This is a genomic window from Streptomyces sp. NPDC001536 (assembly GCF_042894505.1).
Classification (GTDB): domain Bacteria; phylum Actinomycetota; class Actinomycetes; order Streptomycetales; family Streptomycetaceae; genus Streptomyces.
Genome location: NZ_JBIAVQ010000001.1, coordinates 56,854 through 959,365 on the forward strand (window position 1 = coordinate 56,854; position 902,512 = coordinate 959,365).

General features: G+C 70.6%; 796 protein-coding genes, 13 tRNA genes, 1 other RNA gene, 6 pseudogenes and 1 riboswitch (2 of these 817 running past the window's edge). Of the genes and pseudogenes, 402 read left to right on the forward strand and 414 right to left on the reverse strand.

Translation table 11 applies throughout. The features are described from left to right. From lipA to ACFY0U_RS00265, 3 genes are all read left to right on the forward strand, one after another. Window positions 1-21 carry the 3' end of a lipoyl synthase gene (gene lipA / locus ACFY0U_RS00255; protein WP_388627900.1) on the forward strand. It extends 966 nt beyond the left edge of the window, so only the last 21 of its 987 coding nucleotides appear in the window; its start codon lies off the left edge, out of view; the stop codon is at window positions 19-21. Between the two features lie 257 nt (window positions 22-278). Further along, a complete protein-coding gene (locus ACFY0U_RS00260; protein WP_388627902.1) occupies window positions 279-479 on the forward strand; it encodes a hypothetical protein in 201 nt (66 codons plus the stop codon). 60 nt (window positions 480-539) lie between these two features. Further along, on the forward strand, window positions 540-1,241 hold the full coding sequence (locus tag ACFY0U_RS00265) for a DUF4191 domain-containing protein (RefSeq protein ID WP_388627904.1): 702 nt from the start codon (window positions 540-542) through the stop codon (window positions 1,239-1,241). 109 nt (window positions 1,242-1,350) lie between these two features. Here ACFY0U_RS00265 and ACFY0U_RS00270 read toward each other — a convergent pair whose 3' ends face one another. Next, window positions 1,351-1,818, reverse strand: a complete 468-nt coding sequence (locus ACFY0U_RS00270) for an RDD family protein (protein ID WP_388627907.1) — start codon at window positions 1,816-1,818, stop codon at window positions 1,351-1,353. 199 nt (window positions 1,819-2,017) lie between these two features. Between ACFY0U_RS00270 and glnA the strand changes: the two genes are divergently transcribed. The 5 genes from glnA (at window position 2,018) to ACFY0U_RS00295 (ending at window position 7,020) form a co-directional block, all read left to right on the forward strand. Further along, complete coding sequence (gene glnA / locus ACFY0U_RS00275) at window positions 2,018-3,427, forward strand: type I glutamate--ammonia ligase (protein WP_388627910.1); 1,410 nt, start codon at window positions 2,018-2,020, stop codon at window positions 3,425-3,427. 121 nt (window positions 3,428-3,548) lie between these two features. Next, entirely contained in the window at window positions 3,549-3,806 is a 258-nt protein-coding gene (locus tag ACFY0U_RS00280) for a hypothetical protein (RefSeq protein ID WP_388627913.1), read from the forward strand. A gap of 154 nt (window positions 3,807-3,960) precedes the next feature. Continuing rightward, window positions 3,961-5,406, forward strand: coding sequence for a hypothetical protein (locus ACFY0U_RS00285; RefSeq protein ID WP_388627915.1), 1,446 nt, complete (start codon window positions 3,961-3,963; stop codon window positions 5,404-5,406). 96 nt (window positions 5,407-5,502) lie between these two features. After that, on the forward strand, window positions 5,503-6,429 hold the full coding sequence (gene htpX, locus ACFY0U_RS00290; RefSeq protein ID WP_388627918.1) for a zinc metalloprotease HtpX: 927 nt from the start codon (window positions 5,503-5,505) through the stop codon (window positions 6,427-6,429). A gap of 6 nt (window positions 6,430-6,435) precedes the next feature. After that, the gene (locus tag ACFY0U_RS00295) at window positions 6,436-7,020 is read left to right on the forward strand and encodes a hypothetical protein (RefSeq protein ID WP_388627920.1); all 585 of its coding nucleotides are present in this window, start codon (window positions 6,436-6,438) and stop codon (window positions 7,018-7,020) included. A gap of 55 nt (window positions 7,021-7,075) precedes the next feature. On the opposite strand, the gene ACFY0U_RS00300 is transcribed toward ACFY0U_RS00295, so the two are convergent. Then, the gene (locus tag ACFY0U_RS00300; protein ID WP_388627923.1) at window positions 7,076-7,360 is read right to left on the reverse strand and encodes a hypothetical protein; all 285 of its coding nucleotides are present in this window, start codon (window positions 7,358-7,360) and stop codon (window positions 7,076-7,078) included. A gap of 229 nt (window positions 7,361-7,589) precedes the next feature. On the opposite strand from ACFY0U_RS00300, the gene ACFY0U_RS00305 reads away from it, so the two are divergent. Both ACFY0U_RS00305 and ACFY0U_RS00310 read left to right on the forward strand, forming a co-directional pair. Next, window positions 7,590-8,102, forward strand: coding sequence for a DUF1269 domain-containing protein (locus ACFY0U_RS00305; RefSeq protein WP_388627925.1), 513 nt, complete (start codon window positions 7,590-7,592; stop codon window positions 8,100-8,102). Between the two features lie 29 nt (window positions 8,103-8,131). After that, window positions 8,132-9,736 (forward strand): alpha/beta fold hydrolase, encoded by a 1,605-nt coding sequence (locus ACFY0U_RS00310; RefSeq protein WP_388627928.1) that lies wholly within the window; start codon window positions 8,132-8,134, stop codon window positions 9,734-9,736. A 15-nt stretch (window positions 9,737-9,751) separates the two neighbouring features. On the opposite strand, the gene ACFY0U_RS00315 is transcribed toward ACFY0U_RS00310, so the two are convergent. Beyond that, a complete protein-coding gene (locus ACFY0U_RS00315) occupies window positions 9,752-11,227 on the reverse strand; it encodes a DUF2252 domain-containing protein (RefSeq protein ID WP_388627931.1) in 1,476 nt (491 codons plus the stop codon). 269 nt (window positions 11,228-11,496) lie between these two features. Between ACFY0U_RS00315 and ACFY0U_RS00320 the strand changes: the two are divergent. After that, window positions 11,497-11,691, forward strand: a pseudogene (locus tag ACFY0U_RS00320) (winged helix DNA-binding domain-containing protein); the annotation flags it as partial. Between the two features lie 41 nt (window positions 11,692-11,732). Here the strand turns inward: ACFY0U_RS00320 and ACFY0U_RS00325 are convergent. Then, window positions 11,733-12,041, reverse strand: a complete 309-nt coding sequence (locus ACFY0U_RS00325; protein ID WP_266893400.1) for a hypothetical protein — start codon at window positions 12,039-12,041, stop codon at window positions 11,733-11,735. Between the two features lie 173 nt (window positions 12,042-12,214). On the opposite strand from ACFY0U_RS00325, the gene ACFY0U_RS00330 reads away from it, so the two are divergent. The 10 genes from ACFY0U_RS00330 to ACFY0U_RS00375 all read left to right on the forward strand — a co-directional run bounded on the left by ACFY0U_RS00330 (window position 12,215) and on the right by ACFY0U_RS00375 (window position 22,403). Further along, window positions 12,215-12,574 carry an arsenate reductase family protein gene (locus ACFY0U_RS00330; RefSeq protein WP_388627935.1) on the forward strand — a complete coding sequence of 120 codons (360 nt, stop codon included), beginning with the start codon at window positions 12,215-12,217 and terminating at the stop codon, window positions 12,572-12,574. A gap of 58 nt (window positions 12,575-12,632) precedes the next feature. Beyond that, entirely contained in the window at window positions 12,633-13,442 is an 810-nt protein-coding gene (locus tag ACFY0U_RS00335) for a hypothetical protein (RefSeq protein ID WP_388627937.1), read from the forward strand. Window positions 13,443-13,538: 96 nt separating this feature from the next. Continuing rightward, on the forward strand, window positions 13,539-14,210 hold the full coding sequence (locus tag ACFY0U_RS00340; protein ID WP_388627940.1) for a hypothetical protein: 672 nt from the start codon (window positions 13,539-13,541) through the stop codon (window positions 14,208-14,210). A gap of 460 nt (window positions 14,211-14,670) precedes the next feature. Next, the gene (gene glnII, locus ACFY0U_RS00345) at window positions 14,671-15,699 is read left to right on the forward strand and encodes a glutamine synthetase (RefSeq protein WP_388627943.1); all 1,029 of its coding nucleotides are present in this window, start codon (window positions 14,671-14,673) and stop codon (window positions 15,697-15,699) included. Between the two features lie 89 nt (window positions 15,700-15,788). Further along, window positions 15,789-16,709 (forward strand): DUF6891 domain-containing protein, encoded by a 921-nt coding sequence (locus tag ACFY0U_RS00350; RefSeq protein ID WP_388627946.1) that lies wholly within the window; start codon window positions 15,789-15,791, stop codon window positions 16,707-16,709. 299 nt (window positions 16,710-17,008) lie between these two features. Then, entirely contained in the window at window positions 17,009-17,578 is a 570-nt protein-coding gene (locus ACFY0U_RS00355) for a winged helix-turn-helix domain-containing protein (protein ID WP_388627949.1), read from the forward strand. A gap of 69 nt (window positions 17,579-17,647) precedes the next feature. After that, window positions 17,648-18,685, forward strand: coding sequence for an NAD-dependent epimerase/dehydratase family protein (locus ACFY0U_RS00360; protein ID WP_388627951.1), 1,038 nt, complete (start codon window positions 17,648-17,650; stop codon window positions 18,683-18,685). A gap of 53 nt (window positions 18,686-18,738) precedes the next feature. Further along, a complete protein-coding gene (locus tag ACFY0U_RS00365; protein WP_388627954.1) occupies window positions 18,739-20,004 on the forward strand; it encodes a sensor histidine kinase in 1,266 nt (421 codons plus the stop codon). Next, window positions 19,989-20,642: a LuxR C-terminal-related transcriptional regulator gene (locus ACFY0U_RS00370; RefSeq protein ID WP_388627957.1), complete on the forward strand. Its 654-nt coding sequence runs from the start codon at window positions 19,989-19,991 to the stop codon at window positions 20,640-20,642. Before ACFY0U_RS00365 ends, ACFY0U_RS00370 begins: the two co-directional genes overlap by 16 nt. Before the next feature lie 180 nt (window positions 20,643-20,822). After that, window positions 20,823-22,403: a DUF1996 domain-containing protein gene (locus tag ACFY0U_RS00375; RefSeq protein ID WP_388627959.1), complete on the forward strand. Its 1,581-nt coding sequence runs from the start codon at window positions 20,823-20,825 to the stop codon at window positions 22,401-22,403. A 68-nt stretch (window positions 22,404-22,471) separates the two neighbouring features. Here the strand turns inward: ACFY0U_RS00375 and ACFY0U_RS00380 are convergent, their stop codons facing one another. Continuing rightward, window positions 22,472-22,885 (reverse strand): hypothetical protein, encoded by a 414-nt coding sequence (locus ACFY0U_RS00380; protein WP_388627962.1) that lies wholly within the window; start codon window positions 22,883-22,885, stop codon window positions 22,472-22,474. 116 nt (window positions 22,886-23,001) lie between these two features. On the opposite strand from ACFY0U_RS00380, the gene ACFY0U_RS00385 reads away from it, so the two are divergent. The 5 genes from ACFY0U_RS00385 (at window position 23,002) to ACFY0U_RS00405 (ending at window position 28,199) form a co-directional block, all read left to right on the forward strand. Next, a complete protein-coding gene (locus ACFY0U_RS00385; RefSeq protein ID WP_388627964.1) occupies window positions 23,002-23,502 on the forward strand; it encodes a tetratricopeptide repeat protein in 501 nt (166 codons plus the stop codon). 49 nt (window positions 23,503-23,551) lie between these two features. Then, complete coding sequence (locus ACFY0U_RS00390) at window positions 23,552-25,471, forward strand: hypothetical protein (RefSeq protein WP_388627967.1); 1,920 nt, start codon at window positions 23,552-23,554, stop codon at window positions 25,469-25,471. A 90-nt stretch (window positions 25,472-25,561) separates the two neighbouring features. Then, window positions 25,562-26,440: a metal-dependent hydrolase gene (locus ACFY0U_RS00395; protein ID WP_388627969.1), complete on the forward strand. Its 879-nt coding sequence runs from the start codon at window positions 25,562-25,564 to the stop codon at window positions 26,438-26,440. Next, window positions 26,440-27,453, forward strand: a complete 1,014-nt coding sequence (locus ACFY0U_RS00400; RefSeq protein WP_388627972.1) for a PDR/VanB family oxidoreductase — start codon at window positions 26,440-26,442, stop codon at window positions 27,451-27,453. The genes ACFY0U_RS00395 and ACFY0U_RS00400 overlap by 1 nt, the downstream gene beginning before the upstream one ends. A 56-nt stretch (window positions 27,454-27,509) precedes the next feature. Further along, window positions 27,510-28,199: a TetR/AcrR family transcriptional regulator gene (locus tag ACFY0U_RS00405; RefSeq protein WP_388627975.1), complete on the forward strand. Its 690-nt coding sequence runs from the start codon at window positions 27,510-27,512 to the stop codon at window positions 28,197-28,199. Here the strand turns inward: ACFY0U_RS00405 and ACFY0U_RS00410 are convergent. The 4 genes from ACFY0U_RS00410 to ACFY0U_RS00425 form a co-directional block, all read right to left on the reverse strand. After that, entirely contained in the window at window positions 28,196-28,549 is a 354-nt protein-coding gene (locus ACFY0U_RS00410; protein ID WP_388627978.1) for a 5-carboxymethyl-2-hydroxymuconate Delta-isomerase, read from the reverse strand. The genes ACFY0U_RS00405 and ACFY0U_RS00410 overlap by 4 nt on opposite strands. Before the next feature lie 66 nt (window positions 28,550-28,615). Continuing rightward, complete coding sequence (locus tag ACFY0U_RS00415) at window positions 28,616-30,235, reverse strand: SpoIIE family protein phosphatase (protein WP_388627981.1); 1,620 nt, start codon at window positions 30,233-30,235, stop codon at window positions 28,616-28,618. A 71-nt stretch (window positions 30,236-30,306) separates the two neighbouring features. Continuing rightward, complete coding sequence (pulA, locus tag ACFY0U_RS00420; protein WP_388627983.1) at window positions 30,307-35,706, reverse strand: pullulanase-type alpha-1,6-glucosidase; 5,400 nt, start codon at window positions 35,704-35,706, stop codon at window positions 30,307-30,309. A 455-nt stretch (window positions 35,707-36,161) separates the two neighbouring features. After that, entirely contained in the window at window positions 36,162-37,550 is a 1,389-nt protein-coding gene (locus ACFY0U_RS00425) for an alpha-amylase family protein (RefSeq protein ID WP_388627985.1), read from the reverse strand. Window positions 37,551-37,784: 234 nt separating this feature from the next. On the opposite strand from ACFY0U_RS00425, the gene ACFY0U_RS00430 reads away from it, so the two are divergent. Continuing rightward, window positions 37,785-39,854 carry a carbohydrate-binding module family 20 domain-containing protein gene (locus ACFY0U_RS00430; protein WP_388627988.1) on the forward strand — a complete coding sequence of 690 codons (2,070 nt, stop codon included), beginning with the start codon at window positions 37,785-37,787 and terminating at the stop codon, window positions 39,852-39,854. Between the two features lie 56 nt (window positions 39,855-39,910). Here the strand turns inward: ACFY0U_RS00430 and ACFY0U_RS00435 are convergent, their stop codons facing one another. The 5 genes from ACFY0U_RS00435 to ACFY0U_RS00455 form a co-directional block, all read right to left on the reverse strand. Continuing rightward, window positions 39,911-40,726, reverse strand: a complete 816-nt coding sequence (locus ACFY0U_RS00435) for a tetratricopeptide repeat protein (RefSeq protein WP_388627991.1) — start codon at window positions 40,724-40,726, stop codon at window positions 39,911-39,913. Between the two features lie 76 nt (window positions 40,727-40,802). Then, complete coding sequence (locus ACFY0U_RS00440; protein WP_388627994.1) at window positions 40,803-42,485, reverse strand: glycoside hydrolase family 13 protein; 1,683 nt, start codon at window positions 42,483-42,485, stop codon at window positions 40,803-40,805. A gap of 185 nt (window positions 42,486-42,670) precedes the next feature. Next, a complete protein-coding gene (locus tag ACFY0U_RS00445) occupies window positions 42,671-43,579 on the reverse strand; it encodes a sugar ABC transporter permease (protein WP_388627996.1) in 909 nt (302 codons plus the stop codon). 13 nt (window positions 43,580-43,592) lie between these two features. Continuing rightward, window positions 43,593-44,597, reverse strand: coding sequence for a carbohydrate ABC transporter permease (locus ACFY0U_RS00450; RefSeq protein ID WP_388627998.1), 1,005 nt, complete (start codon window positions 44,595-44,597; stop codon window positions 43,593-43,595). A 106-nt stretch (window positions 44,598-44,703) separates the two neighbouring features. Further along, window positions 44,704-45,975 carry an extracellular solute-binding protein gene (locus ACFY0U_RS00455; RefSeq protein ID WP_388628001.1) on the reverse strand — a complete coding sequence of 424 codons (1,272 nt, stop codon included), beginning with the start codon at window positions 45,973-45,975 and terminating at the stop codon, window positions 44,704-44,706. Window positions 45,976-46,386: 411 nt separating this feature from the next. Between ACFY0U_RS00455 and ACFY0U_RS00460 the strand changes: the two genes are divergently transcribed. Continuing rightward, entirely contained in the window at window positions 46,387-47,421 is a 1,035-nt protein-coding gene (locus tag ACFY0U_RS00460; protein ID WP_388628004.1) for a LacI family DNA-binding transcriptional regulator, read from the forward strand. Window positions 47,422-47,552: 131 nt separating this feature from the next. Further along, window positions 47,553-48,419, forward strand: a complete 867-nt coding sequence (locus tag ACFY0U_RS00465) for a phosphatase PAP2 family protein (RefSeq protein ID WP_388628007.1) — start codon at window positions 47,553-47,555, stop codon at window positions 48,417-48,419. Here the strand turns inward: ACFY0U_RS00465 and ACFY0U_RS00470 are convergent. Then, on the reverse strand, window positions 48,382-49,278 hold the full coding sequence (locus tag ACFY0U_RS00470) for a LysR family transcriptional regulator (RefSeq protein WP_388628010.1): 897 nt from the start codon (window positions 49,276-49,278) through the stop codon (window positions 48,382-48,384). The two genes, ACFY0U_RS00465 and ACFY0U_RS00470, sit on opposite strands and share 38 nt — an antisense overlap. A gap of 71 nt (window positions 49,279-49,349) precedes the next feature. On the opposite strand from ACFY0U_RS00470, the gene ACFY0U_RS00475 reads away from it, so the two are divergent. Next, complete coding sequence (locus ACFY0U_RS00475) at window positions 49,350-50,300, forward strand: DMT family transporter (protein WP_388628013.1); 951 nt, start codon at window positions 49,350-49,352, stop codon at window positions 50,298-50,300. Here the strand turns inward: ACFY0U_RS00475 and ACFY0U_RS00480 are convergent. After that, on the reverse strand, window positions 50,288-53,281 hold the full coding sequence (locus tag ACFY0U_RS00480) for a bifunctional [glutamine synthetase] adenylyltransferase/[glutamine synthetase]-adenylyl-L-tyrosine phosphorylase (protein WP_388628016.1): 2,994 nt from the start codon (window positions 53,279-53,281) through the stop codon (window positions 50,288-50,290). The two genes, ACFY0U_RS00475 and ACFY0U_RS00480, sit on opposite strands and share 13 nt — an antisense overlap. A 140-nt stretch (window positions 53,282-53,421) precedes the next feature. Next, the gene (locus ACFY0U_RS00485; protein WP_388628019.1) at window positions 53,422-54,294 is read right to left on the reverse strand and encodes a hypothetical protein; all 873 of its coding nucleotides are present in this window, start codon (window positions 54,292-54,294) and stop codon (window positions 53,422-53,424) included. Window positions 54,295-54,452: 158 nt separating this feature from the next. Here ACFY0U_RS00485 and ACFY0U_RS00490 point away from each other — a divergent pair, with 158 nt between their 5' ends. The 3 genes from ACFY0U_RS00490 to ACFY0U_RS00500 are packed head-to-tail and all read left to right on the forward strand — an operon-like array spanning window position 54,453 to window position 56,201. Next, entirely contained in the window at window positions 54,453-55,181 is a 729-nt protein-coding gene (locus tag ACFY0U_RS00490) for a response regulator transcription factor (RefSeq protein WP_388628021.1), read from the forward strand. Window positions 55,182-55,233: 52 nt separating this feature from the next. Beyond that, complete coding sequence (locus ACFY0U_RS00495; protein WP_388628024.1) at window positions 55,234-55,755, forward strand: pyridoxamine 5'-phosphate oxidase family protein; 522 nt, start codon at window positions 55,234-55,236, stop codon at window positions 55,753-55,755. Between the two features lie 2 nt (window positions 55,756-55,757). Further along, the gene (locus ACFY0U_RS00500; RefSeq protein WP_388628027.1) at window positions 55,758-56,201 is read left to right on the forward strand and encodes a VOC family protein; all 444 of its coding nucleotides are present in this window, start codon (window positions 55,758-55,760) and stop codon (window positions 56,199-56,201) included. Between the two features lie 54 nt (window positions 56,202-56,255). Here ACFY0U_RS00500 and ACFY0U_RS00505 read toward each other — a convergent pair whose 3' ends face one another. Next, on the reverse strand, window positions 56,256-57,617 hold the full coding sequence (locus ACFY0U_RS00505; protein ID WP_266830106.1) for a glutamine synthetase family protein: 1,362 nt from the start codon (window positions 57,615-57,617) through the stop codon (window positions 56,256-56,258). A 351-nt stretch (window positions 57,618-57,968) separates the two neighbouring features. On the opposite strand from ACFY0U_RS00505, the gene ACFY0U_RS00510 reads away from it, so the two are divergent. The 4 genes from ACFY0U_RS00510 to ACFY0U_RS00525 all read left to right on the forward strand — a co-directional run bounded on the left by ACFY0U_RS00510 (window position 57,969) and on the right by ACFY0U_RS00525 (window position 63,498). Further along, window positions 57,969-58,625 carry a DUF3105 domain-containing protein gene (locus ACFY0U_RS00510; protein ID WP_388628029.1) on the forward strand — a complete coding sequence of 219 codons (657 nt, stop codon included), beginning with the start codon at window positions 57,969-57,971 and terminating at the stop codon, window positions 58,623-58,625. Further along, window positions 58,604-59,245, forward strand: coding sequence for a DUF305 domain-containing protein (locus tag ACFY0U_RS00515; RefSeq protein ID WP_388628031.1), 642 nt, complete (start codon window positions 58,604-58,606; stop codon window positions 59,243-59,245). The genes ACFY0U_RS00510 and ACFY0U_RS00515 overlap by 22 nt, the downstream gene beginning before the upstream one ends. Before the next feature lie 185 nt (window positions 59,246-59,430). After that, a complete protein-coding gene (locus tag ACFY0U_RS00520) occupies window positions 59,431-61,377 on the forward strand; it encodes a protease pro-enzyme activation domain-containing protein (RefSeq protein ID WP_388628034.1) in 1,947 nt (648 codons plus the stop codon). A gap of 75 nt (window positions 61,378-61,452) precedes the next feature. Continuing rightward, the gene (locus tag ACFY0U_RS00525) at window positions 61,453-63,498 is read left to right on the forward strand and encodes an NAD(+) synthase (protein ID WP_388628037.1); all 2,046 of its coding nucleotides are present in this window, start codon (window positions 61,453-61,455) and stop codon (window positions 63,496-63,498) included. A 24-nt stretch (window positions 63,499-63,522) separates the two neighbouring features. On the opposite strand, the gene ACFY0U_RS00530 is transcribed toward ACFY0U_RS00525, so the two are convergent. From ACFY0U_RS00530 to ACFY0U_RS00555, 6 genes are all read right to left on the reverse strand, one after another. Beyond that, window positions 63,523-65,247 carry an ABC transporter permease subunit gene (locus tag ACFY0U_RS00530; RefSeq protein WP_388628039.1) on the reverse strand — a complete coding sequence of 575 codons (1,725 nt, stop codon included), beginning with the start codon at window positions 65,245-65,247 and terminating at the stop codon, window positions 63,523-63,525. Beyond that, window positions 65,244-66,767 (reverse strand): ABC transporter substrate-binding protein, encoded by a 1,524-nt coding sequence (locus ACFY0U_RS00535; RefSeq protein WP_388628042.1) that lies wholly within the window; start codon window positions 66,765-66,767, stop codon window positions 65,244-65,246. Before ACFY0U_RS00535 ends, ACFY0U_RS00530 begins: the two co-directional genes overlap by 4 nt. Window positions 66,768-67,133: 366 nt before the next feature. Beyond that, window positions 67,134-68,357, reverse strand: a complete 1,224-nt coding sequence (locus ACFY0U_RS00540) for an MFS transporter (RefSeq protein ID WP_388628044.1) — start codon at window positions 68,355-68,357, stop codon at window positions 67,134-67,136. An 80-nt stretch (window positions 68,358-68,437) separates the two neighbouring features. After that, complete coding sequence (locus tag ACFY0U_RS00545; RefSeq protein WP_388628046.1) at window positions 68,438-69,487, reverse strand: endonuclease/exonuclease/phosphatase family protein; 1,050 nt, start codon at window positions 69,485-69,487, stop codon at window positions 68,438-68,440. 187 nt (window positions 69,488-69,674) lie between these two features. After that, a complete protein-coding gene (locus tag ACFY0U_RS00550; RefSeq protein WP_388628048.1) occupies window positions 69,675-70,346 on the reverse strand; it encodes a TetR/AcrR family transcriptional regulator in 672 nt (223 codons plus the stop codon). A 302-nt stretch (window positions 70,347-70,648) separates the two neighbouring features. After that, window positions 70,649-72,247 carry an MFS transporter gene (locus ACFY0U_RS00555; RefSeq protein ID WP_388628051.1) on the reverse strand — a complete coding sequence of 533 codons (1,599 nt, stop codon included), beginning with the start codon at window positions 72,245-72,247 and terminating at the stop codon, window positions 70,649-70,651. Between the two features lie 218 nt (window positions 72,248-72,465). Here ACFY0U_RS00555 and panB point away from each other — a divergent pair, with 218 nt between their 5' ends. The 3 genes from panB to ACFY0U_RS00570 all read left to right on the forward strand — a co-directional run bounded on the left by panB (window position 72,466) and on the right by ACFY0U_RS00570 (window position 75,418). Next, window positions 72,466-73,332, forward strand: a complete 867-nt coding sequence (gene panB / locus ACFY0U_RS00560; RefSeq protein ID WP_388628054.1) for a 3-methyl-2-oxobutanoate hydroxymethyltransferase — start codon at window positions 72,466-72,468, stop codon at window positions 73,330-73,332. A 233-nt stretch (window positions 73,333-73,565) separates the two neighbouring features. Beyond that, the gene (locus ACFY0U_RS00565) at window positions 73,566-74,591 is read left to right on the forward strand and encodes an ATP-binding cassette domain-containing protein (RefSeq protein ID WP_388628056.1); all 1,026 of its coding nucleotides are present in this window, start codon (window positions 73,566-73,568) and stop codon (window positions 74,589-74,591) included. Further along, window positions 74,588-75,418, forward strand: a complete 831-nt coding sequence (locus ACFY0U_RS00570; protein ID WP_388628059.1) for an ABC transporter permease — start codon at window positions 74,588-74,590, stop codon at window positions 75,416-75,418. The genes ACFY0U_RS00565 and ACFY0U_RS00570 overlap by 4 nt, the downstream gene beginning before the upstream one ends. 21 nt (window positions 75,419-75,439) lie before the next feature. On the opposite strand, the gene ACFY0U_RS00575 is transcribed toward ACFY0U_RS00570, so the two are convergent. Further along, the gene (locus tag ACFY0U_RS00575) at window positions 75,440-78,784 is read right to left on the reverse strand and encodes a BTAD domain-containing putative transcriptional regulator (RefSeq protein ID WP_388628061.1); all 3,345 of its coding nucleotides are present in this window, start codon (window positions 78,782-78,784) and stop codon (window positions 75,440-75,442) included. Between the two features lie 76 nt (window positions 78,785-78,860). Beyond that, on the reverse strand, window positions 78,861-79,505 hold the full coding sequence (locus tag ACFY0U_RS00580; protein ID WP_388628064.1) for a DUF6578 domain-containing protein: 645 nt from the start codon (window positions 79,503-79,505) through the stop codon (window positions 78,861-78,863). A 104-nt stretch (window positions 79,506-79,609) separates the two neighbouring features. Here ACFY0U_RS00580 and ACFY0U_RS00585 point away from each other — a divergent pair, with 104 nt between their 5' ends. Further along, the gene (locus ACFY0U_RS00585) at window positions 79,610-80,407 is read left to right on the forward strand and encodes a site-2 protease family protein (protein ID WP_388628066.1); all 798 of its coding nucleotides are present in this window, start codon (window positions 79,610-79,612) and stop codon (window positions 80,405-80,407) included. Here ACFY0U_RS00585 and ACFY0U_RS00590 read toward each other — a convergent pair. The 3 genes from ACFY0U_RS00590 to ACFY0U_RS00600 all read right to left on the reverse strand — a co-directional run bounded on the left by ACFY0U_RS00590 (window position 80,397) and on the right by ACFY0U_RS00600 (window position 82,464). Beyond that, entirely contained in the window at window positions 80,397-80,576 is a 180-nt protein-coding gene (locus ACFY0U_RS00590) for a hypothetical protein (RefSeq protein ID WP_388628069.1), read from the reverse strand. The two genes, ACFY0U_RS00585 and ACFY0U_RS00590, sit on opposite strands and share 11 nt — an antisense overlap. A 72-nt stretch (window positions 80,577-80,648) precedes the next feature. Continuing rightward, on the reverse strand, window positions 80,649-81,353 hold the full coding sequence (npdG, locus tag ACFY0U_RS00595; protein ID WP_327716735.1) for an NADPH-dependent F420 reductase: 705 nt from the start codon (window positions 81,351-81,353) through the stop codon (window positions 80,649-80,651). A 37-nt stretch (window positions 81,354-81,390) separates the two neighbouring features. Continuing rightward, window positions 81,391-82,464: an exo-alpha-sialidase gene (locus tag ACFY0U_RS00600; protein ID WP_388628072.1), complete on the reverse strand. Its 1,074-nt coding sequence runs from the start codon at window positions 82,462-82,464 to the stop codon at window positions 81,391-81,393. A gap of 103 nt (window positions 82,465-82,567) precedes the next feature. Here ACFY0U_RS00600 and ACFY0U_RS00605 point away from each other — a divergent pair, with 103 nt between their 5' ends. After that, window positions 82,568-83,170 carry a hypothetical protein gene (locus ACFY0U_RS00605; RefSeq protein ID WP_388628074.1) on the forward strand — a complete coding sequence of 201 codons (603 nt, stop codon included), beginning with the start codon at window positions 82,568-82,570 and terminating at the stop codon, window positions 83,168-83,170. A gap of 306 nt (window positions 83,171-83,476) precedes the next feature. Beyond that, window positions 83,477-84,814, forward strand: a complete 1,338-nt coding sequence (locus ACFY0U_RS00610) for an MFS transporter (RefSeq protein ID WP_388628076.1) — start codon at window positions 83,477-83,479, stop codon at window positions 84,812-84,814. Window positions 84,815-84,868: 54 nt separating this feature from the next. Here ACFY0U_RS00610 and ACFY0U_RS00615 read toward each other — a convergent pair whose 3' ends face one another. Beyond that, entirely contained in the window at window positions 84,869-85,102 is a 234-nt protein-coding gene (locus ACFY0U_RS00615) for a hypothetical protein (RefSeq protein ID WP_388628078.1), read from the reverse strand. Window positions 85,103-85,160: 58 nt separating this feature from the next. Here ACFY0U_RS00615 and map point away from each other — a divergent pair, with 58 nt between their 5' ends. After that, window positions 85,161-86,018, forward strand: a complete 858-nt coding sequence (map, locus tag ACFY0U_RS00620; RefSeq protein ID WP_388628080.1) for a type I methionyl aminopeptidase — start codon at window positions 85,161-85,163, stop codon at window positions 86,016-86,018. 114 nt (window positions 86,019-86,132) lie between these two features. Further along, entirely contained in the window at window positions 86,133-86,780 is a 648-nt protein-coding gene (locus tag ACFY0U_RS00625; RefSeq protein ID WP_388628082.1) for a heme oxygenase (biliverdin-producing), read from the forward strand. Here ACFY0U_RS00625 and ACFY0U_RS00630 read toward each other — a convergent pair whose 3' ends face one another. Both ACFY0U_RS00630 and ACFY0U_RS00635 read right to left on the reverse strand, forming a co-directional pair. After that, a complete protein-coding gene (locus ACFY0U_RS00630; RefSeq protein WP_388628084.1) occupies window positions 86,781-87,425 on the reverse strand; it encodes a PhzF family phenazine biosynthesis protein in 645 nt (214 codons plus the stop codon). Beyond that, complete coding sequence (locus tag ACFY0U_RS00635; RefSeq protein WP_388628086.1) at window positions 87,418-88,305, reverse strand: hypothetical protein; 888 nt, start codon at window positions 88,303-88,305, stop codon at window positions 87,418-87,420. The genes ACFY0U_RS00630 and ACFY0U_RS00635 overlap by 8 nt, the downstream gene beginning before the upstream one ends. Before the next feature lie 234 nt (window positions 88,306-88,539). On the opposite strand from ACFY0U_RS00635, the gene ACFY0U_RS00640 reads away from it, so the two are divergent. The 6 genes from ACFY0U_RS00640 (at window position 88,540) to ACFY0U_RS00665 (ending at window position 95,182) form a co-directional block, all read left to right on the forward strand. After that, window positions 88,540-89,547, forward strand: a complete 1,008-nt coding sequence (locus tag ACFY0U_RS00640) for a FecCD family ABC transporter permease (protein ID WP_388630350.1) — start codon at window positions 88,540-88,542, stop codon at window positions 89,545-89,547. 342 nt (window positions 89,548-89,889) lie between these two features. Then, window positions 89,890-90,711, forward strand: a complete 822-nt coding sequence (locus ACFY0U_RS00645; protein ID WP_388628089.1) for a heme ABC transporter ATP-binding protein — start codon at window positions 89,890-89,892, stop codon at window positions 90,709-90,711. A gap of 189 nt (window positions 90,712-90,900) precedes the next feature. Next, window positions 90,901-92,052 carry an iron uptake system protein EfeO gene (efeO, locus tag ACFY0U_RS00650; protein ID WP_388628092.1) on the forward strand — a complete coding sequence of 384 codons (1,152 nt, stop codon included), beginning with the start codon at window positions 90,901-90,903 and terminating at the stop codon, window positions 92,050-92,052. 16 nt (window positions 92,053-92,068) lie between these two features. Then, window positions 92,069-93,343: an iron uptake transporter deferrochelatase/peroxidase subunit gene (efeB, locus tag ACFY0U_RS00655; protein WP_388628095.1), complete on the forward strand. Its 1,275-nt coding sequence runs from the start codon at window positions 92,069-92,071 to the stop codon at window positions 93,341-93,343. 2 nt (window positions 93,344-93,345) lie between these two features. Beyond that, window positions 93,346-94,218, forward strand: coding sequence for an iron uptake transporter permease EfeU (gene efeU / locus ACFY0U_RS00660; protein WP_388628098.1), 873 nt, complete (start codon window positions 93,346-93,348; stop codon window positions 94,216-94,218). After that, on the forward strand, window positions 94,178-95,182 hold the full coding sequence (locus tag ACFY0U_RS00665) for a hypothetical protein (RefSeq protein WP_388628101.1): 1,005 nt from the start codon (window positions 94,178-94,180) through the stop codon (window positions 95,180-95,182). Before efeU ends, ACFY0U_RS00665 begins: the two co-directional genes overlap by 41 nt. A gap of 22 nt (window positions 95,183-95,204) precedes the next feature. On the opposite strand, the gene ACFY0U_RS00670 is transcribed toward ACFY0U_RS00665, so the two are convergent. Beyond that, window positions 95,205-95,936 (reverse strand): bifunctional DNA primase/polymerase, encoded by a 732-nt coding sequence (locus ACFY0U_RS00670; RefSeq protein WP_388628104.1) that lies wholly within the window; start codon window positions 95,934-95,936, stop codon window positions 95,205-95,207. Between the two features lie 178 nt (window positions 95,937-96,114). Here ACFY0U_RS00670 and ACFY0U_RS00675 point away from each other — a divergent pair, with 178 nt between their 5' ends. After that, window positions 96,115-96,966, forward strand: a complete 852-nt coding sequence (locus tag ACFY0U_RS00675) for a glycerophosphodiester phosphodiesterase (RefSeq protein WP_388628107.1) — start codon at window positions 96,115-96,117, stop codon at window positions 96,964-96,966. Here the strand turns inward: ACFY0U_RS00675 and ACFY0U_RS00680 are convergent. The 4 genes from ACFY0U_RS00680 to ACFY0U_RS00695 form a co-directional block, all read right to left on the reverse strand. Then, window positions 96,945-97,559 (reverse strand): TetR/AcrR family transcriptional regulator, encoded by a 615-nt coding sequence (locus ACFY0U_RS00680; RefSeq protein WP_388628109.1) that lies wholly within the window; start codon window positions 97,557-97,559, stop codon window positions 96,945-96,947. The genes ACFY0U_RS00675 and ACFY0U_RS00680 overlap by 22 nt on opposite strands. Before the next feature lie 309 nt (window positions 97,560-97,868). Next, the gene (locus ACFY0U_RS00685) at window positions 97,869-98,855 is read right to left on the reverse strand and encodes a small ribosomal subunit Rsm22 family protein (RefSeq protein WP_388628112.1); all 987 of its coding nucleotides are present in this window, start codon (window positions 98,853-98,855) and stop codon (window positions 97,869-97,871) included. Between the two features lie 275 nt (window positions 98,856-99,130). After that, entirely contained in the window at window positions 99,131-100,321 is a 1,191-nt protein-coding gene (locus ACFY0U_RS00690) for a serine hydrolase domain-containing protein (protein WP_388628115.1), read from the reverse strand. Beyond that, window positions 100,273-101,574, reverse strand: a complete 1,302-nt coding sequence (locus ACFY0U_RS00695) for a multidrug effflux MFS transporter (RefSeq protein ID WP_388628118.1) — start codon at window positions 101,572-101,574, stop codon at window positions 100,273-100,275. Before ACFY0U_RS00695 ends, ACFY0U_RS00690 begins: the two co-directional genes overlap by 49 nt. An 88-nt stretch (window positions 101,575-101,662) precedes the next feature. Between ACFY0U_RS00695 and ACFY0U_RS00700 the strand changes: the two genes are divergently transcribed. The 4 genes from ACFY0U_RS00700 (at window position 101,663) to ACFY0U_RS00715 (ending at window position 106,090) form a co-directional block, all read left to right on the forward strand. Continuing rightward, on the forward strand, window positions 101,663-102,652 hold the full coding sequence (locus tag ACFY0U_RS00700) for a Gfo/Idh/MocA family protein (protein WP_388628121.1): 990 nt from the start codon (window positions 101,663-101,665) through the stop codon (window positions 102,650-102,652). Between the two features lie 60 nt (window positions 102,653-102,712). After that, window positions 102,713-103,471 carry an SDR family oxidoreductase gene (locus ACFY0U_RS00705; RefSeq protein WP_388628124.1) on the forward strand — a complete coding sequence of 253 codons (759 nt, stop codon included), beginning with the start codon at window positions 102,713-102,715 and terminating at the stop codon, window positions 103,469-103,471. A 375-nt stretch (window positions 103,472-103,846) separates the two neighbouring features. Continuing rightward, window positions 103,847-105,313, forward strand: a complete 1,467-nt coding sequence (locus tag ACFY0U_RS00710; RefSeq protein WP_388628127.1) for an ABC transporter permease — start codon at window positions 103,847-103,849, stop codon at window positions 105,311-105,313. A gap of 75 nt (window positions 105,314-105,388) precedes the next feature. Next, a complete protein-coding gene (locus ACFY0U_RS00715) occupies window positions 105,389-106,090 on the forward strand; it encodes an ABC transporter ATP-binding protein (RefSeq protein WP_388628130.1) in 702 nt (233 codons plus the stop codon). Between the two features lie 63 nt (window positions 106,091-106,153). Here the strand turns inward: ACFY0U_RS00715 and ACFY0U_RS00720 are convergent, their stop codons facing one another. Further along, window positions 106,154-107,131 carry an aldo/keto reductase gene (locus ACFY0U_RS00720; RefSeq protein WP_388628132.1) on the reverse strand — a complete coding sequence of 326 codons (978 nt, stop codon included), beginning with the start codon at window positions 107,129-107,131 and terminating at the stop codon, window positions 106,154-106,156. A gap of 67 nt (window positions 107,132-107,198) precedes the next feature. Further along, the gene (locus ACFY0U_RS00725; RefSeq protein ID WP_388628135.1) at window positions 107,199-107,522 is read right to left on the reverse strand and encodes a nuclear transport factor 2 family protein; all 324 of its coding nucleotides are present in this window, start codon (window positions 107,520-107,522) and stop codon (window positions 107,199-107,201) included. Between the two features lie 154 nt (window positions 107,523-107,676). On the opposite strand from ACFY0U_RS00725, the gene ACFY0U_RS00730 reads away from it, so the two are divergent. The 4 genes from ACFY0U_RS00730 to ACFY0U_RS00745 all read left to right on the forward strand — a co-directional run bounded on the left by ACFY0U_RS00730 (window position 107,677) and on the right by ACFY0U_RS00745 (window position 109,821). Beyond that, window positions 107,677-108,267, forward strand: a complete 591-nt coding sequence (locus ACFY0U_RS00730; protein WP_388628138.1) for a DoxX family membrane protein — start codon at window positions 107,677-107,679, stop codon at window positions 108,265-108,267. A gap of 48 nt (window positions 108,268-108,315) precedes the next feature. After that, entirely contained in the window at window positions 108,316-108,717 is a 402-nt protein-coding gene (locus ACFY0U_RS00735; RefSeq protein ID WP_388628141.1) for a DUF6153 family protein, read from the forward strand. A 70-nt stretch (window positions 108,718-108,787) separates the two neighbouring features. Continuing rightward, window positions 108,788-109,420: a DUF305 domain-containing protein gene (locus ACFY0U_RS00740; protein WP_388628143.1), complete on the forward strand. Its 633-nt coding sequence runs from the start codon at window positions 108,788-108,790 to the stop codon at window positions 109,418-109,420. 65 nt (window positions 109,421-109,485) lie between these two features. Beyond that, window positions 109,486-109,821 carry a MazG-like family protein gene (locus ACFY0U_RS00745; protein WP_388628146.1) on the forward strand — a complete coding sequence of 112 codons (336 nt, stop codon included), beginning with the start codon at window positions 109,486-109,488 and terminating at the stop codon, window positions 109,819-109,821. Window positions 109,822-109,831: 10 nt separating this feature from the next. Here the strand turns inward: ACFY0U_RS00745 and ACFY0U_RS00750 are convergent, their stop codons facing one another. Beyond that, window positions 109,832-110,446, reverse strand: a complete 615-nt coding sequence (locus ACFY0U_RS00750) for a TetR/AcrR family transcriptional regulator (RefSeq protein WP_388628148.1) — start codon at window positions 110,444-110,446, stop codon at window positions 109,832-109,834. 108 nt (window positions 110,447-110,554) lie between these two features. On the opposite strand from ACFY0U_RS00750, the gene ACFY0U_RS00755 reads away from it, so the two are divergent. Then, entirely contained in the window at window positions 110,555-111,160 is a 606-nt protein-coding gene (locus ACFY0U_RS00755) for a TetR/AcrR family transcriptional regulator (RefSeq protein ID WP_388628151.1), read from the forward strand. Between the two features lie 113 nt (window positions 111,161-111,273). Here ACFY0U_RS00755 and rnpB read toward each other — a convergent pair. The 5 genes and pseudogenes from rnpB to ACFY0U_RS00780 form a co-directional block, all read right to left on the reverse strand. Beyond that, window positions 111,274-111,680: RNase P RNA component class A (rnpB, locus tag ACFY0U_RS00760), an RNA gene on the reverse strand. A 115-nt stretch (window positions 111,681-111,795) separates the two neighbouring features. Then, a pseudogene (locus tag ACFY0U_RS00765) lies at window positions 111,796-112,572 on the reverse strand (DMT family transporter); the annotation flags it as partial. Between the two features lie 19 nt (window positions 112,573-112,591). Continuing rightward, window positions 112,592-113,416, reverse strand: a complete 825-nt coding sequence (locus tag ACFY0U_RS00770) for a helix-turn-helix domain-containing protein (RefSeq protein ID WP_388628154.1) — start codon at window positions 113,414-113,416, stop codon at window positions 112,592-112,594. A 56-nt stretch (window positions 113,417-113,472) separates the two neighbouring features. Then, entirely contained in the window at window positions 113,473-113,994 is a 522-nt protein-coding gene (locus tag ACFY0U_RS00775; RefSeq protein WP_388628157.1) for a TetR/AcrR family transcriptional regulator, read from the reverse strand. Continuing rightward, window positions 113,987-114,406, reverse strand: coding sequence for a DUF4260 family protein (locus tag ACFY0U_RS00780; protein WP_388628159.1), 420 nt, complete (start codon window positions 114,404-114,406; stop codon window positions 113,987-113,989). The genes ACFY0U_RS00775 and ACFY0U_RS00780 overlap by 8 nt, the downstream gene beginning before the upstream one ends. A 167-nt stretch (window positions 114,407-114,573) precedes the next feature. Here ACFY0U_RS00780 and ACFY0U_RS00785 point away from each other — a divergent pair, with 167 nt between their 5' ends. After that, window positions 114,574-115,323 (forward strand): MerR family transcriptional regulator, encoded by a 750-nt coding sequence (locus ACFY0U_RS00785; protein ID WP_388628162.1) that lies wholly within the window; start codon window positions 114,574-114,576, stop codon window positions 115,321-115,323. Then, a complete protein-coding gene (locus ACFY0U_RS00790) occupies window positions 115,320-115,949 on the forward strand; it encodes a hypothetical protein (RefSeq protein WP_388628165.1) in 630 nt (209 codons plus the stop codon). The genes ACFY0U_RS00785 and ACFY0U_RS00790 overlap by 4 nt, the downstream gene beginning before the upstream one ends. On the opposite strand, the gene ACFY0U_RS00795 is transcribed toward ACFY0U_RS00790, so the two are convergent. Continuing rightward, on the reverse strand, window positions 115,897-117,324 hold the full coding sequence (locus tag ACFY0U_RS00795; protein WP_388628168.1) for an RNB domain-containing ribonuclease: 1,428 nt from the start codon (window positions 117,322-117,324) through the stop codon (window positions 115,897-115,899). The two genes, ACFY0U_RS00790 and ACFY0U_RS00795, sit on opposite strands and share 53 nt — an antisense overlap. Window positions 117,325-117,416: 92 nt before the next feature. On the opposite strand from ACFY0U_RS00795, the gene yaaA reads away from it, so the two are divergent. Beyond that, on the forward strand, window positions 117,417-118,199 hold the full coding sequence (yaaA, locus tag ACFY0U_RS00800; protein ID WP_388628171.1) for a peroxide stress protein YaaA: 783 nt from the start codon (window positions 117,417-117,419) through the stop codon (window positions 118,197-118,199). A 59-nt stretch (window positions 118,200-118,258) separates the two neighbouring features. Next, window positions 118,259-118,921, forward strand: a complete 663-nt coding sequence (locus ACFY0U_RS00805) for a bifunctional 4-hydroxy-2-oxoglutarate aldolase/2-dehydro-3-deoxy-phosphogluconate aldolase (protein ID WP_388628174.1) — start codon at window positions 118,259-118,261, stop codon at window positions 118,919-118,921. Here the strand turns inward: ACFY0U_RS00805 and ACFY0U_RS00810 are convergent. Genes ACFY0U_RS00810 through ACFY0U_RS00820 form a run of 3 tightly spaced genes read right to left on the reverse strand, consistent with a single transcriptional unit; the run spans window position 118,893 to window position 121,882 of the window. Next, window positions 118,893-120,269, reverse strand: a complete 1,377-nt coding sequence (locus ACFY0U_RS00810; RefSeq protein ID WP_388628177.1) for a bifunctional RNase H/acid phosphatase — start codon at window positions 120,267-120,269, stop codon at window positions 118,893-118,895. The two genes, ACFY0U_RS00805 and ACFY0U_RS00810, sit on opposite strands and share 29 nt — an antisense overlap. Window positions 120,270-120,281: 12 nt before the next feature. Then, the gene (locus tag ACFY0U_RS00815) at window positions 120,282-121,025 is read right to left on the reverse strand and encodes a zinc ribbon domain-containing protein (protein WP_388630353.1); all 744 of its coding nucleotides are present in this window, start codon (window positions 121,023-121,025) and stop codon (window positions 120,282-120,284) included. After that, entirely contained in the window at window positions 121,022-121,882 is an 861-nt protein-coding gene (locus ACFY0U_RS00820; protein ID WP_388628180.1) for a Nif3-like dinuclear metal center hexameric protein, read from the reverse strand. The genes ACFY0U_RS00815 and ACFY0U_RS00820 overlap by 4 nt, the downstream gene beginning before the upstream one ends. A gap of 188 nt (window positions 121,883-122,070) precedes the next feature. Here ACFY0U_RS00820 and ACFY0U_RS00825 point away from each other — a divergent pair, with 188 nt between their 5' ends. Continuing rightward, window positions 122,071-123,327, forward strand: coding sequence for a hypothetical protein (locus tag ACFY0U_RS00825; RefSeq protein WP_388628183.1), 1,257 nt, complete (start codon window positions 122,071-122,073; stop codon window positions 123,325-123,327). Window positions 123,328-123,423: 96 nt separating this feature from the next. Continuing rightward, the gene (locus ACFY0U_RS00830; RefSeq protein ID WP_388628186.1) at window positions 123,424-123,591 is read left to right on the forward strand and encodes a hypothetical protein; all 168 of its coding nucleotides are present in this window, start codon (window positions 123,424-123,426) and stop codon (window positions 123,589-123,591) included. Between the two features lie 44 nt (window positions 123,592-123,635). On the opposite strand, the gene ACFY0U_RS00835 is transcribed toward ACFY0U_RS00830, so the two are convergent. Genes ACFY0U_RS00835 through ACFY0U_RS00845 form a run of 3 tightly spaced genes read right to left on the reverse strand, consistent with a single transcriptional unit; the run spans window position 123,636 to window position 126,550 of the window. Next, window positions 123,636-124,574, reverse strand: coding sequence for a 3-oxoacyl-ACP reductase (locus ACFY0U_RS00835; RefSeq protein WP_388628189.1), 939 nt, complete (start codon window positions 124,572-124,574; stop codon window positions 123,636-123,638). A 12-nt stretch (window positions 124,575-124,586) separates the two neighbouring features. Continuing rightward, window positions 124,587-125,663: a Zn-dependent alcohol dehydrogenase gene (locus tag ACFY0U_RS00840; RefSeq protein WP_388628192.1), complete on the reverse strand. Its 1,077-nt coding sequence runs from the start codon at window positions 125,661-125,663 to the stop codon at window positions 124,587-124,589. A 29-nt stretch (window positions 125,664-125,692) separates the two neighbouring features. Further along, window positions 125,693-126,550, reverse strand: coding sequence for a MaoC/PaaZ C-terminal domain-containing protein (locus ACFY0U_RS00845; RefSeq protein ID WP_388628195.1), 858 nt, complete (start codon window positions 126,548-126,550; stop codon window positions 125,693-125,695). A gap of 266 nt (window positions 126,551-126,816) precedes the next feature. Here ACFY0U_RS00845 and ACFY0U_RS00850 point away from each other — a divergent pair, with 266 nt between their 5' ends. After that, window positions 126,817-128,145 carry a sensor histidine kinase gene (locus ACFY0U_RS00850; RefSeq protein WP_388628198.1) on the forward strand — a complete coding sequence of 443 codons (1,329 nt, stop codon included), beginning with the start codon at window positions 126,817-126,819 and terminating at the stop codon, window positions 128,143-128,145. A 73-nt stretch (window positions 128,146-128,218) separates the two neighbouring features. Here ACFY0U_RS00850 and ACFY0U_RS00855 read toward each other — a convergent pair whose 3' ends face one another. Next, complete coding sequence (locus tag ACFY0U_RS00855; protein WP_388628200.1) at window positions 128,219-128,710, reverse strand: nucleotidyltransferase domain-containing protein; 492 nt, start codon at window positions 128,708-128,710, stop codon at window positions 128,219-128,221. A 91-nt stretch (window positions 128,711-128,801) separates the two neighbouring features. Between ACFY0U_RS00855 and ACFY0U_RS00860 the strand changes: the two genes are divergently transcribed. Next, the gene (locus tag ACFY0U_RS00860) at window positions 128,802-129,434 is read left to right on the forward strand and encodes a response regulator (protein ID WP_388630356.1); all 633 of its coding nucleotides are present in this window, start codon (window positions 128,802-128,804) and stop codon (window positions 129,432-129,434) included. Window positions 129,435-129,481: 47 nt separating this feature from the next. On the opposite strand, the gene ACFY0U_RS00865 is transcribed toward ACFY0U_RS00860, so the two are convergent. The 3 genes from ACFY0U_RS00865 to ACFY0U_RS00875 all read right to left on the reverse strand — a co-directional run bounded on the left by ACFY0U_RS00865 (window position 129,482) and on the right by ACFY0U_RS00875 (window position 132,504). Beyond that, the gene (locus ACFY0U_RS00865; RefSeq protein ID WP_388628203.1) at window positions 129,482-130,309 is read right to left on the reverse strand and encodes a hypothetical protein; all 828 of its coding nucleotides are present in this window, start codon (window positions 130,307-130,309) and stop codon (window positions 129,482-129,484) included. Continuing rightward, a complete protein-coding gene (locus tag ACFY0U_RS00870; protein ID WP_388628206.1) occupies window positions 130,309-130,848 on the reverse strand; it encodes a SigE family RNA polymerase sigma factor in 540 nt (179 codons plus the stop codon). Before ACFY0U_RS00870 ends, ACFY0U_RS00865 begins: the two co-directional genes overlap by 1 nt. A 210-nt stretch (window positions 130,849-131,058) precedes the next feature. Continuing rightward, complete coding sequence (locus tag ACFY0U_RS00875; protein ID WP_388630359.1) at window positions 131,059-132,504, reverse strand: MFS transporter; 1,446 nt, start codon at window positions 132,502-132,504, stop codon at window positions 131,059-131,061. Window positions 132,505-132,676: 172 nt separating this feature from the next. Between ACFY0U_RS00875 and ACFY0U_RS00880 the strand changes: the two genes are divergently transcribed. From ACFY0U_RS00880 to ACFY0U_RS00895, 4 genes are all read left to right on the forward strand, one after another. Then, on the forward strand, window positions 132,677-134,413 hold the full coding sequence (locus ACFY0U_RS00880; protein ID WP_388628209.1) for an MFS transporter: 1,737 nt from the start codon (window positions 132,677-132,679) through the stop codon (window positions 134,411-134,413). A gap of 155 nt (window positions 134,414-134,568) precedes the next feature. Beyond that, window positions 134,569-135,111: an RICIN domain-containing protein gene (locus ACFY0U_RS00885; RefSeq protein ID WP_388628212.1), complete on the forward strand. Its 543-nt coding sequence runs from the start codon at window positions 134,569-134,571 to the stop codon at window positions 135,109-135,111. Then, window positions 135,099-136,265, forward strand: a complete 1,167-nt coding sequence (locus tag ACFY0U_RS00890) for a sialidase family protein (RefSeq protein WP_388628215.1) — start codon at window positions 135,099-135,101, stop codon at window positions 136,263-136,265. The genes ACFY0U_RS00885 and ACFY0U_RS00890 overlap by 13 nt, the downstream gene beginning before the upstream one ends. Window positions 136,266-136,363: 98 nt before the next feature. Continuing rightward, a complete protein-coding gene (locus ACFY0U_RS00895) occupies window positions 136,364-137,014 on the forward strand; it encodes a class I SAM-dependent methyltransferase (protein WP_388628218.1) in 651 nt (216 codons plus the stop codon). A gap of 13 nt (window positions 137,015-137,027) precedes the next feature. On the opposite strand, the gene ACFY0U_RS00900 is transcribed toward ACFY0U_RS00895, so the two are convergent. Continuing rightward, entirely contained in the window at window positions 137,028-137,240 is a 213-nt protein-coding gene (locus ACFY0U_RS00900; protein WP_388628221.1) for a chaplin family protein, read from the reverse strand. A gap of 119 nt (window positions 137,241-137,359) precedes the next feature. Here ACFY0U_RS00900 and ACFY0U_RS00905 point away from each other — a divergent pair, with 119 nt between their 5' ends. The 4 genes from ACFY0U_RS00905 to ACFY0U_RS00920 all read left to right on the forward strand — a co-directional run bounded on the left by ACFY0U_RS00905 (window position 137,360) and on the right by ACFY0U_RS00920 (window position 140,729). Then, window positions 137,360-138,316 (forward strand): N-acetylmuramoyl-L-alanine amidase, encoded by a 957-nt coding sequence (locus tag ACFY0U_RS00905; protein WP_388628224.1) that lies wholly within the window; start codon window positions 137,360-137,362, stop codon window positions 138,314-138,316. A 167-nt stretch (window positions 138,317-138,483) separates the two neighbouring features. Further along, entirely contained in the window at window positions 138,484-139,278 is a 795-nt protein-coding gene (locus ACFY0U_RS00910) for a DUF5336 domain-containing protein (RefSeq protein WP_388628226.1), read from the forward strand. A gap of 107 nt (window positions 139,279-139,385) precedes the next feature. After that, entirely contained in the window at window positions 139,386-140,396 is a 1,011-nt protein-coding gene (locus ACFY0U_RS00915; protein ID WP_388628229.1) for an LLM class F420-dependent oxidoreductase, read from the forward strand. A gap of 42 nt (window positions 140,397-140,438) precedes the next feature. Continuing rightward, the gene (locus tag ACFY0U_RS00920) at window positions 140,439-140,729 is read left to right on the forward strand and encodes a hypothetical protein (RefSeq protein ID WP_327716795.1); all 291 of its coding nucleotides are present in this window, start codon (window positions 140,439-140,441) and stop codon (window positions 140,727-140,729) included. A gap of 16 nt (window positions 140,730-140,745) precedes the next feature. On the opposite strand, the gene ACFY0U_RS00925 is transcribed toward ACFY0U_RS00920, so the two are convergent. Genes ACFY0U_RS00925 through ACFY0U_RS00935 form a run of 3 tightly spaced genes read right to left on the reverse strand, consistent with a single transcriptional unit; the run spans window position 140,746 to window position 143,926 of the window. Next, complete coding sequence (locus ACFY0U_RS00925) at window positions 140,746-141,816, reverse strand: prenyltransferase/squalene oxidase repeat-containing protein (protein ID WP_388628232.1); 1,071 nt, start codon at window positions 141,814-141,816, stop codon at window positions 140,746-140,748. Next, window positions 141,813-142,547, reverse strand: a complete 735-nt coding sequence (locus ACFY0U_RS00930; RefSeq protein WP_388628234.1) for a class I SAM-dependent methyltransferase — start codon at window positions 142,545-142,547, stop codon at window positions 141,813-141,815. Before ACFY0U_RS00930 ends, ACFY0U_RS00925 begins: the two co-directional genes overlap by 4 nt. Beyond that, a complete protein-coding gene (locus ACFY0U_RS00935; RefSeq protein WP_388628237.1) occupies window positions 142,541-143,926 on the reverse strand; it encodes a glycosyltransferase family 4 protein in 1,386 nt (461 codons plus the stop codon). The genes ACFY0U_RS00930 and ACFY0U_RS00935 overlap by 7 nt, the downstream gene beginning before the upstream one ends. A 210-nt stretch (window positions 143,927-144,136) precedes the next feature. On the opposite strand from ACFY0U_RS00935, the gene ACFY0U_RS00940 reads away from it, so the two are divergent. Continuing rightward, window positions 144,137-144,757: a TetR family transcriptional regulator gene (locus ACFY0U_RS00940; RefSeq protein ID WP_388628240.1), complete on the forward strand. Its 621-nt coding sequence runs from the start codon at window positions 144,137-144,139 to the stop codon at window positions 144,755-144,757. On the opposite strand, the gene ACFY0U_RS00945 is transcribed toward ACFY0U_RS00940, so the two are convergent. The 3 genes from ACFY0U_RS00945 to ACFY0U_RS00955 form a co-directional block, all read right to left on the reverse strand. Further along, window positions 144,741-145,250 carry a hypothetical protein gene (locus ACFY0U_RS00945; protein WP_388628243.1) on the reverse strand — a complete coding sequence of 170 codons (510 nt, stop codon included), beginning with the start codon at window positions 145,248-145,250 and terminating at the stop codon, window positions 144,741-144,743. The two genes, ACFY0U_RS00940 and ACFY0U_RS00945, sit on opposite strands and share 17 nt — an antisense overlap. A gap of 64 nt (window positions 145,251-145,314) precedes the next feature. Beyond that, entirely contained in the window at window positions 145,315-145,548 is a 234-nt protein-coding gene (locus tag ACFY0U_RS00950; RefSeq protein ID WP_388628246.1) for a ferredoxin, read from the reverse strand. Between the two features lie 6 nt (window positions 145,549-145,554). Continuing rightward, a complete protein-coding gene (locus ACFY0U_RS00955) occupies window positions 145,555-147,012 on the reverse strand; it encodes an aldehyde dehydrogenase (RefSeq protein WP_388628249.1) in 1,458 nt (485 codons plus the stop codon). A 180-nt stretch (window positions 147,013-147,192) separates the two neighbouring features. Between ACFY0U_RS00955 and ACFY0U_RS00960 the strand changes: the two genes are divergently transcribed. Continuing rightward, on the forward strand, window positions 147,193-148,218 hold the full coding sequence (locus ACFY0U_RS00960; RefSeq protein ID WP_388630361.1) for an MBL fold metallo-hydrolase: 1,026 nt from the start codon (window positions 147,193-147,195) through the stop codon (window positions 148,216-148,218). Window positions 148,219-148,260: 42 nt separating this feature from the next. Further along, on the forward strand, window positions 148,261-148,716 hold the full coding sequence (locus ACFY0U_RS00965; RefSeq protein ID WP_388628252.1) for a nuclear transport factor 2 family protein: 456 nt from the start codon (window positions 148,261-148,263) through the stop codon (window positions 148,714-148,716). On the opposite strand, the gene ACFY0U_RS00970 is transcribed toward ACFY0U_RS00965, so the two are convergent. After that, window positions 148,701-150,773, reverse strand: coding sequence for an ATP-binding protein (locus tag ACFY0U_RS00970; RefSeq protein WP_388628255.1), 2,073 nt, complete (start codon window positions 150,771-150,773; stop codon window positions 148,701-148,703). The two genes, ACFY0U_RS00965 and ACFY0U_RS00970, sit on opposite strands and share 16 nt — an antisense overlap. A gap of 106 nt (window positions 150,774-150,879) precedes the next feature. Beyond that, window positions 150,880-151,524 (reverse strand): phosphotransferase, encoded by a 645-nt coding sequence (locus tag ACFY0U_RS00975; protein ID WP_388628258.1) that lies wholly within the window; start codon window positions 151,522-151,524, stop codon window positions 150,880-150,882. Window positions 151,525-151,565: 41 nt separating this feature from the next. After that, a riboswitch (cobalamin riboswitch) is annotated at window positions 151,566-151,710 on the forward strand. A gap of 114 nt (window positions 151,711-151,824) precedes the next feature. Here ACFY0U_RS00975 and ACFY0U_RS00980 point away from each other — a divergent pair. From ACFY0U_RS00980 to ACFY0U_RS01015, 8 genes are all read left to right on the forward strand, one after another. Next, entirely contained in the window at window positions 151,825-153,057 is a 1,233-nt protein-coding gene (locus ACFY0U_RS00980; protein WP_388628261.1) for a prenyltransferase/squalene oxidase repeat-containing protein, read from the forward strand. Continuing rightward, window positions 153,054-153,707 (forward strand): SCO2322 family protein, encoded by a 654-nt coding sequence (locus ACFY0U_RS00985; protein WP_388628264.1) that lies wholly within the window; start codon window positions 153,054-153,056, stop codon window positions 153,705-153,707. Before ACFY0U_RS00980 ends, ACFY0U_RS00985 begins: the two co-directional genes overlap by 4 nt. Beyond that, window positions 153,697-154,779, forward strand: a complete 1,083-nt coding sequence (locus ACFY0U_RS00990; protein ID WP_388628267.1) for an energy-coupling factor transporter transmembrane component T — start codon at window positions 153,697-153,699, stop codon at window positions 154,777-154,779. The genes ACFY0U_RS00985 and ACFY0U_RS00990 overlap by 11 nt, the downstream gene beginning before the upstream one ends. Next, window positions 154,776-156,494: an ABC transporter ATP-binding protein gene (locus ACFY0U_RS00995; RefSeq protein WP_388628269.1), complete on the forward strand. Its 1,719-nt coding sequence runs from the start codon at window positions 154,776-154,778 to the stop codon at window positions 156,492-156,494. The genes ACFY0U_RS00990 and ACFY0U_RS00995 overlap by 4 nt, the downstream gene beginning before the upstream one ends. Beyond that, window positions 156,491-157,492 (forward strand): ECF transporter S component, encoded by a 1,002-nt coding sequence (locus ACFY0U_RS01000; protein WP_388628272.1) that lies wholly within the window; start codon window positions 156,491-156,493, stop codon window positions 157,490-157,492. The genes ACFY0U_RS00995 and ACFY0U_RS01000 overlap by 4 nt, the downstream gene beginning before the upstream one ends. Window positions 157,493-157,800: 308 nt before the next feature. Next, window positions 157,801-158,220 (forward strand): transglycosylase SLT domain-containing protein, encoded by a 420-nt coding sequence (locus ACFY0U_RS01005; protein WP_388628275.1) that lies wholly within the window; start codon window positions 157,801-157,803, stop codon window positions 158,218-158,220. Between the two features lie 100 nt (window positions 158,221-158,320). Next, window positions 158,321-159,007 (forward strand): YoaK family protein, encoded by a 687-nt coding sequence (locus ACFY0U_RS01010; protein WP_388628278.1) that lies wholly within the window; start codon window positions 158,321-158,323, stop codon window positions 159,005-159,007. A 54-nt stretch (window positions 159,008-159,061) separates the two neighbouring features. Then, window positions 159,062-159,523, forward strand: coding sequence for a Fic family protein (locus tag ACFY0U_RS01015; RefSeq protein ID WP_388630364.1), 462 nt, complete (start codon window positions 159,062-159,064; stop codon window positions 159,521-159,523). On the opposite strand, the gene ACFY0U_RS01020 is transcribed toward ACFY0U_RS01015, so the two are convergent. The 3 genes from ACFY0U_RS01020 to ACFY0U_RS01030 form a co-directional block, all read right to left on the reverse strand. Next, window positions 159,429-159,938: a pyridoxamine 5'-phosphate oxidase family protein gene (locus ACFY0U_RS01020; protein ID WP_388628280.1), complete on the reverse strand. Its 510-nt coding sequence runs from the start codon at window positions 159,936-159,938 to the stop codon at window positions 159,429-159,431. The genes ACFY0U_RS01015 and ACFY0U_RS01020 overlap by 95 nt on opposite strands. Beyond that, window positions 159,896-160,348 (reverse strand): hypothetical protein, encoded by a 453-nt coding sequence (locus ACFY0U_RS01025; protein WP_388628283.1) that lies wholly within the window; start codon window positions 160,346-160,348, stop codon window positions 159,896-159,898. Before ACFY0U_RS01025 ends, ACFY0U_RS01020 begins: the two co-directional genes overlap by 43 nt. A gap of 110 nt (window positions 160,349-160,458) precedes the next feature. Beyond that, entirely contained in the window at window positions 160,459-161,292 is an 834-nt protein-coding gene (locus ACFY0U_RS01030; RefSeq protein WP_388628286.1) for an alpha/beta fold hydrolase, read from the reverse strand. Between the two features lie 129 nt (window positions 161,293-161,421). Here ACFY0U_RS01030 and ACFY0U_RS01035 point away from each other — a divergent pair, with 129 nt between their 5' ends. Next, window positions 161,422-163,671: a helix-turn-helix domain-containing protein gene (locus ACFY0U_RS01035; RefSeq protein ID WP_388628289.1), complete on the forward strand. Its 2,250-nt coding sequence runs from the start codon at window positions 161,422-161,424 to the stop codon at window positions 163,669-163,671. Window positions 163,672-163,680: 9 nt separating this feature from the next. On the opposite strand, the gene ACFY0U_RS01040 is transcribed toward ACFY0U_RS01035, so the two are convergent. Continuing rightward, window positions 163,681-164,046, reverse strand: a complete 366-nt coding sequence (locus ACFY0U_RS01040; RefSeq protein ID WP_388628292.1) for an ATP-binding protein — start codon at window positions 164,044-164,046, stop codon at window positions 163,681-163,683. Between the two features lie 110 nt (window positions 164,047-164,156). On the opposite strand from ACFY0U_RS01040, the gene ACFY0U_RS01045 reads away from it, so the two are divergent. Together ACFY0U_RS01045 and ACFY0U_RS01050 are read left to right on the forward strand one after the other, a co-directional pair. Further along, complete coding sequence (locus ACFY0U_RS01045) at window positions 164,157-164,987, forward strand: helix-turn-helix domain-containing protein (protein ID WP_388628295.1); 831 nt, start codon at window positions 164,157-164,159, stop codon at window positions 164,985-164,987. Next, complete coding sequence (locus ACFY0U_RS01050) at window positions 164,965-165,150, forward strand: DUF397 domain-containing protein (protein WP_388628297.1); 186 nt, start codon at window positions 164,965-164,967, stop codon at window positions 165,148-165,150. Before ACFY0U_RS01045 ends, ACFY0U_RS01050 begins: the two co-directional genes overlap by 23 nt. Here ACFY0U_RS01050 and ACFY0U_RS01055 read toward each other — a convergent pair. Further along, the gene (locus tag ACFY0U_RS01055) at window positions 165,134-166,303 is read right to left on the reverse strand and encodes a steroid 3-ketoacyl-CoA thiolase (RefSeq protein ID WP_388628300.1); all 1,170 of its coding nucleotides are present in this window, start codon (window positions 166,301-166,303) and stop codon (window positions 165,134-165,136) included. The two genes, ACFY0U_RS01050 and ACFY0U_RS01055, sit on opposite strands and share 17 nt — an antisense overlap. A 222-nt stretch (window positions 166,304-166,525) precedes the next feature. On the opposite strand from ACFY0U_RS01055, the gene ACFY0U_RS01060 reads away from it, so the two are divergent. Beyond that, the gene (locus ACFY0U_RS01060; RefSeq protein ID WP_388630367.1) at window positions 166,526-167,761 is read left to right on the forward strand and encodes a cytochrome P450; all 1,236 of its coding nucleotides are present in this window, start codon (window positions 166,526-166,528) and stop codon (window positions 167,759-167,761) included. 86 nt (window positions 167,762-167,847) lie between these two features. On the opposite strand, the gene ACFY0U_RS01065 is transcribed toward ACFY0U_RS01060, so the two are convergent. Further along, the gene (locus tag ACFY0U_RS01065; RefSeq protein WP_388628303.1) at window positions 167,848-169,908 is read right to left on the reverse strand and encodes a bifunctional glycosyltransferase 87/phosphatase PAP2 family protein; all 2,061 of its coding nucleotides are present in this window, start codon (window positions 169,906-169,908) and stop codon (window positions 167,848-167,850) included. 283 nt (window positions 169,909-170,191) lie between these two features. Here ACFY0U_RS01065 and ACFY0U_RS01070 point away from each other — a divergent pair, with 283 nt between their 5' ends. After that, on the forward strand, window positions 170,192-171,334 hold the full coding sequence (locus ACFY0U_RS01070) for a DUF2330 domain-containing protein (RefSeq protein WP_388628305.1): 1,143 nt from the start codon (window positions 170,192-170,194) through the stop codon (window positions 171,332-171,334). A 22-nt stretch (window positions 171,335-171,356) separates the two neighbouring features. Next, window positions 171,357-172,028, forward strand: coding sequence for an O-methyltransferase (locus ACFY0U_RS01075; RefSeq protein WP_388628308.1), 672 nt, complete (start codon window positions 171,357-171,359; stop codon window positions 172,026-172,028). Window positions 172,029-172,064: 36 nt separating this feature from the next. On the opposite strand, the gene ACFY0U_RS01080 is transcribed toward ACFY0U_RS01075, so the two are convergent. Beyond that, window positions 172,065-172,457, reverse strand: coding sequence for an FHA domain-containing protein (locus tag ACFY0U_RS01080; protein WP_046263438.1), 393 nt, complete (start codon window positions 172,455-172,457; stop codon window positions 172,065-172,067). A gap of 104 nt (window positions 172,458-172,561) precedes the next feature. On the opposite strand from ACFY0U_RS01080, the gene ACFY0U_RS01085 reads away from it, so the two are divergent. After that, on the forward strand, window positions 172,562-172,987 hold the full coding sequence (locus ACFY0U_RS01085) for a DUF1992 domain-containing protein (RefSeq protein ID WP_388628311.1): 426 nt from the start codon (window positions 172,562-172,564) through the stop codon (window positions 172,985-172,987). On the opposite strand, the gene ACFY0U_RS01090 is transcribed toward ACFY0U_RS01085, so the two are convergent. Further along, window positions 172,973-173,617 (reverse strand): hypothetical protein, encoded by a 645-nt coding sequence (locus ACFY0U_RS01090; RefSeq protein WP_388628314.1) that lies wholly within the window; start codon window positions 173,615-173,617, stop codon window positions 172,973-172,975. The genes ACFY0U_RS01085 and ACFY0U_RS01090 overlap by 15 nt on opposite strands. 5 nt (window positions 173,618-173,622) lie before the next feature. Beyond that, window positions 173,623-174,339 carry a hypothetical protein gene (locus tag ACFY0U_RS01095; RefSeq protein WP_388628317.1) on the reverse strand — a complete coding sequence of 239 codons (717 nt, stop codon included), beginning with the start codon at window positions 174,337-174,339 and terminating at the stop codon, window positions 173,623-173,625. A gap of 118 nt (window positions 174,340-174,457) precedes the next feature. On the opposite strand from ACFY0U_RS01095, the gene ACFY0U_RS01100 reads away from it, so the two are divergent. Both ACFY0U_RS01100 and ACFY0U_RS01105 read left to right on the forward strand, forming a co-directional pair. Then, the gene (locus tag ACFY0U_RS01100) at window positions 174,458-175,072 is read left to right on the forward strand and encodes a dihydrofolate reductase family protein (RefSeq protein ID WP_388628319.1); all 615 of its coding nucleotides are present in this window, start codon (window positions 174,458-174,460) and stop codon (window positions 175,070-175,072) included. 22 nt (window positions 175,073-175,094) lie between these two features. Then, window positions 175,095-175,586, forward strand: coding sequence for a GNAT family N-acetyltransferase (locus ACFY0U_RS01105; protein ID WP_388628322.1), 492 nt, complete (start codon window positions 175,095-175,097; stop codon window positions 175,584-175,586). A 21-nt stretch (window positions 175,587-175,607) separates the two neighbouring features. Here ACFY0U_RS01105 and ACFY0U_RS01110 read toward each other — a convergent pair whose 3' ends face one another. Continuing rightward, entirely contained in the window at window positions 175,608-177,689 is a 2,082-nt protein-coding gene (locus ACFY0U_RS01110; RefSeq protein ID WP_388628325.1) for a DHA2 family efflux MFS transporter permease subunit, read from the reverse strand. Window positions 177,690-177,849: 160 nt separating this feature from the next. On the opposite strand from ACFY0U_RS01110, the gene ACFY0U_RS01115 reads away from it, so the two are divergent. Beyond that, a complete protein-coding gene (locus ACFY0U_RS01115) occupies window positions 177,850-178,818 on the forward strand; it encodes a peptidoglycan-binding domain-containing protein (RefSeq protein WP_388628328.1) in 969 nt (322 codons plus the stop codon). 489 nt (window positions 178,819-179,307) lie between these two features. Here ACFY0U_RS01115 and ACFY0U_RS01120 read toward each other — a convergent pair whose 3' ends face one another. Continuing rightward, window positions 179,308-179,976, reverse strand: a complete 669-nt coding sequence (locus tag ACFY0U_RS01120; protein ID WP_388628331.1) for an HAD-IA family hydrolase — start codon at window positions 179,974-179,976, stop codon at window positions 179,308-179,310. Window positions 179,977-180,141: 165 nt separating this feature from the next. Beyond that, window positions 180,142-180,729 (reverse strand): TMEM165/GDT1 family protein, encoded by a 588-nt coding sequence (locus tag ACFY0U_RS01125; protein WP_388628333.1) that lies wholly within the window; start codon window positions 180,727-180,729, stop codon window positions 180,142-180,144. Between the two features lie 352 nt (window positions 180,730-181,081). Here ACFY0U_RS01125 and ACFY0U_RS01130 point away from each other — a divergent pair, with 352 nt between their 5' ends. The 6 genes from ACFY0U_RS01130 (at window position 181,082) to ACFY0U_RS01155 (ending at window position 187,358) form a co-directional block, all read left to right on the forward strand. Continuing rightward, window positions 181,082-181,726, forward strand: a complete 645-nt coding sequence (locus ACFY0U_RS01130; RefSeq protein ID WP_388628336.1) for an HNH endonuclease family protein — start codon at window positions 181,082-181,084, stop codon at window positions 181,724-181,726. A 71-nt stretch (window positions 181,727-181,797) separates the two neighbouring features. Continuing rightward, window positions 181,798-183,441 (forward strand): alkaline phosphatase D family protein, encoded by a 1,644-nt coding sequence (locus ACFY0U_RS01135; RefSeq protein ID WP_388628339.1) that lies wholly within the window; start codon window positions 181,798-181,800, stop codon window positions 183,439-183,441. Between the two features lie 134 nt (window positions 183,442-183,575). After that, window positions 183,576-183,980, forward strand: a complete 405-nt coding sequence (locus tag ACFY0U_RS01140; protein WP_388628342.1) for a hypothetical protein — start codon at window positions 183,576-183,578, stop codon at window positions 183,978-183,980. A gap of 133 nt (window positions 183,981-184,113) precedes the next feature. Beyond that, on the forward strand, window positions 184,114-186,003 hold the full coding sequence (locus ACFY0U_RS01145) for an FAD/NAD(P)-binding protein (RefSeq protein ID WP_388628345.1): 1,890 nt from the start codon (window positions 184,114-184,116) through the stop codon (window positions 186,001-186,003). Window positions 186,004-186,089: 86 nt separating this feature from the next. After that, window positions 186,090-186,542: a DoxX family protein gene (locus tag ACFY0U_RS01150; protein WP_388628348.1), complete on the forward strand. Its 453-nt coding sequence runs from the start codon at window positions 186,090-186,092 to the stop codon at window positions 186,540-186,542. Window positions 186,543-186,794: 252 nt separating this feature from the next. Further along, the gene (locus ACFY0U_RS01155; protein ID WP_388630370.1) at window positions 186,795-187,358 is read left to right on the forward strand and encodes a DedA family protein; all 564 of its coding nucleotides are present in this window, start codon (window positions 186,795-186,797) and stop codon (window positions 187,356-187,358) included. 79 nt (window positions 187,359-187,437) lie between these two features. Here ACFY0U_RS01155 and ACFY0U_RS01160 read toward each other — a convergent pair whose 3' ends face one another. Beyond that, on the reverse strand, window positions 187,438-187,668 hold the full coding sequence (locus ACFY0U_RS01160) for a DUF2277 domain-containing protein (RefSeq protein WP_388628351.1): 231 nt from the start codon (window positions 187,666-187,668) through the stop codon (window positions 187,438-187,440). A gap of 165 nt (window positions 187,669-187,833) precedes the next feature. Between ACFY0U_RS01160 and ACFY0U_RS01165 the strand changes: the two genes are divergently transcribed. Then, window positions 187,834-188,739 (forward strand): ketopantoate reductase family protein, encoded by a 906-nt coding sequence (locus ACFY0U_RS01165; RefSeq protein WP_388628354.1) that lies wholly within the window; start codon window positions 187,834-187,836, stop codon window positions 188,737-188,739. A 16-nt stretch (window positions 188,740-188,755) separates the two neighbouring features. Here the strand turns inward: ACFY0U_RS01165 and ACFY0U_RS01170 are convergent, their stop codons facing one another. Further along, the gene (locus ACFY0U_RS01170) at window positions 188,756-188,944 is read right to left on the reverse strand and encodes a hypothetical protein (RefSeq protein WP_388628357.1); all 189 of its coding nucleotides are present in this window, start codon (window positions 188,942-188,944) and stop codon (window positions 188,756-188,758) included. A gap of 117 nt (window positions 188,945-189,061) precedes the next feature. Between ACFY0U_RS01170 and ACFY0U_RS01175 the strand changes: the two genes are divergently transcribed. Further along, window positions 189,062-189,391 (forward strand): hypothetical protein, encoded by a 330-nt coding sequence (locus ACFY0U_RS01175; RefSeq protein WP_388628360.1) that lies wholly within the window; start codon window positions 189,062-189,064, stop codon window positions 189,389-189,391. 45 nt (window positions 189,392-189,436) lie between these two features. Here the strand turns inward: ACFY0U_RS01175 and ACFY0U_RS01180 are convergent. Further along, window positions 189,437-189,508: transfer RNA gene (locus ACFY0U_RS01180), tRNA-Val, on the reverse strand. A 206-nt stretch (window positions 189,509-189,714) separates the two neighbouring features. On the opposite strand from ACFY0U_RS01180, the gene ACFY0U_RS01185 reads away from it, so the two are divergent. The 4 genes and pseudogenes from ACFY0U_RS01185 (at window position 189,715) to ACFY0U_RS01200 (ending at window position 192,951) form a co-directional block, all read left to right on the forward strand. Then, window positions 189,715-190,482 carry a DUF4097 family beta strand repeat-containing protein gene (locus ACFY0U_RS01185; protein WP_388628363.1) on the forward strand — a complete coding sequence of 256 codons (768 nt, stop codon included), beginning with the start codon at window positions 189,715-189,717 and terminating at the stop codon, window positions 190,480-190,482. 74 nt (window positions 190,483-190,556) lie between these two features. Continuing rightward, on the forward strand, window positions 190,557-191,930 hold the full coding sequence (locus ACFY0U_RS01190) for a hypothetical protein (RefSeq protein ID WP_388628366.1): 1,374 nt from the start codon (window positions 190,557-190,559) through the stop codon (window positions 191,928-191,930). Between the two features lie 16 nt (window positions 191,931-191,946). Then, on the forward strand, window positions 191,947-192,162 hold the full coding sequence (locus ACFY0U_RS01195) for a zinc ribbon domain-containing protein (RefSeq protein ID WP_388628369.1): 216 nt from the start codon (window positions 191,947-191,949) through the stop codon (window positions 192,160-192,162). Between the two features lie 51 nt (window positions 192,163-192,213). Continuing rightward, window positions 192,214-192,951, forward strand: a pseudogene (locus ACFY0U_RS01200) (DedA family protein). On the opposite strand, the gene ACFY0U_RS01205 reads toward ACFY0U_RS01200, so the two are convergent. The 3 genes from ACFY0U_RS01205 to ACFY0U_RS01215 are packed head-to-tail and all read right to left on the reverse strand — an operon-like array spanning window position 192,872 to window position 197,393. Continuing rightward, complete coding sequence (locus tag ACFY0U_RS01205; protein WP_388628372.1) at window positions 192,872-193,681, reverse strand: HAD family hydrolase; 810 nt, start codon at window positions 193,679-193,681, stop codon at window positions 192,872-192,874. The pseudogene ACFY0U_RS01200 and the gene ACFY0U_RS01205 overlap by 80 nt on opposite strands. Further along, window positions 193,681-196,191: a phosphoribosyltransferase gene (locus tag ACFY0U_RS01210; protein WP_388628375.1), complete on the reverse strand. Its 2,511-nt coding sequence runs from the start codon at window positions 196,189-196,191 to the stop codon at window positions 193,681-193,683. The genes ACFY0U_RS01205 and ACFY0U_RS01210 overlap by 1 nt, the downstream gene beginning before the upstream one ends. A gap of 38 nt (window positions 196,192-196,229) precedes the next feature. Then, entirely contained in the window at window positions 196,230-197,393 is a 1,164-nt protein-coding gene (locus ACFY0U_RS01215) for an HpcH/HpaI aldolase/citrate lyase family protein (RefSeq protein ID WP_388628378.1), read from the reverse strand. A gap of 196 nt (window positions 197,394-197,589) precedes the next feature. Between ACFY0U_RS01215 and ACFY0U_RS01220 the strand changes: the two genes are divergently transcribed. Beyond that, the gene (locus ACFY0U_RS01220; protein WP_388628381.1) at window positions 197,590-198,378 is read left to right on the forward strand and encodes a TerD family protein; all 789 of its coding nucleotides are present in this window, start codon (window positions 197,590-197,592) and stop codon (window positions 198,376-198,378) included. 16 nt (window positions 198,379-198,394) lie between these two features. Here the strand turns inward: ACFY0U_RS01220 and ACFY0U_RS01225 are convergent, their stop codons facing one another. From ACFY0U_RS01225 to ACFY0U_RS01250, 6 genes are all read right to left on the reverse strand, one after another. Beyond that, complete coding sequence (locus ACFY0U_RS01225; RefSeq protein ID WP_388628383.1) at window positions 198,395-199,132, reverse strand: Tellurium resistance; 738 nt, start codon at window positions 199,130-199,132, stop codon at window positions 198,395-198,397. A gap of 92 nt (window positions 199,133-199,224) precedes the next feature. Next, window positions 199,225-200,373: a DUF475 domain-containing protein gene (locus ACFY0U_RS01230; RefSeq protein ID WP_388628386.1), complete on the reverse strand. Its 1,149-nt coding sequence runs from the start codon at window positions 200,371-200,373 to the stop codon at window positions 199,225-199,227. A gap of 127 nt (window positions 200,374-200,500) precedes the next feature. Beyond that, window positions 200,501-201,076 carry a TerD family protein gene (locus ACFY0U_RS01235; RefSeq protein WP_388628389.1) on the reverse strand — a complete coding sequence of 192 codons (576 nt, stop codon included), beginning with the start codon at window positions 201,074-201,076 and terminating at the stop codon, window positions 200,501-200,503. 121 nt (window positions 201,077-201,197) lie between these two features. After that, complete coding sequence (locus ACFY0U_RS01240) at window positions 201,198-201,773, reverse strand: calcium homeostasis/redox stress adaptation protein (RefSeq protein WP_353694681.1); 576 nt, start codon at window positions 201,771-201,773, stop codon at window positions 201,198-201,200. A 130-nt stretch (window positions 201,774-201,903) separates the two neighbouring features. Next, window positions 201,904-202,362, reverse strand: a complete 459-nt coding sequence (locus tag ACFY0U_RS01245) for a peroxiredoxin (protein WP_388630373.1) — start codon at window positions 202,360-202,362, stop codon at window positions 201,904-201,906. A gap of 183 nt (window positions 202,363-202,545) precedes the next feature. Then, window positions 202,546-202,983 (reverse strand): DUF3052 domain-containing protein, encoded by a 438-nt coding sequence (locus ACFY0U_RS01250; RefSeq protein ID WP_171143715.1) that lies wholly within the window; start codon window positions 202,981-202,983, stop codon window positions 202,546-202,548. 363 nt (window positions 202,984-203,346) lie between these two features. On the opposite strand from ACFY0U_RS01250, the gene aceE reads away from it, so the two are divergent. Continuing rightward, a complete protein-coding gene (gene aceE, locus ACFY0U_RS01255) occupies window positions 203,347-206,079 on the forward strand; it encodes a pyruvate dehydrogenase (acetyl-transferring), homodimeric type (protein ID WP_388628393.1) in 2,733 nt (910 codons plus the stop codon). A 71-nt stretch (window positions 206,080-206,150) separates the two neighbouring features. Beyond that, entirely contained in the window at window positions 206,151-206,891 is a 741-nt protein-coding gene (locus ACFY0U_RS01260) for a potassium channel family protein (RefSeq protein ID WP_388628396.1), read from the forward strand. A gap of 50 nt (window positions 206,892-206,941) precedes the next feature. Here the strand turns inward: ACFY0U_RS01260 and ACFY0U_RS01265 are convergent, their stop codons facing one another. Both ACFY0U_RS01265 and ACFY0U_RS01270 read right to left on the reverse strand, forming a co-directional pair. Beyond that, the gene (locus ACFY0U_RS01265) at window positions 206,942-207,256 is read right to left on the reverse strand and encodes a small hydrophobic protein (RefSeq protein WP_388628398.1); all 315 of its coding nucleotides are present in this window, start codon (window positions 207,254-207,256) and stop codon (window positions 206,942-206,944) included. 283 nt (window positions 207,257-207,539) lie between these two features. Further along, window positions 207,540-209,159 (reverse strand): MFS transporter, encoded by a 1,620-nt coding sequence (locus ACFY0U_RS01270; RefSeq protein WP_388628401.1) that lies wholly within the window; start codon window positions 209,157-209,159, stop codon window positions 207,540-207,542. A 66-nt stretch (window positions 209,160-209,225) separates the two neighbouring features. Between ACFY0U_RS01270 and ACFY0U_RS01275 the strand changes: the two genes are divergently transcribed. The 3 genes from ACFY0U_RS01275 (at window position 209,226) to ACFY0U_RS01285 (ending at window position 212,076) form a co-directional block, all read left to right on the forward strand. Continuing rightward, window positions 209,226-209,852 (forward strand): TetR family transcriptional regulator, encoded by a 627-nt coding sequence (locus ACFY0U_RS01275; protein ID WP_388628403.1) that lies wholly within the window; start codon window positions 209,226-209,228, stop codon window positions 209,850-209,852. A gap of 82 nt (window positions 209,853-209,934) precedes the next feature. Beyond that, window positions 209,935-211,146, forward strand: coding sequence for an alpha/beta hydrolase (locus ACFY0U_RS01280; RefSeq protein ID WP_388628405.1), 1,212 nt, complete (start codon window positions 209,935-209,937; stop codon window positions 211,144-211,146). Between the two features lie 66 nt (window positions 211,147-211,212). Next, the gene (locus tag ACFY0U_RS01285; protein ID WP_388630375.1) at window positions 211,213-212,076 is read left to right on the forward strand and encodes a DUF4429 domain-containing protein; all 864 of its coding nucleotides are present in this window, start codon (window positions 211,213-211,215) and stop codon (window positions 212,074-212,076) included. 25 nt (window positions 212,077-212,101) lie between these two features. On the opposite strand, the gene ACFY0U_RS01290 is transcribed toward ACFY0U_RS01285, so the two are convergent. Next, a complete protein-coding gene (locus ACFY0U_RS01290) occupies window positions 212,102-213,118 on the reverse strand; it encodes an aldo/keto reductase (RefSeq protein ID WP_388628408.1) in 1,017 nt (338 codons plus the stop codon). Continuing rightward, window positions 213,115-213,585: a MerR family transcriptional regulator gene (locus tag ACFY0U_RS01295; RefSeq protein WP_388628411.1), complete on the reverse strand. Its 471-nt coding sequence runs from the start codon at window positions 213,583-213,585 to the stop codon at window positions 213,115-213,117. Before ACFY0U_RS01295 ends, ACFY0U_RS01290 begins: the two co-directional genes overlap by 4 nt. A 96-nt stretch (window positions 213,586-213,681) precedes the next feature. On the opposite strand from ACFY0U_RS01295, the gene ACFY0U_RS01300 reads away from it, so the two are divergent. Further along, window positions 213,682-214,152: a GNAT family N-acetyltransferase gene (locus ACFY0U_RS01300; protein ID WP_388628414.1), complete on the forward strand. Its 471-nt coding sequence runs from the start codon at window positions 213,682-213,684 to the stop codon at window positions 214,150-214,152. A gap of 19 nt (window positions 214,153-214,171) precedes the next feature. Beyond that, the gene (locus ACFY0U_RS01305; protein ID WP_388628417.1) at window positions 214,172-214,987 is read left to right on the forward strand and encodes a serine hydrolase domain-containing protein; all 816 of its coding nucleotides are present in this window, start codon (window positions 214,172-214,174) and stop codon (window positions 214,985-214,987) included. Here the strand turns inward: ACFY0U_RS01305 and ACFY0U_RS01310 are convergent. Beyond that, window positions 214,984-215,634 carry a pirin family protein gene (locus tag ACFY0U_RS01310; protein ID WP_388630378.1) on the reverse strand — a complete coding sequence of 217 codons (651 nt, stop codon included), beginning with the start codon at window positions 215,632-215,634 and terminating at the stop codon, window positions 214,984-214,986. The two genes, ACFY0U_RS01305 and ACFY0U_RS01310, sit on opposite strands and share 4 nt — an antisense overlap. Before the next feature lie 74 nt (window positions 215,635-215,708). On the opposite strand from ACFY0U_RS01310, the gene fasR reads away from it, so the two are divergent. From fasR to fabF, 5 genes are all read left to right on the forward strand, one after another. Then, a complete protein-coding gene (fasR, locus tag ACFY0U_RS01315) occupies window positions 215,709-216,914 on the forward strand; it encodes a fatty acid biosynthesis transcriptional regulator FasR (protein WP_388628420.1) in 1,206 nt (401 codons plus the stop codon). Window positions 216,915-217,003: 89 nt separating this feature from the next. Next, window positions 217,004-217,918, forward strand: coding sequence for an ACP S-malonyltransferase (locus tag ACFY0U_RS01320; protein WP_388628423.1), 915 nt, complete (start codon window positions 217,004-217,006; stop codon window positions 217,916-217,918). A gap of 16 nt (window positions 217,919-217,934) precedes the next feature. Further along, a complete protein-coding gene (locus ACFY0U_RS01325; RefSeq protein WP_388628426.1) occupies window positions 217,935-218,930 on the forward strand; it encodes a ketoacyl-ACP synthase III in 996 nt (331 codons plus the stop codon). A 79-nt stretch (window positions 218,931-219,009) separates the two neighbouring features. Continuing rightward, a complete protein-coding gene (locus ACFY0U_RS01330; RefSeq protein ID WP_019067091.1) occupies window positions 219,010-219,258 on the forward strand; it encodes an acyl carrier protein in 249 nt (82 codons plus the stop codon). A 77-nt stretch (window positions 219,259-219,335) separates the two neighbouring features. Continuing rightward, on the forward strand, window positions 219,336-220,607 hold the full coding sequence (gene fabF / locus ACFY0U_RS01335; RefSeq protein ID WP_388628430.1) for a beta-ketoacyl-ACP synthase II: 1,272 nt from the start codon (window positions 219,336-219,338) through the stop codon (window positions 220,605-220,607). Window positions 220,608-220,673: 66 nt separating this feature from the next. Here fabF and ACFY0U_RS01340 read toward each other — a convergent pair whose 3' ends face one another. Next, the gene (locus ACFY0U_RS01340) at window positions 220,674-221,168 is read right to left on the reverse strand and encodes a DUF3145 domain-containing protein (protein WP_388628433.1); all 495 of its coding nucleotides are present in this window, start codon (window positions 221,166-221,168) and stop codon (window positions 220,674-220,676) included. A gap of 278 nt (window positions 221,169-221,446) precedes the next feature. On the opposite strand from ACFY0U_RS01340, the gene ACFY0U_RS01345 reads away from it, so the two are divergent. Next, window positions 221,447-222,349 (forward strand): SGNH/GDSL hydrolase family protein, encoded by a 903-nt coding sequence (locus ACFY0U_RS01345; RefSeq protein WP_388628436.1) that lies wholly within the window; start codon window positions 221,447-221,449, stop codon window positions 222,347-222,349. 15 nt (window positions 222,350-222,364) lie between these two features. Further along, the gene (locus ACFY0U_RS01350) at window positions 222,365-223,336 is read left to right on the forward strand and encodes an aldose epimerase family protein (RefSeq protein ID WP_388628439.1); all 972 of its coding nucleotides are present in this window, start codon (window positions 222,365-222,367) and stop codon (window positions 223,334-223,336) included. Between the two features lie 70 nt (window positions 223,337-223,406). Here the strand turns inward: ACFY0U_RS01350 and ACFY0U_RS01355 are convergent, their stop codons facing one another. Next, window positions 223,407-225,845, reverse strand: coding sequence for a glycoside hydrolase family 3 protein (locus ACFY0U_RS01355; protein WP_388628442.1), 2,439 nt, complete (start codon window positions 225,843-225,845; stop codon window positions 223,407-223,409). 102 nt (window positions 225,846-225,947) lie between these two features. Here ACFY0U_RS01355 and ACFY0U_RS01360 point away from each other — a divergent pair, with 102 nt between their 5' ends. After that, entirely contained in the window at window positions 225,948-226,529 is a 582-nt protein-coding gene (locus tag ACFY0U_RS01360) for a TetR/AcrR family transcriptional regulator (RefSeq protein WP_388628444.1), read from the forward strand. On the opposite strand, the gene ACFY0U_RS01365 is transcribed toward ACFY0U_RS01360, so the two are convergent. Both ACFY0U_RS01365 and ACFY0U_RS01370 read right to left on the reverse strand, forming a co-directional pair. After that, on the reverse strand, window positions 226,501-226,902 hold the full coding sequence (locus tag ACFY0U_RS01365) for a RidA family protein (protein WP_388628447.1): 402 nt from the start codon (window positions 226,900-226,902) through the stop codon (window positions 226,501-226,503). The two genes, ACFY0U_RS01360 and ACFY0U_RS01365, sit on opposite strands and share 29 nt — an antisense overlap. Beyond that, window positions 226,899-227,708 (reverse strand): NAD(P)-dependent oxidoreductase, encoded by an 810-nt coding sequence (locus tag ACFY0U_RS01370; protein WP_388628450.1) that lies wholly within the window; start codon window positions 227,706-227,708, stop codon window positions 226,899-226,901. The genes ACFY0U_RS01365 and ACFY0U_RS01370 overlap by 4 nt, the downstream gene beginning before the upstream one ends. Before the next feature lie 49 nt (window positions 227,709-227,757). Here ACFY0U_RS01370 and ACFY0U_RS01375 point away from each other — a divergent pair, with 49 nt between their 5' ends. From ACFY0U_RS01375 to ACFY0U_RS01385, 3 genes are all read left to right on the forward strand, one after another. Then, on the forward strand, window positions 227,758-228,690 hold the full coding sequence (locus ACFY0U_RS01375; protein ID WP_388628452.1) for a LysR family transcriptional regulator: 933 nt from the start codon (window positions 227,758-227,760) through the stop codon (window positions 228,688-228,690). 47 nt (window positions 228,691-228,737) lie between these two features. Further along, window positions 228,738-229,004 carry a hypothetical protein gene (locus tag ACFY0U_RS01380; RefSeq protein ID WP_388628455.1) on the forward strand — a complete coding sequence of 89 codons (267 nt, stop codon included), beginning with the start codon at window positions 228,738-228,740 and terminating at the stop codon, window positions 229,002-229,004. Window positions 229,005-229,140: 136 nt separating this feature from the next. Next, the gene (locus tag ACFY0U_RS01385; protein ID WP_388628458.1) at window positions 229,141-230,334 is read left to right on the forward strand and encodes a pyroglutamyl peptidase; all 1,194 of its coding nucleotides are present in this window, start codon (window positions 229,141-229,143) and stop codon (window positions 230,332-230,334) included. Here ACFY0U_RS01385 and ACFY0U_RS01390 read toward each other — a convergent pair. From ACFY0U_RS01390 to ACFY0U_RS01400, 3 genes are all read right to left on the reverse strand, one after another. After that, window positions 230,306-230,920, reverse strand: a complete 615-nt coding sequence (locus ACFY0U_RS01390; RefSeq protein ID WP_388628461.1) for a LysE family translocator — start codon at window positions 230,918-230,920, stop codon at window positions 230,306-230,308. The genes ACFY0U_RS01385 and ACFY0U_RS01390 overlap by 29 nt on opposite strands. Beyond that, the gene (locus ACFY0U_RS01395) at window positions 230,917-231,708 is read right to left on the reverse strand and encodes an EI24 domain-containing protein (protein ID WP_388628464.1); all 792 of its coding nucleotides are present in this window, start codon (window positions 231,706-231,708) and stop codon (window positions 230,917-230,919) included. The genes ACFY0U_RS01390 and ACFY0U_RS01395 overlap by 4 nt, the downstream gene beginning before the upstream one ends. A gap of 61 nt (window positions 231,709-231,769) precedes the next feature. Further along, on the reverse strand, window positions 231,770-232,633 hold the full coding sequence (locus tag ACFY0U_RS01400; protein ID WP_388628467.1) for a hypothetical protein: 864 nt from the start codon (window positions 232,631-232,633) through the stop codon (window positions 231,770-231,772). Window positions 232,634-232,847: 214 nt separating this feature from the next. Between ACFY0U_RS01400 and ACFY0U_RS01405 the strand changes: the two genes are divergently transcribed. Together ACFY0U_RS01405 and ACFY0U_RS01410 are read left to right on the forward strand one after the other, a co-directional pair. Further along, the gene (locus ACFY0U_RS01405) at window positions 232,848-235,391 is read left to right on the forward strand and encodes a M14 family zinc carboxypeptidase (RefSeq protein ID WP_388628470.1); all 2,544 of its coding nucleotides are present in this window, start codon (window positions 232,848-232,850) and stop codon (window positions 235,389-235,391) included. 26 nt (window positions 235,392-235,417) lie between these two features. After that, the gene (locus ACFY0U_RS01410; protein WP_388628473.1) at window positions 235,418-236,569 is read left to right on the forward strand and encodes a serine hydrolase domain-containing protein; all 1,152 of its coding nucleotides are present in this window, start codon (window positions 235,418-235,420) and stop codon (window positions 236,567-236,569) included. A 63-nt stretch (window positions 236,570-236,632) separates the two neighbouring features. Here the strand turns inward: ACFY0U_RS01410 and ACFY0U_RS01415 are convergent, their stop codons facing one another. Further along, the gene (locus ACFY0U_RS01415) at window positions 236,633-237,052 is read right to left on the reverse strand and encodes an organic hydroperoxide resistance protein (protein WP_351692061.1); all 420 of its coding nucleotides are present in this window, start codon (window positions 237,050-237,052) and stop codon (window positions 236,633-236,635) included. Between the two features lie 94 nt (window positions 237,053-237,146). Beyond that, a complete protein-coding gene (locus tag ACFY0U_RS01420) occupies window positions 237,147-238,145 on the reverse strand; it encodes an NADP-dependent oxidoreductase (protein ID WP_388628475.1) in 999 nt (332 codons plus the stop codon). 91 nt (window positions 238,146-238,236) lie between these two features. Between ACFY0U_RS01420 and ACFY0U_RS01425 the strand changes: the two genes are divergently transcribed. Next, the gene (locus ACFY0U_RS01425) at window positions 238,237-238,677 is read left to right on the forward strand and encodes a MarR family winged helix-turn-helix transcriptional regulator (RefSeq protein ID WP_388628478.1); all 441 of its coding nucleotides are present in this window, start codon (window positions 238,237-238,239) and stop codon (window positions 238,675-238,677) included. A 477-nt stretch (window positions 238,678-239,154) separates the two neighbouring features. On the opposite strand, the gene ACFY0U_RS01430 is transcribed toward ACFY0U_RS01425, so the two are convergent. Next, window positions 239,155-239,523, reverse strand: a complete 369-nt coding sequence (locus tag ACFY0U_RS01430) for a hypothetical protein (protein WP_388628480.1) — start codon at window positions 239,521-239,523, stop codon at window positions 239,155-239,157. Between the two features lie 81 nt (window positions 239,524-239,604). Between ACFY0U_RS01430 and ACFY0U_RS01435 the strand changes: the two genes are divergently transcribed. Then, window positions 239,605-239,961, forward strand: coding sequence for a hypothetical protein (locus tag ACFY0U_RS01435; RefSeq protein ID WP_388628483.1), 357 nt, complete (start codon window positions 239,605-239,607; stop codon window positions 239,959-239,961). 234 nt (window positions 239,962-240,195) lie between these two features. Here the strand turns inward: ACFY0U_RS01435 and yjfF are convergent, their stop codons facing one another. From yjfF to ACFY0U_RS01460, 5 genes are all read right to left on the reverse strand, one after another. After that, the gene (yjfF, locus tag ACFY0U_RS01440; protein WP_388628485.1) at window positions 240,196-241,218 is read right to left on the reverse strand and encodes a galactofuranose ABC transporter, permease protein YjfF; all 1,023 of its coding nucleotides are present in this window, start codon (window positions 241,216-241,218) and stop codon (window positions 240,196-240,198) included. Next, window positions 241,218-242,303: an ABC transporter permease gene (locus tag ACFY0U_RS01445; RefSeq protein WP_388628488.1), complete on the reverse strand. Its 1,086-nt coding sequence runs from the start codon at window positions 242,301-242,303 to the stop codon at window positions 241,218-241,220. Before ACFY0U_RS01445 ends, yjfF begins: the two co-directional genes overlap by 1 nt. After that, window positions 242,300-243,838, reverse strand: coding sequence for a sugar ABC transporter ATP-binding protein (locus tag ACFY0U_RS01450; protein ID WP_388628491.1), 1,539 nt, complete (start codon window positions 243,836-243,838; stop codon window positions 242,300-242,302). Before ACFY0U_RS01450 ends, ACFY0U_RS01445 begins: the two co-directional genes overlap by 4 nt. Window positions 243,839-244,189: 351 nt before the next feature. Then, the gene (locus ACFY0U_RS01455) at window positions 244,190-245,194 is read right to left on the reverse strand and encodes an ABC transporter substrate-binding protein (RefSeq protein ID WP_388628494.1); all 1,005 of its coding nucleotides are present in this window, start codon (window positions 245,192-245,194) and stop codon (window positions 244,190-244,192) included. A gap of 143 nt (window positions 245,195-245,337) precedes the next feature. Further along, complete coding sequence (locus ACFY0U_RS01460) at window positions 245,338-246,357, reverse strand: LacI family DNA-binding transcriptional regulator (protein ID WP_388628496.1); 1,020 nt, start codon at window positions 246,355-246,357, stop codon at window positions 245,338-245,340. Window positions 246,358-246,643: 286 nt separating this feature from the next. Between ACFY0U_RS01460 and ACFY0U_RS01465 the strand changes: the two genes are divergently transcribed. The 8 genes from ACFY0U_RS01465 (at window position 246,644) to ACFY0U_RS01500 (ending at window position 256,812) form a co-directional block, all read left to right on the forward strand. After that, window positions 246,644-247,804, forward strand: coding sequence for a mandelate racemase/muconate lactonizing enzyme family protein (locus ACFY0U_RS01465; RefSeq protein ID WP_388628499.1), 1,161 nt, complete (start codon window positions 246,644-246,646; stop codon window positions 247,802-247,804). Continuing rightward, a complete protein-coding gene (locus ACFY0U_RS01470; protein ID WP_388628502.1) occupies window positions 247,801-248,805 on the forward strand; it encodes a zinc-binding dehydrogenase in 1,005 nt (334 codons plus the stop codon). Before ACFY0U_RS01465 ends, ACFY0U_RS01470 begins: the two co-directional genes overlap by 4 nt. A 121-nt stretch (window positions 248,806-248,926) precedes the next feature. After that, window positions 248,927-249,895 carry a hypothetical protein gene (locus tag ACFY0U_RS01475; RefSeq protein WP_388628505.1) on the forward strand — a complete coding sequence of 323 codons (969 nt, stop codon included), beginning with the start codon at window positions 248,927-248,929 and terminating at the stop codon, window positions 249,893-249,895. Window positions 249,896-249,991: 96 nt separating this feature from the next. Beyond that, complete coding sequence (chvE, locus tag ACFY0U_RS01480) at window positions 249,992-251,098, forward strand: multiple monosaccharide ABC transporter substrate-binding protein (RefSeq protein WP_388628508.1); 1,107 nt, start codon at window positions 249,992-249,994, stop codon at window positions 251,096-251,098. A gap of 42 nt (window positions 251,099-251,140) precedes the next feature. Beyond that, the gene (gene mmsA / locus ACFY0U_RS01485) at window positions 251,141-252,691 is read left to right on the forward strand and encodes a multiple monosaccharide ABC transporter ATP-binding protein (RefSeq protein ID WP_388628511.1); all 1,551 of its coding nucleotides are present in this window, start codon (window positions 251,141-251,143) and stop codon (window positions 252,689-252,691) included. Further along, on the forward strand, window positions 252,688-253,932 hold the full coding sequence (gene mmsB / locus ACFY0U_RS01490; RefSeq protein ID WP_388628514.1) for a multiple monosaccharide ABC transporter permease: 1,245 nt from the start codon (window positions 252,688-252,690) through the stop codon (window positions 253,930-253,932). Before mmsA (ACFY0U_RS01485) ends, mmsB begins: the two co-directional genes overlap by 4 nt. Before the next feature lie 64 nt (window positions 253,933-253,996). Then, window positions 253,997-255,043: an aldose epimerase family protein gene (locus tag ACFY0U_RS01495; RefSeq protein ID WP_388628517.1), complete on the forward strand. Its 1,047-nt coding sequence runs from the start codon at window positions 253,997-253,999 to the stop codon at window positions 255,041-255,043. Between the two features lie 179 nt (window positions 255,044-255,222). Beyond that, a complete protein-coding gene (locus ACFY0U_RS01500; protein ID WP_388628520.1) occupies window positions 255,223-256,812 on the forward strand; it encodes a pyridoxal phosphate-dependent aminotransferase in 1,590 nt (529 codons plus the stop codon). A gap of 91 nt (window positions 256,813-256,903) precedes the next feature. On the opposite strand, the gene ACFY0U_RS01505 is transcribed toward ACFY0U_RS01500, so the two are convergent. The 4 genes from ACFY0U_RS01505 to ACFY0U_RS01520 all read right to left on the reverse strand — a co-directional run bounded on the left by ACFY0U_RS01505 (window position 256,904) and on the right by ACFY0U_RS01520 (window position 261,683). Further along, on the reverse strand, window positions 256,904-258,337 hold the full coding sequence (locus ACFY0U_RS01505; RefSeq protein ID WP_388628523.1) for a family 43 glycosylhydrolase: 1,434 nt from the start codon (window positions 258,335-258,337) through the stop codon (window positions 256,904-256,906). Then, window positions 258,319-259,290 (reverse strand): arabinan endo-1,5-alpha-L-arabinosidase, encoded by a 972-nt coding sequence (locus tag ACFY0U_RS01510; RefSeq protein ID WP_388628526.1) that lies wholly within the window; start codon window positions 259,288-259,290, stop codon window positions 258,319-258,321. The genes ACFY0U_RS01505 and ACFY0U_RS01510 overlap by 19 nt, the downstream gene beginning before the upstream one ends. A gap of 257 nt (window positions 259,291-259,547) precedes the next feature. Then, entirely contained in the window at window positions 259,548-260,777 is a 1,230-nt protein-coding gene (locus ACFY0U_RS01515; RefSeq protein WP_388628529.1) for a DUF3500 domain-containing protein, read from the reverse strand. A 165-nt stretch (window positions 260,778-260,942) separates the two neighbouring features. Beyond that, window positions 260,943-261,683, reverse strand: a complete 741-nt coding sequence (locus ACFY0U_RS01520; RefSeq protein WP_388628532.1) for a class I SAM-dependent methyltransferase — start codon at window positions 261,681-261,683, stop codon at window positions 260,943-260,945. A gap of 245 nt (window positions 261,684-261,928) precedes the next feature. On the opposite strand from ACFY0U_RS01520, the gene ACFY0U_RS01525 reads away from it, so the two are divergent. Beyond that, window positions 261,929-262,696, forward strand: a complete 768-nt coding sequence (locus ACFY0U_RS01525) for an intradiol ring-cleavage dioxygenase (RefSeq protein WP_388628535.1) — start codon at window positions 261,929-261,931, stop codon at window positions 262,694-262,696. A gap of 77 nt (window positions 262,697-262,773) precedes the next feature. Here the strand turns inward: ACFY0U_RS01525 and ACFY0U_RS01530 are convergent, their stop codons facing one another. The 3 genes from ACFY0U_RS01530 to ACFY0U_RS01540 form a co-directional block, all read right to left on the reverse strand. Next, window positions 262,774-263,424: a DUF4360 domain-containing protein gene (locus tag ACFY0U_RS01530; RefSeq protein WP_388628537.1), complete on the reverse strand. Its 651-nt coding sequence runs from the start codon at window positions 263,422-263,424 to the stop codon at window positions 262,774-262,776. A gap of 200 nt (window positions 263,425-263,624) precedes the next feature. Next, window positions 263,625-263,921, reverse strand: a complete 297-nt coding sequence (locus ACFY0U_RS01535; RefSeq protein WP_388628539.1) for a hypothetical protein — start codon at window positions 263,919-263,921, stop codon at window positions 263,625-263,627. A 371-nt stretch (window positions 263,922-264,292) separates the two neighbouring features. Then, a complete protein-coding gene (locus ACFY0U_RS01540) occupies window positions 264,293-264,751 on the reverse strand; it encodes an RrF2 family transcriptional regulator (RefSeq protein ID WP_388628541.1) in 459 nt (152 codons plus the stop codon). Window positions 264,752-264,843: 92 nt separating this feature from the next. Between ACFY0U_RS01540 and ACFY0U_RS01545 the strand changes: the two genes are divergently transcribed. Both ACFY0U_RS01545 and ACFY0U_RS01550 read left to right on the forward strand, forming a co-directional pair. Further along, window positions 264,844-267,792 (forward strand): beta-galactosidase, encoded by a 2,949-nt coding sequence (locus ACFY0U_RS01545; RefSeq protein WP_388628544.1) that lies wholly within the window; start codon window positions 264,844-264,846, stop codon window positions 267,790-267,792. A gap of 13 nt (window positions 267,793-267,805) precedes the next feature. Then, the gene (locus ACFY0U_RS01550) at window positions 267,806-268,924 is read left to right on the forward strand and encodes a hypothetical protein (RefSeq protein ID WP_388628546.1); all 1,119 of its coding nucleotides are present in this window, start codon (window positions 267,806-267,808) and stop codon (window positions 268,922-268,924) included. Between the two features lie 4 nt (window positions 268,925-268,928). Here ACFY0U_RS01550 and ACFY0U_RS01555 read toward each other — a convergent pair whose 3' ends face one another. The 5 genes from ACFY0U_RS01555 to ACFY0U_RS01575 form a co-directional block, all read right to left on the reverse strand. Then, window positions 268,929-270,440 carry an alpha-N-arabinofuranosidase gene (locus tag ACFY0U_RS01555; RefSeq protein ID WP_388628549.1) on the reverse strand — a complete coding sequence of 504 codons (1,512 nt, stop codon included), beginning with the start codon at window positions 270,438-270,440 and terminating at the stop codon, window positions 268,929-268,931. 68 nt (window positions 270,441-270,508) lie between these two features. Next, entirely contained in the window at window positions 270,509-271,480 is a 972-nt protein-coding gene (locus ACFY0U_RS01560; RefSeq protein ID WP_388628552.1) for an arabinan endo-1,5-alpha-L-arabinosidase, read from the reverse strand. Further along, the gene (locus ACFY0U_RS01565; protein ID WP_388628555.1) at window positions 271,477-272,334 is read right to left on the reverse strand and encodes a carbohydrate ABC transporter permease; all 858 of its coding nucleotides are present in this window, start codon (window positions 272,332-272,334) and stop codon (window positions 271,477-271,479) included. The genes ACFY0U_RS01560 and ACFY0U_RS01565 overlap by 4 nt, the downstream gene beginning before the upstream one ends. Beyond that, window positions 272,331-273,269 (reverse strand): carbohydrate ABC transporter permease, encoded by a 939-nt coding sequence (locus ACFY0U_RS01570; RefSeq protein WP_388628558.1) that lies wholly within the window; start codon window positions 273,267-273,269, stop codon window positions 272,331-272,333. Before ACFY0U_RS01570 ends, ACFY0U_RS01565 begins: the two co-directional genes overlap by 4 nt. Next, window positions 273,266-274,615 carry an extracellular solute-binding protein gene (locus ACFY0U_RS01575; RefSeq protein WP_388628561.1) on the reverse strand — a complete coding sequence of 450 codons (1,350 nt, stop codon included), beginning with the start codon at window positions 274,613-274,615 and terminating at the stop codon, window positions 273,266-273,268. The genes ACFY0U_RS01570 and ACFY0U_RS01575 overlap by 4 nt, the downstream gene beginning before the upstream one ends. Window positions 274,616-274,860: 245 nt before the next feature. On the opposite strand from ACFY0U_RS01575, the gene ACFY0U_RS01580 reads away from it, so the two are divergent. Genes ACFY0U_RS01580 through ACFY0U_RS01590 form a run of 3 tightly spaced genes read left to right on the forward strand, consistent with a single transcriptional unit; the run spans window position 274,861 to window position 278,073 of the window. Continuing rightward, entirely contained in the window at window positions 274,861-275,451 is a 591-nt protein-coding gene (locus ACFY0U_RS01580; RefSeq protein ID WP_388628564.1) for a toxin-antitoxin system, toxin component family protein, read from the forward strand. Next, entirely contained in the window at window positions 275,448-276,677 is a 1,230-nt protein-coding gene (locus ACFY0U_RS01585; protein ID WP_388628567.1) for an MAB_1171c family putative transporter, read from the forward strand. Before ACFY0U_RS01580 ends, ACFY0U_RS01585 begins: the two co-directional genes overlap by 4 nt. Continuing rightward, window positions 276,670-278,073, forward strand: a complete 1,404-nt coding sequence (locus tag ACFY0U_RS01590; RefSeq protein WP_388628570.1) for an NAD(P)/FAD-dependent oxidoreductase — start codon at window positions 276,670-276,672, stop codon at window positions 278,071-278,073. Before ACFY0U_RS01585 ends, ACFY0U_RS01590 begins: the two co-directional genes overlap by 8 nt. Before the next feature lie 61 nt (window positions 278,074-278,134). Here the strand turns inward: ACFY0U_RS01590 and ACFY0U_RS01595 are convergent, their stop codons facing one another. Together ACFY0U_RS01595 and ACFY0U_RS01600 are read right to left on the reverse strand one after the other, a co-directional pair. Continuing rightward, window positions 278,135-278,992, reverse strand: coding sequence for an SMP-30/gluconolactonase/LRE family protein (locus tag ACFY0U_RS01595; RefSeq protein ID WP_388628573.1), 858 nt, complete (start codon window positions 278,990-278,992; stop codon window positions 278,135-278,137). Then, window positions 278,989-279,762 carry an IclR family transcriptional regulator gene (locus tag ACFY0U_RS01600; protein ID WP_388628576.1) on the reverse strand — a complete coding sequence of 258 codons (774 nt, stop codon included), beginning with the start codon at window positions 279,760-279,762 and terminating at the stop codon, window positions 278,989-278,991. Before ACFY0U_RS01600 ends, ACFY0U_RS01595 begins: the two co-directional genes overlap by 4 nt. A 250-nt stretch (window positions 279,763-280,012) precedes the next feature. On the opposite strand from ACFY0U_RS01600, the gene ACFY0U_RS01605 reads away from it, so the two are divergent. After that, the gene (locus ACFY0U_RS01605) at window positions 280,013-282,088 is read left to right on the forward strand and encodes a TerD family protein (protein WP_388628579.1); all 2,076 of its coding nucleotides are present in this window, start codon (window positions 280,013-280,015) and stop codon (window positions 282,086-282,088) included. Between the two features lie 84 nt (window positions 282,089-282,172). Beyond that, on the forward strand, window positions 282,173-283,462 hold the full coding sequence (locus ACFY0U_RS01610) for a TerD family protein (RefSeq protein WP_388628582.1): 1,290 nt from the start codon (window positions 282,173-282,175) through the stop codon (window positions 283,460-283,462). On the opposite strand, the gene ACFY0U_RS01615 is transcribed toward ACFY0U_RS01610, so the two are convergent. Continuing rightward, window positions 283,459-284,679, reverse strand: a complete 1,221-nt coding sequence (locus tag ACFY0U_RS01615) for a helix-turn-helix domain-containing protein (RefSeq protein ID WP_388630381.1) — start codon at window positions 284,677-284,679, stop codon at window positions 283,459-283,461. The two genes, ACFY0U_RS01610 and ACFY0U_RS01615, sit on opposite strands and share 4 nt — an antisense overlap. A gap of 12 nt (window positions 284,680-284,691) precedes the next feature. After that, window positions 284,692-284,844, reverse strand: coding sequence for a hypothetical protein (locus ACFY0U_RS01620; protein ID WP_388628586.1), 153 nt, complete (start codon window positions 284,842-284,844; stop codon window positions 284,692-284,694). A 174-nt stretch (window positions 284,845-285,018) separates the two neighbouring features. Here ACFY0U_RS01620 and ACFY0U_RS01625 point away from each other — a divergent pair, with 174 nt between their 5' ends. The 12 genes from ACFY0U_RS01625 (at window position 285,019) to ACFY0U_RS01680 (ending at window position 298,173) form a co-directional block, all read left to right on the forward strand. Continuing rightward, window positions 285,019-285,996, forward strand: coding sequence for a DUF3068 domain-containing protein (locus ACFY0U_RS01625; protein ID WP_388628589.1), 978 nt, complete (start codon window positions 285,019-285,021; stop codon window positions 285,994-285,996). A gap of 199 nt (window positions 285,997-286,195) precedes the next feature. Beyond that, the gene (locus ACFY0U_RS01630) at window positions 286,196-287,347 is read left to right on the forward strand and encodes a glycosyltransferase family 4 protein (protein WP_388628592.1); all 1,152 of its coding nucleotides are present in this window, start codon (window positions 286,196-286,198) and stop codon (window positions 287,345-287,347) included. After that, window positions 287,344-288,084 carry a class I SAM-dependent methyltransferase gene (locus ACFY0U_RS01635; RefSeq protein ID WP_388628595.1) on the forward strand — a complete coding sequence of 247 codons (741 nt, stop codon included), beginning with the start codon at window positions 287,344-287,346 and terminating at the stop codon, window positions 288,082-288,084. The genes ACFY0U_RS01630 and ACFY0U_RS01635 overlap by 4 nt, the downstream gene beginning before the upstream one ends. Further along, window positions 288,081-292,277: an alpha-(1->3)-arabinofuranosyltransferase family protein gene (locus ACFY0U_RS01640; RefSeq protein WP_388630384.1), complete on the forward strand. Its 4,197-nt coding sequence runs from the start codon at window positions 288,081-288,083 to the stop codon at window positions 292,275-292,277. Before ACFY0U_RS01635 ends, ACFY0U_RS01640 begins: the two co-directional genes overlap by 4 nt. Further along, window positions 292,274-293,620, forward strand: coding sequence for a condensation protein (locus tag ACFY0U_RS01645; protein WP_388628598.1), 1,347 nt, complete (start codon window positions 292,274-292,276; stop codon window positions 293,618-293,620). Before ACFY0U_RS01640 ends, ACFY0U_RS01645 begins: the two co-directional genes overlap by 4 nt. Next, window positions 293,617-294,363: a methyltransferase domain-containing protein gene (locus ACFY0U_RS01650; protein WP_388628602.1), complete on the forward strand. Its 747-nt coding sequence runs from the start codon at window positions 293,617-293,619 to the stop codon at window positions 294,361-294,363. Before ACFY0U_RS01645 ends, ACFY0U_RS01650 begins: the two co-directional genes overlap by 4 nt. A gap of 23 nt (window positions 294,364-294,386) precedes the next feature. Beyond that, a complete protein-coding gene (locus ACFY0U_RS01655) occupies window positions 294,387-295,295 on the forward strand; it encodes a hypothetical protein (protein WP_388630387.1) in 909 nt (302 codons plus the stop codon). Beyond that, the gene (locus tag ACFY0U_RS01660; protein ID WP_388628605.1) at window positions 295,292-295,501 is read left to right on the forward strand and encodes a Trm112 family protein; all 210 of its coding nucleotides are present in this window, start codon (window positions 295,292-295,294) and stop codon (window positions 295,499-295,501) included. Before ACFY0U_RS01655 ends, ACFY0U_RS01660 begins: the two co-directional genes overlap by 4 nt. After that, window positions 295,498-296,286: an FkbM family methyltransferase gene (locus ACFY0U_RS01665; protein ID WP_388628608.1), complete on the forward strand. Its 789-nt coding sequence runs from the start codon at window positions 295,498-295,500 to the stop codon at window positions 296,284-296,286. Before ACFY0U_RS01660 ends, ACFY0U_RS01665 begins: the two co-directional genes overlap by 4 nt. Then, the gene (locus ACFY0U_RS01670; RefSeq protein WP_388628611.1) at window positions 296,267-296,830 is read left to right on the forward strand and encodes a hypothetical protein; all 564 of its coding nucleotides are present in this window, start codon (window positions 296,267-296,269) and stop codon (window positions 296,828-296,830) included. Before ACFY0U_RS01665 ends, ACFY0U_RS01670 begins: the two co-directional genes overlap by 20 nt. A 90-nt stretch (window positions 296,831-296,920) precedes the next feature. Then, window positions 296,921-297,814, forward strand: a complete 894-nt coding sequence (locus ACFY0U_RS01675; RefSeq protein WP_388628614.1) for an MEDS domain-containing protein — start codon at window positions 296,921-296,923, stop codon at window positions 297,812-297,814. Beyond that, window positions 297,811-298,173 carry an ATP-binding protein gene (locus ACFY0U_RS01680; protein ID WP_388628617.1) on the forward strand — a complete coding sequence of 121 codons (363 nt, stop codon included), beginning with the start codon at window positions 297,811-297,813 and terminating at the stop codon, window positions 298,171-298,173. Before ACFY0U_RS01675 ends, ACFY0U_RS01680 begins: the two co-directional genes overlap by 4 nt. A 52-nt stretch (window positions 298,174-298,225) precedes the next feature. Here the strand turns inward: ACFY0U_RS01680 and ACFY0U_RS01685 are convergent, their stop codons facing one another. Continuing rightward, window positions 298,226-300,451: an ATP-binding protein gene (locus tag ACFY0U_RS01685; protein WP_388628620.1), complete on the reverse strand. Its 2,226-nt coding sequence runs from the start codon at window positions 300,449-300,451 to the stop codon at window positions 298,226-298,228. 156 nt (window positions 300,452-300,607) lie between these two features. Beyond that, entirely contained in the window at window positions 300,608-301,504 is an 897-nt protein-coding gene (locus ACFY0U_RS01690; RefSeq protein ID WP_388630390.1) for a RimK family alpha-L-glutamate ligase, read from the reverse strand. Between the two features lie 133 nt (window positions 301,505-301,637). Here ACFY0U_RS01690 and ACFY0U_RS01695 point away from each other — a divergent pair, with 133 nt between their 5' ends. The 11 genes from ACFY0U_RS01695 to ACFY0U_RS01745 all read left to right on the forward strand — a co-directional run bounded on the left by ACFY0U_RS01695 (window position 301,638) and on the right by ACFY0U_RS01745 (window position 318,239). Then, window positions 301,638-302,684 carry a MerR family transcriptional regulator gene (locus tag ACFY0U_RS01695; protein WP_388628623.1) on the forward strand — a complete coding sequence of 349 codons (1,047 nt, stop codon included), beginning with the start codon at window positions 301,638-301,640 and terminating at the stop codon, window positions 302,682-302,684. Window positions 302,685-302,757: 73 nt separating this feature from the next. After that, window positions 302,758-303,624, forward strand: a complete 867-nt coding sequence (locus ACFY0U_RS01700; protein ID WP_388628625.1) for a GyrI-like domain-containing protein — start codon at window positions 302,758-302,760, stop codon at window positions 303,622-303,624. A gap of 43 nt (window positions 303,625-303,667) precedes the next feature. Continuing rightward, window positions 303,668-304,753 carry a S1 RNA-binding domain-containing protein gene (locus tag ACFY0U_RS01705; RefSeq protein ID WP_388628628.1) on the forward strand — a complete coding sequence of 362 codons (1,086 nt, stop codon included), beginning with the start codon at window positions 303,668-303,670 and terminating at the stop codon, window positions 304,751-304,753. A gap of 143 nt (window positions 304,754-304,896) precedes the next feature. Next, window positions 304,897-306,348, forward strand: coding sequence for an acyl-CoA synthetase (locus ACFY0U_RS01710; RefSeq protein ID WP_388628631.1), 1,452 nt, complete (start codon window positions 304,897-304,899; stop codon window positions 306,346-306,348). Further along, a complete protein-coding gene (locus tag ACFY0U_RS01715; RefSeq protein ID WP_388628634.1) occupies window positions 306,341-307,810 on the forward strand; it encodes a carboxyl transferase domain-containing protein in 1,470 nt (489 codons plus the stop codon). The genes ACFY0U_RS01710 and ACFY0U_RS01715 overlap by 8 nt, the downstream gene beginning before the upstream one ends. 117 nt (window positions 307,811-307,927) lie before the next feature. After that, a complete protein-coding gene (locus tag ACFY0U_RS01720; protein WP_388628637.1) occupies window positions 307,928-308,245 on the forward strand; it encodes a CU044_2847 family protein in 318 nt (105 codons plus the stop codon). Further along, entirely contained in the window at window positions 308,242-309,975 is a 1,734-nt protein-coding gene (locus tag ACFY0U_RS01725; protein WP_388628640.1) for a trypsin-like peptidase domain-containing protein, read from the forward strand. Before ACFY0U_RS01720 ends, ACFY0U_RS01725 begins: the two co-directional genes overlap by 4 nt. A 138-nt stretch (window positions 309,976-310,113) precedes the next feature. Continuing rightward, complete coding sequence (locus ACFY0U_RS01730) at window positions 310,114-311,124, forward strand: AAA family ATPase (protein ID WP_388628643.1); 1,011 nt, start codon at window positions 310,114-310,116, stop codon at window positions 311,122-311,124. Continuing rightward, window positions 311,114-315,574, forward strand: coding sequence for an SAV_2336 N-terminal domain-related protein (locus ACFY0U_RS01735; RefSeq protein ID WP_388628646.1), 4,461 nt, complete (start codon window positions 311,114-311,116; stop codon window positions 315,572-315,574). Before ACFY0U_RS01730 ends, ACFY0U_RS01735 begins: the two co-directional genes overlap by 11 nt. A gap of 196 nt (window positions 315,575-315,770) precedes the next feature. Beyond that, the gene (locus ACFY0U_RS01740) at window positions 315,771-316,814 is read left to right on the forward strand and encodes a rod shape-determining protein (RefSeq protein WP_388628649.1); all 1,044 of its coding nucleotides are present in this window, start codon (window positions 315,771-315,773) and stop codon (window positions 316,812-316,814) included. 21 nt (window positions 316,815-316,835) lie between these two features. Then, a complete protein-coding gene (locus ACFY0U_RS01745) occupies window positions 316,836-318,239 on the forward strand; it encodes a GAF domain-containing sensor histidine kinase (RefSeq protein WP_388628652.1) in 1,404 nt (467 codons plus the stop codon). Window positions 318,240-318,257: 18 nt separating this feature from the next. On the opposite strand, the gene ACFY0U_RS01750 is transcribed toward ACFY0U_RS01745, so the two are convergent. Beyond that, the gene (locus ACFY0U_RS01750; protein WP_388628655.1) at window positions 318,258-319,181 is read right to left on the reverse strand and encodes an anti-sigma factor RsbA family regulatory protein; all 924 of its coding nucleotides are present in this window, start codon (window positions 319,179-319,181) and stop codon (window positions 318,258-318,260) included. After that, window positions 319,178-319,468, reverse strand: a complete 291-nt coding sequence (locus tag ACFY0U_RS01755) for an STAS domain-containing protein (protein ID WP_388630392.1) — start codon at window positions 319,466-319,468, stop codon at window positions 319,178-319,180. The genes ACFY0U_RS01750 and ACFY0U_RS01755 overlap by 4 nt, the downstream gene beginning before the upstream one ends. 298 nt (window positions 319,469-319,766) lie before the next feature. Between ACFY0U_RS01755 and ACFY0U_RS01760 the strand changes: the two genes are divergently transcribed. Both ACFY0U_RS01760 and ACFY0U_RS01765 read left to right on the forward strand, forming a co-directional pair. Further along, window positions 319,767-320,453: an ANTAR domain-containing protein gene (locus tag ACFY0U_RS01760; protein ID WP_388628658.1), complete on the forward strand. Its 687-nt coding sequence runs from the start codon at window positions 319,767-319,769 to the stop codon at window positions 320,451-320,453. Between the two features lie 70 nt (window positions 320,454-320,523). Further along, the gene (locus ACFY0U_RS01765; protein WP_388628660.1) at window positions 320,524-321,396 is read left to right on the forward strand and encodes an LLM class flavin-dependent oxidoreductase; all 873 of its coding nucleotides are present in this window, start codon (window positions 320,524-320,526) and stop codon (window positions 321,394-321,396) included. Window positions 321,397-321,421: 25 nt separating this feature from the next. Here ACFY0U_RS01765 and ACFY0U_RS01770 read toward each other — a convergent pair whose 3' ends face one another. Further along, on the reverse strand, window positions 321,422-321,778 hold the full coding sequence (locus tag ACFY0U_RS01770) for a helix-turn-helix transcriptional regulator (protein ID WP_388628663.1): 357 nt from the start codon (window positions 321,776-321,778) through the stop codon (window positions 321,422-321,424). A gap of 134 nt (window positions 321,779-321,912) precedes the next feature. On the opposite strand from ACFY0U_RS01770, the gene ACFY0U_RS01775 reads away from it, so the two are divergent. Next, window positions 321,913-322,614: an ANTAR domain-containing protein gene (locus ACFY0U_RS01775; protein WP_388628667.1), complete on the forward strand. Its 702-nt coding sequence runs from the start codon at window positions 321,913-321,915 to the stop codon at window positions 322,612-322,614. A 108-nt stretch (window positions 322,615-322,722) separates the two neighbouring features. Next, complete coding sequence (locus tag ACFY0U_RS01780) at window positions 322,723-323,001, forward strand: hypothetical protein (RefSeq protein ID WP_388628670.1); 279 nt, start codon at window positions 322,723-322,725, stop codon at window positions 322,999-323,001. A gap of 24 nt (window positions 323,002-323,025) precedes the next feature. Here ACFY0U_RS01780 and ACFY0U_RS01785 read toward each other — a convergent pair whose 3' ends face one another. The 5 genes from ACFY0U_RS01785 to ACFY0U_RS01805 form a co-directional block, all read right to left on the reverse strand. Continuing rightward, a complete protein-coding gene (locus ACFY0U_RS01785) occupies window positions 323,026-323,250 on the reverse strand; it encodes a hypothetical protein (protein WP_388628673.1) in 225 nt (74 codons plus the stop codon). A gap of 151 nt (window positions 323,251-323,401) precedes the next feature. Further along, a complete protein-coding gene (locus ACFY0U_RS01790; protein ID WP_388628676.1) occupies window positions 323,402-323,572 on the reverse strand; it encodes a hypothetical protein in 171 nt (56 codons plus the stop codon). 30 nt (window positions 323,573-323,602) lie between these two features. Continuing rightward, window positions 323,603-323,959: a PRC-barrel domain-containing protein gene (locus ACFY0U_RS01795; RefSeq protein ID WP_388628679.1), complete on the reverse strand. Its 357-nt coding sequence runs from the start codon at window positions 323,957-323,959 to the stop codon at window positions 323,603-323,605. A 43-nt stretch (window positions 323,960-324,002) separates the two neighbouring features. Continuing rightward, window positions 324,003-325,112, reverse strand: coding sequence for a fatty acid desaturase family protein (locus ACFY0U_RS01800; RefSeq protein WP_388628682.1), 1,110 nt, complete (start codon window positions 325,110-325,112; stop codon window positions 324,003-324,005). Between the two features lie 19 nt (window positions 325,113-325,131). After that, window positions 325,132-326,313 (reverse strand): ferredoxin reductase, encoded by a 1,182-nt coding sequence (locus ACFY0U_RS01805; protein ID WP_388628685.1) that lies wholly within the window; start codon window positions 326,311-326,313, stop codon window positions 325,132-325,134. A gap of 895 nt (window positions 326,314-327,208) precedes the next feature. Between ACFY0U_RS01805 and ACFY0U_RS01810 the strand changes: the two genes are divergently transcribed. From ACFY0U_RS01810 to ACFY0U_RS01840, 7 genes are all read left to right on the forward strand, one after another. Then, window positions 327,209-327,634: an STAS domain-containing protein gene (locus ACFY0U_RS01810; RefSeq protein WP_388628688.1), complete on the forward strand. Its 426-nt coding sequence runs from the start codon at window positions 327,209-327,211 to the stop codon at window positions 327,632-327,634. Between the two features lie 56 nt (window positions 327,635-327,690). Further along, on the forward strand, window positions 327,691-328,299 hold the full coding sequence (locus ACFY0U_RS01815) for a hypothetical protein (RefSeq protein ID WP_388628691.1): 609 nt from the start codon (window positions 327,691-327,693) through the stop codon (window positions 328,297-328,299). Next, window positions 328,296-329,057, forward strand: coding sequence for an ANTAR domain-containing protein (locus ACFY0U_RS01820; protein WP_388628694.1), 762 nt, complete (start codon window positions 328,296-328,298; stop codon window positions 329,055-329,057). The genes ACFY0U_RS01815 and ACFY0U_RS01820 overlap by 4 nt, the downstream gene beginning before the upstream one ends. 82 nt (window positions 329,058-329,139) lie before the next feature. Continuing rightward, window positions 329,140-329,856, forward strand: coding sequence for an ANTAR domain-containing protein (locus ACFY0U_RS01825; protein WP_388628696.1), 717 nt, complete (start codon window positions 329,140-329,142; stop codon window positions 329,854-329,856). A gap of 402 nt (window positions 329,857-330,258) precedes the next feature. Further along, a complete protein-coding gene (locus tag ACFY0U_RS01830; protein WP_388628699.1) occupies window positions 330,259-331,164 on the forward strand; it encodes an NADP-dependent oxidoreductase in 906 nt (301 codons plus the stop codon). Window positions 331,165-331,239: 75 nt separating this feature from the next. Next, window positions 331,240-332,301: an alkene reductase gene (locus ACFY0U_RS01835; RefSeq protein ID WP_388628702.1), complete on the forward strand. Its 1,062-nt coding sequence runs from the start codon at window positions 331,240-331,242 to the stop codon at window positions 332,299-332,301. Window positions 332,302-332,308: 7 nt separating this feature from the next. Continuing rightward, complete coding sequence (locus ACFY0U_RS01840) at window positions 332,309-332,788, forward strand: MarR family winged helix-turn-helix transcriptional regulator (protein WP_388628705.1); 480 nt, start codon at window positions 332,309-332,311, stop codon at window positions 332,786-332,788. A 338-nt stretch (window positions 332,789-333,126) separates the two neighbouring features. Here the strand turns inward: ACFY0U_RS01840 and ACFY0U_RS01845 are convergent. The 3 genes from ACFY0U_RS01845 to ACFY0U_RS01855 form a co-directional block, all read right to left on the reverse strand. Beyond that, a tRNA-Ile gene (locus tag ACFY0U_RS01845) sits at window positions 333,127-333,203 on the reverse strand. A gap of 180 nt (window positions 333,204-333,383) precedes the next feature. Next, window positions 333,384-333,456: transfer RNA gene (locus ACFY0U_RS01850), tRNA-Asn, on the reverse strand. Window positions 333,457-333,462: 6 nt separating this feature from the next. Next, window positions 333,463-333,535 (reverse strand) — tRNA-Asn (locus ACFY0U_RS01855). Window positions 333,536-333,669: 134 nt separating this feature from the next. Between ACFY0U_RS01855 and ACFY0U_RS01860 the strand changes: the two genes are divergently transcribed. The 4 genes from ACFY0U_RS01860 (at window position 333,670) to ACFY0U_RS01875 (ending at window position 339,354) form a co-directional block, all read left to right on the forward strand. Next, a complete protein-coding gene (locus ACFY0U_RS01860; protein ID WP_388628708.1) occupies window positions 333,670-333,975 on the forward strand; it encodes a YtxH domain-containing protein in 306 nt (101 codons plus the stop codon). Between the two features lie 117 nt (window positions 333,976-334,092). Next, window positions 334,093-335,532, forward strand: a complete 1,440-nt coding sequence (locus ACFY0U_RS01865; RefSeq protein ID WP_388628710.1) for an FGGY-family carbohydrate kinase — start codon at window positions 334,093-334,095, stop codon at window positions 335,530-335,532. 160 nt (window positions 335,533-335,692) lie between these two features. Beyond that, window positions 335,693-337,426 (forward strand): ABC transporter ATP-binding protein, encoded by a 1,734-nt coding sequence (locus ACFY0U_RS01870; RefSeq protein WP_388628713.1) that lies wholly within the window; start codon window positions 335,693-335,695, stop codon window positions 337,424-337,426. Beyond that, window positions 337,426-339,354, forward strand: a complete 1,929-nt coding sequence (locus ACFY0U_RS01875) for an ABC transporter ATP-binding protein (RefSeq protein ID WP_388628716.1) — start codon at window positions 337,426-337,428, stop codon at window positions 339,352-339,354. The genes ACFY0U_RS01870 and ACFY0U_RS01875 overlap by 1 nt, the downstream gene beginning before the upstream one ends. Window positions 339,355-339,428: 74 nt before the next feature. Here the strand turns inward: ACFY0U_RS01875 and ACFY0U_RS01880 are convergent, their stop codons facing one another. The 3 genes from ACFY0U_RS01880 to ACFY0U_RS01890 all read right to left on the reverse strand — a co-directional run bounded on the left by ACFY0U_RS01880 (window position 339,429) and on the right by ACFY0U_RS01890 (window position 344,025). Next, window positions 339,429-340,724, reverse strand: coding sequence for an RNA polymerase sigma factor (locus ACFY0U_RS01880; protein WP_388628719.1), 1,296 nt, complete (start codon window positions 340,722-340,724; stop codon window positions 339,429-339,431). 104 nt (window positions 340,725-340,828) lie between these two features. Further along, entirely contained in the window at window positions 340,829-342,730 is a 1,902-nt protein-coding gene (gene dnaG, locus ACFY0U_RS01885; protein WP_388628722.1) for a DNA primase, read from the reverse strand. Window positions 342,731-342,759: 29 nt separating this feature from the next. After that, window positions 342,760-344,025, reverse strand: coding sequence for an NAD(P)/FAD-dependent oxidoreductase (locus ACFY0U_RS01890; RefSeq protein ID WP_388628725.1), 1,266 nt, complete (start codon window positions 344,023-344,025; stop codon window positions 342,760-342,762). Window positions 344,026-344,294: 269 nt separating this feature from the next. Between ACFY0U_RS01890 and ACFY0U_RS01895 the strand changes: the two genes are divergently transcribed. Beyond that, complete coding sequence (locus ACFY0U_RS01895; RefSeq protein WP_388628728.1) at window positions 344,295-345,872, forward strand: M28 family metallopeptidase; 1,578 nt, start codon at window positions 344,295-344,297, stop codon at window positions 345,870-345,872. Between the two features lie 44 nt (window positions 345,873-345,916). On the opposite strand, the gene ACFY0U_RS01900 is transcribed toward ACFY0U_RS01895, so the two are convergent. Together ACFY0U_RS01900 and ACFY0U_RS01905 are read right to left on the reverse strand one after the other, a co-directional pair. Then, window positions 345,917-347,155, reverse strand: coding sequence for a deoxyguanosinetriphosphate triphosphohydrolase (locus ACFY0U_RS01900; RefSeq protein WP_388628731.1), 1,239 nt, complete (start codon window positions 347,153-347,155; stop codon window positions 345,917-345,919). 61 nt (window positions 347,156-347,216) lie between these two features. Further along, entirely contained in the window at window positions 347,217-348,119 is a 903-nt protein-coding gene (locus tag ACFY0U_RS01905) for a sirohydrochlorin chelatase (RefSeq protein ID WP_388628734.1), read from the reverse strand. Window positions 348,120-348,329: 210 nt separating this feature from the next. Here ACFY0U_RS01905 and ACFY0U_RS01910 point away from each other — a divergent pair, with 210 nt between their 5' ends. After that, window positions 348,330-349,007, forward strand: a complete 678-nt coding sequence (locus ACFY0U_RS01910) for a vancomycin high temperature exclusion protein (RefSeq protein ID WP_388628737.1) — start codon at window positions 348,330-348,332, stop codon at window positions 349,005-349,007. On the opposite strand, the gene ACFY0U_RS01915 is transcribed toward ACFY0U_RS01910, so the two are convergent. The 3 genes from ACFY0U_RS01915 to ACFY0U_RS01925 are packed head-to-tail and all read right to left on the reverse strand — an operon-like array spanning window position 348,994 to window position 352,574. Continuing rightward, window positions 348,994-349,761, reverse strand: a complete 768-nt coding sequence (locus ACFY0U_RS01915) for an enoyl-CoA hydratase-related protein (RefSeq protein WP_388628740.1) — start codon at window positions 349,759-349,761, stop codon at window positions 348,994-348,996. The two genes, ACFY0U_RS01910 and ACFY0U_RS01915, sit on opposite strands and share 14 nt — an antisense overlap. A gap of 21 nt (window positions 349,762-349,782) precedes the next feature. Further along, window positions 349,783-351,030 carry a hypothetical protein gene (locus ACFY0U_RS01920; protein ID WP_388628743.1) on the reverse strand — a complete coding sequence of 416 codons (1,248 nt, stop codon included), beginning with the start codon at window positions 351,028-351,030 and terminating at the stop codon, window positions 349,783-349,785. Next, window positions 351,027-352,574, reverse strand: coding sequence for an amino acid adenylation domain-containing protein (locus ACFY0U_RS01925; RefSeq protein WP_388628746.1), 1,548 nt, complete (start codon window positions 352,572-352,574; stop codon window positions 351,027-351,029). The genes ACFY0U_RS01920 and ACFY0U_RS01925 overlap by 4 nt, the downstream gene beginning before the upstream one ends. 315 nt (window positions 352,575-352,889) lie before the next feature. Between ACFY0U_RS01925 and ACFY0U_RS01930 the strand changes: the two genes are divergently transcribed. Next, window positions 352,890-354,983: a molybdopterin oxidoreductase family protein gene (locus ACFY0U_RS01930; protein ID WP_388628749.1), complete on the forward strand. Its 2,094-nt coding sequence runs from the start codon at window positions 352,890-352,892 to the stop codon at window positions 354,981-354,983. Between the two features lie 67 nt (window positions 354,984-355,050). On the opposite strand, the gene ACFY0U_RS01935 is transcribed toward ACFY0U_RS01930, so the two are convergent. Further along, window positions 355,051-355,464 carry a gamma-glutamylcyclotransferase family protein gene (locus ACFY0U_RS01935; protein ID WP_388628752.1) on the reverse strand — a complete coding sequence of 138 codons (414 nt, stop codon included), beginning with the start codon at window positions 355,462-355,464 and terminating at the stop codon, window positions 355,051-355,053. A 147-nt stretch (window positions 355,465-355,611) separates the two neighbouring features. Between ACFY0U_RS01935 and ACFY0U_RS01940 the strand changes: the two genes are divergently transcribed. Continuing rightward, window positions 355,612-357,273: a M4 family metallopeptidase gene (locus ACFY0U_RS01940; protein ID WP_388628755.1), complete on the forward strand. Its 1,662-nt coding sequence runs from the start codon at window positions 355,612-355,614 to the stop codon at window positions 357,271-357,273. Between the two features lie 104 nt (window positions 357,274-357,377). On the opposite strand, the gene ACFY0U_RS01945 is transcribed toward ACFY0U_RS01940, so the two are convergent. After that, window positions 357,378-357,962: an NADPH-dependent FMN reductase gene (locus ACFY0U_RS01945; RefSeq protein WP_388628757.1), complete on the reverse strand. Its 585-nt coding sequence runs from the start codon at window positions 357,960-357,962 to the stop codon at window positions 357,378-357,380. A 277-nt stretch (window positions 357,963-358,239) separates the two neighbouring features. Here ACFY0U_RS01945 and ACFY0U_RS01950 point away from each other — a divergent pair, with 277 nt between their 5' ends. Then, on the forward strand, window positions 358,240-358,761 hold the full coding sequence (locus tag ACFY0U_RS01950) for a hypothetical protein (protein ID WP_388628760.1): 522 nt from the start codon (window positions 358,240-358,242) through the stop codon (window positions 358,759-358,761). 117 nt (window positions 358,762-358,878) lie between these two features. After that, complete coding sequence (locus ACFY0U_RS01955) at window positions 358,879-359,505, forward strand: class F sortase (RefSeq protein WP_388628763.1); 627 nt, start codon at window positions 358,879-358,881, stop codon at window positions 359,503-359,505. Here ACFY0U_RS01955 and ACFY0U_RS01960 read toward each other — a convergent pair. Continuing rightward, on the reverse strand, window positions 359,443-359,883 hold the full coding sequence (locus ACFY0U_RS01960) for a winged helix-turn-helix transcriptional regulator (RefSeq protein WP_388628766.1): 441 nt from the start codon (window positions 359,881-359,883) through the stop codon (window positions 359,443-359,445). The two genes, ACFY0U_RS01955 and ACFY0U_RS01960, sit on opposite strands and share 63 nt — an antisense overlap. 97 nt (window positions 359,884-359,980) lie before the next feature. Here ACFY0U_RS01960 and ACFY0U_RS01965 point away from each other — a divergent pair, with 97 nt between their 5' ends. After that, a complete protein-coding gene (locus tag ACFY0U_RS01965; RefSeq protein WP_388628769.1) occupies window positions 359,981-360,871 on the forward strand; it encodes an NAD(P)-dependent oxidoreductase in 891 nt (296 codons plus the stop codon). On the opposite strand, the gene cpt is transcribed toward ACFY0U_RS01965, so the two are convergent. Beyond that, complete coding sequence (gene cpt, locus ACFY0U_RS01970; RefSeq protein WP_388628772.1) at window positions 360,868-361,389, reverse strand: chloramphenicol phosphotransferase CPT; 522 nt, start codon at window positions 361,387-361,389, stop codon at window positions 360,868-360,870. The two genes, ACFY0U_RS01965 and cpt, sit on opposite strands and share 4 nt — an antisense overlap. A gap of 14 nt (window positions 361,390-361,403) precedes the next feature. Continuing rightward, window positions 361,404-362,186: a sulfite exporter TauE/SafE family protein gene (locus ACFY0U_RS01975; RefSeq protein ID WP_388628775.1), complete on the reverse strand. Its 783-nt coding sequence runs from the start codon at window positions 362,184-362,186 to the stop codon at window positions 361,404-361,406. 231 nt (window positions 362,187-362,417) lie between these two features. Between ACFY0U_RS01975 and ACFY0U_RS01980 the strand changes: the two genes are divergently transcribed. From ACFY0U_RS01980 to ACFY0U_RS02000, 5 genes are all read left to right on the forward strand, one after another. Continuing rightward, window positions 362,418-363,632: an NAD(P)/FAD-dependent oxidoreductase gene (locus tag ACFY0U_RS01980; protein WP_388628777.1), complete on the forward strand. Its 1,215-nt coding sequence runs from the start codon at window positions 362,418-362,420 to the stop codon at window positions 363,630-363,632. Further along, on the forward strand, window positions 363,632-366,247 hold the full coding sequence (gene nirB / locus ACFY0U_RS01985; RefSeq protein ID WP_388628780.1) for a nitrite reductase large subunit NirB: 2,616 nt from the start codon (window positions 363,632-363,634) through the stop codon (window positions 366,245-366,247). Before ACFY0U_RS01980 ends, nirB begins: the two co-directional genes overlap by 1 nt. Then, window positions 366,244-366,594, forward strand: a complete 351-nt coding sequence (nirD, locus tag ACFY0U_RS01990; protein ID WP_171145219.1) for a nitrite reductase small subunit NirD — start codon at window positions 366,244-366,246, stop codon at window positions 366,592-366,594. Before nirB ends, nirD begins: the two co-directional genes overlap by 4 nt. A 65-nt stretch (window positions 366,595-366,659) precedes the next feature. After that, window positions 366,660-367,241 carry a TetR/AcrR family transcriptional regulator gene (locus ACFY0U_RS01995; RefSeq protein ID WP_388628784.1) on the forward strand — a complete coding sequence of 194 codons (582 nt, stop codon included), beginning with the start codon at window positions 366,660-366,662 and terminating at the stop codon, window positions 367,239-367,241. Window positions 367,242-367,318: 77 nt separating this feature from the next. Then, the gene (locus ACFY0U_RS02000) at window positions 367,319-368,086 is read left to right on the forward strand and encodes an SDR family NAD(P)-dependent oxidoreductase (RefSeq protein ID WP_388628787.1); all 768 of its coding nucleotides are present in this window, start codon (window positions 367,319-367,321) and stop codon (window positions 368,084-368,086) included. Here the strand turns inward: ACFY0U_RS02000 and ACFY0U_RS02005 are convergent. Continuing rightward, window positions 368,014-368,526, reverse strand: a complete 513-nt coding sequence (locus ACFY0U_RS02005; protein WP_388628789.1) for a hypothetical protein — start codon at window positions 368,524-368,526, stop codon at window positions 368,014-368,016. The two genes, ACFY0U_RS02000 and ACFY0U_RS02005, sit on opposite strands and share 73 nt — an antisense overlap. A gap of 11 nt (window positions 368,527-368,537) precedes the next feature. After that, window positions 368,538-369,467 carry an oxidoreductase gene (locus ACFY0U_RS02010; RefSeq protein ID WP_388628792.1) on the reverse strand — a complete coding sequence of 310 codons (930 nt, stop codon included), beginning with the start codon at window positions 369,465-369,467 and terminating at the stop codon, window positions 368,538-368,540. A gap of 192 nt (window positions 369,468-369,659) precedes the next feature. On the opposite strand from ACFY0U_RS02010, the gene ACFY0U_RS02015 reads away from it, so the two are divergent. From ACFY0U_RS02015 to ACFY0U_RS02025, 3 genes are all read left to right on the forward strand, one after another. Next, entirely contained in the window at window positions 369,660-370,820 is a 1,161-nt protein-coding gene (locus tag ACFY0U_RS02015) for an alkaline phosphatase PhoX (protein ID WP_388628795.1), read from the forward strand. 91 nt (window positions 370,821-370,911) lie between these two features. Beyond that, window positions 370,912-371,352: an excalibur calcium-binding domain-containing protein gene (locus tag ACFY0U_RS02020; RefSeq protein WP_388628798.1), complete on the forward strand. Its 441-nt coding sequence runs from the start codon at window positions 370,912-370,914 to the stop codon at window positions 371,350-371,352. Window positions 371,353-371,527: 175 nt separating this feature from the next. Further along, window positions 371,528-371,917: an excalibur calcium-binding domain-containing protein gene (locus tag ACFY0U_RS02025; RefSeq protein ID WP_388628800.1), complete on the forward strand. Its 390-nt coding sequence runs from the start codon at window positions 371,528-371,530 to the stop codon at window positions 371,915-371,917. 139 nt (window positions 371,918-372,056) lie between these two features. On the opposite strand, the gene ppdK is transcribed toward ACFY0U_RS02025, so the two are convergent. Both ppdK and ACFY0U_RS02035 read right to left on the reverse strand, forming a co-directional pair. Further along, window positions 372,057-374,777: a pyruvate, phosphate dikinase gene (gene ppdK, locus ACFY0U_RS02030; RefSeq protein ID WP_388628802.1), complete on the reverse strand. Its 2,721-nt coding sequence runs from the start codon at window positions 374,775-374,777 to the stop codon at window positions 372,057-372,059. A gap of 406 nt (window positions 374,778-375,183) precedes the next feature. Next, window positions 375,184-376,380 carry an ROK family protein gene (locus ACFY0U_RS02035; RefSeq protein WP_388628805.1) on the reverse strand — a complete coding sequence of 399 codons (1,197 nt, stop codon included), beginning with the start codon at window positions 376,378-376,380 and terminating at the stop codon, window positions 375,184-375,186. 120 nt (window positions 376,381-376,500) lie between these two features. On the opposite strand from ACFY0U_RS02035, the gene ACFY0U_RS02040 reads away from it, so the two are divergent. The 3 genes from ACFY0U_RS02040 to ACFY0U_RS02050 all read left to right on the forward strand — a co-directional run bounded on the left by ACFY0U_RS02040 (window position 376,501) and on the right by ACFY0U_RS02050 (window position 381,692). Continuing rightward, window positions 376,501-377,886 carry a trehalase family glycosidase gene (locus tag ACFY0U_RS02040; RefSeq protein ID WP_388628807.1) on the forward strand — a complete coding sequence of 462 codons (1,386 nt, stop codon included), beginning with the start codon at window positions 376,501-376,503 and terminating at the stop codon, window positions 377,884-377,886. After that, complete coding sequence (locus tag ACFY0U_RS02045; RefSeq protein ID WP_388628810.1) at window positions 377,883-379,826, forward strand: glycogen debranching N-terminal domain-containing protein; 1,944 nt, start codon at window positions 377,883-377,885, stop codon at window positions 379,824-379,826. The genes ACFY0U_RS02040 and ACFY0U_RS02045 overlap by 4 nt, the downstream gene beginning before the upstream one ends. 204 nt (window positions 379,827-380,030) lie before the next feature. Next, window positions 380,031-381,692 (forward strand): CDP-alcohol phosphatidyltransferase, encoded by a 1,662-nt coding sequence (locus ACFY0U_RS02050; RefSeq protein WP_388630395.1) that lies wholly within the window; start codon window positions 380,031-380,033, stop codon window positions 381,690-381,692. 3 nt (window positions 381,693-381,695) lie between these two features. On the opposite strand, the gene ACFY0U_RS02055 is transcribed toward ACFY0U_RS02050, so the two are convergent. The 3 genes from ACFY0U_RS02055 to dusB all read right to left on the reverse strand — a co-directional run bounded on the left by ACFY0U_RS02055 (window position 381,696) and on the right by dusB (window position 384,293). Then, window positions 381,696-382,223, reverse strand: coding sequence for a hypothetical protein (locus ACFY0U_RS02055; RefSeq protein ID WP_388628812.1), 528 nt, complete (start codon window positions 382,221-382,223; stop codon window positions 381,696-381,698). 43 nt (window positions 382,224-382,266) lie between these two features. After that, complete coding sequence (locus ACFY0U_RS02060) at window positions 382,267-382,995, reverse strand: helix-turn-helix domain-containing protein (RefSeq protein WP_388628814.1); 729 nt, start codon at window positions 382,993-382,995, stop codon at window positions 382,267-382,269. A gap of 143 nt (window positions 382,996-383,138) precedes the next feature. Further along, window positions 383,139-384,293 carry a tRNA dihydrouridine synthase DusB gene (gene dusB / locus ACFY0U_RS02065; RefSeq protein ID WP_388628817.1) on the reverse strand — a complete coding sequence of 385 codons (1,155 nt, stop codon included), beginning with the start codon at window positions 384,291-384,293 and terminating at the stop codon, window positions 383,139-383,141. A gap of 97 nt (window positions 384,294-384,390) precedes the next feature. On the opposite strand from dusB, the gene ACFY0U_RS02070 reads away from it, so the two are divergent. Next, entirely contained in the window at window positions 384,391-385,836 is a 1,446-nt protein-coding gene (locus ACFY0U_RS02070; RefSeq protein WP_388628820.1) for an MFS transporter, read from the forward strand. A 43-nt stretch (window positions 385,837-385,879) separates the two neighbouring features. Here ACFY0U_RS02070 and ACFY0U_RS02075 read toward each other — a convergent pair whose 3' ends face one another. Continuing rightward, window positions 385,880-386,764, reverse strand: coding sequence for a helix-turn-helix transcriptional regulator (locus tag ACFY0U_RS02075; RefSeq protein WP_388628822.1), 885 nt, complete (start codon window positions 386,762-386,764; stop codon window positions 385,880-385,882). Between the two features lie 101 nt (window positions 386,765-386,865). Here ACFY0U_RS02075 and ACFY0U_RS02080 point away from each other — a divergent pair, with 101 nt between their 5' ends. The 3 genes from ACFY0U_RS02080 to ACFY0U_RS02090 all read left to right on the forward strand — a co-directional run bounded on the left by ACFY0U_RS02080 (window position 386,866) and on the right by ACFY0U_RS02090 (window position 388,940). After that, entirely contained in the window at window positions 386,866-388,296 is a 1,431-nt protein-coding gene (locus tag ACFY0U_RS02080; RefSeq protein ID WP_388628825.1) for an MFS transporter, read from the forward strand. 85 nt (window positions 388,297-388,381) lie between these two features. Beyond that, the gene (locus tag ACFY0U_RS02085; RefSeq protein ID WP_388628829.1) at window positions 388,382-388,588 is read left to right on the forward strand and encodes a hypothetical protein; all 207 of its coding nucleotides are present in this window, start codon (window positions 388,382-388,384) and stop codon (window positions 388,586-388,588) included. 46 nt (window positions 388,589-388,634) lie between these two features. After that, on the forward strand, window positions 388,635-388,940 hold the full coding sequence (locus ACFY0U_RS02090; RefSeq protein ID WP_388628832.1) for a barstar family protein: 306 nt from the start codon (window positions 388,635-388,637) through the stop codon (window positions 388,938-388,940). 37 nt (window positions 388,941-388,977) lie between these two features. Here the strand turns inward: ACFY0U_RS02090 and ACFY0U_RS02095 are convergent, their stop codons facing one another. The 5 genes and pseudogenes from ACFY0U_RS02095 to ACFY0U_RS02115 form a co-directional block, all read right to left on the reverse strand. Then, window positions 388,978-389,568, reverse strand: a complete 591-nt coding sequence (locus tag ACFY0U_RS02095) for a TetR family transcriptional regulator (protein ID WP_388628835.1) — start codon at window positions 389,566-389,568, stop codon at window positions 388,978-388,980. 25 nt (window positions 389,569-389,593) lie between these two features. Further along, on the reverse strand, window positions 389,594-390,607 hold the full coding sequence (locus ACFY0U_RS02100) for an aldo/keto reductase (protein ID WP_388628838.1): 1,014 nt from the start codon (window positions 390,605-390,607) through the stop codon (window positions 389,594-389,596). Window positions 390,608-390,639: 32 nt separating this feature from the next. Further along, window positions 390,640-391,254, reverse strand: a pseudogene (locus ACFY0U_RS02105) (LysE family translocator). A gap of 67 nt (window positions 391,255-391,321) precedes the next feature. Then, window positions 391,322-392,233 carry a DUF4394 domain-containing protein gene (locus ACFY0U_RS02110; RefSeq protein WP_388628841.1) on the reverse strand — a complete coding sequence of 304 codons (912 nt, stop codon included), beginning with the start codon at window positions 392,231-392,233 and terminating at the stop codon, window positions 391,322-391,324. Between the two features lie 140 nt (window positions 392,234-392,373). Then, window positions 392,374-393,756, reverse strand: a complete 1,383-nt coding sequence (locus ACFY0U_RS02115) for a glycine--tRNA ligase (protein ID WP_388628844.1) — start codon at window positions 393,754-393,756, stop codon at window positions 392,374-392,376. A gap of 131 nt (window positions 393,757-393,887) precedes the next feature. Here ACFY0U_RS02115 and ACFY0U_RS02120 point away from each other — a divergent pair, with 131 nt between their 5' ends. Genes ACFY0U_RS02120 through ACFY0U_RS02135 form a run of 4 tightly spaced genes read left to right on the forward strand, consistent with a single transcriptional unit; the run spans window position 393,888 to window position 397,004 of the window. Beyond that, entirely contained in the window at window positions 393,888-394,847 is a 960-nt protein-coding gene (locus tag ACFY0U_RS02120) for a zinc ABC transporter substrate-binding protein (RefSeq protein WP_388628847.1), read from the forward strand. Between the two features lie 38 nt (window positions 394,848-394,885). Continuing rightward, window positions 394,886-395,632, forward strand: coding sequence for a metal ABC transporter ATP-binding protein (locus ACFY0U_RS02125; RefSeq protein WP_388630398.1), 747 nt, complete (start codon window positions 394,886-394,888; stop codon window positions 395,630-395,632). Continuing rightward, window positions 395,632-396,534, forward strand: a complete 903-nt coding sequence (locus tag ACFY0U_RS02130; RefSeq protein ID WP_388628850.1) for a metal ABC transporter permease — start codon at window positions 395,632-395,634, stop codon at window positions 396,532-396,534. Before ACFY0U_RS02125 ends, ACFY0U_RS02130 begins: the two co-directional genes overlap by 1 nt. Window positions 396,535-396,593: 59 nt before the next feature. Continuing rightward, window positions 396,594-397,004, forward strand: coding sequence for a Fur family transcriptional regulator (locus ACFY0U_RS02135; RefSeq protein ID WP_388628852.1), 411 nt, complete (start codon window positions 396,594-396,596; stop codon window positions 397,002-397,004). 71 nt (window positions 397,005-397,075) lie between these two features. Here ACFY0U_RS02135 and ACFY0U_RS02140 read toward each other — a convergent pair whose 3' ends face one another. From ACFY0U_RS02140 to ACFY0U_RS02165, 6 genes are all read right to left on the reverse strand, one after another. Then, window positions 397,076-398,419 carry a histidine-type phosphatase gene (locus ACFY0U_RS02140; RefSeq protein ID WP_388628854.1) on the reverse strand — a complete coding sequence of 448 codons (1,344 nt, stop codon included), beginning with the start codon at window positions 398,417-398,419 and terminating at the stop codon, window positions 397,076-397,078. Window positions 398,420-398,495: 76 nt separating this feature from the next. Beyond that, window positions 398,496-399,347 carry an isoprenyl transferase gene (locus ACFY0U_RS02145; RefSeq protein WP_388628856.1) on the reverse strand — a complete coding sequence of 284 codons (852 nt, stop codon included), beginning with the start codon at window positions 399,345-399,347 and terminating at the stop codon, window positions 398,496-398,498. Window positions 399,348-399,370: 23 nt separating this feature from the next. Next, window positions 399,371-400,117 (reverse strand): DNA repair protein RecO, encoded by a 747-nt coding sequence (recO, locus tag ACFY0U_RS02150; RefSeq protein ID WP_388628858.1) that lies wholly within the window; start codon window positions 400,115-400,117, stop codon window positions 399,371-399,373. Window positions 400,118-400,364: 247 nt separating this feature from the next. After that, window positions 400,365-400,994, reverse strand: coding sequence for a DUF1266 domain-containing protein (locus tag ACFY0U_RS02155; protein WP_388628860.1), 630 nt, complete (start codon window positions 400,992-400,994; stop codon window positions 400,365-400,367). A gap of 25 nt (window positions 400,995-401,019) precedes the next feature. Beyond that, window positions 401,020-401,235 (reverse strand): hypothetical protein, encoded by a 216-nt coding sequence (locus ACFY0U_RS02160; protein WP_388628862.1) that lies wholly within the window; start codon window positions 401,233-401,235, stop codon window positions 401,020-401,022. A gap of 334 nt (window positions 401,236-401,569) precedes the next feature. After that, a complete protein-coding gene (locus ACFY0U_RS02165; protein ID WP_388628865.1) occupies window positions 401,570-402,427 on the reverse strand; it encodes a hypothetical protein in 858 nt (285 codons plus the stop codon). A 191-nt stretch (window positions 402,428-402,618) separates the two neighbouring features. Between ACFY0U_RS02165 and ACFY0U_RS02170 the strand changes: the two genes are divergently transcribed. Then, window positions 402,619-404,100: an alpha/beta hydrolase gene (locus tag ACFY0U_RS02170; RefSeq protein WP_388628868.1), complete on the forward strand. Its 1,482-nt coding sequence runs from the start codon at window positions 402,619-402,621 to the stop codon at window positions 404,098-404,100. Here the strand turns inward: ACFY0U_RS02170 and ACFY0U_RS02175 are convergent. Next, complete coding sequence (locus ACFY0U_RS02175; RefSeq protein ID WP_388628871.1) at window positions 404,088-405,236, reverse strand: abortive phage infection protein; 1,149 nt, start codon at window positions 405,234-405,236, stop codon at window positions 404,088-404,090. The two genes, ACFY0U_RS02170 and ACFY0U_RS02175, sit on opposite strands and share 13 nt — an antisense overlap. A gap of 97 nt (window positions 405,237-405,333) precedes the next feature. Here ACFY0U_RS02175 and bla point away from each other — a divergent pair, with 97 nt between their 5' ends. Continuing rightward, window positions 405,334-406,242, forward strand: coding sequence for a class A beta-lactamase (gene bla / locus ACFY0U_RS02180; RefSeq protein WP_388630401.1), 909 nt, complete (start codon window positions 405,334-405,336; stop codon window positions 406,240-406,242). Window positions 406,243-406,435: 193 nt separating this feature from the next. Here the strand turns inward: bla and ACFY0U_RS02185 are convergent, their stop codons facing one another. Further along, complete coding sequence (locus ACFY0U_RS02185) at window positions 406,436-406,885, reverse strand: protein-tyrosine phosphatase family protein (RefSeq protein WP_388628874.1); 450 nt, start codon at window positions 406,883-406,885, stop codon at window positions 406,436-406,438. Between the two features lie 221 nt (window positions 406,886-407,106). On the opposite strand from ACFY0U_RS02185, the gene ACFY0U_RS02190 reads away from it, so the two are divergent. The 5 genes from ACFY0U_RS02190 to ACFY0U_RS02210 are packed head-to-tail and all read left to right on the forward strand — an operon-like array spanning window position 407,107 to window position 413,521. Continuing rightward, window positions 407,107-408,702 (forward strand): ABC transporter substrate-binding protein, encoded by a 1,596-nt coding sequence (locus ACFY0U_RS02190; protein ID WP_388628877.1) that lies wholly within the window; start codon window positions 407,107-407,109, stop codon window positions 408,700-408,702. Between the two features lie 10 nt (window positions 408,703-408,712). Beyond that, a complete protein-coding gene (locus tag ACFY0U_RS02195) occupies window positions 408,713-409,672 on the forward strand; it encodes an ABC transporter permease (RefSeq protein WP_388628880.1) in 960 nt (319 codons plus the stop codon). Further along, complete coding sequence (locus ACFY0U_RS02200; RefSeq protein ID WP_388628883.1) at window positions 409,669-411,564, forward strand: dipeptide/oligopeptide/nickel ABC transporter permease/ATP-binding protein; 1,896 nt, start codon at window positions 409,669-409,671, stop codon at window positions 411,562-411,564. Before ACFY0U_RS02195 ends, ACFY0U_RS02200 begins: the two co-directional genes overlap by 4 nt. Further along, window positions 411,561-412,586 carry an ABC transporter ATP-binding protein gene (locus tag ACFY0U_RS02205; RefSeq protein ID WP_388628886.1) on the forward strand — a complete coding sequence of 342 codons (1,026 nt, stop codon included), beginning with the start codon at window positions 411,561-411,563 and terminating at the stop codon, window positions 412,584-412,586. The genes ACFY0U_RS02200 and ACFY0U_RS02205 overlap by 4 nt, the downstream gene beginning before the upstream one ends. Then, the gene (locus ACFY0U_RS02210; protein WP_388628889.1) at window positions 412,586-413,521 is read left to right on the forward strand and encodes a dihydrodipicolinate synthase family protein; all 936 of its coding nucleotides are present in this window, start codon (window positions 412,586-412,588) and stop codon (window positions 413,519-413,521) included. Before ACFY0U_RS02205 ends, ACFY0U_RS02210 begins: the two co-directional genes overlap by 1 nt. Before the next feature lie 10 nt (window positions 413,522-413,531). Here the strand turns inward: ACFY0U_RS02210 and ACFY0U_RS02215 are convergent, their stop codons facing one another. The 5 genes from ACFY0U_RS02215 to leuA form a co-directional block, all read right to left on the reverse strand. Beyond that, complete coding sequence (locus tag ACFY0U_RS02215) at window positions 413,532-414,212, reverse strand: response regulator (protein ID WP_388628892.1); 681 nt, start codon at window positions 414,210-414,212, stop codon at window positions 413,532-413,534. Then, entirely contained in the window at window positions 414,209-415,420 is a 1,212-nt protein-coding gene (locus tag ACFY0U_RS02220) for a sensor histidine kinase (protein ID WP_388628894.1), read from the reverse strand. Before ACFY0U_RS02220 ends, ACFY0U_RS02215 begins: the two co-directional genes overlap by 4 nt. 73 nt (window positions 415,421-415,493) lie before the next feature. Then, window positions 415,494-417,584 carry an MMPL family transporter gene (locus ACFY0U_RS02225; protein ID WP_388628897.1) on the reverse strand — a complete coding sequence of 697 codons (2,091 nt, stop codon included), beginning with the start codon at window positions 417,582-417,584 and terminating at the stop codon, window positions 415,494-415,496. Between the two features lie 168 nt (window positions 417,585-417,752). Continuing rightward, on the reverse strand, window positions 417,753-418,448 hold the full coding sequence (locus ACFY0U_RS02230; RefSeq protein WP_388628899.1) for a TerB family tellurite resistance protein: 696 nt from the start codon (window positions 418,446-418,448) through the stop codon (window positions 417,753-417,755). 240 nt (window positions 418,449-418,688) lie between these two features. Further along, the gene (gene leuA, locus ACFY0U_RS02235; protein ID WP_388628902.1) at window positions 418,689-420,410 is read right to left on the reverse strand and encodes a 2-isopropylmalate synthase; all 1,722 of its coding nucleotides are present in this window, start codon (window positions 420,408-420,410) and stop codon (window positions 418,689-418,691) included. Between the two features lie 319 nt (window positions 420,411-420,729). Here leuA and ACFY0U_RS02240 point away from each other — a divergent pair, with 319 nt between their 5' ends. Genes ACFY0U_RS02240 through ACFY0U_RS02255 form a run of 4 tightly spaced genes read left to right on the forward strand, consistent with a single transcriptional unit; the run spans window position 420,730 to window position 424,692 of the window. Next, window positions 420,730-421,800: a M4 family metallopeptidase gene (locus tag ACFY0U_RS02240; protein WP_388628904.1), complete on the forward strand. Its 1,071-nt coding sequence runs from the start codon at window positions 420,730-420,732 to the stop codon at window positions 421,798-421,800. 21 nt (window positions 421,801-421,821) lie between these two features. Then, window positions 421,822-422,088 (forward strand): protealysin inhibitor emfourin, encoded by a 267-nt coding sequence (locus tag ACFY0U_RS02245; protein WP_388628907.1) that lies wholly within the window; start codon window positions 421,822-421,824, stop codon window positions 422,086-422,088. A gap of 58 nt (window positions 422,089-422,146) precedes the next feature. Next, a complete protein-coding gene (locus tag ACFY0U_RS02250; protein ID WP_388628910.1) occupies window positions 422,147-423,457 on the forward strand; it encodes a GH1 family beta-glucosidase in 1,311 nt (436 codons plus the stop codon). Next, window positions 423,454-424,692, forward strand: coding sequence for an MFS transporter (locus tag ACFY0U_RS02255; protein ID WP_388628913.1), 1,239 nt, complete (start codon window positions 423,454-423,456; stop codon window positions 424,690-424,692). The genes ACFY0U_RS02250 and ACFY0U_RS02255 overlap by 4 nt, the downstream gene beginning before the upstream one ends. A 42-nt stretch (window positions 424,693-424,734) precedes the next feature. Here the strand turns inward: ACFY0U_RS02255 and ACFY0U_RS02260 are convergent, their stop codons facing one another. After that, window positions 424,735-425,592 carry an NAD-dependent epimerase/dehydratase family protein gene (locus ACFY0U_RS02260; protein ID WP_388628916.1) on the reverse strand — a complete coding sequence of 286 codons (858 nt, stop codon included), beginning with the start codon at window positions 425,590-425,592 and terminating at the stop codon, window positions 424,735-424,737. Window positions 425,593-425,711: 119 nt separating this feature from the next. Here ACFY0U_RS02260 and ACFY0U_RS02265 point away from each other — a divergent pair, with 119 nt between their 5' ends. Further along, window positions 425,712-426,566 carry a helix-turn-helix transcriptional regulator gene (locus ACFY0U_RS02265; RefSeq protein ID WP_388628919.1) on the forward strand — a complete coding sequence of 285 codons (855 nt, stop codon included), beginning with the start codon at window positions 425,712-425,714 and terminating at the stop codon, window positions 426,564-426,566. Here the strand turns inward: ACFY0U_RS02265 and era are convergent. Then, window positions 426,563-427,525, reverse strand: coding sequence for a GTPase Era (gene era, locus ACFY0U_RS02270; RefSeq protein ID WP_388628922.1), 963 nt, complete (start codon window positions 427,523-427,525; stop codon window positions 426,563-426,565). The two genes, ACFY0U_RS02265 and era, sit on opposite strands and share 4 nt — an antisense overlap. 153 nt (window positions 427,526-427,678) lie before the next feature. Here era and ACFY0U_RS02275 point away from each other — a divergent pair, with 153 nt between their 5' ends. Beyond that, window positions 427,679-429,013, forward strand: coding sequence for an ammonium transporter (locus tag ACFY0U_RS02275; RefSeq protein WP_388628924.1), 1,335 nt, complete (start codon window positions 427,679-427,681; stop codon window positions 429,011-429,013). Further along, window positions 429,010-429,348 carry a P-II family nitrogen regulator gene (locus ACFY0U_RS02280; RefSeq protein ID WP_171146372.1) on the forward strand — a complete coding sequence of 113 codons (339 nt, stop codon included), beginning with the start codon at window positions 429,010-429,012 and terminating at the stop codon, window positions 429,346-429,348. Before ACFY0U_RS02275 ends, ACFY0U_RS02280 begins: the two co-directional genes overlap by 4 nt. Before the next feature lie 41 nt (window positions 429,349-429,389). Here ACFY0U_RS02280 and ACFY0U_RS02285 read toward each other — a convergent pair whose 3' ends face one another. The 8 genes from ACFY0U_RS02285 to ACFY0U_RS02320 form a co-directional block, all read right to left on the reverse strand. Continuing rightward, the gene (locus ACFY0U_RS02285) at window positions 429,390-430,430 is read right to left on the reverse strand and encodes a WxL protein peptidoglycan domain-containing protein (RefSeq protein WP_388628927.1); all 1,041 of its coding nucleotides are present in this window, start codon (window positions 430,428-430,430) and stop codon (window positions 429,390-429,392) included. Between the two features lie 54 nt (window positions 430,431-430,484). Then, a complete protein-coding gene (locus tag ACFY0U_RS02290) occupies window positions 430,485-431,795 on the reverse strand; it encodes a beta-xylosidase (protein ID WP_388628930.1) in 1,311 nt (436 codons plus the stop codon). Between the two features lie 187 nt (window positions 431,796-431,982). Next, window positions 431,983-432,456: a hypothetical protein gene (locus ACFY0U_RS02295; RefSeq protein WP_388628933.1), complete on the reverse strand. Its 474-nt coding sequence runs from the start codon at window positions 432,454-432,456 to the stop codon at window positions 431,983-431,985. A 262-nt stretch (window positions 432,457-432,718) separates the two neighbouring features. Then, window positions 432,719-433,072 carry a cytidine deaminase gene (locus ACFY0U_RS02300; protein WP_388628936.1) on the reverse strand — a complete coding sequence of 118 codons (354 nt, stop codon included), beginning with the start codon at window positions 433,070-433,072 and terminating at the stop codon, window positions 432,719-432,721. Between the two features lie 23 nt (window positions 433,073-433,095). Then, a complete protein-coding gene (locus ACFY0U_RS02305) occupies window positions 433,096-433,455 on the reverse strand; it encodes an MmcQ/YjbR family DNA-binding protein (RefSeq protein WP_388628939.1) in 360 nt (119 codons plus the stop codon). After that, a complete protein-coding gene (locus tag ACFY0U_RS02310) occupies window positions 433,452-434,750 on the reverse strand; it encodes a hemolysin family protein (protein ID WP_388628942.1) in 1,299 nt (432 codons plus the stop codon). The genes ACFY0U_RS02305 and ACFY0U_RS02310 overlap by 4 nt, the downstream gene beginning before the upstream one ends. Next, entirely contained in the window at window positions 434,747-435,244 is a 498-nt protein-coding gene (gene ybeY, locus ACFY0U_RS02315; protein WP_046262733.1) for an rRNA maturation RNase YbeY, read from the reverse strand. Before ybeY ends, ACFY0U_RS02310 begins: the two co-directional genes overlap by 4 nt. A 13-nt stretch (window positions 435,245-435,257) precedes the next feature. Next, complete coding sequence (locus ACFY0U_RS02320; protein ID WP_388628945.1) at window positions 435,258-436,316, reverse strand: PhoH family protein; 1,059 nt, start codon at window positions 436,314-436,316, stop codon at window positions 435,258-435,260. Window positions 436,317-436,590: 274 nt separating this feature from the next. On the opposite strand from ACFY0U_RS02320, the gene ACFY0U_RS02325 reads away from it, so the two are divergent. Continuing rightward, window positions 436,591-437,304: an FAD binding domain-containing protein gene (locus ACFY0U_RS02325; protein WP_388628948.1), complete on the forward strand. Its 714-nt coding sequence runs from the start codon at window positions 436,591-436,593 to the stop codon at window positions 437,302-437,304. Between the two features lie 17 nt (window positions 437,305-437,321). Here the strand turns inward: ACFY0U_RS02325 and ACFY0U_RS02330 are convergent, their stop codons facing one another. The 4 genes and pseudogenes from ACFY0U_RS02330 to ACFY0U_RS02345 all read right to left on the reverse strand — a co-directional run bounded on the left by ACFY0U_RS02330 (window position 437,322) and on the right by ACFY0U_RS02345 (window position 442,339). Further along, entirely contained in the window at window positions 437,322-438,458 is a 1,137-nt protein-coding gene (locus ACFY0U_RS02330; RefSeq protein ID WP_388628950.1) for a carbohydrate kinase family protein, read from the reverse strand. Window positions 438,459-438,547: 89 nt separating this feature from the next. Beyond that, a pseudogene (locus ACFY0U_RS02335) lies at window positions 438,548-439,925 on the reverse strand (MFS transporter). Between the two features lie 186 nt (window positions 439,926-440,111). Continuing rightward, window positions 440,112-441,401, reverse strand: coding sequence for a glucarate dehydratase family protein (locus ACFY0U_RS02340; RefSeq protein ID WP_388628953.1), 1,290 nt, complete (start codon window positions 441,399-441,401; stop codon window positions 440,112-440,114). Next, window positions 441,398-442,339 carry a 5-dehydro-4-deoxyglucarate dehydratase gene (locus ACFY0U_RS02345; protein WP_388628956.1) on the reverse strand — a complete coding sequence of 314 codons (942 nt, stop codon included), beginning with the start codon at window positions 442,337-442,339 and terminating at the stop codon, window positions 441,398-441,400. The genes ACFY0U_RS02340 and ACFY0U_RS02345 overlap by 4 nt, the downstream gene beginning before the upstream one ends. Window positions 442,340-442,443: 104 nt before the next feature. Here ACFY0U_RS02345 and ACFY0U_RS02350 point away from each other — a divergent pair, with 104 nt between their 5' ends. Continuing rightward, the gene (locus tag ACFY0U_RS02350) at window positions 442,444-443,229 is read left to right on the forward strand and encodes an IclR family transcriptional regulator (protein WP_388628959.1); all 786 of its coding nucleotides are present in this window, start codon (window positions 442,444-442,446) and stop codon (window positions 443,227-443,229) included. A gap of 175 nt (window positions 443,230-443,404) precedes the next feature. After that, window positions 443,405-444,616, forward strand: coding sequence for an MFS transporter (locus ACFY0U_RS02355; RefSeq protein ID WP_388628961.1), 1,212 nt, complete (start codon window positions 443,405-443,407; stop codon window positions 444,614-444,616). Window positions 444,617-444,690: 74 nt separating this feature from the next. Here the strand turns inward: ACFY0U_RS02355 and ACFY0U_RS02360 are convergent, their stop codons facing one another. The 5 genes from ACFY0U_RS02360 to ACFY0U_RS02380 are packed head-to-tail and all read right to left on the reverse strand — an operon-like array spanning window position 444,691 to window position 450,750. Continuing rightward, window positions 444,691-445,683: an adenosine deaminase gene (locus ACFY0U_RS02360; RefSeq protein ID WP_388628964.1), complete on the reverse strand. Its 993-nt coding sequence runs from the start codon at window positions 445,681-445,683 to the stop codon at window positions 444,691-444,693. A 20-nt stretch (window positions 445,684-445,703) separates the two neighbouring features. Then, window positions 445,704-446,609, reverse strand: coding sequence for a ribonuclease Z (locus ACFY0U_RS02365; RefSeq protein ID WP_388628966.1), 906 nt, complete (start codon window positions 446,607-446,609; stop codon window positions 445,704-445,706). 6 nt (window positions 446,610-446,615) lie between these two features. Beyond that, window positions 446,616-446,969, reverse strand: coding sequence for a histidine triad nucleotide-binding protein (locus ACFY0U_RS02370; protein ID WP_046262743.1), 354 nt, complete (start codon window positions 446,967-446,969; stop codon window positions 446,616-446,618). Window positions 446,970-447,017: 48 nt separating this feature from the next. Continuing rightward, entirely contained in the window at window positions 447,018-450,215 is a 3,198-nt protein-coding gene (locus ACFY0U_RS02375) for a S41 family peptidase (RefSeq protein WP_388628969.1), read from the reverse strand. A 46-nt stretch (window positions 450,216-450,261) separates the two neighbouring features. Beyond that, window positions 450,262-450,750, reverse strand: coding sequence for a hypothetical protein (locus tag ACFY0U_RS02380; RefSeq protein WP_388628972.1), 489 nt, complete (start codon window positions 450,748-450,750; stop codon window positions 450,262-450,264). Window positions 450,751-450,897: 147 nt separating this feature from the next. Here ACFY0U_RS02380 and ACFY0U_RS02385 point away from each other — a divergent pair, with 147 nt between their 5' ends. Together ACFY0U_RS02385 and ACFY0U_RS02390 are read left to right on the forward strand one after the other, a co-directional pair. Next, window positions 450,898-452,526 carry a hypothetical protein gene (locus tag ACFY0U_RS02385; RefSeq protein ID WP_388628975.1) on the forward strand — a complete coding sequence of 543 codons (1,629 nt, stop codon included), beginning with the start codon at window positions 450,898-450,900 and terminating at the stop codon, window positions 452,524-452,526. Window positions 452,527-452,535: 9 nt separating this feature from the next. Then, window positions 452,536-452,928 carry a hypothetical protein gene (locus tag ACFY0U_RS02390; protein ID WP_388628978.1) on the forward strand — a complete coding sequence of 131 codons (393 nt, stop codon included), beginning with the start codon at window positions 452,536-452,538 and terminating at the stop codon, window positions 452,926-452,928. Here ACFY0U_RS02390 and ACFY0U_RS02395 read toward each other — a convergent pair. The 5 genes from ACFY0U_RS02395 to hrcA all read right to left on the reverse strand — a co-directional run bounded on the left by ACFY0U_RS02395 (window position 452,870) and on the right by hrcA (window position 457,472). Continuing rightward, on the reverse strand, window positions 452,870-453,262 hold the full coding sequence (locus ACFY0U_RS02395) for a VOC family protein (RefSeq protein ID WP_388628981.1): 393 nt from the start codon (window positions 453,260-453,262) through the stop codon (window positions 452,870-452,872). The genes ACFY0U_RS02390 and ACFY0U_RS02395 overlap by 59 nt on opposite strands. Before the next feature lie 16 nt (window positions 453,263-453,278). Continuing rightward, window positions 453,279-454,019: a 16S rRNA (uracil(1498)-N(3))-methyltransferase gene (locus tag ACFY0U_RS02400; protein ID WP_388628983.1), complete on the reverse strand. Its 741-nt coding sequence runs from the start codon at window positions 454,017-454,019 to the stop codon at window positions 453,279-453,281. After that, window positions 454,016-455,101, reverse strand: coding sequence for a nitronate monooxygenase (locus tag ACFY0U_RS02405; RefSeq protein WP_388628986.1), 1,086 nt, complete (start codon window positions 455,099-455,101; stop codon window positions 454,016-454,018). Before ACFY0U_RS02405 ends, ACFY0U_RS02400 begins: the two co-directional genes overlap by 4 nt. 217 nt (window positions 455,102-455,318) lie before the next feature. Further along, window positions 455,319-456,455 (reverse strand): molecular chaperone DnaJ, encoded by a 1,137-nt coding sequence (gene dnaJ / locus ACFY0U_RS02410; protein ID WP_171146420.1) that lies wholly within the window; start codon window positions 456,453-456,455, stop codon window positions 455,319-455,321. After that, window positions 456,456-457,472: a heat-inducible transcriptional repressor HrcA gene (gene hrcA / locus ACFY0U_RS02415; protein ID WP_171146419.1), complete on the reverse strand. Its 1,017-nt coding sequence runs from the start codon at window positions 457,470-457,472 to the stop codon at window positions 456,456-456,458. A 151-nt stretch (window positions 457,473-457,623) separates the two neighbouring features. Here hrcA and ACFY0U_RS02420 point away from each other — a divergent pair, with 151 nt between their 5' ends. Both ACFY0U_RS02420 and ACFY0U_RS02425 read left to right on the forward strand, forming a co-directional pair. Then, window positions 457,624-458,355: an MBL fold metallo-hydrolase gene (locus tag ACFY0U_RS02420; protein WP_388628991.1), complete on the forward strand. Its 732-nt coding sequence runs from the start codon at window positions 457,624-457,626 to the stop codon at window positions 458,353-458,355. 31 nt (window positions 458,356-458,386) lie between these two features. Beyond that, window positions 458,387-459,196 (forward strand): DUF3097 domain-containing protein, encoded by an 810-nt coding sequence (locus ACFY0U_RS02425; protein ID WP_388628994.1) that lies wholly within the window; start codon window positions 458,387-458,389, stop codon window positions 459,194-459,196. Window positions 459,197-459,253: 57 nt separating this feature from the next. Here ACFY0U_RS02425 and hemW read toward each other — a convergent pair whose 3' ends face one another. After that, entirely contained in the window at window positions 459,254-460,486 is a 1,233-nt protein-coding gene (gene hemW, locus ACFY0U_RS02430; RefSeq protein WP_388628997.1) for a radical SAM family heme chaperone HemW, read from the reverse strand. A gap of 27 nt (window positions 460,487-460,513) precedes the next feature. After that, window positions 460,514-462,430: a SpoIIE family protein phosphatase gene (locus tag ACFY0U_RS02435; protein ID WP_388629000.1), complete on the reverse strand. Its 1,917-nt coding sequence runs from the start codon at window positions 462,428-462,430 to the stop codon at window positions 460,514-460,516. A 102-nt stretch (window positions 462,431-462,532) separates the two neighbouring features. Between ACFY0U_RS02435 and ACFY0U_RS02440 the strand changes: the two genes are divergently transcribed. Together ACFY0U_RS02440 and ACFY0U_RS02445 are read left to right on the forward strand one after the other, a co-directional pair. Continuing rightward, window positions 462,533-466,708 (forward strand): HAMP domain-containing protein, encoded by a 4,176-nt coding sequence (locus tag ACFY0U_RS02440; protein ID WP_388629003.1) that lies wholly within the window; start codon window positions 462,533-462,535, stop codon window positions 466,706-466,708. A 12-nt stretch (window positions 466,709-466,720) separates the two neighbouring features. After that, a complete protein-coding gene (locus ACFY0U_RS02445; protein WP_388629006.1) occupies window positions 466,721-467,284 on the forward strand; it encodes a two-component system response regulator in 564 nt (187 codons plus the stop codon). Window positions 467,285-467,288: 4 nt separating this feature from the next. Here ACFY0U_RS02445 and ACFY0U_RS02450 read toward each other — a convergent pair whose 3' ends face one another. Then, complete coding sequence (locus ACFY0U_RS02450) at window positions 467,289-469,163, reverse strand: AMP-dependent synthetase/ligase (RefSeq protein WP_388629008.1); 1,875 nt, start codon at window positions 469,161-469,163, stop codon at window positions 467,289-467,291. A gap of 231 nt (window positions 469,164-469,394) precedes the next feature. Continuing rightward, window positions 469,395-471,263 carry a translation elongation factor 4 gene (gene lepA, locus ACFY0U_RS02455; protein ID WP_388629011.1) on the reverse strand — a complete coding sequence of 623 codons (1,869 nt, stop codon included), beginning with the start codon at window positions 471,261-471,263 and terminating at the stop codon, window positions 469,395-469,397. A gap of 221 nt (window positions 471,264-471,484) precedes the next feature. Here lepA and rpsT point away from each other — a divergent pair, with 221 nt between their 5' ends. Further along, entirely contained in the window at window positions 471,485-471,751 is a 267-nt protein-coding gene (gene rpsT / locus ACFY0U_RS02460) for a 30S ribosomal protein S20 (protein WP_093909403.1), read from the forward strand. Window positions 471,752-471,949: 198 nt separating this feature from the next. On the opposite strand, the gene ACFY0U_RS02465 is transcribed toward rpsT, so the two are convergent. The 9 genes from ACFY0U_RS02465 to leuS form a co-directional block, all read right to left on the reverse strand. After that, complete coding sequence (locus ACFY0U_RS02465; protein WP_388629014.1) at window positions 471,950-472,345, reverse strand: nuclear transport factor 2 family protein; 396 nt, start codon at window positions 472,343-472,345, stop codon at window positions 471,950-471,952. Window positions 472,346-472,614: 269 nt separating this feature from the next. Continuing rightward, window positions 472,615-473,604: a DNA polymerase III subunit delta gene (gene holA / locus ACFY0U_RS02470; RefSeq protein ID WP_388629017.1), complete on the reverse strand. Its 990-nt coding sequence runs from the start codon at window positions 473,602-473,604 to the stop codon at window positions 472,615-472,617. A 72-nt stretch (window positions 473,605-473,676) separates the two neighbouring features. After that, entirely contained in the window at window positions 473,677-473,922 is a 246-nt protein-coding gene (locus tag ACFY0U_RS02475) for a hypothetical protein (protein WP_388629020.1), read from the reverse strand. 174 nt (window positions 473,923-474,096) lie between these two features. Beyond that, on the reverse strand, window positions 474,097-474,939 hold the full coding sequence (locus ACFY0U_RS02480; protein WP_388629022.1) for an arylamine N-acetyltransferase: 843 nt from the start codon (window positions 474,937-474,939) through the stop codon (window positions 474,097-474,099). A gap of 4 nt (window positions 474,940-474,943) precedes the next feature. Then, on the reverse strand, window positions 474,944-477,610 hold the full coding sequence (locus ACFY0U_RS02485; RefSeq protein WP_388629025.1) for a ComEC/Rec2 family competence protein: 2,667 nt from the start codon (window positions 477,608-477,610) through the stop codon (window positions 474,944-474,946). Beyond that, complete coding sequence (locus ACFY0U_RS02490) at window positions 477,607-478,653, reverse strand: helix-hairpin-helix domain-containing protein (RefSeq protein ID WP_388629028.1); 1,047 nt, start codon at window positions 478,651-478,653, stop codon at window positions 477,607-477,609. The genes ACFY0U_RS02485 and ACFY0U_RS02490 overlap by 4 nt, the downstream gene beginning before the upstream one ends. 130 nt (window positions 478,654-478,783) lie before the next feature. Next, window positions 478,784-479,629 carry a DegV family protein gene (locus ACFY0U_RS02495; protein ID WP_388629031.1) on the reverse strand — a complete coding sequence of 282 codons (846 nt, stop codon included), beginning with the start codon at window positions 479,627-479,629 and terminating at the stop codon, window positions 478,784-478,786. A gap of 72 nt (window positions 479,630-479,701) precedes the next feature. Then, a complete protein-coding gene (locus ACFY0U_RS02500; protein WP_388629033.1) occupies window positions 479,702-480,433 on the reverse strand; it encodes a hypothetical protein in 732 nt (243 codons plus the stop codon). Between the two features lie 210 nt (window positions 480,434-480,643). Next, the gene (leuS, locus tag ACFY0U_RS02505) at window positions 480,644-483,517 is read right to left on the reverse strand and encodes a leucine--tRNA ligase (protein WP_388629036.1); all 2,874 of its coding nucleotides are present in this window, start codon (window positions 483,515-483,517) and stop codon (window positions 480,644-480,646) included. A gap of 449 nt (window positions 483,518-483,966) precedes the next feature. Here leuS and ACFY0U_RS02510 point away from each other — a divergent pair, with 449 nt between their 5' ends. Both ACFY0U_RS02510 and ACFY0U_RS02515 read left to right on the forward strand, forming a co-directional pair. Continuing rightward, complete coding sequence (locus tag ACFY0U_RS02510; RefSeq protein ID WP_388629039.1) at window positions 483,967-485,250, forward strand: cytochrome b/b6 domain-containing protein; 1,284 nt, start codon at window positions 483,967-483,969, stop codon at window positions 485,248-485,250. After that, window positions 485,247-486,860 (forward strand): NADH-ubiquinone oxidoreductase-F iron-sulfur binding region domain-containing protein, encoded by a 1,614-nt coding sequence (locus tag ACFY0U_RS02515; RefSeq protein ID WP_388629042.1) that lies wholly within the window; start codon window positions 485,247-485,249, stop codon window positions 486,858-486,860. The genes ACFY0U_RS02510 and ACFY0U_RS02515 overlap by 4 nt, the downstream gene beginning before the upstream one ends. 129 nt (window positions 486,861-486,989) lie before the next feature. Here ACFY0U_RS02515 and ACFY0U_RS02520 read toward each other — a convergent pair. From ACFY0U_RS02520 to ACFY0U_RS02530, 3 genes are all read right to left on the reverse strand, one after another. Beyond that, window positions 486,990-487,062: transfer RNA gene (locus ACFY0U_RS02520), tRNA-Ala, on the reverse strand. Between the two features lie 102 nt (window positions 487,063-487,164). Beyond that, on the reverse strand, window positions 487,165-487,398 hold the full coding sequence (locus tag ACFY0U_RS02525) for a hypothetical protein (protein WP_003976229.1): 234 nt from the start codon (window positions 487,396-487,398) through the stop codon (window positions 487,165-487,167). A 246-nt stretch (window positions 487,399-487,644) separates the two neighbouring features. After that, window positions 487,645-489,003, reverse strand: a complete 1,359-nt coding sequence (locus tag ACFY0U_RS02530) for an MFS transporter (protein ID WP_388630404.1) — start codon at window positions 489,001-489,003, stop codon at window positions 487,645-487,647. Between the two features lie 214 nt (window positions 489,004-489,217). Here ACFY0U_RS02530 and ACFY0U_RS02535 point away from each other — a divergent pair, with 214 nt between their 5' ends. Further along, a complete protein-coding gene (locus ACFY0U_RS02535) occupies window positions 489,218-490,066 on the forward strand; it encodes a helix-turn-helix transcriptional regulator (protein WP_388629045.1) in 849 nt (282 codons plus the stop codon). Window positions 490,067-490,084: 18 nt separating this feature from the next. Here the strand turns inward: ACFY0U_RS02535 and ACFY0U_RS02540 are convergent. From ACFY0U_RS02540 to ACFY0U_RS02570, 7 genes are all read right to left on the reverse strand, one after another. Continuing rightward, window positions 490,085-490,157 (reverse strand) — tRNA-Ala (locus ACFY0U_RS02540). A 75-nt stretch (window positions 490,158-490,232) separates the two neighbouring features. Beyond that, window positions 490,233-490,904, reverse strand: a complete 672-nt coding sequence (locus ACFY0U_RS02545; protein WP_388629048.1) for a histidine phosphatase family protein — start codon at window positions 490,902-490,904, stop codon at window positions 490,233-490,235. Next, window positions 490,901-491,347 (reverse strand): ribosome silencing factor, encoded by a 447-nt coding sequence (gene rsfS, locus ACFY0U_RS02550; RefSeq protein WP_388629051.1) that lies wholly within the window; start codon window positions 491,345-491,347, stop codon window positions 490,901-490,903. Before rsfS ends, ACFY0U_RS02545 begins: the two co-directional genes overlap by 4 nt. Before the next feature lie 76 nt (window positions 491,348-491,423). Beyond that, window positions 491,424-493,202 (reverse strand): LytR C-terminal domain-containing protein, encoded by a 1,779-nt coding sequence (locus ACFY0U_RS02555; RefSeq protein ID WP_388629054.1) that lies wholly within the window; start codon window positions 493,200-493,202, stop codon window positions 491,424-491,426. A gap of 16 nt (window positions 493,203-493,218) precedes the next feature. Then, complete coding sequence (gene nadD, locus ACFY0U_RS02560) at window positions 493,219-493,857, reverse strand: nicotinate-nucleotide adenylyltransferase (protein ID WP_046259936.1); 639 nt, start codon at window positions 493,855-493,857, stop codon at window positions 493,219-493,221. 79 nt (window positions 493,858-493,936) lie between these two features. Further along, window positions 493,937-494,101, reverse strand: a complete 165-nt coding sequence (locus ACFY0U_RS02565) for a hypothetical protein (protein WP_266456681.1) — start codon at window positions 494,099-494,101, stop codon at window positions 493,937-493,939. Between the two features lie 142 nt (window positions 494,102-494,243). Further along, window positions 494,244-494,405, reverse strand: a complete 162-nt coding sequence (locus ACFY0U_RS02570) for a hypothetical protein (protein WP_388629057.1) — start codon at window positions 494,403-494,405, stop codon at window positions 494,244-494,246. A gap of 124 nt (window positions 494,406-494,529) precedes the next feature. On the opposite strand from ACFY0U_RS02570, the gene ACFY0U_RS02575 reads away from it, so the two are divergent. Next, the gene (locus ACFY0U_RS02575; RefSeq protein WP_388629059.1) at window positions 494,530-495,630 is read left to right on the forward strand and encodes a M48 family metallopeptidase; all 1,101 of its coding nucleotides are present in this window, start codon (window positions 494,530-494,532) and stop codon (window positions 495,628-495,630) included. 122 nt (window positions 495,631-495,752) lie between these two features. On the opposite strand, the gene ACFY0U_RS02580 is transcribed toward ACFY0U_RS02575, so the two are convergent. The 5 genes from ACFY0U_RS02580 to proB all read right to left on the reverse strand — a co-directional run bounded on the left by ACFY0U_RS02580 (window position 495,753) and on the right by proB (window position 500,842). Continuing rightward, on the reverse strand, window positions 495,753-496,829 hold the full coding sequence (locus ACFY0U_RS02580; protein ID WP_388629062.1) for a hypothetical protein: 1,077 nt from the start codon (window positions 496,827-496,829) through the stop codon (window positions 495,753-495,755). 100 nt (window positions 496,830-496,929) lie between these two features. Further along, window positions 496,930-497,535 (reverse strand): hypothetical protein, encoded by a 606-nt coding sequence (locus ACFY0U_RS02585; RefSeq protein ID WP_388629065.1) that lies wholly within the window; start codon window positions 497,533-497,535, stop codon window positions 496,930-496,932. A 125-nt stretch (window positions 497,536-497,660) separates the two neighbouring features. Beyond that, window positions 497,661-498,947 (reverse strand): glutamate-5-semialdehyde dehydrogenase, encoded by a 1,287-nt coding sequence (locus ACFY0U_RS02590; RefSeq protein WP_388629068.1) that lies wholly within the window; start codon window positions 498,945-498,947, stop codon window positions 497,661-497,663. A 150-nt stretch (window positions 498,948-499,097) separates the two neighbouring features. After that, on the reverse strand, window positions 499,098-499,556 hold the full coding sequence (locus ACFY0U_RS02595) for a hypothetical protein (RefSeq protein ID WP_388630407.1): 459 nt from the start codon (window positions 499,554-499,556) through the stop codon (window positions 499,098-499,100). 179 nt (window positions 499,557-499,735) lie between these two features. Further along, on the reverse strand, window positions 499,736-500,842 hold the full coding sequence (proB, locus tag ACFY0U_RS02600; RefSeq protein WP_388630410.1) for a glutamate 5-kinase: 1,107 nt from the start codon (window positions 500,840-500,842) through the stop codon (window positions 499,736-499,738). 554 nt (window positions 500,843-501,396) lie between these two features. On the opposite strand from proB, the gene ACFY0U_RS02605 reads away from it, so the two are divergent. Next, window positions 501,397-502,548 (forward strand): phosphatidylserine/phosphatidylglycerophosphate/cardiolipin synthase family protein, encoded by a 1,152-nt coding sequence (locus ACFY0U_RS02605; protein WP_388629070.1) that lies wholly within the window; start codon window positions 501,397-501,399, stop codon window positions 502,546-502,548. Between the two features lie 412 nt (window positions 502,549-502,960). Here the strand turns inward: ACFY0U_RS02605 and ACFY0U_RS02610 are convergent, their stop codons facing one another. Both ACFY0U_RS02610 and ACFY0U_RS02615 read right to left on the reverse strand, forming a co-directional pair. After that, window positions 502,961-503,779 carry a S1 family peptidase gene (locus ACFY0U_RS02610; protein WP_388629073.1) on the reverse strand — a complete coding sequence of 273 codons (819 nt, stop codon included), beginning with the start codon at window positions 503,777-503,779 and terminating at the stop codon, window positions 502,961-502,963. Window positions 503,780-503,837: 58 nt separating this feature from the next. After that, the gene (locus ACFY0U_RS02615) at window positions 503,838-504,557 is read right to left on the reverse strand and encodes a S1 family peptidase (RefSeq protein WP_388629076.1); all 720 of its coding nucleotides are present in this window, start codon (window positions 504,555-504,557) and stop codon (window positions 503,838-503,840) included. Between the two features lie 948 nt (window positions 504,558-505,505). On the opposite strand from ACFY0U_RS02615, the gene ACFY0U_RS02620 reads away from it, so the two are divergent. Then, window positions 505,506-506,267 (forward strand): BTAD domain-containing putative transcriptional regulator, encoded by a 762-nt coding sequence (locus ACFY0U_RS02620; protein ID WP_388629080.1) that lies wholly within the window; start codon window positions 505,506-505,508, stop codon window positions 506,265-506,267. A 437-nt stretch (window positions 506,268-506,704) separates the two neighbouring features. Here the strand turns inward: ACFY0U_RS02620 and ACFY0U_RS02625 are convergent, their stop codons facing one another. Further along, window positions 506,705-507,928, reverse strand: coding sequence for an RNA-guided endonuclease InsQ/TnpB family protein (locus tag ACFY0U_RS02625; RefSeq protein ID WP_388629082.1), 1,224 nt, complete (start codon window positions 507,926-507,928; stop codon window positions 506,705-506,707). 433 nt (window positions 507,929-508,361) lie between these two features. On the opposite strand from ACFY0U_RS02625, the gene ACFY0U_RS02630 reads away from it, so the two are divergent. Beyond that, complete coding sequence (locus ACFY0U_RS02630; protein ID WP_388630413.1) at window positions 508,362-510,455, forward strand: hypothetical protein; 2,094 nt, start codon at window positions 508,362-508,364, stop codon at window positions 510,453-510,455. On the opposite strand, the gene ACFY0U_RS02635 is transcribed toward ACFY0U_RS02630, so the two are convergent. From ACFY0U_RS02635 to ACFY0U_RS02695, 13 genes are all read right to left on the reverse strand, one after another. Next, a complete protein-coding gene (locus ACFY0U_RS02635; RefSeq protein WP_388629085.1) occupies window positions 510,433-511,647 on the reverse strand; it encodes a glycosyltransferase family 2 protein in 1,215 nt (404 codons plus the stop codon). The genes ACFY0U_RS02630 and ACFY0U_RS02635 overlap by 23 nt on opposite strands. 224 nt (window positions 511,648-511,871) lie before the next feature. After that, the gene (locus ACFY0U_RS02640; protein WP_388629087.1) at window positions 511,872-513,923 is read right to left on the reverse strand and encodes a hypothetical protein; all 2,052 of its coding nucleotides are present in this window, start codon (window positions 513,921-513,923) and stop codon (window positions 511,872-511,874) included. A gap of 155 nt (window positions 513,924-514,078) precedes the next feature. Next, complete coding sequence (locus tag ACFY0U_RS02645; protein WP_388629090.1) at window positions 514,079-515,578, reverse strand: D-ribitol-5-phosphate cytidylyltransferase; 1,500 nt, start codon at window positions 515,576-515,578, stop codon at window positions 514,079-514,081. 214 nt (window positions 515,579-515,792) lie between these two features. Continuing rightward, a complete protein-coding gene (locus ACFY0U_RS02650; protein ID WP_388629092.1) occupies window positions 515,793-516,815 on the reverse strand; it encodes a hypothetical protein in 1,023 nt (340 codons plus the stop codon). A gap of 93 nt (window positions 516,816-516,908) precedes the next feature. Beyond that, window positions 516,909-518,459 carry an alkaline phosphatase D family protein gene (locus ACFY0U_RS02655; protein WP_388629095.1) on the reverse strand — a complete coding sequence of 517 codons (1,551 nt, stop codon included), beginning with the start codon at window positions 518,457-518,459 and terminating at the stop codon, window positions 516,909-516,911. A gap of 166 nt (window positions 518,460-518,625) precedes the next feature. Continuing rightward, a complete protein-coding gene (locus ACFY0U_RS02660) occupies window positions 518,626-520,119 on the reverse strand; it encodes an FG-GAP-like repeat-containing protein (protein ID WP_388629098.1) in 1,494 nt (497 codons plus the stop codon). Between the two features lie 148 nt (window positions 520,120-520,267). After that, complete coding sequence (locus tag ACFY0U_RS02665) at window positions 520,268-521,752, reverse strand: FG-GAP and VCBS repeat-containing protein (RefSeq protein ID WP_388629101.1); 1,485 nt, start codon at window positions 521,750-521,752, stop codon at window positions 520,268-520,270. 138 nt (window positions 521,753-521,890) lie between these two features. After that, window positions 521,891-523,336, reverse strand: coding sequence for a GTPase ObgE (gene obgE / locus ACFY0U_RS02670; protein ID WP_388629104.1), 1,446 nt, complete (start codon window positions 523,334-523,336; stop codon window positions 521,891-521,893). Window positions 523,337-523,453: 117 nt separating this feature from the next. Further along, window positions 523,454-523,708, reverse strand: coding sequence for a 50S ribosomal protein L27 (rpmA, locus tag ACFY0U_RS02675; RefSeq protein WP_030961848.1), 255 nt, complete (start codon window positions 523,706-523,708; stop codon window positions 523,454-523,456). 14 nt (window positions 523,709-523,722) lie between these two features. After that, window positions 523,723-524,043 carry a 50S ribosomal protein L21 gene (gene rplU / locus ACFY0U_RS02680; protein ID WP_046259920.1) on the reverse strand — a complete coding sequence of 107 codons (321 nt, stop codon included), beginning with the start codon at window positions 524,041-524,043 and terminating at the stop codon, window positions 523,723-523,725. A 241-nt stretch (window positions 524,044-524,284) separates the two neighbouring features. After that, window positions 524,285-528,187 (reverse strand): ribonuclease E/G, encoded by a 3,903-nt coding sequence (locus ACFY0U_RS02685; protein ID WP_388629107.1) that lies wholly within the window; start codon window positions 528,185-528,187, stop codon window positions 524,285-524,287. 260 nt (window positions 528,188-528,447) lie between these two features. Further along, on the reverse strand, window positions 528,448-529,206 hold the full coding sequence (locus ACFY0U_RS02690; RefSeq protein WP_388629110.1) for a TIGR03936 family radical SAM-associated protein: 759 nt from the start codon (window positions 529,204-529,206) through the stop codon (window positions 528,448-528,450). Between the two features lie 48 nt (window positions 529,207-529,254). Further along, on the reverse strand, window positions 529,255-530,301 hold the full coding sequence (locus tag ACFY0U_RS02695) for a hypothetical protein (RefSeq protein WP_388629113.1): 1,047 nt from the start codon (window positions 530,299-530,301) through the stop codon (window positions 529,255-529,257). 213 nt (window positions 530,302-530,514) lie between these two features. On the opposite strand from ACFY0U_RS02695, the gene ACFY0U_RS02700 reads away from it, so the two are divergent. After that, the gene (locus tag ACFY0U_RS02700; RefSeq protein WP_388629116.1) at window positions 530,515-531,306 is read left to right on the forward strand and encodes a hypothetical protein; all 792 of its coding nucleotides are present in this window, start codon (window positions 530,515-530,517) and stop codon (window positions 531,304-531,306) included. A 30-nt stretch (window positions 531,307-531,336) separates the two neighbouring features. On the opposite strand, the gene ACFY0U_RS02705 is transcribed toward ACFY0U_RS02700, so the two are convergent. Beyond that, the gene (locus ACFY0U_RS02705; protein WP_388629119.1) at window positions 531,337-532,719 is read right to left on the reverse strand and encodes a glycosyltransferase family 39 protein; all 1,383 of its coding nucleotides are present in this window, start codon (window positions 532,717-532,719) and stop codon (window positions 531,337-531,339) included. Between the two features lie 284 nt (window positions 532,720-533,003). On the opposite strand from ACFY0U_RS02705, the gene ACFY0U_RS02710 reads away from it, so the two are divergent. Together ACFY0U_RS02710 and ACFY0U_RS02715 are read left to right on the forward strand one after the other, a co-directional pair. Next, complete coding sequence (locus tag ACFY0U_RS02710) at window positions 533,004-534,098, forward strand: glycosyltransferase (RefSeq protein ID WP_388629122.1); 1,095 nt, start codon at window positions 533,004-533,006, stop codon at window positions 534,096-534,098. A gap of 240 nt (window positions 534,099-534,338) precedes the next feature. Next, a complete protein-coding gene (locus ACFY0U_RS02715; protein ID WP_388630416.1) occupies window positions 534,339-535,901 on the forward strand; it encodes a recombinase family protein in 1,563 nt (520 codons plus the stop codon). A gap of 202 nt (window positions 535,902-536,103) precedes the next feature. Here ACFY0U_RS02715 and ACFY0U_RS02720 read toward each other — a convergent pair whose 3' ends face one another. The 4 genes from ACFY0U_RS02720 to ACFY0U_RS02735 all read right to left on the reverse strand — a co-directional run bounded on the left by ACFY0U_RS02720 (window position 536,104) and on the right by ACFY0U_RS02735 (window position 539,612). Beyond that, window positions 536,104-537,474 (reverse strand): replication initiator, encoded by a 1,371-nt coding sequence (locus ACFY0U_RS02720; RefSeq protein WP_388630419.1) that lies wholly within the window; start codon window positions 537,472-537,474, stop codon window positions 536,104-536,106. 295 nt (window positions 537,475-537,769) lie between these two features. Further along, on the reverse strand, window positions 537,770-537,967 hold the full coding sequence (locus ACFY0U_RS02725; protein ID WP_388629125.1) for a hypothetical protein: 198 nt from the start codon (window positions 537,965-537,967) through the stop codon (window positions 537,770-537,772). Then, complete coding sequence (locus ACFY0U_RS02730; protein WP_388629127.1) at window positions 537,964-539,265, reverse strand: FtsK/SpoIIIE domain-containing protein; 1,302 nt, start codon at window positions 539,263-539,265, stop codon at window positions 537,964-537,966. Before ACFY0U_RS02730 ends, ACFY0U_RS02725 begins: the two co-directional genes overlap by 4 nt. Beyond that, window positions 539,265-539,612, reverse strand: coding sequence for a hypothetical protein (locus ACFY0U_RS02735; protein ID WP_388629130.1), 348 nt, complete (start codon window positions 539,610-539,612; stop codon window positions 539,265-539,267). Before ACFY0U_RS02735 ends, ACFY0U_RS02730 begins: the two co-directional genes overlap by 1 nt. A gap of 165 nt (window positions 539,613-539,777) precedes the next feature. Between ACFY0U_RS02735 and ACFY0U_RS02740 the strand changes: the two genes are divergently transcribed. Further along, window positions 539,778-540,557 (forward strand): GntR family transcriptional regulator, encoded by a 780-nt coding sequence (locus ACFY0U_RS02740; protein WP_388629132.1) that lies wholly within the window; start codon window positions 539,778-539,780, stop codon window positions 540,555-540,557. 407 nt (window positions 540,558-540,964) lie between these two features. On the opposite strand, the gene ACFY0U_RS02745 is transcribed toward ACFY0U_RS02740, so the two are convergent. Continuing rightward, window positions 540,965-541,270, reverse strand: a complete 306-nt coding sequence (locus tag ACFY0U_RS02745) for a hypothetical protein (RefSeq protein ID WP_388629135.1) — start codon at window positions 541,268-541,270, stop codon at window positions 540,965-540,967. A gap of 309 nt (window positions 541,271-541,579) precedes the next feature. Then, window positions 541,580-542,134, reverse strand: a complete 555-nt coding sequence (locus tag ACFY0U_RS02750; RefSeq protein WP_388629138.1) for an ATP-binding protein — start codon at window positions 542,132-542,134, stop codon at window positions 541,580-541,582. 207 nt (window positions 542,135-542,341) lie between these two features. Here ACFY0U_RS02750 and ACFY0U_RS02755 point away from each other — a divergent pair, with 207 nt between their 5' ends. Next, window positions 542,342-543,715, forward strand: a complete 1,374-nt coding sequence (locus ACFY0U_RS02755) for a sporulation protein (RefSeq protein ID WP_388629139.1) — start codon at window positions 542,342-542,344, stop codon at window positions 543,713-543,715. 3 nt (window positions 543,716-543,718) lie between these two features. On the opposite strand, the gene ACFY0U_RS02760 is transcribed toward ACFY0U_RS02755, so the two are convergent. Both ACFY0U_RS02760 and ACFY0U_RS02765 read right to left on the reverse strand, forming a co-directional pair. Next, window positions 543,719-544,633, reverse strand: a complete 915-nt coding sequence (locus ACFY0U_RS02760) for a phosphotransferase enzyme family protein (RefSeq protein WP_388629143.1) — start codon at window positions 544,631-544,633, stop codon at window positions 543,719-543,721. A 274-nt stretch (window positions 544,634-544,907) separates the two neighbouring features. Continuing rightward, the gene (locus ACFY0U_RS02765) at window positions 544,908-547,958 is read right to left on the reverse strand and encodes a TIR domain-containing protein (RefSeq protein WP_388629146.1); all 3,051 of its coding nucleotides are present in this window, start codon (window positions 547,956-547,958) and stop codon (window positions 544,908-544,910) included. Window positions 547,959-548,696: 738 nt separating this feature from the next. On the opposite strand from ACFY0U_RS02765, the gene ACFY0U_RS02770 reads away from it, so the two are divergent. Further along, complete coding sequence (locus ACFY0U_RS02770; protein ID WP_388629149.1) at window positions 548,697-549,137, forward strand: TIR domain-containing protein; 441 nt, start codon at window positions 548,697-548,699, stop codon at window positions 549,135-549,137. Between the two features lie 2 nt (window positions 549,138-549,139). After that, window positions 549,140-549,559, forward strand: a complete 420-nt coding sequence (locus ACFY0U_RS02775) for an HIT family protein (protein WP_388629152.1) — start codon at window positions 549,140-549,142, stop codon at window positions 549,557-549,559. Between the two features lie 4 nt (window positions 549,560-549,563). Here ACFY0U_RS02775 and ACFY0U_RS02780 read toward each other — a convergent pair whose 3' ends face one another. From ACFY0U_RS02780 to ACFY0U_RS02855, 16 genes are all read right to left on the reverse strand, one after another. Beyond that, entirely contained in the window at window positions 549,564-549,995 is a 432-nt protein-coding gene (locus ACFY0U_RS02780) for a hypothetical protein (RefSeq protein ID WP_388629155.1), read from the reverse strand. 217 nt (window positions 549,996-550,212) lie between these two features. Continuing rightward, window positions 550,213-551,166: a hypothetical protein gene (locus ACFY0U_RS02785; RefSeq protein WP_388629157.1), complete on the reverse strand. Its 954-nt coding sequence runs from the start codon at window positions 551,164-551,166 to the stop codon at window positions 550,213-550,215. Further along, window positions 551,166-551,489, reverse strand: a complete 324-nt coding sequence (locus ACFY0U_RS02790; RefSeq protein WP_388629159.1) for a CU044_2847 family protein — start codon at window positions 551,487-551,489, stop codon at window positions 551,166-551,168. Before ACFY0U_RS02790 ends, ACFY0U_RS02785 begins: the two co-directional genes overlap by 1 nt. Before the next feature lie 545 nt (window positions 551,490-552,034). Beyond that, window positions 552,035-552,445 carry a hypothetical protein gene (locus ACFY0U_RS02795; protein ID WP_388629162.1) on the reverse strand — a complete coding sequence of 137 codons (411 nt, stop codon included), beginning with the start codon at window positions 552,443-552,445 and terminating at the stop codon, window positions 552,035-552,037. Between the two features lie 266 nt (window positions 552,446-552,711). Beyond that, window positions 552,712-552,903, reverse strand: coding sequence for a hypothetical protein (locus ACFY0U_RS02800; RefSeq protein ID WP_388629165.1), 192 nt, complete (start codon window positions 552,901-552,903; stop codon window positions 552,712-552,714). A 1-nt stretch (window position 552,904) separates the two neighbouring features. Then, entirely contained in the window at window positions 552,905-554,875 is a 1,971-nt protein-coding gene (locus ACFY0U_RS02805; protein WP_388629167.1) for a TIGR03960 family B12-binding radical SAM protein, read from the reverse strand. A gap of 82 nt (window positions 554,876-554,957) precedes the next feature. Next, on the reverse strand, window positions 554,958-556,460 hold the full coding sequence (locus ACFY0U_RS02810; protein WP_388629170.1) for a CHAD domain-containing protein: 1,503 nt from the start codon (window positions 556,458-556,460) through the stop codon (window positions 554,958-554,960). 166 nt (window positions 556,461-556,626) lie between these two features. Further along, on the reverse strand, window positions 556,627-557,823 hold the full coding sequence (gene rodA / locus ACFY0U_RS02815) for a rod shape-determining protein RodA (protein WP_388629173.1): 1,197 nt from the start codon (window positions 557,821-557,823) through the stop codon (window positions 556,627-556,629). After that, the gene (gene mrdA / locus ACFY0U_RS02820; RefSeq protein ID WP_388629175.1) at window positions 557,820-560,066 is read right to left on the reverse strand and encodes a penicillin-binding protein 2; all 2,247 of its coding nucleotides are present in this window, start codon (window positions 560,064-560,066) and stop codon (window positions 557,820-557,822) included. The genes rodA and mrdA overlap by 4 nt, the downstream gene beginning before the upstream one ends. 116 nt (window positions 560,067-560,182) lie before the next feature. After that, the gene (mreD, locus tag ACFY0U_RS02825) at window positions 560,183-560,863 is read right to left on the reverse strand and encodes a rod shape-determining protein MreD (RefSeq protein ID WP_388629178.1); all 681 of its coding nucleotides are present in this window, start codon (window positions 560,861-560,863) and stop codon (window positions 560,183-560,185) included. A 13-nt stretch (window positions 560,864-560,876) separates the two neighbouring features. Continuing rightward, on the reverse strand, window positions 560,877-561,824 hold the full coding sequence (gene mreC, locus ACFY0U_RS02830) for a rod shape-determining protein MreC (protein WP_388629181.1): 948 nt from the start codon (window positions 561,822-561,824) through the stop codon (window positions 560,877-560,879). Window positions 561,825-561,980: 156 nt separating this feature from the next. Further along, window positions 561,981-563,000 (reverse strand): rod shape-determining protein, encoded by a 1,020-nt coding sequence (locus ACFY0U_RS02835; RefSeq protein WP_004931372.1) that lies wholly within the window; start codon window positions 562,998-563,000, stop codon window positions 561,981-561,983. Between the two features lie 296 nt (window positions 563,001-563,296). After that, the gene (gene ndk / locus ACFY0U_RS02840) at window positions 563,297-563,710 is read right to left on the reverse strand and encodes a nucleoside-diphosphate kinase (RefSeq protein WP_387302274.1); all 414 of its coding nucleotides are present in this window, start codon (window positions 563,708-563,710) and stop codon (window positions 563,297-563,299) included. A gap of 64 nt (window positions 563,711-563,774) precedes the next feature. Then, window positions 563,775-564,131, reverse strand: a complete 357-nt coding sequence (locus ACFY0U_RS02845) for a DUF4233 domain-containing protein (protein ID WP_388629184.1) — start codon at window positions 564,129-564,131, stop codon at window positions 563,775-563,777. Window positions 564,132-564,140: 9 nt separating this feature from the next. Continuing rightward, window positions 564,141-565,625, reverse strand: coding sequence for a bifunctional folylpolyglutamate synthase/dihydrofolate synthase (locus ACFY0U_RS02850; RefSeq protein ID WP_388629187.1), 1,485 nt, complete (start codon window positions 565,623-565,625; stop codon window positions 564,141-564,143). A gap of 170 nt (window positions 565,626-565,795) precedes the next feature. Then, window positions 565,796-568,420, reverse strand: coding sequence for a valine--tRNA ligase (locus tag ACFY0U_RS02855; protein ID WP_388629190.1), 2,625 nt, complete (start codon window positions 568,418-568,420; stop codon window positions 565,796-565,798). Window positions 568,421-568,556: 136 nt separating this feature from the next. Between ACFY0U_RS02855 and ACFY0U_RS02860 the strand changes: the two genes are divergently transcribed. Further along, complete coding sequence (locus ACFY0U_RS02860; protein WP_388629193.1) at window positions 568,557-569,480, forward strand: hypothetical protein; 924 nt, start codon at window positions 568,557-568,559, stop codon at window positions 569,478-569,480. A gap of 72 nt (window positions 569,481-569,552) precedes the next feature. On the opposite strand, the gene clpX is transcribed toward ACFY0U_RS02860, so the two are convergent. The 5 genes from clpX to ACFY0U_RS02885 form a co-directional block, all read right to left on the reverse strand. Then, window positions 569,553-570,842, reverse strand: a complete 1,290-nt coding sequence (gene clpX / locus ACFY0U_RS02865; protein WP_353694405.1) for an ATP-dependent Clp protease ATP-binding subunit ClpX — start codon at window positions 570,840-570,842, stop codon at window positions 569,553-569,555. 178 nt (window positions 570,843-571,020) lie between these two features. Beyond that, window positions 571,021-571,701 carry an ATP-dependent Clp protease proteolytic subunit gene (locus ACFY0U_RS02870; RefSeq protein ID WP_361540809.1) on the reverse strand — a complete coding sequence of 227 codons (681 nt, stop codon included), beginning with the start codon at window positions 571,699-571,701 and terminating at the stop codon, window positions 571,021-571,023. A 50-nt stretch (window positions 571,702-571,751) separates the two neighbouring features. Beyond that, window positions 571,752-572,357 (reverse strand): ATP-dependent Clp protease proteolytic subunit, encoded by a 606-nt coding sequence (locus ACFY0U_RS02875; RefSeq protein ID WP_388630421.1) that lies wholly within the window; start codon window positions 572,355-572,357, stop codon window positions 571,752-571,754. 326 nt (window positions 572,358-572,683) lie between these two features. Then, window positions 572,684-574,075 (reverse strand): trigger factor, encoded by a 1,392-nt coding sequence (tig, locus tag ACFY0U_RS02880; RefSeq protein ID WP_388629195.1) that lies wholly within the window; start codon window positions 574,073-574,075, stop codon window positions 572,684-572,686. Window positions 574,076-574,269: 194 nt separating this feature from the next. After that, a tRNA-Pro gene (locus ACFY0U_RS02885) sits at window positions 574,270-574,346 on the reverse strand. Window positions 574,347-574,476: 130 nt separating this feature from the next. On the opposite strand from ACFY0U_RS02885, the gene ACFY0U_RS02890 reads away from it, so the two are divergent. Continuing rightward, window positions 574,477-574,547: transfer RNA gene (locus ACFY0U_RS02890), tRNA-Gly, on the forward strand. Between the two features lie 108 nt (window positions 574,548-574,655). Here ACFY0U_RS02890 and ACFY0U_RS02895 read toward each other — a convergent pair. The 3 genes from ACFY0U_RS02895 to ACFY0U_RS02905 form a co-directional block, all read right to left on the reverse strand. Then, complete coding sequence (locus ACFY0U_RS02895; protein ID WP_388629197.1) at window positions 574,656-575,078, reverse strand: hypothetical protein; 423 nt, start codon at window positions 575,076-575,078, stop codon at window positions 574,656-574,658. Between the two features lie 159 nt (window positions 575,079-575,237). After that, complete coding sequence (locus tag ACFY0U_RS02900) at window positions 575,238-577,376, reverse strand: protein kinase (protein ID WP_388629199.1); 2,139 nt, start codon at window positions 577,374-577,376, stop codon at window positions 575,238-575,240. A 76-nt stretch (window positions 577,377-577,452) separates the two neighbouring features. Then, window positions 577,453-577,647: a hypothetical protein gene (locus ACFY0U_RS02905; protein ID WP_030044846.1), complete on the reverse strand. Its 195-nt coding sequence runs from the start codon at window positions 577,645-577,647 to the stop codon at window positions 577,453-577,455. Between the two features lie 583 nt (window positions 577,648-578,230). On the opposite strand from ACFY0U_RS02905, the gene ACFY0U_RS02910 reads away from it, so the two are divergent. Then, window positions 578,231-579,352 (forward strand): acyltransferase family protein, encoded by a 1,122-nt coding sequence (locus tag ACFY0U_RS02910; RefSeq protein WP_388629202.1) that lies wholly within the window; start codon window positions 578,231-578,233, stop codon window positions 579,350-579,352. A gap of 6 nt (window positions 579,353-579,358) precedes the next feature. On the opposite strand, the gene ACFY0U_RS02915 is transcribed toward ACFY0U_RS02910, so the two are convergent. The 4 genes from ACFY0U_RS02915 to ACFY0U_RS02930 all read right to left on the reverse strand — a co-directional run bounded on the left by ACFY0U_RS02915 (window position 579,359) and on the right by ACFY0U_RS02930 (window position 584,397). After that, on the reverse strand, window positions 579,359-579,817 hold the full coding sequence (locus ACFY0U_RS02915) for an HD domain-containing protein (protein WP_388629204.1): 459 nt from the start codon (window positions 579,815-579,817) through the stop codon (window positions 579,359-579,361). Beyond that, on the reverse strand, window positions 579,814-582,243 hold the full coding sequence (locus ACFY0U_RS02920; RefSeq protein ID WP_388629206.1) for an ABC transporter permease: 2,430 nt from the start codon (window positions 582,241-582,243) through the stop codon (window positions 579,814-579,816). Before ACFY0U_RS02920 ends, ACFY0U_RS02915 begins: the two co-directional genes overlap by 4 nt. Before the next feature lie 89 nt (window positions 582,244-582,332). After that, a complete protein-coding gene (locus tag ACFY0U_RS02925; protein WP_388629209.1) occupies window positions 582,333-583,091 on the reverse strand; it encodes an ABC transporter ATP-binding protein in 759 nt (252 codons plus the stop codon). A gap of 124 nt (window positions 583,092-583,215) precedes the next feature. Next, window positions 583,216-584,397 (reverse strand): PP2C family protein-serine/threonine phosphatase, encoded by a 1,182-nt coding sequence (locus tag ACFY0U_RS02930; RefSeq protein ID WP_388629212.1) that lies wholly within the window; start codon window positions 584,395-584,397, stop codon window positions 583,216-583,218. Window positions 584,398-584,559: 162 nt separating this feature from the next. Between ACFY0U_RS02930 and ACFY0U_RS02935 the strand changes: the two genes are divergently transcribed. Next, the gene (locus ACFY0U_RS02935; protein ID WP_388629215.1) at window positions 584,560-585,801 is read left to right on the forward strand and encodes a GNAT family N-acetyltransferase; all 1,242 of its coding nucleotides are present in this window, start codon (window positions 584,560-584,562) and stop codon (window positions 585,799-585,801) included. Window positions 585,802-585,820: 19 nt separating this feature from the next. Here the strand turns inward: ACFY0U_RS02935 and ACFY0U_RS02940 are convergent, their stop codons facing one another. Both ACFY0U_RS02940 and ACFY0U_RS02945 read right to left on the reverse strand, forming a co-directional pair. Then, entirely contained in the window at window positions 585,821-586,630 is an 810-nt protein-coding gene (locus ACFY0U_RS02940) for an Fpg/Nei family DNA glycosylase (protein ID WP_388629218.1), read from the reverse strand. Between the two features lie 511 nt (window positions 586,631-587,141). Continuing rightward, complete coding sequence (locus tag ACFY0U_RS02945; RefSeq protein WP_388629220.1) at window positions 587,142-587,627, reverse strand: ribose-5-phosphate isomerase; 486 nt, start codon at window positions 587,625-587,627, stop codon at window positions 587,142-587,144. 205 nt (window positions 587,628-587,832) lie between these two features. On the opposite strand from ACFY0U_RS02945, the gene ACFY0U_RS02950 reads away from it, so the two are divergent. Then, complete coding sequence (locus ACFY0U_RS02950; protein ID WP_388629223.1) at window positions 587,833-589,299, forward strand: amino acid permease; 1,467 nt, start codon at window positions 587,833-587,835, stop codon at window positions 589,297-589,299. 77 nt (window positions 589,300-589,376) lie between these two features. On the opposite strand, the gene ACFY0U_RS02955 is transcribed toward ACFY0U_RS02950, so the two are convergent. Further along, entirely contained in the window at window positions 589,377-591,707 is a 2,331-nt protein-coding gene (locus ACFY0U_RS02955; RefSeq protein ID WP_388629226.1) for a protein kinase, read from the reverse strand. Window positions 591,708-591,902: 195 nt separating this feature from the next. Between ACFY0U_RS02955 and ACFY0U_RS02960 the strand changes: the two genes are divergently transcribed. After that, window positions 591,903-592,631 (forward strand): hypothetical protein, encoded by a 729-nt coding sequence (locus ACFY0U_RS02960; protein WP_388629229.1) that lies wholly within the window; start codon window positions 591,903-591,905, stop codon window positions 592,629-592,631. Between the two features lie 53 nt (window positions 592,632-592,684). Further along, entirely contained in the window at window positions 592,685-593,986 is a 1,302-nt protein-coding gene (locus ACFY0U_RS02965) for an FAD-binding oxidoreductase (protein WP_388629232.1), read from the forward strand. On the opposite strand, the gene ACFY0U_RS02970 is transcribed toward ACFY0U_RS02965, so the two are convergent. After that, window positions 593,976-594,554, reverse strand: a complete 579-nt coding sequence (locus ACFY0U_RS02970; RefSeq protein ID WP_388629235.1) for a biotin transporter BioY — start codon at window positions 594,552-594,554, stop codon at window positions 593,976-593,978. The genes ACFY0U_RS02965 and ACFY0U_RS02970 overlap by 11 nt on opposite strands. A gap of 271 nt (window positions 594,555-594,825) precedes the next feature. Here ACFY0U_RS02970 and ACFY0U_RS02975 point away from each other — a divergent pair, with 271 nt between their 5' ends. The 9 genes from ACFY0U_RS02975 to ACFY0U_RS03015 all read left to right on the forward strand — a co-directional run bounded on the left by ACFY0U_RS02975 (window position 594,826) and on the right by ACFY0U_RS03015 (window position 603,683). Then, window positions 594,826-594,912: a putative leader peptide gene (locus tag ACFY0U_RS02975; RefSeq protein WP_353694792.1), complete on the forward strand. Its 87-nt coding sequence runs from the start codon at window positions 594,826-594,828 to the stop codon at window positions 594,910-594,912. Window positions 594,913-594,979: 67 nt separating this feature from the next. Continuing rightward, window positions 594,980-596,167 (forward strand): ROK family protein, encoded by a 1,188-nt coding sequence (locus tag ACFY0U_RS02980; RefSeq protein ID WP_388629237.1) that lies wholly within the window; start codon window positions 594,980-594,982, stop codon window positions 596,165-596,167. Between the two features lie 192 nt (window positions 596,168-596,359). Further along, window positions 596,360-597,427: an ABC transporter substrate-binding protein gene (locus ACFY0U_RS02985; RefSeq protein ID WP_388629240.1), complete on the forward strand. Its 1,068-nt coding sequence runs from the start codon at window positions 596,360-596,362 to the stop codon at window positions 597,425-597,427. Next, window positions 597,424-598,269: an ABC transporter permease gene (locus tag ACFY0U_RS02990; RefSeq protein ID WP_388629243.1), complete on the forward strand. Its 846-nt coding sequence runs from the start codon at window positions 597,424-597,426 to the stop codon at window positions 598,267-598,269. The genes ACFY0U_RS02985 and ACFY0U_RS02990 overlap by 4 nt, the downstream gene beginning before the upstream one ends. Beyond that, window positions 598,245-598,970 (forward strand): ABC transporter ATP-binding protein, encoded by a 726-nt coding sequence (locus tag ACFY0U_RS02995; RefSeq protein ID WP_388629246.1) that lies wholly within the window; start codon window positions 598,245-598,247, stop codon window positions 598,968-598,970. The genes ACFY0U_RS02990 and ACFY0U_RS02995 overlap by 25 nt, the downstream gene beginning before the upstream one ends. Before the next feature lie 236 nt (window positions 598,971-599,206). Next, a complete protein-coding gene (locus ACFY0U_RS03000; RefSeq protein ID WP_388629249.1) occupies window positions 599,207-600,538 on the forward strand; it encodes an LLM class flavin-dependent oxidoreductase in 1,332 nt (443 codons plus the stop codon). An 11-nt stretch (window positions 600,539-600,549) separates the two neighbouring features. Next, window positions 600,550-601,440, forward strand: coding sequence for a TauD/TfdA dioxygenase family protein (locus tag ACFY0U_RS03005; RefSeq protein WP_388629251.1), 891 nt, complete (start codon window positions 600,550-600,552; stop codon window positions 601,438-601,440). A 113-nt stretch (window positions 601,441-601,553) separates the two neighbouring features. Next, window positions 601,554-602,936, forward strand: coding sequence for an amino acid permease (locus ACFY0U_RS03010; protein WP_388629254.1), 1,383 nt, complete (start codon window positions 601,554-601,556; stop codon window positions 602,934-602,936). Window positions 602,937-603,041: 105 nt separating this feature from the next. Next, window positions 603,042-603,683 carry a superoxide dismutase gene (locus tag ACFY0U_RS03015; RefSeq protein WP_388629257.1) on the forward strand — a complete coding sequence of 214 codons (642 nt, stop codon included), beginning with the start codon at window positions 603,042-603,044 and terminating at the stop codon, window positions 603,681-603,683. Between the two features lie 114 nt (window positions 603,684-603,797). Here ACFY0U_RS03015 and ACFY0U_RS03020 read toward each other — a convergent pair whose 3' ends face one another. The 3 genes from ACFY0U_RS03020 to ACFY0U_RS03030 are packed head-to-tail and all read right to left on the reverse strand — an operon-like array spanning window position 603,798 to window position 606,637. Continuing rightward, entirely contained in the window at window positions 603,798-604,574 is a 777-nt protein-coding gene (locus tag ACFY0U_RS03020) for an SAM-dependent methyltransferase (protein ID WP_388629260.1), read from the reverse strand. Between the two features lie 12 nt (window positions 604,575-604,586). Next, window positions 604,587-605,210 (reverse strand): histidine phosphatase family protein, encoded by a 624-nt coding sequence (locus ACFY0U_RS03025; RefSeq protein ID WP_388629262.1) that lies wholly within the window; start codon window positions 605,208-605,210, stop codon window positions 604,587-604,589. Further along, window positions 605,207-606,637: an FGGY-family carbohydrate kinase gene (locus ACFY0U_RS03030; RefSeq protein ID WP_388629264.1), complete on the reverse strand. Its 1,431-nt coding sequence runs from the start codon at window positions 606,635-606,637 to the stop codon at window positions 605,207-605,209. The genes ACFY0U_RS03025 and ACFY0U_RS03030 overlap by 4 nt, the downstream gene beginning before the upstream one ends. A 164-nt stretch (window positions 606,638-606,801) precedes the next feature. Between ACFY0U_RS03030 and ACFY0U_RS03035 the strand changes: the two genes are divergently transcribed. The 10 genes from ACFY0U_RS03035 to ACFY0U_RS03080 are packed head-to-tail and all read left to right on the forward strand — an operon-like array spanning window position 606,802 to window position 616,660. Next, the gene (locus ACFY0U_RS03035) at window positions 606,802-608,223 is read left to right on the forward strand and encodes an ABC transporter substrate-binding protein (RefSeq protein ID WP_388629267.1); all 1,422 of its coding nucleotides are present in this window, start codon (window positions 606,802-606,804) and stop codon (window positions 608,221-608,223) included. 4 nt (window positions 608,224-608,227) lie between these two features. Further along, window positions 608,228-609,115, forward strand: coding sequence for a carbohydrate ABC transporter permease (locus ACFY0U_RS03040; protein ID WP_388629270.1), 888 nt, complete (start codon window positions 608,228-608,230; stop codon window positions 609,113-609,115). After that, complete coding sequence (locus ACFY0U_RS03045; protein ID WP_388629273.1) at window positions 609,112-609,936, forward strand: carbohydrate ABC transporter permease; 825 nt, start codon at window positions 609,112-609,114, stop codon at window positions 609,934-609,936. The genes ACFY0U_RS03040 and ACFY0U_RS03045 overlap by 4 nt, the downstream gene beginning before the upstream one ends. Further along, window positions 609,933-611,018 (forward strand): ABC transporter ATP-binding protein, encoded by a 1,086-nt coding sequence (locus ACFY0U_RS03050; RefSeq protein WP_388629275.1) that lies wholly within the window; start codon window positions 609,933-609,935, stop codon window positions 611,016-611,018. Before ACFY0U_RS03045 ends, ACFY0U_RS03050 begins: the two co-directional genes overlap by 4 nt. Beyond that, on the forward strand, window positions 611,015-611,833 hold the full coding sequence (locus tag ACFY0U_RS03055) for a DeoR/GlpR family DNA-binding transcription regulator (protein WP_388629278.1): 819 nt from the start codon (window positions 611,015-611,017) through the stop codon (window positions 611,831-611,833). Before ACFY0U_RS03050 ends, ACFY0U_RS03055 begins: the two co-directional genes overlap by 4 nt. Further along, window positions 611,811-612,887, forward strand: coding sequence for an ABC transporter ATP-binding protein (locus tag ACFY0U_RS03060; protein WP_388629281.1), 1,077 nt, complete (start codon window positions 611,811-611,813; stop codon window positions 612,885-612,887). The genes ACFY0U_RS03055 and ACFY0U_RS03060 overlap by 23 nt, the downstream gene beginning before the upstream one ends. Then, a complete protein-coding gene (locus tag ACFY0U_RS03065) occupies window positions 612,884-613,915 on the forward strand; it encodes a 2-hydroxyacid dehydrogenase (protein WP_388629284.1) in 1,032 nt (343 codons plus the stop codon). The genes ACFY0U_RS03060 and ACFY0U_RS03065 overlap by 4 nt, the downstream gene beginning before the upstream one ends. 17 nt (window positions 613,916-613,932) lie before the next feature. After that, window positions 613,933-615,375, forward strand: coding sequence for an FGGY family carbohydrate kinase (locus ACFY0U_RS03070; RefSeq protein ID WP_388629286.1), 1,443 nt, complete (start codon window positions 613,933-613,935; stop codon window positions 615,373-615,375). Then, window positions 615,372-616,433: a glycerophosphodiester phosphodiesterase family protein gene (locus ACFY0U_RS03075; protein WP_388629289.1), complete on the forward strand. Its 1,062-nt coding sequence runs from the start codon at window positions 615,372-615,374 to the stop codon at window positions 616,431-616,433. The genes ACFY0U_RS03070 and ACFY0U_RS03075 overlap by 4 nt, the downstream gene beginning before the upstream one ends. Next, window positions 616,433-616,660 carry a hypothetical protein gene (locus ACFY0U_RS03080; RefSeq protein WP_388629291.1) on the forward strand — a complete coding sequence of 76 codons (228 nt, stop codon included), beginning with the start codon at window positions 616,433-616,435 and terminating at the stop codon, window positions 616,658-616,660. Before ACFY0U_RS03075 ends, ACFY0U_RS03080 begins: the two co-directional genes overlap by 1 nt. Window positions 616,661-616,663: 3 nt before the next feature. On the opposite strand, the gene ACFY0U_RS03085 is transcribed toward ACFY0U_RS03080, so the two are convergent. Next, a complete protein-coding gene (locus ACFY0U_RS03085) occupies window positions 616,664-617,320 on the reverse strand; it encodes a DsbA family protein (RefSeq protein ID WP_388629294.1) in 657 nt (218 codons plus the stop codon). A gap of 158 nt (window positions 617,321-617,478) precedes the next feature. On the opposite strand from ACFY0U_RS03085, the gene pepN (ACFY0U_RS03090) reads away from it, so the two are divergent. Together pepN (ACFY0U_RS03090) and ACFY0U_RS03095 are read left to right on the forward strand one after the other, a co-directional pair. After that, window positions 617,479-620,052, forward strand: coding sequence for an aminopeptidase N (gene pepN, locus ACFY0U_RS03090; RefSeq protein WP_388629297.1), 2,574 nt, complete (start codon window positions 617,479-617,481; stop codon window positions 620,050-620,052). Between the two features lie 222 nt (window positions 620,053-620,274). Continuing rightward, window positions 620,275-621,321 carry a hypothetical protein gene (locus ACFY0U_RS03095; RefSeq protein ID WP_388629299.1) on the forward strand — a complete coding sequence of 349 codons (1,047 nt, stop codon included), beginning with the start codon at window positions 620,275-620,277 and terminating at the stop codon, window positions 621,319-621,321. Window positions 621,322-621,448: 127 nt separating this feature from the next. Here the strand turns inward: ACFY0U_RS03095 and ACFY0U_RS03100 are convergent, their stop codons facing one another. From ACFY0U_RS03100 to ACFY0U_RS03140, 9 genes are all read right to left on the reverse strand, one after another. Then, a complete protein-coding gene (locus ACFY0U_RS03100; protein WP_388629302.1) occupies window positions 621,449-622,117 on the reverse strand; it encodes a hypothetical protein in 669 nt (222 codons plus the stop codon). A 56-nt stretch (window positions 622,118-622,173) separates the two neighbouring features. Next, window positions 622,174-623,343 (reverse strand): glycosyltransferase, encoded by a 1,170-nt coding sequence (locus ACFY0U_RS03105; protein WP_388630424.1) that lies wholly within the window; start codon window positions 623,341-623,343, stop codon window positions 622,174-622,176. Between the two features lie 163 nt (window positions 623,344-623,506). Next, window positions 623,507-624,646, reverse strand: a complete 1,140-nt coding sequence (locus tag ACFY0U_RS03110) for a serine hydrolase domain-containing protein (protein WP_388629305.1) — start codon at window positions 624,644-624,646, stop codon at window positions 623,507-623,509. A 109-nt stretch (window positions 624,647-624,755) separates the two neighbouring features. Further along, entirely contained in the window at window positions 624,756-626,522 is a 1,767-nt protein-coding gene (locus ACFY0U_RS03115) for a TIGR03767 family metallophosphoesterase (RefSeq protein ID WP_388629308.1), read from the reverse strand. A gap of 240 nt (window positions 626,523-626,762) precedes the next feature. Further along, window positions 626,763-627,635: a hypothetical protein gene (locus tag ACFY0U_RS03120; protein ID WP_388629310.1), complete on the reverse strand. Its 873-nt coding sequence runs from the start codon at window positions 627,633-627,635 to the stop codon at window positions 626,763-626,765. Further along, a complete protein-coding gene (locus tag ACFY0U_RS03125; protein WP_388629313.1) occupies window positions 627,632-628,021 on the reverse strand; it encodes a hypothetical protein in 390 nt (129 codons plus the stop codon). The genes ACFY0U_RS03120 and ACFY0U_RS03125 overlap by 4 nt, the downstream gene beginning before the upstream one ends. A gap of 139 nt (window positions 628,022-628,160) precedes the next feature. After that, window positions 628,161-628,619: an NUDIX hydrolase gene (locus tag ACFY0U_RS03130; RefSeq protein WP_388629316.1), complete on the reverse strand. Its 459-nt coding sequence runs from the start codon at window positions 628,617-628,619 to the stop codon at window positions 628,161-628,163. A gap of 9 nt (window positions 628,620-628,628) precedes the next feature. Next, entirely contained in the window at window positions 628,629-629,525 is an 897-nt protein-coding gene (locus ACFY0U_RS03135; protein ID WP_388629318.1) for a pyridoxamine 5'-phosphate oxidase family protein, read from the reverse strand. Between the two features lie 2 nt (window positions 629,526-629,527). Next, the gene (locus tag ACFY0U_RS03140; RefSeq protein WP_388629321.1) at window positions 629,528-629,971 is read right to left on the reverse strand and encodes a VOC family protein; all 444 of its coding nucleotides are present in this window, start codon (window positions 629,969-629,971) and stop codon (window positions 629,528-629,530) included. Window positions 629,972-630,081: 110 nt separating this feature from the next. On the opposite strand from ACFY0U_RS03140, the gene ACFY0U_RS03145 reads away from it, so the two are divergent. Both ACFY0U_RS03145 and ACFY0U_RS03150 read left to right on the forward strand, forming a co-directional pair. Beyond that, the gene (locus tag ACFY0U_RS03145) at window positions 630,082-630,609 is read left to right on the forward strand and encodes a CGNR zinc finger domain-containing protein (protein WP_388629324.1); all 528 of its coding nucleotides are present in this window, start codon (window positions 630,082-630,084) and stop codon (window positions 630,607-630,609) included. 239 nt (window positions 630,610-630,848) lie between these two features. Beyond that, window positions 630,849-634,142 carry a S8 family serine peptidase gene (locus ACFY0U_RS03150; protein WP_388629326.1) on the forward strand — a complete coding sequence of 1,098 codons (3,294 nt, stop codon included), beginning with the start codon at window positions 630,849-630,851 and terminating at the stop codon, window positions 634,140-634,142. Window positions 634,143-634,206: 64 nt separating this feature from the next. Here the strand turns inward: ACFY0U_RS03150 and ACFY0U_RS03155 are convergent, their stop codons facing one another. From ACFY0U_RS03155 to ACFY0U_RS03165, 3 genes are all read right to left on the reverse strand, one after another. Further along, window positions 634,207-634,947, reverse strand: a complete 741-nt coding sequence (locus ACFY0U_RS03155; RefSeq protein WP_388629329.1) for a hypothetical protein — start codon at window positions 634,945-634,947, stop codon at window positions 634,207-634,209. Window position 634,948: 1 nt separating this feature from the next. Further along, entirely contained in the window at window positions 634,949-635,494 is a 546-nt protein-coding gene (locus tag ACFY0U_RS03160) for a sigma-70 family RNA polymerase sigma factor (protein ID WP_388629332.1), read from the reverse strand. 86 nt (window positions 635,495-635,580) lie between these two features. Continuing rightward, the gene (locus ACFY0U_RS03165) at window positions 635,581-635,742 is read right to left on the reverse strand and encodes a hypothetical protein (RefSeq protein ID WP_388629335.1); all 162 of its coding nucleotides are present in this window, start codon (window positions 635,740-635,742) and stop codon (window positions 635,581-635,583) included. 202 nt (window positions 635,743-635,944) lie between these two features. On the opposite strand from ACFY0U_RS03165, the gene ACFY0U_RS03170 reads away from it, so the two are divergent. Beyond that, window positions 635,945-636,961 carry an aspartate-semialdehyde dehydrogenase gene (locus ACFY0U_RS03170; RefSeq protein WP_388629338.1) on the forward strand — a complete coding sequence of 339 codons (1,017 nt, stop codon included), beginning with the start codon at window positions 635,945-635,947 and terminating at the stop codon, window positions 636,959-636,961. Window positions 636,962-636,993: 32 nt separating this feature from the next. On the opposite strand, the gene ACFY0U_RS03175 is transcribed toward ACFY0U_RS03170, so the two are convergent. Continuing rightward, window positions 636,994-637,464 (reverse strand): DUF1203 domain-containing protein, encoded by a 471-nt coding sequence (locus ACFY0U_RS03175; protein ID WP_388629341.1) that lies wholly within the window; start codon window positions 637,462-637,464, stop codon window positions 636,994-636,996. Between the two features lie 121 nt (window positions 637,465-637,585). Here ACFY0U_RS03175 and pepN (ACFY0U_RS03180) point away from each other — a divergent pair, with 121 nt between their 5' ends. Next, the gene (pepN, locus tag ACFY0U_RS03180; RefSeq protein ID WP_388629344.1) at window positions 637,586-640,159 is read left to right on the forward strand and encodes an aminopeptidase N; all 2,574 of its coding nucleotides are present in this window, start codon (window positions 637,586-637,588) and stop codon (window positions 640,157-640,159) included. A gap of 60 nt (window positions 640,160-640,219) precedes the next feature. On the opposite strand, the gene ACFY0U_RS03185 is transcribed toward pepN (ACFY0U_RS03180), so the two are convergent. From ACFY0U_RS03185 to ACFY0U_RS03210, 6 genes are all read right to left on the reverse strand, one after another. Further along, window positions 640,220-641,197: a CU044_5270 family protein gene (locus tag ACFY0U_RS03185; RefSeq protein WP_388629347.1), complete on the reverse strand. Its 978-nt coding sequence runs from the start codon at window positions 641,195-641,197 to the stop codon at window positions 640,220-640,222. After that, window positions 641,194-641,790, reverse strand: coding sequence for an RNA polymerase sigma factor (locus tag ACFY0U_RS03190; protein WP_388629349.1), 597 nt, complete (start codon window positions 641,788-641,790; stop codon window positions 641,194-641,196). The genes ACFY0U_RS03185 and ACFY0U_RS03190 overlap by 4 nt, the downstream gene beginning before the upstream one ends. A 159-nt stretch (window positions 641,791-641,949) precedes the next feature. Continuing rightward, window positions 641,950-642,855 (reverse strand): LysR substrate-binding domain-containing protein, encoded by a 906-nt coding sequence (locus tag ACFY0U_RS03195; RefSeq protein WP_388629352.1) that lies wholly within the window; start codon window positions 642,853-642,855, stop codon window positions 641,950-641,952. A 10-nt stretch (window positions 642,856-642,865) separates the two neighbouring features. Continuing rightward, complete coding sequence (locus ACFY0U_RS03200) at window positions 642,866-643,765, reverse strand: DMT family transporter (protein WP_388629355.1); 900 nt, start codon at window positions 643,763-643,765, stop codon at window positions 642,866-642,868. 35 nt (window positions 643,766-643,800) lie between these two features. Next, a complete protein-coding gene (locus tag ACFY0U_RS03205; RefSeq protein ID WP_388629358.1) occupies window positions 643,801-644,742 on the reverse strand; it encodes an EamA family transporter in 942 nt (313 codons plus the stop codon). Between the two features lie 54 nt (window positions 644,743-644,796). Next, window positions 644,797-646,149, reverse strand: a complete 1,353-nt coding sequence (locus ACFY0U_RS03210) for an MFS transporter (protein WP_388629361.1) — start codon at window positions 646,147-646,149, stop codon at window positions 644,797-644,799. Between the two features lie 162 nt (window positions 646,150-646,311). Here ACFY0U_RS03210 and ACFY0U_RS03215 point away from each other — a divergent pair, with 162 nt between their 5' ends. Continuing rightward, a complete protein-coding gene (locus tag ACFY0U_RS03215) occupies window positions 646,312-646,833 on the forward strand; it encodes a MarR family winged helix-turn-helix transcriptional regulator (protein ID WP_388629363.1) in 522 nt (173 codons plus the stop codon). Between the two features lie 210 nt (window positions 646,834-647,043). On the opposite strand, the gene ACFY0U_RS03220 is transcribed toward ACFY0U_RS03215, so the two are convergent. After that, a complete protein-coding gene (locus ACFY0U_RS03220; RefSeq protein ID WP_388629366.1) occupies window positions 647,044-648,510 on the reverse strand; it encodes an FAD-dependent monooxygenase in 1,467 nt (488 codons plus the stop codon). A 156-nt stretch (window positions 648,511-648,666) separates the two neighbouring features. On the opposite strand from ACFY0U_RS03220, the gene ACFY0U_RS03225 reads away from it, so the two are divergent. Then, window positions 648,667-649,269: a TetR family transcriptional regulator gene (locus ACFY0U_RS03225; protein ID WP_388629368.1), complete on the forward strand. Its 603-nt coding sequence runs from the start codon at window positions 648,667-648,669 to the stop codon at window positions 649,267-649,269. Window positions 649,270-649,404: 135 nt separating this feature from the next. Here the strand turns inward: ACFY0U_RS03225 and ACFY0U_RS03230 are convergent, their stop codons facing one another. The 3 genes from ACFY0U_RS03230 to ACFY0U_RS03240 form a co-directional block, all read right to left on the reverse strand. Continuing rightward, the gene (locus tag ACFY0U_RS03230; RefSeq protein ID WP_388629371.1) at window positions 649,405-649,680 is read right to left on the reverse strand and encodes a hypothetical protein; all 276 of its coding nucleotides are present in this window, start codon (window positions 649,678-649,680) and stop codon (window positions 649,405-649,407) included. 87 nt (window positions 649,681-649,767) lie between these two features. Then, on the reverse strand, window positions 649,768-651,855 hold the full coding sequence (malQ, locus tag ACFY0U_RS03235; protein ID WP_388629374.1) for a 4-alpha-glucanotransferase: 2,088 nt from the start codon (window positions 651,853-651,855) through the stop codon (window positions 649,768-649,770). Further along, window positions 651,856-652,086 carry a hypothetical protein gene (locus tag ACFY0U_RS03240; protein ID WP_388629377.1) on the reverse strand — a complete coding sequence of 77 codons (231 nt, stop codon included), beginning with the start codon at window positions 652,084-652,086 and terminating at the stop codon, window positions 651,856-651,858. Window positions 652,087-652,340: 254 nt separating this feature from the next. Here ACFY0U_RS03240 and ACFY0U_RS03245 point away from each other — a divergent pair, with 254 nt between their 5' ends. Next, complete coding sequence (locus ACFY0U_RS03245) at window positions 652,341-653,177, forward strand: LLM class flavin-dependent oxidoreductase (RefSeq protein WP_388629380.1); 837 nt, start codon at window positions 652,341-652,343, stop codon at window positions 653,175-653,177. Window positions 653,178-653,221: 44 nt separating this feature from the next. Beyond that, the gene (locus tag ACFY0U_RS03250) at window positions 653,222-653,773 is read left to right on the forward strand and encodes a nucleoside deaminase (protein WP_388629382.1); all 552 of its coding nucleotides are present in this window, start codon (window positions 653,222-653,224) and stop codon (window positions 653,771-653,773) included. Window positions 653,774-653,847: 74 nt separating this feature from the next. On the opposite strand, the gene ACFY0U_RS03255 is transcribed toward ACFY0U_RS03250, so the two are convergent. The 8 genes and pseudogenes from ACFY0U_RS03255 to ACFY0U_RS03290 all read right to left on the reverse strand — a co-directional run bounded on the left by ACFY0U_RS03255 (window position 653,848) and on the right by ACFY0U_RS03290 (window position 665,255). Continuing rightward, window positions 653,848-654,300 (reverse strand): cupin domain-containing protein, encoded by a 453-nt coding sequence (locus ACFY0U_RS03255; protein WP_388629385.1) that lies wholly within the window; start codon window positions 654,298-654,300, stop codon window positions 653,848-653,850. A gap of 84 nt (window positions 654,301-654,384) precedes the next feature. Continuing rightward, window positions 654,385-655,650 carry an MFS transporter gene (locus ACFY0U_RS03260; protein WP_388629388.1) on the reverse strand — a complete coding sequence of 422 codons (1,266 nt, stop codon included), beginning with the start codon at window positions 655,648-655,650 and terminating at the stop codon, window positions 654,385-654,387. 9 nt (window positions 655,651-655,659) lie between these two features. Further along, window positions 655,660-656,916: an ATP-grasp domain-containing protein gene (locus tag ACFY0U_RS03265; protein ID WP_388629391.1), complete on the reverse strand. Its 1,257-nt coding sequence runs from the start codon at window positions 656,914-656,916 to the stop codon at window positions 655,660-655,662. A gap of 79 nt (window positions 656,917-656,995) precedes the next feature. Continuing rightward, window positions 656,996-658,264 carry an ATP-grasp domain-containing protein gene (locus tag ACFY0U_RS03270; RefSeq protein ID WP_388629394.1) on the reverse strand — a complete coding sequence of 423 codons (1,269 nt, stop codon included), beginning with the start codon at window positions 658,262-658,264 and terminating at the stop codon, window positions 656,996-656,998. Further along, complete coding sequence (locus ACFY0U_RS03275; protein ID WP_388630427.1) at window positions 658,261-659,544, reverse strand: cysteine synthase; 1,284 nt, start codon at window positions 659,542-659,544, stop codon at window positions 658,261-658,263. The genes ACFY0U_RS03270 and ACFY0U_RS03275 overlap by 4 nt, the downstream gene beginning before the upstream one ends. After that, a pseudogene (locus tag ACFY0U_RS03280) lies at window positions 659,518-660,486 on the reverse strand (acetyl-CoA carboxylase biotin carboxylase subunit family protein); the annotation flags it as partial. The gene ACFY0U_RS03275 and the pseudogene ACFY0U_RS03280, both read right to left, overlap by 27 nt. A gap of 100 nt (window positions 660,487-660,586) precedes the next feature. Beyond that, on the reverse strand, window positions 660,587-661,195 hold the full coding sequence (epsC, locus tag ACFY0U_RS03285) for a serine O-acetyltransferase EpsC (protein WP_388629397.1): 609 nt from the start codon (window positions 661,193-661,195) through the stop codon (window positions 660,587-660,589). A gap of 61 nt (window positions 661,196-661,256) precedes the next feature. Next, a complete protein-coding gene (locus ACFY0U_RS03290; protein ID WP_388629399.1) occupies window positions 661,257-665,255 on the reverse strand; it encodes an amino acid adenylation domain-containing protein in 3,999 nt (1,332 codons plus the stop codon). A 679-nt stretch (window positions 665,256-665,934) separates the two neighbouring features. Here ACFY0U_RS03290 and ACFY0U_RS03295 point away from each other — a divergent pair. The 3 genes from ACFY0U_RS03295 (at window position 665,935) to ACFY0U_RS03305 (ending at window position 668,614) form a co-directional block, all read left to right on the forward strand. Further along, the gene (locus tag ACFY0U_RS03295; protein ID WP_388629402.1) at window positions 665,935-666,468 is read left to right on the forward strand and encodes a PadR family transcriptional regulator; all 534 of its coding nucleotides are present in this window, start codon (window positions 665,935-665,937) and stop codon (window positions 666,466-666,468) included. Further along, window positions 666,465-667,151 (forward strand): ABC transporter ATP-binding protein, encoded by a 687-nt coding sequence (locus ACFY0U_RS03300; protein WP_388629405.1) that lies wholly within the window; start codon window positions 666,465-666,467, stop codon window positions 667,149-667,151. Before ACFY0U_RS03295 ends, ACFY0U_RS03300 begins: the two co-directional genes overlap by 4 nt. Window positions 667,152-667,243: 92 nt before the next feature. Further along, a complete protein-coding gene (locus tag ACFY0U_RS03305; RefSeq protein ID WP_388630430.1) occupies window positions 667,244-668,614 on the forward strand; it encodes an ABC transporter permease in 1,371 nt (456 codons plus the stop codon). 87 nt (window positions 668,615-668,701) lie between these two features. Here ACFY0U_RS03305 and ACFY0U_RS03310 read toward each other — a convergent pair whose 3' ends face one another. Further along, entirely contained in the window at window positions 668,702-669,238 is a 537-nt protein-coding gene (locus tag ACFY0U_RS03310; RefSeq protein ID WP_020116449.1) for an HNH endonuclease, read from the reverse strand. 291 nt (window positions 669,239-669,529) lie between these two features. Between ACFY0U_RS03310 and ACFY0U_RS03315 the strand changes: the two genes are divergently transcribed. Next, window positions 669,530-670,624, forward strand: coding sequence for a mechanosensitive ion channel family protein (locus tag ACFY0U_RS03315; protein WP_388630433.1), 1,095 nt, complete (start codon window positions 669,530-669,532; stop codon window positions 670,622-670,624). A 109-nt stretch (window positions 670,625-670,733) separates the two neighbouring features. Here ACFY0U_RS03315 and ACFY0U_RS03320 read toward each other — a convergent pair whose 3' ends face one another. Genes ACFY0U_RS03320 through ACFY0U_RS03330 form a run of 3 tightly spaced genes read right to left on the reverse strand, consistent with a single transcriptional unit; the run spans window position 670,734 to window position 672,104 of the window. Beyond that, the gene (locus ACFY0U_RS03320) at window positions 670,734-670,931 is read right to left on the reverse strand and encodes a hypothetical protein (protein WP_388629408.1); all 198 of its coding nucleotides are present in this window, start codon (window positions 670,929-670,931) and stop codon (window positions 670,734-670,736) included. Between the two features lie 10 nt (window positions 670,932-670,941). Next, complete coding sequence (locus tag ACFY0U_RS03325; RefSeq protein WP_388629411.1) at window positions 670,942-671,514, reverse strand: hypothetical protein; 573 nt, start codon at window positions 671,512-671,514, stop codon at window positions 670,942-670,944. Continuing rightward, on the reverse strand, window positions 671,511-672,104 hold the full coding sequence (locus ACFY0U_RS03330; RefSeq protein ID WP_388629414.1) for a hypothetical protein: 594 nt from the start codon (window positions 672,102-672,104) through the stop codon (window positions 671,511-671,513). Before ACFY0U_RS03330 ends, ACFY0U_RS03325 begins: the two co-directional genes overlap by 4 nt. A gap of 239 nt (window positions 672,105-672,343) precedes the next feature. On the opposite strand from ACFY0U_RS03330, the gene ACFY0U_RS03335 reads away from it, so the two are divergent. From ACFY0U_RS03335 to ACFY0U_RS03400, 14 genes are all read left to right on the forward strand, one after another. Next, window positions 672,344-673,177 carry a hypothetical protein gene (locus ACFY0U_RS03335; protein WP_388629417.1) on the forward strand — a complete coding sequence of 278 codons (834 nt, stop codon included), beginning with the start codon at window positions 672,344-672,346 and terminating at the stop codon, window positions 673,175-673,177. Between the two features lie 184 nt (window positions 673,178-673,361). Continuing rightward, on the forward strand, window positions 673,362-674,555 hold the full coding sequence (locus ACFY0U_RS03340) for an ROK family transcriptional regulator (protein WP_388629420.1): 1,194 nt from the start codon (window positions 673,362-673,364) through the stop codon (window positions 674,553-674,555). 58 nt (window positions 674,556-674,613) lie between these two features. After that, window positions 674,614-675,948 carry an ABC transporter substrate-binding protein gene (locus tag ACFY0U_RS03345; protein ID WP_388629423.1) on the forward strand — a complete coding sequence of 445 codons (1,335 nt, stop codon included), beginning with the start codon at window positions 674,614-674,616 and terminating at the stop codon, window positions 675,946-675,948. A 2-nt stretch (window positions 675,949-675,950) separates the two neighbouring features. Continuing rightward, entirely contained in the window at window positions 675,951-676,892 is a 942-nt protein-coding gene (locus ACFY0U_RS03350; protein WP_388629425.1) for a carbohydrate ABC transporter permease, read from the forward strand. A gap of 3 nt (window positions 676,893-676,895) precedes the next feature. After that, on the forward strand, window positions 676,896-677,789 hold the full coding sequence (locus ACFY0U_RS03355) for a carbohydrate ABC transporter permease (protein ID WP_388629427.1): 894 nt from the start codon (window positions 676,896-676,898) through the stop codon (window positions 677,787-677,789). A 1-nt stretch (window position 677,790) separates the two neighbouring features. Then, window positions 677,791-679,056 carry a 6-phospho-beta-glucosidase gene (locus tag ACFY0U_RS03360; protein ID WP_388629430.1) on the forward strand — a complete coding sequence of 422 codons (1,266 nt, stop codon included), beginning with the start codon at window positions 677,791-677,793 and terminating at the stop codon, window positions 679,054-679,056. Further along, entirely contained in the window at window positions 679,047-680,018 is a 972-nt protein-coding gene (locus tag ACFY0U_RS03365; RefSeq protein WP_388629435.1) for an N-acetylglucosamine kinase, read from the forward strand. Before ACFY0U_RS03360 ends, ACFY0U_RS03365 begins: the two co-directional genes overlap by 10 nt. A 253-nt stretch (window positions 680,019-680,271) precedes the next feature. Then, window positions 680,272-681,681, forward strand: coding sequence for a hypothetical protein (locus ACFY0U_RS03370; RefSeq protein ID WP_388630435.1), 1,410 nt, complete (start codon window positions 680,272-680,274; stop codon window positions 681,679-681,681). An 8-nt stretch (window positions 681,682-681,689) separates the two neighbouring features. Next, window positions 681,690-682,784, forward strand: coding sequence for a glutamate ABC transporter substrate-binding protein (locus ACFY0U_RS03375; RefSeq protein ID WP_388629438.1), 1,095 nt, complete (start codon window positions 681,690-681,692; stop codon window positions 682,782-682,784). Between the two features lie 64 nt (window positions 682,785-682,848). Beyond that, window positions 682,849-684,183: a hypothetical protein gene (locus tag ACFY0U_RS03380; RefSeq protein ID WP_388629441.1), complete on the forward strand. Its 1,335-nt coding sequence runs from the start codon at window positions 682,849-682,851 to the stop codon at window positions 684,181-684,183. Beyond that, entirely contained in the window at window positions 684,180-686,720 is a 2,541-nt protein-coding gene (locus ACFY0U_RS03385; RefSeq protein WP_388629444.1) for a tetratricopeptide repeat protein, read from the forward strand. Before ACFY0U_RS03380 ends, ACFY0U_RS03385 begins: the two co-directional genes overlap by 4 nt. Next, window positions 686,721-688,076, forward strand: a complete 1,356-nt coding sequence (locus ACFY0U_RS03390; protein WP_388629447.1) for a PP2C family serine/threonine-protein phosphatase — start codon at window positions 686,721-686,723, stop codon at window positions 688,074-688,076. A gap of 100 nt (window positions 688,077-688,176) precedes the next feature. Continuing rightward, window positions 688,177-689,523 carry a VWA domain-containing protein gene (locus ACFY0U_RS03395; protein ID WP_388629450.1) on the forward strand — a complete coding sequence of 449 codons (1,347 nt, stop codon included), beginning with the start codon at window positions 688,177-688,179 and terminating at the stop codon, window positions 689,521-689,523. A gap of 58 nt (window positions 689,524-689,581) precedes the next feature. Next, window positions 689,582-691,279 (forward strand): FHA domain-containing protein, encoded by a 1,698-nt coding sequence (locus ACFY0U_RS03400; protein ID WP_388629452.1) that lies wholly within the window; start codon window positions 689,582-689,584, stop codon window positions 691,277-691,279. 131 nt (window positions 691,280-691,410) lie between these two features. Here ACFY0U_RS03400 and ACFY0U_RS03405 read toward each other — a convergent pair whose 3' ends face one another. Further along, window positions 691,411-692,397, reverse strand: coding sequence for a methyltransferase domain-containing protein (locus ACFY0U_RS03405; RefSeq protein ID WP_388629455.1), 987 nt, complete (start codon window positions 692,395-692,397; stop codon window positions 691,411-691,413). Window positions 692,398-692,607: 210 nt separating this feature from the next. Between ACFY0U_RS03405 and ACFY0U_RS03410 the strand changes: the two genes are divergently transcribed. The 4 genes from ACFY0U_RS03410 to ACFY0U_RS03425 all read left to right on the forward strand — a co-directional run bounded on the left by ACFY0U_RS03410 (window position 692,608) and on the right by ACFY0U_RS03425 (window position 700,102). Next, window positions 692,608-693,012: a globin gene (locus ACFY0U_RS03410; RefSeq protein ID WP_388629457.1), complete on the forward strand. Its 405-nt coding sequence runs from the start codon at window positions 692,608-692,610 to the stop codon at window positions 693,010-693,012. A 146-nt stretch (window positions 693,013-693,158) separates the two neighbouring features. Beyond that, the gene (locus ACFY0U_RS03415; protein WP_388629460.1) at window positions 693,159-696,386 is read left to right on the forward strand and encodes an FtsX-like permease family protein; all 3,228 of its coding nucleotides are present in this window, start codon (window positions 693,159-693,161) and stop codon (window positions 696,384-696,386) included. A gap of 1 nt (window position 696,387) precedes the next feature. Continuing rightward, window positions 696,388-699,084, forward strand: a complete 2,697-nt coding sequence (locus ACFY0U_RS03420) for an ABC transporter permease (protein ID WP_388629463.1) — start codon at window positions 696,388-696,390, stop codon at window positions 699,082-699,084. 55 nt (window positions 699,085-699,139) lie between these two features. After that, a complete protein-coding gene (locus tag ACFY0U_RS03425; protein WP_388629466.1) occupies window positions 699,140-700,102 on the forward strand; it encodes an ABC transporter ATP-binding protein in 963 nt (320 codons plus the stop codon). 13 nt (window positions 700,103-700,115) lie between these two features. Here ACFY0U_RS03425 and ACFY0U_RS03430 read toward each other — a convergent pair whose 3' ends face one another. From ACFY0U_RS03430 to ACFY0U_RS03460, 7 genes are all read right to left on the reverse strand, one after another. Continuing rightward, window positions 700,116-700,784: a hypothetical protein gene (locus tag ACFY0U_RS03430; RefSeq protein ID WP_388629468.1), complete on the reverse strand. Its 669-nt coding sequence runs from the start codon at window positions 700,782-700,784 to the stop codon at window positions 700,116-700,118. Continuing rightward, window positions 700,781-701,194, reverse strand: a complete 414-nt coding sequence (locus tag ACFY0U_RS03435) for an acyl-CoA thioesterase (RefSeq protein ID WP_388629471.1) — start codon at window positions 701,192-701,194, stop codon at window positions 700,781-700,783. The genes ACFY0U_RS03430 and ACFY0U_RS03435 overlap by 4 nt, the downstream gene beginning before the upstream one ends. Window positions 701,195-701,200: 6 nt before the next feature. Continuing rightward, window positions 701,201-702,865, reverse strand: coding sequence for an energy-dependent translational throttle protein EttA (ettA, locus tag ACFY0U_RS03440; RefSeq protein WP_388629474.1), 1,665 nt, complete (start codon window positions 702,863-702,865; stop codon window positions 701,201-701,203). 178 nt (window positions 702,866-703,043) lie between these two features. Further along, window positions 703,044-704,435 (reverse strand): Cys-Gln thioester bond-forming surface protein, encoded by a 1,392-nt coding sequence (locus ACFY0U_RS03445; RefSeq protein WP_388629477.1) that lies wholly within the window; start codon window positions 704,433-704,435, stop codon window positions 703,044-703,046. Between the two features lie 263 nt (window positions 704,436-704,698). Beyond that, window positions 704,699-705,157, reverse strand: a complete 459-nt coding sequence (locus tag ACFY0U_RS03450) for a single-stranded DNA-binding protein (RefSeq protein WP_388629480.1) — start codon at window positions 705,155-705,157, stop codon at window positions 704,699-704,701. 263 nt (window positions 705,158-705,420) lie between these two features. Further along, complete coding sequence (locus ACFY0U_RS03455) at window positions 705,421-707,313, reverse strand: YfjP family GTPase (RefSeq protein WP_388629483.1); 1,893 nt, start codon at window positions 707,311-707,313, stop codon at window positions 705,421-705,423. 3 nt (window positions 707,314-707,316) lie between these two features. Next, entirely contained in the window at window positions 707,317-708,924 is a 1,608-nt protein-coding gene (locus tag ACFY0U_RS03460) for a dynamin family protein (RefSeq protein WP_388629486.1), read from the reverse strand. 321 nt (window positions 708,925-709,245) lie between these two features. Here ACFY0U_RS03460 and ACFY0U_RS03465 point away from each other — a divergent pair. Continuing rightward, window positions 709,246-709,318, forward strand: a tRNA-Arg gene (locus ACFY0U_RS03465). Between the two features lie 203 nt (window positions 709,319-709,521). After that, window positions 709,522-710,481: a D-2-hydroxyacid dehydrogenase family protein gene (locus ACFY0U_RS03470; RefSeq protein WP_388629489.1), complete on the forward strand. Its 960-nt coding sequence runs from the start codon at window positions 709,522-709,524 to the stop codon at window positions 710,479-710,481. Between the two features lie 4 nt (window positions 710,482-710,485). Here ACFY0U_RS03470 and ACFY0U_RS03475 read toward each other — a convergent pair whose 3' ends face one another. Then, window positions 710,486-711,016: a DUF2087 domain-containing protein gene (locus ACFY0U_RS03475; protein ID WP_388629492.1), complete on the reverse strand. Its 531-nt coding sequence runs from the start codon at window positions 711,014-711,016 to the stop codon at window positions 710,486-710,488. Between the two features lie 193 nt (window positions 711,017-711,209). On the opposite strand from ACFY0U_RS03475, the gene ACFY0U_RS03480 reads away from it, so the two are divergent. Further along, the gene (locus ACFY0U_RS03480; RefSeq protein ID WP_388629494.1) at window positions 711,210-711,494 is read left to right on the forward strand and encodes a chaplin; all 285 of its coding nucleotides are present in this window, start codon (window positions 711,210-711,212) and stop codon (window positions 711,492-711,494) included. Window positions 711,495-711,574: 80 nt separating this feature from the next. Here ACFY0U_RS03480 and ACFY0U_RS03485 read toward each other — a convergent pair whose 3' ends face one another. The 8 genes from ACFY0U_RS03485 to ACFY0U_RS03520 form a co-directional block, all read right to left on the reverse strand. Then, window positions 711,575-712,441 carry a tyrosinase family protein gene (locus ACFY0U_RS03485; RefSeq protein ID WP_388629497.1) on the reverse strand — a complete coding sequence of 289 codons (867 nt, stop codon included), beginning with the start codon at window positions 712,439-712,441 and terminating at the stop codon, window positions 711,575-711,577. After that, complete coding sequence (locus ACFY0U_RS03490) at window positions 712,425-712,910, reverse strand: tyrosinase family oxidase copper chaperone (RefSeq protein WP_388629500.1); 486 nt, start codon at window positions 712,908-712,910, stop codon at window positions 712,425-712,427. The genes ACFY0U_RS03485 and ACFY0U_RS03490 overlap by 17 nt, the downstream gene beginning before the upstream one ends. A 103-nt stretch (window positions 712,911-713,013) precedes the next feature. Then, entirely contained in the window at window positions 713,014-713,529 is a 516-nt protein-coding gene (locus ACFY0U_RS03495; protein WP_388629503.1) for a hypothetical protein, read from the reverse strand. Between the two features lie 117 nt (window positions 713,530-713,646). Then, on the reverse strand, window positions 713,647-714,231 hold the full coding sequence (locus ACFY0U_RS03500; protein WP_388629505.1) for a vitamin K epoxide reductase family protein: 585 nt from the start codon (window positions 714,229-714,231) through the stop codon (window positions 713,647-713,649). Then, entirely contained in the window at window positions 714,231-714,728 is a 498-nt protein-coding gene (locus ACFY0U_RS03505; RefSeq protein ID WP_388629508.1) for a DUF5949 family protein, read from the reverse strand. Before ACFY0U_RS03505 ends, ACFY0U_RS03500 begins: the two co-directional genes overlap by 1 nt. 197 nt (window positions 714,729-714,925) lie before the next feature. Continuing rightward, window positions 714,926-715,213 carry a hypothetical protein gene (locus ACFY0U_RS03510; RefSeq protein ID WP_388629511.1) on the reverse strand — a complete coding sequence of 96 codons (288 nt, stop codon included), beginning with the start codon at window positions 715,211-715,213 and terminating at the stop codon, window positions 714,926-714,928. 251 nt (window positions 715,214-715,464) lie between these two features. Further along, on the reverse strand, window positions 715,465-716,199 hold the full coding sequence (locus tag ACFY0U_RS03515; protein ID WP_388629514.1) for a hypothetical protein: 735 nt from the start codon (window positions 716,197-716,199) through the stop codon (window positions 715,465-715,467). A gap of 241 nt (window positions 716,200-716,440) precedes the next feature. Continuing rightward, on the reverse strand, window positions 716,441-716,680 hold the full coding sequence (locus tag ACFY0U_RS03520; RefSeq protein ID WP_388629517.1) for a chaplin: 240 nt from the start codon (window positions 716,678-716,680) through the stop codon (window positions 716,441-716,443). A 288-nt stretch (window positions 716,681-716,968) separates the two neighbouring features. On the opposite strand from ACFY0U_RS03520, the gene ACFY0U_RS03525 reads away from it, so the two are divergent. The 9 genes from ACFY0U_RS03525 (at window position 716,969) to ACFY0U_RS03565 (ending at window position 727,795) form a co-directional block, all read left to right on the forward strand. Continuing rightward, the gene (locus tag ACFY0U_RS03525) at window positions 716,969-718,057 is read left to right on the forward strand and encodes a DUF3344 domain-containing protein (RefSeq protein WP_388629520.1); all 1,089 of its coding nucleotides are present in this window, start codon (window positions 716,969-716,971) and stop codon (window positions 718,055-718,057) included. A 51-nt stretch (window positions 718,058-718,108) separates the two neighbouring features. Continuing rightward, entirely contained in the window at window positions 718,109-719,278 is a 1,170-nt protein-coding gene (locus ACFY0U_RS03530; protein ID WP_388629523.1) for a glycosyltransferase, read from the forward strand. Further along, window positions 719,275-720,699 (forward strand): exopolysaccharide biosynthesis polyprenyl glycosylphosphotransferase, encoded by a 1,425-nt coding sequence (locus ACFY0U_RS03535; protein ID WP_388629526.1) that lies wholly within the window; start codon window positions 719,275-719,277, stop codon window positions 720,697-720,699. The genes ACFY0U_RS03530 and ACFY0U_RS03535 overlap by 4 nt, the downstream gene beginning before the upstream one ends. A 2-nt stretch (window positions 720,700-720,701) precedes the next feature. Further along, window positions 720,702-722,033: an O-antigen ligase family protein gene (locus ACFY0U_RS03540; protein WP_388629529.1), complete on the forward strand. Its 1,332-nt coding sequence runs from the start codon at window positions 720,702-720,704 to the stop codon at window positions 722,031-722,033. Window positions 722,034-722,440: 407 nt separating this feature from the next. Continuing rightward, on the forward strand, window positions 722,441-724,204 hold the full coding sequence (gene murJ / locus ACFY0U_RS03545) for a murein biosynthesis integral membrane protein MurJ (protein WP_388629532.1): 1,764 nt from the start codon (window positions 722,441-722,443) through the stop codon (window positions 724,202-724,204). Continuing rightward, window positions 724,188-724,910 (forward strand): polysaccharide deacetylase family protein, encoded by a 723-nt coding sequence (locus tag ACFY0U_RS03550; RefSeq protein WP_388629535.1) that lies wholly within the window; start codon window positions 724,188-724,190, stop codon window positions 724,908-724,910. Before murJ ends, ACFY0U_RS03550 begins: the two co-directional genes overlap by 17 nt. A gap of 1 nt (window position 724,911) precedes the next feature. Beyond that, a complete protein-coding gene (locus tag ACFY0U_RS03555) occupies window positions 724,912-726,057 on the forward strand; it encodes a glycosyltransferase (RefSeq protein ID WP_388629537.1) in 1,146 nt (381 codons plus the stop codon). Beyond that, complete coding sequence (locus tag ACFY0U_RS03560; protein WP_388629539.1) at window positions 726,054-726,710, forward strand: lipopolysaccharide biosynthesis protein; 657 nt, start codon at window positions 726,054-726,056, stop codon at window positions 726,708-726,710. The genes ACFY0U_RS03555 and ACFY0U_RS03560 overlap by 4 nt, the downstream gene beginning before the upstream one ends. Next, on the forward strand, window positions 726,707-727,795 hold the full coding sequence (locus tag ACFY0U_RS03565; RefSeq protein WP_388629542.1) for a GNAT family N-acetyltransferase: 1,089 nt from the start codon (window positions 726,707-726,709) through the stop codon (window positions 727,793-727,795). The genes ACFY0U_RS03560 and ACFY0U_RS03565 overlap by 4 nt, the downstream gene beginning before the upstream one ends. Before the next feature lie 22 nt (window positions 727,796-727,817). On the opposite strand, the gene ACFY0U_RS03570 is transcribed toward ACFY0U_RS03565, so the two are convergent. Continuing rightward, the gene (locus tag ACFY0U_RS03570; RefSeq protein ID WP_388629545.1) at window positions 727,818-729,104 is read right to left on the reverse strand and encodes a glycoside hydrolase family 26 protein; all 1,287 of its coding nucleotides are present in this window, start codon (window positions 729,102-729,104) and stop codon (window positions 727,818-727,820) included. 136 nt (window positions 729,105-729,240) lie between these two features. On the opposite strand from ACFY0U_RS03570, the gene ACFY0U_RS03575 reads away from it, so the two are divergent. Together ACFY0U_RS03575 and ACFY0U_RS03580 are read left to right on the forward strand one after the other, a co-directional pair. After that, window positions 729,241-730,518 (forward strand): ATP-grasp domain-containing protein, encoded by a 1,278-nt coding sequence (locus ACFY0U_RS03575; RefSeq protein ID WP_388629548.1) that lies wholly within the window; start codon window positions 729,241-729,243, stop codon window positions 730,516-730,518. After that, window positions 730,518-731,789, forward strand: a complete 1,272-nt coding sequence (locus tag ACFY0U_RS03580) for an NAD(P)-binding domain-containing protein (protein ID WP_388629550.1) — start codon at window positions 730,518-730,520, stop codon at window positions 731,787-731,789. Before ACFY0U_RS03575 ends, ACFY0U_RS03580 begins: the two co-directional genes overlap by 1 nt. Window positions 731,790-731,831: 42 nt before the next feature. On the opposite strand, the gene ACFY0U_RS03585 is transcribed toward ACFY0U_RS03580, so the two are convergent. From ACFY0U_RS03585 to ACFY0U_RS03595, 3 genes are all read right to left on the reverse strand, one after another. Next, window positions 731,832-732,647: a chaplin gene (locus ACFY0U_RS03585; protein WP_388629552.1), complete on the reverse strand. Its 816-nt coding sequence runs from the start codon at window positions 732,645-732,647 to the stop codon at window positions 731,832-731,834. Window positions 732,648-732,778: 131 nt separating this feature from the next. Beyond that, a complete protein-coding gene (locus ACFY0U_RS03590; RefSeq protein WP_388630438.1) occupies window positions 732,779-733,006 on the reverse strand; it encodes a chaplin in 228 nt (75 codons plus the stop codon). Window positions 733,007-733,240: 234 nt separating this feature from the next. Beyond that, complete coding sequence (locus ACFY0U_RS03595; protein WP_388629554.1) at window positions 733,241-733,645, reverse strand: rodlin; 405 nt, start codon at window positions 733,643-733,645, stop codon at window positions 733,241-733,243. A gap of 257 nt (window positions 733,646-733,902) precedes the next feature. Between ACFY0U_RS03595 and ACFY0U_RS03600 the strand changes: the two genes are divergently transcribed. The 3 genes from ACFY0U_RS03600 to ACFY0U_RS03610 all read left to right on the forward strand — a co-directional run bounded on the left by ACFY0U_RS03600 (window position 733,903) and on the right by ACFY0U_RS03610 (window position 735,982). Next, window positions 733,903-734,304 (forward strand): rodlin, encoded by a 402-nt coding sequence (locus tag ACFY0U_RS03600; protein WP_388629556.1) that lies wholly within the window; start codon window positions 733,903-733,905, stop codon window positions 734,302-734,304. Between the two features lie 109 nt (window positions 734,305-734,413). Continuing rightward, on the forward strand, window positions 734,414-735,433 hold the full coding sequence (locus ACFY0U_RS03605) for an LCP family protein (protein WP_388630441.1): 1,020 nt from the start codon (window positions 734,414-734,416) through the stop codon (window positions 735,431-735,433). Window positions 735,434-735,571: 138 nt separating this feature from the next. Further along, the gene (locus ACFY0U_RS03610; protein ID WP_388629559.1) at window positions 735,572-735,982 is read left to right on the forward strand and encodes a rodlin; all 411 of its coding nucleotides are present in this window, start codon (window positions 735,572-735,574) and stop codon (window positions 735,980-735,982) included. Window positions 735,983-736,040: 58 nt separating this feature from the next. On the opposite strand, the gene ACFY0U_RS03615 is transcribed toward ACFY0U_RS03610, so the two are convergent. From ACFY0U_RS03615 to ACFY0U_RS03635, 5 genes are all read right to left on the reverse strand, one after another. Continuing rightward, the gene (locus tag ACFY0U_RS03615) at window positions 736,041-737,960 is read right to left on the reverse strand and encodes an AMP-dependent synthetase/ligase (RefSeq protein WP_388629562.1); all 1,920 of its coding nucleotides are present in this window, start codon (window positions 737,958-737,960) and stop codon (window positions 736,041-736,043) included. 81 nt (window positions 737,961-738,041) lie between these two features. Continuing rightward, window positions 738,042-739,577, reverse strand: coding sequence for a von Willebrand factor type A domain-containing protein (locus ACFY0U_RS03620; RefSeq protein ID WP_388629566.1), 1,536 nt, complete (start codon window positions 739,575-739,577; stop codon window positions 738,042-738,044). Window positions 739,578-739,724: 147 nt separating this feature from the next. Beyond that, the gene (locus tag ACFY0U_RS03625; RefSeq protein ID WP_388629569.1) at window positions 739,725-740,579 is read right to left on the reverse strand and encodes an ABC transporter permease; all 855 of its coding nucleotides are present in this window, start codon (window positions 740,577-740,579) and stop codon (window positions 739,725-739,727) included. Further along, window positions 740,576-743,218 (reverse strand): CocE/NonD family hydrolase, encoded by a 2,643-nt coding sequence (locus tag ACFY0U_RS03630; protein ID WP_388629572.1) that lies wholly within the window; start codon window positions 743,216-743,218, stop codon window positions 740,576-740,578. The genes ACFY0U_RS03625 and ACFY0U_RS03630 overlap by 4 nt, the downstream gene beginning before the upstream one ends. A gap of 194 nt (window positions 743,219-743,412) precedes the next feature. Further along, window positions 743,413-744,804, reverse strand: coding sequence for an APC family permease (locus ACFY0U_RS03635; RefSeq protein WP_388629574.1), 1,392 nt, complete (start codon window positions 744,802-744,804; stop codon window positions 743,413-743,415). A 273-nt stretch (window positions 744,805-745,077) separates the two neighbouring features. Between ACFY0U_RS03635 and ACFY0U_RS03640 the strand changes: the two genes are divergently transcribed. Further along, a complete protein-coding gene (locus tag ACFY0U_RS03640) occupies window positions 745,078-745,911 on the forward strand; it encodes a hypothetical protein (protein ID WP_388629577.1) in 834 nt (277 codons plus the stop codon). A 48-nt stretch (window positions 745,912-745,959) separates the two neighbouring features. On the opposite strand, the gene mmsA (ACFY0U_RS03645) is transcribed toward ACFY0U_RS03640, so the two are convergent. Genes mmsA (ACFY0U_RS03645) through iolC form a run of 5 tightly spaced genes read right to left on the reverse strand, consistent with a single transcriptional unit; the run spans window position 745,960 to window position 752,006 of the window. Beyond that, window positions 745,960-747,462: a CoA-acylating methylmalonate-semialdehyde dehydrogenase gene (gene mmsA, locus ACFY0U_RS03645; RefSeq protein WP_388629579.1), complete on the reverse strand. Its 1,503-nt coding sequence runs from the start codon at window positions 747,460-747,462 to the stop codon at window positions 745,960-745,962. A 14-nt stretch (window positions 747,463-747,476) separates the two neighbouring features. Beyond that, the gene (gene iolD, locus ACFY0U_RS03650; RefSeq protein WP_388629582.1) at window positions 747,477-749,360 is read right to left on the reverse strand and encodes a 3D-(3,5/4)-trihydroxycyclohexane-1,2-dione acylhydrolase (decyclizing); all 1,884 of its coding nucleotides are present in this window, start codon (window positions 749,358-749,360) and stop codon (window positions 747,477-747,479) included. Further along, window positions 749,357-750,169, reverse strand: a complete 813-nt coding sequence (iolB, locus tag ACFY0U_RS03655; RefSeq protein ID WP_388629584.1) for a 5-deoxy-glucuronate isomerase — start codon at window positions 750,167-750,169, stop codon at window positions 749,357-749,359. The genes iolD and iolB overlap by 4 nt, the downstream gene beginning before the upstream one ends. An 8-nt stretch (window positions 750,170-750,177) precedes the next feature. Next, a complete protein-coding gene (locus ACFY0U_RS03660; RefSeq protein WP_388629587.1) occupies window positions 750,178-751,059 on the reverse strand; it encodes a deoxyribose-phosphate aldolase in 882 nt (293 codons plus the stop codon). Continuing rightward, window positions 751,056-752,006, reverse strand: coding sequence for a 5-dehydro-2-deoxygluconokinase (gene iolC / locus ACFY0U_RS03665; protein ID WP_388629590.1), 951 nt, complete (start codon window positions 752,004-752,006; stop codon window positions 751,056-751,058). The genes ACFY0U_RS03660 and iolC overlap by 4 nt, the downstream gene beginning before the upstream one ends. Before the next feature lie 126 nt (window positions 752,007-752,132). On the opposite strand from iolC, the gene ACFY0U_RS03670 reads away from it, so the two are divergent. The 4 genes from ACFY0U_RS03670 (at window position 752,133) to ACFY0U_RS03685 (ending at window position 755,422) form a co-directional block, all read left to right on the forward strand. Further along, on the forward strand, window positions 752,133-753,050 hold the full coding sequence (locus ACFY0U_RS03670) for a sugar phosphate isomerase/epimerase family protein (RefSeq protein WP_388629593.1): 918 nt from the start codon (window positions 752,133-752,135) through the stop codon (window positions 753,048-753,050). Between the two features lie 246 nt (window positions 753,051-753,296). Further along, on the forward strand, window positions 753,297-754,115 hold the full coding sequence (locus tag ACFY0U_RS03675) for a helix-turn-helix domain-containing protein (protein WP_388629596.1): 819 nt from the start codon (window positions 753,297-753,299) through the stop codon (window positions 754,113-754,115). 386 nt (window positions 754,116-754,501) lie between these two features. Next, window positions 754,502-754,702 (forward strand): AlpA family transcriptional regulator, encoded by a 201-nt coding sequence (locus ACFY0U_RS03680; protein WP_046262470.1) that lies wholly within the window; start codon window positions 754,502-754,504, stop codon window positions 754,700-754,702. Window positions 754,703-754,855: 153 nt separating this feature from the next. Beyond that, on the forward strand, window positions 754,856-755,422 hold the full coding sequence (locus tag ACFY0U_RS03685; RefSeq protein WP_388629599.1) for a GNAT family N-acetyltransferase: 567 nt from the start codon (window positions 754,856-754,858) through the stop codon (window positions 755,420-755,422). Here ACFY0U_RS03685 and ACFY0U_RS03690 read toward each other — a convergent pair. Both ACFY0U_RS03690 and ACFY0U_RS03695 read right to left on the reverse strand, forming a co-directional pair. Continuing rightward, window positions 755,403-756,446, reverse strand: a complete 1,044-nt coding sequence (locus ACFY0U_RS03690) for a zinc-dependent alcohol dehydrogenase family protein (RefSeq protein WP_388629601.1) — start codon at window positions 756,444-756,446, stop codon at window positions 755,403-755,405. The genes ACFY0U_RS03685 and ACFY0U_RS03690 overlap by 20 nt on opposite strands. Next, on the reverse strand, window positions 756,415-758,664 hold the full coding sequence (locus ACFY0U_RS03695; RefSeq protein WP_388629603.1) for an MMPL family transporter: 2,250 nt from the start codon (window positions 758,662-758,664) through the stop codon (window positions 756,415-756,417). Before ACFY0U_RS03695 ends, ACFY0U_RS03690 begins: the two co-directional genes overlap by 32 nt. Window positions 758,665-758,809: 145 nt before the next feature. Between ACFY0U_RS03695 and ACFY0U_RS03700 the strand changes: the two genes are divergently transcribed. The 3 genes from ACFY0U_RS03700 (at window position 758,810) to ACFY0U_RS03710 (ending at window position 762,347) form a co-directional block, all read left to right on the forward strand. Continuing rightward, window positions 758,810-759,475, forward strand: coding sequence for a TetR/AcrR family transcriptional regulator (locus tag ACFY0U_RS03700; protein ID WP_388629605.1), 666 nt, complete (start codon window positions 758,810-758,812; stop codon window positions 759,473-759,475). Between the two features lie 290 nt (window positions 759,476-759,765). Beyond that, entirely contained in the window at window positions 759,766-760,005 is a 240-nt protein-coding gene (locus tag ACFY0U_RS03705; RefSeq protein WP_388629608.1) for a heavy-metal-associated domain-containing protein, read from the forward strand. 122 nt (window positions 760,006-760,127) lie between these two features. Next, window positions 760,128-762,347, forward strand: coding sequence for a heavy metal translocating P-type ATPase (locus tag ACFY0U_RS03710; protein WP_388629611.1), 2,220 nt, complete (start codon window positions 760,128-760,130; stop codon window positions 762,345-762,347). An 838-nt stretch (window positions 762,348-763,185) separates the two neighbouring features. On the opposite strand, the gene ACFY0U_RS03715 is transcribed toward ACFY0U_RS03710, so the two are convergent. The 3 genes from ACFY0U_RS03715 to ACFY0U_RS03725 form a co-directional block, all read right to left on the reverse strand. Continuing rightward, complete coding sequence (locus tag ACFY0U_RS03715) at window positions 763,186-764,475, reverse strand: citrate synthase (protein ID WP_266826777.1); 1,290 nt, start codon at window positions 764,473-764,475, stop codon at window positions 763,186-763,188. A gap of 233 nt (window positions 764,476-764,708) precedes the next feature. Continuing rightward, complete coding sequence (locus tag ACFY0U_RS03720) at window positions 764,709-766,976, reverse strand: ATP-dependent RecD-like DNA helicase (protein ID WP_388629614.1); 2,268 nt, start codon at window positions 766,974-766,976, stop codon at window positions 764,709-764,711. Between the two features lie 53 nt (window positions 766,977-767,029). Beyond that, the gene (locus tag ACFY0U_RS03725; RefSeq protein WP_388629617.1) at window positions 767,030-767,395 is read right to left on the reverse strand and encodes a hypothetical protein; all 366 of its coding nucleotides are present in this window, start codon (window positions 767,393-767,395) and stop codon (window positions 767,030-767,032) included. 197 nt (window positions 767,396-767,592) lie between these two features. Between ACFY0U_RS03725 and ACFY0U_RS03730 the strand changes: the two genes are divergently transcribed. From ACFY0U_RS03730 to ACFY0U_RS03765, 8 genes are all read left to right on the forward strand, one after another. Continuing rightward, window positions 767,593-768,630: a LacI family DNA-binding transcriptional regulator gene (locus tag ACFY0U_RS03730; RefSeq protein WP_388629619.1), complete on the forward strand. Its 1,038-nt coding sequence runs from the start codon at window positions 767,593-767,595 to the stop codon at window positions 768,628-768,630. After that, window positions 768,627-770,150 (forward strand): sugar ABC transporter ATP-binding protein, encoded by a 1,524-nt coding sequence (locus ACFY0U_RS03735; RefSeq protein ID WP_388629622.1) that lies wholly within the window; start codon window positions 768,627-768,629, stop codon window positions 770,148-770,150. The genes ACFY0U_RS03730 and ACFY0U_RS03735 overlap by 4 nt, the downstream gene beginning before the upstream one ends. After that, window positions 770,140-772,092: a substrate-binding domain-containing protein gene (locus ACFY0U_RS03740; protein WP_388629625.1), complete on the forward strand. Its 1,953-nt coding sequence runs from the start codon at window positions 770,140-770,142 to the stop codon at window positions 772,090-772,092. The genes ACFY0U_RS03735 and ACFY0U_RS03740 overlap by 11 nt, the downstream gene beginning before the upstream one ends. Before the next feature lie 71 nt (window positions 772,093-772,163). Next, window positions 772,164-773,066, forward strand: coding sequence for a ribokinase (locus ACFY0U_RS03745; protein ID WP_388629628.1), 903 nt, complete (start codon window positions 772,164-772,166; stop codon window positions 773,064-773,066). Further along, window positions 773,063-773,458 (forward strand): D-ribose pyranase, encoded by a 396-nt coding sequence (gene rbsD, locus ACFY0U_RS03750; protein ID WP_388629631.1) that lies wholly within the window; start codon window positions 773,063-773,065, stop codon window positions 773,456-773,458. Before ACFY0U_RS03745 ends, rbsD begins: the two co-directional genes overlap by 4 nt. 270 nt (window positions 773,459-773,728) lie before the next feature. Beyond that, window positions 773,729-773,932: a hypothetical protein gene (locus ACFY0U_RS03755; protein WP_351680578.1), complete on the forward strand. Its 204-nt coding sequence runs from the start codon at window positions 773,729-773,731 to the stop codon at window positions 773,930-773,932. Beyond that, complete coding sequence (locus ACFY0U_RS03760) at window positions 773,929-774,591, forward strand: RNA polymerase sigma factor (RefSeq protein WP_388629634.1); 663 nt, start codon at window positions 773,929-773,931, stop codon at window positions 774,589-774,591. The genes ACFY0U_RS03755 and ACFY0U_RS03760 overlap by 4 nt, the downstream gene beginning before the upstream one ends. After that, window positions 774,588-776,762, forward strand: coding sequence for a M48 family metallopeptidase (locus tag ACFY0U_RS03765; protein WP_388629637.1), 2,175 nt, complete (start codon window positions 774,588-774,590; stop codon window positions 776,760-776,762). Before ACFY0U_RS03760 ends, ACFY0U_RS03765 begins: the two co-directional genes overlap by 4 nt. 49 nt (window positions 776,763-776,811) lie before the next feature. On the opposite strand, the gene ACFY0U_RS03770 is transcribed toward ACFY0U_RS03765, so the two are convergent. From ACFY0U_RS03770 to ACFY0U_RS03780, 3 genes are read right to left on the reverse strand one after another with little or no spacing between them, the layout of a single operon-like run. After that, window positions 776,812-777,609: a sugar phosphate isomerase/epimerase family protein gene (locus ACFY0U_RS03770; RefSeq protein WP_388630444.1), complete on the reverse strand. Its 798-nt coding sequence runs from the start codon at window positions 777,607-777,609 to the stop codon at window positions 776,812-776,814. 32 nt (window positions 777,610-777,641) lie between these two features. Next, a complete protein-coding gene (locus tag ACFY0U_RS03775) occupies window positions 777,642-778,796 on the reverse strand; it encodes a dihydrodipicolinate synthase family protein (protein WP_388629639.1) in 1,155 nt (384 codons plus the stop codon). Then, a complete protein-coding gene (locus ACFY0U_RS03780) occupies window positions 778,793-779,944 on the reverse strand; it encodes a Gfo/Idh/MocA family protein (RefSeq protein WP_388629642.1) in 1,152 nt (383 codons plus the stop codon). The genes ACFY0U_RS03775 and ACFY0U_RS03780 overlap by 4 nt, the downstream gene beginning before the upstream one ends. A 335-nt stretch (window positions 779,945-780,279) precedes the next feature. Here ACFY0U_RS03780 and ACFY0U_RS03785 point away from each other — a divergent pair, with 335 nt between their 5' ends. Then, on the forward strand, window positions 780,280-781,326 hold the full coding sequence (locus ACFY0U_RS03785) for a LacI family DNA-binding transcriptional regulator (protein WP_388629645.1): 1,047 nt from the start codon (window positions 780,280-780,282) through the stop codon (window positions 781,324-781,326). A gap of 89 nt (window positions 781,327-781,415) precedes the next feature. After that, window positions 781,416-781,838 carry a hypothetical protein gene (locus tag ACFY0U_RS03790; protein ID WP_388629648.1) on the forward strand — a complete coding sequence of 141 codons (423 nt, stop codon included), beginning with the start codon at window positions 781,416-781,418 and terminating at the stop codon, window positions 781,836-781,838. A 5-nt stretch (window positions 781,839-781,843) separates the two neighbouring features. On the opposite strand, the gene ACFY0U_RS03795 is transcribed toward ACFY0U_RS03790, so the two are convergent. The 3 genes from ACFY0U_RS03795 to ACFY0U_RS03805 all read right to left on the reverse strand — a co-directional run bounded on the left by ACFY0U_RS03795 (window position 781,844) and on the right by ACFY0U_RS03805 (window position 784,484). Then, complete coding sequence (locus tag ACFY0U_RS03795; protein ID WP_388629651.1) at window positions 781,844-782,446, reverse strand: hypothetical protein; 603 nt, start codon at window positions 782,444-782,446, stop codon at window positions 781,844-781,846. Window positions 782,447-782,462: 16 nt separating this feature from the next. Further along, window positions 782,463-783,686 carry a hypothetical protein gene (locus ACFY0U_RS03800; protein ID WP_388629654.1) on the reverse strand — a complete coding sequence of 408 codons (1,224 nt, stop codon included), beginning with the start codon at window positions 783,684-783,686 and terminating at the stop codon, window positions 782,463-782,465. A 126-nt stretch (window positions 783,687-783,812) separates the two neighbouring features. After that, window positions 783,813-784,484: a class I SAM-dependent methyltransferase gene (locus tag ACFY0U_RS03805; RefSeq protein WP_388629657.1), complete on the reverse strand. Its 672-nt coding sequence runs from the start codon at window positions 784,482-784,484 to the stop codon at window positions 783,813-783,815. 150 nt (window positions 784,485-784,634) lie between these two features. Between ACFY0U_RS03805 and ACFY0U_RS03810 the strand changes: the two genes are divergently transcribed. The 3 genes from ACFY0U_RS03810 (at window position 784,635) to ACFY0U_RS03820 (ending at window position 787,719) form a co-directional block, all read left to right on the forward strand. Beyond that, entirely contained in the window at window positions 784,635-785,567 is a 933-nt protein-coding gene (locus ACFY0U_RS03810) for a GNAT family N-acetyltransferase (RefSeq protein ID WP_388629660.1), read from the forward strand. Between the two features lie 17 nt (window positions 785,568-785,584). Beyond that, window positions 785,585-786,385, forward strand: a complete 801-nt coding sequence (locus ACFY0U_RS03815) for a sugar phosphate isomerase/epimerase family protein (protein WP_388629663.1) — start codon at window positions 785,585-785,587, stop codon at window positions 786,383-786,385. An 80-nt stretch (window positions 786,386-786,465) separates the two neighbouring features. Then, complete coding sequence (locus ACFY0U_RS03820) at window positions 786,466-787,719, forward strand: MFS transporter (RefSeq protein WP_388629666.1); 1,254 nt, start codon at window positions 786,466-786,468, stop codon at window positions 787,717-787,719. On the opposite strand, the gene ACFY0U_RS03825 is transcribed toward ACFY0U_RS03820, so the two are convergent. Continuing rightward, window positions 787,697-788,272, reverse strand: a complete 576-nt coding sequence (locus tag ACFY0U_RS03825) for an RBBP9/YdeN family alpha/beta hydrolase (protein ID WP_388629669.1) — start codon at window positions 788,270-788,272, stop codon at window positions 787,697-787,699. The genes ACFY0U_RS03820 and ACFY0U_RS03825 overlap by 23 nt on opposite strands. A gap of 50 nt (window positions 788,273-788,322) precedes the next feature. Between ACFY0U_RS03825 and ACFY0U_RS03830 the strand changes: the two genes are divergently transcribed. Further along, a complete protein-coding gene (locus ACFY0U_RS03830) occupies window positions 788,323-789,270 on the forward strand; it encodes a LysR family transcriptional regulator (protein ID WP_388629672.1) in 948 nt (315 codons plus the stop codon). A gap of 36 nt (window positions 789,271-789,306) precedes the next feature. On the opposite strand, the gene ACFY0U_RS03835 is transcribed toward ACFY0U_RS03830, so the two are convergent. Next, window positions 789,307-789,939, reverse strand: a complete 633-nt coding sequence (locus ACFY0U_RS03835; protein WP_388629675.1) for a GNAT family N-acetyltransferase — start codon at window positions 789,937-789,939, stop codon at window positions 789,307-789,309. Then, on the reverse strand, window positions 789,923-791,176 hold the full coding sequence (aroA, locus tag ACFY0U_RS03840; protein ID WP_388629678.1) for a 3-phosphoshikimate 1-carboxyvinyltransferase: 1,254 nt from the start codon (window positions 791,174-791,176) through the stop codon (window positions 789,923-789,925). The genes ACFY0U_RS03835 and aroA overlap by 17 nt, the downstream gene beginning before the upstream one ends. A gap of 597 nt (window positions 791,177-791,773) precedes the next feature. Between aroA and ACFY0U_RS03845 the strand changes: the two genes are divergently transcribed. Together ACFY0U_RS03845 and ACFY0U_RS03850 are read left to right on the forward strand one after the other, a co-directional pair. Continuing rightward, the gene (locus ACFY0U_RS03845) at window positions 791,774-793,567 is read left to right on the forward strand and encodes a glycoside hydrolase family 3 protein (RefSeq protein ID WP_388629681.1); all 1,794 of its coding nucleotides are present in this window, start codon (window positions 791,774-791,776) and stop codon (window positions 793,565-793,567) included. 122 nt (window positions 793,568-793,689) lie between these two features. Continuing rightward, window positions 793,690-794,325: a hypothetical protein gene (locus ACFY0U_RS03850; RefSeq protein ID WP_388629683.1), complete on the forward strand. Its 636-nt coding sequence runs from the start codon at window positions 793,690-793,692 to the stop codon at window positions 794,323-794,325. Window positions 794,326-794,350: 25 nt separating this feature from the next. Here ACFY0U_RS03850 and ACFY0U_RS03855 read toward each other — a convergent pair whose 3' ends face one another. The 3 genes from ACFY0U_RS03855 to ACFY0U_RS03865 form a co-directional block, all read right to left on the reverse strand. Continuing rightward, complete coding sequence (locus ACFY0U_RS03855) at window positions 794,351-795,778, reverse strand: S28 family serine protease (protein ID WP_388629686.1); 1,428 nt, start codon at window positions 795,776-795,778, stop codon at window positions 794,351-794,353. 121 nt (window positions 795,779-795,899) lie between these two features. Beyond that, window positions 795,900-796,283 (reverse strand): hypothetical protein, encoded by a 384-nt coding sequence (locus tag ACFY0U_RS03860; RefSeq protein ID WP_388629689.1) that lies wholly within the window; start codon window positions 796,281-796,283, stop codon window positions 795,900-795,902. 116 nt (window positions 796,284-796,399) lie between these two features. Next, on the reverse strand, window positions 796,400-800,113 hold the full coding sequence (locus ACFY0U_RS03865) for an ABC transporter ATP-binding protein (protein WP_388629692.1): 3,714 nt from the start codon (window positions 800,111-800,113) through the stop codon (window positions 796,400-796,402). Window positions 800,114-800,270: 157 nt separating this feature from the next. Here ACFY0U_RS03865 and ACFY0U_RS03870 point away from each other — a divergent pair, with 157 nt between their 5' ends. After that, complete coding sequence (locus ACFY0U_RS03870) at window positions 800,271-800,840, forward strand: hypothetical protein (protein WP_388629695.1); 570 nt, start codon at window positions 800,271-800,273, stop codon at window positions 800,838-800,840. 18 nt (window positions 800,841-800,858) lie between these two features. Here the strand turns inward: ACFY0U_RS03870 and ACFY0U_RS03875 are convergent, their stop codons facing one another. Next, the gene (locus tag ACFY0U_RS03875; protein WP_388629698.1) at window positions 800,859-801,518 is read right to left on the reverse strand and encodes a response regulator; all 660 of its coding nucleotides are present in this window, start codon (window positions 801,516-801,518) and stop codon (window positions 800,859-800,861) included. A 134-nt stretch (window positions 801,519-801,652) separates the two neighbouring features. Further along, window positions 801,653-802,867, reverse strand: a complete 1,215-nt coding sequence (locus ACFY0U_RS03880; RefSeq protein ID WP_388629701.1) for a sensor histidine kinase — start codon at window positions 802,865-802,867, stop codon at window positions 801,653-801,655. Between the two features lie 247 nt (window positions 802,868-803,114). Here ACFY0U_RS03880 and ACFY0U_RS03885 point away from each other — a divergent pair, with 247 nt between their 5' ends. Further along, window positions 803,115-803,657, forward strand: a complete 543-nt coding sequence (locus ACFY0U_RS03885) for a heme-binding protein (protein WP_388629704.1) — start codon at window positions 803,115-803,117, stop codon at window positions 803,655-803,657. On the opposite strand, the gene ACFY0U_RS03890 is transcribed toward ACFY0U_RS03885, so the two are convergent. Then, entirely contained in the window at window positions 803,654-804,694 is a 1,041-nt protein-coding gene (locus ACFY0U_RS03890; RefSeq protein WP_388629707.1) for an esterase-like activity of phytase family protein, read from the reverse strand. The two genes, ACFY0U_RS03885 and ACFY0U_RS03890, sit on opposite strands and share 4 nt — an antisense overlap. 48 nt (window positions 804,695-804,742) lie before the next feature. After that, window positions 804,743-805,582 (reverse strand): serine hydrolase, encoded by an 840-nt coding sequence (locus ACFY0U_RS03895; RefSeq protein ID WP_388629709.1) that lies wholly within the window; start codon window positions 805,580-805,582, stop codon window positions 804,743-804,745. A 143-nt stretch (window positions 805,583-805,725) separates the two neighbouring features. Here ACFY0U_RS03895 and ACFY0U_RS03900 point away from each other — a divergent pair, with 143 nt between their 5' ends. Both ACFY0U_RS03900 and ACFY0U_RS03905 read left to right on the forward strand, forming a co-directional pair. Further along, entirely contained in the window at window positions 805,726-807,957 is a 2,232-nt protein-coding gene (locus tag ACFY0U_RS03900; RefSeq protein ID WP_388629712.1) for an ArnT family glycosyltransferase, read from the forward strand. A 192-nt stretch (window positions 807,958-808,149) separates the two neighbouring features. After that, window positions 808,150-808,959 carry an endonuclease I family protein gene (locus tag ACFY0U_RS03905; RefSeq protein ID WP_388629715.1) on the forward strand — a complete coding sequence of 270 codons (810 nt, stop codon included), beginning with the start codon at window positions 808,150-808,152 and terminating at the stop codon, window positions 808,957-808,959. Window positions 808,960-809,017: 58 nt separating this feature from the next. On the opposite strand, the gene ACFY0U_RS03910 is transcribed toward ACFY0U_RS03905, so the two are convergent. From ACFY0U_RS03910 to ACFY0U_RS03920, 3 genes are all read right to left on the reverse strand, one after another. Then, window positions 809,018-810,706 carry a thiamine pyrophosphate-binding protein gene (locus ACFY0U_RS03910; protein ID WP_388629718.1) on the reverse strand — a complete coding sequence of 563 codons (1,689 nt, stop codon included), beginning with the start codon at window positions 810,704-810,706 and terminating at the stop codon, window positions 809,018-809,020. Further along, the gene (gene speB, locus ACFY0U_RS03915) at window positions 810,703-811,683 is read right to left on the reverse strand and encodes an agmatinase (RefSeq protein WP_388629720.1); all 981 of its coding nucleotides are present in this window, start codon (window positions 811,681-811,683) and stop codon (window positions 810,703-810,705) included. The genes ACFY0U_RS03910 and speB overlap by 4 nt, the downstream gene beginning before the upstream one ends. Window positions 811,684-811,748: 65 nt before the next feature. After that, entirely contained in the window at window positions 811,749-813,212 is a 1,464-nt protein-coding gene (locus ACFY0U_RS03920; protein ID WP_388629722.1) for a sodium:solute symporter, read from the reverse strand. Window positions 813,213-813,334: 122 nt separating this feature from the next. On the opposite strand from ACFY0U_RS03920, the gene ACFY0U_RS03925 reads away from it, so the two are divergent. Further along, window positions 813,335-814,936 (forward strand): PucR family transcriptional regulator ligand-binding domain-containing protein, encoded by a 1,602-nt coding sequence (locus ACFY0U_RS03925; RefSeq protein WP_388629724.1) that lies wholly within the window; start codon window positions 813,335-813,337, stop codon window positions 814,934-814,936. A gap of 62 nt (window positions 814,937-814,998) precedes the next feature. Next, window positions 814,999-815,787, forward strand: a complete 789-nt coding sequence (locus tag ACFY0U_RS03930; RefSeq protein WP_388629727.1) for a phosphatase — start codon at window positions 814,999-815,001, stop codon at window positions 815,785-815,787. On the opposite strand, the gene ACFY0U_RS03935 is transcribed toward ACFY0U_RS03930, so the two are convergent. From ACFY0U_RS03935 to ACFY0U_RS03955, 5 genes are all read right to left on the reverse strand, one after another. Beyond that, entirely contained in the window at window positions 815,750-816,709 is a 960-nt protein-coding gene (locus tag ACFY0U_RS03935) for a cation diffusion facilitator family transporter (RefSeq protein WP_388629730.1), read from the reverse strand. The genes ACFY0U_RS03930 and ACFY0U_RS03935 overlap by 38 nt on opposite strands. 18 nt (window positions 816,710-816,727) lie before the next feature. Continuing rightward, window positions 816,728-817,600, reverse strand: coding sequence for an acyl-CoA thioesterase (locus ACFY0U_RS03940; RefSeq protein WP_388629733.1), 873 nt, complete (start codon window positions 817,598-817,600; stop codon window positions 816,728-816,730). Window positions 817,601-817,635: 35 nt separating this feature from the next. Further along, the gene (locus ACFY0U_RS03945; protein WP_171145572.1) at window positions 817,636-818,793 is read right to left on the reverse strand and encodes an acyl-CoA dehydrogenase family protein; all 1,158 of its coding nucleotides are present in this window, start codon (window positions 818,791-818,793) and stop codon (window positions 817,636-817,638) included. 115 nt (window positions 818,794-818,908) lie between these two features. Then, window positions 818,909-820,420, reverse strand: coding sequence for a helix-turn-helix domain-containing protein (locus tag ACFY0U_RS03950; RefSeq protein ID WP_388629737.1), 1,512 nt, complete (start codon window positions 820,418-820,420; stop codon window positions 818,909-818,911). 271 nt (window positions 820,421-820,691) lie between these two features. Next, the gene (locus ACFY0U_RS03955; protein ID WP_388629740.1) at window positions 820,692-821,288 is read right to left on the reverse strand and encodes a TetR/AcrR family transcriptional regulator; all 597 of its coding nucleotides are present in this window, start codon (window positions 821,286-821,288) and stop codon (window positions 820,692-820,694) included. 86 nt (window positions 821,289-821,374) lie between these two features. Here ACFY0U_RS03955 and ACFY0U_RS03960 point away from each other — a divergent pair, with 86 nt between their 5' ends. The 10 genes from ACFY0U_RS03960 (at window position 821,375) to ACFY0U_RS04005 (ending at window position 834,434) form a co-directional block, all read left to right on the forward strand. Beyond that, the gene (locus ACFY0U_RS03960) at window positions 821,375-822,991 is read left to right on the forward strand and encodes a carboxyl transferase domain-containing protein (protein ID WP_388629742.1); all 1,617 of its coding nucleotides are present in this window, start codon (window positions 821,375-821,377) and stop codon (window positions 822,989-822,991) included. A 14-nt stretch (window positions 822,992-823,005) separates the two neighbouring features. Then, complete coding sequence (locus ACFY0U_RS03965; RefSeq protein WP_388629745.1) at window positions 823,006-824,922, forward strand: acetyl/propionyl/methylcrotonyl-CoA carboxylase subunit alpha; 1,917 nt, start codon at window positions 823,006-823,008, stop codon at window positions 824,920-824,922. Beyond that, window positions 824,919-825,851 carry a hydroxymethylglutaryl-CoA lyase gene (locus ACFY0U_RS03970; protein WP_388629748.1) on the forward strand — a complete coding sequence of 311 codons (933 nt, stop codon included), beginning with the start codon at window positions 824,919-824,921 and terminating at the stop codon, window positions 825,849-825,851. The genes ACFY0U_RS03965 and ACFY0U_RS03970 overlap by 4 nt, the downstream gene beginning before the upstream one ends. Window positions 825,852-825,856: 5 nt before the next feature. Beyond that, entirely contained in the window at window positions 825,857-827,017 is a 1,161-nt protein-coding gene (locus ACFY0U_RS03975; RefSeq protein ID WP_388629750.1) for an acyl-CoA dehydrogenase family protein, read from the forward strand. 135 nt (window positions 827,018-827,152) lie between these two features. Continuing rightward, complete coding sequence (locus ACFY0U_RS03980; protein ID WP_388629753.1) at window positions 827,153-828,202, forward strand: ABC transporter substrate-binding protein; 1,050 nt, start codon at window positions 827,153-827,155, stop codon at window positions 828,200-828,202. A gap of 101 nt (window positions 828,203-828,303) precedes the next feature. Continuing rightward, a complete protein-coding gene (locus tag ACFY0U_RS03985) occupies window positions 828,304-829,176 on the forward strand; it encodes a siderophore-interacting protein (protein ID WP_388629756.1) in 873 nt (290 codons plus the stop codon). Window positions 829,177-829,401: 225 nt separating this feature from the next. Continuing rightward, window positions 829,402-830,844, forward strand: coding sequence for a lysine decarboxylase DesA (gene desA / locus ACFY0U_RS03990; protein ID WP_388629759.1), 1,443 nt, complete (start codon window positions 829,402-829,404; stop codon window positions 830,842-830,844). Continuing rightward, on the forward strand, window positions 830,828-832,105 hold the full coding sequence (locus tag ACFY0U_RS03995) for a lysine N(6)-hydroxylase/L-ornithine N(5)-oxygenase family protein (protein WP_388629761.1): 1,278 nt from the start codon (window positions 830,828-830,830) through the stop codon (window positions 832,103-832,105). Before desA ends, ACFY0U_RS03995 begins: the two co-directional genes overlap by 17 nt. Next, a complete protein-coding gene (locus ACFY0U_RS04000; RefSeq protein WP_388629763.1) occupies window positions 832,102-832,665 on the forward strand; it encodes a GNAT family N-acetyltransferase in 564 nt (187 codons plus the stop codon). Before ACFY0U_RS03995 ends, ACFY0U_RS04000 begins: the two co-directional genes overlap by 4 nt. Next, window positions 832,662-834,434: an IucA/IucC family protein gene (locus tag ACFY0U_RS04005; RefSeq protein ID WP_388629766.1), complete on the forward strand. Its 1,773-nt coding sequence runs from the start codon at window positions 832,662-832,664 to the stop codon at window positions 834,432-834,434. Before ACFY0U_RS04000 ends, ACFY0U_RS04005 begins: the two co-directional genes overlap by 4 nt. Before the next feature lie 70 nt (window positions 834,435-834,504). On the opposite strand, the gene ACFY0U_RS04010 is transcribed toward ACFY0U_RS04005, so the two are convergent. Continuing rightward, window positions 834,505-836,076 (reverse strand): beta-N-acetylhexosaminidase, encoded by a 1,572-nt coding sequence (locus tag ACFY0U_RS04010; protein WP_388629768.1) that lies wholly within the window; start codon window positions 836,074-836,076, stop codon window positions 834,505-834,507. Window positions 836,077-836,210: 134 nt separating this feature from the next. Between ACFY0U_RS04010 and ACFY0U_RS04015 the strand changes: the two genes are divergently transcribed. Continuing rightward, window positions 836,211-837,104 (forward strand): DUF4429 domain-containing protein, encoded by an 894-nt coding sequence (locus ACFY0U_RS04015; RefSeq protein ID WP_388629771.1) that lies wholly within the window; start codon window positions 836,211-836,213, stop codon window positions 837,102-837,104. A 13-nt stretch (window positions 837,105-837,117) separates the two neighbouring features. Here the strand turns inward: ACFY0U_RS04015 and ACFY0U_RS04020 are convergent, their stop codons facing one another. Then, window positions 837,118-838,698: a purple acid phosphatase family protein gene (locus ACFY0U_RS04020; protein ID WP_388630447.1), complete on the reverse strand. Its 1,581-nt coding sequence runs from the start codon at window positions 838,696-838,698 to the stop codon at window positions 837,118-837,120. A gap of 174 nt (window positions 838,699-838,872) precedes the next feature. Between ACFY0U_RS04020 and ACFY0U_RS04025 the strand changes: the two genes are divergently transcribed. Continuing rightward, window positions 838,873-839,130 (forward strand): hypothetical protein, encoded by a 258-nt coding sequence (locus tag ACFY0U_RS04025; protein ID WP_171145911.1) that lies wholly within the window; start codon window positions 838,873-838,875, stop codon window positions 839,128-839,130. A 41-nt stretch (window positions 839,131-839,171) separates the two neighbouring features. Then, window positions 839,172-840,989: a glutamine--fructose-6-phosphate transaminase (isomerizing) gene (gene glmS / locus ACFY0U_RS04030; protein WP_388629773.1), complete on the forward strand. Its 1,818-nt coding sequence runs from the start codon at window positions 839,172-839,174 to the stop codon at window positions 840,987-840,989. Window positions 840,990-841,135: 146 nt separating this feature from the next. On the opposite strand, the gene ACFY0U_RS04035 is transcribed toward glmS, so the two are convergent. Both ACFY0U_RS04035 and ACFY0U_RS04040 read right to left on the reverse strand, forming a co-directional pair. Then, window positions 841,136-841,699, reverse strand: a complete 564-nt coding sequence (locus ACFY0U_RS04035; protein WP_388629776.1) for a GPR1/FUN34/YaaH family transporter — start codon at window positions 841,697-841,699, stop codon at window positions 841,136-841,138. A 152-nt stretch (window positions 841,700-841,851) separates the two neighbouring features. Further along, complete coding sequence (locus ACFY0U_RS04040) at window positions 841,852-842,379, reverse strand: universal stress protein (RefSeq protein ID WP_046260901.1); 528 nt, start codon at window positions 842,377-842,379, stop codon at window positions 841,852-841,854. A 310-nt stretch (window positions 842,380-842,689) separates the two neighbouring features. Here ACFY0U_RS04040 and ACFY0U_RS04045 point away from each other — a divergent pair, with 310 nt between their 5' ends. The 5 genes from ACFY0U_RS04045 to ACFY0U_RS04065 all read left to right on the forward strand — a co-directional run bounded on the left by ACFY0U_RS04045 (window position 842,690) and on the right by ACFY0U_RS04065 (window position 846,037). Beyond that, on the forward strand, window positions 842,690-842,995 hold the full coding sequence (locus tag ACFY0U_RS04045; RefSeq protein ID WP_388629778.1) for a hypothetical protein: 306 nt from the start codon (window positions 842,690-842,692) through the stop codon (window positions 842,993-842,995). Window positions 842,996-843,372: 377 nt separating this feature from the next. Continuing rightward, entirely contained in the window at window positions 843,373-844,566 is a 1,194-nt protein-coding gene (locus ACFY0U_RS04050; protein ID WP_388629781.1) for a helix-turn-helix domain-containing protein, read from the forward strand. Window positions 844,567-844,683: 117 nt separating this feature from the next. Then, on the forward strand, window positions 844,684-845,286 hold the full coding sequence (orn, locus tag ACFY0U_RS04055; RefSeq protein ID WP_388629783.1) for an oligoribonuclease: 603 nt from the start codon (window positions 844,684-844,686) through the stop codon (window positions 845,284-845,286). A 112-nt stretch (window positions 845,287-845,398) separates the two neighbouring features. After that, a tRNA-His gene (locus tag ACFY0U_RS04060) sits at window positions 845,399-845,471 on the forward strand. Between the two features lie 65 nt (window positions 845,472-845,536). Then, window positions 845,537-846,037: a GNAT family N-acetyltransferase gene (locus ACFY0U_RS04065; RefSeq protein ID WP_388629786.1), complete on the forward strand. Its 501-nt coding sequence runs from the start codon at window positions 845,537-845,539 to the stop codon at window positions 846,035-846,037. Window positions 846,038-846,083: 46 nt separating this feature from the next. On the opposite strand, the gene ACFY0U_RS04070 is transcribed toward ACFY0U_RS04065, so the two are convergent. Then, entirely contained in the window at window positions 846,084-847,139 is a 1,056-nt protein-coding gene (locus ACFY0U_RS04070; protein WP_388629789.1) for a LacI family DNA-binding transcriptional regulator, read from the reverse strand. 382 nt (window positions 847,140-847,521) lie between these two features. Here ACFY0U_RS04070 and ACFY0U_RS04075 point away from each other — a divergent pair, with 382 nt between their 5' ends. The 4 genes from ACFY0U_RS04075 (at window position 847,522) to ACFY0U_RS04090 (ending at window position 852,311) form a co-directional block, all read left to right on the forward strand. Then, window positions 847,522-848,844 carry an extracellular solute-binding protein gene (locus ACFY0U_RS04075; protein ID WP_388629791.1) on the forward strand — a complete coding sequence of 441 codons (1,323 nt, stop codon included), beginning with the start codon at window positions 847,522-847,524 and terminating at the stop codon, window positions 848,842-848,844. Between the two features lie 5 nt (window positions 848,845-848,849). Next, the gene (locus ACFY0U_RS04080) at window positions 848,850-849,860 is read left to right on the forward strand and encodes a carbohydrate ABC transporter permease (RefSeq protein WP_388629794.1); all 1,011 of its coding nucleotides are present in this window, start codon (window positions 848,850-848,852) and stop codon (window positions 849,858-849,860) included. Between the two features lie 11 nt (window positions 849,861-849,871). After that, on the forward strand, window positions 849,872-850,777 hold the full coding sequence (locus ACFY0U_RS04085) for a carbohydrate ABC transporter permease (protein ID WP_388629796.1): 906 nt from the start codon (window positions 849,872-849,874) through the stop codon (window positions 850,775-850,777). A 97-nt stretch (window positions 850,778-850,874) separates the two neighbouring features. Next, window positions 850,875-852,311 (forward strand): GH1 family beta-glucosidase, encoded by a 1,437-nt coding sequence (locus ACFY0U_RS04090; RefSeq protein ID WP_388629798.1) that lies wholly within the window; start codon window positions 850,875-850,877, stop codon window positions 852,309-852,311. Between the two features lie 78 nt (window positions 852,312-852,389). Here ACFY0U_RS04090 and ACFY0U_RS04095 read toward each other — a convergent pair whose 3' ends face one another. From ACFY0U_RS04095 to ACFY0U_RS04105, 3 genes are all read right to left on the reverse strand, one after another. Then, window positions 852,390-853,838, reverse strand: coding sequence for a cellulose binding domain-containing protein (locus tag ACFY0U_RS04095; protein ID WP_388629801.1), 1,449 nt, complete (start codon window positions 853,836-853,838; stop codon window positions 852,390-852,392). A 107-nt stretch (window positions 853,839-853,945) separates the two neighbouring features. Next, window positions 853,946-855,352 carry a sensor histidine kinase gene (locus ACFY0U_RS04100; protein WP_388629803.1) on the reverse strand — a complete coding sequence of 469 codons (1,407 nt, stop codon included), beginning with the start codon at window positions 855,350-855,352 and terminating at the stop codon, window positions 853,946-853,948. After that, window positions 855,349-856,038 carry a response regulator transcription factor gene (locus ACFY0U_RS04105; protein ID WP_388629806.1) on the reverse strand — a complete coding sequence of 230 codons (690 nt, stop codon included), beginning with the start codon at window positions 856,036-856,038 and terminating at the stop codon, window positions 855,349-855,351. Before ACFY0U_RS04105 ends, ACFY0U_RS04100 begins: the two co-directional genes overlap by 4 nt. Before the next feature lie 100 nt (window positions 856,039-856,138). Here ACFY0U_RS04105 and ACFY0U_RS04110 point away from each other — a divergent pair, with 100 nt between their 5' ends. Further along, window positions 856,139-856,648: a hypothetical protein gene (locus ACFY0U_RS04110; RefSeq protein ID WP_388629809.1), complete on the forward strand. Its 510-nt coding sequence runs from the start codon at window positions 856,139-856,141 to the stop codon at window positions 856,646-856,648. Between the two features lie 14 nt (window positions 856,649-856,662). On the opposite strand, the gene ACFY0U_RS04115 is transcribed toward ACFY0U_RS04110, so the two are convergent. Together ACFY0U_RS04115 and ACFY0U_RS04120 are read right to left on the reverse strand one after the other, a co-directional pair. After that, the gene (locus ACFY0U_RS04115) at window positions 856,663-857,532 is read right to left on the reverse strand and encodes a spermidine synthase (RefSeq protein ID WP_388629811.1); all 870 of its coding nucleotides are present in this window, start codon (window positions 857,530-857,532) and stop codon (window positions 856,663-856,665) included. A 78-nt stretch (window positions 857,533-857,610) separates the two neighbouring features. Continuing rightward, window positions 857,611-858,039, reverse strand: a complete 429-nt coding sequence (locus ACFY0U_RS04120) for a hypothetical protein (RefSeq protein ID WP_388630450.1) — start codon at window positions 858,037-858,039, stop codon at window positions 857,611-857,613. A gap of 276 nt (window positions 858,040-858,315) precedes the next feature. On the opposite strand from ACFY0U_RS04120, the gene ACFY0U_RS04125 reads away from it, so the two are divergent. Further along, a complete protein-coding gene (locus ACFY0U_RS04125; protein ID WP_388629813.1) occupies window positions 858,316-859,755 on the forward strand; it encodes a hypothetical protein in 1,440 nt (479 codons plus the stop codon). Here ACFY0U_RS04125 and ACFY0U_RS04130 read toward each other — a convergent pair. Then, window positions 859,752-860,348, reverse strand: coding sequence for a histidine phosphatase family protein (locus ACFY0U_RS04130; protein WP_388629815.1), 597 nt, complete (start codon window positions 860,346-860,348; stop codon window positions 859,752-859,754). The genes ACFY0U_RS04125 and ACFY0U_RS04130 overlap by 4 nt on opposite strands. A gap of 191 nt (window positions 860,349-860,539) precedes the next feature. On the opposite strand from ACFY0U_RS04130, the gene ACFY0U_RS04135 reads away from it, so the two are divergent. The 7 genes from ACFY0U_RS04135 (at window position 860,540) to ACFY0U_RS04165 (ending at window position 867,002) form a co-directional block, all read left to right on the forward strand. Further along, window positions 860,540-861,493, forward strand: coding sequence for a phosphatase PAP2 family protein (locus ACFY0U_RS04135; protein WP_388629818.1), 954 nt, complete (start codon window positions 860,540-860,542; stop codon window positions 861,491-861,493). Next, window positions 861,444-862,625: a hypothetical protein gene (locus ACFY0U_RS04140; RefSeq protein WP_388629821.1), complete on the forward strand. Its 1,182-nt coding sequence runs from the start codon at window positions 861,444-861,446 to the stop codon at window positions 862,623-862,625. Before ACFY0U_RS04135 ends, ACFY0U_RS04140 begins: the two co-directional genes overlap by 50 nt. Further along, window positions 862,616-864,208, forward strand: a complete 1,593-nt coding sequence (locus ACFY0U_RS04145; RefSeq protein ID WP_388629823.1) for a hypothetical protein — start codon at window positions 862,616-862,618, stop codon at window positions 864,206-864,208. The genes ACFY0U_RS04140 and ACFY0U_RS04145 overlap by 10 nt, the downstream gene beginning before the upstream one ends. Continuing rightward, window positions 864,205-865,539, forward strand: a complete 1,335-nt coding sequence (locus ACFY0U_RS04150; protein WP_388629825.1) for an AAA domain-containing protein — start codon at window positions 864,205-864,207, stop codon at window positions 865,537-865,539. The genes ACFY0U_RS04145 and ACFY0U_RS04150 overlap by 4 nt, the downstream gene beginning before the upstream one ends. Before the next feature lie 329 nt (window positions 865,540-865,868). Further along, window positions 865,869-866,234: a hypothetical protein gene (locus tag ACFY0U_RS04155; RefSeq protein WP_388629827.1), complete on the forward strand. Its 366-nt coding sequence runs from the start codon at window positions 865,869-865,871 to the stop codon at window positions 866,232-866,234. Window positions 866,235-866,341: 107 nt separating this feature from the next. Continuing rightward, window positions 866,342-866,938 (forward strand): bifunctional DNA primase/polymerase, encoded by a 597-nt coding sequence (locus tag ACFY0U_RS04160; RefSeq protein ID WP_388629830.1) that lies wholly within the window; start codon window positions 866,342-866,344, stop codon window positions 866,936-866,938. Then, window positions 866,929-867,002 (forward strand) — tRNA-Lys (locus ACFY0U_RS04165). Before ACFY0U_RS04160 ends, ACFY0U_RS04165 begins: the two co-directional genes overlap by 10 nt. An 81-nt stretch (window positions 867,003-867,083) precedes the next feature. On the opposite strand, the gene ACFY0U_RS04170 is transcribed toward ACFY0U_RS04165, so the two are convergent. Continuing rightward, window positions 867,084-868,370: a M6 family metalloprotease domain-containing protein gene (locus ACFY0U_RS04170; RefSeq protein ID WP_388629833.1), complete on the reverse strand. Its 1,287-nt coding sequence runs from the start codon at window positions 868,368-868,370 to the stop codon at window positions 867,084-867,086. A 312-nt stretch (window positions 868,371-868,682) separates the two neighbouring features. Here ACFY0U_RS04170 and ACFY0U_RS04175 point away from each other — a divergent pair, with 312 nt between their 5' ends. Next, window positions 868,683-870,500: a putative bifunctional diguanylate cyclase/phosphodiesterase gene (locus tag ACFY0U_RS04175; protein ID WP_388629836.1), complete on the forward strand. Its 1,818-nt coding sequence runs from the start codon at window positions 868,683-868,685 to the stop codon at window positions 870,498-870,500. On the opposite strand, the gene ACFY0U_RS04180 is transcribed toward ACFY0U_RS04175, so the two are convergent. From ACFY0U_RS04180 to ACFY0U_RS04190, 3 genes are all read right to left on the reverse strand, one after another. Then, on the reverse strand, window positions 870,479-871,567 hold the full coding sequence (locus ACFY0U_RS04180; RefSeq protein WP_388629839.1) for an LLM class flavin-dependent oxidoreductase: 1,089 nt from the start codon (window positions 871,565-871,567) through the stop codon (window positions 870,479-870,481). The two genes, ACFY0U_RS04175 and ACFY0U_RS04180, sit on opposite strands and share 22 nt — an antisense overlap. 287 nt (window positions 871,568-871,854) lie before the next feature. Beyond that, window positions 871,855-872,586, reverse strand: a complete 732-nt coding sequence (locus tag ACFY0U_RS04185) for an aspartate/glutamate racemase family protein (protein WP_388629842.1) — start codon at window positions 872,584-872,586, stop codon at window positions 871,855-871,857. Continuing rightward, on the reverse strand, window positions 872,583-873,383 hold the full coding sequence (locus ACFY0U_RS04190) for an aspartate/glutamate racemase family protein (RefSeq protein ID WP_388629845.1): 801 nt from the start codon (window positions 873,381-873,383) through the stop codon (window positions 872,583-872,585). The genes ACFY0U_RS04185 and ACFY0U_RS04190 overlap by 4 nt, the downstream gene beginning before the upstream one ends. 132 nt (window positions 873,384-873,515) lie before the next feature. Here ACFY0U_RS04190 and ACFY0U_RS04195 point away from each other — a divergent pair, with 132 nt between their 5' ends. Both ACFY0U_RS04195 and ACFY0U_RS04200 read left to right on the forward strand, forming a co-directional pair. Next, the gene (locus ACFY0U_RS04195) at window positions 873,516-874,463 is read left to right on the forward strand and encodes a D-2-hydroxyacid dehydrogenase (RefSeq protein ID WP_388629848.1); all 948 of its coding nucleotides are present in this window, start codon (window positions 873,516-873,518) and stop codon (window positions 874,461-874,463) included. A 33-nt stretch (window positions 874,464-874,496) separates the two neighbouring features. After that, complete coding sequence (locus ACFY0U_RS04200) at window positions 874,497-875,882, forward strand: amidase (protein WP_388629851.1); 1,386 nt, start codon at window positions 874,497-874,499, stop codon at window positions 875,880-875,882. Here the strand turns inward: ACFY0U_RS04200 and ACFY0U_RS04205 are convergent. Continuing rightward, entirely contained in the window at window positions 875,863-876,357 is a 495-nt protein-coding gene (locus ACFY0U_RS04205; RefSeq protein ID WP_388629853.1) for a DUF3830 family protein, read from the reverse strand. The genes ACFY0U_RS04200 and ACFY0U_RS04205 overlap by 20 nt on opposite strands. A 96-nt stretch (window positions 876,358-876,453) precedes the next feature. Here ACFY0U_RS04205 and ehuB point away from each other — a divergent pair, with 96 nt between their 5' ends. From ehuB to ACFY0U_RS04235, 6 genes are all read left to right on the forward strand, one after another. Next, entirely contained in the window at window positions 876,454-877,383 is a 930-nt protein-coding gene (gene ehuB, locus ACFY0U_RS04210; RefSeq protein WP_388629856.1) for an ectoine/hydroxyectoine ABC transporter substrate-binding protein EhuB, read from the forward strand. Continuing rightward, window positions 877,380-878,099 (forward strand): ectoine/hydroxyectoine ABC transporter permease subunit EhuC, encoded by a 720-nt coding sequence (gene ehuC / locus ACFY0U_RS04215; protein WP_388629859.1) that lies wholly within the window; start codon window positions 877,380-877,382, stop codon window positions 878,097-878,099. Before ehuB ends, ehuC begins: the two co-directional genes overlap by 4 nt. Continuing rightward, complete coding sequence (ehuD, locus tag ACFY0U_RS04220; protein WP_327717302.1) at window positions 878,096-878,746, forward strand: ectoine/hydroxyectoine ABC transporter permease subunit EhuD; 651 nt, start codon at window positions 878,096-878,098, stop codon at window positions 878,744-878,746. The genes ehuC and ehuD overlap by 4 nt, the downstream gene beginning before the upstream one ends. Next, window positions 878,736-879,521, forward strand: a complete 786-nt coding sequence (ehuA, locus tag ACFY0U_RS04225; protein ID WP_388629863.1) for an ectoine/hydroxyectoine ABC transporter ATP-binding protein EhuA — start codon at window positions 878,736-878,738, stop codon at window positions 879,519-879,521. The genes ehuD and ehuA overlap by 11 nt, the downstream gene beginning before the upstream one ends. A gap of 205 nt (window positions 879,522-879,726) precedes the next feature. Beyond that, window positions 879,727-880,485, forward strand: a complete 759-nt coding sequence (locus ACFY0U_RS04230) for an IclR family transcriptional regulator (protein ID WP_388629866.1) — start codon at window positions 879,727-879,729, stop codon at window positions 880,483-880,485. 97 nt (window positions 880,486-880,582) lie between these two features. Beyond that, a tRNA-Lys gene (locus tag ACFY0U_RS04235) sits at window positions 880,583-880,656 on the forward strand. A 262-nt stretch (window positions 880,657-880,918) separates the two neighbouring features. On the opposite strand, the gene ACFY0U_RS04240 is transcribed toward ACFY0U_RS04235, so the two are convergent. The 6 genes from ACFY0U_RS04240 to ACFY0U_RS04265 form a co-directional block, all read right to left on the reverse strand. Further along, window positions 880,919-882,571 (reverse strand): AMP-binding protein, encoded by a 1,653-nt coding sequence (locus ACFY0U_RS04240; RefSeq protein WP_388629868.1) that lies wholly within the window; start codon window positions 882,569-882,571, stop codon window positions 880,919-880,921. 49 nt (window positions 882,572-882,620) lie between these two features. Beyond that, window positions 882,621-883,136, reverse strand: a complete 516-nt coding sequence (locus tag ACFY0U_RS04245) for a hypothetical protein (RefSeq protein WP_388629870.1) — start codon at window positions 883,134-883,136, stop codon at window positions 882,621-882,623. 78 nt (window positions 883,137-883,214) lie between these two features. Further along, window positions 883,215-883,367 carry a hypothetical protein gene (locus ACFY0U_RS04250; RefSeq protein WP_388629872.1) on the reverse strand — a complete coding sequence of 51 codons (153 nt, stop codon included), beginning with the start codon at window positions 883,365-883,367 and terminating at the stop codon, window positions 883,215-883,217. Between the two features lie 136 nt (window positions 883,368-883,503). Next, window positions 883,504-884,109 (reverse strand): lytic polysaccharide monooxygenase, encoded by a 606-nt coding sequence (locus tag ACFY0U_RS04255; protein WP_388629875.1) that lies wholly within the window; start codon window positions 884,107-884,109, stop codon window positions 883,504-883,506. A gap of 98 nt (window positions 884,110-884,207) precedes the next feature. Next, entirely contained in the window at window positions 884,208-885,347 is a 1,140-nt protein-coding gene (locus tag ACFY0U_RS04260) for an SPFH domain-containing protein (RefSeq protein WP_388629878.1), read from the reverse strand. Between the two features lie 63 nt (window positions 885,348-885,410). Continuing rightward, entirely contained in the window at window positions 885,411-886,778 is a 1,368-nt protein-coding gene (locus tag ACFY0U_RS04265) for a peptidoglycan-binding protein (RefSeq protein WP_388629880.1), read from the reverse strand. Window positions 886,779-886,953: 175 nt separating this feature from the next. Between ACFY0U_RS04265 and ACFY0U_RS04270 the strand changes: the two genes are divergently transcribed. Together ACFY0U_RS04270 and ACFY0U_RS04275 are read left to right on the forward strand one after the other, a co-directional pair. Next, window positions 886,954-887,027 (forward strand) — tRNA-Lys (locus tag ACFY0U_RS04270). A 153-nt stretch (window positions 887,028-887,180) separates the two neighbouring features. Then, window positions 887,181-890,267, forward strand: a complete 3,087-nt coding sequence (locus ACFY0U_RS04275) for a BTAD domain-containing putative transcriptional regulator (RefSeq protein WP_388629882.1) — start codon at window positions 887,181-887,183, stop codon at window positions 890,265-890,267. A 99-nt stretch (window positions 890,268-890,366) separates the two neighbouring features. Here ACFY0U_RS04275 and ACFY0U_RS04280 read toward each other — a convergent pair whose 3' ends face one another. After that, the gene (locus tag ACFY0U_RS04280; RefSeq protein ID WP_388629885.1) at window positions 890,367-891,203 is read right to left on the reverse strand and encodes an ABC transporter permease; all 837 of its coding nucleotides are present in this window, start codon (window positions 891,201-891,203) and stop codon (window positions 890,367-890,369) included. Window positions 891,204-891,238: 35 nt separating this feature from the next. Next, complete coding sequence (locus ACFY0U_RS04285) at window positions 891,239-892,195, reverse strand: ATP-binding cassette domain-containing protein (RefSeq protein WP_388629888.1); 957 nt, start codon at window positions 892,193-892,195, stop codon at window positions 891,239-891,241. Window positions 892,196-892,426: 231 nt separating this feature from the next. Here ACFY0U_RS04285 and ACFY0U_RS04290 point away from each other — a divergent pair, with 231 nt between their 5' ends. The 3 genes from ACFY0U_RS04290 to ACFY0U_RS04300 all read left to right on the forward strand — a co-directional run bounded on the left by ACFY0U_RS04290 (window position 892,427) and on the right by ACFY0U_RS04300 (window position 897,378). Then, on the forward strand, window positions 892,427-893,143 hold the full coding sequence (locus tag ACFY0U_RS04290; RefSeq protein ID WP_388629890.1) for a FadR/GntR family transcriptional regulator: 717 nt from the start codon (window positions 892,427-892,429) through the stop codon (window positions 893,141-893,143). Between the two features lie 315 nt (window positions 893,144-893,458). Then, complete coding sequence (locus ACFY0U_RS04295; RefSeq protein WP_388629893.1) at window positions 893,459-895,444, forward strand: glycosyltransferase family 2 protein; 1,986 nt, start codon at window positions 893,459-893,461, stop codon at window positions 895,442-895,444. Next, window positions 895,441-897,378: a galactose oxidase-like domain-containing protein gene (locus ACFY0U_RS04300; RefSeq protein ID WP_388629896.1), complete on the forward strand. Its 1,938-nt coding sequence runs from the start codon at window positions 895,441-895,443 to the stop codon at window positions 897,376-897,378. Before ACFY0U_RS04295 ends, ACFY0U_RS04300 begins: the two co-directional genes overlap by 4 nt. A gap of 56 nt (window positions 897,379-897,434) precedes the next feature. Here ACFY0U_RS04300 and ACFY0U_RS04305 read toward each other — a convergent pair whose 3' ends face one another. Continuing rightward, window positions 897,435-898,454 (reverse strand): glycoside hydrolase family 6 protein, encoded by a 1,020-nt coding sequence (locus tag ACFY0U_RS04305; protein ID WP_388629899.1) that lies wholly within the window; start codon window positions 898,452-898,454, stop codon window positions 897,435-897,437. Window positions 898,455-898,619: 165 nt separating this feature from the next. Here ACFY0U_RS04305 and ACFY0U_RS04310 point away from each other — a divergent pair, with 165 nt between their 5' ends. Further along, the gene (locus tag ACFY0U_RS04310) at window positions 898,620-899,390 is read left to right on the forward strand and encodes a GAF and ANTAR domain-containing protein (RefSeq protein ID WP_388629902.1); all 771 of its coding nucleotides are present in this window, start codon (window positions 898,620-898,622) and stop codon (window positions 899,388-899,390) included. Window positions 899,391-899,659: 269 nt separating this feature from the next. On the opposite strand, the gene ACFY0U_RS04315 is transcribed toward ACFY0U_RS04310, so the two are convergent. The 4 genes from ACFY0U_RS04315 to ACFY0U_RS04330 all read right to left on the reverse strand — a co-directional run. After that, on the reverse strand, window positions 899,660-900,328 hold the full coding sequence (locus ACFY0U_RS04315; protein ID WP_388629904.1) for a class F sortase: 669 nt from the start codon (window positions 900,326-900,328) through the stop codon (window positions 899,660-899,662). Then, entirely contained in the window at window positions 900,315-900,836 is a 522-nt protein-coding gene (locus tag ACFY0U_RS04320) for a hypothetical protein (protein ID WP_388629906.1), read from the reverse strand. The genes ACFY0U_RS04315 and ACFY0U_RS04320 overlap by 14 nt, the downstream gene beginning before the upstream one ends. Window positions 900,837-900,939: 103 nt before the next feature. Next, window positions 900,940-901,719, reverse strand: coding sequence for an HAD-IIA family hydrolase (locus tag ACFY0U_RS04325; RefSeq protein WP_388629909.1), 780 nt, complete (start codon window positions 901,717-901,719; stop codon window positions 900,940-900,942). A gap of 82 nt (window positions 901,720-901,801) precedes the next feature. Beyond that, on the reverse strand, window positions 901,802-902,512 hold the 3' portion of the coding sequence (locus tag ACFY0U_RS04330; protein WP_388629912.1) for a hypothetical protein. Its footprint extends 51 nt past the window's final position; 711 of the gene's 762 nt are visible here — the last part of the coding sequence; its start codon lies off the right edge, out of view; its stop codon occupies window positions 901,802-901,804.

The window sequence follows — 902,512 nt, forward strand, 5'->3', positions numbered from 1 at the left end:
GTCGCCTCGCAGGCGGTCTGATGGCACTGCGTGCCACCTGGCGCGTGTGAATCCGAGCACAAGCAACTACCGCCCGGTAGCGGCCGATTGACGCGGCCCCGGACGTCCCCGCAGTTGAGGACGGTGCCGGGGCCGCGTCGGCGTTCTCACGCCGCAAATCAAGGCTTCATTGGTGTTTGACCGGTCGGTCACGCCCTGGTAACACCAATCAGTGACCCTGGTTGTACAGCCCGTGCACCACTCACCAGAGCCGCTATCCCTGAGGGGGGACCTCCATCATGCAGGCCGCGCCGGTTCGCGCCACCGCCATCCCGTCGTTCACCGATGCACTCCGTGCCGTCGAGTCACTGCTCATGAGCAGCGGCCAGCGCACCGCCCGCCGCAACGCCTGGACGTCCGTCCTGGAGGACCGCCGCCGCGCCAAGGACAGGGTCGAGGCGCAGCAGGTGCTGGAGCAGTCGTTCACCGGTCGTCTCTGAAGCTTTTCCTCCGGGACACTGCCGTCGTCGGCGCTCCTGGGGGCACGTAGACTTCGTCGCATGGCGAGAAGTGACAGTGCGGCCGATGCCGCTAACCCCGGGCGACTGAAGCAGATCGCCCTGACGTACAAGATGACCCGCAGGGCCGACAAGACGATCGGCCTGGTGCTCGCGGGTGTCTTCATCCTCATCCTCGGTGTCTTTCTCGCGATCGGCTTCCTGATCGGTCACCCGGTCTACCTGGGCATCCTGGGCTTCCTGCTCGCCTTCCTCGGAACGGCGATCGTGTTCGGGCGCCGGGCCGAGCGGGCCGCCTTCGGGCAGATGGAGGGCCAGCCGGGCGCGGCCGCGGCGGTGCTGGACAACATCGGCCGGGGCTGGACGACGACCCCCGCGGTGGCGATGAACCGCAGCCAGGACGTGGTGCACCGGGCGGTCGGCAAGGCCGGCATCGTCCTGGTCGCCGAGGGCAACCCGAACCGGGTGAAGAGCCTGCTGGCCGCCGAGAAGAAGAAGATGAACCGGATCGTGGCGGACGTGCCGGTGCACGACCTGATCGTCGGCACGGGCGAGGACCAGATCCCGCTGAAGAAGCTGCGCACCAGCATGCTGAAGCTGCCGCGCGTGCTGACCGGCCCCCAGGTGACCGCGACCAACGACCGGCTGCGGGCCATGGGAGACCTGATGAGCAACATGCCGCTGCCGAAGGGGCCCATGCCGAAGGGCATGAAGCTGCCCAAGGGCGGGCCGAAGGCGCGCTGACCGGCCTCCTGCGAGTACGACGAAGGGGGCGCCCGGAGATCTCCGGGCGCCCCCTTCGTCGTACTCGCAGTCGTGTCGCAGTCGTGTCGCAGTCGTAGTCGCGGTCGGACTAGATCCGCACCTCGACCGTGCGCGCCAGCCTGTCGTGCAGGCCCCTGCCGTCGCGGTCCCAGATCAGGGCCGGGACGGCGACGCACAGCAGGGCGCTGCGCAGGAGGCCGCGGAGCGGGCTCGGGCGGCCGGTCGCCAGGTCGACGACGCGCAGACCGAAGAGACGCTTGCCCGGGGTGAACCCGATGGTGCCGACCGTGAGCACGCTCATCACGAAGAAAATCAGCAGCGCCCAGTTCGAGGTCGTCTGCGTGTAGCTCTGAGTGATCAATTGGGATGCAATCAGAACGCTCATCGCCCAGTCCACGGCGAGTGCTCCGAGCCGCCGTCCCGGCCGGGCGATGGAGCCCGGCCCCTCCTCCGGCAGGCCCAACTGCTGCCCCCGGTATCCGAAGTCCACACCGGCTTGTTCGGCGGCCGCGCGGGGCCCCGAGAGCCACGATCCGATTGCTTCCCTCTTGTCCACCCGTCCACCGTACTGCCCGCGTTTCGGGATACGGACAGGTGGGGTGCGGAGCGGGATGTCCGGTTAACTTGTGCGAAACAAATGGGTCACGCCCGAGAAATCACGCGTCCCTAGTGTCGTCGTCATCGTGTGCCACCGCACTGGCCGCACAACCGAACTACCACCCCGGCATGGAACCGTCGGGAGTAGGAGGAGCTGGATGTTCCAGAACGCCGACGAGGCCAAGAAGTTCATCGCGGACAAGGACGTCAAGTTCGTCGACGTCCGTTTCTGCGACCTGCCGGGCGTCATGCAGCACTTCACGCTGCCCGTCGAGGCGTTCGACCCGGACGAGGAGCTCGCGTTCGACGGCTCGTCGATCCGTGGCTTCCAGGCCATCCACGAGTCCGACATGGCGCTGCGCGCGGACCTGTCGACCGCCCGGGTCGACCCCTTCCGCCGCGACAAGACGCTGAACATCAACTTCTTCATCCACGACCCGATCACGGGCGAGCAGTACTCCCGTGACCCGCGCAACGTGGCCAAGAAGGCCGAGGCCTACCTCGCGTCGACCGGTATCGCGGACACCGCGTACTTCGGTCCCGAGGCCGAGTTCTACATCTTCGACTCGGTCCGCTTCGCGACCGGCGCGAACGAGAGCTTCTACCACATCGACTCCGAGGCCGGCGCCTGGAACACCGGTGCGCTGGAGAACAACCGCGGCTACAAGGTCCGCTACAAGGGCGGCTACTTCCCGACCCCGCCGGTCGACCACTTCGCCGACCTGCGTGCCGAGATCTCCCTGGAGCTGGCCGCCTCCGGCCTCCAGGTCGAGCGCCAGCACCACGAGGTGGGCACCGCCGGCCAGGCCGAGATCAACTACAAGTTCAACACGCTGCTCGCCGCGGCCGACGACCTCCAGCTCTTCAAGTACATCGTGAAGAACGTGGCCTGGCGCAACGGCAAGACCGCGACCTTCATGCCGAAGCCGATCTTCGGTGACAACGGCTCGGGCATGCACGTGCACCAGTCGCTGTGGACGGGCGGCCAGCCGCTCTTCTACGACGAGGCCGGCTACGCGGGCCTGTCGGACACCGCCCGCTACTACATCGGCGGCATCCTCAAGCACGCCCCGTCGCTGCTGGCCTTCACCAACCCGACGGTGAACTCCTACCACCGTCTGGTCCCGGGCTTCGAGGCGCCGATCAACCTGGTGTACTCGCAGCGCAACCGCTCCGCGGCCATGCGTATCCCGATCACGGGCTCCAACCCGAAGGCCAAGCGCGTCGAGTTCCGTGCGCCCGACTCCTCCGGCAACCCGTACCTGGCCTTCTCGGCGCTGCTGCTCGCGGGCCTCGACGGCATCAAGAACAAGATCGAGCCGGCCGAGCCGATCGACAAGGACCTCTACGAGCTGGCTCCCGAGGAGCACGCGAGCGTGGCGCAGGTCCCGACCTCGCTCCCGGCCGTCCTCGACTCGCTCGAGCGCGACCACGAGTTCCTGCTCGCGGGCGACGTCTTCACGTCCGACCTCATCGAGACGTGGATCGACTTCAAGCGCACGAACGAGATCGCTCCGCTCCAGCTGCGTCCGCACCCGCACGAGTTCGAGCTCTACTTCGACGTGTGATCGAACCCGGGCCGGTTCTCCCGGCTCTCTCGGCGCCCCCGTTCCTGGTTCCTCAGGGCGGGGGCGCCGTCGTATGGTTTTGGGAACAGGCGTACGAGAAGGGCGACCGGGGGTTACGGGGATGGCCGAACGGGACGACGAAGAGCGGGAGTTCGACATCCGCTGGGCCGACGGTGCCGAGGAGAAGGAGCCGTCGGCGCGGGCCCGGATGCTCGCCGCGCGCTGGAAGGAGAACCCGCCCGAGGCACAGCCGTTCCGTGCGGAGCCTGACCGTGTGCGGCGGGCGCGGTCGCCGTGGGTGTCGACGGCGGTCGTCTTCGGGATCGTGGCGGCGGTCATCGTGCTGCTGGGGTACGCGGACTTCCGGGCGCCGTTCTAGGTCGTCCGCGGTTTGCCCGGGGCCGGCCGCGCCCGTGCGGCGGAGGCGCACATCGATACAGGCCCGCGCCCCTGAGGATCGCGATATCGCGTGGCCTGACATGAATCGCGCCGTCTACCATCGCCGGACACATCAGGGCTGGTCAGGGGTGGGCATGGGCACGAGACTCTGGGACGGGGTGGCCGCGGCCGTACGGCTCGCGGAAGGGGACCCGCTGCGGGAAGCGTTCGACACCGGTGACCCGGCCGCCTGGACCGCGCTGGACGCCGGGGTGCGGACGGCTTCCTGGGACACGGAGCGGTACGTGTGGCTGACGCCGGCCTGGGAGAAGACCGAGGGTGGGCGGGCCGTGAAAGATGCCCTGCTCCACGGCCGGCCTCTCACCGAGGGGCAGCTCGCTCTCGCCCTGTGCCACCGTGAGGGCAAGGTCAGGGCGGCCGCGCTGTCGCGGGCCGTCGATTTCCCCCGGCTGCTGCCGCTGCTCGTCGTGCGGTGTTCCGACTGGGCGGCGCCGGTGCGGGAGGTGGCCCGGCGACGGCTGACGGAGACGCTGGACGCCGAAGGCGCGGTGCGGGTGATGCCCGTGATCCTGCGCGTCGGACGCCGGGACCGCGGGGACTTCGTTACCGGCCTGGCCACCGAGCTGCTGCGGGCCGCGCCCCCGGAGACCCTCGCCCCGCTGTACGCCGACCCGCATCGACGGGTGCGCCGGTACGCGTACCGGCTCGCCGTCGGCGAGGCGTTCCTCTCCCCCGGTGAGCTGGCCCGGGCCGCCGCCCGCGACGGCGACACGGTCGTGCAGTCGCTGTGCGCCGACAGCGCGCTGGCCGCCGTATCGGACGAGGACGGGGCCTACGACGACGTACTCGAACCGCTGCTCGCCGCTCGTGGGCCGCAGGCCCGGGCGGCCGGGGTCACCGCGTTGCGGCGGGCCGGGCGGAGCGAGCGAGCGGTGGGGTTTCTCGGGGACCGGTCGGGGGTGGTGCGGGCCTGTGCGCGGTATGTCGTGCGGCAGGGCGGGGGCGATCCGTCGGTGTGGTACCGGGAGCGGTGCGGTCGTCCGGAGGGGCCGGCGCCGGGGGTCGTGATCGGGCTCGCGGAGTGCGGGGAGCGGGCCGATGCCGAGGTGCTGTGGCCGCTCGTCGGGCACCCGGCGGCCGGGGTGCGGGCGCGGGCCGTGGCGGGGCTGCGGCTGCTGGACGTGGTGGACGTACGACGGCTGCTGCCGCTCCTCGACGATCCGGCGCCCGGTGTGGTGCGGGAGGTGACCGCGGCGCTGTTGCCGTCGGCCGGGTCGCTGGACACCGGCCGGCTGATGGAGCGGCTCGCACGGGAGCGGCCCCGGCATGTGCGGGTCGCCGCGTTCCGGCTGCTGCACGCCCGTGACGGGCTCGTACGACTGCGGGCCTCCGTCGCGCTGGTCGACGACCCGGACGACAAGCTCCGGCGCTGGGCCGGGCAGTCCGTGCAGCGCTGGCACCCGACCGCGGACGTGCGGCACGGGACGGTTGAGGTGGGTGAGCTGCTGGACCGGGGGCGGCATCTGTTCAGCGAGCACGTGTTGAAGCGGCGCAAGTGGGAGGCCGGGCTCAAGGCCTGAACCTTTGCTGGTCCTAGAGGTGATCGCGACCGGCTCATGGTGGGGCCGGGTGCACACTGGGCAGTGGGACGAGTGCCTGACTGCGGGGTGATGCAGATGCAGAGCCGTTTCCGGAGCGACCGGCGGCTGACCGTGCGGATGACGGTCACGCTTTTTCTGCTGGGACTGCTGTACGTGGGATTCGTCGCCGCGTTGATCGTGCTGCTGAGGTCCTGGGTGCTCGTCGCGGTGGTCGCCGTGGGGATGCTGGGCGCGCAGTACTGGTTCTCCGACCGGGTCGCGCTGTTCGCGATGCGCGGGCGGGTCGTGGAGCGGGAGGAGTATCCGGAGTTGCACGGGGTCGTCGACCGGCTGTGTGCCATCGCGGACATGCCCAAGCCGGTGGTCGCCGTGTCGGACATCGACATGCCGAACGCCTTCGCCACCGGGCGGAATCCGGATCATGCCGTGGTGTGTGTGACGACCGGGCTGCTGCGGCGGCTGGAGCCCGAGGAGCTGGAGGGTGTGCTCGCGCACGAGCTGTCGCATGTGGCGCACAAGGACGTCGCGGTCATCACCGTCGCGTCGTTCCTGGGCGTCCTCGCGGGGCTCGTCGTGCGGTTCGCCTTCTACTCGCAGATCTTCGGCGGGCGGAAGGACCAGAACACCGCCGTGATCTTCGCGGCGGTCATGGGAGTCTCCGCGGCCGTGTACGCCCTCTCCTTCCTGCTCATCCGGGCCCTGTCCCGGTACCGGGAGCTGGCCGCCGACCGGGCCGCCGCACAGCTGACCGGGCGGCCCTCGGCGCTGGCCTCCGCGCTCACCAAGGTCTCCGGGGACATCGCGAGGATCCCCACCAAGGACCTGCGGACCGCGCAGGCGTTCAACGCCTTCTACTTCACCCCGGCCCTCGGGTCCGAGCCCGGCATCGCCCGGCTCTTCTCCACCCACCCGAGTCTGGAACAGCGACTGGATCAACTGGGCCGGATCTCCACCGAGTTGGGTGAGGCGGCGGTCCCGGGCACATCACGGAAGGCAGACTGAGGACACATGGGGCTGCTGGACATCCTGCTCGGGCGCACGAAACCGGTCGCGCCCGATCTCGACCAGCTCTTCGCACTGCCGTCGGCGGCCGTCACCCTGGAGGCCGCCGCGGGGTTCACCCCGACCGGCAGCGGGGCGGTGTGCTTCGCCACGGTCGAGGGCGCCGCGTTCGAGCAGACGCACCGCGAGGTGCAGGCGCTCCTCGACGCGGACGCCGACCGCGACGGTCCCCCGGTCCAGCTGCGGCGCGACGAGTACGGCTACTCCTGGCTGGTCTCCGAGCGGGCCCCCGACGAACTGCCGCTGCTCGTGAACGACCTGCACGCCGTCAACGCCTCGATGGAGGTCAACGGCTTCGGCCCGCAGCTGCTGTGCTCGCTGGCGGGCTTCCGCGACCGCGCGGGCCGTACGCTCGCGCTGGTCTACCTCTACAAGCGCGGCACCTGGTTCCCTTTCGCGCCACTGCCCGACGCGGGGCAGCGGCGCGACAATCCGCTGGAACTGCGGGTCAAGGCGGCTCTCGGGAACGATCTGCGGATCGAGCAGGACCTGAACCGCTGGTTCCCGGTGTGGGGCGCCCCCGGTCTGTGACCGAGGGTCACCCCCCGAAGGGCTCACCTTCCGGAGGGGTCACCTCCGGAAGGGTTCAGTTGCCCTTCCTCTCGCGCTCCTGACGGCGGGACTCGAAGGGGCGCTCGCGGCGGTAGCGGCGCTCCCACTTGGCCTGCTTGTCACGGCGGTCGCGGTAGGACCGGTAGTCGCCGGGCACGACCCCGGACGAGGAGCCGCCGCGCGACGAGGAGGTCGAGGACGGGCCGCGTCCGTACTGCATGTACAGGAAGAGCACGGCAGCGGCGGCGAGCCAGTAGACGTGGTTTCCGAATCCGAGAACGACCAGGACCGCGGCCCCGGCCATGACGATGGTGCCCATCACGGGCCTCCGTGTGCGTGGGTGGGTGAGCAGCAGAGTAGCCCCGGCGCCGCCCGGTGAAACCGGTCGTGCGGCAAGCGGTGCGGAGCAGCTCCGCGATGCGTGTCCAGCGTAGGGAGACCGTCACTCCGTGTGCATCTCCTTTTCCCGCACGCCGGCATGCGCCCCGCATCCGGGCGCCCTAGAGTCGGGCGAAACGGCATATAGCACCGATAAGGGGTGTTTCCGGATGAGTGATCTCTTCGTCGTCGCCTACAACGACCTCGCCACCGCCAACCAGGTCCGCGAGAAGGTGATCGAGCTGTCCAAGCAGCATCTCGTCGAGCTGGAGGACATCGTGGTCGTCGAGCGGCGCGAGGACGGCAAGATCAAGCTGCACCAGGCCGTCAACCACACCGCCGCGGGCGCGGCGGGCGGTGCCCTGTGGGGCGGTGTGATCGGGCTCCTCTTCCTGGCCCCGCTGCTCGGCGCGGCGGTGGGTGCGGCGGCCGGCGCGGCCGGGGGCGCGATCACCGACACCGGCATCAACGACACCTTCATGAAGGACCTCAGCCAGAACCTCCGGCCGGGCGCCGCCGCCCTGTTCGTCCTGGTCAAGCAGGCCGCACAGGACAAGGTGATCCCGCAACTCACCCCGTTCGGCGGCCAGTTGGTGCAGACTTCGCTGAGCCAGGCCGACGAGGACCATCTGCGCGACGCGATCGCGGCGGCGCGGTCACCGAAGACGGAATCCGCTTCCTGACGCCGGCGCCGTCATGAGTGAATGAGGTCATGATCTCCTCGTTCACTCAGCACTGCGACGGCGAACGGCTCAGCGGGGTGTACGGCGGCGGTGGTCCGGACCGGGCCACCGCCGTTCTGCTGCACGGGGCGGGCAACGGCAGCAAGGAGCGGCTGACGCCGGTGCTGGAGGAGTTCGCGGGCCGCGGCTGCGGTGTGCTCGCCCTCGACTTCTCCGGGCACGGCGAATCCACGGGTGAGCTGCGGGAGTTGAGCCTGCGCCGGCGCTTCGAGCAGGCCGTCGCGGTGATCGACGCGCGGGTGCCGGCGGACGGGCCGCTGATCCTCGTCGGGTTCAGCATGAGCGGGCAGACGGTGGCGGATCTCGTACGGCACTACGGGGAGCGGGTGACGGCGATCGGGCTGTGCTCACCCGCCGTGTACGCGGCCGAGGCGTGGGACGTGCCGTTCGGGGACGGGGACAGCCGGTTCAGTGAGATCCTCCGTACGCCGGACAGCTGGCGCGGGGCGCCCGCGCTGGACACGCTGCGGGCGTACGAGGGGCGGGCGGTGCTCGCGGTGCCGGGCCACGACGAGGTCATCCCGCCCACCGTGACGGAGGCCGTCCAGGACGCGCTGGCCGCGCGCTCGCAGTACACGCGCCTCGAAGTCCCCGATGCCGGGCACCGGTTGGGCCCCTGGTTCCACGATCACGCGGACGACCGGCGGGAGTTCGTCGACGCGCTGCTGGTCGAGGGCTGGGCGGCGACCCGCGCCTGGGTGGCCAAGCAGCTGCCGGAGGGCCGCACGGTCGCCACCACCCGTTTCCTGTCCGGCGGTTGGAGCTCGCAGATGCGCGCCCTCACCCTCGACGACGGCACGGACCTGGTCCTGCGGTCCTTCGTGAAGCCCTTCTTCCGGCTGCACGCGCCCGGCCTCCTGAACCGTGAGGCGTCGGTCCTCACACTCCTGGCCGACCAGGACGGCATCCCGGCCCCCGAACTGCTCGCCGTGGACGCCACGGCCGAACACAGCGACCACCCGGGCCTGTTGATGTCCCGGCTGCCGGGCCGGGTGCGGGTCGACGAGGAGGATCTCGTACGGCGCCTCGACCTGCTCGCGGCCCAACTCGTCCGCATCCACCGGGTCGTACCGGACGAACGCCCGCGCGCCTATCAGGCCTGGACCTCGCCGGAGCGGGTGCGCGCGCCCGAGGGGGCGCTGTGGGAGCGGGCCGTGGACGTCATCCGGCGCGATCCACCGTCGTACGAAGGCGTCTTCCTGCACCGGGACTTCCACCCCGGGAACGTCCTCTTCACCGACGACCTGCGGATCGGCGGTGTCGTCGACTGGGTCGAGACCTCGTGGGGCCCCGCCGACCTGGACGTCGCCCACTGCTCGACGGCGCTCGCGCTGCTGCACGGGCCCGAGCACGGTCTCGGCTTTCGGGACCGCTACGAGGCCCAGGGCGGACGCCGGCTCGCCGACGGTACGGATCACCTGTACTGGCGGCTGCTCGACGCCCTCGCCTACGCGCCCGACGCCGGGAAACTGGCGGGCCCGTGGCGCGAGTTGGGGCGGACCGAGCTGACGCCGGAGGTGCTGGGCGGGCGGCTGGAGGCGTATGTGGGGGCGCTGTTGGAGCGGTACGCCTGACGGCGGAACGGTTCGTCAGAGTTCCGGGGCCGCTCTCACCACGCCCGCGGCGACCGCTGCGGTCAGGGTGGTGTGGTCGGTGGTGGTCTGGATGGCGTAGGTCCGGGCGAACTCGGCGACGGCCTGGTCGAAGGTGTCGGCGTTGCCCAGGTAGGCGGCGATGGCGATGCGGTCGCCGGAGCGGGCGTGGGCGCGTGCGAGGGCGGTGCCGCAGAGGCGGGCGTACGCGGTGAGGGCGGCCGGGGTCATGCCGGCGACGTCCGCCGAGCCCTTCATGTCGCGCAGCTGCCGCCAGTAGTAGGCCCGTCCCTGCGGTCCGGTCATCCAGCCCAGGAAGATGTCGCTGGCCGCCTGGAGCAGGCGCTGGCCCGCCACGACGCGATGTCCTGGGTGGACGTAGGGACCCTGCGGCAGATGGTCCTCCAGTACGGACTTCCGCGCCTCCTTGATCTGGAGGAACAGCGGGTCGTCCGCGTCCCGTCCGGCGAGCAGGACGATGAAGCAGCGGGTGCCGACGCTGCCGACGCCGACGACCTTGCGGGCGGCGTCGACGAAGCGGTAGCGGTCGAGCAGGAGGCGGCGCTCCTCGGAGAGGGTGGAGCGGTAGTCGCTGAAGATCTTGCGCAGGGCCGCCGTGTCGGGGGCGCCGGCGGGTTCCAGGAGCGGTGGGTCGTGGATGATCCGGTGGCGTCCGTCGACGACCTCCGTCAGCTTGCCGAGGGCCTGGAGGCTGGTGCGGCGGCGGGCTCGGGTCAGGCTCGACTGGACGCGGCTGCGGTGGCGGGCGGAGCGGACGAGTGGGAGCAGGGTGTCGGCGTCGAGGCGCTCGTACCAGACGGCGAGTTCGCCGAGCCCGGCGAGTCGTTGGATGGATGTGCGGTACGCGGCTGTCGCCTCCACGGCGGCCCGGTGTGCCTTCGCCTCGCTGTGGCCGTTCTCGCGGGCGGCCACGACCACGCTCGCGGCGAGCCGTTTCACATCCCACTCGAAGGGGCCGGGGAACGTCTCGTCGAAGTCGTTCAGGTCGAAGAGCAGGGAGCGTTCCGGGGAGGCGTACAGGCCGAAGTTGAGCAGGTGGGCGTCGCCGCAGAGTTGCACGGTGAGGCCGGTGTGGGGCTGGGCGGCGAGGTCCGCGGCCATCACCGCGGCGGCGCCGCGGAGGAAGGCGAACGGGGAGGCGGTCATCCTGCCGTACCGGATCGGCAGCAGCTCGGGCAGGCGGTCGCGGCCCTGGCGCTCCAGTACGGCGACGGGGTCCGGGCGGTCGATGGACGGGATCCAGGCGGCGTGGGCGGAGCGGGGGATGCGTTTGCGGGCGGCTCGGCCTTTTGCGGCGCGGTCGGTGGGGGTGCGGGGGGTGCCGGGGGCACCAGGGGTACCCGGGGTGCCGGGAGTTCCGGGGCTGCCGGGAGTTCCAGGGGCACCGGAAGTTCCAGGGGGCCCGGGGGTACCGGGGCTGCCGGGGGTACCGGGGCTGCCGGGAGTGTTCATCCGTCGCCCTGCCTCTGCATCGCGCCTCCCGGGTCCGCCGTGCCACCTCCTGATCGCAGCGAAGCCTGCGGCGGGGGGGTTGCGCATGCCGGGTACGGCGATCGGGTGACGGGATGCGGGCGGGGGCCCCATGGATTCTCGCCCCCGCCGCCCTTACCCAGTCCCGTCCCCAGGGGCGCTGCCCCTTCGACCCCGGCCCCTGGGGGCTCCGCCCCCAGACCCCCGTCGGCCCCGAAAGGGCCTCGTCCTCAAACGCCGGACGGGCTGGAACCGAGCGGGCGTTGTATGACGATCGGGTGCTGGTGCGGATGCACGGCATGCGGCACACGGTGTTCGTGCTCCCTGCCGCGCGCGAGCGTGCCGCGCTGGGGAGGCGGGGCGAGGGCACGGCGGCGGAACTCGCCCTGGGGGTTCCGGACGCCGTTGGAGCGGGAGTTGGTCCGGTAGGACCCTCAAGCGACGGCGCCGGGCACCCCGCGCGGCACGGGGTGCCCGGCGCCACGGCTCACCGTGCGTAACGCATCAGCGCCCGCACCATGTGGCACGTCGTGTCCGACGGCGGATGGACGCCGATCGTCTCCGCCGTGGTCCGTATCGTCTCGTTGCGGGCCTGGTTGGGCAGATAGACGCCCGAGTCGAGCAGGGCGATGGCGAGCCGCATCGCCTTGAGGCGGCGGTTGTGCGTGATGTACCACTCGCGCGGGCGGCCGGGCGGCAGTGCGCGCTTCTCCACGGGCGCGTACGGCAGGTCCAGCAGCACCGGGTGCTGAGCGGTCGACTGGGTGGGCAACGGCTTCAGTGCGGCAGCGGGCACAGGCATCCTCCTGTCGCGGTCAGGGCGTCCACGAGGGGCCACGACGCCCCCGGCAACACCCTCGAACACTTCTACTATTCTACCCTCCGCCACTGACAAAAGGCCCTGGCCACAAGGGTTTCGGGGCGGCTGTGACCCAGGTGGAGAACGGGTTCTCGCGTACCGTGGACGGCATGGAGATCTGGATCAACCCGGCCTGTTCCAAGTGCCGCAGCGCCATCGGCCTGCTCGACGCCGAGGGCGCCGACTACACCGTCCGCCGCTACCTGGAGGACGTACCGAACGAGGCCGAGATCAAGGACGTACTCGACCGCCTCGGCCTCGAACCGTGGGACATCACCCGCACCCAGGAGGCCGCCGCCAAGGAGCTCGGGCTCAAGGAGTGGGCCCGGGACGAGTCGACGCGCGAACAGTGGGTCAAGGCGCTCGCCGAGCACCCCAAGCTCATCCAGCGGCCGATCATCACGGCGCAGGACGGGACGGCGGTGGTCGGCCGTACCGACGAGGCCGTACGGGACGCTCTGTCCCGGTAGGCAACTGATTGTCCGGCGGCGGGAGTTCGGGGCGCCGGCGCTGTTACCCTCCGCCGCCATGAGCTTCGGTGATCAAGGAACGCCGTACGGGGCCGTGGACCCGTACACCCAGTGGGTGGTCGAGCAGGAGCGGATACGTCGGCGCCGGCGCACCCGGCGCGCGGTGGCCGCGGGGACGGGTGTCGTCCTCGTCGCGGCGATCACCGCGGGAGCCGTCCTGTACACGGGCGGAGACGGTGCCGGGGAGGCGGCCGCTCCCCCGTCGTCGACCGCCCCCGGATCGTCGGCCGTTCCGTCCGTCACCGCCTCCCTGCCCCCCGACGCCCCGTCCGCCCTGCCCTCCCTGCTCGCCCGGCCCGTGATCCGTCCGGAGCAGGCCTTCCCCGCCAAGAGCGTGCGCCTGGGCGACGGCTCCCGGTACGAGCGCGTCGACCTGGCCACCACCACCGACTGCTCGGAGGGCATGTCACCGGAGCTGGCCGCACTGATCCAACAGGGGCAGGGGTGCGAGCGGTTGACCGCGGCACTGTTCACGGACACCGAGCGGCGGTCGCAGGTGACGGTGGCCGTGCTGAGCTTCAAGACCGTCCAGGACGCCTCGACCGTCTTCGGGATGGCCTCGATGGACCCGGTGACCTATCAGGTGGTCTCGCTCGATCCGCCGCCGGAGGCGGGGATGCCGACCGTGCCGCCCGGATCGGCCGGGGTGTTCCGGCGGTTGATGACCGTGCGGTCCGTGGTGTTCGCCAACGGACAGTGGGGGGACGGCTCGGAGACCGACGAGGCCGCGATCACCAAGGAGACCGAGGATCTCCTCCAGTACGCCGACGACAACGTGGTGGCGTACGAGGATCCCGATTCGGTGTGACGCAGGTTACTTCAGTGACTCCTGTAACCGCTGAGTAACCTCGTTCGGTATCTCGTACATAGCGGCGTACGCTCCCCGACCTCCCAGGAGGCGCGCATGTCGCGTAGGAGAACTGTCAGTACGGGCAAGAAGGTCGCGCTGTTCGTCGGCGCGGCCGCGGTGGCGGGCGGTGGTGCCTTCGTCATGGCGAGCACGTCGAACGCCTCGCAGACCCCGCAGGACGTGCGGACCAAGGCCGACTCGGCCGTCTGCCAGGGCCTCGCCACCGCCCTCGGCAACAACCAGAAGTTCATCGACGGTCAACGGGCCGCTCCGGACGCGCAGTCCACGGCCCGGATCGCCAACCGCGAGGCCGTCATCGCACAGATCAAGGTGCAGCAGAAGGCGTCCGGGTGCGCTGTTGGGGAGTCGGCTCAGGACTCCCAGGCGGCACAGCCGGCCACCCCTGCCGCGCCGAGCTCACCGGCGGCCTCCGCGGGCAACGCCGGGAACGGGAACGCCGGCGGGGCCCCCGCCTCCGGGCAGCAGGTCTGCAACGGCTCCACCGTCACCCTCTCCGGCGAGGGCGGGGCGCCCGCCGCCTCCAGCAACCAGTTCCCGGCGGGGACGAAGCTGAAGGTCACCAACCTGGACAACAACAAGTCCACGACGGTGGAGGTCACCTCGGTCTCCGGCAGCTGTGCGCTGCTGAACAACGCCGCTTTCGAACAGGTCCGTGAGCCCGGGAAGTTCCTCATCCGACGGGCCGTGATCGAGAAGGTGGGGTGAGGCCGACGGCGTAGGAACCCACCGAGGCGGCGGCCGACGCGCCGTCACCTCGTACGTGTCATATGTCCTGCTGTTCGCGGCCACGAACAGCAGGACCGACACGTCCGGCCCGCGCGACGCCCGAGGCGTGCGACGCGGGCCCGGTCACCGGCTTCGACACGGAGGGGAAGCCGGCGACCACCCCTTCGGCAACCGCATCGCATACGAGCTGTCGTGCCGTGCCGATCCGCCGCCGCGAACAGGGCTTTCTGTCGGCTTTCTGTGTCGGCTTCTGCACACCGGCCGTCCTCACGGCGTGAGACGGGCCACAGAACCACCAGGTAACACGGGGTTCACATTGGAGCAATGATCGGGAAATCGCCTGTTGACAGGCTGCCGGGCATCAAGCGCGGCGTTTCAGTGCCGCAGCGCCGCAGCACCCGCACATGCGCCTAGAGACCCACCCCGAAGGATGTGTCCCGTGACCTTCAAGGCTGAGTACATCTGGATCGACGGCACCGAGCCGACGGCCAAGCTTCGCTCGAAGACCAAGATACTGGCCGACTCCGCCAAGGGCGCCGAGCTGCCGATCTGGGGCTTCGACGGTTCCTCCACGAACCAGGCCGAGGGTCACTCCTCCGACCGTGTGCTCAAGCCGGTGTTCTCCTGCCCGGACCCGATCCGTGGCGGCGACGACATCCTGGTCCTGTGTGAGGTCCTCGACATCGACTTCACCCCGCACTCCTCCAACACCCGCGCCGCGCTGGTCGAGGTCGCCGAGAAGTTCGCCGCTCAGGAGCCGATCTTCGGCATCGAGCAGGAGTACACCTTCTTCAAGGACGGCTACCCGCTCGGCTTCCCCAAGGGCGGCTTCCCGGCCCCCCAGGGCGGCTACTACTGCGGTGTCGGCGCCGACGAGATCTTCGGCCGTGACGTCGTCGAGGCGCACCTCGACAACTGCCTGAAGGCGGGTCTGGCGATCTCCGGCATCAACGCCGAGGTCATGCCCGGTCAGTGGGAGTTCCAGGTCGGCCCGGTCTCCCCGCTGGAGGTCTCCGACCACCTGTGGGTCGCCCGCTGGCTGCTCTACCGCACCGCCGAGGACTTCGGCGTCTCCGCCACCCTGGACCCCAAGCCGGTCAAGGGCGACTGGAACGGCGCGGGCGCGCACACCAACTTCTCCACCAAGGCGATGCGCGAGGGCTACGACGCGATCATCACCGCGTGCGAGTCGCTCGGTGAGGGCTCCAAGCCCCTCGACCACGTCAAGAACTACGGCGCCGGCATCGACGACCGTCTGACGGGTCTGCACGAGACCGCCCCGTGGAACGAGTACTCCTACGGTGTCTCCAACCGTGGCGCCTCGGTCCGTATCCCGTGGCAGGTCGAGAAGGACGGCAAGGGCTACATCGAGGACCGCCGCCCGAACGCCAACGTCGACCCGTACCTGGTGACGCGGCTGATCGTCGACACGTGCTGCTCCGCGCTGGAGAAGGCCGGTCAGGTCTGATCCGCCGATCAGGAGCTTCCCGAGGGGCGTCCACCATCACGGTGGGCGCCCCTCGGCGCGTTGTCAGTGGAACGTGCGAGGGTGGGGACATGGAGATCGACGGGGGCCCGCTCGACATCAAGGTCGAGACGGAGAGCTATGAGACGCACACACGGATTTCGGCCGCCCGCCTGCGTGAGCTGGTGCACCGGATCGGGGGCAGCGGCGATCACTTCCTGATCGTGCAGCGGATACCGGACCGGCCGGCCGTGTTCATCCAGGTCGCCCACGAGCCGGGTGGGGTCTACGAGTTCCAGCACCGCACCGGCCCCGTCCCCCACATGTGGGTGACCGAGGTGACGGACCCGGACCTCGTCGCGGACGTCATGGCGCGCTGGGCGCGGCAGGAGAAGGACTGGGACGCCGGGGTCACCTGGCGGCGCGACGAACTCGGCGCGCCCCAGGAGGTGCCCCCGCCCGACCCGGAGGTCGCCGCGCGGGCCGAGGAGTACGTGCGCGAGACGCTCGCCGACGGCTATCTCGGCATCAAGGAGATCATCCGCGAGACCGTGTACATGGTGGAGGACCGGCTCACCTCCGCCCAGGCCCGCCCGATCGTCGAGCGGCTGTGGCTGGAGCGGGTCGAGGAGCAGGAGTCCTGGACCGGGCCGACCGACCCGGACCGTCTGGAGCGGGCGTTCGCGGCGCTGGAGGCGGACGGCATCGTCGCGCGGGAGCACTTCGCCTGCTGCGGCAGCTGCGGGAAGGCTGAGATCGGCGCCGAGATGGCGGACGCGGGCGCCCGCGGGTTCGTCTTCTTCCACTACCAGTGCACCCGCAGCGCGGCCGAGCACGACGAACTCACCCTCTACTACGGAGGGGTCGACAACGCCCCGGAGGCCGACGCCGCCGTGGGCCGCGAGATCGTCGCCGCTCTCGATGCCGCCGGGTTGTCCACGGAGTGGGACGGCAATCCGGACAAGACCATCACCGTCACTCCCCTGGTCTGGCGCAAACGCCTGGTGGGGTGATGCACACCACCCTCGATTTCACGTCAAGGAAGCGTCCAAGCAGTGAGAGGAGTCTCCTGTTGCGGGCCTGTGTCTGCTTCAATGAGCGCATGGCCAGCTTCCAGAACCCCAGCGCGACAGGTCGCCATGACCTCGAGCCGTTCTGGCCCTCCCGTCAGCACCATGACTTCGACCGGGTGTGTTGCCGCGCGGTGAACGCGCGGGCCCTCTAAAGCCGTACACCCCTTCGGCCTTCGGCCAGCGCGCAGTCGACGTACGTCCACCGACGAACCTCCTCGCGCGAAAAGAGCTGACTTCTCATGGCGACCACTCGTTCCCTGTCCACCGCCACTCTCCCCACCCCCTCCGAGAGCGGCGCACGGCATCGACTCCGGGCCGTCGGCCCGGACGACGTCCTGCCCAGCGTCGCGGACTTCCTGCCGCCCGGCGCCACCTGGCTGCCCGCTCCGCAGCACACCCTGCCCACCCTGCCGGGCCAGCCGCCGATGATCGGCTACCTGGTGCTCGTCCCGGCCGACCAGCAGCCGCCCCTCCTGCCGGACCCGGCGGGCGTCCAGGCCGGTGAGGCCGACGGCGACCCGCTCGTCCGCATCGACACCGTGCAGCGCACCGCCGAGGTCAACGGCACGGAACTCGACCTGACCTACCTGGAGTTCGAGCTCCTCGCCCATCTCGTCGCGCACCCGCACCGGGTGCACACCCGCGACCAGCTGGTCACCACGGTGTGGGGCTACGGCCATGTGGGCGACGGCCGTACCGTCGACGTCCACATCGCCCGGCTGCGCCGCAAGCTGGGCGCCGAGAACCGCCAGGCGATCCAGACGATCCGCCGGGTCGGCTACAAGTACTCCCCGCCGACCGGGCGCTGACGCCACCGCTCGTCTGCTGACGGCAGATATCCGTCCCGTACGGCCGCTCCGGCGTGCAGAGTCTGTGCCATGAGACTTCTGGTGCTGGGTGGTACGGAGTTCGCGGGACGGGCCGTCGTCGAGGCAGCCCTCGGGCGCGGCTGGGACGTCACCGTCTTCCATCGTGGACGGCACGCGCCTGCGGCCGGGGTGCGGTCGCTGCACGGCGACCGCACCGCGCCCGACGGGCTCGCCGCCCTCGAAGACGACGAGGGCACCTGGGACGCCGTCGTCGACACCTGGTCGGCGGCGCCCTCCGCCGTCCGGGACACGGCGCGACTGCTGCGGGGCCGCGCCGGACGGTACGTGTACGTGTCGAGCTGCTCGGTGTACGCCTGGGCCCCGCCCGTCGGCTACACCGAGGACGCTCCCCTGGTGGCGGGCGCCTCCGCCGACGCCGGGCAGAGCGACTACGCCCGGGACAAGCTGGGCGGCGAGCTGGCCGCGACCGAGGTCTTCGGCGCGGACCGCTCGCTGCTCGTCCGGTCGGGGCTGCTGATCGGGCCGTACGAGAACATCGGGCGGCTGCCGTGGTGGCTGACCCGCATCGCGCGCGGCGGTCCGGTGCTGGCGCCCGGGCCCCGGGAACTGCCGTTGCAGTACGTCGATGTCCGCGACCTCGCCGGGTGGATCCTGGACGGGGTGGAGCGGGAGCTGAGCGGGCCGTACAACCTGATGAGCGAGCGCGGGCACACCACCATGGGTGCGCTCCTGGACGCCTGCTCGAAGGTGACCGGGGGCACCGCCGACCTGCGGTGGACCGACCCGGACGTGGTGCTCGGCGCCGGGATCGAGCCGTGGACCCAGCTGCCGGTGTGGGTGCCGCCGGGCAGTGATCTGGAGGCCGCGCTGCACAGCGCCGACGTCTCACGGGCGCTCGGGGCGGGGCTGCGCTGCCGGCCGGTCGAGGAGACCGTGGCCGACACCTGGAGCTGGCTGCGGGAGATCGGCGGCACCGCGCCGCAGCGGCCCGACCGGCCCGCGGTGGGCCTGGACCCGGTGGTGGAGGCGAAGGTGCTGGGGATCGACGGGGGTCTCGACGGGGGTGTACCCAGCACCACCCCCTGACCCGGTGGTCAAGCCCCGTGCCCCCGCCCGCCCCCTCGGCCAGACTGGCTGCCATGGACATCGAGACGCAGCGCGACAGCGGTCGCACCGGGGCAAAAGGCATGGGGCGGGCGGCGGTTCGGGGGTTGGGGCTGGCGCTGGTGGCGCTGCCGGGGGCCGTGCTCTGTTTCACGCTCTCGCTGGTGTCCTTCGCGCTGATCCCGATCGGCGTCGGGATCGTGACCACACCGTGGGTGCTGACCGGCGTACGGGCGTTCGCGGACTGGCGGCGGGTGCTCGCCGCCGAGTGGGGCGGGGTGCGGATCCCGTCGGCGTACCGGCCGATCCCGAAGGACGCCAACCCGTGGACCCGGACCTTCGGCATGCTGCGGGACCCGGCGACCTGGCGGGACTTCCGTTGGCTGCCGGTCGACATGACGGCGGGCTTCGTCACCGCGCTGCTGCCGGCGGTGCTGGTGCTCTACCCGCTGGAGGGGTTCGCGCTGGCGGCGGGGCTGTGGCGGGTGTTCCCCGACGGGTACTGGTACGGGTTCGTGCCGGTCAGCGGGCAGGGCTCCGCGCTCCTCGCCGCCGCCCTGGGGCTCGTCATCCTCTTCTTCGGCCACTTCTTCGCGCCCCGGGCGCTCCAGGGGCACTTCCGGCTGACCAAGGCCGTTCTCGGTGCCGGTCAGGGTGAACTCGCCGAGCGGGTGCGGGTGTTGACCGAGACGCGGCGCGATGCCGTGGACACCTCGGCTGCCGAACTGCGGCGCATCGAGCGGGATCTGCACGACGGGGCGCAGGCGCGGCTGGTCGCGATGGGCATGGACCTGGGCACCATCGAGATGCTCCTCGACAAGGACCCGGGGAAAGCGAAGGAGTTGCTCGCGCAGGCCCGCAAGTCCTCCGTCGACGCGCTCGCCGAACTGCGCGACCTGGTCCGCGGCATCCATCCGCCGGTGCTCGCCGAGCGCGGACTCGGGGACGCCGTAAGGGCGTTGGCGCTGCGGCTGCCGCTGCCCTCCGAGGTGACGGTGGAGCTGCCCGGGCGGGCGGACGCCCCGGTCGAGTCGGCGGCGTACTTCGCGATCAGCGAGGTCCTCACCAACGCCGTGAAGCACTCCGGCGCCGAACGGCTCTGGATCGACCTGCACCACGCCGAGGACATGCTGCGGATCACCGTCACCGACGACGGCAAGGGCGGCGCGGTGATCGGGGCGGGCTCGGGTCTGGCCGGGGTCGAGCGCCGGCTGGGTACATTCGACGGCGTCCTGGCCGTCAGCAGCCCCGCGGGCGGTCCCACCATGGTGACCATGGAGATCCCTTGCGTGTTGTCCTAGCCGAAGACCTGTTCCTGCTGCGCGACGGACTGGTCCGGCTGCTGGAAGCCCACGCCTTCGAGATCGCGGCCGCCGTCGAGTCCGGCCCCGAGCTCGCCCGCGCGCTGGCCGAGCTGGAGCCGGACGTCGCCGTGGTCGACGTACGGCTGCCGCCCACGCACACCGACGAGGGGCTGCAGTGTGCGCTGGACGCCCGGCGGGCGCGGCCCGGGCTGCCCGTGCTGGTGCTGTCGCAGCACGTGGAGCAGCTGTACGCGCGCGAGCTGCTGGCCGACGGGACCGGCGGGGTGGGGTATCTGCTGAAGGACCGGGTGTTCGACGCGGCGCAGTTCGTGGACGCCGTGCACCGGGTGGCGGCGGGCGGTACGGCCATGGACCCGCAGGTGATCCAGCAGCTGCTGACCCGGCGGGCCGCTGCCGATCAGCCGCTCGGGCGGCTGACCCCGCGGGAGCGGGAGGTGCTGGAGCTGATGGCGCAGGGGCGGTCCAACGCGGCGATCGCGGGCCAGCTCGTCGTCACAGAACGGGCCATTGCCAAGCACACCTCCAACATCTTCACCAAACTGGATCTCGAGGTGTCGGACGACGACAATCGACGCGTTCTGGCGGTCCTCGCCTATCTGGACCAGGGCCGGTGAACGGTTGCTGATTTTCTGTAACTTCCGCTGCTCAGGCGATGGTTGAGGCCGGGCGGCCGATTAATCCTCTGATTTGTTTGTGAGGCGACTGAACACCCCTGGGGTCACGTCCGTATGGAACGACGCCGCTTCACTCCTGTCGGGCGACTCGACGCCCCGCAAGGAAGTCAGAGGAGTTCCATGGGACGCAACATTCGCAAACGCCGTACGTCGATGACCACCAAGGTCGTGGCCGGATCGGCAGCCCTAGCGCTCGGTGGGGGCGGGCTTGTCTGGGCGAACTTCTATGCCTCGGCGCACGAGTCGGGGTCGGGAAACAACCAGGTGAAGGCCGCCGGGGCACAGATCGCCACGATCCAGTGCCCGGACGTCGGCCAGAAGCTGACGAACGTCCCGAATGGCGCCCGGCCCGGCGTGAGTACGGAGCTGGCGAACCTGGACAAGCAGATCACCGAGGCCTACGCCCGCCTCGCCTCCACGCGCCAGGCGCAGACGAACGACGCGGGATTCGTCCAGAACGCGATCCTCGGCCCGCTCAAGGACAAGCGGACCGCGGCTCTGGACCGGATCCGGATCAACATCCAGCGCGCCGGCGGTGCCAACACCAACCTGGGCCAGCTCGCCGCGTGCACCGGCGTCCCGGCCGAGCAGCCGCAGACCAACGACGGCGAGGCCGGCCAGAACGGCGGTCAGCAGAACGGCGACGGTCAGCAGCAGGGCGACGGCCAGCAGCAAGGTGACGGCCAGCAGCAGGGCGACGGCCAGGACCAGGGTCAGGACAACGGTCAGGACCAGGGCAACGGCGGCCAGCAGAACGGTCAGGGCGGCAACGGCCCGACGGCCGACGACTTCGTGGACATCACGCAGGTCCAGGCCAACGCCCAGCTGGGTGTGGGCGCGAACGGACTCCCGGCGAACGGCCGGTCGGGTTCGCGAGGCACCTTCACCACCAAGTGCGGCACTAACGGCAACGACAACCACAACACGGACAACGTGATCGTGGCGCCCGGTGTCTCCAACGGTGCCCACCACCTGCACGACTACGTCGGCAACCAGAGCAACGACGCGTTCGCGAGCGACCAGGAGCTGGCGGCGGCCCAGACCACCTGCCAGAACCAGGGCGACAAGTCCTCGTACTTCTGGCCGGTGCTGCGACTCCAGGACGGTACGCAGGACTTCGACCAGAACGCGGCCGGCGGTGGCACCGAGGGCAACGTGGGCAAGATCCTCCAGCCCGCCCAGGCGCAGCTGAAGTTCGTCGGCAACAAGAAGGGCAAGGTCGTCGCGATGCCGACGGCCCTGCGCATCATCACCGGTGACGCCAAGGCGTTCGTCAACGGCAACGCCAACGCCAACGTCAACTGGAGCTGCACCGGCTTCGAGAACAAGGTCCAGCTGAAGGACAAGTACCCGATCTGCCCGCAGGGCAGCCAGGTGGTGCGCACGACCAACTTCCAGAGCTGCTGGGACGGTCAGAACATCGACAGTGCCAACCACCGCACCCACGTGGCGTTCGTCCAGGCCGACGGCACCTGCGCGAACAACTTCAAGGCGATCCCGCAGCTCCAGGTCCGGCTGGTCTACAACGTCCCGGCCCCGACCATCGAGAACGGGACGGTCGTGAACCCGTACGCGGTGGACTCCTTCCCGGAGAACCTGCACAAGCCGATCACCGACCACAACGACTTCATCAACTTCTTCTCCGCGAACACGATGAACAAGATGGTCAAGTGCATCAACACCGGCCAGAAGTGCCAGTGAGCTAGCGCATGAGAAAGCCGGCGGTGGGATTCCCACCGCCGGCTTTCTCATGCTCGGTGACCGCGTGCTCAGTGGCTGCCGGAGTGCGCGGTGTGGTCCTGGCCCTCCTCGATGTCGCCGCCGAGCGTGGCGCGCAGCGCCGTCACCGTCTTGGTCTCGCCGACGGCGATCCACTTGCGGCCCACGAGGTAGTGACCGCCGTAGTCCTTGGCCCCGTTGATCCACTCGCGCTGGCCGCGGTCGGTGGCGAAGGTGGCCAGGATGAACTTGCCGTCGGCGTCGCTCTTGCGGCACGAGGCCTGGCGGATCTCGTCGGCGTCGATCTGGATGGTCGGATCGCAGCCCACTTCGGCAGCCAGGTGTTCGAGGCTACCGGTCGCCGTCTCCGGCACGGCGGCCTTGTCGTCGTCGCCCCCGGAGCCGCAGCCGGCCAGCACAAGAGCCGCCGCGGCGGCGGCGAGGATCGATCGGGTCAACCTCATCTGTTCCTCCGGAACCTTCCCATGGGCCTGGGTGCCCGTCCCCTTCCATACGGCTGTGGGACAAGGTGTGCTCAAATCCGCTGTCTTGGTACGTACGCCCGTGCGAGAGTGTGCCGGTGAACGAGGACTGGGAACAGCAGATCACGGCCGCCTGGGCCACTTTCGACGAGTATCCCGAGGACCGGGCCGCCGATTTCCGGGCGGTGATCGACACCCTGGTCGCCGAGCTTCCGGACGGCAGCCCCGACGGTCCCTTCGAGCGGGCCTGCGCCTGGGACTCCACCGGACACTCCGACAGGGCGGCCCCGCTGTACCGCGAGGCGCTGGCGCTGGGCCTGAGCGGCTACAAGGGCCGCCGCGCCAAGATCCAGCTGTCAAGCTCGCTCAGGAACATCGGACAGGCCGAGGAGGGCGTCAAGCTGCTCACACCCGAACTGGACGCCCCGTCCGACGAGTTGGACGACGCCGTACGAGCGACTCTCGCCCTGTGCCTGTCCAGCCTCGGCCGGGACCGCGAGGGCCTCTCCCTCGTCCTGGGCGCACTGGCCCCCCATCTGCCGCGCTACCAGCGGTCGATGGCCAACTACGCCCGCGCCTTGGTGGAGCCCGGCGACTGAGTCACTCCGGTGGCGGTGACCAACCCACGATTCGCTCGTTTTGCTGAACGTGCAGTCACAGGATGTCGCCCCGCGCCCCGCACCCGCCTCCCCCGAGCCGTTCGTCGATGTCGAACAGGCCGAGGCCGCGCTCGTCGAGCACTATCCACGGCTCGTCCGGCTCGCCTATCTGGTGCTGCCGCCGAGCCTGGGCCGCAACCGGCGGGTCCTGACCGCGCACGCCCTCACCCAGCGCGCCCTGCCCCGGGGCCGTGCCTCGACACCCGTCATCCCGGCCCAGTCCACCGGCCGCGACGGCGACCCGGGGTACGCCTTCGTCCGTCTCCAGGTGCTGCGCACGGCACTGGAGGCGGGCCTGCCGCTCACCTTCAAGGCCTGGCCCAAGCGCTCCCAGCTGCCGCCGCTGTTCCCCCAGGTGCGGGGCCTGAGGCTCTTCCCCCGCTCCGGCGGCGCCGATGAACTCGCCCTGGACCAGAAGCTGTCCGCCCTGTCCGGCCCGGGGCGCGCCGCCTACGTGCTGCGCGGTCTGGAGCGGCTCCCGGACGCCGGTGTCCGCCGGGTGCTGACGGCGGCCGGGGTGGCGGAACCGGACGAGGCGCTGGAGGAGGCGGACACCGTCCCCGCCCAGTACCCGCTCCTCGACTCCCCCGAGTTCGACCCCTGCTCGCTCCAGGCCCGCCCCACCGACCTGATGCGGCGCCGGCAGCACATGAAGGCCGCGCTCGCCGCCGCCGTGGCCGTCACCGTGTGCGGGGCGCTCCTCGGCCTGCCCGGCGACGGCTGGGGACCGGACGGCGCGGCCGCTCCCGCGTACGCGCGGAACCCGGCCGCCCAGGCCGCCCTCGACCCGGGCCAGGTGACCAGGGTCCCGGCCACCGCCTGGCAGGCCGCCTCGCGCAACGACTTCTCCGTGTGGCCCGCCCGCGGCGACCTCACCGACGACACCGCGCTGCTGCGCCGCGCCCTCGCCGTCTGGGCCCGCCCGGGCGAGACGGTACGGGTCTCCGCCACCCCCGGCACGCCGTCCGGCGGCCCCTCGGGCCCGGCCCAGCTCCTGTACGCGGGGATCGTCGACAACGCGCGCGTGGTGATCCTCTACGACGGTCTGCGCATCGCCCGCTACGCCGAGCCGAAGGACGGCACGCAGGGCGCGGCCCTCGACTTCGCGCGGGTCGACGGGGCGACGTCGGCCGAGGCGAGCGCGGTCGTGCTGGGCCGGGCCGACGGCAACGTCCGCTATCTGATGGCTCCCTGGGTGACGAAGGCCGCCGAGCGGGACCTCCTGAAGCCCTCCTCCGGCACGATGGCCCTCACCCTGACCGACGGGGTGACCTCTCCGCTGGCCGGCCCCGCTCAGCAGACCGGCGGCTGCACGTCCTGGAACGTGCTCCAGCTGACCGACCGCAGCGGCACGCGTCTGATGAGCGACCTCGGCGAACTGGTCCCGGCCCGGCTGACCACCGGCCGCCCCGGCGCGCTCCACGAGGCGTCCGGCGCGGAGGCGCTGCGCACCTGGGCGCCGTACGCCTGCTCCCTGTCGGCGATGCGCTCGGCGGGCGTGCGGACGGTGAACGCGTGGCCGTACGCCGAGCAGCGGCTGCCCGACGCGAGCGGTGCCGCGGACTGGGTGTGCACGCGCGCCGAGACCTGGCGTGGTGGCGGCACCCGGGTGCTGGCGCAGTTCCGTACGCCGGGCGGGGCCTACGGGGCGGTCGCGGCGAAGGCCGAGAACGTCCCGGCGTGCGGGCCGCGGGACCCGCATGTGCTGGCGGGTGTGCTGTGGAAGTCGGAGGCGGGCAACTGGTATCTGCTGGCGGCCGGCAGCAAGGACACCGCGTCGATCGGTGCGACGGGTGCGGTCAGCGGCTCCGCCCGGGGCAGTCTGCTGACCGTGAAGACGAAGGAAGGCGCGCAGGCCGAACTGAAGGGGACGCTGGAGGACGGGCGGTCGATCAGCGGGCTGCGGTAGGCCGGGACACGGAACGGCTTGCTGACACTGGCGTAAACAAGAGCGTGCACGAGGGTTCCCGGGAGACTTACCCGTCAGTACATTGACGCCATGTCTAACACGCCGGACCGGGTGCCGCTCAAGGCGCGGAAGGTGTCCTTCGCCTGGGAGGACACGCCGCTGCACTGGGTGCCCGGCGATCCCTTCACCACGCACACCATCAATGTGCTCCATCTTCTGCTGCCGGCCGGCGAGCGCTGGTTCGTGCACGTCTACCAGCAGGTGCTGCCGCTCATCCGGGACGAGCGACTGCGCGAGGACGTCATCGGGTTCATCGGCCAGGAGGCCATGCACTCCCAGGCCCATGACGAGGTCCTGCCCCATCTGAAGGAGCTGGGGCTCGATCCGACGCCGTACACCGCGCAGGTCGACTGGTTCTTCGAGAAGCTGCTCGGCGACCGCACCCTGCCGCCGGGCAAGGCGCGCGAGTGGTGGCTTCTGGAGCGGGTGGCGATCATCGCGGCCGTGGAGCACTACACCGCCTTCCTCGGCAACTGGGTGCTGAACGCCGAGGAGTTGGACCGGCGGGGCGCCGATCCCACCATGCTGGACCTGCTGCGCTGGCACGGCGCCGAGGAGGTCGAGCACCGGTCGGTCGCCTTCGACCTCTTCATGCACGTGGACGGCACCTACCGGCGCCGGGTGCGCACCTGGGCCACGGCGTTCGCGGCGCTGATGTTCCTGTGGCAGCGCGGGGCCCGCTTCTTCATGGAGAACGACCCGACGCTGGTCGACGGCAGGGCGAGCTTCAAGGACTTCCACGTCCGGGGGCGGAGCGGTGTGCTGCCCGCGACCGGCGACATGCTCCGGTCGATACCGCGCTATCTGAGCCGCGACTACCACCCCTCCCAGGAGGGCTGCACCGAGCAGGCCGTCGCCTATCTGGCCTCCTCCCCCGCCGCCGTGGCCGCCGAGAAGGGTGCCGCGTGATGCCGAAGCCACTGACCCTCGCACTCGTCGCGGGCGCAGCCCTCCTCACCCGCCGGGCGATGCGCCGCCGTATCCGGGCCTCGCCGCTGTGGCCGATGCCCGCGCTGGAGGAACCGACCTCCGGGCGGCCCCGGTCGCGGGCCCTGCGGCTGCTGGTGGCCTCGCGCGAGGAGGTCGCCGACGGGGTCGTACAACTGCGCCTGGAGGGAAGGGACCTGCCGCGCTGGGAGCCCGGCGCGCATCTGGACCTCGTCCTGCCCTCGGGCCTGGTGCGGCAGTACTCGCTGTGCGGGGACCCGGCGGACACCTCCTCGTACACCGTGGCGACGCGGCTGGTGACGGACGGGCGGGGCGGCTCGCGCGAGGTGCACGAGCAGGTGGCCGAGGGCATGGAGCTGGAGGTGCGCGGGCCGCGGAACCGTTTCCCGCTCGTCGAGGCGCCGTCGTACGTCTTCGTCGCGGGCGGCATCGGGATCACCCCGATCCTGCCGATGCTGCGGGCGCTGCCGGACGGGGTGGAGTGGCGGCTGCTGTACTGCGGGCGGTCGCGGGAGTCGATGCCGTTCGTGGACGAGCTCGAGAGGCTGGACCGGGTGACCGTGGTCGCCGGGACGCCCGAACTCGACGCGCTGGACGTGCCCGAGGGGGCCGCCGTCTACTGCTGCGGACCCGAAGGGCTCATGGCGGCGGTCGAGGAGCGGTTCCCGCGGGTGCGCCTGGAGCGGTTCACGCCCCGCGCCACCGCGCCCGGTGCCGCGTTCGAGGTCGAACTCCGGCGCAGTGGACGGACGTTGACCGTCCCGGCGGACTCCTCCGTACTGGCCGCCGTGCGCCGGGAACTGCCGAACACCCTCTACTCCTGCGAGCAGGGTTTCTGCGGAACCTGCCAGCAGCGGGTGCTGGAGGGCGAGGTGGACCACCGGGACGAGTTGCTGACGGACGCGGAGCGCGGTGACTCGATGCTGATCTGCGTTTCGCGAGCGCGAAGTGAGCGGCTTGTGCTGGATTTGTGAACACCCGTGTCCGGACCGGGCCGTTCCGGGCCGGATCCGATCGGTAAGGTGTTCGCATGACTACCGGCGTACGGCGAAGAATGGGAGTCGAGGAACGGCGGCAGCAGTTGATCGGCGTTGCCCTCGAACTGTTCAGCCAACGCTCGCCCGACGATGTCTCCATCGACGAGATAGCGACCGCGGCAGGCATCTCCCGCCCGCTGGTCTACCACTACTTCCCCGGCAAACTCAGCCTCTACGAAGCCGCGTTGAAGCGTGCGGCCGACGAACTTTCGGACCGGTTCGTCGAGGCGCGGGAAGGGCCGCTGGGCACACGGCTGCTGCGGGTGATGCGGCGCTACTTCGACTTCGTGGACGACCACGGGCCCGGTTTCGCGGCCCTGATGCGCGGCGGCCCGGCCGTCGGCTCCTCGGCGACCAACGCGCTCATCGACTCCGTGCGGCAGGCCGCGTATGACCAGATCCTTTCGCATCTGCGGGTGGAGAACCCGCCCGCGCGGCTGGAACTGGTCATCCGCTCCTGGATCTCGCTCGCCGAGTCGACCGCACTGATCTGGCTGGACGGCCGGCGCATCCCGCGCGGCGAGCTGGAGGTGCAGCTCGTCCACGACTTCGCGGCACTGGCCGCGGTCAGCGCGTCCCACGACGAGGAGATGGCCGCGCTGCTGCGCCACATGCTCAAGAACGAACCAAACGACGGCCCCTTCACCGACCTGGCGGCCCGGCTGATCGCGCTGGCGTCCTAGAGCACGGCCTTGGTGTAGGAGGGGTCCAGGTCGCGTACCTCGGCGGAGAGGTGCACGGTGAGGCCGTCCACGGGCCCGACGTGCTTGCGCAGCAGTTCCACGACGGCCTCGGTGAGCTTCGCCTTGGTCTCCTCGGAGCGTCCGGCGAGCAGGGCGAGCGTGACGTTCACGATCGCGTGGTTGTCCTTCTCGCCGCCGACCGCCTCGTCCTCGGTGCGCAGCACCCGGGTCTTGCACGCCTCCGGCTTCGCGGCCGCCGTCTCGACGACGACCGGGTGCAGCGCCAGGGCGAACTCCTCCCAGTCGACGTGGTCGAGATACGGCGAGCGTTCGACGGTGATCTGCGGCATGGGGACTCCTGTTCTAGGTCGACGAGGGCACCCTAACCGTCGTACGAAAGCCCTCACAGGGCCGTCTCACCCCAGGCGCAGCGCCAGCATCGCGATGTCGTCCTCCCGGTCGTGGCCGAAGGAGGCCAGGAGGGTGTCGCACAGGGCGTCCAGGCCGGGCAGGGAGCCGGCGGCGGCCGCGCGGAGGTGTTCCATCGAGGCCGCGAGGTCCGTGCCCCGGGTCTCGATCAGGCCGTCGGTGACCATGAGGAGCCGGTCGGTGGGTTCGAGGAAGAGCTCGGTGGCCGGCGGGTGGGGCAGTCCGACACCGAGCAGCGGACCGGCCGCCTTGACGTAATCGGCGCTGCCGGTGTCGCGGACGATCAGCGGGGGGATGTGTCCCGCGTTGGCGATCCTCGTGCGCCCGGTCGCGGGGTCGATCAGGGCCAGGCAGACCGTGGCCGTGAGGTCGGGGTGGTAGCGCTGGAGCAGCCGGTCGAGGCGCTCGGCGAGCACGGCCGGGTCGCTGTCCTCGACGGCGTAGGCGCGCAGCGCGTGCCGGATCTCCACCATGACGGTCGCCGCGTCCAGCGAGTGCCCGACGACGTCGCCGACCGCGGTGAGCACCCCCTCGTCGGTCCGCAGCGCCGCGTAGAAGTCGCCGCCGATCTCGGTCTCCCGGGACGCGGGCACATAGCGGACCACGACGTCCATGCCCGGCAGCTCGGGCAGCTTGTGCGGCTGGGGCAGGAAGCTGTGCTGGAGGGTGAGGGCGACATGCCGCTCCACCTGGTACATGAGCAGCGGCTCGGCGGCGAACGCGGTGGCCTGGGCCAGCTGGGCCAGCAGGGCGTCCCCCTCGACACCCACGCGGCGCATCCCGCGCGCGGGGGCCGTCAGACACACCGAGGCCCTGCCGTCCTGCGTGCGGACGAGCGCCAGCCGGGCGTCGTGCTCCACACCGGGCCGGAAGTACCCGGCCGGCCACATCGGCGCGGGCACCGTCGTGAGCTGCACACCGGCCTGCCCCCGGGTGAGCCGCTGCAACAGAGCGGCCACCGCCCGGTTGGCTCCCTCGTCGGGAAGCGCCACGGGAATACGGTCCCGGGACAGGCCGCGGTACAGCCGGTCGTCCTGGTCCAGGAGGAAGGCGGCGGCGGGTGTGCCCGTGACCCGCGCGACACCCGCGGCAGCCGCCGCGGTGAGCTCTTGCAGGGAGCGCGCCGCCTGGATGGTGACGATCGTCTCCGAGAGCTGTGTCAGCCTCCGCACCAGGGCCCGGTCACCGGCCCGCACCTGTGCGTTGCGCACGGCGGCCCGGACCACGGCCTCGATCTCCAGGGCGTCGGCGGGCACCTTCAGATAGGCCTCGAACCCCGCGTCCAGGCCCTCGCAGCAGTTGACCGGCGCCACGCTGGCGGCCGAGAAGTGCACCACCGGCAGCTGGGCCGTGTGGGGCCGTTCCTTGAAGAGGCGGCACAGTTCGAAGCCGCTCATGTCCGGCAGGCCCACGTCGACGAGGGCCACGTCCGGCAGGGTGCCCTTGCGCAGCCGTACGTCGAGTTCGGCGAGCGCCTCGCGACCGGTGGCGACCGGGACGACCCGGTGGCCCGCACGGCTCAGCAGGGTACCCATGGCGTACCGGCTGGCCTCCGTATCGTCCACGACCATCACGGTCGTGCCTGTCAGGTCTGCGTTGACGTCCATGTGGTCAGCCCTTGGACAGCACGATGGGGCAGACCCGGACCCGGGTCTGCCCCACCACGGTAATGCCCTTGTCAGGACTTGCGGGAGAATACGGCCACAGTCCGTCCGGGAACGGTGAAGGTGCCCGAAACCCGCTCGTAGGACGAGCCCTTGACGGTAGAGTCCGCGCCTTCCGCCTGGACCTTGTGCAGCGCATATGCCGTCCCGGCCAGCGCGGCCACCCGCTGCTCCTGGGCCTGGGGCGTCGCGTTGAACACCACGACGAGGTCACCGAGTTCCATGGTGATCACGCCCGGCGTCTCCTCCTTGCCCGACAGCGGGAAGGACAGCTCCGACTGCACCTGCGCGGCCGTGCCGAGGGAGAACACGCTCTCCGTCGAACGGATCCTCAGTAGGTCCTGGTACGCCGCCGAGGTGCCCTCGATCTGCTCGCAGCCCACCTTCACCGAGCCCAACAGGGGCTTGGCGAAGGACCACTTGGACTCGTTGTCGGCCGCCATCGGCAGCCCGCGCCCGAAGCCGTTGCCGTCCTCGCAGCTCCAGTGGATGGCGTTGAACCAGTCGCCGCTGTCGTAGGAGTTGCGGTCCAGGGACTTGGAGCGCAGCAGGTCGGTGCCCGCCTGGGAGAGCGCCGGGCCCTGCGAGAGGGTCGCGGTCGCCATGGCGAGGACCTGCATGCGGGCGCGGTCGTCCGCACCGGTCGTCGCGGGCAGTTTGTACGTCAGCGCGTCGAACAGGGACTCGTTGTCGTGCGCGTCCGCGTAGGCGAGGGCGTCGCCGGGCACGTCCGCGTAGCCGGCGGGCTGGCCGTTGTAGTCGACCTCGGCGCCGGTGACCTCCTTGCCGTCGGTGTCGGTGAAGCCGTAGGACTTGAGGTTGCCGGACAGGCCGACCTTGATGAGGTCCTGGTAGTGCAGCAGACGGGCCTTCTGCTCGGCCGTGGTGCCGTTGCTCTTCGAGGTGTTGGGGTCGGTGTAGAGCCCGGACGCGAAGCCCTGGACGCCGGGGTCCTCGTCGAAGGGGCCGCCGCCGCGCACGGCGTCACGGGCCCGGTCGGAGAAGGTGGCGACACCGGTTCCGGCCATGTTCTTCTGCGTGGCCTGGACGAAACGGGCGTCGTCGGCGACCTCGCCGAAGTTCCAGCCCTCGCCGTACAGGATGATCTTCTTGCCGTCGACGCCGTCCTTGGCGAGGGTCAGCGCGTCCAGGGCCTTCCTGACCGCCAGGATGTTGGCCTTCGGGTGGTGGCCCATGAGGTCGAAGCGGAAGCCGTCGACCTTGTACTCCTTGGCCCAGGTGACGATCGAGTCGACGACGAGCTTGCCCATCATGGCGTTCTCGGGCGCCGTGTTGGCGCAGCAGGTGCTGTTGGCGACCGAACCGTCGGCGAGGAGCCGCTGGTAGTAGCCGGGGACGACCTTGTCGAGGACGCTGGTGTCGGCCTGGCCGCTGGAGGTCGTGTGGTTGTAGACGACGTCCATGACGACCCGCAGGCCGTCCTCGTTCAGGGACTTGACCATCTCGCGGAACTCGACCGTGCGCCCGGTGCCGTCGGGGTCGGTGGCGTAGGAGCCCTCGGGGACCGTGTAGTGGTACGGGTCGTAGCCCCAGTTGTAGGCGTCCTTCGCGGCCGTCCTCGCCACGCACTCCTGCTGCTTGTCGGAGTCGGCCGGGTAGGAGGCCAGGTCGCAGTCGGGGCTCGCCTGGTCGGACTTCTTCTCGGGGATGGTGGCGATGTCGAACGCCGGCAGGAGATGGACGTAGGAGGTGCCCGACTTCGCGAGCGCCTTCAGGTGCCTGGAGCCGTCGCTGTTCTTGTCGGTGAAGGCGCGGTAGGTGCCCGGGTCACTGGCCGTCTTGTCCGCGACGGAGAAGTCGCGGATGTGCAGCTCCTGGATCTGGGCGTCCCTGAGCGGGACGGCCTTCGGCTTGGTGTACGTCGACCAGCCGCTCGGGGCGAGGGACTTGTCGTCCAGGTCGACGACGAGGCTGCGCTCCGAGTCGGCGGTCAGGGCGACCGAGTAGGGGTCGGTGACCTTGTTGGTGACGAGCTTCCGGACGCTGGGCGCCCAGACCTTCACGAGGTACCGGTACTCCTTGCCCTTCCAGGACTTGGGGCCGGTGACGGACCAGACGCCGGTGGTGGAGTTCCGCCTCATTTTCACCGTGGAGCCGTCGAGCTCCAGGGCGACGCTCTGTGCGGTCGGCGCCCAGACGGCCAGCGTCGGACGGCCGCTCTTGTCGAAGGTCGGCCCGAGGTCGGCCTTGGCCGCCTCCGGGTACAGGTCGTCGAGCACGCCGGCGATCTGCACGCCGGTCGCCGCGAGCACGGCGCCGTTGACGGCCCGCTGGGAGGCGACGAGCTGGCCCTTGAGGGCCTCGCGCACCCGGTCGCGGTCACGCGGGTCGACGGACCAGGCGGTGTAGTCCTTCAGGTGCGGGAACCTCTCCTTCTGGGCGTCGGTGAGGGTGGTCTTCGACAGCCGCAGCCAGCGCTCGTCGTCGCTGGTCAGCGCGCCGCCCTTGGCCGTGATCGAGCCGTCGCGGCTGTAGAGCAGCTGGGTGGAGACCGCGGCGGCGGAGCCGTTCCAGGCGACCGTGTCCCGGTCGATCCAGACCGCCTTGGAGGTGGTCAGGTCGAGGGCGGCCGCGGAGCCGGCGGGCTGCGGGAGCAGGTACTTCTCCTGGCCGTTCACCAGCCACACCTCATGGCCGTTCGACTTGAGGTCCAGCGACTGGTCGCTGGGCAGGTCCTTCTCGTCGCCCTTGTGGAGGATGTAACTGAGGCTGGTGGCACCCTCGGTGAGCGGTACCTCGTAGACCGCGCCATAGGCGTCAGTCTTCACCGGCTCCAGGGGGTTCGACCAGTCGGTGGGGTTCGCGGCGCCCGTCCAGACGTGCAGTCCCCAGCCCTCGTAGTTCCCGTCGGCCCGGTGGTAGTGCAGGACCGCCTTCGTCTTGTCCTGCGCGGGATAGTCGGGCCGCTCGGTGACGACGTCCGCCTTGCCCTGCTCGATCCAGACCTCGCCGGTCCTGGTGACGTCGATCGTGCGGTCGGCGGCGACGTCCTTGTTGCCGTCCTTGTCGATGACGAGGAAGCCGACGCTGGAGGCGCCGGGCTTCAGCTTGACGTAGGCGAAGGCACCGTAGGCGTCCCGGCCGATGAAGGGGTGGCTGTCCGGCCAGTTCGTGGACTCGCCGTCGGCGAGGTCGCCCCAGGCGTACAGGCCCCAGTTCGCGTAGTCGCCGTCGGCGCGCTTGTAGTGGACGATCGCGTAGTCGCGGGAGGAGGCGGTGGGGATCTCCTCGGCGGGCGGGGTGCCGGTGGTGGAGGCCGCCGTGGTGCTCGCGGTGCGTCCGGCCGAGTCGATGACAACGGCCTTGTAGCGCAAGGCCGTTCCGGGCGCCACGTCCTTGCCGACGACCTGCGTGACCTTGTACGGCGCGTGGTCGGCGGAGCCGAGCGTGCGCCACTTGCCGTTGCCGACCTGGGCGGCGAAGACGACCCGGTTGAGCTGTCCGCCGTCGACGTCGGCGCTGACCTCGACCGTGCCGGTGGCTCCGGCGTCGGGGGCCTTCAGGGTGAGCGTCGGCGCGGTGGCGGGCTTGGCGAGCTTGCCGGCCGCCTTGAGGACGATCGCGGAGCCGGCGGGGACGGTGACGGTGATCTTCTTGTCGGCATCGCTCTTGAGCGAGGCGTCACCGCCGTAGATCCCCTTGAACGCCATCCCTGCCGAACCGGTCGCGAAGGTCGCCGACTTGGCCTCACCCGCGTTGTTGAACGCGACGACGTACTCGGTGCCCGTCCTGGCGTCGGTGCGCGAGAAGGCGTAGACGCCACTGCCGTCGGCCGCGTAACGCTCGGTCTGGACGCCGTCGGCGAGGGCGGGGTTGGCCTTGCGGAGCTTGGACAGCGCGGCGATCTGCCGGTACAGGGGCGCGCTCGTGTCGTACGCGTCGCTCGCGTGCGTACGGTCGGTGCCGATCTCGTCGTCGTCGAGGTAGTCGGCGGTCTTCGACGCGAACATGGTCTGGCGGGCGTCCTTGTCGCCGCCGGCGCCGGTGAAGCCCTGCTCGTCGCCGTAGTAGACGACGGGATTGCCGCGGCTGAGGAACATCAGCTCGTTGGCGAGCCTGTCCTTGGCGAGGAGCTCGGCGTCGGTCGCCTTCGGGTTGTCCTGGTTCAGGAAGTACCCGATGCGGCCCATGTCGTGGTTGCCGAGGAAGGTGACCTGCTCGTACGCGTTGGCCTTGTCGGTCGTGTACTTGTAGTCGTCGCCGAAGACAGCGGCCAGCTTCTGCGCGCTGCCGCCCTGGGAGGCGTACTGCCGTGCCGCCTCCTGGAAGGGGAAGTCGAGCGTGGCGTCGAGGCGGCCCTGGGTGACGTACGGCGAGGTGATCGACGTGTCGGCGGAGTAGACCTCGCCGAACATGAAGAAGTCGTCGCGGCCCTGCTCGGCCGCGTAGGCGTCGAGGGCGGTGGCCCACTGGGTCCAGAAGTCCATGTCGACGTGCTTCACGGTGTCGATCCGGAAGCCGTCGATGTCGAAGTCGCGGACCCACTTCTCGTAGATCTTCTCCATGCCGCTGACGACCTCGGGACGCTCGGTCCACAGGTCGTCGAGGCCGGAGAAGTCGCCCTGCTCGGAGCTCTCACCGGCGAAGGTGGAGTCGCCGCGGTTGTGGTACATCGTCGGGTCGTTGAGCCACGACGGGACCTTGTTGTTCTTGGTGGCCTTGGGGGTGCGGGCGAAGGAGTCGGTGTCGACCGCCGGGAAGTCCTTCTCGCCGTCCGCGTAGTCGGTGTCGTCGAAGGGCTCGCCGTCCTTGGTCAGGTACGGGAACGCGCCCTTGGAGAGGTAGTCGTAGGACTTCTCCTCGTAGTCGACGACATCGGCCGTGTGGTTGGTGATGACGTCGAAGTAGACCTTCATGCCCTTGGCGTGGGCTTTGGAGATCAGGGTCTCCAGGTCCTTGTTGGTGCCGAAGTGCGGGTCGACCTGGGTGAAGTCGGTGATCCAGTACCCGTGGTAGCCGGCGGAGGCGTTGCTCCCCGTCCCCTGCACGGGCTGGTTCTTGAAGATCGGGGCCATCCAGATGGAGGTGGTGCCCAGGCCCTTGATGTAGTCGAGCTTCTTGGTCAGACCCTTGAGGTCGCCGCCCTGGTAGAAGCCCTTGTCGGTGGGGTCGTAGCCGGTGGTGAGGCGGGTGCCCGTCAGTCCGCCCTTGTCGTTGCCGGTGTCCCCGTTGGCGAAGCGGTCCGGGAGCACGAAGTAGAACTGCTCGCGGGTGGAGTCGTGCCGGGCGGGCGCCGAGGCGAGCTTGGCGTCGGAGGGGGGCGGCGGCGGGGTGTCCGCCCGCGCCGCGAGAGGTTGGACGAGCGCTGCGGCCAGCGCGGTCACGGTGACCGCGGCGACCCGTCCTACGTGGGCGGTGCGGCGCCTCGGCGGCGTCGGCCATCTCGGTATCAAGACGTGGACTCCTTGCGATGTACGGCTCTTCGGGTCCGACCCCGCGCGACCGTATCGCCGCCGTAAGCCTTACAGCAAGAGTCCTGAAAGCAACGGAAAGGAATTTCAGCAGCGGGACTTGGTCCGTGCCGGCGCCCCCACGAGCAGCAACGCCTGATCGCACCGCGCTTAAACGCTCGCCCCGCGCGGTGGCTCCTGGCTACCGTCGCCGCATGGAGGAGGAAGCGCCCCTCGTTCGCCGAGTGCGGCTGCGGGGACGACTGCTGCCAGAGCATCCGGACCTCGGAGCATCCCGGCAGACAGCCGTACGGCCCGGGCCATCGCTGCCTGCCGTTGCTGCCCGCGCGGGGCGATCTGATCCTCGACGTGGTGTACGGCCGGATCATGTACATCGAGATACTCGGACGGCCGCCCCTGCGCCGTGGCGGGGGCGGCCGTCCTGAGGGCGGAGCGGTTCAGCAGCTGGACTTGCCCGCGTAGATCGCGAGCGCGGTGTTGGCGCCGAGGGTGGCGGTGAACTGGCCGCTGGAGTTCACGGTCACCGTCGTGTTGTTCTGCACGTTGCAGTACGTGCCGGCCGCCAGGGACGTCTGGTAGGTCCGGCTCAGGCTGCTCGACTCGTGGTTGATGGCGACGTAACCCTTGCCGCCCCGCCCGAAGGCGATCGCGTCGCCGCCGTTGTCCCACCAGTTGGTGACCGACTCACCGCGGGTCGCGTTGCGGAAGGCGACCATGCGGAGGATCTCCGGCCAGGCGTGCTGGCACTTCCAGCCGTCCTGCCAACAAGCGGTCACCGAGCCGTTGTTGGGAGGTCCGGCGTCCGTGCTCGACCACTCGTAGCCGGAGTTGATGTCCGGGGCGCCGTAGGGGTAGGCGAGCATGAAGACGTTGGCGAGGGTGTAGTTCGCGCCGTCCTTGTAGTTCAGGGTGGAGCCGTTGCGCTCGGTGTCGTGGTTGTCGACGAAGACACCGGAGACCGAGCTGTTCATGTAGCCCCAGCCCTCGCCGTAGTTCTTCAGGTAGGCGAGGTTCTCGTTGTTGAAGACGCGCTTGAGGTCGTAGGCGTAACGGAACTCCTGCACGTCCCCGTTGCCGGTGTACTCGGTCGGCTGGACGGCCTCTCCGCTGCCGTAGATGGCCTCCTGCTTCCAGTAGACCGAGGTGTTGCTGAGCCGCGACTTGATGTTGGCGAGGTCGGCCGCCGGCATGTGCTTGGCCGCGTCGATACGGAAGCCGTCGACGCCGTAGCCCAGCAGGGTGTTCATGTACCCGGCGATGGTGGCGCGGACGTAGTCCTCACCCGTGTCCAGGTCGGCGAGGCCGACGAGTTCGCAGTTCTGGACGTTGGCGCGGTTGGTGTAGTCGCTGATGGTCGACGTGCAGTTGTCGAAGTCGTACGAGGAGTACAGGCCCGGGTAGTTGTACTTCGTGTACGACGATCCGCCGGTGCCGGTGCCGCTGCCCGCGGACATGTGGTTGATGACGGTGTCGACGACGACCTTCACCCCCGCGCTGTGGCAGGTGTTCACCATGTTCCGGAACGCGGTGGCGTCACCGAGGCGCCCGGCGATCTTGTACGACACCGGCTGGTACGAGGTCCACCACTGCGAGCCCTGGATGTGCTCGGCGGGCGGGGAGACCTGGACATAGCCGTAGCCGGCGGGGCCGAGGGTGTTGGTGCACTCCTTGGCGACCGAGGCGAAGTTCCACTCGAACAGGACGGCGGTGACGTCCTTGGTGCCGGGCGGGGAGGCGGCGGCGGGGGTGGCGGGGGCCAGGACGGCTGCGGCGGTGGCGAGCGCGGTGGCCGTGGCACCGGCGGTTGCGGACCATCTCGATATCACGTGGGGGCTCCTTGCGTGACGGCCAGGCGTCTTTGCCCGGCGCCGGCGAGAACGTACCGCTAACGAAAGGTTTACAGCAAGAGACTTGAAAGTCACAGCAAGAACTTTCATCCACAACCTTGACGTGACCTTCTCAACTCCCCCACGCTCACGAGTTGTTGAATGCCGCCCCTTCTCGCCCGGACCCTTTCGCTCGGCCCCTTTCGCTCGGACCCTTCTCACTCGGAGCCGCCGATGACCGCCAGACACCGCCCGCCGGGTGTCCTCCGCCGCGCCGCGACCACCGCGGCGGCCGGAGCCCTCGCCCTGGCCGGCGCGATCGCCCTGCCCGCGACACCCGCCCAGGCGGACGCCACGGCCTCCGGCGATGTGATCGCCAACCTCTGGTCCTACAACTGGAACTCGGTCGCCTCCGAGTGCACGGACGTGCTCGGACCCAACGGCTACGGCGCGGTGTGGGTCGCACCTCCGTCGGAGTCGCTGAAGCAGTCCGACTCCTACTGGTGGGACGTCTACCAGCCGTACTCCTACAACCTCAGCGGCCGCTTCGGGACGGCGGCACAGTTCGCCTCGATGGTGGACGCCTGCCATGACGCGGGCGTGAACGTGTATACGGACGCGGTGATCAACCACACCGCCGCGCAGACAGGCACCGGCTACAACGGCACGACGATCACCAACAAGTACGACACCCCCGACTGGGACCCCGACGACTTCCACACCTCCGCCGAGTGCGGCGACTCCGACCTGATCATCGACGACTGGTCGAACCTCGACGAGATCCAGAACTGCGAACTCCTCGGCCTGCCGGACCTGGAGACGGAGGACGACGACGTCCGCTCGGGCATCGCGGCCTACCTCAACAAGCAGATCGCGCTGGGCGTGGACGGTTTCCGGATCGACGCGGCGAAGCACATGCCGGTGGCGGACCTCAACGCGATCTGGGCGAAGCTGAACACGACGACGTCCGGTTCGGCGCCGTACATCTTCCAGGAGGTGTATCCGGGTTCGACGCCGGCCGCCTCCGACTACTACTCCGCGGGTGACGTCCTGGACTTCGGCTACGCGAGCAAGCTGAAGTCGTCGTTCCAGGGCAATGTGTCCGACCTGGAGTCCCTGTCCTCCTCCGGTGTGCTGACCCCGGCCAACTCGGTGTCCTTCGTGACCAACCACGACACCGAGCGCAACGGTCTGCACATGAGCTACAAGGACGGCGACACGTACAAGCTCGCCAATGTCTTCCAGCTCGCCTACAAGTGGTCCACCCCGACGGTCTACTCGGGCTTCGAGTTCTCCTCCTCGGACCAGGCCCCGCCGAACTCCGGCGGCTTCGTGACCGACACGAACTGCTCCAGTGGCTGGCACTGCCTCCAGCGGGACACCGCGATCACCGGCATGGTGAAGTGGCACAACGCGGTGGGCGCGGCGGCGGTGTCCCACTGGTCCACGAAGTCGTCGAGCGTGATCGGCTTCGGGCGGGGCACCGGGGGCTACATCGCCCTGAACAACGGCTCGTCGGCGGCGACGTACACCTTCGCGACGGGCATGGCGGACGGCACGTACACGAACGTCATCGACAACGGCGCGACGACCGTGACGGTGTCGGGCGGCAGCGCGACGCTCACCATCCCCGCGAAGAGCGCGATCGCCTTCTACGACGGTGAGTTCACGCCGTGCACGACGTGCGAGGACGATGACGACGACCCGACGTCGACGGTGACGGCGACGTTCAACGAGTACGCGGCGACGGGGTCCGGCCAGGACGTGTACGTGGTCGGCTCGATCCCGGCACTGGGCAGCTGGGACACCGCGAAGGCGATCAAGCTGTCGTCCTCCGGCTACCCGCTCTGGTCGGGCGCCGTGAGCGTGCCGGTGAACACGTCGTTCGAGTTCAAATACATCAAGAAGGACAGCTCCGGGAACGTCACCTGGGAGTCGAACGCCAACAGGCCGGCCTCCACGACCACTTCGGCGATCGCACTGAACAACTCCTGGAACGTGGCGAGCGCCAACGCCACCGACGTCACCTTCAACGTCACGGCCACCACCGACTGGGGCACCAACGTCTACGTCGTCGGCTCCCTCGCCTCCCTCGGCTCCTGGAACACGGCCGACGCGATCCCGCTGTCGTCGGCCTCGTACCCGACGTGGAGCAAGTCGGTGATCGTGCCCAAGAGCACGACGTTCGAGTACAAGTTCGTCAAGAAGAACAGCTCAGGGACCGTGACCTGGGAGTCCGGCACGAACCGCTCGTACACGACGGGCAGTTCGTCGGGCTACAGCACCGGTGGCACCTGGAAGTGATCCCGTCCTGACCCGAAGAAACCGAAGGGGCCGAAGGGGCCGAAGGGGCCGCTCATTCAGTGAGCGGCCCCTTCGATCTCGGTCAGCAGCGTGCGGGCCTGCCGGAGGCGTGGGTGCTCCGGATCCAGATGCCGCTCGCAGTCGGCCACTGCCTGACGCGCCGCCGCCTCCGCCTCGCTCCGGCGTCCCAGGCCCCGCAAGGCGACAGCGGTGGCCATGGTCAGCCTCCCGCTCTGCGCCCGAACCCGGGGTGGGGCGAATCGGCGCGCTTCGGTGAGGGCCTCGTCGTGGCGCCCCTGGCCGTTCAGACTCTCGACGAGGCCGCAGTGCAGGGACGCGAGTGCGCGTCTTTGGGCCCGGGGCAGGTTCCCCCGGACGATGGTCTCGGCCTCCGTGTGACGGCCCTGCCCGCACAGGGCGTCGGCGAGGTTGGCCAGCACGAACAACTCGATGGTCATCACCTGCATCAGATGCTTGACCCGGGTCAGTTCGCCCAGTAGGGCCGCTGCTTCCGCCTCGGTCTCGCCGTAGCGCTGCTCGGCGTTGAGGACGACCAGGCGGTTCGCCCGCACGGCGTCCAGCAGCAGCCGCTCGGGCGCGGCCGTGTCGTGCAGCTCTGCCGCGAGGGCTTCCATCTCGTGCAGCACGTGCGCCCCGCGCCCGAGGGCACAGGCCGCGGACGTGGCCATGAACCGTGCGTACTGCCCCACAAACACGCGCCGCGAATCCCCGCGGGGGCTTGCCGCTCTCGCCTCCAGCTCCCTGGCCTCGGCCTCGACCTCTTCGAACTTGTCCTCGTCCCAGAGCTGGTTGAGGCGCTCGATGTCAGCCTTGGCCCGCGCGTGGCCCCGTATCGGCCATGTGATCCTCACAAGCGGTGAGAGTACGTCAGGGCCCGCCGCCTCGGCAGGCAGCGGGCCCTCTCCGTGCTCCTCGGGGGAACGGCCGTCAGGCCGTCGTCCACCACACCGTCGTGTCCGACGGGACCTTCGTCTCGCCGTCCGCCTCCGTGATCTCACCGCTGGCGAGGAGGACGCGGCCGTAGGACGGGGTCGTGACCGACTCGCCGCCGGTGTTGGCGACGCAGACGAACTCGCCACGGCGGAAGGCCAGTACGCCCTCGGGGGCACGCAGCCACTCCACCGACTCGCCGGCGCCCAGGTCCGGCTGGGAGCGGCGCAGGCCCAGTGCCGTGCGGTACAGCTCCAGCGTCGAGCCCGGCACACCCGTCTGGGCCTCCACGCTCAGCTCGGCCCAGCTCTCCGGCTGGGGCAGCCAGCTGCCGCCCGTGCCGAAGCCGTACGACGATCCCTCCCGCGTCCACGGGATCGGCACCCGGCAGCCGTCGCGGAATCCGTCCTGGCCGGCGCCGCGGAAGTACGCCGGGTCCTGGCGGACGTCGTCGGACAGGTCCACCACGTCCGGGAGGCCCAGTTCCTCGCCCTGGTAGACGTATGCCGAGCCCGGCAGCGCCAGCATGAGCAGGGTCGCCGCGCGAGCGCGGCGCAGGCCCAGCTCCCTGTCGCCCGCCGTGCGGATCTGGGTGCCGAGGCCGGGCGGGTTGGCGAAGCGGGTCGCGTGGCGGGTCACGTCGTGGTTCGACAGCACCCAGGTCGCCGGGGCGCCCACGGGGGCCATCGCCTCAAGCGTGCGGTCCACCACCTCGCGGAGCTCGGCCGCGTCCCACGCGGTGCCCAGGTACTGGAAGTTGAAGGCCTGGTGGAGCTCGTCCGGGCGGACGTAGTTGGCGGTCCGCTCGACCGTCGGTGTCCAGGCCTCGGCCACGAAGATGCGCTCGCCGGAGTACTCGTCGAGGATCGTCCGCCACTGGCGGTAGATGTCGTGCACGCCGTCCTGGTCGAAGAACGGCATGACATCGTTGCCCAGCAGCTTCAGCTGGTCGTGGTCGCCGAGGTCCGGGAGGCCCTCCGCCTTCACCATTCCGTGCGCCACGTCGATACGGAAGCCGTCGACGCCCATGTCCAGCCAGAAGCGCAGGATGGAGCGGAACTCGTCGCCGACCGCCGGGTGTTCCCAGTTGAAGTCGGGCTGCTCGGGGGCGAAGAGGTGCAGGTACCACTCGCCGGGCGAGCCGTCCGGCTCGGTGACCCGCGTCCACGCCGGTCCGCCGAAGATCGACTCCCAGTCGTTGGGCGGGAGTTCGCCGTTCTCGCCCTTGCCGGGGCGGAAGTGGTAGCGGTCCCGCAGGGCGGAACCGGGGCCTTCGCGCAGGGCCCGCTTGAACCACTCGTGCTGGTCCGAGGAGTGGTTGGGGACCAGGTCGACGATGATCCGCAGGTTCAGCTCGTGCGCGTCGCGGATCAGCGCGTCCGCGTCGAGCAGGTTGCCGAACATGGGGTCCACGGCCCGGTAGTCGGCGACGTCGTAGCCGGCGTCGGCCTGCGGGGAGGCGTAGAAGGGGCTGAGCCACACGGCGTCCACGCCGAGGTCGCGCAGGTACGGGAGTCGGGAGCGTACGCCTTCCAGATCGCCCATGCCGTCGCCGTTGCTGTCGGCGAAGCTGCGCGGATAGACCTGGTAGATCACCGCGTCCCGCCACCAGTCACGGTGCTGGGCGACGGTGGCTACGGCGGAGGTCGGGGCCGGGTCGGCAGTGTGCTGCTGGCTCATGGCGTCCTTGCGTAACGGAGTCATCGGGTCAGGTGGGGGTACGGGGGGCGGGTGAAACAGAGGCGGCCGCGGTGTCAGCGGGGTCGGATGGACACCGCGGCCGCCACCCGTGCCCCGAAGGGGCGCGGGGAACTGCGCGACCAGCCACGACGGCGCTGCAGCCGATCGACGAACAGACGCGGCACTTACCCCTTCGTTCCACCCGCGGTGAGGCCGGTCACCAGGTTCTTCTGCACGAGGTAGAAGAACGCCGACACCGGTATGGCGATCAACACCGCGGTCGCGGCCATCAGGTTGCGCTGCGCATCGTGCTCACTCACAAAGCTCTGCAGACCGACCGCGAACGTGTACTTCGTGTCGGACAGCATGAACGTCGACGCGAACGCGACCTCACCGAACGCGGTCAGGAAGCTGTAGAACGCGGCGACCGCGAGCCCCGGCTTGGCGAGCGGAAGGATCAGTCGGGTGAACGTGCCGAAGGGGGTCAGCCCGTCGACGCGGCCGGCCTCGTCGATCTCGAACGGGATGGTGTCGAAGTAGCCCTTGAGCAGCCAGGCGCAGTACGGCACCGCGGTCGTGCAGTACACGAGGATGAGCCCAAGGTAGCTGTCGATGAGCTGCAGGTCCGAGAGCATCTGGTACATCGGCACCATGAGTACGGCTACCGGGAACATCTGGGTCACCAGAAGCACCCACATGAACTTCCGGTAGCCCGGAAAGCGCATCCGGGAGACGGCGTAGCCCGTGGTCGCGGCGATCAGCACGCCGATGACGGTGGTGCCGAGCGAGACGATCAGCGTGCTCTTCAGCCAGTCGAAGAAGGCCGTGTGCTGGAGGACGAACGAGTAGTTGTCGAACGACATCTTGTCCCAGATGCCGCCGGGGTGGAGGTAGTCGTCCTTGTCCGGACCGAGGGACAGGAAGATCAGCCAGACGATCGGGAACAGCGCGATCAGACACGCGACGATCAGGATGCCGTGGGAGACGAACGAGCCGGCGAGGCTGTTCTCGCCGCGGCGCCGGATCCGGCGGGGGGCGTGCGAGGAGCGCTGCTCGCTCACTTCGGCGGGGGTGTCGACAGTGGTCGTACTCATGGGAACTCCTGCCTCAGATCGCGAGCTGCTGGTCATTGCGGTTCAGCCAGCGGCGGTAGAAGGAGGTGAAGACGATCAGGATGGCCAGCAGCAGGATGCCGTAGGCGGCGGACTGCGCGAAGTCGCGCGGCTGCTGTCCGAAGCCGAGGAAGTAGGCCCATGTGACCAGGATCTGGGCGTCGGGGGCGGTGTTGCCGAACAGCAGGAAGATGACGGCGAACTGGTTGAACGTCCAGATGACGCCGAGGAGCACGACGGTGGAGCTGACGGACCTGAGGCCCGGCAGGGTCACGTGCCTAAAGCGCTGCCAGGCGGTGGCGCCGTCCATCTCGGCGGCCTCGTAGAGCGAGCCGTCGATGGACTGCAGTCCGCCGAGCAGCGAGACCATCATGAACGGCACACCGCACCAGGTGTTGACCATGATCGCGGCGAACCGCTGCCAGAAGGTGTCCTCCAGCCACAGCGGTGTCGGCAGGTGGAGGGTTTCCAGGAAGCTGTTGATGACGCCGCCGTCGGCGAGCATGAAGCGCCAGCCGAAGACGGTGACGAAGGTCGGCACGGCCCAGGGCAGGACGAGGATCAGCCGGTACAGCGTCCGTCCCCGCAGCTTCTGGTTGAGCAGCAGCGCGAGGCCGAGGCCGAGGCAGTAGTGCAGGGTGACGCAGAGCGCCGTCCAGACGATGGTCCAGATGAAGTGCGACCAGAAGCGGTCGTACGCCGTCGGGCCCCACAGGATGTCGGCGTAGTTGTCGAGGCCGATGAACTTGTAGGTGGCATCGATGTGGTTGACGCCGATGGTGCGGGCCGTGTTGAGGCTGTTGGCGTCGGTGAGTGTGAGGTAGACGCCGTAGATCAGGGGGTAGAGCACGAGGACGCCGAGCACGATCGCCACCGGGGCGATCATCGCGTAGGCGTACCAGTGCTTCTGGTAGCTGCGCTTGAAGCGTTGGCCCAGCCCGGGCCGCGGCGCGCGGTCACCGCGGCGCTTGCCGGTGGCGCGGTCGATGGCGACTGTCATGTTCGACACCTTCTGGGAGTTCTACGGCACTGAGAAGTGGCTGGGCGCAGGCCGGTGGCCGCCGGATCTCTCCCCCCATGTCGGGAGATCCGGCGGCCACCAGGGCTCACTTGCTGAAGTCCGGCACCAGCTTGGCGATGGCGGTCTCGGCGTTGCTCAGGCCCTTGTCGAGGGACTCCTTGCCGCCGGCGATCTTGGGCAGCTCGGTGTCCAGCGGGCCCCACAGGGAGCTGTACTCGGGCAGCGCCGGGCGCGGCTGGGCGGCGGAGAGGACCGTGCCGTAGCCGGCGATGCCCGGGTCGGCCTTGACCTCGTCGGTGTAGGCGTCGTCACGGGTGGGCAGCGTGGAGTTCTTCAGCGCGATGGTCGCCTGGGACTTCGCGGAGGTCATGAAGTTGAGGAACTTCAGCGAGGCCTTCTGGTGGGCGGCGTCGGAGCCGGCGTAGACCGAGAGGTTGTGGCCGCCGGTCGGGGCGCCCGCCTTGCCGGTGGAGCCGGCCGGGACGGTGGCGATGCCGAGGTTGGCCTTGTCCTTGAACGCGGCGCCCTTGTAGAAGTTGGTGATCTCCCACGGGCCCTGGATGATCGAGGCGACCTTGCCGTTGACGAACGCGTCCTGGATGTGGGCGTAGGCGTCGGCGGTGGTGTCGGCCTTGTGCAGGCCCTTGCCGGAGAAGAGGCTCAGCCAGGTGCCGTACGCCTTCTTCGCGGCGTCCGAGTTGACCGTGATCTTCTTGGCGTCGGCGTCGACGGTGTCGGTGCCCTCGCCGTAGAGGAAGGACTGGGCGTAGTAGGCCTGGGTGGAGCCCCAGTAGCCGTCGACGCCGGTCTTGTCCTTGATCGTGGCGGCGGCCTTCTTCAGGTCGTCCCAGGTCTTGGGGGCCTCGACGCCGGCCTTCTCGAAGAGCTCCTTGTTGTACACAAGGGCGAGCGTGTCCGTGACGATCGGGACGCCGTACGTCTTGCCCTCGTACTTGGCCTGCTCGATCAGGTTGGACTTGAACTTGCTCTGATCGGCGAGGGCCTCGGTGCCGTCCAGCGGCAGGAAGTAGCCCTTCTTGGCGAAGGCGGGGGTCCAGCCGACCTCGGAGCGCAGCACGTCCGGGGCGCCGGAGGCGCCGGCGGCGGTGTCGAACTTGTTCTGCGCCTGGTCGAAGGGGACGTTGACGTACTTGACCTTGACGTCCTTGTTGGCGGCCTCGAACTCCTTGATGAGGGCCTTGTACGTCGGCGCCTCATTGGTGGCGTTGGAGGTGTCCCACCAGGTGATGGTGACCGGGCCGTCGGCCTTGTCGCCGCTGTCGCTGTCTCCGCCGCAGGCCGTCGCCGCGAGGGCGAGGGACGCCACCAGCGCGGTGGCCGCTATGCCACGCCGCATGAGTTCTCCTTGAGGGTGAAAGCCCGTGTGTGCAGGGATGGCCCCGTCTGCCGTCCTGCCTGCGCAGGGGGCGGTCCCGTCCGCCGTCCCTGTCGCTGTCCGACTGCGCCGTTGCGGCCGCCGGGCGTGGCCGAACGTAACAGCGATGTAAGCGCCGCGAAAGGTCTTGCAGCAAAAAAGTGCAAGACATCATCGAAGTTATCCGGGCGTGACCTCTCGGCAACCGCCGTGAGACGCTTGTTTCCGGCGGTGGGGCGGCACAGCGCGGGTTGTGCAAGACTCTGCAAGCTCTTGCCATCACTTTCATGAGGGAGCGGGATGACGCAGCAACCCGGACCCGGTCGGCCAACAGGTCGGTCGCGACGTCCAATTGGTGTGCAAGGGCAGATACGGGCGGTACAGTCCACCCCTGTGACCACACGGCTTGCCGACATCGCTGCACAGGCGGGGGTCAGTGAAGCGACTGTCAGCCGCGTCCTCAACGGGAAGCCCGGCGTCGCCTCCACCACCCGCCAGTCCGTGCTGGCCGCACTCGACGTGCTCGGCTACGAACGCCCGGTGCGTCTGCGGCAGCGCAGCGAGGGCCTGGTGGGCCTGATAACGCCGGAACTGGAGAACCCCATATTCCCGGCGCTGGCCCAGGTCATCGGGCAGGCGCTGACGCGGCAGGGCTACACCCCCGTCCTCGCCACCCAGACCCCCGGCGGCTCCACCGAGGACGAGCTCACCGAGATGCTCGTCGACCGGGGCGTGGCCGGCATCATCTTCGTCTCCGGACTGCACGCGGACACCTCCGCCGACATGCAGCGCTACGAGCAGCTGCGCGGCCAGGGTGTGCCCTTCGTCCTCGTGGACGGCTTCTCGCCGAAGGTGCAGGCGCCCTTCATCTCCCCCGACGACCGCGCGGCGATGACGCTCGCGGTGACGCATCTGATCTCGCTGGGGCACACGAGGATCGGTCTGGCGCTGGGCCCCAAGCGGTTCGTGCCCGTGCAGCGCAAGATCGAGGGCTTCGTCCGCGCGATGCAGGACCAGCTGGGGCTGGCCGCGGAGGCGGTCGAGACGGAGCTCGTCCAGCACTCCCTGTACACCCTGGAGGGCGGTCAGGCGGCCGCCACGGCGCTGATCTCCCGCAACTGCACGGCGGTGGTGTGCGCCAGCGACATGATGGCGCTGGGCGCGATACGGGCGGCCCGCCAGCTCGGTCTGGACGTGCCGAAGGACATCTCGGTGGTCGGCTTCGACGACTCCCCGCTGATCGCCTTCACCGACCCGCCGCTCACCACGGTCCGCAAGCCGGTGCCGGCGATGGGCCAGGCCGCGGTGCGCACGCTCCTTGAGGAGATCGGCGGGACGCCCGCGCCGCACAGCGAGTTCGTGTTCATGCCGGAGCTGGTGGTGCGCGGTTCGACCGCGTCGGCCCCTGGGGACCGGAATCGTCCCTAAGGCGGAGAATCCGGGTTCTGGGGCCCTGCGCTGGTAGGAGTGAGGGGACTCGTCTCGCCGTAGAACATGCATCCCGGACCCGACCGAGGGATGATCTGGGGGCAAGGGCTTTTCTGGCAGACTCTGTGTCCATGGGTGATCCGACCGTGACGACACTGGAAGGCCGCGAAGAGGCCGTTCGCCAGCCTGTCGCGGCCGATACGAGGCCGGGCTTTCTGGGCCGGCTGCGCACCCCGCGCCGCCCCCGCCTCTGGTTCGAGATCCTGCTGATCGCGGTGAGTTACTGGACCTACTCACTGATCCGTAACGCGGTCCCGGAGCAGAAGGCCGAGGCGCTGCGCAATGCCGACTGGATCTGGCGGGTCGAGCACGACCTGGGGATCGCGGTCGAGGAGTCGGTCAACCACGCGGTGAATTCCGTGACTTGGCTGATCGTGGGCATGAACTACTACTACGCGACGCTGCATTTCGTGGTGACGCTCGGTGTCCTTGTGTGGCTCTTCCGCAGTCACCCGGGCCGCTACGCGGCGACGCGCATGGTGCTGTTCGCGACGACCGGCGTGGCCCTCGTCGGTTACTACCTGTATCCGCTGGCCCCGCCCCGCCTGATGAACGGCGGCGGCTTCATCGACACGGTCATGGTCCACCAGACGTGGGGCTCGATGGCTTCCGGCGACCTCAAGAACATGTCGAACCAGTACGCCGCGATGCCGTCCATGCACATCGGCTGGTCCCTGTGGTGCGGCCTGACGATCTTCGCCCTGGCGTCGGTGCCGTGGGTGCGCGTCCTGGGCCTGCTCTACCCGACGGCCACCCTCGTGGTCATCGTCGCCACCGCCAATCACTTCTGGCTCGACGCGGTGGGCGGCATCCTGTGCCTGGCCTTCGGCTACACGGTGGCACGCCTCTGGTACGGGGCGCTGCCGTACCGCCTGCCGAAGCTGGTGCCGGCGGTGGCCCTCAAGCAGCCCCGGCCGCAGCCCGCATCGCCGCGATGAACGCCCGGAGCGCCGGCTGGGGCGGGGCCGTCTCGCGTACCGCCGCGTAGATCGAGCGTGAAGGCTCCGGGCTCCGCAGTTCCCGTACGACCACTCCCGGCCGGACACCGACCCCCAGCCCCAGCCGGGGGATGAGGCTCACCCCGAGCCCCGCCGCGACGAACCCCTGGGCGGTGACGTAGTCCTCGCTCTCGACCACGAACCGCGGCCGGAACCCCGCCGCCTCACAGGCCGCGAGCTGGGCGTCGAGGCAGGGGCCGGGCCATTCGCTGCCGACCCAGGGTTCCTCCGCGAGGTCGGCCATCTCCAGCGCCTCGGCACCCGCCAGGGGGTGGCCCTCGGGAAGCACCGCGAGGTACGGGTCGTCCAGCAGGTGGAGGAACCGCACGCCCTCCTGGCCGGAGGCCCGCGGCCCCACCACCAGCGCCAGGTCCGCCCGGCCCTCGCGCACGTCCGGCAGCGGGTCCTCGGGGTCGATGAGCTTCAGCTCGATCTGTACACCCGGGTGCTCCGTCCGCAGCCGGGCGACCGCCGGGGCGACCAGGGACGCGCCCGCCGTCGCGAAGTACCGCACCGAAAGCCGGCCCGTCCGCCCCGCCAGCAGATCCGCCAGGGCGGTCTCCGCCTCGGCGACCTGGCGGCTGATCGTGTCCGCGTACTCGGTCAGGAGCAGCCCCGCCGCCGTGGGGCGCACCCCTCTCCCGACCCGTTCCAGCAGATCCGTCCGCGCCTCCTTCTCCAGCGCGGCGATCTGCTGGCTCACGGCGGAGGGCGTGTAGCCCAGCACCGTCGCCGCTCCCGTCACCGATCCGCTGCTCACCACGGCCCGCAGCACCTGCATCCGACGCACATCCAGCATGTAGCCCAGCTTAACAACTCATCCAGAACTCTTCACTTGTCCTCACGCGTCGGCTCCCGGACCGTAGAGGCATGTCTCCCGCCTCCACGCTCCGCATGGCAGCCCTCGCCCTCCTGTGGGGCTCGGGGTTCCTCTGGATCAAGCTCGCCCTCAACCACGGCCTCTCCCCCGCCCAGATCACCATCGTGCGCTGCGCGCTGGGCACCGCGACCCTGCTGGTGCTGGCCCGCTCGGCCGGTCAGCGACTGCCCCGCTCACGGGCCACCTGGGGACACCTGGTCGTGGCCGCGCTGTTCTGCAACGCCATCCCGTTCGCCCTGTTCGCGGTGGGCGAGCAGAACCTCGACTCCGGCATCGCGGGCGTCCTGAACGCGACGACCCCGCTGTGGTCCCTCCTCATCGGCCTGCTCCTCGGCACCGACCGCGGCCTGCGCCCCGGACGCCTCACCGGCCTCCTCCTCGGCTTCGCCGGCACGGTCCTGATCTTCGCCCCCTGGGACCAGTCGGGCCTGCTGAGCTGGAGCGCGCTCGCCCTGCTGGGGGCCGCGGCGAGCTATGCGGTGGCGTTCGCGTACATGGCCCGCAAACTCACGGACAAGCAGGCACCGATGGCGATGTCAGCGGCTCAGCTGCTGATGGCGACGGGTTGGACGACCTTGTCCCTCCCGGTCGCGGGCCCGGTGGACGCCGACATCACTGCCCTCCTGGCGGTCACCGCCCTGGGAGTCCTGGGCACAGGCGTGACCTTCTACCTGAACTACCGCCTGATCGCGGACGAGGGGGCGACGACGGCGGCGACGGTGGGTTACTTGCTGCCAGTGGTGTCGGTGGCGCTGGGTGCACTGCTGCTGGGCGAGCAGGTAGGGATCCGCGTGCTGGTGGGCATGGCGATCGTACTGACAGGCGTGGCGCTGACCCGCGTGGAAGGGGCGCGGGGCTGTGCTGGATCTGCGGCTACCGCCGCGCGGGCGCGAGCAACCACGACGGCGCCGCAGCCGAAAACCGGAGCTCACGCCCCGTAGAACAACGTCTCCACTACTGCTCGGGCCCTGCGCGCCGTACGCCGATAGTCATCCAGCATGTCCCCCACATGCCCAGGCCCGTACCCCAAGTACCGCCCTACCGCGGCAAGTTCACGCGGGTCGGAGGGAAACGTGTCCCCGGCCCGCCCCCGCACCAACATCACCGCATTCCGCACCCGGGTAGCCAACACCCAAGCCTCGTCGAGGATCTCGGCATCCTCACCCGAGATGAGATCCGCAGCGCACGCCGCAGCAAGCGCCTCCCGCGTCCGAGTCGTCCGCAGCCCCGGCTCCGCCCACCCATGCCGCAACTGCAAGAGCTGCACAACCCACTCGACGTCGGACAACCCCCCCGGCCCCAACTTGGTGTGCAGCTTCGGATCGGCGCCGCGAGGCAACCGCTCCGACTCCATCCGCGCCTTCAGCCGCCGGATCTCCCGTACGGCATCGTCACCGAGCCCCTCCGCCGGATACCGCAGAGGATCGATCAGCTCGATGAAACGGCTCCCCAAGTCCTCGTCGCCGGCGACGACTTCGGCCCGCAGCAGTGCCTGTGACTCCCAGACCAGGGACCACCGGCGGTAGTACGCCTCGTACGACTTCAACGTCCGTACGAGCGGCCCGGACTTGCCCTCGGGACGCAGGTCGGCGTCGATGAGCAGGGGCGGGTCCGCGCTCGGGAGCTGGAGCAGGCGGCGCATCTCGGAGACGACCTTGTTGGCGGCCTCGGAGGCGGACTGCTCGGGGACGCCGTTGCGCGGCTCGTGGACGAAGAGGACGTCCGCGTCGGAGCCGTAGCCGAGTTCGTGACCGCCGAAGCGGCCCATGCCGATGACGGCGAACCGGGTGGGCAGGGTGTCGCCCCAGGTGTCGCGGACGACCGCGCGCAGGGTGCCCGCGAGGGTCGCCGCGGTGAGGTCGGAGACGGCACCGCCGACCCGGTCCACCAGGGCGCCCTGGTCGGCCTCGGCGGGCTGGGTCTCGGTGCCGTAGGAGCCGACGATGTCGGCGGCGGCGATACGGAACAGCTCGCGGCGGCGTACTCCGCGGGCCGCGGTGACGGCCTGTACGGCGCCGTCCGCGCGTCTGACCGCGGCGAGGATCTCCTGCTCAAGACCGGCCCGGCCGCGCGGATCGAGCCCTCCTTCACTGTCGCCCAGCAGCGCCACCGCCTCCGGTGCGCGCATGAGCAGGTCGGGGGCGAGGCGTCCGGCGGACAGCACGCGGGCGAGGTTCTCGGCGGCGGCGCCCTCGTCGCGCAGCAGCCGCAGGTACCAGGGGGTCTTGCCCAACGCGTCCGAGACCTTGCGGAAGTTGAGCAGACCGGCGTCCGGGTCGGCGGAGTCGGCGAACCAACCCAGCAGTACGGGAAGGAGGGTTCGCTGGATCGCGGCCTTGCGGGTGACGCCGGAGGCGAGCGCCTCGATATGGCGCAGGGCCGCCGCCGGGTCGGCGTACCCGAGCGCGACGAGCCGTTCCCGGGCGGCCTCCGGGCTCAGCCGGGCCTCGCCGGGCGCGAGTTGGGCGACGGCGTCGAGCAGCGGCCAGTAGAAGAGCTTCTCGTGCAGCCGCCGTACGACACTGGTGTGCCGCTTCCACTCACGGTTCAGCTCGACGACCGGATCGGTGCGCAGGCCCAGGGAGCGGCCGATGCGGCGCTGGTCGGCCTCGTCCTCGGGGACGAGGTGGGTGCGGCGCAGCCGGTAGAGCTGGATGCGGTGTTCCATGGAGCGCAGGAAGCGGTAGGCGTCGTCGAGTTGTACGGCGTCGTCGCGGCCGACATAGCCGCCGGCGGCGAGGGCCTGGAGCGCGTCGAGGGTGGTGCCGCTGCGGAGGGAGGCGTCGGCCCTGCCGTGCACCAACTGGAGGAGCTGCACGGCGAATTCGACGTCGCGCAGACCGCCGGGGCCCAGCTTCAGCTCGCGCTCGACCTCGGCGACCGGGATGTTCTCGACGACCCGGCGCCGCATCTTCTGGACGTCGGCGACGAAGTTCTCGCGTTCGGCGGCCTTCCAGACGAGAGGTTCCAGGGCGGCGACGTACTCCTCGCCGAGCTCGATGTCTCCGGCGACCGGCCGGGCCTTGAGAAGGGCCTGGAACTCCCAGGTCTTGGCCCAGCGCTGGTAGTAGGCGAGGTGGCTGGAGAGCGTGCGCACGAGGGGGCCGTTGCGGCCTTCGGGGCGGAGGTTGGCGTCGACGGGCCAGATCGATCCCTCGACGGTCGTCTCGGAGCAGATCCGCATCATGTGCGAGGCGAGCTTGGTGGCGGAGCGCAGGGCCTTGCCCTCGTCGGCCCCCTCCACCGCCTCCCCGACGAAGATGACATCGACGTCGGACACGTAATTGAGCTCATGGCCACCGCACTTGCCCATCGCGATGACCGCGAGCCGGCACAGCGCGGCGTCGTCCGGAGCGGCCGCCCGCGCTATGGCGAGGGCGGCGCGCAGGGTCGCGGTGGCGAGGTCGGCGAGCTCGGCGGCGGTCTCGGCGATGTCGGTGGTGCCGCACACGTCACGGGCGGCGATGGACAGCAGACAGCGCCGGTAGGCGACGCGCAGGGAGACGGGGTCGCCGGCCTCGGCGAGCCCGCGCTCGAACTCCTCCACGCCGGGATGCAGATCGCGCGGCTCGTACATCACGAGCGCCTGCCAGTCCCCGGCATGCCGGGCGAGATGCTCGGCGAGCGCGGCGGAGGCCCCCAGCACCCCCAGCAGACGGTCGCGCAACGGCTTGGCCGCTATCACCGTGTCCAGCAGCTCGCGGCGGGCGGTGGGGGCGGGCTGCGCCTCCAGCAGCCGTACGAGGCCATGCAGCGCGAGATCGGGGTCGGCGGTGGCACCGAGGGCTTCCAGGAGCACCGGATCATTGCGTACGCCGGTCAGCTCCGGGCCGTCCAGCAAGCGCTCGGCAGCCGAGGGATCGGTGAACCCGTGCCGCAGCAGCCGACTGAAGGTACTGCTCCTGCGCCCCGGCGCCGTCATCCTCGGCCTCCTCCGATCAAGGTCGTACCTGCTTGAGCCTAACCGGAGAGGGTGCGAGAAGCGCCGGGGCGGATCGAGGGGGTGGGGCGGGGTGAGGACGGGGTGGGGTGGGGACTGGGGCGCGGGGCGCCGTCGTCCTGTCAGCGGGTCACCACCACCGTGGCCGGGCGGGACGGGTCCGTGAGGACCGTGTCGCCGGGCATGCGGCCCGGGGCCGTGGTGTCGTCGAGGGGTGGGAGGTAGGCGGCTGCGACGGGGTGGCCCGCCAGGGGGACGTAGACCCGTTGGACGGTGCCGGGGGTGCCCTCGCCGGGCAGGGTGGCGTACTGGATGTCGAGGCAGCGGGCGCGCAGGCGGGTCAGTACGGCCGTCACGGGCGTGTCCGGCTCGACCGTCGGGAGGACCAGCCGCGAGGGCTTCTCGCATCCGGGGTCGCCCGGCGGCGGGACGGGGTGTCCGGACCGACCCCCGTGCGGTCCGGACAGGGTCAGGCTGCTGAGGTCGCCGACGGCGGCGTGCGTGGTGTCGACGCGGATCGTGTCGTCGCGCAGCCACTGCAACGGGTGTCCGTCGAGGTCGGCCAGCACCCACTCCGCGGTGTCGACCAGGAAGCCCGTCTCGACCGCGGCCTCCTCGGGCGGGACCAGCCGCGGGAGCGTCCGCCCGCGCGAGGCCCGTTCCGTACGGGATTCGGGCCAGTGCCGCAGCACCACCAGCAGCCGCCCCTCCGGACGGGCGAAGGAGTGTGCGCGGCCCGCGGGAACGGCGTAGGACCCGGCCGGGGTGACCGCCGCACGGGAGGCCCCGTGGAACTGGACGCCGCCGCGGGGGCCGAGCGTGAAGCGGACGGTCGTGAAGGCCTCGCCCTTCGCGGGGGCGGTCTTCGTGGTCGCGGCCTCGCAGCCGGTGGCGAGCAGGGCCGCGACGAGCGTGGCGGCGCCCGCGGCGAGGGCGGCGGTCCGGTGCGGACGCGGGTGGCCGCGACCGTCGTAGGGGCGCAGGTGGGAACGCATGGGATGCCTCCGTCTCTCCCGGCAGCCGGAGCGCTGCCTGAGTCGACGATGCCCCCATCAACTGCCCCGGCCCATTCGTCATTTGACGAATCCCGGTGTTCACGGGTGGCGCGGGAGTACGTTCACAAGGAGGCGAGGACCGTCCTCGGGAGGCACCCATGACGACGGCGGAAGCGCATCTACGGCGTATGGCGGACGTCCTGGCGGAGGCGCGCCAGGACCGGTCGGGCGGGGTGCCCCCGGGGTCCCTGCTGCTGGGGTTGCAGCGCCTGGTCCCCTGCGACGCCGCCAGTTTCTGTGAGCTGGACATCCCGACCAGGCGGGCGCTCAACAGCCAGGAGACGGTCGAGGAGTACGGCGACTGCGGGATGGACGCGTACTGGCGCTGGCGCCACCAGCACCTCCAATGCATGCAGGTCTGCCGGCCGCACGACGTTCCCGAGACGACGCAGATGGCGGACTTCCTCTCGGTGCGGGAGCTGCGGAACCTGCCGATCTACACCGACTTCCTCGCCCCGCACCCGAACATCGCGGACATCGCGCTGCCCACCGCCCCGAACCGCACCCGTGTGTTCCAGTTCTTCCGCACCGGTCCGAAGCCGTTCACCGACCACGAGATGACCACGCTGACGCTCATGGCTCCCCATGTGTACGACATCTACAAGGAGGCTGCCCGCAGGCGCCGGCCTCCCGTGCGGCTGACCCACCGGGAGCTGGACGTCCTGCGCTGCGTGGCCCGCGGCCTGAACACTCCGCAGATCGCCGAACAGCTCGTCGTCTCCCCCAGCACCGTCCGCAAGCACCTGGAGAACGTATTCGGCAAGCTGGGGGTGTCGAGCCGTGCGGCCGCGGTGGCCCGTGTGTTCCCGGACCCGGAAGCCCTGTGACCGATGAGTTCCTGATCCCCGGCGGGTCTGCCCTTGCGAAGGGAGGCCGCTGATGACCGACAAGCAGCCCGACACCCGCCTCGACCCCCGCTACAGCGAGGCGACCGCCACCGCGACCGACTGGTCCGAGGCGCTGAAGATCCTCGCCGGGGCCGAGCTGTTCTGGATCTCCACGGTCCGGCCGGACGGGCGCCCGCATGTGACCCCGCTGCCCGCGGTCTGGTCGGGCGGGGCGCTGCACTTCTGCACCGGCCCGGAGGAGCGCAAGGCCCGCAATCTCGCGGCGAACCCGCAGGTCGTGCTGACGACCGGCGTCAACACCTGGAACGAGGGCTACGACCTCGTCGTGGAGGGCGAGGCGGTGCGTGTCGCCGACGACGGGCGGCTGCGGGAGCTGGCGGCCGCGTGGGAGGAGAAGTACGGCGAGTTCTGGCGCTTCGAGGTACGGAACGGCAGCTTCCACCACGGTGCCGGGGACGCTTTCGTCTTCTCGGTGGCGCCGCGCACGGTTTTCGGCTTCGGTAAGGGAGAGCCGTTCAGCCAGACCCGCTGGCGATTCACCAGGGAGGACTAGCGATGGACTTCACACTCGAAGTGATTCCGCTGCCCGTGAGCGACATCGACCGAGCCCGGGACTTCTACCGGGACAAGGTCGGCTTCCACGTGGACATCGACCAGGAGATCATGCCGGGCATGCGGATCGTCCAGCTGACCCCGCCGGGCTCCGGATGTTCGATCGCCCTCGGCGACAGCCTCTGGGACCTGACCAACGGGGAGGCCAAGCCCCAGCCCGGTTCCTACCAGGGCCTCCAGCTGTGCGTGGCGGACATCAAGGCGGCCAGGGCGGAACTGGTCGAGCGGGGCCTGGAGGTCTCCGAGCCGGTCCAGTACGCCCCCGACGACGGCGGCACGTTCATGTACTTCAAGGACCCGGACGGCAACGGCTGGTCGATCCAGGAGTACCGCCGCCGGGCCACGGAGCCGCTGCACCAGGTACTGGCGAGGCCGGCGGGGCAGTAACGCGCGAAAAGGGCCGACGGTCGTGAACCGTCGGCCCTTTCCGATGTACGCGCTTTACAGCACCGGCAGGTTCTTCCGCAGCTCGAACGCGGTCACCTCGGAGCGGTACTCCTCCCACTCCTGGCGCTTGTTCCGGAGGAAGAAGTCGAAGACGTGCTCGCCCAGAGTCTCGGCGACCAGGTCGCTGCGCTCCATGAGGGTCAGGGCCTCGCCGAGGTTCTGCGGGAGGGGCTCGATGCCCATCGCGCGGCGCTCGGCGTCGGAGAGGGCCCAGACGTCGTCCTCGGCGCCCGGCGGGAGCTCGTAGCCCTCCTCGATGCCCTTGAGGCCGGCGGCCAGCAGGACGGCGTAGGCCAGGTACGGGTTGGCGCCGGAGTCGATCGAGCGGACCTCGATGCGGGCGGAGCCGGTCTTGCCGGGCTTGTACATGGGGACCCGGACCAGCGCCGAGCGGTTGTTGTGGCCCCAGCAGATGTACGAGGGGGCCTCGCCGCCCGCGCCCGCCGTGCGCTCCGAGCCGCCCCAGATGCGCTTGTAGGAGTTGACCCACTGGTTGGTGACCGCGGAGATCTCCGCGGAGTGCTTCAGCAGGCCCGCGATGAAGGAGCGGCCGACCTTGGAGAGCTGGTACTCGGAGCCCGACTCGTAGAACGCGTTGCGGTCGCCCTCGAAGAGGGACAGGTGCGTGTGCATGCCCGAGCCCGGGTGCTCACTGAACGGCTTCGGCATGAACGTCGCCTGGACGCCCTGCTCCAGCGCCACCTGCTTCATGACCAGGCGGAACGTCATGATGTTGTCGGCCGTGGAGAGCGCGTCGGCGTAGCGGAGGTCGATCTCCTGCTGGCCGGGGGCGCCCTCGTGGTGGGAGAACTCGACCGAGATGCCCATCGACTCCAGCATGGTGATCGCCTGGCGGCGGAAGTCCATGCCGATGTTCTGCGGGGTGTGGTCGAAGTAGCCCGAGTTGTCGGCCGGCGTGGGACGGGTGCCGTCCAGCGGCTTGTCCTTCAGCAGGAAGAACTCGATCTCGGGGTGGGTGTAGAAGGTGAAGCCAAGGTCCGAGGTGCGGGCCAGCGCGCGCTTGAGCACATAGCGCGGGTCCGCGAAGGACGGCGAGCCGTCCGGCATGAGGATGTCGCAGAACATCCGGGCCGTACCGGGCGCCTCGGCGCGCCACGGCAGGATCTGGAAGGTCGACGGATCCGGCTTGGCGATCATGTCGGATTCGTATACCCGGGCGAATCCCTCGATCGCCGAGCCGTCGAACCCGATGCCCTCGTCGAAGGCCTGCTCCAGTTCGGCCGGGGCCACGGCGACGGACTTGAGGAAGCCCAGCACGTCCGTGAACCACAGGCGTACGAACCGGATGTCGCGCTCCTCCAACGTCCGGAGCACGAACTCCTGCTGCTTGTCCATCTTCCGCTTCCCCATCCTTGCTGGTCAGGCCGCCTGTCTCCGGTCCCGCGAGAGACGGTCGGGCACCTGAGCATCCCACCACAACACCATTTCATCCGTGTTGCGGACCATGATCGGCGGGCCGACCTCCGGGCGAACGCCTCACGTACGACAGGTGTACTGTTCTGCGCCCATCTTGCCTGCTCGGACCCGTATAAGTAATGCCGGGCGTGCCGGAACCTGGGCGGGCCCGGATCTCCGCGGGCGCCTTCTCTTCGGCCATTCCTGTGCCCTCCCTTTCAGCGGGCCCCCCTCTCCCCATTACGATCAGCGGACCCGACCGGCCCTCCCTTACCCAGAAGGACACACCCCATGGGTTCCGCCAAGAAGAAGAACTCCGCCGAGCGCCAGGCTCGAATAGCGGAGATGCGGCGCGCCGAACAGGCCCGCGAACGCCGTAACCGGCTCCTCACGATCGGGGCGAGCGTGGCCGTCGTCACCGCTCTCGTCGTGGGCGGCGTCGTGCTCGTGCGGTCGCAGGACGACGGCGGCACGACGGCCGACTCCAGCAACCCGGGGCACTGGACCACGGGCAAGGACGGGGTGAAGACCTGGTCGTCGAAGCTCAGCCAGACCCACGTCACCAAGACCGTGAAGTACCCGATGACGCCCCCGGCCGGCGGTGACCACGACGCCCGCTGGATGAACTGCAACGGCGACGTATACACCAAGGAACTCAACAACATGAACGCCGTGCACTCGCTGGAGCACGGTTCGGTCTGGGTGACGTACACCTCCAAGGCGAAGAAGGCCGACGTCGAGGCCCTGGCGGCGAAGGTGAAGAAGACGCCGTACACGCTGATGAGCCCGTACGAGGGCCAGGCGGCCCCGATCATGCTGACGGCGTGGGGCCACCAGCGGACGGTGACGAGCGCGAGCGACCCGAACGTGGACAAGTTCTTCGAGACGTACGTCCAGGGCGAGCAGACTCCGGAGAAGGGCGCGACGTGCCAGGGCGGTCTGTCGTAGTGAGGAAGGCCGGCTGGATCGCCTCGGGCGCGGCGGCGGTGCTCGTCGCGACCGGGGGGATCACCTACGCCGTCACCCAGGACGACGGCTCCAGCGACACCCCGACCGCGGACTCCGCGGACGCCGGGTTCGCGCGGGACATGGCGGTGCACCACCAGCAGGCGGTGGAGATGTCGTTCATCGTCCGCGACCGCACGAAGAACGAGGACGTGCGGCTGCTCGCGTACGACATCGCGCAGACGCAGGCCAACCAGCGCGGCATGCTGCTGGGGTGGCTGGATCTGTGGAATCTGCCGAAGGTGTCGTCGGACCCACCGATGACCTGGATGGACATGGGCGGCATGGCATCCGGCGAGGACGGCGCTTTGATGCCGGGCATGGCGACCAATACCGAGATGGAGAAGCTGAAGAAGCTCAGCGGCAAGCAGGCCGAGATCTTCTATCTCCAGCTCATGACCGACCACCACAAGGGCGGTGTCCACATGGCCGAGGGCTGTGTCGAGCGCTGCACGGTGAAGGTGGAGAAGGACATCGCGCAGGGCATGGTCAACGCGCAGGAATCGGAGATCGCGCTGATGGCGGACATGCTCAAGGAGCGGGGCGCGAAGCCGCGTTCCTAGCGGGCGAATTGAGGGCCGCAGAGGGTTAACCCTCGGTCCTCGCAGCGCGTTAACCCTCAAATGGCCTTGTCATTAGGTTAATTGGGGTCTTCTTGGGACTCGTATTCCCCTGGCATGAACGGTTCATCGAAAGAGTGGCCACCGTCGAGTGATCCACTCGAGACGAACCGCATACAGGGGGTTCCATGAGATCCAACCGCGCCACTGTGCGTGCCGGTGTGAGCATGGCAGCGACACTGCCCATGATCGCCGGCGCGCTGGCGCTCGGCATACCCGCGGCGCACGCCGCGGACGGCCCGGCACGGGACACGCTGGCGGGTACCAAGCCGGCGTGGGCCACGGCCAAGGCCGACAAGGGCGCCGCCGCCGACAGTTCGCAGGTCTCCGCCCGGGTCTACCTCGCCGGCCGGGACGCGACCGGCCTGGCCGCGTACGCGAAGTCCGTGTCCGACCCGGCTTCGGCGTCGTACGGCAAGTACCTGAGCGCCAAGCAGGCGCAGGCCCGCTTCGGCGCCACTAAGGCCCAGGTGGCCGCGGTGAAGTCGTGGCTGACGTCGGCGGGCCTGAAGGTCACCGGTGTCACGCGGCACTACGTCTCCGTCTCCGGTGACGTGGCCGCCGCCGAGAAGGCGTTCGGCACCCAGCTGCACAACTACGCCAAGGGCTCCAAGACCTATCGCGCGCCGTCGAGGACGGCCTCCGCACCAGAGAGCCTGAACGGCGCCGTGCTGACCGTCACCGGCCTGGACAACGCCCCGCACAAGGCGAGCCACGACGACCAACTGCCGGGCCCGTCCACCGTGTTCAAGAACGCGGGGCCGTTCTCCTCGTACTACGGCTCGAACATCGCGAGCACCCTCCCGGACGCGTACGGCGGCAAGATTCCGTACGCCGTCAAGGGCTACACGGGCAAACAGCTGCGGGCCGCGTACGGCGCGGGCTCGTACACGGGCAAGGGGGTGCGCGTCGCCATCACCGACGCGTTCGCCTCGCCGACCATCGCCTACGACGCGCAGACCTACGCGAACAAGCACGGCGACGCCGCCTGGAAGACCGGCCAGTTGAGCCAGGTGCTGCCCAAGAACTACACGCACACCGGCGCGGACGAGTGCGACGCCTCCGGCTGGTACGGCGAGGAGACCCTCGACGTCGAGGCCGTGCACGCGGTCGCGCCCGCCGCGAACGTGACCTACGTGGGCGCCGCGTCCTGCATGGACGACGACCTGCTGGACTCCCTCAGCAAGATCGTCGACAACCATCTGGCCGACCTCGTCTCCAACTCCTGGGGCGACATCGAGGCCAACCAGACGCCGGACCTCGCGGCCGCCTACGACCAGGTCTTCCAGTTCGGCGCGGTCGAGGGCATCGGCTTCTACTTCTCCTCCGGCGACAACGGCGACGAGGTCGCCAACACCGGGACGAAGCAGGTCGACACCCCGGCCAACTCGGCGTGGGTGACGGCGGTCGGCGGTACCTCGCTGGCGGTCGGCAAGGGCGACAAGTACCTGTGGGAGACCGGCTGGGGCACCGAGAAGGCCACGCTGTCCGCGGACGGCAAGAGCTGGACCGGCTTCCCCGGCGCGTTCACCTCCGGTGCGGGCGGCGGCACCAGCAAGACGGTCGCCGAGCCCTTCTACCAGAAGGGTGTCGTCCCGGACGCGCTCGCCAAGGCCGACAACGCCGCCGGCAACCGCGTCGTCCCGGACATCTCCGCCATCGCCGACCCGAACACCGGCTTCCTGGTCGGCCAGACGCAGACCCAGGCGGACGGCTCCGAGTCGTACAGCGAGTACCGCATCGGCGGCACCTCGCTGGCCTCTCCGGTCATCGCGGCCGTGCAGGCCCTCGCCCAGGAGGCGCGCGGCGGCAAGGCGATCGGTTTCGCCAACCCGTCGATCTACGCCAAGTACGGCACGAAGGCCTACCACGACGTCACCGACAACCCGACGGGCCACCAACTGGCCGTCGCACGCGTCGACTTCGTCAACGGCTACGACGCCACGGACGGCCTGACCACGTCGGTCCGCTCCCTCGGCAAGGACAGCTCGCTGTCCGCGGTGAAGGGCTACGACGACGTCACCGGCGTGGGCACGCCCGCGAACGGCTACGTCGAATCGTTCCGCCGCCACTGAGACCGATGGGGTGGCGTGAGGTGACGTACACCTTGCGCCACCCCATCGCGTCGCTCTGACGATTACACTGGCCCCGTGCCTCCACTGAACTTCTGGTCGATCTATCAGCACGGGTTCGCACGCGTGGCCGCCTGTACGGGCCACACCGTCATCGCCGACCCGCCCGCCAACGCCGAATCGGTCCTGCGGCACGCACGCCGGTGCGCCGAGGAGGGCGTCGCCGTCGCGGTCTTCCCCGAGATGGTCCTGTGCGGCTACTCCATCGAGGATCTGCTGCTCCAGGACGCACTGCTCGACGAGGTCGAGGCGGCCGTGGCGACCGTGGTGGCCGGCTCGGCCGACCTGCTGCCGATCCTGGTGGTCGGCGCCCCCCTGCGGCACCGCAACCGGGTCTACAACTGCGCGGTGATCATCCACCGCGGCCGGATCCTCGGCGTCGTGCCCAAGTCGTACCCCCCGAACTACCGGGAGTTCTACGAGCGCCGCCAGATCGCCGACGGCGCCGACGAGCGCGGCGGGACGATCCGCGTGGACGGCACGGACGTACCGTTCGGCGTCGACCTGCTCTTCGCGGCCGACGACGTCCCCGGACTCGTCCTGTTCGCCGAGATCTGCGAGGACATGTGGGTCCCGGTGCCGCCCAGCGCGGAGGCCGCCCTCGCCGGTGCGACCCTGCTCGTCAACCTCTCCGGCAGCCCCATCACGGTCGGCCGCGCCGAGGACCGCAAGCTGCTGTGCCGCTCGGCGTCCTCCCGCTGCCTCGCCGCCTACGTCTACGCGGCGGCCGGCCTGGGCGAGTCGACCACGGACCTGTCCTGGGACGGCCAGACGATGATCTACGAGAACGGCGTACTGCTCGCCGAGAGCGAGCGGTTCCCGCTCGGAGACTCGTACGCGATCGCCGACGTCGACCTCGACCTGCTGCGCCAGGAACGGCAGCGGATGGGCACCTTCGACGACAACCGCCGTACCCACAAGGCCCGCACGGCCGACTTCCGGACGGTCTCCTTCGCACTCGACCCGCCCCGCACCGACCTGGGACTGCGCCGCCACCTCGAACGCTTCCCGTTCGTCCCGGCCGACGCCGACCGCCTCGCCCAGGACTGCTACGAGGCCTACAACATCCAGGTCGAGGGCCTCCAGCAGCGCCTCGCCGCGATCGGCGGCCCGAAGGTCGTCATCGGCGTGTCCGGCGGCCTCGACTCCACACACGCCCTGATCGTCGCCGCCCGCGCGATGGACCGCGCGGGCCGCCCGCGCAGCGACATCCTGGCCTGGACCCTGCCCGGCTTCGCCACCAGCGACCACACCAAGGACAACGCCCACGCCCTGATGCGCTCGCTCGGCGTCACCGCGGCCGAGCTGGACATCACGCCGACCGCACGCCTGATGCTCAAGGAGATGGGCCACCCGTTCGCCTCCGGCGAGCCGGTCTACGACGTCACCTTCGAGAACGTGCAGGCGGGCCTGCGCACCGACTACCTCTTCCGGCTCGCCAACCACCACAACGGCATCGTGCTCGGCACCGGCGACCTCTCGGAGCTGGCCCTCGGCTGGTCCACCTACGGCGTGGGCGACCAGATGAGCCACTACAACGTCAACTCCGGCGTACCGAAGACCCTGATCCAGCATCTGATCCGCTGGGTCATCAGCAGCGCCCAGTTCGACGACGAGACCGGCAAGATCCTCTCCGCGATCCTCGACACGGAGATCAGCCCGGAGCTGGTACCGGGCGAGGAGATGCAGTCCACCGAGTCCAAGATCGGCCCGTACGCCCTGCACGACTTCACCCTGTTCCACGTCCTGCGCTACGGCTTCCGCCCCTCCAAGATCGCCTTCCTGACCTGGCACGCCTGGCACGACACGGACACCGGCGCCTGGCCCCCGGGATTCCCCGAGGAGAAGCGGGGGACCTACGACCTGGCGGAGATCCGCAAGTGGCTGGAGGTCTTCTGCCGCCGCTTCTTCGCCTTCGCCCAGTTCAAGCGCTCGGCGATGCCGAACGGCCCGAAGGTCTCGGCGGGCGGCTCCCTGTCCCCGAGGGGCGACTGGCGGGCCCCCTCGGACAGTTCGGCGAAGGCATGGCTACGCGACCTGGAGCGCTTCGACCTGCCGGACTGACACACCGGGACCGGCATCCGGGGGTCACCGTCTGCGCCCGTACGCCGACGCCGACACCGCCAGCACGGACAGCACGACCAGCGCCCCGGCCGGCCCCAGCACCGTCCACGGCGCCAGCTCCACGTACGGCTGGTTCTCCGACAGCAGCCGGCCCCACTCCGGGGTCGGCGGCTGTTCGCCCAGGCCCAGGAAGCCGAGCGAGGCCAGGACGAGGATCGTGGTCGGCAGACGCAGCAGGGCGTTGCGCAGGACGCCCGGGAGCGCCGCGGGGACGTAGTGGTGGCGGAGCAGATAGCGCGGACCGGCGCCGAAGGACAAGGACGCCAGCAGGTGCCCGCTCGCCCGTTCCTCCTCGATGAGCGCCGCGGTCTGCGCTGCGTACGGGCTCCAGCCGACCAGACACACCGCGAGGGCCGCGCCCCAGACCGACGGCCCGGTCACCGCGGTGGTCAGCAGCCCGGCGAGGACGGCCGGGAGGGTCGAGACGACCTCCGTCAGACCGGTGCCCACCCGTGTCGCCGTGCCGAGCAGAAGTCCGGCCACGACACTGACGGCGGTCACCGCGAGAGCCACCCCGGCGGTGCGCAGCGCTCCGTGGCCGAGACGGGCCAGCAGATCGCGGCCGAGGGCGTCGGTGCCCAGCGGATGCGTGAGCGAGGGCGGCAGCAGCCGGGCGGTCGTGTCGACGTGCAGGGGATCGCGCGACAACCCCGCCACCAGCAGCGTGAGCAGAACGACCGCACAGAACCCGGCGATCCACGGCAGCGAGCGCGGCCGCCGGAGCACGGGCACCACGAGCGCGGGCAGGGCGCCGGCACGCAGGGCGGGGCCCAGGAGAGCGCGGCGCAGGGCCTGCACGACGAGACCGGCGGTGACGCCGAGCAGGATCAGGACGAGGGTCGCGGACTGAAGAAGCGGGAGGTCCTGGGCCTTGGCGGCGTCCAGGGCGAGGCGGCCGAGGCCGGGGATGTTGAAGATCTGCTCCACGGCGACCGCGCCGCCGACCAACGCCACGACGGTCGGCAGGAGTTGCGGCAGCACCCCGGACAGGGCACGCCGCAGCGCGGTGCGGGCGATGGCGCCGGCCGGCAGCCCCGAGGCGTACCAGGTGCGCGCCCAGGGCTCCTGGAAGGCGGCGGGCAGCGACCGGTCGAGCAGCCCGCCGATCATCGCCCCGGACGGCACACCGAGGGCGAGCGCGGGCAGCACCATCGCCTGCGGCCCCTCCCACCCGCTGGACGGGAACCACCCCAGCCACACCCCGAACACGGTGGCGAGCACGGAAGCGAGCAGGAACTTGGGCAGCGCGGCCAGAACGGCCGCCCCGACACCGGTCCGCGCCTTCCTGAGCCGCCGCCGGGAACCGAGATAGACCGTCCGGGCACAGACCATGGCGGCCACCACGGCCGTGACCACGAACGCGCCGAGCATCAAGGTGACGGAGACCGCGAAGGCAGTACTCAGCTGCGGCCCCACGTGCTCCCCCGACACCCAGGACACCCCCGCGTCCCCGCGCACCAGCCCGCCCAGCCAGTCCAGGAGATGGGCCAACGGCCCGTCGTCGAGCCCGAGTTGCTCGCGTACGGCGGCCAGCTGGGCCGGCGTCGGGTCCTGCTCGGCGGACCGGGCCCGCAGCACCGTCAGCGCGGGGTCGGTCCGGGACAGCCAGGGCAGCAGGGCGACGACCGCAAGCAGCACGGCGCCGGCGACCAGGCGGCCGCCGGCGGTACGAAGGCGACCGTCCGTCACTTCAGCCGCGTGTCGAGGTCGACCAGCGAGCGCTCGCGCGGGTCGAGGAGCACGCCCTCGACATCGGTGGCGATGCCCTGCACGGCCTGCTCGTGGACCAGCGGCACGACGGCGTCGGTGCGCAGGATCTCCGCCTCGGCCCGCATGACCTTCTGCTGCCGCTCGGCCGCGTCCCCCTCCGCGGCGGCCGACTTGATGGCCTGGTCGACCTTGGCGTCCTTCAGACCCGCGATGTTGTAGACACCGTCACTCGTGAAGTCACTGGCGAGATAGGCGACCGCGTCACCGGTGTCGAGCAGCGTCACACGGGAGAAGACGAGGGCGTCGTACTTGCCCGCGAGCAGATCGGCCTCCATCTGCGTGTACTCACGCACATCCTGCTTCACGGTGAACCCGGCCTTCTCCAGCTGCTGCTGAAGCACGCTCGCGGCCTCGGGAAGCTCGGACCGGTTGGTGTAGGTGGCCAGGCGCAGGGTCTTGCCCTCGGTCCGGGACTTCACCTGAGCGACCGTGGCGGCCTCGACACGCCCCGCAACCTCCACGCGCTTGTCGGCGGCCCAGGAGACAGCCGGCCCGAACAGCCCCTGCGCGGGATCGGCGTACCCCCCGAAGACGGAGTCGACGAGAGCGGCCCCGTCCACGGCCTCACGAGCGGCCGCCCGCAGCGAGGCATCAGTAAAGATGCCACTGCCGGTGTTGAGAATGAGACTGTCGGTCCGCACGGAGGGCACCTCGTGCCGCGTGTCCTCATCGAGCAACTTCGCCTGGGCGGTGGGAATCCACTCGGCGATGTCGACATCACCGCCACGCAGCGCGTTGGCCCGGGCGGTGCCGTCGGCGATCCAGGTCACATCGATGCCGGACGCCTTGGCCTTGCCACCCCAGTAGCCGTCGTACCGGTCAAGAGAGGCCTTGGTCTTGCCGGTCAACTTGGTGACCTCGAAGGCCCCGGTCCCGGTACCGACAGGACTGACACTGCCATCCGCCGCATACGCCTTCGCGGCGAGAATCCCGAGCGCAGGACTGGCAAGCCGCAACGGAAGCACCGGATCGGCGGTCTTGGTAGCGATCGTGACGGTGTCGGCGTCATCGGCCTTCACCGTCAGGCTCACATCGCTCAGGACTCGGGGCTTGGTCTCCGCCTCATTGGCATGCTCAAGAGCATTGACGACCGCCTCGGCGGTGACCGAGGTGCCGTCCTGGAAGGTGGCCTTACGAAGCTCAAAAACCCACGTGTTGGCGTCCTTCCGCTCCCACGACTCGGCCAGCGCGGGCACGGCACCCCCGTCCTCGTCCAGCGCGGTGAGCCCCTCGGCCACGGAGAGCTTGCTCAGCACGGTGGCGTCATTGCTGTACGGCGACAACGCCTGCACCGGCGGCACCGCGAGAGCAACCTTCAACCGAGCACCGGAGCCTCCCGCGGCATCAGCATCCGAGCCGTCCTCCCCCGACACAAAACATCCGGTCAGCAAAGGAGCGAGAGCAAACGCCGCGAGCAGACGGCGAGGTGTGGGGCGCATGGCGATGGTTCCTGTCGTACGGAAGACATTCACGCCCCCGCACACCTGACGAGGCAGCAAGGGCTTCGCCACCCTATAAGGCAAGCCTTACCAAACCCTCACCGGGTAGGTGAATTCTCAACGACTGAGACACCAAACGGGACGGGACCCGCACTCGCGCAACGGCGAGAAGGGGACGTACCGGGGGGTGTCCGCCCGCAGCGTCGGGCGTCCAACCAAGTTCACCACTCAAGACACAGCACCGCCCGACCGAGGACGGACACCCCCCGGTGCGGCCCCGACCCCCAACGACGAGTAGTGCGCAACGCGAACCCCCACCGAACCGAAACGGGCCGCCGCAGGCATACGAGGCACACCCCGCAGCCGTCAGATCCGCGCACTCTCCAGCTGCTCCGGCAGATGCGAGGCAACCACCCGCTCCCGCCCACCACCCGGCACAGCAGCCCGCCGATCCACACCCGCAGCCACCCCCGCCACCCCCAGCCCCAACACCGCAAGCACCGCCCCCGCCACAGCCGGAGACGTCACCCCGAACCCCGCAGCAAGCGCAAGCCCCCCGAACCACGCACCCCCGGCGTTGGCCAGATTGAACGCGGCCTGATTGGCAGACGAAGCCAGGGACGGAGCCGACGAAGCCTTCTCCATGACCATCAGCTGAAGCGGCGACCCGGTGACAAAGGCGGCCACACCAAGCAGCACCACAGCAACACCGGCACTCCACTGCGCACCCATCAGCACAGGGAACAGCCCCAGCACCACAACGAGCGACACCAGCCCCCCGAACAACGTCCCCCGCATCGCGTGATCGGCAAGCCGCCCACCCACCAGGTTCCCCACCGTCGCCCCCACCCCGAACAACGCGAGCAACAGCGTCACACTCCCACCCGCGAACCCCGCGGAGTCGGTGAGCATCGGCGTGACATAGCTGTACGCGGCGAACAACGCCCCGAACCCCGCGACGGTCGTACCGAGCGCCAGCCACACCGGCAGAGACCTCAGCGCCGCGAGCTCACCCCGCACCCCGCCACCCGAACCCGCCGCCACCCGACCGTGCGGGACCAACAGGGCCAGCGCCAGGATCGCGGCCAGCCCGATCGCGCTGACACCGAGAAACGTGGCCCGCCACCCCAACTGCTGCCCCATGAGCGTGGCGACCGGAACGCCCGCGACGTTCGCGACGGTGAGCCCGAGGAACATCAGCGACACGGACCGCGCCTTGCGCTCCGGCGCGACCATGCTCGTGGCGACGACCGCACCGACACCGAAGAACGCACCGTGCGGCAGCCCGCTCAGGAACCGGGCGGCGAGCAGCCAGTGGTAGTCGGGGGCGAAGGCGGAGGCCGCGTTGCCGACGATGAACAGGGCCATCAGCCCGATCAGGACCGTACGCCGGGGCATACGGGCGGTCACGGCGGCCAGCAGCGGCGCACCGATCACGACACCCAGGGCGTACGCCGAGACAAGGTGCCCGGCGGTGGGAATGCCGATGTGGAGATCGTCCGCGACCTCGGGCAGCAGCCCCATCATCACGAACTCGGTGGTGCCGATCCCGAATGCGCCCACAGCGAGGGCGAGCAGGGCCAAGGGCATGAAGGGGCCTTCCAGGGTCGTTCCGCGGTGCTTATGTTCACCAGCGGAACAAAGCCTCTCGGGCCCAGTATTCCATGCGGTTACGACGACGTGTCGACCTTCACACGGGCAGCCACCGGAAGGTGGTCGCTCCCCGTCTCCGGCAGCGTCCACGAGCTCTCCGGCTCGACGCCCTTCACCAGGATCTGGTCGATCCGCGCCATGGGGAACGACGCCGGCCAGCTGAACCCGAACCCGCTGCCGGCCGCGCCCTGCGTGGAGCGCATCTGGGAGGTGACGGCGTTCAGGGCGCGGTCGTTCATCGTGCCGTTGAGGTCACCGAGCAGCACGACCCGCTGCAACGGCTCGTCGGCGATGGCCTCACCGAGCGCGTCGGCGCTCTTGTCGCGCTGCCGGGCGGTGAACCCGGCCTCCATCTTCACCCGGACCGAGGGCAGGTGGGCGACGTAGACCGCGAGCTGCCCCTCGGGCGTGGCCACGGTGGCACGCATGGCGCGCGTCCAGCCCAGCTTGATGTCGACGGGCTCGACCCCGCTCAGCGGGTACTTGCTCCACAGCCCGACGGTGCCCTGCACCGAGTGGTACCTGTACGTCGCCGCCAGCGCCTTCTCGTACGTCGGCACCGCCCCCGCGGTCAGCTCCTCCAACGCCACCACGTCCGCCCCGGACGCGGCCACGTCACGGGCGGTGCCGGACGGGTCGGGGTTGTCGGCGTTGACGTTGTGCGTGGCCACCGTGAGGTCGCCGCCGGAGCCGGTCTTGTCGGTGAGCAGACCGCCGAAGAGGTTGAGCCAGACGATCGCCGGGAGCAGCACGGCGATCAGAGCGGTCACCGACTTCCGTACGACACCGAGGACCAGCAGCACCGGTACGAAGACGCCCAACCAGGGCAGGAAGGTCTCGATGAGGCTGCCGAGGTTGCCGATGCGGTTGGGGATGCGCGAGTGCAACAGCATCACCAGCGCGAGGACCACCGCGAGCGCGGCGACGACCAGGCCGCGGCGCCAGATTCTCGGATCGCCGCGCCATCCGGTGAGCAGCCGGTCGAGCAGGCCCCGGAGCCTGGAGCTCCGGCGCTCGGGTCCCGAGCCACCGTTGTCCGTCTCCTCCATGTACGCCTGCTGCGCCATACCGCGTCGCCTCACTGCCCGCCGTGCATCCGTCCGTCCCCCCGTGTCTCAAGACCCTAGGGGATGATCGGTTCCGTTCCTGCCGTCCCATGACGGCCGTACCCGTACGAGCACGAACAAGTCGGTGCCGCCAGTTCCGTCCACGGACGCAGAAAGCGCCCTCTGTGACGAAACGCGCACAGTAGGGCTACGACGCCGTGGAACTGACGGTCGGTGAGCTGACGGGCCGTAGGTCCTCCCGGTCGGAGGGCCCCAGTCCTTCGAGGAGCGTGTCGACGATCTGTTCGGACAGGCCGTCCGGGAGGTCGGCGTCGGGGCGCATGACGGAACGCAGCAGCATGGGGCCGACGAAGATGTCGTTGAGCAGTTCGATGTCGACGTCCGCGCGCAGTTCGCCGTTCCTCTGCCCCCGCAGCAGGACCTCGATCCCCAGCCTGCGCCGGGGCGCGATGACGAGGTTGTGGTACGCCTCCCAGATCTTCGGGCTGCTCTTCATCTGGGCGTGCACGTTGTGCAGGATCACCGAGGAACGGCTGACCAGTCCGCGCCGGCGCAGCGTCTCCAGGAGGACCACGAGGTCGTCGCGCATGGAGGTGCCGGGGAGTTCGGGGTCCGGGGGTTCGGCGCTGCGGATGACATCGACGAAGAGCTCCTCTTTCCCGCTCCAGCGGCGGTAGATGGTCGCCTTGCCGACGCCCGCGGTACGGGCGATGCGCTCGATGGACAGCTCCGCGAGCGGCACGCCCTCCTCCAGGAGCTTCATCGCACCCTCGACGATGGCACGCTCCACGGCCTCACTACGGGGCCGACCCCGCACGGGGCCCGCTTGCCCGGGCTGACCTTCGGCGAGGCTGCTCACGTCACCGGATCCCTTCTGTGTCCTGGCACGATTGTCCCCCGCCGAGGCCCACACCGAAGATCCGACAGGAACCACACCCGTCGCCCCGAGCCCACGACCGCCGGAACCGGGACCAACCCCCCGAAGGAAACCCACCGCCGGGGTTTTGTCGGGGCGGGTGCCCCGTCGGTGTTCCGTGGTCTGCCGGGTGTGGTCCCGCCCCGGGAATCGCGCCCCGGGACACGGCCGGGGTGCGCCCGCGGCCCCGGTGCGGGATGCGCCCGCGGCCCCGGTGCGGGATGCGCCCGCATACCGACCGCCTCCTACTCCGCCGCCGTCACCAACTCCCGCCCCTCCTCGTCCTTCTGGGCGGTCGGCGGCTTGCCCGGGAGGAACAGGGCGACCACGATCGCGCCGAGCACCGCGACGCCCGCGCCCCACAGGGCGGTGACGTGCATGGCGTGCAGGAAGGCGTCGTGGGCGGGGACGATGAGCGCGTCTCCCTTGGGGCCGAGCTTGTCGGCGACGCCGAGGGTGGCCTCGATGGACTCGCCCGCGGTGTGGCGCAGCCCGGGCGGGAGGAGGCCGAGCTTGTCCTCGATGCCGCTGCGGTACGCCGTGGACAGCACCGAGCCGAGGACGGCGATACCGAGGGCGCCGCCGAGCTGACGGAAGGTGTTGCTGAGGGCGGAGGCGGACCCGGCCTTCTCGCGGGGCAGGGCCTGCATGATGACGACGCTCACCGGGGTCATGATGTGCGCCATGCCCGCGCCCATGAGGAAGAACACGACCTCCAGCATCCAGATCGGCGTGTCCGCCTCGAACCCGGCGAACGCGGCGAGCGTCGCGGCGATGACGAGCAGTCCGGCCGTGGTGGTGGCCTTGTTGCCGAACCGGTCGACGACCAGCCGGGCCCGCGGCGCGAAGATCATCTGCGCGGCGGCCAGCGGCAGCATCAGCAGGCCGGTCTCCAGCGGCGAGTACCCGCGCACGCTCTGCGTGTAGAACACCGAGAAGAAGGTCACGCCCATCAGCGCGAAGAAGACCAGCGCGATGGCGGCGATCGCGGCGGAGAACACCTTGTTCTTGAAGTACGTCACATCGATGGACGGATGGTCGCTGCGCTTCTCGAAGACCACGAAGGCGACGAGTACGGCCAGACCCGCGCCGATCGTCGACAGCACCTTCGCGTCCGTGAAGTCCGCGAGCTGGCCGCCCTTGATGATGCCGTAGACCAGCAGGACCAGGCCCACCACGGACAGCACGACACCGATCGGGTCGATACGGCCGGGATTCGGGTCCCGGGAGTCGGGCACGAGCCAGATCATCAGCCCGACGGCGAGGACCACGATCGGGACGTTGATGAGGAAGACGGACCCCCACCAGAAGTGGTCCAGGAGCACACCGCCGGTGATCGGCCCGATGGCGATGGCGAGCCCGACTCCACCGGCCCAGATACCGATGGCCTTGGGCTGCTCCTCGCGCTCGAAGACGTTCATGAGCACCGCGAGGGTGGCGGGCATCACGAACGCGGCGCCGAGACCCATCACCGCGCGGAACGCGATCAGCTCGGTCGGCGACCCCGCGGTGGCGGCGAGCGCGGACCCGATGCCGAAGACGGCGAGCCCGCCGAGGAGCACCCTCTTGCGGCCGAGCCGGTCCCCCAGCAGACCGGCGCTGAAGAGGAGCCCCGCGAAGACAAGGGTGTAGGAGTTGATCGCCCACTCCAGCTCGCTCTGGGTGGCGCCCAGGCCGGTGGGGGCGGGGGTCGAGATCGTCTTGATCGCGACGTTCAGGATCGAGTTGTCGAGCACCACGATCAACAGGCTCAGCATCAGCACGCCGAGGATCGCCCAGCGGCGCCGGTGCACGGCTTCCGGTACGCGGGAGCCGGTGAGGGCAGGGTCGGCAGGAGAAGTCATACGGTCGACCCTAGACCTATTTCGATACGACACCGTCTCGTATCGTAATTCTTTACGGAGACCTTAAGAAGAGCCCTAGGACCCGGGACGTACGCCGCTCAAGGCGTGACCCAAGTCCCCCGCCCCGGTCTGGCCGAGCGTGACACGAAGTGCCACCATGGGAGGTGATCCGGGGACGCCGTAAGGGTGCCTCGAGATGACGTGTAAGGAGCAGTTCCATGACGCAGCTCTCGGCTGCCCAGACGAAGCCCACCGACGGCAGCAAAGCGCTGTACGGGGGCAAGGGCACACGCCGTATCACTGTTCGCGACATCGCCCTCGCCAAGGAGCGGGGCGAGAAGTGGCCCATGCTCACCGCCTACGACGCGATGACCGCGTCCGTCTTCGACGAGGCCGGCATCCCGGTCATGCTCGTCGGCGACTCCGCGGGCAACTGCCACCTCGGGTACGAGTCGACCGTGCCCGTCACCCTCGACGAGATGACGATGCTGTCCGCGGCCGTGGTCCGGGGCACCTCCCGAGCCCTGATCGTCGGCGACCTCCCCTTCGGCTCCTACCAGGAGGGCCCCGTACAGGCGCTCCGGTCCGCCACCCGCCTGATCAAGGACGCCGGCGTCGGCGCGGTCAAGCTGGAGGGCGGCGAGCGGTCCTACGAGCAGATCCGCATGCTGGTCGAGGCCGGCATCCCCGTCATGGCCCACATCGGCCTCACCCCGCAGTCCGTCAACGCCATGGGCTACCGCGTCCAGGGCCGCGGCGAGGAGGCGGCCGCACAGCTGCTCCGCGACGCCAAGGCCGTCCAGGACGCCGGCGCGTTCGCGGTGGTCCTCGAACTGGTCCCCGCGGAGCTGGCGGCCGAGGTCACCCGCTCCCTGCACATCCCGACCGTCGGCATCGGCGCCGGGGCGGAGACCGACGCCCAGGTCCTCGTCTGGACCGACATGCTCGGCCTCACCGCCGGCCGCGTCCCGAAGTTCGTGAAGAAGTACGCCGACCTCCGCGAGGTCATGGGCAACGCGGCGAAGGCGTTCGCCGAGGACGTGGTCGGCGGCACCTTCCCGCTGGAGGAGCACAGCGTCCACTAGAGCCATTGCGGCACCAAGGCAGCCCCGCCGATCTTCCCCCGCCGGCGGGGCTGCCGTCCCCCTTTTTGCGCCTAAACCGGCGCCGCTCTCGCGGACGTGGTTGCTCGCCGTCGTGGTTCCTCAATTGATGGTTGCGGTCGTCGTCAGGGAAGAATCCGGTGCTGTCGGTCGCGTGTCGGCGGTGTCGGTGACCTGTCGGTGGTTTGTCGGTGCGCCCTGACACCGTCTTCCCCATGACGCGAATCGACAAGAACCCCAACGGCGCCGACATCGCCGTGACCGTGCGGGGGCTGGTGAAGCACTACGGCGAGACGAAGGCACTGGACGGTGTGGACCTGGACGTGCGGGAGGGGACCGTGATGGGGGTGCTCGGGCCCAACGGTGCCGGGAAGACCACCCTCGTCCGCATCCTGTCCACCCTCCTCGCCCCGAACGCCGGACAGGCCACCGTCGCCGGATACGACGTCGTACGGCAGCCCCGCCAGCTGCGCAGGGTCATCGGCCTCACCGGCCAGTACGCCTCCGTCGACGAGAAGCTCCCCGGCTGGGAGAACCTGTACATGATCGGGCGGCTGCTCGACCTGCCCCGCAAGGACGCCCGCCAGAGGGCCGACGAGCTGCTGGAGCGCTTCTCGCTCACCGAGGCCGCCAAGCGGCCGGCGAGCACGTACTCCGGCGGTATGCGCAGGCGGCTCGACCTCGCCGCGTCCATGATCGGCCGGCCCGCCGTCCTCTTCCTCGACGAGCCCACCACCGGCCTCGACCCCCGTACCCGCAACGAGGTGTGGGACGAGGTCAAGCGGATGGTCGGGGACGGCGTCACCGTCCTGCTCACCACGCAGTACATGGAGGAGGCCGAGCAGCTGGCCGACGAGCTCACCGTCGTCGACCGCGGCAAGGTCATCGCCGGCGGCGGCATCGAGGAGCTGAAGGCCAAGGTCGGCGGACGGACCCTGCGGGTACGGCCCGTGGACCCGCTCCAGCTGCGGCCGCTCGCCTCCTACCTCGACGGCCTCGGCATCACCGGCCTCGCCACCACCACCGTGGACCCCGACGCCGGTTCCCTCCTCGTACCGATCCTCAGCGACGAGCAGCTGACCGCGGTGGTCGGCGCGGTCACCGCGCGCGGCGTGACGATCTCCTCCATCACCACCGAACTCCCCAGCCTGGACGAGGTGTTCCTGTCCCTCACCGGCCACCGCGCGAGCGCCCCGCAGGACGCCGTGCCCGCCGACGACCGCGAGGAGGTCGCCGTATGAGCGCCGCCACCGCCACCCCGTCCGTCTCCGCCGCCGCCACTGACGACGTCCGCATCCCGCTGCGCGGGCATCTGCGGCACACCAGCGCCCTCATCCGCCGCAATCTGCTCTGGATCCGCCAGGACCCGGAGTCGATGGCCGACGCGCTGCTGATGCCGGTCATCTTCACGCTGCTGTTCGTGTTCGTCTTCGGCGGCTCGATCGGGCAGGCCCTGGGCGGCGGGCAGGACCAGTACGTGCAGTACGTGATCCCCGGCATGATCGCGATGATGAGCATGACGCTCTCGCAGGGCGTCGGCACCGGCTTCAGCCAGGACTTCAACTCCGGCGTCATGGACCGCTTCCGGTCCCTGCCGATCGGGCGCGGTTCCGTGCTCTTCGCGAAGATCTCGGTGGAGCTGCTGCGGATGCTGTTCGCGACCGCCGTGCTGATGATCGTCGCCGTTCTGGTCGGGTTCGACATCACCAACTGGGCCGGACTGCTGGCGACGGTGGCGCTGTCCACCGCGTTCGCCTCGTCGATCATGTGGGTGTTCCTCACCCTGGGCGTGATCATGAAGAGCGCGCAGTCCGTGCAGGCCATGGGCTTCCTGGTGCTGTTCCCGCTCCAGTTCGGCTCGTCGATCTTCGCGCCGACCGGTTCCATGCCGGGCTGGCTCCAGGCCTTCACCGACTACAACCCGCTGTCCACGCTCGCCGACGCGGCGCGCGGACTGATGGTGGGCGGCCCGGTCGCCCACGACCTGTGGGTGACGCTCGCCTGGTCGGTCGCGATCACGGCGGTCATGGCGCCGGTCGCGATCCACAAGTTCAAGACCAAGAGCTGACGTTCGCCTCGTCGGTGCGCGTCAGATGAGGGCGGTGGCCTCCGTGGGGGAGAGGCCGCCGCCCTCCGCGTGCGCCGCCTCGAACGCCTCGTCGCCGAGCGCGGTGCGCGCGTGGCGTTCGGCCCGGCCGTACGTCTCGCGTTCCAGGGCGGTCGCGACATGGCCGGGCGGCAGCATCCCGCGCGCGGTCCCGAGGATGCGGGCCGCGTCACGGGGCCTGTTCTCGCCGTCGGGGGCGGCCACGGCGATCGCCGCGATCGACAGGTACAGCGGTCGCATGAACGGGGCGATGGCCTCGGACAGCGGATCGTCGGCCTTGTCCAGCGCATCCCGGACCTTGGCCAGGCAGGCGTCGTAGCAGCCGTCGGCCGCCTCCAGCCAGGCTTCCGAACCGAGGATGAACGCGTCGAAGACGACGAAGTGGGCGATGAAGAACTCCTCGCGCAGCAGCCGCAGTTGCTCGCGCGCCTCCGCGGTCCGGCCGGTGAAGGCGAGATGCGCGGAGAGGAACATCCGGGCGGCGGGCAGGGCCCCGTTGACCCCGCCCTCCTGCTGGGCGATCACCTCGCGCAGGATCCGCTCGGCCCGCTCGCTCTGGCCCGCCTCCATGAGCGCGCTGCCGAGCCGGGCGCGCAGCACCGCGTTCTGGGCACGGGCGCCGAGCCGGTCGGCCTGCTCCATGGCCGCCTCGTAGTCGGCGGCGGCGTCCAGCCAGGCGCCCGAGCGCTCCCGGGCCTCACCGCGCGCGGACAGCGCCTCCGCGGTGCCCCAGGCGTCCCCCAGACCTTGGAAGATCTCCAGCGCCTCGTCGGCGTCGCGCGTCGCGTCGCCCGCCCAGTCGGCCCGGTTGGCGAGGATGTTGGCGCGGATCTGGAGGGTGCCGGCGAGCTCCCACTCCATCCCCGGCGTCGTACGGCAGGTGTGGACGGCGGCGTCGAGGATCTCGGCCAGCCGCGGCACACCTCCGCTCAGCATCACGGCGTAGAACCAGAGCATGCCCGGGGGACGGCAGACCTGCGGCAGACCCGGTTCGTAGACCTCCGTGATCAGGCGCAGCTTCTCCTTGGCCTCCGGGGTCTCCCAGGCGTCCAACTCCGTGTCCATGCAGGCCAGATGGGAGAGGTGGATACCGCGCCGGGCCTCGGCGAGGAGCTCGCCGGTCAGCGGGGGCGGCCAGTCGGTGCAGCGCTGGTGGACCGGGGCGGCCCGGCGCAGGGGCGCGGTGAACGGGTCGGGGCCGAGGGCCATGATCTCGCTGTACCAGTTGCGGGCCTCGATACGGACGTCGCGCAGCTGCCAGTACCAGGCCAGCGACAGCCCCAGGCAGATGGCCTCCTGCTCGTCGCGCTCGGCGACGGCGTGCCGCAGGGCGGTGCGCAGGTTCTCGTACTCTCGCTCCAGCCGTTCGATGGCGAGGAGTTGGCTCGGGCCGCGCAGCAACGGGTCGGTGGTGCGGGCGAGTTCGCGGTAGTACGTCAGATGCGCGCGCTCCGCCTCCCCGCGCCGGCCGGTCTCGTCGAGCCGCTCGCCCGCGTACTCGGCGACGGTCTCCAGGAGCCGGTAGCGCATCTCGCCGCCCTCGCCCGAAGGGGTGGCGACCACAAGGGACTTGTCGACGAGCGAGCCCAGCGCCTCCAGTGCGACGGGACCGCAGACGGCCTCCGCGGCGGCCAGGTCGCAGCCGCCGGCGAACACCGACAGCCGCCGCAGCACGTCCCGTTCGTCCTCGTCGAGCAGCTCCCAGGACCAGTCGACGACGGCCCGCAGCGTCTGCTGGCGGGGCAGGACGGTACGGCTGCCGGAGGTGAGCAGCCGGAAGCGGTCGTCGAGCCGGTCGGCGATCTGACGTGGCGTCAACATGCGGAGCCGGGCGGCCGCGAGCTCGATCGCGAGGGGCAGTCCGTCGAGGCGTCGGCAGATCTCGGCACAGGCCGCGGCGGTCTCCTCGTCGGCCTCGACCCGGAACCCGGGCCGGGCCGCGGCCCCGCGATCGGCGAGCAGCCGCAGCGCGACCGGCTCGGGCAGCGGCTCTACGGGCCGCAGCAACTCCCCCGGTACGCCGAGCGGTTCACGGCTGGTGGCCAGGACCGTCACCTGCGGGCAGCGCGCCAGCAGCTCCTCCACGAGACGGGCGGCGGCATCGACGACATGCTCGCAGTTGTCGAGGATCAGCAGCATCCGGCGCTTGCCGCAGTGCTCCGCGAGCCGCTCCACGGGGTCGGCGTGCCGTTCGTTCCCGGCCCGCATCGCCTCCGCGCCCGCGCCGTACAGCACGGTCTCCCGGGCCCCGACGGCGGTCAGCACGGCCTCCGGCACGCCCTCCGGATCGTCGACCGGAGCGAGTTCGGCCAGCCACACCCCGTCCCGCGCGGCGTACCGCACGGTCTCGGCCGCCTCCTGCGACAACCGTGTCTTGCCCGCACCGCCCGGACCGAGCAGGGTCACGAGCCGCGCCGTCGCGAGGTCACCGCGGATGGCATCGATGTCGCTCTCGCGGCCGACGAAGGAGGTGAGACGGGCGCGGAGGTTGCCGAGCGCGGGAGGCTCGGCGACCGTGGGCTCGGCGAACGCGGCCCGCGAGTCCTGGTCGCCGCCGACGTCCGGCGCGGCAGCAGCCGGACCTGGCGCGCCCGATATCCCAGGTCGCAGCAACTCCCCGTGCAGCGCTCGCAGTTCGGGCCCGGGGTCCGCCCCCAGCTGCTCGGCCAGCACCCGTCGTACGTCCTCGTAGGCCGCCAGCGCCTCGGCCGTGCGGCCCGCGTCGCGAAGGGCGCGCAGCCGCAGGGCCTGGAGGGGCTCGTCCAGCGGATGGCTGTCGCACAGGGCGGTCAGTTCGGGGAGGGACTGCTCGGCCTGGCCGAGGGCGAGGGCGGCGGTGTGGCGGGCGCGCAGGGCGTCCAGGCGCCGGGTCTCCCAGCGGGCCGCGTCGGCGGTGCGGTCGGGCAGGTCGGCGAGGACGGGGCCGCGCCACAGGGCGAGGGCGTCGTCGAGGACGACGGCCGCCTTCGCGGGGTCGCCGTCGGCGAGCGCGCGCATGCCCTCGCCGGTCAGCCGGTCGAAGCGGTGCAGGTCGATGTCGTCGGGCGCGGCGACGAGCCGGTAACCGCCGTCCGCGGAGGCGACCGCGTCCGCGCCGAGGGCCCGACGCAGCCGGCCCACCAGCGCCTGCACCGCGCCCTGCGCGTCGGCGGGCGGATCACCGTCCCACACCTCGTCGACCAGCAGGCTCACGGCGACCGCGCGGCCGGGCCGCAGCGCGAGCACGGTCAGCAGAGCGCGCAGCCGTGCGCCGCCGACGGGGAGCGGGGTGCCGTCGGGGCGGAGTACCTGGGTGGTGCCGAGGATGCGATAGCGCACGGGGTCCATTGTCTCTGGTGGGTTCGGGGGCAGTCACGGGGTTCAGGCGTGAGCGGGCGCCGTGTCGGTTCCGGCGGGCGGCGGGTCAGGTGGGCCGGTCCCGCACCGTGCTGAACGTCTCCAGCAGTGCCGCCAGCGAGTGGGCGTCGATGCCCTCCGTCTCGGCACCGGGAGGCGCGTCCTCGGGCAGACCGCTCGCCTTGCGCACGGCGTACGACAGCCAGGAGTCGGTGTCCGGTACCTCCAGGGTCACGAAGACCCCCGCGCCCCGGTGCCGGCGCGGCCGGCCGTCCGGGCCCTTGCCCGCGGCCTTGTCGCCGAACCACTTCGGGCAGCGCTCCACCGCCTTCAACCACCGCTCCCCGGGAACCGGCTCCCATGCCCCGTCCCCGGGCTCCGGCCGGGCGTACCCCTGCGTCAGCACCTGCACGGCCCGCACCCGGCCCCGCGTCTCGGGCAGCTCGGCGCCATGGGTCTCGACCGTGAGCAGGCCGGCCTCGCGCATCCGGTCCCCCGTCCGATCCGGTACGGCGACCACGAGCCCGTTCTCGTCCGCCAGCACCCCGTCCGCCACCGGCCCCACGACCTTGGTCAGCTGATCGTGCCAGCCGCCGCCGAGCAGGTCCCCCTCGCTCAACAGCAACGGCCAGCTCACCTCGTCCCCCACCGAGAACGGCGTACCGCAGCACTCCATCTGCCAGTCCTCGTAGAACACATGCCAAAGCCCCATGGCCCCACCTTCTACGGAACCGATGAGGTACCGCGAGACGTTTTCGTCGTACGCCCGGTACGGTCGGGCAGTCCCAGAGCGTGTACGAGAGTCGGGGGAACCCCATGACCACCACAGCCGCCCGCAACAGCGACCGGCGGATCAGCCCCGTCTTCGTGGGGATCCTGGCCGTCACGGCGGTGACCGGCTGGGCCACCTGGACCGGGTTCGCCGAGCAACCCGGCGTGGCCGTGTTCCTGTTCGTGACGGCAGCCTGGATCGTCTCCCTGTGTCTGCACGAGTACGCACACGCGCGTACCGCCCTGCACAGCGGGGACATCACCGTCGGTTCGAAGGGTTACCTCACGCTCAATCCTTTGAAGTACACCCATGCGCTGCTCAGCATCGTCCTCCCCGTCCTCTTCGTGATCATGGGCGGGATCGGTCTGCCGGGCGGGGCCGTGTTCATCGAGCGGGGGCGGATCCGGGGGCGCTGGAAGCACAGTCTGATCTCGGCGGCCGGGCCGCTGACCAATGTGCTGTTCGCGGTCGTGTGCACGGCCCCGTTCTGGCTGGACGCCCTGGACGGGGTGCCGGCGGACTTCCGGTTCGCGCTGGCCTTCCTCGCGCTGCTCCAGGTGACGGCCGCGATCCTGAACTTCCTGCCGATTCCGGGCCTGGACGGCTATGGCGTGATCGAGCCCTGGCTGTCGTACAAGATCAAGCGGCAGGTGGAGCCCTTCGCACCGTTCGGCCTGCTGTTCGTGTTCGCGCTGCTGTGGGTGCCGTCGGTGAACCACGCGTTCTTCGACGTGATCGACTCGGTTCTGGCCTCGCTCGGCATCAGTGACTTCGAGACGTACTGCGGCCAGGACCTCTACCGCTTCTGGCAGACGAGCGACTTCTGCTCGGTCAGCGGGTGACGGACTTCTCCGCCTTGGCGCGCTTGACGTAGTACCAGCACATGTTGCTGGACAGCCCCACGATCAGCACCCACACGATCCCCAGGAAGCTGCCCTGGACGAAGGAGACGACCGCCGCCGCCACGGCGAGGAGACAGACGATCAGGGAGTAGAGGGCGAGGCGGGGCATGGGGTCGGCTCTCCTGTCGGGAAAGGTGTCGGGGGACACTGGTGATGTCGTCGTCCAGTGTCCCCCATCGGCTCATACGTCCGTGACGCGCAGACCCGCGTGCGCCTTGTAGCGGCGGTTCACGGAGATCAGGTTGGCGACCAGCGACTCGACCTGGTGGGCGTTGCGCAGGCGCCCCGCGAAGATGCCGCGCATGCCGGGGATACGGCCGGCCAGGGCCTGGACGATCTCGACGTCGGCCCGTGCCTCGCCGAGGACCATGACGTCGGTGTCGATCTCGTCGATCTCCGGGTCCTCCAGCAGGACCGCCGAGAGGTGGTGGAAGGCGGCGGTGACCCGGGAGTCCGGGAGCAGGGCGGCGGCCTGCTGGGCGGCGCTGCCCTCCTCGGGCTTCAGGGCGTAGGCACCCTGCTTGTCGAAGCCGAGCGGGTTGACGCAGTCGACGACCAGCTTCCCGGCCAGTTCCTCGCGCAGTGACTCCAGCGTCTTGCCGTGGCCGTCCCAGGGCACGGCGACGATCACGATGTCGCTGCGGCGCGCGGTCTCGGCGTTGTCGGCGCCCTCGACGCCGTGCCCGAGCTCGTCGGCGGCGGCCTGGGCGCGGTCGGCGGCGCGGGAGCCGATGATCACCTTCTGGCCGGCCTTGGCGAGCCGGTAGGCGAGGCCCTTGCCCTGGGGGCCGGTCCCGCCGAGCACGCCGACGACAAGCCCGGAGACGTCGGGGAGGTCCCAGGGGTCCTTGGCAGGGGCCTTCTGTGCACTGTCGGTAGAGGTCATGGGCCGACTTTACGTGCGCCCCGCGTGCCCCGGCCGGTCAGGTGAGCCGCGTCACGGGCACCCGCCGGAAGACGATCCGTTCGTAGGCGCCGAAGTCGCCGGTCTCGTGGAGGAGTCCGACGGTGTCGGTGTCGACGCGGACCAGGTCGGAGTAGGCGGCGGGGAGGCCGTCGGTCGTGTGGCGGGGGTGCCAGGTGGTGCCGTTGTCGGTGGAGACGCGGATGGTCATCAGGGCGCGGGCGTCGGGGAGGGCGGGGCCGGAGAAGAGGAGGAGGTCGGGGTCGCGGAGCTGGAGGAGGCTGCCCTCGCAGACGGGGCCGGTGAGGCCTGCCTGGGGGCGGAAGGGGGTGTGGAGGGTTTTTCCGCCGTCCCTGGAGTGGGCGTCGGCGCGGTTGCCGGGTGAGGGGGAGTCGTTGCGGGTGTTGAAGCAGACGCGGCCGTCGGGGAGTTCGGCGGCGGTGGTCTCGTTGGCGTTGATGTAGCCGTCGGTGTTCTCGTCGAGGTAGCCGAGGGTCCAGGTCTGGCCTCGGTCGTCGCTGAGCAGGCAGTGGCCGCTGTTGTACTTCGCCTCGTTGCCGATGTCCGTGCCGGTGGGCGGGAGGGTGTGGTTGGCGGGGACGACGACCCGGCCGGTGGTGAGCTGGAGGGCGTGGCCGGGTGTGGTGGCGTACCAGCGCCAGCCGGTCTTCTTCACGGACGGGGTGATGTCCCGGGGGCTCGACCAGGTGACGCCTTCGTCGTCGCTGTGCTGCACCCACACCCGCCGTCCGTCGGCCTCGGTGACCTTGCCGCGGAGGATGGCGTCCTCGCTGGCGGAGGCGGCGGCGCGGATGTGGACGAGGAGGACGCGGCCGGTGTCGAGGACGACGGGGGCGGGGTTGCCGGCGAGGTCGGTCCCGTTGCTCGCGGCGACGGTGAGCGGGCTCCAGGTGCGGCCGCCGTCGGTGGAGCGTTTGAGGACGATGTCGATGTGGCCGTGGTCGCGTGCGGAGTTCACCCGGCCCTCGCAGAACGCCAGCAGGGTTCCGGAGGCGGTGCGGACCACTGCCGGGATCCGGAAGCTGGCGTATCCCTCGCGGCCGGCGCGGAAGGGGACGGTGGTCTCGGGCATGGGCGCGCTCCTCCTGGTGGCGGGTCGCTTCTCCTGCCCGGTTCGGGCGAATTCGTGGTGAACTCCGGGTCACGAGTGGCTGCTTGCGGCAGGATGCGGCCCCATGGACGCCGTACGTGTCGCGTTGCTGCGTGAAGTGCTCGCCGGGACCGAGTGGTTGGGGGCGACCCGGAGGTTCGCCGGGGTGCTGCGCGGCTCGGTGGTCTCGCACGGCGGCGGTCTGCTGCTGGTCGGCACGCCGGAGTACGAGCCGTGGCATCTGGCCGCCCATCTCGTGGACGAGGCGGCCTGGTCGGGCACACCGGAGCTGGCCCCCACACTCGTACGCCATGAGGCGCAGCCCTCGGATCCGGCCCATCTGGCCGTCGGCCTCGGGCGGTTGGCGGCGGCACAGCGCGGCGAGACGCTGCTGGTGGTGTCCCCGGCGGGTCCGGACGCCCCCCTTCTGGAACGCGTGCACGACGCCCGCCGGGCCGGCGCGACGGTACTGGCGCTCGGCCCCGACGACGCCGACCTGGCGGCGATGGCCCATGAATCCCTCACCGTCCCGAACGGCCCCGACCTGGACCTCGACACCGTCCAACACCTGGTGAGCGCGGCGGCGGGCGAGAACGCCCTCCCGACGCCACGAACCCGCCGCCGTTTCCGGGACCGGCTCTCCCGCCTGACGGATCATCTGACGGCGCCGCCGCCGGCGCGGTGGTAGGGCGGCGCGCGGGGAGGTGCGGGCCGGTCAGGGCGGTGGTCGGGTCCGCGGGGTGAGGGAAGGCGGTCGCCGACACGCGGCGCCAGGCGGTCACCGGCGTGGCATGCGTGTGCGGTGCCGCCACGAGACCGTCCCCCGCGTGGCACGGGAGCCCGTCGGCGGCGCGGATGCGAGGCCGTGACCAGGTCGGCACGGATGCCGCCCCCGGCCGCGTGCCCCGGAAGTACACGTGCTCCGCCCCTCTCGACTCCCCTGCCCCGAAATTCGGTTGTCCTCGGCAGGTATCGCGCTCGACCATGACCCGTCGTGACCGACGACGACACCGCTCCCCCGGCTTCTCCCCCCGCCTCCCGTCTCCGCTCCGTGCTGCCCGATCTCACCCCGTGGCGGGCCTCGGCGGACTTCCGGCGGTTGTGGGTGTCGGGGTTGGTCTCGAACTTCGGGAGTTTTCTGACGTTCGTCGCGCTGCCGGTGCAGATCAAGGAGTTGACGGACTCCGCGGCGGCGGTGGGCGCGATCGGGGCGGTCGAGCTGATTCCGCTGATCGTCTTCGGGTTGTACGGCGGTGCGCTGGCCGACGCGATGGACAAGCGGGGGCTGATCATCTGGACGGAGGCCGGGCAGGGGCTGCTGAGCGCGGTGCTGCTGGTGAACGCGCTGACGCCGAGCCCGGCGGTGTGGCCGCTGTATCTCGTCGCCGCCCTGTCCTCCGCGCTCGTGTCGGTCCAGCGCCCGGCGCTCGACTCGCTCTGGCCGCGGATCGTGGCCCATGAGCAGCTGCCTGCCGCGGCGTCCCTCAACACGTTCCGCTGGACGGTGGGCGGGGTCGCGGGCCCGGCGGTGGCGGGTGTGGTGGTGGCGTACGCCGGACTGGGCTGGGCCTACGCGGCGGATCTGGTCACCTTCGTGGTCTCGGTCGCGCTGATCGTCCCGATCGCCTCCTCCCCCGCCGCGCACGAGGCGGCGAAGCCGTCGCTGAAGGCGATCGCCGAGGGCGCCCGGTACGCCTGGAGCCGCAAGGAGCTGCTCGGTACCTACGCCGTCGACCTCGCCGCGATGTTCCTGGCGATGCCGCTGGCCCTGCTGCCGTTCCTGGCGGACGAGCTGGACGCCGAGTGGTCGCTGGGGCTGATGTACGCGACGATCCCGCTCGGGGCGCTGCTGGTGAGCGTGACGAGCGGCTGGACGGCGCGGATCCACCGGCACGGCCGGATGGTGGTGCTGTCGGCCGCGCTGTGGGGGCTGGCGATCGCGGCGGCCGGCATCGCCGGCGATGTGTGGCTGGTGCTGCTGTTCCTGACCGTGGCCGGCGGCTGCGACATGGTCAGCGGGATCTTCCGCGGGATCATGTGGAACCAGACGATCCCGGACGAGCTGCGGGGCCGGCTCGCCGGGATCGAGCTGCTGTCGTACTCCGTCGGTCCGACCCTCGGCCAGGTCAGGTCGGGCGGTTTCGCCGCGTGGTGGGGTGTGCGGACGTCGGTGTGGTCGGGCGGTCTGCTGTGCGCCGGCGCGGTGGGCCTGCTGGCGCTGTGTCTGCCGAAGCTGATGACGTACGACGCCCGGACGGACGAGCACGCGGCGCGGGTGCGGGAGCAGCGGGCGGCGGCACAGGGGGCTGTGGCCTCCCCGACCGAGGCGTGACGGCAGGGGGTGCCTCTCAGCCCCTCTCAGCCGCCCTCAACCCGCGCCTCCCCTTCAGTCCGTGTCCGTGGCACCGCCCGCCGAGGCGTCGTGCCACTTGGGGTCGTTCTCCCACTGGAGGTTGCGCTCGCGGGCGGTCTCCATCGCGTGCTCGGCCTCCTGCCGGGAGGCGTAGGGACCGAAACGGTCCTTGCCGGGGCAGTCCGGCCCCTCCTCGACCTTCTTGTGCTCCAGGCAGTAGAACCACTCGCCCGGCTTGCCGACCGTGCGCTTCTTGAACAGGGCCATGACCAGCTCCTCTCGCCAGGGACATGTTCCCCCACGGGGGCTCGTTAGACTCGCTGGCATGTCTGGCCAGTCGCTGCTCGTACCAGGGGAGCTGTCCCCCACCCGTTCCGTGCCCGGAAACATCCGCCGTCCCGAGTACGTCGGCAAGCCGGCGCCGACGCCGTACACCGGACCGGAGGTGCAGACGCCGGAGACCATCGAGGCGATGCGGATCGCCGGCCGGATCGCCGCGCAGGCGATGGCGGAGGCGGCGAAGCTGATCGCCCCCGGCGTGACCACCGACGAGCTGGACAAGGTGGCGCACGACTACATGTGCGATCACGGCGCCTACCCGTCGACGCTCGGCTACCGCGGCTTCCCCAAGTCGCTGTGCACGAGTGTCAACGAGGTGATCTGCCACGGGATCCCGGACTCGACGGTGCTGCGGGACGGCGACATCGTCAACCTCGATGTGACGGCGTACATCGGCGGGGTGCACGGTGACAACAACGCGACGTACCTGGTCGGGGACGTCGACGAGGAGAGCAGGCTGCTGGTCGAGCGGACGCGCGAGTCGCTGGACCGTGCGATCAAGGCGGTCAGGCCGGGCCGTCAGATCAACATCATCGGCCGGGTCATCGAGTCGTACGCCAAGCGCTTCGGCTACGGCGTGGTCCGGGACTTCACGGGGCACGGCATCAACTCGTCGTTCCACTCGGGCCTGATCATCCCCCACTACGACAGCCCGCACGCGACGACGGTGATCCAGCCCGGCATGACGTTCACGATCGAGCCGATGCTGACGCTGGGCACGCATGACTACGACATGTGGGACGACGGCTGGACGGTCGTCACGAAGGACCGCAAGCGCACGGCGCAGTTCGAGCACACGCTGGTGGTGACGGAGAGCGGCGCCGAGATCCTGACGCTGCCGTAGCAGGCCCGTGGACCCGTCCCCTGCTGGGGGCGGGTCTTTTCTTGTACGCTTTTACCGACAGGGCGTCGGCAAACCTATTGACTTAGGTAAGCCTTACCTTAGAGGATGTACTGCATGGACTCCTTCTCGACAGTCATCCGCACCGCCTCCCATGAGCAGCACGTGGAGGCGGAGACCTCGTCGTTCATGAGTGACCTGCTCGGCGGCAGGTTGGGCGTGGACGCGTACGCGCGGTACACCGAGCAGCTGTGGTTCGTGTACGAGGCGCTGGAGAGCGGAGCCGAGCGGCTGGCCGCGGATCCGGTGGCCGGGCCCTTCATCCAGCCCGAGCTGTACCGGCTGGGCGCGCTGGAGCGGGACCTTGAGCATCTGCGGGGCGCCGACTGGCGTACGGGGCTGACCGCGCTGCCGGCCACGCAGGCCTACGCGGACCGGGTCCGTGAGTGCGCCACCGAGTGGCCGGCCGGTTACATCGCCCACCACTACACGCGCTACCTCGGCGACCTCTCCGGCGGCCAGATCATCCGCGACAAGGCGGAGCGGACGTGGGGCTTCGAGCGCAAGGGCGACGGAGTGCGCTTCTACGTCTTCGAGGGGATCGCCAACCCCGCCGCGTTCAAGCGGGGTTACCGGGAGCTGCTGGACGCGGTCCAGGCCGACGACCTGGAGCAGCAGCGGATCGTGTCGGAGTGCAAGAAGGCGTTCGCGCTGAACACCGCGGTCTTCCGCGCCCTGGGCGAGGAGTTCCCGCTGAGCGCCTAGCTAGCGCTCCAGGAACACCCGTCCGCCGATCTCCACCCAGCCGCCGGGCTGGGGTGCGGTGAGGATCTGTGAGCCCGCGCCCTGAGTGATGTTCAAGGCACGGCCCAGCTGTTCGGTGAGCAGGAGGGCGGCCGCGCCGGTCGCCTCGTCCTCGTCGATCCCGTCGTCCCGCCCGGGGAACGCCCGCGCGCGCACGCGTCCCGCGGGCTCGTCCTCCCAGGACCAGGCGTAGATCCACTCCCCTTTCGGCGGCACGTCCAGGTCGTCGACCTCGGCGGCCGTCGCGTACTGCCGCAGCGTCCGCGGCGGCGCCCACTCCGCCCGCGCCTCGATCCAGCTGAACTCGCCGTCGAGCCGGGTCCCCACGACGCCGGCCGGCGTGACCAGTTCCGGCACGTCGAGCAGCCATGCGGTGCCGACGCAGGGATGACCGGCGAAGGGCAGCCGCAGGGTCGGCGTATAGATGTCGATGACCCCGCGCTCCGGGTCGTCCACGAACACGGTCTCACTGAACCCGAGCTTCCCGGCGAACAGCTGCCGTTCCGCACGGTCCGGCATCACGGATCCCTCACGGATGACGCCGAGTTCATTGCCGTATCCGCCGTTCGCCGCGCAGAAGACGCGCAGTACGTCGTAGTCAGTCACGGGGGAATTGAAACATCGCCCGGTCGGCGAGGTCGTCCCAGGCCCCGGCTCCGCCGGGGAGGGGCCAGAAGTCGGTGCGGAGCGAGCCGTACGGAAGCGAGGCGAGCAGCTCCGCGTGCCCCTGCTCCATGGCGGCCCGTCGGCGTGCGTGGCCCGGGTCGTCGGGACGTGTCGGCGGCTGCCGCAGGCGCTTCTCGTGGTCGCGGGTCGCGTCCTCGGCCACCCGCCGCCACACGTCCTCGTCGGGCACCCGGCCGAGCATCACGCACTCCGGCGTCCGGCCCTCCGCCAGCGCGGCCACCGCCCGGTCGTGGCCGTCCAGGATCACGCAGCCGTCCAGGAAGGTCACCGACCACAGCAGGACGGGCGCGAGAGTTCCCTCGCGGGCGTGTTTGCGGTACGCCTTCACCCGGCCGGCATCCGGTGGCGAGAGGCGGCGGAGCGGGAGGACGCCGTTCCAGCCGCCACCGCAGTACAGCTCCAACTGGCCACCCGGCCAGACCTTCACGAACTCCTCGGTCCAGACGTACGGCGGGAACTCGGTCCGCAGGGCCAGCTCCCAACGTCCGTCCAGCAACGGGGTGCCGTCCGCGTCCTCCAGCCAACGCGCGTACCGGTGCGGCCAGTTGGCGTTCGACCTCATGTCCGCCGAGCGCAGGGGCGGCAGCGGGGAGCGGTAACCCTCGAGACGGTGCAGGTGCAGATCCCGGCAGCAGTGCCGGCCCACCGTCCGACCGAGCAGCACGGGCCGCTCTCCCTGCCGCAGCAGTATCCCGCCGTCGCCCGTCGTCTCGAAACGCAGCCCCGGCGGGCCGGGGCGGGCCGATACGTTCAGTACCAGCCGTCCCGGCCCGAGCAGTTCCCTGTGCCCCCTGTTCACGGGGACAGTTCTACGCCTCGGTACAAGATCCCGCCGCATCCGATGACTTCCAGCCAGACAAGGTAAGGCTAACCTAAGCTGGTCGAAGCCGCGCACCGACCAGGTGCTGAAGTCGGTCGTGGAGCAGCTGCACGAGAAGGACGGTGGGGCGTGACCGTACTGGAGAAGGCCGCGGCTCAGGCGGGCGGCACGGCTGAATCACCGCCACGAAGACGGCGTTCGGCCGCGTGGCCGATGACCGTCGGGCTGGTCGTGGGGCTGCTCGTCCTCGTGCCGGTCGCGGCCGGTGTCGGGGCCTATCCGATCCCGGTCGGGGACGTCCTCGGTTCCGTGCAGCACAGAGTCGGGCTCGGGGGCGGGGAGTTGGACCGGGTCGCCGAGTCGGTGCTGTGGAACGTGCGGTTCCCGCGGATCGTGCTCGCGCTGCTCGTCGGGGCGTCCTTGGGGTGCGCGGGCGCCTTGATGCAGGGCGTGTTCGGCAATCCGCTCGCCGAGCCGGGGGTCATCGGGGTCTCCTCGGGGGCGGCGGTGGGGGCGGTCGCGGCGATCGCGTTCGGGATCGACTTCCTCGGTACGTGGACGGTTTCGGCGTTCGCGTTCGTCGCGGGGCTCGGCACGGTGCTGCTGGTGTACGCGATGTCGCGGTCCGGGGGGCGTACGGAGGTCGTGACGCTGATTCTCACCGGGATCGCGGTGAACGCGTTCGCGGGGGCGGTGATCGGGCTGTTCCTGTTCTTCGCGGACACGGCGGCGGTCAACCAGATCACGTTCTGGCAGCTGGGGTCGCTGGCGCAGGCGACGTGGCCGAAGGTGCTCGCGGTGCTGCCGTGTGCGGTGCTCGGGCTGGCGGTGGCTCCTTTGTACGCGCGGCGGTTGGATCTGCTGTCCCTCGGTGAGCGGCCGGCTCGGCATCTGGGGGTGGATGTGGAGCGGTTGCGGATCGTTCTGGTACTGGTGATCGCGTTGCTGACGGCGGCGGCGGTGAGTGTGTCCGGGATCATCAGTTTCGTCGGGCTGGTGGTGCCGCATCTGCTGCGGATGGTGGCCGGGCCGGGGCATCGGTTCCTGGTGCCGGGGAGTGCGTTGCTGGGGGCGCTGGTGCTGTTGGCCGCGGACTTGACCGCCCGGACCGTCGCGGCACCGGCGGAGCTGCCACTGGGTGTGCTGACGGCTCTGCTGGGCAGCCCGTTCTTCTTCTGGCTGCTGCGGCGGACGCGGCGCAAGCAGGGGGGATGGGCCTAGAGGTTGTGTGGCGTCCGCGGGCGCGTGGGGGCTGGTCGCGCAGTTCCCCGCGCCCCTGGGGAGTTGGGGGCGCCGCGCGATGCCAAGCACAGCCCCTTCCTTGCCCCCTCAGCCCCCTTGACCCCGCTCACCCATCACCGCACACGCCCACCCTCACCCGCGCACTTCCTCCGCCCCACTCGCCCCCATCTCCCACTCGCCCCCCTTTCCCACACGCCCTCTTCTCCCACTCGCCCCCCTTTCCCACACGCCCTCTTCTCCCGCCGCAACGGCGCTCAGCCCCCACGGCCCCCTCGGCGGTGCCGAACCCTCCTCAGCCCTATCACCCCAAGGACCCCCGCCATGAGACTCCTCCGCAACCGCCCCACTCCCCCGGCCCCCGCCGAGCCCGGGGACGTGCTCGCCACGGCGGAAGGGCTCCGCGTCCGGCTCGGATCCCGCGACGTACTGCGAGGCATCGACGTCACCGTCCGTGCCGGGGAGGTGCTGGCGCTCGTCGGGCCCAACGGTGCGGGGAAGTCCACGCTGCTCGGTGCGCTCGCCGCAGACATTCCGGCCGCCGAAGGAGTCGTACGGATTCACGGCCGGCCCGCCACGGAGTGGTCCGCGCCCGAGCTCGCCCTCCGGAGGGCCGTCCTCCCCCAGTCCGCCTCGCTCTCCTTCCCCTTCACCGTCGAGGACGTCGTACGGATGGGCAGGGCCCCCTGGGCAGCCGTCGCACCCGACGACGATGACCGGGCCGTGGCCGAGGCGATGGCGCAGACCGAGGTCACCGGCTTCGCGCCTCGCCCCTTCGGCGCGCTGAGCGGTGGTGAGCGGGCCAGGGTGGCGCTCGCGCGGGTGCTGGCCCAGCGCGCTCCTCTGTTGCTGCTCGACGAGCCGACCGCCGCTCTCGACCTCAAGCATCAGGAGCTGGTGCTGCGGGTGTGCCGGGAGCGGGCACGGAAGGGGGACGCCGTGGTCGTCGTCCTGCACGATCTGGGGCTCGCCGCCGCGTACGCGCACCGGGCCGCGATCCTGCGGGCCGGGCGGGTCGCCGCCGACGGGGCGCCCAAGGAGGTCTTCGACCGGGCGCTGCTGTCGGAGGTGTACGACCAGCCCGTCGAGGTGTTCCCGCACCCGCGGACGGGCGCGCTGCTCGTAAACCCCGAGCGGAGCCTTTGAATCTCCTTTGACCCTTCCTTGGGGTCCGTTTTGAGTCACCGTGATCGGGTCGTGCTCTTACACCGTCTATGAGAGGTGAATCACGGAACGGTGGGGTATCACGCAGGTAAGGCTCGGATAAGTTAGGCGAGCCTCACCGAACCGTGTGAGCCCTGTCACGTGATTTTTCAGCCATCGCCGGGAGCCCGCATGCGAGCCGCCAGACTCTCCGCAGTCACCGCCACCGCCGCCGTGGCGGCCCTGACCGCCCTCACCGGGTGCACCGAGAAAGGCTCGGAGAGCGGCGACGGAGTGATCAACGTGACCGCCACCGACAGCAAGTGCGAGGTGTCGAAGAAGGAGTTCCCGGCCGGCCACGTCGAGCTCGCCATCGAGAACAAGGGCTCCAAGGTCACCGAGGTCTACATCCTCTTCCCCGACGACCGGGTCGTCACCGAGCGCGAGAACATCGGCCCGGGCACCAAGCAGACCGTCACCGCCGAGGTGAAGGCCGGCGACTACACGATCGCCTGCAAGCCCGGCATGAAGGGCGACGGCATCCGCCAGGACGTCAAGGCCACCGGCGGCACCGCGGCCAAGCGCGACCCGCGGCTCGACAAGGCCGTCGCCGCCTACCGCACCTATGTGCAGGCGCAGGCCGACGAGACGCTGCCGCTCGCCGAGACCTTCGCCAAGGCGGTCAAGGACGGGGACATCGAGGCCGCGAAGAAGGCCTACGCCCCCTCCCGTATCGGCTGGGAGCGCACCGAGCCGGTCGCTGAGTCCTTCGGTGACATCGACCCGAAGGTCGACGTCCGCGAGGACGGTCTGGAGGACGGCCAGGACCCGGAGAAGGACTGGACCGGCTGGCACCGCCTGGAGCGCTCGCTCTGGAAGGACAAGAAGCTCACCGCCCGCGACTCCGAGCTCGCCGACCAGCTGATCACCGACCTCAAGGACTGGCAGAACCGGGTCGGCAAGGCCGAGATCACCCCGACCTCCATGGCCAACGGCGCCAAGGAGCTCCTCGACGAGGTCGCCACCGGCAAGGTCACCGGCGAGGAGGAGCGCTACTCGCACACCGACCTCGTCGACTTCAAGGCCAACGTCGAGGGCGCGGAGAAGTCGTACGAGCTGCTGAAGCCGGTCGCCAAGGAGAACGACGCGGCCCTGACCACCGAGCTCGACAAGCAGTTCGCCGCGCTCAACACGCTGCTGGACAAGTACCGCGCGGACAAGACCTCGTACGACTTCACCTCGTACGAGAAGGTCGGCAAGGACGACCGCAAGGAGCTGTCGGACGCGGTGAACGCCCTCGCGGAGCCGCTGTCCAAGCTCGCCGCCGCCGTCGTCGCGAAGTGAAGCAGGGAAACCCCTCATGACCGAGAACTCGACGGGCGAGACCTCCACCACCGAGAGCTCGCCCTCCCCGTCCCGCCGTGCGCTGATCGGCTGGGGCGGTGCCGGGCTCGCGCTCGGTGCCGCCGCGGCCGGCGGGGCGGTGGCGATGACCCGGACCGGCGACGACGTGGACCCGGCGGGAGCCGAGGCGGGGGCCGCCGTCGAGTTCCACGGCACCCATCAGGCCGGTATCTCCACGCCCGTGCAGGACCGGCTGCACTTCGCCGCGTTCGACGTGAAGACCGAGGACCGCGCCGAGTTCGTGCAGATGCTCAAGGACTGGACGGCGGCCGCGCGGCGGATGACCGGCGGACAGGCGGTCGGCGAGGGCGCCTTCGGCGGGCTGGCCGAGGCGCCGCCGGACGACACCGGTGAGGCGCTGGGGCTCAAGCCCTCGCGGCTCACCCTCACCATCGGCTTCGGGCCGTCGCTGTTCGGGAAGTTCGACCTCGCGGACGCACAGCCCGAGGGTCTCTTCGAGCTGCCCAAGTTCGCCGGGGACGCCCTCGACAAGAACCGCAGCGGCGGCGACCTGTGCGTCCAGGCCTGCGCGGACGACCCGCAGGTCGCCGTGCACGCCATCCGCAACCTGGCCCGGATCGGTTTCGGCAAGGTCGTCATCCGCTGGTCGCAGCTCGGCTTCGGGAAGACCTCGTCGACGACCCCCGAGGAGCAGACCCCGCGCAACCTCATGGGGTTCAAGGACGGCACCCGCAACATCGCGGGGACCGAGACGGACCGGCTGAAGAAGTTCGTGTGGGTCTCCGGTCAGGACGGGCCCGACTGGATGGTCGGCGGGTCCTATCTGGTCGCCCGCCGCATCCGGATGCACATCGAGACCTGGGACCGCACCTCCTTGCAGGAGCAGGAGGACATCTTCGGCCGCGACAAGGGCGAGGGCGCCCCGGTCGGCAAGGCCAAGGAGCGCGACAAGCCGTTCCTGAAGGCGATGCTGCCCGACGCGCACGTCCGGCTCGCCCACCCCGACTCCAACCACGGAGCGACGATCCTGCGCCGGGGCTACTCCTTCACCGACGGCACCGACGGGCTCGGGCGGCTCGACGCCGGGCTGTTCTTCCTCGCGTACCAGCGCGACGTGCGCAAGGGATTCGTGCAGATCCAGCGCAACCTCGCCCCGGACGCGCTCAACGAGTACATCCAGCACGTGGGTTCGGCGGTCTTCGCCGTCCCGCCCGGCGTCCGTGACAAGGACGACTGGTGGGGCAGCACGCTGTTCGCCAAGGAGGCCTAGCCGTGTTCAGCAACTATCTGATCGGTCTGCGCGAGGGCCTGGAGGCCTCTCTCGTCGTCTGCATCCTCATCGCCTATCTGGTGAAGACGGACCGCAGGGACGCGCTGAAGCCCATCTGGATCGGTATCGGCGTCGCGGTAGCGATCGCGCTCGGCTTCGGCTGCGCGCTCGAATTCGGCTCCCAGGAGCTGACGTTCAAGGCGCAGGAGGCACTCGGCGGCTCCCTGTCGATCCTCGCGGTCGTCCTGGTGACGTGGATGGTCTTCTGGATGCGGCGCACCGCCCGGCACTTGAAGGCGGAGCTGCACGGCAAGCTGGACGCGGCCCTCCAGATGGGCACCGGCGCGCTGGTCGCCACCGCGTTCCTGGCGGTCGGCCGGGAGGGCCTGGAGACGTCCCTGTTCGTGTGGGCGTCGGTGCACGCGGCCGGTGACGGGACGCCGCGCCCGCTGATCGGCGTGGGGCTCGGCATCGCCACGGCGGTCGTGCTGGGCTGGCTGTTCTACCGCGGCGCGTTGAAGATCAACCTCGCCAAGTTCTTCACATGGACCGGCGGGATGCTGGTCGTCGTGGCGGCGGGTGTGCTGGCGTACGGCTTCCATGATCTCCAGGAGGCCGACTGGCTGCCGGGCCTGACGGACAAGGCCTTCGACATCTCCGGGACCATCCCGCCGGACAGCTGGTACGGCACCCTGCTGAAGGGCGTCTTCAACTTCCAGCCGGACCCGACCGTGCTCCAGGTCACGGTGTGGCTGCTGTACTTGATCCCGACGCTCGCGCTGTTCCTCGCCCCGGTAGGGTTCGCCTCCGGGAAGGGGAAGGTGAAGGCATCCGATGAGCAGGGATCGCAGCCCTCGAAGGCTCCGCAGTCTTGACCGGAGGGTGCTGATAGCGGCCTCGGTGACCGCTTTGTCGCTGACGGCGAGCGGGTGTGTGGTGGTCCACGGGGAGCGCGAGGTGCTCCCCGCGACGACCAAGGCCGAAGCCGCCGAGGCGCTCCAGGAGTTCACGACCGCGTACAACAACGCCGACAAGGCGTACGACAGTTCCCTGGACGCGGACCATGTCACCGGCCCCCTCGCCGACATCGACGCGGCGCGGCTGAAGGCGGGCAAGGCGAACAGCCCGCAGGGCAACACGGCGCACACCCCGCTGAAGCTGTCCGACGCGAAGTACACCATCCCCAAGAAGGCGGGCTGGCCGCGCTGGTTCGTCGCCGACACCGCCGCGAACAAGGGCGGCAGCGCGCGCTGGCTGTTCGTGTTCACGCGCGACGGCCTGGACGAGCCGTTCCAGGTGGCGTATCTGACGCTGGTCGCGCCGGACGACGTACCGGAGTTCAAGACGGACACGGACGGCTGGGCGGAGGCCGTCCCCGCGAACTCGACGGAACTGTCCGTCGCCCCGCGGCAGTTGAGCCAGGACTACGCGACGTATCTGGAGAGCGGCGAGGGGAAGACCTTCGCGGCGGGCGCGCACACCAGCGGTTGGCGCACCCAGCGCGTGAAGGACGCCAAGAAGCCGGGACGGGCCACGCAGTACATCGACGAGCCGCTGACGGACGGTGACTACGCCCCGCTGGCGCTGCGCACGAAGGACGGCGGCGCGCTGGTGTTCTTCAGCACGCGGCACTACATGAAGCAGACCGCGTACGCGGGCACCACGCTCCCCGACCAGAACGCGGCCGTCGACGCCCTGACGACCGGCGAGGTCAAGCAGTCGCTGACGATGGAGTTCGTCTCCAACGAGGTCGCGCTGGACCCGGCGAAGGGCGCGGGCGGCGGGCAGGTGTCGGTGCTGGGGCGGATCCAGGGACTGACGGCGGCGAAGGGCGAGTAAGGCCACCTTCTGAGGAGGTGCCTCAGCCGCGCAGGGGCCAGGCCGCGGAGACGTGGTCGGGCTCCTCGCCGGCCCAGCGGGCACCGGCGTCGGTGAGGATCTCCAGCAGGCTCAGCGGGTCGGGCAGGGGGTGTTCCGGGCCGCGTACCCAGTGCACGGACTGTCCGTCACCGGGCAGCCGGGCGGGCGGTACGAGGACGTAGGAGCCGCGGCAGTGCCAGCGGAGCCCCGGACGCTCGTCCATCGTCTCGGGGTGGCAGTCCAGCTCGCACGGCCACCACTCGTCCTCGTCCTCGGGGGTGCCGCGGGTGAGGGTGAAGAACATCAGCCGGCCGTCGTCGGTCTCGGCGACCGGGCCGACCTCGATACCGGAGGCGAGCAGCCGCTCCAGGGCCTCGCGGCCGGCTTCGAGGGGCAGGTCCAGCACGTCGTGCACCATGCCGGTGGCGGTGATGAAGTTGGCCTGCGGCTGGTGCCGGGCCCAGCGCTCGATCTGGGCGCGGTCGGTGGTGGACTGCGTCTGCCAGGCGAAGGAGACGGGGTGCCGGGCGGGGGTGGGACAGCCGATGCGGTCGCAGGAACAGCGGTAGCCGGCCGGGTGCGCGGCGGGCGCGAGAGGCAGGCCCGCCTCGGCGGCGGCCAGCAGCAGGGCCTCACGGCCGCCGTCGTCGGCGGCCTCCTTCGGGCGGCGTCCACGCAGCCACTGGGTGAGTTTGCCCTGCAGGCCGGTCCGGCCGCCGAACTCCTGGCTCATGTATCGCCTCGCCTCGCTGTTGTGCGGACAGCATGCCCTATGGTCCCACCATCCTGCGCTCCGGGGGACCGGAGCCCACAACCGGGGTAGGCGGGACAGGGCGTACCGGGGAGGAGGATCGGGTGAAATCGACTGCTTTGAGCGGATTTAGAATCCCGGCGCCCCTACCGTGGTCGTCATGGTCACGAAGATCGCGCTGACGGGCCTGGCTTCGGCGGCTTCCCTGGTCTCACTGCTGGGACCGACGATCCCGCTGGAGTGGGGGTCCGGACCGCTCACCGTGGACTCGCTGCCGCGTGTGACATACGTCGCCCATCGCGGCGGCGCCCGTGAGGTGCCCGAGAACAGTCTGTCGGGGCTCATGGCCGCCTATGGGCGCGGTACGGCCCACGTACTGGACTTCGACACCCGCATGCTGAGCGACGGCACGCTCGTCGTGATGCACGATCCGCTACTGAACCGCACCACGTACCTGGGCGGTGAGGTGCACAAGCTGAACGTGCGGGAGTGGCAGGGCGTACGGGTACGCCCGAAGGCCTCCCTCCCCGGCAGCTGGCGATCGGAACGGCCGCCGACGGTGGCCCAGGTGCTGGATCTGCTGGGCGGACGGGTCGTGCTGATGCTGGAGGCGAAGGACCCCCGCAGCGTGGCCCCGCTGGCGGCGCTCCTCCGCGCCCGGGGTCTGACCCGCTCGGTCTTCGTGAACTCCAACGACCCGGCGCTGGCCCGGCGGGCCCACCGCATGGGCCTCCTGACCAGCCTGTGGCGCTCGGCACAGCAGCTGCGCACCGACCGTCCCGAGCGGTGGCGGTCCTTCGTGGACGTCCTGGACGTCGACTACAAGGCACGTGACGCGGATCTGGTCCGGGCGGTGCACTCCGGTGTCCGTCGGGTGTGGGCACACACCGTGGTGACGCCGGCGCAGCGGGACCGGGTGCTGGGGCTGGGCTGCGACGGGGTGATCACGGATACGCCGGGGCGGTTGGCGCGGGTGCCTCAGCGGGTGGCTCAGCGCGGGGTCAGGCCGTAGAGGGCGTAGTCGACGAGGGTGTCCGTGTACGCGTGGTCGATCGGTCCGGTGCGCTGGAGCCAGCGCTGGGCGAGCGGTGAGACGACCAGCTCCAGGGCGATGCGCGGGTCGATGTCCGGGCGTACGTCGCCGGCGTCCTGTGCGGAGCGCAGACGGTCGATGTAGAGCTGGAGCGAGGGCTGGAGCAGCTTGGCGACGAGTTCCCGGCCGAGCTGCTCATTGACGACGCCTTCCGCGGCCAGGGCTCGCGACGGCACATCGAAGCGGGGGTCCTTCAGCTCGTCGACGGTGGCGCGCAGTACGGCCTTCAGGTCGGCGGCGAGGTCGCCGGTGTCCGGGAACGCGTACGACTCCTGACCGGACTCACGTGCGGACTGCTCGCCGAGGTCGAGGAAGGCCTCCATCAGCACCTCCGCCTTCGACGACCACCACCGGTAGATCGTCTGCTTGCCGACACCCGCGCGGGCCGCGATGCCCTCGATGGTGGTCTTGGGGTAACCGACCTCGCCGACGAGTGCGAGTGCGGCGTCATAGATGGCGCGACGGGACTTCTCGCTGCGGCGAGTGGTGTCGGGGGCGGGCTGCTTGACCATGGGGCGACGGTAGCAGGCGAGTGAGACGGCCCGTCTCGCCGAACCCGATTGGTTTCGCCCCCGCCGCCCTTACCCGTTCCCATCCCCAGGGGCGCTGCCCCTTCGACCCCGTTCCCAGGGGGCGCTGCCCCCTGGACCCCCGCTCCTCAAACGCCGGAGGGGCTGAATTTCGTGAACGCCGGACGTTCGAGAAACCCAGCCCGTCCGGCGTTTGAGGACGAGGCCCGTTCAGGGCCGAAGCGGGGGTCTGGGGGCGCAGCCCCCAGGGATGGGACGGGTAGGGGCGGCGGGGGCGAGAAAAGTCTGTTGCTACGGCAGCGGGGGCCAGGGGTCGCCCCACGCCGCGTCCCGCGCCGCCTTGTACAGGTCACCGTGCCGCTTCGTCACCGTCGTACGGGACAGTCGCTCCTCCGCCTCGCACAGGTCCAGCAGGACCTGGCCCTTACGGATCTGGGGACGACGGACGACACGGGACACCGCCGGGGCGACCGGGAAGCGGGCCGCGGCGACGTAGCTGAACTTCTCGTCCTCGTACGGCAGGGAGCCACCCTTGACCTGCCGATGGAGGGACGAGCGGCTGACCCTCGTCGAGAAGTGGCACCAGTCCTCACCGGAGACGATGGGACAGGCCGCGCTGTGGGGGCAGGGCGCCGCCACCTGGAAGCCGGCCGCGATCAGCCGGTCCCGCGCCTCGATCACGCGCGCGTACCCGTCCGGCGTACCGGCCTCGACGATCACCACCGCCTGCGCGGCGCCCGCGGCGGCATCGACGAGGGCGGTGCGGTCTGCGGGAGTGAGTTCGTTCAGGACGTAGGACACCGTGACGAGGTCCGTGCTCTCCAGCGCGAGCGAGGATCCGATCCGCGCGCGCCGCCAACTGGCACCCCCCAGCGCCGGATTGGCCCCGGCGATCTCCCGGCCCAGGGCCAACGCGGGCTCCGCCCAGTCGAGCACCGTGACCGGCCGCGCCCCGGACCAGGTGGCGCTGACCGCCCATGTCGCCGCCCCGGTCCCCCCACCGACGTCCACATGACTCGCCGGCACCCACTCCGGCACCGCCTCCGCGAACGCGTCCAACGCCGAGCGCACCGCCTCGAAGGTGGCCGGCATCCGATACGCGGCGTACGCCGCGACATCCGCCCGGTCCCGGAGGATGGGCGCGTCGGTCGGGGTGGCCCCGCGGTACTTGGCGATCAGCCGGTCGACGGCCTGCGCGGCCTGCTTCGGGGGAAGGCCGTCGAGGAGGCCGGCAAGGGCGGCGCGAAGGGTCTCGGCCGGGGATACGGGGGCGTTCACCCGGCGATTCTAGGGCGACCGGCGCTGATGCGAGCCCTGCGGATCCCGCGCCCAACCATCGGCCCTGAAGGCCCCTCGCCCCAAGCACCAGACAGGCAGCGGACCTCGCCCCCACCCTGCGCCCCGCGATCAGCCCCGAAGACCCCTCCCCCCAAACACCGGACAGGCAGCGGATCCCGCCCACGCCACCCCCGCACCCCACCGCCGCCCCCGCACCCCCCGATCAGCTCCGATCACCCCCGTTCAGCCCCGCTCAGCCCCGAAGCCCCCTCCCCTCACCCCCCGGAAAGACTCGTCGGCCGAACCGCACGTGCCAGACGCGTCGCCCCCGCCGCCCTCGGCCCACTGTCCGGCGGCCGTCTCCGTGGATGGACCGCGTTCGACAGCAGCACCAGGAACGTGTCTGTCGCCCGGTCCAGGACCAGCGAGGTCCCGGTGAACCCGGTGTGCCCCGCGGCTCCCCGTCCCGCCAGTTCGCCCATGAACCACGGCTGGTCGATGGCGAAGCCCAGGCCCGGTGGGGTGAGGAGCAGGTCGACGAAGTCGGGGCCGAGGATGCGGGCGGGGCCGTAGGAGCCGCCGGCCAGCAGGGCGCGGCAGAAGACGGCGAGGTCGCGGCCGGTGGAGAAGAGACCGGCGTGGCCGGCCACGCCGCCCAGCGCCCAGGCGTTCTCGTCGTGGACGACCCCCCGCAGCATCCCCCGGTCCGCCTTGGCCCAGGGCCGCCGCTGGTACTCCGTCGCCGCCGCCCCGGGGCACGGCCCGAACGTGGTCGCCGTCATGCCCAGCGGCCGCGTGATGCCGTCGTGGACGAGGGTGTCGAGGCTCCGGCCGGTGATGCGTTCCAGGACGTGCTGGAGGAGGAGCAGGTTCAGATCCGAGTAGGTGTAGGTGCCGGGGACGCCGATCGGGGGCTCGGACCGCAGCATGTCCAGCCGTTCCGCGTCGTCCGCGCAGTCGTACAGCGGGAGTTCGGGGCGCAGCCCTGAGGTGTGCGTGAGCAGCTCCCGTACGGTCACCCCGTGCTCGGCCGCGGCCCGGAAGTCCGGCAGATACGCGCCCACCCGGGCGTCGATGCCGAGCGTGCCGCGTTCGATCTGCTGCATGGCGGCGACCGCGGTGAACAGTTTGGTGAGGGAGGCGAGGTCGAAGGGGGTGGCGACCGTCATCGGGACGCGTGCCTTGCGCGGCAGTTCCACGCCCGCGTCGGCCTCGGGGTCGTAGGACGCGAACCGGACCGCCCAGCCCGACGCCTCCTCGACGGCGATCACCGGGCCGCGCCCGGCGACCACGACGACGCCGGCCGCCCAAGGGCGCTCGCCGGTGGTGAGGTCACGGACCTCCTGGACCAGGTGTTCGAGTTCTCCGGGGTCGAGTCCGGCCCGTTCCGGTGTGTCGCTGCGCAGTCTCGGCGCGCTCAGCTCTCCGCTCCCTCCACGCTCGCACGTCTGTTCCAAGGACGGCACATTCCCATGAAACAGGCAAGCGCTACCAGTGCCGACACGACTTGGACCACGGCCATCGGTACGGCGGTGTCCTCCCCGGCGACCCCGACCAGCGGCGAGGCGATGGCGCCGATGAGGAAGGAGGAGGTGCCGAGCAGGGCGGAGGCGGAGCCCGCGGAGTGCTTGGTGCGCAGCAGGGCGAGGGACTGGGCGTTGGGCAGGGTGACGCCCATCGCCGACATCAGGACGAAGAGGGCGGCGGCCACGGCCACCAGTCCGGGCTCGCCGAACACGCCCAGGGACATCAGCAGCAGCGCGGTCGCGGCGGCGATGACGATCGCGAGCCCCGCGCCCAGCACCTTCTCCAGGCTGACCCGGCCGACCAGCAGCTTGCCGTTGATCTGGCCGACGACGACCAGGCCGATCGAGTTCAGCCCGAACAGCAGGCTGAAAGTCTGCGGTGAGGCCCCGTAGATCTCCTGGATCACGAACGGCGAGGCCGAGATGTAGGCGAACAGCGCGGCGAAGGCGAAGCCGCCCGCGAGCATGAAGCCGGTGAAGGGGAGGTCGGCGAGCAGGGCGCCCATGGACCGCAGCGCCTCGCCGACCCCGCCGGCATGGCGCCGCTCCACCGGGAGGGTCTCGGGCAGCTTGGCCCACACCAGCACGGCCAGCAGCGCGCCGACGACCGTCAGCACCACGAACACGCCCCGCCAGTCCGTCAGCCGCAGGATCTGGCCGCCGATGACGGGCGCGACGATCGGGGCGACCCCGCCGATCAGCATCAGGGTGGAGAAGAAGCGGGCCATGGCCACACCGTCGTAGAGATCGCGGACGACGGCCCGCGCGATCACTATCCCGGCCGCGCCCGCCAGCCCCTGCGTCAGCCGGAAGGCGACCAGGGTCTCGACGGTGGGCGCCAGAGCGCACAGGGCGGTGGCCACCACATAGACGACGAGACCGATCAGCAGCGGACGGCGGCGTCCCCAGCGGTCGCTCATCGGGCCGACCACGAGCTGGCCGAGGGCCATGCCGAGCAGACAGGCGGTGAGCGTGAGCTGCACGGTCGCGGCGGGCGCGTGCAGGGAGTCGGTGACCTCCGGCAGCGAGGGGAGGTACATGTCCATCGCGAGCGGGGGTGTGGCGGTCAGACCACCGAGGGTGAGCGTGACGACCCAGCCGGTGCGGCGCGCGGCACGAGTGGACGGCCGCGCTTGTGCCGGTGCCGCAGCCGTCTGTTCCAGGTCCGGTGTCGATGCCCCGCTGTCGGGCATGTGCCCCTCCCTCCGCGTCAGATCCGCCACCTATGCTCTCAGCTCGTACACAGTGGCGAGTGTCACGCGAGCAAGGGTGGGCGCGGGGATGACGGAGCAGAAGGTGCGCTGGGGAATCCTGGCGACCGGTGGGATCGCGGCGGCGTTCACGGCGGATCTGGTCGATCTGCCGGACGCGGAGGTCGTGGCGGTGGCCTCGCGGAGCGAGGAGTCGGCGAAGGCGTTCGCGGAGCGGTTCGGGATCGAGCGGGCGTACGGCGAGTGGGGCGCGCTGGCCGAGGACGCGGACATCGATGTCGTCTACGTCGCCACCCCGCACTCGGCGCACCGGGCGGCCGCCGGTCTGTGTCTGGAGGCCGGGCGGAACGTGCTGTGCGAGAAGGCCTTCACGCTCAACGCGCGCGAGGCGGAGGAACTGGTCGGGCTCGCGCGGGAGCGCGGGAGCTTCCTGATGGAAGCCATGTGGATGTACTGCAATCCCCTGATACGGCGGCTCAAGGCGCTGGTCGACGACGGCGCCATCGGCGAAGTGCGCAGCGTCCAGGCCGACTTCGGGCTCGCCGGGCCCTTCCCGCCCAGCCACCGGCTGCGCGACCCCGCACAGGGCGGCGGCGCACTCCTCGACCTCGGCGTGTACCCGGTGTCGTTCGCCCAGCTGCTGCTCGGGGAGCCGTCGGACATCACGGCCCGCGCGACTCTCTCCGAGGAGGGCGTCGACCTCCAGACCGGAGCCCTGCTCTCCTACGACGGCGGCGCGCTCGCCTCGGTGCACTGCTCGATCATCGGCGGTACGGCGACCTCGGCGTCGGTCACTGGTTCGCTGGGCCGTATCGACGTGCCGTACGGCTTCTTCTTCCCGGACCGGTTCGTGCTGCACCGCGACGGCCGTGACCCCGAGGAGTTCAAGGCCGAGGCCGGTCCCCGCAACAGCCTCAAGCACGAGGCCGTCGAGGTCATGCGCGCGCTGCGGGCCGGGGAGACCGAGTCGCCGCTCGTCCCGCTCGACGGCACGCTCGCGGTGATGCGGACGATGGACACGGTCCGGGAGCGCGTCGGGGTCCGCTACCCGGGGGAGTGAAACATTCGCATGGCGGACTTTTGATTCCGCATTACGGATGAAGCTCGTACGCTCCGTGTCATGACTGAACATGGATCGAAGATCGCCGTCGTGACCGGCGCCGGCTCGGGCATCGGGCGGGCCGTCGCCGTGGAGCTGCTGCGGGCCGGCTGGTCCGTGGCGCTGGCGGGGCGCCGCACGCGGCCCCTTGAGGAGACGGCGGCGCTCGCACCCGAGGGCGCCGCCCTCGCCGTACGCACGGATGTCGCGCGGCCCGACGACGTGGCCGCGCTGTTCGCCGCGACCGTGGAGCGGTTCGGGCGGGTGGACCTGCTGTTCAACAACGCGGGGACGTTCGGGCCCGGCGGGGTGCCCGTGGAGGAGCTGCCGTACGACGCGTGGCGGCACGTGGTGGACACCAACCTCAACGGGGCGTTCCTGTGCGCGCAGGCGGCGTACCGGCAGATGAAGGAGCAGGACCCGCGGGGCGGGCGGATCATCAACAACGGTTCGATCTCCGCCCATACGCCACGTCCGCACTCCGTCGCCTACACCGCGACCAAGCACGCCCTGACCGGCCTCACCAAGTCGCTGTCGCTGGACGGGCGGCCGTACGGCATCGCGGTCGGGCAGATCGACATCGGGAACGCGGCGACCGACATGACCGCGCGGATGCAGACCGGGGCCTTGCAGGCCAACGGGGAGGTCGCGCCCGAGCCCGTGATGGACGTCGCCGACGTCGCGCGCACGGTGCGGCACATGGCGGAACTGCCACTGGAAGCGAACGTGCAGTTCGCGACCGTGCTGGCGACCGCGATGCCGTACGTCGGACGAGGTTGAGGGCTCAATCTGCACAACCGGAATATGAACATCCGCTCCATCCGGGCCGGTGACAGACTTATGCTCTACATCTCCTCCATCAGAACTTCACACTTGGAGCAGTGAGCTTCCGCAGACCAAACCGAGGGGGGAGACGGCAGTCGTTCCACCGCACCGGATGGGGGTGGGCCTCGCGTGGGACCGCGGGGTACACGCCGGTGGGTGGAACGGCTGCCGTGCACGTCAATGCCGGGACCGGGAATCTGTCTTGCTCATTTCTGATGCGGCCTCCCGCTTTCTCAGTCCTTGCACATCCCTTACTCAGCCCCGCTCAAAGGTTCGTCCCTACTTTGAGGCCGCGCCCACAGCGGGCGCCAAGAACCTCTGAGGAACGGGATGTTTGGCATCTATCTCAAGCGCGAGCTGGGCCGGCGCAAGAAGGCCGCCCTGGTCATCGCACTGGGTCTGGCGCTCGGTATCGCGCTGGTCATCACCGTCAACTCGGTGTCGGCCGGTATGACTCAGGCTCAGGACAAAGTCCTGAAGTCGCTGTACGGCCTCGGCACCGACATGACGGTGACCAAGGCGAGGTCGGCGCCCACCGACAACAGCTCCGGCAGACCGAACTTCGAGTTCGACGCCCAGTCGAACGACAGTGACGAGACGCAGAGCTCGGACCGGGTGATGACCCAGGGCGGCCAGGCCCTCAAGGCCGCGCTGGTCGCCGAGGTCGCCAAGCAGGAGGGGGTGGCCGACGCGGTCGGCGCGATCACCCTGAACGTCACCAAGGTCGACGGCTCCTTCACCCAGGGCAAGGCCCAGTCCACGACCGGCGACGGCCAGTCCCAGGGCCAGGGCGGCCCCGGCGGCGGCACCAGCACGGCGGCCCCCCAGGTGCAGGGCGGCGGCGCCTCGTTCGACGTGAACTCCTACTCGGTCGCCGGCGTCGACGTCACCGACCAGACCCTGGGCCCGCTGGCCGGCATGGAGATCACCTCCGGCAAGACCTTCACGGCCTCGCAGACCAACGCCAAGGTCGTGGTGCTCAGCAAGTCGTACGCCAAGGAGAACTCGTACAAGGTCGGCAAGACCCTCAAGATCTCCGGCACCAAATACACGGTCATCGGTATCGCGACGGCCTCCAGCAGCGAGTCCACCACCGACGTCTACCTGCCCCTGAAGCAGGCCCAGACGCTGGCCGACGCCAAGAACCAGGTCACCACGATCTACGTCAAGGCGACCGACTCGAAGCAGATCGACTCGGTCAAGTCGACGATCCAGAAGAACATCTCCGGTACGACGGTGACGACCTCGGCGGATCTCGCGGAGACCGTCTCCGGCTCCCTCTCCACCGCCTCGAACCTCGCGACCAGCGTCGGCAAGTGGCTGTCCGTCGCGGTGCTCGCCGCCGCCTTCCTGGTGGCCGCGCTGCTGACCTCCTCGGCGGTGTCCCGCCGGGTGCGTGAGTTCGGCACGCTCAAGGCGCTGGGCTGGCCGAGCCGCCGGGTGACCCGGCAGGTCGTCGGCGAGTCGATGGTGAACGGCCTGCTCGGCGGCGCCCTCGGCATCGGCCTGGGGCTCGCGGCGGCCTACGCGGTGACCGCGATCAGCCCGAAGCTGACCGCGCAGCTCGGCAACTCCGGCGGCGGTGGCGCCATGGGCGGCGGTCCCGGCGGCGGTGGCGGTCCGGGCCGGCAGGCCACGCAGAACACCATGGAGATCGCGCTGTCCGCGCCCGTCTCGCTGACCACCATCGCCCTCGCGGTGGGCCTCGCGGTGACCGGCGGTCTGATCGCCGGCGCGATGGGCGGCTGGCGGGCGTCCCGGATGCGGCCCGCGGACGCGCTGCGCAGCGTGTCCTGACCCCTCATGAGCTGGGGCGCCGCGTCCGTTCCCCCCCGGGGCGCGGCGCCCCACCCCCTTACTTTTGGAGCACCCATGTACAGACTGACCGGCGTCACCAAGCGCTACTCGCGGGGCAAGGAGACGGTGGAGGCGCTGCGCGGCGTCGACCTCACCATCGAGGACGGCGACCAGCTCGTCATCCAGGGCCCCACCGGTGGCGGCAAGTCCACCCTGTTGCAGATGATCGGCGGCCTGGACCGGCCGACCGAGGGCAGTGTCGAGCTGGACGGCGTCGACCTCGCGAAGATCAGCGAGGCGAAGCTGACGCGGCTGCGGGCGGAGAAGATCGGCATCATCTTCCAGTCCTTCAACCTCATCCCGACGCTGACCGCGCAGGAGAACGTCGAGACGGCCCTCGTCCCGCTCGGCGTGAAGCCGGCCGAGCGGCGCGAGCGGGCGGCCGAGGCGCTGCGCTCGGTCGGCCTCGGCGAGCGGCTCACCCACGCGCCGTCCGAGCTCTCCGGCGGCCAGCAGCAGCGGGTCGCCATCGCCCGCGCGCTGGTGAAGAAGCCGAAAGTGCTCCTCGCGGACGAGCCGACCGGAAACCTCGACGAGGGCACGCGGGACGACATCATGGGCCTGTTGGAGGGGCTGTGGCAGGAGTACGGGCTGACCTTCATCATGGTCACGCACGACTCGTCGATCGCTCGGCGGGCGCCGCGACTTGCGACGATCAAGGCGGGGCAGATCACTTTGACCGAGCAGCGGCAGCAGCAGTTGTACGCGCGGTACTGAGTCTGCGGGCCGGTGGGGGCTTGTCGCGCAGTTCCCCGCGCCCCTAAAAACGGGTAGGGCCGCTTACCGTTCGAGGATTTGGTTGATCTCGGTCAGCTGATCCGCGGTGAGCGGCCCCTTCTCTATTGCTCCCGCGTTCTGCTCCGCCTGCTCGACGGAACGGAAGCCCGGGATCGGGACCGTTCGCGGGCTGCGGGCCCAGATCCAGGCGAGGGCGCCCTGGGCGAGGGTGCGGCCGTTGCTGGTGAGGATGTCCTTGAGTGCGTCGACGCGGTTCAGCCAGTCGGAGTCGGCGCCTTCGTTGTTGAAGCCCTGCATCCAAGTCGGCGGCTTGCTGCGGATGTCCCCGGCGTCCTGCGGCCCTTGACGCTTTCCTGCCAGCAACCCCATCGCCAGCGGGCTGCGGTTGATGCTCGCGAGGCCCGACTCCTCGCACAGGGCGAGCATTTCAGGAGCATCCTGCATGACATTCAGCGCATGCTGTACGGCCGCACAGTGCTCCCCCTCCGCGAAGACCGCGGCGCGGGCCGGGTCGTCGGTGCTCCAGGCGTAGGCGCGGATGAGGCCTTCGCGTACGAACTCCTCGCAGATCTCACGGAGTCGGGCGCCATGGCTGGGGTGGGCGTCGGAGAGATGGAACTGGTAGAGGTCGACGTAGTCCGTGCCAAGGCGGGTGAGGGAGGCGGTGAGGGCCTCGCGGACGTACTGCTCGGAGGCGTCCTGCCCGTTGAGGACGCGGGTGTCCTCGTCGAAGAGGTTGCCCCACTTGGTGGCGACGACCACGTCGGCGCGGCGCTTGCCGAGGGCACGGCCGAGGACCCGCTCGCTGTGCCCGGTGCCGTAGACGTCGGCGGTGTCGAAGAAGGTCACGCCGAGGTCGAGGGCGCGGTGGATCGCCCGTACGGACTCGTCGTCGTCGACCTTGCCCCAGCCGAGCGGCTGGCCGCCGAGGTCGGACCACTCACCGCCGATGGCCCAGCAGCCGAAGCCGAGGGCGCTGACCTCTATACCGCTGCGGCCCAAAGTCCTGTTCGTCTCCATGGGTCCAGACGCTAGGGCTTGGAGCGCACTCCAGGGCAAGGGCTTTCACGGAAGCCGTCGCGCTGTGTCAGGCCTGCCCGGTCTCGAAGCGGGTGATCTTGTCGCCGTCGACCTCGAAGTGCCACTTGGTGCGCATCTCGCCCCAGGTGTCGTTGCTGTAGCGGGCGATGAGGTCGCGGCCGCCGCGGGACTCGTTGTCGACCTCCATGTGACCGTGGGAGGAGAAGATCTCCCGGTCGATCCAGTCGTCGAGGTCACGCTCGGAGCCGTCGTCCGACATCGTCGCGCCGGGGGCGAGGAGGGCCATGAAGCCGTCGCGGTCGTGCGCGTTGACGGCGTTGACGAAGGCGCGGACCGCGGGGTCGCTGAGTTTGCCGGTCTGAATCGTCATGCCAGCCAGACTCACACCGCTCTCCCGGGGCCGCCACCCGAACGGCGGCGCGAGTGGTTCGGTGAGGTGTCAGGAGTGCGACGGTGGAAACGCGAGGGGGGTGTTTCGGCGGGTGTTCCGTCGGGCGTTCCGTTCGTCTCTCCCAGGAGTCATCGTGACCTCACGCACCTCTTCCCACGGCTCTTCCTACGACCGACGCGATGTGGGCCTGCTGTTGCTCCGACTGGGGACCGGGGGTGTGCTGGCCGCGCACGGCGCGCAGAAGCTGTTCGGCTGGTTCGGCGGCCACGGCATCGCGGGGACCGGTCAGTTCATGGAGTCCGTCGGCTTCTCCCCCGGCAAGGCGAGCGCCACCGCGGCGGGCCTCGCGGAGGCGGGCGGCGGCACGCTGCTGGCCCTCGGCCTGGCGACACCGGCCGCGGGTGCGGCGGCCGCCGGCGCGATGGCGGGCGCGTCCACCGTGCACACCCCCAACGGCTTCTTCAACGCCGAGGGCGGCTTCGAGTACGCGGCGACCCTGGGCCTCGCGGCGACGGGACTCGCCATCGCGGGCCCCGGCCGGCTCTCCCTCGACCACGCCATCGGGCACGTGTTCGACCGCGGGTGGATGGTCCCCACGGCTCTCGCGGTGACGGCGGCGGCCACGGCGGTGGTGGTGGGGTCACGGAACCGGAGGCTCCAGGAGAAGGAGAGGGAGGAGGGGGCGGAGCAGTTCGAGGCGCAGGAGGCGTTGTTCGGGGAGTAGGGGTGCCCCGTACGCGGTTCGGACGCCCGCTCTCCTAGGATGGCCCCCATGACCGGCCCCGAGCACCACCCCGCCCTACCGCCCCGGTGGCGGTGGCGGGCGCTGCTCGTGCTGGCTCTGCTGGCGGGGCTCATGGGCATGCACGCCCTGGCTCCGGGTGCGGCCGTCGCCGACGAGCACCCGCACGCCCCGCCCATGGCCGCCGTGTCCGTATCCGCCACGCACGGCGACTGCGACGGAGCGGGCCACTGCGGCTCGGGTCATGTCTCGCACGCCGATGCCACCTGCGCGGCGGCCGCGGTGAGCGGTGGGCCGACGCTGCCCGCGCTCGTGCCGGACCCGGTCGCCACCGTCGTACGAGACGAATCACCGCGCGCGTACACCGGCTCCGACCCGGAAGGCGCCCGCGCTCCCCCGTCCCTGGCGGAACTCCAGCTCCTGCGGATCTAGACACCACGCCGCGCACCTCGGTGTGCGCATCGGCATGTCCAGATCCCTTTCATCCAGCAGGAGTTCAAGCATGAGCACGACCCGTACACGCCGCGCTGCCCTCGTGGCGGCGACCGTCACCGCCGCCCTCGTCCTGGCGGCCTGTGGTGACGGTGACAGCGGTGACGCGAGCCACGGGAGCAGCCACGGCACCTCGTCGTCCCCGTCGTCCAGCACCGCCGCCGCCCACAACGCCCAGGACGTCTCCTTCGCGCAGGGCATGATCCCCCACCACCGCCAGGCCCTGGAGATGGCGGAACTCGCCACCGACCGGGCCTCGTCCGCCGAGGTCAAGGACCTCGCCGCGCGCATCGAGAAGGCACAGGACCCGGAGATCAAGACCATGTCCGGCTGGCTGAAGTCCTGGGGCGAGGAGGTGCCGGAGGCGGGCGCGTCGATGCCCGGCATGGACCACGGCGCGTCGTCAGGCATGCCCGGCATGATGGACGACGCGGACATGGAGACGCTGGGGAAGGCCTCCGGGAAGGGCTTCGACACCATGTTCCTGACCATGATGGTCGAGCACCACGAGGGCGCGGTCGACATGGCCGAGACGGAGAAGGCGAAGGGCCGGTACGCCGCTGCCACCGCCATGGCCGACGACATCATCACGGGCCAGACCGCTGAGATCACCGAGATGAACAAGCTCCTCGGCAAGAGCTGACCCGGTGAGCCGGGGGAGGTCGCCGACCTCCCCCGGCTGTCAGTGGCGCGTGCCAAGCTGCGTCCATGAGTGATCGCGACACGACGGCCGACGTCTGGGCGGGCATCGACGCCCTGTGGACGTGGCTGGAGACGAGCCGGCCACTGAGCGGCCAAGAAGCCCTTCTCCTACGGATGTTGAAGCTGTCGGAGGAGGTGGGCGAGGTCGCTCAGGCGGTCATAGGGGCCACGGGCCAGAACCCGCGCAAGGGCACGACACACACATGGGACGACGTTGAGGGCGAACTCTGCGATGTCGTGATCACGGCCCTGGTGGCGCTGCGGACGCTGACGCCGGACACGAGGGAGGTCTTCGACCGGCATCTGACCCGGGTCATGGAACGTTCGCTGGGCGCGCCCTGAAGAACGGGGGTCAGTCGCGCGCGTCGTCGGCGCGCAGCCCGTGCAGGAACATGTCGAGAAACTGCGCGCGGACCCCGTACGCACTGACCCCGCGCAGCCGTGCGATGTGCGAGCTGAACCCCGCGATGGAACCGGTGAAGGTCTCGGCGGCCACGGAACGGTCGATGCCGGCGCGCAGTTCACCGCGGAGTTGCGCGTCCCGCAGGACGTCCTCGACGACGGCGAGGGGCTTGTCGATGCAGTCGCGCTGGAACTTCGCGTACAGGTCGGGATAGTCGGGCAGTTCGAAGGAGCAGCGGGCCGCGATGAGCCAGCGCGGGCTGTCGAGGGCGTCGGCGATCTCGTCGTAGAGGGCTTCGAGGTCGCCGACGAATCCGCCGGTGCGCGGCGGGACCAGGTCTAGGGCCAGCGTGTTCAACCCGGCCAGGATGAGATCATCCCGCTCGGCCCAACGGCTGTAGAGGGTGCGCTTGGCGACCTTGGCGCGGGCGGCGACGTTGTTGATACGGAAGCCCGCGACGCCGTGTTCGGAGAGCTCGTCGACGACGGCGCGCAGGATGCGGTCGTCGGCGCCGGTGTCCCGGGGCCGGCCGGGCTTGACCGGGGCGGGCGAGGTGACGGTCATGCCACCCACCCTACTCTCATTACGCTACCAAAACGGTTTCGTATTTGTTAGATCCCGCGCTACCCTTACTTATGTACGAAACCGTTTCGTTCGAGTGAGGTGCCGCGGATGACAGCGACGGAGCAGGCCATCACGCCACGGACGCGCCGCAGCCGCATCTCCCCCGAGCGCGAGGCGGAGCTGTACGCCGCCGTCCTCGACCTCCTCCGCGAGGTCGGCTACGAGGCCCTGACCATGGACGCGGTCGCGACCCGCACGCGGTGCAGCAAGGCCACCCTGTACCGCCAGTGGACGGGCAAGCCGGAACTGGTCGCACAGGCGCTGCGCCAGACCAAGGGCAGCGTCGTCGGCGACATCGACACGGGCTCGCTGCGCGGCGACTTCCACGAAATGGTCAGCCGCCTCGACGACGAGACGCTCCGCAGGGAGACCGCACTGGTACGGGGCCTGATCCACGCCGTCCACACCCACCCCGACCTGCTACGAGCCCTCCAGGACCTGATCGTCGACCCGGACCCGACCGGCCTTGAGGCGATCCTGCGCCGAGCGGTGACCCGGGGCGAAGTCCGCGCGGACTGCCCGGCGTTGGAGTACATCCCATACATCCTGATCGGCGCCCTGGTGGCCCGCCCACTGGTCGGCGACCGGCCACCGGACCGAGCGTTCCTGCTCCGCTACCTCGACTCGGTGGTCTTGCCCTCACTGACGGCCTGACGCCCCCCACTGAAGTCCTGTCGGCCGAGGAGACGGGTTCCGTACCCTGGCTCGCGGGGCGTCGGAACGGCGAGAGACGTCTGGGCTATAACCCCAGGTCAACTCCCTGGCAGCAGACGAGCCGAGCTGTACGCCGGGTTCTGTCACCCGGCCACCTCGCGGCGGCCGGGGAGACGGCCATCCATCTAGGACCGGCGTTGCCACCGGCCTCGTGCGGTCTACCCGGAGACTCGGGCGGGCAGCCCTCGGACGTCTCCGCAGAGCGCTTTTTACGGCGCTCCTTTTGACCTTGCTCCAGGTGGGGTTTACCTAGCTGCCCAGGTCACCCTGGGCACTGGTGGTCTCTTACACCACCGTTTCACCCTTACCGAGGACCGAGGTCCCCGGCGGTCTGTTTTCTGTGGCACTGTCCCGCGGGTCACCCCGGGTGGCCGTTAGCCACCACCTTGCCCTGTGGAGCCCGGACGTTCCTCGGGAAGCCCCCGTCAAGGGGACTCCACGCGGCCGTCCGCCCGGCTCGTCTGCCGTGTCGACCATGTTACCGGGCGCTCATCCCTCGCCGGACCGACCGCTGTCGCCAGGACCGAGCCCGCCAGGATCAGGGCAAACGCCGCCCCCACCCCTACCGTCAGCTTCTCGTCCAGGAACAGCGCGCCCGCCGCCACCGCCACCGCCGGGTTGACGTACGTGATCACCGTCGAGCGCGTCGGGCCGACCTCCTTGATCAGCTCCAGGAAGGCGACGAAGGCCACCGCCGTGCAGATCACGCCCAGGCCCGCCAGGGCCAGCAGGACGGTGGGTGAGGGCACCGTGGAAGGCCCGGTCATCGCGGCCGGTGTTGCGTACACCAGCGCCGCCAGTCCCAGGCAGGACGCCGTGAGCTGCAAGGACGGGACGTTCCGCAGGTGGCGTGCCGCGATCAGCGGGGCCGTCGCATAGCCCACCACCGTCACCAACACCTCCGCGAGCGAGCGCGCGTCCCCGCCCGTCAGGTGCGGGACGGTCAGGACCCCCACACCCGCCAGGCCCAGCCCCAGACCCGTCAACCGCCTCGCCCCCAGCCGCTCCGTGTCGCCGAAGAAGCGGGCCAGGGCCACTCCCACGATCGGCACCCCGGCGATCAGCAGGCCCGCCGTCGAGCTGGACAGGTGGCGTTCGGCGTCCGTGAGCGTGAACCACGGGCCGATGATCTCTATGCACGCGAAGGCCAGCATCGGCTTCCAGAACGACCTGACGGTTCCCGTGAGGCCTCGCAGCGCGAAGGGGAGCAGCAGCGCCGCGCCCAGCGCGCATCGCGTGAACACCACCACCGACGGGGACAGCGGTGCCTCCACCGCCACCTTGATCATCAGGTAGGGGATGCCCCAGACCACTCCCATCAGGGAGAACAGGAACCAGCCGCGTGCAGTCATGCGCACACCTTCGGCCGGATCAGGGCCTGCCGTCTTGAACGCTGTTGCGGTACGCCGCCGGGGTCACGCCGAGGACGCGGCGGAACCAGCGGGTGAGGTGCGCCTGGTCCGCGAAGCCGACGAGTGACGCGACCTCCGCCGGCCGCAGGCCCGTGTCCAGGAGGCGGCGGGCCCGGGTGACTCGGTACTGGGCCAGCCAGGCGTACGGGGGCAGCCCCATCGTCGTACGGAAGGCGCGGAGGAGTTGGTAGCGGGACAGGCCCAGGTCGGTCGCGAGGTCGGCCAGGGACGGAGGGTCCAGGAGTTCGTCGGCCAGACGGTCTCGTACGAGAAGAGCGAGCCGGCCCGCGCCGGGGATCGTGTCCGTCGTGGCCCGGGCCGTGGAGTGGCGGCGGGCCAGGGCCGTGAGCAGCCAGGGGAGGCGGGACTCGGTCTCGAGGGGGTCGGGGCGGGCGCCCAGTTCGGTGTGGGTGAGGAGGATCGCCGAGGCCAGTTCGGGGTCGTCTATCAGCGGCTCGCGGAAGTGCGGGACGCCACCCTGCGTTCCCTCCGTCAGCAGCGAGGTCTCCGCGTACAGCGCGCGGTACGCGTAGCCGTCGGTCGCGTTGCCGGGGCCGCCCGTGTGCACCTCGCCGGGGGCCAGGACGACGATGGAGCCCGGGCCGGTGCGGATGTGGCCGCCGCGGTAGTCGATGACCTCGGTGCCGTCGACGCAGACGCCGACCGTGAACTCGTCGTGGGCGTGCGGGGCGTAGACGTGCTTGTCGAAGCGGGCGGTCAGGAGGTCCAGGGACGGTCCGCACCGGCCCAGCCGCGCCCTGGTCCACAAGGCCTGCTCACCCATCCGACGCCCCCTTCCCGTCAGAGACGGCCCGTCCACGAGCCCGTCCGGGAGAACTCTCAGGGGTGGAACGCCCGCAGGCCCCGCTTCCATGCCGCCGCCAGGTCGGCGTCGTCCGGAAACCGTCCGTGGATCTCCAGGATCGCCATCCCGTGCGCGAACGCCCACACCGAGCGGGCCAGGTCGATGTCGCCGCCGCACACCCGCATCAGCGGCATCGCGGCCCGGTCCTCCAGGCCGGCGGGCAGCGCGGCGCGGGGCAGGGGGCGTTCGGTGGCGAGGCAGTAGAGGTGGGGGTGGTCGAGGGCGTAGGTGCGGTACGCCTCCGCCAGGGTCAGGAGGGAGCCGGGGTCGCGTTCCTCCGCCGCCTCCAGCGCCGCCGCCGACTCCTCCAGCATCTGCGCGATCAGCTCCACCTCCACGGCGTGCTTGTCGGGGAAGTGCTTGTAGAGGGAGGGCGCCTTGATGCCGAGGCGGTCGGCGAGGGTCCGCAGGGTGAGCGCGGCGGGCCCGGACTCCTCCAGGAGGGTCCGGGCGGCCGTCGCGATCTCGCGGGCGCGGGGGGTGAGACGGTCAGTCACGCTGGAAGCCCTCGTTCGTACGCAGTCCGTAGCCGAAGGCGCGATCGTACGAGATGTGGGCGAGCCAGCCGCACAGGGCCGCGAAGGCGGGGGGCCAGTTGAAGAAGGGCTGGAAGGCGTAGGCCAGCAGCAGTGCCAGCGGGATCAGGGCCCGGTGCATCGCGTTGTAGTACGGCACCGCGCGCGGCGGCAGCTGTCCCTTCGCCATCCGGGGCGCGTCGTCCAGGGCCACCAGGAAGGTCAGGTCCGGCAGGACGAAGAAGGCGAGCGCGAGGGCGCCGGCGAGCCAGCCGTGGTTGACGGCCTCCAGGACCGCGAAGGCGGACCAGAACAGGGCGTTGGCGAGCCATGCGGTGCGGCGGGCGAGGGAGCGGACCGAGCGGTGCGGGGTGGTGCTGGTGACGGTGCTCATGGCTGCCTCCGGTCGGTGAATCGTTCGCTGGACGTGGCTCGATCGCTGGGTGCGACCCGGCGGGTGGCTAACAGCGTTAGCCCCACGTCCACAAAGGTACGGCTAACAGCGTTAGCTGTCAAGGAGGTACTTGACCCTGCCGCAACGTCAACGTCTCTACTGATCCCATGCGGATCGGAGAACTCGCCGCCGCCGTCGGCGTCACCACGCGGACCGTGCGGCACTACCACCATCAGGGGCTGCTCCCGGAGCCGGAGCGGCTCTCCAACGGGTATCGGAACTACACCCTGCGGCATGCCGTCGTGCTCGCGCGGATCCGGCGGCTGACCGAGTTGGGGCTGGGGCTGGCCGAGGTGCGGGACGTGCTGGCCGATGACACCGAGAAGGAGCTCGCCGAGATCCTCCAGGAGCTTGACGAGGATCTTGCCCGGCAGGAGGCCGCCATCCACCAACGGCGTGTACGGCTGCGGGCGCTGCTCGATGCCGACGAGCTGCCCGCCGAAGGGCCCGTCTCCCCCGAACTGGCCTCGCTGTTCCGGGACATGGCGCCACTCGCCGACTCCCCCATGGCCGTCAAGGACCGTGAGGTGCTCGCGCTGATCGAGACCGCCGCCGGTCCCGAAGGGCGGGAACAGCTGCTCGCGGCCGTTGCCTCCACGCTGGCGTCCCCGGAGGCCGTGGCGCGGGCGAACGAGGCGTACGCGCTGCTGGACGCGCTCGTCGAGACCGAGCCGGACGATCCCCGGGTCGTGGAGGCGGCCCGTACGCTCGCCGCCCTCATCCCGGCCGAACTGCTCCCCGCCACCGACCTCGATCAGGACCACAGCTTCCTGCGCGCCTTCTACGCCGACTTCCCGCCCGCCCAGGCCGAGGCCATCCGCCTCGCCCTGCGGATCGCCGCAGGTGAGCAGCCATGAGAGCGACCGTACAAAGTGCTGTGAGGACCGCCTACGCCCTCGTCCGGCACGAGGTGCGGCTGCTCGTGAGCCTCGTGCTGTGGGTCGCACGGCGCTCCCATGGGACAACGGGCAAGGCCGCCTTCGGGTACGCCCGCGGGGAGGGGCCGCTCATGTTCGGGTTCGGCTTCGTGTGCGTGATCGAGTCGGTGACGATGTCCGTGCTGCTGCGGGATCTGCCGGCCGTGCACCGCCCCGTCCTCCTCCTGGACATCTACACCGTCGTCCTCGTCGTCGGCATGCACGCGGCCAATGTCGTACGGCCCCACGTGCTCGAAGCCGACTCCCTCCGCATCCGCCGCGCCGCCCACGTCGATCTGCGCATACCTCTTCAGCAGATCACCCACGTGCAGCGGGAGTTGCGCACCACCCACCACCGCACCGACGGTGAACTCGACCTCGCCATGGGCGCCCGGACCACCGTCACCCTCCAACTGGCCCAGCCGGTCGTCCACTTCACCTTCTTCGGGCGGCGACGACACATCCACCTCGTCCGCTTCCATGCCGACGACCCAGGTGCCCTCGTGCAAGCGATCACGCGGGCACGAAACGCACCTTCCCGGGAGCTGCCGGATCTGCCTGTGTGAGGCGGACCCGTAGCCGTTCGCCAAGGGGCAGCCGGTCGCCGTCGATGCGGCCGATCACCGCCGGGGACTCCAACTGGACGGTCCCCACAGTCGGTTGACGCTCCTCAACCTCCACCACGCATCCGTCGAACACCTCCCCCACCCGGTCCTTCAGCAGGGCCGCCTCGACGATGTCCACGCAGCCCCGTTCCACCGCGCCCGCTCGCCGGCCGCCCTCGGCCATTTCGCGCGGCAGCTCGTCGAAAGCGGCCAGGACCCAGTCGGGCACCGGGTCCCCCGCCACCGCCGCGAGGCAGATCTCCGACGCGTAGCGGTCGGCGAGGCGGCGGAGTGGGGCCGTGCAGTGGGCGTACGGGGCCGCCACCGCCGAGTGGGTGGTGATGTCCGGGAGTACCCCGTCCCGGAAGACCGTGTAGCCCGCGCCCCGCAGCAGCGTCGTGCACTCCTGGAGGAACGCCGCGTGGTGCGAAACCCCCGGATCCAGCGACCTCACCAGCGCCGCGTACGACACATGGTGCGGCCAGTCGATGTGCAGGGCGTGGGCGGTACGGCGCAGGCGGCCGACCGCGCCGTCGGGGGCGGCGGGGAGGGTGCGCAGGACGCCGGTGCCGTGCGCCAGCATCAGGTCCGCCGCCGCCATCCCGGTCAGGAGGGAGATCTGGGCGTTCCAGCCGTCGGCGGGGAGCGGGGCACGGTAGGTCAGTTCGTACGTCCCGTCCCGCTCTACGATCTCCTGCTCCGGGACGTTCAGGGAGATCCCGCCCCGTTCCACTTCCAGCCTCTCCCGCAGCTCGCCGATCTCCTTCAGCAGCGCCAGCGGCTCCTCGGCCGTCCCCGAGTCGATCTCCTTCTGTACGCCCTCGTAGTTCAGCTTGGCCCGGCTGCGGACCAGGACGCGGCGGACGTCGACGGCGACGGTACGGCCGTCCGCGTCGAGGTCGATGGTCCAGAGGGCTGCGGGGCGGGTCCGGTCCGGGAGCAGGCTGGCGGCGCCCTCGCTCAACGAAACCGGGTGCAGGGGGACCTTCTCGTCCGGGAAGTAGAGGGTCATCACGCGGCGGTGGGTCTCCGCGTCGAGCGCCGATCCGGGGACGACGAAGGCGGCGACGTCCGCGATGGCGTACCGGACGCGGTAGCCGGTGCCCCGGCGGGAGAGGTGCATCGCCTGGTCGAGGTCGGTGGAGGTGGGCGGGTCGATCGTGAACAGGGGGATGTCGGTGGCGTCGTAGGACGGGAGCACGGGAGGTGTCCCGGCGTCCGCCAGGGCCCCCGGCGGAAAGGTCTCCGGCACCCCCAGTTCGGTGCGCAGCGCGGTGAGGGCGGCCCGGAGGGGGGCTTCGGGTGCGCCGGTCACGCGGATGTGGCGGCGGGGCATACAGCGAGCGTAGGGCCGGGGGCGGCCCGTGGCACGCCGTACGCTGTCGCAGAGCCGAACAGGATCCATCGCCCTCGAAGGAGAACCCGCCCGTGCTTGTCCTGCTGCCGCCGTCCGAAGGCAAGGCCTCCTCCGGTCGTGGCGCCCCGCTGAAGCTGGAGTCGTTGTCGCTGCCGGGGCTGACCGAGGCCCGCGCGGCCGTTCTCGGCGAGCTCGTCGAGCTGTGCGCCGCTGACGAGGACAAGGCGCGCGAGGTGCTCGGACTGAGCGAGGGGCTGCGGGGCGAGGTCGGCAAGAACACCGAGCTGTGGACGGCCGGGGCGCGGCCCGCCGGGGAGATCTACACCGGTGTGCTCTACGACGCCCTGGAGCTGTCCTCCCTCGACGCGGCGGCCAAGCGGCGGGCCGCCCGTCAGCTGCTCGTGTTCTCGGGGTTGTGGGGTGCCGTCGGGGTCGCCGACCGGATCCCTTCGTACCGGTGCTCCATGGGCGTGAAGCTGCCCGGCCTCGGAGCGCTGGGCGCGCACTGGCGTACGCCGATGGCGACGGCGCTGCCCGAGGCCGCGGGGAACGGACTGGTGCTGGACCTGCGGTCCTCGGCGTACGCGGCGGCGTGGAAGCCGAAGGGTGAGGTGGCCGGGCGGACGGCGAGTGTGCGGGTGCTGCACGCGCCGACGCGGAAGGTGGTCAGCCACTTCAACAAGGCGACCAAGGGGCGGATCGTACGGAGTCTGCTGGCGGCGGGCATCGCGCCGGCGGGGCCCGCCGAGCTGGTGGAGGCGCTGCGGGACCTCGGGTATGTGGTGGAGGTCGAGCCTCCGAAGGGCGCCGGGAAGGCGTGGACGCTGGATGTGCTGGTGGACGAGATCCACTAGCTATTGCATCCTCTGCAACGCTCGTTGCGCATGCCGCTCCCCCTGGGCACGATGAGGCCATGACCTCGCCGCTGCCCTCCTCGCCGTATGCCTCCGTGCTCGACCTCGCGCCCGTCGTGCCGGTCGTCGTCATCGAGGACGCCTCCGATGCCGTGCCGCTGGCGCGGGCGCTGGTGGCCGGGGGGCTGCCGGCGATCGAGGTGACCTTGCGGACGCCGGCCGCCTTGGACGCGATCCGGGCCATCGCCGACGAGGTGCCGGACGCGGTCGTCGGGGCGGGGACGGTCGTGACGCCGGAGCAGGTGACGCGGTGTGTGCGGGCCGGGGCGCGGTTTCTGGTGAGTCCGGGCTGGACGGACGTACTGCTGACCGCGATGCGGGCGTCCGGGGTGCCGTTCCTGCCGGGGGTGTCCACGGTGTCGGAGGTCGTGGCGCTGCTGGAGCGCGGGGTGCGGGAGATGAAGTTCTTCCCGGCGCAGGCGGCGGGCGGGACGGCGTATCTGAAGTCGCTGGCGGGGCCGCTGCCGCAGGCGCGCTTCTGCCCGACGGGGGGCATCGGTCCGGCGAACGCGCCGGAGTACTTGGCTCTCCCCAACGTCGGTTGCGTGGGCGGAACTTGGATGCTGCCCGCGGATGCGGTGGCGGCCCGGGACTGGGGGCGGATCGAGGAGCTGGCCCGGGCCGCGGCGGGGCTCAGGTCCTCAGGTGGGACGTGTCGTTGAACAGCCGTACGCTCGCGTTGCCGTCGGCGTAGTAAGCCACGGCGGACAGGGACGCGGCCGACAGTTCCATCCGGAACAGGGACTCCGGCGGGGCGCCGAGGGCGAGTCGTACGAACGTCTTGATCGGCGTGACGTGAGTGACGAGCAGGACGGTGCGCCCCGCGTAAGCGGCGACCAGCTTGTCCCTGGTAGCCGCGATACGGGTGGCCGTGGCCGCGAAGCTCTCACCGCCGCCGGTGGGTTCGGCGTCGGGGTCGGACAGCCACCGGTTGAGGTCGTCGGGATACCGCTCCCGCACCTCGGCGAAGGTGAGCCCCTCCCACGCCCCGAAGTCGGTCTCCCGAAGCCCGTCCTCGACGGTCACGTCGATCCCGAGCCGCTCGGCCACGGCGGCGGCGGTCTCCCGGGTCCGGGTGAGCGGCGAGGCGAGAATTTCCTGAACGGTCCCACGCCGGGCAAGGGCATCAGCAACCCGCTCGGCCTGCTCACGGCCCACGTCGGACAGGGACGGATCCGTCCCTCCACTCCCGGAGAACCGCTTCTGGGGAGTCAACGGCGTCTCCCCGTGCCGCAGCAGCACAAAGGTCGCGGGCGCACCCATATCGGCCGGCGCCCACCCGGGACTCGCCACCACCTTCGCGGCACGCACATCAGCCTCAGCCGCAGCGGCTCCGCCGCCCGAGAACTCCGCCGCTCCGCGGCGGGAAGAGTGAGCGGGAGAGGACGAGGGAGGGGCAGAGCGGGAAGCACCGGCAGAAGCGGAAGCCAACGCCGCACGCGCCTTCGCCGCACCAGCGACCGCGTCCCCCGGCGCCCCAGCCACCACCGCCGCCCCGGCCTCAGCGGCTCCGCCGCCCGAGAACTCCGCCGCTCCGCGGCGCGAAGAAGAAGCGGCAGCGTCCAGCTCCGCCGTAGAAGCCGACGCAGTCCACTGCTCCCCCCGCTTCCCCGCGTCCATCGCCTCGTTCGCCAGCCGATCCGCGTGCTTGTTCTGCTCGCGCGGGATCCACTCGTAGGTCACCTGGTCCGCCGGGTAGACCCGCGCCGCCTCCATGGCCAGCGGCTTCATGTCCGGGTGTTTGATCTTCCAGCGGCCCGACATCTGCTCGACGACGAGCTTGGAGTCCATGCGGACGTGGACGGAGGCGGCGGGGTCCAGTTCGTGCGCGGCGCGCAGGCCGGCGAGCAGGCCCCGGTACTCGGCGACGTTGTTGGTCGCGACGCCGATGTACTCAGCCCGCTCCGCCAGCGTCTCGCCGGTAGCCGCGTCGATGACGACCGAGCCGTAGCCCGCGGGTCCGGGGTTGCCCCGGGACCCGCCGTCGGCCTCGACGATGAACTCCCGCACGCGCAAAGCTCCTTACAGACCGGACTCGGACGTGCGCACCAGGATGCGGCGGCAGTTCTCGCAGCGGACGACCGTGTCCGGCGCGGCCGCGCGGATCTCGTTGATGTCGGTGATCGCCAGCTCCTGGCGGCAGCCCTGGCAGGTGCGCTGGTACAGCTTCGCCGCACCGATGCCGCCCTGCTGCGCGCGCAGCTTGTCGTAGAGCTTGAGGAGGTCCTCGGGGATCGTGCCCGCGATGACCTCGCGCTCCTTCGTGACCGTGGCGATCTCGCCGTCGATGCCCTCGAACGCGGCCTCCCGGCGGGCCGTCGCGTCGTCGATCTTGCCCTGCACCGCACCGACCCGCTCGGTCAGCTCGACGACCCGCTCCTGCGCGGACTCCCGGCGCTCCATGACCTCCAGGACGATGTCCTCCAGGTCGCCCTGACGCTTGGCGAGGGAGGTGATCTCGCGCTGGAGGTTCTCCAGGTCCTTGGGGGAGGTGACGGCGCCGGAGTCCAGTCGCTGCTGGTCGCGGGTGGCGCGCTGGCGCACCTGGTCCACGTCCTGCTCGGCCTTGGTCTGCTCGCGGGCGGTGTCGCTCTCCTCAGTCTGCGCGGCGACCAGCAGGTCACGCAGCTGGGTGTGGTCCTTGGTCAGCGACTCGATCTCGGCGTGCTCGGGCAGCGACTTGCGCTTGTGCGCGAGCTGCTGGAGGCGGACGTCGAGGGACTGGACGTCGAGAAGGCGGATCTGGTCGTCGGGCGCGGCGTTCAGTTGGGGGCTCCCAGTGAGTCGGTGGTGTCGGTGGTGGACGCCGCGTGGGCGGTCCAGGGGTCGGTGACCGTCTTGGAGACGTGGACGCGCAGGTCCCATCCGTGACGGTCGGAGATCTCGTCGAGCTGGGTGGCGGCCAGCTCGCACCAGGGCCATTCGGTGGCCCAGTGCGCTGCGTCGAGCAGCGCGAGAGGCGTGTGGGCGCGGGCCTCGGATGCCGGGTGGTGGCGGAGGTCCGCGGTGAGGAAGGCATCGACGCCGGAGGCGCGTACGACGTCGAAGAGGCTGTCGCCGGAGCCGCCGCTGACGGCGACCGTGCGGATCGTCGCCTCGGGGTCGCCTGCCACGCGGATGCCCTGGGCGGTGGCGGGGAGGCGGGCGGCGGCCCGTGCGGCGAAGTCCTTCAGCGGCAGCGGGTGGTCCAGCTCGCAGATCCGGCCGAGGCCCCGGCGGCCGTCCTTGTCGGAGGGGTCCGGCACCAGCGGTCGTACGACGCGAAGGTCCAGCGCGCCCGCGAGCGCGTCGCTCACGCCCGGGTCGGCCGTGTCCGCGTTCGTGTGCGCCACGTGCAGGGCGATGTCGTTCTTGATGAGCGTGTGGACCACGCGGCCCTTGAAGTGGGTCGCCGCGACCGTCGTCGTACCGCGCAGATAGAGCGGGTGGTGCGTGACCAGCAGGTCGGCGCCCAGCTTCACCGCCTCGTCGACGATCTCCTGGACCGGGTCGACGGCGAACAGAACCCGCGAGACCTCCTGGTCGGGGTCGCCCACGACGGTGCCGACCGCGTCCCAGGACTCGGCCCGCTCGGCGGGCCACAGGTTCTCCAGCGCGGTGATGACTTCAGACAGACGGGGCACGGGGGAAAGGCTACCTGGCTGGTCTGTGCCGATGTACCGGTCCGGCTCCCGATGACCCCGCCCAGCACAATCGTCCCGTTTTCCTCAGGCGAATCGTTCCTGGGCCACCCCTTTGTGTGAAGTGGTCGTCGGCTCGTCCCACGTCTGTGCGTGCGAAAACTAGCTTCGTGGCCGGAGGTGACCGAACGATGACGGCCTGTGCGATCGAGCCCACGGCGGCGGACGAGGACGGTACGCCGCGGGCTGGCTGCACGATCACCGCGGACGGCGCTTATGCCGCCCGCCTCGCGGTGGACGGCGACTCCTGGTTCCCGGAGCGCTGGACGTTGGACGGCCCCGAACCGTACGCGGTACCGCTGCCCGGCAACCAGCCGGAGGAGCCGGGCACCGAGGTGCAGCCGATGGGCGACGGACGGGTGCTGATCAGGCGGTTCACGGACGGGCGGCACACCTTCTCGCTGCTCTACCCGACCGGGCCCGGCACCGGCGAGCTGCCGCTGGGGGCGGTCGAGTGCCCGGAGGAGGGCACCCGGCTGTGGCTGCTGCCGCCGGCGCCGGGGGGCGAGAAGGCGTACGCCCTCGCCGTGGGCCGGCACTCGAGTGCGGTGTGGCTGGTGGCGGGGGGCGCCTTCGGGCCCGAGCATCTCGCGGAGATCCCGGGGCGCTGTTCGGGCGGGGTGTGGCTGGACCGGGCGGGGCGGATGCTGGCGCTGGACCGGGAGGTCGGGGGGTGCACCAAGGCGATCGTGGTCGATCTTCAGCGGGACGGTGAGGTGTCGCCGCTGCTCCAGATCGCCGCCGGCAGCGACGACCGGTTGCTGCTCGCCGACCCGGACAGCGGACTGCTGCTGATCCGCTCGGACGCGCCCGGTGCGGAGCGGCTCGGCTGGGGGGTGCTCGGCAGCACGCTGCCGGTGCGGTTCCCGGAGAGCCTGCGGCTGCCCGAGTGCGCGGTGACGCCGTTCGCGATCCAGCCGGGGCAGGTGCTGATGCCGGAGAGCTGTGCGGTGGCGCTGCGGATCGACGGGCCGGTGGGCAGCTGGGTCGGCATGTGGCGGCCGGACCGGCGGCAGGTGCACCATCTCGCGGCGCCCATGGGGTGGTTGACGGGTGCCGGGCTGTGGACGCGGGACGGGGTGCTGCGACTGCCGTACGCCACGGACGAAGTGCCGTGCGGGGTGGCGGGGTTGACGGTGCCCACGGGGGAACCGGGGGGCGGGGGAAGGACGGGGGACACGGGCCCGGGGGATCCGGTCCGGGACGGGACGGTCGACGAGCCGACGCCGGGGAGGCCGTCGGACTCGGACGGGCCGTCGGAACCGGATCCTCCGGAGCCCGCGGTGCTGAGACCGGTGCCGCTGGGGAAGGCGCCGCTGGAGGCGCTCGGGAAAACGCCGTCGAAGGGCCTCGGGAAAACGCCGTTGGGTGGTCTTGTAACGAACTAGTGCCGGTTGGCGTGGCCGCCTGGATTCGGCCCGTGGGGTGCCGGTTAAACTCGCCCGGCTGTTAGAAAGATCATGTTGACGGGGTGAGTTCTTCCGATGAGCGACGCAAGCACGATCCAGCCGCCGCGCACCGATGTCCACGAGTCTGCCGGGCGCGGCAGACACCGGGGTTCGGTCTCGGCCCACGAAGGTGAGACGGCCCCTCGCGGCCGCCACCGCAAGCCGGTCTCGGCCTCCGCGGAGGAGACCGAGTCGGCGGCCTGAGGTCGCACGACGAGGGCCCCGTTCACCCTGGCGGTGAGCGGGGCCTACTCCTTTTTCAGCCCCAGTACCTCGGTCGCCGCGAAGGTCTCCCCCGGCGGCCGTCCCGCGTAGTGCGGGGTGAGCAGCGCGTCCAGTTCGTCGTACGTGAAGGTCTCCTGCTTGCTGTCGAACTTGGCCTGCACACGCGGCCGTTCGATGACGGCCACCATCCCTCCGTGTAAGACCAGCAGCTGGCCGTTGACGCGTGCGGCGGCGGGTGAGGCCAAGTAGCCGACGAGCGGGGCGACATGCTCGGGGGCGAGCGGGTCGAGTCCGGCGGCGGGCGGTTCGAAGCCCGCGAAGACGTCCTCGGTCATCCGGGTGCGGGCGCGCGGGCAGATGGCGTTCGCGGTGACGCCGTACTTGGCGAGGGCGAGGGCCGTGGAGGTGGTGAGCCCGACGATTCCGCCTTTCGCGGCGGCGTAGTTGGGCTGTCCGGCCGAACCCGCGAGGAACGCCTCCGACGAGGTGTTCACGATCCGCCCGTACACGGGCCCTTGTGCTTCCTTGGACCGTGCTCGCCAGTGCGCGGCGGCGAAGCGGGTGGTGTTGAAGTGGCCCTTGAGGTGGACGCGGATCACCGAGTCCCACTCCTCCTCGGTCATGGAGAAGACCATGCGGTCGCGCAGGATGCCCGCGTTGTTGACGAGGATGTCGAGCTTGCCGAACTCCTCGACGGTCAACTGGACCAGCTGTTCGGCCTGGTGGAAGTCGGAGACGTCCCCGGTGTGGGCGAGCGCCTTGCCGCCCGCCGCGCGGATCTCGGCGGCGACCTCCTCCGCGGGGCCCGCGGAGGCCTGACCGGAGCCGTCCCGGCCGGGCTGACCGTAGTCGTTGACGACGACGGCGGCGCCGAGCCGGGCGAGTTCGAGCGCCTCGGCCCGGCCGAGGCCGCGCCCGGCGCCGGTGACGATGGCGGAGAGCCCCTCAAGTGGCAGTGACATACCCAGAGTTCCTCAGATCTCTATGCAGGTGCGCAGCGAGGTGCCGGTGCGCATCTGGTCCAGGGCCTCGTTGATGTCGGCCAGCGGGACGCGGTGGGTGATCAGGCCCGCCAGGTCGACGCGGCCCGCCCGCCACAGGGCGATGGTCCGCTCGTAGGAGGTCAGGACGTCACCGCCGCCGTACATGGACGGCAGGATCCGCTTCTCGTCGAAGAACAGCTCGAACATGTTGAGCTGGAGGTTGTCGTCCATGGCGCCCGCGCCGACGACGACCAGCGTGCCGCCGCGCCGGGTGTTCTCGTACGCGGTACGGGCCGTGGCCGACTTGCCGACGACCTCGAAGACGTAGTCGAAGCCCTCGCCCGCGGTGACCTGCTGCTTGGCGTCGGCCAGCTCGTCGGGGGAAACGGCCCTGGTGGCACCGAACTTGAGGGCGGACTCGCGGCGGGAGAGCACCGGGTCGACGGCCACGATCTCCGCCGCGCCCTTGAGCCGGGCACCCTGGATCGCGGAGATGCCGACGCCGCCGCAGCCGATGACGGCGACGGACGAACCGGCCTGTACGTCGGCGGTGTTGAGGGCGGCGCCGAGGCCCGTGGTGACTCCGCAGCCGATCAGCGCGGCGATGTCGAAGGGCACGTCGTCGGGGATCGGCACCGCGCAGCCCGCGTCGACGACGACCTCCTCGGTGAAGGTGCCGGTGCCGGCCATGCCGAAGACGTCTCCGGCGGGGCGCCGGAAGTTGGGGGTGCCGGCGTTCATGAACCCGGCCAGACACAGCTCGGTCTGGCCGCGCTTGCACGCCGGACACGCGCCGCAGGCGGGCAGCCAGCACACGACGACCCGGTCACCGGCCTTCAAGTGGCTGACGCCCTCCCCGACTTCGAGGATCTCGCCCGCGCCCTCGTGGCCGGGCACGAAGGGCGCCGGCTGCGGCAGTACGCCGCTCATCCCGGACAGGTCCGAGTGGCACAGCCCCGCGGCCCGCACCCTGATCCTGACCTTTCCGGGGCCGAACCCCACCGCCTCGACGTCGTCGAGGACCTCCAGCTTGTCCTGGCCGATCTCGTGCAGTACGGCTGCGCGCATGGTGCGGCTCCCCTCAACGGCTGGTGTGCTCAGGTGTGTTCGACGACGGTGTCGGCGAGGACGGGCGCGTCGTCCCGCTCGACGGCGCTCACCGCGACCCGTACGGCGTCCGGCTGTTCCCACATCCGGATGCGCAGCGTCTCCCCCGGGTACACGACCCCGGCGAACCGGGTGACGTACGACCGCACCCGCGCCACGTCCCCGCCCAGCAGCGTGTCCACGACCGCCTTGAGGGTGATGCCGTAGGTGCACAGCCCGTGCAGGATGGGCCGCTCGAACCCGGCGACCTTGGCGAACTCGGGGTCGGCGTGCAGCGGGTTCCAGTCGCCGGAGAGGCGGTAGAGCAGGGCCTGGTCCTCACGGACGGCCCGCTCGACGACCCGGTCGGGCTCCCCGGAGGGCGGGTCGAGCCGGCCGGACGGCCCCCGGTCGCCACCCCAGCCGCCCTCCCTTCGTACGAAGATCTGGGCGTCGTTGGTCCACAACGGGCCGTCGGCGTCGGCGACTTCGGTGCGCATGACGAGGACGGCGGCCTTGCCCTTGTCGTAGACCGCGGCGATCCGGCCGGTGGCGGTCGCGGTGCCCTCGACGGGCAGGGGGCGGTGGATGGTCAGCGCCTGGCCGCCGTGCAGGACCTTGGCGAGGTCGACCTCGATGCCGGGCATGGACAGACCGCTGATCACGCCGGGCGAACCGGACCCCGCGACGGTGGCGAAGCTCGGCAGGACATGCAGTCTGGACTCGAGGGTGTAGCGCAGTTCGTCCGGGTCGGTCGCCGGGACGCCTGCTCCGATGCCGAGGTGGTAGAGCTGCACGTCCTTGGAGTTCCAGGCGATCTCGCCCGTCCGGGGTTCGGCGGCCACTGCCTTTGCGGCGTCGATGGGCATGGGGCTCCTGAGGGCTCGCTCGCTGAATCGGAGACCTCGGTGCGGCCGTCCGCACCGTCGGCCGCACCGAGGTCGTTCACGGGTCCGTGCCTTGGCGCTCCTTCTAGAACGCGTTCCAGTACGGCGACCCCTGTATAGCCCAGCTCTCAGAAGTTGTGAAGACTACTGACGGCATGTCAGATGCTTGGGGCTCGTGACATTTGTACTGCCGGATTCCGTACATGTCCCTCTGCCGCGCACATGGGCGGGTTCGTAGCGTGGGAGCCATGACACAGGGGAACGGGAACAGGTCCTGGTTGGGCAAGGCGTCGTGCCGGATGGACGCGTGGCAGGCGGCACGGGCGGACTGGAAGTCGGACGTGGAACGCTTCAAGGCCGACCAGCGCACCGCCCGCAGGACCGGCGTGCGGGTCGACAACCCGGGCCCACCGCCCACGGGCTTCTCCCTCCTCCCCTGGCTGCTGATGGGGATGGGCGCCTTCTCCAACATCTTCCAGGCCGGAACACCCCAGCCGTGGCTGGGCGCCCTGGGCCTGCTCGCCTTCAACTCCCTCTACATCTACGTCGTCTTCCGCGCCTTCGTGAAGGAGAAGCGCGAGGCCCGCTCGACCCGGGTCGCACTCGTCCTGATGGGCGGCGTCACCTGCGCCCTCGCCCTCGGCTACGGCGGCAACTGGCTGTTCTTCTTCCCGCTGCTCGGACTGGCCACGGGCGCGGTGACCCGGGGCCCCTGGCTCGGCCGCATCGGTCTCGGCCTCACCGCACTCGCGGTGGCCGTCTCCGCGGTGCAGGACGGCTGGGGCGCGGTGAACATCGGCTACGCGACCTTCCTGTCGACCATGGTGACCGCGGCGATCCTGTCCCTCTCCGAAGCCGTACGAGAACTGCGCGCCGCCCGCGAGGAGCTCGCCCGGCGCGCGGTCGAGAAGGAACGCCTGCGCTTCTCCCGCGACCTCCACGACCTCCTCGGCCACACCCTGTCCGTGATCGTCGTCAAGTCGGAGGCCGCCCGCCGCCTCGCCCCCCGCGACATGGACGCGGCCCTCGCCCAGATCACCGACATCGAGTCCGTCGGCCGCCAGGCTCTCACCGAGATCCGCGAGGCGGTGACGGGATACCGCGAGGGAAGCCTGGCCACGGAGCTGGACCGCGCCCGCTCGGCCCTGGAGGCCGCGGCCATCACCCCTGTCGTACACCACTCCGGCCCACCCCTGGCCGCCCACACGGAGACGCTCCTGAGCTGGGTCGTACGGGAGGCGGTGACCAACGCGGTGCGGCACAGCGGGGCTTCGCGGTGCGAGATCTCGGTGGAGGGGGCGGTGGAGCGGGTGCGGGTGCGGGTGGTGGATGACGGGCGGGGGGCCGGGGAGCGCGGGGTGGGGGCGGGGGATGCGGTGAACGGGGTCGGTGCGGTGGGTGCGGTGAGCGGTGTGGGAGCGATGAGTTCGCCCGGCACTGGTCTGAAGGGGCTGGCGGAGCGCGTCGCGGCGGCGGGCGGGCGGCTGGAGGCGGGCCCGGGCCCGAGGGGTGGGTTCGTGGTGACGGCGGAGCTTCCGGTGGAGGTTCTGGAGCGGGATGCGGCGGCGGTGGGGTGAGGGGTGAGCGGCGGGGGCGATTGGCAGACGTGTCCCAGGCCTGGACTGGAAACGTGCAGGTGGGGCGGGCCGCTCAGAAGTGCGTCGGGACGTCGAAGACGCGGCGGAGTTGCAGCATGTCGTGGCGGTCTCGGGGCGTCGGCTCGTAGCCCTGGTGGAAGTGGACCTGCTGGGCGGCGGAGAGGCAGGGGACGGGGGTGGATTTGATGGTGCCGGTCACGAAGGCGTCGGCGGGGTAGGGAAAGGGGTGCTGCGGGTCGAAGGACGCCTGTGTCGCGGAGCCGTTCTCGGCGAAGACCAGGGGGTGCAGGTCGATCTCCCTGCCGTCCGGGGCCGTCAGCACGAAGCGGACGGGGCGACAGTCAAGGGTCTCCACGTACCCGGCCTCGGACAGGGCCGCTGTGACGGTGGGCTCCTGGTCCAGGCGGTGCATCAGGTCGAGGTCGCGATGGTCGCGGGTCTGCTCACCGACCAGCGCGTCGATGCCCCAGCCACCACCGACCCAGACCTCCACACGCGCCCGGCGCAGGAGGTCCAGCACGGACAACACATCGTCGGCCGACATCACTTGGAGCATGGTAGGTGCAAGCCACACCGGCACGACTCCGCACCGAGCGCACCCGCTCCCCGCGCCCTACCCTTGGGCCGTGAACGAGATGCCCCGGGACCACCGGCCCGCCAAGTCCATCAGGGTGCTGCTCGCCGAGGACCAGGGGATGATGCGGGGCGCACTCGCGCTGCTGCTCGGCATGGAGGCGGACATCCAGGTCGTGGCCCAGGTCGGGGCCGGCGACCAGATCGTGGACGCGGCGCTGATCCACCGCCCGGACGTCGCCCTCCTCGACATCGAACTGCCCGGCAAGAGCGGCCTCGACGCCGCCGCCGAGCTCCGCGACCAGGCCCCCGACTGCCGGGTCCTGATCCTCACCACCTTCGGCCGCCCCGGCTACCTGCGCCGGGCCATGGAGGCCGGCGCCGCGGGCTTCCTGGTGAAGGACGGCCCCGTCGAGGAACTGGCCTCCTGCATCCGCCGCGCCCTGACCGGCGAAACGGTCATCGACCCCGCACTCGCCGCGGCCGCCCTCGGCGCCGGCCCCAACCCCCTCACCTCCCGCGAGTGCGACGTACTGAGCGCCTCGGCGGACGGCGCGACGGTCGCCGACATCGCCGCCGCCCTCCACCTCTCCGAGTCCACCGTCCGCAACTACCTCTCCTCCGCCATCGGCAAAACCGGGACCCGCAACCGGATGGAGGCGCTGCGGGAGGCTCGCCAGCAGGGGTGGGTGTGACAGGGGCCGCCCGCTGACGGAGCCACCAGCGGCCCGTGATTCAGCGGCTACAGCGCGGGCACCGCGAGTTCTGACACCTGCGCCGACTCTGCTTCCGTGCCCTCCGGGGACAGGCAGACGAACCAGTTCACCGGGGAGGCCTCCGCCGGGCGGATCGCTGGGGTGTCGGTGCTGATGTCCTCGTTCTGCGGGGCCCTGTCGACCTTGGTCGTCGTGCCGTCCTTCCATGTGCAGGTGACCTGCTGGGCGTTCTTGCCGACCATGCCGATGACCAGGCGTTCCGGACCGTCGGTGTCGATGTCGAAGGGGATCGAGGCGGACTGGAGGTCCGTGCCCGACATGGTGTCGTCCTTCGTGAACACGTCCTCGAACGTCTTCCGCCGCTTGTCGCCGTCGCTGAAGTACACGACGTAGGAGCTCTTGCCGATCAGTTCGGCGGCCGTGGTCCCGCCCGACGGGACATCGCCGTACTCACCCATCGCCTCAAGCTGCCCCGCCGCCTGTGCCTCGGTCCGCGGCGCGGCCCAGACGTCGATGAAGACCCTCCACTCCTTGCCGTGCTCGGTGCCGGTCGCGAGGGTCGTCCGGCTGGGCGTGAACAGGTCGGGTGCCGGTGTCGCGGACTGGGTCGCCGCCGGTGCCACCGTGCCGTCGCCGCCCGGCAGTCCCGCCACCGCGAGCGTCGCCGAGGAACCGGCGAGCACCAGGGCCGTGGCCGCGGCGACCGCCCAGCGGCGGGCCTTGCGGCGACGGCCGCCGCGGATGACCGCCTCGTAGGGGGCTATACCGATCTCGACCTCGTCCGCGGCTCCGGCCAGCAGGAAGGCGATGTCACCGTTCGTCATGTCGTGGTTCGTCTCCCGGTCCGCGTTCATCACTTCCGCCCTCCCTGCGTCACCATGTCGGCCAGCCCCGGTATGGCGCGGAGTTTCGCGATTCCCTTGGCCGCGTTGCTCTTCACCGAGCCGACGGAACAGCCCATCGCCTCGGCGGTCTGGGTCTCGGTGAGGTCCTCCCAGTAGCGCAGGACGACTGCCTCGCGCTGCCGTGGCGGCAATTGGGACAACGCCTTCAGCAGGGCGTTGCGGTCCTCGGCCTGGGCGATGCGGTCGCCGGTGTCGGCGATCTCGCGTACGAGGCCCGAGTCGTCCTTGGGCGCCAGGAACTCCCGGAGCCGTCGACGGTGTTTCCGTGCGTGCGCGTTGATCATCACGCGCCGTACATACGCCTCCGGGTCGTCGGCCGAGCCGACTCTGCGCCAGGCCACGTAGACCTGTTCCAGCGTCGACTGGACCAGGTCCTCCGCCGCGTGCTGCTCCCCCGTGAGGAGAAATGCCGTCCGCATCAGCCGCGGCCAGCGGCCGATGACGAAGCTCTGGAACTCCTCGTCCCGAGCCTCCTTGCGATCCCCCATGGGCACCTCCCACCTCCTAGATGTCTAAAGGAGTCCATGGGCCACCCAGACCGTTGCCTCGGTTGGCGGAAATCTTTTCGCCCGCCGGGATCACGTCGCAGGCCGGGAGGGCCCCCGCCCCGCCCGGGAGCCGGCAATCGGCAGACCCGTCCCAGCCTCAGCGCACCCCACCTGCGCATTTCCGCTCACCCCTTGGGACACGTCTGCCAATCACCCCCTCCCTCCCCTCCGCCCCGTCCCCTTCCGCGGCAACCACACCAACATCAACACCGCGCCACCCACCAGCACCCCAGCCCCCGTCCGGAACACCAACGCATACCCCTCCGTCAGCGCCTCCCGCCCCGTGCTCCCCCCGGTCCGCGCCGCCGCCAGCGTCGACATCACCGCGAGCCCCAGCGAACCGCCCATCGTGCGGGAGGTGTTGACGAGCCCCGACACCAGTCCCGCCTCCCCGGGCGCCGCTCCCGACGTGGCCAGCGCGGCCAGGGGTGTCGTCGCGAGGCCCGCACCGAGCATCATCAGGACGCCGGGGATCATGATCGTGACGACATAGTCCCCGTCCACGCTCATCGTCGACTGCCAGGCGAACCCCGCCACCGCCACGAGCGTCCCCAGCACCGCCACGTTCCGCTCGCCCAGCACCCGCATGAACCGTGGTGCCGCCTTCGAGGCCAGCACGATGGCCAGGGAGCTCGGCACGAGGGCGAGGCCTGCCTCGGTCGGGGAGTAGCCGAGCACGTTCTGGGCGTACAGCGTCATGAAGAACCACATGCAGAACATCGCGGAGCCGCTCAGGAACATCGCCACGTTGGCGGAGGCCACCGAGCGCAGCCGCAGCAGTCCGAGCGGCATCAGCGGGGCCGCCGTACGCGCCTCGACCAGCAGGAACACCCCGATCAGCGCCGCCCCGGCCAGCAGCGGGAGCACCGTCGCCGGCGACGTCCACCCCTCGGCCTCCGTCTGCGAGATGCCGTACGCCGCACTCGCCAGCCCCGCCGTCACCAGCACCGCGCCCGGCAGGTCGAGCCGCCGCCCGTCCCCGGCCCGGCTCTCGGGCAGCCACCGCAGGGCACCGAGGAGGACGACCGCGCCGACGGGCACGTTGATCAGCAGCGTCCAGCGCCAGGACCACACGTCCACCAGCACCCCGCCGACGAACCCGCCCGCCGCGCCGCCGCCCGCGCCCACCGCCGTCCAGGTCGCTATGGCACGCGCGCGTGCCGCCCCCTCGGGCACCGCGGACGTGACGAGCGTCAGCGTCGAGGGCGCCAGCACCGCCGCGCCCAGCCCCTGGACGGCCCGGGCGAGCAGCAACTGCCAGCCGTCCTGGGCCAGTCCGCCGCCCAGCGAGGCGAGCGTGAACAGCCCGAGCCCGACCAGGAACATCCGCTTGCGCCCGTACAGGTCTCCGGCCCGTCCGCCGAGCAGCATGAACCCGGCGAAGGCGATCGCGTACGCGTTCACCACCCACTGCAGGCCCTGCTCACCCAACCCGAGATCGGCCCGGACCGATGGCAGGGCCACGTTGATGACCGACATGTCGAGGACGACCAGGAACTGACCGGCACACGCGAGCGCCACGACCAGCCAGGCGGGAGACGCGGTACGCGGACGAGCGGGACGGGTGACTTCATCGGCTCCGAGCATGGGCGCCATGGTCTCAACCACCCGCCACACCCGACATCGGGATTTGGCCCTACGCCCAAGGCCCCACCCCCAGACCCACCCCAGCCCGTCCCCACCCCCTTCCGTCAAGAACACCTAAAGGATTCGTTAGCTGCCCGAAGCATCGGAATAGTTGCCCCAGCACACCGGGTTGCTGACACACATGAGATCTACGCCGACCGATCAGCCCCGCCGCCAGGCAAGCGGCGCCCTCGTCCCGGTGCTCGCCTTCGCGGGCATCGTCGTCGCGGTGATGCAGACCCTGCTCGTCCCGGTCATCAAGGACCTGCCCCAGCTCCTCGACACCGAGCCCAGCAACGCCACCTGGGTCCTGACCTCCACGCTTCTCTCGGGTGCCGTGGCCACGCCGATCATGGGCCGCCTCGGCGACCTGTACGGCAAGCGCCGGATGCTGATCGCCAGCCTGGCGGTGATGGTGGTCGGCGCGCTGGTCAGCGCGGTCACCAGCGACCTGATCGTCATGATCGTCGGCCGAACCCTCCAGGGCTTCGCGATGGGTGCGATCCCCCTCGGCATCGGCCTGATGCGCGACATGCTGCCCCGCGAGAAGCTCGGCTCGGCGATGGCCCTGATGAGCTCCTCGATCGGCGTCGGCGGCGGCCTCGCGCTGCCGCTCGCGGCCCTGATCGCCCAGCACGCCGACTGGCACGCCCTCTTCTACGGTGCCGCGGGCCTCGGCGCGCTCTCCATCGTCCTCACCCTCCTCGTCGTACCGGAATCCCCCATGCGCGCGGAGGGCTCCTTCGACGGGCTCGGCGCGTTCGGTCTCTCCACCGGCCTGGTCCTCTTCCTCCTGCCCATCACCAAGGGCAGCGACTGGGGCTGGACCTCGGCCACCACGCTCGGTCTGTTCGCCGCGTCGGCCGTCGTGCTCCTCCTGTGGGGCGTCTTCGAGCTGCGCACCAAGGCACCGCTCGTCGATCTGCGCACCACGGCCCGTCCGGCCGTCCTCTTCACCAACCTCGCGTCGATCATGGTCGGGGTCAGCTTCTACGTCGTCTCGCTGGTCCTTCCCCAGCTCCTCCAGCTCCCGAAGGCCACCGGCTACGGCCTCGGCCAGTCGATGGTCGTCGCCGGTCTGCTGGTCGCCCCGCTGGGTCTGACGATGATGTTCACGGCGCCGGTCTACGCCCGCCTGTCCGCGAAGTACGGGCCCAAGACCACCCTCATCCTCGGCATGCTGATCATCGCCATCGGCTACGGCGCGGGCCTGGGGCTCATGAGCGCGGCCTGGCAGAGCCTGGTCATCGCCGTCGTCCTCGGCGCCGGCATCGGCCTCGCCTACTCCTCGCTCCCCGCCCTGATCGTCGGCGCGGTCCCGGCCTCGGAGACGGGTGCGGCGAACGGCCTCAACACGCTGATGCGGTCCATCGGTACGTCGGTGTCGAGCGCCGTCATCGGCATGGTGCTGGCCAACACCGCGAACACCGTGAACGGGGTCGAGATCCCGACCATGCACGGCTTCCGGGTCTCCTTCCTCATCGCGACCGGCGCGGTGGCGATCGGCCTGCTGATGGCCCTGTTCCTGCCGAAGCCGAACCGCGCTCCCCAGCTGCGGGCGAGCAGCGAGGAGGACGACAACCTGGCGCGCGCCGAGGAGGTCCTGCGCGGCTTCCGCGGCCGGGTCCTGGACGCCGAGGGCACCCCGGTCCCCCGCGCCAAGGTCACGCTGATCGACCGCCGCGGCCGCCAGGCGGGCGCGACGCTCTCCGACGAGGACGGCACCTATGCCCTCGCGGTCCCGGCCCAGGGCGCGTACGTCCTGGCCGCCCGCGCCATCGGCCACGGCCCGCTCGCCTCCTCCGCGACCCACGCGGGTGACGAGAGCGCGGTCGACCTGGACCTGTCACTGCCGGTCGAGACGGTCTCCACGCCCTGAGCGAGGGTTCGCCGACGCACCACCCGCGCCCCTGTGATCTCCGTGTCAGCGGAGATCACAGGGGCGCGGTCGGCCGGGGACCGCACCGAGAACTTCAACCGGTGGTGAAGCCGGCGTCACCTGGAAGTTGAATTGATGAAGAAATCTTCCCTGTCATGAACCTGCGAAGAAGGGTGGCCACCGTTCTGGCGGCCGCTGCCCTCACCTGCGCGCCCGTGCTCACGGGCTCGTCCCTGACCGGCTCGACGCCGACCGCCGCGGCGGCCGAGGCGGTCACCAACGCACGCCTCTACAACATGGCGACCGGGCTCTGTCTGGCCAACCCGGCCTCCGACCAGGACCCGGGCACCGTCATGTTCCAGTACACGTGCAGCAACAGCGACAGCAACTACTGGTCCCTCCAGCCGATGACCGGTGGCGGCTACCACGTGGTGAACAAGGCGAGCGGCCAGTGCCTGGCCATCCCCGGCGGAGTCAAGGACACCACGGTCAAGGCCATCCAGTGGCCCTGCCAGCAGACCCAGAACGACGAGCAGGTCTGGATCCACGACGAGCTCGACCAGCTGCGGAACGCGCAGAGCGGCCTGTGCCTCGCCATCCTCGGGAGCGACCCGACCCCCAGGGTGCAGGTGGGCCAGTGGACCTGCGACGCCCTGACCGCTGCGAACCCCAACCCGGATCGGCAATGGCTGTGGTGACCCGCAAGCGCGGCTGGACCGCGCTCCTGACCGCACTCGTCCTCGCCGTCCTGACCGGCGGCCTCCTGATGCCGGGCCCGGCCTCCGCCGAGGGCACGTCGGCCGAGAAGACCGTGTACACCAACACGGTGACCGGCGGCGACGGCCCCCGCACCCCGGACATCATCAGCACGAGCGCGAGCAACGCGGTCGTGGCGTGGCGCGAAGGTCTGCGGCCCGGCAACCGGGACATGGGCTACATGCGGTACTCGTACACGACCGACGGCGGGGCGACCTGGAGCCGCCCCCAGACGCTGGCGCAGGAGACCGACCAGTACGCCTGGCACTACGTGATGCTCTACAAGTCGGGCAGCGAGCTGTTCGCGTTCCTCGGGCGCACCCCGATCGCGGACCCGACCGACGAGGACAACGACGGCGACACCTGGAACAACAACGGGCTGCCGATCACCGCCACCGTCGTCAAGCGCAGCACCGACGAGGGCCACACCTGGCAGGACTACCCCGTCACCATGCCGACCATCGGCAACCTCGCCATCTCCGGCCGCCCGATCAAGCTGGCCAACGGCAACACCGTCCTCCCCTACTGGGGCACGGGCCGGGAGAACGGGGTGCTGATCGCCACGAACCCGGACCTGAAGACCTGGACCAAGGGCGGCACCGTCTCGAACGGGAACGCCACCGGCGTCAAGGCCGGTGAGAACCAGATCGTCGTCTCGCCGGACGACCCGAACACGCTGATCATGGTCGCCCGCGCCGACAACGCCAACGCCATGACGGCCACGAGCACCAACGGCGGCACGAGCTGGACGGCCTTCACAGCCGCCACCGGTCTGCCGAGCAACAACGCGGCCAGGAGCTACTTCGGCAAGGACAGCAACGGCCAGCTCCTGTACATCTACACGACCGGCGACACCAACACCCGCCCGGCCCTCTACTACAAGACCAAGCGCCCCGGCGCGACGTCCTGGAGCGCGGCCAAGTTCTTCGCCGACGGCCCCGCGAGCCAGGAGGACCCGACACCGGCGGGCACCGGCAAGGGCTGGGACACGTACCCGATGGCCGACGAGTACGCGCCGGGCAAGTTCTTCGTCACCTGGGAGTTCGACACCACCCGCATCAAGGTGAACAAGCTGGACATCTCCGACGCTCCCTGACCGTCGACCGCAACCGCCGTACCCCCTGTCGCCCGCCGACCAGGGGGTACGGCAGCATGGGGCGCCCACACACCCGTACGACCGGAAGGTCCCCGCCCATGACCGCGGCACCCAAGCCCGAGATCCTGGCCGCGTTCGAGGCGGCGAAGGGATTCATGCCGGTGGACGAGGGCCTCGCCCTCTACGCGGCGGCCGTCGAAGCGGGCCGCCTCGGGCTGCCGCTCCTGGAGGTCGGCACGTACTGCGGGCGTTCCGCGATCCTGCTCGCCGACGCGGCCCGCGCGGCCGGTGTCACCGCGCTGACCGTCGACCACCACCGCGGCAGCGAGGAGCAGCAGCCCGGCTGGGAGTACCACGACCCGGAGACGGTCGACCCGGAGATCGGCCTGATGGACACCCTGCCGACGTTCCGCCGGACCCTGCACAGGGCGGGCCTGGAGGACCATGTCGTCGCCCTGGTCGGCCGTTCCCCGCAGATCGCGAAGATCTGGGCCTCCCCCCTCGCCCTCGTCTTCATCGACGGCGGCCACACCGACGAGCACGCGAGCGCCGACTACGAGGGCTGGGCGCCCCATGTCGCGGAGGGCGGACTGCTCCTCATCCACGACGTGCACCCGGACCCGAAGGACGAGTTCACCGGCCAGGCGCCCTACCGGATCTACCAGCGGGCGCTGGAGTCGGGGGCGTTCACGGAGGTGTCCGCCACGGACACGCTGCGCGTGCTGCGGCGGGTGGGTGCGGGGATCTGAGGCGCCGCGGGTCTCAGGGCTGCACGTTGATGTCGATGTCGACCGGGGTCTGGATGACATTGCCCGTGCCGACGCCCGGCTGGCCGTAGACGTAGTCGACGGCACAGACGTCTTCCGGCGGCGAGCAGGGGAACGCGGCGGCCTGGGCCGTCGGTGCCCCGAGTACGACCGCCCCGACGACGGTGGCGGTGAGGAGGCTCGCCATGACACGCATAGGTGAACTCATGGGCGATTCTCGGCATATCACCCGGCTGTGAGCGACACCGACGATGCCGTTCGGATGAAGCGGCCCGCCCGGCGGCCACCGTCCTGCCGCGCCGGTGACCCGCCGCTAGGGTGGCTGTCGTGTCGTACGTAGGCCCGGACTTCGATCCTCCCCAGCCCCGCCGTTCCCGGCGCCGCCCCCTCACCGTCGCGGTCGCCGCGCTCGTCCCGGGCGCGCTGCTCGGGTGGCTCGTGTACGAGACGGTGGGCGGATCCGGTGGAGGTTCCGAGGAGGCGGTGGGGACGCCGACGACGACGTCGAGCGCACCTGCCTCTCCTACGACGTCCTCGACGTCCTCGCCCTCCACCCCCGACGACGGGAAGCCGAGCCCCACCCCCACGACCTCCGCGCCCGCCGCCTCCGGCCCCCTCAAGGGCAAGGTCGTCGTCATCGACCCGGGCCACAACCCGAACAACTTCCAGCACACGGCCGAGATCAACAAGAAGGTGAACATCGGTACCGGCTGGAAGGAGTGCGACACGACCGGCACCTCCACCAACTCCGGTTACGCGGAAGCCGAGTTCACCCTCGACGTGGCCCACCGGCTGCGCGCCCTGCTGGAGAAGCAGGGCGCCACGGTGAAGTTGACGCAGGACGGCGACCGGACCTTCGGCCCCTGCATCGACGAGCGGGCGCAGATCGGCAACAAGGCGGACGCGGACGCCGTGGTCTCGATCCACGCGGACGGCGCGGGCGCCGGCCAGCGCGGCTTCCACGTCATCCTCCCGGGCAACGTCAAGGCGGGCGGCGCCGACACCAGCCCGATCGTCGCCTCCTCCGCCGAACTCGGCGAACGCATCGCCGGCAACTTCGTCCGCGTCACGGGTAGCGCCCCCTCCAACTACGTCGGCGACGGCACCGGACTCGTCACGCGTGAGGACCTGGGCGGTCTCAATCTGTCAACGGTTCCCAAGGTGTTCATCGAGTGCGGCAACATGCGCGATACCAAGGACGCGGCACAGTTGACCAGCGGTGCCTGGCGACAGAAGGCGGCGCAGGGGATCTCTGAGGGGATTGTGAGTTTCCTGCGGGGGTAGTGGTTCGCGGGTTGATCCCCGGGGACAGCTTCGTCGGACGGACGATAAGGTCGTCCCTACGATGAGGGGCCACCCCCGCGCTTCACACAGGGGCCTGATGGCGACATGGTGACAGCGACGCCTCCAACGAAGCCGATGATGAGACGACTGAACCGAAGGACCTAGAAGTGAATATCCGCTCCCTCACTCGAGGCGACGGCGTGGTGATCGGAGCAGCGGTACTGCTGTTCATCGCGTCGTTCCTCGAGCTTTACTCCGTCTCCGGTTACGACCTTGACGTGAACGCGTGGGACAGCCTCGGCCTGGGCCTCGGCATCTACATGGGCGGTGTCATCGGCGCCGCTCTGATCGTGGTCAACCGCTGCCTGCCGCAGCCGCGCAAGGTCGCGGGCCTGGATCTCGGAACGGTCGGCGTGGCCTTCACGGTCCTCACCGCCTGGAGCCTGTTCTGGTCGCTGGTGGACTCCGGTAACAACACCGACTCCGGCGCCGGCCTCATCCTCGGCTTCATCGCCGCGCTCCTGCTGGCCGCGGCCGCCATCGCCACCCCGCTGCTCCCCGCCCTCCAGGCCGCCCTCATCCCGGCCCCCCGCCCCGCCGCCCCCCAGCCCTACGGCGCCCAGCCGCCCGGCGGTTACGGCTACCCGGGCGCGGGCGCTCCGCAGCCGGGTCAGCCCTTCGGCGGTCAGCCGCAGCCGGGTCAGCCGTACGGCGCCCAGCCGCAGCCCGCTCCGAGCCAGCCCCAGGCGCCGCAGCCGGCCGGGGACTTCTCCCCGTTCTGGTTCGCCGTACCGGTGCCGCGTCCGCTCTTCGCGGAGGACGGCACGCAGTCGCCGATCGCCGAACTCGCCCCGGGTACCTGGTACCTGGCCGTCGAGCAGCGCGGCGCCAACCTGGTCGCGCAGACGCAGGACGGCCGTCGCGGCGTGCTCCAGGACACCTCGGGCATCCAGCGCGGCTGATCCCGAAGCGACATCAACGCACGGCCCCTCGCCCTTCCGGGTGGGGGGCCGTTGTCGTACAGTCGCCTCCCCCGACCGGAGAACTGACACCACGTCAGGAGGCGGCTATGCGGCTCGGTCTCGCACTCGGCTACTGGGGCCGTGGCCCCAACCCCGACCACGTACCGCTGGCGCGGGAGGCGGAGCGGCTCGGTTACGACTCCGTGTGGACGGCCGAGTCCTGGGGCTCCGATGTCTTCACGCCCCTGACCTGGATCGCCGCACAGACCTCAAGGATCAAGCTGGGCACGGCGGTTGCCCAGATGGCGGCCCGCTCCCCGACCACCACGGCGATGCACGCGCTGACCCTGGACCACCTGTCCGGCGGGCGCATGATGCTCGGCCTGGGACTCTCCGGCCCGCAGGTGGTCGAGGGCTGGTACGGTCGCCCGTTCCCCAAGTCGCCGCTGACCGCGACGCGGGAGTACGTCGACGTCGTACGGCAAGTCCTCAGGCGCGAGGCCCCCGTCGAGCTCGCGGGCCGCTTCCACTCCCACCCCTACCGCGCCCCCGACGCGACCGGCCTGGGCAAGCCCCTGAAGCCGATCACCCACCCCCTGCGCCCCGATCTCCCGATCCTCCTCGGCGCCGAGGGTCCGAAGAACGTCGCCCAGACGACCCGCATCGCCAACGGTTGGCTCCCCCTCTACTGGTCCCCGACCCGCCCCGAGGTCTACGAGACCTCCCTCGCCGAGGCCCCGGACGGCTTCCTGATCGCGCCCATGGCCCAGGTCCGGGTCTGCGACGACGTACGCGAGGGCCTGCTCCCCGTGAAGACCATGCTCGGCTTCTACATCGGCGGCATGGGCCACGCGGCCCGCAACTTCCATGCCGACCTGATGGCACGGATGGGATACGAGGAGGAGGCCCGGCGGATCCAGCGGCTGTTCCTGGAGGGGCGCCAGGAGGAGGCGGTGCTGGCCGTGCCGGACGCCTTCGCCGACGAGATCTCCCTGGTCGGACCGCGCGAACGCATCGCCGAGCGACTGGAGTCGTGGCGGAAGGGGCCGGTGACGGATCTGCTGGTGCTGGCACCGGACCGCGAGACCCTGCGGGTGCTGGCGGAGCTCAACTCATAGGCACACGGGTTTGATTCAGTCAAGTGCGGCAACCCGAAGGGTATGTCCTCTCGATATAGCGGTGCCAATTCGGCCGGCACGGTCATAGCGATCGTCGCCGACATCATGGCCCTCATCCTGGGCCTGTGGATCGTGATGTACCTGCTGGACGCGAACCGCGCGAACGACTTCGTGCAGTTCATCCACGACGCGGCCCGCTGGCTGGCAGGCTGGAGCCACGACCTGTTCACGTTCGACGAGGCGTGGGCGAGGGTGGTGGCGGGGTACGGCTTGGCGGCGGTGGTCTATCTGTTCGTCGGGCACGCCATCGCCAACCGGGTGCACCGGCACTGAGCCTGAGCTGTAGCGCTCAGGCGCAGCAGTCCGGGTCCAGCCCGCTCGGCAGACGGTCGCCGCCGAACACGGCGCACGTGGCCTCATGGCCACCCAGCGCGGCGACCGCCAGCAGCAACGACCCCGCCGTCCACGTGGTCAGCTCCTGGGGCCAGATGGCGCCGTCGTCGAAGACGTACCCGGTCCAGTACAACCCGCTCTCCGGATCCCGCAGATGCTGGATCGACTGGAGAATGTCCAGCGCACGGTCGGACTCGCCCATCGCCCAGAGCGCGAGGGCGAGTTCGGCTGATTCGCCGCCCGTCACCCACGGGTTGGGGACGACGCAGCGCACCCCGAGCCCGGGCACGACGAAGCGGTCCCAGTCCTTCTCCATACGGGACTTGGCCTCCGCGCCGGTGAGCGCGCCGCCCAGGATCGGGTAGTACCAGTCCATGGAGTAGCGGTCCTTGTCCAGGAACCGCTCCGGGTGCCGGCGGATGGCGTGCCGGAGCATGCCCAGCGCCAACTCCCAGTCCGGCTGCGGCTCTTCGCGCTGCTCGGCGATCGCGAGGGCGCACCGCAGCGCGTGGTGAATGGACGAGGAACCGGTCAGCAGCGCGTCCGTGGTGAAGCTGCCGTCGTCCTCGCCCTTCCAGCCGATCTGTCCGCCGGGCTGCTGGAGGCGCAGGACGTATTCCACGGCCGCGTAGACGGAGGGCCACATGCGGTCGAGGAAGGTGTCGTCGCCCGTGGAGAGGTAGTGGTGCCACACGCCCACGGCTATGTAGGCGACGAAGTTGGTCTCCCGGCCCCGGTCGGTGACGTCGTCGAACGCCCCGTCCCGGTAGGCCGCGTACCAGGAACCGTCCTCGTTCTGGTGCCGCGCCAGCCAGTCGTAGGCCCGCTCGGCGGCCTCGTGTTCGCCCGCCGCGTCCAGGGCCATCGCGGCCTCGGTGTGGTCCCAGGGGTCGAGGTGGTGGCCGCGGAACCAGGGGATCGCCCCGTCCTCGCGCTGCACGGCGAGGATGCCGGAGACGGTCGCGGCGGCCTGCTCGGCGGTGAGGACTCCGGACAGGACGAGGTGTTCGGTACGGGGAGTGGTCACCGAGCGTCCACGGAAGGCAGGTGCGGCTTGGTCGCGTACGCCACGAAGCTCTTGCCGATCAGGGGGTTGAGAGCCTGCTCGGCGACCCTGGTCGCCAGCGGCTTCTTCATGATGTCCCAGACCAGCAGCTTGTGGTACGCCTTCACCGGCAGCGCCTTGTCGTTGTCGACGCCGAACGCGCACTTCAGCCACCAGTACGGCGAGTGCAGGGCGTGCGCGTGGTGGGTGCCGTACGGCTTGAGGCCGGCCTCGCGGATCTTGGCGAGCAGTTCGTCCGCCTTGTAGATGCGGATGTGGCCGCCCTCGACCTCGTGGTAGGCGTCGGAGAGTGCCCAGCAGACCTTCTCGGGGCCGTAGCGCGGGACGGTGATGGCGATACGGCCGCCGGGCTTCAACACCCGGACCATCTCGGCGAGTACGCCCTTGTCGTCCGGGATGTGCTCCATGACCTCGGAGATGATCACGACGTCGAAGGAGTCGTCGGGGAAGGGCAGCGCCAGGGCGTCGCCCTCCATCGCGGTGGCCGTCGCGCCCTCGGGGGCCTCGCCGGCCTCCTTCATCGCCGCGAACCACTTGGCGACCTCGCGGATCTCCTCGGCGTTCTGGTCCAGCGCCACGACCTGCGCGCCGCGCCGGTAGCACTCGAACGCGTGCCGGCCGGCTCCGCAGCCGAGGTCCAGGACACGGTCGCCCGGGGCGAGCGGGAACCGGGAGAAGTCGACGGTCAGCACGTGGCCCTGCTTTCGGAATAGGCGCCTGCGGGGGCGGCGGAGGGGTCGGTCGAGGTCGAGGGAGAGGTCCCGGGCGCGCCGATCGACTCGCGGTACCTGGCCACCGTCCCCTCGGCGGCGCGGGCCCAGGTGAACCGCGCCAGGACCCGCTCACGGCCCGCGAGACCGAGCCGTGCCCTGAGGTCGCGGTCACCGAGCAGTCGGCTCAGGGCGCTCGCCAGTGCCCCGGAGTCCCCCGGCGGTACGGCCAGACAGGTCTCCCCGTCGCGCCCGGCGACCTCCGGGATGGCGCCGCCGGTCGTCGCGACCAGCGGGGTGCCGGTGGCCATGGCCTCCGCCGCGGGCAGGGAGAAGCCCTCGTACAGGGACGGCACGCAGGCGACCTCGGCCGAGCGGACCAGGTCGACCAGTTCGGCGTCGGAGATGCCCTTGACGAAGCGGACGGCGCCTTCGAGGCCGTAGCGCTCGATGGCCTGGGCGACGGGGCCGTCCTCGGCGCGCTTGCCGACGACGACGAGGTGGGCGTCGGGGTGCTCGGTGCGGACTTTCGCGAGGGCCTCGACGAGGAAGACCAGGCCCTTGAGCGGGACGTCGGCGCTGGAGGTGGTGACGATCCGGCCGGGGATCACGGCCACCGAGGGATCCGGTGAGAAAAGGTCGGTGTCGGCGCCGATGTGGACGACGTGGATGCGGTCGTCGCGGACGCCGAGGTGGTCGACGATCTCCTGGCGGGAGGTGCCGGAGACGGTGAGGACCGACGGGAGCCTGCGGGCGGCGCGCTTCTGCATGCGGGTGAAGGCGTACCAGCGTCGCTTGGCCAGGCGCTGGCCCCAGCTCTCGGCCGCGTCCAGCTCCAACTGGCGGTCCACGGTGATGGGGTGGTGGATCGTCGTGACGAGGGGGGCGCCGATGTCGCCCAGGAGGCCGTAGCCCAGCGTCTGGTTGTCGTGCACGACGTCGAACTCGCCGCGGCGGGCGCGCAGGTGGCGGCGGGCGCGCAGCGAGAAGGTCAGCGGTTCGGGGAAGCCGCCGGTCCACATCGTCGCCACTTCGAGCGCGTCGATCCAGTCGCGGTACTCGTCGCGCTTGGGCGTGCGGAAGGGGTCCGGGGAGCGGTACAGGTCGAGGCTGGGCAGTTCCGTGAGGCTCAGCCGGCCGTCGATGTCGTCGCCCTCGTCGAGGACGGGGTAGGGCTGGGAGCCGATGACCTCGACGCGGTGGCCGAGGCGGGCCAGTTCGCGGGAGAGGTGGCGGACGTAGACGCCCTGGCCGCCGCAGAACGGGTTTCCCTTATAGGTGAGGAGTGCGATGTTGAGCGGTCGCTCGCCGTCCGCGGCCGGGTCCTCCTGGGAACCCGCCCGACTGGCCTCAGCGGTCACTCCGGGCCCCCTTCTCCCTGCTATTTCCCGCGAGATTACGCCGGGACGCTAATCTAGAACAAGTTTCAGACTTGATCGTTCAAGAGGCTCTGAATCTACCGGCAGGTAGGGGCACTGTGAGCAGTGGATCAGGTGATTCACGCCACCACCGGGACCCCCTGACATGCTGTGTGATCATTTGCCCTCACCGACTGTCACGGAACGGGACCCATGCCTGCGGAAGCCATCACCCAGCGCCCCGCCTCTGCGCCCCTCACGGAGCGGCAGGAGGCCCGTCGTCGCCGCATCCTGCACGCGAGCGCGCAGCTGGCGAGCCGGGGCGGTTTCGACGCGGTGCAGATGCGGGAGGTCGCGGAGTCCTCGCAGGTGGCGCTGGGCACGCTGTACCGCTACTTCCCGTCCAAGATCCATCTGCTGGTCGCCACGATGCAGGACCAGCTGGAGCACATGCACGGCACGCTGCGGAAGAAGCCGCCGCAGGGCGAGACGGCGGCCGAGAAGGTGGCGGAGACCCTGATGCGGGCGTTCCGCGCCCTCCAGCGCGAGCCGCACCTCGCCGACGCGATGGTCCGTGCCCTCACCTTCGCCGACCGCAGCGTCTCCCCCGAGGTCGACCAGGTCTCCCGCCAGACCACGGTGATCATCCTCGACGCGATGGGCATCGACGACCCGACCCCGGCCCAGCTCTCCGCGGTCCGCGTCATCGAACACACCTGGCACTCGGCCCTCATCACCTGGCTCTCGGGCCGCGCCTCCATCGCCCAGGTCAAGATCGACATCGAGACGGTGTGCCGCCTGATCGACCTGACCGGGGTCAAGGAGACGCCGTAGCTGCGGCTTGCCCGCACTTCTTGCCGAACGCGAGGAACGACAGTCCCTTGAACGCCCCGGCACCGTCCTGTTCCTCGCTCTGGAGCACGGTGCCCACGCCCTCCTCGGATGCCACTCCGGACAGGAAACTGAGCGTCCAGCCCGCGTCGTGGTCCAGCGCCCAGCCGACGCCGCTTCTGTCCGCCATCGGTTCGGTCGCCTGCCAGCCACGCTTCTCCAGTTCGGCGACGGCCCGTTCGGTGGCCTTGCGGTCCGGCGCGGTGCGGGTGCGCAGCCTTCCCATCACCTGGCAGGGGTTCCGGATAGCCCCCGACCGGCCGTCCACGTACGACGGCTGCCCGAATCCGCCCGCTTTCAGGGCGGCTTGGAGGTCCTTCCGCACGGCATCGGTGGTCAGCACCTGTCGGTCCGCGGCCGGGCCGTCGTCCCCGTCGCCGCCGCACCCCGTCAGGGCCACCGCGGCCACCCAGGCCGTGACCACGGCGCTCGCCACCCGTCGCATCGCTCCCCCGTCTCCCACAGATCACACACAGACAGGGGAGTTTCGCACACATGAGCTACTCCTCCGGCGGAAACACCGGCTCCCCGCTCCCCAGCAGGGTGATCATGATCGCCTCCACCGGGCAGCTCTCCGCGGCGGCCAGGATCTTTTCGTTGGCGTCCGTCTCCGGTTCCACGGGATGGGACTGGCGGCCGGTGTCGAGGCGGAAGTTGTCGGGGGCGTGGTGGAGGCACTGGGCCGAGCCGATGCAGATGGAGCGGTCGACCTCGACCTGCCAGCGGTCACCCATGGCCGGTCATCCCTCCCAGCCGGCCGGGAGGTGGATCATCTTGTGCTCCAGGTACTCGCTGAAGCCCTCGGGGCCGAATTCACGACCCAGGCCCGAGTTCTTGTAGCCGCCGAACGGGCCGAGCATGTCGAGGCTGAAGGTGTTCACCGAGTACGTGCCCGTACGGACCTGGCGGGCGACGTCGATGCCGTGCGCCACGTCCGCCGTCCACACGCTGCCCGACAGGCCGTAGTCCGAGTCGTTCGCGATCTTCAGGGCCTCGGACTCGTCGCCGTAGGGCAGGAGGCAGATCACCGGGCCGAAGATCTCCTCGCGGGCGATCCGCATGGAGTTGTCGACGTCGCCGAAGAGGGTGGGCTCCACGTACCAGCCGCGGTCCAGGCCCGGCGGGCGGCCGCCGCCCGTGAGGATCTTGGCGCCCTCCTCCTGGCCGATGCGGATGTAGTCCAGATTCCTGCGCTGCTGGCGCCGCGCCACCAGCGGCCCGACCTGTGTCGCGGGGTCCAGCGGGTCGCCGACGACCAGGGCGCTCGCCGCCGCGGCGAAGGCGTCCGCGAACTCGTCGTAGCGCGAGCGCGGCAGGAGGATGCGGGTCTGGGCCACGCACGCCTGGCCGTTGTTCATCCAGGCCGCCGACACGATCCCGGGGACGGACGTCTCGATGTCCGCGTCCGGCAGGACGACCGCCGCCGACTTGCCGCCCAACTCCAGTGTCACGCGCGTCAGATTGCGCGAGGCCACCTCCATCACGCGCTTGCCGGCCGCCACCGACCCGGTGAAGGAGACCTTGTCGACGCCGGGGTGCCCGACCAGGTACTCGCTGACCTCCCGGTCGGCGGGCAGGATCGACAGCACGCCCTCCGGCAGCCCGGCCTCGCGGGTGATCTCGGCGAGGAGGTACGCGTCCAGCGGCGACTCGGGCGACGGCTTCAGCACCACCGTGCAGCCGGTGAGCAGCGCGGGCGCGAGCTTGGCGGCGGCGACGAACTGCGGGACGTTCCAGGGGACCACGGCGGCTACGACACCGACCGGTTCACGCCGGACGAGGATCTTGCCGAGGACGCCGTCGCGCTGCTCCTCGTACGTGAAGTTCCGGGCGACCGTGATCGCCGCGTCCCACACCATCATCGCGCCGAGCGCCTGCGCGAGGACGCTCCAGGAGTACGGCGAGCCGTTCTCGGAGGAGATCACGCGGGCGATCTCCTCGTGCCGGGTGAGGATGCCGTCCTTGATGCGGGAGACGACCTCGATGCGCTCGTCGAGCGTCATGCGCGGCCAGGGCCCCTCCTCGAACGCCCTGCGCGCCGCCGCGACCGCCCGGTCCACGTCCTCGGCCGAGGCGTGCGGCACCCTTCCGATGACCTCCTCGGTGTGCGGGGAGATCACCTCGATGACGTCCTTGCCCAGGGGGTCGGTCAACTCCCCGCCGATGAACAGCTGTCCGTGTTCCACGAGCTCGGTCATGGCGACTGCCTCCCCGGGAGCTGACTCTGACGGTTCATCAGATACGGGAACTGATACCAGTTCCCCTCGGAGGAGTCCACAGAGCTCACACCGCACTGAAGGGTGACTTGGGCTCCCATCGAAACGCGTTCTAGTTATAGTGGCGGGAACGCGGCGACAGGGGGGCTCATGGCTCAGCTCATGCCACAGGTCGGCGACCACGGCGGAGGCGTCCGGTCGATCCGGGTCCCCATCCCCGACAACCCGCTGGGCTTCACGCTGGTGTACGTCGTCGACACCGACCGCGGTCCGGTGCTCATCGACACCGGCTGGGACGACCCGGAGTCCTGGGACACCCTCGCCGAGGGACTGCGGGCCTGCGGCACCTCGGCGACCGAGGTCCACGGGGTGGTGATCACCCATCACCACCCGGACCACCACGGTCTGTCGGGCAAGGTCCGAGAGGTGTCCGGCGCCTGGATCGCGATGCACGCGGCGGACGCGTCGATCGTCCGCCGTACCCGCGAGACCCGCTCGGAGCGCTGGTTCTCCTACATGACGGCCAAGCTGGAGGCCGCCGGCGCCCCGGAGTCCCATGTGGCGCCCCTGCGCACCGCCCGCCCCCGCAAACTCCCCGGCTTCTCCCCCGCCGTCCCCGACCGCGAGATCGTCCCGGGCGAACTCCTCGACCTGGCGGGCCGCCGCCTGCGCGCGATCTGGACGCCGGGCCACACACCGGGCCACGTCTGCCTCCACCTGGAGGAGGCCCACCCCGCCCAACTCCCCGGCAACGGACGCCTGTTCTCCGGTGACCACCTGCTCCCCGAGATCACCCCGCACATCGGTCTGTACGAGGACCCCGACGACACCACGGTCACCGACCCCCTCGGCGACTACCTCGACTCCCTCGAACGCGTCGGCCGTCTCGCCCCCGCCGAGGTCCTCCCCGCCCACCAGCACGTCTTCACCGACGCGGCCTCCCGGGTACGGGAGTTGCTCGCCCATCACGAGGAACGCCTCACCGACCTGCTGACGCTGCTGGTCGAACCCCTCACCCCGTGGCAGCTCGCCGAGCGCATGGAGTGGAACCGGCCGTGGGACCAGATCCCCTACGGATCAAGGACCATCGCGGTCTCGGAGGCCGAGGCGCATCTGCGGCGGCTGGTGAAGCTGGGGCGGGCGGAGGCCGTGGCCGGGAGCGATCCGGTGACCTACGTCGCGGGGTGAATCGGGTCGCGGGTCATGATCCGCGCCTGGTACCACTGATCCATGGACCCTCTGGAGCAACTCCTCGCCGAGCGCGCCTGCGAACGCCTCATCCTCGACTTCGTCCGCCGGCTCGACATCGGGGACCCGGGTTCCGTGGCCGAGCTGTTCACCGAGGACGGCAGCTGGGAGTGGCCCTCGCCGGGCGACGGCCGGCGCTTCGACGGGCGCGCGGCGCTGCGGGAGTACTTCGGGTCCCGGCCCGAGGACCGGCTGTCACGGCGGGTGATGTCCAACGTCCTGGTCACGGTGACCTCCTCGGACACCGCGACGGCGACCTCGTACTTCACCACGTACCGGGTCGACGGGTACGACGGCGGGATCGTGCCGCCGGGGGCGCCGGTCCAGGTCGGGCACTACGAGGACACGTTCCGGCGGGCAGGCGACGGGAGGTGGCTGCTGGCGTCACGGGCGCTGCATCTGCCGTTCGGCGGGCCGACGCCTCAGCTCAGCGCGTAGTCGAGGCCTTCGTCGTACGCCATGGCGAGACCCGCCGCGTACGCCTCCTTGTACGTCCGGTCGCCGAGGCGGTCGCGGAGCAGGCGTTCGCGGGCCTCGCGGGCGGCGACGCGGCCGGGCAGGCTGAACTGCTCGCTGCCCACGCGTTCCCAGACCCGACGGCTGATGCCGAGCAGCCGGGCGGCACGGCGGCCGTCCGCGGTCTCGTCCCTGATCTCGGCGGCGACCAGGGCGTCGATGCCGAAGGCGACGCCGGAGGTGTTGTGCATCCGCCGATGCCCGGCCAGCGCGGCGCGGGCGTTGGCCAGGGCGGCGGCGGTGCGGCCCAGCGCGAGATCGGCGTCGGCGATGAAGGCGTCGACGAAGGCCCCCGTCCAGAGCTCGCCGCTGCGCGCACAGAGCGCGCGGACCTCGGCGGCCGACGCGTCGGCCGCGTCGTACGCGCCGCTCATCAGGTGGGCGAGCGGCCGCATGGCCCGCATCTGGAGCTGGCCCGATCCGCGCCAGTCGGACACGACGGGCACGAACGGCAGCTCCGGCAGCCCCTTGAGCGTCTCGGCCGGCCGAGCGGTCAGGACGAACAGGCCGAGGGTGAGGTACCCGCTCGCGTCGATCGCGGCCGGATCAGCGAGGTCCCGCGCCAGGTCCATGCACCGCTCCGCCCACGGCACCGCCGCGTCCGGGTGCCCCTGGGTGACCGCGACGGCCGCCCGGCTCCACAGCGCCAGCAGCAGGCCCTCGCCCGGCTCGTGCTCGGCGGCGAGCACCCGGTCGAGGGCGAGCTGGGCGTCGCGCAGCATGCCGCAGTGGCGCCACAGGAACCCGATGCCGCCCACCGTCTCCAGCGCGGTCCGGCTGCCGGGGTCCTCCAGCGCGCAGTCCACGGCGGCACGGAGGTTGGCGTGCTCGGCGAAGACCCGTTCGCACCAGGCGACCTGGCGGCCGGTGTTCCAGTCGGAGCAGGCCTCCCGCGCGAACCGCCGGTAGTGGTCCCGGTGCCGCCGCCGTACGGCCTCCTCCTCCCCCAACTCCCGCAGCCAGTCGGCGCCGTACTCGCGCACGGTGTCCAGGAGCCGGAAGCGGTCCGGGTCGGCCGGATGGCGCAGCACCACCGACTGCCGGGTCAGACGCAGAAGCAGGCCCTCGACCTGGTCGGCACGCAGCGGTCCGCCCGCGCAGACCCACTCGGCGGCCCGGCGGGTGAAGGAGCCGGCGAAGACCGACAGCCGCGCCCACAGCAGCCGTTCCAGCGGGGCGCACAGTTCGTGGCTCCAGCCGATGGTCGTGCGCAGGGTCCAGTGCCGGGGCAGCCCCCGCGCCGGCCTCTCGTCCCGGGCGAGCACGTCGAAGCGGGAGCGCGGCCGGTCGCCGAGGAGTTCGTGGAGCTTGTCCAGGGGGTGCGACGACAGCCGTGCGACGGCGAGTTCGATGGCGAGCGGGATGCCGTCGAGGGTCCGGCAGATGTCGGTGACCTGGCGTCGGGTCGTGGCGTCGAGGACGAAGCCCGGGGTGACGGTGGCGGCCCGCTGGGCGAACAGGGCCGTGGCGTCGGGCTCCCGCAGCGGGGCCACCTCCAGCGTCCGCTCCCCCGGCATGTCCAGCGGCTCACGGCTGGTGACGAGGACGCGCACCCCCGGCGCGACGGCGAGCAGGTCCGCGATCAGCGCCGCGCACTCGGCCAGCAGGTGCTCGCAGGTGTCGAGGACGAGCAGCAGCCGCTTGTCCCGCGCCCAGGCGCACAGGGACCGGGTCACCGGCCCGGCGGTCTGGCCGGCGAGCCGCAGCGCCTCCATCACGGCCAGGGGCACCTGGCCCTCGGCACGCAGCGGCGACAGCTCCACCAGCCACACCCCGTCGGGATACGCCGCCCCGGCCCGCTCCGCCGCCCGCAGCGCCAGCCGCGTCTTGCCCACCCCTCCCACTCCGAGGAGGGTCACCGGACCACTCCCGCCGGAGGGCTCCAACTTCTGTGCAAGCCACGCGAGTTCGTTCTGCCGTCCGACGAAGCCGCGGGGATCGGGCAGCAGGTTCCCGGGGAGGGTCTTCTCGCTGGGCACGGGCAACAGTCTGGCCGTGACGCCCCCACGCCCACGCGATCCGACCGAACCGGACGGAGTGATCACCCGAAGTGGCAATGTCCCACCACTTCCCGACCGAACCCGATCACACCAGCGACCGGATCAAGTCCTCCGCCTCCCCGAGGAGTTCGACCTCCCGCCGGCTCATCGTCGGATTGGCCACCCGCCTGCGCCGCGCCTCCGCCAGCCCCTCGTCGGTCAGGGACGACGGCTCGGCGAGCAACGCGGTGAGCATCGCGCGCGCCGGCTCCGCGAACGTCTCGTCCCCCACGGCGACCTGGGCGAGGATCACCGCCGACATGCCCCAGTCGAGACCGGGGTCGCCCTCCTCGGCGTTGGCCCAGTCGATGACGTAGGGCCCGGCGGGGGTGAGCATGACGTTGTCCGGATGCAGATCGAGGTGGACGACACGGCCGGGCAGCGCGTGCAACTGCCGCAGCAGTCGGGCCAGTACGACCCCTGCCTCCCGCGCGTCGATCTTTCCGGCGGCGAAGGCGGCCAGCATCGTCGGCCCGTGCAGCCGCTCCATCACCAGCTCGGTGGGCGAGCAGTCCTCGACCCGCACCCGCGGCACCGGATACCCCTGCCCGCGCACCCGCTCCATGACGGCCGCCTCGACGCGCGCGTCGCTGTAGGTGTCCCGGGCCCGCCGCAGCACCCACGCCTCGTCGATCTCGTACACGTCGGACGCCCGCCCCGAGCCGATCAGTCTCCCCGTGATGATCCCCATGCCGGGAACCTACCGCTGCTCACAGCCACCCCTCAGGGGCTTTGCTACGGGCCGGTAGAGTGGCCGCGTCGTCATCACACCCGTACGGGGGGAAGCCGGTGCAATTCCGGCGCTGACCCGCAACCGTGAGCCGTCTCCCGCCGGGAGCGGCGAGCCGGATCGCCCCGCTTTCGGTACTTGTGACCGGCTCACGTGCACCGGCAACCGGCCGGTGCGCGGCACCGTCGAGGTATACGGAGCCGAGCCGCCGGGGTGTCCCGTGCTGCCCGGCTCCCTTGCAGGGAGAGGCACCCGCCGATCATGAACGTCCGCCGCAGCGCAGCGGTCCTGGCCGCCACCGCAGTGATCGGTACGGCCGCACCGGCCGTCGCCGCGAGTCCTTCTCCTTCGCCGTCGGTGGCGATACCGGAGGGGTTGTACGGGAGTGGGGATCCGACGTACGACGGGGTGTGGCGGCAGTCGCTGACGCTGCTCGCGCAGGACACGGTGGGTGTCGTACCGGCCGCCGAAGCGGTGGACTGGCTCACCGGCCAGCAGTGCGCGAACGGCGCCTTCGCCCCCTTCCGCGCCGACACCACCAAGGCCTGTACCGCGAAGCTCCTGGTCGACACCAACAGCACGGCCGCCGCCGTCCAGGCCCTGGCCGCGCTCGGCGGGCACGACACCGCGACGGGCAAGGCGGTCGCCTGGCTGAAGTCCGTGCAGAACAAGGACGGCGGCTGGGGCTACGCCCCGGGCGGGGCCAGCGACGCGAACTCCACGTCCGTGGTCATCGGTGCGCTCACCGCGGCCGGTGAGAAGCCGGCCGATGTCGTCAAGGGCGGCAAGTCCCCCTACGACGCCCTGCTGACGTTCGCCCTGCCCTGCGCCGGGGACGGCGCGGGCGCCTTCGCCTACCAGCCGGACAAGAAGGGCAAGCTCGCGGCCAACGCGGACGCGACGGCGGCGGCCGTGGTGGGCGCGCTGGGCAAGGGCCTGGCCGGAACTCCCGAGAAGCCCACCGGCACCACCCCGACCTGCAAGGACGCCACCGATCCGGAGCAGGCCGCGGAGAACGGTGCCGCCTACCTCGTCAAGGCCCTCGCCAAGGACGGCCACCTCACGTCGGCGCTGCCCGGCTCCGAGGACCAGCCCGACTACGGCAACACGGCCGACGCGGTCCTCGCCCTCGCCACCGCCGGACAGGGTGAGCAGGCGGCCGACAGCATGCGCTGGCTGGAGGCCAACTTCGAGCAGTGGGCCCAGCAGAGCGGTCCGGCCGCGTACGCGCAGCTGATCCTCGCAGCCGAGGCCGACACCTTCGACACACGGGACTTCGGCGGCCAGGACCTGGTGAAGCTGCTCAACGCGACCGGCCCCGCGCCCGAGAAGGTGCCCTCCGCCACCGGAAGCGCGTCCCCGGCGGCGGACGACCGGGCGGCCGAGAAGGACGACGAGGGCGTCAGCGTCTGGTGGATCGTCGGGGTCGGTCTCGTGGGCGGCATCGGCGTCGGTTTCCTGATCAGCGGCCGCAAGAAGAAGCAGCAGCCGTGATCCGCCGAGCCCTCGCGCCGCTGCTGGCCGCGCTGGTCCTCCTGACCGGCGCGGCCCCGTCCGCCCACGCCGCCGGCTACCGCTACTGGTCCTTCTGGGACCGCACCGGCGGCGCCTGGACCTACGCCACCCAGGGCCCCGCCACCGCCGTCCCCGCCGACGGCGATGTGCAGGGGTTCCGTTTCGCCGTCAGTGAGGACTCCGGGGACGCGACGAAGCCCCGTGGCACGGCGTCGTTCGGGACGATCTGTGCGCAGACCCCGGCGGCGGAGGGCAAGAAGCGGGTGGCGCTGGTCGTCGACTTCGGTACGGCACAGGACGCCCCGTCCGGCGAGAGGCCGCCCGCGACGCGTACCGCCTGCGCGCTGGTGTCGCGGGACGCGACGACGGCGGAGGCGCTGGCGACGGTGGCGAAGCCGTTGCGGTACAGCACGAACGCGCTGCTGTGCGCGATCGCCGGGTATCCGGAGACGGGGTGCGGGGAGCAGGTGGCGGGAGGGAAGAAGCCGGCTTCCACGCGGCCGGCGTCCGCGCAGGACAAGGACTCCGACAGCGGCCCCTCGCTGGGCCTGTTCGCCGGCGCGGCAGCCGTCGCGGTCCTCGGCGCGGCAGCGGTGTGGCAGGCGAGGCGGCGCGGGAATGCGCGGTGACCTTCCGCGGCCGCGGAACCTGCACCCCGCCGCCTGGTGGCTCTGGGCCCTCGCCCTCGGCGTCGCTGCCACCCGCACCACCAACCCCCTCCTGCACGCCCTCCTCATCGCCACCTCCGCCTACGTCGTGGTGACCTGCCGCTCCGACGCCCCCTGGTCCCGCTCGTACTCCGCCTTCGTCAAGCTCGCCCTCGCCGTCCTCCTCATCCGCCTCGTCTTCGCCGTCACCCTCGGCTCGCCTCTCCCCGGCACCCATGTGATCGTCACCCTCCCCGAACTCCCCCTCCCCGACTGGGCGCAGGGCATCCGGCTCGGCGGCAAGGTCACCGGCGAGTCACTCCTGTTCGCGTTCTACGACGGGCTGAAGCTGGCCACCCTCCTCGTCTGCGTGGGCGCGGCGAATTCCCTCGCCAACCCCAGCCGGCTCCTCAAGTCCCTGCCGGGCGCCCTCTACGAGATCGGCGTGGCGGTCGTCGTCGCCCTCACCTTCGCGCCCCACTTCATCGCCGACGTCCAGCGCGTACGCGCCGCCCGCCGGCTGCGCGGCCGCCCGGACAAGGGCATCCGGGGCCTGCTGCACGTGGGCCTGCCGGTCCTGGAGGGCGCCCTGGAGCGCAGCGTCGGCCTCGCCGCCGCGATGGACGCGCGCGGGTACGGCCGTACCGCCGACGTCCCGTCCCGTGTCCGCCGTACGACGACCGCGCTCACCCTCGGCGGTCTGCTCGGCATCTGCGCGGGAACGTACGGCCTGCTCACCGCCGAGGGCGGCACGTACGGCATGCCCGTGCTCCTCGTCGGAGCGGTCGCCGCCCTCGCGGGGCTGCGCCTCGGCGGGCGGCGCACCCCGCGCACCCGCTACCGTCCGGACCGCTGGAACACGCGCGGGTGCCTCGTCGCCGGTTCCGGCGCGGTGGTGGCGGTGGCGCTGGCCCTCGCGGCCGCGGCGGACCCCGCGGCCCTGCACCCCGGCGTGATCCCGCCGGTCGCCCCGACCCTGCCCCTCTGGCCCGCGGCGGCGATCCTCGTCGGACTGCTCCCGGCCTTCATCGCGCCCTACAAGGAGCCGTCGTGATCCGCTTCGAGGATGTCTCCGTGACGTACGACGGGGCGGCCGAACCGACCGTCCGGGGCGTGGACTTCGAGGTCCCGGAGGGTGAACTCGTCCTGCTCGTGGGGCCGTCCGGCACCGGCAAGTCGACCGTCCTCAATTCCGTCTGCGGTCTCGTCCCGCACTTCACCGGCGGCACCCTGCGCGGCCGCGTCACGGTGGCCGGCCGTGACACCCGTACGCACAAGCCGCGTGAACTCGCCGACGTGGTGGGCACGGTGGGCCAGGATCCGCTGTCCCACTTCGTGACGGACACGGTCGAGGACGAACTCGCCTACGGCATGGAGTCGTTGGGCCTCGCGCCGGACGTGATGCGCCGCCGGGTGGAGGAGACCCTGGACCTCCTGGGCCTGGCCGACCTCCGCGACCGCCCCATCAGCACCCTCTCCGGCGGCCAGCAGCAGCGCGTGGCCATCGGCTCGGTCCTCACCCCGCACCCCAAGGTCCTCGTCCTCGACGAACCCACCTCCGCACTTGACCCGGCCGCCGCGGAGGAGGTCCTCGCGGTCATCCAACGCCTCGTCCACGACCTGGGGACGACGGTCCTGATGGCCGAGCACCGTCTGGAGCGGGTCATCCAGTACGCCGACCAGGTGGCCCTGTTGCCGGGTCAGGGGGCTCCCCTGGTGCTGGGCGACCCGGCCGAGATCATGGCCGTATCCCCGGTGTATCCGCCGGTGGTGGATCTGGGGCGCCTGGCGGGCTGGTCCCCGCTGCCCCTGACGGTGAGGGACGCGCGCCGAAGGGCAGGAGACCTACGGGCGCGTCTGAACGCAGGTCCAGACGCTGCCGCCCAGGGGCGCGGGGAACTGCGCGACCAGCCACATCAAACCCGCACCCGCCAACAACCTCCACCCCCCGAGCTATGGGGCGCCCCCACCCGCCGCCGCTGGTTCACACGCACCCCCACCCCTCTCCCCCCATCCCCCCACACCGCCGAAGTCCAAGCCCTCTCGGTCCGCCGTGCCCACGTCCACGCCCTCCGCCACATCGACCTCACCGTCACCCCCGGCGAGACCATCGCCCTGATGGGCCGCAACGGCGCGGGCAAGTCCACGCTGCTCAACGCACTCGTCGGTCTCGTAGAACCCTCCGCCGGTTCCGTGCGGGTGGGTGGAGCCGTGCCCCATCACACGCCCCCCAAGGACCTCATACGGCGTGTGGGCCTCGTACCGCAGGAGCCGCGCGACCTGCTGTACACCGACACGGTCGCCGCCGAATGCACGGCGGCCGACGCGGACGCGGGCGCCGCCCCCGGCACCTGCCGCGCCCTCGTCTCCGAGCTCCTCCCGGGCGTGAGCGACGACACCCACCCCCGCGACCTCTCCGAGGGCCAGCGCCTCGCACTCGCCCTGGCCGTCGTACTCACCGCCCGCCCTCCCCTGCTCCTCCTCGACGAGCCGACCCGAGGCCTGGACTACGCGGCGAAGGCCCGCCTGATCACGCTCCTCACGTCACTCGCCACCGAGGGCCACGCCATCATCCTGGCCACGCACGACGTGGAACTCGCCGCCGAGATCGCCCACCGGGTCGTCCTCCTCGCCGACGGCGAGGTGATCGCGGACGGCCCGGCGGCGGACGTCGTGGTGACCTCCCCCTCCTTCGCCCCTCAGGTCAGCAAGATCCTGGCCCCCCAGAAGTGGCTCACGGTGACACAGGTACGGGAGGCCCTCCGATGAAGCCGACGCCCGACGCCGAGAACCAAACCGCCCCTCCGACGAAATCGGCACCCGCCGACCAGGCCCGGACAAGCCCTCCGCCGCAGCCCGCACCCGGCACCCCCGACCACGGAAAGCCCGCCCCGAAACCGGCACCCGGCACCCCCCTCCACGGAAACCCCCTGTCCGTGTCGGCACCCGGCAAGGGCCGGCCTCGTCCCCGGCCGCGTGCCATCCGCCTCGGCCCCCGCTCCATCGCCGCCCTCGCCCTCTCCGGCGCGGTGGGTGTCGTCGCCTTCGGGTGGCCCTTCCTCGCGCCGCCGACCTCGCAGGTCGGGACGCATACGCAGGACGCGCCGTGGCTGTTCGCGGGGTTGTTGCTGCTGCTGGTCGGGGTGGTGGGGGCGGCGATGTCGGAGGCGGGGCTGGGGCCGAAGGCGGTGGCGATGATGGGCGTGCTGGCCGCGACCGGCGCCGCGCTGCGGCCGATCGGTGGCGGGACCGCCGGGATCGAGCCGATGTTCTTCCTGATGGTGCTGAGCGGCCGGGTGCTCGGCCCGGGGTTCGGGTTCGCGCTCGGCTCGACGACGATGTTCGCCTCGGCGCTGCTGACGGGCGGGGTGGGCCCGTGGATGCCGTTCCAGATGATGGCGATGGGCTGGTTCACGATGGGCGCGGGCCTGCTGCCGGGCCGGATCCGGGGGCGGGCGGAGCTGCGGCTGCTCGCCCTGTACGGATTCCTGGCCGCCTTCGCCTACGGCACGGCGATGAACCTGGCGGGCTGGCCCTTCATGGGCGCGCTGGCCTCGAACATCGCCTTCGCCCCCGGGGACCCGGTCCCCGAGAACCTGGCCCGCTTCCTCGCCTACTGCCTGGCCACCTCCCTCGGCTGGGACCTGGGCCGGGCGGTGTGCACGGTCGTGCTGACCTTCGTGCTCGGGCCGGCCGTACTCAGGGCGCTACGCAGAGCCACCCGGCGCGCGGCGTTCGAGACCGCGGTCACATTCGAGCCTCGTTGAGCGGTGAAGCACCCCACATGACCCACATCACGAACTAACCGGGCTAGTAGTACATTTCGGACGCCATGTACACGCCATAAGCGCCTCTGACCTGCACTTTGAGAGCCACGTCACACGGACCCCGCCCGCCCCACATACGACCACAACTAGCAAAAGGGGTCATTGCGGACGCGCTCCAAGCCTGTTTCTCTGGACAACGTCGCACGGCGCCGACCCGCCCCCCGGGCCTCGGCGCCAACGCATGTCACCGCCGCTCACCGCGGTCACGGCATACCCGCGACTCCCTGTCCCCGAAGAAAAGGTTCTCCGTGTCCGTCTCCCGCATCGTTCGCCGCATCGCTTCCCCCAAGAAGGCCATCACCACCGCCGCGATGGCCGCCGCCACCGCCGGTCTGGTGCTGACCGCGGCGCCCGCTCAGGCGGCCACCACCTCCTCGGCCGCCGAGGCCAAGTCCATCGCCCGTCAGATGATCCCGAACGCCGCGCAGTACAACGCGTTCAGCAAGATCGTCGAGCACGAGAGCGGCTGGGACGTCGACGCCACCAACGCCTCCTCCGGCGCCTACGGCCTGGTCCAGGCCCTGCCCGGCTCCAAGATGGCCTCCGCCGGCGCCGACTGGAAGACCAGCGCCGAGACCCAGATCGAGTGGGGCCTGAAGTACATGAACGAGCGCTACGGCAGCCCCACCGGTGCCTGGGCGTTCTGGCAGGCCAACGGCTGGTACTGAGCCGGCTGACAGCAGACTGACGTAAGAAGGCGGCGGTCCCCTCCACGAGGGGGCCGCCGCCTTCGTCGTCCAGGGGGAGCGCTCATGGTCCACTGGGCCGGTGAGCACAGAGACTGAGGAGTCCACCACCCCCGAGGACCGCGGGCTCCGACTGGTGCCGGTACTGCTCGCGCTGACCCTGGTCAGCGGTCTGATCGACGCCGTCAGCTATCTCGGCCTCGGGCACGTCTTCACCGCGAACATGACCGGCAACGTGGTGGTGCTGGGCTTCGCCGCGGCCGGTGCCCCCGGGTTCTCGGTACCGCACACCGCAACTTCGCTCGCCGCGTTCCTGGTGGGCGCGGTGGTGGGCGGCCGGACCGCCGTACGGCTCGGTCGTGGCTCCCGGCGCAGGTGGGCCCGTCTCACCCTCGCCGCCGAGGCCGCGCTGCTGGGCGCGTCCGCGGTGGTCGCCTTCCTCGCGCCCGACGACCCGGCCACCGTCTACACCCTCATCGCGGTCACGGCCTTCGCGATGGGCCTGCGCAACGCCACGGTCCGCAAACTCGGCGTCCCCGACATCACGACCACCGTCCTGACCATGACCCTGACCGGCCTCGCCGCGGACTCCCGCGCGGGCGGTGGCCCGGGGACACGCTCTCCCCGCCGTTCCGCCGCGGTCGTCGCCATGGTGGTGGGCGCCGCGCTCGGGGCGTGGCTGGTGCTGCACCACGGGCTGGGCATCCCCCTGCTGGTCACGGCCGTACTGGTGGGGGTGCTGGCGGTGGTGGCGTCGGGGCGGGAGTAGCGGGCCGTTCCGTCCGGCGGGACCGCTCGGCGCCACCGCGGCGGAACGTTCGCCATCCGCCGCGGCACGAGCAGCTCTCCGCCGTGGGCCGCTCCCTTCCGCGGCGACCCGGCCTACGCCAAGTCCGGCCGGGAGCGCTACGGCACCGGCCCGGACCTCCCCGCCCTCCTCGACGCGTGCCTCGCCGAGACCCGGGACCAGGCACTCCCCCTCACCGCCCGGGCCGCGCGCGCCTACCTCGACGTCTGCTTCTTCCACCCCTTCGACGACGGCAACGCCCGCTCCGCGTTCCTCACCCTGACCTTCGTCCTGGCCCGGGCCGGTGTCGCCCTCGACCAGGTCGGCCCCGTACGCCGGATCCGCCGCCGCGCCGACGACCCCGAGGGCGCGCTCGCCCTCGCCGACCTGCCGGCCGTCCTCATCACGGCCGCAGCGGGTCGACGGGCACCCGGTGGTCCGGCGTGCCGTCCTTCGCCAGCATCGAGTGACCGCCGGCCACCGCGCGGTACAGCCTGATCCCGGAATCGCCCCGCACGTCGTCGAGGTTCCAGACCCGTCCTCCGTGCCCCACCGAACGCCGGGAGAAGACCTCCAGCGCCCGCTCGGCCGCCGGGTCGTCCAGGACCTCCTCGGCCACGCCGGCCATGTACACGCCCTGCCCGGTCCCGATCGGCACCGACGAGTCGAAGACCGAGATCCCCACCTCGGGCCGTACCGCGATGTTCCGTGAGTGGGTCGCCTCCGGCGAGGACACCCAGAAGAACTCCCGGTACCCCTCGTGCGCGAAGTAGACGGGCGAACCCCACGGCCGCCCGTCCGCGTCGGCGGTGGCCAGCACCATGTACCGGATCCCGTCGACGATCCCCCGCGCTACCTCCCCGCGCCCCGTCACCGACGCCGCCGGTAGACGAGCCCGAAGTCCCGCTCCCACGGCGCCGATTCGTCCTTGGCCAGCTCCCAGGCACCCGTGATGACATCACCTTCGACCCGCCCGGTGAACCGCTGCCGGAACGACAGCGCCGAGAAGTCCGCCGTCTCGCGCAGCAGCCGCCACTCCTCGCCGTCGAAGCTCATCGCGTACGTCCGTACCACCCCGCGCGTGTCGAAGTAGTGGTACGTGTACGCCCCCGACTCCGGATCGACGGCGATCACCGCCATGCTGTCCGGGGCCCCCTCGACCGGGATCTCGGTCCGCTGCACCAGGAACCGCCCGTCCAGGTCCCACGCGAACACACACCGCGCCGGAGGCCCGTCCGCCCCGGGAAGATCGGCCTCCACGGCCCACTCCCCGGCCAGCACCTCCAGCCGTTCCAGCGCTTCCTGCCCCGCCGATCCGCCCATCGCGGACACCTCCTCCTCGCGTCTGACACCAGGGGTGACGTCGACGGCGGGTGAAACTCATCGGTCCGGGCCGAACGGGGGGCGACCCGGACCGACGCCTGCTCGGCGGACTACTTGGCGAGGAACGCCAGCAGCGCCGCGTTCACCTCCTGCGCGTGCGTCCACAGCAGGCCGTGCGGGGCGCCCTCGATCTCGACGTACTCGGCGGAGGGCAGCAGGGCGTGGAAGGGGCGGCCGGTCGCGTCGATCGGCAGGATGCGGTCGCCGGTGCCGTGCAGGATGAGCGCCGGGACGTCCACGTTCGCCACGTCCGCGCGGAAGTCGGTGATCCAGGTGGGCACGCAGGCCACCGAGGCATGCGCGGAGGCGCCGGCCGCGACGTTCCAGCTGTTGCGGACGGCCTCCTCGCTGATCCGGCTGCCGAGCGTCTCATCGAGGTTGTAGAAGTCCTGGTAGAAGGCGGTGAAGTAGGCGTACCGGTCCTTGGTGACGGCCTCCAGGATGCCGTCGAAGACCGCCTGGTCGACGCCGGCCGGGTTGTCGTCGGTCTTCAGCAGGAAGGGTTCGAGGGAGGCCAGGAAGACCGCCTTGGCCACCCTGCGCGAGCCGTACGTGCCCAGGTAGCGGCCCACCTCGCCGGTGCCCATGGAGAAGCCGACGAGCACCGCGTCGGTCAGGTCCAGGGTGGTCAGCACCTTGTCGAGGTCGGCGGCGAAGGTGTCGTAGTCATAGCCCGTGGTCGGCTGCGAGGAGCGGCCGAAACCGCGGCGGTCGTACGTGATGACCCGGTATCCGGCGTCCAGGAGGGCGGGAAGCTGCTTCTCCCAGGAGTGCCCGTCCAGCGGGTAGCCGTGGATCAGTACCACGGGCTGCCCGGTGCCGTGGTCCTCGTAGTACAGCTCGATCTCCGCGCTGTTCTCTTCGCCAACGGTGATGTACGCCATGACAGTTGCTCTCCGTTCGGTCATATGTGTTGGGGAGGCCCTCAGCCCATCAGCCCCACCCCGAGGGCTCCAGGCAGAACCACAGGCGGAAGTGCGCCCGCGTTTCCGAGGCTTGCGACAATTGCCCCGATGACCAGTGACTTCCCGCAGGGCACCGCGTTCGGTGTCACGCTGCGCTCCCTGCGCCGGACCGCCCGACTGACCCTGGAGGAGCTGGCCGGGATCTCCGGGGTCAGCGTCCGGGCCCTCGGGGACATGGAGCGCGGCCGCAGCCGAGGCCCCCAGCGCCGTACCGTCGAGGCCCTCGCCGACGCCCTGAAGCTCGACACCGAGCAGCGCGGACGCCTTCGGCGTCTGGCCGATGCGGGGCGGGAACGCGGCGGCGCCCCGCCACCGCCGTATCTCCTGCGCACGGTCCCGGACTTCACCGGCCGGGAGGAGGAACTGGCCGCCCTCGCGGCCCTCGCCGCCGCCCCGGCGCGCACCCGTGGCGTGGTCCTGTTCGGGCCCGGCGGTCAGGGCAAGACGACCCTTGCCGCCGAGGCCGCCCGACGGCTGGCCGGGCACTTCCCGGACGGCTGTGTCAGCGTCCAGCTGCACGGCATGAGCGAGTCGCCGGTGCCCGCCGCCGAGGCCCTGGTCCTGCTGCTCACCGCGCTCGGCCACCCGCCCGACCGCATCCCGGTCGACATCGCCGCCCGCGAGGCCGTCTACCGTGCGGCCCTCGCCGGCCGGCGCGTCCTGGTCGTCCTCGACGACGACGCCGACGAGGCCCACACCCGCCCGCTCCTGCCGGACGCCCCGGGCTGCTTCGCCCTGGTCACCGGACGCCGCCCGCTGGCCGGACTGGAAGGCGTCCAGCGCATCCGGCTCGGCGGGCTGTCCACCCGGGAGTCGGCGACCCTGCTGGAGCGGATCCTCGGCACCGGACGCACGGCCGGGCAGAGCGACGCCATCGGGAGGCTCACCGGCCTGTGCGGTCATCTCCCCCTCGCCCTGCGGATCGTCGGCAACCGGCTCTCCAGCCGGCCCACCTGGACCCCGGACCGGCTGGCCGGTCAACTGGCCGACGAGGAGCGCAGGTTGAGCGGCCTGGTGGCGGGCGACCTCGCGGTACGCAGCGCCTTCGCGCTCTCCTACCGCCAGCTCACCGGCCCCCGCCGGCTCCTGCTGCGCCGCCTCGCGCTCACCCCGGGCCGGGACACCGGTCCGGAGCTCGCCGCCGTGCTGGTGGAGGGGGACCCGATCGCGGTGGAGGACTCCCTCGACCAGCTCGTCGACCGGGGCCTGCTGGAGGAGACCGCGCTCGGCCGCTACGCCCTGCACGACCTGGTACGGCTCTTCGCCCGCGAGCAGTTGGCCCAGGAGGACCCCCCGGAACTCACCGAGGCCGCCCGCCTCCGCATGGCCGACTGGCTGCTGCGCTCGGCCTCCGCCGCGGGCCGCCCCTTCGAGGCACCGGGCGCGCCGGAGCCATGGCCCGGCGGCACCCCAGCCTTCCACCCCGAGTCACGGGAGGACGCGGAGCACTGGCTCACCGCCGAACGCGCCCACTGGGCGGGGGCGCTGGAGATCCTCGCGGAGGCGGGGGAACACGAGCACATCCTGCACGTCTCCCGCACGCTCTACTGGTTCTCCGACCGCTGGAGCGAATGGCCCGAATGGCGCCTGCTGTTCGCCCAGGGTGCCCGCTCCGCCGCCGCCCTCGGCGACCGCGCGGCCGAGGCCCATCAGCTCAACTGCCTCGCCTGGGCCCACTCGGTCGGCGCCGCGCAGTACACCCGGGCCGAGCAACACGCGCGCCGCGCCCTGGAGTTGGCTACCGAGGGCGGCGACGTGGAACAACAGGCCTGGTCCTGGGCCTACTTGACCGGCTCCCTCATGGGACAGGGCCGACCGGCCGAAGCGGTGCCGGCGATCGAGCACGCCCTGCGCCTGTTCGAGAACCTCGGCGACCCGATGGGCACGGCGGTCGCCGCCCGCCAGCACGCCAGCGCCCTCCGCGAGGCCGGACGCCCCGAGGAGGCCCTGACCCTGCACCGCGCCCAACTCGGCATCCCTTCCGGGGATGTCCCCGACGTCGGCGAGTACATCCAGGCACTCCTCCAGCACGAGATAGCCGCCGACCTGCTGGCCCTGGACCGCTGGACCGAGGCGGCAGCCGCCTACCGCGCCATCATGACCCCGCGCACCCACAGGGGCATCGAGCGTTTCCGCGCCAACATCCTCACGGGCCTCGCCACCGCCCTGGAACACCTCGGCGAACTCCCTGAGGCCCGCGAGCGCTACGAGCAGGCCCACCGCCTCTACATGTCGGTGGGCGACACGGCGTCCGCGACCGGGACCCGGACCTCGCTCGCCCGCCTCGCACAAGAATGACCGACGTCCTCACGCGGACGTTCCGCACTCGAACCACACGGTCTTCCCACCCCCGGCCGCACTCGCCACCCCCCACTTGTCCACGACCGCCCCCAGCAGCACCAGCCCCCGCCCGCCCTCCGAGTCGGACGCCGGCTCACCGCGCACAACGGGCCGCTGGGCACATCCGTCCGTCACCTCCACCCGGGCCCCGGCCGTTCTCAGGACGACCACCTCGCACCGCCGGTCCGGAACATGCCGTACGACATTGGTGACCAGCTCCGTCACACCCAGCTCCACGGCGTCGGTCAGCTCGGTCAGCTCCCACTCGGCGAGCAACGAGCGGACGATACGGCGGATGTGCCGGACCGAGTGCTCGCCGACGGTGAGGCTCATTCGGTAGTGCGTGGTGGGGGGAAAGTATGTGTTCACGGTACGAGCGTGAACTGGCGCGACTACGCTGGGCTACAGGCTGAACACAACCTGTTCTGGAGTGGGGGCACTTCGTGACGCACGTCAATGTCCTTGACCCGGGGGCCTCGCCGCTCGACTACTACGGCTTCGAGCTGCGGCGGCTGCGGGAAGCCGCGGGGCTGACACAGAAGCAGCTCGGGGACATCGTCAACTACACCGCGTCACTGGTGGGGCAGATCGAGACAGCGAGAAAGGTGCCGACACCGGAGTTCAGCGAGCGGGTGGACGTGGCGCTGGGGACGGACGGGCTACTGTCCCGACTCGTCGACCTGGTGCTGCGCAATCAACTCCCAGCGTGGTTCCAGCAGGTGGCCGAACTCCAGGCGCGGGCCATCGAGATCTACTCCTTCGAGACGCACCTGGTCCACGGTCTGCTCCAGACCGAGGGCTACGCCTGTGCCGTGCTCAGCGCGCTGGACAGCACCAATCTCGACGACCGCACTGCCGTACGGCTCGCCCGTCGGCGCATCTTCGACAAGGAGAGGCCGCCCGTCTACTGGGCGGTACTGAGCGAGTCTGCGCTTTATCAGAACATGGGCGGCGCAGGCACCATGCGGAACCAACTGGCCCACCTGTTGGCTTTCGAGACCAACCCCCGGATCAACATCCAGATCCTGCCGTTCACAGCCGGAGCGCACGCGGGCATGCAAGGCTCGTTCGACGTCTACCGATTCGCCAGCGACCCGGCCATCGTCTACACCGAGGGCTACAACAGCGCGCACCCGACCGCGAACCCGGACACGGTCAACGACTGCACACTCCGTTACGATCATCTTCAGGCTGCCTCACTCTCCCTCAGGGAGTCGGCGGCGATGATCCGTCGCGTGATGGAGGAACGCTATGGAGAGCAGCAACTGGCGTAAGTCCAGCTACAGCGGCGACCAGGGTGGCAACTGCGTCGAAATCGCCGACGCACGCCCCGCCATCGCCATCCGCGACTCAAAAACCCCGGCGGGACCGATCCTCACCATCGACCCCGCCGCGTTCACCACCTTCATCAACTGGACGTCTACAGCCGCTGAATGATCGTGCCGGTGGCCAGACCGCCCCCCGCACACATCGTCACCAGCGCGAACTCCTTGTCCGCGCGCTCCAGTTCATGAAGGGCCGTGGTGATGAGCCGCGCCCCGGTCGCCCCCACCGGGTGCCCGAGCGCGATCGCCCCGCCGTTCACGTTCACCTTCTCCAGGTCCTGCTCGAAGACCTGGGCCCAGCTCAACACCACCGACGCGAAGGCCTCGTTGATCTCGACGAGGTCGATGTCCTTCAAGGACATCCCGGCCTTCCCAAGCACCGCCTTGGTCGCGTCGATCGGTCCGTCGAGGTGGAAGTGCGGGTCGGAGCCGACCAGCGCCTGGGCGACGATCCGGGCGCGCGGACGCAGCTTCAGCGCGCGCGCCATCCGTTTCGACGCCCACATGATCGCCGCCGCGCCGTCGCTGATCTGGGACGAGTTGCCCGCCGTGTGGATGGCGGTGGGCATGACGGACTTCAGGCGCGCCAGCGCCTCCATGGACGTGTCGCGCAGGCCCTCGTCCCGGTCCACCAGCCGCCACATGCCCTGCCCGGCGTGCTGCTCGTCCTCGGTCGTCGGCACCTGCACGGCGAAGGTCTCGCGCTTGAAGCGTTCCTCGCTCCAGGCGACGGCGGCCCGCTCCTGCGAGATGAGCCCGAGTGAGTCGACGTTCTCCCGCGTCAGCCCCCGATGGCGGGCGATCCGCTCCGCCGCCTCGAACTGGTTGGGCAGGTCCACGTTCCACTCGTCGGGGAACGGCTTGCCCGGCCCGTGCTTGGACCCGGACCCGAGCGGCACGCGGGACATCGCCTCGACGCCGCAGGAGATGCCGACGTCGATGACGCCCGCCGCGATGAGGTTCGCCGTCATGTGCGAGGCCTGCTGCGAGGAGCCGCACTGACAGTCGACGGTCGTCGCCGCCGTCTCGTACGGCAGGCCCATCGTCAGCCAGGCCGTGCGCGCGGGGTTCATGGACTGTTCGCCGGCGTGGGTCACCGTGCCGCTGACGATCTGCTCGACGCAGTCGGCGGGGATGCCGGTGCGGCCGAGGAGTTCACGGTAGGTCTCGCCCAACAGGTAGGCGGGGTGCAGATTGGCGAGGGCGCCGCCGCGCCTGCCGATGGGGGTGCGTACGGCTTCGACGATCACGGGTTCCGCGGCCATGGGGAGTTCCTCTCCTCCGTACCCGCGCGGCGCGGGGGCGTCCCGGCCCGGCCCGCCACGCGGAACTAGTACGTGTTCTAGTTCCACAGGCAGTCTGCTGACACGGAGTCCATCACCGCAAGAGTCGTGCACGCCTCTTGCTACTTCTAGAACCGGTTACTACGTTCACGACAGAAACTGATGGACCGTCAGAAGAATGCCGGAACACGGCTGGAGCTGCCCATGACCTGTCCCGCGCTCCCCGACGGGTTCGACCTCACCGACCCCGACATGCTGCAACAGCGCGTACCGCTACCGGAGTTCGCCGAACTGCGCCGAACGGAACCGGTCCACTGGATCGCCCAGTCGGACAACGTCGCCGGCTTCCAGGACGAGGGCTACTGGGCCGTCACCCGGCACGAGGACGTCAAGTTCGTCTCCACGCACCCGGAGATCTTCTCCTCCATGCTCAACACGGCGATCATCCGCTTCAACGAGCACATCGAGCGCGACGCCATCGACGCCCAGCGGCTGATCATCCTCAACATGGACCCGCCGGAGCACACCCGGGTCCGCCAGATCGTCCAGCGCGGCTTCACCCCGCGCTCGATCCGGGCGCTGGAGGACACCCTGCGCGCCAGGGCGCAGGGCATCGTCCAGAACGCCCTCGCCCACGAGGGCTCCTTCGACTTCGTCACCCAGGTCGCCTGCGAACTCCCCCTCCAGGCCATCGCCGAGCTCATCGGCATCCCGCAGGAGGACCGGCTCAAGATCTTCGAGTGGTCGAACCGGATGATCTCGTACGACGATCCCGAGTACGCCATCACCGAGGAGGTCGGCCAGGAGGCGGCGATGGAGGTCATCGCCTACGCCATGAACATGGCCGCCGACCGCAAGAAGTGCCCGGCGAAGGACATCGTGACCACGCTGGTGGCGGCGGAGGACGAGGGCAACCTGGGCTCGGACGAGTTCGGCATGTTCGTCCTCGCGCTTGCGGTCGCGGGCAACGAGACCACCCGCAACGCGATCAGCCACGGCATGCACGCCTTCCTGACCCACCCCGACCAGTGGGAGCTCTTCAAGCGCGAGCGCCCGGCGACCACGGCGGAGGAGATCGTCCGCTGGGCGACCCCCGTGGTCAGCTTCCAGCGCACGGCGACGCAGGACACCGAACTGGGCGGCAAGAAGATCAAGCAGGGCGACCGGGTGGGCATCTTCTACGCCTCGGCCAACCACGACCCGGACGTCTTCGAGAACCCGGACACCTTCGACATCACCCGCGACCCCAACCCCCACCTCGGCTTCGGCGGCGGCGGCCCGCACTTCTGCCTCGGCAAGTCGCTGGCGGTCCTGGAGATCAACCTGATCTTCAACGCCATAGCCGACGCCATGCCCGGCCTCCATCTGACCGGCGACCCCCGCAGGCTGCGCTCCGCGTGGATCAACGGCGTGAAGGAACTCCAGGTGAGCGTGGACTGACGGCAGCGACCCCTACTCGGGCCGGCGGCTTCCCGGCGCCGTCGGCCCGTCTCCAGACCCGGGGGAGGCGGGGAGCACCCCCATCCCTACGCCCCGCTCCTGCCTCCCCCGAGGCCCGCCGCCACGGGTTCCTCCTCGGCACGCGCCGCCACCGCCACCGTCGTACGCGCCCGCGGCCCCTGGAACAGATAGGCCAGCCCGAAGCCGCCGCCCACCACCAGCGCGCCGCCCACCGCGTCCAGGACCCAGTGGTTGCCCGTCACCACGATCGCCGTCACCGTGAACAGCGGGTGCAGCAGGCCCAGCGCTTTCAGCCACCACTTCGGGGCGACGATCGCGATGACCAGACCGCACCACAGTGACCAGCCGAAGTGCAGGGACGGCATCGCGGCGTACTGGTTGGTCAGGGCGGTCAGCGTGCCGTAGTCCGGCTTGGAGAAGTCCTGGACACCGTGGACCGTGTCGATGACGCCCAGCGACGGCATGAGCCGGGGCGGGGCCAGCGGGTAGAGCCAGAAGCCGACCAGGGCCAGCAGGGTCGTGAAGCCCAGTGACGCGCGGGCCCAGCGGTAGTCCACCGGGCGCCGCCAGTACAGGACCGCCAGCACCGACAGCGGCACCACGAAGTGGAAGGACGTGTAGTAGAAGTCGAAGAAGTCGCGCAGCCAGGCGACCTTGACCACCGCGTGGTTGGCCCAGTGCTCGATGTCGATGTGCAGCCAGCGCTCCAGATCGAGGATCTGCTGCCCGTGGGCCTCCGCCCGCGCCCGGCCCTCGGAGTTGCTGCCGCCCGTCGCCGCCAGCCGCACCTTCTGGTACGCCGCGTACGTCACCCGGATCAGCAGCAGTTCCAGGAGCAGGTTCGGGCGGGTCAGCACGCGCTTCAGGAACGGCAGCAGCGGCACGTGCCGGAAGCGGGTGGGGACCGGTTCGGCCTGCTGCGCGGGGATCGCGGTCTGGTAGTACGGCGAGGTGCGGGACAGGAACGGGATCACCGTCGCCGCCGCGAGCGCCGCGAGCAGGACGACGTTGTCGCGCAACGGGTACAGCGACGACATGTTCGGCAGCATCATCTTCGTCGGCAGCGTCATCACGAGCACCACGGCCACCGGCCACACATACCGGTCCGAGGCCCGCTTCCCGACCCGCCCGACCACCGCGAGCAGCACCCACAGCAGCTGGTGCTGCCAGGTCGTCGGGGAGATCAGGATCGCCGCGCAGCCCGTGATGGCGACCGCGAGCAGCAGCTGCCCGTCGTGGGCGTAGCGCACCGCCCGGCGCAGGGCCAGTACCGCCACCGCCGTGCCCAGCACGAGGAACAGCGCGATCTCCAGCGGCCCGGACAGGCCCGCTCTCAGCAGCGCGCCGTGCAGCGACTGGTTGGCGAGACCGTCCGCCGCGCCGCCGAGCCCGGTGCCCGCCACGTGGTGGACCCAGTAGGTGTACGAGTCGTGCGGCATCGCCAGCCACGCGAGCGCCGTGCACGCGGCGAAGGTCACCCCGGCCGACAGCCCGGCCCGGCGCCGGCCCGTGAACCACAGCAAGGGCGCGAACAGCAGCACCGTCGGCTGGAGCGCGGCGGCCACCCCGATCAGCAGCCCGCCCGCCCGCTCGCCGCGGACGACGAAACAGCCCAGCAGGACCAGGAGCACCGGCATGATGCTCGTCTGGCCCAGATACAGCGTGTTGCGGACCGGCAGCGACAGCATCAGCAGGCTGATCGCGACCGGCGCGGCCAGCAGCGACGTACGTCTGTTCACCGGCTGAGGAAGCGCACGCGCGGCGACGAGGCCCAGCGCGACGACCAGCAGCAGCGTGCCGAAGGTCCATCCCCAGCCGAGCGCCTGCTCGGCGGCACGTGTCAACGGCTTCAGAACGAGCCCCCCGAAAGGGGTACCGGTGAACAGCGTCGAGTCGTAGAGCGAGCCCTTCACATGCAGGACGCCGTCCGGGCCGACCCAGGTCTCCAGATCCGTCAGCCGCTCCCCGTCGGGGGTGCTCAGGACGACGGCCACCTGTCGGACGGCGAGTATCGCGGCGATCAGCCACAGTCCCAGGCGGGCCACGCGCAGACGTGCTCTCGCCGTGTCGGCGGCTGCCGCTCCGAACGCCTCCGCGGTTTGCCCGCTGTGTTCCGCATTCGCCACGCCTCGTAGGCCTCCCGCCCCGTTTTCCCACGCATTGGATGCGTGAGGGCTGCTTTGCGAACCCTATTCAAGGCTCGCATCACCCCCGGAGAGAGACGCAGGCTTCCCCCGCTTCACCTGACGTCCGTCTTGCTTTTGTCCGAATGACGATAGTCCGGGGCCGGTCGCTCCGCTTCGCGGGGCGCGATGTGGATCACTGACGGCGCCGGACGGAACGGAACCGTATGCTCCCGCCGTACTACCGTCTGAAGCCGTCGGCGGTACGGCGAAGGGTCTGGGGGACATGGTCGGTTTCCTGCGAGGGCGGGCGCGTCGCCGTGTGCTCGCGGTCGTACTGGCGTTACTGGCCACCCAGGTCGGCTCGCTCGTCGCCCCCGCCTACGCGTGCGGCTGCGGCGCCCTGATCCCGGACACCGCCCGGCGGGTCGGCGTGTCGCGCGAGGTGTCCGTCGTGCGCTGGGACGGCACCCAGGAACAGATCGTGATGCGGCTGACGGTGGACGGCGACAGCGACCGTGCCGCCTGGGTCATGCCGGTACCCCGTCGCGCGACCGTCAAGCTCGGCGACCCGGCCCTCTTCGACGAACTGGACGCGGCGACCGCGCCGGTGCACCGCACCCGCCACCACTTCTGGCCCCAGGACGGCGACTGGCCCCTCGTCTCCGGCCGGGGCGGCCCCGACACCGGGCGGCCACCACCGGGCGCCCAGGTCGGCGCCGAGCCGCCCGTGGGCGTGGTCGGCCGCCAGAAACTCGGCCCCTTCGACGTGGCCCGGCTGACCGCGACCGACCCGAACGCGCTGGGCAACTGGCTGGACAGCAACGGCTTCGCCCTCCCGCCCCGCCTGGGCACCGCACTCGAGCCCTACGTCCAGGGCCGCTGGGAGTACGTGGCGGTGCGGCTGGCCCCCGAGACCTCCGGTACCGCCCTGCGGGGCGCCCTGGACCCGCTCCACCTCACCTTCTCCGCCGACCGGCCCGTCTATCCGATGCGGCTGTCCCGGCTCGCGCGGACCCCGCAGTCGCTGGGCCTGTACGTGCTGGCCCCGCACCGCATGGAGCCCGTCTCCGGGATCGGCGGGGAGCGGCCCCGGGTCACCTTCGCCGGCCGGGTGACCGCGAAGTCCGGCCCGCTCGCCGAGCTGGCGCAGGGCACACCGTTCCTGACCGCCGTCGGCCAGGACTTCCCGACGCCGTCCCTGATCGACGGCGACCACATACTGCGCCGAACGGCCTCCGACACCACGTTCCAGCAGGTGATCTACGAGGACCGGCTGCGGAAGGTGGCCGGCGTCCCGGCATGGATGCTGACGGTCACCGGCGGTCTCGCGCTGGTCGTCACGGCCGCGGCCCTGCTCGCCGTACGGCGCTCCCGGCGCCCGGTGATCCCGCCGGAGCCGGTACAGCCACCCCCACCGATCACCTAGCGACACGAAAGGCACAGGCCACATGAGCGAGTCGAAGATCTGGGACGACGTCGACGACTACTTCACCGCCCAGCTCGCATCCGACGACGAGGCACCGGCCGCCGCCCTGCGCGCGAGCGAGGAAGCCGGACTCCCGCAGATCGCCGTCAGCGCCCCGCAGGGCAAGCTCCTCCAGCTGCTGGCCCAGATCCAGGGCGCCCGGAACATCCTGGAGATCGGCACCCTCGGCGGCTACAGCACCATCTGGCTGGCCCGCGCGCTGCCCGCCGACGGCCGGCTGGTCTCGCTGGAGTACAGCCCCCGGCACGCCGAGGTCGCGACCCGCAACATCGCGCGGGCCGGCCTCGACGAGCTCGTCGAGATCCGCGTCGGCCCGGCCCTGGAGTCACTGCCCCGGCTGGCCGACGAGGACGCAGCCCCCTTCGACCTCGTCTTCGTCGACGCCGACAAGAACAACAACCCGCACTACCTGGAGTGGGCCCTCAAGCTGACCCGCCCGGGCAGCCTGATCATCGTCGACAACGTCGTGCGCGGGGGCAGCGTCGCCGACTCCTCCAGCACCGCCCCGGACGTCACCGGGACCCGGACCGCGATCGAACTGATCGGCTCCCACCCGAGGTTGAGCGGTACGGCGATCCAGACGGTGGGCAGCAAGGGCTACGACGGTTTCGCGCTGGCGCGGGTGCTGTCGTAGCCCACTGCGGGGGCCCGCTGCGGAGCCCGCGGAAAATCAAGCCTCGTGGTAGAAACCCACGTTGACGGTACGGGGGGCGGTGCGGTCCCGGATGACGATCTCGCCGTTGCCGCCCCTGGGCAGCGGGATGGTCCCGCCGTAGACGAGCGGCTGCGCGTACTGGCCGACCACCAGGTGCACCTCGGAGGACGGTTCGGGCTGCGAGCCCTGGAGCCAGGTGACCTGCCAGCCGCCCTCGGGGCCGCACAGGAACTCCAGATGGACCCGGGAGACGAACAGCCAGTCGTCGGGCGTCGAGAGACGGCACACGGACTTGTCGCGGCCCACTCGCAGCACCGCGCCCGGATCACTGGGCGCGTCGGCCATCTGCATGCCGGCCGTGGCACCCTCCTCCGCCGCGGATACGGCGGCCATGGTGAGTTCGAGCACGTGCGCTCCCTTGTGCAGTTGCTGAAATGTCCCTGTGCAATTGTGCTTGCACAGCGGCCGCATGATAAATCGCCCGGCCATTCCGCGTCCGGCACAATGGACTCATGACCGAGCGAAAGCCACCTGGCGTCCCGTTCGAGTCCTGGGTCGACAAGCAGATCCAAGACGCGCAGGGCCGCGGCGACTTCGACCGACTCCCCGGCGTGGGCGAGCCCCTGCCCGCCGATCTCGACACCCCGTACGACGAACTCTGGTGGATCAGGCGCAAGATGGCCCGCGAGGGCTTCTCCGTGCTGCCGCCCGCACTGGCCCTGCGCAAGGAGGCCGAGGACACCCTCGCCGCGGCGCTCACGGCACCCTCGGAGCGGATCGTCCGGAAACTGATCACGGACGTCAACGTCAAGATCCGCGAGATGATGTTCCGGCCGCCGCCCGGCCCCCCGCTCGGAAAAAAGCCGTACGACGTCGAGGACGTCGTACGGCTTTGGCGGGAGCGCCGCGCTGCGGCGGGCGGGTCAGAGGTGCAGTAGCCGGTCCGCCAGCTCACGGTAGTCGCGCAGGGCGAGGCGGAGCTGCTCGGTGTCACCGGCGTTGCCGTGCTTGTCCTCGCCGTCCTGCCAGGAGGTGCGCAGGGTGCGGCGGCGCTGCGTCAGGGCGTCCGTGACCCGCGTGGCGAGCTCCTCCATCACGTGGTCGGCCTCCTCGACGGCGTTGCGGGGTCCGTCGACGAACCCGGCGACCGCGTGCTGGAGCTGGAGCTGGAGCTTGTCGCTCTCGTCGTGCGGGAGCAGGTGACCGCGCTGGGAACCCTCGCTCCCGGTCACTCCGGCCGCCCCGGCCGTCCGGGGCGTCTCGGTCGCCGTCTCGTGGCCCTTGGACGCCACCTCGTGTCCGGCGGGACCGGCGACCAGGGGAGAGCCCGAGCCGTCGTCCTTCTCGGTCCGCTCGGCACCGAAGGTGTCGCGGCCGGAGGTGTCACGTGTGCCGTGGCCCGCCACGAGAGGGGCGCTCTCCTGGCCCTCGGGGCCCTTGGAGCGGTCGCCCTGGGGTGCGTTCGGCTGGCCGCCCGTCCCGTAGGCACGTCCTGCCGGGCCGACGCCCGTCGTCTTCTCGCCGCGCCGTGCGCCGTCGGCGCCCTGGCCGGTCGTCGCGTCCGTCATGTCGCTCAACTCCCCTTCGCGTGACGCCTGGTGGATGCCCACGGCAGATGGCCGCGGCTGTCGGTGCGGGCGGGGCGGTTCCCGCCGTCGGACTCCTCTTGCTCGGCCGTCCGGGACGGCTCCCCGTGCCGGCCGTCGTGGCCGCTGTGGCCGCCGTGGCCGTTGTGGCCCACCAGGTCCTCGAACAGGAACCGGGCCTCGACCATGGCTTCGCGCATCTCCTCGGTGCCGACGCGGCCGCCGTCCTGGGTCTCACCCCCGCGCAGATGGGCGGCGTGGTGCACACGCCGGTAGCCGTGCACATGGTCCGCGTGGTGCACGGACAGTGCGGCGAGCTGCTCGTCGAACTGCGCGCCGTCCGGGAACCCCTTGGCTCCGGCGAGGTCGGCGAGCAGCCGGTCCGCCTCGGCCACGGCCTCCTGCGGCGAATCGACGAAGCGTTCCTGGGCGGCCGTCCAGCGCGCCTCGTACTGCTGGCGCTGCGCCGGCTCCAGCGGGCGCTCGCGCAGCGAACCGTGCCGCTCGACACGTTCGGCGAGCTCCCGCTCGGCAGCCTGTGGGTCCCCGTCGTGGCGGGCCACGGCCCGGTCGTACTCGGGGCCGAAGCGCCGCTTCAGACTGCGGCCGCGCTGCGGGCCCCGGGCACGCCGAGCGAGTACGGCCGCCACGGCGATGACGGCCACAACGATCACGATCAGAGCGATGATCAGGCCTGTTGACATGGCTACCGGGTAGCCCGGCGCGGCCTCCTCAAACCGCCCCGATATCCGCCGCGCCGACGTGTCGATCCGGCAGGGGCCCGATCGACGCAGAGGTGCAGAGGAAATCGAGGAGGTTGTCATGAGTGAGGTCATCGCACAGCTGTCCGTGTCGCTCGACGGGTACCTCGCGGGCCCCGACTCGGGGCGCGAGCATCCGCTGGGCATCGGCGGGGAGCGGCTGCACCGGTGGGTGTACGGGCTGCGGACCTTCCGGCGCATGCAGGGGATGAAGGGCGGGACGGGCGGGCCTGAGGACGAGCTGCTCGCCGAGTGGGTGGAGCGGCTGGGTGCGGTGGTCATGGGTCACGCCATGTACGTCACCGGCGAGATCCCGTGGGGCGACGACCCGCCCTTCGGCATGCCGGTCCACGTCGTCACCCACCATCCGCGGGAGTCCCTCGTGAAGGAGGGCGGCACCACCTTCCACTTCGTCACGGAAGGGCCCGAGCGCGCCCTGGAGCTGGCCCGGGAGGCGGCCGGCGACAAGGACGTCTCGCTTGCGGGCGGTGCCGACCTGGTGCAGCAGTTCATCCGGGCCGGCCTGCTCGACGAGCTGTGGCTGCACATCGTCCCCGTCTTCCTCGGCGCCGGCCGCCGGCTCTTCGACGGCCTGCCCGACCAGCTCGTCGAGTGGCGCAAGACGCAGGTGCTGGACTCGCCGGAGGCCACGCATATCCGCTTGCGGTCGGCATAGCGCGCCTCCCGAGAATGGCCGCATGACGACCTGGACCGTGACCCCCGAGCCCTACGACTCCCCCGTCGCCGCCGCGCTGTGGCGGGCGTACTACACGGAGGTCAGCGACCGCTACTACCTCCTGCACGAGGGGCGGCGCACCGACCCGGCGGAGCTGGAACGGGAGGTCACCGGCGCGGACTGGTCCGAACTCACCCTGCCGAAAGGCCGGTTGCTGGTGGCCCGCTACGGCGGCGACCCGGCCGGCAGCGCGGGCGTACGCCTCCTGGACGCGGACACCGCCGAGCTGAAGCGGGTGTTCATCCGCGAGGAGTCGCGCGGCAGGGGCGGCGGCCCGGCGCTGGTCCGCGCCGCCGAGGACACCGCCCGCGAGCTGGGCGCCGTACGCATGGTCCTCGACACCCGCGACGACCTGACCGAGGCACGTGCGCTGTACGCGCGCCTGGGCTACGAGGAGACGGAACCGCACAACGAGGACCCGTACGCGGAACACTGGTTCACCAAGACGCTGTAGGTCCCGGAGGGGCTCAGGGGGTCAACCGAGGCGTCTGGTCGAGCCGTTGTGGGGCTGTTCCCGGTCCGAGCCGCAGAGTTCGTTGTTGAGGTCCTTCACGAGGCGGTTCAGGTCTGTCGGGCGGTCAGGGCCCCACCAGTCGCCGAGGAGCTCCGCCAGGGACTCCTCGCGGGCCTGGGCGAGGCGGTCGGCGACCTCGTGGCCGGTGTCGGTCAGGACGAGGTCGAGGCCCTCGCGCCGGGCCAGCCGCCGTTCCTCGACCTGGCGGGCGGCGTCCATGATGACGTGCAGCGGCACGGAGGTGCGTTCGGCGAGGACGGCCGGCTCGGTCCAGCCGTACTTCTTGATCCGCAGCAGCAGCCAGCTCGCGCCCGGCAGCAGGTCGTACCCCGCCCGTTCGGTGATCTTCCGGTAGATCTCCCGCCGCCCCTCCCGCGTACCGAGCACCGACAGCGCCCGGCACACCTCGTCGTACGACGACCGCTCCACCGGATTGCTGGCGAGCGTCTCGGTGAGGTCCGGCGCCATGACCGAGCCGCGCAGCCGGTCCTCCTTGAGGAACCACGCCAGCACGAAGCCGGCGAGCGCGACCGGCGCGGCGTACAGGAAGACGTCGGTGATGGACGACGCGTACGCGTGCACCGCGGGCGGCTGGAGCGCGCCCGGCAGTTCCGTGATGCCGCGCGGGTCGGACTCCAGCGCGTCCACCGAGGCGCCCGGCGGGAGTTCGGCGCCCCGGAAGGCCGCGGTGAGCTTGTCGCCGAGGCGGTTGGCGAAGACCGTGCCGAAGATGGCGACGCCGAAGGAGGCCCCGATCGAGCGGAAGAAGGTCGCGCCGGAGGTGGCGACGCCCAGATCCTCGTAGGAGACCGCGTTCTGCACGATGAGGACCAGCACCTGCATCACCAGGCCCAGGCCCAGACCGAACACGAAGAAGTACGCGCTCATCTCCCCGGTCGAGCTGTTCTCGTCCAGTCGGTGGAGCAGCAGCAGACCGATGGTGGTGACGCCGGTGCCCGCGACCGGGAACACCTTCCAGCGTCCGGTACGGCTGACGATCTGCCCGGACGCGGTCGACGACAGCAGCATTCCGGCCACCATCGGCAGCATGTGCACTCCGGACATGGTCGGGCTGACGCCCTGCACGACCTGGAGGAACGTCGGCAGGTACGTCATCGCGCCGAACATCGCGAAGCCGACGATGAAGCTGATGACCGCGGAGAGCGTGAAGGTGCGGATCCGGAAGAGCTTGAGCGGCAGGACGGGTTCGGCCGCTCTCCGTTCCACGGCGACGAAGGCGAAGGCGAGGACGACACCGAGCACCGCCAGGCCGATGATCTGCGGCGAGCCCCAGCCCCAGGTGGTGCCGCCGAGGGACGCGACCAGGACCAGACAGGTCGCGACGGAGGCGATCAGGAAGGTGCCGAGGTAGTCGATGACATGCCGTGTCGACTTGCGCGGGATGCGCAGCGCGGTGGCGATGACGGCGAGGGCGACGATGCCGATGGGGATGTTGATGTAGAAGACCCAGCGCCAGCTGAGGTGCTCGGTGAACAGCCCGCCGAGGAGCGGGCCGAGGATGCTGGTCGTTCCGAAGACCGCGCCGAACAGCCCCTGGTACCGGCCGCGTTCGCGGGGCGAGACGATGTCGCCGACGATCGCCATCGACAGCACCATGAGCCCGCCGCCGCCGAGCCCCTGGAGAGCGCGGAACGCGATCAGCTGCGGCATGTTCTGCGCCATGCCGCACAGCGCCGAGCCGATCAGGAAGATCACGATCGCGGTCTGGAACAGCTTTTTCCGGCCGTACTGGTCGCCGAGCTTGCCCCACAGCGGGGTCGCGGCGGTCGAGGCGAGCAGATACGCGGTGACCACCCATGACAGGTGCTCCAGGCCGCCGAGGTCGCTGACGATCGTGGGCAGCGCGGTGGAGACGATGGTCTGGTCCAGGGCGGCGAGGAGCATTCCGAGGAGCAGGGCGCCGATCGAGACGAGGACGTTGCCGGACACGTGGGGGTCCTGTGCCTGGCCTCGTACCGGGCCTTTCGTGCCATCGCCTGGGTCTCGCACATTCCCCGTCATACCGTGCGCGTCCGCGGCCATGAAGACCTCCCGTCGGTCTCGTTACCTCTCCATCGTGGTCGGTGTGACCGTTTATGGCCTGTTGAGTCCTGGTGGAATCGGGCATTCCGGGGGCTTATGGGGCGGGAGTGTGGAGGGGGTCTGCATAATCTCTGGAGTTCGCGAGGGGAGGGACGAACACATGACGGAATCGAACGGTCATCTGTGCCCGGAGTGCGGGGCACCGAGAGGGGCCGACAACACACCGTCGTGCGCGTGCACGCAACGGGCGTCCGACGCCCTGCGCGATGCGCGTACGGCGGAGGCGGCCGCGGCGGAGGACTTCGACCCGCTGCGGATACGTCCCTATGTGGAGCTGGAGGGGGAGGCGTCGACCGGGGTGCCGGCCGGGGCTCCCGCCGGGGCGGACGTGACGATGCCGTTGCGGCCGGTACCGGGGCCGGCGCCCAGCACGCGGGATCTGAGCCTGTTCGAAGGAGCGGAACGGGAAGGCGACGACCTCGACGGCCTCGACGGCCTCGACGACTTCGACGGGGAAGCGCGCCGCCGTCCCCGCCGCACGGTCCTGCTGGGTGCGGCGGGTGGGCTCGTCGCGGTGATCGCGGCGGCCGGGCTGGCGAGCGGGCTGTTCTCCTACGACACACCCACGCGGGACGGTGCCCTGCCGGAGGAGGTGCGGGCGAGCGTCCCGGACACGTCGCCGACGACGGGCTCGGCGTCCCCGTCGACGACCAGGACCTCGGCCCCACCGGTTTCGACGCCTCCGTCACCCCCCGCCCTGACGAGCCCGTCGGCGCCCCCGACCACGACCTCGGCGTCCCCGTCCCCGTCGCCGTCCCGCTCGACGGACCCCACGGCCTCCCCCACCCCCTCCACCACCACCTCGGCCCCGGCCGACAACACCTCCGAAAGCCGCGAGAGCACACCCCCGGTACTCCGCCGCGGCTCCCAGGGCGAAGAGGTCATCGAACTGGAACTCCGCCTCACCCAACTGAACCTCTACACCCGCAAGGCGAGCGGCCACTACAACGAGGGCGTCGAGGACGCGGTGGCCCGCTACCAGTGGGCGCGGGGGGTCCAGCCGGACGAGTACGGGGTGTACGACCTGGAGACCCGCGAGCGCCTGGAGTCGGAGACCCAGGAGCCGTAGCGGGGTGGATGCCTGCGGCGGCCGTTCCGGTCCGGTGGGGGTGTGCGCTGCGCACTGCGGCTGCGGCGTGAGTGGGTGGATGCCTGCGGCGGCCCGTTGCGGTCCGGTGGGGGTGCGCGTTGCGCAGTGCGGTTCGTTGTGGGTCGGGGCCGCACCGGGGGGTGTCCGTCCTCGGTCGGGCGGTGCTGTGTGTTGGGGCTGTGCGGTTGGTCGGTCGCCCGACGCTGCGGGCGGACACCCCCCGGTACGTCCCCTGCTCGCCGTTGCGCGAGCGCGCGTGGTGTCCCGCCTGGGGCGGGCGTCGCCTCTGAACGCCGGTCCGTGTTTTTCAGCCCGTCCGGCGTTTGAGGACGAGGCCCTTTGGGCCGATGGGGGTCCAGGGGGCGGAGCCCCCTGGGCGGGGTCGAAGGGGCGGCGCCCCTGGGGATGGGAATGGGTAAGGGCGGCGGGGGCGAAAAAGGCCCCGTCAGCGCAGGTGCCGGCGTCGGGTTAGCGGACGTACAGGTGGATCGTGCCGTCCGGCGTGGTCTCCACGCGGACCTGGGTGAGGTCGCGGACGACCACGTCCGGGTCGTAGAAGTCGGCGCGCGCACCGACGCCGACGACCCGCATCCCCGCCGCCCGCCCCGCGGCGATCCCCGCCCCCGAGTCCTCGAAGACGACGCAGTCCTCCGGCGCCAGCCCCAGCTCCGCGGCCGCCTTGAGGAAGCCCTCCGGATCCGGCTTGCTCGCGCCCACGGACTCCGCGGTGATCCGGAGGTCCGGCAGTCGCAGACCCGCCGCGGCCATCCGCGCCGTGGAGAGGGCGACATCCGCCGAGGTGACCAGCGCGTGCGGCACCCCGCGCAAGGACGCCAGGAACTCCGCCGCCCCCGCTATCGCGACCACGCCCTCCATGTCCGCCGTCTCCTCGGCGAGCATCCGCGCATTGTCCGCGTGGTTCTGCTCCATCGGCCGATCCGGCAGCAGCAACGCCATCGACGCATACCCCTGCCGGCCGTGGACGACCTTCATGACCTCGTCGCCGTCCAGCCCGTGCCGATCCGCCCACCGCCGCCAGCAGCGCTCGACGACGACATCGGAGTTCACAAGGGTGCCGTCCATGTCGAGCAGGAAGGCGCGGGCGGTCAGCACGGTGGGCACGGCGGTGGCCGTCATCGGCAGCTCCAAGGCGCGGGGACCGGGGGTGACCCGGAGAGGGACAAGGCGGCCCCCACCCGCCGGTCAGGGAGAACGAGCGGGGAGCCACTTTGTTTCTCTACGGTACAAAACAGGGACCGCTTTGCGCCAGCGCATCGCGAAACTGTTCACCCACCGTTCAGCTCACCCGCTGACCGCCTCCCACAGGCTCCACACCCCGAGCCCCAGCATCAGCAGCGCCGCCACCTTCGTGATCAACCGCAACGGCACCCGCTTCATCAGCGCCTTCCCACCGACGATGCCCAACCCGGCCACCGCCCACAGCGCGAGCACCGCACCGAGACCGACGGAGAGCGGATCGTCGTAGCGGGCGGCGAGATTCGCCGTCATGATCTGCGTCAGGTCACCGAACTCGGCGACCAGGATGAGCATGAAACCGGCGCCCGCGACCTTCCAGAAGGACTGGTTCTCCGGGCGCCGGATCTCCGCGTCGCCATCGGCCCCGTCCTTCGTCATCAGCAGCACCGCGGCACCACCGAGGAAGAGGACACCCGTGATCGCGTGGACGATCTGCTGCGGCAGCAGGGTGAGCACACTGCCCGCCGCCACGGCGAGCGCCACATGGAGGGCGAAGGCCGCCGCCACGCCCGCGAAGACGTACGACGCGCGATAGCGGGTGCCGAGGACCAGACCCGCCAGCGCGGTCTTGTCCGGCAGCTCTGCGAGGAAGACGACGCCGAAGACCACGGCCGTCACGGTGAAGCTGATCAAGGTTCCTCAATCGGTCGGGGCTGCCCCACCGAGAGTGCTGATCCTGCGAAACGACACACCTCGGCACGGCAGCACACAGTCAAGTGCACTACTGGCCGAAGGTCTCGCTGGCCGGTCGCGAATGACCTGCCTCCGGGCGCCGGCTCAGACGAGCTGAGCAGTATGTCGACGGTCCGGCGAAGAGCTACTCCCCTTCAACTCCGTCAATCATACGAGATCGTTTCGCCGTAAACCTTGTCGTGTCATGTACGCGTCATTAACTTCTTACCCGGCGCACACCTCCCGGCAATACGGCGCCGCGAGCATTCCAACGCTCGCGCTCCAACACCCCCACCCCTCAAAGGGAGTTCGCATGGCGAAGTTCTACGCGCGTCGACGACTCAGCATACTCGCCGCGCTCACCGGACTCATAGCCTCGGTCGGACTTTTCAACGGTCCGACCGCCTCCGCCGCGCTGCCCACCCCGGTCAGCGCCGCCACGGCCCGCACCTACCTGGCCTCGCTCACCACGGCGACGGAGGTCCGCACCGGCTACAGCCGTGACCTCTTCCCGCACTGGATCACCCAGTCCGGCACCTGCAACACCCGCGAGGTCGTCCTCAAGCGCGACGGCACGAACGTCGTCCAGGACTCCGCCTGTGCCGCCACCAGCGGCAGCTGGTTCTCCCCCTACGACGGCGCCACCTGGACCGCCGCCTCCGACGTCGACATCGACCACCTGGTCCCGCTCGCCGAGGCCTGGGACTCCGGCGCCCGCAACTGGACCACCGCCCAGCGCCAGGCCTTCGCCAACGACCTGACCCGGCCGCAGCTCATCGCCGTCACGGACAACGTCAACCAGGCCAAGAGCGACCAGGACCCGGCCGAGTGGATGCCGTCGGTCACCTCGTACCGCTGCACCTACGTCCGCGCCTGGGTCCAGGTGAAGTACTACTACAACCTGTCCGTGGACTCCGCCGAGCGGAGCGCGCTCACCAGTTACCTGGCGAACTGCTGACGATTCAGCGACGGAATCTCCCCGCCGGCCTCCGTCGTTCCGTACCGTACGGGGCGACGGAGGAGGATCACGTGGCCGAACTTCGGTTGGGACCGCTGCTCAGGTATGCCGACGGCTCGTCCGCGACCCTGTGGGTCGAGGCGAGCCGTCCGTGCACCGCGGAGGTGCGCTGTGCGGGCGGGGCGGGCGGTGAGACCCGTACGTTCCAGGTCTCGGGTCATCACTACGCCCTGGTTCAGGTCACCGGTCTGACACCGGGCAGCTCGTCGCCGTACGAGGTCCTGCTCGACGGGGTACGTGTGTGGCCCCTGCCCGACTCCCCGTTCCCGGAGTCCGTCATCCGCACGCCGGCCGAGGGCGACACCGTCCGCGTCGCCTTCGGGTCCTGCCGCTGGGCGGCCCCGCCCCACGGTGAGCCGGACCCCGTGGGCCTGGACGCCCTGGACACCCTGGCGGCCCGGATCGCGGCCGACCCGGACCATGAACGGCCCGACGTACTGCTGCTGTTGGGCGATCAGGTCTACGCCGACGAGACCTCCCCCGCGACCCGCCGCTGGCTCGCCGCGCGCCGGGATCTCGACGATCCGCCGGGCAGCGAGGTCGCGGACTACGAGGAGTACACCCACCTCTACTACGAGTCCTGGCTCGACCCCGAGATCCGCTGGCTGCTGTCCACCGTGCCCAGTTGCATGATCTTCGACGATCACGACGTGATCGACGACTGGAACACCTCCGCCGCCTGGCTGGAGGACATGCGGGCCACCCCGTGGTGGCGGGAGCGGCTGCTGAGCGGCCTGATGTCGTACTGGGTGCACCAGCACCTCGGGAACCTGTCCCCGGCGGAACTCGACTCCGACCCGCTCTACGCCGCCGTACGCGAAACCCCGGACGGCACCGACGAGTTGCGCGCCTTCGCCTCCAGGGCCGACGTCGATCCGGCCTCCGTGCGCTGGAGTTACCGGCGGGACTTCGGGCGGGTGCGGCTCGTGATGGTCGACAGCCGGGCGGCGCGGGTCCTCGACGAGGAGAGCCGGTCGATGCTCGATCCCGGTGAGGCGCGGTGGGTGCGCGAGCAGGTGCTGGACGGACCGGGGTCGTACGACCATCTGCTCATCGGGACCTCGCTGCCCTGGCTGCTGCCGCATCTGGTGCACGACGCCGAGGCGTGGAACGCGGCCCTGTGCCGGGGTGAACGCGGGGCGCGCTGGGCGCGGTTCGGGGAGGGGCTGCGGCGGCGGGCGGACCTGGAGCACTGGGCGGCGTTCCCGGCGTCCTTCGAGGCGCTGGTGGAGCTCATCGCGGAGGCGGGGTCGGGGCCGGACGCGCCGGCGACGGTGTGCGTGCTGTCGGGCGACGTCCATCACGCCTACATCGCCGAGCCGAAGTGGCCGGAGGGGAGCGGGCCCGAGGCACGGGTGCTCCAGTTGACCTGCTCCCCCGTCCACAACTCCATCCCGCTGTCGATAAAGCTCGGCTTCCGCTTCGGGTGGAGCGCGGTGGGCCGCTTCCTCGGCCGCCGGTTCGCCGGACACGGTGCCTGTCCGCAGCCGTCGGTGGACTGGCGGCGCACGGGCGGCCCCTGGTTCGGCAACCAGCTCATGACGCTGACGCTGCGCGGGCGTTCGTCACTGCTGCGGCTGGAACAGGCCCGGCCCGTGCGGGGCGGCAAGGCGCGACTGGCCCTGGTGTCGGAGTCGGTGCTGAGCGAGAAGTGACCGGACTGTGCACAAGTGAGCCTCGGGAAGGGCGAGTTGAGCACAGCTGAATCTTCAGCAAATCCGGCTTCGAACATACGCTCCTCGACACTTGGGCCCCACCGACGGCCCAACTGCTCGAAGGACAAGCCTTGTTGAAGAAGATCAGCATCCCGCTCGCCGCCGCCGGAGCGGGCGTCCTCCTCATGGCCGTACCGGCCCACGCCACCTGGTACCCGACGGGTTGGCCGCAGCACGCGTACACCTCCGACAACGCCGGCGAGGGCGCCTTCCAGGCCGAGGGCGACTGGATCATGGCGAACGACATCGGCGCGGACAGCAAGAGCGTCGTCACCCGCTGGGAGACCAACTACGGCCGTGAGGGCGAGTGCAAGGCCACCGGCGGCGCGTTCACCGGCCGCGAGGAGTGCAACTACAACTTCGACGAGGACTACAAGGTCCGGATCAAGGTGTGTCTGCGCGACTACTCCGACGACATCGGCTGGGCGAACTGTTCGACCTGGACGCCGTGGCTGAGCATCGCCACCGGCAACGCGTGACGCCCATGTGACGCACGGGGCCTCCGGGACCGCCGTTGGCTTCCGTGACGGGCGAAGGCATGATGAGGCGGACCGTCCGCTTCCAGTGGGCGGTCTGCTGCCAAGCGCCCCCACACGCCCGGGAGTCCCCGTTTTGTCCGCACCGACCACGGCCTGCGTGCCCCTCTCCGTCGCCGTGGTCGGCGCCGGGCCGCGCGGCACCAGCGTCCTGGAACGCCTCTGTGCCTCCGCGCCGGAACTGCTCCCGCCCGGCGCCCGGCTCACCGTCCACGTGGTCGACCCGGCACCGCCCGGCGCCGGCCGCGTCTGGCGCACCACGCAGCCCGCTGACCTGCTGATGAACACCGTGGCCTGTCAGGTGACCCTGTTCACCGACGACAGCGTCGACTGCTCCGGACCCGTCCGCCCCGGCCCCAGCCTGCACGAGTGGGCGGCCGGCGAGCTGGGCCCGGACGAGTATCCGACCCGCGCCCACTACGGCCGCTATCTGGAGTGGGTGTTCGCCCGTACGGTGCGCGAGGCGCCGCCCGGCGTCCGCATACAGACCCACACGGCCCGCGCGCTACGGCTCGACGACACCCCGGGCGGCCACCAGGTCCTCACCCTCGACGACGGCCGTGAACTGACCGACCTGTCCGCCGTCGTCCTCACCCAGGGCCATCTGCCGACCGTCCCCGACGCGGCACAGCGGGCCCTCTCGTCGTACGCCGAGACCCACGGCCTGTTCCACGTCCCGCCCGCCAACCCGGCCGACGTCGACCTCTCCCCCGTCTCCCCCGGCGAACCGGTGCTGTTGCGCGGCCTCGGCCTCAACTTCTTCGATCACACCGCCCTGTTGACGACCGGTCGCGGCGGCCGCTTCGTACACGATCGGCGCGGGCTGCGGTACGTCCCCTCCGGCCGCGAGCCCCGTCTGTACGCCGGCTCCCGGCGCGGCCTCCCCTACCAGGCCCGCGGCGACAACGCGAAGGGGCCGTACGGCCGTCACACCCCGCTCGTCCTGACGCCGGAGGTCATAGCGGGCTTCCGCAAGCGCGCCGACTCGGGCGAGGCGCCCGACTTCCTCACCGAGATATGGCCGCTGGTGGCGAAGGAGGTGGAGACGGTCTATTACGAACTCCTCGTGAAGGACGAAGAGTTCAGGGACCGCTTTCTCGCCGTCCCGCACCGCCATCCCGAAGAGGCGCTGATCCTCGACGAGTTCGGCGTCCCGGACGCCGACCGGTGGAGCTGGGACCGGATCTCCCGTCCGTACGCGGGACACGGCTTCGCCCACCCCGGCCAGTGGCGCGACTGGCTGCTGGCGCATCTGCGCGAGGACGCCGCGCAGGCCGCCCTCGGCAACGCGCACGGCCCCCTGAAGGCGGCCCTCGACGTGCTGCGCGACCTGCGCAACGAACTCCGCCTCACCGTCGACCACGGCGGCATCGCCGGCGCCTCCCGCCGCGACCACCTGGACCGCTGGTACACCCCGCTCAACGCCTTTCTGTCCATCGGTCCGCCCCGCCGCCGCGTCGAGGAGCTGGTGGCGCTGATGGAGGCGGGTGTGGTGGAGGTGCTGGGGCCGCGCCTGGAGGTCCGGGCGGAGGACGGGGCCTGGGTGGCGCACTCGCCCGACGTCCCGGGGTCCGGCGTACGCGTGACGACGCTCATAGAGGCCCGGCTTCCGGAACCGGATCTGCGGCACACGGCCGACGCGCTTCTCGCCCGGCTGCTGAAGACCGGGCAGTGCCGGCCGCACTCGGTCGACGGTTACGAGACCGGGGGGCTGGACGTGACGGCCCGGCCGTATCACCTGATCGACCGTCAAGGACACGCGCACACGAGGAGGTTCGCGTTCGGGGTGCCGACGGAAGGGGTGCACTGGGTGACCGCGGCGGGTGCCCGCCCGGGTGTGGATTCGGTCACGCTTTCGGACGCCGACGCAGTGGCGAGAGCGGCCCTACGTGCAGGTACGACGGGAACGGAACCACAAGTGGAAGCAAAGCCGTGGCCAAATGTTGAACTTGTAAGCATTGATTAGCCCCACCTACCGTGGGGGGCTCGCTCGGTTCCGTCCCCCGACCGGTCCACCCCACGGACCGGCCCGACCGTAGGAGTACCCCCCACATGACCGGACGCCTCAACAGCGCCCAGCCGTACGTCCTCGGCCTGTTCCGCATCGTCGTCGGCCTGCTCTTCACCTGCCACGGCGCCGTCGCGCTCTTCGGCGTGCTCGGCGGCGCGGACGGCAAGGGCGGCACCGTCGAACTGGGTACCTGGCCAGGCTGGTACGCGGCCGCCATCGAGCTCGTCGGCGGCTCGCTCATCCTGATCGGCCTGGGCACCCGCTTCGCCGCGTTCATCGCCTCGGGCGCGATGGCCTACGCCTACTTCAAGGTGCATCAGCCGAACGCCCTGTGGCCGATCGAGAACAGCGGTGAGGGCGCGGCGATGTTCTGCTGGGCCTTCCTGCTGCTGGTCTTCACCGGCTCCGGCGCCTTCGGGGTCGACCGGCTGTTCGAGAAGCGCTCGACCGCCGCCGAGCGGCCGGCCTCGGACCAGTCACCCGTGGCCGCCTGAGCCGCGCCCGCACCCGACGGCGCCCGTCCCCATCTGGGGACGGGCGCCGTTTCCGCACTCACATCACGGACCGCGTCCAGGACGTGACGGCGAAGTGAACATGCCGTGCCGAACACACACGCCCCCATGAACCTCCTGTCACACCCCGGGCGTAGGCTGTCAGGCTGCTACGGGGGAAAACGGGGAGTAACGGTGTTCGAGAGTCTCGGGAGTACGGGCGCGCTGACCGGCAGCCCAGGAATCATCTACGCGATGGTGGCCGCGTCAGTGCTGCTCGACGTGTTCCTTCCGGTCCTGCCGAGCGGTGTCCTGGTCATCACGGCCGCCACCGCCGCGGCGGCGGGCACCGGTGCGGCGACCGGCAAGGTCCCCGGCGAGGTGCCCGACCTCCTGCTGCTCACCCTCGTCGCCGCGACGGCCTCGGTGCTCGGCGACATGGTCGCGTACCGGCTGGCCTGGCGCGGCGGCGCCCGCCTGGACCGGGCCATCGCCCGCTCCCGCCGCCTCACCACCGCGCAGGAACGTCTCGGCTCGGCCCTCGCCCGCGGCGGCGGCCCCCTGGTCGTCCTCGCCCGCTTCGCCCCGGCCGGCCGCTCGGTCGTCTCCTTCGTCGCGGGCGCCGCCCACCGCCGCGTCCGGGAGTTCCTCCCCTGGTCCGCCCTGGCGGGCCTGGCCTGGGCGGCCTACAGCGTCGCCCTCGGCTACTACGGCGCCCAGTGGCTGGGCACGACATGGCTGGCGACGGGCGTCTCGGTCCTGGCCCTGTTCGGGGCGGGCGCGGGAGCGGCCTACGTGATGCGCCGCCAGCCGGCGTAGCACGGCACTCGCCGCCGGCCGGCGGCGTGAGGGATTGATCGGCAGATGTGTCCCACGGCGATCGACGCCGACGAACCGGCTACCCGGCTCGTTGTGGCGTCGCGCCTCGGATCTCCAGGTCGGACAACAGCTCCGCCGTGGCCTCGGCCACCGCGGCCACCGCCCGCTCGAACACCTCCTTGTTGTGTGCGGCCGGTGCCCGGAAGCCGGACACCTTCCGTACGTACTGGAGGGCGGCGGCGCGGATCTCTTCCTCCGTAGCCTCCTCGGGCAGCGCGGGCGGGCGAAGGGTCTTGATGCTGCGGCACATACCCCCAGTCTCGCCCCGGCCGGGGAATAGCGCCGGGCGTCCACGCAATTGTGCGGAACATGACGACAGTGGAGATCCCTTCGTACCGGACGCACCGACGTCTGGGATGATCGATTCCGAGGCGGCCACCGTTCAAGGGGCCGACCGACGAAGGGACTTCGTGTGATGACGCACGACAAGAAACTGACCGTGGCCGTGCTGGGTCCGGGCGGCATCGGCGGCCTGCTCGCCGGGCTGCTGTCGCGGGCCGGGCACCGGGTGATCTGCCTGGCCGGGGACGAGACGGCCGCGACCCTGCGGGCGTCCGGGATCCGGGTCCGCAGCGGCCTGTTCGGGGACTTCACCGCCGAGGTGGAGGCGGACACCGAGCTGCGGGTGCCGGTGGACGTCTGCCTGGTGGCGGTGAAGCAGACGGCGCTTGAGGCCGCCCTGGACCGTGTGCCGCCCGCGGCGCTCGGCGACGCTCTCCTGGTGCCGTTCCTGAACGGGGTGGAGCATCCGGCGGCGCTGCGGGCCCGCTACCGCGAGGACGTGGTGGCCCCGGCGGTGATCCGCGCGGAGTCGACGCGGGTGGCGCCGGGGGAGATCGCGCACGGCAGCCCGTTCGCGGAGATCGACCTGACCGGCGACGGGGTGGCGAAGGAGCGCCTGGAGGCGCTGGCGGACGCGCTGGGGGCGGCCGGGCCGACCACCCGGGTCCTCCCGGACGAGACGGCTGCCCTGTGGGCGAAGATGTCGTTCCTCGCCCCGTTCGCCCTCCTGACCACGCGCTACGGCCTCCCCCTGGGCGACGTACGCACCCGCCACCGCGAGGAGCTGACGGCCCTGGTCGAGGAGACGGCCGCGGTGAGCCGCGCGTCCGGCGCCCCGACCGACCCCGCCCAGGCCCTGGCCCGCTACGACGCGTTCCCCCCGCAGACCAAGTCCTCCATGCAGCGCGACGCCGAGACGGGCCGCCCCCTCGAACTCGACGCGATCGGCGGCGCGTTGCTCCGCGCGGCGCAGCGCCACGGGGTACCGGCGCCGGTGGCGACCCGCTTGGTACGGGAGCTGAGGGACGCCGGCCACTGAGACAGGCGGCGGTTCCTCAGCCGCTGTCGCCGGACGACGAGCCGCCGCCCCTGTTCTTCCCCGAGCTGTGCAGCAGCTTGCCCAGCCCGACCGTCACGGCCGCCACGGCGCGGACCCAGGTCGGGCCGCCGCGCTCCGCCCACACCACGCACACACACCCGAAGACGGCGAGCGCCAGAACGACCACCAGCACCAGAACGGTCATGTCCCCTACCCCTGCGTTCGTACGGTTCCAGTGATCTTCTCAGATCCCCTTCACTCGAACACACGAACTACCCCAAGGAACTCGCACCCCTAAATCGAACAGGCGTAGCATTGCGTCGTGGCTACGACCTATGACTTTCCGAGTGACCTCCTCGCCGGTCAGGAGGAGCTGCATCAGGTCCGGGCGGAGCTGTCGGCCCTGCTCAAGCGGCTGCCCTGGTCGGTCGAGCCCCTGGACGGCTTCAGCGACACCGCGGGCTGGCGCAAGGTGGAACGCCCCGCCTCCCCCGGCTGGACCCCCGACGAACAGGCCGAGGTCGAAAAGCTCCGACAGCGCGAACACGAACTCGCCGTCTTCATCACCGGCCACCGCTTCTGGGCGGAGGTCGCCGGCGAGGAGTGTGTGGACGCCCGCATGCGGCTGAAGCACGCGCGGGAGGAGAGCTGAGAGACGAAGAAGACCCCGGCCGTCGGCCGGGGTCTTCTTTCCGTGTGGGCGCGGACGGTTTCGAACCGCCGACATCCTGCTTGTAAGGCAGGCGCTCTACCCCTGAGCTACGCACCCGGGTCCCGAACAACCGCGCTCAGGACGAGTCGACAGACTACCTTGCCCTGGGCCCTGTCCTGCAAACGCGTATCGCGGGAGCCGGACCTCAGGGTCGATCCGGGGGTTTTCCCCACCCCGGATCCGGGAGCGTCCCGGATCCCGCGGCGGCGCCCCGCTCCGTACGGTCGTAGAGCCTCATCATTCTGGCTCAGGGGGAGATCCCAATGGCTCGTACCGCCACCGCACGCATGGTCCTCGCCGCCGGCGCCGTCGCACTCATCGCGGGCGTCAGCGCCTGCGGGGCCTCCGCCGGGGACGACAAGGATCCGGAGCAGCGGTCGTTCGCGCTGGAGGGGAAGACGCTGACCATCGACTCCGACGACTCGGCGCTGGAGATCGTCGCCGCCGACGACAACAAGGCGGGGCGGATCGAGGTCACCCGGTGGTTCCAGGGCACGGTCGCCCTCGGCAAGGACCCGAGGATCACCTGGTCGATGACGGACGACACGCTGAAGCTGCGGATGAAGTGCACCGGCGTGGTCGCCGACTGCGCGGCCAAGCACCGCATCGAGGTCCCGCGCGGAGTCTCCGTGAAGGTCGAGGACGGCGACGGGAGCGTGCGCGCCAGGGGGTTCGAGGACGCGCTGAGCATTCGTACCGGCGACGGATCGGTGCATGTCACCGACTCCAGCGGGCCTCTCGTCCTGAAGACCGGCGACGGGTCCGTGCGCGCCGACGTCACCTCGCGCGACGTCCGCTCCGAGACCGGCGACGGCTCGGTCCACCTCGAACTGGGCGCCGTACCGGACCGCGTGGAGTCCAAGAGCGGCGACGGGTCCGTGACCATCGACGTCCCCGAGGCCACGTACAAGGTGACGACCCAGACCGGCGACGGCGGGGTGGATGTGTCCGTGCCGCGGGCCGACTCCAGCTCCCATGTCATCACCGCCCGCACCGGCGACGGCAAAGTCACGGTCCGGACCGCGAACTAACCGGCCCGTGTGTTCGTCCTTAACCGGTGGGAGAATGACACCGGGCCAGGACGGACACAGCACGGGAGAGGGATGTGACGGCGACACCAGCGCAGCCGTACTCGCCGTCGAAGCCGCGCGCACTTCATGCGCTGCGCGACACGCTCACCCTCATCGCGTTGCCCCTGGTCGCCGCCCTCGCACTGCCGGCCGCGTTCGCCGGCGGCGGCACCCGGCGCTGGTTCGGCGGACGCTCCGAGAGCCAGCGGGCCGAGGCACAGGCCGCGAAGGACGCCGCCGCGGCCGCGTTCTACGAGCTCGACACCGCCCAGCGCGATCTGCGGATCTCGATAGAGACGATCACCGCGGTCGACGACTCCCCCGCCGCCCGGCGCGCGGTCGCCGACTTCGAGGCGATCAGCAGACGCATCGACGAGGCCAGTCACCAGTACATCGAGGCCGTCGACGCGCACGACCTCGACCGGGACGACCTGGAGGCCTCGGTCGCCGTCCGCGCGCGTACCGAGCTCACCAAGGCCAAGGACGAGCTGGCCAACGTCAAGCGGGAGCTGGACCGCTTCGGCGACAGCCTCGGCCCGCTCCTCGGCAAGGCCGAGACCCAGCTGGCCCGCCTCGCCCCCGCCGTCGAGCGGGCCCGGCAGGGGCTGCTGGCCGCCTCCAACGCCCTTGACGCCGTACGGCAGTCGGGGCTGAAGGCCGATGACCTCGCCGCCCGGCTCGCCGCCCTCGGCCCCGAGCTCACCAAGCTGAACCAGGGCGCCGGGCAGCACGGCGTCCCGGACACCCTGGAGCGCGCCGAGCGCGTCGCCCGGGAGGCGGAGGCGGTCCGCGTCGAGTCCGAGCGGCTGCCCGAGAAGGCCGCCGAGATCGACCACCGGCTCGTCTCCCTGCGCACCCGCGCCCAGGCCCTCACCACCCGCGCCGGCCAGGTCGACCCGGTCCTGAGCGAGCTGCGCCGCCGCTTCACGGCCGCCTGCTGGCAGGACCTCCAGCAGGTCCCGGACCAGGCCGCGGAGAACGTACGCCAGGCCGAGCGCAAGCTCACCGAGGCCCGCGCCGCCCGTGACGAGCAGCGCTGGCCGGACGCGACCGCCCTGCTGTCGACCGTACGGGCCCTGCTGAACGCCACCGACGAGTCCGTCTCCGCGGCGGGCGACCGGCTGCGGCGCCTGAACGCCGTACAGAAGGAGCCCCAGCAGGAGATCGACCGGACCCGGTTCGCGATCCGCGACGCGCAGCGGCTGGCCATGACGGGCCGGACCACCCCCGACCCACGTCACGCGCGCCCCCTGGACGACTCCGTGGCCCGGCTGGAGCGGGCGATCGGCACGCTGGAGGGCCGTCACCCCGACTACTGGCACTTCCTCACGGAGACGGAAGCGGTGCGGCAGACGGTGGCACGGGTGGTGGCGCAGATCCGGGAGGAGCGGGGGGCCGCGCCGCACTGACGGCTAATCTGTGTGCATGCCTCGCTATGACTACCGCTGCCGGACCTGCGGTGACACCTTCGAAGTCAGTCGGCCCATGGCTCAGTCCTCCGACCCGGCGTCCTGCCCTGACGGGCATGAGGACACGGTGAAGCTGCTGTCGACGGTGGCTGTCGGAGGTACGGCGAGCGCCTCCGCCGCCCCCGCGCCCCAGGCGGGCGGCGGTTGCTGCGGCGGGGGCTGCTGCGGCTGACGGCCGGCGGCTTCAGGAAACCTTCAGCCGCGGTTTCCTACCGTGGGCGGTATGACAGCCGCACCGCAGTGGATCAACGGACTCATGGACACGCTCGGCGCGCCCGGCGCCGGCCTGGCCATCGCCCTGGAGAACCTCTTCCCTCCGCTGCCGAGCGAGGTCATCCTGCCGCTCGCGGGGTTCGCGGCGAGCACCGGCCAGATGAACCTGTGGGCCGCGCTGCTGTGGACGACCGCCGGTTCGGTGATCGGCGCGCTCGCCCTCTACGGCGTCGGCGCGCTGCTCGGCCGTGAGCGCACGGTGGCGATCGCGGCGCGGCTGCCGCTGGTGAAGGTCTCGGACATCGAGAAGACCGAGGCGTGGTTCCTGCGGCACGGCACCAAGGCGGTCCTCTTCGGCCGGATGATCCCCATCTTCCGCAGCCTGATCTCGGTCCCGGCCGGCGTCGAGCGCATGCCCCTGCCCGTCTTCCTCGGCCTGACCACGCTGGGCAGCGCGCTGTGGAACACCGCGTTCGTGATGGCGGGCTATCTGCTGGGCGACAACTGGACCCAGGTCACGGACATCGTGTCCGCGTACTCGAAGATGGTCCTGGCCGGGGCCGCGCTGGCGGTGGTGGCGTTCGTCGTCGTACGACTGCTGCGGCGACCGGGATCCGGCCGCCGCAGGCGCACCCGGGACGTGCGGGACGCGCGCGTCAACTCCTAGCTCAGAAGCCCCGCGTCCCCTTCAGGAACTCCCGCAGGATCCGCTCCCCCGCCAGCACGCCCCGCTCCGGCAGCGCGCTGATCGTCGGAGCGGTGAAGCCCTCGTCGGCCAGTTCGCCGTGGCCCGGGCGCCAGGCCTGGTCCGCGGCGAGCAGCAGGTCGGCGTCGAGGAGGGAGTCACCGGCGGCCAGCGTCAGCTCCGCACCGGTGCGACGGGCGACCTCGCGCATGGCGGCGCTCTTGGTCAGCGGCTTGGGGACGGCGTAGATCTTGCGGCCCTGGAGCGAGACCGTCCAGCCGCGGTTCTCCGCCCACACCGCGAGCTCCTTCACCCAGTCCTCGGGCAGCAGTTCGCGCTCGACGACGAGGTAGGCGAAGAGGTCCTCGGCGACCCGGTGCTTGCGCACCCACACGGGGTCGGCCGTGCGCAGCAGGTGCTCGCGGACCTCGTCCAGCGGCGCGCACTCGTCGGCGAGGCGGGCCTGCACGCGCGTGTGCCAGTCGGCGTCCGTCACCCCGTCCACCAGCAGGTGCCCGCCGTTGGCGCAGATCGCGTACTTCGGGGGCGGGCCCGGCAGGTTGATGCGCTGGTACTGCTTGCGGGTCCGGGTGGTCGTCGGTACGAACACCGCCGCGTCGCCGAGGTCGGCCAGCAGTCCGGCGGCCGTCTCGGTCATGTACGACAGCGGCTTGCTCTCGTGCACCTCGACGCAGAGCAGCCGGGGTGCCCGCGCGTCCGGCATGGTCAGCGCGAGCGCCGCGGAGGAGTAGATCAGCGTACGGTCCAGGTCGCTCGCCACCAGCACCGGCATCAGACGTTCACCGCCTTGCCGTCGGCGCCCGTCGCGCCCCGCGTGTACTTGGGGTGGATCAACCCCACGCAGGTGTACGGGAGTTCGTCGACCTCTTCCACCGGGACACCTCTCTGTTCGGCCAGCAGGCGTACGTGGTCCAGGTCGGCGCCCGCGCCGGCCCGCGCCAGGATCTTCCACGGCACCCGGCGCAGCAGCACCCGGGTGGTCTCGCCGACACCGGGCTTGACGAGGTTCACGTCGTGGATGCCGTACTCCTCGCTGATCCGCTCGACGGCCGCCCAGCCCTCCCAGGTGGGGGTGCGGTCGCCGGACAGCAGTTCCTTGACCTGCGTCCCGACCGCCTCCGCGACCTCCGGGAAGGCGGCGGCGACGGCGTCGAGGAAGTCCACGGAGACATCGGCGCCGGCGAGTTCGCGGTAGAACTTCGCGCCGTGGAAGTCGTTCGGGCCGACGAGGTCCGCGCGCAGTACCGTGCGGGAAATCAGGCCGGACACCGTGGAGTTGAGGCAGGCGGAGGGGATGAGGAAGTCCTCGCGGGTGCCGTACGTCTTCACGCACGAGCCCGGGTCGGCCAGTACGGCGATCTCCGGGTCGAAGCCGGTGATGCCGTCGGACGCCTCGAACTCCTTGATGGCGTCGGCCAGTTCACGGGTGATCGCGCCCTTGCCGGTCCAGCCGTCGACGAACACCACGTCGGCCGGGTCGTGGTGGGCGGCCAGCCAGCGCAGCGCGTTGGCGTCGATGCCGCGGCCGCGCACGATCGACACGGCGTAGTGCGGCAGGTCCAGGCCGTGCCGGAACTCGGCCCAGCGGCGCATCAGGACACCCACGGGGGTGCCGGCGCGGGCGAGCGAGACGAGGACCGGGCGGGGCGAGCGCTCGGCGAGCACGATCTCGGTGACCGCGCCGACCGCCTGCGCGAGGCGCGCCGCGGATCCTTCCAGCGCGGTGTGGAAGAGCTGCTGGTACTGCTCGCTCGGCTGGTACTCCACCGGCAGCGACTCCGCGTAGTGCGCGCCGCCGCTCTGGATGGCCTCCTCGCGCTCCTCGGTCGGCGCCTCCAGCGTGACGTCCGAGAGGTCCTGGAGCAGCCAGCCGACGTCTTCCGGGGCGTACGAGGAGAAGGCGGGGCCGCGGAGGGGCTCGGGCAGCATCGGGGGCCTTTCGGGGACGTACAGCGGCTCGGGGACGTAGGAGGGGACGACCGTGAGCAGTACCCGCGGGGTGTGTGCGTGCAGCTGCGCGAGGAGGCCGTCGGGGGCGTGGAGCTCCGCTGTGTCGGCGGTGGAGTCGATCACGGCGACGATCGCGTCGAAATCGGCGCCGGCGATGTTGTAGGCGTAGCGCTCGCCGGGGCCGTCCGCGGGGTTGTCGTGGGACGGGAAGGTGATGCGGGTGCGGATCGCGTAGCCCGGGTCGTCCACCGCCAGGACGGGTGAGCGGGTGGTGGTGGAGTAGGTGACCGCGACGCCCTCGGCGACCTGCTCCAGCTCGCGGGCGAGTCTGAGGGGGGCGTACATCAGCTCTTCGAAGCCGAGGACGTGGACGCGGCGGGCGGTTGCCGGGAGGGCCTCTGCCAGGCGGGCGGCCATGGCGGGGAGGGCGGTTTCCAGGCGTATTCGGTGCTGGGGGGTGAAGCCGTGGCGTCCGCCGTCAGGGAGGCCGTGGGGCCAGTGGAGGTCGACGCGCTTGTGTGTCGGGTGCGGGCCGGTGGGGGCTTGTCGCGCCCGCGCGGCGGTAGCCGCGGATTCAACACAGCCCCGCGCCCCTAGGGCGTCCAGGTGCTCGGCGACCAGTGCTTGCCCCTTCTCCAGTACTCCCTCCGGCAGGCTCACCGTGCCCGACGCCGCCGCCACCAGATCCACCCTCGCGCCTATTTCCCGCGCGAAGTCCTCCAGGCGCCCAGCGTCCGCCGCCGAGCGCATGTCGACCAGCGCCACCACGACGTACCGCCTCCGCGGATACCGCTCGTGCAGGTCCCTGATGGTGTTCAGGATCGTGTTGCCGGTGGAGAACTCGTCGTCGACCAGGACCAGCGGACCGTCGCCGACCAGCAGGGCCGGGTCCTCCGGCAGGAGGAGGTGGGAGGTGGCGTGGGAGTGGGACTCCTCGAAGCCGCCCGCCGGGGCCACGCCGGGTACCGGGCGGCGGGTGGAGTGCAGGTAGGGGGCGAGGCCGACGCCGTCGGCGACGGAGTGGCCGAGGCCGGTCGCGGTCTCCGCGTAGCCGAGGACGACCGCGCGGGCCGCCTCCTCGGTGCCCAGGAGGTCGCGCACCCGGCGGCCGAGGGCGAAGCCGTGGCCGTAGACCACGGACGGTGACTGCGGGACGTGCTTGCCGAGCACGTTGGAGACCAGCAGATGGGCCCGCTTGGGGTTGCGGCGCAGGGCGAGGCCCAGCAGGTCGGCCAGCTTGTCGTCGCCCAGGAGTTCGACCCCGAGCCGCTCGGCGACCCAGGTTCCGGACCAGATCCCGCCAGGCACCTCGTTGTTCACTGCGTTGTTCATGCGTCCCTTGTGTGTAACCGACCCAGTCACTGTGTGGCTCAGTCGGGGATTCCGGCGGCGAGCAGTTCCACGAAGCCGATGTCCTCGTTGGCCACCCCGAACACCTCGGCGCGCAGCATGGTGCGCTCGGCCCAGGCCCGGTGCGGCTTCACCTCGTTCATCTTGTTCGTGTACTGCGACCGCAGCACTCCCCCGCCGCCGCGCTCCGGGCGCAGGATGTCGGCCGCGTCACTGAACTCTTCGTGACTGACCACCGACAGCGCGTGCACGGGAAGCACGTGCGAGGGGTGAATACAAGTCTTACCCATCAGACCGTTGGCCTGATCGAGGGAGATCTCGCGGAGCAGCCCGTCCATGGCGTGCTCGATGAGCGCCTCGCGCAGTTCCTCGGCCTGGCCCTCCAGGAAGGGGCTGCGGCGCAGCTGCGGCTTGAACATGCGCTCCTGGACGCGGAAGTACTCCCAGACCGGCCCGGTCACCGTGAAGCCGGTGCCGTCGGCGCGGCCCAGCATGTTCACCACGTCGGCGATCACGGAGGCGACGATCTGGACGTCCCAGGCGGTCATGTCGGGGGCGCGGCGCAGGCCGTAGGAGGAGCAGAAGTCGGTCACGCCGAGGCGCAGCGCCAGCACCCGCTCCCGGTACTTGTCGACCGCGCGGGCGATGCCCTCCAGGGTCTCCACCCGCGACTCGCGGTACATCAGCTCGGGCGACTCCAGCACCGGCATGGCGAACAGTCGCCGCCCGCTCGCCGTCTCGGCGCCGGAGAGGGCCTCCAGGAAGGGGATGCCGCGCTCCTCGGTGAACTTCGGGAGCACGAACCCGGACAGCAGCCGGACGGCGGGGCCGAGGCGCTGGACGAGGTCGGGGATCTGTTCGGGGTAGCGGACCCGGATGAAGAGCAGCGGCAGATCGGTCGCCCGCTCGGCGAGCTCCGTGAACTGTCGTACGAGGTTCTCCTCGGCGTCCACGACGTCCTCGTCGCCGATCGAGTCCTCCAGGCACAGCACCATCGAGACCACGCCGCGCCCGACCTGTTTCAGGATGTCGTCGGCGAGCCGCGGCCTGGTGGCCGGGCTGTAGAGCGTGGCGCCCAGGGCCGCGGAGAGCAGCCGGGCCGAGGAGCCGGCGGTGAACTCGCACGGCTCCTGATGGAAGAGGCGCTGACGCACCTCAGGGGCGATGTGCCCGAAATGACGCATATGACTCCCCCGTGGCGGCTGGGCCTTCTGTGAACGGTTCACAGGTGGCCGGTAATAGTACGTACAAACCCATGTCAGGAATTCCCATCGGGCATGAACTTCAGGTAACGCAGGCGAGCACGACCGGGTCGGATTCCCTTGCGGAACCCCTACCCCCGCGTTGTCGTGACCAGGACCGAGAAGGCAGGATGACCGCATGACGCACGCCATGCTGAAGGGGTCGAACGTCCCGCTCGAAGTCACCACGGTGCGCGCCGTGGTGCGCTGGACGCCCGGACAGGGGGTCCCGGATGTCGATGCCTCGGCGCTGCTCCTCGGCCCCGACGGTCGCGTGCGCTCCGACGAGGACTTCGTCTTCTACAACCAGCCCCGGCACCCCTCCGGGAAGGTCTGGCGCCTCGGCAAGAAGCGGGTCGCCGAGGGCCTCACCGACACGATCCAGACAGATCTCACCGGTGTCGAGTCCGGCGTCGGTCAGATTCTCCTCGTCGCATCGGCGGAGGACGTCACCTTCGACCGTGTGAAGGGCCTGCGCATCCTGCTGTACGACGCGGCGGTCGCCGACAGTGAGCCGCTGGCCTACTTCGACATCAAGCCGGAGACCGGCCGCGAGACCGCGCTGATCTGCGGGGAGCTGTACCGCCGCGGGGACGGCTGGAAGTTCCGTGCCCTGGGCGAGGGCTACTCGGACGGTCTGAAGGGCCTGGCCGGCGACTACGGCATCTCCGTGGACGAGTCGGAGGCGGCGGCGCAGGAGCCGGTCCCGGAGTTCTCCCAGCCCCTGCCCCCGGAGCAGCCCACCACAGCGGTCCCGCCCCAGCCGGCCTACGGCTACCCCCAGTCCCCGCCGCCGACCCAGCCGGCGTACGGCTACCCCCACCCGACCAGCCAGCCCGCCTACGGCTACCCCCAGCCCCCGGTCACGGTCCCCCCGGACCCGGACTTCCGGCTGCCCCCGCAGGGCCCCCAGTTCATCGGGCGCTGACGGGAGCACCCCCGGCTCACCGCTCCGCCTTGGTCTTGAAGCCCCGCCCCCACTGCAACCCCCACCCGTACAACCGGTCCAGCTCCGCCTGGAACCCGTAGACGAACTTCACCTCGCGCCGCACGACGATCTCGCCCTTGACGTTCTCGATCATGACGACGGCACAGGAGCGGGCCTGGGGGTGACGTTCGTCGAGGCCTATCTCGATGCGCGGCCCGTTGCTCGGGTAGAGCGTCACGATCGCGTGGGTACGGTCGAACGCCGGCGTCTGGTCGTAGATGTAGACGAACACCAGGATCCGCTTGATGGCGTCCTTGTGGTCGAGGTTGACGTAGATCGTCTCCCCGGACGCCGACCCGAAGCGGTCGTCCCCGCTGAGTTTGACGTACGGCGCCGAGTTGACGTCCCCGAAGAACCCGCCGAGGGGCTGCACCACGCCCTTGGAGCCGTCGGCCAGCTCGTACAGACACCCCAGGTCGAGGTCGACGTTGACCATGCTCTGGCTGTGCCCCATGACCTCCGGCGGCTTGAGCGCCCGGAAGGGGTGCCTGAGCAGGCTCTCGCGCTGTGAGCCGCCGATGTCGGAGGTCCGCATCCGCCAGGCCAGGTTGATGCGCAGATGGCCCGTCTCGGCGCCCTGCTCCTTGAGCGAGACCCGATCGTGCCGTTTGGTCAGCACGATCGAGTTGGTCGCCGCGTTGCCCGAGTCGAACTCGGCCGCGCGTCCGCGCCAGAGTCCGTCCAAGAAGCCCATGTCCCGCCCCCACCGTTCGCGTCAAAGACCGGCGGGGCGGCGTCGGGAGTCGACGCCGCCCCGCTCAGAGCGTTCCCTCACAGGAGGGCAGGTCACACCCCGGACGAGACCTCGGTCTTGTCGTCCGAGCCCTCAGCTTTTCCCTCTGCCGCTGCCAGGGCCTTGTTGCGGCGCACGGAGGACCAGAAGGACCAGGCGATCAGCACGACACCGACGAGGCCGGTGATGACCTCGTGGATCTGGTACTGGATGGTGATCATGAGGATCACGGCCAGCGCGCCGATCGCGTAGTGCGCGCCGTGCTCCAGGTAGACGTAGTCGTCGAGGGTGCCCTGGCGGACCAGGTACACGGTCAGCGAACGGACGTACATGGCACCGATGCCCAGGCCCAGCGCCATCAGCACGATGTCGTTGGTGACGGCGAAGGCGCCGATGACCCCGTCGAAGGAGAAGGAGGCGTCGAGGACCTCGAGGTAGAGGAACATGAAGAACGCGGCCTTGCCCGCCAGGACCACGGCCGAGACCGGCTTGCCGGTGCGTGCCGCCTCTTCCTCCGCCTCGTGCTCGCGTTCCTCCTCCTCTTCGAGCTTGTCCTCGAAGTAGCCGGAGAGACCGCCCACGATCATGTAGGTGATGAGACCCGCGATACCGGCGAGCAGAACCGTCTCCGCCTTGTCGACATGCGCGCCGCCGTGCTGGTGGGCGTGGGTCGCGAAGGTCATCGCGGTGATGAGCAGGACGACGAGGGCGATGCAGACCGACAGCATGTCGACCTTGCCGAGCTTGGCGAGCGGGCGCTCCAGCCACGCGAGCCACTTGATGTCCCGGTCCTCGAAGATGAAGTCCAGGAAGATCATCAACAGGAACATGCCACCGAACGCGGCGATCGCCGGGTGGGCGTCGGTGACCAGTTGCTGGTACTGGTCCTTGTCGTTGAGGGCGAGGTCGACGGCCTCGATCGGACCCAACTGGGCGGTGACCGCCACGATCACGACCGGGAACACCAGCCGCATGCCGAAGACGGCGATCAGGATGCCGATGGTGAGGAAGATCTTCTGCCAGAAGGCACTCATCTTCTTCAGGATTCCGGCGTTGACCACCGCGTTGTCGAAGGACAGCGAGATCTCGAGGATGGAGAGGATCGCCACGATGCCGAACCCGGTCCACCCCCCGTAGAAGACCGCCGCTACGAGGCCGAGCGCGGTGACCGCGAACGACCAGCCGAAGGTTTTCAGAACCACTGGCTACCCAATCCTGTATGTACGGGTCTCCCCCGCTGCCGTACTCGGCTTTTTACCGAACTTTGAAGCGGAGTCTAGTCGGCCCCCCTCCGTACCCCGCCGGGCCCCGGATTTTGCTCATATCGCGTTACGACACATTGACCCCGAAGTCGAGCGCGATGCCCCGCAGCCCTGACGCGTACCCCTGCCCGACGGCGCGGAACTTCCACTCGCCCTGGTACCGGTAGACCTCGCCGAAGATCATCGCGGTCTCGGTCGAGGCGTCCTCGCTGAGGTCGTAGCGGGCCAGTTCCTGGCCGTCGGCCTGGTTCACCACGCGGATGAAGGCGTTGCTGACCTGCCCGAAGGTCTGGCCCCGGTTGTCGGCGTCATGGATGGAGACCGGAAAGACGATCTTGTCGCACTGGACCGGCACCTTGGAGAGGTCGATCAGGATCGACTCGTCGTCGCCGTCGCCCTCACCGGTGAGATTGTCGCCGGTGTGCTCCACCGAGCCGTCGGGGCTCTTGAGCTGGTTGTAGAAGACGAACCACTCGTCCCCCATGACCCGTCCGCCGTTGCAGATCAGCGCGCTGGCGTCGAGGTCGAAGGGGGCTCCGGTGGTGGAGCGTGCGTCCCAGCCGAGCCCGACCAACACCTGAGTGAGGTTGGGTGCGGCCTTGGACAGGGAGACATTGCCTCCCTTGGCGAGCGTGACGCCCATGATGCTGGTCCCTCCCCGTGTACTGCTTCCTAGGTGGTCCTGCGCTCCCCCGGAGGGGGACCCCCAGGCGCCGCACGCGATCGGTACGGCGCCTGGGGGTGGGTGGTTCGGGTGGAACGGCTCAGACGTTCACGCCGAAGTCCTGCGCGATGCCGCGCAGGCCCGAGGCGTAGCCCTGACCGATGGCGCGGAACTTCCACTCCGCCCCGTGCCGGTACAGCTCACCGAAGACCATCGCGGTCTCGGTGGACGCGTCCTCGGAGAGGTCGTAGCGCGCGATCTCCGCCTCGCCGGCCTGGTTCACCACGCGGATGAACGCGTTGCGGACCTGGCCGAAGGACTGCTGGCGGTTCTCGGCGTCGTAGATCGAGACCGGGAAGACGATCTTCTCGATCTCGGCCGGGACCCCCGCGAGGTTGACCTTGATCTGCTCGTCGTCGCCCTCGCCCTCACCGGTGATGTTGTCGCCGGTGTGCTCGACCGAGCCGTCGGGGCTCTTGAGGTTGTTGAAGAAGACGAAGTTCGCGTCGCTGCTCACCTTGCCCGAGCCGTCCAGCAGCAGTGCGCTGGCGTCCAGGTCGAAGTCGGTGCCGGTCGTGGTGCGGACGTCCCAGCCCAGACCGATGATGACCGCGGTCAGGCCGGGGGCCTCCTTGGTCAGCGATACGTTGCCGCCCTTGCTGAGGCTGACTCCCACGAGTCCTCCATTGGTGTCCAGGGGCGGGGAGCCCCGCCATGCGTTTGATACCGGATCAACGAGTCGATCCTAGTGACGGGTTCCCGCCCTACGCAGGGCTTGGAACCTAACAATCACAGGGTGTCCCGACTCAGATGGTGTCGAGCGCCTTCACGTACTCGTTCAGGTCACGGGCGTCCGGAAGGGCGTTGACGACGGTCCAGCGGACCACGCCCTCCTTGTCGATGACGAAGGTGCCGCGGACCGCGCAGCCCTTGTCCTCGGCGAAGACGCCATAGGCGCGCGAGACCTCGCCGTGCGGCCAGAAGTCGCTGAGCAGCGGGTACTCCAGGCCCTCCTGCTCGGCGAAGACGCGCAGGGTGTGGATGGAGTCGTTGGAGACGGCGAGCAGCTGGGTGTCGCGGTCGGAGAACTGCGGCAGATTGTCGCGCAGCTCGCAGAGCTCGCCGGTGCACACCCCGGTGAAGGCGAAGGGGTAGAAGAGCAGGACGACGTTCTTGCTGCCGCGGAAGTCCGACAGCTTCACGGACCTGCCGTGGTTGTCCTTGAGCTCGAAGTCGGGGGCCTTTTCGCCGACCTGGATCGCCATCGCGTGCATGTCCCTTTCGGTGGGGCTGTTCGGGTGGTGGGACCACCCTACGCAGCGATCACCAAAAGCCGACGGACGGGCTGAGGAATCTCAGCCCGTCCGGCGTTCGAGGACGAGGTCGTTCAGGCCGAAGGCGGGTCTGGGGGCGCAGCCCCCGGAGTCACCGGTCCGACCAGCGGAGCGTCACCGCTTGGACTTGGCTGCCTTCGGCGTCACCAGCCGGCTGCCGCTCCAGTCCTTGCCGACGCTGACGCTCTTGGAGGCGGAGAGGCCCGCCGTCGTCGCGGCTTCGGAGATGTCGCTGGGCTCGACGTAGCCGTCGCGGCCGGTCTTCGGTGTCAGCAGCAGGATCGAGCCGCCCTCCTCGATGTACGTGGTGGCGTCCACCAGTACGTCGGTGAGGTCGCCGTCGTCGTCGCGGAACCAAAGCACCACGGCATCGGCGACGTCGTCGTATTCCTCGTCCATCAGCTCGCTGCCGATGACTTCCTCAATGGCCTCGCGGAGCTCCTGGTCGACGTCGTCGTCGTAGCCGATCTCCTGGACCACCTGCTCGGGCTGGAACCCCAGCCTTGCGGCAGGGTTCGTCCGCTCCTCCGCGTGGTCCGCGGTCGCGCTCACGGGTTGCCTCCTGATCATGTTTCGGGAATAACTCAGCCACGCGCGTGCGCGAAGCATTGGCCGTAGTCCACACGGGCGGGACGGATCGCGCAAGTACCCGGCCGTTCAGACCGCCGAAACGGTGACGTTCCTGGCCGTGTCACCGCAACTCCAGTCACACGATTACGGTCATAAGTGACCTACACCACACCTTTCTGCCCGGTATGTGGCATTGGGAACCCGAGTGAGGGTCGAGGAACCCGTGAAGAACCCTGGTTACCAATCAGTAGAGATGACGTTTGCTTTTCCGAGGTACACGATGGGGAGCGGTGCAGACATCCCGCATACCCATGGAAAACAGCCCTCTGACAGCGAAGGAACAGCGTGGCTTCCGGATCCGATCGCAATCCGATCATCATTGGCGGCCTTCCGAGTCAGGTTCCTGACTTCGATCCCGAGGAAACCCAGGAGTGGCTCGACTCCCTCGACGCCGCCGTCGACGAGCGCGGCCGCGAGCGGGCCCGTTACCTGATGCTGCGGCTGATCGAGCGGGCCCGCGAGAAGCGCGTGGCCGTGCCCGAGATGCGCAGCACGGACTACGTGAACACCATCGCCACCAAGGACGAGCCGTTCTTCCCCGGCAACGAGGAGATCGAGCGCAAGATCCTCAACGCCACGCGCTGGAACGCCGCCGTCATGGTCTCCCGCGCCCAGCGGCCCGGGATCGGCGTGGGCGGCCACATCGCCACCTTCGCCTCCTCGGCCTCGCTCTACGACGTCGGCTTCAACCACTTCTTCCGCGGCAAGGACGAGGGCGACGGCGGCGACCAGGTCTTCTTCCAGGGCCACGCCTCCCCTGGCATCTACGCGCGCGCGTACCTGCTGGACCGTCTGAGCGAGCAGAACCTCGACGCCTTCCGCCAGGAGAAGTCGAAGGCGCCCTACGGCCTGTCCAGCTACCCGCACCCGCGGCTGATGCCGGACTTCTGGGAGTTCCCGACCGTGTCGATGGGCCTCGGTCCGATCGGCGCGATCTACCAGGCCCGGATGAACCGCTACATGCACGCGCGCGGGATCGCCGACACCTCCAAGTCGCATGTGTGGGCCTTCCTCGGCGACGGCGAGATGGACGAGCCGGAGTCGCTCGGCCAGCTGACCATCGCCGCCCGTGAGGGCCTGGACAACCTGACCTTCGTCGTCAACTGCAACCTCCAGCGCCTCGACGGGCCGGTGCGCGGCAACGGCAAGGTCATCCAGGAGCTGGAGTCGGTCTTCCGCGGCGCCGGCTGGAATGTCGTCAAGCTGGTCTGGGACCGTTCCTGGGACCCGCTGCTGGCCCAGGACCGCGACGGTCTGCTGGTCAACCGGATGAACACCACGCCGGACGGCCAGTACCAGACGTACGCCACCGAGACCGGCGCGTACATCCGCGACCACTTCTTCGGCGACGACCAGCGGCTGCGCGCGATGGTCGAGAACATGACCGACGACCAGATCCTGCACCTGGGCCGCGGCGGTCACGACCACAAGAAGATCTTCGCGGCGTTCTCGGCGGCCAAGGCGCACAAGGGCCAGCCGACGGTGATCCTCGCCAAGACCGTCAAGGGCTGGACGCTCGGTCCCAACTTCGAGGGCCGCAACGCCACGCACCAGATGAAGAAGCTGACGGTCGACGACCTCAAGGGCTTCCGCGACCGGCTGCACATCCCGATCACCGACCAGGAGCTGGAGTCCGGCGCCCCGCCGTACTACCACCCGGGCCGGGACTCGGAGGAGATCCAGTACATGCACGACCGCCGCAGCGCGCTCGGCGGTTACGTCCCCACCCGCGTCGTGCGCGCCAAGCCGCTCGCACTGCCCGACGACAAGACGTACGCGAGTGTGAAGAAGGGTTCCGGGCACCAGTCGATCGCGACCACCATGGCCTTCGTACGACTGCTCAAGGACCTCATGCGGGACAAGGAGCTCGGCAAGCGGTTCGTGCTGATCGCGCCGGACGAGTACCGCACCTTCGGCATGGACTCCTTCTTCCCGAGCGCGAAGATCTACAACCCGCTCGGCCAGCAGTACGAGGCCGTGGACCGCGATCTGCTCCTCGCCTACAAGGAGTCCCCGACCGGCCAGATGCTGCACGACGGCATCTCGGAGGCGGGCTGCACGGCCTCGCTGATCGCGGCGGGCTCGGCCTACGCCACGCACGGCGAGCCGCTCATCCCGGTCTACGTCTTCTACTCGATGTTCGGTTTCCAGCGCACCGGCGACCAGTTCTGGCAGATGGCCGACCAGCTGGCGCGCGGTTTCGTCCTGGGTGCGACCGCCGGACGTACGACTCTGACCGGTGAGGGTCTCCAGCACGCCGACGGCCACTCGCAGCTGCTCGCCTCGACCAACCCGGGCTGTGTCGCTTACGACCCGGCGTACGGCTTCGAGATCGCGCACATCGTGCAGGACGGTCTGCGGCGGATGTACGGCCCGGACAGCGAGGACGTCTTCTACTACCTCACCGTCTACAACGAGCCGATCCAGCACCCGGCCGAGCCTACGAGCGTGGACGTCGAGGGCATCCTCAAGGGCATCCACCGCTACAGCGAGGGCACTTCGGGCACCATCCCGGCGCAGGTCATCGCGTCCGGTGTCGCGGTGCCGTGGGCGCTTGAGGCGCAGAAGATCCTCGCCGAGGAGTGGAACGTCAAGGCGGACGTCTGGTCGGCGACCTCCTGGAACGAGCTGCGGCGCGAGGCGGTCGACGTCGAGCGGCACAACCTGCTGCACCCCGAGGAGGAGCAGCGGGTGCCGTACGTGACGCGGAAGCTGTCGGGTGCGCAGGGTCCGTTCGTCGCCGTGTCCGACTGGATGCGGGCGGTGCCGGACCAGATCGCGCGCTGGGTGCCGGGGACCTACCAGTCGCTGGGCGCGGACGGGTTCGGCTTCGCCGACACCCGCGGGGCGGCCCGCCGCTTCTTCCACATCGACGCGCAGTCGATCGTGGTGGGTGTGCTGACGGAGCTGGCGAAGGAGGGGAAGGTGGACCGGTCCGTGCTGAAGCAGGCGATCGACCGGTACCAGCTGCTCGACGTGTCGGCCGCCGACCCTGGCGCCGCCGGGGGCGACGCGTAGGCACCGCGGTGATGTGAAGGGCGGTGGGGCTCAGGTCCCCACCGCCCTTACCGCTTCTTTACGATGCGTCCATGAAGGAACAATCGGCGCAGGAGCGCTGGGAACACGCCACCCAGCGGCCCCTGATGGCGCTCGCGGTGCTGTTCGCCGTCGCCTATGCCGTGCCGATCGTGGACGACGCGGCCGGCCGGTCGCTCACGACCGTGTGCACGGCGATCGAGTGGACGGTGTGGGGCGCGTTCGCCGTCGACTACCTCGTACGGCTGTCGCTCTCGCAGGACCGGCGGCGATTTGTGCGCAAGCACTGGCTCGACCTGTGCGCGGTGCTGCTGCCCCTGCTCCAGCCGCTGCGGCTGCTTCGGCTCGTCGCCACCCTGCTGCTGGTGCAGCGGCGGGCCCGGATGGCCTCGCAGATCCGGCTGACGACGTATGTCGCGGGCGCGGTCGTCGGGTTGCTGATGTTCGGCTCGCTCGCGGTGCTCTCCGTGGAGCGGGACTCGCCGGACGGGAACATCCAGACGCTGGGTGACGCGGTGTGGTGGTCGTTCACCACGATGACGACCGTGGGGTACGGGGACCACGCGCCGACCACCGGACTGGGCCGGATCATCGCCGTGGGACTGATGCTCTCCGGCATCGCCCTGCTCGGTGTCGTCACCGCCAACATCGCGGCCTGGTTCATCGCCCGCTTCGAGAAGGACGACGTGGAGGAGCGGCGGCAGACCGAGGCGATCGTGGCGCTGACCGAGGAAGTGCGGGCGCTGCGGGCCCAGGTGACCGCGTTGCAGGAGCAGCGGTCGGTCAGACACTGAGGTGGGCCCCCGGCCCATCCACCGGGGGCCCTCCCCTCACTCCCCCCGGCTCAGAACAGGCCGCTTCCGGGGGATGCCGCTCCGGCCAGCCAGATGACGGCCAGGAGCGTGTCTATGGCGCCCAGGACGACGGCGACCAGGGCCGTCACCGGGCGGGAGCCCGTCCAGCTACGGCCCATCGCGAGCCAGCCGGTCACGATCGCGATCGGGCCGAGGATGATCCCCAGTACGAAGAATCCCGCGATCGCGCAGATGACACCGATGATTCCGAGCGTCGCGCGATCCGGCCCGGTCCGTGACCACGTCCGGCCACGTGAGCGGGGGTGCCTGCGCGTGCGCGTGCCGTTTCCGAAACCCGCCATCATCAACAACTCCCTGAACCCCTAGGCAGATTGGGTTCGAGAGGGCGAGTACCCCCGTTTCGGGGCTCAATCCTCCGGCCTTGCGGCGCGCCGCCCCCCTCCGGCAGCGCGCCGCAGCACCGGCCGCCCTCCGCGGCATATGCACTGCCGTGCGGAGGGCTTGACTAACTGTGACCTGCGGCGCGTACCGGGGGCGAGGAATCTTTAGCGTCTTCACCCTGATAGGCGAAGTCGCCTGAAATCCCGTCAGTTTCGACCCGCGGAAACTCCCGCGGGACAGGGCCCGCTAGACGTGGCCCACTCCCGCGCCCGCCTCCGCGTTCTCGCCGCGCTTGGTGAGCAGGGCGACGAAGACGGCGATGGCGGCGACCCCGGCCGCGACCAGCGACGCCAGGCTCATGCCGGAGATGAAGGTGTCGTGCGCGACGTCGGTGATCTTCGCGGCGATCGCCTCCGGGGTGCCCTTGCCGATCGGCGGCATACCGACTTGGACCGCCTCGGAGGCCTGGGCCTGCTCGGCCGCGGTGAGCGGCGGCAGGCCCGCGTCCTTCCAGTTGCCGGCGAGGTCGCTGTCGACCTTGGAGGCCATCACGGCGCCGAGGACGGCGGTGCCGAGGCTGCCGCCGATCTGCATCGCGGCCTGCTGGAGACCGCCGGCGACACCGGAGAGCTCCAGCGGCGCGTTGCCCACGATGACCTCGGTCGCGCCGACCATGACCGGGGCGAGACCCAGGCCCAGCAGGGCGAACCAGAGGGACATCACCGCACTGCCGGTGTCCGTCTCCAGCGTGGACATGCCGTACATGGCGATCGCGGTGGCCGCCATGCCGCCGGCCAGCGGGACGCGCGGGCCGAGCTTGGTGATCATGACGCCCGCGAGCGGGGAGCCGACGATCATCATGCCGGTGAGCGGGAGGAGGTGGAGGCCGGCGTCGATCGGGCTCATCCCGTGCACGTTCTGGAGGTAGAACGTCACGAAGAACAGGCCGCCCATGAAGGCGATGGCCATGAGGACCATCAGCACCACACCCGCGGACAGCGGGACCGAGCGGAACAGCGCCAGCGGGATCAGCGGCTCCTTCACCCTGGTCTCCCAGAAGGCGAAGAGCGCGAAGCCCAGGACCGACGCGGCGATGAAGGTCCACGTCTGTCCGTCGCCCCAGCCCCACGCCGGGGCCTTGATGAGGGCCCAGACCAGGCAGAACATCGCGGCCGACAGCAGGGCGATGCCCAGGACGTCGAAGGAGCGCGGGGCGTTCTCGGCGCGGTGGTCCAGCAGGATCACGACACCCAGGACCGCGGCGAGGATGCCGACCGGCACGTTGATGAAGAACACCGACTGCCAGCTGACGTGCTCGACGAGGACACCGCCGAGGATCGGGCCGCCCGCGGTGGAGGCGCCGATGACCATGCCCCAGATACCGATGGCCATGTTGAGCTTCTCGGCCGGGAAGGTCGCCCGCAGCAGACCGAGCGCGGCCGGCATCAGCAGGGCGCCGAACAGACCCTGGAGCACCCGGAAGGTGACGACGAACGCGATGCTGTCGGACAGACCGATCGCACCGGAGGCGGCCGCGAAGCCGACCACGCCTATCAGGAAGGTCTGGCGGTGGCCGAAGCGGTCACCGAGCTTGCCCGCGGTGATCAGGGCGACCGCGAGGGCGAGGAAGTAGCCGTTGGTGATCCACTGCACCTCGGCGAAGGTGGCGCCGAGGTCCTGCTGGATGGCCGGATTGGCGATGGCGACGATGGTGCCGTCGAGGGCGACCATCATGACGCCTACGGCGACGGTGATGAGGGTGAACCAGGGGTGGCCGCGCAGCCCTGAGGCCCGTGCCCCCTCCGACGGGGCGGCCGGCCTGCCGTCCTCCGGCCCCGTCTTGTCGATCGTGGTCTGACTAGTCATACATCGAGGCTAGTGACAGCCACTGACAATTGACAAACCGTTTCATAAGTCGGTAACTGACACAGCATGGAAAACCTGCGCGAACGCAAGAAACAGCGCACCCGCGAGGCGCTGATTCGAGCCGCCCTCGAGCTGTTCACCACCCGGGGGTACGAGGGGACGACCGTCGACGACATCACCGAAGCCGTCGAGGTCTCGCAACGCACCTTCTTCCGCTACTTCGCCAACAAGGAGGAGGCCGCCCTCGCCGTCGTGGAATTGGCCGTCGTGCACTTCATCGAGGCGGTGCGCGAGCGGCCGCCGCACGAGGCACCGCTGGAGGCGATGCGCCAGGCGGTCCTGGAGGGCTGGGACTCGCTCAACGACGTGATCGAGTCCGTCGTACCGGTGGAGCTCTACCTCCAGATGTACCGGGTGATCGAGTCGACGCCGGTGCTGCTCGCCGCCCATCTGCGGCGCTCCATGGAGGTCGAGGAGACCCTGGCGCGCATGATCGCCGAGCGCGAGGGTCTCGACGTGGCGGCCGACCCGCGGCCGCGGCTCGCGGTGGCCGTCTTCAGCGGGGTGATGCGGGTGACGGAACGGCAGTGGAGCGCGGCGGCGGACTTCAGCCTTGACGCGATGCGGACGCTCACCGTTTCGTATCTCGAACAGGTGGGCCCGGCACTGACGGAGAACTGGCGAACACACTGAGGTCATCGTCACGCGAGGCGAAACGTGACCTCCGTCACTCGGTTAACGCGAGACCCTCTCGTTCTCCTAGTGTGTCCTTTCAGTGACTTCCTTCGACACCTCTCCCCAATTGAACGTCTGGCGCGCACTGCTCGCGCTGGCCGTGGTGTTCGTGATGCTCGCGACCACCGGCTGGACGGCCATGCGCAACCAGCGCGACTCGACCCCGCTCCAGAGCTCGCTCAGCGCCTGGGAGCGCGGCCGGATAGCCGGACACCGGCTGCCCGACCCGGACGACTCGACCTCCGCCGCGCTCTCCCGCTTCTTCGCCTCGCTCACCGCTCAGCAGCGCTCCACGCTCGCCCACCGCTATCCCCTCGCGGTCGGCAACATGAACGGCGCCCCCGTCGAGCTGCGTTACCGCGCCAACCGCATCGCGCTCGGCCAGGCCCGCAAGGTCGAGCTGAAACGCATGCACGACATCAGGCTCTCGGCCGACGGGCAACGCCAGGCGGGGCACCGTATGCACCGCTTCGAGGCGCTGATGAGCACCAAGCGCAAGATCCTCGCCTTCGACCCGGCGGGCAGCGGGCGGGTCGCCGAGGTCTTCGGCAATCTGAGCAAGGCGCAGCGGATCTCGGTCGTCGTCCCCGGCGTCGACACCGATCTGCTCACCTTCCAGCGCACCTACCGCAAGTACTCGGCCCCGGTCGGCATGGCCAAGTCGCTGTACGCCGCGGAGAAGGCGGCGAGCCCCTCGACGCGTACGGCCGTCATCGCCTGGGCCGACTACACCGCCCCCGGCGGCCTCGGCCTCGACTCGGCGACCGCGACACGCGCCGAGGGCGGTGCCGTCCGGCTGAACGCACTGGTGCGTGCGCTGCCCGGCAGCGCGCCCGTCTCCCTGTTCTGCCACAGCTACGGCTCGGTGGTGTGCGGTGTCGCCGCGCACAGCCTGCCGGAGCGGGTGGCCGACATCGCGGTGGCCGGCAGTCCCGGGATGCGGGTCACCAACGCCGCCCAGCTGCACACCTCGGCCCAGGTGTGGGCGATGCGGGACGCCGACGACTGGATCCAGGACGTGCCGTACCTGGAACTCGGCGGCCTGGGCCATGGAGCCGATCCCGTGTCCTCCGCGTTCGGGGCACGGGTGCTCTCGGCGGCGGACGCGAAAGGGCACAGCGGCTATTTCGAGCCGGGCACCGAGAGTCTGCTGAACTTCGCCGAGATCGGCGTCGGCGCATATGACTCGGTGCACTGTGCGAAGGATGACGGCGCCTGCCGGGCCGGTTTGTCCGGCACCGTGGCGGGCTGACGCGCGTAGAGACGCAGGAATTGCGGTCTGCGCAGGGAGGCGACGGAGGAGCTCGTGCCGCATACGATGAGCCGCATGGGTGACGTACTGGCCGGATTTCATGCCGCCTGGGAGTTCGAGTCCGACTCCGTGCTCATCCGTTACGAACGAGGGATTCGAACACCCAAGCTCTTCCAGTCCCTGGGAGAGCGACGGATCCCCCTCTCGGCCCTCGCCGGTGTGACCCTGACCCCCGGCAGGCGCGGCACCGTGGTGCTGCGGGCCGAGCCGCGCCCCGGCGCCGACCCGCTGATGGAGGCGGCCGCGGGACAGCTGAAGGAAGGGTGCGATCCGTACCGCCTCGTGCTGCCCGCCGAGCGGGAGGTGCTCGCCGAGTACTACGCCGACGAGTTGCGTGGCCTGCTCAAGCCGGACGACGGTGAGCCGGCCGAACGGTTTCTGGTGCCGGCGCCCGAAGTGCCGCTGTCCTTCAAGGCGTACGACGGGAAGGCGTCCTTCGACGGGAAGACCGTGCGCTTCCGGTGGTTCTGGACGGGCGCGTCCTCGGCGAAGTGGAAGGCCGGCGACCAGAGTTTCCCGGTCGCCGACCTCGGTGGGGTGGAGTGGCGGTCCCCCGAGGTGTTCGAGGGGCATCTGCGGCTGATCCCGCGGGACGCCGACGGGCAGCCCGTGCAGGCCGACCAGGACCCGGCCGCCGTGGTGTTCGGGCTCGGATACGGGCCGGTGCACGAGTCGTTGCCGTTCGCCGCGGCGGTGCTGGCGGCGGTGCGGGAGCGCGGGCCGGTCGCGGCGGTGCCGGCCAGCGCGCCGAGGCGCGATCCGGCCGACATCGCCGAGCGCATCCGTCATCTCGGGGAGCTGCACCAGGCGGGGCTTGTCACGGACGAGGAGTTCTCCGTGAAGAAGGCGGAGTTGCTGGCGGAGCTCTGAGCTGCGTGGCCGATTACAGGTGAGTTCACTCGCGTCCGGCGGAGGTGAACGTCATGTCCGCGTAGCGGTCGCCTGCCACTTTGCCCGCGATCGGCTCCAGCAACGCCAGCTGGTCTTCCGTGAGTTCGATCCTTGTGGCCGCCACGTTCTCCTCCACCCTGCCCGGCTTCCTCGTGCCCGGGATCGGGACGACCGACAGGCCGTGCACCCGCGCCTGCTGCTGGACCCACGCCAGCGCGACCTGGGCCAGTGAGACCCCGTGGGCCTCGGCCACCGTGCGGATCGGGTCCAGGAGGGCCACGTTCGCGGCGGCGTTCTCGCCGGTGAAGCGGGGCTGTTGGCGGCGGAAGTCGTCGGCCGTCAGGTCCTTGTCGGCGTTGGCGAAGGTGCCGGTGAGGAAGCCTCGGCCCAGCGGGGAGTACGGGACGAGGGCGACGTCGAGGTCGCGGGCGGCCGGGACCACGCCCGTCTCGATGTCACGGCTGAACAGGGACCACTCCGACTGCACTGCGGCGATGGGGTGGACGGCCTGGGCCGTACGCAGCTCCGTGCCGGTGACCTCGCTCAGGCCCAGGTGCTTGACCTTGCCCTCGCGCACCAGCTCGGCCATGACGCCGACGGACTCCTCGATCGGCACGTTCACATCGCGCCGGTGCATGTAGTAGAGGTCGATCACGTCGACGTCGAGACGCTTCAGGCTCGCCTCGACGGCCTGGCGGATGTACGGGGCGTCGTTGCGGATGACGCGCCGGGTCGGGTCGTCCGGCGGGATCGACAGGGCGAACTTCGTCGCGATGACGACCTCGTCGCGGTGGGCCTTGAAGAACGGCGAGAGGAACCTCTCGTTCTCCCCCGCGCCGTAGGCGTCCGCCGTGTCGTAGAGGGTGACGCCGAGTTCCAGGGCCCGCTCCAGGGTCGCCCGGGACTCGCCGGCGTCCGTGGGCCCGTACGCGAAGCTCATGCCCATGCAGCCCAGGCCCTGCACCCCCACCTCGGGGCCGCCGGCGCCCAGTCGTGCGGTCGGGATCCTGCTGTCGGTCATCCGGCCTTCTCCGTTTCGTAGCGGTGACCGGCGTCGGCGTAGAAGCTGATCTTCCGGTCGAGTACCGCGAGGGTGTCCTGAAGTTCCGTGATCCGGGTCAGGACGTCCCGGCGGGTCGACTCCAGCAGTTCGAAGCGCTCGCCGAAGGTGTGGTCGCCCTCGCGGACCAGTTCCGCGTAGCGCACCATGTCGGCGACCGGCATCCCCGTGAGCCGGAGCTTGCCGACGAAGTCGAGCCAGTCCAGGTCGCGGTTGCTGTAGCGGCGCTGACCGGTGTGCGAGCGGTCGATGTGCGGCATCAGGCCGATGCGCTCGTACCAGCGCAACGTGTGCGCGGTCAGCCCCGTGAAGGCGACGACCTCGCTGATCGTGTAGCTGTCCTGGCCCTGGGGGCGCCGGTGCGGGTGCGGCGGGGCGCTGCAGCTGTCGGTCCTGGTACCCGTCGTGGTGGTGTCCATCACCGTCATGACCTCAACGCTATGGCCTTGGAGTGCACTCCAAGCAAGCGAAACCGGTAAGAATTCGCGGGACGTCGGCCGGGCGCGGTGGCTAGCGTGCGGGCCATGACTGTCGTACGACGTGCTGGGGCCGAGGACGCCGGGGAAGTGCTGCGGCTTCGGCAGGTGATGATCAACTCGGTGGCCGGTGCCGATGCTTCCACACGGTGGCATGCCGAGTCGCTCCCCGTGTTGAAGGAGCGGCTGGCGGATCCGGACGGGGACTTCGCGGCGTTCGTCGTGGATCACCCGGAGCGGCCCGGGGCGCTGGCGGCGCTGGCGGTCGGGACGCTGGAGTACCGGATCGGGCGGGCGGACAATCCGCGGGGGCGGGTCGGGTACGTCTTCAGCGTCGCGACCGATCCCGACGCCCGCCGTCGCGGTTACGCGCGGGCGTGCATGACGGGACTGCTGGCGTGGCTGCGCGAGCAAGGCGCCGCCCACGTCGACCTCAACGCCTCCGCCGAGGCCGAGCCGCTCTACGCCGCCCTCGGCTTCGTCCGCAAGCCGGACCCCTCGATGCGGCTGGCACTGTGACCGGCATAGTCTCGACGGCATGTCGCTGAAGAGCCTCGCCCTGATCGAGAACTGGCCGGTTCCGACCGCCGCCGCGGCCGTCGTACGGGCCGACGGGACCCTGCTCGGTACGCACGGGCCTGCCGGTCACCGTTTCCCGCTGGCCTCGGTCACCAAGCCGCTCGCGGCGTACGCGGCGCTCGTCGCGTACGAGGAGGGGGCGATCGAGCTCGACGAGCCGGCCGGGCCCGCGGGGTCGACGGTGCGGCATCTGCTGGCGCACACCTCGGGCCTCGCCTTCGACGAGCACCGGGTGACGGCCCCGCCCGGTGAGCGGCGGCTGTACTCCAACGCCGGGTTCGAGCAGTTGGGCGATCACATCGCCAAGGCGACGGACATCCCGTTCGCGGAGTATCTGCGGCAGGCCGTGCTGGAACCGCTGGGCATGGTGTCGACGTCGCTGGAGGGGTCGCCGGCCAAGGACGGGGTCTCCACGGTCGAGGATCTGGTCCGGTTCGCGGCCGAGGTCCAGGCCCCGCGTCTCCTGGACCCCCGTACGGTCGCCGAGGCGATGACGGTCCAGTACCCGGGCACCAAGGGTGTCCTGCCGGGCTACGGCCACCAGAACCCCAACGACTGGGGGCTCGGCTTCGAGATCCGCGACTCCAAGTCCCCGCACTGGACGGGCTCTTCGTCCTCGCCCCGCACCTTCGGGCACTTCGGCCAGTCCGGCACGTTCCTGTGGATCGACCCCGCCGCGGGCGCGGCCTGCGTGGCCCTGACCGACCGCGCCTTCGGTCCGTGGGCCGTCGAGGCGTGGCCCGCGTTCACGGACGCGGTACTCGCCGAGCTCTAGGCCATCTCCCACAGCAGCAGCTCCGCCGCCGTCACCCCCACCGCGTCCAAGCCCTCGGCGTCCGTGATGCGGGCCGCGTCGCCCGGCTGCAACTCCTCGCCGTTCAGGCGTACTTCGCCGCGTACGACATGGACGTACAGGTGTCGTCCGTCCGGCACCGCCGTGCGCTCGCCCGGAACCAGGCGCCGTACGTGGAGCATCGATCCCGCCTCCGGGACCGCGTACGGCGTGGAGTCGGCGATGCCGCGGACGATCTCGTACGACGGGTCGCCGCCCGGGGTCAGCGGGGCCAGCCACATCTGCACGAAGGTCAGGGGGGTGTCGCCGGCGTTGCGCTCGACGTGGCGTACGCCCGCGGCCGCGCTGAGGCGCTGCACGTCGCCGGGCCGGACCGTCGTCTCGTGGCCCGTCGAGTCGCGGTGGGTGAGCTCGCCCTCGACCACCCACGTCACGATCTCGGTGTGGCTGTGGGGGTGCTCGTCGAACCCGGCGCCCGGAGCGAGCCGCTCCTCGTTGCAGGCGATCACCGCGCCGAACCGGAGGTTGTCGGGGTCGTAGTGCGGGCCGAAGGAGAAGGCGTGGAACGACTCGATCCCGGTCGCCGGATCGCCCCCTGGATAGCGCTCAGCGGCGCGCCGTACGTCCATCACGGACCCCACCGTAGCCCTCACCCGGTACCCGGCGGAGCGCACTCACGTCCGGATAAGGCAGTCTTGTCCCCGTGCCCGAACCCGAAGCCAGCAACACCGAAGCCTTCGCACGTGACTCCCATCCGCACTCGGCGACCCTGAAGCGGCTGGAGAAGTCGTCCGGGTCCCTGGCCGCGCAGGCCATCGCGCGGATGGACGAGACGCTGTCGTGGTACCGGGCCATGCCCCCGGAGAACCGTTCCTGGATCGGGCTGGTCGCGCAGGCCGGTATCGCCGCGTTCACCGAGTGGTTCCGGCATCCCGACGCCCCGCAGGCGATCTCCACCGATGTGTTCGGCACCGCTCCGCGCGAGCTGACCCGGGCCATCACGCTGCGGCAGACCGTGGAGATGGTGCGGACCACCATCGAGGTCATGGAGTCCGCCATCGACGAGGTGGCCGCGCCCGGTGACGAGTCCATCCTGCGCGAGGCCCTGCTCGTCTACGCCCGCGAGATCGCCTTCGCCACCGCCCAGGTCTACGCCCAGGCCGCGGAGGCACGCGGTGCCTGGGACGCCCGGCTCGAATCACTCGTCGTCAACGCCGTGCTCAGCGGTGAGGCCGACGAGGGGGCCGTCTCCCGGGCCGCCGCGCTGGGCTGGAACGCGCCCGAACATGTGTGTGTCGTCCTCGGCACCGCGCCCGACGGTGACTCCGAGCTGACCGTCGAGGCGATCCGCCGGGCCGCCCGGCACGCCAAGCTCCAGGTGCTCACCGGGGTCCTCGGGGACCGGCTCGTCGTGATCGCCGGCGGCAGCGACAACCCGCTCGCGGTTGCCAAGTCGCTGATCGGGCCCTATGCCGCGGGACCCGTGGTCGCCGGGCCCGTCGTACCCGATCTGCTGGCCGCCACCCGCTCCGCGCAGGCCGCCGCGGCGGGGCTCAAGGCCTGTACCGCCTGGCAGGACGCCCCGCGCCCGGTCCTGGCGGACGATCTGCTTCCGGAGCGCGCCATCGCGGGTGACCCGAGCGCGCGCGAGCAACTGGTGGAGGAGATCTACAGACCACTGGAGGAAGCCGGTTCAGCTCTCCTGGAGACGCTCTCGGTCTATCTCGAACAGGCGAGCAGTCTCGAAGGCGCCGCCCGGATGCTCTTCGTCCATCCCAACACCGTGCGCTACCGGCTTCGACGTGTGACTGACGTCACCGGCTGGTCACCCTCCGATGTACGTTCCGCGTTCACGCTGCGGATCGCCCTCATCCTGGGGCGTCTGGTCGACGGGGATCTCCAGCTCTAGGCTTTTGTCGGGGGCCCACAAAACCCCCTCGTGTTCTTCGTCCCTGTCCCCACGGGCGGCCGTGCCCGTCCCCAAGAGAGAGTGTGAGAGTGCTCGTACTCGTCGCTCCCGGCCAGGGCGCCCAGACGCCCGGCTTCCTGACTCCTTGGCTCGAACTCCCCGGTGCCGCCGACCGCGTCGCCGCGTGGTCGGACGCCATCGGCCTGGACCTCGCCCACTACGGGACCCAGGCCGACGCGGACGAGATCCGTGACACCTCGGTGGCCCAGCCGCTGCTGGTGGCCGCCGGAATCCTGTCCGCCTCGGCACTCGGTGCCGTCACCCCGGGCGCCGTCGCGGGCCACAGCGTCGGTGAGATCACCGCCGCCGCGTTCGCCGGTGTCCTCGACGACAGCGCCGCGCTGACCCTCGTACGCAAGCGCGGGCTGGCCATGGCCGAGGCCGCCGCGATCACCGAGACCGGGATGTCGGCGCTGCTCGGCGGCGACCCCGAGGTGAGCGTCGCGCACCTGGAGAAGCTGGGGCTGACCCCGGCCAATGTGAACGGCGCCGGTCAGATCGTGGCCGCCGGCACCATGGAGCAGCTCGCCGAGCTGAACGAGGACAAGCCCGAGGGTGTCCGCAAGGTCGTCCCGCTGAAGGTGGCCGGCGCCTTCCACACGCACCACATGGCTCCCGCGGTCGACGCGCTGGCCAAGGCCGCCGCCGATCTGGCCCCGGCCGACCCGACGCTCACCTACGTCTCCAACAAGGACGGGCAGACCGTCGCCACCGGCGCCGAGGTCCTCTCGCGCCTGGTCGGCCAGGTCGCCAACCCGGTCCGCTGGGACCTGTGCATGGAGACCTTCAAGGAGCTCGGTGTCACGGCCCTGATCGAGGTGTGCCCCGGCGGTACGCTCACCGGTCTCGCCAAGCGCGCGCTGCCCGGTGTGAAGACGCTGGCCCTGAAGACCCCCGACGACCTCGACGCTGCTCGCGAGCTCATCGCCGAGCACAGTGCCTGAGAAGGAGCCTGGAGCAATGTCGAAGATCAAGCCCAGCAAGGGCGCCCCGTACGCGCGCATCCTCGGTGTCGGTGGCTACCGCCCGACGAGGGTCGTGCCGAACGAGGTGATCCTCGAGACGATCGACTCGTCCGACGAGTGGATCCGCTCACGCTCCGGCATCGAGACCCGGCACTGGGCGAGCGACGAGGAGACCGTCGCCGCGATGTCGATCGAGGCGTCCGGCAAGGCGATCGCCGACGCCGGGATCTCCGCCGAGCAGATCGGCGGCGTGATCGTCTCGACCGTCTCGCACTTCAAGCAGACCCCGGCCGTGGCGACCGAGATCGCCGACAAGCTGGGCACCAACAAGGCCGCCGCCTTCGACATCTCGGCCGGCTGCGCGGGCTTCGGCTACGGCCTGACCCTCGCCAAGGGCATGGTCGTCGAGGGCTCGGCGGAGTACGTGCTTGTCATCGGCGTCGAGCGGCTGTCGGACCTGACCGACCTGGAGGACCGGGCCACGGCCTTCCTGTTCGGTGACGGTGCCGGCGCGGTCGTCGTGGGCCCCTCCAAGGAGCCGGCCATCGGCCCGACCGTGTGGGGCTCCGAGGGCGACAAGTCCGAGACGATCAAGCAGACCGTGCCGTGGACCGAGTACGACAGCACGGGCAAGTTCCCCGCCATCACGCAGGAGGGCCAGGCGGTGTTCCGCTGGGCCGTCTTCGAGATGGCGAAGGTCGCCAAGGAGGCGCTGGACGTCGCCGGTATCACCGCGGACGAACTGGACGTCTTCATTCCGCACCAGGCCAACGAGCGGATCATCGACTCGATGGTGAAGACACTCAAGCTGCCGGAGTCCGTCACGGTCGCGCGTGACGTACGCACCACCGGCAACACCTCGGCCGCCTCGATCCCGCTCGCGATGGAGCGGCTCCTGGCGACCGGCGAGGCGAAGAGCGGCGACACCGCGCTCGTCATCGGCTTCGGGGCGGGTCTCGTCTACGCCGCGACTGTCGTTACCCTCCCCTAGGCACTCCGTGCCGGATCAGCAACGGTCCGGCCCGGAACGCACTGCCAACCCTCTGGAAAACAACGAAGGAGCGCCTCACATGGCCGCCACTCAGGAAGAGATCGTCGCCGGTCTCGCCGACATCGTGAACGAGATCGCCGGCATCCCGGTCGAGGACGTCCAGCTGGACAAGTCCTTCACCGACGACCTGGACGTCGACTCGCTGTCCATGGTCGAGGTCGTCGTCGCCGCCGAAGAGCGCTTCGACGTCAAGATCCCGGACGAGGACGTCAAGAACCTCAAGACGGTCGGCGACGCCACCGACTACATCCTGAAGAACCAGGGCTGATCCCCGGATCAGTCCATTGCCCCGCCACCCGGCGGTGGCGCCGCTGAATCCTCGTAATCGTTGGAGAAAGATTTCCCGTGAGCCCGACCAATCGCACCGTGGTCGTCACCGGTATCGGCGCAACCACACCGCTGGGTGGCGACGCAGCCTCTACCTGGGAGGGTCTGGTCGCCGGCAAGTCCGGCGTGAAGCCCCTGGAGCAGGAGTGGGCGGCCGACCAGGCCGTCCGTATCGCGGCGCCCGTCGCCGTGGAGCCGACCGAGGTCATCCCGCGGCCGCAGGCCCGGCGCCTGGACCGGTCGGCGCAGTTCGCGCTGGTCGCCGCCCAGGAGGCGTGGGCCGACGCGGGCTTCACCGGCAAGGCCGGTGAGGACAGTGCCGTGGACGCCGACCGCCTCGGTGCGGTCATCGCCTCCGGCATCGGTGGCGTCACGACCCTGCTCGACCAGTACGACGTGCTCAAGGAGAAGGGCGTCCGCCGCGTCTCCCCGCACACCGTCCCCATGCTCATGCCGAACGGCCCGTCCGCCAACGTGGGTCTTCTCGTGGGCGCCCGCGCGGGTGTGCACACCCCGGTCTCCGCGTGCGCCTCGGGCGCCGAGGCCATCGGCTACGCCATCGAGATGATCCGCACCGGCCGCGCCGACGTCGTCATCGCGGGCGGCACGGAGGCGGCGATCCACCCGCTGCCGATCGCCGCGTTCGGCAACATGATGGCGATGTCCAAGAACAACGACGACCCGCAGGGCGCCTCGCGTCCCTACGACACCGCGCGCGACGGCTTCGTCCTCGGCGAGGGTGCCGGTGTGATCGTCCTGGAGTCCGCGGAGCACGCCGCCAAGCGCGGTGCGCGCGTGTACGCCGAGGCGGTCGGCCAGGGCATCTCCGCCGACGGCCACGACATCGTGCAGCCCGAGCCGGAGGGCCGCGGTATCGCCCACGCCCTGCAGAACCTGCTCGACAACACCGACCTGAACCCGGCCGAGATCGTGCACGTCAACGCGCACGCCACCTCGACGCCGGCCGGTGACGTGGCCGAGCTGAAGGCGCTGCGCAAGGTGTTCGGCGACGACGCCGACCACTTCGCGGTCTCCGGTACGAAGTCCATGACCGGGCATCTGCTGGGCGGTGCCGGCGGTGTGGAGTCGGTCGCGACGATCCTCGCCCTGTACCACCGGCTCGCTCCGCCGACCATCAACGTGGAGAACCTCGACCCGGAAGCGGAGGCCAACGCCGACGTGGTCCGCGGCGAGGCGCGCAAGCTGCCCGTCGAGGGCCGGATCGCCGCACTGAACGACTCGTTCGGGTTCGGCGGGCACAACGTGGTGCTGGCGTTCCGTACGGTCTGAGAGACCTCCGTACGCAACTGAAGGGCCCCCACCGGTCGGTGGGGGCCCTTCGGCATGTCCGGATTCCTAGACGACCTGGTGCAGCCAGCGGACCGGGGCGCCCTCTCCCGCGTACCTGAACGGCTCCAGTTCGTCGTCCCACGGCTTGCCCAGGAGTTTGGCGATCTCGGACTCCAGGTCGGTCTCGCCGGCCTGTGAGCGGGTCAGGGCTGCTCTCAGGCGGTCCTCGGGGATCAGGATGTCGCCGTGGATGCCGGTGACGGCGTGGTAGATGCCGAGGTCGGGGGTGCAGCTGTAGCGCTCGCCCTCGGCGGTGGGGCAGGGTTCGGCCGTCACCTCGAAGCGGAGGAGGTGCCAGCCGCGCAGGGCCGACGCCAGCTTGGACGCCGTGCCCACCTCGCCCTTCCAGGAGAACTCCGAGCGCCAGGTGCCGGGGGCCGCCGGCTGCCGGATCCAGTCGAGGTTGACGCGTGTGCCGAGCACCCCGGCGACGGCCCACTCGACGTGCGGGCACAGCGCGCGCGGCGCGGAGTGCACGTACAGAACTCCACGTGTCGTCACCGGGACCTCCGGGCAGAGCGGGACCATTGTGCGAATGGACGGAACGGTGGTGGCGGCAGCCACGTTGATGGCGAGGCTACCGTGCGGCGGCGCAAGGAGTGTGACGTACCGTCGGTCCCGGTGCCCTGAAACGCCCGCCATTCACCCGGCAGGACGCTAGTACGGGTGTGAGCCGTTGCACGGCGGAGGGTGGTGAAGGTCGGGAACTCCCGTGCGTTGGTAGGGAGGGGGACGAAGTTCGCAGGGGATTGCATGCCGACCGAGGGGATCACCAGGGGATGCGGAAGCGCAGGCACCGCTCGCGTGCCGTTCTCGCCGTCGTGACGGCGGCCGTCCTGGGCGCCGCCGGCTGTGACGCCGTCGGGGGCAGTGAACCGGCGCCGTCCGGCACCGGGGCGCAGAGAGCGAAGCCCTCCCCCAGCCCGACGACGCCCGCCTGGGACTCCAGCCCGTCCTCGCTGGCCGCCGTGGGCGACTCCATCACCCGCGCCTTCGACGCCTGTTCGCTCCTCCAGGACTGCCCGGAGGCCTCCTGGGCGACCGGCAGCAGCACCGAGGTGGACAGTCTCGCCGTACGGCTGCTGGGGTCGGCGAAGGCGGCCTCCCACAGCTGGAACTACGCGGTCAGCGGGGCGCGGATGACCGATCTGGCCGGGCAGATGGCCCAGGCCGCGGCGAAGAAGCCGGGATTGGTGACGGTGATGGCGGGGGCCAATGACGCGTGCCGGGACTCCACCTCGGCGATGACGTCCGTGGCCGACTTCCGGGCGCAGTTCGAGGACGCGATGCGCACCCTGCGCGACACGGCACCGAAGGCGCAGGTGTACGTGGCCAGCGTGCCGAACCTGAAGCGGCTGTGGTCCCAGGGGCGCACCAACCCGATGGGCAAGCAGGTGTGGAAGCTCGGGATCTGCCCCTCGATGCTCGGCGACGCGGACGCCGTGGACACGGCGGCGACCGAGCGGCGTGACACCGTGCAGGACCGGGTGGAGGCGTACAACAAGGTCCTGGAGGAGGTCTGCGCCAAGGACGAGCGGTGCCGCTTCGACGGGGGCGCGGTGTACGAGTTCCGGTTCGGCACGGACCAGCTGAGCCATATCGACTGGTTCCACCCGAGTGTGAACGGGCAGGCCAGGCTCGCCGAGATCGCCTACCGGGAGGTCACGGCGAAGAAGGCGTGACCTAGAGTTTTGAACATGAACGAACTCTTCGGCACACTTTCCGACGGCACCCCGGTCCACCGCTGGACGCTGGAGCGGGCCGGCGTGCGGGTCAGGGTGCTGTCGTACGGCGGGATCGTGCAGTCCGCCGAGGTCCCGGACCGGGACGGAAGCGCCGGGAACGTGGTGCTGGGGTTCGCGGATCTGGACGGGTATGTCACGCACACCGGCCCCTACTTCGGCGCGCTGATCGGCCGGTACGCGAACCGGATCGCGGGCGGCCGCTTCCCGCTGGACGGGGTGACGTACGCGGTGGCGCCCAACAGCGCGCCGAACTCCCTGCACGGCGGCGAGCGCGGCTTCGACAAGCGGGTGTGGGACGTGGTGCCCGTCGAGCACGGCATCCGGCTCTCCCGGGTCAGCCCGCACGGCGAGGAGGGCTTCCCGGGGCGCCTTGAGGTCTCGGCGACGTACACGCTGGACGCGGACGGTGCGCTGCGGATCGCGTACGCGGCGGTGACGGACGCGCCGACGGTTCTCGCCCTGACGAACCACAGCTACTTCAACCTGGCCGGTTCCGGGAACGCGGGTGGCCATGAACTGCGGATCGCCGCCTCCCGGTTCACGCCGGTCGACGCGGATCTGATCCCGACCGGGGTGCTCCAGGACGTGACCGGCGGGCGCTTCGACTTCCGGGAGAGCCGGAAGGTGGGCCCGGGGTACGACCACAACTTCGTGCTCGACAAGGGGCTGACGCGGACGCCGGTCGAGGTCGCCGAGCTGCACGACCCCTCCACCGGGCGGGTGCTGACGGTGTCCACCACCGAGCCGGGCCTCCAGCTGTACACCGCGGACCATCTGGAGGAGCCCTTCATGCCGTGCGAGGGTGTCGCGCTGGAGACCCAGCACTTCCCGGACTCCCCCAACCGGCCGGAGTTCCCGAGCACGGTGCTGCGGCCGGGCGAGGTGTACCGGTCGGAGACGGTGTACGCGTTCGCGGTCCGTTAGAACGGCACAAGCCCCGGCCCGGGTGTCAGGTCCCGGACCGGGGCTGCTCTGTGGGGAGACTCGTCCCGGGTCAGACGTTAACCGTGGTGGTGAGGCGGCGGTCCGTGATCGAACGGCTCACCTGGATCTCGTACGAACCCTTCACAAACGACCACTTCCCCTCCGTCCCCTCCCCCTCGGTCCACGTCTCGAAGGCGCGGCGCGGGATCTCGACAGCGACCTCGACGCTCTCGCCGGGAGCGGCCTCGACTCCGGCGAAGCCGGCCAGCACGCGCTCGGGGCGGTCGCCGGGCTCGGCCGGGGCGAGGTAGACCTGGACGACCTCGCGGCCGGCGCGCTCGCCGGAGTTGCGGAGGCGGACGCGGACCGTGGTGCCCTCCACCTCGACGGACTCATAGGTCCAGTCGGTGTAGCCGAGGCCGTGGCCGAAGGGGTACGAGGGGGTCCGGCCCTCCTTCGCCCAGGCGCGGTAGCCGATGAAGACGTCCTCGGTGTACGGGAGTTCGCCGTCGGCGGGGGTCACCTGGGTGACCGGGGCGGCGTCCAGGGAGCCCCAGGTGGTGGGGAGGCGGCCGCCGGGCTCGTGGGCGCCGGTGAGGACGTCGGCGAGGGCGGCGCCGCCCTCCTGGCCGGGGAACCAGCTGAGCAGGACGGCGGCGACCTCGTCGCGCCAGGGCAGTTCGACCGGGGAGCCGGAGTTGACGACCACCACGGTGTTGGGGTTGGCGGCGGCCACGGCCCGGACCAGGTCGTCCTGCCGGCCGGGCAGGGCGAGGTCCCTGCGGTCGAAGCCCTCGGACTCGACGCGGTCGGTGGTGGCAACCACGACGACGGCGGTGTCGGCGTTCCGGGCGGTCTCGACGGCCTCGGCGATCAGCTCGTCGGCGTCGCGCCGCGGCTCCTGGTGGGCGAGCGCGAAGGCGATGGCCTTGAACGGGATGCCCTCGGGGAGCTGGAAGACGTAGGTGAGGGAGACCTCGACCGGCTGGCCCGCGGTCAGTTCGACCTCGCCGCGGGGCACCGGGGAGCCGAAGAAGGCCTCGAAGGGGTCGCTGGTGTCGGCAGGGAGCTGGAGGTCGTCGTAGTACGTCGTGCCGTCGACGGTGAGGGTGAAGGCGCCGACGCCCTTGACGCCGAAGGTGTGGGTGCCGCTGTCGCGCGGGGTGAAGGTGCCGGTCAGCTCGATGGTGTGGAGGGTGTCGTGGGTGACGCCGTCGGGGAGGTCGTCGCCCATCCACTGGATCTGGCCGTTGGGGGCGTTGCCGGTGCCGAGGACATTGCCGTCGCGGTCACGGCAGACGGCCCGCAGGGTGAACCCCTTGTCGGCGACGGCGAGTTCGGTGTTGGGGTCGGCGCCGACGGCGTACGTCAGGTCGGGGAGGACCGCGGTGAGGCCGTCGAGCGGGGAGACGGTCCGGGGCGGGAAGACGGTGGCGGAGCCGCCGCCGAGGACGCGGGCGTCGCGGGCGGCGGCGCCGATGAGGGCGACGCTTCCGGGCTTCAGCGGGAGGGCGCCTTGGTTGCGGACCAGGACGAAGGCGCGGCGGGCGATCTCGCGGGCCAGGGCCTCGCCGTCGATGGTGTCGGGGAGCTCGGTGACGACCGGCTCGGCGTTCTCCAGGGCGCCGACGCGGGCGGCGAGCCGGAGGACGTTCCGCACGGCCTCGTCGACCTTGGTCTCGTCGACCTCACCGTCGCGCACGGCCTGGGCAAGCGCCTCGCCGTACACGGTCTGCGGGCCCGGCATGGCGACGTCGAGGCCGCCCTCGATGGCGCCCTTCGTGGAGCGGGCGGCCATCCAGTCGGAGACGTTGTAGCCGTCGAAGCCCCACTCGCCGCGTGCGATCTCGTTCACGAGGTGGTGGTGCTCGGTCATCGTGACGCCGTTGACCTGGTTGTACGCGGTCATGATGCCCCAGGGGCGGGCGTTCTCGACGATGAGCTCGAAGGGGCGCAGGTACAGCTCGCGCAGGGCGCGTTCGGAGACGACGTTGTTGACGGTGAAGCGGTCGGTCTCGGCGTCGTTGGCGACGAAGTGCTTGACGGTGGTGCCGACTCCGCCGGACTGGACGCCCCGCACATAGCCCGCGCCGATGAGCCCCGTGAGGTACGGGTCCTCGCTGTAGGCCTCGAAGTGGCGGCCGCCGAGCGGGGAGCGGTGCAGGTTGACGGTGGGGGCGAGCAGGACGTGGACGCCCTTGCGGCGGGCCTCCTGGGCGAGCAGCGCGCCGGCGCGGCGGGCGAGCTCGGGGTCCCAGGTGGCGCCGAGGGCGGTCGGGGAGGGCAGCGCGATCGAGGGGTCGTCGGCGGTCCAGCGCACCCCTCGGACACCGATCGGCCCGTCGGACATGACGAGGGACTCCAGGCCGATCTCGGGCAGGGCGGGCAGCGTCCACATGTCCTGGCCGGCCAGCAGCCGGGCCTTCGCGTCCAGGTCGAGCTTGCCGAGGGCCGCCTCCACGGCGGCCTCGCGCGCCTGGTCCGCCGGGGTGGAGTGGGTGCCCGCCATGGGGTCCTCCTGGTTTCGGGTGCGTGCCGTTCCCTCATCGTGCACCCGTTACCTGTAGACCGGTAGGTTTCGTTACCTTGCCGTTATATTTGGCATACGGTCATGCCGTACGGTGACCCCATGAACGCCAGGGTCAGGAGCGAGGAGCGGCGCGCGGAGATCGTCCGGGCGGCCCTGGAGGTGATCGCCGAGCGCGGCTACCGCGGGGCGAGCCTCGCCGCCGTCGCGGAGCGCGTCGGGCTCACCCAGCAGGGGTTGCTGCACCACTTCCCCACGAAGGAAGCGCTGTTGGTCGCCGTGCTCAAGGAGCGCGACCAGTGGGACGCGGTGCCGGACACCCGGTGGCGGATCGACCTGCTCGCCTCGCTCGTCGAGTACAACGCGATGCGGCCGAACATCATCCAGACCTTCTCGGCACTGCTCGGCGAGAGTGTGACGGACGGGCATCCGGCGCGCGCGTACTTCACCGAGCGCTACGCGCAGGTGCGCGAGAGCATGGCGACGGTGCTGCGGGCCGAGTACGGGGAGCGGCTGCCGAACGGGCTGACGCCCGAGCGCACGGCGCCGTTGCTGGTGGCGGTCATGGACGGGTTGCAGTACCAGTGGCTGCTCGGCCCGGAGTCGGTGGACATGCCGGGGGCGTTCCGGGACTTCCTCAGGCTGCTGGGCGAGAACCCGGACTGACGGCGGCGACGACCTCGACCTCGATCCGCGCCTCCGGCCGGAACAGCTTCGGCACCTCGAAGGTCATGCTGGTGGGTGGGGTGCCGGTGAGGAACTCCCTTCGTACGGCGCCGTATTCCTGGAGCCTGTCGATGTCGGTGAGGTACGTGCGGATGTTGATGATGTCGGCGAGGGTGCCGCCGTGGGCCTTGAGCAGGGCGTCGATCGTCTCGAAGACGCCTCGGCTCTGCTCGGCGAGCGTCTCCCCCTCGGCGATCTGGCCGGAGACGAACAACAGGGCGCTGCCGTCGGCCTGTTCGACCCGGGCGACCTGGGAGTAGTAGGGGCTCAGGGGCTGGGGTGCGGAGGCGGGGTTGTCGATGGTGACCTTCATGCGGCTCCTTCAGCTGGTGCGGATGCGGGCCGCGGCCTCGGAGATGTCCTCTCCAGGTGCCGCGACGCGGCGGTAGTGCTCCAACGCGGCCTCGATCGCGGGCAGTCGGGCCGCCTTCGTGGCCAGGTCGAGGCCTTGACCGCGAGGGTCGCGTCGAAGTGCGCGTCCTCGGCGAAGGCGCGGGCGACGGCTCCGGCGAGGGGACCGTTCGCGAGGGCGGTGCGGGCGACGGTGTCCGGAAGCCCGAGGGCGTCCGCGAGCCGCAGGGCCTCGGCGACCACCGCGATCCCGCTGATGACCGCCGAGTTGAGGACGAGCTTGAGTGCGGCTCCCGAGCCGAGGGGGCCCGTGCGGGTGACCTTGCCGAGGTGGGCGAGGACGTGCTCGACGCCGGTCGCGTCGCCTCCGGCGAGGATGCCGAGGGTGCCCGTGGCCGCCTTGTCGGTACTGCCCATGACGGGGGCGTCGACGAGGGTGACCTCTTCGGGGAGTCGGGCTTCGAGGCGGCGCAGGGCGTCCGGGCCGACGGTCGACATCTCGATCCAGTGAGTGCCTGGCCGCAGGGCTCGCGCGGCGGCCTGGGCGACCGCGTCCAGCGCGTCCGGGCCGGCGAGCATGGTGACGACGACGTCGGCGTCCCGGACGGCGTCGGCCGGGGAGGCGGCGAGTGCGGCGCCCTCGGCGACGAGCGGTCCCGCCTTCTCGGCGGTGCGGTTCCAGACGGTCAACGGGTGGCCGGCGGCGAGGAGTCGGCGGGCCATGGGGGCGCCCATGTGGCTGAGGCCCAGGAATGCGATGTGCTCCATGGCGTCGACGCTAGGTCCACGCCTGTGATGCGACAAGCGAATGTCTAGCATGAGTGTCATGCCCTCTCCGCATGAGTCGCCGGACCTCTCCACCGTCTGGTTGCGCGCCTTCCTCGAAGTCGCCCGCCAGGGTTCCTTCACGGTCGCCGCGCGGACCCTCGGCTGGACCCAGTCCGCGGTGTCCCGGCAGATCTCCTCGCTGGAGTCGGCGCTCGGCGGGGCGCCGCTCTTCGACCGGCTGCCGCGGGGCGTACGGCTCACCGAGGCGGGCCGGGTCCTCGTACCGCACGCGGAGGCCGTCGTCGAGGCGCTGCACGGGGCCGGGCGCGAGCTGGCGGCGCTGCGCGAAGTGGCCGGCGGGCGGCTGCGGTTCGGGGCGTTCGCCACGGCCGACGCGGCGCTGGTGCCGCACGCGCTCGGTGCCTTCCGGGCCCGCCATCCGCGCGTCCGGGTCTCCCGCGAGGAGGGGTTCACCCCCGCCCTCCTGGACCGGCTCGCCGCCGGGCATCTGGACCTGGCGGTGGTGTCCACGACGGGCGGCGCGCCGCTGGAGTCGTACGACCTCCACCATCTCCTCGACGAGTCCCTGTACGTCGCCGTCCCGGCCGCGCATCCGCTGGCGGACGGCGGCCCGGTCCGGCTCGGTCAACTCGCCGACGCCGACTGGATCTCCGGCAGCGCCCGCCCGGAGGGCACCCTGCTGGACGCGGCCCTGCGCCAGGGCTTCCGGCCGCGCGTCGCCCACGTCGTCGCCGAGTGGACCGCCAAGCAGGGCTACGTCGCCGCGGGCCTCGGCGTGACGCTGGTCCCGGCGCTCGCGGCCGAGTCGGTACGACCGGACGTCACCCTGCTGCCGGTGGTGGACGAGGGGGCGCCGGCCCGGGCGGTGTACGCGGCGACGGCACGGGGGCGGGCGCCGGCGCCCGCGGTGGAGGCGTTCGTGGGGGTGCTGCGGGAGGCGGCGGGGCGGATCCCGGGGTAGGTACGGATACTCAGGCGGCTCGGTCCCCTTCCGGCGAGGATGGCGCCATGAGGGCGAAGAACACCATCACCGTGCTCGCGCTGCTGCCGGTCAACTTCCTTGTCGTGGCCTACGGATGGTGGGCCGCCGGGTGGAGCGGGTGGGCGGCGAGCTGGAACGAGGAGCCGTACGAGCCGCCGATGACGGAGCTGGGCACGGCGTGCGCCGTGGTCGCGGTCATCGGTGTCGCGCTGCTGCTCGCCCGGCTGTGGGGAGCGGCCGTCTTCCAGGTGCTCCCCGCGCTCGCGCTGATCGCGCTGATGAGCCCCTCCTGAGTCACACCCCATGGCGTGGACCACTTCTGTCACGCATACTTCCGCCGTCGGCACCAGCACGCTCCCCACGGCGACGGAAGGCTGAACTCCCTTGAATTCCCTACGTGTTCGCATTGGTGTCCTCGGTGTGGTCCTGATGGCAGGGCTCGCGGTGCCCCAGGCGGCCCAGGCGGCTCCCACCGCCACCGTCGAGGAGCTGCGGCTCGACAAGACCGTGCCGCAGGAGATTCTGCGGCGGTCCGGATTCGACTCCGTGGCACCGGAGTTCGCGCGGGAGCTCGACTCGGCGCGCACCTACGCCCAGGCCCGCAGGATCGTCGTACGCGAAGGATCCGCGCTGTGGAAGCGGGCCGTCGACCGGGCACAGGGGCGGGGGCCGGCCGGGGGTGATCTGAGCCGGGACGACGACCGGCCGCTGTACTGGGCGCGGTTGGGGATGACGCGGGAGGTACGGACCTGGGAGCCGGGGTTCGGGCTGGGTGATGAGCAACGGGCGGCGCTGCTGGACGAGTTGGAGCGGACCTCGCGGGGGCAGAGCGCCATCCGCTATCCGTCCGGGAAGGGGATCAAGCGGGTCCTCGTCACCGGGTTCGACCCGTTCACGCTGGACCGGGACATCCGGATCTCCAATCCCTCCGGGGCCACCGCGCTCGCGCTCGACGGCACGGTGATCGAGACGGCGCAGGGTCCGGCGCGGGTGGAGACGGCCGTGTTCCCGGTGCGCTGGCAGGACTTCGCGGAGGGCACGGTGGAGCGGACGCTGCGACCGTATCTCAAGAAGGTCGACCTCTTCACCACGGTCAGCCAGGGGCGGGTCGGACGGTTCGACATCGAGCGGACCAACGGGGCCTGGCGGGGCGGGTTCCCGGACAACGAGAACATCTCCCGGACGGAGACCGTCCCCGTCACCGATCCGGCCTCGCAGCCGCAGTGGACGACGACGACCCTGCCGTACACGGAGATCGTGGCGGCGAGCACCGGGCGCTTCCCCGTGTACGACAACACGAGCGTGACCGAGATACCCGCGGGCGGCACGGAACCCGTCGTACGGCCCGACGGGCCGACGGAGGGGTCGACGGCCCGGGCCGGGGGCGGCGGGAACTACCTGTCGAACGAGATCGCCTACCGGGCGACGCTGCTGCGCGACCGGCTGGGGCTGCACGACGAGCTGCCCGGCGGCCATGTGCACACGCCCGTGCTCCAGTTCGCCACCGGCAACACCACCGAGGTCACCGACCCCGAGTTCGTGAAGAACCGGCTGGACATCATCGCCCAGGTGCGGGCGATCGTGACCGTGGCGGTCAGTGAGACGGGGCGAACGCGAGGCTGACGCCGAGACCGGCCAGGACCGAGCCGATCACCTTGTTGAGGATCTTCTGACCGCGCAGCATCAGGGTGCGCATCCGGTCGTGCGAGAAGAAGACCGCGACGACACCGAACCACAGCAGGTGGGCCAGCGACATGAACAGTCCGTAGCCCACCTGCTGGTAGACCGGGGTGCCGGGGCTGACGACCTGAGCGAAGGTCGAGACGACGAAGAGGGTCGTCTTCGGGTTGAGGACGTTGGTGAGGAACCCGGAGCGCAGGGCCTTGAGCGGGGTCAGGTCCGACTGGGTCTCCAGGTCGACCTCGACCTCGCCGCGGGTGCGGAAGGTACGGACGCCGATGTAGACGAGGTAGGCCGCGCCGACCAGCTTGATCACCGTGAACAGGAAGGTCGAGGAGGCGATCAGCAGGCCCACGCCGAGCATCGTGTAGGTGACGTGCACGAGGACGCCGGCGGCGACGCCGAGCGCGGCGAGCAGGCCGGTGCGGCGGCCGTGGAGGTAGCTGTTGCGGACGACCATGGCGAAGTCGGCGCCGGGGGCGATGACGGCCAGGACGGTGATGACGGCGACGGCGAGTATCTCGGTCAAGAGGTGATCTCCTCTATGTCGTTGTCGTCGGAGTCCTCGCGGGTCTCCTCCCCGAGCAGTTCGCGGGCCATCAGGGTGGCGCCCGCGACCGCGCCCGGCATGAGGAACACCGCGACGAACGGCACCAGGAAGGCCACGGCGAGGGGGGTGCCGAAGCCCCAGATCAGGGTCTTGCGGGAGCGGAACAGGGCGAGCCGGTCGCGGAGTTCGACGCCGCGGCGCTGGAGGGCCACGGCGGCGAGTTCCTCGGTGAGGAAGAAGCCGGTGACGAAGAAGCCGATCACCGGGACGACGGTCTGCCCGGCGAACGGGATGAAGCCGAGGGCGAAGAGGAGCACTGCCCAGCACGCGGCGCGGATCACGATCCGCAGGCTGTCGCGGCCCGAGATCCACAGCTCGCGCCACAGGGGGAGGTTGGACTCGGGGGCGGTGCCGTCCGGGGAGACGTCACGGTCGACCGTCTCCGAGAGGCTCTCGTAGAACGGCTGGCCGATCAGGAGCGTGACCGCGGTGAAGGTCACGACCGCGAGGAGGAGGGCCAGGGCCCACAGCACGACGGTCAGGAAACCGCGGAACAGGCCGAGCCAGGGGCTGGACCAGTCGTCGGCGAAGGGGGTGGCCCAGCCGATGAAGTCCTCGCCCCAGACCGCGAGCGAGACGAGCGCCGCCGCGTAGAGAACGAGGGTGATCAGCCCCGGGATCAGCCCGAAGCCGTACTGCTTGCCGTGCCGGGCCACCCATCGCTGGCCCTTCAGCAGGTACCCGAAGCCCACCCCAAGATCGCGCATGGGGGAACTCTATCGGGCGGCGGGGACAGGGTTCCCGGGTCGTGGACAGGCCCCCTTCCGATCACCCCGGCACCACCGCCACCACCACCCCCCGCTCATCCGCCGGACTCACCGCCGCCTGGACCCGTACCGCCGCCGCCCGGGCCACCCGGCCCGCGCGGGCCGCGCCGGCGAGCAGTGCCGGCTGGAGCTGTTCCAGGCCCGTCACCAGCAGTTCCTCCCCGGCGATCAGCACCGGACGGGCCGCCTTCGTGGTCGCCGCGGCCGCTTCCGTGAGGTCGGCGAGGGGCTGGAGGGAGGCGCGGACGACGCCCGCGCCGGCGGCGGCAGCGCGCTCCGCCAGGGCGACCTGGAGCGGCATCAGCGGGGCCAGCGCGGCGGTCAACGCGTCCGCGATGCGGCGCAGTTCCGGGGAGGAGTCCCGCAGGATCTCCGCCGCCGTGCGGATCACCGGGGTCAGGGCGAGCATGGTGCCCGCCGCCAGCCCCGCCGCCGCGGGCAGCAGCGGGGACATCGCCTCCACCAGGTCGCCCAGCGCGGTCGCGAACTCCTCCACGGCCGGCTCCACCGCGTCCAGCACCGGCAGCAGACTGTCGCCCAGCGCCGTCAGCAGGGCCTGGGCCGGTTCGCTGACCGGGTGCACGGCCAGGGGAGCGCCGCTCGTGCCGAGCCGGGTCAGTGTGTCCACGATCCGGTAGAACGCCTCCTGCGCCTGCGGTGACGCGCTCGCCTCCGCCAGCTCCGCCGTCGTCTCGCGCAGGACCCGCAGTGCCTCCTGGCCCGAACCGTCCCTGGGGTCGAAGGTGTTGATCGCGATCTTCGTGATGTTCCCGGCCGTGTCCAGGAGTTGGCCGGTGATGTCGGTGGTGCTGCGCGCCATGCGCAGTACGTCTTCCCTGCTGGGGAGAGGGGGGATCGGTGCCATGAGGAGCTCTCCTCGCGTCGCCTGACAAGCCGCAGTCGCCGGGTCCATCACCGGGTCCGTCGCCGGGTGTCCCGAGCTCAGCATGCCCCCTTCGGCCCCCTCCGGATGCGCCATCCGGGGCATCCGTGACACCAACTCCCTCTTGTTCCGGTTGAGTCGAACAGGTACATGTCGCCGTACCGATCTCAGGAAGCTCCCGGAGGAGGTACGACGCGTGCGCACCACGAGAACCGCACCCGCGAGACCCGTACTGATCGCCGCCCTCGCCCTCACCACGGCAGGCTCACTGCTGCTCACCCCGCACACCGCGGGCGCGGAACCCGCCCCGCCCGTCACCCGCGACGAGGCTCCACTCGACCAGCGGGCCGCACAGGCCCCCGCGAGCGCCGCCAAGAGGGCCCTCGCCGACGAACGGACGACGGGCGGCGCGATCCGCGGCTACCCCCGCGAGCAGGTCCTCTCCCCCGACCCGGTCGACCCTGCCGACAGGTCCATCAAGCTCGGTCTCACCCCGTACCACGCGATCGCCCCGAAGCTGAACGCCGTCCAGGCCCTCGGCGACCGTGTCAGTGTCGAGGTCGCCGGAGAGTCGGCCGGCGGACACCGACTCTACCTCGTGACCGTCACCGCGCCCGAGACGGTCCGCCAGGCCCGGGCCCAGGAGCGGATGCGCGACCTCATCGAGAACTCCCCCGCGCAGGCCGCCAAGTCGCCGGAGATCAAGGCCGGTTACAAGGCGCCCGTCTTCGTCAACAACAACATCCACGGCAACGAGTGGGAGGGCACCGACGCCTCCCTGAAGCTCATCGAGCAGCTCGCCACCGCCAAGGACGCGAAGACCCGCGACCTGCTCGCCCACTCCCGGCTGTACTTCAACATCACCGCCAACCCGGACGGCCGTATCGCCGGCACCCGCGCCAACGCCAACGGCTTCGACATGAACCGGGACTTCGTCACCGCCTCGCAGCCCGAGGTGCGGGCGATGCGGCAGATCGAGATCGACAAGCAGCCCGCCGTCATGCTCGACCTGCACGGCTACGTCAACGGCACCCTCATCGAGCCCACCACTCCCCCGCACGGCGAGAACTACGAGTACGACCTCTTCCTGAAGAACACCTACGCCAACGCCCTCGGCATGGAGGCCGCCGTCAACGGCCTCGGCTACACGCCCGCGAAGGACGGGGTGCAGCCCGCGCAGATCCCCTTCAGGGACCAGGAGGAGGGCTGGGACGACTGGCCGCCGATCTTCACCCCGCAGTACGCGGCGTTCCACGGCACGGTCGCCGCGCACACGGTCGAGATCCCGTTGCAGGTGAACAACGCGGCCTACAACAACCTGCCGGTGGAGGAGCTGCGGCGGCGCTCGGCGATCAACGTGGACGTCGCCGGTGCCGCCATCCGCGCCACGCTCGACTTCGTCCAGGCCCACCGCAGGGCGCTGGTGAGCGACCAGATCGAGGTCTTCCGCCGCGGGGCCACGGGCGCCGCGCAGATCCCCGTCTCCCCCGAGACGGTCCCCGGAGTCCCCGGCATCGGTCCCGAGGACGTCTACACGACCGCCTTCCCGCGCGCCTACGTCCTCCCCGGCGGCCCACAGGCCACCGCCACCGCCCGCCTGGTCGACCACCTCCTCGCCAACGACGTCCGCGTCACCCGCGCGAGCCACGCCTTCCGGCTCGGCGGAAGGACGTACGCGAAGGGCTCGTACGTCATCGACATGCACCAGCCCAAGCGGGGCCTGGCCAATGTGCTGCTCGCCGACGGCCGGGACATCAGCGACAAGGTCTCGGTGATGTACGACATCTCGGGCTGGAGCCTGGGCAGGCTGTGGGGCGCCGCCGTGGAGCCGGTGACGAACGGGACCCTCAAGGGCCTGCCGCTGCGGTCCGTCCACGAGGCCACGCCCGTCGGGTACGTCGCCCCGCGCGGCGCCCTGCGGCTGCGGCTGGACGACCCGCAGGCGATCTCCGCCGTCAACTCCCTGCTCCGGCAAGGTGTTCCGGTACGGCAGACGGCCGACGGCACCGGCGCGATCGTCCCGGCGTCGGCGCGGCAGAAGGCGGCCGAACTGGCCCGGACGTACGACGTGGCCTTCGACGCGACGACTCTCACCGGTACGCAGGCGCTCCCCCGCACCCGTGTCGCGGCGGCCGTCACCCCCGGCGAGCTCTTCGCGCTGCGCGAGATGAACTTCCAGGTCACCCCGGTCTCGACGGCCGTCCTCAACGCGGGCTTCGACTGGTCGGCGGCGGACGTCCTGTTCGTGTCCACGGGGCTGGACCGCGGCGCTCTCACCCCGTCCGCCCGCACCGCCCTGGACGCCTTCCTCGACGCCGGTCACGGTCTCGTCGGGCGCGGCGTCACCGGTGCCGAACTCGCCACCGCCACCGCCCTGCTGGCCGCGAAGCCGGTCGAGGGCAACGGGGACGCCAACGGTGTGGTGCGGGTGGTGAACTCGGGGCCGGTGACCGCCGGCGCTCCCGGGCACGGTTTCGTGTACGCGCCCGTCTGGTTCACGGACCTCGGCCCGGAGGTGCGCGTGGAGCAGTCGTACGCGACCGGGAACCCCCTTGTCTCCGGGCACTGGCGACCGTCGCAGGACGGCAGCGGCGGGCCCCTTGCCGCCGCCGGACAGCCCTCGGTCGTCAGTGGTCCGCAGTCGGTCCTCTTCGGCACCGAACCCCTCTTCCGGGATCATCCGAAGGGGGAATTCCCGCAGGTCGCAAGGGCGTTGTTCCGCATGGCCGGCGTCGGCTAGCGGTGTAGATCAGTCAAGGAGAGCGGATGACCCAGGAGATACACGGCACCGTCGCCGACGGCTTCGAGGCGGTGCGCGAGGAGTTCGCCGCGTTCGTGGCCGGTGAACGCCCCGACTACGAGGGCCAGTTGTGCGCATACGTCCACGGCCGCAGGGTCGTGGACCTGTGGACGGGCGACGGCAACGACGCCGACTCCCTCCATGCCGTGTTCTCGTCGACGAAGGGTGCCGCGCATCTCGTGGTCGCTCTCCTCGTCCAGGACGGCACGCTCGAACTGGACCGCAAGGTGACGTACTACTGGCCGGAGTTCGCGGCCGAGGGCAAGGGCGCGCTGACCCTGCGCGACCTGGTCACGCACCGGGCCGGGCTGGTCGGTCTGGACGCCGGGTTCACCCGGGACGAACTGGCCGACGACCGGGCGATCGCCGAACGCCTCGCCGACCAGCGGCCGTTCTGGCGCCCGGGCACGGCCTTCGGCTACCACGCCCTGGTCATCGGCGCGCTCACCGGCGAGGTCGTACGCCGGGCGACGGGCCGTACGATCCAGGAGCTGTGGGAGGAGCGGATCCGGGCCCCGTACGGCCTGGACTTCCATCTGGGCCTGCCCGCGGCCCTGGAACCGCGGTACCGCTCCGCGCAGCCGATGATCCCCACCCCGGTCCAGCAGGCCGAGATCGACGCCGCTCCCTCCGGCCCGCACACCCTGGCGTCGATCGCGTTCAACGCGCATGTGCCGGACCCGGGTGATCTGCTGGAGTACGCCAACTCCCGTACCGTGCGCGCCAAGGGCCCGGCGTCGGCGGGCGGCGTGGCGGCCGCGCGCGGGCTCGCCGGGATGTACGCGGCGGCGATCAGCGAGGTGGGCGACCGGCCGCCGCTCCTCAAGCCGGACACGATCGCCGAGGTCGGCCAGATCCACTCCACCGGCTACGACCTGGTGGCCCGCCAGCACCGCTCCTTCGGCCTGGGCTTCCAGGCGACCGCCGACAGCCGGCACCCCTTCCTGGGCGCCGGCACCTTCGGGCACAGCGGCGCGGGCGGCTCCCAGGCCTTCGCCGACCCGTGGAGCGGCCTCGCCTACGGCTACACCCGACGCCGGCTCGCCTACCCGGGCGGGGCGGCGCCGGAGAACGACCGGCTGGTGAAGGCGGTGCACACCGCGGCGCTGAACGGGTGACACGGACGAAGGCCCGCACCCCACGTCCAGGGGTGCGGGCCTTCGTCGTACGCGACGAACGCGTCAGACCAGCGTCACGCTGATGTTGCCGCGGGTCGCCTTCGAGTACGGGCAGACCTGGTGGGCCTTCTCCAGGAGGTCCCGGGCGGTCTCGGCGTCGACGTTCGGGATCCGGGCCGAGATCTCGACGATGATCCCGAAGCCGTCGTCGTTCTTGCCTATGCCGACCTTCGCGGTGACCGTCGAGCCGGAGATGTCGGCCTTCTCCAGGCGGGCGACGACGCCGAGGGCGCCCTGGAAGCAGGCGCTGTAGCCGGCGGCGAACAGCTGCTCCGGGTTGGTGCCCTCGCCGCTGCCGCCCATCTCCTTGGGCGGGTTCACGACGACGTCGAGCCTGCCGTCCTCGGTGGCCACCCGGCCGTCACGGCCGTTCTCGGCGGTGGCGACGGCGGTGTAGAGGACATCGGTCTGCTGGATGGACATGCGGTGTCTTCCTCCTAGGTCCGCCGCGCTCGCGCCCACGATCGACGACGGTTTCGGAAAGAAGTTACCGCATACCGGAAACTGACAGAAGACGTCAGAGCTTGACGATCATCTTTCCGGTGTTGTCGCCGCGCAGGACGCCGAGGAAGGCCTCCAGGTTGTTCTCGATGCCCTCGACGACGGTCTCGCGGTACTTCAGCGCACCCGAGGCGACCCAGGGGCCGACCTCCTGGACGAACTGGGACTGGAGGTCGTAGTGGTCACTGACCAGGAAGCCCTCGATGCGGCCGCGGGTCGCGATGAGGCGGGCGAGGTTCTTCGGGCCGGGGGCGGGCTCGGTGCTGTTGTAGACGGAGATCATGCCGCAGACGGCGATACGACCGCCCTCGTTGAGGGAGCCGATGGCGGCCTCCAGGTGATCCCCGCCGACGTTGTCGAAGTAGACGTCGACACCGTCGGGCGCGGCCTCGCGCAGCTGCTGGGCAACGGGGCCGTTCTTGTAGTTGAAGGCGGCGTCGAAGCCGTACTCCTCGACGAGCAGCTTGACCTTCTCGTCGGAGCCGGCCGAGCCGATGACCCGCGAGGCGCCCTTGAGCTTGGCGATCTGACCGACCTGGCTGCCGACGGCACCGGCGGCGCCGGACACGAAGACGCTGTCGCCCTCCTTGAAGACGGCGGTGCGCAGGAGGCCGGCGTAGGCGGTGAGGCCGGTCATGCCCAGGACGCCAAGGTATGTCGACAGGGGGGCGGCCTCGGGGTCGACCTTCACTGCCTGGGCGGCGTCGAACGTGGCGTACTCGCGCCAGCCGCCGAAGTGCAGGACGTGGTCGCCGACGGCTATGCCCTCCGCCTCGGAGGCGACGACCTCGCCGACCGCGCCGCCCTGCATCGCCTTGCCGAGCTCGAAGGGGGCGACGTACGACTTCGCGGCGCTCATCCTGCCGCGCATGTACGGGTCGACGGACAGGTACTTGTTCCGCACGAGGACCTGTCCCTCGCCGGGCTGCCGGACCTCCGCCTCGACCAGGGCGAAGTCCTCGGGCTTGGGCCAGCCGACGGGGCGGGAGAGGAGGTGCCACTCGCGGTTGATCATGACGAAGAGCCTTTCGGATTTACTTCAGTACCTGAAACAACCATGCTCCTGAATATTTCATGTTGTCAAGTAATGGGAGTAAGCTGAGGGCATGGCCACTCCACAGAAGTCCGAGCGCCGCCCCGATGCGCTGACCCTTGAGGTCGTCGAGCTGATCGGGGATGTCGTGGCGCGTTTCTACGCGGATTTCGAGGATGCGGCCGCGGAGCATGCGCTGACCGGGGCGCAGGCGCGGCTGTTGAGTCTGCTGTCGCTGGAGCCGCTGCCGATGCGGAAGCTGGCGCACAAGCTGCGGTGCGAGCCGTCCAATGTCACCGGGATCGTGGATCGGCTGGAGTCGCGGGGGCTGGTGGAGCGGCGACCGGATCCTGCGGATCGGCGGGTGAAGCTGGCGGCGGTGACGGAGGAGGGGCGGGCGGTGGCCCGGAGCCTTCGGGAGTCGCTGCGGTTCGCCCGCGAGCCGCTGGCGGGATTGTCCGATTCGGAACGGACGGTCTTCCGGGACCTGTTGCGCCGGATGCTGGGGTCTTGAGACAGGGCGTACGCACTGGGCCTTTTCTCGCCCCCGCCGCCCCTACCCGTCCCATCCTCCAGGGGCGCTGCCCCTTCAACCCCGCCCCTGGGGGCTCCGCCCCCAGACCCCCATCGGCCCTGAAGGGGCCTCGTCCTCAAACGCCGGACGGGCTGAAAAAGACGCGGGACCGGCGTTCAGAGGTGACGCCCGCCCCAGGCGGGGCACCACGCGCGCTCGCGCAACGGCGAGCAGGGGACGTACCGGGGGGTGTCCGCCCGCAGCGTCGGGCGACCGACCAACAGAACAGCCCCAGGACACAGCACCGCCCGACCGAGGACGGACACCCCCCGGTGCGGCACCGACCCACGACGGCGAGAAGTGCGCGACGCGCACCCCCACCGGACCGCAACGGGCCGCCGCAGGCATCCACCACTCACGCCGCACCCGCAATCCGCAGCGCACACCCCCACCCGCCCGCGACGGGCATCCGTCCCGCTAGGTGCACCACCACAGGAAGCGTTCGCAGGATTCCGTCGGGGACGGGGCCGTTGTGGGTTCCGAGGTTGTCGGGGCCGCCGTGGGAGTCGCGGAGGGGGCCGGGGTGGTCGGTGCCGGGGCCGAGGTGAGGTTCGGGGCGGAGGCGGTTGCGGACTGGGCGTCCTTGTCGGGGTCCTTGTCGTCCTTGGACTCCGATGCCGAGGGCGACGGGGATTTCGAGGCGTCCCGGGACGCGGAGGCCGACGGGACGGTTCCGTTCTCGTCGTCCAGCGGCTCGGCGGTCGTGCTCGCCTCCGCCTCGGCCGCCCCCTCCGCCGACTCACCCCCCGCCGCGGCAGGCGTCGACGACGAGCCGGGCGCGTCCATACCGAGCTCCGCCAGGCTCAACCCACCGGCGGCGAGTATGAAGCCCGCCGCGACCAGCAAGGTCCGCCGCCGCCGACGCCGATGCGCCGCAGCCTTGCGATCACGACGACTCGCGCCACCACCGGCACCGCCCTCGTCGTCGTCCTCGAACTCGTCGGAGTCGTCGTAGCCCTCGGGCTCCTCATCCACCTCGGCAGCCCTGCCACCCCGACCCCGCGCACGTCTTCGCGCCGCCCGACCACCACCCACAGGCACACCCACGGGCTCGGCCACCTCGGCGGCCTCGCGGCTCTCCGCGCTCTCCGCCACACCGCCGGCCTCGACCCCGTCGCCGTACGCCGCACCCACGTACGCCTCATGAGCTCCACCGTCCACCCCCACCTGCTGCTGGGCGACGGCATACGGCTGAGCCGCGTACGCGTGGAGTTGTTGGGCTGAGGTGCCGCAGCCCGGGCAGGCGAGGGCGCCGTTGAGGTGCCTTCGGCACGGGAGGCAGTAGTCCATGACGCGGGAAGATTAAGTTCCGAACCGGCGGTGTAACCAGAGGCAGCTGTGAAGGTTGTGTGGGGAACCGGCCGTTCCGGCGCGGCGAGTTGAGGATGTTCTGCCCTCAAGCCACCTCATCGCATCGAAAGCGACATCGCACCGAGAGCCGGCCGGTTCCCCCTCCGCTCACGTTTCCTTACGGGCCGTCATGACGCGCTGGATCAGGATGAACGCGCACAGCAGCACACCGGTGGCGATCTTCGTCCACCAGGAGCTGAGCGTGCCCTCGAACTGGATGATGCTCTTGATCAGGCCGAGGACCAGGACGCCGAACAGCGTGCCCAGCACATAACCCGAGCCACCCGTCAGCAGCGTGCCGCCGATGACCACCGCGGCGATCGCGTCGAGCTCCATGCCCACCGCGTGCAGCGGGTCACCGGACTGGATGTAGAGCATGAAGAGAAGACCGGCGAGCGCCGAGCAGAAGCCGCTCATCGTGTACACCGCGATCTTCGTGCCGCCCAGCGGCAGACCCATCAGCAGCGCCGACTGCTCGTTGCCGCCGATGGCGTAGATCCGGCGTCCGAAGCGGGTGTAGTGGAGAAGGTAGAACGCCGCGCCCAGGACGACCAGTGCCACGACGGCACCGATCGACAGCTCCCCCACGCCCAGCGACACCCGCGTCTCGGCCAGACTGCTCACGGACGAGTCGGTGATGGCGATCGACTCCTTGCTGATGACCAGGCACAGGCCCCGGAAGAGGAAGAGGCCCGCCAGCGTCACGATGAACGGCTGGATCTCGAAGTTGTGGATCACATAGCCCATGAGGAAGCCGCCGAACGCTCCCACGCCCAGGGATATGGGGATGACCACCAGCAGCGGCAGACCCACGTCCTGCACCAGCCACGCCGTGAGCATCGTCGTGAAGCCGATGACCGAGCCCACGGACAGGTCGATGCCGCCGGACATGATGACGAAGGTGGCGCCGACCGCGGCGACCAGGAGATAGCTGTTGTCGATGAACAGGTTGAGGAACACCTGCGAGTCGCCGAAGCCGTAGTTCACGTAGCGGCTCAGTCCCCCGATGTACATCGCGAGGAAGAGGCCGGCCGTGACCAGGACGGGCAGCCGCCGGTCGGCGAGCAGACGCGCGGCCTTGGACGGCGTACGGCTCTGCGGTGTCGTGGGGGCCTTGGTGGTCGTACTCATCACGACACCTCCATCTTGGGAGCGGAGTCGGCGGGCTCGGCGACCGGGGCGGGTGCCACGGGCGCCGCGGCCTTCGCGCGGGCGCCGAAGACCTTGGCGCGGAACTTCGGGGACTGGAGGAGGCAGACGACGATGACGACGGCGGCCTTGAAGACCAGGTTGGTCTGGGTCGGGACGCCGATCGTGTAGATCGTGGTGGTGAGGGTCTGGATGACCAGGGCTCCGACCACCGTGCCGCCGATCGAGAACCGGCCGCCCAGCAGCGAGGTGCCGCCGATCACCACCGCGAGGATCGCGTCCAGCTCGATCCACAGGCCGGCGTTGTTGCCGTCCGCCGCCGAGGTGTTGGAGCTGATCATGAGGCCGGCGATGCCCGCGCACAGGGCGCAGAAGACGTACACCATGATCTTGATACGGCGGGAGCGGATACCGACGAGACGGCTGGCCTCGGCGTTGCCGCCGACGGACTCGACCAGCAGGCCGAGGGCCGTGCGGCGTGTCAGCGCCACCGTGACGGCCACCACCGCGGCCACCACGAAGATGGAGAAGGGCAGGGTCAGCCAGTAGCCGCCGCCGATCAGCTTGTACGGCTCGCTGTTGATGGTGATGATCTGGCCGTCGGTGATCAGCTGGGCCACGCCTCGGCCCGCGACCATGATGATGAGGGTCGCGATGATGGGCTGGATGCCCATGCGGGCGACGAGGAACCCGTTCCACAGACCGCAGACGACCGCAGCGATCAGGCCGAGGCCCATCGCCAGCAGGACTCCGGCCAGGGCGTCCTGGTCGGACTGGTCGCTGATGTACGAGCACGTCAGCGCGCCCGTGATGGCCACGACCGCGCCCACCGAGAGGTCGATGCCGCCGGTGGCGATGACCAGGGTCATGCCGACCGCCACCAGGATCAGCGGCGAGCCGAACAGCACGATCGACACGAGGCTGCCGTAGAGGTGGCCGTCCGTCATGTGGATGGCGAAGAAGTCGGGGGTGAAGGGGACGTTGACGAGCAGCAGGGCCACCAGGACCACGATCGGCCAGAAGAGGTTGTGGCGCGTCAGTGCTCGCCAGCGGGAGGTGGTGGTCACTGCTGTTCTCCGCTCGCGATGGTCTCGAGGATCTTGCTGGTGGTGATCTCCGGGCCGTTGGTGAGCTGTGCGACCAGCTTGCGGTCGCGCAGGACGCCGATGGTGTGGCTGAGGCGCAGGACCTCCTCCAGCTCGGCCGCGATGTAGAGGACGGACATGCCGTCCTCGGAGAGGGAGACCACCAGTTTCTGGATCTCGGTCTTGGCACCGATGTCGATGCCGCGGGTCGGCTCGTCCAGGATCAGGAGTTTCGGCTGGGTGATCAGCCAGCGGGCCAGGAGCACCTTCTGCTGGTTGCCGCCGCTCAACTGGCCCACCCGGGCCTCGGGGTTGGCGGGGCGGATGTCCAGCGCCTTGATGTACTTGGCGACCAGTTCGTCGCGCTGGGCGGTGGGAATGGGACGGGTCCAGCCGCGGGCCGCCTGGAGGGCGAGGATGATGTTCTCCCGGACCGTCAGGTCGGGGACGAGGCCCTCGGACTTGCGGTTCTCCGAGCAGAAGGCGACCCCGGCGCCGATGGCGTCGTTCGGGGCGTTCATCGCCACCTGCTTGCCGCCGATGGTGACCTTGCCGCTGTCGGGCTGGTCGGCGCCGAAGAGGAGCCTTGCCAGTTCGGTGCGGCCGGAGCCCAACAGGCCCGCGAGGCCCACGACTTCGCCCTTCTTGATGTCCAGGTCGAAGGGGGCGATACCGCCGCTTCTGCCGAGGCCCTCCGCCGTCAGCAGCGACTCGCCGACATCCGCGTGGAGTTGGTGGTCGTGGAGCTCCTCCAGCTGGTCCAGGGCCTTGCCGATCATCAGCTCGATCAGCCCGACCTGGTCGAGGTCGCGGACCAGGTGCTCGCCGACGAGAGTGCCGTTGCGCAGGACGGTCATGCGGTCGCAGATCTCGTAGATCTGGTCGAGGAAGTGCGAGACGAACAGGATCGCCACGCCCTCGTCGCGCAACCGCCGCATCAGGCGGAAGAGTTCGAGGACCTCGTCGCGGTCGAGGCTGGAGGTCGGTTCGTCCAGGACCAGGACCTTGGTGCCGGAGCCCGAGCCGTCGCTGTCGCCGTGGCCCACCGACCGTACGATCGCGACCAGTTGCTGCACGGCCAGGGGGTACGAGGAGAGCGGGGCCGTGACGTCTATGTCGAGGCCGAGGCGGTCGACCATCTCCGCCGCCTCCTGGCGCATGCGCTTCCACTGGATGCGGCCGGCGCGGGTGGGTTCACGGCCGATGAAGATGTTCTCCGCCACCGAGAGGTTGGGGCAGAGGTTGACCTCCTGGTAGACCGTGCTGATGCCGGCCTGCTGCGCCTGTAGCGGGCTGCCGATGTGCACGGCCTGGCCGTCGAGGGTGACGGTGCCGCCGTCCAGGGTGTAGACCCCGGTCAGCACCTTGATCAGGGTGGATTTCCCGGCCCCGTTCTCGCCCATCAGGGCGTGGATCTCGCCGGGGAAGAGCCGGAAGTCGACGCCCGACAGAGCCCTTACCCCCGGAAACTCCTTGACTATGCCCGTCATCTCCAGGACGGGCTGCGGCTCTGCCATGGCAGCGCTCCTCTAGGACTCATCGATTCGGTTCAGGCCCACACAGGGCCAGGCCGACAGCGGGCCGAGCCCCGGAAGGGCCAAGCCCGCGGGGAGCCTGGCCGGCCGAGAGGTACTCGGCCGACCGGAGGCTCCCTGTCGGTGGTGCGGTCGGTCATTGCCGCGATCGGTCGATACCGCGGCGGGTCGCTACGACGCTCGACCGGCACGGCGGCCAGTCGGCACCGCCAGTCGATCGATACGGTGATCGTTCGGCACGGCGGCTGGTCGGCACTTCGGCCGATCAGCACCGCCAATCAGCCGGCACCGCCTGCCAGTTGGCGCCGCCGGCCCGTCGGCGCCGCCCGTCGGTCAGTACTTGCGGGTCGGGAGGGCGTCCTTCGCCTGGTCCTGCATGAAGTCGCTCTCCTTGGTCTTGATCCAGCGCTCGACCGAGCCGCCTTCGTGGACCGTCTTGACGACCTCCATCAGCTGGGGGCCGAGCAGCGGGTTGCACTCGACGATGGCGTTGATCTTGCCCTCGGACATCGCGACGAAGCCGTCCTTCACGCCGTCGACCGAGACGATGAGGATGTCCTTGCCGGGCTTCTTGCCTGCCGCCTCGATGGACTGGATGGCACCGATGGCCATGTCGTCGTTGTGGGCGTAGAGGACGTTGATGTCCGGGTTGGACTGCAGGAAGGCCGCCATGACCTGCTTGCCGCCGGCGCGGGTGAAGTCACCGGTCTGCGTGACGACGATCTTCCAGTCGTCGGCGTGGTCGGCGTCCATGACCTCCTTGAAGCCCTTGGCGCGCTCGATGGCGGGGGCGGCACCGGTGGTGCCCTCCAGCTGGGCGATCTTCACATCACCCTTGAGGCCGGCCTTCTCGATGACCTTCTCGAGGATCTTGGCGGCGCGACGGCCCTCGTCGGTGAAGTCGGAGCCGACCAGGGTGACGTACAGCGAGTCGTCGGAGGTCTCGACGGAGCGGTCGGTGAGGACCACGGGGATCTTCGCGGCCTTGGCCTCCTTGAGCACCGCGTCCCAGCCGGTGACGACCACCGGGGAGAAGGCGATGACGTCCACCTTCTGCTGGATGTAGCTGCGGATCGCGGAGATCTGGTTCTCCTGCTTCTGCTGGGCGTCGGAGAACTGGAGCTTGTAACCCGCCTCCTTGGCCGCGGACTTGACCGAGTCGCTGTTGGCGGTGCGCCAGCCGCTCTCGGAGCCGACCTGGGAGAAGCCGAGGGTGATCGTCTTGCTGCCGCTGCCGGAGGTGCTGGTGGAGCTGTCGTCCTCCTTGGCGCAGGCGGCCAGGGTGCCCGCCGCCGCGACGCCGATCGCCGCGGTGAGGAAGTTCCGTCGGTTGAGCATGTTCTTCTCCTTTGAAGAGCCGGTCCGGGGAGGACCGCTGTTACTCGCGGGGACCGACCACACTGCGTCCAGCCTGTCGATCATTATTCGAAATATCGGTCACACTGGTGTGCGAATGTGGCCGATCGGTGCCTGGAGCGGTGTCAGTCGGGAGCGGTGCTGGCCCGGACGACGAGTTGGGGTTCGATGGCGACTCCGGGCGCCCCGGAGGGGGCCCGACCCTCGATGAGGTCCAGCAGCAGGGCGATGCTGTGTTTGCCCACCGTCGCGAAGTCCTGCCGGACGGTGGTGAGCGGTGGAGCGAAGAACTCCGATTCCGGGATGTCGTCGAAGCCGACCACCGCGACGTCCTGGGGCGTGCGCAGGCCCGCTTCACGCAGTGCCCGCAACGCCCCCAGCGCCATCTGGTCGTTGGCGACGAAGACGGCGGTCAGTCCGCGGCCCACCCAGCCGGCCAGTTCCTGGCCCGCACGGTAGCCCGAGAGCGGACTCCAGTCCCCCCGCAGCGGCGTCGGCGGCTCGATGCCCGCCGCTTCGAGGGTCGCCCGCCAGCCGGTCTCCCGGTCGGCGGCCTCCTGCCAGTCCCCGGGCCCGGCGAGATGCCAGACCGTACGGTGACCGGCGGCCAGCAGATGGCCGGTGGCCAGCCGTGCGCCCAGCTGCTGGTCCACGTTGACGCTGGGGATCTCGGCGCCGGAGCCGGTCCCCACGGCCACCACCGGGAAGGGATGGCGCAGTTCGGCCAGGGCCTCGACCGCGGAGCGCTGTGGAGCGAGGGCGATGACCCCCTCCACCCCGCCCTCGCTGAGATGGTCCAGGGCCTCCGACAGGGTCTCCACCGCCAGCCTGCGCAGACTGACCGTCGAGACGGTGTAACCGGCGGCGCGCGCCGCGTCCTCCAGCGCGAACAGGGTGCTGGCCGGCCCGTAGAGCGTGGTGTTGGAGGCGACCACTCCCAGGGTCCGGGTGCGGCGGGTGACCAGGGCCCGGGCGGAGGAGTTGCGGCGGTAGCCCATCTCCTCGATCGCCCGCAGCACCCTGGCCCGGGTCTCGTCCCGGACGTTGGGGTGATCCCCCAGGACGCGGGACACGGTCTGGTGGGACACACCGGCCAGGCGTGCCACATCGGCCATGGTGGGCGGCCGAAGCTGTAAGTGGTCCACGGTCGCACCTCCTGGCTCTCAGCGATCGATTGAATGCGGTGCACATTGTGAGCGCTAACAATTCACGGCGGTCAAGAGGGCTGCATCAGGGAGGGTGTCACGGTTGAATAACGCCACAGGCAGGGAGACTTGAGACCGTGGGCGAATGTGGGCGTCTCCAAAACCGTTACGCCGTTCGACCAACCGACCCATTGACACCCCGACCGCGTCGTCCTTACGGTCGGGCCAGCATTTCGAACGTGAGCCGAAATTTCGAACAAGCTGGAAAGTCTAGGGAGTAGCTGACGTGCGCATCACGGGAATCAGCACGCACGTGGTCGGGACGCCATGGCGCAACCTGACCTACGTCCAGGTGCACACCGACGAGGGACTCACCGGAGTCGGCGAGACCCGCATGCTGGGCCACACCGACGCACTGCTCGGCTATCTGCACGAGGCAGAGGCCAACCACATTCTCGGGTCCGACCCGTTCGCTGTCGAGGACCTCGTCAAGCGGATGAAGTACGGCGACTACGGGCGGGCCGGCGAGATCGTGATGTCCGGCATCGCCGTCATCGAGATGGCCTGCTGGGACATCAAGGGCAAGGCCCTCGGCGTTCCGGTCTGGCAGCTGCTCGGCGGCAAGGTCACCGACAAGGTCAAGGCGTACGCGAACGGCTGGTACACCACGGAGCGCACCCCGGAGGCCTACCACAAGGCCGCCCAGGGGGTCATGGAGCGCGGGTACAAGGCGCTCAAGATCGACCCCTTCGGCACCGGGCACTTCGAGCTCGACCACGAGCAGAGCATGTACGCCGTCTCCCTGATCGAGGCCGTCCGGGACGCGATCGGCCCCGACGCCGAGCTGATGCTGGAGATGCACGGCCGGTTCTCCCCCGCCACCGCCGTACGCCTGGCCCGGGACCTCGCCCCCTTCAAGCCCGCGTGGCTGGAGGAGCCGGTGCCGCCGGAGAACCTGAAGGCGCTGGAGAAGGTCGCCGCCAAGGTCGACATGCCGGTCGCCACCGGTGAGCGCATCCACGACCGCATCGAGTTCCGCGAGCTCTTCGAGAGCCAGGCCGTGGACATCATCCAGCCCGACGTCGGCCACATCGGCGGCATCTGGGAGACCCGGAAGCTGGCCGCGACCGCCGAGACCCACTACATGCTGGTGGCGCCCCACAACGTGGGCGGCCCGGTGCTGACCGCCGCCTCGCTCCAGGTCGGCTTCACCTCGCCGAACTTCAAGATCCTGGAGCACTTCAACGACTTCGCCGACGCCGACATCAAGAAGGTCGTCAAGGGCGCCCCGCAGGTCGTGGACGGCTACTTCCACCTCTCCGACGCCCCCGGCCTCGGCGTCGAGCTGGACGTGGACGCGGCCGCCGAGTTCCCGCAGCAGCAGGCCCGCTTCGACCTGTGGGCCGACGGCTGGGAGCAGCGCAAGCCGAAGGGCACACAGCAGTGAGCACGGCTGTCGTCATCGGGGCGCCCGGCGAGCACGAGCTCGTCGAGCACACCCCGCGTGAGCCCGGCGCCGGCGAGGCCCTGGTCCGCGTCCACGCGGTCGGCATCTGCGGCAGCGACCGCGAGGTGTACCAGGGCAACCGGCCCGAGGGGTACGTCCGTTACCCGCTCACCCCGGGCCACGAGTGGTCCGGCACGGTCGAGGCGGTCGGCACCGGGGTGCCGTCGGGTCTCGTCGGCCGCAAGGTCGTCGGCGAGGGCTTTCGCAACTGCCAGGTCTGCGACCGCTGCCACGAGGGCGAGACCACGCTGTGCTCGGCCGGCTACGAGGAGACCGGGTTCACCCAGCCCGGCGCCATGGCCACCACGCTCACCCTGCCGGCCCGTCTCCTGCACGTCCTCCCGGACGACGCCGACCTGACGGCGGCGGCGCTCCTGGAGCCCGCGGCGTGCATCGCGGCCGCCGCCCTCAAGGCGAACGCGCGGCCCGGTGAGCGGGTCGCCGTGGTGGGCACCGGGACGCTCGGGATGTTCGCCGTGCAGTTCCTGAAGGCGGGCTCGCCCTCGGAGCTGCTGGTGGTGGGCACCCGCCCGGACCGTGCGGAGCTGTCGAAGAGGTTCGGCGCCACCGACTTCCGCACCCGGGACCAGGAGCTGCCCGACGACTTCGACGTCGTCATCGAGACCGCCGGGTCGGCGTCCGCCGCGAACACCGCCGCCTCGCTGCTCAGGCGCGGTGGCCGGCTCGTCCTCACCGGGATCCCGGCACCGGGCGCCGACGGTCTCGACCCCACCGACCTCGTCGTACGGCAGCTGGAGGTGCACACCGTGTTCGGGGCGCCGCCGGACGCCTGGGCGCACACGGTGCGGGTCTTCGGGGCCGGGCTGCTCGATCCGCTGCCGCTCGTCACGCACGAGCTGCCGCTGGATGAGTTTCCGCAGGCCATCGAGTTGGTGGGGTCCGGCGACCCGAAGGTCGGAAAGGTCCTCCTACGGCCATGACACCCCCCTGAGCCGTACGCCGGTACGGGGTACCTGACGACTTCGTACCGGCGTACGCCCAAGGCCTTCTCCATCCAGAGCCGCGACCCTCGTCCGAAATATCGAACCTGAAGGACAGCTTGTGACCGAGACCACCGCCAGCGCGGCCCGACGACCCGGTGAGCAGGCGCTCGCTGCGCTCGGCCTGAACGCGCCCGCGCCCGATCCCGCCGACGCCTCGCCGCACTCCTTCCCCGGCGGCGGCCGCTGGCGCACCGAAGTGCCCTCGGTGGAGGGCCCCGAGGCCCTCTCCGTGGTCCTCAAGGAGTCCTCGCGGCTCGACGTTCCGGTGCACCGGGTCAGCCAGGGCAGCGGCGTGTGGATGCTCACCGACGCCGAGATCACCGAGATGGTGGAGGCGACCGCCGAGCGCGACATCGAGCTCTGCCTGTTCACCGGTCCCCGCGGCACCTGGGACATCGGCGGCTCGACACGGACCGACTCCAAGGGCGGCGGGCTGCGCGCCCGCGGGCACGACGCGGTCGCCGGCTGCATCGAAGACGCCGTCCGGGCAACGGAGTTGGGCGTCAAGTGCCTGCTCGTCGCCGACGAGGGCGTGCTGTGGGCGCTGCACCGGGCGCGGGTCGCCGGGATCATTCCGGCCGACACGACGCTGAAGGTGTCGGCACTGATCGGACCGGTCAACCCGGCCGCGTACGCCGTCTACGAGAACCTCGGCGGCGACTCGATCAACGTGCCCAGCGATCTGACGCTGGATCACCTCACCGAGATCCGCCGGGTGTCGGGCGCTCCCATGGACATGTACATCGAGGCCCCCGACGATCTCGGCGGCTACGTGCGGATGTACGAGGTCGCCGAGCTGATCCGGCGCGGCGCACCGCTCTATCTGAAGTTCGGCCTGTCGAAGGCCCCCGGGATCTACCCGTACGGGCATCACATGCGCGAGCTCACGCTGTCCACCGCCAAGGAAAGAGTGCGGCGCGGACGGCTCGCCCTGGACCTGCTCGCACGGCACGGAGCGGACGGCGACATGGCGCCGCTCGGCTCGCGGCTGCCGGGCGCACTGAAGCGGTTCGAAACGCCTGCATAACGTTCCGGACAACGCCTTCACAAAAGTCGACGCAGTCACACAGACTCCGACACAACTTCGCCAGACCCCTCGCCCCGAACATCAAGGAAGATGATCATGATCAACCGCAGAGCCGCACTCTCCGCCATAGCCACCTCGGCCGTCCTCACCCTCACCCTCTCGGCCTGCGGCCAGAACAGCGATGGCGGCAGCGAGGAGGAGGCGGGCAGCGCCAAGGGCGGCACCATCGGCATCTCGATGCCCACCAAGTCCTCCGAGCGCTGGATCGCCGACGGCAAGAACGTCGTCGCGGACCTGGAGGCCAAGGGCTACAAGACGAGCCTGGTCTACGGCGAGGACGACCCGGAGAACCAGGTCTCGCAGATCGAGAACCTGATCACCAAGGGCGTGAAGGCGCTCATCGTCGCGGCGATCGACAACAAGTCCCTCAACGGCGTGCTCCAGCAGGCCAAGGACGCGAACATCCCGGTCATCGCCTACGACCGCCTCATCCTCGGCTCGCCGAACGTCGACTACTACGCGTCGTTCGACAACACCAAGGTCGGCGAGCTCCAGGCCAACTACATCGTCGAGAAGCTCGGTCTGAAGGAGGGCAAGGGCCCCTTCAACATCGAGCTGTTCGCCGGCTCCAACGACGACAACAACACCAAGTACTTCTTCGGCGGCGCGATGAGCGTCCTGAAGCCGTACATCGACGACAAGAAGCTGGTCGTCCAGTCCGGCCAGACGGGCCTCACCCAGGTCACCACGCTGCGCTGGGACGGTGCCACGGCGCAGAAGCGCATGGACGACATCCTCACCAAGTCGTACTCCAGCAAGAAGGTCGACGCGGTGCTCTCGCCGTACGACGGCATCTCCATCGGCATCCTGTCGGCGCTGAAGTCCGACGGCTACGGCACCAAGGCCAAGCCGCTGCCCGTCCTCACCGGCCAGGACGCCGAGCTCGCCTCGGTGAAGTCGATCATCGCGGGCCAGCAGACGCAGACCGTCTACAAGGACACCCGTGAGCTCGCCAAGGTCGCCGGCAGCATGGTCGACGCGGTCCTCAACGGCAAGAAGCCGGAGACCAACGACACCAAGACCTACGACAACGGCTCCAAGGTCGTCCCCGCCTACCTGCTGAAGCCGGTGAGCGTCGACAAGACCAACTACAAGTCGGTTCTGATCGACGGCGGCTACTACACCGAGGCCGACCTCAAGTAATCCGCCTCGGCCGTAAAGAAACAGAGATTGGAAGGCACGACCATGGCGGGACCCGTCCTGGAAATGCGCTCGATCGTCAAGACCTTTCCCGGTGTCAAAGCGCTCTCGGACGTCACACTGACCGTCCGGCAGGGCGAGGTCCACGCCATCTGCGGTGAGAACGGCGCCGGCAAGTCCACCTTGATGAAGGTGCTCTCCGGCGTCCATCCGCACGGCACGTACGAGGGCGAGATCCTCTTCGAGGGCGAGCGCTGCGAGTTCAAGGACATCCGCGCGAGCGAGCATCACGGCATCGTGATCATCCACCAGGAGCTCGCGCTGGTGCCCTACCTCTCCCTCGCGGAGAACATCTTCCTCGGCAACGAGCACGCCAAGGGCGGGCTCATCGACTGGCGCGAGACCCTGCGGCACGCCAGTGAGCTGCTGCGCCGGGTCGGTCTGAGCGACCACCCGGAGACCCGTGTCGCCGACATCGGCGTGGGCAAGCAGCAGCTCGTGGAGATCGCCAAGGCGCTCTCGAAGAAGGTGAAGCTGCTCATCCTCGACGAGCCGACCGCGGCGCTCAACGACGAGGACAGCGGCAAACTCCTGGATCTCATCCTGGAGCTGAAGAACCAGGGCATCACCTCGATCATCATCTCCCACAAGCTCAACGAGATCCGCAAGGTCGCCGACTCGGTGACGATCCTGCGCGACGGGCAGACGATCGAGACGCTCGACGTGAAGGCCGAGGGAACCTCCGAGGACCGGATCATCTCCGGCATGGTGGGCCGCGACCTCGACCACCGCTTCCCCGAACGCACCGCGTACGAGGGCGAGTCGGGGGCGGCTCCGGCCCTGGAGATCCGCGACTGGACCGTGCACCACCCGATCGACCAGACGCGCAAGGTGGTCGACGATGTGTCGATCAACGTCAAGCGCGGGGAGATCGTCGGCATCGCGGGTCTGATGGGTGCCGGGCGCACCGAACTCGCGATGAGCGTCTTCGGCCGCACCTACGGCCGGTACGCGGGCGGCACGGTCCTCAAGGACGGCAAGGAGATCCGTACCAAGAGCGTCTCCGAGGCGGTCGGACACGGCATCGCGTACGTCACCGAGGACCGCAAGCACTACGGCCTCAACCTCATCGACACCATCAACCGCAACATCTCGCTCAGCGCGCTGAACAAGGTGACCAAGCGGGGGATCGTCGACGAGCACAAGGAGCGTCAGGTCGCCGAGGGCTTCCGCAAGTCCATGAACATCAAGGCACCGACGGTCTTCGAGCCGGTGGGCAAGCTGTCCGGCGGCAACCAGCAGAAGGTCGTCCTCAGCAAGTGGATCTTCGCGGGTCCCGATGTGCTGATCCTGGACGAACCGACCCGAGGCATCGACGTGGGTGCCAAGTTCGAGATCTACACCGTCATCGACCAGCTGGCCGCCCAGGGCAAGGCGGTCGTCTTCATCTCCTCCGAGCTGCCGGAGCTGCTCGGTATGTGCGACCGCATCTACACGATGGCCGCCGGACGGCTGACCGGAGAGTTCTCCCGGGAAGAGGCCTCGCAGGAATCGCTGATGCGCCAGATGACCAAGGACAAAGAGGTAACCCGATGAGCACCGACGTGACCAAGAGCCCGGCGGTGGTCCCGCCCGGCAAGAGCGGGGGACCGTCCTCCGGCGGCGGGTTGCTGCAACTGATGCTGGACGGCCTGCGCCGCAACATGCGCCAGTACGGCATGCTGATCGCCCTCGGCCTGATCGTGGCCCTCTTCGCCGTGTGGACCGACGGCGTCCTGATCGAGCCGCGCAACGTCTCCAACCTGGTCCTCCAGAACGCCTACGTCCTGATCCTCGCGATCGGCATGATGCTGGTCATCATCTCGGGCCATATCGACCTGTCGGTCGGCTCGTTGACGGCGTTCGTGGGCGCGTTCGCGGCCATCCTGACCGTGCAGCACGACGTGGCGTGGCCGGTCGCCGTGGCACTGTGCCTGGTGTGCGGCGCGATCGCGGGCGGCATCCAAGGGTTCTTCATCGCGTATCTCGGCATACCGTCGTTCATCGTCACCCTCGCCGGCATGCTGATCTTCCGCGGCTTCACCGAGATCCTGCTGGACGGCCAGACCCTCAGCCCGTTCCCCACGGGCCTGGAGAAGATGGGCAACGGCTTCCTGCCGGAGGCCGGCCCGGAGACCAACTACCACAACATCACCCTGCTGCTCGGCCTGGCCCTGATCGTCTTCGTGGTCCTCCAGGAGATCCGGGACCGCAGGCGCCAGCAGGAGTTCTCGCTGGAGGTGCTCCCGCGGAACATCTTCCTGCTGAAGCTCGTCTCGATCGTCGCCGCGGTCCTCGTCGTCACGCTGCTGCTCGCCAGCTACAAGGGCGCGCCGATCATCCTGCTGATCCTCGGCGGGCTGCTCGTCTGCTACGGCTACGTCATGCGCAACGCCGTCTTCGGCCGTCACATCTACGCGATCGGCGGCAACCTGCCGGCCGCGAAGCTGTCCGGCGTGAAGGACAAGAAGGTCGTCTTCCTCGTCTTCCTGAACATGGGCGCCCTCGCCGCCCTCGCGGGTCTGGCGATCGCCGCGCGACTGAACGCGGCCTCCCCGAAGGCGGGTCTGAACTACGAACTCGAGGCCATCGCCTCGGCGTTCATCGGTGGCGCGTCCATGAGCGGCGGTGTCGGCACCGTCCTCGGCGCGATCATCGGCGGTCTCGTCCTCGGCGTCCTGAACAACGGCATGAACCTCCTCAGTGTCGGCTCCGACTGGCAGCAGGTCATCAAGGGCCTCGCCCTGCTGGCCGCCGTCGGCTTCGACGTCTGGAACAAGCGCAAGTCCGGTTCGTAGAACGGATCGACCGGATCGGTTCGGGCCCCGCCGGGAGGCGGGGCCCTTCCCACAGGAGGCATCGGTGAAGACGCTCTTCGGCAGGCTCGCCGACGGGACGGAGATCCACCGCTGGTCGCTGGAGAACGGCGGCACCCGTATGAAGGTCCTGTCCTACGGCGGGATCGTGCAGTCCCTGGAGATCCCCGACCGGGACGGCCGGTACGCCGATGTCTCGCTGGGCTTCGACCGCATCGAGGAGTACGTCGACTCCAGCCCGTACTTCGGTGCGTTGATCGGCCGGTACGGGAACCGCATCGGCAAGGGCGCGTTCACGCTGGACGGCGAGACACACCGACTCTCCGTGGACGACGGGGAGAACAGCCTGCACGGGGGCGCCGAGGGCTTCGACCGGCGGGTGTGGGAGGTGGAGCCGTTCACCGAGGGGCCGGACGTCGGCCTGCGTCTGTCGTACACCTCCGTCGACGGCGAACAGGGCTACCCGGGCACGCTCCGGGCGAAGGTGACGTACACCCTCACCGCGCGAGGCGACTGGCGTATCGACTACGAGGCCACCACCGACAAGGCGACGGTCGTCAACCTGACCAGCCACGTCTACTGGAACCTCGCCGGCGCGGGCAGCGGCACCATCGAGGACCACGAGCTCCAGCTCGCCGCCTCCCACTACACGCCCACCGACGCGGGCCTGATCCCGACCGGCGAACTGGCCCCGGTCGAGGGCACCCCCTTCGACTTCCGCGAGTCCAAGCCGATCGGCCGGGACCTGCGCACCGGGCACCCGCAGCTGCTCGCCGCCAAGGGCTACGACCACAACTGGGCGCTGGACAAGGGCGTCACGGCCGAGCCGGAGCACATCGCCACCCTCCACGACCCGTCCTCCGGCCGCACCCTGAGGATCGCCACCAGCGAGCCGGGCGTGCAGTTCTACTCGGGCAACTTCCTCGACGGCACGCTGGTCGGACCGGGCGGTCGCAGCTACCGTCAGGGCGACGCGCTGTGCCTGGAGACACAGCACTATCCTGACTCCCCGAACCACCCGTCGTTCCCGTCGACCGTGCTGCGGCCGGGCGAGACGTACCGGACGACGACGATTCACTCGTTCCCCGCGTGACGCCGCGTCACCTGTGAAACTTCTTCACAGGTGCCACACAAGTTCTCACCGGTTTCTCAGCCCTTGAACAGTGCCACCCCAGCCTCCGTATGTATGGGCGGCCCGTGCTCCCCCGCGCGGGCCACCTAAAGACGACGGTCCCGGTCGTCCCCACCGGGTCCGCCCCATACGGAGGTTCCATGGCCGAGAACGTCACCTCGCTGTTCCGAGCCACCGCGGCACACAGCCCGTCCATGGCGGCGCTGACGCGGGCGGCCGGCGACGGGGCGGGCCCGATCGACTTCTGTATCCCGGTCAATCCGTACTTCCCCACACCGGGGATGTGGGACGAGATGTCCAGCCGCCTCCGCGACATCATCACGTACTACCCGAGCAGCGCCGACACCATCACCTCCGAGCTGTGCAATCTGCTCCAACTCCCGCCGCAGGCCGTGGCGATGGGCAACGGCTCGACCGAACTCATCACCTGGATCGACCACCTGCTGGTCCGTGAGTCCCTCGCCATCCCCGTCCCCACCTTCGGCCGCTGGACCGACCAGCCGATGGAGACCGGCAAGCGCGTCGACATGTTCCCGCTCCAGGAGTCCAGCGGCTTCGCCCTGGACCTCGCGCAGTACGCCGAGTTCATCCGGGCCCGGGGAACCCGGGCGGCCGTCATCTGCAACCCGAACAACCCCGACGGCGGCTTCCTGCACAAGCACGCGATCGTGCAGTTCATGGACGCGATGGCGGACCTGGACCTCGTCGTCATCGACGAGTCGTTCCTGGAGTTCGCGGACGCGGAGGCCGAGCCGTCCGTGGTCCAGGAGGCGATGCTGCGCCCCAACGTCATCGTCCTGCGCTCGCTCGGCAAGAACTTCGGCCTGCACGGCATACGTTTCGGCTACATGGTCGCCAACCCGGCGCTCGCCGGCCGGGTCCGCTCGATGCTGCCGAAGTGGAACCTCAACGCCTTCGCCGAGTACGTGGTGTTCATGCTCAAGGAGCACGGCGCCGAGTACGCGCAGAGCCTCCAGCAGGTGTACCGGGACCGGCTGGACATGTCGAGCCAGCTCTCCGCGCTGCCCGGCCTCACCGTCTACCCCTCCCAGGGCAACTTCCTCTTCGTGCGCCTGCCCGTGGGCGCCGAAGGCACCGTGGTCCGGGACCGACTGCTCACCGAGCACCGGATCCTGGTCCGCGAGTGCGGCAACAAGATCGGCTCGTCCAGCCGCTTCCTGAGACTCGTGGTGCGCCCCCAGGTGGACGTGCGTCGCCTGGTGTCCGGCCTGGAACAGGTGCTCTACGGGACCAGGAGGGGAGCCGCCGTGCCCGAGCTGGCTACCGGGACCAGTTACAGCTCGGGCACGGCGGCCGTGGATCGGCTGGTCGGCTCCACGAACGGTGCGGGTGCGCCGCTTGCTCCGCAGCCGCAGCCGCAGCCGCAGGTTCAGCCGATGCCGGTTGCGGCGCCGATGCCGGCTGCCGCCGCTTCCTACGACCAGTCGAACGGGTACGGCACGCCGATGCCCACGCCCACGCCGATGCCCACGCCGATGCCCGCGCCCATGCCGGCCGCCGCGCAGATGCCGGTCGCACCGGCGGCCGCGGCTGCGGCTCCGTCGCCGTTCGCGGCGCCCCAGGGGCCCACCCCGCCCGGGGTTCCCGCACGGGGTGGGCTCACTGCGGCGCAAGTGCGGGGGACGAACGGGCTTACGCCCGCCCCCGCGTCGGGGTGGCCCAACGCCCAGAGTTGGCCCAACGCCGCGGGGATGGGGCAGACCGGCTGAGTCTCGCCCGCGGGTGCGTGGGGGCCGGTCGCGCCCCGCGGCGGAGCCGCAAATCGATACAGCCCCGCGCCCCTTTCGGGGCGCGCCATGGCTAGACCGGGTTGAGGCGCCACTGTTGGCAGGTGTTGTTCAGCCACGTCCATTGGCGTACGTCTGCCGCATCCGCCGTCGAGCAATTCGCCACGTCCGCCACCTTCCCCGTGGCCTGGTTGACGATTCTCACCCAGCTGTTGTCCGTGACGACGAAGCGGAAGCGCTGGCAGGTGTTGTTGAGCCAGGTCCACTGGCGTAGGTCGGCACCGTCCGCGCTCGAACAGTCGGCCGTGTCCAGGACCTTGCCCGTGGCCACGTTCACGAGGCGGCTGGTGTCGTCGCCCTGGTCCTCGATGCGCCACTTCTGGTTGTTGCCGCCGTTGCAGGTGTACTGCTGGACATTGGCGCCGTCGGCCGTCGAACTGCCCGCCACATCAAGGCACTTGCCGCTGTTGCGGTTCGTGATGGTGTACGTCGTCGAGGTGGCCGAGGGTTCGCCCGACGGGCCCGTCAGGCTGGACCCCAGGGCGACCGGGGTGCCGAGGTTCGGGGTGCCGTCGGAGTTCCACGTGAACTTCTGGGCCCGGGTCGTACGGCCGTTGTCGCAGCCCTCCGAGGCCGAGTCGTTGGCGTGGTAGACGATCCAGTTCTCGGTGCCGTCGGGTGAGGTGAAGAAGCCGTTGTGGCCCGGGCCGTAGACGCCCGCCGAGTCGTTGCGCTGGAAGACGGCCGTGGACTTCTTGGTCCAGGAGGAGGCCGCGAGGGGATCCGATCCCGTGAGGGTCAGCTGGCCCAGTTTGTAGTCCGGTGTCCAGCAGCCGCTCGCCGAGTAGATCAGGAAGGTCCGGCCGTTGCGCTGGAGGATCTCCGGGCCTTCGTTGACCGTGCCGCCCGAGGTCTCCCAGGAGTACGTCGGCGTCGAGATCGTGGAGAAGCCGGTGGCGAGGGTGTACGGGTTGGACATCCGCGCCGCCACCAGGTTCTGCGTACCGCCGCTCGCGCTGCCGAACAGATACAGCTGCCCGTTGATCGTCGCGACCGTCGGGTCGAGCATCCAGGCGGAGTTGAGCTGGTTCCGGTACGTGTACGGGCCCGTCGGGTCCGTACCCGCGCTCTCCAGGACATGGGTGCGCTGGGTGGCGTTGTAGTCGGAGATGTTCTGCCCGGCGACGTAGTACAGGTACCACTTGCCGTTGAGGAAGTGCAGCTCCGGCGCCCAGATGTTGCAGCAGCGCGACGCGTTGTCACCCGTCCACACCTGGTAGTTGGGGGCGGTGGCGAGGCCGGCGAGGGTGGTCGACTTCCGCATGGTGATGACGTTCGTCCAACTCGTCGTCACCATGTAGTAGTTGCCGTTGTAGTACGAGATCCAGGGGTCGGCGCCCTTCTGCGTCTTGATCGGGTTGGCGAACGAGGCCGCGCTCGCCGAGGACTGTCCCAGCGACAGGGCGAGGACCAGTGCGGCCAGCAGGGTCAGTAGGCGACGGGCCATCCGCTGCTCCAGTTCAGAAGGTTGATGCCGAGTTTGGGGGTGCCGTTGTCGTTGCCGTCGTAGTAGTGGTAGACGATCAGGTCGCCGTCGGAGTCGCTCATGATCGACTGTCCGCCGGGCCCGATGTACCGCCCGTGCGACTCCAGGACCGGCGTCCCTCCGTTGTTCATCATGGAGACGCCGTTCCGGTCGTAGTACGGCCCGGTGACGCTGGTGGCGCGGCCGACCTTGACCTTGTAGGTGGAGCTGGTGCCGGCGCAGCAGGTGTCGTACGAGGCGAAGAGGTAGTAGTAGCCGTTGCGCTTGACGATGTACGGCGCCTCGACGGCCTTGGTCCCGGTGGGGCGGGACGCGATGGAGTACCGGGTGGTGTTGGAGGAGAGCTGCTTCCCGGTCGCCGGATCGATCTGGATCATCTTCAGCCCGGTCCACCAACTGCCGAACGACAGCCACCACTTGCCGTCGCCGTCGACGAAGAGATGGGGGTCGATGGCGTTGTAGTCACTCGACGTGGTGGAGGTGTAGACCGTGCCGTAGTCGGTCCAGGAGCCGGGCAGTCCGGTGGCCGAACCGGCCAGCCCGATGGCCGACTTGTTGGATCCGAAGGTCGAGACGGCGTAGTACATCAGGTACTTGCCGCCGTGGTACGAGATGTCGGGCGCCCATGCCTCCGTCGCGTACGACGACCACCATCCCGGCTTGGCCGTGAAGGCGTCGCCGCCGGCCGAGAAGGCGATCCGGTCGGTGGAGGTCTTGTAGCCGAGTCCGCCGCCGGTGCCGTAGAGCAGGTAGCGGCCCGCCGAGGTACGGATCATCGTCGGGTCGTGGACGACGGTGGCGCCGGTGACCGTCCCGGGGTTGGGGTACGCGGAGGCGCTGCTGGGGACCAGGGCCAGGAGTAAGGCTGCGGGGACAGCGAGGAGGGTGGTTCGGACGCGCGAGGTGCGGCTCACACGGACCTCCTTGACGGAAGGGGGGGGGATCGTCCGAAATCCCGGACGACGATCGTCAATTCGGACGGACCGTAGAATCGAATCACTTGCGCGTCAATGGCCCTGACATTCACAGGAGTCCGCAAGCGAGGAGATCTTGTACGGAGATCAGCAGTCGGGCACGACTCCGACATGAACGAGGCCGTCTGCTTCTACTTCACACGTTCGCGCCCCCGGTTCCGAGGTCGGAGCGGGGGCGCGTCGGTGCTGCATGACCGTCAGTGATCGTTCTCCAGATGCAGCTTCAGCAGATCCACGCCGTAGTCCCCGCCGTTGGGGGTGCGGACGATGGTGTGGATGTGCTCCTGGGACGGGCCGGTCGAGGAGGACCCCTTGTAGAAGAGCGGGGCCTGGGCGTCGTACTCGATGAGGACGACCGGACTGTGCACCCGGTAGTAGAAGGCGGAGTCGTCCTCCGTCTCCCCCATCCAGAAGAAGTACGTGTCGTCCAGATGCTCCTCCACCTCGGACATCTTGACCTCGGCGTGCCCGTCGTTGATGTATCCGACGTACACGCGGACCAGGTCCAGCAGCCTCTTCCGCTGCGCGGCGGTGAGGTCGGAGCCGGGCACGCCCTCGTAGGCGAGCTTGAGGTTGTCCTGGCCCGCGCCGGCCTTCATGTCCTCGTTGCCGTTCGACTGCGAGGAGACGGCCTTCTTGAGCTGCGCCGCGGTGAGGGAGCGGATCATGGTGAGACCGACCGTGGTCTCCGGCTTGAAGAGGGTGATCTTCTCGCCCTTGTACGTACCCGTGGTGGGCTCCGAGCCCATGAAGGTGGGTGTCATCACGACCTGGTCGCCCAGGACGAAGTAGTTGATGGCGACGTGATGGCCCTCGTACTGGAAGCCCCACGGCTTCGTGGTCGACGGGGTGCCCATGAAGGTGAAGAAGTAGTGGCCCTCGGTGAGCGTCTTCTGGTTGCCGCCGTTGGAGTCGCCCAGGAAGGCGTTGAGCTTCATGATGCCGCGGGTCTGGGTCAGGCCGTCGGCGGAGAGTGCCGTGCCGAGGAGCGCGTAGCCGAGATTGCGCTGCTTCTCGGTCAAGTCGCCCATGCGCACGCCCTTGCGGTCGTAGCCGTCGACATTGCTCCACGCCGTCCATTCATCGGCGTCGATGTCGAAAACACAGGACGTGCGCTCCTTCGCGGAGAGCCCGTCCAGGAACGCCTGCGCCGCCTTGACCAGCGCGTCCGTGGAGACGTCCGTGGAGTGGATCGAGTACAGGTCCTCGACGACCTCGCCGTCGGTGGTGACTCCGACGACGTCCGCGTACTTGACCTGGGAGGCGCCGGGGCCCATGCCACCGCCGCCCCCTCCGCCGGGTCCGCCGGAGGGCATGCCGCTGGGGGCACCGGAGGAACTGGAGCTCGCGGTGTCGGAGGAACTCGTGGAACATCCGGTCATGGTCGCCATCGCGGCGACCCCACCGGCAAGCAGCGCCTTGTTCATGAACCAACGGCGACTGCGTTCGGTTTCGGGAGTGCGGGGTCGGTGTCCGTGCATGAGCCCAAACTCAGCCACCGACCTGAAGCGCCGATGGGCGAACCCTGTGGGTTTCCCGTGGGTGCGGCGCGCCGGCCGCTCGACCCGCCCGCCCCCGGGGCCGCCCGCTCATCAGACCCGGCAGCGCAGCATCTCCAGCGGCGGTTCGGCGAGCAGGTCCGCCCAGAAAGCCGTACCGAACTCACGCCGGCCCGCGTCGGAGATCTCCAGGGGGACCCAGGTCAGGTCGTCGAAGCCCGCCGCTCGCAGACAGGACTCGTAGACCTCGCGGCGCGGGCACGTGGCGACGAAGGAGATCGGCGGGTCGAGCAGTGCCGTGATCCGTACGCGCGGCCCGGTCTCGGCCTCCTCGCCGGTGGACTCGCAGAGGAAGCCGTACCTGGCCAGGGAGGGGTCGTTCATGCCGTAGTCCGGGTTCTGGGCGAGCACGAAGAACTCGGCGCCGGGCTTGAGGCTCCGGTAGACGTTGCGGCACATCCGCTCCATGGCGGCGATGTCCTGGGCGTAGTTGAGCAACTGGACGCCCAGGGCGATGTCGAAGCGCCGTCCGAGAGGCCGGAGTTCGGCCACATCGCCGACCTCGTAGCTCACCCCCAGCGGTTCGCGCTCCTCGAACCGGCGTGCCGCGGCGACCATCTCACCGGAGATGTCGACGCCGAGCACCTCCGCCGCCCCGCGCCGCCTGAACTCCCGGCTGTAGAACCCGGTGCCGGAGGCGAGGTCGAGAACCGACTTGCCGCGCACGTCCCCGACCAGGTTCAGAAAGCTCGGCACCTCGCCGTACCGGGCCAGCGGCAGGGACTTGAACCCCTCGAACGCCTCACCGATCTCGTCGTACTGCTGCACGCTCATCGCGATGTCCTCCCGTATGCCTCGTGATGTCCTCGGCCTCGGCAGTCTCTACGAGCCACAACAGCCGCCCGTACTGGCAGAACCCACAAAGATCCGGCCCTCGCCCCGGTCTCCCGCACAACACCGCATCCCCGGCGTGCGGCCGGGCCGGCGGCAAGAACCCTGACCGACAAGGAACTTGACGCTCCGTCACTTTGCCGAACTGACAGCCCACCGACAGCATCCCTTCCTACGGTGCCGTGTCCATGACAGACACTTCGGAAGCAACCCCCACCCCGATCGGGCGCCGCACCGTACTGATCGCCACCGGCGCCGCAGCAGCCACTCTCGCCGTGACCGCCGCCGCGCCCGAAGCCCCCGAAGCCGACGCGGCCGGCGCCGCCCCCGTCGCCGCCGCGGCCGTCTGCACCCTCACGAAGGAGATGACCGAAGGCCCTTACTACCTGGACGGCGCACTCGTCCGCGCCGACATCCGCGAGGACAAGACCGGCTTCCGGCTCAACCTCGCCCTCACCGTCGTCGACGACGACACCTGCGCCGTGATCCCCAACGCCCTCGTGGAGATCTGGCACGCCGACGCTCTCGGCGAGTACTCCGGCTACGTCGGCAGCAACGGCCACAACGAGCCCGACAACGGCACCTTCCTGCGCAGCGGCGTCCTCACCGACTCCAGCGGCGTCGCCGACATCACCACCGTCTACCCGGGCTGGTACCGCGGCCGCTGCGTCCACATCCACATCAAGGTGCACACCGGCGTCACCCTCACCTCCGACGGCTCGTTCACCGGCGGCACCGAACTCCACACCGGACAGCTCTTCTTCGACGAGACGATCTCCGCGAGAGTCGGCGCGCTCTCGCCGTACTCGGCGAACACCGTCACCCGCACCACCCTCGCCCAGGACTCCATCTACGACGAAGGAGGCGCCGCCTCCGGCCTCCTGACCCTCACCGCACTGGGGAGTTCACCGTCGGCCGGCTATACCGGGACCCTGACCCTCGGTATCGAGCGCTGACCCCACCCCCACACCGCAGACCTCCCCGGGTCCCGCCGCCGGCGGCGGGACCCGGGGAGAGCGCTACAACCGCCGCGCTACGACTCCGGACACTCCTTCCACGCCATGTGGTACACCGTGCTGATGTCCCCGTCCGTCGAGTCCATCGTCATGAAGCTGACCTTGCCCGGGGCCGATGTCCCCGCGTTGACCCGCAGTTCCGTGTTGATGTTGAAGTTGCGCTGAACTCCACAGGGTGCCCAGACCAGTTGGGCCCAGTCGGTGGTGTCGGTCGCCTGCCAGTTGTCGTTGAGCGGGCCGCTGAAGGGGTGTGTCCGGAACGCCGTGCTCGGTGAGCCCTGGAAGTAGTACGACGCTCTCTGTGTGGCGCTCGCCCCGGACTGGAGCGCGGCGAAGCCGCGGTAGTCGGCGCTGGCGATGGCGTACGTGAAGCCCTGCGGGACATGGACGATCAGGTTGAGCTGACAGTTCTTGCGGAAGGCCGTCGGGTCCGAGTTGCCGCCCGCCTGGGCGAGGTAGTCGCTGTACGTCACCGTGAACGCCGTGTTGTCCTCGGAGACGGCGACCGCGGTCGTACCGGCCGGACAGCCGGAGCCGTTGACCGTGGCGACCTTGATGACGATCTTGTCCGGCGGCGGGTCCTCGAACCCGTCGGACGGGCCCTGCGCGGGCAGTGCGGTGGTGAGCAGAGCGGCGAGCGCGCCGCCCAGCAGGAGTCCACCAGCCATGGTCTCTCCCTGAAGGGTTGGGGGGTGGTCGGTTGCACCCCGGACCGTAGGGAGAGACACACCTCGCGGTCAGGTCGAACTCAAGCCATTCACAGGTGCGGTTTTCACAGTTCCTTCACAGTGTCTGAACTCTGCGGAAATAAGGGTCCGTTGACGAATCCATCCCCAGCCGACAGCGACTGACGGTCGAGCGCCGACCATCACGCGCCGACGGGCTGCCGCTCGGCCGGCTCGCTCTCCGCCGCCCTCTCCTGCCGGTAGGCACGGATCGAGTACGTCAGAGCGGCGGCCCACACCGCGTAGAGCAGCACGTACACCACCGCACCCACCGAACCGCTCGCCCCGATCCAGTCGCTCCTCAGCAGCGTCCGGACGTTGGTGACGATGATGACGCCACCCACCGCGGAGCCCAGCACCCGCGGCGGGACCAGCCGCACCAGCCAGGCGGCGACCGGCGCGGCGACCAGGAACTCGCTGGTGTCGATGGAGCCGATCACCGAGCGGGGTCAGGAACCGCCTCCGCAGCGGCTTGCCGAGATGCGTCTTGGGCAGGCCCCGGAAGGTGAAGCCGGACATGACGTACAGGCCGAGACCCAGCAGGATCAGGGACATCACCGGCTCGGCGACCTGCGTCGACAACGACGACAGGACCGTCGCGCCGAGGAAGGAGCCGAGCGCGCCCGGGACGCCGATCCACGAGCTGGGCGCCCAGACCCGCGAGGGCGAGCAGGATCAGCGTGCGCATGGGGAGGTCCCGTCCGTCGTTTCCTGGTTTTCCCACCGGGGAGGTAGGGATCAACGGGACGCGACGGTAGGGCGTCAAACTGAGGACAGCCTGAGACCCGGATGAGCGCACTCACAGACAGAGCTACGGGTTCTCCCATGCCGCCGGCTCCGCCGCCAGCGCCTGTACCGGCGCCGGCAGGGCGTCCGCGGCGATGTCGGCGATGGTGACGCCCTCCAGGATGCGGCGCACATTGGCCCGCAGCGCGATCCACAGGGGCAGCAGTGGCTGGGCGGAGCCGGTGTAGGCGAGTTCGGTGGGGCGTTCACCTCGTACGGAGACGATGGGGCCGTCCACGGCCCGGATCACGTCGGCGACCGTGATCCTCGCCGCGTCACGGGCCAGCCGGTAGCCGCCGTTGCCCCCGCGCCGGCTGTCGACGACACCGCCGCGCCGCAGGTCACCGAGGATGCCCTCCAGGAACTTGTGCGGAATGTCCTGGGTGGCGGCGATCGCCTCCGCCTTCACCGGACCGTCGCCCTGCCGTACGGCGAGCTCCAGTACCGCTCGTACCGCGTAGTCCGCCCGTGCCGAGATCCTCATGGGCCCATTGTGAGGCGTGTCGCGCCGGGCGTGGAGAATGGTCCCTCCCTCGCGTCCCGGGAAACGCAGGCACAACAGGAGGCGACGCTCGCGTGGAGCTCAGCAGACGAACATTCAGCGCCCTGGCCGGCACGACCGCGCTCGGCTTGGCGCTGACCGGCAGTGGCGGTGCGCTGCCGTCCTCCGCCGCGCCCGGACTCGCGCCCACGGGCCCTCCGCCGAGCCCGCCCACCGCCGACGGCAGCGGGCACACCGTCGGCTTCGACCGGTATTCGCTGCTGGTCGACGGCCGGCGGCTGGTGCTGTGGTCGGGCGAGATGCATCCGTTCCGGCTGCCGAGTCCGTCGCTGTGGCGGGACGTGCTGCAGAAGATGCGGGCGCACGGCTACAACGCGGTGAGTGTCTACGTCCCGTGGAACCTCCACTCCCCCGCGCCCGGCGCGTACGACTTCACGGGCGTCCGCGACCTGGACCTGTTCCTGCGCACGGCCGCCGAGACCGGCCTCTACGTGATCCTGCGCCCGGGCCCGTACATCAACGCCGAGGTCGACGCGGGCGGCTTCCCGGGCTGGCTGACGGCGACCGAGGGCAGGGCCCGGACCACCGATCCCACCTATCTGTCACACGCCGACGAGTGGTTGACGCGGGTGAACGCGATCGCCGTCCGGCATCTGTACACCAAGGGCAAGGGCACGGTCCTGCTCTACCAGATCGAGAACGCGTACGACGTCACCGGTGCGGACGGCCGCGCCTACATGTCCCACCTGTACAAGAAGGTGCGGGCGGACGGGATCGACGTCCCGCTCTTCCACAACGACAAGACTCGCGAGGGGCGTTGGGTGCCCGGGTCCTTCGACACCGGCGGGGAGAAGGGGCGTTGGCTGTACGGATTCGACGGGTATCCGCGGCCCGACGAGGTCCCGCAGGACTGGGGGCGCTTCGGCACCCAGCGAGCCACGGCCGCGAAGGCCAGCCCGAGGACCCCCGGTTTCCTCCCGGAGTTCGGTGGCGGCCGGCCCGATCCGTGGGGCGGGGCGGCGTTCGACGGCAAGGGGTACGAGGAGGCGCGGCGGACCCGGGACGCGGCGTACGAGCGGCGCTTCCATCTCACCAACCTCGCCAACGGGATCACGCTGCACAACGTCTACATGACGTTCGGCGGCACCTCGTGGGGCTGGCTGCCCGCGCCGCAGGTCTACACGTCGTACGACTACGGGGCGGTCCTCGACGAGGGGCGCCGGCAGACGGCGAAGCTCGCCCCGATGCACCAGCTGGGTCATCTGCTGCGGCATGTCCCGGACTTCGCGAAGCTGGACCGGGCCAAGGACGTGACGTCCCCCGACGACCGGCTGAAGGTGTACCACCTGACCAACCGCGACACGGGCTCCCATGTCTACGTCGTGCGCAACGACTCCGCCGAGGACGTCACCGTGCCGCTGCCGGATGCCGGCATCGAGGTGCCGATGACCGTCCCGGCCCGTGACGCCCGGCTGATCACCACCGAACTGAAGCTCGGTCGGCGGACGTTGCGGTACGCCACCGCGCAGCTCGCGATGTTCGTCGCCGCCGGGCGGCAGGACATCGCCGTCTTCTCCGGCCGGCACGGCGACATGGCCCAGGTCGTCCTGGAGTGCCCGGACGAGCCGACGGCGACCCGCCTGGACGCGGAACCGGCGTGGATCTACGACCGCGGTCTGCTGCGCGTGACGGCCCCGCTCGGCGTCGGCCTGCTGGCCCGGGTGAAGGTGGAGAACGGCGGCTCCGGGCGTCCGCTGCTGATCTTCTTCGCCGACGACGCGACGGCTCTGCGGCTGTGGCCGTACGAGACGCCGTCCGGGACGGTGCTGGTGTACGGCCCGTCGCTGGTGCGGTCGGTCACCCTGGAGGACTCCACCGTGCACCTCACCGGTGACACGACCGCGGTGACCGGCCTGGAGGTGTGGGGACCGCGCGGTATCGGCCAGGTCACCTGGAACGGACGGCCGGTGCCGACCCGGGTCAGCGCCACCAACAGCCTCATCGCCCTCAAGCCCCTGCCCGGGGTGGGCGCCGTGTCGCTGCCCGCGCTGGACAAGGGCTGGCGGCGCCGCACCGAGAACCCCGAGTCCGCGCCGGACTTCGACGACTCGGCGTGGCGACAGGCCGACAAGAAGAGCTCGTTCAGCACCACCCCGGTGCCCGAGGGGCAGCCGGTGCTCTTCGCGGACGACTACGGCTTCCACTACGGCGACGTCTGGTACCGCGGCCGCCTCACCGACGCCGAGGACACCGAGTCGCTCTCCCTCGCCTACAGCACCGGCACCCAGGGCCTCCTGATGGCCTGGCTGGACGGGGAGCCCCTGGGCACCCACCGGATGCCGGTACCGGACAAGAAGACGGCCCGGAAGGGTACTTGGACGGACACGGCGACTTTCGAGGTGCCGGAGCAGCTCAGGGACCGGGACGAGCATGTGCTGTCCGTCCTCGTACGGCGGATGCAGCACGACATGGACGGCGAGTCCCTCGACACCCACAAGGCGGCCCGGGGACTGACCTCCGTGCGGTTCAAGGGCGCCTCACCGAAGGTGAGTTGGCGGCTGCAAGGTGCGGCCGCCGCCGATCCGGTGCGCGGGCCGCTCAACAACGGCGGCCTGTACGGCGAGCGGGAGGGCTGGCATCTGCCCGGCTTCGACGACGCCGACTGGGAGCCGGCCGAACTGCCGCGCGGGGAACGGCGCCAGGGCGTCACCTGGTACCGCACGTCCTTCCGGCTGTCCGTCGACCCCGGCGTCGACGCCTCGATCGCCCTCACCCTCGACGACGATCGGAAGCGTGCCTACCGGGTGCAAATCTTCCTCAACGGCTGGAACATGGGCCAGTACGTCAACGACGTCGGCCCCCAGCACACCTTCGTCCTGCCGAACGGCGTCCTGCGCACCCGGGGCACCAACACCCTTGCCCTGGCGGTCGTCTCGGACGGTACGACACAGGCGGGACCCAAGGACGTACGGCTGACACTGCTGGGCGCGACGGCGGGCGGGGTGACAGTGGCGAACGTCTGAGGAGGAGAACCTCGTGCGAAGACGGCGATTCATCAGCGGGTTACTCGGCGCCGGGGCGGCGATGGGCCTCGCCCCGGAGAGCAGCGGGGGCACGGAGGCCGCCGCGCCCCGGGTCACGGGCCCCCATGACTGGCAGACCGTCCCGGCCCCCACCTGCACCCCGGCCGCCCAGCTCCTCGCCGTGGCGGCGGCGGGCCCGGACCTCGCGTGGGCCGTGGGCGAGGAGGGCCGCAACGGCGGCACCCGCGGGGTTCCCCTGGCCCTGGTGTGGGACGGCGGCACATGGACCCGCCTCGACCTCACCCACCTCGGTCTCACCGGCGGGTATCTGCGCGCGGTCGCCGGCTCGGCGGGCGCCGCCTGGGCCGTCGCCACCGACCCGGCGGGCGCCGCCCGGCTGCTGCGCTGGGACGGGACGACCTGGCAGGAGTCCCTCTTCGCCGGACGACTGGCGTACGGGACGAGCCTGACCGGGGTGACGCTGGACGCCAAGAACCGTGTCTGGCTCTCGGGCCGCAACAGCGACGGCTGCGTGCTGCTGCGCGGCGACGGCGGTGACGACGGCTGGACCTGGGTGACCCCGCCCCCGACCCCGCCCACGAGCGCCCCGGCCGGCGTCAGCGTGGCACCGGACGGCGATGTCTGGGTGTACGACTCGGCGTTCGTCGCCCGCTGGGACGGCGAGACCTGGACGGAACTGCCCGTGCCTGCTGGTCTTCGCCCCTATGTCACCGGACTCCTCCCGGTCACCGCCGACGACGTCTGGCTCACCGGCTACGACTACGGAGTCGGCGGCCCGCCCGGCAAGCCGCCGTCCGTCACGCTGCGCCACTGGGACGGCGGCGCGTGGACCTACGCCACCACCCCGTTCACCGTCGGCATGCTCACCGCGATCGTCGCCGACCCCCAGGGCCGCCCCGACCGCATCGCGGGCTGGGACTTCTGGGACCAGACCCGCGCGCACCACCTCCGCTGGGAGGACGGCGCGTGGGTGAGCGAGCGCGGCCCGCTGTCCCCGACCCCCGTGCTGCTCAGCGGACTCGCTCCGGTGCCCGGTGCGGGCGGGTACTGGTCCGTCGGCACGAACTCCGCCTCGCCGTACCCGCCCGCACAGGTGTACATCGAGCGGTGAGCCGCTAGGCCAGCCGGATCACGTTCCACGACAGCGGTTCGAGTACGGCGGTCAGGGTGCCGTCGGTCAGCGCGGTGCCCTCGGCCGGGCGCGGGGCGACCCGCTCGGGCTCGGCGAGGGTGTTGCGTGCGTCCGGGTCGGCGTCGGCGAGGACGCTGTGCTCGACGACGGACGTCAAGTCCAGCGCGCCGAGGGCGACTTCGAGGGGCAGCGCCTCGGTCCGGCTGCGGTTGACCGCGAAGACGGTGACCGAGCCGTCCTCGCCGCGCACGGCGGTGGCGTGCAGCAGGTCGGTCTCGCCGTACTTCTTCGTCTCGTACGTCGGTGAGTCGACCCGCACGTCGAGGACCTCGCCGCGGCCGTACTTCGCCGCCTGGGCGAACGGGAAGAACGTCGTCTGCCGCCAGGCGGGGCCGCCCGGCTCGGTCATGATCGGCGCGATGACGTTGACCAGCTGGGCGAGACAGGCCACGGTGACGCGGTCGGCGTGCCGGAGCAGGGCGATGAGGAGGGAGCCGAAGACGACGGCGTCGGTGACGCTGTAGTTGTCCTCCAGGAGACGGGGGGCCTCCGCCCAGTCCCGCGCGCCGGAGTTCTCGATCTCGTGCCACTCCGAGATGTACCAGACGTTCCACTCGTCGAAGGAGAGGTTGATCTTCTTCTTGGACTTGAGCTTCGCGCCCACGTGGTCGGCGGTGGCGACCACGTTCTCGATGAAGGACTCCATGTCGACGGCGGAGGCGAGGAAGGAGTCGAGGTCGCCGTCCTCGGGCTGGTAGTAGGCGTGCAGGGAGATGTAGTCGACGAGTTCGTACGTCTCCGCCAGGACCGTCGCCTCCCACTCGGCGAACGTCGGCATGGACTGGCTGGAGGAGCCGCAGGCGACGAGTTCGACGCCGGGGTCGATCTGGCGCATCGCGCGGGCCGTCTCGGCGGCGACCCGGCCGTACTCCGTCGCCGTCTTGTGGCCGGTCTGCCAGGGGCCGTCCATCTCGTTGCCGAGGCACCAGAGGTTGATGCCGAAGGGCTCCTTGTCGCCGTGCGCGGCGCGGAGGTCGGAAAGGGCGGTGCCGGCGGGGTGGTTGGCGTACTCCTGGAGTTCCAGGGCCTCGGCGACGCCGCGGGTGCCGAGGTTGAGGGCCATCATCGGCTCGGCCTGAGGGCCGACCTTCTTCAGGAAGGCGATGTACTCGGAGAGGCCGAAACGATTGGTCTCGGTGGAGCGCCAGGCGAGGTCGAGGCGACGGGGACGGTCCTCGGCGGGGCCGACGGAGTCCTCCCATTTGTAGCCGGAGACGAAGTTGCCGCCGGGATAGCGGATGGCGGTTACGCCCAGTTCGCGCACGAGTTCAAGGACGTCCGTGCGGATGCCGTCCTCGTCCGCGGTGGGGTGGTCGGGCTCGAAGATGCCGGTGTAGACGCAGCGGCCCAGGTGTTCTACGAAGGAGCCGAAGAGGCGGGGGTTGACCGTGCCGACGGTGAAGGCCGGGTCGAGGGTGAAGCGGGCGGTGCTCATGGTTGCCTTTCGCAGGTTGTGTGTTGTCTGCGGGTTGGTGGGGGCTTGTCGCGCAGTTCCCCGCGCCCCTAAGCCACGTTTGGCCAGCCGTTTTCTGTCCAGTGCAGTCTGTTCAGCCCTAGCTTTGGCGTGCCTTCGTCCTCTGCGTCGTAATAGTGGTACGCCAGCCAATCCTGACCCCGGTCCCTGAAGACCGACTGGCCGCCTGTGCCGATATACCTTCCGTGGCCCTCCAGCACCAGGTCGCCGCCGCCCTCCAGCATCGGCTTGCCGGTGCTGTCGGTGTACGGGCCCGTCACCGACGTAGACCTGCCCACCTTGATCTTGTACGTGGAGTTCACGCCCGAGCAGCAGGCGTCGTACGAGGCGAAGAGGTAGTAGTAGCGGCCGTGCTGCACGATGTACGGGCCCTCGACCGCGTACGGGGTGTCCGGGCGGGTGGCCAGGTGGTGGACGGTCGTGCCCGGCACCGCCTTGCCCGTCCTCGGGTTCAGTTCGACCATGCGGATGCCGGTCCAGTAGGAGCCGAAGGACATCCACAGCTTGCCGTCGGCCTTGATCAGGGCGGGGTCGATGGCGTTCCAGGTGTCCGTGCGCTCGGAGGTGAGGACCTTGCCGTGGTCGGTCCAGGTGCCGGGGAGGCCGGAGGGGGACGTGGCCACGCCTATCGCGGAGTGGTTGGTGCCCCAGGACGAGACGGCGTAGTACAGCCAGTACTTGCCCGCCCGGTAGGAGATGTCCGGGGCCCATGGGTCGCCGGTGTCGTTGTACTCGTACCACCAACTCGGCGGCTCGGCTAAGGCGTTGCCGGAGTCGTCCCAGTGCTTGCGGTCCTTGGACAGGCGGGCGCCGATGACGCCGCCCGTCGAATAGGCCACGTAGCCGCCGGACTTGAGGCGGACGACGGTGGGGTCGTGGATGATCTGCTGGCCGGTGACGGGCTGTGGGTCCGGGTAACTCTGCTCGGCCTGGGCCGTGTTGGGGAGGAACGCCAGGAACGCCGCCGCGAGCACGGCCGTCAACGCTCTGCGTGCTCTCACTGTCCCGCCAATCCCGTGTGGGCGACGCCCGCCACGATCTGCCGCTGGAAGAAGACGAAGACGACGATCAGGGGCAGCCCCGCCATCAGGCCGCTGGCCATGAGCTGGGCCCACTGGATGCCGTAGGAGTTCATGACGGTCGCGATGCCGTTCGGCATGGTCATCAGGTCGGGGTTGTTGGTCACCATGTACGGCCAGAGGAAGTTGTTCCAGGACGCGATGAAGGTGAAGATGCCCACCGCCGCCAGGGAGGGTCGTGCGAGCGGGACGACGATCGTGAAGAAGACGCGCCAGCGGCCGGCTCCGTCGATGAAGGCGGCCTCCTCCAGTTCGCGCGGGATGCCCTGGAAGAACTTGTAGAGGATGTAGACCATCGCGGCGGGCGCGCACTGCGGCAGGATCATGCCCCAGTAGGTGTCGACCATGCCCATCTGCTGGACCGTGGTGAACAGCGGTACGCCGAGGACGGCGGGAGACACCATGAGGCCCGCCATCACCACGCCCATCAGGACGTTCTTGCCGCGGAACTCGGTGCGGGCGAAGCCGTAGCCGGCCAGTGCGCTCACCGCCAGCACGATGGTCGTCACGCACACCGAGACGACCAGCGAGTTGATGAACCAGTTGCCGATGTTGCCGGTCTCCCACAGGGACTTCCAGGCCTGGAGCGTCCACACCTCGGGCAGCCAGTGCGGCGGGATCTCGGCCGCCTCCGCCTCGGACTTGAGCGAGGTGAACAGGGCGGCGGCGATCGGGGCCATGAAGACGGCGGAGACGGCGACGCCGGTCAGTGTGAGGATGATCTGGCTGGGCGTCCAGGGCTTGCGGGACCTGAGCCGTATCGGGGTGCTGCTCATCGGGTGCCCTCCTCACGGTTGCGCAGCAGTGCCATCCGTCCGAGGGCGACGGCCGCGATGATCACGAAGAAGATGATGGACATCGCGGAGGCGTAGCCCACGCGGTAGCTGGTGAAGCCCTGTTCGAGGGTGTACTGGACGAAGGAGCGGGTGCTGAGCTCGGGTCCGGGGCTGAAGTCCATCATCACGACGGCCTGGTCGAAGAGCTGGAGCGAGGCGAGGATCTGGAGCGCGATCACCAGGCCGGTGATGTGGCGCAGCATCGGCAGGGTGATGTGGACCATGCGGTGCCAGGCGTTGGCGCCGTCCAGCTTGGCTGCCTCGTAGAGGTGGCCGGGGATGCCCTGGAGCGCGGCGAGGTAGAGCAGGAAGCTGAAGCCGACCGTCCACCACAGGGTCTGGATGACGATGGCGAGCATCGCGTACGACTTGTCGGTGAGCCAGGGGGTGGTGAGTCCGAAGGTCTCGTTGAACAGGCCGATGCCCTGGGTGAAGAGCCACTGCCACATGTTGGCGGCGACCGTCGAGGGCAGCAGGAAGGGGGCGAAGAAGCACAGCCGCCACAGCCATTTGCCGCGCTCGATGTGGTGGGCCAGCATCGCCAGCAGGAAGGCGAGCACGGTGATGCAGGGGACCACGAGCAGGGTGAAGTACGCGCTGTGGCCGAGCGCGTCCCACATCGCCTGGTCGTGGAGGGCCTCGCGGTAGTTGTCGAGGCCGACGAAGCTCGCGCCCTCGCCGGAGATGTTGGCGTCGGTGAAGCTGAGGTAGAGGCCGCGCAGCAGCGGCCAGACCACGAAGAGCACGAAGAGCAGCAGGAACGGGGCGATGAACCAGCCCCCGTGCTGGAAGCCCTGCTTGCGGCGGACGGTCGCGACGGCGGTGGCGGTCCTCGTCCGCGCCGGTGCGACGACGGTCTGAGCGCTGGTGGTCATGCGGCCGTACCTCCCTGCGCGGCGGTCCTGCCGTCCATCGGGTTCTTCGAGGCGAGGAGTCTGGTGAGCCGGGACTTCATGGTCCGCGCGACGGCGGCCGGCTTGGCGGAGCCCATCGTGGAGGAGACGACGACGGGGCCGAGGTCCTGGGCGAGGACGCCGGTGGAGCCCGCGAACCACACCTTGGGCTCGGTGGCCTGGTGGTCCATGGCGCTGACGTACTCGTTCTGCGGTTCCAGCTTCTGGTACGCGGCCGTGGACAACGTCGGTGTGTAGGCGGGGATGTGGCCGCCGGCGGCCCACTGCTGGGCGTGGGTGACGACGTACGCGGCCAGTTCGTGCGCGGCCCTGTCGGTCGCGCCGCCGCGGCCGGCCTGGTGGGGCAGGACGAACGCGTGCGACTCGGCGTGGGTGGCGGGCCGGCCGAAGACGGGCGGCAGCGGGGTCGCGCCGTAGTCCAGTTTCGCGCCGGAGAAGACCGGCACCGACCAGTTGCCCTCCCAGGTGAAGGGGGCGCCGTTGATGAACTGCTCGCCGGTGGGGGCGCCGGGGATGACGTAGCCGTCGGTGACGTGCTGCCGGAGGAACTCCAGGACCTGGGTGGCCTTGTCGGCGTCGAAGAGGACCTCGGTGTTGCCGTCGTCGAACCAGCGGCCGCCGAGCTGGGTGTAGAAGGCGACGAAGAACCACCACTGGAAGTTCTGGTCGTTGGTCCACAGTCCGACGGTCTGCAAGCCGTTCTTCTGGACCTGCTTGGCCTTCTTCAGGACGTCGAACCACTCGCCGGTGGAGCCGACCGGGATCATCCGGCCGTCGTCGCCGAGCAGGTCCGCCTTCTTCAGGACGTCCTTGCGGTAGAAGCAGAGCTGGACGTGGATGTCGAGGGGGAGGGCGTAGAGCTTGCCGTCGATGACGCCGCGGTTCCACAGCGCGGGGTTGTAGTCCGCCTTGCGCACGCCGTACTCGGCGAGGAGTGTCTCGTCCCACGGGTCCAGGAGCCGTCCGGGCGAGAAGCCCGCGACCCGGCCCACGTGCATGACGCCGAGCTCGGGGGCGCGGTTGCCCGCGGCGGCCATGGCGAGCTTGGTGTAGAAGGGGTTGCCCCACTGGAGCGTGGAGTCCTTGACGGCGATGCCGGGGTGTTCCTTCCGGAAGGCGTCCAGCATCGCGATCATGTTGGCGCCGTCGCCGCCGCTGAAGAGGTTCCAGTAGCGCACCCGGGTGTCGGCGCCGGAGGCGAGCGCGTCGGCGCCGGTGCCGAGCGCGGCGAAGCCGAAGCTGCCGGCCACGGCCAACCCGCCTGCGGCGGCGAGCAGTTGCCTGCGGTTCAGGTCAGGTCGTCCCATTGCCTGCCCTTACAGTCGGAGAAGAGATCCTGTCGGTTCGCTGTTGTTCGATATTTCGATAGATGCTCGCAACTTCGAACGGGACCGTAGATAGGAAGCGCTTTCTAGTCAATGGTCCGGACAGGATTCTCAGAACCGCGAGCGGTCGTTCCCACTTGTACGAACGGTCGCCGGATCACATGACGTGGACAGTTCGGGCCGCGTACGCTCGGACGGGCTGCCGTACGCGGTGAGAAGGGGGATCGATGGACATCGCGCGCAAGAGGGCGGGGCGGGTCGCCGCGGCGCTGCGGCGCGCGAGAACCGGGTCCGCGATGCGCCGGCTCGCCGTCGAACTCGACACCGCGCTGCGGGCCAGGTCCACTCCCCCGGCCGGGGTGCACGAGGTGTGCCGGGCGCTGTGCGAGGAGATGAGCACGCGCCGCGGCGGACGCCCCGTCGAGCTGCGCTTCGAGCGGTTCCCCGACGAGATCGAGGTGACCGGCCTGTGGGTGGAGTTCCAGGACTTCGACCTGGTCATCGTCGAGGAGCGGGCCGAGGCGGTACAGCAACTGGTCATCCTCGGCCATGAGTTGTGGCATCTGAACGCCGGGCACCGGCACGGGGTGGGCCCGGCCGCCGCCCGCGCGCTGGCCGGCGGCCCCGACTGGAAGGACGCCCTGGCCGTCGCCGCGCGCGACGGCTCGCGGCAGACCGACGAGGCGGAGGCGGACGACTTCGGGCACCGGCTGGCGGCGGCGTTCCGGCCCTATCTGTCGGGCCGCGGCGGCAGGGCGTCCCTCAACGGGATGGAGCGGTCCATGGGATACCGCGGGCGCGGAGGCACAGAGCGGTGACACACGCCGGTCCGCTCGCGCAGGGCAACCTCCTCAGCGGGGTGTACGTCTCCTTCTGGCTCCCCACCGTGGTGCTGACCGCGGCCCTGGTGATCAAACTGCCCAGCATCCTCAAGCTCTGGCGGGACCCGCTGCTGCGGGCCGTCGGCGGACTGCTGCTGTTCGCCTGCGCGGTGTTCGTCTTCGCCGCCCCCAGCACCATCTCCTGGACCAACCGGGTCACCGGTGTGCCGAACATCGCGGCACCCTGGGTGTACTCGCTGCTCACCGCGCTCTGCGCGTCCTGGCTGCTGCTGGTCGTCCACTGGCGCAACGGCCGCACCGAGCGCCAGGCCCACACCCGCCGCGCGACCCGGTGGGTGGTCGCCGTCTACGCGGGTGTCGTGGTGGCCCTGTGGGTGCTGTTCGCCCTCGCCGACGTGCCCGTGGAACAGATCCGGGACCTCGACACCTACTACGCCTCCACCCCGTTCATGCGGGAGGCGATCCTCCTCTACCTGTTCGCCCACATGGTGGCCAGCCTGGTCACGTCCCGGCTCGTCTGGAACTGGATCCGCACCGAGGGCCTGGACGGCTGGCTGCGCTGGGGACTGCGGTTCCTGGGGGTCGGATTCGCGACGAACCTGCTCTTCAGCGTCGCCAAGCTCACGGCCGTCGTCGCCCGTTGGACCGGACACGACCTGGACTGGCTGAACACCAACATCGCCCCGTCGGCCGCGTGCATCGCGGCGACCCTGGTCGCGATCGGCTTCATCGTGCCGCACGCCGGCCAGTACCTCCAGGAGCGGTGGCGGCTGCGCCGCCGGTACCGCGACCTCCGCCCCCTGGCCCGGCTGATGCGGAACGTCGCGGGCGGCCGTGAGCCCTTCGCGCTGCGGGCCACCCACGAGATGCGGCTGATCCGCCGCGAGACGCTCATCCGCGACGCGCTCCTGCACCTCTCCCGCCACCTCGACGACGAGCTGCGCGACCGGGCCCACGACGCCGCCCTGGCCCTCGGTTTCGAGCGCGGCCGGGCGCAGGCGCTGGCGGCGGCCGTGACGATCCTGGACGCCATGGAGCGCGAGCGGGGCGCAGCGGACACCGACGGGGCGAGCGCCCCCGACACCACCTACCTGCTGCAGGAGATCCAGGCCGTGTCCGAGGCCCTGCGCAGCCCCGACGAGATCAAGGCGGTACGCACCCGTGCGGCCGTCCCGGCAGAGAGCATGTCCGCGCATGAGTGAGAGTCCCTCCCCCGCCAGAACCGCCGTGGTCCTGGGGGGATCCCATACCGGCATGCTCGCGGCAAGGGCGCTCGCCGCCTTCGCCGACCGCGTCCTGGTCGTCGAGCGGGACGTGCTGCCCGAGGGCCCCGAGCCGCGCAAGGGCCTGCCGCAGGCCCGGCACGCCCACATGCTGTGGTCGGGCGGGGTGCGGGCCATGGAGGAGCTGCTGCCGGGCATCTCCGAGACGCTCCGGGCGGCGGGGGCGCGGCGGGCGCCGGTCACCACGGACATCGTGGGCTACTCGGCGCAGGGCTGGTTCCGGCGCTGGCCCGAGTCCCACCACGTGATCCTGGCCGGGCGGGACCTGCTGGACGCGACGGTCCGCGCACAGGTCCTGGCCGACGGGCGGGTGGAAGTGCTCGGCGGCACCGAGGTGTTGGGCCTCGCCGGCACGCCGGAGGCGGTCACCGGGGTCCGGGTGCGGGAGCGCGACGGCCGCGAACGGACCATCGGGGCGGGCATGGTGGTCGACGCCACCGGACGGGGCTCCGGAGCGCCCCGGTGGCTGTCGGAACTCGGACTGCCCGCGCCGCGCGAGCGCAAGGTCGACTCCGGCCTCGCGTACGCCAGTCGGCTCTACCTCGCGCCCGAGCAGGCCCGCGACGGCTTCCCGGTCGTCCATGTCCAGCCCGACCCGCACGCCGGCGTCCCGGGCCGGGCGGGTTTCCTGCTGCCCATCGAGAACGGCCGCTGGATCGTCACCGTGAACGGCACGCGGGGCGGCGAACCCTCCGCGTCCGACGACGACTTCGTCCGCTTCGCCCGGGAAGAGCTGCGGCACCCCCTCATCGGCAACCTGCTGCGGCAGGCCGAGCCGCTGTCCGAGGTGGCGGTCACCCGCGCGACGGTCAACCGCCGGTACTTCTACGAGCGGATGCCTGCCTGGCCCGACAACTTCACGGTGCTGGGCGACGCGTTGGCCGCGTACAACCCGGTCTACGGTCATGGACTCGCCGTCGGCGCGCAGAGCGCGCTGCTCCTGCGGAAGCTGACCGCGCGTCATGGCTGGGGGGCGCCCGGGCTGTCCCGCCGGGTCCAGAAGGCCGTGGCCCGGCCGGTGGGTGCGGCGTGGGATCTGGCTACGGGGCAGGATGTCTTCTATCCGGGGGCTACGGAGAGCGGACCTACGCTGCGGGATCGGTTGCTGGCCGGGTATGTGGACCGGCTGATGCGTACGGCTACCGGGAACGGGCGGATCGCCCGCCGCGTGACGGATGTGACGTCGCTTGAGCGGCGGGCGGAGGTGTTGCTGGCGCCGTCGGTGTTGTTGGCGGCGGTGGTGGGGCCGTTGAAGGCCCCGTTGGTGGCGCCGCCTTTGACTGCCGAGGAGTTGAAGAGGGTGGGGCTTCAGTAGTTGGTCGGGCGCGGGCCGGTGGGGCTTCTCGCGCAGTTCCGGCGCCCCTGGGTGGGTCCACTTACCCGGCGAATGAAGGTTGCTGCAAGCCCTTCCCCGCGCCCGGTACCACCAGCAGCGAACCCGCCACCGGATGCGGGGACTTGAGGCCCACCCTCGCCGTCGTGATGTACAGGTCGGTCAGGTCCGCGCCGCCGAAGGCACATGCCGTCACCCTCGGCGTGGGCAGGACGATCACCCGGTCCAGCACACCCTCCGGCGTGTAGCGGCGTACCGCTCCGCCGTCCCACAGGGCCACCCACACGCAGCCGTCGGCGTCGACGGTGAGGCCGTCGGGGAAGCCGGCGCCCTCCTCGATCTCGACGAGGGGGCGGCGGTTCGCGGGGCGGCCGTTCTCGAAGTCGAAGACGTCGACGCGGCGGGTCGGTGAGTCGATGAAGTACATCCGGTGGCCGTCGGGGCTCCAGCCGGTGCCGTTGCTGACGGCGACGTCGTCGAGGACGGTCTCGAAGGTGCCGTCGCCGGTGAGACGGGACAGGGTGCCGCCGCCCGGTGCCTCGTCGTAGCGCATGGTGCCCGCCCACAGCGAGCCGTCGGGGGCGACGGCGGCGTCGTTGGCGCGGTGGCCGGGGACCGGCTCGTGGTGCAGCCAGCGGAAGGAGTCGTCGGCGTCCAGCAACGCCACTCCGTCCCGCAGGTTGAGGACGAGTCCGCCGCCGGTGCGCGGCTTGGCGGCGCCGATGTGCTGGTCGGTGACGCGGACCGTGCGGTGGCCGGAGACGGGGTCGTAGGTGTTGATCCGGGCACCGAGGATGTCGAGCCAGACGAGGTGGTGGTGCGCCGGGTCCCAGGTGGGGCCCTCGCCGAGGGTCGCCTCGGCGCGGACGGCCACCTCGTAGTCGTACGTCGTCGAGGTCATCCCACGCTCCGGTGACCGAGGCGCTCGGACAGCTCGACGGCACCCTTGGCGGCGAGCTGCTCCAGCTCGTCGCGGCGCTCGTCGCTCCAGCGGATCATGGGCACGGAGATGGACAGCGCGGCCACGACCCGGCCGGTGCGGTCGCGGACCGGGGCGGCCACGCAGGAGACGTCCGGGTTGGACTCCCGGCTCTCCACGGCGAGACCGCGCTCACGGATGTGGGCGAGGGCCTCGCGCAGGGCGTGCGGGTCGGTGATGCTGTTCGGGGTCATCGCGACCAGCTCGGCGGAGTCCGGGATGCGGGAGCTCAGCTCCGGCTCCGGGAGCGAGGCGAGCAGCATCTTGCCGACGGAGGTGCAATGGGCGGGCAGCCGGCGTCCGGCGGCGGACACCATCCGCACCGCGTGCGTCGAGTCCACCTTGGCGATGTAGATGACGTCGGTGCCCTCCAGGATCGCCACGTGCACCGTCTCGTCGCAGGTCTCGGCGACGGACCGGGCGACCTGCTGCCCCTCGGCGGCGAGGTCGAGCTGCTCGGCGTACCGGCTGCCGAGCTGGTACGGCCGTACCCCGAGCCGGTAACGTCCCGGCTGACCCGGCACCGGGACGATGTACGACCGCGCGGCGAGCGTGGTCACCAGTTCGTGCACGGTGGTGCGCGGCAGCTGGAGCTTGCGCACTATGTCGGGGGCGGAGAGCGTGCCGTCCCCGTCGAGGAAGAGCTCCAGAATGTCGAGAGCCCGGGTCACGGCAGGTACGAGACGTCCCACGTCCGGCCCCCTCCCTTTGCATCTTAGGCATCTGTTCGAAATTTCAACAGACGATCGGCATAACGAACACAGGCTAGCCATATCGCGTTTCCCCGGGCAATGGGCATGCGGGTCACACGCTCCCGGCCGTCCTCTTTGGGCAGGAAGCGTACGGGTGCGAGGCGCCGGCACTACTGTGTCCGTGTGCGACACATCACACTGAGTGGTGCGTCTTGGGGGATGCGGTTCCTGGGGGGATCTCGTGCACGAAATGTCCAAGGGGTCGAACACTGCCCTGTCCGCCCTGAGTGAGAACACCGACTCGGTGATCGTCAGCCTGGGCTGGAGCAGTCCGGGCGGGGACGGCGACGCGGACGTGTCCGTCCTGCTGCTGGGCCCGGACGGCAAGGTCCGCAGCGACACGGACTTCTACTTCTACAACAACCCGGTGGCCGCCGACGGCAGCGTGCATCTGCTGGACAAGACGCCCACCGAGGACGGCAACGAGGACCGGATCAGCTTCGACCTGACCGTGGTCGCGCCCGACGTCGACCGTGTCGTCGTGGCCGCGAGCCGCTACGGCGGCGCCCACTTCGGGGAACTGGACGATCTGCGCGTGACCCTGTCCGACGCGGTGGGCGAGAGCCTCCTGCGCTTCACCATCGGCGACCCCGGCAAGGTCAGCGCGATCATCTTCGGCGAGCTGTACCGCCGCGACGGTGACTGGAAGTTCCGGGCCGTCGGACAGGGCTACGACTCGGGGCTGGCCGGGCTGGCGACGGACTTCGGCGTCGACATCGACGACGACGCGGAGGCCGCAGGCGAGGACGTGGACGGTACGACGGCCGACGAAGACATCGACGGGGCGACGCCCGCGGCGACCCCGGAACCGGCCATGGACGCCGAGCCGGCCGGCCCGCCGCCGGACCCGGCCCCCGCGCCGGGACCGCCGGCCGCGCTGGACGCCGTACCGGCCCCGCGCCGGTCCGCCGACGAGACCAGGCCGCGCAAACCGGCCGCCCGGCCCCGCACCGCCAAGAAGCGGGCCGCCCCGCCCAGCGCGCCGCAGAAGTCCCTCGCGGAGAACGACTCCTGGCGGCCCGCCCGGCTCTTCCCGCTCTCCGCGCTGAAGAGCGACCGGGACCGGGAGATGCGCGCCACCTCGGTGCTGCTGTCGGTGATGACCCAGGTACCGAGGTTCGGCAGACGCCTCACCGCGGCGTTCGGCGCGCCCTCGGGCCGTATGGAGACCTTCACCGAGGTCTCGCTGCCGCACGGTGACACACCCCGGCGGCCCGACGGGGTCATCCGCATCGAGCGGGCCGGCAAGCTGTGGACGGCGCTCGTCGAGACCAAGACCAACGGCAACCCCCTCAAGGCCGACCAGGTGCAGGCCTACATGGACATCGCCGCCCGGCGCGGCTACGAGGCCGTGATCACGGTGTCGAACGACGTCGCGCTGGAGGGCAGCCCGCTGGTCGACGTCAGGATCGACCGGCGGCGCAAGCACCAGGTGGCGCTCTGGCATCTGTCCTGGGCCGAGGTGGCCCATCAGGCGCAGCTGCTGATCCGGCACGAGGGGGTCGGCAACGCGGCCCGCACCTGGCTGCTCCAGGAGCTGCTGCACTACCTCCAGCACGAGAACTCCGGCTGTCACGGCTTCCAGAACATGGGCTCCGCCTGGGTGCCGGTACGCAACGGCATCAACGACGAGACCCTGTGCCAGGGCGACCCGCGGGCCCTCGAAGTGGTCGAGAGCTGGGAGCGGCTCATCCGGCAGGTGTGCCTCAGGCTCGGCGGCGAACTCGGGCAGAAGGTGCTGCCCGCCCAGCGCGTCCGCCGCGGCACCGACCACGGGACCCGGCGGATGCAGCTGGCCGACCGGCTGTGTCTGGAAGGGCGGCTCCATGCGGAGCTCCGCGTCGAACAGGCCCCGGGCCTGCTCACCGTCGGCGCCGATCTGCGCACCGGCAGGCTGCGCACGTCCGTCGAGGTCCCCGCGCCCGAGCAGGGCTATCCCCTGACCTGGGCCAAGCGACTGGTGCGCCGCCTCGCGGAGGCACCGGCGGACCTCCATGTGGAGACCCTGGTCGAGGGCGACGCCGTCGGCCCGCGCGGCACGCTGGAACGGCTCCGCCCGGAACCCGCGGACCTGCTCCCGAAGAACGGCACCCGGATCACCGGCTTCCGGCTGTCCCTCCTCAAGGGCATGGGCAGCGGCCGCGGCAACGCCGAGTCCGGCTTCATCCGCAGCGTGGACGACGCGGTGCACCGCTTCTACACGACGGTGGTGGTCCACCTGGACCAGCCGGCCCCCCGACGTGCCGCGCAGAGGGAACCCGTCTGATCGAAGAGCCCCCGGCGAACCCTCTTCCCTTCCCGATCCGATGTGACAGGGTGACGTGACGTCGAAGGGTGGGGGGGAGTCGCTGTGCCTGAGCTTCTCAAGGGCGGGAACACCGTGGTGAGCTCCGGGCCGCTGACCGCCGAGCTGCACACCGTGGGTGATCCGGTGGATCTGAGTGCGCTGCTGGTGGGGGCGGACGGGCGGGTGCGGTCCGATGAGGATCTGGTGTTCTACAACCAGCCCTCGGGGGAGGACGGGGCCGTGCGGCATGTCGGTGCCGACGGGTCCGGGCCCGAGCGGGTGGTCGTGGATCCGGCCGGGCTGCCCGCGGACGTGGACCGGGTCGTCCTGGTCGGCAGCTGCGATCCCGACAACGCCGCCCGTACGTTCCGTGAGGTCAAGGAGGTCACCGTCCGGGCCCACCAGTCCGACGGCGACCCCGTCGTCTTCCGTGCGCCCGCCCTGACCGACGGCGAGCGCGCGGTGCTGCTCGTGGAGCTGTACCGGCGGGGCGACGGGTGGAAGCTGCGGGCCATCGGGCAGGGGTACGCCGAGGGGCTGGCGGGACTGGCCACGGACTTCGGCATAGACGTGTCCGAGCCGGAACCGGAACCGGAGCGCAGGCCCCGGACCGAAGCGCCTCCCGCGCCGGCACCGGTGGCTCCGGCCCCCGCGGCCCCCGCCCCCGCCAACCTCACCAAGCCCCCACTCGGCAGGATCAGCCTCGACAAGGGCAGCCAGGTCTCCCTCAGCCTCGACAAGAAGGACCGCGAGCTCGTCGTCACCGTGACCCTGGAGTGGGACGGCGGCAGTGACGAGCGGCGGCGCCGGGGCGCCGACCTCGATCTGTACGCCCTGTTCGTACCCGCCGCCCAGGCCCGGCGCGGGTCACAGGCGCCGGGCACGATCGTCAAGACCGGGCGCGGCGAGAAGAAGGGCAAGGGCGGCGACGTCGTCTACTACAAGAACCTCGGCTCGTTGCGGCAGGCGCCGTACATCCAGCTCGACGGGGACGCCCGGGTCCCCGGCCGGGAGACCATCCGGATCGTGCGGCCCGAGGAGCAGGGGTACGTCCTGCTGTGCGCGTACTCGGCCGTCAGCAACGGGTTCGGTTCCTTCAAGAGCTTCGGTGCGCAGGTCGTGGTCGACGACGGGCGCGGCTCCCATGTCACCGTGCCGCTGTACGAGAACACCAAGACCCGTTACTGGGTGGCCATCGCGCTGGTCGACTTCACCGCCGCCGACGGCGCGGCGATCCAGCACGTGGAGTCCTACAGCGGCCGTATGAACGAACGCCGCCCTGTGCTGCACCCGGACGGCACGATCGAGATGAACGCGGGCCCGGTGGAGTTCAAGCGGCGGTCGGACTCCTAGGAGCCCGGCGTCTCCCCCAGCACCCCCCTCAACCGCTGCGCCCTGAGCACCAGTTCCAGCTCGAAGCGCCGGTCCGGGTCGTCGATCTCGGCGCCCCAGAGCTCACGGATCTGGCGGAGGCGGTAGCGGACCGTCTGGGGGTGGACGCCCAGCCGGGCGGCCACCTCCGGGGCGCCGCCGCGGGTCTCCAGCCAGGCCAGTAACGTCTCGGCGAGCCGGCGGCCGTGGGTGGGGCCGCAGTGGGCGAGGGGGGCCAGACAGCGCAGCGCGAGGTCGTCGATGAGTTCCTCCGGCTGGAGGAGCACCAGCGCCTCCGTGTGCTCGGTGCAGTGCAGGACCTCGCCCGACGGCAGCAGACCGCGTTCCATCAGGCGCACGGCGGCCTCGGCCCAGCGCAGCGACTTCGCCGCGTCGGCCAGCGGGACGGGGGGCCCGATCGCGCCCGCCCAGCCGGTCAGGGCGCGGTGGAGGAGGTCGGGGCGGCCCGCCGCGTCCGGTTCGGGGACGACCATGCGCGGTTGTTCGTACTCCATGTCCAGGAGCACGCCCTGGCCGACCGCGGGCGGTACCGCCTCCCGTGCCGGGCGCAGCAGGACCCCGACGGCGACTCTCTGGGGGAGCGGCCAGCCGATGCGGGCGGCGCGTTCCGTGAGGGCCTCGGCGGGGTCGCCGTGCCGGTGGCGTTCGACCAGCAGGAGTTCCATCAGGCGGCGTTGGAGCCTGAGCCGTTCGCCGGCCTCGCGGGCCGCCGCCTCGGCGTAGCCGCGGACCGACTGGTCGACGAGGCCGTCGAGGTACTCGTAGCCCGCGTCGACGAGTTCGTACATCGCCGGCGGCGGGATCTCGACCCGCTGGCCGATCTCGGCGAACCGGCGCCAGGCCAGACGTACGCCCATGCGGTAGATGGCCTGGAGGGAGTCCAGGCTGCGGCCGTTGAGGCCCTCGCCCCGGCCGAACTCCTGGAAGACGCCCGGGGGGACCGAGGGACGGCCCTGCGCGGTCTCCAGGTGCTGGACGAAGACCTCGATGGCGCGCCGGATGCCGACGAGGGCCATCGGTTCGCCCGACTCGTCGAGGACGACGGGCAGATGGGGGTACTCGCGGCGGATCTCGCGCAGGATCTCCTCGGCGAGCGCGGGTGCCTCCGCCATCGCGATCTCCGCGAAACGGCGCACCTGGAGCCGGGGTACATCGAGCCAGGCCGAGCGGGAAGTCACCGCCGTCACGGGTCAACTCCCCTGACCTGCTTGCTCGTACGTGATTAAGGGCGTGTTCGGCTGGTCGGGCGTCGCTTCGAGCAGCGCGACGATGCCGAACGCGGCAGCCACGGCGAGCGCCGCGGCGGCCGCGACGGTGAGTACGGCGGCAAGCAGTCTGGACATCGCAGGGTCAGCCTTTCGATGGCTCTGTACCGGCGGTCGTCCCCACCCCGGCAGTCCACCCTGTCTGTCCGCCCCAGTGTCGACAAGACATTGACACCCCGTCAAGAGCAGCCTACGGTCCTCGGCCCATAGAGCGGCCCGAACTCCGTACCCTCATGCCTCAGGAGTGCCCGGATGCGCCGTACAGCCTCTCCTTTCTCTCTGATTCTGCTGGGACTTGGCACGTTTTTGCTGGTCCTGGCGCCCATGCTGGCGTGGTACGTGACCCCGCGGGCCGCAGTGAACCCGATCGACATCGACCAGACCGCCGTCTACAAGGGCACCGGCCGCGTCTTCGACACGGACAAGGTCGAGACCGTGGACGGCCAGACCATCACCGTCACCCAGCGGGTGCGCGGCAACGTCGAGGACAGCGAGCGCAGCGGTGACGCGGTCTGGGACGTGACGACCACGGTCGACACGGACAAGACGCTGCCGGCCGCGGATCCGCACGACGCGCTGGACTTCGTACCGCACCGCTGGGTCATGGACCGCAGGACCACCAAGCCCGTCCACTGCTGCGGCGAGACGCCGTACATCGAGGGCGAGGCGTATCTGAAGTTCCCCTTCGACGTGCAGAAACGCGCCTACCAGTGGTGGGACAACACCCTCGGCAACACGATCGTGCTGACCTACCGGGATACCAAAAAGGTCCAGGGGTACACGGGTTACCGGTTCACCGGCACGGTCGCCCCGACGAAGGTCGGCACCCGGATGGTGCCGGGCAGCCTCGTCGGCCGGCCGGACAGCCCGCAGGTGCTGGCCGAGGAGTGGTACTCCAACCACGGCTTCGAGCTGGTCGTCGACCAGCGCACCGGCCGCGTGATCTACGCGCAGACCGGCCCGAAGCGGACCCTGCGGGCGCCGGGCGCCAAGAAGGACGCGGTGGTGCTGCTGGACAGCGAGAAGATCGCCTTCACGACCGCGACGCAGAAGGACGCGGTGAAGAAGGCCGAGCAGGACAGCGGCCAGCTCAAGGCCATCGGCGAGACGGTGCCGATCGGTGCGGCTGTGCTGGGGTTCGTCCTGGTGGTGGCCGGTTCCGTTTTGGTGGTACGAGGGAGGCGGCATCCCGGTTCATCCGATACGCCCGATTCCCCGCTCACGATGTGACTGGACGTCAGCTCTAATAAGGCCGGAAATTGTCACCTCGGTGAGTAGCCACGGCGAACGGGTGGGCGAAAACTGTCCACCCCCACCCGAGCACAGTCCACCCACAACACCCTCGCAGGAAGCACCCAAACCCCCCACAGGAACGTAAAGCACTCCCCCACGCTCAAAGTTCCGCACCCTGAGACGAGTTGGAGCACACATGCCCCAGCACGTGCCACCCTCGCTGCACGCCGCTTTCCCCCGGGCGTCGCAGCACCCCTCGGCGCTCCCCCCACCCCCGCGCCGAATCGTTTTCCTTGCCCATCGTGATCTGGGCAACCCGGCCGCCGGGGGCTCCGAGCTCCTGGTCGACCGGCTCGCCGACGGCCTCACCCGGCTCGGCCACCAGGTCACCCTGCTGTGCGGCGGTCCCGCGTCGTACCGCGACTACCGGGTCGTCTCCGCGGGCGGCGAACTCGGTCACTTCCTCCGTGCCCGCTCGGCCTTCTCCCGTCAGGTCGGCGACTGCGATCTGCTGGTCGAGGTCTGCAACGGAATGCCGTACTTCGCGCCCGTCTGGCACCGCGGTCCCACGCTGTGCCTGGTCAACCATGTGCACACCGATCTGTGGAAGATGCGGTTCGGCGGGCCGATGGCGCCCGCCGCGCGGCTCGGCCGAAGACTCGAGCATTGGGCTTTGACCGGTGCGCAGCACCGGAGTCTGCTGGTGGCCGTGTCCCCCTCGACGGCCCACGCGCTGCGCGGGATCGGCGTGGAACGCGACCGTATCCGTGTCGTGCACAACGGAGTGGAGGAGCCGGGTCCGCGCGCGGACCGCTCCCCCGAGCCGCTGTTCGTGGCGGTCGGGCGGCTCGTCGAGTACAAGCGCATCGATCTGCTGCTGCGGCTGTGGGAACGGGTCCGGCCCGTGACCGGCGGCCGGCTCCTGATCGTCGGAGACGGTCCCGAACGGGAGCGTCTCGAACAACTCGCCGGTCCCGGCGTGGAGTTCACCGGCCATGTCTCCGAGGCGGAGAAGCACCGGCTGCTGTGTGCGGCGTGGCTGCTGCTGCATCCGTCCGCGGTGGAGGGCTGGGGCCTGGTCGTGACCGAGGCCGCGGCGCGCGAGACACCGACGATCGCCTTCGACGTACCCGGTCTGCGGGATTCCGTCGTGGACGCGGAGACGGGTGTGCTGGCGCACGGCGAGTCCTCGTTCGCGGCGGCGTGGTGCACGCTCGCCCTCTCCGGAGAGCGCCGGGAACTGATGGGCAAGGCGGCACGGGAGCAGGCGGCGCGCTACCGCTGGGACCGGACGGTCAGACAGTTCCGCGCGGTCGCCGCCGAGGCGGTGAGGAGCTGGGCGCCATGACGGGCACTGGCCTCAAGGACCCCTCGATACGCAGATCGGTCGCCCTCTTCCGGGCCTTCCTCCACGAGCAGGACGATCCCGAGGCCTGCTACTCCCTCCTCGCCCGCGACTCCGTCGACCAGGTCGAGGCCTACGACGGTCCCGTCGCCGGCCGCACCGTCGTGGACGTCGGCGGCGGCAGCGGGTGCTTCACCGAGGAGTTCCGCAGACGGGGTGCCCACGCGTACCTCTTCGAACCCGACGTCACCGAACTCGGTCCCAAGCCCACCGACGGGGCCGTGATCGCCGACGGGTATCTGCTGCCGTTGTACGACGGGGTCGCGGACGTCACCTTCTCCTCCAACGTGCTGGAGCATGTCGCCGATCCGCAGACCTTCGTCAGTGAGCTCGTACGGGTCACGCGGCCCGGTGGGCTGATCTATCTGTCGTTCACCAACTGGCTGTCCCCGTGGGGCGGCCACGAGTGGGCACCCTGGCACTACCTGGGCGCCGAGCGGGCGCGGGCCCGCTACCGGCGCCGTACCGGAAAGGCCGCCAAGCACACCCTCGGCGAGAACCTGTTCGCCGTGCACATCGGCCCGACCCTGCGGCAGGTGCGCGCCCGCGACGACGTGCGGGTGGTCTCGGCGCGCTCCCGCTACTGGCCGTTCCTCGCGGAGACCGTGGTCAAGGCGCCCGGTATCCGCGAGATCGCCACCTGGAACCTCCTCCTCATCCTCCGGCGGTGTCCACGATGACGACGTCCACGGTCCAGGCCCCTCCCCCGGCGGCCGTACCCTCCACCGCGCGTATGTCGGGCCCGCCGGAGGGCCCGCGGTCGCGGCGCTGGCTGCTGGGGTTCTGGGCCGTGGTGTTCGTGCTGTTCCTGGCGGTGCACCCGGGGCGGCAGACCTTCGACACCAAGCTCGGGGTCACCGTCGACCCGGGCCGGTTCTTCTCCGACCTGGGCCAGCTGTGGCAGGACCAGGGCGGTTTCGGCGGGATCTCCGACCAGTACACCGGCTATCTGTGGCCGATGCTGCCGTTCTACTGGCTGGCCGACGCCGTACGGCTGCCGGTGTGGCTGGCCGAGCGGCTGTGGATGTCGCTCATCGTGTCGGTCGCCTTCTGGGGCGCCCTGCGGCTGGCCGAGCGGCTGCGCATCGGCAGCGGCGCCTCGCGGCTGCTCGCGGCCGTCGCGTACGCGCTGTGGCCGGTGTTCACCATCGTCATCGGCTCGACGTCGGCGGCCGCGCTGCCCGGCGCCTTCCTGCCGTGGGTGCTGCTGCCGCTGGTCGACGAGCGGTACAGCGCCCGGGTCGCCGCGCTGCGCTCGGCGGTGATCATCCCGTTCATGGGCGGCGTGAACGCGGCCTCGACCCTCGCGTCCCTGCTCCCGGTCGGGCTCTATCTGCTGTCCCGCCCGCCCGGGCCACGGCAGCGCAAGCTGATCGCGTGGTGGGTGCCGGGTCTGGTGCTGGCGACGGCCTGGTGGTGGATCCCGCTGCTGCTGCTCGGCTTCTACGGCGAGAACTTCCTTCCGTACGTGGAGAGTTCGCAGACCACGACCGAGACCATGGCGGCGACCGAGGCGCTGCGCGGCGCCGGGAACTGGGTCGCGTATCTGCACTTCGGCGAGGCCTGGCTGCCGGCCGGCTGGACCGTGGCGGCCTCGGTGGTCGTCATCGTCTGCTCGGCGCTCGCGGCCGGCCTCGGCCTCGCGGGGCTGGCCCGGCGGGACATGCCGGAGCGGCGCTGGCTGACGCTCACGGTGATCGTGATCGCGCCGATCCTGCTCGCCGGGTACGGCGGCGCGTTCGGGGCGCCCTTCCACGGGGTGGTGCAGGACTGGCTGAACGGCGGGCTCGTCCCGTTCCGGAACATCTACAAGTTCCAGACGGGGCTGGCCCTGGCGCTGGTCCTGGGCCTCGCCCATCTGGTGGGGGTCGCGGCCGAGACACGGGGCGCCCGGCCGGTGCGGGGGCGCCGGTTCGCGCCGCTGATCGCCGCGGTGCTGATCCTGCCCGGTCTGATGTGGCCCTACCTCAACGGCTCGATCCTCAACCCGGGTTCCTTCCAGGAGATCCCCAAGTACTGGAAGGCGACGGCCGCCTGGCTCAAGGAGGCCTCGCCCGACTCCCGCGCCCTGGTCGTCCCGGCGACCGCGCACGGCATCTACACCTGGGGCTCGACCATCGACCAGCCCCTCGACGTGGTCGCCGAGTCCCGCTGGGCGCAGCGTGACTACGTCCCCTTCGGCACCGCCGGCAACCGGCGCGCGATGGACGCCGTCGAGCAGGCGTTGATGTCCGGGGGCGAAGTCCCGGGCCTGGCCGACTACTTGAGCCGCTCCGGCATCTATTACGTCGTCGTCCGCAACGACCTCGACCCGGACCAGATCGGCTATGTGCCGACGACGACGGTGAAGCGGACCCTGGAGGAGTCCGGCTACCAGCGTATGAAGGGCCTCGGCCCGATCATGACCGGCGGCCGGATCATCCAGGACGCCCCCCTCGCGGTCGAGGGCCTCTATCCGAGGCAGCGGGCGGTGGAGATCTACGCCCCGGCCGAGGACGTACCGCGTCCCGGGCACGCCGGGCTGCTCCCGGTCGCCGACACCGCCGTCGTCTCCGGCGGCCCCGAGTCCCTGCTGCCGCTCGCGACCGAGCTGCGCGGCCGCCCGACCGTGCTGACCGGCGACAACCACCCCGGCGTCGGCACCCCGCCGCTCCAGGTGGTCGGCGACGGACTGCGCCGCGCGGACACCCGGTTCGGCCTGGTCAACGCCAATACCTCGTACACGTACACCAGCGACGAACGCAACGCGCCCGAGGCGGCGGAGGATCCGGGCGAGCAACCGCACCAGATCCTGCCGACGAAGGGCCTCGGCCATCAGACGGTGGCCCAACTGCGGGGCGCCCGCTCGGTGTCGGCGTCCTCGTACGGCAACTGGCTGTTCCATCTCCCCCAGTACGACCCGGTCAACGCCTTCGACGGCAACCCGGACACCGCCTGGGCGGAGGGTGCGCTGGGCTCGGCCGACGGGCAGTGGCTGCGGATCGCGTTCTCGGACGACGCGTACGACATGCCGTCGTCGTTCAAGGTGACCCCGCTGCCGCAGGACAGCGTGCGGGCGGCGGCGACGAAGGTGCGGGTGGAGACCGAGAAGGGGTCCGAGACCACCATCGTGCGCTCCGACGGCAGCACGCAGACCGTCAAGGCACCGCCGGGCGCGACGAGTTGGATGAAGCTGACGATCCTCGACTCGGTGGAGCGCCGCACCGGGCTGCTGGGCGCCGGTTTCTCCGAGATCACCCTGCCGGACGTCCAGGTGACCCGGCTGCTGCGGCTGCCGACCGACGCCGAGGACACGAGCGCAGGCGCCGAGCTGATCTCCCTGCACCGCACGGCCAACCCCACGGGTCTGTCCGCGACGGGTATGGAGGCGGGCCTGCACCGGCGCTTCTCGACGGCCACGGGAGGGACGTACTCGCTCCGGGCGAGCGCGGTCCCGGTGCCGGGCGAGCAGCTCGACCGGCTCCTGTACGAGGTAGCACCCGAGGGCCAGGACCATCGCGTGATCGCCACCGCCGACTCCACGGCCGCCCTCGGTGTCGGCCTGTCCGCGCGCAACCTCACCGACGGCGATCTGACGACGGCGTGGATCGCGGGCGACCGGCCGACGATCCATCTGCGCTGGGACGGCAAACAGCCGGTCAGTGAACTGGTGTTGGCACCCGCGGGCGGCCTGTCCACGCGTCCGACCGAGGTGAACATCAGCTCCCCGGACGGGGCGACCATCGCCGGTGTCGACGAGAACGGCTGGGTGCGCTTCCCGGCGATCACCACCGACCGTCTCGACATCACGATCACCCAGACGGCCCCGCTGACCCTCTACAACCCGATGGTCGACGAGGATCTGCGCCTGCCCGTGGGCCTGACCGAGGCGTACATCCCCTCGCTGGAGACGCCCGACGCCTCCTCTCGCACGCCCCAGCCGGTCAGCGACCGGGAGTTCTCGCTGCCGTGCGGCGAGGGCCCGGTGGTGTCGGTGGACCGCGAGCTCTACCAGACCGGCGTGAAGGGGACGGTGGGCGACCTCACCGAACGCCGCCCCGTCGAGGTGACGCTCTGCCAGGAAGGGCGCGACGACGCCGAGTTGGACCTCGGCTCCGGCACGCACCAGGTCGAGGCGGGGGACGCCGGACCCCTGACGCTGACCGACGTCACCCTGACCCGCGGGACGGTCGCCGAACCCACCGCCGCAGGACGTGACCTGCGCATACGGGACTGGCTCGGCGACCGCCGCGAGGTGAGCGTCGGCTCCGGCGCGGCCATGTATCTGACGACGTACGAGAACTACAACGACGGCTGGAAGGCCACGCTGGACGGCAAGGAGCTGTCGTCGGTACGGCTCGACGGCTGGCAGCAGGCCTGGCGCGTCCCGGCCGGGGCGGGCGGCACGGTCAAGCTGTCGTACGAACCGGCGACGACCTACGACGGCGCGCTGATCGGCAGTGCCGTGGCGCTGCTGGCCCTGGTGGGCCTGGTGCTGTGGCGCCGGCGCTCGCCCAATCCCGACGAGCCGCAGGTCCTTCCGCCGCCGCCGGGGCTGTGGCTGGGCACGGTCGCGCTCACCGTGGTGGGGGTGCTGATCGCCGGTTGGTTCGCGCTGCTGGTGCCCGCGCTGGCGCTGCTGGCACACCGGCGGCACGAGTGGCTCGTACCGATCGCGTTCGTGGCGCTGACCGGAGCGGGGATCGCGGCCGCCACCGGGGCGGGCGAGCCGGTCGCGGCGGGACACGGCGCCTTCGGCCATACGGCCCAACTGCTGGCGCTGATCGGGCTGTTCGCGGCGGTGGTGAGTGTCCGGGAGGCCCCTGACACCGGGCCCGAGCCGGAGGCGCCGACGCGACGGCTGCCCAAAGCCGAAGGGGGCGAACCCGTATGACCACCGCACCCGCGCGCATCCCGTTCCCGGTCGTGGACGAGGTCTCCCGGCACTGCCTCCAGGAGGAGGAGCCGGAGACGGTCCACATCGAGGTCCATCTGCCCGGGCGTCTCGACCCGGCGGGACTGCGCAAGGCGTTCCACGAGGCGCTGCTGCGGCATCCGCGGATCCTGATGCGGGAGGCGCGCGGGGCGTGGTACCGGCGCCGGTACGAGTGGGAGCTGACCGAGCGCCCGGACGTGGAGGTGGTCACCTTCCCCGCTCCGGGGAGGGACGCCTTGCGGGACGCCCGGACCCGGGCGCTGACGACCGCGCCGCCGCTGACGGACTCGCCGCCGATCCGCCTGGAGGTGGTGGAGGGGGCGGGCCGGGCGGAGGGCAGCGAGGCGTCGGACGTCGTGGGATGGGGCGGGACGCCGTCGCAGCGGCCGTGTCCGCCGCTGAGCGACTCCACCGTCCTCTTCCTCACCATCAACCACACGGCCCTGGACGGCCCCGCCTGTCTCCGCGTCCTGGCCACCGCCGCCGGGCTCTACAGCGGCCGTGACAACAGCCCCGCGGCGCCCCCCGTCCGCACCACCGAGAGCCGGCAGGACCCCGCGGACACCCCCTCCAACTGGTCTCCCCCCGCACGCGTGGCGCCCGGCACCCCCGAACCCTCCCCCGGCAACGGCATGCTCGTCACCGAACTCCCCCTCCCGCACCGCCCCAAGGGCGCCCCCTACACCGTGAACGACCAGCTCATGGTCACCACGGCCCTCACCATCGCCCACTGGAACCGCGAACACGGCGCCCATCCCCGCCCCCTGCGCATCACCATGCCCGTGGACGACCGCCCCCGCGACACCAGCATGCCGATCGGCAACGGCACCCGGCTCGTCGAAGTCCCCTTCGCACCACAGGAGTTGACGACGACCGACCTGCCCGGCCTGCTGGAGCGCACCGCGACCCGCACCCGCGCCCTCAAGTCCCTCCCGCGCCCCCAGCTCGGCCACGGCGCTGCCCTCCTCACCGCCCCCGTCACCCCCGTGGCCTGGCGGGCCGCCCTCACCCGGGGTCTGCGCAGAGCGGCCGGGCCCTGGACGTCCACCACGCTCCTCAGCAACATCGGCCGTATCCCGTACCCGCTGGACTTCGGCGAGGAGGCGGGCCGGGCGCACGCCGTGTGGTTCTCGGCGCCCGCCCGGATGCCCCGCGGCCTCACGGTCACGACCGCTTCCACCGCCGGTCGCCTCCATCTCGCCCTGCGCTGGTCGCGCGCCCTGCTCAGCCACGGCGACGGCGCCCACCTGCGGGACCTGTTCGAGCACTATCTGCACACGACGGACGTGGACCAGCGATGACGACCGCCCGGACCTCCCCGACCGCCCCCGCCAGGCCGCCCGGGCTGCGCGACTTCTACGAGGACCCCGCGGTCCCCGTCGCCTCCGGCACCCCGCGCAGCCTCCGCCAGGCCCGGATGCTGGCCAAGGCCCTGGCGGCGGAACGCCCGCAGACCATCGTCGACATCGGCTGCGGCGACGGCACCGCCGCCGCGGTCGCCGCCCCCCTGCTTCCCGGCCACCGCCTCGTCGGCGTCGACTGGTCCCAGGACGCCCTGCGCCGCGCCCGCACCCGGCTGCCGTACGCGGTCCGCGGCGAACTCGGCGACGGCGGGCTGCCGTTCGGCACCGAGTCCGTCGACGCCGTGCTGTTCAGCGAGGTGATCGAGCATCTCGTCGACCCGGACTCGGCACTGGACGAGATCCGCCGGATCCTGCGCCCGGGAGGCCATCTCATGCTGTCCACCCCGAACCTGGCCGCCTGGTACAACCGCGCCCTGCTGCTGGCCGGGGTACAGCCGGTGTTCTCCGAGGTCAGCCTGCGCGCCATCCACGGCCGACCGGGCCGGGAGGTCGTGGGCCATCTGCGGCTGTACACAGCCCGTGCGCTGCGGGAGTTCGTCGCGGCTGCCGGCTTCACGGTCGTACGCCTGGAAGGGGCGCCCTTCCACGGCGTACCGCGCCCCATGCGGCCGCTCGACCGGCTGGCGTGCCGCAGACCGTCCCTCGCCTCGATCCTGCTGTTGCACGCGCGGAAGACCTAGGGGGCCTGGCCATGTGGTGGGGAGTGGCGGCGGCCCTGTTGGCGAACACCCTGTACAGCATCGGTTTCGTCCTGGAGAAACGGGCGCTCACCTCCCTGCCCGAGGTGTCGATCCGGCAGCCCGCCCGGCTGCTGCGGCTGGTGCTCGGCAGTCCGCTGTGGATCGGGGGGTCGCTCGCGCTGGCCGCCGGGTTCGGGGCGCAGCTGATCGTCTACCGGACCCTGCCGATCGCCGCCGCGCAGGGCATCTTCGTCTCCGGTCTCGTGCTGCTGGTCCTGCTGTCGGCGCGGCTGCTGGGCGAGGAGACGACCGGGCGGGAGCGGTACGCCCTCGGGGCGATCCTCGGTGCCCTGCTGATGGTCGTCCTGTCGTTGGACGAGCGCGCGGACACCGTCAGCCAGGCCGCCCCGTACCCGCTGATCCTGCTGGTGTGTGTGCCGTCGCTGGCGGCGGGCGTGTGGCTGTACGGGTCCGCCGAGCGCCGCGCCCGCCATCGGCACCGGATGCCGACGACCGGCGTCGAGTACGGCGTGGCGGTGGGCCTGCTGTACGGCGTGAGCTCGCTCGCCATCAAGGGGGTGTCGAGCTATCTGACCTCAAGCGGCCTCGGAGGAGCGGTCGTCGACCTCCTCCAGTCCCCCTATCCCTATCTGCTCCTGTTCACCGGCGCGTTCGGACTCGTCATGTCGCAGGCCGCGCTCCAGCGCTGCCGGGCCTCGCTGATCGTGCCGGTGTGCACGACGGTGACCTGTCTGTTCACGGCGGTGCTCGGCACGCTGTCGTTCGGCGAGGCGCTGCCGCACGACCCGCTGCGGCTCGCACTGCGGCTGGCCGGCACGGCCCTCGCCGTCTCCGTCCTGCTGTCCATGCCCAAACACGACCGGAGCCCGGCCCAACCCCCCGTCAGCGCCAAGGAGTTGACTCCCCCATGAAACCCGACGACCCGCTGCTCCAGATCCTGGCGTGCCCGCTCGACAAGGGCCCGCTGCACCTCGTCGAACCGGACGAGGTCCTCTACAACCCGCGCCTGCACCGCCGTTACCCGGTGGTGGACGGCATCCCGCAGCTGCTGCCGTCCTCCGGGGAGCAGGTCTCGGACGACGAGCACGAGGAACTGCTCAAGCGGATGAGCCCATGACCCTGGCCGCGAGAGTCGCCCCGCTGCTGCCCACCCGGCTGGTCGCCGCCGTCGCCCGGGCCGTGTATCCGCGCTTCGAACCGGAGTTGGCAAGGCTCGGCGAGCTGTGCCCGGCCGGCTGCGGGACCGCCGTGGACGTCGGCGGCTGGTACGGCCCGTGGACGCGTCGGCTGTCGAGGCGTGCGCGCCGGGTGGTGACCGTGGAGCCGGTCCCCCATCTGGCCCGTCTCCTCGCCGCGACCGCCCCGCCCAACGTCCGGGTCGTCCAGGCCGCCGCGGCCGAACGCCCCGGCCAGGCCCGCCTCTGGCTGCCGGCCCGCGACGCGGGCGACCGGGGTGTCTCCTCGCTGGTCCGCCGTGACATCCACGCCCAGGCGCTCTCGGTCGGCTGTGTCACCCTCGACGAACTCGGCCTCAAGGACGTCGGTTTCGTCAAGGTCGACGTCGACGGCAGCGAGCTCGCGGTCCTGCGCGGCGCGACCGGCATCCTGGCGCGCGACCGTCCGGCCCTCTTCATCGAGCTGGAGTCCCGTATCCAGCCGATCGCCCCGGTGGTGACGTATCTGGCGCTGCTCGGCTACGAGGGCTGGGTGCTGCCGGGCCGCGACTGGGTGCGGCTGAGCGCCTTCCCGCTGGAGGCGCACCAGGCGGAGGCCTCCTACGTCGTCGGCCGCGGCCTGCTGCGCCGCGTCCTGCCGCTGCGGGGTCCCCGGTACGTCAATTCGGTGCTCTTCCTGCCCGACGCCCGCCGCCCGGTGGGCCACGATGGATCACATGTCCCTTGATTTCCAGCTGGTACTGCTGCGCCGCATGGCCGACCACAACCCGGACCTCGTCGAGGACGCCCGCCGCGAGCTGGGCGCCTCCCTGGCCGACATGCGCGAGGCGAACAAACGCTGGCAGGCGATGATCCGCTCCCCCCGCGCCCGCGCCGCCGCGTCCCGCTACCGCTCGGTCCTGGGGACCCCCGAGACGGTCCTCACCCGCAAGATCGGCGACCTGGACTGCGAGGCGTGGCTGTGGCCCCTGCCCCTGTGGCCGGACCTGCGCTTCGAGGTACTGCTGGCGCCGAACGGCGGGGTGTGGAACGAGTGGCTGGTGAGGGCACCGGGGGCTCCGGCGCCGGAGCTGCGGACCCTGGAGGACCTCACCCCTTGGTCCTGCACGGTCGACGAGGCCGCCCGGGCCTTCCCCCCGGCCCGCCCCCTGGAGGGCACGGCCCCGACCCGCTGGGGGCTTGCCTTCACGGCCCCGGACGGGGACGGCGTACGGCGGGAGTGCGCGGCGGAGTTCACCTGGGGCTTGCTACAGCGACTGGCAGTGCACTGAAATCTGTCCCACCCGATCAACCTTCATCGGATTCCGTTCCGAAACCGGTCATCCAGCAGATCACACCCCATCAAGTCCTACGGTGTGGCGATGACCGAGACGTCAGATCGGACCGTGCCCGTCGAACGGCTGAAGCTGGGCGATCACGCCTGCATGAGTCCGCGCGACACCGACTCACCGTGGAAGGTCTTCACCGCGTACACCCGGACCAGTCTCGCCCGCCGGGAGAAGGTCCTGCTCGTCATGAACCCGGACGACATGAACGACGACGACGTGGTCGCCCTCCTCGACGGCGGCTCCGGCCATGTCGCCGCCGCCCGGGACAACGGACAGCTCTCCCTGAAGCGGAACACCGAGATGTACATCCCGGACGGCCGCTTCCGCGAGGACCGCACGATCGAGCTGTACACACAGGAGGTCAACCGCAGCCACAGCGAGGGCTGGGCGGGGCTGCGGCTGACCGCCGACATGAGCTGGGCCCCGAGGATCGGCCTCGACCACGACCGGCTCCTCGACTACGAGGCCTCCGTCGCCCCGCTCTTCGCCGACCCGCTGTTCACCGCGATCTGCTGGTACGACCGGGAACGCTTCGGCGACGGCCTGCTGAGCGACATGACCAAGGTCCACCCGCTGCGGGTCCTGGAGAACCTCGACTCCATCGACGCCGGCGCGACCCAGGACGGCAGCCGCATCTCCGGTTCCGCGGAGCTCGGCACCCGCGCGGAGTTCATCGAGTCGCTGCGCGAGGCGCTGGACCGCCGGGACACCACCGGGCCCGCCCGTGTCGTCCTCGACCTGCGGGACCTGTGCTTCATGGAGGCGCACTGCGCCTGGCAGTTGATCAGCCTCGCCGGTTCACTGCCGGACGGCAGCGAGGTCACCGTGCGGTGCGGGGAACTGCTGGGGCTCGTCCTGCGGCAGCTCGGCGCGGACGAGGTGCCCCAACTGGTGCTCAGCGTCGAGGGGGACGAGGTGGCGGGGTGAGCGAGGACCTGCTGCTACGACGGGAGTTCGACCGGACCGGCCTCCCCCTGCTGCGCGCCCTGGTCACCGAGAGCGCGATCAGGGCGGGGCTCGCCGGCGGTGCCGTCGGAGCTTTCGTGCACGCCGCGTTGGAGATCGCGACGAACGCCGTGGTCCACGGCGGCGGGCACGGGACCCTCGAAGTCCGGCTCACGGGCGGCGAGTTGCGGTGCCGCGTCACGGACCGGGGACCGGGCCTGACGGAGCGCGCCACGGAGGGACACGGACTGCGGCTCGCCGAGGCGCTGACGGGACCGCTCGAACTCCACGGCGGCCCCGGGCGGTTGGGCACCAGCGCGACGCTGGCGGTACGGGTCTGAGGGGACCGGGCGGTCGTAGTCCTCACCCATACGGCCGCCCACCGCCGTCCGCCTACTCCTCCTCCGTCCGCCGGGTACCGAACCACGCCGCCACCTGACTGCGGTTCGCGAACCCCAGCTTCACGAGTATCCGCTCGACATGCCCCTCGGCCGTGCGCTGCGCGATCACCAGCTTGTCGGCGATCTGCTTGTTCGTGCACCCCTGCGCGATCAGCGCGGCCACCTGCGTCTCCCGCCGGGTCAGCGGCACCTCGCCCGGCGGTGCCGCGGCCTGCCTGATCACCGCGGGCTCCCGCGCCTGCCCCAGCGCGTACGCGACGGCCTCCTCCATGGACAGCCCGCCGCCCCGCCGGTGCGCCCGCTCGTACGCCGCGTCCCCGAGCGCCCGGCGCGCATGCCGCTCGGCGATCCTGAGCCGCCCGGGCTGGAGCGTCTCCACGGGGTTGCCGCCGATGTCCCGCCAGATCCGGTCGACCGCCCCGCGCAGCACGCCCGCCCGCTCGGCGGCCCCGGTCAGCGCCAGCGCCTCCGCGGCGGCGAGCAGATCGAGGGTGCGGGCGAGACTCTGGGCCTGCCGGGTGGTGTACGGCAGCCGCAGACACGCCCGCGCGTGCTCGGCGGCCCGCTCGTAGTCCCCCGCCGACCAGTACGCCAGCGCCAGAGTGCGCAACGCCCAGCCGCGCGCCCACTGTTCGCCGTGCGCCTCGCAGAGCGTGATGGCCTCGACGCACAGCGGCACCGCCTCCTCCGGCCGGCCCCGGCTGACGAGGGTGCAGGCCAGTTCGACACGGGTGAGGACGATGAAGCTGGCCGTCGTGGTGCGCGCCCGGCCCGGGCCCAGGGTGCCGGCCGGCACCGGCGGCGGACTGGGCACCGACAGCTCCCGGTCCGCCGTCGAGCGGGGCGTCTCGGTGCCCGACAGGACGGCGGCCGAGCGGGTGTGGACCAGCGACATCAGCGCGCCCGCCCACATCGCCCTGGTCAGCGCCACATCCGGACGCGCCCCGGCGCGCAGCGCGCCGTCCATGAAGTGCCGGCCCTGGCCCCAGATGCCGTCCGCGACCCAGTGGAACCACAGGGAGGAGGCCATCCGCAGCCCGTGCTGGGCCTCGCCGGGGGTGGTGAGACAGAAGTCCAGTGCGGCCCGGAAGTTGTCCCGGTCCAGGCGCAGCCGCTCGGTGATCTCCGCCTGGTCGGGCCCGAACCAGTTCCGCTCGTACTCCCCGGCCAGCCGCGCGAAGTGGTCCCGGTGCCGGCGCCGGGCCGCGGTCACCTCACCGAGGTCCTCCAGCTTCTCCAGGCCGTAGTCCCGCAGGGAGACGAGCAGCCGGTAGCGGACCTGCCCGCCGTACTCCTCCCGGACCAGCACCGACTTGTCGACCAGCCCCGCCACCGCGTCCAGGACGTCCGCCTCGCCGAGGCCCTCCCCGCCGCAGACCGCCTCCGCGGCCGTGAGGTCGAAGCCGCCGACGAACACCGACAGCCAAGCCCACACCAACTGCTCCTGCGCAGTGCACAGTTCATGGCTCCAGTCGACCGCGGAGCGCAGCGTGCGGTGCCGGGGCGCGGAGGCGGGGCTGCCGCCGGTGAGCAACTGGTAGCGGTCGTCGAGCCGTTCGACGAGCTGCTCCACACCGAGCGCCCGCACCCGTACCGCCGCGAGTTCGATGGCGAGCGGCAGCCCGTCGAGCCGCCGGCACAGCCGGGCCACGGCCTGCTGGTTGCCGTCGCCGAGGGTGAAACCGGGCACCACGGCGGCCGCCCGGTCGGCGAACAGCCGCAGCGCCGGGAACCGTTCGGCGGCGAGCGTGCCCCGGGCGATCTCGTCCGGCGCGGGCGCCGGCAGCGGCGGCACCTCGAAGAGCCGCTCGCCGACCGGACCGAGCCGGTGCCGGCTGGTGGCGAGGATCCGTACCCCTTCCGTCGCCGACAGCACGGCGGCCGCGAGCACGGCACAACTGCGCAGCAGATGCTCGCAGTTGTCGAGCACGATGAGCAGCCGCCGCTCCCGCAGATACTCCACGAGCGCATCCAGCGGCGGCCGTACGCTCTCGCTGCGCACCCCGAGCGCGTCCATCACGGCGTGCGGGACGAACGCCTCGTCCCGCAACGCGGCGAGCGGCACCAGCCACACCCCGTCCGGGAAGACCCGCGCCACCTGCCGTGCCACATGCCCGGCGAGCCGGGTCTTGCCCACCCCGCCCGGGCCGGTCAGTGTCAGCAGTCTCCCCACCGACAGCAACCGTCTGACTTCGGCCGCCTCGTCCCTGCGCCCCACGAAGCTCGTCAGCTCCGCGGGGAAGCCCGAAGTACGCCGCGACTCTGATCCGCCCACGACCAGTCACGCCCTCTGTAGTGGTCCCCGTACGCGCTGTTTCCCCGCAGGGTAGGCACCGGGTGTGCGCGACAGGCCGGGTTCGCGGAATTCCCGCCTCTAAGGGTGAGCGAAAGTTGCGCCCGGCCCCTGGGCCGCCCTCAGGATCGCCGCCACGACGAGCGGCAGGGACCGCGGATGCAGGTCGAGGAAGAGGTTGGGCTCGACGAGCTCCAGCTCCATCACGCACGGCCGGCCGTCGTCACCGTCCACGAGGTCCACGCGCGCGTACAGCAGCTCCGGTGCATCCGGTACGGCGGCCAGGGCGCGCTCGGCGACGGCGAGTTCGGCCGGGGTCGCCGTCCACGGCTCCAGACCCGGGTGGGCGACCTTGTCCGCGTCGAAGGCCGTACCGGGCGCGAGGACCGCCCGCTTGCGGCTGGCGTGCAGGAACCGGCCCCCGAAGAACAGCAGCGCCCGCTCGCCGCCGGCGTCGATGCCCCTCATGTACGGCTGCACCATCGCGGTGAGCCCCTCCTCGTGCATCCGCGCGAGCTGCCGTACGGCGGTCCCGTGCTGCTCCGGCGTGTACCGCGCGGCATAGCGGGCGCCCGCTCCGGAGGCCGGCTTGACGACGTACTCCCGGTCGTCCGGGAGGTCGACGGCCGCGCCGGGTGCGAGATACCGCGTGGGCACGGTGGGCACCCCCGCCGCCGCCAGCTCTCCCAGATACCGCTTGTCGGTGTTCCACCGCACGACCTCGGCCGGGTTCGCGAGCCGGGTGACCTTGCCGCACCGCTCGGCCCACGCCACGAACTCCGCCACCCGCCAGCTGTAGTCCCAGGTGGACCGGATGAGGGCGAGGTCGTAGCCGCCCCAGTCGACCTCGGCGTCGTCCCAGAACACGGCGTCCGCCTCGGCCCCGGCCGCGCGCAGGGCGTCCAGGAGCACGGGCAGATCGCGGTCGTGGCTGGGCTCCGGCCGGGGGTCGTAGGTGACGAGGGCGACTCGGGGCACGACGGGGTCCCTTCTCATGTGACGGCTACCTCGGCAGGCTAGGCACGTCCCCCGTGATCGCGGCAACCCATTTGACCTTGCCCTATGGGGAGGCCCCAGCATCAGCGGCGGAACCCGGACGGGAAGGACGTACATGCTGACGATCGGTGCCTTCGCGAAGGCGTGCCGGCTGTCGCCCAAGGCCCTGCGGCTCTACGACGAGCTGGACCTGCTGCGTCCCGCGAAGGTCGACCCGGACACCGGCTACCGGTACTACGCGGTCGAGCAGCTGGAGCGGGCACGGCTGGTGGCGTGGCTGCGGCGGATCGGGATGCCGCTGGCCCGGATCCGCGAGGTGTGCGCCCTCGATCCGTCGGCGGCGGCCCGGGAGGTCCGTGCGTACTGGGAGCGCGTCGAGGCGGAGACCGCCCAGCGGCGCGACCTGGCCGGGTTCCTGGTCGACCACCTGACGTCCGCCGCGCGAAGGGACCCGCCCGTGCTGGAACTGCGCTACGCCGCCCGCTCGGACCCCGGCCGGGTCCGCCCCGCCAACCAGGACACGGCGTACGCGGGCACCCGGCTGCTCGCGGTCGCCGACGGCTACGGCCCCGCGGGCCTGCCGGCGAGCAGCGCGGCCGTAGCGGCGCTGAAGTCCCTGGACGCCGAGGACGTGTCGGCGGGTGACGTGCTCAATCTGCTGGAGGAGGCGGTGCGGGGCGCGACGGAGGCGGTGGAAGACGTGACCGACTCGGGCACGACCCTGACGGCACTGCTGTGGACGGGCTCCCGGCTGGCCCTGGTGCACATCGGCGACTCCCGCGCGTATCTGCTCCGCGAGGGCGGTCTGTTCCGTATCACCCACGACCACACGCTCGTCCAGTCGCTGATCGACGAGGGCCGTCTGACACCGGAGGAGGCGAGGTCCCACCCGCAGCGCGCCCTGCTCCTGAAAGCCCTCGGCACCACGGCCCCCGACCTGCGCCTGCACGAGGCCCGCCCCGGCGACCGCTACCTCCTGTGCTCCGACGGCCTGTCCTCGGTCGTACCGGAGGACGACATCCGCCGCACCCTCGCCTCGGCCACCACGCCGGACGCGGCCGTCCACACCCTGATCGCCACGGCGAACACCGCGGGCGGCCCGGACAACGTCAGCTGCGCGGTCGCGGACCTGGTGCCGGCGGACGGCGCCGACCCGACCTGATCGGGCACAGGATGTCGGGTCGGGCAGGGTGGGTCCTTCCTACCGTGGGTGATCGAAAGGGAAGGAGGCCGGGGTGCTGGAGCGGCTGAACCAGGCCATGGAGTACATCGAGCACCGCCTCGACCAGCGGATCGAGGCGGCCGACGTGGCACGGACCGCGCTGACCTCGGAGTACCACCTGCGACGGATGTTCTCCGCGCTGGCGGGGATGCCGCTGTCGGAGTACATCAGGCGCAGACGGCTCACCGTCGCCGGTGCCGAGGTACTGGCCGGGGACCGGACGCTGCTGGAGATCGCGGTGCGCTACGGCTACACGTCGGGAGAGGCGTTCGCGCGCGCGTTCCGCGCCATGCACGGCGTCGGTCCCGGTGAGGCCAGACGGACCGGCGCGGCTCTGGAGTCCCAGTCACGGCTGTCCTTCCGTCTCACCGTCGAAGGGAGCAGCAGTATGCGATACCGGATCGTGGACAAGGACGAGTTCCGGGTGGTCGGCAGGAAGGTGCGCGTCCCCCTCGTGCACGAGGGGATGAACCCCGCCATCGCCGACTTCATCCGGGGCCTCGGCCAGGAGACCGTACGGCGCATCGAGGAACTGTCCGACCAGGAGCCGCAGGGGATCGTGGGGGTGAGCGACAACCTGGACCCGAGCCGGGCGGAGGGCACCGAACTCGACTACTACCACGGGGTGGTGAGCGGGGCGGCCGTGCCCGAGGACATGGACGCGCTCACCGTGCCGGCCGGGACCTGGGCCGTCTTCGAGAACTCCGGGCCGTTCCCGCAGGCACTCCAGTACCTGTGGCGGGACGTGTTCACACAGTGGTTCCCGTCCAACCCGTACCGCGGCCGCCCGGGCCCCGAGCTGCTGCGGACCCGGCTGACACCGGACGCGGCACAGGCGGACGCGGAGCTGTGGATCCCGGTGGAGCGGGATCGCGGCTGAGCAGCGCCGGGTGTCCGGCGAGGGCGCCGTGCACAATCACCGCATGCCGATCTCCGCAACGGACGCCTACGCCAGGGAAACCCACCTCCCCGCGCTGGTCGAGCGCGCCCTCACCGCCGCCCGCGCCCACGGCTCCTCCTCCGTCCGCCCTGAACTGGGCCGTCTGCTGCACGCGCTGGCGGGCGGCGCGGAGGGCGCCGTCGCCACGACGGGCGCGGGCTGCGGGGTGGGCCTGGCGTGGCTGGCCTCGGGGGCGCGGGAGGGCGTACGGATCGTCGGCGTGGAGCGCGACCCGGAGCGCGCCCGCATCGCCGCCGAGGTCTTCGCCGACCGGCCCGAGGTGGAGGTCCGCCACGGCACGTGGCGGCGGATCGTCGAGCGGGGGCCGTACGACCTCCTCGTCCTCGACGGCGACGGCACCGGCACCTCCCCCGACGACGACCCCGCCGACCCGGCCCGGCTGCTCACGCCGGACGGCACAATCGTGATCGACGGTTTCACCCCGCCGACCGACGATCCGGCCCTGCACGACAGGGAGGTGGGCCGGTCCCGGCAATTCTGGCTACGGCATTCCGCACTCGAGACCCTCAAGCTCCCCCTCGCTCCGGACCTGGCCCCGCTCGTGGCCACCCGGCGCCAGCTCGCCGGCACCGAGACGACCTGGCGGGGATTCGAGCAAGGGCAGGTCGTCCGCGGTGTCGTCACCCGCATCGAGAGGTTCGGCGTCTTCGTGGACGTCGACGGCAGCGAGGGCTTCATCAGCGCCCCCGAGCTCACCCGGCGCCACTTCGACTCCTACCACGACGTCGTCCACGTCGGGCAGGAAGTGATCGCGGAGGTCCTCGCCTACGAGCTGTTCCGTCCGCAGGTCCGGATCTCCACGGCGGCTCTGGAGCCCGACCCGCTGGCCGAGTTCGCCCGGCAGTCCCTCGGCCGCACCGTGGCGGGGACGGTTACCAGGGTCGTCCCGTTCGGGGTGTTCGTACGCGTCGCCGAGGGTATCCACGGCCTCGTGCACCTCGACGACCTCGAAGGCCCGGCCCTGCCGGACGCCGGCACCGCGCTCACGGTCGAGGTCACCGACATCAATCTCGCCCTGCGCCGGGTCCGTCTGCGTCCGGCGCGCTGACCGCGAGCGTTTCTTCCGGCAGTCGATGGTCTACGGGGGGATGGTGGTGGTGTGGTCGGTACCGGTCGTGCCCGGCATCGGGTGACCACCCCCTGCGACAACTGCCTCTGCGAATCCGGCAACAGAGCGAAGGAGTACAACGCGTGACCTCTCTCTTCCCGGCCCTGACGGACGCTCCGGCGGACCGCCCCGCCCTGCGGTTCGGCGACCGTTCCCTGACGTACGCGGAGCTCGCCACCGCGACCGGTCTGCTGGCCGCCCGTCTCGGGAACGCCGGCCGCGTCGCCGTATGGGCGACCCCGACGCTGGAGACCGCCGTAGCCGTCGTGGCGGCGCTACGGGCCGGTGTACCCGCGGTGCCGCTGAACCCGAAGTCCGGGGAGAAGGAGCTCGGGCACATCCTGTCGGACAGCGCCCCGTCGCTGATCCTGGCGGGCCCGGGCGATGAACTGCCGGCCGTCATAAGGAACTTGCCACGCATCGACGTGACCCCGGACACCACCACAGCCCCCACCCCCACCGAGGAGACGGCCGGCGACGAAGACCCCGCCCTCGTCGTCTACACCTCCGGCACCACCGGCCCCCCGAAGGGCGCCGTCATCCCCCGCCGCGCGATCGCCTCGACCCTGGACGCCCTGGCCGACGCCTGGCAGTGGACCGGCGAGGACGTGCTGGTGCACGGTCTGCCGCTGTTCCATGTGCACGGCCTGGTCCTGGGCATCCTCGGCCCGCTGCGGCGCGGCGGATCGGTGCGCCACCTGGGCCGGTTCTCGACGGAGGGCGTCACACGGGAGCTGTCCGAGGGCGCGACGATGCTGTTCGGGGTGCCGACGATGTACCACCGCATCGCCCAGTCCCTGTCCGGGGAACCGGAGTTGGCGAAGGCGCTGGGGCGGGCGCGGCTGCTCGTCTCCGGGTCCGCCGCGCTGCCGGTGCACGACCACGAGCGGATCACGGCGGCGACGGGCCGGCGGGTGATCGAGCGCTACGGCATGACGGAGACGCTCATGAACACCAGCGTCCGCGCGGACGGCGAGGCCCGGGCGGGGACGGTGGGGGTGCCGCTGCCGGGGGTGGAGCTGCGGCTGGTGGAGGAGGACGGGTCGCCGATCACCTCGTACGACGGGGAGACGGTGGGCGAGATCCAGGTGCGCGGCCCGAACCTGTTCACCGAGTACCTCAACCGGCCCGACGCGACGGCGGCCGCGTTCACGGCGGACGGCTGGTTCCGTACGGGGGACATGGCGGTGCGCGAGTCCGACGGCTACGTCCGGATCGTCGGTCGGAAGGCCACCGACCTGATCAAGAGCGGGGGTTACAAGATCGGGGCGGGCGAGATCGAGAACGCGCTCCTCGAACACCCGGGGGTGCGGGAGGCGGCCGTCACCGGGGAGCCGGACGCCGATCTGGGCGAGCGGATCGTGGCGTGGATCGTGCCGGCGGACCCGGAGGCGCCGCCCGGACTCGAAGAGCTGGCGGAGCACGTGGCGAGCCGCCTCGCCCCCCACAAGCGGCCGCGCGTCCTCCACCACCTCCCCGCCCTCCCCCGCAACGACATGGGGAAGATCATGAAGCGGTCGCTGACCCATGACTGACCGTCTCTCCGCCCGTGAGATCCTCGCCCTCGTCACGGACGACTTCACCGAACTCCCGCCCCCCGCCCGGGAGTCCGAGCCCGACGGCCCGCTCGCCTGGCAGGGCTACGACACCGCACGCGCCCGCGCGACCGAGCGCACCGGCGAGAACGAGTCCGTCGTCTGCGGCACGGGCCGGGTCGAGGGGACCCGGGCCGTGCTGCTCGCCTTCGAGTTCGGCTACCTCGGCGGGTCCCTGGGCGTACACACCGGCGACCGGCTGGAGGCGGCGTACACCTACGCCCGGGCCCATCGCCTCCCGGTGGTCCCCCTGGTCGCCACGGGCGGCAGCCGTATGCAGGAGGGCATGCTCGCCCTGACCCAACTCCAGCGCGTGGCCCGCCAGTCGGCCCTCACCCGCGAGGCGGGCCTGCCCCAGATCGCGGTAGCGCGAGACCCCACCACCGGCGGCGGCTGGGCCACCCTCGGCGCGGGCGCCGACATCATCCTCGCCCTCCCCACCGCCCAGATCGCCTTCGCCGGCTCCCGCGTCCGCCCCCCGGACGCGGACCCGAGGGCGTACACGGCGGAGGCCCAGCTGGCGGCGGGCGCGGTGGACGCACTCGTACGCCCCGAGTCACTCCGCAAAACCCTGGGCCACTGGCTGCGCCTTCTGACGTCCCCGGCCCTGGAGGCACCGCTGCCACAGCACCCCGGCCCGGCCGCTCCCTCACCGACCACCGCCACCGCCACCCTCTCCGCCACCCCGCACTCCGCCCGAAAGGCAGACCCCGCCCCGACCGAAGACGCCCCACACCCGGCCGGCGCCGCCCCCTCCGGCGGCGCCCAGGAACCCTCCGCCCCGCCCCTCCCCCACACCGGCTGGGAAGCCGTCCAGCGTGCCCGCGACCCCCAACGCCCCCGCGCCGACCGCTACTTGGACACCTACTTCACCCACCGCGCCGCGATCTCCGGCGACCGTTGCGGCGGCACCGACCCGGGGATGCTGTGCGGTTTCGGCGAGCACGCGGGACGGACGGTGGCGTACGCCGCGCAGGCCGGCACCGCGACCCGCCCGGCCGGCTACCGCACCGCCGCCCGCCTGATCCGGCTCGCGGACCGGCTCGGCATCCCGGTGCTGACCCTGGTCGACACCCCGGGCGCCGCCAACGACGCGGACGCGGAGCGCCAAGGGGCGGGCGCGGCGATCGCGGACCTGTTCGCCGCACTGGCCTCCGCCCGAACCCCGATCACCACCCTCCTCATCGGCGAGGGCGGCTCCGGCGGAGCCCTCGCCCTGGCCGCCCCCGGCAACACCTGGGCCACCCCGGACAGCTACTTCTCCGTCATCGCACCGGAGTCGGCGGCGGCCATCCTGAAACGCCCACCGGAGGAGGTGGAGGCGACGGCGGACCAACTCCGGCTCCGACCGCAGGACTTGGCCGAGCTGGGCGTGATCCGAGCAGACGGTCATCGCTACTGAGACGCCCGGGACCCGCGCCCTCGTTCCACGGCGACCAGGCGGGAGTGAAACCGGGACAACTCCCCCTGTCGTCCGGAACAATGAACGGGCTCGGTTCCACCGGACGACGGGGGCGTCATGGAAGGCTTGGTCGAGTTCAAGACCGACGACGGTGCGGTGATCGCGGTCGAGGCCGCCGACGACATACGAGGCTCCCGCCTCGTCTCCCGCGACGGCACGGTCCAGGCCGCCCGCACCTTCGAGAACGCCCTGGACGGCGTGCGCTCGGCGGCCGAGGCGGCACTTCGGGTGTTCCGGGACGGCGCGCTCCAACCGGACGGCGTGGAGATCGAGTTCGGTGTGAAGCTGTCCGCCGAGACGGGCGCGATCATCGCGAAGGGCAGCGCCGAGGGCCATCTGGTCGTCAAGCTCACCTGGACCCCGGCCAGGCCATGAGCGGCGCCGAGTGGCACGCCCGCGTCGAGTGCGCGGGCAAAGTGATCGGGTCGGGCTTCCTGGTGGCCCCCGGCACCGTGCTGACCTGCGCCCATGTGGCGCTCGACCGCGACACGCTCACCGTGTCCTTCCCACAGCGCCCGGGGTCCCCCGCCGTCCCGGCCCGTGTGGTCGCCCACGGCGACTGGGCGGGCGGCCCCGCCGACCCGGGCGACCTAGCCGTACTGGAACTGGCCGAGGAGGTCACCATCGCCCCGGCGGCCCTGGCCCCGGCCGACACCGCACACGGCGACCGCAAGCTCGTCGCGTACGGCTTCCCGGCCGGCTGGGACGAGGGTGCCCTCGCCGAGTACCGCACCACGGGGCCGGTGCTGGTCGGCGGCGAGTGGATCCAGCTGGAGGCGTGGAGCGGGTACGGCCAACCCCTCGTCGCCGGGTTCAGCGGTGCCGCCGTCACCCTGGTCGAGACCGGCGAGGTCGTCGGCATGGTCACGGCGGCGGCGGGCGCGAAGGGAATCCTGTCGGGCCGGATGATGCCGACGGACGTCATCGAGCGCCACTGGCCCGGCCTCGCGGGCCTCGTCCCGGCACCGGGCAGTGCCCCGGCCGCCCGGCGGCGGCTGCGCGCGCTCGTGGAGCGGGCGGTCCGCACCGGTCTGGACTGCGACCCCGTACGGCTCTACACCGATGCCGCCGGTGACCTCGACCCGCTGCCGCCGGCTGAAGGCTTCGACTCCCTCTGGTCGGCGGCCTGGTTCGTCCAGGGCGAGGTCGACGACCCGGACACGGCGACGCGGTTCGCGAACCGCCTGGAAGCCCTCCTCGCCCCACCCGCCGTATCCCGGAGCAAGGCACCCGTCTGGGCGCCCATCCTGATCGAGCTCGCCCGCACCGGTGCGGGCGAGGACCTGGTCCGCGTGGAGGTGTCGGCGTACAGCGGGGGCCGCCGCCACCCGGTGGCCTCCGACACCGTGCCGCACACCCGGCTGCGCGCCTGCGTCCAGGACGGCATCGAGGCGGCATTCCTGCGGCTGACGCCCGGCGCCGACGAGTTGATCGCGTTCGCGCTGCCCCGTGACTGGCTGGACTGGCCGGTGGAGCGCTGGGAGAGCGACGCCGAGGACGACACCCCGCTCGGCCTCGCCCTGCCCGTCGTCGTCACCGACCACATACGCCGCAGAGCCCGCACCCGGCACGCCCTGACCCGCGCCTGGAACCGGCTCGACTCCCGCACCGGCGCCCGTGTGCACCGCGTCGCGTGCGGCTGCCCCGGCAAGCCGAGCGAGCTGCGGCTGGCCCTGCTCGAGTCGGACCCCTGCCTCGCGGGCTTCGCCGCCGCACCGGACCCGGCCCGCGCCGGCGAGCACTTCAAGACCTCGCTCACCGCCCCGGCCCCGGCGATCGTGTGGTCACGCCGGGGCTGCGGGGAGCCGGACGGCTGCGAGGACGGCTGCCCCGGCACGGCGTTCCTGGACGAACTCGACGCCCATGTCTCCCACGTATCGCCCGCCGAACTCCCGCGCACCGTCCTCACCTTGCGCCGGACGGCCGAGACGGAGGACGGACACTGGGCACGCGACATACAGCTCCTGTGGGACGACCCGCGCTGCTTCACAGACCCTCACGAGGAGGCGACGCACCTGCGGTCACCCGTGGCCCAGGCCACCACTCGTCCCACCGTCCACCACGCCCGACTCGCCGCCCCCGACAACAGGTCCACCGTCGCCTGAGACCGCGTGGAGGGTCGCCGCCGGTCCGCTCCGCCAGACCACCGACCGATCCCGCCGGACCGCCCGCCCCCCACCGAGACCGATCGCCCGAACCATCATCCGCCGCCCCGCCCGCCCTCCAGACCGGAGACCCGCACCATGCCGCACTGGTCCGTCTACACCGGCACGAGCGAGCCGCACGACGGCATCACCGACCTGCCCGCCCCTCCTCCGTGGCGGGCGTTCGACGGCGGGCCCGCACTGCCGCCCCCCGGCGACACCGACGACGAGGCAGCCGTATCACCCGACCGCGTCCACCGCGCCCGCACCTACGTGGCCACCCCGGAGAGCATCCAGCTCGTCAACGCCGCCCTCTGCCTGCGCCGGCCGCTGCTGGTCACGGGGCCGCCCGGCACCGGCAAGTCCTCCCTGGTGTACGCGGTGGCACGCGAGCTGTCCCTCGGCCCGGTCCTGCGCTGGAACATCACCAGCCGCAGCACCCTCGCCGACGGCCTCTACCAGTACGACCCCCTGTCCCGCCTCTACGCGGCCCGCCCCGGCGGCGGCCGTTCCCAGGGCGGTGTGGAGGACCACCTCCGTCTGGGCCCCCTCGGCACGGCTCTCCTCCCCTACGACCGGCCTCGCGCCATCCTGGTCGACGAGCTCGACAAGAGCGACCTCGACCTGCCCAACGACCTCCTGAACGTCCTGGAGGAGGGCCAGTTCGAGATCCCCGAACTGGTCCGCGCGGCCCGCCACTCCACCGAGGGCACCGCCGAGGTCCTCGCGGACGGCACGGACACCCCGGTCACCGTGCGGCGCGGCCGGGTCCGCTGCCGCGCCTTCCCCTTCGTCGTCCTGACCAGCAACGGCGAGCGCGAGTTCCCGCCCGCCTTCCTGCGCCGCTGTGTACGCCTGCAACTCCGCCGCCCCGACAAGGAGCAGCTCACCGATATCGTCCGCGCCCACCTCGGCGCCCCGGACGACCGGACACAATCCCTGATCGAAGGCTTCCTGGACCGCTCGAACAGCGGCGAGCTCGCCACCGACCAGCTTCTGAACGCCATCTACCTCACGGGTGTGTCGGGTCTGGACGCCGAGTCCCGGGAGCAGCTGGCCAAGCAGCTGATGCCGTATCTGAGCGGGGCGGCGGACGGCGATGGGTTCTGACGCACGGGACGCCGGGGAGGCGGTGGCCCGGCTGACGGCGGTGCTGGCCGCCGCGGCGGGCTCCGAGATGCCCGGTCCGACGCCGCGCGAGCTGGCCGAACTCCTGTGGCTGGCACAGCAGTTGCCAACCCCGGACAGTCACCACGAGGCGCCCGCCGCAGCCACCGCCACACCACCCCCGGCCCCCACCGCCGTTCCACTCCGACCACCGCACCACCCCGAGCCCGCCCCACCGCCGACCCCCCAGCCGCCTCCGGCCCCCGACGGCCGCGTCCCCCTGCGCCTGCCCGCGCCGGCCACCACGACCACGCCCCGGCTCCACACCCCCGCACCACCGATGCTGTCCCACCCACTCGCCCTGCAACGCGCCCTGCGCCCCTTGAAACGACACGTCCCCTCACCCCGCGCCCGTGTCCTGGACGAGCGCGCCACGGCTGACCGCATCGCCCGGCTCGGCGCGCACCCGGACGTCTGGCTGCCCGTCCTGCGCCCGGCCCCGGACCGCTGGCTGCGGCTGAACCTGGTGTACGACGCCGGCCCCACGATGCCGGTCTGGCGCCCGTTGGTACGCGAACTGCACACCACGCTCGCCCAGTCGGGCGTCTTCCGCACGGTCACCCTGCACCGGGCCGGCCCCGACGGCCGCGCCGGCCACGTCCCCGCCCTCGCGGACGGCCGCACCGTCACCCTGGTGATCAGCGACTGCATGGGCCCGCAGTGGCGCCCCGGCCCCGCGGGCGAACGCTGGCACCGCACGCTCCGCCGCTGGGCGAGCCGGATGCCCCTGGCCGTCGTACAGCCGCTGCCCGAGCGCCTGTGGCACACCACGGCGCTCCCCGCCGAACCGGGCCTGCTGACGGCCCCCGCCGCGGCGGCCCCGGCGGCGACGCTCGCTTTCACCCCGTACGACCCGGACGCGGCGAGGGGTCCTGTCGACGCGTGCGCCCTGCCAGTGCTGGAAGCAGGGCCGGTCTGGCTGGCCAACTGGGCTTCGATCGTCGTCAGTTCGGACAGGGGGCGAGTGCCGGGCGCGGCGGCATGGCTGAGCCCGGCCCCCGTACCCCTCATCGCCGACCCGGCCGCCGGCCCCGACATCGCTTCCCTCTCCGCACGCGACCTGGTCCTGCACTTCCGCGCCACGGCATCCCCGGAGGCCTTCCGCCTCGCCGGCCACCTGTCCCTGGCCGACCCCTCGGTCCCGGTCATGCGCCTCGTCCAACGCGCCCTGGAACGCAGTCCACGACCGCAGCACCTCGCCGAGGTGATCCTCAGCGGCATGCTCACGACGGTTCCGGGGCGGCCGGCGGGTTCGTACACCTTCCGGCCCGGCGTACGGGATCTGCTGCTGCGGACACTGCCGCGTACGGCGCGAGGACGTACGCGTGAATTCCTGGCCCGGGTCGGCGGATTGATCGACGAGCGGGCCGGGCTGGCGGCGGGCGAGTTCGGGGCGGAGGCGGGCGACGGGGGTGCGGCGTTCGCGACTGTGCGGGAGGAGACGGTACGGCGGCTCGGCGGGGGCAGGGACGAGGAGGGGCCGCTGCTCCGGGGGCGGTACCGGCCGGTGGGGGTTCCGGGGCCGCAGCCGTGGGAGGCGGTGGATGTACGCACCCAGCGGCGGGTGGTGGTCCACCAGTACCCGGAACAGACGTCGGATCCGGACCTCTTCCTGACGCAGGCGGCGACGCTCGCCGAGCTGAAGCATCCGAACGTGGCGCCGGTGGTGGACCATTGGGTGGAGGGCACCCGGCCCTGTCTCGTGACGGAGTTCCTGGACGGGGTGACCGTGGCCGAGTTGGAGCGGGGGAGCGGGCCGGGGGTGTCCGCCGGGGTGTACGAGCGGGTGCGGAGGGGGGTGGAGGCGGGGCTTGAGGCGCTCTACGCGAATGGCCTGGTGCGGGGTCAGAACGGCTGGGACGGCATTCTGCTCAAACCTGACGGCACGGCCGTGATCACCCGGTTCACGCTGGGCGAGCAGTCGCTGCGGCACAGTCCGCGCACGGACCTGCGCGCGTTCCGCGTACTGCTGGAGGACCTTGCCTCGCGGGGCTTGCGGGAGTCGGAGCCGCTGCGCGTCACCATGCTCGGGCCACTGAGTGTCGACCGTGACGGCGTTCCGTCGCCGGAGGCGCAGGCCATGCTGTGCATACTGCTCCTCAAACCGGGCTGCCGCGTGAACAACACCGAGCTGTCCCTCGGACTCTGGGACCAAGCACCCTCCGAACACACCGAGCGGCACCGCCAGTTGGCCGACGAGCTGCGCCGGCTCCTCGGCGTCGGCATCCTCGCCGAACTCTCCGACGGATACGCCGTCCACGTACCGGACGCCTACATCGACGTGGTCCACTGCCAGAAACTCCTCGGCGGACGCATCCCCGACCAGGCCGCCCACCGCGCCACCATTCAGCAGGCGTTGAACCTCTGGTACGGCGATCCCGTCGCCGGCCTCCCCGGCCCCGCCGCCCGAGCCACCCGCACCCGGTTGCGCGCCCTCCGTCGTGACCTCTGCGCCATACGCGCCGAACTCGACCTGGACGCGGGCAACTTCGCCCAAGCGTCCGCCGACCTCACCGCCCTGATCCAGGAGCACCCCGACCACGAGGACTTCCGCCGCCTCCACATCCTCGCGCTCAAGGGCATGGGCAGGATCACCGAGGCCATCGAGGCGTACGAGTCCTACGAGGAACACCGGCAGCGGCTGTACTCCGAACCTCTCGACCCCGTCTTCCAGGAACTCCACCGCGAGCTGCGCGAGGCGGCGGAGCGGTCCCGGCCCACGATCGTCTTCGAGCTGCCCCACGGTGAGGATCCCCGCGGCGCCCTCGGCGAGGCCGTGCCCCTCCTCCTGGCCCGCGGTGATCTGCCCTCCCATCAGTACGAGATCCTGGCCCGCGACAACGGCTACGTCGTCCTGACCGAGCCCGGCACCCATGTGCTGCCCACCCTGGTCGCCGTACTCCGTGGGCTCCCCGAACACCTCGCCACCCTGGACGATCCACCGCAGGTCCGGGTGACGTTCTGGCACAGCCCATGGTTCGCCGGCCCCGGCCGACCCGTCGTACCGCCGCAGGTGCAGGGCATACTCGACGAGTCGTGGGCGGACGTCACCGTGCTCGTCTCCCCCACGCTGTACGAGAAGTTCACCGACAACGCGGTGGACTCCGATCGTTTCCAGCCGCTCTGGACAGGGGGCCAGGAGGCCCCCGTCGCCTGGTACTGCCCACTGCATCTGGCGTCCTGGGAGTCCGAGGCCCGCGACCTGGTGCGCGGCCCGTTCACCACGCACGACGTCACGCAACTGGAGCCCCCCGTCGCAGGCCGTACGGCCATCGTGCTCGCCCCGTCCGGCGGCCCCCTGACCTCGCTCAACCCGGCCCACCCGTGGGGCAAACGCCCGCCGCGCATCATCGACTACTACGAGGTCGACCTCACCATCCACCAGGCCGCCCACGATGTCTCCCTGCCGAGCTCCGGCGGCGGAGCCTTCGCCGCCTCGGCCGAACTGTCCTGGCACGTCGACGACCCGGTCGCTTTTCTGCGCGCCGAGACCGAGAACGTCTCCGCGGTCCTCCTCGACCACCTCCTGAAGGAGGCGGCCCGCATCACCCGCCGTTATCCCCTGGAGCGTGGGGGCGCAGCCCAGCAGGCACTCCGCAACGGGCTGCGCAGATGGCCGGTGCCGGGTCTGTCGGTGACCTGCTCGGTGGGACTGACCCCGGAGGGCGCACCGGCACCGCTCCCCCGAGCCCACCTCCCGTCCTCCACCCCCTTCGCCCGCCTCCTCCGCGAAGCCGAAACCGTACTCATCGGCTTCGACGGCCCCCTCACCCGCCTGTTCACGACGAAGACCGCCCGCACCGCCGCCCTGGACCTCCTCTCCCTGGTCACCGAGCACCGCCATCCGGACGAGGCGCTGGAGGGCCACCCTCTCGGTGCCGCTCAGGAAGAGCGCCTGCACCCCTTGGACGTGCTGCGCGCCTTCGCCGACAGCGGCGTCGGGCAGACGCTGCGCCGCCGGCTGGACGATCTGGAACTGCGCGCCGTCCCGTACACCCACCCCACCCCGGACGCCCACGCCCTCATCCGCGCCCTGACCGCCTCCGCGCGCCGCGTCGAGGTCGTGACGGACGCCAGCGAGCAGGCCGTACAGCGCTGTCTGTCCCACCACGGCATCCCGCCGACCAGCGTTCACGGCCGCAGCGACGACCTCGCCCTGCTGATGCCGAACCCCGACTGTCTGCTGCGTGCCCTGGCACACCCCGGCCGCCCAGCCGCCACCGGTCTCCTCGTGACCTCCTCCGTCGCGGAGTACACCGCCGCCACCCGCATCGGCCTGCGCTGCATCGGCTTCGCCGACATCCCCGCCACGGGCCGACACCTTCGCAACGCCGGCTGCGAGGAGGTCGTCGGCTCCCTCGAACCCCTCCTGGACGCGGCCCGCGCACTGTGACCTGACGCGGCCTGACATGACCTGCCGTCAGGATCCTTACGCGACCCTTATATAGGGCATAAGCCACAAAACCCCCCATTCAGTCGCTCCCCACCCGGCCCCCTCCAGCAGGCGCCCCACCCCCACCCCCCAGACGATGCCAATGAGCCCCGCCACCCGGCGCGGCCACGGTCTGTGTTCTCGGGAGGACCTGCCCATGACCGCCACCGCCAGTCTGGAGCAGCTGCGTCGCTGCCACTTCGCCGTCGACCTGGGGGCGGCGAGGACGCGGGTGTACGTGAAGGGCGCCGGGCTCGTCGTCGACCAGCCGTCCGTCGCCGCCGTGAACACCCGGACCGGCGCGCTGATCGCGGTGGGTGAGTTCGCGGAGAAGATGACGGGGCGCACCCCCGACTACATCCGTGTCGTCCGCCCCGTGTCCGGCGGCACGGTCGTCGACATCGAGATGGCCCAGCGCATGCTGCGGCACCTGCTCGGCGACAAGATCCGCCGCTCGCTGCGCCGCAAGCCGATCCTGCGCGCCGCCGCCTGCACCCCGCACGACGCGGACCCGCTCGCCCAGCGCGCCTGTATCGAGACCCTGGTCGGGCTGGGTGCCCGCCGTGTCGAGCTCGTGGACACGCTCATCGCCGCCGCCGTCGGCTGCGGGCTGCCGGTGGAGCGGCCCGAGGCGACGATGGTGCTGGTGTGCGGGGCCGCGGCCACCCAGGTCGCCGTGCTGTCCCTCGGCTCGATCGTGAACGCCGTACGCATCCCCGTCGGCGGCGAGGCCGTGGACCACGCGATCGTGCAGCACCTGCGCCACCAGCACGAGCTGATGCTGCCGAGCCAGTCCGTACGGCCGCTCCAGCTCGCCCTGTCCGGCAACGGCCTCACCGCCTCGGGCCCCGCCTCCACCGAGATCCACGGACGGGACGTCGCCACCGGCCTCGCCCGCTCCGTCCAGGTCGACACCGCCGCCGTCCGCGACGCGATCCAGACCCCGCTCACCGCCGTGCTCGACGGCATCGGCAAGGTGCTGCGGGACTGCCCGCCCGACCTGGTGGCCGACCTCGCCGACCGCGGGATCATGATGGTCGGCGGCAGCGCGCTGCTCCCCGGTTTCGACCAGATGCTGCGGCAGGCGACCGGCATGCCGGTGCACATCGCCGAGCGGCCCGAGGTGTGCGCGGTGGAGGGTCTCGGCGCGATGCTGGAGGGCCGTATCGAGCCGCTGGCACTGGACCCGCTGAGCGACTGAGCCCCCACCTCGGCCCGCCCCATGCCCGACGACCCCCTCCCCCCGCTCCTCGAAGCCGTCCTCAGCGTCGGCACCGACCTCGAACTGCGCACCACCCTCCAGCACATCGTGGACGCCGCCGCCGACCTCACCGGCGCCCGGTACGCCGCGCTGGGGACGGCCGACCCGGGCCAGGACGGACTCATCGAGCTCCGCACCCCGGGCACCGCCCCGCGCACGGCCGTCTCGCTGACCGTGCCGATCCGGGTGCAGGACGAGGAGTTCGGCACGCTGCACCTCGCGGACAAGGCAGACGCCCCCTTCACCGCCGAGGACGAGCAGCTCCTGCACGTCCTCGCCGCCCAGGCCGGCATCGCCATCGGCAACGCCCGGCTGTACGAGGCGGCCCGGCAGCGCGAGCGCTGGATCGAGGGCGCGGCGGCCGTCACCACCGCGCTGCTCGGCGAGGGGTCCGCGGCCGACGCGCTCACGACGGTCGCCGAACGCGCCCGCCTCCTCGCCGACGCCTCCGCGGGGGTCATCCTCCAGCCCACCGAGGAGGGCGGCATGGAGATCGTGACCGCCTCGACGTACGACGATCCCGGCGACATCGTCGGCACGACGATCGCACCCGGCAGCCCGGTCCTCGAGCAACTCCTAGGCGGTGAACCGGTGTTCGTCGACGACTCGGCGACCGACCCGCGGATGACGACCCATGTACGGCACCGGTTCGGGCCCAGCATGATGCTGCCGCTCCAGGCCGGCGGCCGGCTGATCGGCACCCTCGCCCTGCCCCGCCGGCGCGGCGACCGCCCGTACACCTCCGTGGAACGGCTGCTGGCGGTCCAGTTCGCCTCGCAGGCCGCGCTCGCCCTGGTCCTCGCCGACGCCCAGCACAGCCGTGAACTCCTCGCCGTCTTCGAGGACCGCGACCGTATCGCCCGCGATCTGCACGATCTCGTCGTCCAGCGGCTGTTCGCCACCGGCATGATGCTGGAGTCCACCCAGCGCCGCAGCGGGGCGGACGACGTGCACGAGACGCTGGGGAAGGCGGTCGACGAGCTCCAGTCGACCGTCCAGGAGGTCCGTACGACGATCTTCGCGTTGCAGCAGCCGCCCGCGGACGCCCCGACGACCTTCCGGGGCAAGGTGCTGCGGGAGACGGCGGGGGCGGCGGCCCTGCTGGGTTTCGCGCCGTCCACGCGGTTCGCCGGCGCGGTCGAGAGCCGTGTCCCCGAGCAGACGGCCGGGCATCTGCTCACCGCCCTGCGCCGCGCCCTCGCCGGCGCGTCCCGTCGGTCGGGCGTCTGCCGCATCGAGGTCACGGTCGACGCGACGGCGACCCTGCCGGACGGCCGGGAGGGCGTACGGCTGACGGTGCACGACGACGGGGAGGCCGACGACGGGGGCGCGGGGACGACGGTGACCTGGCAGGCACCGCTCTGACACCGGGGGCCGAAGAGCTCAGCGCGCGAACCAGCAGCGCACCGTCGTCCCCTCCTCGCCGGTGTGGATCCGCACCAGGTCGGCGATCAGGTTGACCAGCAGCAGTCCTCGCCCGCCGCGCTGGTCGCGGGCCGCGGGCCGGCGTCCCGCCAGAGGGTCGGCGAGCCGGCCCTTGTCCTGCACGTCGCACACCGTGTACCCGTCCTCGGCCCACACCCGCAGGGTCCCCGAACCGCCGCCGTGCACCACGCTGTTGGTGGTGAGCTCGGCCGCCGCCAGGGTGAGGTTCTCCAGTGCGATCCCGGTCAGTCCGAGCCGGGCGCCCTCGGCGGTCGCGAGATGGCGGACCTCGGACAGCGATCCGGCGTCGAAGCAGAGCGACAGCACGTCCGCCACCGCGGGCAGCGGCTCGTTGTAGCGGTCCACGACGGTGTCGGGGGCGTATCCGCCGCTCTCCCGTTCCGGGGCGCCGCCGGAGGGGATGACCGTGGGGTGGGTGGCGTAGGCGTCGGCGAGCACCCGGTCGTCGAGGCGGCTGACGTCGTACGGGCACAGGATGGTCGCGAGCCGGTCCTCGAAGGCCGCGTTGATCAGCGCCTCGTGCTGGACGCACGCCGGGTACTCGTCGGCCGTACGGCCGGCCCAGATCGGTTCGCCGATGATCCGCACCCGGCGGCCGGCCGGCTGGGCGTCGGCGAAGGCGCGCAGCACGCCGGGGATGATCCGGCCGGGGTTGCGGCCGGCCTCCCGCATGTCCAGGAGCCGTACGGCCTCGGCGGCGTCGCCGAGCGCGTCACGGATCAGCCGGAGGTTGTCACCCGGTACGGCCACGGCGACCGGTTCGCCCGCCGCGAGGCCCTCGCGGACGAAGGGGATCGTGCCCGCGAGGTAGTCCCGGGCGTCCCGGTAGAAGAGGGCGGGGTGCAGGAACGCGGCGGTCATGGCAGCGTCACCTCGATCCCCGGCAGGCCCGGCCAGAACAGGTCCAGGGTCCGGCTCAGTGTGGGCGGCGGACGGTGCAGCTCCAGCAGCCGGCCCTGCTCCAGTCGTCGCGCGGCGGCCGCGAGGGCGTCGGCGCCCGCGATGTCGACGAAGGTCACGGCGGACAGTTCCAGCCGGTACACGTCCGCACGCGCGCCCACGGCCTGCTCCAATGCGCGCTCCCAGATCTCTTGCGTGGCATGGCCCACCTCACCCGCGGCCCGCAGGCCACTGCGCCCGCGCAACACGGACACCGTGAGCCGCGGTACCGCGCCGGCGGGCCGCGGCGCTGGTCGGTGGTCAAGATGCACGCCGTCTCCCCCGGCTCGTGCGCCGTCTCCCGCTGTTCGTGGACGACACGCGCGTACCCCCGACGGTAGCCGGTCAATCCCCGCCCCACGGGTGTAGCCCGCGACGCGCCGGGCAGGCGCACGGTCAGCACCGCCGGGCGACCGCGGAGCTGGGGTGCCCGGCTCCGTCCGGACCCCGGTGGCACGAAGGAGGCCCGTCAACGTGACGACGGTCGGGGACCGACGAGGCGGAGACATGATCCCAGCGGCACACACATCTCTCGCAGGACGGCTGAACACCCTGGTCATCGACGGCTCCACGAACGCGGGCCGGGCCGAGCTACGGCCACGCGGCGAGCTCGTGCGCGGCTGTGCGGAGGTCCTGGACAAGACCCTGACGGCGCTGCCGGACGGAATCCGCCGGGTCGAACTGGACATGGCCGCCGTGGTGTTCATGGACACCGCCGGGCTCCAGTTCCTGGAACTCCTCGACGCCTACCGCCATCGGCGGCGCATCCCGGTGGCCACCGCGCGCTGGACCGGCCAGCCGCGCCGGATCCTGGAGCTCGCCGGCCTGGACACCACCGACCCGCTGCGGCCGGCACCGCGCCGGACCGGGCCCGAGCCCACTCCCCCGGCGTCCTCCGTGGTGGCCCTTGAGCGCGCGGAGCAGCTCCATCTGCTGCGTGCGGAGGTCGAGCAGCTCCGCCAGGCGCTCGCCTCCCGGCCCGTGATCGACCAGGCCCGCGGCATCCTCATGGCCGCCCACTCCTGTACGTCGGAGGAGGCCTGGACCATTCTGCGCAAGACCTCCCAGCTCTCCAACACCAAGCTGCGCACGGTCGCCGCGGCCCTCACCGCCGGCGCGGAGTCCGACGGCCCGCTGCCGTCCGTGGAGGTGCGCACGGCGTTGCGTACAGCGGTCAGGAGCTGTCTGAACTGAGGCGGGCCTGCTGGATCTTGGCGTCAAAGTCCGTTGATCCGCTGCTCGGCCGGACCGTAGGTTCCGTCGTATGACGAATCTCCGGATCGGTGTGATGTACGACCGCGACTGGGCCCCCGAGGGGCTGCCCGACTTCGCGCGGCAAGCCGAGGCGCTCGGCGCGGACGACCTGTGGGTGGTGGAGGACCTCGGCTGGAACGGCGGGGTGTCGGCGGCGGCCGTGGCGCTGGGCGCGACCGGGCGGCTGCGGGTGGGCATCGGCATCACACCGGCGCCGTTGCGCAGCCCGGCGCTGCTGGCGATGGAACTGGCCACGCTGGCAAGGGTGTTCCCGGGCCGGCTGGTGGCGGGGATCGGGCATGGCGTACGGGAGTGGATGGAGCAGGTCGGTGTCGCGCCGCGCTCTCCGCTGGCCCTGCTGGAGGAGACGATCACCGCCGTACGGGCGTTGCTGCACGGGGAGCGGGTCACGTCGCAGGGCCGGGAGGTGCGGATCGACGGCATCCGGCTCGTCCACCCGCCCGCCGAGCCGCCGCCGCTGGTCGCGGGGGTGGTGCGGCCTCGTTCCCTGGAGCTGTCGGGGCGGGTCGCGGACGGCACCCTGATCGCCGAGGGCCACGGACCGCGGGACCTGGAGAACGTCCGGGCGCTGCTCGCGAAGGGCGGCGCGGGCGACGACCACACGCTCAGCGTCCTCGCCTTCTGCGCCGTGGGCGACGACCCCGAGGAGGTGGCCCGGACCCTGCACCCGCACACCGAGGGCCACGGCGCCTGGCTGGGCCGCCCGCAGGAGGACGTCTTCACCGTCTCCGGCAGCGCGGCTCAGGCCGCCGAGAGGATCGGTGCGCTACGGGAGTCCGGCGCCGACACCGTCGTCCTCCGCTTCGTCGGCGCCGAGCCGCTCCGGCAGCTGGAGGCCGTCCTGGAGGCCGCCGGGCGCTGAGCACGGCGACCCGGGTCCCGGACGCTCACACCTCTTCGGTCGCCACCGCACCGGCGTGGGGCGTCGCCTCGTGATGGGCGTCCACCTGGGCCAGCAGTGCCAGCAGGGCGGCGACCGTGAGCCCGGCCTCGGCCTCGGCGGGATGGCGCAGGACCTTCCCCTGCTCGATCCGGTACGTGTTGCTGCGCCCCTCACGTGTGTGGGACAGGTATCCGCTCTGCTCCAGATCGGAAATGATCTTCTGGACAGCGCGCTCCGTCAGCCTGCAATGGGCGGCGATGTCCCGCACCCGCGCGCTCTGATTCTCGGCAATGGCCGCCAGTACCCGCGCATGGTTGGTGATGAACGTCCACCCCGCGTGCGGCTCCGTCGCTCCACTCATGAGCGCATCGTACGCCTAGAGATTCACGCATGAGAATACACGAAGACAATTTCACGTATCCCTTGACGTGAGTCTGCGTACGGGTGAATCTGGTGACGTCGGAAAGTGGGTGTACCCAGCCCTGGGAGAGGACCATGTCCAAGTCGGCACGTTGCTGTGCCGGGCCGGTCGACGAATGCACGAGGCTCGCCGGTGACGGCGGGGCACGGCTGACGGTCTGCGCCCGACCCGACGGCGACCGGACGGTGGTCACCGTGCGCGGCGACCTCGACCTGGCCGCGGACCAGCAGCTCCAGCACGCACTGCGCTCGGCCCTCACGGACTCCGGCAAGGGCATCGACCTGGACCTCGACGGCGTCGACTTCTGCGACTGCTCCGGGCTCAACGCCCTGCTGGGGATCCGGCAGCAGGGCCTCGACCAGTGCAAGACGGTCACGATCCGCGCCATCAGCCCCGCCGCCGAACGGGTGTTCGCGCTCACCAACACCCTGCCCCTGTTCGCCCCGGAGGGTGAAGTGGACCAGAAAGACGACGCCTCGCACTCCTCGACGGACCCGCGGGTCGAGGTCGTACAGCTGCGGCGGGCGATGCAGACCCGGGGGCTCATCGATCTGGCCCGCGGCATCCTCATGGCCACCTTCGCCCTCAGCGCCGAGGAGGCCTGGCACGTCCTGGTGATGACCTCGCAGAACACCAACACCAAACTCCACCGCGCGGCCCAGCAACTGGTGGACTCCGTCCGCGGCGAACCCCTGCCCGAGGCGTCCCGCAAGCAGCTGTCCGCCGCCGTCACCCATGTCACCGCCGCGCGGGAGCGGATGCGGCAGGCGGAGTGAAAGCGCCGGCCTCGGGCCGTATCCGCAACCACTGAGCAGGACTACGCTGTGAGTTGAGGCCCCAGTCCCCGGTATCGAAGCAGAGTCCAGCTTCCCGGGAGACCCGCTGTGTTCGTCCTGCTCCTCATCCTCATCGTGATTCTGTTCGGCCTCGGCTTCCTCAATCCCCTGTGGTGGGTGGCCGCGGCGGTGCTGGTCTACGGCATCACCCGCCACGGCCGCGGTCGCGGCGGCGGACGGATCCGTGACGGCGGGACCGACTTCGGGGACTACCGCGACTACCGGGAGCGCCGGGACCGTCGCGAACGCTGGGACCGCCGCTACAGCCGCCAGAACCGGGCGCGCTGGGGGCGCGAGGACCGCCGGGACCGCGCGCGCCGCAGGTGACCGCCCGCACGCCGGTCGTCCCGCTCAGTCGGTCGGCGGCCCGGCGGGGCGCGCCGCCTCCTCGATCAGTCGGCCCGTACCCGACATACGCAGGGGGCCGCTCACGGCGGCCGTCAACCAGGCCGCCGAGACGGGGACCGTCCGCGGATCCAGCACGGCCAGGGAACGGGGCCACCAGACGCCGTCCAGCGGATCCGGAAAGGAGGGCCGGCCTGCGAGGCTCGGCGGGGACGGGACGGTCGCGGTCATGACGGGAACCCTGCTCCGGACCGGCCGAACCGGCCCGGCGTGATCCATCGCCGAGAACGGCACGGGCATGGCGGCCGGTGCGCGAAATGCCCTCGGTATCGCCACCGTACTCCTCCGGCGGCCGCACGGACCCGTGCCGCCCGCGCCGCCGTCAGCGGACAGGACGCCGTCGAGCGCGCCGCGACAACCACACGGCGGCCACGGCCACATCGGCCACGAGCACCACGATTCCGATGATGAGGAGATGGCCCAGCCCGTCGGCTGTCGCGCCGATGAGTCCCAGGACGACGGCGACAAGGACGAAGAAGAGGAAGTAGGCCACGCCTCGCACCTCCCTCGACCGTGCCCCCGCTCAGCGGCGGGCGAGCTTGCGTTCGCCGTTGGCGCCCGGCTGGTACGTCAACCCGTAGTGCTGGAAGATCGCTTCCTCCTGCTCGGCGGGCAGGACGTCGTCCGTGCCGATCGAGGGCGCCTTTCTGACCTGACTCCTGGCGTAGGCGATCTTCACGTAGCCCGGCCCCAGGAGTGCGTCGTCGAGGGGTACGAAGACCAGACGCCGACGGCTCGGCAGCCCGGTCCGTACGGTCACCACGGCCGGTTCGTCGGTGACGGTGTCCACGTAGACCGCTTCGAGCACACCGATCTTGTGCCCTTTCGGGTCCACGACGTCATGGGTGCGCCACTCGCGGACATCGGCTGCGTGGATCATGCGCTGCCTCTCCTGGGCGGGACCGGACTCCATCGTACTGCGACTAACCGGCCCAAGCCCGGCGGCGTCGGGGCACATCCGGCACCGAGTGCCGCAGGACGCGGCCCCACATCGACGCGTACTGGCGCCACAGCGGCCCGCTCACATACGTGATCCCGTGCCGGGCGCAGATCTCACGCACCCGGGGCGCGAGTTCGGCGTAGCGGTTGCTGGGCAGGTCGGGGAAGACGTGGTGCTCGATCTGGTGGCTCAGGTTGCCGGTCAGCAGGTGGAGCAGGGGACTGCCGTCGATGTTCGCCGAGCCCTGGATCTGGCGCAGGTACCACTGACCGCGCGTCTCGCCCTCCAGCTGTTCCTCCTCGTACGAGAAGGTCTGGACGTCACCCGGGAAGTGCCCGCAGAAGATCACGGTGTGCGCCCAGATGTTGCGCAGCCCGTTCGCGGTGACATTGCCCAGCAGACAGGGCACCGCGGACGGCCCGGCGAGCAGCGGGAACAGGACGTAGTCCTTGGCCGCCTGGCGCACGGCCTTGCGGGCCAGCCCCGCCACGTCACCGAGGAAGGACCGCACGCTCTTGCGGCCGGAGGGGACGGCGTCCGCCTCCAGGTCGTAGAGGGCGATGCCCCACTCGAAGACGGGCGCGAGCAGCGCGGTGAACAGCGGCTGGAGGAGGTGTGCCGGGTGCCAGGGCTGGTCCGCGCTCATGCGCAGGACCGTGTAGCCGAGGTCCCGGTCGAGGCCGACGACGTTGGTGTACGTGTGGTGCAGGTGGTTGTGGGTGTGCTTCCAGGCTTCGGCGGGGGTGAGGAAGTCCCACTCCCAGGTGGTGGAGTGGATCGCCGGGTCGCCCATCCAGTCCCACTGGCCGTGCAGGATGTTGTGGCCCAGCTCCATGTTCTCCAGGATCTTGGCCGTGGTCAGCATGGCGGTGCCCGCGAGCCAGGCGGGCGGGAAGAGGGAGACGGCTAGGGCGGCACGGCCGCCGGTCTCCAGGCCGCGCTGGGCGGCGATCACCGTACGGATGTAGCGGGCGTCCTTCGCGCCGCGCGCCGCGACGATCTCGGCACGGACGCGGTCCAACTCCTCGCCGAGCAGCTCTGTTTGATCCTCGACGGAACGAAGAGGGGTGACAGGTACAGCGGTTGCGGACATCGCAGGCTCCTTGAGGGGCCTAGAGAGCGAGGGTGAGCGGACCTGCTGCTCCGTTGACGCAGGTCTGGATCAACTCACCTGGTTCACCGTGCAGTTCACCGGTCCGCAGATCGCGGACGCGGCCGTGGACCAGCGGGACGAGGCAGCCGAAGCAGATCCCCCGGCGGCAGCCGTACGGCATCGCCACGCCCGCCGCCTCCCCGGTCTCCAGCAGGGGCGTGGCCGCGCACGCGTCGGCCTCGACGCCGCTGCGCTCGAACCGGACCCGGCCGCCCGACACGTCGGAGCCCTGCGGCCGCACGGGCGCCGGCCGGAACCGCTCCACCCGCAGCCGCTCACCGGCGCCGGCCGCCGCCCAGTGCCCCTCCAGTGCGTCGAGCAGTCCGTCCGGACCACAGGCCCAGGTCTCCCGGTCGTACCAGTCCGGGCAGAGCACGCCGATGTGCTCGGGGACCAGCCGGCCCGCGGTACGGGTGTACCGCGCGTGCACGGTGAGCCAGGGCGACTGGGCCGCGAGAACGGCCAGTTCGGACCGGAACAGGAACTCGTCCGGGCCGGGTGCGCTGTGCAGGAGGACGACGTCGGGGGCGGGCGCGGAGAAGCGGCGGCGCGCGAGGGTGCGCAGCATCCCCGCCACCGGGGTGATGCCGCTGCCCGCCGTCACCATCAGCAGCCGCGGCGGCGGCGGATCCTTTGGCAGCGTGAACTCACCCTGCGCGGGGCCGAGTCGGAGCACGGCGCCCGGCCGGATGCGATGCACGAGGTACGGACTGACCCGGCCGCCGGGCTGCTCCTTGACCGTGACGGTCAGGGTGCGGCCCGCCGCTTCGGGGGGCGAGGTGATCGAGTACGTACGCCAGTGCCGTACGCCGTCGATCTCCACCCCCACCGGCAGATACTGCCCGGGCCGGTGCCCCGCCCAGCCGCGCCCGGCACGGATCTCCAGCGTGGCCGCCCCGGCGCCCTCCGGACGCACGGCGAGCACCCGGCCCGCGGGATGGCGGGCGGACAGCAACGGGTCGATCAGGCCCAGGTAGTCGTCCGGGGCGAGGGGACTCGCGAGCGGACGGACGAGGGCACCGGTGATCCGGCCGGCCGCCGTCGGAACCCGGCGGCTGCTCCACTCGGCGAGTCTGCCGCTGAGAGCGCTGAAGAAGGCGGCCGACGGCAACGCCGGGATCGGCGCGTGCGGAACCGGCATGGAAGAACCCTTCACTCGCACGGGGCACGCGGGGACAGGGCGCGTCGGACACGTCGGTTCGTCGGGCGCATCCCCGCATCAGGTACGCGGGATCGCCTCGGTCATCTGCCTCGGCCCGCGGGTGGCGGACCGCAGCCGACGTCCCGCCAGAGAACCACAACGGCCCGGCCCGTGACGGATACGGAACCAGATCGCGCCACCCCACCCGCCCCTCCTCCCCCTCGCGCCGGGCGGCGGGGGCGATCTCCGCGGCTCTGACGAGCAAGGACCCCGGAAACAGGGTGTACGCGTTCCGCGTCCGTCCCTCGCACCATGGCCGAATCCCGTTCGAGCACGTCTGGTCGCGGAGAGCGCACGCGGTGCCGTCAGGGTGCCCGAGAGGCGGGCTGGTGCCCGAGGCGCCGGAGGCCGGCGTGGCGGGTGTCGCCGAGGGGCACAGCCCTGGGGCCCGGCCGGTCTGTGTGCGTCGAATGTGTGCGTCGAACAGGCGGGCGGCCGGCGCGGTGATCCGGTGACACCACCCCGTCCGCGGCGGCCGTCCGGCCCCGGAGAAGTCGCCTCCTCGGGGGCCTCCGGCGCCGTCCGCATCCTGGAACCGGCGGCTTCCGGCCGTCCGCGGGACCGGGTTGGGGACTATGCTGCTGTACGGACGTCCCAGACCCCGGCGGCTTGTCGTTGCTCGACACAGATGGCTGCGGGGAGCGGAGCTTCTCTCCGCCACCCGGCGCATCTCTGGAGGGAACTGGGTGGGTCCGCTGTCCTGTCGCACAGGTTGCAGGGCCGATCGATGCTCCGTCTCCGTCGAACGTACGCCCCTGCCAGGAGCACGCCGGGAGAGCCGGGAACGCCGGCGTCACCGCGTGCGCTGCCGGATGGTCTTGTGAACCGAGGCGTCATGCCCTTCCCCCAGCTCACCGTCTACCGCCATGACCGACGGAACCGGGCGCTGATCACCCTGGCCGGTGAGATCGACCTGGAATCGGCCCCGCTGGTGCGCACAGCACTGGCGCGGTGCCTGCGCGACGGCATCCGCATCGTCGATGTCGACCTCACCCCCGTCACCTTCTGCGACTGCGCCGGCCTCAATGCCTTCCTGTACGCCGCACAGCAGACCGCCGAGTCCGGCGGGACCCTGCGACTGCACCACCCGCCACCGACGCTGGAGCGGATACTCGACCTCACCGGCTGCGGGGCCCTTCTCCTCGGCCCCGCGCTCGGGCATCCGGCACCTTCTCCCGGGGATGTCCCGGCCCCGACCGCCCAAGCCCCGCCGCACCGGCCCGTCCCGCTGGGCTCCGTCCTCTCGGGTGACACGCGGTGACGGCCCGGTCGGAGCGAGGGCGGCAACGAGCGCCCTGTGGCGGTGAGCCGGCCACCATGGACGCCATCCTGTTGCGCCGGGTGAACCGCCGGCAGGCACAGGGCATGAGCGGGGAGCTCGCGGATCTGTACGTGGACTCCCGCGCGAGGTCTCCCCATGAGGCGTATCGCCCCTCCGGCCGCCAGGACTTCCTGCACCGCCTCACCGCCGAGATCCGCCGGCCGGGGTTCGCCATGGTGATCGCGGAGACGGACGGCCTGGTGGGAGGCGCGTTCGGGTTCCCGGTGCGCGGTGACCGCTTCTGGTGGCCCGGTTCGGTCACCGGGCCCTCGCCGCGTGGCAGCGAGCGGCTCACCGAGCCGGGCGGAGTCCTCGCGATCACCGACATCCTGGTCCGCCCGCACCCGCGGGACAGGCACGTGGCCCGCCGGTTGCAGGAGCGGCTGCTGAGCGATCAGCACGCGGCGCTCGGCGCCACCCTGGTGGACCGGTTCGATCACCGGGCCCTCGCCGCGCTCCGCTCCTGGGGATGGCAGGACGTGGGAGAGATCTGGCGGCCGGTCAGCGCCACCCTGCTCCGGATGCTGGTCCTCCGAGTCGGGGAGCAAACCGCGGCGCGTCCGGCAGGACTCGCGCACGGTGCCCGGACGCGGGGGCCGCGATGAGGTCCGACAGCCGCTCGGCGCGGATCCAGGCGCTGGTCGCCACGCAGGCGGCGCGACGCGGTGCCCGGGTCGGTGTGATGGACGTGTGCACCGCGGCCGTGGCCGCGCTCCCGGTCGGCGGGGCCGGACTGTCGGCGATGTCCCGGACCAGGGCGAGCCATCCGCTGTGCAGCACCGACGACATCAGCGAACAACTGGAGGAGCTGCAGCTCACGCTGGGCGAGGGGCCCTGCGTGGACGCCTTCACCGATGGCTCGGCCGTCCTGACGCCCGATCTGCGGACCGGTGCGCCGCAGGACCGCTGGGTCGTGTTCGCGGACGCGGCCCTGGGCGCGGGGGTACGCGCCGTCTTCGCGCTCCCCCTTCAGATGGGGGCGATCAGCCCGGGCGTCCTGGACCTGTACGCCGACGTGCCGACCGTGCTGAACGCCGAGGAACTGGCCGACGCGCAGGCCTTCGCCGATCTCGCGACGCTGCTCCTGCTCGACGCGCGGATCGAGGAGACGGGCGCGCCGACCGGCGGACCGCCGCCGGACCACGGCTTCGAGGACCTGGGCGCGTACCGGGCGGAGATCGACCAGGCGACCGGAATGGTCACCGTCCAGCTGGGCGTCGGCATCGACGAGGCCTTCGTCCGGCTGCGCGCCCACGCCTTCATGCAGGGACGCCGGCTCGCCGATGTGGCCGCCGACGTGGTGGCCCGTCGGCTCCGCTTCTCCCCGAACTCGGAACCCCGACGGACCGACGAGGAGCCCTGATGCACCGGTGCCGTCCGACTGACGCGCCCAATACTTCCCGCCGCTTCCCCGGCGGGCATAGTCTCCATCGAGGGTGACACGAATGAATCAGCAGCTCCTGGCCAAGACCTTCGTCGAACTGGCGGACAACCTGGTCGCCGACTTCGATCTGATCGACTTCCTGCGCCTGCTCACCGACCGCTGTGTAGGGCTGCTCGGCGCGAGTGCCGCCGGGGTGCTGCTGGCGGACCGTGACGGCGAACTTCGTGTGATGGCCGCTTCCGACGAACAGGTGCGGCTGCTGGAGCTCTTCCAGCTCCAGAACGACGAGGGCCCCTGCCTGGAGTGCTTCCGCACCGGCGCCCCCGTGATCGTCCCCGATCTGACCCGGGAGGTCGACCGCTGGCCGCGCTTCGTCACGGCGGCCCACCGCGGCGGCTTCGGAGCGGTGCAGGCGCTGCCCATGCGCCTGCGGGACGAGGTGGTCGGCGCCCTGAACCTCTTCCGCGTCGCCCCCGGCCCCTTCGACCCGGCGGGCACACTCGTCGCCCAGGCCCTGGCCGACGTCGCCACCATCAGCCTCCTGCAACAACGCACCGCCCACCGCAGCAACGTCCTCAACGAGCAGCTGCAGACCGCGCTGAACAGCCGCGTACTGATCGAACAGGCCAAGGGCAAACTCGCCGAACGCCAGAACATCGACATGGAACAGGCGTTCACCGCACTGCGCGGTTACGCCCGCGCCCACAACCGCCGCCTGTCCGACCTGGCCCGCGCCTTCATCGACGGCTCCGAACCCCTCTCCGACCTGGGGTCCTGACACCGTCACCGACGACCGCCGGGCTGATCCCGACCGGCTCCGGGGCGTTCGACCGGTCCGGCAGGCTCTTCGTCGGCCCTTTCCGTCTGCGCTACGGCTGTCTCGCGCCGACTCTGCTGTAGCTCACGACGCGCGATGCGGCCGCGGCGAGCGGTGCGGCGAGTACCGGTCAGGAGCAGGCTGAGCCCGAGCAGCATGATCCGTCACCGCCGCTCCAGCGCGCGAAGGCGCCCCAAAAGCACGGCGCCAGGACCATCACCATGCCGCGTGCCTGCTCGATCACCGCGCGGCTTTCCAGTGCCCGCCCCAAGCGACAACGAATACTTGGCTAGCCACATGTTTACTGTTACGGTAATTATGTGGCCAGCCACCTAAACGGGTGGGGGCACGAGAGGAGTTGTCATGCAAGCCATCCTGTTCGACCGTTTCGGAGGCACGGAAGTGCTGCACGAGGCGGATATCGATGTCCCGCAACCCGGCCCCGGGCAGATCCGCGTCCGCGTCAAGGCGGCCGGGCTGAACGCGCTGGACGGCAAGATCCGCTCTGGGGCAATGGAGGCCGCGTTCCCCACACCGCTCCCCTCCGTCCCCGGTCACGAGCTCGCCGGCGTGGTGGACGCCCTCGGCGAGGGCGTGCAGGACGTGCAGGTCGGCGATGAGGTGCTCGGCTGGTCGGACACCGGCTCGTACGCCCAGTACGCGCTGGCCACCACCGTGGCCCCCAAGCCCGCCGGCCTCGACTGGCAGCACGCGGTCGCGCTGCCGGTGGCCGCCGAGACGGCCGAGCGGGTCCTGGACCTGCTCGGCGTCACCGCCGGGGAGACCGTGCTGATGCACGGCGCGGCCGGAGCGGTCGGCACCCTGGCGGTCCAGCTCGCCACGGCCCGCGGAGCACGCGTCGTCGCCACCGCCGGCCCCGCCAACCAGGACTACCTCACCTCGCTCGGCGCCACCGCGACCCTCTACGGCGAGGGCCTGGTCGAACGGGTCCGGACGATCGCCCCCGACGGCGTGGACGCGGTGTTCGACCTGGCCGGCAAGGAAGCCCTCGAGGACTCCATCACCCTGCGCGGCGGCACCGAGCGCATCGTCACCATCGCCGACTTCCGCGCGCACCAGCTCGGCATCACCTTCTCCAGCGGTGGCCAGGAACGCTCGGCCGCCCGCCTGGCCGCGCTGGCGCAGGACGCCGCGACCGGCAAGCTCGTCACCACCGTCACCGCCTACCCGCTCGATCAGGCCGCCACGGCCCAGCAGATCAGCGACGCCGGGCACGTCCGGGGCAAGCTCGTCCTCACCGTCGACTGATCACGCCCGCCATTCCCACTTGTTCCGATCATCACCCGGCCATGACCTGGCCAACACCGCACCGAAGGACCACTCATGCTGAACGCCCTCTGGACGCCGACCACCGTCGGGGACATCTCCCTCCCGCACCGCCTGGTCATGGCCCCCATGACCCGTGACCGCTCCACACCTGAAGGCGTCCCCACCGAACTGAACGCCGAGTACTACGCCCAGCGGGCCTCGCACGCGCTCATCATCACCGAGGGCACCCAGCCCTCCGCCGACGGTCAGGGCTACCTCCTCACCCCCGGCATCCACAACGACGAGCAGATCGCCGGCTGGCGCAAGGTCACCGACGCCGTACACGCCGCCGACGGCCGGATCGTCATCCAGCTGATGCACACCGGACGCATCTCCCACCCCGACAACACCCCCCACGGCCGTCAGCCGGTCGCCCCATCGGCGATCCAGCCGCAGGGCGCGATGTTCACCGCGTCCGGGCCCCAGGAGATGCCGACGCCCCGTGCGCTGTCGACGCGGGAGGTCGCAGCGACCGTCGACGACTTCCGCCGCGCCGCGGCGGCCGCCGTCGCGGCAGGCGCCGACGGCGTGGAGATCCACGGCGCCAACGGCTACCTGGTGCACCAGTTCCTGTCCGACAACACCAATCAGCGCACCGACAGCTACGGCGGATCGATCGAGGGCCGCATCCGCTTCGCCGTCGAGGTCGCCGCCGCGGTGGCCGACGAGATCGGCGCCGAGCGCACCGGTATCCGTATCTCCCCCGGCAACCCCTACAACGACATCGCCGAGTCCGACACCGCCGAGCTGTATCCGGCGCTCCTGCGCGCCCTCAGCCCGCTCGGCCTCGCCTACCTCCACGTGCTGCACGCGGGCGACGAGGAACTGCTGGGCACCCTGCGCGCCCTGTGGCCGACCACGCTGATCCTCAACCGGGCCGGCACCGACCTGCCCACCCGCGCCAAGGACGTCGACAACGGCACGGCCGACCTTGTCTCCGTCGGTGCCCTCGCGCTCGCCAACCCGGACCTGGTCGAGCGGCTACGCTCTGACGCGCCGCTGAACACCCCCGACCCCGCGACCTTCTACGGAGGCGGAGTGGCCGGCTACACCGACTACCCCACCCACACCGTCTGAGGAACCGATGCCCGTCCCCGCACACCGCACCCCCTCCACGGCCGGCGACGGGCCGATGAGCTACGCGATCTTCCAGCTCGCCCGCGCTCACCGCGCCCGCGCCGCCGCCATGCTCCGCGAGATGGACCTGCATCCCGGACAGGAACTGCTGCTGATGCAACTTCTCGACCGGGACGGCCAGACCCAGTCCGAACTGCTCGAAAGCGTCGGCCTGGACCACTCCACCGTCTCCAAGTCCCTGCGCCGCATGCAGGACGCCGGCCTGCTCGTGCGCGAGCCGGCCGAACACGACCGGCGCGTCATGGTGGTCCACCTCACCGACAAGGGCCGTGCCATGCGCGAGCCCATCGCTGCCATGTGGCGGGCCCTGGAGGAGACCTCCGCGCGGGACCTGTCGGCGCAGCAGGCAGAGTCCTTCGTCCGTATCGCCTACACCATCACCGACGCGATCAACAGCCGTGACGTCGCGGCGGGAGAGTCCGCGTAACTCCCCTCGGCCCGCACCCCGGTTCCGGTCTGGGAGGGGCGAACCGGGGTGAACGGGCCCCAGTGTGAGGGGCAAGCGCGAGCTGTCCCGGTGGAGGCAGGACGGACCTCATTCGAGGCCAGGGCGACACCCGCGTGGCCTGCGCGCCCTTCCCCAGACAGGGCAGCCGGTCCGCACGATCGACCTCAGGCGCTTCCGGATCCTCGCGTCCAGCCGGCGCCCGAATTCGACGTCCAGACGCTCACACAGCCCACCCACGACGCCGTCTTCCAGCCGTGGGCTCCAACGCCCTGAATCCGCACCCCAGATGAGACGTTTCCGCAGCTCACAGGGGTGCATGGTGGGGCGGGTGGGACTCGAACCCACGGCCGACGGATTATGAGTCCGCTGCTCTAACCGGCTGAGCTACCGCCCCAACGCGGCGTGTCGCGTACATGTGTGCGCGCCGTCTGCCGCAGCATAGCCGCTCATACGATCTCCTGCTTCGTATGGTCGACTTCGCATGCCCTGAAGGACTCCGCTGTGACCTGCGCGGTTCCCGGTGCGAGGGTGATCACATGAAAAAGGACCCCCTTCGGGGCCCTTGTCCAACGCGCTCTCCCGACTGGACTCGAACCAGTAACCTGCCGGTTAACAGCCGGCTGCTCTGCCAATTGAGCTACGGAAGATCGAAGCTCCCCCGACTGGACTCGAACCAGTAACCTGCCGGTTAACAGCCGGCTGCTCTGCCAATTGAGCTACGGAGGAATGCCTCGTTGCATCGAACGTACCTCCCTGGGTATTCGCCAGGGGGCGGGCGTTCGCTGCGACACATACATTAGCGCAAGCAGGGGGGTGCTCCGCCAATCGGTACTCCTCCACGACGGAAGGGTGGCTCCGCCATGCGCTACAAGCTCACGTTCGTCTCCGGGCTGGCACTGGGTTACGTGCTGGGCACCCGCGCGGGACGAGAACGCTATGAACAGCTGAAGAAGTCGGCACGTCAGGTCTCCCAGAACCCCGCGGTCCGCAACACCGCCGAGTCGGCCGCCCAGCAGGGCCGCCAGTTCGCGGGCAAGGCGTACCACGCGGTGAGCGAGAAGGTGGGCGAGCGGGTTCCCGAGTCGGTGACCCAGCGGGTGCGCTCCCTCCGGGACCGGAACACCAACGGTGCGGCAGAGGACGACTGGGGCACCAGCAACACCTAGACAGGCGACGAACGAAGCGGACCTGGGGGCGCGGAGAACGGCGCGACCGGCCACGCCCCAGCCGCGCCCTGAAGCGCCCGCGCACCCCCACGGCGCGTGGCCCATAGAATTTCCGCCATGGGGATAGTCGCCGGGCTGGACAGTTCGCCCGATTTCACTCGCATCGTCGTCTGCGACGCGGACACCGGTGCCGTGCTCAAACAGGGGTATGCCCCACATCCGGTGGAAGGCCGCCCCTCCGACGTCGACCCCCAGGCCTGGCTCCTCTCCCTCGGCGAGGCCGCCGGCGGCGGTCTCCTCGAGGGCGTGCAGGCCATCGGCGTGTCGTCCCAGCAGAACGCGGTCGTGCCGCTGGACGCCCAGGGCAACACCGTGCGCCCCGCACTGGTCGGCGGCGACAAGCGCGCCCAGGTCGCGGCGGCCGACCTGGTCGACGCGCTCGGCGGCCGCGAGGCATGGGCGCAGGCGGTGGGCTGTGTACCCCAGGCCGCCCAGCCCGTCACCAAGCTCCGCTGGCTGGTCAAGAACGAACCCGACGCGGCCGCCCGCACCGCCGTCCTCCTCCAGGCCCACGACTGGCTGGTGTGGCAGCTCCTCGGCCGGCCGATCCGCCGGACCACCGACCGCGGCGGCGCCTCCGGCACCGGCTACTGGTCCGCCGCCACCGGCGGCTACCGCACCGACCTCGTCGAGCTGGCGCTCGGTCACCAGGCCATGCTGCCCGAGGTGATCGGCCCCTCGGACGCGGCCGGCACGACACCGGAGGGGCTGCTGATCTCCGCCGGGACCGGCGAGACCATGGCCGCCGCCTTCGGGCTGGGGATCGGGCTCGGCGACGCCGTCGTCTCGCTCGGGGCCTCCGGCTCCGTCATGGCCGTGCACCCCGAGGCGCTCGTCGACAACACCGGGATGATCACGTCCCTCGCCGACGCCACCGGCATGCACCTGCCGGTCGTCACCACGCTGAACGCCGTACGGACCCTGCGCGGCACCGCCGAGCTGCTCGGGCTGCCCGACCTGGAGAGCCTGTCCGAGCTGGCGATGAAGTCGACGCCGGGCTCCCACGGTCTCGTCCTGCTGCCCTATCTGGAGGGCGAGCGGACGCCGAGCCTGCCGCACACCGCCGGGACGCTCGCCGGGCTGCGGCGCGAGTCGATGAAGGCGGAACATCTCGCGCGGGCCGCGTTCGAGGGCATGCTGTGCGGGCTCGCCGACGCGCTCGACGTGCTGCGCGGACGCGGAGTGGAGGTGCGGCGGGTCTTTCTGCTGGGGGCGGCGGCCGAGCTGGCGGCCGTGCAGGCGGCGGCGCCGTCGATCTTCGGGACGCAGGTCGTCGTACCGCAGCCCGCCGACTACGCGGCGCTCGGTGCCGCCCGGCAGGCCGCCTGGGCGCTCGGCGTGTCGCAGGGCACGCTCGACCCGCGGAACCCGCCGGCCTGGCAGGGGGCGGCCGCGCAGATCCTGGAGCCCGGCGAGGAGCTGGCGGTGGGACAGGCGGTGCGGCAGCAGTTCGTGTCGGTGCGGGAGCAGACGCACCCGGGGGCGTTCCGGTCGTAGCGGAAGGTGAGGGACCGGTAGGAAACCAGCGTTTCCCTACCCATAAGGCCGTACGAAGCACTGCTGACGGCTTAATCGGTTGAGGTAACGCGGGTGGAGTGTCCGACGATAGGGGCCAGGGGCAACCAAAGCCCCTCCTGCCGACTCCGAGAGACGTAGCGTGCTCATACGACTTCTGCGGACCTATCTCAGGCCCTACCGGAAACCCATCGCCCTCCTGGTGGTGCTGCAGTTCCTCCAGACCTGCGCCACCCTCTACCTGCCCACGCTGAACGCGGACATCATCGACAGCGGCGTCGTGAAGGGCGACACCGGGTACATCCTGTCCTTCGGCGCCCTGATGATCGGTATCTCGCTGGTCCAGGTCGTGTGCAACATCGGTGCCGTGTACTACGGCGCGCGGACGGCCGCGGCGCTGGGCCGGGACGTGCGGGCCGCCGTGTTCGACCGGGTGCAGTCCTTCTCCGCCCGCGAGGTGGGGCACTTCGGGGCGCCCTCGCTGATCACCCGGACGACGAACGACGTGCAGCAGGTCCAGATGCTGGCCCTGATGACGTTCACGCTCATGGTGTCCGCGCCGATCATGTGCGTGGGCGGCATCGTGCTGGCGCTCGGCCTGGACGTGCCGCTGTCCGCGGTCCTCGTCGCGGTCGTGCCCGTGCTGGGCATCTGCGTGACCTTGATCGTGCGGCGGCTGCGCCCGCTGTTCCGGGCCATGCAGGTGCGCCTCGACAAGGTGAACCAGGTGCTGCGCGAGCAGATCACCGGCAACCGGGTGATCCGCGCCTTCGTGCGCGACGAGTACGAGAAGGACCGCTTCCGGCACGCGAACGCCGAGCTCACCGAGATGTCGCTGGGCAGCGGCAAGTACCTCGCGCTGATGTTCCCGATGGTCATGACGGTGGTGAACGTGTCGTCGATCGCGGTGGTGTGGTTCGGCGCCCACCGGATCGACGGCGGGCAGATGCAGATCGGTGATCTGACGGCGTTCCTCGCCTATCTGATGCAGATCGTCATGTCCGTGATGATGGCCACCTTCATGTTCATGATGGTGCCGCGCGCGGAGGTGTGCGCCGAGCGGATCCAGGAGGTGCTGGACACCTCCTCCAGCGTGGTTCCGCCCACGGCTCCGGTGCTGGAGCTGCGGCGCCGCGGTCATCTGGAGATCCGCGGGGCCGGCTTCCGCTACCCGGGTGCCGAGGAGCCGGTGCTCAGGTCCGTCGATCTCGTCGCCCGGCCCGGTGAGGTGACCGCCGTCATCGGGTCGACGGGCAGCGGCAAGTCCACCCTGCTGGGGCTCGTGCCCCGGCTGTTCGACGCCACCGACGGGGAGGTGCTGGTCGACGGGGAGAACGTTGCGGGCATCGAGCCCGGACTGCTGGCGCGGACCGTGGGGATGGTGCCGCAGAAGCCGTACCTCTTAGCGGGGACCGTGGCGAGCAATCTGCGCTACGGCAATCCGGACGCCACGGACGAGGAGCTGTGGCACGCGCTGGAGGTGGCGCAGGCCAAGGAGTTCGTGGAGCGGCTGGAGAACGGGCTCGACTCCCCCATCGCCCAGGGCGGCACCAATGTCTCGGGGGGGCAGCGGCAGCGGCTCGCCATCGCCCGTACTCTCGTGCAGCGCCCGGAGATCTACCTCTTCGACGACTCCTTCTCCGCGCTCGACTACGCCACCGACGCGGCCCTGCGCGCGGCCCTGTCCCGGGAGACCGCCGAGGCGACCGTGGTGATCGTCGCCCAGCGGGTGGCGACCATCCGGGACGCCGACCGGATCGTCGTACTCGACGAGGGACGGGTCGTCGGGACCGGCCGGCATCACGAGCTGATGGCGGACAACGAGACCTACCGGGAGATCGTGCTCTCCCAGCTCACGGAAGCGGAGGCAGCCTGATGGCCGGGCCCATGGGGCGCATGATGGCCGGGACCGGCCCCGATCACCGGTCGATGGACTTCAAGGTGTCGGGACGGCGGCTCGTGGCCCAGTTCCGGCCGGAGCGGTTCACGGTCTACGCGCTGGTGTTCTGTGTGTTCGTGAGCGTGGGTCTGTCGGTCGTGGGGCCGAAGATCCTCGGCGAGGCCACCGACCTGGTCTTCGCGGGCATCGTCGGACGGCAGATGGAGCCCGGCGCCTCCAAGGAGCAGGTGCTCCAGGCGATGCGGGAGCGCGGGGACGGCCAGGTCGCCGACATGCTCCGCAGCACCGACTTCACCCCGGGCGAGGGCATCGACTTCGACGCCGTCGGCCACGTGCTGCTGCTCGCGCTCGTCGTGTTCGTCGTCGCCGGGCTGCTGATGCTGGTGGCGACGCGGCTGGTGAACCGGGTCGTCAACCGGACGATGTTCCGGATGCGGGAGGACGTACAGACGAAGCTGTCGCGGCTGCCGCTGTCGTACTTCGACAAGCGGCAGCGCGGTGAGGTGCTGTCCCGGGCGACGAACGACATCGACAACATCGGGCAGACCCTCAACCAGTCGATGGGCCAGCTCATCAACTCGCTGCTCACCATCATCGGGGTGCTCGCGATGATGTTCTGGGTGTCCTGGGTGCTGGCGCTGGTCGCGCTGATCACCGTGCCGCTGTCGTTCGTCGTCGCCACCCGGATCGGCAAGCGCTCGCAGCCGCACTTCGTGCAGCAGTGGCGGTCCACCGGCAAGCTCAACGCGCATGTCGAGGAGATGTACACCGGGCACACCCTGGTGAAGGTGTTCGGGCGGCAGGAGGAGTCGGCGCGGCAGTTCGCCGAGCAGAACGAGGCGCTGTACGAGGCCGGGTTCAAGGCGCAGTTCAACAGCGGGGTCATGCAGCCGCTGATGATGTTCGTGTCGAACCTGAACTATGTGCTGGTCGCGGTGGTCGGCGGACTGCGGGTCGCCTCCGGCACGCTGTCCATCGGTGATGTGCAGGCCTTCATCCAGTACTCGCGCCAGTTCTCGATGCCGCTGACGCAGGTCGCGTCCATGGCGAACCTGGTGCAGTCCGGGGTCGCCTCGGCCGAGAGGATCTTCGAGCTGCTCGACGCGGAGGAGCAGGAGGCCGACCCGATGCCGGGTGAGCGGCCTGCCGAGCTGCGGGGGCGGGTGGCGCTGGAGGGCGTGTCCTTCCGGTACGACCCCGAGAAGCCGCTCATCGAGGATCTGTCGCTCAAGGTGGAGCCGGGGCACACGGTCGCGATCGTGGGTCCGACGGGCGCGGGCAAGACCACGCTGGTCAACCTGCTGATGCGGTTCTACGACGTCTCCGGCGGGCGTATCACCCTCGACGGGGTCGACATCGCGCGGATGTCCCGGGACGAGCTGCGGGCCGGGATCGGCATGGTGCTCCAGGACACCTGGCTGTTCGGCGGCACGATCGCGGAGAACATCGCGTACGGGGCCTCGCGGGCGGTCACCCGGGGCGAGATCGAGGAGGCCGCTCGGGCCGCGCACGCGGACCGGTTCATCCGGACGCTGCCCGACGGGTACGACACCGTGATCGACGACGAGGGCTCGGGGGTCAGCGCCGGTGAGAAGCAGCTCATCACCATCGCGCGGGCGTTCCTGTCCGACCCGGTGATCCTGGTCCTCGACGAGGCGACGTCGTCCGTCGACACCCGGACCGAGGTGCTGATCCAGAAGGCGATGGCGAAACTGGCGCACGGGCGGACGTCGTTCGTGATCGCGCACCGGTTGTCGACGATCCGGGACGCGGACACGATCCTGGTGATGGAGAACGGGTCGATCGTGGAACAGGGTGCGCATGGGGAGCTGTTGGCGGCGGACGGGGCGTACGCGCGCTTGTACAAGGCACAGTTCGCCCAGGCGGTGGCGGAGGTCGACTGATTCACGCGGGGGCTGGACCCACCCAAGGTGCGTGGGGAACTGCGCGACCAGCCCCCACGCACCCGCACCCGGCGTCAGTCCAGATAACCCCGAAGCTGATCCGCGAAAGCGTGGTCCCTCAGCTTGTTCAGGGTCTTGGACTCGATCTGCCTGATCCGTTCCCGCGTCACGCCGAAGATCCTGCCGATCTCCTCCAGCGTGCGCGGGCGGCCGTCCGCCAAGCCGTACCTGAGCTGTACGACCTTCCGCTCCCGCTCGCCCAAAGTGGACAGCACCGCCTCCAGGTGCTCCCTGAGCAGCAGGAACGCCGCCGACTCGACCGGAGACGTCGCGTCGCCGTCCTCGATGAGGTCGCCGAGGGCCACGTCGTCCTCCTCGCCCACCGGGGCGTGCAGGGAGACCGGCTCCTGGGCCAGGCGCAGGACCTCGCTGACGCGTTCCGGGGCGAGGTCGAGGTGGGCGGCCACCTCTTCCGGGGTGGGTTCGTAGCCGCGTTCCTGAAGCATGCGGCGCTGCACGCGGACGACCCGGTTGATCAGCTCCACGACGTGGACCGGGACGCGGATGGTGCGGGCCTGGTCGGCGAGGGCCCGGGACATGGCCTGGCGGATCCACCAGGTGGCGTAGGTCGAGAACTTGTAGCCGCGGGCGTAGTCGAACTTCTCGACGGCCCTGATCAGGCCCAGGTTTCCTTCCTGGACCAGGTCGAGCATGGTCAGGCCGCGGCCGACGTACCGCTTGGCCACCGACACCACGAGCCGCAGGTTCGCCTCGATGAGCCGGCGTTTGGCCATCCGGCCCATGACCACCAGGCGGTCGAGGTCGAGCGCCAACTGGCTGTCCAGATCAGGGGTGTTGAGGAGCTTCTCCTCGGCGAAGAGACCCGCCTCGACACGGCGGGCCAGCTCGACCTCCTCGGCTGCCGTGAGCAGCGGGATACGGCCGATCTCGCGGAGGTACTGGCGGAACAGGTCGGAGGAGGGGCCGCTGCTGTCGGCGGCGCGGGCGCGGCTCGTCGGCTCGGGGGCCTCGACCGGTTCGGCGGGTTCCGTGGTCTCCAGGGCGTCGGCCAGCGGCTCTTCCGGCTCCGCCTCGGGGTGGTGCGCGACACGGTTCTGCGGTGGGACCGCGGTGAGAACGTCGGTCTCCGTATCCGGCTCCGCGCCGTCCGTACTGGCGTCGGTCTTGTTGAGGGTCTGGGTCTGCACGGGGGCGACCTCCAGGATGATCGCTGCAGAAGTGAGCGGCAGCGCTGTTTCGGGGGCGGAGTCGGCGGCCTCGCCGCTGTCCGTCCCGTACGCGATGAGCGGAACCGCGGGGGTCTGGGACCCGTTGGGGACGGATCGGCCGCGCTCCGAGGACTCAGGCACCGGAACCCAGTGTGGAGTACGACACATCGCCGCCACGAGGGGCGTGCGGTGACTTTTTGAGTCCGGTCCGTGACCGGGTGGTTACCCTGACGGACGCGAACCCCTCAGAGAGCTGCGGCTCCGTGCTCGCGCAGCGCCTGGTCGTACTGCTGGAGTACCCACAATTCGTTCTGCACCGCGGCCAATTGCGCCGGATCTCCGTGGGTGCCGAGCCGGGTGAGGGTGGACTGGATGTCGACGATGCGGCGCTCCACAGCCCGGCGGCGGACCGCCACCAGCTGCACGCCCGCGTAGATCTCGTCGACGGTCTTACGCATGATCGCCTCGACGGCCAGCTCCGTGACCATCGCGCGGACCGTGTCGTCGGGCGCTGCCTCGCGGACTCGCACGAGGTAGTCCTGGGAGTCCTGTACGCCGTACTCGGCGCCGCCGGCCTCCATGATCGCCTGGCGTACGGCGGCGTAGGGCGCGGCGGTGAACTCGTCGATGCCGTACGCGTCGAAGGCCGGGGAGACCAACTCGGGGCGCTGGAGGGCGAGCTTGAGGAGCTCGCGCTCGGTGGCGTAGACGGGGTTGCGGAGGTTGAGGGCCGGTCCTGAGGCCTGGGGGCGGGGCGCGGAGTCGTACTGCTGCGGGCCGCGGGCGGCCGGCGCCGGGCCCTTGCCGCCGCGGTCGCGGGCCCAGCGGGCCAGCTGGGCCACCCGCTTGACGACGAACTGGGTGTCGAGGATGCCGAGCATGCCGGCGAGCTGGACGGCGACCTCGTGCTGGGCGCCGCTGTTCTTGATGCGGGCGACGATCGGGGCGGCCTCGTCCAGGGCGGCCGCTCTGCCCGCCGGGGTGTCGAGGTCGTAGCGGACGACGATCTGGCGGAGCGCGAACTCGAAGAGCGGGGTACGGGGTTCGGCCAGCTCGGCCACCGCCTCGTCGCCCTTGGCGAGGCGCAGCTCGCAGGGGTCCATGCCGTCGGGGGCGATCGCGATGTAGGTCTCGGCGGCGAACTTCTGATCGTCCTCGAAGGCGCGCAGGGCGGCCTTCTGACCGGCCGCGTCGCCGTCGAAGGTGAAGATGACCCGGGCGCTGCCGTTGTCCATCAGCAGCCGGCGGAGGATCTTGATGTGGTCGCCTCCGAAGGCGGTGCCGCAGGTCGCGATGGCGGTCGTGACGCCGGCGAGGTGGCAGGCCATGACGTCGGTGTAGCCCTCGACGACGACCGCGCGGGACGCCTTGGCGATGTCCTTCTTGGCGAGGTCGATGCCGTAGAGGACCTGGGACTTCTTGTAGATCGCCGTGTCGGGCGTGTTGAGGTACTTGGGGCCGGTGTCCGCCTCGTAGAGCTTGCGGGCGCCGAAGCCGACGACCTCGCCGCCGATGTCGCGGATCGGCCACATCAGGCGGCCGCGGAAGCGGTCGATGGGGCCGCGGCGGCCCTCCTGGGAGAGGCCGGAGAGGAGGAGCTCCTTGTCGGTGAAGCCCTTGCCGCGCAGGTAGCGGGTGAGGTGGTCCCAGCCCTGGGGGCTGTAGCCGACGGAGAAGTGCTCGGCGGCGGACTGGTCGAAGCCGCGCTCGGCGAGGAACTTGCGGCCGGTGTCGGCCTCCGGGCTGGTGGCGAGCTGTTCCACGTACCAGTCGGCGGCGATCTTGTGGGCCTCGACCAGGCGGATCCGTTCGCCGCGCTGGTGGGAGGGGTTGTAGCCGCCCTCCTCGTAACGCAGCGTGATGCCGGCCTGTCCGGCGAGGCGCTCGACGGCCTCCGAGAAGGAGAGGTGGTCGACCTTCATCACGAACGTGATGGTGTCGCCGCCCTCCTGGCAGCCGAAGCAGTGGAAGAGACCCTTGCTGGGGCTGACCTGGAAGGACGGCGACTTCTCGTCATGGAAGGGGCACAGGCCCTTGAGGTTGCCTCCACCCGCGTTCCGCAGCTGGAGGTACTCGGACACCACGGCGTCGATCGGGACCGCGTCCCGTACCGCCTTCACGTCCTCGTCGTTGATCCGTCCTGCCACGCGTGAAGTCTACGGTGGCGGACCGACAACTAAGAGACGAGGTTTTCGAGCGGAACGTGCGGGTCCGCCAGCGCCTCCGTGTCCACCTGTGTCTTCGAGCGAATCAGCTGTTGGACCGGCTCTGTGACGTCCCACACGTTCACGTTCATCCCGGCGAGCACCCGGCGCTCCTTCACCCAGAACGCGATGAACTCACGCTTTCCCGCGTCCCCGCGAATCACCACTTCGTCGTACGACCCCGGGGGCGCCCAGCCGCTGTACTCCATGCCCAAGTCGTACTGGTCGGAGAAGAAATAGGGCACGCGGTCGTAGGCGAGGTCGCGGCCGAGCATCGCGCGGGCCGCCGCGGGGCCGCCGTTGAGGGCGTTGGCCCAGTGCTCGACGCGCAGCCTGGTGTCGAAGAGGGCGTGGTGGAAGGAGGCCACGTCGCCGGCGGCGTAGATGTCGGGGTCGGAGGTGCGCAGCCGCTCGTCGACCACGATCCCGCCGCCGTAGGCGCGCTCGGCGATCTCCAGTCCCGCGGCCTCGGCGAGGGCGATGCGCGGGGCGGCGCCGATGGCGGCGAGGACGTCGTGCGCCGGGTGCTCCTCGCCGTCGTCGGTGCGGGCGGCCAGGACCATGCCGTCCTGGCCGACGATCTCGGTGAGCTTCGCGCCGAAGTGGAAGCGGACGCCGCGTTCGCGGTGCAGGTCGGCGAAGAGTCCGCCGAGCTCGGGGCCGAGGACGGAGTGCAGCGGGGTCGGCTCGGGCTCGACGACGGTGACCTCGGCGCCGTACTCCCGGGCCGCCGCCGCGACCTCCAGGCCGATCCAGCCGGCGCCGGCGATCACGATGTGGCCGTTGTCCCGGCCGAGCGCGGCCAGCACCCCCTTGAGCCGTTCCGCGTGGGCGAGGCGGCGCAGGTGGTGGACGCCCGCGAGGTCCGTGCCCGGGATGTCGAGGCGGCGGGGCTCGGCACCGGTGGCGATGAGGAGCTTGTCGTAGTGCACGAGCGTGCCGTCGTCACCGAAGCGGACGGTCTTCGCCGTGCGGTCGATCGCGTCGACGGTCTGGCCGAGGTGCAGTTCGACGTCGTTGCGCGCGTACCAGCCAGGCTCGTGCACGAAGACGCTGTCGCGCTCCTCCTTGCCGAGCAGATAGCCCTTGGACAGGGGCGGGCGCTCGTAGGGGTGATCGCGTTCGTCGCAGATCAGTATCACGCGGCCCGTGAAGCCCTCCGCGCGGAGCGTCTCGGCCGCCTTCGCGCCGGCGAGACCGCCTCCGACGATGACGAATGTCTGATCCGCGTCGACCACTTGATGCCTCCTCGTAAGGGTGCCGCCACATGGGAGCGTCCCGCACGGAGCGTGATGGGGGAAGAGGGAGTGGCCCGATCAGGCCACGGAGGGTCACATTCGGGCTCGTTTCACGTCACCCGTGGCACATATGTCCCATGAGTACCCACTCAGGTGTGCGCGAACAACCGGAAGGACCAACTCCAGGTAATGAGGACCTCTTCTCGGGGCTCCAGTAGCTCGCTACCGTCCCTCCCACCTCGTTCGCACATCCCTGGGGAAGGACGTCTGTGAACGCATCATCCAAGAGATCGCCCCACTCGCGCAGAGCCGTCGCGGTCATCGCCGCCACCGCACTCGCGACACCGCTGCTGATCGCCTCCGCCGGAACGGCGGGCGCCCACGGCGGCCACGGCGACCCGGCCCGAGACGCCAGGAAGCTCGCGAAGACCCTGGTCAGGGAGGCGTCCGCGAAGGACGCGTACAAGCATCTGAAGGCGCTGCAGGCCATATCCGACGCCAACGGCGGCAACCGCGCGGCGGGCACACCGGGCCACGACAAGTCCGCCCAGTACGTCTACAAGGTGCTGAAGAAGGCGGGCTACAAGGTCTCCTACGACACCTTCGACTTCGAGTACATCGAGACCCTCGCCGAGAAGGCCTCCGTCCTCTCGCCCACGCCGCGCGACCTCGGCATCTCGGCGATGTCGTACACCAAGTCGACGCCGGTGGGCGGCATCACGGCCCCGCTCGCGGCCGCCGCGGTGGACGCCACTCCCGGCTGTGAGGCCGGTGACTACGCGGCCGGTGCCTTCACGGGGAAGATCGCCCTGATCAAGCGCGGCGGCTGCACCTTCGCGCAGAAGCAGCTCGTGGCCTCCGAGGCGGGTGCCGTCGGCGCGATCATCTACAACAACACCGCGGGCGTCATCGCCGGCACCCTCGGTGACGCGGCGAGCGCCAGGATCCCGACCGCGGGCCTCGGCCAGGCCGAGGGCGAGGCACTCGCCGCCGATGTCGCCGCGGGCGAGGTCACGATCAGTTTCGAGGTCCGCCAGCTGATCGAGACCCGCACGACGAACAACGTCATCGCGGAGACCCGCGGCGGCGACGCGGACAACACGGTGTTCCTCGGCGCCCACCTCGACTCCGTCACCGAGGGCCCCGGCATCAACGACAACGGCTCCGGCTCCGCCGGCATCCTCGAAGTCGCCGAGGAGCTCGCCGACCACACCGGGCACGGCAAACAGCCACGCAACAAGGTGAAGTTCGCCCTCTGGTCGGCCGAGGAGCTCGGCCTGGTCGGCTCGGAGTCCTACGTCGAGCGGCTCACCGAGGAGCAGCGCAAGCAGATCAAGCTCTATCTGAACTTCGACATGATCGCCTCGCCGAACTACGCGCAGTTCGTGTACGACGGCGACAACTCCGACGGTGTGGGCGCGGGCCCCGGCCCCGAGGGCTCGGCCCAGCTCGAACGCGACATCAACGCGTTCCTCGACTCCCAGGGCGAGCCGCACGAGGGCACCGACTTCACCGGCCGCTCCGACTACGGGCCGTTCATCGCCGTCGGCATCCCCTCCGGCGGCACCTTCACCGGCGCCGAGGGCATCAAGACCGAGGCCCAGGCCGCGCTGTACGGCGGCACCGCCGGCGTCGCGTACGACGCGTGCTACCACGAGAAGTGCGACGACCTGAAGAACATCAGCATGAAGGCGTTCGGCATCAACATCGACGTCATCGCCAACGCGACGGGCACCTACGCCCACGACCTGAGCTCGCTCACAGCGCCGGTCGTGACCGCGCCCACCACGGGCGGCGACGGCAGCGGCGGCGGTCTGCACCCCGACCACGACGAGGTCGCGGAGTAACCACCGCGGCGGGCGGGCCGGTTCGCGCCGGCCCGCCCGTCCGCTCAGCGCCCTGTCAGGCGGGCGTGCAGCGAGCGGGCCGTGGCGTCCGTGAGGGACGCGATCTGGTCGACGATCACCCGCTTGCGGGCACGGTCGTCGGGAGCCTGATCGAAGAGTGCGCGGAACTGGGGCTCCAGGCCGTCGGGAGCGCGGGCCGTGAGGGCCTCGGCGAGCTCCGCGACCACGATCCGCTGGTCCGCGCGGAGTCTCTCCTGCTCGGCGCGCTGCATGACGTAACGGTCGGCGACCGCCTTGAGGACCGCGCACTCCAGCCGGGTCTCGTGCGGTACGACGAGTTCGGCGGTGTAGCGGGTCAGGCGCCCGGTGCCGTACCGCGCGCGGGTGGCGGCCTCCGCGGCGAGGCAGAAGTGGCCGATGAGCTGGCTGGTCGCGTCCTTCAGCCGGGCCTGGGCCACGGCCGAGCCGTCGTAGCCGTGCGGCCACCAGGGCTGGTCCTGGAGTCGGTCGAGGGCCGCCGCGAGTTCCGCCGGGTCGGTGTCCTCCGGGACGTACCGGCCGAGGGCGACGGCGAAGACCGCCTGGCGTTCGGGTTCCGCGTGCAGGCAGTTGGGGTCGATGTGCCCGGCGTGCAGGCCGTCCTCGACGTCGTGGACCGAGTACGCCACGTCGTCGGACCAGTCCATGACCTGGGCCTCGAAGGTGGTGCGGGTGCCGGGGGCGACCTTGCGGACCCAGTCGAAGACGGGGCGGTCGTCGTCGTACACACCGAACTTCGGGGACGTGTGCGCTTCGCGGGGCCAGGGGTATTTGGTGGCGGCGTCGAGGGTGGCCCGGGTGAGGTTGAGGCCTACGGATCCCTCCTCGGTGAACCGCTTGGGCTCGATGCGGGTGAGAAGTCTCAGGGACTGGGCATTGCCCTCGAAGCCGCCGCAGTCGTCGGCGAACTCGTTCAGCGCCTGTTCGCCGTTGTGTCCGAAGGGGGGGTGGCCGAGGTCGTGGGCGAGACAGGCGGCTTCGACCAGGTCCGGGTCGCAGCCAAGGGCTGCGCCCAGTTCGCGGCCGACTTGAGCGCATTCCAGGGAGTGGGTCAAGCGGGTTCGAGGGCTGGCGTCCCAGGCCTGGCTGCGGGTGCCTGGTGTGACGACCTGGGTTTTACCGGCGAGCCTTCGCAGCGAGGCGGAATGGAGGATTCGGGCGCGGTCGCGTTGGAAAGCGGTGCGGCCGGGGCGCTTGTCCGGTTCCGGGGCCCAGCGTTCGGTTGACTCCAGGTCGTACGACATGTCTCGACAGTACGGGCACGGACTGACAAACGGAGTGCGCCTTTGCGACTGCCGGGTTCTGTCATCCGGCGAGTGCGGGTCGTGGGTGGCTGGTCGCGCCCCGCGGCGGAGCCGCAGATTGATGCTGCCCCGCGCCCCTTAGGTTGGTCATCTGGTCGTACCTGTGCAAGAGGAGCCGCGCCATCGCGGGATGCGTGCCCAACGGGGCCGATGCGATCCAGGGGGCCGCCTCCGCGCACTCCGTCGCGAAGCGGCCGGGGGCCGTGAAGTAGGAAGCCACCGCCACCCGCGTACGGCCACTCGCCATCAGAGCGCTTATGGCGTCCTGCACCCTCGGGGACGCCGTGGTGGCGTACGCGGGGACGACCGGGACGCCCAGGCGGTCGGAGAGCAGTTGGGCCGTGCGGCCGGTGTCGACCTTCGACTCGGGGTCCCGGGAGCCCGCCGCCGCCAGAACCACCGCGCTCCCCGCGCGTGCGGAGTCCTCCCAGCCGGCCTCGACCAGGCGGGCGTGCAGCGCTTCCACCAGCAAGGGGTGCGGGCCGAGCGGGGCGGCCACGCGTGCGTGTACCCGGGTCGCGGCGGCCATCTCGGGGATGTCGCGCTTGACGTGGTAGCCGCGGCTGAGCAGGAGCGGGACGAGGATCGCCTCGCGGTCGCCGAGGGCGGCGAGGGTGTCGGGCAGCAGGGGCTCGTTCAGCTCGATGTGGCCGAGGTGGACGGGCAGACCGGGGCGCAGGGCGCGGACCTTGTCGAGGAGGGTGCGTACGGTGCTCAGGGCGCGCGGGTCGCGGCTGCCGTGGGCGACGACGACGAGCGCGGGCGGTTCGGGGCGCCGTCTGCCGTCGAGCGACACGAGGCTGAGCTGGCTGGCGAGCTGGCTGCTGATCCGGTTCATGAGGTGCGCCGTACTGTCGAAGTGGACTGCCTTGGACTCGTCGCGAGAAAGGTTCGACGCCGTCATGAACCGATGGTGGCGGCGGGAGGTTGCCGCCCCATTGCGCGAAGATAACGGAGATTTTCCGCGGGTTCACGGTGGGGTGGGAGGGGAGTGTGAGGTGACCTGACCTGCGGTTTCTCTTGCGCTAGTGAGGCTGGTCACGTGCCCTGCGGCGAACCGTTGGGGCTTACATCACGTCCCTGACTGTCGAAGGACGACCACGGAGGACCGCCCATGAGACCGCGCAGGCCACGCATCCCGCGCACCCGTACCGGGCAGCGGCGGCTGGTGCAGGCCGTGATGCTCGGGTGCGTCCTGGCGCTGCTGCCGGCGACCTGGATGTACGTCGTGACGGGCGACCGGCTGCGCACGACCGCGGACGTGCCGCACACCGAGGTCGCCGTCGTCTTCGGCGCGGGACTGTGGAACGACGAGCCGTCGCCGTACCTCGCCCACCGGCTGGACGCGGCGGCGAAGCTGTACCGCGAGGGCCGGATCGAGGTCGTCCTGGTCACCGGTGACAACAGCCGCAAGGACTACGACGAGCCCGACGCCATGCGCGCCTACCTGACCGCGCACGGGGTTCCCGACCGGCGCATCGTCAGCGACTACGCCGGCTTCGACACCTGGGACTCCTGTGTCCGGGCCAAGAAGATCTTCGGCGTCGACCGGGCCGTCCTGATCAGCCAGGGCTTCCACATCCGGCGGGCCGTCGCGCTGTGCCAGGAGGCCGGGGTGACGTCGTACGGCGTCGGGGTCGAGGCCAGGCACGACGCCACCTGGTACTACGGCGGGGCGCGGGAGGTCCTCGCGGCCGGCAAGGCGGCCCTGGACGCGGTCTTCGAGCCGGATCCCCGGTTCCTCGGCCCGGAGGAACCGGGGGTCGGGCAGGCGCTCGCTAGCGCCCGGTGAAGCGCGGGGCGCGTTTCTCCAGGAAGGCGGTCATGCCCTCCTTCTGGTCGTGGGTCGCGAACAGGGCGTGGAACACCCGGCGTTCGTAGCGGATGCCGTCGCGCAGGCCCGTCTCCAGGGACCGGTCGACGCAGTCCCGGGCGGCTCTGACCGCCGTGCGGCCGTACGAGGCGATCGTCTCCGCCGCCTCCAGGGCGTGCGCGAGGACCCGTTCGTCGGGGACGACCCGGGAGACCAGGCCGGCGCTCTCGGCCTCCCTCGCGTCCATCGTGCGGCCGGTGAGGACCAGGTCCATCGCCTTGGCCCGGCCGATCAGACGGGTCAGGCGCTGGGTGCCGCCGATGCCGGGGATCACGCCGAGCTTGATCTCGGGCTGGCCGAACACCGCCGACTCCCCCGCGATCACCAGATCGCACATCATCGCGAGCTCGCAACCGCCGCCCAGCGCAGGGCCGTTGACGGCGGCGATCTTCGGGGTGCGGAGGTCCGCGAACTCCTCCCACGGGGAGAAGTAGTCCTCGGCCGCCATGTCCACGGCCGTCCTCCCGGCCATCTCCTTGATGTCGGCGCCCGCCGCGAAGACCTGCTCCGAGCCGGTGACGACGAAGCAGCCGGTCTCGGGGTCCGCGTCCAACGGGCGCAGGGCGTCGAGGAGTTCGCTCAGCAGCTCGCCGCTCAGCGCGTTGCGGACGTGGGGGCGGTGCAGGCGTACGGCCACGACACGGTCGTAGCGCTCGGTCTTGATGGTGTTCATCCGTCGTCTCCCCTGTGAGTGCTACGAGTCCCAGATGGCGCCGTACGCCGGGATCCCCCGCTGTTCCAGGCCGTGCACCACCTGCCAGGTCAGCTTCTTGTTGCTGATGCAGATCACCGCCTCGGCGCCGAAGTCGCGGTAGGCGGCGTACGCGAGGCGGACCATGTCGGGTTTGCCGTCGCGGGAGGTGTCCCAGATCAGGGCGTGCGGCTGGACGGCGAGGATCTCCTCGACGAGGGCGTCGCCGTAGGTGGTGCGGGGGTCGCGGGTCGCCCAGACCAGGCGGGAGGGGACCTCGGCGGCCAGGAGGTGCGGGAGGCAGGGGCCGATGCCGCTGCCCGTCGCCACGTAGACGACCTTCTTGAAGAGGGTCTCGATGTTGGCGACTCCGGCGGTGGTGATGCCCTTCACCCAGACGCGGCTCGGCAGGTCGTCGATGAAGTCGCCCGTCCAGTCACCGGCCCGGGAGATCGTCAGCCGGAAGCCGGGCTCGCCGGGGGCCGGGACGTTGGCGAAGGAGTGCCATTCCTTCAGCGGGCTGCGGCTGATGGCCGTGGAGGAGCCCGCGAAGGGGGTCTCGCCGTGGTCGAAGCGGGCCAGCACCACGTGCGGGGAGGGGCGTTCCAGTCGTACGCCGACCTTGCGGAGCCTGAGCCACGGCAGGGCGACGCTGAAGGTGACGACCGAGAGGACCGTCACCTCGGCCGGGCCCGGGGACGCGAGCAGCGTGTGCGTCCAGAAGAGGGCGAGGGCGATCCAGCCGCCGAAGCGGTGGATCTTCTCGAAGTGGTCGTGGTGGCGGGCGCGGAAGGGCGGCAGGGCCGTGGCGATGATGAGCGCGAGGAGGGCCGTCAGGGTCCAGCCCACCGCCATGAGCGGACCGTTGCTCGTCGTGATCGTGAGCGCCAGGAACCAGCCGGCCCCCGCCAGCGCCCCGCCCACGTGCAGTCCGCCGAAGTGGTACACCTTCCCCAGCGTCCAGCGGACCTTCAGCGGCCAGCTGGTCGGCGCCCAAGTGGCCAGTCTGAAGAAGAGGTTGATGACGTACTGCTGGCGGACGAGGATCGCGAGGGCGAGGTTGGCGAGGGCCGCGTGGCCCATGGTGCGTGCCGACGGGGTCCAACTCGCGTACAGGAAGACCAGGTTGGCTGACAGGACCAGTGCCGCCAGGCGGTTGTAGTGCATCAGGCGCGGGTGCTTCAGCAGTCGGCGCGCGGCCGGGGTCCGCGGGGGCAGTTCCACCGACTGGCGCTGGAGTGAGGTCGTCATCGGGACACCGCCGTGCGCTCCTCGGCCAGCCGCAGCAGCGCCGCTTTGTCGATCTTGCCGCGGTCCGTCTCCGGTAGTTGCGTCAGGGGCAGGACACTCTCGGGCACGCAGTAGTACGGCAGTGCCTCCGCCACCGCGCGCCGGGCCGTGTCGGGGTCGACGTCGGCCGGGGTGACGAAGGAGACCAGGGTGCGGGCGTCCCGCTTCAGGGTCACCGCACGCCGGCAGCCCTCGACCGACTCCAGCACCGAGGAGACGGAGTCGAGTTCGACGCGGAAGCCGCGCACCTTGACCTGGTCGTCGGTGCGGCCCAGGTGCTCCAGTTCGCCGTCGGCGGTCCAGCGGCCGAGGTCGCGGGTGCGGAACATACGGTGGCCGGCGCCGAGGAAGGGGTCGGGGGCGTAGCGCTCCGCGTTGAGGCGGTCGTTGTCCAGGTAGCCCGCCGAGACGCAGTCGCCGCCCGCCCACATCTCGCCGACCTCGCCGATGGGGAGTGGACGGAGCTCGGCGTCGAGGACGTAGACCGTGTTGTTGGGGGTGGGGCGGCCGATGGTGAGGAGCGGCGACGACACCTCGTGGCGGCGCATCGTGTTGACGATGGTCGTCTCCGTGGGGCCGCAGCAGTTGTGGAAGGCGGCCTGGCGGGCCCAGCGGTCGGCGAGCGGGCGCGGGCAGGGCTCCCCCGCCACCGCCACCGTGCGGACGCGCGGGCAGGTCGCCGGGTCGATGCCGGACAGGACCGTCGGGGTGGCGATGACGACGTCCGCCTTACGGGCCGCCGCCGCGATGTCCTTGCCGCGGATGACGAGGGTGCCGCCGTGCGCGAGGCAGCCGAGGATCTCCCAGGCGGCCATGTCGAAGGCGATGTTGAGGAGCTGGGCGACCCGGTCGCCGGGGCGGATGCCGAGGTCGCCGGGGGCGGTGAGGAGGATGTTGGCGACGTTGCGGTGGGTGACCTTCACCCCGTTGGGGCGACCGGTGGTGCCGGAGGTGAACAGGACGTAGCAGCCGTCGTCGGGGTGCACCCGGACGTCCGGTCGCGGCCCGGGCGCGGCGGTGCGGGGGCCCGGGACGTACGGCAGTGGCTCGTCGAGGGCGATCAGGCGGTGGCCCGGCGGCAGCGGGACGCGGTGGGCGTACTCGGCGACGGTGAGCACGACGCGGGTGCGGGCGGCGCGGATGACGTGGGCGAGCTGGGAGGCCGGGGCGAGGCCGATGTCCTGGGGGACGTAGGCGGCGCCCGCCTTCAGGATGCCGAGCAGGCCGACGAGCATCGGGACGGAGCGGCGGACGAAGAGACCGACGTGGTCGCCGGGGCGTACGCCCTCGCGGATCAGCCGGGCGGCGAGGGCGTCGGCACAGCGGTCGAGCTCACCGTAGGTGATGCGGGCGCCGAGGTGTTCGGCGGCGACGGTGTGCGGGGCGGCGGCCGCCTGCCGCTCGACGGCGTGGTGGATCAGCGGGTCCGGGACGGGAACGGCGGGGCCGAAGCCGTACTGGTGGAAGAGGTGCTGGTCGCGGGGGGCTAAGTGGCGCAGGGGCATGCTGGGGAAACCTCCTGGCTGGCTTTTCGCGTGAGAGAAGTGCCTGGCGCCAAGCTGGATCCGCGCTCGACTGTAGCTCCGGTTTTTCAACGCTCAACAAGGCGTGATCGGCCATCGACGAAAGGGAACGCGCCACATGTGGCGTCTTTCACAGCAGAGGCAACCTCCGTCACGGCCGGCGGCGACTCTCGGTGGGCAGGTGTGCGCCCGGCCAGGCCGCCTCACCGCGCCCGGGCCCCGGCGGGGAGGTCGCCGTGCCGCTCGCGTAACAGGGAGCCGCCGCGCACGTAACACGGCGGAAGCACGCTGAGGAGCATGCAGAACTCCGCGACGCCCACCCACTGCCCCTACTGCGCCCTGCAGTGCGGGATGAATCTCACGCCCGTCCCGGACGGGGGCGTGGAGGTCACCGAGCGCGCGGACTTCCCGGTGAACCGCGGGGCGCTGTGCGGCAAGGGCCGTACGGCACCCGCGGTGCTCTCGTCCCGGGTGCGCCTGACCTCCCCGTTGGTGCGCTCCGAGGAGGGCACGCTGGTGCCCGCCACCTGGGACGAGGCGCTGGACCGGATCGCCGGGGAACTGCGGCGCACGCGTGCGGAACATGGTCCGGACGCGTGCGGGGTGTTCGGCGGGGGCGGCCTGACGAACGAGAAGGCGTACACGCTGGGCAAGTTCGCCCGGGTCGTCCTCGGCACCTCGCAGATCGACTACAACGGCCGCTTCTGCATGTCCTCCGCGGCGGCCGGCGGGATCAAGGCGTTCGGCCTGGACCGCGGACTGCCCTTCCCGCTGGAGGACATCCCGAAGACGGGCTGTGTGATCCTCGTCGGCTCCAATCTCGCCGAGACCATGCCGCCGTCGCTGCGCTTCTTCAACGAGCTGCGCGAGAACGGCGGCACGCTCGTCGTCATCGACCCGCGCCGCACCAAGACCGCCGAGCAGGCGGACCTGCATCTGATGCCCCGCCCGGGCACCGACCTCGCGCTGGCGCTGGGCCTGCTGCACCTGGTCGTCGCCGAGGGGCGGGTCGACGAGGCCTACGTCGACGAGCGCACGGCCGGCTGGGAGGAGGCCCGCGCCGCCGCGATGGCCCACTGGCCGGAGTACGTGGAGCGGATCACCGGGGTGCCGGTGCCCCAACTCCGCGAGACGGTACGGATGTTCTGCGAGCCCGAGGCCGCGATCGTGCTGACCGCGCGCGGACCCGAGCAGCAGTCCAAGGGCACGGACACCGTGGGCGCCTGGATCAACCTGTGCCTGGCGACGGGCCGGGCGGGGAAGCCGTACTCCGGATACGGCTGTCTCACCGGGCAGGGCAACGGACAGGGCGGGCGCGAACACGGCCAGAAGGCCGACCAGTTGCCCGGCTACCGAAAGCTGGACGACCCGGCGGCACGGCGCCATGTGGCCGAGGTGTGGGGAGTCGACCCCGACTCGCTGCCCGGACCCGGGCGCAGCGCCTACGAGTTGCTGGACGCCCTCGGTGTCGACATCAAATCGCTGCTGCTGATGGGCTCCAACCCGGTGGTGTCGGCGCCGCGTGCCGCGCACATCGAGGAGCGCATCAAGTCCCTTGATTTCCTTGCCGTCTGTGACGTGGTGCTGTCGGAGACGGCGGAGCTCGCGGACGTCGTGCTGCCGGTCACGCAGTGGGCGGAGGAGACGGGCACGACGACCAACCTGGAAGGCCGGGTGCTGCTGCGCCGCCAGGCGATCACCCCGCCGGAGGGCGTGCGCAGCGACCTGGAGGTCATGCACGAACTCGCCGACCGGCTCGGCGTGGAGAAGGGCTTCCCGACCGACCCGGAGGAGGTCTTCGAGGAGCTGCGGCGGGCGAGCGCGGGCGGGCCGGCGGACTACTCCGGGATCACGTACCGGCGACTGGCCGAGGAGAACGGGGTGTTCTGGCCGTGTCCCACGGCCGACGCCGATGCGGAAGCGGGACATCCCGGCACGCCCCGCCTCTTCCTCGACCGTTTCGCCACCCCGGACGGCCGCGCCCGCTTCGTCCCCGTCTCGCACCGACCGTCGGCGGAGGAGCCGGACGAGGAGTACCCGGTGCTGCTGACGACCGGCCGGGTCGTGGCCCAGTACCAGTCCGGTGCCCAGACACGGCGCGTGGACGAGCTGAACGCCGCCGCACCGGGCCCGTTCGTGGAGCTGCACCCGCGGCTCGCTGCGCGGCTCGGCGCGGCCGAGGGTGACCCGGTGGCGGTCGTGTCCCGGCGGGGCCGGGCCGTGGCACCGGCCCGCATCACCACCGGCATCCGCCCCGACACCGTCTTCATGCCCTTCCACTGGCCGGGCGAGGGCCGCGCGAACACCCTCACCAACCCGGCGCTCGACCCGACCTCGCGGATGCCGGAGTTCAAGGCGTGCGCGGTGCGGCTGGAGGCGGTGAAGCCGTAGGCGCGGGGTCGTTCGGCAGGCTGCGGGCGCCGGCGTCGACAGTCCCCGGTCGGGCGCCGAAGGTCCCTCAGCCGTGGACCAGCCAGTCACCGCTGTCGATCAGCTTGCCGTGCGCGCGCAGTTCGGCGGCCACGGCGGGGGCGGCGACGTACACCCAGGCCCGTACGGGCGCCCCGTCGGCGTCCCGTACGACCTCGCGCTCGACGCGCTCGTAGAGGTTGCGGGGATCGCCGGGGGCGTAGTCCTCCAGCCGGTCGAGGGCGACGAGGAGGTCGTCGTACGCCTCGGGGAGGGCGGTGACGAGTTCCCCGAGAACGGTGCCTCCGGGCTGCTCGACGGCGTACGGATAGCCGGGACCGTCGTAGAGCACCACGCCGTCGAGCCGGCCCGGCTCCTCGGAGCGGGTGCGGCCGCGCAGGAAGTGGTCGTGGTTGACCTGTCCGGGGCGGAGGGTGCCGTAGACGAAGAACGGGAGTCTCACGGAAACGATTCTCTCTCCTCACACACGGGTGCCGGACGTGCACAGACGCCCTCTGGACATGACATGTCATGGCCCCTTAAATCTCAGGCAGCACTCGCGCCTCCTCCTTTCCCCCCACGCGCCCAACGCGCCTTTCCAAGGAGACAGATGAGCCGGATACGTCCCGTTCGCCCTGTCCACACCCTCCTGGGGTCCCGTCTCGCCACGGTCGGCACGGCCGCCACCGCCGCGATCCTCCTGGCCGCCGCGCTCTCCCCGACCGCGGGCGCGGCCGACCGGCCGACCCGGGCCACCGCGATCGGCAACGCGGCGGACGTGCTCGTGGCGCAGGCCTCGAAGCTGGGCCTCACCGCCGCACAGGACACGAAGGTCCGGGACGTCGTGGTCGACAAGGACGGCGCGCAGCACGTCCGCTACGACCGTACGTACCGCGGAATCCCGGTACTGGGCGGCGACTTCGTGGTCCACCTGGACGCGGACGGCACGTACCGCGGCGCGAACAGAGCCACCCGTCAGTCCATCGCCCTGTCCTCGGTCACCCCTGGCCTGACCGCCCCGAAGGCCGCCGACCTCGCGGCGAACGCGCTGCGCGCCGCCAACCTCGGCGAGACGCTGAAGAAGCTGACGGCCAAGCCGAAGCTGGTCGTCGACGCCCTGCACGGCACCCCCAAGCTGGCCTGGCAGACCGACGTCGTCGCACAGGACTCGCTCGGCAACCCGGTCGGGCGCACGGTGCTGACCGACGCGGGGACGGGCGCGCAGATCGACGCGTGGGACTCGATCGAGACGGCGTCGGGTGACGGGAAGTCGCTGTACGGCGGGACGGTACCGCTGGAGACGACCCTGTCGGGATCGGCGTACCAGCTCAAGGACGCGACGCGCGGGAACACGTACACGGGCGACGCGGCGAACAAGACGGACCTGTGCATCCTCGGCATCTGCGTCAGCCGCGCCCCGTCCACGGTCTTCACGGACGCCGACAACCACTGGGGAACGGGGGCCACTTCGGACCGCGCCACGGCGGCCGTGGACGCCCAGTACGGCACCGACGTCACCTGGGACTACTACAAGAACGTCCACGGGCGGTCCGGTATCGCGGGCGACGGCAAGGGCTCGTTCAACCGCGTCCACTACGGCAACAACTACAACAACGCCTTCTGGGACGACAGTTGCTTCTGCATGACGTACGGCGACGGCGACGGGACGCAGCTCGGCCCGCTCGTGTCGCTGGACGTGGCGGGCCACGAGATGTCGCACGGCGTGACGTCGAAGACGGCGGCGCTGACGTACTCGGGTGAGTCGGGCGGCCTGAACGAGGCCACGTCGGACATCTTCGGAACGCTGGTGGAGTTCTACGCGGGCAACTCCGGCGACACCGGGGACTATCTGATCGGCGAGAAGATCGTCCGCTCCGGATTCGGCCGGGACGCGCTGCGCTACATGGACAAGCCGTCGAAGGACGGGAACTCGGCGGACTGCTGGAGTTCGACGGTCAAGGACCTGGACGTGCACTACTCGTCCGGCGTCGCGAACCACTTCGCGTTCCTCCTCGCGGAGGGCAGCGGCGCCCGGACGGTGAACGGCGTCAGCTACAACTCCCCCACCTGCGACGGCTCTTCGGTGTCGGGCATCGGCCGGGACAAGGTGGGCGCGATCTGGTACCGGGCACTGACGGTCTACATGACCTCCTCGACGAACTACGCGGGTGCGCGTACGGCGACGCTGAACGCGGCGAGGGATCTGTACGGGTCCGGGAGCACCGAGTACAACGCGGTGGCCGCGGCGTGGAGCGCGGTGAACGTGAGCTGAGGTGCGGTAGCCGGCAGTGCGGCGGGGACGGACGTCACCGGGCTCCCTGCCGCACCGCCACCGCCTTCCCACCGCATCGACACGGAGTCGGCCGTGGGGCTGCACTACGCCCCGTACGGCCTCAGCTCCCTCGCCTCCCTCAGCCCCCTCCCCCACCACACCAGCTGATCCAGCATCCCCTTGGCCGCCGCCCCCGGGGCCGCCGGATCCTTCAGCCGGCCCTCGTCGTCGAAGGACGCCCCCGCGTTGTGGAAGGACACCGTGTCGCGGACGGTCACCGCGTGCAGTTCGGCGAAGACCTGGCGGAGGTGTTCCACAGCTCGCAGGCCGCCTGACATACCGCCGTAGGAGACGAGGGCGACGGGCTTGGCCTGCCATTCGGTGTAGTGCCAGTCGATGAGGTTCTTGAGACCGGCGGGGTAGGAGTGGTTGTACTCGGGGGTGAGGACGACGAAGGCGTCCGCGGTGGCCAGTTTCGGGGTGATGCCCGAGAGGGCCGCCGTCGCCTCCTGGGTGCGGGCGAAGGACATGGGGAGGTCGGTGTCCGCGACGTCCACGACGTCGGGGAGCAGGTCGTCCCGGTCTCGCATCAGGTCGAGGAGCCAGTCCGCGACGACGGGGCCGAAGCGGCCGTGGCGGTTGCTGCCGACGACGAGGGTGACCTTCAAAGGAGCGTCTGTGATCTGCATGAGGGACAGCCTGATACCTCAACAAAGCTTGAGGTCAAGTCCCGGCGCCCGACCCCGGGTCACCCGGTCGCACCCTCGCCCCGCGCCCTTCGGGTTCTCTTCCGCGACACCTCCGCCCTACGCCGATGACCTGCCCAAACACCGCCACCACAGCCCCGCCGCACACCGACCTGACACCCATTCACCCCATTTCTGACGCACCCTCAGGAAGCGCGCTCGGCCCGCTGCCTTTTACCTCGGAAGGGCAGGGGACACCGAAGAGCTCGAGGGAGCACCGATGCGCCGTACCGCCCGCATGCTGACCGGCACCGCGCTCGCCGTCGCGGCCGCGGGGCTGGTGGCCGCACCGGTGCACGCCGCGGACGCCGCAAGCCTGGAGGTGTACCCGTCCTCGGTCGTGCCCGGCGAACAGGTCACGGTGAACACGGCGGCGTGCCAGGACGGCGACACCGCGGCGGGCGACGCGAGCGCGGTGGGCGCCGGATCGTTCACCCTCGCGCCGAGCACCCATGAGCAGGACGCGATCGGACAGTTCCGGGTGCCGGAGAGCGCGCAGCCGGGGACGTACGAGATCGTCGCGACCTGCGCGGAAGGCGGCCGGCGGGTCACGGGCGACCTGGTGGTCACGCTCACCTCCACCCGTCAGCAGGTGTATCCCCGAGGAAGTGTGAAGACGGGGGTCGGTGGCGCTCTGGGCCCCGATCCCGTGCAGACCGCGGCCGGCGTGGCGGCTCTCGCCGTCGCCGCCGCGGGCGGTACCTGGCTCCTGCATCGCCGGGCGAGAGGCGACGGGATCTGACGGACACCCTCCGCTGTCCGTCCGCCGGTACCGCATGTCCCCTCCCCCTCCGGGTCCGACGCCCCTCGCGGCCCGGAGGGGGACAGGGGCAGGCCCAGCGAAAAGGAGGCTCTCCGCATGCGCGGACACCGCAGCGCCGGCAACTTCGTCATAGCGGCCGTCACCGTCGTCGCCCTGTGCTGCGGTGCCTGGCTGCTGCGCGGTGCCGCCGCGACCCACGCCCCGCCGCAGCCCGCCCCCTCCGAGGCCCGCGCCGACCACACCGAGGCAGGCTCCGCGCCCGCGCTGCCGCCCTCCCCACCGGACCGCATCCGCATCCCGTCGATCCGCGTGGACGCCCCCCTGATGGGCCTCGGGCTCACCCCGACCGGCAGCCTCGACGTCCCGCCCGCCGAGAAGGAGAACCTCGCCGGCTGGTACGAGGCCGGCACCACCCCCGGGGAGACGGGCACCGCGATCGTCGCCGGACATGTCGACAACGCCGACGGTCCCGCCGTCTTCTACGACCTCGGCGCCCTGAGGAAGGGCAGCACCATCGAGGTGGCCCGGCGCGACGGCACCGCGGCCCTCTTCTCGGTCGACTCCGTCGAGGTGTACGACGCGAGGGACTTCCCCGACGAGAAGGTGTACGGCGCGGCGCACCGGCCCGAGCTGCGGGTGATCACCTGCGGCGGGGGCTACTCACGGGCGACCGGCTATCAGGGCAACGTCGTCGTCTTCGCGCATCTGACCGGCAGCCGCTGAGGCACCGTCGAGCGTGTCCGCCGGCGCACCATCGAGCAACTTCGCCGAAGCTCCGCCGAGCATGTTCTCCTTGCCCCAGTCCCCCAGCGGCCCCAGCGCCTCGTTGAGCGTCTCGCCCCGCCCGGTCAGGGAGTACTCGACCCTCGGCGGCACCTCGTCGTACGCCTCCCGGTGCACGATGCCGTCCGCCTCCAGCTCCCGCAGATGAGCCGCGAGCACCTTCTCCGTCACCCCCGGCAGCTCCCGGCGCAGTTCGCCGAAGCGGCACGGCTTCTCGTGCAGCGCCCAGAGGATGAGCACCTTCCACTTGCCGCCGATCACGTCCATCGCCGCGTCGATCCCGCAGACGTACGTCCCCGGCCGCCGTGCCCTCGCCATGCCGCCCCTCCTCTGCCTGGACCCTTTCCCGGCGGTAACCACCCACTCTCAAGTACGTACTTGAGCAGGCGCTTCCCTACGAACAACCCTAAACGGCATGACTGACAACGCCCCGACCACGAAGACCCCACTGACCCTCCTCGGCGCCGGTGCCATGGGCACCGCCCTCGCCCGCACCTGGCTCGCCGCCGGCCATCCCGTGACCGTCTGGAACCGCACCCCCGCCCGCGCCGAGGCCCTGGCCGCCGAGGGCGCCACGGTCGCCGCGAGCGCCGCCGAGGCGGTGGCCGCGAGCCGGCTCGTGATCGCCTGTCTGCTGGACGACGCGTCGGTCGGCGAGGCCCTCGACACGGCCGATCTCCAGGACAGGGACCTGGTCAACCTCACCACCGGGACGCCGGGTCAGGGGCGCGCGAGGGCCGCCTGGGCCCAGGCTCGCGGCGCCCGTTTCCTGGACGGCGGGATCATGGGCACACCGCCGATGATCGAGGCGCCGGACTCCGGTGCGTACGTCTTCTACAGCGGTTCCGCCGACCTCTTCGAGGAGCACCGCGACACTCTCGCCGTGCCGGCCGCGACCACCTACGTCGGCGCGGACCCGGGGTTCGCCGCACTGCACGACGTGGCGCTGCTGAGCGCGATGGACGGCATGTTCGCGGGCCTCACCCACGCCTTCGCGCTGATCCACCGCGAGGACATCGCGCCGAAGGACTTCGCCCCGCTGCTGGCGGAGTGGCTGACCGCGATGACGTTCATGGTGCACAAGGCCGCCGACCAGTTGGAGAGCGGCGACTACGGCAAGGACGTCGTCTCCAACCTGGCCATGCAGTCCGCCGCCAACGCCACGCTGCTGCGCACGGCCGAGGAACAGGGCGTGAGCGCCGAACTGCTGACACCGTACGCGGCCCTGATGGCGCGACGGGTAGCGGGCGGACACGGGGCCGAGGACATCACGGGGGTGATCGAACTGCTCGTACGACAGCCTTAGTGGACGTGCGCGGCGATCGTCCGCGCACACTCCAGCGACTCGGTCCCCGCGGTGTCCACCTCCACGTCGTACACCACGCCCTGGTGGACGATCTCCGCCTGCTTCTCCGCCATCCCGCGCACCCGGTCACCGCGGGCGATCTCCCGGCCCGCGGCGACCGAGGCCTCGCAGCGGACGCCGACCCAGAGCACGTCCAGGCCGTCGAGGACCCGGCGCCAGCGGTCCTGGGTCGACGTTCCGCCGAGGAAGACGTCGTCGATGATCACGCGGGCGCCCGCGTGGACCATGGCCGCGATGCCCTTGGCCCAGGCCGCTTCCAGGGTCATGTACTGCGGGCCGACGTTCACCGAGCCGTCGGGGGCGAACTCGATGCCCGCGCCCTCGCCGGGCATCGCCTCGATCAGCGAGTCGACCCCGAAGGCCAGCCACGGGTCCGGCAGCACCGCCTGAAGACACCGCACGATCCCGGACTTGCCGGAGCTGGAACCGCCGTTGAGCACGATCACCTGGGTCGCCATGGGGTCACCGTAGGTCAGGCGAGCCACTGCTCGTACGCCATTTTCGCGACCAGCGAGAACACCACCGTCAGCAGGACGACCCGTACGAAACCGCTCCCCTTCTTCAGTGCCGTGTGCGCGCCCAACGTGCCGCCCGCCAGGTTGAACACCGCCATCAGCGCCGCCAGCTGCCACAGGACCGTGCCCTGCCAGGCGAAGGTGGCCAGCGCGCCGGCGTTGGTGCAGCAGTTGACGATCTTCGCGGTGGCGGAGGCGGTGACGAGGTCGAGGTGGAGGACGGCGGTGAGGGCGAGGACCAGGAAGGTGCCGGTGCCGGGGCCGATCAGACCGTCGTAGAAGCCGATGCCGAGGCCCGCGAGACCGATCGCGGCGAGGACGCGGCGGCGGGTGGCCGGGCCGGTCGCGGGGGCGGTGCCGAAGGCGGGACGCAGGATGACGAAGGCGGCGACGGCCAGGAGGACCACCATGATCACGGGCTTGAGCACTTCGGTGCTCATTCCCGCCGCGAAGAACGCCCCCGCCGAGGAGCCCGCGAGGGCCGCGAGGCCGATGCGGACCGCGAGGCGTACGTCGACCGGGGCCTTGCGGGCGTAGGTCACCGCCGCGCCGGACGTGCCGACGATGGCGACCGCCTTGTTGGTGCCGAGGGCGTAGGCGGCCGGGGTGCTCGACGGCAGGCCGAGCAGCAGCGCCGGGAGCAGGAGCAGGCCCCCGCCGCCGACCACGGCGTCGATCCAACCGGCGGCGAGCGCCGCGAGGCACAGGACGACGAGGGTGGTCAGCGATATGTCGGGCATGATCGGGACCCTAGACAGGAGATAGGTGTCCAGTCCATCGAGATGAGCTTCGTTTGAGCCTCGTAGACGATGTCACCTGCATGGATTCCGCCGGCTCGGCCACCTCACAGCCCGTCCGCGGCGCATTCTCGGAACCCTCACACCCGCCCACCGCCCCCGCTGAGGGCAGCGTTCCTCGCGGGAAACAGATGTGATGCGGTCGGGTAACACCGGCAACGCACGCTCCTGAACATGACCTCGAATACGCGTGTGGTGGTGATCGGCGCCGGACTCGCGGGCGTCCGTCTCGCCCGGCGGCTCGGCGAGCTCGGCACGCCCGTGACGCTGATCGGCGAGGAGGAGCACCGCCCGTACAACCGGGTGCTGCTCGCCGATGTGCTGGCCGGACGGTACAGCCCCGAGGTGATCGCGCTGCCTGCGCCCGCGGAGCTCACCCGTGCCCAGGTCACCGGCATCGACCGGGAGGCGCGGACCGTCGAGTGCGCGGACGGTTCGAAGATCGCATACGACCGACTGGTCCTGGCCACCGGCTCGAACCCGGTGCTGCCGCCGCTGCGCGGTCTGTTCACCCCGGACCACGTCCTGCCGGAGGGCGTCCACGCCTTCCGCACGATGGACGACTGCCTGGGCCTGTCCAAGGCGGTCAGGCCGGGTGCGAAGGCGGTCGTCATCGGCGGCGGGCTCCTCGGGGTCTCCGCCGCCCGGGCGCTCGCCCAGCGCGGCGCCCAGGTGATCCTCGCCCAGCAGGCCGAGCGGCTCATGGAGCGCCAGCTCGACCCGAACGCCTCCAAGCTCGTCCGGCGCCATCTGGGCGAGCTCGGCGTCGAGGTCCACACCGAACTGCGGGTGCGTGACGTGCGCTGCGTCAACGGCGCGGTCCGCTCGGTCGAGATGGCCGACGGATACGCCCTCGACGCCGACCTGGTGGTCCTGGCCTGCGGGGTCCGCCCGCGCGCGGGACTTGCCTGGGGCGCGGGCCTGGAGGTCCGCAAGGGCATCGTCGTGGACGACGAACTGCGCACCTCCGACCCGTACATCCACGCCATCGGCGACTGCGCCCAGCACGACGGAAACGTCTACGGGCTCGCCACTCCGGCCCTCGAACAGGCCGAGGTGCTCGCCGAGTTGCTCGCCGGCCGGGCCGATGCCCGCTACACCGGCACCCGTTCGCTGACCCGGCTCACCCTGCCCGGTCAGAGTGCCTTCGACCTCGCCGCGTTCGGCGAGACGGAGGCGTTGCCCGGCGACGACGTCGTCCAGCTCGCCGACGCCACCCGAGGCACCTACCGCAAGGTCGTCGTCCGCGACGACCGCCTGGTCGGCGGGGTCCTCGTCGGCGAACTCGGCACCGTCGGCGCGCTCGCGCGCGCCTGGGAGGGAGCAGAGCCGCTCCCCACCGACGGCGGTCCCCTGCTCCACCTGCTCACCAACGATGGAGGCTCCTGATGACCGCCACCCCGGAGGCCACGGAGGCCACCCCCACGATCGTGCTCGTCGGCCACGGCATGGTCGGCCAGCGCTTCCTCGAATCCCTCGCCGAGCGCGGCCTGACCGCCACGCACCGCGTGGTGGTGCTGTGCGAGGAGCCGCGTCCCGCGTACGACCGCGTCGCGCTCACCTCGTACTTCTCGGGCAAGACGCCCGAGGACCTGTCCATGACGGACATGGAGTTCATCGACGCCCAGGGGATCGAGCTCTACGTCGGTGACCCGGCGGTGACCGTCGACCGCGAGGCGAAGAAGGTCACGGCCCGGTCGGGCCAGGTCTTCGACTACGACATCCTCGTCCTCGCGACCGGCTCGTACCCCTTCGTGCCGCCGGTCCCCAACAAGGACGCCAAGGGCTGTTTCGTCTACCGCACCATCGAGGACCTGCTCGCCATCGAGGAGTACGCCAAGACGCGCACCACTGGTGCCGTGGTCGGCGGCGGTCTGCTCGGACTCGAGGCGGCCGGTGCGCTGAAGGGGCTCGGACTCACCTCCCACATCGTCGAGTTCGCGCCGCGGCTGATGCCGGTGCAGGTCGACGAGGGCGGTGGCGCGGCGCTGCTGCGGACCATCGAGGAGATGGGGCTGAGCGTCCACACGGGCGTCGGCACACAGGAGATCGTGGTCGACTCCGAGGGTGCCGTCACCGGCATGAAGCTCTCCGACGGCTCCGAACTCGCCACCGACCTGGTGGTGTTCTCCGCCGGTGTCCGCCCCCGCGACCAGCTGGCCCGCGACTGCGGCCTGACGGTCGGCGAGCGCGGCGGCATCACCGTCGACGAGCAGTGCCGTACGGTCGCCGACCCGCACGTCTTCGCGATCGGCGAGTGCGCGCTGGCCGCCGACGGCCGGGTGTACGGCCTGGTCGCCCCCGGTTACGAGCAGGCCGAGACGGCGGCGGCGACCATCGCCTCGGACGAGGCCGCGTTCCTCGGCGCCGACCTCTCCACCAAGCTGAAGCTGCTCGGCGTGGACGTGGCCTCCTTCGGTGACGCGCACGGCGCGACCGAGGACTGCCTGGACGTCGTCTACTCCGACTCCCGCTCGGGCCTGTACAAGAAGCTCGTCATCGGCCGCGACGGCACGCTGCTGGGCGGCATCCTGGTCGGCGACGCGGAGGCGTACGGCACGCTGAAGGCCTTCACGGGCTCGGTCCCGCCGGTCTCCCCCGAGTCGCTGGTGCTGCCCGCCGGTGCCGGCGAGTCCGTCCAGCTCGGCCCGACCGCGCTGCCGGACGACGCGATCATCTGCTCCTGCAACAACGTCCGCAAGGGCACCATCCGCGGCGCGGTCACCGAGCACAACTGCACCACCGTGCCCGAGGTGAAGAAGTGCACCAAGGCCGGTACGACGTGCGGCAGTTGCGTCAAGGTGCTGGGCCAGCTGGTCACCGCCGAGCTGGAGGCGTCCGGCGTCGTCGTCGACAAGGGCCTGTGCGGCTGCTTCTCGCAGACCCGCGAGGAGCTCTACGAGATCGTCCTGGCCCTGCGCATCAACACCTACCAGGACCTGCTGGACCGCTACGGCCGCGACGGCGCCCGGGGCGGCGACGGCTGCGAGACCTGCAAGCCGGCCGTGGCCTCGATCATCGCCTCCCTCGCCCCGACCATCGGTGCCGACGTCTACGTCCTGGACGGCGAGCAGGCCGCGCTCCAGGACACCAACGACCACTTCCTGGCCAACCTCCAGAAGAACGGCTCGTACTCGGTCGTCCCCCGTATCCCCGGCGGTGAGATCACCCCGGAGGGCCTGATCGTCATCGGCGAGATCGCCCGCGACTTCGGCCTCTACACGAAGATCACGGGTGGTCAGCGGATCGACATGTTCGGCGCCCGCGTCGAACAACTCCCGCTCATCTGGACCCGGTTGGTGGACGCGGGCTTCGAGTCCGGCCACGCGTACGGGAAGTCGCTGCGTACGGTCAAGTCCTGCGTGGGCCAGACCTGGTGCCGCTACGGAGTCCAGGACTCGGTGCGCATGGCGATCGACCTGGAGCTGCGCTACCGGGGTCTGCGCTCCCCGCACAAGCTGAAGTCGGCGGTGTCGGGCTGCGCCCGTGAGTGCGCCGAGGCCCAGTCCAAGGACTTCGGCATCATCGCCACCTCGGGCGGCTGGAACCTGTACGTCGGCGGCAACGGCGGCGCCACCCCGCGCCACGCGGACCTGCTGGCGCAGGACCTGAGCGACGCCGAACTGATCAAGCTGATCGACCGGTTCCTGATGTTCTACATCCGCACCGCCGACCGTCTGGAGCGCACCTCCACCTGGCTGGAGCGGATCCCCGGCGGCCTGGACCACGTCCGGGACGTGGTGGTGGAGGACTCCCTCGGCATCTGCGAGGAGCTGGAGTCGCTGATGGCCACGCACGTCGCCCACTACCGCGACGAGTGGTCCGACACCATCAACGACCCCGAGAAGCTCGCCCGGTTCGTGTCCTTCGTGAACGCGCCGGACACCCCCGACCCGGTCGTCGGCTTCGTCCCCGAGCGCGACCAGATCAAGCCCGACCTGCCCCTGCTGTCCATCGGCCTGCGCCCCGCCGAAGACGTCCTGGAAGGAAGCGCCCAGCGATGACCCTGGCACCCGAGACGACCGCTCTGAAGATCCAACTGCGCCTCGGCGACAGCTGGTTCACGGTCTGCGACCTCAACGTCCTGCTGCCGGGCCGCGGTGTGGCGGCCCTGCTGCCCGACGGCCGGCAGGCGGCGCTCTTCCGTGACCGCGCGGGCGAGCTGTACGCCATCGACAACCGTGACCCCTTCGGTGGCGCGGCGGTCCTCTCCCGCGGACTGACCGGCACCCACGAGGGCCGCCCGTTCGTCGCCTCGCCCCTGCTGAAGCAGCGCTTCGATCTGCTGTCGGGACAGTGCCTGGACGACGAGACGGTACGGATCCCGACGTACCAGGTGCGGGTGTCGTGACCCGTTCCCGGTCCGGGAGAAGCCTTTCTTGACCGAGCGTTCTCATTGGATCTAGGCTGCGGTACGTGGCCAGGACCAAGGAGTTCGATCCGGAGGCCGCGTTGCAGGCAGCCCTGGAGCTGTTCTGGCGGCGCGGCTACGAGGCGACGTCGATGGCCGACCTCGTCGAGCACCTCGGCATCGGCCGCGCCAGCCTCTACGCGACCTTCGGCAACAAGCACGAGCTGTATCTGAAGGCGCTGGAGCGCTACCAGGAACAGCTCCCGGACCTGCTCGGGGAGCTGTCCCGGCCGGGCCCGGTACTGCCCGCGGTCCGGGCGCTCGTACGGCGTTACGCGGCCGAGGCCACCGCCGAGAACCTGCGCCTGAACGGCTGTTTCATCACCAACACGGCGGCCGAACTCGCCCCGCACGACCCGGCCGCCGCACGGCAGGTCGAGCGGAACTGGGACCACGTGGAAACGGTGCTGCACTCGGCGCTGGTGCGCGCGCAGGCCCAGGGCGAGCTCGGCGCGGGCCGCGATCCGCTCGCCCTCGCCCGGATGCTGCTGGTGCTGCTCCAGGGCCTCAAGGTGGTGGGCAAGGCGTCGCCGGACCCGGCGCGGGTGCGGGACGCGGCGGAACAGGCGCTGGCACTGCTGGACTGAGGCCGCCGATTTCCTTGCCCTCGCCGTTTTTTATTTGGCGCCATATTGAACCGATCGGTCAAGAACAAGGGGAGATCATGACCAGCACTCGTTTCCACGACAGGACCGTTCTCGTGACCGGCGCCGGCTCCGGCATCGGCCGCTGCGTCGCGCTGGCGTTCGCCGCCGAGGGGGCGCGGGTCGTCGTGGCCGGGCGGCGGCGGGAACCCCTCGACGCCACGGCGGCCCTGATCGAGGAGGCGGGCGGCAAGGCGCTCGTGGTGACGGGGGACGTCACGCGCGCCGCCGACGTCCGGGCCGTCGTGGCCGCCGCCGTGGACCACTTCGGCTCCCTCGACGTGGCGGTCAACAACGCGGGCGTCTTCCGGGGCGGGCAGCCGCTGGCCGACCTGCCGGAGTCCGACTGGACCGAGCAGCTCGACATCAACGTCACCGGCGTCTTCCACGCCCTCCAGGCCGAGATCCACCAGATGCGGACCCAGCCCTCCGGCGGCGCGATCGTCAACATCGCCTCCGTCTTCGGCGTCCACGCCCGCCACCCGGGCGCCACCGCGTACGCCGCCACCAAGGCCGCCGTCTCCGTCCTCACCCGGGGCGCCGCCCGCGACCACATCGGCGACGGCGTCCGCATCAACGCGGTCAGCCCCGGCCCCGTGGAGACGGAGATGTCCCTGCTCCCCGGCGAGACGGAGGCCGAGCGCGCCGAACGCATGGAGAACTCGGTGCCGCTCGGCCGCGCCTCCGCCACGGCGGAGATCGCCGCCGCGGTGCTTTATCTGGCCTCGGACGACGCCTCGTCCGTGGTGGGGACGGACTTGGTGGTGGACAGCGGCAAGACGGCCTGAGACATGAGGTCCCGGGTGTGGAGCAGAGCCTGTTCGACGGCCAGCAGGAGTCGGTGGTCCCCCTCTATGGAGCGCAGGTCGCTCTGCCAGGCGTCGACGGCCCGCCATCCGTGTCGGGTGAGTTCGGGGAACGGCCAGCGAGCCTCTTCGAGATCGGCCGGCGCCTTGGGAAGCCGCAGCAGCAGCGCACTCGTTCCCATGGCGAGCGCGGCCGCGACACCCTTGTAGGCCAGGAGCGGAACACCGTAGGCGGCACTCAGGGGCACACCCAGGCCCAAGTCCTTCAGCCGGTACATCAGGTCGGGGTGCGTGTGCAGTTGCCACTCGCCGAGCGTCCAGTCGTCCGGTCCGCTCGGCGGCGAGCCCTGTTCCCGCAGGTAGTCCAGCAGTGCGGTGTTGAGGGGATGCTTCGGCAGCCTCGTCGGGAAGTCCGGTCGCATGGCGAGTGACCCTAGGCCTTCAGGGCGTCGTACGACACTCCCGTGAGCCGCTCGGAAGCGGCCCAAAGCCGTTCGCCCGCCCGGTCGTTGCGGGTCCACGACACTCGCCAGGACGGTCCCGGCGATCCGCGCCAGCCCGCGAGGGACGGGCCGGTGAAGGAGTCGGCGGACACCTCGGGCGCGGTGGCGGCGTAGAGGGTGGGGAGGGCGCCCGCCTCCGCCGGCTGGGCGAAGAACCTGTTGCCGACGGCCATGAAGCGCTCGGTGAAGCGGCGGCCCGCCATGCGGGGGCCGGCGGCCTGGAGGTTGGTCGCCGCGTAGCCCGGGTGGGCGGCCGCCGCGACGAGGTCCGAGCCGTGGGTGGCGAGCCTGCGGGCCAGCTCGTGGGTGAAGAGCAGGTTGGCGGTCTTGGAGCGGGCGTAGGCGATCCAACGGCGGTACCGCCGCTCGCTGTTGAGATCGTGGATGTCGATGTTGGCCATGGCGTGCACCGTGCTGGAGACGGTCACCACCCGCGCGCCCGGGGTGTCGAGCAGTGCGGGCAGCAGCAGTCCGGTGAGCGCGAAGTGGCCGAGGTGGTTGACGCCGAACTGGGTCTCGAAGCCGTCCGCCGTCGTCCCGTACGGCAGGGCCATCACGCCCGCGTTGTTGATCAGCAGGTCGAGTCGGTCGTACGGCAGTGTCCGCGCGAACTCCCGTACGGAGGCGAGGTCTCCGAGGTCGAGCCGGGCGAACTCCACGTGCGCGTCCGGAACTTCGGCGACCAGCCGGTCCGCCGCCCCGGTCCCGCGCGTCTCGCTCCGGCAGGCGAGCACCACCCGGGCGCCCTTGCGTGCCAGCTCGCGCGCGGTGACGTAGCCGATGCCGCTGTTGGCTCCGGTGACGACGGCGGTGCGGCCGTGCTGGTCGGGAATGTGCTGCGCGTTCCAGCCGGTGGACATGGCCGGGCTCCTTCCCGCCGCTTGGATGCTTGCCGCCAGCCTGCCCCCGATGAGGGCCGGCGTCGACAGGACTCACCGACCGCGAGTTCATGACCCGGCCATGACATGTCCACCCGGTTCCCCTAGGTTCCCACCCGCACGCTCCCGCCCCCGACCGGTGGCGGGACGGTCACGGCACCTCTTGGAGCGACAGTGGAACGTCGTACCTTCCTCCGTGCGACCGCCATCGGCGGCACCTCCGCCGTCTTCGGCGGCACCCTGTGGCGCGGCGCCGCGTACGCCGCACCGGCCCAGCCCGGCACGGGCCCCTACGGGGCGCTCGGCTCCCCGGACGCCAACGGCATCAGACTCCCGTCGGGCTTCACCAGCCGGGTCATCGCCCGCTCGGGCCAGACGGTCACCGGAACGTCGTACACCTGGCACAACGCCCCGGACGGGGGCGCCTGTTACGCGGACGGCACGGGCTGGATCTATGTCTCCAACTCGGAGATCAACCCGTCGGGCGGCGCGAGCGCGGTGCGGTTCTCGTCGAGCGGCACGATCACCTCGGCGTACCGCATCCTGTCCGGCACCCGGCAGAACTGCGCGGGCGGCAGGACCCCGTGGAACACCTGGCTGTCCTGCGAGGAGGTCGACCGGGGGTACGTCTACGAGACCGACCCGTGGGGTGTGAACGCGGCGGTGCAGCGCCCGGCGATGGGCCGCTTCAAGCACGAGGCGGCCGCGGCCGACCCGGTCCGTCAGGTGATCTACCTGACGGAGGACGAGACGAACGGCCGCTTCTACCGCTTCATACCGGCGACTTGGGGCAACCTCTCCTCCGGCACCCTCCAGGTACTGGTCGCCGGCACCGCCACCTCGGGCTCCTACACCTGGACCACCGTCCCCGACCCGGACGGCTCCCCCACCTCCACCCGCACCCAGGTCTCCGGCTCCAAGTCCTTCAACGGCGGCGAGGGTTGCCACTACGCCGACGACAAGGTCTGGTTCACCACCAAGGGCGACAACCGTGTCTGGCAGCTCAACCTCACGTCGAACACCTACGAGTTGGCCTACGACGACTCCCTGGTCACCTCCGGCACGGCCCCCCTCACCGGCGTCGACAACATCACCGGCTCCTCCTCCGGCGACCTCTACGTCGCGGAGGACGGCGGCAGCATGGACATCTGCCTCATCACCCCGGACGACGTGGTCGCCCCGTTCCTGAGGATCGACGGCCAGTCCTCCTCGGAGATCACCGGCCCGGCGTTCTCCCCGAACGGCACCCGGCTGTACTTCTCCAGCCAGCGGGGGACGTCGGGGAGTTCGTCGGGCGGGATCACCTACGAGGTGACGGGGCCGTTCCGGTCGTAGTGCCGTGAGGGTCACAGTTTGAACACTCAACCTCCACAAATGAACACACAGCAATACGGTCATCCCCTCACGTAACACCTCTGGGGGACGAATGACCAACCCGTACACCGCACCGCCCGCCGCTTCCGGACCCGCGCCCAAGTGGGCCCGGAAGCGGTACGTCCTGCCCGCCCTGGCCCTCGCCCTGTTCATCGGCGCCGGCATAGGCAACGGCGGCGAGGACACCAAGGCCGACGCGAAGCCCGTGACGGCCAAGCCGCAGCCGACGGTCACCGTGACGGCCACGGCGACGATCGCCGCGGAGTCGGAGCCGGAGCCCGCCGAGACGGTGACCGCGACGGAGACCGTCAAGGTCACGAAGACGGTCACCGCGGAAGCGGCGGCGGCAGACGACTCCGACGCCGGCGCCGACGTCTACTACGCCAACTGCGCCGAGGCCCGCGCCGCGGGTGCCGCGCCGGTGCACCGGGGTGAGCCGGGGTACGCCTCACATCTGGACCGGGACAACGACGGGGTCGGCTGCGACAGCTGACTGTGCCATGTGGACCGCAACACCCTTACGCGTGACCGCACTTGAGCGATCACTGTGCGCTTCCGTCCGGTCGCGTCACGTTCGCATCACGGGTTCTTCACGTCACCTCCACCATGACGGTCTCGCACTACCTTCGGGCACCTCTTGTTTCACCACGACCCCGTAAGGACCCGCCGTGAACCTGCTCCGCAAGCCCGGCGCCATCGTCGTCGCCGCGCTGGCCCTCGCCGTCCTGCCCTCAGCCGCCGAGGCGCACGACGGCGACCACCCGTTCGCCAACTGCACCGAGGCGTACGAGAACGGCTACGCGAACATCCCCGAGAGCGACGAGCACTACGGCACCCACCTGGACCGCGACGGCGACGGCATCGGCTGCGACAGCCCGCCCGCGGACTTCACCCCCGCCGAGGACCAGGAAGCGGACGCCGCGGCCCCCAAGGACACGGACCTCGCCGAGACCGGCGGCGACGACACCACCCCGTACTTCGCGGCCGCCGGCATGTCCGTCATGCTCGCGGGTGCGGGCGTCCTGGTCGTCGTGAACAGGCGACGCGCAGAGCGCTGAACACAGACCGAAGGGGCGCCACCCCCGCACAGGGTGACGCCCCTTCTTGGTGATCCGGAACCGGCGCCCATCGGTACTGAGGGTCGGGGACAGGCGTCGGTTCCGGGGTCTGATGGCCGTGAAGCCGTGGCCGTAAGGCCTAGCGGTGGTCGCTTCCCGCCGACTCCGACGCCGCGCGGCCCGCCTCCAGGCGTGCCACCGGGATGCGGAAGGGCGAGCAGGAGACGTAGTCCAGGCCGACCTCGTGGAAGAAGTGGACCGACTCCGGGTCACCGCCGTGCTCGCCGCAGACGCCGAGCTTGAGGTCGGGGCGGGTCTTGCGGCCCGCCTCGGCGGCCAGCTTGACCAGGGAGCCGACGCCGTCCTTGTCGATCGTCTCGAAGGGCGACACCCCGAAGATGCCCTTCTCCAGGTACGCCGTGAAGAAGGAGGCCTCCACGTCGTCCCGGCTGAAGCCCCACACCGTCTGGGTGAGGTCGTTCGTGCCGAAGCTGAAGAACTCCGCCGCCTCCGCGATCTGACCGGCGGTCAGCGCGGCGCGCGGAAGCTCGATCATCGTGCCGATGGTCAGCTTGAGCTGCGCGCCCGTCGCCGCCTCGACCTCCGCGATGACCTGGTCGGCTTCCTCACGGACGATCTCCAGCTCCTGGACGGTACCGACGAGCGGGATCATGATCTCGGCCCGCGGGTCGCCCTTGGCCGCCTTGCGCTCGGCCGCGGCCTCGGCGATCGCCCGTACCTGCATCGTGAACAGACCCGGGATGACCAGACCGAGGCGCACACCGCGCAGGCCCAGCATCGGGTTCTGCTCGTGGAGGCGGTGGACCGCCTGGAGCAGCCGCAGCTCGTTCTCGTGCGGCTCCTGACGGGACTCCGCCAGCGCCACACGGACCGACAGCTCGGTGATGTCCGGCAGGAACTCGTGCAGCGGCGGGTCCAGGAGTCGTACCGTCACCGGCAGGCCGTCCATCGCCGCGAACAGCTCGACGAAGTCCTGCTTCTGGAGCGGGAGCAGCTCCTTCAGGGACTCCTCGCGCTCGGCCTCCGTGTCGGCCAGGATCAGGCGCTCGACCAGCTCACGGCGGTCGCCGAGGAACATGTGCTCGGTGCGGCACAGTCCGATGCCCTGGGCGCCGAAGCGACGCGCGCGCAGCGCGTCCTCGGCGTTGTCCGCGTTGGCCCGCACCCGCAGCCGGCGCTTGCGGTCGGCGAACGCCATGATCCGGTGCACGGCCTCGACGAGCTCGTCGGCGTCCTGCGCACCCGCGTGCATCCGGCCCTCGAAGTACTCCACGACCGGGGAGGGGACGACGGGCACCTCGCCGAGGTACACCTTGCCGCTCGACCCGTCGATGGAGATGACGTCGCCCTCCTCGACCACATGGCCGCCGGGCACCGTCATCCGCCGGCGCTTGGTGTCGACCTCCAGCTCCTCGGCACCGCAGACACAGGTCTTGCCCATGCCCCGGGCGACGACGGCCGCGTGCGAGGTCTTGCCACCACGGCTCGTGAGAATTCCCTCCGCCGCGATCATGCCGTCGAGGTCGTCGGGGTTGGTCTCGCGGCGGACGAGGATGACCTTCTCGCCGGAGCGCGACCACTTCACCGCGGTGTACGAGTCGAAGACCGCCTTGCCGACCGCCGCACCCGGCGAGGCCGCGATGCCCCGGCCGACCTGCTGGACCTTCGCGTCCTCGTCGAAGCGCGGGAACATCAGCTGGGCCAGCTGGGCGCCGGTGACGCGCTGGAGCGCCTCGGCCTCGTCGATCAGGCCCTGGTCCACGAGCTGCGTGGCGATCCGGAAGGCCGCGCCCGCCGTGCGCTTGCCGACGCGGGTCTGGAGCATCCAGAGCTGGCCGCGCTCGATGGTGAACTCGATGTCGCAGAGATCCTTGTAGTGGTTCTCCAGGGTCGCCATGATCTGCATCAGCTGGTCGTACGACTTCTTGTCGATCGATTCCAGCTCCGCGAGCGGGACCGTGTTGCGGATACCGGCGACGACGTCCTCGCCCTGGGCGTTCTGGAGGTAGTCGCCGTACACGCCCTGGTGGCCGGAGGCGGGGTCGCGGGTGAAGGCGACGCCGGTGCCGGAGTCGGGGCCGAGGTTGCCGAAGACCATGGAACAGACGTTGACGGCGGTGCCCAGGTCGCCGGGGATGCGCTCCTGGCGGCGGTAGAGCTTGGCGCGGTCGGTGTTCCAGGAGTCGAAGACCGCGTGGATGGCGAGGTCCATCTGCTCGCGCGGGTCCTGCGGGAAGTCCCGGCCCGCCTCGGTCTTGACGATCTTCTTGAACTTGGTGACGAGTTTCTTGAGGTCGGCCGCCTCCAGGTCCGTGTCGACGTGGACCTTCTTGGCCGCCTTCGCCGCCTCCAGCGCCTCCTCGAAGAGCTCGCCGTCGACGCCGAGGACCGTCTTGCCGAACATCTGGATGAGACGGCGGTACGAGTCCCAGGCGAACCGCTCGTCGCCCGCCTGCTCGGCGAGGCCCTTCACGGACCTGTCGGAGAGGCCGATGTTCAGGACCGTGTCCATCATGCCGGGCATGGAGAACTTGGCGCCGGAGCGGACCGAGACGAGGAGCGGGTTGTCGGCCTGGCCGAGCTTCTTGCTCATCTGTGTCTCAAGGGCTTCGAGGTGCGCACTCACCTCGTCACGCAGTGCCACCGGCTCCGCGCCGCTCTCCAGGTAGACCTTGCAGGCTTCGGTCGTGATGGTGAAGCCGGGAGGAACGGGGAGTCCCAGGTTGGTCATCTCGGCGAGGTTCGCGCCCTTGCCACCCAGGAGGTCCTTGAGGTCCTTGTTTCCCTCGGTGAAGTCGTAAACGAACTTCGCTACGTGGGGTTCTTTGTTTTCCGACACGGTTCTCGACTCCCTCGAGGACGCGGTGGCTGCCCTGACGACGGGGAACATACCCAGATCGAAGGCGTCTGGGGAGGTCCACTCGGGCGTCATGTGCCCGTAACCAGTCGTCTGCCAGCGGATTGAAAGTCAAAGCTTGGCAAGCGACTGAGCCCCGATGTTTTCACTTCTTGAACACATGAACCCTGGAAGCGGCGGCATATCGCTCATCTGAGCGGCATTCGGCACGCCTGATTTCGATCGATGAACGATCAAGGGGTGGCACCGAGTGCCACCCCTTGGAGAAGTGCAGTCGCCCAAGATCCGCTCATCTGAGCGCTACCCCTATCAAGGGTGGCGAGAATCACGCTGCCACAGGCGCCCGGATTTCACCATGCGGACGGGTATCCGGACCGAAATGTGCCGGTCACACGCCGAGCGCGGCCAGCCGCTCCTCGGCCCGCTCGGGGGCGTAGAGATGCTCCACGACCAGCGCACCCGCTCCGACCAGCCCGGCCCGCTCCCCCAGCCGTGAGGTGACGACGTCCAGATGGGCGGTGGAGCGCGGCAGCGCCCGCTGGTACAGCAGCTCGCGCACCCCGGTGAGGAAGGGGGTTCCGGCCAAATCACCGGCGATCATCAGAACCCCGGGGTTCAGCAGGGTCACCACGGTCGCCAGGACGTCCCCGACCTGCCGCCCCGCGTCCCGGGCGAGCGCGGCCGCCTCCGGATGCCCGGCGGTCAGCAGATCCCGCACATCCGAGCCGGAGGCCGCGGGCACCCCGGTCTCGGCCAGCCGCCGCGCGACGGCGCCACCACTGGCGACGGCGGCCAGACAGCCGTAGGAGCCGCACCGGCACAGCGCGTCCGCGCCCACCCGGATATGGCCGATGTCCCCGGCGCCCCCGTCGATGCCCCGGAAGATCGAGCCGCCGACGACGACCCCGGCACCGATACCGGTCGAGACCTTGACCAGCACGAACGCCGAGCAGTCGGGATAGGCCGTGCGCTGTTCGCCGTACGCCATGAGGTTGGCGTCGTTGTCGACGAGGACCGGCACCGCGGGCGCCCCCGTGTGCTCGGTGAAGGAGCGGGCGAGGCGGCCTCTTATGTCGTAGCCGTCCCAGCCGGGCATCATCGGCGGCTGGACCACTCGGCCGCTCTCGCTGTCGACCGGTCCCGGCACCGCGAGCCCGATGCCGCAGACCTCGCCCGCGCGGTGGCCGGCCTTCTCCAGCAGCTCGGCGAACCAGCGGCCCAGCTCCCCCAGCACCACGTCCGGCCCGTCCTCGATGACGAGCGTGCCGCTGTGCTCGGCGAGCAGCTCGCCGCTCAGCGACAGGACGGCCGCGCGCGCGTGCCGGGTGTCGAGGTCGGCGGCGAGGAGGACGGCATGGGCGTCGTCGAACTCCAGGGTGATCGAGGGGCGCCCGCCGAGCGGGGAGTCCACGGGACCGCCGGCGCCCTCGCGCAGCCAGCCCGCGCGGAAGAGCCGGTCCAGGCGCTGGCCGACGGTGGCACGGGACAGCCCGGTGGCCTGCTGGAGCGCGCCGCGCGTGATCGCGCGCCCGCTTCGTACCAGTTCGAGCAGATCGCCGGCGCTTCCCTGACCCCGTCCGGTCATGCGCACCCCCTTGTGTTTCCCAACTCTGCATTACATATTGAGTTTTGCGTGTTAAATAGACGTAACCCTACGGTAGCCACGACCGAACCGGTCGGCCGGACGTCTTTCGGGGAGCCCCGAGTGGATCGCACTGCCCAACTCACCGCCCGTCTCACAGAACGCGCCTTTGTATACGATCCACCCCCTACGCGGGGTTCGCTGCACCTCAGGGCCGCCCGGGTACTGGAGGACAACTGGACCGGCACCTCCACAGTGCCCTCGCGCGGCCTGTATCCGCACCAGTGGTCGTGGGACTCGGCGTTCATCGCGATCGGCCTCAGGCATCTGTCGCCGCTCAGGGCGCAGACGGAGCTGGAGACACTCCTCGCCGCCCAGTGGGGCGACGGGCGTGTCCCGCACATCGTCTTCAACCCCTCCGTGCCGCTCGACGCGTACTTCCCGAGCCCCGACTTCTGGCGCTCCTCGACCGCGGGGCGCGCTGCGGGCGCCCCGCGCACCGTACAGACCTCGGGCATCGTGCAGCCACCGGTGCACGCGCTGGCCGTGTGGCTGGTGCACTGCTCGGACCCGGGTCTGTCCCGGGCGCGCGGCTTCCTGACTCGGATGTACCCCCGCCTGGCGGCCTGGCACCGCTATCTGCTGCACCGGCGGGACCTGGGCGGGGGTTCGCTGGCCTCCGTCGTGCACCCCTGGGAACAGGGCATGGACAACAGCCCCTGCTGGGACCTGCCGCTCTCCCGCGTCACCCCCGCCCCGGCACGCTCCTTCCGGCGCGCCGACCTGGACCACGGGGCTGCGGAGGACCGGCCGACGGATCTGGACTACGGGCGGTACGTGCGGCTGGCGACGGACTACAGGGACGGCGGCTACGCGGACGGCCACGGCGAGTTCGCGGTCGAGGACCCGTCCTTCAACGCCCTGCTCATCGCCTCCGAGCACGCCCTCGCCCGGATCGCGCAGGAGCTGGGCGCGACCGGCACGGCCCGGCACGCGCGTGCGGAGCGTCTGACGGCGGCTCTGATCGACCGGCTGTGGGACCCGACGGAGGGCATGTTCTTCTGCCGGGACGTGCGGGGCGGGGGACTGATCCCCGAGCGCAGTGTGTCCGGGCTCATCCCCCTGCTGCTGCCGACGCTCCCCCGGGACATCGTCGAGGCCCTCGTCCGTACGACCACCTCCAAGCACTTCGGCCTGGGCGGCACGACCCGCCTCGTGCCCAGCTACGACCTTCTCGGCGAGGCCTTCGACCCGCACCGCTACTGGCGGGGCCCGGCCTGGTTCAACACCGGCTGGCTGATGGAGCGGGGCCTGCGCACCCACGGCGAGCGGGGCCGCGCCGACGCGCTGCGCCGGGCCGTCCTCGACATCGCCGACACCTCGGGCTTCGCCGAGTACGTCGACCCGTACACCGGCGAGGCCTGCGGCGCGACCGGCTTCGGCTGGACCGCCGCGCTCACGCTCGACCTGCTGCACACCGGCACATCCAAGGGAGGGGACCGGGAATGACGGAACGGCATCATCTGCTCGTGCACGGCGGCACGTTCGCAGCCGTGGGTGACGGTGGAGACATCAGTGGGGTCCGGGGCGGCGCCTCCCCGTCCCCGGAAGGGTTATTCGTCCGCGACGCCCGGCACCTCAGCCGCTGGCAGCTGACGGTCGACGGCGCGGTGCCCGAGGCCCTCACCCCCGTCGCAGACGGCGACACCGCACGCTGTGTCCTCGTCCCGCGCGGCGGCCGGCAGGAGCCGCCCGCGTACACGATCTTCCGTGAACAGGCTGTGGGCGACGGCTCGTTCATCGAGTCCCTGCGCGTCACCAGCAACCGCCCGGCGCCGGCCACGGTCCGGCTCGCGGTCACCGCCGACGCCGACTTCACGGACCAGTTCGAACTGCGCTCCGACTACCGCACCTACACCAAGATCGGCGCCACCCGCTCCCGCGAAGTCCTCGACGCGGGTGTCGAGTTCACCTACCAGCGCGGCGAGTGGCGTTCCTGTACGACGGTGACGGCGGAGCCCGCTCCGGACGGCGTCGAGGAGACGGGCACCGGAGCCCGGCGCCTCGTCTGGACGCTGGAACTGGAGCCGCACGGCACGGCGGAGCTGACGCTGAGGGTGATGGCACGGCCGCACGGCGACAAGCGGGCGCTGCGGGTACCGCAGTCACCGGCCGCGCTGAACGCCCAACTCCTCGCGCTGGAGGGCGAGTTCGTGGAGGGCGTCGCCTTCCCGACCGGCTGGCCCGAACTGGCCGCCGCATGCGCCCGCGGCCTCGCCGACCTCGCCTCGCTCCAGGTCCCGGCGACCGGACCGGACGGCGAGGAGCTGCGCGTCCCGGCCGCCGGCGCGCCCTGGTTCCTGACCCTGCTGGGCCGCGACGCGCTCCTCACCTCACTCTTCGCCCTCCCCTACCGCCCCCAGCTCGCCGCCGCCACCCTCCCCGCGCTCGCCGCGGCCCAGGCCACGGAGATCGGCGCGGACTCGGTGGCACAGCCCGGCAAGATCGTGCACGAGGTGCGGCACGGAGAGCTGGCGCACTTCGGCCAGGTGCCGTACGGCCGTTACTACGGCTCGGTGGACGCCACGCCGCTGTTCCTGGTGCTGCTCGGGGCGTATGTGGAACAGACCGGGGACGTCGCGATGGCCCGGCGCCTGGAATCCCATGCCCGGGCGGCGATCGGCTGGATGCTGGACCACGGCGGGCTGACCTCGCGCGGCTACCTCGTGTACCGAGCCGACCAGGGCGGGCTCGCCAACCAGAACTGGAAGGACTCCCCCGGGGCGATCTGCTGGGCCGACGGGACGCGGGCCAGCGGGGCGGTGATGGCGGCCGGGGCACAGGGCTACGCCTACGACGCGCTGCGGCGCACCGCGTGGGTGGCGCGGACGGCCTGGGCGGACGAGACGTACGCGGCGCTCCTCGAACAGGCCGCGGGGGATCTGCGGGACCGTTTCCAGCGGGACTTCTGGATGCGGGACCGGGCCTTCCCGGCGCTGGCGCTGGACGGCGAGGGACAACAGGTGGACGCGCTGGCGTCCGATGCCGGGCATCTGCTGTGGTCCGGGCTGCTCGACAAGGAGTACGGGGAGGCCGTGGGGCGGCGGTTGCTGGAGCCGGACTTCTTCTCCGGGTGGGGGGTGCGGACGGTGGCGGCCGGGCAGTCGGCGTATCACCCGCTCTCGTATCACCGGGGGTCGGTGTGGCCGCATGACAACGCGCTGATCACGCTGGGGTTGGCGCGGTACGGGCTGCATGACGAGGCGCGGACGGTCGCGCATGCGTTGGTGGACGCGGCGACGGCTACGGGGCATCGGCTGCCGGAGGTTCTTGCGGGGTATGGGCGGGATACGCACGGGGAGCCGGTGCCGTATCCGCATGCGTGCGTGCGGGAGTCTCGGTCTGCGGCCGCGCCTCTTGCGTTGTTGACCGCGGTCGGGGGCGCGTAGGGAGGTTGTATGGCGGGTGCGGCGCCGTCGTGGCTTGGCGCGCAGTTCTCCGCGCCCCTGGGGTGGGTGCAGTTGCCCTTGGTCTGCTGTTTGCTGCCTGTTTGCCCAGTGCTGTGAACGGCCCTTGAGAGCGAGCCGTACGGGACTGTGCCAAGTTCCGTACGGAAGGACCCTCGGGTGGCCGTCACTCTGCGCACGCGGCAATTGCCGGACACGCCCGCGCCCCCTGCGCGTCCGCGTCCGCCGGTCCTCCGGTGGACGGTCACCGCACTCGCCGCCCTGCTCGTCATCGGGGCGTTGCTGTTGCCGAACGCTCTGGGGGCGCTGAAGCCGAACCGGTTCACGCGTATCCCCGTCGAGGCGATCCTCGGGGCGGCCGTGGCGTTGTGGTTGCCGCGGCGGCCTCGGGTGGTGGTGGCGGTGGTGGCCGGGGTGGGGCTCGGGGTGCTGACCGTGCTGAACGTGCTCGACATGGGGTTCCGGGAGTATCTGGGGCGGGGCTTCAACCTGGTGCTGGACTGGGAGTTGCTGGACGACGCGCAGTCGTATGTCGCTGATTCGATGGGCGGGACGTTCGCGGTGCTGGCCGCGGTCGGGGCTGTGCTGCTCGTGCTGGTGCTGGTGGGGGTCATGGCGCTGGCGATGGTGCGGCTGAGCAACGTCCTGGTGGCGAGCAGGCCGGTCGCCGCGCGGGGCACGCTCATCGCGGCGCTGGCGTGGATCACCTGTTACGCGCTCGGGTTGCAGATCGGCGGTACGCCCATCGCCTCCGACCGGACCGCCGACGCGCTGAAGATCCAGGCGCGGCGGGTGGCGGACACGATCCGGGACGAGGCGGCGTTCGCGAAGGAGGCGAAGGCGGACACGTTCGGGGCGACGCCGGGTGCGCAGTTGGTGCCGGATCTGCGGGGCAAGGACGTGATCTTCACGTTCATCGAGAGTTACGGCCGGAGTGCGATCGAGGATCCGGTCATGGCGCCGGGGGTGGACTCGACGCTCGCGGCGCGGACGAAGGCCTTGGACAAGGCGGGGTTCCATGCCAAGAGCGGGTGGCTGACGTCGGCGACGTACGGGGGCAGCAGTTGGCTGGGGCACTCCACGTTTCTGTCGGGCCTGTGGATCGACAACCAGCAGCGGTATCGCACGGTGACCTCCGGGGACCATCTGACCCTCACCAAGGCGTTCCAGAAGACCGGTGACTGGGACACCGTCGGGGTGATGCCGGGTATCCAGAAGGGCTGGCCGGAGGCGAAGTACTACGGCCTGGACAAGGTGTACAACGCCTTCCAACTCGGCTACAAGGGACCGAAGTTCAGCTGGTCGACGATGCCGGACCAGTACGCCCTGGAGGCCTTCCAGCGCCAGGTGCACGGCAAGAAGCGCGACAGACCGCTGATGTCGGAGATCATCCTGACGTCGAGCCACCAGCCGTGGGCACCGATCCCGAAGCTGGTGGACTGGGACCGGTTGGGCGACGGCTCGGTCTTCGACGCGATCCAGAAGGCCGGCAAGAAGCCCGGCGACATCGTCACCGACTCGACCAAGTCCCGTGAGGAGTACGGCAAGTCGATCCAGTACTCGGTGACGGCCCTCACCCAGTGGCTGGAGCGCTACGGCACCGACGACACCGTCCTCGTCTTCCTCGGCGACCACCAGCCCATCGCCCGCGTCAGCGGCGACCACGCCAGCCGCGACGTCCCGGTCTCGATCGTGGCGAAGGACCCGAAGGTGCTGGACAAGATCGCAAGCTGGAACTGGACGGACGGCCTGCGCCCCGACCACAACGCCCCGGTCTGGAAGATGAGCTCCTTCCGCGACCGCTTCCTGACGGCGTACGGCTCGACACCCCGCCCGTCCGGGGACTGACGGTCAGGGGGACCGCATCGCCGCGCGCGCGACTTCTACGAACTTCTCCAGAGCGCGTGTGAATTCCTGGTGCCCTTCGTCGAAGGCCGCACGCGCCTCGGACTCGCCGCACGCGACCCGCCACAGGGTCCGGTTGGTTTCCGCGACCACCCGCAGGACCGTCTCAGCCGCCTCCGCCGCACCGACGGGACCTTCGAGGACGACGACCCGGACACTGCGCATCAACGGATCGAAAGCGCCCCGGAGTTCGGTCCGCAGATCCTGGACTCGCGTCGCCAGCCGCTCGGGATCGGCGAGTTGGTCCAGGTCGAAGGCGGCCTGCCAGTACAACTCGCCGGTGATGTGCGCCTGTTCCATGAACTCCAGATAGGCCGCCCGGCGCAGTTCCCGTATCCGCCCCTGGAGCTGGGCCTGTGCCGACGCCTCCGCCTGGGCCCGCGCCGCGCGCACGTTCCCGAGGTTGGTCACCCAGCTCGCCAGCACTGCCGTCGCGCCGGTGAAGGCCGCGATCCACACCCCGCTGTCCCCCACGCCGATCAGTGTGCGGCGGCCCCACCCCGCTGTCGAGGGCGCCTCAGTCCTCCGGCGGCGTCCCGGGCTTCGTGGAGAGGATGTCGCGGGCCTGTTCCGCCGCGCGGGCGATGCTCTCGGAGACGAAGTCGAGGAAGCGGGCGATGTTTTCGAGGCGGACGGCGGCCGGGGTGTCGGGGCCGAGGACGGTGACGCCCTGGCGGGCGATCTCGACTATCTGGGCGGTGGAGCGGGCGCTGGCCATCATGGACTGGTACCAGATGTCGTCGTCGACGACATAGCGCTCGCGGCGCCGCTCGTCGCGCTCCCGGCGCACCATGCCCTGGCTCTCCAGGAACGTGATCGCCTTGGAGACGGACGCCGGACTGACGTTGAGGCGCTGGACGAGTTCGGCGGCGGTGAGGCTGCCGGTGTCGGTGAGGGTGATGCAGGCCATCACGCGGGACATCATCGTGGGCATCCCGGAGCCCATCATGACGGTGGTGAACGTCTCCTCGTACTCCCGTACCGCCTCGGCGTCACGCCCATAGGCCTGCTCGGGCGCCCGCCCGTCCCGGGGCGCGGTCCGCCCGCGTCGATGCGCCCGGCGTTCGGTGGCGCGATGGGCCACCTCGGCGCGGTAGGCGCTCGGACCGCCGTTGCGCATCACTTCGCGCGTGACCGTGGAGGTCGGACGCTCCAGGCGGCGGGCGATCTCCGCGTAGGCGAGGCCGTCGGCCAGCCCCAGCGCGATCTGCTGGCGTTCCTGCTGGGTGAGCCTGCCTCCGGGCATCGGGGCCTCCTTCGTGCTCCGCGGAAGCCAGCAGCATAGTCGGCGGGCGGGGCGCCGGGCGCGGCGACCAATGCAACGATCCCACGCCGTTCACCTGCCGTTACGGCAACCGGACGCAACAGGCCCGCCGCTGTGCGCTCGCCTCAGCCGCCCGAGGTGTCCAGTTCCGCGTCCTCGCCGATCCCCGCGCAGTCGTACGGGTCCTTGAGCCAACCGTCCGGCAGGACAACCCTGTTGTTGCCCGACGTCCGCCCACGCGGCCCGTCGGCGCCCGTCGGCCAGGCCTGGTCGAGGTCCAACTCGTCGAGACCGGACCGCAGTTCCTCCAGGGAGGAGGTGATGGCGAGGCGCTTGCGCATCTCCGAGCCGACCGCGAAGCCCTTGAGGTACCAGGCCACGTGCTTGCGGAAGTCGATGACTCCGCGGGCCTCGTCGCCGATCCACTCGCCGAGGAGCGTGGCGTGACGGACCATCACATCGGCGACTTCGCGGAGGGAAGGGCGCGCGATGTCGTCAGTACGGCCCTCGAAGACGGCCACGAGGTCCGAGAACAGCCACGGCCGGCCCAGGCAGCCACGGCCCACGACCACCCCGTCGCAGCCCGTCTCCCGCACCATCCGCACCGCGTCCTCGGCCGACCAGATGTCACCGTTGCCGAGGACGGGGATCTCCGGCACATGCTCCTTGAGCCGGGCGATCGCGTCCCAGTCCGCCGTGCCGCCGTAGTGCTGGGCGGCGGTGCGGCCGTGCAGCGCGATGGCCGTCACGCCCTCCTCGACGGCGATCCGGCCGGCGTCGAGATAGGTGATGTGGTCGTCGTCGATGCCCTTGCGCATCTTCATCGTGACCGGGAGGTCTCCGGCCCCGCTCACCGCCTCGCGCAGGATCGCGCGCAGCAGATTCCGCTTGTACGGCAGTGCCGAGCCGCCGCCCTTGCGCGTCACCTTCGGGACCGGGCAGCCGAAGTTCAGGTCGATGTGGTCGGCGAGGTCCTCCTCCGCGATCATGCGGACGGCCTTGCCGACGGTCGCCGGGTCGACGCCGTACAGCTGGATCGAGCGCGGCTTCTCGGTCGCGTCGAAGTGGATCAGCTGCATGGTCTTCTCGTTGCGCTCGACCAGCGCCCGGGTCGTGATCATCTCGCTCACGAACAGCCCCTTGCCACCGCTGAACTCCCTGCACAGGGTGCGGAAGGGCGCGTTGGTGATCCCGGCCATGGGGGCCAGGACGACGGGCGGCTGCACGGTGTGCGGCCCGATCTGAAGGGTCGCGTTCGAGGTGGGCGCGGTCGTGGGCATTCCCCCATTGTGGCGCACGACGACCCGTGCTCGGCCGTGCGATCTTGTACCGACCATTAGTTAGACGCACTATCGATATCGGCGTACGATGGAGCGCATGCCCGAGCTCAGCTTCCGCCGACGCCTGTTGGTCCTCGCGATCTGCTGCATGAGCCTGCTGATCGTGAGCCTCGACAACACCGTGTTGAACGTCGCCCTGCCGTCCATGCAGCACGATCTCGACGCCTCCACGTCGGGCCTGCAATGGACCATCGACGCGTACACGCTGGTGCTCGCCTCGCTGCTGATGCTGGCCGGCTCCACGGCCGACCGGATCGGCCGCAAGCGGGTCTTCGTCGCGGGCCTGATCGTCTTCACGATCGGCTCGGTGCTGTGCTCGATGGCCCCGAACCTGGAGGCGCTGGTCGCCTTCCGCATGGTGCAGGCGGTGGGCGGCTCGATGCTCAACCCGGTCGCCATGTCGATCATCACCAACACCTTCACCGACCCCCGTGAGCGGGCCAGCGCGATCGGGGCGTGGGGTGCGGTCGTCGGTATCTCCATGGCGGCGGGACCCCTGGTGGGCGGTCTGCTCGTGGACACCGTCGGCTGGCGCTCGATCTTCTGGATCAACGTCCCGGTCGGTCTCGCCGCCCTCCTCCTCACCCTTCGCTTCGTCCCCGAGTCCCGCGCCCCCAAGGCCCGCCGCACCGACCCGGTCGGCCAGCTCCTGGTGATCGCGCTGTTCGGCTCGATGACGTACGCGATCATCGAGACGCCGAACACCGGCTTCGCCTCGGTCCTGCCCTACGCCGCGCTGGCGCTGGCCGCGCTGATCGGGCTCCTGGTGTACGAGCCCCGGCGGGCCGAGCCGCTGATCGATCTGCGGTTCTTCCGCTCGGCGCCGTTCAGCGGGGCCACGGTGATCGCGATCAGCGCGTTCGCGGCGCTGGGCGGGTTCCTGTTCCTGTCGACGCTCTACCTCCAGAACGTCCGCGGCCTCGACGCGATGCACGCCGGTCTGTGGATGCTGCCGATCGCGGCCCCCGCGTTCGTCTGTGCCCCGCTGTCCGGACGCCTGGTCGGCCGGCACGGGCCGCGGCTGCCGCTGCTGATCGCCGGTGTCTCGATCACCGCGAGCGGGGTGCTGTTCGCCGCGTTCGAGGCGGAGACGTCCAATGCCACCCTGCTCATCGGGTACATGCTCTTCGGTATCGGGTTCGGCTTCGTGAACGCGCCGATCACCAACACGGCGGTGTCGGGGATGCCCCGGTCGCAGGCGGGGGTCGCCGCGGCGGTGGCTTCCACGAGCCGGCAGCTGGGACAGACCCTGGGGGTCGCTGTGATCGGCGCGGTGCTGGTGGCGGGGGTGGGGTCGGCCTCGTACGCCGACACGTTCGTCTCGGCCTCCGTGCCGGCCTGGTGGATCATCGCCGGGTGCGGGTTCGCGGTGCTGGTGCTGGGTGCGGTGACGAGCGGGGCCTGGGCCCGTGGGACCGCCCAGCGGACCGCCGAGCGGCTGGAGTCGGTCGAGGTGCGCGAAGCGGCGGGGGTCGGCGCGTAGTCCGTACGACCGGAGTCGACCGGTGATGCGGGGATCCGGCGATTCAGGCGGACCCGGCCGACCTGGCGACCGCGATCGCGTGCAGCTTCTCCAGCCGCCTCCGCGACTCCTCGTCCGCCGGTGTGTACGTGACCATGCGCGGCCCCAGGTCAGGGCCGAGCCACAGGTCGGTGTGGATGACGGAGACCCGGCCGACGTAGGGGTTGAGGAACTCCTTCTGCTTGCTGCGGTGGGAGACCACCTCGTGCCGGTCCCAGGCCTCGCGGAACTCCGGGGACTCCGTGCGCAGCCGCTTCAGCAGCATCTTCCAGGCGGGCTCGGCGAGATGGTTGGCCATGGATGCGCGCAGCCGGGCGGCCATGAGGCGGCGGGTCTCCTCCAGGTGCACGATCGACGCGGCCCACTCCTCGTTCGTGTAGCAGAGGACCATGCAGTTGCGGTCCTCCGGCGGCACCGCCTCCAGGTCGCACAGGAGCAGGCCGTACGTGCGGTTGTGGGCGAGGATGTCGTAGCGGCTGTTCTGCACACAGGCCGGGATCGGCTCCATCTGCTCGATCAGCTGACGCAGTGCGGGCGTGACCGACGGGCAGCTGGTGGCCGGTGTCGGGTCCGCCGCCCCGGCGAGCTGGAAGAGGTGGGCGCGTTCGCTCGGGTCGAGCAGCAGGGTGCGGGCGAGGGCGTCCAGGACCTGGACGGAGACCTGGATGTCGCGGGCCTGCTCCAGCCAGGTGTACCAGGTGACGCCGACCGCGGAGAGGTGGGCGACCTCCTCGCGGCGCAGTCCGGGGGTGCGGCGCCGGCGGCCGCGGGGCAGGCCGACCTGTTCGGGCGTGATGTGCTCGCGGCGGTGGCGCAGGAAGGCGGCGAGTTCGTGCCGCCGGATGTCCGCGGGAGCCGCCGTCGTCGTCTCCTGGACCGTCATCGTCATGCCTCCAGCGTGCCGCCGTACGGACCCTGTTTCCAGGTACTCCTTCTACCAGGATAAAGACACTCTGGTACCTGTCTGAGGGGAGGCGGAGGCTGGTCTCCGTGAGCACCGAAACCACCACCCCAGGCCAGGTCCGCACCACGGGCGCGCCACCCGTGCTCGGCGGCCTCGGACTCTTCACCGTGCTGCTCGGCGCGGCACTCCCCCTCATCGACTTCTTCATCGTCAACGTCGCACTGCCCACCATCGGCCACGACCTCGCGGCGAGCGAGTCGGTCCTCGAACTCGTCGTCTCCGGCTACGGGTTGGCGTACGCCGTCCTGCTCGTCCTCGGCGGCCGGCTCGGCGATCTCTTCGGCCGCCGCCGGCTCTTCCTCGGCGGCATGGCGGCCTTCGGCCTGACCTCACTGGCCTGCGGCCTCGCCCCCACCGCGTGGACCCTGGTCGCGGCCCGGGTCGCGCAGGGCGCGGCGTCCGCGGCGATGCTGCCGCAGGTGCTCGCCACGATCCAGGCGGCGACGTCGGGACAGCGGCGCGCGAAGGCGATGGGTCTGTACGGCGCGACGGCGGGTCTGTCGATGGTGGCGGGCCAGATCCTGGGCGGGGTGCTGGTCGCCGCCGACATCGCCGGCACCGGCTGGCGCTCGGTCTTCCTCGTGAACGTCCCGGTGGTCGTCCTCGGCCTGTTCCTGGCCGCTCGTGCCGTGCCCGAGACCCGCTCCCCGAACCCGGAGCCGGTGGACGGCCCGGGCACGGTCCTGCTCGCCGTGTCCCTGCTCGCGCTGCTGGCCCCGCTGACCGAGGGCCGCTCCGCGGGGTGGCCGCTGTGGACATGGCTGTCGCTGGCGGCGTTCCCGTTCGTGGCGGCGGCGTTCTACGCGGTGGAGCGCGGGGCGGACCGGCGGGGGCGGACGCCGCTGGTGCCGCCGAGCCTGTTCCGACTGGTGTCCCTGCGGCGCGGGTTGGTGATGATCGTGCCGTTCTCCATCGGCTTCAGCGGCTTCATGTTCGTGATCGCGGTGGCGCTTCAGCGGGGCGCGGGGCTCGGCCCGGTCCGGGCGGGTCTCGCGCTGGCGCCGATGGCGGTGGTGTTCTTCTTCGTCTCGCTCGCGGGTCCGCGGCTGGTGGCGAGGTACGGGACGCGTGTGGTGACCGCGGGTGCCGGGATCCAGGCGGTGGGCGTGGGCCTGATGGCGCTGGCGGCCTGGCGCTCCTGGCCGGACCTGGGCCTGGTGGAACTGCTGCCCGGAGCGGCGATCGCGGGCGCGGGCCAGGCGCTCCAACTCCCGGTGATCTTCCGGATCGTGCTCTCGGAGGTGCCGGCCGCGAGGGCGGGCGTGGGCAGCGGGGTCATGGTCACCACCCAACAGTCCTCGCTGGCCCTGGGCGTGGCGACGCTCGGCACCCTGTTCCTGTCCCTGATCCCGGGGTTGGGCATGCGGGACGCGCTGGTGACGACCCTTGTGGTGCAGCTGGTGGGCGTGGTCCTGACCGGGCTGCTGAGCCTGCGGCTGCCGCGGACGGTCGGGTGAGGCGGTTCAAGGATCGACGAACTTGCCGTGAAGATACTGCTGTTGATGTTGGTCTTGCTGCACACTCCTAGCCGGAGGCGAGGCCATGTTGCAGATCAACACGAGCAAAGTGAGCCGCTGGGACCAACACGGACGCGAGCACGTCGTCCAAGTGCGGCGCAAGGGCGCGCAACGCACGATCAGATGCGACACCTGCGGCTGGCGCAAGAACGCGCAGTTCCTGCCGTGGCTGAAGGCGGAGGAACACCTGGCGGAGGAACACCAGGCCACCGTCGACCCACGGGAGACGTGACGAAAACCCGTACCGGACCCTGACATCGCCCGGCTACTGTCCGCCCATGCCGAAGAAAGAGCCGAAGGAACTGGTCGTCGACCTGCGCGGCCGCCCGATCGACACCCTCGACGACTTCTACGACGCCATCACCGAACCCTGCGGTCTGCCCGACTGGTTCGGCCGCAACTCCGATGCCCTTCGGGACACCCTCCAGGTCGGCGGGATCTCCGACGTCGTCGACTCCTACGACCTGATCACCTTCCACCTCGACAAGCGCGGCGTCTTCGCCAGGAACAACATCGACGTCAGGGCCTTCCGGAGGGCGTTCGCGGGCAGGCAGTCGAAGCTGATCGTGCATCCGATGTCCTGACACCTCGGTGCAACACCGCCTGCCGGACCCCTGACCTCTAGGCCCGCAGCCCCCGCACCAGCACATCCACCACCGCCGCGAAGTCGTCCCACACCTCCGGCCGCTCCCACTCCCGTGCATAGCCGGGGTCGTGGAAGCGGCCGGTGGCGTGGAAGACGGCTCGGGCGGTGGCGACCGGGTCGGGGGTGGTGAAGGTGCCCGCCGCGACGCCGGACCGCACGATCTCGGTCAGCTGGTCGGTGAGTTCGGTGAGGTGGGCGCCGACCACCTCACCGGCGTCCCCGGCCAGCACCGAGTACGTGGCGAAGAGTTCGGGGTCGCCGCCCGCCTTGCGCCGCTTCGCCTCCAGGAGCGCCGCGAGCCAGTCGCGGAGCCGGGTCTCCGGGTCGCGGTCGGTCGCCGCGACGATGCCGGCCAGTTCCGCCGTCGTCCGGTCCAGCCACCGCTTCGTGACCGCCTCCCGCAGCGCCGCCTTCGTACGGAAGTGCCGGTAGACGCTGCCATGGCTGACGCCGAGCGCGCGGGCCACGTCCACCACGGTCGCCTTCGCCGGGCCGTGGCGGCGCAGCACCTCCTCGGTGGCTTCGAGGATGCGCTCGGCGGTCAGGGTCTCGCTGGTCGGAGGCATGCGTAGACGGTACCCGGCACCGCGATCAGCGCTCGCTGTCGAGCATGGCCATCTGCGCGGGGGCGTACCGCTCACCGGACGCCGCGTCCGCCGGTACGGCGGCCTCGACGGCGGCGAGGTCGGCCGCGTCCAGGGTCACGTCCAGGGCACCGAGGGCCTCGCCGAGCCGCTCGCGGGTGCGGGCGCCGATGAGCGGCACGATGTCCGCGCCGCGGGAGACCACCCAGGCGATGGCGATCTGCGCGACGGAGACGCCCTTCTGCTCGGCGATCTTGCGCAGGGACTCGACCAGCGTGAGGTTGTGCTGGAGGTTGTCGCCCTGGAAGCGGGGCGAGTGGGCGCGGAAGTCGTTCGCGGTGAACCCCTGGCCGGGCGTGACATGGCCGGAGATCAGGCCGCGGGACAGGACGCCGTACGCGGTGACGGCGATGCCCAGCTCGCGCAGGGTGGGCAGGATCTCCCGCTCGGGGCCGCGGGAGATGAGCGAGTACTCGATCTGGAGGTCGGCGATCGGGGCGGTGGCGGCGGCCCGGCGGATGGTGTCGGCGCCGACCTCGCTGAGGCCGATGTGGCGGACGTACCCCTTCTCCACGAGCTCCGCCATCGCGCCGACGGTCTCCTCGATCGGCACGTCCGGGTCGAGGCGGGCGGGGCGGTAGACGTCGATGTGGTCGACGCCGAGGCGCTGGAGGGAGTACGCGGCGAAGTTCTTCACGGCGGCCGGGCGGCCGTCGAAGCCGTACCAGTCGCCGTCCGGGCCGCGCAGGGCGCCGAACTTCACGCTGGTCAGCGCGTTCTCGCGGAGGGCGGCCGGGGCGGTGCGCAGGGCCTCGGCGAGCAGCAGTTCGTTGTGGCCCATGCCGTAGAAGTCGCCGGTGTCGAGCAGGGTGACGCCGGCCTCCAGGGCGGCGTGGACGGTGGCGATGGACTCGGCGCGGTCCGACTCGCCGTACGCGCCGGACATGCCCATGCAGCCCAGACCGAGGGGGAAGACCTGGGGGCCGGTGGTTCCGAGGGTGCGGGGGGTCTGTGTCGTCATGCCCTCCACCATGGCATGACAACTGACAGATTTCAATATCTGTCAGTTGTCAGCAGCTTCGCCCCCAGCACCATGAACGACCCCGCGAACCCCCGCCGCAGCCACGCCATCACCCTCGGCCGCGAGATCACATGGCTGCGGACCGATGCCGCGAGCACCCCGTACGCGGCGAAGACCACGAACGTCGCCAGCATGAAGACCCCGCTCAGCGCCAGCATCCGCCCCATCGCGTGCGGCTCGCCCGCACTCACGAACTGCGGCAGGAACGCGAAGAAGAAGATCGTCAGCTTCGGGTTGAGGATGTTGATCAGCACACCTCGGACGATCACCCGGCCCGACGACCGCTCCCCGGACTCACCGTCGACGCCCAGCGCGTCGCGGTCCCGCAGCGTCGCCCACGCCATTCACAGCAGATAGGCGACACCGGCGTACTTCAGGACCTGGAACGCCGTCGCGCTCGCGTGCAGCAGCGCCGCCACCCCGGTGATGGCCGCCACCATGTGCGGCACGATCCCCAGGGTGCAGCCGAACGCCGCGACGACACTCGCGCGCCGCCCGCGCGACAGCCCCGCCGCGAGCGTGTAGACGACACCGGTACCGGGAGTGGCGACCACGACGAGGGTGGTCAGCAGGAACGCGAGACTCATGCCGCCACCCTGCCGTGGCCGCCACATCCGGCTACAGGGCCAATCGAGCGGCCGCTACGGGGACCACTCAGCCCTGCTTCAGCGGGATCGCCAGGTCGACCACCTGCCACCCCTTGGGGAAGGAGCCGGTGGCCGCCACCGTGCCGGTCAGCAGATCGACCCGGAAGGCACGCGAACCCGTCACCGCGTAGGCGGAGTTGGTCCCGGTCCGCGTCGAACTGTAGATGTCGAAGCCGGAGTTGCCCGGCACGTCGACACCCGTCTGACCGGTCGGGGCGAGGTTGCCCGCGTTGGCCGGGGACTGGACGGAGACCCGGTCCTGGGCGGAGTCGAGGTCGAACAGGGTGGTGGCCGTCGCGGCGTTGAGGTCGTTGTTCGTGTACGCCGCCCCCGTCACGCCCGTGGCCGTCGTACCGGTCGTCGCGGGCGGGACCGGCGGGTTGGTGAGGGCGCCGTCGGTCGCGGTCGTGCCCGCCGCGGGGGCGCCGGCCGGGTCGTCGATGTTGTGGCGGAGGTTCTGGCCGGTGTCGCTGATGACGCGGAGCCGGTTGGCGGCCGGGTTGAAGTCGACGCCGAAGTTCGTGCCCTGGAGGGCCACGCTCAACTGGGAGACCTTGGTGGCCTTGGCGCCGATCTCGCGGATCGTGTAGATGCCGCCCTTGTCGCCGACGCCGTACAACTTGCCGTTCTGGACGCGGTAGTCGATGCCGATCAGGCTGCTGTCGCCCTGGAGGCCGCGGACCTTGCCGAGCGGGAGGGTGCGGTCGGGCCGGTCGACACGGAAGCTGACCAGCCGCCCGCCGTCGGTGAGACCGACCGCGCTGAGCCGCCCGCCCGCGGCACCGGGGAGCCCGGCCGAGGTGCCGGACTGGGTGGAGATCCCGGAAGGGGAGTCGCCCTGGTCGTTCGCCGCCACATAGCCGACCGTGCCGACGGCCAGCGCCAGCGTGGCCACACCGATGACTGCCTGCTTACGCATGAGTACCCCCGTGAGAGACCGCGCGACCCCCTGCGGACCGCGCATGTCCTCCCCTTCGGAGGCGATTGCGCCCTGGATGGGCGAAACCCCGGTTCCGTTACATCTGTTACGGAACCGGGGTCTTCGTGGACCGTTGGTGACTAGCAGCCGACCAGTCGGCCGGCCAGGTAGCCCTCGATCTGGTCCAGCGACACGCGCTCCTGCTTCATCGAGTCACGCTCGCGGACGGTGACCGCGTTGTCCTCAAGCGTGTCGAAGTCGACCGTGACGCAGAACGGCGTGCCGATCTCGTCCTGGCGGCGGTAGCGGCGGCCGATGGCGCCGGCGTCGTCGAACTCGATGTTCCAGTTCTGGCGCAGTGCCTGGGCCAGGCCCTTGGCCTTCGGGGACAGCTCCGGGTTGCGGGACAGCGGCAGCACCGCGACCTTCACCGGGGCCAGCCGGTGGTCGAGGCGCAGCACCGTGCGCTTCTCCAGCTTCCCCTTGGCGTTGGGGGCCTCGTCCTCGACGTAGGCGTCGAGGAGGAACGCCAGCATCGCGCGGCCGACACCGGCCGCGGGCTCGATGACGTACGGCGTCCAGCGCTCCTGGGCCTCCTGGTCGTAGTAGAAGAGGTCCTGGCCGGAGGCCTTGGAGTGCGCGGTGAGGTCGTAGTCGGTGCGGTTGGCCACACCTTCGAGCTCGCCCCACTCGTTGCCGCCGAACTGGAAGCGGTACTCGATGTCAGCGGTGCGCTTGGAGTAGTGGGAGAGCTTCTCCTGCGGGTGCTCGTACCACCGCATGTTCTCCTCGCGCATGCCCAGGCCGGTGTACCAGTTCCAGCGCTGCTCCATCCAGTACTCCTGCCACTTCTCGTCCTCGCCCGGCTTGACGAAGAACTCCATCTCCATCTGCTCGAACTCACGGGTGCGGAAGATGAAGTTGCCGGGCGTGATCTCGTTGCGGAACGACTTGCCCATCTGGGCGATGCCGAACGGCGGCTTGCGGCGCGAAGTGGTCTGCACCTGCGAGAAGTTGGTGAAGATTCCCTGGGCCGTCTCGGGGCGCAGGTACGCGATCGAGCCGGTGTCCTGCGTCGGGCCGAGGTGCGTGGAGAGCAGACCCGAGAACTGCTTGGGCTCGGTGAACTGGCCCTTGTTGCCGCAGTGCGGGCAGTTGATGTCCGCGAGGCCGTTCTCCGGGAGGCGGCCCTTCTTGGCCTCGTACTCCTCCTCCAGGTGGTCCGCCCGGAACCGCTTGTGGCAGGAGGTGCACTCGGTCAACGGGTCGGAGAACGTGGCGACGTGACCGGAGGCCACCCAGACCTCGGGGGCCAGGATCACGGACGAGTCGATACCGACGACGTCCTCGCGCGAGGTCACCATGTAGCGCCACCACTGGCGCTTGAGGTTCTCCTTGAGCTCGACACCCAGCGGTCCGTAGTCCCAGGCGGCCTTCTGGCCACCGTAGATCTCACTGCAGGGGAATACGAAGCCACGGCGCTTGCTCAGGCTGACGATGGTGTCGATCTTGTCGGCGGCCACGGTGCTCTCTTCATTACGAATGGACGGCAGCGAATGCCTCAGGTTACCGGCGCCGCCACCCCCCGTATCAAATCGGTTGGCCACCGGAGCTTTGTTGACAACGGTTTCCATATTTGTTGAAAATGAGAGTCATGAACGTACGACGACGCCTCATACCCACGCTGGCCACGGCCGCGGTCACCGCCCTCGGCCTGGCCGGCCTGTCCGCCTGCTCCGGCGAGAGCGCCGCCGCCGGCAACACGGACAAGTTCGACGTCGTCGCGTCGTTCTATCCGATGCAGTACCTCGCCCAGCAGATCGGCGGGGACCATGTGAACGTCACCACGCTCACCGAGCCCGGCCAGGAACCGCACGACCTGGAGCTCAGCACCCGGCAGACCGCCGAGCTGGGCGAGGCGGACGCGGTGCTCTACCTCAAGAACCTCCAGCCGGCCGTCGACGAGGCCGTCTCCCAGTCCGAGGTCGAGACGAAGATCGACGCGGCCTCGCTGACGAAGCTGGAGGACCACGGCGACGTCGAGCACGAGCACGGCTCCTCCGAGGAAGAGCACTCCGACGAGGAGGAGCACGCCCTCGACCCGCACCTCTGGCTCGACCCGGTCAAGTACCGCGAGGTCGCCGAGGGCGTCGCCAAGGCCTTCGAGAAGGCCGACCCGGACCACGCGGCCGACTACAAGAAGAACGCCGCCGCGCTGACGGCCAAGCTCGACGACCTCGACACCCGGTTCGAGGACGGGCTGAAGAACACCGCGACCAAGGTCTTCTTCACCAACCACGCCGCCTTCGGCTACCTCGCCGAGCGCTACGGCCTCACCCAGGAGGCCATCTCCGGCCTGGACCCGGAGAGCGAGCCCAGCCCGGCCCGGATCAAGGAGCTCCAGACCGAGGCCAAGGCCGACGGCGTGACCACCGTGTTCTACGAGACACTGGTGTCCGACAAGACCGCGAAGACCCTCGCCTCGGACGCGGGACTGAAGACGGACGTCCTCGACCCGCTCGAGGGGATCACCGACAAGTCCAAGGGCGACGACTACTTCCAGGTCATGGAGTCCAACCTCACGGCGCTCAAGACAGCACTAGGCGCCAAGTGATCAGTACGGAGGCCCTCGTGAGCGAGCCCGTCATATCGATGCGCGGTGTCCGCGCCGACCTGGGCTCACGCCCCGTCCTCCGCGGCATCGACCTCACCGTGCACCGCGGTGAGGTCGTCGCGCTGCTCGGCGCCAACGGCTCGGGCAAGTCGACGGCCGTGCGCAGCGTCATCGGCCAGGTGCCGGTCGCGGCCGGCGAGATCGAGCTGTTCGGCACCCCGCGCCGCCGGTTCCGCGACTGGGCGCGCGTGGGCTACGTCCCGCAGCGCACCACGGCCGCCGGCGGCGTGCCCGCCACGGTGACCGAGGTCGTCGCCTCCGGCCGGCTGTCCCGGGCCCGCTTCGGCGTGCTGCGCAAGGCCGACCACGCGGCCGTACGCCACGCCCTGGAGCTGGTCGGCATGGCGGACCGCGCCAAGGACTCCGTCAACGCCCTCTCCGGCGGCCAGCACCAGCGCGTCCTCATCGCCCGCGCGCTGGCCTCCGACCCCGAACTGCTGATCATGGACGAGCCGATGGCGGGCGTCGACCTGGCCAGCCAGGAGGTGCTGGCGCGGACACTGCGCGAGCAGGTGGCGCAGGGCGCGACCGTCCTCCTCGTCCTCCATGAACTGGGCCCCCTGGAACCGCTGATCGACCGCGCGGTGGTGCTCCGCGACGGCTGCGTGATGCACGACGGCCCGCCCCCGAAGGCCGTCGGCCAGCACGCGCTGCCCGGCCACGACCACGTACACCCGCACGCGGCTCACGACGCCGAACCGATCCGGACGGGACTGCTGAGCTGATGGAATTCCTCGACTACGCCTTCATGCAGCGGGCCCTGCTCGCCGCCGTCCTCGTCGGCGTCACGGCCCCCGCGATCGGCATCTACCTGGTCCAGCGCCGCCAGGCCCTCATGGGCGACGGCATCGGCCATGTGGCCATGACCGGCGTCGGCCTCGGCTTCCTGCTCTCCTGGTCGCCGGTGTGGATGGCGACCGTCGTGGCGGTCCTCGGCGCGGTCCTCATGGAGCTGATCCGCTGGTACGGCCGCACCCGCGGCGACATCGCCCTCGCGATGCTCTTCTACGGCGGCATGGCCGGCGGCGTGATGTTCATCAACCTCGCGCCGACGGGCTCCAACGCGAACCTGACGTCCTATCTGTTCGGGTCGCTCTCGACGGTCTCCGAGGACGACGTGACCGCGATCTGTGTGCTCGCCGCCTTCGTGGTGCTGGTCACCCTGGGTCTGCGCCGGCAGCTCTTCGCGGTCAGCCAGGACGAGGAGTTCGCGCGCGTCACGGGCCTGCCGGTGCGCGCCCTGAACCTGCTGACCGCGATCACGGCGGCCGTGACCGTGACGGTGGCCATGCGGGTCGTGGGCCTGCTGCTGGTGTCGGCGCTCATGGTCGTCCCCGTGGCGGCGGCGCAGCAGCTCACCCGTAGCTTCGCGGCGACCTTCGCGATCGCCGTGGCCATCGGCGTCAGCGTGACCATCGGCGGCACGGTGACGTCGTACTACCAGGACGTCCCGCCCGGCGCGACGATCGTGCTGCTGACCATCGGCGCGTTCATCGTGCTGACCGCGCTGGCGACCCCGCTGGCCCGGCGCCGGGCCCGTCAGGCGGCCGCGGCGCAGCCCGGCGGCGACCCGGCGGAGTGCACGATTCCGGCCAGCCGGGAGACGACGGGGAAGGTCGACGTCTGACTCCGCACAGACCGGGCTGGCACAATGGCCCGGCAGATGCACACGTGAGGAGGCAACCGGTGACGACCGCTGGACCGCCCGTCAAGGGCCGCGCGACCCGACAGCGGGCCGCCGTGGCGGCGGCGCTCGACGAGGTCGACGAGTTCCGCAGTGCGCAGGAACTCCACGACATGCTCAAGCACAAGGGCGACTCGGTCGGCCTGACCACGGTCTACCGCACGCTCCAGAACCTCGCCGACGCCGGCGAGGTCGACGTGCTGCGCACCTCCGACGGCGAGTCCGTCTACCGCCGCTGCTCCACCGGCGAACACCACCACCACCTGGTGTGCCGGGTGTGCGGCAAGGCCGTCGAGGTCGAGGGCCCGGCGGTGGAGAAGTGGGCCGAGGCGATCGCGGCGGAACACGGGTACGTCAACGTGGCGCACACGGTGGAGATCTTCGGCACCTGCGCGGACTGCGCCGCGGGGTGAGCCGGATCTGCTGCGCGCCCGGTGGGGGTGCGCGACGCGGGACGGGCTGAGGGTTCCCGGCCGACGCCTTCTCAGGACCGCCCGAAGCACCTCTCCAGCTCGTCGAAGTCGTAGAACTTGCTGCCCTTCGCGATGGGCGCGCAGCTCGCCTTGAAGGCGGTCTCCTTCTCGTTGTAGAGCATGCGGACCAGAAAGCGGCCGTTCTTCTCGTAGACGTCCCACTGGATGTTCGAGCCGAGCGGGGCGACGGACGCGCCGCGCCAGGGGTTGTCGGCGTAGGTGTACGGCTCGGCCCCGGTCACTCCCCGGGTGCTGCCCGGCAGGCCCATCAGCGCGGCCAGCGGGATGATCTCCTCGGCGTGGGTGAAGCGGAGTTCGGCGCCGAGGGTGCTGGTGCCGGCCCGCTTCGCCTCGACCTGCTGGAAGAAGTCGTCGAGCAGGACGCCGGCCATCTTGTACGTGATGTCGCTGTCCGCGAAGCCGGGCCCCTTCTCGTAGAAGTCCTCGGCGTCGCTGAGGTATCCGAACCAGTCGGCGTCGGAGCGCGAGACGTACCGCTCCATGCCCCAGCCCCTGCCGTCGGGGCTCTCCTCGCTCATCGCGGGGGCGATGGCGTACAGGTTGTAGACGGCGGTCGCGGCGGCGACCTGGTCGTCGGCGCCGAGCCCGGCCACGAAGTCGGCCGTGAAGAGCCGGCGCAGCACGCTTCCGGCGGCCTTGTGGGTCTTGGGCTGGTCGGTGATCGACTCGAGGGTGCTCGCGAGGCGCTGGTCGTTCGCGAGGTAGTCGCGGTACGCGGCGCCGCCGTCCGCCTTGTGGAAGTAGAGCAGGTCCTTGTCGGTGCGGGTCGCGCCGATCAGGGGGGTGAGCGAGGGGTCGGTGTCGGCGAGGGCGCCCGCGTAGATGTTGGCGCTGTCGACGGCCCGGCCCTGTCCGGAGCTGACGACGTCGATCTTCTCCCCGTCCGCGGCGATCTTCGTGAACAGCGACGGGAGGCGCTCGGCCGTGCGGACGGCCGTGTCGTGGATCTCCTCCTTGCCGCGCCCGCTCAGATCGCCGTAGCCGACCTTCGCCATGGCGGCCTGAAGGGCCCGCACCTTCGGGCCGAACTCCTCGCCCTTGCCGGTGAGTTGGCCCGCCGCCCGCGCCTTGTCCCACAGCCCGAGGATGAGATCGCCGTCCTCGCTGTCGGTGGCGGAACGGGACCCGTGCCGGGAGACGTTCTCCGTGAAGACGGGGGTGGAGCCGGCGGGCGGGCGCTGGTAGCCGTGCGCGCTCTGCCGGGGCTCGTAGACGGCCTTGGTGCCGTAGCTGTCGCGGTGCGCCAGATGCCCGGACGCGTCGGCGTGGGCGGGCAGCGCGGTGAGGACCAGCGCGCCGAGGGCGAGGGCGGGGGTGAGCCGGAGGCGGTTCATGTGCGGGCCGTTTCAACGAGCGGGAGACCGTGGATGATCTCCCGCAGCGTCGAGGGCCCCGGTGAACGCGCGGCGGCTACGAGGTGGCCTGCTGGTCAGGAGTCCTTCCCTGCATGGCCAAGAGTTCCTCATTCGGGATCGCGCCACCGAAGCGGCGGTCCCGGGAGGCGAACTCCACACACGCCCGCCACAGGTCACGGCGGTCGAAGTCCGGCCACAGGACGTCCTGGAAGACCATCTCGGCGTACGCGCTCTGCCACAGCAGGTAGTTGGAGGTGCGCTGCTCGCCGCTGGGGCGCAGGAACAGGTCCACGTCCGGCATGTCCGGGTAGTAGAGGTACTTCGCGAAGGTCTTCTCGGTCACCTTCGACGGGTCCAGGCGCCCGGCGCGGACGTCCTCCGCCAGTGCCTGCGCGGCGTCGGCGATCTCGGCGCGGCCGCCGTAGTTCATGCAGAAGTACAGCGTGAGGCGGTCATTGTCCTTGGTCTGCTCCTGGGCGACCTGGAGCTCCTTGGCCACCGACTTCCACAGCTTGGGCATCCGGCCCACCCAGCGCACCCGGATACCGAGCTCGTCGAGGGTGTCGCGGGTCTTGCGGATGAAGTCGCGGTTGAAGTTCATCAGGAAGCGCACCTCGTCGGGCGAGCGCTTCCAGTTCTCCGTGGAGAAGGCGTACAGCGAGATGGCGCCGACGCCGATCTCGACCGCGCCCTGGAGCACGTCGAGAACGCGCTCGGCACCGACCTTGTGACCCTCGGTGCGCGGCAGTCCGCGCTCCTTGGCCCATCGGCCGTTGCCGTCCATGACGATCGCCACATGCTTGGGGACGAGCTCGCCGGGCAGCTTCGGCGCACGGGCACCGGACGGGTGCGGCTCCGGCGACTTGTACTCGCGGCGCGGGCGCCCCATCAGCCGGCCTACCACCATGTGCTTCTCGATTCCTCTTCGGCTTACTTCTCTACGTAACGCAGCGAGCGGAGCCCGCGTTCCAGATGCCAGTGCAGATAGGCGGAGACCAGCCCGCTCCCCTCCCGCACATACCGCGGCTCGCTCGCGTCCGCGGTCTCCCAGTCTCCCGTAAGCAGCGCGCCGAGGAGTTCCAGGGTCTGCGGCGAGGGTACGACGCTCCCCGCCACCCGGCAGTCCACGCAGACGGAACCGCCGGAACCGACCGAGAAGAACCGGTTCGGCCCGGGCAGCCCGCACTTCGCGCAGTCGCTGAAACTCGGGGCGTACCCGTTGACGGCGAGGGAGCGCAGCAGGAAGGCGTCGAGCACCAGGTGCGGGGCGTGCTCGCCCCGGGAGAGCGTCCGCAGGGCGCCGACGAGCAGCAGATACTGCTGTACGGCCGGCTCGCCCTCGTGGTCGGTGAACCGCTCGGCCGTCTCCAGCATGGCCGTCCCGGCGGTGTACCGCGCGTAGTCGCTGACGATGCCACCACCGTACGGCGCGATCGTCTCGCTCTGTGTGCACAGCGGCAGCCCGCGCCCGACCAGCTCGCTCCCGCGCGCGAAGAACTGCACGTCGACATGGGAGAACGGTTCGAGCCGCGCCCCGAACTTGGACTTGGTCCGCCGCACACCACGGGCCACGGCCCGCACCCGTCCGTGACCGCGAGTGAGCAGGGTGATGATCCGGTCGGCCTCGCCGAGTTTCTGGGTGCGCAGGACGATGCCGTCATCCCGGAACAGACTCATCGTGCGCCCCCACGTGGTTTCGGCCGGGGGGCCGGGGGGTGTCCCCCGGGTGGACACAGCATGATCCGGTCGGCCTCGCCGAGTTTCTGGGTGCGCAGGACGATGCCGTCATCCCGGAACAGACTCATCGCGCGGCTCCCGAGTGTGTCGCCTGCCCGGCGTGCGCCTCGCCCGGCTTCTGGGGGCGCGGCACGATGCCGTCTTCGCGGAACAGACTCATGGGTTCATTCTCCCGTACGCGCGGGGGTCAGCGGGCACGGTCAGGGAGGCTGATGGTGTCCCAGGGGGCCAGGTTCCAGGGGCTGTCCCTGTTGGCGGGGTCGAGGAGGGCGCGGAGGTGGGCGTCCGCGGTCGTCTGGGGGGCGGGGGCGTCGGGGGTGCCTGCCAGGCCGTCCTTCCACACCTTCCGGCCGAGCAGATAGTGGTCGGCGTACTCCTGCCAGGAGGCGTACGCCGACACCACCGCCGGCACGATGTTCTTCAGCGCGGTCCAGGCCTCGCCCTCGGTGATCAGCCCGCAGGCGAACCCGCGCCGGGAGATGTCGACGTACAGGGCGGCGTCCCAGGCGAGCGGTGCGACACCGAGCACGCGCTGGGCGCGGGCCCGGTAACCGGAGCGGGACAGCTCGTCGAGCCGGTCGATCAGCTCGTCCCGCGAGGCGATCTCCCACTGCTCGGCCAGCCAGCGCCGGGCACCGTCGTCGTCGGGCCGCGTGAACGGGTACAGGGTGGTCCGCGAGGCGTCCCGGTCCCGGCTCACGGGCGCGCTCAGCGACACCATCCAGAGCTGGTGCGTGGTGAGCGGCGGCGGCGCGGGACGGCGGTCCGTGCTCTGCCGCCTGCGCCTCGTCCATCTCCCTATGCTCCACAGGCCCATGCGCCCGCACCCTACGACACCGGCGTCAAGGCACCTCACCCCGGCTGCGGGCGTTGGCATACGCGTTCGCCGCGCTGAGCCGCTCGGCGGGGGTGGCGCGGCGGACGGCGTCCGGGGCCGCGTCCCACTCCTTTCCGCCGCCGTAAGGTCTGAGTTGTACGTACGGTCCTTCGTGCCCCATGACGATGCCGACCTTTCCGCTCCGGGTGTCCACGACGTGGCTTCCGACGGGGGGTTTCATTTCCGCTCCTCTTTCTTCACCGTCACCTGGATCCCCCGCCTTTTCGAGTTTCACGCTTTTCACGTACGGCACGGCGCTGTGCTTCTACACTCGGCAGGAGTCTGTGCACGCCAAGGGTGGGGTGACGCAGGGGCGTTGAACCGTGGCCAAGGGTGGGGACACGGGTTCCGAGGGTCGCGTGAATCCCAGGCTTTCGTAGACGTCCCTTATATGGGGCAGTTCGAGCATGCGGAGCGAAGGCACGGCGAGAAAGCCGTGGTGGGAAATTATGCGGTGGATATCGACGGCCCCCGGCAGGCGGATTGGTTCGGGTTCATTCGAGTTTCCTTGGAGTTCACGGGAACTGCGGATGGTGGCCCAGTGCCGCGATCAGGGTGTCGATCCGTAGCCGCAGGTCGCTGGAGTGGGCGCCGGTGACGAGGACGGACACGGTGTCGGGCTCGCCGTCGTCGTCCTCGGGGTAGGGGCGGGAGTACGCGAGATGGACCTGCGCGGCGTGGAGGCCGCCGTGGAGGGGATACGCGTACCAGGCGGCGGGGTCGTCGTCGGCGGTCTCCTCGATGCCCAGGGCGATGGTGTCCCAGTCGGTGTCGTCGAAGTCGTAGTGGACGTAGCGGGAGAGCAGCTCCAGGAAGGTGCGGAGGTTCTCGCTGCGAATGGCCCCGTCGAGTTCATGCGGAACGGCCGGCCCGCCCAGACCTCCGCTCACGGCGTGCCAGTCGTTGGTGGTCACGTGCAGCCCTGCCCAAAGGTCGAGCTGCCGGACGGAACTCCTGGGGTTGTAGGCGGCCTGAGGAAGCTGGGGGATGCGTTTGCGTCCGGTGGGGTCCAGTCGATACGGGACCTGGAACGCGGTGTTCCAACGCTCGAGCTCAGACGCGTACCGCTCCTCGGCGGCCTCTGCGGCGACTCCGAGATACCGCCCGATCTCCTCCCAGGACGCGCCGCGCTCCCTCTCGTACACGACCGCCCGCACCAACACCCCCTCCGCGGCCTCCACCACCCGCACCCCCTCACTGACCCGCCCCCCGAGCCCGGTGTCCACGTCATTCCGCGTCCCGACGAGCGCCTGAGCGGCGGACGCGGTGTCGACGGCCTGAGCGGAGAGGGTCAGCCGGGCCAGGGCTTGGGGGGAGTAGAGGGCTCGGTCCTTGTCGTAGGGGGTGGGGGTCGAGGAGGAGTGCTGGGTCATGGGGGCAGGGTTCCATGGGAGCCGCCCCGGGGCGCGGGGATTTTCGGCGCACCGTCCCGCCCGCTCCCCCGGCCACGTCAACGGACGGCACCCCTGCCGCTGACACCCCCATGGGACTGGGGTAAACCCCCGTCACGACAAGGCAGTTGACCGGATGGGGCCGGTGTCGAAGATCCGCGAGGCTCGTTCCCATGAAGCCGACCACGAGAAGCCTCGCCCTGATCGCCGCCGCATCCGGCATCGTCTTCGGTGTCGTCACGCCCCTCACCGCGTCCGCCGCCGGCACATCCGCGCCGCTGGAGTGGACCAGGTGCACGGGCGGCGGAGCCGACCCCCGTCAGCAGTGCGCCACCCTCGACGTCCCCATGGACTACGCCGACCCGTCCGGCCGGAAGATCGAGATCGCCGTCTCCCGGATCCCCAGCGAGAACCCCGGCGCCCGGCGCGGGGCGCTGTTCCTCATCCCCGGCGGGCCCGGTGGGACCAGCCTCAACGACCCGTCGGGGAAGGGGCAGAAGCTGCCGCAGAAGGTGCGGGACACCTACGACCTCATCGGGTTCGCCCCGCGCGGGCTCGCGCCCTCCACCTCCGTCTCCTGCGGGTTGGCCCACGAGGACCTCGCCCTGTCCAGGCTGCGGCCCTGGCCCGCCGCGGACGGGTCGGTCGACGGCAACATGGCCACCGCCCGGCGGATGGCGGACGCTTGTGCCACCAACGGCGGTGACCTCATCAAGCACCTCAGCACCCGCAACGAGGCCCGTGACCTGGACCGGCTGCGGGCCGCGCTGGGGGAACGGAGGATCTCGGCGTGGGGAGTGTCGTACGGGACGTATGTCGGGTCCGTCTACGCCCAGTTGTTCCCGGCGCGCACGGACCGGTTCGTGCTGGACAGCAATGACAACCCGGATCCGACGATGGTCTCGCGAAGCTGGCTCGCCGCGCACGAGCGGGGTGTCGAGGACGTCTTCCCGGTGTTCGCCGAGTGGGCCTCCCAGCCCGGGAATCCGTACCGGCTCGCCGAGAGCGCCGGTGAGGTGCGGCCGCTGTTCCTGCGGCTCGCCGCGCGGCTCGACCGGGAGCCGATCCCCTGGCCCGGCGCCAATCCCGAGGAGCTGAACGGGAATGTGCTGCGGCAGACCATGCTGGACAGCCTCTACGACCCCGACGACTTCCCCGTCCTGGCCAATCTGATGCTGGCCGCCGAGAGCGGCACCCTGCCGCCGGCGCCCGCCTCGCCGCCCGACGCGGTATTGCAGAACGTCACCGCCGTCGGCGCCGGGACCCTGTGCAACGACGTCGCGTGGCCCACATCAACGGCCGTGTACGAGAAGGGTGTTGCCGAGAGCCGGGCCAAGTACCCGCTGACCGCCGGGATGCCGCGCAACGCGATGCTCTGCGCCGCCTGGCCCTACGAGCCGAAGGAGCCGCCGGTTCGCATCACCGACCGAGGGCCGTCGAACATCCTGCTCGTGCAGAACGAACGGGACGTCGCCACCCCCGTGAGCGGCGCCCTTAAGCTCCGCGAGGCCCTCGGTCGGCGTGCCGTCATGGTCACCGTGGACTCCACGGGCCACGACGCCTATCTGGACAACGGCAACGCGTGCGGGGACGGGACCGTGTCGGCGTTCCTCGCCACCGGTGAGCGTCCCGCGGCCGACACCTACTGCCGCTGACAGGCCCTGCGGTAGGCACGGGCCACCGCGTGGAACGCCTCCTTGGGCTCCCAGTGCCAGTCCGTGTCCGGGTCGCCGGGGCGGTCCTGGATCGCCTTGGCGATGCCGTAGCTCGCCATGTCGAGGTCGTGGCGGGGGTCGCCGGGGCGGTGCGGGGCGTCCGCGGTGAGGAACTCGAAGACCATCGCCGCGTACAGGTCCATCGACTCGAAGACGGCCAACAGGTCGGTGAGATAGGCGGCTTGCGTGCGTTCGCTGCGGACCGGGGGCGGGTCTCCCTTGAGCTCCGGCGGTGTCTTGTCGTAGTCGACGATGTCCCAGCCCATGCCGCCCGCCTCGGGGGCTCCCCGGTAGGTGCAGGTGCCGAACTCGGTGATGGCGACGGGCTTGCCCCAGCGCAGGTGCTGCTTCAACTCCCGTACGTAGTCCGCCCGTTTCGGGAAGTACGAGTAGTAGTCGATGCCCACCACGTCGAAGAGGTTCCAGTCGACGCGGTCGATCTCCGGGGCGGACGCGTAGCTCAGCCGGCCGTGGAAGACCCTGCGGCCGAGTGCCGCCGCCTTCGCCGTGAAGCGGGCCAGGCGGCGCTGCATCTGTGCCCAGTCGACGGTGCCGTTCTGGAGGTTCGCGATGCGCTCGAAGACCGTGTCTCCCGGGATGATCCCGGGCACGAACAGCCAGAACTCGCAGCCCACGCTGAACTCGACGCTCGCGCCCTGCCTGCGCAGCCGCTCCGCGAACCGGCCGGTCTCGGCGAGGTGGTCGAGGATGTCCCGTTCCGGGACGTCGCCGAGGGTGGGCTGGAGCCAGATGTGCAGCCCGAGTTCGGCCGCCTCGGCGGCGGTGGCGGTGAGGCGTTCGACGCCGTCTCCGGTGACGTCGACGGTGTCGGCGTGCAGGTCGTCGCGGATGGCCCGCAGGTCCGCCCGCATCCGGTCGGCGCTCCACGCGGTGGCCGGCGTCTCCCCCTCGACGAGGGTGTAGACGACACCCCGGCGGGTCAGCCCTCCCCCACCGGCGGCTCCGCCCCGCCCGACCGCCCCGGCCCCGCCCGCGGGCAGCACTGCCCCCGCCACCCCGACCGCCGCCGCCCCGGCCAGGAACTGTGCCCGACTGATCCCCTTGGTCTTGTCCATACGGTCACTGTGGCGAGCGCGGGCCCGGACGGCTGTCGGCCGATGGTCTACGGCCCGGCAACCAAGGAATGACATCCGGCGTCGATCTACTGAGGGGATCTTCCCCGTCCGTCGAACGAAGGAGAGCGCGATCTTAGCCCGACGTACCCTTCTCGCCGCCTCGGCCGCCACCCTCGTGGCAGCCGCAGCCACAGCCGCACCCGCGCACGCCGCCGACGACGTCCCGGCACGCCTTCGCGAACTGGAGGCAGAACACGGCGCCCGCCTGGGCGTGTTCGCCCGCAACCTCGGCACCGGCCGGGCCGTCCGGTACCGCGCCGACGAACTGTTCCCGATGTGCTCGCTGTTCAAGTCCCTCGCGTCCGCGGCCGTCCTGCGCGATCTGGACCGCGACGGCGAGTTCCTGTCCCGCCGGATCCACTACACGGACGCCGATCTGCCGAAGGAGGGTTCCGACAAGACCCGGGAGCACCTGGCCGACGGCATGACGGTCGCCGAACTCGCCGAGGTCGCCATCACCTTCAGCGACAACGGCGCCGGCAACCTCCTGCTGCGCGAGCTCGGCGGCCCGACCGCCATCACCCGCTTCGCCCGCTCCCTCGGCGACCGGGTGACCCGCCTGGACCGCTGGGAGACCGAGCTCAACTCGGCGGAGCCCTGGCGGATCACGGACACCACGAGCCCGTACGCGATCGGCCGGACCTACGGCCGACTGGTGCTCGGCGACGCCCTGAACCGCCGCGACCGCGAGCTGCTCACGCACTGGCTGCTGAACAACACCACGAGCGGGACCCGGCTGCGCGCCGGTCTTCCGAGGACGTGGACGGTCGCCGACAAGACGGGCGGCGGCTCCTACGGCACCAACAACAACGTGGGCATCGCCTGGACACCGGAGGGCACCCCGCTCGTGCTGGCCGTCCTGACGACAAAGCCGGACCAGTCCGCCGCCCGCGACGACGAGCTGGTCCGGAAGACGGCCGAGCTGCTGGCCGACGCGCTCAGTTGACGGGGAAGTACTGCCTCGGAAGACGGCGGTGAAGGAGCTGGCCGTGGCATCGCCGACGCGGCGGGCCACGGCCAGGGCGCGCGGATCACGGGGCGAGGGAACCGAGACACCGACCCCCCAGGGCCTCCCGGCCCGCCCGGAGCGGGTCGGCTTCACCGAGGTGGCGGTGGGCGTCCACCCGAAGTCCGGCGGGCTACGCCTCCGTGCCCGCCGCCCCTGCGAACCGCCGCACATACCGCCGCTGCCACGGCGTCTCCACCGCCCGCCGGTGGTAGTGCGCCCGGACGTATCCGACGGCCTGGTCCGCCGGTACGCCGTCCAGGACCGCGAGACAGGCCAGCGCCGTCCCCGTACGCCCGCGACCGCCCCCGCAGGCGACCTCGACACGCTCGCCCGCGGCCCGCTCCCAGGCCTCGCGCAGCGCCGCACGGGCGGCCGGCCGGTCCGCCGGGAGGCGGAAGTCGGGCCAGCGGATCCAGTGGAACTCCCAGGGAACCGGGGGTGGTTGGTGGCCGAGGAGGTAGAGGGCGTACGAGGGGGTCGGCGCCCCCGGTGCGAGCGGGTACCGGAGGCCGCGGCCCCGCACCAGCCTGCCGGACGGGAGTCGCAGTACTCCCGCGCTGTTCTCGTCCCAGTGCTCCACGGGCCCATTCGACCACGCCCCGGCCGCGTGCCGCACGCGCCCTCGCCAGGGGATGCGCGGCACACCCGTGAGCAGCGTCAACTCCCGCCGCCGTGGGCCGCCATTGGTCCGACCTCCGGCGGCTCCGCCATTCGTGTGTGTTCCCTTGACCGCCTCTGCGGCCGCTCCTAAGGTCGCGCTGACCATGGGACGTAGGACGTCGTATCTCCTCTGGAGGAACCATGCATCGGCGGACCTTCCTGAAGCACACCGGCGCCCTGGGCGCGGCGGCCGCGGTCTCCGCGTCGCTGTCGGCCTGTTCGTCCGGGCCGGAGTCCACGAACGACACCGGGGACGGCGGCGGGAAGCAGACCCTGACCGCGGTCATCGGATACGGCAACGACGGCAGCTGGGACCCGACCCAGACCGCGTCCGCCTTCTGCATGGCCGCCAACAACCACATCTACGAGGGACTGCTCGACACCGACCCGATCTCCCGCGAGCCGTACGCTGCGCTGGCGACCGAGGTGCCGAGGGACCCGAACGCCACGTCCTGGAAGTTCACCCTGCGCCCGGGCGCCACCTTCCACGACGGCAGGCCGGTCACCGCCGACGACGTCGTCTTCGTCTTCGACCGCATCCTCGACCCGAAGACCCAGACGCTGGCGAAGGGCTTCTTCACGAGCTGGCTCAAGGAGGTCCGGAAGATCGACGCGCAGAACGTCGAGCTGGTCCTCAGGTTCCCCTTCCCGGAAGGGGTCTCCCGCCTCACCCTCGCCAAGATCATGCCGAAGCACGTCTTCTCGAAGCCCGGCGCCTGGGACGACGCCATCCGGGGACTGGCGGTCGGCTCGGGGCCGTACCGGCAGACCGCGCACCACCCGAAGTCCAACACCACCTTCGCCGCGTACGCCGGCTACAACGGTCCGCACCCGGCCGCCTTCCAGAAGATGAACTGGCTGACGATCGTCGACGCGGCCCCGCGCGTCGCCCGTATCTCGGGCGCGAGGGCCGGCGCGCAGATCGCGGACAACATCCCGTACGCGAACATCTCCCCGCTGGAGGGCGGCGGACTGACGGTCGCCGGCGGGGCCGGCATGAACAATCTCTTCCTGATGTTCAACACCCGGCACAAGCCCTTCGACGACGTGCGCGTGCGCCAGGCGCTCCACTACGCCATCGACACCGAGAAGATGGTGCAGGTGGCGCTCAAGGGCCATGGAAAGCCGTCGAGTTCGTTCCTCAACGAGGGCAACCCCAGTTACCGCCGGGCGAAGACCGTCTACGACCACGACCCCGACAAGGCGAAGGCCCTGTTGAAGGAGGCCGGTGTCAGCGGGCTGAAGATCGACATCCTCGCCGTCAACGTCAGCTGGATCGTCGACTGTCTGCCCACCATCAAGGCGTCCTGGGACGCGATCGGCGTCCCCACGACCCTCTCCCCGCAGGAGACGACCGCCGTCTTCACCAAGATGGACCAGAAGCAGGACTACCAGGTCGTCGCCGCCGCCTCGAACCCCAACCAGTTCGGCCTCGACGCCGACCTGATCATGCACTACAACTACGGCCCCACCAACCTCTGGATGCAGTACACCCGTTGGGCCGACAACGCCGTCGCGAAGGCGCTCTTCCAGGACATGGACCGTGCGACCCGGGAGCCGGACGCGGAGCGCAAGAAGGCGATGGTCCAGGACTACATCGACGTCGTCGCCGAACAGGCCGTGCTCTACCCGGTCGTCCACAACGAGCTGATGACCGCCTGGAACCCGAGGAAGCTCGCCGGCATAAGGGCCCAGCCGTATCCCGGGATCAACCTCCTCCAGGCCAAGTGGGTCTAGGAGCCTCACGGTGATCACCGTCGCCAGGATCCTGCTGCGCCGTCTCGCCCTGCTCGTCCCGCTGATGCTCGGCATCGTCCTGTTCGTGTTCCTGGTGATGCGTTTCTCGGACGCCGACCCGGCGTCCGCGTTCTTCCAGGGCGCCAACCCGACCCCGCAGCAGCTGCACGACTTCCGCGAACAGAACGGCCTCCTCGACCCCCTCCCCGTCCGCTACGTCGATTTCGTCGCCGACCTCCTCCACGGCGACCTGGGCACCAGCGCCCTGACCAGGGCACCGGTGGTGGAGCAGGTCACCACGGCACTCCCGCTCACCCTCCAGCTCACCTTCCTGGGCCTGGGCATCGCGGTGGTGCTCTCGCTTCTGGGCGGTGTCACCGCGGCCATCTACCGCGACCGGCTGCCCGACCAGGTCATCCGGGTCGTCTCCCTGACCGGCGTCGCGGCCCCCGGCTTCTGGCTGGCGCTGCTGATGATCCAGTACCTGGCGGTCGACCTGGGCTGGTTCCCGACCGGCGGCTACATCAACCCGGCGGACTCCTTCACCGGCTGGCTGAAGACGATGACGCTCCCGGCGCTCGCGCTCTCCCTCCCGGTGGCGGCCCAGCTGACCCGGATCGTGCGCACGGCCGTGGTGGAGGAGCTGGACAAGGACTACGTCCGCACAGCGATCGGCAGCGGGCTGCCACCGCATGTGGTGGTGGGCCGCAACGTGCTGCGCAACGCCCTCATGAACCCCCTGACCGTGCTGGGCCTGCGCGTCGGCTATCTCCTCGGTGGCGCGGTCGTGATCGAGACGATCTTCTCCCTGCCGGGGATGGGAAAGCTGATGATCGACGCGGTGAAGAACGGTGACCCTGCGGTGGTCCAGGGCGTGGTCCTGACGACCGCGATCGGCTTCGTCGTGGTCAACCTGGTCATCGACATCCTGTATCTGCTGGTCAACCCGCGTCTGCGGGAGGCGACATGACATCGCGACGCCTGCCCCCGCTGTCCAGGGTCGCCGTCTGCTTCCTGGCCGTGGTGGTCCTCGTGGCCCTCTTCGCCCCGCTCCTCGCGCCTCACGACCCGCTGGACCAGCAGGCGTTGGCCGACGGCACGGGCCGGCCGTCCGCCGCGCACTGGATGGGGCAGGACAGCCTCGGCCGGGACATCCTCAGCAGGCTGATGTACGGGGCGCGCTGGTCGCTGGCGATCGGTCTGGGCGCGACGGGGCTGGCCCTGCTGGTCGGCGCGCTCCTGGGAGCCGTGGCGGCCACCTCCCGCAAGGGGGTCGACGAGACGCTGATGCGCTGCCTGGACGTGGTGATGGCGTTCCCGGGGATCGCCCTGGCGGCCGTGCTCGTGGCCGTCTTCGGCGGCGGCATCACGGTGCTGATCTGCGCGATCGCGTTCCTGTTCACACCGCCGGTGGCACGGGTCGTCCGGGCGAACGTCCTCGACCAGTACGGCGAGGACTATGTGACGGCGGAGAAGGTGATCGGCGCCCGGACCCCGCACATCGTGATCCGTCACGTGGCGGTCAACTGCGCCGCCCCCGTGCTGGTGTTCTGCACCGTGATGGTCGCCGAGGCCATCGTCTTCGAGGCGTCTCTGTCCTTCATCGGGGCGGGCGTACGGCCACCGGACCCCTCGTGGGGCAGTGTCATCGCGGACGGCAAGAACATGGTGCTGACCGGGGGCTGGTGGGCGACGGTCTTCCCCGGCCTGCTGATCCTGCTGACCGTGCTGTCGCTGAACATCCTGTCCGAGGGCGTGTCGGACACCTGGGCGGCACCACCGGCACGCGAGGTGGACCCCGCGCACAAGGACGCCCTCGAAACCCCGGAGCCCGGCAGCGGCGAGGTCGTACCACTGCCCGGCCTCACGGCGGCGGCCGCACGGCTGCGCGCCCGGGCCCGCCCGCGCGTCGAGGCGGGGCAACCGGTGCTCGCGGTGGAGAACCTCACCATCGGCTTCCAGGACGGCGTGGACATCGTCGACGGCATCGGCTTCGAGGTGCAGCCCGGCGAAGTCCTGGGCCTGGTGGGCGAGTCGGGCTGCGGGAAATCGCTGACGGCGCTGACGGTGATGGGCCTGGAGCCGAAGGGGGCCCGGGTGCGCGGCCAGGTCCGCTTCCATCAGCGCGACCTGCTGGCCGAGCCGATGCGGGTACGACGTCGGCTGCTCGGCCACGAGATGGCGATGATCTACCAGGACGCGCTGTCCTCCCTGAACCCGGCGATGACGATCAGGGCCCAGCTGAAGCAGCTGGTACGCCGCGGAGGCCGCCGCGGCCCGGCCGAACTGCTGACCATGGTCGGCCTGGACCCCGACCGCACCCTGCGCAGCTACCCGCACGAACTCTCCGGCGGCCAGCGGCAGCGCGTCCTGATCGCCATGGCGCTCTCCCGCGACCCGAAGCTGATCATCGCCGACGAACCGACGACCGCGCTGGACGTGACGGTCCAGGCACAGGTGATGGAGCTGCTGCTCAGGCTCCGCGAGGAGCTGGACTTCGCCCTCGTCCTCGTCTCGCACGACCTGGCCCTGGTCGCGGACATCACGGACCGCGTGATCGTCATGTACGGCGGCCAGATCGTGGAGACGGGCGTGACGGCCGACCTCGTGGAGGCCCCGGCCCACCACTACACACGCGGGCTGCTCGGCAGTGTGCTGTCGCTGGAGTCGGGTGCGGAGCGCCTGACGCAGATCAAAGGTGTGGTCCCGTCCCCGGCGGACTTCCCGGCGGGCTGCCGCTTCACGGACCGGTGCCCGAGGGCGAGCGAGGTGTGCTGGACGACGGCACCGGACCTGCGGGGCGCGTCGACGCACACCACGGCCTGCCATCATCCGGCGGCGGAACTGGAGGCGGCCGAGTGAGCACGCTGGTGGAACTCTCCGACGTCCACATGGTCCACAAGGCCCGCAGCGGCGGTCTGTTCACCCGGGACAGGGTGTACGCCCTGACCGGCGCGGATCTCACGGTGGCGCCCGGCGAGACGGTCGGTGTGGTCGGCGAGTCCGGGTGCGGCAAGTCGACGCTGGCGAAGGTGCTGGTGGGGGTGGTACGGCCGACGTCGGGCGCGGTGCTGTTCCAGGGCCGCGACCTGTGGACGATGAACGCGGCCGAGCGGAGGGCGGCGGTCGGCCGGGGCACCGGCATGATCTTCCAGGACCCGTCGACGGCCCTGAACCGCCGGCTGCCGGTGCGCCGCATCCTGCGGGACCCGCTGGATGTGCACGAGGTGGGTTCGAAGGCCGAACGCGAGTCCCGCGTAGAGGAGTTGCTGGGGCTGGTGGGTCTCCCCCGCCCGCTGGGCGACGCGCTGCCCGGCCAGCTGTCGGGCGGACAGCGCCAACGGGTGGCGATCGCGAGGGCGTTGGCGCTGGACCCCGGTCTGCTGGTGGCGGACGAACCGACGAGCGCCCTGGACGTGTCGGTGCGGGCCCAGATCCTCAACCTGCTCCTCGACCTGAAGGAACGCCTCGGCCTGGCCCTGGTGTTCGTCTCCCACGATATCCAGACGGTACGGCGGATGAGCGACCGCGTGATCACGATGTACCTGGGCCGGATCGTGGAGGAGACCCCGGCGGCCCAGGTCACGGACGCGGCCCGCCACCCGTACACCCGGGCCCTGTTCTCGGCGACTCCGGGCCTGCTGCACCCGCTCGCCCCGATCCCGCTGGCGGGCCCGGTCCCCTCGGCGACCCGTCCCCCCAGCGGCTGCCCGTTCCGTACCCGCTGCTGGAAGGCGGACGCGGAGTGCGCGGCCCGGATGCCGGACTTCTCGGCCGCGTCGGCCCCTGGACACCGCTTCCGCTGTCACCATCCGGTGGAGGAGGGTGAGCAGACCCTCGACCTGGTGCGCGTACGCCAGAACCACGAGAACAGGGAGCCCTGATGACGATCCCCGCCCCCCTGACCGGTGTCGTCCCGCCCGTCTGCACCCCCCTGACACCGTCACGCGAGGTGGACGTCCCGTCGCTGCTCCGGCTGGTCGACCATCTGGTGGAGGGCGGGGTGCACGGACTGTTCGTGCTCGGTACGTCGTCGGAGGCGGCCTATCTGACGGACCGGCAGCGCCAGTTGGTCGTGGAGACGGTGACGGGCCATGTCGGTGGCCAACTCCCGGTGCTGGCGGGCGCGATCGACATGACGACACCCCGCGTACTGGACCACGTGGCCGCGGTGACGGCGGCGGGCGCGGACGCGGTGGTCGTGATCTCACCCTTCTACACGAGTACGCACCCCGCGGAGATCGCCCGCCACTACCGTCTGATCGCCGCCGCGAGCCCGGTACCGGTCCTCGCCTACGACCTCCCCGGCGCCGTCCACACCAAGCTGCCCGCCGAGTTGGTCCTCTCCCTCGCCGCCGAAGGCGTGCTGGCCGGCCTCAAGGACTCCAGCGGCGACCTGGCGGCGTTCCGCGAGGTCGTCGTCGGCGCGAGGACCCGGGGCGACATCAACGGCTTCAGCGTGCTCACCGGGTCCGAACTGATCGTGGACTCGGCCCTCGCGGCGGGCGCGGACGGGGCGGTGCCGGGGCTCGCGAACGTCGATCCGGCGGGGTACGTACGGCTGGACCGGCTGTGCCGGGTGGGCGACTGGGAGCGGGCCCGGGTGGAGCAGGAGCGGTTGGCTGCGCTGTTCGGGATGGTGCGGGTGGGGGATCCGGCGCGGATGGGGGCCAGTTCGGCGGCACTGGGGGCGTTCAAGGCCGCGCTGCATCTGCGCGGGGTCATCGCGTGCCCGGCGATGGCGGAGCCTCAGGTGCCGTTGTCGGAGGCGGAGGTCGAGCGGGTGGGGAAGTTCCTGGCGGGGGCAGGGCTGCTGTAGTCCGGCGAGGCTAGCCCTCGCGCACACTCCCCGGTGTGACCATCCCCGACTCGTACGCGACGATCACCAGCTGCGCCCGGTCCCGCGCCCCCAACTTGCCCATGATCCGGCTGACATGGGTCTTCGCGGTCAACGGGCTCAACCCCAACGCCTCGGCGATCTCGGCGTTGTTGAGTCCCCGGCCGACCAGCACGAGCACCTCGCGCTCGCGTTCCGACAGGCACTCCGGACCGCCCGAGAGCACCGGCGGCGACGCCGGTGTCTGGCTCAGCAGGCGGGCGATCAGACGGGCCGTCGGCCCGGGCGACAGCAGCGACTCGCCCGCCGCCACCGTACGGATCGCGTCCAGGAGCTCCGCCGGTCTGGTGTCCTTCACCAGGAACCCGGACGCGCCCGCGCGCAGCGCCTCGACGATGTACTCGTCGGTGTCGTACGTGGTCAGGACCAGCACCTTGACCCCGGCCAGTGCCTCGTCCGCCGCGATCAGCCGGGTCGCCTCGATGCCGTCGACGTCGGGCATCCGGATGTCCATGACGACGAGGTCGGGCCGTGCGCGCCGCGCCAGGTCCACCGCCTCCCGGCCGGTCGCCGCCTCCCCCACCACCTCCATGTCCCGCGCCGACTCGACGAGCATCGCGAACGCGGCCCGTACGAGGGTCTGGTCGTCGGCAAGCAGCACACGGATCGTCATACGGCCCTCTCCAGCACAGTCGTCAACGGCAGTACCGCCGTCACCGCGAACCCGCCCTCCGGCCGCGGCCCCGCGTCGAGTGTGCCACCCACGCTGCGGGCCCTCTCCCGCATGCCGACGAGCCCGAAACCGGCGCCCTCGGAACCGGCCACCGGGCCCGTGCCGTCGTCGGTCACCGACAGCCGCAGGGCGCCCTTCTCCTCGTAGACCTCGACGGAGATCACCGGTTCGGGTCCCGCGTGCCGGACCGCGTTCGTCAAAGCCTCCTGGACGATGCGGTAGGCGGCCGCGCCGACGGCGGGGGGCGCCTCACGGACCCGTACGGTCCGCTCGACCCGTGCCCCCGTCTGGCGGGCCGTCTCGACGAGGTCGGCAAGGCCGTCGAGGCCGGGCAGCGGGCCGCGGACGTCCCCGACGGCGCCCTGTTCGCGCAGCACCTCCAGCGTCGTCCGCAACTCTCCGCGCGCCGAACGGCAGGTCTCCGCGATGTCCTCCAGCGCCTTGGCGACCGTCTCACGGTCGAGGCGTTCGGGGTCCGTGGCGAGCACGTGCGCGGCCACCGAGGTCTGCACGCCGATCAAGGTGATGCTGTGGGCGAGCAGGTCGTGCAGGTCCCGGGCGATCCGCAGGCGTTCCTCCGCGACCCTGCGCCGGGCCTCCTCCTCGCGGGTGCGTTCGGCGCGTTCGGCGCGTTCGACGATCGCGCCGATGTAGTTGCGGTGCACGCGGACCGCCTCGCCCGTGATCGCGCACGCCAGGATCCAGCCGGAGATGCGCAGCAGCTCGATGCCCCGGTCCGGGTTGATGGTGGTCAGCATGATCACGCTCAGGGCGAGCAGGGTCGGCACCACGGCCAGGGTCCGGCGCCGCGGACCGGCCACCGCGAGCGAGTAGATGGCGACCATCGTGACCGCGATCAGCCCGGAGTGCGCGTTCCCCAGGGAGTGGTAGGTGCCCTCCACGACGATGAGCGCGAGGAGCACCCCCATCGGATAGTGCCGCCGCCAGGCGAGCGTCAGCGCCGAGAGGCCGAACAGCGTCCAGCCGGTGACGTCCGGCGTGTGCGCGTCGGAGCCCTGCGCCACGAACGCCAGCGGCACCGACGCCAGGCCGACCCCCACCGCGAACAGCCAGTCGCGCCGGGCGGGCCGCACCAGCCGCCTGCCGACAGGGGCGAGTTGCTCCTTGGTGGTCACCACGTGCTCCATCCTCGCCGATCCGGCCCGAGGCCGGACCCCCTGGGCATGAGCCCGGAGATCCGGCCGACTGCGCACGTGCTGTTCAGCGCATCCCCGCGGGCTCCGCCACCGGCTCGGGCGACTCCTCGCCGCCCGCTGCCGGCTCCTTCGACAGCGCGCCCGGCCACCACACCTTGCGCCGCAGCGCCACGCTCGCGCTGGTGACCAGATACGTCCGGACCAGGAAGGTGTCCAGCAGCACCCCGACCGCGATGACGAAGCCCAGCTCCACCAGTTGCAGCATCGGCATGCTGGTCAGCACCGCGAACGTCGCCGCCAGGACCAGGCCCGCCGAGGCGATGACCCCGCCCGTCGTACGCAGCGCCATCAGCGCGGCCTGCGCCGGTTCGGTGCCCTTCAGGGACTCCTCGCGCATGCGGTGCATCAGGAAGATGCCGTAGTCGACGCCCAGGGCGACCAGGAAGACGAAGGACAGCAGGCCGAGTCCCGGGTCGGTGCCCTCGAAGCCGAAGAGCGGGCCGAAGACCAGGCCGCCGATGCCGAGCGCCGCGCCCCAGACCGCGACCACGGCCGCCACCAGGATCAGCGGCGCGACGATCGACCGCAGCAGGGCGATCAGGATCAGCAGCACGGAGGCGAGGACGAGCGGTACGACGACCAGCCGGTCCCGGGCGTTGGTGTCCTTCAGGTCGAGCTGCTCGGCGCTCGGTCCGCCGACGTAGGAGCCGTCGAGGCGGTCGCGCAGTTCCTTGATGGTGGCGGTCTCCCCCGCCGACTGGGGTGCGGAGGACGCGATGACGGAGAGCTCCGTCCAGCCGTCGCCGCTGCGGCCGCGGGTCGCGCTGTCGACGCCGGGGGTGTCCCGGGCCTCGGCCAGGGCGGCGTCGGCGCGGTCGGTGGGGGCGATGACGGAGATCGGCTGGGTGCCGCGCTCCGGATAGGCCTTGCCCAGGGTCTCCATGGCGGCGACCGCCTCGGGCTTGCTGGTGAAGGAGTCCTCCTGCTTGAGGCTGCCGGGGAGGTTCAGCGCCCCGAGCGACAGGGCGCCGAGCAGCACCGCGCCGCCCGCGAGCACGGTCAGCGGCCGGCGCCCGGCGGAGCTGCCCATCGCGGCGAACAGCGACCGGCGGACCTTGGGCGTGCTGCCGTAGCGCGGCACCAGCGGCCAGAAGACGCGGCGGCCGAGCAGGACGAGGATCGCGGGCAGCAGGGTCATCATCGCGGCCAGCGCGCACAGGATGCCGACCGTGCCCAACGGGCCCATGCCGCGGCTGGAGTTGAGATCCGCGGCCAGGAGGCAGAACAGACCCGCGGCGACCGTCCCGGAGGAGGCCAGCACCGCCGGGCCGCAGCCCTTCAGCGCGGCGACCATCGCGTCGTAGGGCCGCTCGATGCGCCGCAGCTCCTCCCGGTAGCGGGAGACGAGCAGCAGGGCGTAGTCGGTGCCCGCGCCGAACACGAGGATCGTCATGATGCCGGAGCTCTGGCCGGACACGGAGGTCCCGAACCCCTGGTTCAGCCCGTAGGCGACCCCCATCGACAGATAGTCGGCGATGCCGGCGACGGCGAGCGGGACCAGCCACAGGAACGGGCTGCGGTAGATGAGGATCAGCAGCAGCGCCACGACGGCGGCGGTGGTGTAGAGCAGGGGCCCGTCGAGGGAGTTGTAGACTTCGCTGGCGTCGGTCGCCAGGGCGCCCTCGCCGCCGACGTCGACGCTCAGCCCGTTCTCGCCCTGGGCGATGTCCCGTACGTCGTTGACGAGTTGGTCGCGCTTCTTCTCGTCGGTGCCCGGCTCGGTGCTGGCCACCGGGTACATCAGGGTGGTGCCGTCCTTGGACGGGACGCCCTGCGGCTTCGCGGTGAGCGGGTGCGCGCTCGCGATCTCGCCGATCTGGTCGGCGGCCGTGGCCCGGTCCGCCGCGGTCAGTCCGCCGTCACGGTGGTAGACGACGACCATCTGGGTCGTCTCGCCGCCGGGCAACTGGTCCTGGATCTTGGCGACCTGGGTCGAGTCGGCGCTCGCCGGCAGATAGTCGACGGCCCGGTCGCGCTGCACGTCCGCGAGCTTCGACGCGAACGGCGAGGTGAGCGCCAGCACGGCGACCCACAGTCCGAGCACGAGCCAGGGCACGGCACGCCGTCCCCTGATGGTTGTCCTTGCGGCCCCCATGAGTCGGGCCTCCCCTCGGTCGGTTGTCTGGTCCGGTTCCAGACTCCCGGCGGCCGGGGGCCGATTCGTCGGGCGGCAGGGCGAGTTGGGGGTTACTGCGGAGGGCGTCCCTCAGGGGCCGTTACTCCCCGGGGAGTAGCGGCCGGAGTACGACGACGTAGGCGATGGTCACGACGGTGTACGCGCCGCCACCAGCAGCCGCGTCACATCGTCCGCGCAGATGGTGAGCGCGGCACCGACCGTCGCGAGGGCGTCGCGCTCCGCGGGGGTGTACGGGCCGTCGGCGAGGGCGATCCGGGCGCCCTGGAGGAGGATCGACTCCCGGCCGCCGGGGGCCAGGTGCGGGGCCAGCGGGTCCAGCGCCTCGTGGAGCTCTATGGCAAGGCCGGCCCCGCAGGGCTCGCCGAAGACCCGTCCGGTGTCCGCGGCCAGCGCCTCGACCAGCGCCCCGAGCTGGTCCTCGGTGCAGTCGTCGAAGCCGGCGGCGCGGACCGTGCAGGCGGCGGCCTCCAGCGCCGTACGGGAGCAGGTGCCGCCCGCGGCGAGCACCGCGAGGGCGACGGTGTGGACGGCGTCGCGGAGCATCGCGGAGAAGCGGGTGGTGGTCGGGTGGTCGAGGACGTCGGTGCCGAAGTGGCTCTTGCAGGCGGCGCACTCCACGACCGGGCCGGTCTCCCCGCGCGGCAGCACGGGCATGCCGAGGAGGGTGAAGCGGCGCCTCCCGGTCAGCCGCTGGTAATTGCGGTCGCCGCCGCAGCCGGGGCAGAAGAACTCCCCGTCGCCCACGGGCGTCCACGCGGTGCGGGTGCCCAGAAGGCGCGCAGCCCTGGCGGCCTGGCCGTTTCGTCCCCGTCCTGGCAGCACGTCGCACCTCCGCGTAACGGCACGGCAACATCGCCGTGCTGGCGTGATGTTAGCCACATCAGGGAGGCAGAGTCAGCACCCAGGACGAGACCTTTCCGTGACCCACACAGCAGATTGGCCGAAAAGTGCCGGGCACGGTGACGCGCCTAGGGGCGCGGGGCTGTATCAATAGCGGCTCCGCCGCGGGGCGCGACCAGCCACAACGGACCCGCAGCCGCCACGCAGCCCCCGCGGCACCCCTTAGCGCGCAGCCCTGTTGACCGCCGAGACAACCGCCTTCAGCGACGCACGAGTCGTGTTCGCATCGATCCCGATACCCCACAGGATCTTGCCGTCGATCGCGCACTCGATGTAGGACGCGGCCTGCGCGGACGCCCCCTCGCTCATCGTGTGCTCCTGGTAGTCCAGCAGCCGTACGTCGATCCCGATGGACTGCAGCGCGTCGAAGAAGGCCGAGATCGGACCGTTCCCGGATCCGGTCAGGACCGTGTCCTGACCATCCACCGTGGCCTCCACCTTCAGCGTGTCCACGCCGTCGGTGTCGGTGGTCGACTGGTTGTTCTTGACCTGGACCCGGCCCCACGGGTTCTCGGGGTTCGGCAGGTACTCGTCCTGGAAGACGTTCCAGATGTCGGAGCCGGTGACCTCGCCGCCCTCGGCGTCCGTCTTGGCCTGGATGAGCTTGGAGAACTCGATCTGCATCCGGCGCGGCAGGTCCAGCTTGTGGTCGTTCTTCAGGACGTACGCGATACCGCCCTTGCCGGACTGCGAGTTGACGCGGATGACGGCCTCGTAGGACCGCCCGACGTCCTTCGGGTCGATGGGCAGGTAGGGCACGGCCCACTCGATGTCGTCGACCGTGACCCCGCGAGCCGCCGCGTCGGCCTCCATGGCGTCGAAGCCCTTCTTGATGGCGTCCTGGTGGGAGCCGGAGAAGGACGTGTAGACCAGGTCGCCCACGTACGGGTGGCGCGGGTGGACCTCCATCTGGTTGCAGTACTCCCACGTACGACGGATCTCGTCGATGTCGGAGAAGTCGATCTGCGGGTCGACGCCCTGGGAGAACAGGTTCATGCCCAGGGTGACCAGGTCGACGTTGCCGGTGCGCTCGCCCTGGCCGAACAGACAGCCCTCGACGCGGTCGGCGCCGGCCATCAGCGCCAGCTCGGCGGCGGCGACGGCGGTGCCGCGGTCGTTGTGCGGGTGGACGGAGATGACGACGTGCTCGCGGCGGGAGATGTTGCGGCTCATCCACTCGAAGCGGTCCGCGTGCGTGGAGGGGGTCGAACGCTCCACCGTGGCGGGCAGGTTGAGGATGATCTCGCGGCCCGGACCCGGCTGGTAGACGTCCATCACCGCCTCGCAGACCTCCAGCGCGAAGTCCAGCTCGGTGTCGGTGAAGATCTCCGGCGAGTACTGGTAGCCGAATTCCGTCTCCGGGCCCAGCAGCTTCTCGGCGTACTCCATCACCAGACGGGTGCCGTCGACGGCGATCTGCTTGATGTCGTCCTTGGAGCCGCGGAAGACCACGCGGCGGAAGACGGGGGCGGTGGCGTTGTACAGGTGGACGGTCGCCCGCTTGGCGCCCTTCAGGGACTCCACCGTGCGCTCGATCAGGTCCTCGCGGGCCTGGGTCAGTACGGAGATGGTGACGTCGTCGGGGATCGCGCCCGGCTCCTCGATGATGGAGCGTACGAAGTCGAAGTCGGTCTGCCCGGAGGCCGGGAAGCCGACCTCGATCTCCTTGTAGCCCATCTTGACCAGCTGGTCGAACATCCGGCGCTTGCGCTCGGGCGACATCGGGTCGATCAGGGCCTGGTTGCCGTCGCGCAGGTCCGTGGAGAGCCAGCGGGGGGCGACGGTGATCCGGTTGTTCGGCCAGGTGCGGTCCGCGATGTCGACCTGGTCGTACTGGCCGTACTTGTGGATCGGCATGGCACTGGGCTGCTGGCGGTTCGCCATGATGCGGGGGCTCCTCAGGATGTCCGGAAGGACGGCCGACGACGCAACGCCAAGCTCCGCGGGGAGGGAGTCGACCTGGACTACAGGCCCTCGCCGCGGCAGCTAAGAAGAAGCAGCCCGAAACGCATGATGCGAAGCATGCTAGCCGAGCCGCTGCCCGCGCGAGGCGCCGTATCAGTATGCGGGACCAGGGGGATCAATGGGACAAAACGTGCGCCATACCACTTGAGGGCGGCTTACCTGGCTCCTTATCCCCACATTTCACCAATCATGGTTGCGGGTAGTGACAGCGGCATAACACAGTGCAATGGTGCCGGGCATGACGACCCACGGGGGCTATGAGCCCGTCTTCTGCACCGTCGTACCACCGCACGTCCTCGACAAGCTCGCCCAGGCCGAGGACCCCGCGCTCGCCGGTCCCGCCCGCCGGACCCTGGAGCGCGACGCCTTCGAGCGCACCCACCGCCGGCTGACCACGGTCGTCGGCGCACCCTCCGTCGCCGCGCCGCCCGGCGCCGAGGCGGGCAAGCCGCACCGCACCGTCTACGACGCCCGGCACCGCACCGACCTGCCCGGCAAGAAGGTCCGCACCGAGGGCTCGGAGCCCGGCAAGGACGCCACGGTCAACCGCGCCTACGCCGGCCTCGGAGCCACCTTCGACCTGTTCCTGGCGGCGTACGAACGCGACTCCATCGACGGAGGCGGCCTCCCCCTGGACGCCACCGTCCACTACGAGGAGAACTACAACAACGCCTTCTGGAACGGCAAGCAGATGGTGTTCGGCGACGGCGACGGCGAGATCTTCCTCGACTTCACCATCCCGATCGACGTCATCGGCCACGAGCTCGCCCACGGCGTCACCCAGTACACGGCCAACCTCACCTACTTCGGCCAGCCCGGCGCCCTCAACGAGTCGATGTCCGACGTCTTCGGCTCCCTCATCAAGCAGCACACCCTCGGCCAGACCGCCGCCGAGGCCGACTGGCTCATCGGCGCGGGCCTGCTCGCCCCGCGCGTCACCGGCTCCGCCCTGCGCTCCATGAAGGCCCCGGGCACGGCCTACGACGACGACGTCCTCGGCAAGGACCCGCAGCCCGCGACCATGGACGACTTCGTCCGCACCGGCCGCGACAACGGCGGCGTGCACATCAACTCGGGCATCCCCAACCACGCGTTCTACATCGCCGCCACCACCCTCGGCGGCCACGCCTGGGAGCGGGCCGGGCAGATCTGGTACGACGTCCTGACCGGCGGCCGGCTGAAGAGCGACGCCCTCTTCACCGACTTCGCCACGCTGACGGTCGACGCGGCCAAGGAGCGCTACCAGGACGGCGAGGAACTTCAGGCCGTACTGAAGGCGTGGGAGCAGGTCGGGGTGCGCACGGCGTAGTTCCGTACTAGACACGGACCCATGCGTATTCGAGTGAGCCGTACGGGTGGATTCGCGGGCATCGAGCGGCATGCCGAGGTGGACACCTCGGGGCGGCCCGACGCCCACGAGTGGCACGCCCTGGCCGAGAAGGCGCTCGCCGGCGGCCGGGGCACGCCGCCCATCGGGGTGCCCGACGGTTTCGCCTACGAGATCACCGTGGACGGCCGCACGGTCTACGCCGCCGACCCGCGGCTGACCGAGGAGCAGCGCAGGCTGATCTCGCGGGTTCTGAAGGAAGGGGCGTAACCGGTTGTTCATTCCCGCCCGTTGACTTCCGTTACCAGCGGTACGGATGATCCGGCGCATGGCGACTGAAGAGCACCCGATACCCCAGTTCCCGGCCGGCTTCCTGTGGGGCGTCTCGACCTCGGCCCATCAGATCGAGGGCGCGGCGGAGCTGCGCGAGCCCTCCGTGTGGGACGCCTTCACGGCCGAGCCGGGACGGGTGAAGGACGGCTCGACGGCGGCGGTGGCCGTCGACCACTACCACCGCTACCGCGAGGACGTGGCGCTCCTGGCCGCCCTGGGCGTGGACGCGTACCGCTTCTCGATCTCCTGGCCGCGGGTGCGCGCGGAGGGCGGCCTGGACTTCTACGACCGGCTGGTCGACGAGCTGTGCGCGGCGGGCGTACGACCGGTGCCGACGCTCTTCCACTGGGATCTGCCCGTCACGCTGGACTGGCTGGAGCGGGACACCGCGGCGCGCTACGCGGAGTACGTCTCGCTCGTCGCCGACCGCCTCGGTGACCGCGTCAAGAAGTGGATCACCATCAACGAGCCCGCCGAACACACCCTGTTCGGCCACGCGTTGGGCGCGCACGCGCCCGGCAAGCAGCTGATGTTCGACGCGCTGCCGGTCGCCCACCACCTGCTGCTGGCCCACGGACTGGGCGTCCAGGCCCTGCGCGCGGCCGGCGCCACGGACATCGGCATCGCCAACTCGCACGGTCCGACGTGGCCGGCGTCGCAGGAGCCCGCCGACGTCGAGGCCGCGGACTTCTACGACGTCCTGCTGAACCGCCTCTTCGCCGACCCGGTCCTGCTGGGCGAATACCCCGCCGGTCTGGGCGAGTTGATGCCGGGCGACGTGGCGGCCGACCTGAAGGTCATCGGGGAACCGCTGGACTTCTACGGCGTCAACTTCTACGCGCCGACCAAGGTGGGCGCTCCGCAGGGCGCGGACATCGAGTTCGGCGGACTGACGATCCCGGCCGAACTCCCCTTCTCCGTCCGGGAGATCAAGGACGTCCCGGTGACCGACTTCGGCTGGCCGGTGGTGCCCGAGGCGCTGACGGAACTCCTCACCGGCTTCCATGAGCGCTACGGCGGCCGTCTCCCGCCCGTCGTCATCACCGAGAACGGCTGCTCGTACGACGGGGTCCACGACCGGGCCAGGATCGACTACCTGGACGGTCATCTGCGCGCGCTGCACCGGGCGGTCGAGGCGGGTGTGGACGTACGCGGCTACTTCGTGTGGTCGTTGATGGACAACTTCGAGTGGGCCGAGGGCTACGCCCAGCGGTTCGGGCTCGTGCACGTGGACCTGGACACCCAGGAACGGACACCCAAGGACTCGTACGGCTGGTACCAGGAGCTGCTCCGGGCCCAGAGATGACCACGGCCCTCACCGAGCCGGCCGACCGGGTCGGCCGGGGCTGGACGACGGCGCTCTCACTGGCCAACGTGGCGATCTGGGTGGGCTGGTACGGCCCGCTCCAGATCCTGCTGGCCCGGCAGGCGGAGGACTTCGCACCCGGCACCGGGATGTCCAAGGAGACGCTGCTGGCGTGGGTGACCGGGGTGGGCGCGGTGGTGTCGCTGGCCGCGAACCCGTTCTTCGGCGCGCTGTCGGACCGCACCACGCACCGCCGGGGCCGCCGTACGCCGTGGATCGTGGCCGGTGCGGCGGGCGGCGCGCTGTCGCTGCTGGTGCTCGCGGGGGCGGGCGGGCTGTGGCTGATGATGCTCGGCTGGTGCCTGGTCCAGCTGACCCTCAACGCGGCCTTCGCGGCGGTGACGGCGGCGGTGCCGGACCGGGTGCCGCGGTCGCAGCGGGGTGCGGTGGGCGGCTGGCTGGGGGCGGCGCAGATCCTCGGCGCGGTCGCCGGTACGGGGCTGGCGACGGCGGCAGGCGGGATCGCGGCGGGGTATGCGGCCTGTGCGGTGTTCACGCTGGCGGGTGTCCTGCCGTACGTGCTGCGGTACGAGGATCTGCGACTGCCGGTGACGGACCGCCCGGCGTGGTCCGCGAAGGCCTTCCTGCGCGGCTTCTGGCTGAGTCCGCGCCGCTACCCGGACTTCGGCTGGGCCTGGCTGACGCGCTTCCTGATCAACCTCAGCAACGCGCTGGTGATCCTCTACCTCCTCTACTACCTGCGGGACCGGCTGCACCACGACGACCCCGAACAGGGCGTGCTGATCCTGACCGCGGTGAACAGCGTGACGCTGCTGGCCACGGTCGTGGTGGGCGGTGTCTGGTCGGACCGGCTGGGCCGCCGCAAGCCGTTCGTGCGGTGGTCCGGGGTGCTGATGGCGGCGGCCACGGCCCTGCTGTCGGTGTGGCAGACCTGGCCGAGCGCGATCGTCGTGGCGGCGCTGCTGGGCGTGGGCCTCGGGGTGTTCATGTCGGTCGACTTCGCGCTGATGACCGACGTACTGCCCAAGGCGCGGGACCGTGGCAAGGACCTCGGCGTCATCAACGTGGCCAACGCCCTCCCCCAGGTCGCCGCCCCCGCCCTCGCCGCACCGATCGTGACGCACCTGGGCGGATACCGGGTGCTGTATCTGGTGGCGGCGGTGGTGGGGCTGGCGGGGGCGGTGCTGGTGGGGAGGATCAGGGGGGTGGATTAGAGGGGTGGATCAGGGGGGCGGATCAGGGGGTGGGTCAGCCGATCACAGCGCTCCGGCGTCCCGGGCCGCCCAGACGCTGGGGTACAGCGGGCGGAATCCGAGCTCCCGGCGGATGCGCTCGGTGGAGGTGATGCCGAGCCACGGGTCGGGATCCGTGCGGTCGTGGAGTTCGGCGGGGACCTCGACGCCGTTGAGCTCGTGCAGTTCGAGCGCCGTGACGGGGGCGTCGTCAGAGATGTTGTAGATCCGGCCGGCGACTCCCGGCGCGTGCAGGAGACGCAGCAGGCCCTGGGCGACGTCCGCGTGATGGACCATCTGCAACCGCTGGACCGACGCCCAGTTCCGGGCCCACATCAGCGACTGGGCCAGATGCGGATCGCCCTCGCCGTACACGAAGACGAGCCGGCCGACCCGTACGTCCAGGCCCTCCAGGTCCAGCAGTTCCCGTTCGGCCGCCACCTTCGACTCGGTGTAGGCGCCCCACATCTCGCCGCCGGGCCGGATCTCGTCCTCCTCGGTCAGCGGCCGTCCGCGTCCCTCGCCGTACACCAGCCCCGAGCTGACCTGCACGAAGCGCCGCACCCCGGCGGCGAGCGCGGCACGGCCCAGTTCGACGGCCGCGTCCCGGTTGACGGCCCAGGCCTCCTCGTCCGGCACCCCGCGGAAGGAGGCCGCGACGTTGACGACGGCGTCCACCCCGGCGACCGCCTTGCCGAGCACCGCCTCGTCCCGCAGGTCCCCGACCACGGCCTCGGCGCCCGCCTCGGCGAACCGCTCCCCCCGTTCCGCGTCCCGCACCAGCACCCGTACCCGCTCCCCCGGCCGGGTCTGCGCCAGCAGCCTGGGGACGAACCGCCGGCCGACCTGTCCTGTCGTCCCTGTCACCAACGTCAGCGTCATCATGTGCTCCTCTCGTCGGTGACCAGCCTCGGCCGGACCGGGAGACGGCGGGAGAGACCTCCCGATCGGGGGACCGGCAGTCCCTGGCTAAACCGGGCGGACTGCCGCAGCCTGGACGGGTGAACCGAGCCGAACTCGCCGACTTCCTGCGCCGTGGCCGTGCCCGGCTGGAGCCCTCGGACGTGGGGCTGCCTCCCGGGGCCCGCCGCCGCACACCGGGGCTGCGCCGGGAGGAGGTGGCGGCGCTGGCCGGCATGTCCGTGGACTACTACACGCGCCTGGAACAGCGCAGGGGCCCGCACCCGTCCCGCCAGATGCTGACGGCACTGGCCCGCGCGCTGCGCCTGACGGACGACGAGCGGGACCATCTGTTCCACCTGACGGGCGAGGAACCACCACGCCGGGGAGGTACGTCGGCACATGTGCGCCCGGGGCTGCTGCTGGTCCTGGACCGCCTGCACGACACCCCGGCGATGGTCGTGAGCGACACCGGCGAGCTGCTGACGCAGAACGCGCTGTCGAGCGCGCTCAGCGGGGACGTGGGCGCCCGTCCGCCCCGGGAGCGCAACCTGCTCCGCCGCTTCTTCCTGGACCCGACCGCCCGGGAGCTGTTCCCCGCGGAGGACGTGCCCGACCACGCCCGCGCCCATGTGGCGAACCTGCGAGCGGTGGCGGCGGCCCGCCCCGACGACCCGGAGCCGGCCCGGCTGGTGGCCGAACTCCGCTCATCCAGCGAGGAGTTCGCCCGCCTGTGGGACGCCCACGAGGTCGCGGTACGCCGCCGGTCGACGAAACGCTTCCTGCATCCCGCGGTGGGTCTCCTGGAACTGGACTGCGAGATCCTCCTCACCCAGGACGCCCACCACACCCTCATCATCCACACGGCCCGCCCGGGCACGGAGTCCCACGAGCGGTTGCAGCTGCTGCGGGTGGTGGGGTCGCAGGACCTGTCCCCTCGGGGAGCGACCCCCTAGAAGCCCAGCTTCCGCAACTGCCGAGGATCCCGCTGCCAGTCCTTCGCCACCTTCACATGAAGGTCCAGGAAGACCGGAGTACCAAGCAGGGCCTCGATCTGCTTGCGGGACTTGATGCCGACTTCCTTGAGGCGCTTGCCCTTGGGGCCGATGATGATGCCCTTCTGGCTGGGGCGCTCGATGTAGACGAAGGCGTGGATGTCGAGGAGGGGCTTGTCGGCGGGGCGGTCCTCGCGGGGGAGCATCTCCTCCACCACGACCGCGATGGAGTGGGGGAGCTCGTCGCGGACGCCCTCCAGCGCCGCCTCCCGGATCAGCTCCGCGATCATGACCTGCTCGGGCTCGTCCGTGAGGTCGCCCTCGGGATACAGCGCGGGGCCCTCCGGCAGCAGCGGCACGATGAGGTCGGCCAGCAGATCCACCTGCTGGTCCGCGACCGCCGAGACGGGAACGATCTCGGCCCACTCGAACCCGAGCTCCTTGCCGAGCTGGTCGATGGCGATGAGCTGCTCGGCGAGCGTCTTGGAGTCCACGAGGTCCGTCTTGGTGACGATCGCGATCTTCGGCGTCTTCTTGATCGACGCCAGCTCCTTCGCGATGAAGCGGTCACCGGGACCCAGCTTCTCGTTCGCGGGCAGGCAGAACCCGATCACATCGACCTCGGCCCACGTCGTGCGCACGATGTCGTTCAACCGCTCACCCAGCAGCGTGCGCGGCTTGTGCAGCCCAGGCGTGTCCACCAGGATCAGCTGCGCGTCCGGCCGGTGCACGATCCCGCGTACGGTGTGCCGCGTGGTCTGCGGCTGGTCCGCGGTGATGGCCACCTTCTGGCCGACCAGAGCATTCGTGAGGGTGGACTTGCCCGCGTTGGGACGGCCCACGAAGCAGGCGAAGCCCGCACGGTGGCCGGACTCGGCGGACTGCTCGGATGACTGGCTGCGAACGCTCATGGCGCCCATTCTCCCTGATCCCCGGAGCCCCGCCGCACAACCGTCCACACCCGCCCCCGACGGTGAGATCCCGGTAACCCGCACGCAACGAAACGTCACGGAAACACATCGGTACACATCCGGTAACGCACACCGGTGAACCTCTGACGAGCCCCCACCTCGATGGAGACTCCCGTGACCCTCGCCGCCCCCCTCGCCGCCGGGCGTATCGACACCGGTGACACCGCCTGGCTGCTGGCCGCCACCGCCCTCGTCCTGCTGATGACCCCGGGCCTCGCCCTGTTCTACGGCGGCATGGTCCGCACGAAGAGCGTCCTCAACATGCTGATGATGAGCTTCGTGTCGATCGCCCTGGTGACCGTCGTATGGCTGGCCGCGGGCTACTCCCTCGCCTTCGGCGACGACGTCGCCGGCGGGCTCATCGGCGGCCTCGACCACGCCGGCATGTCCGGCCTCGGCCCCGACAGCGTCCAGGGCACCGTCCCCACCCTGCTCTTCGCCACCTTCCAGCTGACCTTCGCGATCATCACCGCCGCGCTGATCAGCGGCGCGATCGCGGACCGCGCGAAGTTCGGCGCGTGGCTGGTCTTCGTCCCGGTGTGGGCGCTGCTCGTATACGTTCCCGTCGCCCACTGGGTCTGGGGCCCGGGCGGCTGGATCCTCGACAGGCTCGGCGCCCTGGACTTCGCGGGCGGTCTCCCGGTCGAGATCACCTCCGGCGCCTCCGGTCTGGCCCTGTGCCTGGTCCTGGGCCCGCGCCTCGGCTTTAAGAAAGACGCCATGCGTCCGCATAACCTCCCAATGGTCATGCTCGGCGCGGGTCTCCTCTGGTTCGGCTGGTTCGGCTTCAACGCCGGCTCGGCGCTGGGCGCCAACGGACTGGCCGCGGCCGCCTTCCTCAACACCCTCGCGGCCGGCTGCACGGGCCTGCTGGGCTGGCTGTTCGTGGAGCAGATGCGCGACGGCCACCCCACCACCCTGGGCGCCGCGTCCGGCGCGGTCGCCGGTCTCGTCGCGATCACCCCGTCCTGCGGCTCGGTCTCCCTGCTCGGCGCGCTGGTCGTCGGCCTCGCCGCCGGTGTCGTCTGCTCGTACGCCGTGGGCTGGAAGTTCAAGCTGAACTACGACGACTCCCTGGACGTCGTCGGCGTCCACCTGGTCGGCGGCGTCATCGGCACCCTTCTCATCGGCGTCTTCGCCGTCGAGTCGATGACCGGCGGCACCGAGGGGCTCCTCTACGGCGGTGGCCTCGCCCAGCTCGGCAAGCAGCTGGTGGCGGTGATCGCCGTGGGGACGTACGCCTTCGTGGTGACGTACGGCATCGCCAAGGTGATCGACAGGACGCTGGGCCTGCGGGCGGACGAGGAGCAGGAGCACACCGGCCTCGACCTTACGGTGCACGCCGAGACCGCATACGATCACGGCGTCCTGGGCCACGGCGCCCCGGTCAGCTCCTCCGTCGTTCCCTCCGCCCAGAAGGTCAAGCCCCAGGCATGAAGCTCATCACCGCGATCGTCAAGCCGTACCGCCTCGACGAGGTCAAGACGGCGCTCCAGGAGCTCGGCGTACACGGGCTGACCGTGACCGAGGCCAGTGGCTACGGCCGTCAGCGCGGCCACACCGAGGTGTACCGCGGCGCCGAGTACCAGGTCGACCTGGTGCCCAAGGTCCGTATCGAGGTCGTCGTCGACGACGCCGACTCCGAGGCCGTGATCGACGCGATCGTGAAGGCCGCGCACACCGGCAAGATCGGCGACGGCAAGGTGTGGGCCCTGCCGGTCGACACCGTCGTACGCGTGCGGACGGGCGAGCGCGGCCCGGACGCGCTCTGAACCGGAGCGTCACGGGGGCGAGCGGTACGCGCTCGCCCCGCTCAGCGTCGCGGAGCTCGTGAGGACACGGCGGCCGGCTCCCGCCGGACCCGAACCGTCCGCGGCTCCCCCGCCGAGGGCCCGCCCGCGCCGCGCCTCGGACGGCGGCCGGACCCGGCCCGCGCCCGCCGCGCCCGGACCAGCAGGACGACGCCCACGGCCACGACCACCAGCAGCAGCACCGCCATCAGCCACGGCAGCGCGAAGAAGGATGCGCCCGCGGACTCGCGGGTGTCCCGCGCGCTCGCCGTCAGGGTCACCTCACCCCAGTCCAGCTGCGGCGCGCCCTTCCAGGGCTCGCTCAGCCGCACCTTCTGGCCGGGCAGCAGCTCGGAGGGGATCCTCGTCAGGTCGCGGGCGAGCAGCGTACGGCCGAAAAGGCCCGTCGCCCGCAGCTCCACCCTCGGGTTCAGGGTGAGATTGCCGGTGTTGTGCAGGGTGTACGAGACGGTCGCCGCGCTGTCGCCGAAGCCGGGCACGAGCGGCTGGTGGTGGGTGACGCGGACGTCCTCGACCGAGATCGCGGGCAGCGTGGGCCCGCCGACCCGGAGATAGACACGGGCGGCGACGGCCCGCTGCACACCGAGCGCGACGGAGCCGTCCCCCGGGTCGACGCGCTCGTCGAGTGCCACGATCGCGCCGGGGTGGTCGCCGGGTTCGGCGCCGTCGGGCACCTTCAGCGTGAAGGGGACGGTGACCTTGCCGTGCGCCGGGACCTTGATCCGGGACTTCGCGGGCTTCGCCCACACCCCCACGCCGCGCATCCTCTCTTTCATGGTGCGCACCGCGAACCCGCCGTCGCGCGCGGTGTTGTAGGCGTCGGCGGAGTACAGCCGGAACGTCATGGGCCCGGCCGTCTTGTTGACGACGACCACCTTGTCCTCGATGGTCTGCCCGGGATCGGCGGAGAGGTGGAAGTACGGCCGCTCGGCCACCGAGCCGGACACGGGGTAGACGGACCAACTCCCGTTGTCGGCGGCGCCAGAGGGCGTGGCGAGGGTGGTGAGCAGCAGGCTCAGGAGAAGGACGGACAGCTTGCGCATGGGTGCGGCCCCCCACGGGAGGAGTTGGACGGGCGGGTGCGGACGCCCGTACGGTCAGCTGAGCGTGAGGGTGAGGACGCCGGAGTACGAGCCCGGAGGCGTGAACGCCGGTACGTTCAGGGAGAGTTCGGCGTCGGCGGTGAACTCGCCGCCGGTGACCGTGTCGGCGGGGGCCGACGCGAGGGTCGCCCCGGAGGAGCCGACCGTGCCCGCCGAACCGGCCTGGCAGGTGCTGGGGCTGCCCGCCTTGGTGTCGCAGGCGGGGGTCCAGCTCAGCTGGTCGGCACCGATGGTGACACCGGGACCGGTGAAGGCGGTGACCTTGCCGGTCAGGGACCAGCCCGCGGTACCGCCACGGAAGTCCTTGACGGTCACGGCGTTGAGGTCGCCCGTGGAGGCGCCGCCCTCGCCGTAGTCGACCGCCGACAGCGAGACGGCGTCGCCGGCCTGGGTCATGGACAGGACTCCGCCGCGCACCGTGGTGGTGAGCTTCTGGGCGTTGTCCGGGACGGGGGTGTCGTCGATGACGACGTAGGCGACCGGACCGGCCCCCCGGGTGGAGTCCCAACTGCCGCCCTCGTAGGCCACGATGCCGGTCGTCGTCTTGTCGTTGACGACCAGCGAGCCGCTGATGGCACCGCTCGCACTCGCCGTCACGGTGGCCGTGTCGGCGGTCTGGCTGGAACCGGCGCGTCCGGCGAGGGTGACGGTGGCGTTCGGGGTGAAGTTGCTGCCGGTGACGGTGACACTGGCACCGGGGTTGCCGGAGGCCGAACCGAGCGCGATGGCCCGGGTGTTGGGGGCGGGCGCGTCGCTCGCCGTGATGGTCTCGGAGACCGGGGCGGGCGGGGTGATGACGGTGCAGGGGGTGTCCAGCTCCAGGATGTAGCTGGTGTGGATGTTGTAGTCGCCGGGCGCGAGGGTGATGGCGCCGGGGCTGGTGACGGTGAAGGTGCCGGTCATGCTGAACGACGGGAACGGGGCGTTGCCGGCGACGGGGTCGTTCTTCTTGGGTCCGACGACGGTCACGTCACCGGTCTGGGCCCCGCCGAGGGTGACCTTTCCGGACGGCGTCATGATGTCGGCCGGCAGGCTGATGGCCGTGGGGTTGCTGGCGGCGGGTTTGACGACGGTGTAGGTCACGGTGACGGTGTCGCCGACCGCGGGAGTGGCGTCGTCGACGGTGATGATCGCGGTGGTGGTGCCGTCGATGGGCGGGATGCCGGCGACGGCGGGCGGGATGCAGTGCGTGGCGAAGTCCACGTTGCTCGCGGCTCCGGCCGGAGCGGCGAGCGCGGCGCCGGCGGTGACGGCGAGCGCGGTCGCCCCCAGCAGCGACACCAGTCGGCGTCTTCGGTCTCTCATGGTTGGTTGCCCCCTCTGCGGGATGCGGGCGCGGCGGCTCATCCGCGCCGACAGGGGGCATTGATGTGTGGATCGCGTGAGAAGTCAATGGAAATTCAGCTGTGAACTGATGGAGCGTCAGCTCACCGTGTCGCGAGGTGAACTGACGCTCCGCACAGGCCGGTTGGGCCGGATCGGTTGCAGATTCTCAGTCGAACACGAACGGTCCGGGCGACTGGGGCCCGGTCGCCGTGCAGGTGACGGTGATCCCGAGGACGACGATCTGCAGCGAACCGCCGTACGCCTCAAGACTGTCGCCGGACGCCACGGTCCCGCTGAGCGGACCGACGGTGACCGGGTCACCTGCGGCGAGCGCGGGGTTCTCCGTGCCGCTGAAGGTGGCGGTGCCGCCGCTCGCGTTCACCAGGGTGAGGGCGGAGGTGATGGAGTCCTCGGACAGCGCGATCGGCGCGGTGATCGCCGAGGTGACGGTGATGGTTGCGGACGTACCGTCCTGGGTGGCGGCGAGCGTGGCCTCGCCGCTGCCGAAGCTTCCGCAGTCGGCGGTGATCGTCGCCGTGTCCGGGGTCACGGCCACAGCGGTGGGCGCGAACGCGAGCCCGGTGACCGCGAGCGCCCCGACGGCCAATGCCGCACCCGTACCGAAACGTTTGCCTCTCATGGGTTCCGACTCCCTTCCCATATCGGGAAATTGCCATGTGGGGATGGATGGGAGAACTACCCGAACGGCCCGCCTGCGGCGCGTGGTGCGGGACGCTCCGCGTGGGGGGTGGCGGGATCCAAATCTGACGGACCGTCGGAACTACCGGTTCCATTGATACGCGAGAGACTGAAAACGGCAAGGTTCAATTCCGGCCGAGAACTCTTCAGCCCGTCCGGCGTTCGAGGACGAGGCCCCTTGAGGGCCGATGGGGGTCTGGGGCTCAGCCCGCCGAGACGGTCAGCCGCACGACCCCGTCCGGCCCAGCCACCAGTACCGGCGTCCCCGCCCCACCCAGATCCCGTACGGCGGCCAGATCCTCGGCCACAACACCGTCGGCATCCGTCACCACCGCCGCCGCCTCCAACGACTTCGCCCCGGACGCCACAGCCATCGCCACCGCGGTCCGCAACGCACTCAACCGCAACGAGTCCAGCCCCACCGTCCCCGCCACATACGTCCGCCCCGTCTCGTCCCGCACAGCCGCCCCCTCGGGCACACCATTACGCGCCCGCGCGGAACGGGCCAGGGTGACGATCTTGCGGTCCTCAGGGTCAAGCGCGCTGCTGTCAGTCATGCAGCGAGCATAAACATCACGACTCAGCCCCGGTCCAGCCGGAGCCGCTCCGCACGCGGCAGCCCCGCCACCACCAGGTCGTACGAGTCCTCGATGAGCTCGCGAACCAGCCGATCCGGCAGCTCCCCGTCGACCCGCACCGTGTTCCAGTGCCGCTTGTTCATGTGATACCCCGGCGCGATCAACCCCTCGTACTCCCCACGAAGCCGGATCGCGTCCTCCGGATCGCACTTGAGGTTGACCTTCAGCGGACTGGCGTCGATCCAGCTCAGCGCGAACATCTTCCCCAGCACCTTGAAGACCGAGATCTCCGGGGCGAAGGGAAAGTCCTCCACGGCCGCGTTGAAGGAGAGACAGAACGTACGCAGCTCCTGCGGGGTCACTCCGGCTCGCCCTCCTCCTTCGGCGGCTCCACCGGCTCCACCAGCACCGTCACGATCTTGTTCCGCCGCCCGGCCGCCGCCTCCGCCGTCAACCGCAGCGCCCGCCCGTCCGGCAGTTCCACCACCGAGGACGCCCCGGCGATCGGCACCCGCCCCAGCGCCTTCGCCAGCAGCCCGCCGACGGTCTCGACGTCCTCGTCGTCGTACTCGTCGAGGTCGTACAGCTCGCCCAGGTCGGTGATGTCGAGGCGCGCGGTGACCCGGTAGCGGTCCTCGCCCAGCTCCTCCACCGGCGGGAGTTCACGGTCGTACTCGTCGGTGATCTCGCCGACGATCTCCTCGAGGATGTCCTCGATGGTGACGATGCCGGCCGTGCCGCCGTACTCGTCGATGACGACGGCGACGTGGTTGCGGTCCTGCTGCATCTCACGGAGCAGGTCACCGGCGTTCTTGGTGTCGGGCACGAAGGCGGCGGGCCGCATGGCGGTCGACACCAGCTCGCTCTCCGCGTCCCGGCTGATGTGCGTCTTGCGGGCCAGGTCCTTCAGATACACGATCCCGACGATGTCGTCCTCGCTCTCGCCGCTGACCGGTATCCGCGAGAAACCGGACCGCAGCGCGAGGGTGAGGGCCTGACGGATCGTCTTGTACCGCTCGATCACCACGAGGTCGGTCCGCGGCACCATCACCTCCCGCACGAGCGTGTCACCGAGCTCGAAGACCGAGTGCACCATCCGGCGCTCGTCGTCCTCGATCAGCGACTCCGCCTCCGCGAGGTCGACCAGCGCCCGCAGCTCCGCCTCGGAGGCGAAGGGACCGCGCCGGAAGCCCTTGCCGGGGGTGAGCGCGTTGCCGATGAGGATCAGCAGGCTCGGGATCGGGCCCATGATCCGGGCGAGCGGCAGCAGGACGTACGCCGCCGCCGTGGAGGTGTTCAGCGGGTGCTGGCGGCCGATGGTGCGCGGCGAGACGCCGACGGCGACGTACGACACCAGGACCATGACGCCGATCGCGACCAGCAGGGCCTCGGTCGTGCCGTCGAACTCCTGGAGGCAGGCGTAGGTGACCAGGGCGGCCGCGGCCATCTCGCAGGCGACCCGGACCAGCAGCGCCACGTTGAGATAGCGGGTCGGGTCGGCGGCGACCTGGGCGAGCCTGGCGCTGCCGCGGCGGCCGGAACGGACGGCCTCCTCGGCGCGGAAGCTGGACATGCGCGCGATGCCCGCCTCGGCGCAGGCGGCGAGCCACGCGACGACGACCAGGGCGATCGCGCCGGAGACGAGGGGAAGGCTCATGACACGGTCGGGGCCGGGGACGGACCGGTGTGGCCCTTCTCCGCGCGCCAGCCGTCCACGATGGCGGCCTGGAGGCCGAACATCTCGGCCTTCTCGTCCGGCTCCTCGTGGTCGTAGCCGAGCAGGTGCAGCACCCCGTGGACGGTGAGGAGCTGGAGCTCCTCGTCCATGGAGTGCTGCGTCTCGGCTTCCTCGCCCTGCTTCTTGGCGACCTCGGGGCACAGCACGATGTCGCCGAGGAGGCCCTGCGGGGGCTCGTCGTCGTCCTTCGACGGCGGACGCAGCTCGTCCATCGGGAAGGACATGACGTCCGTCGGCCCCGGCAGGTCCATCCACTGGATGTGCAGCTGTTCCATGGCGTCGGCGTCCACGACGATCACCGAGAGCTCGGAGAGCGGGTGGATGCGCATCCGCGCGAGTGCGTAGCGGGCGATGTCGAGGATCGCCTGCTCGTCGACCTCGGTTCCGGACTCGTTGTTGACGTCGATCGACATGGTGCTGGGTTGTCTACTTCCGCTTGTTACGGCCGCCCTTGTGGGTGCCGTTCTCCGTACCGTGGTTGCTGTCGTACTTCTCGTACGCGTCGACGATACGGCCGACCAGCTTGTGCCGTACGACGTCCTGCGACGACAGGCGGGAGAAGTGGACGTCGTCGAGGCCCTCCAGGATGTCCTGGACCTGACGCAGACCCGACTTGGTGCCGTTGGGCAGGTCGACCTGGGTCACGTCACCCGTGATCACGATCTTCGAATCGAAGCCGAGGCGGGTGAGGAACATCTTCATCTGCTCGGGTGAGGTGTTCTGGGCCTCGTCGAGAATGATGAAGGCGTCGTTCAAGGTACGGCCACGCATGTACGCCAGCGGCGCGACCTCGATCGTGCCCGCCGCCATCAGCCGCGGGATCGAGTCCGGGTCCAGCATGTCGTGCAGCGCGTCGTACAGCGGGCGCAGATAGGGGTCGATCTTCTCGTAGAGCGTGCCGGGCAGGAAGCCCAGCCGCTCCCCCGCCTCCACCGCCGGGCGGGTCAGGATGATGCGGTTGACCTGCTTGGACTGCAGGGCCTGCACCGCCTTGGCCATGGCGAGGTAGGTCTTGCCGGTACCGGCGGGGCCGATGCCGAAGACGATCGTGTGCTTGTCGATCGCGTCGACGTACCGCTTCTGGTTCAGGGTCTTGGGGCGGATCGTGCGGCCGCGCGAGGAGAGGATGTTCTGGGTGAGGACCTCGGCCGGGGTCTCCGGGCCGTCCCCCTCACCGTTCTCACTCGCTCTGAGCATCGCGATCGAGCGTTCCACTGCGTCCTCCGTCATCGGCTGTCCGGTGCGGAGCACCAGCATCATTTCGTCGAACAGGCGCTGGATGAGAGCGACTTCGGCGGGGGCGCCGACCGCGCTGACCTCATTGCCCCGGACATGGATGTCGGCCGCCGGGAAGGCCTTCTCGATCACGCGCAGGAGGGAGTCGCCGGACCCCAGAACGGTCACCATGGGGTGCTGGGCGGGGACGGTGAACTGTGCTCTCGCCTGCCCCTGCGCGGGTGTGTGAGCTGTGGGTGTCTCAGTCATGGGCCGGCTCTGTAGGCCTTGCTCGTCCTCCTCGAAACGACTCGCCCGCCACATGGGCGGTCTGGCGATTTCCAGGGTACGCCGGGGGACTGACAACCCCGTAGGCCTTTTCGCGCGGGGCCGCCGGGGCGGGGCGATCGGTGAGGGCGCCCTGAGTGAAACGGTGAGCCCTGCATGCTCCCCCCGCATAGCTGGGCAGAATCCGCCCCGTCCGTGCCACACATGTTCGGGGCGGTGCCCCTGGTCACCGCCCGCCGGGGAAAGCAGGTCGGCCGTGTTGTTGCGTCTGCCCACGACTGTGTCCGAGGCACAGCGGTGTCTGTCCGAGGGAGCGATACCCGTCGGCGGTGCCACGCTCCAGTGGGCCGTCTGGCAACGGGACGGCTTCCCGGAGCAGGCGATGTCGCTGCGCGAGGTGCCGGAGGCCAATGTGCTCGGCACCGAGGAACTGGGGGCGGCGGTGCTGCTGTCCCGGGTCGACGACCGGGTCCCTGAGGCGCTGCGCGGGGCGGCCTCACGGGTGGGCACCGGGGCGGTGCGCCGGGCCGCGACGGTCGGCGGGAACATCGTCGGCAGCACCCTGCGCTGCCTTCTCCCCGCGGCCCTCGTGCTGGACGCCCGTGCCACGGTGCTGGACGCGGAGGGCCCCTACGAGACCGACCTGAGCGAGCTCACGGCGAAGCGCCCGGTGCTGCTGAACCTGCGCTGGCACACCCCGCTGGCCAGCAGCCACCGCAAGCTGCCCGACGAGCCGGGCGGCGCACCGCCGCTCGTCGTCGCGGCCGCGGTGACGGCCGCGACGGACGGACACCTCCTGCGGGTCGCCGTCCGGGACGGCTACGACGTGCTCTGCGAGAGCGTGGCGTACGACACGGAGACCGGCCCGGTCCTCGACACCCTGGCGCGGACACCGCTCGGCGCGCTGCCGGCCGGGGCCTGGGACGTGGTCCGCGAAGAGGTGACCGCGGTGCTCGACCGCGTCGCCTGAGCCGCCCGCCGCGCGCGTCAGGCCGACTTGCGGAACCCGATCGTCGGCACCGCGCGCCGCAACGGCCACGGTCTCGCCTGCTCCGCCGGCACCAGGTCCGCCAGGAACCCGTAGCGCCGCAGGGCCGTCGGGTCCTGTCCCTCGACGGACTGGACCTTGCGCCACCAGGCCCCGATCTCGGACCAGCCCGGCGCCGACAGCGACCCGCCGAACTCCTGCACCGACAGGGCCGCCGTGAGCCCCGCGAAGGCCAGCCGGTCGGCCAGCGGCCAGCCCGCCAGCGTGCCGGTGACGAAGCCGGCCACGAAGACGTCCCCGGCACCGGTGGGGTCGAGGGCCTCCACGGCGATGGCGGGAACCTCGGCGGTCTCCCCCGTACGCCGGTCCACCGCGTACGCGCCCTCCGCGCCGAGGGTGACCACGGCCAGCGGCACATGGGCGGTGAGGGCGTGGGCCGCCTCGCGGGGGCAGGAGGCGCCGGTGTAGCGCATGGCCTCCGCCGCGTTCGGCAGGAACGCCTCGCAGTGCTCCAGGTCGGCCAGGCCCGCCAGGTCCCACGCACCGGTCTCGTCCCAGCCGACGTCGGCGAAGACGCGGGTGCCCTCGCCGGCGGCCTGGGCGATCCAGGGCGCCCGCTTGCCGGGCACCAGCGAGGCCACGGCCGCACGCGCGCGGGGCGGGCAGTCCGGGGCCGCCTCCTCGGGGGGCGGCTCGTGCCCGTGGGAGACCATCGTGCGCTCGCCCTCGTACGCCATCGAGACGGTGACCGGGGAGTGCCAGCCGGTGATCGTGCGGGACGGGGAGAGGTCGATGCCCTCGCCCTGCTCCAACGCGTCCCAGCAGTACTCGCCGTAGTGATCGGAGCCGAAGGCGGCGGCGAGGGATGTTTTCAGCCCCAGCCGGGCCAGCGCGGTGGCCATGTTGGCGACACCGCCGGGGCTCGACCCCATTCCGCGCGCCCAGGACTCGGTCCCGCGCACCGGGGCGGAGTCGAGCCCGGTGAAGATGATGTCGAGGAAGACGGGGCCGGTCAGATACACGTCCCAGGGCGGGTCGTCCGACGCGCGCAGGGCGGCCAGCGGGTCGACCTGGGCCTGGCGGTGGTGGCCGGTCTCGCCGGTGTCGTACGACGGTCCCTTCCCGGACGCGATCACGGTGCGCTCCCTGACGTGGTGCCGATCAGGCCAGTCTGCACCACACCACTGACAACCGGCCGCCGCTCACGCCCGACCCGCCCGTCACGTCAGGCCGTCGACGGCCCCGGACGGGCGACGCGAGCCGTCCCGGGAGTCGCCTTCGGGGCGGGAGTGACCCCCGGTGCCTTCGCGGGCCGCGTCCGGATCCGGTCGTTGCGCCCGCCGCCCCGCACGAACAGCACGCTCAGCGCGGCCAGGAACCCCGACGACCGTCAGTCCCACCAGGCCCCCCTTCGTCGACCCCGTCGAGTCCTCGATGATCCCGAAGGCCGTCGGCGCCACGAATCCGCCCAGGTTGCCGATCGAGTTGATCAGCGCGATACCGGGTGCGGCGGCGCGGGCGTCGAGATAGCTCTGCGGGATCGTCCAGAAGACCGGCGAGGCCGGCTTGAACCCCATCGCGGCGAGACAGAGCGCGCCCAGCCCGGCCCACGGCGACACGAACACCGCGAGCAGCGTGCCGCAGCCGCCCAGCACCAGCAGCGTCACCAGGATCGGACGCCGCTTGCCGATCCGGTCGGAGAGCCGCCCGCTGACGTACACCGCCGCGATCGCGCACAGCCACGGCACCGCGGTCAGCAGCCCGACCTGGAAGTCGCTGAGCCCGCCGATGTCGTCGACGATCGACGGCAGCCAGAAGGTGACGGCGTACAGGGCGACGTTGATCGCGAAGTAGATCCACAGGAAGAGCAGCATCTGGGGATCGGCGAGCAGCTTCCACCGGGAGACCTTCACGTTCCCGGTGGGCCGCGCGGCCTGCTCGGCGTCGATGACGGCGACCAGTCCGCTCTTCTCCTCCTCCGTCAGCCAACTCGCCGACTCGATACCGGAGTCGAGGAACCGGTACACGACGAACCCGAGGACCACGGAGAAGACACCCTCGATGAAGAACATCCACTGCCAGCCCGAGTGCCCCCACACACCGTGCATTTCGAGGAGCGCACCCGAGATCGGACCGACGATGACGGTCGCGGTGCCGGACCCCATGAGGAAGATGGAGGTCGCCCGCCCCCGGTGCGAGTCGGGCAGCCACCGGCTGAAGTAGTAGATGACGGCAGGGAAGAACCCCGCCTCGGCGACCCCCAGCAGGAACCGCAGCGCGTAGAACATCTCCACGCTGTTCACGAAGGCCATCGCCGTGGCGACGATCCCCCAGCTGATCATGATCCGGGTGAGCCAGACCTTGGCGCCGAAGCGCTCCATCAGCATGTTGGAGGGCACTTCGAAGATGGCGTAGGCAATGAAGAAGATCCCGGCCCCGAGCCCGAAGGCGGCGGCGGACAGGCCGACATCGGCACGCAGCTCATCCTGGGCGAAGCCCAGATTGACGCGGTCCATGTAGTTGGCCACGAACATGATGAAGAACAGCGGGACCACGCGGCGGAAGATCTTGCGGATGGCGGATTGAACGGCGGGTGGGTGTATTTCGGGGACTGCTGTGGACACGAGCGGCTCCGATCGCGGTTTTCAGCCCGTCCGGCGTTTGAGGACGAGGCCCTTGGGGGCCGATGGGGGTCCAGGGGGCGGAGCCCCCTGGGAGCGGGGTCGAATGGGCGGCAGCCCCTGGGGATGGGAACGGGTAAGGGCGGCGGGGGCGAAAAAGCCCGGCGGCTACCAGCGAGGCACGCTCGGCGTCACCCACCCCGGCTCGGCGACCCGCATCGCCGCCGCGTCGTCCCGCTCCCGCAACGACCCGTCGTCGTCGAGCCACCGCTGATGCAGAAACGCCAGCTTCTCCCGATCGAGCTCGACCCCGAGCCCCGGCGCGTCCGACACGGCCACCTTGCCGTCGTCGAACGTCAGCCGCGAGGTGAGGACATCCTCCGACTGCCAGGGATAGTGCGAGTCACACGCATGGTGGAGGTTCGGAACCGTGGCCGCCACATGGGTCATCGCGGCCAGCGAGATCCCCAGATGGGTGTTGGAGTGCATGGACACCCCCACCCCGAACGTCCGGCAGATCGCGGCAAGTTGCTGGGTGTTCCGCAGCCCGCCCCAGTAGTGGTGATCCGACAGCACCACCTGCACCGCATCGCGACGGAACGCCTCCTTGATCTCCGCGAAGGTCGTCACACACATGTTGGTCGCGAGCGGCACCCCGGTCCCGGCGGACACCTCGGCCATGGCCGGCGTACCGAGCGCGGGATCCTCCAGATACTCCAGGACGTCCCCGATCTCCTCGGCGACCTTCAGCGAAGTCGCCACGGACCAGGCCCCGTTGGGATCGAGCCGCAGCGGATGCCCGGGAAAGGCCTCGGCCAGCGCCCGCACCGCCGCGATCTCCTCCTCCGGCGGAAACACCCCACCCTTCAGCTTGAACGAAGTGAACCCGTACCGCTCCTTGAACAGCCGCGCCTGCTCCACGACGCCGGCCGGATCGACGGCGGCCCCCCAGTCGTCCTTCTCACAGGCCACGCCCGCGGGATGATCGGCCCACTTGTAGAAGAGGTACGCGCTGTACTCGACGGCGTCCCGCACCTTCCCCCCGAGCAGCGCGTGCACCGGCAGCCCGAGCGCCTTGCCGAGCGCATCGAGACAGGCGACCTCGAACCCGGAGACGACGGACAGCCGCAACTTGTCGGCGGTCTGAACCCCCCGCAGCCCACCGACGTCGACGTGTCCGGAGACCCGGGAGGAGTCGACGGAGACCTCTTCGGCGACGGTGAACAGGCCGTTGAGATCGGACACTTGACGACCCACCAGCTTCTCGGCGAACGGTCGTGCCAGCTCCAGGTACTTGGTGTCGCCGTACGTCTCCCCGACCCCGGTGATCCCGTCGGCCGTGACGACTTCGACGATGAGCCGCGGGGTGTACGGCTGGTGCACGCCCTGTGTGTTCAGCAGCGGCGGATCGGCGACGAGGATGGGCGTCAGCCGTACGTCGGTGATCGTGAGGTTCACAGGGAAGCTCCTACGAGGTCGAGGCCGGCCGTGAGCAGATTCTCGAGATCGGCCAGGTCGGCGGCCGAAGGATCGGTCAGGGGCGCGCGGACGGGACCCACGGGACAGCCCCGCAGCCGGGCCGCCGCCTTCACCAGCGACACGGCGTATCCGGGGACGCGGTCGCGGAGTTCGACGAGCGGGACGTAGAAGTCGCGCAGGAGTTTCTCCACCGTGCCCTCGTCGCCGGACCTCAGCGCGCCGAAGAAGGCGTTCGCGATCTCCGGGGCGAAGGCGTGGACGGCGGAGGAGTAGGCGGGCACGCCGACGGTGGCGTAGGCGCGGGCCTGGATCTCGGCGGTGGCGGCGCCGTTGAAGAAGAGGAAGCCCTCGGGGGCGGCGAGGGTGAGTCGCTGGAGGCGGTCGAGGTCGCTGTGGCCGTCCTTGAGGCCGATGACGGTGGGGATGTCGGCCAGCCGGCGGAACGCCTGCACCCCGAACGCGACCTGTCCGCGCTGGTAGGCGATGAGCGGCAGCCGGGTCCGCGCGGCGATCTCCGCCACCTGCCGGACGAGGCCTTCCTGCGGGGCGGCGACCAGGTAGTGCGGGAGGACGAGGAGCGCGTCGGCGCCGGCCTCCTCGGCGATGCGGGCGAAGCGGACGGCCTGCGCCCAGCCGTAGCCGATCCCGGCGACGACGGGCACCCGGCCGGCGGCCTCCTGGACGGCCACCGAGACCACGGTCCGGTACTCGTCCTCGTCCAGCGAGAAGAACTCCCCGGTGCCGCAGGCGGGGAAGACGGCGCCGGGGGCGGCGGCGATCCGTTCGGCGACATGGGCGCGGAAGCCGTCCGGGTCGAGGGAGCCGTCGGCGTGGAAGCTGGTCAGCGGGAACGACAGGACGCCGCCCGCCATGCCCTCCCCGAGCCGCCGCACGAGGTCGCCCGTATCGAGACTCACCCTCACTCATCTCCCTATGTAGACGTCATCCACGTATGGAGATGGAGATTAGATACGCGAACCGCGACCGTCAATGGCGTGGACACCCCGATTACGATCGGCACATGTCGGAGACAGGGGGCGTGCGCGAGGTGAAGTCGGCCGCGCGGACGGTCGAACTGCTGGAAGTGCTGGCCGCGCGCGGGGACCGCCCGGCGCGGCTACAGGAGCTGGCGGACGAGCTGGAGGTGCCGCGCAGCTCGATGTACGCGCTGCTCCAGACCCTGATCTCCCGCGGCTGGGTCCGCACCGACGTCACCGGCTCCCTCTACGGCATCGGCATCCACGCCCTGCTGACCGGCACGAGCTACCTCGACTCCGACCCCCGCGTCCGTGTCGTACGCCCGTATCTCGACGAGGCGTCCCAGGCGCTCGGCGAGACCATCCACATGGGCCGTCTGGACGGCCGGGACGTGGCGTACCTGGCGACCCGCGAGTCCCACGAGTACCTGCGCACGATCAGCCGCGTCGGCCGCCGTCTCCCCGCCCACGTCGGCGCCCTGGGCAAGGCCCTCCTGGCCGAACGCCCCGACGACGAGCTGCCGCAGGGCCCCTACGAGGCCCTGACCCCCAACTCGCACACGAGCAGGGAGCCCCTGGCGGCCGACCTGGCGGAGATCAGGGCACGCGGCCACTCCGTCGACCGCGAGGAGGGCGTCCTCGGCATCATCGGCTTCGGCTTCGCCCTGCGCTACGACTCCCCCGCCCAGGACGCCATCAGCTGCTCGGTGCCGGTGGCCCGGCTGACCCCGGCGCACGAGGAGCAGATCCTCACGGTGATGCGGGAGATCAGGGCCAAGATCGAGGCGACGGTGCCGGCGGCGGGCGGGGCCGCCGTTCACTGGCGTTGAGGCGCTCGTATACCCGGCATTCCCCACGCGAAACACGACGTGCCCCAGATCACACCCCCCACTCTTCTTCTGCAACCGCGTGCTTGATACAAATTGCCCGCGCGTTCCTGTCCGTCGACGGTCGTCGCCCAATCCCCTTTTCGAGCCGCTTCTTTCGCATGCCCTGGGAACGCCCGTGTTCGCCCCCCGCACCATCGCCTGGCCCCTCGTCGCCCTTTTCACGGCCGGGTACCTCGCCCCGTACCTCCTCCCGACCACCGTCGGCAGACTGGACTCGGGACTTCCACTGACCGCCACTCAGGCGGGCGCCGTCGGCAGTGCGCTGCTGCTGTGCTCAGCGTCCGCGGGGTTCCTGCTGGCGTCCAGGGTCGACCGGATCGGCGCGCGGAGACTGGCGCGGATCGGGCTCTCCCTCGCGGTGGCCGGCTACGGCTGCGCCGCGCTCAGCGGCAGCGTCGCGGTCGTCGTCACCGGCGCGATGATCGGCGGGTTCGGATCCGGTACGGCCACCACGGTCGCCGCCACCGGGATCGCCGCCCAGCGCGACCCGCACCGCACGACCACCCTCGGCCTGCTCAGCGTCTCCGCGCTCGCGGGCGCGGTCTATCTGACCGTCCCGCACCTGGGCCCCGGCCACGGTCAGCCCCTGGCCGCGATCGCCCTCACCGCCCTCGCGGTCTGGCCCCTGACGAACCGCCTCCCGCGGCACACGCCCGCCACCCCGCAGACCCGCCGGACGAGGACCCCCCTCCCCCATCTCCGGGCCGGCCTCCTCCTCGCCGCCACCCTCCCCTGCTGGTCCCTCGCCCAGAACGCCCTCTGGGGCGTCAGCGGCCACATCGGCCTCACCCAGGCCCACCTGACGGAGGCCACGGTCGGCGCCGTCTTCGCCGTAGCGCTCGGCGCGGGCCTGCTGGGAGTGGTGGGAGCGGGCGCACTCGGCCCGAGACTCGGCCACGCCCTGCCCATCGGCGCGGGCACGGCCCTGATCGCCGCGTGCATCGCCCTCAGCGCGTCCGCGACCGACCTGACGACCTTCGCGACGGGCGAGATCGCCTGGAACACGCTCTACCCGATCGTCCTGTCGTACGTCATAGGCCTGGCCGCCTCCCTGGACCCGCGCGGCCGTTGGGCGGTCCTGGTCGGCTCGGCGTCGTCACTGGGCACGGCAGCGGGCCCCCTGACCGGCAGCCTGCTGGCGGCCCAGGCGGGCTTCCCGATGATGGGCACGGTCCTGGCCGTAGGGCTGCTGCTGATCGCCGTACCGATGACGGCGATAGCACGACGGGCGGGCAGCCGACCGGTGCCGGTGGTCGAGATCACCGTCGAAACCTCAGCTGTCCCGACCCAACGCTCTTACGACACAGCAGCCGTAGCGCCCCGTTAGGGGCGCGGGACTGTATCGATCTGCGGCTCCGCCGCGTGGGCGCGACAAGCCCTCACCGGCCCGCAGCCTGAGAACTACGAGAACTCGTACCTCTCCACTTCATCCAGATACCGCTGACGCCGCTCCTCGTCATGCTCCAGGAAGGACGCGACGAACGAGTTCCGGGCAAGCTCCCGCAACCGCTCCTCCCCCAGCCCCAACGCCGAGCGCACCGCATCGAAGTTGTCCCCCGCATACCCCCCGAAGTACGCCGGATCATCAGAGTTCACCGTGCACAACAACCCGGCATCGAGCATCGCGGGCAACGGATGATCAGCCAGCACGTCAACCGTCCGCAACCGCACGTTCGACAACGGGCACAGCGTCAGCGGCACGCGATCCCGCACAAGCCGCTCCACAAGCTCCGGAGACTCCATGCACCGCAACCCGTGATCGATCCGCTCCACCCCGAGCACGTCCAACGCCTCCACGATGTACGAAGGCGGCCCCTCCTCCCCGGCATGAGCAACTCGCCGCAGACCAAGCCGCGCCGCGACCTCGTACACCTCGCGGAACTTCACCGGCGGATGCCCGACCTCGGCGGAGTCGAGCCCGACACCGACGATCCGGTCGAGATACGGCTTCGCGGCCTCCAGCGTCTGAAGGGCCGACTCGGCGGATTCGTCGCGCAGGAAGCACAGGATCAGCTGCGTGGAGACACCGTGGTTCGCCTCGCTGCTGCCGAGCGCCCGCCACAGCCCGTCGACGACCGTCCCCATCCCCACACCGCGCGCGATGTGCGCCTGCGGGTCGAAGAAGATCTCCGCGTGCCGCACCCCCTGCGCGGCGGCACGGGCGAGATACGCGTTCGCGAGGTCCTCGAAGTCCCGCTCGGTGCGCAGGACGGCCATGAGCTCGTAGTACAGGTTCAGAAAGGACTGGAGGTCCTCGAACTGGTACGCCTTGCGGAGCTCGTCCGTGTCCGCGTACGCCAGTTCGACGCCGTTGCGGGCGGCCAGCTCGAACGCCAGCTCGGGCTCCAGCGTGCCTTCGATGTGCAGGTGCAGTTCAGCTTTGGGGAGGGGCATCGCAGCATCGTACGGGTGCTTTATCGCCGTTTCGGAACCGGCACCCGCAGAAGATCGTGCGCGACCGTCAGCTCGCCCTCGAACCCCGCCGCCCGTGCCTGCCGTTCGAACTCGTCGGGGTCGCCGTACCGCTGGCTGAAGTGCGTGAGCACGAGATGCCGTACGCCGGCGTCCCTCGCCACCGTGGCCGCCTGCCCGGCGGTCAGGTGGCCGTGGTCGACCGCGAGGTCGATGTCCTCGTCCAGGAACGTCGACTCGATGACGAGCATGTCGCACCCCTCGGCCAGCGCGTACACGCCGTCGCACAGCCGGGTGTCCATGACGAACGCGAACCGCTGCCCGCGCCGCACCTCGCTGACGTCTTCGAGGGACACGCCGTCGACCGAGCCCTCCCGCTGGATGCGGCCGATGTCCGGGCCCTTGACGCCGTGCGCGGCGAGCCGGTCGGGCAGCATGCGGCGTCCGTCGGGTTCGACGACGCGATAGCCGTACGACTCGACGGGGTGCGAGAGCTTGCGGGCCTCCAGGGCATAGGAAGAGCCCGTGGCCAGGACGCCGTCCTCGCTCACCGGCGCCTGCGTGATCTCGACCGTCTCGCGGTAGGCGGTGGAGTACCGCAGGCGGTCGAAGAAGTGCTGGCCGGACTTCGGGTAGTGGGCCGTGACCTCGTGCGGGACCTTGTCGAGGTTGACGCGCTGGATGACCCCGGCGAGCCCCAGCGAATGATCGCCGTGGAAGTGCGTGACGCAGATCCGGTTCAGGTCGTGCGCGGCGACACCGGCCCGCAGCATCTGGCGCTGGGTGCCCTCGCCCGGGTCGAAGAGGATGCCCTCGCCGTCCCAGCGCAGCAGGTAGCCGTTGTGGTTGCGGTGCCGGGTGGGGACCTGGCTGGCGGTGCCGAGGACCACCAATTCACGTACGGACACGATGACTTACCCGGGCGGCCACTGGAGGCCGCGGCCGCCGAGGACGTGCGCGTGGGCGTGGAAGACGGTCTGGCCGGCGCCCGCGCCGGTGTTGAAGACGATGCGGTAGCTCTCCAGCTTGTCCTCGTCGGCGACCGACTGCGCCTCGCCGAGGACGTCGGCGGCGATGGCCGGTTCGGCGGCGGCGAGGGTCGCGGCGTTCTCGTAGTGCACCTTGGGGATCACCAGGACGTGCGTGGGGGCCTGCGGGTTGATGTCCCGGAAGGCGACGGTGGTGTCCGTCTCACGGACGATCGTCGCCGGGATGTGCCCTGCGACGATCTTGCAGAACAGGCAGTCGTCCTGCGGTTCCCCTGGCATGTGGTGGTCCCTTCGGCTGGCGGCTGTGAAGGCATCGTATCGAGCAGGTCAGGGAAGCGACGGAGGCACCTTCGCGGGAGTCCCCTCCAGGGACTCCAGGGCGATCCTGATCGCCTCGTCGAGCTGTACGTCCTTCCCTGCCCCGTGGTCCTGCGGCCGCTGGACCACCTCGACGTCCGGGTCGACGCCGTGGTTCTCCACGCCCCACTCGTAACCCTCCAGCCAGAACGCGTACTTGGGCTGGGTGATCAGCGTGCCGTCGACGAGCCGGTACCGGCTGTCGATCCCGATGACACCGCCCCAGGTCCGGGTGCCGACCACCGGCCCGATCCCCAGCGCCTTGATCGCCGCGTTGACGATGTCGCCGTCGGAGCCCGAGAACTCGTTCGCCACGGCGACCACCGGTCCCCTCGGCGCGTCCTGCGGATAGCTGTACGGCCGCAGCCCGCGCGGCAGGGCCCAGCCGACGATCCGCCGGGCCAGCTTCTCGACCACGAGCTGGGAGGTGTGACCGCCGCGGTTCTCCCGGACGTCGACGACCAGGCCCTCACGGGCCACCTCGACGCGCAGGTCACGGTGGATCTGGGCCCAGCCGGGGGCCTGCATGTCGGGGACGTGGAGGTAGCCGAGGCGGCCGCCGGACTTGTCGTGGACGTACGCCCGCCGGTCCGCGACCCACGCGTGGTACCGCAGCGGTTCCTCGTCCGCGATCGGTACGACGACGGCGTGCCGCACCTCGCCGCCGCCGGACGGCGAGACGGTCAGCTCGACCGGCTTGCCCGCCGTGCCGACGAGGAGCGGGCCCGGACCGGTGACCGGGTCGACCGGATGCCCGCCGACCGCCACGATCGCGTCGCCGGCGCGCACCGCGACACCGGGCGCGGCGAGCGGGGAGCGGGCGTCGGGGTCGGAGGTCTCGGTCGGAAGGATGCGGTCGATACGCCAACTGCCGTCCTGGTGACGGGAGATGTCGGCGCCGAGCAGACCCTGCCGGGGCCCCCTGCCGTGGCCGCCGCGCGGCATGACGTAGGCGTGCGAGGTGCCGAGCTCGCCCTGGACCTCCCAGAGGAGGTCGACGAGGTCGTCATGGGTGGCGACCCGGTCCACCACCGGGCGGTAGCGGTCCAGCACGCCGGGCCAGTCGACGCCGCTCATGTCGGGGCGCCAGAAGTGGTCCCGCATGATGCGGCCGGTCTCCTCGTACATCTGCCGCCACTCTGCCGACGGGTCGGCGGTCTGCCGGATCCGGGCGAGGTCGACGGTGATGTTGGTGTCGCTGTCGTCGTCGTTGGAGGCACGGCGGTCGCTGGGGACGACCTTCAGGCGCCCGTCGGTCCACAGCAGGACCCGCTTGCCGTCCCCACTGACCGCGAAGTGGTCGGCGTCGGCGGCGAGATGCTCCAGACGCTGCTGGGCGAGGTCGTAGCGCTCCAGCTCGGTCTTGGGGTCGGGGTCGTCCGGGGTGGCCCGGGTGGAGCCGAGGACGCCCTGCACGGGGTGGCGCAGCCACAGCACGCCGTCCTTCGCCGCGCGCAGGTTGGAGTAGCGGGCGGCCTCGACCGGGAAGGGCACGATCCGGTCGGCGAGGCCTTCGAGGTCGATACGGGTGGCCGGGGTGCCCTCGCTGTCGGGCGTCTCGTCCTTGTCGGGGGCCTCGAAGGGGCGGCCGTGCCGCTGCGGGCCGAACGGCGAGGGCGTGGTCGCGGCGAGCGTGATCAGGTGCGGGCGGTCGCCGACCACGAAGGCGAGGTCGAAGACATGCTCGTCGTAGACCGGGTCGAAGGAGCGGGTGGAGAGGAACGCGAGGTGCTTGCCGTCCAGGGTGAAGGTGGGCGCGTAGTCCTGGAAGCGCAGCGGGGTCGCCTCGGTGACGGAGAGGTCGGTGGTGTTGGCGAGGCGGAGCTGGCGCAGCGGGCGCGGGCCGGGGTGGGACCAGGCGAGCCACGCCGAGTCGGGTGAGAAGACCAGCCCGGAGACATCCCCGTCGGCGCTCCGGTCGACCTCGCGTACCTCGCCGGTCTCCCGCTCGACGAGCAGGACGCGTCCGTCGTGCGCGGCGACCGCGGCCCGGCTGCCGTCGGGGGCCATGGCGAGCCCGAGGACCCGGCCGAGCTGTCCGGCGGCGAGCCGGCGCGGGGTGGCGCCGGGGGCGAGACCGGTGGCGGGCGCGAACTCCAGGGCGTCGTCGCCCTCCGCGTCGGTCACCCATACGACCCATTCCTCGCCCTCCGTGCGGAAGGTGCGGGGCAGCCGGGCCCGTACGCCGGGTTCGGCGGCCAGCGCCCGGGTCGGGCCGGAGCGGTGGGTGACCCAGTGCACGGCGCCGCGGACGGCGACCGCGCTGCCGCGCGCGGTGTGGTCGGGGGCGGCGGAGCCGAACCAGCGCGAGGCGTTCACCGCGAACGGCTGCCGGTCGACGCGCTGTCCCCCGAGCCGCACCTCCAGCCGGCGCGGCTCGGCCCCGTCCAGGTGGTCCAGGACCCACAGTTCACCGGCGGAGGTGTAGACGACCCGGGTGCCGTCACCGGATGCATGCCGGGCGTAGAACCCGTCGAGGGGCGTGTGCCGCCGCAGATCGGACCCGTCGGCGAGGGAGGAGTACAGCGCGCCGACGCCCTCGTGGTCGGAGAGGAAGGCGATCCGCTCCCCCGCCCACACCGGGAACTCGATGTTCCCGTCGAGGTCCTGATGCAGCCGTACGAACTCCCCGTCGCCCTCGCGGTCGATCCACAACTTGCCCGCCGTACCGCCCCGGTACCGCTTCCACCAGGCAGCCTCCCGCCCCATCGGCGCGGACAGCAGCACGGTGGACGGCCCGAGCGCGACACCGCCGACGGGCCCGTACGGCAGGACGGTCGACGGTCCCCCGTCCAGCGGGACGACGTGCGCCCAGGAGCGGCGCAGGCTGGCCTGGCCGTGGGTGGTGATCGCGAGGACCTGGCCGTCGGGGGTCCAGCCGCGCACCTGGGTACGCCAACTCCCCCAGTGCGTCAGCCGCTTGGCGGGGCCGCCGTCGACCGGGGCGATGTGCACCTCGGGGGCACCGTCCCGGGTGGAGGTCCAGGCGACGGTGGTGCCGTCGGGCGAGATGCGGGGCGTGGAGACGGGCACGTTGTCGGCGCTGACCCGCCAGGCCCGGCCGCCGTCGAGGGGGGCGATCCATATGTCGTCCTCGGCGGTGAAGGCCGCCAAGTCGCCGTGCAGGTGCGGGAATCGGAGATACGAGGGCGTCGCGGGCTGTGTCACCCGTCAACCCTATGCAGGGCCGACGGCCCACGGACAGGGCTTTGGATCACTTGCCCTGGACGGGCCGGCAGTCCGGGTACTTGTCGCACCAGATGGTCTCCGTGACCGTCACGGTGACGGTGGCTCCCGGCTGTCCGTTGCCGCCCGGGTTGTTCGGCTCGGGCGAGGCGTTGCAGTTGCCCAGACCGTTGACCTGGAACCACTGCTTGCCGTCGATCTTGGCCGTCAACTCACCGCGTACGCACTGCCCGTTGACCACACGGGTGATCTTGCCGTCGACGTCGATGTCCTGGTTGCTGGTGGTCTCGCCGGTGCAGTGGACCTCGGCGACGGCGTTGTCGGTCGCCGTCGGCGTGGGCCGGCTCCCGTAGGAGGCCTGGCAGGTCAGCCACTGCACGTTGGCCTTCTGCCGCTCCAGCTCCTTCGTCACGGTCTGGTCGGTCGTGTACGCCACGGAAGCGGAGTTCAGCCCCGCCGGATCACAGGCGGTCGCCCCGCCGACGACCATGACCGCGAGCACGGACACCGCTGCCACCCGCTGGACCCGGTGTCCTCGCGGGCGGCCCCAAAACCTGCGCAATACCCCCATGGAGGGCAGCTTCCCACTGTCACGGCCGCCGCGGTAGAGCGCATACGGACACTCGCCCCACAATCGAGTGGCACGCGATCACCTGGAGGACCGTTGCCCAGTTCGCCGCTCAGCCGGCGCGTCCTGCCCGCGCCACGCCCCTCGGACGACACCACGCAGTCCGTGGAAACGGCGGCCGATCCGGCGCCGGGGCCGCCCGCTCCGCCGCGTCGACGGCGGGTGCGGATGCTTGTCGACGTGGTCGACCAGGCGGATGAAGTGGCCTATGTGACGGGCCTGTTCGAGGAACGGGGCTGGACCGTACGCCCGGCCGAGACCGAGGAGTCCGCCCCCGCCGTAGCGCACCGCGTCTCGCTCGTCGTCGAGATCCGGTTGCACGGGGCCCGCCTGGGAGCCCTGCGCACCGCCATCACGGAGGTCGAACGGCTCGCCCGGCAAGCGGAGTTGGGCGCCTGGGTGCGGGACGCGGCCCTGGTGGAACACCCGCGGCCGGCGACGACGACGTACCACATGCATCGGGTACTGCCCTCCTGGGGCGGCCTGCTGACCTGGCTGGGCCTCGCGGACGAGCAGCGGGCGGTGACGGTGCCCGCGGGGCCGGAGTCCCAGGACGCCGCCCGCACCGAGCTGGCCGCCCGGACACTGGGCGGGCGAGCCTTCGACCCCGCCGCGCACGGGCTGCGGGTGCCGGGGCACTCGGACGCGAACCCGCCGCTGGACGAGACCCCGCACGAACGCCGGGTGCGCTGGGCCTGGGTGGCGGCGGGGGCGGTCGGGATCGTGCTGGCGGTCGTCTGCGGGATGTACGTGGTGTGGGCGGAGGGGTGGTGGAAGCTGCTGCCCGCGTTGCTGAGCGCCGTCGGCGCGCTGCCGATCAGCCGGGTGGCCAAGGAGACCCGGGATCGCAGCTGGCCGGTGCAGTGGGCCGTGGGGGTGGCGGGCACCTCCGTGATCGCGGCGTTCGGTGCGCTGATGGGTCTGGAGCTCGATCCCGAAGGCCTCGCAGCGGGCCTGCTGGTCGTGGCGGCTGCCATGTTCACCGGCTTCGGTGTGGTGTTCGCCCTGCGCCGGACGTTCTTCACCCGGCACGCCGCATGGCTGGTGCCGCTGTCCGTGCCCGTGGTGTGGTCGATGGTGGGGTGGCTGGGCGGGCAGATGCACGACGACTACCTGGACCGCTTCGACATCCGCGTGGAAGCCGTGCCCACCCCCAGGCTCGGCACGTATCTCGTGGCGGCCGAGCCCATGGTGCTCGCCCTGGGCAGCGGGCTGTTCTTCCTGGCGGTGATCGGCTGGGGGCGCCACTTCCATCTGGGCCGGGACAACGGCAACCGCTTCTTCGCCGTCGTCGTGGTGACCTTGATCGCCATCGCGTACGCCCTGACCGCGATCGGTCTGGGCACCAAGCAGGCGGCGAGCGCGGCCGGCCGAGCCGCGGAGAACGCCGCGCACACGGGCGAGGAGCCGGACGCCTACTTCGGTGTCTACGGCCATTTCATGTGCCTGCGTCCGGTGGACCCGGACAAGCGGCTCGCCGTCGAGAACGGCCCTGCCCCCACCAGCCGTCCGGTCCTGTCCTTCGGCACGTCCGGCGACTGGATCTGGCTCTGGGACCCGGCACGCAATGAAGGCGACATCCAGGAATCCTTCGCCGTCCGCCGCGAGGACGTCGAACTGATCCCCGCGAAAAACCCGGAGACCAAGCGCTGCCCGCCCGTCTAGCTTTACGGCATGCGCAACGACCGTCGCCTTCGCCGTCTCGTCGTGGACGAGCGGACGGCCTACCTGTGGAGCGTCCGGCACAACCGCCGGGAGGACGACGCGCGCCGCGACGTGCTGAACCTGTACCGCGACGGGGTACGCACCCGGATCGTCTTCCGGCAGGGCGAGCGTGGCGCCGTCTCCGACGGCTACTCGTACGTCGGCTGTGTGGCGACCGGCCCGGGAAAGCTGCTCAACCTGCGCGAACCCGGTGTCGTACGCGGTCTCGTCGATGAGGCGACCGAGCGTGGACTCCTGCCGGGTCCCGCCGAGCTGGACGGCTGGGACCTGTTCGACGCGGTCCTCAGGCGCGCAGCAGCAGCCACTCCTGAAGCTCCACAAGGTTCCCCTCCGGGTCCTTGAGGTGGGCGACCCGCATGCGGTCGGTCATGGGGGCGGGCCCGTGCAGCAGGACGGCGCCGCGCTCGGCGATCTGCTCGCAGTAGGTGTCGAGGTCGTCGACGCGCAGCACGACCAGTGACCGGTGCCCGCTCGCCGCGTCGCCCAACTCCCCCAGTATCCCGGCCATCATGGCCCGGTCCTGGAGGGCGATACCGGCGGAGCCGGTGGTGGGGCTGAACTTCTCGTACGGTCCCCGCGTCGCCCCCGACTGCGGCTTGAGGCCGAGGACTTCGGCGTAGAAGCGGTAACAGACGGGGAAGTCGGAGACGAGCAGCCGGACTTGGGCGAGTTCCAAGGTGTTCCCCCTGGTCTCAGGACCAGCGGCCGGTGCGGGCGAGGAGCACGGCGGTCGCGGCGGTCCCGGCGGTCGATGTACGCAGCACGGTACGCCCGAGGACGTACGGCTTAGCCCCCGCCTCCTCGAACAGCGCCAACTCCTCGGGGGAGACGCCCCCTTCGGGACCGACGACGAGCACGATGTCGCCCTCGGTGGGGAGTTCGACGGTGGCCAGCGGTTCGTCACCGCTCTCGTGGAGCACGGCGGCGAAGTCGGCCTCGGCGAGCAGCGCCGCGACCTGCTTACTGGTGGCCAGGTCCGCGACCTCGGGGAAACGGAAGCGCCGGGACTGCTTGCCCGCCTCGCGGGCGGTGGACCGCCACTTGGCGAGGGCCTTCAGTCCGCGGTCGCCTTTCCACTGGGTGATGCAGCGGGCGGCCTGCCAGGGCACGATCGCGTCGACGCCGGTCTCGGTCATGGTCTCGACGGCCAGCTCACCGCGGTCGCCCTTGGGAAGGGCCTGGACGACGGTGATGCGGGGGGACTCCTCCGGCTCCTCGGACACCGAGGTCATGTGGACGATCAGCCGGTCCTTGCCTTCGGTGCCTATCACGTCGCACACCGCGTAGCGTCCGGCGCCGTCGGCGAGGACGACCTCCTCGCCGGGCTGGAGCCGCTTCACGGAGACCGCGTGTCGCCCCTCGGGCCCCTCCAGGACATACCGTCCGCCGTCCCCGGCGTCGAAGTGCTCGACCACGAACACGGGAGCCGTCATCGCAGGTCACCGCCCTTCGGGAAGCCCGACAACGCTGTCCGGGCGTCCGCGAGTTCGGCGGCCAGCACCTCCACCAGCTGCCCGGCGGGCAGCTCGCGCGCCATGCGGTGGCCCTGCCCTGCCCACAGCGCCATGCCCTGCGCGTCCTTGGCCTTGGCGGCGGCCTTCCGCAGCGGGGAGGTGAGGTGGTGGATCTCCGGGTAGGCGGCGGGGGCGTAACGGCCGTGTTCGCGCATGAAGCGGTTGACGAGCCCGCGGGCGGGGCGGCCGGAGAAGGCGCGGGTCAACTCGGTGCGGACGAACAGGGGGTTGGTGAGCGCCTGCTTGTGGACGGGTGCGGCGCCGGACTCGGTGGTGGCGAGGAAGGCGGTGCCGAGCTGCGCGGCACTGGCACCGGCGGCGAGGACGGCGGCGATCTGGCTGCCGCGCATGATGCCGCCGGCGGCGACGATCGGGATGCCGACGGTCTCGCGGATCTGCCCGAGGAGCGACAGCAGCCCTGTGCCGGCCCCGTCGTTCTCCGGGATGTCACGGTGGGTGCCCTGGTGCCCGCCGGCCTCCACGCCCTGCGCGATGACCGCGTCGGCGCCGGCCCGCTGTACGGCCAGGGCCTCCTCGGCGGTGGTCGCGGTGACGAGGGTGAAGGTGCCCGCGCGCCGCAGGGACTCCAGCACCTCGCTGCTGGGGACGCCGAAGTGGAAGGACACCACCGGCACCGGGTTGTCGAGCAGTACGGCGAGCTTGGCGTCGTACCCGTCGTCACGGCCGCTGTCGGGGTCCCCGAGCTCGGTCTCGTACCAGGAGGCCTCGCCGGACAGCTGGTGCGCGTACACGTCGACGGCGGCCGGGTCGGCGTACTCCGGCTGCGGCATGAACAGATTGACCCCGAACGGGCGTCCGGTCAGCCCCCGCAGCTGCTTGATCTCCTGATACAGCCCGTCCGCCGTCTTGTACCCGGCGGCAAGAAACCCGAGCCCCCCGGCATCGGACACGGCGGCGGCGAGCTGCGGCACGGAGACGCCGCCCGCCATCGGGGCCTGCACGATCGGATGGGGGAAAAGATCGGTCAGTGCGGAGGACATGCCCGCATGTTGTCACGTCCACCGAACAAGTCCGAATCCGGCCTTCCGCTGGCATAGGACAGGGGAATGGGCAGCGGGTGAGAGCCCTGATCCACCCACACCGACCAGCACTTTTCAGCCTGGAACGCTCCGTGCCGGTCCCGCATCCTCCAACGGGTGAGGGCGGCGGGGGCGAGGAAAGAACCCCGCCCGCAGCCGCCCTCTACCGATTCACCGGTCACCGACCGTTGAACGCGTCCTTCAACCGCGAGAACAACCCCTGCTGCCCCGGCTGGAACTGCCCCGTAGGCCGCTCCTCACCCCGCAGCTTCGCCAGCTCCCGCAGCAACCGCTCCTGCTCCGGATCCAGCTTGTTCGGCGTCTGCACCTCGACATGGACGATGAGGTCACCACGACCCCCGCCCCGCAGATGCGTGACTCCACGCCCGTGCAGCGGAATCGACTGCCCGGACTGCGTGGCAGGCCTGATGTCGACCTCCTCCAGCCCGTCCAGCGTCTCCAGCGGCACCTTCGTACCGAGCGCCGCCGCGGTCATCGGAATCGTCACCGTGCAGTGCAGATCGTCACCACGCCGCTGGAACTGCGAGTGCGGCAGCTCATGGATCTCGACGTACAGGTCACCGGCGGGACCGCCACCGGGCCCGACCTCACCCTCACCGGCGAGCTGGATCCGCGTGCCGTTGTCCACACCGGCCGGAATCTTGACCGTGAGGGTGCGCCGGGACCGTACGCGACCGTCGCCCGCGCACTCGGGGCACGGCGTCGGCACGACCGTCCCGAACCCCTGGCACTGCGGACACGGCCGGGACGTCATGACCTGCCCCAGGAACGACCGCGTCACCTGCGACACCTCGCCGCGCCCGCGGCACATGTCACACGTCTGGGCGGAGGTCCCCGGCGCCGCGCCCTCACCACTACAGGTGGTGCACACGATCGCCGTGTCGACCTGGATGTCCTTCGTCGTGCCGAAGGCCGCCTCGTCGAGCTCGATCTCCAGCCGGATCATCGCGTCCTGGCCCCGCCGCGTACGCGACCGCGGACCCCGCTGCGACGCCGTACCGAAGAACGCGTCCATGATGTCCGAGAAGTTCCCGAACCCACCGGCCCCGAAGCCGCCCGCGCCACCGCCGCCCGCCTGGGACAGGGGGTCGCCGCCGAGGTCGTAGACCTGCTTCTTCTGCGGGTCCGACAGCACCTCGTAAGCGGCGTTGATCTCCTTGAACCGCTCCTGGGTCTTCGGATCAGGGTTGACGTCCGGGTGCAGCTCGCGAGCGAGCCGACGGAAGGCCTTCTTGATCTCTTCCTGCGACGCGTCGCGACGCACGCCGAGAACGGCGTAGTAGTCCGTGGCCACTTAGGACTCCGCCAGGATCTGTCCGACGTACCGTGCCACTGCGCGTACCGCTCCCATCGTTCCCGGGTAATCCATGCGGGTCGGTCCGACCACGCCGAGCTTGGCGACTGCCTCGCCGCCCGAACCGTAGCCGACCGACACGACGGACGTGGAGTTGAGTCCCTCATAGGCGTTCTCATGACCGATGCGTACGGTCATGCCCGAATCCCCGGCCTCACCAAGCAACTTGAGGAGCACGACCTGCTCCTCCAGGGCTTCGAGCACCGGACGGATAGTGAGGGGGAAGTCATGTCCGAAGCGGGTGAGATTGGCGGTTCCGCCGATCATCAACCGCTCCTCGTTCTCCTCGACGAGCGTCTCCAGGAGAGTGGAGAGCACCGTCGAGACCGTGCCGCGGTCCTCCAGGTCGAAGCCCTCGGGGAGGTCCTCGACGAGCATCGGCACATCACTGAAGCGCCGGCCCGCGACCCTGCTGTTGAGCCGGGCCCGCAGATCGGCGAGGGACGTCTCGCCGAAGGGCGCCGGGCAGTCGATCATCCGCTGCTCGACCCGCCCGGTGTCCGTGATCAGCACGAGCATCAGGCGCGCGGGTGCCAGCGCGAGCAGTTCGACATGGCGCACGGTGGACCGGGTGAGCGAGGGGTACTGCACCACCGCGACCTGCCGTGTGAGCTGCGCGAGCAGCCGTACGGTCCGGGCCACCACGTCGTCGAGATCGACGGCGCCGTCGAGGAAGTTCTGGATGGCGCGCCGCTCGGGCGCGGTCATCGGCTTGACGCCCGCGAGCTTGTCGACGAACAGCCGGTAGCCCTTGTCCGTGGGGATGCGCCCGGCACTGGTGTGCGGCTGGGCGATGAACCCCTCGTCCTCCAGGGCCGCCATGTCGTTGCGGATCGTCGCCGGGGAGACACCGAGGCTGTGCCGCTCGGTGAGGGCCTTGGAACCGACCGGCTCCTCTGTGCCCACATAGTCCTGGACGATGGCGCGCAGCACCTGAAGCCTGCGTTCACTCAGCATCGCGCACACCTCCAGAAGTCGTTCCCTCGGCGCCTTGCCTGGCACTCTGTCCGCCCGAGTGCCAGCGTTCCCCGGCCCAGTGTACGGCGGTGGGGTACCGCCCGGGCAAGGTCGGTCCTGCCGCGACCCCTCGTACGGCTAGCGTCGCCGTATGACGGTGACTTGGGAAGAGCTGGGGTGGGAGCGGGTGGCGGCCGGGGTCGGGCGGTGCCGGCTCCCGGGCTGGGACTGCACGGCGGGGCTGGTCGTCGGTGCGGGGACCGCCCTGCTGATCGACGCCGGGTCGAGCATCGGCGAGGGCGCGCGGCTGCGGGCGCGGGCCGAATCACTCGCCGGGCATCGTGTGACTCATCTCGCGCTGACGCATCCCCATTTCGACCATGTCTTCGGGGCCGCGGCGTTCGCGGGGGCGGAGGTGTACGGGCCGGTGGGCATGGGCGCGCTGTTCGACCAGCACCAGGCCCGCGAGGAACTGCGCGCGGACGCGATCCGCAACGGTCTGGACACCGCTCTGGCCGACGAGGCGGTCGACGCCCTGCCCCGTCCCCGCCACGAGGTCTCCGGCGAGTGGACCCTCGACCTGGGCGGCGGCCGCCAGGTCCTGCTGGCGAACATCGGCCCCGGCCACACCGGCCACGATCTCGTGGTCCTGGTCCCCGGCGCTCCCGAGGTGGTCTTCTGCGGCGACCTGGTCGAGGAGTCCGGCGAACCGCAGGCGGGCCCCGACGCCGTACCGTCGCACTGGCCTGCGGCGCTGGACCGCCTCCTCGACCTGGGCGGCGAGGACGCGCTGTACGTGCCCGGTCACGGAGCGGTGGTGGACGCGGCGTTCGTACGACGCCAGCGCGACGCTCTGGCCACCCGTTTCGGCGTGTCGCGTTAGCCGGTGGCGGGCTTCTCCTATCGTCATCCGAATGCGCCAGTACTCCGCCGATCTGACCCCTCCCTGGAAGAAGCCGAAGCCCGTCCCCGAGGTCGCGGCGGAGCCCGGCCTGGTGGTCGAGGAGCCCGGCACCGGTTTCTGCGGTGCGGTGATCCGCTGCGAGGCGGGCACGGTGACCCTGGAGGACCGCTTCGGCAAGCACCGGGTGTTCCCGATGGAGCCGAGGGGCTTTCTGCTGGAGGGCCGGGTGGTGACGCTCGTACGTCCCACCGGTCAGGCGCCGCTACGGCCCACCCGTACGGCATCCGGCTCGGTGGCCGTCCCCGGCGCCCGCGCCCGCGTGGCCCGCGCCGGCCGCATCTACGTCGAGGGCCGGCACGACGCGGAACTGGTGGAGAAGGTCTGGGGCGACGACCTGCGCATCGAGGGCGTGGTCGTGGAGTACCTGGAGGGCGTGGACGACCTGCCGAGGATCGTCGAGGAGTTCGACCCCGGCGCCGATGCCCGGCTCGGTGTGCTCGTGGACCACTTGGTGCCGGGCACGAAGGAGTGGCGCATCGCACAGGCGGTGACGAGCGAACACGCGTTGGTGGTGGGCCACCCGTACATCGACATCTGGGAGGCGGTGAAGCCGTCGTCCCTGGGCATCGAGTCCTGGCCGCGCGTGCCCCACGGCCAGGACTGGAAGACGGGCGTGTGCCGGGCCCTGGGCTGGCCGTCGGAGAACACGGGCGCGGTGTGGCAGGCGATCCTGAAGCGAGTGAACTCGTACAAGGACCTGGAGCCGGAGCTGCTGGGAAGGGTGGAGGAACTGATCGACTTCGTGACTGCACCCACCTAAGGGGCGCGAGGAACTGCGCGACCAGCCACAACGCACCCGCAGCCGCCCAACAACCTCTCAGTCCACCAGGTCCCGCACCACCGCATCGGCCAGCAGCCGCCCCCGCAGGGTCAGCACCGCACGCCCCTCCTCATACGGCCCGGCATCCAGCAGCCCCTCCGAAAGCGCCCTCCGAGAAGCCGCGAGCCCCTCCTCCCGCAGCAGCGACAACGGCACCCCCTCCAGCAGCCGCAACTCCAGCAGAATCCGCTCGACCCGGCGGTCCTCGTCCGAGAGCAGCTCACGTCCCGCCCCCGGCGACTTCCCCGCCGCCAGCGCCGCGGCATACGCCCCCGGATGCTTCACGTTCCACCAGCGCACCCCGCCCACATGGGAGTGCGCGCCGGGCCCCGCGCCCCACCAGTCGGCACCGCGCCAGTACAGCTCGTTGTGGAGGCAGCGCCCCGCCTCCGAGGTGGCCCAGTTGGAGACCTCGTACCAGGAGTAGCCCGCCTCGGACAGCACCGACTCCGCGATCAGGTACCGGTCCGCGTGGACGTCGTCGTCGGTCATCGGGACCTCGCCGCGCCGGATACGACGGGCCAGCTGCGTACCCTCCTCGACGATCAGGGCATACGCGCTGACATGGTCCGGGCCGGCACCGATCGCCGCCTCCAACGACGCCCGCCAGTCGTCGTCCGACTCCCCCGGGGTGCCGTAGATCAGGTCGAGGTTGACATGGCCGAAACCCGCCGCCCGGGCCTCCGCCACGCACGCCTCGGGGCGGCCCGGGGTGTGCGTGCGGTCGAGCACCTTCAGTACGTGCTGCCGCGCGCTCTGCATGCCGAAGGAGATCCGGTTGAAGCCGCCCTGCCGCAGGGTGGACAGGTACACCGGGTCCACCGACTCCGGGTTCGCCTCCGTCGTCACCTCCGCGTCCGGCGCCAGACCGAACTCGTCACGGATCGCCGCCAGCATCCGTACGAGATCGTCCGCGGCCAGCAGGGTCGGCGTACCGCCGCCGACGAACACCGTGCGGACCTGGCGCGGGTCGTCGCCGAGAACCTTGCGGGCCAGCCGGATCTCGTCGATCAGGGTGTCGGCGTAGTTGTCGCGGGAGGCGAGGACGCCGCCGGTGCCGCGCAGCTCGGTCGCCGTGTAGGTGTTGAAGTCGCAGTAGCCGCAGCGGGTCGCGCAGTACGGAACGTGCAGATAGAACCCGAGGGGGCGGGCGGCGGACCCGGCGAGCGCGGACGCGGGGAGCGCGCCGTCGTCGGGGACGGGCTCGCCGTCGGGGAGTGCGGAAGGCATGCCTTCCATTGTCCAGGACCGTGACGGTTACTCCGCCTGGAGCACCAGCAGCGCGAGATCGTCCTCCGGCGGCCGTACGCCGAACTCGTGCACGAGACGTCTGATGCGCTCCGCGATCAGCGGGGCGGTGAGCCCGGCGCAGCCGGCGAGGGCCGTCGCGAGGCCGTCGGCGTCGTCGAACTGGCGGGGGCCGCAGCGGCGCTCCGTCACCCCGTCCGTGACGGCGAGCAGGGTGTCGCCGGGCCGCAGCTCGAAGGTCTCGCTGGTGTACGTCTCGTCCTCGACGACCCCGAGCAGGGTCTGCGGCCGGGCGGCGGTGCGGACCTCGCCGCCCGCGCCGAGGAGCAGCGGCAGCGGATGTCCGGCGGAGGCGAGGGTGCAGCGCACTCCGCCGTCGAAGGGGGCCAGCTCGCCGTAGAGGAGGGAGAGGAAGCGGGTCTGGGGGCCGTCGCCGGTCAGGGCCTGGCCGCCCGCGGCGATCAGGGCGCGGGCGGCGGCGTCGGCGGCCTCCGTGGCGTCGTCGAGGAGCAGCTGGTTGAGGCGGTCCAGGACGTCGGCGACGCGGTAGCCCTCGCGGGCGAGGAGCCGCAGCCAGGGGCGGGCCAGGCCGATCACCACGGCGGCCTCGGGGCCCTTGCCCTGGACGTCGCCGACGGCGAAGCACCAGCGGCCGTCGCCGGCCGGGAAAAGATCGTAGAAGTCGCCGCTGGGGCCGCCCTTGTCGCACGGCTCGTACACCAGCGCGCTGCGCATCCCGGGAATCTCCGCGACCGCGCCGGGCAGCAGTCCGCGCTGGAGGACGGCGCTGATGGTGGCCTGGCGGGCGTACTGGCGGGCCGCGCCGATGGCGAGCGCGACCCGGCGGCCGAGGTCCTCGACCAGGCCGGTGATCTCGTCGGGGAAGCGCAGCAGCCCGGACCGTCCGATGACGAGCGTGCCGAGCGGCCGGCCGCCCGCGATCAGGCGGTACGCCAGTGCGGTGCCGTGCGTCCCGTGCGTGCCCAGCGCCTCGCCGGGCCAGGGGAACGGCACGGGCCCGGAGCGCGGCGGGTCCACCGGTCTGGGCGCGTCCTTCTCCAGGGCGCGGCGCAGTTCCTCGATACGGCTCTCGTGGCCGTGCCAGACGCGGGCGAGCCGTGGGCCCGAGCCGCCGGTCCCGTCGGCGCCCCAGACGCCGCCGCGCCCCATGTGCTCGTCCTCCAGCCACACCGCGCACCAGTCGGCGAGCCGCGGCACGATCAGCTGTCCGGCGAGGGCGGCGACCAGGTCCTCGTCGAGCTGTCCGGCGAGCAGGTCGGAGGCCTCGGCAAGGAAGGACAGGGCGCCGCGGTTGAGCCATTCCCGGTCGCGTTCGGCGCGCCGGGGTTCGGGGGCGAGGACCCCGGCGATCTCCAGTCCGTGCGCTCCCGCGTACGCCCCGTCCTCCCCGCTCTTGCCCACGGCCGCGCTGTCCTCCTCGGTCAGCCGCGCCCACACGGTCTTGGTGCCCTTGCGGTAGGTGATGCCCCAGGACTCGGCGAGGGTGGCGACGAGGCGCAGTCCGCGGCCGTACTCCGGTGTCTCGTACGCGTGTTCACCCGTTCCGTCGCGTGGGGCGCGCGAGGGGTGCTGGTCGGTGACCTCGACGACGAGGGCCCCGGTCTCCTTCTCCAGCCGGCACTCCAGATCGACGTCGGTGCCGGCGTGCACGACCGCGTTGGTGACGAGTTCGCTGACGACCACGACGGCGTCGTGGGCCAGCCGGTCGGTGAGCGGTTCCCTGCCGGGCAGGCCCAGTTCGGTCCACTCGGAGAGGGCGGCGCGCAGGAGTGCGCGGGCGGCGCCCGGCGCGAGGGAGCTGCCCGTAAGGGTGGCGTGCGCCCGGGCGTACGGCAGCACACTCCCGTGCACAGGCGCATCAGAAGCACCGGGATCGGTCTCCCGTTGCGCCGGAATGGCCCCCATGTCCCGCTCCCCGAGCAGTTCGGACGAATACACCTCGGTCAGTGCGGACAGAGTGACAGACTGGCCACGCCCATAAGCGCCGAGTTACCGAAGTGGGCCGCCATGAGTGAGAACAGTGCTACGCGTGTGCTCGAAGACGGACAGAAAGACGACCAGATTCGAGCATCGGATCTGCGTCCGCTGCTCGCCGCGATGACCTCCGCCCGGGACGGGCACTTCGCGAAGGTGGCGGAGACCGGCGCTCACGGCCTCGCGGCCGAACTGGCCGCGATCTTCAATCAGCTGGTCGACCGCAACGTCCACTTCACCACCGAAGTCCAGCGTGTGAAGCGGGAGTTGGTGCGACACGGCCGACTCGACGAACGGCTCTCGCCGAGCCCCGGCGCAGGCGCCTGGGCATCCCGGGTCAGCGATGTGAACCAGCTGCTCGACGCCCTGGTGGCCCCGGCGGCGAACGCGACGCGGGTGCTGGACGCGGTGGCCGGCGGCGATCTGACCCAGCGGGTCGACCTGCACGACGGGAACCGTCAGTTGCGCGGTGATCTGCGGCGACTGGGGCGGGCCGTGAACAAGATGGTCGACCAGTTGTCGTTGTTCACCGGTGAGGTGACCCGCGTGGCGCGCGAGGTCGGCACCGAGGGGCGCCTCGGTGGGCGTGCCAAGGTGCAGGGACTGTCGGGCAGTTGGCGGGATGTGACCGAGGCGGTCAACACCATGGCGGCCCGGCTGACCGCCCAGGTGCGGGACATCGCCCTGGTGACCACGTCGGTGGCGCGCGGCGACCTGACCCGCTCGGTCACCGTCGAGGCGACAGGTGAGCTGCTGGAACTGAAGCTGACCGTGAACACGATGGTGGACCAGCTCTCCGCCTTCGCCGACGAGGTGACCCGCGTGGCCCGCGAGGTCGGCACCGAGGGGCAGCTGGGCGGCCGGGCGCAGGTGCGGGGCGTGTCGGGGGTGTGGAAGGACCTCACCGACAACGTCAACTTCATGGCGTCGAACCTGACCTCGCAGGTGCGCAACATCGCCCAGGTCACCACCGCCGTCGCCAACGGCGACCTTTCGCAGAAGATCACCGTCGACGCGCAGGGCGAGATCCTGGAGCTGAAGTCCACCATCAACACGATGGTCGACCAGCTCTCCGCCTTCGCCGACGAGGTCACCCGCGTCGCCCGCGAGGTCGGCACCGAGGGCAATCTCGGCGGGCGCGCCCAGGTGCGGGGGGTGAGCGGTGTCTGGAAGGACCTCACCGACAACGTCAACTTCATGGCGGACAACCTGACTTCACAGGTCCGCAACATCGCCCTGGTCTCCACCGCCGTGGCCCAGGGCGACCTCGGCAAGAAGATCACGGTGGAGGCGAAGGGCGAGATCCTGGAGCTGAAGTCCACCATCAACACGATGGTCGACCAGCTGTCGGCCTTCGCGGACGAGGTCACGCGTGTGGCCCGCGAGGTGGGCACGGAAGGAAACCTGGGCGGTCAGGCGCAGGTGCGAGGCGTGTCGGGCGTCTGGAAGGACCTCACCGACAACGTCAACTTCATGGCCCTGAACCTGACTTCGCAGGTCCGGAACATCGCCCAGGTCACCACCGCTGTCGCCAACGGCGACCTCTCCAAGAAGATCACCGTCGACGCCCGCGGCGAGATCCTCGAACTCAAGGACACCGTCAACACGATGGTGGAGCAGCTGCGCGCCTTCGCCGACGAGGTCACCCGCGTGGCCCGCGAGGTCGGCACCGACGGCCGGCTCGGCGGCCGCGCCCAGGTGCTGGGTGTCTCCGGTGTCTGGCGGGACCTGACGGACAACGTCAACTACATGGCGGACAACCTCACTTCGCAGGTCCGCAACATCGCCCAGGTGACCACGGCCGTCGCCAACGGCGACCTCTCCAAGAAGATCGACGTGGACGCCCGCGGCGAGATCCTGGAGCTGAAGACCGCCATCAACACCATGGTCGACACGCTCTCCTCCTTCTCCTCCGAGGTCACCCGCGTGGCCCGCGAGGTCGGCTCCGAGGGCCAACTCGGCGGCCAGGCACGGGTCGAGGGCGTGTACGGCACCTGGAAGCGTCTGACGACGAACGTGAACGAGCTCGCCCTGAACCTGACCACCCAGGTCCGCGCGATCGCCGAGGTCGCCTCCGCGGTGGCCCAGGGCGACATGTCCCGCTCGATCACCGTGGAGACCCAGGGCGAGGTCACCGAGCTCAAGGACAACATCAACCTGATGGTGGCCAACCTGCGCGAGACCACCCGCGCCAAGGACTGGCTGGAGTCCAACCTGGCCCGCCTGGCCGCGCTGATGCAGGGCCACCGGGACCTGATGGAGGTCGCCGACCTGCTGCTGCGCGAGCTGACCCCGCTGGTGAACGCCCAGTACGGCGCGTTCTTCCTGGCCGACCCCGACGAGGACGGTGCCTCTCTGCGCACAACCGTTCCTGCGAAAGGACTCGCGTTCATCGCCGGCTACGGCTCGGCGCAGGGCGCGACCGTGGAGACCGGGGGCCTTCCGGTGCACGGCCTGGTCAGGCAGGCCGCCCGCGAGAAGAAGCGGATCCTGGTCGAGGAGGCCCCGCCGGACTACATCAAGATCAACAGCGGGCTCGGGGAGGCGGCGCCCACGAGCGTGGTCATCATCCCGATCCTCTTCGAGGACAAGCTCCTCGGCGTGATCGAGCTGGCGTCCTTCTCCCGCTTCTCCGACGTCCACCTCGCCTTCTTCGACCAGTTCGTGAACACCATCGCCGTCGCGATCAACACCATCATCGCCAACTCCCGTACGGAGTCCCTGCTCGGCGAGTCCCAGCGGCTGGCCCGCCAGCTCCAGGAGCGGTCCGACGAACTCCAGAAGCAGCAGGCGGAGTTGCAGCGCTCGAACGCCGAACTGGAGGAGAAGGCAGCCCTTCTGGCGACGTCGTCGCAGTACAAGTCGGAGTTCCTGGCGAACATGTCGCACGAACTGCGCACCCCGCTGAACTCCCTGCTGATCCTGGCGCGGCTGCTCTCCGACAATCCGGACGGCCATCTCTCCGACCAGGAAGTGCAGTTCGCGACGACGATCCACAGGTCGGGCTCGGATCTGCTGCAACTGATCAACGACATCCTCGACCTGTCGAAGATCGAGGCGGGCCGGATGGACGTACGCCCGAAGAAACTGCCGCTGATCAAGCTGCTCGACTACGTCCACGCCACCTTCCGCCCGCTCACCCTCGACCGCGGTCTCGCGTTCGAGGTGACGGTCGGCGAGGACGTGCCGCGCGAGATGTACTCGGACGAGCAGCGACTCCAGCAGATCCTGCGCAATCTGCTGTCCAACGCCATCAAGTTCACCGCGACAGGCCGGGTGGAGCTGCGTGTCACACGGGTCACGGACACCGAGCACCCCTATGTCCGCGACAGCGGTCTGGTGATCGCGTTCTCCGTCACCGACACCGGCATCGGCATCGCCGCCGAGAAACTCCCGGTGATCTTCGAGGCGTTCCAGCAGGCCGACGGCACCACCAACCGCAAGTACGGCGGCACCGGCCTCGGTCTGTCGATCAGCCGCGAGATCGCCGGTCTGCTGGGCGGCCGTATCGTCGCCCAGAGCGAGCCCGGCAAGGGCTCCACGTTCACGCTGTACGTCCCCGTCGTCAGCCCCGGCCACACGGCGACCGGCCCGACCCCCGAGGAACGCGCCCTGCCGGTGCCGGAGCAACTGTCGACCGAGCCCTTCACCTCCGCCGACGTGGACGACTCCTGGCCGACGCCCACCAAGCTGGAGGCGTGGAAGACGGGCCGGGCGGGCCAGGTGCTGCCCGGGCGGCGGGTGCTGATCGTCGACGACGACATCCGCAACGTCTTCGCGCTGACCCATGTCCTCGGCCGGGTCGGCATGCCCGTCCTCTACGCCGAGAACGGCCGGGAGGGCATCGAGACGCTGGAGCGCAACCCGGACGTCGAACTCGTCCTGATGGACATCATGATGCCGGAGATGGACGGCTACGAGACGATCGCCGCCATCCGTCGCACCCCGCGCTGGACGGGCCTGCCCATCGTCGCGCTGACCGCGAAGGCGATGCCGGGAGACCGGGAGAAGTCGATCGCGCGGGGCGCCAACGACTACGTACCCAAACCGGTCGACGTGGACCAGTTGCTGACCGTCGTGTGCGCGCTCCTCGACCCGGAGGGCACGCGGGACGACACGGGTACGCAGGAGCCCGCGGTCGACGCGGAGACCGACGCACCGGAACCGGACACGACAGGGGAAGTGCCGGTCCCGCCGACGACTGAATGAGGCACAGTCACCATGAGCGCTGAGGCAACGACCGAAGAGCGCGCCAGCATCCTCCTGGTCGACGACATGGAGGACAACCTGGTAGCCCTGGAGGCCGTCCTGGGGTCCCTCAACGAGCCGCTCGTCCGCGCACGTTCGGGCGAGGAAGCCATGAAGGCACTGCTGCGGCAGCAGTTCGCCCTCGTCCTGCTCGACGTCCGCATGCCGGGCATGGACGGCTTCGAGACCGCCGCGAACATCAAACGGCTCGACCAGACCAAGGACGTCCCGATCATCTTCCTGACCGGCGCGGAGGACGACTCCGGCTACGCCTTCCGCGGCTACGCGACAGGCGCCGCGGACTATCTGACCAAGCCCTTCGACCCCTGGGTCCTACGAGCGAAGGTCACCGTCTTCCTGGACCTGCACCGCAAGAACCAGCAACTGGAACGACTGCTGGCCCAGGACCAGGGCGAGGTGAACACCCGCCTGGCCGACCTGGAGGAGCAACTGTCGGGAGAGGACCCCCCGGACCTGGCAACACTGCGCGCACAGGTCCGGGAGCTACGCCAGCTCGTCAGCAGGGGCCGCCTGTAACGCCCTACGCCTCGCGCGTGCCCGCGTACATCTCGTCGATGAGGTGCTTGTACTCCCGCTCCACGACCGGCCGCTTCAGCTTGAGGCTCGGTGTGATCTCGCCGTGCTCGACGTCGAGGTCGCGCGGCAGGAGGCGGAACTTCTTGATGGTCTGCCAGCGCTGGAGACCCGCGTTGAGTTCCTTGATGTGGCCCTCGATCATCTCGACGGTGGCCGGCGCGGCCACGACCTCGGCGTAGGACTTGCCCTCCAGGCCGTTCTCCTTCGCCCAGCCGAGGATCGACACCTCGTCGAGGGCGATGAGGGCGGTGCAGAAGTTCCGGTCGGCGCCGTGCACGAGGATGTTGGAGACGTACGGGCACACCGACTTGAACTGTCCCTCGACCTCGGTGGGGGCGATGTACTTGCCGCCGGAGGTCTTGAAGAGGTCCTTCTTGCGGTCGGTGATGCGCAGGTAGCCGTCGGGCGAGAGCTCACCGATGTCACCGGTGTGGAACCAGCCGTCGGCCTCAAGGACCTCCGCGGTCTTCTCCGGCAGCCCGTGGTAGCCCTCCATGATGCCGGGCCCGCGCAGCAGGATCTCCCCGTCCTCCGCGATCCGCACCTCTGTGCCGGGCAGCGGCTTGCCGACCGTGCCGGTGCGGTACGCCTCGCCCGGGTTCACGAAGGAGGCGGCCGAGGACTCGGTGAGGCCGTAGCCCTCGAGGATGTGGATGCCGGCGCCGGAGAAGAAGAACCCGATCTCCGGGGCGAGGGCCACGGAGCCGGAGACACAGGCGCGGAGGTTACCGCCGAAGGCCTCGCGGATCTTGGCGTACACCAGCTTGTCGGCGACCGCGTGCTTGGCGGCAAGCCCGAAGGGGGCGCTCGCGGTGCCGGTGCGGCGGAAGTTGTCCTGGCTGACCTTGGCGTACTCGCGGGCGACCTCGGCGGCCCAGCGGAAGATCTTGTACTTGGCGCCGCCGCCCGCGCGGGCCTTGTTGGCGATGCCGTTGTAGACCTTCTCGAAGATGCGCGGAACGGCCGCCATGTACGTCGGCTGCACGATCGGCAGATTCTCGATGATCTTGTCGACGCGGCCGTCGACGGCGGTCACGTGACCGACCTCGATCTGGCCCGAGGTGAGGACCTTGCCGAACACGTGCGCGAGCGGCAGCCACAGGTACTGCACGTCCTCGGGGCCCACCAGGCCGGTCGCGGCGATCGCCTTCGCCATGTACGCCCAGTTGTCGTGCGGCAGGCGGACACCCTTGGGGCGGCCGGTGGTGCCGGAGGTGTAGATGAGGGTGGCGAGCTGGTCCTTGGTGATCGCGCCGACCCGCTCCTTGACCAGGTCGGGGTCCTTCTCCAGGCGGGCCGCGCCCCGGGCCTCCAGTTCGGCGAGGCTGAGCACCCAGTCGCCGGTCTCCACGCCCTCGGCGTCGATGACCACGACATGCGTGAGGTCGGGCAGCTCGGCGCGCTTCTCCTGCGCCTTGGCCAGCTGCTCGGCGTTCTCCGCGAACAGCACCCGGCTGTCGGAGTCGGAGACGATGAACGCGGACTCGTCGGCGTTGGTCTGCGGATACACCGTGGTGGTGGCGGCACCGGCGCACAGGATGCCGAGGTCCGCGAGGATCCACTCGATCCGGGTCGCGGAGGACAGGGCTACCCGCTGCTCGGGCTGCACCCCGAGCTCGATCAGGCCGGCGGCGATGGCGTAGACCCGCTCGGCGGTCTGCCCCCAGCTCAGCGACTTCCAGTCGTCGGGGCCCTCTCCGGAGGCCGAGGGCACGGGGTAGCGGTACGCCTCCGCGTCCGGAGTGGCCGAGACGCGCTCCAGGAAGAGGGTCGCCACGCTCGGCGGACGGTTCTCGATCAGGGTCTGTGTGTCGCTCACGACATCCTCCGGGGCCCGCGACAGTGCGGCGGCTGGCTCAGTGCGGCTGGTGACTCGACGGGGTGTTGTTTAACTCACGAGTAACTATCGAGTGGAGATCAGAGTAGAGCGCGACCGACGCCTATGTAAGGGGCGGCGGCCTGTCACTTTCTACAGAGCGCGACGCTACGCACGCGTAGGGGCCCATCACGCTCACACGTGACAGGCCCCTATTTTCACGGGAAACCGGCGCTACTTCTTGCCCTTGCCGGAACCCGCGTTGTCGTCGCTGCTCAGCACGGCGATGAAGGCCTCCTGCGGAACCTCCACAGAGCCCACCATCTTCATCCGCTTCTTGCCCTCCTTCTGCTTCTCAAGGAGCTTCCGCTTACGGGAGATGTCACCGCCGTAGCACTTGGCGAGGACGTCCTTGCGGATGGCGCGGATGGTCTCGCGGGCGATGACCCGGGAGCCGATGGCGGCCTGGATCGGCACCTCGAAGGCCTGCCGCGGGATGAGCTCGCGCAGCTTGGCGACCAGCCGCACGCCGTACGCGTAGGCCGCGTCCTTGTGGGTGACCGCCGAGAAGGCGTCCACCTTGTCGCCGTGCAGCAGGATGTCGACCTTGACCAGGCTGGAGGCCTGCTCGCCGGTGGGCTCGTAGTCCAGGGAGGCGTAGCCGCGCGTCTTGGACTTCAGCTGGTCGAAGAAGTCGAAGACGATCTCCGCGAGCGGGAGGGTGTAGCGGATCTCGACCCGGTCCTCGGAGAGGTAGTCCATGCCGAGCAGGGTGCCGCGCCGGGTCTGGCACAGCTCCATGATCGAGCCGATGAATTCGGAGGGCGCGAGGATCGTGGCGCGTACGACGGGCTCGAACACGTTGTCGATCTTCCCCTCGGGGAACTCGCTCGGGTTCGTGACCGTGTGCTCGGAACGGTCCTCCATCACCACGCGGTAGACCACGTTGGGCGCGGTGGCGATGAGGTCGAGGCCGAACTCGCGCTCCAGCCGCTCGCGGATCACGTCGAGGTGCAGCAGGCCCAGGAAGCCGACACGGAAACCGAAGCCGAGGGCGGCGGAGGTCTCCGGCTCGTAGACCAGCGCGGCGTCGTTGAGCTGGAGCTTGTCGAGGGCGTCGCGCAGCTCGGGGTAGTCGGAGCCGTCCAGCGGATACAGCCCCGAGAAGACCATCGGCTTCGGGTCCTTGTAACCGCCGAGCGCCTCGGTGGCGCCCTTGCTCAGGGTGGTGATCGTGTCACCGACCTTGGACTGGCGGACGTCCTTCACACCGGTGATCAGATAGCCGACCTCGCCGACACCGAGGCCGTCGGCCGACTTCATCTCGGGTGCCGAGACGCCGATCTCCAGCAGCTCGTGGGTCGCGTTGGTGGACATCATCCGGATCCGCTCACGCTTGTTGAGCTGGCCGTCGATGACACGGACGTACGTCACGACACCGCGGTAGGAGTCATAGACGGAGTCGAAGATCATGGCGCGGGCGGGCGCGTCCTGGATGCCGACCGGCGCGGGGACGTCGGCGACCACCCGGTCCAGGAGTGCCTCGACGCCCAGACCGGTCTTGGCGGAGACCTTGAGCACGTCGTCGGGGTCGCAGCCGATGAGGTTGGCGAGCTCCTCGGAGAACTTCTCCGGCTGGGCGGCCGGCAGGTCGATCTTGTTCAGTACGGGGATGATCTTGAGGTCGTTCTCCATCGCCAGGTACAGGTTGGCGAGAGTCTGGGCCTCGATGCCCTGGGCGGCGTCGACCAGGAGGACGGTGCCCTCGCAGGCGGCCAGCGACCGGGACACCTCGTACGTGAAGTCCACGTGCCCCGGGGTGTCGATCATGTTGAGGATGTGGGTCTTGCCCGGGTCCTCTGTCGGGGCCCAGGGCAGTCGGACCGCCTGGGACTTGATCGTGATGCCACGCTCACGCTCGATGTCCATGCGGTCTAGGTACTGAGCACGCATCTGCCGCTGATCGACCACTCCGGTCAGCTGGAGCATGCGGTCGGCGAGCGTGGACTTGCCGTGGTCGATGTGCGCGATGATGCAGAAATTGCGGATCAGAGCCGGGTCGGTACGGCTCGGCTCGGGCACATTGTTAGGAGTCGCGGGCACGCAGGGTCCTGTCTCTTGAGGCGCCTTGTGCCTCGGGTCGGATCGATACGTAGGCTCTATGGTCCCACGGCGGACGACCGGGGGCCGTTTTGGGCCGTAGGTCGGCGCACTGGTAGCCTGGGTGGCTGTGTCTCATGCCCTCTCAGCACGAGGCACACCCAAGAAATCACCTGGCCCGGGTCCCTTGTGGTCCCGTGCCTGAACCTGAAAAGGCTCAATCAGTGGCGAACATCAAGTCCCAGATCAAGCGGATCAAGACCAACGAGAAGGCTCGGCTGCGCAACAAGGCCGTCAAGTCCTCCCTGAAGACCGCCATCCGCAAGGCCCGTGAGGCCGCTGCCGCGGGTGACACCGAGAAGGCCACCGAGTACCAGCGCGCTGCCGCGCGTCAGCTCGACAAGGCCGTCGCCAAGGGTGTCATCCACAAGAACCAGGCCGCCAACAAGAAGTCGGCGCTTGCTTCGAAGGTCGCGTCCCTCAAGGGCTGACACTCTCTTCTGGTCTGACTTTTTGACCTGATCGCCGGGAGGACCCAGAGCGGGCCCTCTCTCATCCGCTCCCACCCGGCACCCAGAGCTCGTACGCGGCCTGCGTTCGCCACGCGGGTACGAGCTCGACAGCTTGGTCCGAAGGCCCCGGCTCCCACCCTTCCCCAGGGCGGGAGCCGGGGCCTTCGGCGTGCGGTGTCATGACCAGAAGTCGTTGGACCTGTCGATGTCCTCGACACACTCGTCGAGATCGGTGGCCTTGTCTCCCACGATCCGGAAGATGATGCAGCTGTTCTCCTCCAGGCGCTTGCCCTTGCGTTCCGCGGTGAAGTGGTGCAGCGCGACGACATGGCCGCGACCGTCGACGAGGAGGCTGCGCAACTCGGCACTCATCGTGCCGTTGGTCTCCTCGTTCAGCCGCCCGTACATCTCGATGATCGCGTCCTGCCCCTTGTAGTCCCCCGAGAGCGGGTGGCTACCGGGCACGTGCTGCGTACAGTCCGCGGTCATCAGACCACGCAAGGTTTCCATGTCCCCGCGCTGAAAGGCGTCGTACCCCTTCCGGACAAGCGCAGCGTGCGGGTGTTCAGCCATGACAACCGCCACCTTCCCGTCGCTCGGCGATATACGGCTGATGGCCCCGATTGTCCTCCCTGAGAGTCCCACCGTCACGACGAGGGCTGTCTTTCAGCCCGTCCGGCGTTTGAGGACGAGGCCCCTTCAGGGCCGATGGGGGTCTGGGGGCGCAGACCCCAGGTACCGGGGTCGAAGGGGCAGCGCCCCTGGGGATGGGACGGGTAGGGGCGGCGGGGGCGAAACACACCCGACGCCCGCCACAGACGAACCCCGGCGAGGCCCGCTAGCTACGCCCGCCCCCGCGACCGCGCAGCCCGAGCGATCACCACGACCGCCTTCTCCAGGGCGTACTCGGGATCATCCCCCCCGCCCTTCACCCCCGCGTCCGCCTCAGCCACGGCCCGCAACGCGACAGCGACCCCATCCGGAGTCCACCCCCGCATCTGCTGCCGCACCCGATCGATCTTCCACGGCGGCATCCCCAACTCCCGCGCGAGATCCGCCGGCCGCCCACCCCGAGCCGACGACAACTTCCCGATCGCCCGCACCCCCTGCGCCAACGCACTCGTGATCATCACCGGCGCCACCCCCGTGGCCAACGACCACCGCAACGCCTCCAGCGCCTCCGCCGCCCGCCCCTCGACCGCCCGATCGGCGACGGTGAAGCTCGACGCCTCGGCCCGCCCGGTGTAGTACCGCCCCACCACCGCCTCGTCGATCGTCCCCTCGACATCGGCGACCAGCTGCGACACGGCCGACGCCAGCTCCCGCAGATCACTCCCGATCGCGTCGACGAGCACCTGACACGCCTCGGGCGTGGCCGACCGCCCGGTCGCCCGGAACTCCTGCCGCACAAAGGCCAGCCGATCCGCCGGCTTGGTCATCTTCGGACAGGCGATCTCCCGCGCCCCCGCCTTCCGCGCGGCATCGAGCAACCCCTTGCCCTTCACCCCACCGGCATGCAGCAGCACAAGCGTGATCTCCTCGGCGGGCGCCGAAAGATACGCCTTCACGTCCTTCACGGTGTCGGCCGACAGATCCTGCGCATTGCGTACGACCACGACCTTGCGCTCCGCGAAGAGCGAGGGACTGGTCAACTCGGCGAGCGTGCCGGGCTGCAACTGGTCCGAGCTCAGATCCCGTACGTCCGTGTCGGCGTCGGCGGCCTTCGCGGCGGCCACCACCTCCCGCACGGCACGGTCGAGCAGCAGGTCCTCCTGCCCCACGGCAAGCGTCACCGGGGCGAGGGGGTCGTCGTTCGCACTCTTCTTTGCCATCGCCGACAAGCATGGCACGGGCCACTGACAACGAACCCCGCCCACCGGACGAGCCCGACGGGCACCCCGCCCCTACGGCTCCTCCCGCCACCCCTCCCACTCCCCCGCGAACTCGTCCAGCGCCCCGGGATCCAGCCTTCCCTCCTCGTCCCTCAGCACCACGAGCCACTGCGCGTCCTCGGCGTCGTCCTCCCCCGCCAACGCGTCACGCACGATGCGCGGCTCCTCAGCCACCCCGAACCGCTCCCTGAGCGCCTCCGCCACCTCTTCCGCGGCATCCCGATCAGGCAGCACCAGCACATGTCTCACATCGCTCACCTGGCCATTGTCCGACACCGCGGAGCCCGAAAGCTCAGCTCAGCCGACGAACGCCCCCCGGATGGCGAGCTCCCGCACGACCCCGCACAGCCCCGCACCACCGGGGCCGCACCCCCTGCCCCGGCCGACCGCTCTGACCACCGACGGCGGCCCGAACCCCGCCCGGTCAGAACCTCACCCCGCCTCCCCCGCCTCCCGCGCCTCCGGCCCCACCGGCACCCGATCGAGCTCCACCCCGAACCGCTCCCGATACACCCCGAGCACCTCCTCGTCCGTCCCCAACTCCCGTACCTCACGCGTCCCGTCCGCCGCCGTCACCGTGAAGCTCCGCCCGCTGAGCGTGATCCTCCCGCCGTCCTCCGTGACCCTCGAACACACCGGCGACCGTGTGAAGTGCGAGGCCGGCGAGGTGCTGTGCCACCAGGCGCCCGCCACGAAGTCACCGAGCACCCGGGGCCGCACCTCCAGGCGGTACTGGGGTTTACCGCCCATGACCACGTCCAGGTCGGCCGCCACCGCATGCCCGCCCCGCACCCCGGCCGCATCCGCCCCGGCCTCGACGACCCGGAACGTGCCCCCGGGATCCACCTGCTCACCCCGCGCCCCGATCGCCAGCGGATGGTGACTGTGCGCCCCGAAGCCGACGTCGGCCAGCCAGTCGCCCCCGTCCACCGTCCGCACCCGCAGCGCGAGATGGTCGTACGGGATGCCGAGCCGCCCCTCCTCCCCGTACACCCGGCCCGCGAGCAGCGTCACCTCGAAGCCCAGCGCGGCGAGCAACGCCCCGAAGGAACCGTTGAGTTCGTAGCAGAACCCGCCCCTTCGCGCCCCCACCACCTTGTCCAGCAGCCGCTTCTCCTCCAGCACGATCTCCTCGCCGAGATGGATCGACAGGTTCTCGAAGGGCACGGTCCGCAGATGGCGCAGATGCAGCTCGCGCAGGACGTCCACGGTGGGCCACGCCGGGTGCTCGGCACCGAGGCGGCGGAGATAGGCATCAATCTGTGCGGAATTCATGCCCTCAGTCTCCCGCCACCCGCAGTGACTCACCCGTTCCCAGGACGGCCAGCGCCCCGTCCTCGTCCGTCCGCAGCACCATCGCCCCCTGGTCCCGCAGTGCCGCGACCGTGCCGGGAGCCGGATGTCCGTAGGTGTTGTCCCTGCCCACCGAGATGAGCGCCAGCCGCGGAGCCGCCCTGCGTATCAGTTCCGGATCCTGGTAGGCCGAGCCGTGATGGGCGACCTTGAGCACATCCACGCCGCCCAGCAGCGCGCCCGCCGGAGATCCCAACAGCGCTCGCTGGGCCGGGGGTTCGAGATCGCCGAGCAGCAGGAACCGCAGCCCGCCCGACCGCACGAGCAGAGCGACACTGGCGTCGTTCGGCCCTTCCGGTTCCATGGACGCAACCGGACCTCCCGCAACCCCCGCGCCCGGCGGCGGCCACACCACCTCCCAGGCCAGCGCCCCGGTGCGCCGCCGCTCCCCCGCCACGGCGCGGGTGAGCGGAATCCGATGCCGCGCCGCCTGCCGCCGTACGAACTCCACCTGGTCCACCGGCTCCTCGAACCCGGTCGTCTCGATCGCTCCCACACTCCGCCCGCGCAGCACGCCGGGCAGGCCCGCCACATGGTCGGCGTGGAAGTGGGTCAGCACGACCAGCGGGATCCTGGTGACACCGAGGGTGCGCAGACACCGGTCGACGAGCGTGGGATCGGGCCCCGCGTCCACCACCACCCCGGTACCGTCACCCGCCGCGAGCACGGTCGCGTCCCCCTGTCCCACATCGCACATCACGAACCGCCAGCCGGGCGGCGGCCACCCCGTGATCACCCGTGCCAGCGGCGGCGGCTGCACCACCACCAGCAGGAGCAGCGCTCCGCAGACCCCGCACCACCCGGGATGCCGCAACAGCCGCCGCCCGGCCGTCACCACGGCCACGGTGACCAGGGCGAGCAGCGCCGCCCCGGTCCAACCGCCGGGCCAGTCCACCCCGGCGCCGGGCAGGGACGCCCCGGTGCGGGCGACGTCCGCGATCCACTCCGCGGGCCAACTCGCGCACCAGGCCAGCGCCTTGGCCACCGGCATCGCCAGGGGTGCCGTCGCCAGCGCGGCGAAGCCCAGCACCGTGGCCGGCGCCACGGCGAACTCCACGAGCAGATTGCACGGCACCGCCACCAGGCTCACTCTCGCCGACAGCACCGCGACGACCGGCGCGCACAGAGCCTGCGCGGCGCCCGCGGCGGCCAGTGCCTCGGCCAGCCGCGGCGGCACCCGCCGCCGTCGCAGGGCCGCGCTCCAGCGGGGCGCGACTGTGAGCAGGGCCCCGGTGGCCAGCACGGACAGCAGGAATCCATAGCTCCGGGCCAGCCACGGGTCGTACAGCACCAGCAGCAGGACGGCCGTCGCCAACGCCGGGATCAGTGACCTGCGGCGCCCGGTCGCCAGGGCGAGCAGGACCACGGTTCCGCAGGCCGCGGCCCGCAGCACACTCGGGTCCGGTCGGCACACGACGACGAAGGCGAGCGTGAGCCCCCCGCCGAGCAGCGCCGTCGTCCGCAGGGGGATGCCGAGCCTGGGGGCGAGCCCCCGGCGCTCGACGCGCTGGGCCAGTCCGGGCGGCCCGATGAGCAGGGCCAGGATGATCGTGAGGTTGCTCCCGGAGACAGCGAGCGTGTGCGCGAGGTCGGTCTCCTTGAACGCCTCGTCCAGGTCGGGCGTGATCCGCGAGGTGTCCCCGACGACCAGCCCCGGCAGCAGCGCCCGCGCATCCCCCGACAGCCCGTCGGTGGCCTCCCGCAGCCCGCCCCGCAACCGCCCGGCGAACCGCTGCACCCCCGACGGCCCCGCGACAACCTCCGGCGCCCCCTGCCCCCGCACCCGCACCAGGGCCGCGACCTTGTCCCCACCCACCATCACCGGCGCCAGCCGCGCGGAAACCCGAAACCGCGCGGAGGGCAGCAACCGCAGCCAGGGCGATGAATCGACCCCACCGACCAAGGCCCCTCCACCACCGGCTGCCCCACCGACCAAGGAACCCCCACCACGCGCTGCGCCGCCGGCAAAGGCACCCCCACCCGTCGCCCCGCCCCCAGCAAGACGCACGCCGGCCCCTCCGCCCGCACTCCTCCCGAACCCCGTCACATCGACCATCACCAGCACCGGTGCCCGCGTATCCACCGCCGCCCCGCCCGCCGTCTCCACCCGCCGCACCTCACCCTTGATCAGCACGGAAGTCGGCGCCAGACGGTCCCCCTTGACCCGGGGCCGGGTGAGCCGGGGATCGGCGGTGACCTCGATCTCGGCGGTCACCGTCGCGTACTCCCGCGCCAGCGCCGGCACCGGCCCACGCCGCAGATCGGCTCCGTGCAGCCCGGCCGAGACGGCGGCCGCGGCGACGCAGAGCAGCACGGCGGCGACAGCGACCCGCGGCGCCGCACGGCGTCGCGTCAGCAACAGCACACCCGCTGCCACCAGGCACACGACGGCAACGCCGGTGACCCACTCGGGCGCCGCGTCCAGCACCAGCGCCGCCGTCGCCCAGGCGGCGAGCGCGGGCGGCACGAGTCGCAGGTCGGCCGGCCCTTCCTGGCGGGGGTTGGCGTCCCCGAGCCGTTTGCCGGAGGCGGCGTGCACGGCTCGGCGGGGCTGGGGAACCACCGGTACCGGAGCCTCGGGTACGTGACTCATGGCCGTACGAGATTCCGCAGATCGGCGAAGCGGCGTTCCCCGATGCCATTGACCTCGCGCAGCTCGTCCACCGAGCGGAAGCCGCCGTGCTGGGTGCGGTAGTCGACGATGTGCTGGGCCAGGACCGGGCCGACCCCCGGCAGGGTGTCCAACTGGTCCACCGTGGCCGTGTTGAGGGAGACCGGAGCCACGGGTCCCGCCCCCGGTACGGAACCGGCGGAGCCGACCGCACCACCCGAGCCGACGCCGGGCACGGCAGGAACGCCGACCACGACCTGCTCACCGTCCACGAGGAAGCGAGCACGGTTCAGCCCTTCGGTGTCCGTACCGGGCCGCACCCCACCGGCCGCACGCAGCGCGTCGGCGACCCGCGAGCCTGCGGGAAGCCGGTGCACCCCGGGCTCACGGACCTTGCCGCTGACGTCCACCACGATCTCGGCCACCGGCGAGCCCACCGCATCCGGCGCCCCGGCCGAAGCACCGGGACCGGCCTGCGCACTCCGCTCCGCGAAAGGCGCGGCCACGACCTCGGGCGCCCGCACGGTCTGCGTCCGCCCGGTCCAGAAGTGCTGTACGGCGAAGCCCGCGGCGACGACGAGCACCACCGCCAGCGCGACCACACTCCGCCGCTCCAGACCGCACCTGGTCTGCAACCACACCGGCATCCGCTCCCGAAGAGCGAGCCCGGCCCGCACCCGCCAGTCCGGCGCCGGAGGAACATCAGCCCGGCCGGCCGGTGCCCGACCGAAGTCCTCGCCGACCTCGTCCGCCTCCGGCCCGGCGGTCGCGCGGGGCTCATCAAGGTCCGATCCCACGTCCGCCGCGACCTCGTCGACGCCCGGCGGCCCCATCCCCGCCTCCCGCCGCTCCCCGACGCGATCGGCGAACATGACCTCCGCACGCCGACGGAGTTCCTCGGCCGACGCGTACCGGTGCCGGCCCCCCGACCGCCGGTGGTGATGGCGGTTGCGGACGTCGGAGGCGGGCCCACGGCCCGGCCCACTGGTCGGAGTCGCTGTGCGTGAACGTGATCGAAGTGCCATGCGACGAGGATCGGGCACCCGGCCCGCCCGCGATGATCTTGCTCAATTCCCGGGGACAGCACCCCAGTTGTGGAAAACTCCGCCACTCACACGAGTGACAATCACCCACCCACGGCCCTCCAGGACCGTGTCACCGCGGCGAAACCACAGCCCCCAGCAACCCCGGCCCCGTATGCGCCCCGATCACCGCACCGACCTCGCTCACATGCAGATCCGCCAGCCCCGGCACCCGAGCCCGCAGCCGGTCCGCCAGTGCCGACGCCCGGTCGGGGGCGGCGAGATGGTGGACGGCGATGTCGACCTGCGCGCTGCCCGCCCGCTCGGCCACGATCTCTTCGAGGCGGGCGATCGCCTTCGACGCGGTGCGCACCTTCTCCAGCGGTTCGATCCGGCCGCCCTCCAGCTGGAGCAGCGGCTTGACCGCGAGCGCGGAGCCGAACAGCGCCTGTGCGGCACCGATCCGACCGCCGCGGCGCAGATAGTCGAGGGTGTCGACGTAGAAGTAGGCGGAGGTCCCGGCGGCCCGTTTCTCCGCGGCGGTGACGGCCTCGTCCACCGTGCCGCCCGCCTCGGCCACCTCCGCCGCCGCGAGCGCGCAGAAGCCGAGCGCCATGGCGATCATCCCGGTGTCCACGACCCGTACCGGCACCGGCGCCTCGCGCGCCGCGAGGACCGCCGCGTCGTAGGTGCCGGAGAGCTCGGCGGACAGGTGCAGGGAGACGATGCCGGTCGCGCCGGACTCCGCGACCCTGCGGTAGGTCTCCGCGAAGAGCTGGGGGCTGGGGCGCGAGGTGGTGACAGGGCGTCGCTTCTGGAGTGCCTGTGCCAGGGAACGGGTCGAGATCTCGGTGCCCTCTTCGAGGGCCTGGTCGCCGAGGACGACGGTCAGGGGCACCGCGGTGATGCCGTGGCGCTCCATCGTCCGCTGCGGCAGGTAGGCCGTTGAATCGGTGACGATCGCGACATGGCGGGACATGAGCTGGAGGTTACCTGCCGTAGCGCCACGGCGGCAGCCCGACCCCTGTCACCTGGGGCAGCCTTGACCGGATCAAGTCGTGCTCTCGGGACGGGGCTCCTTCTGCCAGGGGTAGGTGGGGCGCTGTGCCGGCGGGGTGATGGCGGGCTGGGTCGGTGCGTCGGCGGTGCGTGACTTCGGTGTCTCCGGCCAGGTCTGCTGGGCCGTCGTGGCGTCGGCGACGGGTGCCTCGGGCCACGGGGGCGGGGACTGCGCGGGCTGGGTCGGCTCCGATGTCGTCCAGTGCCGCAGCGCGCCGGCCTCCATGTCGATCTGGGAGCTCAGCGAGTCCAGGTCGTCGTCCGCGAAGCGGCGGGCACGGTCCCGGGCCGCCCAGCGCAGTGAGTCCGCGGAGTGCGTGATCTGTTCGGTGCGCTCGCGCAGCCCCGGCAGCCGCTCAGTGAGTGTCGCCCGGTCCGGTTCGGACTCCAGGCGCCTGAGTTCGCCGTCCAGTTCGTGTCCGTGGGCGCTGAGCCGCTGGAAGAGGGCGAGGGATTCCTTGAGGGATTCGTCCTCGGCCACGCCCGCGTGCAGGGCGTCCTGGGTGGCGCGCATGGAGGTGCGCAGCTTCAGCCGGAGTTGGGCCAGTTCGCCCGCCGGGCCGGGCTGGGCGAAGGACTTGGCCCGCAGGGTGTGGTCCTCGACCGTGCGGCGGGCCTGGGTGATGGTGCGGTCCACGCCCCGCTTGGCGGCGCCGACCACCTTCACCGTGGCGTAGACACCGAGCACCAGGAAGAGCACGAAAAGCAGAGCGACTACCGCCATCAGTGCCTCCACGATGCTCCTCCTCCGACCGGGCGCGACGTGCCGCGCCGCTCTTCAACGGTAAACGCAACGGGCAGGCGCGGAGTTCCGGAAGAACCCCGAACCTGCCCGCACGGAACCCCTAGGGGGCACCGACACCGGCACCGGCACCAGCACTGGCGCCGGCACCGATACCGGCACCAGCACCAATACCGGCCCCCGCCCCGCGTCTCACGCCGGAACGATGTTCACCAGCTTCGGCGCCCGCACGATCACCTTGCGGATCCCCGCCCCGTCCAGCGCCGCCACGACCTTGTCGTCGGCCAGCGCCACCTTCTCCAGCTCCTCGTCGGAGATGGCCGGCGACACCTCCAGCCGCGCCTTGACCTTGCCCTTGATCTGCACGACGCAGGTCACGGTCTCGTCCACGACGTACGCCGGATCGGCGACCGGGAAGTCCTGGTGGACGACCGAGTCCGTGTGGCCCAGCTTGCGCCACAGCTCCTCGGCGATGTGCGGGGCCAGCGGCGCGATCAGCAGCACCAGCGACTCGGCGACCGAGCGGGGCACCGCGCCGCCCGCCTTGGTCAGGTGGTTGTTCAGCTCGGTGACCTTGGCGATGGCGGTGTTGAACCGCATGCCCTCCAGGTCCTGCCGTACCCCGTCGATGGCCTTGTGCAGGGCGCGCAGGGTGTCCTCGTCGGCCTCGGCGTCGACCACCGTCACCGCACCGGTGCTCTCGTCGACGACGTTGCGCCACAGCCGCTGCAGCAGCCGGAACTGGCCGACCACCGCGCGCGTGTCCCACGGCCGGGAGACGTCCAGCGGGCCCATCGCCATCTCGTACAGGCGCAGGGTGTCGGCGCCGTACTCCTCGCAGATCTCGTCCGGAGTGACCGCGTTCTTCAGGGACTTGCCCATCTTGCCCAGCAGCCGGGAGACCTTCTCGCCCTGGTAGTAGTACGCGCCGTCGCGCTCCTCCACCTCAGCGGCCGGTACGGCGATGCCGCGCGCGTCCCGGTAGACGAAGGCCTGGATCATGCCCTGGTTGAACAGCTTGTGGAACGGCTCCACGGAGGAGACGTGCCCCAGGTCGAACAGCACCTTGGACCAGAAGCGCGCGTACAGCAGGTGCAGCACAGCGTGCTCGGCGCCGCCGACGTACAGGTCGACACCGCCGTGCGGCTGGCCCTCGCGCGGGCCCATCCAGTACTGCTCGATCTCCGGGTCGACCAGCTGCTCGCTGTTGTGCGGGTCCAGATAGCGCAGCTCGTACCAGCAGGAGCCGGCCCAGTTGGGCATGGTGTTGGTCTCGCGGCGGTACGGACGCGGGCCGCGTCCGTCACCCAGGTCCAGGGTGACGTTCACCCAGTCCTCGTTGCGCGACAGCGGCGTCTCGGGGGAGGTGTCCGCGTCGTCCGGGTCGAAGGTGCGCGGCGAGTAGTCCTCGACCTCGGGCAGCTCCAGCGGCAGCATCGACTCGGGCAGCGAGTGGGCGATGCCGTCCTCGTCGTAGACGATCGGGAAGGGCTCGCCCCAGTAGCGCTGCCGGCTGAACAGCCAGTCGCGCAGCCGGAAGTTGACGGTGCCCTCGCCGATCCCCTTGCGCTCCAGCCACTCGGTGATGCGCGCCTTGGCCTCGACGACGCCCAGGCCGTCCAGGGAGACGCCCGCACCGCTGGAGTTGATGATCTTCGCGTCGTAGGACGCGAAGGCGTCCTCCCACGTGGAGGTGTCGGTGCCGCGGCCGTCCGTCGGCTCGACGATGCAGTGGATCGGCAGCTCGAAGGCGCGCGCGAACTCGAAGTCGCGCTGGTCGCCCGCCGGGACGGCCATGATCGCGCCGGTGCCGTAGCCCATCAGGACGTAGTCGGCGATGAAGACGGGGATCTGCTCGCCGTTGACCGGGTTGGTGGCGTACGAGCCGATGAAGACGCCGGTCTTGTCCTTGGCCTCGGCCTGGCGCTCCACGTCGGACTTGGAGGCGGCCTGCGCGCGGTACGCGGCGACGGCCTCGGCCGGGGTGGCGTGACCGCCGGTCCACACGTCGTGGGTGCCCTCGGGCCATTCCTGCGGCGTGAACTTCTCGACCAGCGGGTGCTCGGGCGCCAGCACCATGTAGGTGGCGCCGAACAGGGTGTCCGGGCGGGTGGTGAAGACGGTGATGTTCTCGCCGTCGATGGGGAAGTCGACGCGGGCGCCCTCGGAGCGGCCGATCCAGTTGCGCTGCTGCAGCTTGATGGCCTCGGGCCAGTCCAGCGCGTCCAGGTCGTCCAGCAGCCGGTCGGCGTAGGCGGTGATGCGCATGTTCCACTGGCGCAGCTTGGCCTTGAAGACGGGGAAGTTGCCGCGCTCGGAGCGGCCGTCGGCGGTGACCTCCTCGTTGGCCAACACGGTGCCCAGGCCGGGACACCAGTTGACCGGCGCGTCGGAGGCGTACGCCAGGCGGTACTCGCCCAGGACGTCGGCGCGCTCGGCGGCGGTCAGCTCGTGCCACGCGCGCGTATGCCCCGGTACGGCACGCTCACCGGTCTCGAACTGGGCGATCAGCTCGGAGATCGGGCGGGCCTTCTTCGCCTCGTCGTCGTACCAGGAGTTGAAGATCTGCAGGAAGATCCACTGGGTCCACTTGTAGTACTCCGGGTCGATCGTGGCGAACGACCGGCGCTTGTCGTGGCCCAGGCCCAGCCGGCGCAGCTGGACCTTCATGTTCTCGATGTTGGCCTCGGTGGAGACACGCGGGTGCGTGCCGGTCTGCACGGCGTACTGCTCGGCGGGCAGGCCGAAGGCGTCGAAGCCCAGGGTGTGCAGGACGTTGTGGCCGGTCATGCGCTGGAACCGGGCGAAGACGTCGGTCGCGATGTAGCCCAGGGGGTGGCCGACGTGCAGACCCGCACCGGAGGGGTACGGGAACATGTCCATGATGAACTTCTTCGGCTTGGCGACCAGCTCCGGGTCGCCGGCCAGGTCACCCTTGGGGTTCGGCGCGGCGTACGTGCCCTCGACGTCCCAGAAGTCCTGCCAGCGTGCCTCGATCTCGGCCGCCACGGCGGCCGTGTAGCGGTGCGGCGCTGCCACCTCGGCAGCGGGGTTCGTCTCGCTCATGATCCTTAAGCTCCATCGATCGTCTCTGCCGGCGGCTGCCTCGTTCGGGAAACGAAAAATCCCCTCGCACAGGAGGGGACGCCGCGCCGATGCCGACTCACCCGGTTCGCCCGGTGGTCGGGACTGATCAGCGCGGCCCGCTAAGCAGAAGGCGTACGGCACGCATGGCGTCAGAGTACCGCAGCCGTTGAGCAAGCCGCGACGCGCTTACGTATGCCTCTTCGGCACCGGGTGCCGTTCGCTCCAACCCCGCAGAGCACTCCAACATCACCCGACAAGAACTGAACAAGAGTCAAAAGTTACTTCGCGTAACGACTACTAAGGGACATCACAACAACCGCATAGTCCTTTGGTAACAACGCAATAACTCAAACCTCGTACCGATCGGTATGGCTCCACTTAGAGTGCGGCAGCGGGACCGCTTACCCGAACTGCTCGGAGTTGCCCCCATGAACCCTCGTCGTAGTAACAGCTCGCTTCCCAAGGCCGGTCGCTCGGCCTATGGGATCGCGTCGGCTGTCGCCCTGCTCTTCATACCCGTGTTCGTCCTGGTCGGAGGTGAGCGAGTCCGCGACTTCCTGAACTTCGGAGCGGGCGTGCTGTCCCTCGTCTGCCTCAGCTGCTCGGTGATATGGGGCCTGGTCGCCCAGGACCGGGTCTTCCTCAACCCGAAACAGCGGATCATCGGCCAGGCCGTGCACCGGACGACAGCGGTCGGCTCGATCGCGTTCCTGCTGCTGCACATCACCACGAAGGTCGCCCTGGACCACACCACCCTGATCTCCGCGATCATCCCGTTCTCGCTCGGCGTCACCGGAAGCGCCGGCCTGATCGGCCTCGGCTCGCTGGCCGGCCTGCTGATGATCTTCGTGGGCATCACCGGCGCCCTGCGCAACCAGTTCGCCTCCCCGGCCCCGGTCGCCGCCCGCTGGCGCGCCATGCACATGCTGGCCTACCCGGCCTGGTGCTTCGCCCTGGTCCACGGCCTGTACTCGGGCCGCGAGGCCAAGCCGATCTTCGTGATCCTCTACAGCCTCTCGCTGGCCGCCGTCATCGCCGCCCTCGCCCTGCGCGCGGCGCCCCGCCCGATCAAGCGCAAGGTCGCCGACCGGATCCAGGCCGTCCTGGGCGCCGAGGACCGGTTCGGCCGCGAGGAGCTGGACGCGAGTCGCGCCAGGAACGCGGAGTCGGCGTCCGCACTGCCCGGCTACGAGAACACGCGCGCGAGGCAGTCCCGTACACCGTCGTACGAGGCCCCCGCGCCGCCCGCCCCGGAGCCCACGAACGGCTTCGCGGCCGCCTACCGCGCCGTCACCCCGACCCCGCGCATCCCCTCCCAGCCGACGTATGGCGCCGACCAGACCGCCCGCATGGACCTGCCGATGGACATGCAGCCCACGGAGGCGATCCCGCGCTACGACACCGGCGGCAGCACCTCGGGCAGCTGGCCGATCCCCTCGCCCCCGCCGGTCGGCGAGGCTCCCCCGTCGGCCTACGACCCGCTTCAGGACACCGGATACAACATCCCGACCTACCGCAATACGGACACGTCCGGATACGGCACGAGTGATGTGTACAACACCGGTGAGTCGAACAACTCGTCCGGCGCGTACTACCCGAACGACACGTACAACAGCGGTCCCGCCACTGATCCATCGCCCGGTGATTCGTATGACTTCGACACACCGGGCTCGGGCGAACCTTGGAACATGCCTTCCGGAGGCTATAGGTGAACGAGGCCCTGCCCGACGTCCCAGAAGTCCGCGTGGTCGGCCTTCCCCAGCTCACGTCGGGCTTCGACCTTGTCGAGAGACTTGATCTGCCCATGCACCTGAAGGTGCACGGGCCGCTCGAACCCCTGGGCGGCGAGCAACTCGCGAAGCTCGCCGAGAACATCAACCTGAAGGGCCGCGGCGGCGCGGGCTTCCCCTTCCACAAGAAGCTGCGCTCGGTCGCCGAGGCGGCCATCAAGCGCGGTGTGCGCCCGGTCGTCGTCGTCAACGGCAGCGAGGACGAACCGGCCTGCCGCAAGGACACGGTGCTCATCAACCGTGCCCCGCACCTCATCCTGGACGGCGCCCTGCTGGTCGCCGAAGCCCTGGGCGCCCGCACGCTCGTGGTGGGGGTCACCCGGGAGTCCACCCAGCGGTCCATGGAGGCCGCGCTCGCCGAACGCGGCCTCAGCAACGGCCGTCGCTCGGCTCTACGCGCGCGCGTGCAGCGCAATCCCGTCCGTATGGTCACCGGAGCGGCAGCGTCGCTGATCCGTTCCATCGACGGCGGCCCGGCGATCCCGCCCGGCCGCAAGGTCAGCGCCTCGCAGAACGGCGTCGGCGGCGCACCGACGCTCCTCTCGAACGCCGAGACCTTCGCCCAGCTGGCGATCGCCGCCCGCATCGGCCCGGAGCGCTACGGCAACACCGGCCTGTACGACGAGCCGGGCACCGTCATGCTCACGGTCTCCGGCGCGGTCGCCCGCCCCATGGTGATCGAGGCGCCCACCGGCGTGCCGCTGCGCTACATCCTTCAGCTCGCCGGCGCCCCGCCGGTCCCGCAGGGCGTACTCACCGGCGGCTACCACGGCAAGTGGATCGACGCCGCGACGGTCAACGAGGCGGTCGTCTCCCGCAACTCCCTGGACGCGGTGGGCGGCGCGCTCGGCGCGGGCGCGATCCTGCCGATCAGTCAGGAGACCTGCCCGCTGGGCGAGTCACTGATGGTGGCGAAGTGGCTGGCCGAGGAGAGCGCCGGCCAGTGCGGTCCCTGCTACCTCGGTCTGCCGGCCGCCGCGCGCGGCATGGAGGACATCCTCAACGGCGGCGGCCCGGCCGCCCTGGAGGCGCTCAAGCAGGTCGCCAAGAACGTGAAGCGGCGCGGCGCGTGCTCGCACCCCGACGGCTCCGCGATGTTCCTGGAATCGACCATCAAGGCGTTCACCGACGACCTCGCGGCGCATGTCCTCGGCAATGGTTGCGGACGGCCCGTGGAGGGCGTTCTGCCGCTCTTCGAGGGCGGTATGACACCCGCGGGCCTCCCGGGTGGCACCGAGTCCGAGGAGAACGGCCCCAGCCGTCAGAAGATCTACGTCGACTGGACGCTGTGCCGGGGCCACGGCCTGTGCGCCGACATCCTCCCGGAGGTCTTCGAACTCGGCGCCGACGGCTTCCCCACCGTCGCCCAGGCCCAGGTGCCTCGGTACGCCGAGGCGAAGGCGCTCCGCGCGGTCCGCCGCTGCCCCGCCCTCGCCCTGCGCCTGGAGGAGGCGGCCCCGCGCGACAACGGCACGTCCCGCAACCTCCCGGTCCTCTCCCAGGGCCGCGGCCGCCGCGCACTGGGGCGCTGAGCCGACGTCACGAAGGGGCCGCCCGATCCGGACGGCCCCTTCCTCGTGAGCGGAGTGCGCGTGCGGGACAACTGCCCCTGGAAACGCAAGAATCCCGCCGGATCAAGATGATCCGGCGGGATCTTTCTGTGGAGCTAAGGAGAATTGAACTCCTGACCTCCTGCATGCCATGCAGGCGCTCTACCAACTGAGCTATAGCCCCTTGCGGTGTCCCCTGGGGTTTCCCCCGGCGGCGACGCCAACATTACACGGTCCCCCGGGTGGAACACCAAATCGTTTCCGTGAGGCCCGCCCCCGACGGGCCTCACGCAGTGACGAACGAATAGAACCGTTTGAGCGTGCAGTGCTCCTCCAGGAGCCGGCCGTAGATCGGCTCGCCCTCGAGTTCGCGGTACGTCTCGATCGGGTCGCCTTTTATGATCAGCGCCCGCGCGCACTCCTCGCACCAGTACTGGTAGTCGGGATTGACCGGCTCCATGTCCCGCACGATCGGCGTCCCGCTGCCGCACCAATCACACTTTCGCCTGTGTGCACCCATCGATCAGCTCCAGCTGTGGCCGCAGGCCGTGCACACGTAGGAAATCCCGCCGTTGTCACCAAGGACCTGGGCGACATGGAGGGAACCGCAGGAAGGGCAGGTGAGCCGGGTGACCGTATCCCGTGTCGACGCTGCTTCAAGGAGGTGGCCGACCTCCTTGAGGATGCTCGCAGGCATCACTGCTCCCTCCCGTCGGGCCGCGCCCCCTTCCGGCCGTTTGATTCTGCCACGGCCGGACCAATACGGTCAGCGACGCCTCAGTACCAGTCCGGACACGGCGCCCACCGCCGCCGTCCCGGCCAGCGCGAACATGCACGCCGAGAGCGCCTCCGCAGAGGTATACGCCTCGAAAGCCCCGAGTGACTCAAGCCGGTCCAAGAACAGTGTGCCGAACGCGGCGACTCCGGTCAGCTGACCGAGCTGGGTGACGGTGGCGAGCAGCCCGCTGGCGTCCGCCGCGTCCTCGGGTCGCACCGTGGCCAGCGCCCGGGTCAGCGTGGGACTGAAGGCCAGCGCGAGCCCGACACCCACGCCGGCGTACGCGGCGTACACCCCCACTCCCCCGTCACCGCCGCCCTCGAGTGCCAGACCGACCCCGGCCACGGACAGCGCGGTCAGCAGGAACCCGGCCGGGGTCAGCGCGCGCTGCCAGGCCGCGGGCCACCTCCGCCAGGTCAGTCCGACCAGGCCGAAGACGACCGCGGTCGGCGCGAAGGTCAGACCGGCGCGCAGGGCGCTGTAGCCGAGACCGCCCTGGACATGCAGCGTGAGGACGAACAGGAAGCCGCCGTTGACCGCCATGACGGCCATGATCCGCAGCACGGCCAGGCCCATGCCCGGGTGCCGCAGCACCCTCGGCGCGATCAGCGGATCGCCGCCGCGCCGGGCGAGCCGGGACTCGTAGGCGCAGAACACCGTGAACAGCACAGCGGCGGCGGCCAGCGACAGCCACGACCACAGCGGCCAGTCCTCCTCCTGCCCCAGCACCAGCGGCACCGTGAACAGCGACACGGCCGCGCCGAGCAGGACCAGGCCCGGCAGGTCCAGTCCGCGCCGCCGCCCGCCGCCGTGGTCGCGCGGCAGGACACGGCGCCCGAGGATCAGGAGTACGACGCCCACGGGCACGTTCACCAGGAACACCGGCCGCCAGCCGGTGCCGAACAGGTCGGCGCTGACCAGGACTCCGCCGAGTATCTGTCCGGCGACGGCGCCGACGGCGAGGACCGCCGAGTACGCGCCCAGCGCCTTCACCCGGGCCTCGCCGACGAAGTTCCGCTGGATGAGGCTGAGCACCTGCGGGATCATCACCGCCGAGCCGATGCCCTGGACCAGCCGGAAGGCGATCAGTTCCGTGGCGCCCTGCGCCAGCCCGCAGGCGAGCGAGGCGGCGGTGAACAGGGCCATCCCGACGAGATGGACCCGGCCGTGGCCGTACCGGTCGCCGAGGCGGGCACCGGTGATCAGCAACACGGAGTAGGTGATGGTGTATCCGGCGACCACCAGCTGCAACTCGGCGCCCGAGGCGTGGAGTTCGGAACCGATGGTGGGAGCCGCGACGTTCACGATGAAGACGTCGAGCAGGGCCATGAAGGTGGCGGCGAGCACGATCGCGAGCAGGGGCCGGGGCCCGTTGTCAGTGCCGGGTGTTTCACTGATCGCAGGACTTGGACCGGGTGCGACACCCGCTCCGGGACGGGGTGTTGTCGTCATGCGGTCGAGCGTGACGGCACTGCGGTACGGGTGCCGAGAGCCCGTCGATGCTGGTACTGACAGCACCTGGCAGGGGACGGGCCGGGCGTCGAGGATGGGGGATGTGACGATGGGGACGACACAGCGCCGCCGACCCGAGCTGGCCGCGTTTCTGCGCACCAGGCGCGCCCGGGTGACGCCGGCGGACGTGGGGATGCCGCCGGGATTACGACGCCGTACGCCGGGACTGCGCCGCGAGGAGGTCGCCCAGCTCTCGGGGGTGGGGATCACCTGGTACACATGGCTGGAGCAGGGCCGCCCGATCAACGCCTCCGCACAGGTCCTGGACGCCGTGGCGCGCACCCTGCGGCTCGATCCGCCCGAGCGGGAGCATCTGTACCACCTGGCCGAAGTGCCGTACTCCTCCGCGCCGGAGGCCGTCGCGCAGACCGTGGGCTCGGAGGTCCAGGGCATCATCGACGCCCTCGAACCGCGCCCGGCGGTCGTCTACAACTCCCGGTTCGACATCCTGGCCGCCAACGAGGTCTACCGCGCCTTGTTCTCCGTACCGCTGGTCCAGCCCAGCGGCCGCCCGCCGAACGCGCTGTGGGGGCTGTTCACGGCGCCGGACGAGCACTGCCCGCTGATGTTCCGGGAGACCGAGCTGCCGGTGATGGTGGCGACCCTGCGCGCGGCCTACGGGCTGCATGCCGGCGAGCCGGTCTGGGAGGAGTTCATACGCAAGCTGTCCGCGGCGAGCCCGCTGTTCTCCCGGCTGTGGGAGAGCGGCGACGTGGCCGAGCCCGGACGGCGTGTGAAGGGCTTCAGGCATCCGGCGGTGGGCGAGCTGCGGATGACGTCGCTGTCGCTGTCGATCCATGGGATGCCGGAGTGCCGGATCGTCGTCTACACCCCGGACGACGAGGAGACGGAGCGGCGCACGGCCCTCTTGCGGGAAAGGAAAGATCCCGCCCTGTGAGGACGGGATCTTCATCTGTGGAGCTAAGGAGAATTGAACTCCTGACCTCCTGCATGCCATGCAGGCGCTCTACCAACTGAGCTATAGCCCCTTGCTTAGTTCTTCCCGCTCGGCGGGGCGAACAAGAAGAACTTTAGCCTGCGACCTGCCGGAAAGTGAAATCCGCTCAGTCGTCGTCGCCGAGCACCGGTTCCGGCAGCGTGCCGGCGTTGTGCTCGAGGAGACGCCAGCCTCGGGCGCCCTCTCCGAGGACGGACCAGCAGCAGTTGGAGAGGCCGCCGAGGCTCTCCCAGTGCTGGGCCTCCAGGCCGAGGAGCCGGCCGATGGTGGTGCGGATCGTGCCGCCGTGGCTGACGACGACGAGCGTGCCGTTGTCGGGGAGCTTGTCGGCGTGCCGGGTCACCACGGGGGCGGCGCGGTCGGCGACCTCGCTCTCCAGCTCGCCGCCGCCGCGGCGGACCGGCTCACCGCGCTTCCACGCGGCGTACTCCTCGCCGTGCGCGGCGATGATCTCCTCGTGCGTCAGCCCCTGCCAGACGCCCGCGTAGGTCTCGCGCAGGCCCTCGTCGTGGGTGACGTCGAGGCCGGTGAGCGCGGCGAGCTCGGCGGCCGTGTTCGCGGCCCGCCTGAGGTCCGAGGCGACGATCGCGTCGGGCCTCAGGGAGGCGAGCAGCCGGGCGGCCCGGCGGGCCTGGGCCACGCCGGTCTCGGTGAGCTCGACGTCCGTGGTGCCCTGGAAGCGGCGCTCCACGTTCCAGGCGGTCTGGCCGTGCCGCCACAGAATGACGCGGCGGCCCCGGCCGGGCCGGCCTGCCGTCACCTCACCGGTGGCGCTCACCGCCAGTCACCACCGAGGTCCTCGGCGTCCTCGGCGGCCTGTAGCTTGGCGTGCTCCTCGGCCTTGCCGCGGGTGGCCTTGGCGTCCTCGGGCAGGTCGAGCTCGGGGCAGTCCTTCCACAGCCGCTCCAGGGCGTAGAAGACGCGCTCCTCGCTGTGCTGGACGTGGACGACGATGTCGACGTAGTCGAGCAGCACCCAGCGGGCCTCGCGGTCGCCCTCGCGGCGTACCGGCTTGGCGCCGAGCTCCTTCTGGAGCCGCTCCTCGATCTCGTCGACGATCGACTTGACCTGGCGGTCGTTGGGCGCGGAGGCCAGCAGGAAGGCGTCCGTGATGGACAGTACGTCGCTGACGTCGTAGGCGATGATGTCGTGCGCGAGCTTGTCGGCGGCCGCCTGTGCGGCGGTCTGGATGAGCTCGATGGAGCGGTCAGTGGCGGTCACTACACGGCTTTCGGTCGGCGGTCACTTGACACCAAGGGTCTCACGGACCGCCGAGGGCACCCCATTCGTTTAAGGATCATGTCGACGAGGGCTCGTAGTCCTGGCCGAGGATCACGGAGACGTTGGCGTTCGAGGAGGCCTTGCCCTTGGTGACGGCGCTGGTGGGCAGGCCCAGGGTCTTGGCGACCTCGGTGGCGTTCTCCTTGTCGGCGGCGTCGGTGTAGACGACCTTGGACGCGGTCTGGGCGGCGGACGCGGTGCCGCCCTCCAGGAAGGTGAAGCCGCCGTTGAGGAGCACGATGCGGGCCTTCTCGGTGTTGCCCTTGACGCCGCTGGCGTTCTGGACGGAGACGCGGACAGCGGCGTCCTTGTCGGGGCTCTTCGCGGTGCCGCCGAGGACGTCCTTGACCACGCTGTCGCTGGCCTGGGCGCTGAGGGTGCCGTCGGTCTGGACGGGCAGCAGGGCGGTCCTGTAGTCGCCGCCCTTGGCGAGGTCGGCGAGCTTGGCGAGGAAGGTGCCGAGGTCCTTGTCGGTGAGCGAGGGGTCGAGGATCTGCGCCAGCGTCTGGACGGTGACGGTGGCGCCCTGCGCGTCGGAGGACACCTTGCGCAGCACGCCCTGCATGACCTGCCCGAACCGCTCCAGCTGGGCGTTCTGGGCCTCGCCGGAGGCGCGGTAGGTGGCGTAGGCGACGGCCGCCTTGCCGCCGAGGGTGCGGTCCTTGCCCTTGCTCACCAGGGGCGCGGTGCCCTTCTTGCCGTCCGGGTCGGGCACATCGGCGTTGGCGTCGAGCTCGATGTTGCCGACGATGTCGACGAGGTTCTGGAGGTAAGGGGTGTCCAGGCGCCAGGTGCCCTGGATCTCGGTGCCGAGGACCGTGTCGATGGCCTCGCGGGTGCCGGAGGAGCCGTCGTCCTCGACGGACTTGGCGAGGGTGGTCGTGGAGCCGTCGTCGTCGGCCACGGCGAGGGAGTTGGGGAGCAGGACCGTCGTGCCCTGCTCGGTGGTGGTGTTGTCGACGAGCAGCGCCGTGGAGGTGCCGCCCTTCTTGGTGTTGTGCAGGTGGACGACGATCACGTCGCGGTTCTGGGCGGCCGCGGACGTGGCCGTGCCCGTCTTGGAGTCGGAGGAGGACAGGCCGGGCAGCTTCCCGGCGTACCAGAGGTAGCCGACGCCGCCGACCGCGGTCAGCGCCAGGACGACGACGAGGGCGACGAGGCGGCCGCGGGCACGGCGCTTGGCCTCCTCGCGCCGCTCGGTGCGGTTCTCGGTGAAGTTCAGCCAGTCGATGACGTCCTCGGAGTCGGTGTCCGGCTCCTCGACGAAGGCGAACTGCCCCGTCTCGTAGTCCCGTTCGGGCCGTGCGCCGCCGACGGGACCTTCGGTCTCCTCGGCCGGGCCGGCCTGCTGCGGGATGTAGGCGGTCTGCTCGGCGACCCGGGGCTGCTGCCCGCTCGCGGCGGCGCGGCCGTAGGGGTCGTACGACGTCCCGGGCGCCCCTTGTGCCCCTCCGTGCCCGTACGGGTCGTAGGGCGGTGGCACGGGGGCCTGCCGGCCGGTGTCGTACGGGTCGTAGGACGGCGCGGGGTGCTGGCTGCCCGTGTCGTACGGCGGGACGGGGTGCCCGGTGCCGGTGCCGTAGGACTGCCCGGGGTACTGCCCCGTCTGCTGTCCGCCCGCCGCGTACGGGTCGTAGCCGTAGCCCTGCTGCTGCGCGTACGGGTCGTACTGCTGCTGTTGCGGCTGCTGCCGGGCGGACGGCTGGTAGACGGGCCGGCCGTACTCGTCGTAGCCGACGAGCTCGTAGCGGTCGTCGTGGTCGCCGCCGTGTCCCGCGTCGTATCGGTCGTTCACCGGTGCCCCTCTCGGCTCACTCGCCGCGGTACAGCTCGCGCTTGTCGATGTAGCGCACGACTCCGTCCGGCACCATGTACCAGATGGGGTCTCCCTTGGCGACTCTCGCACGGCAGTCCGTCGAGGAGATGGCGAGCGCGGGAACCTCCACGAGCGAGACACCGCCCTCCGGGAGTCCCGCGTCCGTGAGGTGGTGGCCGGGGCGGGTGACCCCGATGAAGTGCGCCAGGGAGAACAGCTCCTCGGTGTCGCGCCAGGTCAGCAGCTGGGCGAGGGCGTCGGCGCCGGTGATGAAGAAGAGGTCCGTGTCCGGGTTGAGCGCGCGCAGGTCGCGCAGGGTGTCCACGGTGTAGGTGGGGCCACCGCGGTCGAGGTCGATCCGGCTCACCGAGAACTGCGGGTTCTCGGCGGTGGCGATGACCGTCATCAGATAGCGGTCCTCGGCCGGCGAGACGCTGCGGTGGCTCTTCTGCCACGGCTGTCCGGTCGGCACGAACACCACCTCGTCCAGGTGGAACTGCGCGGCGACCTCACTGGCCGCCACGAGGTGCCCGTGGTGGATCGGGTCGAACGTTCCGCCCATGACGCCGAGACGGCGCTTGCCGGGGTTCGACGGGGCGTTGCCCGGGCCGGTAGGCATGTCCTGCTCTCCCATGCGTGCAGACCCTACCGGCCCGTCCTGAGGACACCGGCCGCAGGAGGCCCGAAGTGCCCCGCTATGGGCACCGGGTGCCTCAGCGGTCGCGGTTGAAGCGGGTGGTGATCCACAGCAGGAGCATCAGGATGACGAACGCGCCGCCACCGGTGAGAAGAGGGCTGAGGCTCTCGTGGTTGCCGCCGTGCTCCTCGCCCTCGGCGGCAAGGGTGACCAACTGGGCAGCGGCGCTGTGGAAGCTCATCTTCGGCAGTACCTATCCGGTGAGGGCGGGATAAAGACGTCGGCCCATCGTAAGCGGGCGGCTCGGCGCCGATCACGCCGACTCCGCCGTTGGGGCGCCGGGTTGCCGTCACGGGCCGCCGCGAGGGAACTTCCGGGCTCTCTCAGTCGTCCTTCTGCCTGTAGCCACGCAGCAGGAACCACGCGGTCAGCGCACAGCCCACCAGCATCACGACCAGTACCACCCGGAGCAGGTTTCCCGCCCCTTGCTGCTCGGCTGCGCCCGCGGCTGTGGCGAGCCAGGCGGACGCGGGGTTGTGCTCCATGACGGGACTCCTTCGCTGTACTGCCCGTCCACCGTATCTCCGCCTAGGCTGGGCTCTGCTTCGGGGGCGCAAAGGACCGCACAAGGGTCCGCAAAGGGCCACTCACACGCACATGGGGGAAGACATGTCCGAAGACGGCCACGAGCAGAACGGGCACGAGAACGTACCGAGCAGGCAGCGCAGGCGCTTCCCCGGAATCTCCTCGCGTGCGTACGAGCACCCTGCCGACCGCTCCGCCCTGGTGGCGCTGCGGAAGCTGAGCGGGTTCGACACGGTCTTCAAGGCGCTCAGCGGGCTGCTGCCCGAGCGTAGCCTGAGGCTGTTGTTCCTGTCCGACTCCGTGCGGGTGTCGGACCAGCAGTTCGCGTACCTCAACGACATGCTGCGGGACGCCTGTTACATCCTGGACCTGGAGAAGGTCCCGCCGATGTACGTCAGCCAGGACCCGAAGCCGAACGCGATGTGCATCGGTCTGGACGAGCCGATCATCGTCGTCACCACCGGCCTCGTCGACCTGCTCGACGAGGAGGAGATGCGGGCGGTCGTCGGGCACGAGGTGGGGCACGCCCTGTCCGGCCACGCGGTCTACCGGACCATCCTGCTGTTCCTGACCAACCTCGCCATCCGGGTGGCGTGGATCCCGCTGGGCAGCCTCGCGATCATGGCGATCGTGACCGCGCTGCGCGAGTGGTTCCGCAAGTCGGAGCTGTCGGCGGACCGCGCGGGCCTCCTGGTCGGCCAGGACCTGCGGGCCTCCATGCGGGGTCTGATGAAGCTGGCGGGCGGCCACCATCTGCACGAGATGAACGTGGACGCGTTCCTGAAGCAGGCCGAGGAGTACGAGGCCGGAGGCGACCTGCGCGACTCCGTCCTGAAGATCCTGAACGTCCTGCCGCGCTCCCACCCCTTCACCACCGTGCGGGCGGCCGAGCTGAAGAAGTGGGCCGAGTCCCGCGACCACCAGCGGATCATGGACGGCCACTACCCGCGCCGCACCGAGGACAAGGACACCTCGGTCACCGACTCCTTCCGCGAGTCGGCGGCCAGCTACGCGACCAATGTGAAGTCCTCCAAGGACCCCCTGATGAAACTGGTCACCGACATCGCCGGCGGCGCGGGCGACCTGGGCGGCCGAGTCCGCCGAGGCTTCGGCGGCTTCACGACCACGACCCCGAGGGACGAGGAGCCCCCGAGCGACACGGACACGCCTCGCAGCGACAGCTAAGGGCACTGGACCCACCCAGGGGCGCGGGGCTGTATCAACTTGCGGCTACCGCCGCGTGGGCGCGAGCAACCACACACGGCCTGCACCCGCCGCACAACCGAACCCCTACGGCGGAACAGCGTTCAACCCTTCGGCTGCGCCCCGGCGGCCAGCGTCCCGCAAACCGCCGTAGCCCGATCCGTCGCGAACGGATCCGTCCCGGCCGGCCCGCCCGCCTTCGCGGTCTGGCCGGCCAGCAGCGGACTCAGCAGCTCCGCCACGTCGCTCCCACAGGACAGCGGCCCGGCCTGGACGTACGACACGGTCAGCTGGGCCTGGTGCAGCCGCACGTCGTTCTGGTCGAAGCGGAACCGCATCTCGCGCCGCACGGTGAACAGCGACGCCTCGGCCTTGGCACCGGCACCGGCGGGCCGCAGCGCGTACACGAAGGTGTGGTCCGCGGTGACCTCCAGGAACGTCGAGTCGGTCTCGGTGGCCCGCAGGGTCCCCTGCACCCGGATCCTGGGGTCGGCCAGCTCGACGGCCTTGGCATCGAAGCGAACCAGCCATCCGGTGACCGCGTGGCGCCCGTCGGCGGCCGGATGGCTCAGGCTCTCGTCGAACTGGAGGTGCTGGTCCGCCGGCAGCAGCACCCGCACGGGACGGGTCTGCCCGCCGGTGAGCACCTCCGGGTAGAGCGCGGAGCGGACGATGTACTCCTTGACCGTGTCGAGCGCGCTCAGCACCTGGGTCTCGGAGAAGTGCGAGGTGTCCCGGGCGGCGGGCATCGTGATCCCCGCGGCCCCGATACGGAACTGGGCGGCGGGGCTACGCGCGTACAGCTGCTCCGGGTCGACCGCACCGGGCACCTTGCCCTCGGGGGCGAGCGGGACGACGGTCGCCCGGAAGAGGCTCGCTTCGACGTCCCTGATCGCGGCGGGGCTCTCGTAGGGGTGCCGTACGCCCATGTAGATCGCCGTACCGAAGGCCAGGGCGATCAGCAGGACCAGGACGAGCGCCTGCCGGGACAGTCCTCGCTGGACCGGTGGACGGCGGCGGACGGCGGGCGCGTGGTCGGCCATGCGCTCCTGCGCGGAGAACTCCTGGAGCCGGGCAGCACGGACGAACGACTCGTCGAAGACGACGGATCGGTACTCGTCCTCTCCACCACCGGGGCCGCCCTCGGGTGCCCCCTCAGATGGGTTTCCAGGCCCTCCCATACCTTCAGAGTAGGTCTCCGGGAGCTCAGGTAAACGCCCTGCTGCGCGACAACTTCTGACAGGTTCTCACCAGGATCGTCAGCCGGTGGCCGGTAAGTGTTCAGGGCATCCGCGGGGTCGCCGAGATGGCCGGCTGGGAGTGGTCGGCGGAGGCCGAGGGGGCCGCCGCGGTGCCCTGTTCCAGACCGGTCGAGGCGGGGGCGGACGGGCCTTGGTCCCGGCTGTTGGAGGACGCGCCCCGGTAGACCGCGGTGAAGGCCAGCGCGACCATGCCGATGCCCATCACGAGGGCCAGCATCCAGGCGACGGGACGGTGCCAGCGGACCTGTTTGCCGTACGTCCCAGGGGCGCCGTACCGGCCCTCCAGGACATCGGTGTCGTCCAGCTCGTCGAGCTCGGGATCATGGCCGAAACGGTCGTGCCCGTCGGAGCCGTACCCGTCCTCGTAGCGATCGCCTCTGCCGTGGGCTCGGCGGGCCTCGGCCTCGGAGGCCTCCGCTCTCGCCTGCGCGGCGGCCAGGAGGCGTTCCACGGCGGTCGGCTCGTGCACCACGGCCGCGCGTACGAAGGCCTCGTCGAAGACCACGGAGGCGAACTCTTCGTCCGACACCCCGCGGTCGTGGTCGTCGTCGGGCTCCCAGCCGTCAGGGAACGGCGTGCCCCCCACGTCCTCCGGCACGGATCCAGAGTAGACCTGGGGGGTCAATTTGGGCAGACGGTATGGAAATTCATCCGCCTTGTGAGACACCTCTCGTGCGGCACGGGCGCGCACCGGGAGCGCGTGCCCCACGCATATGCGCGACCCACGCACCCGAGCGCCGCAGGCGAGCGTCAGCGCCGCACGTGCCCGTCGCCCGTGACGATGTACTTCGTGCTCGTCAGCTCCGGCAGCCCCATCGGGCCGCGCGCGTGCAGCTTCTGCGTGGAGATGCCGATCTCGGCGCCGAAGCCGAACTGGCCGCCGTCGGTGAAGCGGGTGGAGGCGTTCACGGCGACGGTCGTGGAGTCGACCAGCTGGGTGAAGCGGCGGGCGGCCTGCTGGGAGGTGGTCACGATGGCCTCGGTGTGGCCGGAGGTCCACAGCCGGATGTGCTCGACGGCCTTGTCGAGGGAGTCGACGACGGCCGCGGCGATGTCGTAGGAGAGGTACTCCGTCTCCCAGTCCTCCGCCGTGGCCTCGACCACGGTCGCCTTGGAGTCCTTGGCGTACGCCAGCACCCGGTCGTCGGCGTGCACCGTCACGCCGGCCTCCGCGAGGGCGTCCAGGGCGCGGGGCAGGAACTCGGGGGCGATGTCCTGGTGGACGAGGAGCGTCTCGGCGGAGTTGCAGACACTGGGCCGCTGCGCCTTGGAGTTGATCAGGATGTCGATCGCCATGTCGAGGTCGGCCTGCGCGTCGACGTAGACATGGCAGTTGCCGGTGCCGGTCTCGATGACGGGGACGGCCGACTCGGTGACGACGGTCCGGATCAGCGAGGCACCGCCGCGCGGGATGAGCACGTCGACCAGGCCGCGGGCGCGCATCAGCTCGCGCACGCTCTCACGGCTCTCGCCGGGCACCAACTGGACGGCGTCGGCGGGCAGTCCGGCCCCGCCCACGGCGTCGCGCAGCACCCGCACGAGGGCGGTGTTGGACTCGTACGCCGAGGCCGAGCCGCGCAGCAGGACGGCGTTTCCGGACTTGAGGCACAGCGCCGCCGCGTCCACCGTCACGTTCGGCCGGGCCTCGTAGATGATGCCGACGACGCCGAGCGGGACGCGGACCTGGCGCAGGTCGATGCCGTTGGGGAGGGTGGAGCCGCGGACGACCTCGCCGACGGGGTCGGGCAGGGCGACGACGTCCCGCACGTCCGAGGCGATGGCGCGGACCCGTTCCGGGGTCAGGGTCAGCCGGTCGATGACGGTCTCGCTGGTGCCGGCCTCGCGGGCCTTGGCGATGTCCTTGGCGTTGGCCTCGACGATCTCGCTCGTACGGACCTCCAGCGCGTCCGCGATGGCGAGCAGCGCGTCGTCCTTCTCGGCCCGCGGGAGCGGGGCGAGGTCGGCGGCGGCGGCCTTGGCGCGGTAGGCGGCCTGGGTGACCGGGGACATGGAGTCGTACGGCGAGAGCGTGGTCATAAAGGAAGGGTAGTGCGCCGTACGGGGGCGGCCACCGCTCATCCCAAACCGCGAGACAAGGCCCCTATGCGCCTAAACCGGTGCCGCTCTCGCGGTCGTGGTCGCTCGCCGTGGGGGTTTCGCAATCGATGGTCGCGGTTCCTGGTGGGATCAGAACGGGTGTACGCCTACCGGTGTCGCCGGCAGCGGGCCGTATCCCTCGGAGATGCGCTGGTGGTAGGTCTCGCGGTCGATGACCTCCAGGCCGACGATCTCCCAGGGCGGCAGCCCGGCGGTGAGGCGGTGCTCGCCCCACAGGCGCAGCGCGACGGCGGCCGCGTCGTGCAGGTCGCGGGCCTCCTCCCAGTAGCGGATCTCCGCGTGGTCGTTGGCATAGCGACTGGTCAGCAGAAAGGGATGGTCGTGGGCGAGCTGTTCCAGGCCGCGCCGCACTTCCTTCAGCGGGGCCTCCTTCCCGGAGACGCTGAGAGTCACGTGCCACAGGCGGGGCAGGTCCCGCGGCTCCTCGTACCGGTCGCCGGCCGCGACGCTCGTCAAGGCGCGCTCCTCACCGGCCGGCCGCGGCGAGGCCTCGGCGGCACCGCTGCGGGACCGGTCCCCAGGGCGCACTCGTCTCACGACGGCCTCCTTCACTCAGTGACCGACCCGGTGGTCGTGCGGAATGTGTCCCTGAGACAAAGTTGAGCAGGCCGCAAGGGTTCGTGTGGCACTTTTGCGGAACGTCCACCTGAGGGCGACTCCTCGGACAGGACGTTCACCCCGTTTTCGGCTACGAAGGGGCCTCGCGGTCAGGGCTGGAGGATCACCAGGTCGTCCCGGTGCACGACCTCGCGCTCGTACGCCGGACCCAGCTCGCGTGCCAGCTCCCGTGTCGAACGCCCGATCAGCTGGGGGATCTCCTTGGCGTCGAAGCTGACGAGCCCGCGGGCCACCGCGCGCCCCTCGCCGTCCCGCAGCTCGACGGGGTCACCGGCGTTGAACTCGCCCTCGACGGCGGCGATCCCGGCCGGCAGCAGCGACTTGCGGCGCTGGACGACCGCCCGGACCGCACCGTCGTCCAGGGTCAGCGAGCCCTGCGGGGTGGAGGCGTGCTGGAGCCACAGCAGCCGGTCGGCGGAGCGCTTGCCGGTGGGGTGGAAGTAGGTGCCGGTGTCGCCGCCGGACAGTGCCTCGGCCGCGTGCACCGCGCTGGTCAGCACCACGGGGATGCCGGCCGCGGCGGCGATCCGGGCGGCCTCGACCTTGGTGACCATCCCGCCGGTGCCGACGCCGGCCTTGCCGGTGCTGCCGATGTCGACGCCGGCCAGGTCCGCGGGCCCGCGCACCTGAGCTATCCGCGAGGTGCCCGGCTTGCCGGGGTCGCCGTCGTACACGCCGTCCACGTCGGACAGGAGCACCAGCAGGTCGGCGCGGACCAGATGGGCGACCAGCGCGGCGAGACGGTCGTTGTCGCCGAAGCGGATCTCGTCGGTGGCGACGGTGTCGTTCTCGTTGACGACCGGGAACGCACCCATCGCCAGGAGCTTGTCGAGGGTGGTGGAGGCGTTGCGGTGGTGGGAGCGGCGGCTCATGTCGTCGCTGGTGAGCAGGACCTGGCCGACACGGACGCCGTAACGGGCGAAGGAGGCGGTGTAGCGGGCCACGAGCAGGCCCTGGCCGACGCTGGCGGCGGCCTGCTGGCGGGCGAGGTCCTTGGGGCGGCGACGCAGTCCCAGCGGGGCCAGTCCGGCGGCGATGGCGCCGGAGGAGACGAGGACGACCTCCTTCTCCCCGCCGCTGCGGCTCTTGGCGAGAACATCGACGAGCGCGTCGACCCGGTCGGCGTCCAGCCCGCCCGACGCGGTGGTCAGCGACGAGGAACCCACCTTGACGACGATCCTGCGGGCCTCGCTCACGGCCGGCCTCACGCTTGCCACCTGCACTGTCCCCACTTCCTCGCGCGTGGCAGCAATCTACGCGAAGGGGCCCGCGCGAGACGTATCGGTCCAGCCCCCGGACACCCGGCATCTTCACCGGCTAGTACCACACAGGCCCATCGCGCCTTAGCAGAACACCTAATGAACTTTCGCAGAATTTATCCATTGCGGAACTCAAGCAACGACACATAGGGTTCATGCGCACGACAAGATCGGGGGGATGGGCCCGTGCGCCTTCATCAGGGGGTGGGTGTGCAATCCGGAATATTCCGTTCAGACATATTGACGGAGCTCCCCACTTCGGCGATTCCGACGGCCCCTTGTTCAAGCTGGTCGACGGAAGCAGGTACCGGGCCGGAATCCCCTCGACCGTGAGCTCCGACTGTTCAAGGATCGCTGATTACACCAGCGTTCCGGTCAGCAAGGACTGATCGAAGAAGTCATAGCCAACTTCTGACCAAAAGGACACACCGCGCTGGGGCCTCTGCATCTGCCGCAGAGGCCCCAGCACCGCATTCAGGAAAGTGAAGGAAATGGTCAGCATCCGGACCGAACACCGCACGGCGAAGGCGACACTGCGTCAAACGGGAGTCGCTGCGGCGCTACTCAGCGCCTTTCTGATGCCCGGCGTCTCACCAGCCGCAGCCGCTGAAGCCTCGATAGCCACGGGCGCCGTGTTCAACAATCCAAAAGGTTCCACCGCAGAGAAAAATGTGGTAAAGAATCACATCATCAACGCCATCAACAATACTCAGAGCGGTCGGCTGATACGCACAGCACTTTATGCCCTCACCGACGCGGACTACGCCGACGCTCTAATATCGGCCCACGAGCGCGGCGTCATGGTGCGAGTAGTCCTGGATGCCAAATACGCGTCGTCATCAGCTAGCCAGAGTCTGATAAATGAGCTGAAAACTAACGAATCCGCCGAGTCGTGGGTGCACGTGTGCACGGACGGCGGCGCCTGCATCGCACCCAATGGAAACGGGGCGATCAACCACAACAAGTTCTTCACCTTCTCCCGCGTGGGGGACGCAGGCGTAGCCGAAGACGTAGTCATCCAGACCTCCGCGAACCAGACCTCACTCAACACGGAGAAATACTGGAACAACGCGTACACCATTGTCGGAAATACGGCCCTTTATGAAGCATACCGGGACTATTTCAACGACCTGGCCGCGATGGTGAAGAACGACAACTACTTCACCAGCGCGAAGGTGGGGACCGAGAAGTACTACTTCTTTCCACAAAAGACCGGCGACATCGTAGTCAGCCTGCTCGACAACGTCTCATGCACGGCGGGGACCACCGTGCGGGTGGCCGCGCTCACACTGCACCGGGACGACGTCGCACTGAAGCTGAAGTCGCTGGGGGAGCAAGGGTGCTCGGTGCGGATCGTCTTCAGCGAGAGCAACGACGTCGACAAGCTCTCTGGCCAGACGAACATCCAGATCCGCCAGCTCAAGACCTCCGACGGATACCTGGTCCATTCGAAATACTTCCTGGTCGACGGCGACTACGCCGGTCACACCGACACCAAGTGGACCTTCACGGGCTCGCACAATCTGGACCTCTCATCCTTGCGCGAGAACGACGAGGCACTGCTTCGCCTCGAAGGGGCGACCCCTCATGACGCGTACCGGGCAAACTTCGAGAGCATGTTTGCCCAGGCATCGTCGGTGTAGGAGCGCGACGGCTTGGAGTGACGCAGCGCCCTCTCTGCCGCTCTCCCGGCCGCGCCGTCCAGCCGGGAGAGCCCTCCGTGCACGATGCACTATCGACTTCGTGGCGATCGAGGGGCCATGTCCGTGACCCGGCACCTCCCCGACCAGTCTCCGGCAGCGTCATGCTTGGCGAGCGGTCCTCGGCGGCCGCGCCAATCGTCCCGACGCTGCTGGCAGTCGGAGCCGCCACACTGCTGTGGGCGCCCGCGGGAACTAGGGTGCTGCCCGCCAGAGTCTCCCTGACACTCGCAGGCACGGCCGTCTTCACCTCGTACTCGACGGTGCGTATCTGGGGATACACCACCCCACTGCGCACCAGGCGGCAGCCCGGAGCAGGTGGGATCCGGACCGCCGCACGGATCGATCGTCCGGGCTATAGGCCAGCGACGCTCTTGATCCAGTCGAGGCTGGTGGGAACGGTGGCAGAATGCATGGGACTGATGCATACGTTGTTCTCGTTGGCGTGACCCCAGGAGATCACACCGACCTGGTAACGCAGGCCGTCGACGAGCTTGAACTGCGGACCGCCGGAGTCGCCCGAACAAGCCGTGCCGTTGCCTCGTGAGCTCATGATGCCCCGGCCGCCGAATGTGTCAACGGAGTTGATAGAGGTGACCTTGATCGTCGCCCGCTTGAGGTTTACTGAAGGAGTACCGCCGACCTTGCTCTGCGAACCCCAGCCGAAGATGTAGTTCGTGGTGTCCTCCACCGGGCTGGCGCTTGCCAGACGTACATGCTCGGAGTTCGCCTCGCGGGTGAGGTGGAGCAGAGCGATGTCCTGGATGGTGCGCAACTTGATGTCGTCCACCTGAATCACACCACCCCCATCGTTGTACTTCTTGCTCTTAACCCGGACCTGGATCTTGGAGGCATCCTGGCCGATCCCCGTCTCCGAGAAGCAGTGCTTCGCGGTGAGAATCCATCGTTCGGCGATGATCGATCCGGTGCAGAGCAAATTGCCTCGCCCTGTGCCCGCATCATTGCTGTCGTACAGGATCGCGGCTATGCCGTCCGCCGAGTCAGCGACTTCCCCGTTCACGATCGCCGGGTCCTCAGTCACACCGTCGCCGGTGGCGCCGATCGGCAGGAACGGGGTGAGCGCCGTGTCGTCCGCCGTCGCGGAGGGCGTACCAGCTCCGAGCAGGCTCGCTCCGATGATCGCGGCCGCCGTCACAAAAGTGCGAATTCTCAAAGCTCATCCTTCTGTTGGTGATGAAGCGGAAGATGACGAGAGGCTGCGAACGCGCCCCTCACAGACCGGCCACCTCGTTGATCCAGTCAAGGCTGGCCGGCACACTCGCGTACTTCTGATAGCCCTGGCAGACGCCACCACTGGTGGTGACCGTGGACGACACGCCGACCTGGTAGCGCAGGCCGTCGACGAGCTTGAACTGCGGGCCACCGGAGTCGCCGTAGCAGGCGTAGCCGTTGATCTTGTAGCTGCGGATGGCCGGACCGCCGTAGTAGTCAACGGCGTTGACGTCGGTGACATCGACCGTCGCGCGCTTCAGGTACGTGGACGCACCGCTGTAGCCGTTGGTCGAGCCCCATCCGAAGATGTAGTTGGTGGTACCCACGGCCGGGTTCTTGGTCGGCAGACGCACGTACTCGGCGTTGGCCGAGCGGGTGAGATGCAGGAGTGCGATGTCGTGGTTGGTGCGCACCTTGGTGTACTCGACGTTCACCACACCGCCGCCGCTCGTGCGGTTGAGACTCTTGACCCGGACCGAGAGCCGGTCCGCCGCGAACTTCGCTCCGTCGCCCTCGATGTCGACGACACAGTGCTTCGCAGTCAGCACCCATTCGGATGCGATCAGGGAAGCGGAGCAGCGGAACCCACCGTCGAGAAGTAGCGCGCCCATGCCGTCGGCCGACGCAGCGGCTTCGCCGTTGACGACGGCGGGGGACTCGACACCGTCGCCTCCGGAGGTCTGGGGAAGCGCGGGGACTTCGCCGTCGTCCGCCAGCACGGCAGCAACAGCCGGAGATACAAGAGCTGTCGAGGCAGCGACGGCCAGAGACGCGGCCATCGCCACAGCCATCAAGAGGGGGCGGATTCTCATAGTCGTTGCGTTCCGTTCGTCCAGTCGAGCCACCGGGCTGCGGCCGTCCCAGCGGTTCCCGCCAGTCGGCTCCCACAGCATCTGAAAGCGAGAACATGTTCGACTCGGTCGCTGAAAATGTGTTGAACGCGCACTGAAACGGGACGGACGCTGCCTCAGCCTCGACAGCCCGCACGGAGAACAGGCTTGGACTCTTCGATGCGGGCGTGACAGCTGAACCGGCGGGCTGGTCAGTGCAACCCGTCAGCCAAATCGTGGCGCGAGCCCGGCCGAGCGCTTCCCTGACCGACTGAGTGTGCGGGGCCGACGGCCGAGGGAACGATCACAAAGCCGCCTGAGAACGCCTCGGCGGCAGTGGGGGGAAACAACCGCCTTCGGGAGGCAGACCAGTTGGCGCTACTCCGTCGTCGCCACCAACCTCCGCCGCATACGGGGGATTTCCCGCTCTCACCCGGCCCTGCTTCAGACGTCCCTCACCGCTCACACAACCTTCCATCGAAGCCCCGAAAGTCATCAGAGGGTGGAGGCTGCCAGTAAACCTCGCCGCCTACCGGGACACACGCCCATAGACCACGAGGACGTCGCGGACATACCACCGAACCAATCAACGATCAGACCACGCTGAGTAATCGAAGCCAGCTACCCCGACACAGGGACAGCACAATCGGCCTATTTTGATGGGATTGACCGGTTCCACACGGGAGAAACCGATAGATAGTCACGAAAGGCCGAGAGTAATAGAACAAAGACAGAACGGATGGTATTGTCAAGGTAAATTGACGGGATCGCTGGGGTGGGCGAGCTACACCTGAGGGGGAATGGGTGAATCGGGTAGAATTCCGACTTCTCGGACCTGTGGGGATCTGGCACGAGGGACAGCGACTGGGACACACGACCCCACAACAGCGCAGCGTTCTGTCGGCTCTACTCTTGAACTCCAATCAAGTCGTCCCCGTAGAGAGCATGGTGCGTGCACTATGGGGAGAAAAGCCTCCGAATTCCGCCCGGAATGCCGTACAAGGATACATATCCAAGCTCAGGCGAATCCTGGATAGGTTCCCTGAGTCCGAGATAACTACACACCCACAAGGGTATTCACTGGGAATAGACAAGGAGCAGGTCGACCTGCATCGTTTCCGACGCCTGGTTGATATGGCTCAGAACGCCGATGCGGTGACGGCGTGCGAGCTCCTGGATGAGGCACTCGACTTGTGGCATGGCCCGCCACTCTCGGGTGTGGCGGGTCAGTGGCTGCCGTCAACGGCTGGCACCTACATGGAGGAAGAGCGACTTTCTGCCCTTGAGGAACACGCCACGGCCACCCTTGAAGCCGGCCGGGTCCGCGACGCGATCAGAGAGCTAACATCCCTTGTCATCGAGCACCCCCTTCGCGAGCGCGCAGCGAGCCTACTCATGACAGCACTTCACAGATCAGGCAGACGCGGTGACGCGTTGACCGTGTTCCGTGATACACGACGTCATCTTGTAAAAGAACTGGGTATTGAACCGGGAAGTATCCTGCGCAACACCCACCAACAAGTTCTGAGCGACTTCCCTGGCGTTCTCCGCAGAGGTGTACGTACTCCCCAAGAGGAATCCACGGGAGTCAGTGCCTAGACAGATACATCCGACGGTCGGCATCGGCGTCCGAGTGACCGCCTGGCGAATCCAGGCCATGCCCTGAGGCGACCTGTCGCAACCGCACCCGTCTTGGTCCTCTTCTACGCCAACTGCCGTACCGCTGAGTTGAACTGCCCGAATCAAGGCCTGCTCACCGAGGCGGCCGCGGTCCGAGCGGCTCTCAGTCACACACTCGTCGTACACCTTCGGATGACGGGGGCTCTGGACGGCACCAGGTTTTCAGCCGTGCCGCGATGACCTGGTTGCACATGTGGCCGAGCGCCTGTGCCTCCACGCACGAAGTCGTCAGATCTGGACACCGCCGTTCCCTGTCGAAGGCCCAATCCGCCGAGTCCTCCAGTCGGGCCGCCATTGACTTGCTCCTCGCCCTGCAGGGCGAGGATTCCGGCCTTCCTTGACTGGTTGCCGTGCCGCTACGCGGCACGACTTCCGGTCGGGAATCCGTGGCTTCCTGTTTCTTCGCGCTGTGCCGGGATCGCTCCTGGTCTTACCGGCGCTCGGCAGGCCGTCACCGCCAGTCCGGCGGCCGTTTTGATGTTGAGTGCGGCGTTGGTGTCTCGGTCGTGGACCGTGCCGCAGGCGGTACAGGTCCACTCCCGGATGTTCAGGGGTTTGGGTCCGTCTTTCACACCGCAGGTGGAGCAGGTCTGGGAGGTCGGTTCGAACCGGCCGATCGTGACGAGGGTGCGGCCGTACCGTTCCGCTTTGTACGTCAGCATGCGGAGGAACTGGGCCCATCCGGCGTCGTGTACGGACTTGGCCAGCCTGGTGCGGGCCAGTCCCACCACCGACAGGTCCTCCACGGCGATCCCTTGGTTCTCGGAGATCAGCCTTGTGGAGAGCTGGTGGTGGAAATCGCGACGGGCGTCGACAACTTTGGCGTGGGCGCGGGCGACCTTGAGGCGGGCCTTGGCCCGGTTCTTCGATCCCTTCTGCTTACGGGACAGTTCCCGCTGGGTCTTCTTCAGCTTCTTCTCCGCGCGCCGCAAAAAGCGCGGGGAGCCGATCTTCGTGCCGTCGGAGAGCACCGCGAAGTGAGTCAGCCCGAGATCGATACCGATGGCGCGGTCGGTCTCCGGCATCCGCGCCTGGTCGGCGGTGGGGTCGGTGTCGATGACGAAGGAGGCGAAGAATCTGCCGACCGCGTCCTTGACGATGGTGACGGAGGTGGGGGTGGTGGGCAGGGTGCGGGACCATTTCACTTTCACCGCGCCGATCTTCGGCAGGTTCAGCCGTCCCCGGTCGGTGATGTTCCAGCGGGCGTTGGCCGTGAACCGGATCGACTGCCTGCTGTCCTTGCGGGACTTGAAACGGGGCGAGCCCATTTTTCGGCCCTTCCGCATGCCCTTGAGGGAGGCGAAGAAATTGCGGTAGGCGGCCTCGGCGTCCCGCAGGGACTGCTGGAGGACGACCGCGGACACCTCCCCGAGCCATGCGCGCTCCGGCGTTTGCTTCGCCTCCGTGATCAGCTCCCGGGACAGCTGACCGGCCGTCGGGAACGGCTGCCCGGCCTTACGGGCGTCCTCGCGGGCCCGCACGGCGTCGTTGAACACGACGCGTGCGCACCCGAACGACCGGGCCAGTGCGGCCTGCTGGACGGTGTTCGGGTACAACCTGAAGGAGTACCGGAGCTGCATAACGATCACGCTAGGGAAGTCGAACCCGTGTCGTCATCGGGAACATGTGAACGGACTGCCACCCTCACGAAGCGAGGCTCCGGCTCCGCCGGAACGACACCGCCACGCTCCGCGTCTCAGGCGCAAGATGCGCTTCACCTCCGGCCTGAAGGCCGGAGCACTGCGAATGATGTCCGGTAGCGCGGCGGGCAGGGCAGGGCACCAACTACCACTCCACGGTCGCCGTAAGGCGTCCGGACACGCGCGTGTCGTCCAGAGGTCGGCGGGCGTTAACCCGGGCGCACCTCCGCGACGACCTTGGAGTGACGCAGTGCCCCCTTCCCTCCCCCGCCGGCGCTCCGCCAAGAGGCCGAAGAGACCGAAAAGGCAGAAGAGACTCCGCCTCGGACGCTCCCTGAAACGTCTCTTCAGGCGCCCCCGCAGACCCCTCCCCCTGCGTCGCAGGGCGGCCCAGGTCCTCCTGACGGCCCTCCTCGCCGCCGCCTTCGCCGCCCAGGCCGTCGCGGCCCTCCTCCCCGACATCCCGCTGCTGCTCGCCGCGACGGCCGCCTCGATGGCCGGGGAGGGCGTGCTGTACCGGTGGCAGCGGCCCATGATGTCGGTGTTCGCCAAGTCGCACGCGGACATCACCGTGCGGCACGTGCTGCGGGACCTGCTGCTCGTGGCGGGGCTGCTGCGGGTGGGCGAGCAGGAGCGGGAGTCGGTGTACGCCCCGCTCATCGCCGGTCTGCTGGTCTTCTACGGCCTGCACTTCGCGATCCAGGCGGTCTCCGTCCTGGTCCGCCGCACCCGCACCCTGCCGGTGGTGACCCGGAACATCGACGCCTCCGCGCTGCGTCTGTCGACCGCGCCGCCCGCACTGCTGCTGCGCCGCCCCGGGCACCGGCTGCTGCTGTTCGGGCTGCCGGCCACCGCCGGTCTCGCGGCCACCGCGGCGACCGACGTCCCCGCGGCCGCGGCGGCCGGGGTCGCGCTGTCGCTGCTGCTCGCCCTGCTGGGCCTGGGCGAGCTGCTGCTGCGGCTGCTGCCGAGCCGCCGTCCCGCGGGCGAGCAGGAGGTGCTCGACTGGTTCGACGCGTGGCTGGCCGACTACAAGCCGACGGTGGGCCTGTACTTCTCCGGCGGCGCGTCCTCGGCGTACCAGGCGAACATGTGGCTGGAGTCGCTCGCCAAGCTCGACGCCCGGCCGGTGGTCGTGCTGCGCGAGCGCTTCATGGTGCAGAAGATCGCGGCGACCGACATCCCCGTCGTCTGCCTGCCCAAGGTCACCACCCTGATGCGCCTTGAGCAGTCCACGCTCCAGGTCCTCATCCACCCCTCCAACTCCGGCAAGACCTCCCAGGTCCTGCGCATCCCCACGCTCCGGCACACCTTCGTCAACCACGGCGAGAGCGACAAGCTGTCCTCGTGCAACCCGTACGCGAAGGCGTACGACGAGGTGTGGGTGGCCGGTCCCGCGGCGCGCGAACGGTACGCGCTGGCCGAGGTCGGCGTGGACGACCGGGACGTGGTGGAGACCGGGCGGCCCCAGCTGGACGCCGTACGGCCGTACGCGGGGCCTCCCTCCGGCCCGTTCATGACCGTCCTGTACGCGCCGACCTGGGAGGGCTGGGACGGCAACCCGGGCAACACCTCGGTGATCGCGGCCGGCGAGAACCTCGTGCGGGCGCTGCTCGCGGACGACGGCGTACGGCTGCTCTACAAGCCGCATCCGCTGACCGGTTCGGTCGATCCGCGGGCGGGTGCGGCCGATCAGCGCATCCGGGAGCTGATCCGGGCGGCCAACCGGCGGCGGACCGGGCCGCGGCCGGCCGCCGACGGGGAACTCGCCCGGCGTACGGCGGAGTTGGACCGGCTCACCACGGCCGACTTCCGGACCAGCGCCGACCAGGTGGAGCGGATGCTGCTCCAGTCGGTGCCGCAGAAGGGGCGCGCGAAGGCGGTGGAGCGGGCCACGGCCGCCTGGGAGGAGGCGTACTGGGCCTCGCTGCCCGAGTGGGAGCACCAGGTCGTCACGGACGCCCGGCCCACGCTGTACGCCTGCTTCAACCGGGCCGATCTGCTCATCAGCGATGTGTCGAGCGTGGTCAGCGACTTCCTGGCGAGCGGGAAGCCCTATGCGGTGGCCAACACCAGCGGGCTGTCCGAGGAGGTGTTCCGCGAGAGCTTCCCGACGGTGCGGGCCGCGACCGTGCTGACGCCGGACGCGGACGGGGTGCCGGCGTTGCTGGAGGCCGTACGCGATCCCGAGAAGGACGAACTGGTCGAGGAGCGGGCCGAGTTGAAGCGCCATCTGCTGGGCCCGGCGGAACCGGCCTCACAGGTGCGCTTCAACGCCGCCGTACAGGCGCTGTGCACGGAGGCCCGGGAGCACCGCGCACGGATGCGGGAGCGGCTGGCCGCGGAGATCCCCGGACAGCGGCAGACGCGGGAGCAGGAGCAGCCGTCGGCCACAGCGGCGCAGCCCCAGCCGTCGGTCACGCCGTCGCAGCCCCAGCCCTCGGTCACGCCACCGCAGCAGGCCTGACGTCCCGGGCCGGCAGCATCCGGCGGGCCTTGCGCAGCGCTCGTCGGACGAAGGAGTCGAGCCCGCCCTCCCGGTACCCCGGGAACGCCCGGGCCTCGCGCGGTTCGGCGAGGTAGACGGAGTCGGGGATGCCGGCGGCGGCGTCGCGGAAGTGGGGGTAGGCGAGATACACGCGGCGGCCGCGCTTCTCCAGCAGCGCGGCGGCCTGCTTCTTGGCCCGCAGGAACTCCAGGACGTCCGCGAGGAGTTCGGGCCGCTGCTCGGCCACCAGATGCAGGCGCAGGCGCTCGTCGACCCTGAGCCGGTGGGCGACCTCGTCGGTCCAGTAGGCGTCCATCAGGGGCTTGGCCAGTTCCAGCTTGTGCCGTTGGATCTCCTCGCTGTCCCGCAGGTATCGCGGGCCGAACTGCGGGAGCAGCGTGACGAGGAAGGGCCGGAGCATGAGCATGTCGCGCCGCGCGCCCGCCGGGACCATCTCCGCGATCAGGTTCATCAGGGCGCGCGCGGAGTCGAAGCGCAGGGTGTAGCTCCCGCTCTTCGTCACGTGCTTGCCGTCCTCGCGGCCCACCAGGTAGTAGCAGGTGTAGTCGTCGATCAGGGAGACGCCGTCGGCCCGCAGATAGGCCTCCATGGTGAACAGGGCGTCCTCGCCGGTCCACAACGACTCGTCGAACCGCATGCCGTGACGGTCCAGCAGGTCGCGGCGGAAGAGCTTCTGCGCGCTCAGCGTGAACTTGATGTTGGACGACCAGATGTCGGTGCGCTCCAGCGTCCGGCCCCACATCGACTGCGGCGGCTTGCGGTTGATGCCCTCGACACGGCCGAGGACCACGTCGGTGCCGTTGCGGTCGGCCATCGCGACCATCCGCTCAAGGGCCTCGGGGCCGAGCCGGTCGTCGGCGTCCAGGAAGAACACGTACCGTCCGGCGGCCTTGCCCAGGCCGACGTTGCGCGGGCCGCTGGGGCCGCCGGAGTTGTCCTGGCGGATCACCGTGACCGGCATGGAGGCCCGGTCGGCGAACTCCTCCAGGCAGGCGCCGGTGCCGTCCGTGGAGCCGTCGTCGACCGCGATGACCTCGATGCGCGTGTGGTCGATGGTCTGGGCCTCGACGGACGCGAGGCACTCGACCAGGTAGGGCATCGCGTCGTACGCCCCGATGATCACGGTCACATCAGGCTGCGTCACGGTCACACTTCCCCCAGATCATGAGGAACCCTTGGTCATAGGGCATTCCCCCAGTATTGGTTTATTCGCAACTTAGTAGACGGACGAGGACGGGAAGCGGTTGCCTGTTCATAGCTTTTTTGTGGCGCAGGTCACGACCACCGGGAACGCGTCCCATATGACATACGGAAAAGGGCCCTGTTTTCGAGGATCATTCCTCGAAAACAGGGCCCTTTTTGACGGCGCGTTGGTCAGGCCTTGGTGGTGGCCTCCGCGGCTCCGGCCGCCGCCCGTGACTCCTGTCCGACGTTGCGCGCCTCGGCCTTGAGGGCGAGGTTCGCGACCGCGGTGTTGAACTGCTCGATGGACTTCGGCTCGTCCGGGCCCAGCAGATACTGCTTGAGCTCCTTGCGGTCCTCGGCCAGCGGGTCGCCCGCGAGGTCACGGACCGCGTCCAGCAGGTCGCCCAGCTCGGCCGCGCTGTTGGACAGGATCGTGGCCGCGCGCACCGCGGTGTTCTGCCGCTTGAACTCCTCCACACCCAGCTCGGCGGAGTCCGTCACCGCGTACGGCTTGCCGCTCGCGATGAAGTCGGAGACCACGCTGGAGATGTCGGAGACCATCGCGTCGGAGACGTTGAAGCAGTCGTACAGCCGCGGCTCGGCGCCGGTGATGACCCGGTGCTCGAAGGTGCCGACGGAGCGCCAGTAGGCGTCGTTCCACTCGGCGCGCAGCCGGGCGATCTCCTCGTGCCTGGCCACGTCGACCACACCGTCACGGGTGGCCTCGGCCTCGTCGCCCTTGTCGCCGCCGCGGCCGGACAGCTCGGCGATCCGCGCCTCGATCCGGACGAGATCGGCCTTGGCCTGGGTCCGGGCGGCCGTGTCGGCCGTGAAGCGGGGGTCGCCGGCCCGCTCCGCGCCGGCCTTCTCCACCAGGGCGGTGATCCGCGCGTGCGCGGCGCCCGCCTCCTTGCTGACGGTGCCGGTGAAGGGGTGCGGCTTGTACAGGACCCGGACCGGCGGGTCGGCCTTCACCAGCTTCTTCACGATGTTCTCGCCGGCCAGCACGATCGAGGTGTTGCCCGGGTCGCCGTCCCAGCCCTCCCAGGTGGGCGCGTACAGCACGGTCGGGATACGCCCCTCGGGCACGCCCTGCCAGGTCTGGATCGGCGCCAGCTGCGGACGGCCCACCTCGGCGATGTCGTCGTCGCGGACGCCCACGTCGGCGATGGCGTAGCGGTCGCGGCCCGCGCGGCCGGCGGTCCACACCTCGTCGTAGACCTTGCTGAACGGGTTGACGCTGGCGAGCTTGTCGCTGTCGCCGTGGCCGATGAAGACGTGCTTCATGGTCGGGACGCGCAGCAGGTGGATGTTCTTGCCGACGTTCGCCGCGTACAGCGCGACGCGCACGTTGGTCAGGTCCATGTTCATCAGGTGCACCCCTCCGGGCACGCAGATGACGGGGACCGTGGTGGGGGCCAGGTTGTTCAGTATGGCCCGCTCACGCAGGATGATCAGCGGCTTGGAGTCCAGCTGCTCCATGGTCTCCAGCCACATGTTGACCTGGTACGCCGAGTCCTTGGAGCCGGAGAAGTACAGCACCGTCTCCGGCCGGTAGCCGGCCAGCCAGTCGTCGACGGCGGCCAGCACGGTCTCCGCGTTCGGCGGGATCTTGCTGCCGCGGACGTAGGGCATGAGCGCGACGACGTACAGGGTGCCCAGCGCTATCGTCACACCGATGCCGACGAAGGCCGCGAGGGTCTCCTCCATGGCCGCGGAGACCAGCACGCCGATCACGGCGGCGAGGTCCAGGTGCAGCATCTTCTCGGCGGAGCGGTTGAGCAGGCGGCGCGGCGGGGCGTCCGGGATGCGGATGCGGGACTTGAGGTCGACATTGCGGGTGGCGACCGGCATCCGGCGGCGGTTGCGGATCAGGGTGACCAGCGCGCCGTGCGGGGCCTGCAGACCGTAGAAGGCGATGAAGCACGCGACGGCGCCGTAGAAGACCAGGCCGTCCGCGAGGTCGAGGCGGGCCAGCAGCAGGACCAGCAGCAGCTGCCGGATCAGGAAGCGGATCGACAGACCCGCGCGCACCTTGCTCAGGCGGTTGATCAGATAGCTGCCCTTGCGGTGCAGATAGTGGTCCGCCAGGTACGTCACCGCGGCTGCGGCCGTGAAGGCGGGAACGCTCGGGACGAGCGCGGCCAGCATGAGCGCCGGGAAGCCCAGGATCATGAGGGCCGCCGCGGCCAGCTCGGCCGCGCTGCCCACCCGGGCGACGCGAATGGCTCTGGTTATCACAGAGGAACCTGCTCTTGGAGGGGGAGTGCCGGTGTGGTTCTGATATGCAGCGAAAATGTGAGAAATTCGCGGGAGGTACTGATTCAGGCCCCTGCGAATGCTCCGATAACGGGCAGCCACAGAGGCCTGAATAGCAGATGTCTAATTACCGTTGATTATGCCACGCCGTCCTGCACGTCCAGGACACTGGCAAGTGCCTGCTCGAACCCGGAGGCCTTGCCCGCGGCGGCCGTCGGGTCCTGCTGGCGCACGTCGATCACATGGCCGGTGAGCTCGGACAGCAGCACGTCGAGCGAGGTACGGGCGACGGCCTCGGAGGAGAGCAGGGTGCCCGAGGGCTCCTGACCGAAGGCCTTGGTGCGCATCGGGGTCGCGGTGCGCTCCGGGTTGATGCAGTTGACGCGGACACCGTCGCCGGCCCACTCGTCGGACAGGGCCTGGGTGAGGTTCACCATCGCGGCCTTGGTCGAGGAGTAGAGGCTGTACTCGGCGCGGCCGCGGGTGTAGCTGCTGGAGGTGTAGAGCAGCAGCTGGCCCTTGGTCTCCGCCAGGTACTTGTAGCTGGAACGTGCGATCTGCACCGGGGCGAGGTAGTTGACCTTCAGCGCTTCCTCGATGGTCGCGTTGTCGGTCTCGGCCAGCTTGCCGATGCGCAGCACTCCGGCGGTGTTGACGACGTAGTCGATGCGCCCGGTCTCGGCGTACGCCTTGGACAGCGCGTCGTCGACCTCCTCGGGGTTCTCGACGTGCGTACCGGTGGTGGAGCGGCCCAGCGCGTACACCTTCGAGCCGTAGGACTCGGCGAGTTCGGCGATGTCCTTGCCGATGCCGTACGAACCGCCGAAGACGACCACGGTCTTGCCGGTCAGCAGCTCGCGGTAGGCCTCCTCGGAGACCTGCTCGGGCGCGGCGGTGGAGGCCAGCTGGAAGAGCTTGTCGGCGATGAAGACGTCGACGGGCTGGGTGACCTTCATGTTGTACTCGTCGCCCGCGACGACGTGGATCGGCACGTCCGGCAGGTACTTGAGCACGACCGAGCAGTCGTCCGTGGCCTGGAAGTTGGGGTCACCGGCGGCGACCTCGTAGGCCCGCTTGATGGTGGACAGCTTGAAGGCCTGCGGGGTCTGGCCGCGGCGCAGCCGGGAGCGGTCCGGGATCTCCGTGATGAACTCGCCGTCCTCGCCGTGGGTGCGGGTCACGATGATGGTGTCCGCGGACGGGATGGCGACGTCGACGGCCTGGTAGCGCTCCAGGGCGACCACGCAGTCGTCGATGACGCGCTGCGAGAGCAGGGGGCGGACGGCGTCGTGGAACAGGACGTTGAGGTCCTCGCCCTCGGCCAGGCCCTCGCCGAGCGCCGAGATGGCGCGCTCGGTGGTCTCGTTCCGGGTCGAACCGCCCTCGATGACCTTCTTGACCTTCGTGAACCCGGCCTTGGCCACGATCTTCTCTATGTCCGGCACGTAGCCCGGCGCCATCAGGACGATGATGTCGTCGATCGAGTCGGCGTTCTCGAAGGTGGTCAGGGTGTGCTCGATGACAGCCTTGCCGGCGATCTTCAGCAGCTGCTTGGGGATCGAGAGACCCACGCGCTGACCGGTACCGCCGGCCAGGATCACTGCGGTGGTACGGGGCTTGGCGATGTGCTGGGACACAGATGACCTACCTCGGGGCGACAGGGAACTCGGAAATGGTCCCACTTGGGGTTACCGCAGTGCAAGGTGAGCGCCGTCCACTGCATATGTGCGCGCCATCTGTCATTCACCTTGTACTCCTGGTGATTGAGGAGACCGTTGTCGCGAGTACCTGGAATTGCTGTGAGTAACTCCACAGGGACTTCGGTATTGCTGTGTGTGACGACCGTACCCCTCAGCGCCTCCGCAGCCGCTTCAGGCACCGGTGTCCCACGACCTTCAGGAGTTCTTTCGACGAGGTCTGGTGCACGGACAGCAGGGCCGGGTCGCCCAGGACGCGCACGCCCATGGTGCCGATGCGCTGTGCCATCTCGGCGCCGATCTCCGCCGCGGCCTCGACGGCCCACTGCGGGGTGCCGATCTTCACGTCCTGCGCGGTCGGACTGCACGTGTTCTTCATATGCATCACCGCGCCGTGCCGCACGAGCTTGGAATACAGCTCCTCCGGGAGGTCATTGCCCCGGAATTCCTTATTAAGATTCCGCAGCATTTCGGTCTCGGCGAGCGTCAGGGAACGGTTCGCGGTGGCCGGGACCTCCTGGAGCAGCTCCGCCGGCAGTCCGAGCAGCGACTCGAAGGTGCGCATCAGCCCGCCGCGGTCGCGGTCGTCCACCACGACGACGGTGACCCGCTGCGGGCCGGCCGCCCGGGCCCAGCGCTCGACGAGCCGGTCGTGCCGGTGGCGGTGCCAGAAGCTGGGGTTGGGCTTCTCGTACGGGGCCTTCCTGAGCATGTGCTCGAGCCACTCCTCGTAGCCCATGCGCAGCCCGTTCTGGACGTACTGCTGCCACTGCGAGGGCATGATCTTCGCGAGCGGGCGCAGGGTGACGAGGATGTGGACGGCCTCGCGCCCGAGCTGCTCGACGATCCGCCCGACGGCCGCGTCGTCGGAGGCGTCGGCGAAGAACTCGCTGCTGATGACCGAGGTGCGGTCGCCCGCGGCCCGCACCCGGTCCACGAGCCGCAGCCATTGCTTCTCGCTGGGTCCGGCGTCGCCCATCATTCCGGGGCGGGCGCAGGCGGCCAGTACCGCCTCCATGGGGTGCCGGGTGTTGCCGGCCGGCCAATGGACCCCGTGATCACCGAGCTTGTCCCTGGCGGCGAACAGCGCGCCCTGGATCGAGGTCGTCCCGGTCTTGTGGGGGCCGATGTGCAGCAGGCGGGTGCCGCGCCCGAGTCTCGTACAGTCCGTCTCCATGGTTGAGGGACGGTAAGAGGGGTCCCTGAGACTGCGCTGAGAGAGACCTGGGACACAGATGAGTCCCAGGCCCCCGTCATACGGCGTTCACGCTCAGGCGAGCTCGACGCCGGGGCGGTCCGACTCGACCCGCAGCGTGGCCAGCGTGCTCGCCGTCGCCGTCGGCTGCCGGACCGTGTCGACGATCCTGACCCGCGCGTCGATGCCCTGGCGGTCGACGTCGAAGAGGTGGTAGCCGCGGTGGGCGTCGAGCAGCTTCCAGTGCGGGTTGTCCGCCTTCAGCGGGTCCCACTGCCTGTGGAAGGCGTCCTGGTCCTGGTCGCCGTTGCTGGAGATGGACGTCCCCACGAACTCGGCGCCGACGACGTCGGAGGCCGGGTCGGCGAAGTCCTTCTTGAGGTCGCTGATCATCGTCAGATGGCGGTCGCCGGTGAACACGACGGGGTTGCGGACGTTCTCGAACTCCCGCATGAACTGGTTGCGTTCGGCCTGGTAGCCGTCCCAGGCGTCGTAGTACCAGAGCTTGCCCTCGCCGACCTTCAGATCGGTCTCGGCCATCATGATCTGCGAGGCGATGAGGTTCCAGCGGGCCGGGGAGTCGCGCAGCCCGTCCAGGAGCCACTCCTTCTGCCCGGCGCCGAGCATGGTGAGCGAGGGGTCCTGGGCGCCCTCCTGGCTGGTCGCCTGGTCGCTGCGGAACTGCCGGGTGTCGAGCACGTTGAGCCGGGCCAGGCGGCCGAAGTCCAGGCGGCGGTACATCTGGATGTGCGGGCCGGTCGGGATCGAGCTCGCGCGGACCGGCATGTGCTCGTAGTACGCCTGGTAGGCCGCGGTGAGCCGGGCCACGAAGGCGTCGTGCGGCTGCTTGGCGGGGTCCTGCGGGATCTCGCCGGCGAAGTCGTTGTCGACCTCGTGGTCGTCGAAGGTGACGATCCAGGGGGCGCCGGCGTGCATCGCGGCGAGGTCCGGGTCGCTGCGGTACTGGGCGTACCGGTTGCGGTACTGGACCAGGGTGTACGGCTCCCCCGTGCCCTCGTGCCGGCGCACGCCCGTGGACGCGGGCGACGACTCGTAGATGTAGTCGCCGACGAAGAGCACGAAGTCGGGGTCCTGGGCGAGCATGTCGGCGTACGGCGTGAAGTAGCCGTGCTGGTAGTTCTGGCAGGACGCGAGCGCGAAGCGCAGGCTGCCGCCCTTGCCGTGCGGGTGGGGGGCGGTGCGGGTGCGGCCGGTGGGCGAGATCTGGCCGCTTGTGCGGAAGCGGTACCAGTAGGTGCGGCCCGGGCGCAGCCGCCGTACATCCACGTGAACGCTGTGCCCGTACTCGGGCCGCGCCTGGGTCACGCCCCGGCGTACGGGCTTTCTGAACCGTTCGTCCTCCGCGAGCTCCCACTCCACCGGCACGACCTCGTCGGGCATGCCTCCGCCGTTGAGGGGGTCGGGGGCGAGCCGGGTCCACAGGACGATGCCGTCGGGCAGCGGGTCGCCGGAGGTGACACCGAGGCTGAACACGCCGTCGGGCAGCGACGTTCCGGCCGCTCGGGCCGTGGTCGGCAGCCACAGCTGGGCGGAGGCGGCGGCGCCGAGCACGGCGGCTCCGGCGGTCAGAAAGCGGCGTCGGTCGGGCGATGTTGCTCCGGTCATCGGCGAACTCCCTTGCCTCACTGGCCTCTTGGACACTGGGAAGCTCACGCCTGTGGACGGTCCGCCCGCTGAACCGTGGGCTTCGGGTGCATGACAACTAGGCAGACAACAGAAGACCCGTCGCGGCACACGAACACCTCATTGCCGCAACGGGCCTGACTGATGATCAGTATGCGAAACCGGAGCCGAATTTCGCGTTCTTGCCGTCCGTGCCGAGCAGAGTCGTGCCGAAGGCCGTCGTACCTCCCCCAGAGGGGGGACCCCCAGGCGCCACGACGGTCGCCGCACCGGAGCGGAACGTCCACACGAACCCGGAGTCCGCGTTCTCCCCCGGTGCCCCGACGGCGAGGTCGGCCCGTCCGTCGGCGTTCGCGTCACCGAGGTGGGCGGCCCCGCCGAAGGTGTCGCCGGACTCGGCGGTCCCGGGCACGTTGCCCGTGTTCTGGGTCACCGCCTGGGCGCCGGCCCCGGTGAGCCCCGCGGCACCGCCGCGCAGGACGACCACCGAACCGGCGTTGCCCGCGCTCCCCAGGTCCTCGCCGGGCAGTCCGGTCACCACGTCCGGGTAGCCGTCGCCGTCCACGTCACCGACCTGCACGTCGGTCCCGAACCGGTCGCCCTTCTCGGCCGTACCGGGCACGCCCGCGCTGTCCTGGTTGAGGAAGACCGCGGCGACCCCGTCGGGCCCGTTCGCCGTGCCCGGGATCCAGCCGACCCGGCCGCCCTTGGCGAGGTAGGCGTCCTGGTCGCTGTCGTAGCCGTCGACGGCACGGCCCACGACGATGTCGGCGTAGCCGTCCCGGTTCACGTCCCCGACGTCGAGGTTCTCGCCGCCCTGGAGGCCGGCGCCGTCGATGTCGTAGACGAGGGTGAAGTACGGCGAGACGCCCTCGCGTGTGCCGTACCAGTACGCGATCCGGCGCGAGTCCCACTCGTCCTGGTCGTTCGCGGCGGCGACGACGTCCGTGATGCCGTCGCCGTTGAGGTCCCCGGCCGCCAAGTCGAGGATCCGGCTGTTGTAGCGGTCCGTCACCACCTGCTCGCCCTCGTGCGAACCGTCCTTCACGAACGGCCCCTTGAGGACCCGCAGGTTCTTCTCGCTCTGCACGGTCACCACATCGGTCGCCCCGTCGGCGTCGACATCGGCGGCGACGAGCCGGCCCTGGGTGCCCAGCCGGTCGTACGCGCTCTTGCCGGTGGCCAGGGAGGCGGCGCCGGACAGCCCGTTCTTCCCGCCCCACACGACCTGCACATAGCCGGAGTCGGTGCCCCCGGACGCGGTGTCCTCGCCGCCGACACCGACCACCAGATCCGCGTACCCGTCCCGGTTCAGATCGGCCGTGGCGAGCGCGCTGCCGAACCGGTCCCCCTTCTCGACACTGCCCGGCACCCCGGCGGTGCTCTGGCTGAACACCTTCCGCCCGGTGGTGGTCAGCCCGTGCGCCGTGCCGTACAGCACGGCGACATACCCGGCCTGCGCCTTGCCACCGACCGTCCCCGAAGGCGCCGCGACCGCGAGATCGGCGTAACCGTCCCCGTTGAAGTCGTCCTGGAGCCGCGCGGTGGCCACCCCGCCGTCCGCCGCCGCCGGAACCGCCCCCGTGACCGCCAGCACCACGGCGACCGCCGCCCCCCATGCCTGTCCGCGTCTGCCGCTCATCGCACCCTCCCCTGTCGATTTCCTACGACGAGGTCGTCGCCGTCGGTCCGTACGAGGCGCCCCCGCGAAGGCCCCTCACTGTTGCCCGAGGTGCTGTCCCCGTTCAGCGTCACCAGGTCGGTGGGGTCAGCCCGGATCGCGCACCGGCTCAGTGCGGGAAGTCCGCGCCCAGCCGGGCGGAGTCCGGGTTCGTGCCGAAGGTCTGGGCGCCGAAGGAGAGGGAGCCCGTGGTGGCGACGCCGGCGGCGGTGGAGCGGAACGCCCACACCGAGCCGGCCTCGGTGTTCTCGCCGGGTGCGCCGACGATCAGATCGGCGCGGCCGTCGTGGTCAGTGTCGAGCAGGGTGACGGCCTCGCCGAAGCGGTCCCGGCGCTCGGCGGTGCCGGGGACACCGGCCGTGTTCTGGCTGAACACCTTCGAACCGGCGCCGGTGGGGCCGGACGCCCCGCCCGGGATCACGGCGACCGTTCCCGCGTCCTGTACTCCGGCGAAGTCCTCGAGCGGGATGCCGGCCACGATGTCGGCGTAGCCGTCGCCGTCGACGTCCCCGACCGCGAGGGACGCGCCGAAGAGGTCGCCCGACTCGCCGACGCCCGGCACTCCGGGGGTGTCCTGGTGGAGCATGCGCGGGTCGCCGGTCTTCGGGCCCTGCGCGGTGCCCAGGACGACACCGACCCGGTCGCCGTACTGGCTGGGGTCGTTCGGCTCCTCGTCGCTGTTGGCCGGGTAGGGCCTGCCGAAGACGATGTCGTCGCGGCCGTCGCCGTTCACGTCACCGAGCTCGATGTCGTTGCCGCCCTCGATCCACGCGCCCCGCGCGTCGCGCAGCGCGGTGAGCGGGGTGAGGCCCTCGCGGGTGCCGTGCAGGTAGTTGAGGCGGTGGCTGGAACCCTGGCCGCCCGGTTCCCAGTCGGCGGGCCTGGTCAGCGAGACGAGGTCGGTGATGCCGTCGCCGTCGACGTCCCCGGCCGCCATGTCCAGCACCGAGTCGTCGGCGTCGTAGGCCGGGATCTCCTGGGTCCGGGCGGGCACGCCGTCCCGGGTGAAGGGGCCGAAGCGCACGCCGCCGGGCATGGCCAGGTCGGTGTGGCCGTCGCCGTCGAAGTCGCCGAGGAGAGTGGAGTGGGTGTCGAGGAGCCGCCCCGGCGGGAGCAGCGTCGCGCCGCTCAGGCCCGTGGCGGAACCCCACAGCACGGTCTGGCTGCGGAGCTGTGCCTCACCGCCCGAGGTCCAGTGCTCCCCGGGCGCCGGCGCCACCAGGTCGGTGTAGCCGTCGGCGTCCAGGTCGACGGGGATGAGGTGGTCACCGAAGCGGTCGTCCGCCTCGGGCGACCCGGGGACACCGGGTGAGGCCTGCGAGTAGACCTTCCTGGTCGCGAGGTCCAGGCCCTTCGCCGAGCCGTAGACGACGGCGAAGTAGCCCGCCGCCTTCTTCCCGCCGACCGTGGCGTAGGGCACCCCGACGGCGAGATCCTCGTACCCGTCCCCGTTGAAGTCGTGCGGCGCCTCGGCCTTCGGCTGTGCCTGCGCCTGCGCGACGGGAAGCGCGCCGCACATCGCGGTGATCAGGGCGATCGCCGCGACGACGGCGCGCCGGGTTCCCTGCGAGGCGGACGGGGCGGACACGTTCACGTGAACTCCGGCTGTCGTAAGGGCAGTTGACCGTGGAGAGACTCAAGATCCTCATCCACGCTGCCCAGTACGACTCACCGGAACGACGCTTGGTTGCCCTGTCGTACGCCAGAGGTTCGCTCCGGGTTAACGGACGGGTCAGTGCTCGAACGGCTCGAAGTCGTCGAACTCCCGCGACGCCTCGTCCCGTTCGGCCTCCTTGTCACGGCGCCGCTGCGCCGCGGGGCGCGGAGCCTCGAAGCGGTGGTCCTCACCACGGCGGCCGAGCATCTCGGCACCGGCCATCACGGTCGGCTCCCAGTCGAAGACCACGGCGTTGTCCTCGGGGCCGATCGCGACACCGTCGCCCGAGCGGGCGCCCGCCTTCATCAACTGGTCCTCGACACCGAGGCGGTTGAGCCGGTCGGCGAGATAGCCGACGGCCTCGTCGTTGCTGAAGTCGGTCTGCCGCACCCAGCGCTCCGGCTTCTCACCGCGCACCCGGAACAGCCCGTCCTCCTCGCGCACCACGGTGAAGCCCGCGTCGTCCACGGCCTTGGGCCGGATGACGATCCGCGTCGCCTCCTCCTTCGGCTTCGCGGCACGCGCCTTGGCGACCACATCGGCCAGCGCGAACGACAGTTCCTTCAGCCCCATGTGCGCCACCGCGGACACCTCGAAGACACGGTAGCCGCGCGCCTCCAGGTCCGGGCGCACCATCTCGGCGAGGTCCTTGCCGTCCGGGACGTCGATCTTGTTCAGGACGACCATGCGGGGCCGCTTGTCGAGCCCGGCGCCGTACTGCCGCAGCTCCTCCTCGATGACGTCGAGGTCGGAGACGGGGTCACGGTCGGACTCCAGGGTCGCCGTGTCCAGCACGTGCACCAGCACGCTGCACCGCTCCACGTGCCGCAGGAACTCCAGGCCCAGGCCCTTGCCCTGGCTGGCGCCCGGGATCAGACCCGGCACGTCGGCGATGGTGTAGACGGTCGAGCCGGCGGTCACCACACCGAGGTTCGGGACCAGGGTGGTGAAGGGGTAGTCGGCGATCTTCGGCTTGGCCGCGCTCAGCACCGAGATCAGCGAGGACTTGCCCGCGCTCGGGTAGCCGACCAGCGCCACGTCGGCGACGGTCTTCAGCTCCAGGACGATGTCCTGGAGGTCACCGGGGACACCGAGCAGCGCGAAACCGGGCGCCTTGCGGCGGGCCGAGGCCAGCGCCGCGTTGCCGAGGCCGCCGCGGCCGCCCTGGGCGGCCACGTAGGAGGTGCCGTGGCCGACCAGGTCGGCCAGGACGTTGCCCGCCTTGTCCTGGACGACCGTGCCGTCCGGCACGAGCAGGACCAGGTCCTGGCCATCCTTGCCGGAGCGGTTGCCGCCCTCACCGGGCTTGCCGTTGGTGGCCTTGCGGTGCGGGGAGTGGTGGTAGTCCAGGAGCGTGGTCACCGACTGGTCGACGGTCAGGATGACGTCGCCGCCCCGCCCGCCGTTTCCGCCGTCGGGGCCGCCGAGCGGCTTGAACTTCTCCCGGTGGACGGAGGCACAGCCGTGACCTCCGTTACCCGCGGCGACATGCAGTTCGACGCGGTCCACGAAGGTGGTCATGTGAGGTGCCTCCAGAAACGAACGAGTTATGTATCTACGTAACACGCGAAAGGCGGACCCGCCTTCCCACCAGGGAAGTGAGGTCCGCCTCGCGAAAGCTTCCGATCAGTGCCTGATTCAGGCGACCGGAACGATGTTCACGACCTTGCGGCCACGGTGGGTGCCGAACTGCACCGCACCGGCGTTCAGCGCGAACAGCGTGTCGTCGCCGCCACGGCCGACGCCCGCGCCGGGGTGGAAGTGGGTGCCGCGCTGGCGGACCAGGATCTCACCCGCGTTGACGACCTGACCACCGAAGCGCTTCACGCCGAGGCGCTGAGCGTTGGAGTCACGACCGTTACGGGTGGACGATGCGCCCTTCTTGTGTGCCATCTCTCCTCAGTCCCTTACTTCGCAGCCGCGGGGATCTCAGTGACCTTGATCGCCGTGTACTGCTGGCGGTGGCCCTGACGACGGCGGTAGCCGGTCTTGTTCTTGTAGCGAAGGATGTCGATCTTGACGCCCTTGTGGTGGTCCACGACCTCGGCCTGGACCTTGATACCGGCCAGCACCCACGGGTCGCTGGTCACGGACTCGCCGTCGACAACGAGCAGGGTCGAGAGCTCGACCGTGTCGCCAACCTTGGCAGTGGAAATCTTGTCAACCTCAACGATGTCGCCGACAGCAACCTTGTGCTGGCGACCACCGCTGCGCACGATGGCGTACACGCGGATCTCACTCTCTCGCTCGGGGAACGGCACCCCCGCAGTCCAGCCGCCCGGCACGCGGACGGCCTCTCCGGAACACCCAGTGCTCTGGAGGAAAAGGTTTACGGGGATGTGACGTGTCAGTCGACACGCCGACGGTCAAGGTTACGGGGCCACGGCCGAAGGGGTCAAACCGGGCCGGGCCCCCCGGGTGTGCGGCTGATCACTCGGGACCAGCCGCACACCCGCGGTGAGCCGGAACTCAGCTCTCGTCGGCGGAAGCAGTGACCGAGGACAGCGTCTGCTCGGCCGCCGCGGTCTTCTTCGCCGTCGTCTTCTTGGCGGCGGCCTTCTTGGTCGTCGCCTTCTTCGCGACCGCCTTCTTGGCCGCGGTCTTCTTGGTGGCGGCCTTCTTCGCCGTCGCCTTCTTGGCCGTCTTGCGGGCGGCCGTCTTCTTGGCCGGAGCCGCCTCCTCGGCGGACTCCTCGGCGGCCTCGGCCGCCGGGGCGCTCTCCGTCGCCGGGACGACCACGACGGCCGTCTCCTCGGACGCGGTCGGCGCGGTCGCCTTGCGCACGGCACGGCGCCGCGGACGGGCCGGGGCGGCGCTCTCGGCGGGCGCCTCGGACTGCTCGGCCTGGGCCGGAGCCTCCTCGGCGACCGGCGCGGGCGCTGCCGCGGGCTCGGTGACCGTCACGACGGCCGCCTCGGCACCCGCGGGCGATCCGGCCGGCGCGGACACCTTGCGGGTCGCGCGACGACGCGTACGTCCCTTGGGCGCGGCGTCCTCGACCACCGGGTCCTCGACGGCGGCCGGCTCGGCCTGCGCCTGCGCGGCCGGCTCGACCTGCACCGGACGCTCGACCTCTTCCTCGGCCGTCACGTCCTGAGCCGTCGGAACCTCGGCCCGCTCGCCCCGCTCCCGCTTCGGCGCACCGGCCGGAGCCGACGACCGCCGGCTCGCCCGGCGCCGCGAACGGCCCCGGGTCGCGGCGGCCTCCGCCTCGGCGGCACTGCTGTACAGCTCCTCGTCCGCCTCGAAGACGGGCGCGGGCAGCGCGACCGGCTCGGCGACCTCGGCGACGACCTCGGCCTCGGTCTCCACGTCCAGCTCGGCGGCCTCGGCGGACTCCGCCGCCACCGCGGCCTCGTGCACGTGCTCGATGCCGCCACGGCCGCGCTTCTTGCGCTTGCCGCCGCCTCCGACGGAGGTCGGCTGCTCCATGTGGACGATGACACCGCGGCCGTTGCAGTGGACGCAGGTCTCGGAGAAGGACTCCAGCAGACCCTGGCCGACCCGCTTGCGGGTCATCTGGACCAAGCCCAGCGAGGTGACTTCCGCGACCTGGTGCTTCGTACGGTCGCGGCCCAGGCACTCCAGCAGGCGCCGCAGCACCAGGTCCCGGTTGGACTCCAGGACCATGTCGATGAAGTCGATGACGATGATGCCGCCGAGGTCGCGCAGCCGCAGCTGGCGCACGATCTCCTCGGCCGCCTCCAGGTTGTTCCTGGTGACCGTCTCCTCCAGGTTGCCGCCCTGGCCGGTGAACTTGCCGGTGTTGACGTCGACGACGACCATCGCCTCGGTCCGGTCGATCACCAGCGAACCGCCGCTGGGCAGCCAGACCTTGCGGTCCAGCGCCTTGGCGAGCTGCTCGTCGATCCGGTACGTGGCGAAGACGTCGACCTCGGAGGTCCACTTCGAGAGCCGGTCGGCCAGGTCGGGCGCGACGTGCGCGACGTATCCGTGGATGGTCTCCCACGCCTCGTCACCGCTGACGACGACCTTGGTGAAGTCCTCGTTGAAGATGTCGCGGACGACCCGGACGGTCATGTCCGGCTCGCCGTACAGCAGCGTCGGCGCGTTGCCGTTCTTGGCCTTCTTCTGGATGTCCTCCCACTGCGCCTGCAGTCGCTCGACATCGCGGCGCAGCTCGTCCTCGCTCGCGCCCTCGGCGGCGGTGCGCACGATGACGCCCGCGTCCTCGGGGACGATCTTCTTGAGGATGGTCTTCAGACGCGCGCGCTCGGTGTCGGGCAGCTTGCGGCTGATACCGGTCATCGAGCCCTCGGGGACGTACACGAGGTAGCGCCCGGGGAGGGAGACCTGGCTGGTGAGCCGCGCGCCCTTGTGCCCGATCGGGTCCTTCGTCACCTGGACGAGCACCGACTGACCGGACTTCAGCGCGCTCTCGATACGCCGCGGCCCATTGGCCATGCCCAGCGCCTCGAAGTTGACCTCACCGGCGTAGAGCACCGCGTTGCGGCCCTTGCCGATGTCGATGAAGGCAGCCTCCATCGACGGCAGCACGTTCTGGACCTTGCCCAGGTAGACGTTGCCGACGTACGAGGTCGACTGCTCCTTGTTGACGTAGTGCTCGACGAGCACGTTGTCCTCGAGGACGCCGATCTGGGTGCGCTCGCCGCTCTGGCGGACGACCATCACGCGCTCGACGGCCTCGCGGCGGGCCAGGAACTCGGCCTCGGTGATGATCGGGACACGACGCCGGCCCTGCTCACGGCCCTCACGGCGGCGCTGCTTCTTGGCCTCCAGACGGGTCGAGCCCTTGATGGACTGCACCTCGTCGGACGGCTCGGCCTTCGGGCGGGGCTCGCGGACCTTGACGACCGTGCGCTCGGGGTCGCCGTCACCGGGCTCGGTGTCGGGGGAGCTGTCACCGGCGCGACGGCGACGGCGACGGCGGCGACGGCTGCTGGAGGACGAGGAACCGCCCTCGTCGGAGTCCTCCTCCGCGTCGTCCTCGACCTGCTCGGCGGTGTCCTCTGCATCCTGCTCGGCCTGCTCGGCGGCGAGCTCGTCGCCCTCCTCGCCGTCCGCCTCGGCGGACTCGCCGCGACGACGGCGACGGCCACCACGACGACGGCGACGGCGCGAACCGCTCTCCTCGGCGTCCTCCGCCTCCACGCCGTCCTCGGCGTCGGCGCTCTCCTCGGCCTCGTCCACCTCGTCCTCGGCGACGGCCTCGACGACCGGGGCGGCGGCCTCGGGCTCCTCGGCACCCCGACGACGGCGACGGCGACGCGGCGTCTGCTCCTCCTGGAACTCCGCCTCGGGCTCCTCGACAGCGGGCTCCACCTCGGCGGCAGCGGCCTCGGCCGCGGCCCGCTGGGGCGTCTGGAACTGCGGCTCGGCGAAGACCGGCGCCTGGAACACGGCCACGGCGGGCCGCGCGGGCCGGCGTGAACCCTCGTCCTCGGCGGCCTCGTCGGCGGCGGACCGCGCGGCGGGCTCGGCGAAGCCGGTGGCGGCACGACGCACGGAACGGCGCCGCGCACGACGCGGGGCGGCCTCGTCGGCGGGGGCTTCAGCGGCGGGGGCCTCGCTGGCCGGCGCCTCTTCGACGGCCTCGACCGGCTCGTTCTCCTCGGCAGCGCTCACGGGCGCCTCCACGTTCTCGGGCGCCGCGGCGGGCGCGGACACGCGACGCGTGGCGCGACGGCGGGCCCGGCGCGGGGCCTCTTCCTCGGCGGCGGCCTCTTCGGCGACGGTCGGCTCCGGCTCGGCCTGAACCTCGGAGGTCTCGGCAGCCTGCGGCGCCTCGACGGGCTCGGCCGTCCGGCGGGTGGCACGACGGCGGGTACGCGCGGCGGGCGCGGCCTCCTCGACGGGCGCTTCGGCCGCTACGGCCTCTTCGACGTCGGCGGCGGGCTCGGCGGCCACCGGGGCACCGGCGGGCGCGGACGCCCGACGCACCGCACGACGACGCGGACGCGCCGCGGGTGCGGGCTCCTCGACGGCCTCGGGCTCGGCAGGCGTCTCGGCCGTCTCGGCCTTCACCTCGGCCACAGCCGGTACGACGGCCTCGGCAGCCTCGGCAGCGGCCGGAGCACCGGCGGGCGCGGACGCCCGGCGCACCGCACGACGACGCGTACGGGCCGCGGGTGCGGGCTCCTCTACGGGATCCTCGGCAGGCGCCTCGGTCTGCGCGGCGGCCTCTTCGGCCACCGCCGGCTCTTCGGTCTCCTCGGCGAGCGCGTCCTCGGCGGCCGGTATGGCCGGCGTCACCTCGTCCGGCGTCTCGGCTGCGGTGCCGACCGGCGGGCCCGCCGGTCGGGATGCGGCCCTGCGCCGACGACGCGGCGGCAGGGTGTCGCTGGGGGTGTTGAGTTCGGAACCCTCGGTGGGTTCGGTCGGCTCGAGCATGCGGGCGTTTCTCCCGTCAGGCTCCCGGGCGCCGCACCTGGTCCGGCGATGCCGGTGACGTCCGCGGCTCGCGCGATGCGCGGTGCCGCCGTCCGGGGCGCGGGCGCCGCACGGGAGCTCTCTGTGTCCTGTCTCGCCGGTTCCGTACACCCTGTTGGGTACGGCCTGGCGAAAGTCTTCTGGTCGGTGCGCTGCCCGACCCAGGTGGCTCCCGAGTACGAGGGCGGCGCTACGACGTCCGTCCTTTCGCGGGACCTTCCCTACGCCGGCGCCTTCGCGGCGGCAGCGGCCGTTGTGGGGGCCTCAGCTGCCTCGCGGTCGGGCGCGAGCGGGTCGGTCACCGTGCCGGTCTCTTCATCGAACAGCCCCTGCGCCAGCCTGGTCACCGCTGCGGGGACCGGCGGCGCCAGGTCGGCCACGGCGCGGAGACCGGACAGGACGTCGTCGGGTCGAACGGCAGGCGTCACGTGCCGAACAACCAGCCGCAGTATCGCACAGGGCTGGTCGGTCGGCCTATCAGCCTGGGGGTCATGCGTCTCAAGTTGTACGACTGCGGAACGGGCGTCGAAGGTGCGGATGCCGTTCTTGGTCTTGCGCTGCACCTCCACGGACTCGGCGGCGGTGAAGGCCGCGACCGCGCGCTCGGCGTCGGCCGGGTCCACTCCGTCGAGCCGCAGCTCCCACACCGAGGCCGTGAGCCGGTCGGCGAGCCCGGAGGTCCGGGCCTCGACCGCGTCGACGATGTCGAGCCCGGTGGGCATCGACTCGTCGAGCAGGACCCTGAGCTTCTCGGGGTCCCGCGCCTGGGTGAGGGCGATCTCGAGATACTCCGCCTCACTGCCCGTGCCGGTGGGTGCGGCATTGGCGTACGACACCTTCGGATGCGGCGTGAACCCCGCCGAGTACGCCATCGGCACCTCGGCACGGCGCAACGCACGCTCGAAAGCGCGCTGGAAGTCACGGTGGCTGGTGAACCGGAGGCGGCCGCGCTTGGTGTAGCGCAGTCGGATGCGCTGCACCGCGGGTGCGGGCGGCGGGCCTTCGGGCTGTCGCTTGCCCAGTGTCGTTCAGTCCTTCGTGAGTGCGGTCGTACTGCTACCAAGAGTACGTGTCTCGCGGCCCGACGGTTCCCGTCGGTCCACCCCGACCTGCTTCCGGGGCTCCCCGAGGAGCATCCGCCGGAAGTCGGCCCGCGCCTGCCGCACGGACTCCCGGGCGGTGGCGAGCGCCTGCCGCGTGGCCCGCCCCACACCGCGCGCGGCCTCGGCGACGGGCCGCAGTACGAGGTCGCGCACCACATGCCCGACCGGTGTGAGCAGCGTCCGGTACACCCATCGCACCGGCTCCACGAAGATCCACCGGAAGAGGGTCCCCAGGAACCGGCCGACGGCGAGCGAGATGTGCCCGGCGATCCGCCAGGCGTGCCCGAGCGCGTCCCACACCTCCCGCCCCACCACGGCGAGGAACCGCCCGACGGGCGTGAGCACCCACCGCCACAGCGCGAGCGCCGGCAGCACGAGGAGCACGCGGGTGATCCAGTACAGACAGAAGCCGATACCCCGCAGGACCCACAGCACACCGTGCCCGATGGGCGTGAGGATCCACTCGTACACCCACAGGGCGGGGACGACGACGAGATACCGCGCCAGCCAGGCCACGGCGGTGTACACCCCGAGCCCGATCGCGGCGAGCACGGCGCCGAACCCCCTGAGCAGCCACATGATCCCGTGCCCCATGGGCGTGAGCACGCGCGCGTACACCCACGCGAAGCCGTGTCCGACGGGAGTGAGCACATACCGGTACAGCCACACCAGGGGTACGACGACGAGGTACTTCCCCAGCCATCCCAGCCCCTTGCCGATCGGCACGACCAGATACCGCCACAACCCCACGAGCGGCCACACGAAGACAGCCCGCCCGATCCACAGCAACGCCCGCCCGAACGGCCGCAGCACGGTGTCGTTCAGGATCCGTCCCGCCACCACGAGCGCGTCCCACAGCATCCGCACCGGCACGACGAGCACGAGCACGACGATCCGTACCGGAACGCGGATGGCGGTGGTGAGGCAGCCCTCGGGCTGCCGGGGCCGGGGCGACGGCTTCTGGGGTTCCATACCGGCCAAGACGCAGCGGCCGACGCTCTGGATTCGTCCCGCGTATTGCGATGCCGTCACGCCCGCTCACCCGGATCCCGCAATTCATTAGACCGTCCTACTTACACAACGGCGCGTTCCCCGAAGGCAGAGCCGCTGTCGTGGGGCGCTCGGGTCACCCTCGCAATGAGGCCGGGACGTCCCCGGCCTGCTGTGCGCCAAAGGAGCATGCCTATGACTTCCCGACAGACACCGTCGCCGTTCGGTCCGCTGGCCCGCTCGAGGTTCCGCAAGGCCGGGATGCTGGCCTCCCTCACGCTGGTCCTCGCGACCGGAGTGGTCTCCCCCACGGCGACGGCCGCCGCCTCCGTCTCCGACGACAAGCCGACCGCCGCGCAGCAAGGGGGCAAGGACTGCCGCCCCAGCAAGCCGAGGTCGGCCGCGGAATCGTACGTCCCCGATACCAAGCCCAAGCCCAAGGACAAGTGCAAGGGCGCGACCGGCGCCACGGGGGCGACCGGCCCCAGGGGCGCGACGGGAGCGACGGGCGCCACGGGTGCCACCGGGGCGACCGGGACCGGGGCGACCGGGGCGACGGGAGCCACAGGTTCCACCGGTGCCACCGGCGCAGGCACGTGTACCGACATCGACGCCAGCCAGGACAGCAACAACTTCGAGCTCCGGGCCGCGCTGACCCCGCCGGTCATGGGCGCCCCGGCCAGGGCCTACGCGGGCATTCGTGACCTCACGTCAGGTTCCACCAACGATTTCCTGTGGAGCGACCTCAGCGACAACCAAGACTATCCGCAGGACGCCTGTGGGATCTCCATCGCCCAGCACTCCCAGGGCATGCAGGGAGAGGGGGATGTGCGGATCGACGTCATCACCGTCACGGGCGCGATCTACGAAACCTCCTGCGCCGTGGTCACCAGTGACCGCACCCTGACCTGCAACCAGGAGTGGGAGCTCGTGAACAGGCAACCGGCACCTGGCCAAGAGAACGGCGGGATCGACCTCACCCCGTAGCGCCACAGCCAGGGGGTGTCCGGCGGCGCGTCAGGACTGCCGGACACCCCCTGCCGCGCCAATGCGCTCCAGCAGACTCACCGTCATCCCCGTCACCGGCGTGCTCCTCGCCACCGTGTACCGCCGCTGCAAAGCACTCGCCTGCGCCGGATCAATGGCACTGAAGGGAAAGCCCGTCCCCTGCGTCAGCAGCCAGATGCGCGGCTCGTCCTCGACGCACAGGTCCGGCACGGAGCACTGGACCGCGTACAGGTCGTCGATCGCGGCCGGCGTCCTCGCCAGGAAGACGTCGCGCATCCTCAGGTCGCGCGGCAGGTAGTACCGCACTCCCCCGTCGAGCTTCCAGGTGTCCGCACGGTCGTAGACGACGGCGTCCCCGGGACGGTGGAACCGCTCGATCACAGCGGCCGCGGCCGCGTAGTCGAGGGGCACCGGGGCATCGTGCTCGTACGGCTGCCGCATCTGCCGCTGGTCCGCCAGCGTGAGCACGGCCAGCGTCCCGACCACGGCCGCGGCCGTCTTCCAGGAACGCGAGGCGGAGGCGACCCCGGCACCGGCCAGGAGGGCCCAGGCCGGAAGGGTGAAGAGGACGTAGACATTGCGGAAGTAGGAGACCTCGCCGTGGGAGGCGGCCCAGACGAGGAGGGGAGGAAGCAGGGCCCAGACGCCGCACAGCGCCAGCGGGGCCCCGCGCCGCGAGCGGGCCAGCAGGGCCAAGGCGATCAGGGCTCCACCACCCAGCGCGGAGGCGAACAGTCCCTGGGCGAGGGAGAGAAGGGCCCAGCCGTCGGGCGCCGGAACCCAGTACAGCTGGCGCTGCGCCTGCGACTTGCCGAACACGGCGAGCGGGGCGACGCACCCGGCGACCGCCGCCAGTGCCACCGGCGCCTTCCACCACAGCGAGCGATCCTGCCGCGCGTGGGCCGCGAGCAGACAGACGTGGGCCAGTACGACGGACAGCGCGATCAAGTGGAGGAGTCCGGTCAGGACCAGCGCGAGCACGTAGCCGGCCCAGCGCCAGAGGCCGCGCGGACGGTCCAGCACCCGCAGCAGCAGGAGCGTGGCGAGGGCGACGGTGAGAATCACCAGAGCGTAGCTGCGGGCTTCCTGGCCATAGCGGCTCACCGCCGGTGAGATCGCGAAAAGAAGCCCGGCCAGAATTCCGGCGCGATATCCGAAGAGCCGGTCCCCGATCAGAGCGATGACGGCCGCCGCGGCCGCCACAGCCAATACCGAGGGCAACCGCAGGGAAACAACGGAATCCCCGAACAGCTCCACCCATCCGTGCATCAGCAGGTAATACGTGCCGTGTACGGCGTCGACGTTCCCCAGCGTGGCCAGGATCCGGCCGGTGTCCCGGCCCACCATGTCCCAGGTGACCAGTTCGTCGCGCCCCAGCAGGGAGTCAGTCATCCCGTAGCCCGCCACGGCGAGGGCGACGGCGAAGGGCCAAAGCCACAGCCTCGTCCCGCGCCGCACGGACCCGGCAGGGGCGGCGGGCCGGGATTCTTCGCGAGCCGCGGGGAACTGCTCGGTGATTACCATAGGAATATCTCCGGTCCGGCGACTGGAACTCCCCACTTATACATCCCGACGCACCGGCGCCCCCTTGAACGGTCCGCCAAGGCTCGATAAATTCACCAGCCGCCCCTTTCCGCCGGCGAAAAGAAAAAGCCATGAAAACGGTCTGTCTTAATATGATCGTCAAGAACGAGGCGCATGTGATCCGGCGCTGCCTCGAATCCGTGCTCCCGCTCGTCGACACCTGGGTGATCCTCGACACGGGCTCGACCGACGGAACCCAGGACATCATCCGCGAGACACTCGCCGACCTGCCCGGAACGCTGTACGAGAGCCCGTGGAAAGGCTTCGACCTGAGCCGCACGGAGGCGATCGAACGGGCCCGGGAGAGCGCGCGCTATCTCCTGTTCATCGACGCCGACGACGTGATGGCGACCGACCCCGGCTTCACCATGCCGGAACTGACCCACGACTGCTACGACTTCGCGGTGCACCACGGCCCCGTCGTCCACTGGCGCCCCACGATGGTCTCGACCCGGCTCCCCTGGCGGTACGTCGGCGTACTGCACGAGTACCTGGAGTGCGACGGCCCCTTCGACCGGGCGCCTCTGGAAGGCGTGCGCATGGTCATCATGGGCGGCGGCGGGCGGTCGCAGGACAGCGACCGCAAGAAGTACCTGCGGGACGCCGCGATCCTGAAGGACGGGCTCAGCAAGGAGCCGGACAACGCCCGGTACGCCTTCTACCTCGCCCAGAGCTGGCGCGACGCCGACGAACCGGCGAAGGCGCTCGCCGCCTACGACCGGCGCGCGGCCATGGACGGCTTCGCCGAGGAGGCGTTCTGCGCCCGCCTCTACGCCGCCCGTCTGGCCCGGACACTGAAGCGCAAGACGCCCGAGGTCATGGCCCGCTTCCTGGAGGCCCACGAGTACCGGCCCACCCGGGCCGAACCGCTCGGCGAACTCGCCCACTTGTGCCGCGTCCAGGGAAACCGCTGGCCGCTCGCCTACCTGTTCGCGCGACGCGCCGTGGAGATCCCACGCCCCGACGACATCCTCTTCGTCGAACAGGCCTGGTACGACTGGCAGGCCCTGGACGAACTGGCGGTGTCGGCCTACTGGATGGGCTCGTACCGCGAGTCACTGGAGTGCTGCGAGCAACTCCTGGACAGCGGAAAACTCCCCGAAGCCCATCGCGAACGCGTCATCGCCAACCGCGACTTCGCCCGCGACCGCCTCACCGTGTGCGCCCCCCGCCCCGAACCGGTATGAAACGGGGCCCTCCCCACCAGGGAAGGGCCCCACACATCCCATACCTCAGTGAGCGTGCCCAGCCGGAGCCGACGCCGCGTTCTTCACCGTCAACGGCAGCAGCTTCTTGCCCGTGGGTCCGATCTGGATGGACGTGTCCATCTGCGGGCATATGGACACACTCTTAAAACCAGCTCTACCTTCGTAGACATGGGGACACGCACGCGGAAGCGCACAGCAGCCGACCAGAGGCAGTACTCAGTGGAGGCCGAGTGGACGGACGCAGATCTCGCACTCCTGAAGGAGCTCAAGGCGGCTGAAGCCTTACTGCCCGAGGACGCTCCGCGGGCTCTCTTATCTATCCGCCTGTCTGTACTGACGGACGAGACCACATCGCCGGTCCGGCAGGAGCTTGACCTTCGCATCCTGGCGAGGGAGCGAGGCTGTCGAGTCGTCGGCGTCGCTTCGGACCTGAACGTGTCCGCAACGAAGGTTCCGCCCTGGAAGAGGAAGGAACTCGGGGACTGGCTGAACAACCGCACCCCCGAGTTCGACGAGCTCTTGTTCTGGAAGCTCGACCGCTTCGTCCGTCGCCTCTCCGATCTCTCGACGATGATCGAGTGGAGCCTGAAGCGCGGGAAGAACCTGGTCTCGAAGAACGACAGCCTTGACCTCACAACGACCGCCGGAAAGATCATGGTCACGATCATCGGCGGCATCGCCGAGATCGAAGCGGCCAACACCTCAACCCGCGTCACAAGCCTCTGGGACTACGCGAAGACCCAGGAAGACTGGATCATCGGCAAGCCGACGTACGGCTACGTCACGGCTGAGGACAAGTCAGGCAAGCTCGTTCTCGTCATCGACCCCAAGGCTCACAAGGCACTGCACTGGGCTCGACGCATGGCACTTCGAGGGCGCTCCGCCAGGTTCATGGTCCGCTGTCTGAAGCGGTCCGGCCTCATGAGCCAGGGACTCACTGTGGCAACGCTCCACCGTCGCCTCCGTAACCCTGCTCTCCTCGGCTACCGAGTAGAAGAGGACAAGAACGGAGGACAACGGCGCTCGAAGCCGATCCTCGGCAAGGACGGCAAGCCGATCAAGGTTGCTCCCCCGATCTTCACCGAGGAGGAGTTCGAGACCCTCGGCGCCGCTCTCGACAAGCGCAAGAAGAACCAGCCTCCGCGCCGTGTCGGAGGAGCGACGCAATTCCTCGGCGTCCTCCTGTGCGCCGACTGCAAGACGAACATGACCGTGCAGAACACGAGCAACAGCTTCGGGAAGTACCACTACCTACGGTGCCGCAACTGCAAGAGCGGCGGACTCGGCGCACCCAACCCCGAGCGGGTGTACGAACGCCTTGTGGAAGACGTGCTGACAGTCCTCGGTGACTTCCCGGTCCAGGTCCGCCAGTACGCCGAGGGTGCCGAAGTACGTCGGGAGATCAAGCGCCTCCAAGAGTCCATCGCTCTCTATATGAAGGAGCTCGAACCCGGGGGCCGGTACACAAAGACCCGGTTCGCGAAGGAGCAGGCAGAAGCGACGCTCGACAAGCTCATCGGAGAGTTGGAGACCATCGACCCCGAGACGGCGAAGGACCGATGGGTCAACGTCCACGGCGGCAAAACCTTCCGCGAGCACTGGCAGGAAGGCGGCATGGAAGCCATGGCCGTAGACCTATATCGAGTCGGCATCCGATGCGAGGTCACCCGGACGAAGGTGCCGAAGGTACGCGCCCCGCAGGTGCACCTTCGTCTGCTGATCCCGAAGGACGTACGCGAGCGGCTCGTGATCCGGCAGGACGACTTCGCGGAAGCCCTCTGACACGACCCGACCCGACACACGAGCAGAGCCGCCTTCCCGATGCACACGGGGAGGCGGCTCTTCGTCTCACTCGAACCACGATGCGGGATCGAACGGTGTTTCCGTGCCGTCGTCGTCCACGATCACGATCTCGCTTTCGATCAGGCTCGTGCCTCTCTCGTCCGAGCAGCGAGGCAGGGCCGAGCGCAGCGGAGGTTCAGGGTCAGGAAGAGCGGTTATCAGCCCCACCTTCCTCCTGACTTGCCTCCACCCTGAGCCGCCGGGACTCTGCAAGGTCCTCCGCGATTCCGGCCGCGATGAGTGCTGCGCCAGAGGTGTGGCCGGAGCCGACGTAGCGCCAGAGCCGTTCGGTGACCGCGTCGGGCATGTCGGTATGACCCTTGTGGTCGGCGCGTTCGGCGCGGAGTGCTGCGTACGTCGTGGAGTAGGCGCGCGACTTGGTGAGGATGTGGCCCCGGTAGCCGAGGGTGTGAGCCCAGGCGCGGAGGCGTAGGGGCGCGTACTCGGGGAGGCCGCCGAGGCGCCAACAGGTGCGCATGAGGATGCGAACGTGTTCGCTGACGGGGGCTATGTCGATGTCGGCCCACCTCATGAGCGGGTGGTCGGTGCCGGCGCCTGTTTCACTCGCCCCCTTGGTGACGTACTTGGCTACGTACGCGGCGACAGCGTCATCACCGGGCCCATCGCCGTCGATGCGCAGCGGCCGCGCGTCGACTTGGGCGCCCCAGCGGAACTCCAGCTCTCCAACGGCCGGGCTGTAGGAGGTGCTGACCACGGCCCGCCTGGCGGAGGCGCGCACTGCGTCGATGAGCCGTTCCGCCGTACCCCATGCCGGGGGTTCGTCGTCGGGTCCGCTCGGGCCGTCGAGGCGAATAACGGCATGTACGTGAACGGCCGCCCGCTTCTGGTACTCAGCAACGCGAGCAAACGACAGTCGCGCATGCCTGCCGAAGCGGGACTGTACGAGCCCAGCGGAGGAAGCGAGTCTGCGTCGCAGACCGATGACGAATCGGTCCCACAGCTTGCTGGCGTGCGCGTGCCAGAGGACGTGGGCCGCGTAGTCGTAGCAGTCAAGGCAGAGCGGTTGGCCGACGTGGGAGTCGGTCGGATCGTGCACCGCGCCACAGCCATGGGATCTGCCGTGCTCGCAGGTACCGCCGTCACGACGAGGGCGGCACAGTTCTCCGGCCCGGTGAACGGCGCCGAAGGACGGGGCAGTGAGGGTGACGAACAGCCGAGGTCGATCGCGGACTGTGGCAGGGACGTCCTTGCCGCCGATGAGGCCGGCGCGGACGAGATGGAAGGTGTCCCCGGCGTGGAGGCGGGAGCACGCCGGGCAGACGGTCGCGCGTCTGTTGCGGCAGCGGACGAGGAGACGTTCTCCGGGTTCGTCGTGGGTGTTGTAGTGGTGGAAGATCTCGCCGGTATCCGCGTCCAGGGTGGTTGTGGAGCCGGAGAGGTGGACGGGGTGAGCGCAGCCGCCGGTTGCAGTGATCTGCTCCAACCAACGGGAAAACTTGGGATCTTGGGCGATGCGGATTGCATCGCGGTCTGCTTCAGGGAGCTGACGCAGGCGCGCCGCGCGATCGAGGACGGCGCGCCTGTCAGCCGGAGTGAGGTCCGGGGTGATGGTGGTGACCTTCCGGGGTGGGCCGCCGTAGCGGCACGAGTGATGGTTGGTGGCGCGTCGTCGGTCATGGGGATCACTCCCTTGCTTGGTCCGGCGGGTGGTTCGGTCAGCGGATGGTGCCGGTCCCCCGGCAGACGCGGCAGCGGTGCAGCCGTCCCGTCCAGGTCCTACGGGCTCCGTCGCCCTTGCAGTGGGGGCACCTCACGCGAGGCATGGGCATGGCGTACGTCCTTCCTGCCTAGAAGTGGGAGAAGCCGCTGACAAGCCAGGTCATGAACCCGTTGACCGTGAGGCTGACGGGGGTCTGGCCGAGGTACATGCCGAACAGGGCGATGCAGATCGCTTCCCAGGCCCGGACGTCACGGGAGCGGACGAGAAGAACGGTGATGATCCCGAAGAGCAGCACGAGCGACACGGCTACACCGGCGTTGATCATGCGGAGTCCCCTTCGAGCGTCGCGAACGCACTGGTGAGAAAGGGCAGTTCAGGAGCCGTGGCCGCGTACTTCCTTGAGAGGGATACGGCTTCCTCGGTCGACGTGAGGTGCGAGCGGGCACGGCTCCAGCCGCCGTCCGGTCCGGTGCAGACGGCCACTCCCCGCTCCTGCGCCGTGATCGCTTGGGCCACGGCCACCGCGTCCTTGTTCAGGTCACCCAAGGTCATCTCGGCCGTGCCGGGGTCGTTGACCCGATGGCAGATCCGGCCGCCGAGTTGGGCCCGGAGCGCGGTGACCCCGGAACCGAGGTCGGAGCCGACGCGTTGGCCGGCGACGACCAGGTGCAGGCCGAGCGCGGCCCCGAGCTGGGCAAGCCGGAGCAGGAGCGTGGAGCACTGTTCGGCTTCCGCCTTGCTCTCGCGGGTGCCGTCGGACAGGTACAGCTCTGCGATCTCGTCGACGATCACGACGACGGGTATCGGCCGGAGCTTGTCGGGCAGTTCCCAGATCGAGCGGACGCCGGCCGCCCGGCATGCGCTCATCCGGTCCTGCATGTCGACGACGAGTGCGGTGAGGATGGCTACCGCTTCGCGTCGGCACGTGGCCAGCGCGCTCAGCCGCCCGGAGAACAGGCCGAGTTCCATGCCTCCCTTGCAGTCGATGCCGACCAGGGCGACGGGTTGCGGCGCGAGTTGGGTGATGAGCCGGGCCAGCAGGGTGGACTTGCCGGACCGGGTCGCCCCGGCGATGAGCCAGTGCGGCACGAGCCGCAGATTCATGACCCAGGCTCCGCCGATCTCCAGGGCGCCGATGAGAGCGGAGAGCAGTTCGGTGGGTGCCGTGGCCAGGCCGGGTCGTTCCAGGGGGTCACCGGCCATGGCCGCCAGTAAGACGACGCCGCGTTCCGGAGAGGTGACCCGCACCGCGTGCACCTTCCACGCGTGCACCAGGGCATCGGCCGCTTTCATGTACGTCGCCGGGGTCTGGCCCGCGTGCAGCCGCACAGTCACGGTCAGCCCCACGCGGGTAGCCCGCGGGAACGACGCCCGCGGGGGTATCGGCCGTACCGGATCGCCCTTGACCAGCAGGTGGCCCACCAGCGTGCGCGCCGGAAGGCGGGACACGGACAGGTCGTTGAGCAGGGCGACTCTGCGCCAGGTGAACAGCACTCGGCAGGCGGTCGCCGGGTAGCCGACGACGTACCAGTGCCAGGCCGGACGATGCCGCCATACCAGGTCGCCGACGACCATCACCCAGGCCAGTGCGGCCAAGGCGAAGGCGAGAAGGATTGGCCCCATCACGCCTCACCACCCTTGGTGCGCGCGACAGCACCGTGCACGGGCGTGATCGCGTCGGCGCGGAAGCTGATGCCGTGCCGGTCGCCCATCGACCAGGCGAACGCGGTCAACCCGGTGACCCTGACGATCTGGCCTTCCTCGATGCCCTTCGGCTCACCGCTCACGGCGATCTCGATGACGGAGATACGCCGTCCGTCCTGCCGCACGGTGACGGCCACGGTGTAGACGGGGTTGCCGTCCCGGTCCTTCTTCACCTCCTGTGTCTCGAAGTTGCTGATCTTCACTTCGGGCGCGATGGCGCACCGCAGTACGCCGAGTCGCTCCGCGTCCACGGGAATGGACTGCATTGGTGTTGGCCTCCTTGGCCGGTCAGAGCGCCAGCCAGATACTGACGTCACTTGTCCTTACGAGTTATGACTATGGAGTTCTGTACGGCGAGAGTGCAACTACTTATGCTGACGAGTGATGTCGCGCGTGCGACGTGCCTATGACCTCAACCCGGAGATGCCGAGATGACGGAGATCCAGCGCCCCGGAGCCCTCTATCAGCAGGTGGCTGCCGCAATCCGCGAAGCGATCTTGTCCGGGGAATTCGCCCCGGAATCGCTCCTGCCATCGGAAGCCCAGCTCATGGCCCGCTACCAGGTCTCCCGACCCACGGTCCGCAACGCCATCGCCGCACTGCGCGCGGAAGGGCTCATCGATGTCCGGCACGGCAAGGGCAGCTTCGTCCGCGCCGACCATGGCCCCGCCACCGACATCTCCCGCTACGTCGGCAAGACGCCGGCCGGGCACTTCACTCTGTACGGCGTAGCCGCCTGGCAGCAGACCGAAGAGCCCACCACCTACCGCACCCACGCCACCGAAGCCACCGCCCACCAGCTGGAACTCAAGTTGGAGGACGCACTGTTCGGCTGTGACCGGCTGCTCGCCGACCCAGCCACCGGGGCCCGTGCGATGCACCGCACGCTGATCCCCTTCATCATCGCCAACACGGTGCCCGCTCTCGCCGATGCCCCGGACGCCGAACCGGCGACGGTGTACGCGCTGCTGACGAAGGCCGGCCACGAGCTGTGGTGGTCCGAGACGGTCCGCGCCCGCATGCCGCTGCCCGACGAACGCACCGCGCTGCGCCTGCCCGACGCGACCCCGGTCCTGCACGTCTCCCGGGTCACCTGCGGCAACGACAGCGACGCCCTGGTCCTCGAAGAACTCCGCATCGGAGCAGACCGCGCAGCACTCGGCTACCGGATCACCGCCGAAGAGGAACCCGCCCGACCCGGCAAGGCGTGACCGCAGGCAGCAATCGGTCGAAACCCTCTTCACTTCCTCAAGGGCGCGCCTGCGGCGCGCCGGGTCGCCCGGCCGCCCCGGCCGGGCGTGCGGCGTGACCGCCGGTCCCGGCCGAGCGCCGGACGCCCCACACCGCAGCCGGCCAGACGAGTCGAAGCGTCGACTGGCCGTCGAGGGACGGGGCGTGGGTGGCTGGGGGTCGCCGGCCTCCGAGACTTTAGGCAGCTCCCATGGGGCGAGCCTCGAAGAACAGGGGGCCGATCGGGCTCTTGCGGGCAGGTCCAAGGACTGCCCGATCTGCTGACGAGCGTAAGGCCCCCTGTTCACTCGCCCCATGGCAGCTACCGCCCAAAGTCTCTGCGGCCGGCGACGTGCCCATGTGCCCCGCTCACCAGGGGAAAGGCGCCTCATGCCGCACCACCATTGCCGTCGGCGAGCGTCTCCAGGAGTACGGCGAGCCGGTCCACGGCGTCCGGCCAGCCCGCCAGGCGTACGACCCCGCGCCCGTCCTCGTTCGTCGAGGCGACGGCACGCACGTCCGACAACTCGAAGCCCGCGCCCAAAAGAGCCCGGTTCAACCGGTCGGCCGACGCGCGAGCCACACGCCATCCCGCGATGTAGTCGACCCCAGACACCCACAGCGCTGAGTCCACGCCTGCGATGTCCAGACCGTCGCCCAGTCCACCCTCATCTGCGCCAGACACCTTGCCCACCTCTGTCCCGATCGAGGTAACGGATCGTCAACTTCCTTACTCCGGGGCAGAAATGCAGCACGACGGCCCCGGTACCATCAGGCACCGGGAACCGTCGTGTTCCCAGCCGGGCCACCCTTCGCTTTCCAGGGCTGATGGGGTGGCCCGGCGTCGGTTTTAGGTTGTAGAGCGCGGCCCCTCCGGGAGGGGAGCCCCCGGTTGTACGAGAGGCCGCGCCCCTAGCCGGAGTGGTCAGGCTCCAGCCGGTGACCGGATCGCCGCCCACTCCTGATCGCGAAGGAGTCGATCAGGGCGACAACCCGGCTTCTGTCAGGCCGAGTTCTCGACCCACAGCCGGTCGAGGTCCAGACGGCACCACACCGTCTTTCCTCCGTTCGTCCCCGGCGACCACCACACCGCGTCGGACAGCCGCTGAATGATCAGCAGGCCGCGCCCGCGGTCCGGCAAGAGCGCCTCGGAGAAATCGCCCGCGAGCTCAGGCGATACGAACTCACCCACCGCAAGCTCAGGCGGTGTCGAGTCCTCATCCGACACCCCGATCACGAGCACCTCGGGCCACGTCATCAAGGCCACATCGATTCGCCGTCCGGCACCGGGCCGCGCAAGGCAGCCATCGGGCACTGCGTGATGTACGACGTTCCCGACCAACTCCGACACGACGAGCTGCGTGACATCGACCGCGTGACCCAGCCCCCAGGTACGGAGGTACGAGCCGGCCAAGTCCCGCGCGGCCTTCGCGCAGTCCGGCGACTCGGCGAAGAGCGTCAGCGCCCGGAAGTGCCCGTTGGCCGGGTCATGCACCGAACGGCGCGGAGCAGCCGCCGTCGAGACGTTAGCCGTGCGTTTGCTGTGCTGCGTTTCCACCGCGTTCCCTCCCGAGCACTGTCGGGCCGTGCAGCCCGTCGACCAGTGCCGAACAGTGAACGACGCGGGAGGTCCAACCGGGAGTGTCCACCAGGGGGTTCACGTGAACACCGGCAAATGCAAAGGGGGTTCACCGATGAACCCCCTAGCGCGATACTCCTGTGACAGGATGAACACTCGCCGTCATTCTCGGGTTGGCAGGGGAGCATGAGCCGAGATCCGAACGCGAAGTTAATCGCCGCCATGAACGAAGCGCAGGTCTCCAACAAGGGCCTTGCGAAGCGGATGAAGGACGCCGGCGCCCAGCGCGGCATGAACCTCGGAACGACGCACGTCGCCGTGCAGCGATGGCGAGACGGCGCAGGCATCCAGCCCCAGACGGCGGCGATCATGGCGGAGGTCCTGAGCGCCAAACTGGCCCGCAGGATCACCCCCGGCGATCTCGGATTCTTCGATCACGCAGAGCGGGCAACGCCTCAGCCAATCGGCTACCCAGACACAGTGGCCGACGTGCTGTCCACGCTGGAACACCTTGCCGACCAGCGTGCCGAGGCTCCAGCCTCCGACCAGCTGACCATTGCGGACGGCGACCTCAGCGCAGCAGTTCTGTCCTGGATGATCACCCGCCCCGATGGCGTCCAGGTGGACAGACCCAGCAACCAGCGCATCGGCATGCGCGACGTCCGGGCAATCAAGGACGCGGCCGGGATGTTCATGCAGCTCGACTTCAAGTACGGCGGAGGCCACGGCCACAAGGCATTGCGCCACTACTTCCGCCACGAGGTCCTGCCCCTGCTGGACGCCAGCTACAGCGAGAGGGTGGGCACCGCGTTATTCGGCGCAGCCGCCGAGGTCTCCCAATTGCTCGCATGGACCGCGTACGACACCGGAAACCACCAGCTAGCCCACCGCTACCTGACCTCCACGCTGCGCCTGTCGCAGGTCATCGACGACCGCATGTTCGGCGCCCGCATCCTCGGCAACCTCAGCCACCAGGCCAACTACCTCGGTAACCACGCCCAGGCCATCCAGCTCGCCCGCGCCGCCGTCGAGGGCGCCAAGGGCCGTGCCACCCCGCGCGCTATGGCGAACTACTCGGCCATGGAGGCCCGCGCCCTGTCCAACGCCGGCGACCGCATCGCAGCTGGCCGCGCCATGAACGAGGCAGAACGCCACTTCGAGCACGCCGACACAGGCGAAGACCCGGCATGGCTGAGCTACTTCGACTCGGCCGAGCTCATGGGCGAGCTCTGCCACTGCTTCCGCGACCTCCAGATGCGCCGCGAAGCCGTCGAACAGGCCCAGCGCGCCGTGGACAGCACCGACCCGAAGTACGCCCGCACATTGGGCTTCTGCCGCATGGTGCTCGCCCAAAGCCAGCTACTCAACGGCGAGTTGGAAGCCGCCGTCACAACAGCCAGCCTGGCCATGGACGGCGGCGACACACTCCAGTCGACACGCTTCCAGCGCTACGTGGCCGACTTCCAGGTCGAAGTGAGCATCCACGCAGCGAACCCGACCGTGGCCGCCTTCAACGACCAGGTGCACGACGCACTCGCCCGCCTGGAGGACGACGAGTAGCCCCTACCAGGGCCGCCAGTCCCGGGGCGCGTCATCGTTGCGCAGACCGGCGATGCGCCGGCGGTACTCCGCCGCTGTCTCCTCATCCTCCTGCACGTTCTGCATGAGCCACGTCGTCATGCCGAACTCTTGCAGGCCACGCAGCGTCTCGTACCCGTGCCAGTCGTACAGGTCCCGCCCGTACGCGGCCACGAAGTCGGCGTACTGCTCATCGGTCTGCCACCCAAGGCTGTGGTGCTCCACGGCCGTGACCATCAGGTCCCACTCAGGGTGGTCGTAGCAGAAGGCCTCGAAGTCGATCAGGACCACTTGCCCGCGGTCGTCGACCATGAGGTTCTGCACGTGTGCATCCCCATGCACAGGCCCCTTCGGCGTCTCGAACCGCAGCTCCGCATACTTGTCTTGCAGCTCCCGCCACCGCTTACGCAGGAAAGCCTTGTCATCCTCCGGGATCAAGGCCCGATCCATGCGCAGTTCCTGCTTGTCGAAGGGCTCGAACGGAGGCAGTTCGAGGCCCTCCGGCAGCGTCAAGGCGTGCAGATCCCGCAAGACAGCGCCCAACTCCCCATAGGTGGCCTTGCGGTCGCCCTCAACGATCAGATGCCAGAACGTCACCGGGTGGCCATCGATCAAGAGAGGTTGCTCAAGATCCTCAACGATCCGAGCGGCTGGGAACTCTTCCTCCGCCAGCCACCGAGAGACAGCGACTTCCGTACGAGCCTTCGGCAGCCACTCTTCCCCTCGGGCCACACGCACGATCACCGGCGCCGAGGCCAGCCGGAACAACGCGTTCTCCCCGAGCCGGATCAACTCCGCGCCTCTGTCATCGAGCCCCGCCGCCCGACACGCGGTCACCATCACCCGCGTAGCCCCCGCCGACGTGAACCCTTCGTCCGATCGAGCAGCGTCAACCGCCATGCCCGTACCAGCTCCCCTAGTCGCGCGCGATCAACCAGCGCACGTCTACGGGTGACCAACCCGACGTGCGCCAGACACGACACCGACCGTACCCATCTGTGAGCGACCGAGGCGAGAGCCCGGCTCAACCCAGGGATTGCCAGACACAGGAGCATGGAATGGCTTCGCCTCAACGCGACAGCGACACTCCCTGAACCTAGCGAGCGCCGGAATCCTCTTTGAGTAACTCCCCAATGCGACCCGCCAGGAATTTCCCGCACAGGATATTGTCGAGCTACGCCTGAACACGCATTGGCGTGAGAATCGCATCAACCAAATTTCGCAGGTTTTCACCACCAATATCATGACCTCGCATATCAATGATTGAATGCACTCCGAGAAAGGGAGGAATCTCAATCGATCCTGCCCCAGGAAGCAGTACTGGAATCACCCGGAGGAAAGTACCCTTTTTCCTCCGGGTAACGGCCTGCTGAAGCAGGGCATGGTATTCCTGCTCCTGCCAAGGTCCAAGCGAGTTAGGACCTACAGCTACGATTGCGCACGGGACAGAGTCAATTATCGATTCAATCTCTTGAGTGTGCCGGTCTCCTCCCACCATCTCGTCATCGTCGATCCAAGTGATAACGCCTTGCCTTCTCAAATTCTGATTAAGCGCCTGAACAATCCCACGGTCCACGCTGTTGTAGCAAATAAATACATGATACTGCTCGATTTCCCGGCGCAGGCTATAACTGGTCAGCCGCTGCTGACGAGCCTGTTCATGGACAGCTTGCCGAACCAACCTTGAAGTTTTGCCATCCTTTACGGCTGAATCCCTGACGAGATTATCCATGTTCATGGTTACTCCACATACAGGGCAGATCAGTGTCTCGTGTCCTAGATTCGATCTCCGCTCGACCACTTCAGGAGGGAGCTGGTAGTCACACGAATAGCAGGTATATATACGCTCCCTCAAAACGGTTCCCGCAAGCGCCAACTTGCGCAACTGGAAATCGACATACCGAAGAAACGAGAGTTTCTGCTCGGCAGAAACTCCAGGACCAAAGAAGACCAAGATTCTCCCGGCAACATCATCACGGTTCGGCTCATAGTGCGCAGCAAGGCCGCAGAAACTCTCCGTGTCGAAGCCGAAAATTGCAGCATTCTTAAAGAGTCTGTAGTTGGACCCAAACCCCAAGGAATTAATGAGCAATACCGTCACAGTTGAATAGATTGCAGACACATGCCCTTCGAATTTGAATATAACCTCAATGGTGTATCCATCTGGATAATCGGGAAGGTCGGTCCGCAGCTCTGACGGAAAGACAATCATCTGCCCTTGTTCGGTCGGAACCCGGAGCGCCAAGCCTCGTCCAACGACTTCCTCGACCGCCGTGACCAGCATGGCTTGTTCATCACTCGCTCGGGTTAGGGCCTCGTGCTCGTACTCCCCCCGCAACGCACGCCCCTCATCAATTGCTCCCAAGCCGTCCGGCTCACTGCGCGCGGCGTGTGCCAGCCACGCTACATATGAATCGAGAAGCTCAGGCTGGAGAAGCCATCGATCGCCAAATGAAATGCGCGCGACTAGACCCGTAGCCTCAAGCCTTCCGAGGCAAAGTTCCAGTATCTCCCGCGAAACGGGGCTTCCTGGATTCGAATCGGTAAACCCCTGCTCCAACTCCTCCTGAGTTACGAGCATGGCGCCACGCCGCTTTTCAGAAATGAGATACTTTCTAATTTCCGTAAATGCCTGAGGGGCGGCAACTATAGGGAGAGAATCCCACCGGATACATTGGCTAATAGATTCGATAAGATCAGCTATACCCATTCCCGTTTTGGCGCTGGTCTCGTGAAATTTAGCAATCTTGTTACCCTCAAGGACCTCAGATACCCTGTTACTGCTAACCGAGACGCCGCCTCTGTCACTCCTTGCAGAGATTAGAATTTTGACTAGGGGGGCACCTGGCATAGCCGCCTCATCCAGGGCTTTCGACCAATAAGAGACACCCCGAAATGGCTCACTCTCACTTCGGGCATCGAAAACGATTAGCCCGATCGAAACGTCCCGCAGTGAGAGCTTATGGAAAAGGCGATACCCCGGCTGTCCGGCAAGGTCCCACAACAGTAGTTCCCGCTTCTCTCCATGCTCCACCTTTCCAACCAGGTCTTCAGCATCCAGAGCCCAAACATTTCGGGCATGAGTAGACTCGGTTGGTTGAAATACCTTCCCAGACAAAGCAAGGGATAGTCCTGACTTCCCGACGCCGCTATCTCCAACTAGAACAATTTTTGCGTTTCGATAGTGCGATATAGATCCGGGGCGCGAAAACGGGAGAGAGTCAGATAGGCTGCATATGCGAACTTCGTCATCTCCATGGTCTATGAATGTGACATCAAACGTGTTCGGCTGCAGGCCAACGAGCTCCTCTCGGCCCCAGGCGTCGGAGGCAGACTGCTCATGAGAGTACGTGCCAAGCATTGAGAAGGTACGTACATCGATGATGTGAATCGTGCCATCGCCAGCATTGGATGCCACGACGTATTCGCCGGCAGCTGTAGCTGACACTGTGGCAAATGTATCCCCTGTGGGGTTCTCATAGATGTTCAAAAGGGCGCCAGAGCTGCTCCAAATCTTCAGCGTCCCATCCAATCCACTGGTAACAATCCTGCCATTCCGTAGATGTGCAAGATCGCTAACAGTGAAGTCATCATGAGGTGAACGAATTAATTGATCGATCCGAGCCTCGGGGACCATAGATTGGTCTCCTTCAACATCGAATGGCTCCTCGACAACATGGTTCACCTCTCCATTGGAACCTAGAGAATCTTCTTGCAGTTCAATGAAGCGGCCAGCGTCACGGTCTACTCGCCTCCAGATCGCCATCGCATCCTTGGACAGACTGACGATCTGGTCGTCCTCTCCCCACTCCAAATAGACGCTTCCTGAGTGGGCATCACACCAGGAAACCTGAGCCATCGTGTCAAGGTCGAGGACCTCTACGCCTCCCGTTGCGAACCCGACTGCGAGCATGGTTGCATCTGGTGCCCATGCTAGGTCCGAAATATCTTCCGGGAAGGATAGTGATTCTTTTTCTACTTCATGTCGCGCATCCCAAATATGCACCTTTCCCTTGTCCATTGAGGCGAATAGGGTGCTGTCAGGGCTCCAGACGCCGCGCCACCCTTTGACGGGATAATTTTTCCGAACCTGCGTCTCCATATCAATTATGCACAGTTCACCGCCCGCCAGACTTACAGCCAGATTAAGCCCATCTGGTGACCAGGTACATGAAGAGATCCTCTTAGTGAAGGCCAAGCGCTGTCGTGGAGCAGGAATTTTCATGGAGAGATCCTATTTCAGTCTTCTCGAATCGACCAAGTTGAATAGTTCACCTGATGTATAAGTGGAAGCCGTTCGATAGTTCGGGAAGGGGCAGGCCCTGTATAGAGCCCCAAGCAGCGAACGAACTGCTGTGTGGCAACACTAGTAAGGCATCGCTCCGTGATTCCGGTGCCTTCATGCAGGTGGTTGGCTCGGCTAATTCACGAACGTGCGGCGCGATCCTGCGCACTCTCTGATCTACCTGGTCTTCAGTTGGCTCCCGTCCCGACGCCCGTTCTGAACGCAACCAAGTCGTGTACCACCACTGATGAGCGCCGCAAGCTGTCGTAGGAATCATCTTCTGCAAGTAGTCTCGGCATCTACGTCTCGTCCTCTGAACCAACTGTTGCTTCAAGGGAACAGCCTAGGAACAAGCTCGCAGCTATGCGGACAGAATCAGAAAATTTTCCACACCAGTGTCAGGATGACTCCAGGGAGGTTGACACTCGCGGTTGATGATGACCCCGAACGGATCCGCCTTGGCACATGGGTTGCTCCCGACAGGTTGATGGGCCGGGTACGGTTGGTCGCCCTGTCGCTAGCTACTGCGGGAGAAACAACATTCACCGCATGCGGAGTCAACTTCCCTGCCGGCGCTGCGTACATCGCCAGCGTCAGAGTAGGCTGGGTGCACCGTAAAGCAAAGCGATCAAGTGTCGCTACTGGGCGACTCGGAACTTCCGCTATGAAAGAGAGACTGTGGCCCGTCGAACCTTCTTCAGCTTCCACTATGAGCGCGACGTCTGGCGCTCGTCAGTGGTTAGAAAAAGCGCCGCGCTCAAGACAGATATCAGTTCCGAGTTTATTGACGCTTCTCTCTGGGAGGAGTCGAAGCTCAAGGGGGATGGTGCGCTCCGTGAACTCATTAATGATGCCCTCTACGGGACAACCGTTACCGCAGTACTAATTGGCGCAGAGACCCATAGGCGCCGCTGGGTGAAGTATGAGATTTCCCAGAGCACTGCACGGGGAAACGGGATATTCGGTATTTATATTCACAATATTCGCGATCAGAATGGCGATCAGGGTGCTAGAGGGGTCAATCCGCTCGATTCTCAGTACATGACTTACGACTGGATCAATGACAATGGGTACGACAACTTGAGTAGGTGGGTAGAAACTGCCTATCAAGAGAGGTAGATATGGAGGAATGTGATTTCTGTTCTATCGCGTCAGGGAGAGCTCCAGCAAACGTCATCTGGGAGGATGAAGCGAGTCTGGCTTTCTTCCCTCTTCGTCCTGCAGCCGTTGGCCATACCCTGGTCATCCCGAAATCTCACTACGAGGATCTCTTTGAGACTCCTCAACCAACACTGTCTAGCCTCATTCAGGCAGTTACGCTGGTGGGTCGTGGTTTGCGAGCGGCCCTAGGTCCGGACGGTCTGAACGTAATCAATTCTGCTGGTGAGGCGGCTTCTCAAACGGTATTTCATGTTCACGTGCATGTAGTGCCCCGATGGCATGGCGATCACTTTGGTGATATTTGGCCGCCGAACGATGCCTACGCGAGTGAAGTTAAGGATGAAATCGCAGAAATGGTGCGGCAAACACTCAGCCCTTAGCAGTTCAAACAATTCCACCGACAATGAAGAATATATCGATCATGGCTAGCGTGCCATAGAAGTTCACCATAGTGTGTGATCGAATAACCTTTCCCCACGGGACATCAGCATGATATGACTGCACATTCATCGAGAATAGCTCGACGGTAACACTAGGTTTCCGAACGTCGTCGTAAAGTTTACGAAATAGCCTTTCCTGCCTCAGGAAGTAACTGTCAAGCAGCCAGAATCCGACAATGGGAATAATTCCAGCAGCTGCGATCTTCCAGTTCGGGCTGTTCACTGCAACTCCAAAAAATACCCCCGCAACAGTCATCGTCCACCCTTTGATCAGGAAGGAGCCGTTGCCAAGTCGCGACACGATCGCCTGGATAAATTCAAGATGCTTTATTTCTTCCTGGGAAATGGAAGGAATACTGGAGCCGCTCGAAGACATGCCAATCTCTCATACCTTGATGGCGCTGGAACGCGCTTATTGAATAAGTCTACAAAATGGTCGGTGCACAAGAGAAAGTCTGCGGAGAGGAGTGCGGGAAGGGAATTAGCCAACGCAGTGTGCCCTGGGCCGTGATAGTTAGCGACGGGAGCAGGATTCGAGCCTGTCGCGAAAGGCCAACAGGGTTGGCCACCAGCACCCTACAGATCTGAGAAAGTCATTCGTCGGTATCCGGCGTCGCTAGATCGGCGGGTGGCAAGATGATCGTCTCCTTGCCGGGGCCGGCGACGATCTCCCATCCGTCCACAGACTTGACGGACACATGTATCGCGTGTTCGGCGACGTGGTCGTTTAGTCGGTTCTTGATTTGCTGAGCAGCACTCGCTACCGCCCCCGCTGCATACACCACCTGGTACTCCTCCGGAGTCCGCTCAGTTACAACTCGATATCTAAGCGCGCTCTGTTGTGGTATCGGCAGGCTGGCAATCAATGCGTCAATTACTGCCCTATGGGCCTTTCGCTCGGCCTCAGCATTCGGGCTTTGCCTCACCTGAAGCATCGGCGCCGATGAGTCCACGCGCTCGAAAATAGTACGCAGCACGCTCTCGTGGCGCCGCGTCAGAACCAGTACTTCTTCCAGGATCTCACTCGCATCGCGGACCGGTGTCGAGACGACTGGCCTTGTAGGTTCATTCCTCGCCCGCTCTAGAGCCACAGCTAGCTGTGGCCAAAACGCGTCGAAAGTTGCTTCCAGATGAGGATCGCTCAGGTCTTTGAGATTCGCTTGATCTCGGATAACACGGACCAAAGTCAGGACGTCCTCTCTGCTTTCGCTGGAGGCCGCCTGGAATTGTGCTAGAGGCCCAATGAGATCTTTGGCTGGTAGGTCCAGCAGGAAAGGGATAACCCGTGACTCCCCAACGGCCCTAGCTAGTGCACCCGCCTCGAAGTTGATCCACGGAGCCTGGCTGTTCCCGCGTGTGACGCAGATGATCCCGAACGAGGTCTGTTCCAGCTCGGAAGCGATCACCCCGAATCCTCTGTCTCCCTTCTCAATGTCCAGTGACGAGACGACCGGGTCGACGGCCTGAATGACGAACTTCAGCCAGGACCTGAGCGCTTCGGCCATCAGTTTCGACTGAGGCCCCGACCAGCTGATGAATACCTTCACTACTCCGACTCCCGCGCTTTCCAGCTGAGAGTGACCTCGAAATGGGCGTCGGACGACGTCTTTGCCACCACGGCCTGGCCGCTCCCGGTCACCTTGATCCCAAACTGGATGGTCACTTCGTCTGGCCGCACATCTCGCATCGCGCGCATGGCAGCCGCTGCAGCTTCGCCTACCGGACGGAAGACATGGTCGAAGCTGGCGACAGGTTGGTCAGGGCGAAGCGACCTGAAGTCGTCCTCCCTGGGCTCGATCTCTACACTCACCTCATCACCACCGGAGGTGTACGTGACGAACTCGTCTCCCAATATTCTGCGAGCGCTCAACTACCCCAACTCCTCTGCACCGTTGCTAGGCAAGCACAGCCTACGGATCTCTGGCTCTACTCGGGAGGTCCTGGTGCGTCTGAGCCAGTGATGGACTGCCCTTACCCCGGTTCGTCACCATGCTCCGGACACCCTCAATCAGGTCAGGCAACCTCATCGCTGGTACAAAGACCTCGTTCGGAACGAGACCTCAACACGGTGCTATTAACTTCGCCATCCTCACCCCGTTGGGATTCGCCGATGCCCCCTACATTCGAACGTCGGGCGGCCATGGGGTTCGGGTCCAACCCGGCGACATCCGCTTCGCCATCGTTCGAGCGCTACGTCACCACAGCCTGCATGCCGGCGTCACACCTGGGAAAATTTCCACAGCGCCCGCACGGCTCGGCCACCCGATCGAGTACCTTCCTCTTCTTCGCGGTCTGACCGATTTGTGCAGTTGTGGCCATCGGTGGGCTGCGGGCTGCGCGAGCAACAACAACCCGCTTGCGGCGGAAGTAGCCTCTGCTCGCCGTAGCGGGTCGCTTCAGGCTCCACCGACCTGCTCAGTAGCTGGCGGTGCGGTTGAAGCTAGTGATGTTGAGCTTGATGCCCTTCACGGTCTTGAGCGTCGTCGGGTATTGACCCCGAGTGGTCTGACCGGGCTGCACGTCGGTCTCCCACTGTGAGCCGTTCTCCAAGCGAGTGCCGCTGGCGTCGACCGCCTCCCACTCCCACGAGTAGTCGGACTTCGCGCTGCTGCTGTTCTTGATCGTCCAAGCGAGCCAGATATTGGCGAAACCGGCTTCCGAGCGGTCGTCCAGCTGGAAGCTGATGAGGTCAGCTCGTTCCCCCTGGGGTGCCTGAGTCTGATCCTGCGACGTCTTCGCGGTAGTGGCCGTGCTGGGCGCTGGAGTGGTGCTCTCATCGCTATCCCTCACCGCGATCACCAGCACGGCAATGACAATGACGACCACCGCGGCCAGTACGCCGGCGCACCCCCAGAGACAGCCACGGCCTCGCTGCCTCTTCTGCGGCGGCCCAGGAGGAGATGCCCACTGCCCAGAAGGAGGCGAAGCTTGGCCCGGGCTTCCCCACCGAGGACTGCCCCCAGGCGGCTCACTCGCTGCCATGTCGCCTCCTCGGTAGCGGATACCGCCACGCTAGGAAGCCATCGAGTACCTCGCGAACCAAAAGCAGCCACTCAGGCGACAGCAGCCGAGTACGGCACTCTCCTGGGCTCTCAACCCCTCAGACCCTCCACCTCGGAGTGGACAGCCGTCGAGCCCCCAGGGGGCGGCAGAGGCGTTCTCGGCGTCTCCTGCACGATCGCCTGCCGCCCGCTCTGCGCACCGAGCGCCCTCAGGGCAGCAGCCGTCTCTTCCTCGCCGCCGCCCTCCAGGGCCTCCACCATGCGCCGCAACACCTCACTCACGTCAGTGAGCGTGTCCGCTGGTCGGAGCGTCCTTCTTGACCGTCAACGGCAGCAACTTCTTGCCGGTCGGGCCTACTTGTGGCCATGTATCGAACTGCGGGCACACCCCACAGTCGAAGCACGGCGTCCACCGGCAGTCCTCGACCTCCGTCTCGTCGAGCGCGTCCTGCCAGTCCTCCCAGAGCCAGTCCTTGTCGAGGCCGGAGTCCAGGTGGTCCCAGGGCAGGACCTCCTCGTAGGAGCGCTCGCGCGTGGTGTACCAGTCGACGTCGACGCCGAAGTCGGCCAGCGCCTTGTCGGCGCACTGCATCCACCGGTCGTACGAGAAGTGCTCGCGCCAGCCGTCGAAGCGGCCGCCGTCCTCGTAGACCGCGCGGATGACGGCGCCGATCCGGCGGTCGCCGCGGGACAGCAGGCCCTCCACGATGCCGGGCTTGCCGTCGTGGTAGCGGAAGCCGATGGAGCGGCCGTACTTCTTGTCGCCGCGGATCTTGTCGCGGAGCTTCTCCAGGCGGGCGTCGGTGTCCTCGGCGGAGAGCTGGGGCGCCCACTGGAACGGGGTGTGGGGCTTGGGGACGAAGCCGCCGATCGACACCGTGCAGCGGATGTCGTTGGCGCCGGAGACCTCGCGGCCCTTCTGGATGACGTTCATCGCCATGTCGGCGATCTGCATGACGTCCTCGTCGGTCTCCGTCGGCAGACCGCACATGAAGTACAGCTTCACCTGGCGCCAGCCGTTGCCGTAGGCCGTGGCCACCGTCCGGATGAGGTCCTCTTCCGAGACCATCTTGTTGATGACCTTGCGCATGCGCTCCGAGCCGCCCTCGGGAGCGAAGGTCAGGCCCGAGCGGCGGCCGTTGCGCGTCAGCTCGTTGGCCAGGTCCACGTTGAACGCGTCGACGCGGGTGGACGGGAGGGACAGACCGATCTTGTCCTCCTCGTACCGGTCCGCCAGGCCCTTGGCGATGTCGCCGATCTCCGAGTGGTCGGCCGACGACAGGGACAGCAGGCCGACCTCCTCGAAGCCGGTCGCCTTGAGGCCCTTCTCGACCATCTCGCCGATACCGGTGATGGAGCGCTCGCGCACCGGGCGGGTGATCATGCCGGCCTGGCAGAAGCGGCAGCCGCGGGTGCAGCCGCGGAAGATCTCGACGGACATGCGCTCGTGGACCGTCTCGGCGAGCGGGACCAGCGGCTGCTTGGGGTAGGGCCACTCGTCCAGGTCCATGACCGTGTGCTTGGACACCCGCCACGGGACACCGGACCGGTTCGGTACGACACGGCCGATCCGGCCGTCCGGGAGGTACTCCACGTCGTAGAACGCCGGGATGTACACCGAGCCCGTCTTCGCGAGGCGGAAGAGGACCTCCTCGCGGCCGCCCGGCCGGCCCTCCGCCTTCCAGTCACGGATGATCTTCGTCATGTCGAGCACGGCCTGCTCACCGTCGCCGATGATCGCCGCGTCGATGAAGTCCGCGATCGGCTCGGGGTTGAAGGCGGCGTGCCCGCCGGCCAGCACGATGGGGTCGTCGATCGTGCGGTCGCGGGACTCCAGCGGGATGCCCGCCAGATCCAGCGCCGTCAGCATGTTCGTGTAGCCCAGCTCCGTGGAGAAGGACAGGCCGAACACGTCGAAGGCCTTCACCGGCCGGTGGCTGTCCACCGTGAACTGCGGGACGCCGTGCTCCCGCATCAGCGCCTCCAGGTCCGGCCACACGCTGTACGTGCGCTCGGCGAGGACGCCCTCCTGCTCGTTGAGGACCTCGTAGAGGATCATGACGCCCTGGTTGGGCAGGCCCACCTCGTAGGCGTCCGGGTACATGAGCGCCCAGCGGACGTCCGAGGACTCCCACGGCTTGACCGTGGAGTTGAGCTCTCCGCCGACGTACTGGATCGGCTTCTGCACATGCGGGAGCAGAGCTTCGAGCTGCGGAAACACGGACTCCGCGGCCGCAGCGACTTCGGCAGGCATCTCACGAACCTTCGTGGTGGGCTGTACTGACAGGGGTGACCATCTAGCGTAACGCGATCGTGGACCACCCCCGTCCTTCCGCTCAGACCTCCATCGCGCCCTTGATCGACGGCCACGTCACGGGCAGATCCAGCTCGACCAGCTCGGCCCGCCGCTCCTCGCGCCCGTACAGCACTCCGTAGGTGAACGCGCTCTCCCGCGCCGCGTGCGCCTGACCTGCCAGTTCACGCAGGGCCTCGCGGGTCATCACGCTGTCCTGGTGATCGCCGAGCAGCCCCTGGAGGGACTTCATCGACCGGACGAGATCGACCGCGGGCTCGCCCAGCGCCTTGGCCGCCGCCTCCGCCGAGTACCTGGTCCGCTTGCACTTCTTGCGCGCCTCGTGGATCGCGAGGTCACGGTCGGCGCCGGGCGACAGCTCCAGTGCCTGTTCGACCAGCTCGGTCAGCTTCCCGAAGTCCTTGCGTACGGCCCTGGGGATGACCTTGGACGGCCTCCCGCCGGCCGCCTTCAGCAGCGGTGGGCCTGCCACCAGGGCGTCCAGGGCGGCCAGCAGGTCCAGGTACCGCCTTCCGTCCAGTACGGCGATCAGGCGGCGGCGTGATCCGCCGCTGCGGGCGTGCGACCAGGTGCGCAGGCGGGTGCGGACCGGGCCCGTGAGCACGGCGCGCGGCAGCTCGTCGAGGGCCTTGGTCAACCGTTCCGTCAGGACCTCCTGGTCCCGGTCCACGCCCAGCTCACCGGCGAGCCACTTCAGCTCCTCGCCGATCGGGTCGGTGACGGTGCGGTCGAGGATCTTGCCGTAGGACTTGAAGGCGCTGCGCATCCGCCGGGTGGCGACCCGCATGCGGTGCACGGAGTCGTACACGTCCCGCCGGACGGCCGGGTCGAGCTCGACGATCGCGTCCCGTTGGGCGCGGAGGTAGGCCATCACATGGTCGCCGGCGGTCTCCGGTGCCTTCCTGGCCACCTTCCGCCGTTTCACTCCGCCGGTGTCCGCCAGTGCCCGCGCCAGTTTCGACGCCGATCCGGAGGGCCGTACGCCCGCCTTCTTCAGTCGTTTCTCGACCTTGTCGAGGAAGACCGGGTCGCCGCCGTCGGCGAGCTCGACCTCGATCTCGGTCCACTGGACGGTGGCGCCGTTGCCTCCGGTGAGCCGCTCGGCGCGGACGGCGTCCACGCTGACCTCGGCGAGCAGTACGCCCTCGGCGTCGACGAGATGGCGGACGTCCCGGTCCGAGCGCAGCCGGACCACGGGGAGCAGTTCGGCGTCGCGGACGCGCGAGCGGACGAGGCCCGCGAGGGTGCGGGGGACGGTGTCGGAGAGCGGTGCCTGGATCTCGTCCCGTACTCCGGGCGAGACGGGGAACTTCAGATGCCAGCCGGCGTCGGCGCCGCCGGTGCGGCGGCGCAGGGTGATCGAGGCCGCGATGAGGTCGTCGTCGTCGGTGTCGTAGTAGGTGGCGTCCAGGTGGGCGACACCCTTGTCGATGACGGCTGCGACCCCGGCGACGCCGGTGAGGTCCGGCAGCCCGCTGTCTTCGGACTCGTACTTCCGCTCGATCTCGCGCTTTGTGTCCGCCATGAACTGAATCTAGACGGACTCGGGGCGCGACGGCAGTGGGCGCCGACCGTGAATCCCGGGCGAACTGCCGGGGATCAAGAGGTGAGCAGCGCTCGCATCGCCTCGCCCTCCCCGTCGAACTCGGGCCGCCAGGCACCCTCCTGGCTGACCTCCCCCCGCGGCAGCGCTACGCCGACATCGGCCGCTGCACCCTGATCGACTGCAACAAGCCCACCGCCACCCACACCGAGAACATCGACGAACCGCCGTACGACACGAACGGCAGCGGCAGACCGGTGACCGGCATGATCCCCAGGGTCATCCCGATGTTCTCGAAGGACTGGAAGGCGAACCAGGCCACGATTCCGGCGGCGACGATCGTGCCGTACAGCTCCGTCGTCTCGCGGGCGATACGGCAGGCCCGCCACAGGACGACACCGAGCAGCAGGATGATCAGGCCCGCGCCGACGAAGCCCAGCTCCTCCCCCGCCACCGTGAACACGAAGTCGGTCTGCTGCTCCGGCACGAACTGGCCGGTGGTCTGCGAGCCGTGGAAAAGACCCGAGCCCGTCAGTCCGCCCGAACCGATCGCGATACGCGCCTGGTTGGTGTTGTAGCCGACGCCGGCCGGGTCGAGGCTGGGGTTGGCGAAGGCGGCGAAGCGGGCGATCTGGTAGTCGTCCAGGACGCCGAGCTGCCAGACCGCGAGCGCGCCCATGGTGCCCGCGCCGAGCAGACCGAAGACCCAGCGGTTGGAGGCGCCCGAGGCCAGCAGCACACCCAGCACGATGATGACCATGACCATGACCGACCCGAGGTCGGGCATCAGCATGACGATGAGCATCGGGACGGCGGCCAGGCCCAGCGCCTGGAGGACGGTGCGATGGTCGGGGTAGGGCTTGTCACCCGCGTCGACGCGGGCCGCCAGCAGCATCGCCATGCCGAGGATGATCGTGACCTTCACGAACTCCGAGGGCTGGAGCGAGAAGCCGCCGCCGATGACGATCCACGAGTGGGCGCCGTTGACCGTGGAGCCGAGCGGTGTGAGCACCATCAGGATCAGGAACACCGAGGCGCCGTAGAGGATCGGCACGGCTGTCCGCAGGGCGCGGTGGCCCAGCCAGACGGTGCCGATCATCAGGGCGAACCCGATGCCGGTGTTCATGATGTGGCGGAACAGGAAGTAGTACTGGTCGCCCTGGTTGATCTCGGTGCGGTTGCGGGTGGCCGAGAAGACCAGCAGCGAGCCGATCATCGACAGGGCGAGGGCCGCGAACAGTATCGGCCAGTCCAGCCGGCGGGCCAGCGAGTCGCGGGCGAACAGCCGCGTCCAGCCCGCCCGCTCGGGCCCGTAGCCGGAGACGGAGAAGCTGTTGCCGGTCATGTGCACATCCTCCGGCTACCTCGCCTGTGGCGCCGCCTGCGGGTGTTGCGGTTGCCTGTCGCCCTGTTCTCCACGGTCGCCGCGAGCTGTGTCTCGTCCGGCTCGGGCGTCCCCTCCTGGCTCACCCGCTGTTCCTTGGCCGGGTCCTTGCCGACCTTCGGGGACTTGATGGTGCCGTCCGTCTGGACCTTCGGCAGGCTCTTCTGCGGGGTGGGCAGCAGGGCGTTCTTCTTGTTGATGGTGCCGTCGGCGGAGACGCCGTACAGCGCGTTGTAGATGTTGCGCACGGCGGGGCCCGAGGCTCCGGAGCCCGTACCACCCTGGGAGATGGTCATGACGACCGTGTAGTCCTTGGTGTACGTGGCGAACCAGGACGTCGTCTGCTTGCCGTAGACCTCGGCGGTACCGGTCTTGGCGTGCATCGGGATCTCGTCCTGCGGCCAGCCGCCGAACCGCCAGGCGGCGGTACCGCGGGTGGCGACGCCGGCGAGGGCGTCGTCCATCTCGGCCAGCGTCTTCCGGCTTATGGGCAGCTTGCCGTGCGCCTTGGGCTTGATCTCGTCGACGGTCTTGCCGTCCGCGCTGACGATGGCCTTGCCGACGGAGGGGGTGTAGAGGGTGCCGCCGTTGGAGATCGCCGCGTAGATGGTGGCCATCTGGATGGGGGTGACGAGGGTGTCGCCCTGTCCGATGGAGTAGTTGACGGAGTCACCGGCGCGCATCAGATTGCCTTCGAGGCAGTTCTCGTACGCGATCTGCTCGGCGTACGAGCCGCCCTTCTTGCCGGTCTTGCACCAGGCGTCCTTGTTGGCCTTCCAGTAGTCGAGCTTCCACTGGCGGTCCGGGATACGGCCGGTGACCTCGTTGGGCAGGTCGATGCCGGTCTCGGCGCCGAGGCCGAACTGGTGGGCCGTCTTGTAGAACCAGTTCTTGGCGTCCTTCTTCGGCTTGGTGCCGCCGTCCCTCTTCCACTCCTCGTGGGCGAGCCGGTAGAAGACGGTGTCGCAGGAGACCTCCAGGGCGCGGCCGAGGCTGATCGGGCCGTATCCCTTGGACTCGAAGTTCTTGAAGACCTGGCCGCCGATCGAGTACGAGCTGGAGCATTCGTAGGGGCCGTCGAAGGAGTAGCCCGCGTTGACCGCGGCGGCCGTGGGGACCACCTTGAAGATGGAGCCGGGCGCCGACTGGCCCTGGATGGCCCGGTTGAGCAGCGGGTAGTTGGAGTCCTTGCCCGTCAGCTTGGTGTAGTCCTTGGCGGAGATGCCGCCGACCCAGGCGTTCGGGTCGTAGGTCGGGTTGGAGGCCATGGCGACGACGCGGCCGGTCTTGGCCTCCATGACGACGACGGCGCCGGAGTCGGCCTTGTAGTTCTCGCCGGTGTTGTCGTCGAAGACGTCGCGGGCCTTCTTCATCGCGTCGTTGAGTTCGTACTCGGCGACCCGCTGGACGCGGGCGTCGATGCTGGTGACGAGGTTGGAGCCGGGCTGGGCGTCGTCGCTGGCGGCCTGGCCGATGACGCGGCCGAGGTTGTCGACCTCGTAGCGGGTGACGCCGGCCTTGCCGCGCAGCTCCTTGTCGTACTCGCGCTCCAGTCCGCTGCGGCCGACCTGGTCGGAGCGCAGATAGGGCGAGTCGGTGTCCTGGGCCTTGGTGATCTCCTCGTCGGTGACCGGGGAGAGATAGCCGAGGACCTGGGCGGTGTTGGCCTTGCCGGGGCTGGCGTAGCGGCGCACGGCCTCGGGCTCGGCGGTGATGCCGGGGAAGTCCTCGGCGCGCTCGCGGATCTGGAGGGCCTGCTTGGCGGTGGCCTCGTCGGTGATGGGGATCGGCTGGTACGGCGAGCCGTTCCAGCACGGCTGGGGGGTCTCCGCGTCGCAGAGCCGGACCTTCTGCATGACCTCCTCGGGCTTCATACCCAGGACGCCGGCGAGCTTGGTGAGGACGGCTTTGCCGTCGTCCTTCATCTTGAGCAGGTCGGTGCGGGAGGCGGAGACCACGAGCCGTGTCTCGTTGTCGGCGATCGGCACGCCGCGCGCGTCCAGGATCGAGCCGCGGACGGCGGGCTCCACGACCTGCTGGACGTGGTTGCCGGACGCCTCCTTCGCGTACTCGTCGCCCTCGCGGATCTGGAGGTACCACAGGCGCCCGCCGAGGGTGCCGAGGAGGGACAGGACGAGGATCTGGATCACGATGAGCCGGATCTGGACCCGTGGAGTCCGACCGGTCTCGGGGATGTTGGTCACTGCGGCTGCCGCCCCCTCTCAGTGCGCCGGGTGGTGTGCGCGTACGAATGATGAACGGCTGACCTGTGAGACCACGTTCCGCCCCGGCAAACCCGTTCGAGTGAACTGACCGGCTGTCACAGCCGCTTGACCCCCTTGATGCGACCGACGCGCGCGGTGCGGGTCCGGGCCTTGGTCTTCAGCGAGCCGAGTCCGCCGCGCTGGCCGCCGATCTTCAGGCCCGTGCCGGAGGAGAGCCATCCGGAGGAGATGTCGGTGGCCTTCTTGGCGGAGGTGTTGGTCTCCGCGAGGGGGTCGTTCTCGGCGCGGCGGGCGAGCGCCATGATCCCGGGGACGACGAAGGGCGCGAGCAGCAGGTCGTACAGCGCGGCGGTGAACAGCAGGCTGCTCAGGCCGACATGGCGGGCGGCGGTGTCGCCGACGAGGGCGCCGACACCGGCGTAGAGCAGGGTCGTGCCGACGGCGGCGGCGACCACGACGAGCATCGGGCCGGTGGCCGACTTGAGTCTGCCGTTGTCCGGTTTGGCGAGCCCGGCGAGATAGCCGATGACGCACAGGACCAGGGCGTAGCGCCCGGCCGCGTGGTCGGCGGGCGGCGCGAGGTCGGCCAGCAGTCCCGCGCCGAAGCCGACGAGGGCGCCGCCGACATGGCCGTAGACCATCGCGAGCCCGAGGACGGTGAGCAGCAGCAGGTCGGGGACGGCGCCGGGGAGGTGGAGTCTGGCCAGGACGCTGACCTGGAGGACCAGGGCGACGACGACGAGGGAGGTGGAGAGCAGGATCCGGTTGACACGCAAGGGGAATCAGCTCCTACTGCTCTTGCTCGAACTGGCCGTCGGCAGGGGCGTTCGCGGACGGGGTGACCGTGACGGTGACCGTCGGCGTGGGGGTCGGCTTCGGCTTGTCGGGGAGCACCGTGTCGCGCGGGTCCTTCTTCGGGGCCTCGACGACGACGCCGACGATGTCGAGCTGGGTGAAGCTGACGTACGGCGTGACGTAGAGGGTGCGGGTGAGGTCGCCGCCGGAGGGGTCGACGCGGGAGACGATGCCGACGGGGACGCCGGGCACGAAGGGCTTGTCGGCCTGGGAGCCGAAGGTGACGAGGCGGTCGCCCTTCTTCACCTCGGCCTTGCCGTTGAGGAGTTCGACGCGCAGCGGGCGGTCGCCCTGCCCGGAGGCGAAGCCGAGTTCGTCGCTGGCCTCCATGCGGGTGCCGACGGTGAAGTCGGGGTCGTTGGCGAGGAGGACGGTGGCGGTGTTGGGGCCGACGGTCGTCACGCGGCCCACCAGTCCGTCGCCGTTGAGGACGGTCATGTCGCGCTTGATGCCGTCATTGGAGCCGACGTCGATGGTGATGGTCCAGGAGAAGCCCTGGGCCGCTCCTATGGCGATGACCTCGGCGGCCTTGATGCCGTACTGGCCCTCGCCCGCGACCTTCAGCATGCTGTTCAGCTGCTTGAGGCGGCTGGAGTTGCGGTCGTCGCTGCCGAGTTTCGCCTTGAGGGCCGCGTTCTCCTTCTCCAGCGCGGCGAGCCGGTCGTGCCGGTCGCCGGAGTCGCGGATCGCGGAGACGGCGTTGCCGACCGGGTTCACGGCGGACGACACACCGTCCTCGATGGGGCCGAAAACCGTGGCCGCGACCTGGCGGGCACCGTCGACCGGTGAGTCCTCCCCGCCGCGGATGTCCACCGTGATCAGTGCGAACGCGATGGCGATCAGCAGCACCAGGAGCAGCCGGCTCTCTCGTGTGTCCCTCACGTGCGGCGGCCGTGCCTTCCTCATAGGAATGTGCAGGTGTTCAGGTATGCGGGTGTCCAGAGGCTCGCGGACGCTTATGGGCGAGCTTATGCCTCTATATCAACGATCCGCCGTACGAGAGGAGATCATCTCGTACGGCGGAATCGAAGAGTTACGTCATCTGCGCGGCTGGGCGTCCAGCACCTGCTGGAGCGCCTCGAACTCCTCCACGCACTTGCCGGAGCCGAGCGCCACGCTGTCCAGCGGGTCCTCGGCGATGTGGATCGGCATGCCGGTCTCGCGCCGCAGCCGCTCGTCGAGGCCGCGCAGCAGGGCTCCGCCACCGGTCAGAACGATTCCGCGGTCCATGATGTCGCCGGACAGCTCGGGCGGGCACTTGTCGAGGGTCGTCTTGACCGCGTCCACGATCGCGTTGACGGGTTCCTCGATCGCCTTGCGGACTTCGGCGGCCGAGATGACGACGGTCTTGGGCAGCCCGGAGACGAGGTCCCGGCCGCGGATTTCGGTGTGCTCGTCAGCGTCGAGGTCGTACGCCGAACCGATCGTGATCTTGATCTGCTCGGCCGTCCGCTCACCGAGGAGGAGCGAGTACTCCTTCTTGATGTGCTGGATGATCGCGTTGTCCAGTTCGTCGCCCGCGACGCGGATGGACTGGGCGGTGACGATCCCGCCGAGCGAGATGACCGCGACCTCCGTCGTGCCGCCGCCGATGTCCACCACCATGTTGCCCGTGGCCTCGTGGACCGGCAGACCGGAACCGATGGCGGCCGCCATGGGCTCCTCGATGATGTGCACCTGACGGGCGCCGGCCTGGGACGACGCCTCGATGACGGCGCGGCGCTCGACGCCGGTGATGCCGGAGGGCACACACACGACGACGCGCGGCCGAGCCAGATACCGCCGCTTGTGGATCTTCAGAATGAAGTAGCGGAGCATCCGCTCGGTGATCTCGAAGTCGGCGATGACGCCGTCCTTCAGCGGACGTACGGCAACGATGTTGCCGGGCGTGCGCCCGATCATCTTCTTCGCTTCGGCGCCGACCGCCAGGATGCCACCGGTGTTGGTGTTGATCGCGACGACGGACGGCTCGTTGAGTACGATCCCGCGACCCCTGACGTACACCAGCGTGTTGGCGGTCCCGAGGTCGACAGCCATGTCACGGCCGATGAACGACATTGAGTTCCCCATCAGGATTCGTCTGGCCTTCCTGGGAGCTTTGAGGGCTTTTTCAGGTCGGCGAAGTGGGTGCGGTGACGTGAAGGCTTCCATCGTAGTGGCGCCTACGCGAACACCGCGCGAGGGTCTTCGCCATTGTCAGCAGATGAAACGCCGCCGCGCTTGTGGAGACGGTCCATCGGGGGCACCCGTTCCCCCGATCGGCACGCATATGCCAAAGGACGGCCGAAAAGATACGGCCGTCCCAGGTCAGACCGGCAGGCGCTTTGACGCCCCGTCAGAAAAAGCCACGAAACCTACGCACGCCCGGGGAAGAAGATCTTGACCTCGCGCTCGGCGGACTCCTCGGAGTCGGAGGCGTGGATCAGGTTCTCGCGCACGATCACACCGAAGTCCCCGCGGATGGAACCGGGGGCCGCGGCGATCGGGTCGGTGGGGCCGGCCAGCGCGCGCACGCCCTCGATGACCCGCTCGCCCTCGACGATCAGCGCCACGACCGGACCGGAGGCCATGAACTCCACCAGCGGCTCGTAGAAGGGCTTGCCCTTGTGCTCGCCGTAGTGCTGCTCCAGCGTCTCCTGGTCCAGGGTGCGCAGCTCCAGCGCGGTGATCTGCCAGCCGGCCTTGCGCTCGATACGGCTGATGATCTCGCCGGTCAGGCCACGACGGACGGCGTCGGGCTTGAGGAGGACGAGGGTACGCTGGCTCACGTGAGGCTCCTTGTGATCAAAAGTGTGCGGGGTGATGAGGTTACCCGGCGTGTCCGCCGGCCGGTCACGCAGCGTCAGGTGTAGTGGAGTCGGCCTGCGCGGCGAACCTCGCCTTCGCCTCGTCGACCTTCCGCCCGTAGTGAACCGAGGTCCACCACAGCGCCGCGAAGACCACGCCCAGGAAGAACATCGTCGGCACCACGAACCCGGAGGCGATCAGGGCGATCTGGAGGACCCAGCCGAGGGCGATGCCGCCGGGCCGGGTGATCACACCGCACAGCGCCAGACACAGGAACATGGCGATGCCGCTGACCGTCCACACCGCGCTCGTGGACAGGTCTTCGTCCTTCATCGCGACCAGGGCGGCGAAGCCGATGATGAAGAACTCGCCGATCAGGGTCGATGAACAGAGAGTACGCATTCTTGGGATTCAGCCCTTCCCCAGCAGCAGCCGGGCCTCGCCGACGGTGATGACGGAACCGGTGACGAGCACACCGCCGCCCGCGAACTCGCCCTCCTCCTCGGACAGGGTGATCGCGGCCTCCAGCGCGTCGGGCAGCCGCGGCTCGACCTGTACGCGCTCCTCGCCGAACACCTCGACCGCGATCGCGGCCAACTCGTCGGCGTCCATGGCGCGGTGACTGGAGTTCTGGGTGATCACGATCTCCGCGAAGATCGGCTCGAAGGCCTCCAGCAGCCCCCGTACGTTCTTGTCCCCACTGGCCCCGACCACACCGATCAGCCGGCTGAAGTCGAAGGCCTCCCCGATCGCCTCGGCGGTGGCCCGGGCGCCCGCGGGGTTGTGCGCGGCGTCCAGCACGACGGTGGGAGAGCGCCGTACGATCTCCAGCCGCCCCGGCGACGACACGGCCGCGAACGCCTTGCGGACGGTGTCGATGTCCAGCGGCTCGGGCCGCTGCGAGCCGACACCGAAGAAGGCCTCCACGGCGGCGAGCGCCACGGCGGCGTTGTGCGCCTGGTAGGCGCCGTGCAGCGGGAGGTAGACCTCCTCGTACTCCCCGCCCAGTCCGCGCAGGGTGAGCAGTTGTCCGCCGACGGCGACCTGCCGCGCCACGACCCCGAACTCCAGCCCCTCGCGGGCCACGGTCGCGTCGACCTCGACGGCCTTCTTCAGCAGCACCTGCGCGGCGTCGACCGGCTGCTGCGCCAGGATGACGGTCGCGTCCTGCTTGACGATGCCGGCCTTCTCCTTGGCGATCTCGCCGGGAGTCTCGCCGAGCCGGTCGGTGTGGTCCAGGTCGATGGGGGTCACCACGGCGACGTCACCGTCGATGACGTTGGTGGCGTCCCAGGTGCCGCCCATCCCGACCTCGACGACGGCCACGTCCACGGGGGCGTCGGCGAAAGCGGCGTACGCCATGCCGGTCAGCACCTCGAAGAACGACAGCCGGTACTCCTGCTGCGCGTCCACCATCTCGACGTACGGCTTGATGTCGTCGTACGTCTCGATGAAGCGCTCGGCGGAGATCGGCGCCCCGTCGAGGCTGATGCGCTCGGTGACCGACTGCACGTGGGGGCTGGTGTACCTGCCGGTGCGCAGTTCGAAGGCGCCGAGGAGGGCCTCGATCATGCGGGCGGTGGAGGTCTTGCCGTTCGTCCCGGTGATGTGGATCGAGGGGTACGACCGCTGCGGGTCGCCCAGGACGTCCATGAGCGCGGCGATACGGCTGACCGACGGCTCCAACTTGGTCTCGCCCCACCTCGTGGCGAGGTCCGCCTCGACCGCGCGCAGAGCCTTGTCGACCTCCGGGTCCTCGGGTCGTCCCGGCACATCAGCCTCCGGCGGGCCGCCCTGGGTGCGCAGGGTGCGGCTGCCGGCCTCGATGACCGCGAGGTCGGGGTCCCGGTCTGTCTCGGCGTCGATGATCTCGTCGAAGGGGTCGCTGTCGCTCACGGGGTCAGTCTACGGAGGGGGAGCTTGAGAGTGCCTATGGAGTGGGGTGGCTGGTCTTGTCCGGCGGGTGCGGGTGCGTTGTGGCTGGTCGCGCAGTTCCCCGCGCCCCTGAGGGACGTGAAGAGCCCCGGCGCTCCAAAGCACCGAGGCTCTCAGCCGCGTAAAACGACTCACGCTTGCGGCAAGCGCTCCAGCTGGGACTGGATGCGGGCGATGTCCTCGTCCGCCTTCGCCAGGCGGCCGCGGATCTTGTCCACCACGTTGTCCGGGGCCTTGGCCAGGAACGCCTCGTTGCCGAGCTTGGCCGTCGCCTGGGCCTTCTCCTTCTCCGCGGCTGCCAGGTCCTTCGCGAGGCGCTTGCGCTCCGCCGCGACGTCGATGGTGCCGGACAGGTCGAGGGCGACCTCGGCGCCGGAGACCGGGAGGGTCGCCGTGGCCGTGAAGGCGTCGCCCTCGGGCTGGAGGCGCAGCAGCTGGCGGATGGCGGCCTCGTGGGGCGCCAGCGCCGTGCCGTCGAGGGTCAGGCGGGCCGGGACCCGCTGGCCGGGCTGGAGGCCCTGGTCGGCGCGGAAGCGGCGGACCTCGGTGATGACGGACTGGAGGGTCTCGATCTCGCGCTCGGCGGCGTCGTCCCGGAAGCCGCTGTCCTTCGGCCAGTCCGCGATGACGACCGACTCGCCGCCCGTGAGGGTGGTCCAGAGGGTCTCCGTGACGAACGGGACGATCGGGTGCAGCAGCTTGAGGGTGACGTCGAGGACCTCGCCGAGGACGCGCTTGCTGACCTCGGCCGGCTCGCCGCCCGCCTGGAACGTCGTCTTGGACAGCTCGACGTACCAGTCGAAGACCTCGTCCCACGCGAAGTGGAAGAGGGCGTCGGAGAGCTTCGCGAACTGGTAGTCCTCGTAGAGCGCGTCGACTTCGGCAACGATGGAGTTGAGGCGGGAGAGGATCCAGCGGTCCGTCGCCGACATCGCCGACTGGTCCGGCAGAGGCCCGTCCACCGTCGCGCCGTTCATGAGCGCGAAGCGCGTGGCGTTCCAGATCTTGTTGGCGAAGTTGCGGGAGCCCTGGACCCAGTCCTCGCCGATCGGGACGTCGACGCCCGGGTTGGCGCCGCGGGCGAGGGTGAAGCGGAGGGCGTCTGAGCCGTACTTGTCCATCCAGTCCAGCGGGTTGACCGCGTTGCCGAAGGACTTCGACATCTTCTTGCCGAACTGGTCGCGGACCATGCCGTGCAGGGCGATGGTGTGGAACGGCGGGGTGCCGTCCATCGCGTACAGGCCGAACATCATCATCCGGGCGACCCAGAAGAAGAGGATGTCGTAGCCGGTGACCAGCACGGAGTTCGGGTAGAACTTCGCGAGCGACTCGGTCTGTTCGGGCCAGCCGAGGGTCGAGAAGGGCCAGAGGCCGGAGGAGAACCAGGTGTCGAGGACGTCGGTGTCCTGACGCCAGCCCTCGCCGGTGGGCGGCTCCTCGTCGGGGCCGACGCAGACGACCTCGCCGTTCGGGCCGTAGAAGACCGGGATGCGGTGGCCCCACCACAACTGCCGCGAGATGCACCAGTCGTGGAGGTTGTCGACCCAGTCGAAGTACCGCTTCTCCATCTCCTGCGGGTGAATCTTGACTCGGCCGTCACGGACCGCGTCACCGGCGGCCTTCGCGAGCGGGCCGACCTTGACCCACCACTGCATCGACAGGCGCGGCTCGATGGTGGTCTTGCAGCGCGAGCAGTGGCCCACGGAGTGGACGTACGGACGCTTCTCGGCGACGATCCGGCCCTCGGCGCGCAGCGCGGCGACGATGGCGGAGCGGGCCTCCAGGCGGTCCAGGCCCTGGAAGGGCCCGTGGGCGGTGATGACCGCGTGCTCGTCCATGATCGTGATGGCCGGCAGGTCGTGGCGCTGGCCGATCTCGAAGTCGTTCGGGTCGTGGGCCGGGGTCACCTTGACGGCGCCCGTGCCGAACTCGGGGTCGACGTGGGTGTCGGCGACGACTGGGATCGAGCGCTCGGTCAGCGGCAGCTTGATGAGCTTGCCGACGAGGTGCTTGTACCGCTCGTCCTCGGGGTGAACGGCGACGGCCGTGTCACCGAGCATGGTCTCGGCGCGGGTGGTGGCGACGACGAGCGTTTCGTCCCCCTCGCCGTACTTGATGGAGACGAGCTCGCCGTCGTCGTCCTGGTACTCGACCTCGATGTCGGAGATCGCGGTCAGACAGCGCGGACACCAGTTGATGATCCGCTCGGCGCGGTAGATCAGCTCGTCGTCGTAGAGCCGCTTGAAGATGGTCTGGACGGCCTGGGAGAGACCCTCGTCCATGGTGAAGCGCTCACGCGACCAGGCGACACCGTCACCAAGGCGACGCATCTGCCCGGAGATCTGCCCGCCGGACTCGCCCTTCCACTGCCAGACCCGCTCGACGAAGGCCTCGCGGCCGAGGTCGTGCCGGGACTTGCCCTCCTTGCCGAGCTCCCGCTCGACGACGTTCTGAGTGGCGATACCGGCGTGGTCCATGCCGGGCTGCCACAGCGTCTCGAAGCCCTGCATGCGCTTACGGCGGGTGAGGGCGTCGATGAGGGTGTGTTCGAAGGCGTGCCCGAGGTGCAGGCTGCCGGTGACGTTAGGCGGCGGGATGACGATGGTGTACGGAGGCTTGTCGCTCTTCTCATCCGCCTCGAAGTAACCCCGTTCTACCCAGCGCTCGTACAGCGCCCCCTCTACCTCGGCCGGCGCGTACTGGGTCGGCAGTTCGGTGTCGGGCGCTGATGGCTGCTGCTGAGCGTTCTCGGTCACGGGGTCAGTTTAGGGGTGTCGCGGGCGTGTCCCGAAACGGCTTTGTTCTGTAACGGTGGGGCCCCCGATGCAATGCGTCGCCTGTACCTGCGCCAGGATGTTCGGAACACATAAGCATCTGGAGGGGAACCCAGTAATGAGTCACAACCAGCCGGGCCCGTACGGCGGGCAGCCCCAGCAGCCCGGTCCGTACGGTCAGCCGGGCCCGTACGGCCAGCAGCCGCCGCAGGCCCCCCAGCCCGGCTACGGCTACCCCCAGCAGCCGGCCCAGCCCCAGCCGGGCTACGGCTACCCGCAGCAGGCCCCGCAGGGCGTGCCGCCGCAGACCCCGCCGTACGGTCAGCAGCCGTACGGCCAGCAGCCCTACACGGCCCCGATGCCGCCCGTGCCCGGCGGTGGCGGCGGCAAGAAGAAGCTCGGCCTCATCATCGGCGCGGTGGCGGTCGTGGCCGCGATCGCGGTGGGCGCGGCTCTCGTGCTCGGCGGCGGGGGTGGCGGCGGGTCGGACATCGCGGACGACGGGACCTTCAAGCTGACGGCGCCGGCGACGGTCATCGACGGCGAGTACAAGAAGGGCGACGACGCCGAGTCCGACACGCTGACCGAGAGCGACGTCAAGGACGCCGAGTCGTGGGGCGTCAAGGACCCCAAGGACGTCAGCGCGGGCTACTCCGCGGGGACGGACGCCGCACCGAAGCAGGTGATGTTCGCGGGCGTCTACGGCAGCATCGAGGACCCCGAGAAGGTCGTCGACGCGATGTTCGCCAACATGAAGAAGGAAGCCGAGAAGGACAAGGACTCCGGCCAGAAGCTCGTGGGCTCTCCCACCGAGCAGACGCCCTCCGGCTTCGAGAACGGCGTCATGAAGTGCCAGGAGATCGAGTCCACCGAATCCGGCATGACCGTGAAGATGCCCTTCTGCATCTGGGGTGACCACAGCACGGTCGCCTACGTGCTCTCGTACGACGTGGCCGGCTTGATCGCGGGCAAGAGCAAGACGATGGCGGAGGCAGCCGAACTGACCGCCAAGCTCCGCGACGACGTGCGCGTGAAGGTCTGACACGCCCCAACTGCGAAGGGGCCCCGGTCGGTTGACCGGGGCCCCTTCGTCTGTCCGTGTGCGCGGCGGCCGTTACGCCGTCTTCGCCTCTCCCGGTCCCCGCCCGTTGCGGGCGTCCCGCGGGATCAGGGTGGGGTTGACGTTGGAGTGGACGACGTCCGCCGTGATGACGACGCGGGCCACGTCCTTGCGGGACGGGATCTCGTACATGACGCCCTGGAGGACTTCCTCCATGATGGCGCGCAGGCCCCGGGCGCCGGTCTGGCGGAGGATGGCCTGGTCGGCGATGGCTTCGAGGGCCTCGCGCTCGAAGTCCAGCTCCACGCCGTCGAGTTCGAAGAGGCGCTGGTACTGCTTGACCAGCGCGTTGCGCGGCTCGACCAGGATCTGGAGCAGCGCCTCGCGGTCCAGGTTGTGGACCGAGGTGATGACGGGGAGGCGGCCGATGAACTCGGGGATCATGCCGAACTTGACCAGGTCCTCGGGCATGACGTCCTCGAACTGGTCCTTGGCCTCCAGCTCGCGCTTCGAGCGGATCGTCGCGCCGAAGCCGATGCCCTTGGCGCCGGCCCGGGACTCGATGAGCTTCTCCAGACCCGCGAAGGCGCCGCCCACGATGAACAGGACGTTCGTCGTGTCGATCTGGATGAACTCCTGGTGCGGGTGCTTGCGGCCGCCCTGGGGCGGCACCGAGGCCGTCGTGCCCTCGAGGATCTTCAGCAGCGCCTGCTGGACGCCCTCGCCGCTCACATCCCGTGTGATCGAGGGGTTTTCACTCTTCCTCGCGACCTTGTCGATCTCATCGATGTAGATGATGCCCGTCTCGGCCTTCTTGACGTCGTAGTCCGCCGCCTGAATGAGCTTCAGGAGGATGTTCTCGACGTCCTCGCCTACGTAACCCGCCTCCGTGAGCGCCGTGGCGTCCGCGATCGCGAACGGGACGTTCAGCATGCGCGCCAGCGTCTGGGCCAGCAGCGTCTTGCCGGAGCCCGTGGGGCCCAGCAGGAGGATGTTGGACTTCGCCAACTCGATCGCGTCGTCACGGCCGTTGCCGCCGCCGTTCTCGCCGGCCTGGACACGCTTGTAGTGGTTGTACACCGCCACGGAGAGCGCCTTCTTGGCCGCCTCCTGGCCCACCACATAGCCCTCGAGGAACTCGTAGATCTCACGGGGCTTGGGGAGTTCCTCCCAGCGCACCTCGCTCGTCTCCGCGAGTTCTTCCTCGATGATCTCGTTGCAGAGATCGATGCACTCGTCGCAGATGTACACACCAGGCCCTGCGATGAGCTTCTTGACCTGCTTCTGGCTCTTGCCGCAGAACGAGCACTTGAGCAGATCGCCGCCGTCACCGATGCGTGCCACGGTGTGCTTCCCCTTCGCCTGGGAGACGCCTAGGTCCAGCGGCTCCTGGTGCTGCCTTATTCCGACGGTACCTTGCCGGGCCCCCCGTTCGGGCCCCCCTTGGCGCGGTTCACTTTGACGTGCAGCGTGTCAAAGCACACGAACCGGGCCAAGGGGCGGCAGACAATACAGCCTCCGACTAGCGGACGGCCGCGTTGTTCATCTTCCGAGTGGAGATGATCTGGTCGATCAGACCGTAGGAGAGCGCCTCCTCGGCCGTGAGGATCTTGTCGCGCTCGATGTCCTCGCGGATCTTCTCGATCGGCGTGGTGGAGTGCTTGGCCAGCATCTCCTCCAGCTGCGCGCGCATCCGGAGGATCTCGTTGGCGGCGATCTCCAGGTCGGAGACCTGACCGCGGCCGGTCTCGCTGTAGGGCTGGTGGATCAGCACACGGGCGTTCGGCAGCGCCATGCGCTTGCCCGGCGTACCGGCGGCCAGCAGGATCGCCGCGGCGGAGGCCGCCTGACCCATGCAGACCGTCTGGACGTCCGGCTTCACGAACTGCATCGTGTCGTAGATCGCGGTCAGCGCCGTGAAGGAGCCGCCGGGGCTGTTGATGTAGACCGAGATGTCCCGGTCCGGGTCCATCGACTCCAGGCACAGCAGCTGCGCCATGACGTCGTTGGCGGAGGCGTCGTCGATCTGGACGCCGAGGAAGATCACGCGCTCCTCGAAGAGCTTCGCGTACGGGTCGTACTCACGAACGCCCTGCGAGGTGCGCTCGACGAAGCGCGGGATGACGTAACGGGACTCCGCGGAGGGACCCGTGTACTCGGCGCGCGTGCGGTCGTACAGGCCGCTGCCGGGGTAGTCGTTCACTTTCTGTCTCCTAGAGGCTGAGGCGGTCGGCTGAGGGCTTGCAGGGGGCCTCAGGCCCCGGTGCCGCCGCCGCCCGGCATGTTGGCGGCCGTGGTGATGACCTCGTCGATGAGGCCGTACTCCTTGGCCTCCTCGGCGTCGAACCAGCGGTCGCGGTCGGAGGCGCGGGTGATCTCCTCGAACGACTGACCGGTGTGCTGGGACGTCAGCTCCGCCATGCGCTTCTTGGTGTGCAGCAACCGCTCGGCGTGGATCTTGATGTCCGAGGCCGAGCCGGCGAGGCCGGCGGAGGGCTGGTGGATGAGGATCTCGGCGTTCGGCAGCGCGAAGCGCTTGCCGGGGGTGCCGGCGCTGAGCAGGAACTGGCCCATGGAGGCGGCGAGGCCCATGGCGATCGTCACCACGTCGTTCTTGATGTACTGCATGGTGTCGTAGATCGCCATGCCGGCCGTGATCGAGCCGCCGGGGCTGTTGATGTAGAGGTAGATGTCCTTGTCCGGGTCCGCGGCAAGGAGCAGCAGCTGTGCGGTGATCTTGTTCGCGATGTCGTCGTCGACCGGCTGGCCGAGGAAGATGATCCGCTCGTTGAGCAGCCGGTTGTAGACCTGGTCGCCGAGGCCACCACCGAAGTTGGGCTCACCGGCGGCGGAGGGCATCAGATTCGTCACGTATCCACCTGCTCGTCTTACGACGGCGCCGGGCCGTCTTCACGTGTTCCCTGTGGGCTGGAGCTGTTCGGGGACTCCACTGCCCTCGTATTCATGGACCCTAACGCGCTGGTCCCTTCGGGGAATCCCGGATAGAGGGCTGTTCGCCGGGGGCGTAGAGCCGCCGGCGGCGGGCCGCCGCTTACTCGCCGTGACTGCGCATGCGTGTGAGCGGCTGCGGGTCGTACGTGGGCCGCCACCCCATGTGACAGGACGGGCCCCGGGGAAAGTCCCAGGGGCCCGTCCTACGGCCTGCTCGGCGCCGTGGGCGTCGATCAGCCCTCGGTCTTCTCCTCGGTGGCGTCCGCCTCCGTGGCCTCGGCGGCGACCTCGGCGGCCGTCTCGACCTCGTCCTCGTCGTCCAGGTCGATGACCTCGCCGTTGGTGTCCTTGACCGTGGCGGCCTCGACCACGACGGCCAGGGCCTTGCCGCGGGCGACCTCGCCGACGAGGAGCGGAACCTGGCCGCCCTCGACGACCGCCTGGGCGAACTGGTCGGGGGACATGCCGGAGGAAGCGGCGCGACGCATGAGGTGCTCGGTGAGCTCCTCCTGGTTGACGTTCAGCTTCTCGCGCTTGACCAGCTCGTCGAGGACGAACTGGGTCTTGATGCCCTTGACCGCGGCGTCCTTGGTCTCGGTCTCGAACTCCTCGACCGTCTTGCCCTGGATCTCGAGGTACTTCTCGAGGTCGAGGCCCATCTGGCCGAGCTGGTGGTGCTCGAGGTTGTGCTTGCGGGTGTTGACCTCGTCCTCGAGCAGCTTCTCGGGGACGGGGACCTCGACCAGCTCCAGCAGCTTCTCCAGGACGCGCTCCTGGGCCTGCGTGGCCTGGTCGTACTGCTTCATGTTCTCGAGGCGCTTGCGGCTGTCGGCCTTGAGCTCGTCGAGGGTGTCGAACTCGGAGGCGAGCTGCGCGAACTCGTCGTCCAGCTCGGGCAGTTCGCGGGCGGCGACCTGGGTGACCTTGACGGTGACCTCGGACTCCTTGCCGGCCGCGGAGCCGCCCTTGAGCTCGGAGGTGAAGGTGGCCTCGCCACCGGCCTCCAGGCCCTTCACGGCGTCGTCGATGCCCTCGAGCAGCTCACCGGAGCCGATCGTGTAGGAGACACCGCTGGCGATGCCGTCCTCCAGGACCTCTCCGTCGACCTTGGCCTCCAGGTCGATCGTGACGACGTCGCCGTCCTCGGCGGCGCGCTCGACCGGGGAGGTGGAGGCGAAGCGCTCGCGGAGCTGCTCCACCGACTTCTCGACGTCCTCGTCGCTGACCTCGACGGCGTCGACCTCGACCTCGATGGAGGAGAAGTCCTCGGGGAGCTCCAGGGACGGACGGATGTCGACCTCGGCGGTGAAGTTCAGCGTGTCGCCGTCCTTCAGCTCGGTGATGTCGACCTCGGGCTGGCCCAGGACGTCCAGCTCGGCCTCGTTGACCGCTTCGGTGTAGAACTTCGGAAGCGCGTCGTTGACGGCCTCCTCCAGCACAGCACCACGGCCGAACCGCTGGTCGATGACGCGGGCCGGGATCTTGCCCTTGCGGAAGCCCTTCACCGTGACCTGCTGGTTGATCTTCTTGTACGCCGCGTCGAGGCTGTCCTTGAGCTCCTCGAAGGGCACCTCGACAGTGAGCCGAACCCGAGTCGGGTTCAGGGTCTCCACGGCGCTCTTCACGGTTCGGTCTCCTTGTGGCTGACTTCTTGGATTCTGCCGGGGCCAGAACGGCTCCGGCGGATTAGCCGCCCTGCGGACTGCATCAGACGAGAGACACACGGGCGCGCAGCTTGCATAGTAACCGCAGCGGCTACACGCCCCAAAAGGCGATCAAGCCAGGTGATCGCGAAGGTGGCCGCCAATGGCCGGTCAAATGGTCGGGGTGGCGGGATTTGAACCCACGGCCTTCCGCTCCCAAAGCGGACGCGCTACCAAGCTGCGCCACACCCCGTCTGGTGCGACACGTAGGGTACATGCCCACAGGCAGTGGAGCCGCCGCATTTACGGGGTGTGCGACGAGGGGTCCGGACCCGCTACGATGCCTTGTGTGCCGCGGTCATCTGACCTGCGGCGCGTCCTGTGCGGGCGTAGCTCAATGGTAGAGCCCTAGTCTTCCAAACTAGCTACGCGGGTTCGATTCCCGTCGCCCGCTCTGTACGCCGAAGGCCCAGGCGAGAGGTTGTCTTCCTCTCCCTGGGCCTTCTGCGTTTCTCGGGGCGTGGCCCGGCCCCGGACCGGCGTGTCCGGGGCCGGTGTGACCTCAGCAGATGGTGACGGTGCTGAAGTCGTACGTCGCCTCGTTCGGGAACACCCAGATGGTGCTGGGGTGGGCGGGGGCGCGGTACGTGCCCACGTTGGGTCCCCAGAAACGGACTTCGGCTGCGCCCGTCTGGTTGTTGATCACAGTGAGCGCGTCGATGAAGTTCGAGAGCGACCGCGTACCGCACCTGTACAGGTGGAAGATGCTCTGTTTGCCGTCGCCCTGACCGACCGATATACAGGCGATTCCTGATGCCCTGGCGCAATCCTTGAGCGCCTTCTCAGCTGCTTCACCACCCTGTACATCCCGCTTCACCCACTCGCCGTCGTGCATGGGGGAGATCCCCGGCGTCCACGCGTTCGCGGCGGCCTGTGCCGGTGCCTGTGTGGCCAGCGGAAGAAGGAACGCGGCGATCAGCGTCACGACCGCCGCAGCCGCTCGTTTTCTCAGTCCCATGGGGTCTCCTCTGGAGTCTCGACCGGTGACTCGAACCGTAGAGCGCACGAGGGACGTCGTGACCCTGACAACTATCAGGGTGGGTCGGCTCGGGGCGCGTCCGAGGCAGGGGCTGCGGAGCCCCCTTCAGAGGCGGCTCACGTCCACGGTGTGGACCGAGCGGATGCCGTACGGGATGTAGAGGGCGTCGCCGGCGAGGACCGGTGGGGCGGACATGTCGGGGAAGTCGACGGTGCCGCCGTCGTCGCGGCCCCCGAGGGTGGCTTCGACGGCGCCGGTGGCCAGGTCCAGGACTGCCAGGCGGCCGCTGACGGAGGCGAGGTAGAGGCGGGTGGCCGAGGCGGTGGGCGGGCCCGCCTGCTCCACTCCGGAGTCGCTCTGCCACAGCTGCTTCCCGCTGCGTGGGTCGACCGCGCGGACGCCGCCGCTGGGGAGCGTGAAGTAGAGCCTGCCGCGCAGCAGGGTGGGGGTCGAGCCCTCCGGCTGGGCCTTGGACAGCCGTACGGTCGTCAGGACGTGGGACGTGGCGTTGACCAGGGTCAGGGTGCGGTGCTCCCCGGTCGTGCCGAGCACGATCAGGCGTCCGCCGGTCTGTCCGACGATGTCCTTGTCCCCCGCGACCCGGAGGGTCCAGCGGGCCCGTCCGGTGGCCGGGTCGAGCTGCGCGATGCTCGTGCTGCCGACGGCGTCGTCGCCGCTCCACTTCTGGCAGACCAGATATCCCTGCCGGGCCGCGGTGCGCAGCAGGCAGTTCTGCTTGTCCGGCTCGGGGAACCGCTGCTTCCAGCGGACCTCGCCGTCCTCGGCGCCGACCAGGGCGAACTGCTCCCCCTGCTTGCCGTAGGCGGTGATGATCCCTTCGGGTACGGCGATGGAGGCGCCGTGGTCGCTGGAGGGCTCCACGGCCTCCTCGCCGTCGCCGGTGACCGTCTTCCAGATCACCTTGCCGGTCTCGGCGTCCAGGGCCTGGACGGTGTGGCGGGTCACGGTGGTCCCGTCGCCGGAACCGGTGGTCCGGTCGTCGGAGCCGTAGGCGTACACCCGGCCGCCGCGGGTGCCGATGATCGTGCCCGCGGAGGAGCTGCCGCCGATGTCGTCCGCCGTGCCGTCGATGGGCAGGCCCCAGGTGTTGCGGCCGTCCGCCAGCGCGAAGCGGGTCGCGAGGATGTCGTCGCCCGCGCAGACCAGGGAGGTGCCGCCGACGGCGACACAGCGCCTGAAGGGGCCGCCGGCGCCTATCGGGTCCTTGTCGAGGCTCGGGTCCTTCGCCCGCTTGTGCCATTGCGTCCAGCCGGCCGGGAGCTTGCCCGGGGCCGGGTCGTCACCGCTGAGGGCGAGCGTCGTGGTGGCCGCCGCCGCGAGGGCGAGGGTGGCCGCGGCGGCCAGCCACCGGCGTGTGCGGCGGCGGGGTCTGCCGGTGGCGGTCGGCGGCGGAGTGTCGTTCGAGGGCGGCCAGTCGCCGTCCTTCAGGAGCCGTAGCAACTCGTCCGCCGTGGGGCGGGACTTGGGTTCCTTTTCCAGGCAGAGGCGGATGAAGGGGAGCAACTCGGCGGGGACGTCGTCGAGTTCGGGGGTGCCCTCGACCACGCGGATCGCCGTCTCGTAGGGGCTCGGGCTGTCGAAGGGGCCGCGGCCCGAGGCGGCGAACGCGACCACCGCGCCCAGGGAGAAGATGTCGGCCGCCGGGCCCACGTCCTGGGGTGCCGAGAACTGTTCCGGGGACATGAAGGGCGGGGTGCCCATCACACGGCCGGTCTGGGTGAGGACGTCGGAGGCGGCGAACTCGGTGGCGCGGGAGATACCGAAGTCGATGACCCGGGGGCCGTCGTCGGCGAGCATCACGTTGGCCGGTTTCAGGTCCCGGTGGACCACGCCCGCGCGGTGGATGTCGCGGATGGCCTCGGCGAGGCCCGCGGCGAGGTCACGGAGGCGGGGAAGCGGCAACGGGCCGTTCTCGCGAATGTGCGTGCCGAGGTCCGAGCCCGGTATGTAGAGCGTGGCCATCCAGGGGCGCGGCGCGTCGGCGTCCGCGTCCACGACAGGAGCCGTGAAGGCACCGCTGACCTGACGGGCGGCGGCCACCTCGCGGCGGAACCGGGCCCGGAACTCGTCGTCGTCCGCGTACTGGCCGTGCACCACCTTGACCGCGAGCCGGCGGCCGGAGGCGGAGCGGGCGAGGTAGACCACGCCCATTCCCCCGCTGCCCAGCCGGTCCTCGATGCGGTAACCGCCCGCCTCCGCCGGGTCCGAGTCGCGCAGCGCCATCCCCGTACGTCCCCCCGTTGCCCGTCTCCGGCCCCCGTGACCGGACGGATCAGCGTAGCTCCACGGGTCAACAGGGTCAGAACTGGATCGAGTTGATGGTCTCCGCTATCGAGTTGAGGAAGCGCTGGATGTCGTCGGCCATGCCCGTCGAGGCGAGGAAGAAGCCGAACAGCACGGCCACGACGGCAGGTCCGGCCTTGAGGGATCCGCCACGGATCAACACCACCAAGATGATCGCCAACAGCAGCACCACTGACAGCGAAATGGCCACAACTGATCACACCCTCGGTCGGTCCGCTCTCCCGGCCCGGGGGTGCCAGCCCCGCGCACCCCCGCCAGAACCATCGTGCCACCAACCAAGCCGCTGTATGCGGCGGGTGATGCATCGTTGACCACACCTGTGCCTGAACTGTGCGGTGCCGTCCGGCCGTACGACCGACCCCTCATGTTCCGCACAGCAATTCGAGAGCGCACCCACACAGGTAATTCGACGGGATCGTTTCGGTCTCCACACATCCTGTTCGCAGGTAATTCGAATAGTCGCCGGGCCTACAGGAAGCGGACATTCCGCCGGAGTCGCCTGCTGGTCTTATGCCCTATTTAGTCGGGATGAATCACCTCAAGTTGGCGCTTGCCGTGTCCATAATCCTTACCCGCCAGGTGTGTTGACCGTCACGTTCCCAGGGCGTCAACCGCGCGATTTCCTGGGCACCCGAAGCGAATAACCGGGAATGACCTCGTGGGTTTTACGAAAACCCACAGACAACGCTAGGGTGCCTCAGATGTTCCACGCTGCCTCGTCCCCCGCACGCGGCAGAGCGCCGCTCCCCCCTGCCCAGCCGTCGGCATCAGGAGTGCCGAGTCCGCGCTCGCCCCTCAAACAGCAGAACGAACAGCCGGCCAAGCCCGCCGGCAAGCAGCGCGACGCCTTCTTCGACAACGCCAAGTACCTGGCGATCGTGCTCGTGGCCATCGGTCACGCGTGGGAGCCGCTCAAGGGCGACAGCCGCATCCTGGAGGCCGCGTACACGGTCGTGTACTCGTTCCACATGCCGGCGTTCATCATCATCTCCGGCTTCTTCTCCCGCAGCTTCGACATGCGCCCGGACCGGCTGCGGCGGCTGATCACCGGTGTCGCGGTGCCGTACATCGTCTTCGAGACCGCCTACGTCCTCTTCGAGCGCATGGCGGGCGACGACCCCGGCAAGGACATCAGCCTGCTCGACCCCTGGTATCTGACCTGGTTCCTGTGCGCGCTGTTCGTCTGGCGGATGATCACCCCCGTCCTGAAGGCGGTCCGCTGGCCCCTCCCCTTCGCGCTCGGCCTCGCGATGCTGGCGTCCGTCGCGCCGTCGATCGGTGACGACCTGGACCTCCAGCGGATCCTGCAGTTCCTGCCGTACTTCGTGCTGGGCCTGTGCATGAAGGCCGAGCACTTCCACCGGGTGCGCACCCGCGCGGTGCGGATCCTGTCGGTGCCCGTGTTCGCGACCGCGCTCGTCGTCGGCTGGTGGGCGGTGCCGCGCATGAACACCGCGTGGTTCTACCACCGGGACGCCGCACAGGAGTTGGGCGCGCCGTGGTGGGCCGGGCCGGTCATGGTGCTCGCGATGTTCGGCTGCTCGCTGCTGCTGACCGCCTGCTTCTTCGCCTGGGTGCCGCGCCGGAACATGTGGTTCACGGCGCTCGGCGCGGGCACGCTGTACGGCTATCTGCTGCACGGCTTCCTGGTGAAGGCCGGTGACTACCAGGGCTGGTTCGACCACCCCTGGCTGCACCGCCCGCTCGGCGAGATCCTCGTGAGCGTCCTCGCGGCCGCCGCCGTCACCGTGCTGTGCACGAAGCCGGTGCAGCGCGTCTTCCGGTTCGCCATGGAGCCGAAGATGGAGTGGGCCTTCAAGCGGGACGCCGCCGAACTGGCCCGGGAACGCCAGCGGCAGGAGCGGCGCGACCAGCGCGAGAAGGTCCTGGCCTAGCCGTCGTCACACCCCCAGACCGAGAAGTGCACGCATCCGCGCGTACTTCTCGGTCAGTCGTTTCCGGGTCTGTTCGTCGAGGACCGCGAGGCGCTCCGGGTCGGCGTTGTGCGCCAGGTCCGACTCCTTCACCAGCAGCGCGCCGGGAGTGGCGAGGATCCGCCCGGCGTACGCCTCGGGCGGCTCCCCCGCCCGCTTGGTGACGGCGAGCACGATGTCCTTGGTACGACGGCTCAGCGCGGCCTTTGCCAGCCAGTCGGCGGAGAGCGCGTCGTCCTCGACGGCGTCGTGCAGCCAGGCGGCCGCGATCTGCTCGGCGTCGCCGCCCCGTGCGCGCACCCCCTCGGCCACGGCCCGGAGATGTTCGGCGTAGGGCCGGCCCGCCTTGTCGGTCTGGCCCTCGTGGGCGGCGCGGGCGAGGTGCTCGACCTCGGTCAGGGCCAGGGTGCGCGGTGCGTCGGTCACGGGTCCAGTGTCTCCCCGCGCAGCGCCACGCGGGCCGGAAGGCCGGCCGCGGTCAGGCCCAGGGCGACGATCGCCGCGACGAGTGAGCCGTACACCAGCGGAGGGATGTACGGGCCCTGTCCCGTCAGTCCGTTCATCATCGGGACGAGCGTGGCGAGGGCGATGGCCGTGCCGAGGACGATGCCCGCGAGGGCGACCAGCAGGGCCTCCCAGCGGATCATGCGCAGCACCTGGCGGCGGGTGGAGCCGATGAGGCGCAGGGTGCCGAGTTCACGGCGGCGGTCCAGGACCGTCATCACCAGGGTGTTGCCGGCGGCGACGGCCGCGAAGCCGCCGAGGACGGCCGCCATGACGTTGTTCGCCCAGGCGTTGAGCTTGCGGTCCACGGACTGGGCGGTGGTGTAGTCGGCGCGGGCCAGGACCGTGCCGAGCTCCTTCAGACCGGCTGTCGTACCGCCCTTGGTCCACAGTTCCGTGTCGAAGGCGGAGGTGACGTGGCCGGCGAGGTCGGTGCGGGCCATCGTCACCTGCGACAGTCCCATGCCCCGTCCGTACGTCGCCACGATCCGCGGCTCGGCCTTCGTGCCGTCGGGCAGGCGGATCGGGAGGCGGTCGCCGACCTCGGCGTCCGCGTTGTCGGCCAGGGCGGCGTCCACGGCGATCTCGCCGGGTTCCAGGGAGAGTCGGCCGTCCTTGACGTCCAGATCCTGTACGGCCGCCAGATCGGCCGCGGAGCCCGTGACGCCCTGTGCGGTGGCCGCCGCCAGCGTGCCGCCGGAGGCGGGGACGAGCACGGAGGTCTTCAACAGGCCGACGGCGGAGGTGACTTCGGGGGCGTGTTCGGCCCGTCGTACGGCGTCGGGGGCCAGGCCCGGGCCGTCGGCGGTGACGATGTGGTCGGCGGTGATCCCGTCGCGCTGCTGCTCGGCGGTGACGTGGTTCTCGCTGGTGTGCAGGAAGAGCAGCACCGAGGAGAACGCCATCGCGAGGACGATCGGGGTGATCGCGGAGGCCAGTCGGCGGGCGTTCGTACGGGAGTTGGCGGCGGCGAGCACGGCGGAGGCGCCGGCGCCGCGCAGCGGGAGGCCGAACAGGGCGGCGCAGGCACGGGCGATCAGCGGGCCGAGCAGGGCCACGGCCAGCATGAACAGCATGACGATGCCGAGCGCGGCGTTGGCCGCGTCCTCGCCGGTCGTCGAGGCGGCCAGACCCGCGCAGACACAGCCGCCGGCCGCCGCGGCGATGCCGAGCGGGGTGCGGACCCAGCCGAAGCGCAGCCGCTCCACGGACGCCTCGCTGAGCGCCTGGCCCGGCTTGATGCGGGAGCTGCGGTGGGCCGCCATGTAGCCGGCGAGCAGGGCGGTGACGAGGACGGCGCCGACCGCGCAGACCAGGGGGATCCAGGAGACGGCCAGGTCGACGGGGCGCGGTACCGCGCCCCGGTCGCGCAACTGCCCGAACCACCAGGCGGCCAGGGCGACTCCGGGCACACAGCCGACCACGCCGGCGGCCGGGGCGACCAGGAGGGCCTCGGTGGCGATGGTGCGGCGGATCTGGCGCGGGCTGGTGCCGATGGCTCGCAACAGGGCGAACTCCCGGGCGCGTTGGCCGACCGCGAGGGCGACGGTGCCGGCCGCGGTGAACATGGCGACCAGCGTGGCGGTGCCGCCGAAGGAGGCGCCGAGGGCGATGAGGACCTCCTTGCCCTCGGCGAGGGTGGGGTCCTGCACCGTGCCCCGGTCGGCGCCGGTGTGGATCTCGGCCTTGCCGCCGAGGGCGTGTGCCACCTGGGCGGCGAGGGTGTCGGTGGGGACGCCGGGCTTGGGGAGCACGGCGATGGCGTCGATACGGCCCGGGTGCCCGGAGAGCCGTACGGCTTCCGCGTCCGCGAACCAGGCCTGCGGGGAGTCGGTGGTGCCGGAGACGCGGTAGGTATGGGTTCCTGTGGGGGTGGTGAGGGTGATCCGGTCGCCTGTGTCGGCCTGGTTCAGGACGACTTCGCCTGGGGCCGGGGCACGGCCCGCCTTCAGGTGTTCGCCGGTGAACGCGGTGGCCGACCAGTTGTGGGCGGTGAGGGCCTTCCCGCCGGGCCCGGTCACCGGGAAGGTGACGTCCGCCACGGCGGTACGGGCGCCCGGGGCCTTCGCCGCCTTCGCGACCAGGCCGGCGTCGAGGCGGGCGCGGTCCGGGACCGGTTCGCTGTCGGCGCTGTCGCCCTTGCCGTAGTGGGCCTTCTGGTCGGCGGCGGCCACGACCGGCGCGTTCGCGTAGCGGCCGGGCGGGACCTCGGCCCGTACCCCCGTCTCCAGGAGGATGCCGCAGGCCGACACGATCAGCGCGGCCATCGCGAGGGCGACGAAGGTGCCGACGAACGCGGAGGGACGAAAGCGGAGCGCTGCGCGGGCCAGGCCGTTGGGCGTGAACATCGGGGGGTCCTAAGGGTTTAGGCGTGTGTGTTTCGGGGTCAGGTGCGGGTGGGTGGGGGCTGGTCGCCGAGAAGTTGGTCGGCGCTTCGTCACGCCGCTGCCGGTACGTGAGCCCGTCGAGCCGTCAGGGTTGTCATGCATGCCGCTATCCGGTCCGGGGTCGGGTGGTCCAGGTGGTCGACGAGTTCGCCGTCGGCCAGGAAGAGGACGCGGTCGGCCCAGGCGGCTGCCGTGGGGTCGTGGGTGACCATGACGACGGTCGCGCCCTGTTCGTCCACCGCGCGGCGCAGGAGGCCGAGGATCTCCGCGGCGGTGGTGGTGTCCAGGGCGCCGGTCGGTTCGTCCGCGAAGACGACGTCGGGGCGGGTGACGAGGGCGCGGGCGATGGCGACGCGCTGCTGCTGGCCGCCGGAGAGATGGCCGGGGCGGCGGCGGGCCTTGTCGGTCAGGCCGACCTGGGCGAGGACGTCCGCGGTGCGCCGGCGGTCGGGGCGGTGGCCGGCGAGACGCGTCGGGAGGGCCACGTTCTGCTCGACCGTGAGGGACGGGAGGAGGTTGAAGGCCTGGAAGACGAAGCCGAGGCGGGTGCGGCGCAGCGCGGTGAGCTTGTTCTCCTTCATGCCGGTGATCTCCGTGCCGGCGAGGCGCACGGTGCCGGAGGTGGGGCGGTCCAGGCCCGCCGCGCACTGGAGGAAGGTGGACTTGCCGGAGCCGGACGGGCCCATGACCGCGGTGAAGCTGCGGGGCGCCAGGGTCAGGTCGATGCCGCGCAGAGCGTGGACGGCGGTCCGGCCCCGGCCGTAGCGGCGGTGCACTCCGTGGAGTTCTACGGCCCAGTCGGCCTGCATGGCTGTCCTTCCGTTCGTTCGAGGGGGTGGTGTCTCGAACGTACGGATTCGGGGGGTACGGCGACCATGCGGGCGGCTGGCGGATCGAGGCGGGGGTAAACCCCACCTCGGGAGGGGGGTCCCCTCAGAGGTTCGCCGCCTGGGCCGTCGGGCCCTCCCGGCAGATCAGCAGGAGCGCCCTGTCGTCGTTGACGTCCTTGGCCACCGCTTCGATCAGATGCCAGGCCGCGCCGTGGAAGCCGCCGGCCACATAGCGGTCGGCCTCGCCGGTGAGGCGGTCGATGCCCTCGACGATGTCGCGGTCGGAGGTCTCGACGAGGCCGTCGGTGAAGAGCATCAGGACGTCACCGGGGCGCAGCGAGCCCTTGACCGGGTCGAACTGGGCACCGTCGTAGACACCGAGGAGGGGGCCCTCGGCCGCCTTCTCCTCCCAGCGGCCGCTGCCCGCGCTCAGTTGGAGGCCCGGGGGATGGCCGGCGGAGTAGAGCTCGTAGTCGCCGGAGTCCAGGTCCAGGACCAGATGGATCGAGGTCGCGAAGCCCTCGTCCCAGTCCTGGCGCAGGAGATAGCCGTTCGCCGCGGGGAGGAACGCGTGCGGCGGCAGGCTGCCCAGGAGGCCGCCGAAGGCGCCGGAGAGCAGCAGGGCGCGGCTGCCCGCGTCCATGCCCTTGCCGGAGACGTCCGTCAGGACGACCTCCATCGTGCGGCCGCCGTTGGTGCGGGCCGCGACCACGAAGTCGCCGGAGAAGGACTGGCCGCCCGCCGGACGCAGGGCCATCTCGCGGTGCCAGCCCTGGGGCAGCTGCGGGAGCTTGCTCTGGACCCGGATGCGTTCGCGCAGGTCGAAGAGCATGGTGCCGCCGCGCCGCCAGGGCACCCCGACCCGGCTGCGGAACTGGGCGATCAGCAGACCGAAGAAACCGCAGGCCGCGACCACGAGCACGATGCCCGGGGTCACCCGGGACGGGCCCTCCGTGTACGGGCCCAGCTGCACGGACTCCACGATCAGTGCCGTCGCCGCGGCCGCGTACAGGCCGAGCAGGCTGGCCGGGCGCAGCAGCAGGCCGCCCGCGACGATCGGGAGGACCAGCGCGGCCGGGGAGACCCAGACCGAGTTGGCGAGCGTCGTGGCCGCGATCAGCGGGATCGTGATGAGCAGACCGGCGAGTGCGACCCAGTCCGAACCGTCCCCGCGGAAGTAGTCCACGGCGCTTCTGCGCAGGCCGACGCGGGCCCGGTGCCACTGCATCTTCAACCGGGCCGTGAACGTCTCGGCTTCCGCGCGCCGCTCTCGTCCTGCTGCCATTAGTTCGGGACCCTATCCATCGGACCAGCTGCTTGGCACGGGAGGTCCCACTTGTCCCCCGTCCGAGGTTCAACTTCACAGTGAACTTCACAGGAAGCCGTCGTGCCGCCGCCAAGGAGAAATTCCCTGGCTCGTCCCGCAATGCCCTGGTAGGCATGGTCCATGGCTTCTGACTTGGCGACCGAACTGCGGGTGCTGCGGCGGCAGGACTGGGACGAGTGGTACGACAACCTGATCCGCGCCTTCGGCGGGGTCCCGGAGTCGACCGAGGAACGTGAGCTGTGGAACTCCCTCACCGAGACCGACCGCTCCATCGGCGCCTGGGACGGTGACGTGTGTGTCGGTACGGCGGGGGCGTTCAGCTTCCGGCTGACCGTACCGGGCGGCGCCTCGGTGCCGGCCGCCGGAGTCACCATGGTCAGTGTGTCCGCCACCCATCGTCGCCGTGGTGTCCTCACGGCGATGATGCGGCGACAGCTGGACGACGTACGGGAGTGGGGGTGGCCGCTGGCCGTGCTGACCGCCTCCGAGCCCGCCATCTACGGGCGGTTCGGGTACGGCGTCGGTACGCACGCCGTGACCGCCGAGATCGACACCAGGCAGGTGCGGCTGTCCGTACCGCCGGGGGTGGACGACGTACGTCTGCGGTACGCCGATCCCGCCGAGGTGCTGGGCGCGTGCGAGGCGGTGTACGCGCGCGTGGTGCCCTCGCGGCCGGGGATGGTGGCGCGTACGCCCGGCTGGGAGCGGCTGATGGTGCTGGACCCGGAGAGCGACCGGGAGGGGGCGTCGCCGCTCCAGTGCGTGGTCGCGGAACGGGACGGCGAGGTCGTGGGGTTCGCGCGATTCGCCGTGAAACCGGACTGGGAGCCGACCGGGCCGCAGGGCAAGGTGCTGGTCCGTGATGTCGAGGCGCTCGATCCCGTGGTGTACGCGGCGCTGTGGCGGTTCCTGTTCGACATCGACCTGACGTCGGGGCTGGTGACCCGGGGGCGGCCGGTGGACGACGCGTGGCAGTACCTCGTGTCCGACATCCGGCGGTGTTCGCTGCGGGTGCGGGACTCCTTGCACGTGCGGCTGGTGGAGGTGGGGGCCGCGCTGGAGGCGCGGACCTATCAGGCGCCGGTGGACGTGGTGTTCGAGGTCGTGGACGACTTCTGTCCCTGGAACGCGGGGCGTTGGCGGCTGAGTGGGGACGCGAAGGGGGCGTCGTGCGAGCGGACCACCGACGCGGCGGATCTGGCGTTGTCCGTACGGGAGTTGGGGGCGGCGTATCTCGGTGGGGTGAGCCTGGCCTCGCTGGGGGCGGCCGGGCGGGTGCGGGAGGTTCGGCGGGGGGCGTTGGCGGAGGCCGCGGTGGGGTTCGGCTCGGCTGTGGCGCCGTGGCTGCCGCACGGGTTCTAGGGCGGGGTTCTGGCCCGGTTCAGGGTTTCTGGCAGGTCGGGCACCAGAAGAGGTTGCGGGCGGCGAGGTCGGCGGTGCGGATCTCGCCGCCACAGATGTGGCAGGGGAGGTTGGCCCTGCGGTAGACGTACACCTCGCCGCCGTGGTCGTCGACGCGGGGTGGGCGGCCCATCGCCTCGGGGGTGTGTTCGGGGCGGACGGTGTCGATGCGGTTGTTCCTCACGCCCTCGTGCATGAGGTCCACGAGGTCGTGCCAGATCGCGTCCCACTCCTGTGGGGTGAGTGTGTTGCCGGTGCGGTACGGGTCGATACCGTGCCGGAAGAGGACTTCGGCGCGGTAGACGTTGCCTACGCCGGCGATGACCTTCTGGTCCATCAGCAGGGCGGCGATCGCCGTACGGCTGCGGGCGATCTTTTTGTACGCGGTCTCGGGGGTGGCGTCCTCGCGGAGAGGGTCCGGGCCGAGGCGGTCGTGTATCGACTGCTTCTCGGTGGGGGTGATGAGGGCGCAGGTGGTGGGGCCGCGGAGGTCGACGTACGACGTCGGGTTCGCGAGGCGGAGGCGGACCGTGTCGGTGGGTGGGGGTGCGGGGGTCCTGCCGAAGTTGACCTTGCCGAAGAGGCCGAGGTGGATGTGGATCCAGTCGGTGTCCCGGAAGCCGAGGAAGAGGTGTTTGCCGTGGGCCTCGGTGTGGGTGAGTTCCGCGCCGTCGAGGAGGTCTGCGGCGTCGGTGAACTTGCCCTGGGGGCTGGTGACCTGGGTTTTTCTGCCGCGGAACGCTGTGGCGTAGTCCTTGGCCAGGCGGTGGATCGTGTGCCCCTCCGGCACGGTGGCTCCTTCTTCGTCCGGGGGGCTTTTTCTCGCCCCCGCCGCCCTTACCCGTTCCCATCCTCCAGGGGCGCTGCCCCTTCGATCCCATCCCTGGGGGCTACGCCCCCAGACCTCCATCGGCCCCGAAAGTGCCTCGTCCTCAAACGCCGGACGGGCTGAAAGATGCGGGACCGGCCTTGGGAGGCGCAGCCGTCACGGGTGGGTGGGGGATCGGGACGGTATGTCCTCGTCCTCCAACGCCGGACGGGCTGAAGGATGCGGACCGGCCTTGGGAGGCGCAGCCGTCACGGGTGGGTGGGGGATCGGGACGGTATGTCCTCGTCCTCCAACGCCGGGCGGGCTGAAAGACAGGGGTGGGTGGGGGATCAGGACGGCTTCCCTTGGCCTCCTACGCCGGATGCGGCGAGACGCCCAGGGGCGCGGGGAACTGCGCGACCAGCCCCCACGCGCCCGCACCCGGCCACGGCCACGGCGAGAGCGCGCCCGCAGCGGCCACGGCGGCGATTGGCTACTGCTGCGGGTGGTGCGGCGGGATCGGGGGCAGGTCGCCCGTGGTCTCGTAGGCGGCCAGCATGTCGATGCGGCGGATGTGGCGGGCGTCCTCGGAGAACGGGGTGGCGAGGAAGGTCTCGACGAACTTCGTGGCCTCGTCCTGGGTGTGCATGCGGGCGCCCACCGCGACGACGTTGGCGTTGTTGTGCTGGCGGCCCAGCGACGCGGTCTCCTCGCTCCAGGCCAGCGCCGCGCGGACGCCCTTGACCTTGTTCGCGGCGATCTGCTCGCCGTTGCCGGAGCCGCCGATCACGATGCCGAGGGAGTCCGGGTCCGCCGCTGTGCGCTCCGCGGCGCGGAGGCAGAACGGGGGGTAGTCGTCCTGGGCGTCGTAGATGTGGGGACCGCAGTCGACCGGGTCGTGGCCGGCCGCCTTGAGCCAGTCGACGAGGTGGTTCTTGAGTTCGAAGCCCGCATGGTCGGAGCCGAGATACACGCGCATGGGATGAGTGTGACACGACTGTTTCGGGGCAGCAGCCCTGGGTGTCGCGCAGGAAAATTCTTGATCTGACCATCGAAGCTCAAGAAAACCTCAAGTAACGATCCGGAATCAAAGGTTCACGAATTCCTTTACCTCCGATTCACTGGACCGATCCGTACGCCGCTCGTACGGGACACTGCTCGCCCGGCGCAAAGGAATTCCCCTCATGACTTCGCAGCCGACCCCGGCCAAGGCCACCGGAGACCCCGGTAACGGCCTTCAGGCCGGGCTCAAGAACCGTCACCTGTCGATGATCGCCATCGGTGGTGTGATCGGTGCCGGCCTCTTCGTCGGATCCAGCTCCGGTATCGCCACCGCGGGACCCGGCATCCTCCTGTCGTACGCGCTCGTCGGCACGCTCGTGGTGCTGGTGATGCGGATGCTCGGTGAGATGTCCGCCGCCAACCCGACCTCCGGCTCCTTCTCGGCGCACGCCGACCGCGCGCTCGGGCGCTGGGCCGGGTTCTCCATCGGCTGGCTGTACTGGTTCTTCTGGGTCGTGGTGCTGGCCGTCGAGGCCACCGCCGGTGCCGTGATCCTGGAGGGCTGGATACCGGCCGTGCCCCAGTGGGCCTGGGCCCTCATCGTGATGATCGTGCTGACCGCGACCAACCTGGTCTCCGTCGGGTCCTACGGTGAGTTCGAGTTCTGGTTCGCCGGCATCAAGGTCGTCGCGATCGCCGCGTTCATCGTCATCGGCGGGCTCGCCGTCTTCGGGGTGCTGCCCGGCGTCGACAGCGACAAGGCCGGTCTCGGCAACCTCACCGACCACGGCGGCTTCCTCCCCAACGGCGCCGGCGCGATCCTCACCGGTGTACTGCTCGTCGTCTTCTCCTTCATGGGCAGCGAGATCGCCACGCTGGCCGCCGGTGAGTCCGAGAACCCGCAGCAGGCCGTCACCAAGGCGACCAACAGCATCATCTGGCGGGTCGGCGTCTTCTACCTCGGCTCGATCTTCGTCGTGGTCTCGCTGCTGCCCTGGAACGACCCGTCCATCAAGAAGGACGGCTCCTACGTCGCCGCGCTCGACTCCCTGGGCATCGCGCACGCCGGTCAGATCATGAACTTCATCGTGCTGACCTCGGTGCTGTCCTGTCTCAACTCCGGCCTCTACACGGCCTCCCGCATGGCCTTCTCGCTCGGCCAGCGGGGCGACGCGCCGAAGTCGTTCGCGCGGACCACCGGCCGGGGTGTGCCGATGACGGCGATCCTCGCCTCGGTCGTGTTCGGCTTCGTCGCCGTCTTCTTCAACTACCTGTCCCCGAAGACGGTCTTCCTCTTCCTCGTCAACTCCTCCGGAGCGGTCGCCCTGTTCGTCTGGCTGGTGATCTGCTTCTCGCAGCTGCGGATGCGGAAGATCATCCAGGCCGAGGCGCCGGAGAAGCTGGTCGTGAAGATGTGGCTGTACCCGTATCTCACCTGGGCGACCGCCGGGTTGATCGTGTTCGTGCTCGGTTACATGCTGACCGACACGGAGGGTGCGAGCAGTGGGCGTACGACCGTCCTGCTCTCGGTGCTCGTCGCGGCGTTCGTGCTCGCCATCGCCTTCGTGAAGGAGAAGGTCGGCGCCAACCGCGCCGCCGTCGTCTCCCCCGAGGTGCGCGACGAGGTCGACGAGGTCAAGGTCGGCTGACGCGCCACCACGTATGAGGAAGGGGCCCCTGGAATTCGCCTGAGGGGCCCCTTTTCTCATGCCTCTTGGCTCATGCCTCACAGGATCGTGAAGCTGTCCGTGACCTTGTCGTACGTCTTCACCGCCTGGTTCTCGATGTCGGGCTGGTACCAGGTGTTGATCTGGTACGACTTGCCGTCCGCGTTGAAGCCCAGCAGCCGGGCGTGCCACTTGGTGCCCTTGAGGGTGAAGGTGTACTCCCAGACGACCGCCGGGTAGTCGCGGAACTTCGTCTCCGCCAACCGGATCTTCTGGTAGTCCTCGCCCTGGTGGGCGTTCTGCTCCGAGGTCTCCCAGGTCTCCATCAGATCGCCGCGGGCCAGCGAGGACTTCGCGACGAGTTCCTGTTTGCCGTCCGGCGACGTGTAGTGGACCTCCGCGCCCGTCTTCACGTCCCTGCGCCAGCCCTCGGGGGTCGCCCAGGCGAACCCGCCCGCCTCCCGGTGCGCGCCCGGCGGCAGGCTCTGCGGCCGGGACGTGCCCTCGACGGTGGGCGAGGGGGTCTCGGACACGGTCGGGGACGGGGTGGGTGAGCCGTCGGCCTGATTCCCGCCGGGTGAGCCGGAGTTCATCAGGAGTACGACGGCGACGACCGCACCGGCGGTGACCACGGCCGCGGCGGCGAGCAGTCCGGTACGGCGGTGCGGGCGCCGCGGGTCGCTCGGGCGGGCGGGTCCGGGCAGTTCGCCGGGCGGCATCCCGGGCGGCGGCTCGTGCACCGGCCGGCGCTCGGTCACCGCCTCGGAGCGGTTGAGCGAAACGCCGCGTGCGGCTCCCGCCGGGCCGCCGACGGGGGTTTCGGAGCGGACCTCGGAACTGGTGGACGCGGCCGCTTCCGTGGAGGCGTTGCCGGAGTCGGGTGCGGGTGTGGGGCGGTCGAGGCTGACGGGACGCTCGGTCCGGGCCGGGTGCGCGGCAGGCTCGTGGGTGGCGGGGCGTTCGGGAAGGGACGGCTGCGCGACGGGCCCGTGGGTGGCGGGTCGCTGGGTCTGCGCGGGTGCGGTGCGCTGCTGCGGGATCGCGTCGTGTACGGCCTCGGGTTCCGGCCGGGTCTCCGGCTCGGGACGCCGGGGATCCCGGGCGGCGGGGACACGGGAGGCGTCCAGGTAGGCGGGGGTGGGTGATTCGTGGGGGGCCCACGGGAGTTGAGGGGTCGCCTGGTCAGGGGGTGGGGTCCGTGGAGTGGGCGCGGAGGGCGTCGGTGACTCGAACTCGGACGCGGTACCTGTCTCGGCCCCACCGGCCGCTTCCCCCACGGATGCGGACCCACGCGCCGCCTCGGACTCCGGCCCGGCGGGCCGACCCGCCGACTCCGGCGCGAAAGAAGGGCCAACCGCTTCCGCCCCGGGCTCGGCCAGATCCCCCGGTCCGGCCGCATGCTCCGGCCCCGTCGCCGCCCGTTCAGGTGTCTCGGGGTGCGGGAGGGGCGCCGGCTCCGTGGGCTGGGACGGGCTCGGACTCACTTCCGGGCGAGGGTCCGGGGTCGTGCCGGGTGCGGCTTCCCCGGGGGCCGGGCGCTGTTCCTCCTCGCGGGGTTCCTCCGTCCTGGGCACCGCGACTGTCGGGGTGGGGGCCGGGAAGGCCACCGGTCGCAGAGCGGTCTCCAGGTCGTCCAGGCCCGGGCGGACGTCGGGGTCCTTCTCCAGGAGGGCGGCCAGGATGTCGCGCAACGGGCCAGCGGAGGCGGGGAGTTCGGGCTCTTCGTAGAGGACCGCGTGGAGCGTGGCGAGGGTGGTGTCGCGGGAGAAGGGGGAGCGGCCGCCCATGGCCGCGCAGAGCGTCGCGCCCAGGGACCAGATGTCGGACGGCGGGCCCTGGGGGCGGCCCGAGATGCGTTCGGGGGCCATGTAGTCGGGGGAGCCGACCAGCATGCCGACCATCGTGAGCGCCTTCGCGTCCTGGATCGCCGCGATGCCGAAGTCCGTGAGGACCACGCGGTGTCCGGTCCGCTCCACCAGGACGTTGCCCGGCTTGATGTCCCGGTGCAGGACGCCACGGGCGTGCACCTGACGCAGCGCCGTCACCAGGCCGACGCCGATACGGGCCGCCTCCAGGGGGCCGAGCGGGCCGTCCTCCATCATCATCCGCTCCAGGGAGCGGCCGGCGACCAACTCCATGACGATCCACAGGCGTTCGCCCTCGTCGACCACGTCGTAGATCCGTACGACATTGGGGTGGTCGATCCGCGCCGTGGCCCGCGCCTCGCGCAGCGTGCGTTCCCTGCGGGTGCGCGCGTCCTCCGCGTCGAGACCGTCTATGCGCATCTCCTTGACCGCGACCTCCCGGTCGAGCATCTCGTCGGCGGCCCGCCACACCCGCCCCATTCCCCCCTGACCAATGCTCTCGACCAGGCGATAACGTCCCGTCACCAATATCCCGGGAGCCCCACCGCTCCTCGTGTTTCCCGTATTCCCCGGCAATCCGTCACACCCCCTCAACCACGCACCGGTCAACGCCTACTTCAACACAATGGTCACACTTCGCGCCGTACCAGCATAGTGCGGAGAAATCTTGTGGTAGCTCTTCAAGTACTGCGAATTCAGGCGCAGCCAAGGGGGACGAACATGAGTTCTCGTCGTATGACGACCATCGCGGGATCGCTGGTCACGGCATCTTTTTCGGCCGTGCTGATCCTTTCCACCGCCGCCGGCGCGGCCGAGGGACCCGGAAGCAGCAAGGGGGGAAAGGCCGTTGACGAGGCACCGGCGGGCGTGAAGCTGACCACGCTGCTGCCCGAACAGATCTCGGTCGACAACAGTTCCGAAAAGACCGACCTCACCGCCACGGTGAAGAACGAGGGGACCAAGGACAGCGGAAAGATCCAGCTTTTGGTCGTCGGATTCGACGGCCTCACGGTCAATGACGTTCAAGGGTGCTCCTCGATTGCCGAAAGCGATCTGCCGGAGGGCTCGAACAGCGGTTTCGCCTGCCCGATCGACAATCTCGCGGCCGGTAAGTCGAAGTCGTACGCCGTGGACGCGACATTCGATCTAGGAAAGACCGGCAAGATCTGTCTGCCGGTGCAGTCCGGCGACGGAAAGAAGACGTTCTGGCAGCAGGGCCCGGTTCCGTTCGGTACGACGAACCCGTCGCCGAACGCCCCGGCCACCCCGCTGCTGCTCGGCACCGACAACCAGCCCGTCGGGCCGGGCGGCGAGAAGGAGCTGCCCAAGACCGGTCCCGCCCGTGACCTGCTCCCGCTGGGGGCGGCGGGCGCGGCGCTGCTGACCGCCGGTGCGGCCGGGATGTGGTGGGCCACGCGGCGGCCGCGGCAGGAGGTCCGCACGCACTGACGTCGGTCCATGGAGGCATAACCTGACGGAAGCTGTCAGGTTATGCCTCCAGCATGACGTACATGAACAGCCACACAGCTCAGGAACTCGCCGGATTCCAGACCGGGTTCACCGTGCGTCCCGCACACCTCGTCGTCGCCAGCTCCACCGACGACATCGTCGCCGCCGTGCGCCACGCCGCCGCCGAGCGGCTGCCGGTCGTCGTCCAGGCCACCGGTCACGGGCTGCCGGGGCCGGTCGAGGGCGGCGTACTCGTCTCGACGCGGCGCATGGACCGGGTGACCGTCGACCCCGTCGCACGCACCGCCCGCATCCAGGCGGGCGTCCGCTGGAGCCAGGTCGTCGAAGCCGCCGCACCCCACGGGCTCGCCCCGCTCAACGGCTCCGCGCCGGGCGTCGGCGCCGTGTCGTACACGCTGGGCGGCGGACTGGGCATCCTGGCGCGGGAGTTCGGGTACGCGGCCGACCATGTCCGCGCCCTCGACGTCGTCACCGGCGACGGCCGACTGCGGCAGGTGACACGGGAGTTCGAGCCCGGCCTGTACTGGGGGCTGCTCGGCGGCGGGCACGGTCTCGGCATCGTCACCGAGCTGGAGATCGGCCTCGTCCCCGTGCGGACGCTGTACGGCGGTTCGCTCGCCTTCGACGGGCGTCAGGTCGATCCGGCGACCGTACTGCGGGCGTACGAGGCGTGGACGCGGACCGTACCGGACGGGCTGACCTCGTCCTTCGCCGCCGTACCGTATCCGGACCTGCCGGCGCTGCCGCCGCGGCTGCGCGGACGGTACGTCGTCTCCGTACGGGTCGCGCACACGGGCGCCGACGGGGAGCGACTCGTCGCCCCGCTGCGGGAGATCGGGCCGGTGCTCGCCGACTCACTGCGGGAGATGCCGTACACCGAGAGCCACACCATCCACAGCGACCCGGACTTCCCGCACACGTACTACGGGGACAGCGCGGTGCTCGGCGAGTTGGACATCCCGGCAACCGGTGAGGTGCTTCGGCGCACCGGGCCGGGCGCCGGCGCCATGGTCGTCGTTCAGATCAATCATCTCGGTGGGGCGCTCACCGAGCCCGCGCCGAACTCCGTGCCGTGGCGTGAAGGGCGGTTCCTGGTACGGCTGTTGGCCATGGCGGAACGGGAGCGGGCCCGGGAGACCCTCGATCCGGCGTTCGCGCTGCTCGCGCCCGGCACGCTCGGGCGGGCGGTCAACTTCGCGTTCGGGGCCGGGGACCGGAGCGAGGGGTTGTACGACGACGAGACGCGCAAGAGGCTCGCCGGGCTGAAGTCGCAGTACGACCCGGCGAGCCTCTTCCCTGACCACGTCAGCGGGTTCAGCGGTTTCAGCGGTTGACGAGCTTCCAGGTCGTGGGCAGCAGGCCCATCGCCAGGGCCGCCTTGAGGGCGTCGCCGATCAGGAACGGGGTGAGGCCGGCCGCGATGGCTGCGGAGGCGGACATGCCGGTGGCGAGGGCCAGGTACGGGACGCCGACGGCGTAGATGATCGCCTCGCCGAGCAGCATCGCGCCCGCCGTGCGCAGCACGGAGCGGTCGGCGCCGCGGCGGGCCAGGGCGCCGACGACGGTGGAGGCGAGGATCATGCCGAGGATGTAGCCGAAGGAGGGGGCCGAACCGCCGGAGGTGGCGCCCGCGAACCACGGCACGCCCGCGATGCCCGCGAGCGCGTACAGGGCGAGGGAGAGGAAGCCGCGGCCGGCGCCCAGCGTCGTGCCGACGAGCAGCGCGGCGAAGGTCTGGCCGGTCACCGGCACCGGGGAGCCCGGCACCGGCACCGAGATCTGGGCGGCGAGGCCGGTCAGCGCGGCACCGCCGAGCACGAGCGCGACGTCCCGGACACGGGAGGCCGGCAGCAGGTCGGCGAGGACCTGGCCAGGGCGGACGGGGGCGACGGCGGTGCTCATGGGGACTCCGCGAGGGTATGAACGGCGAGGGACATCGCGACGCTATACCGGCCTCCTCGCGCCGATCACCGTCAGCGCTCGACAAAGGCTGGAGCCGCGGCTTGGTGGGCTCCAGACAAAGGGTGGTGGTTACACCGGGTAGGACGTGAAACCGGTCACTGAGGCCGGGACGTTTCACTCACGTGTCGAGTGTGAACGGCGTCTGTAGGGTCCCACCAAATGGGGCATCGCACCCTGGCCGGATCCGGCCGACCCCCCTACCCTTCGAGCCATGGTTGCCCAGGCCCTCACCCTCACGTCGCGTCGCCATGTCGACCTGCGACGAGTGAGCGCTGCCGCCTGTCGCCGCCCCGGGTGAGGCGGCTCCGGGGCGCCTCACCCTCCGAGACGGCGCAGTGTCGGACCCGCTCCCGAGGATGATCGCCATGCCCACCACCCTTGTCTCCCCCATCGCGCGTGCCTCCGATGCCGACCGGCGGCGGACGAGCGCGAGTGTCGTGCTGCGGTCCGTGCTGGAGCACGGGCCCGTGGCGCGCTCCACCATCGCCCGGCTGACCGGCCTCTCCCCCGCCTCGGTGACGGACTACTGCGCCCGGTTCACTCAGCTCGGGCTGATCCGGGAGGCCGCCATGCCCCGGCGGTCGAAGGGTGTGGGGCGGCCCCATGTGCCGGTCGACCTGGACTCCTCACGTTTCGTCGTGGGCGGGGTCCATGTGGCGGTCCCCTACACCACCGTCGCGCTGCTCGATCTGCGCGGACGCGTGGTGGCCTCGCGGGAGCTCAAGCACGAGGGCGTCACCGAGCCGGGGCGGGTGCTGGCGCGGGCCGCCGACGGGCTGGGCGCGCTGCTCGACGCGGCGCCGGGGTGCCGGCCGCTCGGTGTCGGCTTCGCGGCCGGTGGCTGGGTGGACCAGGAGGCCGGAACCGTCGTCGAGCACCAGCTGCTGGGCTGGCGGGACGTGCCGGTGCGGGAGCTGATCGGCGCGCGCACCGGGCTGCCGGTCCATGTGGACGGGCACGCGCGGGCGTTGGTCAACGCGGAGCGGCTGTTCGGGCGGGCGCGGGGCAGCCGCAGCGTGCTGCATCTGTTCGTCGGCAATGTGGTCGACGCCGCGTTCGCCACCAACGACGAGGTGCACCACGGGCCGCGTTCGCAGGCCGGCGCGATCGCCCATCTACCGCTCGGCGGCTCGCAGAGGTGCGGGTGCGGGCGGGTCGGCTGCCTCCAGGTCGAGCTGAGTGAGCGGACGCTGTGCGAGCGGGCGCGGGCGGCGGGTGTCATCGCCGGGGTGAACCCGATGCATCTCGTGCGGGGAGCGGCGGACGGGGATCCGGTGGCCGCCCGGCTGCTGGTGGAGCGGTCGCGGATGACGGGGCGGGCGGCCGGGCTGCTGCTCGACATCCTCAACCCGGAGACCGTCGTGGTCACCGAGGTCGGCGCGATCCATCGGGAGGACTGCCTCACCGCGCTGCGGGACGAGGTCGGACCCGAGCGGGCGGCGGCCGTGATCCCGACGAGTTTCCCGGATTCCGTCCTCGCGGTGGCGGGCGGTTCGGTGGCCCTCGACACGCTTTACCGGGATCCACTGGCCGTGTCACCTGAGCGGAATTAATTCAGAAACTCCGAATATTGACACGGGTTCCGCTCAACCGGGAGCATCTTGCCCATGAGCCCTCACCTGCACTGTCGCGCCTTCTGTTGCTGACACGTTGCCCCGTGTGACGCGCTCATTTCTGCCGCGTGAAATTTCTTCCGCACGCCGTTCATCGCGCTTTTCTCATGCACCAATTCAGGGAGTCCTCCCATGCCTTTTTCCCGTACGTCCGGCATAGACCGGCGGCTGTTCCTGACCTCGCTCGTGGGCGCCGCGGCCGGTGTCGCCGGGCTCAGCGGCTGCGCCGAGTCCAGCGCCGCCACCGGTGCCAAGGGCGCCTCGACCGCCCCGCTCGCCGACAAGGTCCCGGCCGGCACCAGCCTCAAGATCGCCTCTTTCTCGAACACCCAGCAACTCCAGTTCAAGCTCGCCAAGTTGGGCGAGCTGCCTTTCAAGGTGTCGAGCTGGGTGAACATCGGCGCAGGGCCCGATGTCATCAACGCCTTTCGCGCCAACTCCCTGGACCTCGCCAACAACGCGGGAATTCCACCGATCCAGGCGCACTACCAGGGATTCGACGCGAAGATCGTCGCGATCAACATCACCCGTAAGCCGAATTACGTCTTCGCCACCAAGCCCGGCAGTGATATCCGTACGGTCGATGACTTCCGGGGGAAGAAGCTCGCCTTCTCCCAGGGCCAGGCCCAAGGTGTCGTGCTGCTGCGGGCCTTGAAGAAGGCCGGGCTGAAGTACGACGACGTGAAGCTGGTCCCGCTGACCAGCAACCAGTTCCTCACCGCCCTCCAGTCGGGCCAGGTGGACATCGCCCCGCTGGGCAACACCCAGTCGCCCGCCTACCTCTCGCAGTACGAGTCCAAGGGCGCCCGGATCATCACCACGGACGTGGTCGACCTGCTCAACCTGCTGTGGGCGCCGGCCACCGTACTGAACGACAAGGCGAAGGCGGCCGCGGTCGCCGCCTACATCCCCTTCTGGGCCAAGGGCCAGGTCTGGACGTACGAGAACCCCGACATCTGGAACGAGGAGTTCTACGTCAAGACGCAGAACCTGACCCTCGCCCAGGCGCAGGGCATCACCGCGCTCGCCAACAAGCCTTTGTTCTCGCCCAGTTGGGACGAGGCGATCCGCTGGGAGCAGGAGACCGCCGATCTGCTGGCGGAAGGCGGGTTCGTGAAGAAGTTCGACGTGTCCTCGCTCTTCGACCACCGCTTCGAGGGCATCGCCGCGAAGTCCGTAGCAGAGGAGTACCGCAAGTGAGTGCTGTGACCACGACGGCGACCGCACCGGTCGTCGCGGAACCGTCGAAAGCGGTACGCCGGAAACGGCGGGGCCTGTCCCCCGGCCGCCGGCTGCCGGCCACCCGGCTCATCGGCCCCGCCCTGCTGCTCGCCCTGTGGGCCGCCGCCTCCGCCGCGGGGCGGCTGGACCCGGCCGCGATCCCGGCGCCCTGGACGGTCGTGGAGACCGGGGCCCATCTGTGGACGGACGGCACGCTGGTCGGCGACATCCTGACCTCGCTCCAGCGCGCCGCCTCCGGGTTCGCGATCGGTCTCGTCGCCGGGGTCGCGCTCGCGCTGGCGGCCGGGCTGAGCCGGGTCGGGGAGGCGCTCATCGACGGGTCGGTGAACCTCAACCGGGCGATCCCGACGCTCGGTCTGATCCCGCTGTTCATCCTCTGGCTGGGCATCGGCGAGACCTTCAAGATCGCCATCATCGCGATCGTCGTCTACATCCCGATCTATCTGAACACCCATGCCGCGCTGTCCGGCATCGACAGCCGGTTCGTCGAACTCGCCGAAGTGCAAGGGCTCAACCGGTTCCAGTTCATCCGGCAGATCGTCATCCCCGGCGCACTGCCCGGATTCTTCGTGGGACTCCGGCTCGGTGTCACCGGCTCCTGGCTCGGCCTGGTCGTGCTGGAGCAGATCAACGCCACCAGCGGACTCGGCTACATGATGTTCCAGGCCCAGAACTACGGCCAGTCGGACGTCATCCTCGTCGGACTCGTCGTCTACGGCGTCTTCGGACTCGCCTCCGACAGCACGGTCCGCTTCATCGAACGGAGGGTGCTGTCATGGCGACGCACACTGAGCAGCTGACCCGGCCGGCCGTCCAACTCCGGGGTCTGACCCGGTCGTTCGACGGGCGGGTCGTCCTCGACGGGATCGACCTCGACATTCCCGCCGGGCAGTTCGTGGCCCTGCTCGGGCACAGCGGGTCCGGCAAGAGCACGCTGCTGCGGGCGATCGCGGGGCTGGACCACGAGGTCGTCGGGAGCGGTCAGCTCAGCGCGCCCGAGCGGGTGTCCGTGGTCTTCCAGGACTCGCGGCTGCTGCCGTGGCGGCGGGTGCTGGACAACGTACTGCTGGGGACGGACGGCGAGGACAAGGGGCGGGCGGCTCTTGAGGAGGTCGGGCTCAAGGGGCGGGAGCGGGCCTGGCCCAATGAGTTGTCCGGGGGTGAGGCGCAGCGGGCGGCACTGGCGCGGTCGTTGGTGCGGGAGCCGGAGCTGTTGCTGGCCGATGAGCCGTTCGGGGCGTTGGACGCGTTGACGCGGATCAAGATGCATGCGCTGCTGCGGGAGTTGTGGGAGCGGCATCGGCCTTCGGTGCTGCTGGTCACGCATGACGTGGATGAGGCGATCGTGCTGGCGGATCGGGTGCTGGTGCTGGAGGAGGGGCGGGTGGGGGTCGATCTGGCCATCGAGCGGCCTCATCCGCGGTCGTATCGGGATCCGTTGCTCGGGGAGTACCGGGAGCGGTTGCTGTCGGCGCTGGGGGTGACCGAGGACGTGGGGTGACCGAGGGGCTTTCCTCGCCCCCGCCGCCCCTACCCGTCCCATCCCCAGGGGCTCCGCCCCTTCGACCCCGCTGGGGCTCCGCCCCAGACCCCGATCGGCCCGAAGGGCCTCGTCCTCAAACGCCGGACGGGCTGAAAGACAGAGGCGAAGCCCCCAGCGGGTGGGGGGATCGGGACGGCCCGCCCTCGCCCTCGAACGTCGGATGCGCTGAACGACCACAAGTAAAGGACCCTCGCATGACCCGCCAGCTCCACCTCAACGCCTTCCTCATGAACACCGGGCACCACGAAGCCTCGTGGAGACTGCCCGAGAGTGATCCGTACGCCCATGTCGAGCTGGATCACTACGTCAGGCTCGCGAAGATCGCCGAGCGTGGGACCTTCGACTCGCTGTTTCTCGCTGATGGGCCCCAGTTGTGGGGGAACATCGCACAGCGGCCCGCCGGTGCGCTGGAGCCGCTCACCTTGCTCACCGCGTTGGCGACGGCGACCGAGCACATCGGGCTGATCGCGACGGCGTCGACGTCGTACAACTCGCCCTACAACCTGGCCCGTAAGTTCGCGTCCCTGGACATCATCAGTGGGGGGCGGGCCGGGTGGAACATCGTCACCACCGCCGGTGCGGAGGCGGCGCGGAACTTCGGGCTCGATGCGGAGCCGGCGCACGCCGAGCGGTATGCCCGCGCCGCCGAGTTCCTGGATGTCGCCCTGAAGCTCTGGGACAGCTGGGAGGACGACGCGATCGTCGGCGACAAGTCGGCCGGTGTGTGGGGTGACGACGACAAGATCCATCCGCCGCGGCACCAGGGGACGTACTTCAGTGTCGAGGGCGCCCTCAACGTGCCGCGTTCGCCGCAGGGTTACCCGCTGCTCGTGCAGGCGGGGTCGAGCGAGGACGGGAAGCGGTTCGCGGCGCGGTACGCCGAGGCCGTGTTCACCGCGCAGCAGACCCTGAAGGACGCGCAGGACTTCTACTCCGACCTCAAGTCCCGCACCCGGCAGGCCGGTCGGGACCCCGAGCACATCAAGGTGCTGCCCGGGATCGTGCCCGTCATCGGGTCCACGGAGGCCGAGGCGCGGGCGGCCGAGCAGGTCCTGGAGGACCACATCGTGTACACGCACGGGGTGGACCGCCTGGAGCGGCTGCTGCAATTGGAGCCCGGCTCCCTGGAGTTGGACTCCCTCCTGCCCGCCGATCTCCCCACCGAGGACGCCATCGAGGGTGCCAAGAGCCGGTACACGCTGATCGTCGAGCTCGCCCGGCGGGAGTCCCTCACCGTGCGGCAGCTCATCGGACGGCTCGGCGGCGGACGCGGGCACCTCACCTTCGCGGGGACGCCCGAGCAGGTCGCCGACGCGATCGAGCGGTGGTTCACGCTCGGTGCCGCCGACGGCTTCAACATCATGCCGGCCGTGCTGCCGTCCGGCCTCGACCTCTTCGTCGACCACGTCGTCCCGATCCTGCGCGCCCGCGGTCTGCTCCGCGAGGAGTACGGGCCGCGCCGGACCCTGCGGGAGCGCTACGGCCTCCCCCGCCCCGCCAACCAGTACACCGCCACCCTGGTCTGAGAGGACATCCCATGAGCATCGAGATCACCAAGGTCACCGCCCACATCGGCGCCCGCGTCTCCGGCGTCGACATCGCCAAGCCGCTCGACGAGGAGACGGTCACCGCCCTGCGCGAGGCCCTCAACGCGCACAAGGCGCTCGTCTTCGACGAGGTGAACCTGGACGACGAGGGCCAGCAGGCCTTCGCCCGCCACTTCGGCGACCTCACCACCGCCCACCCGACGGTGCCCGCCGTCGACGGCGTCCCGAACGTGCTGCCCGTCGACAGCGAGCAGGGCAGCGCCAACCACTGGCACACGGACGTCACCTTCGTCCTCAACCCGCCGCAGGCCAGCACCCTGCGCAGCATCACGCTCCCGCCGTACGGCGGCGAGACCCTGATCGCCAGCTCGGCGGCCGCCTACCGCAGCCTGCCCGAGCCGCTGCGGCAGCTGGCCGACACCCTGTGGGCCGAGCACACCAACGACTACGACTACGCGGTCCCGGCCGAGGACATCGACGAGGACAAGGCCGCCCAGCGCGCGCAGTTCACCTCGATCAAGTACCGCACCGCCCACCCCGTGGTCCGCGTCCACCCGCTGACCGGCGAACGCGGGCTGTTCATCGGCGGGTTCGCCCAGCGGCTCGTGGGTCTGTCGGTGGGCGAGTCCCGCAAGCTGCTCGACCTGCTCCAGTCGTATGTGATCAAGCCGGAGCACATCCTGCGCCACCGCTGGTCCGAGAACCAGCTGGTGCTCTTCGACAACCGCATCACCCAGCACTACGCCGTCGACAACTACGACCGGCAGGCGCGCCGTCTGCACCGGGTGACCGTCGCCGGTGACATCCCCGTCGGTGTCGAGGGCAAGGAGAGCTACGCCGTGGAGGGCGACGCGTCGCACTACACGAGCGTGGCGGCGTAGTCACGGGCTGTACCGGACGCGTCCGGATAGTGGGCGGCCTTCCCTTCCGACCGGGGAGGCCGCCCAGACTGTGGGCGTTTTTGCCCGTCTCACGCACTGGACGAACCACGCCCATGCCCAGCACCACCTCCGTCGAGGCTCCACAAGAGCCGGACGTCTCCCTCTCCCACGGCCTCAAGCAGCGCCACCTGTCGATGATCGCCCTCGGCGGTGTCATCGGCGCGGGCCTGTTCGTGGGCTCCGGCGCGGGTATCGCCGCCGCCGGGCCCTCGATCGTCGTCGCCTACGTCCTCTCCGGCCTCCTCGTGATGCTGGTCATGCGGATGCTCGGCGAGATGTCGGCCGCGTATCCCTCCTCGGGCTCCTTCTCCGCGCACGCCGAGCGGGCGATCGGGCCCTGGGCCGGCTTCACCGCCGGATGGTCCTTCTGGATCCTGCTCTGCACGGCCGTGGGCCTGGAGGGCATCGGCGCGGCGAAGATCGTGACGGGCTGGCTGCCGGGGACGCCGGAGTGGGCCTGGGTGGCCCTCTTCATGGTGGTCTTCTGCGCGACCAACCTCGCCGCGGTGAAGAACTTCGGCGAGTTCGAGTTCTGGTTCGCCGCGCTGAAGGTGGGCGCGATCAGCCTGTTCCTGGTGCTGGGCGTACTGGCGATCGCCGGGGTGCTCCCGGGTACGGACTCCCCGGGCACCTCGAACCTCTCCGACTTCCTCCCCCACGGCAGCGAGGGGCTGGTCATCGGCATCCTCGCCTCCGTCTTCGCGTACGGCGGTCTGGAGACGGTCACCATCGCGGCGGCGGAGTCCGAGGACCCGGTCAAGGGGGTGGCGAGCGCGGTCCGTACGGCGATGTGGCGCATCGCGCTCTTCTACATCGGCTCCATGGCGGTCATCGTGACGCTGGTCCCGTGGGACTCGGCCGCGGTCGTCGAGAAGGGCCCGTACGTCGCCGCGCTCGACTCGCTCGGTATCCCCGGCGCGGGTCAGCTGATGAACGTGGTCGTCCTCGTGGCGCTGCTCTCCGCGATGAACGCCAACATCTACGGCTCCTCGCGCATCGCCTACTCCCTCGTCGCGCGCGGCCAGGGCCCGAAGCCACTGGGCCGCGTGTCCGGCGGCGTCCCCCGCGTCGCCGTGCTGGCCTCCTGCGTCTTCGGCTTCGTCTGCGTCCTGCTCAGCTACTGGCGCCCCGACGACGTCTTCTCCTGGCTCCTCAACATGATCGGCGCGGTCATCCTCGTCGTCTGGGGCTTCATCGCGGTCTCCCAGCTGCGGCTGCGGGGGCGGCTGGAGCGCGAGACACCGGAGCGGCTGACCGTGCGGATGTGGGCGTTCCCGGTGCTCACCTGGGTCGCCATGGCGGGGATGCTGGCGATCTTCGTGCTGATGGCCCGGGAGCCGGACACGCGGGTGCAGCTGTACTTCACCGGCGGGATGACGCTGGCGCTGGCGGCGATCGGCTACACCTGGCAGCGCAGGCGCGCCACGACCGGCTGACAATCCCGACTGGCCGAAAGCCCCCGTGTGGATCACACCGGGGGCTTTTTGCTGTTAGCTTGTTATTGCAAGCTAGTTGCAACAAGCTTTTGAGGGGACCCCTTCATGCCCGTCTACACGCTTCCCGAACTGCCCTACGACTACTCCGCACTCGCCCCCGTGATCAGCCCCGAGATCATCGAGCTGCACCACGACAAGCACCACGCGGCGTATGTGAAGGGTGCCAACGACACGCTGGAGCAGCTGGCGGAAGCGCGGGACAAGGAGACATGGGGAGTGATCAACGGGCTGGAGAAGAACCTGGCCTTCCATCTCTCCGGGCACATCCTGCACTCCATCTACTGGCACAACATGACCGGTGACGGCGGCGGTGAGCCGCTGGCCGTGGACGGGGTGGGCGACCTCGCGGACGCCATCACCGAGTCGTTCGGCTCCTTCGCCAACCTCAAGGCCCAGCTGACCAAGGCCGCGGCCACGACCCAGGGTTCGGGCTGGGGTGTGCTCGCGTACGAGCCGCTCAGCGGACTGCTGATCGTCGAGCAGGTCTACGACCACCAGGGCAACGTCGGCCAGGGGTCCGTGCCGATCCTCGTCTTCGACGCCTGGGAGCACGCCTTCTACCTCCAGTACAAGAACCAGAAGGTCGACTTCATCGAGGCGATGTGGGCCGTCGTCAACTGGCAGGACGTGGCCCGGCGTCACGAGGCCGCCAAGTCCCGCGCGGATGTGCTGCTGCTGGCGCCGTGACCACCCCGTGAAGCGTCCTGCCTCGTGATCGTCTTCTCAACCTTCACCGGCAGGCGGAATGACGGAAGCCCCCGCGAGGACGTGACTCGCGGGGGCTTTCCGGTTCGCTTCAGATCAGGGCTTGCGGCCCACGCCGCCGTGCTGGCCGATCGGCTCCGGCTGGGCGCCGCCGTCGGGGCGCCACAGGGGGACGGAGACGACGCCCGGGTCCACCAGCTCCAGGCCGTCGAAGTACGCGGTGATCTGCTCGACCGGGCGCAGGAAGTACGGGACGGCGCCGGTCTCGTTGTAGGCGTCCTGGGCCTGTTCGTAGTCCGGGTCGGTGCCTCGGGAACCTTCGTTGAGCGAGAGGTAGCTGCCCGAGGGGAGGCCGGCCAGGAGCCGGGTGACGAGGTCGCGGGCCTGGTCGTAGTCGGTGACGTGACCGAGGATGCCGCTCATGATCAGGGCCGTCGGCCGGCTGAGGTCGAGGGTCTTGGACGCCGCTTCCAGGATGCGCTCGGGGTCGTACAGGCTCAGGTCCTCGTACGCCGTCACGCCCTGTGGCGTCGAGGTGAGCAGGGCGCGGGCGTGGGCGAGGACGAGCGGGTCGTTGTCGACGTAGACGATCTTCGACTCGGGGGCGCTGCGCTGGGCCACCTCGTGGGTGTTGTCGACGGTGGGGAGCCCGGTGCCGACGTCCAGGAACTGGCGTACGCCCGCCTCCTCCACCAGGTACCGGATGCTGCGGCCGAGGAAGGCGCGGCTGCTGCGGGCGATGGTGACGATGCCGGGGAAGACGGCGGTGTAGGCGTCGCCGGCCGCCTCGTCCACGGGGTAGTTGTCCTTGCCGCCCAGCCAGTAGTTCCAGATGCGGGCCGAGTGGGGCACCGAGGTGTCGATCTCCGTCATGAGCCCATGGTGCTACGACTCGCCCGGCTCGCACGGCACATTGAGGGAGACAAGTGCGATGGAATCGTCGCTGGTCACACGGAGTTCGGTGACCGCCGCGTTGCGTAGTTGCGGGAACACCCGGCGGTAGTCGCGCAGGGGGATGTGCAGCAGTTCGCACAGCACCAGACGGAACAGGGTGTTGTGGGCGACGACCAGCACACGACCGCCCGGATGAGCCGTCGCGATGCGGCGCAGCGCGGCCGCTCCCCGCGCGGCTGCCGCGACCGGGTCCTCAGCGCCGGGGAACGGGTGCGCGACCGGGTCCGCGCGGAAGGCCTCCGCCGCCATGGGGTCCTCCGCGGCGAACTCGGCGAGGGTACGGCCCTCCACCACCCCGAAGTCGCATTCGCACAGGTCGGGTTCGCGGTACGGGGTGAGGCCGAGGGCGTCGCAGGCGGGCCGTGCCGTGCGGACGGCCCGGGACAGCGGGGACGTCCAGATCGCGTCGACCGGGTGGGCGGCGACCCACCGGCCCAGCGCCGCGGCCTGCGCCCGGCCCACGTCGGTGAGGGCCACGTCGCTCACGCCTGCGTAACGGTTCTCGGCGTGCCACACGGTCTGGCCGTGGCGGGCCAGCAGAAGGGTCGTACTCATGAGTCCGCAGTATCCAGGGTGAGGCGGCCGCGCGCGTGGGCCGCGACGGGTTCCGGGAGCCAGCCGCGGGCGGTCAGTTCGTGCACGAGCCGGGCGTACGGCTCCGCGAACAGGGCCGTGCGGCCGGGGCGCGGTGCCACGACCGTACGGATGCGGACCATGCCCTCGGCGAGGTCCGGCAGCGCCTCGCCGGTGACGCCGTGGGCCGCCAGCACCGCCATGCCCAGGGCCGGTTCGGTCTGTTCCGGGACCCGGGCCGGGCGGCCGAGGACGTCGGCGCGGAGCTGGTTCCAGTACGGACTGCGGGCGCCGCCGCCGGTGAGGCTGAGGGGGCCGTCGAGGGGGGCGCCGAGGTGGTGGAGGTAGTCCAGGCACAGGCGTTCCGCGAAGGCGACGCCCTGGAGGAGGGCGGCCCACAGGTCGGCGTCGCCCGCGGGTTCGCCGAGGACCAGGGCGGTGGCCTGCGGGGCGAGGAAGGGGAAGCGCTCGCCCGGGGAGACGAGGGGGTAGGCGATCGCGCCGGCCGGCTCGTGCGCGGCGGCCCGCTCGTCCATCGCCGCCGGATCCGCCCCCGAGAATGCCGCCGTGAGCACACCGGCGCCCACGCTGGAGGCACCGCCGGGCAGCCAACTCCCGTCCGGCGCACGGTGGTTGTAGACGACGCCGGTGGGGTCGTGGACGGGGACGCGGGACGCTCCCTTGAGGACGAGGGTGGTGCCGAGCACCGAGTTCCAGGAGCCCTCGCGCAGCGCGCCGGACGCGATCTGGGCCGCGCAGCCGTCGGTCATGCCGGCGATCACGGGGGTGCCGGCGGGGATGCCGGTGGCCTCCGCGGCGGCCGCACAGACCTCGCCGAGCCGGGTGCCGGGGCGGACGACGTCCGGCAGTGCGGGGGCGCCGGGGACGTCGGGCCAGGCGTCGGCCGCCACGTCGTAGGCCGTCTTGAGGGCGTGACTGGAGTCGGTGGGGACGCGGTGGCCGGTCAGGCGGGCGGTGATGAGGTCGGGCTGGTGGGTGACGGTGCCCCGCCCGTGGGTGCGGGCCAGCCACAGCGCCTTCGGCAGCCCCCAGGTGTTCTGTACCGCGAGGCCCGCCGAGCGCAGCCGCTCCGCCTCGGCCCAGGCCCGTCCGTCGTCGTACATCAGCGCGGGGCTCACGGGCCGTCCGGCGGGGTCCGTCAGCAGGACGGTCCCGGAGGTGCCGCACACCGCGACTCCGGCGACGCGGGGCCGATCGCGCAGCGCCGCCCGGGACGCCACGGCCACCGCCGTCCACCACTCCCCCGGATCCTGCTCGTGCCGCGGCCCGTCGCGCCGCCCCTCCAGCGGGGCCGTCCCGCTGCCGAGGACCGCACCGTCGGCGCCGACGGCCAGGACCCGCACGCTCTGCGTACCGAGGTCGATCCCCAGCCATGTCTCCTGCGACATCCCGGCCTCCCGCACATCAAGAACCGTGAACTTCTCACTCTGCCCTGAGATTTACCCCCGCGCGAGGGATTGACGGCCATCTTCCGCCGTTACACCCTCTGTTATCGAGTCGACTCGACGTGTGAGCAGAGCACACCGGACCCAGCCCCACCTGGAGGTCACGGATGGACACGCACGCGCACGACCGCCGACGTTTCCTCGCGCTCGGCGCCGCCCTGGCCGCCGCCCCCGTCCTGTCCGCCTGCGGTGCCGGCTTCGGCGGGGACGACGGCAAGAGGGACGGCTCGGCCGCCGACGACGTGACCGGCTCCTTCGACTGGAAGCGCGAGAAGGACACGACCGTCAAAGCGCTGCTCAACAAACACCCCTACACGGACGCGCTCATCGCCGACCTCAAGGCCTTCACCGAGAAGACCGGCATCGAGGTCGAGTACGACGTCTTCCCCGAGGACAACTACTTCGACAAGCTCACCGTGGACCTGTCCAGTGGCCGCGCCTCGTACGACGTCTTCATGCTCGGCGCGTACATGGTGTGGCAGTACGGGCCACCGGGCTGGCTGGAGGATCTCGGGCCCTGGATGCGCAACTCCGCGGCCACCGGCGCCGAATGGGACCAGGCCGACTTCTTCCCCAACCTGCTCCAGGCCGACCAGTGGTCACTGAAGGCCGGCGCTCCGCTCGGACAGGGCGGGCAGTACGCGCTGCCGTGGGGGTGGGAGACGAACGTCGTCGCCTACAACACCGAGGTGTTCCAGAAGCTCGGCCTCCGACCCGCCGAGAACTTCGAGGAGTTGCGCGAGATCGCCGGGGTCATCAAGGACAAGGCCCCGGGTGCTGGGTTCGACGGCATGTACGGGATCGCCGTCCGCGGGTCGAGGAGCTGGGCGACCATCCACCCCGGGTTCATGACCATGTACGCCCGCAACGGGCTGAAGGACTTCACGGTCAGCGGTGAGAAGCTCACGCCCGCCATGAACACCCCGGAGGCGATCGCCTTCACCGAGGACTGGGCCGGCATGGTCGAGCAGGGCGGTCCGCCGTCCTGGACCTCGTACACCTGGTACCAGTGCTCCAGCGACCTCGGCGCGAAGAAGGCCGGGATGCTGTTCGACGCGGACACCGCCGCCTACTTCCAGGCGGTGAAGGGGGCGAGTCCCGCCTCCGGGAAGATCGCCTTCCATCCGGGGCCGAAGGGTCCGGGCGGCTCCCTCGCCACCAACATGTGGATCTGGTCGCTCGGGATGAACGCCAAGAGCAAGAAGAAGAGCGCCAGTTGGCTCTTCCTCCAGTGGGCCACCGGCAAGGAGCATCTGCGCAGGAGCGCGATCACGCACAACCACATCGACCCGGTACGCAAGTCGGTCGCCGACGACGCCGCGTACAAGGACAAGATGAGGAGCCTGCCCGGCTTCATCGAGACCTTCGAGACCGTGGTGGACCAGACGAAGATCCAGTTCACCCCGCAGGCGCAGTTCTTCGACGCCACCACCAGCTGGGCCGCGGCCCTCCAGGAGATCTACGGCGGAAAGAACGCGAAGTCGGTGCTGAACGGTCTGGCGGGCGATCTCGCCGACAAGGTGGACTAGCCCCATGGGATGGCGGCTCACCCTTCGCCCCTACGTCCTGATCGTGCCCGCCCTGCTGCTGACCTGCGGGATCCTCTACCCCTTCGGGCTCGGGCTGTACTACACGCTCTTCGACTTCTCGGCGAGCAAACCGCAGCCCGACATGGTGCGGTTCGAGAACTACCAGACCGTCTTCACCCAGGACGCGTTCTGGAACTCGGCCTGGGTGACGGTGCTGTACGCGGTCGGCGCGGCCGCCGCCGAGACGTTCCTCGGGGTCGCCGTCGCCCTGCTGCTGCACCGCTCGTCGATCGTCGGCCGGGTGCTGGAGAAGATCCTGATCCTGCCGCTGATGATCGCCCCCGTGATCGCGGCGATCATCTGGAAGCTGATGCTGCAACCGTCCGTGGGGGTCGTCAACCACCTGCTGAAACCCTTCGGGTTGGGCGGAGTCCAGTGGACGGACACCCCGACCGGCGCACTGCTGTCGTCGATCGCCGTCGACGTGTGGGTCTACACACCGTTCGTCGCGATCCTCGCCCTCGCCGGACTGCGGTCGCTGCCGGCCTCCCCCTTCGAGGCGGCGGCCGTCGACGGGGCGAGCTGGTGGTACACCTTCCGCCGGCTCACCCTGCCGATGCTGTGGCCGTACGTGCTGGTCGCGGTGATCTTCCGGTTCATGGACTCGCTGAAGGTGTTCGACATCATCTACGCCCTCACCGAGGGCGGGCCGGGCGACTCGACCGTCGTCCTCCAGATCAGGGCGTATCTGGAGGCGATCCGCTTCCAGCGGTACTCCTTCGGGATCAGCTACACGATCGTGCTCTGGGCCGTGGTGTACCTGGCCGCGATGGTGCTGGTCCGCCATCTCGGGAAGATCCAGCGCAAGGCGGCGGAGGTGGCTTCGAAGTGACCAAGCGCCTGTGGGGATGGCTGGCCGACGCCGCCCTCATCCTCTACTTCGTCTTCGCGCTCTTCCCGATCGCCTGGATGCTGATCCTGTCCCTGAAGCCCACCAACCAGCTCTTCAGCACCTACTTCTCCTTCTCCCCCACCCTCGACGGCTACCGCACGGTCCTCGGCGACAGCGAGGGCATCCCGTTCGTGCGGTTCTTCGTCAACAGCCTGGTGGTGTCGCTGGGGGCGGTGCTGCTGTCGCTGCTGGTCGGCCTTCCGGCGGCGTACGCGTCGGCGCGGTGGCGGTTCAAGGGCTCCGAGAACCTGATGTTCACCCTGCTGTCGTTCCGGTTCGCTCCCGAACTCACCGTGATCATTCCGCTGTTCGTGCTCTACCAGAAGCTCGGCCTCTTCGACACGTACGTCGGCATGATCTGGGTGCTCCAACTGGTCACCCTCCCGCTGATCGTATGGATCATGCGGTCCTACTTCGCCGATCTGACCCCCGAGTTGGAGCAGGCGGCCCTGCTGGACGGCTACACCCGCAGACAGGCCTTCTTCAAGGTGGCCCTCCCGCTCGTCAAGCCGGGGGTGGCCGCCGTGTCGCTGCTCGCCTTCATCTTCGCTTGGAACAACTTCGTCTTTCCGCTGATCCTCACCTCCAACGAGGCCCAGACCGTGACCGTCGGCGCGCTGTCCTTCCTCGGCGGCGACCGCCCCAAGTACAACCTGACGGCAGCGGCGGCCCTGGTCTCCGTCGTACCGCCCCTGCTGCTCGCCCTCACCATCCAGCGGTATCTGGTGCGGGGGCTGTCGTTCGGGGCGGTGAAGTCGTGATCGGACTGCGCGGGATCAGAAAGACGTACGGCAAGGTCACCGCCCTCGACGGGCTCGAACTGGAGGTCCAGGAGGGCGAGTTCCTCTGTCTGCTCGGGCCGTCGGGGGCCGGGAAGACCACGACGTTGAAGACCGTCGCGGGGCTGGAGCTCCCCGACGCCGGAACGGTCGAGATCGACGGGAAGGACATGCGGGACGTCGAGCCGTACGACCGTGGGGTCGCGATGTGCTTCGAGAGCTACGCGCTCTATCCGCACAGGTCGGCGTACGACAACCTCGCCTCCCCGCTCCGCTCGCCCCGCCACCGGCTCCCGGCCGCCGAGGCCCGCGAGCGGATCGGCGCGATCGCCGAACTCCTCGGTATCAGCGGCTTGTTGGACCGCCCCGTCGGCCAGCTCTCCAACGGCCAGCGGCAGCGCGTCGCCCTCGGCCGGGTCCTGGTCCGCCCCGCCCGCGCCTTCCTCCTCGACGAGCCGCTCTCCCACCTCGACGCCAAGCTGCGCCAGCAGATGCGGGCCGAGCTGAAGGCGATCGGGGCGGTACAGCGGACGACCACGCTCTACGTCACCCATGACTCCGTGGAGGCGCTCGCGCTCGGCGACCGGATCGGGGTCATCCGGGACGGGCGGATCGTGCAGACGGGGACGCGGGAGGAGATCTGGTACCGGCCCCATGACACGGAGGTGGCGCGGGCGTTCGGGCGGCCGCGGATCAATCTGCTGCCGGGGACCGTGACCGAGGACGGGGGTTTCCGGTCGGCGGACGGGAAGGTCGAGCTGCCGCTGTCGGCGAAGGCCCCGGCGGGGACGGACGTCCTCGTCGGCATACGCCCCAGGGACCTCGCCCTGAACGGCCAGGGACTCGAACTCACCGGCACCGTCTACGTCACCGAGGTCCTCGGCCGGGCCGTCGAGGTCACCGTCCGCCTCGGCGAGCAGCACGTGTCCCTGGTGGCGCCCCGGGCCGACACCACCGGTCTGCGTCCCGACGATCCGGTGCGGCTGACGGTCCGGCCTGAGAACCTGCTGCTGTTCGAGGCCGACCGGCCGCAGCGCCCAGGACGACGGATCGGGAAACGATGAGCAACAGCGCACAGCAGGGTCCCGCGGCCCGCCAGTCCGCCATGGCCGAGCAGGTCCTCGCCGACGGCTCGGCGACCGCGGCGGAGCTCGCCGAGCGGTTCGGGGTGAGCCTGATGACGATCCACCGGGACCTCGACGAGCTCGAACGGCAGGGGATCGTGCGCAAGTTCAGGGGCGGTGTGACCGCACAGCCGTCCGGGGTCTTCGAGTCCAACGTGCAGTACCGCCTCAAAGCCATGCGGGCCGAGAAGGCCGCCGTCGCCGACCACGCGCTCAAGCTGATCGAGCCCGGCATGGCGATCATGCTGGACGACTCCACCTCCACCCTGGAGATAGCCCGCAGACTCCGCCTCGGCGAGATCACCCCGCTGACGGTGGTCACCAACTTCCTGGAGGCGCTCAACCTCCTGTCCGACCAGCGCGGCATCCATCTGATGGCCCTCGGCGGCGACTACGACCCCCTGCACTCCTCCTTCCTCGGCGTCTCCTGCGTCGAGGCGGTGCAGTCCCTGCGCGTGGACGTCTGCTTCGCGTCCACGTCGGCCGTGCACGGGGGTTACGCCTACCACCAGGAGCAGCACATCGTGTCGGTGAAGCGGGCGATGCTCGACTCGGCGGCCCGCAACGTCCTGCTGATCGACCACACCAAGCTCGCCCGGACCGCCCTGCACCGCGTCGCCCCCCTCTCCCGCTTCGACCTGGTGCTGGTCGACGACGGGGCACCGGCGGACGCGCTGCGGGACCTGGACGAGCACAAGGTCCACTACGAGGTCTGTACGACAAGGGGCGGCGATGACCCAGCTGGAGCTACGTGAGCTGCGCAAGACGTACCGTTCGCGGGGACGCCCGGCCGTGGACGCCGTACGGGGCCTCGATCTCGCCCTGCGGTCGGGGGAGTTGCTCGGACTGCTGGGCCCGTCCGGGTGCGGCAAGTCCACCACGCTGCGGATGATCGCCGGTCTGGAGACGGTGACCGGCGGGGACATCCTGGTGGACGGGCGATCGGTGATCCAGACCTCGGCCCAGGCCCGCAACATGGGCGTCGCCTTCGAGAACTACGCGCTGTATCCACCGCTGACGGTGGCGGAGAACCTGGCGTTCGGGCTGAAGGCGCGGCGCCGAGCCGCCCGTGGGGACGTCTCCCGCAAGGTCGCCGACATCGCCGAGCGCGTGGGCCTGACAGAGATCCTCGACGCCCGCCCGGCGGGCCTGTCCAGCGGCCAGAAGCAGCGCGTCTCCCTGGCCCGCGCGTTGATCCGCGAGCCGGACGTCCTGCTCCTGGACGAGCCGCTCTCCCATCTGGACGCGGCCCAGCGCGACACCACACGCCGTGAACTCAAGCGGATCCAGCGGGACTTGGGCCATACGACCATCCTCGTCACCCACGACCAGGAGGAGGCCCTCTCCCTCGCCGACCGGATCGCCGTGATGAAGGACGGCGTGATCCAGCAGCTGGGCACGCCCTACGAGATCTACGACAGCCCCGCGAACGTCTTCGTGGCCGACTTCGTCGGCGAACCCGCGATCAACCTGCTCAACGGGGTCGCGACCGACGACGGCCACGCCCGCCTCTCGGACGCGGTAAGGATCGCGCTGCCGGTGCCGGTGGCGGCGGGCCGGGAGGTGGTGGTCGGGATCCGCCCCGAGGATCTGCGACTGGCCGGGGACGAAGGACTGGCCGCGCGGGTCGTCGCCCACGAGCCCCTCCTGGAGTCGGGCATCGCGACGCTGGCCCTTGAAGGAGGGGTCGAGCTCGTCGTCCTCACCGACCCGGAGGTGCGGCTGGCCCACGGCGACACCGTCCGCGTCACCGCCGACCCGGACCTCACCCATGTCTTCGACGCCGAGACGGGAGACTCCCTGCGATGAGCGAGATCCTGCGGGTCACGGCGGCCGGCGACCACTTCGTCCTGCCGGGCCTGATCGCCCGCGCGGTGGCGGACGAGGTCGGCGAACATGCCGTGGAGGTACGGGAGTTGACGCTCGGCTGGCCTCTGGTGCCGTTCGGGCCGGTCGCGGAGGTCCTGGAGGCGAGCGACGCCGAGGACGAGCTGATCGAGGCGCTGTCCGGTGCGCGGGTACTGGTCACGCAGATGGGCCCGGTCACCGAACGGGTCCTGGCCGCCTCGCCCTCGCTGCGGCTGGTGGTCGTCTGCCGGGGCGGTCCGGTGAACGTCAACCTGGAGGCGGCCAAGGCGCACGACGTCCGGGTCTGCTTCACCCCCGGGCGCAACGCCGCCGCCACCGCCGAGTTCACCGTCGGGCTGCTCCTCGCCGCCCTCCGCCGTATCCCCCAGGCTCACAACCTCCTTGCCGGGAAAGGGAGTTGGGAGGGTTCGGCTTACTACACCTACGAGAACAGCGGACTGGAACTGGAGGACCTCCCCGTCGGGCTGGTCGGCTACGGCGCGGTGGGCAGCCGGGTCGCCCGGGTGCTCTGCGCCTTCGGCGCGCAGGTCATGGTCCACGACCCCTACGTCCGCGGCGAGATCCACGGTCTGCGGGTGGCGTCCCTCGACGACCTCCTGCGCAGGTCCCGCGTGATCACCCTGCACGCCCGGCTGACCGAGGAGACCCGGGGCCTGATCGGCGCCCGGGAACTGGCCCTGCTCCCGCCGGGCGCGGTCGTGGTGAACGCGGCCCGCGGCCCTCTCCTGGACGAGGAGGCGCTGTGCGACGCGCTGGAGAGCGGGCGGCTGTCGGCGGCGGCGCTGGACACGTACGCGAGGGAACCGCTGCCTGCGGACTCGCGGCTGCCGGGGCTGGCCGACCGGGTGGTGATGACTCCGCATCTGGGCGGGGCCTCGCGCGCGGTGGCGGAGAAGGCGGCACGGATCGCCGCGGCGGAAGTGGGCCGGTGGCTGCGTGGGGAACCGCCGGCTCACTGTCTGACCTGAGGGACGAGGAGGCGCTCATGTACGTGGGTATCGATGTGGGCACGTCCACGGTGAAGGCCGCCGCCTTCGACGGCTCGGGACGTGAACTGGCCGTCGCCGCACGCCCGGTGCGCCTCGCGCTGCACGGCGGTTTCGTCGAGCAGGACATGGACGAGGTGTACGCGGCGGTCGTCGCCGTCCTGGAGGAGGTGACCTCGCGCGTGCCCGAGCCGGTGGAGCTGGCCGGGCTCACCGGGCAGGGCGACGGGGTGTGGCTGGTGGACGCGGCGGGCCGTCCGGTGCGGTCGGCGGTGTCCTGGATGGACGGTCGGGCGCATGAACTGGTCGACCGGTGGCTGGCGGACGGCACGTTCGAGACGGTGTTCCGGCGCACGGGCGGCGCCATGTTCCCGGGCTCTCCTGGTCCGTTGCTGGCCTGGCTGGACAGCCATGACCCGAAGTCGCTGGACGCGGCGTCGGCGGCCGTCTACTGCAAGGACATGGTGTTCCAGCGGCTGACGGGGGCGGCCCGCGCGACGACGGATGTGTCGGACGCGTCGATGCCGTTCCTGGACCCGCGCTCGCGCACCTACGACAACCGGGTCGTCGAGCTGCTGGGCCTGACCCACCGGCGCGGTCTGCTGGCCCCGGTCAGTGACCCGGTCGCCACGGCCGAGGCGCGCGGCGAGGGCCTGCCGGCCGGCACCCGGATCGCCGACGGCCCCTACGACCTGCCCGCCTGCGCGCTGGGCGCCGGGGTGACCGCGCCCGGCGACGGGCTGCTGATCGTCGGCACCTGCCTCGCCAGTCTCGTCGCCACCGACGACCTGGACCTGTCGGGCGAACCGGCGGGGCTGTACATCTCCACCGACCGCGCCGGCCACTGGCTGCGCGCCATGCCGGCGATGGTCGGCACGGCGGCCCTGGACTGGGTGCTGTCGACGACAGGCGTACGGCACGACGAGGTGGACGGCCTGCTGGAGGAGACCCCGCCGGGCGCCAACGGCGTCAGCGTCCTGCCGTACTTCGCCCCCTCCGGCGAACGTGCTCCCTTCGTCGAACCCGGGTTGCGCGCCGAACTCAGGGGCGTGTCCCTGGAGTCGACGCGGGCGGACCTGGTCCGCGCGACCTGTGAGGGCATCGGTTTCGCCGCCCGGCACTGTCTGGAGGCCGCGGGTCTGACGGGTTCGCTCGCGGTGTGCGGCGGCGGCACCCGCAGCCCCGTCTGGATGCGGCTGCTCGCCGATGTGCTCGGGCGGCCGCTGCGCGTCGTCGAGGGCGAGGTCGGCGCCCGGGGTGCGGTGCTCGCGGCGGCCGAGCGGTACGGCATCTCGCTGGACGTGGCGGCGTGGACGCGACCGACGGCGGTGGTGGAGCCGGACGAGAGGCGGGCGTCGGCCTACGCGAAGGGCTATGCCGAGCACCTGACCCGGCTCGCCGAGGCGCGCGCTTCCGCGTCGAGGACATCGACGTACCGATGAGGAAAGGAACTCGAGTGAACCCCAGACGCCGTTCCCTCCTGCTCGCGGCCGCCGCCACCCCGGTGGCCGCGGCCGTGCCCGCGCACGCGGCGGCTTCCGAACGTGCGCGCCCCCTGGTCATCGGCCACCGCGGCGCGGCGGGCTGGCGCCCCGAACACACCGCCGCCTCCTACACGTTCGCCGTCCAGAGCGGCGCCGACTGGATCGAACCGGACCTGGTGCCGACGAAGGACCAGGTGCTGGTGGTCCGGCACGAGAACGAGATCTCGCAGACGACGGACGTGGCGTCGCACCCGGAGTTCGCGGGCCGTCGTACGACGAAGACGGTGGACGGGCGGTCGGTGACCGGCTGGTTCACCGAGGACTTCACGCTGGCGGAGCTGAGGACGCTGCGGGCCGTGGAGCGGCTGCCGCTGGTCCGCAACCGCAACACCGTCTTCGACGGCCGGGAGCGGATCCTCACCTTCCAGGAGGTGGTGGACCTGGCGCGGAGGCTGTCGCGGTCCTCCGGGCGCACGATCGCCGTCTTCCCCGAGACCAAGCACCCGACGTACTTCCGCTCGATCGGCCTGGAACTGGAGCCGCGGCTGACCGACCTGATCCGCCGCAACCGTCTCGGCCCGCACGAGTGCGTCGTCCAGTCCTTCGAGCCGACGAGCCTTGAGCGGATGACGGGGCTCGGTGTGCCGCTGTGGCAGGCGCTGGGGACCACGGGAGGGCCGTACGACCTGGTCTCGGCCGGTGATCCGACGACGTACGCGGACATGATGACCCCGGCGGGGCTGGCGCGGATCGCGCGGTACGCGGCGTGGATCGGGCCGGACAAGTCGTCGGTCGCCGCCTCGACGCTGCTGGCGGACGCGCACGCGGCGGGGCTGAGGGTGGGGCCGTACACCTTCCGCGCGGAGAACCAGTTCCTGCCCGCGCGGTTCCGGCGCGGAAGCGGAGCGAACGATTTCGGGGACGCGTTCGCGGAGTACGCGCTGTACTACGAGTTGGGAGTCGACGCGGTGGTGACCGACTTTCCGGATCTGGCCGTGATGGCGCGGAGGCGTTGATGTTCTTCGGCAACAAGTACTGCCCGGGCTGCAAGAAACACAACCAGGTGTACCGGAAGCTCAAGGCCGGGGAGAGGGCGCAGGCCAAGGAGAAGCACCGCAACAGGACCGACCTGTGGCGCTGCACCGCGGAGGGCTGCCGGTGGTACCAGCCCGTGCACAACCAGGGTGACGGCGACCTGCTCCCGGAGGAACTCCGGATTCCGGCCGCCGACCCCAAGGAGTGATCCCTACAGGTTGCTGAAGTCCGGGCCCTTGGTCCGGGTCCGCTTGATCTCGTAGAAGCCCGGCACCGAGGCGACGGCGAGCGTGCCGTCCCACAGGCGCGCCGCGTCCTCGCCCTTGGGGGCCGGGGTGACGACCGGGCCGAAGAAGGCGATCTGCTCGCCGTCGGGGCCGGGGACGGCGATGACCGGGGTGCCGACCTCCTGGCCGACCTTGTCGATGCCCTCCTTGTGGGAGGCGCGCAGCTCGGCGTCGAACTCGAAGTCCTCCTGGTCGGCGTAGTCGATCAGGTCGGCGGGCAGACCGGCGTCCTTCAGAGCGGCGGCTATCGCCTCGACGGTCGGGCCCTCGCCGTTGTTGTGGAAGCGGGTGCCGAGCGCGGTGTAGAGCGGGCCGAGGACGTCCGCGCCGTGCTTCTGCCAGGCCGCGGTCGCCACGCGGACCGGCTTCCACGCCTTGGTCGCCAGCATCTCCCGGTACTCCTCGGGCAGCTGGTCGATCTTGTCCTCGTTCAGCACGGCCAGGCTCATGATGTGCCAGCGCACCTCGATGTCCCGGGCCTTCTCCACCTCCAGCACCCAGCGGGAGGTCATCCAGGCCCAGGGGCACAGCGGGTCGAACCAGAAGTCGACGGGCGTCTTCGCGGAGCCGGTCTCGGACATGAGTCTCCTAAGGAAAGTGTTCGATTGAAAGAGGGAACACCGTCCGCACCCCGCCCCATTCCCCCCGGCCGCCCGCATTCCCTGCTGCCGCGCGTCAGGGGCGCGTGGCAGGATCGGTGCTGTCCACATACCGAACACCACCCCAGGGAGTGCCGCCCGTGCCCGGTGAGAATCTGTCCCGCGACGAGGCCCGGGAGCGGGCCGCCCTGCTGTCCGTCGACGGGTACGACGTGTCCCTCGACGTCCGCTCCGCCGTGGCCGGCGGGGACGAGGCGCCGCGCACCTTCCGCTCCGTGACCACGATCCGCTTCCGGTGCAGCGAGCCCGGCGCGTCCAGCTTCGCGGACCTGATCGCGCCGAGTGTGACGGCCGTCTCACTCAACGGCAAGGATCTCGACCCGAGCGAGGTCTTCGACGGCTCCCGGATCGCCCTGGAGGACCTGGCCGCCGACAACGAGCTGGTCGTCGACGCCCAGTGCGCCTACTCCCGTACCGGCGAGGGCCTGCACCGCTTCGTCGACCCCGAGGACGGCGAGGTCTACCTCTACACGCAGTACGAGCCGGCCGACTCCCGCCGGGTCTTCGCCAACTTCGAGCAGCCGGACCTCAAGGCCCCGTTCCGCTTCGAGGTACGGGCGCCGGAGGCCTGGACGGTGTGGAGCAACGGGGCCGGGGAGCTGTCCGACGGTGTCTGGCGCTTCGCGGAGACGAAGCCGATCTCGACGTACATCACCTGTGTGGTGGCGGGCCCGTACCACTACGTGACGGACTCCTACTCCCGCGACCTGGGTGACGGTACGACGCTGGAGATCCCCCTCGGCGCCCTGTGCCGCAAGGGGCTGGCGAAGCACTTCGACGCCGACGACGTCTTCCTGATCACCAAGCAGGGCCTGGACTTCTTCCACGAGCACTTCGACTACCCGTACCCCTTCGGCAAGTACGACCAGGCGTTCGTGCCCGAGTACAACCTCGGCGCGATGGAGAACCCGGGCCTGGTGACCTTCCGCGAGGAGTACATCTTCCGGGGCAAGGTGACACGGGCGTCGTACGAGGCGCGGGCCAACGTCATCCTGCACGAGATGGCGCACATGTGGTTCGGCGACCTCGTCACCATGGTGTGGTGGGACGACCTGTGGCTGAAGGAGTCCTTCGCGGACTTCATGGGCACCTTCGCCAATGTCGGCGCGACCCGCTTCGAGGACGCCTGGATCACCTTCGCCAACCGCCGCAAGGCCTGGGCGTACCGCGCCGACCAGCTCCCCTCCACGCACCCGATCACCGCGGACATCCGCGACCTCCAGGACGCCAAGCTCAACTTCGACGGCATCACGTACGCCAAGGGCGCCTCGGTGCTGAAGCAGCTGGTGGCGTACGTCGGTCAGGACGCGTTCCTGGAGGGCGCGCGGCGCTACTTCAAGCGGCACGCGTACGGCAACACGCGCCTCGGTGACCTGCTGTCGGTCCTCGAGGAGACCAGCGGCCGGGACATGGCGGCGTGGTCGCGGTCGTGGCTCCAGACGGCCGGGGTCAACTCCCTCACCCCGCAGGTGCTGCTGAACCCCGAGGGCCTGATCGACGAGCTCGCGGTGGTCCAGGAGGCCGCCGAGTCGCACCCCGAACTGCGCCCGCACCGGGTGGCGGTGGGCCTGTACCGCAAGGGCGCGGACGGGACGGTCGAGCGGTACGCGCGCGTCGAGGTGGACGTGGAGGGTCCGCGGACGGTCGTGGCCGAGCTGGCGGGTGCGCAGGCGCCGGAGCTCGTGCTGGTCAACGACGACGACCTGACGTACTGCAAGACGCGGTTCGACGTGGGCTCCCTGGAGACCCTCAAGGGGCATCTGGGGGACATCACCGACCCGCTCGCCCGTGCGCTGTGCTGGTCGGCGCTGTGGAACATGACGCGGGACGCGCTGCTGCCCGCCCGGGACTTCGTGGACCTGGTGCTGCGGTTCGCGGGCCGGGAGTCGGACATCGGCGTGCTCCAGATGCTGCACGCGTGGGCGAACTCCTCGCTGGTCAACTACGTGAGCCCGCAGTGGGGTCCGACGGGCGAGCGGCTGCTGGCCGAGGGTGCGCTCAAGGAGCTGCGGTCGGCGGAGCCGGGCAGCGAGCACCAGTTGGCGTGGGCGCGGTTCTTCGCGACGGTGGCGTCGGGCGCCGCCGATCTCCAGCTGCTCCAGGGCCTGCTGGAGGGAACGGCGGAGATCGACGGCCTGGAGGTGGACCAGGAGCTGCGCTGGGCGTTCCTGGAGCCGCTGGCCGCGCACGGGGTCGCGGACGAGGCGACGCTGGCCGCCGAACTGGCCCGCGACGACACGGCGTCGGGCAAGCGCCACCAGGTGCGCTGTCTGGCGGCCCGTCCGTCGGCGGCGGTGAAGGCGCAGGCGTGGGCGCAGGTGGTGGAGTCCGACGCCCTGTCGAACGCGCTGGTCGGGGCGACGATCTCGGGCTGGAACCAGTCCTCGCAGCGGGAGTTGCTGGCGCCGTACGCGTCGAAGTACTTCGAGGCGATCGAGCGGGTGTGGACGGACCGCTCGATCCAGATCGGCATGGACGTGGTCGGCGGTCTGTTCCCGTCGTTGCAGCAGTCGCGGGCGACGGTGGAGGCGACGGACGCGTGGCTGGCGGCGCACGAGGACGCGGCACCGGCGCTGCGCCGGCTGGTCCTGGAGGCGCGGGACGACCTGGCGAGGGCGTTGCGCGGACAGGAGTGCGACGCGGCGGCGGGATGACAGGCTGAACTCCTGATCTCTGCCCAGAGCTTGGGCTCTTGGTAGCCGTTACGAAGTTCAGGCAATTACGACCGTAACCCCTGGTCCAACCCATTCGGACCAGGGGTTTTCGGTGCCTACTCGGCATCCGAACACCCGTCCTTTAGTACCGTCTTGTCCGCATTCGTCGACAGGCGCGTAACAGCGGTTAGGAATCAGATCAACGGCGGGAACACCCGCTGCATGAACCACAACACCCCGGTCCCCCCGCTCTCCCCCCGCCCGGTCCGCCACCTCTCGGAGGTGCACCGCCGGGTGATGACGGCCGCGCAGTTGAGGTCGCACGGCGTCTCGTCGGCCGAGACGAACGAGCAGTGCCGCCCCGGCGGCCCCTGGCAGCAGATCCTCCCGGGCGTGATCCTGCTCCACCCGGGCCCGCCGACCAGCGAGGAGCGGCTGCACGCGGTCCTGATGTACGCGGCGAAGGAACGCGCCGCGGGGGTCCCGGCCCAGCCCGGAGCCGAGCAGCCGCACGCCCCGACGTACGCGGAGGCGATGCTCACGGGCCTCGCCGCCCTGACGCTGCACGGCTTCACGTCGGCGCCCCCGCTGATGTCCCAGGACCGGCTGGACGTCCTGGTCCCACGGCTGCGCCGGCTGCGCTCGACGGGCTGCGCCCGCATCGTCCGTACGACGTCCATGCCGGCCCCGCACCTGGTCACCGGCCTCCCGGTGGCCCCGGTGCCCCGCGCCCTGGCCGACGCGGTGGCGGAACTGTCGGACGCGGGGGTGGTGCGCCGGCTGCTCACGGAGGCGGTCCGGGGCGGGCACTGCGAACCGGCGGCGGTGGTGCGTGAGTTGAACAACGCGAAGCTGCTGAGCCGCCCGCACGTGGTGGACGCGGTGGACTCCCTGCTCGCGGAGGGCAGGGCGATCGCGGAGGACCGCCTGTACCGCATGGTCCGCGAGCACGGTCTGCCGGACCCGGTGTGGAACGTCGACCTCCGCCTCCCCGGCGGCCCTCATCTGGGCGGCCTGGACGCGTACTGGCCGGAGCAGGCGGTGGCCGTGGAACTGGACACCCGGGCTCCCCGCCAGGACGAGGACGCCCTGTGGTCGGAGTACGCCCGCAAGCGCGAGCACCTGGAGCGCCTCGGCATCACGGTCGTCCACATCACCCCGAAGAAGCTCCGTGAGTCGACGGAACAGCAGGCGGCGGTGGTCCGCACGGCACTGATGGCATCGAGCGACCGCGACCCGGCCGCGTATGTCGTGGTGCTGCCCAGGTAACCGGCGCCGACCGGGGAGGAGGGGCCGCCGATCGGAGGGGGATCGGCGGCCCCTCCTTATCGAGCGGATCTTCGACTTTCCCCTGAGTCATTGTCGATGATCATCAGGCAAAGCGAATGTACAGAATTCATCCCTGCCCCCTCGGAAATCCGATCTGCGCCAACTCCTCGTCCAGATCGCCCAGCACGACATCCGGATTCAGCGCGGAGACGACGTCCTGCGTGAGCGGCCGCTGGGCATAGACATGCCGCACGGCGTCAAGATCCACATCGACCTCGTAGTACTCCTCGGCGAACTCCTTGTAGGCCTCGGGCCGCCCGTCCACCAAAACCCCGAAGAGCCACTCGGCACTGCCGTAGTCCTCGGCACCCGGCTCGGGCGCACCCGATCCCCACTCCGTGTCACCCCGCTCCCGCCAGAAGCACACCGTCGCCAGCGGCGTCCCGTCCTCGTCGGTGAAGGCGGGCTCGCTGACATAGGCCCGGAGCGCCTCGGGCAACCCCTCGAACAGCCCCGGCCAAGGCTCCGGCGGGCTCACCCGGTACGGGCTCATTTCCGACTCGTGGTCGAACCCACGGGCGTAGGCCCCGGCTGCCGAGAAGACGATCGAGTACTCGTTCCCCGACCCGTCGCTCATCGAGGCCGCCTCCTCCGTCTCCGACCAGCCGGCCGAGAAGGAGTAGTACCGAGCCTCCCAGTCCCGGCTCAGCACGGCATCCAGCACGGCGAGGGCCCGGCACCGGTCTCGGACGACTTCGATGGCGGGCAGAGCACGCGTCACTTCGTGAACAGACATCCCCCCATCCAACAGGCCCCCACTGACACCGCCTTCGCGCGGGCGGGTGGGGCCCCTCAGTACGGCTCCGGCTGCGACCGCCGACCCACCGTGCCCCGTACGCACCCCTCGACGAGCTCCGCGTACGCCGCCACCATCCGTGTCCGGCTGAACCGCTCCCGGCTCGCCTCCAGTGCCGGCGCCAGTGCTGCCCGCCCCGCCGCCGCCTCCGACCAGGCGGCCGCGATCTCGGTCGCGTCCGGGGCCGTGACGAACCCCCGGCCCGCCACGATCGCCGCGCTGTCGCCGACGTCCGTGGTGACCGGTACGGCGCCGCACATCATGCCCTCGATGAGGCACAGCGGCGCCGCCTCGCCCCAGGAGGAGGTGAGGGCGACCACGTCCGCGCCCGCGTACACGGTCTCCATGTCCCGCCGCACGCCCAGGAGACGCAGCCGGTCCCGGTCGGGGGCGAGCCCCGCGGCGAGGATGTCCGCCGTCAGGGCCGGGTTGGTCTCCGTCATGCCCGTCCCGCACATCACGACGTGCCCCTCCGGCTCCCGGCGGAGCCACTCGCGGGCCGCGTCGAGGAAGAGCGGCACGTTCTTCATGCCGTCGTAGCGGGCGGCGAAGACGACCACCGGAGCGGCGGCCGCGACCCCCAGTTCCGCGCGGAAGGCCAGCCGGCGCACGGCGTCCGGGCGGAAGCGCAGGAGGTCCACCCCGTTGGGGACGACATGCAGCAGCTCGGCCGGGATCCCCGCCGTCCGGTACGCCGCCCGCGTCGACTCCGCGCAGCAGACGCAGGCGGCGACGGTGCCGTCCGCGATGGCGGCCTTGAGGCTGTCCAGGGCCTGGCCCTGGTTCTCCGGATCCGAGCGGTGCAGACAGACCACGACCGGGCGGCGCGGCAGACCCGCCTGGTTGAGCAGGGCGAGGGGCTGCTCCTTCAGTGACAGGATCACGTCGGCCTGCGCCATCGCCCGCGCGGTTTCGGCCAGGTCCGGGCCGCTGAAGTCGGCCGAAACGCCGTGCACACGATCGAGGGCGGAGACCACCACACCGGCCGAGGTCAGCGCGCGATGGCACGCGTCGTCCTCCATCCGCTGACGAGTGGCCTCCCGGTACACCTCCCCGTGCAGACTCAGCACCCGGTGCCGCTGGCCGCCCTCCACCAGGCCCAGCACGACATCGGAGTGCGCGATCCGCGCGCCACCGGAGAAGAAACCCTCGTAGACCGACAGCACCCGCAGTCCGTGTCCCGTACGCACACGACCACCCGCCTTGCACTCAGATCGAGCCATCCCCGTGAAGTGCGGGTTAGCCGATATGAGGCGGTACGGACATTACGTACGCATGAACTGCGCGCTTCGTGTCTGGGTCGGCGCAATTACACCGAAACGCACTGATCTACTTGCCGCAGAACTCCGCCTCGATCACGGCATCGCTGTCCCCCGACCAGTCCCCGTTGAAGTTGAAGGCGAGCGAGTGCCGGCCGTCCGCCGTGGTCACCGCCACCGAGTTCGAGCCGTGGATGCCGCCGTCGTGGCCCCAGACGTGGACGCCGCACGAGAGCTCGCGGTCGATGAGGCCGAGGCCGTAGCCGGCGTTCGGGTACTCCTCGGCCGCCACCGTGGTCTTCATCTCCTTGAGCTGCTTCGGCGGGAGCAGCCTGCCCCTCAGCAGGGCCGAGTAGAAGCGGTTCAGGTCGGCGGAGTCCGAGATCATCTCGCCCGCGGCCGAGGCCAGCGAGGGGTTCAGCTCGGTGACGTCGTACGTCGGTCCCGTCGCCGTCTCGGCGAGCTTGGAGTAGCCGCGGCTGCTGGGCTTCGGGAGGGTCACCCGGGTGCCGGGGACGGAGGTGGCGTCCAGGGAGAGGGGCTGCACGATCCGCCGGCGCACCTCGTCCCCGTACGACCTGCCCGTGACCTTCTCGATCACCATGCCCGCCAGGACGTAGTTGGTGTTGGAGTAGTTCCAGGACGTGCCCGGCGCGAAGTCCGGCTTGTGGGTCATCGCGATGGCGACCAGGTCCGCCGGGGTCTTCGTGTCGTAGCGATGCTCGAAGAAGCCGTCCTTGAGGAAGTACGTCCTGCCGAAGTCTTCGTCGGCGGTGTAGTTGAAGATGCCGCTGGTGTGGTTGAGGAGCTGGCGCAGGGTGATGTGGCGGCCGTCGTGGCCGCTGCCGCGGACCGTGCCCGGCAGCCACTTCGCCACCGTGTCGTCCAGCGACAGCCGCCCCTCCGCCTCCAGTTGCAGCAGCACGGTCGACACGAAGGTCTTGGTGATGCTGCCGACGCGGTAGCGGTCCCGGACCGAACGCGGCTGGTCCGTGCGGAGGTTGCCCACACCGGCGGTCGTGGACCATTCGCGGTGTCCCGTCCGCGCCGTCGCCGTCACCCCGGGTACGCCGTCCTGCACCGCGGCCTCGATGGCCTCGCGGGTCGTCTCGTGGTCACCTCTGGCGGGTGCCGCCGCGAACGCGGGGCCCGCCAGGGCCAGTGACAGCGCCGCGGCGGTCGCCGCCACGAGAGTCGTCCGTACGGTCATGTCTCTCCCCTTTGTGCTCTTCGTCGAGCGTGGTCGGGGGGTGAGACACGGCCGATATCACCGAGGTTGAGACGGGTACGCCGGTTGAGCGGGTTTCAGCCCTTCCGGCTCAGCCCTTCTTCAGGACCAGCTCCGTGTTGCGGTCGCCCTTCTTGCCCGCCAGGTCCGTGCGGCCGCCGGGGGCGTTGTAGGAGAGCTCGCGGTACAGGGCCGACAGGCCGGTCTGGGAGAGGTCGGCGAAGTCCGTGCGGTGCGGGGCCGAGGACTCGACGCAGGTGGTGAAGAGGGAGATCGTGCCGTCCTTGTTGTCCACCAGCTCGACGACGCGGGCGAGTTGGGGGTAGTCGACGTGGGAGGCGGTGGAGATCTCCCAGAAGGAGCGGCCGTTGCCGACGGCGTGCGGGGTGATCTCGTTGCGGTGGATGTGACCGTTCACCCAGGCGAGGACGTTGCGGTGGCGGCCGAGCAGCGCCACGACCTCGGCTCCGTTGTGCCGGCGCTCGCCGGGGCGGGCCGGGTCGGGGCGGGTGTTGTCCATCGACTTGCTGGTGTGGTGGCTGAAGACGACGGCGTAGGAGTCCTTGTTGTCCTTGAGCGTCTTGTCCAGCCACTTCATCTGGGCCGTCCCGATGGAGCCCTCGTAGTGGCCGCCCGCGTCGGTGGTGTCGAGGCTGATGCCGATGACGTCCTCGGCGATGCGGAAGGAGTAGTACTGGGTGCCCGCGTCGAGGTTGGCCGTGGAGTAGCCGTGGCCGACCGGGCCGAGGCCGCGGTAGGCCGGGTCCAGGTGGGCCCGCACGTACTCGCGCGGGGTGAACGGTGCCCGCAGCTCGTCCGGCGTGACCGAGCGCATGTCGCGGGTGTGGGCCTTGAGGAGGTCGCGGAAGCCGACGCCCCGGGGGTCCTTGGCCTTCTTGATGGCGTCCTGGAGCTTCTTGGCCTCGGCCGCGGGCAGGCTCATCAGCTTCTTGCCGCCGACGGCGTACTCGGTGAGCCAGGAGTCGCCGTGGGAGGCGTAGCAGCCCAGCGGCATGGAGTCGTGGTTGCCGACCGTGGAGTACCAGGGGAGGTTCAGGCCGGGGCTGTTCAGCTCGCGGATCGCGGCGGCGAGGAAGCCGTCGAGGTGCGGGAAGCCGCGCTGCTTGTCGGCGTCGCGGACGGTGGTGTCGGGCTGCCAGTACTGCTTGAGCCCGCTGTTCTGGACGCCCTCGTAACCGCGCGGGTCACCCGTGTTGGCGGTGATGCGGCCGCCGCTCATGACCTTCAGGAACCACTCCAGCTCGGACTTGGCGTTGTTGTCCGTGTTGTCGCCGGTGGTCATGGCGAAGTGCAGCGGCGCACCGGTGACGGGACCGCCGCGCAGCGCGTTGACCCGCTCCACCAGGGCGATGGCCCCGTGCACGGTCAGCGCCTCCTGCGGGCGCCAGGCGTGCACGTCGGTCGAGCGGAGGTACTCCAGGCGCAGCGGGTGCTGGGCGTCGATGAGGTGCAGATCGGTGAGCTGGACGAAGGCGGCGAGCGCGGTACGGCGGCCCGCGCGGCCCGTCTTCGGTGCGGCGAGCTCGCTGCGCACCACCCGCTCCCAGCCGGGACCGTCGCCGAGGCGGCGGAAGCCGGAGGCGGTACGGGCGGCGGCGACGGTGGCGACGGTCGTGCCCCGGGTGTACGGGGCGAGCGGGACGGCGGGGGCCTGCCGGGACTGGGCGACGGGCGCCCCCTGGGCGGCGGTGCCGGTGCCGGTGGTGGCGGCCTGGCTGTCGGTGGGCCGCAGGGCGTAGCCGACACCCGCGGAGACGGCCGCGGCGCCGGTGGCCGCGAGGACGGTACGGCGGTTGACCGCCAGGGCGGAGGTGGCGACAGAGCGTATGCGCGACATGGCGCGGTCTCCCCGAGTGCGAACGCGTCGGCAGTGGTCGCGGGCCGCTCGCTGTCGCGAACAACCCGCTCGCTCTGGATCGTTGGCACCGGGAATGACCTGCGCGTGAACGAGACCGCAACGCGCAACGCCGATCACCGTACGTGGATCTTGGCCCACCCTCCGCGCCCACGACCGCTCCTCGAACGGCCGGAAGGCGGTCACTCCGTGTTCATTTTCCGGGGTAAGGGAGGGGAACGGTCACAGGACGGTGAAGCTGGCCTTGACCTCGTCGTAGATCTCCAGGGCCTGGGATTCGATGCCGGGTTGGTACCAGGTGTTGATCTGGTACGACCTGCCGTCCGCGCTGAAGCCGAGGAGCCGGGCGTGCCAGGGAACCCCGTCGAGGGTGAAGGTGTACTCCCAGACGACCGCCGGGTGGTCGCGGAACTCTGTCGCGTCCAGACGGATCTTCCGGTAGCCGGTGCCGTCCTGTGCGTCCTGCTCCGACGTCCGCCATGTCTCCAGAAGGTCGCCGCGGGCCAAGGCGGACTTGGCCACGAGCTCCTGCTTGCCGTCGGGGGAGGTGTAGTGCACCTCGGCCCCCGAATTCTCGGAGCGCTGCCAGTCTTCGGGCGGCGCCCAGGCGTAGCCGTCCCCCTCCTCGTACACGCCTGAAGGGGCGGCCGAACTCGGAAGAATGACGCTTTCCACAGCGGTGGGACTGGGCAGAACGGTCGGCGTGGCGGGAGACGATGCGGCCTGGTGCCCGGTCCCGAAGAGTGAGAGCGCGGCGCTGAGCCCGATGCCCATGCACAGCGCCGCGGCGAGCGCGATCGCGGGCAGCAGCCGCCTGTCCCGCCCCGCAGGCACGGTCTCTCCGACCTCGACGGTCGCGTCCAACGTGTAGTGGACCGTCGACGTCGGCGCTCCCGGCACCACCGTCTCTGCCCCCAAGTCCCGTTCCCTCAGTCCCCGTTCCTCCACCACCTCCACATCCAGCAGCGACGCCACGTACCTCCGCCAGAACGGCAGATCCCGGCGTCGTCCATGCTCGATGAGGTGGTCCAGTGCCTCCGCGCGGGAGTCGGTGAGGGATGCCCAGTACCGCTCGGCGAGGCGAGGTCGGGTCATGATTCGAGTACCTCGCCGGCCGGGGTCGAAGGCTCGGCCGGCGCCACCGCTTCCGGGGTGCCGCCCGCGATCACCGCCTGAAGGACTCGCGCGCTGCCGAACTGCCGCAGCAGCGCCGGCGCCGACGCGCCCACGGCCACGGTGGCCAGCGCCCCCGTCAGTTGCGGAGCGAAGAGCCAGCCCGCCCCCGCCCCGAGGCAGACCCGTGTCAGCGCGGCCAAGGCGTCCGAGGGCGGATCGACGTACTTGTCGAAGCGCGGGAGCTTGTCGCGGCGTCTGTTCCGCGACAGCGCCCGGTGCCTGGCCGCCTGCCACGTCGCGATCCGCCCGTAGAAGACGACGATCTCCACGACGAGGCCGCCCAGTGCGCCGTATGTGATGGACATCGACCACTCCATGGCCGTCCCCCTCGGCGATGGCGATGCTTGCGGCCGAACTCCCTGCCGCGTCCGCGGCGTTCAGCATCCCAGACAGGCGTCCCATTCGGGAGGGAAACGGCACAGAGAGGTCAGGGTGGGGGCCCGGCTACTCCCGGACGCCTGCCACCCGCCCCGCCGCCGGTCGCTCGCGCCACAGGCGCAGACCGATGTCGACCAGGGACACCCGGTTCAGTTCGGGTACCGCGTCCAGGTCGTGCCAGGCGGCCATGTCGGTGGAGCCGCCGATCTCGGGGCGGAGTTCGCCGCCGGTGATCCGGCCCTCGTAGACGAGGCGGAGGCCGTGGTGGTCGACGGTTCGGCCGAAGCGGCGGGTGTAGGTGTGGCGGCGGGTGTGCACACCCAGGAGTCCGGTGACCTCGATGGTGTAGCCGGTCTCCTCGTCCACCTCCCGCAGGACGGTGTCGTACGGGTCCTCCCCGTGTTCCATCCCGCCGCCCGGCAGGGTCCACTCCGGCCTGCCGTCGCCGCCGATCCAGCGGGCGAGCAAGAGTTTGCCGTCACGGACACACATGGCGTAGGCCGCCACCCTCAGTTTCCTGCGCATGTACGGAAGTTAGCCCGCCGGCTCCGGATTCGCGGGCGAGTATTCGGGCGCCGACCAGCGCAGCGGCACCGCGGAGGGCGTCTCGACGACCTCCCGCACCGTGAAGCGCACCCGGCGTTCCGCCCCGGACGCGCCCCCGAACTCCGTCCGCGCCTCACCCGTCAGTTGCAGGGTCGTCCCCGTCGTCCAGTCCAGGAACAGCAGCCCCGCCCTGGGGTCGGCCGCGAGGTTGCCGAGGGTCAGGAACATGGCGTTGCCCGGGTAGTCCCGCCAGCTCAGCTCACGCGGCGAATCGACGTGTACGAAGCCGGGGTTGCCGCCCCGGTGGCTGGCCTCGGCGGCGGTGCCGGAGTGCACGGTCGCCATGAAGAAGGTGTCGGCGGACGAGATGAACTCCTGTTGTCCAGGGTCCAGTTCGCCTCCCCGTACCGCGACTCCCCTTCTCCGGTCGCCCACCACCTCGTACGACTCTCTCCTCTGGAGGTATTTGGGGCAGTTGGCGAACACCTTCTCCGCCTCCACCGCGAATCCCCGTGCCGTCGGCCGCAGTCGGCCGTTCAGGCGCATGCGGCGGCGGGTGCGGGGGTCGAGGGCGATCGTGCCGACGGGTGTGCCGGGGGTGGTGAGGGCGGTGGCGAGCGGGTCGGTCTCCGGGACGCCGCCGGCCACCGACATCCGGTGCGGTCCGGTGGCCCGGGCGAATCCCGGCGTTCCGGAGAGCGGTGACGCCCAGACCCGGCCCGTGGAGGGGTCCGCGGCGCCCACCACCAGCAGCGGCTGGAGTTCCAGGAAGGCCGCCGCGACCGGCTTGACGCCCTCGCCGATCGCCCGCCCCACGTGGTCCGCCTGCTCCCGCACCCCGACCCGGTCCTGCACGGTCCGCGAGCCCGCGTGATAGACGCCCATGGCTAGAAGAATCCGCAGGTGGGAGCCGACTCGACCGGTGCCGGAGCGCCCTCGGCGCCGCTCGGCACGGAGATCTCCAGGCGGGTGCCGTCCGGGTCGTGGAAGAAGATGCCGCCCGAGGCCGCGCCCTCGCGGTGGGCGACGACCCCGTCGTAGGCGAAGTCCACTCCGTACGTCCGCAGCGCCTGTTCGTACTCCCTGACGCGGTCGATCGAGTCCGCCTCGAAGGCGAGGTGGTGCAGTCCGGCGCGGTCGCCGTCGAAGCCCTTGCCCGCCTGCTGCCAGAGCGTGAGGACGAGGCGCTCGCCGTCGCCCAGGAAGGCGTACCGCCGGCCTTCCTCCTTGCCCTCGCCGATCAGGGCGAAGCCCAGGACGTCGCGGTAGAAGGCGAGGGAGCGGCCGAGGTCGGTGACGTTCAGACCGATGTGGCCGGTGCGCAAGGTCATGGCTGTCCCCTTCAGCTTGCCTAACCTGTCACAACAACATTAAGGGTTATAAGCGGCCCGCGCAACCAGTCACGTACCCTTGAGCGGTTAGCACGGAAGGGAGCCCCCACATGTCCGCCGATCCCCGCCCTCTCATCGGTGAGCCCCTCGCGCTCGACCTGCTGAACACGCGCTGGATGCGGGAAGGGGCCGTGCAGGATCTGCTGACCGACATCGACGGGCTGGCGGTGTGGCTCGGGGCCAACGCGCTCGACGGGCGATTCGAGGCGGACGCGCTGACCCTGCGGCATGTGCTCCAGACGCGGGACGCGTTGCGCGGGGCCGTCCACGAGGGCGCCGTGGCACCGCTCGACGCCGTCCTGGAGCACGGCCGGATCCGGGCCACCCTCACCGCCGAAGGGCCCGGCGAGGTCCCGGAGTTCCACGACCCCACCTGGGGTCCCGCCTGGCTCGCCGCGCGCAACTACCTGGAGCTTCTCTCCGCCGCGCCCGACCGGATCCGCGGCTGCGCCCACGAGGCGTGCATCCTGCACTTCTTCGACACCTCACGGAACGGCACGCGCCGCTGGTGCTCGATGGCGGCCTGCGGAAACCGGGCGAAGGCGTCACGGCACTACGCGCGCACCAAGGAAAGTTGAGGGCTGTACCAGAAGAACCTGAGAGACAGCGGGGCGAGTTGTCCCTTTGGTCGCTGATGCCCCTAAAGGGGATCGCGGGTTTTCCCCATCCGCCCATATCGATTCGGTCAACTCTCCCTAAACATCCTTCCCATGCGTAAAGCTGTGCGATCGTCCGGGGTCGCATTTCCGGACCTTCGCGGTCAGGACCGATCGGCCCCGGCCGCTACCGCACGTTCCTTTACCTACAAGGGATGCCGATGACCTTCACCCCCCAGCGCGAACCGATATCGGGCGGCGCGAGACGCGTGGTGCGTATCGCCGTGGCCGCCGGTCTCGTGGCCGCGCTCTCCGCGGCCGGGCCGATACCCCTGGCCGTCGCCGCTGCCGACGCGCCCGCCGCGGCCGACCCGAGCGTCAAGTCCGCCCACGACAAGCTCGGTTCGGACGACGCGGACCTGCTCGCCGAGGCGAAGGCCGACGGCGACAAGAACATCTCGCTGATGGTCGCGACCGCTCCGGGGCAGACCGAGCAGGTCGCCGAGCAGCTGGACGCCGTGACCGGCGGCCTCGTGGGCCGCACCTTCGACAAGGTCGGCTACGTCCGCGCCACCGTCCCCACCGCGAAGGCGGACGCGGCCATCGCCGCCGCCGTCAAGCTCTCCTCCGTGCACGGCATCGACCTGCGCCAGGAGATCCCGCTGGACGACCCGACGCCGAGCGCGGACACCGCGAAGGGCGCGGCCGTCAGCAAGGCGGCCACCCCCGCGGCGCCCGGCAAGAAGACCCCCGCCGAGAACCCGTACAACCCGTCCTTCGAGACGGGCGCCGTCGACTTCGTGGAGGACCACCCGAAGGCGGACGGCCGCGGCATCACCATCGGCGTCCTCGACTCGGGTGTCGACCTGGGTCACCCGGCGCTGCAGAAGACCACCACCGGTGAGCGGAAGATCGTCGACTGGGTCACCGCGACCGACCCGGTCGCCGACGGGGACGGCACCTGGCGGCGGATGAACAACCCGGTCGCCGGCCCGACCTTCACCATCGCGGGCGCCACCTGGAAGGCCCCCGCGGGCTCCTACCAGTTCAACCTGTTCCGCGAGTCGTTCACCGCGGGCGGCGACGCCGCGGGCGACTCCAACCGCGACGGCGACACCACCGACGTCTGGGGCGTCCTCTACGACGCGGCCGCCGGCACCGTCCGGGTCGACCTCAACAACAACTTCGACTTCTCCGACGACGAGGCGCTGAAGCCGTACAAGGACGGATTCCAGATCGGTTACTTCGGTACCGACAACCCGTCCACCGAGGTCGTCGAGCGCCAGCCGTTCGTCGTCGAGGTCCGCAAGGACGTCGTCTACAACGCCGCCGGTGCCAAGGCGGACTACGTCAACATCGGCGTCATCGAGTCCGAGCACGGCACCCACGTGGCCGGCATCACCGCCGCCAACGGCCTGTTCGGCGGCAAGATGAACGGCGCCGCCCCCGGCGCGAAGGTCGTCTCGTCCCGTGCCTGCACCTGGACCGGCGGCTGCACCAACATCGCGCTCACCGAGGGCATGATCGACCTCGTCGTCAACCGTGGCGTCGACATCGTCAACATGTCCATCGGCGGTCTGCCGGCGCTCAACGACGGCAACAACGCGCGCGCCGAGCTCTACACGCGCCTCATCGACACCTACGGCGTCCAGCTGGTCATCTCGGCCGGCAACTCCGGCCCCGGTGCCAACACCATCGGCGACCCCGGTCTGGCCGACAAGGTGATCTCCGTCGGCGCCTCGATCTCCAAGGCGACCTGGTACTCCAACTACGGCTCGACCGTGTCGAAGCCGTACGCGCTGATCCCGTTCTCCTCGCGCGGCCCGCGTGAGGACGGCGGCTTCACCCCGACCCTGGTCGCCCCGGGTGCCGCGATCAACACGATCCAGACCTGGCTGCCGGGCGCCCCGGTCGCCGAGTCCGGCTACTCGCTGCCGGCCGGCTACGCCATGCTCCAGGGCACCTCGATGGCCTCCCCGCAGGCCGCGGGCGCCTCGGCGCTGCTGCTGTCCGCCGCCAAGGCGAAGGGCATCGAGCTCACCCCGAAGACCCTGCGCACGGCGCTGACCTCGACCGCCGACCACATCAAGGGTGTGCAGGCGTACGAGGAGGGCGCGGGCCTCATCAACATCGAGGACGCCTGGGACTCCATCAAGGACGGCGCGACCGCCCACGACTACACCGTCAAGGCGCCGGTCGACACCGCGATCGACCAGTTCCTGAAGACGCCGGGCTTCGGCACCGGCATCTACGACCGTGAGGGCGGCCTGAAGGCCGGCGTCAAGAAGTCGTACGAGGTCACCATCACCCGTACGTCCGGCGCCGACAAGCCGATCTACCACGAGCTGCACCTCGAGAACAACGCCGCCGGCACCTTCTCGATCGTCGGCTCGGACGAGGTCAAGCTGGAGCTCAACAAGCCGGTCACCGTCAAGATCGCCGCGAAGGCGCCGACCGCCGGTCTCAAGAGCGCGATCCTCGAGGTCGACGACCCGCGGACCGAGGGCATCGACAAGCAGATCCTGAACACGGTCGTGGTCTCGGCGCCGCTGAAGTACACCTACTCGGCGTCGAACACCGTCCAGCGCAACAGCTCGCAGCACTACTTCGTGACCGTCCCCGAGGGCGCCAAGTCCCTCGAGGTCGCCATCGGCGGGCTGAAGGACAAGAGCCAGACCCGGTTCATCGCGATCCACCCGTACGGCGTTCCGGTGGACAGCACCAGCACGCCGAACTGCTACAACAACTACCTCGACGGCAACGGCTGCCGCCCCGACGTGCGTTCGTACGCCGACCCGGTCGCCGGTGTCTGGGAGATCGAGGTCGAGTCGCGCCGTACGTCGCCGGTGCTCGACAACCCGTACAAGCTGGACGTCACCGTCCTCGGCGCCGCCTTCGACCCGGAGGTCGTGACCGTGCCCGAGGCCAAGGTCGGCACCCCGGCCGCCGCCTCCTGGAAGGTGACGAACAACTTCGCCGCGCTCGACGGCAAGCTCGTCGGCGGCCCGCTCGGCTCGGCCAAGTCGGCCCGTCCGACCATCGCCGACGGCGAGACCCAGACCACCACGGTCGAGGTCCCCGAGGGCGCCAAGTCCCTCGACGTCACCATCGGCAACGTCTCCGACGCGGCGGCCGACCTCGACCTGGTCGTCCTGGACGGCAAGGGTGAAGAGGCCGGCAGCTCCGCCGACGGCGACTCGGAGGAGTCCGTCTCGGTGGCGAACCCCGCCGCCGGCACATACACCATCCAGGTCATCGGCTACGCGATCCCGGCCGGGTCGACGGCCTACGACTACCAGGACGTGTTCTTCTCCGCCGCCCTGGGCTCCGTCACGGTCGACGACTCGGTCGCGGTGAAGCTGGGCACGGGTGGCACCGCGGACGTCTCCGCGAACGTCACCGCCCTGGCGGCGGCCCCGGAGGGCCGTGAGTTCTTCGGTCAGGTCCAGCTGGTGAACGCGCGCGGCACGGTCGCGGGCATCGGCAGCGTGGCGATCGAGAAGGTCACCCCGTAAGTCACGGGTACCACAAGAGGGGCGGGCGTCCATCGGGCGCCCGCCCCTTCGTCGTGCCCCCCTGTCAGCAGGACAGCCCGCGCGACTCCGGCAACGAGGCCTGGATCCAGGCCCGTTCCCGGGCGACCTGCTGCTCCCCGACCACCCAGTGGTCCGGCACCGCGTCGCCCTTCGGGACCCCGAACAGCACCCGGTCGCCCTTGACGAGACCGCGGGCGAACGTGTCCTCGATGACGTAGGTGAGGCGCTCCGGGCGCTTCTCCTCCTGCTTGTAGTAGCGGATCACGTCCACGGAGATCCTCAACTGCACTCCGTCCACGAGGCGTTCGACCGAGGTGACGGTGCCCTCGGCGACCAGGCGCGTGCAGGCGAGATAGTGCGGGCTGCCGAAGCGGGTGCCGGCCTCGGTGCCGACGTTGGTGTCGGCCTCGGACTTCTGGGCACTGGCCCCGCTGTCGTCCGACCCGGACATGGCGCTGGGCCCGCCCGTGGCGACCAGCCAGCCCAGACCGGCGACCACGGTGGCCGCCACGGCCACCGCGAGGCCGCCGAGGGTGAGTTTGGGGACCCAGAGGCGGGCGCGTGAGGGACCCACCCGAGCCGGCTTCGGGGCCGGGGCCGGGAGTGGGGATGGTTCGGCGAGGGTGTGGCCGATGACGCCCAGTTGCTCGCGCAGGAGCCTCAAGTCGGCGCTCGCCGCGCGGTGTTCGGCCATGAAGGCGGAGTCTCTGCGGGCTTCCTCGGACAGGGGTTCGTCGGTGATCGCGGCCATCAGCGCGTCGATGCCGTCGTGTTCGGCGGTCACGTCACACCACCTCACCCTCGTGCAGACGGGCGCGCAGCGCGCGGACCGCCGTGTGCAGCCTGCTCTTGACCGTGCCCTCGGGGACGCCGAGCTCGTGCGCGATGTCGCGCACCGGCAGGTCGGCGAAGAAACGCAGGACGAGGACCTGGCGCTGGGCGTCAGGCAGTTCGTCGAGACCCTGGGCGACGGCGAGGGAGAGCACGCTGGTGTCCTCGCCCGAGGGATGCTCCAACTGGCGCAGTGAGGCGAGGCGTTCGCCGATCCGCTCCTGGCGGCGCTTGGCGCGGTGCCAGTCCATGGCGAGGTTGGAGGCGACGACGGCCGCCCACGCGGAGACGTCGCGCGGCGCCTCGTACCCCTTCGCCGCCCGCTCCAGCAACCGCAGGCGGACCTGCTGCACCCCGTCCATCAGGTCCGCCTGCGGTACGCCGCCGAGCGCGAGCACGGCCCGCACCCGACGTTCCTGAGCCGCGTCGAGGGGGTCGTCCGGCCCGTCATGGACACCGTCCCCCAGGCCGCGACGGGCCTTTCTGCGCAGCACAGCCACCCCTCTCCTCGCCGCGTTTCCTCTATGACGCCGGTGCGGGCGGAAACGTTCGGCCCGATTCCCGGAATTCTTTCTTCACATGATCTTCACTGCCGTCGGCGCTGATCGACGCCGCCCCCGTGCTGGGCGCCCGGACCCCCGGTGACCGGAATGGAGTCGTACGTCACATCGGGCCCGAGGCCGAGCCGGTGGCCGTCGGGACCGACATGATCCACGTCTTCGAACTCGACGAAAATCTGTTCCCGCACCGCAAACTCGCCGCATCTTCCGGCCCGCACCGCGTTTCGAGCGCGTTCCTCCACGTCAGGTCGCTCGCCGAGTGGACGCTGGAACCGCGCCCCTGGCAGGAGTGGCGTCCCACCCCTCGGGCAAACGATTGGACACACCGGCCCGGATGAGACGCATGATGGAAACGTCCAGGCCACGTAAACGCCACGCAAAGGAGTCGCTGTGAGGGTCGGAATCGTCGGAGCCACCGGTCAGGTCGGCACGGTCATGCGCAGGATCCTCAAGGAGCGCGCCTTCCCGGTCACCGAGCTGCGGCTGTTCGCCTCGGCCCGCTCCGCGGGGTCGGTCCTGGACGGCGTGACGATCGAGGACGCCTCGACGGCGGACTACACCGGCCTGGACATCGTGCTGTTCTCCGCGGGCGGCGCCACCTCCAAGGCGCTGGCCGAGAAGGTCGCCTCGCAGGGCGCGGTCGTGATCGACAACTCCTCGGCCTGGCGCAAGGACCCCGAGGTCCCCCTGGTCGTCTCCGAGGTCAACCCGCACGCCATCGCGGACCGCCCCAAGGGCATCATCGCCAACCCGAACTGCACCACGATGGCCGCGATGCCGGTCCTGAAGGTCCTGGACGCCGAGGCGGGCCTTCAGGCCCTCGTCGCCACCACCTACCAGGCGGTCTCCGGCTCGGGTCTCGCGGGCGTGGCCGAGCTGCACGGCCAGGTCCAGAAGGTCGTCGCCGACGCGGACAAGCTGACCCACGACGGCGAGGCGGTCGAGTTCCCGGAGCCGCAGGTCTACAAGCGGCCCATCGCCTTCAACGTGCTGCCCTTCGCCGGCAACCTCGTCGAGGACGGCCTGAACGAGACGGAGGAGGAGCAGAAGCTCCGCAACGAGTCCCGCAAGATCCTGGAGCTCCCCGAGCTCAAGGTCTCCGGCACCTGTGTCCGTGTCCCGGTCTTCTCCGGCCACTCCCTCCAGATCAACGCCCGCTTCGCGCGTCCCCTGTCCCCGGAGCGCGCGACGGAGCTGCTGGCCGGGGCGCCGGGGGTGGCGCTCTCCGAGATCCCGACCCCGCTCCAGGCAGCCGGCAAGGACGCCTCGTACGTGGGCCGCATCCGCAAGGACGAGACCGTCGACCACGGCCTCGCCCTGTTCATCTCCAACGACAACCTCCGCAAGGGCGCGGCCCTGAACGCGGTACAGATCGCGGAGCTGGTGGCGGCGGAGCTGAAGGACTAGGGCCGCCGGACCTCGTAGCGGGGGCCGACGGGCTAGGGCCGCCGGACCTCGTAATGGAAGCAGCCGTACTCGACGGCCCGGACGTGGACCAGCGCCACGGCCGGGTCGTCGAACGCGTTTCGGAAGGCGTTGTCGTCGATCGTGTCGACCAGCTCTCCGCCCAGGATGTGCCCCTCGGCGGAGTACCGGCGGACCGTCCGGTGGGCGTTCGCGAAGGGGTAGCCGTCGGGCTGCGGCCCCGCGCACTCCTCGGCGTGGATGAAGACGGGGCCCTGCTCGTCGTACGCGCCCGGCTCGGCGCCCGTTTCCGCAGCCCAGCGCCGCAGCGGGGCGTAGGAGACGAGGGCGATCCGCTCGCCCGGCGCGCTGCGCCGCAGACAGCAGCGCAGCGGTGCCCCGCCCTCCTCGTCGGTCACGGGAACCAACTCGCGTCCCGCGTCGTCCGTGGAGCGGAGCTCTTTCAGGATCTCGGGGGTGATGGGGCGTGGGGTGTAGGTGGTCATGTCTCCCACACTCGCGCGTGTCCGCGCCGGTCACCGGCGGGTTTTGGACATCGCGTTCGGTACGGGACCCGTGGAAGGATGGCCGAACCGCCGAACCCACACATAACGAGGAGATGACCGCGTGCCTGGCACAAACCTGACTCGCGAAGAGGCGCAACAGCGGGCGAAGCTGCTGAGCGTCGACTCGTACGAGATCGATCTCGACCTCTCCGGCGCGCAAGAGGGCGGTACCTACCGGTCCGTGACCACGGTGCGCTTCGACGTCGCCGAGAACGGATCGGAGACCTTCATCGACCTGGTGGCCCCGGCCGTCCACGAGGTGACGCTCAACGGGGACCCGCTCGACCCGGCCGAGGTCTTCAAGGACTCCCGCATCGCGCTCCCCGGCCTGCTGGAGGGCCGCAATGTGCTCCGCGTGGTCGCGGACGCCGCGTACACCAACACCGGTGAGGGTCTGCACCGCTTCGTCGACCCGGTCGACCAGCAGGCCTACCTCTACACCCAGTTCGAGGTGCCGGACGCCCGCCGTGTCTTCGCCTCCTTCGAGCAGCCCGACCTGAAGGCCACCTTCCAGTTCACCGTGAAGGCCCCCTCCGGCTGGACCGTCATCTCCAACTCCCCGACGCCGGAGCCGAAGGACGACACCTGGGTCTTCGAGCCGACCCCGCGGATCTCGTCGTACATCACCGCTCTCATCGTCGGCCCGTACCACTCGGTCCACAGCGTGTACGAGAAGGACGGCCAGTCCGTGCCGCTCGGCATCTACTGCCGGCCCTCCCTCGCCGAGTTCCTCGACTCGGACGCGATCTTCGAGGTCACGCGGCAGGGCTTCGAGTGGTTCCAGGAGAAGTTCGACTACGCGTACCCGTTCAAGAAGTACGACCAGCTGTTCGTGCCGGAGTTCAACGCGGGCGCGATGGAGAACGCGGGCGCGGTCACCATCCGCGACCAGTACGTGTTCCGCTCGAAGGTCACCGACGCCGCGTACGAGATGCGTGCCGAGACGATCCTGCACGAGCTGGCGCACATGTGGTTCGGCGACCTTGTCACCATGGAGTGGTGGAACGACCTGTGGCTGAACGAGTCGTTCGCCACCTACACGTCGATCGCCTGCCAGGCGTACGCCCCGGACAGCCGCTGGCCGCACTCGTGGACGACGTTCGCCAACTCCATGAAGACGTGGGCGTACCGCCAGGACCAGCTGCCCTCCACGCACCCGATCATGGCCGAGATCCGCGACCTCGACGACGTGCTGGTCAACTTCGACGGCATCACGTACGCCAAGGGCGCCTCCGTCCTGAAGCAGCTCGTCGCCTACGTCGGCATGGACGAGTTCTTCGGCGGCGTGCAGGCGTACTTCAAGCGCCACGCGTTCGGCAACACCCGGCTGTCCGACCTGCTGGGCGCGCTGGAGGAGACCTCCGGGCGTGACCTGAAGAACTGGTCGGAGAAATGGCTCCGGACGGCCGGCATCAACATCCTGCGCCCCGAGATCGAGACGGACGAGCACGGTGTCATCACCTCGTTCGCGATCCGCCAGGAGGCCCCGGCACTCCCGGCGGGCGCGCAGGGCGAACCCACCCTCCGTCCGCACCGCATCGCCGTCGGCCTGTACGAACTGGACGACGCCAGCGGCAAGCTGGTGCGCGACGAGCGCGTCGAGCTGGACGTGGACGGCGAGCTGACGGCCGTACCGCAGCTGGTGGGCAAGCGCCGTCCGGCGGTGGTCCTGCTCAACGACGACGACCTGTCGTACGCGAAGGTCCGCCTGGACGAGCAGTCCCTGGCCTTCGTGACGGAGCACCTGGGCGACTTCGAGTCCTCGCTGCCGCGCGCGCTGTGCTGGGCCTCGGCGTGGGACATGACCCGCGACGCCGAACTGGCCACCCGCGACTACCTCTCCCTCGTCCTGTCCGGCATCGGCAAGGAGTCGGACATCGGTGTCGTGCAGTCCCTGCACCGCCAGGTGAAGCTGGCGATCGAGCTGTACGCCGACCCGGCCGCCCGCGAGGCGCTGCTGACCCGCTGGACGGACGCCACGCTGGCGCATCTGCGCTCGGCGGCCGCGGGCAGCGACCACCAGCTGGCGTGGGCGCGCGCGTTCGCGGCGACGGCCCGTACGCCGGAGCAGCTGGACCTCCTGGACGCCCTGTTGGAGGGCTCGCAGACGATCGAGGGCCTGGCCGTCGACACCGAGCTGCGCTGGGCGTTCGTGGAGCGCCTGGCGTCGGTCGGCCGCTTCGACGAGGCGGAGATCGCGGGCGAGTACGAGCGGGACAAGACCGCGGCCGGCGAGCGGCACGCGGCCACCGCCCGTGCCGCCCGTCCGACCGAGGAGGCCAAGGCCGAGGCCTGGGCCCAGGTCATCGAGTCCGACAAGCTGCCGAACGCGGTGCAGGAGGCGGTCATCGGAGGCTTCGTCCAGACCGGGCAGCGCGAGCTGCTCGCGTCGTACACGGACAAGTACTTCGAGGTGGTCAAGGGCATCTGGGACACCCGCTCCCACGAGATCGCCCAGCAGATCGCGGTCGGCCTCTACCCCTCGATCCAGGTCTCCCAGGAGACCCTGGACAAGACGGACGCCTGGCTGGCCTCCGCCGAGCCCAACGCGGCCCTGCGCCGCCTGGTCTCGGAGTCCCGCGCGGGCGTGGAGCGCGCGCTGCGGGCGCAGGCGGCGGACGCGGCGGCCCAGTAGCCGCTTCCGCTACGACGACGAGGGGCGCCCGGTGCCGCACCGGGCGCCCCTTGCGGGTGCTCAGGGGCGGGCGCCGGGCTTGTCGACGACGCCCCAGGCGTCACGGGCGTTGACGATCTGCCCGTCGGACTTGTTCTCCCCGAGGTAGGCGTAGCTCTCGGGATCGAAGAAGATCTCCTGCTTGCCCTGCCAGCCCGACGGGATCTTCTCGGCGTAGTTCACGCTCACACTGATCGCCGCGCGGCCGAGCGGGTCCTTCACGCCGGTCGTCACCCGGGCGCCGGGGATCTTCGCGAGTGCCCGGAACAGGCCCGCCTGGACCTTCGGCGGGATCAGCACCGACCGGTACAGGACGTTGATCTCCCGCCAGTCGCGCTGGGCGCGCGTCTCCCCCTTGATGTCACCGATGGCGTGCTCCTCGCGGATGCGCTTCATCATGCGGTCGGGGTCGCTCGGCAGGGTGGCGAGGAAGCGGTAGAACTGCCGCTGGGAGCGGTCGTCGTAGCCCTCCTTCTTCCACTTCTCCTCCTGGTTGGGGCCGTACCAGACCTGGAGCTTGTCCGGGTCGAAGTCCGAGATGTCACCGGGCGGGGCGATACCGGGCAGGTTGGCGTGCCCGGTGCCGTCCCAGCGGGTCCACTCCTCGCTGGTCCGCGGCTTGCCCTGGCCGAAGACGGTGCTCTTCTCGTACACCCACTGCTTCGGCCCCGGCTCGGTGGCGCCGTGCTTCTCGACGGTGGCGGCGGCCAGTTCGAGGGCGTCGGCGGAGGCGCCGGCCGACAGCATCTGGGGGCCCGTGCCCGCGGGGGCGCCGGTGCCGTCCTCGGGCAGCGTCGTGAGGATCCCGGCGGTCACGGCGAGGGCCCCCGCGGTGGCGGCGCCGACCAGGATCATCCGGCGCCGGGGAAGGGCGGCACGCGCAGGGCGGGTCTCCTGCCGGAACGCCGCGGTGAGCCGGGCGCGCGGGGCTGCGAGCCGGTCGGCGTCGGGAAGGGGGGCGTCGGCGCGCAGGCCGCGGAATTCGGAGAGCTCGTTCATGCGGGGTCACCTTCGTGGATGCGAGCTTCGATGAAAGGGCCGTCCGCCGCGCCGGTCGCGGCACGCAGCTTTCTTCGGGCGCGGTTGAGGCGGGAGCGGACGGTGCCCACGGGGATGTCGAGGGCCTCGGCGATCTCCTGGTAGCTGAAGTCGGCCCAGGCGAAGAGCAGCAGCACGTGCCGGTCGCCCGCGGAGAGTCCGGCCAGCGCCTTGGCCAGCGGGCGGGAGGCGGCCTCGGCGGCGAGGCGGTCGTCGGCGGAGTCGGTCCAGCTCTCGGCGACCGGGTCGTGGCCGGTGCGGGCGAGCAGCTTCAGCGCCTTGACCTCCTCGCGGCGGTGCCGGCCGATCTGCTTGGCGGCGATGCCGTGCAGCCAGGGCCGGACGCCGGCCCGCGCGGGGTCGAACCGGGCCCGTATCCGGAAGGCCGTCAGGAACGTCTCCGCGGTGACGTCGTCGGCCGCGTCCCGGCCGAGCCGCCGGGCGACGTACTGGTGGATGGCGGGAGCATGACGGTCGAAGAGCGCCGCGAAGCGCTCGGGTTCCTCGAGCGACGCCGCGATGAGGGCGGTGTCACTGTCGGCCAGGTCGGTCATGGACAGTCCGTCCGTGTGGTGGGGTCGGTGGGGTCGGGTCGGGTCGGGTCGGGTCGGGTCGGTGGAAGTGACGGTGTTCAACCTGTACTTGCCGACTCACGGCGAACGGGTTCACGGGAGGATGCACACCGGCTCGGCCCCTCGCCTCCCGGCCCCGCCTCAGCCGCCGTACCCCGCCGCGACCTCCCGCAGCGCGCCGAGCACCTTCGCCACCGCCGCCCCCTCCTCCGCGCCCTTCCGCACGGCCGCCACGATGTGCCGGACCGGGCGGTCCGAGCTCAGCTCCCGCATCACCACCCCGTCCCGCCGCGCCGCGGCCGTCCGTGGTACCAGGGCCACGCCCATCCCCGCCTCGACCATCGCGAGGATCGCCGTCCACCCCGCCGCGGAGTGCCCCTGACGCGGGCTGAACCCGGCCGCCTCGCACGCCCCGCGCGTGATGTCGGACCAGGGCCCGCTGCCGCCGAAGATCCAGGACTCCCCGGCGAGATGGGCCAGCCGCAGCCCCTCGGCGGCCGCCAGCCCGTGGCCGCGCGGCAGTGCGACGTCCAGCGGGTCCGCGAGCAGCTCCACGCGGGTGAACCGGCCGTCCCCCACCTCCGGCGCCTGCGCGGCCAGGGACAGCGCGAGGTCGACCTCGCCGCCGGCCAGCAGCTCGTACGCCTCCCCGGCCTCCGTCTCGCGCACCCGCACGCTCACCCCCGGGTGCGTCGCCCGCAGGGCCCGTACGGCGGGCACCACCAGCGCGGGCACGGCGGTGGAGAAGGCGCCGACCCGCACCTCACCGACCTCGCCGTGCGCGTACGCCGACAACTCGGCGTCCGCCCGCTCCAGTTGCTCGAACACCGCCTCCGCGTGCCGCAGCACCAGCCGTGCCGCGTCCGTGAGCCGCACCCGCCGCCCCTGCGCCTCCAGCAACGGCACGCCCAGCTGCCTGGACAGGTTGGTCAGCTGCTGCGACACCGCGGACGGCGTCATCCGCAGCGCCTCGGCCGTCGCGGTCACGGTGCCCTGCTCCCGCAGCGTCCGCAGGATCCGCAGTTTCCGGATGTCCCAGTCGAGCATGGCGGCCAACCTATCCGGCCGCACCCAGCATCACCCCGCCGAGGATCAGCGCCATGCACAGCGCCTGCGCCGCGGAGACCGTCTCGCCGAGCAGGACCCAGGACAGCAGGGCCACGCACAGGGGCTGGAGGTAGTACACGACTCCGGCCCGGGACGGACCGACGAGAGCGACGGCCCGGTTCCAGGCGAAGAAGGCGACGGCCGAGGAGAGGACGCCGACGTACAGCAGGGGCAGCACGGTGCCGGCCGTCGGCTCGAACCCGCCCTGGACGGCGAGGCTCACCCCCTGCGCGGGCAGCAGCAGGACGGTGCCGCACAGAAAGGTCGTGAACAGGAAGGCCGTACCGCCGAGTTCGGCCGGCTTGCGGCGCAGCAGCGCGCTGTACGACCCGAAGCAGCAGGCCGCCGCGATCATCCACAGGTCACCCGCGGCGAGCCCCGCCCCGCCACCGACCAGCAGCACCACGCCCCCGCACGCGACCAGCAGCCCTCCGACCCGGCGCGCGCCCAGCCGTGTGCCGCCCAGCCGCTCGAACACCGCCATCAGGACCGGCGAAGCGGCCATGATCATGCCCATGTTGGCGGCCGAGGTGGTCGACCCGGCCTGGTTGACGAGCGTGTTGTAGACGGTCACCCCGAGCAGCGAGGCGAGCACCACGAAACCGGAGTGCCGTCTGATCAGCTTCCGCTGCCGCCAGGCCTGCCGGGCCCCGAAGGGGGCGACCGCGACGAGGGCGACGGTCCAGCGCCAGAAGGCCTGCTGGACGGGCGGCACGCTGTCGTGCAGCGCGCGGGAGGTGACGAAGCTGCCGGACCAGACGACGGTCGCGACGGCGGCGAGCAGCACCCCGAGGGCGGCTGCCCTCGGGGCGGAGGTCGTACGGGCGGTCCTGTCGAGGACGACGGTCACTCGGGTCCTTCCACTGGGCGGTGATCTCGGTGGATCTACCGTCGCAGCGCCGCATCTGTCACGTCCATCGAATCTTTTCGACCATTCCTTTCAGGAAAACTGAACGATCGACGGACCGTACGCGCCTCCCGCTGCCCCACCTGTCCCGCCACCGTCGCCCCGAACGCCACCGCCATCCCGGCCAGTTGGACCGGCGTCAGCGCCTGTCCGAGCGCCGCCCAGCCGACGATCGCGGCGGTCAGCGGGGAGAGCGGGCCGAGGAAGGTGACCTGGGTGGCGCTGAGGCGGCCGATGCCGCGGAACCAGAGCCAGTACGAGACGGCCGTGTTCGCCAGCGCCAGATAGAGGTAGCCGCCGACCGCCCGCCCGTCGAGCGCGGGCGGGGCACCCTCGACCAGCAGCGCGAGCGGCGCGATGAGCAGCCCGCCCGCGGTCAGCTGCCACCCGGTGAGCGCGAGCGGTCCCACCCCGTCGGGCCGCCCCCACCGCTTGGTCAGCACGGTCCCGGCGGACATCGAGGCGGCCGAGCCGAAGGCCGCCAGCACCCCCACCACATCGAGCGCCCCGGCCGCCTTCAGTACGACGAGACTGACCCCGAACGCCGCGACGACCCCGGTGACCACACTCCGCGCGGTCGGCCGCTGCCCCAGCAGCAGCGCCGACAGCCCTACGACGAGCAGCGGCCCCACCGACCCGACGACCGCGGCCATGCCGCCGGGCAGCCGGTACGCCGACAGGAACAGCAGCGGGAAGAACGCACCGATGTTCAGCGCCCCGAGCACCGCCGCCTTCCACCACCAGGCCCCCTTCGGCAGCACCCGCGCGACCCCGAGCAGCAGCAGCCCGGCGGGCAGAGCGCGCACCAGTCCGGTGAACAGGGGACGGTCGGCCGGGAGGAACTCGGTGGTGACGGCGTAGGTGGTGCCCCAGGAGATGGGAGCGAGGGCGGTGAGGAGGATGGTCGCGGACCGGGTCATGACCGTTTCCCTTCAGGGTGGTTGGAGTGAGAGGGCGCCTTCAGGAGCTGCCTCTCAGGAGTCGGCGGTACTCCGGTCGGTGGTCTCCGCGGGAGCCGTCCGGCCGCCGACCGCTCCGGCGGCATTCCGGCCTACGGCCTCCCCGGGCGCGGTGCGGACGACGGTCTCCGCGACGGGCCGTACCGCGTCCGCCGGCAGGTGCCGTTCCACGCGGAGCAGCAGTGCCGCGGCCACGGCGGAGGTGAGGACGAGGGCCGCCCAGGGAACCCGGCCGTCCACCGCGAGCAGGGCCGTGAACAGCGAGGGCGCCACCGCCTTCGCCAGGGACCAGGACATCTGGTAGGCCGCCAGATACCGGCCGCGCACGGCCGCGGGCGCCGCCGACACGGCGAGGACCTCGGCGGCGGGGCTGTGGACCAGCTCGCCGAGCGTGTAGACGAGGATCACGGCGACGAGGGCGCCGCCCAGCACCGGGCCGGAGTCCGGCCGTAGCGTGCCCAGCGCGATCTGGGCGAGGAACGCCACCGCGAACAGTCCCGCGCCCAGCGCCGCCGCCCGGGTGCGCCGGGCACCGGCCCTGCGGACCCGCCCGCCGACGAACACCCCGGCCGCCGCGCACAGCACGGTGTTGATGGTGAACGCGGCACCGGTGAGCACGGCGGGCCCGTGCAGCCACTCCACGATGAACAGCGGGAAGAGCACGGACAGGGCCGAATAGCTGAGCGCGTTCAGGAAGTTGGCGCCGGTGAGGACCAGGAAGGGCCGGTCGGCCAGCACGAGCCGGTAACCGGCCCCGCGTGCCGTCGCCCCGGCCGTCTCGTCCCGGCCGCGCACCGGCCGCAGCGGCAGCAGCAGCGGTGCGGCGAGGGCGAAGGACAGGGCGTTGCCCCAGGCCGCGTAGGTGTAGCCGGTGCTGCCGGCGAAGGCGATGACCAGCGTGGCGAGCAGGGCGCCCGCGCCGTTGCCGGCGTTCTGCAGCGCGCGCGTGGCCGCCTGGAGCCGGTCGCGTCCGGCGCCGCGCGCCACCTCGCCGATGAGCGAGGCCTGTACGGCGGGGAAGGCGCGGTCGGCGGCGGCCGTGACCAGGGCGACCGCGGCGAAGGCGGTGAGGGAGTGGGCGAAGGGGTAGAGCGCGAAACCGGCGGCACGGACGCCGTACACCGCGAGTTGGACGCGCTTCGCGCCGTACCGGTCGACGGCCGTGCCGGCCAGCGGGAGGGCGGCGATGCCCGCGAGGCCGGTCACGGTGAGCACCAGGCCGACGACGGTGAAGGAGAGACCGGTGACGTAGTGGAAGAACACCAGGGTGAAGGGGACGTACATGCCCGTGCCGACACCGTTGACGGCGGCGGCGACGGGCAGGGCCCACTCCCCCGGTATGCGCTCGGTCTTCGCCGCTTTCCCCATGACGACCCCTAGAGAAGAAGACGTGCGGTGGCACGCCAGGAAGTAACTTGCTCGAAAGCAGCTTAGCGCTAAGTAACTTTCCCGCAATCCGCTTCCCGGCAATCCACTTGCTCGCGAGCTACTTTCTTGCGGGCGACCGGTCCGCGGGCGGATACTCCCCCCATGAACGCCACGCCGCAGCAGCCCTCCAGGGACCCCGTCGACGCGATCATCGAGCAGTGGGGCACCGTGCGGCCCGACCTCGACACCCGGGCGATGGAGGTCTTCGGGCGGATCTTCCGGCTGTCCCGGGCCATGGGCGACCGGATGGAGAAGGCGTACGCCCCCTACGGGATCTCCCGGGGCGAGTTCGACGTCCTGGCCACCCTGCGCCGCGCCGGCGAGCCCTACACCCTCTCGCCCCGTCAGCTCTCCGCGACGCTGATGCTCACCACGGGTGGCATGACCGGCCGGCTCGACAAGCTGGAACGCGCGGGCCTGCTCCGCCGCTCCCCCGACCCGCACGACCGCCGGGGCCTCCAAGTCACCCTCACCGAGAAGGGGTTGACCGTCCTCGACGAGGCGGTCGGCGCCGGCCTCGCCACCGAGACCCAGGCGATGTCCGTCCTCAACGACGAACAGGCCGACCAACTGGCCGACCTGCTCCGCCACTTGCTGGCGGGAACCCAGACGCCCCCGCACTGATCGCTCCGCCGGAAACTCGGCGACGAGCCCAGGGACTGGCGGGGGGGGCGGGCGCGCCCGCGCGCTGCGATCCCTGCGCCCCTGCGCTGGGCGGGGGCGGGACTCCACTCGGGCCGCCCGATGCCGGGCGCGACGCGGCAGTCGCCCGCCGGCGCAGCCCCGCGCTCCTTCGCCGGGCGGGGCGGCACACAACTCCACCCAGCCCCCGGTTCACCCGACGGCAGCGGTGACCGCCTTCTCGACCGCCTCGGCGTCCGGTGCCTCCGCCGCCCAGGCCACGTATCCGTCGGGGCGGACCAGGACGGTCGTACGGCGGTCGCTCGCCCAGTGCTCCACGGTCAGCCGGTCCTTGCGGGTGCCCGAGTCCCTGTATGCCTCCGAGTCCGGGGTGATCAGGACGAACCGGCCGCCGCGCAGGGCCTCGTAGAGGCGGCCGCTCTCCAGGGCGACGTCGGGGACGCGGGTGCCGGTGAGGCGGTGGGCGCCGCGGGGGGCGGGGTACTTGTAGCCGATGCCGGAGATCTGGCCCAGGGCCTTGCGCCGGGCGGGCCCGACCGTGTTGCCGACGGCGGTGACGAGGGCGCGGACGGCGCGCAGTGCCGGGCTCTGGGCCCGGGCCAGCCGGACCAGTCCGCCGCTGCTGCGCAGTACCGCCTTGCCGACCGGGTGCCGCTCGGTCTCGTAGGTGTCGAGGAGTCCCTCGGGGGCCCATCCCTGGACGGCCGCGGCGAGCTTCCAGCTCAGGTTGGCCGCGTCCTGGAGGCCGGTGTTCATGCCCTGGCCGCCGGCCGGGGAGTGGATGTGCGCGGCGTCGCCGGCGAGGAAGACCCGCCCCACCCGGTAGCGCGGCGCCTGGCGTTCGTCGCTGTGGAAGCGGGAGAGCCAGCGGGCGTCGTGCATGCCGTAGTCGGTGCCCAGGGCGCGGCGGGTGACGTCCCTGACCTCGTCGAGGTCGATGGGAGCGTCGTCGGGGACCTCGTTCCGGCGGTTCCAGCCCATGACCCGGTACCAGCCGTCGCCGAAGGAGGCGATCATCGCGAAGCAGTCGCCCGCGCCGTTGACGGTGAGCACGTCCTCGGGCCGCTCGGCGAGCCGGACGTCCGCCAGGAACAGCGAGGTGATGACGGAGACCCCGGGGAAGTCCAGACCGATCGCCCGGCGTACGACGCTGTGGTGTCCGTCGGCGCCGACGACATAGGCCGCGCGGCGCACGGCGACCGTCCCGTCCGCGCCCCGCACCTCCAGCTCCACCCCGTCGGCGTCCTGCCGCAGCCCCACGACCTCGCTCTCATAGGCGAACTCGACCCCGGCCTCCCTGGCCCGCCGCTCCAGCAGCCGCTCGACCTCGTACTGCGGGGTGATCAGCAGGAACGGGAAGCGGGACGCCAGCGTGCCCAGGTCGAGCGTGAGGCGGTCGAAGGCCCGCAGGCCGGTGATGGTGTCGCCGGTGGCGAGCAGTTGGTCGGCGAGGCCGCGGGCGTCGAACTGCTCCAGGGTGCGGGCGTGCACCCCGAAGGCGCGGGAGAGGTTGCTGATCTTGTGGGGGCGCTTTTCGAGGAGGGTGACGGGGACGCCCGCGCCGGCGAGGTCGCCGGCGAGGAGCAGGCCGGTGGGGCCGGAGCCGACGACGATCACGGTGCGGCGGTCGGCCGTGCGGTGGGTGGCGGTGCCGGTCATGGTGGCCTCCTGTTGCCAACGTCCGTTTGCCAACGATTGTTTGCCAACGCTCGTTGACGAGACTAGCGAGCGCCGGAGCAAGGAGTCAACACTTGTTGGCAAACATTTGTTGGCAAGCGCTTGTTGGCAAACACCCGTTGGCCTACGCTCGTAGGCATGAACGGCAGCCACAGCGACACCACGACCACACCCCCCGGCCCAGGCACCCCCCGCCGCTCCGACGCCACCCGCGGCGCGATCCTCGCCGCGGCCCGCGAACGCTTCGCCGCCGACGGCTACGAGCGGGCCACCATCCGCGCGATCGCCAAGGACGCGGGCATCGATCCGTCCATGGTGATGCGCTACTACGGCAACAAGGAGGGCCTGTTCGCGGCGGCGGTCGCCATCGATCTGCGGCTGCCGGACGTGGGCGCGCTGCCCCGCAAGGACGTCGGCCGCGCTCTCGTCACCCACTTCCTCGCCACCTGGGAGGAGAACGAGGTGCTCACGGCGCTGCTGCGGGTCGGCGCGACGAACGCGGCCGGGGCCGAGCGGATGCAGGGCATCTTCCGGGACCAGTTGCTGCCGATCGCCGAGCGGGCGTGCCCGGACCCCCAGCAGGTGCCGGCGCGGGCCGCGCTGGTGTCGTCGCAGCTGCTGGGGCTCGCGCTGACCCGTTATGTGCTGCGGATCCCGTCCGCGGTGGCGCTGGCGCCCGAGGAGATCGTGGCGTGGCTGGCGCCGACGGTACAGCGGTATCTGACCGCGCCGAACCCCTGAGCGGCGGCGCGGGAGAACACGCCGAGGGCGCCGGCCTCACCCGCGTACGGCTTGCTGCGCGTACGTGCGGTGGGGTCGGCGCCCTCGGGGAACGTGCGGTGAGCGGTCAGGCCGTGGTGCCGGCCTCCGGCTCGGTCAGGCTCCGGCCTTGGCCTTCACGGGAACCTTGGTCTTCGCCTTCGGCCGGCGGTCCGTGGACTTGTCCAGGACCATCACCAGCCCGGTGATGACCGCGAAGATCGCGAGCGGGGCCACGACGAAGAGACCCAGCGTCTCCATGACGCTCAGGCCCGGACCGGGGTCGTCGCCGTCGTCGCGGGTGAGCGCGAGCGCGGGAGACGTCATGAGCAGCATCATCAGCGTCGTACCGGCAGCCAGGGCACCGGCGCGCAGGGCGTTCTTCTTGTCCACGATCCCAAAAGTATCGAATGCCTTATGGCCCCGCGCGCCCGGGGTGCCATACGTGGGCGACGGGAGGGGATCGCCGGTCCCCCGCCGTCACCCCGGCCCGACCGCGCGAGGACCACGCAGGACCTCCACCAAACCGTGCAGGCGCGGGGAGGCCGCCAGGTCCTCCAGCGTCACCGGCCTGCCCTCCGCGTCCGCGATCGGCAGCCGCCAGTTCGGGTACTGGTCCCATGTGCCCGGCAGGTTCTGGGGCCGGCGGTCGCCCACCGCGTCCGGGAGCCACACCCCCACCAGCCTGGCCGGTGTCCGCAGCAGGAACCGGTGCACGGCCTGGATCTCGGCCTCCTCCGTCGAGGTGCTGTGGCCGCCGCCGGTGCCGTGCAGCAGGCCCAGCCGGGCCAGTACCTCCAGCCACTCCCCGGTGTCCGCGGCCGCCTCGGTCCGTTCCTCCGCCAGTTCCCGGGTCAGCAGGCCCAGCCGGTAGCGGAGTTCGACGTGATCGCCCGTCAGCCGGGCCGCGGTGGACGGCAGGTCGTGGGTGGTCGCGGTGGCGAGGCAGTCGGCGCGCCAGCGGTCCGGCGGCAGAGGGCGGCCGTCGCCCTCCCAGTCCCGCTCGAACCAGAGCACCGACGTACCGAGCACCCCGCGTTCGCGCAGCGTCTCGCGCACCCCGGGCTCCACCGTGCCCAGGTCCTCGCCGATCACCACCGCCCCGGCGCGCGAGGCCTCCAGGACCAGGATCGCGAGCATGGCCTCGGCGTCGTAGCGGATGTACGTGCCCTCGGTCGGCGGGTGTCCCTGCGGGACCCACCAGAGGCGGAACAGGCCCATCACATGGTCGATGCGCAGCGCGCCGGCGTAGCGGAAGAGGGCTTTGAGCAGGCGTCGGTAGGGGGCGTAGCCGGACTCGGCCAGCCGGTCCGGGCGCCACGGCGGCAGCCCCCAGTCCTGCCCGCGCGCGTTGAACGCGTCCGGGGGCGCGCCGACCGACATCCCGGCCGCGAGGTAGCCCTGCTGCGCCCAGGCGTCGGCGCCCCCGGGGTGCACGCCGACCGCCAGATCGTGGATGATCCCGACCGGCATCCCGGCGTCCCGCGCCGCCTGCTGCGAGGCGACGAGCTGGGCGTCGGTGAGCCAGGCGAGGCGGCAGTGGAAGTCGACGCGGTCCATCAACTCGGAGCGGGCGCGGGCCGTTTCGGGCGAGCGGGGGTCCCGCAGGCCGGCCGGCCACCGGCTCCAGTCCGACCCGTGCACCTCCGCGAGCGCACACCAGGTCGCGTGGTCCTCCAGGGCCTCGCCCTCCTCGGCGAGGAAGTCGACGTACGCGGCCCGCCGGCCGGGGCCGAGCGGCACCTCGCGCACCAGCTCCAGCGCCTCGCGCTTGAGCTCCCACACGGCGTCCCGGTCGATCAACGCGCCCTTGTCCAGCACCGCTTCGCGCAGCCGCCCGGCCCGTTCGGCGAGCGAGCGCACGGCCTCGCGGTCGGTCACATGGGCGTACTCGGGCACGTCCTCGACCCGCAGATGGACCGGGTCCGGGAAGCGCCGCGAGGAGGGCCGGTACGGCGAGGGGTCCGTGGGGGCGCCGGGCACCGCCGCGTGCAGCGGGTTGACCTGCACGAACCCGGCGCCGAGCGCCCGCCCGGCCCAGGCGGTCAGCTCGGTGAGGTCACCGAGGTCGCCCATGCCCCAGGAGCGCCGGGAGAGCAGGGAGTACAGCTGGACGAGGAGTCCGTACGAGCGTCCGCCGGCCGTGGGGAGCCGGGCGGGGGCGACGACCAGATGGGACTCGGCCACCCGGCCGTCGGGCGCCGTGGCGGTCAACCGGTGCACCCCGGGCGGGAGTTGGTCGGCGGCGGCGCGCGTCTCGCCCTGTTCGGTCTCGATCCGCAGCCGAGTGCCCCTGGGCAGCTTCCCGAGGGACGCGGGCGGGCTGCCGCTCCAGCAGACCACCGTCGGCGGCAGCAGCCGGTCGCGCAGCTCGCGCTCACGGGCGGCCAGCGCGGCCGCGGGGCGGCCGGTGTCGACGCCGAGGGCGGCCAGGGCGAGGGTGACGGCGGTGGCCGAGGCGGCGACCGTACGGTCCGGGGACGGGCTGTAGGAGGTGGCGACGCCATACAGCTCGGCGAGACGTGACAGGTCCTCGGAAGGCGGTTCGGCCGACCCCTGCGCCGCCATCTACAGCCTCGCGAGGTCCGGCTCGAAGACCGCGGACTCGCTGGTCAGGTGTGCGGTTTCGGCGAGTGGCGGCTCGCTGGTGAGGGGCTCCGCGTCGGGCAGCGGTGCCTCACTGGTCAGCGGGATCTCGGCGCAGGCGCCCTCCGCGCTGAACACGCAGAAGTGCGGCTCGGGTTCGGGGGACGGCGGCTGCGCCACGGGTTTGGAGCGGGGGTGTGCGGGAGCGACCACGAGGGGCCTCCTTGTCGAGTACGGCGACCTTGCGGGTTATCGCAGCCCTACCCCGTGGGCGCCGTGGCAGACGTACGAATGGCTACAACGTGCATCTCGTCACATTCTGTTGCGTCCGTTCCGATGGCGCCGCCGCAGCGACACCACCCTGCCCGACGGCGCTGGAACTCCCCTCGAATCACCGGTTCGCCGACCGGTCGGGCACTTTCTTTTCGCCGCACACCAGCCGTTGAGATCTTGCTAGTCTGGCGGTCATGCAGATAGGCGTGAATGTCCCCAACTTCGGACCCGGAACAAATCCGGATAACCTCGCCCGTTGGGCCAAGACCGTGGAGGGTCTCGGCTTCGACTTGCTGATGGTTTCCGACCACGTGGCGATCACTCCGGACGTCGCCCGGCAATATCCCGCACCATTTTACGAACCTGTCACAACGCTCGCCTGGCTGGCCGGAATAACCAGCCGGGTAAAACTGGGCACGACCGTCCTCATCGCCCCGTACCGACACCCCCTGCTGGTCGCCCGCATGGCCGCCAACCTGCAACAACTCAGCCGCGGACGGCTGATCCTCGGTGTCGGCGTCGGCTGGGCCAAGGAGGAGTTCGAGGCGCTCGGCGTCCCCTTCTCCAAGCGTGGCGCACTCACCGACGAAGTGCTGGACACCCTTCGTACGGCATGGGAAAACGACGCCGACTACGGCTCGGGACAGATTCCGATCTGGATCGGCGGAAACAGTGACGCGGCAATTCGCCGGGCCGTCCGCCGGGGTATGCCGTGGCATCCTCTGCGATTCACGATGCCCTGGTTCCACGAGGCGCTGGAACGCCTGAAGGGAATTTCCGCCGAGCTCGGCCGGCCCGTCCCGGATTTGGCTCCGCGTATCTATCTCCGGATCACGGAGAAGCCGATCGACGACCCCGATCGCCGGGCCGGCGAGGGCACCCTCGAGCAGGTTCTCGAGGACATCGAGGCGCTGCGCCTGGCCGGTGCCGACACGCTGCTGCTCGACCCGTACCACGGTGACCCGGAGGAGACGCTGCGCCCCGAGGTGGCGTGGCAGGCACTGGCCACCGTGGCCGCGCACCGCCCCTAGCCGACTCGTCCCCACCCCCATTCCCCACCACAGACGGAGTGACAGTGACCCTCGACACCCAGGGCCTTCCCGAGAGCGACGCCGACCGTGCCACCGCCGTCGTCGGCGAGGCCGAACTGCCCTATCTGCGCCGCTGCGTGGAGCTGGCCGCCGAGGCGGTGGACGCCGGTGACTGGCCGTTCGGGTCCGTGCTGGTCGGCGCGGACGGCACGATCCTCGCCGAGGAGCGCAACCGCGAGACCACCACGGGCGACCCGACCGCGCACCCGGAGTTCGAGCTGGCCCGCTGGGCCGCGACCCACCTGAGCCCCGAGGAGCGGACGACGGCGACCGTGTACACCTCGGGCGAGCACTGCCCGATGTGCGCGGCGGCGCACGGCTGGGCCGGACTGGGCCGGATCGTGTACGCGAGCTCGTCGCAGCAGGCCCGGGACTGGAAGGCGGAGTGGGGCGTGACCGCCACCTCCCCGCTGGCTCCGCTGACCGTCCAGGACGTGGTGCCCGGACTCGAAGTGGTCGGCCCGGTGCCCGAGTTCGCCGAGCAGGTCCGCGAGCTGCAGTGGCGCTTCCGCAACCCGGACGGCGCGCGGAGCTGACCGCGGTGCGGCCCACGGCCGGGGCCCGGCGGCGGATTCCGCCGCCGGGCCCCGGCCGTTCCCGCGGGCGCGCGTCAGCACATGAACTGGTCGTACTTCGCCATGTGCTCCTGGAGCTCCTCGAGGCTGGGGTTACGGCCGTTGGCCGTCAGGCGCCCCAGACCACGGAAGTAGTCCTCGCGGTCGTAGATCGGGTAGAACATGATCAGCAGGGTGGCGTCCTCGTTGCCCCGGTTGGTGAAGCCGTGCGGCTCGCCCTTGGGGACGTAGGCGAACGCGCCCGGCTCGCCCACGACCTTCTTGTCGCCGATGGTGAACTCGATCTCGCCCTTCACCACGTAGAATATCTCGGTGGACTCTTTGTGGATGTGCGGTGCGGCGCCCTTCGCCTCCGGCTTCATGTGGTGCTCGAAGAAGCCGAACTCACCGTCGGACATGGGGGTGGTGAGCTTGAGGTACGTCCTCTTGGTGTCCCGGATGTCGACGAACTCGCCGCCGCCTGCGGGGACATAGAGCGGAACAGACATGTTTCTCCTTGGGTTTGCCTGATCAGGTCGTGATCAACGGTGATCAAAGGACGGCCCGGATGACGGGCCTGCTTGCAGGGGGAGTCAGGTGGCCTCGGCCGGTGTCGGCTTCGGCTGGGGCCTGCTGTCCGCCTGGGTCTGCGCCCACCGGCCGATGAGCGGGGCCGCGAAACCGCAGACGGCGAACAGCGCGGCCAGCACGACCCAGCCCGTGGTACCGGTCGTGACGACCAGGCTGACCAGGACCGGCGCGGCGATCTGCTGAATGGCCACACCGAGCCAGAAGACCGACAGATAGACGCCCTCCTGGCCGGGCGCCGCCAGCAGATAGGAGCCGCCCCAGCCGCCGGCGGACTGGTACAGCTCGCCGCCGGTCAGCGCGATCATGGCCAGCAGCAGCACCCCGACGGCCAGGAGGACCGGCAGCTTCGGCGCCGCGACGAGCAGCAGGCAGCAGAGCGCGAGGGAGACACCGGCCCGCACCAGCGCGCGGGACGCGCCGGCGATGGTCTCCGTGTCCCGGCTGGCACGGACCTGGAGGGCGACCGCGAGCACGGTGTTGACCGCGACCAGCGGGGCGATCAGCGCGGACGAGACCTCGGTGTGCCCGACGATCCACAGCGGGATGCCGATGCTCAGCAGGGTCATGTGCATGGTGAGTACGGCGTTGATCCCGGTGAACGACAGGAACGATCCGTCGCGCAGCACGCTCATCGAGAAGCGGCGGCGCAGGCTCTTCGCCGGAGCGCTGAGCACCGGCAGCCGGGCCGCCAGCGTGGCGAGGACCGCGAACGAGGCGGCGTTGAGCAGCAGGATCGCGGCGTACCCGGCCCGGCTGTCGATGAGCAGCCCGATACCGCCGAGCAGGGCGCCGACGGTGAAGCCGACGTTGCGCAGCGCCCGCAGGACCGCGACCACCCTGACCCGGTCCTCGGTCTCCGTCGCCTGGCCGACCAGGGCCTGTTCCATCGGCGCCGCCGCCTTGTCGACCAGGCCGAGCAGACACACCACGGTGAGGAACTGCCACAGGTTCTGGACGAACGGGTACACCACGAAGCAGGCGCATCGCCACAGGCTCACGCCGACCAGGACCTTCTTCGGGCCGATCCGGTCGGCGAGGATGCCGATCGGGATCGCCGTGCCGAGGGCGATGGCGGCGGACAGGGTCAGGCCGAGACCGAGTTTGCCCTCGGACAGGCCGACGGACCTGGTGATGAAGGGCACGGATACGGCCAGGAAGGCACCGGTGCCGACAGCGTCGATCATCGCCATCACGGCCAGCCGCAGGCCGACCGTCCCGCCGGGGACGGACCCACGCCAGCCGCGGACGCGCTGCCACAGATCAGACATGTGCGTTCCTCAATCGGTTGTGATGTGGACGGCGGCGTCGGCGGCCAGGACGCGTCGGCGGGTGGTCTCGGCGTCCGGTCCGGTGGCGATGACATGCCCGGCGCGGTCCCAGGACGACGCCCACGGACGGACCTCGTCGCCGGGCGCGACGTCGACCTCCACGACCCGGATGCCGGGCAGTTCCCGCGCCGCGTCCACGCCGGTGACCTCCGTGACGGTGCCCGGCTCGGCGGCCAGGAACCGGATGGCCGAGGTCCGCTGCGCCGACTGGGGCAGCGTGACCGGGCGTCCGGCGAGCAGGTCGATCAGGGTCAGCCTGATCCGGGTGCCGTACGCGAGGTCGTTGAGGTCGATCAGATAGTCGCCGGGGCAGCGGCCGGCGCACTCGACCAGCGTCGGACCGGACTCGGTGAGGATCCACTCGGCGTGCAGGATGCCGGTCTGGTAGCCGGTCGCGGCGACCAGCGCGCGCATGGCCGTACCGAACGCGCCCTGGGTGTCCTCGTCGAGCGGGGCGGGCAGCAGATGACCGAGTTCGACCGGGTACGGGCCCGGGATCACGGTCTTGGCCGTGACGTTCTGGAAGATGATCTCGCCCTGCCGCACCAGCGCCTCGACGCTGAACTCGGGCCCCTCCAGGCGCTCCTCGGCGAGGAACCGCCACGCCAGCTCACGGTCGGGCACCTGCTCGTACTCGGCCGCGGACGAGGTCCGCTCCCACGCCTGCGCCGCGGTGTCGGCGTCGACCGAGTCCAGCAGCTGTACGCCGACGCTGGCCTGCCGGTTCGCCGGCTTGACCACCACCGGGCCGTCGCCGGCGAAGTCGAGGATGTCGGCGGGCCCGAACACCTCGCGCCAGCGCGGGTTGCGGACACCGGCGGCGCCGGACACCTCGCGCAGCCGGACCTTGTCCCGCAGTGCCTGCGCGGCTTGTTCGGTCGCGCCCGGCAGCCCGAGCTTCTCGGCGAGCGCGGCCGTCGCGGGCACCGCGTACTCCAGGCCGGGGACCACCGCGGCAACGGGGCGCACGGCCGTCAGTTCGGCCGCCAGGTCGAGGGCCTCGGTGGACTGCTGGTAGCTCGCGGGCACGATGCGGTCCAGGCAGTCGAAGCGGCCTGCCGCGTCCTGGAGTTCCCGCTTGCGGATGATGTCGGGTTCCTCGATGACGACGACGGACCCGCTCGGGACGCTGCCGTCGATCGCGCGCAGGTAGGCCGCGTTGTAGCCGACGAACACCACCTGCGCGTCGGGGGCGGGGGTGGTCATGGGGACCTCCTGATCGCTGCTGGGGACCACTGCATGGCCACTGCCTTTCTGGGGTGGGGGGAGTCGTGACCGGCGGCGCTCATACGGCCGTCCCGAGCGCTGCGACCCGGCCGTCCGCGTGTACGGGCGTTCCGTCGATGACGACCTCGATGGCGGCGAGCACCTCCGCGACCCGGTCCCGGGCCTGTTCGGCGGTGGCGCCGGAGACGATCACGTGTCCTTGCCGGCTCTTGGAGTCGCGGACCTCCGCCACGGTGTCGCCGGGGCTGAGCCGCAGGTTCAGCTCGTCGACGTAGCCGAGTCCGGCGGCCTTCTGAAGGCCGCGGACCTCGTCGACATGGCCGGGCGGGAAGGCGAAGAACCGCACGATCGCGGTGCCGGTGGCCGTGGCGGGCCCGGCCGGGATGCCCGCCAGGGCCGCGAAGATCGCCTGCTCGATGTCGAGACCGGTGGCCAGCTCGACGAGGCGCGGGATCCGGTCCCCGCCGAGCCGCGCCTGCGACTCGACGACGCGGGGGCCGGCCTCGGTCCAGATCACCTCGGTGTGCGCGGGACCGAACCGGTACCCGCACGCGGTGAGCAGCTCGGTCGTCAGCTCCTCGATCGCCTGCCGGCGCTCCGGGGGCAGCGGCGCCGGGTGGACGTGCCCGACCTCCACGAACAGCGGCGGCGCGCCGAGCAGCTTCTCGGTGATCCCGACGATCCGGTGCTCACCGTCCCGGCTCAGCGTCTCCACGCTGTACTCGGGACCGCGCAGATACTCCTCGACCAGGAACGGGCCGTCGTAGCCGTACTGCTCGACGAGTGCCGTCCAGACCGCGAGATCCGCCTCCTCCTGCCACAGGAACACGCCCCGGCTGCCGGCCAGCGCGGTCGGCTTGACCACGGCCGGGAGGCCGATGCGCCGGACCGCGTCCGGTACCTCGCGCCGGGTCGCCACCGCCTCGAAGGACACCGGGGACAGTGCGCGGGCGGCGAGCAGGTCCCGCATGGCGTGCTTGTCGGTGAGGTGGCGGACGGCCTCGGCCGGGTTGACCTCGACGCGCAGTTCCTCGGCCACCTCGTAGGCGGCGGCCATCGTCTCCTCGCGGCCGATGTGGTAGATCACCGAGGCGCGGTGCTCCTGGGCCGTCTCACGGATGGTGCGGCGCAGCAACTCCTCGTCCCGGAAGTCGGCCGTGACGAACACGTCCGCCAGGGCGCGTACGTCGTCCAGGTACGCCGGTGTCTCCAGCCGCGGGTCCCAGATCGCGCCGACCCAGAACCCCTCGGCCTGTGCCTTGCGGACGAACTGGCGGTACGGCATCACCATCAGCAGACGGGGCCGCTCGTCCACGGGCGCCGTCACCGGGTACCCCCGGCGGCCTGCTCCTCGGCGACGCGGCTGAGCAGGCTCAGGTAGCGCTCGCCGGTGTCGGGGAGCAGGGTCACGATGCGCTTGCCCCGGTTCTCGGGACGGGCGGCCACCACACCGCAGGCGTGGACGACCGCGCCGGAGGAGACACCGACGGTGAGGCCCGCGTGCACCGCGAGCCGCCGGGTGGTGTCCAGGGCGTCGGCGTCGGCGACCGCGATGACCTCGTCGATGAGTTCGCGCTCCGTGGTGGGTGCGATGAAGCCGCCGTTGAAGCCGGGGATGGTGTGCGTGCCGGGCTCGCCGCCGGACAGCAGCGGGGACCCGGCCGGCTCGACGGCCACGATCCGTACGTCGGGGTTGCGCTCCAGCAGGTAGCGCCCGGCGCCGCTGAGGGTGCCGCCGGTGCCCACTCCGCAGACGAAGACGTCGATACGGCCCTCCGCGTCGGCCCAGATCTCCGGGCCGGTCGACTCGTAGTGCGCCCGGGTGTTGTCGGGGTTGTCGTGCTGGCAGCAGAACCAGGAGCCGGGGGTCTGCTCGTGGAGCTCCGCGGCCTTGTCGACCGCCGCCTGGTAGCCGCCGGTGTGCGGGGTGCGCACCACCTCGGCGCCGAGCGACTGGAGCATGGCGACGCGCTCCTGGGTCGCGTTGTCGGGCAGCACGATGACGCAGCGGTAGCCGCGGGCGGCTGCGAGGGCGGCCAGCGAGATGCCGGTGTTGCCGGAGGTCGCCTCGATCACGGTGCCGTTGCCGGGGGTGAGCAGTCCGCGCTCCTCGGCGCCGCGCAGCATCGACAGCGCGGCCCGGTCCTTGCTGCTGGACCAGGGGTTGAACAGCTCCAGCTTCGCCAGGACCTCGGTCTCGGCCGGGGCCCCGTCCAGGACGCGGTCCACGGGGAGCCGGAGCAGCGGGGTGCGGCCGATCAGGTCGACGAGGGAGTCGGCGACCGGGCGGGCGGTGACCGGCTCGGTGCGGATGTCGATCTCCTTGACGGCCGCCTCGGCGGTGCGCGCCGCGAGCTGGGCGGTCTCGGCGATCACGAGGACATGGCCGGCGCGGTCGCCGTTGCGGCGCGGCTCGCGCAGCACGGCGCCGGGCTTCGGCTTGACGACGACCTCCTCCACGCCGGGCAGCGCGGCGGCGCGTTCCTGCCCGGAGACCGACACCACGCGGCCGGGCTGGGCGATCAGGTAGCGGATGGCGGCGCCGGCGACCGGCTTGTCGGGCACCACCTGGGCGGGCAGCTTCTCGCCCAGGTACTGACGGGCCACCAGCTCAAGGGACTTGATGCCAAGAGCGCGGTCGGCCAGGTAGGTGATCTTGCCGCCGGCGGGCCGGGGGTTGATCTCGATGAGCTTGGGCCCGGACTCGGTGACCTTGATCTCGACGTGCGCCATGCCCAGGTCGAATCCGCAGGCGCGCAGCGACTCCACGGCCAGGTCGCCGATGGCGCCGACCAGCTCGTCGGGCAGGCTGGAGGGGAAGCTGTGGGCCAGTTCGACGAAGTAGCCCTGGCCGATGACCGACTTGTCGGTGACCCCGAGGACCTCGTACCGGTCGCCGTCGGCGAGCACCTCGACGCTGACCTCGGGGCCGCTCAGGTACTCCTCGACCATCAGCTCGTGGTAGCGGCTCTGACCGCGGGTGTTCTCCACCCGGGACTGAATCAACTCCACGTGCTCGGCGGCCTGTTCGGCGGTCTCCACCAGCCGGACGTCGGCACTGCTGGTCTCGTCGGCCGGCTTGACCACACAGGGCAGCCCGATCTCGGCCGCCGCGACCGCCGCCTCGGCAGGGGTCTGCACGGTGCGGAACGCCGGTATCGCCACGCCGAGTTCGGCGCAGCGCCGGCGCATCAGCGCCTTGTTGCGGGCGGTGGCGACGCCGTCGACACTGACGGTGGGCAGACCGAGGAGGACGGCGACCTCGGCGGCCACGACCACGTCGTACTCGGCCAGGGTCAGGAACGCGTCGAAGGGGTGCTCGGCACCGGCCCGGTGCACATGCGGCAGGAGTTCTTCGAGGATGTTCGTCTCGCAGTGGACGATCTCGTCGACGTACTTCTCGAAGTAGGCCGGACCGCCCGGCACTTCGAGGTACCGGTCCAGGTCGCGGGTGAAGAAAGTGACCCGGCAGTCGAGTTCCTTGATGATCTGCAGGCCCTCGAAGCCGGAACCGGAGAGGTTGCTCTCCAGTACACCGACGTGAATCATCTGTGCCTCCGATGGCGTGCCGACACGTGGTCGGGTTGAGATGCGGCGAACGTTGTTGCGGGGTACCGCGACGACTGGGGTGGGGCCGGTGACCTGGGCGTCACCAGCACCCTGCGGTGGCCAGGGCGCGCAGCAGCCGGTCCGCGTCCTCACGGTCCGCGGCCGAGGGCCGGGACACGATCTCGGCGGCGGGGGCCATCACGCGGGCCTTCGGGGGCACATCGCCCAGGACGAGCGCACCGGCGCCGATCAGCGCGTCGTGGCCGACGGTGACCGGGCCGAGCACGATCGCGTTGGTGCCGAGCACCACGCGGTCGCCGACGACCGGATGGCGGCGGGCGCCGGGTTCGCGCCGCCCGTCCTTCCACCAGCCGACGGCGCCGAGCGTGACCTGGTGGAAGATCGTGACGTCGTCGCCGACCTCGGCGGTCTCCCCGATGACCACGGCGGCCCCGTGGTCGATGAAGACACGCCGGCCGAGCCGCGCGCCCGGGTGGATCTCGATGCCTCCGGTGAAGGCGCGCGCGAGGTAGGCGAGGAGCCGGGCGCTCTGCCGGTGCCCACGGGTGAACAGGACGTGGGCCACCCGGTGGGTCCACAGCGCCGGCAGCGCGGGGTGCAGCAGGGCCTCCGCGCGCGTGCGGATCGACGGGTCTCGCGCGACGATCACGGAGAGGTCCTCCCTCATCCTGGTGATCACTGTGCGCATCACGGTCCTCCGTGGTTCATGTCCTGGTGGGGGTGGGCACCGTCGGATTCGGGCGCCGGGCTCAGTAGTTGGGGGCCTTGACCAGGTTCCCGGCGCCGTTCTCGATCTCCGGGACGTAGACCCGCTCGTTCCAGACGTCCTGGGCCACCGGTTCCAGGGCGATCGAGACCGCGCCCTCGTCGACCGCGAAGGCGGTCCGCACGGCTGTGGTGATCGCGTCGACCAGGGCGGTGACCTGCTCGGCCTCGAGGTTGTTGGGGAAATGCTTGATGCTGACGTGCGGCACTCCGATGACCTTTCTGGTGAGTCGTGCGTCCTGAATGGCGGTGACGAGTTCGTCTATTCCGTTCGCGCGCAGCAACTCGTAATGATCGGCGTCGAGTTGGTGGAACGCGGGGGGTGTGGTGGTAAGCGCTTCACCGGAGTCGATGAACGATTCCTGGTCGCCGGTGGCCCTGAATACCGTGACGGGTGCCGAGACGGTCCGCTCGGCCAGTTCGTGAGGGTCGTATTCGAAGAGGAATGTCCGCCGCACCACGCCGACGATCCTGCGCACCCATTCACGGTCCAGGTGCTCGAACCGGTCGCTGACGAAGGCGATGAAGGATTCCTCGTCGCGGGTCGCGGAAAGGCATTCCTCAACCGCTTTCTTCTCCAGGTTTCCGGCGAACACCGAATACAGGATGGAGACGAAGGTGGTGTCGTCGAAGCCGGTCGAGGTGCGGCCGGCGGCGTCGCCGAGGAATTCCACGGGGGGTTTTCCGGGCGCGATGAGGATCACCTCGTCGACCTGCTCGCCGGCCAGCTCCAGCTGGTGGGCGGCCTCGAAGGCGAGCCGGGCCCCGAAGGAGTAGCCCCACAGGGTGTACGGGCCGGTCGGCTGGACCTGCCGGACGAGTTCGAGGTCCTTGGCGACCATCTCGGCGAACGTCTCGTAGGGGGTCTCGCCGGCGTTGATGCCGTAGGACTGGACGCCGAGGAAGGGCCGGTCCAGGTCGAGGCGGCCGGCCAGCAGCCGCAGGCTCATCGGGTAGCCGCCCAGGCCGGGCCAGCAGAAGACCGGCCGGCGCCCGTCCGCGGCGCGCAGCCGCACCAGCCGGGAGGCGGCGGTGGCGGGCTCGCGGTCGACGCGCCGGGCCAGTTCGGCGATGGTCGGCGCGTCGAACAGCACCTGGAGCGGCAGGGCGGCGCCCAGCTCCCGGTTGATCCGGTTGACCAGGGAGACGGCGGTCAGCGAATGGCCGCCGGAGGCGAAGAAGTTGTCGCGGATGGAGACCCGCTCCTGCTTCAGCACCTTCCCCCAGAGCGCGGCGATGGCCTCCTCGGTGGGGGTGCGCGGCGGGACGACCGGTGCCTCGGAGTCGTCCACGGCGGCCTTGTCCAGCTCGCGCAGGGCCTGGTGGTCGACCTTGCCGTTGGGGGTGAGCGGGAAGGCGTCGAGGACGGTGACCCGGTTGGGCACCATGTACGGCGGCAGGGCCGCGGCGAGGTTGTCCTTGATGATCTCGGCGGGACCCCGCATGTGCACGGAGTCCTCCTTCATGCCCTCGCTGAGCCGCTGCTGGGCGCTGATGCGGCCGCCGACGGCGAAGTAGGACGCGGTGTCCGGGCCGAGGCCGACGAGCTCGGCGATGCGCCGGGCCGAGGGCAGCGGGTTGCCGGTCTCGGAGCTGTACCCGGAGGACATCAGCCCCAGGTCGAGGCCGTTCATCTGGAGGCGCTGGAGCTCCCGGCCGAGGTCGACATAGCGCTGCCACGCCTCGGGCGCGCCGCCGATCATGCTGATCCCGAAGCTCGAACGCGCGTAGACCTCCTGGTTGATGGCGATGACGTCCTGCTTGCGGACCAACTCGGCGGACACCCGCACCAGTTCGCCGTCGTCGTAGCGGTACTGGCCGTCGGCCAGGTCGGCGATGCGGCCCGGGTGCGCCTGCACATACAGGTCGACCGCGGTGGGCTCGGCCTCGGCGGCGGCCGTGCGGATCTCGTAGGAGGCCAGGTAGTAGTCCTCGTCCGGGCAGCGCAGGACGTCCTTGACGGCCGGCTCCCCCGGGCGGGCGGTGATCCGCAGTCCGTAGGCGGGCAGGACATGGTCGAAGAGGCCGACCATGTGCCCGGCTTCGAACTGGAGGACTTCCTGGATGTTGTTGCGGTAGACGGGCTCGATGGCCGAGCGGCGCCCGATGAAGTGGGCCCGCAGCCTGGGCTCCCCGGCGGGGGCCGGGGCGATCAGCGTGAGCCGGTGTTCGACCGGGTGGTAGTAGTAGTGGCCCGCCTCCAGGCCCGCGATGCCGGACAGCTCCAGGTAGAGCTGGGTGGCGTACAGGGAGCCGGGTGAGGCGTAGCCGTACTTGGACAGCAGCCGCTCACCGCTGGTGAACTGGCCGAACCAGCGCAGCAGGGTGCCGAGTTCGTCCAGGGTCAGGGTGTCCGGGTCCCGGGGCTCGGCCGCCTGCTCCGGTGCGGGGGCGAGCAGGCGCAGGAGGTCCTGCCGGGTGACGTCGCCGCCCTCGTAGAAGCGGTAGGTCTTGCGGGCGAACACCGTGCGCCGCTGCTCGGCCGTCGCGGTGCGCCCGGGCAGCTCGACGAACGGGAGGCCGTAGTCCTGACGGACGCCCAGGTCGGCGAGCTGTGCCTTGAGTTGGAGCTTGCTCTGCTTGGACTGGTGGTGGGCGCCGTGGTTGCCCTGGTCCATGACCGCGGCCCGGTGCGGGTCGAGTTCGACGAAGGCGATGAGGTTGGCGCCGACCCGCGTGTCGTCCCGGACCACGACGGCGGCCCGTTTGACCCAGTCGTGCTTCTCGATGGACACCTTGATCTCGTCCAGCTCGACCCGGAAGCCGCGCAGTTTGACCTGGCTGTCGGTGCGGCCGAGGAACTGCACGGTGCCGTCGTCGTTCCAGCGGGTCAGGTCGCCGGTGCGGTAGAGGCGGTCGGAGTCCGGGTCGGTGGCGAACGGGTTGGGGATGAACCGTTCGGCGGTCATGTCGGGGTTGTTGAGATAGCCGCGGGCCAACTGCCGCCCGGCGATGTGGAGTTCACCCGACTCGCCGGGCGCGACGGGCCGCCGGGCGGTGTCGAGGATGTGGAAGCTCATGCCGTGCACGGGCCGGCCGATGGAGATGTGGTCGGGCCCGTGCTGGACGGTCTCGCGGTCCACGGTGAGCGACGAGGCGTTGATCGTGGTCTCGCTCGGGCCGTAGAGGTTGACCAGTTCGGCGTCCGGCAGCGCGTCGAGCAGCTCGATCGCCAGGCTCTTGGTGAGCGCCTCGCCGCCGCTGAAGAGCTGGGTGAGCGAGGTGCAGTCCGGCAGCCGTCCGGAGTCGACGAGCGCCTGGAGCAGGGTCGGCACGCCCTGGAGCGTGGTCACCTCGTGCTTCTGGATCAGGTCGAGGAGCCCGCCCGGGTCTGCGTAGACCCCGCGCTCGCTCATCACCACACCGGCGCCGCAGGCCGGGGCGAGGATCTCCCACTGGGCGGCGTCGAAGCTCAGCGGGGTCTTCTGGAGCACCGTCCGGCGTTCGTCCAGGCCCTGTTCGGCGGCCAGCCAGCGCATCTGGCTGACGATGCTGCGGTGTTCGATGCCGATGCCCTTCGGGTTGCCCGTGCTCCCGGAGGTGTAGATGACATACGCGAGGGTGTCGCCGTGCGCGGGCGTCGGCGCAGAGGCGACGGCGTGCCGCGCGGCCTGCGCGCCGGCGACGGTGACGATCTGTGTCTCGGCGGGGGTGAGCGCGGCCAGCCGGGAGACCAGGGACTCGTCCGTCAGGATGAGCTTGGTCCGGGAGTCCTCGATCATGTAGCGGACGCGTTCGTCCGGGTACTCCGGCGACAGCGGCAGGTAGGGAGCGCCCGAGTACAGGACACCCCAGACGCTCGCCATGAGGTCGACGGACGGATCCATGAAGATGCCGACCGGTTCGTCCCTCGTCGCACCGAGCCGCCGCAGATGGTCCGCCAGGGTCTCGGCGCGTTCACCGAGCTGCTGGAAGGTCAGGCGCTGCGTGCCGCACGAGACGGCGGTCCGGTCGGGTCGGGTGAGCGCGGCCGCGTGCAACATGTCTGGCAGGGAAAGTTCCTGGGACCCCGTGGTTATCGCCATCATCCTCGAACCTGGAATTCGACACTTTGTGAGTGCGTTTGGGCAAGGCAAAACAAGGCATGCCCATGCCAAGGATGGGCACGGCCATGTCGCATCGGCAGCCGGAGCCGACCGTCTGTCAGCGCGCGCAGGAACATCCCCTTTCCCAGAAATGAGAAGGGCGCGGCAATAGACGGCTCTCTGGCTTTACGTCATACAGAAAGCGCTTGGATTCAGGTGAACGGCCGCCGACGGTCGAAGAAATTCTTTACGACCACGGGGCGCCATAGGCGCTCAGACCGTGTCAGTACATCGCGAACAGATGCTCAGTGCTTCGGCACTGGGTTTCGCCAACATACCTTTCGCTACCCCCCGATTGATCGGCCGGATGGTGAGTTCCGGCTGTGTTGATCTTCCCCTCGGCACCCACTCTAAATCGTGCGGACCTCGGTTGTAAAACCCCAAAGACATTTCAGGTTCGTGTCGTTGAGGTGACCGAGTGTGCCGACGGGGCGTCACATAAGGGAATTTCATGGACAGTTGGGGCCGCGCTCACGCGTCCGCGGGGGGCGGGTTCCGGCCACCGCCCACCGGTGACCGGCGACCGATAACCGACCACTATTCACTCAGTACATGTAGCGAGTGCATAATGATCGCCATGAGCACCCGCCACATCCTGCTGGGGCTGCTCGCCACGGGGCCGAGCCATGGCTACGACCTCAAGCGACGCCACGACGAACGCTTCCCGCAGGCCCGACCGCTGGCCTACGGGCAGGTCTACACGACCCTTCAACGGCTGGTCCGCGACGGCCTCGCCGAGATCGAGGGCACCGACTCGGACGGCGGACCGGAGCGCACCCTGTACCGCTCCACCGCCGACGGACAGCGAGAACTCGCCACGTGGGCCGGGGAGATCACCCCGCCCGCGCCCTTCGTGACCAACGAGATCTTCGCCAAGGTCGTCGTCGCGATCCTCGCCGGCGGCGACCCGGAGGCCTATCTCAGCGCCCAACGCGGCGCCCACATGGCGCGGATGCGCGAGCTCACCCAGGTCAAGACGGCCAAGGGAGCGGACCTCGCGACCGTGCTCTCGGCGGACTACGCCCTCAACCACCTCGACGCCGACCTCCGTTGGATGACCACCACGGCGGGCCGGCTGACCACCCTGACCGCGGAGGTCGACACAGCATGAGCAACGAAGTGCCGCTTCTGGCGGCCCGTGACCTCGTCAAGGCGCACGGCAGGACCGAGGCCCTGCGCGGCGCCTCGGTCGAGCTGCGGGCCGGCGAGATCCTGGCCGTCACCGGCGCCAGCGGCAGCGGGAAGTCGACGCTGCTGCACTGCCTCGCGGGCATCGTCCGTCCGGACGCGGGCTCGGTGCTCTACGCCGGTGAGCGGCTCGACACGCTGCCCGAGAAGCGGCTGAGCGAGCTGCGCCGGACCGAGTTCGGGGTGGTCTTCCAGTTCGGCCAGCTGATCCCCGAGCTGACCGCGCTCGACAATGTCGCCCTGCCCCTGATGCTGGCGGGCGCCGCCCGGCGGGACGCCCACGAGCGGGCCGGTGAGTGGCTGGAGCGTTTCGGCGTACGCGGCCAGCAGGACCTCCGCCCCGGCGAGATGAGCGGCGGCCAGGCCCAGCGCACCTCCCTGGCCCGGGCCCTGGTCACCGAACCGAGGGCGGTCTTCGCCGACGAACCCACCGGCGCCCTGGACTCCCTGTCCGGCGAACAGGTCATGACGGCCCTGATCCACACGGCCCGCGACCAGGGCACCGCGGTCCTCCTCATCACCCACGACGCACAGGTGGCCGCGTACGCGGACCGCGAGGTACGCCTGACCGACGGCCTCGTGGCACCGACGGGGGTGACGGTGTGACGACCGGACAGGACATCCAGCACGCCGCCCCCGCGGAACAAGGCGGCACGCGCCCCCCGCTGACCGGCCCGGGGCGCGTCGGCAAGGGCTCCCTGCGCTCCGACCTCCGTCTGGCCTGGCTCCTCACCCGCGGTTCCGACCGGCGGGAGTGGTGGCGGGTCGGGCTCACCGCCGTGGGCGCCGCGCTCGCGAGCGGGTTCGGGCTGGCCGCGGTGAGTCTCGGCGCGCTCCAGGGCCGGTACCGCGTGTCCGTGGGTGCGGGCCTGCTCGACGACCCCGGTACCCGCTCCGGTGTCATCGTCGTGCTGCTGCTCCTGCTGGTCCCCGTCCTCGGCTTCCTCGGGCAGTGCGCCCGGATCGGGGCCGTGCACCGCGACCGGCGGCTGGCCGGGCTGCGGCTGGCGGGGGCCTCGGCCGGGCAGGTGCGGCGGATCGCGGCGCTGGAGACGGGGCTGGCCTGTCTGCTCGGCTCGCTGCTCGCCACGGTCGCCTCGGTCGTGGTCCTGCTGGGCCAGTGGCAGCACCCGACCTGGCTCGCCTGGACCGGGATCGCGCTGGTCGGGCTCGGTGTGCCGGCACTCGGCGCGGCCGCGGGCGCGCTGGCGCTGCGCAGGGTGGTGGCCTCGCCGCTCGGCTGGGTCCGCCGGGTGCGGACGGGGTCGGGGCGCGGTTTCTGGGCACTGTTCGCCGGCGGGGTGCTGGTCGTGGCGGCGGTGGCGCTGGCCGCCGTGTCCAGCACCTCCTCCAACATGCCGGACGGCGGCCTGAGGTACGCGAACGGGCCGCTGATGATGGCCGGGCTGCTGCTCCTGGTGGGCGTGGCCGCGGTGGGGATCTCCGGAGCGGTGGCCACGCTGACGGGCCGATGGCTGGCCCGCCGGGCCCGGACCGCGGCGACGCTGATCGCGGCGGAACGGCTGCGGGACGACCCCTGGGCCGCGGCCCGCACCCACGCGGCGGTCCTGCTGGTGACGGTCGTCGGGACGGGCTTCGTGGGCGTCCGCCAGGTGCTGCTCACCGAGCTGAACTCCCGCAAGCCCGACGAGCTCGCCGCGAGCATGTCGTACTACACCACGGGCGTGAACCTGGTCGCCGCCGCGATCGCCGCCACTTTCGTGATCACCCTCTCCGGCCTGGCCGTGGGCACCGCCGAGTCACTGGCCACCCGCCGCCGGGGCCTGGCCGCGCAGACCGCCGCCGGGGTGCCGCGGACAGTGCTCGGCCGGGCGCTGCTCCTGGAGACCGCGTTGCCGCTCGCGCCCGCCCTGCTGCTGGGCGGCGCCGGAGGCATGGCGATCGGCGTCTGGTACTCCGGGGTCGCCCCCCAGGAGGGCCCGACCGTCACGCCGTACGCCGCGCTCCTGGTCCCCTTCGCGGTGTACGCCTGCTGTCTGCTCGCCGCCGCCACCTCGCTCCCGCTGCTGCGCCGCTCCCTGAACCCGGCGGAGCTGCGCTACGCGTGAGCGCACACACGACCGGCCCCGGGGGCACGGGGGACCCCCGGGGCCGGTGCGCAACCGTCGGAGGCTGCACAAAGGCCCGGATCGTCGTCAGGCAGAAATGCCGTCGATCCGGGCCATCGCGTCCTCCGCGCCGTACGGCTGCAAGTACGGCAACCAGCGCGGGTCCCTGTGTCCGGTCCCGATGATGCGCCAGGCCAGACCGGTGGGCGGGGCGGGTTTGTGGCGCAGCCGCCATCCGATTTCGAACAGGTGTCGGTCGGCCTTCACGTGGTTGCAGCGGCGGCACGACGCCACCACGTTGTCCCAGACGTGCTTGCCCCCGCGGCTGCGCGGGATGACGTGGTCGACGCTGGTTGCGACGCCACCGCAGTACATGCACCGGCCCCCGTCACGGGCGAAGAGCGCGCGCCGGGTAAGAGGAACGGGCCCCCGATAGGGAACCCGGACGAATCGCTTGAGCCGGACCACGCTTGGTGCGGGGACTGTGACGGTTGCGCTGTGCATGAAGGCGCCGGATTCCTCGAGAGAGACGGCTTTGTTCTCCAGAACGAGGACGAGCGCGCGGCGGAGCGGTACGACGCCCAGTGGCTCGTACGACGCGTTGAGGACCAGGACATGCGGCACGGATGCCTCCTTGGGCGTCGGCGGCGCGTGGCTCGCGCCGGGACGATCTGTAGTCAGTCTCCCCTCATGCCTGGTGGAAACGCCACCATCTCCCGGTAACGGGCTGAGAGTGTTTTCGACCACACCTTTCTTCATCCCCAGGTGAGGACGGTCTCTCCCCCGAACATTGCAACGATCCACACACGATGCACCGTTAGTGTGGTGGGTCTGCCGCCCGGTGACCTTTCCGTGACCTTCACGATCTTCGACCGCCGTACCGGGGGGCAGAGGCTGCACCTGGAGGTACCTGCCGTGTCGTTGTCCGCCGTCCTACTGGCCGCCTCGGCGTCGCCGTCCCCGTCTCCCTCGGACTCGTCGACGCCCGCCGTCCCCTCGCTCCAGGACGCCCAGGAGAGCGCGACGAACGCCGCCAGCTGGGTCGAGCAGAACTGGTCGACCTGGCTGGCGATCGGTCTGCGCGTGCTGCTGATCCTGGTGATCGCGGCGGTGCTGAGAGTGGCGGTACGGCGGGCGATCACCAAGCTCATAGATCGCATGAACCGCACGGTCCAGGCGGTCGACGGCACCGCGCTCGGCGGTCTGCTGGTCAACGTCGAGCGCCGCCGGCAGCGCTCCCAGGCGATCGGCTCGGTGCTGCGCTCGGTGGCGAGCTTCATCATCATGGGCACCGCGGCCCTGATGATCCTCGGCACCTTCGAGATCAACCTGGCCCCGCTCCTGGCCTCCGCGGGTGTGGCGGGCGTGGCGATCGGCTTCGGTGCCCGCAATCTGGTCACCGACTTCCTCTCCGGTGTCTTCATGATCCTGGAGGACCAGTACGGCGTCGGCGACACCGTCGACGCGGGGGTGGCCTCCGGCGAGGTCATCGAGGTCGGCCTGCGGGTGACGAAGCTCCGCGGGGACAACGGCGAGATCTGGTACGTCCGCAACGGCGAGGTCAAGCGCATCGGCAACCTCTCCCAGGGCTGGGCGACGGCCGGCGTCGACGTCACGGTCCGCGCGGAGGAGGACCTGGACAAGGTGAGGGCGACCATCGACGACGTCGCCGAGCGGATGAGCAAGGACGAGCCCTGGAACGAGCTCCTCTGGGGCCCGATCGAGGTCCTCGGCCTCGACTCCGTCCTGCTGGACTCGATGGTGGTCCGCGTCTCGGCGAAGACCATGCCGGGCAAGGCCCTCACGGTGGAACGCGAACTCCGCTGGCGCATCAAGCGAGCCTTCGACGAGGCCCAGATCCCCATCGTGGGCGGCCCGGTCGTCCTCCCCGACCCCACCCCGGCCGCCGACCCGACAGCGGGCATGGCGGCCCCGTCGGCCTACGCGAACACGTCGTCGCCGCAGGCCCAGGCGGCCACGCCGATAACGCCCCCAAGTGTGACGAAGTAAGACATTTCCGTACGAGGGAGGCGGCGCCCAGGGGTTCCGGGCGCCGCCTCCCTCGCGTAGGGCCGGGCAGGCCTGCTGAAATCGACCGGCGCGTCTTCCCGCGGAGCGCTCAGAGCCCGCGGCCCGGCAAGCCCTTGGGCCGCGGGGCCCACCAGCCGAGCCGGGTCGCCAGAGCACTCAGGCCGAGCAGTACGAGGTTCGCCGTACCGCCCGCGTCGACCCGCGGCAGATGACCGAGCCCCCTCAGCCCGCGGCACACCTCCGACCGATCCGCCCCGTCACCACCGCCGTCGGCGGCAGACGGCACCGCGGCGCGGTCATACCAGCCGATCCCGGCGCGGCTTCGCCCCGACCAGCCCCAGGGCCCGTGCGATCTGGCACACCGTGAGGAAGGCCGTGCCCTTGCGCAGCCCCGCCACTCCGGGGTGCCCGTCGCCGCCCCGCACGTCGACCAGGACCGTCCCGGCGACCGCGTCGAAGGTCAGCGAGGCCCGCACGGAGTGATCCGGGCGACGACCCGGGCGCCAGCGGAAGGTGATCTCGTCCGCGGCCGGTTCGAGGATCAGGAACGCCCGCTCGCAGGCCGCCAGTCGCTCACGGACCTGGTTCTGCCGGCCCTCGTCCACCCACAGCAGATGTGTCTGCCGCTCCTGGAACGCCCCCGAGTCGAGCCGGACGCCCGCCGCCCACGCCCGCCGCTTCAGCAGCAGCCAGGCCACCGCCGCCCAGCCGAGGCTGACGGCGCCCCAGGCCGCGAGCGAGGCCAGCACGCCCTCCCCGGCGGCGGACCAGGAGGAATGGTCGTTCCAGAGGGACATGAGCACCGGGAGGACCATCAGCGGGCTGAAGAAGGTCGCACTGGCCCGCCAGCACGCCAGCGCCGGACTCATGAGCCGCACCCCAACTCGTAGGCCTCCGCGATCCACGGCACCTTGCCGCCCTCCCCGGCCGGATCCACGCCGCACCGCAGCGAGGCTCCCATGCCGCCGTGCCACGACGAGACGCTGCCGAGGACCGGCTTCCCGGAGCAGTCCGCGACGAAGCTCGCGTCGACCGCCCGGACCGCCCACGCGGAGACGAACGTGCCCGCGCCGTCGTAGTCGGCGACATCGTCGCGTTCCACGGCGGCGGACGACCTGCCCGGCCTGGCCAGAGTGTCCGCCTCCCACCCCAGGCGCTTGCCGAGCGAGGCGAACAGTCGCCCCGCCGAAGGACCTTCGCCGCTCATCTCCACCTTCGGCTCCAACTCCCGCACCCGAACGGGAGAGAACCGGACCTTCCCGTCCTTCTCCCCGGCCTCGACCGGCCGGGACACCGCGACGAGCCTGCGCTCCTCGCTCACCCCGGCCCACCGGATCTCCCCGTCCGCACACCCGGGACCGGCCGCCGTACGCGTGACCGCCGCCGAGTCGTTCCCACCCACCCGGCACCCGGCCACGAGGAACACGGCCGCGCACAACAAGACCGCCGAGGTCTTCACACCGCGCCCCCTCCACTTTCCGTTCGCAGGCGGATGAAAGTACCGGACGCTGTGCAGGGGGTGCCCGTTCACCTGCGGAAAGCCGGATCGTGATGAAGGTGTGACGCCTCCGGAATTAATCTTGTTCACACCCTCTCCGCATTCCCGACACCACCCTGGGCCGCGTAGGTTCAGGCCGTCAGCGGGCCCTTGTTCTGGAGCGCAACGCCCAGGGGCCCGCGTCGAATGTGGGGAAACACATGAGAAAGCTCGCCATAGGCACCGTCGTCTCCGGTGCCCTGGCTCTGTCCGCGCTGGCCGTGCCCGCCGCCCAGGCCGCCACGCCGGACCTCGTCTTCGCGGACGTCACCGTGAACAACGGCAAGGCGATCGTCGTGGGCACCACCAAGGCGGTGACGGTCCCGGTGACGTACACCCTGACCCGTCCCGCCGACCTGACGATCGACTACAAGAACAACGCGGCGGGCGTCCTCCTCTACCGCGGCTCGCTCGCGACCTTCGAGAACGAGATCGAGAGCGACGCCTCGCCGACCTGCACCACCACGGCGACGACGGACACCACGGTGACGGAGTCCTGCTCCGACACGCTCACCGTCGACCCGTCGTACGACCTCTTCGAGGCCGCGGACGCCACCACCTGGAAGGTCGGCGGCTTCTACGGCCAGACCGCCTCCGACCTGGACGACTCGGACGACAAGGTCAGCTTCGAGTACGGCTTCGCGGCCTGGGGCAACAAGGGCACCGCCAAGATCCAGCGCGCCGCCAAGCTCACCGCCAATGCCTCCCCGGAGCCGGTGAAGAAGGGGAAGACCATCACGGTCACCGGCAAGCTGACCCGCGCCGACTGGGAGACCGGCGGCTACAGCGGCTACGTCTCCCAGAAGGCCACCCTCCAGTTCCGCGCCAAGGGCTCGGACACCTACAGCACCGTCAAGACGGCGACCTCCTCGACCGGCGGCTCCCTCAAGTCGACCGTGACGGCGTCCAAGGACGGCTACTACCGCTACGTCTTCGCGGGCACCACCACGACCGCCGCCGCGAAGGCCACCGGCGACTACATCGACGTCCAGTAGTCACCCCGCACCACCCCTGACCGCCCCCGCAGGTAACGACTCCGTTTCCTGCGGGGGCGGTTTGTTCGACCCCCCTTGACTCCCCCACGGCCCAGATCTATGTTCCCTGCATCCGATAGGAAACCTTCCTAACAGTCACCTTCCGTAAAGTCTGCTGCGGAACAGTCCCGGGAGAGGGGTACACATGGCCGGCACCCCGAGCACGCTGCGCGCCATGAACGACCGCGCCGCACTGGACCTCCTCCTGGCGCACGGCCCGCTGTCCCGCACGCGGATCGGCAAGCTCACCGGCCTCTCCAAGCCGACCGCGTCCCAGCTCCTGGCCCGTCTCGAAGCGGCGGGACTCGTGCTCGCCGGCGGCACCACCGAAGGCCGCCCGGGCCCCAACGCCCAGCTGTACGAGGTCAATCCGGCCGCCGGACACGCCGCCGGGCTCGACGTCACCCCCGAACGCGTCCTCGCCGCCGTCGCCGACATCACCGGCCGCACGGTGGGGTCGTACGAACTGCCCACCCCCGGCAGACGCCCCGCGCAGCCCGTCGTCCAGCAGGTCACCGACGCCCTCGACGGCGCCGCGAAGGCGGCCGGGCTGGCCCGCGCCGACGTCCACCGCCTGGTCATCGGCACCCCCGGCGCCTTCGACCCCAACACCGGCCGGCTGCGCTACGCCTCCCACCTCCCGGGCTGGCACACCCCGACCCTGCTCGACGAACTCGCCGCCGCGCTGCCGATGCCGGTGGAGTACGAGAACGACGTCAACCTCGTCGCCGTGGCCGAACAACGGCTCGGCGCGGCCCGCGGTCACGAGGACTTCGTGCTGCTGTGGAACGAGGGCGGTCTCGGCGCGGCCCTCGTCCTCGGCGGCCGGCTGCACCGCGGCTGGACCGGCGGCGCCGGCGAGGTCGGTTTCCTGCCCGTGCCCGGCACCCCCCTGGTCCGGCAGGTCACCAAGGCCAACAGCGGCGGCTACCAGGAACTCGCCGGCTCGCAGGCCATCCCGAAGCTCGCCCGCGAACTCGGCATCGACGACATCCCCGCCGGCCCCTACACCGAGGCCGCCGCCGCCCTCGTACAGCGGGCCGCGGAGTCCGAGGACCCCCTCCACCAGCGTCTGCTGGAGACCTACGCGACCCGGCTCGCCACCGGTCTCGCCTCGCTCGTCTCCGTCCTCGACCCCGAACTCGTGGTCCTGAGCGGCGCCTCGCTCGCCTCCGGCGGCGAAGTGCTGCGCTCCCTCGTCCAGTCCGAGCTGGAGGAACTGGCCGCGGCCAGGCCCAAGCTCGTCCTCGGCGACGTACCCGAACACCCCGTGCTGCGCGGCGCGCTGGAGAGCGCGCTGGCGGCCACCCGCGACGAGGTCTTCGACACCTCGCGCTGAGCCCCACCCCCCCGGTAAGCCCCCTTTCACCCATTCCCCGCCCCAGGGAGACCTCGCCATGCCCAAGCGCGCCCGAATCACGGCTTTTGCCCTGATCGCCTCCGCGGCCCTCCTCACCACCTCCGCCTGTACCGGCCAGTCGAGCACCGGCTCCGACGACGACGCATCCGCCGAGACCACCCTCAACTTCTGGCACGCCTGGAGCGCGCCCGCCGAGGTGAAGGCGGTCAAGTCCCTGATCGCCGGCTTCGAGAAGGCGCACCCCAACATCCACGTCAACGTCGTCGGCAACATGACGGACGACAAGATCAACCAGGCGCTGCGCGCGGGCGGTTCCAAGGCGCCCGACGTGATCTCGTCCTTCACCACCAACGCCGTCGGCAAGTTCTGCTCCTCCGGCGCCCTGGTCGACCTCAACCCCTTCTTCGAGAAGTCCGGCATCGACCCGGCCAAGACGTTCCCGACGGCGATGAACGAGTACACCCAGTTCGAGGGCGACCGCTGCACGGCGCCCCTGCTCGGTGACGCGTACGGCCTCTACTACAACAAGACGGCGTTCGAGAAGGCGGGCATCACGAGCCCGCCGAAGACCTGGTCCGAGTTCGAGGCCGACGCCAAGAAGCTGACGATCACTCAGGGCGACAGCTACAAGCAGCTCGGCTTCATGCCGAACTACCACGGCTGGGAGACCACGACCGAGCACTACATGGGCCAGTTCTCCCCGACGTACTTCGACAAGAGCGGCAAGTCGACGGTCGCGACGGACCCGGCGGTGTCGTCGGCCTTCACCCTCCAGAAGAAGCTGGTCGACGAGCTCGGCGGCTACCAGAAGCTGGAGAAGTACCGCTCCAAGCTCGGTGACGAGTGGGGCCCCAAGCACCCCTTCCACACCGGCCAGGTGGCCATGCAGCTCGACGGCGAATGGCGCCTCGGCATGGCCCTGGACGCCAAGCCCGACTTCGAGATCGGCGTCGCCCCGCTGCCGGTCCCCGACGACCAGGCCGACCAGTACGGCAAGGGCTACATCACCGGCACGATCACCGGCATCGCCGCCACCAGCAAGAAGCAGAACGCGGCCTGGGAGCTGGTCAAGTACATCACCACGGACACGGACGCGGTGGTGGACTTCTCCAACGCCATCCACAACGTGCCCTCCACGCTGGCCGCCCTGAAGTCCCCGAAGCTGAAGTACGACCCGCGCTTCAAGACGTTCCTGGAGATCGCGGCGAACCCGAACTCCACGACGAGCCCCGCCTCGATCAACGGCGGCGTCTACCTCACCACGATCCAGAACTTCGGCTACGAGTACGAGAGCGGCAAGGCCAAGGACCTCAAGTCCGGTCTGGCCGCCACGGCCAAGCAGATCGACACGGACATCGCGCAGGCGAAGTAGCGATGAGCAGCAACACGTTGAGGGCGAAGCGCCGCCGTTCGGCGCTTCGCACCGCCGCCTTCATGTCGCCCTGGCTGATCGGCTTCGCGGTCTTCTTCGCGTACCCGATGATCTCGACGGTCTACTTCTCGTTCATGCACTACGACGGTTTCAAGCCGCCGACGTGGAGCGGAACGAAGAACTGGACCTATGTCTTCGAGAGCTACCCCTACTTCTGGCCCGCCCTGCGCAACACCCTTTGGCTGGTGGTGATCACGGTGACCCTGCGGGTCCTCTTCGGACTCGGCATCGGTCTCCTCATCACGAAGATCAAGACCGGCACGGGTGTCTTCCGCACCCTCTTCTATCTGCCCTACCTGGCCCCGCCGGTCGCGGCGACGATGGCCTTCGCCTTCCTCCTCAACCCCGGTACGGGCCCGGTCAACTCGATCCTCGAGAAGATCGGCATCCCGGCCCCGGGCTGGTTCAACGACCCGAGCTGGTCCAAGCCGGCCCTCACCCTCCTGTTCCTCTGGGGCGTGGGCGACCTGATGGTCATCTTCATGGCCGCGCTGCTCGACGTACCGAAGGAGCAGTACGAGGCGTCGGAGCTGGACGGGGCCTCGGCCTGGCAGCGCTTCCGGTTCGTCACGATCCCCAACATCTCGCCGATCATCATGTTCGCGGTGGTCACCGGGGTGATCGCGGCGATGCAGTGCTACACCCAGCCGCTGGTCGCCGGAAAGGTCGCCTCGGGCGTGATCCAGGGCGCGGGCACCATGTTCGAGCCCGGCTACCCGGACAAGTCCACGCTGACCCTCCCCCAACTCGTCTACAACCTGGGCTTCCAGCGCTTCGACTACGGCTCGGCCTGCGTGGTCGCCCTGGTCCTCTTCGCCCTCTCCATGGCCTTCACCGCGCTCCTGATGCGGCGCCGAGGCGGACTGATCCAGGCAGGTGACTGACGGATGACCCAAGTACTGGACCGGCCGGTGGAGTTGAAGACCCCCACCTCGCCGGCCGAACGCACCGCCCGTCGCAAGGCCCTCCTGGAATGGATAGCGATCCACTCCCTCGGCATCGCCGCGGCCCTGTTCTTCACGCTCCCCTTCGTGTTCGTCTTCCTGACCTCGCTGATGAGCGACGACCAGGCCCTGAGCCGGGACCTGATCCCGCACACCTGGGAGTGGGGCAACTACCAGAAGGTCTTCGACACCCCGGGCTTTCTGACCTGGTGGAAGAACACGCTGATCTACGCCGGGCTCGGCACCGTCCTCGTGGTCGTGTCGTCGATCCCGGTGGCGTACGCGCTGGCCAAGTTCCGCTTCCGGGGCCGCAGTCTGTCCCTGATGCTGGTGATCTCGATGATGATGCTGCCGCCTCAGGTGGTCGTCATCCCGATGTACCTGTTCTGGGCCAAGCAGTTGGACCTCTCCGGCACCCTGTGGCCGATGATCATCCCGCTGGCCTTCGGGGACGCCTTCTCGATCTTCCTGCTGCGCCAGTTCCTGATGACGATCCCCAACGAGTACCTGGACGCGGCGAAGGTGGACGGCTGCGGCGAGCTGCGCACCCTGCTCAAGGTCGTCCTCCCGATGGCGAAGCCGGGTATCGCGGCGGTGGCCCTCTTCCAGTTCTTCAACGCCTGGAACGACTACTTCGGTCCCCAGATCTACGCCTCGGAGAACCCGGGCGCCTGGACGCTCAGTTACGGCCTGGAGTCCTTCAAGGGCGCCCACCACACCGACTGGAACCTGACCATGGCCGCGACCGTACTGGTCATGGCCCCCGTGATCCTCGTGTTCTTCTTCGCGCAGAAGGCGTTCGTGGAGGGTGTCACCCTCACCGGAGTAAAGGGCTGAAATGAAACTCACCGTGGTCGGCGGAGGCTCGACCTACACCCCCGAACTCATCGACGGCTTCGCCCGGTTGCGGGACACCCTCCCCATCGAGGAGCTGGTCCTGGTCGACCCGTCGACGGACCGGCTGGAGCTGGTGGGCGCCCTGGCCCGCCGTATCTTCGCGCGCCAGGGCCACGCGGGCCGGATCGTGACGACGTCCGACCTCGACGCGGGCGTGGACGGCGCCGACGCGGTGCTCCTCCAGCTCCGCGTCGGCGGCCAGGCGGCCCGGCAGCAGGACGAGACATGGCCGCTGGAGTGCGGCTGCGTGGGCCAGGAGACCACCGGCGCCGGCGGCCTCGCCAAGGCGCTGCGCACGGTCCCGGTGGTCCTGGACATCGCGGAACGGGTCCGCCGGACCAACCCGGACGCCTGGATCATCGACTTCACCAACCCGGTGGGCATCGTCACCCGGGCCCTGCTCCAGGCCGGCCACAAGGCGGTGGGCCTGTGCAACGTGGCGATCGGCTTCCAGCGGAAGTTCGCGGCCCTGCTCGACGTGGCCCCGCCGGAGGTCTTCCTGAACCACGTGGGCCTCAACCACCTCACCTGGGAGACCGGCGTCCGCCTGGGCGGCCCCGAGGGCAAGGACGTCCTGCCCGACCTGCTGGCCGCGCACGGCGAGGCCATCGCGGCCGATCTGCATCTGCCCCGCGCCCTCCTGGACCGGCTGGGCGTGGTCCCGTCGTACTACCTGCGCTACTTCTACGCCCACGACGAGGTCGTACGAGAACTGCGGACCAAGCCCTCCCGGGCGGCCGAAGTGGCCGCGATGGAGCAGGAGTTGCTCCGCCTGTACGCCGACCCGGCGCTGGACGAGAAGCCGGAGCTGCTGTCCCGGCGGGGCGGCGCCTTCTACTCGGAGGCGGCGGTGGACCTGGCGGCAGGCCTGCTCACCGGCACCGGAAGCCCGTACCAGGTGGTGAACACGTACAACCGCGGCACCCTGCCCTTCCTCCCCGACGACGCGGTGATCGAGGTGCAGGCGGCGGTGGCCCGGACCGGCGCGACCCCACTGCCGGTACCGGCCGTGGACCCCCTCTTCGCGGGCCTGACCGCGGCGGTGACGGCCTACGAGGACCTGGCTCTGGAGGCGGCCCTGAAGGGCGGCCGCGACCGTGTCTTCCGCGCCCTGCTCTCGCACCCCCTGATCGGACAGTACGCGTACGCGGAAGAACTCACCGACCGACTGATCGCACACAACCGGGAGCATCTCGCGTGGGCATGACCGCACGTGTCCTCGCCGTAGACGCGGGCAACAGCAAGACCGACGTGGCGGTCGTGGCGGCCGACGGGACCGTCCTGGCCACCGCGCGCGGCGGGGGCTTCCGGCCACCGGCGGTGGGGGTGCGGGCCGCGGTGGACGCGCTCGCCGAACCGGTGGCCGAGGCCTTCGCGGCGGCCGGGATCGCCTCGGTGGACCATGTCTCGGCCTGTCTGGCGAACGCCGACTTCCCGGTCGAGGAGGAGCAGTTGGCCGCGGCCCTGCACGCGCGCGCGTGGGGGGCGACGGTGGAGGTCCGCAACGACACCTTCGCCATCCTGCGGGCGGGCATCACCGAGCCCCGCGGGGTGGCGGTGGTCTGCGGCGCCGGCATCAACTGCGTGGGCATGCGCCCCGACGGCCGCACCGCCCGCTTCCCGGCGCTGGGCCGTATCTCCGGCGACTGGGGCGGCGGCTGGGGTCTGGCCGAGGAGGCCCTGTGGCACGCGGCGCGGGCGGAGGACGGCCGAGGAGAGCCGACGGCCCTCTCCCGCACGCTGCCGTCGCACTTCGGGCACGACAGCATGCTCGCCCTCATAGAGGCCCTCCACCTCGAACACATCGAACCGACCCGCCGCCATGAACTGACCCCGGTCCTCTTCGCCACGGCGGCCGACGGCGACCCGGTGGCCCGCTCGCTCGTGGACCGGCTGGCGGAGGAGGTCGCCACCATGGCCACGGTGGCCCTGACCCGCCTCGACCTGCTGGAGGAGGAGACCCCGGTCCTGCTCGGCGGCGGCATCCTGGCCGCGAACCACCCCCAACTGAACGACGGCATACGGGACCTGCTCACCGACCGCGCCCCCAAGGCCGTACCGCAGGTCGTGACGGCGCGCCCGGTGCTCGGGGCGGCCCTGCTGGGCCTGGACCGCCTCGGGGCGAGCGCCGCGGCACAGACCCGGGTACGGAGGTACTACGACGCCTGACGCGGCCCCCGCGACCCGAACCTGGAACCGAACAGATTCCCCCCGCGTGTGAATGGGCAGGGGGTGGTGCGGGGCGCCGAGTCATGCCGGAGACCCGCGTACCGCGCTGCAATCCGATCAAGATCCAGTGAAGGCCGGTGCGGATGTCGGTCCCGGCAGCGATACTTGCGGCGACGGATGACCATGGGGGAGGTCAAAAGTGACACACCCGCCGAAAAGCAGCGCGGCACCACCGGTACCCGGCATGCCCACCATGCCGGCGGTACCACCGCAACAGACGCATTCCAACGGCTCACCGGGCGGCGCCCCCACGCCCGCCCCACCGCCGGAGCCCCGTCGTACCGCGTTCGCCGAGGGCGTCGACCGGCTGCGCGCGGCGGCCACCACCGAACCGGGCCGGCTGCGCATCATCGGCGCCTTCCTCGCCGCCCTCGTGGTGGCCTTCGGCGCGGTCACCGCCTGGCAGATGACGGACCGCGCGGCGGCCGCCGACGACGTCCTGAACAAGAGCCAGCCGCTCAGCAGCGCCGCCGCCGACATCTACCGCAGCCTCGCCGACGCCAACACCACCGCCTCCAGCAACTTCCTGGCGGGCGGTCAGGAGACGGCCGAGTCCCGCGACCGCTACGAGAAGGACATCGACCGGGCCGCGGCCGGCCTCGTGAAGGCCGCCGCGAACTCCGACCCCGGTTCCGCCGCCGCCGCGACCGTCGCCGAGCTCAACCGTCTGCTGCCGCAGTACAAGGGCTACGTGGAGCGCGCGCGGACCAACAACCGCCAGGGCTTCCCCGTCGGCGGCGCCTGGCTGCGCTTCGCCAACGAGACCATGCAGAACGACATGCTCCCGGCGGCCGAGGACCTGTACAAGAAGGAGAACCAGCGGCTGCGCGCCGACTACGCCGACGCGACGCCCTACCCGTGGGCCGCGATAGGCCTCGGCGTCCTCGCGCTGGCCGCGCTCGCCTGGGCCCAGCACCGCAACTACCAGCGCACCAACCGCCTCATGAACCACGGCCTGGTGGCCGCCACGGCCACCGCGACGGTCGTCCTGCTGTGGCTCGTCGTGGGCCACAGCGTCGCGCGCGCGGGCCTGAACGACTCCTACGACCACGGCGTCCGCTCGCTCAACGTGCTGCACGACGCCCGCATCGCCTCCCTCAAGGCGCGCGGCAACGAGAACCTGACCCTGGTGGCCCGCGGCGCCGAGACGAAGACGGTCAAGGACGCCAAGGGCGAAGAAGTGACCGTGGACTCCTACGACTACGACTTCGACACCGACATGAAGAACCTCGGCAAGGGCCTGGCTCAGGCGGCGAAGCTCGCCGACGACGGCTCCGGCAAGCAGCCGGTCACGGCCGCCGAGGGCAACATGGCGGTGTGGAAGGAACGGCACGCCGCGGCCCGTGAGCAGGACGAGTTCGGCAACTACGAAGAGGCCCTGAAGCGGGTCATCGGCCCCAAGGGCGCGACGGGCGAGTGCTTCGACAGCGTCGACGACAACCTCGCCAAGGCGCTCGCGCACGAGGAGGCCGAGTTCGAGCAGGCGGCCGGCGACGGCAAGGGCGCGATGACCGGGCTCCCGGTGGGTGCCGCCGTGCTCGCCGTCCTGGGCGCGGCCGGCGCGGTCCTCGGCATCGGCCGCAGGCTGTCGGAGTACCGGTGAGAGGGGGCATGACGATGAATGCTCGACGCACACGACGAGTACGAGCACTGCGGTCCGGCCTGAAGGGCTGGGGCGGGGTCGCCGCGATGGCGGTCGTCTGTGCCCTCGCGGCCGCCTTCGCCCTGCTGCTGCCGCTGACCCAGCCCTCCGGCGCCGACACCGCCACCGGCGGCCCGGGCGTGGCCCATGGCGTCCAGGCGAAGGCCGAGGCCGAACCCTGCGACGACCCGCAGATCAAGAAGGCCCCGGAGAAGCAGACGCTGTCCCCGTCGGGCGCGGACGGCGACACCATCAAGAAGATCAAGGCCCGCGAGGGCGAGAAGCGCAAGCTGATCGTCGGCGTCGACCAGAACAGCTACCGCTGGGGCTACCGCGACCCCAACAACGACGAGGGCGGCAACACCCTGGAGGGCTTCGACATCGACCTGGTGCACCGGATCGCCGAGGAGATCCTCGGGGACCCGAACGCCGTGCAGTTCAAGGCGATCCCCACCAACCAGCGCATCCCGGCGATCCAGGCGGGCCGGGTCGACATGGTGGTCCGCACGATGACCATCAACTGCACCCGCCTGGCCGACGTGGCGTTCTCCGCCCCGTACTTCAAGACGGGCCAGCAGGTCCTCGCCCCCAAGTCCTCGCCGATCACCGGCCCCGACGACACCCTCGCCGGCAAGAAGGTCTGCACGGCGGCGGGTTCGACGGCCAACTCCGAGCTCACCACGCGCCAGGAGGGCGGAAAGCTCCCCGGGACCACCGACATCACCTCCACCGTCGTCCCCAACCAACTCGACTGCCTGGTACGGCTCCAGCTCGGCGAGGTCGACGCCGTGGTCACCGACGGCGCCCTCGCCGCGAGCCAGGCCGCACAGGACCCGACGGTCGAACTCAAGGGCGACGCCCCCTTCACCACCGAGTACTACGGCGTGGCGATGAAGCTCGACGCCGACGATCTGGTACGCCGGGTCAACCAGATCCTGGTGGACTACCGCAAGGACACCGCGAACGGCTGGCAGGCCTCGTACGACAAATGGCTCTCGGCGACACTGGGAACGGACTCGGCGAAGTCCGAGCCGCCCGCTCCGGAGTACTTGCGCAAGAGCTGACGTGGAGCACACCACCCACGACACGAACCCCCAACCCCGACAACCCAGCAGCGAGAGGTGATCGATGGGCGTCACGGGACCCCCCGGGCCGGTGATGGACCGGGACGAGGTGGACCGTGCGCTGGCGCGGCTCGGCGCGGAGTACGAGGCGATCGAGACCTCACTCCTCGCCTTGCAGGACCACTCGGGCCGCAGACTGCTCGAGGGCGCCGCGCTCACGGGTGTCACCAAGGAGCGCTGGACGTCCGCGGAGGCGTCGATCACGCTGCTGTGGGCGTACTTCGACGCGTACACGGACGCGTTGCGCAGCGCCCGGGAGATCAGGTCCCGGCGCCGCTGGTCCAGCCAGGGCGATCTGGCGGAGCTGACGGAGCTGCTGCGCGGCGAGTCGGTCACGGTGGCCGGCAGCACCACGGCGACGGCCAACGCGCCGACCCTGCACGGCAATTCGGGGAAGCTGAGCGAGCAGTTCAGCCTGGTCACCCTCGTCGACCGGATGAACGAGCTGTACGCGACTAGCCTCGACATGGTCGTCACCGCCGACGCGGTGTGGTCGGCGCTGCCCGCGCGCATAGATTTACTGGCCGCGGAGCTCCAGCGCACCCGCAAGCTCGCGCACTCCGTCGGCGTCCGCCCGGGCGAGCACCCGGCCGGCGACGACCTGGAGCGCATCACGCGCACGCTGACGCGGCTGCGCGAGGAGGTGGTCTCGGACCCGCTGGCGTACTGGATCCCGGCGCAGGGCAGTTCGGCACCGGGCGGCGGCCGGCCCGACACCACGGTGTACGACCGTGAGGCACGCGCCCTGGAGGACGTACGCCGGGAGATCGACGCGGTGCTGACGGTCCGTCAGGACGCCGAGCAGCGTCTGGTGAGACTGCGGGACGTGCTGTCCCGCGCGGACCGTACGCTCGCCGAGGCCCGGACCGCGCGCGGCGAGGTGCTCGCGAAGATCGCCGCCACGGAGGTGCCGGTCGTCAGCGGACCGCCGACCGTGCTCCAGGAGCAGCTGGCGCTGGCCGCCGAGTACCGCAGACAGGCCCAGTGGCACCGCCTCTCACCGCTCCTGGAGTCCCTGGAGCAGAAGGCGGAGGACGAACTGCTGCGTGCCCGCGAGTCGTTGACCGCGGTCACCCAGCCCCTGGCGGTCCGCGCGGAGCTGCGCGGCCGCCTCGACGCGTACAAGGCGAAGGTCGCCCGGCACGGCCTCGCCGAGGATCCGTTCCTCATCGAGCGGTACGACGCGGCGCGCCGCATGCTGTGGAGCGCGCCCTGCGATCTACGCGTCGCCGAACAGGCCGTCCTGCGCTACCAGCAGGCGGCCGCCGAGCTGTTCCGCACCCCGCGGGTGCCGGAGCAGAGCGGGCCCGAGGACCGTAGGGGGGAGGCCCAGTCATGAGTGAGGCACAGCGGACCTGTCAGCGGCCCGGCTGCGGCGGGTCGTACGAGGACGTGGGCGGCGGCGAGCTGTACTGCGACACCTGCGGTCTCGCACCGGTGGTGTCGTCGAAGGGCATGGTGGGTTCGCCGCCGACCGGCGTCACCGGCGGCGGCAAGGGCTCCCGTGGTTCGGGCAGCAGCAGTTCACGCTCCAGCGGCCGCGCCAGTTCCCGTACGTCGTCACAGTCGTCGAAGTCCCGGCGCTCGGTGTCGGGCCGCCTCTCACGCTCCCTGTCGGGCCGTACGACGGGCCGCTCGGTGTCGGTGCGCAGCTCCGGTTCCAGCACCAACACCAGCGCCCGCGGCCGGCTCGGCGTGGGCCTGGTCCAGGTCCCGGGCGTGCCGCGGCCCGACCCGCGCGCGATGGTCCTGGAGAACCCGGAGGTCCCCGAGCGCAAGCGGTTCTGCTCCCGCTCGGACTGCGGGGCACAGGTGGGCCGTTCGCGAGGTGACCGTCCGGGCCGCACCGAGGGCTTCTGCACGAAGTGCGGGAACCCGTACTCCTTCATCCCGAAGCTCAACTCGGGTGACATCGTGCACGGCCAGTACGAGGTCGTGGGCTGTCTCGCGCACGGCGGTCTGGGCTGGGTCTATCTCGCGGTGGACCGCGCGGTCTCCGACCGCTGGGTGGTGCTGAAGGGCCTGCTGGACACCGGCGACCAGGACGCGATGGCCGCCGCGATCTCCGAGCGGCGCTTCCTCGCGGAGATCGAGCACGCCAACATCGTGCGGATCTACAACTTCGTGGAGCACCTCGACCAGCGCACCGGCTCGCTCGACGGCTACATCGTCATGGAGTACGTCGGCGGCAAGTCGCTCAAGGAGATCGCCAACGACCGCCGCACCCCCGCCGGAAAGCGCGACCCGCTGCCGGTGGAGCAGGCCTGCGCGTACGGCATCGAGGCCCTGGAGGCCCTCGGCCATCTGCACAGCCGCAACCTGCTGTACTGCGACTTCAAGGTCGACAACGCCATCCAGACCGAGGACCAGCTCAAGCTCATCGACATGGGCGCGGTACGCAGGATGGACGACGACGAGTCGGCCATCTACGGCACGGTGGGCTACCAGGCGCCGGAGGTGGCGGAGGTCGGCCCGTCGGTGGCCTCCGACCTGTACACAGTGGCGCGGACCCTCGCGGTCCTGACCTTCGACTTCCAGGGCTACACGAACGTCTTCGTGGACTCGCTGCCGGACCCCGACAACATCGAGGTCTTCCGCCAGTACGAGTCGTTCTACCGGCTGCTGGTCCGCGCGACCGACCCGGACCCGGCCCGCCGGTTCGCCTCCGCGCAGGAGATGGCCGAGCAGCTGACGGGGGTGCTGCGGGAGGTCGTGTCCCTCCAGACGGGCCGTGCCCGGCCCTCGCTGTCGACCCTGTTCGGCCCCGAACTGCGGGTGACGGACACGGAGTTGTTCCCGAAGCTGGACGGTGAGGTGTCCCGGTTGGGGGCCCGGAGGGTCGTCTCCCGCCGCCGTTCCCCTTTCTCTTCCCCTTCCCCCCTTCCGCAGCTCTCGGCCGGCGGCGCGGTCGTCCCGACGCTCGGCAGCACCGAGTCCCTCGTCAAGACGGTGGGGACACCGGCCGCGGCGCTGGCCCTGCCCGTGCCCCGGGTCGACCCCGCCGATCCCAACGCCGGGTTCCTCGCCGGACTCATGGCCACCGCGGCCGCCGAGCTGCTCGGCGCGCTCGCCGCCGCGCCCGCGCCCTCCATCGAGACACGGCTGCGGCAGATCCGGGCGTGGCTGGAGAACGGGGACTCCCACACCGCGCTGGAGGCCCTGCGGCGGCTGGAGGAGGAGCGGCCCGACGACTGGCGGGTGGTCTGGTACCGCGGGGTCGCCTCGCTGGTCACCGGTGATCACGAGGCCGCCGCGCTCGCCTTCGACGCGATCTACGACGCCTTCCCGGGCGAGCCCGCGCCGAAGCTGGCGCTCGGCCTGTGCGCGGAGGTGCTGGGACAGCTCGACAACGCGGCCGAGTACTACCGTCTCGTGTGGTCGACCGACCCCAGCTATGTCAGCGCCGCCTTCGGTCTGGCCCGCGTCCAGCTCGCCAGCGGGGACCGGCCCAGCGCCGTACGGACCCTGGAGTCGGTGCCGGAGTCGTCCATCCACTACACGGCCGCCCGCATGGCCGCCGTACGGGCGCGACTGCGGCAACGCACGGCGGCCGCCGGTGACGTACCGTTCCTGGACGACCTGACCGCGGCCGCGGGACAGGTCGAGGCGCTGGACGCGTACGGACTGGATCCGGCGCGCCGGGAGCAGTTGTCCGCGGAAGTCCTCGGCTCCGCGCTCGACTGGATACTCTCCGGTGGCCAGGGCGCCGCACCCGCCGCTCGCCGGGTCCTGCTCGGCAGCGAACTGGAGGAGCGAGGACTCCGCTTCGGCCTGGAGCGTTCGTACCGCACGCTGGCCCGGCTGGCCCGAGGCGGCGAGGAGAGGATCGACCTGGTGGAACGTGCCAATCGTTACCGCCCCCGGACGTGGGTGTAGTTGATGTCGCAGATGCCCCAGCCGATCGCCCTGTCGAGGTGCCCGATGTGCGAGGAACCCCTCGAGTCGGGTGACCGTTTCTGTGGTGCGTGCGGATACGACCTGTCCGCCGTGCCCGCCCCGCCCGGCGACGATCCGACGCTCGTCGTCAACGGCTCGGGTCCGGCCGAGGGGGCCGCCTGGCCGGTGGCCTCCGAGCCGGCCGGCTCCGACACCCCGCCGGCCACCCATCTGCCGACGGACCTGGCGGGCACCGACTCCGGCGGCCGTGAGCTGCCGGTGGCCGCGCCCGCGCCGGCTGCCCATGAGCTCCCGCCCACCGGCTCCCCGGTCTCCCCCGTCACCGGCGTGCGCTTCGACCGCCCGCCGGAGCCCGACGAGTACCCGCTCCAGGCGCCCGACCCGCGCGTCGCCCAGGAGACGCCGACCCCGCCGGAGGGCGTGAAGGTGTGTGTCGCCTGCCGTGCGGGTCGGGTCGACCACGACGGCTACTGCGAGAACTGCGGCCACGCGCAGCCGCGCGAACGCGACCACATGGAGCAGGAGTCCGGCCCGATCGCCGCCGTCAGCGACCGGGGCCTGCGCCACCACCGCAACGAGGACGCGTTCGCCATCGGCAACACCACCCTGCCCGACGGCCGGCCCGCCGCCGTGGCGATCGTCTGCGACGGTGTCTCCTCGGCGACCCGCCCCGACGACGCCTCCCTGGCCGCGTCCCGCGCGGCGAGCGAGGCGCTGCTCGCCGCCCTGCCGCGCGGCACCCACCCGCAGCAGGCCATGCACGACGCGATCGTCGCCGCCTCGCGCGCGGTCAACTCACTGGCCGCCGAACCGGCCACGGCCCGTGAGCACGCCCCGCACCAGAACGCCCCGGCCTGCACGATCGTCGGCGCGATCGTGACGTCCGGGCTGCTGGTCGTCGGCTGGGTCGGCGACAGCCGCGCCTACTGGGTGCCGATCGACCGCAGCGCGCTGCCGGCCCGGCTCACCGAGGACGACTCGTGGGCCGCGCAGATGGTCGCCGCGGGTCTGATGAACGAGGCGGAGGCCTACGCCGACGAGCGCGCCCACGCGATCACCGGCTGGCTCGGCGCGGACGCGTACGAACTGGAGCCGCACACCGCTTCCTTCAAGCCGGACCGTGCGGGTGTAGTGGTGGTGTGCAGCGACGGACTGTGGAACTACGCCGAGGCGGCGCAGGAGATGGCCGAGGCCGTGCCGCTCGACGCGGCGGTGCGTCCCCTGCACAGCGCACAGGTGCTCGTCGGTCACGCTCTGGACGGCGGGGGCCACGACAACGTAACAGTGGCCGTCGTGCCGTTCCCCGCCCCGTCGCAGGGGGCAGGATCGGCCTGAGGCCGATTACGGGGACGTCTCAGCGGACCGGAGGGGACCGGTCCGCACACAGTCATCACCTCACGACAACCGTGGGGTCTGCGAGGGGGATTCAGCAGGCATGGCCAATTTCTCGAAGTCGAACGTGCCGCAGTTCTCGATGGACGTGTACCAGAACGAGTACCTGCCGGAAGGCGGCCGCGAGGTCAACGGCATCGTCACGGTGACCGCGACCGGCGGCGGCACGGTCGGGAGCGCCGTCGCGGCACCGCACCTGTACACCGCGGGACAGGGGCCGGACGCGGCCGTGGCGATCATGGTCGACTGTTCGGGGTCGATGGACTATCCGCCGACCAAGATGCGCAACGCCCGGGACGCCACCGCGGCCGCCATCGACACGCTGCGTGACGGGGTGCACTTCGCGGTGATCGGCGGGACGCACGTGGCCAAGGAGGTGTATCCGGGCGGGGGCCGGCTCGCGGTCGCCGACGCCACCACCCGTGACCAGGCCAAGCAGGCCCTGCGCAAGCTCAGCGCGGGCGGCGGCACCGCCATCGGCACCTGGCTGCGGCTCGCCGACCGGCTGCTGTCCTCGGCGGACGTCGCCATCCGGCACGGCATCCTGCTCACCGACGGCCGCAACGAACACGAGTCGCCCGAGGACCTCAAGGCCTCCCTGGACGCCTGCGCCGGACGCTTCACCTGTGACGCCCGGGGTGTGGGCACCGACTGGGAAGTGAGTGAAGTCACAGGGATCGCCTCGGCCCTGCTCGGCACCGCGGACATCGTTGCCGACCCGGCCGCTCTGGCCGCCGACTTCACACAGATGATGGAGACGGCCATGGGCAAGGAGGTCGCGGACGTCTCCCTGCGGGTGTGGACACCGGTCGGCACCACCATCAAGTTCGTCAAGCAGGTCGCGCCCACGGTCGAGGAGCTGACCGACCGCCGCACCGAGGCCGGCCCGCGCGCCGGGGACTACCCCACCGGTTCCTGGGGAGACGAGTCCCGTGACTACCACCTGTGCGTGGAGGTCCCGGCCGCCGACCTCGGCCAGGAGATGCTGGCCGCCCGGGTCTCCCTGGTCGTCCCCCAACCCGACGGCAGCGCGCAGAACTTGGGCGCGCAGGGTCTCGTACGGGCCGTGTGGACCGACGACATGGTCGCCTCGACGTCGATCAACCCTCAGGTCGCCCACTACACCGGGCAGGCCGAACTGGCACAAGTCATCCAACAAGGCCTCGATCTTCGCAAAGCGGGCGATATGGATGGAGCAACGGCCAAACTGGGCCGGGCCGTTCAGCTCGCGAGTGCCTCCGGGAACGCCGATACTGCGAAACTGCTTGCGAAGGTGGTGGACGTGGTCGATGCCGCGACAGGTACTGTGCGGTTGAAGGCGAAGGTCGCGGAAGCGGACGAGATGACTCTCGAGACGCGGTCCACAAAGACTGTTCGTGTAAAGAAGTGACCAGAAGTGACCTAGCAGGACCCTGGTAGGACAGAGAAGGAGAGGGGGACGCGCCGACATGCCGACCTGCCCGAACGGACACCAGTCGGGTTCCGACGACTGGTGCGAGGTCTGCGGTCACCGCATGGCTGGTGCCGTACCTCCGCCCCCTCCCCCGCCGCCGCCCGGTGGCGGTTACGGCTTCCCGCCGCCGGGTCAGCCCGGTGGGCGCCCGCCGCATCTGTCCGCCGTCCCGGACCACGAACCGGAGCTCTGCCCGCAGTGCCGTACGCCCCGTGAGGGCGGTGCGCCGTTCTGCGAGGAGTGCCGGTGGAACTTCCTGACGAACACGGCCACCTCGTACACCCCGGCCGCCCCGCGCCCGCCGGCCCCCGGCCCGGGCGTCCGCTTCCAGGGACCGCCGCCCGGTTCGTCGTACGGCGCCGGTGACTCCTACGAGTACCAGGGCTCCCGCCCGTCCCAGATGAACCGCCCCGCCGAACCGATCCCGCCCTTCGGCAACGACCCCTCCGGCCCGCCCGGAGGCCCGCCCCCGCCGCCCGGCCAGAACGGCCCCGGAGGCTTCGGCGGACCCGGCGGCCCGGGTGGCCCCGGCAACCAGGGTGGCTTCGGCGGCCCCGGCGGCACCAGCGCGCCAGGGGGCCCGGGGGGATTCGGTGGCCCTAACGGGCCTGGCGGACCCGGCGGACCCGGTGGTCCTAACGGGCCTGGTGGGCCTGGTGGCTTCGACGGCCCCGGTGGACCTGGCGGCACCAGCGCTCCGGGCAGCCCCAACTCTCCTGGCGGCCCCGGTGGGTTCGGCGGACAGGGTGGGCCTGGCGGTTATGACGGTCCCGGTCGGCCCGGCGGGCCGGGTGGACCTGGTGGACCTGGTCGGCCCGGCAGCTACGACGGTCCCGGTGGACCGGGTGGCTTCGACGGCCCCAACTCTCCCGGCGGACCTGGCGCCTTCGGTGGACCCGGTGGCCCGGGCGGTCCCGGCGCTCCTGGCGGCCCGGGTCGTCCCGGCGGCTACGACGGCCCCGGTGGACCCGGCGCCCCCGGTCGCCCTGGCGGTCCTGGCGCACCCGGTGCCCCTTCCGCCTTCGGCGGGGACCCCTCGCGACCGGTGCCGCCGCCTCCCGGACCGACGCCGCCCGCCGGCCCCGGTGCGACCGGCGGCGCCCCCTCGGCCTTCCAGCCGTCCGGCCCCGGCGGTCCTGGTCCCGGTGGTTTCGGCGGCGGTGACGACGACTGGGTGATCTCCCCGCCGTCCTCCAACGCACCCGGCGGCGGCCCTGGCGGCGGCTACGGCTACCCGCAGCCCGGCTCCACCCAGGCCCCGCCCGGACCCGGCTACCCGCAGCAGCCCGCCACGTGGACGGCGACGATCGGTCCGGACCGCGAGTACTTCATGGCGATGATGCAGCGCTCCGGACCCGAGGCCGCGGGGCTCAACCTGCCCGCGTACTCGCCCGAGCAGCAGCGCACCCTCACCGGCAACCAGATCACCATCGGCCGCCGCCGGCACTCCACCGGCGACACCCCCGACATCGATCTGTCGGTACCTCCGGAGGACCCGGGCGTCTCGCACCAGCACGCCGTTCTGGTCCAGCAGCCCGACGGCACCTGGGCGGTCGTCGACCAGAACTCGACGAACGGCACGACGGTCAACGGCGCCGAGGAGCCCATCCAGCCCTTCGTCCCGGTGCCCCTCCAGGACGGCGACCGCGTCCACGTGGGCGCCTGGACGACGATCACGGTCCGCCGCGGCTAGTCACGACAACGTAGGGGCTCGGCGCAGCCACGCGCCGGGCCCCTTCCATGCATAGGGCCCCTCAGGATCAACCAGCCGCGCCCACTCGCGCCGGCCGCCGTCACCGAGCCACCGCTCCCGCCCCGCCGGCGTCACCCCCCGAGCGGCCACGCATACGGCCCCTCAGGATCATCCAGCCACGCCCACTCGCGCCCGCCGCTCACCGTGATCCCGTACCGCTCCCGCGGCGGCCAGCCCTCGCGCTCCCACAGCTGGTAGGCCTCCTGCGGATCGAGGCTGCCCCGGCTCAGCACCAGCAGGAAGCGGAACAGCTCGTGTTCCCGGGCCCGGCGCGGCACCCCGCCGAGCCGGGCGGGTTCCGGCTCCGGGCGGCCCTCGCCGCGCAGCGGCACGAAGTAGGCGGGCGTGTGCAGGAAGCGGCCCTCGGCGTGCCCCGCGTCCCGGACGGTCAGCGCGATCAGGCCGGTGGCGAGCGGGGTGAGGATCCGGGCGCCGGGGGCGCACTGGGCGAGCCAGGCCTGCGGGATCGAGGCCAGCGTGCAGGTCGCGATGATCCGGTCGAAGGGGGCCCGCTCGGGCACCCCGCGGGCGCCGTCGCCGGTGACGACGAGCGGGCGGTACCCGGCGGCGGCCAGGTGCTGCCGCGCCGCCTCGGTGATCTCCGGCTCCAGGTCGATGGTGGTGACGAGGCCGTCGTCGCCGAGCCGATGCGCGAGCAGGGCCGCGTTGTACCCCGTACCCGCACCGATCTCCAGGACCCTGGAGCCGTCCTCGACCTCCAGCGCCGCCAGCATCATCGCCATCAGCGAGGGCTGGCTGCTGGAGGAGACCAGCTCGCCGTCGCGCATCCGGGTGGCCAGCGGGGTGTCGGCGTAGGCGCCGCGCACCCAGCGCTCGCGGATGCGCGGATCGGGGCTCTCGCCCCACCGGCGCTCGTAGCCGCCCATGACGCCGACGTAGTAGTACGGCACGAACACATGCCGCGGCACCGCCTCGAAGGCCCCCCGCCACACCGGGTCGTCCGCCCAGGCCCCGCTCGCGTCGATCTGCCGCACCAGCCCGGCCCGCGCCTCGGCGGCTAGGACGTCCAGGTCCTTGTGGAGAGCATGCGCACCCATATGTCCACTGTCCTGCGCGACCGCGCCCGAAGCGAGCACCACACCCCACCGATCCGGAACCACCCGCTCCCGGCGAGAGTCCTAAGCCCCAAGTCCTGGTTCCCCCCGTCTGAGACCATGGAGCTGTACGGCAATTCCCGGGGGACGACCCCGGACCCCCGGCCGAACAGCCTCGGGGCGGACCGGCATGAAGATGTGAGGCAATCCCACGTGACCGAGATCCGGCGCGGCACGCTTGAGACGCAGACCTTCTACGAGCAGGTCGGCGGGGAGGAGACCTTCCGCCGCCTCGTCCACCGTTTCTACGAGGGTGTCGCCGAGGATCCGATCCTGCGGCCCATGTATCCGGAGGAGGACCTCGGCCCGGCGGAGGAGCGCTTCGCGCTGTTCCTCATGCAGTACTGGGGCGGTCCGACGACGTACAGCGAGAACCGCGGCCACCCCCGGCTGCGGATGCGGCACGCCCCGTTCCAGGTGGACCGCGCGGCGCACGACGCCTGGCTGAAGCACATGCGGGTCGCCGTCGACGAGCTCGCTCTGTCCGAGGAGCACGAGCACACGCTGTGGAACTATCTGACGTATGCCGCGGCCTCGATGGTGAACACCGAGGGCTGACCGACTGAGTCCCGGATTCCGGTCGTTGAACGCCGGATTCCGATCACGATCCGGTCAAGCCCGGCCCACAACCGCTTACCCGCGCCCGCTCTCCTCTGACAACATCGCCGGGAGGTCTGGACAACACGGCGGGGGGCCGGGTCAGAGTGACGGGGTTCGGGGGATTCGCACGGTTCGTCCTCCTGCGTGCGCGGGCGCACCGCCCGCTGCTCGCCGCCGCGCTGCTGGCGGTGCTGCTGACCACGGCGGTCCTGGCGACCCTCACCGCCTACTCGGGCGCGATCGGCGACGCGGCCCTGCGCCACTCCCTGACCGACACCCGCAACGCCGCCGACACCGCGCTGGTCGTCAAGGCCGACGTCCCGGCCGAGGAACGCACGGCCGCCGACACCGCCGTACGCGAAGGGGCCCGGAAGACCTTCGACGGACTGCCGGTGACCGTGCACAAGCTCATGCGGTCGGGCCCGTACGCACTGCCCCGCTCGCTCCAGCCCGCCGCCGAACGGTCAGAGGACCCGGATCTGACGCACTTCGCGGCACTGGACAGCTCGCAGGTGCGGATCGCCGAGGGCCGGCCGCCCTCCGCCGCGGACGAGGTGGCCTTCCCGCAGAGCGCGGCCCGGATCCTGAAGTTGAGGCCCGGCACCCGCCTCACCCTCGTCGACCGCCTGGACGGCCCGGACGTGCGGATCACGGTCGTCGGCCTGTACCGGCCGGCCGGCGCGGACGCCCCGTACTGGCAGCTCCTGGACGATCTGCACGGCCGCGGTGTCAACAAGCTCGATTTCACGACGTACGGCCCCCTGCTCGCCGATCCCGCCGCCCTGGCCGACGGCGAGGTGAGCGCCGGGTCGTCGGCGTGGCTGGCGACGGCCGACTTCTCGACGCTGACGACCGGGCGGATCGACGCGCTGCGCGAGGCGGCCCGCGACGGCAGCGCGGCGCTGCGCGGCAAGTCCGCGCTCAGCGGTACGACGGCCGCGAACACCCAACTGCCCGCCGTCCTGGACCGCGTCGACCGCTCCCTGCTCGTCTCGCGCTCCACCCTGCTGATCGTCGCGCTCCAGCTGGGGCTCCTCGCGGGCTGTGCGCTGCTCCTGGTGGCCCGGCTGCTGAGCACCCAACGCACGGGCGAGACCCGCCTGTTGCGGGCCCGTGGCGCCTCCCGGCCCCGGGTCGCGGGCCTGGCCGCCACCGAGGCGCTGCTGCTGGCGGTGCCCGCGGTGGCGTTGGCTCCCCTGCTGGCCGGACCGCTGACCCGGCTGCTCGCCGGACAGGGCGCGCTGGCCCGGATCGGGCTGCGTCTCGACGTGCCGGCCGGCGGCCGGATCGGGGTGTGGCTGGTGGCGGCCGGGGTGGCGCTGGGCTGCGCCCTGGCGGTGACCCTGCCCGCGCTGACGTCCTCCTTCGCCACCGGCCGGGCCCGCGCGCTGCCGGGCGCGCTGCGCTCGGGCGCGGACATCGGGCTGCTGGTGATCGCCGGGGTCGCGTACTGGCAGCTCAGCGGGCAGACCACCGGTGCCGTCACCGGGGACAGCTCCGGCGCCCTCGGCGTGGACCCGCTGCTGGTCGCCGCCCCCGCCCTCGCCCTCCTCGCCGGCACGGTCCTCACCCTGCGCCTCCTGCCCCCGCTGGCCCGTCTCGCCGAACGCCGGGCGGCCGCCGGGCGGGGCCTGGCCGCGGCCCTCGCGGGCTGGCAGATCGGCCGCCGCCCGGGGCGCGGCGCGGGTCCGGTGCTGCTGCTGGTCCTCGCCGTCGCGCTCGGCATGCTGGCGATCGCCCAGGGCGCCTCCTGGGACCGCTCGCAGGACGACCAGGCCGACTTCCGGGCCGGGGTGCCGGTGCGGGTGCTGGCCAACGGGCAGGACGACCTCGGCCGCACCGACGAGTACGCGGCCCTCGACCACGTACGACAGACCGCGCCCGCCGTCCGCACCGAACTGCCGCTGTCCGGCAACCGCACGGCGGCGGTGCTGGCCCTGGACACCGCGCACGCCGCGGACACCGTGCTGATGCGCCAGGACCTGGCCTCCGAGCCGGTACGCCCGCTGCTCACCCGGCTCGGTCCGAAGGGCGCGACGGCGGGCGCGAAGGTGCCCGCGGGCACCTCCCGGCTGCGCCTCACGGCGACGCTGGAGGGCGCTTCGGCGAAGACCCTGGCCGATGTGACCGTGACGCTGGAGGACCGCTACGGCACCCCCTACCGGGTTCCCGCGGGCACCCTCGCCGGTGGCGGCCGCCCGCACACACTCGAACTGCCCGTCCCCTCAGGCCCGTTGACGCTGACGGACGTACAGCTGGTCCAGCCCCTGCCCATCGGCCGGGCGCAGCAACAGCGGTTGATCCTGGGCGAGTTGTCGGCCGTACGGCCCGACAGGTCCGTACGACCGGTTCAGTTGCCCTCGGACTGGACGGTCCGCTCCCTCGCCGACGGGATCGTCGAGAACGTGGACGGCAGCAATCTCCCCACCAAGCCGCGCGTGACCGGCTCGAAGCCGCCGACGGCCGCGTACGGCACCGGTTACATCCCGGCCGACAACCCTTATGTCATCGCCTCGTTGACCGTCCGCCTCCAGGTCGCGCAGCCCGCGCAGCCGCAGATCACGGCGGTCGCCACCGAGCGCTATCTCGCCTCGGCGGGCGCCGAGACGGGGCAGCGTGTCGATGTGGCGTTCGGCGGGCGGACCCTGCCCGTGCGGATCGTGGCGTCCGTGGAGGCGCTGCCGACGACGGTGAACGACGGCGGGGCCCTGCTGGTCGATCTGCGGTCCGTGAACCGGGTGTTGGAGGCGCGGTACGGCGAAAGCGTCACGCCGACGGAGTGGTGGCTGGCGACGGACCGGCCCGCGGAGGTGGCGGCCGCGTTGCGGGACCGTCCGGACATGGACTCCGCGCAGGTCGTCGTGCGGGACGAGATCGCCGAGGAGTTGCGCGACGACCCGTTCGGGGCGGGCCCCGAGGCGGCGTTCACCGCAGCGGCCGGGGTGGCGGCGGCGCTGGCCGCGCTCGGGTTCGCGGTGAGCGCGGCGGGGTCCCTGCGGGAGCGGGACCCGGAGTTCGCGGTGCTGCGCGCGCTGGGCGCCCCGCGCCGCAGGCTGGCCCGCACGATCGCGCTGGAGCAGGGCGTGCTGGTGACGCTGGCCCTGTCGGTGGGGGCGGCGCTGGGGACGGTACTGGCGCGGGCGGTGATCCCGCTGGTCGTCCTGACCACCGAGGCGACCCGGCCGGTGCCGGGGGTGCTGGTCGAGCTGCCGGTCCCGCGGGTCGTGGTGCTGCTGGGGGCGGTGGCGGTCATGCCGCTGGTGGTGACGGGGGTGTTGGCGTTGCGGCGGGCGAATCCGGTGGCGGCGCTGCGGGAACAGGGTGGTGAGTGAGATGAGCTCCAGGTCCGTCGTGGCCCCGTGGATCCGCACCCGGCTGCGCGCCGCCCCCGGTGCGGCGATCGCCCTCGCCGTGATGGTGGCGCTCACCGCGTGTCTCGCCGCCGCCTTCCCGCGCGCGGTCGACCGTTACGAGGACGCGGGCCTGCACCGCGCCGTCGAGCAGGCCGGCCCCGACCGCACGACCGTGCAGCTGTACGCCCAGCCCGAGTACGGCATCATCTCGGAGCACGACGTCCTCCCAGCGACGCTGGGCGACCAGTACGCGAAGATTCTCGCCGCGGTCCAGCGGCCGGTCGTCGCCGACCGCGGCCAGTCGACGTACGGCGTGCGCACCGCCAGCAGCGTGGAGGTGCCGGATCCCTGGATCCCGCGGCCCACCGGTACACCCGCGCAGGTCACCCTGGTCGCCCAGCACGGCCTCGCCGACCACGTCCGCTCGGTCACCGGCCGGCTGCCGCGCGCGTCGGACCAGGTGACCGCCTCGACGCCCGAGGTGGAGGCGGCGGTCAGCGCGGCGACGGCCAAGAGCCTGCACATCGAGGTGGGTGCACGGATCCACGTACCCGGTGAGGGCCGCGACCCGCTGGTCGTCCGCGTCACCGGCATCGTCACCCCGAGCGACCCCGAGGGCGCCTACTGGTCGACCCACCCGGTCCTGCACCGCCCCTCCCTGGTCCCCCTGCCCGGGTCGAACGCGGAGAAGTACTGGCTCGGCACCCTGCTGCTCGCCCCGGAGGCGGCCCCCGCGATCCTGGGAACGCCCGGAAACCCTTGGCGGTACTGGCAGTTGGCGCCCGTCACGGACGCCCTGCACGCCTACGAAGCCGAGGGTCTGAAGTCCGCGGTGGCGTCCCTGGAGTCCGGTCCGGCCCTCCAGAAGGTCCGTGAGGTGACCGGTCCGCTCACGGACGCGGACACCGATCTCGACGACATCCTGACCGCCTACGACCGGCTGCGCGAGGGCGTCACCCCGCTGGTCGCCGTCGCCGCGGTCGGCGCGGGCACGGTGGCCGCCGTCGTCCTGCTGATGGCGGGCGGTCTGGCGGCCGACCGCCGGCGCACCGAACTCGCCCTGCTGCGCGCCCGCGGCGCGTCCCTGCCCGGTCTGGCGGGCCGGCTGTTCGCGGAGACGGCGACGGTGGCCGTCCCGGCCGGTGCCCTGGGCCTGACGGCGGCACTGCTGCTGCTCCCCGAGGGCCGCCGTACGTACGCGCTCGCGGCGGGCGCCGCGGTCACGGTCGCCGCCTGCGCCGCGCTGCCGCTGCGCGCGGTGGCCGCCCATCGGGTCGTACGGATCCACACCGGCCGTGAGGACGTGGCGACGGCCCGGCCGTCCCGCCGCCGCACGGTCGCCGAGCTGACCCTGCTCGTGCTGGCCCTGGCCGCCGTGGAGACGCTGCGCCGTCGAGGCGCGGACGGCGACGAACTGTCGTATGTCGCCCCGGTGCTGACGGGGGTGATCGCGGCCCTGGCCCTGGTCCGCCTCTACCCGCTCCCGCTGCGCCGGCTGGCCCGCCCCGCCGGCCGGCTGCGCGGGGTGGTCGCCCCGCTGTCCCTGGCCCGCGCGGGCCGTACCTCCGCCTCCGCGGTCCTCCCCCTCCTCGCCCTGCTCACCGCCCTGACGACGGCGGCCTTCGGCGGCTCGGTCCTGACCGGTGTGAGCGAGGCCCGCGACCACGCCGCGCTCCTCGCCATCGGCGCGGACGGCCGCGTGGACGCGAACGAGCCGCTGCCCTCCGCCCTGCCCGACCGGGTCAGCCGTACGCCGGGCGTACGGGACGTGACGGCGGTGAGCATCGCCTACGACGCCCAGCTCGCCAACGGCCGCCAGTCGGCGCCGCTGGTGGGCGTGGACCCGGCCGGATACTCGGCACTGGCCTCCCGGACGGGCCTGGGCGCCTTCGGGAAGGGCGAGTTGACCAAGGCGGGGGAGGCACTGACCGCGGTGGCCTCCCCGACGGTGGCCGCCACGTACGGCACGCGTCCCATCCCCGTGCGGCTCCAGGACGGCACCACCTTCACCGTCCGCGTCACGGCGGTCCGGGACCGCACTCCGGCGGTGTCCGGCACGGAGTTCCTGGTCGTGAACCGGGCGGAACTGCCCGCGCCGGCGGCCCGCCCGACGGCACTGCTCCTGACCGGCGCGCAGCTGAACGCGACGGCCCTGCGCAAGGCGACGGGCGGAGCGGGCCACGTGCAGCTGAGGTCGGAGGAACGTGCCCGCTACGGCGACTCCCCTCTCCAGTCGGGCGCCGAGGACATCTACACGGCCGCGGTGGTGGCGGGCGCGGGCTACGCGGTCCTGGCCCTGCTGCTCTCCCTCCTGCGTGCGGCCCCCGAGCGCACCGCGCTCCTGGCCCGCCTCCGCACGATGGGCCTCACCCGCTCCCAGGGCCGCCGCCTGCTGATCCTGGAGTCCCTGCCCCAGGCTGTCCTGGCCGCGGCGGGCGGCGCGTTGACGGGCTGGGCGACGGTGGCCCTGCTCTCCCCGGGCATCGACCTGACGACGATCGCCCTGGCTTCCTCCCCGTCGTCGGCGGGCCGGGCCGAACTGAGCACCTCCGCCCTGTCCCTGGCGATCCCGGCGGCCTCGGTGGTGCTGGTGACGGTCGGGGTGGCGGGGATACAGGCGTGGTGGTCGGGGAGACGGGGGTCGGTGGGGGAGCTGAGGGCGGGGGACGCGAGATGAACCGCCGGAGAAGACCGCCCCGCCTCACCCCGGCCGACGACCCGAGGAGCCCTCAGTGACCACCAACCCCACCCTCGCGGACCTGACCTCGCGCGCGACCCAGGCCCGCAACACCCCCACCTACGGCCATGACGCCCTCATCACCTGCGACCGCCTGGTCCGCATCTTCACCACGGACGGCATCGAGGTCCAAGCCCTCCAGGGCCTCGACCTCCTCGTCCGCGACGGCGAACTCATGGCCCTGGTGGGCGCGTCCGGCAGCGGCAAGTCCACCCTCATGAACATCCTCGCCGGCCTCGACACCCCCACCGCCGGCGCGGCCCGCGTGGCCGACCACGACCTCCTGGCGATGACCCCGAAGGACCGCCTCGCCTACCGCCGCAAAACCGTCGGCTTCGTCTGGCAGCAGACGGCCCGCAACCTACTCCCCTACCTGACCGCCGCCCAGAACATCACCCTCCCGATGCAGCTGGCGACGAGGACCACCCGCAAAGCCCGCAAGGCACAGACCGAACGCGCCCTGGAACTGCTGGAGTTGCTGGACATAGCCGACTGCCGCGACCGCCACCCGAGCGAGATGTCCGGCGGCCAGCAGCAACGCGTCGCGATCGCCGTGGCCCTCGCCAACTCCCCCGCCGTCCTGCTCGCCGACGAACCCACCGGCGAACTCGACTCCCACACCGCGGAACAGATCTTCGCCGCGTTCCGCACCGCCAACGAACGCCTCGGCACGACGATCGTCATCGTCACCCACGACCAGGCGGTCGCGAGCGAGGTCCGCCGCACGGTCGCCATCCGCGACGGCCGCACCTCCACGGAGGTCCTCCGCCGCAGCGAGGTGGACGCGACGACGGGCCACGAGACGGTCGTGGCCCGCGAGTACGCCATGCTCGACCGGGCCGGCCGTCTCCAGCTCCCCGCCGAGTACACGGAGGCCCTGGGCATGCGCGACCGGGTGGCGCTGGAACTGGAACCGGACCACATCGGCGTATGGCCGGACGACAGCGACCGCGGCTAGCCGCTCGGGGCGGTCAGCGCACGCTGACGTCCAGCGCCCCGAGTCCCGCCCGCCGTACGGCGATGGACCCATAGGGCGTACGAAGCCGCAGCCACGCACCGGAGGAGAGCAGCGCCAACTCCCCGGCGGCGCGCAGGAACCCGAGCGACTGCGCGGCATGGACGGCCCGCACCGGAAGATGTGTGTCCCCGACGGTCCGGGACCAGATCTCCCGCCCGATCCGGTCGAGTTCGGCGCGGGTACGCTGCTCGGCCGTCAACTCCCCCGTACGGGCCCGGAATTCGGCGACTCCCGCACCGACCATCGCCCGCAGCGCATCAGGCGCGGGCAGTCCCGGCACGGGTCGCCACCCGCCACGCGGCGGCAGCACCCCGGCCCAGGGCGGCCCGGTGACCGCAGCCGGCACGACAGCCGTAGCGGCCGTCTCGTCGACGGACTCGAGCAACTCCCCCGCGGACACGGTCACGTCGAGGGTGTCGGCCAGCCCGTTCTCGTACGGCTTCGCCAGCCGTGCCGCGCGGATCGCGAGGACCTCGAAGGACGGCGGCCGTCCGAAGACGGCGAGCGCGGTGCCGGCCGCCTGGAGTCGCACCGCTGCTCCACGGTCGTAGTGGAGCAGCCGGGAGAGGAAGGCCGCGAGATCCGCCGCCTCCCCCTCGTCGGCGAGGTGGAGCACCGTCATGCGGCGACGGCCTCCTCCTCGTCGTCATCCCGGTATTCCTCCAGGAACTCCCGCTCCTCGGAGGTGATCCGACGCGGGCGCTGCGCCTCGAAGTCGAACGGCACTATGACCGTGGAGGCGCGTACGTAGATCTCGGCGCCGTCCTTCACCTCGTAGGAGATGGTGAAGGACGCCGCCCTTATCTCCGTGACCCACAGCTCGATGTCCACGGGCGTGTGCCGGTGGACGAGCTGCCGCTTGTAGTCGATCTCATGGCGTGCCACCACGGACCCCTGCTTGAAGTCCTTCTCCGGGCGGAACAGGAAGTCGATACGGGCTTCCTCCAGGTAGCGGAGGAAGACCACGTTGTTGACGTGGCCGTACGCGTCCATGTCCGCCCAGCGCAGCGGGCAGTGGTAGATGTGCCGCAAGATCGATCAGCCCCGGGTCAGCTTCTTGTAGGTGGCGCGGTGCGGACGCGCGGCCTCGGCGCCCAGCCGCTCGATCTTGTTCTTCTCGTACGACTCGAAGTTGCCCTCGAACCAGAACCACTTGGACTCACCCTCGTACGCGAGGATGTGCGTGGCCACCCGGTCCAGGAACCACCGGTCGTGGGAGACGACCACGGCCGCACCCGGGAACTCCAGCAGAGCGTTCTCCAGGGAGCCGAGCGTCTCGACGTCGAGGTCGTTGGTCGGCTCGTCGAGGAGCAGCAGGTTGCCGCCCTGCTTGAGGGTGAGCGCGAGGTTGAGGCGGTTGCGCTCACCACCGGAGAGCACACCGGCCGGCTTCTGCTGGTCCGGGCCCTTGAACCCGAAGGCCGACACATACGCACGGCTGGGCATCTCGACCTGGCCGACGTTGATGTAGTCGAGCTCGTCGCTGACGACGGCCCACAGGGACTTCTTCGGGTCGATGTTCTCGCGGCTCTGGTCGACGTAGGAGATCTTGACGGTGTCGCCGACCTTGATGGAGCCGGAGTCCGGCGTCTCCAGCCCCTGGATCATCTTGAAGAGCGTGGTCTTGCCCGCGCCGTTGGGGCCGATGACGCCGACGATGCCGTTACGGGGCAGCGTGAAGCTGAGATCATCGATGAGGACCTTGTCGCCGAAGGCCTTGGAGAGGTTGTTGACCTCGACGACGATGCTGCCGAGCCGCGGGCCCGGCGGGATCTGGATCTCCTCGAAGTCCAGCTTCCGCATCTTGTCGGCCTCGGCGGCCATCTCCTCGTACCGGGCGAGACGGGCCTTGGACTTGGCCTGACGCCCCTTGGCGTTGGAGCGGACCCACTCGAGCTCTTCCTTCAGACGCTTCGCGCGCTTGGCGTCCTTCTGTCCCTCGACCTTGAGGCGGGAGGCCTTGTTGTCGAGGTACGTGGAGTAGTTGCCCTCGTAGGGGTGGGCGCGGCCGCGGTCCAGTTCCAGGATCCACTGGGCGACGTTGTCGAGGAAGTACCGGTCGTGGGTGACGGCGACGACGGTGCCGGGGTACTTGGCGAGGTGCTGCTCCAGCCACTGCACGGACTCCGCGTCCAGGTGGTTGGTGGGCTCGTCGAGCAGCAGCAGGTCGGGGGCCTCCAGCAGCAGCTTGCACAGCGCGACGCGGCGGCGCTCACCACCGGAGAGGTTGGTGACGGCCCAGTCGCCGGGCGGGCAGCCCAGGGCGTCCATGGCCTGCTCCAGCTGGGTGTCCAGGTCCCACGCGTTGGCGTGGTCCAGGTCCTCCTGGAGCTTGCCCATCTCGTCCATGAGCGCGTCCGAGTAGTCGGTCGCCATCAGCTCGGCGACCTCGTTGAAGCGCTTGAGCTTGCCCATGATCTCGGCGGCGCCGTCCTGCACGTTCTCCAGGACCGTCTTGGACTCGTCGAGCGGCGGCTCCTGGAGCAGCATCCCGACGCTGTACCCGGGCGACAGGAACGCGTCCCCGTTCGACGGCTGCTCCAGCCCCGCCATGATCTTCAGAACGGTGGACTTACCAGCACCGTTCGGCCCGACCACACCGATCTTCGCGCCGGGCAGGAAGCTCAGCGTCACGTCGTCAAGGATGACCTTGTCGCCGTGCGCTTTGCGCGTCTTGCGCATGGTGTAGATGTACTCAGCCAAGAGAAACCGTCCGGCAGCTTGAAATCTGGCAGTGGGCAGATACACCCCATCTTGCCTGACGTCCACCCTCGGGTGGTAACCCGTTTGGCTGGGGCGCTGTGACCTGGGGGTTCGCGGTCGGCAGTGGTGACGCGGCCGTGACCGCACGTGACGGCCGCCGTCACGTCGGCGTCGCGGCTCAGTCCCGAGTCGGCGTCTGCTTCTTGCGGACGAGCACCAGGGCCGCCCCGCCGAGCACCACCAGGGCGATGGCCACCCCCGCAATCACCGGCGTCGCGCTGGAGCCGCCCGTCTCGGCAAGGTTCGTGCCGGAGGCGCCGCCCACCGTGGCCGGGCTCGGCTCGCTGAGGGTCTGGACCGCGTCCCCGGTCTCGGCGCCCTGGGTCTGGCAGTCGAGGACGCCGGTGAAGCGCTTCTCCAGGCCGCCGGGGCCCGTGATGGTGAAGTCGTACGCCTGGTCCTCCTGGAGCGGGATCGTCACCGTCCGCGACTCGCCCGCCGGGATGCTGTACTCGGCGCCCAGCAGCTCGAAGGTGAAGACCGCGTCGCCCTCGTTGGTCGCGGTGATGTCCACGCCGCCCTCGGCGCAGTTCTCCGCCGCGGACAGCGCGGGTATCGCGCCCTGCTCCGCCCATGTCGCGCTCGCCGTCGCCGAGACCGTCGACTCGCTGGAGCCGGCCAGGATCTGCGTCTGGCTCCGGCTCTCGGAGGCGAAGGCACGGCCCACCGGCACGGTGGTGGAGGCCTGCACGGTCAGCTCGGCCGAGCCGGCCGCCGCGTCCTCCGGCACGTCGAAGAACAGCTCGCCGCCACTCCGCACCGAGGTCAGCGGCTTGCCGTCCTTGCCCACGATCCGCACCCCGCTCGTCTCGGCGTCCGCCGGCGGCGTCACCGTCACGCTGTCCGCGTCGGTACGCACCGTCACCGGACCGAGCAGACCGCCCGGGCGCCCGGAGACCGCGGCGGGGTCGAGGGTCAGCGACGCCTCGGGCTCCGCCAGGTCGCGCGCGCTCTTCTGGAGGTAGTCGGCGAGCTTCTCGGCCTGCGGGTCGACGGCGTCGACGTCCGCGGCGTCCGAGTAGCGCCAGATGGCCACCTGCGTACCGGCCGCCGCGTCCTGCTCGGTGAGACCGCTGCGGACACCGGCCTTGGCGGCGAGCGCCGCGAGGTCGTTCACCTGCGGGTAGGAGTTCTGAAGGATCCAGCGGATCCTGCCCGCGTCCTTGTTGACGCCCAGCGAGGTCCCGCTCCAGGGCGTCTCGTGGTACTTGGCGTCCTGCTGCGTGGGGTTGTGGAGGTCGACGCAGTACGTCTGGAGGGTGCCGCCGCCGTCGACGGACATCTCGAACAGGCCCGCCGACACCTCCAGGTCCCCGGAGTCGTCGTGGATGACGGCCGCGCCGTACGTCTTGAGACCTCCCATGGTGGCGCTCGCCCCACCCTGGTTCTGCGCCGTCGCGTCAGCGGCGGCGGCCGTGCCGGCACCGGCCGTCAGCGCGCCGGCCGCGACAAGCCCGGACACCAGCGTCGCGGCGGCGCCGCGGACCGCCCCTCGCCTGCACGCGGACAACAACGCAGAAAACACAGAATTCCCCTTCGAGCAGGACCCGTTGACGTGGGGGGAACGGTCCCACCAGCAGAATCAGCAGTGCCTGGAGCTATGCCCGGCATCCTAGGTATGTGCTCGCACCACGGTTCCCGGTGATGCACTCGGGCGGCCGATCCGACTCGGAATCGTTATCGCCAAGATCGCCTGTGAGCAGGGCTTATCGACAAATCCACCGGATCGTTCGGTGCGCATTCGCCGATAAGCCGCAGTTCGGTCGGCTGACGTCACATCACCGCGACCGGCTCCCGCTCCTGTTGATCGGCTGCCTCGCCGACGGGCGTCTCCCAGTTCGGCTCCGGCTGTGAAGAGGCGCCGCCCGTCTCCGGTTTCGCCCCGCGCCGGAAGGCGGACGTGCCCCGCGCCATGTCGTGCCCGATCGCCACGGCGTCGATGTCCGCCGAGGTCCAGTTCTTCCCGTCGTGCACGTCCGTACGGATCTTCAGCCGGCCGTGCACGATGACGGGCTCCCCCACCGACAGACAGGCCGCCACGTTCGCGGCGAGCTGCCGATTGGCCCACACCGTGAAGAAGTTGGTGTGCCCGTCCCTCCACTCGTTCTTCTCCCGGTCCAGATAGCGCGCGGTCACCGCCATCCGGAACCGCGCCGACGAACCGTTCTCCGTCTCCCGGAACACCGGCTGTGTCGCCACGTTCCCCACCACACCGACGATCGTCTCGTTCATCTCGAACCCCTCCCGGATACGCCGACGGGCCCGTCCCGTACGGCTGCGTCTGCTCCGCCGACCGCATCCGTCGCGATCGCCGTGAAGCCAGACTGCCTCCGCCGGCACGAGCCCGCCGAGCGCTGTGGACCACCGCCCCACCTGTGGAAAACCCCGCCCCCCGAACGAGCGACGGCCCCTTGAGAAGGCCTCGCAAAGCCCTCGCAAAGCCCCCGCGGAAGCGGGCCCCCGAGGGGCACCTCACCGCACCCCGGCCTCCACCCTCACCGCACCCCGGCCTCCACCCCCAACACCCTCCCGTACTGCTCCCGGACCTCCCGATACCGCAGCCACTCCGCCGCCACCGGATCCAGCACGCGAGCCCGCCCGCACCCGGCCGCCGCCTCCCTGAGCCGCCGCTCCGCCTCCATGCCGTACCGCCGCGCCGGCCCCCGCGCCGCCATCCGGCAGCTCCACTCCACGAGCGGCCCGCCGATGATCCCGACGACCATCAGCAGCACCGGCACGCCCAGGTTCGGCGCCATGAACCCGGCGATCTGCCCCACCAGCCACAGCCCGCCGACGATTTGAAGAAGCGTCATGCACGCCTGCGCGAACACGGCCGCCGGCCACCAGCCCGGCCGCGGCGGCCGCCCCGGCGGCAGTCCCGCGCGCGCGGCCAGCTCGTCCAGCGCCTCGGGCAGCCCCTGCGAGCCCCGTGCGGCAGCCTCCCGCACCGCCTGCGCCCACGGCGCCGGAAGCCCGGCCGAGGCCCGGTCGGCGACCGTCCGCACCGCCTGCTCGACCCGCTGCCGGGCCGTCGCCTCCTCGTCGGCCTGAGCGCGCAACGGGAGGCGCCCGGTGGGCGATTCGAGCCGGTCCTGGTACCACCGCCACAGCCGCAGCCACGGCGTCCCGCACGCGCGGTTGGCGTTGCGCAGCCACGCCCGCTCGGCCGCCTCGCCGGCCGCCGTCGCACCGACCGCGTCCGCGAGCCGTTCGGCGAACTCGTCCCGCGCCTCCTCGCTCAGCCCGGTCCGCCGCCCGGTGGCGTACACGGGCCGCAGCCGCCACGCGGCGGCGTCCACGTCGGCCGAGATCCGGCGCGCCGGCGCCCCCCGCTCGGTCACGAACTGGCCGAGCGTCTCGCGCAGTTCCGCCACACCGTCCCCGGTGAGCGCGGACAGCGCGAGCACGGTCGCGCCCGGTTCGCCGTACTCGCCCAGCGCGATCCCGTCCTCGTCGAGCAGCCTGCGCAGGTCGTCGAGGACCTGCTCGGCGGCCTCCCCGGGCAGCCGGTCGATCTGGTTGAGGACGACGAACATGACCTCCGCGTGTCCGGCCATGGGCCGCAGATAGCGCTCGTGCAGCATCGCGTCGGCGTACTTCTCGGGGTCGACGACCCAGATGACCGCGTCCACGAGGTCGAGGATGCGGTCCACGTGCTCGCGATGCTGCACGGCCGCGGAGTCGTGGTCGGGCAGGTCCACCAGGACGAGCCCGCGCAGCTGCGCCTCCATCTCGGCGTTCTGCACCGGGCGGCGCCTGAGCCGGGGCGGGATGCCGAGCCGCTCGATGAGGCTCGCCGCGCCGTCGCTCCAGCTGCACGCGATGGGCGCGGCGGTGGTCGGACGGCGTACGCCCGTCTCCGAGATGGTCACCCCGGCCAGCGCGTTGAACAGCTGGGACTTGCCGCTGCCCGTCGCGCCCGCGATGGCGACGACGGTGTGCTGCCCGGACAGCCTGCGGCGCGCCGCCGCCTCGTCGAGCACCCGGCCCGCCTCGGCGAGCGTGCGGCTGTCGAGCCGGGTCCGGGACAGGCCCACCAGTTCGCGCAGCGCGTCGAGCCGCGACCTGAGCGGTCCGTCGTACGCGAGCGGCGCGGCGATCTGCGCACCGGAGCCCCGTGTCTCGACCACGGCGACGGGCTCGGCCGCGGTGGCCTCGGTGACCCGCCGGGCGATCAGCCCGTCGTCCCACGCGTCCGAGGCTTCCGAGGGCTCCGTACGGTCCTCCACGCGCGCGTGCTCGTCGCTGGGCCCCTCGGGCTCGTCCTCCTCGCGGTCCACGGCGTCCCCGGTCTCCCCGGCCGCGTCCTTGACGGGCGTGCCGGCCTCGTCCTCGGAGACGGCGTCCTGCGCGTGATCGGTCTGGTCCTCGTCAGTGACGGCGGTCACCGGTCACCTCTCCTTCTGCAGTACGGACAGCGCGGCGATGAGTTCGGCCTGGGGTTCGGGGTGTACGTCGAGGGCGTCGAGCGGCGCGAGCCGGCGCTCGCGTTCCACCTGGACCACCCGGTCCAGGTGCTCGGTGAGCAGCCGCCCGCCCCGGTCGCGCAGCCTGAGCGCGCCGTGCGCCCCGATCCGCTCCGCGAGCCCCTCGCCCGCGGAGCGCGCCCGGCGCCCGCCGAGCAGCGCGGTGGCGACGAGCGCGGCGATCACCTCGGGGTCGGGCGCGACGCTGCGGTCGAGGTCGCGCACCTCCTCCTCGGCGAACTCCTCGAGCTCGCGCCGCCACCGTCGTACGGCCATCCCGATCCGGTGTTCGGCGCTCTCCAGCGCCCGGTCCCGGCCGGCCAGCTCGGGGGCGCCCGCCGCCGGTTCGCGCCGCCAGGCCTCGTCGACTCGCTCGTCGGCGGCGCTGACGGCGCACAGCAGGAGCGCGGCGAGGCTCTCCACGAGCGCGTCGAGGAGTTCACCGGCGGAGCAGTCCAGCGGGAACGCGCGCCACCGCTTGAGCGCGTCCCCGGCGAGTACGGCGCCGGCCTGCAGCCGTCCCCGCACGCGCGTGTGCTCGCTGTCGTACGCCCCGTCGACGGCGGCGGTGAGCCGCAGCGCGGCCGCGTACTGGGCGGCGGCGGCGCTGGCCAGCTCGGGCATCCGGGTCTTGAGCGAGTCGAGGACGCCGTGGGCGGTACGGCCCATGGTGTGCTGCCGGGCGGCCGGGTCCTGGGCCTGGTGGACGAGCCAGGTCCTGAGCGGTGCGACGGCGGTGGCCGGCAGCAGTCCGCCGCCCCAGGCCGACTCGGGGAGTTCGGGCACGGTGAATCGCGGTACCTCGCCGAGTCCGGCCTTGGTCAGGAGCGCCCCGTACTGCCGGGAGACCTCGGAGACGACCTGGTGCGGCACCCGGTCCAGGACGGTCACGAGGGTGGCGTTGTACTCCTTGGCGGTGCGCAGCAGATGCCAGGGGACGGCGTCGGCGTACCGGGCCGCCGTGGTGACCATGACCCAGATGTCGGCCGCGCAGATGAGTTCGGCGGCCTGGGTGCGGTTCTCGGCGACGAGGGAGTCGATGTCGGGTGCGTCGAGAAGGGCGAGACCGGGCGGGAGGGTGTCGGCGGTCTCGACACGCAGCACGCGCCCGGGGTCCTCGCCGGGCAGCAGGAGGTCCTCGCTCGCTTCCTGGTGCGGCACCCACACGCGCGTGAGGTCGGGCAGTACGCGCATTCCGCTGAACCAGTGATGGTCCTCCGGATGGCACACCAGCACGGGTGTCCGTGTGGTCGGCCGCAGGACGCCCGCCTCGCTGACCCGTCTGCCCACAAGGGAGTTGACGAGGGTCGACTTGCCGGCGCCCGTGGAACCCCCCACAACGGCCAGCAAGGGCGCTTCGGGTTCTCTCAACCGGGGCACCAAGTAGTCGTCGAGCTGGGCGAGCAGTTCGTCGCGGTTGGCACGCGCGCGTGGAGCCCCCGCGAGGGGCAGCGGGAAGCGTGCGGCGGCGACACGGTCGCGCAGGGCGGAGAGTGCGTCGAGCAGCTGAGGCCGTACGTCCAAGGTCACCACATGTGAAGAATGCCCAATTTTAGGTGATTTCTGAAGCATATGACCATGTCTGCGCGCCGATAGAACACAAGGGGACGGAAGGGACGACTGGGACAACGGCACAGTCCAGGCATAACGAGTGCACAACACCCGGGGCGTGAGACGCCAAAAGCGATGCACGATTCGTACCTGCCTGCGATTATCAGGACCGCTTCACCGAACCTCCACATTGAGCCACGGAGGCGAAGCAGCAGGGACAAGGATCCGGGAGCCCTATCCTTGTCCCCGGCAACGTCACGGATCAGCCCACACCCGGGCACCAGGTACGAGGCCACCACACCGGCCCCCGTAGCTCAGTGGATAGAGCAGGCGCCTTCTAAGCGCTTGGCCGCAGGTTCGAGTCCTGCCGGGGGCGCTTCTCTGCTCCGGAAGTTGCCCGGAAATGCACCCCGCACAGGCCCCGCACACCGCGGCGGCGCGGGCTGACGCGGCGTATTCAGCCAGCGGCATTCGCCGGCCTTTTGCGCGCCGGAATCGCGCGCCCCCTTCCCGGAATCCCCCTGCCGCGCACGGCGTACAGTCGATCTTCTCGGCGATGAAGGACAGAGAGGGTCCGACGTGCGACTGCGTTGTGCTGTGCTCGACGACTTCCAGCGGGTGGCGACCGAGGTCGCCGACTGGTCACCGGTCGCGGACGACGTCGAGGTCGTCGGCTTCGACACCCACATCGACGACGAGGACGCGCTCGCGCAGGCGCTCGCCGGGTTCGACATCGTGGTCACCCTGCGGGAGCGGGTGCCCTTCCCCGGCTCGCTCATCGCCCGTCTGCCCCGGCTGAAACTGCTCGTCGCCTCCGGGATGCGCAACAGCGTCATCGACTACGCCGCCGCCGAGGCGCACGGCGTCACCGTGTGCGGCACGGCCAGTTCCTCCACCCCGCCCGTCGAGCTCACCTGGGCGCTGCTGCTGGGCCTGGCCCGCGGGATCGTCGAGGAGAGCAACGCCCTGCGCTCGGGCGGCCCCTGGCAGTCCACGGTCGGCGCCGACCTGCACGGCCGCCGGCTCGGCCTGCTCGGGCTGGGCAAGATCGGCAGCCGGGTGGCGCGGATCGGCCTCGCGTTCGGCATGCACGTCAGCGCGTGGAGCCAGAACCTCACCAAGGAGTACGCCGACGAGGTGGGCGTCGCCCTCGCCGCCTCCAAGGAGGATCTCCTGAGCGACAGCGACTTCGTCTCCGTCCACCTCGCCCTGAGCGACCGCACCCGCGCCCTGCTCGGCCCCGCCGAACTCGCCCTCCTCAAGCCGACGGCGTACCTCGTCAACACCTCCCGCGCGGCGATCGTCGACCAGGACGCCCTCCTCGCCGCACTCCACGCGGGCCGTATCGCCGGAGCCGGAGTCGACGTCTTCGACCTCGAACCGCTGCCCGCCGACCACCCGATGCGCACGGCCCCGCGTCTGCTCGCCACGCCCCATCTGGGCTATGTGTCGCAGGCCAACTACCGGACGTACTACGGCCAGGCCGTCGAGAACATCCAGGCGTACCTCGCGGGTTCACCGCTCCGGCTGCTGCCCTGAGGGCTCAGGCCACCCGCCGGTAGATCCCCTCGCTCCGGTCCAGGTGGTGCAGGTCCACCAGATAGCGCCGGAGCGTCACATGGTCGACGTCACCCTCCTCGCACCAGCCCCGGAGCTTCTCGTCGACGGCCCGTTCGGGGTACTCGACGCCCGGCTCGAAGGTCTGTTCGGCGATGTGCCGCAGCACGAGCTTCTTACGGGTCCACTGCGCGGGCAGCCGGACCAGCCGCCCGTCGCGGACGAAGGTCTGCACGGTGCGCTCGTCCCCGGAGCCCGGGTTCTCGGGGGCCGCCTCCGTGCGCTCCACACGCGCGGCCTCCCGGAACACGTCGTAGGCGACGCGCAGTTCAGCACGGTCCCCGGCCGTCACCACCCCCTGCTCCCGCAGCTTCAGCAGCGCGAGGGCGGCGTCCTTGGCGGACAGACCGGCCGCCCGCGCGACCTCCTCCGAGGTCTCCGCGCCCAGGGCCACCGCCGCGAAGGCGCGCACCCGGGTCTCGTCGGTGAACAGACGCATGAGTCGGTCGGTAGCCATGCCGGGAGGCTAGTTGAGGGGCCCTCGCCGGAACCAAGGGATTTTCCCGTCCCCTCCAAGCCGGCCGGCGCCCGCTCTTCAAAAAGGGTGATCCGCACATGATCGCCGTTACCAGCAGTGAGCGGCGGCGTTGAACGGGAAGTGCGGCGGCGAGTCCTGCTGCCGCACTCATCGAATCACTAAGGAGAACGTGATGTCTCGCATCGCGAAGGCTGCCGGTGTCGCCCTCGGCGCCGGTGCCGTGGCGCTCGGCAGCGCCGGTATGGCCATGGCGGACGCGGGCGCCCAGGCTGAGGCCGCCCACTCGCCCGGCGTCGGGTCCGGCAACGTCGTCCAGGTCCCGGTCCACGTCCCGGTCAACCTTTGCGGCAACACCGTCAACATCATCGCCCTGCTGAACCCCGCCTTCGGCAACACCTGCGCCAACGTCAGCGACGGCCACGAGCACGACCGCGGTGGCCACGGCTACGGCGGCTGACACCCGGTAGACCCCGAAGGGCCCCGGCACTCCGAGCGCCGGGGCCCTTCCGCGTGCCCGCCTCGTCAGCTGCGGCCGTGTCAGGCGTACCGGTAGATCGCGCTGACGTCCTCCAGCGAATCCGGCGTCACGTCCCACGGCGGCATCTTCTCGTGCCGCGCGACGATCCGCCGGTACTGGGCGCTCCCGGCGGCCGGCGGCTTCGCCGGCAGATAGCGGGCGCCCTGGTGGCGCCGCTGCCAGCGGTACCACTGGAGGTCGACGAAGGCGTGGTGCAGCCAGAAGACCGGGTCGTTGACGGACGCCCCGCCGACCATCGCGCCACCGACCCAGCGGTGCACACGGTTGTGGTTGCGCCAGGCGACCTGGCCCCGCCCGCTCCCCCATCCCTCCAGCCGGTTGCGGAACCCCTTGGTGGCCGTCGAGTCCCAGGGCGAGACGTCGTAGACCGGGTCGGCGAGGGCCGCGTCCAGATCCCCCTTGGTGGGCAGCGCGATCGGGTCGCGGACACGCCCGAGGTCCCGGGTGAGGTACTCCTCGTCGGTCACGCCCTCCTTGATGGTCCAGTTGCCGCCCGCGTAGGCGAACGGCCCCGTCATCACCTGCCGGTCCGACGACCGCCCGGTGCCGCCCAGCAGATCCCTGGTCCAGGGCGCCGCCCCCGCGCTGCGGTCCTTGGTCCAGTCCCAGTACGGCACGGTCACCGACGAGTCCACCCGGCGCAGCGCCCGCTCCAGGTCCAGCAGGAAGCGCCGGTGCCAGGGCAGGAAGGACGGCGCCATGTGGGCCGTACGGAGTCCGCCCTCGCCGTCACCGACGTAGAAGTCGATGTGCATCCGTACGAACTCGTCGTACTCGCCCCGCCGTTTGACCTCCAGCATCGCCTTCACGAACCGCCGCTTCTCGGCGCTCGTGAGCGTGCTCGCGTCCTTACGGATGTACGCCATGGTGTCCCCCCATGTGTGTCTCGCGCAGTCGCTGCCCCGGCCCCAGTTCGTCGACGGCGGCGCGGGTCGCGTCGAGGGGTGTGGCGTACGACCGGTAGTGGTCGACCATGCTCAGCCAGGTGCCGTCGGCCCGGCGCATCAGGTGCAGGGGCCGGCCGTCGACGGTGACGTGCCACTCGGCGGCGCCGGAGGTACGGCCCGCGGAGGTCTCGACGCCGCGGATACGGCGGCCGCGGTACGTCTCCTCGAAGCCGGTCCCGCCGGGGTCGCCTCCCTTGCGCGGTGGCCGGGAGGCCGCGACGACCGGGGCGAGCGCGAGGGCGCCGACCGCGGCGAGCAGGCCCCGCAGCAGATCCCGTCGGCTGCCCCGCGCCGCGTCCCGCCGTCCGCCCCGGGCGGAGCCCGGTCTGGCCTGGCTGTTCGCCCCGGGCTCCGCCCCCACCGCCACTCCGCCGACACTGACGACCATCGTGTGCTCCTCGTCCGGTTCGGTTGATCCGTAGCGGTAACCGCGAAGGAGCCCGCCCGGTCACCGTCCGATGGCCCGAGCGGGCTCCTGGGAGCGAGCGGCGCTACAGCCCGGGGCCCATCACCAGGTCCGCGGCCGGCACGGTCTGGAGGACCGGCGCGAGGACGCCCACCTGCGGCAGCTGCGGCTCCGGCAGGCCGAAGTTGTCGGGGTTCGGCGCGGTCAGCGGGGCGTCCAGGGTCAGCCCGGGGGCCAGCGTGCGCAGGTCGGAGGCCGCGGCTCCGACGCCGACGTGGTCGAAGTCGTCGCCGAGGAGGTGCGGCAGGGGCGCGCGCAGCCCCGCGCCGGGCAGTCCAGCGCTGACCGGCAGCTGCGGGATCACCCGCTCGGGAAGGAGCCGCCCCTCCACGTACTGCGGGCCCTCGGGCGCGCCCGGCATCGGCAGCGGGATCTCGCCGCCGACCTTGGGCAGCTCCACGTTGAGGGACTTCTCGATCCCGTCCAGCGGCACCGGGACGGGGACCGTGTCCACCGCGGCGGCGGGGGTCGCGGCGGCACCCATCGCAGCCGCGACGCCCGTGATGACGGCGGCAATGGTTCCTCGGGTGGTCGACTTCATCTCAGGTACGGTCCCTTTCCGGATTCAGTGGCTCAACGTCCTTACCGCGTAACGATCCTGGAACAGGCACCAGCGCAAGATTCGCCCGACTGCCGCAGTAGTACGACCGCTGATTTGTCAGCTCGTCCAGAAGTCCCACCAACGGGTCAGGACCAGCATTCCGACGATCCCCAGGTGCAACACCGCGACGACCCAGGTGAATTCACCGAAGAAGGCCCTCAACCAGCCGGGCGCGGGCAGGAATTGGTTCCGTACGGCGAACGACGTCACGTACCAGAACAGGAGAATGGTGGCGACCCATGCCAGACAGCACCACAGGCACAGGGCGTTGATCCGGTACAGCGACTCGAACTGCAGCCAGGACACGAATCCGACGCCGAAGAGGCAGCCCGCGTCGAAGGCGAGCCAGTACCAGCCGGGGAAGCGGGCGCCGGCCAGCAGGCTCATGCCGACACCGATGACGATGCCGTAGGCGACCAGGCCCAGCATCGGGTTGGGGAACCCGAAGGCCGAGGCCTGGTCGCTCTGCATGACGCTGCCGCAGGACACCACGGGGTTCAGGCTGCAGCCCGGGGTGAAGTCCGGGTCCTCCAGCAGCTTGAACTTGTCGATGGTGATGACCCAGGAGGCCAGCAGTCCGGCGGCCCCCGTGATCACCAGCAGTACGGCGAACGCGCGACTGCCGCCCGCGGTCCGCGGCATCAGCCGCGCAGGCTGCGGGCCGGGAGGACGATGTGCGCGGCCGCGTTCAGGGTGTCGTCGGCGCCGGCGAACTCGGCCAGCGCCTCGGGCTCGATGGGCTTGCCCGGCTCGGCCTCGGGCCACGGGCGGGTGGTGAACACGAAGTAGGCGAAGCCACGCTCGGCCACCGCCTCCAGCCACTCCGCGGGCGGGGTGCACTGGGCGTTGAAGCCGGGCATGTTGACGACGGCCGTGCCGGACTCGACGAGCAGGCTGACCGGCAGGTTCGAGCGGGCGTTGCCGTCGACGAGGTCGCCGCCGACGGGCAGGCCGTTGTTCTCCAGCAGCGCTTCCACGGCGGCCGTGGAGGCCTCCGGTCCGGCCGTGGCGTCCCCGAGGGTGTAGGCGAGGAGGTAGGGCATGTGGCCGTCGGGGGCATTGCCGCTCCAGGCCATGACGACGAGCGTGCCCAGGTCGGCGGCGTTGAAGGGGCGGGTTTCGCTTCGGGTTGAGGTCACCGCGCGACCATATCGACGGGCCGGAACACCCCCCGGCCCGTTCTCACCCGACCGGGCGATGCCCCGCACACGGTCCACACGAACGAGGGACGCGCCCTCGAACAGCACGAAGGACAGCACGAAGAACAGCGCCGAGAACGGCGCGAAGGGCCGATTCCATGCGCCCCGGAATCGGCCCTTTCGGCAAGAGCGATACGTCAGCCACCCAGCGGAAGGCCACCGATCAGACCGCTGTTGTTCAGCGTGGCGGTCGCGCCCTTCACGGTGCTGAGCAAGGAGTCCTTGTTCTCGGTGTCGAGCGCGTTCGACTGGTGCTGCAGCGGCATCACGTCGGCGGGGGCGAGCTGACCACTGGTGAGCGTGTTCACGGCGCCGGTGAGGCTGGTGGGCGTGACATCGGCCGCGCTGTGGGCGAACGCGGGCGCGGCAGCGCCGGCGAGGGCCACGGTACCGGCAACGACAGCGGCAGCCTTCAGGGACTTCATCGTGTTCCTTTCTTCGGCAACTCACGTCACCAGAGAGAATTCTGACGCCGTGCCCAACGATCCCCGACCGGTCCGGAAACTCCGTACGCAGAAAATTTCTGCAACCCACCCTTTGGGATTTACGGGGGCTATTAAAAAGCAATAGGAAAACAGAACAGCCGTTGTGCCGGTCTGGCCGACCGGCACAACGGCTGGGGTGACGACTGCTTCGCCTCAGGCGCCGCCCTGGTCGCAGGAGGGCACCGGCGGGGTCAGGAAGCGGGCAGGGGCAGCGGGAGCGGCAGGGGCGGCACCGGTACCGGCAGGTCCACCGGGAGCGGCAGCGGCAGTCCGCCGCCCAGCAGCAGCGCGAGGATGGCGTTGAGGAGAGCGCTCACCACCTTCGTGGCGGCCGGGACCACCGCGGTGGGGTCGCCTGAGGTGGCCGCCGCGAGCAGGTCGCTGACCGCCGTCTGAAGGGCGGTCAGCGCGTCGCTCACGGCGTCGGCGGAGGGCGCCTTGGAGTCGGCGGCCGGTGCCTTGGAGTCGGCGCCGCTCTTGTCCGCGGGCAGCGGGAGCGCCGGCAGCGGCACGGGCAGCGGGGCGTCCGGCGTGGTCGTGGCCGGTGGAGTCGTCGGCGTGGTGGTGGCCGGCGAGTCGGTCGGCAGCGGTACCGGCACCGGAGCCACCGCGAGGATCTTGGCGATGGCCGCCTTGAGCGCGTCCAGGAGCTGCGTCGCCTGCTCGGGGGAGATCTGGCCGTCGTCGGCCTTGAGCACGGTGTTCAGCACGTCGGTGACCGGGGCGAGCAGGCCGCCGAGGTCACCGAGGGTCTTGGTCTGCGCGAGGAGCCCGTCCACGCCGGGGAGGGGCGCCTTCGCCGCCTCCTCTATGCGCTCGCGCTTCGACTCGTTGTCGACGGCAACCGCGGCTGGTGCGGTGATCCCGATCAGGAAGGTGGCGGTGACGGCGGCGGACGCGAGACGTCGTGCGGACAGAGCACGCATGGAGGAACCCTTTCGGTGTGGGTGGATCTTGTGCTCACCGTGAAAGCGCTCACTTCGCTCCGCAACCGAACGAACCCGCACCGTAATCATCCACGCCGGGCGTCCTCCCTGGTGAGACGGCATGTCAAGCCCCGCTCACCGTGTCGCCGCCGCCACCCCCCATTCGGGGCAACGCGAACCGGCCGCCCTCCTGTGGGGGAACCACGGGAGGGCGGCCGGCAAAGGGCGATGCGCGCGGACGTCAGTCGTTGACGCAGGTGTTGCCGAAGGCGGGGTTCAGCAGACCGATGACGTTCACGGTGTTGCCGCAGACGTTGACCGGAATGTGGATCGGGACCTGGACGACGTTGCCCGACAGCACGCCCGGGGAGTGGGCGGCCGTGCCGTTCGCGCCACTGTCGGCGGCGGCGATGCCGGCACCGCCGGCGACGGCCGCGACGGCGGCAGAGGTAAGGACCAGGCCCTTCGCGATACGCGACATGGAGAGGTGCTCCTTGGGGGTTGACACAAAACACCCGGGCGGGGATGCCCGGCGCTGTGTCAACGCGCGGGGCGCGCGCGGGTTGTGCCGCCAATGGGGTGATCTCGCAGGAGCCCGACTTCACCGTTCCGACACACTTGCCCGGTTTCGACGGATTAATACGGATAGCGGCTAGAGTTGCGGACCTCTTGACGCACCCGTATAGCCAGCAAATCGCCTCATGACGCCCTGGCACCACGACCCGGGCGTGCCACCTCCCGCACCTTTTCCCGGAAGGTCCACCCGGTCATGCGCCATTCCCCGCGCCCGTTGCTGCGCCGCGCGACGGTGGGAGTCCTCGCCCTCGTCACAATTTGGGCCCCCGGTGGCGCCCTCGCGGCCGCCCCGCCCTCCCCGGAGGCCGGACGGCTGCCCTTCGCCGAGCGGTATCGCGCACTCCAGCACGGCGGGATGGTCCGCGCGGCCAACGCCTCCATCAGCTGCCGGGCGGGCACGGCCCAGCCCTCCTGCCTCGCCGTCCGGGACGGCGGACCGGCCGTCAACGGCGACCTCGACATGTTCTACGTCGACGTCGACACCGACCCGAACACCTACAACTCCTCCCGCGCGGAGGTGCGGTTGCCCGAGGGCGCCCGGGCCACGTACGCGCGGCTGTACTGGGGCGGCAATCTCCGCGTCGGCGAGCAGAAGCCGCCCAAGGACAACGGCCGGGTGCTGATCGCCGAGCCCGGCGGCCAGTACAAGGAGGTCCTCGCGGACACCCTGGTCGGCCATCGGGTGGCCCAGGGCGCGGACGCCTTCCAGGCCTCGGCGGACGTCACGAAGCTGGTCCGGGAGAGCGGTTCGGGCCTCTACACCGTCGCCCAGGTCAATGTGGCGATGGGGAGGTCGGCGGCCGGGTCGTGGGGCGGCTGGACGCTGGTGGTGGCGTACGAGAAGGCGGCGGAGCCCCTGCGCCATCTGGCCCTGTGGGACGGCTTCGACACGCTCGGTTCCGCCCAGGAGGTCCGGCTCCGGGAGCTGACCTTCCCGAGGGGCGCCTCCGGACGGGCGGGACTGGTCGCCTACGACGGCGACCGCGGCCGTACGGGTGACTCGCTCACCCTTTCGACCAGCGCGGCGGACCGCAGGGCGCCCACCGTGCTCGCCGATGCCGCCAACCCCCGTACAGATGTGCTGAATTCGACGATCAGCGAGCCCGGATCGACGCCCTCGCGGCGCGTCCCCTCGTATGCGAACACCCTCGGCTACGACTCCGACGTGTTCGATCTCGGCACAGCTCTGCGCCCCGGTGGTGACCAGCTGGCCTTCCGGCTCGTTTCCCAGCGGGACGCGGCGTGGGCCGGCGCACTTTTCGTCGCCGTCGACGCGCAGTGAGGCGCGTTCCCGCCCGTCCCGAGTGCCATCCGTGAGCGAGGAAACCGCGCAATGCACCAGTCAGCAACCGACCCTCGGCCACGGGTCCTTCACCTCACACAGCCCGTGGAGGGCGGGGTCGCCCGGGTCGTGACGGACCTGGTGCGAGCCCAGCTCGCGGCCGGGCTGCAGGTCTCGGTGGCCTGTCCGGACGGCGCCTTCGCCGACGGGCTGCGGGAGCTGGGGGCCGACGTACGGAGGTGGCGGGCGACGCGGTCGCCGGGACCGTCGCTCGTCGGGGAGGTACGACGCCTCGCCCAGGTGATCGAAGAGGTACGGCCCGAACTGGTGCACGCGCACAGCGCGAAGGCCGGTCTGGCCGGGCGGCTCGCGGTGCGGGGACGGGTGCCGACGGTGTTCCAGCCGCACGCCTGGTCGTTCGAGGCGGTCGGCGGAGTCACCGCGGCACTCGCGCTGAAGTGGGAACGGTGGGGGGCGCGTTGGGCCACCCGGGTGGTGTGCGTGAGCGGTGCGGAGCGCACGACCGGCGTACGCGCCGGGATCGCCGGGCGGTGGAGCGTCATCCCCAACGGCATCGACCCCGCCCGCTTCCACCCCGCGGCCGTGGACACCGTACGCGCGTCACTGCTGCCCGACGTCGACCCGCGGGCCCCGCTCGTCGTGTGCGTGGGGCGGCTGTGCCGGCAGAAGGGGCAGGACATCCTGCTCGACGCGTGGGAGGCGGTGCGGGAGCGGGTGCCCAGGGCACGGCTCGTGTTCGTCGGCGACGGACCCGACCGCGCCCGACTCGCCGCGCGCGCACCGGAGTCGGTGCTGTTCGCGGGGGCCGCCGCCGACACCGTCCCCTGGTACCAGGCCGCCGACCTGGTCGTCCTGCCCTCGCGCTGGGAGGGCATGGCGCTCGCCCCGCTGGAGGCCATGGCGTGCGGGCGGCCGGTCGTGATGTCCGACGTGGACGGCGCCCGCGAGAGCCTGCCGCCGGGTCTGGCACCCCGCTGCCTCGTACCGCCGGGGGATCCGGCGCCGCTCTCCGCCACCGTCGCCGAGCTGCTGCTCGACCCCCTGCTGTGCGAGTCGCTCGGCCATCAGGGGCGCCGCCACGTCCTGGCCACGCACGACGTGCGGCACACGACCGAGGCGGTGGCGGGTCTGTACCGCGAACTGCTCGGCACCGCAGTCCATGCCGTGCCTACCGAGTACAGGGAGTCCATCCACTCGTGACCGCCGAAAGTACCGTCCCCTCGCCCGGCGGGCAGCCACGGGCTCACGGATTCTCGTCCGTCTCGGTCATCCCGTCGCGCGGTGTCGCCGGCGGCTTCCGCTTCCCGCACCGCCGTCCGCAGCCCCGGCCCGCCTCGCCGGTGCCGCTGCTCGCCGCGGACCTGGCCGCCGCGCTGCTCGGCGCCCTCGCGCTCACCGGGAGCGCGCACCATCCGCTGCTCGCGGCCCTGCTGGTGTCCGCGTCGATGCTGCTGCGCCCGCGGCTGTCCCGCGCGGTGCCGGGCGTCCTGGACGAACTGCCCGCCGTCTGCGGCCGGATCGCGGTGTCCTGGCTGACGCTCGGCGCGCTGGTCGCCGCGTACGCCCCGCAGCACGCGCTGCCCGCCGACACGCTCGCCCTCGGTTTCCTGCTCCAGTCGGCGGCGGCCTGCGCGGCCCGCGGAGCCGTGCACTGGCGGCGCCGCACGGCCTCGCTGAACCGGCCGCGTGCCGCCCTCGTCATCGGCCCCGCCACGACCGCGCAGCGCGTGGCCGCGGGCATCCTGCGCCACCCGCGCTGCGGAGTACGCCCGGTGGGCGTCGTCACCGATGAGCCGGACGGCAGCGAGGGCCTGCCCGTGCTGACCACCGGCGAGGAGGTCGAGCGGGCGCTCATCCAGAACGGCGTACGGGACGTCCTGGTCGTCCATCCGTCCGCACGGACCCAACAGGGGCCGCTGCTGCGGGCGTTGGCCGAGTCGGGGTGCGTGGTGTGGGAGGTCGACGCGGACTCCCCGTCGTACGCCACCCGCGACCAGCTCGCCGGCTTCGCCTGCCGCCGTCTGGACATGGGCGGCCGGCGACCGGGCAGCTTCGGCAAGCGGGTGCTGGACGTGCTCGTGGCCGGGACCCTGTTGCTGCTGGTCAGCCCGCTGCTGCTGGTGTGCGCGGTGGTGCTGCGGCTGACCGACGGACGCGGTGTGGTGTTCCGCCAGGAGCGCATCGGCAAGGACGGCCGCCCCTTCACGCTGCTGAAGTTCCGCACCCACCGCCCGGTCGACGAGCACGAGTCGGCGACCCGCTGGAGCGTGGCCGACGAACGCCAGATGTCGTGGTTCTGCCGCTTCCTGCGCAGGACGTCCCTGGACGAGCTGCTGCAGCTCTGGAACGTCGTCTGGGGCGACATGAGCCTGGTGGGCCCGAGGCCCGAACGCCCGTACTTCGTCGCGCACTTCAGCCAGACCTACCCCGGATACGCGGCCCGCCACCGCATGCAGACCGGCATCACCGGTCTCGCCCAGATCCACGGCCTGCGCGGCGACACCTCCATCGAGGACCGGGCCCGCTTCGACAACGCCTACATCGACAACTGGTCGCTGTGGCAGGACATCTGCATCCTGGCCCGCACCGCCGCCGCGCTCGTGCGTCCGACGGGGAGTTGAGCATGGACCGCGTGCGGAGATACGCGCCCGTGCTCCCGGTGGTCGCGGTGATCGCCCTGCTCGGGCTGCCGATCGGCCCGGGCGGCGAGGGCGGCGCGGGGCCCGCCGACGCGGTCTCGGCACTGGTGGTGCTGTACTGCGGGATCCTCCTCGTACGGGATCGGCGGCGCCCCCTGTCGCGTACGGCGGCCGTGGTGCTGGGGCTGCCGGTGCTCGGGCTGGCGATCGCCGCCGTGGGAGCCGCGTCACCGGGTGCCGGGATCACCGGCATGGGCCGCTATCTCCAGATCTTCGTCCTCGTCCCGGCCGCGGTGCTGCTGCTGATCCGGGGCCGGGCCGACTTCCGTGTCCTGGCCTGGTCGTTCGTGGGGCTCGCGCTGTGGCAGGGGGCGATCGGGGTGCACCAGTTCCTGACCGGGACCGGTGCCTCCTACCAGGGCCAGGAGATCCGTGCCGTCGGCACCTTCGGGGCGCAGGACGTGATGGGCATGGCGACGGTCGTGTGCTTCGGGCTGGTGTGCGCGGTGGGGCTGGCGCTGGGGCGGACTCCGGTACGGCAGCGGGTGATCGCCGCGGGCTGCGCACTGGCTCTGCTGATCCCCCTCGCGCTGTCCTTCAGCCGCGGTGCGTGGATCGCGACCGCGGTGGCGTGCTCGGTGCAGCTGGTGCTGGCCGGGCTGCGGCGGGCGCTGAAGGTGGGGGCCGTGATGGTGGCCCTGGGCGTGATCCTGGTGGGCGGTTTCGGGGTCGGTTCGGCGATGCTCCAGGAGCGGATCAGCAGCATCACTCAGGTCACCGACGCGCCCGACCAGTCCGTCACCGACCGGTACACCATGTGGGCGGCGGCCGTCGGCATGTGGCGGGAACAGCCACTGACCGGCGTGGGGTTGAAGGGCTTCCCCGAACACCGGGACACGCACGCCTCGCTGGCGCTGTCCGCGGGCAGCGACACCGAGGGCGCGGGCGCGGCCTTCCGCAAGCAGCCGCTGCTCTCCCCGCACAACATGTACCTCCTGATCCTCGCCGAGCAGGGCCTCATCGGCCTCCTCGCCCTCGCGGGCGGCTGGGTGGCCCTGCTGGTGTGCGGGCTGCGGCGGCTGGCACGGGTACGCCGGGCCGGTCCGGGGCTCGACTGCGGCCTGGTCGCCTGCGGCTTCCTGGTCTGGCAGCTCACCGACTTCGCGTACGCCGACATCGGCGGCCCCTCGACCGTACTGACGGCGGTCTGCTTCGGCCTGGCGGCCTGGTGGGCCCTGACCACCAACGCCTCCACGCAGCCCCTACCGACGCCCACCCCGTCCCCCGACCTCGCCGAGGAGGCGGCCACCCGATGACGGTGACGCCCCCCAGGACTCCTGGGGACGCGACAGGCCTCCCGAGCGGAAGAAGCACGGGACCTACCGGGGCATCCGCGCTTTCCCCGGGGACCCCGGGGGGACGGGACGGCGGGCCCGCCGGGCCATCCGTACGGGCCTTGGGATCACTGAGCGCGCGGGCTTCCGGCATTTCACCGGGTGGGCGGGGCGTGCAGCCTGCCGGGCCATCCGCACGGACGCTGGGATCACTGAGCACGGGGGCTTCCGGGGCTTCCTCGGGCGGGCCAAGTGGGCGGAACGTGGGGCCGGCTGAGGCTTTCGGGGGGCCGCTGGAGTCCACCGTTCACGGGAGCGGCGAGGGGCCGTTGGCGTCCGGGGTCTCCGAGGCGCTCCTTGACGGCGGCGAGGCTCCGGCGGGCACCCGCGTGTCCAGTGCCCCGTCAACTCGCCCCCCATCCCGCACGTCGGCCGCTCCCCCCGCCCCCGACGCTTCCCCGCGCTCCCGGGCCCCCCGCCCTTCCCGAACTCCCCGCCCCCCTCGCACCGCGAAACGCGCCCCCGCGCCCGCCCCCGCCCTCCCGTCGGCCCGCCCCGCCGCTCCCCCCGAGGCCGGCCCCGACCTCGCCCCCGTCTCCCGTGGCTTTCTCGCCAAGGCCACCCTCGTCACCGCGGTTCTCTCCGTCGCCGGGGCGGTGCTCGGGCTGGCGCGGGATCAGGCGCTGGCGCGACTCTTCGGGGCCGGGAGCGAGACGGACGCCTTTCTGGTGGCGTGGACGATCCCGGAGTTCGCGTCGACACTGCTCATCGAGGACGGGCTGGCCTTCGCGCTGGTCCCGGCGTTCAGTCTGGCGCTGGCGCGGCGGGCGCACGGCGCTCCCGGGGATCCGGTGCGCTCCCTGGTCGCGTCCACGCTGCCCCGCCTCTCCCTCGCCTTCGTCGCCGTGTCCGCGCTGATCGTCGCCACCGCCCCCCACCTCGTCGAGGCGCTGGCACCGGGCCTGCCCGACCCCGCTCTCGCCGTCGACTGCACCCGGCTCGCCGCGGTCTGTGTGCTGGGCTTCGGGCTCGCCGGGTACTTCAGCGCCGCGCTCCGCGCCCACCGCAGATTCCTCGCACCGGCCGCGATCTACGTGGCGTACAACACCGGCATCATCACGGCGATGTTCGTCCTGGGCGGGCAGTGGGGCGTGCGGTCGGCGGCGATCGGGGTCGCGATCGGCGGCGGCCTGATGGTCCTCGTTCAACTGCCCTCCTTCGTGAGGCAGTTGTTCCGCAGGCAGGCCGCTCAGCCGGAGTCGGGCGCGAACAACGACCGCGCCGTCACCGCCGCCCTCGTCGCGACCGTCCTCCTCTTCGCGCTGTGCCGGCAGTCCCAGACCCTCATCGAGCGCTTCCTCGCCTCCACCCTCGACGCCGGCGCCATCTCGCACCTGAACTACGCGCAGAAGGTCGCCCAGATCCCGATGACCCTGTCGATGATGCTGTGCACGGTCACCTTCCCGGTGGTCGCGCGCGCCCTCGCCGACGGCGACATCGAGCGGGCCCGCAGCCGCGTGGAACGGGACCTGGCGCTGGCCACCTGCATGGTGCTGCTCGGCGCCGCCACCGTGATCGCCTGCGCCCCGCAGATCATCGAACTCCTCTTCCAGCGCGGCGCGTTCACCGCCCGGGACACCGCGGCCACCGCGGACGTCATGCGTGTGTACGCCCTCGGCCTGCTCGGCCAGACCCTCACCGGCGTGCTCGTGCGGTCGTACTTCTCCGCCGCCCGCCCCAGCTGGTACCCGGTCGTCGCGATGGCCGCGGGCATCGTCGTCACCTCCTGGATCGGCGCCTGGACGGTGGGCCCCTGGGGCGTCTGCGGCATCGCCGCCGCCAACGCCGCCGGCATCACCGTGACCGCCGCACTGCTGCTGGCCGGCATGGGTCCCGGAAGCGTCCCGATCCGCAAGCGGGGCGCGCTGCGCGAGCTGAGCAGGCCCCTGCGCGCCGCGGTCGTCGCGACGATCGCCGGGACCTTCGTCGCCGGGCAGGTGCCGTCCGCGCTGCCCGGGCTCGCCGCGGGCGGCGCGACCGTCGCCGCCGTCTTCGTCCTGCTCGCCTGGGCGCTGGACGCCCAGGGCGTCGTACCCGCACTGAGATCCCTACGCTCCGTCACACGAAGGCTCACGCATGGCCGCTGCCGTTGATTCCGCCCCCGTCCCGTGGATCGCGATGTACCACTCGGTCGGCGACTGCTCCGACGACCCGTATCGCGTCACGGTCACACCCGACCGCCTCGACCGCCAGCTGACCTGGCTGCGCCGCCGCGGTCTGCGGGGCGTGTCCGTGGCCGAACTGCTCGCCGCCCCCACCCGCACGGACCTCGTCGGCCTCACCTTCGACGACGGGTACGCCGACTTCCTCGACCACGCCCTGCCCGTACTGCGCGCGCACGAGTTCGGGGCCACCCTCTTCGTCCTCCCGGGCCGGCTCGGCGGCGACAACGCCTGGGACCCGCTCGGCCCGCGCAAGCCGCTGCTCACCGCCGACGGCATCCGCCGGGCTTGCGAGGCGGGCGTGGAGATCGGCTCGCACGGTCTCTCCCACATCGACCTGACCCGGGCCGACGACCTGCGGCTCAAGTCCGAGGTCGTCGAGAGCCGGGCCGCGCTGGAGGAGCTGACCGGCGCTCCCGTGGCCGGCTTCTGCTACCCGTACGGGACGATCGACCAACGCGCCCTCGACGCCGTACGAGAAGCCGGATACGCGTACGCCTGCGCCATCGACCCCGGCCCGCTCACCGGCCCGCACGCCCTTCCGCGGCTGCACATCGGCCAGAACGACACCGCCGTACGCCTCTTCCTCAAACACCGGCTGCACCGGCTGCGCCGCCGTCCCGTCGAGGGGATCTGAGGTGAAGGCCCTCCACGTCATCACCGGCCTCGGGGTCGGGGGCGCCGAGCAGCAACTGCGGCTGCTGGTGCGGCACCTGCCCGTCGACTGCGACGTCGTGACGCTCACCAACCCGGGCGCGGTCGCCGACGGGCTGGTCAGCGACGGGGTGCGCGTCACCCATCTCGGCATGGCCGGCAACCGGGACCTGGCCGCCCTGCCCCGCCTGGTCCGCCACATCCGGGCGGGCGGCTACGACCTCGTGCACACCCACCTGTACCGCGCCTGCGTCTACGGCCGGCTCGCCGCGCGGCTCGCGGGCGTCCGCGCGGTCGTCGCCACCGAACACTCCCTCGGCGACTCGCAGATGGAGGGCCGCCGGCTCACCGCCGGGGTCCGCGGCCTCTACCTGGCCAGCGAGCGCCTGGGCCGCGCGACGGTCGCCGTCTCCCCCACGGTCGCCGCCCGGCTGAAGCGCTGGGGCGTGCCCGCCCCCCGCATCGAGGTCGTCCCCAACGGCATCGACCTGCCCCGCTTCCGCTTCGACGCCCTCCAGCGGCTGCACACCCGCCGCCGCCTCGGTCTGCCCGAGGAGGCGTACGTCATCGGCGGCATCGGCCGGCTCGCGGCGGGCAAACGCTTCGACACCGTCATCCGCGCCCTCGCGCAACTCCCGGGCAACTGCTGGCTGCTGCTGGTCGGCGGCGGCCCGGAGGAGCACCAGCTGCGCCAGGTCGCCCGGACGGCCGGGGTCGGCGACCGGGTCCTGTTCACCGGCGAGCGCCCCTACGTCCCCGACGGCTCCCCCGGCCCCGATCTGCCGTCCCTCACCTCCGCGATGGACCTGCTCGTCTCCCCGTCGCCCGAGGAGGCATTCGGCCTCGCGGTCGTCGAGGCGCTGGCGTCCGGGCTGCCGGTGCTCTACAGCTCCTGCCCGGCGATCGAGGACCTGCCCTCGCAGGCGGCCCCCGGCAGCCGCCAGGTCCTGGGCGGCCCCGACGAGTTCGCCCGCGCCATCGCGGCGGCCCGCACCGAGGGCCCGCGCCCGCGCACCGCCCCGGACGCCGCCCACCACTACTGCATCACCCGCAGCGCCGCACAGCTGATGGATGTCTACGCGGCCGCAGCCTCGTCGCCCACGTCACTCCAGGGAGTCAGTTCCGCATGACCGAGAACCCCACAGGACCGCGCCGCCCCGCCACGGTCCACGCCTGGGCCAGGACGCTCCCGGCCTGGTCCCTGCTCGCGGCCGGTGCCGTCACCGGCGGGCTGCTGGGCGGTGTGTACGGCCTGGCCGGGACGCCGACGTACACGGCGACCAGCTATGTCGTCGCCGTCCCCACCGAGAAGTCGGATCCCGCCTCGGCACTCGGCTTCGCTCAGGCCTACGGCCGGGTCGCGACCCAGCTCGCGGTGCTCGGCGACGCTCAGGTGTGGGCGGGCGTGCCGGTGCGGACGCTGCAGTCGAGTGTGCGGACGGCGACCTCGCCGGACGCCCCGATGGTCGCGATCACGGCGACCTCCGCGCGCCCCGACCTCGCCGCCGACATGGCCAACGCGGTCGCCCGCGCCCTGACCCGGCACGCGGACACCGCCCAGAGCGCCACCAACGTCGAGCTCCAGCAGTTCGCCCGCGCCACCAGGCCCACCGAGCCGTCCTCGGCCCCGCCCGCGGTGACGGGTCTGGTCGGGGCGAGCGCGGGCGGGCTGCTCGGCGGCCTGGTGCTGCTGGTGCGGCCGCGACGGACCGCCGGAGAGCCGGGGCGCCCGGCCTCGGTCCCCGGCCCGGCCGTCGCCGCCGACGCCCACGGCCAGCTGTGACGTACACGACGGAACTCGTCACCGACGACACCGTCTTCGCCGCACTCGCCCCCGACTGGGCGCGTCTGTACGGCCGTTCTTCCACCGCGACCCCGTTCCAGAGCCACGCCTGGCTGCACTCGTGGTGGCTGTCGTACGGCCGTCCCGGGCGGCTGCGTGTCCTGGTGGTGCGCGACGGGGGCGAACTCGTCGCCGCCGCGCCCCTGATGCGCGTACCGCGTCCCGTGCCCTCGCTCGTGCCGCTCGGCGGGGCGATCTCCGACTACGGGGACGTCCTCCTCGACGACGAGCGGGGCGAGGGGCCGGTCGCCGCGCTCACCGAGGGGCTGGCCGCGGCCGCCCGCACCGCACTGGTCGACCTGCGTGAGGTGCGTCCTGGCGGTGCGGCGGAGCGGATCTACGACCACTGGCCCGGGCCGCGGCGCCGGGTCGACGACTCGCTGTGCCTGGAGCTGCCCGCCGTGCCGATGGACGAGCTGGTGGCCCGGCTGCCGTCGGCCAAGGCCCAGCAGCGGGTGCGTGCCAAGCTGCGCAAGCTGACCTCGCTCGGCGTCGAACGGCATGTCGTGGAGCCCGACGAGGTCGACAAGGCGCTGCGGCGGCTGCTGGAGCTGCACCGGCTCCAGTGGCAGGGGCGGAAGGTGACGAGCGAGCATCTGCGGCCCCGCTTCGGCGACCATCTGGTGCGCTCGGTCGCGCCGATGGTGCGTTCCGGGGGCGCGGTCGTCACCGAGTTCCGGCTGGACGACGACGTGGTGGCCGTCGATCTGACCCTGCTGTCGCGGCGGCTCGCGGGCGGTTATCTGTACGGCGCCCATCCGTGTCTGCGTGAGCGCAAGGCGGATGTGGCGGTGATGCTGCTCGACGCGTGCAGCGCGCACGCCCGCGGCACGCTGAGCCTGCTGCGCGGCAACGAGCCGTACAAGCACCACTGGAGGCCCGAGGCGGTGGCCAACCAGCGGCTGCTGCTGGCCCGACGGCGCACCGCCCCGCTGCTGGCGGCGGCGCTGTGCGATGTCGCCGCCCGCAGCCGGGGCAGGGAGCTGGTGCGCGGATGGAGGGAGCGCGGTGGCGGCGGGCCGTGACCGACCCGCCGCCACCCGGTCCTCACCGGCTGCGCGACCACCAGTCGAAGCGCATGCACAGCTTCCCGCCGATCCAGTACTCCACCCACTCGCCCAGGTCCAGCGGCGAGCAGTTGGGCGGGGTCGTCGGAGTGGGGTCGGGCGTCGGGTCCGGGGTCGGGTCGGGCGTGGGCTCGGTGGGTGCCGGGGTCGGTTCGTCGGTGCGTCCGAAGAGCACGGACCGGTAGACGTCCGACGCCTCGGGGTTGTCGTCGCACTGCCAGACGCCGTGCGGACAGTAGTCCGTCAGCGTGTTGTACAGCGGCTTGTGCTCGTCCATCCACGCGAGCATGCGCCGCATGTATTCGGCGTTGTCTCCGTTGCGGAAGAGTCCCCATTCAGGATAGGAAATTGCCTTGCCGTGGGATTTGGCGAAGTCCACGTGTTCCTGAAGCCCGTACGGCTCTTTCACCTGCTGGTCGAATGAGATGCCTTCCGGCTGGTCGTACGAGTCCATGCCGATGATGTCGACGGTGTCGTCACCGGGATAGCACTTCGTCCAGCCGATGGCGTCCTGACCACGGCTCGGCGTGAAATCGAAGCGGAATTTCTGGCCCGGCACCGAACGCATGGTGGTGACGATCCTGTTCCAGTACTTCTTCCAGGCCTCCGGGTCCGGCCCGCAGCGATGGGTGTACGTGATGCCGTTCATCTCCCAGCCGAGCACGATGACCGTGTCCGGCACCTTCAGCTCGACCAGCCGTTCGGCGAGGCGGCGGAAGTGGTGATCGAAGTCGCCGCGCGCGCCCTGCTGGAGCAGCCGCCGGACCTGGTAGTCGGGGACCCGGCCCTCGTTGCGCTCCTGCATGGGGACGTTGAGGACGAACATCCGGTCGTCGCGCTCGTTGCGCCAGTCGGCCCAGGACTCGAGGAAGGTGGGGGCGCCCTCGATGTTGCTCCAGCGGTCGCCGGGCAGATAGGTGTGGCCGACGCGCAGATCGGCGCCGCCCAGCCAGCGGCTGAGCTCGGAGATGCGGTGCACTCCGCGCGGACCGTAGTCGAGGTAGGCGCCGAAGGCGGGGAGCTCCGGGACGGGCTTCGGCTCGGGCACGATCACCGGGTCGGCGGAGGGGGTGGCCGCCGGCGGCTGAGCGGACGCGGACGGCACGGCCGGGACCGCGGGCACCGCCGGCGTGGGAGCGGGAGGATCACCGGCCCGTACCACCCCCGCTGCGAATCCGGGCCCCGAGGCCAGGGCGGCGGACGCGGCGACGGTCGCCGCGATGAACGCCAGCCGTCTGGTCCGGGCCCGTCGCTGCTGTGAGTCCATGCCTGCTCCTTTCTCACTCTCGCGCTAATCCGATAACTGACACTCAGTCATGTGAAGAGGAACTCCGCCACCGTGCTTGCGACTTTCGAGTGGCCCTGTCGCCCGCACGGGTGAAATGACCGAAGGAATTGATTCCGTGTCGCTGTTCGACACCCGCGTCCCCGCCGTTCTGCTGCGGATCGACCGAAATCCCTTTCACCACGGCACGCTGGGCGCCGTGCGCTCGCTCGGCAGGGCCGGAGTGGAGGTGCATGTGATCGCGGATACTGCCGGAAGTCCGGTGGCCCGGTCGCGTTTTGTACGTCGGATCCACCCCCCGCCGCCACCGCAGGCGTCCGCCTCCGACATCGCCGTCGCCCTGCGCCGCATCGCCGCCCGTGTCGCGCGCCCGGCGGTGCTGATCCCGATGGACGACGCGAGCGCGGTCGCCGTGGACCGGCTGCGCGAGGAGCTGGCGCCCGCCTATCTGCTGCCCGCGGCGGCGGGCCCGCTGGCCGAGCGCGTCGCCGACAAGGCGGAACTGGCCGCCCTGTGCGCCGCCGTGGACGTACCGCATCCGCTCACGCTGATCCCGCAGAGCGCGGCCGAGGCCGCGGGCGCCGCCTGGCGGCTGGGCCTTCCGGTGATCGCCAAGTGGAGCCGGCCCTGGCTGTTGCCGACGGAGAGCGGGCTGCGCAGCACGGTGGTCGTGCGGTCCCCGCAGGAGGCGCGGGAGCTGTATCTGCGCTCGGCGGAGGCGGGCAGCCGGCTGCTGCTCCAGGCGTGTCTGCCGCCCGGCACCGACCGCGACTGGTTCTTCCACGGGTACGTCGACCGCTCCGGCGCCGTGCGCGGCGGAGGCGTCGGCGTCAAGCTGCGGGCCTGGCCGCGCGGGGCGGGCCTGACGGCGGTGGGCCGCTGGACACCGGACCCGCGGGTGCAGTCGCTGGCCGAGCGGATCACCGGCGAGCTGGGCTACCGCGGCATCCTCGACCTCGACTTCCGCTGCGACGACGAGGGCCGCCCCCATCTCCTCGACTTCAATCCGCGCCCCGGCGCCCAGTTCCGGCTCTTCAGCGACACCGCGGACCTGGACGTCGTACGCGCTCTGCACCTGGACCTGACGCACCGTCCGCTGCCGGACGGGGCGCCGCGGTCCGGGCGGGCGTTCGTGGTGGAGAACTACGCCCCGCTGACCGCGCTGCGCCCGCGGCGCGCCGGGCGGGAGCTGGCCTGGGGTGCCCGGGACGACCGGGCGCCCGGCTGGGCGATGTGGTGGCTGTGGGGCCGGCATGTGTCCCGCCGTCTGCTGGAGCGCTTGCGCAGGCTGTGCGCCCCGGCCGGCGACCGGGCCCGCGTGCGCCTGGTGCGCCAGGCGACCGCCTCTCCGCTGACGACCGAACTGACCGACGACGAGAAGGCGAGCAGCCGCTGATGTACGACCTGCTGGTGGTGGGCGCGGGCCCGTACGGCCTGTCCATCGCGTCCCACGCCGCGGCCGCCGGACTGAACGTGCGTGTCTTCGGCCGGCCCATGGCGTCCTGGCGCGATCACATGCCGCCCGGGATGTTCCTCAAGTCGGAACCGCGGGCCTCCAACCTCTCCGACCCGGAGCGCCGCTGGCGCCTCGACGTCTACTGCGAGGGGCAGGGCGTGACGGCCCGTCACGGGGAGCCGATCCCGGTGGAGATGTTCGCCGAGTACGGCCTGTGGTTCGCCCGCAACGCCGTGCCCAAGGTCGACGAGCGCACGGTGAGCCGGCTGGTGGCCCTGCGCCCCGGCGGTTTCGAGACGGTCACCGAGGACGGCGAGGTGCTGCCCTCCCGCACGGTCGCGCTGGCCGTGGGGGTGATGCCGTTCGTGGAGATCCCCTCGGTCTTCGACGGCCTCTCCCCCTCCCTCGTCTCGCACAGCAGCCACCACGGCGACCTCGACCGCTTCCGCGGCAAGGACGTCACGGTGATCGGCGGCGGCCAGGCGGCCCTGGAGACGGCGGCGCTCCTCGCGGAACAGGGCACCCGGGTCCGGGTCCTGGCGCGCGCCGGCGAGCTGTGCTGGAACGATGTGCCGCCGCCGTGGCAGCGCCCCTGGTGGCAGTCGGTGCGCTCCCCGCACAGCGGCCTGGGCTGCGGCTGGCGCAACTGGTTCTACGCCGAGCGCGCCGGTCTCTTCCGCCGGCTCCCGGAGCCGACGCGGACCCGGATCGCGGCGACGGCGCTCGGTCCGGCGGGCGCCTGGTGGGTGCGGGACCGGGTGGAGCCGGCCGTGGAGGTGCTTCTCGCCCACGAGGTGGCGGCGGCGCGGGCGGTGCCGGGAGGGGTGCGGCTCGAGGTGCTGGACCGGGCGGACGGCGCGGGGGTGCTGCGCACCCTGGAGACCGAACACGTCGTCGCGGCCACGGGATTCAGGGCGACCGGCGACCGGCTCGGCCTGCTCTCCGACGGCCTGCGCTCGGCCCTGGCCACGGGCGCGGACGGCGCCCCGGAGGCCGGGCGGGACTTCGAGTCCCCGTCGCATCCCGGCCTGTTCCTGGCGGGCCTGGTGACGGCCTCCGCCTTCGGCCCGGCGATGCGTTTCGTGCACGGCGCGACCTACACGGCGAGTGCGCTGGTACGAGGGGTGCGGCGCCGTCTGCGCACCGGTCCGCGCGAGGGGATCGTGCCGGCGCCGGCGCGGCACGGGACACCGGAGCGGGTACGCCGCTGAACGGGGCGCGGGTGCCGGACTGGAGGTCCGGCACCCGGCGCACTACCGGTGGGCGCCGGCGGCGCTGCGGCCCCGGCGGTACAGCACGGCCCCGGCCGCGATCATCGCGGCGCTGACACCGGCGGCGGCCAGCATGGCCTCGCTGCCGGTGTCGGGGAGGGTGGGCGGCGGGCCGCCCGGGCCGGGAGGCGTCTCCTGGTCGGTCGGCTTCGTCTCGCTCGGCGTGGGCGTCTCGTGATCGCTCGGCGTCGGCGTCGGAGTGGGCGTCTCGTGCTCACTGGGCGTCGGCGTCGGAGTGGGCGTCTCGTGATCGCTCGGCGTCGGAGTGGGCGTGGGCGTCTCGTGATCGCTGGGCGTCGGTGTCGGGGTGTCCCCGTAGCCCGGGGTGTCCCCGTAGCCGCCGGAGTCACAGTCGTTGCCGAAGGCGGGGTTGAGTCCGCTGACGGCGTCCGCCGTGTTCCCGCACGCGTTCACCGGTACCTCGACCGGCGCCTGCGCGTTGTTGCCGGACAGCACACCGGGCGAGCCCTCGGTGCGGCCCTGCGTCGCGTGCCCGGAGGGGCCGTGGCCGCCCCCGCCGTAGCCGGAGTCGTCGCCGTGGTCGTCGCCGTACGAGGCACCGCTCTTGTGCGGACCCGAGTCGTTGGCACAGGAGTTGCCGAACGCCGGATTCAACAGGGCGATGACATCGACGGAGTTGCCACAGGCGTTGACCGGCGCTTCGACCGGGACCTGGACGTTGTTGCCGGACAGGACGCCGGGCGAGCCCTTGGTGGTGCCGTCCGCATCCGAGTCGGCGAGGGCGGGGCTGCTGCCGCACAGGGACAGGATGCTCGTCGCGGCGGCGGCCGCGACCATTCCCCTACTCAGGGTCTGTCGCAATCTCGTTGTCCTCCTGCTTGAAGAAGTGGGAAAAGCCGGCCTTGGAAGGCAACAGAAGCTGTCCAAGGCCGGCTCAGATAGCCGAAGTGGCTGGTGGCGTTACGGCGTCACTTGTTGATGCAGGTGTTGCCGAACGCCGGGTTCAGCAGGGCGATGACGTTGACGGTGTTGCCGCACACGTTGATCGGGATGTGGATGGGGACCTGGACCACGTTGCCGGAGAGGACGCCCGGCGAGTGGACAGCGACACCCTCGGCACCGGCGTCCGCGAAAGCGGGGGCGGCCATACCCAGGGCCATGATCGCGCCCGCGACGACAGCAGCGGTCTTCTTCATGAGCTTTCCCTTCTCTGCGGTCATGCCCCTATGACGTGACCTGCAGGCTGTAAACGAGGGATAGACAGACGAAGAAACTAAGGAACGTGCGTCGCCTGGTAATTCACTCTAACGCCTTCACAGAATTGACACACGGCATCCGAACGAGGAGAAACGCTTCGCCTGAGTGGCGCAAAACGCTCGGACAGCCCGCATGCATTCGCGGACCGCCCGAGCGGATTCACCAGCGCTGGATCAGCGGTTGCCCGTTCCGTTGCCGGCGAGGGCGGAGATGTCGTTGAGAATGTGCGACAGCGGCTCGTCACCCTTGGCCTGGGTGGAGTTCTCGGCGCACTGCTGGTTCTGCGGGGCCGACAGGATCGGGACATCCTGGGCCACGCCGACGGCGGCGATGAGACCGAGGATTCCCTGAGCGTTCAGCTTCGCGGGCAGGCCGACACAGAGCTTGTTGGCCGTGCTCTGCACCAGGGTCGCCTGCGGGCTCAGGTCGCCCTTGGTGATCGAGTTGCCGAACGCCGAGTGGGCGCCGTTGCCGCTGGCGGACTTGGTGCCGTCGTCGTTCCCGATGGCCATGGCCGGCGACGCCGCACCTACGACGGAAGCGGCGACCGCCGCGGCGGCCATTGCCTTCTTCAGCATTTCTGTTCCTTTCCTGGGTGCATCACCAAGACACACGCTCCTGCTTTCGCATCAACCAGCTCCGCGGGGTTTGGTTTCGACGCTTCACCCGATCGGGCCGGTAACTCCCATGGAATTAACGGAATCAGCGGACTTACATATGCACGGCGGCCACTCTTTCCGCTGCGCCAACAGAGTGAATGGGAGCAACCAAGCGGATCCCGGGCAGTTGACCAGAACGCTCCGGTGGACGGGGTTTCTCCAGAAGGGACTAGCAAGTGATCAAGAAGGTTCTGGCTTCCGCCGCGGTCGCCGCCTCCATCGTGGGTGCCGCCTCCCCCGCCATGGCGATCGGCAACGACGACGGCACCAAGTCCGCCAGCGGCAACGGTGCGCACCAGTCGTTCGGCAACTCGGCCACCTACGGCAAGATGAGCCCGCAGATGGCGCTCATCCAGGGCTCTCTCAACAAGCCCTGCATCGGCCTCCCGGCGAAGGCGAACCTGCAGGGGCTCCTCGGCGTCGGCGCTGTCGGTCTCGTCCAGGACGTGCCGATCCTGTCGGCCCCGCAGAACCAGCAGTGTGTCGAGAACTCCACCCAGGCCAAGGGCGACGAGCCGCTGTCGCACATCCTGGACGACATCTCGGTCCTGGCGGGCAACGGCACGGGCAACCGCTGAGCCACCCTCGGGGACTGACGTTCCTGATCCTTGGGGCTGCAATCTGAGCCTCCGTCAGCGGGCCGCCGGTTTCTCGGCGGCCCGCTGTTTTAGCGTTCGGCGCGTGACGATGAAGAGAACCCTTTCTTCCCTCGCGATCCCCGGACTCGTCCTCGCGACGACCGCGACCCTCCTCGGCGGTTCCGCGCTCCCCGAACGGCAGGCGCCCAAGGCCCTGAACATCCTGCTCATGGGCACGGACGGACGGGACACCATCACCGCCGTCGAGAAGCGCAAGTTCCACGCCGGCGGCATCGCCTGCAACTGCACCGACGTCCTGATGCTCATCCATGTCTCCGCGCGCCGGGACCGCGTCAGCGTGGTGAGCATGCCGCGGGACTCCTACGCGGACATCCCTCCGTACCGCGACGAGCCGAGCGGCGAGGAACGCCCGCCGCACCCTTCGAAGATCAACGGCGCCTACAACGAAGGCGGCCCCTCGCTCGCCATCGGCACGGTCGAGTCGATGAGCGGAGTGCGGATCGACCGGTATGTCCAGGTGGACTTCCGGCGTTTCATCGACGCCGTGAACGACGTCGGCGGCGTCGAGGTGTGCACCTCGCGGACCCTGAAGGACTCGGCCACCAAGCTGAACCTCAAGCCCGGCAAGCACCGGCTGAAGGGCGGTCCGTCGCTCCAGTACGTCCGCTCCCGGCACGTCGACACCAGCGCCGACCTCGGGCGGATCCAGCGCCAGCACCGGTTCCTGGTGAACGCGCTGCGCGGGCTCCAGAAGGAGAAGGCACTCACCGATCCGGTGGGCATGGCGCGCGTGGTGGACACGCTGCTCGGCAAGGGGCAGGTCGAGCAGGGCTTCGACGCCAAGGAGCTGGTACAGCTGGCGGCGGCGCTGCAGAAGGTGCCGGCCAAGGCCATCGAGTTCACGACGGTGCCGATCGCCGGCTTCAACGAGACCCGGCCGGACATCGGTTCGACGCTGGCCTGGGACATGAAGCGAGCGGACGCGATGTTCGCCAAACTGCGCGCGGACCGGCCGCTGCTCAAGGCCGACGCGAACCCCAAGCCGAAGGACCCGCCGGGCCTGAAGGGGTACGGCCCGGTGCGCGGCAGCTCGCTGACCTGCAAATGAGCTCGTACGACCGGGGCGCCCGCACAGTTCGTGAGTGCGCTGGGCCAATCGGGGCAAAGAACGCAACCCCGGCCGGGGTGCGACCGTTGTCGATCATGCAGCTCCCCACCGGAGTCCGCATTTCGAAAGGGAATGAACATGAAGAAGCTGTGGGCTACCGCGGCTATCGCCGCCTCCGTCGCCGGTGTCTCGGCTGCGGCCGCCCCCCAGGCTCTTGCCATCGGTGACGGCGACGGCACCCACTCCGCCAGCGGCAACCACGCCTCGCAGGAGTTCGGCAACTCGGCCACGTTCGGCGACATGAGCCCGCAGCTCTCGCTGGTCCAGGGCTCGCTGAACAAGCCCTGCATCGGCCTGCCGGCGAAGCTCAACGCCCAGGGGCTCGCCGGTCTCATCGCCGTCGGTGCCATCCAGGACGTGCCGATCCTGTCGGCCCCGCAGAACCAGCAGTGTGTCGAGAACTCCACCCAGGCCAAGGGCGACGAGCCGCTGTCGCACATCCTGGACGACATCTCGGCCCTCTCCGGCAACGGCACGGGCAACCGCTGATCCTCGGATTCCCGCCACGGCGGGTCACCGGTTCCCCGGTGGCCCGCCGTTCGGCGTCTCATCCGCGGTAGAGCGCCTCGATGTCCTGCGCGTACGCCGACAGCACCGTGTGCCGTTTGACCTTCAGGGACGGCGTGAGCATGCCGTTGTCCTCGGTGAACTCGCCCTCGACGAGGGTGAAGGCGCGGATCGACTCGGCGCGGGAGACGGCCTCGTTGGCGTAGTCCACGGCCTTCTGGACGTCGGCGCGCAGCCTCGGGTCCCGGACGAGCTCGGACAGCGGGGTGTCGGCCGGCATCCTGCGGACCGCCAGCCAGTGGGCGATCGCCTCGGGTTCGAGGGTGATGAGGGCGGCGACGAAGGGACGGTTGTCGCCGACCACGACGCACTGGCCGACCGGTGGGCGGCTGCGCAGCCGGTCCTCCAGGACGGCCGGGGAGACGTTCTTGCCGCCCGAGGTGACGATGATGTCCTTCTTGCGGCCGGTGATGGTGAGATAGCCGTCCTCGTCCAGGGAGCCGAGGTCGCCGGTGGCGAACCAGTCGTCGGTGAGGACGGCGTCGGTGGCGGCCGGGTTGTTCCAGTAGGCGCCGAAGACGATGCCGCCCTTGATGAGGACCTCCCCGTCGTCGGCGATGCGGACGGCGGTGCCGGGGACCGGTGGGCCGACCGTGCCGGGGCGGGGTTTCAGGGGCGGGACGATGGTGGCGGCGGCCGTGGTCTCGGTCAGGCCGTAGCCCTCGTAGACGATGATCCCGGCCGCGTAGAAGAACAGGTTGAGGTTGCGGTCGAGCGGGGAGCCGCCGCTGATGGCGTAGCGCATCCGGCCGCCGAGCTCCTTGCGGACCCGGCGGTAGACCAGCAGGTCGTACAGGGCCCAGGCGGCGCACAGGCCGAGGCCCGGGCCCTTGCCGCGGTCGAGAAACTTGTCCAGGTACTGCTCGCCGAAGCGGACGGCGATGCGGTCGGCGCGGTCGAAGGAGGCGCCGCGGCCGAGCTTCTCGGCGGTGGCCCGGCCGGTGTCGTGGATCTTCTCGAAGAGGTACGGGACGCCGACGAGGAAGGTCGGGCGGAACTCCTTGAGCGCCGGGCGGAGTTCGTCGGGCTTGATGCTCGGGCAGTGGCCGATCTCGATGCGGGCCATCAAACAGGCGATCTGGAGGGTGCGGCCGAGGATGTGGGCGAGCGGGAGGAAGAGGAGGGTGGAGGCGACCTGGCGGGTGACCTCCTTGAAGATCGGGTGGAGCAGCTCGACGGTGTTGGCAGCCTCGGCGTGGAGGTTGGCGTGGGTGAGGACGCAGCCCTTGGGCTGTCCGGTGGTGCCGGAGGTGTAGCAGATCGTCGCGACGGTGTCGGGGGTCAGGCTCGTGCGGCGCTTGGTGACCTCCTCGTCGGGGAGGTCGGCGCCGAGGTTCCTGAGTTCGGTGAGCGCTTCCGCGTCCAACTGCCATATGCGGGGCGGGGCTTGGTGTGATGAGGTGCCCGCCGTCACCGTGTCGGCGTTCTCCGCGGTCTCGGTGACGACGAAGCGGGCGCCGGAGTCGCGGACGATCCACTCCACCTGTTCCGCGGAGGAGGTGGCGTAGATCGGGACGGTCTGGCCGCCCGCCGCCCAGATCGCGAAGTCCAGGACGGTCCACTCGTAGCGGGTGCGGGACATCACCGCGACGCGGCCGCCCGGTTCGAGGCCCGCCGCGATCAACCCCTTGGCCACGGTGGTGACTTCGTCGGCGAAGGCGGTGGCCGTGACGGGGTGCCAGGTGTCCCCTTGTTCGCGGCGCAGGACCACCGCGTCGGGGGCCTCGGCCGCGTTGGTGAAGGGCAGGTCGGCGGTGCTGCCGGTCGGCGGCCGGGGGGCGAGGGGTGCGGTGCGGGCCTCTCGCACCACGCCCTTCGCGTCCCTGGTGATCTCGACCTCGGTACGGCTTGCCAGGTCGGTGCGCTGCTTCGCCCGCTTCAGGTCCTTGCGTACGCCCATGACGGCCCCCAGTCGGCTCTGACTGGGGGGTCAACTTACTCGTGCGTAACAAAAGGTCAATGGGTTCGGCAGGAGCTTGTGTCAGTCGTGACGGTTCGCCTGGTCGATCGCCTCGGCCAGCTGTCGTACGTCCTCGTCCTCGGTGCTCTCGGCCAAGTCGTGGGCGCGTTCGCTCAGTTCGCCGAGGGACGGGGTACCGGGCAGGGGGCTGAACTCGGCGCCGTAGGAGCGCAGGGTGTCGGCGAAGTAGGCGGCTACGGCGGTGACTTGGAGACGCGGGCCCGCGTCCCAGAGGTCGCCGTCGAGGTCCTCGCTCTCCAGCTGGCCGGACTCCTCGTGCGGGGTGCGGGAGGCGGGGTCGAGCCAGCGGACGCTCGCGGTGGCGAGGTGGCCGTCGGTGCCGGGCTTGTGGCGGACGGCGTAGAGGGCGGTGACGGTGTGGCCGGGGCCGATCTCGCCGCCGTCGACGCTGTCGTCGCGGAAGTCCTCGTCGTCGACCCGGCGGTTGTCGTAGCCGATCAGACGGAACTCCTTGACCGTCTCGGGGTCGAAGGAGACCTGGGCCTTGGCGTCGCGGGCGGTGAGGTCGATGTTCTGCGGGAGTTGCTCGACGAAGACCTTGCGGGCGTCGTCCTCGTCGGAGACGTAGGCCGTGTGGCCGTCGCCCTTGTCGGCGAGCTCTTCCATCAGCTGGTCGCCGTAGTCGCTGCCGACGCCGACGCCGAAGAGGGTGATGCCGTGCTCGCGGCGTTCGCCCGCGATGCGTTCCAGGATGGTCTCCGAGTCGGTGTCGCCGGTGTTGGCGAGGGCGTCCGAGATGAGGACGACACGGTTGGTGGCGCCCTCGCGCAGACCGTCCTCGGCGGTCTCGTAGCCGGTGTCGACGCCCGCGCCGAGGTTGGTGGAGTCGGTGGGCTCCAGGCCGTCGATGGCGTCGTGGACCTCGTTGCGGTTGCCGTCGAGGCGGGTCATCGGCAGGACCCGCTCGGCCTCGTCGCTGAAGGTGACGATGGCGACCGAGTCGTCGTCGCGGAGCTGGTCCGTCATCGTGCCCAGGGAGTCCTTGGCCAGGTCGAGGCGGCCGGGCTCGGCCATGGAGCCGGAGATGTCGATGACGAAGGTCAGAGCGGCCGGCGGGCGGTCTTCGGCGTCCTCGGCGGCGCGGGTGGCGAGGCCGACGCGGACCAGGGACCAGTCGTCCTCGTCGGTGCGGGCGCCGTCGACGGTCACCGAGAAGCCGTTGCCGTCGGGACGGTCGTAGTCCTGGCGGAAGCTGTTCACGAACTCCTCGGGGCGGACCGTCGAGGGGTCGGGGAGCTGCCCGTCGGCGAGGGCGCGGCGGGCGTAGCCGTAGGAGGCGGTGTCGACGTCGAGGGCGAAGGTGGAGAGGTAGTCGGGCTCGGGGGCGACCTCACGGGAGTCGCTGTCGGAGGTGTCCGGGCCGCCCTGTTGTTCGCCGTCGGGGGCGGGTGCGTAGCCGCCCCCCTTGTTGCCGCCGTCGTACGAGGAATCGCTCGCGCCGTCGCCGCTCGCGCTGCAGCCCGTCAGCAGCAGGCCGCCCGCCGCGGTGAGTGCGAGCAGCGCGGCGCGCACGCGTCGTATTCGGTACTGCTCCATCTTCCGTGCCCCCTTGGTCCGTTGACGTCGACCTTTGTGACTGTGACGGGCCGGGGGGCCGGAACGTGCGCTACGGAGCGTTGCGGAAGCGTCTCGAAGAGGCCACGGAGACGGGCCGTCGAGACCGGTAGGTGATCCTCCGTTGACCTAGGACACCACGTCCTTGCGGGCGAAACCGCGGAAGGCCAGCGCGAACAGCACGAGGGCGTACGTTATCGAGACCGCGGTGCCCTGGATCATGCCGGACCACTCGGGAGTGGGCTGGACGGCGTCCGCCCAGGCGAACTGCCAGTGCGCGGGCAGGAAGTGGCGCCAGTCGCCGAGGGCGGTCACGGCGTCCAGGACGTTGCCGACGATGGTCAGGCCGACGGCGCCGCCGACCGCGCCGAGGGGAGCGTCGGTCTTGGTCGAGAGCCAGAACGCGAGTCCCGCGGTGACCAGTTGGGAGACGAAGATGAATCCCACGACGATGACGAGCCGCTGTGCCGCCGTACCCGGGTCGAGCGAACCGCCCGTGGGGAGCTCCAGGGAGCCCCAGCCGTAGGCCGCCGTGCCGACGGCCAGCGCGACGACGGGGAGCATGATCATCGCGGCCAGGCTGAGGCCGAGGCCGACGAAGAGCTTGGACCACAGGAGGCGGGCCCGGGGCACGGGGGCCGCGAGGAGGTAGCGCAGGGAGGACCAGCCGGCCTCCGAGGCGACCGTGTCCCCGCAGAACAGGGCGACCGGGATGACCAGCAGGAAGCCCGCCGACACGAACAGGTTGACCGCGGCGAAGTTGGCGCCGGACGCGGTCGCCGTGTCCATCAGGGAGACCGTGCTGTTGGCGCCGCCCGGCTCGCCGCCGATGGCGAAGGCGATGAGCAGGACGAAGGGCAGGGCGGCGAGGATGCCGCCCATGACGATCGTGCGGCGGCGCTTGAGCTGGCGGATCAGCTCCACGCGCAGGGGGAGCGTACGGCCCGCTGTGTAGCCGGAGGCCGTCTCGGTCAGCGTGCTCACGCGGCACCTCCGATCAGGGTGAGGAAGGCGTCCTCCAGGCGGCGGTGCGGGCCCACCGACTGGACGGGCACCTCCAGCCGGACGAGTTCGGCGACCAGGCGCTGGGCGCTGCCGTCGGTGTCGAGGCGGATCAGGATGCCCTCGTCGGTGCGGAGCGCCGAGGCGATGCCGGGCAGGGCCGCCACCTTCTCCACGATCGGCTCCTCGACGGGCGAGGCCGTGCCGACCAGCAGGGTGTCGCCGGAGCCGACGATCTCGGCGACCGGGCCGGCCTGGACGAGGCGGCCGCGGTCCATGACCACGAGGTGGGTACAGGTCTGCTCCACCTCCGCCAGCAGATGGCTGGAGACGATGACCGTGCGGCCGGCCGCCGCGTAGCGGATCATCACCTCGCGCATCTCGCGGATCTGCGGCGGGTCGAGGCCGTTGGTCGGTTCGTCGAGGATGAGCAGGTCCGGCAGGCCGAGCATGGCCTGGGCGATGGCCAGGCGCTGGCGCATGCCCTGGGAGTACGTGCGGACCGCGCGGGCCAGCGCGTCCCCGAGGCCGGCGATCTCCAGCGCCTCGTCCAGGTGGGCGTCCTCGGCCGGGCGGCCGGTCGCCCGCCAGTACAGCTCCAGGTTCTCGCGGCCCGAGAGGTGCGGCAGGAAGCCCGCGCCCTCGACGAACGAGCCGACCCGGGACAGGACCGGGGCGCCGGGGCGGATCGCGTGGCCGAAGACCCGGATCTCACCGCCGTCCGGCTTGATCAGGCCCATCAGCATGCGCAGGCTGGTCGTCTTGCCGGCGCCGTTGGGGCCGAGGAGGCCCAGCACCTGGCCCTTCTCGACGCGGAAGGAGAGGTCGCGGACGCTGTAACGGTCGCCGCCCGCGTACTTCTTGCTCAGGTCGGTGATCTGGAGCGGGACCTCGGCCAGCTCCGGGTCCGGGGCGGGCGTGGCCGTGCGGCGGCGGCCCGTCAGGAGCAGGAGCAGCGCGAGCACGGCGCCCGCGAGGGGCAGCCACCAGACCCAGGAGGGCAGCGGGGCGGCCGCGGTGGAGACGCCGGGGGCCGTCGGGACGTCGAGGTCGCCCTTCAGGGAGACGGTGTACGTCGCCGGGGCGGCCGGGGAGGCGTAGCCGAGGTCCGTGGAGGCGAGGACCAGGCGGAGGCGGTGGCCCTGCTCGATCCTGTGGTCGATCGCCGGGAGGGTGATCGTCACGTCCTTGCCGGACTTGGCGCCCTCGACGCGCAGCGGTGTGACCAGCTGGGACGGCAGCACCTGCTGGGTGCCGTTCGCGCTCACGTCGTAGACCTTGGCGAAGAGGACGGCGTCGTCGGTCGTGGACTTCACGTGGACGGTGGCCGTCGGGGCGCCGGTGATGCGGAGGTCGTCGGTGACCGGCTTCGAGTCGAAGCGGGCGTACTGGCCCGGGAAGTCCAGGGAGACCCCGACGCCCAGCGAGGAGAGCTGGGAGAGGCCGGAGCCGCCGAGGCCGGGGAGAGCGGAGACGGCGGGCGGGTTGGCGCCGGCCGGGTTGGCGAAGTCCTGCTCGCGGCCGGTGAGGGCGATGGACTTCCGGCCGCTCTCCAGACCGGGGTAGGTGTCGTCGCTCGCGCCCCGGAGCTGCGCCGCGCCGTCGGTGGAGTCGACGCCGCCGGTGCGGGTGACGCGGAAGGCCGGGCCGGTGTCGGTGGTCTTCTCGTCCTTGAGGTAGCGGTCGAACCAGGAGCGCACGCGGGACTGGACGCGGCTCGTCTCCATGTCGCCGCCGTCATGGCCGCCCGCGATCCAGTCGACGTCGACGGGGGCGCCGTTGGCCTTGATCGCCTTCTCGGCGGCGTCGGCCTGGTTGAGCGGGAAGAGGGAGTCGGTCTGGCCCTGGATGAGCAGGGTCGGGACCTTGATCCGGTCGCCGACCGCGGAGGGCGAGCGTTCCTCCAGCATCTTCTCGGCCGCGGCGTCCGGGGTGCCGGACTCGGCGACGCGCTGGTACATCTCGCAGATCCGCGGTTCGAACTTGTCGCAGCCGCCCGCGGTGTTGACGAAGATGCCGGCCCAGAGCTTCTTGAAGACGCCGTTCGGGAAGAGGGCGTCCGAGAGGTTCCAGTAGGTGATCGCGGGGGCGATGGCGTCGACGCGGTCGTCGTGGCCGGCGGTGAGCAGGGCGATCGCGCCGCCGTAGGAGCCGCCCGCCATGCCCACGCGGGGGTCGCCCTTCTTGTCGAGCTGGACGCTCGGCTGCTCGGCGAGCCAGTCGATCAGCTTCTCGACGTCGGCCACCTCGGCGTCCGGGTCGTTGAGGCCGACCTTGCCGGTGGATCTGCCGAAGCCGCGGGCGGACCAGGTGAGGACCGCGTAGCCGTCCCGGGCCAGTTCCTCGGCCTGTTCGCGTACGTCGTTCTTGCTGCCGCCGAAGCCGTGGCCCAGGAGGACGGCGGGGTGCCGGCCGGTGGTGTCGGGGGTGAAGTACGAGGTGTCTATGCGTACGCCGTTGAAGGCCATGACCCGGTCTGCTCGGTGCAGCGGGGGCACGTCATCGTCCGCGACGGCCGTCCATGTACCGGCACCGGCGAGCACGACGACGGAGGCCGCGGCGGCGATCCACCGTCGCGGCCTCCGGAAGCGTGCGCGTAGTCCGGGGGGTCGAAGATCCATGGTTCAACGGTACGGGGTGAAGCTGTCGGATCGTTATCGACCGAGGGCTGAACTCCGGGACCGCCTACAGGGGTACGGAGTGGCTTTCGTGTACCGCGTTCGCTGTATGGCTACGAGCTCGGTCCGGTCTGTGAGTTGCCGGGTGCGGGTTGTTTGTGGCTGGTCGCGCAGTTCCCCGCGCCCCTGACGGGGCGCTACTCCTCCGTGGGAATCGAGACCAGCCACCTCGTGGTCCTGCGCGAGCGGAGGTACACGGCCCAGTACAGCGTTGCCGCCGCTGTGATGCCGCCCGTCCAGAGCAAGTACGCCGTCTCCTGCTGGCTCAGGATGTACGCCAGCACCGCGATCAGCAGGACCGGTACCGCCGGCCACAGGGGCATGCGCCAGGCCGGGGTGTGCTTGTGGTGGCCTCGGCGGGACAGGAGGGCGGCTACCGCGACCAGGAGGTACATGGCCGTCACCGAGACGCCCGTGATGCCGTACAGGGTGTCCAGGTTCACGAAGCACAGGATCGCGCCGGGGACGCCGACCGCGAGGGTGGCGACCCAGGGGGAGCCGAAGCGGCCCAGTTTGGCGAAGACGTTGTTGACCGGGGTGGGCCAGGCCTTGTCGCGGGCCGAGGCGAAGAGGACGCGGGAGTTCTGGATGACCATGACGATGCCCGCGTTGATGATCGCGAGGGCCACGCAGAGGCTGACGAAGGTGCCGACGGCGGAGTTGGACCAGGTGGTGACCATCGTGCCGATGTCGCCGCCGGTGAGTGCGGTGAGGTCCTTGGCGCCCATGGTGATGGCTATCACTGGGATCAGGATGATCGCGGAGGAGATGGCCAGGGTGATCAGGACCGTGCGGGCCACGTTGCGGCGCGGGTTCTCCATCTCCTCGGAGAGGTAGACGGCGGTCGAGAAGCCCTGGGTGATGAAGAGGGCGATGGCCAGGCCGGACACGATCAGCATCGCCGTCACCGTGTCCGCGTGGCCGTCCGCGCCCGCCACCTGGAGCGACATCAGGCTGTCCGCGCCCCGCTCGCTGTGCGCGAAGCCCAGGACCGCGACGACGGCCGCCGCGATCACCTCCAGGACCAGGAAGACGCCGGTGATCCACGCGTTGGCGCGCAGGTCGAGCAGGCCGGCGAGGGTCGCCAGGAGCATGACCCCGGCGCCCGCGAGAGAGGGGTCCAGGTGGACTATCGGCGCCAGGTAGTCCGCCGTACCCATCGCGATCACCGGCGGGACGATCATCACGACCAGGAGGGACAGCACGAAGACGAGCCAGCCCGCCAGACGGCCCGCCATCGTCGAGACCATCGCGTACTCGCCGCCCGCGCTGGGGATGAGGGTGCCCAGCTCGGAGTAGCAGAACGCCACGGCGACACAGAGGAGGGAGCCGATGGCGATCGTCAGGGCGGTGGCGGTGCCGAGCGAGCCGAACAGGTCCGGGACCACCACGAAGAGCGTGGACGCGGGCGTCACGCAGGAGAGCGTGAGGAGGGTGCCGCCGACGACTCCGATGGAGCGCTTGAGCTTCTGGGGACTGCCCGGCGCCTCGGGGAGGACGGCCTCGGCAGGGCGGAGCGTGTCGGTCATACGGCGGTTCCGATCGACTCGTGCAACTGATTGCGCTGCATGGAACCCCGACGAAAACCATTGCGTCAATGGCTTGCTTGCTACGGAATCAGTAGATCAACTGCCCTTTCGCATTCGTATACGGCTGCCTGACGCAGTCCCCCACCCGTCCTTGGGGTGTACGGGAACCGCAGCGTCCGCGGCGAAAAAATCCCGTCGCGGGGATGTCGGTACGGCCCGCTAAAGTCATTTCTCACAGAACTCACATACGAATCACAGCAACGGGTGGGGAACATGAAGCTGAGGTACACCGCTGCCTGGGTGGGGTTCACGGCGGCGGCGCTCGTCGCGACGTCGGCGTGCAGCGCGGAGTCCGTGAAGGACACGGCCGAGGCGGTCGACAAGACCGACGCGATCATGGCGGCGCTCACGCGGGCCACGGACCGCACCGAACAGACCGGCTCCGCCGAGATCAAGGTGACGACCGACCTGGGCACCGGCACACCGATAGCCATGGACGGCACGTACTCGTGGGGCGACGGCATCGCCTACGACGTCCGGATGGACACCGCGGCCGCGCAGATGCAGACCGTGCAGGACGACCCGACGATCCACTGTCTGCTCGTCGACGGCGTGTACTACTACGACGTCGACCCGCAGGCCTCGGGCCCGCTCAAGGGCAAGGAGTGGATGAAGGTCGACGCCTCCGCCGTGTTCGGCGAGAACGGCGCCGCGGCGATGAACGGGGGCGGCGGTGGCAACCCGACGGCCTCGATGAAGGGCCTCAAGTACGCCGACGACGTCGAGGACCTCGGCTCGCAGACCGTCAACGGGCAGAAGACGACCCACTACCGGGCCGTGATCGACCAGTCGAAGATGGGCAAGTTCGAGGAGGCCTACACCGGCGACGACAGCATGCTGGGCTCGGTGACCGGCGGCGCGGACTCCATCACCATGGAGATCTGGCTGGACGACAAGGACCTGCCCGTCCGTCTGAAGCAGGTGATGGGCAAGGTCACGGCCACCATGGACTTCTCCGAGTTCGGTGCCACGGCCAAGATCAAGGCTCCCCCGGCCGCGGAGACCGCCGACATGACCCAGGCCCTGAAGGACTCGCAGGGGCAGTAGGCATGACGAAGCCCGGGCACCTGGGAGGTGCCCGGGCTCAGCGGTCGCTCAGTGGTTGCGCGGGAAGCCGAGGTCGACGCCCGAGGGGCCGTCGGCCGGGTCGGGCCAGCGGGTCGTGACGACCTTGCCGCGGGTGTAGAAGTGCGTGCCGTCGTTGCCGTAGATGTGGTGGTCTCCGAAGAGCGAGTCCTTCCAGCCACCGAAGCTGTGGTAGCCGACGGGGACCGGGATCGGGACGTTCACGCCGACCATGCCGGCCTCGACCTCCAGCTGGAAGCGGCGGGCGGCGCCGCCGTCCCGGGTGAAGATCGCGGTGCCGTTGCCGAACGGCGAGGCGTTGATGAGCGCGATGCCCTCGTCGTAGGTGTCCACGCGCAGCACGGTCAGCACCGGGCCGAAGATCTCGTCCTGGTACGCCTTGGCGGTGGTCGGCACCTTGTCGAGGAGCGAGATGCCGATCCAGTGGCCGTCCTCGAAGCCCTCGACCGTGTAGCCGGTGCCGTCGAGGATGACCTCGGCGCCCTCGGCCGCGGCGCCGGTGACGTAGGACGCCACCTTGTCGCGGTGGACCTTGGTGATGAGCGGGCCCATCTCGGAGGTCGGGTCGTTGCCGGGGCCGATCTTGATCTTCTCGGCGCGCTCGCGGATCTTGTCCACCAGCTCGTCGCCGATCGAACCGACGGCGACGACCGCGGAGATCGCCATGCAGCGCTCGCCCGCCGAGCCGTAGGCGGCCGACACGGCCGCGTCCGCCGCCGCGTCGAGGTCGGCGTCCGGGAGGACCAGCATGTGGTTCTTGGCGCCGCCCAGGGCCTGGACGCGCTTGCCGTTCGCCGAGGCGGTGGTGTGGATGTAGCGGGCGATCGGGGTCGAGCCGACGAAGGAGACGGCCTTGACGTCCGGGTGCTCCAGGAGGCGGTCGACGGCCACCTTGTCGCCGTGGACGACGTTGAAGACGCCGTCGGGCAGACCGGCCTCGGCCAGCAGCTCGGCGATCTTCAGGGAGGCCGACGGGTCCTTCTCCGACGGCTTCAGCACGAAGGTGTTGCCGGTCGCGATGGCGATCGGGAACATCCACATCGGGACCATCGCCGGGAAGTTGAACGGCGTGATGCCCGCGACGACACCCAGCGGCTGCCGGATCGAGGCCACGTCCACGCGGGAGGCCACCTCGGTGGACAGCTCGCCCTTCAGCTGCACGGTGATCCCGCACGCCAGGTCCACGATCTCCAGACCGCGCGCGACCTCGCCCAGCGCGTCGCTGTGCACCTTGCCGTGCTCGGCGGTGATCAGCTCCGCGATCTCGTCCCGGCTCGCCTCGAGGAGCGCCCGGAACTTGAACAGGATGGTGGTCCGCTTGGCCAGCGAGGAGGTGCCCCAGGTCTGGAACGCGTCCTTGGCGGCGGCGACGGCGGAGTCCACCTCCTCCACGGAGGCGAACGCGACCTTGGTGGTGACCGCGCCGGTCGCAGGGTCGGTGACCGGCCCGTAGTTGCCCGACGCGCCTTCGACGGTCTTGCCGCCGATCCAGTGGTTGACGATCTTCGTCATGCCCAGTTGCTCCTTCACAGATGGCGGCGTCGGGTAGAGACGTGCCGGTCGTACAGCTCTCGTGCCTTCACCGCAGACGGTCGGGTCGCGGTCTCGGCCACAGGTACATCCCACCAGGCTTGCGCCGGAGGCGCGCCCGACACTGTGTCTGCCGTTTCGGTCTCGACGTAGACACATGTGGGAGTGTCCGCCGCACGTGCCTGAGCGAGGGCCTCGCGCAGGTCACCCACGGTCTTCGCGCGCAGAACGCGCATTCCCAGACTGGCCGCGTTGGCGGCCAGATCCACCGGGAGCGGCGCCCCGGTGTAGGTACCGTCCTCCGACTGGTAGCGGTACGCGGTACCGAACCGCTCACCGCCCACCGACTCGGACAGCCCGCCGATCGACGCGTACCCGTGGTTCTGGATGAGCACCATCTTGATCGCGACGCCCTCCTGCACGGCGGTCACGATCTCGGTCGGCATCATCAGGTACGTGCCGTCGCCGACCAGCGCCCAGACGTTGCGCTCGGGGTCGGCCATCTTCACGCCGATCGCCGCCGGGATCTCGTAGCCCATGCAGGAGTAGCCGTACTCCAGGTGGTACTGGTCCCGGGAGCGCGCCCGCCACAGCTTGTGCAGATCGCCGGGGAGCGAGCCGGCCGCGTTGATGATCACGTCGGACTCGTCGACGATCGCGTCCAGGGCGCCGAGGACCTGCGGCTGCGTCGGGCGTACGTCGGGCTCGTCGGCCTCGTAGGCGGCGTCGACGCGGTGTTCCCAGCGGTCCTTGTCGAGCGCGTACTCGCCGACGTACGACTCCGTCACCCGGTGCTCGTGCATCCGCAGGGCCGCGGTCAGCTCGGCCAAGCCGCTGCTGGCGTCCGCGATGAGCGGCAGACCGGCGAGCTTGTGACCGTCGAACGGCGCGATGTTGAGGTTGAGGAAGCGGACGCCGTCACCCGAGAACAGGGTGTGGGAGGCGGTCGTGAAGTCGGTGTAGCGGGTGCCGACGCCGATCACCAGGTCGGCCTGGCGGGCGAGTTCGTTGGCGGTCGCGGTGCCGGTGTGACCGATGCCGCCGACGTCCTGGGGGTGGTCCCAGCGCAGGGAGCCCTTGCCGGCCTGGGTGGAGGCGACGGGGATGCGGGTGACTTCGGCGAACTCGGCGAGGGCCTCCTCCGCGCGGCTGTGGTGGACGCCGCCGCCGGCGACGATCAGGGGGCGCTGAGCGGCGCGGATCGCCCTGACGGCCTCGGCGAGTTCGGTCGGGTCGGCGCCTGGACGTCGTACGACCCAGGTCCGCTCGGCGAAGAACTCGTCGGGCCAGTCGTAGGCCTCGGCCTGGACGTCCTGGGGCAGCGCGAGGGTCACCGCGCCCGTCTCCACCGGGTCGGTGAGGACGCGCATCGCCTGGAGGGCGGCCGGGATCAGGGCCTCCGGCCGCATGACGCGGTCGAAGTACCGCGACACCGGGCGCAGGCTGTCGTTGACGCTGATGTCTCCCGCGTAGGGGACTTCGAGCTGCTGGAGGACCGGGTCGGCGACGCGGGTCGCGAAGATGTCGCCGGGGAGGAGCAGGACCGGGAGGTGGTTGATCGTGGCGAGCGCGGCGCCGGTGACCAGGTTGGTCGCGCCGGGGCCGATCGACGTCGTCACGGCGTGGGTGGACAGGCGGCCCGACTGGCGGGCGTAGCCGATGGCCGCGTGGACCATCGACTGCTCGTTGCGGCCCTGGTGGTACGGCATGTCGTCGCCGTACTCGATGAGCGCCTGGCCGAGTCCGGCGACGTTGCCGTGGCCGAAGATGCCCCAGGTGGCGCCGATCAGCCGCTGCCGTACGCCGTCGCGCTCCGTGTACTGGGCGGCGAGGAAGCGTACGAGTGCCTGTGCGACCGTGAGCCTCGTCGTTGAGGTCATCGGTAACCCTCCGTGTGGTCCGGGTGGAAGCAGATCCGCCACTCGCGCGTCTCCCCCGGTCCGGCCATGACGTTCAGGTAGTACATGTCGTGGTCGGGCTGGGCGATGGACGGGCCGTGCCATCCGTCGGGGACGAGGACGGCGTCGCCGGAGCGGACCTCCGTGAGGACGTCCGATCCGCCCTCACGCGAGGGAGATACGCGCTGATAGCCGAAACCGTTCGGGCCGTCGATCTCGAAGTAGTAGATCTCCTCCAGCTCCGCTTCCTCGCCGGGCCGGTTCTCGTCGTGCTTGTGGGGCGGGTACGAGGACCAGTTGCCGCCGGGGGTGATGACCTCGACGGCGATCAGCTTGTCGCAGTCGAAGGCGTCGGCGGAGGCGAAGTTGCGGACGTGGCGCAGCCGGTTGCCGCTGCCGCGTTCTTCGGTGGGGACCTCCGGCGCGGGGCCGTAGCGGGCGGGGAGTCGTCGCTCGCACTTCGCTCCTGCCAGGGCGAAGCGGCCTCCCGCGCCGGAGGCGATCGTTGCCCGGGCGTCGCGGGGCACGTACGCGAAGTCGGAGACCGACGCGAACACGCTTTCCCTGCCCAGGAGTTGGAACTCTTTTTCTTCTGTTTGTACGGTACATCCGCCTTCCAGCGGAAGAACGATCCACTCGCTGTCGCCGGTGGTGAAGGTGTGTGCGCCACCCGGCTCCAGCGTGACGATCCGCAGACTGCAGTAGGTCCAGCCGGCCCGCTTGGGGTCGATGTCCACGGTGTACCGGGCGTTACTGGAGGCGCCCTTGGGGACGTACAGATCGTTGCTCATGCCGGCCCTCACAGCAGTCCTACGGCGGTGTCCACGGCGGCGGCCACGTCCCCGTCCGCCGGGTAGAGCAGCGAACGGCCGACCACCAGGCCCCGGACGGTGGGGAGTTGCAGCGCCCCGCGCCACTTCTCGTACGCGCCGTCCTGGTCGTCGCCGACCTCGCCGCCCAGGAGGACGGCGGGGAGCGTGGAGGTGGCCATGACCTCGGCCATGTCGTCGGGGTTCTCGGTGACGGGGACCTTCAGCCAGGTGTAGGCCGAACTGCCGCCCAGGCCCGAGGCGATGGCGATGGACTTGGTGACGGCCTCGGCGGAGAGGTCGTTCCTGACCTTGCCCTCGTCGGTGCGGCTGCTGATGAACGGCTCGACGAAGACCGGGAGTCGGCGTGCCGCCATGTCGTCGATCGCCCGCGCGGTGGACTCCATGGTGGTGAGGGAGCCCGGGTCGGCGTAGTCGATCCGCAGGAGCAGCTTGCCGGCGTCGAAGCCGAGGCGCTGGATGTCCTCGGCGCGGTGGCCGGTGAAGCGGTCGTCGAGTTCGAAGCTGGCGCCCTGGAGGCCGCCGCGGTTCATCGAGCCCATGACGACCTTGCCGTCGAGGGCGCCGAGGAGGAGCAGGTCGTCGAGGATGTCGGCGGTGGCGAGGACGCCGTCGACGCCGGGGCGGGACAGTGCCAGGACGAGGCGTTCGAGCAGGTCGGCGCGGTTGGCCATGGCGAACTTGCGGTCGCCGACGCCGAGGGCGCCGCGGGCCGGGTGGTCGGCGGCGACGATCATCAGGCGGTCGTTCGCGCCGAGCAGCGGCCTGCGGACGCGGCGGGCGGCGGCCTCCGCGACGGCCTCGGGGTGGCGGGTGCGCAGCCGGACGAGTTCGGAGACGTCGACGGTCACTTGACGGCTCCTGCGGCGATGGCGGCTTCGATCTCTTCCGGCGTGGGCATCGCGGAGGAGCACTCCAGACGGGAGGCGACGATGGCACCGGCCGCGTTGGCGTGCCGCATGATCTTCTCCAGGTCCCAGCCTTCGAGGAGGCCGTGGCAGAGGGAACCGCCGAAGGCGTCGCCGGCACCGAGGCCGTTGAGGACGGTGACGGGCAGGGGCGGGACCTCCGCCTCCTCGCCCTTGCTGTTGACGGCGAGGACACCCTTGGGGCCCTGCTTGACGACGGCGATCTCGACACCGGCGTCCAGCAGCGCCTGGGCCGCCGCACGGGGTTCGCGTACGCCCGTCGCGACCTCCACCTCGTCGAGGTTGCCGACCGCGACGGTGGTGTGGCGCAGGGCCTCCTCGTAGAAGGGGCGGGCCTGCGCGGGGTCCTTCCAGAACATCGGGCGCCAGTCGAGGTCGAAGACCGTGAGGCCGGCCCTGGCACGGTGGGCGAGGGCGGCGAGCGTCGCCGTGCGGCTGGGCTCCTCGCTCAGGCCGGTGCCGGTGACCCAGAAGATGCGGGCGTCACGGATGGCGTCGAGGTCGAGCTCGTGGGCGTCGATCTCCAGGTCCGGGGCCTTGGGCTCCCGGTAGAAGTACAGCGGGAAGTCGTCCGGCGGGAAGATCTCGCAGAAGACGACCGGGGTGGGCAGGCCGGCGACCGGGGTGACCCAGCGGTCGTCGACGCCGAAGTCCTTCAGCGCCTGGTGGAGGTAGGTGCCGAAGGGGTCGTCGCCGGTGCGCGTGATCACCGCGGCGCGGCGTCCCAGGCGGGCGGCGGCGACCGCGACATTGGTGGCCGAGCCGCCGAGGAACTTGCCGAAGGACTCCACCTGCGGCAGTGGGACGCCCGTCTGCAGCGGATAGATGTCTACTCCGATCCGCCCCATGGTGATCAGGTCGTACGCCATCGAGTTCCCTTCGTATCGACTCTCCCCCGGATTTCTAGTCCCGGACGGCGCGCCCTGTCAATGTTTTGTCCAGACATTCGGACGAGACCTTGACAGCGCTTACCGCTCACGCGGAAGCTGACCGGCATGACGTCGTTGTCACCCTCTTCCTCACTGTCCCGCATCCGGATCGGCTCGGCTCCCGACTCCTGGGGTGTGTGGTTCCCCGACGACCCTCAGCAGGTCCCCTGGCAGCGGTTCCTCGACGAGGTCGCCGACTCCGGGTACGAGTGGATCGAGCTGGGCCCTTACGGGTATCTGCCGACCGACCCCGCGGTCCTCACCGAGGAGGTCGCGCGGCGCGGGCTCAAGGTGTCCGCCGGGACCGTCTTCACCGGGCTGCACCACGGTGAGGGGGTCTGGGAGAAGACCTGGGCCCATGTCGCGGACAACGCGGTGCTCGCGCAGGCGATGGGGGCGAAGCACCTGGTCGTCATCCCGTCCTTCTGGCGGGACGACAAGACCGGTGAGGTGCTGGAGTCCGACACCCTCACGCCGGAGCAGTGGCGCAATCTCACCTCGTTGACCGAGCGTCTCGGGCAGCGGGTGCGGGAGGAGTACGGGCTGCAGATCGTCGTCCATCCGCATGCCGACACGCACATCGACAGTGAGGCGAATGTCGTCCGGTTCCTGGACGGGACCGACTCCTCGCTCGTGTCGTTGTGCCTGGACACCGGGCACTACGCGTACTGCGGCGGGGACAGCGTCAAGCTGATCGAGACGTACGGGTCGCGGATCGGGTACCTGCATCTGAAGCAGGTGGATCCGGAGATCCTCGCGGACGTGCGGGCCAAGGGGACGCCGTTCGGGCCGGCCGTGGCGCAGGGTGTGATGTGTGAGCCGCCGACCGGGGTGCCCGCGCTGGGGCCGGTGCTGGAGGCTGCGCAGAAGTTGGATGTGGATCTGTTCGCGATCGTCGAGCAGGACATGTATCCGTGTGAGCCGGGCACTCCGTTGCCGATCGCCAAGCGGACGCGTGCGTTTCTTCGGAGTTGCGGGGCTTGATGGGCGCCTGAGGGGGTGCCGGGTGCTGTGCGTGGGCGAGTGCGGGTGATTCGTGGCTTGTCGCGCCCACGCGGCGGAGCCGCAAATTGACACTGTCCCGCACCCCTGGGGGTGTTGCAGCATGGGGCGATGAGTCGTGCCGTGCGTGTTCGCGCCGGGCAAGGGCCCTGGGGGTCCTGGGAAGTCGCCCTTGCTCTGCCCCATCCCCGGGTGCGGCCCGGTGTCGTCAGTTATCGCGGGGTTCGGATGGCCCTGGACCGGCCCCGGCGGCGGCTGGAGGCGCCCATCGGGGCGGCCACGCTGCTGCTCGGGTTCGAGGAGCCCGTACGGATCTCCCGCGCCGGGCGCGCACCCGACACCCTCGTGTCCGTGTACTGCGGGCCGACCACCACCCCTGCCGTCGGAGAGCACAAGGGACGGCTCTCCGGCATCGAGGTGCTGTTGGCGCCCTGGGCGGCCTTCACTCTCTTCGGGACGCCGCAGTACGAGCTCGCCAACCGGACCGTCGATCCCGATGACTTGCCGCACGCCTTGTCCCACCGGGTCGGTGAACTCGCTTCCGCGTTGGCCGCGTTGCCCACGTGGGAGGCGCGGTTCGGGCTGTTGGACGACGTGTTCGCGCGGTGGTCCGCGGCCGGTACGCCGTGTTCGGGCCGAGTCGTGCGGGCGTGGGCGGAGTTGGTGCGGAGCGGGGGTGTGATGCCGGTGCCGCGGCTTGCCGAGGAGGTCGGGTGGAGTGTGCGGCAGCTGGAGAGCCGGTTCCGGGAGCAGATCGGGCTGGGGCCGAAGGCGACGGGGCGGGTGCTGCGGTTGCAGCGGGCCCGGCGGCTGCTGGCGGCGGGGCGGGGGCAGGCGGAGACCGCGGCGGTGTGCGGGTACTACGACCAGGCCCATCTCAGCGGCGAGTTCAAGGCGATGACCGGGTGCACACCGCGGGAGTTCACGCTGGCCCGCAGCGGGCCGGGCGGGGTGCCCGGGGGTGACCGGATGACGGGCGAGGCGACGAGTCTGGTGCTCACACCCGGTGGCGGTGCGGATTTTTCCAAGACCGGCGGTGTTGGCTGAATGCAGTCTGTGACCTCCGGTGTTGAGCCGCTCCGGCCACGGGGGGACGGGGGAGCCGGCGGGCCGGGCCCGGCGCAGCGGGTCCGGCCCGCCCTGGGCGTCCGCCTCCGGCCGCGGGCCGCGAAGGGCGATCCGCGTCACGATGTCAACGCGCCCCGCCCGTAGGCCCGCGTACGCCTTTGCTGCACTCACGTCACAAACGCCCCCTTCGTGTCACACATGTCGCGTGTACGCGGGTCTTGCGTCACACGCGGTGCACAGGCCCTGACCCGCGGTCACTCTGCGTCGTTCACGGGGCACAGGGTTTGTGATCGCCAGCGCAGCGCCCGGTACCCCCGACGGCCGTTCCCGGCCGCCGCCGCGGTGCGCGCGGGGAGGTGCAATTCATGACCGACCGAAGGCTCTGGTCGTACAAGGAGATCGCGGCGCACATCCGGGTGCAGCCGGACACCGTGCGGTCGTACCGCAAGCACGGGCTGCTGCCGCCGCCCGACCATGTCGAGGGCGGCAAGCCCTTCTGGTACGCGGACACCGTCCGCAAGTGGGTCGCCGCGCGCCCGGGCAACCGTGGGCGCAGAGAGGATTGAGACACCTCCCGTCGTGTCCAGGGGTGCCTGCGCACGGCTCGCAGGCACCCTTTTCCGTGCTCGCGGCACCGGGCGACCCCGCGTCGGCGGCCCCGCGTCGGCCGCTGCGAAAATCGCGGGCCGGAAGCAGGTCGCCTCTGCCACAGTCGCCCCATGAGCGACTTCTCTGTCAAACCCGTCCTCACCGGCGAGAAGACCGTGCTGCGTCCCTTCACGGAGGCGGACGCGGAGGGCATGTGGGAGATCATCGGCGACGCGGAGGTCACCCACTTCACGGGCGACCCGCCCGGCGAACTCACCCCGGAGCGGCTGCGCGACTGGTACGGCTCCCGCAGCGCCCAGCCCGACCGCCTCGACCTCGCCGTCACCGACCCCGCCACCGGTGAACTCGTCGGCGAGGTCGTGCTCTACGAGTGGGACCCCAAGGCCCGCAGCTGCACTTTCCGCACCCTGATCGGCCCCCGGGGACGCGGCCGGGGCATCGGCACGGAGGCGACCCGGCTCGTCGTCGGGTACGGCTTCGAGCAACTCGGGCTGCACCGGATCCAGTTGGAGGCCTACGCCTTCAACCACCGGGCCCTGCGCGTCTACGAGAAGGTCGGGTTCGTGCGGGAAGGCCTGCGGCGGGAGACCGAGTTCAAGCACGGCGCATGGGTCGACGAAGTCGTCATGGGTCTCCTCGACCGCGACTGGGCCGCCCTCACCGCCACGGCTCGATGACCGTCACCCCCGCCCCCGGTGTCGTGCCCATCGCGGCCAGCGCGGCGGGGGTCGCGTCCAGGTCGATCGAGGACGTCACCAGCAGATCGGGCCGCAGCACGCCCGCCCGGACCAGCTCCAGCATCAGCGGGTAGGTGTGCGCGGCCATGCCGTGGCTGCCGAGGAGTTCGAGCTCCAGGGCGATCGCGCGGGCCATCGGAACCGGGGTCGTGCCGGTGGCCGAGGGGAGCAGGCCGACCTGGACGTGCCGCCCTCGCCGGCGCAGCGAGTCGACCGAGGCCGCGCAGGTGACCGGCGAGCCGAGGGCGTCCAGGGAGAGGTGCGCACCGCCGCCGGTCAGCTCGCGGATCGCCTCCGCCGTGTCCCCGGCCTTCGACGCGTCCACGCACTCCGCCGCGCCGAACTTCCGTGCCAGGTCGAGCGCCTGCGGGGACACGTCCACCGCCACCACCCTCGCCCCCGACGCCGCCGCGATCATCACCGCCGACAGGCCCACCCCGCCGCAGCCGTGCACCGCGACCCACTCCCCCGCGGCGACCCTTCCCTGCTGCACGACCGCGCGGAACGCCGTGGCGAAACGGCAGCCCAGCGCTGCCGCGGTGGCGTAGGAGAGGTCGTCGGGGATCGCCACGAGGTTCACGTCGGCGTGGTCCAGGGCCACGTACTGGGCGAACGAACCCCAGTGGGTGAAGCCGGGCTGGGTCTGGCGCTCGCAGATCTGGTGGTCGCCCGCGGCACAGGTCGCGCAGGTGCCGCAGGCGCAGACGAAGGGGACGGTGACGCGGGCGCCGGGGTGCCATCCCGTGACTCGGGCGCCGACTGCCTCGATCACACCGGCGAGTTCGTGGCCGGGTACGTGGGGGAGGGTGATGTCCGGGTCGTGGCCCTGCCAGCCGTGCCAGTCGCTTCGGCAGAGGCCGGTGGCTTCGACTCGTACGACGACGCCGTGCGTGGGAGGTGTGGGGTCGGGGACCTCGCGTACCTCTGCCGGGTCACCGTATTGCTCGAATACCACCGCTCGCATCTGCCATCCCATCGCCGTTTCGGTCTGCGGGTACATCGTGGCTGGTCGCGCAGTTCCCCGCGCCCCCAGGTGGGTTCTCGCCCCCTTCACTCACGCCGAACCGGTCGTGGAACCTTCGCAACGGACCCGGTGCCCACCACGTCGCCCGTCCCGTCAGCTTCATCACCGCCGGGACCAGCAGGCTCCGCACGATCATCGCGTCCATCACCACCGCCAGCGCAATCCCCAAACCCAGCATCTTCGTGTTGGTCACCCTCGACGTGCCGATCGCCACCATCACCACCGCCAGGATCACCGCCGCCGCCGTGATCAGCCCGCCGGTGCGCTGGAGGCCGTGGCGGACCGCCTCGTTGTGGTCGCCTGTCGTGTCGTACTCCTCCTTGATGCGGGAGAGGAGGAAGACGCCGTAGTCCATGGAGAGGCCGAAGGCCACGCAGAACATCAGGACCGGGAGGGTCGTCTCGATCGAGCCGGGGCTGGTGAAGCCCAGCGGGCCGGAGAGGTGGCCGTCCTGGAAGACCCAGACCACCGCGCCGAACATGGCCGTCAGACTGAGCGCGTTGAGCACCACCGCCTGGATCGGTATCAGCGCGCTGCCGGTCAGGAGGAAGACCAGGAGCAGGGTGACGATCGCTATGAAGGCGGCCGCCCAGGGCAGTTGCTCGGCTATCGCGTCCTTGGAGTCGACCAGGACGGCCGCGGTACCGGTCACCTTGGTGTCGAAGGGGGCGTCCGTGGAGCGTAGTTCGCCCACGAGGCGCTGAGCCGCGTCATCGACCGCCTCGCCCTTCGGCTGGACGGTGAAGTACGCCGCGTCGCCCTTCACCAGGGGGCCGTCGACCCGCAGCACGTCGGGGAGTGCGGCGATCCGCTCCTTGTAGGCGGCGTACTGGGCCTCGCCCGCCCGGCCCCGCGCCAGGACTTCCAGACCGCCGCCGGGGCTGCCCGGGAAGCCGTCCCTGATGTGCTGCTGCACGACATGGGACTCGGCGGTCGAGGGCAGCTGGCGGTCGTCGGCGGTGCCGAACTTCACGCCCAGGAAGGGGAGTCCGAGCAGGACGAGGACCGCGGTGGTGCCGAGGGCGAAGAAGGGGGCCCGGCGCATCACGAGCGTCGCCGCGCGGGCCCAGGCGGTGCCTTCCTTGGCGGGCCGCTCGCGGCGGAACAGGCGCCGCAGGTCCCAGGCGTTGACCCGCTCTCCCAGCAGGACGAGGGCCGCCGGGAGCAGGATCAGCGCGGCGGCCGCGGCCAGCAGGACGACCGCGATGCCGGCGTAGGCGAAGGAGCGCAGGAAGTACTGCGGGAAGAGCAGCATCGCCGCCAGGGAGACCGCGACCGTGAGGGCCGAGAAGAGGACGGTGCGGCCGGCGGTGCGCAGGGTGGTGCCGACCGCTGCCGACGGGTCGGCGCCGGCGGACAGTTCCTCGCGGAAGCGGCGGACGATGAACAGGGCGTAGTCGATGGCCAGGCCGAGGCCCAGGGCCGTGGTCAGGTTCATCGCGAAGACCGAGACGTCGGTGAACTCGGTCAGGCCGCGCAGCACCGCGTTGGTGCCCAGGATCGCCACGATGCCGATGCCGAGGGGCAGGAGAGCGGCGACCGCGCTGCCGAAGACCATCACCAGCAGGACGAGCGTCACCGGCAGGGCGATCAGCTCGGCCCGGGTGAGGTCCTCCTGGATGATCGTCTGCATCTCGTGCCGCACGGCGACGGGGCCGCCGATCGTCACCTCCACCGGGCCGTGCGCGCCCCGGAAGGTGGGCGCGAGGCGGTCCAGGGTCTCCCCCATCGCCTTCTCGTCGCCCGTGATGCGGGCGGCGATCAGCGCCTCATGGCCGTCCTTCGCGCGCAGGGCCGGGGCATCGGTGGCCCAGTAGGAGCCGACGCCCGTCACGCCCTTCTCGCCCGCCAGCCGCTCCGTCAGGCGCCTGGCCTCGGCCGCGACCGCCGGGTCGTCCACCGTGGCGCTCCCCGCGTCGACCAGGAGCAGGAGGTTGGGCTGGGAGCCCGGGAACTCGCGCTCCAGCGCCTTGGTCGCGTACGTGGACTCGGCGTCCGGGTCCTCCCAGCCGCCGGCGCCCATCCGATCGGCGACCCCGCTGCCGGCCAGGACGGCGAGCACGGTGAGCACGAGGGCCGCGAGCAGCGACAACCGAGGTCGGGCGGTCACGAACTTGGTCCAGCCTCCGGTGCGCGGCGGCTTGTTGACTTCGGTCATCGTGCGGTGTCCCCTTCACCAGGCAGCATGGATCTGCCGTTGCCTTGCCATAGACTTGGCAAACACGAGAGATCGCTCGCGTTTCTCCAGAATGCGAGCGACCGCTCGTGTTTGTCAATCCTGTTCGGAGAGTTGGGGATGACGCGTGCCCGCGAACGAGGAGAAGGACCAGCCGCGCCGCCGCCAGGCCCGCGGTGAGCGCCGTATCGCACAGCTGCTCGAAGCCGCGGCCTCCGTCTTCTGCGCGACCGGCTACACGGCCGCCAGCACCAACGCCATCGCCCGCGAGGCGGGCGTCTCACCGGGCACGCTCTACCAGTTCTTCCCGAACAAAGAGGCGATCGCCGTCGAGCTCGGCGGCCGGCTCATGCACGAGATGCAGGAGACCTACGGCGAGGCGCTCGCGCCCGTCGACCCGGCGACCCCGCTGGAGCAGGCGGTCGGAACCGTCGTCGACCGGTTCATCGACTTCAACTGCCAGCACCCGGTGTTCTTCGCGCTGATGCACGGCCCCGACATCCCCGGCCGGATCGCCGAACAGCACGACGCCCTGCACGCGACCCTCGTCGCCCGCATCGAGAACCTGCTCCGCTCGTTCGCACCCGAGGCGCCCCCGGCCACGATCACCCGTGTCGCACACATGGCACTGGGGATGTACATGGCGGGCCTGGAACTCGTCCTCGCCCACGAGGGCGCCGAACGCGACGCGTACATCCAGGAGCTGAAGAACGCCCTGGTCCGCTATCTCGACCCGCTCGTGGGAGCCGGGCTCGGCCTGCCGGACGGCCTCACCACGACGCCGACCCCCTGACCGTCTCCGCCGACCTTGTTGAACCCGATCCCGTAGGGGCGCGGGCACTTCCACCTCGCCGGGCCTGCCATCGGCACGCACGTCGGCGTCTCGCTGCCGCACGCCCTGTGGGACTCGACACACGGAATCGCGCCGCGGTTGGCGGCACGGCCGGCGAGCACCCGTCTGGACAGGGACCTGTTCGCCGAGGGGCACCTTGCCGCACCGGCGCGGCGGGATCCTTCTTGGATTAATACCCCCTAGGGGTATAGTGTGGCTTACGGACCACATCCCTCGATGAGGAGAACGACATGAGCGCCCAGACCGACACCCAGGGTTCCGTCACCGCCGTCTACAAGGTGAGCGGGATGAGCTGTGGACACTGTGAGGGCTCCGTCTCGGCCGAGATCTCCGAGATCGCGGGCGTGACCTCGGTGAAGGCGGTCGCGTCCACGGGTGAGGTCACCGTGGTGTCCGAGGCCGCGCTCGACGAGGAGGCGGTGCGAGCCGCTGTGGACGAGGCCGGGTTCGAGCTCGTCGGTCGTGCCTGAGAAGGTCGCGACAGAAAGTGCCACGATGGGCCGTTGAGCGACCGCGGCGCCATCGTGGCTTGTCGCGCAGTTCCCCGCGCCCCCAGGCACACCGGTGGGCGGCAGCTCCATGGAGTACGGACATGACCACCACCGACACCCCCATAACGCCGACCACCTCCGACGTCGAGCTCCTGATCGGCGGGATGACCTGCGCCTCCTGCGCGGCCCGGGTGGAGAAGAAGCTCAACCGGATGGACGGGGTCACCGCCACGGTGAACTACGCCACCGAGAAGGCGAAGGTCACCTTCGCCGAGGGCGTCGGGGTGGCCGATCTGATCGCCACGGTGGTGAAGACCGGGTACACAGCGGAGGAACCGGCGCCGCCCCGGGAGGAAGCGGCGGACGAGGACCCGGAGTTGACGTCGCTACGGCAGCGTCTCGTCGTCGCCGCCCTGCTCGCCGTCCCCGTCGTGCTGCTCTCGATGGTCCCGGCCCTTCAGTTCGACAATTGGCAGTGGCTCGCGCTCACCCTGGCCTCCCCCGTCGTCGTCTGGGGCGGGCTGCCCTTCCACCGGGCCGCCTGGACCAACGCCCGGCACGCGGCGGCCACCATGGACACGCTGGTCTCACTGGGCACGCTGGCCGCGTTCGGCTGGTCGCTGTGGGCGCTGTTCTTCGGTGACGCGGGTATGGCGGGCATGAAGGACGAGTTCGCGTTCACCGTCTCCCGCGCGGACGGCGCCTCGACCATCTATCTCGAAGTGGCCGCCGGGGTCACCGTGTTCATCCTGCTCGGCCGCTATCTGGAGGCCCGTTCCAAGCGGCGCGCGGGGGCGGCGCTGCGGGCACTCATGGAGCTGGGCGCCAAGGACGTGGCCGTGCTGCGGGACGGGCGCGAGGTGCGGATCCCGGTGGGCCGGCTGGCGGTCGGGGACCGGTTCGTCGTACGGCCCGGGGAGAAGGTCGCCACCGACGGCACCGTCGTCGAGGGGGCCTCCGCGGTGGACGCGTCGATGCTCACCGGGGAATCGGTGCCGGTGGACGTGGGCCCGGGCGATGCCGTCGCCGGCGCCACGGTCAATGCCGGAGGGCGGCTCGTCGTGGCCGCCACGCGCGTGGGCGCCGACACGCAGCTCGCGCGGATGGCGAGGCTCGTCGAGGAGGCGCAGAACGGCAAGGCGGAGGTGCAGCGGCTCGCCGACCGGATCTCCGCCGTGTTCGTACCGGCCGTCATCCTGATCGCCGTCGCCACCTTCGGGGCCTGGCTGGGCCTGACCGGGGACACGGTCGCCGCGTTCACCGCGGCCGTCGCCGTGCTGATCATCGCCTGCCCGTGCGCGCTGGGACTGGCCACGCCGACCGCGCTGATGGTCGGCACGGGGCGTGGGGCGCAGCTGGGCATCCTCATCAAGGGGCCCGAGGTGCTGGAGTCCACGCGCCGGGTCGACACCGTCGTGCTCGACAAGACCGGGACCGTCACCACCGGCCGTATGACCCTTCAGGAGGTGTACGCCGCCGAGGGCACCGACGAGAAGCAGGTGCTGCGGCTCGCGGGCGCCCTGGAGCACGCCTCCGAGCACCCCGTCGCCCGGGCGGTCGCCGCCGGCGCCGAGGAGCGGGTCGGGGCGCTGCCGGAGGTCGAGGAGTTCGAGAACGTGCCGGGGCGGGGCGTGCGCGGGCGCGTGGAGGGCCGTGACGTGGCCGTGGGGCGTCTTTACGACGTCCTGCCGCAGGAGTTGGCCCGGGTCAAGGAAGAGGCCGAGAGCGGCGGCCGTACGGCCGTGGTGGTCGGCTGGGACGGGGCGGCACGGGGTGTCGTGGCCGTCGCGGACGCGGTGAAGGAGACCAGCGCCGAGGCGGTGCGGGAGCTGCGGGCGCTGGGGCTCACGCCGGTGCTGCTGACCGGGGACAACCGGACGGTGGCGGAGGCGGTGGCCGGGCAGGTCGGGATCGAGCGGGTCGTCGCCGAGGTGCTGCCCGAGGACAAGGTCTCCGTCGTACGGCAGTTGCAGGGCGAGGGGCGGGTCGTTGCCATGGTCGGGGACGGGGTCAACGACGCGGCCGCGCTCGCCACGGCGGATCTGGGGCTCGCCATGGGGACGGGGACGGACGCGGCGATCGAGGCGAGTGATCTGACGCTGGTGCGCGGGGATCTTCGGGTGGCCGCGGATGCCATTCGGCTGTCGCGGCGGACGCTGGCCACGATCAAGGGCAATCTCGTGTGGGCGTTCGGATACAACGTGGCGGCGCTGCCGTTGGCCGCCGCGGGGCTTCTGAATCCGATGATCGCCGGTGCCGCGATGGCGTTCTCCTCGGTCTTCGTCGTGACGAACAGCCTGCGTCTGCGCGCATTCCGTTGAGGGACCCCTCTGGAGTCCGGCGCGCCACTCACATAAGCTCTTCACAAGGCTCGCGCATCATCCTTACGCTTGGGCCTCGATCGACGTATCGGGCCTCTTGCGTATCTAACGGACATATGCAAGAGACGCAGATCACAGTGATGTGAAGGTAACCATCGAAGGGGTTCGAAGGTCTAAGTTGACGATGTCAGGCCGCGTCTTGGGGGGCGCATCCTGGCATCTGGGGATGTCTTGGGGGACTTCCTCAGAGATGCGTTGCCGGGGCACGTACTTCGGGAAGCTTTGAGCGGCCCTCCCGACCGTGTCCCGGCAGATCGCACACAGGAGTAGTACGGCGAGTTTTGCTCGTTCTGCTCAATGGCAGTACCTGGCAACACCTGGCAGTACCGAAAGACAGCGAATTCAGGCGCTGGTCTCTCAGACGCCCGGCCGGATCCCGTGGGGGGAATCCGCACCGGGACATGGGAAGGCGCCCTGGTCGTCGGCCCGTGGGGGGACTGGCGCCGGGGCGCCTTCTCCCATCTGCGCTCATATACGCACACCGGACACACGAAGGCCCCGCACACCCTCAGGTGTACGGGGCCCTGCGATGTCACCTCTCCAGCGACGGGGCACCCACCGAAGCGGCGCCCCCACCGGCAGGTGTCAGCGCTCCTCGACGGGAACGAAGTCGCGCTCGACCACGCCGGTGGCAGCGTCTACCCGGGGGACAACCCCCGGACCCCCGGCCGCAGCCCTCGCGCACCGCAGGCCGACAGGCCCGGGCGATGACCGTGGAGCCGAGAGATACGCCACCGGCGGCGGGGCACCCATCAAGCGGCGCCCCCACCGGCAGGTGTCAGCGCTCCTCGACGGGAACGAAGTCGCGCTCGACCACGCCGGTGTAGATCTGGCGGGGGCGGCCGATGCGGGAGCCGGGCTCCTTGATCATCTCGTGCCACTGGGCGATCCAGCCGGGGAGGCGGCCGAGGGCGAAGAGGACCGTGAACATCTCGGTCGGGAAGCCCATGGCGCGGTAGATCAGGCCGGTGTAGAAGTCGACGTTCGGGTAGAGGCTGCGCGAGACGAAGTAGTCGTCGGAGAGCGCGTGCTCCTCCAGCTTCAGGGCGATGTCCAGCAGCTCGTCGGACTTGCCCAGCGCGGAGAGAACGTCGTGGGCCGCGGCCTTGATGATCTTGGCGCGCGGGTCGAAGTTCTTGTACACCCGGTGGCCGAAGCCCATCAGGCGGACGCCGTCCTCCTTGTTCTTCACCTTGCGGATGAAGGAGTCGACATCGCCGCCGGAGGCCTGGATGCCCTCGAGCATCTCCAGGACGGACTGGTTGGCGCCACCGTGCAGCGGGCCCCACAGCGCGGAGATGCCTGCGGAGATCGACGCGAACATGTTCGCCTGCGAGGACCCGACGAGGCGGACCGTCGACGTCGAACAGTTCTGCTCGTGGTCGGCGTGCAGGATGAGGAGCTTGTCCAGGGCCGAGACGACGACCGGGTCGAGCTCGTACTCCTGCGCCGGGACGGAGAAGGTCATCCGCAGGAAGTTCTCGACGTAACCGAGGTCGTTGCGCGGGTAGACGAACGGGTGACCGATCGACTTCTTGTACGCGTACGCCGCGATCGTCGGAAGCTTGGCGAGCAGGCGGATCGTCGAGAGGTTGCGCTGGTTCTCGTCGAAGGGGTTGTGGCTGTCCTGGTAGAAGGTGGACAGCGCGGAGACGACCGAGGACAGCATCGCCATCGGGTGGGCGTCGCGCGGGAAGCCACGGTAGAAGTTCTTGACGTCCTCGTGCAGCAGGGTGTGCTGCGTGATCTCGTTCTTGAACGAGGTGAGCTCGTCGACGGTCGGCAGCTCGCCGTTGATCAGCAGGTAGGCGACCTCCAGGAACGTGGAGCGCTCGGCCAGCTGCTCGATCGGGTAGCCGCGGTAGCGGAGGATGCCCGCCTCGCCGTCGAGGTAGGTGACGGCGGATTTATAGGCCGCGGTGTTCCCGTAGCCACTGTCCAGTGTCACCAGACCGGTCTGGGCGCGGAGCTTGCCGATGTCGAAGCCCTTGTCGCCGACGGTGCTGTCGATCACCGGGTAGGTGTACTCGCCGTCGCCGTACCGCAGTACTACAGAGTTGTCGCTCACGTCTTCCCTCACCCGACGTTGTGCCTCATCTTCGAGGTTGCCCTGACTGTCTCTACCATCCCCCATTTGGCGCAGGAGAGTGCACTCGGGGTCGGCCATTGGGCTAATTGGCGGCACTCAGTGCCGCCAGCTTGCCCATCCTGCCCCTCCTCGCCCGGTTCCGGAAGAGCTCTGTGACCTTCGTGACTCATTTGATCGATCATTTTTCACGATGGGTGGCCCGGCACCCCACCTCACTCCCGGAGGGGGCCCGGTGAGAGGCGGAAGTCGAGGGCCGTGCACCGCCGCCCGGCCGACACCGTGCGCACCGCCTGACCGATCGCCTTGCGCGAACCGACGAGGACGACCAGCTTCTTGGCCCGGGTGACCGCTGTGTAGAGCAGATTCCGTTGAAGCATCATCCATGCTCCCGTGGTGACGGGGATCACCACGGCGGGATATTCACTGCCCTGGGAGCGGTGAATGGTCACCGCGTACGCGTGGGCCAGTTCGTCCAGTTCATCGAACTCGTACGGGACCTCCTCATCCTCGTCCGTCAGCACCGTGAGCCGCTGGTCGACCGGGTCGAGCGAGGTGACGACGCCCACGGTGCCGTTGAAGACTCCGGTCTCGCCCTTCTCGTAATTGTTGCGAATCTGGGTGACCTTGTCGCCGACGCGGAAGACCCTCCCGCCGAACCGCTTCTCCGCCAGATCGGGGCGACCGGGCGTGATGGCCTGCTGCAACAGGCCGTTGAGGTTCCCGGCCCCGGCGGGGCCCCGGTGCATGGGGGCGAGGACCTGGACGTCGCGGCGCGGGTCGAGTCCGAACTTGGCCGGAATTCGCCGGGCCGCCACGTCGACGGTGAGCCGGCCCGCCTCCTCCGTGTCGTCCTCGACGAAGAGGAAGAAGTCCTTCATGCCGTCGGTGACGGGGTGCTGCCCGGAGTTGATCCGGTGGGCGTTGGTGACCACACCGGACTGCTGGGCCTGACGGAACACGCGCGTGAGGCGTACGGCGGGGATGGGGCTGCCGTCGGCGAGCAGATCGCGCAGGACCTCGCCGGCGCCGACGCTGGGGAGCTGGTCGACGTCCCCGACGAAGAGGAGGTGCGCGCCAGGAGGGACCGCCTTGACCAGCTTGTTGGCGAGCAGCAGGTCCAGCATGGACGCCTCGTCCACCACCACCAGGTCCGCCTGGAGGGGGCGGTCCTTGTCGTACGCCGCGTCCCCGCCCGGCTTCAGCTCCAGGAGGCGGTGGACGGTGGAGGCCTCGGCGCCGGTGAGTTCGGCGAGGCGCTTGGCGGCACGGCCCGTGGGGGCGGCGAGGACGACCCTGGCCTTCCTGGCGCGGGCCAGCTCCACGATCGAGCGGACCGTGAAGGACTTGCCGCAGCCCGGGCCGCCGGTGAGGACGGCGACCTTCTTGGTGAGCGCCAGTTTGACGGCGGCCTCCTGCTCGGGGGCGAGGTCGGCGCCGGTACGGCCCTTGAGCCAGCCGAGCGCCTTGTCCCAGGCCACGTCGTGGAAGCCCGGCATGCGGTCCTCGTCGGTACGCAGGAGGCGCAGCAGCTGGGCGGCGAGGGAGAGTTCGGCACGGTGGAAGGGAACGAGGTAGATCGCGGTGACGGGCTCCCCGTGCTCGCCCGGCACCTTTTCCCGTACGACGCCGGGGTCGCCGGTGTCCTCGTCGGGCTGGGCCAGTTCGGCGAGGCACTCAATGACGAGGCCGGTGTCGACCTGGAGGAGCTTCACCGCGTCGGCGATCAGCCTCTCCTCGGGGAGATAGCAGTTGCCCTGGTCGGTGGCCTGCGAAAGGGCGTACTGGAGGCCCGCCTTGACGCGCTCCGGGCTGTCGTGCGGGATGCCGACGGACTGGGCGATCTTGTCGGCGGTGAGGAAGCCGATGCCCCAGACGTCGGAGGCGAGGCGGTAGGGCTGGTTCTTGACGACGGAGATGGAGGCGTCGCCGTACTTCTTGTAGATGCGGACCGCGATCGACGTCGACACCTCGACGGTCTGGAGGAAGAGCATGACCTCCTTGATCGCCTTCTGTTCCTCCCAGGCGTCGGCGATCTTCTTGGTCCGCTTCGGGCCGAGCCCCGGGACCTCGATGAGCCGCTTGGGCTCCTCCTCGATGATCTGGAGGGTGTCCAGGCCGAAGTGCTGGGTGATGCGGTCGGCGAAGACGGGCCCGATGCCCTTGACGAGGCCCGAGCCGAGGTAGCGGCGGATGCCCTGGACGGTGGCCGGCAGGACCGTCGTGTAGTTCTCGACGGTGAACTGCTTGCCGTACTGGGGGTGTGAGCCCCACCGCCCCTCCATCCGGAGGGACTCACCGACCTGGGCGCCGAGCAGCGCGCCGACGACGGTGAGGAGGTCGCCGCCGCCCCTGCCGGTGTCGACGCGGGCGACCGTGTAGCCGTTCTCCTCGTTGGCGTACGTGATCCGCTCCAGGACGCCTTCGAGGACGGCGAGTCGTCGTTCGCCGGTCGGTGCGGAATTCGCCGCCTGTTGGGACATGATCCGACGGTACCGGTCGGCACTGACAGGGCGGCGGGACTACGGGTCAGCCCTTACCCCGCCTGGGACTTGACGTGGTCGATGACCTTCTCGAAGTCCTCCGTCGGGGAGAACTCCACGAACTCGCTCTCCTCCAGCGCCTCCGGGACATGCCCAGGCCCCCAGTAGTACGCCTGACCCGCCTCGTAGACCTCCGAGCCGGTGGCCGTGCGCATGCGGATCTTGCCCTTGAGGAGGTAGCCCCAGTGCGGGCACTGGCAGGCGTCGTCGGGCAGGCCCTTGAGGGCCGGGCCCATGTCGGTGCCCTGGGGGAGGTGGATGTAGCCCACCGACATACCGCCGCCGATGGGCATCATGCGCAGTTCGACCCCGTCGCCTTCCATCGCTACGGGGACGTCATCGCGGGTTGCCGACGTCATGACTCCTCCAAGGCCTCGGTGAAACCACTCCTTACCTCCAGCGTGACACCGTCACAGCCCGCACAGCGCTCATCTGAGCGCCGTTCATCACGATCAGATCTCGGGATGTCGGCAGGGTCTTGATTAACCTCCGTGTAATCGATTCCAATCCTCTACACACATCGATGTAATCGATTCCACGAGGAGGTGGAGCGGCGATGGCGAGCATCAAGGACGTCGCTGCCGAGGCGGGGGTATCCGTCGCCACGGTGTCGCGCGTCCTGAACGACCATCCGTCGGTCAGCGAGGACGCACGCACCCGTGTGCTGGCCGCCGTCGAGGCGCTGGGCTACCGCCCGAACGCCGTCGCCCGTTCCCTGCGCACCGATCAGACCCGCACCCTCGGCCTGGTCATCAGCGACGTGATGAACCCGTACTTCACCGAGCTGGCCCGCTCCGTCGAGGAGGAGGCCCGCGCGCTGGGGTACAGCGTCATCATCGGCAACGCCGACGAACGGCCCGACCTCCAGGACCACCACGTACGGACCCTGCTGGACCGCCGTATCGACGGCCTCCTCGTCTCCCCCACCGACGGCGGCTCCCCGCTGATGCTGGACGCCGCGCGCGGCGGGACGCCGATGGTCTTCGTGGACCGGTGGATCCCGGGCGTGGACGTGCCGGTGGTGCGATCCGACGGGCGGGACGCCGTGCGTGATCTCGTCGCGCATCTGCACGCGCTCGGACACCGGCGGCTCGCCATCATCGCGGGACCCGCGGCCACCACCACCGGCCGTGAGCGCGTGGAGGCCTTCAGGGAGGCGCTCCAGGCCCACGGTCTCGAACTCCCCGACGCCTACATAGGGCAGGGCGACTTCCAGGCCGAGAGCGGGCGCCGGGTCACCGAGGGCTTCCTCGACCTTCCCGAGCCGCCCGAGGTCGTGTTCGCGGCCGACAACCTGATGGCGCTCGGCGCCCTGGACGCCGTACGCGCGCGTGGGCTGCGGATTCCGCAGGACATCGCGCTCGCCGCGTTCGACGACATCCCGTGGTTCGTGCACACCGATCCGCCGATCACCGCGGTCGCCCAGCCCACGGGCGAGCTGGGCCGCGCCGCCGTGCGCGCGCTCGTCGACCGCATCGAGGGACGGCCCCCGCAGTCCGTCACCCTCCCCGCCCGTCTCGTCGTACGCCGCTCGTGCGGCGAGCAGCCGGCTTCCCCCGAGTCGGCACCCGCACAGAACAGGAGCCAGTCGTGAGCAACCAGGACGAGTTGCTGCGCATCGAGGGCATCAGGAAGACCTTCCCCGGCGTGGTCGCGCTCGACGGCGTCGACTTCGATCTGCGCCGCGGCGAGGTGCACGTCCTCCTCGGTGAGAACGGCGCGGGCAAGAGCACCCTCATCAAGATGCTCTCCGGCGCCTACACGCCCGATGGCGGGCGGATCCTGGCCGGCGGCGAGGAGGTGCGCATCCATGGTGCGCAGGACTCCGAGCGCCTCGGGATCGCCACCATCTACCAGGAGTTCAACCTCGTTCCCGACCTCACCGTCGCCGAGAACATCTTCCTGGGCCGCCAGCCGCGCCGCCTCGGCATGATCGACCGGAAGAGGATGGAGGCCGACGCCGAGGTGCTGCTGAAGCGCGTCGGGGTCAGCGTCTCGCCACGCGCGCGTGTCCGCGAACTCGGTATCGCCCGCCTCCAGATGGTCGAGATCGCCAAGGCGCTGAGTCTGAACGCGCGCGTGCTGATCATGGACGAGCCGACCGCCGTGCTCACCTCCGAGGAGGTCGAGAAGCTCTTCGCCATCGTGCGCACGCTGCGCGAGGACGGCGTGGGCATCGTGTTCATCACCCACCATCTCGACGAGATCGCCGCCCTCGGCGACCGGGTCACCGTCATCCGCGACGGCAGGTCCGTCGGGCAGGTGCCCGCCTCCACCCCCGAGGACGAGCTCGTACGCCTCATGGTGGGGCGGTCCATCGAGCAGCAGTACCCGCGGGAAGTGCCCGAGAAGGGTGCCGCGTTGCTGTCCGTCGAGGGGCTCACCCGGGACGGCGTCTTCCACGACGTCTCCTTCGAGGTGCACGCCGGTGAGGTCGTCGGCATCGCCGGGCTCGTCGGGGCCGGTCGTACGGAGGTCGTGCGGGCCGTGTTCGGCGCCGACCCGTACGACAAGGGCACCGTGAAGGTCTCCGGGGCGCACCTGAAGGGCAACGATGTCAACTCCGCCATGGCGGCCGGTATCGGACTCATCCCCGAGGACCGCAAGGGCCAGGGGCTCGTCCTGGACGCGTCCGTGGAGGAGAACCTCGGTCTGGTGACGCTGCGTTCGGCCACGCGCGCGGGGATCGTCGACCTCAAGGGGCAGCGGGAGGCCGCCGCCCGGATCGCCGAGCAGCTGGGCGTACGGATGGCCGGACTCCAGCAGCACGTGAGGACGTTGTCCGGGGGCAACCAGCAGAAGGTCGTCATCGGCAAGTGGCTGCTCGCCGACACCAAGGTGCTGATCCTCGACGAGCCGACGCGCGGGATCGACGTCGGTGCCAAGGTCGAGATCTACCAGCTCATCAACGAACTGACGGCCGCGGGCGCCGCCGTCCTCATGATCTCCAGCGATCTGCCCGAGGTGCTCGGCATGAGCGACCGGGTCCTGGTCATGGCCCAGGGCCGGATCGCCGGTGAGCTTCCCGCGGCGGAGGCCACCCAGGACGCCGTCATGGCGCTCGCCGTCAGCAACCCCACCACCATCGAAACGGAGACCTCCCGTGGCCACTGACACGCTCAAGAGCACGACGGGCGCGAGTGGCGCCTCGGGGCTTCGCCGCCTCCTGCTCGACAACGGCGCGCTCACCGCGCTCATCGTCCTCGTCATCGCGATGTCGGCACTGTCCGGCGACTTCCTGACGACGGACAACCTGCTCAACGTCGGCGTCCAGGCGGCCGTGACCGCCATCCTCGCCTTCGGTGTGACCTTCGTGATCGTCTCGGCGGGCATCGACCTGTCGGTCGGCTCGGTCGCCGCCCTCTCCGCCACCGTCCTGGCCTGGAGCGCGACCTCGGAGGGCATGCCGGTCTTCCTGGCGGTGCTGCTCGCCGTCGCGACCGGCATAGCGTGCGGCCTGGTCAACGGCTTCCTCATCTCGTACGGGAAACTGCCGCCGTTCATCGCGACGCTCGCCATGCTGTCGGTGGCCCGCGGTCTGTCCCTGGTGATCTCGCAGGGCTCCCCCATCGCCTTCCCCGACTCGGTCTCGCACCTCGGTGACACGCTCGGCGGCTGGCTGCCGGTGCCGGTGCTCGTGATGGTCCTGATGGGGCTCATCACCGCGTTCGTGCTGGGCCGGACGTACATCGGACGCTCGATGTACGCGATCGGCGGCAACGAGGAGGCGGCCCGGCTCTCCGGGCTGCGGGTGAAGAAGCAGAAGCTCGCGATCTACGCCTTCTCCGGACTGTTCGCCGCCGCCGCGGGCATCGTGCTCGCCTCCCGGCTCTCCTCCGCGCAGCCGCAGGCCGCGCAGGGCTACGAGCTGGACGCGATCGCCGCGGTCGTCATCGGCGGTGCCTCGCTGGCCGGTGGTACGGGCAAGGCGTCCGGCACGCTGATCGGCGCGCTGATCCTGGCGGTGCTCAGGAACGGCCTCAACCTCCTTTCCGTGTCCGCCTTCTGGCAGCAGGTCGTCATCGGTGTCGTCATCGCGCTCGCCGTGCTCCTCGACACCGTGCGCCGCAAGGCGGGGGCGACCCCGGTCGCGGCCGGTACCGGTGGCAACAAGGGCAAGCAGGCGGCGACGTACGTGCTCGCGGCCGTGGTCGCGGCGGCGATCGTCGGGGCCACCTCCTTCCTGCACAGCGGCTCCGCGGACGACGCCGGGAAGTCGCGGAAGATCGGGCTGTCGCTGTCGACGCTCAACAACCCGTTCTTCGTGTCGATCCGCGCCGGTGCGCAGGCCGAGGCGAAGAAGCTGGGCGTGGACCTGACCGTCACCGACGCGCAGAACGACGCCTCGCAGCAGGCCAACCAGCTGGAGAACTTCACCAGTTCGGGGCTCGGCACGATCATCGTCAACCCGGTGGACTCCGACGCGGTGACCCCGGCGGCGAAGGGCGTCAACAAGGCGGACATCCCGCTGGTGGCCGTCGACCGCGCGGTCAACAACGCGTCCACCGCGGCCCTCGTCGCCTCCGACAACACCACCGGCGGCAAGCTCGCCGCCAAGGCGCTCGCCGAGAAACTGGGCGGCAAGGGCAGGATCGTGATCCTCCAGGGCCAGGCCGGCACCTCCGCCAGCCGCGAGCGCGGCGCCGGTTTCGCCGAGGGGCTCAAGGCCTACCCGGGTATCGAGGTCGTCGCCAAGCAGCCGGCCGACTGGGACCGCACCAAGGGCCTGGACGTCATGACCAACCTGCTGCAGGCCAACCCCGGCATCTCCGGTGTCTTCGCGGAGAACGACGAGATGGCGCTCGGCGCGATCAAGGCACTGGGTTCCAAGGCCGGAAAGTCCGTCCAGGTCATCGGTTTCGACGGAACCGACGACGGTCTCAAGGCCGTCAAGGCAGGCACGCTGTACGCGTCCGTGGCGCAGCAGCCGTCCGAACTCGGCAGGATCGCCGTGCAGAACGCGGTGAAGGCCGCCGAGGGTGAGAAGGTCGCGAAGTCGGTGATGGTGCCGGTGAAGGTGGTCACGAAGGAGAACGTGGCCGGCTTCACGGGCTGAGACCGCAAGGCGGGTGGGTCGTCCTGACGGGGGCCCGCCCGCCTCAAGTCACTTCATAGGGGAGCGTTTTCATGTACGACTACGACCTGCTGGTCGTGGGATCCGCCAATGCCGATCTGGTCATCGGCGTCGAGCGGCGGCCGGGCGCCGGCGAGACCGTGCTCGGCTCCGACCTGGCCGTCCACCCGGGCGGCAAGGGTGCGAACCAGGCGGTCGCGGCCGCTCGCCTCGGCGCCCGTACGGCCCTGCTGGCCCGGGTCGGCGACGACGCGTACGGCCGGCTGCTGCTGGACTCGCAGCGCTCGTCCGGGGTCGACACGGTGGGTGTCCTGGTCGGTGGCGCGCCGACCGGGGTCGCGCTGATCACGGTGGACCCGTCGGGGGACAACAGCATCGTGGTCTCGCCGGGTGCCAACGGGCGGCTGACGCCGGGGGACGTACGGGCCGCGGGGAGCCTGTTCCACGCCTCGCGGGTGGTGTCCGTGCAGTTGGAGATCCCGCTGGAGACGGTCGTGGAGGTCGTACGCAATCTGGCGCCGGACAGCCGTTTCGTGCTGAACCCGTCGCCGCCGCGGCCGCTGCCGACGGAGGTGCTGGCCGCCTGCGATCCGCTGATCGTCAACGAGCACGAGGCGAAGGTCATCCTGGGTGACTCGGCGATCGGGGACTCCCCCGAGGACTGGGCGCGGATCCTGCTGGCGAAGGGGCCGCGGTCGGTGGTCGTGACGCTGGGGTCGGAAGGTGCGCTGGTGGCCTCCAGGGAGGGGGTGACCAGGGTGGCTCCGGTCAAGGTGGACGCGGTGGACACGACCGGCGCGGGCGACGCGTTCACGGCGGCGCTGGCGTACCGGCTCGGTGCCGGTGCCTCCCTGGCCGAGGCCGCGGCGTACGCGGCACGGGTGGGGGCGGCGGCCGTCACGAAGGAGGGCGCGCAGGTGTCGTTCCCGACGGCGGTGGAGGTCGACGCGCTGTGAAGAAGGCGGGAATTCTGAACCGTCATCTGTCTGGCGCGCTGGCGGAGTTGGGCCATGGCGACGGCGTACTGGTCTGCGACGCCGGTATGCCGATCCCCGACGGGCCGCGCGTGGTCGACCTGGCCTTCCGGGCCGGGGTGCCGTCCTTCGCCGAAGTGGTGGAGGGGCTCCTGGCCGAGCTGGTCGTGGAAGGGGCTACGGCGGCGGCGGAGGTGCGGGACGCGAATCCGGGGGCGGCGAAGCTGTTGGACGGGCACTTCGGCGCGGGCGATCTGGACTTCGTCTCGCACGAGCGGCTCAAGGAGCTGTCGGCGGGTGCGCGGCTGGTGGTGCGGACCGGCGAGGCACGGCCGTACGCGAATGTGCTGCTGCGCTGCGGGGTGTTCTTCTAGCCGGACAAGCTTCGAGGGGGCCTGGTCCGTCGACCAGGCCCCCTCGGGTTTCCCCTCCGTATCAGAACCCCCGCGATCCCCCCAGATCCCCTCCCCAGAAGTCCTGATGCCAAGTACGACCCGCGAGGTGGGGAGAGGGTTGTACGGGTTCCCCAAGATTTCTTCGGCGTCGGTACGGCCCACACGACTCACTCGCGCCCCTCGGTAAACATGTCGGCCGCCACGTGCTGTTACCCGGTGTCAGAACAACCACCGGGAGAGGTGAGCAGCGTGGAGCACTGGGTGCTCGACCCGGCCGTGATCGCGGCTGTGGGGGCGAGTTGGGAGGCGGTTGTGCGGATTGCGCGATCGGGGTCCGGTCGCCGTATCCGCCGCCGTATCGTGGCGCGCACATTTCGCTTCCACCGTGCGGGCACCGTCGTCGAGTACCGGTACCGGGCCGCGCGCGAGGACGTGTGGGAGGACGAGCGGTGACGCACACCGTCGAGGGGGGCAGCGAGATCTCCGGGGCGCGCGAGGACTTCGACGTGTTCTTCCAGCGAACGTATCCGCGGATGCGGGCGCGGGCGCTGCTGCTGTGGCGCCACCGCGAGGAGGCGGAGGACGCGGTGCAGGAGGCGTACGCCGAGCTGTTCCGCTACTGGGACCGGGTGTCGCACTACGAGGCACCCGAGGCGTGGGCGTACAAGGTCATGACCCAGCGGCTCAACCGGGCCCGCCGGACGTGGTTCCGCCACCACACGCTGGAGATCGAACCGCCGCCGACGGCGAGCGTGGAGGAGACCTCCGAGGCCCGCCAAGTGCTGGCCGCCCTCAAGGGGTTGCCGGACCGGCAGCGCCAAGTCCTGGTGCTGCACTGCCTCCAGGGGATGCCGCAGCAGGAGATCGCGGAGTTGCTGGACATCAAACGCAGCAGTGTTGCGGGGAGTCTGCGTAAGGCACGCGGGCGACTGGGGCGGGAGTTGGGGCTGCCGACGGGTGAACTTCCCGGTGGTGGCGATGCGTTGATGTCCTCGACCCGTGATGTGCGGGTGGAGAGCACGGCACTGTCCCGTGACCCGTTGAGCAGTCTGCTGCGGCAGGCGGAGAACTGGCTGACGGCCGCCTGCGGTTCGGGTGAGGGCGCCCGGTGAGACATCTGCTGCGCGAGGCTCTCGTGCTTGTGGTCATCGGGCTGTTGGTGGTGGGCTCGCTGCTGCTGGCCGTGCTGATCGGCTACTGGCTGTTCTTCATCGGCGGCTTCACCGTCCTGGTGTTTTTCTGGGCGCCGCCCGCGTTCATCTTCCTGGGAGTGGTGGTTTTCCCGCTCCTCGCGGCAGATGCCCGTGCCGTGCGCGGAGTCCGCCGTACGGGCGGCCTGCCGGAGTCGGCGGAACTCATCTCCCTCGCCGACGCACCGCAGTTGAGGGAACTGGTGGCGGACGTCGCGCGCTCGATGGGGACGTCGGCGCCGACGCACCTGTGGCTCACTCCGCACGCCAACGCGTCCGTGCACGAGGTCCACCGCCTCTTCCGGCGCCCGAGGCGTATTCGGCACATGTGCATCGGGGTCCCCCTGCTCGTGGGACTGCCGACCGATCAGTTACGGGCGGTGCTCTGCCACGAACTGGGCCATTACGCGCGCCGCCACGCACCGTTCAGCAATACGATCTACCGGGGTTCGGCACTTCTGGGTGAATTGCTGACGGAACTCGACCACGCCGCACTCCCGGTGAGCGACGTCTCCCCGGTCGACACCTCGATCCGTTCTCTCGCGTCCGTACAGCGCCGGGTCATCTCGCTCTACCGCTCCTTCTACGACCTGGTGACCCTGGCGATCCGGCGACGTCAGGAGTACGAGGCGGACCGCGCCGCCGCCGAGATCGTCGGAAATGACGTCATGGCGAGGTCGCTGCTCTCCTCGCACACGGTCGCCGTCTCCTGGAAGGCGTACCGGACGGGAACACTGGACCCAATGCACGCGTACGGCCGGACTCCCGATGATCCGTACGAAACATTCGGCGCCCTGTTGCAGGACTCCGGACGTCTTCCCCAGGTCGTGCCACCGAGCCGCAGCCCCCGGCGGGATTCGCATCCGCCGTTGGAGAAGCGGTTGGCCGCGCTGAACCCGGCTGGGGTGACACATTCCGCCACCGGGCCGGCGGCCGTGACAGACCTGGCGGTGACGGATTCGGCGGCGTACGCGCATCTCCGGCAGGCGACCTTGCCGCCCACCTCGTACGCGCCGTACCGCGCGGGTTCCCGAGCGGTCGAGGTGATGCTCTCCCTCAGCGGGTTCGCGTTCTTCATCTGGCCGGTCTGGGCCGTCCTCGGCGAGGCGGTGGCCAGGCCGGTCCTGTACTGCGCGGGAATCCTTGCCCTGATATCGGGCTTGGTCCTGCATCGGCAGCGGAAACACGCGAGGGAATACCGCGATCACTTCACACCGCCGCTCGACGGGACGGCCCGACCGATTCCCCGGACGGAATGGCTCGGCCTCGCGGAGAAGTGGCAGGTGGAAGCACATCCGGCGAAGCTCCGTGCCGTGATCGACGTGTACAACGAATACCGCGCACGGGAAGGAAACAGCCGCACCGTCGCCCCGACCTTCGCGGGCCTGCTGCGCATCCTGGAAGAAACTCACATCTCTCCCAGGGCCTCCCACGCACTGCTTTTCGCGGAGCAGTCAGCGGCCCTCCCCCGGCATATGTGGGGAGTTGCGGCGACCAACGCCGTGGCACGCTTCTCGAACCCCGCCGAAGTGTCCTATCTGTTCTCGGCGGCGACCTATCAGGCGGCCTATGTCCGGATACTGCGTGACCGGCTCCGCTGGGAACGCGTCGATCTCGACCGCCCGCTCCCTCGCCTCTCCCCGCCGTCTCCCGAGATCTCCCCGGAGAAACCCGGCTGGGACGTCCCGGTCATCCTGCTGGCCGGCGGCAGCGCTTTCATTTTCTTCACCTTGCTCCTCGCCATCTGGTTCCCGGGCGCGATCAAGTGGTCCGGGGTCACCCTTTTCCTGACCATCCTCCTGGTCGCCCTGTTCGAGATCGTGAAACCGACGAAGTACGGCCCTGGCCGGCCGCGCAGACTGAGACGGTGGCTGAACCCCGCCGCAGCCCTCTTCATCACCCTCTGCGCGGTCGGCCGACTGGGCCAGCTCGGCAGGGGTGAGGTGGCCCCTTGGCTGATCGTGATCACGATGTTCGCCGTGGGGTACCCCCTCTACAGCCCCCGCGCGAAAGTCGGCGGCGTCCGAGCGACCCTGGCCCTGATCCTGGCCGCCTGGACCATCGCGGACGCCTGGAACGCCACACACGACTGAAAAACGGCCGCCCGGAACTCCCCTGTTCCAGGCGGCCGTCACAAGCAGATCAGCCCGCGTGCTCCACGAACCGCGCCGCGGTCTGCGCCAGCACCTCGCGGCCGTCGCGCGCCCACAGTCCGTCGTTGAAGAGCTCGACCTCGATCGCGCCGGTGTAGCCTGCCGCCTCGACGTAGCCCTGCCACTCGCGCATGTCGATCGCGCCGTCGCCGATCTGGCCGCGGCCGTTCAGCACGCCTTCCGGCAACGGGGTTGTCCAGTCGGCGAGTTGGAAGGTGTGGATACGGCCGCCCGCACCCGCCCGGGCGATCTGCGCGGGAGCGTCGTCGTCCCACCAGATGTGGTACGTGTCGACGGTGACGCCGACCTGGTGGGCCGGGAAGCGTTCCGCGAGGTCGAGGGCCTGCTTGAGCGTGGAGACCACACAGCGGTCGGAGGCGTACATCGGGTGGAGGGGCTCGATGGCCAGGCGTACGCCGTGCTGTTCCGCGTACGGGCCGAGGACCGACAGGGCGTCCGCGATGCGCTCGCGGGCGCCGTGCAGGTCCTTGGAGCCGGCGGGGAGGCCGCCGGAGACCAGGACCAGGGTGTCCGTGCCGAGCGTCGCCGCCTCGTCGACGGCACGGCGGTTGTCGTCCAGGGCCGCCGCCCGCTCGTCCGCGTCGATCGCCGTGAAGAAGCCGCCGCGGCAGAGCGTCGTGACCGTCAGGCCCGCGTCGCGGATCAGCTTGGCCGTCGCCTCCAGGCCGTGGACCTGGACGGGCTCGCGCCACAGGCCGACATTCGCGATGCCCAACTGGCCGCAGGCGTCCACCAGTTCCGGCATCGACAGCTGCTTGACCGTCATCTGGTTGATGGAGAAGCGGGACAGGTCTGCGGTCACTGGTTCACTCCGTACAGCGCGAGCAGGGTCTTCATCCGCTCCTCCGCCAGCTTCGGGTCCGGGAACAGGCCCAGGCCGTCGGCGAGTTCGTAGGCGCGGGCGAAGTGCGGCAGGGAGCGGGCCGACTGGAGGCCGCCGACCATCGTGAAGTGGCTCTGGTGGCCAGCGAGCCAGGCCAGGAACACCACGCCCGTCTTGTAGAAGCGGGTCGGCGTCTGGAAGAGGTGACGGGACAACTCGACCGTGGGGTCGAGGAGTTCGCGGAAGCCCGCCGTGTTGCCCGTGTCCAGGACCCGTACCGCCTCCGCCGCCAGCGGACCCAGCGGGTCGAAGATGCCGAGCAGGGCGTGGCTGAAGCCCTTCTCGTCGCCCGCGATCAGCTCGGGGTAGTTGAAGTCGTCGCCGGTGTAACAGCGGACGCCCTGCGGAAGGCGGCGGCGGATGTCGATCTCGCGCTGGGCCTCCAGGAGGGACACCTTGATGCCGTCGACCTTGTCCGGGTGGGCCGCGATGACCTCCAGGAAGGTCTCCGTGGCCGTGTCCAGGTCGGACGAGCCCCAGTAGCCCTCAAGGGCCGGATCGAACATCGGGCCCAGCCAGTGCAGGACGACCGGCTCGGTGGCCTGGCGGAGCAGATGGCCGTAGATCTCCAGGTAGTCCTCGGGACCGGAGGCGGCGGCCGCGAGGGCGCGGGAGGCCATCAGGATCGCCTGCGCGCCGCTCTCCTCGACGAGCGCGAGCTGCTCCTCGTACGCCGCCCGGACCTCGGCCAGGGTCGCCGGGCCGGTGAGCTGGTCGGTGCCGACACCGCAGGCGATGAGACCGCCGACGGACTTCGCCTCGGCGGCGGACCGGCGGATCAGCTCCGCCGCGCCCGCCCAGTCCAGGCCCATCCCGCGCTGGGCGGTGTCCATCGCCTCGGCGACGCCGAGCCCGTGGGACCACAGGTGGCGGCGGAAGGCGAGGGTGGCGTCCCAGTCGACGGCGGCCGGCGAGTCGGGCGACACGTCGGCGAAGGGATCGGCGACGACGTGGGCCGCCGAGAACACCGTACGAGAGGTGAAGGGGGAACCGGTGGTGACGGCGAGTGGTTCCGGGCGGGGCTCGTACGCCCTCAATCCGCCCTGGCCGTCAGGGAGTCGGATCGTCACAGCGAGATCTCCGGTACGTCGAGGCGGCGGCCCTCGGCCGAGGACTTCAGGCCCAGCTCGGCGAGCTGGACGCCACGGGCGCCGGCGAGGAGGTCCCAGTGGTAGGGGGCGTCGGCGTAGACGTGCCGCAGGAACAGCTCCCACTGGGCCTTGAAGCCGTTGTCGAACTCGGCGTTGTCCGGGACCTCCTGCCACTGGTCGCGGAAGACCTCGGTGGCGGGGATGTCCGGGTTCCAGACCGGCTTGGGGGTGGCCGAGCGGTGCTGGGCACGGCAGTTGCGCAGACCGGCGACGGCGGAGCCCTCGGTGCCGTCGACCTGGAACTCGACGAGCTCGTCGCGGTTGACGCGGACGGCCCAGGAGGAGTTGATCTGCGCGATCGCGCCGCCGTCGAGCTCGAAGATGCCGTAGGCGGCGTCGTCGGCCGTCGCGTCGTAGGGCTTGTCGTTCTCGTCCCAGCGCTGCGGGATGTGGGTGGCGGTGAGGGCCTGGACGGACTTCACCCGGCCGAAGAGCTCGTGGAGGACGTATTCCCAGTGCGGGAACATGTCGACAACGATGCCACCGCCGTCCTCGGCGCGGTAGTTCCAGGAGGGGCGCTGGGCCTGCTGCCAGTCGCCCTCGAAGACCCAGTAGCCGAACTCGCCGCGGATCGAGAGGATCCGGCCGAAGAAGCCGCCGTCGATGAGGCGCTTCAGCTTGAGCAGGCCGGGGAGGAAGAGCTTGTCCTGGACGACGCCGTGCTTGATGCCGGCGGCGTTGGCGAGACGGGCCAGCTCCAGGGCGCCGTCCAGGCCGGTGGCGGTCGGCTTCTCGGTGTAGATGTGCTTGCCCGCCGCGATCGCCTTCTTGATCGCCTCCTCGCGGGCCGAGGTGACCTGGGCGTCGAAGTAGATGTCCACGGTCTCGTCGGCGAGGACCTCGTCCACGTCCGTGGCCCAGTGCTCCAGGCCGTGCTTGTCCGCGAGCGCCTTGAGCGCGTGCTCGCGGCGGCCGACCAGGATCGGCTCCGGCCACAGCACGGTGCCGTCGCCGAGGTCGAGGCCACCCTGCTCGCGGAGCGCGAGGATGGAGCGGACCAGGTGCTGGCGGTAGCCCATGCGCCCGGTCACGCCGTTCATGGCGATACGCACCGTCTTGCGTGTCACGTCGATCCCTTCGTAGGCGTCGTACGCAGCATTCCCTGCGCATTCCGTACGCGGTTGTGCGCGCCGCGTACGCCTCTACTGATGAGCGTCACAGCAAGCGCTTTCTATCTGATGAGAAGCTAGCCTCTGAGCAGCGGTTCGGACAAGACCGTGACCGCTTCGAGTTGTTCGAGGGGACGAACAACGGGGTGTGGGGGCCTTAAGGTCTGCTCGGAACCATGGCCGACTGTGCGGCGTCTGTGCAGCCGCACAGTCCCACGCGGCCGACTGTGCGGGGACGGGCGCGGAGCCCGAGTACGACGAGGTACGACGATGCGCGACCGGAGGACGACGAGATGACGGTGACCCTGGCGGACGTGGCGGCGCGCGCGCAGGTCTCGCCCGCGACGGTGTCGCGCGTGCTGAACGGGAACTATCCCGTGGCCGCGACCACCCGCGAGCGGGTACTGCGGGCCGTGGACGAGCTGGACTACGTGCTGAACGGGCCCGCGAGCGCGCTGGCCGCGGCGACGTCCGACCTGGTCGGGATTCTCGTCAACGACATCGCGGACCCCTTCTTCGGGATCATGGCGAGCGCCATCCAGTCGGAGATCGGCGGACCCGGCGGGCGCGCGGGCGGTGAACGGCTGGCGGTGACCTGCAACACCGGGGGCTCTCCGGAGCGGGAGCTGACGTATCTGACCCTGTTGCAGAGACAGCGGGCGGCTGCCGTCGTGCTGACCGGTGGTGCGGTCGAGGACGCGCCGCACGCGGCGGCGGTCGCGGCGAAGCTGCGGAGGCTGGAGGACGCCGGGACGCGGGTGGTGCTGTGCGGGCGGCCGCCGGCGCCGGAGACCGGGGCGATCGCGCTGACCTTCGACAACCGTGGGGGTGGGCGGGAGCTGACCGAGCATCTGCTCGGGCTCGGGCATCGGCGGCTCGGGTACATCGCGGGGCCGGAGGAGCGGACGACCACCCGGCATCGGCTGGAGGGGCATCGGGCGGCGCTCGCGGACGCGGGGGTCGCCGAGGATCCGCGGTGGACCGTGCACGGGCGCTACGACCGGCGGTCGGGGTACGAGGCGACGCTGGAGTTGTTGCGGCGGGATCCGTCCCTCACGGCGGTGGTGGCGGCGAACGACTCCGTCGCGCTGGGGGCGTGTGCGGCGCTGCGGGATTCCGGGCTGCGGATTCCGGATGACGTGTCCGTCGCCGGGTTCGATGATCTGCCGTTCAGTATCGATGCGGTGCCTGCCTTGACGACGGTGCGGTTGCCGTTGGCGGAGGCGGGGGCTCGGGCGGGGCGGATCGCCATGGGGCGGGAGGAGGGGCCGCCCGGGGGGATTGCTGTGATTCGGGGGGAGTTGATGGTGCGGGGGTCTTCTGGGGGGCCTCGGGGCTGAGGGGGCTTGGGGTGCGCGTGGTTGGGGGAATCGGGACGGCCGACCCTGGTCCTCGAACGCCGGACGGGCTGTGAGGGGTGAGGTATCCCGTGTCCGTCTACGCCTACGCGTCCCTCCGCCGCACCACTCCCTGCCCCGACTGCCGCTCCCCCGCCGACTGGGTCGGAGTGCAGGCTCTCGTCGGTGACTCCTTGCGGTGGGATGTCGAAGTGACCTGCCCCGGCTGTGGGTTCGCCGTCGCCGAGTGCGGGGGTGAGCTGTCGGACGACGTGCGGGAGGAGCTTCTCGGCGAGCACGGGGGCGCCGTACTGCGGCTGCGGGCGCCCGCGCATCGGGTCACCGTGCTGCGTGTGCTCTGTGCCGCGCTCGGGGTCGAACTCGGCGCGGCCAAGGGCGTGTTGGAGCAGGTCTGGGGTGGGACGTACGTGGGGACGGTGCCCGAGGTGGAGCTTCTCGCTCGCCGGTTGCGGGAGGCGGGGGTCGACGCGGTTGCCTCACCGGGGCGCCCGTAGGCGCGTCACGCGGCCAGTTTGGGTACCGGGTGGCGGGTCGCCAGCCATACGCCGGCGCCCTCGGCGAAGGGGACCTGGTGCGGGGCGCGGAAGCCCAGTGGGCGCAGTGGGTCCATGTGGCGGGGCGAGAGGGTGACCGCGACGGCGTCGGCGGCCTCCTCGTCGACGGTGTGCAGGCCCGGGGACAGCAGGTCGGACACCACCCTGCGGTCCCAGGCCTCCGAGTCGTCCGGGGTGCAGACGGTGACCACGGTCCAGTGCGGTGTGTCGGGCTTGGCCCGCTTCAATGCGGTCGGCAGGACCGGCTCCTGCGGGAGCGGGGCGGTGAGTTCGCGGGCGAAGAGGCCGTTGAAGCGGGTGTGGGGGGACTCGGTGCCGGGCGGCAGCCACACGGCGGCCGCGAGAAGGGTGCCGTCCGCCCGCTCGGCCACCCAGACCTGGCCCTCCTCCAGCGCGTAGTGGGCCAGCATCAGCCGCATGGCGCGCTGTGCCTGGTCCCAGTCCACGGCGGGGTGTTCCGGCGCCGCGAACAGACGCACCACGGCGGGTACGTCCACCAGTCCCGCCCTGCGTACGGCGGTCCGAGGGGGCATCTGCAGGATCGTCATCTTCGGTTTCTGCCTCTCACATGGCCCGGCTCGCGCCGGTCAGTTCAACGGAGTCGGGGAGGGTGCGCAGGGGTTCGGCACGCACCGGCGGGACGGTGACGGGAGGCGCCGGCCGCGCCCCGACGGAGTCCTGTCCGGCCGGGGAGCCATCGAGCAGGGCGGGCAGCGGAGCCCACGCCTGACCGACGCCCTGCCCAGCCGCAGACTCACCGGAGCCCTGTTCGGCCCGCGAGCCACCGAGCAGGGCAGGCAGAGCGGGACCGGCCACCCGCACCCGACCGACGCCCCGCCCACCCGCAGAGCCACCGAACGACACGGGACCGGCCACCCGCACCCGTCCAGAGCCCGCTTCAGCCCGGGAGCCGCCGAGCACCGCGGAGCGAGCCGACCGCACCCGACCGACGCCCGCGGCCCCGTCCACCAGGACCCGCTCCACCCGCCCGGCGTCCGACGCGGCCTCCGGCCTGCTCAGCAGCGTGACGCCGCGCACCGCCGCCGCCGCGCCCGCGAGGGCGAGGAGGGTGCCTGTGGTGCCGTGGCGGAAGCCCTCGTCGAGGAGGGTGAGGCCGATGGCGGCCGCGGTGACGGGGTTGACGAGGGTGAGGAGGGCGAGGGGGCCGCCGAGGCCGTGGCGGTAGGCCTTCTGGGAGAGCAGCAGGCCGGCCACCGCGAAGGCGACCGTGAGGAGGGCCACCAGTGCCGTGGTCCAGGAGAGCGTCGGACCGACCGCGAGCTTCTGCGCCAGCGTGGAGCCGACGCCGGAGGCGATACCGGACGCGGCGGCGACCGCGAGGCCGCCGCGGGCCGAGAGCATCGCGACGGCCGCGGCGGCGACGAGCGCCACCAGCAGGACCTCGCCGGTGCTCAGGGTGTCCCCGTGCCCCGAGGCCGTGACGGCCAGCAGGGTCGTCAGGCCTACGAGGGTGAGGGCCATGCCGTTCCACTGCGTGCCCGAGGTCCGGCGGCCCGAGACCAGCGAGCCCAGCGGCACCGCCAGCACGAGGCTCAGCGCGCCGAGCGGCTGCACCAGGGTCAGCGGTCCGTAGCGCAGGGCGACCACGTGCAGCAGCGCGCCGGAGGCGTTGAGGAGTACCGAGCCCCACCACGCGCCCCGGGCCAGCGCCCCGCGCACGCTCGTGGTGCCGGCGGCGGTCCGCTCCTGGACGACCGCGGCCGCCGCGTAGCAGATCGCCGAGACCAGGGAGAGGACGACGGCCAGGAACACCGGAGAACCAGTCATCGCGGTCCACCTCCCCATCTGCCGACACCGACTGTCGATACGAAACGGTTTCGTACCGACAGACTAGGAGGGGACTTAGCGAAACGCAAGCGTTTCTCTAGAGCACCCTGTTTTTCGGTGCGAACCTCACCTCACCGCCACGAATCCGAACAGCTCCGGAACCCCGCCCGGCCCGGCCTCGACGGTCCGCTCCAGCCGTAGCCCCGCGGTCACCACGGCGTTCAGGAGATCGGCCAGCGGAATGTGCCAGGCCCCCACCCGGGCCCGCACCCCGGCGGGGTTCCAGGAGTCGAGGGTGCGGGCCCGGTCGGCGTACCGCTCGTCCAGCACCACCCGCCCCCGCTCCCGCCAGTCGGCGAACGCGCCGACGAAGCAGGGGTGGACGCCCAGGTGCACGAACCGCCCGCCGGGGGCCAGCACCCGCGCGATCTCCCTGAGGACGGCCGCGTAGTCGGGGACGTCCGTGCTCGCCAGCACACACATCGCGGCCGGCACCGAGGCGTCGGCCAACGGCAGCGCCGTCGCGTCGGCGGCCACGACCGGCAGCCGGCCGGCCGCGTGGCGGAGCTGGCCGCGGGAGAGGTCGAGGCCGAACGGGGTCCGGCCGAGTTCCGCCGCCACGGACGCGTGGGCGCCGGTGCCGCAGCAGACGTCCAGGCAGATCCCCTCACCGGGGCCCAGCAGCTCCCTCAGCGTCGTGTGCACCCGGGCGAAGTACTCGCCGCCCGAGGTCGGCGACATGTAGTGGTTGTACCAGTCCGCGTGGGCGTCGTACGCCGGTGTCGTGGTCGTCGTCATGTCCTTGATGCTGGGAACAACTCCCCCGCCGCAAACGCCCGTTCGCTCATGGCGTCGACCTGGACGGGGGCGCGGGGCCGTCGTACGGTATCTCTGACTGAGTCAACCATTCGGGGGTTGGCGCGAAGGTCGACGAGGAGACCGACGATCATGACCGTCCAGGACATCCGCGCCTTCAACCGCTTCTACACCAACGTCATCGGCGCCCTCGACTACAGCCGTCAGCTGTACGCCCCCTACACCCTCACCGAGTCCCGCGTCCTGTACGAGCTCGCGCACTCCCCGCGGACGGACGCGGCGGATCTGCGGGGTGAACTGTCCCTGGACGCGGGCTACTTGAGCCGGATCCTCAACAAGTTCGAGCAGGACGGGCTGATCGAACGCACCCCGTCCCGCCGCGACCCGCGCCGTCGCAACGTCACGCTCACGGCGCGGGGACGGGAGACCGCCGCGCTGCTCGCCGAGCGCGCGGACGAATCCGTGGGCGCGCTGCTCGCCACCGTCCCCTCCGCCGACCGCCCCCGGCTCGCCGAGGCCATGCGCACCGTCCGCGAGCTCCTCTCCGACGTCCGCCTGCCCCGCCGCGAGGACGTTCTGCTGCGCGAGCCCGGCCCTGGCGACCTGGGCTGGATCGTGCAGCGCAACGCCGCGCTGTACACCGCGGAGTACGGCTGGAACGCCGACTACGAGGGGCTGGTGGCCCGGATCGTCGCCGACTTCGCGGAGGACCACGACCCGCACCTGGAGCGGGTGTGGATCGCGGAGCTCGACGGCCGTCCGGTGGGGTGCGTGATGGTCGTACGGGACGAGGCCCCGGCAACGGCCCGGTTGCGGTTGCTGCTGGTCGAGCCGGACGCGCGCGGGCTCGGCATCGGCGACCGGCTGGTCAGCGCCGTCATCGACTTCGCGCGCGGTGTCGGCTACCGCGACCTGGTCCTGTGGACCAACGACATCCTCGCCTCCGCCCGCCACATCTACCAGCGCCACGGCTTCGTCCTCGTCGCCGAGAAACCGCACCGCTCCTTCGGCAAGGACCTGATCGGCCAGGACTGGCGCCTGGATCTCCACGCCGCCCAGGAGTGACGCGTAGAGTCCGGAGCATGAAGCTGGCGTTCTCCACTCTCGGCGTCCCCGGTCTCCCCGTCCCCGAGGTACTCCGCCTCGCGACCACGCACGGCTATCACGGCGTAGAGCTGCGCGCGCACCCTGAGGAGCCGGTGCATCCCGGCATCGACGCCGACCGGCGGGCCGACGTGGTGGCCGAGTTCAAGGCGGCCGGGGTGGAGATCCTGGGTCTCGCCGGGTACGCGCGCGTGGCCGCGCCTGGCGACGACGAGCCGGTGCTGGCCGAGCTCCGCGCCCTCCTGGACCTCGCCCGCGACCTGGGCGCCCCCTACATCCGCGTCTTCCCCGGCGCGAGCCCCGAGCAGTCGACCGCCGAGGCCGACGCGACGGCGGCCCGGCGCCTGGGCACGGCGGCGGAGTACGCGGCCGACGCCGACGTACGCATCCTCCTGGAGACCCACGACTCGCACCGCACCGGAGCCGACGCGATCCGTGTCCTCGGCCCGGTCGGCCACCGCAACGTCGGTTCGCTCTGGGACGTCATGCACACCTGGCTGGGCGGTGAGCAGCCCTCGGAGACCTACGCGGCGCTCTCCCCGTTCCTCGGATACGTCCAGGTCAAGGACATCGCCTCACCCGACGACACCACCCCGCTCCCGCTCGGCCAGGGCACCCTGCCGCTCGCCGAGTGCGTCGAGGTCCTCTCCCGGCACGGCTGGGACGGCTGGCTGTGCTGGGAGTACGAGAAGCGCTGGTACGAGGCGGCCGCGCCGCTGCCCGAGCTGCTGGGCGCGGGCCGCGAGCACCTGGCCCGGCTGCTGAACGAGAGCGCGTGACTTATTGAGTGGCCCGTCCGGGAGCGGCCCGTCTAAGGTCCCGGGGTGCATCAGCCCACCCCGCTCCCGGTCCCCCTCTCATGAGCCTGTCCGACGTGCTCCTCGACGTCCGGCCCCTGCGCACCTCCCCCGTCTTCCGACGGCTGCTGTTCGGGCGCACCGTGTCCACGCTCGGCACCTTCATGACCATGGTCACCGTCATGTACCAGGTCTGGGAGATGACGCACAGCGCGTTCTGGAGCGGCGCGGTCGGTATCGCCCAGGCGGTGCCGATGGTCGCCGTCAGTCTGTTCGCGGGCGCGTGGGCCGACCGCGTCGACCGCCGCCGTATGTATCTGACCGGCACGGTCGGCTCGGCGGTGTGCTCGCTGCTGCTGACCGTGCAGGCCTTCGTCGGCCACGCGCCGGTGGCCGTGATCCTCGTCCTGGTCGCGGTCCAGACGTCCTTCGCCGCGCTGGGCGCCCCCGCCGCGGGGGTGTTCGTGCCACGGTTGCTGCCGAAGGAGCAGGTGGCCGCCGGTCTCGCCCTCCAGCAGGTCACCGGCCAGGCGATGATGCTGGTCGGGCCCGCCGTCGCCGGTGTCGTCCTCGGCTGGTGGGGCATCGGCGTCTGCTATCTGCTGGACACGCTGAGCTTCGCCCTGTCCTTCTACGGCGCCTACGGACTGCCCGCGCTGCCGCCCGAGGGCGACCGGTCCCGGCCGGGCGTCCACGGCGTCCTGGACGGTCTGCGCTTCCTGACCGGCCACCGGGCGGTGCGCGGCGCCCTGCTCACGGACCTCGCGGCCTGTCTCCTGGCGATGCCCACGTCGCTGTTCCCCCTCGTCAACCAGGAACGCTTCGGCGGCGACCCGCGCACCCTCGGCCTGTTCCTGTCCGCGCTGGCCGTGGGCGGGGTCGCCGCGACGGCCTTCTCGGGCCCGGTGACCCGGCTGGCCCGCCCCGGCCCGGTGATGCTGTGCGCGTCCGCCGGCTGGGGCGTGGCCCTCTTCCTCTTCGGCCTGGCGACCAGCGCCTGGGTGGGCCTGGGGCTGCTGGCCCTGGCCGGCGCCGCGGACGCCCTCGCCGTCCTCTCCCGTACGACCATCGTCCAGACCCTCACCCCCGACGCCCTCCTCGGCCGTGTCACCGCCGCCGAGACGATCGTCGGCCAGGCGGGCCCCCACCTGGGCAATCTGCGCGCCGGCCTGGTCGCGGGCTGGTCCTCGGGCGCGACGGCCCTGATCTCCGGCGGGCTGATGTGTCTGGCGGCGGTGACGGCGGTGGGCGTCACGACACCGGAGCTGCGCCGGACCGGCGCGACCGGTACGGCTACCGCTCCGGCCGGACCGTGAACGCGGCCCCCGGGTCCAGGCACCACTCCAGGACGGCGGGCCAGGAGCCGTAACCGGCGTCCAGGTCGAGATGGGCCGCGCCCGGGAGGAGCGTGGTGGGGATGCCGAGCGGGTCTCCGTAGAGGGCCCGGGCGCCTTCCTCGCAGTACGGGTCGTCGTCGCCGGCGACGAGGACGGTCGGACAGGGGAGGGTGAACTCCAGCGGGGGCGGGGCGAATCCGGCGACCTCGGGGTACCGCGCGAGCACGGAGGGGGAGGGCGGTCCGACGAGCAGGACGCGGTCCACGTCACCCGGCTTCACGATCCCGCGGGCGACGGCGTGCAGCCAGAGAATCACGGAGGCGCTGTGGGCGACGACGACGTCCGGGGCGTCCTCCGCGAGGTGGCGGGCGAGTTCGCCGAGCCACACCTCCAGGTCCGGGTCGTCCGGGTCGGGCAGCTGGGGATACGTGACCTGGTGACCGAGCTCGCCGAGACGGTCGGCGAGCCAGTGCTGCCAGTGGTCCTTGGGCCGGTGGTTCTGCCAGCCGTGGAGGATGAGGTAGGCGGTCATGGCATCGATGGTTTCCGACCCCGCCCCCTGGGTCCAGTTAACCTTTCTCGATGGAACAGGTAAGCGAGACCTTCACCGTCGATCTGCGCCGCCTGACCGTCCTGCGCGAACTCCAGCGCCGGGGCAGCCTGGCGAGAACGGCGGAGGCCCTGCACCTGACCCCGTCGGCGGTCTCGCAGCAGCTCTCGGCGCTGGCCCGCGAGATCGGGGCACCCCTGACGGAACGGGACGGCCGGGGCGTACGGCTCACCGGACAGGCCCGCGTTCTGCTGGCCCACGCCGACGAGATCGCCGCCCAACTGGAGCGGGCCCGGGCCGACTTGGCGGCGTACGGGAGCGGCGGCCGCGGCGCGGTGACCGTCGGCTGCTTCTCCAGCGGCATCCTGGGCCTGCTGCCGGGGGTGCTCCGGGGTCTGGCCGAACAGCTCCCCCACGTCCGCGTCGACATCGTGGAGGCGGAACCGCCGGACCTGTTCACGGCCCTGGACGCCGGCCAGGTGGACGTGGCCGTGGCCGTGGACTTCGCGGCGACCCCACCCCACACGGACCGCCGCTACAGCCGGTCCGACCTGCTGACGGACGTGATGGACATCGTGGTCCCGGCGGATCACCGGCTGGCGGGACGCGGGCAGGTCGCGCTGCGGGAGCTGGCCGGCGAGACCTGGATCACGGGGGACGCCCGCAGCTGCGTGGGCGCGATCGCCCGAGCCGTCTGCGCGACGTCCGGCTTCACCCCGGACATCCGGCACGCCGTGAACGACTGGGGCGCACTGGCGGCCCTGGTGGAGGCGGGAGCGGGCGTGGCCCTGATCCCCCGCCTGGTCCACCCCCTGTACGCGAACCGCGCGCTGACGGTCCTGACCCCGCAGGGCACCCCGCCCTCGCGCAACATCTTCGCGGCGGTCCGCACCGGCGCGGACACGGACCCGGTCCTGGAGGCGGTGCGGCGGCAACTGGTCCGGGAGGCGCGGCGATTGGCAGATGCGTCCGGGACGTAGGCGCGGCTGAGGGACGGCCGGGGACGGATCCGCCGATCAGCGAGTCCCGGGAGCGAACCTCGCCACCCGCTGCTCCAGGCGCTTGCGGCGGTCCGGCCATTCGTCGGCCGTGATCGAGAAGATCGCCGAGTCCCGTAGCGCGTTGTCCTCGCCGGGGGCCCAGGAGCGGGACCAGTTGCGCAGGACGCCCTCGAAGTGGGCGCCCACGCTCTCGATCGCCGCTCGGGAGCGGGCGTTCCTGGCATCCGTCTTCAGGTCCACCCTCTCCACGTCCCACTCCTCGAAGGCGTGGCGGAACAGGAGGAGCTTGGCCTCGGCGTTGACGCCGGTGCCCTGGGCGGAGCGGGCCAGCCAGGTGAAGCCGATCTCGATCGCGTCCAGGGTGTCGTCCGAACGCCAGCTGCGGGGCTCCCAGTAGGAGGTCGCGCCCACCGCTCGTCCCGTCGCCCTGGAGATCTGGGCGTACGGCGCCAGCCGGCCGCTCGCGGCCCGGGCGAGCTGCGCGTCGACGTAGTCCGCCACCTCGTCGGCCCTCGGCACCCAGGTGAACTCGTAGGTGCCCCGGTCCTCCTCCGCCGCCACCGCCAACTCGCTCACATGCGTGTGCGAGAGCGGCTCCAGGCGCACCAACTCACCCTCCAGCAAAGGCCCTTCAAGCGTGAACGCCATCCCCCAGCCGACCCCTCAACTCCGCGAACGCCTCATGGAAACCGGGGAAAGTCTTGCGTACGCACCCCGGGTCGTCGAACGAAATACCCGGCACGCGCAGCCCCGTGACCGCGAAGGACATCACGATGCGATGGTCGCCGTACGACGTGATCTCCGCGCCCGCGCCACCCGCACCCGGCTGGATCTCGATCCAGTCCGGCCCCGTGGCCACCTCCACCCCCAGCCGCCGCAGGTTCTGCGCACACGCCTCCAGACGGTCGCACTCCTTGACCCGGGTGTTCGCCACGTCCTCGATCCGGACCGGACCGTCCGCGAAGGGCGCGATCGCCGCCAGCGTCGGCATCGTGTCCGAGATGTCCCGCATATTGACGGTCAGACCACGCAGGCCGCCGGCCCCCCGAACCGTCGTGCCCTTCTCCCCGACCGACACCTCCGCGCCCATCCGCCGCAGTACGTCGACGAAGCCCAGATCGCCCTGGAGCGCACCGGCCCCCAGCCCCGGGACCGTCACCTCGGCACCCGGGGTCACGGCCGCCGCGGCGAAGAAGTAGCTGGCCGTGGAGGCGTCCGGCTCGATCGCGTACGTCGTCGCGCGATAGCCGCCGGACGGAACCACGAAAACATCACCGTCCCGCCCGACCTCCACCCCGAAGGCCCGCATCATCGCGATGGTGATCTCCACGTACGGCACGGAGACCAGGTCCGTCACCCGGATCCGCAGGCCCTTGCGGGTCAGCGGTCCGAGAAGCAGCAGCGCGGTCAGGTACTGCGAGGACTGCCCCGCGTCCAGCACCACCTCACCGCCCTCGACCCCGGCCGCCCGGACCGTCAGCGGGTGGTGCCCCTCGGCCTGCTCGTGCCGCAGGTCCACGCCCAGATCGCGCAGGGCCCGGGTCAGGGGCAGCAGCGGCCGCCGCCGCATCTGCTCGGAGGCGTCGAAGCGGTACGTCCCGTGCCCGGCCGCCGCCAGCGTCGGCAGGAAGCGGGCCGTCGTGGCACCGTCCCGGCAGTACACCTCCGCCTCCGCCACCGCGGGCCCCTGCGGACGCCCGTCGACCTGCCAGGCATCCGGCGTCCGCCCCACCCGATACCCGAGCCGCGCCAGCCCCTCCGCGAAACCCTCCGTGTCGTCCGACCTCAGGGGCCGCACGAGCGTGGTGACCCCGTCGGCGGCGGCCGCCAGGAAGAGGGCGCGGGCGGTGATGGACTTGGAACCGGGAACGTCGACTACGGGCATGCGCCAATGATCCGCCGACGCCCGGGTCCGATGCCGGGCCGTCCACGGGATGGACGTCTCCGATGGACAACGCCCCAGGCGGGACGCACCCGCACTCGCGCAACGGCGAGCAGTGCGCAACGCGAACCCCCACCGAGGCCGCACGGGCCGCCGCAGGCATGCGAGGCGCGCCCCACACACCCCGCTGGTGCCCGAGGGGCACCCCTTCGCCGACCGGAAGGTCAGGACCAATGGCCCAAGGTGGCGGCTCATCCGTCCCGTTGACCCCGGGCTCACCAACTTCCGGGATTCGGGGCCCAGGCGGGAACCCTCCCCCACCCCCGCTCGTCCAACCCGCAAGCTGTCGGAGAGTCACCGCGGTGCGGTGTCGGCATCGCTGCTGGCTGCGAACGCTGACTTACCCTCTCCGCCGTACCGCGGCCGGCAGCACGCCGCCATCGGCGCGCCCCCCTCCAACAGCGCCGATGGCGGCCCCTCATTCCAGGGCCCCGGCCCGTATGCGCGTTACTGTGCACTCCCTTGACTGGCAGAAACTTCCCGGATATTGGTGACTCCTCGGAAGTTTCCTTCAGCGGATCACCTCCGGAAGGAGCGCACGTGCCCTCCAGACGTACCGTCCTCGCCGCCACCGCGGGAGTCGCCGCCGGCCTCGCCGCGGGCGGGACCGCATACGCCGACGAAAAGAAGCACGACGACAAGAAGCTCCGCTCCCTCATCTCCCGTATGACGCTGGAAGAGAAGGTCGGCCAGCTCTTCGTGATGCGGGTCTACGGCCACTCCGCCACCGCCCCCGACCAGGCCGACATCGACGCCAACCGCAAGGAGATCGACGTCTCCACGGCCGCCGAGCTGATCGCCAAGTACCGCGTCGGCGGCATCATCTACTTCACCTGGGCGCACAACACCCGCGATCCGCACCAGATCGCCGACCTGTCCAACGGCATCCAGAAGGCGTCCCTCGGCCTGCCCCGCGGGCTGCCCGTCCTCATCTCCACCGACCAGGAGCACGGCATCGTCTGCCGGGTGGGCGAACCGGCCACGCTCCTCCCGGGCGCGATGGCGATCGGGGCCGGACGGTCACACAAGGACGCCCGCAGCCTCGGGCGGATCGCCGGCAAGGAACTCCGCGCCATCGGCGTCCGGCAGAACTACTCCCCCGTCGCCGACGTCAACGTCAACCCGGCCAACCCGGTCATCGGCGTCCGCTCCTTCGGTGCCGACCCGGACGCGGTGGCCGCGATGGTGGCCGCCGAGGTCGCCGGGTACCAGCGTTCGCGGCAGGTCGCCGCCACCGCCAAGCACTTCCCCGGACACGGGGACACCGCCGTCGACAGCCACTACGGCTTCCCGGTGATCACCCACACCCGCGCCCAGTGGGAGAAGCTCGACGCTCCCCCGTTCCGCGCCGCGATCGCCGCCGGCATCGACTCGATCATGACCGCGCACATCATGGTCCCGGCCCTCGACGACTCCGGCGACCCGGCCACCCTCTCCCGCCCCATCCTCAACGGCATCCTGCGCGAGGAGCTCGGCTACGACGGGGTGATCGTCACCGACTCCCTCGGCATGGAGGGCGTCCGCACGAAGTACGGCGACGACCGGGTGCCCGTGCTCGCGCTGAAGGCGGGGGTGGACCAGCTCCTCAACCCGCCGAACCTGGACGTCGCCTGGAACGCCGTCCTGAAGGCCGTACGGGACGGGGAGCTGACCGAGGCGCGGCTCGACGAGTCGATCCTGCGGGTGCTGCGGCTGAAGGCGAAGCTGCGGCTGTTCGAGGCGCCGTACGTCAGCCAGGCCGGCGTCACCCGGACCGTCGGCATCCGCGCGCACCTCGCGGAGGCCGACCGGATCGCCGAGCGGACGACGACCCTGCTGGTCAACAAGGGCGGGTTGCTGCCCCTTTCGCCGCGCAAGCTGCTCGTCGTCGGCGCCGACCCGGCTTCCCCGTCCGGTACGACGGGCCCGCCGACCGGGGTGCTCGCGGCCGCGTTCACCGAGCTCGGCTTCACGGCCACGGCCCTGTCGACGGGTACGGCACCCTCGGCGGCCACCATCGCCAAGGCGGTCGCGGCGGCGCAGGACGTGGACACGGTCGTCGTCGGGACGTACAACGTCTCGGCGACGAGCAGCCAGAAGACGCTCGTCGAGCAGCTCGTCGCGACGGGCCGGCCGGTGGTCGCGATCGCGGTGCGCAACCCGTACGACGTGGCCCAGCTGCCCTCCGTACCGGCCGTCGTGGCCTCGTACTCCTGGACCGACGTCGAACTGCGGGCCGCCGCGCGGGTCATCGCGGGGAAGGCGGCGCCGCGCGGGAGGTTGCCGGTGCCGGTGCAGAAGGCCGACGATCCGACCCAGGTGCTGTATCCGATCGGGTACGGCTTGTCGTATTAGACGTAGCGCGCGTACGCCACGCACCCGGCGTACGCCCACCAAAGGGCGCAAAGCACCCCGCACGTCTGGCGTGGGCCCGCTGCGGCGGGTCACGCTGGGCGGGGGTATCCGGGGGGATTGCGATGCGTGAGAGATGTTCCGTGGGGGTGGTGTGCGCACTGCTGGCACTGCTCGCCGCCCTGCTGACGGGATGCCAGAACTCGTCGGGCGGCACCACCACCGACGGTGACGGCCGGCTCAGCAACGAGGTCACACCCACCCGGCCCTCGGGGTACGGGGCGGTGTTCCTCTCGGTCGACGAGTGCAGCTCCTTCGGGAAGACCAGTTTCACCGAGGTCCCCTGCACCGGCGAGCGGGCGGCCGCGCGGGTCGTGGCGCGCTTCGACGGCACGGTGGGCGACGGTCCGCTGTGCCCGGGGACCACGGACTTCGTGCTGCACATCAGCGAACAGAGCCCGGCCTCCGACGAGGACGGCGACGGCGCGGTCCCGCAGGGCTACGCCTGCATGCGCAACCTGGAGCCACCGCACCCCGGCGACCCGGGCGGCGGAGGCGGCCCGCGCACCATCGTCGGCGACTGCGTCTACAGCTCCGGCGACGGCCAGGTCCGCGAGGCGGCCTGCGACGGCAAGGGCCCGAAGAAGCCCGAGTACAAGGTCACCAAGGCAGCCACGACCCGCACGAAGTGCCCGGTGTCGACGGCCCTGTACGTACAGCTCCAGGGCGAGAAACCGGTGGGCTGCGCCCGGCCGGTGTGACCGGTGGCCGGGCGCAGCGCCTGCGTCACGGCCGCAGCGTGGGCTCCCGCTCCACGTCGCGGACGTCCAGCTTCTTGTCGAACTTGGCCAGCGGCTTCGCCTGGGCGACGGCCGTGGACGAGACGCCGGCCCAGTCGAGGATGCGGGCGGTGGCGAAGGCCTTCTGGTCGGGGACGAGGCCTGCCACGTTGGCGCCGTGGTTCATGCCGGGGGCGGTGAGGACGTAGGAGTCCTTCGCGCCCTTGTCGACCCGGAAGCGCTCCGAGCCCCAGGGGTCGTTCTGGCCGTAGACGTAGAGCATGTGCCGGGCGTTGTGGCGCACCCAGGTGTCGATGTCACGCATCGCGTACGGCTGGAACTTGGTCGGGATCTCGCGCGGGACGAAGTTGCGCGGCGGCTGGTAGCCGTAGCGGATGTACTTCTTCTCGATGTGCGGGAAGTGGATGTTCGGCGCACCGAGCTGGGTGGCCGCCTGGTAGAAGTACGGCGTGTACGGCTCCAGGCCCTGGTCCGTGTAGAAGGAGAACCCGGAGATCGTGTCGATCGAGTTCCAGATCTGGTCGTCGGTCGCGGTCTTCGCGTCCGGCGGGATCAGCTCGTCCTCGGCGCAGTCGGCCGCCTGGGCGTACTGCCAGAAGCCCCAGACGTAGTCGAGGACGACCGCCTCGTAGGCCTTGTCGAGGCTGCCGACAGTGGTGAAGGTGAAGCCCTCGGCGGCGGCGTACTCCGCGTACTTCTTCTCCAGCGGCTCCCGGCGGACCAGGGCCTCGCGCTGGACCGCGTTCAGGCGGTCGCGGCACTGCTTGGTGTCGACGTTCGCGAAGAAGCGGTCGTAGGCCGAGTCCTCGTTGTTCACCACGTCGTTGGGGGCCACGTAGGCGACGACGCCGTCCATGTCCTTGGGGTAGAAGCGCTCGTAGTACGTGGCGGTCATGCCGCCCTTCGAGCCGCCCGTGGAGATCCACTTCTTGTCGTAGATCTTCTTCAGTGCCTTGAAGACGCGGTGCTGGTCGCTGGCGGCCTGCCAGATGTCCAGCTTCGTCCAGTCGGCCGGGTCGGGCCGGGACGGGGTGAAGAAGCGGTATTCCAGGGAGACCTGGTTGCCGTCCACGATCTGGGTCGGCTCGCGGCGGCTGGGCGTCGTGGAGACGTTGTAGCCGCCGGTGTAGAAGACCGTCGGGCGGGAGACGTCCTTGTGCAGCACGGTGATGCGCTGCTGGAACGTGCCCTTGGACGGGTGCCGGTGGTCGATCGGCTGCGTGAAGTTGAGGACGAAGAAGCGGTACCCGGTGTACGGCTTCTCCTCGATCAGGCTCACGCCCGGTATGGAGAGCAGTCTCTCCTTGATGTCGGTGGTGCCGGTGGCCGGCTCGGCGGCGGTGGCCGCCCCTGCCGTGCTCAACGTGCCTATGAGCACCGTGAGCGCCAGCAGCCATCTGAGCGCCTTGCGCATGCACCCTCCCCTGTGAGACAGATGTGCGAGCGGAAGCTATCGGAGCAACTCGCTTGCGCACCAGGGGAGATAGGGAAAACCCTCGGATATTGGCGGGTTCGGAGGTGGATTTGTCGGAGGTCTACAGCCGGATCCAGCCGCCGGTCGAGTACGACCCGCTGCCGACCCGCCCCTTGATCCACACCTTGCGGCCGCCGACGTACGACTTCACCGGCCCGGCACGCTTGGTGTAGATCCCCTCGTCGACGACGGCCTCGAAGCCGCGCGCCTGAAGGCTGACCATCATCGTGCGCGGGGAGCCGACCCGCTTGGGCACGGTGACGGCGCAGAGCGAGGTGCCATCGCGGTAGACCTTCACATGGCCCGTGGAGAAGGTGTACGTCCGGATCTTGCGGCCCTCGCAGTGTGTGGCCGCGACGGCCTCCGCCGGCACCGCGACGGCCAGCGTTCCCGATGCGGTCAGCACGGCCAGACCGACGGCGACCCGCCGCCGTATCGCACCCATGGCCACTCTCGTCCCTCCCGTACCCGGCGATGAGCGTACTGGTGTACGGACGCATGACGTATGTCGGATGGTTGCACGGCCGTCACGACTTCAGGCCACGCGCCACTGCCGTGGGCTCACGCCACCACGGGCGCGTCCTCCCCGACGAACGTCCGCCACAGCTCCGCGTACCGCCCGCCCCTGGCCAGCAGTTCCTCGTGCGTACCGTCCTCGGCGACCTTGCCGTGGTCCATCAGCACGACACGGTCCGCGCGGGCCGCCGTGGTCAGACGGTGAGCCACCACAAGGGTCGTACGGCGGCCCGCGAGGCGGTCCGTGGCCTGGTTGACCTGGGCCTCCGTGGCCAGGTCCAGGGCGGCTGTGGCCTCGTCGAGGAGGAGGATGTCGGGGTCGACCAGCTCGGCGCGGGCCAGGGCGATCAGCTGGCGCTGCCCTGCGGAGAGGTTGCGGCCGCGTTCGGCGACCTCATGGAGGTAGCCGCCCTCCAGCGTGGCGATCATCTCGTGGGCGCCGACCGCGCGGGCCGCCGCCTCCACCTCGGCGTCGGTGGCGTCCGGGCGCCCGTAGGCGATGGCGTCCCGCACGGTGCCCTGGAAGAGGTACGCCTCCTGCGGGACGACACCGAGGCGGTGGCGGTACGACGTGAGGTCCAGCGTCCGCAGATCCGAGCCGTCGACCGTCACCCGGCCGCCGGTCGGGTCGTAGAACCGCGCGACCAGCTTGACGAGGGTCGACTTGCCGGCGCCGGTCTCGCCGACGAAGGCGACGGTCTGTCCGGCGGGGATCCTCAACTCGATGCCCGTGAGGGCCTCTTCGGGTTCGTCGGAGGAGCCATAGGCGAACCGCACGTCCTCGAAGGCGATCTCGCCCCGCAGGGACAGGACTTCGAGGGGCTCGTCGGCCGCCTTCGTGGACGTCGGCTCCCGGAGCAGCTCCTGGATGCGGCCCAGCGAGACGGTCGCCTGCTGGTAGCCGTCGAAGACCTGCGAGAGCTGCTGGACCGGTGCGAAGAACAGGTCGATGTAGAGCAGATACGCCACCAGCGCACCGGTCGTCAGCGTCGCGTCGTCGATCCGCCCCGCGCCCGCGACCAGCACCGCCGCCGCGGCCACCGACGCCAGCAGCTGGACGAAGGGGAAGTAGATCGAGATCAGCCACTGCCCCCGGATGCGCGCCTGCCGGTAGCTGTCGCTGCGCTCCGCGAACCGCGCCCCGCCGTCCCGCTCGCGCCGGAAGGCCTGCACGATCCGCAGCCCGGACACCGACTCCTGGAGGTCGGCGTTGACCACCGACACGCGCTCACGGGCCAGTTCGTACGCCTTGACGCTCGCCTTGCGGAAGAAGTACGTGGCGACGATCAGCGGCGGCAGCGTCGCGAACACGACCAGCGCGAGCTCCACGTCGAGCACCAGCAGGGCGCCCATGATGCCGAAGAACGTGACGACCGAGACGAACGCCGTGACCAGACCGGTCTGGAGGAAGGTCGAGAGCGCGTCGACGTCGGTGGTCATCCTCGTCATGATCCGGCCGGTCAACTCGCGCTCGTAGTAGTCGAGTCCGAGCCGCTGGAGCTGCGCGAAGATCTTGAGCCGGAGGGAGTAGAGCACCCGCTCCCCCGTCCGTCCCGTCATCCGGGTCTCGCCGATCTGCGCGACCCACTGCACGCCCACGGTGAGCAGACCGAGCAGCGCCGCCACCCAGACCGCGCCGAGGGCGAGCTCGCCGACGCCCGAGTCGATGCCGTGCCGGATCAGGATCGGGAGCAGGAGGCCCATCCCGGCGTCCACGGCGACCAGTCCGAGGCTGATGAGCAGCGGGAGTCCGAAGCCGCGCAGCAGTCTGCGCAGGCCGTACGACTCCTCCGGGGTGACCGCGCGGGCCTCGTCGATGCCGGGGGTGTCCTCGGCCGGGGGCAGCGCGTCGACCTGGGCGAGGAGTTCCGGGGTGGCGGGCATGCCGTCGAGGGCGGTGTCCCGGGGGCCGCGTTCCCCCGCCCACAGCCGGGGCGTGATGCCGCGCTCGGCGTCGAACTCGGCGTCCAGCTCCTCCCGTACGGAGGTGTCCTCGCAGGGCGCGGCGGGCGGGGTGTGACCGGGTGAGACGCCGCCGAGCTCGTCGGGGTCGGTGAGCAGGCGCCGGTAGAGCGCGGACCGCTTCTGGAGCTCGTCGTGGGTGCCGATGTCGGCGAGGCGGCCGTCCTCCAGGACGGCGATGCGGTCGGCGAGGTTCAGGGTGGAGCGGCGGTGGGCGATGAGGAGAGTCGTACGGCCCTCCATGACCTGCTTCAGCGCCTCGTGGATCTCGTGCTCGACCCGGGCGTCCACGGCCGAGGTGGCGTCGTCCAGGACGAGCAGCCGCGGGTCGGTGAGGATCGCCCGCGCGAGCGCGACGCGCTGGCGCTGACCGCCGGACAGGGTGAGGCCGTGCTCGCCGACCTTGGTGTCGTAGCCCTCGGGGAGCTCGGCGATGAAACGGTCCGCCTGGGCGGCGCGCGCGGCCTGCTCGATCTGCTCCTGGGTCGCTTCGGGACGGCCGTACGCGATGTTGTTGCGGACCGTGTCCGAGAAGAGGAACGAGTCCTCGGGGACCAGCCCGATCGCGGCCCGCAGCGAGTCCAGCGTCAGCTCGCGGACGTCGTGGCCGCCGACGAGGACGGCGCCGTGGGTGACGTCGTAGAAGCGCGGCAGGAGGAGGGAGACCGTCGACTTGCCGGAGCCGGAGGAGCCGACGACGGCGAGGGTCTCGCCGGGGCGGATCTCGAAGCTGAGGCCGTCGAGGACCTTGCGGTCGTCCTCGTAGCCGAAGGACACATCGTCGAACTCGACGGTCGCGGGCGCGTCGACGGGAAGTTCCTTGCCGCCGTCCTTCATCGACGGCTCGGTGTCGATCAGCTCCAGCACCCGCTCGGTGCCCGCGCGGGCCTGCTGGGCGACCGTGAGGACCATGGCGAGCATGCGGACCGGTCCGACCAGCTGGGCGAGGTAGGTGGAGAAGGCGACGAAGGTGCCGAGCGTGATGTGTCCGCGCACGGCCAGCCAGCCGCCGAGGGCGAGCATCGCGACCTGGCCGAGGGCGGGGACGGCCTGGAGGGCCGGGGTGTAACGGGAGTTGAAGCGGATGGTGCGCAGCCGCCCGGCGAAGAGCCGTCGGCTGACTTCCCTCAGCTTCCCGGTCTCCTGCTCCTCCTGCCCGAAGCCCTTGACCACGCGCACACCGCCCACGGCCCCGTCGACCACGCCCGCGACGGCGGCGGCCTGGGCCTGGGCGTACCAGGTGGCGGGGTGCAGCTTGCTGCGGGAGCGCCGTGCGATCCAGGCGAGCGCGGGGGCCACGGCGAGCGCGACCAGGGTGAGCGGCAGGGACAGCCAGGCCATGACGATCAGGGAGACCAGGAAGAGGGCGAAGTTCCCGATGGTCATCGGGAGCATGAAGAGCAGGCCCTGGATCAGCTGGAGGTCGCTGGTGGCCCGGCCGACGACCTGCCCGGTGGACAGCTCGTCCTGGCGGCGGCCGTCGAGGCGGGTGATCGTGCCGTACATCTCGGTCCGCAGGTCGTGCTGGACGTCGAGGGCGAGGCGGCCGCCGTAGTAGCGGCGGATGTAGGTGAGGACGTAGACGACGACGGCGGAGCCGATGAGGAGGCCCGCCCAGGGGGCCATGTCGCGGCTGTGGTCGCCGATGACGTCGTCGATGATCACCTTGGTGATCAGCGGGACCAGCGCCATGACGGCCATGCCGACGAGCGAGGAGCCGAGGGCGAGGACGACGTCCTTCGGATACCGCCAGGCGTATCCGGCCAGCCGTCGTGCCCATCCCCGTTGCGCGCTCACGCGGGTGCCCTCCATCGATCTGTCTGCCGTCCTGATCTTCCGGAAGGCACCAACGCGAAAAGAACCGGATTTCATCCCTCCGCAACAAACGGCTGAGTACGACTCTGAGTAGGACAGCTCTGCCGTACGCCCCGTCCGGGCCGCTTTGATCAACGGCATGAAGTCGAAGATCGCGGTCCCCGTCCTCTCTGTCGCCTTGGTGGCCCTGTTCGCTCTGACCGCCAAGGGGTGCGAGACGGTGCAGGGCGGGCCCGTCCACAGCACCGACGAGTTCCGCGAGCACGTGCGGGCCACGACCCTGGCAGGCGAGGACGTCTTCCACACCCTGTCCCCGGCACCGTCCGGCGAGCCGTGGGCCTCCCAGGAGGGCAGCTCGTCCTGTGTGGACGACTTCGGCTTCGACGAGACGGGCGTCGCCCGGGACGAGCCGATGTTCACCTGGGACCTGGACTTCGCGAGCGACGCGGCCTACCGGGAGGCGGTGGCGTCCCTCCGGTCCGCCTGGCGCGAGGACGGCCGCACGGTCGAGGAGATCGAGAACGGCATCGCGACGACCGTCGACGACGGCATCCGGGTCACGCTCCGCCTCGGGTACTACGACGGTGAGCCGGAGCTGCGCGCGGAGGGCTCGTGCATGCGCTACCGGGACGAGTACGGCGACGAGTACGACTACATGTACGACGACAACGGGGACGGGACGGTCGACGAGTACGAGCGGCCGAACTGAACTCCGAACTCCGTGGACTCAGGACAGCAGCCGCTGCTCCTTCGCCACCGCGACCGCGCCCGAGCGGGTGTCGACGCCGAGCTTGTCGTAGATCCGGCCAAGGTGGGTCTTGACCGTGGCCTCGCTGATGAACAGGGCCTTGGCGATCTCCCGGTTGCCGAGCCCCTGCGCGAGCTGGGCGAGGATGTCCCGCTCGCGGTCGGTGAGGGTGGGGCGCGGGCTGCGCAGATTGGCCATGACCCGTCCGGCGACCGGCGCGGAGAGGGCGGTACGGCCTGCCGCCGCGGCGTGGATCGCGGCGAACAGCTCCTCGGGGCGCTCCGCCTTCAGCAGGTAGCCCGTCGCGCCGGCCTCGATGGCGCGGGTGATGTCGGCGTCGGTGTCGTACGTGGTGAGCACCAGGACGTGCGGGCCGCCGCCGGGCGCCGAGGTGAGGCGCCGGGTGGTCGTCACTCCGTCGATGCCGGGCCCGAGCTGGAGGTCCATCAGCACGACGTCCGGCCGCAGCTTCGCGGCCAGCGCCAACGCCTCCTCACCGGTACCCGCCTCGCCGATCACCTCGATGTCCGGGGCGCTGTCGAGGAGGGCGAGGAGTCCGGCGCGGACGACGGCGTGGTCGTCGCAGAGAAGGATGCGGACGGGGCGGTCGGGACGGGCGGGGGGTGTGGCGGCGGTCATGGGCGGGGCTCCAGGGGGTCCGGGGTCTCCGAGGGCTCAGGACTGGGGCGGGGGCGGGCGGTCGTCCTGGGGGTGCGTGGGGATCGGGGCCGGGTGGGGATCGGGGCCGCGTGAGGACCGGGCCCCGGTGTCGGTCATGTGCCGCTCTCCAGGGGGATCGCCGCGGTCAGGACGGTGCCCTCGTCGGGGGTGGACTCGATGGTCAGGGTGCCGCCGAGTTGGTGGACGCGGGCGCGGATCGCGGGGAGGCCGTGGCCGCGCGAGCCGGACGGGGTGGCGGGGAGGGCCGTCGGGTCGAAGCCGTGGCCGTCGTCGGCGATGTCCAGGACGGCCTGGTCGTCGAGGAGGGTGAGGGTGAGCGCGGCGGTGGCGGCGCCGGAGTGCTCCCGTACGTTGGCCAGGGCGCCCTGGGCGATCCGCAGCAGCGCGGACTGGACCCGGTCGGGCGGCGGGGAGGTACGGCCGCCGTCGTCGATGTGGACGCGGACGGTGAGCCGCTCACCGGACTCGCGGGCGGCGAGCGCGCGCAGCGCCTCGTCGAGGCTCCCGCCGCGGGCCAGGTCGGCGGGGGCGAGGTCGTGCACGAAGCGGCGGGCCTCGGTGAGGTTGTGCTCGGCGACGGACTCGGCCGTGCGGACGTGGGCGCGGGCCTTCACCGGGTCCGACTCCCAGACCCGCTCGGCGGCCTGGAGCAGCATCTGCTGGCTGGACAGTCCCTGCGCGAGGGTGTCGTGGATCTCCATGGCGAGACGCTGGCGTTCGGCGAGGGTGCCCTCGCGGCGTTCGGTGGCGGCCAGTTCCTGTCGGGTACGCACGAGGTCGTCGATCAGGGTCCGCTGGCGGGCCGCCTGCCGCTGGAGGTGCGCGAAGATCGCGGTGGCGAAGCCCGCGACGGCCGCCGGGCCCACCACCAGGTCGAGGTCGAAGCGGCGGGCGAGCTGGAGCTGGGCGACGATCACGAAGACGGTGAGCACGGCGACGAGGACGTACGCGGCGAGGGGCGGCAGCCGGCGCAGGGCCACGTAGAAGAGGGGGACGGCCACCCAGGAGAAGCTGGGGGCCAGGGCGACGAGGACGGCCCACACGGCGACGACCCCGCCGAGCCAGATGAGGCGCGGCGCCGCCCGCCGCGCACGGTCGCAGAGCGGTCCCACGACATACAGCGCCGCCAGGACCACGGCCAGCGCGATCACCCAGGGGGCGCGGGCCTCGTCCTCGTGGCGGTGGACGTAGCGGGCCATCGAGGACGCCAGCAGCACGAAGAAGGTGACGTGCATGACGGCGGCGAGCCAGCGGGCGTCCGGGTCGGCCGGGGTCGGTCCCGCGCCGTCGAGCCGTCGTGTCCGCATCGCGCCGGACCGCCTTCCCACTTCCCACCGAGCCCGTCGGAGGGCCGTGAACAGGTCGAACCCCCTCAGTGTCCCCTGCCCCGCGCGAGCAGGGGGTCAACCGATCGGATGACCCGCGCATCGGCCGTCCTGCCCGCCGTGAGCAGCCGGAACGTCGACGGGGAGCGGCCGGGTCCGGCACCACGCTGGAAGCACACCGGATGTCGGAGCACCGACGCCGCCGTAGACCTCCAGGAGTTGCTGAGCCATGAAGAAGTTCTCCCGCCGTGCCCGTGTCGCCACCGGCGGCGTCGTCCTCGCGGCCGTGGCCGCCGGCACCTTCGGCACCGTCTCGGCGAACGCGGACACCTCCGCGCAGGCCCGCCCCGCCGCCGTGAAGCCCGCGGACACCGTCACCTCCACGCACCTGTCGATCGCCGCGGCCACCGAGGCGGCCGAGGCCGTCCTGGACGCGGCGAAGAAGGAGAACCAGCGGGTGTCCGTCGCGGTCGTCGACCGCAACGGCACCACCCTGGTCACCCTCCGCGGCGACGGCGCGGGCCCGCAGTCCTACGACTCCGCGGTCCGCAAGGCCTTCACCGCGGTGTCGTGGAACGCGCCGACGTCCGAGCTGGCCAAGCGTCTGGAGACGGCGCCGAACCTGAAGGACATCCCGGGCACGCTGTTCCTGGCGGGGGCGGTTCCGGTGACCGCGAACAACGCACCGATCGCGGGGATCGGGGTCGCGGGCGCGCCCTCCGGGGACCTGGACGAGAAGTTCGCCCGGGCCGGCGCGGCGGCACTGCGCTAGGGAGTGGTCCGCACCCTCAGGTAATAGAGCCGCGTCGTCTGCACCGCGTTCTGGTTGTCGTCGCTCACCAGCAGCACCTTCCAGGCCCCCTTGCTCCGGCCCGTCACCACCATGCCCTCGATGTTGTCGAGCAGGGGGTTGGGCTGGGGCTGCTTGGCGGTGGCGCCCAGGGTGGGGCAGGTGACGATGTCGGCGAGCAGGGTCTTCTTGATCAGGCGTACGCCGGACTGGCCCGTGAGGTTCTCGACGCCGCTGGTGTCCGTGGCGTGCCGGGGGTCGGCGAGGTAGAGGCGGACCGTGTTGCCGACGCCGGAGGTGAAGCCGCGTTCCAGGACGAGGAGCCGGCCGTCGGGGAGGGCCTGGACCTCGGGGACGCCGAGGCCGGTGTCGGGCCGGTAGGCGTACTGTTCCGCGAGCTGCCAGCTCTTCGCGTGCCGCTCCCACGTCTGGAAGCGCACCGCGCCCGAGGTGTCACCGGAGAGCGCGTACTCCATCGACGCGAGCAGCGTGCGGCCGTCCCGCGTCAGGGTCAGCCCCTCGAAGGTGCCGTTGGACACGGCCCGCCCGGCGGGGGCCACCCGAAGCGCGGCGGGCACCGGGAGGCGGTCGAGTATCGCGCCGTCGCGGGAGTAGCGGCGGATGGACGGCTCGGTCTCCGAGGTGACCAGCCGGGTGCCGTCGCGGTCGATCACCAGGCCCTCGGAGTCGAGCGCCGCCCCGCTCTCGTCGGCGAGCGGGACGACGGACCGCGGGGCGAGGGTCCGCGCGTCGAGGCCGAACAGCGCCGACCGGTCGGAGAGCGCGGCGAGCGAACCGTCCCGGTCCACCGCGAGCGCGGAGAAGTTGCCGACGAAGGTGCCCTGGTACGTCGTCTTGTCGAGCGCGTCGGAGAAGCGGTCGAGGGAGACGGACGGCGAACAGGCGTTGTCCGAGCGGGCGTTGCCCGGCTGGGCGGCACCGGCAGGCCCGGCGGCGGACAGACAGGTGGCCGCCGCCAGGCCGGCGGTGAGGGTCGCGAGTACGGTTCTCATGCGCATGCGCGTCACCGTAGGGCCGGTGGGTGACGCGCGGGAGTCCGGAAGGCGTCAGGACGCGGCGAGGTCCCTGTGGATGACCTTCGCGACACCCTGGATGGTCGTGATGCCGTAGTTCATGGTGCTGTTGCCGTGCGTGAGCACCGTCATCACGTAGTCGTGACCGCCGCCCTTGAAGGTGCCGACGCTGTGCACCCGCCAGCCGTGCGTGGAGCGTTGCAGCCAGCCGTTCTTGACGTGCACGAGGACGTCGGAGGGAGCCCCGTACGGGGTGCCCCAGCGCTGCGAGGAGATCACGTCGCCCATCAGCTTGCGGACGTACCAGCGCGAGTCGTCGGTGAGGACCGCGTTCTTGGCCGTGAGCAGCTTCATCAGCTTCTGCTCGTCGGTGACGGTGATCTGGGTCAGACCCCAGTAGCCGTTGGCGCCGGGCTTGGTCTGGGTCATGCCCGCCTTGCCGAGGAAACCCTTGATCTTGGTCACGCCGAGCTGCTTCCACAGGGTGGACGTGGCGGTGTTGTCCGACTTGGTGATCATGGCCGTGGCGAGGGACTTCTCCCGGCTGGTGAGGGCCCGGCCGGTCTTCTGCGCGTCCCACAGCAGGGTGGCGAGGACGGTGACCTTGACGACGCTCGCGGAGTCGTAGGCCGTCGAGGAGCGGAGCGTGCAGGTGGTCTTCGTGGTGCGGTCGTACAGGCCCACCGCGATGGTGCCCTTGCGGTTGGCGAGCGCCGACGTGATGTCCTTCTTCAGCTTGGTGGCGAGGCCGGCCGTGCCGGACGTACAGCTGACGGTCGGCGTGGCCGCCGCGGCGGGCGTGGCGGCGGCGACGCAGGCGAGGAGCGCGCCCCCCGCCACCCATCTCGCGCGTCTGGATATCCCCTGAGTCATGCCCTCTTGACTCACGAGTTCGAGGGAATGGTTGTACGAGTTGGGGAACGGATGTACCAGTCGTTACTTCCCCTTGGCGAATTCACAGGAGAGCGCCAGGTACGGCACAGCGCGCACCCACCCGGGGCCTGGACCATGCCCGGGTGACATCTGCCACCGATCCACACCCCCAGACCGACACCGCCGCGTCCACCGACCGGCCACCGCCGGCCCCGCCCGTAGCGACCCCGGACAAGGCGCCCCGCTGGTCGCTCCCCGCGCTGCTCGCGATCCTGGTCCTGGCGGCGGCCCTGTACTCCTGGAACCTGTCCGGAGCCGGCCTCAACAGCTTCTACAGCGCGGCCGTGCTGAGCGGTACGCAGAGCTGGAAGGCGTGGTTCTTCGGCTCCCTGGACGCGGGCAACTTCCTCACCGTCGACAAGCCGCCGTTCGCGCTGATGGTCATGGGCCTGTCGTGCCGGGTCCTCGGCTTCGGCACCTGGCAGATGATGCTGCCGATGATCCTGACCGCCCTCGGGACGATCTGGATCGTGCACACGTCCGTGAAGCGCGTGTGGGGCCATGTCGCGGCGACGGTCGCCGCGCTGGTCCTCGCCCTCACCCCGATCACGGTCGCCATCAACCGGGACAACAACCCCGACACGCTGCTGGTGTTCCTGATGGCGGCGGGAGCGGCCCTCGCGCTGCGTGCCACGCGTGACGGCAGGCTGCTGCCGCTGCTCGGCTCGGCGGCCTGCTTCGGCCTCGCCTTCAACACCAAGATGCTCCAGGGCTACATCCCGCTGCCGATCGTCTTCGCGGTCTACCTGTACGCCGCCAGGCCGAAGCTGGTGAAGCGGATCGTCAACCTGCTGCTCGCGGGCGTGGTCCTGGCGATCTCCAGCTTCTGGTGGGCGGCCGCGGTCTCCCTGGTCCCGGCCGACTCCCGCCCCTACATCGGCGGCTCGACGGACGGCACCGCCTGGAACCTGATCATGGGCTACAACGGCCTGGGCCGGATCCTCGGCGGCGAGGGCAACGGCGGAGGCGGTGGCGGCGGAGGCGGCGGCTTCTCCGGTACGGCGGGCATCGGCCGGCTCTTCAACGACATCCTCGGCGGCCAGATCTCCTGGCTGCTCCCCTTCGCGGCGATCGCCCTGATCGGCGGCCTGGTCCTGTGCGGCCGCGCCCCGCGCACCGACATGACCCGGGCCGCGCTGGTGATGTGGGGCGGCTGGACCGCCCTGCACTACCTGACCTTCGCCATGGCCGAGGGCACCATGCATCCGTATTACACGACCGCGCTCGCCCCGGGCATCGCGGCCCTGTGCGGAGGCGGCGGTGTGATGCTGCTGCGCGCCTTCCGCGCCGACAAGCGCTGGGCCTGGGTGCTGCCGCTCGGCCTCGCGGTCACGGCGATCTGGGCGGCGGTGCTGCTGCGCCGCGCCTCCGGCTGGAACACCTGGCTGTGGCCGGCGATCCTCGTCGTCATGGCGCTGGCGATCGTGGGCCTGCTGGTCTTCCGGTCCGGCGGCGACGGCACGAGGGCACGTCTGCTGGCGGCCTCCCTCGCCGCGGCGGTCGTCGCCTCGGTGGCCGGTCCGGCGGCGTACGCCTGGTCGGTGCCGTCCGGTTCGGGCGGCGGCATGGGCGGTACGAACCCGACGGCCGGGCCCGCCACGGGCAGCGGCGGCTTCGGCGGGGGCGGTGGCGGCCGGGGCGGGATGCCCGGTGGCGGCACCGGCGGTGGTCCTGGCGGCACCCGGGAGGGCGGCCAGGCCGGCGGTCAGGCCGAGGGCGGCTTCCCGGGCGCCGGCCAGAACGGCGAGGCGCCCGGCGGGGGTACGCCCCCCGACGGCACCGGCGAGAACGGCACTTCGGGCGACACCCGGAACACCCAGAACAGCGAGGGCGGCCCCGGCGGCATGGGCGGCGGCGGTGGGGGCGTGGGCGGCGGCGGTGCGAGCAGCGAGCTCATCTCGTACCTGAAGAAGCACCAGGACGGCGCCACCTGGCTGCTCGCCGTGTCCAGTTCGCAGAGCGCCGCGCAGCTCATCATGAGCAGCGGTGAGCCGGTCATCTCGATGTGGGGCTGGTCCGGCTCCGACCAGGCGATGACCCTGGCCAAGCTGAAGGAGCTGGTGAAGGCGGGCAAGCTGCACTACATCCAGCTCGGCAGCGGCGGCATGGGCGGCGGCCCCGGCGGGGGTTCCAGCCTCGGCACCGAGGTCACCGAGTGGGTGCAGAAGAACGGCGCGGCGGTGAAGGAGAGCGAATACAGCTCGAATTCGACGTCGAGCACGTCCGGTTCGTCCAGCTCTTCGGATTCGCCCGACTCGTCGAACACATCGAACACGTCCACGGTCTACCGTCTCGACCCGTCTGACGTCGACTGACGCTTCGCCCTCACAACGCCCCCTGACCGAAAGGCCGGGGGGCGTTTTGGTATGTCAACTCGCGTAGATGCGGGGCGATATGCCGTTTCCGGTCACGTGATCGACATCTACCGGCCATTTACAGGAACGCATGTCCATGTCACGCTCCCGATTGCCCGCTCCATTCAACACGCGTAGAACGGACACCCCCCGATGCCCGTGACTCCCATACGCACGCGCCGCGCGAAATCCCTGGCGCTCGCGATCTCGGCCGTACTCGTCGGCCTCACCGCTCCCACCCTGGCCGCGACCCCTGCGGCGGCCACCACCACGGCATACGACTCGACGTACTACAAGAACGCGATCGGCAAGACCGGTACGAGCCTGAAGTCCTCGCTGCACACGATCATCAGCAGCCAGTCGAAGATCTCGTACTCCGCGGTCTGGGACGCGCTCAAGGTCACCGACCAGGACCCGAACAACACCAGCAACGTGCTCCTGCTCTACAGCGGCGTCTCGCGCAGCAAGTCCCTCAACGGCGGCGCCGTCGGCAACTGGAACCGTGAGCACACCTGGGCCAAGTCGCACGGGGACTTCGGCGAGGCGATCGGCCCGGGCACCGACCTGCACCACCTGCGCGCCTGCGACGTCCAGGTCAACAGCATCCGCGGCAACCTGGACTTCGACAACGGCGGCAGCTCCGTCGCCAACGGCGGTGGCAGCACCGTCGACTCCGACTCCTTCGCGCCGCGCGCCGCGGACCGGGGCGACGTGGCCCGCATCATCCTCTACATGGCCGTCCGCTACGAGGGCGACGACGGCTGGCCCGACCTGGAGCCCAACGAGAGTGTCGGCAACGGCAGCAACCCGTACATGGGCAAGCTCGCCGTTCTGAAGGCCTGGAACGAGGCGGACCCGCCGAGCGCCTTCGAGGAGCGGCGCAACCAGGTCATCTACGACACCTACCAGCACAACCGCAACCCGTTCATCGACCACCCGGAGTGGGTCGAGGCGATCTGGTAGCAGCGCGGTCGCCCAGCCGACGGCCCGTACCGCAGGGGCCCCACACCCGCGGTACGGGTCAGCTCTCCAGGTGCGTCGCCGCGAACATCCGCAGCACCGCCGGGAGCACGACCACCGACGGCCCCGGCTCCCCCAGCGCCTTCGCCAGGTCCGCCTCCAGCGTCTCCGGCGTGGTCCGCACCCCCGGCACCCCGAACGACTCGGCCAGCGCCACATAGTCCGGCCGCGTCAGCTCGGTCGCCGTCGCCTCGCCGAACGCGTCGGTCATGTACTCGCGCAGGATGCCGTAACCGCCGTCGTCGACGATCAGCCAGGTGACGTTGAGGTCGTACTGCCGTGCCGTCGCCAGCTCGGCGATCGAGTACAGCGCCCCGCCGTCGCCGGACACCGCCAGCACCGGCCGCGTCGGATCCGCCACCGCTCCGCCAAGAGCCGCCGGGAAGCCGTAGCCGAGGCCGCCGGCGCCCTGGGCGGAGTGCATGTGGTTGGGGCCCTTGGCGTCGAAGGCCGACCAGGCCCAGTACGCGAGGATCGTCATGTCCCAGAAGGACGGGGAGTCGGCGGGCAGCGCCTTGCGGACGGACGCCAACACGTCCTGTTCCAGAGTGAGTTCCTGGGAGGCGATACGGTCCGAAACGCGGGCCAGCAGCTCACGGACGCGTTCCGGAGCCCCTTCGTCGGTCCGTTCGCCCACCGTCTCCAGCAGCGCCTGCAACGCCAGTCGCGCATCCGCGTGGATGCCCAGCGCCGGGTGATTGGACTCCAGCTTGCCGAGGTCCGCCTCGATCTGGATGACCCGGCCGCGCGGCTTGAACGTGTGGTAGTTCGAGGAGAGTTCACCGAGCCCGGAGCCGACGACCAGCAGGACGTCGGCGTCCTCCAGGAAGTCGGTCGTGTGCCGGTCCTCGATCCAGGACTGGAGCGACAGCGGATGCTCCCAGGGGAAGGCGCCCTTGCCGCCGGGCGTGGTGACCACGGGGGCCCGCAACACCTCGGCCAGCTGCTTCAGCTTGCCGGACGCGTCCGCTCGTACGACTCCTCCGCCCGCGATGATCGCCGGACGGGCCGCCTTCGACAGCAAGTCGGCTGCCACCGCCGTCAGTTCGGGGCGCGGGGGCAACTCCTCCGGGAACGCGTCGCCGCCCGTCACCACCGGGATCGACGTCTCGGCGAGCAGCACGTCCTGCGGGATCTCCACCCACACCGGCCCGTGCGGGGCGGTCAGCGCCGACTTCCAGGCCGCCTCGATCGCGGAGGGGATCTGGGACTGGGTGCGCACGGTGTGGACCGACTTCACCACGCCCCTGAACGAGGCCGCCTGGTCCGGGAGTTCATGGAGATAGCCGTGCCTGCCGCCGCCCAGCCCCGCCGTCGGGATCTGGCTGCTGATCGCCAGCACGGGCGCGGAGGCGGCCGCCGCCTCCTGGAGCGCGGCCAGGGACGTCAGCGCTCCCGGCCCCGTCGACAGCAGCAGCGGTGCCGCCTCGCCGGTGATCCGGCCGTACGCGTCCGCGGCGAACCCGGCGTTGTTCTCCACCCGCAGACCGATGTACCTGAGATTGGAGCGCCGCAGCGCGTCGAACATGCCGAGCGCGTGCTGGCCGGGCAGGCCGAAGACGGTCGTGGTGCCGAGGGCGGCGAGCGTCTCCACGACCAGGTCTCCGCCGTTGCGGCCGGGAGGAGGGTTGAGAGCAGCGGAAGTCTGCGCCTCCGTCGGGCGGAGCACCAGGTCGTGGTCGTGAGTCACTTCGCTTCCGAGTCCTTCCGGGCCGCCGCGATCTGCCGGGACATGATCGTGGTCAGTTCGTACGCCGTGTGGGACGCGGCCACCGACGTGATCTCCGCGTGATCGTACGCGGGGGCCACCTCGACGACGTCGGCCGAGACCAGGTTGCAGGACGCGAGCCCGCGCAGGACCTCCAGGAGCTCACGGGAGGTCATGCCGCCGGCCTCGGGCGTGCCGGTGCCGGGCGCGTGGGCCGGGTCCAGGCAGTCGATGTCGATGGAGATGTAGAGGGGACGGTCACCGATGCGCTGCCGCAGCTGGTCGGCGACCTCGTCGGCACCGCGCCGGTAGACGTCCGACGACGTCACGATGCCGAAGCCGAGCTTCTCGTCGTCGGTGAGGTCCTGCTTGCCGTACAGCGGACCGCGCGTACCGACGTGGGAGAGCGCCTCGGTGTCGAGGATGCCCTCCTCCACCGCCCGGCGGAAGGGGGTGCCGTGCGTGTACTCGGCGCCGAAGTAGGTGTCCCAGGTGTCGAGGTGCGCGTCGAAGTGCAGCAGCGCCACCGGACCGTGCTTCTTGGCGACCGAGCGCAGCAGCGGCAGCGCGATGGTGTGGTCGCCGCCGAGGGTCATGAGGCGCGCGCCGGTGCCGAGCAGGTCGTCGGCGGCGGCCTCGATCGTCTCGACGGCCTCGTGGATGTTGAACGGGTTCACCGCGATGTCGCCGCCGTCGGCCACCTGCGCCAGCGCGAAGGGGGACGCGTCCTGCGCCGGGTTGTAGGGGCGCAGCAGCCGGGACGCCTCGCGGATCGCGTTGCCGCCGAAGCGGGCGCCCGGCCGGTAGGAGACGCCCGAGTCGAACGGCACGCCCACGACGGCGACATCGGCGCGGCCGACCTCGTCGAGGCGGGGCAGCCGGGCGAAGGTCGCGGGTCCGGCGTACCGCGGGACGCGGGAGGAGTCGACGGGGCCGCGGGGCGTCTCGTTGCTGCTCATGGGGGCACTGCCTTCTTTCCTACGCTTCATCGCGTATGTACGTCTTTGTACGTATGCCTACGACTCTACTGGGGAGCCGGAACCGGTTCGGACACGAGTTCGGAGGCGTCGCGTCCCGCGAGACGCTCGCGCCAGGCTTCGAGTACGGCGGCGTCGGTCGCCGGGGTGGCCAGGGAGACGACCACGTACACGGCGAGGGAGGACAGCAGGCCGTAGTAGATGGGCTCGTTGGCGAGGATGCCGTAGCCGGCCATCAGCCCGATCACGGCCAGTCCGCCCACGATGACGGAGGCGAGGGCGCCGTACACCGTGCCGCGCCGCCACAGCAGTCCGCCGAGGATCGGGACGAGGAGTCCGCCGACGAGCAGGTTGTACGCCACCGTCAGCGCCTCGACGACGTTGTTGAGCGCGATCGCCGTGCCGATGACGGCGAGGCCCATGACGAGGATGAAGGCGCGGTTGCCCCTGACCTCGTCGTGGTCGTCCCCGTCGGGCCGTACGGCCCCTCGCAGCCGGGACCAGATGTCGTTGTTGGCCACGGTCGCGCAGGCGATCAGCGCGCCGGAGGACGTCGACATGACGGCCGCGAGCGCGGCGGCGAGCACCAGGCCCCGTACGCCCATGGGGAGTTCGTCCTTGACGATGGTCGCGAAGGCGTCGTCCGCGCTGGCCAGGTTGGGGTAGAGCACCTTGGCCGCGGTACCGATGACGGCTCCGGCGAGGGCGTAGACGAGACAGTAGGTGCCCGCGACCGTGCCGCCCCACTTGGCGGTCTTGTCGCTGCGGGCGGTGAAGACGCGCTGCCAGATGTCCTGCCCGATGAGCATGCCGAAGGTGTAGATCAGCACGTAGGTGAAGATCGTCTCGCCGCCGATGCCCAGCGGGTCGAAGTACTCGGTGGGCAGCTTGGCCTTCATCTCGCTGAAGCCACCGGCCTTGACGACGGCGATGGGCAGCAGCAGGAGCAGCACGCCGATGGTCTTCACCACGAACTGGACCATGTCGGTGAGGGTGATCGACCACATGCCGCCGAGCGTCGAGTAGGCGACGACGATCGAGCCGCCGAGGACGATCGCGACGGTCCGGTTCATGTCGAAGAGGACGTCGAAGATCGTGGCGTACGCGATGGTCGAGGTGACCGCGAGCATGAGGGTGTACGCCCACATGACCAGGCCGGAGATGACGCCGGCCCGGCCGCCGTAGCGCAGGTCGAGCATCTCGGAGACGGTGTAGACCTTGAGGCGGGCGATGCGCGCGGAGAAGAAGACGGAGAGGGCGAGGAGCCCGAGGCCGATGGTGAAGACCATCCAGGCGCCGGAGAGTCCGTACTGGTAGCCCAGTCCCACGCCGCCGATGGTGGAGGCGCCGCCGAGGACGATGGCGGCCATGGTCCCGGAGTACATGGCGGGCCCGAGGCGCCGACCGGCGACGAGGAACTCGCTCTTGGACTTGGCGCGGCGCATGCCCCACCAGCCCATGGCCAGCATGCCGGCCAGGTAGATGACGATCACTGTGTAGTCGACGGCCACTGGGCCCTCCTTCGCGCGTTCTCGCCGGCGGGTGTCGAGCATTGACACTAGGTGGCCGGAAAGCGGCCGCGAAGTGTAGGTTTCATCCATTCGAACCGCGCCGCATGGAGGAAATGCACACCATGCCGGACCCCTCCGTTCCGCCCACTCCCCCTGTGCCCCTCGCGGCACTCCTGGCCCGCGAGGACCTCGCCCTGCGGCAGATCGCGGGCCCCTCCGATCCGGCCACGGTGATCCACTGGGCGCACACCTCGGAGATGGCGGACCCGTATCCGTATCTGCTGGGCGGCGAGCTGCTGCTGACGGCGGGCGTCCACGTCCCGGAGGCGGCGGGATCGGGGGCGTACTTCGACGACTACGTCTCGCGGATCGTGGCGGCGGGCGGCGCGGCGCTGGGCTTCGGCGTGGCACCGGTCCACGACACGGTCCCGCGAGCCCTGGTGGCGGCCTGCGACGCGTACGAACTCCCCCTGATCGAGGTCCCGCCCCAGACCACCTTCTCCGGCGTGGCCCGCGCGGTCTGGCAGCTCATGGCCCAGGCCCGCCTCGCCGAACTCCGCCGCGTGACGGAGGCCCAGCAGAGCCTCGCCGCCGCCGCCTCCCGCCCGGACCCGGTGCCCTCGGTACTGCGGCAACTGGCCCAGCGGGTGAGCGGATGGGCGGTGCTGTACGGCCCGGAGGGACCCGAACTGGCGGTGGCGGGGCGGGAGCCGGGGGATGCGGTGACCGCGGGTCTGGCGGAGCTGGCGGAGGTCGTACGACCAGGGACCGGGGGCCGGACAGGCGGCGCGCCCTCACGGACAGGCGGCGCGCCCTCACGGACGGCCGGCGCGCCCTCGCGGACAGGCGGCTCGGCCGCGTCGGTGAGCCCGTCCTCCCCCACACCTCCCGGCCGCCCCACTCCCGCCCCCGCCTCCGCCACCGACACCGTCGCCGGCACCCACCTCGCCGCCTACGCCCTCGGGGCCGGGCAGGGGTTCGTGCTCGGGGTCGCCTCGCCCCAGGGGGTGCCCGGCGATCACACCATCGCCTCCGTCGCCGCCGTGCTGCTCTCGCTGCTCACCGGTGAGCACCAGAGCGGTTCGGGGGCGGCTCGGTCGTCCGCGCTGGTACGGGTGCTGCTGGGCGCCCCGCCGGAGGACGTGGCCGTGCTGCTGGGGGCCGAGCGGTGGGTCGTCGTGCACGCCCGTCCCGACGCGCACGCACCCGACGCGGTCGCCGCCTCCGCGCTGGGCGCCGCGCTCGGCTCGCCGCTCGTCGACCTCGCGCGGGACGTCGTACGCGTCCTGGTCCCGGCCGACCGCGAGCCGCGACCACAGCCCGGCTGGACCCTCGGCGTCAGCGCGCCGGCGAGCCCGCACGAGTGGCCGGCCGCGGACACCCAGGCCGCCCGTGCCCTCGCCCGCGCCCGGGCGACCCGCGGCGAACTCGTCCGCCACGGCGCCCGCCCAGGACTCGCCGCCCTCGTCCCGCACGACGAGGCCGAGGCACACGCGCGTGCCCTGCTCGCCCCCATCGCGGACATCCCCGCCCTCACCGACACCCTGCGCACCTGGCTGTCCCTGCACGGCAGTTGGGACCGCACCGCCGTGGCCCTGGCCGTGCACCGCAACACCGTCCGCCAACGCGTCGCCCGCTGCGCGTCCCTGCTGGACACGGACCTGGACGACCCGGACGTACGCATGGAGTTGTGGTTCGCGCTGAGCCAGGACCCGCGGCAGTGACCCGCGTCCCAGCGTCCGGTACATCCGGCACGCCCACCGCCGCCTGCCTCACAATGGGCACCATGCCGATACCCGGGACCCCCAGCCGCGCCGAGCTCGTCGACCACCTCGTACGGACCCGCATCGCGGGCGATGTCGCGACGCCCCGCGAGAACAACCTCTCCCACTACCGCCAGCTGGCGAACGGCGTCCGCAACTTCTGGCTCGGCCTGGAGCTCGGCGACCGCTGGACCGACGAGCAGGACGTGCTCGCGGTGATGGCGGAGCGGGTGGGTGTCAACGACGACCCCGAGTACCGGTACGGCCAGGACACCATCGACCCCGAGCTGACCGTGGACGGCCTGGACCGCATGGCGGCGCGGCTGCGGAAGGCCGCCGACGGCCGCCAGCGCGTCCTGTTCGCCACCGGTCACCCCGGCGGCCTCCTCGAAGTGCACCACTCCACCGCCGCCGCGCTGCGGACCGCCGGCTGCGAGATCGTCGTCATCCCGGAGGGACTCCAGACGGACGAGGGATACGTCATGCAGTTCGCGGACGTGGCGGTCCTGGAGCACGGCGCCACGCTGTGGCACACCCACTCCGGGGAGCCGATGAAGGCCATCCTCACGGGGCTTGAGCGCGAGGGCCGTCCGCTGCCGGATCTCGTGGTCGCGGACCACGGGTGGGCCGGTTACGCCGGTCAGCACGGCGTCGACTCCGTCGGTTACGCCGACTGCAACGACCCGGCGCTCTTCCTCGCCGAGGCCGAGGGCACCGTCCAGGTGACGGTCCCCCTCGACGACCACGTCCTCAGCCCCCGCTACTACGACCCGCTCACGGCGTACCTCCTGGCGGAGGCAGGCCTGGCGTAGGCGTCGGGTCCAGATACACCCGGCTCACCCCCGGGAACACCGCCCGCAACCGCTGCTCGGCCCGCTCGCAGGCCCACTCGATCTCGGCCGCCGTGGACACGTCCCGGAAGTCCACCTTGGCGGCCACGAGGGCCTCGCGCGGGCCCTGCACGAGCGTCGTCAGTTCGAGTACGGCCTCGATCTCCGCCACGGCCAGCAGCTCGGCCCGGATCCGCTCCCGCATCGGCCCGGGGAGCGGCCGGCCGATGAGCAGCTCGGCGTTGGAGCGGCCGAGGACCCAGGCCACGTAGAGCAGCAGCAGACCGATGAGCAGCGAGGCGACGCCGTCCCAGACCCCGGAGCCGGTGAGCTGGCCGCCGAGCAGTCCGCCCGCGGCGAGCACGAGTCCGACGAGCGCGGCCGAGTCCTCCAGGACGACGGCCTTCACGGCGGTGTCGGGGGTGTGGCGCAGATAGACCTTGAAGGGCGCCTGGAAGCGGGCCGCCTCACCGCGCGCCTGCCGCACGCCGGTCCGCAGCGAGTAGCCCTCCAGCAGGAAGGCGACGCCCAGCACGACGTACGACACGAGCGGGTCGCCGAGTTCCTCGCCCGCGACGAGGGTGTGGATCCCGTCGTAGAGGGAGAAGACCGCGCCGCCGACGAAGGTGGCGACGGCGGCGAGCATGGCCCAGATGTACCGCTCGGGGCCGTAGCCGAGCGGGTGTTCCTCGTCGGCGGGCTTCTCGCTCCGTTTGAGGGCGGTGAGGAGCAGTACCTCGGTGACGGTGTCGGCGACGGAGTGCGCGGCCTCGGAGAGCATCGCGCTGGAGCCGCTGATCACACCCGCGACCGCCTTGGCGACCGCGATCCCCAGATTGGCGACGGCGGCGACGACGACCGTGAAGGTGGACTCGCCGCCGCTGTTCTCTACCGCTTGCGCCATGCCCCTCAGTGTCGCCGATCAGCGCGGCCGGGGTGCGCGGACCACGCCTTCCTGGATCACCGAGATGGCGAGCTTCCCGTCCTGTGTGTAGATGCGCGCCTGGCCGAGACCGCGGCCGCCGTACGCGGACGGCGACTCCTGGTCGTACAGGAGCCATTCGTCGGCGCGGAAGGGCCGGTGGAACCACATCGCGTGGTCGAGGGAGGCGCCCACGACGTCGTTGACCGCCCAGCCGCCGCGGCCGTGCGCGAGGAGGACCGAGTCGAGGAGGGTCATGTCGGAGACGTAGGTGGCGAGGACGACGTGCAGGAGCGGGTCGTCGGCCAGCTTGCCGTTGGTGCGGAACCAGACCTGCGAGTGCGGTTCGCGGGGCTCGCCGAACCTGCCGTACGGCGGCTCGTCGACATAGCGCAGGTCGATCGCCTCGCGGGCTTCGAGGAACTTCTCGATGACGTCCGGGGCGATGTGGTCGTAGCCGCGCAGCCGCTCCTGCGAGGTGGGGAGGGTGGCCGGATCGGGGGCGGCCGGGATCGGGGCCTGGTGGTCGAAGCCCTCCTCGTACTTCTGGAAGGACGCCGACAGGGCGAATATGGGCTGCCCGTGCTGGACCGCGACCACCCGGCGGGTGGTGAAGGAACGGCCGTCGTTCATGCGGTCGACCGTGTACACGATGGGCGCGCCCGGGTCCCCGGCACGCAGGAAGTACGCGTGCAGGGAGTGGGCGAGGCGGTCCTCGGGGACCGTCCGCCCCGCGGCGACGAGCGCCTGGGCCGCGACCTGACCGCCGAAGACACGGGGGACGATGGCGGGCCGGGACTGGCCGCGGAAGATGTTCTCCTCGATCTGCTCGAGGTCGAGCAGATCGAGGAGATCCTGAAGTGCCTGACTCATGCAGTCATTTCTACTGGTCAGTAATTTCGGGAACCTTACAGACCCATGTCCTTGGCGATGATCGTCTTCATGATCTCGCTGGTGCCGCCGTAGATGCGGTTGACGCGGTTGTCCGCGTACAGGCGGGCGATCGGGTACTCGTTCATGAAGCCGTAGCCGCCGTGCAGCTGGAGGCAGCGGTCGATCACACGGTGCGCGACCTCGGTGGCGAACAGCTTGGCGCTGGCGGCCTCGGCGGGGGTCAGCTCGCCCGCGTCCAGGGCCTCCAGGGCGCGGTCCACGACGGCCTCGGCCGCGTCCACCTCGGCCTGGCAGGAGGCCAGCTCGAACTTGGTGTTCTGGAAGGAGGCGACCGGCTTGCCGAAGACGGTGCGCTCCTGGACGTACTCCTTGGCGAACCGCACGGCGGCCTTGGCCTGCGCGTAGGCGCCGAAGGCGATGCCCCAGCGCTCGGAGGCCAGGTTGTGGCCGAGGTAGTAGAAGCCCTTGTTCTCCTCGCCGAGGAGGTCCTCGACGGGGACCTTCACGTCGACGAACGCCAGCTCGGCGGTGTCGGAGGTCTTCAGGCCGAGCTTGTCGAGCTTGCGGCCGATGGAGTAGCCCTCGGACTTGGTGTCCACCGCGAACAGGGAGATGCCGTGACGGCGGTCCTCGGCGGTGGGCGCGGAGGTGCGGGCGCAGACGATCACGCGGTCGGCGTGGACACCCCCGGTGATGAAGGTCTTGGAGCCGTTGAGGACGTAGTGCGTGCCGTCCTCGCTGAGCTTGGCGGTGGTCTTCATGCCCGCGAGGTCGGAGCCGGTGCCCGGCTCGGTCATCGCGAGGGCCCACATCTCCTCGGCGGAGACGAACTTCGGCAGGAAGCGCTTCTTCTGCTCGTCGGTGGCGAGCATCTTGATGTACGGCAGGCCGAGCAGCACGTGCACACCGGAGCCGCCGAACTGCACACCCGCGCGCGCGGTCTCCTCGTACATCACCGCCTCGAACTTGTACGAGTCGATGCCGGCGCCGCCGAACTCCTCGTCGACACGGATACCGAAGACGCCGAGCTCGGCGAGCTTGTAGTAGAAGTCGCGCGGCGCCTGGCCCGCGGCGAACCACTCGTCGTAGACGGGGACGACCTCGGCCTCGATGAAGGCCCGGAGGGTCTCCCGGAACGCCTCGTGATCCTCGTTGAACACCGTACGGCGCACCGCGCCACCTCCACCTGGCTCTGAGTCTGTTGTCTAAGCGCTTGCTCAGACAAAGGTACCGGCCGGTAGGGACGACCGTCCAGAGGCACCCGTCCGTAACGCTCGTCACGCCCGCTCAGCGGTACCGGACGAGCAGCGGCTCCTCGGTGATCCGTAGGGCGTCCTCGGAGCCGGTCTCATGGGCGGTGCCGTCGAGGTGCTCGACGCGGTACGCGCCCGCGCCCGCCGGGACGTCCGCCGCGCCGGACAGGGTCCAGCGGATGCGGGCGGGACGCGGGGTGCCGTGCTCGTCGGGGGCGAGGACCTCGCACTGCCAGACGTTCCCGGGCAGCCCGATCTCCGCCCCGCGGCCGCAGGAGCGGATCTCGGCGTGGGCGAGCCACCGCTGGAGCCGCTCGACATGGCGGCCGGCCTTGGTGGGGGCCTGGCCCTCGGCCTGGACGACCAGGGGGATCTTGCCGTTCCCCCAGGCGTAGAAGTACATCCGCTCCACGAGCCTGGAGTACAGCCCCGTCAGATAGAAGCGGACCGCGTGGTTCGCCGCGGTGTCCGGGTCCAGCGGGTCGTTCAGCTGGATCATCTGCGTGGTCCCCGTGCTCCACAGCGGCAGGTGGTACCCCGCGAGCTGGAAGGTCCGCTCGACCTTGCGGACGATCTCCAGCATGGTCTCCGGCGGATCGGTGACGCCGCGTTGGAAGAGGTTGACGGCCGCCGCGTCGCAGTACTGGTACGCGCCCGCCTCGGCGAAGCGCAGCAGGTACGCGTGCGACGCGTCGTCCCACAGGTCGGTGATCGAGGGACAGACCACGGTCGCGTCCGGGCGGTACCGCCGGATGATGCCGCTCGCGCGCCGCGTCATCTCGACGAGCGTCGCCACATCGCCGTTGTAGTGGTGTCCGTGGTTGGCCGTGATCCACGGCTCGTACGCGTCGATACGGTGGCCCGCGTGCCGCATCACGGCGTGCACGAAGGCGTCCCAGTCGGCCAGGTCGTCCGGCGGGGCGGCCCGGCAGTCCTCCCGGTAGGCGGCCTTGCGGCCGTTCGGCGCGGCCCAGCCGGGCGTACCGCCGAAGACGAAGGTCACCGGCAGGCCGTGGCGTTCGGCGCCGTCGAGCAGCCGGTCGAGGGTGGTGAAGTCGAACACGCCCCGCGCGGGCTCCAGTTGGGACCAGCGGGTCTCGCTGTCCCACAGCCGCACCGCGCCCACCCGGAACGCCGGCATGACCCCGCTGAAGCTGTTCATCGTCACGCCGAACATCTCGGGAGGGACCGGGAGCGGCGCCTGGGACCAGCTCTCCGCACCGATGGGCACGGCGGGCGCGCCGATCGGGGCGGAGATGAAGGGCGCGGTGGACGCGGCCGGCTCGGTCGCGGGGAGGCCGGAATCCGCCCCCCGCTCCGTCGCCGCCTCCCAGTACCGCAGCAGGTCGTTGAGCTCGGCCGGCTCCGCCCCGCACTCCTTGGCGAACCGCAGGACGATGTCGTAGTCCCCCGGCACCCCCAGGCCGGTGCAGTACCGGTGCAGGGTGGAGCCGCTGATGAAGATCCGCTGTCCCAGTGCCCGGTAGCCGAGCCCGCTGCGGTCCTTCAGAGCCCGCAGCGCGGTGGCCAACTCCCGTCCGCTCATGGCATCCACCCCCGTGACGGCCTGCTCCACCCTCCCAGGCTTGTCCCATGACGTCTGCGTCATTCCTGGTCATCGGTGTGGCCGATGTCCCACTGCGAGACGGGACGTGCTCCCCCTGGCCATGGGGGCGGCCGGGTCGGCACCATGATCACACCGGACCGGCGCGGAGGGGATGCCGGTCCGGCTCCGCTTCACGGACCGGGTCGTGGCCGTTCGCACCGCGACCTGACCCGCCGGCGGGGGGCGAGCCACCCATCGCCCCCCGCCTCTGTCACTCCGTCCCCGCGGCTCCGAAGGCGCCCCGGGCCATGCGGTGCAGCAGCTCGGCCGTGGCGCCGCGGCCCGGCAGGGACCCCGGGCGGCCCAGGTGCGGGGTGGAGTTCAGCAGGCCGAACACCGAGTGCACCGCCGAGCGGGCCGTGGGCTCCGTCAGCGCCGGGTACACCTCGCGCACCACCTCCACCCACAGCTCGACGTACTGCCGCTGGAGCTGGCGCACGAGCTTGCGGTCGCTGTCCCGCAGCCGGTCCAGCTCCCGGTCGTGCAGCGTGATCAGGGGCCGGTCGTCCAGGGCGAAGTCGATGTGGCCCTCGATCAGGGAGTCGAGGACGTCCCGCGCCGAGCCCCCGTCGACCTCCGCCAGCCGGCGCCTGGCGCCCCTGAGCAGCTGCTCGCTGATCCCCACCAGCAGCTCCGCGAGCATCGCGTCCTTGCCCGCGAAGTGGCGGTACAGCCCCGGTCCGCTGATGCCGACCGCGGCTCCTATCTCGTCCACGCCGACGCCGTGGAAGCCACGCTCGGCGAAGAGTCGAGCGGCCTCCTTGAGGATCTGCTCGCGGCGGGTGGGGGCGTCGGTTCTGGTGGCCATGGAGGCAATTCTAGACAGGGAGGTTAGCGCTCGTTAACCTGGAGGAAATGCGTTAACGCTCATTAACAAGGTGAGGGGATCGCGGGATGGATCAGGCACCGGAGCTTCACAGCGCGGCGGACCCCGCGTCGGAGGCCTGGCGGGCCAATGAGCGGGGCCACCGAAAGCTCGTCGAGGAGCTGCGCGACAAGCTCGCCGCGGCCCGGCTCGGCGGCGGTGAGAAGGCACGGGCCCGGCACACCGCGCGCGGCAAGCTGCTGCCGCGCGAGAGGGTCGACCACCTCCTCGATCCCGGTTCCCCCTTCCTGGAGCTCGCCCCCCTCGCCGCCGACGGGATGTACGAGGGGCAGGCACCGGCCGCCGGTGTCATCGCCGGGATCGGGCGGGTCAGCGGGCGTGAGTGCGTGATCGTCGCCAATGACGCGACCGTCAAGGGCGGGACGTACTACCCGATGACGGTGAAGAAGCATCTGCGGGCCCAGGAGGTGGCCCTGGAGAACCGGCTGCCGTGTCTGTACCTCGTGGACTCCGGGGGTGCCTTCCTGCCGATGCAGGACGAGGTCTTCCCCGACCGCGAGCACTTCGGGCGGATCTTCTTCAACCAGGCCCGGATGTCCGGCGCGGGCATCCCGCAGATCGCCGCCGTCCTCGGTTCCTGCACCGCCGGCGGGGCGTATGTGCCCGCGATGAGCGACGAGGCCGTCATCGTCCGGAACCAGGGCACGATCTTCCTCGGCGGGCCCCCGCTGGTGAAGGCCGCCACCGGTGAGGTCGTCACCGCCGAGGAGCTGGGCGGCGGCGAGGTGCACTCCCGGGTCTCCGGTGTCACCGACCACCTCGCCGAGGACGACGCCCACGCCCTGCGGATCGTGCGGAACATCGCCGCGACCCTGCCCCCGCGCGGGCCGCTGCCCTGGTCCGTGGAGCCCGCGGAGGAGCCCAAGGTCGACCCCTACGGCCTCTACGGCGCCGTTCCCGTCGATTCCCGCACCCCCTACGACGTCCGCGAGATCATCGCCCGTATCACCGACGGCTCCCGCTTCTCGGAGTTCAAGGCCGAGTTCGGGCAGACCCTGGTCACCGGCTTCGCCCGGATCCACGGCCACCCGGTCGGCATCGTCGCCAACAACGGCATCCTCTTCTCGGAGTCCGCCCAGAAGGGCGCCCACTTCATCGAGCTGTGCGACCAGCGCGGCATCCCGCTGCTCTTCCTCCAGAACATCTCCGGCTTCATGGTCGGCAAGGACTACGAGGCGGGCGGCATCGCCAAGCACGGCGCCAAGATGGTCACGGCCGTCGCCTGCACGCGCGTGCCCAAGCTGACCGTCGTCGTCGGCGGGTCCTACGGCGCCGGGAACTACTCCATGTGCGGCCGGGCCTACTCCCCCCGCTTCCTGTGGATGTGGCCCAACGCCAAGATCTCGGTCATGGGCGGCGAGCAGGCCGCCTCGGTCCTCGCGACCGTCAAGCGGGACCAGTTGGAGGCGCGCGGCGAGCAATGGGCCGCCTCGGAGGAAGAAAGCTTCAAGGACCCGATCCGTGCGCAGTACGAGCGTCAGGGGAACGCTTACTACGCGACGGCCCGCCTGTGGGACGACGGGGTCATCGATCCCCTGGAGACCCGTCAGGTGCTGGGACTGGCCCTGACCGCCTGCGCCAACGCGCCGCTGGGTGACCCCCAGTTCGGCGTCTTCCGGATGTGAGGGACTTCCACACGATGTTCGACACAGTGCTTGTCGCCAACCGGGGCGAGATCGCCGTCCGCGTCATCCGCACCCTGCGCTCGATGGGGGTGCGCAGCGTCGCCGTCTTCTCCGACGCGGACGCCGACGCCCGGCACGTCCGGGAGGCCGACACCGCCGTACGGATCGGTCCGGCGCCGGCCGCCGAGAGCTATCTGTCCGTCGAGCGGCTGCTGGAGGCGGCCGCCCGCACCGGTGCCCAGGCCGTGCACCCCGGATACGGCTTCCTCGCGGAGAACGCCGCCTTCGCCCGCGCCTGCGCGGACGCGGGCCTGGTCTTCATCGGGCCGCCCGCCGACGCCATCGCCCTCATGGGCGACAAGATCCGCGCGAAGGAGACGGTCGAGGCGGCGGGCGTCCCCGTGGTCCCCGGCGGCCGCGACCCCGAACTGGCGGACGCCGCCCGCGCCCTGGGCGCCCCGGTCCTGCTGAAGCCCTCCGCCGGCGGCGGAGGCAAGGGCATGCGCCTGGTCCGGGACCTCGACCTCCTGGACGAGGAGATCGCCGCCGCCCGCCGCGAGGCCCGCACCTCCTTCGGCGACGACACCCTCCTGGTCGAGCGGTGGGTCGACCGGCCCCGGCACATCGAGATCCAGGTCCTGGCGGACGGCCACGGCAATGTCGTCCACCTCGGCGAACGCGAGTGCTCCCTCCAGCGCCGCCACCAGAAGATCATCGAGGAGGCGCCCTCCGTCCTCCTGGACGACAAGACCCGCGCCGCGATGGGCGAGGCGGCGGTCCAGGCGGCCCGCTCCTGCGGCTACCGGGGCGCGGGCACGGTGGAGTTCATCGTGCCGGGCGGCGATCCCTCGTCGTACTACTTCATGGAGATGAACACCCGCCTCCAGGTGGAACACCCGGTGACGGAGCTCATCACCGGCCTCGACCTGGTCGAGTGGCAGCTGCGGGTGGCGGCGGGCGAGCGGCTGGGCTTCGGCCAGGAGGACGTCCGGCTCACCGGGCACGCGATCGAGGCACGCATCTGCGCGGAGGACCCCTCCCGCGGGTTCCTCCCCTCCGGCGGCACGGTCCTCAGGCTGTCCGAGCCCCAGGGCGACGGCGTCCGCACGGACTCCGGGCTCAGCGAGGGCACCGAGGTCGGCAGCCTGTACGACCCGATGCTGAGCAAGGTGATCGCGTACGGACCGGATCGCGCGACCGCCATCCGGAAGCTCCGGGCGGCCCTCGCGGAGACGGTCGTCCTCGGCGTCCAGACCAACGCCGGCTTCCTGCGGCGGCTGCTGGCCCATCCGGCGGTCATCGCGGGCGAGTTGGACACGGGACTGGTGGAGCGGGAGGTGGCCGGGCTCGTCCCGGTCGACGTCCCGGAGGAGGTGTACGAGGCCGCGGCGGCCGTACGGCTGGAGGCGCTACGGCCTCGCGGTGACGGCTGGACGGACCCGTTCTCGGTGCCGAGCGGCTGGCGCCTGGGCGGGACCCCGCGGCCCGTCGGCTTCCACCTGCGGGTGCAGGACCCGGTGGAGTACACCCCGCGCGGCACCGCCGGCGTCACGGCGGACCGGGTCCACGTCACCCTCGACGGCGTACGCCACACCTTCCACCGGGCCGCCGACTGGGTGGGCCGCGACGGCGACGCCTGGCACGTGCGCGACCACGACCCGGTGGCCGCCTCGCTCACCGGGGCCGCGCACGCGGGCGCCGACTCCCTCACCGCGCCCATGCCGGGGACGGTGACCGTGGTGAAGGTCGCCGTGGGGGACGAGGTGACCGCGGGGCAGAGCCTGCTGGTGGTGGAGGCGATGAAGATGGAGCACGTCATCTCCGCCCCGCACGCCGGCACGGTCGCCGAACTGGACGTCACGCCCGGCTCGACGGTCGCCATGGACCAGATCCTGGCGGTCGTCACCCCCCACGAGGAGGCGACGCTATGACACTCCCCATGGTCGTACCGGAGAAGGGTCTGCCCACCCGCGTCCGAATCCACGAGGTCGGCGCCCGCGACGGCCTGCAGAACGAGAAGGGCACCGTCCCGACGGAGGTCAAGGCGGAGTTCGTCCGCCGCCTCGCCGACGCCGGCCTCACCACGATCGAGGCCACCAGCTTCGTCCACCCGAAGTGGGTGCCCCAACTGGCCGACGCGGAGGAGCTGTTCCCGCGGATCGCCGACCTGCCGGTGGACCTCCCGGTGCTGGTGCCGAACGAACGCGGCCTGGACCGCGCCCTGGCCCTGAAGGCGACCCGCGTCGCCGTCTTCGCGAGCGCCAGCGAGTCCTTCGCCAAGGCCAACCTCAACCGCACGATGGACGCGGCCCTCGCGATGTTCGCGCCGGTGGTGACGCGGGCCAAGGAGGCCGGCGTCCATGTCCGCGGCTATCTGTCGATGTGCTTCGGCGACCCGTGGGAGGGCCCGGTCCCGGTCCCGCAGGTGGTGGACGTCTGCCGGACGCTGCTGGACATGGGCTGCGACGAGCTGAGCCTGGGCGACACGATCGGGGTGGCCACGCCGGGCCACGTCCGGGCCCTGCTGACCGAACTGACCGGCCACGGCGTCCCCGTGGAGGTCCTGGGCGTGCACTTCCACGACACCTACGGCCAGGCCCTCGCCAACACCTACGCCGCCCTCCAGCACGGCGTCACCACCGTCGACGCCTCCGCGGGCGGCCTCGGCGGCTGCCCCTATGCCAAGTCCGCCACCGGCAATCTCGCCACCGAAGACCTCGTGTGGATGCTGCGCGGACTCGGCATCGACACCGGAGTCGACCTCGACCGTCTCGTCGCCACCAGCGTCTGGATGGCCGACCACCTGGGCCGACCCAGCCCGTCCCGCACCGTCCGAGCCCTGTCCCACAAGGAGCAGTGACCGCAATGGACCACCGACTCTCTCCCGAACTCGAAGAACTCCGCCGCACCGTCGAGGAGTTCGCGCACGACGTCGTGGCGCCGAAGATCGGCGAGTACTACGAGCACCACGAGTTCCCGTACGAGATCGTCCGCGAGATGGGCCGCATGGGCCTGTTCGGTCTGCCGTTCCCCGAGGAGTACGGCGGCATGGGCGGCGACTACATGGCGCTGGGCGTGGCGTTGGAGGAACTGGCCCGGGTCGACTCCTCGGTCGCCATCACCCTGGAGGCGGGGGTGTCGCTGGGCGCCATGCCGTTCCACCTCTACGGCACCGAGGCACAGAAGCGGGAGTGGCTGCCCCGGCTGTGCTCGGGCGAGATCCTGGGCGCGTTCGGTCTGACGGAGCCGGACGGCGGAAGCGACGCGGGGGCGACGCGTACGACGGCCCGTCTCGACCCGGAGACGGACGAATGGGTGATCAACGGCACGAAGTGCTTCATCACCAACTCCGGCACCGACATCACGGGGCTGGTGACGGTCACGGCGGTCACCGGCCGCAAGCCGGACGGCAAGCCGCTCATCTCCTCGATCATCGTCCCGTCGGGCACCCCCGGCTTCACGGTGGCGGCTCCTTATTCCAAGGTCGGCTGGAACGCCTCGGACACCCGCGAGCTGTCCTTCCAGGACGTCCGCGTCCCGGCGGCGAACCTGCTGGGCGAACAGGGCCGTGGCTACGCCCAGTTCCTGCGCATCCTCGACGAGGGCCGCATCGCGATCGCGGCGCTGGCGACGGGCCTGGCCCAGGGCTGTGTGGACGAGTCGGTGAAGTACGCGAAGGAACGGCACGCCTTCGGCCGCCCGATCGGCTCCAACCAGGCCATCCAGTTCAAGATCGCCGACATGGAGATGAAGGCCCACACGGCACGGCTGGCGTGGCGCGACGCGGCGAGCCGCCTGGTCTCCGGTGAGCCCTTCAAGAAGGAAGCGGCCCTCGCCAAGCTCTACTCGTCCACGATCGCGGTCGACAACGCCCGCGACGCCACCCAGGTCCACGGCGGCTACGGCTTCATGAACGAATACCCGGTGGCTCGAATGTGGCGGGACTCCAAGATCCTGGAGATCGGGGAAGGCACGAGCGAAGTTCAACGAATGCTGATTGCAAGGGAGTTGGGCCTCACCGGCTGAGCGAAGGACCCTCCACAGGCGGGCCACAGCTTCGAATTCAAGGGGGCCGCCCCCTGGACAAGATCTGAGGTTAGGCTAACCTACGTTCGAACTTGTCCGGCGGGCGCTCCGCCCCGTTCGAAAGCAGCCACACACATGTCCAACGCCAGAGCCACCCACCTCACCCGCCGTGGCATCCTCGCCGCGGGCGGCGCCCTCGGCCTCGGTGCCGTGCTCGCGGCCTGCGGCGACGACGACGCGAAAAGCGGTGGCTCCGGCGAGGAGACGACCGCCGCGAAGAAGTCCGGCCCCTGGACGTTCAAGGACGACCGCGGCACCGAGGTGAAGCTCGACAAGATCCCCGCGAACATCGTCGCGTTCACCGGTGTCGCCGCCGCGCTCTACGACTACGGCATCTCGGTCAAGGGCGTCTTCGGCCCGACCAAGACCACCGACGGCAAGGCCGACGTCCAGGCCGGCGACATGGACATCTCCAAGGTCGAGATCCTCGGCAACGTCTGGGACCAGTTCAACGTCGAGAAGTACGCCGCCCTCGCCCCGGACGTCCTCATCACCACGATGTTCGACGACGCCGGCACCCTCTGGTACGTCCCCGCGGCCTCCGCGGACAAGATCGCCAAGCTCGCCCCGAGCGTCGGCATCTCCGTCTACGACCGCCAGATCACCGAGCCGCTCCAGCGCGTCTGGGAGCTCGCGGAGTCCCTGGGTGCCGACATGACGGCCGCCTCCGTCGTCGACGCGAAGAAGAAGTTCGAGGCCGCCGCGACCCGGCTGCGGGCCGCCGCCAAGGCGAAGCCCGAGATCAAGGTCATGGCCGGTTCCGCCAGCCAGGACATCTTCTACGTCTCCGGCACCAACCTCTCCATCGACCTGGAGTACTTCAAGGCCCTCGGCGTGAACTTCGTCGAGCCCTCGGAGAAGGCCAAGGCGAAGGGCGGCGGCTGGTACGAGTCGCTGAGCTGGGAGAACGTCGACAAGTACAAGGCCGACATCATCATGATGGACGACCGGTCGTCGACGATCCAGCCGGCCGACATCACCGAGGCCACGTGGAAGAAGCTGCCCGCCGTGAAGGCCGGTCAGGTCATCTCCCGTTCGCCCGAGCCGATCCTGTCGTACGACAAGGCCACGCCGCTGCTCGAGACGCTTGCCGAGGCGCTTGAGAACGCGAAGAAGGTCAGCTAGTAGCTGACGCCGGTGGGGAGCTGCGGGTCCGTCGTGGCTGGTCGCGCAGTTCCCCGCGCCCCTAGGGACGTCACCCTGCCCTCTGATCCAGGAGCACCGAAATGACCACGGCCGTCGCCGCCCCGTTCCGTTTCTTCTCCCTCCAGGTCGTACGGACACTGCGGCTCGGGCCGTCGCTGGTCCGGGTCACCTTCGCCGGGGACGACCTGCGGGAGTTCTGCTCCAACGGGTGTGACCAGTCGCTGTCGTTGTTCCTGCCGCACCCGGGGCAGACCGAGCCCGCGGTGCCGATCGAGCTCGGCGACGGCTGGTGGCAGGCGTGGCGTGAACTCCCCGATGACGTACGGGCCGTGATGCGGTCGTACACGCTCCGCGCCCTGCGTCGCGACGCCCTGGGGAACACCACCGAGATCGACATCGACTTCGTCCTGCACGGCGTCGAGCCAGACGCCGCCACCCCGGCGGGCCCCGCCTCCCGCTGGGCCTCCCGCGCCGCCGCCGGTGACCGCGTCCTGCTGCTCGGCCCCGCGATCGCCGACAACCGGGCGATCCGGTTCCGGCCCGCCGAGGACACCGACCTGGTGGTCATCTGGGGTGACGAGACCGCCGTACCCGCCGCCTCCGCGATCATCGAGTCACTGCCGGCCGGCACCCGCGCCCGGGTGTGGCTGGAGGTGCAGCACGCCGGAGACGTCCAGGACCTGGTGACCGAGGCGGACGCCGAGGTCACGTGGCTCGTGCGGGACCATCATGAGCCTGGCGTCGAGGGCTCCCCCATGGCCCTCGGCGCCATCCGCGAGGCCCAACTCCCGCCCGCCGAGCGCCCGTACGTCTGGATCGCCGGCGAGTCCGGCCACATCAAGGCGCTGCGCCGGCACTTCGTGGGCGAGCGGGGCGTCGACCGCCGCAGCGTCACCTTCGTCGGCTACTGGCGTCAGGGGCTGACCGAGGAACAGCTCCGCGCCGCCGAATAGCCCACAGGGACACTCACCGCTGTACGCCCCAACTCCCCGGCGTGCGGCGGTGACTGCTGTGCCCGTCGTGCCAACTGTGGCCGGAGTGACGGTAGTCACGGCTGATGCCACGTTTGGCTCTCGTTACTTAGGTTAGGCTAACCTAAGTAACGAAGCGAGATCGAAGATCGCGTCCCCACCCCCGTCCGACCCGCACGGACTGCTCCCCACCGGAGGACCCCCGCCATGCGCTCGCACCTGCTCAATGACACGACCGCGGAGCAGTACCGCCGCTCCGTGACCGAAGGAGTAGAGCGGGTGGCAGCCAAACTCGCCGCCACCGACCGTCCGTTCACGGGTGTCACCGTCGACGCCCTCGCCCCGACGATCGACGCGATCGACCTCGACAAGCCGCTGCTCGACACCGCCGCGGCCCTCGACGAGCTGGAGGACGTCTACCTCCGCGACGCGATCTACTTCCACCACCCGCGCTACCTCGCCCACCTCAACTGCCCGGTCGTCATCCCGGCGGTGCTCGGCGAGGCGATCCTCTCCGCGGTCAACTCCTCCCTGGACACCTGGGACCAGTCGGCCGGCGGCACCCTCATCGAGCGCAAACTGATCGACTGGACGAACGCCCGGATCGGCCTCGGCCCGAACGCCGACGGTGTCTTCACCTCCGGCGGCTCCCAGTCCAACCTCCAGGCCCTGCTCCTCGCCCGCGAGGAGGCCAAGACCGACTCCTTCGCGAAACTGCGGATCTTCGCCTCCGAGGTCAGCCACTTCAGCGTGAAGAAGTCCGCGAAACTGCTGGGCCTCGACCAGGACGCCGTGGTCACCATCCCGGTCGACCAGAACAAGCGCATGCAGACCGTCGCGCTCGCCCATGAGCTGGAGCGCTGCAAGGCCGACGGCCTCGTCCCCATGGCCGTCGTCGCCACCGCCGGCACCACCGACTTCGGCTCCATCGACCCGCTGCCCGAGATCGCCGAGCTGTGCGAGCAGTACAACACCTGGATGCACGTCGACGCCGCCTACGGCTGCGGACTGCTCGCCTCGGTGAAGTACCGCGGCCGCATCGACGGCATCGAGCGCGCCGACTCGGTCACCGTCGACTACCACAAGTCCTTCTTCCAGCCGGTGAGTTCCTCCGCCGTACTGGTCCGGGACGCGGCCACCCTGCGCCACGCGACCTACCACGCGGAGTACCTCAACCCCCGCCGGATGGTCACCGAGCGCATCCCCAACCAGGTCGACAAGTCCCTCCAGACCACCCGCCGCTTCGACGCCCTCAAGCTGTGGATGACCCTGCGGGTGATGGGCGCCGACGGCATCGGACAGCTCTTCGACGAGGTGTGCGACCTCGCCGTCGAGGGCTGGCAGATCCTCGCCGCCGACCCGCGCTACGACGTGGTCGTCGAGCCCACGCTCTCCACCCTCGTCTTCCGCTACATCCCCGCCGCCGTGACCGACCCGGCCGAGATCGACCGCGCCAACCTGTACGCCCGCAAGGCCCTGTTCGCCTCCGGCGACGCGGTGGTCGCGGGCACCAAGGTCGGCGGTCGCCACTACCTGAAGTTCACCCTGCTCAACCCCGAGACCACGACCGAGGACATCTCGGCCGTCCTCGACCTGATAGCCGGCCACGCCGAGCAGTACCTGGGAGAGTCCCTTGACCGCGCGTCCTGAAAACCCGAGCAAAACCCATGACTTCGTGGGCATCGGGCTCGGCCCGTTCAACCTCGGCCTCGCCTGTCTGACCGAGCCCATCGCCGAACTCGACGGTGTCTTCCTGGAGTCGAAGCCCGACTTCGAGTGGCACGCCGGCATGTTCCTCGAAGGCGCCCACCTCCAGACGCCGTTCATGTCGGACCTGGTGACGCTGGCGGACCCGACCTCGCCGTACTCCTTCCTCAACTACCTGAAAGAGAAGGGCCGGCTGTACTCGTTCTACATCCGCGAGAACTTCTATCCGCTGCGGGTGGAGTACGACGACTACTGCCGCTGGGCCGCGAGCCGGCTGAGCAGCGTGCGGTTCAGCACGACGGTCGCGGAAGTCACGTACGAGGACGACCTGTACGTCGTGAAGACGACCGCCGGCGACACGTACCGCGCCCGCCACCTCGTCCTCGGCACCGGCACCTCCCCGCACTACCCGGAGGCCGTGCGCGGCCTCGGCGGCGACTTCTTCCACAACTCCCGCTACATGCAGAACAAGGCGGAGCTCCAGAAGAAGGACTCGATCACCATCGTCGGCTCCGGCCAGTCCGCCGCCGAGATCTACTACGACCTCCTCGCCGAGATCGACGTCCACGGCTACCGGCTGAACTGGGTGACGCGCTCCCCCCGCTTCTTCCCCCTCGAATACACCAAGCTCACGCTGGAGATGACCTCCCCGGAGTACATCGACTACTTCCGCGAGCTCCCGGAGGCCACCCGCTACCGGCTCACGGCCCAGCAGAAGGGCCTGTTCAAGGGCATCGACGGCGATCTCATCAACGAGATCTTCGACCTGCTCTACCAGAAGAACCTCGGCGGGCCCGTCCCCACCCGGCTGCTCACCAACTCCGCGCTGAACAGCGCTCGTTACGAGAACGGCACCTACACCCTCTCCTTCCGCCAGGAGGAGCAGGAGAAGGACTACGACCTCCAGACGCAGGGCCTGGTCCTGGCCACCGGCTACAAGTACGCCGAGCCCGAGTTCCTGACCCCCGTCAAGGACCGGCTCCGGTACGACACCCAGGGCAACTTCGACGTCGCCCGCAACTACTCGATCGACACGACCGGCCGCGGCGTCTTCCTCCAGAACGCCGGCGTGCACACCCACAGCATCACCTCGCCCGACCTGGGCATGGGTGCGTACCGCAACGCCTACATCATCCGTGAGCTGCTCGGCACCGAGTACTACCCGGTCGAGAAGACCATCGCGTTCCAGGAGTTCTCCGTATGACCACCCCCCACACCTTCACCTTCCGCCCGCTCGACCCGCTCAAGGACGCCGAGCTGCTGCACGGCTGGGTCACCCACCCCAAGGCCGCGTTCTGGATGATGCAGGACGCGAAACTGGAGGACGTCGAGCGCGCGTACATGGAGATAGCCGCCGACGAGCACCACCACGCGCTGCTGGGTCTCGACGAGTACGGCGTCCCCGCGTTCCTCATGGAGAGGTACGACCCCGCCCACCGCGAACTGGTCGGCCTGTACGAGCCTCAGCCGGGCGACGTCGGCATGCACTTCCTGACCCCCGCGACCGACACCCCCGTGCACGGCTTCACCCGGTCCGTCATCACCGCCGTGATGGCCCACCTCTTCGAGGACCCTTCCGTGGAGCGTGTCGTCGTGGAGCCGGACGTCTCCAACAAGGCCGTCCACGCCCTCAACGAGGCCGTCGGGTTCGTGCCCGAGCGCGAGATCCAGAAGCCGGAGAAGATGGCCCTGTTGAGCTTCTGCACCCGGGAGCAATTCTTTAACATCCAGCACAGCCTCACGGCGACGGCGGTGTCCGCATGAGCCTCGCCGACTCCGTCGCCCACCTCTCCCCCGAGCGCTGGGAGCAGGCCAACCGCCTCCTCATCCGCAAGGCCCTCGCCGAGTTCGCCCACGAGCGGCTCATCACGCCGGAGGCCACCGCCGACGGCCGCTTCGAGGTCCGCAGCGACGACGGTCTGACCCGCTACGGGTTCACCGCCACGCGCCGCGCCCTCGACCACTGGCAGGTCGACGCCGACTCGATCTCCCGTCACCGAGACGGCGTCGACCTCCCCCTCGCCGCGCTGGACTTCTTCATCGAGCTGAAGCAGGCGCTCGGCCTGAGCGAGGCGATCCTGCCGGTCTACCTGGAGGAGATCTCCTCCACCCTCTCCGGCACCTGCTACAAGCTCACCAAGCCGCAGACCCCGGTCGCCGAGCTCGCGAAAAGCGGCTTCCAGGCCATCGAGACCGGCATGACCGAGGGCCACCCCTGCTTCGTCGCCAACAACGGACGGCTCGGCTTCGGCATCCACGAGTACCTGTCCTACGCCCCGGAGACGGCGAGCCCGGTCCGCCTGGTGTGGCTGGCCGCGCACCGCTCGCGCGCCGCGTTCACGGCCGGCGTCGGCATCGAGTACGAGACCTTCGTACGCGACGAGTTGGGCGCGGAGACCGTGGAGCGCTTCCACGAGAAGCTCACCGCCGAGGGGCTCGACCCGGCCGACTACCTCTTCATCCCCGTCCACCCCTGGCAGTGGTGGAACAAGCTCTCCGTCACCTTCGCCGCCGAGGTGGCCCGCCGGCACCTGGTCTGCCTGGGCGAGGGCGACGACGAGTACCTGGCCCAGCAGTCCATCCGGACCTTCTTCAACACCTCGCACCCCGAGAAGCACTACGTGAAGACGGCCCTGTCCGTCATCAACATGGGCTTCATGCGCGGCCTTTCGGCGGCGTACATGGAGGCGACCCCGGCCATCAACGACTGGCTCGCCCAACTCATCGACAACGACCCCGTGTTGAAGTCGACGGGCCTGTCGATCATCCGCGAGCGCGCCGCCGTCGGCTACCGCCACCTGGAGTACGAGGCGGCGACCGACCGCTACTCGCCGTACCGCAAGATGCTGGCGGCGCTGTGGCGCGAGAGCCCGGTGGGCTCCCTCCAGGACGGCGAGTCCCTGGCCACCATGGCCTCCCTCGTCCACGTCGACCACGAGGGGAAGTCCTTCGCGGGCGCGCTGATCCAGGAGTCGGGCCTCGCCCCGAAGGAGTGGCTGCGCCGCTATCTGACGGCGTACTTCACCCCGCTGCTGCACAGCTTCTACGCCTACGACCTGGTCTACATGCCGCACGGCGAGAACGTGATCCTCGTCCTGAAGGACGGCGCCGTGGAGCGCGCGATCTACAAGGACATCGCCGAGGAGATCGCGGTCATGGACGTCGACGCGGTCCTGCCGCCGGCGGTCGAGCGACTGCGCGTGGACGTGCCGGAGGAGAAGAAGCTCCTCTCGATCTTCACGGACGTCTTCGACTGCTTCTTCCGCTTCCTCGCCGCGAACCTCGCCGCCGAGGGCATCGTGGAGGAGGACGACTTCTGGCGGACGGTCGCGGACGTCACCCGCGAGTACCAGGCCTCGGTGCCCGAACTCGCCGACAAGTTCCGGCAGTACGACATGTTCGCCCCGGAGTTCGCGCTGTCCTGCCTCAACCGCCTCCAGCTGCGCAACAACGAGCAGATGGTGGACCTGTCGGACCCGGCGGGCGCACTCCAGCTCGTCGGCAACCTGAAGAACCCCATCGCGGGGTTCTGACCCCACAGACAGGCGGGGGCCCCGGGGTACGGTCCCCCGGGGCGCCCGTCCGCGTCTATCGTGCGCTCATCTACCGCGTGGGCCAGGGCACTTGGGGCGACCTGTAGTAGTCGATCCCCAGCGCCTCCCACCGCGGCCCCTGCGCCGCGAGCCGCACTTTGTAGGCGTCCCAGTCGTGCGTGGCCGCCGGCGACCAGCCCAGCTCGGCCGCGCCCGCCAGCCTCGGGAACGCCATGTACTCGAGGTCGTCCGACTTGGTGAGCGTCTCCGTCCACATGGGCGCCTCGACCCCGCGGACGGCCGAGGCGGGCACGCCCGGCAGGTAGGTGCCGGGATCCCAGTCGTACGACCGCTTCACCTCGACCAGTCCGGCCCAGTCCAGCCCCAGCGGGGTGTCCGCCGTGTACTTCATGTCGAGGTAGATCCGGTCGGCGGGCGACAGCACGATCCCGGTCCCGTTGCGCGCGGCCGCCGCGACCTGCTCCTTCTCCTCGGCACTCGTGTCGTCGAGCCCCCAGTACTGGGCCACCGCCCCCTTCGCGGGCGTCGCCCCGGTCAGCTGATGCCAACCCACCACGGTCTTCCCGTACTTGGCGACGACCGGCTGCACCCGGTCCATGAACTTCACGTAGTCCTCGTGGCTCGTGGAGTGCGCCTCGTCCCCGCCGATGTGCAGATACCGGCCCGGCGTCAGCGCGGCGAGCTCACGGATCACGTCGTCCACGAAGTCGTACGTGATCTCCTTGCCGACACACAGCGAGCTGAAGCCGACCTCGGTGCCGGTGTACAGCGGGGGTGCCACGCCGTCGCAGTTCAGGTCGGCGTAGGAGGCGAGGGCCGCGTTGGTGTGGCCCGGCATGTCGATCTCGGGGACGACCTCCAGATAGCGGGAGGAGGCGTACCGGACGATCTCCTGGTAGTCGGCCTTGGTGTAGTAGCCACCGGGGCCGCCGCCGACCTGCGTCGAGCCGCCGTAGGTCGTCAGACGCGGCCAGGAGTCGATGGCGATCCGCCAGCCCTGGTCGTCGCTCAGGTGCAGATGCAGCTTGTTGACCTTGTACAGGGCGAGCTGGTCGACGTACCTCTTGACCTGGTCGACGGTGAAGAAGTGCCGGGACACGTCCAGCATCGCGCCGCGCCAGCCGTAGCGCGGGGTGTCCTCGATCGTGCCGCCGGCGACCAGCCACGGGCCCGGCTGCACCGAGTCCTTCTCGACGGCGGCCGGGAGGAGCTGGCGCAGGGTCTGGACCCCGTGGAAGAGGCCCGCGGGCTGGGCGGCGGTGATGGTGACACCCTTGGCACCGCTGTCGAGCCGGTACCCCTCGGCGCCGAACGGCCCCTTGGCCAGGCGCAGTTGAATGCCGCCCTTGCCGTGGGAGGTGACCGGCAGCGGATAGCCGGTCGAGGGGCGCAGGACGTCCGCGACGTACTCGCCGATGCGGCGGACCGCACGGGAGTCGTCGACGCGGATGCGGGTGGCGCGGGTGATGCGGTACGGCGATCCGCCGGGCTCGACCGAGGCGGGCGCCGGGACGACCTCGCCGAGCGGGCCGGCCGTCTCCGCCTCGGGTGCGGGCGCCGCTCCCGCGACGAAGGTGCCCGCGGTCGCCATCAGCAGCAACGAGCCGAGCAGTCGGGCCATACGGGGAGTTGGTCTGTGGTGCGGTCTCACATCTGGCTCCCTTCACCCTGAATTGGTAGAGACCACCTTGCCATGCGGTCCCGACGGCAGCCCAGACGCAGAGCCCTGTCACGCAGGAGTGCCAGACTTTGTCCATGGCGGAAATCATCCAGAAGGACGGCACCTGGACCTTCGACGGCGACGCCCTGCGGCTGACCCCGGGGCGCGACAAGAACGTCAGTCTGTTCCGCAAGACCTTGGGTGAACTGGTCGTCCCGCTGGGCGCGTTGGCGGGCGTCTCGTTCGAGCAGGGCCGCAAGGCGGGCCGGCTCAGGCTACGGCTGCGCGACGGCGCCGACCCGCTGCTGCACGCCACCGGCGGCCGGCTGACCGAGCCCAACGACCCCTACCAGCTGTTCGTCGAGTCCGACCGCTACGGCGTCGCCGAGTACTTCGTGGACGAGGTCAGGAACGCCCTGCTGCTCGACCAGGTCCCGTCCGCGCCGGTGGCCGAGTATCTGCTGCCGGGCCCGGCCGTCCCGCTGTCCGTGTCCGCCGGGGACGGCACCGCGAGCTTCGACGGCGAGCGCGTCCGGCTGGAGTGGAACTGGAAGACGGAGGACGCAAAGGCCGCCGCCGGCATCCGCACCCTCGCCGTCACCGACCTCGACGCCGTGGAGTGGCACCCGGCGGTCGGCCTGGAGAACGGCTGTCTGCGCTTCAGCGTGAAGAACGCGCCCACCAAGGCGCCCCCGAAGTACGACCCCAACTCGGTGGAGCTGTGGGGCTTCAAGAAGGACCCGCTGATGGCCCTGATCGCGGCGGCCGTCCAGGCCAGGCTTCCTCACCCGGCCAGGGCGGCCGCCACCGACGTACGGGACGCACCCGAGGGACGACCGGAACTGCCCTCCGCTCCGGTCGCGACCGCCGAGGACGACCATGACGCCCTCCTGCGCCGGCTGCGCGAGCTCGGCGAGCTGCGCCGCACGGGTGTGCTGACGGACGAGGAGTTCACGCTGGCCAAACAGGCGGTCCTCAAGCGGATGTAGGCCCCGCGGAGGGCTACTTGGCCCGGCGGGCCACCGTGAAGTGGTCGATCCGGTCACCCGTCTCGGCGATGCCCGACACCTTCAGCCTGGCGTAGTGCCCCCGCGCCGCGGGCTCCACGTCCACCCGCAGGAAGGAGTAGTTGAGGTAGCGCACCCGGGACCAGGCCACGGTCTCATCGACCTTGCCGTCCTTGGTGTTGACGAAGGAGGCCACGGAGTCGACGTCCTTCACGTGCCCCTCGTAGGAGTCCGGAGCGGAGAAGGCGTACAGGCTGCGGCCCGCCGCACCCGCCGTGACGTAGACGACGCCCTCGGTCTCGGGGTACGCGGTCTCGCCGATCGGGAGCTTCTTGGTGACCTTGTCGCCCTTGATGACGTCGGTGCGCTCGTACTGGTGGTTGTGGCCGTTGATGACCAGGTCCACCGTGTACTTCTCGAACAGCGGCACCCACTCCTGGCGCACACCCCCCTCCGAGGCGTGCGCGGTGGAGGTGCAGTAGGCGCAGTGGTGGAAGAAGACGACGATGAAGTCGACGTCCTTGGAGGCGCGGAACTTCTTCAGCTGCCCCTCGAACCACGTGGTCTGGGTGCCGCCCGAGATGCCGAGGTTGGCCGGGATCTCGTACGAGATGTCGTTGGCGTCGAGCGAGATGACCGCCGTGTTGCCGTAGACGAAGCTGTAGACGCTCGGCAGGTTCCTGGCGTCGGGGCCGTTGTCGGGAAGGCTCCAGCGGGCCTCCTCGCCGCCGTAGCCGTTGGGCGAGTACCAGGCCTCCATGTCGTGGTTGCCGTAGGCCGGCATCCACGGGACGGACTTGGCGACGGACTCGGTCTGGGCGAGGAACTGGTCCCACACCCGCGAGTCGAAGCCGGTGTCGGCGGTCTTGCCCTGGCCGGCCGGGTCGGCGTAGCAGATGTCGCCGGCGTGCAGATGGAAGGCCGGGTTCTGGCCGAGGAGCAGGCTGTTGTTGGCCAGGCCGTGGTAGCCGACCCCCTCGTCGCCGAAGGCCGTGAAGGTGAAGGCCTCCTTGTGGGCGGGGGCGGTGGTGAAGGTGCCCAGGGTGCCGAGCAGATGCGGCTCGGCCGGGTCGAAGCCCTGGTGGCCGACGCCGTAGTAGTACGTCCTGCCGGGCTTGAGGTGGCTGAGCCTGGCGTGCACGTAGTACTGCGTGTGGTCGGCGCTCGCCCCGACGCCGGCCGGGGTGTAGAGGGTGCGCACCTCGGCCTCGATCCTGCGGGAGAGGTCGAGCGGGTGGGCGCCGATGCGGATGAAGGGCTTCTTGACGGCGACGGGCACCTGCCACGAGACGGTGATCTCGGTGCGCGGGTCGTTGCCGAAGGCGAGGTGGCGGCCGAAGGGGGCGACCAGGGCCCCGTCGACGTGCTCGGTGCTCGGGTAGGTCCGGGTGCTTGCGTAGCTCTGGGTGGGCGTGGCGGCCTGGGCGGTGGCGCCCGGCACGAACACACCGCCCGCGACGGCGCCCAGCGTGACGGCGCCGCCTCTGATCATCGTGCGCCGGGAGAATCTGGCGCGCAGGTACTCGTGCTGCTCGGCCATGCTCATGCGCTCGGCGAGCTGCTCGGGTACGCCCATACGAGGAATGTCCATGGCTCCACAAGCTGCTCGTCGGACACATCGGCCCGGGGAACAGCCGACCAATGGACTCCCATGGGCAACCCATAACTGTTCTAAGTGCCCGAACAGCCGCTTGCCCGAAATCGGGCAGGATTCTTGCGAAAGCCGTGCCTGTCCTCCAGGATCTACCGGGTGCACGACGAACTTGTTGATCATCTGACGCGATCCACGCCCCTCCAGCGGGGCGAGGCGCTACGGGTGATCCAGGACGTGCTCGCCTACTTCGACGAGACGACCGAGGACTACGTCCGTCGCCGCCACCGCGAACTCCAGGCCCAGGGCCTGGTCAACGCGCAGATCTTCGAACGGATCGAGGCGGACCTGAAATACCGGGCGGTCGCGCCGCCGGAGCTTACGCTCAGGCAGCTGCGCCGCATCGTCTACGGCTGAGACGGCTGAGTCGCTACGGCCGAGGAACGGAATACATATATATGTGCGGAATCGTCGGATACATCGGGAAGCGTGATGTGGCCCCCCTCCTTCTGGAGGGCCTCCAGCGCCTGGAGTACCGCGGCTACGACTCGGCGGGCATCGTCGTCACGTCCCCGAAGACGGCGGGCCTGAAGATGGTCAAGGCCAAGGGCCGGGTCCGTGACCTGGAGGCCAAGGTCCCGGCACGCTTCAAGGGCACGACCGGTATCGCCCACACCCGCTGGGCCACCCACGGCGCCCCCTCCGACGTCAACGCCCACCCGCACATGTCGGCCGACCTCAAGGTCGCCGTGGTCCACAACGGCATCATCGACAACGCCTCCGACCTGCGCCGCAAGCTGGAGGCGGACGGCGTCGAGTTCCTCTCCGAGACCGACACCGAGGTCCTCGTCCACCTCATCGCCCGCTCCCAGGCGGTCAAGCTGGAGGACAAGGTCCGCGAGACGCTGCGCGTCATCGAGGGCACGTACGGCATCGCGGTGATGCACGCCGACTTCAACGACCGCATCGTCGTGGCCCGCAACGGCTCCCCGGTCGTCCTGGGCATCGGCGAGAAGGAGATGTTCGTCGCCTCGGACATCGCCGCCCTCGTGACCCACACGCGGCAGATAGTGACTCTCGACGACGGCGAGATGGCCACGCTCAAGGCCGACGACTTCCGCACGTACACGACGGAGGGCACCCGTACGACATCGGAGCCCACCACCGTCGAGTGGGAGGCCGCCTCCTACGACATGGGCGGCCACGACACCTACATGCACAAGGAGATCTTCGAGCAGGCCGACGCCGTGGACCGCGCCCTGCGCGGCCGCATCGACGACCGCTTCTCCACCGTGCACCTCGGCGGCCTCAACCTGGACGCCCGTGAGGCCCGCCAGATCCGCCGGGTGAAGATCCTCGGCTGCGGCACCTCGTACCACGCGGGCATGATCGGCGCCCAGATGATCGAGGAGCTGGCCCGCATCCCCGCGGACGCCGAGCCGGCCTCCGAGTTCCGCTACCGCAACGCGGTCGTGGACCCCGACACGCTGTACGTGGCGGTCTCCCAGTCGGGCGAGACGTACGACGTCCTCGCCGCGGTCCAGGAGCTGAAGCGCAAGGGCGCGCGGGTCTTCGGCGTCGTGAACGTGGTCGGTTCGGCGATCGCCCGCGAGGCGGACTCCGGCATCTACGTCCACGCGGGCCCCGAGGTCTGCGTGGTCTCCACGAAGTGCTTCACCAACACCACGGTCGCCTTCGCCCTGCTGGCGCTCCATCTGGGCCGCACCCGTGACCTCTCGGTCCGCGACGGCAAGCGCATCATCGAGGGCCTGCGCAAGCTGCCCCAGCAGATCTCCGAGATCCTCGACAACGAGGAGGAGATCAAGAAGCTGGCCGAGCAGTACGCCGACGCCCGCTCGATGCTCTTCATCGGCCGCGTCCGGGGCTACCCGGTGGCCCGTGAGGCCTCCCTGAAGCTCAAGGAGGTCTCGTACATCCACGCCGAGGCCTACCCCGCCTCCGAGCTCAAGCACGGCCCCCTGGCCCTGATCGAGCCCGCCCTCCCCACGGTCGCGATCGTCCCCGACGACGACCTCCTGGAGAAGAACCGCGCCGCCATGGAGGAGATCAAGGCCCGCAGCGGCAAGATCCTCGCGGTCGCCCACCAGCACCAGGAAAAGGCGGACCACACGATCGTCGTCCCGAAGAACGAGGACGAACTGGACCCGATCCTGCTGGGCATCCCCCTCCAACTCCTGGCGTACCACACGGCTTTGGCCCTTGGCCGGGACATCGACAAGCCGCGCAACCTCGCAAAGTCAGTAACGGTGGAATAAGACACCTAGGGGCGCGGGGAACTGCGCGAGCAACCACGACGCTCCCGCACAGGCCAGACCACAGAACGGACCCCCACGTGTGCCACCTCACGTGGGGGTCCGTTTTCATCGCCGGGGCCGCCCAATACCCCGGCGTCGGCTGCCAGTCAGCCGGTTGCCGTCACGCCCCGGCCCGCAGCCCGCTTCGGAAGCACCGTCGGCCAATGCGCCAGAGCCGCAGTCGCCGCGTACCAGGCCACCGCACCCGCGGCGACGGCGAACCATCCACCCACCTTGGCCAGCCCGTCGTTCTCCGCGAACTGGGCGATGGCGAGCAGCACCAGGGAGACAGAGAACAACCCGTAGGTCCCCTGCCCGAGTTGGTCCCCACCGGCGAATGTCAGAGACAGCGCCACGAGGGCGAACAGCAGCAGGAACAGCCCTGCCGCATTGGCGGACACCTGGTTGTCGGCGGACACGGCCCACGTGAACCAGAGGGCACCGAGCGCCGAGAACGCCGTACCACCGACGGTGTCACCGTCACGCAGGGCCAGGAGTCCGGCGACGAAGAGGGCGATTCCGCCCACGTACTGGGCGATTGACACGGCGTCAGCGGCTGTCACGCCGTCGATCACGTCGGTGTGGCCGAGGCCGAACGCCAGGAGGGTGATCCCGAGGGCGAGTCGGCCGACGATGGTGGTGGTTGCTCCCGCGGAGACGTCATTGTCCACGGCGGGCTCCCTTCTTGCTGTGCAGTTGTGCGGTGTGTGCGATATATGCCCTTCACAAGCGCACAAACACCTCTACGCGCCAGTAGATTTACGCACTGCACAAGGGGGTTCCAGCCCTTCCCAGGCGCCATCTCACCTGGGACAACGGCGAGTTACGGAATCACAACGACAGGCCGCTTCGCCCGCTTCGCGAGCCGCCCCGCCACGGACCCGAAGATCCGCCCGACGAGCCCGTGCGTGGAACCGACGACGATCGCGTCCGCCTCGTACTCCCGCCCGACCTCTTCGAGTTCATGGCAGATGTCGCCGCCGCGCTCGACGAGGATCCACGGCACCTCGGCGAGATAGTCCGCGCAGGCGAGTTCGAGTCCGAGCACCTCGGTGCGATGGTCGGGCACATCGACGAAGACCGGCGGCTCGCAGCCCGCCCACACGGTCGTGGGCAGCCGGTTGGCGACATGGACGATGATCAGGCCCGAGCCGGAGCGGTGGGCCATGCCGATGGAGTACGCGAGCGCGCGCTCACTGGATGTGGAGCCGTCGAAGCCGACCACTACGCCGTGCTTGAAGGCGGGGTCGCAGGAATGGCGTGGCTCTTCCGCCGCCAGGGGCTCGGCCGCCGTGGGGTCGGCGACGGGCCGCTTGCGGTCCGCGGGTTCAAAGAATTCGTGACCGGCCATGGCTGTCTCGGCGTTGTGATCCTTTTTGGGAGGGACGACAGTGTGCGGCGGAGCTGTGTCCGGGAATCATCTTCCCAACCCCATACCCCCAAGGGTACGGCGGCACGCCTCCTTAGCCCAGATCCCGCGCACGGTCGGTGGGGGTTCCAGGGAGCATGCACGAGGGTGCGCCCGTAACGCAATGGTTGCTGCGCTGTACAGGCGGTTTGCACAGGATTCACGCCGCCGTACGGTGCCGGCGGCCGTACGCGCAGTGACCGACCGCTCGAACACGCGTTGAACCCGGCAGTCACGCCCCAGGGAGCAACGCATGTCCGGACACCGACCCCCCTCCGAGGACTCCGCCACGGACGTGGTCCGCTGGGCGGTGTTCAGTTGCGTCCTCGTCCCCGTGGTCCTTCTCTGGTACGGCACCTCGCTCGCCGGCGCGGCGGGCACCGCCCTCGGCCTGGCCGCCGTCACGGCCGTCTGCCGGGTCCTGCTGCGCCAGTCGGAGCGCGGTGCGGCCCGGCTGCTCACCGAGGAACACGCCCCCCATCGTGGCCGTCGTCACAGGACCGGAACCGGGAGCCATCGAGGCGGTCGTCACACTGGGGGAAACTCACCGGTCGCTTGACCGGTTTCCATGCACGGACCCGTATCTTTTCAGCCAACTTCCGGCCACCGCGCATCCGTTGCCCCCACCACCCCCCACCCCCCGTTCGACCTGCACGGAAAGGGTCTCCAAGGCCCCCCGCACCCTACGTGGATTGGCCACTACGACGAGGCGCACTTCCCTGCACGGCCCGCGAGTGCAACGCTTCGTGATCGAATGCTTCACGCCAAGTTGCCATGTCGACAATGTGCCGGTTGCCGAACTGGTCACCCCGGCACCACTGGACACAGTAGATTCGATCTTGACGTCTTACGGCGGGGGACTCGTGCAGGACCGAGGGGAAACGTGCAGGAGCGACACAACCGAGGAGCCGCGACCACCGAGGGGGGCTTAGCAGTATGAGCCACGACTCCACTGCCGCGCCGGAAGCCGCGGCCCGGAAACTTTCCGGGCGACGCCGCAAGGAGATCGTCGCGGTGCTGCTGTTCAGCGGCGGCCCCATCTTCGAGAGTTCCATACCGCTGTCGGTGTTCGGGATCGACCGCCAGGACGCCGGCGTGCCGCGCTACCGCCTGCTGGTGTGCGGCGGCGAGGAAGGCCCACTGCGGACCACAGGGGGCCTGGAACTCACCGCGCCACATGGCCTGGAGGCGATCTCACGGGCGGGCACGGTCGTCGTGCCGGCCTGGCGTTCGATCACCTCACCGCCGCCGGAGGACGCGCTCGACGCGCTGCGCCGGGCGCACGAAGAGGGCGCCCGCATCGTCGGGCTGTGCACGGGCGCCTTCGTGCTGGCCGCGGCGGGCCTGCTGGACGGCCGTCCCGCGACGACACACTGGATGTACGCGCCGACGCTGGCCAAGCGCTATCCGTCGGTGCACGTGGATCCACGCGAACTGTTCGTCGACGACGGCGACGTACTGACATCGGCCGGTACCGCGGCCGGAATCGATCTCTGTCTCCACATCGTGCGGACGGACCACGGCAACGAGGCGGCGGGCGCGCTGGCCCGGCGCCTGGTGGTCCCGCCGCGCCGCTCCGGCGGTCAGGAGCGCTATCTCGACAGGTCTTTACCTGAGGAGATCGGCGCCGACCCGCTCGCCGAGGTCGTCGCCTGGGCGCTGGAGCACCTCCACGAGCAGTTCGACGTGGAGACGCTGGCGGCACGCGCGTACATGAGCCGTCGTACGTTCGACCGCCGCTTCCGCTCGCTCACCGGCAGCGCGCCGTTGCAGTGGCTGATCACCCAGCGGGTGCTCCAGGCGCAGCGGTTGCTGGAGACGTCGGACTACTCGGTGGACGAGGTCGCGGGGCGCTGCGGCTTCCGTTCGCCGGTGGCGCTGCGCGGGCACTTCCGGCGCCAGCTGGGCTCGTCGCCGGCGGCGTACCGCGCGGCGTACCGGGCGCGGCGTCCGCAGAGCGACAGGCCGACCGAGAGCGACGGAGCGACGGGCCCGGTGGGCCCGGCACCCGTTCTCCATCCGGAGGGCGGCCCGGTCCCGCTCCAGACCCGGCGTACGGCGGCGGCGAGCGCGATGGGCCCGGCGGCCCAGCTGTCGGCGAGCCTGCCGGGGCAGCGCAGCGGATCGTGACGGCGTAGCGCGACGCCGGACGGGATGACCGACTTGTCCCGTCCGGCGTTCGGCGTGCGCTCAGGTCGCCGCACCGCCGGGCCTCCCAAAAGGCGACGTCAGCTTTAGGGTGGTCGCATGAACGATCGCATGGTGTGGATCGACTGCGAGATGACCGGCCTCTCGCTGTCCGACGACGCGCTCATCGAGGTTGCCGCCCTCGTCACCGACTCCGAGCTGAACGTACTCGGCGAAGGAGTGGACATCGTCATCCGACCGCCGGACCAGGCGCTGGAGACGATGCCGGAGGTGGTGCGTCAGATGCACACCGCGTCCGGGCTCCTCGACGAGCTGGCCGGCGGCACGACGCTGGCCGAGGCCGAGGAGCAGGTCCTCTCCTACATCCGGGAGCACGTCAAGGAGGCCGGCAAGGCCCCCCTGTGCGGCAACTCCGTGGGCACGGACCGCGGCTTCCTGCTCCGGGACATGCCGACGCTGGAGGACTACCTCCACTACCGGATCGTCGACGTCTCCTCGGTGAAGGAGCTGGCCCGGCGCTGGTACCCGCGGGCCTACTTCAACAGCCCCGAGAAGAACGGCAACCACCGCGCCCTCGCCGACATCCGCGAGTCCATCGCGGAGCTGCGCTACTACCGCGAGGCCGTGTTCGTGCCGCAGCCCGGCCCCGACTCGGACACCGCGAAGACGATCGCCGCGAAGTACGTCCTGCCTGCTCAGTAGGCACGTGAGGGTCCACCGGAGGGGCGCTGGAAAAGCCGGGCGCGAGCACCCCTTCGGACCCTGTACACTTTTTCTCGGCCGGGGGAAACCGCACAGCGGAACACCGGTCATGGTGGGTGTAGCTCAGCTGGTAGAGCACCTGGTTGTGGTCCAGGATGCCGCGGGTTCGAGTCCCGTCACTCACCCTGAGTAATCAGCCGGTGACCTCCCTGCGGAGGTCACCGGCTGATTCGCTTTCCCGGGAGTCCACGTGCACACCGAACTCATCCGCACGGCCCGCCTCGACCTCCTCCCGCTGCGCGTGGACCACGCCGAGGAGATGTCGGCCGTGCTCGGCGACCCGGCCCTGCACACCTTCATCGGCGGAACGCCCCTGACCGTGGAGCAGCTGCGGGCACGCTACGAACGCCTGGTCGCCGGCTCCCCCGACCCGACGGTCTCCTGGCTCAACTGGGTCCTGCGCCGGCACACGGACGGCACCCTCATCGGCACCGTCCAGGCCACGATCACCGCCCGCCACTCCGCCGAGATCGCCTGGATCATCGGCACCCCCTGGCAGGGCCAGGGCCTCGCCTCGGAGGCGGCAAGGGGACTGGTGACCTGGCTGGTCCGCCAGTACGTCCGCACCATCACGGCCCACATCCACCCGGACCACACCGCCTCGGCGGCGGTGGCCACGGCGGCGGGCCTGCTCCCCACCGGTGAACAGCACGACGGGGAGACGGTCTGGCGGCTGTCGCTGAGCGCCTGAAGCCTCCCGCCGACTTCCGCGCGTTCCCACGGGGTTGGCGGCTGCCCTAGGACGACGTACGCTCCACCAGCTCCGTGGCCAGGACCACCTGGCGTCTCTCCAACCCCCGCGAGGCCGCCGGGCGGCGGTCCGCGATCTCGGTGAGGAGGAGGTCGATCATGTGGCGGCCCATTTCGGCGATGGGCTGGCGCACGCTGGTGAGGGGCGGGTCCATGTGGCGGGCGATGGCGGAGTCGTCGTAGCCGACGAGGGCGACGTCGTCGGGGATACGGCGGCCCGCCTCGCGCAGGGCCTGGCGGGCGCCCGCCGCCGTGACGTCCGAGGCGGCGAAGACCGCGTCCACGTCGGGGACGCGGCCCAGCAGCGCGGCCATCGCGCGGGTGCCGCCCTCCTCGGTGAAGTCACCCGCTTCGATCAGGTTCTCGTTCGCCTCCAGGCCCGCCTCGCGCAGCGCGTCCCGGTAACCGTCGATACGGCGCTGGGCACCGTACACATCGAGGCGTCCGGTGATGTGCGCTATGCGGGTGCGACCACGGGACAGCAGGTGTTCCACCGCCTGCCGGGCGCCGCCGTAGTTGTCCGAGTCCACCGAGGGAAGCGATTCGGCCGCGGAGCGCGGACCGCTGATCACCGCCGGTATCTCCAGCTGGGACAGCAGATCCGGCAGCGGGTCGTCCGCGTGCACCGAGACCAGCAGCACCCCGTCCACGCGATGGGCCGCCAAGTACTGGGCCAGGCGCTGCCTTTCACGGTCGTTGCCCGCGAAAATCAGCAGCAGTTGCATCTCCGTCTCGGAGAGCTCGGCCGCGACGCCCTTCAGCATGTCCGAGAAGTACGGCTCGGCGAAGAACCGGGTCTCCGGCTCGGGGACGACCAAGGCGATCGCGTCCGTGCGGTTGGCCGCCAGCGCACGCGCCGCCGTGTTCGGGACGTAGCCGAGCTCCGCGACCGCCGCCTCCACCGCCGCGCGGGTCGCGTCGCTGACCCGGGGCGAGCCGTTGATCACCCGGGAGACCGTGCCGCGGCCGACTCCGGCACGCGCGGCCACCTCTTCGAGGGTCGGCCGGCCACCGCTCCGGCCCCGCGCTCCGTGGGTTGCCATGGGCTCCGCCCTCCGCCGTCGTCATCACGCTGGCCTGGAATCTAACAGTCCCGTTGGACATGTGAACGCCCCCTGGGGGCTGCCGCCCGCAGACCCCCGCTTCGGCCCTGAACGGGCCTCGTCCTCGAACGCCGGACAGGCTGGAAGATCAACCCCTGGAGTTAGTTAACAGGCCGATAACTGAAGACACATCTCCTCGCCGACTCCCTTGACACCCCCGCCAAGACCGACGACTCTTCAACTCATCACTGATGGGAGCGCTCCCACAGTACCTGACACATACACATCCCGCACGTTCCCCGCCCGAGCCGCCGCGAGAACTAACGGGCCCAACAATGCAGTTGGCCGGGGGGTCGGCACGTCAGGGCAACAGGAGGACGCAATGCGAGCACGTACCCGAACCGCCCGTCGCAGGGTGGTGGTCCTCGCGGCCGTCGCGTCGCTGGGCGCCGGGCTGCTGGCCGGCTGTGCCGACGACGGTAAGGACGACACCGGAGGCTCGTCGTCCGAGGGCGGCGGCGGCAAGACCAAGATCACGCTCGGCCTCTTCGGCACCGCCGGCTTCGAGGAGTCGGGCCTGTACAAGGAGTACGAGAAGCTCCACCCGGACATCGACATCCAGCAGACCGTCGTCGAGCGCAACGAGAACTACTACCCGGCGCTGATCAACCACCTCACCACCAACAGTGGTCTCCAGGACATCCAGATGGTCGAGGTCGGCAACATCGCCGAGATCGTCGGGACCCAGTCCGACAAGCTGCTCGACCTGTCGAAGTACGGCAAGAAGAGCGACTACCTGGAATGGAAGTGGGAGCAGGCCACCACCAAGGACGGCCAGACCATCGGTGTCGGCACGGACATCGGCCCGATGGCCATCTGCTACCGCACGGACCTGTTCAAGGCGGCCGGCCTGCCCACCGACCGCGAGGAGGTCGGCAAGCTGTGGGCCGGCGACTGGAACAAGCTGGTCGACGTCGGCAAGCAGTACAAGGCGAAGGCGCCCAAGGGCACCACGTTCCTCGACTCCCCCGGCGGTCTGATCCAGGCGATCCTCAGTGGTGAGAAGGACCGGTTCTACGACGCCTCCGGCGAGGTCATCTACAAGACGAACCCGGCCGTCAAGAGCGCCTTCGACCTCACCGCGCAGGCGGCCGAGGACGGACTGATCGGCAACCAGACCCAGTTCCAGCCCGCCTGGGACACCACGATCGCCAACAGCAAGTTCGCCGCGATGTCCTGCCCGCCGTGGATGCTCGGCTACATCAAGGGCAAGTCGAAGCCCGAGGCGGCCGGCAAGTGGGACATCGCCCAGGCCCCGAAGTCCGGCAACTGGGGCGGGTCCTTCCTGACGGTGCCCAAGTCCGGCAAGAACACCGAGGAAGCGGCGAAGCTGGCCGCCTGGCTGACCGCGCCCGAGCAGCAGGCCAAGCTCTTCGGCGTGCAGGGCAGCTTCCCGAGCACCCCGGCCGCGTACGACTCGACCGAGGTGAAGAACGCGAAGAACGACATGACGGGTGACGCGCCGATCGGCACGATCTTCGCCGAGGCCGCCAAGAACATCCCCGTGCAGACGATCGGCCCGAAGGACCAGATCATCCAGCAGGGTCTGACCGACAACGGCGTCATCCTGGTGACCCAGGGCAAGTCCGCCAAGGAAGCCTGGGACAACGCCGTCAAGACCATCGACAACAACCTGGACCAGTGACCCGTATGACCACTGGGCACGAAACCGCTGCCGCGCCCCCCGCCAAGGAGGGGGGCGCGGCCCCGGCCCGCCCGCCCGCGGGGCCCTCCACGGAGGAGCGCCGCCGGGCACGGCTGTCCCGCCGCTGGCAGCGGGACATGCGCTGGAGCCCGTACGCGTTCGTCTCGCCGTTCTTCCTGCTGTTCCTCGCGTTCGGCCTGTTCCCGCTGATCTACACCGGCTGGGCCTCGCTGCACCAGGTGGAGCTGACCGCGCCCACCGACATGAACTGGGTGGGCTTCCGCAACTACACGCGGATCTTCGACGACGACTTCTTCTGGAACGCGGCGAAGAACACGCTGACCATCGGGATCATCTCGACGGTCCCGCAGCTGCTGATGGCGATGGGCCTCGCGCACATCCTCAACTACAAGCTGCGTGCCTCGACCTTCTACCGGGTCGCGATGCTCGCCCCGTACGCGACGTCGATCGCCGCCGCCTCGCTCGTCTTCGTCCTGCTGTTCGGCCGTGACTACGGCATGATCAACTGGGCGCTGAACTCCGTCGGCATCGACAACATCGACTGGCAGAACGACAAGTGGGCCTCGCAGATCGCGGTCTCCTCGATCGTCATCTGGCGCTGGACCGGCTACAACGCGCTGATCTATCTGGCGGCGATGCAGGCGATCCCGCAGGATCTGTACGAGTCCGCGGCCCTGGACGGGGCCAACCGCTGGCAGCAGTTCTTCCATGTGACGCTGCCGTCGCTGCGGCCGACGATCCTGTTCACGGTGGTCGTCTCCACCATCGGCGCCTCCCAACTCTTCGGCGAGCCACTGCTGTTCGACGCCAACAAGGGAGCCTCCGGCGGAGCCCAGCACCAGTTCCAGACGCTCGGCCTGTATCTGTACGAGCAGGGCTGGGTCAACCAACACCTGGGCCGCGCCTCCGCGATCGCGTGGACGATGTTCCTGATCCTCATCGTCATCGGGATCGTCAACTACGTCATCTCGCGCCGGCTGCGCGCCAGTAGTTAGGAGAACCGGCCGTGACGACGACACTGACTCCGCCCTCCGACACTCCTCCCAAGGAGCCGAAGAAGGTACGACGTCCCAAGGCCGCCCGTGCGGGCGGCACCCTGCACGCCGGGCCGATCGCGTACGTGATCCTCGCCCTGTTCACCGTCGGCTCGCTGTTCCCGCTGGTGTGGACGGCGATCGCGGCCTCGCGCGACAACCAGCGCCTGGCGCAGAACCCGCCGCCGTTCTGGTTCGGTTCGGGGCTGTTCGACAAGCTGGAGATCGCCTGGAACGACGCCAACCTGGGCGAGGCGTTCATCAACACCACGTTCGTGGCGGGCATTTCGGCGATCACCATCGTCGTGCTGTCCACGATCGCCGGGTTCGCCTTCGCCAAGCTGCGGTTCAAGGGCCGCAACGCCATGATGCTGATCGTCATCGGCACGATGATGGTGCCGCCGCAGCTGAGCGTGATCCCGCTGTACATGATGGTCGCCAAGCTCGACTGGTCCGACCAGTTGCAGGCGGTGATCCTGCCCTCGCTGGTCAGCGCGTTCGGTGTGTTCTTCATGCGGCAGTACCTGCTCCAGGCGCTGCCCGACGAGATCATCGAGGCGGCCCGGGTCGACGGCGCGAGCAGCTGGCGCGTGATCTGGCACGTGGTGTTCCCGGCGGCACGTCCCGCGATGGCCGTGCTCGGCATGCTGATGTTCGTGCAGACGTGGAACGACTTCCTGTGGCCGTTCCTGGTCCTGACCCAGAACGGCAACCCGACCGTGCAGGTCGCGGTCGCGGGTCTGGGCCGCGGCTACACCCCGGACCAGTCCCTGATCATGGCCGGCGCGCTGCTCGGCACGCTGCCGCTGCTGATCGTCTTCGCGATCTTCGGCAAGCAGATCGTCGGCGGCATCATGCAGGGCGCCGTCAAGGGCTGACCCTCGCTGTCCAGGGGGCCGGGTCACCGCCGCCTCGGCCCCTTCCCTTCCCCCCATCTACCCGTCGGTCTCCTCGACCTCCAATGGGAGCGCTTCCATGCCTGAGCCCGCTACGCCGGCGACCCCGGTGACCTTTCCCCCCGCCTTCCTCTGGGGCGCCGCGACCTCGGCGTACCAGATCGAGGGGGCGGTGCGGGAGGGCGGCCGTACGCCCTCGATCTGGGACACCTTCAGTCATACGCCCGGCAAGACCGCCGGCGGCGAGCACGGTGACATCGCTGTCGACCACTACCACCGCTACCGCGACGACGTGGCGATGATGGCGGACCTCGGCCTGAACGCGTACCGCTTCTCGATCTCCTGGTCCCGGGTGCAGCCGACGGGCCGTGGCCCGGCGGTCCAGGTCGGTCTGGACTTCTACCGCCGCCTGGTGGACGAGCTGCTGGACAAGGGCATCAAGCCGGCCGTCACCCTCTACCACTGGGATCTGCCGCAGGAGCTGGAGGACGCGGGCGGCTGGCCGGAGCGTGACACGGCCTACCGTTTCGCCGAGTACGCGCAGATCGTCGGCGAGGCGCTCGGCGACCGGGTGGAGCAGTGGATCACCCTCAACGAGCCCTGGTGCAGCGCCTTCCTGGGCTACGCGTCCGGGGTGCACGCACCCGGCCGCACCGACCCGGCGGCCTCGCTGAAGGCCGCCCATCATCTGAACCTGGCGCACGGGCTGGCCACTTCGGCCCTGCGCGCGGCGATGCCGGCCCGCAACTCGGTGGCGCTGAGCCTCAACTCCTCGGTGGTACGCCCGGTTTCACAGGACCCGGCGGACCTGGCCGCGGCTCGGAAGATCGACGACCTGGCCAACGGGGTCTTCCACGGTCCGATCCTGCACGGGGCCTACCCGGAGTCGCTGTTCGCGGCGACCGAGCTGATCACGGACTGGTCGTACGTCGAGGACGGCGATCTGCGGGCGATCAACCAGCCGCTGGACGCGCTGGGCCTCAACTACTACACGCCGGCGCTGGTGTCGGCGGCGGACACCGATCTGAGCGGTCCGCGCGCGGACGGCCACGGGGCGAGCGACTTCTCCCCGTGGCCGGGCGCGGACGACGTCGCCTTCCACCAGACTCCGGGCGAGCGCACGGAGATGGGCTGGTCGATCGACCCGACCGGTCTGCACGAGCTGATCATGCGCTACACGCGCGAGGCCCCGGGTCTGCCGCTGTACATCACGGAGAACGGCGCGGCCTACGACGACAAGCCCGACCCCGACGGCCGCGTCCACGACCCGGAGCGGATCTCCTACCTCCACGGCCACCTCGCCGCGGTCCGCCGCGCGGTCTCCGACGGCGCGGACGTGCGCGGCTACTACCTGTGGTCCCTGCTGGACAACTTCGAGTGGGCGTACGGCTACGAGAAGCGCTTCGGCGCGGTCTACGTCGACTACGCGACCCTCGCGCGTACGCCCAAGTCGAGCGCCCTCTGGTACAGCCAGGCGGCCCGTTCGGGCACGCTGCCGCCGGTTCCGGAGGTCTAGCGGCGGCCGGACCACCACGGACGGGGGAGGGGCGCGGCATCCGAGGGGGATGCCGCGCCCCGGCCCGTGGGGGGGGCGTCAGTTGTAGGCCGCGAACGCCTTCGAGAACGCGTGCGGGGCCTGGACGATCGAGCTGCACGTGGCGTCGGCGTAGTTCTTCGCGCCGCCGGGGCACTGCTTGTCGCGGGTGGCCGACCACATGGAGAGCCAGCCGAGGCCCTTGGACTTGGCGAAGTTCACCAGCTGGGTGGCGTCGTCGACCTTGAAGATCTCGGTGGTGACGTCGTTGACGCCGATCATCGGGGTGACGGCCACGGCCTTCCAGGCGGCGCTGTCGGAGAGGCCGAGGACGCTCTTGACCTGGGCCTGGGTGGCGGTGGCGGCCTGTTCGGCGTAGGTGCCCATGTCGCCGCTGTAGGCCGGGCCGTAGTCCATCGCCATGATGTTGACGGTGGTGATGCCGACGCCGTTCTTCTTCGCGTCGGCGAGCAGGTCCACGCCCGCCTGGGTCAGGCCCTCCGGCATCACCGGGAGGGTGAAGGAGACGTCCAGGTCCGGGTGGTCCTTCTGGAGCTCGGCTATGGCCTGGGCGCGGCGGGTGTTCGCCGCGGTGTCGGGCAGTGCACCGCCCTCGACGTCGAAGTCGACCTTGGTGAGGTCGTAGGCGGCGACGACCTTCTCGTACGCGGTCGCCAGCGCGGTCGCCGACGAGCAGGTCGTCGCCAGTTCGGAGCCCGCCGCGCCGCCGAACGACACCCGGACGTCGCCGCCCTTGGCCCGCAGCGCGCCGATCTGGGCGGCCACGGCGTCGCTCGCGAGGTCGGTCACGCCGCCCCACTTCGGGGTGCAGCCGCCGCCGTCGGTGACGAAGGCGAGGTTGTAGTCCTTGACGCCGGTGGCCTCGGCGGTGGCGACCAGGTCGAAGGCGGGGTAGAGGGAGGTGTCGACGTAGGGGGCGAAGCCGGCGCTCGTCGGGGTGCCGGTGCCGGTGCTCTGCGAGGGGGAAGCCGTGGGGGTGACCGTAGCGGTCGGGGTCGGCGTCGGGGTCGGGGTCGGGGGCGCGCTCTGTGTGGGGCGGCCGGTCGGCTCCGGAGTCGCGCCGCCGTCCGCGGAACACGTGTCCCCGTCGATGAGACAACCGGTCGGGTCCGCGCCGCCGTTGACGACGAAGCCGACGGTGACCGACTCTCCGGCCCGGATCCCGTCGGTGTCCCACTTCGGCGGCGTCACGGTGACGTGCCGGCCGCTGACGCTCGACTCGGCGTTCCACAGCGAGCTGAGCTCGGTACCGGAGGGGAGGTCGAACTCCAGGGTCCAGTCCGTCTGCGTTCCCCCGCTGTTGTTCGTCACGACGTACTGCGCGGTGTAGCCGGTCGACCAGTCACTGGTCCTGGTGTACGCGGCGCCGACCCCGGCCGCCTGAGCCGTACCGGTGAGCAGGATCGCACCGCCGCCGACCACGGCCGCGGCGACGGCCCCGGCGATCACCTTGTTTCTGCCGCTCACCTTGCGCCGGTGCGTGCTCATGACGTGCCTGCCTTCGTTGTTCGGGGGTGGGGTGCGGCAGCACGCTAGCGAGCTCGAATCGGGCAAAAGGCCTGTTCGGGACGGGGGTTGAGGATCTTAGGGCGCGCTTAAGGAAGGGATCGGGACCGGTTAAAGGTCGAGACCAATCTGCCGGGTCGGCGGCGTCGTACGCTCCCTCGGTGCCCCCGGCCGGGTGTGCGCTCGCGCCCGTCCAGCTGGATCCAGATCCGCACCTCGGTGCCGCCCAGCACCGACGAGCCGATCCGTACGTCCCCGCCGGTCTCCTCCGCGAGCCGGCGCACGATGTCCAGGCCGAGCCCGGTCGACCCGGCGCTCCCGGACCCACGCCCACGGGCCATCGCCGCCTCGGGGTCGTGGATGCCGGGCCCCGCGTCCGAGACCAGCACGATCACCGCGTCCTCGCCGTTGTGCACGTCGACCGCGAAGGCGGTGCCCTCCGGGGTGTGCCGGAAGACATTGCCGAGCAGGGCGTCCAGCGCGGCCGCGAGATCGGCACGGGCCACGGGTATGCGCACCGGCCGTTCCACACCGGCCACCCGCACCTTGCGGCCCTCGTCCTCGGCGAGCGCGGACCAGAACGCCATCCGCTCCCGGACCACCTCGGCGGCGTCGCACCCGGCACCGGGCCCGGCGGCCGCGGTCTGCGGCTTGGCCTCCCGCGCCGTCCGGATGATGGTGTCGACCTCGCGCTCCAGCTGGGCGACGGCGGCCCGGGTCTGCTCGGCGGCGGGCCCGTCGCCGAGCGAGGCCGTGTTGAGCCGCAGCACGGTCAGCGGGGTACGCAGACGGTGGGACAGGTCGGCCGCCAGCTCCCGCTCGTTCGCCAGCAGCTGTACGACCTGGTCGGCCATGGAGTTGAACGCCACCGCCGCGAGCCGCAGTTCGGTCGGCCCCTCCTCGGGCACCCTCGACCCCAGCTTCCCCTCCCCCAGTTCGTGCGCGCCCTCCACGAGCCGCTGGGCGGGCTGCACCATCCGTACGCCCAGCCGGTCCGCGACCGCGACCGAGCCGACGATCAGCGCGACGCCGACCCCGGCGAGCACCGCCCACGCCATGGCCACGCCGTTGCTGACCTCGGACTCCGGGACGTAGACCTCGACGACCGCGATCTCGCCGGAGCTGAGCGCGACCGGCTGGAGCAGCGTGGACCCGCCGTCCACCTCGCTGGTGGAGGCGCGGCCCAGCTTCCGTACGGTCGCGATGTCCCCGTCGGCGGCTCGCTGCCGTCCGATGTCCACGGCCTGGGCGCCGGCGGCCGCCGGTATGTGCACGGCCATCTCGGCCTCCGAGCCGGCGGAGGCGACGACCCGCTCCAGCTGGTCCCGGTCGGTGGTGATGGACAGGGCGGGGGCGACGGCCGCGGCCTCGCGCTCGGCGTTGGAGAAGGCGCGGTCCCGGGCCATCTCCTTGATGACCAGGCCGAGGGGGACGGCGAAGGCGACCACGACCATGGTGGTGACGGCGAGGCAGACCTTGACGAGTGCCCATCTCATAGCGGCGGCTCCAGCTTCACGCCGACACCTCGCAGGGTGTGCAGATAGCGCGGTCGCGCGGCGGTCTCGCCCAACTTGCGGCGCAGCCAGGACAGATGGACGTCGATGGTTTGGTCGTCGCCGTAGGACTGCTGCCACACCTCGGCGAGGAGTTCCTTGCGGGGGACGACGACACCGGGGCGGCCGGCGAGGAAGGCCAGCAGGTCGAACTCGCGGCGGGTGAGGTCGAGACGGACACCGTCCAGCTCGGCCTGGCGGCGCAGCGGGTCGACGACGAGACCGCCGACCCGGAACACGGACTCGGGCGGCGCCTCGCCGACGGCGGCACGGGCCCGTCGTAGGACGGCGGCCATCCGCGCGGACAGGTGCTCGACCGAGAACGGCTTGGTCAGGTAGTCGTCCGCGCCCGCGTTGAGCAGCCGCACGACCTCCGCCTCGTCGTCCCTCGCGGTGGCGATGATCACAGGGACGTCGGTGATGCCGCGCAGCATCTTCAGCGCCTCGGACCCGTCCAGGTCGGGCAGACCGAGGTCGAGGATGACCACGTCGAAACGGAAATGGGCGACCTCGCGCAGCGCCTCCAGTGCCGTACCGACACTGCGCACCGTGTGCGCGGCGTCGGTGAGATGCCGGATCAGCGCCGAGCGTACGAACTGGTCGTCCTCGACCACGAGCACACTTGCCATGCGCCGCACCGTACGCCATGCGAGGGAGCCCCATCCGGGCCCTGTGGATAACTCCGCGCTGTGGACAACGCATGGGACAGGTGAGGCAGTATGGCCCGCGATGCGCAGAGGACTCATACACGTACTGGCTTGGTCGCTCGCCACGGGCGCGGCGGTCACGCTGTCGTGGTGGGGTGTCCACACGGTGATGGCGGGCACGGCCTACGACCCCCCGCGCGCCCTGCCGATCACGGCGGCCGACGCGACGACCCAGGAGTCCAAGCCGCTGGCGTCCTCGACGGCACGGGCGACACCGTCGACGAGCCCGTCGCGCAAGCCGTCCCGCACCCCGGCACCGGCCCCCTCGAAGACGCCGACGAAGACCCCGAGCCCCTCCCCCACCGCATCGGGCCAGGTCAAGAGCTACGACACCGAGGGCGGCCGCGTGGTCTTCGACCTCGGCAAGGCCTCGGCGACCCTGGTGTCGGCGACTCCGGGCGCGGGCTGGTCGATGCAGGTGTGGAAGACGGAGACGTGGATCCGGGTGGAGTTCGCGTCGGGCGCGGACCGGGTGTCGGTGTTCTGCACCTGGCACGACAGCGCGCCTCGGGTCGAGGTGGGGACGTACTAGACGCGCGGGGCGTACTAGCGGAACACCGACGGCGGCGGCGCGGGTGAGGCGACCGCCGCCGCGTCCGTCACCGGCGTGGCCCCTCCCGTGAAGTCGGTGAGGGCCTTGCCGTGTTCGACGCGGCCGGGGTGCGGGTCGGAGGCGGCCCGGCGGGTGAGTTCGGGGACGGGGAGCGGGGCGTCGGAGGCGACCAGGACCGCGTTGCCGAAGCGTTTGCCGCGCAGGACAGCCGGGTCGGCGATCAGGGCGAGGTGCTCGAAGCGGGCGGCGGCCGTGGCGATCTGGCCGCGCAGATGGGCGAGCGGGGGGCCGTCGGCGAGGTTGGCGGCGTAGACGGCGGAGGGCTTGAGGGCCCTGCGGACCTCGTCGAGGAACTCCGTCGAGGTCAGGTGGGCCGGGGTACGGGCCCCGCTGAACACATCCGCGACGACGAGATCGGCCCAGCCGTCGGCCACCTTGGCGAGCCCCTCACGGGCGTCCGTCGAGCGCACCCGGATCCGCGCGTTCGGGTCCAACGGCAGCTCGCGGCGGACCAGTTGCACGAGGGCCGCGTCACGCTCCACGACCTGCTGGGTGGAGCGGGGTCGGGTGGCTGCGACGTACCGGGCGAGAGTGAACGCCCCTCCGCCGAGGTGCACGGCGTGGACGGGCTTCCCGGGCGGGGCGACCAGGTCGATGACGTGCCCGATGCGGCGCTGGTACTCGAAGGAGAGATACCCCGGGTCGTCCAGGTCTACGTGCGACTGCGGTGCCCCGTCGATCAGCAGCGTCCAGGCACGCGCGCGCTCCCGGTCGGGTATGAGCTCGGCGAGGCCGCCGTCGACGGCTTCCACGACGGCTTCGGCGACCCCTTGGCCGCGTCGGCCGCTCCTGGACTTTCCCATGGGGGCATTGTCGCAAGCGGCAGACGGTCGTGCCGCCGGGGCGGCTTGCGGCCCGCACCGGCGCCGGGCCCCGTCACGTCACCGGCAGTTGTCCGCCGCCTCGATCAGGCGCGCCGCCTCCCCCAGCGCCGCCCGCAGCACCGCCGGGTCCGTCGCCAGGTCCGCCTCGCCGGGCGGCAGCAGCCAGTCCGAGCCCTCCACCGGCGGCTCGGGGTTCAGCCGCAGCCCCCGCCCGTCGGTCTCCGTACAGGTGCTGCCCGGTACGTCCCACGCGGCGGCCGTGCCCGGCGGGACCACGAAGCCGAGGGTGTCGCCACCGTCGTCGTGGAGGACCGGCCCCACCGCGTCCCCCGCCCCGCGCCGCAGGATGTCGACCGCCTCCAGACCCTGCCGGGTCGGCACCGTGACGAGGTCGCACCCGGCCTCCGGGACCGGTGGCTCGCTGCGCTCCGCCGTCGGCGTCAACACTTCGATGCTCTGGCTGGTCTCCATCCCGGCCTCCACCACCACGGAACCCCTCCTCGTAACGAGCGGGTCGGGAGTCGGGCGGCTCCCGGTCCTGTGGAGTTCAACGCACGGCGGCGTCAACGGCTACGGCGCAAGTCAGCCGCAAAGGATGGCAGTTCATGGCAGATCCTGGATGAGATATCCGGTTTGTAGCCAAACCCTGCGTGGCGGGTCCGGCACAGCGGGTACGTTCTTGCCCGCTGGAAACAGGGTGTCACACGCACAACTCACCCCGAATCCGGCATGGTTCGACGGTTCGCACGAGAGGACCCGGCCATGGCGTCGTCAACGATGACCTCGTCCCAGTACCCCCGGCCACCGCGGCCGAACCTCGCGTTCCGGGAGCTGCGCGGACAGCGCTCCCCGGCCGAGTTCGCCGCGGCGGTTCGACGGGCCGCGCGCGAGATCGGCGAGCGGGTCAGCTGTGACGCGCGCTATGTGGGCCGGGTCGAGGCGGGCGAGATCCGCTGCCCCAACTACGCGTACGAGCGGGTGTTCCTGCACATGTTCCCCGGCCGCACGCTCACCGACCTGGGGTTCGCCCCCCGCTCGTCCGTACGCGGACGCGGGGCGCGCACCACCGAGGTCGCGCCCCCGGTATGCGTCTCGACCCCCGTGTACGCCACGGGTGAGACGTGGGGGGCGTACGAGCCGTATGACACGCAGGACCCCTACGAGACGTACGACAACGAGGAGAGCGACGTGCTGCGTCGCGCATTCATGACCGGCGGGGGCGCCACGGTGGCCGCCGCCTCACTGGGCCCCATCGGGCTCGCCCCCGACGCCGCGGCCGCGGGACGCCCCGTCCGCCGGGTGGGGGCGAGCGATGTGGACGCCCTGGACGAAGCGGTCCGCAGGATCCGGCTGCTGGACGACCGGCACGGCGCGGACGGACTGTACCGGCGCGCGGCGACCCCGCTGCGCGCCGCGTACGCGCTGCTGGACGCCGGAGCCACCCGGCAGACGACCGCCGACCGCCTGCACTCGGGTGCGGGTGAGCTCGCCATCTCGGTGGGCTGGCTGGCGCACGACTCGGGGCGCTACGACGACGCGCGCTCGCACTACGCGGAGGCGCTCGCGACCGCCCGGATGACCGGTGACGCCGCCCTGGAGTCGCACGCCTTCTGCAACACGGCGTTCCTCGCACGCGACGCGGGGCGACCGCGGGAGGCGCTGCGCGCCGCGCAGGCCGCGCAGCGCGTCGGACGCTCCCTGGGCTCCGCGCGGCTGATGTCGCTGCTCGCGCTGCGCGAGGCGGGCGGCTGGGCGGGGCTCGCCGACCGCACCGGCTGCGAACAGGCGCTGGCCCGCGCGCAGGCCCTCTACGAGAGAGGGCCCTCGGACGCCGACCCCGAGTGGATGAGCTTCTACGGCGAGGCAGAGCTGGAGGGCCTGGAGGCGCAGTGCTGGTCGACGCTCGGCGACTGGCCGCGCGCGGCCCGCCACGCGCACCGCGCGGCCGAGCTCCAGGACCCCCACTTCAGCCGGAACATCGCCCTGTACACGGCCGAACTGGCCGACGACCTAGCCCGCGGCGGCCGGCCCGACGAGGCCGCGGCGGCGGGAATGCGCGTCCTGGACCTGCTGGGTCAGGTCCAGTCGTCACGGATCCAGTCGATGCTGGCGGGCACGGCCCGGGTGCTGCTGCCGCACCGCAGGGCGTCGGGGGTCTCCACCTTCCTGGAGCGGCACGCGAGCGTGCCGAGATCCGCCTAGCCCGCCAGATGCCCCAGGTCGTTCCAGCTCTCGATCGCCGGCTCGCCGTAGGCCCAACCCAGGACCGACAGCGACGTCGGGTTGAGCCGGATCCGCGCGGCGAAGTCGAGCGGCAGGCCCAGCCAGCGTGCGCCTATGGACCGCAGGATGTGCCCGTGCGCGAAGACCAGGACGTCCCGGTCCGCCGCACGGGCCCAGGCGACCACCTCGTCCGCGCGGGCCGTCACCTCGGCGAGCGTCTCGCCCTCGGGCACCCCGTCGCGCCAGATGAGCCAGCCGGGGCGGACGGTCTGGATGTCGGCCGGGGTCATGCCCTCGTACGCGCCGTAGTCCCACTCGAGGAGCGTGTCCCACTCGGTCGCGCGCTCCTTGAAGCCGGCGATCTCGCAGGTCTCACGCGCGCGTGCCAGCGGGCTGGTGCGCACCTCGACGTCCGGCAGGCCGTCGAGCGGTGCCCGGTGCAGGCGCTCACCGAGTAGTTTGGCGCCCCTGCGCCCCTCCTCCAGGAGCGGCACATCGGTTCTGCCGGTATGTTTCCCGGCCAGCGACCATTCGGTCTGTCCGTGCCGGGCCAGCAGGATGCGCGGTGCCATGTGCGGAGGGACCTTTCGAGGAAAAACGCGGGCGGGCCACACCCATCATCCCGCACCCTGTGCGGGGGCAACCCGTCGGGCGATCTCTGCGTCCTAGAGGGCCGGGGGCCCTCAACAGGGGCGAACACATACACCGTAAAGTGGCAAGACCGGGCAACCGGACGCCGCGACAAGAAGGGGGAGGCGATCGGATGCCGCACGCCGAGACACCAGGCATCGAGGCTGCCTCGCACACCCGTCTGCGCTGGTGGACGGAGCTGCCGCTGATCCTCCTGGTGTACGCCTGCTACTCGGCGGGCCGGCTCCTCGCGCGCGGCGACGTCACGCACGCGGTCGACCACGGTCTGGCGATCCTGAAGGTCGAGAAGTTCCTCCACATCAACGCCGAGCACCCGCTCAACCGCCTGTTCACCCGCGAGGCCTGGATCGGCGTGCCGGCCGACTTCTGGTACGCGTCGCTGCACTACCTCGTCACTCCGGTGATCCTGGTCTGGCTGTTCCGCTCCCGCACGGTGCGGTACCGCGCGGCCCGCACCTGGCTGATGACGTCGACGTTCATCGGCCTGATCGGCTTCACCCTGCTGCCGACCTGCCCGCCCCGGCTGCTGTCGGAGAGCCACGGCTTCGTCGACACGATGGCCCAGTACAGCTCGTACGGCTGGTGGGGCGGCGAGGCGAGCGCGCCCCGGGGCATGGGGGGCATGACGAACCAGTACGCGGCCATGCCGAGCCTGCATGTGGGCTGGGCGCTGTGGTGCGGGGTCATGCTGTGGCGCTACGGCGGCACGCGTACGACGAAGGTCCTGGGTGTCGCCTACCCGCTGATCACCACGATCGTGGTGATGGGCACCGCCAACCACTACTTCCTCGACGCGGTCGCGGGCGCCGCCGTCATGGGTGTCGGGCTGCTGCTGGCGCCGTTCGTGCTGCGCGGCGCGGATCGGTTCAAGGCGCGCGCGGCGGTGGTCCTCGCGCCTGCCGCGGCGAGCACTCCTGGCGCACAGGCCTCAATTGTCAGTGCCGGATGCCAGACTTCCGCGGGTGAGCGAATTCCACGGCAGCGCGAGTCTCGGGTCCCCGCCGGAGCCGAACCGAGTGCCTCTCCCACGGACGCGGGGGACGGCGCTCCGGCAACAGCTCGCTGAGCTGCGCGGTCCCGATGTCCCCGCCAAGGCGCTGGATGCCCGCGCCCTGGCCGCCCTCGCCGCGAACCCGGGCTGCAGACGGCGCGCGATCCTGGACGGCGCCGGGGTGAACAAGGCGGCGCTGGCGGGCGCCCTCGGCTCGCCGTCGGCGTTCGGTCAGTCGCAGTTCGCGCTCACCCGGGGCAACGCGTTCGAGGCGAAGGTCAAGGCGGACGGCGGCGCGGAACTGCTGCGGCTGGTCCACGAGAGGCTGGACCGCTCCGCCGAGCCGCCCGCCCACGCGCGGGTGCCCGAGCTGACCGCGATCGGCCCCGAAGGGCGCACGGCCCGGACGGCACTGGCGCTGCGCGAGGCCACCGCGGCGGTCGGCGAGTGGACCCTGCTCGACCACCCGATGCTCGCGCTGGACGTCGCGGGCACCCCCGCCTTCCTGGAGCCGGACGCGGTGGTCGTGCACCCGGACGGCACGTGGACGGTCGTGGAGATCAAGTCCTTCCCGATGCTGGACGGTTCGGCGGACCCGGCGAAGGTGGGCGCGGCAGCACGGCAGGCGGCGGTGTACGTGCTGGCGCTGGAGCAGGTCGCCGCCCGCCTGGACCCTGCCCCGGAGGTACACGACCGGGTCCTCCTGGTGTGCCCCAAGGACTTCTCCAACCTGCCCACCGCCTCCGCCGTGGACATCCGCAAGCAGCGGGCGGTGACCGGCCGCCAGCTGGCCCGGCTCACCCGTATCCAGGACATCGCCGAGACGCTCCCCGAGGGCACCTGCTTCGACCCCGCCCGGCCCGCCGAGGAGCTGACGGCGGCCGTCGAGTCGGTCCCGGCGACGTACGCGCCCGAGTGCCTGGCCGCGTGCGAGCTGGCCTTCCACTGCCGTGACCGCTCCCGCGCGGCCGGCGCGGTGACGTCCCTGGGCCGGTCCGTGCGGGCCGAGCTCGGCGGTCTGACCACCGTGACGGACGTCCTGGCGGCGGCCCGCGGAGAGGCCGGGGACGCCGAGGACCCGGCGGTGGCCGCCCTGCGCAGAGCGGCGGAACTGCGGGCCGAGGCGCTGGGTGCGGCGGCCTTGAGGGTGTCGGCGACTCCGGGGGCACCGGGCGCGACCGCCCTGGAGGCACCGGCATGTCACTGATCACCACCCTCGCCCGCCTCGAAGCCGTCACCACCGGCCGCGCCCAGCCCTCCGCCACGGTCCGGCACCGGCACCTCTCCGACCGGCCCCTGGTCCTCGTGCCGCTCATCACCGCCGGTGAGGCCGGCGCCCCGCTCGGCGCGCTCGTCGGCACCGACCGGGACGCCCCGCGCCTCCTCGTCGTACCGCAGCCGCGCGACCGCGATCTCAGGTTCGCGTTCCTGGCCGAGCTGGCGGACGTCGTGCTGCCGTACGTCGACGCCTACGCCGAGTCCGTCGAGGCGGCCGAGCGCAATGAGACCGACCCGGAGACCGGCAAGCGGGTCAAGGTCGAGGTCGAGCTGTGCGCGGACGCCCCGCAGCTGATCGTGCCGAGCCGCGCGGGCGTCGACCTCGTACGGCTGCTGGGACGCTCAATGCGTTTTCGGCGTACGGCCGAGCAGGACCCGGAGTCCCCGCATCCCGCACCACCGCGCGTGCCGTTGCTGGGCCGGTGGCTGACCCACTTCGGGGAGCGGGCCAGGGTCCCCGGCTCCTCCCTGCTGCTCGCCGCGACGGACGTCCTCTCCCGGCACTGGGCGACCGGCCAGTCCACCCTGGAGGACCAGCACCTGGGCGCGCTGCTCGCCTGGATCGACCCACCGGAGGGCGTGACCGGCGCCGAGGCCGCCCTGGAGGCCGAGCTCGGCCGCGACGCGAAGGGGCAGCTGCTGCACCCGCCGGCCGGTCCCGCGACCGACCCGGCGTTCGACAACAAACTGCTCGCCCCGGCCATCGAGCGCTACGACCGCGCGCGTACCGCTCTCGCCGCCGCCCAGGACGGTCTGGAGGCGGACGACCGGCTCGGTGAACTCACCACCGCCGAGCAGCGGATCAGGGACCTGGTGGAGAGCCGGACCCGGCCGACCTGGGACGCGGTGTGGCGCGGCCTGGACCTGCTGCGGACGCTGCCCGAGGGCGCGCGCGTCGAGGAGCGCTGGACCCGGGACCGCTGGTCCTTCACCAGCCACCGCGACCGTGTCCTGGCCGGCGAGCCCCCGCAGCCACGCCGCGACGACGCGGTCACCGCCGCCAACAAACTCGCCACGCGCGAACGCGAACAGGCCCGTCTGGAGGCGCAGGAGGCCCTGGACGACCCGCTGGTGATGGCGGGGCGGCGGCTGTCCGGGGAGGCGTTCGCGGGCGAGGTCACCGACGTCGTGATGACGTACAGCGAGGGCAAGCGCCCCAGCCCGCGCCCGCTCGTCACGGTCCGCACGGACGACCGGCCCCACCTCGGGGAGCGCGTGAAGGTGTACCGCTCCCTGAACGGCAAGCCGCAGACGGCCGAGTTCGTCGGCCACGAGGACGACGGCGCCCTGATCGTGCTGCGCGTCCTCGACAAGATGGGCCGCGGCAAGGAGCCCGAGACCGGGTCCGTGCCGGAGAAGGGCGACCGGCTCTGCTTCACCCTCTTCGAGCACGAGCAGCGCGGCGGCGCGAAGCTGCCCGACCCGGAGGCCACGCCCTGGACGCACGGCGGGCCGCCCGGCGAGGCGGTCCAGGAGGCCGCCGATCGCATGACCGAGGAGGACGTTCTGTGACCACGGTCTTCGACCCGGGTACGGCCGCCGCGCAGGCCACCGACGCGATCCTCCACAACACCCTGCACAGCGACAGACGCGGTGTCGTCGTGGACTCCCCGCCCGGCGCCGGCAAGTCCACTCTCGTCGTCCGCGCGGCGCTCGAACTGGCCGAGGCGGGGCGCCCGCTGATGGTCGTCGCGCAGACCAACGCCCAGGTCGACGACCTCGTGCTGCGGCTCGCGGAGAAGAACCCGGAGCTGCCGGTCGGCCGGCTGCACAGCAGTGACACGGACGCGTACGACAAGGCGCTGGACGACCTGCCGAACGTACGGAAGTCCGCGAAGCCGGCGGAGCTGGCCGGTCTCCCGGTCACCCTCTCCACCGCCGCGAAGTGGGCGCACGTCAAGGTCGACGAGCCGTGGCAGCACGCGATCGTCGACGAGGCGTACCAGATGCGCTCGGACTCGCTGCTGGCCGTGGCCGGGCTGTTCGAGCGGGCGCTGTTCGTGGGCGACCCGGGGCAGCTGGACCCGTTCGCGATCGTGGGCAGCGAGCAGTGGGCGGGGCTGTCGTACGACCCGTCGGCGTCGGCGGTGACGACCCTGCTGGCCCACAACCCGGAGCTGCCGCAGCACCGCCTGCCGGTGTCCTGGCGGCTCCCGGCGTCGGCGGCCCAGCTGGTCTCCGACGCGTTCTACCCGTTCACGCCCTTCCGCAGCGGCACGGACCACGGCGACCGGAGCCTCGCCTTCGCCGTCCCCTCGGACGGCTCCGGACCCGACCGGGTCATCGACGAGGCGGCGGAGTCGGGCTGGGGCCTGCTGGAGCTGCCCGCCCGGCACACCCCGCGCACGGACCCGGAGGCGGTGCGGGCGGTGGCGACGGTCGTACGCCGCCTCCTGGACCGGGGCGGCGCGGCGACCTCGGAGCGCTCGCCCGACCCGTCCCCCCTCACCGCGGACCGCGTCGCCGTCGGCACGGCCCACCGCGACCAGGCGGCGGCCGTCCGCGCGGCCCTGGCCGAGCTGGGCGTCACGGAGGTGACGGTCGACACGGCGAACCGTCTCCAGGGCCGCGAGTACGACGTCACCGTCATCCTCCACCCGCTCTCCGGCCGCCCCGACGCCACCGCCTTCCACCTGGAGACGGGCCGCCTCTGCGTCCTCGCCTCCCGCCACCGGCACGCGTGCATCGTGGTCTGCCGGGCGGGGGTGGGCGAGCTGCTGGACGACTATCCGTCGACGGAGCCGGTACAGCTGGGGACGGTGGTGAAGTTCCCGGACGGGTGGGAGGCGAATCACGCGGTGCTGGCGCATCTGGCCGAGCACCGGGTGGTGTGGCGGCCGTGATCGACGTGCCGGGCACCTGGTCGGCGGGCATCCCGCTCAGCACCGCCTCTTCGCCGGACGGAGTCCGGCACGCCGCCGGAGGCGGCCAAGGGAAACAGCCCGGACGGGTGGGAGGCGAATCACGCGGTGCTGGCCCATCTGGCCGAGCACCGGGTGGTGTGGCAGCCGTGATGCGAAGGTCCCGCACGGTTCGGACACGCACCCGCCTGGGCATGCCTCCGCCGGGGCCGCCGAGGGACACAGCCCGCGCTCTTGCGCGGCCACGAGACAATGGACGACGGCCCGCTTCCGACAGTCGGGTCATCGGCAACGTACGAGGAGGAGAAGACATGGCGGAGCCCACGCCGCGTCGGCATGAACCGCGGCTACGCCCCGCGCCCCTGCTCTTCGAGCCCGCGGAGGTGGCCTCCGATCCGGAGCACTTCTTCGATCTGGAGTCCATCGACGACCCCAGGGCGCTGCTGGCCCGGGCGACGGAGCTGACGCTCGCCTTCCGCGCGGCGACGGATCGTGCCGTGGAGTTCCAGGCGATCGCGGCGGCCCAGCTGGCGGACCCGCGGCGGTTCGACCGGCTGACGCCGGCGGACATCGCGGAACGGGCCGAGTGGACCGAGGACTATGCCAAGAAGATGATCGAGTTCGGCCGGGGCCTGATGCGGGGCGCCGAAGGCAAGGGCACCATCGACCCTGCGTAAAGCTCTGGCATATGCCAGGTGGGCAAGATACTCCCCCGCACCCTCCCCTGTCCCGGTTTCCGGCAACCCCCCGAGACGGCGCGCTCACGCCCGGTACATCTGGAGACATGAGCGACACACCCAAGGGGCTCTTCGCCGACCGTTCCGACGTCTACGGCGTCACCGCGGACGGCGCCGAGTGGCTCGCCTCGGCAGGAACGTATCCGCGGAGCACGCTGGCCCTGTGGGAGGACCGGCCGGACGCACCGGTCGTACTGCCCTGCGGTACCGCCTTCGACGTCGTCAGCGTGCCCGCGATCTTCGGGCGCCGGATGCTGGACCGACTGTGGGGCGAGGGGCCGGGCTCGGGGCCGGTCGCGGTGTTCCGCGGCCGGACGCTGCTGTTCGCCGCGCCGGGCACGGCACACCGGTTGCCCTCGCTGCTGCGGTGGGAGGAGTTCGGGCGTACGGGGGCGGTTCCGCCGCTGCTGTGCCACGGCGCCGGAGACGCGGTGACCGTCCCCGCGCCCCGGCCGACGCACGCCGCCCCGACCCCCTTCGACAGCCGCTGGCTCGTCGCCCCCGACACACGTCACCCCTGGTTACCGGGCCCGGAGATCCTCCTCTGGGCAGCCGTACGGGCGGCCCGCGCGGCCGTGCGGATATCGATTTTTCCTCCCGCCGATCAGGATGCTAAGGTCTACGACGTCAGCAGGCGCCGCTAGCTCAGTTGGTTAGAGCAGCTGACTCTTAATCAGCGGGTCCGGGGTTCGAGTCCCTGGCGGCGCACCGACAACGAAGGCCTCTCGCGCGAGCGGGGGGCCTTCGTCATGGGCCTCTCGGAAGAGCGAGGGGCCTTTGCCGTATCTGCTACGCCCTGGGCGTGATCTGTACCGTCCAGGTCCCCGAAGCCGTCCGGCCCTCCACCTCCACCCGTACGCCCGAGTCCGGCACCGTGAAGCTCTCACCGAGGGCGATGGGGGCGTCGGCGAGGGGTGGGTAGACGGAGCCTTCCCAGCAGGCTTCGGTGCGGGGGTGGGCGTCGATCACCTGGACCGGTCCGCCGCCGGACGGGGAGCCGGCGTGGACGCGGTAGACGAGCACGCCCTCGCGGCAGGTCTCCGTGTCGTTGCCGACCGCGCTGCGCGCCTCGAAGGCGAGGGCGCTGTCGGGCCCGGTCCGGACCACCGCGAGCTTGGTGCCGCGGCCCAGCCCGAAGGAGGCCGCCCCCGCCGACCCCGGCGTCCCCGGCGTCCCCGCCGCGCCCACCGGCCCCGGCCCCGGCCCCGCCCCCAGCGGCTCCAGCGTCAGCCGCGTCGGACCCCGCACACACGTCACCTGTCGCGGCTCCAGCCAGCCCAGCTTCCACTTGTGCCAGGCGAACAGGTCCGGCGACAGCCCGAACTGGCTGCCCATCAGGTCCCAGTCGCCGACGAACGTGTCCCAGTCACCCTTGCCGTCCACCGGGCGGTGGTACAGATCGGGCAGGTCGAACACGTGGCCGGTCTCATGGGCGAGGACGAGCCGGTCCGGCGGATGCTGCTCGAAGACCGTGACGACCCGGCGGATGTCCGTGCCGTCGGCCCGCATCGGGGCGTCCAGGTTGACGACCTTCGTCGCGTCGGAGTCCACGCCCGGCGCGTCCGGATCGGCGACGAAGTAGACGACGTCGTACCGGGAGAAGTCCACCAGCCCGTCCGCCGCGCTCAGCGCGTCGCGCAGATACGCGGCGCGGTGGGACGCGCTCCAGTCACGCTGTATGGCGTACGCCGTGGACGGCTGCGGCATCCGGATCCAGTGCCGCAGCGGATGCGGGCGCAGCGTGAACTTGCCGTAGGAGGCCTGCTCGAAGAAGCGGCTGGTGGCCGGGAAGTGGTCGGCGGCCAGTTCGTCGGGGGTGGTGCGCGGGGCCGCGTCCGGGAAGGACAGGAACACCATCACGGCGTCCAGGGACCGGGCCGGGCGCGGATAGGCGGTGTTCCAGGTGTCCAGACCCTCGGAGTGGTGCGCCTGGGTGCGGGTCAGGGCACAGGGTTCGGCCGAGAAGGGTTCGGCGACCGACGGACCGGTGATGAGAGAGGTGGCGGCCAACGCCGACATGGTGGTGAACACGGCCGCAGTGCTGCGCAGTCGAGGGCGCGGAAAAGGGCGCGGCACAGAGACCTCCGGGTGCGGTTCGCGGGACACCGCACCCAGCCTGTGTGAGATTGTCGTACTACGCCCTGTTTGTCTGCACCAGACGAGTGAGTACGGCGAAGAACCGTCAGAAGCGACACCCCGAATCGCTCACGGAACGTCACACCTGGTCGGGAGCACGGACAAGCCGTCCAGGTGCGGGCAGAAACGATCTGTCAGAAGGGCCGGTTGTTCCGGGACACTGGACGGTGGCTGGAAGGGGTGGGGGCCAGCCTCTATGATCGGCACACTTTCCTGCACGGACAGAGATCGAGTGCACTGCGGGAGCGAACGGTGAGCGGAACCTCCGAAGGGCCGGCGCCCGCGGCAGATCTCGACCGGGCGGTCGTCACGGACAGTGACTTCAGTACGTCTCCTCGTACGGAACCCCCGACGTACCGATCGGCCTTCGCGGCCGCGCCGCTGGCCATGGCCGTCGTGGACCGCGAGGGCCTGGTCGTCGGCGCCAACGAGACGCTGGGCGAACTCCTCGGCAGCGCGCCCGAGGCGCTGGCCGGGCAGGTCGCCGCGGAGCTGGTGGACCTGGCCTCGGACGCGCGGACCTGGCAGGCGTACCAGGAGGTGCTGCGCGGCCGGCAGGCCAGGCTGCGGTGCACCCGCCGGCTCAAGCACCCCGACGGCCAGTCCGTGTGGGTGCAGGTGACGGTCGCACCGCTGGGCACGGGTGAGCCCGGTGTGCTGCTGTCCCTCGCCGACATCAGCTCACAGCGCGAACTCCAGGCCCGGCTGCGGCACTTGCAGATGCACGACCCGGTGACCCGGCTGCCCAACCGCACCCTCTTCTTCGAGCGCCTCTCGGCCGCGCTGGAGGTGGAGTCGTACGCCCAGGGCGGCACCGGGCGGATCGGGCTCTGCTATCTCGACCTCGACGGCTTCAAGGCGATCAACGACACCCTCGGCCACCGGGTCGGCGACCGGCTGCTGGCGGCGGTGGCGGAACGGCTGACCCGCTGCGCCGACGAGGCGGGCCTCACCCGGGGCAGCGCGCCGCTGGTGGCCAGGCTCGGCGGCGACGAATTCGCCCTGCTCGTCGAGGACTCCACCGGCACCGACCAGCTGGCGGACCTCGCCGAGGCCGTACTGAAGGCGATCCAGGCGCCCTTCGACATCTCCGGGCGCCGGCTCTCGGTCTCCGCGTCGATCGGTGTCGTGGAACGGCACGCGGCCGGCACCACCCCCACCGCCCTGGTCCAGGCCGCCGACACCACGCTCTACTGGGCGAAGGCCGACGGCAAGGCCCGCTGGACGCTCTTCGACCCGGAGCGCAACGCCCACCGGATGACCCGTCAGGCGCTCGCCTCCACGCTCCGCCCTGCCATCGAGCGCGGTGAGTTCACGCTCGAGTACCAGCCGCTGGTCGGCATGGAGGACGGCCGGCTGCGGGGTGTCGAGGCGCTGGTCCGCTGGAACCATCCGCAGTTCGGCATGCTGACGCCGAATCGGTTCATCGGATTGGCCGAGGAGGACGGTTCGATCGTGCAGCTCGGCCGCTGGGTGCTGGCCACCGCCTGCCGGCAGGCGCGGCAGTGGCAGCTGGACCACCCCGGCGAGCCGCCGATCTTCGTCAGTGTGAACGTCGCGGTTCGCCAGGTCTGGGACTCCGACCTGGTCGAGGACGTCGCCGAGATCCTCGCGGAGACGGGCCTGGCCCCGGGACTCCTGCAACTGGAGCTGACGGAGTCCGCGGTCATGGGCTCCGCGGGCCGCCCCCTCCAGGCGCTCCAAGCCCTCAGCGACATGGGCGTCCACATCGCCATCGACGACTTCGGCACCGGCTACTCCAACCTCGCCTACCTCAGCCGCCTCCCGGTCGCGGTCCTGAAGCTGGACGGCTCCTTCGTGCGGGGCTTCCAGTACGAGGGGACGGGCGCCTCGCCCAACCCGGCCGACGAGGTCGTCGTGGAGGCGATGATCCAGCTGGCCCACCGGCTGGGTCTGACCGTCACCGCGGAGTGCGTCGAGACCTCCGCCCAGGCGTCCCGGCTGCGCCGCATCGGCTGCGACACCGGCCAGGGGTGGCTGTACTCGCGGCCGGTGGCGCCGGATCGTATCTCCGAGTTGATGAGCGGTCAGGCCGTCGGCAACCCGTAGGCGTCGGCGATCAGTTCGTAGCTGCGCAGCCGCAGCTCCGCGCTGTGGGCGTGGGAGGTGAGCATGAGCTCGTCGGCGCCCGTGCGCTTCTGAAGGTCGTCGAGACCGGCGCGGACCTCGTCCACCGAGCCGTGGATGACGTTGGCGTTCCAGGACGTGATGAAGTCGCGTTCCATGGGGCTGAACTCGTAGGCCTCCGCCTCCTCGGGGGTGGGGACGAGGCCGGGGCGGCCGGTGCGCAGGCGGACCATGTTGAGGCTCGCGGCCAGGACCTGGCGGCGGGCCTCCTTCTCGTCGTCCGTGGCGAGGGCGGAGACGCCGATGAGGGCGTACGGCTCCTTCAGGACCGCGCTCGGGCGGAAGGACTCGCGGTAGAGGTCCAGGGCCGGGACGGTGTTCTGCGCCGAGAAGTGGTGGGCGAAGGCGAACGGCAGGCCGAGGGTGGCGGCGAGGCGGGCGCTGAAGCCGGAGGAACCGAGGAGCCAGATCGGGGGGCGGTGCGGGGACTGGACGCCGCCGGGGGACGTCGACTGGATGGGGCCGGGGACCGCGTGGATACGGCGGTAGGGGTGGCCGTCGGGGAAGTCGTCGTCCAGGAAGCGGGTCAGCTCGACGAGCTGCTCGGGGAAGTCGTCGGCGCCCTCGTTGAGGCGCTCGGTGCGGCGCAGGGCGGCCGCCGTGGCGCCGTCGGTGCCGGGGGCGCGGCCCAGGCCCAGGTCGACGCGGCCCGGGGCCATCGCCTCCAGCGTGCCGAACTGCTCCGCGATCACCAGTGGGGCGTGGTTGGGCAGCATGACGCCGCCCGAGCCGAGGCGGATCCGGTCGGTGTGGGCGGCGAGGTGGGCGAGGATCACGGCGGGGGACGACGAGGCGACGCCGGGCATGGAGTGGTGCTCGGCGACCCAGTAGCGGTGGAAGCCGCGGGACTCCGTGAGCTTGGCGAGCTCGACGCTGGTGCGCAGGGCGTCCGTGGCGGTGCGGCCGGCGCCTACCGTGACCAGGTCCAGTACGGAGAGGGGGGTCGGGGCGGTGCCGTGGGTCGTTCCCCGAATCTCGTCTGCCGTCACTGTGGTGCCTCCTGTGGTGGGTGCCGTGCGCTGTCCTTCGGCGTGTAACAGGAGGGTGGCTCCGTTTTATTCCTTCGCCCCCGCCGCCCCTACCCGTCCCATCCCTGGGGGCTGCGCCCCCAGACCCGCTTCGGCCCTGAAGGGGCCTCGTCCTCAAACGCCGGACGGGCTGAAAGACAAAAGACAGGGGTGGGTGGGGGATCGGGAGGGCTGCCCTTGTCCTCAAACGCCGGACTGGCTGGTTGGTCAGCCCGTCCGGCGTTTTGAGGAGCGGGGGCGACAGCGCCCTACGCCTGCACGATCGGTTCCTTCGTGAACAGGGAGCCCAGCCTCGGTGCGTTCACCCTGCGGTCCGCCAGGCGCAGGCCCTCCCAGACCGAGACCTGGTTGGCGGTGAGGACCGGTTTGCCGAGTTCCTTCTCCAGGGCGGGGAGGTGGGCGGCGGTGTGGAGGGCCGTGTCCGGGAGCAGGATCACGTCCGCGTCGGGGGTGTCGGCCGACCTCGCCAGGGCGAACAGCTCCTTCTCGCCCCAGGTGCCGACCTCCGCCGCCGTGATGATCCCGGCGCCCCGCACACCGGTGACCTCCAGGCCGGCCGCTCGCAGGAACTCCGCGAACAGGGCCGCCACGTCGTCCGGGTAGGTCGCCCCGACCGCGACCCGCCGTGCCCCGAGCTCGCGCGCCGCGTGCACGAAGGCGAAGGACGTCGAGGAGGCCGGCAGGCCCGCCGTACGGGCCAGGCCGCGCACCTGTTCGTGGGCGCCCTCCCAGCCGTAGACGAAACTGCCGCTGGTGCAGGCCCACACCACGGAGTCGGCGCCCGCCATGCGCAGGTCCTCGACGCCCGCCGCGAGCCGTTCGGGCGAGCCCATCTTCAGCAGGGCGTCCTCGCGGTGGGCGTCCTCGCCGATGTCGGTGTGGACCACGTCGAGGCGGATGTCGCTGCCCAGAAGCTGCTCGATGCGCGGATAGTCGTCCTCGGCGGAGTGGCCCGGGTAGAGAAATCCCAGTGCGGTCATGACCAGCCTTCCTGCTGCTCTTCTTCCGGCTGCTTCTCCTGCGGGAACACAGGGCCGGACCGCGCCGCCGGATCGACCAGCGCCTGGTACGGCCCTACCGCCCGGGTACCCAGCCGACGCAGCGCAGCCCACATCGTCACCTGGTTGGCCGAGATCACCGGTAGGCGCAGTTCCGCCTCCAGTTGCGGGATGACGTCGTACGTCGGGAGGTTGGTGCAGCTGATGAACAGCGCGTCGGCGTTCTGCCGGACGGCCTTGTGGGCCATGGCGACGACCTCCCGGTACGGGACCTTCCAGATGTGCCTGGTCAGCCCCATGAAGGCGCAGCCGCTGACCGCGATGCCCGCCTCCGCGACGTACTCCTCCAGGGCCCGGGTGACCGACACGGTGTACGGCGTCACGAGGGCCACCCGGCGTGCCCCGAGGTCGATCAGCGCCTCCAGGAGTGCGCCGGACGTCGTCACGGACGGGACCGCGCCCGCCCTCGTCATCGCCTCGCACATCGCCCGCTCCCCCGCGACCCCGCCGACGAAGCTGCCGGAGGTGCAGGCGTAGGCGACGACCTCGGGGGCGATGGCGTTCAGGGTGCGTACCGCGTCGTGCAGGGTCTCGTGCTCGCTGACGAGACGGGCCAGGTCGAGGCTGACCTCGACGGGGACGTACGGCGTGCGGGTCAGATGGAGCGAGACGTCGTCCGGGACCCAGCGCCACAACTCGCGGTCCAGCGCGAAGTCGAAGGGGGCGACCACACCGACACCGCGCTGGGGGCGCGGACCACCGAGAAATGAGAGGTCCATGGCAGGCACCGGCCTCACGGTGAGAGACAGGGGGACAACGGACCGTACGCGCGCCCGTGTTGACGAAGGTAGGTTCGGGTGCGAGCGTGGTCAATCCGCGCATGTCAGACGCCTGTGGAGGAACGGCTTCGGATGACCGCCCCCACCCTTCTCGTCCTGGACGCCGATCCCCTCCCCCGCCTCGGCAGTCTCACCGGCCGCGCCCGCATCGAGCACGCGGACGCGTCGACGCTGGCCGAACGGCTGCCGTACGCCGATGTCCTGCTGGTGTGGGACTTCACCTCGCACGCGGTGCGCGCGGCCTGGCCGGGCGAGGGGCCGCGGCCGCGCTGGGTGCACACGGCGAGTGCGGGTGTGGACCATCTGATGTGCCCCGAACTCGCCGTGTCCGACACGGTGGTGACCAATGCGCGCGGGGTCTTCGACCAGCCGATCGCGGAGTACGTCGCCGCGCTGGTCCTCGCGATGGCGAAGGATCTGCCGCGGACGCTGGACCTCCAGCGGGAGGGCGTGTGGCGGCACCGGGAGTCGCGGCGGGTGGCCGGGACTCGGGCCGTGATCGTCGGCTCGGGGCCCATCGGGCGGACGATCGCCCGTACGCTCAAGGCACTTGAGATCACCACGGCCGTCGTCGGCCGTACCCCGCGCACCGGCATCCACGGTCCGGGCGATCTCGACCGGCTGATCGCCCGCGCGGACTGGGTGATCGCGGCGGCGCCGCTGACCGAGCAGACGCACGGGATGTTCGACTCCCGGCGGTTCGGAGTGATGCAGCCGTCGGCGCGGTTCGTGAACGTCGGGCGGGGCCAGCTCGTCGTCGAGGACGCGTTGGCGGACGCGCTGCGCAAGCGGTGGATCGCGGGGGCGGCACTGGACGTCTTCGAGCACGAACCGCTCGGCCCCGACAGCCCGTTGTGGCAGGTCCCCGATCTGATCGTGTCCCCGCACATGAGCGGTGACACGATCGGCTGGCGGGAGGAACTCGGTTCGCAGTTCCTGGAGTTGTACGACCGCTGGGCGGCGGGCAAGCCGTTGCTGAACGTGGTCGACAAGAAGCGCGGGTACGTACCAGGGCACTGACCACCCCATTTTCCCCAAGAGCCGGAGTGGCGGATGACGGAGCTCACCGAACTGACCGCAGTACAGCTCGTCGAGGGTTACCGCAAGGGCGAGTTCAGCCCCGTCGAGGCGACCCGGGCGGCGCTGGAGCGGGCCGAGCGGATCCAGCCGGAGGTGAACGCGTTCGTCCGGATCACCGCGGAGGAGGCGCTTGCGCAGGCCCGGGAGTCGGCGGACCGCTGGCGGCGCGGTGAGCCGGCGGGGCTGGTCGACGGGGTGCCGGTCACGGTGAAGGACATCCTGCTGATGCGCGGCGCGCCCACGCTGAAGGGTTCCAAGGCGCTGTCGGAGAAGGGCCGTTGGGACGAGGACGCGCCCTCGGTGGCACGGTTGCGCGAGCACGGCGCGGTGTTCCTGGGCAAGACGACGACACCGGAGTTCGGCTGGAAGGGCGTCACGGACTCGCCGCTGTCCGGGGTCACCCGCAATCCGCACGACCCGTCACGCACCGCGGGCGGTTCCAGCGGGGGCGCGGCGGCGGCCGTGGCGCTCGGCGCGGGGCCGCTGGCGCTGGGCACGGACGGGGGCGGCAGTGTGCGCATCCCGGCGGCCTTCTGCGGGATCTTCGCGCTGAAGCCGACGTACGGGCGGGTGCCGCTGTATCCGGCGAGCGCGTTCGGCACGTTGGCGCATGTGGGTCCGATGACCCGGGACGCGGCCGACGCGGCGCTGCTGCTGGACGTCATCGGGGCGCCGGACGCGCGGGACTGGTCGGGGCTGGGACCAAGTGCCGTGTCCCACCGGGGTGTTCTCCAGGAGGGCGTACGGGGTCTGCGGATCGCCTACTCACCTTCCCTCGGCGGACAGGTGCGGGTGCAGCCGGGGGTCGCGGCGGCGGTGCGGCGGGCGGTGGAACGGCTGGCCCGGCTCGGCGCGTACGTCGAGGAGACCGACCCCGACCTCACCGACCCGGTGGACGCCTTCCACACCCTGTGGTTCAGCGGGGCGGCCCGGGTGACCCAGCATTTCGGGCCGCATCAGCGGGAGTCGCTCGATCCGGGGCTGCGGGAGATCTGCGGGCTGGGGGCGCGGTACTCCGCGCTGGACTACCTCGCCGCCGTCGACGTCCGCATGGACCTCGGGCGCCGGATGGGCCGCTTCCACGAGTCGTACGACCTGCTGGTGACGCCCACGCTGCCGATCACGGCCTTCGAGGCGGGCGCGGAGGTGCCGAAGGGCTCGGGGCACCGGCGGTGGACGGGGTGGACGCCGTTCACCTACCCCTTCAACATGACCCAGCAGCCGGCCGCGTCCGTCCCGGTGGGCGTGGACGGCGACGGACTGCCCGTCGGACTCCAGATCGTGGCCGCCCGGCACCGGGACGATCTGGTGCTGCGGGCGGCTCACGCGCTGGAGACGGTCACGCCCTCCGGAAGCTGAGCGTCTCCCCCAAGGCCCCCGACCGCCACAGGTCGTTGCACCCCTCGGCCAGCTCCGCCAGACCCTCCACCACCTGTCCCCAGACAATGCCGGGCACCCAGCCCACATCGCCGTTGAGGAGCAGGTTGTTGCGCTCGTAGAAGAGCGCCAGGTCGACCACCGTCGTGCCCGCGCGGACCTCGCGGTCGTAGCCGTAGGACTTGGTGCCGAGTTCCGTACCCGCGAAGGAGAAATAGCAGAGATCTCCCGGGATAGGGGTAACTGTCGGATTTTCCAGGGGTGGCTCCGATTCCGCGAAAGGCGGGAAGAGGGCATAGATCTCGTTGCGGGCGTATTTCGCGTGATAGACGTCGCCGGCGAGCGGAAGGGAATCCCAGACGGCCGCGCAGGTGATCGGCGCTCGATCGTCCAGCAGCTTTGCCGTACCGGTGATCCCCCGCTTGACCAGCGAGACTTCGATGTAACGGTCAGCCATACGTTCCATGGTCCCCCGCCGGTCAAGGGCGCCTCGGTCAGGATCGGGCTCGAATCGACCTGCATAAGTCGCATCCGGTCGGGTAGCCGCGCCGCCATGGCTCCACCGATACGAAACGACATTCGAAACGACGTTCGGACCGACAGAAGCACACCCGGAACCACCCGCCGATCGCTGCTCGCGGGGGTGGCGGCGCTCGGTGCGCTGGGGGCCGCGGGCTGCTCACGGGTGGCGACGGCTTCGACGACGGACGGCGGTGATCTGCTCGAACGCCTCAGGGCGGCAGGTGTCGTACGGCTGGGAATAGCCGGCGAGATCCCCTTCGGCTACATCGACAAGGACGGCGAGCTGACCGGCGAGGCGCCCGAGCTCGCGAGGGCCATCTTCAAGCGCCTTGGCGTGGACCGCGTACAGCCCGTGCCCACCGAGTTCGGCTCGCTCATTCCCGGGCTGAACTCCCAGCAGTTCGATGTGGTCGCCGCCGGGATGTATGTGAATCCCGAGCGCTGCGAGCAGGTCATCTTCGCCGACCCGGACTACCAGATGCTCGATTCGTTCATCGTGCGCAAGGGCAATCCGAAGGGGCTGCACGACTACAAGGACGTCGTCGAGAAGAAGGCCAAGTTCGCCACCGGGACCGGGTATGCCGAGATCCAGTACGCCGTCGACGCGGGGTACAAGGAGAGCGACATCCTGATCGTCCCGGACCAGGTCGCCGGGCTGAACGCCGTCGAGGCCGGGCGGGCCGATGTCTTCGCCGGTACGGCGCTCACCACCCGCGAGGTCGTCAAGAAGTCCGCCAAGACCGAGGCCACCAAGGCCTTCGCGCCCCTCGTGGACGGCAAGCCGCATGTCGACGGCGGCGCGTTCGCGTTCCGGCCGACCGAGACGAAGCTGCGGGACGCCTTCAACGTCGAGCTGCGGAAGCTGAAGAAGAGCGGGGAACTGTTCCGGATCCTCAGGCCCTTCGGGTTCACGGAGGCCGAGATGACCGACCTCACCGCGAAGGAGCTGTGCGGCGGATGACCACCGGACTCTGGGAACTCGTACTCAAGGGTGTGTGGACGACCGTCCAACTGCTCGTCTTCAGCGCCCTGTTGGCGGCCGCCGTGTCGTTCGTCGTCGGTGTCGCGCGCACCCACCGGCTGTGGATCGTGCGCTTCCTCGCGGGCTTCTACACCGAGGTGTTCCGCGGGACCTCGGCGCTCATCATGATCTTCTGGGTGTACTTCGTGCTGCCGCTCTCCTTCGGCTGGCAGCTGGTGCCGATGTGGGCGGGCACGCTCGCGCTCGGGCTCACCTACGGCGCGTACGGCTCCGAGATCGTGCGCGGCGCCCTGAACGCGGTCGACCCGGCGCAGAAGGAGGGCGGGATCGCGCTCAGTTTCACGCCCTGGCAGCGGCTCCGGCTGATCCTGCTGCCGCAGGCGGTGCCGGAGATGATCCCGTCGTTCTCCAACCTGCTGATCGAACTCCTCAAGGGCACCGCCCTGGTGTCGATCATCGGCATGGGCGATCTGGCCTTCAGCGGCAACCTGGTGCGCCTCGCACTCCAGGAGAGCCAGGAGATCTACACGTATCTGCTGGTCATCTACTTCGTGATCGCCTTCGCCCTCACCCGCGTGATGCGCGGACTGGAGAAGAAGCTGAAGTCGGGGGTCGGCAAGGAACCGCAGCGCGGAGTGTCCGCGCATGAGCTGAAGCGGGCCGAGACGACGGGCGTCGGAGGTGGTGTCGCGTGAAGTGGGACTGGGGAGCGGTCGGCGACTTCATGCCGCAGTTCTGGGACGGCCTGCTGGTCACCCTCCAGGCGCTGGCGCTGGGCTCGGTGATCTCCTTCGTGCTGGGCCTGGTGTGGGCGCTGCTGATGCGGGCGCCGACCCGGTGGGTGACCTGGCCCGTGGGCGCGGTCACCGAGTTCATCCGGAACACCCCGCTGCTGGTGCAGCTGTTCTTCCTCTTCTACGTGCTGCCCGAGTGGGGCCTGACGTTCTCGGCGCTGACCACCGGCGTCTTCGCGATCGGTCTGCACTACTCGACGTACACGATGCAGGTCTACCGGGCCGGCATCGAGGCAGTGCCCGTCGGCCAGTGGGAGGCCGCGACGGCGCTGAATCTGCCGGTGACCAGGACGTGGCGGGTGGTGATCCTGCCGCAGGCGATCCGCCGGGTCGTCCCCGCGCTCGGCAACTACGTCATCGCCATGCTCAAGGACACGCCGCTGCTGATGGCGATCACCGTCCTCGACATGCTCGGTCAGGCGCGGCTCTTCTCCCAGGAGCACTTCCAGTTCACCGAGCCCCTGACCGTGATCGGCGTGGCCTTCATCCTCATCGCCTATCTGGCCTCCCTCCTCGTGCGAGCCCTGGAGCGTCGTCTTGTCCACTGACATTCAGCCCGAGAACCACCCCACCGACAAGCGCGGTCCCGGCGAGCTGATCCGCCTGGAGCAGGTCACCAAGCGGTTCGGGGACAACACCGTCCTGGACCATCTGGACTTCTCCGTCCAGGCCGGCAAGCACGTCACCCTCATCGGGCCTTCCGGGTCCGGCAAGACCACGATCCTGCGGCTGCTGATGACGCTGACCAAGCCCGACGAGGGGATCGTCACCGTCGACGGGCAGCAGCTGTTCCCGGCGCCGGAGAAGCAGGTCCGCGAGATCCGCAAGCAGATCGGGATGGTGTTCCAGCAGTTCAACCTGTTCCCGAACATGTCGGCGCTCCGGAACATCACCGAGGCGCCCGTCACCGTGCTCGGCATGTCCAAGGACGAGGCGGAGGAGCGCGCGCGGGACCTCCTCGACCTGGTGGGCCTGGCCGACAAGTGCGACGCCCGTCCCTCCCAGCTCTCCGGCGGCCAGCAGCAGCGGGTGGCGATCGCCCGGGCGCTGGCGATGCGGCCGAAGGTGCTGCTGCTGGACGAGGTGACCTCCGCGCTGGACCCGGAGCTGGTGGCGGGTGTCCTGGACGTGCTCCGGGACATCGCCCGCACCACCGACATCACCATGCTCTGTGTGACCCACGAGATGAATTTCGCCCGGGACATCTCGGACCAGGTCCTGATGTTCGACTCCGGGCGGATCATCGAGTCGGGTCCGCCGGAGAAGATCTTCAGCGATCCGGCGCAGGACCGGACGCGGGAATTTCTCAGCGCGGTGCTCTGACTACAAGAAGTGAAGGGCCCGATATGCGAGGTCCGGTCGCTGGGGCATGACTTTGGCATATGCCAGGAGGTCAGCGCCCCTGTTGAGAGGGATGGAATCTCGTCAACAGGCCCTCACTTCACGCCTCTTGCCCGTTATCGTAGAGAGGATTCGCTGTCCGGATTACGGCCCCAGTTGTAGAGCGACTGAGCGCAGGGGGAAGACCGTGGCGCTGAAGCACGAGCCGACCGCGCCGTACCACTCGGCCCAGGACGCCCTGCGCGTCCTGGAGACCGTGGCGCGGCAGACCACCGGAATCACCGACACCGAGCTCACCCGGCAGACCGGCATCGACCCGGAGCGACTGACCACGCTCCTGAGGATGCTGCGCCGGGAGGGCTACGTCGAGCAGGTCGCCGACGGCGCGTATGTCACGGGGGACGCGCTGACCCGTCTCGGTTCCGCGCATGATCGTGAGCAGGCCCTGCGCGAGACGCTCCAGCGCACGCTGGACCGGCTGCGCGACTCGGTCGGGGCGGCGGTGTATCTCAGCCGGTACGTGGACGGCGAGGTCACCATCGCGCAGTACGCGGACGGGCCCACGACCCCGGTGGTCAACGAGTGGGTCGACTTCCGCTACTCCGCCCACGCGACCGCGCTCGGCAAGAGTCTGCTGGGCCAGCTCGACAACAACAGCCGCCGCGACCATCTCTCCCGGCACAAGATGGCCCGCCTCACCTCGCGGACCATCACCAGCGACAAGCTGCTGCTGTCCCGTCTGGAGTCCCAGCCGCCGACGGTGCCCCACCTCGACCTCCAGGAGTACGCGGTGGGCACGGTCTGCGCGGCCGTCCCGATCACCGCGGGCTCGTCGGTGGGCTGCCTCGCCCTCTCCCTCCCGGTCGAGCACGCCCACCGGCTCCGCCAGGCGGCGGACGCGCTGAACAGGAACGCGGCGCCGGTCCTGCTGAGCCTCGCCATCTGAACGCCACCCACCGGTGGTCAGAAGCACGCCTCAGGACCGGGTAGTATTTTCTTCGTCGCCAGCCGCGAAGCAAGAAAATGCAGCTGGCGAGAGTCTTGCGCCGCTAGCTCAGTTGGTTAGAGCAGCTGACTCTTAATCAGCGGGTCCGGGGTTCGAGTCCCTGGCGGCGCACTTCAGAAGGGCCTCTCGTGGGAGCGAGGGGCCCTTCGGCATGTCATCGATGATCCCCGGCGCCACAGATCCAGCACGGGGCGAGCACGGCAGCGGCCGGGGGTCCGGGGGTTGCCCCCCGGGGGATGCAGCATCAGCGGGTCCGGGGTTCGAGTCCCTGGCGGCGCACTTCAGAAGGGCCTCTCGTGGGAGCGAGGGGCCCTTCGGCATGTCGTCGATGAGCGGCCCGGGGCTCGGGGCGCGTCGTCCTGGGGATGCGGCATCAGCGGGGTCGCGGGGCGCGTCCCTGGTGGCGTATCTCAGCGGGGCCTCTTGTGGGAGCGAGGGGGCCTTCGAGGTCCTTGGGGGTCAGGCGGCGGTAGGTGCGGGTGCCGGGTGGGCGCCACCAGATCGGGTCGGGGCAGTGGAGGGCCTCTCGTCGGAGCAGTGCTCGGTGGATCTTGTTCGTCGCGGTGACCGGCATTCGCTCCACGACTCGGACGAACCGGGGTGCCATCTTCGTGCCGAGGTCTGGTTGTGCGGTCAGAAATGCGGTGAACGTCTGCGGGTCGAAGCTGCCGGCGACCGTCGCCATGACCTGGTCGCCGGTCACCGGGTCCGGCACGGCGTAGACGGCGACGGCGTCGGCGCCCTCGTAGCGGGCCAGGATGTTCTCGATCATCGCGGCGGCCAGGTTCTCGCTGTCGACGCGCAGTCGGTCATCCGTGCGGCCCGCGAAGTAGAGGTAGCCATCGGGGTCCCGGCAGAACAGGTCCCCCGTCCAGTACCACCCTCCCCATCGCCGCCGCTCCCCCTCCGCCTCCGGATTCCGCCAGTACCCCTCGAAGGGGTTCGGCCCCTGGTTGACCAGCTCCCCTATCGCCTCGTCACCATTGAGGAGCTGCCCGGCCGCGTCGAAAAGGGCGGCCGGACACTCCTTGCGCGTCTCCGGATCCAGTACGACGAGCCCGGGCCCCGCCCGCCCTACGGCCCCGGACGGCGTCCCCGGCGACCACTGCACGGCCGCCCCGCCCTCCGACGACCCGTACCCCTCCACCAGCCGCACCCCGAACCGCCGCTCGAAGGCCGCCGCGTCCACGGCCCCGGCCTCGGTGCCGAAGCCCATACGGAGCGGGTTGTCCCGGTCGTCGGCGCGTTCCGGGGTCGCGAGGAGGTACTGCACGGCCCGGCCCACATAGGTGAAGTACGTCGCCCGGTAGCGCCGTACGTCCCCCAGGAACCCCGACGCCGAGAACCGCCGCCGCAACGCGACCCCCGCCCCGGCCGCGAGCGCGGGCGCCCAGTCGGCGATCACCGCGTTGCCGTGGAACATCGGCATGCAGATGTAGTGGACGTCGTCGGCCCGCACCCCGAACTGGTCGGCCAGCGAGCGCCCCGCGGCGGCCAGCCGGCCCTGGGTGCAGATCGCGGCCTTGGGGGCGCCGGTGGAGCCCGAGGTGAAGTACAGGAGGAGGCGATCGCTCGGGGTGGCGGCGGAGGCGTCGGGCCGGGCGTCCGCATACGGCGCGAGCAGGGCGTCGTACTCCTCGGTGCCGGTCACCAGCAGCTGGACACCCGGCAGTTCGAGGTCCTCCAGCAGAGGCAGCTGGGCCGGCTCGGTGACCAGGATCCGGCACTCGGTGTGCAGGATGTCGCGGGCCAGTTCGGGGCCGCGGCGGGTGGGGTTGATGCCGGCGACGGCGGTCCGGGCGAGTGCGGCCGCACTCAACCAGAGGGGGAACTCGGGGGTGTTGTCGAGGAGGGCGCCGATATGCGAGCCCGGCGGCAGCAGGTCGGTCAGCAGTGCCGCCCGGGCCGCGGCGCCGGCCGCGACCTGGTGGTGGGTGAGCGTCCGTTCCTCGAACCACAGCCCCGGCCGGTGGTCGTCCCACCGGGCGGCGACGAGTTCCGCGACCGTGCGCCTGTTGGACTCCATGGCGGCGCACGGTAGTTGATGGACCGTCAGATGTGGAGAGCCGTGAGGGTCACGGAGTCATCGTCACGCCCTCGACCACGATCGTGCTGGTGCCACCGTCGTCGCCACCGCCGAAGTCGAACTCCTCGGACATCTGGTGGTACGTGACCATGAAGCCGACGCAGAACACCACGGCCACACCGAGGAACGCCAGGATGCCCACGGTGGACGCCGCCAGCCTGCCGCGCTGCGGGGGCTTGGCCGTGGCGACCACGTTCTGGCCCTCGGCGTAGTGGATGGTGACGAAGTCGCCCTCCAAGTTCGTCGCCGGGCCGTCCTCCTCCTCGAAGCGGATCGTGCGGCCGTCGCGGGCGGTGAACTCGTAGACGTGGTGCAGCGTGGTGTGCACGGACGTGTCGTTGCCGCCGCCGTGCATCGTCGTGAACACCCGCAGACAGCGGCCCTCCGCCGTCAGTCCGCTGTTCCAGGCGCTGCGGATCTGGAGCGAGCGGCGCAGCACGCGGTAGGCGACGAAGAGGACGACGGCGAGGATCAGGCCGGGTACCGCGTAGAAGATGACGTCCATGGTGCTTCCCCCGTGGTCAGTGTGCTGATCGTGGAGGGAACGTACCCGCCGGGGAGGCCGGACTGTCTCAAGTAAGGCTCAGAGTTCCGGCGTTGTCGGCCAGGCGTACAGGATCGCGATGACGGCCGCCCCGATGAGGAGCAGTCCGAACACCGTGCCCGCCGTGTCCTTGCCGGGCTGCGGCTCGGAGGCGGTGGCTTTCTCGGGGTGGTGCGGTCGTACTCGTGCCACTGCACGCGCCGGGCCACGTTGTCGACCATCTGGGTCGTGACCCAGGCGCGTACCCGCCCCGGACCAGAAGGGCGGTCATCAGGGCATCACTGTGGTGAAGCAGGGGTTCACGGAACGCGGACCCTACCGGAGTTGATCAGAAGGTGACGTCCGAGCAGGCGTAGAACGCGTTGCCGGTGTCCGCGATCGTCCATACCGCGAGGATCACGTGACGGCCGCTCAGACCCGACGGCAGGGTGCCGCTGTGGGAGAGGGTGGCCGGGGGCTGCTGGTTGTTGTACGGGACCGTGAGGAACGGGGTCAGGTTGAGGTCGGAGCGGGCCAGGTTGTGGTTCTGGTTCCAGCCCGCCTTGGTGACGTAGTACTTGAAGTCCGTGGTGGCGTGGCGTGCGGTGAACTGCCAGCGGAAGGTGTAGCTCTGACCGCCCGTCACCTTGGTGGCGGGCCAGGCGCCGCCCGAGGGGGTCCTCGGCGCGCTGAGCTGGCTGAACCGGCTGTGACCGCCGCTGCATATCGCTCCGTCGGCCGGGCCGGAGCCGGGGAAGCCCTTGGTGCCCTCGACGCTCTGCGGTTCCCACTGGATGTCGCCGCAGTTGGTCACGGTGCCGTTCTGGCAGAGCTTCTGCCGGCTGATGGGGAGGTCGGTGTAGCCGTGTCCGCTCGCGCCGCCGGAGGAGAGCACGAGGGCTCCGGCCGTGCTGAGGCCCAGCACGGCGGCGTACCACTTGGTCTTTTTGCGCATGCTGCCGCTCCCTGGAGAACGTGGGGGAAGTTCAGTGAGCCGTGCAGGTCTAGACCAAGTCCCAGATTATTGCCGTTACTTGAGCATGTCCAGACCAATCACTGACCCGACTCCCCGCGCCCCGCGCAGAACGCCACCGTCAAGTCCTTGACCAGCGCCTTGCGTTCGTAGTCGTCCAGTTCCACCAGGCCGCGCATGGTCAGCCGGGTCACGGTGTCCTCCACCGAGTCCACGACCGACGTCAGCACGCTCGACCGGTGCTGGGCGTCCAGCGCGGCGATCCGGCGGCGGTGCATCGCGGCGGCGACCTCGGGGGCGTACTCGACACGCACCGGCTGCACCGAGAACACCTCCAGGCCGACCGGCCCCGCGTCCGCCGCCACACGCCGGGTCAGCGCGTCCGTCGCCGAGTCCACCGACGCCCGCGCCGAGCCCGGCGGCTCCACCGGCACCCGCACCAGCGCCGCCTCCACGCACTCGCGCAGATACGTCTCGTGGTCCTCGACCCCCAGCGTGGCCCGCGCGGTGTCCCGCACCCGCCACACCACGAGGACGACCACCCGCAGCGCGACCCCGTTGCCGTCTGCGGCCGGCATCGGCTCGCCGCGCCAGTGCCGCAGCCGGACATCGACCCGGCGGCGCAGCAGCAGCGGGTTGACCCACATCAGGCCGGTGCGCCGGACCGTGCCCCGGTAGCGGCCGAAGAGACCGAGCACCCAGGCCCGCCCGGTCCGCCCGCGCGCCAGCCCGCCGAAGCCGAACAGGCTCAGGGCGACGGCCCCGGCGTACGCGGCCCACTGGGCGGGGCCGAGCCCGGTCCCGGCGTACTCCGGCAGCCGCAGCGCCGCCACCGCGAGCGGCGGGAGCACTCCCGCCCACCACGAGGTGGCCACGCACCCTGCCGCCCCGCAGGCCCCGGCGAGCACCCCCGCCGAGCCGGGCAGCACCCGCGCGGGCCGCTCCACGAGCTCCGGGTCGACCTGGGGCGCGGGACGCGGCTTGGCCGGCACCGGGCGCCGGAAGCGCGGCTGCTCGCCGGTGCCCTGCCGGCGCCCCACGACGGCGGGGCCCAGCGGCACCGGTGCCGGGTCCGGGTCGTCGCGGAACAGCAGATGGACGGGGATCTCGGTGGTCGCCTCGTTCTGGATGAGCCGGGCCGGCCGGGACGCCCCGGTCGTCTCGGCGGGCCCTTCGGGCTCCGGTGTCGGTGAGGGGGTGTGGGAAGTGGTCGTGCTCATGCGTGCCTCCAGCCTCCGCGCCAGAAACGTCATGACAGTGGATGGGTGTTGCGGGACGGCGGCCTACGCGAACAGCCGCCGCCAGGTCTCCGGCCCCGGGTAGCCGTCCGCCGCGCCGCCCCGCCAGCCCTGGGCACGTTGGAAGGCCTCCACGGCCCGGCGGTCCGACTCGCCCCAGCGCGGACCGGGACCGGTCGTGTAGTACTTGCCGAACCCCTTCTTCACCAGCTGCTTTCCGAGCAGGGTGACGTACTTGTTGCTGACGCCGGGCCGGAACATGGCCCGCCCCGGATAGCCGGACACCCCGTGCGAGGAGGGTGCCCCCGGTGCGGCGGGCCCGGCCGCACCGGTCGTGATGTCCTTGCCCTGGCCCGTCGCCAGCAGCGTCCAGGTCTGCCGTCCCGGCAGCCCGTCCGCGTCCCGGCCCCGCCAGCCCTGTGCCTGCTGGAAGGCCTGGGTGGCCCGGCGGTCGGCGTCCGTCCAGCGGGGGCCCGGGCCCGAGGTGTAGAAACGCCCGGCGCCGCGCTCGACGAGCATGCGGCCCAGCTCGGTGACGTACTTGTTGTTGGCTCCGGGACCGAAGTAGGCGGCGCCGGGGTACGGGGTGGCCCCCGCCGAGGGCTCGCCCGGCTCGCCCGGTTCGGTCGGCTCGCTCGGCTTGTCGCTGCCCGCCGTGCCCGCGATCAGCCCCTTGTAGCGGTAGGCGGTGTAGCGGGCCGAGTTGCTCCAGTACGCGTACGGGGTGGCCTGCTTGCGGGCGCGCGGGCGCGTCTCCTCGTAGGCGATGTAGTAGGTGTGCGTGTAGTCCGTCCAGCCGCCGAAGATGACCACGTGCGAGCCCTTCTGGGGGTCCGCCGGGTTGTGGAACAGCAGGATGTCGCCGGGCTGGAGATCGTCCTTGGGGATCTTCACCCCGTACTGGTCGAGGCTGCCCGTCCATTCGTTCCCGGGCAGGTTCCAGGCCATCGAGACGAAGCCGGAGCAGTCCTGCCGGTAACCGTCGGACCAGTACTCCGACATGCTGTACGGCACCTGCGCGGCGACCCAAGTCTTGGCCCGCGTGATGATCTCGGCGCGGGTGGTGGCCGGCGTCTTGATCCCCGCCGGTTTGCCGCCCGGGCCGTGCAGCGGGGCCTTGCCGCCCTGGGGGGTGTCGGGCTCGTCACCTGCGGGAACGCCGGGACGGGCGGGGTGGCTGGGGTGGTCGGGGACGTGTGGGGCGGCGAGGGCGGGGGCCGCGTGGCCGACGAGGACGGTGGAGGCGGCCGCGGCGAGGACGACCGCCCGGTGGGCCGCGGGGTGGGCCGCCGGGTGGCGGCCGGTGCGGGAATGCGGCAGTACGCGCCGCCAGTGAACACATCCGGGGCAGTCGCAGTCGCTCGCGGGGTCGAACTCCTCAAACACCGGTCCGTTGAACCCCGGAGCCTTCATGCGATTCCCCTCACACTCCAGATGGAAATGTCCGCGACTGTGCACATTCGTCAGTTTCTCAACTGTCTTCCGGACGCGCATGTTGACGGTCCGAATGATGTACGGCGACCGCTCCGCCCCTGGTGGGACGGTCCGGAGCACTCCCAAACATCGGGTAGAGTTCTCGAGTCAGCAGGCGCCGCTAGCTCAGTTGGTTAGAGCAGCTGACTCTTAATCAGCGGGTCCGGGGTTCGAGTCCCTGGCGGCGCACCGACAACGAAGGCCTCTCGCGCGAGCGGGGGGCCTTTCGTGTTGCCGGGGCTGCCCGGGCTCTCCGGGTGGGGGTTTACCGGGGCGGGCAAGTGGGTGATCCTTAGCGCGCGTTGGGGGTCGAGGGGCGGCCCGTCGGGTGGGGGAATTGTCATGTTCAGGGTGGAACTGCTGGGGGCTGTGCGGGTGTGCGGCGGGGACGGTCCCGTCGACATCGGCGGTGCGCGGCTGCGGATGCTGCTCGCCCGGCTCGCCCTCGAAGCCGGGCGCCCGGTCTCCGTGGACTCCCTGGTGGACGGCCTGTGGGGCGAGCAGCCCCCGGCCGACGCGACCGGCGCGCTCCAGGCCCTGGTGTCCCGGCTGCGCAAGGCCCTGCGCGGCACCGGCACGGTGGACGCCGTGACGGGCGGCTACCGGCTCTCCGTACAGGAAGAGGACGTGGACACGTACCGCTTCGAGGACCTGGCGGGCCGCGGCAGACACGCCCTCGCGGCAGGCCGGACCGAGGAGGCGGCACGGACGCTCACGAGCGCGCTCGGCCTGTGGCGGGGCGCGGCCCTCGCGGATGTGCTGGACGCGCCGTTCGCGGGCGCCGCGGCCACCCGCCTCGACGAGCTGCGCGCCGCGGCCGTCGAGGACCGCTTCGACGCGGAGCTGCGGGCGGGGCGGTACGCCGATGTCCTGGCCGATCTCGAGGCGGAGGGCGCCCGGCGGCCGCTGAGCGAGCGCCTGGCGGGCCTGCGGATGCGCGCCCTGTCGGCGGCGGGCCGCCAGTCCGACGCCCTCGCCGTCTACGAGGACCTGCGCGGCAGGCTGGGTGACGAACTCGGCGTCGACCCGTCGGCCGAGGTGCGGGAGATCCACCTCGCGCTGCTGCGCGGCGAGTTGGAGCGTCCGGCGGAACGGCCCGCGAACGCCCCGAGCCGGCTGCCGGCCCGGCTGACCAGCTTCGTCGGCCGCGACGGCGAACTGGACCGGCTCGCGAATCTGATGGGCTCGGCCCGGCTGGTGACCCTGGTCGGCCCGGGCGGCGCCGGCAAGACGCGGCTGTCCCTGGAGGCCGCGACGAGGGACCCGGCGCACGCCCGGGACCGGGTCCGCTTCGTGCCCCTCGCGGGGGTGAGCCGTGTCGACCAGTTGGCCGACGTGGTGCTCGGTGCGCTCAGCTCCACCGACGGCCGGCTGTACGAGGGCGGCGGGGCCCAGCAGGCCTCCGCGGTGGAGCGGACGGCCGAGCTCCTCGGCAGCGGCGACACCCTGCTCCTGATCGACAACTGCGAGCACCTCGTCGAGGCGGTCGCCGAGCTCGCCGATCAACTCCTCCTACGCCTCCCCGAGTTGCGCATCCTCGCCACCAGCCGTGAACCCCTCGCCATCAACGGGGAGTCGCTGTTCCACCTCGGCCCCCTGGACGTCCCCACGGGGTCGCCTGAGCCGGTCGAGGCGATGGCGGCGGCCGCGGTCCGGCTGTTCGTGGACCGGGCCACCGGGGTCCGGCAGGGGTTCGCCCTCGACGAGTCCAACCTGGACGCCGTCCTGGAGATCTGCCGCCGCCTCGACGGGATGCCGCTCGCTTTGGAGCTGGCCGCGGCCAAGCTGCGGTCGATGGGCGTGGAGCAGATCGCGCGCCGGCTCGACGACCGGTTCCGGCTGCTCTCCTCCGGCAGCCGGACGGCACTGCCGCGGCAACGCACCCTGCTCGCGATGGTCGAGTGGAGCTGGGACCTGCTCGACGAGCCGGAGCGGATCCTCGCGCGCCGGCTGTCCGCGTTTCCCGGCGGGGCGACGCTCGCGGCCCTGGAGACGGTCTGCTCGGATCCGGACGTGCCCGCCGACGACGTCCTCTACGTGCTCGGCGCGCTGATCGAGAAGTCGCTGGTGCAGGAGGTGCGGGACGCCGACGGTGAGTCGCGCTACCGGATGCTGGACACCGTCCGCGCGTACGCGGCCCGGCGGCTGGCCGAGTCCGGCGACGACCTCACGGCCCGCTTCACGTCGTACTACCTCGCCCTGGCCCAGCGGCACGAACCCCTCCTGCGCACCGGTGCCCAGCTGCGCGCCACCGCCGTCTTCGACAGCGAGCACGACAACCTCACCCACGCGTTGCGGCTCGTCCAGGACGCCGGGGACCGGGAGACGGCGGTGCGGTTCGGTGCGGCAATGTTCTGGTACTGGGGCATACGGGGGATGGGGGGCCGGCTCAAGACCGACCTGGCGGCTGCGGCGGGCTCAGGGGGCGACTCCGCGGCCGTGGGTGAGGACTCGGCCGTGGACCGTGAGTTTCATCCCGCCGGGCTGCTGCTGCGGATGGCCCAGGTCGCTTTCGGGGGCGGCTCGCCGACGGCTGACGACCTGCTCGGCTCGTCCGATCCGTGGGTGCGGGCCAGTGCTCATCTCGCGCGGGACTTCGCGCTCACCGAGCAGGGGGACCTGGAGAGCGGGGTGGCGTCGCGGATGGAGGCGTTGCGGGGCTTCGAGGCGGTGGGTGACCGGTGGGGGATCGTGCTCGCGCTGATGCCGGTCGGCCGTGACCACTCCCTGCGCGGGGAGTACGCCTCGGCCATCGCGACGTTCGAACGGGCCGTCGTCCTCAGCTCCGAGCTGGGTACCGAGGACTACCTCTACCTCAGCAAGGCCCGGCTCGCCCGTGAGCGCCGGCGCAGCGGAGATCTCGACGGCGCCTTCCGTGATCTGCGCGCCGCGCACCGTCAGGCCAGGGAGCGCGGCCAGCTGCGGCTCGAGGCCAACATCCTGGTCGGCCTCGCCAACGCGCACCGGATGTCCGGGGACGTGGACCAGGCGAACCGCACCCTGGACCATCTGGAGGCGCTGTCCCGCCGCCGCCCCGATCTCGCGGAACTCGCCCGCGACCTGGTCGTCAGCACCCGTGTCGAGAACCACCTCGCCGAAGGCCGCGCCGCCGAGGCCCGGACCCTGCTCCCCCGGGCGGCGGGCGCCCTCTTCGGCCAGGGCGCCGGAGCGGGCCTCGCCTGGGTCGCCGAACTCCTGGGCGGCCTGCGCACCCTGGAGGGCGACCCGACCGCCGGAGCGACCGCCTTCGGGATCAGCGAGGTCATGCGCGGCGCCTTCGACGCGGGAGAGCCGGAACTCCAGGGGCATCGGAGACGCATGGTCGAGGCGCTGGGCGAGGAGGGCTATCGCGCGGCGTACGAAAAGGGGGCGGCGATGCCTCGGACGGAGGCGCGGGACTGGCTGGAACGGGAGGCGCTGGGCGGCTGAGGCTCGGGGCACCGAACAAGCCACCACACCCCAGCACCCCACACAGACCGAACCGGCCCCCACAGCTGTGGCGGCCGGTTCGGTGCGGAGCGTTCGGGGTCAGCCGTTGTTCTTGCGGTAGGCCCGCATCGCCAGGGGCAGGAACACCACGACCATCCCGGCCATCCACGCCAGGCTGCCCGCCAGCGGTGAGGCGACCGCGCCGTCGCCGAGGAGGCCTCGGGTGGTGTCGGCCATGAGGGAGACGGGGTTGACGTCGGACCAGGCGCGGAGCCAGCCGGACATGTCGTCGGCGGGGACGAAGACGTTGCTGGCGAAGGTGAGGGGCAGCACCAGGATGGTCATCAGGCCCTGCACGGAACCGGGGGTCTTGGCCACCATGCCGAGCCACACCGACATCCAGGAGAAGGACATCGCGAAGGCGATGAGCAGCCCGAGCGCGGCGAGCGCGGCCGGGACCGTGGTGTCGGGGCGGTAGCCCATGATCAGCGCGAGGACGACCAGGGTGCCCAGGCACACGGCGTAGCGGACGAAGTCGGCGAGCACCGCGCCGATCAGCGGGGCCGAGCGGGCGATCGGCATGGAACGGAACCGGTCGAAGATCCCGGTGCTCGCGTCCGCGTTGAGGGAGACGCCGATGCCGATGCTGGCCTGGAACACGGTCATCACCATGACGCCGGGGACGATCAGCTGGACGTAGGCGTCCTGGTCGCCGCCGGAGATCGCCTTGCCGAAGAGGTAGACGAACATCAGCAGGGAGATGACCGGGGTCAGGACCACGTCGACCAGTTGGAGCGGGGAGCGCAGGAACTTGGTGGCGCCCCGCCCGGCCAGGGCCAGGCTGTGGTGGAGCGTGGGCACGAGACCGACCCGGGCCGGCTTGACGGGGGCGGACGGCGAGGCGGCGGCGGGGGTGGTGAGGATGTCGGTGGCCATGACGGTGGAGTCCTTCCGAGGGAGAGGGGCGGGGTTCAGACGGCGGCCGGTTCGGCGTCCACGGCGGGTGCGTGGCCGGTCAGGGCGAGGAACACCTCGTCCAGGCTGGGCAGCCGCAGCCCGAGCTCGTCCGCCGAGATGCCGGCGCCGTCGAGCCGGCGGGCGACCGCGGACACCAGCAGCGGCTCGTCGGCCGGCACGGTCAGCACGCCCGACTCCTCGGCCGCGGCATGTCCGGACAGCTCGGACAGGATCGCGGCCACCTGCGGGAGATCGGCCGGCACGGTCGGGCGGACCTGGAGGATCTGTCCGCCGACGCGGCGCTTGAGCTCCCCGGGCCGGCCCTCGGCGACCTTGCGACCCCTGTCGAACACCGTGATGGAGTCGGCGAGCTGATCGGCCTCCTCCAGGTACTGCGTGGTGAGCAGGACCGTGGAGCCGTCCGCGACCAGCCCCTTGACCACGTCCCAGACCTCCTGGCGGGCGTGCGGGTCGAGGCCGGTGGTCGGCTCGTCCAGGAAGAGGATCCGAGGCCGCCCGACGAGGCTCGCGGCCAGATCGAGCCGGCGCCGCATACCGCCGGAGAAGGTGGCGATGGGGCGCTTGGCGGCCTCGGTGAGCGAGAAGTTCTCCAGCAGCTCCGCGGCCCTGGCCTTCGCGTCCCGCCGGGAAAGTCCGAGCAGCCGGCCGATCAGCACCAGGTTCTCGGCGCCGGACAGCGTCTCGTCGACCGAGGCGTACTGGCCGGTCAGCCCGATCAACTGCCGTACCCGCACCGGGTCCTTGGCGATGTCGTGCCCGCCGATGGTCGCGTGGCCCGCGTCGGGCCGCAGCAGCGTGGCCAGGATGCGCACGGTGGTGGTCTTGCCGGCACCGTTGGGGCCCAGGACGCCGACGACCTTGCCGGCCGGGACCTCCAGGTCCACCCCGTCCAGGGCGGTGAAGTCGCCGTACTTCTTGACCAGTCCCTCGGCGCGGATCGCGTAGGACATCTCAACTCCTCGTCAGCTGCCTGCCGTTCTCGATGAGCAGGACTGTGCCGGGGTGCGCTGACAGAGCGCGGACATCGCGCTGACAGAGCCGGCGGGCGCGCTGACAGGACGCGCGAGTGCTGTCAGGACGTACCAGAGGTGTCAGGAGAGGGCAGGGAACCCCTAGGTCACGAAAAGTCGCTCGGGCCGACGGGGCGCTTCCCGGTCGTTTGGCCGGATACCCTCTCGCCCATGGCAGCGCGTGACCTCCAGGAGCGGATCAAACGGCTCATCCTCGACCAGCGGCTGGCCTCGGGGGCGCCGCTGCCCACCGAGCCCGAGCTGATGGAGTACCTGGGGGCGAGCCGGAACTCGGTGCGCGAGGCGCTCAAGGCGCTCCAGGCGATGGGGATCGTGGAGATCCGGCACGGGTTCGGGACGTATGTCGGACCGATGTCCCTGGCGCCGATGATCGAGGGGCTCGCCTTCCGTACGGTCGCCGGGCACTACCGGGGCGAGGACTCGCTGCTCCAGCTGCTGGAGCTCAGGGAGGCGGTGGAGACGGGGCTCGTGTCGCGGCTCGCGGGGCGGCTGCCGGAGGCCGATCTCGTTGAACTGGACGGGCTCGTGGGCCGTATGGAACAACAGGCCGCGCAAGGAGGCGACGGTCTGGCCGACACCGACCGAGCGTTTCACGCCACCTTGTACCGGGGCTTGGACAACGTGTTGCTGAGCGAGGTGCTGGAGGCGTTCTGGGACGCCTTCCACCGCGTACGCACGGATCTCGGGGGTGTGCCGCAGGATCCGTGGATCACCTGCCGGCAGCACCGGGAGATCATGGATGCGGTACGGTCCGGGGATGCGATACGGGCAGAGGGGGCTATAAGGGAGCACTTCGGCAACATCCGTGCCCGACTGTCCACAACCTCCCCACAAGGCCCCCACAGGGGCCACAATGAACGCGTATGACCGGTAAACACCGCGTTTCGCATCTTGCGATCATGCCTGACACCGTAGAAACCTGGTTTTCAAGATGCTGCGGATACGCGGCACTTGGGGGGCACGGAGCCGGTTGCCGGTGATGACGGGGAGAGGGGGCCCCGTTCATAGGACGATGCCGAGGGGGGCATCATGCAACCGGAAGGTCGCAGTTCCATGTCTATTGGTGTGGAGAATGTGGTGACTGCGGCCCACCACTGATACGTCTGTGAAGGTCGAGGGGGACTCGAGCAGACGTAAGGAACCGACAAAGCACGCGTTGGCTCGCGTGTGGGGGGATGACTCATGACGTCGACGCCGACGGGCGCCCGGCAGGACTTCGACCCGTCTGAGACCACTCAGCTCAGGGTGGCTTCACAGACCCGGACGGGCGCGTTCCGCCGGATCAAGAAAACCCTGCCGAAGTACGACTACGAGCACTACAGCCGGTTGGCAGGTCCCCTCACCCAGCCCGATCCGTCGAAGCCCTACAAGGTGGAGTACCGATCGCTGATCTCGCAGGAGACGCACCGCATCAGAGTCGCCCTGATGCTGGCCGCCGCGCCGGTGCTCTCCCTGGTCCTGCTGTTCTGGCTGCTCCAGCCCGAGCACTGGACCGAGCGCGACTACGTGGACTTCAAGTGGCTGCCCGCGCTCGACATAGTGATGCTTGTCTCGATCGGCCTGATCGAGTTCTTCCGCTGCATGAACGTCCTGTCGAACGCGCACGCCACCCTGGTCGCCCGCGACCCGGTCCCGGTGGTGCCCGAGACCGGCACCAGAGTGGCCTTCCTGACCTCCTTCGTACCCGGGAAGGAGCCCTTGGAGATGGTCACGAAGACCCTGGAGGCGGCGGTCAAGCTGCGCCACCGGGGCCTTCTGCATGTGTGGCTGCTCGACGAGGGTGACGACCCCGAGGTCAAGGAGGTCTGCGCCCGGCTCGGCGTGCACCACTTCTCCCGCAAGGGCATCGCGAAGTGGAACCAGGCCAAGGGCCCGCACCGCGCCAAGACCAAGCACGGCAACTACAACGCCTGGCTCGACGCGCACGGCGACGACTACGACTACTTCGCCTCGGTCGACACCGACCACGTGCCGCTGCCCAACTACCTGGAGCGGATGCTCGGCTTCTTCCGCGACCCGGACGTCGGCTTCGTCATCGGCCCGCAGGTCTACGGCAACTACGACAACTTCGTCACCAAGGCCGCCGAGTCGCAGCAGTTCCTCTTCCACGCGTTGATCCAGCGCGCCGGCAACTACTACGGCGCCCCGATGTTCGTCGGCACCTCCAACGCCGTGCGGATCAGGGCGCTCAAGCAGATCGGCGGCCTGTACGACTCGATCACCGAGGACATGGCCACCGGCTTCGAGATCCACCGCCACAAGAACCCGGCGACGGGCCGGAAGTGGCGCTCGGTCTACACCCCGGACGTGCTCGCGGTCGGCGAGGGCCCCAGCGCCTGGACGGACTTCTTCACCCAGCAGATGCGCTGGTCCCGAGGGACGTACGAGACGATCCTCAAGCAGTACTGGAAGGGCTGGTACTCACTGCCTCCGGGCAAGCTCTTCAACTACACGATGATGATCATCTTCTACCCGATGTCCGCCCTCAACTGGATCCTCGCGGCCCTGAGTTGTGCGCTCTTCCTGGGCCTGGGCGCCTCGGGTGTGAACATCGACCCCACCGTGTGGCTGATGCTCTACGGCAACGCCTCCGCCCTCCAGATCGGCCTCTACGTCTGGAACCGCAGGCACAACGTCTCCCCGCACGAGCCCGAGGGCTCCGGCGGTGTGGCCGGCATGGTGATGTCCGCGCTGTCCGCGCCGCTCTACGCCAAGGCCCTGATCGACTCCGCGCTGCGCCGCAAGAGCAAGTTCGTCGTCACCCCCAAGGGCGACTCGGCCAGCCCCGACCGGTGGTTCGGGACCTTCCGCTACCACTGGTACTTCATCGCGATCTTCGGTGGCTCGATCGCCGCCGGCTTCGTCTACGGGCACTCGCACCCCGCGATGATCATCTGGGCGATCTTCGCCATGCTGATCACCGCGACGCCGATCTTCGTCTGGCGGCACATGCTGCGCCAGGAGAAGAAGAAGCCCGCCGAGGAGCCGCAGGGCCCGGTGGTCCCGGCGCAGCAGCAGTACCAGCCGCAGCCGCTGCCGGCCCAGCACGCGCCCGCCCAGAAGCCGAGCTGGGCCGCCTCTCAGACGAGCGGTACCGGCGCCAACAGCGGGGGCAACGACCAGACCATGCAAATCGCCCTGGGTGGACTTGGGGGACGTAAGGAATGAACGACCGTGCCGGACGCCGTCGTGCCCGTCGCCTAGCGATAGGTACGGCGGTGGTACTCGCACTGGCCGGGATGAACGGGCCGTGGCTCTACCGCTTCGGGACCGAGAAATACCACCAGTACCAGATCAACAAACCGGAGTACAAAGCCGAGAACGGCAAGTGGGAAGTCGTCGAGTTTCCCGAGGAGTTCAGACAGAACACGATCCACGCGGCGCTGCTGCGCACCGGCAAGGTGCTGCTCGTCGCGGGGTCGGGGAACAACCAGGAGAACTTCGACGCGAAGAAGTTCGACACCCGTATCTGGGACCCGGTCAAGGGCACCATCAAGAAGGTGCCCACGCCCAGTGACCTGTTCTGCACGGGCCACACCCAGCTGGCCAACGGCAATCTGCTGATCGCGGGCGGTACGAAGCGGTACGAGAAGCTCAAGGGTGACGTCACCAAGGCCGGCGGCCTGATGATCGTCCACAACGAGAACCCGGACAAGCCGATCACCCTGCCCGCGGGCACCAAGTTCACCGGCAAGGAGAACGGCAAGACGTTCGTGTCCAAGGACCCGGTCGTCGTGGAGCGCGCCGAGAAGGTCTTCGACAAGAAGACCGGCAAGTTCCTGCGCAACGACCCGGGACTCGGCCGTATCTACGTCGAGGCGCAGAAGTCCGGCCGCACACACGAGACCGGTACGCAGGACAACTACCGGGTCCAGGGCCTGTCGGGCACCGACGCGCGCAACACGTACGGCATCGCGCAGAAGCTCGCCCTCGACAAGAAGGACTTCCAGGGGATCCGGGACGCCTACGAGTTCGACCCGGTCGCCGAGGAGTACATCAAGGTCGACCCGATGAACGAGGCCCGCTGGTACCCGACGCTCACCACCCTGAGCGACGGCAAGATCCTCAGCGTCTCCGGCCTCGACGACATCGGCCAGCTGGTGCCGGGCAAGAACGAGGTCTTCGACCCGAAGACCAAGACGTGGACGTATCTGCCGAAGACCCGCCAGTTCCCGACGTACCCCGCGCTGTTCCTCATGCAGAACGGCAAGGTCTTCTACTCGGGGTCCAACGCGGGCTACGGGCCGGACAACGTCGGGCGCGACCCGGGCGTCTGGGACGTCGACAGCAACAAGTTCACCAAGCTGCCCGGGCTCAGCGACCCCAAGCTGATGGAGACGTCCGGCACGGTGCTGCTCGCGCCGGCGCAGGACGAGAAGTACATGGTGGTCGGCGGCGGCGGGGTCGGCGAGTCCGCGCGGTCCAGCAACAAGACGCGGATCGTCGATCTCAAGGCGGACGACCCGAAGTTCACGGACGGGCCGACGCTGGAGAAGGGCACGCGGTACCCGAACATCTCGGTCCTGCCGGACGACTCCATCCTGGTGTCGGGCGGCTCGGAGGACTACCGCGGGCGCAGTGACTCCAACATCCTCCAGGCCCGCATCTACCACCCCGAGACCAACACCTTCGAGCAGGTGGCGGATCCGCTGGTGGGCCGCAACTACCACTCCGGTTCGATCCTGCTGCCCGACGGCCGGGTGATGTTCTTCGGCTCCGACTCGCTCTACAGCGACAAGGCCAACACCAAGCCGGGCAAGTTCGAGCAGCGCATCGAGATCTACACGCCGCCCTATCTCTACCGGGACTCCCGTCCTTCGCTGTCCGGCGGTCCGCAGACCATCGAGCGCGGCGAGTCCGGGACGTTCACCTCGCAGCACGCCTCGACGATCGAGAAGGTCCGGCTGATCCGGCCGAGTGCGGCGACGCATGTCACCGACGTGGACCAGCGGTCGATCGAGCTGGACTACAAGGTGTCCGGGGACAAGATCACGGTGACGGTGCCGAAGAACAAGAACCTGGTGCAGTCCGGGTGGTACATGCTGTTCGTCGATGACGATCAGGGGACGCCGAGCAAGGCCCAGTGGGTCAAGGTTCCCTAGACGGTACGCAGTGAAGGGCGCCCTCCGGGTGACGGAGGGCGCCCTTCGCTGTGTGGCTACTTACTGGCTTTCGCCAGGTTCAGCGCGTACTCCGCCCACCACTCCCCCGCCTTCGGACCGCCCTTGCACTCGCCGTCCGACTCCCCCGGGCGCTTGACCCAGACGTACGCGTCGACCAGCGGGTCCGCCGTCTTCGTCGTCGGAGTCTCGCCCAGGGCGCGGCCGGGCGGGTTGCACCAGCGTTCGTCGGCCTTGCCCTCGTTGTAGGGGCCGTTGCCGTTGCGGCTGGTGTCGATCACGAAGGGCTTGTTGCCGACCTTCGCGGAGAGCTGCTTGCCGTAGGCGATGGAGTCCTCGGTCGAGTAGAAGTTGGAGACGTTGACCGAGAAGCCGTCGGCCTTGTCGATGCCCGCCCACTGGAGCGGCTCGAAGATCTGGTCCGGGTGGCCCCAGCCGGCGTTGCCCGCGTCCAGGTAGACCTTGGTGTTCTTCAGCGACTTGAGCTTGGTGATGGCGCCCTGGAGGAGGTCGTAGCGCTCCTCGTGGAACTCGTCCTGGGTGCAGCCGTCGACCAGGTGCAGTACGGCGTCCGGCTCCAGGATGACCGTCGCCGGGCGGTCCCCGATGCCCGCGGCCACGCCGTCGAGCCAGGTCCGGTAGGCGTTGCCGTCGGCGGCGCCGCCCTGCGAGTACTGGCCGCAGTCGCGGTGCGGGATGTTGTAGAGGACCAGCAGAGCCGTACGGCCCGCCTTGTCGGCTGCCTCGGTGAAGCCGCGCGCCTCCTGCTCGGGGTTCTCCGTGCCGATCCACTGCCCGGTGGGCTGCTCGGCGATCTTGCGGATCTGTTCGGCGTCCGCGTCCTTGCCGGACTTCTCGTACGCCGCGACCTGCTGGGCCGCGGTGCCCTCTGGGTTGACCCAGAACGGGTCGGTCTCCTTGGGCTGTTGAGTGATCTTGGCGCCGGACGCGTCGTCCGGCTCGTCCTTGTCACCGGACGAAGAGCATCCGGCGATCAGCAGTGCGGCCCCCAGCACTATCGCGGACGTTCTCATTCCGGCCCCCCTCGTGCCGTACATCCAACTCCCCCTCGGTGCTGCAGTCCAAGGCTCAATCCTGACATACGTGTCGAGGGGCACACGAGATCGCCCGCGCCTTGTCGGGGAGCTGTTACAGCACCGATGGTCGGGGGTAGGCGCGCGCTGGGACGGGGGCGGGCGGACAGGGAAGGGGAGTGGGCGCGGATGCACCACACCACCCGGGAGCTCCGGCTGGCGGCGGCACTGGTGGAGGCGGCGGACACCCTGTCCGACGGCTTCGACACCGAGGACTACCTACGGCGGCTGGCGGACCACTGCGTCGATCTGCTGACCGCGCAGGCGGCCGGGGTCATGCTCATCGACGGCGGCCGCACCGTCTCGCTGACGGGCAGCAGCGCGCACGAGGACATGGCGCTCGATCTGCTTGAGGCCCAGCACAGCGGCGGCCCCTGCCTGGACACCTACGGCTCCGGCGAGGCGGTCCCGCCGGTCTCGATCCGGGCCGCCCGCGCGGCCTCCCGCTGGCCGGAGTTCACGGAGCGGGCGCTGCGCCACGACGTCGTCACGACCTTCGCGGTGCCCCTGCGGCGGCGCACGCGGCTGCTCGGCGCGCTCAACGTCTTCGTGCCCACCCTGCCCGAAGAGCCGTCGTCCGATTCGGAGCTGCCGATGGCCCAGCTCCTCGCCGACTCCGCGTCCCTCGGGCTCCAGAACAACACCGTCTACTCCCAGTGCCGCACCCTGGCCGGACAGTTGCAGCAGGCGCTCTCCAGCCGGGTCCGTATCGAGCAGGCGAAGGGCATGCTCGCCGAGCGCTGGAACACCCGTGCCGACCACGCGTTCATGGCCCTGCGGCAGTACGCGCGCCGCCGCAGGCTGCCCCTGGACCAGGTCGCGACCGCGGTCATCGAACGCCGCGCGGACGACTCCGAGCTGCGGCGGGAGTTCGACGACCCGGCCGACGGACCGTCGTAGCACCCCGTACGACCTGCCCGTATGACGCAGAGCCACCATCTTTTGACCTGGCGTCAAATGCCCCCTAGGCCTCCGGGCCCATCCGTTCTAGAGTCTTCCTACAGAAGGCCCCAGCCCCCGGCCGACTGTCCACCACATCTGGCCTACGAGCCTCCCGTGCCGGTCGCCGGGTTACTCCCGCAGCCCGAGCGCGCGCGGTTGAGGACCAGCCCGGTCGACGGCTTCGGGGGGAGCGGGCCGTCGACCGGGCCAGGTGGCGCCGGCCGGGGCTACAGACCCGTCCCGGTCAGATACGCCGACACGATCACGTTCGCCGTGTAGCTGCGGCTCGCGCGGTCGAAGGTGCCGCCGCAGGTGATGAGCCGCAGTTCGGCGCGGCCCTTCTCATGGGTCCCGTAGGCCTGGCGGGCGTCGAAACGGTCGCGGGCGACGACCTGGACGTCGTCGACGGTGAACTCGGCGACCCTGCCGTCGTCGCGGATCACCCGGACCGTCTCGCCCGGCTTCAGCGCGCTGAGCTTGTAGAAGACGGCGGGCCTGGTCTCGGTGTCCACATGCCCCACCATCAGCGCGGCCCCGGCGGCCCCCGGCTTCACCCCGGCGGCGTACCAGCCGACGACGCCGGCCTGGTCGTAGGGCGGCGGGTCGATCGCGCCGGTCCCGTCCAGCCCGCGGGCCACCACGGGCGCCTGCACGCCGAGTCCGGGAATGTCGATGCGCTGCGGCAGCGCCGGCCTCAACGGCTCGGTGGGGGGCGGCAGTTCGACCTCGGGCGGCCGTCCGACCGCCGCCACGTCCCCGGTCGTGGGCGCGGATATGCCGTTGCGTACGTCGGTCACCTCCCGTCCCCACAGCCACAGCCCGAGCAGCAGCACCGCCCAGGCCACCCCGGTGAGGAGGCGGCCGGTACCGGAGGGGCGCACGTCAGTCGGTCCCACGGCTCCGGCGGACCCTGCGCAGCACCACGGCCCCGGCCGCCACCCCGGCCAGCACCAGCCCGGTCACCGCCTGCGCTGTCCCGGGTCCGGCCTCGCGCGCGTCGACGGCGGCGAGGTGCGCCGTGCCGCCGCCGCCCGCGCTGACCGGGGCGACGGGGGAGGTGTGCGGGGACGGCTCCTCGACGACGGTGACCGCCGTCTTGTGGGCCGTGTCCCCGCAGATGACCTCGACGTCGTAGGAGCCCGCCTTCAGTTCGGTGCGGACCCTGGTCTCGCCGACGAGGGTGCCGTCGATGCCGACGAGGCGTACGTCGGCGACGAACGCCGCGGAGACCGCGGTGCCGGTGCTGCCGGCGCAGCCGCTCACGCGCAGTGCGATGTCGGTGCCGGGGGCGGGGGACGACGGGGTGACCGCGACTCCTTCGCCGTCGGCCGCGTGCGCCGCCGGGGTGGTCAGTGCGGTGGCTGCCAGCAGGGCGGTGCAGAAAGTGAGGCGTAGTGAACCCATCGTGAACCTCCAGATATGTGGAGAGTCCCCCGGGGACGGCGGCCCCGCATCCTCAGGGGGCCGCCACTGCTCCGTACGAGTCGTCTTCGTGGGTTGTGGGGTTTCAGATCCGGTCGACGAGATCCGCGATCGAGTCCACGACCTTCGAGGGGCGGTAGGGGTACCGCTCGATGTCCGCGTCCGACGTCAGACCGGTGCGGACAAGGAAGGTCACCATCCCCGCCTCCAGGCCCGCCAGCACATCCGTGTCCAACCGGTCACCGATCATCGCGCTGGACTCGGAGTGTGCCCCGATCGCGTTCAGGCCCGCCCGCATCATCAGCGGGTTCGGCTTGCCGACGAAGTACGGCCTTTTGCCGGTTGCCGCGGTGATCAGTGCCGCGACCGAACCTGTGGCCGGCAGCACCCCTTCAGGTGAAGGTCCGGTCTCGTCGGGGTTCGTCGCGATGAACCGAGCACCGTTGTTGATGAGTCGGACGGCCTTCGTCATCGCTTCGAAGGAATAAGTCCGGGTTTCACCAAGAATGACGAAGTCAGGATCTGTATCGGTGAGGACGTAGCCGACGTCGTGAAGGGCCGTGGTGAGACCGGCCTCGCCGATCACATAGGCGGAACCACCCGGCCGCTGGTCCTCCAGGAACTTGGCGGTAGCCAGCGCCGAGGTCCAGATGTTCTCGACCGGGACGTCCAGGCCCATCCTCCGCAGACGGGCGTGCAGATCCCGCGCCGTGTAGATGGAGTTGTTGGTCAGGACCAGGAAGGGCTTGCCGGACTCGCGGAGCTTCTTCAGGAAGGCGTCGGCGCCGGGGATCGGTACGCCCTCGTGGATGAGCACACCGTCCATGTCGGTGAGCCACGAGTCGATGGGCCTGCGGTCTGCCATGTGCGGGATCTCCTGCCGTACGCATGTACGCGGTGCTGCGTCGGCCCCAGCCTAGACAGTGGCCGGATCTTGAGGGAATGGCCTACTTCCGGTTGGTTCGGCGGGCGAGGAGGAGTGTGCCGCCGGTGGTGAGGAGGAGGGCGGCGGCGAGGAGGCGGGCGGGGGTGCTGGGGCCGGTGTGGGCCAGTTCCGCGGCTTCTTCGGCGTTGGGGACGGTGGCTTCGGTGGGGCTCTGGTTCTGGCTCTGGCTCTGGCTCTGCTGCGAGGGGTCGTCTGTGCCTTCGGAGACTTCTACGGCGTCGGTGCCGACTGCGAAGCGGTAGTCGTTGGACTGGCCCACCCAGTCGCCGTCGTCGTCCTGGCGTTGTACGACCGCGGCGTTGGCGGTGACCTCGTTCGGTGCGGCGTCCGAGGTCAGGGCGAGCCTGATCTTCACCGTGCGGGTCTTGCCGGGGGGGACGGTGAGGGCCTTGCGGAACACGCCTACGAGTTCGTCCTCGTCGGTGGTCTCGAAGCGGACGGGGTGGGGGCGGCCGGCCTCGTAGAACTCCAGCTGTGGCTGGTCGGGGTGCAGGGCGTGCTTCTTGTCGACGAGCACCACCACCGGGTGGATGTTCTCGCAGGTGCGGTCCGTCTTGTTGGTGAGGTCCAGGTACCAGGTGCCGTAGCCGCCGCCGGGTTCGTAGGTGGCGGGGCCGCCGTGGATGCGGGTGGTGAGGGGGAAGGTGCGGGTGTCGGGGGTGGTGCAGGTGGGTGCGACGGGGGCCGCGTGGGCTGGGGAGGGCATGAGGAG

What these genes read in the sequence shown, in the direction of transcription:
- ACFY0U_RS00260 (WP_388627902.1), top strand. Translation starts at nt 279, where the DNA reads ATGCAGGCCGCGCCGGTTCGCGCCACCGCCATCCCGTCGTTCACCGAT.
- ACFY0U_RS00265 (WP_388627904.1), top strand. Translation starts at nt 540, where the DNA reads ATGGCGAGAAGTGACAGTGCGGCCGATGCCGCTAACCCCGGGCGACTG.
- glnA (WP_388627910.1), top strand. Translation starts at nt 2,018, where the DNA reads ATGTTCCAGAACGCCGACGAGGCCAAGAAGTTCATCGCGGACAAGGAC.
- ACFY0U_RS00280 (WP_388627913.1), top strand. Translation starts at nt 3,549, where the DNA reads ATGGCCGAACGGGACGACGAAGAGCGGGAGTTCGACATCCGCTGGGCC.
- ACFY0U_RS00285 (WP_388627915.1), top strand. Translation starts at nt 3,961, where the DNA reads ATGGGCACGAGACTCTGGGACGGGGTGGCCGCGGCCGTACGGCTCGCG.
- htpX (WP_388627918.1), top strand. Translation starts at nt 5,503, where the DNA reads ATGCAGAGCCGTTTCCGGAGCGACCGGCGGCTGACCGTGCGGATGACG.
- ACFY0U_RS00295 (WP_388627920.1), top strand. Translation starts at nt 6,436, where the DNA reads ATGGGGCTGCTGGACATCCTGCTCGGGCGCACGAAACCGGTCGCGCCC.
- ACFY0U_RS00300 (WP_388627923.1), bottom strand. Translation starts at nt 7,360, where the DNA reads ATGGGCACCATCGTCATGGCCGGGGCCGCGGTCCTGGTCGTTCTCGGA.
- ACFY0U_RS00305 (WP_388627925.1), top strand. Translation starts at nt 7,590, where the DNA reads ATGAGTGATCTCTTCGTCGTCGCCTACAACGACCTCGCCACCGCCAAC.
- ACFY0U_RS00310 (WP_388627928.1), top strand. Translation starts at nt 8,132, where the DNA reads ATGATCTCCTCGTTCACTCAGCACTGCGACGGCGAACGGCTCAGCGGG.
- ACFY0U_RS00315 (WP_388627931.1), bottom strand. Translation starts at nt 11,227, where the DNA reads ATGAACACTCCCGGCAGCCCCGGTACCCCCGGCAGCCCCGGTACCCCC.
- ACFY0U_RS00330 (WP_388627935.1), top strand. Translation starts at nt 12,215, where the DNA reads ATGGAGATCTGGATCAACCCGGCCTGTTCCAAGTGCCGCAGCGCCATC.
- ACFY0U_RS00335 (WP_388627937.1), top strand. Translation starts at nt 12,633, where the DNA reads ATGAGCTTCGGTGATCAAGGAACGCCGTACGGGGCCGTGGACCCGTAC.
- ACFY0U_RS00340 (WP_388627940.1), top strand. Translation starts at nt 13,539, where the DNA reads ATGTCGCGTAGGAGAACTGTCAGTACGGGCAAGAAGGTCGCGCTGTTC.
- ACFY0U_RS00350 (WP_388627946.1), top strand. Translation starts at nt 15,789, where the DNA reads ATGGAGATCGACGGGGGCCCGCTCGACATCAAGGTCGAGACGGAGAGC.
- ACFY0U_RS00355 (WP_388627949.1), top strand. Translation starts at nt 17,009, where the DNA reads ATGGCGACCACTCGTTCCCTGTCCACCGCCACTCTCCCCACCCCCTCC.
- ACFY0U_RS00360 (WP_388627951.1), top strand. Translation starts at nt 17,648, where the DNA reads ATGAGACTTCTGGTGCTGGGTGGTACGGAGTTCGCGGGACGGGCCGTC.
- ACFY0U_RS00365 (WP_388627954.1), top strand. Translation starts at nt 18,739, where the DNA reads ATGGACATCGAGACGCAGCGCGACAGCGGTCGCACCGGGGCAAAAGGC.
- ACFY0U_RS00375 (WP_388627959.1), top strand. Translation starts at nt 20,823, where the DNA reads ATGGGACGCAACATTCGCAAACGCCGTACGTCGATGACCACCAAGGTC.
- ACFY0U_RS00380 (WP_388627962.1), bottom strand. Translation starts at nt 22,885, where the DNA reads ATGAGGTTGACCCGATCGATCCTCGCCGCCGCCGCGGCGGCTCTTGTG.
- ACFY0U_RS00395 (WP_388627969.1), top strand. Translation starts at nt 25,562, where the DNA reads ATGTCTAACACGCCGGACCGGGTGCCGCTCAAGGCGCGGAAGGTGTCC.
- ACFY0U_RS00400 (WP_388627972.1), top strand. Translation starts at nt 26,440, where the DNA reads ATGCCGAAGCCACTGACCCTCGCACTCGTCGCGGGCGCAGCCCTCCTC.
- ACFY0U_RS00405 (WP_388627975.1), top strand. Translation starts at nt 27,510, where the DNA reads ATGACTACCGGCGTACGGCGAAGAATGGGAGTCGAGGAACGGCGGCAG.
- ACFY0U_RS00410 (WP_388627978.1), bottom strand. Translation starts at nt 28,549, where the DNA reads ATGCCGCAGATCACCGTCGAACGCTCGCCGTATCTCGACCACGTCGAC.
- ACFY0U_RS00415 (WP_388627981.1), bottom strand. Translation starts at nt 30,235, where the DNA reads ATGGACGTCAACGCAGACCTGACAGGCACGACCGTGATGGTCGTGGAC.
- ACFY0U_RS00430 (WP_388627988.1), top strand. Translation starts at nt 37,785, where the DNA reads ATGACCGCCAGACACCGCCCGCCGGGTGTCCTCCGCCGCGCCGCGACC.
- ACFY0U_RS00440 (WP_388627994.1), bottom strand. Translation starts at nt 42,485, where the DNA reads ATGAGCCAGCAGCACACTGCCGACCCGGCCCCGACCTCCGCCGTAGCC.
- ACFY0U_RS00445 (WP_388627996.1), bottom strand. Translation starts at nt 43,579, where the DNA reads ATGAGTACGACCACTGTCGACACCCCCGCCGAAGTGAGCGAGCAGCGC.
- ACFY0U_RS00450 (WP_388627998.1), bottom strand. Translation starts at nt 44,597, where the DNA reads ATGACAGTCGCCATCGACCGCGCCACCGGCAAGCGCCGCGGTGACCGC.
- ACFY0U_RS00455 (WP_388628001.1), bottom strand. Translation starts at nt 45,975, where the DNA reads ATGCGGCGTGGCATAGCGGCCACCGCGCTGGTGGCGTCCCTCGCCCTC.
- ACFY0U_RS00465 (WP_388628007.1), top strand. Translation starts at nt 47,553, where the DNA reads ATGGGTGATCCGACCGTGACGACACTGGAAGGCCGCGAAGAGGCCGTT.
- ACFY0U_RS00470 (WP_388628010.1), bottom strand. Translation starts at nt 49,278, where the DNA reads ATGCTGGATGTGCGTCGGATGCAGGTGCTGCGGGCCGTGGTGAGCAGC.
- ACFY0U_RS00475 (WP_388628013.1), top strand. Translation starts at nt 49,350, where the DNA reads ATGTCTCCCGCCTCCACGCTCCGCATGGCAGCCCTCGCCCTCCTGTGG.
- ACFY0U_RS00480 (WP_388628016.1), bottom strand. Translation starts at nt 53,281, where the DNA reads ATGACGGCGCCGGGGCGCAGGAGCAGTACCTTCAGTCGGCTGCTGCGG.
- ACFY0U_RS00485 (WP_388628019.1), bottom strand. Translation starts at nt 54,294, where the DNA reads ATGCGTTCCCACCTGCGCCCCTACGACGGTCGCGGCCACCCGCGTCCG.
- ACFY0U_RS00490 (WP_388628021.1), top strand. Translation starts at nt 54,453, where the DNA reads ATGACGACGGCGGAAGCGCATCTACGGCGTATGGCGGACGTCCTGGCG.
- ACFY0U_RS00495 (WP_388628024.1), top strand. Translation starts at nt 55,234, where the DNA reads ATGACCGACAAGCAGCCCGACACCCGCCTCGACCCCCGCTACAGCGAG.
- ACFY0U_RS00500 (WP_388628027.1), top strand. Translation starts at nt 55,758, where the DNA reads ATGGACTTCACACTCGAAGTGATTCCGCTGCCCGTGAGCGACATCGAC.
- ACFY0U_RS00505 (WP_266830106.1), bottom strand. Translation starts at nt 57,617, where the DNA reads ATGGACAAGCAGCAGGAGTTCGTGCTCCGGACGTTGGAGGAGCGCGAC.
- ACFY0U_RS00510 (WP_388628029.1), top strand. Translation starts at nt 57,969, where the DNA reads ATGGGTTCCGCCAAGAAGAAGAACTCCGCCGAGCGCCAGGCTCGAATA.
- ACFY0U_RS00520 (WP_388628034.1), top strand. Translation starts at nt 59,431, where the DNA reads ATGAGATCCAACCGCGCCACTGTGCGTGCCGGTGTGAGCATGGCAGCG.
- ACFY0U_RS00535 (WP_388628042.1), bottom strand. Translation starts at nt 66,767, where the DNA reads ATGCGCCCCACACCTCGCCGTCTGCTCGCGGCGTTTGCTCTCGCTCCT.
- ACFY0U_RS00540 (WP_388628044.1), bottom strand. Translation starts at nt 68,357, where the DNA reads ATGCCCTTGGCCCTGCTCGCCCTCGCTGTGGGCGCATTCGGGATCGGC.
- ACFY0U_RS00545 (WP_388628046.1), bottom strand. Translation starts at nt 69,487, where the DNA reads ATGGCGCAGCAGGCGTACATGGAGGAGACGGACAACGGTGGCTCGGGA.
- ACFY0U_RS00555 (WP_388628051.1), bottom strand. Translation starts at nt 72,247, where the DNA reads ATGACTTCTCCTGCCGACCCTGCCCTCACCGGCTCCCGCGTACCGGAA.
- panB (WP_388628054.1), top strand. Translation starts at nt 72,466, where the DNA reads ATGACGCAGCTCTCGGCTGCCCAGACGAAGCCCACCGACGGCAGCAAA.
- ACFY0U_RS00565 (WP_388628056.1), top strand. Translation starts at nt 73,566, where the DNA reads ATGACGCGAATCGACAAGAACCCCAACGGCGCCGACATCGCCGTGACC.
- ACFY0U_RS00570 (WP_388628059.1), top strand. Translation starts at nt 74,588, where the DNA reads ATGAGCGCCGCCACCGCCACCCCGTCCGTCTCCGCCGCCGCCACTGAC.
- ACFY0U_RS00575 (WP_388628061.1), bottom strand. Translation starts at nt 78,784, where the DNA reads ATGGACCCCGTGCGCTATCGCATCCTCGGCACCACCCAGGTACTCCGC.
- ACFY0U_RS00580 (WP_388628064.1), bottom strand. Translation starts at nt 79,505, where the DNA reads ATGGGGCTTTGGCATGTGTTCTACGAGGACTGGCAGATGGAGTGCTGC.
- ACFY0U_RS00585 (WP_388628066.1), top strand. Translation starts at nt 79,610, where the DNA reads ATGACCACCACAGCCGCCCGCAACAGCGACCGGCGGATCAGCCCCGTC.
- ACFY0U_RS00590 (WP_388628069.1), bottom strand. Translation starts at nt 80,576, where the DNA reads ATGCCCCGCCTCGCCCTCTACTCCCTGATCGTCTGTCTCCTCGCCGTG.
- npdG (WP_327716735.1), bottom strand. Translation starts at nt 81,353, where the DNA reads ATGACCTCTACCGACAGTGCACAGAAGGCCCCTGCCAAGGACCCCTGG.
- ACFY0U_RS00600 (WP_388628072.1), bottom strand. Translation starts at nt 82,464, where the DNA reads ATGCCCGAGACCACCGTCCCCTTCCGCGCCGGCCGCGAGGGATACGCC.
- ACFY0U_RS00605 (WP_388628074.1), top strand. Translation starts at nt 82,568, where the DNA reads ATGGACGCCGTACGTGTCGCGTTGCTGCGTGAAGTGCTCGCCGGGACC.
- ACFY0U_RS00615 (WP_388628078.1), bottom strand. Translation starts at nt 85,102, where the DNA reads ATGGCCCTGTTCAAGAAGCGCACGGTCGGCAAGCCGGGCGAGTGGTTC.
- map (WP_388628080.1), top strand. Translation starts at nt 85,161, where the DNA reads ATGTCTGGCCAGTCGCTGCTCGTACCAGGGGAGCTGTCCCCCACCCGT.
- ACFY0U_RS00625 (WP_388628082.1), top strand. Translation starts at nt 86,133, where the DNA reads ATGGACTCCTTCTCGACAGTCATCCGCACCGCCTCCCATGAGCAGCAC.
- ACFY0U_RS00640 (WP_388630350.1), top strand. Translation starts at nt 88,540, where the DNA reads ATGACCGTCGGGCTGGTCGTGGGGCTGCTCGTCCTCGTGCCGGTCGCG.
- ACFY0U_RS00645 (WP_388628089.1), top strand. Translation starts at nt 89,890, where the DNA reads ATGAGACTCCTCCGCAACCGCCCCACTCCCCCGGCCCCCGCCGAGCCC.
- efeO (WP_388628092.1), top strand. Translation starts at nt 90,901, where the DNA reads ATGCGAGCCGCCAGACTCTCCGCAGTCACCGCCACCGCCGCCGTGGCG.
- efeB (WP_388628095.1), top strand. Translation starts at nt 92,069, where the DNA reads ATGACCGAGAACTCGACGGGCGAGACCTCCACCACCGAGAGCTCGCCC.
- ACFY0U_RS00665 (WP_388628101.1), top strand. Translation starts at nt 94,178, where the DNA reads ATGAGCAGGGATCGCAGCCCTCGAAGGCTCCGCAGTCTTGACCGGAGG.
- ACFY0U_RS00670 (WP_388628104.1), bottom strand. Translation starts at nt 95,936, where the DNA reads ATGAGCCAGGAGTTCGGCGGCCGGACCGGCCTGCAGGGCAAACTCACC.
- ACFY0U_RS00675 (WP_388628107.1), top strand. Translation starts at nt 96,115, where the DNA reads ATGGTCACGAAGATCGCGCTGACGGGCCTGGCTTCGGCGGCTTCCCTG.
- ACFY0U_RS00680 (WP_388628109.1), bottom strand. Translation starts at nt 97,559, where the DNA reads ATGGTCAAGCAGCCCGCCCCCGACACCACTCGCCGCAGCGAGAAGTCC.
- ACFY0U_RS00695 (WP_388628118.1), bottom strand. Translation starts at nt 101,574, where the DNA reads ATGCCCGACAGCGGGGCATCGACACCGGACCTGGAACAGACGGCTGCG.
- ACFY0U_RS00700 (WP_388628121.1), top strand. Translation starts at nt 101,663, where the DNA reads ATGACGGAGCAGAAGGTGCGCTGGGGAATCCTGGCGACCGGTGGGATC.
- ACFY0U_RS00705 (WP_388628124.1), top strand. Translation starts at nt 102,713, where the DNA reads ATGACTGAACATGGATCGAAGATCGCCGTCGTGACCGGCGCCGGCTCG.
- ACFY0U_RS00710 (WP_388628127.1), top strand. Translation starts at nt 103,847, where the DNA reads ATGTTTGGCATCTATCTCAAGCGCGAGCTGGGCCGGCGCAAGAAGGCC.
- ACFY0U_RS00715 (WP_388628130.1), top strand. Translation starts at nt 105,389, where the DNA reads ATGTACAGACTGACCGGCGTCACCAAGCGCTACTCGCGGGGCAAGGAG.
- ACFY0U_RS00720 (WP_388628132.1), bottom strand. Translation starts at nt 107,131, where the DNA reads ATGGAGACGAACAGGACTTTGGGCCGCAGCGGTATAGAGGTCAGCGCC.
- ACFY0U_RS00725 (WP_388628135.1), bottom strand. Translation starts at nt 107,522, where the DNA reads ATGACGATTCAGACCGGCAAACTCAGCGACCCCGCGGTCCGCGCCTTC.
- ACFY0U_RS00735 (WP_388628141.1), top strand. Translation starts at nt 108,316, where the DNA reads ATGACCGGCCCCGAGCACCACCCCGCCCTACCGCCCCGGTGGCGGTGG.
- ACFY0U_RS00740 (WP_388628143.1), top strand. Translation starts at nt 108,788, where the DNA reads ATGAGCACGACCCGTACACGCCGCGCTGCCCTCGTGGCGGCGACCGTC.
- ACFY0U_RS00745 (WP_388628146.1), top strand. Translation starts at nt 109,486, where the DNA reads ATGAGTGATCGCGACACGACGGCCGACGTCTGGGCGGGCATCGACGCC.
- ACFY0U_RS00750 (WP_388628148.1), bottom strand. Translation starts at nt 110,446, where the DNA reads ATGACCGTCACCTCGCCCGCCCCGGTCAAGCCCGGCCGGCCCCGGGAC.
- ACFY0U_RS00755 (WP_388628151.1), top strand. Translation starts at nt 110,555, where the DNA reads ATGACAGCGACGGAGCAGGCCATCACGCCACGGACGCGCCGCAGCCGC.
- ACFY0U_RS00770 (WP_388628154.1), bottom strand. Translation starts at nt 113,416, where the DNA reads ATGGGTGAGCAGGCCTTGTGGACCAGGGCGCGGCTGGGCCGGTGCGGA.
- ACFY0U_RS00780 (WP_388628159.1), bottom strand. Translation starts at nt 114,406, where the DNA reads ATGAGCACCGTCACCAGCACCACCCCGCACCGCTCGGTCCGCTCCCTC.
- ACFY0U_RS00785 (WP_388628162.1), top strand. Translation starts at nt 114,574, where the DNA reads ATGCGGATCGGAGAACTCGCCGCCGCCGTCGGCGTCACCACGCGGACC.
- ACFY0U_RS00790 (WP_388628165.1), top strand. Translation starts at nt 115,320, where the DNA reads ATGAGAGCGACCGTACAAAGTGCTGTGAGGACCGCCTACGCCCTCGTC.
- ACFY0U_RS00795 (WP_388628168.1), bottom strand. Translation starts at nt 117,324, where the DNA reads ATGCCCCGCCGCCACATCCGCGTGACCGGCGCACCCGAAGCCCCCCTC.
- ACFY0U_RS00805 (WP_388628174.1), top strand. Translation starts at nt 118,259, where the DNA reads ATGACCTCGCCGCTGCCCTCCTCGCCGTATGCCTCCGTGCTCGACCTC.
- ACFY0U_RS00825 (WP_388628183.1), top strand. Translation starts at nt 122,071, where the DNA reads ATGACGGCCTGTGCGATCGAGCCCACGGCGGCGGACGAGGACGGTACG.
- ACFY0U_RS00830 (WP_388628186.1), top strand. Translation starts at nt 123,424, where the DNA reads ATGAGCGACGCAAGCACGATCCAGCCGCCGCGCACCGATGTCCACGAG.
- ACFY0U_RS00835 (WP_388628189.1), bottom strand. Translation starts at nt 124,574, where the DNA reads ATGTCACTGCCACTTGAGGGGCTCTCCGCCATCGTCACCGGCGCCGGG.
- ACFY0U_RS00840 (WP_388628192.1), bottom strand. Translation starts at nt 125,663, where the DNA reads ATGCGCGCAGCCGTACTGCACGAGATCGGCCAGGACAAGCTGGAGGTC.
- ACFY0U_RS00845 (WP_388628195.1), bottom strand. Translation starts at nt 126,550, where the DNA reads ATGCCCATCGACGCCGCAAAGGCAGTGGCCGCCGAACCCCGGACGGGC.
- ACFY0U_RS00850 (WP_388628198.1), top strand. Translation starts at nt 126,817, where the DNA reads ATGACACAGGGGAACGGGAACAGGTCCTGGTTGGGCAAGGCGTCGTGC.
- ACFY0U_RS00855 (WP_388628200.1), bottom strand. Translation starts at nt 128,710, where the DNA reads ATGTCGGCCGACGATGTGTTGTCCGTGCTGGACCTCCTGCGCCGGGCG.
- ACFY0U_RS00860 (WP_388630356.1), top strand. Translation starts at nt 128,802, where the DNA reads ATGCCCCGGGACCACCGGCCCGCCAAGTCCATCAGGGTGCTGCTCGCC.
- ACFY0U_RS00865 (WP_388628203.1), bottom strand. Translation starts at nt 130,309, where the DNA reads ATGAACGCGGACCGGGAGACGAACCACGACATGACGAACGGTGACATC.
- ACFY0U_RS00870 (WP_388628206.1), bottom strand. Translation starts at nt 130,848, where the DNA reads ATGGGGGATCGCAAGGAGGCTCGGGACGAGGAGTTCCAGAGCTTCGTC.
- ACFY0U_RS00875 (WP_388630359.1), bottom strand. Translation starts at nt 132,504, where the DNA reads ATGGCGCCCATGCTCGGAGCCGATGAAGTCACCCGTCCCGCTCGTCCG.
- ACFY0U_RS00880 (WP_388628209.1), top strand. Translation starts at nt 132,677, where the DNA reads ATGAGATCTACGCCGACCGATCAGCCCCGCCGCCAGGCAAGCGGCGCC.
- ACFY0U_RS00885 (WP_388628212.1), top strand. Translation starts at nt 134,569, where the DNA reads ATGAACCTGCGAAGAAGGGTGGCCACCGTTCTGGCGGCCGCTGCCCTC.
- ACFY0U_RS00890 (WP_388628215.1), top strand. Translation starts at nt 135,099, where the DNA reads ATGGCTGTGGTGACCCGCAAGCGCGGCTGGACCGCGCTCCTGACCGCA.
- ACFY0U_RS00895 (WP_388628218.1), top strand. Translation starts at nt 136,364, where the DNA reads ATGACCGCGGCACCCAAGCCCGAGATCCTGGCCGCGTTCGAGGCGGCG.
- ACFY0U_RS00900 (WP_388628221.1), bottom strand. Translation starts at nt 137,240, where the DNA reads ATGAGTTCACCTATGCGTGTCATGGCGAGCCTCCTCACCGCCACCGTC.
- ACFY0U_RS00915 (WP_388628229.1), top strand. Translation starts at nt 139,386, where the DNA reads ATGCGGCTCGGTCTCGCACTCGGCTACTGGGGCCGTGGCCCCAACCCC.
- ACFY0U_RS00920 (WP_327716795.1), top strand. Translation starts at nt 140,439, where the DNA reads ATGTCCTCTCGATATAGCGGTGCCAATTCGGCCGGCACGGTCATAGCG.
- ACFY0U_RS00940 (WP_388628240.1), top strand. Translation starts at nt 144,137, where the DNA reads ATGCCTGCGGAAGCCATCACCCAGCGCCCCGCCTCTGCGCCCCTCACG.
- ACFY0U_RS00950 (WP_388628246.1), bottom strand. Translation starts at nt 145,548, where the DNA reads ATGGGTGACCGCTGGCAGGTCGAGGTCGACCGCTCCATCTGCATCGGC.
- ACFY0U_RS00955 (WP_388628249.1), bottom strand. Translation starts at nt 147,012, where the DNA reads ATGACCGAGCTCGTGGAACACGGACAGCTGTTCATCGGCGGGGAGTTG.
- ACFY0U_RS00960 (WP_388630361.1), top strand. Translation starts at nt 147,193, where the DNA reads ATGCCACAGGTCGGCGACCACGGCGGAGGCGTCCGGTCGATCCGGGTC.
- ACFY0U_RS00965 (WP_388628252.1), top strand. Translation starts at nt 148,261, where the DNA reads ATGGACCCTCTGGAGCAACTCCTCGCCGAGCGCGCCTGCGAACGCCTC.
- ACFY0U_RS00975 (WP_388628258.1), bottom strand. Translation starts at nt 151,524, where the DNA reads ATGGGGATCATCACGGGGAGACTGATCGGCTCGGGGCGGGCGTCCGAC.
- ACFY0U_RS00980 (WP_388628261.1), top strand. Translation starts at nt 151,825, where the DNA reads ATGAACGTCCGCCGCAGCGCAGCGGTCCTGGCCGCCACCGCAGTGATC.
- ACFY0U_RS00990 (WP_388628267.1), top strand. Translation starts at nt 153,697, where the DNA reads ATGCGCGGTGACCTTCCGCGGCCGCGGAACCTGCACCCCGCCGCCTGG.
- ACFY0U_RS01000 (WP_388628272.1), top strand. Translation starts at nt 156,491, where the DNA reads ATGAAGCCGACGCCCGACGCCGAGAACCAAACCGCCCCTCCGACGAAA.
- ACFY0U_RS01025 (WP_388628283.1), bottom strand. Translation starts at nt 160,348, where the DNA reads ATGGGCGGATCGGCGGGGCAGGAAGCGCTGGAACGGCTGGAGGTGCTG.
- ACFY0U_RS01030 (WP_388628286.1), bottom strand. Translation starts at nt 161,292, where the DNA reads ATGGCGTACATCACCGTTGGCGAAGAGAACAGCGCGGAGATCGAGCTG.
- ACFY0U_RS01035 (WP_388628289.1), top strand. Translation starts at nt 161,422, where the DNA reads ATGACCAGTGACTTCCCGCAGGGCACCGCGTTCGGTGTCACGCTGCGC.
- ACFY0U_RS01040 (WP_388628292.1), bottom strand. Translation starts at nt 164,046, where the DNA reads ATGAGCCTCACCGTCGGCGAGCACTCGGTCCGGCACATCCGCCGTATC.
- ACFY0U_RS01050 (WP_388628297.1), top strand. Translation starts at nt 164,965, where the DNA reads ATGGAGAGCAGCAACTGGCGTAAGTCCAGCTACAGCGGCGACCAGGGT.
- ACFY0U_RS01055 (WP_388628300.1), bottom strand. Translation starts at nt 166,303, where the DNA reads ATGGCCGCGGAACCCGTGATCGTCGAAGCCGTACGCACCCCCATCGGC.
- ACFY0U_RS01060 (WP_388630367.1), top strand. Translation starts at nt 166,526, where the DNA reads ATGACCTGTCCCGCGCTCCCCGACGGGTTCGACCTCACCGACCCCGAC.
- ACFY0U_RS01070 (WP_388628305.1), top strand. Translation starts at nt 170,192, where the DNA reads ATGGTCGGTTTCCTGCGAGGGCGGGCGCGTCGCCGTGTGCTCGCGGTC.
- ACFY0U_RS01075 (WP_388628308.1), top strand. Translation starts at nt 171,357, where the DNA reads ATGAGCGAGTCGAAGATCTGGGACGACGTCGACGACTACTTCACCGCC.
- ACFY0U_RS01085 (WP_388628311.1), top strand. Translation starts at nt 172,562, where the DNA reads ATGACCGAGCGAAAGCCACCTGGCGTCCCGTTCGAGTCCTGGGTCGAC.
- ACFY0U_RS01090 (WP_388628314.1), bottom strand. Translation starts at nt 173,617, where the DNA reads ATGACGGACGCGACGACCGGCCAGGGCGCCGACGGCGCACGGCGCGGC.
- ACFY0U_RS01095 (WP_388628317.1), bottom strand. Translation starts at nt 174,339, where the DNA reads ATGTCAACAGGCCTGATCATCGCTCTGATCGTGATCGTTGTGGCCGTC.
- ACFY0U_RS01100 (WP_388628319.1), top strand. Translation starts at nt 174,458, where the DNA reads ATGAGTGAGGTCATCGCACAGCTGTCCGTGTCGCTCGACGGGTACCTC.
- ACFY0U_RS01105 (WP_388628322.1), top strand. Translation starts at nt 175,095, where the DNA reads ATGACGACCTGGACCGTGACCCCCGAGCCCTACGACTCCCCCGTCGCC.
- ACFY0U_RS01110 (WP_388628325.1), bottom strand. Translation starts at nt 177,689, where the DNA reads ATGGCCGCGGACGCGCACGGTATGACGGGGAATGTGCGAGACCCAGGC.
- ACFY0U_RS01115 (WP_388628328.1), top strand. Translation starts at nt 177,850, where the DNA reads ATGACGGAATCGAACGGTCATCTGTGCCCGGAGTGCGGGGCACCGAGA.
- ACFY0U_RS01120 (WP_388628331.1), bottom strand. Translation starts at nt 179,976, where the DNA reads ATGACGGCCACCGCCGTGCCCACCGTGCTGACCGCCCGCGCCTTCCTG.
- ACFY0U_RS01130 (WP_388628336.1), top strand. Translation starts at nt 181,082, where the DNA reads ATGGCGAAGTTCTACGCGCGTCGACGACTCAGCATACTCGCCGCGCTC.
- ACFY0U_RS01150 (WP_388628348.1), top strand. Translation starts at nt 186,090, where the DNA reads ATGACCGGACGCCTCAACAGCGCCCAGCCGTACGTCCTCGGCCTGTTC.
- ACFY0U_RS01155 (WP_388630370.1), top strand. Translation starts at nt 186,795, where the DNA reads ATGGTGGCCGCGTCAGTGCTGCTCGACGTGTTCCTTCCGGTCCTGCCG.
- ACFY0U_RS01160 (WP_388628351.1), bottom strand. Translation starts at nt 187,668, where the DNA reads ATGTGCCGCAGCATCAAGACCCTTCGCCCGCCCGCGCTGCCCGAGGAG.
- ACFY0U_RS01165 (WP_388628354.1), top strand. Translation starts at nt 187,834, where the DNA reads ATGACGCACGACAAGAAACTGACCGTGGCCGTGCTGGGTCCGGGCGGC.
- ACFY0U_RS01170 (WP_388628357.1), bottom strand. Translation starts at nt 188,944, where the DNA reads ATGACCGTTCTGGTGCTGGTGGTCGTTCTGGCGCTCGCCGTCTTCGGG.
- ACFY0U_RS01185 (WP_388628363.1), top strand. Translation starts at nt 189,715, where the DNA reads ATGGCTCGTACCGCCACCGCACGCATGGTCCTCGCCGCCGGCGCCGTC.
- ACFY0U_RS01195 (WP_388628369.1), top strand. Translation starts at nt 191,947, where the DNA reads ATGCCTCGCTATGACTACCGCTGCCGGACCTGCGGTGACACCTTCGAA.
- ACFY0U_RS01205 (WP_388628372.1), bottom strand. Translation starts at nt 193,681, where the DNA reads ATGCCGGTGCTGGTGGCGAGCGACCTGGACCGTACGCTGATCTACTCC.
- ACFY0U_RS01210 (WP_388628375.1), bottom strand. Translation starts at nt 196,191, where the DNA reads ATGAACAACGCAGTGAACAACGAGGTGCCTGGCGGGATCTGGTCCGGA.
- ACFY0U_RS01215 (WP_388628378.1), bottom strand. Translation starts at nt 197,393, where the DNA reads ATGCGTCATTTCGGGCACATCGCCCCTGAGGTGCGTCAGCGCCTCTTC.
- ACFY0U_RS01220 (WP_388628381.1), top strand. Translation starts at nt 197,590, where the DNA reads ATGACGCACGCCATGCTGAAGGGGTCGAACGTCCCGCTCGAAGTCACC.
- ACFY0U_RS01225 (WP_388628383.1), bottom strand. Translation starts at nt 199,132, where the DNA reads ATGGGCTTCTTGGACGGACTCTGGCGCGGACGCGCGGCCGAGTTCGAC.
- ACFY0U_RS01235 (WP_388628389.1), bottom strand. Translation starts at nt 201,076, where the DNA reads ATGGGCGTCACGCTCGCCAAGGGAGGCAATGTCTCCCTGTCCAAGGCC.
- ACFY0U_RS01245 (WP_388630373.1), bottom strand. Translation starts at nt 202,362, where the DNA reads ATGGCGATCCAGGTCGGCGAAAAGGCCCCCGACTTCGAGCTCAAGGAC.
- ACFY0U_RS01260 (WP_388628396.1), top strand. Translation starts at nt 206,151, where the DNA reads ATGAAGGAACAATCGGCGCAGGAGCGCTGGGAACACGCCACCCAGCGG.
- ACFY0U_RS01265 (WP_388628398.1), bottom strand. Translation starts at nt 207,256, where the DNA reads ATGATGGCGGGTTTCGGAAACGGCACGCGCACGCGCAGGCACCCCCGC.
- ACFY0U_RS01270 (WP_388628401.1), bottom strand. Translation starts at nt 209,159, where the DNA reads ATGACTAGTCAGACCACGATCGACAAGACGGGGCCGGAGGACGGCAGG.
- ACFY0U_RS01275 (WP_388628403.1), top strand. Translation starts at nt 209,226, where the DNA reads ATGGAAAACCTGCGCGAACGCAAGAAACAGCGCACCCGCGAGGCGCTG.
- ACFY0U_RS01285 (WP_388630375.1), top strand. Translation starts at nt 211,213, where the DNA reads ATGAGCCGCATGGGTGACGTACTGGCCGGATTTCATGCCGCCTGGGAG.
- ACFY0U_RS01290 (WP_388628408.1), bottom strand. Translation starts at nt 213,118, where the DNA reads ATGACCGACAGCAGGATCCCGACCGCACGACTGGGCGCCGGCGGCCCC.
- ACFY0U_RS01295 (WP_388628411.1), bottom strand. Translation starts at nt 213,585, where the DNA reads ATGACGGTGATGGACACCACCACGACGGGTACCAGGACCGACAGCTGC.
- ACFY0U_RS01300 (WP_388628414.1), top strand. Translation starts at nt 213,682, where the DNA reads ATGACTGTCGTACGACGTGCTGGGGCCGAGGACGCCGGGGAAGTGCTG.
- ACFY0U_RS01305 (WP_388628417.1), top strand. Translation starts at nt 214,172, where the DNA reads ATGTCGCTGAAGAGCCTCGCCCTGATCGAGAACTGGCCGGTTCCGACC.
- ACFY0U_RS01310 (WP_388630378.1), bottom strand. Translation starts at nt 215,634, where the DNA reads ATGGACGTACGGCGCGCCGCTGAGCGCTATCCAGGGGGCGATCCGGCG.
- ACFY0U_RS01325 (WP_388628426.1), top strand. Translation starts at nt 217,935, where the DNA reads ATGTCGAAGATCAAGCCCAGCAAGGGCGCCCCGTACGCGCGCATCCTC.
- ACFY0U_RS01330 (WP_019067091.1), top strand. Translation starts at nt 219,010, where the DNA reads ATGGCCGCCACTCAGGAAGAGATCGTCGCCGGTCTCGCCGACATCGTG.
- ACFY0U_RS01345 (WP_388628436.1), top strand. Translation starts at nt 221,447, where the DNA reads ATGCGGAAGCGCAGGCACCGCTCGCGTGCCGTTCTCGCCGTCGTGACG.
- ACFY0U_RS01350 (WP_388628439.1), top strand. Translation starts at nt 222,365, where the DNA reads ATGAACGAACTCTTCGGCACACTTTCCGACGGCACCCCGGTCCACCGC.
- ACFY0U_RS01355 (WP_388628442.1), bottom strand. Translation starts at nt 225,845, where the DNA reads ATGGCGGGCACCCACTCCACCCCGGCGGACCAGGCGCGCGAGGCCGCC.
- ACFY0U_RS01360 (WP_388628444.1), top strand. Translation starts at nt 225,948, where the DNA reads ATGCCGTACGGTGACCCCATGAACGCCAGGGTCAGGAGCGAGGAGCGG.
- ACFY0U_RS01365 (WP_388628447.1), bottom strand. Translation starts at nt 226,902, where the DNA reads ATGAAGGTCACCATCGACAACCCCGCCTCCGCACCCCAGCCCCTGAGC.
- ACFY0U_RS01370 (WP_388628450.1), bottom strand. Translation starts at nt 227,708, where the DNA reads ATGGAGCACATCGCATTCCTGGGCCTCAGCCACATGGGCGCCCCCATG.
- ACFY0U_RS01375 (WP_388628452.1), top strand. Translation starts at nt 227,758, where the DNA reads ATGAGTGTCATGCCCTCTCCGCATGAGTCGCCGGACCTCTCCACCGTC.
- ACFY0U_RS01380 (WP_388628455.1), top strand. Translation starts at nt 228,738, where the DNA reads ATGAGGGCGAAGAACACCATCACCGTGCTCGCGCTGCTGCCGGTCAAC.
- ACFY0U_RS01385 (WP_388628458.1), top strand. Translation starts at nt 229,141, where the DNA reads ATGGCAGGGCTCGCGGTGCCCCAGGCGGCCCAGGCGGCTCCCACCGCC.
- ACFY0U_RS01395 (WP_388628464.1), bottom strand. Translation starts at nt 231,708, where the DNA reads ATGCGCGATCTTGGGGTGGGCTTCGGGTACCTGCTGAAGGGCCAGCGA.
- ACFY0U_RS01400 (WP_388628467.1), bottom strand. Translation starts at nt 232,633, where the DNA reads ATGGCACCGATCCCCCCTCTCCCCAGCAGGGAAGACGTACTGCGCATG.
- ACFY0U_RS01410 (WP_388628473.1), top strand. Translation starts at nt 235,418, where the DNA reads ATGACCCAGGAGATACACGGCACCGTCGCCGACGGCTTCGAGGCGGTG.
- ACFY0U_RS01415 (WP_351692061.1), bottom strand. Translation starts at nt 237,052, where the DNA reads ATGTCCATCCAGCAGACCGATGTCCTCTACACCGCCGTCGCCACCGCC.
- ACFY0U_RS01420 (WP_388628475.1), bottom strand. Translation starts at nt 238,145, where the DNA reads ATGATCAACCGCGAGTGGCACCTCCTCTCCCGCCCCGTCGGCTGGCCC.
- ACFY0U_RS01425 (WP_388628478.1), top strand. Translation starts at nt 238,237, where the DNA reads ATGGCCACTCCACAGAAGTCCGAGCGCCGCCCCGATGCGCTGACCCTT.
- ACFY0U_RS01430 (WP_388628480.1), bottom strand. Translation starts at nt 239,523, where the DNA reads ATGGACGCGCCCGGCTCGTCGTCGACGCCTGCCGCGGCGGGGGGTGAG.
- ACFY0U_RS01435 (WP_388628483.1), top strand. Translation starts at nt 239,605, where the DNA reads ATGCGCCGCAGCCTTGCGATCACGACGACTCGCGCCACCACCGGCACC.
- yjfF (WP_388628485.1), bottom strand. Translation starts at nt 241,218, where the DNA reads ATGAGTACGACCACCAAGGCCCCCACGACACCGCAGAGCCGTACGCCG.
- ACFY0U_RS01450 (WP_388628491.1), bottom strand. Translation starts at nt 243,838, where the DNA reads ATGGCAGAGCCGCAGCCCGTCCTGGAGATGACGGGCATAGTCAAGGAG.
- ACFY0U_RS01455 (WP_388628494.1), bottom strand. Translation starts at nt 245,194, where the DNA reads ATGCTCAACCGACGGAACTTCCTCACCGCGGCGATCGGCGTCGCGGCG.
- chvE (WP_388628508.1), top strand. Translation starts at nt 249,992, where the DNA reads ATGATCAACCGCAGAGCCGCACTCTCCGCCATAGCCACCTCGGCCGTC.
- mmsA (WP_388628511.1), top strand. Translation starts at nt 251,141, where the DNA reads ATGGCGGGACCCGTCCTGGAAATGCGCTCGATCGTCAAGACCTTTCCC.
- mmsB (WP_388628514.1), top strand. Translation starts at nt 252,688, where the DNA reads ATGAGCACCGACGTGACCAAGAGCCCGGCGGTGGTCCCGCCCGGCAAG.
- ACFY0U_RS01500 (WP_388628520.1), top strand. Translation starts at nt 255,223, where the DNA reads ATGGCCGAGAACGTCACCTCGCTGTTCCGAGCCACCGCGGCACACAGC.
- ACFY0U_RS01505 (WP_388628523.1), bottom strand. Translation starts at nt 258,337, where the DNA reads ATGGCCCGTCGCCTACTGACCCTGCTGGCCGCACTGGTCCTCGCCCTG.
- ACFY0U_RS01515 (WP_388628529.1), bottom strand. Translation starts at nt 260,777, where the DNA reads ATGAACAAGGCGCTGCTTGCCGGTGGGGTCGCCGCGATGGCGACCATG.
- ACFY0U_RS01520 (WP_388628532.1), bottom strand. Translation starts at nt 261,683, where the DNA reads ATGAGCGTGCAGCAGTACGACGAGATCGGTGAGGCGTTCGAGGGGTTC.
- ACFY0U_RS01525 (WP_388628535.1), top strand. Translation starts at nt 261,929, where the DNA reads ATGACAGACACTTCGGAAGCAACCCCCACCCCGATCGGGCGCCGCACC.
- ACFY0U_RS01530 (WP_388628537.1), bottom strand. Translation starts at nt 263,424, where the DNA reads ATGGCTGGTGGACTCCTGCTGGGCGGCGCGCTCGCCGCTCTGCTCACC.
- ACFY0U_RS01540 (WP_388628541.1), bottom strand. Translation starts at nt 264,751, where the DNA reads ATGAGGATCTCGGCACGGGCGGACTACGCGGTACGAGCGGTACTGGAG.
- ACFY0U_RS01555 (WP_388628549.1), bottom strand. Translation starts at nt 270,440, where the DNA reads ATGAGCACCGCCCGCTTCACCCTCGACCCGGCCTTCACCGTCGGCACG.
- ACFY0U_RS01565 (WP_388628555.1), bottom strand. Translation starts at nt 272,334, where the DNA reads ATGAGCAGCACCCCGATACGGCTCAGGTCCCGCAAGCCCTGGACGCCC.
- ACFY0U_RS01570 (WP_388628558.1), bottom strand. Translation starts at nt 273,269, where the DNA reads ATGACCACCAGCGCTCAGACCGTCGTCGCACCGGCGCGGACGAGGACC.
- ACFY0U_RS01575 (WP_388628561.1), bottom strand. Translation starts at nt 274,615, where the DNA reads ATGGGACGACCTGACCTGAACCGCAGGCAACTGCTCGCCGCCGCAGGC.
- ACFY0U_RS01580 (WP_388628564.1), top strand. Translation starts at nt 274,861, where the DNA reads ATGGACATCGCGCGCAAGAGGGCGGGGCGGGTCGCCGCGGCGCTGCGG.
- ACFY0U_RS01590 (WP_388628570.1), top strand. Translation starts at nt 276,670, where the DNA reads ATGAGTGAGAGTCCCTCCCCCGCCAGAACCGCCGTGGTCCTGGGGGGA.
- ACFY0U_RS01595 (WP_388628573.1), bottom strand. Translation starts at nt 278,992, where the DNA reads ATGACCTCGACGACGTACGACTACGAGGTGGCCGTCCGCGCCGAGGCG.
- ACFY0U_RS01605 (WP_388628579.1), top strand. Translation starts at nt 280,013, where the DNA reads ATGTCCAAGGGGTCGAACACTGCCCTGTCCGCCCTGAGTGAGAACACC.
- ACFY0U_RS01620 (WP_388628586.1), bottom strand. Translation starts at nt 284,844, where the DNA reads ATGTCCAGACTGCTTGCCGCCGTACTCACCGTCGCGGCCGCCGCGGCG.
- ACFY0U_RS01625 (WP_388628589.1), top strand. Translation starts at nt 285,019, where the DNA reads ATGCGCCGTACAGCCTCTCCTTTCTCTCTGATTCTGCTGGGACTTGGC.
- ACFY0U_RS01630 (WP_388628592.1), top strand. Translation starts at nt 286,196, where the DNA reads ATGCCCCAGCACGTGCCACCCTCGCTGCACGCCGCTTTCCCCCGGGCG.
- ACFY0U_RS01635 (WP_388628595.1), top strand. Translation starts at nt 287,344, where the DNA reads ATGACGGGCACTGGCCTCAAGGACCCCTCGATACGCAGATCGGTCGCC.
- ACFY0U_RS01640 (WP_388630384.1), top strand. Translation starts at nt 288,081, where the DNA reads ATGACGACGTCCACGGTCCAGGCCCCTCCCCCGGCGGCCGTACCCTCC.
- ACFY0U_RS01645 (WP_388628598.1), top strand. Translation starts at nt 292,274, where the DNA reads ATGACCACCGCACCCGCGCGCATCCCGTTCCCGGTCGTGGACGAGGTC.
- ACFY0U_RS01650 (WP_388628602.1), top strand. Translation starts at nt 293,617, where the DNA reads ATGACGACCGCCCGGACCTCCCCGACCGCCCCCGCCAGGCCGCCCGGG.
- ACFY0U_RS01660 (WP_388628605.1), top strand. Translation starts at nt 295,292, where the DNA reads ATGAAACCCGACGACCCGCTGCTCCAGATCCTGGCGTGCCCGCTCGAC.
- ACFY0U_RS01665 (WP_388628608.1), top strand. Translation starts at nt 295,498, where the DNA reads ATGACCCTGGCCGCGAGAGTCGCCCCGCTGCTGCCCACCCGGCTGGTC.
- ACFY0U_RS01670 (WP_388628611.1), top strand. Translation starts at nt 296,267, where the DNA reads ATGGATCACATGTCCCTTGATTTCCAGCTGGTACTGCTGCGCCGCATG.
- ACFY0U_RS01675 (WP_388628614.1), top strand. Translation starts at nt 296,921, where the DNA reads ATGACCGAGACGTCAGATCGGACCGTGCCCGTCGAACGGCTGAAGCTG.
- ACFY0U_RS01695 (WP_388628623.1), top strand. Translation starts at nt 301,638, where the DNA reads ATGCTGACGATCGGTGCCTTCGCGAAGGCGTGCCGGCTGTCGCCCAAG.
- ACFY0U_RS01705 (WP_388628628.1), top strand. Translation starts at nt 303,668, where the DNA reads ATGCCGATCTCCGCAACGGACGCCTACGCCAGGGAAACCCACCTCCCC.
- ACFY0U_RS01715 (WP_388628634.1), top strand. Translation starts at nt 306,341, where the DNA reads ATGACTGACCGTCTCTCCGCCCGTGAGATCCTCGCCCTCGTCACGGAC.
- ACFY0U_RS01720 (WP_388628637.1), top strand. Translation starts at nt 307,928, where the DNA reads ATGGAAGGCTTGGTCGAGTTCAAGACCGACGACGGTGCGGTGATCGCG.
- ACFY0U_RS01725 (WP_388628640.1), top strand. Translation starts at nt 308,242, where the DNA reads ATGAGCGGCGCCGAGTGGCACGCCCGCGTCGAGTGCGCGGGCAAAGTG.
- ACFY0U_RS01730 (WP_388628643.1), top strand. Translation starts at nt 310,114, where the DNA reads ATGCCGCACTGGTCCGTCTACACCGGCACGAGCGAGCCGCACGACGGC.
- ACFY0U_RS01735 (WP_388628646.1), top strand. Translation starts at nt 311,114, where the DNA reads ATGGGTTCTGACGCACGGGACGCCGGGGAGGCGGTGGCCCGGCTGACG.
- ACFY0U_RS01740 (WP_388628649.1), top strand. Translation starts at nt 315,771, where the DNA reads ATGACCGCCACCGCCAGTCTGGAGCAGCTGCGTCGCTGCCACTTCGCC.
- ACFY0U_RS01745 (WP_388628652.1), top strand. Translation starts at nt 316,836, where the DNA reads ATGCCCGACGACCCCCTCCCCCCGCTCCTCGAAGCCGTCCTCAGCGTC.
- ACFY0U_RS01750 (WP_388628655.1), bottom strand. Translation starts at nt 319,181, where the DNA reads ATGACCGCCGCGTTCCTGCACCCCGCCCTCTTCTACCGGGACGCCCGG.
- ACFY0U_RS01760 (WP_388628658.1), top strand. Translation starts at nt 319,767, where the DNA reads ATGATCCCAGCGGCACACACATCTCTCGCAGGACGGCTGAACACCCTG.
- ACFY0U_RS01765 (WP_388628660.1), top strand. Translation starts at nt 320,524, where the DNA reads ATGACGAATCTCCGGATCGGTGTGATGTACGACCGCGACTGGGCCCCC.
- ACFY0U_RS01770 (WP_388628663.1), bottom strand. Translation starts at nt 321,778, where the DNA reads ATGAGTGGAGCGACGGAGCCGCACGCGGGGTGGACGTTCATCACCAAC.
- ACFY0U_RS01775 (WP_388628667.1), top strand. Translation starts at nt 321,913, where the DNA reads ATGTCCAAGTCGGCACGTTGCTGTGCCGGGCCGGTCGACGAATGCACG.
- ACFY0U_RS01785 (WP_388628673.1), bottom strand. Translation starts at nt 323,250, where the DNA reads ATGACCGCGACCGTCCCGTCCCCGCCGAGCCTCGCAGGCCGGCCCTCC.
- ACFY0U_RS01795 (WP_388628679.1), bottom strand. Translation starts at nt 323,959, where the DNA reads ATGATCCACGCAGCCGATGTCCGCGAGTGGCGCACCCATGACGTCGTG.
- ACFY0U_RS01800 (WP_388628682.1), bottom strand. Translation starts at nt 325,112, where the DNA reads ATGTCCGCAACCGCTGTACCTGTCACCCCTCTTCGTTCCGTCGAGGAT.
- ACFY0U_RS01805 (WP_388628685.1), bottom strand. Translation starts at nt 326,313, where the DNA reads ATGCCGGTTCCGCACGCGCCGATCCCGGCGTTGCCGTCGGCCGCCTTC.
- ACFY0U_RS01810 (WP_388628688.1), top strand. Translation starts at nt 327,209, where the DNA reads ATGCCCTTCCCCCAGCTCACCGTCTACCGCCATGACCGACGGAACCGG.
- ACFY0U_RS01815 (WP_388628691.1), top strand. Translation starts at nt 327,691, where the DNA reads ATGGACGCCATCCTGTTGCGCCGGGTGAACCGCCGGCAGGCACAGGGC.
- ACFY0U_RS01820 (WP_388628694.1), top strand. Translation starts at nt 328,296, where the DNA reads ATGAGGTCCGACAGCCGCTCGGCGCGGATCCAGGCGCTGGTCGCCACG.
- ACFY0U_RS01825 (WP_388628696.1), top strand. Translation starts at nt 329,140, where the DNA reads ATGAATCAGCAGCTCCTGGCCAAGACCTTCGTCGAACTGGCGGACAAC.
- ACFY0U_RS01830 (WP_388628699.1), top strand. Translation starts at nt 330,259, where the DNA reads ATGCAAGCCATCCTGTTCGACCGTTTCGGAGGCACGGAAGTGCTGCAC.
- ACFY0U_RS01835 (WP_388628702.1), top strand. Translation starts at nt 331,240, where the DNA reads ATGCTGAACGCCCTCTGGACGCCGACCACCGTCGGGGACATCTCCCTC.
- ACFY0U_RS01840 (WP_388628705.1), top strand. Translation starts at nt 332,309, where the DNA reads ATGCCCGTCCCCGCACACCGCACCCCCTCCACGGCCGGCGACGGGCCG.
- ACFY0U_RS01860 (WP_388628708.1), top strand. Translation starts at nt 333,670, where the DNA reads ATGCGCTACAAGCTCACGTTCGTCTCCGGGCTGGCACTGGGTTACGTG.
- ACFY0U_RS01865 (WP_388628710.1), top strand. Translation starts at nt 334,093, where the DNA reads ATGGGGATAGTCGCCGGGCTGGACAGTTCGCCCGATTTCACTCGCATC.
- ACFY0U_RS01875 (WP_388628716.1), top strand. Translation starts at nt 337,426, where the DNA reads ATGGCCGGGCCCATGGGGCGCATGATGGCCGGGACCGGCCCCGATCAC.
- ACFY0U_RS01900 (WP_388628731.1), bottom strand. Translation starts at nt 347,155, where the DNA reads ATGTCGTACGACCTGGAGTCAACCGAACGCTGGGCCCCGGAACCGGAC.
- ACFY0U_RS01905 (WP_388628734.1), bottom strand. Translation starts at nt 348,119, where the DNA reads ATGACGGCGTCGAACCTTTCTCGCGACGAGTCCAAGGCAGTCCACTTC.
- ACFY0U_RS01910 (WP_388628737.1), top strand. Translation starts at nt 348,330, where the DNA reads ATGAGACCGCGCAGGCCACGCATCCCGCGCACCCGTACCGGGCAGCGG.
- ACFY0U_RS01915 (WP_388628740.1), bottom strand. Translation starts at nt 349,761, where the DNA reads ATGAACACCATCAAGACCGAGCGCTACGACCGTGTCGTGGCCGTACGC.
- ACFY0U_RS01920 (WP_388628743.1), bottom strand. Translation starts at nt 351,030, where the DNA reads ATGACGACCTCACTCCAGCGCCAGTCGGTGGAACTGCCCCCGCGGACC.
- ACFY0U_RS01925 (WP_388628746.1), bottom strand. Translation starts at nt 352,574, where the DNA reads ATGCCCCTGCGCCACTTAGCCCCCCGCGACCAGCACCTCTTCCACCAG.
- ACFY0U_RS01930 (WP_388628749.1), top strand. Translation starts at nt 352,890, where the DNA reads ATGCAGAACTCCGCGACGCCCACCCACTGCCCCTACTGCGCCCTGCAG.
- ACFY0U_RS01940 (WP_388628755.1), top strand. Translation starts at nt 355,612, where the DNA reads ATGAGCCGGATACGTCCCGTTCGCCCTGTCCACACCCTCCTGGGGTCC.
- ACFY0U_RS01945 (WP_388628757.1), bottom strand. Translation starts at nt 357,962, where the DNA reads ATGCAGATCACAGACGCTCCTTTGAAGGTCACCCTCGTCGTCGGCAGC.
- ACFY0U_RS01950 (WP_388628760.1), top strand. Translation starts at nt 358,240, where the DNA reads ATGCGCCGTACCGCCCGCATGCTGACCGGCACCGCGCTCGCCGTCGCG.
- ACFY0U_RS01955 (WP_388628763.1), top strand. Translation starts at nt 358,879, where the DNA reads ATGCGCGGACACCGCAGCGCCGGCAACTTCGTCATAGCGGCCGTCACC.
- ACFY0U_RS01960 (WP_388628766.1), bottom strand. Translation starts at nt 359,883, where the DNA reads ATGGCGAGGGCACGGCGGCCGGGGACGTACGTCTGCGGGATCGACGCG.
- ACFY0U_RS01965 (WP_388628769.1), top strand. Translation starts at nt 359,981, where the DNA reads ATGACTGACAACGCCCCGACCACGAAGACCCCACTGACCCTCCTCGGC.
- cpt (WP_388628772.1), bottom strand. Translation starts at nt 361,389, where the DNA reads ATGGCGACCCAGGTGATCGTGCTCAACGGCGGTTCCAGCTCCGGCAAG.
- ACFY0U_RS01975 (WP_388628775.1), bottom strand. Translation starts at nt 362,186, where the DNA reads ATGCCCGACATATCGCTGACCACCCTCGTCGTCCTGTGCCTCGCGGCG.
- ACFY0U_RS01980 (WP_388628777.1), top strand. Translation starts at nt 362,418, where the DNA reads ATGACCTCGAATACGCGTGTGGTGGTGATCGGCGCCGGACTCGCGGGC.
- nirB (WP_388628780.1), top strand. Translation starts at nt 363,632, where the DNA reads ATGACCGCCACCCCGGAGGCCACGGAGGCCACCCCCACGATCGTGCTC.
- nirD (WP_171145219.1), top strand. Translation starts at nt 366,244, where the DNA reads ATGACCCTGGCACCCGAGACGACCGCTCTGAAGATCCAACTGCGCCTC.
- ACFY0U_RS02000 (WP_388628787.1), top strand. Translation starts at nt 367,319, where the DNA reads ATGACCAGCACTCGTTTCCACGACAGGACCGTTCTCGTGACCGGCGCC.
- ACFY0U_RS02005 (WP_388628789.1), bottom strand. Translation starts at nt 368,526, where the DNA reads ATGCGACCGGACTTCCCGACGAGGCTGCCGAAGCATCCCCTCAACACC.
- ACFY0U_RS02010 (WP_388628792.1), bottom strand. Translation starts at nt 369,467, where the DNA reads ATGTCCACCGGCTGGAACGCGCAGCACATTCCCGACCAGCACGGCCGC.
- ACFY0U_RS02020 (WP_388628798.1), top strand. Translation starts at nt 370,912, where the DNA reads ATGACCAACCCGTACACCGCACCGCCCGCCGCTTCCGGACCCGCGCCC.
- ACFY0U_RS02035 (WP_388628805.1), bottom strand. Translation starts at nt 376,380, where the DNA reads ATGACCGGACGGGGTCAGGGAAGCGCCGGCGATCTGCTCGAACTGGTA.
- ACFY0U_RS02045 (WP_388628810.1), top strand. Translation starts at nt 377,883, where the DNA reads ATGACGGAACGGCATCATCTGCTCGTGCACGGCGGCACGTTCGCAGCC.
- ACFY0U_RS02060 (WP_388628814.1), bottom strand. Translation starts at nt 382,995, where the DNA reads ATGCCCGGAGGCAGGCTCACCCAGCAGGAACGCCAGCAGATCGCGCTG.
- dusB (WP_388628817.1), bottom strand. Translation starts at nt 384,293, where the DNA reads ATGCCCACGACCGCGCCCACCTCGAACGCGACCCTTCAGATCGGGCCG.
- ACFY0U_RS02070 (WP_388628820.1), top strand. Translation starts at nt 384,391, where the DNA reads ATGCCCGAGCTCAGCTTCCGCCGACGCCTGTTGGTCCTCGCGATCTGC.
- ACFY0U_RS02075 (WP_388628822.1), bottom strand. Translation starts at nt 386,764, where the DNA reads ATGACGATGACGGTCCAGGAGACGACGACGGCGGCTCCCGCGGACATC.
- ACFY0U_RS02085 (WP_388628829.1), top strand. Translation starts at nt 388,382, where the DNA reads ATGTTGCAGATCAACACGAGCAAAGTGAGCCGCTGGGACCAACACGGA.
- ACFY0U_RS02090 (WP_388628832.1), top strand. Translation starts at nt 388,635, where the DNA reads ATGCCGAAGAAAGAGCCGAAGGAACTGGTCGTCGACCTGCGCGGCCGC.
- ACFY0U_RS02095 (WP_388628835.1), bottom strand. Translation starts at nt 389,568, where the DNA reads ATGCCTCCGACCAGCGAGACCCTGACCGCCGAGCGCATCCTCGAAGCC.
- ACFY0U_RS02100 (WP_388628838.1), bottom strand. Translation starts at nt 390,607, where the DNA reads ATGACGACACAGACCCCCCGCACCCTCGGAACCACCGGCCCCCAGGTC.
- ACFY0U_RS02110 (WP_388628841.1), bottom strand. Translation starts at nt 392,233, where the DNA reads ATGCGTAAGCAGGCAGTCATCGGTGTGGCCACGCTGGCGCTGGCCGTC.
- ACFY0U_RS02120 (WP_388628847.1), top strand. Translation starts at nt 393,888, where the DNA reads ATGAACGTACGACGACGCCTCATACCCACGCTGGCCACGGCCGCGGTC.
- ACFY0U_RS02125 (WP_388630398.1), top strand. Translation starts at nt 394,886, where the DNA reads ATGCGCGGTGTCCGCGCCGACCTGGGCTCACGCCCCGTCCTCCGCGGC.
- ACFY0U_RS02130 (WP_388628850.1), top strand. Translation starts at nt 395,632, where the DNA reads ATGGAATTCCTCGACTACGCCTTCATGCAGCGGGCCCTGCTCGCCGCC.
- ACFY0U_RS02140 (WP_388628854.1), bottom strand. Translation starts at nt 398,419, where the DNA reads ATGAACCGCCTCCGGCTCACCCCCGCCCTCGCCCTCGGCGCGCTGGTC.
- ACFY0U_RS02145 (WP_388628856.1), bottom strand. Translation starts at nt 399,347, where the DNA reads ATGGTGGTAGGCCGGCTGATGGGGCGCCCGCGCCGCGAGTACAAGTCG.
- recO (WP_388628858.1), bottom strand. Translation starts at nt 400,117, where the DNA reads ATGAGTCTGTTCCGGGATGACGGCATCGTCCTGCGCACCCAGAAACTC.
- ACFY0U_RS02155 (WP_388628860.1), bottom strand. Translation starts at nt 400,994, where the DNA reads ATGGGCCTGTGGAGCATAGGGAGATGGACGAGGCGCAGGCGGCAGAGC.
- ACFY0U_RS02160 (WP_388628862.1), bottom strand. Translation starts at nt 401,235, where the DNA reads ATGAAACCCCCCGTCGGAAGCCACGTCGTGGACACCCGGAGCGGAAAG.
- ACFY0U_RS02165 (WP_388628865.1), bottom strand. Translation starts at nt 402,427, where the DNA reads ATGACCCAGCACTCCTCCTCGACCCCCACCCCCTACGACAAGGACCGA.
- ACFY0U_RS02170 (WP_388628868.1), top strand. Translation starts at nt 402,619, where the DNA reads ATGAAGCCGACCACGAGAAGCCTCGCCCTGATCGCCGCCGCATCCGGC.
- ACFY0U_RS02175 (WP_388628871.1), bottom strand. Translation starts at nt 405,236, where the DNA reads ATGGACAAGACCAAGGGGATCAGTCGGGCACAGTTCCTGGCCGGGGCG.
- ACFY0U_RS02190 (WP_388628877.1), top strand. Translation starts at nt 407,107, where the DNA reads ATGCATCGGCGGACCTTCCTGAAGCACACCGGCGCCCTGGGCGCGGCG.
- ACFY0U_RS02200 (WP_388628883.1), top strand. Translation starts at nt 409,669, where the DNA reads ATGACATCGCGACGCCTGCCCCCGCTGTCCAGGGTCGCCGTCTGCTTC.
- ACFY0U_RS02210 (WP_388628889.1), top strand. Translation starts at nt 412,586, where the DNA reads ATGACGATCCCCGCCCCCCTGACCGGTGTCGTCCCGCCCGTCTGCACC.
- ACFY0U_RS02215 (WP_388628892.1), bottom strand. Translation starts at nt 414,212, where the DNA reads ATGACGATCCGTGTGCTGCTTGCCGACGACCAGACCCTCGTACGGGCC.
- ACFY0U_RS02220 (WP_388628894.1), bottom strand. Translation starts at nt 415,420, where the DNA reads ATGGAGCACGTGGTGACCACCAAGGAGCAACTCGCCCCTGTCGGCAGG.
- ACFY0U_RS02225 (WP_388628897.1), bottom strand. Translation starts at nt 417,584, where the DNA reads ATGGGGGCCGCAAGGACAACCATCAGGGGACGGCGTGCCGTGCCCTGG.
- leuA (WP_388628902.1), bottom strand. Translation starts at nt 420,410, where the DNA reads ATGGCGAACCGCCAGCAGCCCAGTGCCATGCCGATCCACAAGTACGGC.
- ACFY0U_RS02240 (WP_388628904.1), top strand. Translation starts at nt 420,730, where the DNA reads ATGACGACCCACGGGGGCTATGAGCCCGTCTTCTGCACCGTCGTACCA.
- ACFY0U_RS02245 (WP_388628907.1), top strand. Translation starts at nt 421,822, where the DNA reads ATGCGTATTCGAGTGAGCCGTACGGGTGGATTCGCGGGCATCGAGCGG.
- ACFY0U_RS02250 (WP_388628910.1), top strand. Translation starts at nt 422,147, where the DNA reads ATGGCGACTGAAGAGCACCCGATACCCCAGTTCCCGGCCGGCTTCCTG.
- ACFY0U_RS02255 (WP_388628913.1), top strand. Translation starts at nt 423,454, where the DNA reads ATGACCACGGCCCTCACCGAGCCGGCCGACCGGGTCGGCCGGGGCTGG.
- ACFY0U_RS02260 (WP_388628916.1), bottom strand. Translation starts at nt 425,592, where the DNA reads ATGACGCTGACGTTGGTGACAGGGACGACAGGACAGGTCGGCCGGCGG.
- era (WP_388628922.1), bottom strand. Translation starts at nt 427,525, where the DNA reads ATGGGCGCCATGAGCGTTCGCAGCCAGTCATCCGAGCAGTCCGCCGAG.
- ACFY0U_RS02275 (WP_388628924.1), top strand. Translation starts at nt 427,679, where the DNA reads ATGGAGACTCCCGTGACCCTCGCCGCCCCCCTCGCCGCCGGGCGTATC.
- ACFY0U_RS02280 (WP_171146372.1), top strand. Translation starts at nt 429,010, where the DNA reads ATGAAGCTCATCACCGCGATCGTCAAGCCGTACCGCCTCGACGAGGTC.
- ACFY0U_RS02285 (WP_388628927.1), bottom strand. Translation starts at nt 430,430, where the DNA reads ATGCGCAAGCTGTCCGTCCTTCTCCTGAGCCTGCTGCTCACCACCCTC.
- ACFY0U_RS02290 (WP_388628930.1), bottom strand. Translation starts at nt 431,795, where the DNA reads ATGAGAGACCGAAGACGCCGACTGGTGTCGCTGCTGGGGGCGACCGCG.
- ACFY0U_RS02295 (WP_388628933.1), bottom strand. Translation starts at nt 432,456, where the DNA reads ATGAGAGGCAAACGTTTCGGTACGGGTGCGGCATTGGCCGTCGGGGCG.
- ACFY0U_RS02300 (WP_388628936.1), bottom strand. Translation starts at nt 433,072, where the DNA reads ATGACTGACAGCAGCGCGCTTGACCCTGAGGACCGCAAGATCGTCACC.
- ACFY0U_RS02310 (WP_388628942.1), bottom strand. Translation starts at nt 434,750, where the DNA reads ATGAGCCTTCCCCTCGTCTCCGGCGCGATCGCCCTGGTCGTCGTCGCG.
- ybeY (WP_046262733.1), bottom strand. Translation starts at nt 435,244, where the DNA reads ATGTCGATCGACGTCAACAACGAGTCCGGAACCGAGGTCGACGAGCAG.
- ACFY0U_RS02320 (WP_388628945.1), bottom strand. Translation starts at nt 436,316, where the DNA reads ATGACTGAGACACCCACAGCTCACACACCCGCGCAGGGGCAGGCGAGA.
- ACFY0U_RS02350 (WP_388628959.1), top strand. Translation starts at nt 442,444, where the DNA reads ATGTCGGAGACAGGGGGCGTGCGCGAGGTGAAGTCGGCCGCGCGGACG.
- ACFY0U_RS02360 (WP_388628964.1), bottom strand. Translation starts at nt 445,683, where the DNA reads ATGCCCCTCCCCAAAGCTGAACTGCACCTGCACATCGAAGGCACGCTG.
- ACFY0U_RS02370 (WP_046262743.1), bottom strand. Translation starts at nt 446,969, where the DNA reads ATGCCAGGGGAACCGCAGGACGACTGCCTGTTCTGCAAGATCGTCGCA.
- ACFY0U_RS02390 (WP_388628978.1), top strand. Translation starts at nt 452,536, where the DNA reads ATGCGCAACGACCGTCGCCTTCGCCGTCTCGTCGTGGACGAGCGGACG.
- ACFY0U_RS02400 (WP_388628983.1), bottom strand. Translation starts at nt 454,019, where the DNA reads ATGACGGCTCCCGTGTTCGTGGTCGAGCACTTCGACGCCGGGGACGGC.
- ACFY0U_RS02405 (WP_388628986.1), bottom strand. Translation starts at nt 455,101, where the DNA reads ATGTCCTCCGCACTGACCGATCTTTTCCCCCATCCGATCGTGCAGGCC.
- hrcA (WP_171146419.1), bottom strand. Translation starts at nt 457,472, where the DNA reads ATGCTGAGTGAACGCAGGCTTCAGGTGCTGCGCGCCATCGTCCAGGAC.
- ACFY0U_RS02420 (WP_388628991.1), top strand. Translation starts at nt 457,624, where the DNA reads ATGACGGTGACTTGGGAAGAGCTGGGGTGGGAGCGGGTGGCGGCCGGG.
- ACFY0U_RS02425 (WP_388628994.1), top strand. Translation starts at nt 458,387, where the DNA reads ATGCGCCAGTACTCCGCCGATCTGACCCCTCCCTGGAAGAAGCCGAAG.
- hemW (WP_388628997.1), bottom strand. Translation starts at nt 460,486, where the DNA reads ATGCCTTCCGCACTCCCCGACGGCGAGCCCGTCCCCGACGACGGCGCG.
- ACFY0U_RS02435 (WP_388629000.1), bottom strand. Translation starts at nt 462,430, where the DNA reads ATGGGGGCCATTCCGGCGCAACGGGAGACCGATCCCGGTGCTTCTGAT.
- ACFY0U_RS02440 (WP_388629003.1), top strand. Translation starts at nt 462,533, where the DNA reads ATGAGTGAGAACAGTGCTACGCGTGTGCTCGAAGACGGACAGAAAGAC.
- ACFY0U_RS02445 (WP_388629006.1), top strand. Translation starts at nt 466,721, where the DNA reads ATGAGCGCTGAGGCAACGACCGAAGAGCGCGCCAGCATCCTCCTGGTC.
- ACFY0U_RS02465 (WP_388629014.1), bottom strand. Translation starts at nt 472,345, where the DNA reads ATGGCTGAACACCCGCACGCTGCGCTTGTCCGGAAGGGGTACGACGCC.
- holA (WP_388629017.1), bottom strand. Translation starts at nt 473,604, where the DNA reads ATGGCAAAGAAGAGTGCGAACGACGACCCCCTCGCCCCGGTGACGCTT.
- ACFY0U_RS02480 (WP_388629022.1), bottom strand. Translation starts at nt 474,939, where the DNA reads ATGAATTCCGCACAGATTGATGCCTATCTCCGCCGCCTCGGTGCCGAG.
- ACFY0U_RS02485 (WP_388629025.1), bottom strand. Translation starts at nt 477,610, where the DNA reads ATGAGTCACGTACCCGAGGCTCCGGTACCGGTGGTTCCCCAGCCCCGC.
- ACFY0U_RS02490 (WP_388629028.1), bottom strand. Translation starts at nt 478,653, where the DNA reads ATGGCACTTCGATCACGTTCACGCACAGCGACTCCGACCAGTGGGCCG.
- ACFY0U_RS02495 (WP_388629031.1), bottom strand. Translation starts at nt 479,629, where the DNA reads ATGTCCCGCCATGTCGCGATCGTCACCGATTCAACGGCCTACCTGCCG.
- ACFY0U_RS02500 (WP_388629033.1), bottom strand. Translation starts at nt 480,433, where the DNA reads ATGGCGGTAGTCGCTCTGCTTTTCGTGCTCTTCCTGGTGCTCGGTGTC.
- leuS (WP_388629036.1), bottom strand. Translation starts at nt 483,517, where the DNA reads ATGAGCGAGACGAACCCCGCTGCCGAGGTGGCAGCGCCGCACCGCTAC.
- ACFY0U_RS02510 (WP_388629039.1), top strand. Translation starts at nt 483,967, where the DNA reads ATGAACCCTCGTCGTAGTAACAGCTCGCTTCCCAAGGCCGGTCGCTCG.
- ACFY0U_RS02525 (WP_003976229.1), bottom strand. Translation starts at nt 487,398, where the DNA reads ATGGGTGCACACAGGCGAAAGTGTGATTGGTGCGGCAGCGGGACGCCG.
- ACFY0U_RS02535 (WP_388629045.1), top strand. Translation starts at nt 489,218, where the DNA reads ATGGGGACGACACAGCGCCGCCGACCCGAGCTGGCCGCGTTTCTGCGC.
- nadD (WP_046259936.1), bottom strand. Translation starts at nt 493,857, where the DNA reads ATGGGAGAGCAGGACATGCCTACCGGCCCGGGCAACGCCCCGTCGAAC.
- ACFY0U_RS02565 (WP_266456681.1), bottom strand. Translation starts at nt 494,101, where the DNA reads ATGAGCTTCCACAGCGCCGCTGCCCAGTTGGTCACCCTTGCCGCCGAG.
- ACFY0U_RS02570 (WP_388629057.1), bottom strand. Translation starts at nt 494,405, where the DNA reads ATGGAGCACAACCCCGCGTCCGCCTGGCTCGCCACAGCCGCGGGCGCA.
- ACFY0U_RS02575 (WP_388629059.1), top strand. Translation starts at nt 494,530, where the DNA reads ATGTCCGAAGACGGCCACGAGCAGAACGGGCACGAGAACGTACCGAGC.
- ACFY0U_RS02580 (WP_388629062.1), bottom strand. Translation starts at nt 496,829, where the DNA reads ATGGGAGGGCCTGGAAACCCATCTGAGGGGGCACCCGAGGGCGGCCCC.
- ACFY0U_RS02590 (WP_388629068.1), bottom strand. Translation starts at nt 498,947, where the DNA reads ATGACCACGCTCTCGCCGTACGACTCCATGTCCCCGGTCACCCAGGCC.
- ACFY0U_RS02605 (WP_388629070.1), top strand. Translation starts at nt 501,397, where the DNA reads ATGGTCAGCATCCGGACCGAACACCGCACGGCGAAGGCGACACTGCGT.
- ACFY0U_RS02625 (WP_388629082.1), bottom strand. Translation starts at nt 507,928, where the DNA reads ATGCAGCTCCGGTACTCCTTCAGGTTGTACCCGAACACCGTCCAGCAG.
- ACFY0U_RS02650 (WP_388629092.1), bottom strand. Translation starts at nt 516,815, where the DNA reads ATGGAGACGGACTGTACGAGACTCGGGCGCGGCACCCGCCTGCTGCAC.
- ACFY0U_RS02655 (WP_388629095.1), bottom strand. Translation starts at nt 518,459, where the DNA reads ATGACCGGAGCAACATCGCCCGACCGACGCCGCTTTCTGACCGCCGGA.
- ACFY0U_RS02660 (WP_388629098.1), bottom strand. Translation starts at nt 520,119, where the DNA reads ATGAGCGGCAGACGCGGACAGGCATGGGGGGCGGCGGTCGCCGTGGTG.
- obgE (WP_388629104.1), bottom strand. Translation starts at nt 523,336, where the DNA reads ATGACCACCTTCGTGGACCGCGTCGAACTGCATGTCGCCGCGGGTAAC.
- rpmA (WP_030961848.1), bottom strand. Translation starts at nt 523,708, where the DNA reads ATGGCACACAAGAAGGGCGCATCGTCCACCCGTAACGGTCGTGACTCC.
- ACFY0U_RS02685 (WP_388629107.1), bottom strand. Translation starts at nt 528,187, where the DNA reads ATGCTCGAGCCGACCGAACCCACCGAGGGTTCCGAACTCAACACCCCC.
- ACFY0U_RS02695 (WP_388629113.1), bottom strand. Translation starts at nt 530,301, where the DNA reads ATGGAACCCCAGAAGCCGTCGCCCCGGCCCCGGCAGCCCGAGGGCTGC.
- ACFY0U_RS02700 (WP_388629116.1), top strand. Translation starts at nt 530,515, where the DNA reads ATGACTTCCCGACAGACACCGTCGCCGTTCGGTCCGCTGGCCCGCTCG.
- ACFY0U_RS02705 (WP_388629119.1), bottom strand. Translation starts at nt 532,719, where the DNA reads ATGACTGACTCCCTGCTGGGGCGCGACGAACTGGTCACCTGGGACATG.
- ACFY0U_RS02710 (WP_388629122.1), top strand. Translation starts at nt 533,004, where the DNA reads ATGATCGTCAAGAACGAGGCGCATGTGATCCGGCGCTGCCTCGAATCC.
- ACFY0U_RS02725 (WP_388629125.1), bottom strand. Translation starts at nt 537,967, where the DNA reads ATGATCAACGCCGGTGTAGCCGTGTCGCTCGTGCTGCTCTTCGGGATC.
- ACFY0U_RS02730 (WP_388629127.1), bottom strand. Translation starts at nt 539,265, where the DNA reads ATGGGGCCAATCCTTCTCGCCTTCGCCTTGGCCGCACTGGCCTGGGTG.
- ACFY0U_RS02735 (WP_388629130.1), bottom strand. Translation starts at nt 539,612, where the DNA reads ATGCAGTCCATTCCCGTGGACGCGGAGCGACTCGGCGTACTGCGGTGC.
- ACFY0U_RS02740 (WP_388629132.1), top strand. Translation starts at nt 539,778, where the DNA reads ATGACGGAGATCCAGCGCCCCGGAGCCCTCTATCAGCAGGTGGCTGCC.
- ACFY0U_RS02755 (WP_388629139.1), top strand. Translation starts at nt 542,342, where the DNA reads ATGAGCCGAGATCCGAACGCGAAGTTAATCGCCGCCATGAACGAAGCG.
- ACFY0U_RS02760 (WP_388629143.1), bottom strand. Translation starts at nt 544,633, where the DNA reads ATGGCGGTTGACGCTGCTCGATCGGACGAAGGGTTCACGTCGGCGGGG.
- ACFY0U_RS02765 (WP_388629146.1), bottom strand. Translation starts at nt 547,958, where the DNA reads ATGAAAATTCCTGCTCCACGACAGCGCTTGGCCTTCACTAAGAGGATC.
- ACFY0U_RS02775 (WP_388629152.1), top strand. Translation starts at nt 549,140, where the DNA reads ATGGAGGAATGTGATTTCTGTTCTATCGCGTCAGGGAGAGCTCCAGCA.
- ACFY0U_RS02780 (WP_388629155.1), bottom strand. Translation starts at nt 549,995, where the DNA reads ATGTCTTCGAGCGGCTCCAGTATTCCTTCCATTTCCCAGGAAGAAATA.
- ACFY0U_RS02805 (WP_388629167.1), bottom strand. Translation starts at nt 554,875, where the DNA reads ATGCCTGCCGAAGTCGCTGCGGCCGCGGAGTCCGTGTTTCCGCAGCTC.
- ACFY0U_RS02810 (WP_388629170.1), bottom strand. Translation starts at nt 556,460, where the DNA reads ATGGCGGACACAAAGCGCGAGATCGAGCGGAAGTACGAGTCCGAAGAC.
- rodA (WP_388629173.1), bottom strand. Translation starts at nt 557,823, where the DNA reads ATGACCGGCAACAGCTTCTCCGTCTCCGGCTACGGGCCCGAGCGGGCG.
- ACFY0U_RS02835 (WP_004931372.1), bottom strand. Translation starts at nt 563,000, where the DNA reads ATGTCGTTCATCGGCCGTGACATGGCTGTCGACCTCGGGACCGCCAAC.
- ACFY0U_RS02845 (WP_388629184.1), bottom strand. Translation starts at nt 564,131, where the DNA reads ATGCGTACTCTCTGTTCATCGACCCTGATCGGCGAGTTCTTCATCATC.
- ACFY0U_RS02860 (WP_388629193.1), top strand. Translation starts at nt 568,557, where the DNA reads ATGAGTCACAACCAGCCGGGCCCGTACGGCGGGCAGCCCCAGCAGCCC.
- ACFY0U_RS02875 (WP_388630421.1), bottom strand. Translation starts at nt 572,357, where the DNA reads ATGCCCTCCGCCGCCGGTGAGCCCAACTTCGGTGGTGGCCTCGGCGAC.
- ACFY0U_RS02900 (WP_388629199.1), bottom strand. Translation starts at nt 577,376, where the DNA reads ATGGCGCTGCGCGACTCGGACCCGGCGGAGGCGGGCGGTTACCGCATC.
- ACFY0U_RS02920 (WP_388629206.1), bottom strand. Translation starts at nt 582,243, where the DNA reads ATGTTCACGCCCAACGGCCTGGCCCGCGCAGCGCTCCGCTTTCGTCCC.
- ACFY0U_RS02925 (WP_388629209.1), bottom strand. Translation starts at nt 583,091, where the DNA reads ATGCAGGCCGACTGGGCCGTAGAACTCCACGGAGTGCACCGCCGCTAC.
- ACFY0U_RS02930 (WP_388629212.1), bottom strand. Translation starts at nt 584,397, where the DNA reads ATGGCAGCAGGACGAGAGCGGCGCGCGGAAGCCGAGACGTTCACGGCC.
- ACFY0U_RS02935 (WP_388629215.1), top strand. Translation starts at nt 584,560, where the DNA reads ATGGCTTCTGACTTGGCGACCGAACTGCGGGTGCTGCGGCGGCAGGAC.
- ACFY0U_RS02945 (WP_388629220.1), bottom strand. Translation starts at nt 587,627, where the DNA reads ATGCGCGTGTATCTCGGCTCCGACCATGCGGGCTTCGAACTCAAGAAC.
- ACFY0U_RS02950 (WP_388629223.1), top strand. Translation starts at nt 587,833, where the DNA reads ATGACTTCGCAGCCGACCCCGGCCAAGGCCACCGGAGACCCCGGTAAC.
- ACFY0U_RS02960 (WP_388629229.1), top strand. Translation starts at nt 591,903, where the DNA reads ATGAGTTCTCGTCGTATGACGACCATCGCGGGATCGCTGGTCACGGCA.
- ACFY0U_RS02965 (WP_388629232.1), top strand. Translation starts at nt 592,685, where the DNA reads ATGACGTACATGAACAGCCACACAGCTCAGGAACTCGCCGGATTCCAG.
- ACFY0U_RS02970 (WP_388629235.1), bottom strand. Translation starts at nt 594,554, where the DNA reads ATGAGCACCGCCGTCGCCCCCGTCCGCCCTGGCCAGGTCCTCGCCGAC.
- ACFY0U_RS02975 (WP_353694792.1), top strand. Translation starts at nt 594,826, where the DNA reads ATGGTTGCCCAGGCCCTCACCCTCACGTCGCGTCGCCATGTCGACCTG.
- ACFY0U_RS02980 (WP_388629237.1), top strand. Translation starts at nt 594,980, where the DNA reads ATGCCCACCACCCTTGTCTCCCCCATCGCGCGTGCCTCCGATGCCGAC.
- ACFY0U_RS02985 (WP_388629240.1), top strand. Translation starts at nt 596,360, where the DNA reads ATGCCTTTTTCCCGTACGTCCGGCATAGACCGGCGGCTGTTCCTGACC.
- ACFY0U_RS02995 (WP_388629246.1), top strand. Translation starts at nt 598,245, where the DNA reads ATGGCGACGCACACTGAGCAGCTGACCCGGCCGGCCGTCCAACTCCGG.
- ACFY0U_RS03000 (WP_388629249.1), top strand. Translation starts at nt 599,207, where the DNA reads ATGACCCGCCAGCTCCACCTCAACGCCTTCCTCATGAACACCGGGCAC.
- ACFY0U_RS03005 (WP_388629251.1), top strand. Translation starts at nt 600,550, where the DNA reads ATGAGCATCGAGATCACCAAGGTCACCGCCCACATCGGCGCCCGCGTC.
- ACFY0U_RS03010 (WP_388629254.1), top strand. Translation starts at nt 601,554, where the DNA reads ATGCCCAGCACCACCTCCGTCGAGGCTCCACAAGAGCCGGACGTCTCC.
- ACFY0U_RS03015 (WP_388629257.1), top strand. Translation starts at nt 603,042, where the DNA reads ATGCCCGTCTACACGCTTCCCGAACTGCCCTACGACTACTCCGCACTC.
- ACFY0U_RS03020 (WP_388629260.1), bottom strand. Translation starts at nt 604,574, where the DNA reads ATGACGGAGATCGACACCTCGGTGCCCCACTCGGCCCGCATCTGGAAC.
- ACFY0U_RS03025 (WP_388629262.1), bottom strand. Translation starts at nt 605,210, where the DNA reads ATGAGTACGACCCTTCTGCTGGCCCGCCACGGCCAGACCGTGTGGCAC.
- ACFY0U_RS03030 (WP_388629264.1), bottom strand. Translation starts at nt 606,637, where the DNA reads ATGTCGCAGGAGACATGGCTGGGGATCGACCTCGGTACGCAGAGCGTG.
- ACFY0U_RS03035 (WP_388629267.1), top strand. Translation starts at nt 606,802, where the DNA reads ATGGACACGCACGCGCACGACCGCCGACGTTTCCTCGCGCTCGGCGCC.
- ACFY0U_RS03040 (WP_388629270.1), top strand. Translation starts at nt 608,228, where the DNA reads ATGGGATGGCGGCTCACCCTTCGCCCCTACGTCCTGATCGTGCCCGCC.
- ACFY0U_RS03055 (WP_388629278.1), top strand. Translation starts at nt 611,015, where the DNA reads ATGAGCAACAGCGCACAGCAGGGTCCCGCGGCCCGCCAGTCCGCCATG.
- ACFY0U_RS03060 (WP_388629281.1), top strand. Translation starts at nt 611,811, where the DNA reads ATGACCCAGCTGGAGCTACGTGAGCTGCGCAAGACGTACCGTTCGCGG.
- ACFY0U_RS03065 (WP_388629284.1), top strand. Translation starts at nt 612,884, where the DNA reads ATGAGCGAGATCCTGCGGGTCACGGCGGCCGGCGACCACTTCGTCCTG.
- ACFY0U_RS03070 (WP_388629286.1), top strand. Translation starts at nt 613,933, where the DNA reads ATGTACGTGGGTATCGATGTGGGCACGTCCACGGTGAAGGCCGCCGCC.
- ACFY0U_RS03075 (WP_388629289.1), top strand. Translation starts at nt 615,372, where the DNA reads ATGAGGAAAGGAACTCGAGTGAACCCCAGACGCCGTTCCCTCCTGCTC.
- ACFY0U_RS03080 (WP_388629291.1), top strand. Translation starts at nt 616,433, where the DNA reads ATGTTCTTCGGCAACAAGTACTGCCCGGGCTGCAAGAAACACAACCAG.
- ACFY0U_RS03085 (WP_388629294.1), bottom strand. Translation starts at nt 617,320, where the DNA reads ATGTCCGAGACCGGCTCCGCGAAGACGCCCGTCGACTTCTGGTTCGAC.
- ACFY0U_RS03095 (WP_388629299.1), top strand. Translation starts at nt 620,275, where the DNA reads ATGAACCACAACACCCCGGTCCCCCCGCTCTCCCCCCGCCCGGTCCGC.
- ACFY0U_RS03100 (WP_388629302.1), bottom strand. Translation starts at nt 622,117, where the DNA reads ATGTCTGTTCACGAAGTGACGCGTGCTCTGCCCGCCATCGAAGTCGTC.
- ACFY0U_RS03110 (WP_388629305.1), bottom strand. Translation starts at nt 624,646, where the DNA reads ATGACCGTACGGACGACTCTCGTGGCGGCGACCGCCGCGGCGCTGTCA.
- ACFY0U_RS03115 (WP_388629308.1), bottom strand. Translation starts at nt 626,522, where the DNA reads ATGTCGCGCATACGCTCTGTCGCCACCTCCGCCCTGGCGGTCAACCGC.
- ACFY0U_RS03120 (WP_388629310.1), bottom strand. Translation starts at nt 627,635, where the DNA reads ATGACCCGACCTCGCCTCGCCGAGCGGTACTGGGCATCCCTCACCGAC.
- ACFY0U_RS03125 (WP_388629313.1), bottom strand. Translation starts at nt 628,021, where the DNA reads ATGTCCATCACATACGGCGCACTGGGCGGCCTCGTCGTGGAGATCGTC.
- ACFY0U_RS03130 (WP_388629316.1), bottom strand. Translation starts at nt 628,619, where the DNA reads ATGCGCAGGAAACTGAGGGTGGCGGCCTACGCCATGTGTGTCCGTGAC.
- ACFY0U_RS03135 (WP_388629318.1), bottom strand. Translation starts at nt 629,525, where the DNA reads ATGGGCGTCTATCACGCGGGCTCGCGGACCGTGCAGGACCGGGTCGGG.
- ACFY0U_RS03140 (WP_388629321.1), bottom strand. Translation starts at nt 629,971, where the DNA reads ATGACCTTGCGCACCGGCCACATCGGTCTGAACGTCACCGACCTCGGC.
- ACFY0U_RS03145 (WP_388629324.1), top strand. Translation starts at nt 630,082, where the DNA reads ATGTCCGCCGATCCCCGCCCTCTCATCGGTGAGCCCCTCGCGCTCGAC.
- ACFY0U_RS03150 (WP_388629326.1), top strand. Translation starts at nt 630,849, where the DNA reads ATGACCTTCACCCCCCAGCGCGAACCGATATCGGGCGGCGCGAGACGC.
- ACFY0U_RS03175 (WP_388629341.1), bottom strand. Translation starts at nt 637,464, where the DNA reads ATGACCACCTACACCCCACGCCCCATCACCCCCGAGATCCTGAAAGAG.
- ACFY0U_RS03185 (WP_388629347.1), bottom strand. Translation starts at nt 641,197, where the DNA reads ATGAACGAGCTCTCCGAATTCCGCGGCCTGCGCGCCGACGCCCCCCTT.
- ACFY0U_RS03190 (WP_388629349.1), bottom strand. Translation starts at nt 641,790, where the DNA reads ATGACCGACCTGGCCGACAGTGACACCGCCCTCATCGCGGCGTCGCTC.
- ACFY0U_RS03195 (WP_388629352.1), bottom strand. Translation starts at nt 642,855, where the DNA reads ATGCTCGACTGGGACATCCGGAAACTGCGGATCCTGCGGACGCTGCGG.
- ACFY0U_RS03205 (WP_388629358.1), bottom strand. Translation starts at nt 644,742, where the DNA reads ATGACCCGGTCCGCGACCATCCTCCTCACCGCCCTCGCTCCCATCTCC.
- ACFY0U_RS03210 (WP_388629361.1), bottom strand. Translation starts at nt 646,149, where the DNA reads ATGGGGAAAGCGGCGAAGACCGAGCGCATACCGGGGGAGTGGGCCCTG.
- ACFY0U_RS03215 (WP_388629363.1), top strand. Translation starts at nt 646,312, where the DNA reads ATGAACGCCACGCCGCAGCAGCCCTCCAGGGACCCCGTCGACGCGATC.
- ACFY0U_RS03220 (WP_388629366.1), bottom strand. Translation starts at nt 648,510, where the DNA reads ATGACCGGCACCGCCACCCACCGCACGGCCGACCGCCGCACCGTGATC.
- ACFY0U_RS03225 (WP_388629368.1), top strand. Translation starts at nt 648,667, where the DNA reads ATGAACGGCAGCCACAGCGACACCACGACCACACCCCCCGGCCCAGGC.
- malQ (WP_388629374.1), bottom strand. Translation starts at nt 651,855, where the DNA reads ATGGCGGCGCAGGGGTCGGCCGAACCGCCTTCCGAGGACCTGTCACGT.
- ACFY0U_RS03245 (WP_388629380.1), top strand. Translation starts at nt 652,341, where the DNA reads ATGCAGATAGGCGTGAATGTCCCCAACTTCGGACCCGGAACAAATCCG.
- ACFY0U_RS03255 (WP_388629385.1), bottom strand. Translation starts at nt 654,300, where the DNA reads ATGTCTGTTCCGCTCTATGTCCCCGCAGGCGGCGGCGAGTTCGTCGAC.
- ACFY0U_RS03260 (WP_388629388.1), bottom strand. Translation starts at nt 655,650, where the DNA reads ATGTCTGATCTGTGGCAGCGCGTCCGCGGCTGGCGTGGGTCCGTCCCC.
- ACFY0U_RS03265 (WP_388629391.1), bottom strand. Translation starts at nt 656,916, where the DNA reads ATGACCACCCCCGCCCCCGACGCGCAGGTGGTGTTCGTCGGCTACAAC.
- epsC (WP_388629397.1), bottom strand. Translation starts at nt 661,195, where the DNA reads ATGCGCACAGTGATCACCAGGATGAGGGAGGACCTCTCCGTGATCGTC.
- ACFY0U_RS03290 (WP_388629399.1), bottom strand. Translation starts at nt 665,255, where the DNA reads ATGTTGCACGCGGCCGCGCTCACCCGACCCGACCGGACCGCCGTCTCG.
- ACFY0U_RS03295 (WP_388629402.1), top strand. Translation starts at nt 665,935, where the DNA reads ATGAGCACCCGCCACATCCTGCTGGGGCTGCTCGCCACGGGGCCGAGC.
- ACFY0U_RS03300 (WP_388629405.1), top strand. Translation starts at nt 666,465, where the DNA reads ATGAGCAACGAAGTGCCGCTTCTGGCGGCCCGTGACCTCGTCAAGGCG.
- ACFY0U_RS03325 (WP_388629411.1), bottom strand. Translation starts at nt 671,514, where the DNA reads ATGAGTCCGGCGCTGGCGTGCTGGCGGGCCAGTGCGACCTTCTTCAGC.
- ACFY0U_RS03335 (WP_388629417.1), top strand. Translation starts at nt 672,344, where the DNA reads ATGAGAAAGCTCGCCATAGGCACCGTCGTCTCCGGTGCCCTGGCTCTG.
- ACFY0U_RS03340 (WP_388629420.1), top strand. Translation starts at nt 673,362, where the DNA reads ATGGCCGGCACCCCGAGCACGCTGCGCGCCATGAACGACCGCGCCGCA.
- ACFY0U_RS03345 (WP_388629423.1), top strand. Translation starts at nt 674,614, where the DNA reads ATGCCCAAGCGCGCCCGAATCACGGCTTTTGCCCTGATCGCCTCCGCG.
- ACFY0U_RS03350 (WP_388629425.1), top strand. Translation starts at nt 675,951, where the DNA reads ATGAGCAGCAACACGTTGAGGGCGAAGCGCCGCCGTTCGGCGCTTCGC.
- ACFY0U_RS03355 (WP_388629427.1), top strand. Translation starts at nt 676,896, where the DNA reads ATGACCCAAGTACTGGACCGGCCGGTGGAGTTGAAGACCCCCACCTCG.
- ACFY0U_RS03360 (WP_388629430.1), top strand. Translation starts at nt 677,791, where the DNA reads ATGAAACTCACCGTGGTCGGCGGAGGCTCGACCTACACCCCCGAACTC.
- ACFY0U_RS03370 (WP_388630435.1), top strand. Translation starts at nt 680,272, where the DNA reads ATGCCGGCGGTACCACCGCAACAGACGCATTCCAACGGCTCACCGGGC.
- ACFY0U_RS03375 (WP_388629438.1), top strand. Translation starts at nt 681,690, where the DNA reads ATGACGATGAATGCTCGACGCACACGACGAGTACGAGCACTGCGGTCC.
- ACFY0U_RS03380 (WP_388629441.1), top strand. Translation starts at nt 682,849, where the DNA reads ATGGGCGTCACGGGACCCCCCGGGCCGGTGATGGACCGGGACGAGGTG.
- ACFY0U_RS03385 (WP_388629444.1), top strand. Translation starts at nt 684,180, where the DNA reads ATGAGTGAGGCACAGCGGACCTGTCAGCGGCCCGGCTGCGGCGGGTCG.
- ACFY0U_RS03395 (WP_388629450.1), top strand. Translation starts at nt 688,177, where the DNA reads ATGGCCAATTTCTCGAAGTCGAACGTGCCGCAGTTCTCGATGGACGTG.
- ACFY0U_RS03400 (WP_388629452.1), top strand. Translation starts at nt 689,582, where the DNA reads ATGCCGACCTGCCCGAACGGACACCAGTCGGGTTCCGACGACTGGTGC.
- ACFY0U_RS03405 (WP_388629455.1), bottom strand. Translation starts at nt 692,397, where the DNA reads ATGGGTGCGCATGCTCTCCACAAGGACCTGGACGTCCTAGCCGCCGAG.
- ACFY0U_RS03420 (WP_388629463.1), top strand. Translation starts at nt 696,388, where the DNA reads ATGAGCTCCAGGTCCGTCGTGGCCCCGTGGATCCGCACCCGGCTGCGC.
- ACFY0U_RS03430 (WP_388629468.1), bottom strand. Translation starts at nt 700,784, where the DNA reads ATGACGGTGCTCCACCTCGCCGACGAGGGGGAGGCGGCGGATCTCGCG.
- ACFY0U_RS03450 (WP_388629480.1), bottom strand. Translation starts at nt 705,157, where the DNA reads ATGAACGAGACGATCGTCGGTGTGGTGGGGAACGTGGCGACACAGCCG.
- ACFY0U_RS03475 (WP_388629492.1), bottom strand. Translation starts at nt 711,016, where the DNA reads ATGGCTACCGACCGACTCATGCGTCTGTTCACCGACGAGACCCGGGTG.
- ACFY0U_RS03480 (WP_388629494.1), top strand. Translation starts at nt 711,210, where the DNA reads ATGTCTCGCATCGCGAAGGCTGCCGGTGTCGCCCTCGGCGCCGGTGCC.
- ACFY0U_RS03485 (WP_388629497.1), bottom strand. Translation starts at nt 712,441, where the DNA reads ATGGCGTACATCCGTAAGGACGCGAGCACGCTCACGAGCGCCGAGAAG.
- ACFY0U_RS03490 (WP_388629500.1), bottom strand. Translation starts at nt 712,910, where the DNA reads ATGGTCGTCAGTGTCGGCGGAGTGGCGGTGGGGGCGGAGCCCGGGGCG.
- ACFY0U_RS03495 (WP_388629503.1), bottom strand. Translation starts at nt 713,529, where the DNA reads ATGAAGTCGACCACCCGAGGAACCATTGCCGCCGTCATCACGGGCGTC.
- ACFY0U_RS03500 (WP_388629505.1), bottom strand. Translation starts at nt 714,231, where the DNA reads ATGCCGCGGACCGCGGGCGGCAGTCGCGCGTTCGCCGTACTGCTGGTG.
- ACFY0U_RS03510 (WP_388629511.1), bottom strand. Translation starts at nt 715,213, where the DNA reads ATGAAGTCCCTGAAGGCTGCCGCTGTCGTTGCCGGTACCGTGGCCCTC.
- ACFY0U_RS03515 (WP_388629514.1), bottom strand. Translation starts at nt 716,199, where the DNA reads ATGCGTGCTCTGTCCGCACGACGTCTCGCGTCCGCCGCCGTCACCGCC.
- ACFY0U_RS03520 (WP_388629517.1), bottom strand. Translation starts at nt 716,680, where the DNA reads ATGTCGCGTATCGCGAAGGGCCTGGTCCTTACCTCTGCCGCCGTCGCG.
- ACFY0U_RS03525 (WP_388629520.1), top strand. Translation starts at nt 716,969, where the DNA reads ATGCGCCATTCCCCGCGCCCGTTGCTGCGCCGCGCGACGGTGGGAGTC.
- ACFY0U_RS03530 (WP_388629523.1), top strand. Translation starts at nt 718,109, where the DNA reads ATGCACCAGTCAGCAACCGACCCTCGGCCACGGGTCCTTCACCTCACA.
- ACFY0U_RS03540 (WP_388629529.1), top strand. Translation starts at nt 720,702, where the DNA reads ATGGACCGCGTGCGGAGATACGCGCCCGTGCTCCCGGTGGTCGCGGTG.
- ACFY0U_RS03550 (WP_388629535.1), top strand. Translation starts at nt 724,188, where the DNA reads ATGGCCGCTGCCGTTGATTCCGCCCCCGTCCCGTGGATCGCGATGTAC.
- ACFY0U_RS03560 (WP_388629539.1), top strand. Translation starts at nt 726,054, where the DNA reads ATGACCGAGAACCCCACAGGACCGCGCCGCCCCGCCACGGTCCACGCC.
- ACFY0U_RS03570 (WP_388629545.1), bottom strand. Translation starts at nt 729,104, where the DNA reads ATGGACTCACAGCAGCGACGGGCCCGGACCAGACGGCTGGCGTTCATC.
- ACFY0U_RS03580 (WP_388629550.1), top strand. Translation starts at nt 730,518, where the DNA reads ATGTACGACCTGCTGGTGGTGGGCGCGGGCCCGTACGGCCTGTCCATC.
- ACFY0U_RS03585 (WP_388629552.1), bottom strand. Translation starts at nt 732,647, where the DNA reads ATGGTCGCGGCCGCCGCCGCGACGAGCATCCTGTCCCTGTGCGGCAGC.
- ACFY0U_RS03590 (WP_388630438.1), bottom strand. Translation starts at nt 733,006, where the DNA reads ATGAAGAAGACCGCTGCTGTCGTCGCGGGCGCGATCATGGCCCTGGGT.
- ACFY0U_RS03595 (WP_388629554.1), bottom strand. Translation starts at nt 733,645, where the DNA reads ATGCTGAAGAAGGCAATGGCCGCCGCGGCGGTCGCCGCTTCCGTCGTA.
- ACFY0U_RS03605 (WP_388630441.1), top strand. Translation starts at nt 734,414, where the DNA reads ATGAAGAGAACCCTTTCTTCCCTCGCGATCCCCGGACTCGTCCTCGCG.
- ACFY0U_RS03610 (WP_388629559.1), top strand. Translation starts at nt 735,572, where the DNA reads ATGAAGAAGCTGTGGGCTACCGCGGCTATCGCCGCCTCCGTCGCCGGT.
- ACFY0U_RS03615 (WP_388629562.1), bottom strand. Translation starts at nt 737,960, where the DNA reads ATGGGCGTACGCAAGGACCTGAAGCGGGCGAAGCAGCGCACCGACCTG.
- ACFY0U_RS03620 (WP_388629566.1), bottom strand. Translation starts at nt 739,577, where the DNA reads ATGGAGCAGTACCGAATACGACGCGTGCGCGCCGCGCTGCTCGCACTC.
- ACFY0U_RS03630 (WP_388629572.1), bottom strand. Translation starts at nt 743,218, where the DNA reads ATGGATCTTCGACCCCCCGGACTACGCGCACGCTTCCGGAGGCCGCGA.
- ACFY0U_RS03635 (WP_388629574.1), bottom strand. Translation starts at nt 744,804, where the DNA reads ATGACCGACACGCTCCGCCCTGCCGAGGCCGTCCTCCCCGAGGCGCCG.
- ACFY0U_RS03640 (WP_388629577.1), top strand. Translation starts at nt 745,078, where the DNA reads ATGAAGCTGAGGTACACCGCTGCCTGGGTGGGGTTCACGGCGGCGGCG.
- mmsA (WP_388629579.1), bottom strand. Translation starts at nt 747,462, where the DNA reads ATGACGAAGATCGTCAACCACTGGATCGGCGGCAAGACCGTCGAAGGC.
- iolD (WP_388629582.1), bottom strand. Translation starts at nt 749,360, where the DNA reads ATGACCTCAACGACGAGGCTCACGGTCGCACAGGCACTCGTACGCTTC.
- iolB (WP_388629584.1), bottom strand. Translation starts at nt 750,169, where the DNA reads ATGAGCAACGATCTGTACGTCCCCAAGGGCGCCTCCAGTAACGCCCGG.
- iolC (WP_388629590.1), bottom strand. Translation starts at nt 752,006, where the DNA reads ATGGCGTACGACCTGATCACCATGGGGCGGATCGGAGTAGACATCTAT.
- ACFY0U_RS03670 (WP_388629593.1), top strand. Translation starts at nt 752,133, where the DNA reads ATGACGTCGTTGTCACCCTCTTCCTCACTGTCCCGCATCCGGATCGGC.
- ACFY0U_RS03675 (WP_388629596.1), top strand. Translation starts at nt 753,297, where the DNA reads ATGGCCCTGGACCGGCCCCGGCGGCGGCTGGAGGCGCCCATCGGGGCG.
- ACFY0U_RS03680 (WP_046262470.1), top strand. Translation starts at nt 754,502, where the DNA reads ATGACCGACCGAAGGCTCTGGTCGTACAAGGAGATCGCGGCGCACATC.
- ACFY0U_RS03685 (WP_388629599.1), top strand. Translation starts at nt 754,856, where the DNA reads ATGAGCGACTTCTCTGTCAAACCCGTCCTCACCGGCGAGAAGACCGTG.
- ACFY0U_RS03690 (WP_388629601.1), bottom strand. Translation starts at nt 756,446, where the DNA reads ATGCGAGCGGTGGTATTCGAGCAATACGGTGACCCGGCAGAGGTACGC.
- ACFY0U_RS03695 (WP_388629603.1), bottom strand. Translation starts at nt 758,664, where the DNA reads ATGACCGAAGTCAACAAGCCGCCGCGCACCGGAGGCTGGACCAAGTTC.
- ACFY0U_RS03705 (WP_388629608.1), top strand. Translation starts at nt 759,766, where the DNA reads ATGAGCGCCCAGACCGACACCCAGGGTTCCGTCACCGCCGTCTACAAG.
- ACFY0U_RS03710 (WP_388629611.1), top strand. Translation starts at nt 760,128, where the DNA reads ATGACCACCACCGACACCCCCATAACGCCGACCACCTCCGACGTCGAG.
- ACFY0U_RS03720 (WP_388629614.1), bottom strand. Translation starts at nt 766,976, where the DNA reads ATGTCCCAACAGGCGGCGAATTCCGCACCGACCGGCGAACGACGACTC.
- ACFY0U_RS03725 (WP_388629617.1), bottom strand. Translation starts at nt 767,395, where the DNA reads ATGACGTCGGCAACCCGCGATGACGTCCCCGTAGCGATGGAAGGCGAC.
- ACFY0U_RS03730 (WP_388629619.1), top strand. Translation starts at nt 767,593, where the DNA reads ATGGCGAGCATCAAGGACGTCGCTGCCGAGGCGGGGGTATCCGTCGCC.
- ACFY0U_RS03745 (WP_388629628.1), top strand. Translation starts at nt 772,164, where the DNA reads ATGTACGACTACGACCTGCTGGTCGTGGGATCCGCCAATGCCGATCTG.
- ACFY0U_RS03770 (WP_388630444.1), bottom strand. Translation starts at nt 777,609, where the DNA reads ATGACGGTCAAGCAGCTGTCGATGCCGGAACTGGTGGACGCCTGCGGC.
- ACFY0U_RS03785 (WP_388629645.1), top strand. Translation starts at nt 780,280, where the DNA reads ATGACGGTGACCCTGGCGGACGTGGCGGCGCGCGCGCAGGTCTCGCCC.
- ACFY0U_RS03795 (WP_388629651.1), bottom strand. Translation starts at nt 782,446, where the DNA reads ATGACGATCCTGCAGATGCCCCCTCGGACCGCCGTACGCAGGGCGGGA.
- ACFY0U_RS03800 (WP_388629654.1), bottom strand. Translation starts at nt 783,686, where the DNA reads ATGACTGGTTCTCCGGTGTTCCTGGCCGTCGTCCTCTCCCTGGTCTCG.
- ACFY0U_RS03805 (WP_388629657.1), bottom strand. Translation starts at nt 784,484, where the DNA reads ATGACGACGACCACGACACCGGCGTACGACGCCCACGCGGACTGGTAC.
- ACFY0U_RS03810 (WP_388629660.1), top strand. Translation starts at nt 784,635, where the DNA reads ATGACCGTCCAGGACATCCGCGCCTTCAACCGCTTCTACACCAACGTC.
- ACFY0U_RS03815 (WP_388629663.1), top strand. Translation starts at nt 785,585, where the DNA reads ATGAAGCTGGCGTTCTCCACTCTCGGCGTCCCCGGTCTCCCCGTCCCC.
- ACFY0U_RS03820 (WP_388629666.1), top strand. Translation starts at nt 786,466, where the DNA reads ATGAGCCTGTCCGACGTGCTCCTCGACGTCCGGCCCCTGCGCACCTCC.
- ACFY0U_RS03825 (WP_388629669.1), bottom strand. Translation starts at nt 788,272, where the DNA reads ATGACCGCCTACCTCATCCTCCACGGCTGGCAGAACCACCGGCCCAAG.
- ACFY0U_RS03830 (WP_388629672.1), top strand. Translation starts at nt 788,323, where the DNA reads ATGGAACAGGTAAGCGAGACCTTCACCGTCGATCTGCGCCGCCTGACC.
- ACFY0U_RS03835 (WP_388629675.1), bottom strand. Translation starts at nt 789,939, where the DNA reads ATGGCGTTCACGCTTGAAGGGCCTTTGCTGGAGGGTGAGTTGGTGCGC.
- aroA (WP_388629678.1), bottom strand. Translation starts at nt 791,176, where the DNA reads ATGCCCGTAGTCGACGTTCCCGGTTCCAAGTCCATCACCGCCCGCGCC.
- ACFY0U_RS03850 (WP_388629683.1), top strand. Translation starts at nt 793,690, where the DNA reads ATGCGTGAGAGATGTTCCGTGGGGGTGGTGTGCGCACTGCTGGCACTG.
- ACFY0U_RS03855 (WP_388629686.1), bottom strand. Translation starts at nt 795,778, where the DNA reads ATGCGCAAGGCGCTCAGATGGCTGCTGGCGCTCACGGTGCTCATAGGC.
- ACFY0U_RS03860 (WP_388629689.1), bottom strand. Translation starts at nt 796,283, where the DNA reads ATGGGTGCGATACGGCGGCGGGTCGCCGTCGGTCTGGCCGTGCTGACC.
- ACFY0U_RS03870 (WP_388629695.1), top strand. Translation starts at nt 800,271, where the DNA reads ATGAAGTCGAAGATCGCGGTCCCCGTCCTCTCTGTCGCCTTGGTGGCC.
- ACFY0U_RS03875 (WP_388629698.1), bottom strand. Translation starts at nt 801,518, where the DNA reads ATGACCGCCGCCACACCCCCCGCCCGTCCCGACCGCCCCGTCCGCATC.
- ACFY0U_RS03880 (WP_388629701.1), bottom strand. Translation starts at nt 802,867, where the DNA reads ATGCGGACACGACGGCTCGACGGCGCGGGACCGACCCCGGCCGACCCG.
- ACFY0U_RS03885 (WP_388629704.1), top strand. Translation starts at nt 803,115, where the DNA reads ATGAAGAAGTTCTCCCGCCGTGCCCGTGTCGCCACCGGCGGCGTCGTC.
- ACFY0U_RS03890 (WP_388629707.1), bottom strand. Translation starts at nt 804,694, where the DNA reads ATGCGCATGAGAACCGTACTCGCGACCCTCACCGCCGGCCTGGCGGCG.
- ACFY0U_RS03895 (WP_388629709.1), bottom strand. Translation starts at nt 805,582, where the DNA reads ATGACTCAGGGGATATCCAGACGCGCGAGATGGGTGGCGGGGGGCGCG.
- ACFY0U_RS03905 (WP_388629715.1), top strand. Translation starts at nt 808,150, where the DNA reads ATGCCCGTGACTCCCATACGCACGCGCCGCGCGAAATCCCTGGCGCTC.
- speB (WP_388629720.1), bottom strand. Translation starts at nt 811,683, where the DNA reads ATGAGCAGCAACGAGACGCCCCGCGGCCCCGTCGACTCCTCCCGCGTC.
- ACFY0U_RS03925 (WP_388629724.1), top strand. Translation starts at nt 813,335, where the DNA reads ATGCCGGACCCCTCCGTTCCGCCCACTCCCCCTGTGCCCCTCGCGGCA.
- ACFY0U_RS03930 (WP_388629727.1), top strand. Translation starts at nt 814,999, where the DNA reads ATGCCGATACCCGGGACCCCCAGCCGCGCCGAGCTCGTCGACCACCTC.
- ACFY0U_RS03935 (WP_388629730.1), bottom strand. Translation starts at nt 816,709, where the DNA reads ATGGCGCAAGCGGTAGAGAACAGCGGCGGCGAGTCCACCTTCACGGTC.
- ACFY0U_RS03940 (WP_388629733.1), bottom strand. Translation starts at nt 817,600, where the DNA reads ATGAGTCAGGCACTTCAGGATCTCCTCGATCTGCTCGACCTCGAGCAG.
- ACFY0U_RS03950 (WP_388629737.1), bottom strand. Translation starts at nt 820,420, where the DNA reads ATGAGCGGACGGGAGTTGGCCACCGCGCTGCGGGCTCTGAAGGACCGC.
- ACFY0U_RS03955 (WP_388629740.1), bottom strand. Translation starts at nt 821,288, where the DNA reads ATGGCCACCAGAACCGACGCCCCCACCCGCCGCGAGCAGATCCTCAAG.
- ACFY0U_RS03960 (WP_388629742.1), top strand. Translation starts at nt 821,375, where the DNA reads ATGGATCAGGCACCGGAGCTTCACAGCGCGGCGGACCCCGCGTCGGAG.
- ACFY0U_RS03965 (WP_388629745.1), top strand. Translation starts at nt 823,006, where the DNA reads ATGTTCGACACAGTGCTTGTCGCCAACCGGGGCGAGATCGCCGTCCGC.
- ACFY0U_RS03970 (WP_388629748.1), top strand. Translation starts at nt 824,919, where the DNA reads ATGACACTCCCCATGGTCGTACCGGAGAAGGGTCTGCCCACCCGCGTC.
- ACFY0U_RS03975 (WP_388629750.1), top strand. Translation starts at nt 825,857, where the DNA reads ATGGACCACCGACTCTCTCCCGAACTCGAAGAACTCCGCCGCACCGTC.
- ACFY0U_RS03980 (WP_388629753.1), top strand. Translation starts at nt 827,153, where the DNA reads ATGTCCAACGCCAGAGCCACCCACCTCACCCGCCGTGGCATCCTCGCC.
- ACFY0U_RS03985 (WP_388629756.1), top strand. Translation starts at nt 828,304, where the DNA reads ATGACCACGGCCGTCGCCGCCCCGTTCCGTTTCTTCTCCCTCCAGGTC.
- desA (WP_388629759.1), top strand. Translation starts at nt 829,402, where the DNA reads ATGCGCTCGCACCTGCTCAATGACACGACCGCGGAGCAGTACCGCCGC.
- ACFY0U_RS04000 (WP_388629763.1), top strand. Translation starts at nt 832,102, where the DNA reads ATGACCACCCCCCACACCTTCACCTTCCGCCCGCTCGACCCGCTCAAG.
- ACFY0U_RS04005 (WP_388629766.1), top strand. Translation starts at nt 832,662, where the DNA reads ATGAGCCTCGCCGACTCCGTCGCCCACCTCTCCCCCGAGCGCTGGGAG.
- ACFY0U_RS04010 (WP_388629768.1), bottom strand. Translation starts at nt 836,076, where the DNA reads ATGGCCCGACTGCTCGGCTCGTTGCTGCTGATGGCGACCGCGGGCACC.
- ACFY0U_RS04015 (WP_388629771.1), top strand. Translation starts at nt 836,211, where the DNA reads ATGGCGGAAATCATCCAGAAGGACGGCACCTGGACCTTCGACGGCGAC.
- ACFY0U_RS04020 (WP_388630447.1), bottom strand. Translation starts at nt 838,698, where the DNA reads ATGGGCGTACCCGAGCAGCTCGCCGAGCGCATGAGCATGGCCGAGCAG.
- glmS (WP_388629773.1), top strand. Translation starts at nt 839,172, where the DNA reads ATGTGCGGAATCGTCGGATACATCGGGAAGCGTGATGTGGCCCCCCTC.
- ACFY0U_RS04040 (WP_046260901.1), bottom strand. Translation starts at nt 842,379, where the DNA reads ATGGCCGGTCACGAATTCTTTGAACCCGCGGACCGCAAGCGGCCCGTC.
- ACFY0U_RS04045 (WP_388629778.1), top strand. Translation starts at nt 842,690, where the DNA reads ATGTCCGGACACCGACCCCCCTCCGAGGACTCCGCCACGGACGTGGTC.
- ACFY0U_RS04050 (WP_388629781.1), top strand. Translation starts at nt 843,373, where the DNA reads ATGAGCCACGACTCCACTGCCGCGCCGGAAGCCGCGGCCCGGAAACTT.
- orn (WP_388629783.1), top strand. Translation starts at nt 844,684, where the DNA reads ATGAACGATCGCATGGTGTGGATCGACTGCGAGATGACCGGCCTCTCG.
- ACFY0U_RS04070 (WP_388629789.1), bottom strand. Translation starts at nt 847,139, where the DNA reads ATGGCAACCCACGGAGCGCGGGGCCGGAGCGGTGGCCGGCCGACCCTC.
- ACFY0U_RS04075 (WP_388629791.1), top strand. Translation starts at nt 847,522, where the DNA reads ATGCGAGCACGTACCCGAACCGCCCGTCGCAGGGTGGTGGTCCTCGCG.
- ACFY0U_RS04080 (WP_388629794.1), top strand. Translation starts at nt 848,850, where the DNA reads ATGACCACTGGGCACGAAACCGCTGCCGCGCCCCCCGCCAAGGAGGGG.
- ACFY0U_RS04090 (WP_388629798.1), top strand. Translation starts at nt 850,875, where the DNA reads ATGCCTGAGCCCGCTACGCCGGCGACCCCGGTGACCTTTCCCCCCGCC.
- ACFY0U_RS04095 (WP_388629801.1), bottom strand. Translation starts at nt 853,838, where the DNA reads ATGAGCACGCACCGGCGCAAGGTGAGCGGCAGAAACAAGGTGATCGCC.
- ACFY0U_RS04100 (WP_388629803.1), bottom strand. Translation starts at nt 855,352, where the DNA reads ATGAGATGGGCACTCGTCAAGGTCTGCCTCGCCGTCACCACCATGGTC.
- ACFY0U_RS04105 (WP_388629806.1), bottom strand. Translation starts at nt 856,038, where the DNA reads ATGGCAAGTGTGCTCGTGGTCGAGGACGACCAGTTCGTACGCTCGGCG.
- ACFY0U_RS04110 (WP_388629809.1), top strand. Translation starts at nt 856,139, where the DNA reads ATGCGCAGAGGACTCATACACGTACTGGCTTGGTCGCTCGCCACGGGC.
- ACFY0U_RS04115 (WP_388629811.1), bottom strand. Translation starts at nt 857,532, where the DNA reads ATGGGAAAGTCCAGGAGCGGCCGACGCGGCCAAGGGGTCGCCGAAGCC.
- ACFY0U_RS04125 (WP_388629813.1), top strand. Translation starts at nt 858,316, where the DNA reads ATGGCGTCGTCAACGATGACCTCGTCCCAGTACCCCCGGCCACCGCGG.
- ACFY0U_RS04130 (WP_388629815.1), bottom strand. Translation starts at nt 860,348, where the DNA reads ATGGCACCGCGCATCCTGCTGGCCCGGCACGGACAGACCGAATGGTCG.
- ACFY0U_RS04135 (WP_388629818.1), top strand. Translation starts at nt 860,540, where the DNA reads ATGCCGCACGCCGAGACACCAGGCATCGAGGCTGCCTCGCACACCCGT.
- ACFY0U_RS04145 (WP_388629823.1), top strand. Translation starts at nt 862,616, where the DNA reads ATGTCACTGATCACCACCCTCGCCCGCCTCGAAGCCGTCACCACCGGC.
- ACFY0U_RS04155 (WP_388629827.1), top strand. Translation starts at nt 865,869, where the DNA reads ATGGCGGAGCCCACGCCGCGTCGGCATGAACCGCGGCTACGCCCCGCG.
- ACFY0U_RS04160 (WP_388629830.1), top strand. Translation starts at nt 866,342, where the DNA reads ATGAGCGACACACCCAAGGGGCTCTTCGCCGACCGTTCCGACGTCTAC.
- ACFY0U_RS04185 (WP_388629842.1), bottom strand. Translation starts at nt 872,586, where the DNA reads ATGACCGCACTGGGATTTCTCTACCCGGGCCACTCCGCCGAGGACGAC.
- ACFY0U_RS04190 (WP_388629845.1), bottom strand. Translation starts at nt 873,383, where the DNA reads ATGGACCTCTCATTTCTCGGTGGTCCGCGCCCCCAGCGCGGTGTCGGT.
- ACFY0U_RS04195 (WP_388629848.1), top strand. Translation starts at nt 873,516, where the DNA reads ATGACCGCCCCCACCCTTCTCGTCCTGGACGCCGATCCCCTCCCCCGC.
- ACFY0U_RS04200 (WP_388629851.1), top strand. Translation starts at nt 874,497, where the DNA reads ATGACGGAGCTCACCGAACTGACCGCAGTACAGCTCGTCGAGGGTTAC.
- ACFY0U_RS04205 (WP_388629853.1), bottom strand. Translation starts at nt 876,357, where the DNA reads ATGGCTGACCGTTACATCGAAGTCTCGCTGGTCAAGCGGGGGATCACC.
- ehuB (WP_388629856.1), top strand. Translation starts at nt 876,454, where the DNA reads ATGGCTCCACCGATACGAAACGACATTCGAAACGACGTTCGGACCGAC.
- ehuC (WP_388629859.1), top strand. Translation starts at nt 877,380, where the DNA reads ATGACCACCGGACTCTGGGAACTCGTACTCAAGGGTGTGTGGACGACC.
- ACFY0U_RS04240 (WP_388629868.1), bottom strand. Translation starts at nt 882,571, where the DNA reads ATGGAGTCCAACAGGCGCACGGTCGCGGAACTCGTCGCCGCCCGGTGG.
- ACFY0U_RS04245 (WP_388629870.1), bottom strand. Translation starts at nt 883,136, where the DNA reads ATGGACGTCATCTTCTACGCGGTACCCGGCCTGATCCTCGCCGTCGTC.
- ACFY0U_RS04255 (WP_388629875.1), bottom strand. Translation starts at nt 884,109, where the DNA reads ATGCGCAAAAAGACCAAGTGGTACGCCGCCGTGCTGGGCCTCAGCACG.
- ACFY0U_RS04260 (WP_388629878.1), bottom strand. Translation starts at nt 885,347, where the DNA reads ATGAGCACGACCACTTCCCACACCCCCTCACCGACACCGGAGCCCGAA.
- ACFY0U_RS04265 (WP_388629880.1), bottom strand. Translation starts at nt 886,778, where the DNA reads ATGAAGGCTCCGGGGTTCAACGGACCGGTGTTTGAGGAGTTCGACCCC.
- ACFY0U_RS04275 (WP_388629882.1), top strand. Translation starts at nt 887,181, where the DNA reads ATGTTCAGGGTGGAACTGCTGGGGGCTGTGCGGGTGTGCGGCGGGGAC.
- ACFY0U_RS04280 (WP_388629885.1), bottom strand. Translation starts at nt 891,203, where the DNA reads ATGGCCACCGACATCCTCACCACCCCCGCCGCCGCCTCGCCGTCCGCC.
- ACFY0U_RS04285 (WP_388629888.1), bottom strand. Translation starts at nt 892,195, where the DNA reads ATGTCCTACGCGATCCGCGCCGAGGGACTGGTCAAGAAGTACGGCGAC.
- ACFY0U_RS04290 (WP_388629890.1), top strand. Translation starts at nt 892,427, where the DNA reads ATGGCAGCGCGTGACCTCCAGGAGCGGATCAAACGGCTCATCCTCGAC.
- ACFY0U_RS04295 (WP_388629893.1), top strand. Translation starts at nt 893,459, where the DNA reads ATGACGTCGACGCCGACGGGCGCCCGGCAGGACTTCGACCCGTCTGAG.
- ACFY0U_RS04300 (WP_388629896.1), top strand. Translation starts at nt 895,441, where the DNA reads ATGAACGACCGTGCCGGACGCCGTCGTGCCCGTCGCCTAGCGATAGGT.
- ACFY0U_RS04305 (WP_388629899.1), bottom strand. Translation starts at nt 898,454, where the DNA reads ATGTACGGCACGAGGGGGGCCGGAATGAGAACGTCCGCGATAGTGCTG.
- ACFY0U_RS04310 (WP_388629902.1), top strand. Translation starts at nt 898,620, where the DNA reads ATGCACCACACCACCCGGGAGCTCCGGCTGGCGGCGGCACTGGTGGAG.
- ACFY0U_RS04320 (WP_388629906.1), bottom strand. Translation starts at nt 900,836, where the DNA reads ATGGGTTCACTACGCCTCACTTTCTGCACCGCCCTGCTGGCAGCCACC.
- ACFY0U_RS04325 (WP_388629909.1), bottom strand. Translation starts at nt 901,719, where the DNA reads ATGGCAGACCGCAGGCCCATCGACTCGTGGCTCACCGACATGGACGGT.